The organism is Dictyobacter sp. Z7_2 (assembly GCF_057551105.1).
In genome coordinates, this window is sequence record NZ_BAAJPE010000002.1 from 634,385 (window position 1) to 1,557,130 (window position 922,746).

Annotated in this window: 755 protein-coding genes, 17 tRNA genes, 6 rRNA genes, 1 other RNA gene, 3 pseudogenes, 1 riboswitch and 1 other annotated feature (2 of these 784 only partly in view); of the genes and pseudogenes, 354 read left to right on the forward strand and 428 right to left on the reverse strand. The window is 48.3% G+C overall.

Annotated features, from left to right (window positions below):
• Positions 1 to 355, reverse strand: partial view of a pyridoxamine 5'-phosphate oxidase family protein gene (locus AC27N8_RS16055; RefSeq protein WP_487068399.1) — the 5' portion only. It extends 161 nt beyond the left edge of the window; 355 of the gene's 516 nt are visible here — the first part of the coding sequence; its start codon is at positions 353 to 355; its stop codon lies off the left edge, out of view.
• A gap of 544 nt (positions 356 to 899) precedes the next feature.
• Between AC27N8_RS16055 and AC27N8_RS16060 the strand changes: the two genes are divergently transcribed.
• Together AC27N8_RS16060 and AC27N8_RS16065 are read left to right on the forward strand one after the other, a co-directional pair.
• The gene (locus AC27N8_RS16060; RefSeq protein WP_487068400.1) at positions 900 to 1,712 is read left to right on the forward strand and encodes an alpha/beta fold hydrolase; all 813 of its coding nucleotides are present in this window, start codon (positions 900 to 902) and stop codon (positions 1,710 to 1,712) included.
• Between the two features lie 310 nt (positions 1,713 to 2,022).
• On the forward strand, positions 2,023 to 3,576 hold the full coding sequence (locus AC27N8_RS16065) for an MFS transporter (RefSeq protein ID WP_487068401.1): 1,554 nt from the start codon (positions 2,023 to 2,025) through the stop codon (positions 3,574 to 3,576).
• A gap of 126 nt (positions 3,577 to 3,702) precedes the next feature.
• On the opposite strand, the gene AC27N8_RS16070 is transcribed toward AC27N8_RS16065, so the two are convergent.
• Positions 3,703 to 5,193: an amidohydrolase family protein gene (locus AC27N8_RS16070; protein ID WP_487068402.1), complete on the reverse strand. Its 1,491-nt coding sequence runs from the start codon at positions 5,191 to 5,193 to the stop codon at positions 3,703 to 3,705.
• A gap of 417 nt (positions 5,194 to 5,610) precedes the next feature.
• Between AC27N8_RS16070 and AC27N8_RS16075 the strand changes: the two genes are divergently transcribed.
• The 7 genes from AC27N8_RS16075 (at position 5,611) to AC27N8_RS16105 (ending at position 11,757) form a co-directional block, all read left to right on the forward strand.
• Positions 5,611 to 6,432: an IclR family transcriptional regulator domain-containing protein gene (locus AC27N8_RS16075; RefSeq protein WP_487068403.1), complete on the forward strand. Its 822-nt coding sequence runs from the start codon at positions 5,611 to 5,613 to the stop codon at positions 6,430 to 6,432.
• Between the two features lie 186 nt (positions 6,433 to 6,618).
• Positions 6,619 to 7,839, forward strand: a complete 1,221-nt coding sequence (locus AC27N8_RS16080) for a CaiB/BaiF CoA transferase family protein (protein ID WP_487068404.1) — start codon at positions 6,619 to 6,621, stop codon at positions 7,837 to 7,839.
• A gap of 71 nt (positions 7,840 to 7,910) precedes the next feature.
• On the forward strand, positions 7,911 to 8,714 hold the full coding sequence (locus AC27N8_RS16085; protein WP_487068405.1) for a citryl-CoA lyase: 804 nt from the start codon (positions 7,911 to 7,913) through the stop codon (positions 8,712 to 8,714).
• A gap of 55 nt (positions 8,715 to 8,769) precedes the next feature.
• On the forward strand, positions 8,770 to 9,630 hold the full coding sequence (locus AC27N8_RS16090; RefSeq protein WP_487068406.1) for a DODA-type extradiol aromatic ring-opening family dioxygenase: 861 nt from the start codon (positions 8,770 to 8,772) through the stop codon (positions 9,628 to 9,630).
• Positions 9,627 to 9,989: a hypothetical protein gene (locus AC27N8_RS16095; RefSeq protein WP_487068407.1), complete on the forward strand. Its 363-nt coding sequence runs from the start codon at positions 9,627 to 9,629 to the stop codon at positions 9,987 to 9,989. Before AC27N8_RS16090 ends, AC27N8_RS16095 begins: the two co-directional genes overlap by 4 nt.
• Before the next feature lie 70 nt (positions 9,990 to 10,059).
• Positions 10,060 to 11,085 (forward strand): 5-methyltetrahydropteroyltriglutamate--homocysteine methyltransferase, encoded by a 1,026-nt coding sequence (locus tag AC27N8_RS16100; protein ID WP_487068408.1) that lies wholly within the window; start codon positions 10,060 to 10,062, stop codon positions 11,083 to 11,085.
• 159 nt (positions 11,086 to 11,244) lie between these two features.
• A complete protein-coding gene (locus AC27N8_RS16105; RefSeq protein WP_487068409.1) occupies positions 11,245 to 11,757 on the forward strand; it encodes a DoxX family protein in 513 nt (170 codons plus the stop codon).
• A gap of 113 nt (positions 11,758 to 11,870) precedes the next feature.
• On the opposite strand, the gene AC27N8_RS16110 is transcribed toward AC27N8_RS16105, so the two are convergent.
• The 6 genes from AC27N8_RS16110 to AC27N8_RS16135 all read right to left on the reverse strand — a co-directional run bounded on the left by AC27N8_RS16110 (position 11,871) and on the right by AC27N8_RS16135 (position 20,998).
• Positions 11,871 to 12,062 (reverse strand): hypothetical protein, encoded by a 192-nt coding sequence (locus AC27N8_RS16110; RefSeq protein WP_487068410.1) that lies wholly within the window; start codon positions 12,060 to 12,062, stop codon positions 11,871 to 11,873.
• Positions 12,063 to 12,286: 224 nt separating this feature from the next.
• Positions 12,287 to 13,837, reverse strand: a complete 1,551-nt coding sequence (locus AC27N8_RS16115; RefSeq protein WP_487068411.1) for a helix-turn-helix transcriptional regulator — start codon at positions 13,835 to 13,837, stop codon at positions 12,287 to 12,289.
• A gap of 234 nt (positions 13,838 to 14,071) precedes the next feature.
• Positions 14,072 to 17,740, reverse strand: a complete 3,669-nt coding sequence (locus AC27N8_RS16120) for a WD40 domain-containing protein (protein WP_487068412.1) — start codon at positions 17,738 to 17,740, stop codon at positions 14,072 to 14,074.
• Between the two features lie 395 nt (positions 17,741 to 18,135).
• On the reverse strand, positions 18,136 to 19,137 hold the full coding sequence (locus AC27N8_RS16125; protein ID WP_487068413.1) for an alpha/beta fold hydrolase: 1,002 nt from the start codon (positions 19,135 to 19,137) through the stop codon (positions 18,136 to 18,138).
• A gap of 140 nt (positions 19,138 to 19,277) precedes the next feature.
• Positions 19,278 to 20,036 carry an SDR family oxidoreductase gene (locus tag AC27N8_RS16130; RefSeq protein WP_487068414.1) on the reverse strand — a complete coding sequence of 253 codons (759 nt, stop codon included), beginning with the start codon at positions 20,034 to 20,036 and terminating at the stop codon, positions 19,278 to 19,280.
• A 26-nt stretch (positions 20,037 to 20,062) separates the two neighbouring features.
• Entirely contained in the window at positions 20,063 to 20,998 is a 936-nt protein-coding gene (locus AC27N8_RS16135) for an NADP-dependent oxidoreductase (protein WP_487068415.1), read from the reverse strand.
• A 550-nt stretch (positions 20,999 to 21,548) separates the two neighbouring features.
• Between AC27N8_RS16135 and AC27N8_RS16140 the strand changes: the two genes are divergently transcribed.
• Positions 21,549 to 22,391 carry an alpha/beta hydrolase gene (locus tag AC27N8_RS16140; RefSeq protein ID WP_487068416.1) on the forward strand — a complete coding sequence of 281 codons (843 nt, stop codon included), beginning with the start codon at positions 21,549 to 21,551 and terminating at the stop codon, positions 22,389 to 22,391.
• Positions 22,392 to 22,463: 72 nt separating this feature from the next.
• Here the strand turns inward: AC27N8_RS16140 and AC27N8_RS16145 are convergent, their stop codons facing one another.
• From AC27N8_RS16145 to AC27N8_RS16160, 4 genes and pseudogenes are all read right to left on the reverse strand, one after another.
• Positions 22,464 to 23,549, reverse strand: a complete 1,086-nt coding sequence (locus AC27N8_RS16145; RefSeq protein ID WP_487068417.1) for a thioredoxin family protein — start codon at positions 23,547 to 23,549, stop codon at positions 22,464 to 22,466.
• Positions 23,550 to 23,703: 154 nt separating this feature from the next.
• A pseudogene (locus AC27N8_RS16150) lies at positions 23,704 to 24,873 on the reverse strand (epoxide hydrolase family protein); the annotation flags it as partial.
• Positions 24,874 to 25,010: 137 nt separating this feature from the next.
• The gene (locus tag AC27N8_RS16155) at positions 25,011 to 26,066 is read right to left on the reverse strand and encodes an alpha/beta fold hydrolase (RefSeq protein ID WP_487068418.1); all 1,056 of its coding nucleotides are present in this window, start codon (positions 26,064 to 26,066) and stop codon (positions 25,011 to 25,013) included.
• 386 nt (positions 26,067 to 26,452) lie between these two features.
• Complete coding sequence (locus AC27N8_RS16160; protein ID WP_487068419.1) at positions 26,453 to 27,316, reverse strand: alpha/beta fold hydrolase; 864 nt, start codon at positions 27,314 to 27,316, stop codon at positions 26,453 to 26,455.
• Between the two features lie 286 nt (positions 27,317 to 27,602).
• On the opposite strand from AC27N8_RS16160, the gene AC27N8_RS16165 reads away from it, so the two are divergent.
• Positions 27,603 to 31,286 (forward strand): WD40 domain-containing protein, encoded by a 3,684-nt coding sequence (locus tag AC27N8_RS16165; RefSeq protein ID WP_487068420.1) that lies wholly within the window; start codon positions 27,603 to 27,605, stop codon positions 31,284 to 31,286.
• A gap of 199 nt (positions 31,287 to 31,485) precedes the next feature.
• On the forward strand, positions 31,486 to 32,757 hold the full coding sequence (locus AC27N8_RS16170) for an acyl-CoA dehydrogenase family protein (protein ID WP_487068421.1): 1,272 nt from the start codon (positions 31,486 to 31,488) through the stop codon (positions 32,755 to 32,757).
• Positions 32,758 to 33,271: 514 nt separating this feature from the next.
• Here the strand turns inward: AC27N8_RS16170 and AC27N8_RS16175 are convergent.
• The 3 genes from AC27N8_RS16175 to AC27N8_RS16185 form a co-directional block, all read right to left on the reverse strand.
• Entirely contained in the window at positions 33,272 to 33,859 is a 588-nt protein-coding gene (locus AC27N8_RS16175) for a dihydrofolate reductase family protein (protein ID WP_487068422.1), read from the reverse strand.
• 130 nt (positions 33,860 to 33,989) lie between these two features.
• Entirely contained in the window at positions 33,990 to 34,676 is a 687-nt protein-coding gene (locus AC27N8_RS16180; RefSeq protein ID WP_487068423.1) for a helix-turn-helix domain-containing protein, read from the reverse strand.
• 126 nt (positions 34,677 to 34,802) lie between these two features.
• Positions 34,803 to 37,454, reverse strand: coding sequence for a tetratricopeptide repeat protein (locus AC27N8_RS16185; protein WP_487068424.1), 2,652 nt, complete (start codon positions 37,452 to 37,454; stop codon positions 34,803 to 34,805).
• Positions 37,455 to 37,709: 255 nt separating this feature from the next.
• Here AC27N8_RS16185 and AC27N8_RS16190 point away from each other — a divergent pair, with 255 nt between their 5' ends.
• Positions 37,710 to 38,129: a beta/gamma crystallin domain-containing protein gene (locus AC27N8_RS16190; protein ID WP_487068425.1), complete on the forward strand. Its 420-nt coding sequence runs from the start codon at positions 37,710 to 37,712 to the stop codon at positions 38,127 to 38,129.
• Positions 38,130 to 38,375: 246 nt separating this feature from the next.
• Here AC27N8_RS16190 and AC27N8_RS16195 read toward each other — a convergent pair whose 3' ends face one another.
• A complete protein-coding gene (locus AC27N8_RS16195) occupies positions 38,376 to 39,071 on the reverse strand; it encodes an alpha/beta hydrolase (protein WP_487074701.1) in 696 nt (231 codons plus the stop codon).
• Positions 39,072 to 39,517: 446 nt separating this feature from the next.
• A complete protein-coding gene (locus AC27N8_RS16200; RefSeq protein WP_487068426.1) occupies positions 39,518 to 40,687 on the reverse strand; it encodes a pentapeptide repeat-containing protein in 1,170 nt (389 codons plus the stop codon).
• 345 nt (positions 40,688 to 41,032) lie between these two features.
• On the opposite strand from AC27N8_RS16200, the gene AC27N8_RS16205 reads away from it, so the two are divergent.
• Positions 41,033 to 42,370, forward strand: a complete 1,338-nt coding sequence (locus AC27N8_RS16205) for a S53 family peptidase (protein WP_487068427.1) — start codon at positions 41,033 to 41,035, stop codon at positions 42,368 to 42,370.
• A gap of 331 nt (positions 42,371 to 42,701) precedes the next feature.
• Here the strand turns inward: AC27N8_RS16205 and AC27N8_RS16210 are convergent, their stop codons facing one another.
• Positions 42,702 to 43,175 (reverse strand): hypothetical protein, encoded by a 474-nt coding sequence (locus AC27N8_RS16210; protein ID WP_487068428.1) that lies wholly within the window; start codon positions 43,173 to 43,175, stop codon positions 42,702 to 42,704.
• A 6-nt stretch (positions 43,176 to 43,181) separates the two neighbouring features.
• Positions 43,182 to 43,652, reverse strand: coding sequence for a hypothetical protein (locus AC27N8_RS16215; protein ID WP_487068429.1), 471 nt, complete (start codon positions 43,650 to 43,652; stop codon positions 43,182 to 43,184).
• Positions 43,653 to 43,786: 134 nt separating this feature from the next.
• On the opposite strand from AC27N8_RS16215, the gene AC27N8_RS16220 reads away from it, so the two are divergent.
• On the forward strand, positions 43,787 to 43,966 hold the full coding sequence (locus AC27N8_RS16220) for a hypothetical protein (protein ID WP_487068430.1): 180 nt from the start codon (positions 43,787 to 43,789) through the stop codon (positions 43,964 to 43,966).
• Between the two features lie 168 nt (positions 43,967 to 44,134).
• Positions 44,135 to 44,269 carry a hypothetical protein gene (locus tag AC27N8_RS16225; protein ID WP_487068431.1) on the forward strand — a complete coding sequence of 45 codons (135 nt, stop codon included), beginning with the start codon at positions 44,135 to 44,137 and terminating at the stop codon, positions 44,267 to 44,269.
• Between the two features lie 289 nt (positions 44,270 to 44,558).
• Here AC27N8_RS16225 and AC27N8_RS16230 read toward each other — a convergent pair whose 3' ends face one another.
• Together AC27N8_RS16230 and AC27N8_RS16235 are read right to left on the reverse strand one after the other, a co-directional pair.
• The gene (locus tag AC27N8_RS16230; RefSeq protein ID WP_487068432.1) at positions 44,559 to 45,293 is read right to left on the reverse strand and encodes an alpha/beta fold hydrolase; all 735 of its coding nucleotides are present in this window, start codon (positions 45,291 to 45,293) and stop codon (positions 44,559 to 44,561) included.
• 178 nt (positions 45,294 to 45,471) lie between these two features.
• Complete coding sequence (locus AC27N8_RS16235) at positions 45,472 to 46,347, reverse strand: alpha/beta fold hydrolase (RefSeq protein WP_487068433.1); 876 nt, start codon at positions 46,345 to 46,347, stop codon at positions 45,472 to 45,474.
• A 320-nt stretch (positions 46,348 to 46,667) separates the two neighbouring features.
• Here AC27N8_RS16235 and AC27N8_RS16240 point away from each other — a divergent pair, with 320 nt between their 5' ends.
• The 11 genes from AC27N8_RS16240 to AC27N8_RS16290 all read left to right on the forward strand — a co-directional run bounded on the left by AC27N8_RS16240 (position 46,668) and on the right by AC27N8_RS16290 (position 57,831).
• Entirely contained in the window at positions 46,668 to 47,642 is a 975-nt protein-coding gene (locus AC27N8_RS16240) for an MmyB family transcriptional regulator (protein ID WP_487068434.1), read from the forward strand.
• A 96-nt stretch (positions 47,643 to 47,738) separates the two neighbouring features.
• Positions 47,739 to 50,558 (forward strand): FxSxx-COOH system tetratricopeptide repeat protein, encoded by a 2,820-nt coding sequence (gene fxsT, locus AC27N8_RS16245; RefSeq protein ID WP_487068435.1) that lies wholly within the window; start codon positions 47,739 to 47,741, stop codon positions 50,556 to 50,558.
• 690 nt (positions 50,559 to 51,248) lie between these two features.
• The gene (locus AC27N8_RS16250; RefSeq protein ID WP_487068436.1) at positions 51,249 to 52,364 is read left to right on the forward strand and encodes a tyrosine-type recombinase/integrase; all 1,116 of its coding nucleotides are present in this window, start codon (positions 51,249 to 51,251) and stop codon (positions 52,362 to 52,364) included.
• Between the two features lie 111 nt (positions 52,365 to 52,475).
• Positions 52,476 to 52,655: a hypothetical protein gene (locus AC27N8_RS16255; protein ID WP_487068437.1), complete on the forward strand. Its 180-nt coding sequence runs from the start codon at positions 52,476 to 52,478 to the stop codon at positions 52,653 to 52,655.
• Between the two features lie 174 nt (positions 52,656 to 52,829).
• Complete coding sequence (locus AC27N8_RS16260) at positions 52,830 to 53,126, forward strand: hypothetical protein (protein WP_487068438.1); 297 nt, start codon at positions 52,830 to 52,832, stop codon at positions 53,124 to 53,126.
• Complete coding sequence (locus AC27N8_RS16265) at positions 53,119 to 54,729, forward strand: hypothetical protein (protein ID WP_487068439.1); 1,611 nt, start codon at positions 53,119 to 53,121, stop codon at positions 54,727 to 54,729. The genes AC27N8_RS16260 and AC27N8_RS16265 overlap by 8 nt, the downstream gene beginning before the upstream one ends.
• Before the next feature lie 209 nt (positions 54,730 to 54,938).
• Positions 54,939 to 56,030 (forward strand): ParM/StbA family protein, encoded by a 1,092-nt coding sequence (locus tag AC27N8_RS16270; protein WP_487068440.1) that lies wholly within the window; start codon positions 54,939 to 54,941, stop codon positions 56,028 to 56,030.
• A complete protein-coding gene (locus AC27N8_RS16275; RefSeq protein ID WP_487068441.1) occupies positions 56,030 to 56,308 on the forward strand; it encodes a hypothetical protein in 279 nt (92 codons plus the stop codon). The genes AC27N8_RS16270 and AC27N8_RS16275 overlap by 1 nt, the downstream gene beginning before the upstream one ends.
• 750 nt (positions 56,309 to 57,058) lie before the next feature.
• Positions 57,059 to 57,289, forward strand: coding sequence for a hypothetical protein (locus AC27N8_RS16280; protein ID WP_487068442.1), 231 nt, complete (start codon positions 57,059 to 57,061; stop codon positions 57,287 to 57,289).
• 105 nt (positions 57,290 to 57,394) lie between these two features.
• A complete protein-coding gene (locus AC27N8_RS16285; RefSeq protein WP_487068443.1) occupies positions 57,395 to 57,658 on the forward strand; it encodes a hypothetical protein in 264 nt (87 codons plus the stop codon).
• 2 nt (positions 57,659 to 57,660) lie between these two features.
• On the forward strand, positions 57,661 to 57,831 hold the full coding sequence (locus tag AC27N8_RS16290; protein WP_487068444.1) for a hypothetical protein: 171 nt from the start codon (positions 57,661 to 57,663) through the stop codon (positions 57,829 to 57,831).
• Between the two features lie 109 nt (positions 57,832 to 57,940).
• Here AC27N8_RS16290 and AC27N8_RS16295 read toward each other — a convergent pair whose 3' ends face one another.
• A complete protein-coding gene (locus AC27N8_RS16295) occupies positions 57,941 to 58,132 on the reverse strand; it encodes a hypothetical protein (RefSeq protein ID WP_487068445.1) in 192 nt (63 codons plus the stop codon).
• A gap of 18 nt (positions 58,133 to 58,150) precedes the next feature.
• A complete protein-coding gene (locus tag AC27N8_RS16300; protein ID WP_487068446.1) occupies positions 58,151 to 58,582 on the reverse strand; it encodes a hypothetical protein in 432 nt (143 codons plus the stop codon).
• Positions 58,583 to 58,751: 169 nt separating this feature from the next.
• On the opposite strand from AC27N8_RS16300, the gene AC27N8_RS16305 reads away from it, so the two are divergent.
• Complete coding sequence (locus AC27N8_RS16305) at positions 58,752 to 59,054, forward strand: hypothetical protein (protein WP_487068447.1); 303 nt, start codon at positions 58,752 to 58,754, stop codon at positions 59,052 to 59,054.
• Positions 59,055 to 59,098: 44 nt separating this feature from the next.
• Here the strand turns inward: AC27N8_RS16305 and AC27N8_RS16310 are convergent, their stop codons facing one another.
• Positions 59,099 to 59,329: a hypothetical protein gene (locus AC27N8_RS16310; protein ID WP_487068448.1), complete on the reverse strand. Its 231-nt coding sequence runs from the start codon at positions 59,327 to 59,329 to the stop codon at positions 59,099 to 59,101.
• Positions 59,330 to 59,488: 159 nt separating this feature from the next.
• On the opposite strand from AC27N8_RS16310, the gene terL reads away from it, so the two are divergent.
• The 18 genes from terL (at position 59,489) to AC27N8_RS16400 (ending at position 82,761) form a co-directional block, all read left to right on the forward strand.
• Complete coding sequence (gene terL, locus AC27N8_RS16315; protein ID WP_487068449.1) at positions 59,489 to 61,000, forward strand: phage terminase large subunit; 1,512 nt, start codon at positions 59,489 to 59,491, stop codon at positions 60,998 to 61,000.
• A complete protein-coding gene (locus tag AC27N8_RS16320; protein ID WP_487068450.1) occupies positions 60,997 to 61,272 on the forward strand; it encodes a hypothetical protein in 276 nt (91 codons plus the stop codon). Before terL ends, AC27N8_RS16320 begins: the two co-directional genes overlap by 4 nt.
• A complete protein-coding gene (locus tag AC27N8_RS16325; protein ID WP_487068451.1) occupies positions 61,269 to 63,710 on the forward strand; it encodes a phage portal protein in 2,442 nt (813 codons plus the stop codon). Before AC27N8_RS16320 ends, AC27N8_RS16325 begins: the two co-directional genes overlap by 4 nt.
• Before the next feature lie 140 nt (positions 63,711 to 63,850).
• The gene (locus tag AC27N8_RS16330; protein ID WP_487068452.1) at positions 63,851 to 64,306 is read left to right on the forward strand and encodes a hypothetical protein; all 456 of its coding nucleotides are present in this window, start codon (positions 63,851 to 63,853) and stop codon (positions 64,304 to 64,306) included.
• A gap of 935 nt (positions 64,307 to 65,241) precedes the next feature.
• Entirely contained in the window at positions 65,242 to 66,774 is a 1,533-nt protein-coding gene (locus AC27N8_RS16335) for a hypothetical protein (protein ID WP_487068453.1), read from the forward strand.
• A 6-nt stretch (positions 66,775 to 66,780) separates the two neighbouring features.
• A complete protein-coding gene (locus tag AC27N8_RS16340) occupies positions 66,781 to 68,508 on the forward strand; it encodes a hypothetical protein (RefSeq protein ID WP_487068454.1) in 1,728 nt (575 codons plus the stop codon).
• 18 nt (positions 68,509 to 68,526) lie between these two features.
• Positions 68,527 to 69,426: a hypothetical protein gene (locus tag AC27N8_RS16345; protein WP_487068455.1), complete on the forward strand. Its 900-nt coding sequence runs from the start codon at positions 68,527 to 68,529 to the stop codon at positions 69,424 to 69,426.
• Positions 69,426 to 69,716, forward strand: coding sequence for a hypothetical protein (locus AC27N8_RS16350; protein WP_487068456.1), 291 nt, complete (start codon positions 69,426 to 69,428; stop codon positions 69,714 to 69,716). Before AC27N8_RS16345 ends, AC27N8_RS16350 begins: the two co-directional genes overlap by 1 nt.
• The gene (locus AC27N8_RS16355; protein ID WP_487068457.1) at positions 69,713 to 70,111 is read left to right on the forward strand and encodes a hypothetical protein; all 399 of its coding nucleotides are present in this window, start codon (positions 69,713 to 69,715) and stop codon (positions 70,109 to 70,111) included. Before AC27N8_RS16350 ends, AC27N8_RS16355 begins: the two co-directional genes overlap by 4 nt.
• Positions 70,112 to 70,591, forward strand: a complete 480-nt coding sequence (locus AC27N8_RS16360) for a hypothetical protein (RefSeq protein ID WP_487068458.1) — start codon at positions 70,112 to 70,114, stop codon at positions 70,589 to 70,591.
• A gap of 23 nt (positions 70,592 to 70,614) precedes the next feature.
• Positions 70,615 to 71,007, forward strand: a complete 393-nt coding sequence (locus tag AC27N8_RS16365; RefSeq protein WP_487068459.1) for a hypothetical protein — start codon at positions 70,615 to 70,617, stop codon at positions 71,005 to 71,007.
• 10 nt (positions 71,008 to 71,017) lie between these two features.
• A complete protein-coding gene (locus tag AC27N8_RS16370; RefSeq protein ID WP_487068460.1) occupies positions 71,018 to 71,638 on the forward strand; it encodes a hypothetical protein in 621 nt (206 codons plus the stop codon).
• A 44-nt stretch (positions 71,639 to 71,682) separates the two neighbouring features.
• Complete coding sequence (locus AC27N8_RS16375; RefSeq protein WP_487068461.1) at positions 71,683 to 72,123, forward strand: hypothetical protein; 441 nt, start codon at positions 71,683 to 71,685, stop codon at positions 72,121 to 72,123.
• Between the two features lie 99 nt (positions 72,124 to 72,222).
• Complete coding sequence (locus tag AC27N8_RS16380) at positions 72,223 to 75,069, forward strand: phage tail tape measure protein (RefSeq protein ID WP_487068462.1); 2,847 nt, start codon at positions 72,223 to 72,225, stop codon at positions 75,067 to 75,069.
• The gene (locus tag AC27N8_RS16385; RefSeq protein WP_487068463.1) at positions 75,066 to 80,669 is read left to right on the forward strand and encodes a beta strand repeat-containing protein; all 5,604 of its coding nucleotides are present in this window, start codon (positions 75,066 to 75,068) and stop codon (positions 80,667 to 80,669) included. Before AC27N8_RS16380 ends, AC27N8_RS16385 begins: the two co-directional genes overlap by 4 nt.
• A gap of 29 nt (positions 80,670 to 80,698) precedes the next feature.
• Positions 80,699 to 81,073 (forward strand): hypothetical protein, encoded by a 375-nt coding sequence (locus AC27N8_RS16390; RefSeq protein ID WP_487068464.1) that lies wholly within the window; start codon positions 80,699 to 80,701, stop codon positions 81,071 to 81,073.
• Positions 81,070 to 82,164: an N-acetylmuramoyl-L-alanine amidase gene (locus AC27N8_RS16395; protein ID WP_487068465.1), complete on the forward strand. Its 1,095-nt coding sequence runs from the start codon at positions 81,070 to 81,072 to the stop codon at positions 82,162 to 82,164. Before AC27N8_RS16390 ends, AC27N8_RS16395 begins: the two co-directional genes overlap by 4 nt.
• A 12-nt stretch (positions 82,165 to 82,176) precedes the next feature.
• Positions 82,177 to 82,761, forward strand: coding sequence for a hypothetical protein (locus AC27N8_RS16400; protein WP_487068466.1), 585 nt, complete (start codon positions 82,177 to 82,179; stop codon positions 82,759 to 82,761).
• Between the two features lie 131 nt (positions 82,762 to 82,892).
• On the opposite strand, the gene AC27N8_RS16405 is transcribed toward AC27N8_RS16400, so the two are convergent.
• From AC27N8_RS16405 to AC27N8_RS16440, 8 genes are all read right to left on the reverse strand, one after another.
• Positions 82,893 to 83,810, reverse strand: a complete 918-nt coding sequence (locus AC27N8_RS16405) for a hypothetical protein (RefSeq protein ID WP_487068467.1) — start codon at positions 83,808 to 83,810, stop codon at positions 82,893 to 82,895.
• Positions 83,811 to 84,083: 273 nt separating this feature from the next.
• Complete coding sequence (locus tag AC27N8_RS16410) at positions 84,084 to 84,380, reverse strand: hypothetical protein (RefSeq protein WP_487068468.1); 297 nt, start codon at positions 84,378 to 84,380, stop codon at positions 84,084 to 84,086.
• A 6-nt stretch (positions 84,381 to 84,386) separates the two neighbouring features.
• Positions 84,387 to 84,875, reverse strand: a complete 489-nt coding sequence (locus tag AC27N8_RS16415; RefSeq protein WP_487068469.1) for a hypothetical protein — start codon at positions 84,873 to 84,875, stop codon at positions 84,387 to 84,389.
• A 1-nt stretch (position 84,876) separates the two neighbouring features.
• Complete coding sequence (locus AC27N8_RS16420) at positions 84,877 to 85,407, reverse strand: hypothetical protein (protein ID WP_487068470.1); 531 nt, start codon at positions 85,405 to 85,407, stop codon at positions 84,877 to 84,879.
• Between the two features lie 27 nt (positions 85,408 to 85,434).
• A complete protein-coding gene (locus AC27N8_RS16425; RefSeq protein ID WP_487068471.1) occupies positions 85,435 to 85,596 on the reverse strand; it encodes a hypothetical protein in 162 nt (53 codons plus the stop codon).
• A 33-nt stretch (positions 85,597 to 85,629) separates the two neighbouring features.
• Positions 85,630 to 86,202, reverse strand: a complete 573-nt coding sequence (locus AC27N8_RS16430) for a hypothetical protein (RefSeq protein WP_487068472.1) — start codon at positions 86,200 to 86,202, stop codon at positions 85,630 to 85,632.
• An 83-nt stretch (positions 86,203 to 86,285) separates the two neighbouring features.
• Complete coding sequence (locus AC27N8_RS16435; protein ID WP_487068473.1) at positions 86,286 to 87,059, reverse strand: hypothetical protein; 774 nt, start codon at positions 87,057 to 87,059, stop codon at positions 86,286 to 86,288.
• Positions 87,040 to 87,783, reverse strand: a complete 744-nt coding sequence (locus AC27N8_RS16440; protein WP_487068474.1) for a hypothetical protein — start codon at positions 87,781 to 87,783, stop codon at positions 87,040 to 87,042. The genes AC27N8_RS16435 and AC27N8_RS16440 overlap by 20 nt, the downstream gene beginning before the upstream one ends.
• A gap of 226 nt (positions 87,784 to 88,009) precedes the next feature.
• Between AC27N8_RS16440 and AC27N8_RS16445 the strand changes: the two genes are divergently transcribed.
• The 3 genes from AC27N8_RS16445 to AC27N8_RS16455 all read left to right on the forward strand — a co-directional run bounded on the left by AC27N8_RS16445 (position 88,010) and on the right by AC27N8_RS16455 (position 90,363).
• Positions 88,010 to 88,207, forward strand: a complete 198-nt coding sequence (locus AC27N8_RS16445) for a helix-turn-helix domain-containing protein (protein WP_487068475.1) — start codon at positions 88,010 to 88,012, stop codon at positions 88,205 to 88,207.
• Between the two features lie 12 nt (positions 88,208 to 88,219).
• On the forward strand, positions 88,220 to 89,854 hold the full coding sequence (locus tag AC27N8_RS16450; RefSeq protein WP_487068476.1) for a DEAD/DEAH box helicase: 1,635 nt from the start codon (positions 88,220 to 88,222) through the stop codon (positions 89,852 to 89,854).
• Between the two features lie 254 nt (positions 89,855 to 90,108).
• Positions 90,109 to 90,363, forward strand: a complete 255-nt coding sequence (locus AC27N8_RS16455; protein WP_487068477.1) for a hypothetical protein — start codon at positions 90,109 to 90,111, stop codon at positions 90,361 to 90,363.
• 86 nt (positions 90,364 to 90,449) lie between these two features.
• On the opposite strand, the gene AC27N8_RS16460 is transcribed toward AC27N8_RS16455, so the two are convergent.
• From AC27N8_RS16460 to AC27N8_RS16485, 6 genes are all read right to left on the reverse strand, one after another.
• A complete protein-coding gene (locus AC27N8_RS16460) occupies positions 90,450 to 90,683 on the reverse strand; it encodes a hypothetical protein (RefSeq protein ID WP_487068478.1) in 234 nt (77 codons plus the stop codon).
• A 249-nt stretch (positions 90,684 to 90,932) separates the two neighbouring features.
• The gene (locus AC27N8_RS16465; RefSeq protein ID WP_487068479.1) at positions 90,933 to 92,624 is read right to left on the reverse strand and encodes a toprim domain-containing protein; all 1,692 of its coding nucleotides are present in this window, start codon (positions 92,622 to 92,624) and stop codon (positions 90,933 to 90,935) included.
• Between the two features lie 27 nt (positions 92,625 to 92,651).
• Positions 92,652 to 92,879, reverse strand: a complete 228-nt coding sequence (locus AC27N8_RS16470) for a hypothetical protein (protein ID WP_487068480.1) — start codon at positions 92,877 to 92,879, stop codon at positions 92,652 to 92,654.
• A 232-nt stretch (positions 92,880 to 93,111) separates the two neighbouring features.
• Positions 93,112 to 94,788 carry a DUF3987 domain-containing protein gene (locus tag AC27N8_RS16475; protein WP_487068481.1) on the reverse strand — a complete coding sequence of 559 codons (1,677 nt, stop codon included), beginning with the start codon at positions 94,786 to 94,788 and terminating at the stop codon, positions 93,112 to 93,114.
• A gap of 15 nt (positions 94,789 to 94,803) precedes the next feature.
• The gene (locus AC27N8_RS16480; RefSeq protein WP_487068482.1) at positions 94,804 to 95,295 is read right to left on the reverse strand and encodes a RusA family crossover junction endodeoxyribonuclease; all 492 of its coding nucleotides are present in this window, start codon (positions 95,293 to 95,295) and stop codon (positions 94,804 to 94,806) included.
• Between the two features lie 107 nt (positions 95,296 to 95,402).
• Positions 95,403 to 95,699 (reverse strand): hypothetical protein, encoded by a 297-nt coding sequence (locus AC27N8_RS16485; RefSeq protein ID WP_487068483.1) that lies wholly within the window; start codon positions 95,697 to 95,699, stop codon positions 95,403 to 95,405.
• Positions 95,700 to 95,882: 183 nt separating this feature from the next.
• Here AC27N8_RS16485 and AC27N8_RS16490 point away from each other — a divergent pair, with 183 nt between their 5' ends.
• From AC27N8_RS16490 to AC27N8_RS16585, 20 genes are all read left to right on the forward strand, one after another.
• Entirely contained in the window at positions 95,883 to 96,824 is a 942-nt protein-coding gene (locus AC27N8_RS16490; RefSeq protein WP_487068484.1) for a hypothetical protein, read from the forward strand.
• A gap of 71 nt (positions 96,825 to 96,895) precedes the next feature.
• Positions 96,896 to 97,099, forward strand: a complete 204-nt coding sequence (locus AC27N8_RS16495; RefSeq protein ID WP_487068485.1) for a hypothetical protein — start codon at positions 96,896 to 96,898, stop codon at positions 97,097 to 97,099.
• A 103-nt stretch (positions 97,100 to 97,202) separates the two neighbouring features.
• A complete protein-coding gene (locus tag AC27N8_RS16500; protein WP_487068486.1) occupies positions 97,203 to 97,379 on the forward strand; it encodes a hypothetical protein in 177 nt (58 codons plus the stop codon).
• Positions 97,376 to 97,771, forward strand: a complete 396-nt coding sequence (locus tag AC27N8_RS16505) for a DUF7694 domain-containing protein (RefSeq protein ID WP_487068487.1) — start codon at positions 97,376 to 97,378, stop codon at positions 97,769 to 97,771. The genes AC27N8_RS16500 and AC27N8_RS16505 overlap by 4 nt, the downstream gene beginning before the upstream one ends.
• Before the next feature lie 12 nt (positions 97,772 to 97,783).
• Positions 97,784 to 98,443, forward strand: a complete 660-nt coding sequence (locus AC27N8_RS16510) for a hypothetical protein (RefSeq protein WP_487068488.1) — start codon at positions 97,784 to 97,786, stop codon at positions 98,441 to 98,443.
• On the forward strand, positions 98,436 to 98,807 hold the full coding sequence (locus AC27N8_RS16515; RefSeq protein WP_487068489.1) for a hypothetical protein: 372 nt from the start codon (positions 98,436 to 98,438) through the stop codon (positions 98,805 to 98,807). The genes AC27N8_RS16510 and AC27N8_RS16515 overlap by 8 nt, the downstream gene beginning before the upstream one ends.
• Entirely contained in the window at positions 98,804 to 99,034 is a 231-nt protein-coding gene (locus AC27N8_RS16520; protein WP_487068490.1) for a hypothetical protein, read from the forward strand. Before AC27N8_RS16515 ends, AC27N8_RS16520 begins: the two co-directional genes overlap by 4 nt.
• Positions 99,027 to 99,512, forward strand: coding sequence for a hypothetical protein (locus AC27N8_RS16525; RefSeq protein ID WP_487068491.1), 486 nt, complete (start codon positions 99,027 to 99,029; stop codon positions 99,510 to 99,512). The genes AC27N8_RS16520 and AC27N8_RS16525 overlap by 8 nt, the downstream gene beginning before the upstream one ends.
• Before the next feature lie 2 nt (positions 99,513 to 99,514).
• The gene (locus AC27N8_RS16530; protein ID WP_487068492.1) at positions 99,515 to 99,721 is read left to right on the forward strand and encodes a hypothetical protein; all 207 of its coding nucleotides are present in this window, start codon (positions 99,515 to 99,517) and stop codon (positions 99,719 to 99,721) included.
• 57 nt (positions 99,722 to 99,778) lie between these two features.
• Positions 99,779 to 100,087, forward strand: a complete 309-nt coding sequence (locus AC27N8_RS16535; protein WP_487068493.1) for a hypothetical protein — start codon at positions 99,779 to 99,781, stop codon at positions 100,085 to 100,087.
• Positions 100,088 to 100,110: 23 nt separating this feature from the next.
• Complete coding sequence (locus AC27N8_RS16540; RefSeq protein WP_487068494.1) at positions 100,111 to 100,344, forward strand: hypothetical protein; 234 nt, start codon at positions 100,111 to 100,113, stop codon at positions 100,342 to 100,344.
• A gap of 14 nt (positions 100,345 to 100,358) precedes the next feature.
• Positions 100,359 to 100,637, forward strand: coding sequence for a hypothetical protein (locus AC27N8_RS16545; RefSeq protein ID WP_487068495.1), 279 nt, complete (start codon positions 100,359 to 100,361; stop codon positions 100,635 to 100,637).
• On the forward strand, positions 100,634 to 101,203 hold the full coding sequence (locus AC27N8_RS16550) for a hypothetical protein (RefSeq protein ID WP_487068496.1): 570 nt from the start codon (positions 100,634 to 100,636) through the stop codon (positions 101,201 to 101,203). Before AC27N8_RS16545 ends, AC27N8_RS16550 begins: the two co-directional genes overlap by 4 nt.
• 107 nt (positions 101,204 to 101,310) lie before the next feature.
• On the forward strand, positions 101,311 to 102,564 hold the full coding sequence (locus tag AC27N8_RS16555; RefSeq protein WP_487068497.1) for a glycosyltransferase 87 family protein: 1,254 nt from the start codon (positions 101,311 to 101,313) through the stop codon (positions 102,562 to 102,564).
• Between the two features lie 71 nt (positions 102,565 to 102,635).
• A complete protein-coding gene (locus AC27N8_RS16560) occupies positions 102,636 to 103,169 on the forward strand; it encodes a hypothetical protein (RefSeq protein ID WP_487068498.1) in 534 nt (177 codons plus the stop codon).
• 351 nt (positions 103,170 to 103,520) lie between these two features.
• Positions 103,521 to 104,024 (forward strand): hypothetical protein, encoded by a 504-nt coding sequence (locus tag AC27N8_RS16565; RefSeq protein WP_487068499.1) that lies wholly within the window; start codon positions 103,521 to 103,523, stop codon positions 104,022 to 104,024.
• Complete coding sequence (locus AC27N8_RS16570) at positions 104,017 to 104,280, forward strand: hypothetical protein (protein WP_487068500.1); 264 nt, start codon at positions 104,017 to 104,019, stop codon at positions 104,278 to 104,280. The genes AC27N8_RS16565 and AC27N8_RS16570 overlap by 8 nt, the downstream gene beginning before the upstream one ends.
• A 391-nt stretch (positions 104,281 to 104,671) precedes the next feature.
• On the forward strand, positions 104,672 to 104,899 hold the full coding sequence (locus tag AC27N8_RS16575) for a hypothetical protein (RefSeq protein ID WP_487068501.1): 228 nt from the start codon (positions 104,672 to 104,674) through the stop codon (positions 104,897 to 104,899).
• Complete coding sequence (locus tag AC27N8_RS16580) at positions 104,892 to 105,779, forward strand: tyrosine-type recombinase/integrase (protein WP_487068502.1); 888 nt, start codon at positions 104,892 to 104,894, stop codon at positions 105,777 to 105,779. The genes AC27N8_RS16575 and AC27N8_RS16580 overlap by 8 nt, the downstream gene beginning before the upstream one ends.
• Positions 105,780 to 105,793: 14 nt before the next feature.
• Positions 105,794 to 106,495 carry a helix-turn-helix domain-containing protein gene (locus AC27N8_RS16585; RefSeq protein WP_487068503.1) on the forward strand — a complete coding sequence of 234 codons (702 nt, stop codon included), beginning with the start codon at positions 105,794 to 105,796 and terminating at the stop codon, positions 106,493 to 106,495.
• Positions 106,496 to 106,540: 45 nt separating this feature from the next.
• Here AC27N8_RS16585 and AC27N8_RS16590 read toward each other — a convergent pair whose 3' ends face one another.
• Positions 106,541 to 106,759, reverse strand: coding sequence for a helix-turn-helix domain-containing protein (locus AC27N8_RS16590; RefSeq protein ID WP_487068504.1), 219 nt, complete (start codon positions 106,757 to 106,759; stop codon positions 106,541 to 106,543).
• 209 nt (positions 106,760 to 106,968) lie between these two features.
• Here AC27N8_RS16590 and AC27N8_RS16595 point away from each other — a divergent pair, with 209 nt between their 5' ends.
• Together AC27N8_RS16595 and AC27N8_RS16600 are read left to right on the forward strand one after the other, a co-directional pair.
• The gene (locus AC27N8_RS16595) at positions 106,969 to 107,151 is read left to right on the forward strand and encodes a hypothetical protein (RefSeq protein ID WP_487068505.1); all 183 of its coding nucleotides are present in this window, start codon (positions 106,969 to 106,971) and stop codon (positions 107,149 to 107,151) included.
• A complete protein-coding gene (locus AC27N8_RS16600) occupies positions 107,136 to 107,489 on the forward strand; it encodes a hypothetical protein (protein WP_487068506.1) in 354 nt (117 codons plus the stop codon). Before AC27N8_RS16595 ends, AC27N8_RS16600 begins: the two co-directional genes overlap by 16 nt.
• 256 nt (positions 107,490 to 107,745) lie before the next feature.
• Here the strand turns inward: AC27N8_RS16600 and AC27N8_RS16605 are convergent, their stop codons facing one another.
• The 5 genes from AC27N8_RS16605 to AC27N8_RS16625 all read right to left on the reverse strand — a co-directional run bounded on the left by AC27N8_RS16605 (position 107,746) and on the right by AC27N8_RS16625 (position 110,274).
• Positions 107,746 to 107,952, reverse strand: coding sequence for a helix-turn-helix domain-containing protein (locus AC27N8_RS16605; protein WP_487068507.1), 207 nt, complete (start codon positions 107,950 to 107,952; stop codon positions 107,746 to 107,748).
• Positions 107,953 to 109,079: 1,127 nt separating this feature from the next.
• Positions 109,080 to 109,151, reverse strand: a tRNA-Gly gene (locus tag AC27N8_RS16610).
• A gap of 4 nt (positions 109,152 to 109,155) precedes the next feature.
• Positions 109,156 to 109,228: transfer RNA gene (locus AC27N8_RS16615), tRNA-Pro, on the reverse strand.
• A 101-nt stretch (positions 109,229 to 109,329) separates the two neighbouring features.
• Positions 109,330 to 109,776 (reverse strand): hypothetical protein, encoded by a 447-nt coding sequence (locus AC27N8_RS16620; protein WP_487068508.1) that lies wholly within the window; start codon positions 109,774 to 109,776, stop codon positions 109,330 to 109,332.
• A gap of 120 nt (positions 109,777 to 109,896) precedes the next feature.
• Complete coding sequence (locus AC27N8_RS16625) at positions 109,897 to 110,274, reverse strand: response regulator transcription factor (protein ID WP_487068509.1); 378 nt, start codon at positions 110,272 to 110,274, stop codon at positions 109,897 to 109,899.
• A gap of 219 nt (positions 110,275 to 110,493) precedes the next feature.
• Between AC27N8_RS16625 and AC27N8_RS16630 the strand changes: the two genes are divergently transcribed.
• Complete coding sequence (locus tag AC27N8_RS16630) at positions 110,494 to 111,495, forward strand: GAF domain-containing protein (RefSeq protein WP_487068510.1); 1,002 nt, start codon at positions 110,494 to 110,496, stop codon at positions 111,493 to 111,495.
• A gap of 27 nt (positions 111,496 to 111,522) precedes the next feature.
• Here AC27N8_RS16630 and AC27N8_RS16635 read toward each other — a convergent pair whose 3' ends face one another.
• A complete protein-coding gene (locus tag AC27N8_RS16635) occupies positions 111,523 to 112,920 on the reverse strand; it encodes a sigma-54-dependent transcriptional regulator (protein ID WP_487068511.1) in 1,398 nt (465 codons plus the stop codon).
• Between the two features lie 35 nt (positions 112,921 to 112,955).
• Positions 112,956 to 115,397: an ATP-binding protein gene (locus AC27N8_RS16640; protein WP_487068512.1), complete on the reverse strand. Its 2,442-nt coding sequence runs from the start codon at positions 115,395 to 115,397 to the stop codon at positions 112,956 to 112,958.
• A 320-nt stretch (positions 115,398 to 115,717) separates the two neighbouring features.
• On the opposite strand from AC27N8_RS16640, the gene AC27N8_RS16645 reads away from it, so the two are divergent.
• Positions 115,718 to 116,419 carry a hypothetical protein gene (locus AC27N8_RS16645; RefSeq protein ID WP_487068513.1) on the forward strand — a complete coding sequence of 234 codons (702 nt, stop codon included), beginning with the start codon at positions 115,718 to 115,720 and terminating at the stop codon, positions 116,417 to 116,419.
• 17 nt (positions 116,420 to 116,436) lie between these two features.
• On the opposite strand, the gene AC27N8_RS16650 is transcribed toward AC27N8_RS16645, so the two are convergent.
• Together AC27N8_RS16650 and AC27N8_RS16655 are read right to left on the reverse strand one after the other, a co-directional pair.
• Positions 116,437 to 117,744, reverse strand: coding sequence for a cytosine deaminase (locus tag AC27N8_RS16650; protein WP_487068514.1), 1,308 nt, complete (start codon positions 117,742 to 117,744; stop codon positions 116,437 to 116,439).
• 122 nt (positions 117,745 to 117,866) lie between these two features.
• Positions 117,867 to 119,252 carry a cytosine permease gene (locus tag AC27N8_RS16655; RefSeq protein WP_487068515.1) on the reverse strand — a complete coding sequence of 462 codons (1,386 nt, stop codon included), beginning with the start codon at positions 119,250 to 119,252 and terminating at the stop codon, positions 117,867 to 117,869.
• Positions 119,253 to 119,880: 628 nt separating this feature from the next.
• On the opposite strand from AC27N8_RS16655, the gene AC27N8_RS16660 reads away from it, so the two are divergent.
• The gene (locus tag AC27N8_RS16660) at positions 119,881 to 121,992 is read left to right on the forward strand and encodes a GAF domain-containing protein (protein WP_487068516.1); all 2,112 of its coding nucleotides are present in this window, start codon (positions 119,881 to 119,883) and stop codon (positions 121,990 to 121,992) included.
• Between the two features lie 70 nt (positions 121,993 to 122,062).
• Here the strand turns inward: AC27N8_RS16660 and AC27N8_RS16665 are convergent, their stop codons facing one another.
• The 3 genes from AC27N8_RS16665 to AC27N8_RS16675 are packed head-to-tail and all read right to left on the reverse strand — an operon-like array spanning position 122,063 to position 124,165.
• Positions 122,063 to 122,695: a TetR/AcrR family transcriptional regulator gene (locus tag AC27N8_RS16665; protein ID WP_487068517.1), complete on the reverse strand. Its 633-nt coding sequence runs from the start codon at positions 122,693 to 122,695 to the stop codon at positions 122,063 to 122,065.
• A 31-nt stretch (positions 122,696 to 122,726) separates the two neighbouring features.
• A complete protein-coding gene (locus AC27N8_RS16670) occupies positions 122,727 to 123,740 on the reverse strand; it encodes a cation diffusion facilitator family transporter (RefSeq protein WP_487068518.1) in 1,014 nt (337 codons plus the stop codon).
• Between the two features lie 2 nt (positions 123,741 to 123,742).
• Complete coding sequence (locus AC27N8_RS16675) at positions 123,743 to 124,165, reverse strand: ArsR/SmtB family transcription factor (RefSeq protein WP_487068519.1); 423 nt, start codon at positions 124,163 to 124,165, stop codon at positions 123,743 to 123,745.
• 190 nt (positions 124,166 to 124,355) lie between these two features.
• Here AC27N8_RS16675 and AC27N8_RS16680 point away from each other — a divergent pair, with 190 nt between their 5' ends.
• The gene (locus AC27N8_RS16680) at positions 124,356 to 126,257 is read left to right on the forward strand and encodes a sensor histidine kinase (protein WP_487068520.1); all 1,902 of its coding nucleotides are present in this window, start codon (positions 124,356 to 124,358) and stop codon (positions 126,255 to 126,257) included.
• A gap of 13 nt (positions 126,258 to 126,270) precedes the next feature.
• On the opposite strand, the gene AC27N8_RS16685 is transcribed toward AC27N8_RS16680, so the two are convergent.
• Positions 126,271 to 127,047, reverse strand: a complete 777-nt coding sequence (locus tag AC27N8_RS16685; RefSeq protein ID WP_487068521.1) for a transcriptional regulator — start codon at positions 127,045 to 127,047, stop codon at positions 126,271 to 126,273.
• Positions 127,048 to 127,198: 151 nt separating this feature from the next.
• On the opposite strand from AC27N8_RS16685, the gene AC27N8_RS16690 reads away from it, so the two are divergent.
• Together AC27N8_RS16690 and AC27N8_RS16695 are read left to right on the forward strand one after the other, a co-directional pair.
• Positions 127,199 to 127,720, forward strand: a complete 522-nt coding sequence (locus tag AC27N8_RS16690) for a hypothetical protein (protein WP_487068522.1) — start codon at positions 127,199 to 127,201, stop codon at positions 127,718 to 127,720.
• Positions 127,721 to 127,730: 10 nt separating this feature from the next.
• Positions 127,731 to 128,135 (forward strand): response regulator, encoded by a 405-nt coding sequence (locus tag AC27N8_RS16695; protein WP_487068523.1) that lies wholly within the window; start codon positions 127,731 to 127,733, stop codon positions 128,133 to 128,135.
• Positions 128,136 to 128,253: 118 nt separating this feature from the next.
• Here AC27N8_RS16695 and erpA read toward each other — a convergent pair whose 3' ends face one another.
• Together erpA and AC27N8_RS16705 are read right to left on the reverse strand one after the other, a co-directional pair.
• Positions 128,254 to 128,661, reverse strand: coding sequence for an iron-sulfur cluster insertion protein ErpA (erpA, locus tag AC27N8_RS16700; RefSeq protein ID WP_487068524.1), 408 nt, complete (start codon positions 128,659 to 128,661; stop codon positions 128,254 to 128,256).
• Positions 128,662 to 128,880: 219 nt separating this feature from the next.
• Entirely contained in the window at positions 128,881 to 130,515 is a 1,635-nt protein-coding gene (locus AC27N8_RS16705) for a S8 family serine peptidase (protein ID WP_487068525.1), read from the reverse strand.
• A 219-nt stretch (positions 130,516 to 130,734) separates the two neighbouring features.
• Between AC27N8_RS16705 and AC27N8_RS16710 the strand changes: the two genes are divergently transcribed.
• Both AC27N8_RS16710 and trxB read left to right on the forward strand, forming a co-directional pair.
• Entirely contained in the window at positions 130,735 to 131,841 is a 1,107-nt protein-coding gene (locus AC27N8_RS16710) for a M20/M25/M40 family metallo-hydrolase (RefSeq protein WP_487068526.1), read from the forward strand.
• 110 nt (positions 131,842 to 131,951) lie between these two features.
• Positions 131,952 to 132,902 carry a thioredoxin-disulfide reductase gene (gene trxB, locus AC27N8_RS16715; RefSeq protein ID WP_487068527.1) on the forward strand — a complete coding sequence of 317 codons (951 nt, stop codon included), beginning with the start codon at positions 131,952 to 131,954 and terminating at the stop codon, positions 132,900 to 132,902.
• A 70-nt stretch (positions 132,903 to 132,972) separates the two neighbouring features.
• Here trxB and AC27N8_RS16720 read toward each other — a convergent pair whose 3' ends face one another.
• Positions 132,973 to 133,485 carry a hypothetical protein gene (locus tag AC27N8_RS16720; RefSeq protein WP_487068528.1) on the reverse strand — a complete coding sequence of 171 codons (513 nt, stop codon included), beginning with the start codon at positions 133,483 to 133,485 and terminating at the stop codon, positions 132,973 to 132,975.
• 395 nt (positions 133,486 to 133,880) lie between these two features.
• Positions 133,881 to 134,804: a class I fructose-bisphosphate aldolase gene (locus tag AC27N8_RS16725; RefSeq protein ID WP_487068529.1), complete on the reverse strand. Its 924-nt coding sequence runs from the start codon at positions 134,802 to 134,804 to the stop codon at positions 133,881 to 133,883.
• Between the two features lie 449 nt (positions 134,805 to 135,253).
• Between AC27N8_RS16725 and AC27N8_RS16730 the strand changes: the two genes are divergently transcribed.
• From AC27N8_RS16730 to AC27N8_RS16775, 10 genes are all read left to right on the forward strand, one after another.
• Complete coding sequence (locus AC27N8_RS16730; RefSeq protein WP_487068530.1) at positions 135,254 to 135,796, forward strand: hypothetical protein; 543 nt, start codon at positions 135,254 to 135,256, stop codon at positions 135,794 to 135,796.
• Positions 135,797 to 136,088: 292 nt separating this feature from the next.
• Entirely contained in the window at positions 136,089 to 137,336 is a 1,248-nt protein-coding gene (locus AC27N8_RS16735) for a TolB family protein (protein WP_487068531.1), read from the forward strand.
• A 77-nt stretch (positions 137,337 to 137,413) separates the two neighbouring features.
• Positions 137,414 to 139,402, forward strand: a complete 1,989-nt coding sequence (uvrB, locus tag AC27N8_RS16740; protein ID WP_487068532.1) for an excinuclease ABC subunit UvrB — start codon at positions 137,414 to 137,416, stop codon at positions 139,400 to 139,402.
• Positions 139,403 to 139,670: 268 nt separating this feature from the next.
• Complete coding sequence (locus AC27N8_RS16745; protein WP_487068533.1) at positions 139,671 to 140,750, forward strand: homospermidine biosynthesis protein; 1,080 nt, start codon at positions 139,671 to 139,673, stop codon at positions 140,748 to 140,750.
• 266 nt (positions 140,751 to 141,016) lie between these two features.
• Complete coding sequence (locus tag AC27N8_RS16750) at positions 141,017 to 141,451, forward strand: S-adenosylmethionine decarboxylase family protein (RefSeq protein ID WP_487068534.1); 435 nt, start codon at positions 141,017 to 141,019, stop codon at positions 141,449 to 141,451.
• A 284-nt stretch (positions 141,452 to 141,735) separates the two neighbouring features.
• Positions 141,736 to 142,608, forward strand: a complete 873-nt coding sequence (speB, locus tag AC27N8_RS16755) for an agmatinase (protein ID WP_487068535.1) — start codon at positions 141,736 to 141,738, stop codon at positions 142,606 to 142,608.
• Positions 142,609 to 143,015: 407 nt separating this feature from the next.
• Positions 143,016 to 144,515: a hypothetical protein gene (locus AC27N8_RS16760; RefSeq protein WP_487068536.1), complete on the forward strand. Its 1,500-nt coding sequence runs from the start codon at positions 143,016 to 143,018 to the stop codon at positions 144,513 to 144,515.
• Positions 144,516 to 144,634: 119 nt separating this feature from the next.
• Complete coding sequence (locus tag AC27N8_RS16765) at positions 144,635 to 145,579, forward strand: radical SAM protein (RefSeq protein WP_487068537.1); 945 nt, start codon at positions 144,635 to 144,637, stop codon at positions 145,577 to 145,579.
• 221 nt (positions 145,580 to 145,800) lie between these two features.
• Positions 145,801 to 146,793 carry a polyprenyl synthetase family protein gene (locus AC27N8_RS16770; RefSeq protein WP_487068538.1) on the forward strand — a complete coding sequence of 331 codons (993 nt, stop codon included), beginning with the start codon at positions 145,801 to 145,803 and terminating at the stop codon, positions 146,791 to 146,793.
• 11 nt (positions 146,794 to 146,804) lie between these two features.
• Positions 146,805 to 147,551: a ubiquinone/menaquinone biosynthesis methyltransferase gene (locus tag AC27N8_RS16775; protein ID WP_487068539.1), complete on the forward strand. Its 747-nt coding sequence runs from the start codon at positions 146,805 to 146,807 to the stop codon at positions 147,549 to 147,551.
• A gap of 102 nt (positions 147,552 to 147,653) precedes the next feature.
• On the opposite strand, the gene AC27N8_RS16780 is transcribed toward AC27N8_RS16775, so the two are convergent.
• The 3 genes from AC27N8_RS16780 to AC27N8_RS16790 form a co-directional block, all read right to left on the reverse strand.
• On the reverse strand, positions 147,654 to 148,061 hold the full coding sequence (locus AC27N8_RS16780) for a hypothetical protein (protein ID WP_487068540.1): 408 nt from the start codon (positions 148,059 to 148,061) through the stop codon (positions 147,654 to 147,656).
• 115 nt (positions 148,062 to 148,176) lie between these two features.
• On the reverse strand, positions 148,177 to 148,641 hold the full coding sequence (locus AC27N8_RS16785; protein WP_487068541.1) for an NUDIX domain-containing protein: 465 nt from the start codon (positions 148,639 to 148,641) through the stop codon (positions 148,177 to 148,179).
• Positions 148,625 to 149,512, reverse strand: a complete 888-nt coding sequence (locus AC27N8_RS16790; protein WP_487068542.1) for a P-loop NTPase — start codon at positions 149,510 to 149,512, stop codon at positions 148,625 to 148,627. The genes AC27N8_RS16785 and AC27N8_RS16790 overlap by 17 nt, the downstream gene beginning before the upstream one ends.
• A 314-nt stretch (positions 149,513 to 149,826) precedes the next feature.
• Here AC27N8_RS16790 and AC27N8_RS16795 point away from each other — a divergent pair, with 314 nt between their 5' ends.
• Both AC27N8_RS16795 and AC27N8_RS16800 read left to right on the forward strand, forming a co-directional pair.
• Complete coding sequence (locus tag AC27N8_RS16795; protein WP_487068543.1) at positions 149,827 to 150,327, forward strand: peroxiredoxin family protein; 501 nt, start codon at positions 149,827 to 149,829, stop codon at positions 150,325 to 150,327.
• Positions 150,328 to 150,451: 124 nt separating this feature from the next.
• Positions 150,452 to 151,687 carry a trans-sulfuration enzyme family protein gene (locus tag AC27N8_RS16800; RefSeq protein ID WP_487068544.1) on the forward strand — a complete coding sequence of 412 codons (1,236 nt, stop codon included), beginning with the start codon at positions 150,452 to 150,454 and terminating at the stop codon, positions 151,685 to 151,687.
• A 165-nt stretch (positions 151,688 to 151,852) separates the two neighbouring features.
• Here AC27N8_RS16800 and AC27N8_RS16805 read toward each other — a convergent pair whose 3' ends face one another.
• The 6 genes from AC27N8_RS16805 to AC27N8_RS16830 form a co-directional block, all read right to left on the reverse strand.
• Positions 151,853 to 152,851: a BON domain-containing protein gene (locus AC27N8_RS16805; protein WP_487068545.1), complete on the reverse strand. Its 999-nt coding sequence runs from the start codon at positions 152,849 to 152,851 to the stop codon at positions 151,853 to 151,855.
• A gap of 237 nt (positions 152,852 to 153,088) precedes the next feature.
• Complete coding sequence (locus AC27N8_RS16810; protein WP_487068546.1) at positions 153,089 to 153,715, reverse strand: DUF4126 domain-containing protein; 627 nt, start codon at positions 153,713 to 153,715, stop codon at positions 153,089 to 153,091.
• A gap of 216 nt (positions 153,716 to 153,931) precedes the next feature.
• Positions 153,932 to 156,340, reverse strand: a complete 2,409-nt coding sequence (locus AC27N8_RS16815; RefSeq protein WP_487068547.1) for an FAD-dependent oxidoreductase — start codon at positions 156,338 to 156,340, stop codon at positions 153,932 to 153,934.
• Between the two features lie 32 nt (positions 156,341 to 156,372).
• Positions 156,373 to 157,701, reverse strand: coding sequence for a complex I 51 kDa subunit family protein (locus AC27N8_RS16820; protein WP_487068548.1), 1,329 nt, complete (start codon positions 157,699 to 157,701; stop codon positions 156,373 to 156,375).
• The gene (locus AC27N8_RS16825; RefSeq protein WP_487068549.1) at positions 157,694 to 158,434 is read right to left on the reverse strand and encodes a hypothetical protein; all 741 of its coding nucleotides are present in this window, start codon (positions 158,432 to 158,434) and stop codon (positions 157,694 to 157,696) included. Before AC27N8_RS16825 ends, AC27N8_RS16820 begins: the two co-directional genes overlap by 8 nt.
• A 3-nt stretch (positions 158,435 to 158,437) precedes the next feature.
• Positions 158,438 to 159,031, reverse strand: coding sequence for an NADH-quinone oxidoreductase subunit B (locus AC27N8_RS16830; protein ID WP_487068550.1), 594 nt, complete (start codon positions 159,029 to 159,031; stop codon positions 158,438 to 158,440).
• A gap of 484 nt (positions 159,032 to 159,515) precedes the next feature.
• Here AC27N8_RS16830 and leuB point away from each other — a divergent pair, with 484 nt between their 5' ends.
• Entirely contained in the window at positions 159,516 to 160,643 is a 1,128-nt protein-coding gene (leuB, locus tag AC27N8_RS16835) for a 3-isopropylmalate dehydrogenase (RefSeq protein ID WP_487068551.1), read from the forward strand.
• A 3-nt stretch (positions 160,644 to 160,646) separates the two neighbouring features.
• On the opposite strand, the gene AC27N8_RS16840 is transcribed toward leuB, so the two are convergent.
• From AC27N8_RS16840 to AC27N8_RS16870, 7 genes are all read right to left on the reverse strand, one after another.
• A complete protein-coding gene (locus AC27N8_RS16840) occupies positions 160,647 to 160,883 on the reverse strand; it encodes a hypothetical protein (RefSeq protein WP_487068552.1) in 237 nt (78 codons plus the stop codon).
• A gap of 24 nt (positions 160,884 to 160,907) precedes the next feature.
• A complete protein-coding gene (locus tag AC27N8_RS16845) occupies positions 160,908 to 165,413 on the reverse strand; it encodes an Hpt domain-containing protein (protein ID WP_487068553.1) in 4,506 nt (1,501 codons plus the stop codon).
• Positions 165,414 to 165,575: 162 nt separating this feature from the next.
• On the reverse strand, positions 165,576 to 167,747 hold the full coding sequence (locus AC27N8_RS16850) for a methyl-accepting chemotaxis protein (protein ID WP_487068554.1): 2,172 nt from the start codon (positions 167,745 to 167,747) through the stop codon (positions 165,576 to 165,578).
• A gap of 76 nt (positions 167,748 to 167,823) precedes the next feature.
• Positions 167,824 to 168,426: a chemotaxis protein CheW gene (locus AC27N8_RS16855; protein ID WP_487068555.1), complete on the reverse strand. Its 603-nt coding sequence runs from the start codon at positions 168,424 to 168,426 to the stop codon at positions 167,824 to 167,826.
• An 89-nt stretch (positions 168,427 to 168,515) separates the two neighbouring features.
• Positions 168,516 to 168,881: a response regulator transcription factor gene (locus AC27N8_RS16860; RefSeq protein WP_487068556.1), complete on the reverse strand. Its 366-nt coding sequence runs from the start codon at positions 168,879 to 168,881 to the stop codon at positions 168,516 to 168,518.
• Between the two features lie 111 nt (positions 168,882 to 168,992).
• Positions 168,993 to 169,424, reverse strand: coding sequence for a response regulator (locus AC27N8_RS16865; RefSeq protein WP_487068557.1), 432 nt, complete (start codon positions 169,422 to 169,424; stop codon positions 168,993 to 168,995).
• Positions 169,424 to 170,827, reverse strand: coding sequence for a DUF4388 domain-containing protein (locus AC27N8_RS16870; protein ID WP_487068558.1), 1,404 nt, complete (start codon positions 170,825 to 170,827; stop codon positions 169,424 to 169,426). Before AC27N8_RS16870 ends, AC27N8_RS16865 begins: the two co-directional genes overlap by 1 nt.
• Positions 170,828 to 170,956: 129 nt before the next feature.
• Here AC27N8_RS16870 and AC27N8_RS16875 point away from each other — a divergent pair, with 129 nt between their 5' ends.
• A complete protein-coding gene (locus tag AC27N8_RS16875) occupies positions 170,957 to 171,112 on the forward strand; it encodes a hypothetical protein (protein WP_487068559.1) in 156 nt (51 codons plus the stop codon).
• 496 nt (positions 171,113 to 171,608) lie between these two features.
• On the opposite strand, the gene AC27N8_RS16880 is transcribed toward AC27N8_RS16875, so the two are convergent.
• From AC27N8_RS16880 to AC27N8_RS16895, 4 genes are all read right to left on the reverse strand, one after another.
• Positions 171,609 to 172,328, reverse strand: a complete 720-nt coding sequence (locus AC27N8_RS16880; protein ID WP_487068560.1) for a response regulator — start codon at positions 172,326 to 172,328, stop codon at positions 171,609 to 171,611.
• Between the two features lie 80 nt (positions 172,329 to 172,408).
• Positions 172,409 to 175,138 (reverse strand): sensor histidine kinase, encoded by a 2,730-nt coding sequence (locus tag AC27N8_RS16885; protein ID WP_487068561.1) that lies wholly within the window; start codon positions 175,136 to 175,138, stop codon positions 172,409 to 172,411.
• A 458-nt stretch (positions 175,139 to 175,596) separates the two neighbouring features.
• Positions 175,597 to 176,712, reverse strand: coding sequence for a lipocalin family protein (locus AC27N8_RS16890; RefSeq protein ID WP_487068562.1), 1,116 nt, complete (start codon positions 176,710 to 176,712; stop codon positions 175,597 to 175,599).
• On the reverse strand, positions 176,709 to 179,051 hold the full coding sequence (locus AC27N8_RS16895; protein WP_487068563.1) for an MMPL family transporter: 2,343 nt from the start codon (positions 179,049 to 179,051) through the stop codon (positions 176,709 to 176,711). The genes AC27N8_RS16890 and AC27N8_RS16895 overlap by 4 nt, the downstream gene beginning before the upstream one ends.
• 323 nt (positions 179,052 to 179,374) lie before the next feature.
• Between AC27N8_RS16895 and smpB the strand changes: the two genes are divergently transcribed.
• Positions 179,375 to 179,872 carry an SsrA-binding protein SmpB gene (smpB, locus tag AC27N8_RS16900; RefSeq protein ID WP_487068564.1) on the forward strand — a complete coding sequence of 166 codons (498 nt, stop codon included), beginning with the start codon at positions 179,375 to 179,377 and terminating at the stop codon, positions 179,870 to 179,872.
• 10 nt (positions 179,873 to 179,882) lie between these two features.
• Positions 179,883 to 180,248, forward strand: coding sequence for a VOC family protein (locus tag AC27N8_RS16905; protein WP_487074703.1), 366 nt, complete (start codon positions 179,883 to 179,885; stop codon positions 180,246 to 180,248).
• A 330-nt stretch (positions 180,249 to 180,578) separates the two neighbouring features.
• Here AC27N8_RS16905 and AC27N8_RS16910 read toward each other — a convergent pair whose 3' ends face one another.
• The 9 genes from AC27N8_RS16910 to AC27N8_RS16950 all read right to left on the reverse strand — a co-directional run bounded on the left by AC27N8_RS16910 (position 180,579) and on the right by AC27N8_RS16950 (position 189,953).
• Entirely contained in the window at positions 180,579 to 181,115 is a 537-nt protein-coding gene (locus tag AC27N8_RS16910; protein ID WP_487068565.1) for a hypothetical protein, read from the reverse strand.
• 286 nt (positions 181,116 to 181,401) lie between these two features.
• Positions 181,402 to 182,394: a GNAT family N-acetyltransferase gene (locus tag AC27N8_RS16915; RefSeq protein WP_487068566.1), complete on the reverse strand. Its 993-nt coding sequence runs from the start codon at positions 182,392 to 182,394 to the stop codon at positions 181,402 to 181,404.
• Between the two features lie 88 nt (positions 182,395 to 182,482).
• Positions 182,483 to 183,313 (reverse strand): ABC transporter permease, encoded by an 831-nt coding sequence (locus AC27N8_RS16920; protein WP_487068567.1) that lies wholly within the window; start codon positions 183,311 to 183,313, stop codon positions 182,483 to 182,485.
• Between the two features lie 17 nt (positions 183,314 to 183,330).
• Positions 183,331 to 184,284 (reverse strand): ABC transporter ATP-binding protein, encoded by a 954-nt coding sequence (locus AC27N8_RS16925; RefSeq protein ID WP_487074705.1) that lies wholly within the window; start codon positions 184,282 to 184,284, stop codon positions 183,331 to 183,333.
• A 113-nt stretch (positions 184,285 to 184,397) separates the two neighbouring features.
• Positions 184,398 to 184,607 (reverse strand): hypothetical protein, encoded by a 210-nt coding sequence (locus AC27N8_RS16930; protein ID WP_487068568.1) that lies wholly within the window; start codon positions 184,605 to 184,607, stop codon positions 184,398 to 184,400.
• Between the two features lie 185 nt (positions 184,608 to 184,792).
• The gene (locus tag AC27N8_RS16935) at positions 184,793 to 185,176 is read right to left on the reverse strand and encodes a hypothetical protein (RefSeq protein ID WP_487068569.1); all 384 of its coding nucleotides are present in this window, start codon (positions 185,174 to 185,176) and stop codon (positions 184,793 to 184,795) included.
• Between the two features lie 135 nt (positions 185,177 to 185,311).
• A complete protein-coding gene (locus tag AC27N8_RS16940) occupies positions 185,312 to 187,762 on the reverse strand; it encodes a transglutaminase domain-containing protein (RefSeq protein ID WP_487068570.1) in 2,451 nt (816 codons plus the stop codon).
• 5 nt (positions 187,763 to 187,767) lie between these two features.
• Positions 187,768 to 188,979 carry a DUF58 domain-containing protein gene (locus tag AC27N8_RS16945; RefSeq protein ID WP_487068571.1) on the reverse strand — a complete coding sequence of 404 codons (1,212 nt, stop codon included), beginning with the start codon at positions 188,977 to 188,979 and terminating at the stop codon, positions 187,768 to 187,770.
• A 2-nt stretch (positions 188,980 to 188,981) separates the two neighbouring features.
• Positions 188,982 to 189,953 (reverse strand): AAA family ATPase, encoded by a 972-nt coding sequence (locus tag AC27N8_RS16950; RefSeq protein ID WP_487068572.1) that lies wholly within the window; start codon positions 189,951 to 189,953, stop codon positions 188,982 to 188,984.
• A gap of 456 nt (positions 189,954 to 190,409) precedes the next feature.
• Between AC27N8_RS16950 and AC27N8_RS16955 the strand changes: the two genes are divergently transcribed.
• The 4 genes from AC27N8_RS16955 to AC27N8_RS16970 all read left to right on the forward strand — a co-directional run bounded on the left by AC27N8_RS16955 (position 190,410) and on the right by AC27N8_RS16970 (position 193,611).
• The gene (locus tag AC27N8_RS16955; RefSeq protein WP_487068573.1) at positions 190,410 to 190,706 is read left to right on the forward strand and encodes an acylphosphatase; all 297 of its coding nucleotides are present in this window, start codon (positions 190,410 to 190,412) and stop codon (positions 190,704 to 190,706) included.
• Positions 190,707 to 190,734: 28 nt separating this feature from the next.
• Positions 190,735 to 191,025, forward strand: coding sequence for an Asp-tRNA(Asn)/Glu-tRNA(Gln) amidotransferase subunit GatC (gatC, locus tag AC27N8_RS16960; protein WP_487068574.1), 291 nt, complete (start codon positions 190,735 to 190,737; stop codon positions 191,023 to 191,025).
• 5 nt (positions 191,026 to 191,030) lie between these two features.
• Positions 191,031 to 192,488, forward strand: coding sequence for an Asp-tRNA(Asn)/Glu-tRNA(Gln) amidotransferase subunit GatA (gatA, locus tag AC27N8_RS16965; RefSeq protein WP_487068575.1), 1,458 nt, complete (start codon positions 191,031 to 191,033; stop codon positions 192,486 to 192,488).
• Positions 192,489 to 192,642: 154 nt separating this feature from the next.
• Complete coding sequence (locus AC27N8_RS16970) at positions 192,643 to 193,611, forward strand: D-alanyl-D-alanine carboxypeptidase family protein (RefSeq protein WP_487068576.1); 969 nt, start codon at positions 192,643 to 192,645, stop codon at positions 193,609 to 193,611.
• A gap of 99 nt (positions 193,612 to 193,710) precedes the next feature.
• Here the strand turns inward: AC27N8_RS16970 and AC27N8_RS16975 are convergent, their stop codons facing one another.
• Positions 193,711 to 194,709: a sugar phosphate isomerase/epimerase family protein gene (locus tag AC27N8_RS16975; RefSeq protein WP_487068577.1), complete on the reverse strand. Its 999-nt coding sequence runs from the start codon at positions 194,707 to 194,709 to the stop codon at positions 193,711 to 193,713.
• Positions 194,710 to 194,906: 197 nt separating this feature from the next.
• On the opposite strand from AC27N8_RS16975, the gene AC27N8_RS16980 reads away from it, so the two are divergent.
• The 3 genes from AC27N8_RS16980 (at position 194,907) to mfd (ending at position 200,817) form a co-directional block, all read left to right on the forward strand.
• On the forward strand, positions 194,907 to 196,178 hold the full coding sequence (locus AC27N8_RS16980; protein WP_487068578.1) for a metallophosphoesterase family protein: 1,272 nt from the start codon (positions 194,907 to 194,909) through the stop codon (positions 196,176 to 196,178).
• 16 nt (positions 196,179 to 196,194) lie between these two features.
• Positions 196,195 to 196,872, forward strand: a complete 678-nt coding sequence (pth, locus tag AC27N8_RS16985; RefSeq protein WP_487068579.1) for an aminoacyl-tRNA hydrolase — start codon at positions 196,195 to 196,197, stop codon at positions 196,870 to 196,872.
• 363 nt (positions 196,873 to 197,235) lie between these two features.
• Positions 197,236 to 200,817, forward strand: a complete 3,582-nt coding sequence (mfd, locus tag AC27N8_RS16990; RefSeq protein WP_487068580.1) for a transcription-repair coupling factor — start codon at positions 197,236 to 197,238, stop codon at positions 200,815 to 200,817.
• 166 nt (positions 200,818 to 200,983) lie between these two features.
• Here mfd and AC27N8_RS16995 read toward each other — a convergent pair whose 3' ends face one another.
• From AC27N8_RS16995 to AC27N8_RS17010, 4 genes are all read right to left on the reverse strand, one after another.
• Positions 200,984 to 202,438, reverse strand: a complete 1,455-nt coding sequence (locus tag AC27N8_RS16995) for a DUF5585 domain-containing protein (protein ID WP_487068581.1) — start codon at positions 202,436 to 202,438, stop codon at positions 200,984 to 200,986.
• Between the two features lie 65 nt (positions 202,439 to 202,503).
• A complete protein-coding gene (locus AC27N8_RS17000; RefSeq protein ID WP_487068582.1) occupies positions 202,504 to 204,792 on the reverse strand; it encodes a DUF2079 domain-containing protein in 2,289 nt (762 codons plus the stop codon).
• An 81-nt stretch (positions 204,793 to 204,873) separates the two neighbouring features.
• Positions 204,874 to 205,950 carry a glycosyltransferase family 2 protein gene (locus tag AC27N8_RS17005; protein WP_487068583.1) on the reverse strand — a complete coding sequence of 359 codons (1,077 nt, stop codon included), beginning with the start codon at positions 205,948 to 205,950 and terminating at the stop codon, positions 204,874 to 204,876.
• Positions 205,951 to 206,145: 195 nt separating this feature from the next.
• Positions 206,146 to 206,919 carry a glycerophosphodiester phosphodiesterase gene (locus AC27N8_RS17010; RefSeq protein ID WP_487068584.1) on the reverse strand — a complete coding sequence of 258 codons (774 nt, stop codon included), beginning with the start codon at positions 206,917 to 206,919 and terminating at the stop codon, positions 206,146 to 206,148.
• Between the two features lie 291 nt (positions 206,920 to 207,210).
• Between AC27N8_RS17010 and ssrA the strand changes: the two genes are divergently transcribed.
• Positions 207,211 to 207,581, forward strand: a transfer-messenger RNA (tmRNA) gene (ssrA, locus tag AC27N8_RS17015).
• A gap of 124 nt (positions 207,582 to 207,705) precedes the next feature.
• On the opposite strand, the gene AC27N8_RS17020 is transcribed toward ssrA, so the two are convergent.
• The 23 genes from AC27N8_RS17020 to AC27N8_RS17130 all read right to left on the reverse strand — a co-directional run bounded on the left by AC27N8_RS17020 (position 207,706) and on the right by AC27N8_RS17130 (position 222,689).
• Positions 207,706 to 208,947 (reverse strand): tyrosine-type recombinase/integrase, encoded by a 1,242-nt coding sequence (locus AC27N8_RS17020; RefSeq protein WP_487068585.1) that lies wholly within the window; start codon positions 208,945 to 208,947, stop codon positions 207,706 to 207,708.
• Entirely contained in the window at positions 208,944 to 209,144 is a 201-nt protein-coding gene (locus AC27N8_RS17025) for a helix-turn-helix domain-containing protein (protein WP_487068586.1), read from the reverse strand. Before AC27N8_RS17025 ends, AC27N8_RS17020 begins: the two co-directional genes overlap by 4 nt.
• A 26-nt stretch (positions 209,145 to 209,170) precedes the next feature.
• Positions 209,171 to 210,370, reverse strand: a complete 1,200-nt coding sequence (locus tag AC27N8_RS17030; RefSeq protein WP_487068587.1) for a hypothetical protein — start codon at positions 210,368 to 210,370, stop codon at positions 209,171 to 209,173.
• 490 nt (positions 210,371 to 210,860) lie between these two features.
• The gene (locus tag AC27N8_RS17035) at positions 210,861 to 211,718 is read right to left on the reverse strand and encodes an adenine nucleotide alpha hydrolase family protein (protein ID WP_487068588.1); all 858 of its coding nucleotides are present in this window, start codon (positions 211,716 to 211,718) and stop codon (positions 210,861 to 210,863) included.
• Positions 211,719 to 211,821: 103 nt separating this feature from the next.
• On the reverse strand, positions 211,822 to 212,406 hold the full coding sequence (locus tag AC27N8_RS17040; RefSeq protein WP_487068589.1) for a DNA N-6-adenine-methyltransferase: 585 nt from the start codon (positions 212,404 to 212,406) through the stop codon (positions 211,822 to 211,824).
• 108 nt (positions 212,407 to 212,514) lie between these two features.
• Positions 212,515 to 212,985: a hypothetical protein gene (locus AC27N8_RS17045; RefSeq protein WP_487068590.1), complete on the reverse strand. Its 471-nt coding sequence runs from the start codon at positions 212,983 to 212,985 to the stop codon at positions 212,515 to 212,517.
• 54 nt (positions 212,986 to 213,039) lie between these two features.
• Positions 213,040 to 213,213: a hypothetical protein gene (locus tag AC27N8_RS17050; RefSeq protein WP_487068591.1), complete on the reverse strand. Its 174-nt coding sequence runs from the start codon at positions 213,211 to 213,213 to the stop codon at positions 213,040 to 213,042.
• 183 nt (positions 213,214 to 213,396) lie between these two features.
• On the reverse strand, positions 213,397 to 213,594 hold the full coding sequence (locus AC27N8_RS17055) for a hypothetical protein (protein ID WP_487068592.1): 198 nt from the start codon (positions 213,592 to 213,594) through the stop codon (positions 213,397 to 213,399).
• Positions 213,595 to 213,661: 67 nt separating this feature from the next.
• Positions 213,662 to 213,880 (reverse strand): hypothetical protein, encoded by a 219-nt coding sequence (locus tag AC27N8_RS17060; protein WP_487068593.1) that lies wholly within the window; start codon positions 213,878 to 213,880, stop codon positions 213,662 to 213,664.
• 107 nt (positions 213,881 to 213,987) lie between these two features.
• Positions 213,988 to 214,503: a hypothetical protein gene (locus tag AC27N8_RS17065; RefSeq protein ID WP_487068594.1), complete on the reverse strand. Its 516-nt coding sequence runs from the start codon at positions 214,501 to 214,503 to the stop codon at positions 213,988 to 213,990.
• A 12-nt stretch (positions 214,504 to 214,515) separates the two neighbouring features.
• A complete protein-coding gene (locus AC27N8_RS17070) occupies positions 214,516 to 215,490 on the reverse strand; it encodes a TOTE conflict system archaeo-eukaryotic primase domain-containing protein (RefSeq protein ID WP_487068595.1) in 975 nt (324 codons plus the stop codon).
• Between the two features lie 40 nt (positions 215,491 to 215,530).
• Positions 215,531 to 215,851, reverse strand: a complete 321-nt coding sequence (locus AC27N8_RS17075; protein ID WP_487068596.1) for a hypothetical protein — start codon at positions 215,849 to 215,851, stop codon at positions 215,531 to 215,533.
• Between the two features lie 93 nt (positions 215,852 to 215,944).
• Positions 215,945 to 216,382 (reverse strand): hypothetical protein, encoded by a 438-nt coding sequence (locus AC27N8_RS17080; protein WP_487068597.1) that lies wholly within the window; start codon positions 216,380 to 216,382, stop codon positions 215,945 to 215,947.
• Between the two features lie 23 nt (positions 216,383 to 216,405).
• On the reverse strand, positions 216,406 to 216,783 hold the full coding sequence (locus AC27N8_RS17085; protein WP_487068598.1) for a single-stranded DNA-binding protein: 378 nt from the start codon (positions 216,781 to 216,783) through the stop codon (positions 216,406 to 216,408).
• Complete coding sequence (locus AC27N8_RS17090; protein ID WP_487068599.1) at positions 216,773 to 217,309, reverse strand: DUF488 family protein; 537 nt, start codon at positions 217,307 to 217,309, stop codon at positions 216,773 to 216,775. Before AC27N8_RS17090 ends, AC27N8_RS17085 begins: the two co-directional genes overlap by 11 nt.
• 84 nt (positions 217,310 to 217,393) lie before the next feature.
• Positions 217,394 to 217,882: a hypothetical protein gene (locus AC27N8_RS17095; RefSeq protein WP_487068600.1), complete on the reverse strand. Its 489-nt coding sequence runs from the start codon at positions 217,880 to 217,882 to the stop codon at positions 217,394 to 217,396.
• A gap of 869 nt (positions 217,883 to 218,751) precedes the next feature.
• Complete coding sequence (locus tag AC27N8_RS17100; RefSeq protein WP_487068601.1) at positions 218,752 to 219,390, reverse strand: hypothetical protein; 639 nt, start codon at positions 219,388 to 219,390, stop codon at positions 218,752 to 218,754.
• Positions 219,391 to 219,564: 174 nt separating this feature from the next.
• The gene (locus tag AC27N8_RS17105) at positions 219,565 to 219,771 is read right to left on the reverse strand and encodes a hypothetical protein (protein WP_487068602.1); all 207 of its coding nucleotides are present in this window, start codon (positions 219,769 to 219,771) and stop codon (positions 219,565 to 219,567) included.
• Positions 219,772 to 219,796: 25 nt separating this feature from the next.
• Complete coding sequence (locus tag AC27N8_RS17110) at positions 219,797 to 220,018, reverse strand: hypothetical protein (protein ID WP_487068603.1); 222 nt, start codon at positions 220,016 to 220,018, stop codon at positions 219,797 to 219,799.
• Positions 220,019 to 220,031: 13 nt separating this feature from the next.
• Complete coding sequence (locus tag AC27N8_RS17115; protein WP_487068604.1) at positions 220,032 to 220,154, reverse strand: hypothetical protein; 123 nt, start codon at positions 220,152 to 220,154, stop codon at positions 220,032 to 220,034.
• 26 nt (positions 220,155 to 220,180) lie between these two features.
• Positions 220,181 to 220,906 (reverse strand): hypothetical protein, encoded by a 726-nt coding sequence (locus AC27N8_RS17120; protein ID WP_487068605.1) that lies wholly within the window; start codon positions 220,904 to 220,906, stop codon positions 220,181 to 220,183.
• A 1-nt stretch (position 220,907) separates the two neighbouring features.
• Complete coding sequence (locus tag AC27N8_RS17125; protein WP_487068606.1) at positions 220,908 to 222,185, reverse strand: hypothetical protein; 1,278 nt, start codon at positions 222,183 to 222,185, stop codon at positions 220,908 to 220,910.
• Positions 222,186 to 222,362: 177 nt separating this feature from the next.
• A complete protein-coding gene (locus AC27N8_RS17130; protein ID WP_487068607.1) occupies positions 222,363 to 222,689 on the reverse strand; it encodes a hypothetical protein in 327 nt (108 codons plus the stop codon).
• Between the two features lie 494 nt (positions 222,690 to 223,183).
• Here AC27N8_RS17130 and AC27N8_RS17135 point away from each other — a divergent pair, with 494 nt between their 5' ends.
• Positions 223,184 to 224,005 carry a GntR family transcriptional regulator gene (locus AC27N8_RS17135; RefSeq protein WP_487068608.1) on the forward strand — a complete coding sequence of 274 codons (822 nt, stop codon included), beginning with the start codon at positions 223,184 to 223,186 and terminating at the stop codon, positions 224,003 to 224,005.
• Positions 223,983 to 225,062 (forward strand): 2-C-methyl-D-erythritol 2,4-cyclodiphosphate synthase, encoded by a 1,080-nt coding sequence (gene ispF / locus AC27N8_RS17140; protein WP_487068609.1) that lies wholly within the window; start codon positions 223,983 to 223,985, stop codon positions 225,060 to 225,062. Before AC27N8_RS17135 ends, ispF begins: the two co-directional genes overlap by 23 nt.
• A gap of 446 nt (positions 225,063 to 225,508) precedes the next feature.
• Here ispF and AC27N8_RS17145 read toward each other — a convergent pair whose 3' ends face one another.
• On the reverse strand, positions 225,509 to 225,994 hold the full coding sequence (locus tag AC27N8_RS17145; RefSeq protein WP_487068610.1) for a hypothetical protein: 486 nt from the start codon (positions 225,992 to 225,994) through the stop codon (positions 225,509 to 225,511).
• Positions 225,995 to 226,120: 126 nt separating this feature from the next.
• Between AC27N8_RS17145 and AC27N8_RS17150 the strand changes: the two genes are divergently transcribed.
• Entirely contained in the window at positions 226,121 to 226,723 is a 603-nt protein-coding gene (locus AC27N8_RS17150; RefSeq protein ID WP_487068611.1) for a hypothetical protein, read from the forward strand.
• Positions 226,724 to 227,058: 335 nt separating this feature from the next.
• Positions 227,059 to 227,799, forward strand: coding sequence for a hypothetical protein (locus AC27N8_RS17155; protein ID WP_487068612.1), 741 nt, complete (start codon positions 227,059 to 227,061; stop codon positions 227,797 to 227,799).
• Between the two features lie 334 nt (positions 227,800 to 228,133).
• Here the strand turns inward: AC27N8_RS17155 and AC27N8_RS17160 are convergent, their stop codons facing one another.
• On the reverse strand, positions 228,134 to 229,786 hold the full coding sequence (locus tag AC27N8_RS17160; protein WP_487068613.1) for a site-specific DNA-methyltransferase: 1,653 nt from the start codon (positions 229,784 to 229,786) through the stop codon (positions 228,134 to 228,136).
• Between the two features lie 436 nt (positions 229,787 to 230,222).
• On the opposite strand from AC27N8_RS17160, the gene AC27N8_RS17165 reads away from it, so the two are divergent.
• On the forward strand, positions 230,223 to 230,897 hold the full coding sequence (locus AC27N8_RS17165) for a DUF4279 domain-containing protein (RefSeq protein WP_487068614.1): 675 nt from the start codon (positions 230,223 to 230,225) through the stop codon (positions 230,895 to 230,897).
• Positions 230,898 to 231,323: 426 nt separating this feature from the next.
• Here the strand turns inward: AC27N8_RS17165 and AC27N8_RS17170 are convergent, their stop codons facing one another.
• Positions 231,324 to 232,043, reverse strand: coding sequence for a Nif3-like dinuclear metal center hexameric protein (locus AC27N8_RS17170; protein WP_487068615.1), 720 nt, complete (start codon positions 232,041 to 232,043; stop codon positions 231,324 to 231,326).
• Positions 232,044 to 232,330: 287 nt separating this feature from the next.
• Here AC27N8_RS17170 and AC27N8_RS17175 point away from each other — a divergent pair, with 287 nt between their 5' ends.
• The 3 genes from AC27N8_RS17175 to AC27N8_RS17185 all read left to right on the forward strand — a co-directional run bounded on the left by AC27N8_RS17175 (position 232,331) and on the right by AC27N8_RS17185 (position 236,089).
• Positions 232,331 to 233,890 (forward strand): MFS transporter, encoded by a 1,560-nt coding sequence (locus tag AC27N8_RS17175; protein WP_487068616.1) that lies wholly within the window; start codon positions 232,331 to 232,333, stop codon positions 233,888 to 233,890.
• A gap of 516 nt (positions 233,891 to 234,406) precedes the next feature.
• Positions 234,407 to 234,643 (forward strand): hypothetical protein, encoded by a 237-nt coding sequence (locus AC27N8_RS17180; RefSeq protein WP_487068617.1) that lies wholly within the window; start codon positions 234,407 to 234,409, stop codon positions 234,641 to 234,643.
• Between the two features lie 258 nt (positions 234,644 to 234,901).
• Positions 234,902 to 236,089: an AI-2E family transporter gene (locus AC27N8_RS17185; RefSeq protein ID WP_487068618.1), complete on the forward strand. Its 1,188-nt coding sequence runs from the start codon at positions 234,902 to 234,904 to the stop codon at positions 236,087 to 236,089.
• 73 nt (positions 236,090 to 236,162) lie between these two features.
• On the opposite strand, the gene AC27N8_RS17190 is transcribed toward AC27N8_RS17185, so the two are convergent.
• The 3 genes from AC27N8_RS17190 to lexA form a co-directional block, all read right to left on the reverse strand.
• Entirely contained in the window at positions 236,163 to 237,074 is a 912-nt protein-coding gene (locus tag AC27N8_RS17190) for a DedA family protein (RefSeq protein ID WP_487068619.1), read from the reverse strand.
• 97 nt (positions 237,075 to 237,171) lie between these two features.
• Positions 237,172 to 238,257: a hypothetical protein gene (locus tag AC27N8_RS17195; RefSeq protein ID WP_487068620.1), complete on the reverse strand. Its 1,086-nt coding sequence runs from the start codon at positions 238,255 to 238,257 to the stop codon at positions 237,172 to 237,174.
• Positions 238,258 to 238,721: 464 nt separating this feature from the next.
• The gene (lexA, locus tag AC27N8_RS17200) at positions 238,722 to 239,366 is read right to left on the reverse strand and encodes a transcriptional repressor LexA (protein WP_487068621.1); all 645 of its coding nucleotides are present in this window, start codon (positions 239,364 to 239,366) and stop codon (positions 238,722 to 238,724) included.
• A 389-nt stretch (positions 239,367 to 239,755) separates the two neighbouring features.
• On the opposite strand from lexA, the gene AC27N8_RS17205 reads away from it, so the two are divergent.
• Positions 239,756 to 240,292: a bifunctional nuclease family protein gene (locus AC27N8_RS17205; RefSeq protein ID WP_487068622.1), complete on the forward strand. Its 537-nt coding sequence runs from the start codon at positions 239,756 to 239,758 to the stop codon at positions 240,290 to 240,292.
• A gap of 50 nt (positions 240,293 to 240,342) precedes the next feature.
• Here AC27N8_RS17205 and AC27N8_RS17210 read toward each other — a convergent pair whose 3' ends face one another.
• Complete coding sequence (locus tag AC27N8_RS17210) at positions 240,343 to 240,945, reverse strand: hypothetical protein (RefSeq protein ID WP_487068623.1); 603 nt, start codon at positions 240,943 to 240,945, stop codon at positions 240,343 to 240,345.
• 328 nt (positions 240,946 to 241,273) lie between these two features.
• Here AC27N8_RS17210 and gltX point away from each other — a divergent pair, with 328 nt between their 5' ends.
• From gltX to AC27N8_RS17230, 4 genes are all read left to right on the forward strand, one after another.
• On the forward strand, positions 241,274 to 242,797 hold the full coding sequence (gene gltX / locus AC27N8_RS17215) for a glutamate--tRNA ligase (protein WP_487068624.1): 1,524 nt from the start codon (positions 241,274 to 241,276) through the stop codon (positions 242,795 to 242,797).
• Between the two features lie 90 nt (positions 242,798 to 242,887).
• Entirely contained in the window at positions 242,888 to 243,544 is a 657-nt protein-coding gene (locus AC27N8_RS17220; RefSeq protein ID WP_487068625.1) for a DUF6483 family protein, read from the forward strand.
• A gap of 171 nt (positions 243,545 to 243,715) precedes the next feature.
• The gene (locus tag AC27N8_RS17225; RefSeq protein ID WP_487068626.1) at positions 243,716 to 244,345 is read left to right on the forward strand and encodes a CPBP family intramembrane glutamic endopeptidase; all 630 of its coding nucleotides are present in this window, start codon (positions 243,716 to 243,718) and stop codon (positions 244,343 to 244,345) included.
• A 191-nt stretch (positions 244,346 to 244,536) separates the two neighbouring features.
• A complete protein-coding gene (locus AC27N8_RS17230; protein ID WP_487068627.1) occupies positions 244,537 to 245,487 on the forward strand; it encodes a UDP-glucuronic acid decarboxylase family protein in 951 nt (316 codons plus the stop codon).
• A gap of 394 nt (positions 245,488 to 245,881) precedes the next feature.
• On the opposite strand, the gene AC27N8_RS17235 is transcribed toward AC27N8_RS17230, so the two are convergent.
• Positions 245,882 to 250,108 (reverse strand): beta strand repeat-containing protein, encoded by a 4,227-nt coding sequence (locus tag AC27N8_RS17235; protein ID WP_487068628.1) that lies wholly within the window; start codon positions 250,106 to 250,108, stop codon positions 245,882 to 245,884.
• 138 nt (positions 250,109 to 250,246) lie between these two features.
• Here AC27N8_RS17235 and AC27N8_RS17240 point away from each other — a divergent pair, with 138 nt between their 5' ends.
• The 4 genes from AC27N8_RS17240 to AC27N8_RS17255 all read left to right on the forward strand — a co-directional run bounded on the left by AC27N8_RS17240 (position 250,247) and on the right by AC27N8_RS17255 (position 252,101).
• Positions 250,247 to 250,414 carry a hypothetical protein gene (locus AC27N8_RS17240; RefSeq protein WP_487068629.1) on the forward strand — a complete coding sequence of 56 codons (168 nt, stop codon included), beginning with the start codon at positions 250,247 to 250,249 and terminating at the stop codon, positions 250,412 to 250,414.
• Between the two features lie 297 nt (positions 250,415 to 250,711).
• On the forward strand, positions 250,712 to 250,894 hold the full coding sequence (rpsU, locus tag AC27N8_RS17245; RefSeq protein WP_487068630.1) for a 30S ribosomal protein S21: 183 nt from the start codon (positions 250,712 to 250,714) through the stop codon (positions 250,892 to 250,894).
• Between the two features lie 194 nt (positions 250,895 to 251,088).
• On the forward strand, positions 251,089 to 251,676 hold the full coding sequence (gene ybeY, locus AC27N8_RS17250; protein ID WP_487068631.1) for an rRNA maturation RNase YbeY: 588 nt from the start codon (positions 251,089 to 251,091) through the stop codon (positions 251,674 to 251,676).
• Entirely contained in the window at positions 251,673 to 252,101 is a 429-nt protein-coding gene (locus AC27N8_RS17255; RefSeq protein WP_487068632.1) for a diacylglycerol kinase family protein, read from the forward strand. The genes ybeY and AC27N8_RS17255 overlap by 4 nt, the downstream gene beginning before the upstream one ends.
• A gap of 75 nt (positions 252,102 to 252,176) precedes the next feature.
• Here AC27N8_RS17255 and AC27N8_RS17260 read toward each other — a convergent pair whose 3' ends face one another.
• Positions 252,177 to 253,229, reverse strand: coding sequence for a THUMP domain-containing class I SAM-dependent methyltransferase (locus tag AC27N8_RS17260; protein ID WP_487068633.1), 1,053 nt, complete (start codon positions 253,227 to 253,229; stop codon positions 252,177 to 252,179).
• A 160-nt stretch (positions 253,230 to 253,389) separates the two neighbouring features.
• Positions 253,390 to 254,187, reverse strand: a complete 798-nt coding sequence (locus AC27N8_RS17265) for a hypothetical protein (RefSeq protein ID WP_487068634.1) — start codon at positions 254,185 to 254,187, stop codon at positions 253,390 to 253,392.
• Positions 254,188 to 254,524: 337 nt separating this feature from the next.
• Here AC27N8_RS17265 and AC27N8_RS17270 point away from each other — a divergent pair, with 337 nt between their 5' ends.
• The 4 genes from AC27N8_RS17270 (at position 254,525) to AC27N8_RS17285 (ending at position 258,071) form a co-directional block, all read left to right on the forward strand.
• Positions 254,525 to 255,010: a MerR family transcriptional regulator gene (locus AC27N8_RS17270; RefSeq protein WP_487068635.1), complete on the forward strand. Its 486-nt coding sequence runs from the start codon at positions 254,525 to 254,527 to the stop codon at positions 255,008 to 255,010.
• A gap of 93 nt (positions 255,011 to 255,103) precedes the next feature.
• Positions 255,104 to 256,408 carry an MFS transporter gene (locus tag AC27N8_RS17275; protein ID WP_487068636.1) on the forward strand — a complete coding sequence of 435 codons (1,305 nt, stop codon included), beginning with the start codon at positions 255,104 to 255,106 and terminating at the stop codon, positions 256,406 to 256,408.
• A 7-nt stretch (positions 256,409 to 256,415) separates the two neighbouring features.
• Positions 256,416 to 257,204, forward strand: a complete 789-nt coding sequence (locus AC27N8_RS17280) for a lipoyl protein ligase domain-containing protein (RefSeq protein ID WP_487068637.1) — start codon at positions 256,416 to 256,418, stop codon at positions 257,202 to 257,204.
• Between the two features lie 33 nt (positions 257,205 to 257,237).
• Positions 257,238 to 258,071: a PIG-L deacetylase family protein gene (locus AC27N8_RS17285; RefSeq protein ID WP_487068638.1), complete on the forward strand. Its 834-nt coding sequence runs from the start codon at positions 257,238 to 257,240 to the stop codon at positions 258,069 to 258,071.
• Between the two features lie 108 nt (positions 258,072 to 258,179).
• Here the strand turns inward: AC27N8_RS17285 and AC27N8_RS17290 are convergent, their stop codons facing one another.
• A complete protein-coding gene (locus AC27N8_RS17290; RefSeq protein WP_487068639.1) occupies positions 258,180 to 259,250 on the reverse strand; it encodes a C39 family peptidase in 1,071 nt (356 codons plus the stop codon).
• Positions 259,251 to 259,766: 516 nt separating this feature from the next.
• On the opposite strand from AC27N8_RS17290, the gene AC27N8_RS17295 reads away from it, so the two are divergent.
• Together AC27N8_RS17295 and AC27N8_RS17300 are read left to right on the forward strand one after the other, a co-directional pair.
• Positions 259,767 to 260,039, forward strand: coding sequence for a hypothetical protein (locus AC27N8_RS17295; RefSeq protein WP_487068640.1), 273 nt, complete (start codon positions 259,767 to 259,769; stop codon positions 260,037 to 260,039).
• A gap of 66 nt (positions 260,040 to 260,105) precedes the next feature.
• A complete protein-coding gene (locus tag AC27N8_RS17300) occupies positions 260,106 to 261,713 on the forward strand; it encodes an asparagine synthase-related protein (protein WP_487068641.1) in 1,608 nt (535 codons plus the stop codon).
• A gap of 22 nt (positions 261,714 to 261,735) precedes the next feature.
• Here the strand turns inward: AC27N8_RS17300 and AC27N8_RS17305 are convergent, their stop codons facing one another.
• Both AC27N8_RS17305 and folP read right to left on the reverse strand, forming a co-directional pair.
• On the reverse strand, positions 261,736 to 263,154 hold the full coding sequence (locus AC27N8_RS17305; RefSeq protein ID WP_487068642.1) for a bifunctional folylpolyglutamate synthase/dihydrofolate synthase: 1,419 nt from the start codon (positions 263,152 to 263,154) through the stop codon (positions 261,736 to 261,738).
• Positions 263,155 to 263,189: 35 nt separating this feature from the next.
• Positions 263,190 to 264,062: a dihydropteroate synthase gene (gene folP / locus AC27N8_RS17310; protein ID WP_487068643.1), complete on the reverse strand. Its 873-nt coding sequence runs from the start codon at positions 264,060 to 264,062 to the stop codon at positions 263,190 to 263,192.
• A gap of 284 nt (positions 264,063 to 264,346) precedes the next feature.
• Between folP and AC27N8_RS17315 the strand changes: the two genes are divergently transcribed.
• Together AC27N8_RS17315 and AC27N8_RS17320 are read left to right on the forward strand one after the other, a co-directional pair.
• Entirely contained in the window at positions 264,347 to 264,838 is a 492-nt protein-coding gene (locus tag AC27N8_RS17315; RefSeq protein WP_487068644.1) for a B-box zinc finger protein, read from the forward strand.
• Between the two features lie 78 nt (positions 264,839 to 264,916).
• On the forward strand, positions 264,917 to 266,044 hold the full coding sequence (locus AC27N8_RS17320) for a polyprenyl synthetase family protein (RefSeq protein ID WP_487068645.1): 1,128 nt from the start codon (positions 264,917 to 264,919) through the stop codon (positions 266,042 to 266,044).
• Between the two features lie 201 nt (positions 266,045 to 266,245).
• Here AC27N8_RS17320 and AC27N8_RS17325 read toward each other — a convergent pair whose 3' ends face one another.
• A complete protein-coding gene (locus tag AC27N8_RS17325) occupies positions 266,246 to 267,811 on the reverse strand; it encodes a WD40 domain-containing protein (RefSeq protein WP_487068646.1) in 1,566 nt (521 codons plus the stop codon).
• Positions 267,812 to 268,213: 402 nt separating this feature from the next.
• On the opposite strand from AC27N8_RS17325, the gene AC27N8_RS17330 reads away from it, so the two are divergent.
• The 5 genes from AC27N8_RS17330 to ligA all read left to right on the forward strand — a co-directional run bounded on the left by AC27N8_RS17330 (position 268,214) and on the right by ligA (position 276,372).
• A complete protein-coding gene (locus AC27N8_RS17330; protein WP_487068647.1) occupies positions 268,214 to 269,866 on the forward strand; it encodes a putative manganese-dependent inorganic diphosphatase in 1,653 nt (550 codons plus the stop codon).
• Between the two features lie 252 nt (positions 269,867 to 270,118).
• A complete protein-coding gene (locus tag AC27N8_RS17335; RefSeq protein WP_487068648.1) occupies positions 270,119 to 272,377 on the forward strand; it encodes a sodium-translocating pyrophosphatase in 2,259 nt (752 codons plus the stop codon).
• Between the two features lie 196 nt (positions 272,378 to 272,573).
• A complete protein-coding gene (locus AC27N8_RS17340) occupies positions 272,574 to 273,656 on the forward strand; it encodes a phospholipase D-like domain-containing protein (protein ID WP_487068649.1) in 1,083 nt (360 codons plus the stop codon).
• 287 nt (positions 273,657 to 273,943) lie between these two features.
• Positions 273,944 to 274,231, forward strand: a complete 288-nt coding sequence (locus tag AC27N8_RS17345; RefSeq protein ID WP_487068650.1) for a putative quinol monooxygenase — start codon at positions 273,944 to 273,946, stop codon at positions 274,229 to 274,231.
• Between the two features lie 53 nt (positions 274,232 to 274,284).
• Positions 274,285 to 276,372, forward strand: a complete 2,088-nt coding sequence (gene ligA / locus AC27N8_RS17350; RefSeq protein WP_487068651.1) for an NAD-dependent DNA ligase LigA — start codon at positions 274,285 to 274,287, stop codon at positions 276,370 to 276,372.
• A 217-nt stretch (positions 276,373 to 276,589) separates the two neighbouring features.
• Here the strand turns inward: ligA and AC27N8_RS17355 are convergent, their stop codons facing one another.
• The 3 genes from AC27N8_RS17355 to AC27N8_RS17365 all read right to left on the reverse strand — a co-directional run bounded on the left by AC27N8_RS17355 (position 276,590) and on the right by AC27N8_RS17365 (position 281,918).
• Positions 276,590 to 278,260, reverse strand: a complete 1,671-nt coding sequence (locus AC27N8_RS17355) for a serine/threonine protein kinase (protein WP_487068652.1) — start codon at positions 278,258 to 278,260, stop codon at positions 276,590 to 276,592.
• 251 nt (positions 278,261 to 278,511) lie between these two features.
• Entirely contained in the window at positions 278,512 to 280,275 is a 1,764-nt protein-coding gene (locus tag AC27N8_RS17360; protein ID WP_487068653.1) for a serine/threonine protein kinase, read from the reverse strand.
• A 347-nt stretch (positions 280,276 to 280,622) separates the two neighbouring features.
• Positions 280,623 to 281,918 (reverse strand): serine hydroxymethyltransferase, encoded by a 1,296-nt coding sequence (locus AC27N8_RS17365; RefSeq protein ID WP_487068654.1) that lies wholly within the window; start codon positions 281,916 to 281,918, stop codon positions 280,623 to 280,625.
• Positions 281,919 to 282,310: 392 nt separating this feature from the next.
• Between AC27N8_RS17365 and fusA the strand changes: the two genes are divergently transcribed.
• Positions 282,311 to 284,371: an elongation factor G gene (fusA, locus tag AC27N8_RS17370; protein ID WP_487068655.1), complete on the forward strand. Its 2,061-nt coding sequence runs from the start codon at positions 282,311 to 282,313 to the stop codon at positions 284,369 to 284,371.
• A 59-nt stretch (positions 284,372 to 284,430) separates the two neighbouring features.
• Here the strand turns inward: fusA and AC27N8_RS17375 are convergent, their stop codons facing one another.
• The 7 genes from AC27N8_RS17375 to AC27N8_RS17405 form a co-directional block, all read right to left on the reverse strand.
• Positions 284,431 to 285,669, reverse strand: coding sequence for an MFS transporter (locus tag AC27N8_RS17375; protein WP_487068656.1), 1,239 nt, complete (start codon positions 285,667 to 285,669; stop codon positions 284,431 to 284,433).
• Positions 285,670 to 285,915: 246 nt separating this feature from the next.
• Entirely contained in the window at positions 285,916 to 287,916 is a 2,001-nt protein-coding gene (locus tag AC27N8_RS17380) for an aldo/keto reductase (protein WP_487068657.1), read from the reverse strand.
• A gap of 239 nt (positions 287,917 to 288,155) precedes the next feature.
• The gene (locus tag AC27N8_RS17385) at positions 288,156 to 288,509 is read right to left on the reverse strand and encodes a hypothetical protein (RefSeq protein WP_487068658.1); all 354 of its coding nucleotides are present in this window, start codon (positions 288,507 to 288,509) and stop codon (positions 288,156 to 288,158) included.
• A gap of 54 nt (positions 288,510 to 288,563) precedes the next feature.
• Positions 288,564 to 289,214: an LON peptidase substrate-binding domain-containing protein gene (locus AC27N8_RS17390; protein ID WP_487068659.1), complete on the reverse strand. Its 651-nt coding sequence runs from the start codon at positions 289,212 to 289,214 to the stop codon at positions 288,564 to 288,566.
• A gap of 322 nt (positions 289,215 to 289,536) precedes the next feature.
• A complete protein-coding gene (locus AC27N8_RS17395; RefSeq protein WP_487068660.1) occupies positions 289,537 to 290,016 on the reverse strand; it encodes a GatB/YqeY domain-containing protein in 480 nt (159 codons plus the stop codon).
• A 164-nt stretch (positions 290,017 to 290,180) separates the two neighbouring features.
• Positions 290,181 to 290,438 (reverse strand): hypothetical protein, encoded by a 258-nt coding sequence (locus AC27N8_RS17400; protein ID WP_487068661.1) that lies wholly within the window; start codon positions 290,436 to 290,438, stop codon positions 290,181 to 290,183.
• A 21-nt stretch (positions 290,439 to 290,459) separates the two neighbouring features.
• Positions 290,460 to 292,100, reverse strand: coding sequence for a sodium:solute symporter family protein (locus AC27N8_RS17405; protein WP_487068662.1), 1,641 nt, complete (start codon positions 292,098 to 292,100; stop codon positions 290,460 to 290,462).
• A 358-nt stretch (positions 292,101 to 292,458) separates the two neighbouring features.
• On the opposite strand from AC27N8_RS17405, the gene AC27N8_RS17410 reads away from it, so the two are divergent.
• The 3 genes from AC27N8_RS17410 (at position 292,459) to AC27N8_RS17420 (ending at position 296,585) form a co-directional block, all read left to right on the forward strand.
• A complete protein-coding gene (locus AC27N8_RS17410; RefSeq protein ID WP_487068663.1) occupies positions 292,459 to 293,946 on the forward strand; it encodes a thioredoxin-like domain-containing protein in 1,488 nt (495 codons plus the stop codon).
• 109 nt (positions 293,947 to 294,055) lie between these two features.
• On the forward strand, positions 294,056 to 295,633 hold the full coding sequence (pruA, locus tag AC27N8_RS17415; protein WP_487068664.1) for an L-glutamate gamma-semialdehyde dehydrogenase: 1,578 nt from the start codon (positions 294,056 to 294,058) through the stop codon (positions 295,631 to 295,633).
• Between the two features lies 1 nt (position 295,634).
• On the forward strand, positions 295,635 to 296,585 hold the full coding sequence (locus AC27N8_RS17420; protein ID WP_487068665.1) for an MBL fold metallo-hydrolase: 951 nt from the start codon (positions 295,635 to 295,637) through the stop codon (positions 296,583 to 296,585).
• A gap of 115 nt (positions 296,586 to 296,700) precedes the next feature.
• Here AC27N8_RS17420 and AC27N8_RS17425 read toward each other — a convergent pair whose 3' ends face one another.
• From AC27N8_RS17425 to AC27N8_RS17465, 9 genes are all read right to left on the reverse strand, one after another.
• Positions 296,701 to 297,507, reverse strand: coding sequence for a hypothetical protein (locus AC27N8_RS17425; protein WP_487068666.1), 807 nt, complete (start codon positions 297,505 to 297,507; stop codon positions 296,701 to 296,703).
• A gap of 386 nt (positions 297,508 to 297,893) precedes the next feature.
• Entirely contained in the window at positions 297,894 to 298,490 is a 597-nt protein-coding gene (locus AC27N8_RS17430; protein WP_487068667.1) for an acyltransferase, read from the reverse strand.
• Positions 298,490 to 299,563: a polysaccharide deacetylase family protein gene (locus AC27N8_RS17435; RefSeq protein ID WP_487068668.1), complete on the reverse strand. Its 1,074-nt coding sequence runs from the start codon at positions 299,561 to 299,563 to the stop codon at positions 298,490 to 298,492. The genes AC27N8_RS17430 and AC27N8_RS17435 overlap by 1 nt, the downstream gene beginning before the upstream one ends.
• A 66-nt stretch (positions 299,564 to 299,629) precedes the next feature.
• On the reverse strand, positions 299,630 to 300,859 hold the full coding sequence (locus tag AC27N8_RS17440; protein WP_487068669.1) for an FAD-dependent oxidoreductase: 1,230 nt from the start codon (positions 300,857 to 300,859) through the stop codon (positions 299,630 to 299,632).
• The gene (locus tag AC27N8_RS17445; RefSeq protein ID WP_487068670.1) at positions 300,859 to 302,223 is read right to left on the reverse strand and encodes a carboxylate--amine ligase; all 1,365 of its coding nucleotides are present in this window, start codon (positions 302,221 to 302,223) and stop codon (positions 300,859 to 300,861) included. Before AC27N8_RS17445 ends, AC27N8_RS17440 begins: the two co-directional genes overlap by 1 nt.
• Positions 302,201 to 303,232 (reverse strand): polysaccharide deacetylase family protein, encoded by a 1,032-nt coding sequence (locus tag AC27N8_RS17450; RefSeq protein WP_487068671.1) that lies wholly within the window; start codon positions 303,230 to 303,232, stop codon positions 302,201 to 302,203. The genes AC27N8_RS17445 and AC27N8_RS17450 overlap by 23 nt, the downstream gene beginning before the upstream one ends.
• A gap of 60 nt (positions 303,233 to 303,292) precedes the next feature.
• Positions 303,293 to 304,525, reverse strand: coding sequence for an NAD(P)-binding domain-containing protein (locus tag AC27N8_RS17455; RefSeq protein WP_487068672.1), 1,233 nt, complete (start codon positions 304,523 to 304,525; stop codon positions 303,293 to 303,295).
• Positions 304,522 to 305,835, reverse strand: coding sequence for a carboxylate--amine ligase (locus AC27N8_RS17460; RefSeq protein ID WP_487068673.1), 1,314 nt, complete (start codon positions 305,833 to 305,835; stop codon positions 304,522 to 304,524). Before AC27N8_RS17460 ends, AC27N8_RS17455 begins: the two co-directional genes overlap by 4 nt.
• Positions 305,836 to 305,902: 67 nt before the next feature.
• Positions 305,903 to 306,940, reverse strand: coding sequence for a polysaccharide deacetylase family protein (locus tag AC27N8_RS17465; protein ID WP_487068674.1), 1,038 nt, complete (start codon positions 306,938 to 306,940; stop codon positions 305,903 to 305,905).
• Positions 306,941 to 307,448: 508 nt separating this feature from the next.
• Here AC27N8_RS17465 and AC27N8_RS17470 point away from each other — a divergent pair.
• From AC27N8_RS17470 to AC27N8_RS17515, 10 genes are all read left to right on the forward strand, one after another.
• Positions 307,449 to 308,885, forward strand: coding sequence for a tyrosine-protein kinase domain-containing protein (locus tag AC27N8_RS17470; protein ID WP_487068675.1), 1,437 nt, complete (start codon positions 307,449 to 307,451; stop codon positions 308,883 to 308,885).
• Positions 308,886 to 308,986: 101 nt separating this feature from the next.
• Positions 308,987 to 310,288, forward strand: a complete 1,302-nt coding sequence (locus AC27N8_RS17475) for a nucleotide sugar dehydrogenase (protein WP_487068676.1) — start codon at positions 308,987 to 308,989, stop codon at positions 310,286 to 310,288.
• A 37-nt stretch (positions 310,289 to 310,325) separates the two neighbouring features.
• Entirely contained in the window at positions 310,326 to 313,271 is a 2,946-nt protein-coding gene (locus tag AC27N8_RS17480; RefSeq protein ID WP_487068677.1) for a lipid II flippase MurJ, read from the forward strand.
• 58 nt (positions 313,272 to 313,329) lie between these two features.
• Positions 313,330 to 314,658 (forward strand): glycosyltransferase family 4 protein, encoded by a 1,329-nt coding sequence (locus tag AC27N8_RS17485; RefSeq protein ID WP_487068678.1) that lies wholly within the window; start codon positions 313,330 to 313,332, stop codon positions 314,656 to 314,658.
• A 1-nt stretch (position 314,659) separates the two neighbouring features.
• Positions 314,660 to 315,973: a glycosyltransferase family 4 protein gene (locus tag AC27N8_RS17490; RefSeq protein ID WP_487068679.1), complete on the forward strand. Its 1,314-nt coding sequence runs from the start codon at positions 314,660 to 314,662 to the stop codon at positions 315,971 to 315,973.
• Positions 315,974 to 316,130: 157 nt separating this feature from the next.
• Positions 316,131 to 318,092: an asparagine synthase (glutamine-hydrolyzing) gene (gene asnB / locus AC27N8_RS17495; protein ID WP_487068680.1), complete on the forward strand. Its 1,962-nt coding sequence runs from the start codon at positions 316,131 to 316,133 to the stop codon at positions 318,090 to 318,092.
• A gap of 66 nt (positions 318,093 to 318,158) precedes the next feature.
• Positions 318,159 to 320,099: an asparagine synthase (glutamine-hydrolyzing) gene (gene asnB, locus AC27N8_RS17500; protein ID WP_487068681.1), complete on the forward strand. Its 1,941-nt coding sequence runs from the start codon at positions 318,159 to 318,161 to the stop codon at positions 320,097 to 320,099.
• A 26-nt stretch (positions 320,100 to 320,125) separates the two neighbouring features.
• The gene (locus AC27N8_RS17505) at positions 320,126 to 321,211 is read left to right on the forward strand and encodes a glycosyltransferase family 4 protein (protein WP_487068682.1); all 1,086 of its coding nucleotides are present in this window, start codon (positions 320,126 to 320,128) and stop codon (positions 321,209 to 321,211) included.
• A complete protein-coding gene (locus tag AC27N8_RS17510; RefSeq protein WP_487068683.1) occupies positions 321,198 to 322,469 on the forward strand; it encodes a glycosyltransferase family 4 protein in 1,272 nt (423 codons plus the stop codon). Before AC27N8_RS17505 ends, AC27N8_RS17510 begins: the two co-directional genes overlap by 14 nt.
• An 89-nt stretch (positions 322,470 to 322,558) precedes the next feature.
• Positions 322,559 to 323,512 (forward strand): SDR family oxidoreductase, encoded by a 954-nt coding sequence (locus AC27N8_RS17515; RefSeq protein WP_487068684.1) that lies wholly within the window; start codon positions 322,559 to 322,561, stop codon positions 323,510 to 323,512.
• Between the two features lie 95 nt (positions 323,513 to 323,607).
• Here the strand turns inward: AC27N8_RS17515 and AC27N8_RS17520 are convergent, their stop codons facing one another.
• Both AC27N8_RS17520 and AC27N8_RS17525 read right to left on the reverse strand, forming a co-directional pair.
• Positions 323,608 to 324,612, reverse strand: a complete 1,005-nt coding sequence (locus AC27N8_RS17520) for a Gfo/Idh/MocA family protein (protein WP_487068685.1) — start codon at positions 324,610 to 324,612, stop codon at positions 323,608 to 323,610.
• A gap of 110 nt (positions 324,613 to 324,722) precedes the next feature.
• Complete coding sequence (locus AC27N8_RS17525; RefSeq protein ID WP_487068686.1) at positions 324,723 to 325,856, reverse strand: DegT/DnrJ/EryC1/StrS family aminotransferase; 1,134 nt, start codon at positions 325,854 to 325,856, stop codon at positions 324,723 to 324,725.
• Between the two features lie 399 nt (positions 325,857 to 326,255).
• On the opposite strand from AC27N8_RS17525, the gene AC27N8_RS17530 reads away from it, so the two are divergent.
• A complete protein-coding gene (locus tag AC27N8_RS17530; RefSeq protein WP_487068687.1) occupies positions 326,256 to 326,930 on the forward strand; it encodes a sugar transferase in 675 nt (224 codons plus the stop codon).
• 153 nt (positions 326,931 to 327,083) lie between these two features.
• On the opposite strand, the gene AC27N8_RS17535 is transcribed toward AC27N8_RS17530, so the two are convergent.
• The 10 genes from AC27N8_RS17535 to AC27N8_RS17580 form a co-directional block, all read right to left on the reverse strand.
• Positions 327,084 to 327,812, reverse strand: a complete 729-nt coding sequence (locus tag AC27N8_RS17535) for a response regulator transcription factor (RefSeq protein ID WP_487068688.1) — start codon at positions 327,810 to 327,812, stop codon at positions 327,084 to 327,086.
• 909 nt (positions 327,813 to 328,721) lie between these two features.
• Positions 328,722 to 329,168: a divergent PAP2 family protein gene (locus AC27N8_RS17540; protein ID WP_487068689.1), complete on the reverse strand. Its 447-nt coding sequence runs from the start codon at positions 329,166 to 329,168 to the stop codon at positions 328,722 to 328,724.
• A 21-nt stretch (positions 329,169 to 329,189) separates the two neighbouring features.
• Positions 329,190 to 329,414 carry an exodeoxyribonuclease VII small subunit gene (gene xseB / locus AC27N8_RS17545; RefSeq protein WP_487068690.1) on the reverse strand — a complete coding sequence of 75 codons (225 nt, stop codon included), beginning with the start codon at positions 329,412 to 329,414 and terminating at the stop codon, positions 329,190 to 329,192.
• Between the two features lie 23 nt (positions 329,415 to 329,437).
• On the reverse strand, positions 329,438 to 330,661 hold the full coding sequence (gene xseA / locus AC27N8_RS17550) for an exodeoxyribonuclease VII large subunit (RefSeq protein WP_487068691.1): 1,224 nt from the start codon (positions 330,659 to 330,661) through the stop codon (positions 329,438 to 329,440).
• Between the two features lie 5 nt (positions 330,662 to 330,666).
• Complete coding sequence (locus tag AC27N8_RS17555) at positions 330,667 to 331,197, reverse strand: acetyl-CoA carboxylase biotin carboxyl carrier protein (RefSeq protein ID WP_487068692.1); 531 nt, start codon at positions 331,195 to 331,197, stop codon at positions 330,667 to 330,669.
• Positions 331,198 to 331,309: 112 nt separating this feature from the next.
• On the reverse strand, positions 331,310 to 331,867 hold the full coding sequence (efp, locus tag AC27N8_RS17560) for an elongation factor P (RefSeq protein ID WP_487068693.1): 558 nt from the start codon (positions 331,865 to 331,867) through the stop codon (positions 331,310 to 331,312).
• Between the two features lie 14 nt (positions 331,868 to 331,881).
• Positions 331,882 to 332,982, reverse strand: coding sequence for a M24 family metallopeptidase (locus AC27N8_RS17565; protein WP_487068694.1), 1,101 nt, complete (start codon positions 332,980 to 332,982; stop codon positions 331,882 to 331,884).
• Between the two features lie 18 nt (positions 332,983 to 333,000).
• Entirely contained in the window at positions 333,001 to 333,441 is a 441-nt protein-coding gene (gene aroQ, locus AC27N8_RS17570) for a type II 3-dehydroquinate dehydratase (RefSeq protein ID WP_487068695.1), read from the reverse strand.
• A gap of 6 nt (positions 333,442 to 333,447) precedes the next feature.
• Complete coding sequence (gene aroB, locus AC27N8_RS17575) at positions 333,448 to 335,106, reverse strand: 3-dehydroquinate synthase (RefSeq protein WP_487068696.1); 1,659 nt, start codon at positions 335,104 to 335,106, stop codon at positions 333,448 to 333,450.
• Positions 335,107 to 335,133: 27 nt separating this feature from the next.
• A complete protein-coding gene (locus AC27N8_RS17580; RefSeq protein ID WP_487068697.1) occupies positions 335,134 to 337,791 on the reverse strand; it encodes a CHAP domain-containing protein in 2,658 nt (885 codons plus the stop codon).
• A gap of 391 nt (positions 337,792 to 338,182) precedes the next feature.
• On the opposite strand from AC27N8_RS17580, the gene AC27N8_RS17585 reads away from it, so the two are divergent.
• Positions 338,183 to 338,256: transfer RNA gene (locus AC27N8_RS17585), tRNA-Val, on the forward strand.
• A 37-nt stretch (positions 338,257 to 338,293) separates the two neighbouring features.
• Positions 338,294 to 338,367 (forward strand) — tRNA-Val (locus tag AC27N8_RS17590).
• A gap of 120 nt (positions 338,368 to 338,487) precedes the next feature.
• On the opposite strand, the gene hisS is transcribed toward AC27N8_RS17590, so the two are convergent.
• From hisS to rpsB, 10 genes and pseudogenes are all read right to left on the reverse strand, one after another.
• On the reverse strand, positions 338,488 to 339,777 hold the full coding sequence (gene hisS, locus AC27N8_RS17595; protein ID WP_487068698.1) for a histidine--tRNA ligase: 1,290 nt from the start codon (positions 339,775 to 339,777) through the stop codon (positions 338,488 to 338,490).
• A 101-nt stretch (positions 339,778 to 339,878) separates the two neighbouring features.
• A complete protein-coding gene (gene ispG / locus AC27N8_RS17600) occupies positions 339,879 to 341,150 on the reverse strand; it encodes a flavodoxin-dependent (E)-4-hydroxy-3-methylbut-2-enyl-diphosphate synthase (protein ID WP_487074707.1) in 1,272 nt (423 codons plus the stop codon).
• On the reverse strand, positions 341,137 to 342,345 hold the full coding sequence (locus tag AC27N8_RS17605; protein WP_487068699.1) for a M50 family metallopeptidase: 1,209 nt from the start codon (positions 342,343 to 342,345) through the stop codon (positions 341,137 to 341,139). The genes ispG and AC27N8_RS17605 overlap by 14 nt, the downstream gene beginning before the upstream one ends.
• 114 nt (positions 342,346 to 342,459) lie before the next feature.
• The gene (locus AC27N8_RS17610) at positions 342,460 to 343,635 is read right to left on the reverse strand and encodes a 1-deoxy-D-xylulose-5-phosphate reductoisomerase (protein ID WP_487068700.1); all 1,176 of its coding nucleotides are present in this window, start codon (positions 343,633 to 343,635) and stop codon (positions 342,460 to 342,462) included.
• 165 nt (positions 343,636 to 343,800) lie between these two features.
• On the reverse strand, positions 343,801 to 344,706 hold the full coding sequence (locus AC27N8_RS17615) for a phosphatidate cytidylyltransferase (protein ID WP_487068701.1): 906 nt from the start codon (positions 344,704 to 344,706) through the stop codon (positions 343,801 to 343,803).
• Positions 344,707 to 344,925: 219 nt separating this feature from the next.
• The gene (gene uppS, locus AC27N8_RS17620; protein WP_487074709.1) at positions 344,926 to 345,705 is read right to left on the reverse strand and encodes a polyprenyl diphosphate synthase; all 780 of its coding nucleotides are present in this window, start codon (positions 345,703 to 345,705) and stop codon (positions 344,926 to 344,928) included.
• An 11-nt stretch (positions 345,706 to 345,716) separates the two neighbouring features.
• On the reverse strand, positions 345,717 to 346,274 hold the full coding sequence (gene frr / locus AC27N8_RS17625) for a ribosome recycling factor (protein ID WP_487068702.1): 558 nt from the start codon (positions 346,272 to 346,274) through the stop codon (positions 345,717 to 345,719).
• Between the two features lie 81 nt (positions 346,275 to 346,355).
• Complete coding sequence (gene pyrH / locus AC27N8_RS17630) at positions 346,356 to 347,090, reverse strand: UMP kinase (protein WP_487068703.1); 735 nt, start codon at positions 347,088 to 347,090, stop codon at positions 346,356 to 346,358.
• A gap of 120 nt (positions 347,091 to 347,210) precedes the next feature.
• On the reverse strand, positions 347,211 to 347,807 hold the full coding sequence (tsf, locus tag AC27N8_RS17635) for an elongation factor Ts (protein WP_487068704.1): 597 nt from the start codon (positions 347,805 to 347,807) through the stop codon (positions 347,211 to 347,213).
• Between the two features lie 430 nt (positions 347,808 to 348,237).
• Positions 348,238 to 348,960, reverse strand: a pseudogene (gene rpsB, locus AC27N8_RS17640) (30S ribosomal protein S2); the annotation flags it as partial.
• A gap of 459 nt (positions 348,961 to 349,419) precedes the next feature.
• On the opposite strand from rpsB, the gene AC27N8_RS17645 reads away from it, so the two are divergent.
• From AC27N8_RS17645 to AC27N8_RS17655, 3 genes are all read left to right on the forward strand, one after another.
• Positions 349,420 to 350,151, forward strand: coding sequence for a response regulator (locus AC27N8_RS17645; RefSeq protein ID WP_487068705.1), 732 nt, complete (start codon positions 349,420 to 349,422; stop codon positions 350,149 to 350,151).
• Positions 350,152 to 350,265: 114 nt separating this feature from the next.
• Entirely contained in the window at positions 350,266 to 351,033 is a 768-nt protein-coding gene (locus tag AC27N8_RS17650; protein ID WP_487068706.1) for a Crp/Fnr family transcriptional regulator, read from the forward strand.
• A gap of 3 nt (positions 351,034 to 351,036) precedes the next feature.
• Positions 351,037 to 351,708, forward strand: coding sequence for an ABC transporter ATP-binding protein (locus AC27N8_RS17655; RefSeq protein WP_487068707.1), 672 nt, complete (start codon positions 351,037 to 351,039; stop codon positions 351,706 to 351,708).
• Positions 351,709 to 351,747: 39 nt separating this feature from the next.
• Here AC27N8_RS17655 and dxs read toward each other — a convergent pair whose 3' ends face one another.
• On the reverse strand, positions 351,748 to 353,679 hold the full coding sequence (dxs, locus tag AC27N8_RS17660; protein WP_487068708.1) for a 1-deoxy-D-xylulose-5-phosphate synthase: 1,932 nt from the start codon (positions 353,677 to 353,679) through the stop codon (positions 351,748 to 351,750).
• 548 nt (positions 353,680 to 354,227) lie between these two features.
• Here dxs and AC27N8_RS17665 point away from each other — a divergent pair.
• Positions 354,228 to 354,779: a hypothetical protein gene (locus tag AC27N8_RS17665; protein ID WP_487068709.1), complete on the forward strand. Its 552-nt coding sequence runs from the start codon at positions 354,228 to 354,230 to the stop codon at positions 354,777 to 354,779.
• Positions 354,780 to 354,863: 84 nt separating this feature from the next.
• Here the strand turns inward: AC27N8_RS17665 and gatB are convergent, their stop codons facing one another.
• Entirely contained in the window at positions 354,864 to 356,348 is a 1,485-nt protein-coding gene (gene gatB / locus AC27N8_RS17670) for an Asp-tRNA(Asn)/Glu-tRNA(Gln) amidotransferase subunit GatB (protein ID WP_487068710.1), read from the reverse strand.
• A 633-nt stretch (positions 356,349 to 356,981) separates the two neighbouring features.
• Between gatB and AC27N8_RS17675 the strand changes: the two genes are divergently transcribed.
• Positions 356,982 to 357,566, forward strand: coding sequence for a GTP-binding protein (locus tag AC27N8_RS17675; RefSeq protein WP_487068711.1), 585 nt, complete (start codon positions 356,982 to 356,984; stop codon positions 357,564 to 357,566).
• 370 nt (positions 357,567 to 357,936) lie between these two features.
• Positions 357,937 to 358,626 carry a LuxR C-terminal-related transcriptional regulator gene (locus AC27N8_RS17680; protein ID WP_487068712.1) on the forward strand — a complete coding sequence of 230 codons (690 nt, stop codon included), beginning with the start codon at positions 357,937 to 357,939 and terminating at the stop codon, positions 358,624 to 358,626.
• Positions 358,627 to 358,889: 263 nt separating this feature from the next.
• Here the strand turns inward: AC27N8_RS17680 and AC27N8_RS17685 are convergent, their stop codons facing one another.
• Positions 358,890 to 359,405, reverse strand: coding sequence for a hypothetical protein (locus AC27N8_RS17685; protein WP_487068713.1), 516 nt, complete (start codon positions 359,403 to 359,405; stop codon positions 358,890 to 358,892).
• Between the two features lie 309 nt (positions 359,406 to 359,714).
• Here AC27N8_RS17685 and glgP point away from each other — a divergent pair, with 309 nt between their 5' ends.
• Positions 359,715 to 362,270, forward strand: a complete 2,556-nt coding sequence (gene glgP, locus AC27N8_RS17690) for an alpha-glucan family phosphorylase (RefSeq protein ID WP_487068714.1) — start codon at positions 359,715 to 359,717, stop codon at positions 362,268 to 362,270.
• Between the two features lie 96 nt (positions 362,271 to 362,366).
• Here glgP and AC27N8_RS17695 read toward each other — a convergent pair whose 3' ends face one another.
• Positions 362,367 to 362,822, reverse strand: a complete 456-nt coding sequence (locus AC27N8_RS17695) for a VOC family protein (RefSeq protein WP_487068715.1) — start codon at positions 362,820 to 362,822, stop codon at positions 362,367 to 362,369.
• 300 nt (positions 362,823 to 363,122) lie between these two features.
• Between AC27N8_RS17695 and AC27N8_RS17700 the strand changes: the two genes are divergently transcribed.
• The 4 genes from AC27N8_RS17700 to AC27N8_RS17715 all read left to right on the forward strand — a co-directional run bounded on the left by AC27N8_RS17700 (position 363,123) and on the right by AC27N8_RS17715 (position 367,020).
• A complete protein-coding gene (locus tag AC27N8_RS17700; protein WP_487068716.1) occupies positions 363,123 to 363,782 on the forward strand; it encodes an HAD family hydrolase in 660 nt (219 codons plus the stop codon).
• Positions 363,783 to 364,022: 240 nt separating this feature from the next.
• The gene (locus tag AC27N8_RS17705) at positions 364,023 to 364,970 is read left to right on the forward strand and encodes a quinone oxidoreductase family protein (protein WP_487068717.1); all 948 of its coding nucleotides are present in this window, start codon (positions 364,023 to 364,025) and stop codon (positions 364,968 to 364,970) included.
• Between the two features lie 109 nt (positions 364,971 to 365,079).
• Positions 365,080 to 366,198, forward strand: a complete 1,119-nt coding sequence (locus AC27N8_RS17710; RefSeq protein ID WP_487068718.1) for an aminotransferase-like domain-containing protein — start codon at positions 365,080 to 365,082, stop codon at positions 366,196 to 366,198.
• A gap of 255 nt (positions 366,199 to 366,453) precedes the next feature.
• On the forward strand, positions 366,454 to 367,020 hold the full coding sequence (locus AC27N8_RS17715) for a flavin reductase family protein (RefSeq protein ID WP_487068719.1): 567 nt from the start codon (positions 366,454 to 366,456) through the stop codon (positions 367,018 to 367,020).
• 15 nt (positions 367,021 to 367,035) lie between these two features.
• Here the strand turns inward: AC27N8_RS17715 and AC27N8_RS17720 are convergent, their stop codons facing one another.
• The 11 genes from AC27N8_RS17720 to AC27N8_RS17770 all read right to left on the reverse strand — a co-directional run bounded on the left by AC27N8_RS17720 (position 367,036) and on the right by AC27N8_RS17770 (position 386,756).
• A complete protein-coding gene (locus tag AC27N8_RS17720) occupies positions 367,036 to 369,810 on the reverse strand; it encodes a flippase activity-associated protein Agl23 (RefSeq protein WP_487068720.1) in 2,775 nt (924 codons plus the stop codon).
• 13 nt (positions 369,811 to 369,823) lie between these two features.
• Entirely contained in the window at positions 369,824 to 372,118 is a 2,295-nt protein-coding gene (locus AC27N8_RS17725) for a flippase activity-associated protein Agl23 (protein ID WP_487068721.1), read from the reverse strand.
• Positions 372,119 to 372,214: 96 nt separating this feature from the next.
• Complete coding sequence (locus AC27N8_RS17730; RefSeq protein WP_487068722.1) at positions 372,215 to 374,800, reverse strand: DUF2298 domain-containing protein; 2,586 nt, start codon at positions 374,798 to 374,800, stop codon at positions 372,215 to 372,217.
• Between the two features lie 232 nt (positions 374,801 to 375,032).
• Positions 375,033 to 376,826: a glycosyltransferase family 39 protein gene (locus tag AC27N8_RS17735; RefSeq protein ID WP_487068723.1), complete on the reverse strand. Its 1,794-nt coding sequence runs from the start codon at positions 376,824 to 376,826 to the stop codon at positions 375,033 to 375,035.
• Between the two features lie 157 nt (positions 376,827 to 376,983).
• A complete protein-coding gene (locus tag AC27N8_RS17740; protein WP_487068724.1) occupies positions 376,984 to 377,949 on the reverse strand; it encodes a GAF domain-containing protein in 966 nt (321 codons plus the stop codon).
• A gap of 280 nt (positions 377,950 to 378,229) precedes the next feature.
• Entirely contained in the window at positions 378,230 to 380,734 is a 2,505-nt protein-coding gene (locus AC27N8_RS17745) for an ATP-dependent Clp protease ATP-binding subunit (protein ID WP_487068725.1), read from the reverse strand.
• A gap of 205 nt (positions 380,735 to 380,939) precedes the next feature.
• Positions 380,940 to 381,012: transfer RNA gene (locus AC27N8_RS17750), tRNA-Arg, on the reverse strand.
• A 136-nt stretch (positions 381,013 to 381,148) separates the two neighbouring features.
• Positions 381,149 to 381,224: transfer RNA gene (locus AC27N8_RS17755), tRNA-Arg, on the reverse strand.
• A gap of 311 nt (positions 381,225 to 381,535) precedes the next feature.
• The gene (locus AC27N8_RS17760; RefSeq protein ID WP_487068726.1) at positions 381,536 to 381,952 is read right to left on the reverse strand and encodes an ArsR/SmtB family transcription factor; all 417 of its coding nucleotides are present in this window, start codon (positions 381,950 to 381,952) and stop codon (positions 381,536 to 381,538) included.
• A gap of 308 nt (positions 381,953 to 382,260) precedes the next feature.
• Entirely contained in the window at positions 382,261 to 384,072 is a 1,812-nt protein-coding gene (gene aspS / locus AC27N8_RS17765) for an aspartate--tRNA ligase (RefSeq protein ID WP_487068727.1), read from the reverse strand.
• A 197-nt stretch (positions 384,073 to 384,269) separates the two neighbouring features.
• Positions 384,270 to 386,756: a Stp1/IreP family PP2C-type Ser/Thr phosphatase gene (locus AC27N8_RS17770; protein ID WP_487068728.1), complete on the reverse strand. Its 2,487-nt coding sequence runs from the start codon at positions 386,754 to 386,756 to the stop codon at positions 384,270 to 384,272.
• Positions 386,757 to 387,009: 253 nt separating this feature from the next.
• On the opposite strand from AC27N8_RS17770, the gene AC27N8_RS17775 reads away from it, so the two are divergent.
• From AC27N8_RS17775 to AC27N8_RS17795, 5 genes are all read left to right on the forward strand, one after another.
• Entirely contained in the window at positions 387,010 to 388,314 is a 1,305-nt protein-coding gene (locus AC27N8_RS17775) for a peptidase dimerization domain-containing protein (protein ID WP_487068729.1), read from the forward strand.
• 386 nt (positions 388,315 to 388,700) lie between these two features.
• Positions 388,701 to 389,876, forward strand: coding sequence for a glycosyltransferase family 4 protein (locus tag AC27N8_RS17780; protein WP_487068730.1), 1,176 nt, complete (start codon positions 388,701 to 388,703; stop codon positions 389,874 to 389,876).
• Between the two features lie 24 nt (positions 389,877 to 389,900).
• Entirely contained in the window at positions 389,901 to 391,505 is a 1,605-nt protein-coding gene (locus AC27N8_RS17785) for a sugar transferase (protein WP_487068731.1), read from the forward strand.
• A gap of 4 nt (positions 391,506 to 391,509) precedes the next feature.
• Positions 391,510 to 392,643 (forward strand): glycosyltransferase, encoded by a 1,134-nt coding sequence (locus tag AC27N8_RS17790; RefSeq protein WP_487068732.1) that lies wholly within the window; start codon positions 391,510 to 391,512, stop codon positions 392,641 to 392,643.
• A 393-nt stretch (positions 392,644 to 393,036) separates the two neighbouring features.
• The gene (locus AC27N8_RS17795) at positions 393,037 to 393,777 is read left to right on the forward strand and encodes a hypothetical protein (RefSeq protein ID WP_487068733.1); all 741 of its coding nucleotides are present in this window, start codon (positions 393,037 to 393,039) and stop codon (positions 393,775 to 393,777) included.
• A gap of 83 nt (positions 393,778 to 393,860) precedes the next feature.
• On the opposite strand, the gene AC27N8_RS17800 is transcribed toward AC27N8_RS17795, so the two are convergent.
• Positions 393,861 to 395,060 (reverse strand): acyl-CoA dehydrogenase family protein, encoded by a 1,200-nt coding sequence (locus AC27N8_RS17800; protein ID WP_487068734.1) that lies wholly within the window; start codon positions 395,058 to 395,060, stop codon positions 393,861 to 393,863.
• A gap of 160 nt (positions 395,061 to 395,220) precedes the next feature.
• On the opposite strand from AC27N8_RS17800, the gene AC27N8_RS17805 reads away from it, so the two are divergent.
• Positions 395,221 to 395,961 carry a glucosaminidase domain-containing protein gene (locus AC27N8_RS17805; protein ID WP_487068735.1) on the forward strand — a complete coding sequence of 247 codons (741 nt, stop codon included), beginning with the start codon at positions 395,221 to 395,223 and terminating at the stop codon, positions 395,959 to 395,961.
• On the opposite strand, the gene AC27N8_RS17810 is transcribed toward AC27N8_RS17805, so the two are convergent.
• On the reverse strand, positions 395,945 to 396,820 hold the full coding sequence (locus AC27N8_RS17810; protein WP_487068736.1) for a CHRD domain-containing protein: 876 nt from the start codon (positions 396,818 to 396,820) through the stop codon (positions 395,945 to 395,947). The two genes, AC27N8_RS17805 and AC27N8_RS17810, sit on opposite strands and share 17 nt — an antisense overlap.
• A gap of 323 nt (positions 396,821 to 397,143) precedes the next feature.
• Between AC27N8_RS17810 and AC27N8_RS17815 the strand changes: the two genes are divergently transcribed.
• Positions 397,144 to 398,328 (forward strand): tRNA dihydrouridine synthase, encoded by a 1,185-nt coding sequence (locus AC27N8_RS17815; RefSeq protein WP_487068737.1) that lies wholly within the window; start codon positions 397,144 to 397,146, stop codon positions 398,326 to 398,328.
• 216 nt (positions 398,329 to 398,544) lie between these two features.
• Here the strand turns inward: AC27N8_RS17815 and AC27N8_RS17820 are convergent, their stop codons facing one another.
• The gene (locus AC27N8_RS17820) at positions 398,545 to 398,745 is read right to left on the reverse strand and encodes a hypothetical protein (RefSeq protein ID WP_487068738.1); all 201 of its coding nucleotides are present in this window, start codon (positions 398,743 to 398,745) and stop codon (positions 398,545 to 398,547) included.
• 835 nt (positions 398,746 to 399,580) lie between these two features.
• On the opposite strand from AC27N8_RS17820, the gene AC27N8_RS17825 reads away from it, so the two are divergent.
• Together AC27N8_RS17825 and AC27N8_RS17830 are read left to right on the forward strand one after the other, a co-directional pair.
• Complete coding sequence (locus AC27N8_RS17825) at positions 399,581 to 400,282, forward strand: SRPBCC family protein (protein ID WP_487068739.1); 702 nt, start codon at positions 399,581 to 399,583, stop codon at positions 400,280 to 400,282.
• Positions 400,283 to 400,525: 243 nt separating this feature from the next.
• Positions 400,526 to 401,122 carry a DUF1003 domain-containing protein gene (locus tag AC27N8_RS17830; RefSeq protein ID WP_487068740.1) on the forward strand — a complete coding sequence of 199 codons (597 nt, stop codon included), beginning with the start codon at positions 400,526 to 400,528 and terminating at the stop codon, positions 401,120 to 401,122.
• A 618-nt stretch (positions 401,123 to 401,740) separates the two neighbouring features.
• Here AC27N8_RS17830 and lepA read toward each other — a convergent pair.
• Positions 401,741 to 403,549, reverse strand: a complete 1,809-nt coding sequence (lepA, locus tag AC27N8_RS17835; protein ID WP_487068741.1) for a translation elongation factor 4 — start codon at positions 403,547 to 403,549, stop codon at positions 401,741 to 401,743.
• Positions 403,546 to 404,730 (reverse strand): tRNA 2-thiouridine(34) synthase MnmA, encoded by a 1,185-nt coding sequence (gene mnmA, locus AC27N8_RS17840; RefSeq protein WP_487068742.1) that lies wholly within the window; start codon positions 404,728 to 404,730, stop codon positions 403,546 to 403,548. The genes lepA and mnmA overlap by 4 nt, the downstream gene beginning before the upstream one ends.
• Positions 404,731 to 404,986: 256 nt before the next feature.
• Between mnmA and AC27N8_RS17845 the strand changes: the two genes are divergently transcribed.
• Both AC27N8_RS17845 and AC27N8_RS17850 read left to right on the forward strand, forming a co-directional pair.
• The gene (locus tag AC27N8_RS17845) at positions 404,987 to 405,121 is read left to right on the forward strand and encodes a hypothetical protein (RefSeq protein WP_487068743.1); all 135 of its coding nucleotides are present in this window, start codon (positions 404,987 to 404,989) and stop codon (positions 405,119 to 405,121) included.
• 167 nt (positions 405,122 to 405,288) lie between these two features.
• Positions 405,289 to 405,792 (forward strand): hypothetical protein, encoded by a 504-nt coding sequence (locus AC27N8_RS17850; protein ID WP_487068744.1) that lies wholly within the window; start codon positions 405,289 to 405,291, stop codon positions 405,790 to 405,792.
• A gap of 141 nt (positions 405,793 to 405,933) precedes the next feature.
• Here AC27N8_RS17850 and AC27N8_RS17855 read toward each other — a convergent pair whose 3' ends face one another.
• The 5 genes from AC27N8_RS17855 to AC27N8_RS17875 all read right to left on the reverse strand — a co-directional run bounded on the left by AC27N8_RS17855 (position 405,934) and on the right by AC27N8_RS17875 (position 411,447).
• Complete coding sequence (locus AC27N8_RS17855; RefSeq protein ID WP_487068745.1) at positions 405,934 to 406,215, reverse strand: hypothetical protein; 282 nt, start codon at positions 406,213 to 406,215, stop codon at positions 405,934 to 405,936.
• A 663-nt stretch (positions 406,216 to 406,878) separates the two neighbouring features.
• Entirely contained in the window at positions 406,879 to 408,105 is a 1,227-nt protein-coding gene (locus tag AC27N8_RS17860; protein ID WP_487068746.1) for a glycosyltransferase, read from the reverse strand.
• 199 nt (positions 408,106 to 408,304) lie between these two features.
• Entirely contained in the window at positions 408,305 to 409,138 is an 834-nt protein-coding gene (locus AC27N8_RS17865) for a hypothetical protein (RefSeq protein WP_487068747.1), read from the reverse strand.
• Between the two features lie 107 nt (positions 409,139 to 409,245).
• On the reverse strand, positions 409,246 to 410,049 hold the full coding sequence (locus tag AC27N8_RS17870; protein WP_487068748.1) for a histidine phosphatase family protein: 804 nt from the start codon (positions 410,047 to 410,049) through the stop codon (positions 409,246 to 409,248).
• A 366-nt stretch (positions 410,050 to 410,415) separates the two neighbouring features.
• Positions 410,416 to 411,447, reverse strand: a complete 1,032-nt coding sequence (locus AC27N8_RS17875; RefSeq protein ID WP_487068749.1) for a DUF929 family protein — start codon at positions 411,445 to 411,447, stop codon at positions 410,416 to 410,418.
• A gap of 425 nt (positions 411,448 to 411,872) precedes the next feature.
• On the opposite strand from AC27N8_RS17875, the gene AC27N8_RS17880 reads away from it, so the two are divergent.
• From AC27N8_RS17880 to AC27N8_RS17890, 3 genes are all read left to right on the forward strand, one after another.
• Positions 411,873 to 412,289, forward strand: coding sequence for a VOC family protein (locus tag AC27N8_RS17880; protein WP_487068750.1), 417 nt, complete (start codon positions 411,873 to 411,875; stop codon positions 412,287 to 412,289).
• A 135-nt stretch (positions 412,290 to 412,424) separates the two neighbouring features.
• Positions 412,425 to 412,498, forward strand: a tRNA-Glu gene (locus AC27N8_RS17885).
• Between the two features lie 82 nt (positions 412,499 to 412,580).
• Positions 412,581 to 413,813 carry a molybdopterin molybdotransferase MoeA gene (locus AC27N8_RS17890; RefSeq protein ID WP_487068751.1) on the forward strand — a complete coding sequence of 411 codons (1,233 nt, stop codon included), beginning with the start codon at positions 412,581 to 412,583 and terminating at the stop codon, positions 413,811 to 413,813.
• Between the two features lie 42 nt (positions 413,814 to 413,855).
• Here the strand turns inward: AC27N8_RS17890 and AC27N8_RS17895 are convergent, their stop codons facing one another.
• The 4 genes from AC27N8_RS17895 to serS form a co-directional block, all read right to left on the reverse strand.
• Positions 413,856 to 414,932 (reverse strand): sigma-54 interaction domain-containing protein, encoded by a 1,077-nt coding sequence (locus AC27N8_RS17895; protein WP_487068752.1) that lies wholly within the window; start codon positions 414,930 to 414,932, stop codon positions 413,856 to 413,858.
• 59 nt (positions 414,933 to 414,991) lie between these two features.
• Positions 414,992 to 416,539 (reverse strand): DUF4388 domain-containing protein, encoded by a 1,548-nt coding sequence (locus tag AC27N8_RS17900; protein ID WP_487068753.1) that lies wholly within the window; start codon positions 416,537 to 416,539, stop codon positions 414,992 to 414,994.
• A 276-nt stretch (positions 416,540 to 416,815) separates the two neighbouring features.
• Positions 416,816 to 416,898 (reverse strand) — tRNA-Ser (locus AC27N8_RS17905).
• 115 nt (positions 416,899 to 417,013) lie between these two features.
• Positions 417,014 to 418,294, reverse strand: coding sequence for a serine--tRNA ligase (serS, locus tag AC27N8_RS17910; RefSeq protein WP_487068754.1), 1,281 nt, complete (start codon positions 418,292 to 418,294; stop codon positions 417,014 to 417,016).
• A gap of 185 nt (positions 418,295 to 418,479) precedes the next feature.
• On the opposite strand from serS, the gene AC27N8_RS17915 reads away from it, so the two are divergent.
• The 6 genes from AC27N8_RS17915 (at position 418,480) to AC27N8_RS17940 (ending at position 423,718) form a co-directional block, all read left to right on the forward strand.
• Complete coding sequence (locus AC27N8_RS17915) at positions 418,480 to 419,304, forward strand: sugar phosphate isomerase/epimerase family protein (RefSeq protein ID WP_487068755.1); 825 nt, start codon at positions 418,480 to 418,482, stop codon at positions 419,302 to 419,304.
• Between the two features lie 430 nt (positions 419,305 to 419,734).
• A complete protein-coding gene (locus tag AC27N8_RS17920) occupies positions 419,735 to 421,369 on the forward strand; it encodes an ABC-F family ATP-binding cassette domain-containing protein (protein ID WP_487068756.1) in 1,635 nt (544 codons plus the stop codon).
• A 163-nt stretch (positions 421,370 to 421,532) separates the two neighbouring features.
• Positions 421,533 to 422,006: a ribonuclease FAU-1 family protein gene (locus AC27N8_RS17925; protein WP_487068757.1), complete on the forward strand. Its 474-nt coding sequence runs from the start codon at positions 421,533 to 421,535 to the stop codon at positions 422,004 to 422,006.
• Positions 422,007 to 422,044: 38 nt separating this feature from the next.
• Positions 422,045 to 422,479, forward strand: a complete 435-nt coding sequence (locus AC27N8_RS17930; RefSeq protein ID WP_487068758.1) for a HEAT repeat domain-containing protein — start codon at positions 422,045 to 422,047, stop codon at positions 422,477 to 422,479.
• A gap of 92 nt (positions 422,480 to 422,571) precedes the next feature.
• Positions 422,572 to 422,916, forward strand: a complete 345-nt coding sequence (locus tag AC27N8_RS17935; protein WP_487068759.1) for a GlsB/YeaQ/YmgE family stress response membrane protein — start codon at positions 422,572 to 422,574, stop codon at positions 422,914 to 422,916.
• Positions 422,917 to 423,253: 337 nt separating this feature from the next.
• Positions 423,254 to 423,718, forward strand: coding sequence for an HAD family hydrolase (locus AC27N8_RS17940; protein WP_487068760.1), 465 nt, complete (start codon positions 423,254 to 423,256; stop codon positions 423,716 to 423,718).
• 275 nt (positions 423,719 to 423,993) lie between these two features.
• Here AC27N8_RS17940 and AC27N8_RS17945 read toward each other — a convergent pair whose 3' ends face one another.
• From AC27N8_RS17945 to AC27N8_RS17955, 3 genes are all read right to left on the reverse strand, one after another.
• A complete protein-coding gene (locus AC27N8_RS17945) occupies positions 423,994 to 424,569 on the reverse strand; it encodes a GTP-binding protein (RefSeq protein ID WP_487068761.1) in 576 nt (191 codons plus the stop codon).
• Between the two features lie 15 nt (positions 424,570 to 424,584).
• Positions 424,585 to 425,079 carry a roadblock/LC7 domain-containing protein gene (locus AC27N8_RS17950; protein ID WP_487068762.1) on the reverse strand — a complete coding sequence of 165 codons (495 nt, stop codon included), beginning with the start codon at positions 425,077 to 425,079 and terminating at the stop codon, positions 424,585 to 424,587.
• Positions 425,080 to 425,145: 66 nt separating this feature from the next.
• Positions 425,146 to 425,511 (reverse strand): roadblock/LC7 domain-containing protein, encoded by a 366-nt coding sequence (locus tag AC27N8_RS17955; protein ID WP_487068763.1) that lies wholly within the window; start codon positions 425,509 to 425,511, stop codon positions 425,146 to 425,148.
• Between the two features lie 331 nt (positions 425,512 to 425,842).
• Here AC27N8_RS17955 and AC27N8_RS17960 point away from each other — a divergent pair, with 331 nt between their 5' ends.
• A complete protein-coding gene (locus AC27N8_RS17960) occupies positions 425,843 to 426,361 on the forward strand; it encodes an N-acetylmuramoyl-L-alanine amidase (protein WP_487068764.1) in 519 nt (172 codons plus the stop codon).
• Positions 426,362 to 426,411: 50 nt separating this feature from the next.
• Here the strand turns inward: AC27N8_RS17960 and guaB are convergent, their stop codons facing one another.
• Entirely contained in the window at positions 426,412 to 427,914 is a 1,503-nt protein-coding gene (gene guaB / locus AC27N8_RS17965; RefSeq protein ID WP_487068765.1) for an IMP dehydrogenase, read from the reverse strand.
• A gap of 353 nt (positions 427,915 to 428,267) precedes the next feature.
• Positions 428,268 to 428,435 carry a lmo0937 family membrane protein gene (locus AC27N8_RS17970; RefSeq protein ID WP_487068766.1) on the reverse strand — a complete coding sequence of 56 codons (168 nt, stop codon included), beginning with the start codon at positions 428,433 to 428,435 and terminating at the stop codon, positions 428,268 to 428,270.
• A gap of 396 nt (positions 428,436 to 428,831) precedes the next feature.
• On the opposite strand from AC27N8_RS17970, the gene AC27N8_RS17975 reads away from it, so the two are divergent.
• The 4 genes from AC27N8_RS17975 to AC27N8_RS17990 all read left to right on the forward strand — a co-directional run bounded on the left by AC27N8_RS17975 (position 428,832) and on the right by AC27N8_RS17990 (position 432,702).
• The gene (locus AC27N8_RS17975) at positions 428,832 to 429,800 is read left to right on the forward strand and encodes an ABC transporter ATP-binding protein (RefSeq protein WP_487068767.1); all 969 of its coding nucleotides are present in this window, start codon (positions 428,832 to 428,834) and stop codon (positions 429,798 to 429,800) included.
• Between the two features lie 240 nt (positions 429,801 to 430,040).
• Positions 430,041 to 431,327 carry an RNA-guided endonuclease IscB gene (iscB, locus tag AC27N8_RS17980; protein ID WP_487068768.1) on the forward strand — a complete coding sequence of 429 codons (1,287 nt, stop codon included), beginning with the start codon at positions 430,041 to 430,043 and terminating at the stop codon, positions 431,325 to 431,327.
• A gap of 108 nt (positions 431,328 to 431,435) precedes the next feature.
• Positions 431,436 to 432,152: an ABC transporter permease gene (locus tag AC27N8_RS17985; protein WP_487068769.1), complete on the forward strand. Its 717-nt coding sequence runs from the start codon at positions 431,436 to 431,438 to the stop codon at positions 432,150 to 432,152.
• A gap of 4 nt (positions 432,153 to 432,156) precedes the next feature.
• Entirely contained in the window at positions 432,157 to 432,702 is a 546-nt protein-coding gene (locus tag AC27N8_RS17990; protein WP_487068770.1) for an MOSC domain-containing protein, read from the forward strand.
• A gap of 5 nt (positions 432,703 to 432,707) precedes the next feature.
• Here the strand turns inward: AC27N8_RS17990 and AC27N8_RS17995 are convergent, their stop codons facing one another.
• Together AC27N8_RS17995 and AC27N8_RS18000 are read right to left on the reverse strand one after the other, a co-directional pair.
• On the reverse strand, positions 432,708 to 433,226 hold the full coding sequence (locus AC27N8_RS17995) for a vitamin K epoxide reductase family protein (protein WP_487068771.1): 519 nt from the start codon (positions 433,224 to 433,226) through the stop codon (positions 432,708 to 432,710).
• Positions 433,227 to 433,351: 125 nt separating this feature from the next.
• Positions 433,352 to 434,551 carry a hybrid sensor histidine kinase/response regulator gene (locus AC27N8_RS18000; protein ID WP_487068772.1) on the reverse strand — a complete coding sequence of 400 codons (1,200 nt, stop codon included), beginning with the start codon at positions 434,549 to 434,551 and terminating at the stop codon, positions 433,352 to 433,354.
• A 523-nt stretch (positions 434,552 to 435,074) separates the two neighbouring features.
• Here AC27N8_RS18000 and AC27N8_RS18005 point away from each other — a divergent pair.
• Positions 435,075 to 436,211 carry an ABC transporter ATP-binding protein gene (locus tag AC27N8_RS18005; protein ID WP_487068773.1) on the forward strand — a complete coding sequence of 379 codons (1,137 nt, stop codon included), beginning with the start codon at positions 435,075 to 435,077 and terminating at the stop codon, positions 436,209 to 436,211.
• A 5-nt stretch (positions 436,212 to 436,216) separates the two neighbouring features.
• Here AC27N8_RS18005 and AC27N8_RS18010 read toward each other — a convergent pair whose 3' ends face one another.
• Entirely contained in the window at positions 436,217 to 436,639 is a 423-nt protein-coding gene (locus tag AC27N8_RS18010; protein ID WP_487068774.1) for a hypothetical protein, read from the reverse strand.
• A 311-nt stretch (positions 436,640 to 436,950) separates the two neighbouring features.
• Here AC27N8_RS18010 and AC27N8_RS18015 point away from each other — a divergent pair, with 311 nt between their 5' ends.
• Positions 436,951 to 437,226: a hypothetical protein gene (locus tag AC27N8_RS18015; RefSeq protein ID WP_487068775.1), complete on the forward strand. Its 276-nt coding sequence runs from the start codon at positions 436,951 to 436,953 to the stop codon at positions 437,224 to 437,226.
• Between the two features lie 43 nt (positions 437,227 to 437,269).
• On the opposite strand, the gene AC27N8_RS18020 is transcribed toward AC27N8_RS18015, so the two are convergent.
• The 5 genes from AC27N8_RS18020 to AC27N8_RS18040 form a co-directional block, all read right to left on the reverse strand.
• The gene (locus AC27N8_RS18020; protein WP_487068776.1) at positions 437,270 to 437,668 is read right to left on the reverse strand and encodes an ACT domain-containing protein; all 399 of its coding nucleotides are present in this window, start codon (positions 437,666 to 437,668) and stop codon (positions 437,270 to 437,272) included.
• Between the two features lie 86 nt (positions 437,669 to 437,754).
• Complete coding sequence (locus AC27N8_RS18025) at positions 437,755 to 439,323, reverse strand: APC family permease (protein WP_487068777.1); 1,569 nt, start codon at positions 439,321 to 439,323, stop codon at positions 437,755 to 437,757.
• 289 nt (positions 439,324 to 439,612) lie between these two features.
• Entirely contained in the window at positions 439,613 to 440,413 is an 801-nt protein-coding gene (locus AC27N8_RS18030; RefSeq protein ID WP_487068778.1) for a metallophosphoesterase family protein, read from the reverse strand.
• Positions 440,414 to 440,465: 52 nt separating this feature from the next.
• Positions 440,466 to 441,482: a serine/threonine protein kinase gene (locus AC27N8_RS18035; protein WP_487068779.1), complete on the reverse strand. Its 1,017-nt coding sequence runs from the start codon at positions 441,480 to 441,482 to the stop codon at positions 440,466 to 440,468.
• 265 nt (positions 441,483 to 441,747) lie between these two features.
• Positions 441,748 to 441,819: transfer RNA gene (locus AC27N8_RS18040), tRNA-Arg, on the reverse strand.
• Positions 441,820 to 442,167: 348 nt separating this feature from the next.
• Between AC27N8_RS18040 and AC27N8_RS18045 the strand changes: the two genes are divergently transcribed.
• The 5 genes from AC27N8_RS18045 to AC27N8_RS18065 all read left to right on the forward strand — a co-directional run bounded on the left by AC27N8_RS18045 (position 442,168) and on the right by AC27N8_RS18065 (position 447,593).
• Complete coding sequence (locus AC27N8_RS18045; RefSeq protein ID WP_487068780.1) at positions 442,168 to 442,581, forward strand: hypothetical protein; 414 nt, start codon at positions 442,168 to 442,170, stop codon at positions 442,579 to 442,581.
• Between the two features lie 218 nt (positions 442,582 to 442,799).
• Positions 442,800 to 443,669 (forward strand): ComEA family DNA-binding protein, encoded by an 870-nt coding sequence (locus AC27N8_RS18050; protein ID WP_487068781.1) that lies wholly within the window; start codon positions 442,800 to 442,802, stop codon positions 443,667 to 443,669.
• The gene (locus AC27N8_RS18055) at positions 443,666 to 443,941 is read left to right on the forward strand and encodes a hypothetical protein (RefSeq protein WP_487068782.1); all 276 of its coding nucleotides are present in this window, start codon (positions 443,666 to 443,668) and stop codon (positions 443,939 to 443,941) included. The genes AC27N8_RS18050 and AC27N8_RS18055 overlap by 4 nt, the downstream gene beginning before the upstream one ends.
• Positions 443,942 to 443,991: 50 nt before the next feature.
• The gene (locus AC27N8_RS18060) at positions 443,992 to 446,502 is read left to right on the forward strand and encodes a ComEC/Rec2 family competence protein (RefSeq protein WP_487068783.1); all 2,511 of its coding nucleotides are present in this window, start codon (positions 443,992 to 443,994) and stop codon (positions 446,500 to 446,502) included.
• 464 nt (positions 446,503 to 446,966) lie between these two features.
• Entirely contained in the window at positions 446,967 to 447,593 is a 627-nt protein-coding gene (locus AC27N8_RS18065) for a hypothetical protein (protein WP_487068784.1), read from the forward strand.
• Between the two features lie 67 nt (positions 447,594 to 447,660).
• On the opposite strand, the gene AC27N8_RS18070 is transcribed toward AC27N8_RS18065, so the two are convergent.
• Entirely contained in the window at positions 447,661 to 448,671 is a 1,011-nt protein-coding gene (locus AC27N8_RS18070; RefSeq protein WP_487068785.1) for a tyrosine-type recombinase/integrase, read from the reverse strand.
• A gap of 274 nt (positions 448,672 to 448,945) precedes the next feature.
• The gene (locus tag AC27N8_RS18075) at positions 448,946 to 449,413 is read right to left on the reverse strand and encodes a hypothetical protein (RefSeq protein WP_487068786.1); all 468 of its coding nucleotides are present in this window, start codon (positions 449,411 to 449,413) and stop codon (positions 448,946 to 448,948) included.
• Between the two features lie 286 nt (positions 449,414 to 449,699).
• Here AC27N8_RS18075 and AC27N8_RS18080 point away from each other — a divergent pair, with 286 nt between their 5' ends.
• Positions 449,700 to 451,667 carry a GAF domain-containing sensor histidine kinase gene (locus tag AC27N8_RS18080; RefSeq protein ID WP_487068787.1) on the forward strand — a complete coding sequence of 656 codons (1,968 nt, stop codon included), beginning with the start codon at positions 449,700 to 449,702 and terminating at the stop codon, positions 451,665 to 451,667.
• A gap of 18 nt (positions 451,668 to 451,685) precedes the next feature.
• On the forward strand, positions 451,686 to 452,348 hold the full coding sequence (locus tag AC27N8_RS18085; protein WP_487068788.1) for a response regulator: 663 nt from the start codon (positions 451,686 to 451,688) through the stop codon (positions 452,346 to 452,348).
• 26 nt (positions 452,349 to 452,374) lie between these two features.
• Here the strand turns inward: AC27N8_RS18085 and AC27N8_RS18090 are convergent, their stop codons facing one another.
• The 5 genes from AC27N8_RS18090 to ade form a co-directional block, all read right to left on the reverse strand.
• Positions 452,375 to 454,384: a serine/threonine-protein kinase gene (locus tag AC27N8_RS18090; RefSeq protein ID WP_487068789.1), complete on the reverse strand. Its 2,010-nt coding sequence runs from the start codon at positions 454,382 to 454,384 to the stop codon at positions 452,375 to 452,377.
• Positions 454,385 to 454,715: 331 nt separating this feature from the next.
• Positions 454,716 to 455,741: a hypothetical protein gene (locus AC27N8_RS18095; protein WP_487068790.1), complete on the reverse strand. Its 1,026-nt coding sequence runs from the start codon at positions 455,739 to 455,741 to the stop codon at positions 454,716 to 454,718.
• A gap of 284 nt (positions 455,742 to 456,025) precedes the next feature.
• Positions 456,026 to 459,025, reverse strand: coding sequence for a molybdopterin-dependent oxidoreductase (locus AC27N8_RS18100; protein WP_487068791.1), 3,000 nt, complete (start codon positions 459,023 to 459,025; stop codon positions 456,026 to 456,028).
• A complete protein-coding gene (locus AC27N8_RS18105; protein WP_487068792.1) occupies positions 459,026 to 459,994 on the reverse strand; it encodes an FAD binding domain-containing protein in 969 nt (322 codons plus the stop codon).
• Between the two features lie 5 nt (positions 459,995 to 459,999).
• Entirely contained in the window at positions 460,000 to 461,751 is a 1,752-nt protein-coding gene (gene ade, locus AC27N8_RS18110) for an adenine deaminase (RefSeq protein ID WP_487068793.1), read from the reverse strand.
• Positions 461,752 to 462,131: 380 nt separating this feature from the next.
• On the opposite strand from ade, the gene AC27N8_RS18115 reads away from it, so the two are divergent.
• Entirely contained in the window at positions 462,132 to 462,422 is a 291-nt protein-coding gene (locus AC27N8_RS18115) for a hypothetical protein (RefSeq protein WP_487068794.1), read from the forward strand.
• 58 nt (positions 462,423 to 462,480) lie between these two features.
• Here AC27N8_RS18115 and AC27N8_RS18120 read toward each other — a convergent pair whose 3' ends face one another.
• The 6 genes from AC27N8_RS18120 to proS all read right to left on the reverse strand — a co-directional run bounded on the left by AC27N8_RS18120 (position 462,481) and on the right by proS (position 470,252).
• Positions 462,481 to 463,875 (reverse strand): putrescine aminotransferase, encoded by a 1,395-nt coding sequence (locus AC27N8_RS18120; protein ID WP_487068795.1) that lies wholly within the window; start codon positions 463,873 to 463,875, stop codon positions 462,481 to 462,483.
• Between the two features lie 621 nt (positions 463,876 to 464,496).
• A complete protein-coding gene (gene argJ / locus AC27N8_RS18125) occupies positions 464,497 to 465,660 on the reverse strand; it encodes a bifunctional glutamate N-acetyltransferase/amino-acid acetyltransferase ArgJ (protein WP_487068796.1) in 1,164 nt (387 codons plus the stop codon).
• Between the two features lie 87 nt (positions 465,661 to 465,747).
• Entirely contained in the window at positions 465,748 to 466,245 is a 498-nt protein-coding gene (locus AC27N8_RS18130) for a GNAT family N-acetyltransferase (RefSeq protein WP_487068797.1), read from the reverse strand.
• A gap of 86 nt (positions 466,246 to 466,331) precedes the next feature.
• Entirely contained in the window at positions 466,332 to 468,080 is a 1,749-nt protein-coding gene (locus AC27N8_RS18135) for a proline--tRNA ligase (RefSeq protein WP_487068798.1), read from the reverse strand.
• The gene (locus tag AC27N8_RS18140) at positions 468,077 to 468,760 is read right to left on the reverse strand and encodes a B3/B4 domain-containing protein (RefSeq protein WP_487068799.1); all 684 of its coding nucleotides are present in this window, start codon (positions 468,758 to 468,760) and stop codon (positions 468,077 to 468,079) included. Before AC27N8_RS18140 ends, AC27N8_RS18135 begins: the two co-directional genes overlap by 4 nt.
• Positions 468,761 to 468,800: 40 nt before the next feature.
• Positions 468,801 to 470,252: a proline--tRNA ligase gene (gene proS, locus AC27N8_RS18145; RefSeq protein WP_487068800.1), complete on the reverse strand. Its 1,452-nt coding sequence runs from the start codon at positions 470,250 to 470,252 to the stop codon at positions 468,801 to 468,803.
• Positions 470,253 to 470,767: 515 nt separating this feature from the next.
• On the opposite strand from proS, the gene AC27N8_RS18150 reads away from it, so the two are divergent.
• On the forward strand, positions 470,768 to 471,223 hold the full coding sequence (locus AC27N8_RS18150) for a cupin domain-containing protein (RefSeq protein WP_487068801.1): 456 nt from the start codon (positions 470,768 to 470,770) through the stop codon (positions 471,221 to 471,223).
• Between the two features lie 242 nt (positions 471,224 to 471,465).
• Positions 471,466 to 471,855 carry a cupredoxin domain-containing protein gene (locus AC27N8_RS18155; RefSeq protein WP_487068802.1) on the forward strand — a complete coding sequence of 130 codons (390 nt, stop codon included), beginning with the start codon at positions 471,466 to 471,468 and terminating at the stop codon, positions 471,853 to 471,855.
• Between the two features lie 188 nt (positions 471,856 to 472,043).
• Here AC27N8_RS18155 and AC27N8_RS18160 read toward each other — a convergent pair whose 3' ends face one another.
• The 3 genes from AC27N8_RS18160 to AC27N8_RS18170 all read right to left on the reverse strand — a co-directional run bounded on the left by AC27N8_RS18160 (position 472,044) and on the right by AC27N8_RS18170 (position 475,584).
• Positions 472,044 to 473,762, reverse strand: a complete 1,719-nt coding sequence (locus AC27N8_RS18160; RefSeq protein ID WP_487068803.1) for a S53 family peptidase — start codon at positions 473,760 to 473,762, stop codon at positions 472,044 to 472,046.
• 656 nt (positions 473,763 to 474,418) lie between these two features.
• The gene (locus AC27N8_RS18165) at positions 474,419 to 475,237 is read right to left on the reverse strand and encodes a hypothetical protein (protein ID WP_487068804.1); all 819 of its coding nucleotides are present in this window, start codon (positions 475,235 to 475,237) and stop codon (positions 474,419 to 474,421) included.
• Between the two features lie 17 nt (positions 475,238 to 475,254).
• Positions 475,255 to 475,584 carry a hypothetical protein gene (locus tag AC27N8_RS18170; protein ID WP_487068805.1) on the reverse strand — a complete coding sequence of 110 codons (330 nt, stop codon included), beginning with the start codon at positions 475,582 to 475,584 and terminating at the stop codon, positions 475,255 to 475,257.
• A 511-nt stretch (positions 475,585 to 476,095) separates the two neighbouring features.
• Here AC27N8_RS18170 and AC27N8_RS18175 point away from each other — a divergent pair.
• The 8 genes from AC27N8_RS18175 to AC27N8_RS18210 all read left to right on the forward strand — a co-directional run bounded on the left by AC27N8_RS18175 (position 476,096) and on the right by AC27N8_RS18210 (position 483,298).
• Positions 476,096 to 477,106, forward strand: a complete 1,011-nt coding sequence (locus AC27N8_RS18175) for an ABC transporter ATP-binding protein (RefSeq protein ID WP_487068806.1) — start codon at positions 476,096 to 476,098, stop codon at positions 477,104 to 477,106.
• A gap of 36 nt (positions 477,107 to 477,142) precedes the next feature.
• Complete coding sequence (locus tag AC27N8_RS18180) at positions 477,143 to 477,805, forward strand: ABC transporter permease (RefSeq protein ID WP_487068807.1); 663 nt, start codon at positions 477,143 to 477,145, stop codon at positions 477,803 to 477,805.
• A gap of 10 nt (positions 477,806 to 477,815) precedes the next feature.
• Positions 477,816 to 478,502: an ABC transporter permease gene (locus AC27N8_RS18185; protein WP_487068808.1), complete on the forward strand. Its 687-nt coding sequence runs from the start codon at positions 477,816 to 477,818 to the stop codon at positions 478,500 to 478,502.
• A gap of 81 nt (positions 478,503 to 478,583) precedes the next feature.
• On the forward strand, positions 478,584 to 479,549 hold the full coding sequence (locus tag AC27N8_RS18190; RefSeq protein ID WP_487068809.1) for a glycine betaine ABC transporter substrate-binding protein: 966 nt from the start codon (positions 478,584 to 478,586) through the stop codon (positions 479,547 to 479,549).
• 231 nt (positions 479,550 to 479,780) lie between these two features.
• Entirely contained in the window at positions 479,781 to 480,689 is a 909-nt protein-coding gene (locus tag AC27N8_RS18195) for an LLM class F420-dependent oxidoreductase (protein ID WP_487068810.1), read from the forward strand.
• A gap of 28 nt (positions 480,690 to 480,717) precedes the next feature.
• Positions 480,718 to 481,182 carry a TIGR03668 family PPOX class F420-dependent oxidoreductase gene (locus AC27N8_RS18200; protein WP_487068811.1) on the forward strand — a complete coding sequence of 155 codons (465 nt, stop codon included), beginning with the start codon at positions 480,718 to 480,720 and terminating at the stop codon, positions 481,180 to 481,182.
• A 100-nt stretch (positions 481,183 to 481,282) separates the two neighbouring features.
• Entirely contained in the window at positions 481,283 to 482,068 is a 786-nt protein-coding gene (locus AC27N8_RS18205) for an RNA ligase family protein (RefSeq protein ID WP_487068812.1), read from the forward strand.
• A gap of 60 nt (positions 482,069 to 482,128) precedes the next feature.
• Entirely contained in the window at positions 482,129 to 483,298 is a 1,170-nt protein-coding gene (locus AC27N8_RS18210) for an AAA family ATPase (RefSeq protein WP_487068813.1), read from the forward strand.
• 41 nt (positions 483,299 to 483,339) lie between these two features.
• Here the strand turns inward: AC27N8_RS18210 and AC27N8_RS18215 are convergent, their stop codons facing one another.
• Positions 483,340 to 484,257, reverse strand: a complete 918-nt coding sequence (locus AC27N8_RS18215) for a protein DA1 (RefSeq protein ID WP_487068814.1) — start codon at positions 484,255 to 484,257, stop codon at positions 483,340 to 483,342.
• 238 nt (positions 484,258 to 484,495) lie between these two features.
• On the opposite strand from AC27N8_RS18215, the gene AC27N8_RS18220 reads away from it, so the two are divergent.
• A complete protein-coding gene (locus AC27N8_RS18220; protein ID WP_487068815.1) occupies positions 484,496 to 485,776 on the forward strand; it encodes an alkaline phosphatase family protein in 1,281 nt (426 codons plus the stop codon).
• Positions 485,777 to 485,843: 67 nt separating this feature from the next.
• On the opposite strand, the gene AC27N8_RS18225 is transcribed toward AC27N8_RS18220, so the two are convergent.
• Positions 485,844 to 488,594, reverse strand: coding sequence for an ABC transporter permease (locus AC27N8_RS18225; RefSeq protein ID WP_487068816.1), 2,751 nt, complete (start codon positions 488,592 to 488,594; stop codon positions 485,844 to 485,846).
• Complete coding sequence (locus AC27N8_RS18230) at positions 488,591 to 489,349, reverse strand: ABC transporter ATP-binding protein (RefSeq protein ID WP_487068817.1); 759 nt, start codon at positions 489,347 to 489,349, stop codon at positions 488,591 to 488,593. The genes AC27N8_RS18225 and AC27N8_RS18230 overlap by 4 nt, the downstream gene beginning before the upstream one ends.
• Before the next feature lie 470 nt (positions 489,350 to 489,819).
• On the opposite strand from AC27N8_RS18230, the gene secD reads away from it, so the two are divergent.
• Entirely contained in the window at positions 489,820 to 491,196 is a 1,377-nt protein-coding gene (gene secD, locus AC27N8_RS18235; protein ID WP_487068818.1) for a protein translocase subunit SecD, read from the forward strand.
• 12 nt (positions 491,197 to 491,208) lie between these two features.
• Positions 491,209 to 492,501, forward strand: coding sequence for a protein translocase subunit SecF (gene secF, locus AC27N8_RS18240; protein ID WP_487068819.1), 1,293 nt, complete (start codon positions 491,209 to 491,211; stop codon positions 492,499 to 492,501).
• A 211-nt stretch (positions 492,502 to 492,712) separates the two neighbouring features.
• Here the strand turns inward: secF and AC27N8_RS18245 are convergent, their stop codons facing one another.
• From AC27N8_RS18245 to AC27N8_RS18255, 3 genes are all read right to left on the reverse strand, one after another.
• Positions 492,713 to 493,354 (reverse strand): HD domain-containing protein, encoded by a 642-nt coding sequence (locus tag AC27N8_RS18245; RefSeq protein WP_487068820.1) that lies wholly within the window; start codon positions 493,352 to 493,354, stop codon positions 492,713 to 492,715.
• A gap of 160 nt (positions 493,355 to 493,514) precedes the next feature.
• On the reverse strand, positions 493,515 to 494,102 hold the full coding sequence (locus tag AC27N8_RS18250; protein ID WP_487068821.1) for a CHAD domain-containing protein: 588 nt from the start codon (positions 494,100 to 494,102) through the stop codon (positions 493,515 to 493,517).
• Positions 494,089 to 495,552: a Ppx/GppA phosphatase family protein gene (locus AC27N8_RS18255; RefSeq protein WP_487068822.1), complete on the reverse strand. Its 1,464-nt coding sequence runs from the start codon at positions 495,550 to 495,552 to the stop codon at positions 494,089 to 494,091. The genes AC27N8_RS18250 and AC27N8_RS18255 overlap by 14 nt, the downstream gene beginning before the upstream one ends.
• 288 nt (positions 495,553 to 495,840) lie before the next feature.
• Here AC27N8_RS18255 and AC27N8_RS18260 point away from each other — a divergent pair.
• Positions 495,841 to 495,927: transfer RNA gene (locus tag AC27N8_RS18260), tRNA-Leu, on the forward strand.
• Positions 495,928 to 496,173: 246 nt separating this feature from the next.
• Here AC27N8_RS18260 and AC27N8_RS18265 read toward each other — a convergent pair.
• The gene (locus tag AC27N8_RS18265; protein WP_487068823.1) at positions 496,174 to 496,845 is read right to left on the reverse strand and encodes a ferritin-like domain-containing protein; all 672 of its coding nucleotides are present in this window, start codon (positions 496,843 to 496,845) and stop codon (positions 496,174 to 496,176) included.
• A gap of 520 nt (positions 496,846 to 497,365) precedes the next feature.
• On the opposite strand from AC27N8_RS18265, the gene AC27N8_RS18270 reads away from it, so the two are divergent.
• Positions 497,366 to 497,773 (forward strand): hypothetical protein, encoded by a 408-nt coding sequence (locus tag AC27N8_RS18270; RefSeq protein WP_487068824.1) that lies wholly within the window; start codon positions 497,366 to 497,368, stop codon positions 497,771 to 497,773.
• 383 nt (positions 497,774 to 498,156) lie between these two features.
• On the opposite strand, the gene AC27N8_RS18275 is transcribed toward AC27N8_RS18270, so the two are convergent.
• Both AC27N8_RS18275 and AC27N8_RS18280 read right to left on the reverse strand, forming a co-directional pair.
• Positions 498,157 to 501,136: ribosomal RNA gene (locus AC27N8_RS18275) — 23S ribosomal RNA — on the reverse strand.
• Between the two features lie 307 nt (positions 501,137 to 501,443).
• Positions 501,444 to 502,924: ribosomal RNA gene (locus tag AC27N8_RS18280) — 16S ribosomal RNA — on the reverse strand.
• Positions 502,925 to 503,668: 744 nt separating this feature from the next.
• Between AC27N8_RS18280 and rrf (AC27N8_RS18285) the strand changes: the two genes are divergently transcribed.
• Both rrf (AC27N8_RS18285) and AC27N8_RS18290 read left to right on the forward strand, forming a co-directional pair.
• Positions 503,669 to 503,785 (forward strand): 5S ribosomal RNA (gene rrf, locus AC27N8_RS18285).
• Between the two features lie 265 nt (positions 503,786 to 504,050).
• Positions 504,051 to 506,996 carry an ATP-dependent helicase gene (locus AC27N8_RS18290; protein ID WP_487068825.1) on the forward strand — a complete coding sequence of 982 codons (2,946 nt, stop codon included), beginning with the start codon at positions 504,051 to 504,053 and terminating at the stop codon, positions 506,994 to 506,996.
• 78 nt (positions 506,997 to 507,074) lie between these two features.
• Here AC27N8_RS18290 and AC27N8_RS18295 read toward each other — a convergent pair whose 3' ends face one another.
• Entirely contained in the window at positions 507,075 to 507,527 is a 453-nt protein-coding gene (locus AC27N8_RS18295; protein WP_487068826.1) for a lipocalin-like domain-containing protein, read from the reverse strand.
• A gap of 291 nt (positions 507,528 to 507,818) precedes the next feature.
• Between AC27N8_RS18295 and AC27N8_RS18300 the strand changes: the two genes are divergently transcribed.
• Positions 507,819 to 508,337 carry a DUF4126 family protein gene (locus tag AC27N8_RS18300; protein ID WP_487068827.1) on the forward strand — a complete coding sequence of 173 codons (519 nt, stop codon included), beginning with the start codon at positions 507,819 to 507,821 and terminating at the stop codon, positions 508,335 to 508,337.
• Positions 508,338 to 508,406: 69 nt separating this feature from the next.
• On the opposite strand, the gene AC27N8_RS18305 is transcribed toward AC27N8_RS18300, so the two are convergent.
• Positions 508,407 to 509,738, reverse strand: coding sequence for an MFS transporter (locus tag AC27N8_RS18305; protein WP_487068828.1), 1,332 nt, complete (start codon positions 509,736 to 509,738; stop codon positions 508,407 to 508,409).
• Between the two features lie 495 nt (positions 509,739 to 510,233).
• On the opposite strand from AC27N8_RS18305, the gene AC27N8_RS18310 reads away from it, so the two are divergent.
• Positions 510,234 to 511,001 (forward strand): hypothetical protein, encoded by a 768-nt coding sequence (locus AC27N8_RS18310; RefSeq protein WP_487068829.1) that lies wholly within the window; start codon positions 510,234 to 510,236, stop codon positions 510,999 to 511,001.
• 131 nt (positions 511,002 to 511,132) lie between these two features.
• Here AC27N8_RS18310 and AC27N8_RS18315 read toward each other — a convergent pair whose 3' ends face one another.
• Genes AC27N8_RS18315 through AC27N8_RS18325 form a run of 3 tightly spaced genes read right to left on the reverse strand, consistent with a single transcriptional unit; the run spans position 511,133 to position 512,954 of the window.
• Positions 511,133 to 511,669 (reverse strand): hypothetical protein, encoded by a 537-nt coding sequence (locus tag AC27N8_RS18315; protein ID WP_487068830.1) that lies wholly within the window; start codon positions 511,667 to 511,669, stop codon positions 511,133 to 511,135.
• Complete coding sequence (locus AC27N8_RS18320; RefSeq protein WP_487068831.1) at positions 511,647 to 511,955, reverse strand: hypothetical protein; 309 nt, start codon at positions 511,953 to 511,955, stop codon at positions 511,647 to 511,649. Before AC27N8_RS18320 ends, AC27N8_RS18315 begins: the two co-directional genes overlap by 23 nt.
• A 6-nt stretch (positions 511,956 to 511,961) precedes the next feature.
• On the reverse strand, positions 511,962 to 512,954 hold the full coding sequence (locus AC27N8_RS18325; protein ID WP_487068832.1) for a hypothetical protein: 993 nt from the start codon (positions 512,952 to 512,954) through the stop codon (positions 511,962 to 511,964).
• Positions 512,955 to 513,105: 151 nt separating this feature from the next.
• On the opposite strand from AC27N8_RS18325, the gene AC27N8_RS18330 reads away from it, so the two are divergent.
• Positions 513,106 to 515,697, forward strand: coding sequence for a tetratricopeptide repeat protein (locus tag AC27N8_RS18330; RefSeq protein ID WP_487068833.1), 2,592 nt, complete (start codon positions 513,106 to 513,108; stop codon positions 515,695 to 515,697).
• Positions 515,698 to 515,755: 58 nt separating this feature from the next.
• Here the strand turns inward: AC27N8_RS18330 and AC27N8_RS18335 are convergent, their stop codons facing one another.
• The 23 genes from AC27N8_RS18335 to AC27N8_RS18445 form a co-directional block, all read right to left on the reverse strand.
• Positions 515,756 to 515,947 (reverse strand): hypothetical protein, encoded by a 192-nt coding sequence (locus AC27N8_RS18335; RefSeq protein WP_487068834.1) that lies wholly within the window; start codon positions 515,945 to 515,947, stop codon positions 515,756 to 515,758.
• Positions 515,948 to 516,816: 869 nt separating this feature from the next.
• Positions 516,817 to 519,378: a tetratricopeptide repeat protein gene (locus AC27N8_RS18340; protein ID WP_487068835.1), complete on the reverse strand. Its 2,562-nt coding sequence runs from the start codon at positions 519,376 to 519,378 to the stop codon at positions 516,817 to 516,819.
• Positions 519,379 to 519,787: 409 nt separating this feature from the next.
• Entirely contained in the window at positions 519,788 to 520,954 is a 1,167-nt protein-coding gene (locus AC27N8_RS18345; protein ID WP_487068836.1) for a sensor histidine kinase, read from the reverse strand.
• Positions 520,955 to 521,141: 187 nt separating this feature from the next.
• Positions 521,142 to 521,216: transfer RNA gene (locus AC27N8_RS18350), tRNA-Trp, on the reverse strand.
• 23 nt (positions 521,217 to 521,239) lie between these two features.
• Positions 521,240 to 521,329, reverse strand: a tRNA-Ser gene (locus tag AC27N8_RS18355).
• 172 nt (positions 521,330 to 521,501) lie between these two features.
• Positions 521,502 to 522,860, reverse strand: a complete 1,359-nt coding sequence (locus tag AC27N8_RS18360; RefSeq protein WP_487068837.1) for an ABC transporter substrate-binding protein — start codon at positions 522,858 to 522,860, stop codon at positions 521,502 to 521,504.
• A gap of 41 nt (positions 522,861 to 522,901) precedes the next feature.
• On the reverse strand, positions 522,902 to 523,813 hold the full coding sequence (locus AC27N8_RS18365; RefSeq protein ID WP_487068838.1) for a carbohydrate ABC transporter permease: 912 nt from the start codon (positions 523,811 to 523,813) through the stop codon (positions 522,902 to 522,904).
• Between the two features lie 166 nt (positions 523,814 to 523,979).
• On the reverse strand, positions 523,980 to 524,885 hold the full coding sequence (locus AC27N8_RS18370; protein WP_487068839.1) for a carbohydrate ABC transporter permease: 906 nt from the start codon (positions 524,883 to 524,885) through the stop codon (positions 523,980 to 523,982).
• Between the two features lie 298 nt (positions 524,886 to 525,183).
• A complete protein-coding gene (locus AC27N8_RS18375) occupies positions 525,184 to 526,710 on the reverse strand; it encodes an o-succinylbenzoate--CoA ligase (protein ID WP_487068840.1) in 1,527 nt (508 codons plus the stop codon).
• Positions 526,711 to 526,728: 18 nt separating this feature from the next.
• Complete coding sequence (locus tag AC27N8_RS18380) at positions 526,729 to 527,565, reverse strand: hypothetical protein (RefSeq protein WP_487068841.1); 837 nt, start codon at positions 527,563 to 527,565, stop codon at positions 526,729 to 526,731.
• Positions 527,566 to 527,899: 334 nt separating this feature from the next.
• Positions 527,900 to 529,018, reverse strand: coding sequence for an o-succinylbenzoate synthase (gene menC / locus AC27N8_RS18385; protein ID WP_487068842.1), 1,119 nt, complete (start codon positions 529,016 to 529,018; stop codon positions 527,900 to 527,902).
• 68 nt (positions 529,019 to 529,086) lie between these two features.
• Positions 529,087 to 529,209: a hypothetical protein gene (locus tag AC27N8_RS18390; RefSeq protein WP_487068843.1), complete on the reverse strand. Its 123-nt coding sequence runs from the start codon at positions 529,207 to 529,209 to the stop codon at positions 529,087 to 529,089.
• Positions 529,210 to 529,352: 143 nt separating this feature from the next.
• Positions 529,353 to 530,171, reverse strand: a complete 819-nt coding sequence (menB, locus tag AC27N8_RS18395) for a 1,4-dihydroxy-2-naphthoyl-CoA synthase (RefSeq protein ID WP_487068844.1) — start codon at positions 530,169 to 530,171, stop codon at positions 529,353 to 529,355.
• Positions 530,172 to 530,276: 105 nt separating this feature from the next.
• Entirely contained in the window at positions 530,277 to 531,152 is an 876-nt protein-coding gene (gene menH, locus AC27N8_RS18400) for a 2-succinyl-6-hydroxy-2,4-cyclohexadiene-1-carboxylate synthase (RefSeq protein ID WP_487068845.1), read from the reverse strand.
• 2 nt (positions 531,153 to 531,154) lie between these two features.
• Positions 531,155 to 533,005 (reverse strand): 2-succinyl-5-enolpyruvyl-6-hydroxy-3-cyclohexene-1-carboxylic-acid synthase, encoded by a 1,851-nt coding sequence (gene menD, locus AC27N8_RS18405; RefSeq protein ID WP_487068846.1) that lies wholly within the window; start codon positions 533,003 to 533,005, stop codon positions 531,155 to 531,157.
• A gap of 6 nt (positions 533,006 to 533,011) precedes the next feature.
• Entirely contained in the window at positions 533,012 to 534,490 is a 1,479-nt protein-coding gene (locus tag AC27N8_RS18410; RefSeq protein WP_487068847.1) for an isochorismate synthase, read from the reverse strand.
• A gap of 501 nt (positions 534,491 to 534,991) precedes the next feature.
• Positions 534,992 to 535,429 carry a TIGR03667 family PPOX class F420-dependent oxidoreductase gene (locus AC27N8_RS18415; protein ID WP_487068848.1) on the reverse strand — a complete coding sequence of 146 codons (438 nt, stop codon included), beginning with the start codon at positions 535,427 to 535,429 and terminating at the stop codon, positions 534,992 to 534,994.
• Between the two features lie 95 nt (positions 535,430 to 535,524).
• Entirely contained in the window at positions 535,525 to 537,987 is a 2,463-nt protein-coding gene (locus tag AC27N8_RS18420; RefSeq protein ID WP_487068849.1) for a DNA polymerase domain-containing protein, read from the reverse strand.
• 116 nt (positions 537,988 to 538,103) lie between these two features.
• On the reverse strand, positions 538,104 to 539,189 hold the full coding sequence (locus AC27N8_RS18425; RefSeq protein WP_487068850.1) for an SGNH/GDSL hydrolase family protein: 1,086 nt from the start codon (positions 539,187 to 539,189) through the stop codon (positions 538,104 to 538,106).
• Positions 539,190 to 539,244: 55 nt separating this feature from the next.
• Complete coding sequence (locus AC27N8_RS18430) at positions 539,245 to 540,456, reverse strand: sensor histidine kinase (RefSeq protein ID WP_487068851.1); 1,212 nt, start codon at positions 540,454 to 540,456, stop codon at positions 539,245 to 539,247.
• Between the two features lie 120 nt (positions 540,457 to 540,576).
• Positions 540,577 to 541,560 carry an MBL fold metallo-hydrolase gene (locus tag AC27N8_RS18435; RefSeq protein ID WP_487068852.1) on the reverse strand — a complete coding sequence of 328 codons (984 nt, stop codon included), beginning with the start codon at positions 541,558 to 541,560 and terminating at the stop codon, positions 540,577 to 540,579.
• 36 nt (positions 541,561 to 541,596) lie between these two features.
• A complete protein-coding gene (locus AC27N8_RS18440; protein WP_487068853.1) occupies positions 541,597 to 542,871 on the reverse strand; it encodes a PAS domain-containing sensor histidine kinase in 1,275 nt (424 codons plus the stop codon).
• Between the two features lie 355 nt (positions 542,872 to 543,226).
• Positions 543,227 to 545,473, reverse strand: coding sequence for an ATP-dependent Clp protease ATP-binding subunit (locus AC27N8_RS18445; protein WP_487068854.1), 2,247 nt, complete (start codon positions 545,471 to 545,473; stop codon positions 543,227 to 543,229).
• 783 nt (positions 545,474 to 546,256) lie between these two features.
• Between AC27N8_RS18445 and prfA the strand changes: the two genes are divergently transcribed.
• The 3 genes from prfA (at position 546,257) to AC27N8_RS18460 (ending at position 549,161) form a co-directional block, all read left to right on the forward strand.
• Complete coding sequence (gene prfA, locus AC27N8_RS18450; protein ID WP_487068855.1) at positions 546,257 to 547,336, forward strand: peptide chain release factor 1; 1,080 nt, start codon at positions 546,257 to 546,259, stop codon at positions 547,334 to 547,336.
• A gap of 360 nt (positions 547,337 to 547,696) precedes the next feature.
• Positions 547,697 to 548,461 carry an HAD-IA family hydrolase gene (locus AC27N8_RS18455; RefSeq protein WP_487068856.1) on the forward strand — a complete coding sequence of 255 codons (765 nt, stop codon included), beginning with the start codon at positions 547,697 to 547,699 and terminating at the stop codon, positions 548,459 to 548,461.
• Entirely contained in the window at positions 548,436 to 549,161 is a 726-nt protein-coding gene (locus AC27N8_RS18460) for a hypothetical protein (RefSeq protein WP_487068857.1), read from the forward strand. Before AC27N8_RS18455 ends, AC27N8_RS18460 begins: the two co-directional genes overlap by 26 nt.
• On the opposite strand, the gene AC27N8_RS18465 is transcribed toward AC27N8_RS18460, so the two are convergent.
• The gene (locus tag AC27N8_RS18465; RefSeq protein ID WP_487068858.1) at positions 549,098 to 549,847 is read right to left on the reverse strand and encodes a cysteine hydrolase family protein; all 750 of its coding nucleotides are present in this window, start codon (positions 549,845 to 549,847) and stop codon (positions 549,098 to 549,100) included. The genes AC27N8_RS18460 and AC27N8_RS18465 overlap by 64 nt on opposite strands.
• A gap of 66 nt (positions 549,848 to 549,913) precedes the next feature.
• Positions 549,914 to 550,702 (reverse strand): NUDIX hydrolase, encoded by a 789-nt coding sequence (locus AC27N8_RS18470; RefSeq protein ID WP_487068859.1) that lies wholly within the window; start codon positions 550,700 to 550,702, stop codon positions 549,914 to 549,916.
• Positions 550,703 to 551,032: 330 nt separating this feature from the next.
• On the opposite strand from AC27N8_RS18470, the gene AC27N8_RS18475 reads away from it, so the two are divergent.
• The gene (locus tag AC27N8_RS18475; RefSeq protein ID WP_487068860.1) at positions 551,033 to 554,200 is read left to right on the forward strand and encodes a helicase C-terminal domain-containing protein; all 3,168 of its coding nucleotides are present in this window, start codon (positions 551,033 to 551,035) and stop codon (positions 554,198 to 554,200) included.
• A 136-nt stretch (positions 554,201 to 554,336) separates the two neighbouring features.
• Here the strand turns inward: AC27N8_RS18475 and AC27N8_RS18480 are convergent, their stop codons facing one another.
• Positions 554,337 to 554,633 carry a GlsB/YeaQ/YmgE family stress response membrane protein gene (locus AC27N8_RS18480; RefSeq protein WP_487068861.1) on the reverse strand — a complete coding sequence of 99 codons (297 nt, stop codon included), beginning with the start codon at positions 554,631 to 554,633 and terminating at the stop codon, positions 554,337 to 554,339.
• Positions 554,634 to 555,009: 376 nt separating this feature from the next.
• Here AC27N8_RS18480 and AC27N8_RS18485 point away from each other — a divergent pair, with 376 nt between their 5' ends.
• The 10 genes from AC27N8_RS18485 to AC27N8_RS18530 all read left to right on the forward strand — a co-directional run bounded on the left by AC27N8_RS18485 (position 555,010) and on the right by AC27N8_RS18530 (position 566,931).
• Positions 555,010 to 555,312, forward strand: a complete 303-nt coding sequence (locus AC27N8_RS18485) for a hypothetical protein (protein ID WP_487068862.1) — start codon at positions 555,010 to 555,012, stop codon at positions 555,310 to 555,312.
• A 222-nt stretch (positions 555,313 to 555,534) separates the two neighbouring features.
• A complete protein-coding gene (locus AC27N8_RS18490; protein WP_487068863.1) occupies positions 555,535 to 556,686 on the forward strand; it encodes a hypothetical protein in 1,152 nt (383 codons plus the stop codon).
• 94 nt (positions 556,687 to 556,780) lie between these two features.
• Positions 556,781 to 557,125, forward strand: a complete 345-nt coding sequence (locus AC27N8_RS18495) for a histidine triad nucleotide-binding protein (protein ID WP_487068864.1) — start codon at positions 556,781 to 556,783, stop codon at positions 557,123 to 557,125.
• Positions 557,126 to 557,153: 28 nt separating this feature from the next.
• A complete protein-coding gene (locus AC27N8_RS18500) occupies positions 557,154 to 558,323 on the forward strand; it encodes a glycosyltransferase family 4 protein (RefSeq protein ID WP_487068865.1) in 1,170 nt (389 codons plus the stop codon).
• Entirely contained in the window at positions 558,320 to 559,474 is a 1,155-nt protein-coding gene (locus tag AC27N8_RS18505) for a glycosyltransferase family 4 protein (protein ID WP_487068866.1), read from the forward strand. The genes AC27N8_RS18500 and AC27N8_RS18505 overlap by 4 nt, the downstream gene beginning before the upstream one ends.
• An 11-nt stretch (positions 559,475 to 559,485) precedes the next feature.
• The gene (locus tag AC27N8_RS18510) at positions 559,486 to 560,640 is read left to right on the forward strand and encodes a glycosyltransferase family 4 protein (protein ID WP_487068867.1); all 1,155 of its coding nucleotides are present in this window, start codon (positions 559,486 to 559,488) and stop codon (positions 560,638 to 560,640) included.
• Positions 560,641 to 560,708: 68 nt separating this feature from the next.
• Positions 560,709 to 562,553, forward strand: a complete 1,845-nt coding sequence (locus tag AC27N8_RS18515) for a S9 family peptidase (protein ID WP_487068868.1) — start codon at positions 560,709 to 560,711, stop codon at positions 562,551 to 562,553.
• Positions 562,554 to 562,877: 324 nt separating this feature from the next.
• The gene (locus AC27N8_RS18520; protein WP_487068869.1) at positions 562,878 to 564,086 is read left to right on the forward strand and encodes a protein kinase domain-containing protein; all 1,209 of its coding nucleotides are present in this window, start codon (positions 562,878 to 562,880) and stop codon (positions 564,084 to 564,086) included.
• A gap of 210 nt (positions 564,087 to 564,296) precedes the next feature.
• Positions 564,297 to 565,604 (forward strand): FHA domain-containing protein, encoded by a 1,308-nt coding sequence (locus AC27N8_RS18525; protein ID WP_487068870.1) that lies wholly within the window; start codon positions 564,297 to 564,299, stop codon positions 565,602 to 565,604.
• A gap of 160 nt (positions 565,605 to 565,764) precedes the next feature.
• Positions 565,765 to 566,931, forward strand: coding sequence for a protein kinase domain-containing protein (locus AC27N8_RS18530; protein ID WP_487068871.1), 1,167 nt, complete (start codon positions 565,765 to 565,767; stop codon positions 566,929 to 566,931).
• Between the two features lie 29 nt (positions 566,932 to 566,960).
• Here AC27N8_RS18530 and AC27N8_RS18535 read toward each other — a convergent pair whose 3' ends face one another.
• Both AC27N8_RS18535 and AC27N8_RS18540 read right to left on the reverse strand, forming a co-directional pair.
• Positions 566,961 to 567,443, reverse strand: coding sequence for a response regulator transcription factor (locus AC27N8_RS18535; protein WP_487068872.1), 483 nt, complete (start codon positions 567,441 to 567,443; stop codon positions 566,961 to 566,963).
• A gap of 73 nt (positions 567,444 to 567,516) precedes the next feature.
• Positions 567,517 to 569,658 carry a sensor histidine kinase gene (locus AC27N8_RS18540; RefSeq protein ID WP_487068873.1) on the reverse strand — a complete coding sequence of 714 codons (2,142 nt, stop codon included), beginning with the start codon at positions 569,656 to 569,658 and terminating at the stop codon, positions 567,517 to 567,519.
• Between the two features lie 271 nt (positions 569,659 to 569,929).
• Here AC27N8_RS18540 and AC27N8_RS18545 point away from each other — a divergent pair, with 271 nt between their 5' ends.
• The gene (locus tag AC27N8_RS18545) at positions 569,930 to 570,937 is read left to right on the forward strand and encodes a hypothetical protein (protein ID WP_487068874.1); all 1,008 of its coding nucleotides are present in this window, start codon (positions 569,930 to 569,932) and stop codon (positions 570,935 to 570,937) included.
• A 2-nt stretch (positions 570,938 to 570,939) separates the two neighbouring features.
• Here AC27N8_RS18545 and AC27N8_RS18550 read toward each other — a convergent pair whose 3' ends face one another.
• Positions 570,940 to 571,869: a dihydrodipicolinate synthase family protein gene (locus tag AC27N8_RS18550; protein ID WP_487068875.1), complete on the reverse strand. Its 930-nt coding sequence runs from the start codon at positions 571,867 to 571,869 to the stop codon at positions 570,940 to 570,942.
• A gap of 31 nt (positions 571,870 to 571,900) precedes the next feature.
• Entirely contained in the window at positions 571,901 to 572,818 is a 918-nt protein-coding gene (locus tag AC27N8_RS18555) for a J domain-containing protein (protein ID WP_487068876.1), read from the reverse strand.
• Between the two features lie 103 nt (positions 572,819 to 572,921).
• Here AC27N8_RS18555 and AC27N8_RS18560 point away from each other — a divergent pair, with 103 nt between their 5' ends.
• On the forward strand, positions 572,922 to 573,608 hold the full coding sequence (locus tag AC27N8_RS18560; protein WP_487068877.1) for a DUF6062 family protein: 687 nt from the start codon (positions 572,922 to 572,924) through the stop codon (positions 573,606 to 573,608).
• A gap of 398 nt (positions 573,609 to 574,006) precedes the next feature.
• Here AC27N8_RS18560 and gltB read toward each other — a convergent pair whose 3' ends face one another.
• A complete protein-coding gene (gene gltB, locus AC27N8_RS18565) occupies positions 574,007 to 578,539 on the reverse strand; it encodes a glutamate synthase large subunit (protein WP_487068878.1) in 4,533 nt (1,510 codons plus the stop codon).
• Positions 578,540 to 579,235: 696 nt separating this feature from the next.
• On the opposite strand from gltB, the gene ppc reads away from it, so the two are divergent.
• The gene (gene ppc / locus AC27N8_RS18570; protein WP_487068879.1) at positions 579,236 to 582,163 is read left to right on the forward strand and encodes a phosphoenolpyruvate carboxylase; all 2,928 of its coding nucleotides are present in this window, start codon (positions 579,236 to 579,238) and stop codon (positions 582,161 to 582,163) included.
• Between the two features lie 387 nt (positions 582,164 to 582,550).
• On the opposite strand, the gene AC27N8_RS18575 is transcribed toward ppc, so the two are convergent.
• Entirely contained in the window at positions 582,551 to 584,461 is a 1,911-nt protein-coding gene (locus tag AC27N8_RS18575) for an MARVEL domain-containing protein (protein WP_487068880.1), read from the reverse strand.
• 796 nt (positions 584,462 to 585,257) lie between these two features.
• On the opposite strand from AC27N8_RS18575, the gene carA reads away from it, so the two are divergent.
• Positions 585,258 to 586,343 carry a glutamine-hydrolyzing carbamoyl-phosphate synthase small subunit gene (gene carA, locus AC27N8_RS18580; RefSeq protein WP_487068881.1) on the forward strand — a complete coding sequence of 362 codons (1,086 nt, stop codon included), beginning with the start codon at positions 585,258 to 585,260 and terminating at the stop codon, positions 586,341 to 586,343.
• Positions 586,343 to 589,579, forward strand: coding sequence for a carbamoyl-phosphate synthase (glutamine-hydrolyzing) large subunit (gene carB, locus AC27N8_RS18585; RefSeq protein WP_487068882.1), 3,237 nt, complete (start codon positions 586,343 to 586,345; stop codon positions 589,577 to 589,579). The genes carA and carB overlap by 1 nt, the downstream gene beginning before the upstream one ends.
• 77 nt (positions 589,580 to 589,656) lie before the next feature.
• On the opposite strand, the gene hisG is transcribed toward carB, so the two are convergent.
• Entirely contained in the window at positions 589,657 to 590,535 is an 879-nt protein-coding gene (gene hisG, locus AC27N8_RS18590) for an ATP phosphoribosyltransferase (protein WP_487068883.1), read from the reverse strand.
• A 519-nt stretch (positions 590,536 to 591,054) separates the two neighbouring features.
• Positions 591,055 to 591,909 carry a mechanosensitive ion channel family protein gene (locus tag AC27N8_RS18595; RefSeq protein WP_487068884.1) on the reverse strand — a complete coding sequence of 285 codons (855 nt, stop codon included), beginning with the start codon at positions 591,907 to 591,909 and terminating at the stop codon, positions 591,055 to 591,057.
• Between the two features lie 644 nt (positions 591,910 to 592,553).
• On the opposite strand from AC27N8_RS18595, the gene argH reads away from it, so the two are divergent.
• Positions 592,554 to 593,960 (forward strand): argininosuccinate lyase, encoded by a 1,407-nt coding sequence (gene argH, locus AC27N8_RS18600; protein ID WP_487068885.1) that lies wholly within the window; start codon positions 592,554 to 592,556, stop codon positions 593,958 to 593,960.
• A 5-nt stretch (positions 593,961 to 593,965) separates the two neighbouring features.
• Positions 593,966 to 595,243: an argininosuccinate synthase gene (locus tag AC27N8_RS18605; protein WP_487068886.1), complete on the forward strand. Its 1,278-nt coding sequence runs from the start codon at positions 593,966 to 593,968 to the stop codon at positions 595,241 to 595,243.
• 100 nt (positions 595,244 to 595,343) lie between these two features.
• Here the strand turns inward: AC27N8_RS18605 and AC27N8_RS18610 are convergent, their stop codons facing one another.
• On the reverse strand, positions 595,344 to 596,477 hold the full coding sequence (locus AC27N8_RS18610; RefSeq protein WP_487068887.1) for a lipid II:glycine glycyltransferase FemX: 1,134 nt from the start codon (positions 596,475 to 596,477) through the stop codon (positions 595,344 to 595,346).
• 14 nt (positions 596,478 to 596,491) lie between these two features.
• Positions 596,492 to 597,535, reverse strand: coding sequence for a WD40 repeat domain-containing protein (locus AC27N8_RS18615; RefSeq protein ID WP_487068888.1), 1,044 nt, complete (start codon positions 597,533 to 597,535; stop codon positions 596,492 to 596,494).
• A gap of 311 nt (positions 597,536 to 597,846) precedes the next feature.
• On the opposite strand from AC27N8_RS18615, the gene AC27N8_RS18620 reads away from it, so the two are divergent.
• Positions 597,847 to 598,407, forward strand: coding sequence for a nitroreductase family protein (locus AC27N8_RS18620; RefSeq protein ID WP_487068889.1), 561 nt, complete (start codon positions 597,847 to 597,849; stop codon positions 598,405 to 598,407).
• 83 nt (positions 598,408 to 598,490) lie between these two features.
• Here the strand turns inward: AC27N8_RS18620 and AC27N8_RS18625 are convergent, their stop codons facing one another.
• A complete protein-coding gene (locus tag AC27N8_RS18625) occupies positions 598,491 to 599,024 on the reverse strand; it encodes an adenine phosphoribosyltransferase (RefSeq protein ID WP_487068890.1) in 534 nt (177 codons plus the stop codon).
• A 242-nt stretch (positions 599,025 to 599,266) separates the two neighbouring features.
• Positions 599,267 to 599,794: a large conductance mechanosensitive channel protein MscL gene (gene mscL / locus AC27N8_RS18630; protein WP_487068891.1), complete on the reverse strand. Its 528-nt coding sequence runs from the start codon at positions 599,792 to 599,794 to the stop codon at positions 599,267 to 599,269.
• 464 nt (positions 599,795 to 600,258) lie between these two features.
• Here mscL and AC27N8_RS18635 point away from each other — a divergent pair, with 464 nt between their 5' ends.
• The 7 genes from AC27N8_RS18635 (at position 600,259) to AC27N8_RS18665 (ending at position 609,913) form a co-directional block, all read left to right on the forward strand.
• Entirely contained in the window at positions 600,259 to 601,479 is a 1,221-nt protein-coding gene (locus AC27N8_RS18635; RefSeq protein ID WP_487068892.1) for a mannosyltransferase family protein, read from the forward strand.
• A 490-nt stretch (positions 601,480 to 601,969) separates the two neighbouring features.
• Positions 601,970 to 603,724: an ABC transporter ATP-binding protein gene (locus AC27N8_RS18640; RefSeq protein ID WP_487068893.1), complete on the forward strand. Its 1,755-nt coding sequence runs from the start codon at positions 601,970 to 601,972 to the stop codon at positions 603,722 to 603,724.
• Entirely contained in the window at positions 603,721 to 605,490 is a 1,770-nt protein-coding gene (locus AC27N8_RS18645; RefSeq protein ID WP_487068894.1) for an ABC transporter ATP-binding protein, read from the forward strand. The genes AC27N8_RS18640 and AC27N8_RS18645 overlap by 4 nt, the downstream gene beginning before the upstream one ends.
• 187 nt (positions 605,491 to 605,677) lie before the next feature.
• On the forward strand, positions 605,678 to 606,316 hold the full coding sequence (locus AC27N8_RS18650) for a hypothetical protein (RefSeq protein WP_487068895.1): 639 nt from the start codon (positions 605,678 to 605,680) through the stop codon (positions 606,314 to 606,316).
• A gap of 186 nt (positions 606,317 to 606,502) precedes the next feature.
• A complete protein-coding gene (rlmB, locus tag AC27N8_RS18655; RefSeq protein ID WP_487068896.1) occupies positions 606,503 to 607,252 on the forward strand; it encodes a 23S rRNA (guanosine(2251)-2'-O)-methyltransferase RlmB in 750 nt (249 codons plus the stop codon).
• Positions 607,253 to 607,386: 134 nt separating this feature from the next.
• Complete coding sequence (locus tag AC27N8_RS18660) at positions 607,387 to 608,361, forward strand: hypothetical protein (RefSeq protein ID WP_487068897.1); 975 nt, start codon at positions 607,387 to 607,389, stop codon at positions 608,359 to 608,361.
• Positions 608,362 to 609,121: 760 nt separating this feature from the next.
• Positions 609,122 to 609,913 (forward strand): hypothetical protein, encoded by a 792-nt coding sequence (locus AC27N8_RS18665; protein WP_487068898.1) that lies wholly within the window; start codon positions 609,122 to 609,124, stop codon positions 609,911 to 609,913.
• Positions 609,914 to 610,056: 143 nt separating this feature from the next.
• Here the strand turns inward: AC27N8_RS18665 and AC27N8_RS18670 are convergent, their stop codons facing one another.
• The 7 genes from AC27N8_RS18670 to AC27N8_RS18700 form a co-directional block, all read right to left on the reverse strand.
• Positions 610,057 to 610,791 (reverse strand): SDR family oxidoreductase, encoded by a 735-nt coding sequence (locus AC27N8_RS18670; protein WP_487068899.1) that lies wholly within the window; start codon positions 610,789 to 610,791, stop codon positions 610,057 to 610,059.
• 205 nt (positions 610,792 to 610,996) lie between these two features.
• Positions 610,997 to 612,352 (reverse strand): FAD-binding oxidoreductase, encoded by a 1,356-nt coding sequence (locus tag AC27N8_RS18675; protein ID WP_487068900.1) that lies wholly within the window; start codon positions 612,350 to 612,352, stop codon positions 610,997 to 610,999.
• Positions 612,353 to 612,546: 194 nt separating this feature from the next.
• Positions 612,547 to 614,040 carry an NADH-quinone oxidoreductase subunit N gene (locus AC27N8_RS18680; protein WP_487068901.1) on the reverse strand — a complete coding sequence of 498 codons (1,494 nt, stop codon included), beginning with the start codon at positions 614,038 to 614,040 and terminating at the stop codon, positions 612,547 to 612,549.
• Between the two features lie 71 nt (positions 614,041 to 614,111).
• Positions 614,112 to 615,731, reverse strand: a complete 1,620-nt coding sequence (locus AC27N8_RS18685; RefSeq protein ID WP_487068902.1) for a complex I subunit 4 family protein — start codon at positions 615,729 to 615,731, stop codon at positions 614,112 to 614,114.
• Between the two features lie 11 nt (positions 615,732 to 615,742).
• On the reverse strand, positions 615,743 to 617,887 hold the full coding sequence (gene nuoL, locus AC27N8_RS18690; protein WP_487068903.1) for an NADH-quinone oxidoreductase subunit L: 2,145 nt from the start codon (positions 617,885 to 617,887) through the stop codon (positions 615,743 to 615,745).
• A gap of 4 nt (positions 617,888 to 617,891) precedes the next feature.
• The gene (gene nuoK / locus AC27N8_RS18695) at positions 617,892 to 618,215 is read right to left on the reverse strand and encodes an NADH-quinone oxidoreductase subunit NuoK (protein WP_487068904.1); all 324 of its coding nucleotides are present in this window, start codon (positions 618,213 to 618,215) and stop codon (positions 617,892 to 617,894) included.
• A 5-nt stretch (positions 618,216 to 618,220) separates the two neighbouring features.
• Entirely contained in the window at positions 618,221 to 618,748 is a 528-nt protein-coding gene (locus AC27N8_RS18700) for an NADH-quinone oxidoreductase subunit J family protein (protein ID WP_487068905.1), read from the reverse strand.
• Between the two features lie 462 nt (positions 618,749 to 619,210).
• Between AC27N8_RS18700 and AC27N8_RS18705 the strand changes: the two genes are divergently transcribed.
• Entirely contained in the window at positions 619,211 to 621,556 is a 2,346-nt protein-coding gene (locus AC27N8_RS18705) for an inactive serine/threonine-protein kinase VRK3 (protein ID WP_487068906.1), read from the forward strand.
• Between the two features lie 83 nt (positions 621,557 to 621,639).
• On the opposite strand, the gene AC27N8_RS18710 is transcribed toward AC27N8_RS18705, so the two are convergent.
• The gene (locus tag AC27N8_RS18710; protein ID WP_487068907.1) at positions 621,640 to 623,643 is read right to left on the reverse strand and encodes a glycoside hydrolase family 15 protein; all 2,004 of its coding nucleotides are present in this window, start codon (positions 623,641 to 623,643) and stop codon (positions 621,640 to 621,642) included.
• Positions 623,644 to 623,946: 303 nt separating this feature from the next.
• On the opposite strand from AC27N8_RS18710, the gene AC27N8_RS18715 reads away from it, so the two are divergent.
• The gene (locus tag AC27N8_RS18715; RefSeq protein WP_487068908.1) at positions 623,947 to 624,831 is read left to right on the forward strand and encodes a hypothetical protein; all 885 of its coding nucleotides are present in this window, start codon (positions 623,947 to 623,949) and stop codon (positions 624,829 to 624,831) included.
• Positions 624,832 to 624,904: 73 nt separating this feature from the next.
• On the opposite strand, the gene AC27N8_RS18720 is transcribed toward AC27N8_RS18715, so the two are convergent.
• Positions 624,905 to 625,867 carry an aldo/keto reductase gene (locus tag AC27N8_RS18720; RefSeq protein WP_487068909.1) on the reverse strand — a complete coding sequence of 321 codons (963 nt, stop codon included), beginning with the start codon at positions 625,865 to 625,867 and terminating at the stop codon, positions 624,905 to 624,907.
• A gap of 236 nt (positions 625,868 to 626,103) precedes the next feature.
• Between AC27N8_RS18720 and AC27N8_RS18725 the strand changes: the two genes are divergently transcribed.
• A complete protein-coding gene (locus AC27N8_RS18725) occupies positions 626,104 to 627,069 on the forward strand; it encodes an aromatic ring-hydroxylating dioxygenase subunit alpha (protein ID WP_487068910.1) in 966 nt (321 codons plus the stop codon).
• Between the two features lie 16 nt (positions 627,070 to 627,085).
• On the opposite strand, the gene AC27N8_RS18730 is transcribed toward AC27N8_RS18725, so the two are convergent.
• Positions 627,086 to 628,219: a tetratricopeptide repeat protein gene (locus tag AC27N8_RS18730; protein ID WP_487068911.1), complete on the reverse strand. Its 1,134-nt coding sequence runs from the start codon at positions 628,217 to 628,219 to the stop codon at positions 627,086 to 627,088.
• Positions 628,220 to 628,931: 712 nt separating this feature from the next.
• On the opposite strand from AC27N8_RS18730, the gene AC27N8_RS18735 reads away from it, so the two are divergent.
• A complete protein-coding gene (locus AC27N8_RS18735) occupies positions 628,932 to 629,966 on the forward strand; it encodes a gluconeogenesis factor YvcK family protein (protein WP_487068912.1) in 1,035 nt (344 codons plus the stop codon).
• Between the two features lie 93 nt (positions 629,967 to 630,059).
• Here the strand turns inward: AC27N8_RS18735 and AC27N8_RS18740 are convergent, their stop codons facing one another.
• Positions 630,060 to 631,712 carry a hypothetical protein gene (locus AC27N8_RS18740; protein WP_487068913.1) on the reverse strand — a complete coding sequence of 551 codons (1,653 nt, stop codon included), beginning with the start codon at positions 631,710 to 631,712 and terminating at the stop codon, positions 630,060 to 630,062.
• A gap of 224 nt (positions 631,713 to 631,936) precedes the next feature.
• Positions 631,937 to 633,523 carry a MocR-like pyridoxine biosynthesis transcription factor PdxR gene (gene pdxR / locus AC27N8_RS18745; protein WP_487068914.1) on the reverse strand — a complete coding sequence of 529 codons (1,587 nt, stop codon included), beginning with the start codon at positions 633,521 to 633,523 and terminating at the stop codon, positions 631,937 to 631,939.
• Between the two features lie 322 nt (positions 633,524 to 633,845).
• On the opposite strand from pdxR, the gene AC27N8_RS18750 reads away from it, so the two are divergent.
• Both AC27N8_RS18750 and AC27N8_RS18755 read left to right on the forward strand, forming a co-directional pair.
• The gene (locus tag AC27N8_RS18750) at positions 633,846 to 634,769 is read left to right on the forward strand and encodes an eIF2B alpha/beta/delta subunit family protein (protein WP_487068915.1); all 924 of its coding nucleotides are present in this window, start codon (positions 633,846 to 633,848) and stop codon (positions 634,767 to 634,769) included.
• Positions 634,770 to 635,041: 272 nt separating this feature from the next.
• Positions 635,042 to 635,371: a DUF5522 domain-containing protein gene (locus tag AC27N8_RS18755; protein WP_487068916.1), complete on the forward strand. Its 330-nt coding sequence runs from the start codon at positions 635,042 to 635,044 to the stop codon at positions 635,369 to 635,371.
• Between the two features lie 237 nt (positions 635,372 to 635,608).
• Here AC27N8_RS18755 and AC27N8_RS18760 read toward each other — a convergent pair whose 3' ends face one another.
• The 3 genes from AC27N8_RS18760 to AC27N8_RS18770 all read right to left on the reverse strand — a co-directional run bounded on the left by AC27N8_RS18760 (position 635,609) and on the right by AC27N8_RS18770 (position 639,216).
• On the reverse strand, positions 635,609 to 636,598 hold the full coding sequence (locus AC27N8_RS18760) for a CHAP domain-containing protein (RefSeq protein WP_487068917.1): 990 nt from the start codon (positions 636,596 to 636,598) through the stop codon (positions 635,609 to 635,611).
• A 246-nt stretch (positions 636,599 to 636,844) separates the two neighbouring features.
• Complete coding sequence (locus AC27N8_RS18765) at positions 636,845 to 637,792, reverse strand: CHAP domain-containing protein (RefSeq protein WP_487068918.1); 948 nt, start codon at positions 637,790 to 637,792, stop codon at positions 636,845 to 636,847.
• Between the two features lie 230 nt (positions 637,793 to 638,022).
• Positions 638,023 to 639,216: a CHAP domain-containing protein gene (locus tag AC27N8_RS18770; protein ID WP_487068919.1), complete on the reverse strand. Its 1,194-nt coding sequence runs from the start codon at positions 639,214 to 639,216 to the stop codon at positions 638,023 to 638,025.
• 486 nt (positions 639,217 to 639,702) lie between these two features.
• Here AC27N8_RS18770 and AC27N8_RS18775 point away from each other — a divergent pair, with 486 nt between their 5' ends.
• A complete protein-coding gene (locus AC27N8_RS18775) occupies positions 639,703 to 641,001 on the forward strand; it encodes a S53 family peptidase (protein ID WP_487068920.1) in 1,299 nt (432 codons plus the stop codon).
• 345 nt (positions 641,002 to 641,346) lie between these two features.
• The gene (locus tag AC27N8_RS18780; RefSeq protein WP_487068921.1) at positions 641,347 to 643,128 is read left to right on the forward strand and encodes a DUF2207 family protein; all 1,782 of its coding nucleotides are present in this window, start codon (positions 641,347 to 641,349) and stop codon (positions 643,126 to 643,128) included.
• Between the two features lie 80 nt (positions 643,129 to 643,208).
• Here AC27N8_RS18780 and asd read toward each other — a convergent pair whose 3' ends face one another.
• The 4 genes from asd to metX form a co-directional block, all read right to left on the reverse strand.
• Positions 643,209 to 644,273: an aspartate-semialdehyde dehydrogenase gene (asd, locus tag AC27N8_RS18785; protein WP_487068922.1), complete on the reverse strand. Its 1,065-nt coding sequence runs from the start codon at positions 644,271 to 644,273 to the stop codon at positions 643,209 to 643,211.
• A 90-nt stretch (positions 644,274 to 644,363) separates the two neighbouring features.
• On the reverse strand, positions 644,364 to 645,851 hold the full coding sequence (locus tag AC27N8_RS18790) for an aspartate kinase (protein ID WP_487068923.1): 1,488 nt from the start codon (positions 645,849 to 645,851) through the stop codon (positions 644,364 to 644,366).
• 117 nt (positions 645,852 to 645,968) lie between these two features.
• On the reverse strand, positions 645,969 to 647,297 hold the full coding sequence (locus AC27N8_RS18795) for a homocysteine synthase (RefSeq protein ID WP_487068924.1): 1,329 nt from the start codon (positions 647,295 to 647,297) through the stop codon (positions 645,969 to 645,971).
• 48 nt (positions 647,298 to 647,345) lie between these two features.
• Positions 647,346 to 648,497, reverse strand: a complete 1,152-nt coding sequence (gene metX / locus AC27N8_RS18800) for a homoserine O-acetyltransferase MetX (RefSeq protein WP_487068925.1) — start codon at positions 648,495 to 648,497, stop codon at positions 647,346 to 647,348.
• A gap of 45 nt (positions 648,498 to 648,542) precedes the next feature.
• Positions 648,543 to 648,836, reverse strand: a binding site (T-box leader).
• Between the two features lie 83 nt (positions 648,837 to 648,919).
• Positions 648,920 to 649,037: riboswitch (SAM riboswitch) on the reverse strand.
• 271 nt (positions 649,038 to 649,308) lie between these two features.
• On the opposite strand from metX, the gene AC27N8_RS18805 reads away from it, so the two are divergent.
• The gene (locus AC27N8_RS18805) at positions 649,309 to 650,859 is read left to right on the forward strand and encodes a WD40 repeat domain-containing protein (RefSeq protein WP_487068926.1); all 1,551 of its coding nucleotides are present in this window, start codon (positions 649,309 to 649,311) and stop codon (positions 650,857 to 650,859) included.
• 82 nt (positions 650,860 to 650,941) lie between these two features.
• On the opposite strand, the gene AC27N8_RS18810 is transcribed toward AC27N8_RS18805, so the two are convergent.
• The 7 genes from AC27N8_RS18810 to AC27N8_RS18840 all read right to left on the reverse strand — a co-directional run bounded on the left by AC27N8_RS18810 (position 650,942) and on the right by AC27N8_RS18840 (position 659,098).
• Positions 650,942 to 652,126: a thiolase family protein gene (locus AC27N8_RS18810; protein WP_487068927.1), complete on the reverse strand. Its 1,185-nt coding sequence runs from the start codon at positions 652,124 to 652,126 to the stop codon at positions 650,942 to 650,944.
• A 93-nt stretch (positions 652,127 to 652,219) separates the two neighbouring features.
• Positions 652,220 to 653,590 carry an acyltransferase family protein gene (locus AC27N8_RS18815; protein ID WP_487068928.1) on the reverse strand — a complete coding sequence of 457 codons (1,371 nt, stop codon included), beginning with the start codon at positions 653,588 to 653,590 and terminating at the stop codon, positions 652,220 to 652,222.
• Positions 653,591 to 653,960: 370 nt separating this feature from the next.
• Positions 653,961 to 654,245: a PLD nuclease N-terminal domain-containing protein gene (locus AC27N8_RS18820; protein WP_487068929.1), complete on the reverse strand. Its 285-nt coding sequence runs from the start codon at positions 654,243 to 654,245 to the stop codon at positions 653,961 to 653,963.
• Positions 654,246 to 654,507: 262 nt separating this feature from the next.
• Complete coding sequence (locus tag AC27N8_RS18825; RefSeq protein ID WP_487068930.1) at positions 654,508 to 655,539, reverse strand: peptidoglycan DD-metalloendopeptidase family protein; 1,032 nt, start codon at positions 655,537 to 655,539, stop codon at positions 654,508 to 654,510.
• A gap of 300 nt (positions 655,540 to 655,839) precedes the next feature.
• Positions 655,840 to 657,063 (reverse strand): TolB family protein, encoded by a 1,224-nt coding sequence (locus AC27N8_RS18830; protein WP_487068931.1) that lies wholly within the window; start codon positions 657,061 to 657,063, stop codon positions 655,840 to 655,842.
• Positions 657,064 to 657,363: 300 nt separating this feature from the next.
• Entirely contained in the window at positions 657,364 to 657,921 is a 558-nt protein-coding gene (locus AC27N8_RS18835) for a hypothetical protein (RefSeq protein ID WP_487068932.1), read from the reverse strand.
• A gap of 112 nt (positions 657,922 to 658,033) precedes the next feature.
• A complete protein-coding gene (locus tag AC27N8_RS18840; RefSeq protein WP_487068933.1) occupies positions 658,034 to 659,098 on the reverse strand; it encodes a lipid II:glycine glycyltransferase FemX in 1,065 nt (354 codons plus the stop codon).
• 194 nt (positions 659,099 to 659,292) lie between these two features.
• Between AC27N8_RS18840 and AC27N8_RS18845 the strand changes: the two genes are divergently transcribed.
• Together AC27N8_RS18845 and AC27N8_RS18850 are read left to right on the forward strand one after the other, a co-directional pair.
• Positions 659,293 to 659,721: a potassium channel family protein gene (locus tag AC27N8_RS18845; RefSeq protein ID WP_487068934.1), complete on the forward strand. Its 429-nt coding sequence runs from the start codon at positions 659,293 to 659,295 to the stop codon at positions 659,719 to 659,721.
• A 99-nt stretch (positions 659,722 to 659,820) separates the two neighbouring features.
• Complete coding sequence (locus AC27N8_RS18850) at positions 659,821 to 660,480, forward strand: potassium channel family protein (protein WP_487068935.1); 660 nt, start codon at positions 659,821 to 659,823, stop codon at positions 660,478 to 660,480.
• A 91-nt stretch (positions 660,481 to 660,571) separates the two neighbouring features.
• Here the strand turns inward: AC27N8_RS18850 and AC27N8_RS18855 are convergent, their stop codons facing one another.
• Positions 660,572 to 661,843, reverse strand: coding sequence for an AI-2E family transporter (locus AC27N8_RS18855; protein WP_487068936.1), 1,272 nt, complete (start codon positions 661,841 to 661,843; stop codon positions 660,572 to 660,574).
• A gap of 651 nt (positions 661,844 to 662,494) precedes the next feature.
• On the opposite strand from AC27N8_RS18855, the gene AC27N8_RS18860 reads away from it, so the two are divergent.
• Positions 662,495 to 662,773: a hypothetical protein gene (locus AC27N8_RS18860; RefSeq protein ID WP_487068937.1), complete on the forward strand. Its 279-nt coding sequence runs from the start codon at positions 662,495 to 662,497 to the stop codon at positions 662,771 to 662,773.
• Between the two features lie 199 nt (positions 662,774 to 662,972).
• Here the strand turns inward: AC27N8_RS18860 and AC27N8_RS18865 are convergent, their stop codons facing one another.
• Positions 662,973 to 663,707: a hypothetical protein gene (locus AC27N8_RS18865; RefSeq protein ID WP_487068938.1), complete on the reverse strand. Its 735-nt coding sequence runs from the start codon at positions 663,705 to 663,707 to the stop codon at positions 662,973 to 662,975.
• A gap of 222 nt (positions 663,708 to 663,929) precedes the next feature.
• Complete coding sequence (locus AC27N8_RS18870; protein WP_487068939.1) at positions 663,930 to 665,927, reverse strand: DUF790 family protein; 1,998 nt, start codon at positions 665,925 to 665,927, stop codon at positions 663,930 to 663,932.
• A gap of 496 nt (positions 665,928 to 666,423) precedes the next feature.
• On the opposite strand from AC27N8_RS18870, the gene AC27N8_RS18875 reads away from it, so the two are divergent.
• A complete protein-coding gene (locus AC27N8_RS18875) occupies positions 666,424 to 669,204 on the forward strand; it encodes a protein kinase domain-containing protein (protein WP_487068940.1) in 2,781 nt (926 codons plus the stop codon).
• Positions 669,205 to 669,388: 184 nt separating this feature from the next.
• Here AC27N8_RS18875 and AC27N8_RS18880 read toward each other — a convergent pair whose 3' ends face one another.
• Positions 669,389 to 670,396 carry an endonuclease/exonuclease/phosphatase family protein gene (locus tag AC27N8_RS18880; RefSeq protein WP_487068941.1) on the reverse strand — a complete coding sequence of 336 codons (1,008 nt, stop codon included), beginning with the start codon at positions 670,394 to 670,396 and terminating at the stop codon, positions 669,389 to 669,391.
• 341 nt (positions 670,397 to 670,737) lie between these two features.
• Positions 670,738 to 672,111 carry a glycine--tRNA ligase gene (locus AC27N8_RS18885; RefSeq protein ID WP_487068942.1) on the reverse strand — a complete coding sequence of 458 codons (1,374 nt, stop codon included), beginning with the start codon at positions 672,109 to 672,111 and terminating at the stop codon, positions 670,738 to 670,740.
• 473 nt (positions 672,112 to 672,584) lie between these two features.
• Between AC27N8_RS18885 and AC27N8_RS18890 the strand changes: the two genes are divergently transcribed.
• From AC27N8_RS18890 to AC27N8_RS18920, 7 genes are all read left to right on the forward strand, one after another.
• Entirely contained in the window at positions 672,585 to 675,284 is a 2,700-nt protein-coding gene (locus tag AC27N8_RS18890; protein WP_487068943.1) for a DEAD/DEAH box helicase, read from the forward strand.
• Positions 675,285 to 675,736: 452 nt separating this feature from the next.
• The gene (locus AC27N8_RS18895) at positions 675,737 to 678,049 is read left to right on the forward strand and encodes a serine/threonine protein kinase (protein ID WP_487068944.1); all 2,313 of its coding nucleotides are present in this window, start codon (positions 675,737 to 675,739) and stop codon (positions 678,047 to 678,049) included.
• Positions 678,050 to 678,330: 281 nt separating this feature from the next.
• On the forward strand, positions 678,331 to 680,475 hold the full coding sequence (locus tag AC27N8_RS18900) for a serine/threonine-protein kinase (protein WP_487068945.1): 2,145 nt from the start codon (positions 678,331 to 678,333) through the stop codon (positions 680,473 to 680,475).
• Between the two features lie 3 nt (positions 680,476 to 680,478).
• The gene (locus AC27N8_RS18905; protein WP_487068946.1) at positions 680,479 to 682,104 is read left to right on the forward strand and encodes a hypothetical protein; all 1,626 of its coding nucleotides are present in this window, start codon (positions 680,479 to 680,481) and stop codon (positions 682,102 to 682,104) included.
• A gap of 104 nt (positions 682,105 to 682,208) precedes the next feature.
• Positions 682,209 to 682,673 carry a hypothetical protein gene (locus AC27N8_RS18910; protein WP_487068947.1) on the forward strand — a complete coding sequence of 155 codons (465 nt, stop codon included), beginning with the start codon at positions 682,209 to 682,211 and terminating at the stop codon, positions 682,671 to 682,673.
• Positions 682,674 to 683,040: 367 nt separating this feature from the next.
• Positions 683,041 to 683,898, forward strand: coding sequence for an ABC transporter ATP-binding protein (locus AC27N8_RS18915; protein ID WP_487068948.1), 858 nt, complete (start codon positions 683,041 to 683,043; stop codon positions 683,896 to 683,898).
• Between the two features lie 17 nt (positions 683,899 to 683,915).
• The gene (locus AC27N8_RS18920) at positions 683,916 to 685,622 is read left to right on the forward strand and encodes an ABC transporter permease (protein WP_487068949.1); all 1,707 of its coding nucleotides are present in this window, start codon (positions 683,916 to 683,918) and stop codon (positions 685,620 to 685,622) included.
• A gap of 75 nt (positions 685,623 to 685,697) precedes the next feature.
• Here AC27N8_RS18920 and AC27N8_RS18925 read toward each other — a convergent pair whose 3' ends face one another.
• From AC27N8_RS18925 to AC27N8_RS18935, 3 genes are all read right to left on the reverse strand, one after another.
• On the reverse strand, positions 685,698 to 686,981 hold the full coding sequence (locus tag AC27N8_RS18925; protein WP_487068950.1) for a hypothetical protein: 1,284 nt from the start codon (positions 686,979 to 686,981) through the stop codon (positions 685,698 to 685,700).
• 24 nt (positions 686,982 to 687,005) lie between these two features.
• Positions 687,006 to 688,040 carry a WD40/YVTN/BNR-like repeat-containing protein gene (locus AC27N8_RS18930; RefSeq protein WP_487068951.1) on the reverse strand — a complete coding sequence of 345 codons (1,035 nt, stop codon included), beginning with the start codon at positions 688,038 to 688,040 and terminating at the stop codon, positions 687,006 to 687,008.
• A 105-nt stretch (positions 688,041 to 688,145) separates the two neighbouring features.
• Positions 688,146 to 690,128: a copper resistance protein CopC gene (locus AC27N8_RS18935; RefSeq protein WP_487068952.1), complete on the reverse strand. Its 1,983-nt coding sequence runs from the start codon at positions 690,126 to 690,128 to the stop codon at positions 688,146 to 688,148.
• A gap of 175 nt (positions 690,129 to 690,303) precedes the next feature.
• Between AC27N8_RS18935 and rnc the strand changes: the two genes are divergently transcribed.
• Genes rnc through meaB form a run of 4 tightly spaced genes read left to right on the forward strand, consistent with a single transcriptional unit; the run spans position 690,304 to position 694,141 of the window.
• Complete coding sequence (gene rnc / locus AC27N8_RS18940) at positions 690,304 to 691,044, forward strand: ribonuclease III (RefSeq protein WP_487068953.1); 741 nt, start codon at positions 690,304 to 690,306, stop codon at positions 691,042 to 691,044.
• A complete protein-coding gene (locus AC27N8_RS18945; protein ID WP_487068954.1) occupies positions 691,028 to 692,734 on the forward strand; it encodes an N-6 DNA methylase family protein in 1,707 nt (568 codons plus the stop codon). Before rnc ends, AC27N8_RS18945 begins: the two co-directional genes overlap by 17 nt.
• Positions 692,727 to 693,155, forward strand: a complete 429-nt coding sequence (locus tag AC27N8_RS18950) for a cobalamin B12-binding domain-containing protein (protein ID WP_487068955.1) — start codon at positions 692,727 to 692,729, stop codon at positions 693,153 to 693,155. Before AC27N8_RS18945 ends, AC27N8_RS18950 begins: the two co-directional genes overlap by 8 nt.
• A gap of 8 nt (positions 693,156 to 693,163) precedes the next feature.
• Positions 693,164 to 694,141 (forward strand): methylmalonyl Co-A mutase-associated GTPase MeaB, encoded by a 978-nt coding sequence (meaB, locus tag AC27N8_RS18955; RefSeq protein WP_487068956.1) that lies wholly within the window; start codon positions 693,164 to 693,166, stop codon positions 694,139 to 694,141.
• Positions 694,142 to 694,180: 39 nt separating this feature from the next.
• On the opposite strand, the gene AC27N8_RS18960 is transcribed toward meaB, so the two are convergent.
• The gene (locus AC27N8_RS18960) at positions 694,181 to 694,735 is read right to left on the reverse strand and encodes a Clp protease N-terminal domain-containing protein (RefSeq protein WP_487068957.1); all 555 of its coding nucleotides are present in this window, start codon (positions 694,733 to 694,735) and stop codon (positions 694,181 to 694,183) included.
• 216 nt (positions 694,736 to 694,951) lie between these two features.
• Here AC27N8_RS18960 and AC27N8_RS18965 point away from each other — a divergent pair, with 216 nt between their 5' ends.
• Positions 694,952 to 696,364: a DEAD/DEAH box helicase gene (locus AC27N8_RS18965; protein WP_487068958.1), complete on the forward strand. Its 1,413-nt coding sequence runs from the start codon at positions 694,952 to 694,954 to the stop codon at positions 696,362 to 696,364.
• A gap of 124 nt (positions 696,365 to 696,488) precedes the next feature.
• Here the strand turns inward: AC27N8_RS18965 and dnaJ are convergent, their stop codons facing one another.
• From dnaJ to hrcA, 3 genes are all read right to left on the reverse strand, one after another.
• A complete protein-coding gene (gene dnaJ / locus AC27N8_RS18970) occupies positions 696,489 to 697,634 on the reverse strand; it encodes a molecular chaperone DnaJ (protein WP_487068959.1) in 1,146 nt (381 codons plus the stop codon).
• 442 nt (positions 697,635 to 698,076) lie between these two features.
• Complete coding sequence (gene dnaK / locus AC27N8_RS18975) at positions 698,077 to 699,987, reverse strand: molecular chaperone DnaK (protein ID WP_487068960.1); 1,911 nt, start codon at positions 699,985 to 699,987, stop codon at positions 698,077 to 698,079.
• A gap of 37 nt (positions 699,988 to 700,024) precedes the next feature.
• On the reverse strand, positions 700,025 to 701,134 hold the full coding sequence (hrcA, locus tag AC27N8_RS18980) for a heat-inducible transcriptional repressor HrcA (protein WP_487068961.1): 1,110 nt from the start codon (positions 701,132 to 701,134) through the stop codon (positions 700,025 to 700,027).
• 1,125 nt (positions 701,135 to 702,259) lie between these two features.
• On the opposite strand from hrcA, the gene AC27N8_RS18985 reads away from it, so the two are divergent.
• Positions 702,260 to 702,706, forward strand: a complete 447-nt coding sequence (locus AC27N8_RS18985; protein WP_487068962.1) for a hypothetical protein — start codon at positions 702,260 to 702,262, stop codon at positions 702,704 to 702,706.
• Positions 702,707 to 703,174: 468 nt separating this feature from the next.
• Here the strand turns inward: AC27N8_RS18985 and AC27N8_RS18990 are convergent, their stop codons facing one another.
• From AC27N8_RS18990 to AC27N8_RS19000, 3 genes are all read right to left on the reverse strand, one after another.
• Complete coding sequence (locus AC27N8_RS18990; protein ID WP_487068963.1) at positions 703,175 to 706,222, reverse strand: transglycosylase domain-containing protein; 3,048 nt, start codon at positions 706,220 to 706,222, stop codon at positions 703,175 to 703,177.
• A 439-nt stretch (positions 706,223 to 706,661) separates the two neighbouring features.
• Positions 706,662 to 709,775: a transglycosylase domain-containing protein gene (locus AC27N8_RS18995; protein ID WP_487068964.1), complete on the reverse strand. Its 3,114-nt coding sequence runs from the start codon at positions 709,773 to 709,775 to the stop codon at positions 706,662 to 706,664.
• Positions 709,776 to 710,120: 345 nt separating this feature from the next.
• The gene (locus tag AC27N8_RS19000; RefSeq protein WP_487068965.1) at positions 710,121 to 712,952 is read right to left on the reverse strand and encodes a transglycosylase domain-containing protein; all 2,832 of its coding nucleotides are present in this window, start codon (positions 712,950 to 712,952) and stop codon (positions 710,121 to 710,123) included.
• Between the two features lie 315 nt (positions 712,953 to 713,267).
• On the opposite strand from AC27N8_RS19000, the gene dprA reads away from it, so the two are divergent.
• The 4 genes from dprA (at position 713,268) to AC27N8_RS19020 (ending at position 720,348) form a co-directional block, all read left to right on the forward strand.
• The gene (gene dprA, locus AC27N8_RS19005; protein WP_487068966.1) at positions 713,268 to 714,443 is read left to right on the forward strand and encodes a DNA-processing protein DprA; all 1,176 of its coding nucleotides are present in this window, start codon (positions 713,268 to 713,270) and stop codon (positions 714,441 to 714,443) included.
• 136 nt (positions 714,444 to 714,579) lie between these two features.
• Positions 714,580 to 717,234 carry an alanine racemase gene (gene alr / locus AC27N8_RS19010; protein ID WP_487068967.1) on the forward strand — a complete coding sequence of 885 codons (2,655 nt, stop codon included), beginning with the start codon at positions 714,580 to 714,582 and terminating at the stop codon, positions 717,232 to 717,234.
• A gap of 231 nt (positions 717,235 to 717,465) precedes the next feature.
• Complete coding sequence (locus tag AC27N8_RS19015; protein ID WP_487068968.1) at positions 717,466 to 718,443, forward strand: diacylglycerol/lipid kinase family protein; 978 nt, start codon at positions 717,466 to 717,468, stop codon at positions 718,441 to 718,443.
• Between the two features lie 153 nt (positions 718,444 to 718,596).
• Positions 718,597 to 720,348 carry a dynamin family protein gene (locus AC27N8_RS19020; RefSeq protein WP_487068969.1) on the forward strand — a complete coding sequence of 584 codons (1,752 nt, stop codon included), beginning with the start codon at positions 718,597 to 718,599 and terminating at the stop codon, positions 720,346 to 720,348.
• A gap of 57 nt (positions 720,349 to 720,405) precedes the next feature.
• Here the strand turns inward: AC27N8_RS19020 and AC27N8_RS19025 are convergent, their stop codons facing one another.
• The 6 genes from AC27N8_RS19025 to AC27N8_RS19050 form a co-directional block, all read right to left on the reverse strand.
• Positions 720,406 to 721,182, reverse strand: a complete 777-nt coding sequence (locus AC27N8_RS19025; RefSeq protein ID WP_487068970.1) for an SDR family oxidoreductase — start codon at positions 721,180 to 721,182, stop codon at positions 720,406 to 720,408.
• Between the two features lie 145 nt (positions 721,183 to 721,327).
• Positions 721,328 to 722,197, reverse strand: coding sequence for a class I SAM-dependent methyltransferase (locus tag AC27N8_RS19030; protein WP_487068972.1), 870 nt, complete (start codon positions 722,195 to 722,197; stop codon positions 721,328 to 721,330).
• A 345-nt stretch (positions 722,198 to 722,542) separates the two neighbouring features.
• A complete protein-coding gene (locus AC27N8_RS19035) occupies positions 722,543 to 722,767 on the reverse strand; it encodes a helix-turn-helix domain-containing protein (protein ID WP_487068973.1) in 225 nt (74 codons plus the stop codon).
• A gap of 472 nt (positions 722,768 to 723,239) precedes the next feature.
• On the reverse strand, positions 723,240 to 724,448 hold the full coding sequence (locus AC27N8_RS19040) for a hypothetical protein (protein ID WP_487068974.1): 1,209 nt from the start codon (positions 724,446 to 724,448) through the stop codon (positions 723,240 to 723,242).
• The gene (locus AC27N8_RS19045) at positions 724,429 to 725,094 is read right to left on the reverse strand and encodes a sigma-70 family RNA polymerase sigma factor (RefSeq protein WP_487068975.1); all 666 of its coding nucleotides are present in this window, start codon (positions 725,092 to 725,094) and stop codon (positions 724,429 to 724,431) included. Before AC27N8_RS19045 ends, AC27N8_RS19040 begins: the two co-directional genes overlap by 20 nt.
• 734 nt (positions 725,095 to 725,828) lie before the next feature.
• Positions 725,829 to 727,637, reverse strand: coding sequence for an FAD-dependent oxidoreductase (locus tag AC27N8_RS19050; RefSeq protein ID WP_487068976.1), 1,809 nt, complete (start codon positions 727,635 to 727,637; stop codon positions 725,829 to 725,831).
• A gap of 452 nt (positions 727,638 to 728,089) precedes the next feature.
• Between AC27N8_RS19050 and AC27N8_RS19055 the strand changes: the two genes are divergently transcribed.
• From AC27N8_RS19055 to queG, 3 genes are read left to right on the forward strand one after another with little or no spacing between them, the layout of a single operon-like run.
• The gene (locus AC27N8_RS19055; RefSeq protein WP_487068977.1) at positions 728,090 to 729,151 is read left to right on the forward strand and encodes an ABC transporter ATP-binding protein; all 1,062 of its coding nucleotides are present in this window, start codon (positions 728,090 to 728,092) and stop codon (positions 729,149 to 729,151) included.
• Positions 729,148 to 730,062, forward strand: a complete 915-nt coding sequence (locus AC27N8_RS19060) for an ABC transporter permease (RefSeq protein WP_487068978.1) — start codon at positions 729,148 to 729,150, stop codon at positions 730,060 to 730,062. Before AC27N8_RS19055 ends, AC27N8_RS19060 begins: the two co-directional genes overlap by 4 nt.
• A 47-nt stretch (positions 730,063 to 730,109) precedes the next feature.
• The gene (gene queG, locus AC27N8_RS19065; RefSeq protein WP_487068979.1) at positions 730,110 to 731,351 is read left to right on the forward strand and encodes a tRNA epoxyqueuosine(34) reductase QueG; all 1,242 of its coding nucleotides are present in this window, start codon (positions 730,110 to 730,112) and stop codon (positions 731,349 to 731,351) included.
• 307 nt (positions 731,352 to 731,658) lie between these two features.
• On the opposite strand, the gene AC27N8_RS19070 is transcribed toward queG, so the two are convergent.
• A 23S ribosomal RNA gene (locus AC27N8_RS19070) occupies positions 731,659 to 734,635 on the reverse strand.
• A gap of 492 nt (positions 734,636 to 735,127) precedes the next feature.
• Between AC27N8_RS19070 and AC27N8_RS19075 the strand changes: the two genes are divergently transcribed.
• The 4 genes from AC27N8_RS19075 (at position 735,128) to AC27N8_RS19090 (ending at position 739,841) form a co-directional block, all read left to right on the forward strand.
• Positions 735,128 to 736,105, forward strand: coding sequence for a hypothetical protein (locus AC27N8_RS19075; RefSeq protein ID WP_487068980.1), 978 nt, complete (start codon positions 735,128 to 735,130; stop codon positions 736,103 to 736,105).
• A 162-nt stretch (positions 736,106 to 736,267) separates the two neighbouring features.
• Entirely contained in the window at positions 736,268 to 736,558 is a 291-nt protein-coding gene (locus AC27N8_RS19080; RefSeq protein WP_487068981.1) for a hypothetical protein, read from the forward strand.
• Between the two features lie 672 nt (positions 736,559 to 737,230).
• Positions 737,231 to 738,586 (forward strand): NYN domain-containing protein, encoded by a 1,356-nt coding sequence (locus tag AC27N8_RS19085; protein WP_487068982.1) that lies wholly within the window; start codon positions 737,231 to 737,233, stop codon positions 738,584 to 738,586.
• 190 nt (positions 738,587 to 738,776) lie between these two features.
• Positions 738,777 to 739,841, forward strand: coding sequence for a M42 family metallopeptidase (locus tag AC27N8_RS19090; RefSeq protein ID WP_487068983.1), 1,065 nt, complete (start codon positions 738,777 to 738,779; stop codon positions 739,839 to 739,841).
• A gap of 90 nt (positions 739,842 to 739,931) precedes the next feature.
• Here AC27N8_RS19090 and AC27N8_RS19095 read toward each other — a convergent pair whose 3' ends face one another.
• From AC27N8_RS19095 to AC27N8_RS19110, 4 genes are all read right to left on the reverse strand, one after another.
• Entirely contained in the window at positions 739,932 to 740,582 is a 651-nt protein-coding gene (locus AC27N8_RS19095) for a ribosomal protein L7/L12 (protein WP_487068984.1), read from the reverse strand.
• A 101-nt stretch (positions 740,583 to 740,683) separates the two neighbouring features.
• Complete coding sequence (locus AC27N8_RS19100) at positions 740,684 to 741,169, reverse strand: hypothetical protein (protein WP_487068985.1); 486 nt, start codon at positions 741,167 to 741,169, stop codon at positions 740,684 to 740,686.
• Positions 741,170 to 741,447: 278 nt separating this feature from the next.
• Positions 741,448 to 741,521 (reverse strand) — tRNA-Gln (locus AC27N8_RS19105).
• 543 nt (positions 741,522 to 742,064) lie between these two features.
• A complete protein-coding gene (locus AC27N8_RS19110; RefSeq protein ID WP_487068986.1) occupies positions 742,065 to 742,919 on the reverse strand; it encodes an LLM class flavin-dependent oxidoreductase in 855 nt (284 codons plus the stop codon).
• 370 nt (positions 742,920 to 743,289) lie between these two features.
• Here AC27N8_RS19110 and AC27N8_RS19115 point away from each other — a divergent pair, with 370 nt between their 5' ends.
• On the forward strand, positions 743,290 to 744,456 hold the full coding sequence (locus AC27N8_RS19115; protein ID WP_487068987.1) for a glycosyltransferase: 1,167 nt from the start codon (positions 743,290 to 743,292) through the stop codon (positions 744,454 to 744,456).
• A gap of 115 nt (positions 744,457 to 744,571) precedes the next feature.
• Here the strand turns inward: AC27N8_RS19115 and AC27N8_RS19120 are convergent, their stop codons facing one another.
• The 4 genes from AC27N8_RS19120 to AC27N8_RS19135 all read right to left on the reverse strand — a co-directional run bounded on the left by AC27N8_RS19120 (position 744,572) and on the right by AC27N8_RS19135 (position 749,876).
• Positions 744,572 to 747,829 (reverse strand): ABC transporter permease, encoded by a 3,258-nt coding sequence (locus AC27N8_RS19120; protein WP_487068988.1) that lies wholly within the window; start codon positions 747,827 to 747,829, stop codon positions 744,572 to 744,574.
• Entirely contained in the window at positions 747,826 to 748,440 is a 615-nt protein-coding gene (locus tag AC27N8_RS19125) for an SGNH/GDSL hydrolase family protein (RefSeq protein WP_487068989.1), read from the reverse strand. Before AC27N8_RS19125 ends, AC27N8_RS19120 begins: the two co-directional genes overlap by 4 nt.
• Before the next feature lie 302 nt (positions 748,441 to 748,742).
• A complete protein-coding gene (gene secG, locus AC27N8_RS19130) occupies positions 748,743 to 748,991 on the reverse strand; it encodes a preprotein translocase subunit SecG (RefSeq protein WP_487068990.1) in 249 nt (82 codons plus the stop codon).
• A 129-nt stretch (positions 748,992 to 749,120) separates the two neighbouring features.
• Positions 749,121 to 749,876: a glycosyltransferase family 2 protein gene (locus tag AC27N8_RS19135; RefSeq protein ID WP_487068991.1), complete on the reverse strand. Its 756-nt coding sequence runs from the start codon at positions 749,874 to 749,876 to the stop codon at positions 749,121 to 749,123.
• Between the two features lie 392 nt (positions 749,877 to 750,268).
• On the opposite strand from AC27N8_RS19135, the gene AC27N8_RS19140 reads away from it, so the two are divergent.
• The 3 genes from AC27N8_RS19140 to AC27N8_RS19150 all read left to right on the forward strand — a co-directional run bounded on the left by AC27N8_RS19140 (position 750,269) and on the right by AC27N8_RS19150 (position 753,978).
• On the forward strand, positions 750,269 to 750,919 hold the full coding sequence (locus tag AC27N8_RS19140; protein ID WP_487068992.1) for an MBL fold metallo-hydrolase: 651 nt from the start codon (positions 750,269 to 750,271) through the stop codon (positions 750,917 to 750,919).
• A 71-nt stretch (positions 750,920 to 750,990) separates the two neighbouring features.
• A complete protein-coding gene (gene pyrG / locus AC27N8_RS19145) occupies positions 750,991 to 752,667 on the forward strand; it encodes a CTP synthase (protein WP_487068993.1) in 1,677 nt (558 codons plus the stop codon).
• A 3-nt stretch (positions 752,668 to 752,670) separates the two neighbouring features.
• On the forward strand, positions 752,671 to 753,978 hold the full coding sequence (locus AC27N8_RS19150; protein WP_487068995.1) for a magnesium transporter: 1,308 nt from the start codon (positions 752,671 to 752,673) through the stop codon (positions 753,976 to 753,978).
• 25 nt (positions 753,979 to 754,003) lie between these two features.
• On the opposite strand, the gene AC27N8_RS19155 is transcribed toward AC27N8_RS19150, so the two are convergent.
• The 4 genes from AC27N8_RS19155 to AC27N8_RS19170 form a co-directional block, all read right to left on the reverse strand.
• Complete coding sequence (locus AC27N8_RS19155; RefSeq protein WP_487068996.1) at positions 754,004 to 754,858, reverse strand: GNAT family N-acetyltransferase; 855 nt, start codon at positions 754,856 to 754,858, stop codon at positions 754,004 to 754,006.
• Between the two features lie 32 nt (positions 754,859 to 754,890).
• Entirely contained in the window at positions 754,891 to 755,616 is a 726-nt protein-coding gene (locus AC27N8_RS19160) for a hypothetical protein (protein ID WP_487068997.1), read from the reverse strand.
• 182 nt (positions 755,617 to 755,798) lie between these two features.
• Complete coding sequence (gene greA / locus AC27N8_RS19165; protein ID WP_487068998.1) at positions 755,799 to 756,311, reverse strand: transcription elongation factor GreA; 513 nt, start codon at positions 756,309 to 756,311, stop codon at positions 755,799 to 755,801.
• 694 nt (positions 756,312 to 757,005) lie between these two features.
• Entirely contained in the window at positions 757,006 to 757,536 is a 531-nt protein-coding gene (locus AC27N8_RS19170; protein WP_487068999.1) for a DUF5679 domain-containing protein, read from the reverse strand.
• Positions 757,537 to 757,834: 298 nt separating this feature from the next.
• Between AC27N8_RS19170 and plsY the strand changes: the two genes are divergently transcribed.
• Positions 757,835 to 758,515, forward strand: a complete 681-nt coding sequence (gene plsY, locus AC27N8_RS19175; protein WP_487069000.1) for a glycerol-3-phosphate 1-O-acyltransferase PlsY — start codon at positions 757,835 to 757,837, stop codon at positions 758,513 to 758,515.
• A gap of 56 nt (positions 758,516 to 758,571) precedes the next feature.
• Here the strand turns inward: plsY and pgsA are convergent, their stop codons facing one another.
• Positions 758,572 to 759,192, reverse strand: coding sequence for a CDP-diacylglycerol--glycerol-3-phosphate 3-phosphatidyltransferase (pgsA, locus tag AC27N8_RS19180; protein ID WP_487069001.1), 621 nt, complete (start codon positions 759,190 to 759,192; stop codon positions 758,572 to 758,574).
• Positions 759,193 to 759,320: 128 nt separating this feature from the next.
• Positions 759,321 to 760,334: a TRM11 family SAM-dependent methyltransferase gene (locus tag AC27N8_RS19185; RefSeq protein WP_487069002.1), complete on the reverse strand. Its 1,014-nt coding sequence runs from the start codon at positions 760,332 to 760,334 to the stop codon at positions 759,321 to 759,323.
• 170 nt (positions 760,335 to 760,504) lie between these two features.
• On the opposite strand from AC27N8_RS19185, the gene AC27N8_RS19190 reads away from it, so the two are divergent.
• Positions 760,505 to 762,061 carry an NAD(P)H-hydrate dehydratase gene (locus AC27N8_RS19190; protein WP_487069003.1) on the forward strand — a complete coding sequence of 519 codons (1,557 nt, stop codon included), beginning with the start codon at positions 760,505 to 760,507 and terminating at the stop codon, positions 762,059 to 762,061.
• A 99-nt stretch (positions 762,062 to 762,160) separates the two neighbouring features.
• On the opposite strand, the gene rplI is transcribed toward AC27N8_RS19190, so the two are convergent.
• Entirely contained in the window at positions 762,161 to 762,628 is a 468-nt protein-coding gene (gene rplI, locus AC27N8_RS19195) for a 50S ribosomal protein L9 (RefSeq protein WP_487069004.1), read from the reverse strand.
• A 397-nt stretch (positions 762,629 to 763,025) separates the two neighbouring features.
• On the opposite strand from rplI, the gene AC27N8_RS19200 reads away from it, so the two are divergent.
• Entirely contained in the window at positions 763,026 to 763,736 is a 711-nt protein-coding gene (locus tag AC27N8_RS19200; RefSeq protein WP_487069005.1) for an SRPBCC family protein, read from the forward strand.
• 15 nt (positions 763,737 to 763,751) lie between these two features.
• Here AC27N8_RS19200 and AC27N8_RS19205 read toward each other — a convergent pair whose 3' ends face one another.
• On the reverse strand, positions 763,752 to 764,945 hold the full coding sequence (locus tag AC27N8_RS19205; protein ID WP_487069006.1) for a hypothetical protein: 1,194 nt from the start codon (positions 764,943 to 764,945) through the stop codon (positions 763,752 to 763,754).
• A gap of 337 nt (positions 764,946 to 765,282) precedes the next feature.
• Here AC27N8_RS19205 and AC27N8_RS19210 point away from each other — a divergent pair, with 337 nt between their 5' ends.
• The 7 genes from AC27N8_RS19210 (at position 765,283) to AC27N8_RS19240 (ending at position 773,572) form a co-directional block, all read left to right on the forward strand.
• Positions 765,283 to 766,068, forward strand: coding sequence for a DeoR/GlpR family DNA-binding transcription regulator (locus tag AC27N8_RS19210; protein WP_487069007.1), 786 nt, complete (start codon positions 765,283 to 765,285; stop codon positions 766,066 to 766,068).
• 288 nt (positions 766,069 to 766,356) lie between these two features.
• Positions 766,357 to 767,343: a UDP-glucose 4-epimerase GalE gene (gene galE / locus AC27N8_RS19215; RefSeq protein WP_487069008.1), complete on the forward strand. Its 987-nt coding sequence runs from the start codon at positions 766,357 to 766,359 to the stop codon at positions 767,341 to 767,343.
• 8 nt (positions 767,344 to 767,351) lie between these two features.
• Entirely contained in the window at positions 767,352 to 768,404 is a 1,053-nt protein-coding gene (galT, locus tag AC27N8_RS19220) for a galactose-1-phosphate uridylyltransferase (protein WP_487069009.1), read from the forward strand.
• A 3-nt stretch (positions 768,405 to 768,407) separates the two neighbouring features.
• A complete protein-coding gene (locus AC27N8_RS19225; protein ID WP_487069010.1) occupies positions 768,408 to 769,424 on the forward strand; it encodes an inositol monophosphatase in 1,017 nt (338 codons plus the stop codon).
• Positions 769,425 to 769,465: 41 nt separating this feature from the next.
• Complete coding sequence (locus tag AC27N8_RS19230) at positions 769,466 to 770,920, forward strand: galactokinase (protein ID WP_487069011.1); 1,455 nt, start codon at positions 769,466 to 769,468, stop codon at positions 770,918 to 770,920.
• Between the two features lie 265 nt (positions 770,921 to 771,185).
• Entirely contained in the window at positions 771,186 to 771,764 is a 579-nt protein-coding gene (locus AC27N8_RS19235; protein ID WP_487069012.1) for a beta-class carbonic anhydrase, read from the forward strand.
• 362 nt (positions 771,765 to 772,126) lie between these two features.
• Complete coding sequence (locus AC27N8_RS19240) at positions 772,127 to 773,572, forward strand: NADP-dependent isocitrate dehydrogenase (RefSeq protein ID WP_487069013.1); 1,446 nt, start codon at positions 772,127 to 772,129, stop codon at positions 773,570 to 773,572.
• Between the two features lie 42 nt (positions 773,573 to 773,614).
• On the opposite strand, the gene phoU is transcribed toward AC27N8_RS19240, so the two are convergent.
• The 4 genes from phoU to AC27N8_RS19260 all read right to left on the reverse strand — a co-directional run bounded on the left by phoU (position 773,615) and on the right by AC27N8_RS19260 (position 778,723).
• Positions 773,615 to 774,370, reverse strand: a complete 756-nt coding sequence (gene phoU / locus AC27N8_RS19245; RefSeq protein WP_487069014.1) for a phosphate signaling complex protein PhoU — start codon at positions 774,368 to 774,370, stop codon at positions 773,615 to 773,617.
• A gap of 467 nt (positions 774,371 to 774,837) precedes the next feature.
• The gene (locus AC27N8_RS19250) at positions 774,838 to 777,567 is read right to left on the reverse strand and encodes a peptidase domain-containing ABC transporter (RefSeq protein WP_487069015.1); all 2,730 of its coding nucleotides are present in this window, start codon (positions 777,565 to 777,567) and stop codon (positions 774,838 to 774,840) included.
• A gap of 23 nt (positions 777,568 to 777,590) precedes the next feature.
• Positions 777,591 to 778,250 carry a hypothetical protein gene (locus AC27N8_RS19255; protein WP_487069016.1) on the reverse strand — a complete coding sequence of 220 codons (660 nt, stop codon included), beginning with the start codon at positions 778,248 to 778,250 and terminating at the stop codon, positions 777,591 to 777,593.
• A gap of 257 nt (positions 778,251 to 778,507) precedes the next feature.
• The gene (locus AC27N8_RS19260; protein ID WP_487069017.1) at positions 778,508 to 778,723 is read right to left on the reverse strand and encodes a bacteriocin; all 216 of its coding nucleotides are present in this window, start codon (positions 778,721 to 778,723) and stop codon (positions 778,508 to 778,510) included.
• Between the two features lie 337 nt (positions 778,724 to 779,060).
• On the opposite strand from AC27N8_RS19260, the gene AC27N8_RS19265 reads away from it, so the two are divergent.
• A complete protein-coding gene (locus AC27N8_RS19265; RefSeq protein ID WP_487069018.1) occupies positions 779,061 to 779,900 on the forward strand; it encodes a PIG-L deacetylase family protein in 840 nt (279 codons plus the stop codon).
• A gap of 58 nt (positions 779,901 to 779,958) precedes the next feature.
• Here AC27N8_RS19265 and AC27N8_RS19270 read toward each other — a convergent pair whose 3' ends face one another.
• Genes AC27N8_RS19270 through AC27N8_RS19285 form a run of 4 tightly spaced genes read right to left on the reverse strand, consistent with a single transcriptional unit; the run spans position 779,959 to position 782,580 of the window.
• Positions 779,959 to 780,480: an adenylyltransferase/cytidyltransferase family protein gene (locus AC27N8_RS19270; RefSeq protein ID WP_487069019.1), complete on the reverse strand. Its 522-nt coding sequence runs from the start codon at positions 780,478 to 780,480 to the stop codon at positions 779,959 to 779,961.
• Positions 780,473 to 781,501, reverse strand: a complete 1,029-nt coding sequence (locus AC27N8_RS19275) for a bifunctional heptose 7-phosphate kinase/heptose 1-phosphate adenyltransferase (RefSeq protein WP_487069020.1) — start codon at positions 781,499 to 781,501, stop codon at positions 780,473 to 780,475. Before AC27N8_RS19275 ends, AC27N8_RS19270 begins: the two co-directional genes overlap by 8 nt.
• Positions 781,491 to 782,267, reverse strand: a complete 777-nt coding sequence (locus tag AC27N8_RS19280) for a WecB/TagA/CpsF family glycosyltransferase (protein ID WP_487069021.1) — start codon at positions 782,265 to 782,267, stop codon at positions 781,491 to 781,493. Before AC27N8_RS19280 ends, AC27N8_RS19275 begins: the two co-directional genes overlap by 11 nt.
• Before the next feature lie 22 nt (positions 782,268 to 782,289).
• Complete coding sequence (locus AC27N8_RS19285; protein ID WP_487069022.1) at positions 782,290 to 782,580, reverse strand: DUF503 domain-containing protein; 291 nt, start codon at positions 782,578 to 782,580, stop codon at positions 782,290 to 782,292.
• Positions 782,581 to 782,801: 221 nt separating this feature from the next.
• On the opposite strand from AC27N8_RS19285, the gene upp reads away from it, so the two are divergent.
• From upp to AC27N8_RS19305, 4 genes are all read left to right on the forward strand, one after another.
• Complete coding sequence (gene upp, locus AC27N8_RS19290; protein ID WP_487074711.1) at positions 782,802 to 783,470, forward strand: uracil phosphoribosyltransferase; 669 nt, start codon at positions 782,802 to 782,804, stop codon at positions 783,468 to 783,470.
• Positions 783,471 to 783,518: 48 nt separating this feature from the next.
• On the forward strand, positions 783,519 to 784,031 hold the full coding sequence (locus AC27N8_RS19295; protein WP_487069023.1) for a hypothetical protein: 513 nt from the start codon (positions 783,519 to 783,521) through the stop codon (positions 784,029 to 784,031).
• Between the two features lie 151 nt (positions 784,032 to 784,182).
• Positions 784,183 to 784,572: a response regulator gene (locus AC27N8_RS19300; protein WP_487069024.1), complete on the forward strand. Its 390-nt coding sequence runs from the start codon at positions 784,183 to 784,185 to the stop codon at positions 784,570 to 784,572.
• Between the two features lie 555 nt (positions 784,573 to 785,127).
• Positions 785,128 to 785,433 carry a hypothetical protein gene (locus AC27N8_RS19305; RefSeq protein ID WP_487069025.1) on the forward strand — a complete coding sequence of 102 codons (306 nt, stop codon included), beginning with the start codon at positions 785,128 to 785,130 and terminating at the stop codon, positions 785,431 to 785,433.
• A gap of 26 nt (positions 785,434 to 785,459) precedes the next feature.
• On the opposite strand, the gene AC27N8_RS19310 is transcribed toward AC27N8_RS19305, so the two are convergent.
• The 5 genes from AC27N8_RS19310 to AC27N8_RS19330 all read right to left on the reverse strand — a co-directional run bounded on the left by AC27N8_RS19310 (position 785,460) and on the right by AC27N8_RS19330 (position 792,357).
• A complete protein-coding gene (locus AC27N8_RS19310; RefSeq protein WP_487069026.1) occupies positions 785,460 to 787,235 on the reverse strand; it encodes a methyl-accepting chemotaxis protein in 1,776 nt (591 codons plus the stop codon).
• A gap of 151 nt (positions 787,236 to 787,386) precedes the next feature.
• Positions 787,387 to 788,712: a GTPase HflX gene (gene hflX / locus AC27N8_RS19315; protein ID WP_487069027.1), complete on the reverse strand. Its 1,326-nt coding sequence runs from the start codon at positions 788,710 to 788,712 to the stop codon at positions 787,387 to 787,389.
• 87 nt (positions 788,713 to 788,799) lie between these two features.
• Positions 788,800 to 789,339 (reverse strand): CvpA family protein, encoded by a 540-nt coding sequence (locus tag AC27N8_RS19320; RefSeq protein WP_487069028.1) that lies wholly within the window; start codon positions 789,337 to 789,339, stop codon positions 788,800 to 788,802.
• Positions 789,340 to 789,541: 202 nt separating this feature from the next.
• Positions 789,542 to 790,882 carry a TldD/PmbA family protein gene (locus tag AC27N8_RS19325; protein ID WP_487069029.1) on the reverse strand — a complete coding sequence of 447 codons (1,341 nt, stop codon included), beginning with the start codon at positions 790,880 to 790,882 and terminating at the stop codon, positions 789,542 to 789,544.
• 17 nt (positions 790,883 to 790,899) lie between these two features.
• Positions 790,900 to 792,357 (reverse strand): TldD/PmbA family protein, encoded by a 1,458-nt coding sequence (locus AC27N8_RS19330; protein ID WP_487069030.1) that lies wholly within the window; start codon positions 792,355 to 792,357, stop codon positions 790,900 to 790,902.
• A gap of 298 nt (positions 792,358 to 792,655) precedes the next feature.
• Between AC27N8_RS19330 and AC27N8_RS19335 the strand changes: the two genes are divergently transcribed.
• Positions 792,656 to 794,449: a glycoside hydrolase family 2 protein gene (locus tag AC27N8_RS19335; protein ID WP_487069032.1), complete on the forward strand. Its 1,794-nt coding sequence runs from the start codon at positions 792,656 to 792,658 to the stop codon at positions 794,447 to 794,449.
• On the opposite strand, the gene AC27N8_RS19340 is transcribed toward AC27N8_RS19335, so the two are convergent.
• A complete protein-coding gene (locus tag AC27N8_RS19340) occupies positions 794,450 to 795,949 on the reverse strand; it encodes an MFS transporter (protein ID WP_487069033.1) in 1,500 nt (499 codons plus the stop codon).
• Positions 795,950 to 796,270: 321 nt separating this feature from the next.
• On the opposite strand from AC27N8_RS19340, the gene rlmN reads away from it, so the two are divergent.
• On the forward strand, positions 796,271 to 797,431 hold the full coding sequence (rlmN, locus tag AC27N8_RS19345) for a dual-specificity RNA methyltransferase RlmN (RefSeq protein ID WP_487069034.1): 1,161 nt from the start codon (positions 796,271 to 796,273) through the stop codon (positions 797,429 to 797,431).
• Positions 797,432 to 797,625: 194 nt separating this feature from the next.
• Here rlmN and rpmB read toward each other — a convergent pair whose 3' ends face one another.
• Positions 797,626 to 797,823, reverse strand: a complete 198-nt coding sequence (gene rpmB / locus AC27N8_RS19350; protein ID WP_487069035.1) for a 50S ribosomal protein L28 — start codon at positions 797,821 to 797,823, stop codon at positions 797,626 to 797,628.
• A gap of 222 nt (positions 797,824 to 798,045) precedes the next feature.
• Here rpmB and AC27N8_RS19355 point away from each other — a divergent pair, with 222 nt between their 5' ends.
• From AC27N8_RS19355 to AC27N8_RS19370, 4 genes are all read left to right on the forward strand, one after another.
• Entirely contained in the window at positions 798,046 to 798,441 is a 396-nt protein-coding gene (locus tag AC27N8_RS19355) for an Asp23/Gls24 family envelope stress response protein (RefSeq protein ID WP_487069036.1), read from the forward strand.
• A 24-nt stretch (positions 798,442 to 798,465) separates the two neighbouring features.
• Positions 798,466 to 800,181, forward strand: coding sequence for a DAK2 domain-containing protein (locus AC27N8_RS19360; RefSeq protein ID WP_487069037.1), 1,716 nt, complete (start codon positions 798,466 to 798,468; stop codon positions 800,179 to 800,181).
• Between the two features lie 48 nt (positions 800,182 to 800,229).
• A complete protein-coding gene (locus tag AC27N8_RS19365; RefSeq protein ID WP_487069038.1) occupies positions 800,230 to 801,084 on the forward strand; it encodes a DegV family protein in 855 nt (284 codons plus the stop codon).
• Positions 801,085 to 801,481: 397 nt separating this feature from the next.
• Positions 801,482 to 801,721, forward strand: coding sequence for a hypothetical protein (locus AC27N8_RS19370; RefSeq protein ID WP_487074713.1), 240 nt, complete (start codon positions 801,482 to 801,484; stop codon positions 801,719 to 801,721).
• A 569-nt stretch (positions 801,722 to 802,290) separates the two neighbouring features.
• On the opposite strand, the gene AC27N8_RS19375 is transcribed toward AC27N8_RS19370, so the two are convergent.
• The gene (locus tag AC27N8_RS19375) at positions 802,291 to 802,878 is read right to left on the reverse strand and encodes a DUF3090 family protein (RefSeq protein WP_487069039.1); all 588 of its coding nucleotides are present in this window, start codon (positions 802,876 to 802,878) and stop codon (positions 802,291 to 802,293) included.
• 330 nt (positions 802,879 to 803,208) lie between these two features.
• Between AC27N8_RS19375 and AC27N8_RS19380 the strand changes: the two genes are divergently transcribed.
• The 10 genes from AC27N8_RS19380 (at position 803,209) to AC27N8_RS19425 (ending at position 811,760) form a co-directional block, all read left to right on the forward strand.
• On the forward strand, positions 803,209 to 804,255 hold the full coding sequence (locus AC27N8_RS19380) for a D-2-hydroxyacid dehydrogenase (RefSeq protein ID WP_487069040.1): 1,047 nt from the start codon (positions 803,209 to 803,211) through the stop codon (positions 804,253 to 804,255).
• 150 nt (positions 804,256 to 804,405) lie between these two features.
• A complete protein-coding gene (locus tag AC27N8_RS19385) occupies positions 804,406 to 804,627 on the forward strand; it encodes an AtpZ/AtpI family protein (RefSeq protein ID WP_487069041.1) in 222 nt (73 codons plus the stop codon).
• 76 nt (positions 804,628 to 804,703) lie between these two features.
• The gene (gene atpB / locus AC27N8_RS19390) at positions 804,704 to 805,561 is read left to right on the forward strand and encodes a F0F1 ATP synthase subunit A (protein ID WP_487069042.1); all 858 of its coding nucleotides are present in this window, start codon (positions 804,704 to 804,706) and stop codon (positions 805,559 to 805,561) included.
• A 105-nt stretch (positions 805,562 to 805,666) separates the two neighbouring features.
• Positions 805,667 to 805,885, forward strand: a complete 219-nt coding sequence (gene atpE, locus AC27N8_RS19395; protein WP_487069043.1) for an ATP synthase F0 subunit C — start codon at positions 805,667 to 805,669, stop codon at positions 805,883 to 805,885.
• Positions 805,886 to 806,039: 154 nt separating this feature from the next.
• Positions 806,040 to 806,603, forward strand: a complete 564-nt coding sequence (gene atpF / locus AC27N8_RS19400) for a F0F1 ATP synthase subunit B (RefSeq protein WP_487069044.1) — start codon at positions 806,040 to 806,042, stop codon at positions 806,601 to 806,603.
• A complete protein-coding gene (atpH, locus tag AC27N8_RS19405) occupies positions 806,603 to 807,202 on the forward strand; it encodes an ATP synthase F1 subunit delta (RefSeq protein ID WP_487069045.1) in 600 nt (199 codons plus the stop codon). Before atpF ends, atpH begins: the two co-directional genes overlap by 1 nt.
• Before the next feature lie 187 nt (positions 807,203 to 807,389).
• Positions 807,390 to 808,937, forward strand: coding sequence for a F0F1 ATP synthase subunit alpha (atpA, locus tag AC27N8_RS19410; protein ID WP_487069046.1), 1,548 nt, complete (start codon positions 807,390 to 807,392; stop codon positions 808,935 to 808,937).
• Positions 808,938 to 808,948: 11 nt separating this feature from the next.
• Complete coding sequence (atpG, locus tag AC27N8_RS19415) at positions 808,949 to 809,851, forward strand: ATP synthase F1 subunit gamma (RefSeq protein WP_487069047.1); 903 nt, start codon at positions 808,949 to 808,951, stop codon at positions 809,849 to 809,851.
• A gap of 55 nt (positions 809,852 to 809,906) precedes the next feature.
• A complete protein-coding gene (gene atpD, locus AC27N8_RS19420) occupies positions 809,907 to 811,322 on the forward strand; it encodes a F0F1 ATP synthase subunit beta (RefSeq protein ID WP_487069048.1) in 1,416 nt (471 codons plus the stop codon).
• Positions 811,323 to 811,325: 3 nt separating this feature from the next.
• Entirely contained in the window at positions 811,326 to 811,760 is a 435-nt protein-coding gene (locus AC27N8_RS19425; RefSeq protein WP_487069049.1) for a F0F1 ATP synthase subunit epsilon, read from the forward strand.
• A 119-nt stretch (positions 811,761 to 811,879) separates the two neighbouring features.
• Here AC27N8_RS19425 and AC27N8_RS19430 read toward each other — a convergent pair whose 3' ends face one another.
• Complete coding sequence (locus AC27N8_RS19430) at positions 811,880 to 812,911, reverse strand: hypothetical protein (RefSeq protein ID WP_487069050.1); 1,032 nt, start codon at positions 812,909 to 812,911, stop codon at positions 811,880 to 811,882.
• A 206-nt stretch (positions 812,912 to 813,117) separates the two neighbouring features.
• Entirely contained in the window at positions 813,118 to 813,366 is a 249-nt protein-coding gene (locus AC27N8_RS19435) for a hypothetical protein (protein ID WP_487069051.1), read from the reverse strand.
• 209 nt (positions 813,367 to 813,575) lie between these two features.
• On the opposite strand from AC27N8_RS19435, the gene gpmI reads away from it, so the two are divergent.
• Positions 813,576 to 815,162, forward strand: a complete 1,587-nt coding sequence (gpmI, locus tag AC27N8_RS19440; protein ID WP_487069052.1) for a 2,3-bisphosphoglycerate-independent phosphoglycerate mutase — start codon at positions 813,576 to 813,578, stop codon at positions 815,160 to 815,162.
• Between the two features lie 141 nt (positions 815,163 to 815,303).
• On the opposite strand, the gene AC27N8_RS19445 is transcribed toward gpmI, so the two are convergent.
• From AC27N8_RS19445 to AC27N8_RS19455, 3 genes are read right to left on the reverse strand one after another with little or no spacing between them, the layout of a single operon-like run.
• Positions 815,304 to 816,281, reverse strand: a complete 978-nt coding sequence (locus tag AC27N8_RS19445; RefSeq protein ID WP_487069054.1) for a hypothetical protein — start codon at positions 816,279 to 816,281, stop codon at positions 815,304 to 815,306.
• Positions 816,282 to 816,315: 34 nt separating this feature from the next.
• The gene (locus tag AC27N8_RS19450) at positions 816,316 to 818,163 is read right to left on the reverse strand and encodes a glutamate mutase L (RefSeq protein WP_487069056.1); all 1,848 of its coding nucleotides are present in this window, start codon (positions 818,161 to 818,163) and stop codon (positions 816,316 to 816,318) included.
• Positions 818,164 to 818,188: 25 nt separating this feature from the next.
• Positions 818,189 to 820,108: a hypothetical protein gene (locus tag AC27N8_RS19455; protein WP_487069058.1), complete on the reverse strand. Its 1,920-nt coding sequence runs from the start codon at positions 820,106 to 820,108 to the stop codon at positions 818,189 to 818,191.
• Positions 820,109 to 820,262: 154 nt separating this feature from the next.
• Here AC27N8_RS19455 and AC27N8_RS19460 point away from each other — a divergent pair, with 154 nt between their 5' ends.
• The 3 genes from AC27N8_RS19460 (at position 820,263) to AC27N8_RS19470 (ending at position 822,247) form a co-directional block, all read left to right on the forward strand.
• The gene (locus AC27N8_RS19460) at positions 820,263 to 820,724 is read left to right on the forward strand and encodes a RusA family crossover junction endodeoxyribonuclease (RefSeq protein ID WP_487069060.1); all 462 of its coding nucleotides are present in this window, start codon (positions 820,263 to 820,265) and stop codon (positions 820,722 to 820,724) included.
• Positions 820,725 to 820,826: 102 nt separating this feature from the next.
• Positions 820,827 to 821,687: a DUF92 domain-containing protein gene (locus AC27N8_RS19465; protein WP_487069062.1), complete on the forward strand. Its 861-nt coding sequence runs from the start codon at positions 820,827 to 820,829 to the stop codon at positions 821,685 to 821,687.
• An 83-nt stretch (positions 821,688 to 821,770) separates the two neighbouring features.
• Complete coding sequence (locus tag AC27N8_RS19470) at positions 821,771 to 822,247, forward strand: DUF6789 family protein (RefSeq protein WP_487069064.1); 477 nt, start codon at positions 821,771 to 821,773, stop codon at positions 822,245 to 822,247.
• 145 nt (positions 822,248 to 822,392) lie between these two features.
• On the opposite strand, the gene AC27N8_RS19475 is transcribed toward AC27N8_RS19470, so the two are convergent.
• On the reverse strand, positions 822,393 to 822,755 hold the full coding sequence (locus AC27N8_RS19475; protein ID WP_487069066.1) for a DUF4870 domain-containing protein: 363 nt from the start codon (positions 822,753 to 822,755) through the stop codon (positions 822,393 to 822,395).
• 356 nt (positions 822,756 to 823,111) lie between these two features.
• Between AC27N8_RS19475 and AC27N8_RS19480 the strand changes: the two genes are divergently transcribed.
• The 6 genes from AC27N8_RS19480 (at position 823,112) to AC27N8_RS19505 (ending at position 828,718) form a co-directional block, all read left to right on the forward strand.
• Entirely contained in the window at positions 823,112 to 824,884 is a 1,773-nt protein-coding gene (locus AC27N8_RS19480) for a bifunctional lysylphosphatidylglycerol flippase/synthetase MprF (RefSeq protein ID WP_487069068.1), read from the forward strand.
• Between the two features lie 92 nt (positions 824,885 to 824,976).
• A complete protein-coding gene (locus AC27N8_RS19485; protein WP_487069069.1) occupies positions 824,977 to 825,327 on the forward strand; it encodes a PTS sucrose transporter subunit IIBC in 351 nt (116 codons plus the stop codon).
• Positions 825,328 to 825,339: 12 nt separating this feature from the next.
• Positions 825,340 to 826,362 carry a DNA polymerase III subunit delta gene (holA, locus tag AC27N8_RS19490; protein WP_487069070.1) on the forward strand — a complete coding sequence of 341 codons (1,023 nt, stop codon included), beginning with the start codon at positions 825,340 to 825,342 and terminating at the stop codon, positions 826,360 to 826,362.
• Positions 826,363 to 826,487: 125 nt separating this feature from the next.
• Positions 826,488 to 827,597, forward strand: a complete 1,110-nt coding sequence (locus tag AC27N8_RS19495) for a class I SAM-dependent methyltransferase (RefSeq protein WP_487069071.1) — start codon at positions 826,488 to 826,490, stop codon at positions 827,595 to 827,597.
• Between the two features lie 46 nt (positions 827,598 to 827,643).
• Positions 827,644 to 828,138: a DUF427 domain-containing protein gene (locus AC27N8_RS19500; protein WP_487069072.1), complete on the forward strand. Its 495-nt coding sequence runs from the start codon at positions 827,644 to 827,646 to the stop codon at positions 828,136 to 828,138.
• Between the two features lie 121 nt (positions 828,139 to 828,259).
• A complete protein-coding gene (locus AC27N8_RS19505; protein WP_487069073.1) occupies positions 828,260 to 828,718 on the forward strand; it encodes a nuclear transport factor 2 family protein in 459 nt (152 codons plus the stop codon).
• A 170-nt stretch (positions 828,719 to 828,888) separates the two neighbouring features.
• Here the strand turns inward: AC27N8_RS19505 and AC27N8_RS19510 are convergent, their stop codons facing one another.
• On the reverse strand, positions 828,889 to 830,214 hold the full coding sequence (locus AC27N8_RS19510) for a glycosyltransferase (protein ID WP_487069074.1): 1,326 nt from the start codon (positions 830,212 to 830,214) through the stop codon (positions 828,889 to 828,891).
• Positions 830,215 to 830,548: 334 nt separating this feature from the next.
• Here AC27N8_RS19510 and AC27N8_RS19515 point away from each other — a divergent pair, with 334 nt between their 5' ends.
• Positions 830,549 to 832,552, forward strand: coding sequence for a copper resistance CopC/CopD family protein (locus AC27N8_RS19515; protein WP_487069075.1), 2,004 nt, complete (start codon positions 830,549 to 830,551; stop codon positions 832,550 to 832,552).
• 31 nt (positions 832,553 to 832,583) lie between these two features.
• Here the strand turns inward: AC27N8_RS19515 and AC27N8_RS19520 are convergent, their stop codons facing one another.
• From AC27N8_RS19520 to AC27N8_RS19535, 4 genes are all read right to left on the reverse strand, one after another.
• Positions 832,584 to 833,135: a gamma carbonic anhydrase family protein gene (locus AC27N8_RS19520; protein ID WP_487069076.1), complete on the reverse strand. Its 552-nt coding sequence runs from the start codon at positions 833,133 to 833,135 to the stop codon at positions 832,584 to 832,586.
• Between the two features lie 49 nt (positions 833,136 to 833,184).
• Positions 833,185 to 834,093: a proline dehydrogenase family protein gene (locus tag AC27N8_RS19525; RefSeq protein ID WP_487069077.1), complete on the reverse strand. Its 909-nt coding sequence runs from the start codon at positions 834,091 to 834,093 to the stop codon at positions 833,185 to 833,187.
• Positions 834,094 to 834,154: 61 nt separating this feature from the next.
• Entirely contained in the window at positions 834,155 to 835,039 is an 885-nt protein-coding gene (locus AC27N8_RS19530) for an SDR family oxidoreductase (protein WP_487069078.1), read from the reverse strand.
• Positions 835,036 to 835,272, reverse strand: coding sequence for a hypothetical protein (locus AC27N8_RS19535; protein ID WP_487069079.1), 237 nt, complete (start codon positions 835,270 to 835,272; stop codon positions 835,036 to 835,038). Before AC27N8_RS19535 ends, AC27N8_RS19530 begins: the two co-directional genes overlap by 4 nt.
• A gap of 428 nt (positions 835,273 to 835,700) precedes the next feature.
• Here AC27N8_RS19535 and AC27N8_RS19540 point away from each other — a divergent pair, with 428 nt between their 5' ends.
• Positions 835,701 to 836,828 (forward strand): hypothetical protein, encoded by a 1,128-nt coding sequence (locus AC27N8_RS19540; protein WP_487069080.1) that lies wholly within the window; start codon positions 835,701 to 835,703, stop codon positions 836,826 to 836,828.
• Positions 836,829 to 836,962: 134 nt separating this feature from the next.
• On the opposite strand, the gene AC27N8_RS19545 is transcribed toward AC27N8_RS19540, so the two are convergent.
• The 5 genes from AC27N8_RS19545 to pheS form a co-directional block, all read right to left on the reverse strand.
• Entirely contained in the window at positions 836,963 to 837,268 is a 306-nt protein-coding gene (locus AC27N8_RS19545) for a 2Fe-2S iron-sulfur cluster-binding protein (protein WP_487069081.1), read from the reverse strand.
• Positions 837,269 to 837,454: 186 nt separating this feature from the next.
• Entirely contained in the window at positions 837,455 to 839,698 is a 2,244-nt protein-coding gene (locus tag AC27N8_RS19550) for a BACON domain-containing protein (protein ID WP_487069082.1), read from the reverse strand.
• A 312-nt stretch (positions 839,699 to 840,010) separates the two neighbouring features.
• A complete protein-coding gene (locus AC27N8_RS19555) occupies positions 840,011 to 843,583 on the reverse strand; it encodes a BACON domain-containing protein (protein WP_487069083.1) in 3,573 nt (1,190 codons plus the stop codon).
• Positions 843,584 to 843,989: 406 nt separating this feature from the next.
• The gene (pheT, locus tag AC27N8_RS19560) at positions 843,990 to 846,524 is read right to left on the reverse strand and encodes a phenylalanine--tRNA ligase subunit beta (RefSeq protein WP_487069084.1); all 2,535 of its coding nucleotides are present in this window, start codon (positions 846,522 to 846,524) and stop codon (positions 843,990 to 843,992) included.
• A gap of 46 nt (positions 846,525 to 846,570) precedes the next feature.
• Positions 846,571 to 847,617 carry a phenylalanine--tRNA ligase subunit alpha gene (gene pheS / locus AC27N8_RS19565; protein WP_487069085.1) on the reverse strand — a complete coding sequence of 349 codons (1,047 nt, stop codon included), beginning with the start codon at positions 847,615 to 847,617 and terminating at the stop codon, positions 846,571 to 846,573.
• Between the two features lie 522 nt (positions 847,618 to 848,139).
• Between pheS and AC27N8_RS19570 the strand changes: the two genes are divergently transcribed.
• A tRNA-Pro gene (locus AC27N8_RS19570) sits at positions 848,140 to 848,216 on the forward strand.
• Between the two features lie 120 nt (positions 848,217 to 848,336).
• Here AC27N8_RS19570 and AC27N8_RS19575 read toward each other — a convergent pair.
• From AC27N8_RS19575 to AC27N8_RS19595, 5 genes are all read right to left on the reverse strand, one after another.
• Complete coding sequence (locus tag AC27N8_RS19575; RefSeq protein WP_487069086.1) at positions 848,337 to 849,509, reverse strand: pentapeptide repeat-containing protein; 1,173 nt, start codon at positions 849,507 to 849,509, stop codon at positions 848,337 to 848,339.
• Positions 849,510 to 849,623: 114 nt separating this feature from the next.
• Complete coding sequence (locus AC27N8_RS19580; RefSeq protein WP_487069087.1) at positions 849,624 to 850,772, reverse strand: tyrosine-type recombinase/integrase; 1,149 nt, start codon at positions 850,770 to 850,772, stop codon at positions 849,624 to 849,626.
• A gap of 70 nt (positions 850,773 to 850,842) precedes the next feature.
• The gene (locus AC27N8_RS19585; protein ID WP_487069088.1) at positions 850,843 to 851,037 is read right to left on the reverse strand and encodes a helix-turn-helix domain-containing protein; all 195 of its coding nucleotides are present in this window, start codon (positions 851,035 to 851,037) and stop codon (positions 850,843 to 850,845) included.
• A 154-nt stretch (positions 851,038 to 851,191) separates the two neighbouring features.
• Positions 851,192 to 852,160 (reverse strand): TOTE conflict system archaeo-eukaryotic primase domain-containing protein, encoded by a 969-nt coding sequence (locus AC27N8_RS19590; protein WP_487069089.1) that lies wholly within the window; start codon positions 852,158 to 852,160, stop codon positions 851,192 to 851,194.
• Positions 852,161 to 852,515: 355 nt separating this feature from the next.
• Positions 852,516 to 854,114: a hypothetical protein gene (locus AC27N8_RS19595; protein WP_487069090.1), complete on the reverse strand. Its 1,599-nt coding sequence runs from the start codon at positions 854,112 to 854,114 to the stop codon at positions 852,516 to 852,518.
• Positions 854,115 to 854,131: 17 nt separating this feature from the next.
• On the opposite strand from AC27N8_RS19595, the gene AC27N8_RS19600 reads away from it, so the two are divergent.
• Positions 854,132 to 854,287, forward strand: a complete 156-nt coding sequence (locus AC27N8_RS19600) for a hypothetical protein (protein ID WP_487069091.1) — start codon at positions 854,132 to 854,134, stop codon at positions 854,285 to 854,287.
• 278 nt (positions 854,288 to 854,565) lie between these two features.
• Here the strand turns inward: AC27N8_RS19600 and AC27N8_RS19605 are convergent, their stop codons facing one another.
• The 3 genes from AC27N8_RS19605 to AC27N8_RS19615 form a co-directional block, all read right to left on the reverse strand.
• Positions 854,566 to 854,796, reverse strand: a complete 231-nt coding sequence (locus AC27N8_RS19605) for a hypothetical protein (protein WP_487069092.1) — start codon at positions 854,794 to 854,796, stop codon at positions 854,566 to 854,568.
• Positions 854,786 to 855,505 carry a hypothetical protein gene (locus AC27N8_RS19610; protein ID WP_487069093.1) on the reverse strand — a complete coding sequence of 240 codons (720 nt, stop codon included), beginning with the start codon at positions 855,503 to 855,505 and terminating at the stop codon, positions 854,786 to 854,788. Before AC27N8_RS19610 ends, AC27N8_RS19605 begins: the two co-directional genes overlap by 11 nt.
• Before the next feature lie 95 nt (positions 855,506 to 855,600).
• Positions 855,601 to 855,753: a hypothetical protein gene (locus tag AC27N8_RS19615; protein WP_487069094.1), complete on the reverse strand. Its 153-nt coding sequence runs from the start codon at positions 855,751 to 855,753 to the stop codon at positions 855,601 to 855,603.
• A 94-nt stretch (positions 855,754 to 855,847) separates the two neighbouring features.
• Here AC27N8_RS19615 and AC27N8_RS19620 point away from each other — a divergent pair, with 94 nt between their 5' ends.
• Entirely contained in the window at positions 855,848 to 856,351 is a 504-nt protein-coding gene (locus AC27N8_RS19620) for a hypothetical protein (RefSeq protein WP_487069095.1), read from the forward strand.
• Between the two features lie 157 nt (positions 856,352 to 856,508).
• Here AC27N8_RS19620 and AC27N8_RS19625 read toward each other — a convergent pair whose 3' ends face one another.
• The 6 genes from AC27N8_RS19625 to AC27N8_RS19650 form a co-directional block, all read right to left on the reverse strand.
• Positions 856,509 to 857,129: a hypothetical protein gene (locus tag AC27N8_RS19625; protein ID WP_487069096.1), complete on the reverse strand. Its 621-nt coding sequence runs from the start codon at positions 857,127 to 857,129 to the stop codon at positions 856,509 to 856,511.
• 128 nt (positions 857,130 to 857,257) lie between these two features.
• Positions 857,258 to 858,871 (reverse strand): hypothetical protein, encoded by a 1,614-nt coding sequence (locus AC27N8_RS19630; protein ID WP_487069097.1) that lies wholly within the window; start codon positions 858,869 to 858,871, stop codon positions 857,258 to 857,260.
• 138 nt (positions 858,872 to 859,009) lie between these two features.
• Positions 859,010 to 859,234 carry a hypothetical protein gene (locus AC27N8_RS19635; protein ID WP_487069098.1) on the reverse strand — a complete coding sequence of 75 codons (225 nt, stop codon included), beginning with the start codon at positions 859,232 to 859,234 and terminating at the stop codon, positions 859,010 to 859,012.
• A 94-nt stretch (positions 859,235 to 859,328) separates the two neighbouring features.
• Complete coding sequence (locus AC27N8_RS19640) at positions 859,329 to 859,820, reverse strand: hypothetical protein (RefSeq protein WP_487069099.1); 492 nt, start codon at positions 859,818 to 859,820, stop codon at positions 859,329 to 859,331.
• A gap of 20 nt (positions 859,821 to 859,840) precedes the next feature.
• Entirely contained in the window at positions 859,841 to 860,911 is a 1,071-nt protein-coding gene (locus AC27N8_RS19645) for a hypothetical protein (RefSeq protein ID WP_487069100.1), read from the reverse strand.
• Positions 860,912 to 861,150: 239 nt separating this feature from the next.
• Positions 861,151 to 861,432 (reverse strand): hypothetical protein, encoded by a 282-nt coding sequence (locus tag AC27N8_RS19650; RefSeq protein ID WP_487069101.1) that lies wholly within the window; start codon positions 861,430 to 861,432, stop codon positions 861,151 to 861,153.
• Positions 861,433 to 861,987: 555 nt separating this feature from the next.
• Here AC27N8_RS19650 and AC27N8_RS19655 point away from each other — a divergent pair.
• The 3 genes from AC27N8_RS19655 to AC27N8_RS19665 all read left to right on the forward strand — a co-directional run bounded on the left by AC27N8_RS19655 (position 861,988) and on the right by AC27N8_RS19665 (position 863,863).
• On the forward strand, positions 861,988 to 862,827 hold the full coding sequence (locus AC27N8_RS19655; RefSeq protein WP_487069102.1) for a hypothetical protein: 840 nt from the start codon (positions 861,988 to 861,990) through the stop codon (positions 862,825 to 862,827).
• Positions 862,828 to 862,890: 63 nt separating this feature from the next.
• Complete coding sequence (locus AC27N8_RS19660; protein WP_487069103.1) at positions 862,891 to 863,115, forward strand: hypothetical protein; 225 nt, start codon at positions 862,891 to 862,893, stop codon at positions 863,113 to 863,115.
• A 364-nt stretch (positions 863,116 to 863,479) separates the two neighbouring features.
• Entirely contained in the window at positions 863,480 to 863,863 is a 384-nt protein-coding gene (locus AC27N8_RS19665) for a hypothetical protein (protein WP_487069104.1), read from the forward strand.
• Between the two features lie 99 nt (positions 863,864 to 863,962).
• Here the strand turns inward: AC27N8_RS19665 and AC27N8_RS19670 are convergent, their stop codons facing one another.
• The 4 genes from AC27N8_RS19670 to AC27N8_RS19685 form a co-directional block, all read right to left on the reverse strand.
• Positions 863,963 to 865,030, reverse strand: coding sequence for a methyltransferase family protein (locus AC27N8_RS19670; protein WP_487069105.1), 1,068 nt, complete (start codon positions 865,028 to 865,030; stop codon positions 863,963 to 863,965).
• 98 nt (positions 865,031 to 865,128) lie between these two features.
• On the reverse strand, positions 865,129 to 866,010 hold the full coding sequence (locus tag AC27N8_RS19675; protein WP_487069106.1) for a UbiA family prenyltransferase: 882 nt from the start codon (positions 866,008 to 866,010) through the stop codon (positions 865,129 to 865,131).
• Positions 866,011 to 866,061: 51 nt separating this feature from the next.
• Positions 866,062 to 866,631 (reverse strand): anti-sigma factor family protein, encoded by a 570-nt coding sequence (locus AC27N8_RS19680; protein ID WP_487069107.1) that lies wholly within the window; start codon positions 866,629 to 866,631, stop codon positions 866,062 to 866,064.
• Positions 866,632 to 866,633: 2 nt separating this feature from the next.
• On the reverse strand, positions 866,634 to 867,227 hold the full coding sequence (locus AC27N8_RS19685) for an RNA polymerase sigma factor (RefSeq protein ID WP_487069108.1): 594 nt from the start codon (positions 867,225 to 867,227) through the stop codon (positions 866,634 to 866,636).
• 158 nt (positions 867,228 to 867,385) lie between these two features.
• On the opposite strand from AC27N8_RS19685, the gene AC27N8_RS19690 reads away from it, so the two are divergent.
• The 9 genes from AC27N8_RS19690 (at position 867,386) to AC27N8_RS19730 (ending at position 875,457) form a co-directional block, all read left to right on the forward strand.
• Entirely contained in the window at positions 867,386 to 867,856 is a 471-nt protein-coding gene (locus AC27N8_RS19690) for a DUF6249 domain-containing protein (RefSeq protein WP_487069109.1), read from the forward strand.
• A gap of 245 nt (positions 867,857 to 868,101) precedes the next feature.
• A 16S ribosomal RNA gene (locus AC27N8_RS19695) occupies positions 868,102 to 869,582 on the forward strand.
• Positions 869,583 to 869,778: 196 nt separating this feature from the next.
• A tRNA-Ile gene (locus tag AC27N8_RS19700) sits at positions 869,779 to 869,852 on the forward strand.
• A gap of 3 nt (positions 869,853 to 869,855) precedes the next feature.
• Positions 869,856 to 869,928, forward strand: a tRNA-Ala gene (locus AC27N8_RS19705).
• 38 nt (positions 869,929 to 869,966) lie between these two features.
• Positions 869,967 to 870,084 (forward strand): 5S ribosomal RNA (gene rrf, locus AC27N8_RS19710).
• Positions 870,085 to 870,116: 32 nt separating this feature from the next.
• Positions 870,117 to 870,190: transfer RNA gene (locus AC27N8_RS19715), tRNA-Ile, on the forward strand.
• A gap of 200 nt (positions 870,191 to 870,390) precedes the next feature.
• On the forward strand, positions 870,391 to 871,221 hold the full coding sequence (locus tag AC27N8_RS19720; RefSeq protein ID WP_487069110.1) for an FAD binding domain-containing protein: 831 nt from the start codon (positions 870,391 to 870,393) through the stop codon (positions 871,219 to 871,221).
• Positions 871,218 to 873,917 (forward strand): molybdopterin-dependent oxidoreductase, encoded by a 2,700-nt coding sequence (locus AC27N8_RS19725; protein ID WP_487069111.1) that lies wholly within the window; start codon positions 871,218 to 871,220, stop codon positions 873,915 to 873,917. Before AC27N8_RS19720 ends, AC27N8_RS19725 begins: the two co-directional genes overlap by 4 nt.
• Before the next feature lie 124 nt (positions 873,918 to 874,041).
• Positions 874,042 to 875,457, forward strand: a complete 1,416-nt coding sequence (locus AC27N8_RS19730) for an 8-oxoguanine deaminase (protein ID WP_487069112.1) — start codon at positions 874,042 to 874,044, stop codon at positions 875,455 to 875,457.
• 9 nt (positions 875,458 to 875,466) lie between these two features.
• Here the strand turns inward: AC27N8_RS19730 and AC27N8_RS19735 are convergent, their stop codons facing one another.
• From AC27N8_RS19735 to AC27N8_RS19745, 3 genes are all read right to left on the reverse strand, one after another.
• Positions 875,467 to 876,432 carry an antibiotic biosynthesis monooxygenase gene (locus tag AC27N8_RS19735; RefSeq protein WP_487069113.1) on the reverse strand — a complete coding sequence of 322 codons (966 nt, stop codon included), beginning with the start codon at positions 876,430 to 876,432 and terminating at the stop codon, positions 875,467 to 875,469.
• Between the two features lie 190 nt (positions 876,433 to 876,622).
• Positions 876,623 to 877,411 (reverse strand): type III pantothenate kinase, encoded by a 789-nt coding sequence (locus tag AC27N8_RS19740; RefSeq protein ID WP_487069114.1) that lies wholly within the window; start codon positions 877,409 to 877,411, stop codon positions 876,623 to 876,625.
• Positions 877,412 to 877,502: 91 nt separating this feature from the next.
• Positions 877,503 to 878,237, reverse strand: a complete 735-nt coding sequence (locus AC27N8_RS19745) for a hypothetical protein (RefSeq protein WP_487069115.1) — start codon at positions 878,235 to 878,237, stop codon at positions 877,503 to 877,505.
• Positions 878,238 to 878,439: 202 nt separating this feature from the next.
• Between AC27N8_RS19745 and AC27N8_RS19750 the strand changes: the two genes are divergently transcribed.
• Both AC27N8_RS19750 and AC27N8_RS19755 read left to right on the forward strand, forming a co-directional pair.
• Positions 878,440 to 882,126, forward strand: a complete 3,687-nt coding sequence (locus AC27N8_RS19750) for a UvrD-helicase domain-containing protein (protein ID WP_487069116.1) — start codon at positions 878,440 to 878,442, stop codon at positions 882,124 to 882,126.
• A gap of 101 nt (positions 882,127 to 882,227) precedes the next feature.
• Positions 882,228 to 882,470 carry a DUF2630 family protein gene (locus AC27N8_RS19755; protein ID WP_487069117.1) on the forward strand — a complete coding sequence of 81 codons (243 nt, stop codon included), beginning with the start codon at positions 882,228 to 882,230 and terminating at the stop codon, positions 882,468 to 882,470.
• Positions 882,471 to 882,541: 71 nt separating this feature from the next.
• Here the strand turns inward: AC27N8_RS19755 and AC27N8_RS19760 are convergent, their stop codons facing one another.
• The 6 genes from AC27N8_RS19760 to AC27N8_RS19785 all read right to left on the reverse strand — a co-directional run bounded on the left by AC27N8_RS19760 (position 882,542) and on the right by AC27N8_RS19785 (position 887,277).
• Complete coding sequence (locus tag AC27N8_RS19760) at positions 882,542 to 883,306, reverse strand: lysophospholipid acyltransferase family protein (RefSeq protein WP_487069118.1); 765 nt, start codon at positions 883,304 to 883,306, stop codon at positions 882,542 to 882,544.
• Entirely contained in the window at positions 883,303 to 883,989 is a 687-nt protein-coding gene (cmk, locus tag AC27N8_RS19765; protein WP_487069119.1) for a (d)CMP kinase, read from the reverse strand. Before cmk ends, AC27N8_RS19760 begins: the two co-directional genes overlap by 4 nt.
• 60 nt (positions 883,990 to 884,049) lie before the next feature.
• Positions 884,050 to 884,838 carry a pseudouridine synthase gene (locus AC27N8_RS19770; protein WP_487069120.1) on the reverse strand — a complete coding sequence of 263 codons (789 nt, stop codon included), beginning with the start codon at positions 884,836 to 884,838 and terminating at the stop codon, positions 884,050 to 884,052.
• A gap of 217 nt (positions 884,839 to 885,055) precedes the next feature.
• Positions 885,056 to 885,508 (reverse strand): DUF4231 domain-containing protein, encoded by a 453-nt coding sequence (locus tag AC27N8_RS19775; protein WP_487069121.1) that lies wholly within the window; start codon positions 885,506 to 885,508, stop codon positions 885,056 to 885,058.
• An 18-nt stretch (positions 885,509 to 885,526) separates the two neighbouring features.
• Positions 885,527 to 885,970 (reverse strand): hypothetical protein, encoded by a 444-nt coding sequence (locus tag AC27N8_RS19780; protein ID WP_487069122.1) that lies wholly within the window; start codon positions 885,968 to 885,970, stop codon positions 885,527 to 885,529.
• Between the two features lie 98 nt (positions 885,971 to 886,068).
• Positions 886,069 to 887,277, reverse strand: a complete 1,209-nt coding sequence (locus AC27N8_RS19785; protein WP_487069123.1) for a DUF2851 family protein — start codon at positions 887,275 to 887,277, stop codon at positions 886,069 to 886,071.
• Positions 887,278 to 887,800: 523 nt separating this feature from the next.
• Between AC27N8_RS19785 and AC27N8_RS19790 the strand changes: the two genes are divergently transcribed.
• A complete protein-coding gene (locus AC27N8_RS19790; protein WP_487069124.1) occupies positions 887,801 to 889,708 on the forward strand; it encodes a S1 family peptidase in 1,908 nt (635 codons plus the stop codon).
• Between the two features lie 73 nt (positions 889,709 to 889,781).
• Here AC27N8_RS19790 and AC27N8_RS19795 read toward each other — a convergent pair whose 3' ends face one another.
• From AC27N8_RS19795 to coxB, 21 genes are all read right to left on the reverse strand, one after another.
• A complete protein-coding gene (locus AC27N8_RS19795; RefSeq protein WP_487069125.1) occupies positions 889,782 to 890,891 on the reverse strand; it encodes a DUF4097 family beta strand repeat-containing protein in 1,110 nt (369 codons plus the stop codon).
• Positions 890,892 to 890,985: 94 nt separating this feature from the next.
• The gene (locus AC27N8_RS19800) at positions 890,986 to 891,480 is read right to left on the reverse strand and encodes a DUF3054 domain-containing protein (RefSeq protein ID WP_487069126.1); all 495 of its coding nucleotides are present in this window, start codon (positions 891,478 to 891,480) and stop codon (positions 890,986 to 890,988) included.
• Position 891,481: 1 nt separating this feature from the next.
• The gene (locus AC27N8_RS19805) at positions 891,482 to 891,634 is read right to left on the reverse strand and encodes a CcmD family protein (protein ID WP_487069127.1); all 153 of its coding nucleotides are present in this window, start codon (positions 891,632 to 891,634) and stop codon (positions 891,482 to 891,484) included.
• A 20-nt stretch (positions 891,635 to 891,654) separates the two neighbouring features.
• Positions 891,655 to 892,398, reverse strand: coding sequence for a cytochrome c biogenesis protein CcsA (ccsA, locus tag AC27N8_RS19810; RefSeq protein WP_487069128.1), 744 nt, complete (start codon positions 892,396 to 892,398; stop codon positions 891,655 to 891,657).
• A 51-nt stretch (positions 892,399 to 892,449) separates the two neighbouring features.
• Entirely contained in the window at positions 892,450 to 893,139 is a 690-nt protein-coding gene (locus AC27N8_RS19815; RefSeq protein ID WP_487069129.1) for a heme exporter protein CcmB, read from the reverse strand.
• Positions 893,136 to 893,906, reverse strand: coding sequence for a heme ABC exporter ATP-binding protein CcmA (ccmA, locus tag AC27N8_RS19820; protein ID WP_487069130.1), 771 nt, complete (start codon positions 893,904 to 893,906; stop codon positions 893,136 to 893,138). The genes AC27N8_RS19815 and ccmA overlap by 4 nt, the downstream gene beginning before the upstream one ends.
• Positions 893,903 to 895,153, reverse strand: a complete 1,251-nt coding sequence (locus AC27N8_RS19825; RefSeq protein WP_487069131.1) for a carboxypeptidase regulatory-like domain-containing protein — start codon at positions 895,151 to 895,153, stop codon at positions 893,903 to 893,905. The genes ccmA and AC27N8_RS19825 overlap by 4 nt, the downstream gene beginning before the upstream one ends.
• Positions 895,131 to 895,508 (reverse strand): hypothetical protein, encoded by a 378-nt coding sequence (locus AC27N8_RS19830; RefSeq protein ID WP_487069132.1) that lies wholly within the window; start codon positions 895,506 to 895,508, stop codon positions 895,131 to 895,133. The genes AC27N8_RS19825 and AC27N8_RS19830 overlap by 23 nt, the downstream gene beginning before the upstream one ends.
• On the reverse strand, positions 895,508 to 896,104 hold the full coding sequence (locus AC27N8_RS19835) for a cytochrome c-type biogenesis protein (protein ID WP_487069133.1): 597 nt from the start codon (positions 896,102 to 896,104) through the stop codon (positions 895,508 to 895,510). The genes AC27N8_RS19830 and AC27N8_RS19835 overlap by 1 nt, the downstream gene beginning before the upstream one ends.
• Positions 896,101 to 898,134: a heme lyase CcmF/NrfE family subunit gene (locus tag AC27N8_RS19840; protein ID WP_487069134.1), complete on the reverse strand. Its 2,034-nt coding sequence runs from the start codon at positions 898,132 to 898,134 to the stop codon at positions 896,101 to 896,103. The genes AC27N8_RS19835 and AC27N8_RS19840 overlap by 4 nt, the downstream gene beginning before the upstream one ends.
• A 9-nt stretch (positions 898,135 to 898,143) precedes the next feature.
• Entirely contained in the window at positions 898,144 to 898,575 is a 432-nt protein-coding gene (locus AC27N8_RS19845) for a cytochrome c maturation protein CcmE (protein ID WP_487069135.1), read from the reverse strand.
• 37 nt (positions 898,576 to 898,612) lie between these two features.
• Positions 898,613 to 899,071 carry a hypothetical protein gene (locus AC27N8_RS19850; protein WP_487069136.1) on the reverse strand — a complete coding sequence of 153 codons (459 nt, stop codon included), beginning with the start codon at positions 899,069 to 899,071 and terminating at the stop codon, positions 898,613 to 898,615.
• Positions 899,072 to 899,078: 7 nt separating this feature from the next.
• Positions 899,079 to 899,699 (reverse strand): TlpA family protein disulfide reductase, encoded by a 621-nt coding sequence (locus tag AC27N8_RS19855; protein ID WP_487069137.1) that lies wholly within the window; start codon positions 899,697 to 899,699, stop codon positions 899,079 to 899,081.
• A gap of 271 nt (positions 899,700 to 899,970) precedes the next feature.
• Positions 899,971 to 900,582, reverse strand: a complete 612-nt coding sequence (locus AC27N8_RS19860) for a type 1 glutamine amidotransferase domain-containing protein (protein ID WP_487069138.1) — start codon at positions 900,580 to 900,582, stop codon at positions 899,971 to 899,973.
• A 92-nt stretch (positions 900,583 to 900,674) separates the two neighbouring features.
• Positions 900,675 to 901,298 (reverse strand): hypothetical protein, encoded by a 624-nt coding sequence (locus AC27N8_RS19865; protein WP_487069139.1) that lies wholly within the window; start codon positions 901,296 to 901,298, stop codon positions 900,675 to 900,677.
• Between the two features lie 323 nt (positions 901,299 to 901,621).
• On the reverse strand, positions 901,622 to 903,643 hold the full coding sequence (locus AC27N8_RS19870; RefSeq protein WP_487069140.1) for an ATP-binding response regulator: 2,022 nt from the start codon (positions 903,641 to 903,643) through the stop codon (positions 901,622 to 901,624).
• Between the two features lie 184 nt (positions 903,644 to 903,827).
• Entirely contained in the window at positions 903,828 to 904,238 is a 411-nt protein-coding gene (locus AC27N8_RS19875) for a hypothetical protein (protein WP_487069141.1), read from the reverse strand.
• A 287-nt stretch (positions 904,239 to 904,525) separates the two neighbouring features.
• Positions 904,526 to 905,140 carry a cytochrome c oxidase subunit 3 gene (locus AC27N8_RS19880; protein ID WP_487069142.1) on the reverse strand — a complete coding sequence of 205 codons (615 nt, stop codon included), beginning with the start codon at positions 905,138 to 905,140 and terminating at the stop codon, positions 904,526 to 904,528.
• 57 nt (positions 905,141 to 905,197) lie between these two features.
• On the reverse strand, positions 905,198 to 905,581 hold the full coding sequence (locus tag AC27N8_RS19885; protein WP_487069143.1) for a hypothetical protein: 384 nt from the start codon (positions 905,579 to 905,581) through the stop codon (positions 905,198 to 905,200).
• 126 nt (positions 905,582 to 905,707) lie between these two features.
• The gene (gene ctaD / locus AC27N8_RS19890) at positions 905,708 to 907,396 is read right to left on the reverse strand and encodes a cytochrome c oxidase subunit I (RefSeq protein WP_487069144.1); all 1,689 of its coding nucleotides are present in this window, start codon (positions 907,394 to 907,396) and stop codon (positions 905,708 to 905,710) included.
• A gap of 53 nt (positions 907,397 to 907,449) precedes the next feature.
• Complete coding sequence (gene coxB / locus AC27N8_RS19895) at positions 907,450 to 908,601, reverse strand: cytochrome c oxidase subunit II (RefSeq protein ID WP_487069145.1); 1,152 nt, start codon at positions 908,599 to 908,601, stop codon at positions 907,450 to 907,452.
• 452 nt (positions 908,602 to 909,053) lie between these two features.
• On the opposite strand from coxB, the gene AC27N8_RS19900 reads away from it, so the two are divergent.
• The 5 genes from AC27N8_RS19900 to AC27N8_RS19920 all read left to right on the forward strand — a co-directional run bounded on the left by AC27N8_RS19900 (position 909,054) and on the right by AC27N8_RS19920 (position 914,957).
• Entirely contained in the window at positions 909,054 to 909,968 is a 915-nt protein-coding gene (locus AC27N8_RS19900) for a heme o synthase (RefSeq protein ID WP_487069146.1), read from the forward strand.
• A 19-nt stretch (positions 909,969 to 909,987) separates the two neighbouring features.
• Positions 909,988 to 910,650 (forward strand): SCO family protein, encoded by a 663-nt coding sequence (locus tag AC27N8_RS19905; RefSeq protein WP_487069147.1) that lies wholly within the window; start codon positions 909,988 to 909,990, stop codon positions 910,648 to 910,650.
• A 290-nt stretch (positions 910,651 to 910,940) separates the two neighbouring features.
• Positions 910,941 to 913,676 (forward strand): winged helix-turn-helix domain-containing protein, encoded by a 2,736-nt coding sequence (locus AC27N8_RS19910; RefSeq protein ID WP_487069148.1) that lies wholly within the window; start codon positions 910,941 to 910,943, stop codon positions 913,674 to 913,676.
• Between the two features lie 243 nt (positions 913,677 to 913,919).
• Positions 913,920 to 914,162 (forward strand): hypothetical protein, encoded by a 243-nt coding sequence (locus AC27N8_RS19915; RefSeq protein ID WP_487069149.1) that lies wholly within the window; start codon positions 913,920 to 913,922, stop codon positions 914,160 to 914,162.
• Positions 914,163 to 914,198: 36 nt separating this feature from the next.
• The gene (locus AC27N8_RS19920; RefSeq protein WP_487069150.1) at positions 914,199 to 914,957 is read left to right on the forward strand and encodes a DUF4386 domain-containing protein; all 759 of its coding nucleotides are present in this window, start codon (positions 914,199 to 914,201) and stop codon (positions 914,955 to 914,957) included.
• 5 nt (positions 914,958 to 914,962) lie between these two features.
• Here the strand turns inward: AC27N8_RS19920 and AC27N8_RS19925 are convergent, their stop codons facing one another.
• The gene (locus AC27N8_RS19925; protein WP_487069151.1) at positions 914,963 to 915,112 is read right to left on the reverse strand and encodes a hypothetical protein; all 150 of its coding nucleotides are present in this window, start codon (positions 915,110 to 915,112) and stop codon (positions 914,963 to 914,965) included.
• Positions 915,113 to 915,394: 282 nt separating this feature from the next.
• Here AC27N8_RS19925 and AC27N8_RS19930 point away from each other — a divergent pair, with 282 nt between their 5' ends.
• Entirely contained in the window at positions 915,395 to 916,387 is a 993-nt protein-coding gene (locus tag AC27N8_RS19930; protein ID WP_487069152.1) for a GAF domain-containing protein, read from the forward strand.
• Positions 916,388 to 916,587: 200 nt separating this feature from the next.
• A complete protein-coding gene (locus AC27N8_RS19935; protein WP_487069153.1) occupies positions 916,588 to 917,373 on the forward strand; it encodes a BON domain-containing protein in 786 nt (261 codons plus the stop codon).
• Positions 917,374 to 918,075: 702 nt separating this feature from the next.
• On the opposite strand, the pseudogene ftsZ reads toward AC27N8_RS19935, so the two are convergent.
• From ftsZ to murC, 5 genes and pseudogenes are all read right to left on the reverse strand, one after another.
• Positions 918,076 to 919,018, reverse strand: a pseudogene (gene ftsZ / locus AC27N8_RS19940) (cell division protein FtsZ); the annotation flags it as partial.
• Positions 919,019 to 919,163: 145 nt separating this feature from the next.
• On the reverse strand, positions 919,164 to 920,399 hold the full coding sequence (gene ftsA / locus AC27N8_RS19945) for a cell division protein FtsA (RefSeq protein ID WP_487069154.1): 1,236 nt from the start codon (positions 920,397 to 920,399) through the stop codon (positions 919,164 to 919,166).
• An 89-nt stretch (positions 920,400 to 920,488) separates the two neighbouring features.
• Positions 920,489 to 921,670, reverse strand: coding sequence for a cell division protein FtsQ/DivIB (locus AC27N8_RS19950; protein ID WP_487069155.1), 1,182 nt, complete (start codon positions 921,668 to 921,670; stop codon positions 920,489 to 920,491).
• Position 921,671: 1 nt separating this feature from the next.
• Positions 921,672 to 922,691 carry a UDP-N-acetylmuramate dehydrogenase gene (gene murB / locus AC27N8_RS19955; protein WP_487069156.1) on the reverse strand — a complete coding sequence of 340 codons (1,020 nt, stop codon included), beginning with the start codon at positions 922,689 to 922,691 and terminating at the stop codon, positions 921,672 to 921,674.
• Positions 922,692 to 922,701: 10 nt separating this feature from the next.
• Positions 922,702 to 922,746, reverse strand: partial view of a UDP-N-acetylmuramate--L-alanine ligase gene (gene murC, locus AC27N8_RS19960; RefSeq protein ID WP_487069157.1) — the 3' portion only. It continues 1,434 nt past the right edge of the window; the window shows 45 of its 1,479 coding nt (coding positions 1,435-1,479); its start codon lies off the right edge, out of view — the gene reads right to left on this strand; the stop codon is at positions 922,702 to 922,704.

Sequence of the window (922,746 nt, forward strand, 5' to 3'; positions counted from 1 at the left end):
TAGCCCATATCCTTGCGAGGTGTGCAAGGAGATCATTGTCAGTAAGCCGAACAGCATCGCCCTCAATGACGACATCGAGTCCTGCATTCCACTGGTTACAGCCAGTCGTCAAAATGACGTGTGGATTTTCACGCAGATTCATAGCTTTCTGTTCGGTCTGACCGGTACAGAAGTAGATGGCCCCATCGTGCCACACTGCAACAAGTGGAGTAACATGGGGCCGACCATCAGTCCGAACGGTTGTAATCCAGAAAATCTCAGCCGTCTCAAGTACGTGACGCGTCTCGTCCCATTCGACGGCCACAGCATCCGGGTCGCTGAACTGTGGATCGATTTTTGTAACTGGTTCGTTCATCAAAAGAGGCCTTTCCAAATGACTTTTGAGAAGCATAACACATGGGCTCAAAAAAAAACTTCTCCTATCTTATCCTTCTCCCCATGCAGAATAATCACAGAGAATTGCCAGATACGCACTCAGCAGTAGAGAAAAAATTATTAATAAAGAAAAACACTTGTAATTTTCTTTCTACTATGGTATATTGCTTGCATGAGCAAGCAATATACTCAGACCGATTGAAAGTATTGTTACTTTGGAGACAAAGATGGGCGGTTTTATCTATAAAATTGCTTGTACGAGCAAGCAGCAAAAAGGGGGTATATTGAGCATTATTGCCACATATATTTGCTACCTTAAAGAAACAGGTATGCTTCTCCAAGCAGAAGTGGCTTACAATTCGTCACAGTTAACTGCCTTGATTACTCGTTACAACACCGAGGTAATACCTTAAACATTTTTTTATCCTTAATTGCTTGCTTGAGCAATTCAACAAAAAGCCCATTGCCGCTTCTATCTGTAAAGCCAAACAATGGTGCTGGTTCTAAAAGAAAGAAGAAAAATCATGAGTAATCTTCCTCCAATGAGCACACGCAGAGAGTCGTTCGCCGATGGATTGACAATACGTGTCGATGAGCGAGGCGATGGTCGTCCCATTCTTCTCTTGCATGGTGGTGGCGGCCCGCAGACTGTGATTGGCCTCGCTGCTGGACTATCCAGGGCACACGTCCTGGTACCAACCCATCCTGGCTTTTCCGGCGAGCCACGTCCTGAGTGGTTCAACAGTATTGATGATCTCGCCTTTGCTTATCTGGATCTACTTGAGCGGCTCGACCTGAGTGACGTTCTGGTGATTGGTTCCTCGATGGGTGGCTGGGTCGCATCTGCCATGGCTTTGCACGATACCAAACACGTACTGAGGGGAATTGTTCTTATCAATGCCACTGGCATCCAAGTTGAAGGGCATCCTGTAGCAGATGCCTCCACCCTGACACCAGATGAGCTCGCTGCTCTCAGTTTCCACAATCCGGCGGCCTTCCGCGTCGATCCAGCGACTGTGACCCCTGAACAGGTCGAGGCCCGCAAGGCCAACATCCGAACGCTCTACATCTATGATCAAGGGTTGAACAGTTCTGATCCCAAGCTGAGCCACAGACTCAGTCGTGTAAGCATCCCAGTCCTCGTGGCATGGGGAGAGAGCGATCACGTGGCCGATCTTGAATATGGCCGGGCCTATGCCCAATCGTTTCCTGATGCTCGCTTCGAACCCATCCCAGAAGCTGGCCATCTTCCACAAATCGAGCAGCCTGAACGCCTACTCAGCCTCGTGCGACAGTTCGCAATCAGCACCGGAGCGACGTCATCCAATCAACGTTGATCGATTCCTCTGGGCCACTGGTGAGAACACATCATGATATCTGACTGGCAATGGGAATTTTGATATCCATCACCAAAGCCACTTTTGCATGGATCATCCCATGTCGCCTGGCAACGTGCCTACACATTTGTAAAGTCGTAGGTACGTTGCCAGCATCAGGCTATCTCACCCCAGCCTATTAATACACTTCAGACAAAAAGGACACGATAAAGTAGAACTACATGTGAAATGAGGTATGAAGCGGCATTTTCGGCTGCCCTACACACATTGAGGATCTCACTGCTTCATTGAAGGGAAACAGGTCCAGTTTATGCACCGACCAGAAAAAGTCATCAATACGTCATCGCCCAGGCAGGGGGAACCGAAAGAGGGCCAGACGTTATCTTCTACAGATCAGGCACCATCTACGAATCAGATGGAGATCGTAACAAATAGCTCCCGTAAGTGGGCGGTGATGGGAATAGTAGCAGTGGGAGTAGTCATGGCGAACCTCGACGCATCCATCGTCAACATCAGCCTACCAACCATCGCGCACCTCTTTGCTGTTCCGCTGAGTGGGGCCATCGAGTGGGTAGTGATTGCCTATCTGGTAGCGACTGCTGCGCTCCTATTAACTGCTGGTCGCCTGGCTGATATGTTCGGACGGAAGCTCATCTGGTCGGTCGGCCTGGCGCTCTTTACAGTGAGTTCGGTACTGTGTGGATTTTCACCTTCGCTTGGTTTTTTAATTGCCTCACGTACTATACAGGGCCTGGGAGGTGCACTGATCATGGCAGTAGGTCCGGCACTCTTAACTGACGCTTTTCCACCGCAGGAACGGGGTCTGGCGTTTGGCTTCAACACAGTGTTTGTGGCGCTAGGTATCAGTGTTGGCCCCACACTGGGAGGCTTGATTATGGCAATTGCATCCTGGCGCTGGATTTTCTTTGTGAATGTGCCTCTTGGCCTGATCGGATTAGGTGCCACAGTGTTGCTTCTCAAGCAGACTCCTCAGCGCTCAGAAGGACGCTTTGATCCTGCTGGTGCGGCACTGATTGCCATTGGTCTGGCCAGTCTTACAGCAGTTCTTGCCTTTGGTCCAGAGATAGGCTGGGGTTCGCCCACTATTCTTTCTCTGCTCATAGTGAGTGTAGCAGCCTTGTTGCTACTGCCTGTTGTCGAGAAACGCGTATCTCACCCTGTTCTGGTCATCGCGCTCTTGTCTCATCGCGTCTTTTCCTCGGCCCTACTGAGTCTGATATTAAGTTTCCTCGCTCTGTCTGCGGTAAGCTTTCTGATACCATTCTATCTTGAGCAATTGCGTGGCTTCCCGCCTGAACGTGTCGGTCTCTTGCTGACGCCTCTACCTGTAACAATTGCGATTGTCTCCCCTTTGAGTGGCATGCTTGCAGATCGCGTGGGAGTACGCTGGCTCGCCTCTGCTGGCATGGCCATTGCTTGTTGCGGCCTGGTATCTATCAGCTTTTTGAATATGCAAAGCTCACTCTGGGATATCGTCTGGCGTTTAGTCCTGGTTGGTTTAGGGCAGGCGCTGTTCCAGTCCCCAAATAATAGTGCTCTGCTGGGATCGGCACCTCGTCATCTCCAAGGAAGCGCCTCTGGCTTTTTAGCCACTGGACGTGTACTTGGGCAAAGCATCAGTATTGCCCTGGCAGGAGCTATTTTCTCTGGCTCTGGGAGCGCAGCGGCAGGAGCACTGTTAGTGGCGAATCAGGGAGGTACCAGAGCGGCAATCCTGCAACAGATTTTTGTGAGTGGTTTTCATGCCACGTTCCTGGTATGTGCAGCTATCGCAGCCATTGGCATCGTTGCCTCGCTAATCCGAGGCAAGGAAGTACCAACAGATAAGGAAAGAAACGGCTAACGACGAATTTAAACTTGTACGTCGTTAGCCATTCTGATGAGGAATGTATCATTGGCAGGCAAACTTTCAAGTTTTCTATCCAGGCGACAATTACTGCCGCAGTACCCGGTCTACCTGTCCAGAGAACTACTCCTGTGAAGGTGTTGAAGGCGAGCTCGCATGCTCATGCTTATGAGCAGTTCGATCGGTATACATATACGGATTATCAATCAACTCGGCGGTCGCCTTCTCGGGATGCATTGCCTCGTTCCAGGCTTGTTCACCCATTTTTGTTCGGGCATACTCCACAGTCTTTGACACGGTCTGCTTCACTGCTGAAAGATCGATACCGCGTAGGCGATGATCATACTTCACAACATTGCCATCAATCATCACCGTATGTACATCTCCGCGTCCAGCCTGAAAGACCACGTGTCCGTAGGGATTAAGCAGCGGGAACATCACCGGCGACTGATCATTCTTAATTAGAACAAGATCAGCCTTCTTGCCGGGAGTGATGCTACCAACGAAGCTATCCATCCCCAATGCTTCAGCGCCACCCAGTGTCGCCCAGTTCACGACCTGTTCAGCACGCAGATGGCTGAGTATCACAGTCTCGTTGCGTTTGTGCGCTTCCAGATGTTCACGTGATCGATCTGCACTCAAGGTCGTACGCATAGCAGAAAACAGATCCGCGCTCCACCACACGCTTGTGTCCATCGATAGAGAAACGGGGATATTATGCCGTCGGAGCATCCATGTAGGTGGATAGCCCTGACCAGCACTTTGCTCGCTCTCAGTAGATACTGAGGCATGGCCGCCTGTCGCTGCGATACGCTGATAGGAGTCATCGGACAGAGTTGTTGCATGCACGTAAATCGTGGAGGGAGTCATAAAGCCATGATCATGCATCAAACGAATACCATTATCGTTGGTAGCACCCCACACTCCGGCATGGGTCGTCACCGGCAGATTGAGCTCACGCGCAACCTCAAACGCAACTTTTTCGGGAAATGCAGGATCGCCAGTGACGTCAAAGGCCATCTGCATCCGCAGCTTATCTCCATGCCCATCAATACGACGTCGAATGAAATCAGTGAATTCAGGTGCCTTGGCCCATTCCCACGGAGCGCCTAGCAGATTCCCATACGCAAGAACAAATCGTCCAGGAACCGCTTCCAACGCATCAACAGCCGCATCCGCATGATCGATCGTCTGCAAACCATGAGACCAGTCCACCGTTGTTGTTACGCCAGCATCGATAGCTTCCATGGCAGAGAGGAGATTCCCAGCATAAATATCCTCCGGACGGAAGATCTTGCCCCAGTTTAGATAATAAAAATAGAAATAGTTTGTCAGCGTCCAATCGGCTCCAAAGCCACGCAGCGACGTCTGCCACATATGTCGGTGCGTGTCAATCATTCCAGGCATAAGAATGCCATCGGTTGCGTCGATCTCTACTGTGCCATCTGGGACAACGAGTTGACGTCCCACTTCCGCAATGCGGTTGGCGACGACCAGAACATCGCCGCGTTCGATTACTCCAAGCTTCGGATCAATGGTCAACACCGTAGCATTACGAAATACCACCGGGCGGTCTGGTGCAAAGCGATCACTGTCTGCTGAGATCTGGCTCATTGTACTCACCTCATTGTGTTCTGGCCACCAGACACATCTAAGCTTTTGCCTGTATGCTGGTAGCCTCATTACGACCTGCCTTCAAACAAAGAGTTGTCACTGGCGATAATTGCTGTCCGCCAAGCGGACAATCGTCCATTATGCACAATCATACACAATGACTGAGCTCGTGTCAAGGATGGCATTCAAGCTTATATATCAGAAATGCTTCGCTTGATAACGACTCATAGCGAGCGCCTGGACCAATAATAGGATGAGCATGCCGAGACAAGCCCCTAAGCCTGATGTTCACTGCAACCCGAACGTACGCTGGACAAGCGGGGACTGTTTCTGCTACGATGAGCGCAATGAAAAGACTGTTGTGAGCACTTGTACCATATGCACATAGAAACGTTCCTGTGCGATTAGGGAGATACGATGCGTGGCGAAACTGGACCAGACTTCATCGAAGCGTTGGCGCGTGGCCTGGATGTTATCCGGGCGTTCGGACCTAACCGCCCAATTATGACCTTGAGCGAGGTCGCTACCGTCACAGGATTGGCTCGTCCAACCGCACGTCGGATGTTGCTCACGCTTGAAGAACTGGGATATGTTCGTACAGCTCAAGGTGGTTTTGCCCTCACGCCACGCGTGCTGGAACTTGGGATGGCCTATATTGGCTCGACAAGCATCTGGGATATCGCCCGTCCGCACATGGAACACCTCGTGAGTTGCACAAATGAGTCTTCGTCCATTGCGCAACTCGACGGTTCCGACATTGTCTACGTCGTACGCGTGGCGGTACCAAAAATCATTACCATTGCAGTCACCATTGGTACGCGCTTTCCAGCTCTTCAGACCTCACTGGGTCAAGTGCTACTAGCCGAACTCCCATCCGATGAATTGGAGCAAGTGCTTGCCCAGCCAAGCCGCTCCGGAATTGCACCACTCTGGCGACCTGCAACTGAAGAGCGCGACCGCGCTTTACACGAGGTACGCACAAGAGGATGGGCACTTGCCGATGAACATCTGGCTTATGGCATTCGCTCCATTGCTGCGCCTCTGCGCGACGGGACCAATCATGTGATCGCCGCCCTCAACGTGAGTGTTCATGCGGCAGAAACGAGCCTGGAAACGCTGACTGAAAAGTATCTTCCCCTGCTCTCGCAAACCACTGAAGCGATCAATGCAGACTGGGCACGGTGGCAAAACCGTCCGCAAGTCATCGTCGGTACCAATCCATTACACTTGACTATATGAATGCCATAATGGAATACATATGGTGTCCCTTGACACCTTCACGCTCGATCGTCTATACTGATTTTAGCGGACAAAAGTCCGTTATACGGACACACACCAACACGAGATAGTAGTTGACCATCCTGAAGATGGATAGCGCTTCTGGCGCTAATCACTTGCTATTACGTTACCGGAAGGCACGAACTCATGCAGGAGCAAAACAACGACCGCCGACCAGGGCCGCTCGACGGCCTGCTGATCGCTGATTTTTCACGCGTGCTTGCAGGACCATATTGCACTATGCTCCTTGGTGATCTCGGTGCAACAATCATAAAGGTCGAGAGTCCTGGTGGAGATGATACTCGTAGCTGGATGCCTCCAGAACGCAACGGTATAGCAACCTATTATATGGCCATCAACCGGAATAAGCGCTCGATTGTGCTCGATTTCAATGATCCCGCCGACTTGCAGATGGCCCAGGAACTGGCTAACCGTGCTGATATCTTAATTGAAAATTTTAAGACTGGAGGTCTCAAACGCTTCGGTCTGGATTATGACACGATTCAGCAACAGAACGCTGGCATTATCTATGCATCAATCAGTGGTTTTGGAACAGCACAGGGCGCAGCCATCCCCGGCTACGACATCATTGTACAAGCGATGTCTGGACTCATGAGCCTTACAGGTGATCCTGATGGCCCGGCCTATCGATCCGGGATCTCGGTCTCGGATGTGATGACCGGGTTGCACGTAACCATCGGCATTCTGGCCGCCCTCAACCACCGCAATCACACCGGGAAAGGCCAGCATGTGGAAGTAAGCTTACTCGCCTCAGCACTCTCGGGGATGGTTAATCAAACTTCCGCCTACGTGGCCGGCGGTGTCATTCCAAACCGTATGGGCAACGCTCATCTCAGCCTGTTTCCTTATGAACCACTGCCCACGGCTGATCTGGACCTTGTTATCGCGGTTGGCAATAACGGACAGTTCAGCAAGCTCTGCAAAGTGCTTGATCTCCCCGAGTTACCACATGATCCCCGGTTTGCCAACAATGACGATCGCACGCACAACCGCGAGGCTCTACGCCCATTGCTTGTCGAGCGGCTACGCACGAGAACAGCCAATGAGTGGTTCCATCGATTGAGTGCAGTCGGTGTGCCATGCGGGCCGATCAACGATGTCGAAGGAGGTATCAGGCTAGCTCGCGAACTCGGACTTGATCCCGTCGTCGAGGTTGGCACCGGTGATACAGCCGTGCCCATGGTCCGTCATCCAATCTCATTCTCCCTGACACCACCACACCATGCTCTACCTCCGCCGGCTCTTGGCCAGGATACTGAGCAGATTCGCAGCTGGTTGAGCCAGTCATCACGAACGAACCTAGAGGAGTTCTTCAAAGCGGACGAAACATCTCCGGGGCATAATTGAATAACGTTTCAGGCTCGACCACCATGCCCTGCGTCGAAGCACTGAGAACTATTGCAATGTGTGAGGGAAACATGGAATATCCCACCGGCATCGGTACATCTAATGCCACCAGTATTCGCCTGCTTGGCCACGATCTTGCCAACGAGCTGATTGGGAACGTCGGATTTGGCGAACTGGCTCTCTGGCTCGCTACGCAACAGCAACCGACGCCCCAACAGGTACGCGTATTTGAGGCTGTGCTCGTCTCGCTGGCTGACCATGGCTTTACTCCGACTGCCATCGCGGCTCGCCTGACGCTCTACAGTGCCCCGGATGCTCTGCAAGGAGCAATGGCCGCTGGCCTGCTAGGTGGAGGCTCACGCTTTCTGGGGGTAACGGAAGATACGGGTCAATTTCTCAGCAACGTGCTAGCAACCGTGGCGGATCACATGCCCGAGACAGATGAACAATGGGATGCATTGGCACGCCAGGCCGTGACGGAGCAGCGTGCAGCCAGTCGTTTTGTCCCGGGATTAGGTCATCCAGTGCATAAGACGGTTGACCCTCGCGTTGCCGTGATCATTGGTATTGCTGAGCAGGCAGGGCTACGAGGACCACATATACGCTTATTTGAGGCCATTGGCCGTGTTCACGGCGAGATACTTGGCCGCAACCTGCCACTCAATGGAGCCGGGGTAGCTGGTGCCGCACTTGCTGACATCGGACTACCACCTGAGCTGCTACGTGGTGTAGCTCTGCTCGCACGTGCGGCGGGACTACTAGGGCACATCGCTGAGGAGTTGCGTAATCCTATCGCACCTGCCATCTACGCAGCTATCGACCGGAACGCTGTCTATCGGCCAATCGACAACAACGACACTACAGAACAACGTTAGCCTGACTCACCCAGACCCCTGCCATGTGCGCAGGTTATATCCGAAGGAGGCAATTATGGCAAACCTTGTCGCTGTCCTCGCTACCACGCATCATCCTTTCTTCTACCGTACCAGCACTGCGCCGCCTGAGAGCAGGCCCGATTTTGCAGACGAATGGATACGTAAGGTGGAAGCCTATCGCGAGACGCTGACCAATGCGAAACCAGACATATTAGTTATGGTTGGTTCTGACCACTTTCATCAGCTCTTCTACGATAACATGCCGCAGTTTCTGATTGGTAAAGCGCCGTTCTACGACGCGAACTACTACAACGAGGAACGTGAATTCGGACTGCCCCGTATGGTTCTCAAGGGACACGAAGAACTGTCGGCATATCTCCTTCGTGCTGGGCTGGATGCCGGTTTCGACTTTGCCTTTAGCAATGAACTGCACGTTGACCATAGTATTACATGCCCGATCATTACTACACGCCCGCAAGCGGATCTGCCCATTGTGCCCATCTATACAAATATTTTTGCCCCACCGCTTCCGCAGCCCTGGCGCTTCGTCGAATTGGGTCGTACCCTGCGTCGCCTTATAGAAGCCTGGCCCACTGATCAACGCGTCGCTGTCATTGGCACCGGACATCTATCCCTCGAACTGGGTGGACCACGCCAGTTCGGGCCGCACGGTCCCGACCCCGATTTTGACCGCAAGGCCGTAGAATGGATCGCTAATGGTGACATTGCAGGAGCGTTACAGGAGGTCACGCTCGAAAGCCTCTGGTCACCAGGCAATGCCACACACGGTTTTCTCGATTTCATGCTGATGATGGGTGTTGCCGGGGAAAGCAAGGCCGACTACGTCGATACTCTCGACCTGTTCCACACCATGGAAGCCTACATCACGTGGTATCCGAAGGGAGCGAACGCATGAGCAAATATCTCCTCAACAAATTTCTTTTTACTATCGATCGCGATCCAGATTTAGTTGAGCGCTATCGCGAGGACCCTCGTGGCACTGTTATTTGGTGGGAAGCCGAGCGAGCGAATGTCATTGTAAATCTGCCCGAAGCCGAACGTAGTACATGGCTCCAGTTTACTGAGGAGGAACGCGAAGCGCTCGCTACTCATGACTACGTTAGAATTTTCGAGCTTGGAGCGCATAATTTCCTCACGTTGACACTCTTTATCGCTCTTTTCGAGCGTGACTATGAGGAACCTCTGGGTTTTCAGCGCGAGTATGCACGAAAACTTCAGCACTGGTCGTTGCCCTATCCAGACATCACCACCTGATAAGATTAGCCAGCGAGCTGATACAAAAACTCTCTTGCCAAGCCAGACAAATAATGAAAGAAGAAAGTGTATGACCGATAGGCTTTTGACAACGGTTGTGGGAAGCTATCCACAGCCGGAGTGGTTAGTTGATCGCAAGAACTTACAGAGTCGCTTGCCACCACGCATCCGTGCACGTGAGATCTGGCGTATCCCGGAACCTCTACTGCAACAGGCCCAGGACGATGCAACGCTTCTGGCCATTCGTGATATGGAACGTGCAGGCATCGACATTATTTCTGATGGGGAGATTCGACGAGAAAGTTACTCCAACCGCTTTGCCACAGCCCTGGACGGGATGGATCTTGATCACCCTGGCGTAGCCATTGATCGTACGGGACACCCCAATCCAGTGCCACGGGTTGTTGGTCCAATTCGTCGCTTATATCCAGTTGAAGTACGCGACGTGGAGTTTCTTCGACAAAATACCGATCATCGCATCAAGATCACCGTGCCAGGTCCTTTTACCGTCACCCAACAGGCACAGGATGACTATTATCACGATGAGAAAGCTCTGGCTCTGGATATCGCTGCTGCCATCAACGAGGAGATCAAAAGTTTGCAGGCCGCAGGAGCCGACATAGTACAAATTGATGAGCCATATTTACAAGCCAGACCAGAGAAAGCCAGGGCATACGGGATAGAGGTCATTAACCGAGCTCTCGAGGGAATCGAAGGAACAACGGCGTTGCACATCTGTTTTGGATACGCTGCGGTCGTGCATGATCGACCGCACGAGTATGCGTTTCTCACAGAGCTTCGTGACTGCGTCGCCAAGCAGATTGCGATTGAAACGGCACAACCACAGCTTGATCTCTCGGTCCTACGCCAATTCACCAACCAGACGATCATTGCAGACGTTCTGAATCTGGGAGACACGGAGGTGGAAAACGCCGAGACGGTGGCAGGAAGAATACGTTATGCGTTGCAGTACATAGAGCCAGAACGGCTGATCCTGGCGCCAGACTGCGGCATGAAATACCTACCACGAGAAGTAGCCTTTGGCAAACTCTGTGCTTTAGTCGAAGGTACGAACATTGTTCGCCAGGAATTGTAAATGCGTTCAGCAAAAGTTTGTTGAAATATGATGCCGAGCAGCCACTCTCACTTGTGTGGCTGCTCAATCAAGGAGATCGCAATAGTTTCCATCCCCAACAAAACAAAGCACCTAAAGCAATAAGGCTACTTTTCCCTTGCAAAGAAGAAAGGAGCAAACATGACTAGTTCGTTTGGCTTACTCATCTTACGTGTCGTGATAGGTCTTATCGTAGCAGCGCATGGCACGCAAAAATTATTTGGTTGGTTTGGTGGAAGGGGCTTCGCGAATACAATTGGCTGGCTTCAATCGCTTGGATTTCGTCCTGCCCCGCTATGGACAGTACTTGCGGTGATAAGTGAGGTCGGCGGCGGTCTTTTTCTGGCTCTTGGCTTTCTGACGCCACTTGCTGCTGTCGGAGTCTTTGCCGCAATGTTAATGGCCACATTGAAATATAACTGGAGCAAAGGCTTCTGGAATACCAATGGGGGCTACGAATATACGCTGGTTTTGTTGAGCATGGCCCTGGTTGCCGGGATCATCGGTCCGGGCATTTACTCTATCGATTCGCTATTAAAACTGGTGTTCTCTTTCTGGCTCTTTATTATTCCACTTATAGCAGCCCTGATTGTCATTGCCATCGGACTTATTACCAGCGCTCGATCTCTGTCGCAGCAGCGGGTCGCTTCATAGTACACAGTTTTCTAAGCAGTTGTACCAGACAAATCCATGTCAGCACTGAAAGAAAGTCAAATAGCTTCAGCGTACAAAGCCATATACTCCTTCCAGTGCCAGAATGTGATGATTTATGAGCGTTTCGATTTCGGCTTGTAGATATTCACCCCAATTTTCATGTCCTCATGGTCAGGGACGCTAACGTTTCCTTCTGTCGTCGCAATAGTGATTGACTTGCCACTTGATGATACGCCAAATTCCTGAGTAAGATCCACAACAATCGTCAATGTTGAACCTTCAACATGCATGGTCACATTTTTCATCGTCTCGTTCCTTTCATAAAATGTCTTCGTTTCAATATGTATTTACAATAGTGCGCAGCAGCTTTATTTCTACCCAACTCAGATATGTTTTTATGTGCCTTATGGTGGATAACGGGCGCCACAATTATACCAAAAAAGGGTGAGAAGATCTCCATTGAGGGGTAAAATGGATGGAAGGGGTATTTTTCTTTTGTACAGAAACCTGCATGCATCTCCATAGTACCTCAGAGTATGCGCAGATCCCTTGCACGTACGACGGCCTGTGTGCGATTGGTCACGCCTAGTTTTGAGAAGATATTACTCATATGACGCTTCACAGTCCCGGAGGAGATGACAAGTTGCTGAGCAATCGCAACATTGGTTGCTCCGGTAGACAGAAGGTAGAGCGCTTGCCGTTCGCGCTCACTAAGGGGATCAAGTAGTGGTAATGAGCTAGATTGAATAACCTCAGATGAACTTGTTTGCGCATGCCATACACTCATTGGTCCTCTCTCATCGGCAACCGTGCAGCTAAATTCACAGGGCTTTGCCCGAGATGCAACCTGCAAATATTTTGCTCGTTCAACATCTCCAGTCGCCAGAGCATGGGTAATCGCCTCACTCCAATATCCCTGCTGCTCATACCAGATACTGGCTCGCACATGTAGTTCAGCAATTCGAGTGGGATAGAGTAGTGCAAGCCGCTCCTGTAGGACCTGGGCAAAGAGGTGGTGATAGCGGTACCAACGGCGCTGGTGATCAAGTGGAATGAGGAAGAGGTTTATACGCTCCAGATATTCAAGCATCTCTTGCGCCGAGCCACTGGCATCCAATGGCAGAGAGAGGTTCCGCTGATGCGGCTCGGCTCTCTCAGGGCAACCAGCGAGCACGCTTGCGCATAATGATGCACACAGGCGATCAAGGATGGCTGTGGAGAGAAGAAATGTCTGAACCTCTTGCGATTGGTGAGCTATTACCTCTTCAAGCAAGTAATCTACAATATAGCGATTACTTCCGGTAAATGAAGCCATAAATGTGTCCAGGTCCGAACAGCTCCGTAGTGCCAGCACAGCCAGTTGGAGGCCCGTAACCCATCCTTCGGTGCGCTCAGTTACAGCCTGGATATGCACCTGTGTCAACCGGAGCTCGGTGGTAACCGTAAAGAAACACTCTACCTCCTCAGGAGTAAAGCGCAGATCGTCCTCACGTATCTCCGTAAGCAGTCCACGTACACGCAAGCGAGCAAGGGAGAACGACGGCTCAAAGCGGGTAAGCAGAACTAGATGCATGTTAGCAGGCATATGATCAATCAGAAAAGAGACTGCATGATGAATCACGTTGGCGGTGATCAAATGATAGTCGTCCAGCGCCAGGACGAAAGGGATGTTTGACTCGGCCAGAAGATTCAACAGTTGGATGAGCATAGCCTGACTGCCAGGCGAACAGGCCAGCCATACACGGGACAATTGTTCTTCTAGCTCTCGGTGCACTCGTCCCAGAGCGGTGCAAACATAGAGCCAGAAGTTTGCTGGATCGTTATCGTACTCATCCAACGAGACCCAGGCAACAGGCATCTTATGATTGTGCCGCACCCAGTCCGTGAAAAACATTGTTTTACCCGCACCAGCGGGGGCACAGATAAGGGTAAGTCTTCCTTCAAGACCCTGATCAACACGTTCCAGCAGGCGCGAGCGTGAAACCAGAGGATGCATAGAGGTTGGAAGTTGAAGTTTTGTCGTGAGGAAGAGATTCTGCTTCTCAATTGGCTGATTCACATAGGAGTGTTCGGCTATCATCTTCTCACTTTCCTTTTTCCGTGTACAATAGAACCTTTCTCTACCTCTTAATCTTCTCGGACATCTCATGTATACTGCCCCTATAACCAGACACTCTCTGTCATAATCTGGTCATAGGGGCAGTATACTTTTCAGATTGAGTGAAGTCACGGGACACAAGGTAACAATGCTCGACCCACTCCTTCCCATTATGATTTATGGGACGTTGAAGAAGAGGAAATGCCAGCATAGCAATCATTCAATCGCGCCCAGCGCCCCTAGATTCTCTTTTTGCACTTTCGATACTCCTTTCATGTTCCCGATATTGAGGCGTTCGTAGGGTCGGTCACGCCGCAATGTCTGGATTAGTCTGTATTTCTGGAGGTCCCAGAGTCGAACGGCATTATCATCACCACTACTTGCTAGCGTCTTATCATCGGGATGCACTTTGAGAGAATGAATGGTTCCTTGATGGCCGTGTAGCACACGTACACACTCGCTGTACCTGATATCCCACCAGCGGAGCATGCCATCGCTACTACCGCTGAGCAACAATCCATCCATGGGACTCCAGACCAGTGCATACACGATCGCGTCCGAGACATGCCAGGACCGCAAAGGCTCGTAACTCAGTGCATCCCAGATGATGATCTCTCCCCCATCTCTTCCCTGGCCTCCACTGGCGATTTTGGTCCCATCAGGACTCCAGGCTACGCACATAACCATACTGCTATGCCCATGCAGCGAAGCTCGCAGAGTACCATCTGTAACATTCCAAAGGAAGACACTACCATCATCGCCGCAACTGGCCAGACAACCGCCATCGGGGCTCCAGGCTATGCGGCGGATACGGGTTGATTGAGCGTAACTCACCCAGCGTGGATTGTCAGTCGTTAGCTCCCATACCTGCACTCCATGCTGATAACTTGCAGCCGCAAGTCGCCGACCATCCGGGCTCCATGCTACTCCGAAGAAGAGATTATTCATATGACCGGGATCATGCAAGTGTTGTTGAACCTCGCCAGTACTCACGTTCCATAATCGAACGCTATTATCCCATCCACTACTAGCGAGAATCTTCCCATCCGGACTCCAGTCCACCCCAAATACGAGAGAGCGATGGCCATGTAACACCCAGGATGCCGATGGGCTCTCCATCTTCCAGATGGCTATCTGCGTATCCGATCCTGCACTGGCGAGTTGCGTACCATCCGGACTCCAGGCCACATCATAAAGCGAGATGGCGTAGCCCTGCATAATGTGAATACACTGTCCATGCTCCACATCCCATACTCTCAAGGTGCCATCTTCGCTGCCGCTCAGGAGATTGGCACTGTCAGGGGTAAAGGCAAGATCGTAGATACCAGCTGTATGGCCATGCAACCCGGTTCGATAACGGCCCCGCTCAACGTCCCAGAGCCAGATTGTCTGATCAAAGCCACAACTGGCAAGGAGCTGTCCATTGGGACTCCAGATAACCGCTCGCACCCGGTCGATATGCCCGGTCAACTTCTGGCGCAAGCGCAGACTTTCGACTTCCCACACGCTGACGGTACCATCCCAGCTGCCACTGGCCAGCAATGTACCATCAGGGGAAAAGGCCAGTCCCAGCACCCAGTCGGTATGGCCTATGAGTATATGTACAGGAGTTTTTGGCTGTGTCCCCGTAAGCTCCCAGAGTCGAATACGGCCATCGATACCTCCACTGGCGAGCAGGCATCCATCGAGGCTCCAAGCCAGAGCAAACAATGGGCCATCCTGATCGGAAAGCGTCAGGCGCTGTGCGCCAGTATGAGTATCCCATAGTTGGATAGCGGCATCATCACCAGCACTGGCCAGTGTACGTCCATCGGGGGCGAAAGCTAAACATTCAATGTTATCAGTAGACTGGGCCATCCAGAGCAGGGCACTGGTTTCAATATCCCACAACTTAATACTTCCATCCCAGCTGCCCGTTGCTAGCAGGCGCTCGTCAGGGCTGAAGGCGAGGGAACGCACCGTGTCGGTATGAGCTTGCCAGGCCAGATGGAGGAGTTTACCTTCTTCACGCCACACGCGCACTTCTCCTCGCCTGCTCCCCATGGCCCAATACCGTCCACGGCAACTGATAGCTACAGACCAGGGGATATCAAATGCCTCATTGAAGAGAGTATCACGCAAGGTGGCATAAGCCAGAGAGGTATCCTGCATCTCGATCCCGCGCAGGTATGCGCCTCGAATGGTGAGCTGTGACAGATCCAGGTCGCGCAGATGACCACGCTGCTCACGCAACAAAGCCAACAGGTTCGCTGGTCCATACCCCTGAGCATAGTCAGCCCTCTCGCGCAAATAATTCAGAAGCGCGAGCAGATGCTTCTCAAGGGCGGACCGCACTGGATAGAGATTGTGCAGATTCTCCAGAATGGGGATCACGATAAGACGCCTCTGGGTCTGTCGCACATAGTCCTTGCCCGTAGCCAGTTCTAGTCCATGCTCGATAAGCCGCGCGAGCTTGCCCTCTTGAATTTCGTCAGTCACTTCAGCAATGAACTGCCCTGTCATATATTCCAACACCACCGATTGCAGCGTAAAACTCCCCCGAAGCTGGCCTCGCTCAAGAAGTGAACGTCGCCACAAGCCATCGATTGCTTCCAGAGTCTCAGTGCGAGAGACTGATACACCGATCACCGCCAGCAATTCTTTAATGCTCACCGGCTCACGCAGGATGGCTAACCAACGAAGCAGCGTCTGTTCCGTATCGATAAGTCGGGCGTATTGTTCACTTAACAGTGCACGCACTCCACCAAAGACCACCTCACCCTGTGCTAAAAAGGATGTGATCTCGCCATCAAAGAGGTCTACGATAGTCTGTGCCACAATCTTCAACGCCAGGGGATTGCCAGCATACGCAGTGATCAACTGATCATAATCGGCAGCGCTGCCCGTAACGTCTTTTTCGGCCAGCAGGCGCTGGCAGGAGTCGACATCCAGTTGGGAAAGGCGCAAGGAGCGCACCGTCTCCCGGCTGCCCTCGTATGGGGCAAGGATGCTCGGTTTCTCACGTCCGGTTAGCAGCAGACAGCTCTGATGATCGGTCTCCCCGAGACGCTGTAACAGTTGAGCATAACCCTCGTAGCCCGAACGCATATGGCCCGCAGGCTGGCCTTCCTCCAGCAGCGTCTCCAGATTATCAAGCACCAACAGGACGCGCATGCTGCGCAAAGCCTCCAGTAGAAGACGTAGGCGTCGTTCCAAGCCAGCAGATACCTCAGAAGGTACATTGGGAACAAGTATCTGGAGATATTCATCCAGCAGTGCTTCACACGCAGGCGCATCACGCATGGAACGCCAGATGACAACATCGAAGTGGGAAGCAACATGATGCATAAATTTGACGGTGAGTGCTGACTTGCCAATACCACCCATACCAAGAACACAGACGAGGCGGCAACGCTCCTGAACCACCCACTCACTCAGTCGGGCTGATTCTTCTTCGCGTCCATAGAACCCTGGCACATCCAGTGCATCCCCCCAATCGACACGCGGTGCACCTCTGACAGGTAGTGGAACAATAGCATTACCCTCTTGTGTCAATTCAACATCTCCTGAGCTCGTAAGAGCTTGTTGGGAACGTGGAGATACAAATAGTTCATGGAGCCATCGTTCGTCAAGGGGTGTCTTCTGGTGAGCCGCTTGCCAGAAAGCCCTGATCTCCTCCTCTTCATGGCCACCCGTAAAAGCATGCTGATCGAGCGCAAAAGCGAGCAAAGCTTTGAGATGAGGTAGCCTGGGATACATCTCACCAGCCTCCCACCTGCCCACAGCTTTCCGCGAGATGCCCAATATCCCAGCTATTTCTATTTGCGTCAATTCAAGGCCCGTACGTAGGAGTAGCACCATCTGACCAAAGGCATAATCTCGCTCCCTGTAGGAGGGCTGCCTCATAAGTCTGCTCCTTCTAGAAAGAACCGTAACGGCGCATCAGATGGGAATTGGTAAAACGTGAAATGGGACGTATTGGGACGATGATTCTCCCACGAGTTCACGCTATACTTGAACCATGGTTGGATACGCTCCGTGCGGTCCATCTCAACTGCGGAAGGTCTGGGGCACTCTCACATAACTCCAGACACTTCCCTTTAAATAAATGTATCTTCTCTATAATATCAGATCATAGGTATGAAGGGGTCCCAAATAAGCACAAGAAGAGAGAGCATGAAGATTTGAATCTCCATGCTCTCTCTTCTTGTGCTTACTTAGCAATCTTCCAGATAAACATCACAAGAAAGAGGTGTGATATTATCTCATGCATTCAACACGATGTTAATCGCATAATCTCTCTACTTTGCAAAGAAAGCTGTCAGATACTGGACGGTTTTCTGGGGATATTCTTCAGGTATCCAGTGCCCCGAGTTAGCAAATACCACAGATTGCACATTCGTTGCATACTGCTGGACCTGCTTTCCTAGTGCATCTCCCAGGCTATGATCAGCCCCAATGGCTAGCACAGGCATGGTAAGCTTTGTCTGGCCAAGTTGCTGCACACGTGCGACATCCTGTGAGAGGGTGCCGAAGTAACCAACATAGGCACGCAAATGTGCTGTTCCACGCAAGTCTTGCGCATAGATCTTCAGGTCCTCGCTCGTAATACTGCCCGCAACCACAGGAGGGACACTGTACTTGTAAAACTCCGTGATAAACTGCATCTCACGCCCCTGGATAAGAGTCTGAGGCATACTCGGAGTATTAAATAATCCAAACCACCACAAACCCGGCCCACTGGCAGTCAACGCTGGATAGCTGTATATCTGAGCATCCGGAATCGGAGCTTCCATCAGGACCAGATGGCGGACCTCTGCGGGATACATGGCCGCATAGAAATACGCAACCATTGAACCGATATCATGGCCAACCAGGTTAATCGAGCCCAGGTGAAGCTGTTGTACGGCTCCATGTACATCGCGTGCCAACGTTGTCTTATCATAGCCAGTAGCAGGAGCATCAGAGAGGCTTGCACCTCGCATATCCAGAGCAATGACGTGATAATGTTGAGCAAGCCCTGGCATCACTTTGTACCACTCGTGCTCATTTTCGGGAAATCCATGCAGCAATACAATAGGAGTGCCCTGGCCAGCCTGCACATAATGCAAACGAACGCCATTCACATGTACATCCCCCTGAGTGAATCCCTGAGGAAGGGATGAAGATGTGGCAGATGGTGTCGCATTGACTGTCTTCATGCCAACGAACAAGACAGCCAGGACCACCAGGATTCCGCTTATGAAAAGCGCTATCCGATAAAGTGATTTTTGTTTCCTTATAACATCCTGAATACCGAACATACGTTTGTCCTTTCTCCTAAATGACTTGCGTACGAGAACAACTTTCTGCGTGCTTACATACCTCTTTATTATCGTGGCAGCAGGCAGGTCACACCTGATGACGCTTCATACGCTATCAGGTTTGTGTTCGCATTTATCGCCTATACAATGTTTAAAAGCCAGCCCCCATCAGCGGCAATTTCTGAGCCAACCACAAAAGATGAGGCATCTGAAGCAAGGAACAGTGCAACTTTTGCCACTTCTTCAGGGCTACCCAGACGCTTGATTGGTGAGCGGCTGATGCGTGCCACGTCTTGCGCATGTAGGATCTCTGGCGAAGAGCCCGAACGAGATAAGAGATTTGTCGCAGTTGGGCCAATGGCAATGGTATTTACTCGAATGCCACGATCGATGAGCTCGGCCGCCAGAGCTCGGGCGAGAGCGTGCACCGCGCCTTTATTGGCTGTATACAGTGAGCTATTTGTAATACCTGTAAGCGCATTGACCGACCCATTGAAGATTACCGAGGACGGAGATTTGAGCAAGGGAAGCGCTTTCTGGATGGTGAAATACGCCCCCTTAAAGTTGGCATTGAACATCTCGTCAAAGGCCTGTTCATCTATCTCTTCTAACGAGGCGCCTTTAAAAATACCAGCGTTGATAAAAAGGATATCCAGTTTGCCAAACGCCTCATGTATCCGTGCCATCAAGTGATCAATGTCGCCAAGTTGGGAGATATCGGCCTGCACTGCCAACACATCATCCCCCATCTGGCGAGCAGCCTCGGTAAGGGTTTCCTGGTTTCGCCCTGCGATCACGACTCGGGCTCCATTGGCATGAAATTCCCTGGCGGTTGCCAGACCAATACCACTATTGCCACCAGTCACCAAAGCAACTTTACCTGCAAGCGATCCTGCCATCTACTATTCCTTTCTACAAACATGACTTATTCCATCACGCGCAAGACGATTTTGCCACGAGTGTGCCCTCTCGCTCCATACTCGTAGGCCTGGCGAGCCTGCGAAAGAGGAAGGATCGTGTCAATAATTGGTCGCACATGTCCTTCGTCAATCACCGAGGCGATTCGAGTCAGCTGATCACGATTAGGCCTGACGATAAACCAGATCGGTCGCACATTGAAAGCCTTGGCCTCTTCGAAAGAGGGGCGTGGGCTGGTGATAGAGATCAGCACCCCTCCTGACTTGATAATCGGCCAGGATCGCTGGACAGTCTCGCCGCCAATGGGATCAAAGACTACATCTATATCCTTGACGACCTCTTCAAAGCGTGTAGTAGTATAGTCGATCACCTCACTGGCTCCCAATTCGCGCAGCAAAGCATGATTCGCCGCCGACCCGGTCGCAATCACACGCGCACCTGCCCAACGAGCAAACTGGACTGCAAATACGCCGACGCCTCCAGCTGCGCCATGGATCAGGATCGTCTGGCCTTGCTGTAAATTGGCATGCTCAAAAAGCGCCTGCCAGGCAGTTAGAGCGGTCAGCGGAACGGCAGCCGCCTGAATATGGTCGAGTGAGCGCGGCTTGAGAGCTAGTTCATCAGAACGAGCAATCGCATATTCTGCTGCGGCGCCATCGCGATCGAAGTCTATCAAAGCATAGACCTCGGCTCCTTTTGCCAGATTTGTGATATCGGTACCAGTTTCCTCTACTATTCCTGAGAAATCATGCCCTGGAATCGGGAATGCTCGCTGAATGCCTGCCACCGTTTGATAAGTCTCGTCCCAGGTCAATTCAGTGGCGATAACGCCAGTTGCATAGACACGAACCAATACTTCGCTTGGACCTGGTTCAGGCTTTGGTGCATCTTCATAGACAAGATGATCTGCTCCACCACGGCCATGAATACGGATTGCTTTCATTGTGTTATCTCACTTCTTTCAGCACGCTGGTGCACGTCATCTCGCCTGCCAGCGCAAAAGCCAGAGTACCCGCGACAACTCATCGGCAGCACACCAGAACTGCACAAGATGCGCTTTTTCACTACTTTTTCTATCAGTATAGCCCCAGACATACATCCTGTCATGGGCCAAAGGAAACATTGTTAAGTTGGACATCCCGTATTGCCTGACCCAACGAAATAATCCAAACCAAACGACGCACAACCAATCATGAGTGTCTAATTCACCATAGCTACATCAAGGAGACAGTGTAAAGCCATACCACTACATCTTTTGGGCCATAGGATAGCCATGCCAGAAATACACCATTTGGGACATGTCTTTCTCCTCCTTTTCTTCCATACTCAAAATATACCAATAGAAAAAGATCAATTCTATTTTCAATCAGATCGTGCATCACCAATTTTCTGCGCAAAGCCAAACATCATAAAGGGTTACATATGTACCAAAATGCACTAATATGCATTAATATGCAAAATGAGCCCTTCTGACAACCCAAAGGAGTACTGATATGGAAACCCTGACAACTCGTGAACAGCAAGAGATCGAGCGTGCCAATGCCTCAGGATTGCAGCCAGTCGTGTTCGTGCACGGACTCTGGCTCCTCGCATCCAGTTGGGATCCCTGGCGTGCATTCTTTGAGGAGCGAGGCTATACTACTCTTGCCCCCGGCTGGCCTGATGATCCAGAAACCGTTGTCAATGCAAAAGACGATCCAGAAACCTTTGCGAATAAACGGATTAAACAGATCGTGGATCATTTCAGTAATGTGATAAGCCACCTCAACAAGAGACCTGTAATCATTGGGCATTCCTTCGGCGGACTTTTCGCGCAGCAACTGGCCGATCGAGAATTATCCGTTGCGACAGTGGCCATTGATCCAGCTGGATTCCGTGGTGTACTGCCATTGCCGCTCTCTGAGCTCAAATCAGGCTCGCCGGTTCTGAGCAATCCAGCCAACTACCACCGGTCAGTCGCGCTGACATTCGAACAGTTCCATTATGGTTTTACCAACGAGCTAGACGAAACGGAAGCTCGTCAGCTCTATGAAACATTCGCTGTTCCTGGTCCTGGTACACCCCTTTTTCAGGCCGCCGCCGCCAACCTCAACCCCTGGACAGAGGATAAAGTAGATACAAAAAATCCTGAGCGTGGACCACTTTTGCTGATTGCTGGCGAGAAAGACCATACAGTCCCGGCAGTCGTGGTCAAAGCCGCGTACAAACTACAACAGAGCAATCCCGCTACCACCGAATTCCACGAACTCGCTGGTCGTGGGCACTCGCTGATCATTGATCATGGATGGCCTGAAGTCGCTGAAATCGCCCTCGAGTTTATCAAGCAACACCAGTAACAAACGCTGTAGCTCTGACATGTTCACCAGATACTCTCTAGAGGTTGCTCAAGTTTGCTCTGGTGTCATGAATCAGCCAAACGTAAAGACAAAGACCTCTACGCCTGCATCGAGAAACTCGATCTCAAACTGCCGATCAGTAATGGGCTTCGGTTGGCGGATCAGCTGATAGAGCCGCTGTTGACTCACCACACCGTTGCCCTGGTCATCAATGTCAATGCCATGAGCCGCGCCTGGCAGTTGTCCATCGATGCGCACGCGAAAGCGTACAGATGTTCCTCGCACTGCCGGCCCCATGACCAGATGTAGGTCGCGGGCATGAAAGCGAGACACGATCCTCCCGTTGGCTTTATTTAACACCGATGCCTGTTGCTCCACCGTCCAATCCCCCGCAATGGCCCAATGATTGAGCCTCAACTTGGCGGGAACTACATAGACGCGACGTGTGTCCAGGACCGCACCGCCGGGGGACGCAAGGTGCTCAGCACGCTCATAGCCGACATAAGTTTCCGGAGATCTCAAACTGTCCCAATCGGCAGCCGCTTCAGCACCACGAGCATCGACTGAAACCAGTTCATGATCGATGCCCCCTCTGCCAGCTTCTATCAGTAAGTTTTGAAGGACCTGCTCGGATTGTTCATATGCGCCCTCGCCGAAGTAGTGATGTCGAAGGTGTCCTTGCGCATCAACGAAGTAGAGGGCTGGCCAGTAGTGGTTCACAAAAGTACGCCAGATTGCATAGTCGTTATCAATCGCAATGGGATAATCGATACGCATATCCCTGACTGCTCGGCGAACATTCTCAATGTCACGCTCAAAGGGAAACTCAGGAGTGTGCACGCCAATCACTACTACTCCTTGCTCCTGATATTTCTCGGCCCATGCACGGACATAGGGCAGTGAGCGAAGCCAATTGATACAGGTATAGGTCCAGAAGTTAATGAGCACGACCTTTCCTCTCAGGTCGGCTGTCGAGAGTGACTGCGAATTGAGCCACGCAGTCGCACGCTCCAGAGAAGGCATCTCACCTTCAAAAGGGAGAGAAATGGTAGTGGGCGCCATCTGCTGCTCTGCGCTTTCGTCCTTGGAGAAGAGTGCCATCGAAGCTCCGCTGGCGCGAGCGTGTTTAGTAGAGAACAAGGGCCGGTTTGCTTTCATGATACATACCTTCCATAGGATTGGATAGATGGCAATGTGCATCGGCACCATTGCCGATGCCAACATCCAACGACTTGAGTTCGCCGCATGATATATTTCCCCACATCATCGTGGAGGGTGGACATACTAGCATAGAGGTCTCAGTACGCGCCCATCAGCGCAGTGATCGGAACGCCGCGTACATCTCTTGCGAAAAGAGTTGCGGCTGTTCCCACGCTGCAAAGTGGCCCCCTCTGTCGAGCTTGTTGTAATAGATAAGTTTGGGATACGCCCGCTCTGTCCAACTCTGCGGAGCCTGATAGAGCTCGTCAGGAAAGGCGCTCACCGCAACAGGGATTGCGACACCTTTTGGGGCGAAAAAGGCAAGCTTGCTTTCCCAATACAGACGAGCCGATGAGATCGCAGTGTTCGTCAACCAGTAAAGTGTCACGTTGTCAAGAACGTCGTCTCGTGTGAGACCACCCGTATGTTCGTCAAAGGAGCGCGCGATGAGAGCGTAACTGCTAGCATCGTGGTCAAGCATCCAGGCGGCCAAACCAATGGGTGAATCCGCAATCCCGTAAAGCGTCTGCGGGCGGTTCCCCATCTCCTGGGAGTAAGCAAGGCCATGTTTATAGAAAAAGTCCAGCTGATCGTACGCGTGCCGTTCATCAGCAGAGAGACCGGATGGTGGCGGATCACCAAACTGGAGTGCCCTGGCGACATCGTCTGGGACGGTGGCAGGCATGTTGGTGTGAATGCCGAGTAATTCAGGAGGCATTTGCAGAGCCATCTGTTCCGTCACAGCATTGCCCCAATCGCCACCTTGCGCTACAAATCGCGTGTATCCCAACCGCTTCATCAACACAATCCACGCACGTGCGACACGGATGGGGTCCCAGCCGGTCATGGTCGGCTTACCTGAGAACCCGTAGCCCGGCAGCGACGGAATCACCAGATCGAAAGCGTCCGACGCACTGCCGCCATGGGCCGTAGGATTAGTCAGTGGATCGATGATCTTGATCTGCTCAATAACCGAGCCGGGCCAGCCATGCGTAACTATGAGTGGCAACGCATGTTCATGTCTCGAACGAACATGAATGAAATGAATATCGAGCCCATCAATCTCGGTTATAAACTGCGGCAGGGCATTGAGTTGCATCTCGAACCGCCGGAAGTCGTAGTCGGTCCCCCAGTAACGCGCGAGTTGCTGCATTGTCGCCAGTTGCACGCCCTGTGACGCATCTGCGACGGTCTCCTTCTCGGGCCAGACTGTCGCGGTGATACGCCGACGCAATTCGGCGATCGCTTCTTCAGGAATATCGATGTGGAAGGGTCGAATAGCAAACTGCGTCTGTCTCGTTCTGTTGGTTTGGGTGTCCATAAGAGTTCTCCTTTGTTTTGATACCTTTCAGATTGATTACATAACGGGCCAATTCCCGATCTTGTGAACGTTTCCTTCCAAAGACAGCATGGAGAAATCTAATATTTATCAACATCGATGACAGCTTGAGCAAAGGCCTGCGGAGCTTCTTGAGGTAGATTGTGTCCAACACCTCCCGTGATGATCCGATGCGTATATCTGCCCGAAAATTTCTGGGCATAGGAACTGGCATCCGGATGGGGAGCACCATTGGCATCGCCTTCCAGCGTAATTGTAGGCACGGTAATATCTGGGCCTTTGGCAAGCCGCTGTTCCAATTCATCATATTGCGGTTCACCTTTAGCCAGTCCAAGCCGCCAGCGGTAGTTATGGATCACAATGTCAACGTGATCGGGATTCTCGAAAGCCACTGCACTGCGCTCGAACGTGGCATCGTCAAAGTTCCATTTTGGCGAAGCGATCTGCCAAATGAGCTTTGCGAAGTCGTGTCGGTATTCCTCGTAGCCAGCACGGCCACGTTCCGTAGCGAAGTAATACTGGTACCACCACTGGAGCTCAGCCTTCGGTGGTAACGGAACACTGCCAGCTTGCTGGCTGCCAATCAGATAACCGCTCACCGAGACAAGGGCCTTGCTGCGCTCTGGGAAGATGGCCGCAATGATATCAGCCGTACGTGCGCCCCAATCATAACCACCCAGGATGGCCTTTTCGATCTTGAGGGCATCCATCAAAGCAATGATATCGAGAGCGACTACCGACTGCTGGCCATTGCGAAAGGTTTTATTTGAAAGAAAGCGCGTGGTGCCATAACCACGCAGATACGGGACGATCACCCGGTAGCCGAGCCGTGCCAGCAAAGGCGCCACATCAACATAACTGTGAATATCGTAGGGCCAGCCATGCAGCAGGATGACGACGGGACCATTGGGAGGACCTGCTTCCGCGTATCCAATATTGAGAAGGCCGGCTTTGATCTGCTTAAGCGAAGTGAAGGATGTGTTCGTCCCCGGCTTCATTGCAGGCTGCTCAGCTGGTTGTACCGTACTTGCCTGTGCTTCTGCATAACCGGTCAGGCTAATCGGGGCAATAGCAAGCGTCATAGCCGCAGCGCCCAAAAAGTGACGACGATCAAGAGTGGTGTTGGCATTACTCATACTCCTTTTCCCTTCTGATGATGTAATCTGCATAGTCACATTCCGATGATGCACCTGCGCCCTTATGGGGGTGCCATGACTTTGATCACCTGGCACCGATCCATACCAAAGTTATCCTGGTCAGGCTCACGGTGAAATCGAGAACGAGTGAGAAATCAAGTCAACCTGCCAGAAACTCTACTGGCCTTACAGGCGTATTGGCGCTCTGACACATATAACCAGTATGTAACGCATCTAACATACTTAAGTGTACTGAGAGAAGTCAGGGAAACAGTACCCAATCAGTCCCATTTCACGTCCCATGTTGATACCTCCTGCCATCTATTGAACAGAGACGTTTGGGTTCCAGATTGTTTGGGAAAACCAGACAATTTTTCCAATTAGGTTTACCTCGAACGTGTCAGGAAGCGATCAACCAGATTGGCAATTTCATCGGCTGCCGTATCCAGCGCGAAGTGACCGCCATCGACGATATGTACTTCAGCATCAGGCACATCGCGGCGGAACGCTTCCGGTTCGGAAGCATCAAACGAGAGTTCGTACTTTCCCCAAATTACGAGGAGGCGAGGCAGATTTTTGCGCATCCATTCCTGCCATTCAGGATAGGAAGCGACGTTGGATTGGTAATCGTAAAACAGATTGCTCTGAATGTCCGCCTGGCCCGGCTGACTGAGAAACCGGAATTCATCGATCCACAGATCGGGATCGTAGCGCTCGATCTGGGGATCATTGCCCACATGCCGCGTACGTGTGGTGGCAAGGGAGAGCAGGTTCGTGCGCAACGTTTCCTCATATCTGACACGATCAGCCCAAAAAGCGCGGCGAGGATTCCAGTTTTCTCCAAGGCCCGTACTATGTGCTACGGCATCCTGAACAATCAGCGCTTGCACACGCTCCGGGTGAGCCAGCACCATGCGAAAGCCAACAGGGCCACCATAGTCTTGCATGTAGAGGCTGTAATGAGTCAGGCCAAGCGTCTCGATAAAGTGTTCCATCACCGTCGTAATGTGGTCGAAGGTGTAAGCAAATTGTGTAGGATCAGGCCAATCGCTATGACCGAAACCCGGATAATCCGGGGCGATCAGGTGATAGCGTTCGGACAAGCGCTGCAACAGGGGCTCAAACATCCGCGAAGAGGATGGTAGGCCATGAAGCAACAGAAGAACTGGGGCGTCTTTAGGCCCAGCCTCTCGATAGAAAATAGATAGGTCATCGACCTGCACGCTGCGATAAGACACCGGGTATTTCATCAGATACTCCTTTTGCTGAGAGAGTCATCTACCTCTCTGCTCCCGAAACACGCTCTGTGCTCGCTGTCTACGTGTACAATCTGCTATGATAGAGGCAGAACATTAAGGGAAGTGCCTGGAAACACATGAGAGGTCCCAGGCACACCTTGCGTCACTGTGGACTGGCATGGAGCGCATCCGACAGGACTCAGTATATTGGCAAAAGTTGGGGAAATCAGTACCCAACCTGTCTCATTTCACGTCCCATGTGCGTTCTCTCCTGCCGTCCGTTGAAAGGAGTCTGCTTATGAGTAGGTCCTGGCACGGAGAGCCAGATTATATCTTTGGCCAGAGAATCTTGACCTTGCGCACCAATATCGGAGTGACACAAGCGGGACTGGCAGCAGTGTTGAGCATCTCGCGCAAAGCCGTGGGCCGTTGGGAAGCTGGTGAGACCTATCCCAAAGCTGTTCACCTGCAAGCCTTATTGGCATTGGCCCTACAGCAAGGTGCCTTTGCCGCTGGACAGGAGGAAGAGGAGATCCGAGCATTTTGGCGTGCGGCCCACCAGAAGGTGCTACTCAATGAGCGGTGGCTACAGCAATTACTCAATCAACCTACCATGCCTCAGAGTGAAGGCATAGTAGAACAGCCTTTTGACACTGGTCGGCATAGTGCGCCTTCCGCTAAAAGTGAACCAAAGGTGGATTGGAAGGAGGCACTCGATGTATACAGTTTCTATGGACGCGTGTCTGAACTGACCTTGCTCAGCCGATGGATCGGAGAGGATCGCTGTCGAGTTATCAGTGTACTAGGCATGGGAGGTATTGGCAAGTCGGCGCTAGTCGTCACAGTAATGTATCAGGTAGCCAGGCAGTTTGAGGTCGTGATCTGGCGCTCTCTTCGAGATATGCCCAACAGTGCCACACTGGTAGAGACCTGTTTACAGATACTAGCTCCACAAGTGAAGCCAACTGTTTCGAACGTTCTGGAAGACCACCTGCCTCTACTAATGGAGCAACTGCGTACTCGGCGGGTACTTCTGGTGTTGGACAATTGGGAGATCCTACTAGAAGATGGGACTAGCACAGGCCACCTGCGTGCAGATGCACAAGGCTATGACCAACTCCTGCGCCTTCTGGGGGAAACCAGACACCAGAGTTGCCTGTTGCTCACCAGCCGAGAAAAATTAGCAAATCTCGTGCCCCTGGAAGGCAAGCGCTCTCCAGTTCGAACTTTACGACTGGCCGGATTGGACGAGCAAGCGGGTGCTCAGTTGTTGGAGGAGAAAGAAGTCGTGGGCTCCCCACTGGATATAGTGCGACTGGTTGAGGTCTACCAGGGCAATCCGTTAGCATTAAAGATTGTAGGGCAGACCATTGCTGAACTCTTTGGTGGCGAAGTCCTCCCGTTTCTGAGGCATGGCAAGGTAATCTTTGGGGGGGTACGAGAACTGTTGGATGAGCACTATATTCGCCTCTCGGTGCTTGAGCAGACCGTCTTCTGCTGGCTGGCCATCCTGCGTGAACCGGTAAGTGTGGAGGATCTGTTGTCTGCCCTCAGTGAGCCCAAAGCTAACATCAACGTGCTTGAAGCTTTGGATGGACTCCTACGCCGCAGTTTAATTGAGCGGGGGCAATTGCCAGGAAGCTTCACACTACAGTCAGTGGTACTCGAATATGCGACGAGCAGAATCATCGAGTGGGCCGCAAGCGAGATTGAGCAAAGCAAACTTGGCTGCCTCATCGAATATGGGCTATGCCAGGCTCAGGCTAAGGAATACGTACGTCAGATCCAAGAGCGGCTGATCATCGTGCCCTTGCTCACCCGATTGCAGAGTATGTACCTGGGGCAAGCTGATCTGGAGGCACACTTGTACACTTTGCTCAACACTTTGCACGACTGGGACCATCTGGCTCAGGGGTATGGGCCAGCCAACCTGGTTACGCTGTTGCGGGTGTTACGGGGAGATCTGCGTGGCCTGGATCTTTCACGGCTCGTCATTCGAGGGGCATACTTGCAAGGGGTCGAGATGCAAGACACGAATCTATCCGGAGCTGTGTTGAGTAAATGCGTCTTTTCCGAGACTTTCGATGCCATTACCTCCGTGGCCATCAGCCGCAGTGGGCAGTACTGGGCAGCAGTCAGCAGGAGAGGAGAAGTGCGCGTGTGGCGTGACGAAGGTAAACTCCTGCATCAGGCCTGGAAGGCCCATGCAGACACGACGTTAGCCCTTGCATTGAGCCCTGATGAACACATGCTTGCCACTGTAAGCGAGGATGGTAGCCTCAAGTTGTGGGACCTCGAGAGTGGCGCCTTGCTCTGGTCACGCTGGCATACGCAGGGTGCATGGTGTCTGGCTTTTTCCCCCGATGGAAAGCTGCTAGCCAGCGGGGGTGTTGATCCGACTATCCGACTCTGGGATCCGAAGCTCGGCACTCTCCTGGGAGAATTGCCGCATCCCAGTTCAGTCATCTCGCTATCCTGGAGCTCGGATGGTGGTCTGCTGGCCAGTGGTGACTTCACGGGCACGATCCGCCTTTGGGAGATCCCACTCGGAGGGAGAGCCTCCTGTGTACAGACCCTCGCCGGACACAGCATGTGGGTGCACAGTCTGGCCTTTGCTCCCGATGGCAGCGTTCTCGTCAGCGCGAGTTGGGATGGCACCGTTAAGCTCTGGCAGGTCGAAAGTGGACACTATCTCCAGACGCTCTCGGGACATACAGATAGGGTACGGTGGGTGTCCTGGAGTCCTGATGGAGGAACGCTGGCCAGCGGCAGCTTTGACCACACCATCCGTCTGTGGAACGGGAAGCTCGGCACCTTGCGAGCAGTGCTGCAAGGACATCATGGTGAGGTGTATAGTCTGGCTTTTACGCCCGAGAGTCGCTACCTGCTCAGTGGCGGCGACGATGGCACCCTGCGGCTATGGGAGGTTGAACGTGCACAGTGCATACGTGTAGTCCAGGGCTCAGTGACCTCCCTCAACGACCTTGATTGGAGCCCTGACGGCAGGCAGTTGGTTAGTGGCGGCACGGATACGCTGGTCACCATCTGGGATGGAGTCAGTGGCAGGACGCAAGGCGTGTTGCGCGGTCATCGTAAGAATGTCTACGGCGTGGCATGGAGTCCTGATGGGGGCAGGCTGGCCAGTTCCGGGTGGGCAAGTGCCATCCGGCTATGGGACCCGACTTCTGGCTCCTGTCTCCAGACTATTGGGGACTCCGACTCCGCAGACACCCTCTTCTACGGCGTAACATGGAGTCCTGACGGAAAGCTGCTGGCCTGCGGCACCTATCAGCGTGGAATACAGGTATGGGACGTAGCCGCACACACCCTGAGATGGGCAGATCGTGCACTAGCGACCTGGCTAAGGCGTGTGGCCTGGAGCCCGGATGGCACGTGGGTGGCTGGAGGGGGGGATGATAGCATCCTCTATCTGTGGGATGCGACCATTGGCACGCAGCAGCGGCAACTGAAGGGACATCAGGGAGCCGTCATGAACGTAGCCTGGAGTCCTGATGGGAACAGGCTAGCCTCCGTCGGTAGCACCCGAGGAGGTGGAGAGCTCTTCGTGTGGGATACAGGTAGTGGAAAGCAGGTGCATGCCTTTGAAGGATACCTGGGGGGAGCCGCCACACTGAGCTGGGTCCCAAGAGGGGAGATGTTGATCAGTGGAGGTGGTGACGGCAGGCTACGCTGGTGGGATCTGAAGAGTGGGAAATGCGTTCGAGTACGAGAGGCACATCAGGGCACTGTGCAAGCACTCAAGATGAGTCCAGGTGGGGACATGCTAGCCAGTTGCGGCGATGACGGGGCCATCCGACTGTGGAACATGGAGAGCGGCGAGATGTTACACACACTGCGGCGGGATCGACTCTATGAGCGGCTCAAGATCACAGACGTCCAAGGCCTCACCAATGCACAAAAGTCATCCTTGCAAGCATTGGGAGCATTAGACGTGAGGGAGCCTTCACCAACATCTTTGTAGTCTCAACATGATGAGATGACTGATAATAGAAGAGACTGTTTCAGCTTGACCAATACTGTTTAGATTCATATACTAGAAATGGCCTCCTGGTCACTCTCTCTGTTGGTTTCGTAATGCTGCTTTTCTCCAAATGGTCAGTTTCAGAGTCCTGTCTGTTGCTGCTGCTAGATAGCAGCACACGAAGAGAAAGGAAACTCACATGCCAATTGACTTCACACTGAGCTTAGAACAACGCTTACTCCAGGACAATGCCCATGCCTTTGCCGAGGAGGTATTGGCGCCTATTTCAGAGCAAATTGATGAGATTGCAGATCCAACTGAGGCGTTTTATTTCACACGCACAGCATTCCGCGAAATGGCTAAAGCCGGGTTCACGAAGTCGTTCATCCCTGTGGTCAATGGGGGCCTGGGCTTCGGACTGGTTGATTTTGCCCTTGCTGTCGAGGAATTAGCACGCGTGGATGTCAATGTCCCCACGACGCTACTGGCCAGTGGCGTCGGGCTCCAACCAGTCATTCAATTCGGAAACGCAGCCCAACGCAAACAGTTCCTTCAGCCCTTCATCGATGATACAGATGGAGAATTGCTCGCTGCATTCGCCTTTACAGAGGTAGGTGGAGGCGCAAATTTCGACTCCACTGATGCGGAAGCGGGAGTGCAGACCTTCGCCTATCGCGATGGAGATGCATGGGTTATCACCGGGCAAAAACACTACACCACCAGTGGTTCTGGCTGGCACGGCAAAGGAGCTCATCTGTACTCCGTCGTCTGCCGAACCGACCTTACCAAAGGAGCACATGAATCGCTGGCAGTAGTGATGGTACCGGGGGACGCTGCTGGCGTACAGGTCATCGATGCCTACGACAAACTAGGAAATCGCGGGGTGATGTCTTCTCGCGTCCACTTTAAGGAAGTCCGGGTTCCAGCAAACCATCTCATTGGTCGTCCATGCCAGGGGCTGGAGATCGTGTCGGGCACGTTCTCCTGGTCAGCAGCGCTCATCGCAGCGGCCTGCGTCGGCGTAATGCGCGCTGCCTTTGATTACGCCCTTGACTTTGCAAAATCAGAGCGGCGCCTGGGTTCGGGACCAATCATCGAGCATCAGAATGTTGGCTACATGCTCGCTGACATCAAGATGCGAATTGAGGCAGCTCGCTACATGACCTGGAAGGCCTGCCATTACCTTGAGCAAACGGATGGGCACGGGGAAGAGCTAGCGATTATGGCCAAGGTCTATTGTTCGGAACTCGCGGTGCAGGTCATCTACGATGCGATGCGTCTGGTCGGTGTGGAAAGCTATACGAAAAAGACGCCATTGGAGCGCTTACTACGAGATGCACTTGTTTTCCCTCTATACGATGGGGGGAACATGGGAATGCGTCGGCGTCAATTGCATGCTCTTTTTACCCAACCTGGATATGATTCGATGCTTGCAGCACAGGGACGCGTTCCTCCTTGGAGAGAACAATAGCGTCTAAGAGCTGTGCCCGGCTTTTTCTCATCATGGAAACCTGCTCACGTGCGACACCTTTCTGCAAGGCGTGCTGCTATAGGATATACCAACCCACTTCTCTACGCCGGGGTCTGGTCGCGTGTGCAGGTTGTCCAGCGAGAGCTATGATGGTTTCATTTATGCCTGGGACACCAATTGAGAATCACCTTTGCCCAGGTAGTCGGCTTCACGTCCCATCCCATATTTGACGCATCACTTTGTATGCCCATATTTTTTCACAACGATATTTTGCTATAATCTCACCCTGGGAGGCGGAGCCACTATGGACGCCGGCTCTTATCCCATCAACCTCTTACGCTGCTTGACTGGGAAGGGGCCAGATCAGGAACGGTTGATATGCCTGACAGTCTGTTGTTACACGGGAATGTGTCCACAACATGATAGTCCCCTTGCTGACACAATCACTGTCACTTCGTGTGAAGCGGCCTGTGATTGGCCTGCAAGGGGACAGATACCGCGTGTCTGCCTTCTGCTACTTTGCCGAGCGATCCGGTTCATAGCGCAGGGCCACAACTCCACTTTGAAAGGTCTTTGAGGCCAGCAGTCTGAGCGGGAATGAACGAGTAACGCCAGTAAAGAGGGCCTTGCCCTCGCCAAGGATCGTTGGATTGATATTGATGCGATATTCGTCAATCAGGTCCAGTTCCATAAACGTGCGCGCTAGCATGGGACTGCCGAGGAACCAAATATCTTTACCTGGCTGCTGTTTGATGGCATTAATTTCTTCGGCGATGTGATCCTTAATCAGTACGGTATTCTGTGCATTGTTCCACGCAACGCGCTCCAATGTGCGCGAGACCACAATCTTGGTGGCAGCGTCCAGGAAGCGCGCGTGTTCGAGTTCGGCTGGAGTGCTGGCGGGATCGCTCGGCACCGTGAGCCAGTAGCTAGCCATGCCTTCATACGTTCTGCGTCCCCAGATCACGGCATCTGTGAGCGTGTGCAAGGAATGGGAATCCTGCTCCAATTCGTGATCATACGCAATCCAATCCAGTTCGTCATTGGGACCCGAGGTAAAGCCATTCAGCGAAAGATGGATTAGAGAAATGATTTTTCTCATTGCATACTCCTTTGATCGTTCAACTCTGAAGTAACGAGTGTCGCTGCTTTCTTCACAGGAAGAGTCAGCAACACGATTATACTCGAACAGAGGGGGAGCGTCTTGAAGAAAATGGCCATCCAATAAGGTTTTAGCGGCGCGTCAGCCCATGTTGAGTCCGAGCGATGAGGGAGGGAGTGGAGCCAATGAAATGCTTCAGTGCCCGAGTCAGATGGGACTGGTCCGCATACCCGGTTTGATATGCCGCGTCGATCAGCGAAACGCCCTGCTCCAGAAGCGAGGTGGCCTGTTTGGCGCGCTCGATCTGCTCAATTGTCTTGTAGGGAAGCCCGGTCGCCAGGACAAAGCGGCGTCTGATAGTACGCAACGACATCTCTACCGGATGATGCGCCAGGACCGCCTGCACCAAGGGATCAGAGACCAGCACATGCTGGCGAACCAGGCGCTCAATAAAGGTCTCAACATTTTCATAGTCAGGGATCGGCCAACTGGAGTCAGCCAGATGAAAGGATGTGTGCGAGGCCAGGGGCAGGAACGCCTGCTCATCCAGTAAGCGTTGAATGGAGAGTGCGGGCAGAAAAGTACCGAGAGGAAACGTGACCCCGAACCACTCAGTCCCTTCGGGTTGAGCCACAGGGGTCGCTCTGGTCAACGGTCCCTGTACAAAAATATGCAGCCTGTCGTACCGCTTGAGAAAGAGTAAATGCCATTGTCCGGAAGCCGGGCAGACAGGGGTATATCCTTGCCCGGCTCCGCCACGCCAGACTGTCTCAATAGAAGGAGAGTCAGAACCTCTCCCCTCAAAATACGTCTCCAAATAGTTTCCTCCTTGCAAAGCACCATGCCTTCTTTTTGCTTTAAGATGGCATTCTCACAGAGGCCAAAAAAAACGGAAACAGTGTATGAACGCCTGGTGTGGCATATCATCTCGGCCTCTCTTTGTCTACTTACGTTCGGCATTCCTCTTTATATGGTCTAGCCAATCTCCAACCTGTTTTTCTATCATATGCTCCATCTTTGCAAACATCACCTGACTGGCGTGTCCCAGACGATACGCCTCGACAAAGTTGCCTCTGGCAGCCTCGACACGAGCCAGTCCATAGAGAGCAGACGCTTTTAAATAGTGAGATTCTAGTTGTTCTGCTTTTGCGAATACTCGTTGAAACGCTTCTTGCGCCTCTGGTATTTGTTTTCGTTTGAGATGGAGCTCTCCAATCTCATACAATGTTTCATGGTAGAGCCAATCAGATCCAACCCTACCAGCCATCTCCAAACTTTCCTGTAGATATATTTCTGCCAGTTTCCATTGCTTTCTGGTCCCAGCCAAAATGCCCATATTTTGTAAAATACCGCTCTCGCGCATATAATTCTCGTTTTTTCGAGCCAATTTAAGCGCTTCCTGATAATAGGTTTCTGCCTGAGTATAGTATTTTTGCCGAAATGCGAGCATCCCCATATTCATCAAAAGTGCGCTAATGCGTTGCTCATCATGAATTCGTTGCGCGCATTCCATACCTTCCTGATAGTATTCTCTGGCCTGAACATATGCTCCACTCCATTCTGCTTTCACTCCCAGGTTCTGTAATAATTCACTCATGGTGCGCCAGTCGTGTTCCTGACGGGCAAGTTCTAGCGCTTGAAGATAATATGTGTTTCCTTGAACTGGATTGCCATAGTAATCATCCGCAATTTCTCCCAGATTTCTCAGAATGAGAGCTGTTATGGAGTTGTTCCTCTGTTCTTGCGCCATTTCCAACCCCTCTTGAAAATAGTGATTTGCTCGGGGTAAGTCCCCACGAAGGAAAATAACCTCTCCTGTATAGGCAAGCAATTGAGTCATCAGTTCCTTGTTTAGCTTCTTGCGTGCTCCCGCGAGCCCTTCCAGATACGCGTCTTCAGCCGTCTGTAAATCGCCGCGAAGTTGGGCAATTCTGCCCAGGTAAAACCAGCTTCTGGTTAGCTCTTCATCGTCGCCTGTAGATACGGCAGCTTGCTGTGCCTGATTGAGGTATTTCACAGCCAACGTATACAGTCCCCTTGCTATCAGGAAAGGAACAAAACGGTTGACTCCTTGCTGAAGTGCAGCCATCATCTCATGACGATGAGCCAGCTTGAAGGCAGTCAGAATATTCATATGCTCCTGTTCGAGTACATCATGATGATGTTGATGATCACTCACCAGAGCCACGAAAAACAACACCATCTGTTTTTCCACCTTCGTGTCAGTACGATACTGTTGCGTATAATCAGCGATGGTCTGATGTAACATATAGCGGTTAGGGCTGTGACTTTCTAATAATCCTGCGTCCGTAAACTGATCGAGATCTTCTTCTGAGAGCTCACAGATTGCCAGGGCAGCCGCTTCCGAAAAGCTATGAGGTTTGGCTGGAAAGATAGAAAGGGCACGAAACCTTTCGCGCACCTGAGTATCCAATTGCTGCTCACTGATTTCGATGGTTGCTTGTAGGGAAAGCGACGTACTCACAGGCAGGCTGGGATGATGATCGAGAAGCGCTTGTGGGGCCGCCAGACGAAGCCGTGTATCAATGTGATGGAGTTGTTCCAATGCCTTACGAACCCGACGAGGTTGGCGATCATGGGCCTGCACTTGAAGATATTTTCCCATCAGGGTGAGAGCGAGAGGAAGACCACCCACAGAATGGATCAGTTCCTGCACTTCGTGAAACTCATCGATCACAACAGTAGGTGCGAACTGTCGCAAGAGAGTCATACTGTTTTCTTCATTTAACTCTTGAAGCGGGACAGCATTCTCGCCAGCGAAGTGCAATGCCAGTGGTGGGAAGCGCGTCGTCACGAGATGAACACACTGCCTGCCTCCTATCTGAAACTGTAAAGCGGTTGTGATTTCCCAGGCATCATCAAGAATGAGGAGCATGCGGCGTGTGCCAATGGCATCCCGAAGCATTTGCGCAAGAACCTCAAAACGTTGTGTTTTTGCCAATGCCATCTCCTGCAATGTAAGACCAAGCAGGCTTCCCAAACGGCTGAGCAGGCGAAATTGATCTGGTTCTCGACCCAGTCCAGTCCAGAGAATACCGTCAGAAAAGCGTGTTGTTATGTCACGATCCTGCGAAAGAGCGATAGTAAGTGCTGTTTTTCCAACGCCTGGCAACCCATAGAGCGCAAATGACCCGGCATGAGTGAGCACCTGTTGTTTCAAGAAATGAAATTCGCTGCTTCGACCCACAAGAGTATCCTCTTTAAAGATGGAAGCCGGAATGGCGGGATCATAGATCTGAACGGGCTTATCTGACGACACCGGGCGAGAATCTGGGGATGAGGTTGGCGGAGGAAGAACCTGTTCTTTTGCTGTTTGAGTGCTCATCTCTCCCTCATAGGAGAGAACAGTTGGCGGATTGCCCGGGATAAAGCCAAGCTCCTGCGCGCTTTTGCCAAAGAGTACACAGAGTTTCATACGAAAATACGCACTTGGCTGCTGGTTTCCTCCTTCCCATCGCTGAATTGTCAGCATACTGGTTCCCAATTGATCTGCTAAATCGCGTTGTCGCCAGTTGCGCTTAAGGCGTTCCTGACGAATTTGCTGAGACCATTGTGCCGCATCCAATCGGCTCATGGTTGAATCCTTTCTCCAAGCAACAAGAAAATGCCCGCAATTCTGGTACCATTGAATAATACGAGCAAGAAGATGCCTTGTTGCAGGAGAACGATGCTTGGACGATGCCTGGATGATAGCAAACGAGGTTCCTGTAGAGGTGGGTAATGCAGTATGATCGAGGTGTAACAGAGAATATATCAGTAAGGAGCAAAATACTTAATAGGAGATATATTCTCTATATCATGTATAAACATGACAATATTGAAAGGAGCAATGATGAAACAGCATCCATTACGATTTCTACTTATCCCAGCCCTGTTGTGCGCTCTCTTTGGAGCTGCCTTTCTGAGTACCGCTGGAACGACCCACGCAGCTTCTGTTCAAAATCACACGGCGACACCTTTGATTAAAAGTGTCACTTGTACTTTTAGTGGGCTTCAGCTTGTAATGTATACTGATTATGGCGCAGATGTTGATTGTTTTGCGAATACAGGATCAGAAAACGTTGCTATCTACAATGTAACGTCTATCGGTAGCGGTGAACATACATTATCTTTTAGTTGGATCGGTTGTGATGGATCAACTCATTCATCCAAACTAAATCCTCGTACTAACTTGGATTCTGCAGATGCTCCTAATGGCTTTGCTGGTTGTACATACATAAGTAAAATTACTTATATCAGCTGGAACTAAAGAGTTACGTGTTTTGTGTAGATACATATATCTAAATACAAGATAACCATATGTATCTACATGCTTGCTGGATCTAGCACAATTTTAGTACAAGCGTATTTTTCTTCCCATTTCGATATTGGAAAAACTTCCTGGCATAGGATAAAAAAAGACAGGATGAGCTATTCCTATGATAGAGGAAATCTTATCTGCCAATCAGGTCACTATCAGGAGAATGAATATCCGCCTGCATGTCACTGAAAAATGTCACAGACCGAGGACCAGGTCGCGTACAGCAGCAGGCTGAGAGAGAAACGGGTGGTGGCCAGCATCAATTTCTATCACGCTACCTGCCCGACGAGCGAATTTGCGTTGTTGGTCAGCCGGGGTCCCCCGGTCTTTGGCGCACACGAGGTACGTCGAGGCAATGTGCTGCCAGGCCGCTGACTGCACCGGCTGCTCGAGAACCGTTAAGCTCTGCTGAGCCGTTTTGTTCATGGCCGCTTGCTTGATGTCCTCATCGCAGTCCTGCAGAAACGTCTCCGCCAGGGCATCCAGCCGGACGGTGAACGTCCCACCTGTGGAATCGATGTCGAGGAACGGGGCCGGTTCCTCACCGCCGAACGAGGATAGGCTCTGCCCAACCTCGGGCAGATAGCTGGACACGAGCAACAAATGGCGCACGGAACCCACGCCCGCCGCTGCCTCGGCAATGATGATCCCGCCGTAGCTATGCGCAACGACGACGGTCGGCTCGTCGCTCGCGGTCAAGACCTGCCGGACGGCGGCGACATCGTCAGCTAGCCCAGGTCCTCCTGCACCAGTCAGCTCACCCCTCTCGCCGCAGCTCGGGAGGACAGGCGCCTCGCTGGCGACACCCCGCTCAGCCAGCAGAGCAGCGGTTCGGTGCCACCACCAAGCTCCGTCCTTGACGCATGCCCCGTGCACGAAAATAACTCTCATCATGATCTCCTCGTTTAGTTGCTATCACGTCGGGATATATTGCCTCAGCCAGGAATTCGACGGCTCATTTGAGTGCATGAACAATGTTGTCGACCCACTTCCCGGCGTTTATTCGCAAAAAATCGTTGGTTATCTTGGAGAACTCTCATTGCTGCTCAACCCGAGGTTCATCAACCACGTTTCGCAGTTCCACCATCCATCATAAGGAATGTCGGTTGCTATCGCTGCACTCTCCGTTCTAGTACCAAGTTAGCATGACGCCTCTAGCAGTGTCAAGCTCAGCGTGAGGTTGACCTGCTGCACCATCTGTTTATGAACCCGTTACTTCATCATCATATCTTCTAGCTGTAACCGTCGCGTGCTGGCTCTGGATGCCAATATAGTATCCATGATACTCAGCACCGTACTGAGGATCAATAATTTCGTCAAATCGTCTCAGAGTCACACTATATTCTTGAGCATTCACCATCATTTTTTCCATGAGATCCATCAATAATTCTCCCATCTGGATCAGAAGGTACTATACTCCCTTGAGCAGAAGGAACTGATGAGGCTTGCGCGTCGTTGCCTTGTGGTGGCGAGGCCAGTGTACCAGTAGACTGATACGCATTGGTTGCGGGGCCTTCTTCAATGATGGCCCCTTTCGCTTTACAGGTTGCTAATTGCTCTCTCGTTAGTCCTGTGACTCCACGTAAGTCGGCCTTTTCTAAGGAGTGGGCATCTTCAATATTTGTCTCGCCGAGATCGGCCCCGCTCAGATCAGTTTCATTTAGATTAGCCCCGCTCAGATTAGATTGAAAGAGACGTGCTCCACTGAGTGTTGCCCTGTAGAAATTGGTATTTCGCAGAGATGCATGTCTCATCCGAGCTTGTTTGAGATCCGCTCGTGCCAGGTATGCATTGTCGAGGAAAATGCCCGTTGCATCAAGCGCCTGCAAGCTTCCTTGAATCTGACTACGAGCCAGAGGAAAAGCTTCTTTGAAGATCACAATGAGAGCTTGGCTCAGTGTGGTAAGTGGCAAAGGAGCAGCTGGATCTTCTGGTAGCTTGGAGGTCCTTGGAAGGCGCAAATGGGCGACCGCAAGATCAAATGTCTGGATATAAAACTCCTCGTGGCCACGGTGCAAGAAGGTCCGTAGGAGAATAGCGGCACCGACTTTGACCTCTTCTCTCTCGTTCCCTAATCCTGAAACCGCTGCCTGGAAGCGTTCCTCCGCACGTTGTTCCCGTTCCCGCTCTCGATCTTTCAACTCTTTGCCTTGCGCGTCTCGTCGATCTCTGCGCCAGCGCCAGATACCAAAGAGTGCGCCGATGACAATGACAAAGGTCGAGAGGGCACTGGAAAGGACGGTCGCGGCGTTGTCCCAAAACCAATTATCCCACGTATGCTGCTGTGTGGCGACCTGTTGGGTAAGTTGCTCTTTGTTCAGTGCGGTCACCGTCGCATCTTCTGCCGGCGTTGTCTGCACCGTCACAGTGCTCGGTGTCGCAGTTTCCGAAGTGAGCTCTTGCGCATGAGCCAGAGACACAGGAACCCATGCGGCAAGGACGAGGAAAAGTACCATACCAGTGAGAATGATTCCGACCTGTAACAGACCACGCTTTTGCCAATGCATAGCCAGAGCCTCCCTGTTTGTTGTACCTCTGCAGATATTCTACCTGGAAAGACGCACTATATGGAAGAGTCTCCAACGAAGAAGAGTCAGGTTATCCATCAAAGCAAGAAAAGCTAGCCACCATGCTCTTGTTGCTGTACTGAATCCGAAAGAGAGACTTTCTACAATGACGACCAGTAGAGTTGAACAGATCGCAACCATTATTAAAGCACGACAACCAGCAGAGAACCCACTATCACTGATCTGTAACACAAATCTCCTAGCAACTTGCCAAATCTGGTTGTATCCAATAAAGTCAGAGCACGACAATAAAAGACGAACTCTATGAAGGAGTTATTCAGAATAATGTACCTGACATCGATATCCCGTCGTCTGCTAGCGCTCTTCTTTTTATGCGTGCTTCTCACCGCCTGTGAATACTCAGGAAACGGGGCTGCCAGTGGCATGGCTACGCCCACGGCAACCAAAGCATCGCCAACACCAGCAGCGACGTTCACACCAGCCCCATTTCCTACTGATCCCTCCCTGAACGATACCTGTCCTGCGAATCTTGCCTCTCTGATGAGCTGCCAGACACCTCAGAGTATGCGCATGGCCTATGGACTGACCCCTTTGATCGAGAAAGGGTTTACTGGCAAAGGACAAACGGTTGTCGTTATTGTTGCAGTTGGGAGTCCAACGTTGCAACAGGATATCGATGTATTTGATACGCAATTCGACCTGCCCCCGATCACCATTCAACAGATGAGCCCTTTGGGGGAAGCGACGGAACCAGGATCTGGTTGGGCAAGCGAAACAACGCTGGATGTAGAAACGATCCACGCGTTGGCCCCAGAGGCGAATATTGTGGTCCTGACCAGTCCATTAAATCACAAAAAAGGGATCATTGCATTATCTGATTTCCGCCAGTTATTCCAATATGCCCTTGACAACAAGCTGGGAACTATCGTCTCAGAAAGTTGGGGGGACTCGGATATTGCGAGTAAAGGAGCGGAAGGACAGATGGAAATACGCAAATGGGATACGCTGTATCAGCAGGCAACCATCCAGAACGGCATGACGATCTTCGCTGCGTCTGGTGACCATGGCGCGTCTGGTCTGGAGGAGGATGGTCAGCGTCTCGCGCCCACGGCTACCACCAACTTTCCGGCGGATGATCCCTGGGTTACCAGTGTAGGAGGCACGACGTTAGACCGCCATGGGACGGCGTTTGCAGAGGTTGCCTGGAATCATAGTGGTGGTGGATTCAGTATGTTGTTTCCTGAACCGGCGTATCAGAAAGCGCTGCCTACCACTATCCAGACGCTCTCACAGAACCGGCGCGGCGTCCCTGACGTTTCTGGCAATGCGGAACAGGACAGTGGGCTAGCTCTCTATGAGGATGGTACCTGGACGACGACTGGTGGGACCAGTGGTAGTGCGCCGATATGGGCTGCTCTCGGCGCAATTGCCGATCAGATGGCTGGTCATCCCCTGGGTTTTCTGAATACGGCCCTCTATCAGATAGCGATGTCAGCACGATATACCCAGGATTTCCACGATATCACTGTGGGAAATAATAGCATCCTCGATGTTTCAGGGTATTCAGCAGCCCCAGGTTGGGATGCTATCACTGGCCTGGGTAGTCCGAACGCGGTGAATCTGCTCCCCGATCTTATTCATATACTGAACAATCAGAAATGATCTCTGGGATAAGAGCAGGGGCGAACCGAGAAACCACGCGAAGCAAACATGAGTGCGGATTACCAAAGGAGATGGTCGGCAACCCAAAGCTTCTCCCAACGTGCTTCACACACTCAAAATCGTTCTGGCTTGGTTCCATGTGACACGCATTTAATCTGATATTTGTATTCTACTCCAATATTTCCCTTTATAAATATTTTTCATCATAACATATCTAGTTATTTTATATTTATATCTATACGACAAATACTGCTTTTAGCTGTAAATCGTCACATATTCATCCTTGTAACGTAAAATACCTCCATCGAATTGTTATATAAATATGGTCGTATTAGTCTTGACGCCATTTACCTTCAGTACGAATAAATTGAGACATCCAACGCTCCTCTTCTTCCAGTACGTTATCAGGAACATCGGGACAATCAGGCAAAAAGGTGTCATGCCAACGAAAAAGATCAATCCCAAGGGGAGTCTCAATAATGACAGGAGTATGACAGAAAAAACAACGCCGAGAACTATCGTACCGGAAAGTTCCACTACAGGCACATGGCAGCAAACATTCCTCCAGTGCGTGCATAAGAGCGGTGTAAGCATCCCTCTGAAGGAGTGCGTTTCTTTTCCTTACTGACTCTTGAATCTGCTGATAGACTGGATCATAATAGCTCACTTCAACATGGATAGGGCAACGATCACAGTAGAAAAAGTATTCATCATAGAATGGCGAATGATCAACACGATACAACGACTGATGACACGAAGGACATTCAATCCGCTCACCATGAAGCCAATTTTCATCCTCATCCACCTCACATCATCTCCTTCCTAAATCATGCCAATAGTTTCGGCACAATGATCTTAGAGCATCAACACACATTACCTGACCAACCTCATCAAAAAGAGTGATAGTGTCACAGGCAACAAAAAGCTCACCTGCCGGAAGACTCCCATAGCGATTATGAGAAAGCCTCTCATATCGATGGCAGTAAATAGAAACCCCATCAGGATGGCTCTCAGCATTGGCTATTTCCAACTCATCTACCAACGCATTTATCCTGTCCCTATCTTCGATAATCACTTCATCGTCCCAGAATGTCAGCGTCAGTCGTCGACAATTTTTGAGAATCCCTTTGAAACAATGATAGGTAGGATGAAGCATCTGTGCCAGGTATTCAATCTCAACCTCAAAGTGAAGATCATTGTCTACTTGATGAAAAGGGGTAAAGCTTCCATCATGAAACAGATTAAAAATATCTTTTTGCTCTTCAGTATCCATTTTACGCAAATAGTTTACATCTTTCCTTTTCCTAAGACACTGTCGACAGTACTTATAAAACGTGCCCGTGCGATGGAATGTCCTGGAGACATACTTGTTGTGCGATTCCCACTTCTTTCTAAAAATCGTAGAGGATTTCCCTGATGATCTACTTCATCATAACCATTGTACTTGATCATGTCGTGAAAATGTGGGTTTTGTATAATAATCATCATTCCGAGAGCAACCAGGACACCGAGATCTCAGTGAAACGGCTGGTTGAGGATAATAATGCATACTACTATACAGAAGAAGAGGAAGAGAAGCCACAGAAAATGTTTTGAGTAAGCATAACCACTTGTCATGACATTTTGTGCTCATTTGGGTAAACGTCTGGCTGGTTTTTCCATCCAACGGAGATATGATGCACTTCTCTAGGAGAGATAGTATGTTGTAGCATAGCACCGAAAAATAACATCGGGGTTGTACGAGAAAAGAGAAATTATAGCCCTATGGGAACAGATATTGACGGCTGGATCGAATACAAAGATGTTGATATAGATAATGAAGTACGGTATCCAGCCATGAAACTTGGTGTGATATATCTTGGAGAGATTATGAGACATGCGACTATTTCTTTGGCATAAAAAGGTGGGACCTTCGACATGAACCCAAGCAGGCAGACGATTAACCTATTGCAGCCAGAAGAGGATTACCAGATGATATTTCTCCTCAAGTGAAAAATGACGCAGCATCCAGCGGGCTATACGCACTTACGTGGATCACATGGCATGAATAAGGCAGCTAAGATAATCAGTGCAATCACACAACAAATGTGGGATACTTTGCTGATGTACTTGCTCCATTCCTTAGGACGAGCGTTTTCACCCCAAAAAATGTTGTGTAATTGTACTGAGAAGAGAGGAGCTACTTAACCTACTTGGCGATGGGCACAACCGCTTGTACCACACTCAGGATGAGATCGGTAACTGTGTTCGGATGGGAAATCATGGAGACATGGCTTGAGACAACCGAGGAGACGGTCGCTCCTGCACGTTGGGCCATGAAGCGTTGAGCATCAGGTGGAATCATCTGATCCTGTTCAGTGACCAGATACCATGCAGGCAGCGTTTTCCATACTGGCTCCCCAAATGTGTCCTCCCCGAGAAAAGCACTGGCGGCGATAGGCTTCTGCACTGCGGCCAGCACCCGCGCCTGTGTCTGGTTCACATCGGGGGCGAAGTACTGTAAGAATCCCTCTCGGTCGAGCCAGATAAGACCCTGCTCGTCAGGGCGGAGTGCTGCTCCACCTGCCGGTTGTGGTCCTCCAGTAATCAAACCTTTCAGCGTCTCCCCTTGATCAGGGGCGAACGCCGACACGTACACCAACCCGACGACATTGGGCGCATCCTTCCCAAGCGCGGTGATGACCGCGCCTCCATAAGAGTGAGCAACCAGGATGGTAGGACCGCTTTGAGCACTTAACACCTGCCGAACTTGAGCCACGTCGTCAGAAAACCCGGTCAGGGCCATCTGGACGGCAGTCACGGTGTGGCCTTCTTTCTGGAGGCGCTCAATGACACTACTCCAACTGGAGCCGTCCGCCCAGGCGCCGTGAACCAATACAATGTTTGCTCCCTGGTGAGCGTGTTTATGCGCAAATAGGCTCATGAGTGTGTTTTCCTTTCGCTCGCGAGACAAGCAGAGCTTACAACCGATGGAAGCAACTCTTTCTCCGTTGTAAAAACAGCCATCTCTACATCTGAGATATTTTCAATGATTGGAAATATGCCATCTCCGTCGCTTTGCTTGGAGATGAAATTGCCTACCCGCTTCTGCTTTCATGCGACTACGAGTGAATCGCTTGAGATGCCGCCAGAATAAGCTTGGAGACCTCGCGGGGATGAGAAACCGGCGAGGCATGGCTTGAAGCAATCTCATGAGTGGTGGCACCCATTCTCTTCGCAAAAAAGCGCTCGGCAGCTGGATTGATTACCCGGTCATTCTGGGACACGAGATACCAGGATGGCACCGATTTCCAGGTGGGCGTTCCTAATGGAGTGCCAAGACAAGGGAGCCCCCAGGGCTTCTGCGTCAGCGCGTCCGTCTTGGCTTCGATTGCATCTACATCCTGCATAAAGACAGAGGGAAAGGCCGATGGCGTGATCCAAAGGGCGTCAGGTACAAACGAAGGCACGAGTGCGTTGCTAACGGGTGTGGTGGGGAACTGACCAATGAGACCCTTAACGGTCTCCCCACTATCGGGAGCAAATGCTGCGACATAGACCAGGCTGCGCACGTTTGAACCAGTGAGCCCGGCGTTGCTAATCACGACTCCGCCATAGGAATGACCAACCAGGATCGTCGGGTTGGAGGTAGTCATCGCAAGGTAGGCCAGTGCTTCGTTCGTGACGGCGACGTCATCGGCTATCGAGGTCATGGGAAGCTGGACCGTTAGCACGTTGAAACCCTGAATTTGGAGCAAGGGAATCACTTTGTTCCAACTGGAAGCATCAACAAAGGCACCATGAACGAGCAGGACATTGATCCCCGCTCCTGCTGATGTATGTTTATTTGTCGTGTTCGATGCACTCGCCGCAGACGCAGAAGATAGGGTATGACTCAGAAAAGCCGTGACTCCGGCTCCCACAAGAACTGTCTTTCCTGCTACGATTCCTGTGCGTTTGATAAACGTGCGACGCGTGGTCGCGAAAATACTTCTCAACGAATGGTCCTCCGTCAAGTACAAACTGTTGTGAAAGAAGAGTAACTTCGTGACAGTTTGTATCCATATTGTATAACTCAATAAGAAAGGGCGTTCCCAAAGAACTATTCCCCACTCGGGATTATAGCGAAAAAGCGCTTGCTCTCAAACTGCATCAGGCTGCAGATGACCCTTCAACTTCGGGAGGAGTGACAGCATCTTGCCGGTTTTCTTAGCATATGAAGGAATGGCAAGCCACATGTGCTTTGTCCTGTTGCGTTGCAAGAGAAAATCGTATCTGGTAGAATAGAAGCATCGTCGAGAAAAATGGTTCAGGATATATGATGGAATTACAGCCCTCGCTTCCAACAACGGTTCATTCTGATTGTGTGGAGTTCGTCAGAGTCGTTGAAGAATTGCTTCTCCTCAGGCAGCATGAAGCCGGCCAGAGCCGTGAGACCCCGCCCTTTGCAGCGCGGGAAGACAATTGGGGACCACGCAAATGGCACCGCACAGAACTCGAAGATATGGTTTACAGCAGCTATAAACGCATGCGGCAGGGACATATTACCCGTCCACCCCGGCGGGCGATGGTGATGGAGATCGCGGACTACTTCCAATGTAGCTTGCTAGAACGCAATCGTTTACTTCTTGCAGCCCATACTTTCCCGGTCGAACGCTATCTCACCGGGCCAGACCTGGAGAGCGTGCTGCGCGTGGTAATTGAAACTGCTTGTGCACTGCCAATGCCCGCGATGATTATCAACCGAGACTGGCACATTCATTATTTCAATACGCCGCTCCTGCGCCTCTATGATCTCTCTCCCGAACAAATTGCGCAGCTTCCTGCTTCCTCTGTGAACTTACTCCAGTTGCTGTTCGATCCCACGCTCCCACTGTATCCCAACCTGATGATCAATCGTGAATCCTGGGAGCAAATGGCCTCCCAGACCCTCTACGGTTTTAAAGCGGCAAACATCCTGAGCATATATGAACCCTGGTATCAGGAAGTGCTTAACCGGCTCCTGCTCCTCCCTGAATTTGCCTCGCATTGGCAGCAGATTTACCTGAAAAAAAGCGTAGAAGCGGTTCCAACATCACCAGCAGGCGTCACTCTAGAAACATCTGTCCCACGCCTGGGAGATCCTTCCCGCTCGCTCTTCTTGCGCCCACTTCTCATTTCCACAGGCTATTTCCACTACACATTTCCCCAGATTATTGGCTTTCTCCCCATCTCTCTAGAGGATCAGGCAATTTTCGAGGAGATCGAACTGCCATATCTTACGCCAACTTCTAGCGGACAAATTGTCCCTTGAGCTTCCTTTACACTAGTGAAGGAGTTTTCGGGGAGTTTGCAAGAAATAATCTCATCCGGGTTATTATCTGGCTGTTGCAAATAAAGGAAAAAGGTTATGCAAAAAGAACCCTGGCATCAGCGACTGCGGCGTGAACGCATCAACCGTAACTGGCGACAAAGTGATCTGGCTGAGCAATTGAATGTGGCAATTACGACAGTTCAACACTGGGAGCGCGGGAGGCATCAACCCAGCGCCTACTTTCGTATAAAACTGAGTGCGCTCTTTGGATACAGTATGCAAGAAGTGGAGATAGAAGATGCCTCGCTCTCCTCCACTCTTGTCACAAGTGAGGAAGCGGAAGCAGATGATGTAGAGAATAAGTCACAAAAAGAACTGGTTCTTTGGACAGTACCTTATACACGCAATCCTTATTTTACCGGGCGAGAATATCTACTGGATCAGCTTGCCCAACAATTCGCTCCGCCATCCGCAAATCAGCCAACGTTGTCGCACCAGGCGATCTTAACACAAACACAGGTCATCAAGGGACTGGGAGGCATTGGCAAGACACAGATTGCCATTGAGTATGCATATCGCTGTCTCGAACAGGGGCATTATATTCATACCCTCTGGGTCGTTGCCACTAGCGAAGAAGCCATCCAGAAGAGCTTTGTCGAACTCGCAGCGCTTCTGCCTGAAACAGTGACGCAGGGCGAGACGGATCAGCGCAAGCTCGTCACTGCTGCTCTGCTCTGGCTCGAGCAGTGTGAGCAGCCGTGGTTGCTTGTTTTTGATAACGCTGATGCCCTGCCTCTCGTGCAACCCTATCTTCCTCGACGTGGCAATGGATGTATCCTCCTTACCACGAGAGCGCAGGCAGCAGGTTCGCTGGCTCCCTCTCTTGAAGTGGAAAGTATGGAACAGCAGGAGGCTATATATTTCTTGTATCGCCGGGCGCAGCGCTGTGTAGAAGGTTCTCCTCAGGAGATCGAGGCGGCTCGCACGATCGTTGAGACGCTCGCCCGATTCCCACTTGCTCTCGATCAGGCTGGCGCCTACATCGACGAGACAAAATGTAACATTCGTGACTATCTACAGATCTATCAAAAACGCCATTATGCCCTGCTCTCCCGCCGTGGCATGCAGATCACATCGTATCCAGAAGCGGTTGCAACGACCTGGTCATTGTCATTCACACAAGTGGAACAAGCCAACCCGGCTGCCGCAGATTTGTTGCGTCTCTGCGCCTGTCTCGCGCCAGATCATATTCCTGAAGAACTCTTCACAGAAGGAGCTGCCTACTGGCCTCTTGCTTTGCAGCAGGCCGTGGTAGATCGTTTCGCCTTCAACCAACTCCTGGAGACCTTACTGGCCTTTTCTCTCGTGACGCGGTTCTCGGAAGGCCATTTTCTGAGTATCCATCGTCTGGTGCAGGTTATTCAGATGGAACAGATGACGCCGCAAGAACAACGTCAATGGGCAATACGTGCATTTCTTGCTATATACACGATCTTTCCTCATGATCCAGAGCACGACGTGAGCTCCTGGCCTCAATGCCTGCGCTACCTGGAACAGGCCTATGCCTGTAGCCAGTTAATCCAACAGCATCATCTTCTGCTCCCTGAAGCCGCCAAGGTCCTTCACTGGACAGCAACCTACCTATGTGAACGCGCATTCCACCGCCTGGCCGAGCCATTGTATCGGCAAGCCATCCAGATCAGAGAGGAACAAGGAGGAGTTGAGCACCTCGATGTTGCCGCATCTTTGCACGGTCTGGCAAAATTATACCGCCGACAAGACAGGTATGCGCAAGCCGAGCCTCTCTATGAGAGGGCATTGCACATTCGTGAACAGCAAGTAGGGGCTGAACACCCTCTGGTAGCCGATTCTGTGCATGATCTGGCCGATCTCTCTAGAGGACAGGGGAAGTTTGCGGCCGCAGAACAGCTTTATGAGAGGGCGTTGCACATTCGCGAGCGTCAGTTAGGCGCGGAGCATCCTCAAGTGGCCGACTCCCTGAACAATCTGGCGATCCTCTATGAAAATCAAGGAAAGTTTGCGGCCGCAGAACGACTTAATCGGAGAGCGCTACGTATCCGTGAGCAGGGTCTGGGCACGGAGCATCCTCTGGTAGCGACGTCCTTAAACAATCTGGCTATTCTTTTCCATCGCCAGGGGAAATATACAGAAGCCGAGCATTTATATCGGCGAGTATTCCATATTTGGGAGCAGCAGATAGGATTAGAACATCCTCTGATGGCCACTTCTTTGTACAACCTGGCAATTTTCTACTTCCGACAGGGGAAATACGCTGAAGCTGAGCCACTTTATAAAAAAGCACTAGCCATTCGCGAACAACAATTGGGCGCAGAACATCCTGATCTTGCTACGTTCTTGAATGGATTAGCACATGCCTACACTCGGCAGAGGAAATACACCCAAGCCGAGCCACTCTTCCAGCGGGCAATTCGCCTCTGCACATTGGAGTTAGAATATCCTAAAGTAGCCTATCCGCTCAATGGGTTAGCAAACGTCTACGGCGTGCAAAGGAACTTTACAGACGTCAGGCCGCTTTATACGAGAACATTGAGCGTCTGGGAACAGCAGGTAGGGCCGGAATATCCCGAGGTTGCTTACCCACTGAGCGGGCTTGCCAGGCTTTACAGGGAACAAGGAAAATATACAGAAGCTGAAGCGCTCTACACAAGAGGACTAAGTGTCCGCGAACGCCTATTGGGATCAAAACATCTTGAAGTAGCTGACCTCTTGCACGAATTTGCGGGCTTTCAACATGCTTGTGGCAAGCACACGGAAGCAGTTGCGATGTACCAGCGTGTGCTTACTATCTGTGAGCAGGTGCTCGGGCCTGCACATGCGAAAACCATCGACGCCCATCAGTGTTTACACGCGGTTCTGACAGAACCGCGTGAATAAAAACAAGGCAGAAACGAAATCCTACTCATGCAATGACAGCTATTTGAGTATATCGAAATATCATTCTATCCGACAATATTTTTAGATTTTTTTCTGATCTCGTGATTTTTCACTTTCAAGGCTTTCTCTCTCCAAGAGTATTTCCCAAGAGTCAGCATGAGAGAAAAATCGTGCTTCCAGGAGAGCTCTCCATATTGTTGCCCATTCTACTACACGAAAGGTGACCCGCATCTGAAAGATCTTCATCTATGTGGTTTTCTATCGATAGAGGACATCCTATCATCGGCATCGAAAACACACAGAAGAGTGAAAAGCGGCACTCTGGGTGCAAACAAATACAAGGAGACGGCAGGCTGTTTCGGGCAGATAGACAGGATGTTGGTAGTGGTTCTGGCAGGCTGTCGCACAGCGAGAGGCAGGGAGTCTCCCCAAAATACGGCAGGCTGTTGTTGCACGGATGGATGTCCATAACATAATCGTCCCCTTGCTGACGCAGCCGCGTGTCGCTTCGTGTGAAGCGGCCTCCGACCGGCCTGCAAGGGGACGATAGAAACAAAAAAGCGGGAGACGAGATTCGAACTCGCGACAGCCTGCTTGGAAGGATGTACTGTCGGAAGGTTGGCCTAACAAGCGTATCTATAGACTATGCTCTGTCTCACAGCGCCTTACATACCCTTGCAAGGGGGTGTTATGGCATATAGCAAGATTCACAAACGGGCGGAAGATGAAAATGTAGTAAGCGTCCAGGAGGCGCTCAGTGATTTCCTGGCAGATCCTGAAGTTAGGAAGTTATCTGTAAAGACGCAATCTGAGTATCGCTATGTAATTGGCACATTCGCAAAGTGGTGTGCGACACATTCGGTGAGCCAGAATAAGAAAGACAGCACCTGGTCGGCCGTGAAAGTGCGTGATCATCATGATCCTATCTATCTTCACAAGGTCAACGACCAAGTCGTGTTTTGTTTCCTCCAGCACCTGGCCGAGACCCACAAGCCCAGCAAGTCTGGCCAGGAAGAGCTTTCCTCATCGACCTTTGCGCAATATGTCAAAGATATCAAGCGTCTCCTCAATTGGTGTCTTCTCGATGATATGTATGGTGAACACGTGAAGGCCTCAGTTGTCGCACGCATCAAAAAGCCGGAAATCATAGATGTCATCATTGAGACATTTTCAGAGAAGCAAATTGCGGACATCTTCAAGGTATGCGATAAGGAGCGCTATGAGCATCTCCAAGTGCGCGATCGCGCTATCGTCGCGCTCCTGCTAGATACTGGCATACGTGCGACGGAGCTCTGCACACTGACAATTGGCAATGTGGATCTCAGTACAGATGATCCGCATATCCGTGTGTTTGGAAAAGGGAAAAAGTGGGGCGAGATTGGTATGGGTGAGCAGACCAGGCGCTACATGCAGAAATACCTGCGCATGTTCAGAGAGCCAACCATTGAACATGAGGTTAAAAGCACTTGCCACAATCTGGGCGAGAAGCAGCTAGCCCAGCTCGTAAAAGTAGAGAGAAATAAAGCGGTCTTCTTTGTTAATCGCGCAGGCGACCCGATGACGCGTAACGGTCTTTTGCAGCTGATGGTGAGACTTGGCGAGTGGGCAGGCATCGAAGGTGTAAGATGCTCACCGCATACCTGGCGCCACACGTTCGCGAAGCTCTTCATGAAAAACGGCGGCGACATTTACAAATTGTCGAAGCTCCTGCGGCATAGCAGTGTTAAGGTCACTGAGATGTATCTGAAGTCGCTCAATCAGAGCGAAGCTCGCCGCGGTGCAAAAAGCGTCCTCGACAATCTCTAATTCATGAACAATAGTCAAACTTCATGATTATGCGTGTAAGTATTGACAAGTTCATGATCATACAGTATCATACATTGTATGGACGTTGGTATTGAGAAAGAGGAATTGCTAATGCTCAACGAAAAGGAGATAGAGACGCGTCAGCGTTGTCCAGTAAGCGTGATGCTCCCACCTGAACTTTACTCAAAGCTTCGTGCGTATGCGGCGAGGAATGAGCACACGATAAATAAGCAGGTCAATATCCTGCTGAGGGATTTTTTTCAGGAAAAAGAGATCCAGGAAACAAAATAACCCGAGGCGCCATCTCCTGGTTCCGTGCGCCAACACTTCCCCAGGAGACTATTCTCAACAGAATATAACAAGCGATCTGACCGCTTGCGTAGCGTGCTTAAAGTATAACATACACAATGTGATACCTGAAGCCGCTCCACAAGCCTAGTGACATAAGATAACATGAGGCTAGGCATGATGACTCAATTTGAACAAAAACAGCAGCGCAAAGAAATTGACGCTGCAATGCAGCAACACATCGCGACCCTGCACGACGCAGGCTATGATGCGCTGTCAGCACTTCTCACAGTTCTTCTCGGCATTCTCAGCTTTCTTCATGCCGCGGTCCGTGTTGTTTTCGCGATCGTCGGCATGGTGGTCTGGACGCTCGGCGTCTGGCTCATCGCGCTTAAAGCGCTGCGCATGATGTGCATTATGCGCTCTTCCACATCTCCCTTTCGAAGCGAGCTGGAGGTGTCACACGATGAGTAGCACTTCTCACAGCAGCTGGGGCAGTCCGTACTTCATTCTGTTCGTGCTGATCCCGTTTGCTCTGGCCTGCTTTTTGCTGTACGAAGCCTACATGTGGCTTGCACGGAATGGCTCGATGTTGGTTCCCTGGGCGATCGGCATTGCAGTTGTGTTGGGCGTCATTGGATTGACCTGGGTGATCTGGCGCATACGCAAAGTCTGGCAGGATCGCGCATATGAAAAGGACGTTAGGCGTCTGGAGCTCAAGCGCTTAGAACATCAGGCATCCATCGAGGAGCATCGTGCTCACATGTTGGAAGAGGAGGCCTCAACACGGCAGACCTCCAGGCAACTGATGGAAGAGACACTTTTGCTGATGCAGGAAGCACGGCGCAAAGGACACAACGTCAATATGGAATATGCCAGCGATGGCACGGTCAAGCGTATTCAGACGATCGCAGCTCGTGCTGCGCAGCGCATGTCTCTCGAAGAGATTGACGAGGAGTCGAGTGATGTTCCTCAATTGCCAGCGCCACTGCCAAAGATGGTCCGCTACGAGGATGTTCGTTCACAAGTCCCGGTCGGGCATGTGCTTGTGGGTATGGGGCGTGCTGGCCTGGAAACACGAGAGGCTGCAATTGGGGCATGCCTGTGGATTGTTGGCGGATCTGGCACAGGCAAAACAAGTTCGACAACAGTTCGCGTCGAGGAGCGGGCAGCAGCTGGTCATAGCTTTCTGGGAATTGATCCTCACTTTTTCAAACCTGACAGCTTGACGAATGGGCTCAAAGCGTATGAGTCACGCTTCCTTATGCCAATGGCGCACACACCGGAAGAGATGTCTGGTGTGTTGACGGCGTTCCTCAATGAGTTTCGTGGCCGTAAGTCTGGCCAGATCGCTCAACCCTGGCAGCCGATCACATTGCTCGTCGACGAAGTCAATGCGTTGATGGACCCGGCCGACGAACTTGAAGAAGAAATAGCGAAGATGCTCAAAACGATCGCTCGCATTTGTGGCCAGGAAGCACGCAATTTTCAAATGGGTGGCATCTTTATCAGCCAGCAGGCGACAGAACTGGCATGGCTGCGCAAAGTTGCGCTTATGATTATTGTCCATCAGCTGAACATGGAGAGCGAAAAAAAGATCGCACTCCAGAATGATCGCGAGGCGATGGAAGATATGAAACGCTGGCCAGTTGGCAGAACATACGTCTATGGGATTGGGTTTCAGGAAGGTCCTCGTACAGTCCAACAGCCGTACTTTTCGAAGGTGGTTGACTCATCAATTCGACCGGTTATGGAGGACTTACCACGACGTCAATCTGAGCCATTGGATGTTTCCAGGACAAGCCCCTTGCAAGGGATTGGAAACGCTCCGGAAACACCCTGGGAAACGCCTACTGAAGCGCTTTCAGATGATATGGATGATATGTTTGGAAACGCTGATGATCTGAGCACAGAAAAAGATATGCCTCCTGTTTCCGCGGAAAAATTGGAAACAATTTCACGGATGAGAAAAGCCAATTTTTCAGACCGAGATATTGCCAAATCAGTGGGCCTTTCCGGCCGAAAATATGACCTATATCGCCAGTCAGTTGCTTATCTGGAGTCGCAATCAGAGTAGTTCACAAAAGCGCGTACTTGTACACAATAAATGTGGAAAAGTGCGGACGAACGATTTCGGTACGCAATAATCGCGTACCTGTACAGCAAAAGTTCATCAAAATACAGAGAAATTATTGAAAAGTGCGGACTGATAAGGCGAGTACACAAAAAGTCTGTACCAGTACATAAAAAGAACGTACAAAATTGTACGCAACGAAAGAAGGAATTATGAACACTTTTTCATCAGTTGGAGCGACTTATTATGGCGGTTTTGATCCCGGATCGGGTCTCGCAGGACTCAAAATTTACTCGGCCACCGGCGCTCATCTGCCAAAAGACATCCTGACCATCGACTCCTGTATCGCGTCTGGCAACGCTGATAAGCTCCTGAACCGTGGCGATATCAATGCCAAGATTGCTGATGTCTTACGTCCTGGCGAGTCCTTGCTGACCTTGAACGGTTATGACTACTTCCTGGAAGATCTGGTTAAGGAGGGCAAGAACGCCACCTACGAGTTGGCCAATTCTGCCAGATACTGGGGCGATCATTCTATCGCCCTGATGTTGGTCCTGGCCGCCAAACTGATTCCAGAGCGATCGTTCACATTGCGGCTAGTGACCGCACTGCCAGTGACACTCTACAATCGCGAAAATCGACAGAAGATGAAAGATGCACTCAGCGGCTACTATCGCTATAGCTATAACGGTCGCGAACGTGAAGCGTACATCACGATTGGGTACGTGGCCATGGAAGGGCAGGGAGTGCTCATCACTGCCGGCAAGATGTTGGGAGAGCAGGGAATTATAGACATCGGTGAAAGGACTACCGATCTGGTAGCAGCTGATGGGCAGAAGCTCATCGTATCACAATGCGGCGGCAACAAAGACTTAGGTGTTGGCTTAATCACCGATGCCCTGGGCGATCTCCTCAAGCGCTACGGTCGCGTGATGTCTATTCCGCAATTGCACGACATTATGAAGGTCTGGGCGACCGGCAATGTGCGTGAAAACATCACGATGCCTGGTGGTGTGGTGCCCTGGTCACAGGTTGAGGGTGTCATCGATAAGGCACGGTATCAGCTGGCCAGAGGCATCGTGAGTTTCGCCTCCAGCACCTGGAATGTCGAGGGCGAGAGCGTTGGCCAGCGTTTCACGCAAATCACGGTCGGAGGTGGCGGCGCGTACTACGTGGACGACATCATTTCTGGCCTGCTACCACGCGTGATGATCCCGGCCAATCCGGAGCATTCGAACCTGCAAGGTTATGCCGACCTGGCTTTAACACTGGAAGATAAAATCCAGAATGTGTGGGTGGCGTAATGGCAAGAGATGATCGAAAGGCGTACTGGCTGGTGGATCTACCGAAAGAGTCCGATCCACTCAAAGCATTAGACAAGTTTGCGGAAGAGCAGGGATTAATTTCCCGCTCTGATGCGACTCGCATTATTCTTGTGGCCTGGGCAAAAGCTCAGCAGGGTGGGCAAAACGCCGCTCCAGTGCAGCAGATCCAACCACAACCCTTGCAAGGGCAAGGACAACCACAGTTTGAGCGTCGCCGCACGCTTAACGGGAATGCATCCGCAGTTGAATTAGATTAGTTTTTGAGAGGATATAGACACATGGGAGCAATTTCAGGGCTTATTATGATCGGTCTGATTGCGTCAGTGATCTTCGCGCCGGCACCGAAACCACCTGCTAGGTGTCCGACGTGTGGGCAATTGCTCCCAAAGTCACCGAAGCCGAAAACTGAAATTGGGCCCATTGTCTTTTTGATTATGTTGATTATTCTGCTGGCCTGGGCCAGTAAGTGAAAGGGATTTTATATGTGCTATCACAGCAATATCAGCAGCAGCATCAGATGCGATGATAACCAACAAGTGGAATTGAATGATACAGTTGTCGAAGGATTGACTGTCCACAATGTTCATCCAGTAACAGGATATGCTTTTTTGTTTGGTTTTATTCACGACGCCAGCCGCCACAGAATACATGTGAAGAAATCAAATGCAAGTGATATATGGAAAGTGTACTTAGGTAGTGGCTTGTAGTAGTCTTGTCTGGTTTCTGGTGGTCGCACGTTGGTCACCAGGCACAAGCCAAGAGTTGGCTTGAAGTATCGAAAGGAAAAAATACCATGAAAAACATGCCGGGAAAATCACCTGTAACATGTCTCTGGTGTCATCAGTCAGTGAGTGATTGCACATGCGACATTAAGGATTTTCTTCAAGAAAAACGTGGACAAGCAAGTCATGATGCTGCTACTGTTTGTCCTACATGCCGTGACGATTTTACAGCAAAGCAAACTTGTCAGACCTGCCATGGTTGGGGATATGTGAAAGGATAAGTACATGAGATTTTTTACTTTTAGAACACAGGGTGTAGAGGATGAAGTGTTGCCAACGCCTGAGCAAAAGGAATTGTTCCTGGCCGGGTATCGCGTTGGCTGTCCGGTGGAAGGCGATAAGGGCGCTGATGTCGATACAAATAATCCAGACTATCAGCGGGGTCTGGCCGCTGGACAAAAGGACTTCAATGCTCTGCCTGCCGATCTCAAGTCAAATGGTTGTATTCGATCATAACACGAAAGTGGCATATTTCAGCCACCTTCTCTTGTGGTAGCTGGTAGGGGTTCAATCTGGCCAGCTGCCAGTCACAGTATAGCATGTGACAGAAAGAAAATAATCATGAAAAACATTCTCATTCGTCGTACTGGGCTCAGCGCCGAATCGTTTGAAATAGTTCGCGAAGGACTTGAAGCCAGCCATATATTTTTTTCGGAAGATGATAATGGGCTGCGCCTGACGCTGAATAGTGCTGGAATTGCAGATCTTGATCGACGCATTGCACGAGCGCAGCAGGATGATGACCAATCTTACTACTGTGGTCTGTGTCGTGGCTTCCAGTCGTTGGCGGCACCATGCGTGCATCATTCAGGCGGTGGTAAATGAGCATGAGTACAGCAGAGCAGCAGGAGCTGGAGCGCTTACGTGCCCAGCTCGCAGATGTGCAGACGCGCCTGCGCCATATCATTCTTGCGGATAATCCCAGCGACGCCGCATTCAAATACCTGGAAGAGCTGAAGGCCAGCGCACAGCCAACACAGGAGGATCGGCCGTCATGAAGAGAGAGCGTGTAGTATACTAGGAGTGTGCTCCAGTTCTCTTCAATAAGATTTGAGCATTATAAAAAAAGCAGATCGACAATACGCTGATCTGCTTTTCTCTATGTTTTTATCGGTGAATGGTGATATCTTTCACGGACAGGAGCATTCTAAAAAATGTTTCGGCCTCCCATGCCTGCTCGGGATCGAAGATGAAATGAAACAGTTTGCGGCCACTGAGCGTGACACGAGCTTCGCGCTCATCTATCGTGCAAAACACTTCTTCATTCCTGGACGTGAGACCTTCAAGCTCCTTATTCATGTGTGGTTCCCTTTCAAGCTAAACATTCAATAGACAACGAAATGATTTTTGTGCATGAAGAGAACCCTTTTCACCCAGGTCAGTGATCTTGATATCAGGTTGTTGCTCCTTCTTGAAATGTGGTGCTTTTAGCAATGCCAGGAGGCCAAGCTCACCATCCTGAATCAATGTCTCGATCTGCTGGGGAGTAACCAGGCCTGCATCGGTCATAATGCCGTGTGTTGTGCGGCGATCCGCTTCAGCGTTCAATACATGTTTGATGTGATAGCATTTCATACCATTTGAACCGCCAGTGCATGTGCAGGAGGTTCGACCATTTGCGTGCACGCAGGTTGTGTATTCTTTGCCCTGGTCGTTGCGAACGATGCAGCAGACAGATTTATTGCGCTTCACAAAGTAGCGTGTGACGATAAAACAGGTCTTTTTCTGAGTGTTTTTCTTGCTTGCCATGATTGATTGCTCCTTCATTTTTGTTCTCTTCAATGATCTTATTATACACGATATAGACCCGACATTCAAGGGTAAATAGGAGCAATTCAAGCCATTTTTGACCACTTGCAAAATATTCATTTGTCGTGTATAAATAGGGTATACATAGTGTGAAAGAAGGGCAAAAAACATGGTCTTATATACAGAAAAGGACATTCAAAGAGTCCTGAAGGAGTTGCGCATTGCGCCTGTCAATGGATATGTGGATGGATATGTGGATGGCAATGAAGCAGCAAAGATCCTAATGTGGCGGGCACGTGATGAGTTTGGAGTGAATCGCTCGTACGACTCGAATGCGCTTAGGCAGCAGGTGAAATCTGGCAATTTTCCTGCCGGCACCATTGATGATACAAATGGGAGAAAGAATCTGTACAAAATTGAGGCAGTGTTTCAACTGCCTATATCTCCCAGGCGTGGGAAGAAGGAAATCTAATCAAAAGACTCTGATGGTCATTGTGTCATCAGAGTCTTTTTTATCTAACTAAACATATCCATAATCTCTTGTGTTTTGGCCTTTGCGATCGACTCCACTTTGAACTGGCCAGCGGCTGTTTGGAATACTATTGTGTTCAACAATACTCCGCGTTGTACAGAAACGCCAATGATCGCACTGCGCATCACATTCCATACCACTTTGTTAAACGGTGCTACTACCTGGACGGATCGATCAGAAATAATAAGCTTTCCTTGTTTGCACGTTGTTTCCATGCCTTTGTATCCTTTCAAATAACTCTATCTCTATAGACGCAAGGAGCTACCCTTTTTCTTACGCCCCGGTGTCACCCTTGCAAGGGGTTATAGCAACATGCTATACTTGATGCCAATAAAGTATCAATGCTGTTTTTATTGAGACTTTAGAGGTATCATTTGGTCACCAGCCCTCGCCCTTACGTCAATATGCTTGAGGCAGAGCGGGCCAGACGAGATTTTACGCTGTTTGTGAAGCTTGCCTGGTCTGAATTAGAGCCAGACACGCCCCTTGCGTGGAACTGGCATATTGACGCGCTTTGTCTTCATCTTCAGGCACTCTTCACCCGAGATATCACGCGTTTAGTGATTGGCATTGGGCCAGGGCACGCTAAATCAACAATCATCTCTCAATTATTTCCAGTCTGGTGTTGGCTTAACGATCCATACTCCAGGTGGCTCTGCGCTTCTCATGCGATGGATCTAGCTATTCGCGACAATGGTATCCGTCGCCGCCTTATCGAGTCTGAGTGGTTTCAAGCTCGATACTCTTATATCTTTTCCTTGGCCAAAGATCAGAACATGAAGAGCTTCTACCAGAACAATAAGAAGGGGCATATGGTTGCAGTTTCCGTGGGCGGCTCAGGGACTGGCAAGCGTGGAACGCACTTGCTTATTGACGATCCTAATAATGCAATGGCCGGTCAGGCTGATCTTGCAGCGACAAGAGAATGGTTTGGCAAGACCTGGATGTCGCGCCTCAACGATCGAAAAAACGGGCCAATGATCGTTGTTGGCCAGCGCCTGGGCGCAGATGATCTCATTGGACATATTTTGGAGCTTGGTGGATGGGAACATTTATGCCTGCCTGAAGAATTCGAGTCAGCGCGAAAGAGTGTTACATCTATTGGTTGGACTGATCCACGTACTTATGAAGGCGAGTTGCTATGGCCTGAGAAGTTTCCGAAAGAAGTGCTTGATGAGCTAAAACAGGGACTGGGAAGTATGAACTATGCCGCTCAATATCAACAAAGTCCAGTTCCCGCGGGTGGTGGCCAATTCCGTCAAGAGTGGCTGCGTTATTTTTCAGAAACGCCAGAAGCTTATCTTCTAGAAACCTCAACGGGCACGCGTTCCGTTTTGAAGTCAACATGCTGGGAATTTGCGACACTTGATCTGGCTATTAGTAGCAAAGAAACAGCCGACTATACCGTCTTCGCTATTTGGGCTGTTACTCCCGAGCGTGATTTGATCTTGCAGGATCTTTTGCGTATTCGTATCGGCAATCCTGAGCAGTTAAAGCAGCTCCGCCTGTTTCATCAGCAATACCCCTATGCTTACTTCAAGATTGAAAAAGTTGGGTATCAACTTGCATTGATACAGCAGGCACTTTCCGAAGGTATCCCTTGCAGGGAGTACAGCCCAGGGCGAGCTGATAAAGTAGCAAGGGCCTCAATTGCATCAGTATGGATGGAGAATGGAAAGCTATTCTTTTGTAAGAATGCCTCCTATTTAACGGCGCTTATTCCTGAGCTTCTGACATTTCCCAAGGCGTCTCATGATGATCAGGTTGATGTTATCTCTATGGCGGCAGACGAAGTGAGCAATGGACCACGTAACGCTGAATATCATCTCGATGCGATGCGCCAACGAGTCGCAAAACTACAACAATTGCAAGGAGCAAGAGTATGACAGACGAAGAAAAAAAGGCTGTATTAGCAGGTGCAGTCCGCAATAATATGACCACCGCGACTATCTTTACTCCCTGGCCAGGATTAGATCTCACGTATCGTGACGAAATGCTGTGTAGAACAACAGCCGGAGCTGGTCAGCAGAATGTCATCGCCATTGCGTCTCAGTGGGATTTGCACGACCTGGACGATGATGCTATCTGGCAGGTCGTCATAGAAGGTAAGCCAGTGCCTCAGAACACAAAGGCAGAAGGGAAACGGAAGAAGCGATGAGCAGACGAGCAAAACGCCGCCAAGCATTGCAACGGGCAGGCGGTATCACGATTCCCAACCAGATTATGCAGGCGGCTATTGCTCAACAAAGCTTGAAGCAAGTAGGCAAGACGGACGCGCTATTCTCTCCTGGTCAGCCGCTTGAAACACAGCCTGGAGCCAATCCGAAAGGATTGCCACGTCAATGGCAGTTTCCAATTGCGTATAACACGTTTGGTGTAGATCGCACGCTCAATAATGCTGATCTGCCGTCCTTTCAGCAGCTGCGCAGTTTAGCTGAGCTCTACGAGGGGATCATGCTCTGTGAAAAGGTCTGGCTAGACCTCATTCCACGCTTGCAGTTAAAAATACAGCTCAGTCCTGAGTTAGTTGCCACGGGAGCCAGCGAACAATCCTATCAAAAAGAGATTGCGGCTTACCAGCGCCTTTTCGAGAAACCGGACGGACTTAACGACTTCCATAGCTGGATGCGCATGGCAGTGACCGAGCAATTGCAGATTGATGCACTCTATATCTATAAGCAGCGCGACCGTGCTGGGCGTCTTCTTGGCTTGCAGATTGTGCAGGGTGACACGATGAAACCGCTTTTGGATGATCGTGGGGTCGTTGTTGGTTATCAACAGTTTCCCTGGGGCATTCCTGGTGAAACGTACTCGATACAGGATATGATCTATTTTCGGGAATCTCCACGCGCCAATTCCCCTTATGGTAAGAGCCGGGTTGAACGTATCCTGTTGCGCGTCAACCAGGCACTGCGCAAAGAAAAGAAAGACCTCGCACATTTCACAGAGGGAAATGTGCCATTTGCGATCATGGAAACACCTGAGGCCAGCAATTGGACGCCTGATCAGATTGATACCTTTGAGCAAATGTGGAATGCACTTATTGCCGGATCAGCACAGCAGCAGGTCCGTGTCAGGTTCACACAACCAGGTATGAAATATACGCCATTGGAGCAATACCAGCTCCTGAGCGACTTTGATCAATTCATTTTAAATATTGCCACAGCTGCATATGGTGTGAGCATGGCTGATTTGAGCTTTACTGGGGATATTCATAAGAGCAGTGATGATGGCCAGCAGAATATGCTGGGGCGTCGCACTATCTATCCGCTCACCAGTATGTATGCGATGTTGCTTACCTGGGTCATGCGTGATGACTTTGGTGATGATCGCTTTATCGTGACTATCGGTGGCTTTGAAGAGGTGGAGGATTTGGAGACACAGGCCAATGCGTATGCGTCTCTTATCCAGAATGCCATAATTTCTCCTGCTGATGCTGCACGTATTCTTAAACTCCCTGAGATCCCACAGACAGGACCGCTCTTCATCACCAAGAGCGGTCCCATTCTCCTTGCCAACTTTGCAGAAGACTCTCCCATGCGCAAGGCTCAGGAAGAGGCACAGATGGCCGGCTTTCAGATTGCTACTCAAAATCCAGGGGAAGAGGAAGCAGATAACGGGCGGACTGGAGATGAGCACACTGACAAAAAGAAAAAGTCATCTCCGACTAAGGATACTAGCAAGCAACCACTAGAACGCGCAGAAAGTGATCGCCCTGAGATCTTGCAGCATCATACAGGCATGATGCTTGCCTTTATGCTCGATACTGATACCGCTGAGCAGTTGGCTATCCCTGGTGGTGAAGATCCAATAGATATGCATTGTACGCTTGCCTTTCTGGGTGATATGAACGATCCAGCCCCGGCTGGCAAGCTTAATCCAGCAGAGACGCTTGATACGATGACCACAATATTATCTGCGTTCGCAAGTAGTGCAGAACCCCTGCAAGGGAAAGTAGGAGGACTTGCTCGTTTTACCTCGTCACCGTCGAGTGACGGACAATCACCCGTTATCGCGCTTGTAAATGCGCCAGGCCTCCAGGAATGGCGTCGGCGACTGGTGAATGTGTTGGAGTCGGCACGCTATCAGATTGCCAATGATTTTGACTACACGCCTCACATCACGCTGGCCTATATTCCAGACAGTGATCCAATGCCAATTGATGGTGTGTTGGCACTGCCATTGAGCTTTGATACCTTGTGTCTGGCGATTGGGGATGATCGCTATTTCTTCCCGATTGGGAATCAGAAAGAGGAAACGAATGGATTAATTACTCCAGATACGATCAGTAGCAGCAGGGACGATCGTACCCAAAACCGTGCTCTCTCAGCTGAGCTCAAGCGATGGCGTACTTGTGCACTGCGTGACATCAAATCAGGAAGACGTGTACGTGCCTTTGAAAGTGATCTTATCGCTTCTGAGGAACGAGCTCGTATCAGAACTGCGCTTGAAAGGTGTTCCACAGAAGACGACGTAAGAACTGTGTTCAAGGCGGTGCAAGAAGGGGATGAAAGTTTTTTCGTCGAGGCCGTCCAAAGTGGCGGCCACCAACAACCAAGCAAGTTGCTCTGGAGAACCGCTTTGCCAACCGCGTAGAAGCGTTTCTAAAGGGTGGGACACGCTCAGAGAGTCATCCCTATATCACCTTCTCACAACAGGCACGGAATGAGCTGATAGACGCAATTGCTGAGCTTTTACAGGAGGCTTACGAGATTGGCACTATCCATGGACAGGCGATGCTTCCAACGGAACGCGCTATCTCCTTGAGGAGTCCTGGAGGCTTCCTTGCAAGGGCGGGCGAGATCGTCGCGGGGATCATCGATCATGCACGTGAAATGATCAATAATGCTCTGGTCAAAGAGCAGTCTTCAGAGTCAGAACAGTCAGAAGAGAATGAGCAGTTGGGCCAGACAGACATTATTGATGTGACGATGAATGATCTGATTGAGAGCATGCCAGAGCTGGTAGCAGGAGACGAGATAACAACCGCTGTTGAGTCCGCAGTATATGACACGCTTCAAAGTGCCGGGATACCAGAAATTCAGAGTGTGAGTGAAGGTGATGGCAAGGTATGCCAGCGCTGCCGTGATAATGAGGCGGCAGGCGCTATTCCGCTGGGATCAACATTCCCATCGGGCGATGCATGCCCACCTTTTCATAATCGATGTCGATGCAATTTAACGATAGCATAGGAGGATTTACATGCTTCTTTATCTCTGTGGAATCTGTGGATACTGGCAAGATCTGTCTTTATCAGAGGCATTCAGAAATGCAGCAAACTCATTTGCGAAGGCTTTAAACCCAACTGCTGAAGTGCCAGGACCTGACGCGGTATTGTGTCCTTCAGGACATGGGCAGATGTGCCTTATCCAATCATCAGACCGCCTATCCGTGAAGAGCGAGCATAGCACACAACCCTTGCAGGGGGGTGAGCAAGAGTTTGAGACGTTGAGTAAAGATGCGATCCGAGCGACTTTGCGCAGTCTCAGAGATGAATATGCTCGAAACATAAACGAATCTACTTTGAATGCAAAAAGATATCTTGAACGTGGCGAATACGCAATGGCCGCTCTGTGTATGTCCAGAGCTGCCAGGCATGAGGAAAAGCGATTAACGGTAGGCCAGTTGTGTAATTTGCTCGGTATTCAGCTTGAGGGGTAAGAAGCATGCTCCAGAAACTACTGAAATGGCTTCTGCGCTATGCACGAGACTATCTGATCGGGTGGTATATGGAGCGCGGTGTCAGCTATAGCGAGGCTGTTTCTATCGTTGATCGTGAGTAACCCTTGCAGGGGTATATATGATTATCGCAACAAAAACATCTATCGATTGCAATGAATCCAATAAGTCGAATGGGCACCCGCTTATGCTTGCTCGTATTGACCACGACGCCTTATATCTCTGGTGTAAGCTTTGTCGTAAAGAGCACCGCTTTTCTCGAATGACTTTAAACACTGCATGGGACGAGTTAGATCGTCAATCGCTTCTGTGCTCTGATGCCACAACACCATAATATTGCGTTATGCTATAGCTATATGTTATAATCTCGACTATAGAAGAAAGAGCCATAGAGCCACATCGAAAGATGCTGGCTCTTTTTTTATGTCCATTTTCAAGGAGTGGCAGTATGCCAGAAGAAATCAAAATAGACATCTATCCAAAGCACGCTGAGGATTTAGGCATACAGCGTTCTATCAGCGTAAAAGAACGCGATGCCATTCCTGGAGATGATTTTGCCGGTCCTCACAACTCATTTCCCATCGATACACAAGAACATTTGGAAGCCGCAGCCAAGCTTATTGGTCATGCTGATGATCCTGCCTCTGTGAAACGCAAAGCTATCGAGATTGCCAAGCGAAAAGGATTGAAACTCCCTGAAGCCTGGCAAGAAGAAGAGAAGCCGAGCGAGGAGCGAACACAGATGCCAGAGCACGCCATGCTTTATGCGCCTATTACACGTATTGATACCGATAAGTGGGAAGTGGAAGGCGTTGCGACCTCTGAGGCGGTTGACAGTTATGGGACCGTTTTTTCCTACGAGGCGAGTAAACGCGCATTCCAAAAGTGGATTGATCGCACCGCCAATGTGCGAGAAATGCATGACCGCAAAGCCGTTGGTAAGGGCATCGGGGTTTTCTTCGATGACGCAGCCAAGCAAGTTGTTGTGCGAAGTCGTGTCAGCAAAGGCGCACGCGATACCTGGATGAAAATTCAGGAAGGCATTCTTTCCGGCTATAGCGTTGGTGCAAACAATCCAACATGGAGCAAGATCGAGCGTGGTGGTAAAAGCTATCCCTACCTCGTCAACTACGATTTGACGGAACTCTCCTATGTTGACAATGCCTCAAATCCTGACGGACATGGTCTCTCTATTTGCCGAGCTGATGGCATTACTGATGTGGTTGATGTGACCGAGCCGGAGCCTGAGAAAGAAGAGCAGCAGGTGCCTCTCGATACGTCATCATTGCCTCTTGATCGTGCCGGTGCTCGCCTGAGTTCTGATACGCAAAGCAGCCTCCACACTGCACGCGATGGGGCTATCCAGAGCGCTCAGCAACTGATGGCACTCTGCGACTGTGCAGATTGTCAGCAGATGGCAGCGGCTATTGATCCCGACAATGATGGCGATATTGACCTGCCAGGTGTGGGTGCCTCTGGTGCCTCTGGTGATCCTGATGGGGATGCCGAGCAACTGATGGCAGAACGCCTGGAGCGCCTGATGGCTCCTGTGTACCAACGACAACAATTATTCCTGGCTAGACTCTCCAGTCTGCCTACTTCAGATATAGATTTCTCTCCCCTTGTAGAGCGATTGACGCCGATCATGGAACGTCTCGCCAAACTGGATGCGATCGAAGCGGCTTTAGAGCGTGTTGCCTTACCATCTTCTAGCCTTGACGAAGTACGCGCCTCATTGGAGGCGGTAAGAGGTCAGGTGGAACGGATTGCAGCCATGCCTGCCCCTGGTGGTCCTATCCTCAACGGTGCGCGTCCTGTCGATAAAACGCTCATGTCTTCAACCAGCGCCAACTACTCGCAGCAAGAGCACACGCTAGCAGTGCTAGAACGACTGCAACAGACTGGCGCACTCGATACGATTGATAAACAAGTTGCCGCCGCCGCACTCGCAGTAGTGCCCACGCGTGGCAGAATAGGATAAAGACACATGTCAATTGATACATCCAAGTTGCCAACAGGGGCTCAGAAGAGCATTGGCAATACCGGTGGTGAGGTGAAAGGTGTCATCGAGGAAGGGTTTATTCCTGATGGCAATGTCCTGGCTGCACAAGCTGAGCGCTTTGCCGCCGCTCGCAGTGGTGGTCAGGCATACCAGCAGGGTGGCGCACTTTCTGATGAGATCGTCGAGCGTGTACAGGAAAACGCGTTCAGAGGTCTGGTTAATCTGAACAGCGACACAATCAATGCCATTCAGTCTGGTGAGATCAACCGCGATGGAACATTTAATGGCAACAACGCCAACTTCACTGGCTACTATCTGGAGCCCGCGGCAAAATTTGTCATACCGCAGATGACACCGCTACGGAATATGACGCCACGCGACTCCATGCCTGGTATTGATACCGTGAACTGGCGTACGGTGCTTGACTACTTTGGCGGCACTGGTCCAACAGTTGCAGGTGCGGCCGTGCAGCAGTTTGGTACTCCTTCGGCACTCTCCTACCAGTTCGGTAACATGTCCAATGTTGCCAAGATGCTGGCCTATCGTGACACCGTTTCGTTCGAAAGCGAACTGTACGGCAAAATGTTTCAGGGCGATGTGCGTGCCACCGTCGCGGCCAAACTAATCCCTGCTTTGATGCAAGAGGAAGAATTTTGGCTGATTAACTCTGGTCAAAAGCTGTGGCCTCCTGTGCCAGTCTCGAATGCAGCAACCGCAACATCTGGTGGGACAATTACTGCCGCAACCAACTGGATCAAAGTCACAGCGGTTAATGCCAATGGTGAGACACAGGCTATTCAGTCCGTTGCTCCTTCCATCGTCACAACCGGATCGACCTCGACCGTCACCTTCGACATTTACACAGTGCCAAGTGCGACCAAGTACAACGTCTACGTGGGAACCGGCGCGACACAACCAGCTGATAGTGCCATGTGGCTGCAAGGCGCGGCGGCGCAGTTTGGTGGTGCATCGGCTCTAAACCAGCCAACGAGCATTATCAAGCAGGGCTACTTCACCGTGACAGCTACCGCTGCCTGGGCGACCTCTGGGACAGCACTCTCAACGGTGACTGGTAACACCGCTATCGTCGTTAAATCAACCGACACAAATACCCTAAACCTGCCTTTGACGTTTGATGGCGCACAGGCACTCATCTATAACTCATTTGGCGCTGGTGGAGCGCTTGGTATCGCTGGCCAGACCCCGCTGATTGCACAACCTGCCGCGGCCAATGGCGCACTGGCACTCACAGATGTAGATACCTTATTGGAGAACATGGCACTCTCTGCACATGCTGATCCAGAGTACATGTTTTGTGGTATTAAAGACCACAAGAAACTCAGCAATCTGGTGGCTAATGGCACCAATTTCCGTGTGACCCAAACCAACGATTCTGGCATGGGTAACTTGATTGGTGGCCAGCGTGTCACGAAATACATCAATCAGACCACAGGCCGATTGATGGACGTGATCATGCTTCCATACCTGGGCCAGGGCACGATCATGATGGGTTCGTTCTCGATCCCCTTCCCGGTCAGTTCAATCGATAAGCCTCCGTTCCGCATCGGGGTAAACCGTGAGATGTGGGCGGTTGAGTATGCCCCAGATCAGTCACATATGACTCAGTGGGCGTATGCGGCATACCTGAATGAGACCCTGATCAACCAGTACTTAGGTGGTTGGGCACTCTTAACTGGTATCAGCACCCGTTAGCTGAGCAAGGGAATGCCGATGAATACCTATATTGATGCATATGCTTATCGAAGAGCAGTGACGGGGCTGGAAACAGCCTCGCTCATTGGGAATATTGGGAAAACGACCAGTGCCACCCTTGCAGGGGTAACAAGTCTCCCTGTTGGTCCTGCAACAACGGTGGCGCTCAATCAGTTTGACCAGATCACCATCTTCGATGGAGCTATGAGCGAAGTCGCGCAAGTGGCTTCTAATGTCGCTATAGGGGCATCGAGCATTCCCTTGCTACAACCAACGCAATACGCCCATGGGCAATACACAACTTTTTGCACTGACGGTGTCCTGGGAAGTCTCGCTGATGCAATTGTTGTAGCAAGCAGTTGGGTTGAAAACATCTGCCAGCAATCACTCTTTCAGCAGGCATACACAGGTGAGATATTGAAATTGCCGAGTATGCGCGGCTCGATCAACAATCGACAAAACCTGGTCTTCAGGCCACGGCATTTTCCAATTATCACGGACACCGGCATCATTATTGAGTCAAACAACAGCAATCCTGTCAGCTATGACGCGTCACAGATTGTGCTGGACGGCGCAAAACAGGTAGTAACTGTGCCATGGCTGGTAAGTGCTGGTAGTGGATCAGGCTCAGGTCAGTCGCTTTTCGCGATGGCTCCGTCACGATCTGCTGAACTGTTTTTGAATATTGCCTATACAGCAGGCTACACGCCTGATCAGATGCCAGGCGATGTCTCTGACTCAACAGTGATGTTGACCTCAGAAATTCTTGCCCGGCGACAAAATCCAACTGGCGCAAACATGTTAGTGCTAGGTGACAAGCGAATTCAGGTCACATCAGCGCACGACACAGTTGGCGAGTCATTACTTATCAAAGCCGTCAAGCAGAAACTCCAGTCTTACAGCGTGGAGGCATACTGATGAGTCAGGACATTATCGTCAATCAAAAGCGCGGCATCACTGTGTTGGCCAGCAATATCCCGATGCGCAAACAGCAGATGGCGTGGAAGGTGGCAGCCGATATGGGTGGAGCTGCCCCGTATGACTCTTATTGGATGCACACCCTTGCAGGGGTTGGCACGCTAAGTATTAACCGTGGCGACATCTTGCAGGACACCGTCACCAATGAACAGTATCGCGTCTTTGGACGGCCTGACGTCTCTGACCAGTCAATGATCAAAACCGCAGTAGAACAGGTGGTGGGATCATGAGCACACTCGAAGCCAGTTTTTCGCCGGCCTCGCTTAGCGAAATTGCACGTTTTGCGGGGATTCCAACGTTGCTTCAGCCTGAAGTCCAACAGGCAATGGAGCAAGGATCTGACATTATCATTGCTGCGTCTCGGGCAAATATGCACTGGAAAAATCCGTCAGGCAGGCTTGAGGGTTCGATGCGTCGCATGTCAGAGTCGCCCTATGAGATCATCGGTGGTTCTGATTTGCCGTATGCTCGTCGGCGTGAGGACGGCTTTGATGGCCCAGATAGTCTCGGGCGTATCTATCACGATCCTGGGGCATTCTTTTTGAGCAGTGCCATGGATGACAACGAGCAGCAGATCTTGATACTCATTGAGAATGCGGTTAATCGCACATTAGGAGGTGCCTAGATGTCCGATGCTACAGCACCGAACACACCCGCAATAGAGCAGGCTATACAGACGATGATGCAGGCTCTGCAACTGAACAGCACAGCTGCCTACAAAACAGTCAGTATTGGCGCGCTGAAGGATGTAACGGACGTCTTGCCACTGGCAGAGATCACCGCAGTCGATGATGAGACGGAACGTGTGAGCATGAATGCCGTTGGCGAAACGGTGCTGGTGCAGGATGATCAGGCATTCATGCTCACAAGTATCGTTGACTACACCAATGCCCAGGCAGCTGAAGAGCTCATCACACAATTGCGCGATCTGGTCACACAGCTATTTCATAGCTCACTGAACCTAAACAACACGCCGGGTGTCCAGGGCGTCTATCTCGATAAAAACGGCAAATATGGCTACGTGATGCGCAACGGCCAGTGGTACAGGATGCATCAAATCAGACTTATGGTCAGACCTTACTACGAAACAGTCCTTGCACATTAACCCTTGCAAGGGAGGAGAAAACGATGGCAATACCAGGATACGGAGCGTCCGTGTCTATCGCTCCAAGCACGGTCATCCATGACGTCAGCTCAACTGATCTGCCCTTTAAGATGGCAATGATTGATGTGACGTCGCTTAGCCCGACAACACCTGGCACTGAGCAGTACATACCAGGCTTGCTCGGCATGCAGTTCAAACTCACTGGTTTTTGGAATAAAACAGATACTGGTAAAGCCGCGCTGGAAACAGCTTTTTTTGCACGGACGAAGGTATCGTTGATTGTCAGCCCAAATGGTGGGACAAATACTTATTCCTTTTCTGGATGGATTGCTGATTATGACATCAAATCTGATCCAAAGAGTGCGGCGAGCGCTGATTTTACTATCCAGCTGGATGGTGGCGTGACCATCGTTTAGAGGTGTTTCAATGGCAATAGCTGGTTATAACAGTTCCGTTCTACTTACCAGTCCGCCTTCAGTAGCATTTACCAATGAGGCGTGTTCTGACTCTGGGACTCATATTACCTACACAATCACGAACCAGGCCAAGCGCTATCTGGATAAAGCCGTTGCGGTGGTTGTACAAACATCACCAGATGGAACGACCTGGACAACGATCACGACCGGGTTCACGCTCTATCGCGTCGGTGCGCGTGTCGTGTTTGCCGTCGCGCAAAGCCCAACACTTCAGGTGCGCCTGGCCAGCGGCAACTACTATATCTACGCTACACTGGTCCAGGCCAATTCGGTCGATTTTTCGGGCAAGATTGTCATGATTGACGTTACACCGTTCAACTCAACAGGCACAGAAAGCTACTTGCCGGGCTTGCTCAGCGGCACATTCAAGGTTGGAACATTTTGGATCAATACAGCGCTGAGCCTGCATCTGACAAATCGAGATCTGTTGATTTGCTCTTTTGTATTGCCGACAGGCAATCGCTACGAGGGCTATGTGTATGCAAGTGATGCTGGCCTCAAAGCAGATGTCAAAAGCGCAGTGACAGAAGATTTGACGTTCCAAGTTACCGATGAATTCTTTGCTGCTTAAACAAAGCAGAGACAACTTCTATAGACAAAAGGATGACAAGACATATGAACGCAGCAGAAGCACGAGCGCTCTTATTCCAGCGCAAATTGAACTATGAAGATTATGCCGGTTCTCTTCCTGGAGTGCCTGAGCTTGATGGACAGCTCGGCATTATCGAATTGCCTGCGAATGGAAGCTTGCAAACGGAAAAACTTGCAACGGATGCCAATGGTGAACAAGATCAGTCTCTGATCCTGGCAGGGCAGGTTGTGCAATCACTGGTCATGCGTGAGACCAAAGAACGGGTATTTACTGACGGTGATATTCAGGGAGTCGCAGGCTTTGGGCTCTCTATCCTGATACCGCTCAATAATCGCATCAAGGAGATCTCTGGGCTAAACCAGACGTCATTGGATATTGCCAAAAAAAACTTGACGAAAACGCCAGACTCCGCTTCTCCTTCACCCTTGCAAGGGACATCGGAGGTGCAACCCACGCAGAGCTGATGGAACGCATGAGCAGCACTGAGCTCACAAATTGGTGGGCCTGGTACGAACTGGCCGCACGCGATTTGAAAGCGGAAGCAGCGAGGAACGCACAGTAACATGGGATTGACCAATACGCTCACCTACGATATCAGAGGCAATGCAAATGACCTTTCATCCACACTGAAGGGGCTCGGCAATGCCTTTGGCAATATCAACTTTGGCCTGAAAAACCTGGGCACGTCCGGGACGATTGGTATGGATGCCTTGAAGCAGGGCACAATCGGCCTTGGCAATGCCATGTGGTCTGTGGCAGGCGTTGCAGCGCTGGCCGGGACGGCCGTTGCGGTGGGTATTGGGGTGAAAGCCGTCAAAGCTGCTGGTGATTTTCAATCCTCATTGACAACGCTGGTCACCAGTGCTGGTGAGACACAATCTAACCTCAAAATGGTGAGTGATGGCATTTTGCAAATATCGACCGATACCGCCACAAGTACGAAGCAACTCGTGGATGGCATGTATATGGTCGAGAGCAGTGGCAGCCACGGCGCGGCCGGCTTGCAAATTTTGCGCGTTGCAGCCCAGGGCGCGAAAGCTGAAAATGCCGATCTGGGCGTTGTGACGAACGCGCTCACAACTGTGCTGACCGACTACCACATGAAATCTGACCAGGCAGCAAGTGCCATGAATGGTCTTGTCGCCACCGTCGCCAGTGGAAAAACACACCTGCAAGACCTGAGCTCGGCCATGTCTGTCGTGCTTCCTCTTGCCAGTAGCATCCATGTCGGATTCAATCAGGTGGGCGGTGCAATGGCCACGATGACCAATAGTGGTGAATCCGCTCAGCATGCCGCACAGATGGTATCATTTATGCTCCGCGACATGGTTGCGCCTTCTGCCGCTGCGACCAAAGCAATGAAGGCGGTTGGACTGTCCTCTTCAGATGTCGCCAACACGCTTCAGACTCAAGGCCTCCCACAAGCCTTACAGCTAATCGAGGACCACGTCGGCAAAAAGTTTCCGGCCGGATCAGCTGAGTGGACAGCCTCGATGAAAAAGGTCATGGGTGGCGCTTTGGGCTTAAACGGAGCGCTGGAGCTGGGCGGCAAGAACATGTCCACACTGACGAACAATGTTTCCACGATCTCAAAGGCTATGCAGACAGGCGGGCAATCGGTAAACGGTTGGTCGGATATCCAGAGCAATTTTAATTTCAAAATGCAGCAGGCGCATGAGGCTGTTAATGTCCTCATGATCAAAATCGGTCAGGCATTACTTCCCGCGGTAACATCCCTGATGGGCCAGATCGTGCCGCTGATCACGCGCTTTACCGATTGGCTGGTGAAGTCAGGCGCACTGGAGAAGGGCATCGGTGGTTTGGCTACCACCATCAAGACAATGGTCTCTGTTGGCTCAAGCGTGGTCTCCTTCTTCCAACATAATCAGGTTGCCATGGCGGCACTGGAGGGGGTCGTGATTGCCCTTGCAGGGGTTATCGGTGGCGCGATGGTTGCCTCTCTGGTCTCAATGGCGATCGCCGCGTGGGCTGCGCTCGTGCCCTTACTTCCCTTCCTTTTGATCGGCGCGGCTGTCGCTCTGGTGATCGCCGGCATTGTGCTCGCGGTGCAGCACTGGGGCGAAATCGCACACTGGCTCCAGGGCGTCTGGGGGGCTGTGGTTGCCTGGATACAGGGCGCTTTTGGCAATATGGGCGCATTTTTTTCAGGAATCTGGAAGAATATCCAGCAAGCATTCGGAAATGTTGGAGCCTGGTTTCATACTCAATTTAGTAATGCGGCCAATGGAGCAAAGTCAGGGATCGATAAAGCCAAAGGGTTCTTTGGTGGCGTTGGTCAGTGGTTTCACGATCGCGGGTCTGAAGCGGGAAATGGGGCGAAAACCGGCTTCAAAAGTGTCACCGACAATATACAGACGGCTATGAAAAATGGTGTTGCTGCATTTCAATGGCTCTATAATCATAATTATTATGTAAAATACACTGTTGACGCTATAGTCAATTGGACAAAAGATGCAGTAAAGTGGTTGCAGGACGCTTACACGAATGTCACGCAATTCATCTCCAGCAAATGGCAGTGGTTGAAAGATCAGGCCACATCTATATGGGCATCCGTCACATCGGCAATTATGTCTGCGGTCAATTTTGTCGTCACCTGGGTTCAAAAAATTTGGAATGATGAAATTCGTGGAATAGAAATTGTCTGGGGGAAGTTGTCTGGCATGGCGACGACCGCCTGGAAGGCTGTCAGTACAGCTGTCATGTCCGCAATTAATTTTGTCGTGGGCTGGATTAAAACGATCTGGAATGATGAGGTTCGTGGCGTCGAAATTATCTGGGGGAAACTTTCCGGCATCGCTGCTTCCATGTGGGGAAAGGTGTCTGGCGTGTTCCGCTCCGCCTGGTCTACCTATATAGCAGGTCCGCTTAATTCGCTCTGGGGCTCTATCACAGGCTGGTTCAACAATTTATCTGGTCAGGCAAGTACGTATGGGTCCAACCTGGTCCAAGGATTTATTGATGGCATCAATAATATGGCAGGGCAGGCGGGACAGGCTGCACAAAACATTGTGTCCAATGTTGCCGCATTTCTGGGCTTCCATAGTCCAGCAAAGGAAGGCGAAGGCCGACATATTGTTGAGTGGGGCCAAAATATGGTTGCCGGCTTCAGCTCCGGCATCATATCAAGTATTCCGCTGCTGCGTGCAACCATGCAAGCGCTCAGTTCTCACCTCATGCCAAGCTCGTCGCTTGCGCTGACTGGTAACGGCTCGTCGCAACCGTTCTATCCTGCCTCTTCACCCTTGCAAGGGAGTGGTTCTTCGGCAAGTGGTGGCGAGATTCATGTACACAATCACATTTATTTAGATGGCAAAGAGATGACGAATACGCTCATGACAAAAGCGGTGAATGTCATACGTGGCCAGGGTGGAAGGATGGCAAGCATATGAGTATGATCGCAACAATTGCCGGGGTCTCAGTGAAGATATCTGCCATTTCTCGCCCAGATCGCATCGACCAAAGAACAACGTGTAGTGTGACGGTAATTGACCTGGCAGGCACCGCTTTCTACAGCAAAGGGCAGCCGATCGTGATCACAGATAGCATCCTGGGCACGATCTTTACAGGATACGTGAACCAGCCATCCGCGACAAAGCTCTATCCCAACCCTGGCAAGATGTGGACGCTCGACTGTGTGCAGCGTGCTGACTATCTGGCCGGGAAAAGGACCAGCAACAAAACATACGGCAATCAGTACAGTGGCACGATCGTTGTAGATCAGGTCCAGCGTTATGGCGCCGCGGAAGGCTTAGCCGCCAACGCCGCACTGCGCTGGGATGAGCTGCAAAGCGATTGGACTGCTGGCACGCTCTCCAACGCCACTGCGACCACGAACGCGTCAACGGGCAATCCTGGCGCCGGAGACCTTGAATTATCCCTTGCAGGGGCGAATATTTCTATACTGGGGCCTGGTTTTTTACTGGGGTATAGAAATGCGTTAATGCTCACCGGCTATGCCAGTTCTGGTTATACGACAGCCTATGTGTACAGGCAAATCTGGACTGGATCTCAGGTCATTGCTACCAACGACTATCTTACCTTTGACGTCTGGATACGATCAGACTCACCGAGCATCACTGCATCTGTCAACGTAACATGCTCAGATGGCACGACATTAAATGCAAGCGCGAACACGGACAATCAGGGCATGAGCATGGCGATCAAAACCGATCTTTCAGGGCTTGCCAATGACCAGTGGTACTCACGGCTGACATTCTTTACCGGGTCATTTGTCGGAAAAACGATTGTTTCCGTCGAAGTCGCCTTAGGTGGTGTCAATGCTGGGACGTACACAGCCTATTTCCGGCGAATCATCTACAATATTTCAGCGGGTGGGAGTGTCACATTTTTCGGGGATGCAAGTACCCTCAGCACAAATAACCAGACGCTCAACAATGGGTATTCGAACGTTTTGTTGACGCAGGTCCAAACCAGTGACAAGATTAGTGGCACAAGCCCAGTACCACTGTCCATCAGTACCGTTGGCATTGTACGCGACTCCCAGATGACCTACGACAGCTCTATTCCAGACACAGGAAGTGGCATCATCGAGACATCAATCGATGGTGGCGCGTCATGGCAACTGCACAACAAGTCTGGTGATCCAGTTGCAAACCTGCTTGCCGGCATGGTGGTGACTGGCCGATCATTGCTGTACCGATATGTTGTTATGCAGGGCTCTGATCCTACTGCCTCACTTAGCTTCGGCACTGTCAAATTAATAGTCAATAGTGCCTATAACGCCACAAAAAGCGACGTGGTGCAAGCATACACCACCGCCACGGATTTCGCCCTGGGCACACTCACGAACCTGAAAACCGTTGGTACAAGTCCCGTGAAAGGGATTACTCTCAACGGCTTTCAAGCCACCTGGGACGGGATCGCGCCATCGGCGTCATCCTTTGGCACCGGCAATAGTTCATTAATTAACAAACAGATTTATCTGAACTGTTCGAACACATTTGACTTTCGACTGCGCATGGACTTTGCAGGGACATGGGCAGATGGAGTCATAGAGGTCGATGTGACAGTGCCAAATGTCTCTGCAAGCGCTGGCATTGTCTATCGCACAACTGCATGGCAGGCGAATAACAACACGTATGCCTATGCTGTTAATCTGACGACAACCAATATCCAGTTAGGTCGTGGAACAAATAACGGCTCAGGCACTGGCACGTTTACGAATATCGCCAATCCAGCGATCGCGCTCGCGGGGAATAGTGTGCACCGCCTGAAAGTGATCGCGATCGGATCAAGTCATCAGGTGTTTCTTGATGGAGTGCGTCTGATCAACGCCACAGATAGCACGTACCTGTCTGCTGGCAATATCGGACTTCGGACATTTAATAATTCAGGCTCGACGGTTGCCGTCCCATACGACAATTTTGGCGTCTGTAGCGCCCTGTCAGGCACCTGGCAGTCTCCAAGCGTATCCCTTGCAGGGGCTGGCAGTTACGGGAATAGCATCTTCTCCTGGGACACAGATGGACTTCCTGACGGCACATGCTCTATAAGTGCGCAGACGTCTATCGATGGAGGTGCAACGTTTCAGACGGCAACCAACGGCGCGTCAATACCAGGATTAACCGCTGGCCAGTCACTCACAGGCGTCTCACTCATCGTTAAGATGACGCTCACGGCATCCAATGCCCCTGTCGTCCCAGTCATGAACGGGGTGTCGGTGTGGGTGATGGGCTCATACACGTCAACAGGCTACCGCATTAGCCCAAGTCTTACCCTTGCAGGGGTTGGCAGAGCCGCCACCGCACTGGCCAACTGGAATGCCAATACGCCAGTAGGAACTGGACTCACCGCGCAGACAAGCATCAACAATGGCACGAGCTGGCAGACTCTCACAAGCCCCGGTGATCCAATCACATACATAAACACACAACCTGATCCTGAAGAGGATACATTCAGTTTGGACAGCCATACGGATTATGTGCAGGGTAACTTTGGGGGCACGACAGGGTCATGGACCTGGGACACAGCCAATAGCAGGCTTGTGGGATCAGGGGGCGTAAACGGGACATTGACGGTGCTTGCCGATATTGGCATTGTGGACAACCAGGTCCAGGCCGTCTTTGACCAATGTGATGGATCTGGCCTGCTCGCCAATTATTCAGTCTCGAGCGCTGGCTATTATGTCCAGATCTGGGACGGCTCAGGAACGGGCACACAGAACCGTGTGAAGCTTTTCCGTCGTGCAAGCTCTACCAATACACAGGTCGGCTCAACAGCCACGATCAGCTTTGTGCGTGGTACACCGCACCTCTTTACACTCGACATACAGGCAGGTGTGATCACGGTCAGCATGGATGGCACAACGCTCATCACGTATACCGATGGCTCGCCCCTTGCGGCAGGTCATAGCGGCTTGCTCCTCAATACCCTTGCAAGGGTGTACAGCTTGAGGACTATGCAGTATGGCCAGAATGTCACCAGTCTCAGTCTCCTGACCAAACTGATTTTGACCTCAACAGATCCCACACAAACACCTCAGGTGTTGAGCTTACAGGCGTTTGTGGGTAGCCCGGATATCGGAGAAGGGATCCTTTTGCCATCCGTCGCGTATCAGCGCACATTTCTCAGCGATAATATTGCTGACCTGAACACAAAGAGCGACTACTGGCAAAATTGGAGAAACGATAACACGCTGCTGTTTCAGGCCAGAGAGGCCATTCCAGCACCATACGTGCTTAGTAGTCTCAATAGCCAGGTGATTGGCGGCCAGACAATCAACGATGTGTTGATTGACGGCGCCGAGCTTGATAATGCCGCGGATAGCTACCGCAATCGGCAAATCATGCAAAACGCCGTCGCCGTTGCGACGTTCACTGAAATCAAGGTCGGCGATGGGTCTACGACATCCTGGAGCGTGTCTAACCCACTCGTCGCACCACCCGATAGCATCGTCTTAAATGGTCAAAGTCAGACATTCGGGATCAAGGGCATTGATAGCGGAAAAGATTTCTATTATCAGGTCGGATCGACAAGCATCGATCAAGACAGTAGCCAGACCGTTCTGCAAGATGCAGACAGCTTTTCTATCATCTACATCGGCTCCTTCTTTCAGGATGTGGTCCTGGACAATGTCGGACAGTTTCCAGGCACGATCTCACAATCGATGATGCAAACCATTGAAAATTCAGCAGGTGGGAGCTCATCCGGTATTGTAGAGGCAGTGTTAGATCTGAGCTCCACGCCGACGACCGTTGAAGCGGCAACCGTGCAAGGGAACCAGTTGCTCCAGAGATTCGGCAACATCGGGCGCACATTCAAGTGCAAGACGCTGCGCAGCGGCTTCACCTCTGGCCAGCAGGTCAGTGTGTTTGTGCCAGAATTCAATTTGAGCAATGTGCAGATGCTGATTGCGGAGGTCGACGTCACTGTTGTTCAAGCACCTGGTGTGACCGGTGGGCTGCTCTACGCGTGGCAGCTCACACTCATGGAGGGGCCAAACCTGGGCTCGTGGGTTCAGTTATTCACCAATGCATTTTCACCTGCCCAGAGCTCGGGCGGGGCAGGAGGAACATCTATGCCAACAGTTTTTCGACAGAAAAATGTCTTGTATGTGGAAGATTATGGAGCCGTGGGCGACGGCATCTCAGACGATACCAGCGCACTCCAGGCTGCGCTCTCAGCAGCGACCACTGGTGAGATGGTGCAACTCGCGCCGACAACGTACCTTATAAGCGCTTCACTGCTCTATCCCGGCGGCATAAAAATTCAAGGCGCTGGGGATAGCGACTCAGGCACGGTGATCAAGGTTAAATCAGGGACGGCACTCACCACGCCTGTTCTGTGCAGCGCCGACTGGTATAACAATGCCTCCAGCGCTGGCAACCCTGTTTTGATCAGCGACATTAAAATTGACGGCAACTCAGCGACCAGCGGACTGAACGCACACGGTTTTGTCGCGATGAACTTTTGGAGTTCATTCGATCGTATGACGATCACAAACGTCGCTGGAGATGGCTTCCTGTACACGGCACATAGTCGCAATGGCACCCACATCAGCAATTCATGCGTCGAGCCCAAAATCTCGAGATTGCAGGTCCGTACCTGCGGCGGCGAAGGTATCCACATCAAAGATGATGGGACAGGTGGTGGCAACGCAACGACAGACGGCTTTCTGACAGACTGCATTGTCCAAAATGCAGGTTTAAATGCGATCAATATCGAGATGGGGCCAGGATGGCGCGTGGTGGGCAACCACATCTACGGCACTGGGACTGGCGGCATTATTGTCAACAAATGCTTTGGCTCACGTGTCCACGCGAACTACGTGGATGGTTTCGGCTCTGGTTCCGCGACGTTTATTGCTGGGATCTCAATGAGCATTTTGAATGGTCGCGGGAGTAGTTGTATTGGCAATGTGGTCGGATTTGAAAGCAGTACGGCGACAGGGCCATATCAGGGCATTGGCATTACCGGTGCTGGATCTGCTGCATCTGTCTGCGAAGTCGGCTACAACGTTGTCAATGGCAATAACCAGAGCGCAAGCAATGGCTATGTCATCCAGGCTGCGGCCTCACAACAGCCGTATAGCTGGGTGGTCTACTTTCATGACAATGATGCCATGAACGTCAATCACTACAGTTTCATGGACACATATACGACCGGGGGCGATCTCCAGGTGCTGCAACATATTGCCAGTGTGCAGTATAATCCGCCGACAGCTGCGGCTGGAAGCAATGCTGGGACCTCGCCACCAGCACCAGTGTTGACAAACTGCTCAGATTTAGATGGGCAAATCACGTTCGGCACTGGCACAAGCCCAGCGCTCGGCAATATGGTCGTGCTCACTTACAACAAACAGTACGCCACCGCGCCACGCGTTGTGTTTACACCGATTAACGATGCGACGGCGGCCTTACGGTGGAATGTGGTCTCAACTACCACAGGCTTCACCTACCGTGTTGGAGTCGCCCCAGCAGCAAGTCAGGCCAACACTATCTATGGTTTTCACTATCATGTGCTCGCTTAGCCCCCTTGCAAGGGGTAAAGGAATGTAGTATGGACTTTTTACTTAATCATTTATTCGGCATATTAGACGCGATTTTAATTTTAATCACTGCGATCACCGGCTATATTGTGATCAAAAACGTGAAGCGTGAAGCAATTATCAAAATCCAGGAACAGACTATTGGGGCATTTCAACAACAAAATGATGTACTGCAATCGCAGATTGACAGTCTCAAAGAGAATATTCTTGACCTCAAAAAAGAAAATGAGCGACAACAGCATATCGTCGAAACCATTCAGGAAGCGCTGAAGAAGCGTGGCATGATCGTCACAATTGACGGCGATCTCGTAACAATTACTGACAACAAGGGATCGTCCAGCACGATGAGACGGCTGACAAAGCCTGGACAGGAGGGCAAGGCATGACGGATCAACAGGGTGCAACGTGGCTGCCAAACGCGAACTTTTTCCTCAATAGAAATGGTGAACAAGCGCGTTACGTGATTTTGCATAGCACGGCCGGGGGGACCAGCGGTGTCGCCATCGCTGACTACTTCGACACGACGCAGAACACAAACAATCCGGTTAGCAGCCACTACGTTATCGGGACGGCAGGTGAGATCGTGCAGGCAGTCGCCGAGAAAGATGGCGCTTGGGGAAATGGTGCCCTGGCCGCCGGGCACGCACCGTTCTGGGATAGAGCATGTGGAGGGATAAACCCTGTCACAGGTCTGCCTAATATCAATCCGAACAACATTACCATTTCGATCGAACACTGCAAACCGTCGCTCGACAATTCTGACAGCTTAACGGCTGCTCAACAGGCAGCAAGCTTCAAGCTGATCAAGGATATCTGTGAGCGTCGAGGTATTCCGAAGCGGGCAGCTGACAGCACAGGTGGGATCACCGGTCACTTTTCACTTGATCCTGTCAGTCGTGCCAATTGTCCAGGGCCATATCCCTGGAATGATTTATGGACGTATCTCGGACAATCAACACCACAAGGAGGACCAACTGTGGCAATACCAACAGGATGGCACGACGACGGGAAAACGTTGACCGCGCCCAACGGCATAAAAGTAACCGACGGCTTTCGGTCATACATCTTGACGCATTCATGGGACGCCGGAAATGTTCCACTTATGCCCGCACAAGGACTCACACCGCTGGAGCTGTCCAATCCAGGCTTAGGAGGTGGCACACGTCAAACGTTTCGCTGGAGTGCATTGGAGTGGACCAGCAAAAACGGCGTGTTTGAGGCATGGATCGGGCAGGAGCTAGCGACTGTAGTGAACTTGCTCCACTCAACACAGGCAAGTCTTGCAGCCACACAGACGGCCTATAACAACGTACGCGACGAGAAAAATGGACTCGTCGGCCAAAACCAGGCGCTCACAGCTGAGCTCAATCAGCTGAAGGCTCAACCAGCATCGGATGCTGCACTGAAGCAGCAAATAGCAACGGCTTTACAACCCGTATCAACCGCGCTCCAGCAAGTTGAAGCGCTCGTGAAATAAAGGACTATTCATATGACCACACAACAAGCAATTTTCGCAGTATTATCTGCTATCCTGCCCGCGCTCGGAATTGTTTTACCCGGCATTTTAAAACAAGATAAGCTGTCGTCAGTCGCGAACGGCTGTATTGCGACTATTATCATAATTGTCGTCGCAGGTTTGCAAGCCTGGAGTGAAGGGCAACTGAATCTAGTCAATCCCTATCTTGACTTCCTGGTCGTTCTGGCCGGGATCTCATCACTCCTTGCTGGGCCATTTAAAGGAGTCGATCAGTATCTACAAAGCAATGTTGGCCCTGGATCGGGTACGCCTGCCCCGGTAACCTCCTTGCAGGGGCAAACAGAGGATTTGATCACAGGACTTATCTCTGTCTTCGCTCAGCACACACAAGCTATCCAGGGGCTCACTCAGGGGTTGCAAGGCCTTGCGGCTACGCCTGTTACTACAGTACCTACAGCAACGATGACACCCGCTGTGCATGGTCCAAGTGTTGCAAATACACCCATTGTAGATGCACCTGCTATGAGTCAGCAGACGTCAATCCCAGCATTTACATCTACAGCTGAGATCCCAGCAGTGAGCACACAAAGCGCATAAAAAAGAGAGCGTGCGCGGGAGGTGTATGGTGCCTCACACGCCCTCATATGTTACATAGTTCTCATGTCCCCAAAAACGGGAAAGAAAAAGGAGAGAAGTTTTGAGGCTTCTCTCCTTTTGTGTATGTACAGTCAGTCCAACGACAATACCATTTGACCTGGTGATATTTCTTTCTGAACAGGGACAACCTTAATAACTTTTTTGGGTTTAGGCTTAGCGATAGCATCAGTTGCTAGCAGAACATCATCCATACGCCCTTGTGCCATTGGGGCGAAACACCCGCATCCTCCCCAATCGTCTTTATCGTAGTCAGTATCACCTGCTTCTAGACGGAGTCGAAATGCCTTGAGTGTCATTGGCTTCGAAGAACCTCCACGTCTATCCTTCAAAATAGAAATATCTTTCTCGATATACTGGCGAAATTCTTCTTCCTTCTCTTCCCACATGAGATAGCGATCAGGCAAGGTAAACCACAGATGCGCCCAGTGCGCTTGCCCTGCCTTTACACAGCCACCACCACAGTTATTATGCTCAAATCCAAGCGTATAGAGTCGTGGGACAACAATCCCAATCGACTCAAGGAAATTAGAAATGGTGCATTTATCAACATACGGGTGCTCGGCAAGAGGAAACCAGGCTTTTTCAGGGGCTATGTCAGCCTCAAGTCGTGACATACGGTCAATCTCAGACCACTCATAGCCAAAGACACGCGTATACGTTCCTGGTGCGTAGCGAGCTGTGATCACCTTATCCAATGCCTCACGCTTTAGGAGCATACTACAAGGCGCTACATCAGCACCACCAGGCAAACGAAGCGTGATACACCTACGATCTTTCCATGTTTGCCAGATAGTACGCCCATCGGCTACACGCTCAATTTTAATTCCAAAGTAGCGCTCCTGGTCATCCAAGAAGCGATAGAGATCTTCATCTTCTTGCTTGGTGTCGGCAAAGTACGCAACTGTATTTTCCTTGCCGTACTTGGCCAGCGTTCGTTTTAAAGCTTCAAACGAAGTCAACCCGCCTGAAACATTTACAAGATAGATCATAATTATCCTCTCACTTCACCCTTGCAAGGGTAAAGGCATAGTCATTTCTTCAGTCGCATTCACATCACGCAATACTATTTGATTTTTAGACGATTTTGATACTTTTAAGAAGGTATAGACAATTAATAAATCCTGGCGCAGCCTTGCCTCACGCAGACACAAAGGGCAGAGTGCAGGGCCGCAGCCTGGGCAGATCATCACACCGCAATCACAATGGACGTCGGTGTAGGACTGACAATACATACAGGGTCTCGTATACATATGACACAATTTCTACTTCACACGCCGCTCAGCCAGGTCAACGGCATCCAGATATAAATTGATATATTCCGCGTCTAAGTAGACATCCTCTGGCCCATCACCCTCACGGTCTCCACGGATAATCACACATCCTGGCTCTGCACGGTGTATATGCACTGGTGCATGGAAGACCACCGGCGTGGTGCGCTCTGCATACTCTTCGTGGTTGTCATCACAGTGATACCGTCGATGCATCATGCGATCCAGCACTCTCGGTAGCATTGCAGCCAGCACGATAAAGGCAAGAACAGCCATAATCTTTAAAAACATGTCCATTTATTCTCCTCGAACCATAACGTCAAAGTGATAGCACTCAAACGGCTCTTCCTCATATCCGATCGGGATATGGGTTGTCCCGATTTTATAATGTGTCATTGCGCCCAACGACAGATATCTGAGCGGCGACAACAGGATCACTTCCTCTTCCCTGGGCTGGAAAAGATAGTATTTCTCGACAACCTCACGAATGAGATCGATCGTTTTTTTGCTCGCGTCAGTCTTCATGAGATAGGGGCGTCCTGACGCGTCCAGGGGCAACATAGGACGTGTCACTTTAGACAGGCGCTGCATCGCTCCCGTTGTCGGCATGCGCCGCGTCTCGGTCAGTGCTAGCGCCTGGAGGCGTGCTTGTTCTTGTTGCTCATAGGCGTCTCGCTCTCGCATGAGGCGATTGATGGCTTTTAGACGAATCTGGCTCGTTGTCATCGTACGCTCGGGCGCGGAATGGACGTGTTCCGCGCGGTCAAACAATTGAAATGGTCGCATGTTATGCCTCCTTCAGCACACTATCAATAATTGCCAGCGATTCCGTGATAGCCTCTTTCGGTGCAACAAGATCATTCTGGAGCTGCACTCTGACCAACTGCATGGCCATGGCCAGCGTGTAGTTGCGCTGGTACACTTCCTCATCTTCTACCGGCTCGCAGATCGCTACGATCGCTGCTTGTGCAGCGTTTTGTGGATTGGTTTGGAGAAAGCAGTGCAGGATATCATAAGCGCGACCATCACGATTGGTGATCCTGCGCCCTACAAAGTCCTTTTCGATCTGCTCAGCCTCAGCAAACTGAGCACTGTGCAGCGCGAATGAACTATATGTCTTGATCCTGAGCGCGATCCTGCCATTGCCCAGGATGAGTTTGTGGGAGCATCCAGCACATAGCGCAAATGGCATAGACCCAATGTTCTTTGGATCATTCATGTCGAGTGTGAGTGTGGGTGCTGGCGCATTCTGGGGCAAGCACTTTTCGTGAAACCAGCAATCAATTGGACGAATAAAAACGACATTGTTCTTGCGCATTGTGGTCTCCTTCTCCCCTGCAAGGGGTTAGTGATTGGTGAGAACTTCTTGCAAAAAATCCTGAGTATCACCTACGAGTTCATCGCGAATAAGATTGCTGAGCTCATACTGCTTAATATTGTCAAGCGCCTTCTCATCCTTTGTCCAATCAAGCCAGGCGTCGAAGAGCTTTTTAATCTTTGCTTCCATCTGAATTCTCCTTTCTCATCCAAACAGAGGGGGTTAATTGTCGAACCAGACAACGAGACGAACACGGCTTGTATCGACATAGGTGGCGACAGCAGGCGTGGACTCAATAATCTTGTCCTGCTGACCATAGCCATAGCGTTCGTCATCAGCCTCATAGAATGCCTGTAGTTGCTCCATGATCGAAATGAGCAATGTCCAATCAGAGGACCTTGCATCTGATTTCTTCGCAAACTCACGACGATAGGTAATCTCACCTTTGGTGACACTCTCACCAGTGGCCAGCACGCGATGATCTGCTGGCGTCAAAACAGAAGAGTCAATAAATGATGAGAAAGGTGTCTTTGATCCCGGCTTGTAGCAATTAATGTAGTCAGCAAGTGTGGTTCCATGTTCGTCCCAGTCAATAGCCTTGATCTCCTGAAGTGTGATATACGAGGTTGAATGCCCATCCTCAGCCCAGTCCTCATGCTCTTTTTGTGCTCGTTCAGAAATGTCTTTGGGCAGGCCACGGTCCGGCGCAACCGGGATAAATTTTCCGTAGTTGCGGACGCCAAACAGGATTGAAAACATCTCATAATTGCGCCCAACAACGGTTTTAATGTCCATGCAGTCATCCCATTGAGATGAAAACGGATACTTTCGCGTTTCGATGTATCCGTGAATGTCACATCCCATTGAATAATTCCTTTCTATCGATGCGAGAAGCAGAACTGACACATCTCGCATTTCTGCGCCATGCGATCATTGGGCGATTTGCACTTGCGTTCTGGAGTAGTACCAGACTCGTAGGCTGCTTTAAAGGCTTCCAGGCGCTCAATATAGGGTTGGGCCAACTTCTCGTCATACTCCACACACCAGACTTTGAGACGCTGCGTATTCTTGCATTCCACCATGATCAGGCCGTGGCGAAGCTTTAAGAGGTACTCGTACAGGTTGACCTGCTTGTGCGCATCCTTAGGCGGTGGGCCAGCCTCATCCAGCGCGTCAAAGGTCTCCTGTTTATACCCTTTAAGCTCGACTGGCATAACTTCAAAGCAGTGCTCAACAATCAGGTCAGGAGAGAAATACAGCAGGTGATCTTCATCGAAATGCGTTCGGTCCAGCTCCGGCTCGCCGTCCGTGTACACCACACGACCATAGCGTTCCGCTAAATCCTGATGTTTCTCATGAATAAGCCAGCCGTGTTTAAACCGAGCATTGGTGAGATTGTCCCAGGGCTTGCTCTCTGGCCGGATGGCCTCACCTGGGTGAGTCGCCATGAGAACAAGCTTGCGCAGGCAGTACTCACTCTCAATAGCCAATGTGTTGGATGCATGCGGGAAGCCCGTACGCAGAGGTCGCTCTGCGTTCCACTGATCAAAGTAGTCCAGCGTGTCGAGTTTGAAGAGCTGAGCGACGGCGCGAGGATTAACCCCCGTCGCCGCGCCCTGATTGGAGAATGTTTTAGAACTCAGTGTCGACATCAGTAATCTCCTCAGTTGCTGAAGAAGCTGCTGTTGAAACGACAGGAGTTGATGTAGCATTGCCCACAGTTAGAGGAGCAAGATTTTCCAGGATACGTGTGCGAATGCGCTCTTTGGTGGGAATAAGAGCGACGATACGAGGATCGGTCGGGCGAGGCGTTTTCGAGATGATATTAAAGCTTTTTGTCTGACCGCTGCTGGCCTGCGAGATGCTGAAATCACGCTCAGTCATGTTCGGCTCATCCTCATCACGCATGTAGTCGCGAAACCACTTGAGCACATCACCCATGGCCCCAAACGGACCCATCTCAATCACACGGACACCGGAGACTGCTTTTTCCGTCTCGTTGCCAGCATCATCTTTTTCTTTGTAGGTGATCTTCTGTCCGGTGCTCTGGTCAGTCACCGAATAGACATAGACAGGAAGGTAGAAACGAATATTGGCAGCGAGCTTCTTATCGTTCGCCGCATCAACACAATGCTTGCACTCCTCGTCAATCTCAGCGGCGCAAATGGCATTGACGCGTTGCTTCTGGTCCTTACTATACTTGTCATGCTTGGCCAGGATGACACACCCAGAAAGATCAGCAAGAGGGCGAACTAAGGCCTTATGATTTTCCTTAAAAAACAGAAAGATGGGCTTGCCGGTGCCAGTAGGACGAGGAGCGGATGCACGGGAAATTTCAGCATCAATGAGAGCCAGTGGATCTGCGTAGGTTGTCATGAGTGTTCTCTCTTTCAAATTTCTAAATTTCTAATAATTGGTGAGTGACGAGAGCTATAGTCGGAGAAGATGCCGCCACTCACTCGATGTCCACAGTATAGCAATGTTCATGATTGTTGTCAATAGTTCATGTATATTCGCCATAATATTGACAAGTTCATGATTGTTCACTATAATACTGTCAGATGATAACAGAAATTTGATTTACTGAAGGAGAAAAATATCCATGCCACAGTTTTTAACAGTCGAAGAGGTCGCAAAGACACTGCGCGTTCACACACGAACTATCCTACGGCTCGTAGCAGCAGGGGATCTGGATGCCGTTGATATAGGTGGTTATAAAATCACCAAGGAATCTTTTGATGAGCTCATAGTAAAAAGGACCGTTCGCCCTGAAGCTACTGAGCCTGTAGAAGCAAAATAAGGAGCGCGTGTTATGGAACTGCGCGACTATCAGCGGGAATGCGTCGATCGCGTTCTCGCTTCTTTTGTGCGCGATAAATCAGCCAAAGAAATGGTTGTCCTCCCAACAGGGGCCGGAAAGACGGTTGTGTTCAGCCACGTCATCCATACCCTTGCAGGGGGATATGGCGTTAACACATTGATTATTGCCCATCGGGACGAACTGCTCGACCAGGCCGCTGATAAATATCGGCAAATCAATCCCAATGCCATCATTGGCAAAGTAGGCTCTGGTATCCATCAATACGGCGGTGAAGTCACTGTCGCGTCCATCGCCACAATCTCACGGCCAGAGCACATCAAACGCCTGAAAGCGATCGGCTATGGCCTGATCATTATCGATGAGGCTCACCACAGCGCAGCTGCTGGCTATCAGCGCGTGCTGGAGGCTCTGCCCGACGCATTCGTCTTAATGGTCACGGCGACACCTGATCGGCTCGACAAGAAGACGATCGCGAACGATAAAACCCCACTATACCAGAAAAATATCATTGAGATGATCCACCAGAAATATCTCTGTGATATCAAAGCGATCGCGATCCGTACAGAGGTCAATCTGGATGATCTACACTCACGAGCTGGTGACTTCAAGGCGGAAGAGTTGGATCTGGCCGTCAACACACCAGCAAGAAACCGAAGAGTCGTCGAGGCCTATCAAGAGCATACGCCTGACAAAAGAGCCATCTGTTTTGCAGTGACCGTCCCTCACGCCGAGGCCCTGGCCTACGAGTTCAACGACGCGGGCATACCAGCTGCGACAGTGACCGGTGAGACGCCAACGGAAGAGCGAAAACGTATCTATACCGCATTCCATGATGGCAAAATAAAGGTATTGTGTAACGTGCAAGTGCTCACAGAGGGCTTTGACGAACCACTCATTGAGTGCGTCATTATGGCACGGCCAACACAAAGCCGCGCACTCTATGTCCAGTGTGTCGGGCGGGGCTTGCGCCTGGCAGAGAATAAGCCGTATTGCACAATCTTAGATTTAACAGATAACTGCTTGAAGCATCGCTTAACCCCTCAAAATCTGAGCAAGGCGATTGATCTTCCGGTCAAAGACAATGAAACCGTCGAAAAAGCCCTTGCAAGGGTTGAGGAAGAGAGAAAAGAAAAGGAAGCACAGATCCAGAAATTAAAAGACAAGCGTGTCCGCGACATCCGTGTCAACCTGCTAGAAGTTCTGGAGTGGCAGCTCCTGCCCAACGGCAACTTCATGGTGGAAGTTGGCAGAAGTAAGCATCGCATCGCTCTGGCGCCAACAAAGAGCGACCCTGATCTCTATGAGGTGTGGGCACGCATGGCGCCACAGTTTCATCCGCAAAAGTGGTGTGGAAAACAGCCGCTGGAAATCGCCCAGCAGTATGCTGAAAAGCGCATAAAAACACTGCATGACGATCCATCGAGCAAAAAATATCTGGATAAAAATAATACTGATTGGCGCAGGCGCCCGATCACGGATGCTCAGAAGCAGATGTTAGATTGGCGTGGTATTGCCTGGAATGACTTGATGACGTCTGGCGAGGCCAGCGACCTCCTGGATCAGGATGAAATCGTCAAAATACAGAAACGTGTTGAGAAGGCAGCGCTCACATTGAAATCTTCATGAAATTTTAATGAAAGAGGGATTCACAGGCACATGATTCTCTTCAGGCAGTCGAAACGCTTCCAATTCTTATCTGTTATCATCTGACTTAACACCTTATCATTATTTGTTATCATTTGCCTCAACATCTATTAACGCATGTTATGTCAATGTCACTGGCAGTGTTGACAGCACACGATGAAACAGATTATACTAAATATCTCAATATATGTTCTTCAATATGTATTAGCGTATATGACAAAAGAAGGTGCATTATTATGATTAACTTCCCTAGTCCAACTTCTCCAGCCCCTAAAACAATAATCAATACGGACGAGCTTACGCTAGTGCTCTATCGCGATGATCTAGAAATTGATATCGCCTTTCAGCGCGAACAAAAAATTTTAACCATTGCTGCATATAATCAAGAAACAGGAGAGCCTGAGGGCACTGAAAACAAAAAAGTAGACCTCAATCAAGAGGAGTTGAAAGCGCTGAAACTTCTCCTAAATCACCCTGATATAGACATCTAAATTCTCTTATTTCTCAATAAAAAAGAACCGCTGTTGAATTTTCATAGCGGTTCTTTCTAATTTTCTATCACGGCTGAGAGCTCTATTTATTTTACAATTCGTCGCTCAAACAACTTGTCCAGGTCTTCTTTTTTGTAATACCGTTTCCGACCACCAAAATCAGACTTCTCAATCACCTCTCCAGGATGTTCTTTTTCCCAATTCGCTATACGTATCCTCAGCCCATTATTGGATAACCCTGTATATGCTTCAGCGTCTTTAACAGAATAGAACTCTTCACCATCTTCAACCAGTGTTGGTTTTATATTTGGGTTTATCATAGTGCCTATCTCCCTCTTATTGCATCTTCATGCATGAACAATACTTAATATTCATGCACATTGTTTATTATACCGATTGCTAATACTATTGGCAAGAAAAATGACGCCAATGACGCTAAATTGACGTCAAAATGACGCCATTAATGTGTTAATAATTTATGATATTTGAGCTCAAAAAAAACATCTTGACAAAGAGGTCAAGATGTTTGGTGACGGCGACAACGGCGACGGCGGAGGATTTAGCAGCAGTTAAAAATAACGAGCCTTTAGCCTCGCAATATCTTCAGCCACTTCACTAATCCCACAGTGTTCAGCATACGCTTCCCAGCAGGCAACCCCCTCACCGATGCCACGAGCATTATACTTTCCGAGTAGTACCTCAGGATAATTCAGTTGTGCCCCAAGCTCCAAAAGATCAGCAGAGTCTTTGTGTGCTTCACACCAGCCATTTTGTAGCACTTTCCCAATGCACCCACGGCCAGGAATGCTATTGCTCATTTCATCACTCACACGTTTTAACTGGAGTGTGCCGTGTGGACATTTTTCCCGTGGGAGTGCTGGCAATGTAACAGGCGTATAAGGTCGTGCGGTCGTTGGATAGGTTTCATTCAACGACCGCCCATCATGCTTCTGGATCTGAACGGCACCTGGACCGCCAAAGATATCCACAATCATTGAAACTGTATTCGCAAATTGCTCCAGGTCTTCTTGTGAATTGCTTGCAGGTTCCTCTTCCACGAGCGCTAAAGAGTCACCCTCGAATGGATTATATTCTACCTCAACTGCCTCGTTGACTTCCCTTGCAAGGGGGTCGTCGCCTACTTCTTGCCCCATGTCATGGTGAGCAAGATCCACTCCAAGCTGGACCCAATCCCTGAGAGTAAAGCCATCTGTTTCCTGCTTTAATTGCGCCTGGAGCAATTCATTGGGATCATTCCAGAGCATTAATGGCCATCGCTCTGCACGAGGCAAGATCTTCAACCATTCATCAGCTGCGGCATCCCCAGCTGCATCAGAGTCAAACCCCTGGAGCACAAAAGAGGCAAGCCCTAATTCAGTTTGCCAACGTAGCGATGTCCCAGCTCGTCCCTTAGATGCGCTCCCGGTCGCAACGACATTGAGCAAGTCTCCCGCCTCCTGTTGAACCGATAAAGCATCTAATTCCCCTTCAACAAGCATTACGATTTCACCATACTGAAGTGTATCCACATTGTAGAGAGCATCTGAACTCCCCATCACTTGCCCATAGCTCATATCTTCACCAGGTCGTTTCACGGCCAATTTCCAGACCGTTCCACCTACAAACCATGGTATAACGATACCGTTGGGCACCCGCACCCCGCCTTTCGCCCGCTGTACATCAAGGAGCTTTTCAGGATCTAATCCCCACTCTTCAAATGTTCCCATATACCAGGATCCATCCGCTTTCAAAGGCACATACCCTAATCGCGCCTTCTTGATCGTCTCGTCCTTGAGGCCTCTCGCATGGAGATAGTCAAGCGCCTTCTTGCCGCCAGCGCTTCCCGGATGCCAGAGATACCGCTCTGCACGGCTCAGAATAAGCTCAGCAGCTTGTTTCCACTTCGGATCAGGCGCACTATCCGAACTGTTCATACGGCGCGTAGGAGGCTTCCCGTCGCCAAATGAAACACCTTCAAGCGCTAACTCTTCAACCGCTTCTTCGCGTGACATGCCTGGCCCAACTTCTGAGTCCATAAGTAAATCAATAGCGTCGCCATGAGCAGGACAGCCGCCTCTTACCATGTGGGTGTATTGGCCAGTCTCTGGACGCATAATGAATGAGTCCTGGCTCCCTGGGCACCAGGGGCAATTGCTGTGGATCTCTAGCACGCCTTTGACTATGGATTTACCAGTCGTCTGCACTCCACAGTAGTGCTCGAACAAAGAGACGATATCCCATTTTTGTGATACTGTCGGCATAATTATTTTCCTTCCTGTTCTTCACAATTATCGTGGCGTAAGCGTCGCCAGTGTCTCACCACCGTTCGCAACAAACAAATAGCCGCCATCAAGGAGCTGCTGCTTTGCAAGCAGATACGTCTTCCACGTCCTTATCCCCGCCCGCATGATAATATCGTCCATTTTTTCATGTTCCTTGACGGTAACCAACGCGAGTAACAAGCGCGATGCGCTGGGGCTGAGCGCACTCAGTGGAATGATCTGTTTTCCTGACATCTCTCTTCCCTTCCCCCATGCAAGGGTATGAAGGTGATACTACAAAGCTATAAGAAAACAATGATAGAAAGAATAGAACGTTAGAAGTGTGAAACTACCCATATATAAAGGGATTTTTATATTTATTTATTTATAAATATCTGTATAGAAGGGCACTTCTCCTTCTCACCCCTTGCAAGGGGGTAGATATATTAGGGATGTTTCTAACGTTCACACTTCTACTGTTCTACCGTTAGACAACAAAGTATTTGCCATCCGGCGCGTGGGCCGTCTTTTCTTTTTTGAGCAGCCCACCTTTGACCAGGCTGTCAAGACAATCTGTCAGTTCTTTGATGGATTGATTTTTGAGATAGGAGCCCTGGAGCCGCGCAACGGTGATGCCGTCTACACCTTTGTCTCTCAGATATCTCATCTTCGTAAGAATGGTTTCTTCAAGCCTGGCCGCTGGTGTCCGGCTCGTGGACATATTGACTTGCCGATAGAGTTCATGCAGGTTCTTACGCAAAAGCTCGGCCAGCTCCTGCGCCTTTGCCCAGTGCCTCATTTCAATCCTGTTATTGTTACCCAGCGATGCCATCAGGATCGCCATGCGCATGGCTGTATCCGGCAAGCGTGCGTAAGAGCTCGCAAAATCTTCATGAGGGAATTCGCTGATCATCTTTTTAAGGGCAGATCGATAGCGCTTCCATGCGCGTGTTGCTTCAGGTTCGATTGTGCAGGCATGTTCTGGTAGTTCTTCGCGGTCAATCTGGTAGCGGCCGGTTTTATTATTTTTCTCATCAACCACTTCATTGATATAACACTGCGGCACCCCGAGCCGGGTATGCCACTCCTTCAGTGGCCGTACCAACTCGTCTGGAATGTAGAGCTCACCTGGATCAAGTGGTGCATCGATATAGGCATCTGGAGGAGCTGCTACAAAGCTCATGCGACCGAACAACCCATCATTCCAGCTTGCACTCCCGCTTTTTGCCATATCCTGCAAGTTCGGTGGCGTGATCGCGCCAAGCAGTGCCAAGTAGGGACGCTGGATCGGCTCAGCACCACGAGCGTGGGTGTCTGGCTCATAGGACTCATCACAGTTATCCAGACTGAGGAACATGCTGGCAAACTCTGACGTGGTTGAACCTTTCTTCAACATGTCCTGAAGGAGCTTCCCCAGTTCGTCAAAGTAGAGTCCTTTCTGGCCTGACATGGCAATTTTCCGGGCGTATTGCTCCTGCTTCTCAACACTCCAGTCAGCATAATCCAGCGGTATACGCGACCCAGCCATGTTGGACAGCAGTTTCGATGGTGAGGGTTTGTCTGGCCCGAGCAGGTAGCCCAGACCACTGGCAATCAAAATCTTTTTCGCCGTTTTGGCTGTGGTAGATTTTGCGAACAAACTGGAGCGCCCAAATAGACCAATCATCAGATTGCCATAGGTCCGATCCAGGCCGAACTGAACGTATGAGCGGCGAGCATTAGCCACGCTCAACATCCACATAATGATAAGAGGATGATAATCGTCATATGCTTCCGGGCTGGCTTTGCGACTAAAAGCAACCGCTTTGTCCAGATATGGAAAAGCATTTTGCGCAAGAGCTGGATCGAGACGAACATGCTCTGGCAACGGAGGGAAGCTCAGATCGTCTGGTATTTCAATATCAGGCTGTTCCGGTCGCATCAGTTCTTCAAGATCAGCGTTGGTTTTACAGATGATATGCAACACATCCGCAATTGCTTTCGGGATATCTCCACCAGCTCGCTCAACTTTTAAAAATGCCATCTCTAAACTAGAAATAGCAGACTCCCAGTTCCCAAAATCAGGCCGAACTTCAGGGAAAACGCCCCTTGCAAGGGACTGGATGTAGTCCCTTGCAAGGGCATCTGTATTTGTAGTATCTACGGGCTTCTCTACTGTGGTCATACGACACCTGTATTCCTACGAATTTATAAAGCAACTAATTTGAACTTCCACACGTGGATTTTCTGCGTCAACAAACTTTTGGGCAATCATTGCCGTGATTCGATTATCATTGAGCTTAGTGCGATATCGCGTCGCCAAATATTCAAAGCAGGCATCTTGAGCAGCCTTGATGCCACCATCCAGATCACGAAGCCATAACGTCGTGAAATAGAATTGAAACGAGATGGAGAGCGGCTTTTTCACAGGAGAAGCATTCAGTGCATTGATGATATCTTGCCGAGCAGTTGAGCACCCAGGAAGCGTCAACACGGCTTCTTGTTTAAACATCTCCAGCGCTTCCGTTGCACCAAGGCGCAACACAGCTTCACCAGACGCACGAGCATTACGCTTTGGAACACGCACAATTTTATAAGAGGCATTGATTGATGGAGGCAGAGGAAGCGTTGCAGTAAAAAATGGCGTCGATGTACCACGCATTCCGATAACTAAAGGATTATATGTTTGCATAATTTATGTCCTTAAAAATGTATCTTTTCACCATACAAGGAGCGAGCACATCCTGCACACGCTCCATCCGCACAACAGCCACACGTTTCTTTCTTCCATGAAAATTATTAATTTGTGCAATTAGGACAGAGAGCAAGGCCACGCACTTTTCTGCACATGCGTCCACACTGCGAGCAAGAATCAGGCCATTGTGCAATGCGCCTCTGATAAGCCGTTTCCTCGCTTAATGCGATCTTGCCATGCTGGCAATCAGGCAAGTGACACGTGCAACTGAGCAGCAACAAACGACGCATCTCTACCACAAACATGCGCTCATTCACCCACAAATGATATTGAGTAACTTTGGCATAATCCAGCACGATACGCTCTATGCGCACAGAAGGTGTCAGGAGTGTTTGACTCATATATTCCTCTCTTTCTTTTTCATTTTTTGGACCAGGGATGCTTGTTCATTCAGTATAGCAATGTTCATGATTGTTGTCAATAGTTCACCTATATTCGTGATAGTATTGACAAGTTCACTATTGTTCACTATAATAAATGAAGTTGAAACACTCCTAGTCCATATCAAGAAAGAGGAAAATCACATGCAGGAAATCATGAGTAGCCAGATGAAACCAGGCACCGTAAAGTCCAGCGTCGTCAAGCTGGATCAGCTCTTTAACCTGGAAAAGGGGCATATTACAGAGGTTTTCGCTCACCTGGGCGAAAGTGGTGTGACGCTCACACGCATATCCACCGCGAGCAAAAACCGTGAGTTCGGCTTCTCAGCCGATGTCATGGACTCTCTGGCTGCCGCCTGGCTGGACTTCAAAAACACATGCCATGATGTTGAGTCCGATGAGGCACATCGCGTCAAAATGGTGTTGAAACAAGTCGACGCGATCGTCGAGCAGTATCCTGACATTGTTCTTCAAAAGGAAGATACATATTGGTCAGTCAACGTGGAGAAGCTCAACTCCTACGCCGACGTTGTCGACGAAGTCGACGAACTACTTGAAGTCATTCAGAACCGCGCAGCGCGTCTGGACAAGCGCAAGGAAGCCATTAACCAGATCAAAGAGCTCATCGCCAACTATCCCGAAATCAAAATCAGCCGAGCGCAAGACGACTACTACGGCAAAAATTTCCGCTACGTAAATGCCCGGATTGGTGACTGGGTGATGGATTCTAAGTGGGGAGATTCCTCTGAAGACGTGCTGATCGCTATTCAAGAAGCAGTAAAAGAGATCGACGAGCACAAAACTGCTGCGGCAATCAAAGAGTTGGAGGAGTACGCCACGTTGCACACATTCGACCATAAGGCCCCTATCCACTTGACTGATTGTCGCAACACTGGCGCACAATCCTGGCGTTTAGATGTTCCTCAAACAGGCGTGTACGACACGTACATCGCCGATCCTATCGAGATGCTCTCCTTGATTAAAGAGGCCGAAAATGAGCTTGCAGCTCGCACGCCCGACACTACGGATCATTCAGAACCTGAAAGCTTTGACGCGATCAACGCGCTGGACGCTGGCCTGATTTAAGTCTTTCCACACCCAACACCATCGTTAATGAGCACCACCCCTTGCAAGGGCGAGGGAGAAAGGATTTTCACATGTTACAGGTCAACGTCTTTGTCGGAAACGGACCAGAAGATATGGCGTATATCCAGGTCGAACAAGACGCAAACACATTTCTCGTTGAGCATCCTGAAGTAAAACTTGTCGCCTCGCACACAAATATGGCAGCGCTTGACAGTTGTACGGAATTTTCTTTAACGCTGATTGTAGAGCTTCCAGATGTAGAACAATCCGAATAAAAAAGGGCCTGCCCGTGCGGGAACACGGACAAGCCTGAGAGGTGATATACTTGCGCACCACCAATACACCGCAAGTATATCACCTCCAGCAATTGGAGAAAAGATGAGACACAAAATTGTCAGCGCACCTGCTGACTCCAATCAACTCCAGGTAACCATCACAAACGACGAAAAAGATCTGAAATCTGAAATAAAAACCATACAGGAAAAAGGCCAGCGCGTCTGGTGGTTCTCGGATGAGCCAGCTGAGCAAGAGCAAAAGAAAGACAAAAAAGCATGACAACGACCACTATCGATAATAGTAAAACCGTAAGCGGCCTTGACGCTCCAAAGAACTGGCATGTGATTGAGCGCCGTGATGACGGCTTGATGTGGCAGCGCCTGGCAGGAGAAGCGCTCAAAGTGATTGAGAGCGTCAACGTTGAGCAGGATGGCAAGACGTGGCTGCACGTCAGTATCTCCAAGCCTAACGGCAAAATGCCCTCGTACGAAGACATCCAGACACTACGCAAGCTTTTCATTGGCGAACACAGAGAGTGTTACCACGTCTTCCCGACCAGCGATCGGTATGTCAATTTCTACAATGTCCTCCACCTCTTTTGTTGCCTGGATGCCCCAACCGGCGTCCTACCTCACTTTGAAGGCATAGTGAACGGTGTCACTACCGTCTAGAAAGGGACTGTCATGATAAAGAAAATTTTAACCGGTGAAATGGTTCACGAAGCGTATAGAACGACATTGATTCCCTATACTTTCCAGTGGAGTGAACTTCCCAAAGAGTCTCAAGAAAATTACAACGAAATGGCGAAACACATTATGCAGTATCTGGGCATTTGCTCAGACTGTGGATCTCGCCCGGATGATGGCCTGCTGGAGGTTGCCGGCGAATACTGGTGCATCGACTGCTGCAATCCTCCTACAGACGACACAAAAGTGCAATACATGCACTTTGTCACCAACAAAAACGGTGAAATTATTGGGGCGCTCACCCCGCCTGCTGGGATGTCGTTGGAAGCGTATCAGAAGCAGCTGACGGAAGAGATGAGTCATATCTCCTTTGAGCTCGACTACAACTTTAGCATCCATGTCGCCCAGGATATTACCGAGTTGTACGCACTCTGGGACAAAGTTATTCCCGCACCTGAACCTGGCCAGGCACATGAATACTTCATCCACATCATGTACGACGGCGCAAAAGAAATCGGCAAAGGCTGGTACAAGTGCGCGTCGCATGACGCCTTTGAGATTGTCAGTGAAACGGGTGCTGCTGAAGGGCTCATGGAGGCACTACAAGAGTACGACTACAACCAGACCACAAGCCAGGAGGTGCAGGCCAATGCCTAAGCCTCTTTCGCTTCACGATCAAATAAGTGGGCGCTGCAAACATTTCACCGGTCTGTTTCAGCCCTCATGTGCGCTTGGAGTGGTCTATGACGACGTCATGGATCGCTCTTCCAGGCCTTACAAATTCCCGTGCATCCAGTCAGATAACTGTGCCGAGCGCTGCGCAAAAACTGAATACCTAACAGAACAGGAAGTACAAACACGCGTCGATGAGATCACTGCACGCGCTGCGCAATTCATGGATCGCTTCCGGTCTGGTCAGTGTCCACACTGTGGCGTAAAAATGACCGGGAAGAAGATCATCGCTGGCTGTGCATATGCCGTGCCATGTGGGTGTCGGATCGGGCAGGTGGCACCGCAATGAATTATGCACCCAACACAAAACATCACGAGATTGGCGACCTGGTCATTCATGACGCCGATGCCAAACAAGCAGAGATGCTCATGCGCGTCATCGCCTACACCCGACAAGGACTATGCAAAACACGGTATGTGCAGCCACTGCCGCAGTATAAAAAAACGTATATCAATCCTGTGCGTGTCCTGCACGATCCAAAACGCTTTGACATCGAGGTGCCGGCACATGAGTGATGTTGTTGTCACAGTCCCTTTAAGTTTTGGGCTTGATGTTTGGATTAACGAAGGTGATCCAGCTGGAGCGCCCTGGTCAGGTGAAGAGTGGCATTTTTACCTGAATGGCAAACGCCCAAATATCGAGCCGGGTGAGCGCGTGTATGTCATCTACAACGGTGCACTACGCGGCTACGCCCCACTAATCCGCATTGATGGAGAGGGCTGGAGATATGGCCTGGTGCGCCATGGCAACGCCGTTGCGGTTAGCATCCCACGGCGTACTCCAGGATTTCAAGGATTTCAATATCGCTGGTGGAAGAGAGAGGAAGAGCAACCATTTCCCAATTGGCAAGATCCCGAGTCGGCGCTTTTCAACCGACTCCCACGCGATACATCCAGCTTCACAATTGCCTGTCGTCGCCCACCAGCTCGCCCAACAAAACAAGAAAAACCGCAAAGTGTACGCACATTCTGGACTGATATGAAAGGCAAATAAGGATGAGTAAAGATCGCGTGGTCACCAAGCAGGCCGATGAGATCATGATCGGTGATCGGCTGTACAGAGAGAGCGGACACCATCCTGAGATCACCAAAGCACTATCAAATGGCTTATACGCAGGTATTGCCTGGACAGAAGACGGCGAAAAGAAAACGCGCACCATGCTGGCATCAGATGAAGTTGAAATAGTGCTGCCGAACCATTAGTTTTTAGAGCGCTCAGCCCCCCTTGCAAGGGGTTTGGGCGCTTTTCTGGAGGCCGATATGACCAACATCAACCCCAATAACGCCGATGTGGACCAGGCACATGCCATTGCACGCGACTACATCCGGCCATATGTCGAGCGTGGCTGGAGCGCAGAACAAATCACCGATGGGAACATGTGGAGCCATTCTAAAGGCTTTACTGTGCAGTGCGGAGGTGCATCGCGGGTCTTTGAAAAATTGCACTACTTCAACCGCTACAAAGTGGTTGTCACACAAATAGAAGATAAAGAATGCATCCTTCAGTTCGATGTCTTTGAGTTGATCGTAGAGATCAAACAACCTGTGAAGCAAGGTCGATTGTTTTAATTCAATTGCTCTGGAGGACAAAGATGACTGAAATTCATACACACATCTGGACTGAGCGATTAACGAAGAGAATATTTCGGTGGTGCGATGTCGATGGTTGCGCCTATACCGAGCGTCGACGAGGAGACACCTGGATAGACGCACAAAAAGATTGGAACGATAGAATCGCGGAACTACAAGCACCTGGCATTGTCATTGTTGAAAAGCCTTTCCCACCACAAAAAGATCAAGATACCCAACAACTTACCTTGTTTTAGATAAGGAGGCCACAGTGAGACCAAAAGATTTTTACGCATTCTGTCGCGAAAATAGAGCGACGGAGACCGATGAACATAAAGAAAAAGCGCTCAGAGCTACCTACAACTTTATGTTTGAGTGCTCAAACAGCAAGCAAAGTGTGAAGACGTTTATCCTCAAACGGATAGCGAAACACAAAGACGATGTGGACATGGTCGAGGCCTACAATTGGTTGCTGGGAGTACTGGAGGGCACAGTGCCCAGCGACAATACATTGCAGCTCTTTCCCGTGCAAGGGGGCGAGGCACAGTGAGCGGGACATTTAAATATATCATGACAGATGAGGCCAGAGAAGCACTCATCAATGAGTATGACAGTACGCCCAGGACAATCACAGCGCTGTCAAAGCGCTTTGGCGTACCACGTGCGATTATCCGAGAGTGGGCGCACCGCTTGCAGATTTCTACCTATCGTTGGACGGAGCTGGATGTAGCCTACCTCAAAAAATACGTAGCCACCAAGACCGTGGACGAGATCGCGTTCGAGCTCCACAGAACAGTCTCAGCGGTCAGAAAGAGAGCTGAGATCCTTGGGTTGTCCCTTAAACCAAACAGCACAGGATGGACGCTGACTGATCTGATGGTCGGGCTTGAGGTAAATCATCAAGTCATTTATCGGTGGATGAGAAATGGATGGCTTGACGGCGACAGACAAGGGCCAGCATCACACTGGTGGAACTTTACCGACGCAGCGCTAAAAAAGTTCTTACGGGAGCATCCTGAGGAATTATCACCTGAGGTTATGAACAGTCTCTGGGTGTGCGATCTGTTGTATGAGTCATACGAATACGGCATGGGGCCGCTCGCAAAAGTGAAATAACAACCCGCCCGGCCAGAACAGAGGTCGGGCATTTTTGTGCATAAAAAAAGCACGCCTCTCTCCGTTGTACTCAATATATACTCTTTCTACTCAAAGGATTGTTAGATATGAAATTTCTATATAGACACCTATTTCTCTTGCTCTGCCTCAGCCTGCATATTTGCTTCTTTCTCTCAGCTGCGTACTTTGGATGGTTCAATATTTTTTTCAGTGCAGCTGCCCTGCACTTGCCCAATCCACTTGTCCAGGGCATTGATTTTTATCAGGTGCCGCGGGGCGCCTGGGCATTCTGGCATGGCGGATCTCTCACTGGTATGCCTGTTAGCAAGGCAGTGTATGCACCAGGGGAAGGCGTGAACTTGAATGTGTACCATCCATTCTTCACGCTGACCATAGGCTCACTGCTGATGCAACTCAGTCCACAGACTGCCTACACCGTGTGGTTCTGGTGTAAATTGCCACTTTCCCTTGCGGGGGTGGGCTACTTCTATTTGAGCTTTCGCGATCGCCCGTATGTCCAGTTTGCGGGCTGCATTCTGCTGGTCAATGCATCCATCTATGCGGAGCTGGCAGCTGGCCAATATCAAATCTTGCTCAATATCCTTGTATTAGTGCTTCTAACCACGCTGGTCAAACACACGTCGAGCAGGGTCAGCGCTATTATTTTTACGCTTACGCTCCTCGTGAAGCCAGTCGGCTTGCTCTTTGTGCCGATATTGCTCATCAAAGGCCGCTGGAGAATCGCGTGCGCAGCGCTCTTTGTCTTTGTCGGGCTCACGGCGATATTCTGGGCAGATCCGTATTATGTCAATAATCTCTACGCCAACATCATCCATCCAAAAACTAGCGTAGACATTCAGATCATCACGCTGAGCGCGTTGCTACGATCCTGGCACTGGCCAGACGATGTGTACAGCTTGCTACAAAATCTCTTCCTGGTGCTCATCCTGACGCTGGCCAGCTTTCGGCGCATCTCACTGAGTAAAGCGATCTTTCTGATGATTCTGTACTTTCTCTACTTCTACAACCTCGTGTATGAATATGACTGGTCAATCCTGCCATACATCATCGCGCCCTGTGTGATCGCCAACACGTCATTTCAGACGCGACTGTCCAGGATTGCCATCGCGCTCATCTGCCTGCCCAGCTGCTTTGTGCTCTTGAGCCTCCTGCACATCAACATAGACCAGAACAATCCGGGTGTCCTCGCCTGGCAACTCATGGTATCAAGTAAAGTAGTACCGTTATTCCTCTTGGCCGGGAGTGCGTTCTGGCAGGATGCAATAGTCACATGGAAGCAGGGGAAGGTCTTCTTTGAGGCTGTGAAGAAGATGAATGACCATTTGAAAGTCTTTGGATAATGCATCGACTGCACATATCTGGTATACTTTTGTTACAAAACCAAACGAAATAGATCGAAAGCGTAACATCTATGGATCACAATGTAACAAAAAATAGTGCACGTGATATCAAACAGGCACGACTTGTCGCACTGATCATGATGGGCATGTCTATCACAGAAGCCGCTCAAATTATTGGCGTCAGTCGCATGACAGCCAGTCGCTGGATGCAAACCCCAGGTATCCAGGCAGCACTCAATGAAAAGAAAGAAGTCGTTGAGAAAAATGCCCATGATATTATCATAGAGAAGTACTCACAAGCGCTTGAGGATAGCTGCAATGTTGTCATCGAGATAATGAAAGAAGGCAATCCATTAGTTGCCACAGCTGCGGCAAGGCTTAAAGCCGTGCAAATGATCCAGGACCGTCTCGCACCAATGCTTGCACCTGCCCAGACTCAACCCTTGCAAGGGAATGAGAGCGCAAGCATGTTGGTGCCCCCTCAACTTATCGCCTATATGGCACCTGAGGAGATTGACACGATCGAGCGGATCGTTGGCCTGGCAGAGCAGCGCATGGCGCAGGCTGATAGTGATCGTGAAACGTTGGAAAGGAAGAGGATGTGAGTATGCCAGGTGCACCAGGTGTACCAACTGTGATCTATGAGATGGCAGAAATCACAGGGCTGCCCTGGACAAAGGTGCTTCTCATATGTCGGATGCTCGTTCAAAAAAGCTCAAAATCATCCATTGAGACGATGCAGGATATCAGATTGGATGTGCTATCAGGGAAATCACTCCAGGAAGTTTGTGATGAATATGGCGTGATATATATATGAGCAAAAATAAATACCTCTACCAGGACATCAACGATCTGAAATCAGCCTTCCACGCACTCATTGATATCATCCTGGAGGCATTAAAAGCTGACCTAAAAATGATATATCGTCTGGCCCTAGCACTGGAGAGGAAAAGAGGATGAACGACCTTCAGAAACTTGCACACAATATTCTTGAAAACTTGAAGCCGCTTACGGACGAGCTTAATCAGATCATGAGTGTTGAGCAAAAGCCACTCATCGAAACACCTGGTCTCATTAATAATGCCGACATCAAAGGCATAGCGACCGAGGCGACTCTGGCAAGCCCTACAGGAAAGTTTTACCTGCCAGATGAAAGCATCGATATTGACGACCAATTCAACGAGATCCATCAAGATCCAGCATATTGGACGCACGTGCGTGAGCAAGGTGCGACGATCGCACGTGAACGTGAACAAAGAGAAACAACGCTTGCCCAGCTGCGCCCAGGCGCCGTATTCGTTACAGCAGACAAGAACACCTATGCCGTCAAATCTGAATATCGCCATGAAACACAATGTGAATGTGTGCTACTGGAGTCGGGCGAATACGCCTGGTTTAAAGATGGCGATCAAACGATCGTAAGAGAAGTCGGTGTGGAAGGATTTACGCCAGATGAGTAACGCAGAACGCGACACACACTTTGCTGGTTTTGCGAAAAAAGTTCTGGAGGATCTGGGCGAGGCTTCCGAGACCTTTGAAAACTATCCAGGCGAAGTCACCAATAAGATGGCGTACGATAAGTTCATTCTGGTCATCGCCCAGAACGCTTATGATCTTGTAGCTCACACGATCGATAATGCAGCAGAAGACGAGGGTATTTATTATCTTCGTCACGTGGGCGCAATACCAGACATGCCAGATGATAGCCATGAGTAAGACACACTGGCCAGGACACACCAGACGGAGCAATCCGTCTTTTTTATTGCGCTCTGGATCTGATCGTGCAGCTGGCGACATCCTGCTTATGATATAAAATACGTCCTCCAATCTCGACACAGCGAATAGCCTGCTTTTTGCGCCTAGTCATTTTACTGATGTAGTCTGGCCGCCTGGCCAGCACTGCAATAGTCATTAATATCTTCTTTTTTCTTCATGGTCATATCCTTGCCTATTTTTAGCGTCAATATAGCATGTTGTCCTGACATGAACAAGCTGTCAGTTGGCATAGCTTTTTGAAGCTAAAAAAGATAGCTTTGTCGAGCTATTTCTGGTAAAATGAGTGCAAGATAATTAGTGTTATTCTGTAGTCACTGAAAGGACAAAACAGATGCAAAATATTGACATGCTTTACAAAATAGCTCTCGTACTCAACCTGCCTTATGATGATGTGCAAAAGCGCTGTCAGGAGATCTGCGCAAAACAACCTGCTGAAGCGTCACAAACACTTCAGCAAATTTATATCAAAGCTCTGGCAGGCATGACGATAGACGAAATTTCAATTGATCTTACAAAAGATGAAACCGCAATAAAAATTGAGGATGTGATGTATGACTGATCTCATCCCTATATCCAATCTGCCCGAGGCCGCCCAGACATCACCCATGGACACAGACATGCTTTTCTTACAAACCTGGCTCCATGGCAAAAGCGAAAAGACACAAAAAGCCTATTTGTCAGATATTCACAAATTCTATGCTTTTGTATCTAAACCCTTGCAAGGGGTGACACTGACAGATGTGCAAGCTTTTATGGACAGTCTGGCCGACCTGAAGCCATCATCACAGGCCAGAGCGATCGCCTGCGTGAAGAGTGCATTATCATTCGCCCAGAAAATTGGCTATCTTCAGTTTAATGTTGGCGCCGTCGTCAAACTACCAAAGATCGAAGACGCCCTGGCCGAGCGCATTCTCTCCGAGCAGCAAGTCGCAAAGATGTTCGCGCTGGAGAACAATACACGCAATCACGCTATCCTGGTTTTGTTGTATCGTGCAGGCCTGCGTGAGGCAGAGCTCTGCGATCTGCAATGGCGACACCTGCAAGAGCGTGGTGAGTCTGGCCAGGTCAGCGTGTTTGGAAAAGGGAAGAAGACACGACACGTATTGCTTGATCCAGAAACATGGCAGGAAGTGATCGCCTTGAAGAAGTCGAATGTGGCCAGTGATTATGTGTTTCAGTCCAGACAGATAACAAACGGATCTCGTCGCCTGGACGAGTCTCAGATCCATCGTATCATCCACACAGCAGCTCGTCGCGCTGGGATTAGCGGCAACGTCTCGCCCCACTGGATGCGGCACGCGCACGCAACGCATAGCATTGAGAATGGCGCTGCGCTGACACTTGTGAAAGAGACACTGGGACATAAAAGTATTCAAACAACCGCCAAGTATGTGCATGTGCGCCCTGGTACATCGAGCACGCAATTTTTGAAGATATAAAAGGAAAAACAACAATGCGTACACTCAACGAAAAAGGACTAACCGTTAAACAGGTTGAAATGATACAGCATCTTACGGACGGAAAGACTCAAAGAGAAACAGCTGCACTTCTAGGCGTTTCAGCCAGAACGGTTGTGCAATGGGTCAAAATACCTCATGTTGCCGAAAAGATCCAAAGGATAGAGCAAAAAAAATTACAAGGCATTTTAGGTCAAATTGAAGAGCCTACTAACAAGGATGGCGATACGTTGCCAAAGGGAACAAAGCTCCAGCAGCTAGAACAACATATGAACGAGATACAAAGCCTCTACTTTGACTTGTCTATGGATCTCAAACTTGAAGAAGCGATCTTCGAGAATGTACAAGAATTAGAAGAGCTGCGCAAAGAAAATGAGCAACTACGCAAAGAGAATGAAGAGTTAAAGAAGAGCCACGCACACTCAAAAGTAAAAACAGAAACACAAAAGAATTTAGATGACGCAACCACAATCATTCATAAATTTAGTGTCTGGTTTAGTCGCATACGTATCATTGATGAATCTGAAAACATCCTCTTTCGAAAATACGGCACAGAACTCATGAGTGATGCCCATGATTTCCTTTGGAGATTCAATCTTGACGAGATAGTCCCTCAACATGATACGGAAGCAGGCAAGTGGCGCATGGAAATGATCAAAGAAACAATTAACGAGAAACTGACTAAAAATTTGAAATAACACATTCATTGTGCCTACCAGGGGGGTGTACAGTACACCCCCTTTTCATTCTTCCTCGTCCACACTCTCCAGCAGATCCCGCACGTCGACCTCCAGCGCGTTGGCCAGACGATTCAAAATGACTAGCGTGATATTCGCTTTTGTTGGCGTTCGGTAAATGGGACGTAGCGTATTATCATCGATATCTGCTTTCCTGGCCAGCTTCCCCATGCTCATGCCTTTTTCTTGTGCGACTTCTCGCACGCGCAGCCGTATCACGCTCATTGACTCACCTTTTTTTACATTGCACTGTAGTAGTTATCAATCGGCTACGGAAGGTGGATGATAAGTCACGATATGGTATCGGATGATTTTATAGAGTAGAATATGAAGAGGTGATTATAATCACCCCGATTACAATCCTCGTAGTGAAAGTGAGTATTGAAGTGAATACCATTCTCCCCGTGCAAGGGGTTGAGATGAAGGAGTGCTCTTTGCGATCAGTACTTATTGCCGCTGGGCTCTGGAATATTGCGCGCCTGGCCGAGATCAGTGGAGTCGATCCACAAGACGTTGCATCAGTATTGTTTAACCAGCCAGTATCACACAATGTGACGTACCGTTTGATGTGCGTTGTAAACAATATAGCAGGAGGTGGCCAGTGGCAGATGAATTAAGCATGCACAGCTATCCAACTCATCCAATAGACACACCACCATTTTATGACGATGCTATTCCCGAGATTAGTGCGCTGCTTGAACAGCACGGAGGAAAACTTGAGGTGCATCGCACAAATAAAATGGTGACCAGCTGCACAATCTTCTTCCCGCCCGGGACTCAGAAACAGGAAATATATCCACGCATCCACAATTCTCGCTTCGAAATCATCTTCCCTGACGGCAACCTGAGACTGACAGAGCAAGTGCAAATCAATGGCAAATATTCCACCATCTCATTTCCTCCCGAACACTTCAGTCCAGAACTTCAGAAAAAATATGCCCTCAAAAAAACATAGCCTCTAAGCGCACACAAAAAAGGACGCCCTGGGTGCAAGTTCAGAGCGTCCTATACAGATGCGATGCAAACATAAGAGGGTATGTTATTCGACACCTGACCGTGATTATGCGTTGAATCAACATGCCTACCATTTGATAGACGTGACACACAATCATGCCACAATACAATTATACCATTCTATATCCATACACCATAATTTAGTAGTAGAAATTGCTTCACTCTATAACTCTAGAACGTTAGAAACGTTAGAAAATTTATTCCTCTGGCTCACTCTCAATGAGAGACTCAGCTGGCACGCCCAGAACTTTTGCAAATCGATCGAGTGTCTCCAGTGTGATATTCGCATGCGGATCATTAAAACATTTATTAATAATCCGTTTGTCCATGCCGCTGCGTATGCTGAGCTGTCTTTTACTCAGTCCCTTTTCTTGTGCGACCTCGACGATCTTTAGCCTGATCACAATCAATCTGCTTTCTACTCTCAACACTTGCAATAGAAGCAGATTGTAAATAATCAGTGTGATCACGAACAGCATGCACATTATCACCGTGATAAGAGTCACGGTGATTTAAATCACCCTCAACGAGTAAAAGCAATTTAATAGATTCTATTTCATTTTTTATGTTATACTTCACTGCGACGAGGCCAACAGAGATATACATTCTCTCTTTTCTATGGACTAGGGAAGTAGGCCTCTTTTTTTTTGCAGCAATTTCTAACGTTCGAACGTTAGAGCGTCACGCACTCAAAAAACTAAATCTTATAAGTCCGCCTCTTAAGCCAATCTGCCACAACTAACAGTAGAACGTTAGAACGTTAGAACGTTAGAAACCTCCTTAATATACTTACACTTATTCCCTTGCAAGGGTAGAGAGAACGATAGAAGTGTGAAACTGCCCTTTATAAAGACAATTTTTATATTTATTTATTTATGAATATCTGTGTATAGGAGACGTTTCTCTTCTACCCTTGCATGGAAGATTCCAATCATGAATATGCAGGAATATAGTTTCATATTCCTTCCACAATGCCAATATTCATTCACAGGAAGCCCAACAGCCCCCCTTGCAAGGTTCATTGCTGTAAATATCTCTGGGGTCAGATTTTTTGATCTCAGCGCGTTATAGAGGGGTTGTTTATCTGGAAAAGGGGATATACATGATTGTATACGTATGTTCTTTATAGTATACTAAAGTGCATGAGAGTACACGTGTGTACGTGTATGTGTGTGTGGGGACTATATATATGCGTTTTTCTATAGTTCTAACGTTCACACTTTCTAGAGTTCTAGGGTTAGTAAGCATAAATTGGCTTCTCAAGCCTTTTTATAACTCTAGAAAAATGAAAAAGAGATCATATCAACTCTAGAAATGTCTAACGTTGACATTTTAGATGAGTCCGCGCACCCCGATATTGCGGGAGTAACTCAGTGGTAGAGTTCCTGCATTTTAAGCAGGGTGATCCACTCTACACATCCTGTTTTTTTGTCTGGAAACATCCTGTTTTGCATTCAAGAGTGCCTGCTTTAAGAATTAGGAAAGGAAAAATGAGCAAAAAAAAGAGCTCTTTCGAGCTCAAGAAGAAAAAAGCGGGAGACGAGATTCGAACTCGCGACAGCCTGCTTGGAAGGCAGGAACTCTACCACTGAGTTACTCCCGCAATATCGGGGTGCGCGGACTCGAACCGCGGACCTCCTGGTCCCAAACCAGGCACGCTACCAACTGCGCCACACCCCGTTGACTCACGTACTATATCATTCCGCTAGAGGTTTGTCAAGTACTTTTTTGTCAGTTTTACTAGATAGAAATATTTGGTTGAAGCCTCTTCCCTCCAGTGCTCAGTCATCCTTACGACGATACTTCAGTTTCAGCACAAGCAGGTTCCACTGCGTTCTAAGCATGTGGAATGGACCACGCCGTAATGGCGTGATGGTGACATTGCCATAGCGCGTTGACCGCGCTCGACGTGGCGGCGAGATAAAGTGTGAGCAAGCCACCAGTACCAGGCAAATAAAGCTTACAACAGCCAGGACCAGAGTAATAATATTTGGTCCGGCTAGATATGCATATGCTCCCGCTAGCAGTGCAAAGATCACTGCTCCTAAAAGGAGCCGTTCTACAGATGAAAGATTCCACATGCCTATCGACCGCGTTTGCTGTGTACGCAAAGGGGGTCCGGGGCGGCGGAATCTTTCCCCAAACTTTTGGGATTTCGCAGCCTGAGGGTCTGTATGCTCCAGGTTGCGTAGGATTTCTTCGATCTCACGTTCGTATCTATTTGGCATAGCCGCTCTGCTTCCTTGAACTCGTCAGAAGACGCTCTTGCTTGTAATGATACCAACTTTTCAGCGTAGAGACAAGTACTTTATGACATAATTTTCAGAAGTGAGAAGATGAATTGATTGTCAGTACGTTTCTCGCTCTAAAATAGCCCGCACTTTTTCAGCTAGCATGACTGGATGAAAGGGTTTTGTCATGTGTTGTACTGCTCCTAGATCGATACTTATACGTTCGTATATATCTTCCACATGCGCAGTAATCATCATTACCGGGATATCGTGGGTCATGGGATTTGCTTGCAGGCTCTTACAGATCTGATAGCCATCCTCTCCTGGCATCATGACATCTAAAATGATCAAATCGGGTACCTGGAAAGCGAGGAAACGATGCAATTGTTGTCCACTAGAGAGGGCATCCACCTGGAAGCCATAACGCACAAGAACAAACGTTATGATTTCGCGTATTTCTTTATCATCATCCACCACAACTATTCTCTTAGACATATATTATCCTGACACTCTCACCTTTCCGCCTTCTCTCTCTTATTATGATACAGATTTCCCGTGAGAAGTACAACTCGTCAGTCCAAATGTACGACAACAACGCCTTTTCTTCTCTCTTGTTACCATTGAAGTGTTGACTGCCTACCTTTCCTCTGTTATCATGTGCCCTATAACCTGATACCAATCTATATAGTAGTAATAACAGAGAGGTGGAAAGATATGATCACCCCTCCTCCCCCATGGTCAAGCATCTTACAGGGCATCATTAAATCGTCGGCAGAACGTCAACGCCTTTCCTCTGCACTCGGCGTCACCAGTATGACCCTATCGCGCTGGGCCAGCGGAGAATCGAAACCTCAACGACAACACTTAATTCATTTACTTCAGGCTGTAAGCCCAAATCAACGGCCCGAATTATTAGCTGCCCTTGAACAGCAGTATCCAGACATCCAATCCTGGTTAACCGAGGATACATTCGAACATATTCCATCGGAGTTTTTTGCCCAGGTACTCAATATTCGTACCACAACGACGGAAAGTTTACGCTTTTGGCGTATCAGTGAGATTATTCTAAAACAGGTCTTGATTCAACTTGATCCCAATCGTTTAGGCATGGCCGTCAAGCTTGTTCAATGTATGAAACCTGGCGCCGACGGAAAAATTCGTAGCTTACGCGAGCGTGCTGGCAAAGGCACGTCACCCTGGGCGGCCGATCTCGAACATGATGTACTCTTTCTAGGACTTGAGTCGCTTTGTGGTTACGCCGTTGAGGTCCGTCACATTGTCAATGATGATGATCTTAAACAAAGTAAGACTTTCCCCGCTGTTCAAGATGACTTTGAGGTAAGTGCAGCTGCCCATCCCATTCGTTTTGAAGGCCGCATCGCTGGATGCTTGCTAGCGTCAAGTACACAAACAAACTATTTTTCACAGCAGCGCCTCAACCTCCTCACAACCTTTAGCGATCTGATCTCACTCGCCTTCGATAAAGATGATTTTTACGATCCGACTATGATTGAACTACGTGTGATGCCAAAGCCAGACTCCCAACGTCCCATTCTCTCACAGTTCCGCCAGCGTGTCACTGAGAAATTCCAGCAAGCAATGTTTAATCAACAGCGTTTCAGCAATGCTGAGATAGAACTCGATGCCTGGAAAGAACTTGAAGCAGAACTCTTATCATTTCAAGTTGATCAACGTAATACCTACAACAAAAAGTAAACAGCTCAACAACTGTTAGCAGCAGATTTACTCAATGCCGTGTTTTTTCATCAGATAGCGCAACTGATCAACTTTTGCTAATCCCAGTAGCTCAGTAGCTTGCGTGCGATTGTGTTTCGCGGTCTCTAATGCCCAACGGACCAGATGTCTCTCGATGCGAGCAATGATATCATCCAAACAAACAGGGCTTACAGGTCGTGTATTTAACCATTGCTCCCATGGGTCATTATAGGCAATGCCCCCATACACCCCCTGTCCTACCACCTCCTGCGGTAAGTGAGCAGGGAGTATTTCATCGCTACTGCCTAAAATCATTGCTCGTTCGATGACATTTTTTAGCTCACGAATATTTCCTGGCCACGCATATGAGAGCAGCAATTGCTGAGCTTCAGACGAGATACGCGACACGTTACGACCCATCGTGCGATTAAAATCATCCACAAAACGTGAGGCAAATAACAGGATATCTCCCGGACGCTCACGTAATGGTGGTAACATAATCGTCAAAACCGCAAAACGATAATAGAGATCGGTACGAAATGAACCATCGATCCGTGCCTGATCCAGATCACGATTTGTAGCGGCTAACACACGCACATCTAACTTGACCTCTTTACTTCCTCCTAAGCGGAAAAAAGTGCGGGTCTCCAGGACCCGTAAGAGCTTCACCTGCATATCAAGGGGCATCTCGCCAACTTCATCGAGGAACAGTGTCCCTCTCTCAGCCAATTCGAGCAAACCGCGCTTTTGTTTTTTCGCATCAGTAAAGGCATACGGTTCGTAGCCAAATAGCTCGCTTTCCAACAAATGACTGGCGATAGCAGCACAATTCATTGCATGAAAGGGGCCAGCGGCTCGATTACTTTGCTCGTGAATAGCTCGGGCCACTACCTCTTTGCCAGTCCCACTCTCCCCCATAATTAAGACAGAAGCCTCACTACAGGCCACTCGCGACACCAGATCAAAAACTTCGCGCATGCGCTCGCTATGTCCCACAACATAATTAAAGTGATAATTATCGCTCCGCTCCTTGCGCAACTCGCGCAACTCGCGAGACATCGCACTGGTTTCAAGGGCACGCTGAACTACCAGTAACAGCTCATCCAAATCAAAACCCTTGAGCAGATAATCAGAAGCTCCTAACTTCATCGCCGCTACTGCTGTTTGGACATCACCATAGGCAGTTAACATAATCACAGGCACATCCAGATCAAACGTACGCATTTGAGCCAGGACATCCAGGCCATTTAATTTTGGCAAACGTAGATCAAGCAGAACGAGATCGATACTACGATGATGCAGCTCAGCCAGGCCAGCCTCGCCATCATTAACCGTAAGAACATCATAACCATAACGTTTCAGAAACCGTGCAAACTGATGTGGCAAATAAGGTTCATCATCAATAATTAGAATAGTCAAACCCACAACATACACCTCTCAAACAGCAATTTGTACATTTATTACACTTCAGATGATATTTGATGATCCCCCACATCCTCTTTCACCAGAATTTCTGCAAAAAATGGTATACGTACTGCGACAGTCGTCCCGTAGCCAAACTCGCTTTCAATACGCAGATAGCCTCCATGATCTTCAACCAGCCGCCGGCTAATTGCCAATCCCAGCCCGATACCATGAGCCTTAGTGGTATAGAACGGCTGAAAGATATGCGGCAATTGGTCAGTCGCAATTCCAGCTCCAGTGTCCCTGACAATAATTTCAAGCCATCTATCAACGCGGAACTCTTTTTGTGTCACAAGCCGATCAATCAGCCATGAATAGGCACTGACCGCCGTTCCTGAGGAGCCCGAGGGTTTCTGCGTAGGGGGACAATCAGAGCCAGCGGTATCATAGAGCGCCTGTTCAGTCGAGAGATAATGACATGCAAGAGTGAGCACGCCACCTTCAGACATCGCCTGAATGGCGTTGAGGTAAAGGTTTAATAGGACCTGCTCAATTTGATCAGTATCAATCCAGATTGAGGGGAACTCATCAAAGACACGATGAACTTCGACATGGGCATCAGTACACTGCTGTTGCACGAGGGCAAGTACCTGCTCACACAACGCGACAATATCGCAGCGCCTCCGATGAAGTTTTTTCGGTTTAGCAAAAAGCAGCAGATCCCGAACAATAGTATCCAGGCGTTTAACCTCCTTCAACACCACGGAGACCGACGATTGAATCCACTCCTGCTGACTTTCTTTCTGCACCAGCGTCGGTATAGTGAGAGCATCCGTATTCAGATCATCGTGCAGCATCTGCATGGATGTTTTGATCGAAGCCAGAGGATTTCTAATTTCATGAGCGACACTGGCCGCCATCTCTCCCAAAGAGGCTAGCCTGTTCAGGCGCTGCTTCTCCTCTTCCAGTCGATGCATGACAGTTACGTCTGTAAACGTCGTCAGCAGCCCCATCTGAGTGCTGGCAGAATCATAGAGAGCGCGTACATCAACCTCCAGGACTAATGCACGCCCATAACGATCTGCGGTCGTAATCGTCTCGCTCTGTGCCTCGCCAATATGCATACCAGTCAAAAATGCCTCTTGCTGCCAGAGAGCCGTTGGGCGAATAGTCGTAGTCATGGCATCAGATGCCATCATCGCCCGAATATCTAAAATTTTCTGCATTGGTTGCCCGAGTACTTCATAGGGATGATATCCCAGGATGATTGCAGCCGCACGATTGAAGGTATGAATACAGCCATTTTGATCGGTCGCAATCAAGCCACTCGGCACACTTTCAAGAATCAGGGCGTGCAAATGCTGATCCTCTAGAACCTGATGCAAAAGACGTCGGGCCTCATTGCGTGCCTGCACCGCTTCCTCAACCAGATGCATATTTTCTAATACCGCACTCGCCTGACTGGCAATGACCTGCAATAAAGCGATCTCTGACTGACGCATTTTCCAGGGACGATCATATCCACCGACAATACAGCCAAAGAGCGGAAGCTCGTATGCAGAAGATGGATCGCCAGGATGGTATGACACTGGTAATACGGTACCAGTTGGCGTGAGGGACTGGCTACCTAGCAAAGGAAAAGCAAAAAAAGTATTTATATGGTCTGGAAGTTCTTCAACATAACCATTTATGTATACCTGTTTACCATCACCGGGCCGCTCGATAATGATTGGTAATGAAGAGCGCTGCTCACGAAAGCGTTGAAAGAGGAGCGTACGCAATTGAGGAGTAATCCAGGAACCATCCTCAAGATTTGAGGATACCTCAAGCACTTCACAAAGATCTGCCTTTGAGATTTCACGGGTACGTTGTGCTACAACACAACGTAAACGCTCAATCTCAAACACCGAGCGATTCATCTGGCTACTGATGCTATTGAGTAAAGAAAGCTCGTAAATACGTTCACGATCATGTTCTAGTAAACGAGTATCTTCTAGCAACATAGCCACTACACAGGCGACCGATGTTACATCGGCCTCGGAGGCCGTGGCCCAATATGGCGGATACTCCAGTTGATTATCATGCTTCCCATGTCCACGTAATAATACCAGCACGCCAATCCCACGCTGCCGATAGACAAGGGGAACTGCAAGATAGGTAACTGGTCCTGGGATAGGTCGCTGAACCACACGTTGTTCGCGCCACGCATAAGCCTCAGGCTCATCGCTATGGATACCAATTGGATTCACATGCGCGACCGCAAGTAAAGCATCCGACCAACCAGGCACATCGTCAAAGGACCCTGAAGCCAACTGTAGCGTATTCTCCAGGCGAAGATAGAGGAGTACACAACGGCACCTGAATAATGTCGCTAAACGCCGTGGGAGACTATCACGTAAAGTACGATAATCAGTAATTGTGCTAAAATCATTAAGCAATGTATGTAGGACAGCAGCTACATTAATTTGCTCATCCCATTGTTCCACTTTCGTTGTCACATATGCCTCCTCTGCCTCCATTGCTACCTCTCTACTTCCTCCATGATCATAACTAATAAGTGATGATTATATCCCACTATATCAGAATACATACAAGATTACACGGATTCTATATAATTATGAATAAACTGTCATATACTCTCTCTATTATACAAGTCAGGTGTCAAATATACAAACGGCATATCTTATGAACAGCGAATAGCATGATAAACTATTAAAAAAACTAATTTTCTCATAAACCAAATTTGTCTCGCAGAGACTTGTGTATTACAATACAAGGAAATTCCTATCGCACAGGGAAAAGAAAGTCATAGAAAAATATGAGTCAATTAAACAGTCAGCAGCCAGAACCTCCAGAAAAGCCAGAGGAGGTCAGCCAGACCAAACACAAAAATACCACCATAGCCCCACTCTGGGTAGCGACGGTGGCAGCATTACTATTTGGAGTCGTTTACAGCATTTTGCCAACACGGGTTACGTTAGGTCCGAGCTGGCTCCCTTTAGTCATCGAAATCATTATTATTCTTCCTGGTAGAATAGCCCATTTCATGCAACATCCTTTCTCGCAGCGCGTCAATCGCATTAGCTCTTTCCTCATTTTAATCATTATAACCATCGCTCTGGCAATTGGCGTAATACTTTTAGTAATCAGTCTGCCCGACCGCCAGCAAGGAATTCAGGCAGTCAATTTACTACGCATCGGTGTCTTATTGTATATCTCCAACATCCTTGTCTTTGCTCTCTGGTACTGGGAGATCGATGGGCATGGGCCACATAAACGCTTTCAAACTGGACATAAAGCAAGTGATCTGCTCTTTCCCCAACAAGCCGACGGGAATAGTACAGGCTGGGCGCCACACTTCCTGGATTACTTTTTCCTGGCCTTTACAGGAGCGACAGCGCTCAGTCCCACAGACACGTATCCATTGACGCATCGGGCAAAGATATTGATGATGATACAAGCCTCCATCGCCATTACCATTCTCTCAATCATCATTGGCCGAGCCATCAATATTGTCTAAGCCACACAACATCATACTCATTCCTGCTGTGCTTGAGGATGAAAGGTAACAATATTCTCGTCGCTATGCGTATCTTCTCCGCGGCGAAGGACACTACGTGCTGGAGTCGTGGTAGCCACCTCGCGTCCATGCTTAAAGACATGCAAGCGTGCTGGAAGCAAGCGGAGGGATTCAAAGGCCGTCGGAGCATCTAACAAGAGAAAGTCGGCTGGTTTCCCTTCAACGATACCATAGCGATCCTGGATTTGTAACACCTGCGCGGCATTTGTAGTGATCAGATCGAAGACTGCATCAATCTCTTCATAGCCACTCATGTGACATAAATAGAGAGCTAATTGAGCGGCAGCCAACATATCACCTCGCCCCAGTGGAAACCAGGGGTCCATAATAGAATCATGACCAAGCGCGACATTTACGCCACCGGCCAGTAGTTCCTTAACACGCGTAATACCCCGCCGTTTGGGATACGTATCAAAGCGCCCCTGCAAGACCACGTTATCAAAAGGATTAGCGACCACATGTACCTGAGCACGAGCAAGCAAGCCAATCAGCTTAAAAGCATACGCGTTATCATACGAATGCATCGCCGTACAATGACTGGCGGTAACGCGACCTTGCCAGCCTTGCTGTATCGTATCAGCGGCCATCACCTCAGTAAAACGAGAGAGAGGATCATCAGTTTCATCGCAATGACAATCAATCGCGCGATCAAACTCTTTTGCCAGAGAGAAAGCATAATGAACGTCCTCGACCCCCATGTCTCGTGTCCATTCATAATGAGGAATACCACCCACAACATCACAGCCCAACTCCATCGCCTGTCGCATCAGTTCGCGTCCCTGAGGGAAAGACAAAATACCATCTTGAGGAAAAGCCACCAGTTGCAGATCACAGATATCGCGTACCTCCTCGCGTACCTCCAAAAGAGCTCGTAAGGCGGTCAGATTGGGATCACAGACATCCACATGACTACGAATATGCAAGGTCCCTTGAGCCACTTCCCATTGGATCTCCTCCAACACGCGCCGCTTCACATCTTCGCGCGACAGGCTTGGCTTACGCTCGCTCCAGATTTGAATTCCTTCCAACAACGTCCCCGACGTGTTATAGCGTGGTTGACCCACAGTTAACACGGCGTCAAGATGAACATGCGCATCAATAAATGGAGGAGAGAGTAAGCGCCCCTCAGCATCAATCTCACGGGCTGCCGTAGCAGACGAGAGATCAGGCGCAATTTTCGCAAACTGCCCATCCTGGATAGCGATATCGACCAGTTCAGTCTGACGATGCAGGCGAGCATGCCGGATGAGAGTCGCATAATGCATAGTTGATCCTTTCCAATTACAGCTAGCAAGTAGATTTTCTATATACCATAGCAATTATACCAACACAGAAAGGGTATCCTTCGCGAGTGAAGGATACCCTTTCTACCTGCTCGTGAGCAATTTTAGCGACCAGTCTGCTTCAATTCAAGAGGGCGCAAAATGAGATAGACGATGGCAGCGATAACCAATCCCAACTCAAAGCCGACGTCCATTCCACCCAAAGCAGTCGCGACAGGGCCAGCAAACAGCGACTGCGACGCGCCCAGGTAAACGCCAACTAATCCCAGAGCCATCGCAACAATCGCAGCCCAGCCAACGGGCAACTTGCTACGCGTATTCCAATCATCGACGTTGTACTTTCCGTGGCGGAAAACAAAATGCTCGATGATTAAGATAATCCCCCAGGGTCCCAGCCAATACGCAACTAACAGCAAGAAGTTTTCCAGCGTACCGCTAAAGTTAGCTGAGGCAGGGAGGGCAATCAGGATATACACAACGGCACCAATCAAGGTCCAGACTGCACGGTTCACCCTCTGAAAAGGACGTCCCAGCACCTGTATAGTCAAACCCAGACTGTAGTCGTTCGGAATATTATTTGCGATAACACTTAAGGCTAAAAAGATCAGGATAATCGTTCCCAGACCACCGAGAGGTTTAAGGACTAATCCCAGCGTCTCACCAGTGGTAGCTGCACCGTAGGCAGCCACGGTTGAGACAGCAACTCCTAATACCTCCAGGATAATCAGAGGAATCGTCACCCCTAAAAAAGTTAACCAGAACACACGACTGGAGGATGTCGTCTCAGGCTGGTTGACATTATAATCAGCCGCATAGGAACTCCAGCCAGTGGCGAAGCCATAAATAGCACCACCAAAGGAGATCATCGCCGCAGCCGAACTCAGATTAAAGACGGGGGCAGGAACGATCACCGTATGTGGACCAGCCAGAATAATGAACAGAAGAAAAATGATGGCCATCGGAATCCAGGCAAAGCGCTCATAGGCATGAACGTATTTATATCCATAAATACTAACAACCGTGGTAAGCACTGCAATGATAATAATTCCAACCCAACCTGGAACAGCACCATTACTCAGAGCTTGTACTAATTGTCCACCCACAATCACATTTACCGCAGACCAACCAATACAGGCGGCGATGTTAAAAAGAGCCAGAATAACGGCGCCCCACCAGCCAAAAGAGAAGCGAGTAATCGTCATTTGACGCAGGCCAAGCTTGGGTCCTAGCGTTGAAAAGAATGCAACAGGTAAAACACCTAACACATTAAAAATAATAATAATTGCGACGCTTTGCCAGAATCCGAGCTTAAAAACAGGAACCGCCAATGTGCCAAGAGCAACAGTTGAAAGGACAAGATTAGCCGAGAGCCACATCGTAAAATTGTCGAAAATACGCACATGCGTTCTTGCATCGGGAGAAACACGTTCAATACCATGTGTCTCAATACCACTCTCGGCCAAAGTAGTCTCAATAGTATCTGTAGCCAAAGCCATATCTCCTTTACGGAAACAAAAAGGTATCATACAACACAAAAAAGGCCATACACTTATGTACAGCGTTGTACAAAAAACATGGAGGTCTACTCCTTTCATTATAACAGGAAAAGTTTATCTATTGTCAACTAGAAAATCTTATCATCTATGGTTATAGAAAAACAATCCATCTCATCTCTGTGGATAAGCCGAAAACTACTACTTTTTAGCGACAAAATTAAATTGGAGAGCTGCAATTTTCTGCTTAAAAGTATAGTTTGAGCACATGCATAACGATACATAGCGCAAAAGTTCATAACGAAATAACAATTATGGATGGCTTGGCTGTTGATTTTCCACCAAATTTATGTAATGGGAGTGTAAACTCTAGACGTAGCGAAATAAAATGGGTACAATGACTCATATATAGTTATGGACGGAGTATCCATATGAAGCTTACCTGTAAAGGGCGACCAATGATGTAGCGCTCCAAAAGCACGCATTATCTGGTCGCTCAGCCGTACACTTAAGGTACTATCTTTTACACAGGGTTCGAGGCTTCTACAACAACCACGGTTCCAATGATTGCAGCAGTGGTGACAGACGCACACCTGTGCTATCATTTGTCAAATCAGGAGGTTGTATGTCTTTCAAGGCAAGTACAAATCATCAGCTTCCCACGTATCCGACCGCTGACTCTGAACAAACACTCGAACAGGTACTGACAGAGAATAGCGATCTACGCAAAGAGATCGAATTACGGACCCAGGAGAACGATCTACTGAATGAAGTCATTTCAACAGTTGGCTCAACGTTGAGGCTTGATGAAGTGTTACGACACCTTGTGGACACAGTTGTCCGCGCGACTTCCTGTCACATTGCTTTTATTTATCTCTATGACAAAGATAAAGAACGACTGGTGCTGGCCAGCACCAATGAGAAGCATCGTCATCTGGTAGGTAAAATCACAATGGGGGTGGGAGAAGGAATCGCGGGCTGGGTCGCGCTACATCGTCAACCAGTCTTTTTGACAGATGAGGCATTGGAAGATCCTCGCTTTTGCTATTTCCCGGAATTAGAAGAAGAAAAATTCCAATCGATTATGACTGTACCGATTATTACCAAAACACGTCACTTAATTGGTGTAATTACGGCACAGGCGATTGCACCTCACGAGTTCACCGAACAACATCGCGTATTTATCAGTAACACCGCATCACTAGTTGCCAGTGCGATCGAAAACGCACAATTGTACGAAAATACCCAGCGCAAACTGAGCACCTTAACGACCTTATCGGTACTCAGCCAGACGATTAGCTCAGGCCTTTATCTCGATGACATGCTCCGCTCACTGGCGACGCTCACGGTTCAACTTATGGAAGTTGATCTCTGCGTCATTATGTTAATGGATCAAGCTCGCGAGAGGGATCTGGAATCCTCACGGCAAGCCAGACGCCTCACCGTACGAGCCACGTCTCCCAATCTCAACGATCGCGGCCAATTCCACTCAATTGACATCGATCGCACAACATTGGAACGCCTCCGCGAACTCAACGAGGCCAATCAGACCAAAGATAGCACACATAAACCTTTTGACCTGGACCATGAAAATGAGCATGCACTCGAACGCCTCAATCCGCTTAAAGACAACCAATATCGCGCCTTGATCTCCGCTCCTCTTATCGCTGGCACCGAGCAGCTAGGCTTGATCAATTGCTATTCAAATAAAACACGGCGCTACTCTCCAGAGGATCAGACCCTCTTGACAACCATTGCCAACCAGGCAGCGATCGCCATCAAAAATAGCTATCTGGTCAATCAATTGGCTCAAAAGAACCTGGTAAAAGGATTCTTCGATGATCTCATGCAAGGTACCAGCGACTCAGAGGATTCGTTACGCCAGCGTGCTCATTTTCTGGGATGCGACCTCACAAGACCCCACGCCGCTGTTATGGTTGAGATTACCCATGTAGATGCTCGCTGGGATGAAACGCCATCAACTCAGAAATCCGGTAAAACCACGGAGCGCTTACGCAATCCACAATTCACAGTTCCTGCCGACACGAATACAAACTATGCACAGGGAGTCTCTTTGCAGGCCGCCTATAAGCGTATGAGTGGCATCATTCGGCGCCGCATTCAAGATAACTATTCAGGTTCAGTCTTCTACGAGCACGAAAACCTGATCACCTGCATTGTACCCTTGAGCAAAGATCCCGGTGGGACGCGTCTGAAAAATTGGTTGAAAGATCTCTCACTTCAGATGCGCAACGAATATGACGTTTTTCTGTCCATTGGCATTGGTAACACCTGTCAGTACATCAATGACTATCGCCGGGGCTTTGCTGAAGCCAATGAAGCGCTGCAAATGGGACAAAATTTACAAGATCCCAAGGGTAGCGATGGTAAACATCCGCCGATCGTCACCCATTTTAACGACCTTGGGGTCTACCGCTACCTCTATAAGATCGCTCATATGGATGATCTACGGGACGTCTATCAGGATCAGATTGCTCATATCGACAGTTATGACCAGCGGAAAAATACCGATCTGCTCGATACGTTAGAAACGTATCTGGAATGCGCAGGCAACCTGACAAAGACATCGGAGAAGTTGTTTGTGCATCGCAACACACTCATTCAACGCCTGGAACGTCTCCAATCATTGTGTGACATCGACTTGCAAGAGCGGGGAAATTGGCTCACGTTACAGGTAGCCATCAAAGTGTATAAGTTGCGCAGTAGTGGCGAATAGCCATAACAGCGTAAAAAATAAAGGGGAGTCACAGGTGTGTGAAATGCCTGTGACTCCCCCTTACACGTATCTATTTTCCATCCGCCGCAATGCCCCTGAAAAAGATTTTTTCAGCACAAGTGATCACCTCTTCAAGCGGAAGGTTCGTTTCTGTAGTCAAGCGCTCGTAGCTTTTGGGCGAAAGCAGGCTGATAAAGGCGCTGGTCATAACATTGGTTGGCAGATCAGGATTAAACTCCCCGCTGGCCTTCCCCTCATCAATCAGTTGCCCGACATGCTTCGTCACAAGATCCCACGAATCACGCATGCAATTCCCTTTCTCCATGAACAGATGCCGCATATCGACGCTATAATATAAAGTGGAGAAAAGGTGGATACGCTTATTAAAAAAACCTGCGTACATTAAATGATACAGGGCCTTCAGTTTTTCTTTGGGAGTGGCTGACGTATCCATGATTTCATCGATATGAAGGAGAAACTCTTCCATATCATGCGCAAAAATCGCGACGATCAGATCATCTTTACTGGGGAAATGCAGATAGACGGTTCCTTTGGCGATACCCACGCGACTGGCAATTTCATCCATTGAGGTTTCGTGATATCCACGTTCAAGCAAAACCTCCTCTGCCGCTTGTAGAATTAAAGCTTCACGTTCCTGACGCTGCTTCTCTTTTAAGGAGCGTGGAGATGGGGATGTTTGCATTAATGCACCTTCTTTAGTTTACATCATTACTTCAATGTTGATGATGTCCGGTCTCAGATAATGCGGAGACTGTTTGATGATCCTCATCATGATCGGCATGCGCATGCTCACGCGTTCCCAGGCTACAATAGAGACTCTCATTTTGACAACACGTCTGTCCATGATCCTTACACTCACATTGAATTGTAGCATGATTGATATGATATTTTGTCTGAAGCATCGTGCTGATCTCGCTCAAAATGCGTGCATTCTCTTCTGGAGCCAGATCACAGATAGAGACATGGCAGGACAATGTGGACATCCCACTCGTGATGCGCCAGACATGTAAGTCATGCACATCATTCACACCTCCCACGGCTTTAATATCCTCTACCAGACTGGTCAAAGAGATATCACGTGGTACTGCTTCAAGCAAGATATCAGTGGTTTCACGCACTATCCCCCAGGCACCAAAGGCAATAAACACGGCAATGCCAATAGACAATAAAGGATCAACAAAAAGCCAGCCCGTAAAGAGGATGATCAAACCTGCCACGATAACTCCAACCGAGGCACCAACATCCCCAAAGACATGAAGCGCGGCCGCACGCACATTCAGATCTTGCTCTTCCTTACGCAAGCCAAATCCAATAAACAGGTTAATTGCAATACTGATACCAGCCGCAATAAACATAATCCCTGGCTCAATCGGAGCCGGATGCTGAAAACGTTGAATAGCTTCCCAGGTGATCACAATGGCGATAAGAATCAACATCACTGCATTAAGCAATGCAACGAGAATACCTACGCGATGATATCCATATGTCTTCCGTTCATTAGAAGGACGCTCCGACTGACCGGCCGCAAACCAGGCCAATCCGAGAGCAAACAGATCTGTCAACGTATGACCAGCATCTGAGAGCAGTGCCAACGAGTGGGATAGGATACCTCCCACCACACTTGCGAGTAATATGACCATGCTCAGGAAAAAAGCCGCACGCAAACTCTGGCGTGCCATGCCATGTGCATGATTATGTGCATGTGCATGGGTATGCGTTGAACTCATGATTACTCCTCCCACGCTTGCTGTTCACGCACATGATCAATACTCATGCGCAACAACTGACGAATATGCTCATCCACTAGCCGATAATAGACCACCCGGCCTGCTTTGCGCATAGAAACAATCTTTTGCTGGCGCAAAACACGCAACTGATGTGAAATCGTACTATCATCACGCCCAAGGCCGCTGGCTAAATCACAGACACACAGTTCGCCAGTTGGAGCGCATAGAAGTGCATGCATTACTTGCACACGCGTCGGATCACTCAGTACGGAGAAAAGAGTAGCAATACTTACAGCATCAGCTCCCTGGAGCAAATGGCGTTGGATCTCAGCGACGTGTTCGACATGAATAACGCGTACAGAACACCCTTCATCGGGCGGCGTTGCTCCTATAGACGGTTGAGAGGCAATCACTTTTGTAGCCATAAAATTGGATCCTTTCCACGCATACATGCACAGTCATGCAGATATCGATGCTGTTATTATAGCATAGAAAGAGGATTTTCTCAAGGAAATCTGCTTGCTACTTGCATATCCAAAGACGGAAATGCTAGACTATAGCGTGCATACCATATTCCTTACAGAACAGCATATAAGCCATGCTTGGTGGCAGCGCATGCGCCCCAAACTCACCATGTTGTATCTACTTGTCGCCTTGATCCTGCTCCTGATCAGTGGAGCGGGACAGTTTCGTTTGTTCAGCGAGATCGGCAAAGTATTTGGTGGTTTTATCTGGACTGTTGACCTCGCAAATTCCAACGGACAAATCACAATTATTTCTGTGCCCGCAGATCTCCCTCCCTTTGCGGTTCCGGCTGGTTCACTTACCAGTGATGTGCATATTACATCCGTCAACCATATTAACGGAATTGCAGGCATGCAAAAAGCCTATCAGCATGCACATGCGCAAGATCAGATTACCTATACAGCACAAGGCAATGGAATGGCTCCCTTCACATTGACACGTCCAGCCACTATCTTCACGTTTGATATGTGGTGGCAGACATACGGACTCACCTTTATCGCAGGTATCAGTTGGCTCATTGTCGGCCTGATACTGCTAGCGCGCTCTGCTGAATGGACAGGAGCAGTTGAGGGGCTCACCATGTTACCTCCTGCCATGCTCCTGTTATTATCCAGCCATTGGGGAAATATCACCACCGCCGCCGCGCCCGATTTTGTCGCACAAATGATCTGGATACCTTCTTTTGCATTACTGGGAGCTGCGTTCATCCATCTTAGCCTGACGTATCGACCCATAGCAATGAGTAAAGGACGTAATCCAAGCTGGCTCGTGGATGGATTACCATATGCTCCACTGCTGCTTCTAATAGCTTACGAATGGATCTGCTTACTACGATTTGGGTATGTTCCATTACGCCTGAACATTGAGTTGAGCCTTGGATATGCAGTCATCGGGGGAATTATTAGTTTTAGCATTGGTATTATCTCAATTGCACACATTCTTGGTATCTGGCCCAACAATGGCAATCCAGCCTCAGCAATTGCCCCTCATGTTCGCCACTATCTGGGAGACCTCCTGACCCTATGGATCGGGGGAATTGGTTTAGGTTTTTGTTTCGGCGTACTACCTATCTTGCTGCTTGGCAAAACGCTCTTACCGCTCTCGCTCTTTTATATTTTAGTCGCGATCTATCCACTCTTCTTATTATATGCAATCCGTTCCTTGCGCCTGATTGGACGCCTGAACGTGACACTAAATCAGCGCGAAGATGCTCTTCAAGAACAACAAAAAACCGCGAACATTCTCCTCCAAACCAATGAAGAGCTGACACATGCAACGTCACTTTTACTCCATGCAGACGCTCATCTACGCTCAATTCTTTCGCAACGTATCCATGATCAGCCGAAACAGCAGGCCCTACGCATCCGCTCGCTGCTAGGCTATTGGCAACATAAGCTCCAAATCGAAGCGGAGCGCAGTCCGGACGGAAAAGTTTCTGCGCTTCAAACAGTTGAAGCTTTAGGAAAAGTGCGTAAAATCAGCGAGGAGTTAGAAAGAGATTTACGCGGATTGCAATTATTAGTGGAAGATGCCTATCAACGTCGTAGCCTTGGTCTGAAGCTCCATTTAGAGAAATTGATCAAAGAAGACGTCCCACTTCTGCATCCCGAATCGTTGCTTGAGGTCAAGCCAGACCTGTGGGCAATCGATGGGCTTAGTCCAGATCTAGAACAAACCGAGGAGGGGCAAAAAATTGCGGAGGCTATCTCCTATACCGTGACGCAGGCACTCCTCAACATCTACAACCATGCTGGCGCCAGCTTCGCAACAATCCGCACATTCTGGAATGATGGTGTCCTCAAAGTGGAGATTGCCGACGATGGACGCGGTTTTGATACACAAAATATTCCACCAGAGAAAACCAGTCTCTTTAAAGCGAAACTAAAAGTGCACGCGGCTCATGGCACAATACATATCAGTTCTATTCCTCGTCCACAGCCGCATCATGGAACCGTCATTACGCTGGAAATTCCACTTCAGCAAGAAACATAGCCATACAATTTTTTTAAGGAAAAGATGGCCCATCACGCAGGCCCGCATATGCTTCATAGGCATGTGCTAAGAGTACACGACGGCCAGGATCACTGGGAGCTCCTTCAATCGAAAAAAATGCATAGAGCTCACTGACCAGATTTTCAACCGGTCCAATATTTGGAGCACCTCTGGCATTGAGAAACCCCATCCGCAGCGCAATATCATCATTGCTCAAGCCAGATGCAATCAGCGACGCACATTCTTCCTGCCGTGGTGTCAAACGCTGACCACGCAAACGCTTGACTAAATAATTGAGCACCTCGGCATCAATAAAGGTCTCATTGCGCGACACAACTGTCGAAGCGATATGTTCTAGATAAGCTGGCTCCATATTATTGAAGAGGGCATATCCATGCAACCCAGATGATTTACCAGCACGACGTCGGGTATTGCGCAATGTGCCACGGCGTGTATATTCATGGCGAAAGACCTCTGCCGCCAGGGTCCAGCTTGGGTCTTGCGTATAGATAACTACGCGCAGACCGGGAGCAATATCCAGGAGGATGCGTCCTAACTCCACACCATTACTCGCTCCCAGGCGCAGATCAGAGAACACTAACCAGCCAGCCAGCGTGGGATTTTCGACCTGCTTCTGACATAATCCTTCAATGAGGGCAATGGCGCTTGTAGCATCGCCTGACTGCCCACAAAGTTGCAAAAGCTCCGTCTCCTCCACAAACTCACATACCCCTCGGCGTTTGACGGGTGTGTCGTCGATGACAACGACAGAAATCTGTGTATTTTCCATAATCATAGTATATGCTGCAAAAGCGAGCAACGTCCAGAAGGTCAGGCAACATTTTGGAAAACTTGTACGGATTTGCCTGGCGTTGTAAGCTATGAAAAGATCTAATGATGCAATGTTGTAGCGATTGCAAGAGTAAGCAAGGAGTTCGATAGTGCCTGGAAAATACAGATCTGAACAACCATCTCAATCCGGCAAAGCACCAATCCTGGGGCAAGGTCATGGCTTGAGCGATGAAGAGGGCGATATGATCAAGCAGATGATTCGCACAGAACAACATTCTGCGCGTGAACTGTTCATTCCGCAGCAAGATCTAGCCTCGGAGGCGACCACCAGTATGTCACCTCCCACCGCACAGGTTATTCATGCCAGTCATATTCAGCAAATTCTAGAGTTGTTTAATCGCGACTTTCTCTATGGGCAGGGACGGTTCGATGCTTACAAGGATGGTCTGATCTTCAAGTGGGGCGATGGCTATTCACGCCGCCATATCTGGGCCAGTGTCCAGGACGGCAATCTCGTCCTTGAAACCAGCCATACTAAAAAATGCGATAAGCCCTATTGCAACGGTACCCATCACATTCTCCCCCCTGATCTTTACATGAATCCAGCCATTGTCAATCAGGAACTCGGGGATCTTTTCCGCCGTCCCGTCTATGAAAGCCCAGAAGACTAGGAAAGTTATCGTGACCACAACTATTATTGCACTGGAAAAAGACTTGTTCTTCGCAGTGAAAATCCGTGACACGCTGCGCCATCATGATATGGATATCACAATCACGCGTACGCTGACTGGCTTTGAGCAAGAGATTGGTGCACGCGATAGGAGCACGCCAGGATTGGCCATTATTAATATCGCGACCAAGGGAGTGGATTGGGAGACAGCCATCCAGGCTGCGCATGCTCACCATCTGCCAGTATTGGCGTTTGGCTCGCATATGGATCTCGATGCGCGGGCTAAAGCCCTACAGGCAGGAGCACAAAAAGTTGTGGCTAACTCTAAGTTTGCGCGTGATATGCCCGGTCTGGTTCAGCGCATGCTTGATACATCTGAGAACGATCGTAACGCTAGCGATGATGACGAAGAGTAATATACGCTTATCAGCAGAGGTGTACCTCTATATAAAAAGTGTTCCCTTACATCTGGTAGGGGAACACTTTCATCAAAGACTGAGTATTAGCAAGCTGCCACCCAATCAAATGTATGATTTAGTGACCGCAACCACAGCTACGAGCTTCGCTCTCGCCACCGCCATCAGCAGTTTTGAACGAATGCCCACAACCACAGCTGGAAACAGCATTAGGATTATTAACGGTAAAGCCAGCGCCCATTAAGCTATCGACATAATCGACTTCGCTTCCCGTGATATAACCCAGGCTCATGTCATCGACGAAGACGCGGATATCGCCCAGAGAGACGATTGTATCACCATCTTGCTCTTCATCGAGAGTCATTCCATACTGGAGACCTGAGCAACCGCCACCAGCGACAAACACGCGCAGACCCAGGGCAGGATCATTTTCCTGCTTGATCAGCTCGCGAACTTTTTCGGTTGCGGCTGAAGTCATCGTGAGAACGCTTGTCTCAATCGCTGACTGCTGTCCCTGATCAATCATATAAATTCACCTCTCTGAAAGGGGTATCAATATGCCCCTTATGTTCCAGACAAAACGACTACTGGGTTAACAATTACATTTAGCTGTATTGTAACCCACACAAAATGAAGCGTCAAGAACTGATGCTTCATTTACGACAACATTCCGTACAAAACATTTATTTCCATATCATCCATAAACATCAGGAATAAGTCAGCTACAGAAATTTTTCCCATCTCTTTATAATCCAAAACGCTGTTGTACATAGATAATATTGGCCAGTAAGCTTGGAACATCAGGAGGGGTACCAAACAAAATATCGCTACGTTGCTCCTGACCAGCCGAAAGACGCGCAATAATATTGGCCGCAGACCATCCTTGCGCCATTAAGTGTGCTCCTAACGCACTCATCATAGGAGTTGAAAACGAAGTCCCTCGCCAATCAGCCCAACCACTACTATTCAGCTCACCAGTGGGAAAGGTGGGCGAAATAAAAACGCCACGAACCGCATCTGGCAAACCATGCTTATCAAGCACACCAGGTCCATCCCCTCCCATCGTAGCGACGCCCGCCTCATATGAAGGTAAATTAGCCGCATTGGCAAAATTTGAAGGTGAAAAATTGCTATTTATAGATGTAACTCCCAGCGTTGACTCATACCGTGCGGGAGCGCGTGGCGGACGTGGAGGCAGATTGTTTTTACTCGCCAGAAACGAATCATTTCCAGCAGCGGCCACAATCAGAGCGCCATTCGCGGATAAACTCTCAAACAAGAGACGCAAACCTTCTTCGATCTGTGTCAGAGCACGCTCTGCTCCTATCAATTGAGAGGTGGGCCATTGACGATCTTGAAACCACAGATATGGCAGGCGTCGCACATCAGGCATGATCGTCAAGCTGAGATTGATAACCAGACGACGAATGGTTCCCGAGGCGAGTTCCCGCTCAAGATCAGTGAGAATCGCAAACAGGCTATAAAGATCGCTCCCTCCAAAGTCGTTCAGAACGCGTACCAGGCGAATATGTGCCTGCGGTGCGAGATCTCGGACAATCCCTGAGACAAAGAGGCCGTGATCAGGCATAAGATAATACCGTGACTGATGACTAACATCGTGGCCGGTACGCACATCGTTTGTCAATGCATACCGATCATACTCGACGACGAAAGAGCCATCTTCCTCATGCATATCTTCAGTGAGCCGTTGAAGTAACCAATTGCGACGTAATTCCGGACGCGTAGCCGCGCTACGAATACGATCAGGATGATGAGCAGTATCCAGCACAACCACTACCACATCCTCTGCGTTTCTGCTATCCAGCGCAAGATTCTGAGGCAAAAATCTAAGATGCCAGCCGGGCGATGAATTCGCTGGAGCCTGGATGTCCATCACCGGAGATGGAGCAGGAGGCACGGCGGGACCACCGTCGCTATAGAGGAGCGGAGCAGCGGTTACCAGCCAGTTAGGCATTGCTGATATAATATGCAGACCCATCTGAGCAAAATATTCTAAATGGGCATGGATATAGGAAAGCGTCATCGGCAGTGGATCACCTTGTGACTCCTCTAGATGGCGCGTATGAAAAAAGATCGCCACCAAAGGTTGCTGGCGATGGCGGCCAAAGACAAAGGCTCGACGACGAACCGGCGGCATCGTCGGACTATCATACCAGCGTCCGGCAGTGCCATAGAGATCTAGCGAAAGATGATAACGAGCAAGAAAGGTATTCAATTGGATACGTATCTGCTCAACCACCATGTCCAGAGCGTCGTCCAGTGGAGCACGCGTTAAGCGCACAACCACAATCATTTCACCAGGAATCCAGTGGAACAGGCCCGCAGGCGTTCCCATGAATTCCGTTGAGCTACGAGACATGCACGGATATCCCCCCTCCACACAGTGTGGTACAAGAAAGTATTAGGTGGTGTGGCTTTGACTTGCCTTTGAGAGCGCAGTACAAGCTGAAGCGAAGAATGGTTCAATTATAGCTTAATAGAAGTTGAGAGACAACTTTACATCCCCCAATTGGATGCTGCCACCAGAAAGACAACAGCTTCGTTCTAACATTATGATGAAATAGAGGAGATAAACACAATGTTCATATACGCAGATCAACTTTATCAGACATTAGTGGAACTCGTCGGCCTACCCAGCACTTCAGGACATGAAGACGATGTACGAGCTTATCTTGAACGCTATCTCGCTCACCTGGGAATAACGACACATGTCGATAGCACAGGTAATCTTATTGCGACCGTAGCAGGCGAGGGAAAACCAATCCTACTTAACGCTCATATGGATCGCGTGCCCCCGGGGTTGGGGCATACACCAACGCTCCGTGAAGGTGTTCTCTATAGCGATGGCCATACCAACCTGGGCGCCGACGATGCAGCGGGTATCACAATCATTCTTGAAATACTACGCCGCGTGACTGAACAACAGCTATCGATACCACCTCTGGTCATCTTATTCACTGTCCAGGAGGAGACTGGTCTCTGTGGAGCTCACGGCTTTGATGGCACCGCATTCAATGTCACCGATGGTATCGTGTTCGATAACGCCTTTGACGCTGGCATAGTTGTTTCTCAAGGCGCAGCGTATGAAGCATTCACCATCACCATTCATGGAAAATCAGGGCATCCTGGAAAAGATCTTGCGGGAACAGTCAATGCAATCGACATATTCAGACAGGCCCACTACCTATCTGGTTCACAGGCATCCGACCAGACCCGCATTAACATTGGGAAGATCAGTGCTGGCAGTGCACGTAACGCCATTCCAGGCTCAATGATAATTGAAGGCGAGATCCGTAGCTTTGAGTCTACCGACAAGCGGCAACAGTACAAAGCTGCGCTCCAGGAGGCTTTTGAGGAGTCAGCGCAGCGCCTGGGAGGACGCATAGAGATCACTTTTGATACACACAATGATGGGTATAGCATTAGCTCAGACGAACCCTTACTTCAAATCTACCAGGCCGTCTTGGCTGAGCGCGGTGAGAGTCTGACAACGAAACCTACGTTTATTGGGAGCGATACAGGAAGCTTTCGCCCTACTATCAAAGCATTCACGCTTTCGACAGGGGCCGTGAATGAGCACACCAGTGACGAATATGTTCCGCTTGCACCGCTTGAGCAGATCGTTGTAGATACATTGTACCTACTCCATCAGTGGCGTGCCCGGACAGTCAATGATCTAAAGTAGTGTTGCCACTATCTTTCCTCTCATGCATAAAAGCAAGAGGCATAAAATGATGCAGCTCTTTGTTATCATAGGTACAAGTTTATTGCATAAGTGAGGGAAGTATAGAGAACATGTCAAAAACATATGGTGTGATTATCATCGGTTCCGGTCCATCAGGCTATACCGCAGCTATTTACGCTGCGCGTTCTAACCTATCTGTGCTCATGCTACAAGGGTATCAGGCGGGTGGACAGCTGATGCTCACCAGCGATGTGGAGAATTTCCCCGGGTTCGAGACTGGTATCCTGGGGCCTGAGATGATGGAAAAGTTTGAGAGTCAGGCCAGACGCTTTGGAACAGAAATGATTCCTGAAGATGTAGTCGCTATTGACTTTAGCCAACGCCCATTCACCGTTAAAACAGATAGTGGTGAATACAAAGCACGCTCCATCATCATCTCCACAGGAGCAAGCGCAAAATGGCTGGGACTGCCAAGCGAGAAGCGCCTCCAGGGTCGTGGAGTTACGGCCTGTGCGACATGTGACGGCTTCTTCTTTAAGCAAAAAGATGTGATTGTCATTGGTGGCGGCGATACAGCGATGGAAGAGGCAATCTTCCTGACACGCTATGCTGATCATGTCACGATTGTCCATCGCCGAGACAGCCTACGTGCCAGCAAGATTATGCAGGATCGTGCTATCAAGCATCCCAAAATTAGCTTGCTCCTCAATAGTGAAGTACTTGAGATTCTTGGTGAGGAGGCGGTCACTGGCATCCGTGTCCGTAATGTCAAAACGGGAGAAGAGGATATTGTAGCAGCTCAGGGCTTCTTTCTTGCCATTGGACACAAACCAAATACTGACTTGTTCAAGGGCGTCATTGATATGGATGAAGCTGGTTATATCGTCCCTTCTGAGTTCACAATGACCAACATCCCCGGCGTTTTTGCCGCCGGAGACGTAACAGATCATCGTTATCGACAAGCGATCACTGCCGCTGGCGATGGCTGTCGAGCTGCCCTTGATGTCGAACATTGGTTAGCCGAGCAGGGCGAGAATGTGGATATCGAAAGCTGGGATTAAGCTCCAACAACTCACCAGAAACCATACAAAAGCCCCTTATGACCCATACATAAGGGGCTTTTTGCGAGACTTATGACCCGTATATTTCATTAGCTAAGCCCTGGAAGGAACTTGTAACGAGTTGTTGCCGGTCTAAGCTCGTTAGACGCTCCCATATATGCAAAAGCTTTTTTTCGTCATATATTTCTACATGCTGTGAATCTTTTACCTCTACAGGTAATATCTTGCCCACCTCCTCGATACATTCCTCTTCCTGAAAGAGGACATGTCGGATCAGCCTTCCGTGAACAAAATACCAGAATCCATAGGTATGAGAGAGACTCTCCGCTACAAAAGCGAAAATTCGCCTCTCACGAGAAAAAGCCGCCAGCATAGGTTCTCGCCAGGTAATAATACACAGAGGATCACAGAAGACGGTCCACGTCCCTACCTGGCCGATAGCAAAAGGAACCGGTAAAGAAGCTGAAAAAGCATCTCGCGCCGGGAAGGTATGTCCTGTAAGCACAAATGAGCCCGGGAAATCAGTTATGAACTCAGGAGAAGTCATATGTTCAACGAAAAAAGCCGCAGTATTCCATCGCATGTTTCACGCCTCCCTGTCTGCTACTTCATTCTTATGAAGTAGAGACAAAAATCAGCTCCCTAAACTCAAGAAGCCTCCTACTCTGATCCTCACAACGGCGTCAGAAATTCTGCACTTATCACGCTTAAAATACACCTACAATTACACGCTTATCTCAAAGCACTTACTACCACCGACCACTATTATGTAAGACGCTAAAATGCTGAAAAAAATACATAGTATTGCTACAAATAACCACATCTCCAAGCAAGGGTTTTAGAATGAACGCCACGTAGGAGATGCTTTTCCCCGTCCCTTCCTATCTTACCTTATTTATTCCACAACAAAAACGCCCCCCTGCTGCGGATACCGGGGAACGTTTTTGTTTGCTTAGACGCAAGAAACTATAGATGGAACTACTTCACAGATCCTTCATACAGACCCATAATGGTTCCCAGGAATTTAACGGCATCATCATGACTGCGCTGGAAGGAATTACGGCCCATGATTGAACCAAAACCACCACCATCACGAATAGCACGCACCTCATCGAACACCTGATCGTCACCAGCGGTAGCACCGCCAGAAAAGATGACAATCCGGCGTCCATTAAAGGAGCTCTGAATCACATGTTGCACGCGCTCCGTCAGAGTCGATGTTGGGATCTCGTACTTCTGATAAACCTTCTGAGCTTCAGCCAACTCTACTTTCGCGGATGGCAACTTCACCTTAATAATATCCGCCCCTAATTGGGCTGCGATCTGAGCAGCATAGGTGACTACATCGACTGCCGTCTCACCCTCTTTGCTCAATGAGCTTCCACGAGGATAAGACCAGACGACAGTAGCAAGACCGGCGGCTTTTGCCTCGCGTGTCAAATCGCGTAGCTGCTCGTATATATGCGTACGCTCCGTTGACCCTGGATAAATAGTGAAGCCAACAGCAACACAACCAAGACGCAACGCATCCTCAACACCCGACGTCAAAGCGGAGATAGGGTCACGCTCATCGTTTAAGACATCATGATTGTTACATTTCAGAATCAAAGGAATATCGCCAGCGAACTCAGCCGCGCCAGCTTCCAAAAATCCCAGAGGGGCAGCATATGCATTACAGCCAGCATCAATAGCCAGTTGAAAGTGATAACGTGGATCGTAGCCAGCAGGATTGGGCGCAAAACTGCGAGCAGGTCCATGTTCGAATCCCTGATCCACAGGGAGAATAACCATTTTACCAGTTCCGCCCAGGCGACCATGATTGAGCATGCGAGCAAGATTGGTGCGCACACCAGGATTCTCACTCTCGTACCAACTTAAAATTTCTCGTATACGGTCTTTCATTTTTCTGTTCCTTAAACGTACTTTCCGTACTTTCCTTTCAGGAAACTATCACAAACCTTAGTGATAGGGGGCACTCGTATTGTATCACGATGTGCCAGAGACATGCATACACATTTACATGTCCAGATATTGCATGCCTATGTAAACATACTATGTAGCACATTTCGTTCTATATCGTTAAATACGCACCATATCTTTACGCAGCGGCGTAACATAGACCTGGCTTGATCAACAAGCAAAAATGACGCTTCTCAGGGCCATTAAAGCTCAAAGATTGCTCCATTTCACCGAAGAAATCGTTTTCTTTTGCTATCCCCTAACCAATAAAGTCCTCCATCAGTGTTACTGACTCTGATTTGATACGTTTCTATATCCAGAAACCAGCGTATCGCAAATTCGCTTATAACGAGTTAAGAACAAGCATACATTTTTTTAAGGAGATAGATAGCATGGGCGGTAGTAGCTTCGATCTAATTGTCCGAGAGTTACAGGCACAGCAACATATTATGGAGGAGATGAAGGCGGAAAATCGTGAGCTGCGTCAGCAACTTGCTGCCCTACGTACTGGTCAGGGTATATTTCTCGAAATCAATGGCAAGCAAATGACACTGGAGGCGCAAATAGCTCCAGCCTCATCAACAGACCTCCAACAAGGATTCGCATCTCCCACAACGCAGCAGCCTCCCCAAGAGGAGAGCATCTCTGCCGAAGAACAGATACCAATGGCTAAGCAGAGCAATAACAATGAAGAGCTCAAAAGCAAGAGCCCGGAAATACCATCAGAGGCACCAATAGCTTCTCAGCAGGAGCAAGAAACTGAACTCAAGCGGCCAAACACATTTCTCGAAGAGATTATGCTTGATGAGTTCGCATCTGCCCTGACAGCTCCTACAGCTATCCAGCGAGCTCAAGAGCCAGAGCCAAAAGCCTCCAAAGAGGAGCAACAAGCAGCCTTGCGACGCGAATTGATTGGAAGCTTCCTCCTGGAATAATTTAAACCCGAAGGACAAACAAGCCAATACATACCCTCTTTAAAGCAAACTTGCGTCTTACTAATCAAGAGAACCATATCAGGGATAACAAAAGGAAAGCACAATTCCTCTTCAGCTTCTCTCTCACAACAATCCATTCTATCACCTTCAACGGGCAACCGAAGAAGAGGGGTTTTGAGCCGTTCCGTCACAAAACGGCTCTCCCACAAGGGATGTTCCCATCAGACGCAGAAAGAGGAGGCGCACTCCTCCCCATGTCTGAAGACAGGGGTATTCGTGCGATTGAAAAAAGATGAATGAATATGGCAAGGACGACCATGAGCAGCCATATAAAAAGCAACAGGCAAACATTGCCCCTGATATGAGCTCATTAGAAAGACGCATCTCCCGCTTCTTTGATGCTCAAGCTGACCAGATACATACCAACCCCGAGCTGCGTAGCCAGATACTTAGCCAATTACCCGGATTACGTCGCCAGCAACAAAAACGTATCGCATGGACGATTCTGGCTGTTGCTGCGGTATTCGTGATTGCTTTTGCGATACTGTTCAATTACATATCCGTGCCAGCAGTGACAACCATCCGCTACACAACAACACAGGAGATGAATGTTGCCGCGATACTCGCTAACGGGGGCCAACTTGTCTCACTGGATCCCACAGAACAACACATTGTCTATCAGCCAGCCAACCAGGTTGGTGTCTTATACATGGCCAACGTCTCCGATCCCATCCAAAGCAATACACTGGTGATGCGCAATGAACGCAATATGGCCTGGGCACCTGATGGATCAGCACTGGTAGCAACCATTTCATCGACCCCAAAGACATATCCGCTCCTGGCGCTTGTCCCTCAAGGCCAATATATGCATCTTCTGGGACAGGAAGCGCAGGCAGCAAATTGGTCGCCAACGAATAAGCACGAGATTATGTATGTACAACAAAATAGACAAAAAATGCAGATATGGTCTATCGAGGAATCGGGTGCATCCAAAGCTTTGCAAATACAAATGCAAACATCTTTACATGCGCAACAGATGATCTGGTCTTCAGACGGCTATCATCTCGCCTTAATTGTCACAGATCCATCCACACAGACAAATGAAGCATTTAATCAACCCGATCGAGCTATCTATATGGTGGATACACGCAACGATACATTCACACAATTGGTCGCACCAGGTAATTTCACTATTGGCACAGTGGCCTGGTCACCCAATGGACAAAATCTAGCTTATGAGCAAATTGGCTCGGACAAAAATACGCATCTCAAAACGATGGCGATTACAGGTCAGGCACAAACAGCCAATATCATTCCTCAACAGCAATTACTTGGCTGGAGTTGGGCACCTGATAGTAAAGCGCTTGTATATAGCGATGGCGGAGTACTCAAGAGCTATACTTTTACTACAGTCACGCGTACTTTTCCGGCGACATCCGGGAAACTAGAAGCTCCTTTCTGGCTGAAAAACGGACAGATTCTCTGCATGCATATTACTGATGGGAGAGGGAAATTAGCAATTTTGGCCCCGCAAACTTGATTGCCCAAAGTGATATAATGTGGAAGGATTGGAAAAAATATTCTATAAGTTATTAAAGGATATCAGGAAAGCGACGCATGCCAGCATTTAAAGTTGAAGCTCCTTTTGAGCCAACCGGCGACCAACCGGATGCCATCGCACAATTAACCGAAGGCATTTATAACAAACACAAATATCAAACATTACTTGGCGTGACTGGTAGTGGAAAAACATACACCGTAGCCAAAATTGTCGAACAAATACAACGCCCAACCCTGGTTCTCGCTCCCAATAAGACGCTCGCAGCGCAGCTTTATAGCGAATACAAAGAGTTCTTTCCCAATAATGCAGTTGAGTACTTTGTTTCATATTACGATTACTATCAGCCTGAAGCATACATTGCACGTACTGATACTTTCGTAGAAAAAGAAAGTATGCTCAATGAGGAAATTGAAAAATTGCGCCTCTCGGCCACACGTAGCCTCTTTGAGCGTAGCGATGTGCTGATAGTTGCCTCAGTCTCTTGTATTTATGGTTTAGGAAGTCCTGAAGAATACGGCGAGGTTGTCCTGACACTAAAAGTTGGAGAAGAGCGTCGGATTAATAAAATCCTGCGCCATCTAACCGAAATCCAGTACGAGCGCAACGATGCTAATTTTGTGCGCGGACGTTTTCGCCTCCGCGGCGATGTGCTGGAGATCTTTCCAGCTTATGAAGATGTCGCCGTGCGGATTGAGTTCTTCGGCGATGAGATCGAACGGATGACGGATATTGATCCGCTTACAGGTGAGATATTGAATAAGCGCCAGCGGCTGGATATCTACCCTGCGAAACACTGGGTCACCACTCGTGAACGTCTCTTCAAGTCCATTGAACTCATCGAGCAGGAACTAGAAGAACGTCTGGCTGTATTGGAAAGCGAAGGAAAGCTCTTAGAGGCTGCACGCCTCAAGCAGCGCACAAACTTTGACATGGAGATGTTACGCGAAACAGGCTTTTGTTCAGGTGTCGAAAACTACTCACGTCACCTGGCTGGACGTGGGCCTGGCGAACAACCATGGACACTCCTCGATTATATGCCTGATAACTTCCTGATGGTCGTTGATGAATCTCACGTAGCACTTCCTCAAGTACGGGGTATGTTTGCAGGTGATCGGTCACGTAAACAAGTGCTGGTCGACTATGGCTTCCGCCTGCCCTCAGCGATGGATAATCGGCCATTGACCTTTCCCGAATTTGAGGGGAAATTAAATCAAGCACTCTTCGTCTCTGCCACGCCGGGTCCATTGGAATATGAACAAAGCCAGGCTATTGTAGAACAGTTAATCCGACCAACCGGACTGATCGATCCCGAAATCACCATCCATCCCACGAAGGGACAGATCGATGATCTGTTGGATCTGATTCGTCAGCGCGTCGCAAAGAAGCAACGTGTGCTGGTTACTACACTGACCAAGAAAATGTCTGAAGATCTTGCTGACTATATGCAAGAACTTAATATCAAGGTCCATTATCTCCACTCTGAGATAGACACCATCGAGCGCATTGAGATTCTGCGTGACCTGCGCCTGGGGGTCTATGATGTCGTTGTGGGTATCAATCTGCTACGCGAAGGTCTTGACTTGCCTGAAGTCTCCCTGGTCGCGATTCTGGATGCCGATAAAGAAGGCTTCTTGCGCTCCGAGAGGTCATTGATTCAGATGATCGGTCGCGCGGCACGCCATATTGATGGTAGCGTGATGATGTATGCCGATCGCATTACGGGGTCCATGCAACGCGCAATTGACGAAACCAATCGTCGTCGTAAACTCCAAATGGACTATAATGAGAAGCACAACATCACACCTCGTGGTATCCATAAAGAAATTAAAGCGCTGACCGAGCGAATCAAGGCAATGAGCGGTACAAGCGACGTTGACGAAAAAAATCCAGCCGCCGTGCTTGCTGGCATCCCTAAAGATGAAGCATTACGCTTGATCAAGGACCTTGAGTCACAGATGCGCTCAGCAGCCAAGCAACTCGAATTTGAAAAAGCCGGTCAGCTACGCGACCAAATTATTGAGCTACGCCGCTTAATGATCGAGTAGCCCCATATAACACTGGCAAAAAGAGAGGAATTGTGTACAACGTAACGTTGTACACAATTCCTCTCTTTTTGGGGATCACAAGTACACAAATAATATAATATCATTTGATCTTGCGATAACGAACATGGTTACTATATTTAAATATAGTAACATAAAAACATTTGCATGCAGCGATTATTAAAAGAATCCAATTGTACTAAGCGGGACAAATTCGGGTATAGTATAAGGTGTTTTATGCGTCTACACAGAGAAAGGATTACAACTCATTATGACTAATCATGGATTATTAAGTGGACCCCAAATACTACCCCACCGTGTTCGTCCCGATATGACAGTAGCAGAGTTGGTCGATGAACAGTTTCAGGCATACAATGGAGCACGCCTGAATGAAGCTGCACGCCTCTACGCCGAGCGTATGCTCGATCCAGAGCTGGATGTGACCATCGGCCTGACAATAGCGGGTGCGTTAACTCCTGCGGGTCTGGGAGGCTGCATTCTGACATTGATGGAATATGGCTTTATCGATTTCATTATCAGCACGGGTGCTAATCTGTATCATGACATGCATCATGCTTTGGCAATGTCTTTGCATCGGGGAGATTTCCAACTGGATGATATCAGGCTACAAGCAGAAGGGGTTATTCGCATCTACGATATTCTCTTCGACGATAAAGTGCTGCTGGATACCGATGCCTTTGTGCGCGAAAGCCTGTACAGTTTACCAAATCGCCCTATTTCGACCTCGGAGTTACACAATCATCTTGGCAAACAACTTTTAAAAGCCGGTGTCAGGCCAGAATACTCCGTGCTCGCTCAGGCAGCCGCCTGGAACGTCCCAATCTATACCTCTTCCCCTGGCGATTCTTCGATTGGGATGAACGTTGCTCGCCACGCACTAGATGGCAACGCTCTGACTCTGGATACTCTGGCTGACGTCAATGAGACAACAGCGATTGTGCATAATGCTACCCGTAACGGCGTGATTATTCTAGGGGGTGGTAGTCCAAAAAACTTCTACTTACAGACACAGCCACAGTTGTGGGAAGTACTGGGCATTCAAAAAGGTGGACATGACTTCTTTATTCAGGTTACGACCGATGCGCCTCACTGGGGAGGTCTTTCCGGTGCCACACCATCTGAAGCAGTCTCGTGGGGCAAAATCAAACCGGCTCAGCTCAAGGATGCTGTCGTCGTTTATGGCGATTCTACTATCGCTCTACCCTTGCTTACTGCTTATACGGTAAGCAAAGCGCAGCCTCGTCCCCGCCGAGAGCTATTCATCAGGCGAGAAGATCTACTCAAAGAGCTGAAAAGCGCCTACGAGAGTGGCACACAAGCTCGTCATTAGAGCAGCCTTCTACCTAATAATGATATCTATGATGTTTAGATTGAGCATAATATGGTCATTAGGTTGATTGCTTATTGGCATTAGGTAGAATTTATTTTTTTCATCAGGTGGATTTTTCGCATTTTCCTTTGTATTAACTTGACAATTAATATATAATAGCCAACAGTGTGCAGAAAATTTGCGCAGCGGGAATCTGCTCTAAGCAACCCGCATCTTGAATGTGATACTAACCTGCACTGTCGAATATATAGTAGGAGGAAAATGCGATGCTAGTTCACTTGATGCTAGAACTTTATAACATCGATCGTGACATTTTATCTGATGGAGATCTCTTGCGTCGAACGCTGAACGAGCTACCAGAACAGGTAGCTATGGAAAAAGTAAGTCCCGTGCATCTGTACGATATTGATACGTCGAATCCTTTGGACGCTGGTATGTCTGGTTTTGTGGTCATTGCCCAGAGTCACATTAGCCTCCATGCCTGGCCTGAGTATGGCGAAGTAGATATCGATATCTGCTCCTGCAAAGAGTTCAGTCAGGAAGATGCGATTGCTTTCGCCAAAGAGATATTCAAAACCGATGATGTCGAAGCTCATTTTGTAGTACGAGCCACACGTTCACTTCGCCCAGAAGAGCCAGATCCCATACGCTACGAGCAGGCAATGGAAGCACGCCGCCTGGCTAAATTGGGGGTGCGATAAGGGCAACAAGAGAAAAGCGAAGTGTATCTTCGCAGTTATTCTCACTCCTGATACAGGGGTGTGAGGTACCTACCTGATTATAGAGGAAAGGACCTCACTTTTTATTACATCACACGCATTGTATCTATATCCTATCCCTGACATCGCTCCCTCCTCCAACGCTGCTTTTAATATAGGCAAAGCCACAGACCTGATATACAATACACCTTTCAACTGCCACTTACATCAATACAAGCACAGCGTTTGACAGCACACTGAAGATAAGATATGAGGAACTGTTCTCCATGGAAGATGAGTTGATTCACCAATTTGCAGCACCTGATGCTCCTTACTGTGATCCCCAAAATGCTCGCATCGCGATTATTCCCGCCCCTTTAGAATACAGCGTTTGCTATATGAAAGGGACGCATATGGGTCCACAAGCTATTTTGAATGCCTCCAGTCAGATGGAGCTCTACGATGAAGAGCTCGATTGCTATCCTATCGAGGCTGGTGTTTATACCTATCCCGTACTTGATTACAACGGCATGGATCATGCAACCGCTCTCCAAGCCACAGGCGATGCTGTTCGTCAGGCATTGAGTAACAACTTGATCCCCCTGACTCTGGGCGGCGAGCATTCTCTATCGGCTCCTGTGATCGCGGCGGTTCATGAACAATACCCTGATCTCACCGTGGTACATATCGATGCTCATGGCGATTTGCGTGATGAATATGAGGGAACCCCTCTTTCGCACGCATCGATCGAACGCCGTGTGGTAGATATGGGCATTCCGCTCCTGGAGATAGGCATCCGCAGCTTTAGTCAAGAAGAGGTCGAATTTTTAAAAACAAAACCCGATGTAGCAATTGTCTGGGCCTATCAAATGGCCAGAGGAAACGCACGTATTCCCTGGGAGCGCCTGGGCAAGCATACGTACGTCACAATTGATCTGGATGCATTTGATCCTGGTGAAATGCCCGCAGTTGGCACACCTGAACCAGGTGGTCTCCATTGGTATCAAGTGCTTGATCTCTTCCAGGAGATCTGCCGACGCACAACGATCGTCGGGATGGATGTAGTTGAGCTTTGTCCTATGGAAGGACAGGCACGCGCAGATTTTCTGGCCGCCAGACTTATCTATAAAATGATTGGCTATCGCTTTTTCTTAAAATAGGCGGCAACGCTTGACAGCACTGCGCCAGGCGCCTTATATGACATGTAATTACAGATATCACATGTAATTACATGTCACAATCATCATAACAAAGGAGAAAAGTGAAGAGACGGATTGAATGTATTTCACTTTTCCTCCTTTCAATCTCCTTTCAGCGCATTTTCTTTACTCTTACACGCTCTATTATCAGAGAACACGCACTCACACATGGAGAGTAGTAGCACAAAACGGATTTGTGGTATACTAGTAGGAACGCGCCCCGGTACATCAGGCATTGCGGAGCGCGATGCGCCAGGCATTCAGAGTAGATGCAGAATGACCAACGGGAGGCATTCTTTAAAGATCTTGCTGATCTGACCACTACTTTAATCAGTACATCCCCATAGCGCTTGACATTGAAAGGAAACATGACCAGAGAATTCAATAAGCAAAGACGAGATGGCTCACGTCCACCATCCCGCAACACATCCCCGAACCCACAGGGACAAGGAGACGAGCGGTCTTCACGTCCAGCTCGGCCTCGCCTCAATCGAGAAATGGTAGATCGCGCCTGGGAAAATGGAGCCAATCGAACACATGCGGATTATCATCCACGCAGTTCAAATGGACAATCCCAATCCACTTCCAATAATTGGCGCAGTAATCAGCGTAATGGCTATTCCTCCCAACAGACATCAGGCGGTCGCAAACCTTACGGTCAAGGTCAGGGCAATTACGACAGAAACAATTCTCAGCATTCTGATCGTCCTTATGGCAATCAAGCAGGGCCAAACTCCCACTCCTCAAACCCCAATCGATACAATGGCAATGGTGCGGATAGGCCTGGCATTGACAATCGTCGTCCTTTTACAGGCAATGGATCTAACCCAAGAGGGCAGCAAGACAGTCGACCTCCCTATCAGCGTGGTCCCGCTTCCTATGGCGCAGGTGGACGATCTTCCTACCAGAATGGCCCCGCCTCACGTGGGCAGGATGATCGACCTCCCTATCAACGTGGACCTGCTTCTCATGGGCCTAATGATCGACCTTCCTATCAGCGTGGTCCCGCTTCCCGTGGACAGGATAATCGACCTTCCTTCCAGCGCGGACCCGCTTCTCACGGTACAGGTGGACGACCTTCTTTCCAGAATGGATCTGCTTCCCGTGGACAGGATAATCGACCTTCTTTCCAACGCGGGCCAGTTTCCCGTGGCCCTGGTGGGAGATCTTCTTATCAACGTGGACCTGAAGGAAATACTCCTGGTACACGCGGAGCCGCCCGTTATGAGCGCCCGGAGAGAGATCCTCAACGCGGTCGCAATGACTCGCACCGCGGAAATCAAACCAGGCCACCACAGGACACCACACCACGGGAACCTAATCCACGTTGGCTTAGTCGTCCCGAAGTGCGACAGGCCCGTGATGTTCAACGTCGCCAGGAATACAATGAACAGTTTGAAGGCGATTACGAACAATTCGATAGCCAGGAAACTCCCAACCGCAATGAGCAGCCGATTGAAAGAAACTCTCATTTTCGCCCGCGCACCGAAGAAAAGCCTGAACGACATGTGACGAAATTAGATGATGGACGTGTACTGAAAGGTCCTCGCCCAGCACAGCGAAAAAATGCTCAGTTCTGGACTGCAATCAATGAAGATACAAGTCAACTTGTTGAGCAGGTCAATGTCCCGGAAGAAGAGACGCGTCTGCCAGTTGACCAGATCAAGCAATCCGTTGGAGAAGCTACCACCGAAGTAGATCCAACAGCTCATACAGGGGAAACTGACACATCTGCCGCGCCAAAGAAACAGGCACGGCGACCGGTAGCACGGAAAACAAAAAAAGTTGCAGAGAACGGTGAGGAAAAAAAGCCACGCGTTCGTGGTCCAAGGCCCTCACAAAAGGGCTATACCTGGCCCACATCTTAATGAGCTGACGTGCTCCATGTTTTTTTGTATGTGTCCAGTCTATCAACTGGACACATTTTGTGAACAGTCAATAACAATGCAACGATGGGTGCCATCAGGATGGCACCGGAGTAGCTAGTATGTCATATCCCAGTTATCTTAACCTTTATGAAACCGGCGAATTAGCAGAGCGTGCCGCTACCGCCTGGGAAGTCTTGCGGAGCTGCACTATTTGCCCGCAAAACTGCCGCTGCGATCGTACCGCAGGCAAAACTGGCGTCTGCCATTCTGGTACAGAGGCAATTGTTGCCTCCTGGAATGTGCATCGTCGCGAGGAGCCTCCCATCAGCGGAACACGTGGCGCAGGGACAATCTTCTTTGGATACTGTCAGGCACGCTGTACTTACTGCCAGAACTTCTCACTCAGCCAGGGTGGGTTAGGGCATCGTGTTGGTCCTGAGCGCCTGGCTGATATGATGCTCTATCTACAGAAAAAACGTTGCCATAATCTCGATCTCGTCACGCCAACACATTTTGTACCACAAATTCTGGCAGCGCTTGTGGTAGCATGTGAAAAGGGGCTACGTTTGCCGCTTGTCTACAACTGCGCGGGTTATGAAAACCTGGAAACGCTCAAGCTGTTGGATGGCGTAGTAGATATCTATCTACCCGATTCGAAGTATTCGGATAATAAAAACGCGTTACGTACCTCAAAAATGCCTAAATATGTCGATTATAATCAAACAGCATTGCGAGAGATGTATCGCCAGGTTGGTCCTCTCCAATTAGATGAAGAGGGCATTGCACGGCGCGGATTACTCATACGGCACCTTGTAATGCCCGAAGATGTTTCAGGAACCCGCGAGGTTCTGCACTGGATCGCAGATGAGCTTGGACCTGATACACCAATTAGTCTGATGGATCAATATTTCCCCGCGTGGAAAGCTGTCAATGATCCTGTACTCAATCGTCGCTTATCCTGGACAGAATACAGCTCAGCCCTTGAGGCTCTTGATGAGTTTAATTTTACAGCTGGATATGTTCAGGAAGACCTGATTGAAGTAGATACGACGTCTGACACATAGTAATCATAGCAAGCAGGTCTCCGCTCACTCTGGATAGGAAAATGCGGAGTTTACCCTACCCTACAATGGGCCAGGCACGTTATAATCAGAAAGGGAAGGCTACTCATTGCGACGGAAGAACAGCAGTGTATGTAGTAATCATTTGAGACGTTCTGTCTGGACAGAATTTATCAGAGATCACCTGGAGACGTGCCAGAACATATGCAAAATGGAGAATCCTTATGAACACCACGGCCACGTTGAGCCGGTTATTCGCAGGCATCCAATCTGATATGGATCAAGTGGATACGCTCTTTCAACAAAGAGCCACATCCGGTCTGGAGATCCTCAATTCAGCTTCGATGCATGCACTTGCATCACCTGGCAAGCGCTTGCGTACGGCTTTAACCTTACTGGCAGGAAAGCTGAATAATTATCGCTTCGATCGCTTATTACAATTAAGTGTCGCCTTTGAAATGGTCCATCTCGCCACACTTATCCACGACGACATCATTGACGAGGCTTCCACACGACGTGGCAATCCAACCGTCAATGCCTTATGGGGCGATAAGATTGCTATTCTCCTGGGAGACTATTATCTCGCTAAAACCTCCGGTTTGATCGCTGACATCGAAGACACACGGATTGAACATCTCTTCGCCGATACCGTCGCCACTGTGAGTGAAGGCACCATTCTCGAAATGATGACTTCAGGACGTATCGACCTCTCAGTTGACACGTATTTCGAAAAGATTAAAAATAAAACGGCATGCCTCATCGCAGCTTGTTCAAAGGGTGGTGCGATTCTCAGCGATGCCACGAATGAGCAAGTTGACCTGCTTTATGCTTATGGCTTAAATTTAGGTATCGCATTCCAGATCATCGATGATATCCTTGACTATACAGAAGACCAGACCACGATTGGCAAACCAGCTGGCAACGACTTACGTCAGGGGATGGTAACATTGCCTTTGATCTATGCGCTGCAGGCGTCTCCATTAACGGGAGATTATCAGCAACAGGTACAGGCGTTGCTAAACGGTGCCAATCACGACGAAAAAGAGATTCTTGATGTGGTCTCCTGGGTCAGTAACAGCGATGGTATTGAGCTATCTCAGAAAGATGCCTATACCTACGCAGAAAAAGCTCGCGAGGCACTCTATCATTTTCCAGCATCGCCTGATCGCGATGTGCTGGATGAGCTGATCGATTTTGTGATCAGACGCAGACGTTAGTGGAAACAAGTATGAAAACAAATTTTGTCTTAGAAGAAAAGTTTAGAGAAGTTGGGGGCAAGCGCCCCTACGTACAAAAGCTCTTTGGGCGTATCGCCGGTATCTACGATCTCATGAATAAGTTGATGAGCCTGGGATTGGATGGCCATTGGCGCAAACGTGCCGCACATTATCTGGCACTCGCCAGTGGTGAAAAAGGGCTCGATCTGGGAGCCGGCACGGGTGACCTGGCAATTGAAGTAGTACGTAGTTCCGGCCCGGGCACTTCAATGATTGGCATGGATATTACTCCAGAGATGCTGGCAGAAGGTCGCAAAAAGCTACAACGCATAGGATTGCAGGATCGCATTGAGCTTCGCGTCGGCGATGCCGAGCATATCGACTTACCCGATAACAGCGTCGATGGCTGTTGCTCTGCTTTTATGGTCCGCAATCTGACAGATATTGAGCAGGGGTTTCGCGAAATGCTACGGGTTGTACGTCCAGGTGGACGAACCGTCTGTTTAGAGATTAGCCATCCTCCAGGAAAAGTGTTCGGAACACTGTTTTATCTTTACTTTTATAAATTGGCTCCGCTCTTTGGTACGATTCTAGGCAAGGCATTTGAAGAATACAACTACCTCCCCAATTCGCTGACCACATTTCCCAAGGCACCTCTCTTAAAAGAAATCATGGAAAAGGCTGGCTGGAGCGATGTTCGTTATTACTATCTCAATGGTGGCATTGTCGCTATTCATGTTGGTACAAAAAGCGAGTAACTGCAAGAGAGCTGCGTACGCTCTGTGTGTTGGAGAGTGATAGCTACTAACCATATAAACATGTATGCTAGCATGCGATCATCTCCAACATCCCCTCATCATCTAACCTCTTTTTCGTCCCAGGGATGAGAGATTCTCCAGGAAATCTTCAAGAGCTTGTGCTAAATCCTGTAGCTGAGCCGCTTCGGACATAGTGACCTCGTGTCCACCACGTCCAACCCGATAAAGGAGCTGTATCTCTGGATGTTTGCTGGTAGCAGACCGGGCACCTGTCGAAGAACCAAGCAATGATGCTCGCATGGCATCAACATTCGCGTTCACCTGATCCAGATCAGCAATATCGATAAAACTGGCCGGGCGAGGTATCGCTCCCTGTTGATATGAACCAGAAGCATTACTGGCCTCCCACTGTCGTCTAGATTGCTTACCAGCAGCGCAATAGCAAAAGCGCGGCGGTGTAGAATCAGAGCTAAGCACTCCCGTATCATCACAAATCGGGCAGATAGGCATAAAATGAGCTCCTTATCAATGAGTACGTGCCAGCCCGAGAAATGCTTCACGTCTTCTCGGTGACTGACAGAGCATGCGTGATTAAATTATCTCCTTGACTATACCATAGATGCGCTCAGGAAAGACATTGATGCCCCCTAAAATAATCTTTGAGCATAGATTCACAATCGAACGCCATATGGCCTAAAGCAGCCTCAGGTTCGCACCAGCATGTCCGACCTTCATTAGAACCATGCTCAACGCCACCCTGGATAAAGCCTTTATAGGCAATTGAAGCGGCGCGAAAGCGCGGATCACGATCGATAGACGAATAGACACCCACAATGTTCGTTATCTGGATATCATACCCTGTCTCTTCTTGCGCCTCGCGTCTGACACACTCCTCAACCGTCTCTTTGTAGCGCACAATGCCGCCAGGGATAGTATAACCAAGGCCATCGCTACGTTCAACCAGAAGAATTTTGCCATCCTGCTCAATGATCACGCAAGCACTCAAAACAGGTGAAATCTGGCCCAGTGTCAGGACTGCAATCAGACGAAAAATAATACCAGCAAGCAATCCTTTAAGCTTCTCCTTCATTCGTTCCCTCCTCAATATCCTCTGCTTGAACATCCTCAGACGCCTGAGCGGCGCGTGCCAATTGCAACACGACCTGCTCTGCAACCTGAGAAAATGCCTCCGCAACGGGAGAACCTGCCAGGCTCACTACAATTGGATATCCCTTGTCTCCATGCAGCACAGTTACAGGGTCGAAAGGAATACGTCCCAGGCAGGGCAAGTCATCCAATTGTGAACGACTTTCACCACTCCCAGGGAAAATAGCAATCTCTTCCCCGCAATGTGGACAGCGCAAGCTATCCATATTCTGGACAACCCCTAAAATAGGCACAGCTGCATGCCGAAACATCGTCAACGCCTTTGCGGTATCGATACGTGCAATATCCTGAGGCGTTGTCACCAGAATCGCTCCCGCCAGACGAAGTTCACGACACAATGTGGCCTGTGGCTCACTCGTTCCTGGGGGCAGATCGATAATCAGATAATCCAGCACCCCCCAATTGACAGAATAAAGCATCTGACGAATGAGCATACCAAGCGCATCAGGCAGGGGCGCCACAGCCTGTTCTTCTCCAATAAAAAAGCCAATCGACATAATTTTAATGCCGTAACGGAGTAAGGGGGGAATCTTGCGCTCAGTAGGAAGATCCTTCTGTTCAGCCAGAGGGAGAATAGCCTCATATTTGCCAGCACTACGTTTACGTACACCGAGCATCATAGGCAGACTCGGACCATAGGCATCGCCATCCAACAGGCCAACGCGAGCCCCCAACCGAGCAAGCGATACAGCCAGATTCACACTGACTGTTGATTTCCCCACCCCTCCTTTGCCACTTCCCACGACGATAACAGCTCCGACATGCTCTAATTGTTCACGTTGCGCTTGTTGCATCACCATTCCCCTCCAACAAAGGTAGAAACATTTTATCTGTATCGGCTAGTATAAAAGCAAATCAGGTATTTGACAAGGTTTCAAGATAGTGCAATGATCCTGGCAAAAAATTGCACTTTTTATCCTTTGTACAGCCCTGGCCTTTACAAAAATAGCAGAACGACGCACCTTTCTAATCATGAATTGTCCCCCAAAACATATGAATGGTAGATCAACTAGCTATATGAAAAGGGCAAAAGATACGCTATAATGGTGGATGAAAAAGCAAAGGCCAGACAGATCAATCAATAAGTAAGCAAATTTTGAGGAAAACCATGTCACATACAGATCAACCTCATTGTCCAATCCTGGAAAAAGGGCAGATCATCCCAACGTTCACGCTTCCCGGCACCGATGGTATGCCCCACAGTCCCTGGGATTATAAACAAAGAGAGCATCTCCTCTTACTCTTCATCAACAGCACAACAACCAGCGAAGCCCACGATCTACTCCGCAGCTACGCGCAACAGTATGCAGAGTTTCGCGAAGAGCAATGCTCTCTTCTCGTTATCAGCGTAGATACAGTACTCATCAACCTGCAAACGCAGGAAGAAATGCGTCTACCCTTTGCACTTGTTTCTGATGCTCAGGGCAATACCATCAAGCGGTATACCCAGTGGGAATCAGCAACTCGGACACTTTTACCCGCAATCGTACTGGCAGATCGATACAACGCACTCTATGAGCAAAAGATAGTTGACACTCTGGCAGGATTGCCAACCATCCAGGAGACATTAGAGAGCTTACGTTATCTCAATCGTATCTGCACCCCCTAGCTGATACCATGCCTTATTGCGATTATTTATCATATGACAAGCTGGTTGATTTGTCTCTTTCCAGAACATGGGAAGAATATATATGAGACACCGGAAGCCATCTCCTCAAAGCGAAAGGATACGTATGACACAGCAAAACACGCCACAATTGCCTGATTGGAATATTGAGACATTACTCGTCCATGGTGGTCGTCAGGCAGCACTGGGAGCCAGCGGGAGTGGAAATCCGACAGTGCGCCCTATCTATGCCAGCACAACCTATACACATGAAAATATTGAAGCGCTTGATCAGGCCTTCAGTGGTAAGACAGCCACTGGAGATCCAAGCTATGTCTATGCGCGGCAAGGCAACCCCAACGCCAATGCCTTTGAGGAGGCGCTAACGCGGGTCGAGGGTGGAGTGGGTGCAGTTGCCTTTGGATCTGGGATGGCAGCCATCCATGCCTCTCTACTCGCCGCAGGACTTACCACAGGCACGAAGATCGTCGTCTCTAAAGACTTATATGGACCAACCATCACATTATTGCGCAAAGTATTTACCACTAATGGTACACAACTTATTCTCAGCGATTTTTCTCAGCCTAAGATCTATGACATCATCAGAGAAGAAGAGCCTGATGTGATTTATGTCGAAACTATTTCTAATCCGCTGACAAAAGTTGTTGACCTCGATGCGATCAGCGCGGTAGCACGTGAAGTGGGAGCTGTCTCGATCGTGGACAGTACCTTCAGCCCACCCTGCTTGATTCGACCGCTAGAGCACGGCTTTGATCTGGTGCTACATAGTGCCACTAAGTATATTAGTGGACACGGAGATAGCACTGGAGGGATCGTTATTAGCTCCAAAAATGTGCTACTCAACCAGTTGCGCGACTATAGCCATTTATTAGGAGCAATGCTCAGTCCATTCGAGTCACATCTCATGCTGCGCGGCCTGCGCACGCTAGGATTACGCGTCGAACGTCAATGCCGTAATGCAATGCAAGTGGCTCAATTTTTGCAACAACATCCAGCCGTAGCACATGTCCACTATCCTGGTCTCACCGATCACCCATCCCACGACATTGCCAGCCGGCTCATGGACAACGAGCTATACGGAGGATTACTCTCTTTTGAGCTCAAAAATCAGTCGCAGAAGGCTGTTTATAACCTCATCAATAAACTTCAGCTCTGTACATCGGCCACATCGTTGGGAGATGTCTTTACACTGGTGAGCTATCCCCCCATCTCATCGCATCGCACGCTCAGGGCTGACGAGTTGGAGAATATGGGTATCAGCGCTGGATGTATCAGATTATCGGTCGGCATTGAATATGTTAACGATATCATCAACGATCTGGCACAAGCGTTAGCGGAATAATCTTAATAGATAATGGCCGATCGTCATCATTCATGATAAGTGGTGACAATCGGCCATTATGCATCCTCTTTATAAAATTAAGTTGGCCAGCATATGCGACAAAGATGCCCGATTATTTCTGAAAAGAGCATCTAGAATGTCTCAGAACAACCTGCTACGACATAATTACTTGGTATGGCGAATATATTTTCCGGGAATAATATCCTCTGTATCTTCTGTCCCGGAAGAAGACATCACATTTAGCAACTCGGCTTGAGGTTTGATCACTAACTCATTGACAACTGAACGTACACCAGGAAAGTCATTGGCAATCTGCTCAGCGGCGATCCTTTGCTGCTTGTTATGGACAAATCCGCTCAAGCGGACAATGCCCAGGCGTGGATATACTCCAATCGGAAGATCACGTGTCTGCGGATCACGTCCTAGAGCCATCGCCAGATCCGCAGCCAGCAGATCATCGCCAACCATACGATTCTTTACTTCCAGTAATCCAGGCACGCCAGAAACCTGATCATTTACAATATCGCCACGCAGTGAACTGGAAATGTTGCCATCAAGATAGAGGACACCATCGAGGACACGAACATGCATACCAGGAAAATCAACATGCAGGGGAGCGAAATCAAATAGGACAGCCTCAACTTCACGCTGTAAATCCTCATCCGAGCGATGAGCCGGGAGCGTCTGCAAGATCGCATCAGGAATATTTACGCTGATTGAACCATTCTCTACCTTGGAGATGTATTCCTGCCGCACCAGTGTATCCTGATTTGCCCGCAGGGAATGGACAACCACATACGCAATTTCACCACTTTGGGGCTGCACTGCGACTATCTGCAATGGTCCGCGCGCGCCTGAGACGGTCTCACGAACAGTGCTATGTCCATCGAGACGTGCATCCTCAGTTTGTGTCTGGCTAGCGGCTAACTCTGCACGCGTAATGGAGAGGATTACTCCCTGACTCGAAGCCTCTAACACGGTTGAAAGCGGTATGGAGACTGCTTTACCGAAGAACCGTCCAAGCTTTACGCCCAGCGTGACAATACGCGGACCACTGATATCAACACCGACATGAGAGAGGTGTCCCTCTTCACCATCAGAGCAAATAACTTTGCTTCCAAAACGGAACTTCTGCAACTCAGATATTAATGCTGTTTTGTCCATCTATCTGTCTTACCTCATCTTTTTCACTTGCGCAGATATCCTTGCAATCATGCATGGAAGGAAGCACGCTTCCCCTCTTTTGCTTGTGTGTTTCCCATTAGTGAGAGTGTAGCACTTTATGCTTGTGAATGACAAGATACCTATGCAGATTGCAAGTATCCTCTCCTACAAGGCACCACTAGCACCATTTGCAGGAGAGGATACTTTAGCTATCCCGTTATATATTACACTGAGTCCCTAAAAACGACCCGATGAATTATGCTGAACTGGTACGGTTACATCAGAATATGGATCGTTCACAACACGCCTTCGCCTCAACCGCCGTACAATACGTGGTACCAGAATCAAAAACGCAACAATAAACAGCAATACGCCAATCAATATCACGTGTGGGGCGATAAAGGCCAGTACAACGCTAAAAAGCATCACAATATCTTCAGCCACACTTAAAGCTATATTTGCACAGCCTCCAGTCGTAGCGGTTGATGTCACCCGTGTCGCAGCCTTCGTGGTATGCGTCACACCTGCCACACCAGCACCGAGTATCAACGTGAGAGGCAACCATGTACTATCCATTGTCTGATTACCAGCGGCTGCCGCCACCAGAGCCCCCGCAGCAGGACGTATTACCGTATGAACAACGTCCCAGATATGATCCAAGACAGGTATCTTATCGGCAAAAAGGTCAGCCAGAGTTAAGATTCCCATAATAATCATAAACCAGGGTTGCGTAATAAAGCCAAACTGTGCATTTACATGAAACTGAGCCGGCCAGAGGCGCGATGCAAGGCCTAAAGCAAGCAAAGGAAGATACGCATTAATACCCGATGAAAATGCCAGGCCAGCAGAGGTTCCAATATCCATCAATGAGTTCTCCAAACATAACAGAATAAATTGTTTGTATGTTACTTTCTACACACGTATCAACAGCCCATCTAGTTTTATAAACGAATAAAATACATTGACATCCAAATAACAACCTCTATACACAATCAGGCGCAATGATTGAAGGAGAAAAAAGGCAAGCAAAAACCGGACCTTATTAAAAGGCCCGGTTTCTAATAACAACTTGCTTGCTACTTAATCACGAATAGAGCGAGCAGGCAATGGACGCACCAGAGGACTCATCACCGGCAGATCCTTCTTGCCTCTTGGCAATCGTTGACGCACCAGATAGTTGGGAGCGTTCGCCAGATCGTTCTTCTCCAGCGTCACATCCTCACCAAAGCGGTTGAAGAAGGACAATTCGAAGTTGGGAGTCTCTCCCAGAGCACCGTGAGGGCACACCTCGACACAGTCCCCACAGAAGATACAGCGATCCAACGCGAAGGAATAGCGCGTCAGTTCGCGCTCGGCCATCATCAACGATCCTGTTGGGCAGACCTGCACACAGGCTCCGCACGAGACACAATCGGTATCATGCAAGCTGACATTGAACGGCGTCGAGACAATCGTATCAAAGCCTTTGCCAAACATGCCATAACAGTCGGGACCAATCACATCGTGACAGACACGCACACACTGGGTGCAGTTGATGCACTTGTTGGGATCGCGCAGGATAAAGCTATGGGATAAGTCGGTCTCGTAGTCATGATAGTCGCTTGGCTCACCATCATGGAAACGATTATCGGCCAGACCATGCTCGATACTGTACTTCTGAAGATCGCACTGTCCCGCCGCCGGGCAGGCACATTGCAGACAGCGTGCGGCTTCCCGCTCCGCCTGCTCTTTGAGATACCCCATCTCGATGAGTCCAAAGTTCTTCGTGCGCTGCTCGTAGGGGAGCATCGGCATCTTGACCTTAGGCTCAACGGGCTTGTAGGGAACGATGTCAAAGAGATCAGGACGACGCTCTTCCAGTTCCAGACGACGAGCTACCTCGTTCATATCCTCGCCCATCAAATAGGAGTGGATCGAACGGGCATTCAGCTTGCCCTGGGCAACACCTTCAATGATCGTCTTAGCACCCATCTGACAGTCGCCGCCAGCGAAGACGCCTTTGCGATCGGTCATAAAGTTATGGGGATTGGTCTGGACCGTTTTCCACTTGGTCCATTTCACTCCTGAGGCTTCATCGATCACCTTGGTATCAACTGCCTGACCGATGGCAGGAATGACGGTATCACAATTGAGAACGAACTCAGAACCGGGAACTGGTACTGGACGGCGACGACCGCTGGCATCTGGCTCTCCCAACTTATTACGCTGGAATTCTACGCCAGTGACGACACCATCCTTCGAAATGACTTGCGTCTGACTGACATAAAGCTGGAGATGTGTACCTTCGGCTTCACCATCTTCAACCTCTTCAGTTGTCGCACCCATCTCAGTACGGCCACGACGATACATTGTATGGACTTTGGCTCCCAGGCGTAACGATGTACGTGTGCAGTCGAAAGCTGTAAAACCACCGCCGATGACGATGACTTCGTCGCTATCTTTTACCGGGACTGGCTTACCTTCAACTTTATCACCCAGGTAACGAATCGCATTGACCACGCCTTCTGCATCTTCACCAGGAACACGCAGATCATTACTGGTCCAGCAGCCAATCGCCAGATAGACTGCATCAAAGCCCTGAGCAAACAGATCATCAATGGTAAAATCGCGTCCCAGTTTCACATTGGCCTGGAAATCAATACCCATATCCCAAAGTTGAGCGAACTCGCGATCCATCATATCCTTCGGTAAGCGATACTCAGGGATGCCATAGCGCAACATGCCACCGGCCTGCGGCTGCATATCAAAGACTTTGACATAATGGCCACGCATAGCCAGATAATAGGCACCAGTCAGGCCGGAAGGACCGCCACCGACAACTGCTACTTTTTTACCTGTTGGAGGGTCTTGAACGTAAGGCAGAGGCGGATCTAACAAGCAGGACTCAGCGGCATGCCCATGCATCCGACAAATAGCAATCTCCTCATCCACCAGCGTGCGTCGGCAGGCTTTCTGACAGGGAGCAGGACAGGTCAGTCCCAGAATAAATGGAAAGGGCAGCACTTCTTTGACCAGACGAGCCGCTTCCTTCATCTCTCCTTGCGCAATCAACTCCAGATAGCCTGGAATATCGATATGCGTCGGGCAATCCACCTGACAGGGAGGCTGACAGTAGGCGTTGTGGTCGGAGAGCATCATCTCCAGGTTGGTGCGCCGAATATGAAAGAGCTCATCTGAATTGGTCGTGACGACGATGCCTGGGGTTGCTGGCGTGTTACACGAGGGAAGTGGACGCTCCGCTCCCTCGATATGAACCAGACACATGCGACAGGCAGATGTTGGTTCCAACTTCTCATCATTACATAAATTGGGGATATCCGTAATCCCGTTATCTATAGCCACGCTCAAAATGGTCTGGCCCTCGTAAGCCTGCATTGTCTTACCGTCAATGGTGAGAGTAAAGCTGGGCTGACCCACATCATTACGCACCATCGGAGGCTGCGAGCCTTGAGTCGTGAGCGAGAAATTATCACGGATTGATATAGCCATGTACTTCCTCTTCCGGAGTTCCTAAGATATGACTACGGCAGCACATGCTTCGTTACAAAACGATGAGCACGTACCGGCACGCATACACCAGTTGGACAGCGCAAATCCTGAATATGTGTCGTAAAGTGTTCAGCCCAATAGCGTTTAGCTGTTTTTAACGGATTTGTGGCTTGCACGCCAAAACCGCAGAGCGAACCATTTGGCACATATTCGGCAAACTCATCAAGCACATCCAGATCGCCATTGACACCCAGATCGCTAATAATTCCTTCAAGAATACCAGTGATACGCTTCACTCCCAGGCGGCAGGGAACACATTTGCCGCAGGATTCTTTGGCAAGATATGCGCTACGCTCTCGCGACCACGCCACCATGCACGTATCAAGGGGAAGCAATTCAATGATACCCGACCCAACGATTGTGCCAGCTTCTTCCAGCGCATCAAAATCGAAGGGAGTATCCAGTAGAGAGAGAGGCAATGCTCCACCTTCGGCCCCACCAACCACGATCGCCTGTGCATCGTTTGCAGATGGATTCAAGTCAGCGTGCGAGAGGATATCTCGAAGCGTGGCACCAAAGGGTATCTCGACAACTTTCGGCTCGCTATCTGGCGAGGCATAAATGGTCAAGATTTTGGTACCGCCAGTTGTCTCCGAACCGAGACTGGCAAACGCAGACGCACCATCACGCACGATCACAGGTACATTCACCAACGTCTCAATCGAGTTGATAGCTGTTGGCTTATCCCATAATCCATATTGTGCGGGGAATGGAGGTCTCTGCTCCGGCATACCACGACGGCCTTTGATCAGAGCCATCTGGACCGTCTCTTCTCCGCCCATAAAACCCATATCCACGCCGAGCACATTGATGATACAAGAAAAATCAGTGCTGAGGATATCACGCCCGACGAGATTGGCTTCCAGAGCTTCCTCTAGAGCACGTTGGATGGCATCAGTGCTACCCGGGGTTGTGCTACGAGTGAAGAGATAGGCTTCCGTCGCACCGACAGCGTAAGCTGCAAGCAGGATGCCTTCTATGATCTGGTGGGGATTGGTCTCAAGCAATGTGCGGGCAGCCAATGAACGGCTGTCAGCATCATATGCATTGCAAATAACGTACTTCTGATCATCTTCGGCCTGACGAACAAGGCGCCACTTCTCACCAGTCAGGCGACCAGCGCCACCACGTCCACGCAATTTTGCATCGATGACTAGCTGGCTGACCTGCTCAGGAGTTAGTTCTCGCAGGGCTTTTTCCAATGCAGTGTATCCACCGCCGCTGCGATACTCGCCTAAAGCACGTATATCAGTATCGGTACTCCGTAGCAGTACCTGAGATGATTGTTCAAATTTAGGCATCTGGCTGCCTCACATGATTAATATTTCCCCAGACGCCGCGCTTACTTGGAGCCAATCCGCGTGCTGGTTGATCATCACGCTTCACGCCCTGTGGAGCTGGCGCTGGTTTAAACTTCGGACTCATCGTAGCGATTCCAAAAAGATCGCTCAAATCAACACCACGAGCCTGGACAATCCGCTTGGCCGCTTGCAACGGCAGATACCCATAGAGATCCATCACTGCATCTAGCAAGCCGGGGAGAGCGCTCGCTTCCCGAGACCATGTCACAAGCAAGGTATCAACGGGACTCAGATCGATGGCGGGCTCAAGATGATCCTTGACAGGCATCGCCACACAGGGGGTCACAGGCTTGTTGAAGTACTCTACCGCATACTCAGAGATGCGCGACTTGTAAAAACCCGCATGCGAGGAACCTGTGGCCGGAGCCAGTTTACGCGGAGTAAACTTCTCTGCGCCATCACGAATGTAGGATTTGAACCAGGGACGATCTTTCCATTCGTTGATTGGCTCGTACTCGATTGTAATCGCACGAGGAGGGCAGGCTTTCTCACAGAGCAAGCAAGATTCACACTTCAAGTTGAATTCTGTATTCAGACCATCCTGAGCGATTAATTGGATCAAACCTCGGCTACGCGCTGGTAGCTTCGGTTTCTCATATGGATAGAGTCGTGTTACCTTTGGTCGGAACATGTGACCAAAGGTGAGACCCATTCCCTCCAGGATTCCACGCATACACTATACCTCGATTTCGTTCTCACCGCGCACTTTGAGACCTTGTTTCGCGATCTTCTCACGTAGCTTCAAAATCCCCTCGATCAGCGCCTCTGGACGAGGTGGACAACCAGGCACGTAGATATCTACTGGAACTATCGTGTCCACACCCTGAACTGTATAGTAGCTATCATAAAACTCACCACCAGAGTTCGCACATTGCCCCATACTTAGAACCCACTTTGGTTCGGGCATCTGCTCCCACAGAAGACGTAAACGTGGACCCATCTTCACTGAAACAGTTCCGGCTACAATCATCAGATCGGCCTGCCGAGGGCTGGAACGAAACACTTCTGAACCAAACCGGGACAGGTCATAATGAGCTTGTGCCGAAGCCATCATTTCAATGGCGCAACATGCCAGCCCATAGCCCAGAGGCCAGACTGATTTTGATCGCGCCCAGTTCTGAGCCCATTGCAGCATGTCGGCTACACTTGTGAGCTGAACTGGAAGTTCTTGATCTCCTGGAACATACTCATGGGGGCCTGCCGCCATTGAGATAGGAATCGGCTTGCGACGACCATCGGCTTTCCCATTTTCATTGAATTCGCTGCTCATAAAATTTAACTCCTAGACAAAGGTTCTAGCAGCACCTATTGTTTGATTAGGATTGTTGTAGGATTTTAATTAAGACGGGGGCGACGTATTCTATACACTCCATCTGGCACGTATTATAACACGTTTCACCCACCCATGCCATGAGACCGAAGCCCTCAAAAGCCTGTTGGGAGCTCGTAATCTCAGTGGTAGCCCCCTCCTCAACAGAAGCAATTTCCAAAAACGTAGCCAGCACAAACGAATATAAGAAAAATCTATGCTCTGCCATCGGCTCCTTGCTCTTGTCAGACAGCTAAACGCTTTGGTAAACTGTGGAATATCAATACTATCTTGAAGCTACCACAGCCTCTCTTTTAACAGATCGGCAGAGAAACACCTACTTCTTAGACGGATCTCCGGTACTATTTGTATACCTTCAAGTTAGCAAAATGCAGATGTCTCACAGGAAAAGGTGAGGATACACATCAAAGAAAGATGGATTATTATGGGAAACTATACAATTGCGGTTCTACCAGGAGATGGAATTGGTCCTGAAGTTACCGAACAGGCCATCCATGTATTGGATGCAATCGCTCAACGTTATGGGCATACATTCACTTATCAGAGGAGGCTCGTTGGAGTGGCTGCCATTGAAGCTGAGGGCCAGGCTCTCTCTGATGAGTCATTTGAGATCTGCCAGCGCAGCGACGCTATTCTCTTTGGAGCTGTTGGTGGTCTTCCCAGCTACACAGGTCGCAGCAAAGTGAAACCGGAAGAAGCCCTCTTCAAATTGCGCAAGGGTCTACAATTCTTTGCCAACCTACGCCCGGTCAAGCCATTAGATAGTTTGCTCAACGCCTCACCCATCAAGACGGATTTAGTCCGAGGCACCGATCTTCTGGTCGTGCGGGAGTTAACTGGCGGCCTCTACTATGGCCATCTGGAGCCACCAGTTCCGGGGAAGCCGAGCGAGATCCGCCAGACAGAACATGGGACGGAGGCAATCGATACGCTACTCTATACCGAAGCAGAAATCGAGCGTATCTTACGCATTGCCTTCGAGGCGGCACAGGATCGCAAGAAAAAAGTCACCTCTGTGGACAAAGCCAACGTTTTAAGCTCCTCGGTTCTGTGGCGACAGGTAGCTGAACGTGTCGCCAAGGATTATCCAGATGTTACGTTTGAGCATTTGCTGGTAGATGCCTGCGCCATGCATTTAATTCGCCGCCCAACGCACTTCGACGTCATTGTCACAGAAAATCTATTCGGCGATATCCTCACGGACGAAGCTTCGGTACTCGCAGGTTCAATGGGCATGCTTCCTTCCGCAAGTTTAGGTACTACCCAAACAGCGCATGGACGTCTGGGACTCTACGAGCCTATTCACGGCTCTGCTCCAGATATAGCAGGACAGGGGAAAGCTAATCCCATAGCAGCCATTCTATCAGCAGCTATGTTGCTCCAGTACTCATTGGGTTTAAAGGATGAGGCAACTGCAATCGAGTCAGCCGTGGCACAGATTATTCAGGAAGGATATCGTACCGAAGATCTGCTTGCAGAAGAGGGAACAAAGTTTATCAATACGCAGGAGATGGGGCAAAAAATCGCAGCAGCACTGGTGCATCAAGCCTGACAATCAACCCATCATCGGTTTAGGGCATGGGCCAAGAGTTTTCAGCTTTTCTCGACTCAACTCCAATTGTTGCAGGAGTTCAGCCAGGCTTACTACTGGCTTATCCTCAGAAGAGACTGGCTCAGCTTCAACATCGTCATGATGTTGAAGCTGAGCCACTTTAGTCTCCAGTGCAGTGATTTCATATAAGACTGTTTGCCGTTGGATATACCAACGTGTTACGGAACGCTCAACACCCATTAGATCCACCTGCACTATCAATTATTAACGAACCACAGCTCCATAAACAAGAGAATTAATTGTACTGATCAATTCCTCATCCTGGTATGGCTTCACTACATAGGCACTTGCTCCAAGAGACATCGCACGTTGCTGATGCTTCGCAGCCGCGCGAGAAGTCAGGACCACGAGCGGGAGAGTCCGATATTGTTCTTGCGCACGAACCGTCGATATCAACTCATAACCATCCATACGTGGCATCTCGATATCCAGCAGAACCGCCGCCGGGGTTTCGAGAGAGATCATCTCAAGCGCCTCGACGCCATCGCGAGCCATTTGTACAGTCCATCCATGCTGCTTCAGCATGTTACTGACCACACGTCGCACACTTGGGCTGTCGTCGACAACCAGGATATGCTTACCACGTTCAGGAGTGGGAGCCGCAGCTGCCGTCGGCAATGCAGGAAGTCCTGATTGCTTACTTGAAACATCAATATGCTGCTTCACCTGACCAGTCGAAGGCATGCCTTCACGTCTTGGCAGCACCATATTAAGCTTGGACGCCAGCAGGGAGTTCAGCTCTAACACCAGTACAACATGTCCATTACCAAGGACGGTACCGCCGGCGATACCGTGAACTTCACGCAAGTGAGGTCCCAAATTTTTCATCACGATATCAAACTTGCCCCGAATCTCATCAACGGCCAAAGCTACACGACGACCACCAACGTGGACGAGTAGCATCTGTGCCTTATCGTCGATATTCAGATTCGTCGGTAAGGAGAGATACTGCGAGAGCATATGTAACGGATAGAGATCGTTACGAACGACCACCGCAGGCTGTCCGCCCGAATTTGTACGCTTAAAGTTATCCAAGCGCCCAATCGACTCAACATGGACTGTAGGAATTGCAAACTGTTGACCACCGACACGTACCATCATCGCGCTCTGGATGGCCAGGCTGGTGGGGAAGGTCATAGTAAAGGCGGTTCCGAGCCCGGGTGCAGTCTCAACCACAAGTGTCCCTCTCAAACGTGAGACGCTATCGCGTACCACATCCAGACCGACACCACGTCCACTCTCTTCACTCAATACCTCAGCGGTAGAGAAACCAGGCTGGAAGATCAGAGACACAACATCATCTTCACCGATCTGTTGATCAGCTCGGATGAGTCCACGCGCGATAGCCGTATTGCGAACCTGTTCGCGATCAATACCACTACCATCGTCGCGCACTGTAATCATAATCTGATTACCTTCATACGCAGCTGAGAGCTTGATCTGTCCAGCCGGCGGCTTGCCACGCTGAACACGAATATCTGGTCGCTCAATGGCATGGTTCACTGCGTTACGTACCAGATGGAGCAACGGACCCGCTACTTCTTCAAACACGGTACGATCAACTTCGGTCGTCTCACCCTCAAGCACAAAATCGATCTCTTTGCCTTGCTTGAGACCTACAGCGCGGGCAGCGCGATAAAGACGAGGGGCCATCGTTGAGAGGGGCACCAGACGAACTTTCATCAAGCGATCCTGGAAGGTCGTATTGAGGCGATTCTCTCGCGCAAACACACCTTCACATTCACGAATAATCGTATCCATCTCAGTACTCAGCGTTGCCATGTCCGAGATACCCTCGCTCAAACCACGAGCTAATTGGTGGAACTCGGTATAGCGGTCCAACTCCAATTCATCAAAATCTGAAAAATGCGAAGGAATTGGAGCAGCCTGATTTGGTGAACTCTCCGCTCCCTTTGGAGACGGTAGACCTAATGTCACGTTTGATCCCAGGATACCAGTTCCGCCACGAGCCGTACTCTGATCACCTTCACCAGGCATAACCTGCACCGAGCGACCACTCGGAAGCGTTGCCGCTTCAAAACGGCTATCCAGTTTCTGACCCACGTCAGCAAGACGATTACTACTCACGGCCACATCTGAAACCAGACGCACGAGCCGTTGGATACGCTCTTCAAGCACGCTACGATTGACCAGCATCTCACCGAAGAGATTGACCAGTTCGTCAAGTTTGAGCAGGCGTACACGCACACTCAAATCCCCACGTGTACGCGGTGTCGGCCCATCAGAAGCGGGAGCACCTTCGACCACACTGGACTGAGTCATGTCCGCCGGATGATCATCGTCATCCAGATCTTCTTCAATCATCTGATTAGAAGAGCTACGTTCGCCGAGCAAGGCCACATAGCGTTTATGCAATGCGCGAACCTTTGTATCGGCAATAGCTGTATCGTTACCAGTGATCAGAAGCTCTAATGCCTCCGCAGTATCAAGGATCAAGCTCACGACAGTCGGGGAAATGGACATCGTTCCTTCCATGATTAGATCAAGGAGGTCTTCAGAAACGTGACTCAAATCCGCAATTGTCTTAAAACCCATCATGCCGGCAGCGCCCTTGAGCGTATGGGTCGCGCGGCGAATACCCTGAATCAATTCCCGGTTGGTGGGATTTTTCTCAAGCGCCGCGACGTACATTCCAATGGACTGAAGATGTTCTTCAGCTTCTAAGCGGAAAATCTCGGCCGCCTCTTCACCGAAATCATTGCTACTGAACGAAGATGCTGTCGTCGATTTTCCCGTGGCCTCGGTCACAGGCATAGATATAGGAGGCGTCGGCGCGTAAGAATTAGCCGCCTCAGGCCGCGTCGGCGTAACATTTGATGACGGAACAGTCGTAGATAATCCAGATGTGCCAAAGACATAGCCATTTCCATCATGCGTTATGCCATTTGGAGACGGCGGCAACATCGGCGATGCCGGATCATCACTTGTATTGGAAAGCTGATTGAGAAATTCTTGCCGTACCTGGATCTCAATATCACTACGCAACCGAGACTCAAGAGCTTTCATGCCATCCGAATCCAAACGATCAGAGCTATACGCACGCTCTTGCATCAGTTGTCGCTCAGCAAATTCTTGACGCACCTCATCGCGAATCTGCCGTTCTAACTCAGCTCTTTCACGAGCTGCGTTATCCAACTGAGCTTCATATTCCCGCCGTACCTGTGCCTCAATTTCGGCGCGCAGTGCGCCTGGATCACCCTGACGTTCGAACGTCACACGTTCACGTAACGCATTTGCATCCTGATCAACGTGAACATTCCAGGGACTCCAGCCATTCTCCTGACGTGATCCCTGTGTGTTGCTCTGCTGATACTGTTCAAAGGCTGCACCATAAGACTGAAGAGATGCTTGAAGCTGTTCAAGGGTCACGCTAAGCTGCTCATCGGTCAGATCGACGCCATTCGTGATCTTTTGGAGAAGATCAAAGACCTTCTTCAGCTTTGTATTCGAGACCCACATCACGGACAGCGGTAGATAGCGGCGCACTTGCTCAGGGCTATTACGCAAGTTTAAGCCCATAGCTTTGCCAGCCCACTCCTCCATACGATCAAGAGCATCTTTTGAACCATTTAAGAAGCCCTTGAATTCGCTCCTCTGCGCCTCGATCACCGTCAAAGCATCGCGCAATTGCACAGTTACATTCTTTAACGATGAGGATTGTGTCTCCAGGGCTTGCACTTCCCGCTGTATATCTTCGTGTGCCTGCGGGAGCACAACCTCTTGTTTCTCAGATGGGACCAGTGCTGGCATCTGAGCAGAATATTGCTGCTCATCGCCTGCATTCCAATTATATGACGGAGAATACGTTGTCGGTGCTGGCATAGGTGGTTGCTCAACACTTTCGTATTCATAATTGGAATAATTCAAAGGCGCAGGATTTACCTCAGGCTGCGTTGGCAACTGCTCAGATGGTCGCCGTGTCGAAGCCATCAACGCCTCGAAAGCACTGGTGGGTGTATCCTGGATAGGAAGTGTCGGCCAGGCAGGCTCGGGTTCAGGTATCTCCATGGGAGACGGCATTGCCGGTATAGCAGACATCGAGGACGTATTGTCAAAACGGGTGCCCAGTGCAGGTTCCTCAGGCCAACCGATATCTTCACCAGGTGCGGTTGGTTGCGTGCGGAAAGATGCAAGCACTTCGTCAAAGGACGGCATCGAGGACGCCATAGGAGCACTCGTTGTCGGCATATCAAATGATGACGCAGACTGAAAAGGTGAGGACACAGCTTGTGCCTGGTTTGAATTGGTGGCATGAACATCTGCGACACTTGGCGCAGCAGGAGCTGAAGCATTCTCGATAAGAGCACGATAGCCAGCATAGTCGGCATCATCCTCCGCAATCACTGCTTCCTCATCAATACCACCGCGAATACCCTCCAGGAGTTGACGCAAACGACCCAACGAGCGCTGTAACAGACCCCGTGTTGGATCATCCAGCGTCATCAAACCGTCCAAGGCATCACCCAGGATGTCTTCCATACCATGAGCTACATGAGCCAGGCCTGGAAAGTCCATCATGGAAGCGGAACCGCCAATGGTGTGAGTGCGGCGGTAAGTCTCTTCGAGGGCATCCATGTCGCCAGGTGACTGCGCCAGTCGCTCGAGGTTCGTCTCGATTTCTGGCAAATAGCTATTCACCTCTTCGATAAACGAGTCAAGGACGGATAGTTTATCAAATGTGTTCGACATGTTGCGCGTACTCACTTAACTATTCTGATGTTACTATTCTCTTCTCTTCCCTGGCAAGCCAGAAAGAGCAACAGAAGAGAACAGTAACATCGTACTTTTATAGACAAAATATGCTCAAAAGTACGTGAGTACTTAAAAGCAATATTTTGCCTATATGAACAATTATTGATTTTGTTCACCACTCTGCCAACGTGGACGCGGATTCCCATTCTGAGCCGGTTTCTGCTGTTGATATGGGGTAGGAAGCAATCCCGAATTTGGTATTTGCTGGCCCTGTCCAGAATTTGATGGCTGATAGAAAGGCGGTACAGAACCGTTGTTGTAATTAGCATTGGGATTAAATTGTGGTGCGCCAAGACCAGAATTAAAGTCCTGCCCCTGGTTGAAACCCTGGCCAGGATTGAAGCTCGGCCCCGGATTAAAACCTTGTCCCGGATTGAAATCCTGTCCCTGCCCAAAGCTCTGACCTGGATTAAAATCCTGCCCTTGCCCGAAACCCTGACCCGGATTAAAGCCTTGCCCTGGATTGAAATCCTGTCCCTGTCCAAAGCCCTGGCCTGGATTGAAACTCGGCTGCTGGCTATCAAAATTCCCTAAATCACCAAAGTCCATTTGATTGCCGAAAAATCCTTGATTATTACCGTTGTCGCCGAAGCCTCCCTGGCCACCAAATGGCGATTGTCCACCGGCAGGCAATAATGGAGGATTGCTAAAATCTTGCTGATTGCCAAGTGAGAATTGATTCGAGCGTGAGCCCAGGGAGACCAGCGAACCAGTATTTCCAGGCTCAGGCAGCGGAGGAAAGTTCCCCGAGAAACTTTGTCCCCAATTGCCAGTATCAGAGCTAGAACCCAACTGTCCTCCAAAGCCCGCATCACCTTTGTCCGATATATCATTCATAGAAGCCATATTAGAGAACGAACCAAGCATATCATTTGTACGATCTGGCAAGCGGAAAGTTGATACAGAAGCACGCAATTGCTCCGAAAGTTCGGCGAGATAGCTTACACTTACGGCTGCTTCCTGAGTACCAGCGTCTGTCTGTCGGGTGATTTCAGAGATGCGACCCATCGCCACTGTGACTGCCTCAGATACGGTTGTCTGCTCGTTAGCAGCACGGGCAATGTTTTCAATCATTTGAGCCTGACGTTCTACTGCGCTATAAATGGAGTTCAGTGAACGACCAGCGTCATCGGCCAGTTGTGATCCTTTGACCACTTCCTGGGTGCTATCTTCCATAGCCACAACAGCTTCGTATGTATCACCCTGAATACTCTTGACCAGCGTTGCAATACGTTTCGTCGATTCAGTAGATCGCTCTGCCAAAAGCCGGATTTCGTCAGCAACTACTGCAAATCCTCGACCATGCTCACCAGCCATCGCAGACTGAATAGCAGCGTTCAAAGCCAGCAAGTTTGTTTGATCAGCAATATCCTCAATAATACGTACGATTTCACCAATTTCATTGGAGCGCTCACCGAGGCGTTTGATTTTCTTAGAGGTCTCTTGTACGTTCTCACGAATGAGCATCATACCCTCAATCGTTTGACGCACAGCTTGTTGACCATTGTTTGCACTACGAAGAGCTTCTTGAGCCACATCCACAGCCAACTGAGCGTTACGAGCCACGTTTTGAATGAAAATAGCCAGTGCCTCTACAGCCTCAGTGGTCTGCGCAATCTGTTTCACCTGTGTCTCAGTTGCCTGAGCCAGTTCAGCAGAACGGTCGAGAATACGACGCGTCGCGTTTGTGACCTGCACAGCCGTTGATTGTACACGACCAACGACCTTTGCCAACTCTTCAATCATATAGTTGAACGAGTCAGCCAGAACTCCCAGCGTATCAGGTGTAACTTCAGCCTGCACGCGGAGATCGCCATCACCAACCGCGCTAACTTCTTGCAAGAGTTTCTCGATCTGCGCTTGCAGGGCTGCTGCATCGTTACCAGCTGCGCCCATAGCAACACTCGGAGAAGAGCTCTGATTGTCCAAAATAGAATTTAAGGCGCTCGACAGTTGGAACAACTCTCGATCGTCAGAGACAACTGCACGCACCGAACGATCTCCATTCGCGAAATCGCGGCACACCTCAGCCAATCCCAGTAGACAATTTTTTACTTTCCGCTGCACATATAAGTTTGCAGCAATGATGGCAATAGCAGAAATAGCAGAAAAAAGAAAAGCAAGAACAGGTATTGAAACACCAGCACTACCACTAATAACTATAAAAGCAAGAACTATAAAAAGAACTACAGGAACAACTAAGCTGAGAATCAGCCCAAGAGTAAATGGGCCATTCAGCGCCGAGCCACTTTTATTTTGATCAGGATTCATCCGCCAGACCTCCATTGATAAAAATATATCTATCTCAATTTAGGTGACCATACAATAGGCCGCCGCACTATTATCATTAGGCCTCATAGCGCTGCATTTTTTCGGAGAAGAGAAGACGGGCCACATCCAGGATTATAATCGCACGGTTAGATATTGTTGCGCTTCCGGTAGCATATGGGGCCGCCCATGATGGAATAGTAGCCTGACGCACATTTCCATTGATCGCCGTAGCGGAAATCGACAACATCTCGCTCACACCATCCACAGCCAGACAGATGACCATGTCGTTACTCTGCAAAGACAACAAACGTGTACGTTGAGTATAAGGCATCTGATCCAGGTCTAAGAACATACGTGCATCTACGACTGAAACAATCGAGCCGCGCAAATTCATGACGCCCTGTACCCATGAAGCAACATTGGGAACCGCCGTTAACTCAACCAGACGCTCGACGCCCTGTACCAACTCAGCTTTGACCGCGAGTTCACGATCAGCTAAGGAGAACACGAGGTACTGTTCTCCATTCGCGATAGGTAGAGGTGTTTCTCCATTAGAAGACCCAACTCCAAACTGCCCCTGAGCAAGTTGCAACTGCAACGCTGCAACCGATGGGGAATGAGAAATTAATTGCTGAATGGCAGCAAGAGCATCACGTTTTTTCTGATCTTCACTGGACACAAAAACTTACTCCCTATAGGGCACAAGAAGCGAGGAGCATCACTCAAGGACACCTCAACAGGATAAAGACGATCCTGCCGGTACGACCCTTAAACCAGGCGTCGCACGCTCGCTACTAACTCATCACTATTAAAAGGCTTCGTAATATAGAGATCAGCCCCTTGTCGCATCCCCCAGGTTTTGTCTAATGGGGTATTTTTCGACGTTAACAAAATGATCGGAATATGTCGACTCATTTCTGAGTTTTTCAGTTTACGACATACCTGAAAACCATTTTGCTTTGGCAACACAACATCAAGAACGATACACTGTGGATGTTCTTTGAAAACTTTTTCGACAGCTTCGTCACCGTCGACGGCTGTCACTACATCGAAACCGCTATTGCGCAACGGTGTGACAATCATCGTCAATTCAGTCCAGCTGTCATCCACAACAAGTATTTTTTGCCCAGGCATCCAATTATAACCTTTCCTAACAAGCCAACCAAGTAACGGGACTTTTGGCTTACCCTTCAAACCACCCTACCCAGGATGTTGAGCATCATAGGTATGTATTGTTGCCAGAGATTAGCCACGATAGCGTAAGCGAGGACGAGTCCCTTCCTGTTGGATGGGGGCGCGTTCCTGCCAGTTGGCGAGATGTTTCTTGACTGTTTGAACAAGTTCTACGGAGTCAAATGGTTTTGTCAAATACTCGGTAGATCCTGCTAAACGGCCTCTCATCTTGTCAAACAAGCCATCCTTCCCACTCAGCATAATAATGGGAATTTGCCGAAACTGCAAGTGTTTGCGTATTATCTGGCAAATTTGGTACCCATCCATACGTGGAAGTTGGATATCAAGTAAAATAAGAGCGGGCATTTCATCAGCCACAGAGGTCAAGGCGCTCAGCCCATCACCCACAGTGACGACTTTAATATGTTCTCTTTGTAATGTCATTTGCACAATTTTGCGCACAGTAGGACTATCATCTACGACCAGCACAACTGGTTCAGCCATCAGATTGACCTCCTTCGTGTATCAGGCGACCACATATCCCCATTATTTTCTGAGGGATTTTGCCAATTTTGTACTATTCCAAGCGATGAGGGTTGAATGTTTTCTCGACCTCGAGACATCTGAGTCGTTCTGTGAGCTCGATAAATCTGGTATTGTTGGACCTCATGATCAATTTCAGAGAGGAAAATTCTCCATGCCACATTTAACTGCCGCCCGATATGTGAGTTGCCCACTTCATCCCGTAATAATTCAGTGAAGACCATACGCAAAAACGCGACCAGGCCCTGTACAGCATCCCAATAAAACTCTTCCAGTTGCTCGCCTTTGACAACTTTATTTAGCGTGAGTATATCATTACAATCAAGTTGGCCGTAGTGAAATGATGTTGTCTCTAAAATGGGAAATTGATGTTGCGCTAACGCTTGTAGCTGGGGAATAAAGCGGCGCTCAAGATAACGAGCGATCTCCATAGAAGGGATTTTTCCGCGCCCACGCAGGCTGCGTGCATACGAACCATGGTGAACCAACAAACCGTTGATACATTCCGACAAAGTATTAATCAAGCCCAGCAGGTGTTGCTCCGGATTTGAAGGCTGACGATGTTGCGCCAGCAAATATTGACACTTGATAATGATATTGGAGAGATCGCTTTGCAATTCGGTCTCTAAAGCGGTATCGACAACCTCGATGAGATTTAATTCTAGCAAACGAACCATGATGCGTGCTACACGGGCCTCCGGCATCATTAAGGCCAAAGCCACCGCTTGCAGCGTCAATTCTCCATTCGCCAGGCAAAGAACCTCGATACCTTCCTGGTTCAACCCCAAATTGCGTACATCATTGCTGACCTCTGGTTGCCACCTTGCAACCATCGTACGCGTCAGATGATTCGCCCCCTCAGCCATGATCTCTTCCCATTCATCGGCCTGTCGCAATGCTTCGAGCAAAACCGAATCGACATCCAATGGCTGCATCTTCGTTTCAAGGGGGATAACCTGGCGGTGAAAAGCAAAATGCCCATTGACCCAGCGCAACGCGTGGCTGATAGATTGCGTCACTTGAAATTCAAGACGACGTTGCATCTCAGTTACATTCATCCAACCGCGCTCAACGAGCAAAGCCAATGACACCTGCATATCACCTCGGGCCAACTCACGAATATGCTGCGCACGAGGAGGGTCGAGTTTGTTCAATAAGCATAACATCCCCAATACATCAGGTTGTGAAATACCTTGCTCATGTAACCCAACGATTTGCCCTTTACGCATGCTAATTGACAGCGTCTCTGGTCCCGAATTGACAAGTAATTTTCCAGTTTTTCCACTCAGGGCAAGCATTTTTAAAATAGATTGAAGACCTAGCGTTTGTAAGTCTCCATCCATGATGCGGTCTTGCTGCTCCATTCTTCTCCCCGTTCCTTTACCAGACTAGCTTGCAGCATTAATTAATTCATAGTATGCAAGCGGTCTCTCACAGGTATATGCAAAAATTCATCCCTGATGTTCCATCACCTGTTTGCAAGCAAGAAACACATGTCTGACGAACTCTGTCCAGAACATCTGTCCTTAGCTATCATGGCACCTATGAATGGCATAGAAGATATCCAGGCCCATCCAAGCTCCTCCACGCGCTACTCTGAGCGACGATGGATCTTGCACACGACGAATCAGCAGGCAGAAAGCACATGATAAAATATCCGTTCTTCTACAAATAGGAAGATTCGTCATTGCACAATATGGATGCCATTCTTCTCATTGCACCCAACCTCCACCTCAGTGAAAAACACCTCAACCTCATCATCTACCTAGCCACACCAGATCATCAGCGACATGATGAACCACAGTGATTTTCATCACCCACAACCACATAGTAGCCATTGGTTTCTGTAGGATAAAAAGTAAACCACCCATCAACATAATCATCTCAACATCATACAACGAATCGTCTCATAATACCAGAACTTATATTGAGATGTCGTAGCACAAAAAGTGTGATGCCCACAATTTTGTGCCCGCCTATTCACGACTATTTTTAGATATGTCTACAAGCATTGATAAAATGTATTGACGTGATATATAAAAACGTCTCTGCTATAAAATGCCCTTGGTAAGAGTGTACGCCGAAAAGCTTAAGCCCGCTACAAAAAAACCATAAGATAGCATTAAAATCTCATTAAATTTTTTGCTACTCGCCCTGTGAACGGAAGACATAGCCTATTCCAGGCTCCGTCACAATATATTTCGGTCGCGAAGGCTCCGCCTCCACTTTGAGTCTCAATTGTCTGACATAGACTCGTAAGTAATCGGCTTCTTCGCCATATTCAGGCCCCCAAACGGCACGCAGCAGCGTACGATGGGTCATCACCTTACCGGCAAATAGCATCAATTGTCGCAAGAGTTCAAACTCGGTCGGAGTCAAGCGTACCTCAGACGAACCAGCGCGTACCTGCCGGCGGATCACATCCATATACAGATAGCCATCCTCACTCGTCAGTACCTCAGGCTCACGCGCACTGGCAGCATCTTGCGTACTCGCTCGACGCAAACAGGCACGCACACGTGCTTGCAATTCATCATTACTAAATGGCTTCGTTAAATAGTCATCAGCGCCAAAATCCAGCGCCTTGATTTTCAACTTCTCCTCGGAGACTGCCGAGAGCACAATGATCGGCGTCTGGGTAAATTGACGCACCTGCACACACACTTCTACTCCATCGATGCCACCAGGTAAACATATATCCAACAGCACAAGGTCTGGTTGGTGCAACTTCACCATTTCAACCGCCTGGTCACCAGTCTCTGCGACCAGAACCTCATAACCCCCAACCGTGAGATTGCGTTTCAAAATACGTTGAATAGGCGGTTCATCATCAACAACCAGCACGCGTTTCCCTTTCACTCTCATAGCGATCCCTCCTATGCAGGTATTCTGATCCTGCGACAATGACTCCTGACCATCATCCACCTCCACTGATTACTTCCAGATTACATCGAACCGGACACATCATTTCCTGTAAGTTCAGCCGGTCGTCTATCGGGCAGAGAGACAACACTCTGTGGATGAATTGGTAATGTAAAGGTAAAGCGTGAGCCTGCACCTTCAACCGCCTCAGCCCAGATATGACCCTGGTGTGCCTCGATGATACCTTTACAAGTTGCCAACGCCAACCCATTACCATAAGATTGTTCTTTCTGAAAAGATGTAAAGATGTGTTCACATTCGTGCGCCAGAACCTTGATACCGTGATCAATGACTTGAACACGCAACAACTCACTCTCATCAGAAATAAGATCAATCATCAGATCGATTTGCGTACCATCAGGACTATGACGCGAAGCATTTTCAACCAGATTAAAGATTACTTGAGCCACACGTGCATGATCCACATAAACCAGAGGCATTGGTGATTGTATCTTTGGCAACAGTTGCCGATGTGCCAGCGCCCGTTTCAATTTTGGCAGCGCACCATAAAAGATCTCGGAAATGTCACACCACTCCCTTTTCACCTCCATGGCCCCCATCTCGATACGAGACAACTCAATCAGCGCATTGACCAGCACATTCAAGTGGTCAGCTTCGCTATCGATATCTTCGAGCATATCCCGCCGATCATCATCCGACCAAAGGAACTCTGGTTCCAGCAATCCCGTCACAGCCGCTTTAATCGTCGTGAGAGGAGTCCGTAAATCATGCGAAAATGCAGATAAAAGAGCAGAGCGATTTTTTTCATCGCGCACCTGCTCTGTCACATCTTGCACCTGCAAAGCTATGGCTTGGAGTTGTCCCGCCTGCGTATACAGCAGATAGCGCGTGAATTGATGATGGTGATCGCTGCTAAGACCATCACTGCTGACAGCCACTTCATCGCTGCCTGATTGATAGTGATAATACTTTGCCACTTGTTCGTCCACAAGCACACAGCGAAGTTCCTGTCGATACATACTATCCTGCGTAAAATCCTGCAAATAGCGACGTACATCATCCGCATTGCGCATACGCGGAAGAAGTTTGGCAAAGACTTCGACAATCGATGGTCCAACGGCCTGCCCTTGAGCCAGGGATGAAACAAGCAGATGATGATAGTAATCTGCCGATAGTTCTTCCAGACTCAGTTCGCATAGCTGGCGTGCAGCAGGATTCATATACAAACAATAACCATTCAAATCCACGACAAACCAGGCATCTTTCACCCAGTTGGTCGACAACTTTAAGTGTGTAATTAAACGATCAAGCTCTCCCAGCATGGCAGCCGTTGTCAATGCAGAGGCCGCCGTTTGAGCCAACACATCTTGAGTAGCTCCAAACGATGTCTCTCCATCAGAGTGCAGATCAGTCTGAACGCCGATATCCAGGATCTTGTCCCTTAATAATAAAGGAGAAGCCGTCAAATGCTCAACCTCAATAGGAAACCTGAGTGAATTTTCCGTCTGAATAGCATTGCGAATAGACTCGAGTTCACGCTCACTCTGCGTGAGCAGATGCTCGTTGATCCAATTCATCAGGCTACTAAAACTCAGGCCAAAAGTACGTTGCGTCTCCTCGCGCACCTGTTTGAACAGTTCAAATTCCAGGTGCTCCTGGTCAGGTGACAGCTGATCAGTAACAACCTGCTGTGCCCGATCAAGTCGTTCAATCGATGCCTGGAACTTTCTGCGCTGATTGACCGATGTCACTAGCATATCATTATGAATCGCGACAGCTGCCTGATTGGCAAAGAGCGCCAGAATATCCGCTTTGAGTGGCGTAAAGCCCCCTGTCTCCGTCGAACATAAAACCAATGCGCCATAGGCGGTCGTCCCTGTCATTAAAGGATAACAATAAAGAGAACGTAGTCCGAGTTCACTACTCAAATTATGGCTATCGGGATAATGTTCATCGGCGGCGATGTCCTGAGAGAAAAGCGGCTGACGACGTTTTAATGTCTGCCAGAAAATACTTTTTTCGCTCCGGCCACTATCGCGTTGCAAAATATGCTCAAGCAGATCTTTTTCCAGACCAAATTGAGTCTCCAGGCGTAAACGATAGTCATAGCGATCCAGCAACACGATAAAAGAGGAGACATTCAAGGCTTTAGAAACACCGGATACGATCTGTTCTAAAACGGTGGCAAGATCTACTTTGGAAGTCAGAGCATTCGTAACATCTTTGAGCGCCTGCCTTTGACGATCCTGGATGGCCGCATTGCCTCCCAGCTGAACGCTTTCTATCGCTGCGGACAAAACACGCACGACAGCATCCACCAGACGTTGCAGATTGCGATCGGTATAAGTGTGTAAAGCAGTACTGCCGAGCTCTAATGTACCAAGCACACGGTTTTCGACCATCAGAGGAGCAATCAAGGTTGAGCGCAATTGATGATACGAACTAAGCGCATAGCCACTTATAGCAGGAGAACCATCCAAGCCATCAGCATAATCGCGCACGAGCAAAGATCGTCGTTGCAACACGTGCTCCAACATAGAGTCGTTGAGTGGATGCTGGTGCAGATGCGCCACCCAGATATCTTTTTCGCGCTCACAGACAGTGACACGTACTGCCTGTCGATCATGACGAAGTAGCACAATGCCAAAGATATCAAAAGGGACAGCCGGTTCTAACTCCGCTGCTAAACGCGTATAATCAGGTTTAGTACCACGTACACTGGAGACAATCCGTGCAATACGCTCTATAATTGTAGACTCTTCAAGAGCAGAGGTGTGTGTTCTTGCGTCCATTACTTCCGCCAGATCTCACGACATATTCATCCACTAATCGGTGCAGATGAGATTGTTTCGGTTATGAAGATGGGATAGAGATCAGATGTGCCCTGGTACATTTTTTCCATTTTGGAACTTCAAGCACGCAGTGATTACTATCAGCAAGTACAAAAACGTCGTTACAGTTCTATACACGACAAACAATTACAATCCAATTATGGCATCAAATCTCTATTTACCTGCTAAATACCTGTTTGTCATTGCCACCAAGTATACCACACCTCTACCGGTAGCGGTCAATGCCTCAACTCTCCACTCTCTACTCAATCCCCTTAAATCCGTATCAAACAAGAGCACTCAACCCCCTCCACAGGCTCCGCGACGCTCTGCTGTCAGGAGATTGAGCACTACATTGCTTGCACGTTTATTTTAATGCAGATTTTATATATGATTACAGAAGCTACAGTTGCCAGGCACTACTTCTGCGCATATCCAGTCAGTTCCACATATCCCTGGCCAGTTAGCGGCCGACCATTGCCATTTCCATCGATACTGACAGCACCTTCCCAATAGATGTTTCCTGTAGAATTCCTGGTATCCAATTCTTGATTTTTAAGCACAGGCTGGATAGTCAGTGTCGTCTTAAGATGAGGATCATCAATTTGCAAGCGCCAGCCGGATGGATAGGTAATGCCCGTAGTGGGGCTTGTCCATTGCGACAGTACAGTCGTATGGAGAGCATTGGCAGGAAAAACTATGCTCTTTCCATCAGCTTCAATATAATCTGCATATGTTGAGATGACCTTTCCGGAAGCATCACGAATAGAGTAGAGCATGATCTCAGTATTATTGTTCAGTTGCAGACTGTACCAGTTCCAACCACTCCCCCCAAGCGTGAGAAAATTCCCCCATTGATGATCCATCCAGACAGTGCCAGTTACCTTTAAGCTCTGATTGTGATCTACCAATGTTCCATCCAGCGCCATCCGCGTCCGTGAATAGTAATACGAATAGCCTCCCAATCCATAGGTAATCAGCCCATTTCCGTTGTGCAAAGAAGGCGCCTTTAAGCTATTCAGGTTGACATTGAGCGCGTAGCTGTTCATGGAAGCGATCAGATGGTCTTTACCATTTAATCCCTGGATAGACCAATCTCCAACATGCTCATCAATGCCCTGGGTGGATTGCCCATCAGGGGCTTTGCCACTATATTGCGTTACAATACGTTGATCATAATGAAACTCACCACGTGTAACGTCTGTAATGGCAAAATGTGCAGGATAGACCAGCGGCAGATCACTCCGCGAAACTTGAAAAACGACGAACTCAAAACCATAGGTATGCTGCTTACCTGTCGCATCTACCGCCTGCATATGACCAGTGTAATACCACCACTCGGTCAGATTGGGATGCGCTCCTTCATCTTGCGGAAAACGAACGGCCGGCAAAGCTGGCTGCTCGTCTGTATGACGCACTTGTGGCAACGTCGCCGCTGTAGTAGCTAGCCCTGGAAAAGCACATGATGAAAGGACAACTGCCAAAAAGAGGGAGGCGCTTACTAACAAGGATCTCTTGCGTAACCATACACTCATTTTTTATCACCTCTCTGCGTACCGGCTTCACCAGCAGACAATACCATCGATGGATCATTCACCGCTACCTCTTCGCTATATTCAGCCAGAGCAGGTGGACGACGTTGTATCCCATAAAATGGGAGCCACCAATTCCACGGCCCCAGGAGACGCATCGTGGCTGGGACCAGCAGTCCGCGCACCAGGGTAGCATCGATCAGAACAGCCAGAGCCATACCAACGCCGACAGCCTTTACCAGGATCATATCCGCGGTTGCAAAACAAATGCTCACGACGATAACGATCACAGCCGCGCTGGTAATAATACCGCCACTGCGCTGTAAACCAAGCGCGACAGCGCGTCGATTATCCCCCGTCTGCCAGAAAGCCTCCTGGATACGGGAGAGCAGAAAGACCTCATAGTCCATAGAGAGGCCAAAGATAGTACAGAACAGCAAAATAGGACTCGAAGCTTCAACATATCCAAGCGGCTCAAAGTTCAGCAGTTGATGCAAAAAGCCCTCCTGAAAAATCAGAACGAGCGCACCATAGCAGGCGAGAATAGAGAGGGTGTTCATGATAATCGCCTTCAATGGCAATAATACTGAGCGGAAGAGCAGGAAGAGCAGGACATAGGTAGTGAGCGAGATGACTAAAATAGCCAGAGGAAAATCAGTATAGAGAGAACTGACGTAGTCTATATCTGCTGCCGTTCCACCATCGACCAATACCGAGATACCATTGCCGGGATGCGTGTTCCGAATGGTCTCGACCAACGCTTCTGAACGCGGATCGTTCATGGTATATTTGCTGATCACCTGCACAAAGAGGGTGTTTCCTACCACTGTCGATTTCGCGAGAGGTCCAAGATAAGGATCAGAGATGTTTTGCGGTTGAGCATAGAAATATTGATATTGCGCCAGAGTAAAACGAGGATCGGCACTGACAATACTATCAACACGCCCAACACGAGGGTCGGCCTCAATTCGCTTGACATAGTAATAGAGGTTCTCAATGTTGGTGGGAGTAAGCACGTTCCCCTGCGTCTGTACAGCCATGAGAATTGGAGTAGTCTCCTGCTGGTTAAAGCGTTGCACTAATAGATTATATGCGGCTCGCGATGGTACGGAAGAGGGTAAGATCGAGGCATCGGGTGCGGAGAAACGCACACTGAGAAAAGGCAAGCCAAAGCTAATCAATAAGAGCAGGACAGGGAAAAATACGCGCAATGGATAACGCATCACAAACTGCGAGAGTCGGTACCAGAAGCCTTGATGCGGATCAATATTACCTGCGGCTTCAGGAGAGGTGACAAGAGGAGCAGAGCGTCTTCCCAGACGTGGGAAGCGAACCGGGAAAGCATTCACGCGCAATCCAAGTAGAGAGAGCATGGCAGGAAGCAAGGTAAGCGCTGCCGTCACAGCTAAGATCACAACGATAATTCCGCCCAGGCCCACTGAATGCAGCATATTAATGTGAAAAAAGGTCAGACCAAACAGACCAATAGCGACGGTTAAGCCCGAGCAAGCCACGGCACGTCCGGCCGTGGCAACTGTCACCGCGATAGCCTCCTCAACATTGCGTCCATGATGAATCTCCTCACGGAAACGACTCACCATAAAGAGAGAATAATCTACTCCCAGGCCAAGACCAAACAGGGTCGTGATATTAAGGACAAAAATAGAAAGAGGGGTCAGATGTCCCAGGCCAAAGATCAACGCCAGTGACACTACGACAGCGAAACCACCTACTAAAGCGGGCAATATAGCGGCCACGACTGAACGAAAAACAAGCAACAAGGCAATGATTGCAAAGGGGAAGGCAAGCAGTTCGGCGCGTCTCAAATCATTTTCGCTCACCGTCTGAATATCTTCATAGAAAACTGGTCCCCCACCTACCTGACTCTTCAGATCAGGAACTTTCTGCAAGCGTCTTTCCAGCTCAGGGAGCAGGCTTGCGGCATCATTGGGATCAGTCTTCATCTGTATATCAACATACGCAGCATGATAATCTTGTGATACCTGGCGGGGATTATCTATGAATGTGGTCACTTGCGCCACCTGAGACCAGCTGCGCACGTTAGCCAGAGCTTGCTGCGATTGTTGGATAAATTGAGGATCATTCACGGAGTAGCGATCACTTGTAAAGATCACCTGCACAATAGTTTCACTCACATGGAGTTTCTGTGTCAGCAGATCGATGGCTTTCTGTGATTCTGCATCGGGGCTGGCAAATCCACCTGATTGTAATACTTGACTCGCTCGCGGCGCAAATGGGAGAGCAATCACCATGGCAAGTATCCATATGCCCACGATCAACCAGCGATGGCGGGTGGCAAATTTGCCTAGACGGTAGAACATAAGTAACCTCTCTAGAATAGCGTAACAGGAAACAAACTCTGCCCGCTCCAAACTATGACGAACTTGCTCGTCAGGAGGGGTAATTGATTTATTATTTTCTTTCTATTATTATCAACTCGTGCTCCTGGCTGTGGTATAATAAGAACATTATTCCATACTTAGAGCTATCCACATCTGTCTTCACACGAACAATTCATCTACTGGATACTATTCAAAGATACAACGAAACCTGGAAACCTGCCAAGCAGTGTTCCTGCTGCGCTAAGATCCATCAAACAGCTAGCAGCAGATAAACGTCCTTTCGTTAGAGGGAGTTATTCATTATGGCTAAACCAGCCGCAACAAAAAAACCAGCCACGACCACTACCCAGGCTCCAATTAAAGTAATCTCAGTTAACCGCCAGGCGTACCACGACTACACGGTGGAGCGTACAGTAGAAGCGGGCATCTCCCTATTAGGAACTGAGATCAAATCTATTCGTGAGGGCCATGTCCAGTTACGAGGTGCGTACGCCATGGCACGCAAAGGTGAGATCTGGCTTGAAAACGCAAATATCGCCATGTATGATCATGGGAACCGCTACAACCATGATCCAATGCGCTCACGCAAACTACTCCTACATAGACGCGAGATCGATCAGTTACTGACAAAAGTCGCAACAAAAGGTCTGACCCTGATACCTCTCAAGCTTTACTTAAAGGGAGGACACGCCAAACTCGAAATCGGACTTTGTCGTGGTAAAAAACTCTATGACAAACGCGAAACCATCGCGAAACGAGATGTGCAACGTGACATGGAGCGCATTGTACGAGGAAAGTAGCATCAGCATGATAATTAAAGGACTAGATCATGCCCAAATCACGATTCCAGTGGGAGCGGAAGAGCAGGCACGACAATATTATTGTCACCTGCTTGCCCTACCAGAAATAGAGAAACCAGCAACATTAAAAGGGCGTGGTGGTTTCTGGCTACAAGCAGGTGATCAGCAGATTCATATCGGGGTTGAAGATAACGTTGAGCGCACAAAGACGAAAGCGCATCTTGCCTACGAGGTTACCAATATTGCTGGCTGGAGGGAAAAATTACAGGCACATGGATTTCAAATTATGGCTGGTGTGCCAATTCCTGGCTATGATCGCTTCGAAACACGTGATCCCTTTGGCAATCGTCTCGAATTCATTCAAGCCCTGGTGTAAGGCAAAAGAGCGCATATTATTTTTATGCATCGCTCTTTTGCCCGAGAACAAAGGCCTTTATCTGGCAGACTTTGACTTCCGAGAACTATTCAACGTCCACAGAGCAATCACCGCTCCAGCAACAATTAAAAGTATTGCAAACACTAACAGCACAAAAAGAAGAAGACGCATACTATCTGTATCCATGAAATTCTTCATAATGCTCAATTCCAACACATTTACCATAAATACTTTTCACTCCCCCTTCCCTATAATAAGTTTCTAGCAGGCAGGCAGATTAATGCCTGATACGTACCACCTGCTCACTAGAAAATTTCCCCTGATTTATTTCTAGACCATGGTATCCTGCAAAACAGGCACATTTTCTCTGATCTTTTGATCAGCTATGCCATATTTTAACATTTTTTCATACACATCATAGAGCATTGCAGTGTAAGAAGTCTCCTTTTCCTGGTCAGCTACGATGCTTTTCCCACTCACTGCCGACAAAGGCACATCGAGAGCCATTAACCCATTGACAAGACCAGACGGTTGATGGTTCACCTGCTCCAAGGCTATATGCATGCGCAAAAACTGATGTGTCTGCGAGTAGCCTTCGTGTTGAACTGCTTCACTCAGAAAATGATTGCTTCGATTTACAGAAATACTGACTTTAATCGTACTCTCTTCAGAGCTACTACGACTGATCTGATGTATCCGCTCTTCGCCTAAACGAATCAAAAGTGTTTCAATACCGCGCTTCTGATAATCAGGATGTATATATAGTGCGAGAGCAAAATTCTCGCTCGCTTGCTCACAGCTTTGTTGTACATCTGCATATCCAACAAACTGATCATCCCTTGCCACAATTACCCAGGCATCTAGCATGAGATGAAAACCAGCTTGTTGCCAGACAAGCTTTATATCACCTTCATGATGCTGTCCTAAGAAAGGTGCGTATTTATCGCACAGATGCATGAGTTCTACCACCTTATATGCGTCCTGCATAGAGGGAGGGCGTGCAGACAATGTATGTAAACGTATGATCCTCATACTTGATGCTCCATTTTCATCAATGGGCTCACTACCTGTATACTAGAGAGACCCACATTCTGGTGCGATGGAGACATGAGATTGGTAGGCAAGTACCCCGGCTACTGTGTCTACTCTAAGATTATAATGATTGGGTACTTAACTCCTTACCAGCTCGTAGCTCCTTCTCATAATGAATTCTTTCGCGTAATACGTGCATGCCAGCACGTTCATATAAGCGTGTTGCGCCGGTCAGGCTCTGCGCATCGACACCAAGGAAAACCATTGAAATGGCTCGCAGAGCAAATTCACGAAAGGCGTTCTGCAATAATGCTAAAGCCAGACCTTTACGCCGCCAATTTCGGCTCACCCCTAACGTATTGACACATCCACCTAACTCTTTTTCATCGGTACAGAGAGCCAATCCGACAATCTCATTGCCATCCAGTGCCAAAAACCAGAGTGTCGGATCAAAGTTTTCACGCTTCACAGTCCAATGCATCCAATCCTCAAAAGTTTCCGGCATATATCCCCAGTGATCCTGAAACATCAACTGGTCGGCCTCGTAAACAGCATGCAGTTGATCAGGAGTCGCCGTACGTACAACAATGCCTTCCGGCCATTGAGGCACAGGTGGAATACTAGACAAATCAATACCCATGCGCCAGAAACTTCTAGAGACCTGAAAACCATGCCCGAGTAGTAATTTGCGAGGGTCCTCATCCTGCTTCAAGGCTGAAGCCAACAGAGAAATCCGCACATCAGCAGCAGCCAATGGTATCTGTTGTTGTGCCCATTGTTCAAGAGCCTGAAGAAGATGCGTGCCAATACCACAACCTCGATGATCAGGATGAACATAAACGCTGGTAAACATACGCGCATGCTCAATCGCCTCAATCGATGCAAAACCTACAACTTGTCCAGTTCGCGAAAAGACCAGCCAGCTATCGGTGGCCAGATCAAAGCCAGGAGCAGACAAACCCAGGCGCAGATCATTTTCAGTCATCTCAGCGACACCAAGGCTAGAAACTTCACACGCAATGACCAGAGCATATATATCCTGAAAATCTTCCTCAGTAGGACGACGCATACCGTATTCGGTGCCAATCTTTTCAGATAATTCAGATAAAGACATTCTTTTTCTCCATTTTTCTGAGGAGATAGCCATCAATCACTCCATGATGAGAGATCAATAGCTATATCTCCTCACTAATCACAAAGGTCTAACCGTTGCGCTTCAGCCTGCCGGTACGTTTCGCGTAGCGCTCAGCAATGCTGAAGATATAAATGCCCAGAGGCACACTCACAACGCCAATGATAATTAGAGGCCATGTACTATTCCAAATCACGGTAGACCAGATGGAAGTACCGTCCAGAATGGCTGCACGTAGTCCCACCAGTACATAGGTAGCCGGTGATAACTGAGCTAATGGCTGCATCCAGGCAGGCATAACACTGATGTCGTAGTAGACACCGGATACAAGCAGCAAAAGCGCTCTGATAATATATGACATTTGCGAACCACGCTCAGTAAAGAGCAAAGGTAAAACAGAAGCCCCAATACCAAAGCCAATGAAAGAGACGCTACCAATCAACAGCATAAAGAGAGCCGTCAGATAATTTGCCTTACTCAAATCAAGATGAAAAAAGGAACCCACAATCAACAATTGCAACAGCGTAAACAGAAGTCCATGAACAACGGCATACCAACAGCTCCCGATGAGATGGGTAAAACGTGAGATAGGTGCCATAAAAGTATGCTCAATCGTTCCTTCCCAGCGTTCCATCGTGATCATGTCGGTAACCCCCTCAAATGTCACACTGAGGTAAGACCAGACGGATGTACCGATCAGCAGATACAAAATGAGGCTATTTGTGTTTACGCCACTGCCGCCCCATTTTTGGGCACTTGCCCCCAGAAATGTAATCGAGAGTGCGTTCGCAACGTTATAAATCAGCCAGACAATCTCCCAGGCCCAGTAGCGTTTCGTCAGATTCCAGTTGCGCTCGAAGAAGGCGTAGCTGGCACGTACTTGATGTATCATAGAAGCCATGAATAAATAATCCTCTCTTAGTCTTCTTCCTCACGTTGCGCTTCCAACGCCTCGAAAGCTTTTTCCCAGGTTCCATATAATTGCACATCCTCTTCAGTAATCAGATGTGCAGCCGTATAGTGCATAAACACTTCATTCATCGAGACCGGTTCGTCAAGGCCACGCACGTCAGCAACAGCTCTCTTCAGAGTTTCTGTCTCGCCCAAGGCGACAACACGTCCCTTATCGATAATGGCCACACGATCACAAAGAGCCTCGGCCTCATCCATGTCATGAGTAGTTATCAGGATAGTGGCATGGTACACATCACGTAATTCGTGTACAAAGTTCTGCACATCGATCTTTGAGCGCGGATCAAGCCCTGTTGTAGGCTCATCCAGCAGCAATAGAATTGGCGAGGTAAGAAAGGCTCGAGCGATCGCAACTTTCTGTTGCATACCGCGCGACATATCCTCCAGAGGCGCGTCGATACGGTTCGGCTTGATACCCAGACGCGTGAGGATCTCTCGAATACTCTTGCGTGCCTCTGCTCCGCTCATGTTATAAAGGCGAGCTGCATAGAGAAGGTTCTCCATTGGGGAGAGTTTTTTGAAAAATGATGCCTCAACACTGACGCGATTAATCAGTCGCTGGACTGTATATTCATCTTTTACTACATCATAGCCAAAGATCGTGATCGTTCCTTGATCAGGAAGCAACAAGGTTGAAAGCATACGGATCAGCGTCGATTTCCCTGAGCCATTAGCTCCAAGAATACCGACGATCTCACAGCGCTTCACCGTTAAGCTCACATCATCAACGGCACGCACCTCTCGCTTCTGAGCACTTCCTGCCTGTTCTTTACGCAATAAACGACTCAGCAAAGGACGCGGTTTTTTAAAGATTTTTGAAACGCCATCGATGACAATAGCATCTTTCGTCGGATCAATCGCAATATTTTTCAATAATGGTGTCGTTACAAGTTCAGTTATAGCCAAGAGCGTTTCTCCTTTAGATATGGATAAACAAAAAAGAGCAACAAAAAACCGTGGGACTGGAAGTTTTGCTTAGCCAGTGCCCACGGTAGAGGTATTCTCTCTTTAACTCACCTGTCTATCTTATCAGATGGTCTCCACCAGGAAATGGGCACACTGCTGCCATGGGCAATGAAACGGTCACGGAATGTCTGAGAAATGACGCTACCGGGCATAACATCCCAATTCATAGCAACAGGTTCGGTATGAGAAACGCCGCCAGCGGTATTTACAGATTGATATAAGAATGCTGCACATAACATGATGCTGTTGTTTATCATACGAACCATCTCCTTTCAGTAAATTTTGAGTAAAGAACGATATCTTCTATCACTTCACATGAAGCGAGGCATAAAGATCACACACGTAATCTCCGCTATTCTCAAGTATACGGAATACCCTTGCGATATGTCAAGAGGTGAAGCCCTCAGTTTCGTTAAATTGGCTGTGACACACACAGATGCTGCTACTTATTATCTTTCAAATACGTTTTGAGCTTCCCTTGCTGAATAACCTGAACCAACTCGATATGTCTTTGCACAGCCAGATCAGGATCCTCGGTCACAAACTCGCACACAGGCAAGCGCACCAATGTCAAATAGTGACCTTGCAATGGATAGACAGTTGTAACATAATCGCGGCCAACATTTTTATCAGTAAAGGTAGCCACTACGTAGTCTTTGCCATCGGGTGCGACAGCTGTATGGCGTGCCAGATCAAGCGTCTGTAAACGCACAGGAGCCGCTCCCGGAAGATCAATCTCCAGCTTCTCAGGAATAACCAGAGGGACAAGCGTCTGCTCTTTATTAATCACACGCGCTACTTTATTTGCTACTTCATTATCAGACATGAAATCCTCCTACCAATCAATAACTGTAGAAATTACAGCCTACAGTTTAGAAGACAGAAGGCTGCAAGGTATAGTGTACGGGAACAAACGCATTAGGTCAAGCAATCCAGATACAAATTTTTAGCGGTTAACAGATCACAATGATCGTTTTTTCCGCAAGCGTGCCAGCGCTTTACCCGGTAGCCTCAGTATACGACGCAGGAAAACAGGATGCAGCAACACATAACGAATAAGATGAAGCCGCACGCTCTTCCAGAGGACAGGCAACTCATTCATTTCTCCACTTTTCTGTGGATAATCTCCGCTCTTGGGATCAGACCAACGCTCACGAACATAGATATCTCCCAAACGTTCCAATGCCGTTGTATCGCTAGAGTGTGGCAAAGCGGAGGTCGAAAGAGCATGCAGATATTCATACGGAGTCTGTGAAGGCTGACGTCGAATCCCTGCCCAATCTGCCAGTGTACAGACACGACCATAAAGCTGTGTAGCCAGACTATAGTGACTGAAGAGGCGTCTCCACCAGAAGACAAAAGCACTTCCTCCTAACAGCATGAGAATAAAGATAGTCACCAGGAGAATATCTAATTGGGTACGAAGTTGGAACGCTGATTGCTGAGTAGTAGCTCCGCTTCCACTATCATTTGGATTATCCACCGAACGGATATGCCTTGGATCAGTCTTCGGGATAATACCCGGCGCCTGGCCACTGCCAGATGTTGACGAGCTACTGGATGGATATTGATTGGCAACCGGACGCGCAAATTGCTTAAAACTAGCTGAAGGCTCAAAATTGATCCACCCATAGCCCGCAAAATAGACCTGCGTCCAACTATGAGCGTCTACACCGTGAACGATATATTGTCCACTCTCATAGGTACCAGGAGCATAGCCAGCAACTTCACGGGCAGGGATACCAAGAGAGCGTACCAGCAAGGTCATAGCAGTCGAAAAGTAATTACAATATCCATCGCGTTGAGGATTATCAAACAAAAACCATAAGATAGGGTCAACATCCGCTGGTGGGTGAATATTCGTGTTGTAGTTATAGTGTGTACGCAGATAGGTTTCGATCGCAGAAACCTTATCATACATCGTGGTGGCACCCGCCTGGCTTACAATCTGCTTTGCCAGACCAGAGATGCGTTTGTCTGCTTTCAAATAGGCTGGTATCTGCGTAAAATCGCTCACCACGGCGGGAACATAATATTCGATAGGAGCTTGAGCATCAGAATTGGCAGTCGGCGTATATGAGGGAGCATCGGCAGGGACAGGTATATTACCTAAGGACGGAATATCTGCTGAAGAGGTTGATGATACCACAGTATACTTGGTACCTGCTTTTAAAGCTGTATCGCCCAGCCAGGCCACGATCCCGCCATCCCCATCCCAGATAGTCGATGCTAATGACATCTCAACGATATCAGAAGCGCCAATAAGATAGGGCTGATCTTCCCTGGGAGGCGTCACCACTTCAATGTTTTGCGTAATAGTGTGTGTCTCACGTGAACTCGTTGCCAACGGCGTATTGGGATCGATGTGATATTTGTCATTGTTGGCAGTATTCGTGATAGTCCAACCATGATCATACAAGTTATACGTCACAAACGCCAGATACTGAGGTTGTCCATCACTGGTCTTTACTTTAAACACAACCTCATTCGTCAAATTAGGATTGCCTCCCAGCACCAAGCTATCGCTAAAGCTACCCGGACTGGGAGCATTCGTGCCATTTCCCTGACTCAACGCATTGGATACCTGTCCCAGGAAGCCTCCAGTCCAGATTTGTGCCAGTTGCGGTTCTTGATACTCTCCCGGCAAGAGCCAGGCGAAGATCAAAATGCCAAGAGTGATCCAGATACCCGCCTTCATAATATCCCAGCTCACACCATCGGCATAGCGCAATCCCTGTCGTTCCCAGAGCTGCATTGACTCATAGAGGTTAAAACGCAGCAGTAACAACAGGGCCGAAATGAGAAAGAGCACCAGGAAAATAATCGACGATGGTTGCATGCCATTCAAATTAAAAAGCAGTACCGTTGCATTGACGATAACTAAAAGCCATGGCCAACGCCAACGATATAATAGAAGAGCACTGATATAGGCTAAGAGATAACCTGTAAGTAAAAAGAAGACAAAGAACAGCGAAGGATCTTGATTCGCATGGCCACTGAAGAGCAAAGCAGGCCAATGCATCACACCTTGCAGGCTTTTCATCACGCTACCAGCATAGAATATATCAATCATTTGCCAGCACGATAAGGCGATACCAATCAGTACGGCAACGCTATACACAAAAGGAGTGGCCAGAAGACGCTGTCTCGACGACCACACCCCAAGCACGAGCCCGATCAGTGCAATCAAAGTCAGAATGCCTAAATTATCTACCCAGCCAGCCGACTGAATACACCAGATCACGCTATAGATCATCAAAGTAAACAAAAAAAGCGATAGCCAACCTTCAGCTACATGCAACGACAGCCCGGCATCAGCTAAAGTCAACGATCGCTTACCAGAACCCTTGTCAGAAGGCTCAGGAGCTTCAACGATAATTTTGGAGAGACGCTCCATTGCGGCATTACGCATGATGCTTACCTCTGTTTGGCAGAACGCACATCAGAACCAGTTTCTAAGACTTGAGCAATAGAATCATTACACTTTATACGCATGACAGGAATATTAGATCCTTCCAATAATGCAAAAGTATCTTCTTCAGGAGGCCAGTTTTCAAACGATGCAGCATCAATGCCAATCACCGCAGCCTGGACACCTCGCAATTGCAGATGGCGTAAGCTTTCATGCCAATCCCGCGAATTCGACGGAGTAATCACAATGGCCAGCGCATTCCTCCCGAAATGGAATGCATCCATAGCCAGAGCTTCGCGCAGCTCATAGCCAGAGCCTGCATTAACTACGGCCAGGAGATCAAGCACGCGCTCAATCTGCCGCTCACCACGATCCAACGAGAGCATTTCCCTGCTCTCTCCATTGACAATCATCCCCAGCGAAAAATCCTGTTGCAACAGATAGACAGCCAGTGAAGCCGCAATAGTGACTCCATACTCCTCTGTTGAATGTTCACCCTCACCAGCCTGCACAGCATCATTGAGGTCAAGAAAGATCCAGGCATCTATCGCCGGGTCCTGATCAAATTCTTTTACCATCAACTTATTATAATGTGCACTGGAGCGCCAATGAATACGGCTCAGCGCATCGCCACGCACGTATTCCCGAATCGTCGTTGGAGTAGTAGTCGTTTGTAAAGAGCGGCGCGAGCTCCTACCTCGCCCCGGCAAACCACCAGTAAAGAGCGCAAAATTGGAGAGCGGATAGACACGTGGTAGAACCAGGACCTCCTGCGTGGGTGCCAGATTAATCTGACGACGAAAGAGCCCAAATGGATCTCCACTGGTAGCCGTGACCGGTCCGAGTTGAAAACGTCCACGCTGCTTACATCTACTATGTGCACGCCAGGTCGCCCTCTTCCAACCTCCAATACTGGCAACGTAGCCGGCCCAATGATCTGGCAGGGTTGAGTTATCAACGATCTGTACCCAGAGCTTGGGAAACGAGCTAAGGTTATCAAGGATCAAGCGCTCATCAAACATCTCGCCAACCTGCACACGAGCACTGGTCGCAGTCCGGCGAAAGGCTAACTTGCGCAAGCTGAACCGTGTCCAGAGCCAGGCCAGAATAAAAAGCACAAGCAACACATACGTCAGCACGTAGAGCACTTTCCAAGCGCTACTCACTGCGAAAAAGCCAATGATAATAATCAGTAAGACTATTTGCCAGGGACGCATAACTAGCGCCCCTTTCCACCGCCAACCCAGGCATTCGGCACCGGCACCGTTTGTAGAATCTCTTCCAGCAAACTGGCTGAAGAGATTGAACGCACACGTGCGGAAGGCGTCACAATAATGCGATGAGCCAGGGTCGGTTTAACAAGCAACTTGATATCATCAGGAATGACATAGCTGCGACCGCGCATGGCCGCCAGCGCCTGAGCAGCACGAAACAGCGCAAGAGAGCCACGTGGGCTTACACCAAGGTAAATATTTTGATGATTACGCGTCGCATTGGCAATGGCCACAATATACTCAAGGATAGAAGCATCTACATGAATATTTTTCACTTGCTGCTGAATATACACCAACTCTTCCGCGGTCATAATCTGTGTCAGGTCCTCTAAAGGATGATGATGCTGATGACTATTCAAGATGTTTACTTCATCTTCAGCCTTTGGATATCCTAAACTGATATTCATCATGAAGCGATCTAGCTGGGCCTCAGGTAGAGGGAAAGTACCTTCATATTCAATGGGATTCTGAGTCGCCATCACCATAAAGGGCTGGGGCAGATGATATGTCACACCATCAACCGTCATTTGTCCTTCTTCCATTGCTTCAAGAAGCGCGGACTGCGTTTTGGGGGTCGCACGATTCACTTCGTCGGCAAGCACGATTTGAGACATAATCGGACCAGGACGAAACTCAAAATCGCCGACCTTCTGATTATAGATTGAAACGCCAGTAACGTCACTGGGCAATAGGTCAGGAGTGAATTGAATTCGTTTAAAAGAACATCCAATCGAGCGAGCAATAGCTTTGGTAAGAACTGTTTTCCCGACACCGGGCACATCTTCAATTAAAATATGTCCATTACAAATAACCGCGATCAGGCTAAATGCAACGGGTTCAGCCTTACCAACAATGACCCGTTCAACATTGCCAACAATACGCTGCACCGCGGTAGCCAGGTCCTGTACAGACTGCATTCGTTACTCCCCAACGAAATTGTATCGAGGCTGACGCATCGACATAGATTCGATTATTTACATGCCTCATAATAGAACGTTTACGTGTGAAAACACCTGCACACCGGAGGTATAGTGTACACGATCACCCCCAATGATACACTATGGTATCAATGGTAGAGGTACACTGGACAGAAATTCCTTGAGATCTCTAGAAGAGCAGGCGATCTCTGGAATGTTCCTACTTATCCCAGGCAGATGGAGTTAGAACGATATATATCATTTCTTCGATCCTACACTAGGATACTACAATAGGATGCTGTATTAAGCAATACACTATACTCCATATTCTTGTTGCATACAAGATTCTAGCTCAACACCTTCCTTCTTAAGAGCATATCAGATAACGGAAAAATAATAATCCCACTCGTCCAAAGGGACTATCCTCAAAGTCAAGTCTATGCTATGATGAAAGACATGAGCCAGAGTAATTCAAACCCAAAAGAAGAACTCTATGCAGTGGTAGTCGGACAGGTACAAGGTGTTGGCTTTCGCTATTTTGTCGTCCAGAAAGCTCACGCTCTGGGTATACACGGGTTTGTCCGTAACGATCAGACTGGCGACGTTGAAGTGGTCGCTCAAGGCACACGAGCGGCTCTCGAACAACTCCTGGTGTTACTACGACAGGGACCATCGGCCGCCCACGTGCAAGACGTACACACGACATGGAGAGATACAACGGAACACGTAAGCGGCTTCCACATCCGCTGGTAGCAGGTCACAAATAGAAGAGGACACAGTTATGATTAATCGCGAGACGGTACAAAATGTAGCCAAACTCGCCAGATTGGGGCTGAGTGAAGAAGAGGTTGGAACATTTGGGAACCAACTATCCGCCATTCTCGACCATATTCACATCTTACAAGAGGCTGATGTCAGCGGTGTTTCTCCCACAGCACATGCATCGCGCCTTACTAACGTCATGCGTGCAGATGTAACAGAACCATCCTATCCACCAGAAGTATTGCTTGCCAATGCACCCGACCAGGATGAGAATTGCTTAAAGGTCAATGCGGTACTGGAGGAGGGATAAATTACATGACAGAGCTCTATAAGTTAAGTATTCATGAAGCTGGCGCATTGTTACGCGAGCGTAAGATTTCTTCGGTCGAATTGACCCAGGCCCATCTTGACCGTATCCGCGAGGTTGAGCCCAAAGTAAAAGCCTTTACCCTGATTACAGACGATCTGGCACTCCAGCAGGCCAAAGAAGCTGATCAGCGTCTGGCCAGGCAAGAAAATCTGCATCCGCTGACTGGCATCCCGCTTGCGATTAAAGATTTAATCTGCACCAAAGATATCACAACGACCTGCGGCTCTCGCATGCTGGAAAATTTCAAACCACCTTACAACGCTACGGTTATGGATCGCTTGAACGAAGCAGGTTTCGTCATGGTGGGCAAAACTAATATGGACGAGTTCGCGATGGGATCATCGACCGAGCATTCAGCGTTTTTCCCCACGCATAATCCCTGGGACCTCGAACGCGCTCCTGGCGGGAGCAGCGGTGGCTCAGCAGCAGCCGTGGCAGCCGGTATGGCAATGGGTTCCTATGGGAGCGATACAGGTGGCTCGATTCGTCAGCCAGGTGCTCTCTGCAATATCGTCGGCCTGAAACCTACCTACGGACGCGTCTCGCGCTTTGGCTTGATCGCCTTCGCCTCATCGCTTGATCAGATCGGTCCATTCGCCCGTAATGCTCGCGACGCGGCGATTCTTCTCCAGGCAATCGCGGGAAATGACAGGCATGATAGCACCAGTTCAACCGAACCTGTTCAGGACTATAGTGCAGCCCTTTCGGGTAATATCAAAGGTTTACGTATTGGAGTCCCCGAAGAATATTGGGTTGAAGGGACACAGCCCGGTGTTGTAAACGCGGTCAAAGAAAATATTGAGCGCTTGCGGGATTTAGGTGCTGAGATCAGTCCTGTTTCGCTGCCACACACAAAATATGGCGTTGCAGCTTACTATATCATTGCGCCAGCCGAAGCCAGTTCCAATCTTTCTCGCTACGATGGCGTTAAATATGGCTACTCCTATCGCGATACTACCGATATGTGGGAAGCGATGGAGAAAACCAGAGAATTTGGCTTTGGTCCTGAAGTGAAGCGTCGTATCATGCTGGGCACGTATGCACTCTCAGCTGGCTACTACGATGCCTACTACAAACGTGCCGAAAAGGTACGTGCACTCATCAAACAGGACTTCGATCAAGCCTTTGAGAAGTTTGATGCGTTGGTCAGCCCGGCCTCTCCAACCGTGGCATTTAAAATTGGCGAAATCTCCGATCCCTATCAGATGTACTTGCAGGATGTCTTTACGATTCCAGCCAATCTGGCCGGTATCAGTGGAGTTTCCATCCCGGGAGGCTTCAGCGATGGCTTGCCCGTTGGACTCCAGTTGCTGGGTAACACCTTCAAAGAAGACACACTGCTCCGTGTCGCCGATGCCTTCGAACAAGTCACTGATTATCATAAACGTTGGCCAGACCTCTAGCGCCCCTTAGCATAGGGCACGATCAAGCTTCAAGCGCACGATGATTTGAACGTTTGAAGCTTGATCACATCATCAAGGCATAAACCATCTGGCGCACAATGGCTATAAGCAAAACGGCAATTTGATATTGATACATCTATTGGGTAAAGTTAGTATGAAACGTCGGATTACCATAGTTATTCTCATCATGATGGTGCTGTGCCTTATAAGTGCAGCTTCACTTCTCGTATTTACCCCCATTGGTACAACTATCTTTCTAGCCCCCGGAGTTGAACAACTCCCCACACCCACGCCCAGACACTTCCCCTCACCCACACCAATTCCTACTCCTATACCCATCCTGACGGCGACACAACCAACACCTCATTTTACTGCCACAGCTGTCTATCTCCTCGATGCAGATACAGGACACGCACTCTATGATAAGAACGGCGAAAAACCAATGCTTATGGCCAGCACGACCAAGATCATGACAGCATTGATTGCGATACAAACGGCAAAGCCTGATCTCCTGATTACCGTTCATCAAGATGCAATCGACAGAGTTATTATCGATGACGGCAGCAGTTCTGGCCTGGTAGCAGGCGATGTACTGTCATTGAAAGATTTACTGTATGCGTTACTACTGCCATCAGGAAACGATGCAGCGTACGCCATCGCTGACGGCCTGGGGATGAGCGTTCCTAACTTTGTCGCCAGGATGAATATATTTGCGTATCGTCTCCACCTCTTCCAGACCCACTACGACAGTCCCGATGGCCTGACCTCTGATAGGGCTGCGCACTACACCAGTGCACATGACCTGGCTATACTCAGTCAATATGCCATGCACATCCCACTCTTTGCCAGCATCGTCAAAACACAAACCTACACAGTTACGATCGATAATCAGACATTTGTCTGGAATAATACCAATACATTGCTCGGCACCTATGCAGGCATCACAGGCATCAAAACAGGGCACACCGATGCCGCAGGCTACTGCCTCTCCTTCTCTGCAACACGTTCGGGACACCATCTCATTGGGGTCATACTGGACAGCCCTGACCAGCAACAGCGCGATCATGATGCTGCGGCCTTACTCAACTGGGGTTTCCATCTCCCTTTACGCTCACCACAATAACAAGCGCAAGGATCATTACGCGCAAACCAAATTGTCGCAGCACAAATAGCAAGCATGAGCATACCCCATAGAAATATGCTCATGCTTGCTATGACAATCTTACTTTTTACTAAATGCGGCGTCGAAGGCGACATCCGATGGAGCAAAATCAGAGCGACGGACAAATGCAATGGCATCTTGTGCGCCATATTCGCGATTCATCCCGCTATCTTCCCACTCAATCGAGAGAGGTCCTTGATAATCGATGCGATTAAGCGTACGAATGATGGATTCAAAATCAACATCACCGTGTCCAGGAGAGACAAAATCCCAGCCACGCGCAGCCGAACCAAAGTTCAAATGCGAGCCCAGAATGCTGCTACGGCCATCCAGATGACGCTTTGAGTCTTTCACATGCACATGATAGATGCGGTCGGCAAAATCGCTCAGGAAAGCCGCAGAGTCGAGGAACTGGGGGACAAGGTGGCTCGGATCAAAGTTGATCCCAAAGCCTGGCCGATTCCCAATGGCATCCAGCGTCTTCCGCGTAGTCACAAAATCATACGCGATCTCCGTCGGATGGACCTCAAGGGCAAATTTCACGCCCTCCTGATCGAAGACATCAATAATCGGATTCCAGCGCTGTGCGAAGTCTTCATAGCCACGCTCAATTTCAGCAAAATCATTTGGTGGGAAAGAATAGAGCATATGCCAGATACTAGAGCCAGTAAAGCCCGTTACACGTTGCACACCGATTTTTGCGGCGGCGCGTGCGATATCTTGCATACGTGCAGCTGCACGTTTACGCACACCTTCTGCTTCTCCATCGCCCCAGACTTCTTTGGGCAGAATTCCCTGATGGCGTGGCCCGATCAGATCGCATGTTGCCTGGCCGATCAGATGAGCACCTACGGCGTAGACGTTCAAATGATATTTGTCCAGCGTGGCGCGCAGCGACTCAGCATATCCAGGTTCATTAAGAACACGGGTCTCATCGAAATGTTGTCCAGACGTCGCCAATTCAAGGCCGTCAAAGCCCCATTTACTCACTTTAGCAGCAAGTTCTTCCAAAGGCAGGTCGCCCCATTGCCCGGTAAAAAGTGTTACAGGTCGTGTCATTACGTCCCCTTTCAAAAACTTTTTTATGCTCCTGAGTATATCACACAGGATGGTACAACATAGCATCATCTCTATATTACCATCAAAAACGACAGGGTTCAGAACTCTTTGCATTCAACACCTACTAGTAAGGTTGCCTCAAACATGGTAGAATAACCACACTTACGAGTATCATTATTTTGAATAGAGTATGCTGTATGCGTTACGCAATCTTTACCGATATACACGCGAACCTGGAAGCCCTGGAAGCGGTGCTCGCGAAAATCGATGAATTATCTCAACAAGATCCAATTGATGGCCTCTGGTTTCTTGGTGATCTGGTTGGTTATGGTCCCAATCCCAATGAATGTATTCAAACGCTGCGGGAACGTACTGACGTCATTATTGCCGGGAATCACGACTGGGCGGCGGTGGGTAAGCTCGATTTAGAAGATTTCAGTGAGGCTGCTCGCATCTCAGCAGAATGGACAGCGACCCAACTCACAGAAGAGAATCGAAACTTTCTCGCCAATTTACCACAACGCCTCGAGAAAGATGACTGTATTCTCGTTCATGGAAGCCCCTACGGACCACTCTGGGAGTATCTCACCTCAGAAGTGTTAGCTGAGCGTAGCTTTCAACATTTCAATAGCCGTTATTGCTTTGTAGGTCATACACACGTCCCGGTCATTTTCCAGCAGCCCGACACGGTTGCGAATTCTCCGACAATCCCCCTAGAGATGGGAGAGCTTATCCAGGGTGATACGCAGGAAACGGCCGCCATTGCGGCGCAGAATGGAGAGCCAGCAGGGCAATCCAATGGCGCCCAGGATGACAGTGCCACACCGATAGCAGCGGCGAACTCGCTTGCCGAAAACAATCAAAATATCCAGCAAGCAAGTAAGGATTTTACGGAAGCAGAACAGATCCAGAATCTGGTAGCGAATGCGGCCGATGCAGTTGCCGACCTGCAACATCAGATCGCAGATGACGCACCTGAAGTACAGATCACATCTCCTGCCGAGTTAAAAGAGATCGTCGCATCCCAGGAAGCCAACAAGCTCCTGGAACAACAAGACGAAACGAGCTCATCTGAAGCAGAGGCCGATGAGGAAAACGAAAATCCCGAGCCTGTCGATGAGACAACGTCTGAAGAGGCGATCCAAAATGCGGAAGAACGTCTTAACCAGGAAATCGAGGAACTTCTCTCGCTGCTGGGCCTGAGCCAGAGTATGATTGATGTCACTAACGAGATGCTTATCCCCCCTGAAGGAGAGTGGCAAGCCCCCGAAGATTATCGGGCCATCGTTAATCCGGGAGGCGTCGGACAGCCAAGAGATGGCGATCCACGAGCTGCATTTATGATTTATGATACTGAGAACGGTTTCCATTTCTATCGCATACCTTATTCATTTGAAAAAACGCAAGAGAAGATCATAAAGGTGAAGTTGCCTCAATATCTGGCAACGCGCCTGGCATATGGTCGTTAATCGGGTAACGCATTTTATGAAATTAATCATCGGCCTGGGCAATCCAGGCACCCAGTACGAGAAAACACGCCACAACGTGGGCTTCCACGTTGTGGATGCACTCGCCAATACCTATATGCTACGCTGGGAACGGCATGGACGCGCCATGATCGCTCAAGGCATGATTGGCCATGAAAAAGTTGTGCTGGTAAAACCCCTGACCTTTATGAACAATAGCGGAGAGGCCATTATTGAACTCATACGCTGGTACAAAATCGAAGCGGCCGATATTATTGTGATCTATGATGACCTCGATCTGGCAATCGGACAGGTACGACTACGTGCTCAGGGCAGCTCTGGTGGACATAACGGTATTAACAGCATGATCAGTCATCTGCATACGAACCAGTTTGCACGTCTGCGTGTCGGTATTGGCAGGCCAGCGAATCAACGCATGGATACTGTTAAGTATGTACTCGGCGTCCCTACAGGGGACGAGTATATCCAACTGGAAATCGCAGAGAAGCAAGCCGCCGAGGCAATCGTTCTTTATCTGGAAAAGGGGCTGGATGCTACGATGAATATTGTCAACGTGGACCCTGAAGCTCAAAAAAAGGCTGCTGAGAAGCAACGCCTGAAACAGGAGCGTCGCGAACAGGAAAAACTGCGCAAAGCTGAACAACTTGCCAGAGATACGCAAGCGGCTCTGGATTAGTCAATAGTACTTGCCCGCTCAAAGATGTACTCTAACCAGAGCTATCTTCCTCCGGTACACCTCAAGACACGGCCGCATAATCCATTGCATGCATCACACGAGCCGATAGCAAAGAACAAAAACCATTGAAGATCATAGAAAAAAAGCACCAGATAGATCCATATAAAATCAAAAAGATATGCCATGTAGTATAATGCATAGAATAAAAACTGGAAGATGTGCGATAGCAGGCATAGCTAAAGTATTGCTTTAGCTACAAATATCAATACATGAGTCAAAACGTCCCGGAGTACATTACAAATAGTCCTCCGAAGCTGATATCGCCGCATAGTGATACAATAACAAGAGTATGGATTAAGGGCGATGCCAATAACACCCCCACTGCACGTGCGCGGAGGGTGCTGTTTGTTCTGTCCATTGCTGGAGGATGAAGTGACATTACAGGGTTTGCTTACACTTTTAACAAAAAGACCAGAGCATCGCCGTCTGCGCGAAAAGCTCCAAAATATAGAAGGTATACCAGCCTTAACCGGTATTACCGAGGCTGCACGTCCTTATGTTGTCGCCAGTCTGGAAGTTTCATTCAAACAACCGATCCTGCTGATTATCAATGATGAAGCAGAAGCCAGTCAGCTTGTCGAGACACTCAAATTATTTGTGCCCAATCCAAGCGACATCTTCCACCTGCCAGACCGCAACGCCCTTCCGTACGAGCGACTGATTGGAGATATCGATACAACCCAACGCCGCATGCAAGCATTGATAGCTATGGTTGAACGCGAACGAACTCCATTAGTCGTGTGCTCTGCGCGTGCCCTGACACAACTGGTCATTCCTCCTAAAGAACTGTCAGCCTCCCTCTTTATCCTCCAAAGGGGTCAGGAAACCAACCTCCCAATGCTCATCGAGCACCTCTACAACCTCGGCTACGAACCCGTCGCTGAGGTAGAGGAGCCCGGACAATTCAGTCATCGCGGCGGCATTATCGATCTCTTTCCTCCCACGTTACCACGTCCCGTGCGCGTTGAATTTTTCGGGGACGAAATCGAATCGATACGGACATTCGATCAAGAGACGCAACGTTCACTGAACACAATCGAGACCTGCATTATTGGACCAGCCCGTGAAGCATTGCCAGGCAATGGTTTAGAAGCGGTCAAGGATCTTATGCTGCTCAATACGAAGGATCTAAATAAGGATGCCGAGGAGCGTTGGGAGCATGATCTGGATTTGCTGAGAAAGAAACGATCATTTGAAGACATCACTTTTTATCTGCCCTACTTACATAGTCCAGCGACGGTTCTCGACTACCTTCCACGTAACGGATTGCTTATTTTAGACAACCCAGCAGGCATCCAAAACCGCATCATTGAGCTTGATCATCAAGCGCAAGAGACCCGCGAGATACACGAGCGCGAACGTGAAAATCCAACGCATCTACGTGATGCCGCAGTGGAATGGGCACAATTAGAGCCTCAGATACATCAGCGCCGTCAATTGCGCTTCGCAGACATACTCTCAACCGCCGAAAGCGATTTCGAGAGCCGTCAACAAGGTGGCACAGAGGATCTCATTCCTACCATGACCAGTGCAAACTCTTATGGAGGTCGTCTGCGTGCCTTTGTACAGGACTGCCGCAAAGCGCTCAATAACCGGGATCGAGTGGTTATTGTCACCATGCAAGCTCGACGGATGGCCGAAGTTTTAGGCGATGAAGCAATCTTACAAGATGCAACAATTGAGGTCAGTCCCGGCACAAATATTAATCAACTGCCTGACGCTGGCACACTTACACTTATCCAGGGGCAATTAAATGAAGGCTGGCAATCGCGCTCGCTGGCGCTCCACATCTATACCGATACCGAAATTTTTGGCTGGTCCAAAAGGCGTAATATCCAACGCCGTAAACCCGTCACACCGGCCTCGTTTCTGGCAGAGGTCAATCCAGGCGACTATATTGTCCACCAGGAACATGGCATCGGACGCTTTGAGGGACTTACAAAGCTGAATCTCACAGGCGTCGAGCGTGAGTATCTCTTGATTCACTACGCCGGAACCGACAAGCTTTATATTCCAACCGATCAGCTTGATCGCATCACACGCTTTATCGGTATGGGCGACGCTGTCCCCGCTCTGAGCAAGCTAGGCACAACCGAGTGGACACGCGCTAAATCGAAGGTGAAAGAAAACGTTCAGGAGATCGCCCGCGAACTTTTGCGGCTCTACAGCATGCGCGAAGCGGCTCCAGGCCATGCCTTTCCACCTGATAGCGATCTACCATGGCTACAGGAACTGGAAGATGGTTTTGCATACCAGGAAACACCAGATCAACAGCGTGCGATTGATGAGGTCAAGGCCGATATGGAACGTCCTCGTCCCATGGATCGTCTGGTCTGCGGCGACGTCGGCTATGGAAAAACAGAAGTCGCATTGCGAGCGGCCTTTAAATGTGTGCTAGATCAACGCCAGGTCGCTATTCTGGTCCCTACAACGGTACTGGCGCTCCAACACTTCAACAATTTTAAAGAGCGCCTCAAAGCCTATCCTGTGCGCGTAGAACTGCTTAGCCGATTCCGTACCGAGAAAGAGCAGAAGCAAGTGCTCGAAGACCTGGCTCTGGGGAAGGTCGATATTATTATTGGGACACATCGCCTGTTGCAAAAGGATGTAGTCTTCTTGAATCTTGGCCTGCTGGTTGTTGACGAAGAACAGCGCTTTGGCGTTATCCATAAAGAACGCTTGAAACAGATGCGCGCCGAAATCGATGTACTGACCATGACCGCCACGCCTATTCCACGTACGCTGCATATGTCACTGGTAAATCTGCGCGATATGAGTATCATCGAGACGCCTCCACAGGAGCGCCTACCGATCCGTACCACAATTCGCGAATATGATGACGTCTTGATTCGAGAAGCTATTCTGCGCGAGATAGATCGTGGTGGTCAGGTCTTTTTTGTACATAATCGCGTACAAGGCATTCAGATTCTGGCCCAAAAGCTCCAGAAACTGATTCCGGAAGCCCGCATTATGGTTGGACACGGCCAGATGCCTGAGGATCAATTGGAACGCGTCATGGTTGGTTTCTCAAACGGTGATTATGACGTGCTCATCTCAACTACGATCATCGAAAATGGCCTGGATATTCCCAACGCCAACACGATTATTGTCAACAATGCCGCATTTTTTGGCCTGTCACAGCTCTATCAGCTACGCGGACGCGTAGGGCGAGCTACACAGCAAGCATATGCTTACTTCTTCTATGGTAAAAATGCCAAGCTCACTCCTATCCAGGAGAAACGCTTACGCGCTATCTTTGAGGCCACCGAACTGGGAGCTGGTTTCCGCATCGCAATGAAGGATCTTGAGATCCGCGGCGCAGGCAGCCTGCTGGGAGCTGAGCAATCTGGATTTATGAACTCGGTAGGCTTTGACCTCTACTGTAAGCTGCTCTCGGATGCGGTCCAGGAACTGCAAGGGAAGCAGGCCGAAAGTAGTCATCAAAGCACATCGGTCGACCTGCCTATCGATGCCTATCTGCCAGATGAATATATCGGAGATCGCACATTAAAAGTGAATTTCTATCAACGGCTCGCCAGCTTGAAAGATGCCGCGCAAGTCGAAGCCATGACCTCTGAATTATCAGATCGTTTTGGGCCTATCCCTGATCAAGTACACAATCTCCTGGAAATTGTCAATCTGAAAGTTGAGGCTGGACAATTAGGATACGAGGCAATTGCAATTAAAGATAATGAGTTGGTCTTGACGGTCAAGCGCAATGTAGTACCGAACAGAATTATTCTCTATCGGCGTTTTCGCAATGAAGCTCGTGTACAACAAGGAGTGATTCATATCCCCCGACGCCTGCTGGGATCAGCCTGGCTACAGCAGCTAAAAGAGCTCCTCCCGATGCTCACAGCGTCGGCCTCATCAACAGCACCGTAGCAGACACAAACGATCTTGTGGAAAATGACAATCAAGCGAGATAGACTTTTATGATGATAGAAAGCGCCCCTGACAAGAGAATTTTCCGTCAGGGGCGCTTTCTATCATCGTTCGTTCACGCAGTTCTGAGCAGCTATCTCAAAGAAGCCGATAGTGGTAGAAACATTTACTGGCGTCGCGTATGCATAAGATGGAACATCAATGCCTGCTTGTAATCCAACACACTCACCAGTCCAGTTTTGATGACCTGATTGGCAAGATTCAACAAGGTTGACACAACTTGCAGACGCGTCTCATCATAATGTGCATCCTGGCGCAACAGTTCCAGCAACTGCTGCGGTCCTTGATTTGTAATCTCCAGTCCAGCCGTTACCGCCTCAATACGCAACCAGATAACCAATTGATGTCGCATCTGCTCAAAAATAGCAACATCATCTTCGCCAACAGCCATCATCTCACGAGGACCATTTGTTGTCCCGGCGGAGAGCGAACTTGTTGACGAGAGCGAGGACGCTTGACGCTGACCAGCAGGTGGCGGAGACACCACCATAGCGGGAGATGAGTCATTTAACGAAGCTGTAGATGAACGTGATCCATTATGATTAAAGCTAGAACCATTGCCTGTTCTGCTCGCTGGCGATGGAGGCGTTACCGCTGGTTCTGACACTGGCGCCATTACACTGGCTGCTGATGATGAAGATCCTCCAGCAGATTCACCAGAACGCGCACTACGATTTGATGGAGCTGCACTCCTGCCATCATGGGGCTGTGCGAGCGGGTCAGGCTTACGAGATGCAGTCGTTGATGGCTTAGGGGTTGTATCCACTCTAGACGCTGTGGCCGTAGCTGTAGAGCTCTTCACTTCAGCCGCTGGCGCCATCTTCTGGGCAGTACGCGGTGCCGAGGCCGCCGGCGCAACCGGATTACGAGCCGCTGGCTCAAATTCTCCCTGACCCGTTTGAACGCCTGAACGTGCCGTCGAAGGCGTCGATGCGCTACTACGGCGCCCCGACCCATGAGCCACCCCTGAGCCTACTCCCGCATTCGCAGAGGTATTCACCTGCACCGAGATCGGAGCCCCTGTCTTTGCTTCACCCCTGATCTCCTGGATCTGTTGCTGGAGTAGCATGGTAGAAGCTGTAATCTGCTCCCAGGAAGGCTCGGCGCGATCGCTGATACTTGGAGTGGCCCAGGAGATAACAGGGCGGGGACTCCCAAAGGGTGCGTTATTCGATTTTTGGCCTGTCAGATGATTGCGTAAGCCCTGAACAACAGCGGCCGAGCAGGAGTTCACTAACAATCGGATATCAGCCATTCTGCGACGACCTTGATTGCCAAAGAAATTTCGATTCCGCTGCACAAATTGAATGAAGAGGCGTTCGATCTGATGCTGAATATCTGGTGACATCAGATCTATACGGTTCCAGGCTGTAAAATCAACAGAGCTCAGGTAGAGCCATACTTCCTGGCGCTTCGTACGGTCAACTGGACGCATTTGCAACGACTCAGTTCGATGATCAAAAAAACGTGGATAGCAGAAATTAGCGATCAGCGTTTCCGCTAATTCAGCCTTTAAACGCGCAATTTCTGCGGGCGGAAGTTGACCTAAATAAATGCCCATCCGACATCCTCTTTCATTTTACTGCGGCCATGCCATAGAGAACTAGTGATGCCGCTCAATATATATTAGTTAACAATGGTCAGTGGCATCAGCTGCAATGCATTGGTATTCTTGCTGGCAGTAACTGTATCCGGTGCATGCAAAATCTGCAACATCAATCGAGCTTGCATATTCATCATTGTACTCGATGACTGCTCCTGTGGCAAAACAGCAATGGACATCTGTGCTAGCCCATTTGGAATGCTACTTTGCTTAAGATTAAACGTGCGACTCGTCAAGCGTAGGATAGCACTTGGTTGCCATGTCTGTGCAGGACACCATGAGAGATCTGGCATTTCCGCATTTATCTGATATTCGCGCCCATCACTCCCCTGCATAAAGGCAAGCAATTGGATAGGCGTCTTTATAGCACTATCAACACGCCAATACGTCGTCAGCGTGCCATAGCCATTGGTACGACTAAATGGACTACTAGCTCCCACAGCAAATCCTAACAGATGAAGCTTATTGCCATCCGCCTGCTTAAAATCAACCTGAAGCGGATTCGTCACCTGCCCCTGAGAGACATATATATTTGAACAAAAATTAGTTGGTAGATCGAATAAAAGTGACGCAGGATCAAACGTTTGACCTGTATGGATCGTGGTGTCCGGCGTAGATAACATATACGGCGCTGGTAAGCCACGTTTCAACAGTAAATATCCATCCTGAGCAGCGACAACACCATATTGACCGCTGGCTAACACTTGCTTCGCTTCACGGGTATACGGCTGCAACTCAGTATAGGGATAAATATCACCTGTAACATCTAAAAACACATAATCAGCTTGCATATCATCATAAGGAAACATATAGATACTTTTACGATGACTCAGATGTGGAACCAGTTTCGTCTGCGCCGAGACCGAAGCATCTGAGGGAATCATATCAATAAAATGCTGTGCAAGAGCAGTATGAGCTGAGCTTTGCGGCCACTGGAAACCAATTGAAAATGGCAGTTGTCCATGAAAATAATAATCCGTACGCAGAGCACTCCCTATGACGCCAACCAATAATAAACTTATCAATACTGTAGGAAGCATACGCCGCCATCCCGAGGGACTACCATCCATCGGGGCCGCCGAAGTTGAATGTGCACTCAACTCAACCTTTGCTGTTTGCCGTCGAGCCAGAGCTGCTGCTCCGACTCTCAACAACCATCGTACGACCACAAACGCTTCAATGGTTGAGAAGATGATTACGGGCACAATATTTGCATTGTATTGAAAAAGCCCTGTGTATTGTTGAGCATTTGAGCTTAACAAATTGACAGCCATCGTGGGCACCGCCATAATCAATATCCACGGTGCCAGCAAAGGCAGATAAAAAATTCCGCCTCCATGAGGCTTCGGAATATATCCAGCCGGCGCGAGCAAAGAATGGATATAGGCCAGATGAGCAGATTCAAAAACGTAAGTGCGTAAAAATGTGATGGGATGCACCAATAAATTTTTAGCAATCCCTCCCACACCACCAGTGCCACTATAGCGAGAGCTCAGCAAGGCATGACCGGTAGGGCTAAAATGAGGCATGATCACTTTCGTCGCCACAATAAACCATACACCTGCCAGCAGAACCAACGCTGCTCCACTCTTCCAACGCCTTTGAAAAACAATTGACCATAAACCAATCGCCGCCACATCCAGCGGAATGCTCTCCTTACAGGCCATCGATAGAATAGCAAAGACAAAGAACCAGAGCGTTTGACGCGTATACATAAAGTAGAACGTAAAGAGCAGTAAAGCAGCTGTCAATGTGACCGCATGAAAGTCATAGGTCGTTGCTTGCAATTGCGCCGGATAAATCAGATAGAGCAAAGCAAATGCACCCGCCCACCACTCATTGCGCAAACGCAGACGTGCTAACCAGAAGGCTGGATAAGCTCCAAGAGCCACGACAATTGTCTGTATCACAAGCAAGATACGCGGATCGGACCAGATAAAATAAAACAGTGATATCGGAAACAAGATTGGCTCAAAATGGATCGCAAAGCGCATGTAGCCGGCAGGACCAGCAGTAGGTACACAATTTGTATCACTAACGATATTACAGATTGTCTCATGGAGGATGTTGCCATGGATCGTATTCCAGACAGCCTGATCCATAATCCCAAAATCTTCAGCATTCGTCTGGAAAGCAGTCTGTCTGGCACACATATAAGAAATATAAAAAGCGCAAAAACAAAGCACAGCGGCCGAAACAAGTCCCATGACGATCCAGAATTGCCGGGTACGCCGTAGAGGTTCAGGAGCTGGATAAAAACATAAACGATCCCGAGCATACAAAAAGCGTTTGTGCCAGATTTCTTTAGTCACGCACTACACCTTTTTTGTTTCCGAAGGATATCTTGATCAAAACAATCGCCTGATCGACCCTTCTTTGATGCATGTACTGCATCAAAGAAGTTCCTGCTTGATATTAAACTCTTCACCATGTTGGAAAGCATAGTGACGAATCATCTCACTTTGGAGACCTGCCACGAAAAATTGTACACCAAAGATCATCAACAGAATACCAACAAAGAGCATCGGCTGCTGGTGAATTGGCTCATGAATCCAGAAATAGCTACGTAGTACGGTAAATAGATCAACCAGGAAACCAATTACAAAGGACCAGAAGCCCAAAGTGGCAAAGAGGCGTAAAGGCTGACGCAGATACGTGGTTAAAAACAAGATATTCAATAAATCGATGAAACCTTGTGCCAGACGTTTCGCTCCAAATTTGGAAACACCAAACTGACGAGGATGATGAGTCACTTTGATCTCGGCGATACGAAAGCCACGAGCCTGTGCAATCACAGGAATAAAGCGATGGAAGTCACCATAGAGCTTCAGTTGTGGATCTTCAATCACCTCGCGACGATAGGCTTTAAAACCGCAGTTAATATCGTGCAGATGGACGCCAGTCACTTTACTGACCGTGGCATTGAACAGGCGCGATGGAGCCGTCTTGGAGAGAGGATCAAGGCGGGGAAACTTCCAGCCAGTGACCAGATCATAGCCCTCATCTAATTTCTCAAGATAACGAGGGATTTCCTGCGGATCATCTTGCAAATCGCCATCCATCGTAAAGACAATATCGCCACTCGCACGATCGAAGCCAGCCACCAGAGCCGGAGTCTTGCCAAAATTTCGGCGGAAACGCACCACACGAACCACGCCAGGATTTTCGTCGTATAAACGTTGTAAAACCTCAAAGGTCTTATCAGTGCTACCATCGTCTACAAAAACGATTTCATATGTCTTACTAAGCTGTTCAAGTTGAGCTTTCACTCTTTCGAAAAGAATGCCGATGCTCTCCTGCTCATTCATCAAAGGAATGACGATCGTTATGTCAACGTGTTTAGGTAACGACTCAGGAGTAGTTACCTCAGATGAGTGATCTTTTATTGCAATGTCAGATTGTTGCATAATCTCAGACTCTCCGCTCACAATCATATATCCAGCGCCTTCTGGCTGGTATTCGGGGGTCATTATAGCATACCCTCAAGTACGAACTACAGGATATGGTACCAATGCTTTCTACTGATAGAAACGCGTACTATTCAAGTGATGCCATATTCAGCCAGGTATCACTTTCTTAACAGAAGAAAATCGTTCTCCTCAGGAAGAACACCTCAGAGAAAAGCATCTGCCTGGCAAGCAGTATACAGCGCTGCCAGCAACACATTACAGTTGAGCAAAAAGATCAGGGCGATCAGTAGTCAGAGCATCTACTCCAAGATTATGAAAAAGACGCAGCTCCTCAAGATCATCGACCGTCCAGAGTCCTAACTTAAAACCGTTGCGATGAATGATCGCAAGCCGTTCAGGAGTAAAAAGTTCACGATCCATATCGATCCAATTACAACCCATACGCGTCACCTGCTTACACAGCTTTTCCAGCTGCGGATCCTCTTCGGGAGACCAGAGCTCGCGCGAAACCAGAGCACCCGTTATCAACGAAGGCTCCAAGCGTCGTATCTTCGTCAGCGCCACCCAGTCAAAAGAAATCACCAGCACCCGATCAAGCATCCTGGTCGCTCGCAGATCGCGTATCACCGACTCGACCATATTGGGATACCGTCCATATGCACCATCGCGCTCGCTCAATTTAAGTTCAATACACACACGTACCCGATTGCGAGCCAGTGTCAAAACCTCTTGCAGCGTAGGAATCTGCTCAGGTTGAGGCCATCCTCCGGGAAAATGCTTCGCAGCATCCAACGAACGCAGATAGGCAAAGTCAAGATCGAGCACATTCCCCTCGCCATTCGTTACACGCTCGACAAGAGCATCATGAAAAACAATCGCGTGGCCATCGCGACTCATCTGCACATCCAGCTCAAGCATATCCACCGGCATCGTTAACGCATTACGAAATGCGGCCAGCGTGTTCTCAGGAGCAAGATGCGATCCTCCCCGATGCGCGATACGCAGCAGAGAACTCTGCGACGAAACCATAAATCATTCCACCTTAAATTATCTACTGACCAGGGCATCAAAGTAATTGCTCACGACGACCATTATACAAAGACTCTTCGCCCGTGGCAACTTACGCCATCCAAAAGGCTCTGATACGATGTATAGAGCGTAAGGCGTCCAGTTATTACCTCCATAAGGATCATTTAGTATGTATTCCAGCGCAAATAACGTTGCTATTTGTCAACCATTGTGGTACAATTACTCCGTATCATCAGTTTAGAACGCGATGCTCAAAGGTATCCAATTCCACTCTGGTGAGGATCTTCATCTGGGGATGTCGGGTTTCGACAGGCGGTCAGATCGGAGAATTGCAGGTCGAGGTGTCGGTATGCAATCTCGTTAATCAACCGACAAAAAATTAGTTGCCAAAACAACTGAACCACAACTCGCTCTCGCTGCCTAAGAAGTAGTGACGCGATGTCTGTCCGACCTTTCTTCGTGGGGTCGGGTACAGGCACAATAAACACGCGGTGCGGTGACGAGGACCGTCTTCTAATCGTCATCAAAGACCAGAGGGCCAACACTCAGGAATCTTGTCGGTGGGAGTCCAGAGTGCCTAAGAAAATCATCGAATAAACCTGTAGTACATTCCTCGGTAGGGACGTTTGGACGGGGAGTTCAACTCTCCCCCATCTCCACCACTCAAGCCGCTTGTGAAACCGCTTCACAAGCGGCTTTGTTTTGTAGTCGTTGCTACATTCTACCCTGATTGACAGTTTATTTACAGTTTATCGCCATTTTGACAGTTTTAAGACAGTTCAAAAATCAGCTAGACTTTGTACCATCGTCCTGGTCATGAGGACTTAATTTCTCATCCCATTTACCCATGGCCTCTTTATGCATAGCTGGCAGAACATGCCCATAAACGCCTAGCGTCATACTAATATCACTATGCCCTAGTATCTCTTGCACCATTTTAGCAGATACCCCCATACTCAAAAGAAGGGTTGCGGCGCTGTGCCTTAAGTTATGAAACTTCATATGCGGTAGACCAGCTTCCACGAGCACTTTATCAAAGAGCTTTGGCATGTACCGAGGATTAAAGTAACCGCCCTTTAAGCCAGTAAAAAGAAGATCCTTATCTTGCCAGTCACTGCCAACTTTTAAACGCATCTCTAATTGCTGAAGACGATGCTGTCTTAAAAGATCGACGACGAATGAAGGTAACAGTATCATACGCTGGCCGGCCTTTGTTTTTGGCTCTCCCTCCACATACCCATAATGAGGAATATAGTCTACAGTTCTTTTCACCTGGAGCGACCCATTCTCTAAATCAACATCTGACCAGCGTAAAGCAAGTAGTTCACCACGACGCATAGCAGTAGTTAATGCGACTGTTAGTAAGGCTTCTAGTCGATGTCCCCGAACAACTTTCAAGAGATTTTGCGCTTGTTCCATCGTCAAGGGATTAATCTCCTTTTTAGCTACGCGTGGTCCCGAAACTTTATCACAAACATTATAAGAAACGAGATTCCAAAGAACTGCATTCTTCAGAGCTACGTGCAATACACCATGAATAGAATTGATTGTCTTAGGTTTCAATCCATCTTTTTCTTTCTGGCGATAGAGTGACAAAACATGTTGAGGTGTGAGTTTTTGTAGTTTTATCCCTCCTAAAGCAGGAATGATATAAGAATTGATAATTTTACGATACTTCACATAGCTGCTTAAGCGGATCAGTGGCTTGTGAACCTCTTCTATCCAATACTCTAAATACTCTTTTAATGTCTGTTGAGGTCCAGTTGCAAAATTTCCTTGCTCTATCTCACGTTGAGCTTTCCTTAATTTCTCAAGGCCTTCTTTTTGCGATTTCACATATGTCTGTTTATATTTATCCCCTAACCACACCTGCATAACCCATCTGCCATCCTTACGTTGAAAAACTGACCCATCACCTTTAGCTCGTCTTCCCTTTGATCTTGGCATATTGCTGTAACTCCTTAATAAAAAAGCCTTGCCATTTTTGGAAATAACGGCAAGGCTTAGTTCAGTTGTAGATGGTTTCATATTTCTTCATGCTGCTTAATCCAAGCATGTAACGATTCTGGATATACACGCCTCATCCCTGCAATCTTCACAGAAGGTAGCCCTTCACGGTACATAAGATTGTACACAGTGGCTACACATACACCTAAAGCAATTGCTACATCAGGAACTGTAAGCAGTAGCGGTTGAGCCGTCGAAGGAACTTTCTTTCTTCCCATAAATCACCGTCCTTTACTATAGAAGATTATAAAATGTGATAATCAAACTGTTTTTTTATCCGCATCGAATGAAAATCCTCACCTTTATCCTCCCAGATCCGCAACATTTTCTCATAGAGACGTTGCAGCACGATAGAGGCATCATCATCAGACTGGACTTCATCCTGTAACCATGCGCCGTATGTCGTGGTATACCCAGCAATGGCTTTCTCTGCTCGATCAAGGTTGATCTGGCGCTTTCGCTCTCTCTGGATATCAGCGAGATCATCAATGCGCTCCAGCATCTTCTCAAACGCTTTTTGGACGACTTCCCACGAGCTCGCTGTTTTCCATCGACGCCGGTTCGAGTCGCGTGTATTCACTTGCACCATACGAACCCATCCGTCTCTTTGACCAGCATGACCAACACAAAACGACCACAGGGCTGGGACTTTGTCTAGTGCATCGTAGGTATCTTCAATATCCATCTCATGCAGTGCCGGCCGCTTTATTCTGCATTCAATACGCCAAACAGGAGCTTCTCCATCCCATCCTTGCCGCTTCCACAGATCATAAAACCAGCGCTTTTCCTGCGATTTCTGTTCTATCTCAGCCAGCTTATTATAGATAGCGGCACTGATCGGATTGCCATGACCACTAAATTGCAACGTTTCTAAACGATGATAGCGATAAACCGGACGATCCAACGCCGATGTTTTAATCGGGCGATAGGTAGAAGCACGTGACACAAACAATTGCTCATAATTGCGAGGGATCACAAAATCTGCTACGTCTGCACACACATGGATTTCTGAACACTGGAGAAGAAAATCACCTTGAAACAGCTCCCAAAGAAACTGATGTGTCTTCACCAGTGCAGCAGCTGCTCCATACTTCCACAGATATTCACTCGAAAACTTGACCCGCGCCAGGCCGCTATTTTGCAGAAAAGGACCAATCATCAGATCGATAAGGCCATTCTTTAGCAAATAGCGATGGGTTTGTGTCCCTCTGGGATGCATCATCAATGTCGCATCCTCATGTTTCCATGCCGTTTTATACGGCTTCTCTTGGTTCTTTGCCGCCTCCATCCAAGCATTCAACAATGCATCTAGCTCCTCTGTTAAACACACTTCAGAGACATCCTCTTGAGTGTTTTCATCTGGCTTTGGAGGACGATGAGACACCTTGACATTCACAATTAACGTATCTACTCCAAAGAGCAATACAGACACATTAGAAGCCATACTACAAGTATCCTTCCTACATTTCATGATCCTGTAACGATTTTTCTATCGCGTCGAAAAGATGACAGATCAGATCAAGCACATGGTAGACTAGTTCAACGCTATCCGTTTGTTTGCGAAGACGAGCAAGAATAACAATACGTCCCATCGTCGCAACCAAGCGTGATACTACGGCAAAAAGATCAGGCTCGACAAGACACCTCCTTCAAAAACACACGACAAGGCACTTTCAAAAATGTGCGAGTAAACACCCATGAGAAGCCACTCTAGAGATACTCTCTCTGTACGTAGAGGGGCGCGTGTTACTAGTCCGCGCCCCTGAACTTTTAGCCATGAAAATGAAAAACAACGTCAAGCACAAGCCAGCAACACATAACACCTAACCCAAACCACAGAAGAGCAAACAGAAGTAACTCACGAACCGAATAATTCATACATTCTTCCTTCAAACAAAAAGCCCTCTAGCAAATGCTAGAAGGGCTACTTCAATTTACACCATGCAATAACCAGACTGGCATCCCCCATTTTCATCACCAAAAAGTGTTGGCTGATCTGGTTCAGTCAAATCAACTTCATCCAGAGGCTTTCGACTAAAATGCAGATAAACCGAATGAAGTGGATCTTGCTCTCGTATCTCTTTATCTCTCTGGACAGCCTTTGCAAAATCTTGAGGATACTGTTTCTTAAGGCGCAACCATTGAGGATTGAGCCGATGTGGACAATCCCAACAACATGATTTTGGTGGATCAGGCCATCCATAGTTCAGAATCAATTGACGGCACTCAGTACGCGTCATAGGGATATCAAAAGCCAGAGGCCAGGCGTATTGTTGCCATTGAACATCACTTGGTTTTATCCTCTCGACTTCATCGGCAGACATTCCTAACCAGGTGACACATTCTTTAATTCCTTTCGACCGAAGATAGCGACGAAAAACAAGCTTTTTCCATTCGCTCGAACAATACGTGGGCATTTTTCCCGTTTGTGTAAAGACTGGTAACAATAAATCTCCATTATGTCCATAGAGACCAACGGTTGAAAGAGAGTGAGGAGCAATTTCTAGCGTCAGACCAAGAGAGGCTAGCAGAGGCTCAACGTACAGCTTGGTATATTCCCATGTTTCGGTTGCTTCATCTCCCGTATCTGCCATCACGATCAGATCAGGCTTTGGAAGCAGCCCTTTTGCAATCAGAATAGCTATTGCTATCGTTTGTGTTCCTCCACCATACGACCATGTGATGATCTGATGGGTCGTATGAATAGATGCCACACATTTTCTTTTCGCTGCGACGGATACGATCTTTTCTTCTCCCGTAAAAAGATCAGATTGAATAACTTGTGTTGCCACGAATTTTCTCCATAAAAAAAGCCCTTACAGCAGAACGCTCTAAGGGCCTTAGTTCTACATGTAAAGACTCTCCAATGAGAGTAAAATTATTCAGTTGTACCTATCACGCTTCACATTGCTGGAGCGCATCATCCCACAAAGTAGGCTCAGATGTAGAGACACAATGAACAACAGCACCAAAGCGACTGAAAAGAGATGCAAACCTCTCAGTATAAGGACCCAAGTAGACCAGAGCACTCCCATGTGTTGGCCCACCTTGTTGATCATTGACGCTCCAGAAGTTGATGCGGTGGTTCGTAAAGCAGATGGGATACTTCCACAAGCGCTGAAACCATCCGGTATCTGTTGAGGCATTTACCAGTAACACCGCTTGCGTTGTGATCCCTGCTTCATACTGTGCAATGAGGCGACACGTCCATATCTCCTGATTGCTCACGTGAGCTGTCCGACAATATGGAGGATTTAACCAGACACGACCGCTCCAGGGTTTGTCTAATCCATTAGTCTCTTCATCATAATAAGTTACTGCCTGGATCACAGTATTGGCAAGAGCACTTGAAGCTGGATCTACATCAATCGCTCCCATAAGTGCACGTGCAGCGTTCACATATCTAGCTGGGGTATACCATTCAAAGCTTTTACTCTGTAAGTGAGCAAAGGGGGAATCACCTACATACTTTACATTCAAGGTCTCGTATCATCTCCTTTCACTCAATTCTGCCAACTCCCAATAAATTGGCATAACTGAAGGAAAGAAAGGCCCTCATAGCAGCTGCTGCAAGGGCTGATTATAACGTTATTGCGCCGGCGCACGTGTATAGGTCTGCTGAAACACGCTTCGTTTCACCAGGCGCATACATAAGTCACTGCCTCGCTTACAATTCCAAGTCACTACCGCGCCGTCGGGCTGGCTGTGCCATGTAGTGGAGAGGTGCAGCACAAACGGAAAAGGGATGTCAAAACAGGACACAGGAAGCGGATCGCGTTGCCTATAGAGTATCCAGTCCCATCCATCTTCATGGAGAGTGCCAACGGCGATTCGATCACGCTTGACACTCGTTTGCGAACTACTCCATTGCTCACCTTCTGGCCCCCGACAGATGCACTCATCAGGAGAATAGACATGGAGCCGTCCTTCAATATCGCGAAAAGGGGCGTCAGTTGGAAGGAAAGGGCGAATCTTGGTCAGGCCGGTTTTGATCACGAGAATTGAAGAGAAGTTGGTAAGGATATCTTCAGGGGAAAGATGGCGATAAGGTTCATCCATAGAGAGCCTTTCATAAAAAAGCCCTCATAGCAACTGCTACAAGGGCTGATGATATTAATGTTGATGAGGAAGGTAAAAGCCACCGCAGATGTCGCACCATACAGACTCTCCAGTCGTGAGTGCCCGACTATGTGCGACGCCAGGAGCCCCATCTAATACAATTGGGACCAGATGTTCACCCTGAATATCTTTCTGTGCTCTTTTCACGCGCTCGCTTGGACGCTTCATCTTGTCCATTCCTCTTCTCCCATGGAGCGATGATGCATCTATGAAATCTTCAGTTCGTTTCTCTTGTTTATCAAACCATCCCATAACGGTACCTCCAAAAGAAAGCCCTCTCTGAAACGAGAAGGGCTGATAAAAAACTCATAGCCAGAACAACAAAGGTTCATGCAATTTTCACGATGATCATCAGCGCCTTCTGCTATAATGATCATCATCCAGATAGCGCGTTCGCGCTCGCTCATACACCACCGGTTGTGGTTGCGGCCGTGACACTTTCTCGTGTCGATGAAGCAATGAAGTGCCAACATATGTCCCAATAATCAAACCGACAATCACACCGATAAGCAATGTAATAATCAGCCAGGGCAGCATCTGAGAAAACACGATTTGAACTCCTTTTCACCTACAATGAGAACATCAATACCATACCAGCAGGTCATCACACATTTTCCTACCACGGTAAGTAGGGAACCACAACCACAAGCACGGCTACCTCAATAGGGAGAAGGAGACAAACGAAAAGGACACTTCCTGGCGATGCAGCGTTATTCACCCATCCATGTTGCTGGTTCATACGTTGACGTGAGATCGCTTCATTTCGTTTGGCAGATGGCATCAACATTGCCATATCAATCAAACAGAAGCCAATGATCAACAGAATTCCGATCATGATCGTTTTATCCTTTCACTCAATTCTGCCAACTCACCCGAATTGGCATAACTGAAGGAAAGAAACATGCCCTCATAGCATCGCTACAAGGGCATTTCGACCATCCATCAGATGGCAACTGGCAGAAGCGCTTTGTCATGAACATCCGTCCAGAGATATTCATAAAGCGCTACCAGTGCATCGTCAATATTTTCTCGTTCAATGGCATAAGAGGTACCATCTGTCAGTGACACAGAAACCATCACATCATAGCGGGAATTCCACACCCATAGTTTTGTGTTTGTAAGAGCTTCAATCTCAGCGATGTACCACGCATTGCGCTCAGGATACACTTCACATGCGGTCGCTAGACGACGACACATCACATGAATATCACTCTCTTCGTAGTCACGGTGACAAAAATCAATAGCACCTTGATACGTCGAAAAAGAAACGATCCCCGTTCTGTGGCGAGGCCCGATCGCCGGAGGACATGCATAAGTATCTGCATGTTCCCACCAACACCCAGAAAGATACGTGTACGCTCCATGGCTATCACGCATCAGATGCAGAGGATAAAAACGACGATCGATCGTGACGATCACCATATTGTAGTGATCAGGAAGTTGTTCACGTTTCGACATTGATGTTCTCCTTTAGATTTCATGTTGTTGAATGCGTCGCCACATCTCTCGTGGCTCCACGCGATACCAGAAGCAAAGGAAATTAAACACATTGCCACCGCGTCCCCAGGTGTAGCAGTACCAACAACAGCCACCAGCACGACGCGGCGTATAGACTTTGAAGGAGGGATGATGATCATAGCCCCCTGTATGATGATCACCAAAGGGACAACATCCATGTCCTTGCTGATCCAGTGAGACATAGGAACCAATGAGTGCTACGGGGTCTTGTTGGGCACACCAGGCGTCAATAGTCGTGTGATCAGAAAGGTTTGTTCGATGGGAGATGGTTAACGATTGGTCTTGTGGGCGGCTTTCTCTTTGGGGCGTACATGGCTGCTTGCGCTCAGGTGGGACAGGAATACGCTGCACCCCGTCCAACCATGCCAGGTGCTCACGCACAGTAGACGCCACAGGCCAACAGAGCCGCCCATCTGTTTCCTGAAACGCATAGCGCCGGCCGGTGATCTGATGAACGCCACAGGGTAAGCGGATCAACGATCCATAGCCACCGCCCTCACTCTGTTTCGGATAAAATTCAAAACCCTTTGGACAGTAGGGCAAGAACCAGGCGCGGACCTGAGACGCTGGGAGTGGCTGCGCAAAAAACAGCCACAAATGACCGCCTCGTCTGGACGCTTCCAAGTAGGAGGGATATCCATCAGAGTCAAGACATATTTGCAGGCTGATCAATGCTTCAAGGCCGTCGAGACAATCAGCATCATACACAGCAAACCAGCACAGCCCCTGTTCATTGATCACATAAGAACCGATCGTGTGCTCTCCTCGCACATGACGAACAATATCTTGCTCTGTCAGAGCACGACCCACCCGAGCATAGCGACCCGTGGGATATTGCAAGGCAAAATCTGTCAGGCGACCACGAAAGAGGCGGCGATATTGAAGCAGCTGGAGCGAGTGAGAAGGGTGAGAAGAAATGATACGCATTGGAAACTCTCATAAAAACGTGCGACATTCACCGTGGACATCAAAACCCAGGGTCATACACGGATTGTGTATCGCTTTCTAGCGGTAACATATCAACATGATCATCTTTCACATGAGGATGGTAGAAGACGAGGTCAATACCCTGGGCTTCTCGCCCTGACCTCACCGTTTCCGTGAAAGCATCGCTGAATGCGCTTTGAGCTGATTGATCACCACTATAACTATCCGCACCCCAGAATGAGACCTCGCAATACTCTGAATCATGTAGGTTAAAGTATTTTTCTCCCCCGGTCATGTGCATGAAGGCTTGTCCCACCGCAACGCCTGATTGATGTGCATCGTTTTTGTTCTGTCTTGCCATCACCATGTGTCCTTTCTCTTTTGTATGCGCTACATAGGGTTGGCTTGTACCTGCTCACCACAGAAACAATAAGCAGAGGCCAACCCTATTTATTTATGATCTTTGCGTAAATCCATGGCGATCCAACACCAGCATGTAGCCGGTTTCTTGGATCGAGCGGACATCAAGGCCGAACGGATGCAATTTGACCCGTGCACGCGACAAGAGATTGCGCACGGGTCGAATAACAGCATCAATGTATCCTTCGTTCAGCCCTCGTTGCACTTCCTCATAGCACTGATTGAGCGGCCGCGATGACTGTGAAGCAAGCAGATCCGCTAAAGGGCAATAGTCAGGATACAGATCAAAAATGAGCTTGAGAATGCAAAATTCTTGATCTGTGAAACGCTGCTGCTCTTGAATGCCCTGCTCTTGCACGAGAAGCGTCACCGTTTGAAGTTCCCGATCAAAGACAAAGGTTCCTTCAATCAGGTTCAATGCGTAGGAAGTAAAGCGAGAGGGTGAAGGGGAAATGCGACGAGGAGCAACCATATAAATGGCATCCTTTCAACAGGCTAGAAGGGATGATCATCAAGGTCTCCAAGTTCATCAAGACCAGAACCGTCAGATGTTGAAGCCGCCGCTTGTGGCCGCTGGGTGAGTTGGGCGGAAGTCGCAATCACATCAATGGCTTGCCGTTTCTGTCCATTGCGATCTTCATACTCACGCACGGCTAATCGACCCTGGATATAGACCTCATGGCCTTTCTGAAATTTTTCATTCATGCGCTCTGCCAGGCGATCCCAGCCCACAATATTGAGCCACATCGTTGGCTTCTCTTTTCCTTGATCAACGGCAATACTAAACTTTGTACAGGCGATACCATTGGAGGTATAGCTCATATCAGGATCACGACCAAGCCGGCCACACACAGTCAGTTGATTAATAAGCATAGGACATCTCCTTTTCGGGTAGCAACTCACGTTGCAGAACATCATAGGGTTTCAATTGAGAAGGATCATAGTACCGCTGCGGTTTGATCAGGTCTAAAAGCACCGCGTAGCGATTGCGTGCCTGATGAATGTACAGCGGAATATGAGGATTAATGACGCCAGGGCCATCAGGTGTCATCACCCGTTGACCCAACGAGAAGCGAGGAAAACAATCACCAAGTAAGGTGATCACGTTGGTATAAATCACGCTGCGATGACAGGTACGAGGATCGGCACAGCCACACAGCAAAATGAGGGTAAAGCCCTTTTCAACCCCACGCACAAGCCAGGGTATCCCCTCCTGCTCATTCGCCAGCAGGATCGGTTTTGACCGCATGGTGTGATTGACATTGCCCAGCCAGTCACCACGCCAGATATAGCGCGTTGACCAGCAAGCCGATAAGGTTGGACGTTGCCACACCTTTGACCAGCCACACCACGGCGTCAAGCGGGTATCAATAATCAAAGCAGCTGGATTGACTAGCATCACCCCGCGTAACTCTTCTTCCGCATCTTTTGAGGCATAGCCAAAGGTAGCTAAGGAACCAGGTGTGAACGTACCAGCTCCTTTCTACCATTCCGGTCCATGGACAGAAAGGGTGTGATCATCATTTTCAGACACGATATACACCATATCGTCGCGGAGTTGATCTTTTGTACGTTCACTTGACCATGATACTTTTACGATGATGTTTCCATCTTCACGCCTCTCAGCAATGATCACACGATCAATCGTCACGGTCTCATCGCCAGTACTCCAATAGTGTTGGGCAGCTTTTGTCACCTCATTGATCACATTGGTATCATTGGTTGGTTTGACCGTCTCAAAAGCTGCTTGTGATTGTTCCGTATCAGTAAAGGTATAGATCATATCGCCTATTTCTGAATGATGATACGAGTTATCAGTCCGAAGAATACGAACATCAACCAACGTATCAAGCGCACTCGATAATTCTTCGGTAGATAGGCCGGTAGATCGTATAAAATCTTGAAGCGTCATGGCATTTTCAGATCGGGCAAGCGTGACGAGAATAGTCTGTATCGTTTCTCTCATCCCCATAGCGGGACCCTCCTTATTGGTAGAAAACTGATGGCAAACAGTCCATAGCGCCATCTATCAAGCTTATATGTATTGGATGTACCAGGATACCAACGCATGAACCCACTTCCTGGGTACAATAGAGTAAGCCATGTATGTATACATGGCTAATGACAATCCGTACACACTAAATTCACTCTACCAGTCGTTATCACAGACGTGGAATGACGACTGCACACGTCCCGATGGCAGATCGCGCACATTCCTCCACCACTAAAACCTATCGGTGTCGTACAGATGGCACAGGGAATTTCAGCCGGAAATGGGGGTGGTGTCGTCGGACGTCCTGGACGTGTGGGAGAGGATGCATGATGTTCCTTTTTGGTTCCAAACAAAGACATGTCTTTTTTCCTTTCGCTCAATCCTACCAACTCCCGATGAGTTGGCACGAATGAAGGGAAGAAAAGCCCTTGTAGCGAGACTATGAGGGCTTTCAATCTGGTTGACGTTCTCTCATTTAAACCGGGAGAAATCGCTGATCATGTCTGCGCGCAGATTGAACACGCATCATGTGCTCATGATGCACACAAATGGTTGAAGACCAATGAGACGGATACCAGCGCATCACATGCCATGATTGCCAACACCAGGGACAATAGATCATGCGTTGGAGCGCGGACCAGCAGGACCAGCACAGGAAGAAGTAACACACACGTCTCATCGTTTCCAGCTCCTTCCTATCTGATGGGTACGGATCAAAAAACAGTACATGCAAAGCATAAAGATCAGATAATGAAAGAGGCATAACCTCACCTGATCATGCTCACCAGGCGTTCGACAGAGAAAGCAGGAAGATGCATCTCCCTGTTTCGTAAGAAGAAGCTGCTTCATCAAATCACCACCTTTCCAGAACGCCAGGCATGCACGGAATACAGTAGAGCACCAATATACGCTTGTTCATCGTTCGAATCAGCCGCTGGAGCGTAGCGAGGGATAATTTGTTGGATCGTCGTCAGGCCTGCACCTTTATAGAGAGGGCCTGTGATAAGATCGAACCAGTGTTGATATCCGTCAGTCCACGAGTTGAACTGTGCATAGCCCCCTCGTGACTGATCAACACACGGCCGATCGTTAATACATCGCTCATTTCCAAGAGCGAGCGTGACCGTTGCTTCGCCCTGCGTGCCTAAAGTCGATTCGTGCATAAAAAAGGCTAAAGGGACAATAGGATCAATACCATATTGCAACGCAGAAGTATAGAGATATGATCCCGTCCCGGCTGCTGGGGAATGATACGCCGTCAGAATCTTGTTGATCTGGCTTGCCGAAATCGTTGGTGTCCCATAGATGGACAGTATCTCCGTCGATTGAGCATGTGGAGTAGCTTGAATTGAAGATGTCTGCACCGTGTGAAGTGGGGCCTTTGTCGCATTCAACGTGCCATACCCTACAACACATACAATAATCAAAAGAACCATCCACACGAGGCCAGAGCTTGAAGAGGTCGAGGCTTTCTCTTTCATTTCCACGATATGAACTCCTTTCCATAGGAGTCCAGGCGTAACTTTTTTATGGTATAATGAGCACAGCTACACCCGATACTCCATATCCTGTGTAGTTATTGGTCATCGATGCCCGGCCAGGTCTCCAAACATGAACGAGGCACCGATGATTGAGGATTTGGTGGCTCTCATAAGGGGCCATCATTTTTTATCAGTTTGAACCGATGTGGCCGCCAATATCTTTTCTGGTACGATCAATTTACAATCGTGTTCCGGCCACTCCTCTGCATGCGGTGTACAGAAGTACAGATGTGCCGGCTTATCAAAGGAGCGATGATGCCCGCCTGTATGTGTTGCCAGTTTGCGACATTTACAGCATAAGGGCTTCCCGGTTCGTGACTGTTTCATCTTGCGTGCTCCTCGCTCGATACCTCTAAAAAACGATCACCACGAATGTCGTTAGAAAGACCAGGCCAAGCAGGTATCCGACAAAGCGACTTGGATGCTTATTGAATGTCGAAAGCAGGATCAGAAGGAACGCCCACACGAAGAGAACCAGTGGAAGGTATGACATAAAACCAAAGGGACGATAATGCTGATAGGTGGTGTGGATCATCGTGATAAAGCTGATGATGAGGTAGTTGATGTTTTCCATAGGTGGATCTCCTTTATTTTAGAGCGATCGTCATGGAGACAATCCCAACGGCAACAAGCAAAACAACTATTATGATAAGCAAACAGAAGAGGGCAAATTGCCCCTTCAGATCGCGACCAGTTCGATATGACCTCACAATGAAACTCCTTCCTGATACAATTGTTACGATAATCGACGATTGGCGTAATAGCGCTTTAATCCTTGGCTAATCTTTGCTCCTGCTTCTTTCCGCTCAATTTCGGTCATGAATGCCAGATGACGACCTCTATATTGGGTTGCTTGCATAGCATCAACTTCAGCACGAATACGCCAGTATGTACGCTCTTGGCGCTTTTTGAGATCCTCTAGAAACGCCTTTGCGATCTTATCACCGTTATGAAGTGCTCCAAGCAAGATAGAATGTCCTACCTGTGTCTTACGCGCATGTTCAAAAACAGGTGAGGCAATATCTATACTTGTCTCCCTGGCAGCATAACGTTTGTTGCTTCTCAATTCCCACGTAGGTAACTGGAGATAACTATCATGAAGGCCACATATCACTAATCCAAAGACACCCATATCCTCTTTATCATCCAGATGGTAATAGTAGTAATCCGAGGAACGCGCCAGTACGACAGCGTGTTTTGAGCGCTTAAGCAGGTCCGCAACTTCTGGATCGTTGAACTCATCTTCCTCAACTTGATTGTAAAAAGCATCGCATTGATCCGCATGCTCATACAGTTTCTGCGTTATTTCCTGTACTTTTTCAGCTGGCTCACGGCGGATCACTGCAATGCTATTGTTTGTCCTACTATGTGGAATAAGCACATAGCCAGCGTTTATATGCTGGCTATACAATGCTGCCCATGCCTTCCCACGGGTATATCGACTATATGGGCGCTCTGGCATACTACACATCCTCTTGCGTTACGGTTCTCTCCTTTGATTTTTCGGGTGGTAACTGCGCTTGAGCCATGGCGTTCATGGCTTGAATGGCGGATTGACGTTTTTCAGCCCCCATCGTCGGGTCAATCAGTGCTCTCTGCATTGAGGTCATCATCAGAATGGTCATATTTGCCATTTCTTGTTGCGCTTTGAGCGCATCGATTTGAGCCTGGTTTTGCATCTTTTCAATCGTCAGGCGCGTCTGCATTTTGTCATCTTTCATCTCTGCTTCTGTATGGGCTTCACGAACCGAGAGAATGCCATCGTTGATCGATGTGATCTCTACTCTTTTCTGAGAGAGTAAGGCTGTTGCCTGCTTTGTCCGTTGCTGTTGTTCCTCCAACGCCTGATCAGCCGTCGTTGGCTTTTCTTCATGCGCAAAGGCCGTGTACCCATCTGCCACCAACGTAAAAATGGCACGCACAATGGCAAAAATCCAGACACCCGCCTCACCGATTCCATCAGCTTTTGTCTGTGCAGCCACAAAGATAATCTGAGTCACACAGACACCAGCTGCCAGGGCAAACCAGAAGAAGCGTTGACGCTGTAGCTTTTTCCTATCAAGCTCAGTAGGGCCATCCGGTCGCCGCTCTGCTCGTCCCCGGATCGTTGCTGCTTTATACGATATCGCAAGGAAGGTTCCTTCTAAGACCATAGCAACCGCAACGATCGACAAGCCTGCAATGGTATCCTGCACCTTTTGACGTAACCAGAGCACTAAGAATACTTCGCCAATAGTCCCAATCAACAAGATAGCCGGTCCAACTAAGGCCCATAGCTCGCCAAAGTTCTCCATGACCTTTGTGTTGAATGACCAGCCAAATTGCACACGATTGAGCTCACGATCGACATGTTGTACTAACTGATCTGCTGAATAATTGACCAGGTTCAGTTCGCTGTTCTTATCAATACGCTCAAGACCAGACGGTCCATTGTGTGTTCCACCCGGTGGGGCAGCGTTGTTACTCTTGGGCTTGTCTGGGTGAAGCAGTTTCTCTTTCTCATACGCCAGTCGTCCCGTTGCCACTGCTGCCTGATAATTATTGGTATCGGGACAATTTAACACCCTCATAAGTTCAGCATCACTCAAGTTCGGATTGTTCTTGAGCATCGCATGAACGTCCTTCACGATATTATTTGCTTCTTTCTTTGAAAGCGTCTCTCCTTTCGTCTTGACACCAGTGGATGCAGCACCTCCCTGACGTCCCTTAAACGGGTTCAATTTACTCTCGAAAATGCCCATAATTTTGCTCCTACTTTTGCAAAAATTCCCGTGGTTAAATCAGGTAATGGGAGTGTAATGGGAGTGTAAAAATGCGAGCGTAAAAACCAGTGATCATGACATCGATATGCTGGAAGACTGTCACGATTCTCCTTTGATTTTTGCTCGCATTTTGTCACGCTATTTGGAGCGTAAAAATTAAGCCGATTTCTCTGATTTACCAGCGTTAGAAGCGGACGCGTTTTTGGGCGGCTGCGCCTTGATTTTTTCTTGGAGTTTTTGCAAGCGTGCCTGTTGGCGCTCAATGCGCTCTTGTTCCTGAATCGCACGCAACTCTTTTTTCGACTTGTTCAAGGCACGCTTTCCGTCCTCAATGGCGATAAAGTCTGAATGGGCTTTAATGATGGTGCGGAAATGCGAAGCGGCGCGGGGAGTGGCGTCTTTGTCGTTCGCATATTCTTTCAGCTTCGTAATGATGTCGTTGATGTTCTTGTATTCAGCATCGGTTAAAAGGGTAATTGCCATATAGTTCTCCTTACTAAAAATGATTGACCTTAGCTCAATTGCGAAGGTTCATTGCTGCTAACTCCGCATGCATACGAGTCTACAAACGCAATTAGCAGTATCAAACTTCACACATCAATCTTAAATAGAAAAGCTTTCCCAAGCCTTTCCAGGTCTAAGGCACGCCGTCCGCCTTGCTCCTTCATCAGCACTCCTTTCTCGCAAGGTTCAGCGAATCCAAGGACTTAGACCCTATGGGATTTTCACCCTCATCTCACCTTTAGGCGTCCGCATGGTGAACGGCTTACCCGTCTCTGCCATCCTGGCCTGCTCAGTGAGCCTCTTATTTTGTTATTAATGCGCTATTTAAAGACCAAATTTTGTGGTAAACTACTGAATATCAGTGGTCTCTTTCGGTCTAGACCATTTATTAGGTCTAGACCAATATATACCATTAAATTTTGAGAAAGTCAACCTTTGGCCTAGACCAATTTAGACCAAAAGGAGAAAATACAATGGAATTAGGAAAATCAGAAGCAATTGCAGATAATTTGCGATCAAAAATCTTGAACGGAGAACTTGCTGCGGGCACAAAAATAGGTTCAGAGAGGGAACTTGCAGAGATGCTTAAAGCTAGCCGTGAGACGGTGAGACAAGCACTTAAGATCTTAGAAAGCGAAGGGGTTATTTCTCGCTCTTCTGGTAAAGGTACCTTTATAGCAGGTACACGAGAACGAGTAACTGTTGATAAAGGCAGAGAAATACGACTTAACAATGAGAGCTTATCGATATCAGCTAGTGAACTACAAAAGTCAGGCTCTTTTCTTAGAGACATGGAAAGAATGGGACGCCGGCCGCAGGTACAATTTTTAGAACAGCCATCTCTTGTGGCAGTAAATGCAGAAATAGCAAAACAGCTTCAAGTTCAGAATGACACACTTGTATTCAAGCGTTACCGTCTACAATCAGCAGATAATCTTCCTTACCGAATTATCGAAAGTTACTATCCATCAGATTTATTTGGTGAATTGTTAACAACAAATATCGGGGACAAACCGCTATTCGAATGGCTCCAAGAGAAGCACAATCTCAAAGCGACACATGTTCATGAAAAGTTACTGGCGCGTCTGGCGACACAAAGTGAGCGTCAACTTTTACATATTTCTCAAACAGCACCAATAGTAGCCATTAATAGAACAGTACTAGCAAACACCGGAAGACCTATAGAATGGGCACATATCATTGCAGTTGCAGCCCTTTACGAATTTACATATGAGTATGACATTCTTGACTGGAATAAGGAGGCAAAAGGTAATGTCAGAAAACAGCCAAATTAACCGAATACTTAGTGAGCAACTACGAATTGGGACAGGAATTGACTTTCACAGCCTCTACGAAGGTTTTCCATTAACGATGGCTGGGATAGTAATTCCATTTGATAAAGGTTTTCATGTTAAACGTAGCGATGGTGATCCTATCTCTCATGCAATAGTTGATGCGATATTAGCAGCATTAGGAGAAGGGGATATTGCAGATTGGTTTAATGATGAAGACGGGATCACAAATGCGCAATCTATCAACTATCTTGGAGAATTAAAAGAAAAGCTATTAATTCCACACAATATCACTATTGTAAATCTCCAGGTGCTCATTCTCGCAGAGAGACCAAAACTTAAACCTTTCTTTCAGCAAATGAAGGAAAGAATAGCAAGACAATTAGAGATTAGTGTACAGCGCATTAGTATTCAAGGAAAAACCTTTGAAGGAAAAGGTATTATTGGAGAACAGCAAGGCATAGAAGTACATACAACTATCTCAGTTCTAAAAAATACTCAACTGAATAGCAACTACATTGATTGGGCCAAAGAACAAGCGACATCTTTACTTTCCTCACTAGGCAACCGTTGGCTCCATGTTCAAAGTGTTGTTGATCAGGCACGGTGGGTAAGCCAAATATTCAATGAAGCTGACCAGGCATGTCTTGTAGCAGCTGCTTATCTCCATGATATTGGCTATGCTCCATCATTAAAACAAACTGGTTTTCATCCTATAGATGGTGCTCACTACGTACGATCGAATAACCAAGAACGGCTAGCGTGCCTTGTTGCCTATCATTCTGGAGCGGAACATGAAGCAACATTCAGAGGACTAGATACAGAATTAAGCCAATTTACACGAGAACAATCACTACTAGCCGATGCGCTCAACTATTGCGATATGACAACTGGACCTACGGGTAAAAGGATCACAATTGAAGAACGACTAGCGGATATCTTCTCTCGTTACCAAAAGACATCTATTATCAATCAAGCAATGCATCAAGCCGCTCCATCTTTGAGGATCAGTGTAGAACGTGTAGAGAATGTTCTCCGCCAACATAACTTAATTCCATAAAAAAGGAGCACCTAAACAGTATTGCTTAGGTGCTCCTTGAGTATCATTTTTCACTGATCTATAAGAGGCGTTCTAATTTAAAAAACTTAACAGTAAAAGACTAAGCAACTACATTTAAATTATTTATGTCTATCTGTCTGGTACAGATGAAGTTTATCAACAGCTTGTATCCAATGTTGCTTTTCCTCTATGGAAAGATTGTATATCATCTCTGGTTGTAAGCCTTGCTTGTTCAGCATAGCATTAATTGACATCTTGCAAGACATACAAATAAATAGCCCAATGGGATGCCGTATAAGCTTTTCTCTTTTATAACAAGTCTGACAATGCTTTTTAGAAGGTAGTTTATAGGTTGGCATATTCTTTAGATTTTTTGAAACATTTGTGATATACATATGATGTCCCGTTCCAGTACCTTTTCGTGGTGTAATCACAAGTCACCTTCTTTATGTTTCTTGATCTAATTTAGTTGTAAGAAGCAATAAGATCTGGTCTAGCTTTCTTTCTTGTATCTCAAACTTTTTATCCTGTGCATCAAAACGCTTATCTTGGGCTTCAAAACGTTTATCAATGGATTCAAAATGGCTATAGATTCCTTGATCGAGATCTGCAAAATGACGGCTCATATTTTGCCCTAAAAGAGTAGACTGTTCTTTTACCTCTTTGATACTCTGCCCTTGCTTGCCCATAACACCAAGAAGGATCGCCATATTTTCATTGATCTCTTTCAAGCTGTGCCCTTGCTCAGCAGGAGTATTATCTTGGGCAAGGCTCTCATCATACAGGCGTCGTAGTTCTAGAGCAGCTACTTTTCGTTCTAGTGAAGCTAATCGATCATCATAGGTAGACACCAGCAAAGCTCCTTTCTCTTTCACAAATATAACATATTTTTGATTCCACATTAACCCTTCAAAAGAGATATTGACCAACACGTCTATCTCACTATATTTACTACCTCACTATATCACGCAAACACATTTTAGGCTTATATTATCTCATATTATTATGTATACTACTATCGGATAGTAGTTTTTCCAAGCATAAGAAGGGATTCTCTTGTGGAACAAATATCTTACTTCATCCAACATCTCTCCCTGCAAGACATTGGTACTCTCAGCAGTATAATTTTTGGGCTCATTGGCATAACATTCCAAAACAAGGCAACCAACAACCACTATCCCATATATGTTCAGCACACAACTTCGAGTTCTCAAGATACGGAGAAAAAATCAAAAAACACAGATCTTATAATCTGGAGTTTATTCGCCTTAATTCTTATTTTTTCTGCCACTACCCTGATACCATCGATTATTAACGCTCAATCTGCCACCAATCCTAGTGACCAAGCTAAGGCAACAATAAGTATATTTTTTGACCACATTAACAAAAAGGAATATCAAGCAGCATATAAATTAGCCTATAATGGCTTAGGAGAAAGCTATAGCACATTTGTTTATGGCTATAAAGATACAAAGCAAAATAGATTATCATTTACAAGCACAAAACAAATTTCAGATGACATCATAGAAGTCAATTTCACTATTAAAGCAATAGAAACTACTACACCAGGGGGAGAAAAAATCACCACATACATAGATAAAGATATGGTTATCAAAGATAATAATGCCTACCTTATATTGGCAGCATGGCAAACAGGATAGAAGTGAGTGATATTGATTGGTAGGAAATATAGTAAAAGTTTGTTGCTACAGTGTAGCAACAAATGTAGCGACCCAGACGGACAATAGCGGAAAAAGACAATCAGCAAGGGAAGTAAGACATTGATCACCAGCACAAAAAAGACAATAGGAAGCAGTCTCAGCTATCTATTGTCTAATCCGACCTTCGACACTCAAAAAACTCTCTTAAACCCGACAATTTAGCAAACATAAAACTCCATCAATCAGATTAAATTAAAGCTTATCTATGATATAATAACTTGTCATAAAGCCTCTCTTGACCATCAATGAAACTTCATTAAGGGAATCCAATAGAAATGAAGATGACCAAGCATTATAACAAAAAATTTATGCTTACTGAGCAAGAACTCAGAAGAATATGCGATATAATCAATCAACAAATGAGTAAAAAAACGAAAAGTTTTACATCTTCATTTGAAGTAAAGTTTAAAAATGGAGCTGAGGATAAATACCCATCTATTGACAAGGTTCTTTCGTTGGAAAACAGCAAAAATTGGTTCATAAAAGATTTAGATATTGCATTTCAAGAAGAATATGACGTACAAAGTCACACTCGTAAACACAATATTTTTATTGAATTCGAAAAAACTTCAATCAATCCAATAACGCTTCGGATAGAAGGAGAAGATAGAGACTGGGTTTATATTACCTGTTCAATGATAGAAGAAAGACTTCAATCAATCTATAGATTTTCACCCAGGATAGGTTCCATTCCATGGATTAACGCGCTTAGTGTTTTCTTTTTCTGTTTAGCATTAGGTAACTTAATAGGCTTCGCAACCAACACATATCATTCACCAACAGGTTATACCTTTGCTACTATTTCAACAATTATAGCTGTTTTATCATTTATTATATACCTAATCATGTCTGATTTTTTTATTATCTCCTCTCAAATTTTTTATTGGGGAGATTACACAAAAAGTATTGATCAACGCTTTAAAGTAAGAAATTTTATAATCGGTAGCGTACTAATAGCTCTTATAATTGGTATTATTGGAAGCATCGTAGCAACATATATCACATCCAGTCGTTAAAAAGGTTAATGGCTCAAATTCTCTGATCTTCTCAGATCTACTTGAGACATTTAAGATTTGAGGCTAAAACTTATACGACAATTTGTACGACAACATAAAAAAATGTTGCGAACAACAGGCATACCAACGAACATCATAAACGCCCTTTTAGAGCGTGAGGAAACCCACAAGAAATAGTCAGAAACAACTGATGTACAATCTCTCCTTCGGACCGTTTCTAAAGCCATAATAAAAACACATATAAGATATTCACTAACCTTATATGTGTTCATTCTTTCTACTTGGCTACTTTGATTTTGATCCTTACTTTAAGTAAAGTGTGCTACAGCCATCCCTAACCAAATCCCAGTTCAGGTTGCTCAGCTATACGCACCTGTACTCTTGATGCTTGTTTAAATGTTCCAAATTGGGGTGGCATCTTTAGTTGAACTCGCCCATGCAACAAATCATCAATAGTAAGTATTTGAATGCTTGGATAATCCTGACCCCAACCATCTGAATGATAAAAACCAGCGCTTATACTTTCAGTAATCATATCACGAGAGGGATTTTCTAAGGTAAGAAATACACCTATAGCAGCCTGTTCCCTCTGTACAGTTCCTCGTAGATCACGGATGTCACCCGATTTTACATGTCCGGACTTCACCTGAACAAGTACACGTTTAGCTTTGCCAGTAATATCGTCAATGAAAGCAATCACGCCATCAATACCTTTATCAGTACCCTTTTTCCCTTCTCTACTTCCAGCCTGGCCGCCAAGTGGTTTAGCTCGAACTAAAGATAACGCCCACCATTGGAATTGATAACGGTCCTCCTGAGCCAATTGACGAGCTGCGCCAAGTTCAGTCGGCTCACCTCGTACCTTAAATTTGATACCAGGAAACATCGCCTCTAGACGGTATTTCTGAAGAGCGATGCTTAAATGTGTAATATCTATACCTATCCATTTACGATCTAACTTTTGAGCAGCTGCAACAGCAGTTCCACACCCACAAAAAGGATCAAGCACTATATCACCAGGATTGCTACTAGCGTTAATGATACGTTCTAATAATGCCAGCGGTTTTTGTGTTGGATATCCAAGACGTTCTGCGGCCTGAGAGCTAATTGGGGGAATATCATCCCATAAATTCTGAATGCGATGACCTGGAGATTCATCAAGATAACGTTTCAAGCGTATACGTCCATCCTTGGAAGTCGGAAACCAAAGCTTGCCTTGCCGATCATATTCTTCCATTTTCACCTGACTAATTGCCCATCCATTAGGATGTGGTTTGTAGCCTTTATAATCATAAACCAGATTAGGTCGATAACTAGGATTACGCAAGTCACTGGTAGTATAATAACGGCCATCAGGATCAACTTGATTAAATGAGTTTTCTATATGTTTCTGTGTATATGGTACGTACACCTGATTCCATGTTGGTTTATCGCCTCGTGCATAATAGAGAATAGTATCAGTTACATCCCCATAAGTAGTACTCACATTTCCATGAGAGCTTGTACGTTTCCAAATAATCTCATTACGAAAATGACGCACACCAAAAATAGCGTCAAGCATGATCTTTAAGTAATGACTAGCCGTCGGATCACAATGTAGGTACAAACTACCCGTAGGCTTAAGCACACGATGTAGTTCAGTTAATCTAACTGCCATCATTACTAGATATGCCATCATCTGATTACGGCCGATAAAACTACATAAAGCTTCTATCATTTTAGATATGTGGTCAGGGGCTTGAGTTCTCAGCTCATTATAAGTTTGTTCTGCTATATGGTTCCAATGCCATGTATCTTCAAAAGCTGTGATTTGAGCTTCACTATCTTTTCCACCTTCATCCTTAAATAATACATTGTAGCTGCGACTTGAATTAAAAGGTGGATCAAGATAAACCAAGTCAACACTATTATCAGCAATATATTGACACAAAATATCTAGATTATCCCCATAAAATAGGGTATTCTCAGTGATAGGCGGTACTGTCATATTTCGGCCTCCCTCCGTATACTCCAGCATCATATACCCGACTATCAGCAATGTCAATAAAAGCCCGGTCGCTAAAGACTTACATTTAAATCTTCTTTCAAGCTCTCAGTTACATTTCCCTGAGCCAAATGGTTTAAAAAAAATGACAGTTTAAAGACAGTTTAAAACTTAGAAATATACTTATTAACATAGAAATATTTAGAAATATACTTATTAAGGTCGTGCTCAACGATGCAAATAAGCAAGGTTGCAAGTATACCTAAAAAAATGCATGAAACAGTTCAACTCTCCCCCATCTCCACCACTCAAGCCGCTTGTGAAACCGCTTCACAGGCGGCTTTGTTTTGTAGCCTAAGATGTCATTGTAGTCACTGAGAGCCAAACTATAAATAAGAACAAATTGGAAAAGAAATTTAGATAGGAGAGAAAATTTTCTGTGAAGGAACAAGAAATACAAAATGTTGCTATCGCGGAAATACTCAATCCTACACTTGCAGTCACCAAGCAGTTCCTGGCGGTAAATAAAGTCGTATGTAAAAAAAATATTCCAGTTGTTGAAGACATCATTCTCAGAGAAGAAGAGAAACCTGATGAAGTTTATGCTGAAGCCTACTTTCCCATTGAGGGAGAACGCTACTATATTGTCGTTTATCTCGATTTAGAGCCTCAAATATCTGTAAGAATGGTAGGCACATCTGCAAGGAATCGCGTTTATTTTATAGCCACATCTGAAGAACATAGCCTGGCAGACATTCTCAATCTAGTTATTGGTATAGAACCTACCAAGACCTGGGAGAAAGGGGAAAAAAGGGGAAAAGGGACCCAATTAGCAATACCCAGGCATAATGGCTTTGATATTCAACCTTACCCAAAGGAGACTGGTGAAGTAGAAGACAAGTTACTCACTCTCATCAAATTATTATTGCCCTATAAAGCTAGCTTAAACGCCTTATCTACCATAGCTGGTATGGGAATAAACATAGCTTATTGGGGATACAAGGATCAGATGGGGGGGATGCATTTCAATCCAGAAACGATACAGGGACTAGCAACTTTAAATCTATCTGTAGACGTTGACTTATACGCAGGAGGTCCTGATTTAGAAGAGTGATAATCATACACAGCATCATTATCACTTGGCAAGGCAAGGAGTAGGACTTTAATCCACTTCTTGCCGGTGAACTTATTCCACAACCAACTTTTGCAGCATAGCACTCTTTGCATCTCCATAGCAGAACATTGAGAGTAAAAATATTTCAGTTAACAAAACATGTATTTAAGACGTATGTAAAAGAACGGCATAGTACTTTTGATGGTAGCATTCCTGATACTTTGACTGCCGCTGAAGCTTGATACAATGGGGCTCGATACATAGCGGGCAGGTTCGTTTTAGTGTATCGAAGCTTGTATCTCAGGAGCGGACAATTTATAGTTTCCATATGGTCCGGCAACAAGATGCATCCCTTCCTTTCTGTTGTCTCGCAATGGTCTTGCATACGTACTCCTCACCGCCGGACTTCCTTTTCTTCTTTTTGGCTTACTTACCAGATACGCGATCCTGCTCGGCAATCACAACCTCAAGTTGTGCCCAGTGCTCATGGAGCACACCTGCAAGCGCTTGAAGGCCCCAATATTCTCCGATGGAGTGTCCGATAATAGCGACTGTCATACGAGTCTCTTGCACTGCGACTCTGGCGGACTGCCGAAATTGTCCCGTGATGTACAATTGGACATTTCGTGTGGCGGCATCGCGAATGAAGGCATCAGTCATGGCACCAACGATGGCAATGCGTTGGACGGTCTCGACGTATTTTGTGTCGATGTCTGGAGGGACACCAAAGACATCTCCCAGATATAAGAGGAAGATATCTAGCATAACTGGAGAGATGTCTCCCAGCATGCCAAGCGGAATAGAGTCTTTGATGGCGAAAGGAGTCAGATTTGTCATCTGTAGGACATCAGCAAGGCGTAGATTTACTCCAAATGTCAGGGTGAGATCGAAGGCAAGATGGTATGACAGTACTCCGAGATCAGCTGGCAGCAGCCGCAGATCAAGACGATAAGGGCGATGCAGAAAAACCGCGTCCAGTTGCTCCTGACGTATCCATGAACCGATCTCTGGCCATGGTTCCAACGCTAATCCAATGCGTTTGATTGATCGACGAGATGGGAGATATACGCCATTTTGATCGTGCAAGAAGCGTGCACTTCCCAGATAACTATCCAGATATGTTGCTATGTCTGTCAGAAAAAGCATTATCATTTGACCTCTGGAATTTCTATGCTTGCGGCTCAACATACAGACCTTTGAGCTTATTCTTATGCCCAACTTTATAGACTGTCGATTAGATCCAAAAAGGGTCATTTAATTTATGTATGACACGTTCTCTCAAGCCGCTTCATACGCTTTGGCACTTCGAAAAAACTAACAATCCCAATCATCAAATTTGAGCAAATTGCGAGAAAGGGATGATATTCATCGATGAAGTTGTTATTAAGAGTGTGGTAGAAAACGTTATCTTATTAAGTGGAGGAGAGAGAAGAATGTATGAGGCCCAAAATAAGGCCCTGATCGAAAATGTCCAGGCAAATTGCTCTGGCGAAGCACACCATCTTTCAGACGTAGCGCGACCTATAGACAAGACAATTGATGCGCGGCAAAATTTGCCAGTCAACAAGTGGGCGATCCTGGTACTGGCGGCGTTGAGTGGCTTTATTACGACGCTCGATGGTTCGATTGTCAATATTGGTTTGCCAGCCATTTCACAAACATTCCACGTAGGCATCAGCGGTCAGATTGAGTGGATTATTATTGGTTATCTGGTTATTATTGCAGCATCTTTGCTGACCTTTGGTCGTCTTGCCGATATGCTTGGACGCAAGCCTATTTTTTTGACTGGTTTGATTGTTTTCATCATCGGATCGGCATTGTCGGGCATGGCACCAACGCTATTATTGCTCATCATAGCCCGACTCTTTCAAGGCCTGGGTGGAGCACTCATCTTTTCAGTCAACATCGCTATGATTACCAGTACGTTCCCTGTGAATGAGCGAGGTCTGGCACTTGGCCTCAACGCAGTAGTGGTATCATTGGGCGTTAGCGCGGGGCCAACTATTGGAGGAATCATCACCCAATATTTGACCTGGCGTTGGATTTTTTATGTGAACGTTCCAATAGGCATGATAGTTTTATTAGCGGCATTCTACTTTTATCGTGAGAAGCGTCCAGAGACAAAGCTACAACGCTTCGATCCGCTGGGAGCAGTATTGCTAGCGATTAGTCTTGCTTCGCTTACCCTCGGACTCTCCTTCGGCGAGGAATGGGGATGGTTTTCACCCAGTCTTTTAAGCTCACTTGGGCTAGGGGTGCTGGTATTAGTGATTACGATCTATATAGAAAATCATATCAAGAATCCCATTCTTGATCTTCACTTGATCAGGAATCATACATTTGCTTTTGCAAATATTAGTTTCATGCTCTGTATGATGGCTCTCTTTGCTCCTGGCTTTCTCATGCCATTCTACTTCGAGCAGCTTCGCGGCTTTTCAACAATCCAGACAGGACTGATGCTCACTCCGTTGCCACTCACAATGGCGATTATAGCCCCGCTCAGTGGTGCGCTTGCGGATCGCATCGGCTCACGGTGGCTGTCACCGCTCGGACTGGCTATCGTTTGTCTGGGACTGTTCTTGCTGGGACAGATTAACGTACAAAGCAGCATGTTTGACATTGTCTGGCGACTTATCCTGATAGGGATTGGGCAAGGAGTCTTTCAGTCACCCAATACGCGTACGATCATGGGATCGGCTGCTCAGGAGGAACAGGGCGAAGCCTCAGGGCTACTGGCAACTGGACGTGTGATTGGGCAGAGTCTGAGTGTAGCGCTTGCAGGAACGGTCTTTGCAGCTTTCGGAGGAGCATTGGCGGGAAACCTCCTGGCCACGCAATCCCATCATATCAGCTCAGGGAGACTCAGCCTGCTCCAGGCAACGTTCGATAGTGGCTTCCATGCAGCATTACTAGCCTGTGCAGCATTCGCCGCCATTGGCATCTTCACAGCTATTGCACGTGGCAAAGGCGCTACGTTTAGCCGGGCCAGTTAGTTCACCTGGATCCCAGAAAGAGCCTGAGAGCACATACTATGGCATGCGTTCTCAGGCTCTTTTTATCCAAAGCATCTTTCTTTTTTTAATCTTGGTAGCTAGCTTTTTTTTAAATTATATTGTATACTTAAATTATATTAACTTTGCTCTCATGAGCCAGGTTCCTCGTACCAGACACGCTTACAGCAATACCTATCACAGAAACGTGCGATTCACCTATATTTGTGTACACATCTCTCTGCATGGAAGCGTAATTGTTAGAAACCATATCATCTGTGTTTTAAACACAGCGGGAATCCAGCAGTGCCATCCACCAGTCACAGCGATCATTGCATCGCCATAAGTGAAGATTGCATAAAAAAGTTACGCACAAACGCGAAACCCTGGATCAGGATAGGCATCCGAGGAACCACTATAACTTTATATCCGACGAAAAGAAATTACTTACGTTTTTGCCACCCACAGCATCGCTGTGATGGGTATCACAATCAAGCAAGGAGGCGCGCTTTTTCCCCTATGCATAAGTGCAAGGGCATCGGCGCGATCTTATCGATGAGAAATCGCTACTACGTCCAACCCCTAACAGAACAAGTCTTTATCATCCGTGAACGCATGTCTCCCAATGGGGGACCAGGCCCAAATGATCGCATTGTCCGCTCATTTAGCATACGTCATGATGCATATATGTATGCAGGCAAAATGAACACGGAAGATGCTGAGCAGCGTCCACTCGCTGAGAAAAGCCGATCATAAAGATCATTGCAGATGCATAAATCAACGCACTATAAAATCTAGAGGACAGCATCTGCTTCATCCCTGGTTCATGGCGCGTTGATTTATGATAGTTTGTAAGCATGCGTACTCCGAAATCCGCCGACATATTACATCCTTTGGTTGATGCAGTGATCTTTTAATGGTGTACCTTCCGGATAGCATTACAGACATCATGTATCGGATAATAAATGTATGATGTTTGTGGGTAAGTCATAATAATCTGGAGAAGTAAATACTATGTCTTCACTGCTTGACCAGCCAGGTAAGCCAAAAAGCGAAGAGACTCCTACCGCAGTCTGGACACGACGATTTTTAATCGCTTTGACGATTGTGGCCTGGATGATCATTTTTGCCGTCATCTTAATGGTGCTGGGCAAGATTTTTAACGCATTGGCGATTCTCGGCATTTCAGCACTTATTGCCTACGTTATTTATCCATTAGTCAAAATCATTGAACGTATCATGCCAAGGCCAATCGCCATCCTGATCGTCTATCTGGGAGTTCTGGCAGGAACGATTCTCTTGATTTATTTTGTGGTCTTGACCGCCATCGGGCAGCTAGCCACACTGATTGTGACAATAGAGAAAAATGTCCCCGCACTGATAGACCGCCTACAACCTCTGATCAACCAGCTACCGCAAATGAACATCTCGCCCAACGACCTCATCAACTCGAGCCAGCAAGTCTTACAATATACACTTTCCATCTTAGGAAACGTCGTCCCTTTGATCAACGGGATCTCGATCATTCTCATCGATACCATCATCGTCACCTCCTTGAGCGTCTACTTTCTGCTCACTGGTGGAAAGACCATGCACTGGTTCCGTGAAAAAACTCCTTTGCGTGTACGACCAAATATTAATTTTTTTCTGGACACGCTCAACCATACGATGGGAGGTTTCATACGAGGACAGATAATCCTGGCGACCCTTATCAGCGTCATCATGTGGATTGGCTATAGCATCATTGGAGTCCCCTATGTGACATTAATCGCAATCATCATCTTCATCTTAGAATTTGTGCCACAAATCGGCTCCTATATTTCCATCGGCATCGCAGTCATCCTGACTCTTTTGACGAAAGGCTGGCAAACTGCCTTGATCACGGTTATCTTTTCCGGTATCGTGCAAGGCGGCCTGGATGGACAGATATTGGCTCCTCGTATTTTAGGTATGGCTGTTGGTATCCACCCGATCATCTCTATCGGAGCGTTACTCATCGGCGCTGACCTGTTTGGTCTCCCGGGTGCCCTGTTTGCAGCTCCGATTGCTGGCATCATACAAACGATGGTGGTAGCTTATTGGACCTCATGGAAAGAACGCCATCCAGAAGAGTTTCCCGAACAATTTGCGCCCGCTCCCAAACCAGATCGTGAAATTGACACCCCCACTTCAGAGAGTGGCATACCAAAGATCAATACCTGACACCCACTGACAAAAAAGATCGGGACACTTCTTTTGAGAAGTGTCCCGATCTTTTTCTATAGATCTACTTTATTTATCGACGAGGAGACTGTGGCTGTGATGGTCCTTGTTGTTGCTGCCAATCTTGTGGCGTTGGGTTTGGGTTCCGCTGTGGCTGCGACGGCCCCTGTGATTGCTGCCAGTTCTGGGGAGACTGATTCCATTGTGGCTGCTGTGGAAAGGTATTGCCATTGATTGGTGGCTGCTGCTGATATGAAGGCATACCATTGTTGACTGGTTGCTGTGGGAAACCATTAACTGGAGGTTGTGTTGCGGCTAACGCTGCGGCTGCGGCATGCTCAGCACGGGCACGGCGATCATTGCGCACATGTCGCCAGACATACAGCACAACTAAGATCACGATGGCCACGATGACAACATATTCAAAGCTTTTATAATACGGCTCAATGACGGCCATATTTCCTCCCAGAACAACGCCGGCATAAGCAAGCAGCAAGCACCAGGGGAAAGAACCAACAAAGGAGTAAATACAAAACTTCGTAAAGGACATCTTGGTCATACCAGCGGGTAGTGAAATATAGGTACGTACCACCGGCAATAAGCGGGAGAAAAATGCTGTGGCACTACCCCAGCGTTGAAAAAAACGATCAGCAATATCTGCATCATGCTGTGAGATCAGTACATAACGTCCATACTTCAACATAAGCGGACGTCCACCTTTATAACCAATACCATAAGCTGCAATTGAACCAATGAGACAGCCAACGGCACCAGCTAAAGCAATCAAAACAATGCCAGCTGGCGTGCTCACCCCCGGCAGCAATTTATGCTGAGATAATAGTAGACCAGCAACCGGGATAACAACTTCGCTAGGCAACGGAATACAACAACTCTCAATAGCCATAGCCAGAACAATGCCAGCCAGGCCAGTATAAATGTACAGGTTAGTGATGATATTAGTCAGTAATTCTGTAATTTGAGCCACTTATGCCTCCTTCGTAAAGCTTGCAATTTTGACTCATACTAGCATATTTTTATGAAAGAGGCTAGAACCATCAAGGCAAAATAGAGGCACAAAATACTTATTCTTCGTCACGCCTGATAGGAAGATAACGTGTTGAACGACGAGTAACTGGCGGATCAACTTGCTGAGCAAGCTCATTTTTCAAAGCATCAGTGTCGTACATATAGGGTGCACGCCGCAAAAGCGGCTTTTTCAGGTCCCCCGACATGGATGCCTGATTAGAAACTCCTGGATCTGAATCCTCTTCGCGATCGATTTGACGAGCCTGATCTGCGGCCGAATTTGAAGGTGTGCGATAAGGACTATTGGGGGATGGGTTCGCATCTACGACACGCCGTGCACGCTGCGGATACCTTTGCTGTGCACGAGAATAATCATCCTCCTCATCCAACAGGTCTTCTGGTTGTGGTTGATACCCATGAGTATGAACTGGCTTCTCCTTCCAGTTAGAGTCGAGCTTCCTGGTAGGTAGTGGCGAGCCAGGACGTCGTGAGCGAGGCGGGGGGAAATCATCAATCTCATCTTCTCTCTCTGAACGACGATAGGCTTCCTCACGTGCCATACGTAACGCCTGCGACTGAAATTGCCCACGGGTCTTCTCAGTCTGATAGCCAGGAAACCCTGGATTGTTCGTACGCCGAGACGGCATACGAGTATCTGACTCTAAGTCACGTTGGGGGAGTTGTCTTGTCTCACGAGCACCGCGCTGCGTAGAAGAGGGTCGATGCACTGACTGCTGATCAGAAGCAATAGCACGAGGAGCAGGAAGTTGTTGTCTGGATGGAGCAGGCAAATACTGGGGATCATCTTCTTCATACTCTTCGCCCCATACTCCACGTCGATAGGCCGGATACTCATCTTCCACTTCAAGAGAGATTCTTTTCATCACGCGTTCGGGTACTTCATCATAATCATACCCGGGAAAGCCGGACTCATCATAACCATCATCGGTCATAGTGGGACGCCTGTCATAACGGTGAGAAAGATAGGAAAAAAGAAGCAGAGAGATAGGAATACTGAGGAGTAGAGCGGCTAAACCACCAATCAAACCACCAAGCACCCATGAATTGAGAGTATTAGCATACCAGAGCACCACGGCGGCTCCTGCAATTAGCACGAGTGCCGCAGCAACAGCCTTTAACAAAAGCATGTATCCTTTCCGAGCTACCATAACACATGAAAGTTTGCGTCACCCACATCCACGACATCCAGACAGTGCTATCAAATAAATAAACGCACGTTACCACTCTTTTGGAGAAGCCCTCACAACGTAACACCCCACATAGCAGGCAAACTTTCTTTGTGTTAGCCAGTCACTATTCTTACTGAATACTACTAGCCTGTTCGTAGCAAGTATACCAAACTAGAGGGAAGAGTACAAGAGTACCAGTCATTTAGCTATTTAAGAAGCGTTACGGAGATGAAAATAGAGATAAAAATACAAGGTAACGCAAGATTAAGTTTATTACGTATGCACTTCAAATCCTGACAGACAAACATCACAATCCATCTGTGCCAGGCAACATACGAAACTTGAATCTTTTCAGCTACCTTGTAAAAGCGAATAGTCGTTATAGTATCGTCAAGAGAGAAACACGATAATTCTACTTATGCAGCACTAAAACATTGTCGGAAAATCGCGACCACTTTCCCCTGAATCTGCCATTCACGGTCCCAGACGATCTTGGGGATGAGAATAGGATCTAGTTCGGAATTTGCGGGTTGCAGACGGACGCGATCATGATCCTTTTCCTGAAAGAAACGCTTCAGCGTCGCGCTCCCACTCACACCTTCTTGCATATGTACAGCCACAACAATATCACCATTTTGACATGTCGATTGAGGTTTAATCACGACATAGTCGCCATCGCAGATATGATCTTCGATCATCGAGCGACCTCGTACGACCAGTGCATAAGAATTATCAGTCTCGGCTAAACTGCTGCTTACGTCAACCGACTCAGTAGTATCAGAGTAGATATCCAGAGGTTCACCGGCCGCAATTGTGCCTATGACAGGGATACCCTCATGTGTCTGTTTCGTCAACTTAATGCCGCGACTCTTTTTCGCTTGACGAGAGATTAAGCCTTTTTTTTCCAGCATTGTGAGATGATAGTCAACATGGCCGGTACTGGCAATATTCAATTCGCGTCCAATCTCACGATTGGTGGGGGGCATCCCCTCAGATCTCATGTAATTTACAATGAAATCGTACATGCGACGCTGTATCTCGCTGGCTTGCTCCAACGACATAGTATGGTCTCCTGCCTTTCTGAACACCTTCAGCTAACATCCCCACACAGCAAAAAACTAGAACGACTATTCCAGAAGATAATACCACAACCACATACTCAATACAAGCTTTTTTTGAACGTATTTTTCAAATATCCATTCTAGAAGCGACGTAGCGAGCTTACCTGACACGGTACGAGGCAGAAAGAGGTATAGCACTGATACAGCCCAAATGATTAAGGACTTGGCAGCCGAGAGAGGTTTTGTTATACTCACTTAAAGAGGGACATTGAGATATGCCAAGCTAGCTTATAGGGCGTGATGATTTGCACCCACTCTATCGCTAGGTGTACAATAAGGGCACGAGATATTCGACGGAGCTATGCACGAAAGAGAGAGTCATAAAAACTATGGTAGAGATGACAGTTGAGAGCGTGCGCATAAACCTGGCTACGCAGCAGCGAGTGGTCATCTTAAAAGCGACGAAGCAAGAGCGCTATCTCTTCATCTGGATAGCGTATGCGGAGGCATATGCTATTGCCGTCGAGCTTCAAGGAACAACTTCAGTCCGACCACTCACCCATGATCTCTTAAAAAACATTCTTGAAGAACTCAATGCAAAAATTGTTAGCATCGTAATCTCCGATTTAATCGATGAAATCTACTACGCACGGATTGTTCTCGATGCCGCTGGACGTCATGTGGAGATCGATTCTCGACCAAGCGATGCTATCGCATTGGCGGTACGCACCAAAACACCCATCTTTGTAGAAGATAGTGTCCTGGAGCGTGCAGGAATTGTCCCCGAACAAAATGAAGACCCACAGCCTTCAACACTACATTCTGAAGGCAAAGCTACTGAGGCTGCGGCTGAAGATGAAAATCTAGATGCCTACCGCGATTTCATTAATAGTTTGGATGTGTTAGATGAGTTTGGCAAGGATTAATTTCTTGCACATATTCATCGCAGATCATACATTTGATCTGGCCGCTATATCTAGGTCAAGCGAAAGCGCATCCGTACCAATAGTTTTAAGAGACGCACAATCACACGTGAGCAGAGTCCATAGAGCACAATCGCCAGCAAGGTATAGGGCTCTATGCGCATAAAAAACGCCTGTGTCAGTGGTGGCAGAAACGAATACAGCGGTAAAAGTGCCACATCGCTCAGCGTATAAACAGTTCTCACCCACGGTAGAGCAGTGGGAAGGTCACACACTTTTGCCACAAAACGCGCCAGCAACAGGATCTGCATACACACAAAACACATACCAACTCCCAAAGGAAGCAACCAAAAAGGAATAATCCGCCCCAGTTGCCAGACCATTGGGGATGCTGATCCACTTTCTTCTTCAGATAAGTTCTGATCTGGATAGGCCGCCGAAGCAGGTGCTTTTGGCCCTATCGGGTAGCCCGGAGCTTGAGCTGGCACCGTCGGGGCATAAGATGATGTTACCGGTATCGTAGTATAATCAAATGGATCGACTTGCCCGGGCAAAGTTTCATTGATCAATGTAGGCACAAGAAGTGGTATAGGCTCGGTCGGCAAATCATGATGATCAAGCGCATCCTTGCTCTTTTGACGAGACCCTATGTTCATATGCACGCTCCTCGATATTCAAGTTCTGAACCAAACGCATCATGCGCCGATCTAACGGCTAGCTCTCATGTTATACCAATAACGGATAGCAATGCAACGATATATTACATATGTTATGCCGTTTCATTTTACGTCTTCTTTTTTCATCAATGAATAGTACGGCCAGACAAAGATGTAGTTGTAATTATGCACCATGCGTAGAAGAGTATTCAAAAGAGGTCATTTAGATCCATGCAAAAGGCCGTAGCAGATGCTATCCGGCATAATTATACTATGCTACAATAGATCGGTAATGTAGTAAAGAAGCTGAAGGAGAACATTTCTTCATATGACACAGATCGACAACCGCACCGTGGGGCAAATACAATCAGACGCGACGACCAGGCCTCGTTTGCGTTTCGCACCAAGCCCTACTGGATTTCTTCACATTGGTGCTTTTCGGACGGCTCTATTCAACTGGCTTTATGCCCGTCATAGTGGCGGACAGTTCATTCTACGTATTGAGGATACGGATCTGGCACGCACGGTTGAAGGGGCGGTTGAAGATTTCACAAATGGTCTGCAATGGTTGGGTATGGATATCGATGAAGGACCCGATGTGGGTGGACCGTACGGTCCCTATTATCAGGTGCAGCGCAAAGCCCTTTATCAGCAATACGCCAGCCAGCTCGTTGAGTCAGGTCATGCCTATCATTGCTACTGCACGCCTGAGCGTCTTGACGAGATGCGCAAAGAGCAGATAGCCAATAAACTACCTCCACGTTACGATCGACGTTGCCGCTATCTGACTCCAGCCGAGCGGGCTGCCAAAGAGAACGCAGGTGAGTCCTGGACAGTACGCTTTGCCATGCCAGTCGATGGCGAAACTGTCGTGCAAGATAAGTTACATGGCGACATGGTTTTCAAAAACAAAGATCTGGATGATACCGTGATCCTAAAAACAAATGGTTTAGCACCGTATCATTTAGCCAATCTGGTAGACGATCATCTCATGGGCATTACCCATGTGTTGCGCGGCGAGGAGTGGATATCCAGCGCGCCTCGACACGTCCAGATTTATCAGGCCCTGGGCTGGAAGCCACCTTTGTTCTATCACCTCCCCAACGTTATGGGCAAGGACAAAAAGAAGCTCAGCAAACGGCGCAACGCCCCATCCTGGTCAGACTATAAGAAGCAGGGCTTTTTGCCAGAGGCTGTTTTCAACTTTCTCGCCTTGCTTGGCTGGGCCTACGATGATAAAACAGAGATCTTTACCAGAGAGGAACTCATCAATGCCTTCACGCTCGAAAAGATTGGAGTCTCTTCGGGCATCTATGATGCAGATAAACTTTTGTGGATGAATGGTATCTATATTCGCAAACTCTCTTTGAATGAGTTGGTCGAGCGTACGTTGCCATATATGGAAAGCCCAGAAGCCGAGGGAGGACTACCAGATAGCGTGGCACGTCCATTGGATCGCGATTATACTACCCGTGTGCTGGCACTGGAACAGGAGCGTCTCAAGACGCTGGGAGAGGCGGCCCATGTTGTCTCCTTCTTTTATGAGAAAGAGATCGATTATGGTCTGGACATTCTGATTCAGAAAAAAATGGATGCCGAGAGTACACGAGAGGCGTTAGTGCAAACGCTCAATCTGCTTAATGGCCTGGATACCTGGGAGCATGCCGTGCTGGAGGAACAACTACGCGCACTCCTGGGCACCTTGAACTTGAAGGCCGGTCAACTCTTTAGTACGATCCGTACCGCTGTCAGTGGGCGTACGGCTACTCCGCCCCTCTTCGAAATGATGGAAGTATTAGGACGCGATGTCTGTGTGCGGCGGATTGAGCAGGCAATCGCAAAGCTGGTATAAGGTCAACGCATCGAACAAAAGTGGAAAGGCATCCCTTCGACTGAGTGCCTTTCCACTTGTATCGACAAAGATGAGAATCCGAGGGCATTGATGATTAATAAGGATTATATTCTGCGCCTGGCAGAACAAATCGGTTATGAGATCTCTATCCTGGTTGGTTTACGCAAGCGCAATCGCCACGAAGATGAACTGCTTACTATCGATAATCTTCTGCTCAAATTTACTGGCATGACCTCGCGCTTTATCAACTCTCTATCAGACGAGATGTTTCTGCAAAGCCTTTCTCCGATGGGCAAAATAAATGTTGAGGTTAGTTTGTGGATCAGTGCTCTCCTCAAAGAAGAGGGAGAAGCCTATGATGCCTTGAATAATAGTCACGAAAGCTATTATCGCTATGTTAAATCGCTCTATCTATTGCTAGAATTACTCTATCAAGAACACGTTGCCTTCGATTCTCCTCTTTATGAGGATGCTAAAGATTTAATGAGCAAACTCGCAAACTACGAATTACCTCCCTATCTGCAAAGGAAAATCTTTCGTTACTATGAGCAGATAGGTATGTATGCCCAGGCAGAAAATCTCTTGTTTGATTATCTAGAAAAAGATCCTTCAACGGTCATGCTTGAACAAGGAAGAGACTTCTATCAGCGATTATTGACAAAAAATACACTTGATCTACAAAATGGAAATTTCTCTCTTGAGGAAGCACACGAGGGGCTTGAACAACTACAAGATTTTCAAGCATAACTGCGATATCTCAATATCTCCTCTAGACAAATGGGATGTTGTTGACTACACTAATTACACTTACTTAACATTATTTAACTGGTTCTTAAAAAACCAGTGCAGGAAAGTTTTTTGTAATTTATGGCAACAACTCAAACCACCCCCGTTTTTCTACCAAGAAGAGGTAATCGTGTGTCGTCAGTAAAGTCATCCAAACTTGTCTACTCAACGGTAGCCAGCTCATGGCGCTGGATGTGGCCTGATACACTTATGCGCATCATTCCCATGGGTCTCGTGCCGCTTGTTTATATTTTCATCTTCCATTTACCACTATCTTTTTTAGGGCTGACTCTCACCGACATTCCACTTCATATCATAGTTGGCTTGGCCGTCGGGATAGGTATGGCTGCTTTTGCCATCTGCTATCGTATGTACATAGTTGGAACAGGATTTCGTAAACCTACAGCAAGTGATCAGGGACTACAAACGTTTTTCTATCTTTTTATCAATGGACCTGTAGAAGAGCTGTTTTTTCGTGGTTTCTTGCTCGCAATTGTGACACAATGGACACATATACTTTTCCTGGGCTGGCTTGTGAGTACGGCTGTGTATACACTTTATCATCGCCTGGGAAAATGGAACTGGCGTAGCGTTGGTGGAGTTGGTCTGGCCGGGATAGTATTTAGTCTCGTCTATCTGTTTTTGCCGGGACCACACTCACTACTTGCGGTAATCATTGTTCACGGCTTTACCACCAGCGGTTTTCTCAGTTGGGGAGATGAGGTACTCTACAGGAGATGGAAACGGCATCAGGCACAATAATCTAAAATTTGCCAGAAATGGAAACAGTTTGCGGCGAATGTGAGCGCCATAACGTATTGAGCCATAGGAGTAAATGGACAACGTCATCCATCCTCTTTGTGCTATTTCCGTTACCAACCTCCATGTAAATCGTCTCCCATTAAGTACAAATATCTCATAAAGGCAGATATTATCTATATCGGAGGTTCTCATTGAAAATTTTAGTTACTGGTGGAGCAGGTTTTATCGGCTCCAATCTCTGTACACGTTTACTTAAAGAGGGGCATATTGTTTATTGTGCCGATAATCTGATCACCGGTTCTCTATCGAATATTCAAGCACTCATCGATAATCCTCATTTCACATTTATACAGCAAGATGTCACCGAACCTTTCGACAACGATGCAGAGGTTATTTTCCATCTCGCTAGCCCTGCCAGCCCGGTTGGGTATCTTGAACATCCGATTGAAACCATTCTGGTCAACAGCGTAGGCACCCATCGTATGCTCGAGTTAGCACGAAAAAACAATGCACGTTTTCTCATTTCTTCCACATCGGAGATCTATGGCGACCCCCTTGTGCATCCACAGCGAGAAGATTACTGGGGCAACGTCAACCCCATCGGGCCACGCGCCTGCTATGACGAAAGCAAGCGCCTGGGTGAAACCCTGGTGATGGAATACTTTCGACAATATCAGACTGATGTACGGATTGTGCGTATTTTTAATACGTATGGGCCAAACAGTGCTCTTGAAGATGGTCGCATGATCCCAAACTTCGTCACACAGGCACTGAAGAATGAGCCCATCACCATCTACGGAGATGGCACCAAAACGCGGAGCATCACCTACGTCAGCGATCTGGTCGATGGCTTGATGAAGGCGATGTTTACCCCAAATACAACCGGTGAAGTATTCAATCTGGGTAGCTCAGAAGAGCATACTATTCTTGAATATGCTCAAATGATTATTCAACTATGCAATTCATCGTCAGAGATTCGTTTTGAGAGCAGCCGTATCGATGATCCTGAACGACGTCGGGCAAATACCAATAAAGCTAAACAGATCCTTAACTGGCAACGTCAGGTAAGTATGGAAGATGGACTACGCGAAACAATCGAATGGTTCGGCAAACGTATTAATCAATACTCAACTGTTTCATAATCGCCAGGAAATCAGATACAGGCAAATTATTCATGACGAGCCGCCAGAGATCAGGTAATCAAGCGACTTATTTTATCTCTCACTATTCAACCCTTCTGCACATTGCATGTTGAGATTGTTGGTACGTCGCTTATACGTTTATACGTACCAACAGTTTTCCCCTTACCTCCAGTTGAAAGCTTCTACTAGCTTTTACAAACTCAATTTGTGATCTTTGACATGCACATTATGCCTTTTTAGATCAGTTGAGCTAAGACTTAAGCGTCACAAGAGTATCTCTGATGATTTCTCTTGTGACGCTTCATTCAGATGCCATCTATCATTAAGCTGGAGGCATTACATTATTGTACAGCACAGACAGATGACATAAAGCTCACGGGTACCTCTCCTCTTCTTACATGGTAGCGACGGCAAAAATATGAATCTGCCCACCAGTAGGCAAAGTCACACTTTGAATCGTCTTTCCAGGCTGAAGTGTGACATCAGTATAGAACACATCGGGCTTATCGGTGATCTGTGGACCTGTGGGAGTGTTACGATAAGCTGCTGTGGCCACGATCTGGTTACCAAAGGCAAGTGAACCACCACCTCCACCCAACGTCCAATCGCTTAGCCCGAGTGTGAAACCCTGGATGGTTCCATCGGTATAAGTAATTACTGCAGTACCACTATTATTACCATTGATTGATGCGCCTAAAAAGGCCAGCGTCATCGCCCCATTCACTGGGGTTACAGGAATCACCTGCCCACTAGCTGCGTAACAATCATTCGTCCCGGCCATTGGTGTAGGCCAGATAAAGGTGGCACCATTAAAGGTGACTGGGGCTCCTGGGGTAATATTCACCTGCGCCAACGCTTGTGCTGAATAGCTATTGGACCCATCAAAGTTGCCGGCTGATGTCAGACTATCATCGCTAACAGCCACATTATTATAAGCTACCTGCGTGGGTGTCGCTGTCAACGTTGACGTTGGTGTCACTGCTGGTGTTGACGTTGGTGTCGCTGTCGACGTTATGCTCCCATTTGTAGCGACGGCAAAGATATGTATCTTTCCGCCAGTCATTGTCGTAGGCAGAGTCACACTTTGTACCATTTTGTCAGGCGAAGCTAATGTGATGTCAGTATAGAATACATTGGGTTTACTGGTAAGTTGTAGACCAGTAGGGGTATTACGATAGGCTGTTGTGGCCACGATCTGATTTCCAAAGACTGGCGAACTGGTTCCTCCACCCAACGTCCAGTCACTTAGCCCAATCGTGAAGCTCTGGGTGGTGCCATCAGTATAAGTAATAATTGCTGTACCACTACTCTTGCCACCACTTGCTGAACCAAGAAAAGCTAGCCTTGTGGATCCACTGGTAGCAGCGACAGGAAGTACCTGTCCTTTGGCTGAATAGTTATCATTTTTTCCAGCCGCCGGAGTAGGCCAGGTAAAGGTGATACCATTAAACGTGATCACCGCACCTGGAGTGATATTTATCTGTGCCAGGGCTTGTGCTGAATAGCTATTAACACCATCAAAATTTCCAGTTTTTGTATTGCTATCGTCACTAACAGCCACATTATTATAAGGTACTGGAACCGGTGTTGGTATTGGTGTCGGTGTCGATGTTGGCATTGGTGTCGATGTTGGCGTTGGTGTCGATGTTGGTGTCGGTGTCGGTGTCGGTGTCGGTGTCGGTGTCGGTGTTGGCGTTGGTGTCGATGTTGGCGTTGGTGTCGGTGTCGGCGTTGTGCTACCTTTTGTAGTTACAGCAAAGATATGTATCTGCCCACCAGCAGTAGTTACAGGTAAATTAACATATTGCACAGTCTTATCAGGATAGGTAAGAGCAACTTCAGAATAAAGAATTACGGGATTACTCGTTGCTTGTTGGCCTGTAGATGTATTACGATAAGCAGTCCTGGCCACAACCTGATTTCCAAACGCGGGCGAGTTTGTTCCACCTCCAAGAGTCCAGTCGCTCATACCAAGGATAAAGGTCTGCGTTGTACCATCGGTATATACAACGACGCCCGTACCGCTAGAGTTTCCACTGGTTGATGCACCTAAAAATGCGAGCGATGTTGCTCCGGCTACCGGACTAATGGAAAGCTGTTGTCCTTGAGCCGTATAGTTGTTCTTCTGGCCAGAGGGGACATTTGGCCAGGTAAAACTTGCACCATTAAAGGTGACTGTGCCCCCTGGGATAATATTTACCTGTGCCAGGGCCTGCGCCGAATAGCTATTTGCGCCGTCAAAGTGACCAGATCCAGGTGCCATATCATCGCTGGTGGCAATGTTATTGTAAACTGCCGGCTGTGGCGCGTACGCAGTCGAAATGGCAAACACATGGAGTGTTCCCGGAGTGACAGTAGAAGGTAGAGTAACGCTCTGGATGGCCTTGGTGGAGGTTATCGTAAAATTGGAGAAAAAGACATTTGTAGCCCCAACTTGTTGGCCAGCCTCATTATTATAATAAGGAGAGCTTGCTTGTATGATATTCCCAAAAGAGAGATTGCTACTCTGATGCCAATCGCTAAACCCAAGGGTAATAGTCTGAGAGCCGCCACCTACATAATTAATAGTCGCCACGCCAGAACTGGCTCCCCCAGTGGAAGCGCCTAGAAAACCAATACGGTTCGCATTGGTAACAGACGAAACAGAAATCGTTTGCCCACCTGCCACATAATTATTGGGCTGACCGGCCACCACATTTGGCCAGGTAAAAACCATATCCCCTTGAAATGCATTGTCACCAGGATTCAAGCCGGCAACGACTAACGATTGATAGGAATAACTATTACCTTGACCATCAAAATTTCCACCGCTTGGTGATGCATCATCACTAACGCCCACATTATTATACACAGCCGCCGGGGTTCCAGTTGCCGTTGCCGTTGGAATAGTGGTTGTAGGATGCAGACTATAAATGTTCAGTGTCGTGGATGTGCCAACAAACACCTCGCCATTGGCAACCGTTGGAACAGTAAATTTAACATACGAGTCGAGGGCATCACGGGCCGCATTTTGACCAGAATTATATAGCTCATTGCTAATATTGCTGGCATCATATGCATGTAATTTGGAATCCGACGTCACCAGCCAGAGAATACCAGTACCACTGGTGCTCCCATTACTTGAAATGATAGGATTGCCGCCGGTGAAGCCAAAACTTTGGGGCGTCTGGGATACAACAGGGGTCACAAGCAGGCCATTGCCGCTCAATTGAAACTGCTTAGTGGCACTTCCACTCCCAGAAATATAGACATATTGGGCATTAGGACCATTCCAGTAGGCAGGAGTGCTATAAATACCACCAACAGTGCTTGGAGGTAGTTCCTGGAGTACCTTATCAATTGTCGTATTATTTTGTTCGGTCGTACCTTGTGTGCAATCCAGATTTGGATCAACAGTATACTGTCCCATATTATTACTGTCGAGCACATAAGGACGGCCTTCTTTTCCTCCCGATATAATCTCATTAAGGGAATTCAGAATCAATGGGCCACCTGATCCAAGATCGGTATCGCGTGAATTCAGGCAGTCTTGATTGAAAGGGGCAAAGTAGTCCTCCAGATGGAGTTGTGCATTAAGTTTGGTAAATGCATCGCCAGTCGAAGTCCCTCCCGTGTTAAGATCGAATGTGCCATTGCCAGTCAAGGTAATAATATTGCCATTGGCATCGGCGGCGATCCCACCGCCACTCCCCCATATGCCCGCACCAGAACCATTGGCTGTATTGTTATAGGTTTCAGCAGTCTGAAAGGTAGAGCCATCAAAGGTGTAGCCAAAGATCCAGCCATGATATGGACCAATATCACAAAAAGAGCCAAAGGTCACGTAGATTTGTCCATTAGCTTCTAGCAGAGCTGCACGCTGACGCTCATGAATAGGCTGAAAGCTCACCACATTATGGATAGCACCTGCTCCAGTTCCTGCGACAGACCCCTGAATCAGAAGAGGAGTACCCACATCGTTGCCAGTAGTTAAATCAACTGCATGTAAACGATAAGTGAGCGCCCCATTCTCGCTCGTAAAGACCACAACATACATAGTATTCGTGGTAGAGTCAATCACAGGAGTGCCGGAGATACCCACCTCGGGCACCATATCATTACAGTTAAGCAGATCGCTTGTTGGTACAGACGTGATTCCCGCACCAAGAAAACTGTGTTTCCATAGTGGAGCAGTTGTACTGATCGCATCCGCATCAAAAGCATAGATACTATCGTGCTCGGTCTCAACAAATACAACATTACGCGTGGCTCCATTAATGGTCAGATTAGGCACGTACAAAGGTTGAGCATAGATCTGACCATCAACAGAATAGGCGACTTGCCTACCGAATTGTGACGAATTCACGTTATTGGTATTCAAGATTGTTTCGTTGGAATTCCAGCCTGTGTGTGCATTATCATTCTTATACGTTAACACAGCAGTATTGGCAGGAGCAGCGGCATGTGTAACTGCAATAGAAGAAAATAACGGTATCAATACTGCACTAAAAGAAACAATAAATAAGAGGATCGACATAGATAGAGAGATAAGAGAAATTTTGCTTTTGCGGATATTTCTCACAAAGGTGTTTAGTTTTCCACGCGTACAACCCTGAACAGACCAGGGAGTGGGAACCTGCATTTTACTTCTCCTCAAGTTTAAAACATCAATTAATTTATAAACACGATTCTTCCTCGCGAGAGAATTTATATAATGGGGAGGAAGACATGATGATTAAAGCCCCACCTAACCTGATCAATGGGTTAATCAGGAAAAGCAGTGCAAAACATTACTATCCGGCAGTGGGTAATGCGCCTCATCGATGTAAGCAAAGAAGTCGCAGCTTCTTTTCAGGTGAAAGGCACAGTCTCAATCCTGACAAATAGTAACTTCGCGACAGGGAGAAGCACCGCAGGTGTTGAAACATCAAATCAGATAAAAGGATAACTGAAGTGTGACAAAACATCCTCTACCATCCAGGTAAAAAAGCATCCTTTGACTTATATAATAAACGAGCAATCAGAGATAAATTAACACATCGTTTGTACACAATAGGAGTAACTATCCAGGCCTATTCCTCTTGTGCCGTGTCCAAAAAAAGTTACACATCCTTTACGCAATTACTTGACACTCTCGGATACCTACACTATAATTTTTGCGCAGGTCCGGAAGTAGGTGCACATATAAAATATGTATAAGCCATACGCTGCCTACCCAAAAACAGGCCGTGAGAGGGGGGATTGAATGACAGTAGTACAAATCAGCGAACGAGAAACGTTTGAAACAGCTCTCAAACGATTTAATCGTAAAATTCAGCAGGCTGGCATCCTTGCCGAAGCACGCCGACGTGAGCATTACGAAAAACCGAGTATCAAACGCAAACGAAAAGAAGCGACACGTAAGCGTAGAATAGCTCGTAAAGGTTAAGCGCCGGATAGAGATCTCTCATGCGGAGTCAATTCGCAAGTTTCGAGCGTAAGGGATAGGCGGTGAGTGAAAAGTATCTGCTCATCGTCTATCGGAGACACAAAAAAGATCGTGATTCATTCGGGATTTTTTGCGAATCATACAAATTCGTCCATCCTCATGGTTGTCGCTATTTAAATCAGAGGAACCGTTTTATGCAAGAACAATCACCCATAGAACTGTACGTTACGCTGAGTAATGAGCAGCAAAATGCACAGGTAGAGCAAATTCTCTCTACAATCAATCTTGATAATGTCGTCTCTCATACTCTGCAAGCTGCTCATATTACACAGACAGTCATGCTGACATTGTTAATCACCGACGACGCAGGTATTCGTGACATGAACAAGCAATATCGTGAACAAGATAAAGCAACCGATGTGCTTTCATTTCCGTTATTAGAACGTCCTATCGTCGATGCCCCCGAAGATCAGCTATGGCCGCCTCCCGTAGATGAAGATGGTAACATCATCGTAGCACCAGCATCGGATTCAAATACAACCTTTATCACGCCACCAGGGATGATTACAAATCTGGGTGATATAGTGATCTCCTGGCCAACTATTCTCAGGCAAGCGCAAGCAGCAGGTCACGACTATAGGATAGAGCTATTATACCTCTTCTCACACGGCATTTTACATTTGATTGGTTACGACGATCAAACAGAAGCAGGCTATCAAGCAATGGTAGGAATTCAACAAGGAGTCTTACAGAAGTTAGGACAAGAGGCATATCGGGAATGAACCAACCATCACAGCATCCACAGGCTTCCTGGAACGAGCACTTGCAAAAAAATGAGATCACCAGGTTAATAGGAAGTTTTCATTATGCTTTTCAGGGGCTTGGATATGCGATACGTACGCAACGCAATATTCGCATTCATCTTACCATTGCAGTTATCATCATACTATCGGGCTTATTTTTCCACATCTCAGCGATCGAATTTGCCATACTGTTTATCGCAATTACAGGAGTCTTCATTGCGGAAATGTTCAATACTGTCATAGAACTTTGTGTTGATCTGGCCTCACCCACATATCATCCACTGGCCAAAATAGCCAAAGACGTTGCGGCTGGAGCAGTATTAGCCAACGCAATATTATCAATACTGATTGGTCTATGTATTCTCGGTCCACACCTGTGGATATTTATATCCTCCCTACATTAAAAAATTTTGTAGATGATCCACTCCATTATGGCAATCATCTACAAAATAGTTACGTACATCAGGCCAATTCACCGCTTAGGAGCGCTCAGCGACAAATATGCTAGCAGGTTGACCAAGCACAACAAAGACCACTTTCTTGGTGACACGCCAGCCATGTTCAAGTAGAATACGATCCCATAAACGGTCTTCGCTCGTCAGCGTGACCACAAGACCATCGGGAGCAAGCACGCGATTAAATTCCTGGCACAACTTTGTATATAACTGCTCATTCTCTTCTTTAGACCCTATCTGTTTTCCAAAGGGTAAATTAGTGATGATGCGCGTGACACTGGAAGCATCCAGAGGGAGTGCACATGCATCCCAAACCTTCAAATCAATATCGACATTGGCCGCCTTCGCGTTACGCCGCGCCAGTGCCACAGCTTCACGTTGTAGATCCCCTCCCAGCTCACGCTCAACAGGTGCTAATAACGCACGCTCAATGAGAAGTGTCCCTGTCCCACACAGGGGATCAAGCACAATATCTGCGGGAGTCGGCCGCGCTAGCCATCCCATAGCTGCGGCGGCCGAAGGCCTCAACGAGGCTGGAAGATGTTCACGTTTGTAGGTACGATGCCGCATCGTGGCATCGCTCAAGCGCAATCCTATGAGCACATCACCGCCCCCAAGCCAGAGCCAGACTTCAAGATCTGCATCATCTTCAACCAGGCGCATCCCTTTAGGCATCGTTCGCCGCAAGGCATCGGTTACAGCCTTACCTGCATCCATACGACGAAAATCGTAGGTACCAGACATCTGGCTCACCACCCGCCACGTGCGTGGACGGGAGCCATGATGAACACGCCGCCAGTTTGTCAGAGCACCTTCAAGATCTGCATTCAATGACGCGCTGTGTAGCACACGTAATGCCTCCGGTCCATGACGTAGACCTTTGATATGAGACAAGAGCACAAAGACATCCTCAGTTGTATGTAGCTCAAGCAGGTTATCAGGCATGGTAGCAGTGCGAAAAAGGGCAATGCCACGCATAAACTTGACCAATTCAGCATCCTGTATTGTCGCCCGGATCTCGCTAAACGCTAGCGTCTCTAATCCTGGCATTGCCATCGCATAAAAAAGATATGACATCTATCTCAATTTCTTTATCTTATTATTTCTTCTGTTATCTATCAGCGTGACATGATACCATAGAAGATCTGATCTCGCAATCCTTGCCTGTTCAGGAGATTAAGCCGCTTTTCGTTCTTCTATTTTTGATTATCCTGCGTCCACAAGATTCATACGAATCCTAGGCGAGCATTTCCACGACACGAGCAATATCTTGCGAGAATTTCGCCAGGCGCTTTTTCTTTAAATTTTCACGCAAAATCCAGGTGATATCCGTATCGCTTAACAAAGCGCATTCACGCATAAAGGCAAACCCCTGCTCAGGCAGTGCAGCCACCACTACGCTCAGCGTATAACCAAGAGCGCGCCGTAAAATAAGAAAGTCTCCCGATTTTCGCTCAGAAGGTGGGAGATGTGATACATGCTCTAATACTATACGTTGTAGTTGCAGGGCGGCGGCGGCCGTTTCAGCATTATAGAGAAAACGTGGCTCCGCCACGGCGGCGACAGAAGCACGCTGCTGCAAAAAATCGCCCTCCAGAGCCAGCGTCGAAAGATAGGCCAGCGTCATCTGTGGATCCGCAGTCAGAAGATGCTGAAAAGCGGTCGCAACCGCCTCACGGACACGCCAGGAAGGATTACAGGCATAATGATTAAGCATCTCAAGGATATTCTCACGCCATTCTTTACGCACAGCGGCACAGGCCCCCGCTGACACCACACCACACAGCATCACAAACTCGGCCGGGGTATTCACAACAACCGATTTTCGATCGCCGTTTGAAAAATTTTGGACAATGGCAAGAACCTTATCTGGATATTTCTCACTGGCAGATGCCAGTAAATAGGCCACATCATTGGCCAATTCCAGATTAGCTCGTGGCCCTGGAAGACGGCTATGTTCCAATAAATAAAATTCAAGGGGCCGATTCTGTCCTGCGATAGCCCTCTCAACCAGAGAAGATAATGTGTCGTGCATGTCACTTATCCTTACTGCATTAAAATAACTAAAACGACTCTGGTTCTTTTTCCACTACCTGTGCCTGCCACTTTTTGATCCTCTCTGTACGCTAGAGAAGACCAAAAAGGAGAAAAAACGTATTATTCTAATCCCCATTATTTTACCATACCCAACGTCCTCACATACGACACTATCTTTTACTATTATTGCACTGACCTGAAATAATCATGCCAGTCTAACATTGACGTTAACGTTAACGTTGTGACATAATAATATTATCCTTATGGATAGTTTCGCTCCTTCAATTATGCGGATTACTTTGTTAACACTATCAAGGTACAAAGAGAGCAGAATTATGACCATCCCGGCAAAGATTGATGACACACAAACGCCAGCAGATCAAGCGTACTATACGATTGAACAGGTAGCAAGTCGGACTCAATTGACCAGACGAACACTACGCTACTATGAAGAAATGGGACTCTTGTATCTGGCTGAACGTACCGAAGGCAATTATCGACGTTATACGGAAGAGGATATTCAACGCATTGAACATATCAAAGCGCTGCGTAATCTGTTGGGATTTTCGCTCAATGATATCCGCGATTTCCTGCTGGTAGAGGAGGAACGCAAGCAAGTGCGAGCAGAATATCGTGCAGATAACGATGCGCATTCCAAAATTGCTACGCTCGATCACGCAGATGAGTTGATCCAGGGTCAAATTCAGCTGATTGAACAAAAAATTGCGAGTCTGGAACAGATGCGCGAGGATTTGTTGAGCAGGCAAAAAAGGCATGCCTTGATGCGCCAGGAACTCCATGAGCAAATAAAGGTGCAGTAATTTATAGAAAAATACAACGTACATCGACTTTATAGAGAGACACAACGTACATCAACTTCGTAGCAACGAGCTTCATTCAGATGGGACCCACACATGGTAACGACCAACCTCGATCATACACAGGACCTTGCAAGCAAACCACAGCAACAGCCGAAAAAGAGATTCCCTCGTGCTTTAATAGCGCTCAATTCTCGCAATTTTCGTCTCTTCTGGTTCGGCCAACTCCTTTCATTGATTGGCACATGGATGCAGACAACAGGACAAGACTGGCTTGTCTTACAGTTAACTCATAGTGCCTGGCTATTAGGTGTTGTTGGAGCACTTCAATTCCTGCCAGTTCTCCTTCTTTCGCTTTTTAGTGGCGTGATAGCCGACCGTTTTCCCAAAAGACGGCTACTCGTCTTTACACAGATTACCTCTATGACATTAGCAACTGTGCTCTGTATCCTTGTATTTACAGGTACCGTTCAGATCTGGCACATTTTTATCCTTGCCAGCTTACTTGGAATTACAAATTCATTGGACATGCCGGTTCGTCAATCCTTTGTAGTTGAAATGGTCGGCAAAGAAACGTTACCAAATGCCATCGCACTCAATTCGTCATCATTTAATCTGGCTCGTATTATAGGGCCTAGTATTGCAGGTATCCTGATCAGTTGGTTTGGTGAAGCTCCACTCTTTCTCATCAACGCCATAAGTTTCATCCCGGTTATTTATAGCCTGTCGCTCATGCGTAGCTCAGAACTCTATAATCAACCTTCAAAACAGAAGCAGCAGCAAAATCAAGGAACATTTAAAAGCCTGGGGGAGGGACTCTCTTACATTGCTCGTGTCCCGATCGTTTTCATGATTATTGCGTTGGTTGGAGTCGTTTCTCTCTTCGGCATCAACTTTAATGTGGTACTACCACTTTTTGCCGCTACCGTCTTGAATGCCGGGTCACAGGGATATGGCTTTATCTCATCGGCCTTTGGCTTTGGCGCCTTAGTATCAGCTATCTGGCTAGCATGGAGCAATAAACCAGCCAGTGTTAAGCAAATGTTGATCAGCGCTCTCATCTTTGGCATTATAGAGGGACTCTTTGCGCTCTCTCACCTCTATATTCTTTCACTTCTATTAATCGCGGTGGTCGGATTTAGTCTCATCGCCTTTACCGCCAGAGCAAATTCGATGTTACAGACGGTGACACCCAACCATCTACGTGGTAGAATCATGAGCGTTTATACAATTGTCTTTGCAGGCACCACACCAATCGGAAATCTATTCATTGGCGCTCTGGCGAGCGTGTTTGGTGCTGCCATCGCTCTGCTCGCTGGAGCAGTTCCATGTATGATCGCTGCGATTGTTGCATGGTGCATGCGCAAGCCAGTCGAAAAGAGCATTCAAGAAACAAGCTAGAAATATTATGAGGAACTGGCTCATTCATCCGCTCACGATCGCCAATCAGCAGCAGCATATTGAGCGGAGTGAAGATCTGTTACGCACTGTTCAAGCCGGTGACCCTGCAACGCTTTATTGGTCTATGGCTCAGCCCTCTGGTCTGGTACTTGGATTTTCACAAAAGGACACGATCATCAATCCAGTCGCACTTGCGGCTGGATCGTTTCCTATTTACCATCGGCGTGCTGGTGGCACTGCGGTGCTGGTTGGTCCTACGCTTCTCTGTCTGGATGTTATATTACCCGCAGATCATCCTTCACACCTGGCGGATCTCGTAGAGTCCTATCGCTGGTTTGGAGAGGCATGGGTACAAACCTTTTTACGGCTGGGCATTCAAACACGGGTAGTGACGCCAGAGGAGGCTCACGCTCAGCGCGATCTCCGTAAGCAACCAGACACCAGGGAGTATGAGTTATTGATGAATCGTGCATGCTATGGTACTCTTTCTCCTTACGAAGTCGTCTCTGGACAACGAAAGGTAGTCGGACTCGATATGATTCGGCGCAGAGCAGGCACGTTGCTTCAAGCAGGTGTTGTACTCCATTGGGAAACGGAGACGCTGGCCTATTTGCTCGGACATACCAGAGAAGAACAAGAACTTCTACAAAAAGGACTTATGGAACGTGCCGTGGGATTAGATCTCCTACTTGGAAGTGTTATAGATAACAATGAGGTGATGGCTACATTCGAACAGGTTGTTATCTCTGATGAACAGCAGCGTTTAACATCAAGTACATCTGTACCATCTATTTAAATTCAACTATCAACGGAAGGTTTTTTTTATACTATGGGAGATAGAACTGCTGAGGGTGCGGTCGAGATGCTGACCACACCTGACTACGAAGCAATGGTAATTGGAGCACATCCTGATGACAATGATTTTTCCTCTGCTGCCACATCCGCGCTATGGGCGAGCCAGGGCAAGAAAATTGTCTGGGTTGTGATGACTGATGGCACTGAAGGAAGTGAAATCCCCAGCCAGAGCGATGAAGAATTAATGCTGCTACGTGAGCACGAGCAGCGTCTGGCTGCCGAAGTATATGGCGTCCACACGGTTGAATTTCTACGCAATCGAGATGGACATCTGACAAACACTGAAGAGACGCGTCGTGGTGTTGTCCGCTTAATTCGTAAGTATCGTCCTCGTGTCATTTTCACCCATGACCCGACCGCACACATTATGGCGCCAGATCCAGATGAGAATCCCGACGCAACGGGCTATCTCAATCATCCTGATCATCGCGCCGTTGGCAACATCGTGCTCGATTCCATCTTCCCTTTTGCTGGCAACCCACGCTCCTTCCGCGAACTCCTTGCCGAAGGATTACAGCCATTTCGTGTGCATGAAGTCTATCTTTTCCATCCCCAGCAAGCCAACACGTATGTGGATGTAACCACAACTATTGAGCTCAAAGGGCAAGGGTTAATGAAACATGCATCCCAATTTAATCCTGAAGATAAAGATATGCTGGCTAAACACATGCGCGAACGCGCCGCAATGGTTGCCAAAGAGGCCAAAGAGAAAAAAGGTCTGGATATGCAATATGCCGAGTCGTTCCGTCGTGTCAAAATCCATGTTCCCCCGGCTCCCAAGACACCTGTCCCCGGTAGCGAAGAATAGTAGCTTCAAGTCTTACATAGACGAAAAAGAGACTTGCAGGAAACCATTACACTGTAGTGTTAATGGTTTCCTGCAAGTCTCTTTTTACGCAATTTCGTGATCAAGTATTTATTTGGTCTTGGGTGTCACCACAACGGCAAAACCTTCCCAGAGTGACAAAAATGCGGAACGAGTCATCAGAGTCTGGTTCAATAGCGATGAGTCAGCCAGATAAACTTGACTCCCAGTCCCACCTCTGACTATGAGAATATGGCCTCCGGCAACACGGTCAGGTGGAAAGCTAATAATAACCGGGCGTCCCTGGTTAGCGATCTGTATCACCTGATCTAAGGTAGCATTACTTAAATGCGTCGCCTGAAAGCCGAATTTAGCCACCGTCACATCAATGCCGTTTGAAGATAATAGGCCAAGCTGCGGAGTGATCTGATTTAGTCCAGCTTCAACTTTGAGGACATCTGTGACACGATAGTTATGTCCATAGGCGTTCATCACTTCGGTCATTGTAGCAGTCGAGCAAGCAGCTTCTGCCCACGTATTATACTCTTCCGTCGAGCTATATTGATCGGTGGCCATTTGACTGATGCGGACCAGAGCTTTTGATGCCCCTGAGGTTCCTGTAAAAACAGCCTGAGTAGAAGTAGATTGCGTCGTGGCTTTTGCCTGGGGAGTTACAACAGGGGTAGCCACCCCTGGACTCATCAACCAGAGCGCCTGATTTGAGTGAGAGAGCAATATCGATTGCACTGAGAATAGACCAATACCGAAGAGTGCCACCAGGATCAAGCACACCCCCAACCAGGGCGTTGGTTCTCCATCGCGCGGATTGATTAATTGCTTGACATTGATCAAAGCGAAAATACGCGACACATTTCCCGCTTCAGCAGCAGGCTCATTGCGCGCATATGACCGCTGTTGCACATATGATTTTTGCGGATACATTCTCTGAGTTCTGGATGGCTTGTAGGTTGGATAGTCCAAATCCATCGTGACCGAACGCTGTAAGCGAACGCTCTTGCCAGGCTGATAATTCTGATTATCACTGCGATACATCCTGGTACCATTGCGCGTGCGAAAAGATGTATCTGGCTGCTTTGGCTCTTGAGATTTGGGGGAAAGGAATAATCCTGCCAGGACCAGCGTAAGAGCAATTGCCAAAAGAGTAAGCAGGACAACTGTCATTAAAAACTCCTATGTATTCTCGTTTAATCCATCCATGACGAGTGGCGATCCACAGTCGGCAATGAAGCGTACATTTGTTCTAACAACTCATGCACTCACTGTACCATGATCTACTCCACATTTCAACATGCACCGCTTTTTGGGGGATAATCAGCCATCATCGACCGGCAGAAGTCCCTTTATGGCTACTTATGACAAAGGAAGCATACATAGTATAGCATACAAATATCAACGTTACGCATTAAGATTTCTCCAAAAACGACGATGGAGAGACGGCTTTCAAGCTGAATAACATCGCAGATATCAGGCTTACACCCAGCATTTTTCCTTTTAGAAATGCGACCAAAGAGGTCCCTGAGAGAAACTTAACAGAGAGAGCAAGTTATGGTATGATCCAGTTGCTTTGATTTCTTTCTTATTTCTTTCTTTAGGAATGGAAAAACAGCCGGGGAGATCAGTAATGCAGGATACATCCCCGCTATATACTGATTTTATTTAAGAGGAGAATGTGTCAAGATGTATGTTTATTATGTTTTGCGTGGGACCAAAAACGATCAGGTGATCGAGCTTGATGGGGACGTTACAGCAGAGGAGTTCCCTGGCGTAGATCTCACTGAAGGTCCAGATGTAATTAAGGCGGTTATCCAGCGGCTACAAGATGAGGGTAACGCCGAGCCATGGACGGAATGCGATCTGACCAATGAATATTATGATCGCGACGATACATATGCGTTTTTTAACAAACAGTGGATACGCCGCTCGGATGTTCCATTATCAGATAATCGGTAGCCGCCCCTTGCAGGCAAGGTAGAGATACATCAAGCTGAATAGATTGCAAGAAAGGCAATGAGATATATGCCCACACTCGCAGGATGGTTAACAGGCGAACAAGTCCCTCGGGAGATCATCGAACAGACGCTCACAACGATGGGAAATATCCTGGCTCAGCACGGTGGAGAAGCGGCTCACAATATACAAGCAGGAGCCGGGCTCATTGCTTTCTCCGATCCGGCGTACGCTACTCCCGACTATAAAGAGCCTCCCGTACTGGATTGGGTTCCTGATCGCCGTACACTCGTCTATCGCCGTCCATTAACGGGTATGCATCCACTTTTTTACGTCGAAAATTGGCCTGCACAGGGAAATTTACTCTTTGCCAGCGAGATAAAGGCATTATTCGCTGTTGGTGTCCCCAGACGTTTACACCTGGCTGCCCTGAACGCTCTCTCACGCTATGGCTTCATTCCGGCTCCCTGGACAGCATTTGCCAACGTCAATGTTGTGCCAGCGGGCTCGATTCTGCGCTGGCAACATGCAAAGCTGATCGTCAATACCGCAAGCGATTTTTCGCTAGAGAGCACACAGACATCCACATTTCCACTTGAACAGATAGATACACTTCTTCAGCAAGCATGGACATCGCTACAGCCCAACCACGATCAGTTTGTTGCTCTGAGCAGTGGAAGTCAAGCCTCGACGCTTGCCACGATCCTTGCCAGCAAGCATGCACAGAAACCATTTAGCATAGCCACATTGGGAATGTCCAAAACGCTCAGCGCCAAAAGTTGGCGAGACGCTCAGCGCGTGGCAGATATCTACGATCTTCCCTGGCTGGCTGTGACTGGGCTGGACAATCCCAATTTCTGGGAATCGACTCTCCTGGGGCTGGAAGCACCCTGCATCGATACGCGCCCACTGGCTATCCATCAGCTCCTTCACACGGTCTCAGCCGAGACTGGTGCCCGTGTGGCCGCAAGTGGAGTGGCCGCCGAGACATTGCTTAACCTGAGCATCAAACCATCTACGCGTCTCACCAAACAAAGCCAATCAACGGATATGCTCACCAACTATCGCCAGCACATAGCTCCACCACCAACCACGCAGACAACATCCCTCTGGTCACCAGACGCTCTCACGCTCTTGCATAAAGAGGAATCCTGGGAAGATACAGTATATGCACGTAAATTGGAACACAAAGCCTCCCACTTGAAGACCAGGAGCCAGGGATATCAGTATCTGGATCTGCATCTACGCCTGGCAGACAGGCTCATCCAGCCATTTCAGCAACTTGCAGCACAAGAACAAATGGTCATACGCTCACCATTTTTACATACAAGCGTCGTAGAAACATTCATCCAGATAGCCATAACTCTGACCGACGACGAACAACGCTCACACATTCTTCCCTCATTGATCTCCAGCCATCAGCTCCCCGCGCCTGAAAAGCCTGATGGACTTCCTTTTGCGATTCCATCAGCATCGCTGCTTCATCTTACAGATCCGGAACTGTTATCCCAAACCCTGGCATCAGAGGCGATTCAAAAAAGGGGTATTTTCGACGATCAAGCCATACAAACTTTACGCCAAAACGCCACCCAATCTAAGAAGGCTCCCGCAGAACTCATCTTTGTCTTTACCACGCAATTACTGGCCACCTTATTTGATATCGAAGGCTGGTCATAAACTCTTCAGGCCACGTACGCATTTAATGATCAATACCTTTAATCCCGGCCGCCGCCGATACATCCCCATGATCAGCGGCCCAGCGCAAAGCCTCGCCGGCCAGATACAGCGAGCCGGTCGCAACAATGAGATCGTGTTGATCAGCGAGATCTGTAGCGAGATCTAAGGCCTGATCGCACGTTTCAGCCCGATAGGTGGATACGTGAGGAGCATATTCAGCAAACAGTGCTTGTAGCTCTTCTGAAGGCATCGCACGCGGATTATTGGCATGTGTCAGCACCACAACATCAACATCAATCAATTCCTGGATCATATGTGAAATATCTTTATCTTTGTTCACGCCCAGCACACAGATAATGCGATGTTTTTCAAAGACGGTCTGCAACGTCGAGAGCATTTTTTGCATAGAATCGGCATTGTGAGCTCCATCAACCACGATAGTTGGCTCATGGCCAACGATTTGGAGACGTGCAGGCCAACTCACAGCAGCCATCCCCACGCGCAAGGCACGCTCATCCCAATCGATTCCCTGCTCGCGCAATGTCTCCAGAGTAGCCAGGGCCACTGTCGCATTTTCAAGCTGATGGAGGCCAACGAGTGGTGTTTCCAGGTCACGATACACTCCAGTTGGCGTCTGAATAGAAAAGACCTGACCTTGCTCATGCTGCTTAAGCATCTGATAACGATAGCTCAACGGAGGTAAAACTCCAGCAGCAACCTCATGCTCAGCAGGATCAAACTCAAGTGCTCCAACGCGGATCAAGCGAGCATTACGCTGTCTGGCGATCTCAGCAATAGCCAGTAACGCCTCTGGAGCTTGTGCCGAAGTGATCACAATACCATCAGTTTTAATGATACCAGCCTTCTCAGTGGCAATCTTTGCCAGAGTATTCCCCAGGATACTCATATGATCGTAGCTAATGGAGGTAATCACTGAGACAAGAGGATGTGTCACATTGGTCGCATCCAGTCGTCCGCCCAGGCCAACCTCGACCACCGCATGTTGGATATGCTGACGCGCAAAATAAAGAAACGCGAGTGCCGTCCCAACCTCATAGGTAATAAAAGGTCCCAGATCTCCCCTGGCCTGAATTTGCTCTACCGCAGTACGAATCTCAGGTACAAGTTCGCTTACTTCCTGCTCGCTAATAAGATTTCCATTCACCTGTGAGCGTTCGCGAAATGTATGCAAATCAGGCTGTGTATACAAGCCAGTACGCACACCTGCTTCACGTAGGATACGCTCTATATATGCAGAAGTTGATCCTTTTCCCTTTGTGCCAGCAATCAATGTATTGCTATATTGCAGATGAGGATTGCCAAGTAATTTTAAGAGCTCAACCTCCCGCAGCATATTCTCATTGCGATCCCTGGTATATTTACCATTTCTTTCATAGTCAGTAAAGCTATAAATATAGTCCAAAGCCTCTTTATAGTTCACAGTCACACCTCACATTCATTCCGTAACCATTCTATTTATGGAATCGCAAAAGTTCCACGCACAACGGCATCGCTTAATTTGGCCACGCGTACCATCTCGTGTACGTCATGGACGCGGACAATATCGGCTCCTTGAGCAACTCCCAGAGCAACGGTAGCGGCAGTACCTTCAAGCAAGTCAGTTGGAGGAAGCCCACCCAGAACGCGACTTAGTGTCGATTTACGCGACGTCCCCAACAGAATCGGGCGTCCCAACGTATGTAGTTCGCCCAGGCGACGTAGCACGGTCAGATTCTCCTCTGGAGTCATCCCAAAGCCAATGCCTGGATCAATAATGATGTGTTCCCAGGCGATATCTGCCGCCAGAGCACGATCAATCGCAGCTGAGAGAAAACGTGTCACATCACTCACAATTTCACGTCGCTGATAGCCACGCATATTCGCCATCAGCACCACAGGCACGCGATGCTGGGACACGACAGCCGCCATTTCAGGATCATCTTGCAGCGCCCAGATATCATTCACGAGATCAGCCCCAACCGCTAAAGCACGTTTAGCTACCTCAGCCTTATACGTGTCGATAGAGATAATCACATGTTCCGGAAGCACTGCACGCAACGCTCGAACGACAGGCACTACACGCTCAATCTCCTGCTCAGCCGTCACAAAAGCAGCCTGAGGGCGTGTAGACTCGCCACCCACATCTATCATTGCCGCACCTTCAGCCACAAAGCGCGATGCCTGTGTCACAGCACGTTGCACCCAATCTTCATCAGATTGTACGCCATCACCCGAAAATGAGTCGGGAGTTGCGTTCACAATCCCCATCACATAGGTATGCCGCCCCCATTCCAGGTCATGATTCCCCCAGCGTGTAGGAGAACAGACAGTAAGCCAAGACGAAGTCATCTATAACCCATCTCCTTTTTATCAATAAAAACCACTCATTATCATACCTTGCCTGAGAAGGGGGAGCAATATCTGTGATGAGACAAAATATAGATAACCAGAGAGGTTAAAATAGGTTTTTATAGGTCTTTTAGCCCCCTGAACATCTAATTGAGGGGCTTATTCGTTATATCACACAGATCTACAGTGCTATACTACCTGTAAGCACAATTTTTATTATCTCTCTATTGATAGTTATGATCAACAAATTAAACATGATCACCTTACCATGACAAGGAAAAAATATGGAAAACGCTGAGACACAAGCCTATCAGCGGAGTATCACTGCCGCTCGCCGTTGCCATGAATGCACTGAAGAGGCTCTAGGACGCTGTCCTGATTGCCATATGTGTTTTTGTCAGGAACATTTTCCCAAACAGCAACATTCTCCCTGCGCAGAAAAGCAGATGAGATTGGCTCAGACGCAGGTCTGCTACGTTTGTGGAACGCAGGTCTATCCAGATCAGTGGTCTCTCTCCAAGACAACTCATTACGTCGACCAATCGACTTGCCACGGTTGTGGACGCTATATCTGCGATGACTTGCATACCCAAAGTAAAGATGAAGACGTTGTCATCTCACGTGAAGGTCTACGTGGACATCGATACCAATATATCAATCGTTATTGTGACATGTGTTCACCACTGCATCGCGTTGGTGGAGTGCGAGGACTGGCTCGGGGGCTGGTTGTAGTTGGCACATTGGCCGCAGGAGTTTTCTTTTATCTGCATCCATAAATCGATCATCAGCTAAAGAGGAAAGGGGGACGAGGCGAATAGCGGACATACGCTATACAATCTCGTATCGTCATATTCATGGTCTTATCGACAACGCTACAATCAGCACTACTCAGGCATCAGCACTCAATCGACACAGCATTGCGAGCGACGCTCACAAAGCTTGCCAATGAGTCGCATATTCCTGCATTGGAGAGCTACTATGGTCAGATGTATTATCATCTAGGTTGGGTCGACGCAAACCTGAAACCAACCAGAAGCAATCCAGGGAAACTGCTACGTCCGACCTTGTTGCTCCTCGCATACGAAGCTGCTGGTGCCTGGGGGTTAACTGATGATACAGCCGCAGAGGCAACAAGCTATTTACAACGAGCTTTGCCAGCGGCAGTCGCAGTTGAACTCATCCACAATTTCTCATTGATTCACGACGACATTGAAGATGGAGATACAGAACGCCGGCATCGTCCCACTCTCTGGAATATCTGGGGAATACCGCAAGCCATAAACACAGGAGATGGCATGTTTGGACTGGCTCGTCTTGCCTTATGGGGGGTATTGGACAATGGTGTCGATGGCAATATTGCTGCCCATCTGGGTGCAATCCTGGACCGTGCAGTGCTAGAAATTGCTGAAGGTCAATACCTTGACATTAGCTTTGAACAACGTCAGGATATCTCCGTCTCGATGTACATCGATATGATTAGCCGCAAAACTGCCGCTTTGATGAGATGTGCCGCCGAACTGGGCGCCATGATTGGGACAAGTGATCAAAAAACGATACATTGCTTTGCCAATTTTGGTCAGGCGATCGGAATAGCTTTTCAGGTACGCGATGATGCTCTGGGAATTTGGGCCACGTCGTCTGAGTCTGGTAAAACACAAGCGGGTGATATTTATCGGCGTAAAAAAAGCTTACCTATTCTCCATGCCCTTGAGCATGCCAATCCCCAGGATTCCCAGATCCTTCACAAGATCTATACAGATGCGACACAGATTACACAGGAGCAGGTAGAGACTGTGCTGGCGATCTTCGAACGTACAGAGACGCAGGCTTACTGCCGCACATATTTACAACAGCAGTGCCAGACCGCCTATGAGGCTTTAGCAGCGATACCTCATGCTGCCAATATGGTATCCAACCATGCCATCGATGATATGAAAACCATGGTGCAATTTATTGAAACTGCCGCCAATGCAAGCATCTAGTGCGGTATCCTGACGATGGATAGAACAAGGGAGAGTCCAGGCATAACCCTTGTTCTATCCATCATACGCTTAATACCTGTACTCCAGAAAGAGATATATTGCATCTACCCGGTTAAAGCATACGCCAGCGAGAATGAAAAGGCTCCTTACGATGTCTTGTAAGGAGCCTTCTCATTCTCGCCAGAGAGATACATACATTCCTCATGCGACATCCCATAGCATTACCTGCTTACCCACCGCTGTTGCCACCTGTTTATTATCAGGTGACCAGGCAATGCTATGGACAATATTGCCTAGATTTTTTGAAAAGACCTGCTTCATATTTTGTGCCGTTTGCAAGAGTTGAAATAATCCATTACTCATTCCGACCGCCAGAAATTTACCATCAGGTGACCAGGACAAAGCTCTCACTGGAGATTTGGCGATAGTGATACGCTGTGGAGTATCCATGCATTGCTGGCCATCCTTGGTACAGACCAGACCATTCCATAAGCGTATAATGCCATCGTCTCCCCCCACAGCCAAATTTGTACCCACTGGCTCAAATGCGATAGCACGCATCGGGGTGGCCGCATCCTGATAAAATCCATGCAGATCCTGACCATTAGCGGCACGCCAGACATGGATAACCCCGCCCTGTGATGCACTTGCCACAGTTTTTCCATCTGGACTCCATGTCACAGCCATCAGCGCCACCATATGTTTTTGATAGGTCAAGAGAGGTTTGTAGTTATGTGGGTCCCAGATGACAGCAAGTTTATCCTCTGCGACCGAAACAATCTGCTGCGCATTCTGAGTAGTCCATGCCAGACCAGTAACCTGTTGCGTATGTTGATGGGTAGAAAGAGAGATACGCTTCCCCGTCAACGTGCTCCAAAAAGCCACCTGATTATTTGAACCAGTCGCAACTACTGTCTGGTCAGGAGATAAAGCCAGAGCATGTACAGCGGCTGGATGCTGAAGATCCTGTTGCACTTTCCCTTGATTATCCCAGATAAAGACATGGGAATCATCCCCACCACTTGCCAGGATATTCCCCAGCGGTGACCAGACAAGCGTCCGCACCGTATTTTGATGTTTGCCGAAAGTCATAGCGGCTTTTACTGTAGTCTGAGCTGGAGTAGTTACTTTGTTTGCCTGAGTTGCTTTCGTAGGTTGAGGCTTTGGTTTTTCGACCACTTGATGTGGCAAGAGCGTCTGTAAAAGATTTGGCTTCAGAATACCCCGTGACGCAGCATAGGCAACACCGGCACTGCTCACTCCCAGAACAACACCACAGGAAACTAAAAAGGCTCGTCGCGATCGACGAGACCGTGCCTTGGAGGAACGTGACCCACTACTCCGCACCTGTGGTTCGAGTTCTGGCGCCGCTTGACCAGAGGCATATGTTGAAAATAAGGCCCCATCGGAAAGAGTTTCAGATACATAAAGATCATAATTCATCGGCGGTTGAGGAGAAACAGGTGCATTCACTGGTCGCGACATCGCAGGTATTGTTACTCTGTCAGGCTGTAAAGAATCTAGCTTTAAACGCATACCAGGAAGAATGCCAGCAGCTTCAAGTGTCTGATCAACTGGTAGCTTACGGCCACTACTTGCATGATAAAGCGCATACATAAGAGCATTGCCAAAAAGATCAGTTTGAGGTAAATTTAATGCCTCTACAATATCGGGTATAAGCATCGATATAGGTACGTCCATAGGTACTTTTACGGGGCGTATAGCGCCATAAGCATTCTCTTCTATTAGTATTTCATATTCCTGCATCTCAGTACTCCTTTCATTAACTACAGTCTGCCATGCGATCTCCTTAGTCTCCACGTTTTTAGCTGCTCATATTTACCAAATATGCTTTATGAACAGCTGCCTTGAGAGAGAAGCCCTTTCATTGCTACGTAGTATAGATAAGGCCATAATAATAAATTCATTCTGTGGTATGATAGAAATAAATAATTTCGATGATGTCTGAGTTGCTTTAGGAAGGTTATTGATACCTTCCTTAATAAGGTCAAGAGCAATACGCTGGTTTATTGCAGAAATTTTCAAAGTTTTTTAAGAGGGAAGCTTGACGAAGCTATTCAAATAGACGTAGGCTAACTGTAAGGTCATCTATAATATCCCAACCATCATGACGAAGTGCAACTCGACCGTGAGCCGGAGATCTACCGTATGACAAGACCAATTTATGTACTGGGACACAAAAATTCGGATATGGATTCTGTTGCTTCTGCCTATGCGTATGCATATCTATTACGGGCACAGGGTGAAGACCAGGCTGTTCCAGCACGACACGGGGATTTGAAACCTGAAATACGTTTCGTTCTCGATCGTTATCACGTTGAGCCTCCTGAAGCTCTGGAGGATGTCTATCTACAAGTACGCGATGTGATGCGCCGTGGCGTTTTGTCTGCGTATGTTGACCAGCCTGTGTTTGAGGCGGGTCAATTGCTTCAAGAACATAATCGTGGTTCTATGCCTGTCATCGATAAAGACAACTATGTAAAAGGGATGATCGCCCATGATGATCTTGCCAAGTTGTACTTTCATGATTTAGACCCTCTTTCGTTAAACCGTATCCCTCTCCAACGAGATAACCTCGCTCGGGTACTCAAAGGAAGAGTCCTGGTTGAAGGTCGTCGTCCACTTGGCAATCGCGTTCTGGTTGCCGCAATGGAAGCAGAGACCATGGTCGATTACATTGAACCTGGTTGCCTGGTAATTATTGGAGATCGCGAAGATGCTCAGATGCTCGCCATTGAGAATGGAGCTGCTGTGCTTGTGATTACAGGAGATCTGCTCGTCTCCGAACGCACACAAGCATTTGCGCGACAGCATGGTGTGATGGTACTCAGTACGGCTCATCATACTTTTACAGCCATCCGCTTAATCAATCTCAGCATTAATACACAAGAAATCATGAACCGCGAATTTTCTTTTTGCCATCCAGATGACCATATGAGCGATGTGCAACCAACATTGGCCCGCCTGCGCTCTATGCCTGTCGTTGATCACAATGGCAAGTTGATGGGATACATCTCACGTACCGATCTGATCAAAGCTCATCCCAAACGTGTCTATCTTGTTGACCATAATGAACAATCGCAAGCGGTCGATGGCATCGATGAGGCTGAATTGTTAGGCATCATCGACCATCATCGTATCGCTGATGTGCATACAAGCAAGCCAATTCTGTTCCGCGCCGAACCTGTTGGTTGTACAGGGACCATCATTACTGGCCTCTATCATGAAGCCAACATTCCCATTCCCAAAGATGTAGCGGGCTTGCTACTAGCGGGCTTGCTCTATGACACATTAATTTTACGCTCACCGACATGTACTGCTCGCGATGAGCGCGTGGCGGCTGAGTTGGCGGCCATTACTGGTGAAGAAATCGACCTCTATGGGCAGGAAATTTTCGCAGCGGCCGCACAAGACCTGGCAGACAAACCAGATGAGGCCTTGATCACCTCTGATTTCAAGGAATTCTCAGTGCATGAGCACAGGTTTGCGGTAGGTACCGTGGAGACCGCCAGTCCATCGACCATCGAAGCTCGAATGGATGATCTCCATGAGATGATGCAGCACATGGCACAGGAGCGCAACTATCTCTCCTTCTTGTTTATGATCGTTGACATCATTAACTTGCGTTGTCATCTCTTAATCGCCGGCGGCGAGCAAGCGGTATCAGAAGCCTTTAATCGTCCCTTAGAAGAGGATGGTCATTCGATCATTGTCGAGGGGCTTGTATCCAGAAAGAAGCAAGTAGTACCACAGCTGACACGCATTGAATCCATACTCGCAGAAACGACGAATGTACGGTAATTCGTTTATGATTCACATACCCTTGTCATGTAACATTCACTATGTTACACTAAGATACGACTTGGATGCTCCTCGTTAGGTAGAAGTAGTTAATTGTAAAAATCTCGCCAAGACCCCGTATTTTTCAATATGCTCAGGTTTTGTAGGTATAATACAATAGATTACCTCTACCCCGGTTCGATCACGATGTCCATACGCTATCACTGTTGATATGCTGCACACTTCTTACCAAATAGAGAGGACGTTTTTATCGTGAGCAACTATATCTGGGTTCCAATCGTAATAGGAGCTCTCGCCGTATTGTTCGCTGGCTATCTGGCTAGCTATGTATTACGAAAAGACACTGGTACTCCGGCCATGCAAAAGGTGGCAGACGCTATTTTTAAAGGAGCCATGGCCTTCTTAAATCGGCAGTACCGAACAATTTCGCTGCTTTCTCTGGTGGCTGCACTAGTAGTTGCAACAGTCCTCTACTTCCTTAGCAGTGGAGATAGCGCCACCAAATTTGATCTAGCCTGGCATACCGCCATCGCCTTCCTGATTGGAGCGCTCTGCTCAGGGGTTTCTGGCTACATCGGTATGTATGTAGCAGTCAGATCTAACGTCCGCACTGCCAGTGCTGCGACACGCAGCCTGGGCGAAGCACTGATGGTTTCACTACGTGGAGGTGCCGTCTCAGGTTTTCTCGTCGTCGCACTCTCACTCCTCGGGGTCTCGCTTATTTTCCTCACCTACAACATCGGCAATAGCATAGACAAAGTACCATCGCTCATCGTTGGTTTTGGTTTTGGTGCCAGCTTTGTGGCACTCTTTGCTCAGCTTGGTGGTGGTATCTTTACCAAAGCAGCCGACGTAGGTGCCGATCTCGTTGGAAAAATCGAAGCTGGTATTCCAGAAGATGATCCGCGTAATCCAGCCGTCATCGCAGACCTGGTCGGCGACAACGTTGGTGACTGCGCAGGCCGTGGTGCCGATCTCTTTGAGTCGACAGCCGCCGAGAATATTGGCGCGATGATTCTAGGAGTCTCACTCTATCTGGCTACAAAAAATCAAGGTTGGATACTCTTCCCGCTGATCGGCCTCGCTTTTGGTCTGATCGCCTCAGCCATCGGCCTCCTCTACATTCGCCCTTCGGTCGTTGTAGAGCCCGACAAGGCGAACGGACGCGATCCTGGCGCACTGGCAATGCAGCAACTGACATATGGTTACTACATTACCTGTGCTCTCTCGGTCATCGGGATCTTTATCGCCTGTGCTTTATTGATTGGCTCTAGCTACCCAAGCTCATATGGCATACCAGCCTGGGTCTGGTTTGGTCTGGCCGGTACCATTGGGATATTGTTGAGTATCGCATTTGTCCACATCACGCAATACTACACAGCCGGCACCTGGCGTCCCGTACGCGAGATTGCCAACGCATCCCTGACTGGTCCAGCCACTACGATCATTACGGGTATGTCTGTGGCCTTTGAGTGTACAGCGCTACCAGTCTTAGCCATTGCCCTGGCACTTGGCCTCTCGTTTTTCTTCGGCAGCCAGGTCCATATTCCCATCAGCACGGCGATTAACCCGGGAGTAATCAACGTCGGAGGTATCTTTGGTACAGCCGTGGCTACGACCGGGATGCTGATGAGCTGTGCTTATGTTCTGGCAATGGATACATTCGGCCCGATCACCGATAATGCCGGCGGTATTATCGAAATGGGAGGTGGAGCAGAGTCTGTGCGCGATATTACTGACGCGCTTGACGGCGTGGGCAATACCACCAAGGCTCTTACTAAAGGTTATGGCATCGGCTCAGCCGCCCTGGCAGCCTTTTTGCTCTTTAGCGCGTATCTGGACGTTCTCTACTCGTACAAGAAAAATGCAGATGTCTATCGAGTTGATCTTGCCAACATCCTCGTCTTTATCGCCGCACTCATTGGACTAGCATTGATCTTTTTCTTCAGCTCTCTTGCTATCCGTGCAGTCGGCGATGCCGCGAAACGGATGATTGAGGAGGTACGTCGGCAGTTCCGCGAAAATCCGAAGATTATGGCTGAAAACATTGAGGATCGCGTGGACCCGGATTATGCTCGTTGTGTTGATATCAGTACTCGGGGTGCTCTACGAGCCATGATCCTTCCAGGCATCGTCGCCATCTTCACACCAGTGTTAGTTGGATGCATCCTGGGACCACAAGCAGATGCAGGTTTTCTCATGGTAGGCACAATGGGAGGTATTGTCCTGGCCCTCGTACTCAATAACGGCGGTGGCGCATGGGATAATGCCAAGAAATACATTGAAGCGGGCAATTTACGCATCAATGCCCAGGGAGATGTTGTTGATCGTAACGATCCAAACGGCATCGTGCAGGGAAAAAATAGTGAAGCACACAAAGCCAGTGTGGTTGGCGATACTCTAGGCGATCCGTTTAAGGATACGGCTGGACCATCGCTACATGTACTGATTAAGCTTCTCAGCACCATTACGCTGGTACTGGCGCCGCTATTTATTGCATTACATCCCTAGCACCCTGTAGCAGCATCCAGGTCATCGAACGCATCATAGTCTTCTTGATCTTTTTCAAAGTCAGGAAGGCTATTTTTTTGATCTTTTCCCGTTTTATACAATGCTAGATCTATATAAATAGCAGAGATATCTTTAACAGTCTCAGGATACGTATTATTAGAAGGATAGAGGCTCATCAAATTCACAAGGAGGACAGATGAATTTTGTAATCATACATGCTAAAACTACACAGCGCTTCTGGATAAGTTTGGTCATTGGAATGCTCTGCCTACTTTTATCAGGCTGCCAAACAATCACTGTCAGTACTGGCACAGGCAACGGCACTGATTCCAGTATAGATACCACCAACTCTGATACCAGTGCAGGAGCAAGTACAAGTGCTCAAAACGTCAAGTTATACATCGAACCTCAGGCGGGTGAGAGCGTAATTGTAAACGCGATAAGCGGCGCCAAAAAATCGGTCTGGTTGGAGATGTATCTACTGACAGATAAAAAAGTGATTACTGCCCTGGAAGATACTGCTGGCCGTCATATTGACGTTCGTGTCATGCTAGAGGATCATCCCTACGGTGGAGGATCAGTCTCTCCCACAGAAACCATGGATCAACTCAAAGCTTCAGGCGTACAGACAAAGACAACAAATCCCGCCTTTGCTTTGACGCATGAGAAGGGCATGGTCATCGACGGTACAACAGCCTATATTATGACTAACAATTTTACGCTGGCTGCACTCGGAGCAAGTAAATCCACCAAAAACCGTGAATACGGCATTATTGATACCAACACACAAGACGTCAACAATGTCAAAGATATTTTTACTGCGGACTGGAATCGTACTCAGGCAAAAGTAACAAGCTCAAATCTTGTTGTCAGCCCCCTCAATTCTCGCAGCACATTCATTAGCCTGATAAAAGCAGCCAAAAGCTCGCTTCTGATCGAAGCAGAAGAAATGAATGATCCAGAAGTTGAACAAGCACTCGTCGCCCAGGAAAAGGCAGGGATTACTATTCAGGTTATCCTCCCCAAGGGAGATACAAACGACAAGGGCATTGCAGTCATAAAAAAGGGGAAGGTTCAGGTTAAGGAAGACAGCCATCTCTATATGCACGCCAAAATCATTGTGGTTGATCAAAAAAAGGCTTTTATTGGCTCAGAAAATATATCCACATACTCCCTGGACAAAAATCGTGAGTTAGGAATTGTCGTTTCTGATACAGCCGTTCTCAGTTCCTTACAGCAAACCTTTCAGGAAGATTGGGGCGATTCAAAAGCTGCATAATTGTAAAATGTACGCGTAAGGTACCATGTATCGAGTACTCTACCTCTCGATGATGAGAGAGAAGGCAGGACGCCTCTCAAGAACTACACTGAAGTGCGTGAAGCTGTTGCAATCTTCCAGAGAAGATAGACATCCCTTCGCCTGTCATGGTAGGATATTTGAGACGTGCAAGTGTCCAACCAGGCATACTTTGACTACTCGGAATATTCAGAGGCAACACAGTTTGGGCTACCCTTGCTGAAGTGAGATGCCCTCAACAGTGACAACTATCATAAGGAGTTCTCATCATGGTTACTGAGATCGCAATTTTTACAGCTCGTGCAGGAAAAGAAGATGATTTAGGGCAGGGCATCATTCATGGGATTGAATTTATCCGTCAACATCCTGAATGTATCTCTGCCAATGCCACACACTGCATAGAGAAACCCGAGCGTTACATGCTTTCAGTGGTCTGGACCTCGCTCGAAGCCCATGTCGATGGTTTTCGCAATAGCGAGTTATTCGGACAGTGGCGCAACGAGATCAATGGACTATTCGAAGAAAATCCTGAAGTTTACCATTATCAGGTTTATTAAAAAGAATAGTACAGAGATAAGTACACAAAATTCTTTTGACAGGAGCAGAAAGTATGTCAGATGTCCCTCATGGGCAAACCGAGCTCGACAATGCAGGAGACTCTTCACATAACGTGGTAGGGCAGGATGAGGCAAATTTAGAAGCGCATGTAGAAGATCTACGCCATCAAATTGAAGAAGCAAATTACCAGTATCATGTCAACGATAGCCCCGTACTGACAGATGCTGAGTATGACCAGTTGATGATAGAACTCCAGAAAATTGAGCTTGAACATCCTGAACTCCAAACGCCAGAGTCCCCCACGCAACGCGTCGGTGCCAGACCCGCACAGGATGTTCCCCAACATCGACATCCCGTACCTATGTTGAGTCTTGCTAATGCGCGTAGCGAACAGGAGCTGCTGGATTGGCATCGACGTGCCCAGAATATTCTGCCAAATGCGACATTTTCCTACGTCTGTGAGCTCAAGATCGATGGGCTGGCGATGGCTCTCACCTATGAACAAGGTCGACTCGTGACCGGTGCTTCGCGAGGCGATGGCCTGATTGGTGAGGATTGGACGTTGAATGTCCGCACAATTCATACAATTGCCAAAAAGCTTAGAGGAGAGCATATTCCGTCGAAAGTTGAAGTTCGTGGCGAGATTTATATGCCCATCCAGAGCTTTGAAAAGCTCAACGAGGAGATGAGTGCCTCGCGTCTCTTCGCAAATCCGCGCAACGCGGCAGCAGGCTCGCTGCGCCAGAAAGATCCACGCGCCACGGCTAAGCGTAATCTTAGCTTCTTTGGCTATCAAATCGGTTACATGGAAGGGATGCGCGTCAACAGTCACTGGGAAACGCTCAACCTGATCCGCGAATGGGGCTTCCCAGTCAATCCTCATGTCCAACTGGCCCAGACACTCGAAGAAGTCATGGCCTACTGTAATAAGTGGGAGAAAGAACGCTTTAATCTCCCCTACGAGATCGATGGTGTCGTGATCAAAATTAATGACCTCGCTCATCAAGAGGAGCTGGGTACGGTCGCACACGATCCACGCTGGGCCATCGCCTTTAAATATCCTCCCATCCAGGTAGCAACACAACTTGAGGACATTCGCGTTAACGTCGGTCGCACCGGTTCACTCAATCCCTGGGCCGTACTGACACCGATCAACATCCGTGGAGTCACCGTAGCACGCGCAGCTCTGCACAATGAAGGGGATATCCAGCGTAAAGACCTGCGTATTGGCGACTGGGTATTAGTACAACGTGCCGGCGAAGTCATCCCACAAGTCGTGAAGCCCGTGATCGAAAGACGTACAGGCAAAGAAGAAGTCTATCACCTACCCGAGCATTGTCCATTTTGCGATACCCCCATCATTCGTGTTCCAGATCAGGCAATGGCCTACTGCCCAAATAAAGAGTGTCCAGAACGCATTCTCCAGAGCGTGATCCACTTTGTCTCTAAAGGCGCAATGGATATGGACACTATTGGCGAAAAGATGTCAGAACAGCTTGTCAATGCTGGCTACATCAAAAGCCTCTCCGATTTCTATCAATTGACAGAAGAACAACTGCTCGCATTGGATGGTGTCAAAAAAAAGAGCGCAGACAATATGCTCAAAGCGATTGAAAGCAGCAAGCAGAGGCCATTATGGCGTGTCCTGTTCGGGCTTAATATTCGTTATATTGGAGAGAAATCTGCTCAGTTGCTCGCAGGCGCGTTCGGCGATATCGATGCTTTAAAACAAGCCAGCGCAGAAGAGATCATTAAGGTCCCCGGTGTTGGTCCTGAGATCGGTCAGAGCGTGTATAGCTGGCTACAAGATGAAGATAATTTAGCGCTCATCGAGCGTCTGCGAGCCGCTGGATTAACTTTAGTTGAGGAAAAGATTGAGCAGACAGGACCGCTTGTAGGTCAGTCATTTTTGCTCACTGGTCGCTTGCAAACGATGACACGCACAGACGCAGAAGAATCAATCACACGCCTGGGCGGAAAGATTGCTACCGGAGTCAGCAAAACGCTGAGCCATCTTATCGTTGGCGAAGATCCAGGTTCAAAGCTCACCAAAGCGCAGAAAGCCGGGGTCGCAATTCACGACGAAGCATGGCTAGTTGACTTGTTCAAAGAGTATGCAGTTGATTCTATCCCTTCCTAACGTGAGAAGAACAGAGCAACGAGCATGCGCATAATCGTTGCTCTGTTTGTTACAAAAAGAAGGTTTCGAGGATGACCATCATCCACTATCCCTTTCGAGTGCATACTATCCATCGCCTGGGGAATTTGGTAAATTAGCCTGTTTAAAAGCGAGACATGGTACCATATTTCTTTCAGAAAGTAGCCATTGGCTGGTAAGTAAGCTTCGACCAGAGTCATCATTTATCGACATGCATTGACGTGGCGGGAAGAATCTTCAAGTCTTCATGATCTGGACCAATGATGTAGTAACCAGCATAGTGGGTCGTTGTTACGTTTCCCTGATCATCCTGCTCAATCGTTGTTATCTTCACATTACATTGATAGTTACCATTGCTAAGCGGTTCTGTCCCCTCAAAAGTAACATCGTCGCGCTTGGTATGTACATATCCCGCCTTAAACGTGGCGTAAGATTGTTGCTTTTGAGAGGCCTCTGAAAGTTGATCATACGCCCCTTGAAAGTCGGCTGCATTAATGGCAGCATAAAAACGTTGAACCACGGCATTCACATTTTGAGCGGCGGTAGTTGTTGCACGCGGTGTACCTGTTGCTACTACAACAGGAGTTGAAGGCGTTTTCGAGGACAGAATTTGCGTTATCGAGGGTGCTAGCAATACGCCACTTATCCCCAAAATAATCACACCACATAAAGCGAACAGCCAACTCGAGATGGCACGTGATTTTGAGCGACGTTTGGATACGCTACGCCCATGAGCGATATCAATCGTTGGGGAGCCTTGCATAGCGGTCAATTGAGGCCCATTTACTTGTGTGATACCTGGTGACAGAGGCAATATATTCCCACCCGATGTATTCGGTGATGAAGGATATGTCATACCTCCTTGAGAGGTAGGGGATGAATTAAGAGACGCTGGAGCATGCAACAAGGTTTGAAAAGCTGACGTACTACCAGGGCCTGAGTCCAATAACGGAGGATATTGACTATCAGAAGATTTGCCAAAGTTCTGTGTCATCGCTACCGATGCACTCATCGCAGTACGTACAGCTTCGATAAAGTCGCGTGCTGAGCCATAACGATCCTCAGGCTGTTTAGATAGAACCTTCTGCACAACAAGATCTAACTCTTGCGGAAGAGACGAGTCTAGCGATAAAAGTGAGCGAGGAGTTTCATTAACGTGCTTGGCCGCAATTGAGAGCACCGTCGACCCCTGGAAAGGGACACGTCCAACCAGCATTTGATAGAACACAATACCGAGCTCATAAAGATCTGCTCGATAATCAACTTTATGTCCATGAACCATTTCGGGAGCCATATATTCAGCGGAGCCCAGAAACTGTCCCACCGCCGTAAGGGTTGAGTCTGGTAGTCCACTTATAGGACTCTCTTGCGTAATACGAGCGATACCAAAATCAACCAGGACCAGACGTCCATCCGCATGAAAGAGCATATTGCCGGGCTTGATATCGCGATGCACAATCTGATGCTCGTGCGCATATTGTAAGGCAGCTCCTGCCTGCTCAAGATACTTGAACGCTTCCTGAAGCGAAAGTTTTCCACGTTTTTCAAGCAAGCTTCGCAAGCTGCCGCCGCTAAGATAGGGCATCACAAGATAGGCCAATCCATCTTGCTCATCATAGCCATAAATAGGAAGAATATTGATGTGATCAAGCCGAGCAACGACATTCGCCTCACGGCGAAAACGGGCCAAGAATTGCTGATGTGCATCGGTATATAATCCAACCCCCGAGTGGAGCACCTTGACAGCCACATCACGAATCGGACGCGTTTGATGCGCGAGGTAAACCTTTCCCATACCACCAGCGCCAACCACACTATCCAACACACATGTGCCCAGTTGTTTTCCAATAAGAGGATCGTTACTTTCCATGTACAACTATCCACTTCTATAACATATCTTATCCCCATCTACTCATGGGTTAGAATTATTCAAGCATAAATATAAATTACCAGGCAATTTTTGCATGATATCTTTCTTCTCAAGCTCCATTTCAACTCATTATGCATGGAACTAAAAAAGCTCTCTCTCTTATGAACGAAAAAAGAGAGACAATTGTTTCCAAATACCTACACAAAATATAACATAAAGAGAGATTTACTTGCTCCATAAAGAGTACAGAATTACGCTTTCTGGAGTAAGGTATTAGGTAAAATTTTTAATGCTCCGTTATCCAAACCAACCACATAATAACCAGTATAGGTATTATTCACTGGTACACCATTATCGTCAACGTCAGTCGCATTGAGAGTTATATTAATCTGATAGGAATCGTTACCAAGTGACACAATGCTCTCATATGTAACATCATCATGCTTGGTATGAGCATATCCCGCGACAAAATCCGCATACGGCTGATGCACTTGAGAAGCCGCTGAAAGTTGACTATAAGCAGCCGCAAAATCTGCGTTGTTAATGTCGCTGTAATAGAGTTGCACTACAGCTTTCGCCTTTTCAGACGGAGTAAGCGTTACCGTTGGTGGTACAGATGTTGCCGTTGATGTCATTGGTGTTGCCGTCGGTGGTATCGTGGCAACAACTTGAGGCGTGGGTGTAGGATCAACTGAAGGGATGAAGCCCTTGACAACCGTTGGACCAAGCAAGACACCCATAAAACATAAAACAATGACAATACATATGGCTATTACCCATCCTAATCTCGGACGCACCTGAGGAGAGCGGCCATAAGGCACTTCGGATGCTTGAGAGAATTGAATTGGATTAAAAGATGACGTTGATATATTATCTGAAGAGGTTTTCATCGCAGCTGGATACGGTGTATGTCCTTGATTTATCGGTGTATCCCGTTGACTTACATAGGTGGGCTCAGTAGTGTAGGGAATTCTTTCATTTGCTACGTTCGCCTGGTTTCTATCAAGGGTAAAAGATGGATAAGCATTGCCAGGAGGATAAGATCTGTCCTGCGGAACTTGAAAGCCTGGATTACTTCGGTTATCCGGCGATGATAATAGATATTGACCACCGGGATACATATTCACATTCTGCACAAAGGTTGCCGATGAACTAATAGCCATCCGCACAGCTTCAACAAAGTCACGTGCCGAAGCATAACGATCCTCAGGATTTTTGGACAAAACTTTCTGCACCACCGCATCCAGTGCCGGGGGAATCGATGGATCTAGCTGAGAAAGAGATTGAGGCACTCTATTGATATGCATGGCTGCAATCGAGAGCACTGTCGATCCTTGAAAAGGGACACGTCCAACTAACATCTGATATAACACAATGCCAAGCTCATAGAGATCAACTCTGTGATCAACCTTACGCCCTTGTGCCATCTCGGGAGCCATATATTCAGCAGAGCCCAAAAATTGTCCTACCGCCGTAAGAGATGGATCTGATAACTCACCCACACTACTATCTCGTGCGATACGAGCGATACCAAAATCAACCAGAACCAGGCGTCCATCCGCATGAAAAAGCATATTACTCGGCTTGATGTCACGATGCACAACCTGATGCTCATGTGCATATTGCAAAGCTGCTCCCGCCTGCTCGAGATACTTGAACGCTTCCAGTGGTGGAAGTTTTCCACGTTTCTCAAGCAATTCTCGCAAACTTCCGCCGGTCAAATGGGGCATCAAGAGATAAGCTAATCCATCTTGCTCATCATAGCCATAGATATGAAGAATATTGATGTGATCAAGCCGAGCAATCACATTTGCCTCGCGGCGAAAACGCTCCAGGAACTCCTGGTGTGCATCGGTATATAATCCAGCCCCCGAGTGGAGCACCTTGACCGCCACATCACGAATCGGGCGCGTTTGGTGCGCGAGGTAGACCTTCCCCATGCCACCAGCGCCAATTACGCGGTCCAGTACACATGTACCTAGCTGTCTCCCAATAAGAGGATCATTACTTTCCATGAAGAATCGTCCACTTCCATAATCTTTCCGATCCAGGATAAGGGCACCAATGGGTTAGCCATATTCAAGCATAGATACATAAATTCCCATCAACCCTTTAGTATCATATCTCTCTTCTTAAACGTCATTTCCGCTCATTATTTGTGGAGCTAAAAAACATAGTCTCTTTTATGAACGAAAGAAGACTATAAATGTATCCAAAAGTGCCAATAAAACAGTTAAAATAAATCATATGTTGAAAAACAACGACGCACTGCGAAAAAACATCAAGAGCATGTGCCAAAATAGACGGATCGGGGACCGTTTAGAGAACAGTGCCCCGACTTGCTGCGTGGGTTAAGACTCACCTAGACATATTTCATTTCAGTATAGCGAGCACGGAACGCATGAACTTGCTCTTTGACATTTTTGCCACGCACACTATCGTGAATAAATTGAGCCAATTCGCCCATGCCCTGCTCATCCATACCAAAGCGAGTCATCTCCGACACGCCAATACGTAATCCTGAAGGGTTACGAGGATCAGCATCTCCAGGGAGCATATTATAATTCAAAATAATATCGCTCTCCTCCAGACGCTTTGCAACCTCCACACCACCTCCCCACTCAGCCACATTTACGGCAATCATATGGCTTTGAGTATAGCCGAAATCACGCGCCTCCACCGGAGTGCCAAGGCTATCCAGACTACGCCCGAGCGCTTGAGCATTCCGCACAATCTGAGCCGCATATGCATGTCCGTAGCGCTTCATCTCACGAATAGCGACGACCAGGGCGGGTAGCGTATTCAAATGATGGTTACTGGATGAGCCAGGAAAGACCCCACGATCGGCGGGCTGCCAATATTTTTTTATCGCAGCTGCATCTGTCAGATTACCGAGGATAATACCGCGCTGAGGACCTGGAAATGTTTTATGCGTACTTCCAGTCATCCAGGTGGCCCCTTCTTTTAAAGGAGACTGGAATTGGCCGCCAGCAATCAAACCAAGCACATGAGCCGCATCATACAAAACGGGGATCTCTTTTGTCTTACAGAAGGCGGCAATCTCAGTGACTGGCTCAGGAAACAGGAAAAGACTCTTCCCCAGAATCACAAGTTGCGGATGAAGTTGATCAACAAGTTCAATCGTCTTCTGCGCATCCACATGATAGCGATCCTCTGTCAGAGGTAGATAGTGGAGATGAATGCCATGCTCTCCTCCAAGCTTGAGAGACTGGCCACGATTTTGAATGCGCCTCCCAAAGACACCGACCGCTCCATGGCTGATATGTCCACCAGCATCCGTCGAGTTGGCAATGACCGTATCACCACCACGCAGGACACTCAATGCCAGCGCAGTATTGGCCGCGTTTCCGCTAATAGGACGCACATCAGCCTGTTTCACATCAAATAGATCCAGCAGTTCATGTTCAGCCATGCGCTCAATCTGATCAATGTAGTACGTTCCTTGATAGTAACGATTGACATGCTCACCTTCATTGGGATGTCCTTCGGCATAGCGTCCCATAAAATCCGAATTCTGCACCCGGCGCACAGCATCGCTGGGAGTATTCTCACTGGCAATGAGGTTGATTGTCTGTGTCTGCCGCCATGTATCTTGTTGGCGAATGATGTCTTCAATATCATGTATATCAATGGTCATAAAAAACTCCTTTTATACGCACCCGACCGAGCAAATTCGTTTTCAGTATAGCATACCTGCGTAAAAAAACGACTTCTTGATGTTGTCTCTTATCGCACATCCGGGGCGTGTATAACACAGCATAATATGCATAGAAAAGTGTATCACGGCCATTCATAAGAGCTCTTATCACAATCCTGACACAGAGTGGTATTCAGTTGAACATGTTAGATAACTTTGCTATACTAGATTTATTCCTTCTTATTTTAGAAGGAAGGATGTGTATAACTTTTTTTCTGTATTGATACAGCCATGCGCATGGTCGCGTTGCATTGGTGGTCTAAGGCAGACCTCCCAACCGAATTTGTCTGATCCCAGACCACTGCTGTGTAGAAGCTCAGGAGGATTGGGTTATGAAGGTTTATCGGGCGGAACACATTCGTAACGTTGTACTCATTTCTCATGTTGGAACTGGTAAAACATCCCTTATTGATGCTGCCCTCTTTGATAGCGGTGCAGTTACACGTCTCGGCAGAGTCGATGATGGAACCTCAGTAGTTGATTATGATCCCGAAGAACTCAAACGGCGCATGTCACTCCAGGTAAAAGTGCTCCCCGTCGAATGGAGCGATCATAAGATCAACTTTATCGATACTCCCGGCTATCCCGATTTTATCGGTGAGGTAAAAGCGGGTGTACGCGTCGCTGATGCCGCGCTCGTCGTTGTTACAGCCGAAAAAGGCGTGGAAGTTGGCACAGAACTGACCTGCCAGTGTGCGGACGAACGCAGTCTTCCTCGCATGATCCTCATCAATAAACTTGATCGTGAAAACACTTCATTCGAGCAGGCATTAGAATCCCTGCAGAAACAATTTGGTCCAAAAGTCGTCCCATTACAGATTCCCATGGGAGAGCAAGCCAATTTCAAGGGAGTGATCGATCTCGTCACGCGCAAAGCCTATACCTTTGAGCATGGTAATACGGTTCAGGAGATCTCTATCCCCACTGAACTTCAGGAGCAGGTCACAGCTTATCGCGATCAGCTTATTGAGGCGGCGGTGGAAAGCGATGATACCTCGATGGAAAAATTCCTGGATGGCTTACCGTTAAGTGACGAAGAGATCTTTGCGATTGTAAAGCAAGCCACCTCTACAGGCATCATTATCCCGGCACTTTGTGGATCGGCAGCCAAAAATATTGGTGTACAAACACTCCTCGACGCAATCATTAACTACCTACCAGATCCATGCCAGGCAGTCGCAGAAGATGTGAGAGCCTTCGGAAATGATGTCTCTGCATTTATCTTTAAGACCTCCTCGGCCCAGGTAGGAACCACATCCGCATTTCGTGTCTTCAGCGGGACACTCAAGCCAGATATGCATCTTACTAATATGCAAACAGGTACCGATGAGCGCATGAGTCCTCTTGTGATCCAGCACGGGAAGACACAAGAGCCCGCCAGTGAGATTCCCGCCGGTGACTTTGGAGCAGTCGCAAAACTTTCGCAGACCCATACAGGCAACACACTCACTAATAGCAAAGAGAACAAGATACCCCTTCATCCCATCTCATTCCCTTCTCCATGTTACGTGGTAGCCATTGTGCCACATAGCCAGGCCGATCTGGACAAAATGGGTAGCGCACTCACACGGAGCAGTGAAGAAGATCGCACCATCCACGTCTCGCGAGATCCAGAGACAGCGGAAGTCCTACTTTCAGGGATGGGAGAAACACATGTACAAATTCTGGTAGAAAATATCAAACGCAAATATTCAGTTGATCTCGTCACCCACGATCAACGCATCTCATACCGAGAGACTATTCGCAAGAAGGCCAAAGCAAATGGACGACACAAGCGCCAGAGCGGCGGACATGGTCAATTTGGCGATGTCTGGCTGGAGATCGAGCCGCTACCACGCGACAGTGAGAAAACATTTGTGTTCGAGGATAAAATAGTCGGTGGCGTTGTCCCTGGACAATTCATTCCTGGAGTTGAAAAAGGCATCCGCGAATCGCTCAAGCGCGGGTTCATCTCAGGTCATCCAATGGTCTACGTAAAAGTAGCCCTCGTCGATGGCAAATATCATCCAGTGGATTCCTCGGCCCAATCGTTTGAAGTAGCAGCCTCTTTGGGAATGCAGGAAGCCGTACCGCAAGCCAATCCAGTGCTCCTCGAGCCCATTATGAACGTGACAATTGAGATACCCGAGTATAATATGGGCGATGTGATGAGCGATATTAATACGAAACGCGGACATGTGATGGGCATGGAGTCACTTGAAAACAGCTATCAACGCATCACAGCAGCCGTCCCGCAGGCAGAGATGTTGCATTACGCGACTGATCTGCGCTCCATCACGCAAGGTCGCGGCACATTTGCCATGGAGTTTGCCCAATACTCCGAAGTTCCTCCCAACGTACAACAAGAGATTATGTCCGAAAGGCAGAAACACGAGGAAGCTGCTCACAAATAGCTCGTGCCCTTTTTGAGTGTTTGTTCCGTGCGAGACAAACACTCAAAAAGGGCGACTTCCTAAGCACGCATACGCATCTTGCGCGTATTCAGCCCAAAGACAGCCAGGGCGATCACCAGAAAGATACAGGCGACCAGGCTCACACCATTCCACCCGGCGATACTCCAACCGATTGTACCAAGTAATGATCCTAACGAACCACCAACAAAGTAGCAAAACATATAAATGGTATTGAGACGATTACGTGCTCCAGCATTCAGGCTATAAAAGCGCGCCTGGCTGGTGACCTGATTTCCCTGCGTACCAAGATCCAGTAAAACGGTACCGATAATCAATCCCCAGAGCCATTGGCCTGCGATCCACATCAATATAAATGAGGCCAGCGTAATAAGCAGAGCAATACCATTGGCAAAGCGTGGATCACGACGATCAGCGATCTTACCCACAAATGTCGCCGCCAGAGCTCCAGCCACGCCAACCAGACCAAACAGGCCAGCCACTTCACTACCGTAATGATACGGAGGAGTCTCCAGGAAAAATGAGAGCGTCACCCAGAAGGCACTAAATGCGCCGAAAGCCATCGCACCAAAGATGATAACTTCACGCAAGACTGGTTCGTCACGGAGCAGATCCCACAATGAGCGCAGTAGTTGTGGATAACTCATCGATCCCTTTCGAGAACGATCATCAGGCAATAAGAAACGCAGGATCACGACCAGCAGAACCATGACGACCGCAGCAATCCAATACATGGCCCGCCAGCCAAGATTGGCAGCCACAAAACCACTTAACGTTCGAGCTAATAGAATGCCGATCAACAAGCCGCTCATCACCGTTCCAACCACTCGACCACGTGCATGCTCAGGAGCCAGATTGGCCGCGTAAGGAATAATTAGCTGAGGCACGACAGTTGTTAATCCCACCAGAAAGCTGGCAATCGTCACAAGCGCCACTGATGGAGCAAGCGCCATAAGAATTAATGCCACCGTTACTGCTACCAGCATACCAACAATAAGTTTACGTTGATTATATTTATCGCCCAATGGAATGATCAATAGTAAGCCAGTAGCATATCCAATTTGTCCCATAGTAGCAACAAAGCCAACCTGGCTTACCGATACAGAAAATCCATGTGCCATATCAGCCAGCATCGGCTGGATATAGTACAGATTCGCAACCGCCAATGCACAGGCAACAGACATAATCAAAACGAGAGGTCTATTTACTGTGGCTGCTTCATGTGTGGCTGCTTCAGCAATAGAGGAAGCTTCTACAGTATCAATAAGCTCTTTATCCAACACATTATCCCTTCCGACTGCAAGATTCCTTGACCCACTTGCTTTCATCTGTACACACTTCGGGCTACACAGCATTGGGTTGAGTAGTACAGTCGCAGGATCGTTATTCAAAATAGAGCGGCATATAATATCGTTATCACATGCATCATCGATGATTACAACAAAGTTTCAGGCCAATTTTATTGCATCGCGCCGTATCTAAAGATACGGCGCGACTGTAGCTGGTTACATTTTTCGCGAACGAGTCTATACCTCCAGGTTCAACCAACGAACCTCCTCAGGCGTTAGATCAACCGTAAGAGCTGGTAAAGAGGTGCGCGTTTCAGACAGTAATCGGGGGCCAATTAATGGGAAAGTTGGAAACGGCTGATTGAGCACATAGGCAAGCGCGATATTAATGGGCAAAACTCCCCGCTGTTGCGCCAGTTGATTAACTCTTTCCAAACGTTGGAAATTATCTGCGCTGTACCAGCAACGCACCAATTCCTCATCAGAATGATCATCGGGATGCGCTCGACCAGCGAAAAAACCACGAGCTTGACTTGACCAGGGCATGATAGGCATCTGTGTTTCGGTCAGCCAGGCCCGAGATTTGGCATCTGAGGCGGAGATACAGCCAGCCCACACAGGATCTATCATACGAGCAAGACTAAAATTGTTGCTGATGGCGGAGAAACCAGACATCCCATGCTCAGCCGCCCAGGCATTTGCTTCCTGGATACGCTCGATGGACCAGTTTGAGACGCCAAAGGCGTGCATACGTCCAGCATTTTTATGTTCATTGAGCACAGTAACGAACTCGCCTACCGGGATGGCTGGATTATCTCGATGCATCATATACACATCCACATAATCTGTCTGCAAGCGTTCCAGGCTTTCCAGAAACTGAGAGCTGAGCGCTTGCGGATTACAATTGGGAGTATGCGCTCCTTTATCTAAGATCACAACCTGTTCACGAATACCACGATTCTTGATCCACTGTCCAAGCATCCGTTCGCAACGTCCCTGCCCATAGATATACGCTGAATCGAAGCAATTACCACCTTGCTCGAAGAAATCATCAAACATGACAGAGGCGTGCGGCCAGGTGGTCTGATTATCTACGCCCATGACCAGACGAGAGACAGGCTTCCCCACACCGACGAGTCGTCCGTACTTCATATTGTGCTGAGCTCGTACCTTCAAGGGATGCTTATGTACAGGAAGTTGCTGGCCCGGATCTTGTGGACTTTCGATGTCATATTCCAATCCGATCGCAGCACGCCATTGATCCAGGGTACGCATATTACCCAACGTATCTTCCCAACTCATTTCGGGAGCCTGACGATCCTGGAGATGTTTGGTGATGGTATCAACTTCCAGGCCATACAAGTCACCGCCACTCTCGATGGTGATCTGATGCTCCTCTGCTTCGTCCTGGCGTTTCACAATGATAGTGGTAGACTCATCCGCTTTTGGGGTCCAGGGAGTGGGCAGGACAATAGAGCCTTCGGAGCCATAGATACGCACAGAGTTTTCAGCATCAAGTTGCACTCCAGTCAGCAACTGAGCCACAATATCATTCGGGAAGGTAAGCAGTGCGCTGGTATATTCATCGACCTTGCTCACTGGACCTATACGGCCAGCTGCGGTTACCTGGAGAGGATCGGCGAAAGCCTTACCACTGGCAGCCCCTGCAATCAGACGAGCCATAGAGGCACAATAACCACCAACATCCAGGATGCCTCCGCCGCCAAGAGCATTATTCAGCAGGCGACTCTCTGGATTAAATGTGGTATGGAACGAAAACGTGGCCTGGATCACTTCAACTTTGCCAATTGTACCTTCCTGGATAAGCTCAACCAGTTTGGTAATCTGTGGATGACAACGATACATGAAGGCTTCCATCAAGAATACATTATGACGCTGTGCAGCCTCAATAATCGCCATCGCATCCGCATGATTGAGGGCAATAGGCTTCTCGCATAAAATATGTTTGCCCGCTTCCGCAGCTTTAATCGCCCACTCGGCATGCAAGGGATGTGGAGTCGATATGTAAATCGCCTGCACTTCACTGTCAGCAAGCAGATCCTCATAACGCGAATAGCGCCGTGGCACGTTCCAGGCATCCCCAAAGCGATCGGCCGATGCTTGTGTGCGACTACCTACTGCCACGAGCTTTCCCGTTTTCGACTGCTCAAGGCCGTGTGCAAACACACCAGCAATTCTCCCCGTACCAAGAATGCCCCAGGATAACGTTTGACTCATGATGCTCCTCCAAACCTCTGTGAAACCCACTGATCAACCAATTAACTTCATCATACCCACATAGGCAAATAAAGCTCTCTGACCAGTACATAGATACAAAATAGTAGAGACCTCGTAGTACAATACATTTCAACGTAGCTATTTTCAGACAAGTGAAATCATGAACCTTCGACCCACTTTTGGAGGTTATATCACGATAGTGCACCATACGTCAAATATCTGGAGCAAAAAAGAAGACGTTATCTATGGGTATCAGGGCGTCTAGACTTATTCTGTGAAGATTTTCTGGCCTCATTACTCGCTCGGGCACCGCGAGATCCTGGAGAGCCTTTACGAGGTGCAGCTGGTCCAGATCCAAAGACAGCCTGTGCCTCGCTACTATGTCCATGGCTCATCAACCACGCACGCGCCTGAGGATGCAGATCCTTTAACGTCTGTGAACCTGCAATCATCATATACATAGCAAAATTCGCATCCGAAGGCACATCCTCTTCCCATTGTCCCTCGGCCACTAAAAACTCACGCACCTGATGAACATCAAGCGTGCGTAGAACAGCATCGAGCCGTTCTCTAAAATTGCGATAATTACTCATACTACGCTTCTTCACTCCTCCAGCGATGGGCTGATCAGGATCGATATTTTGCTCTTAGTTTAGCATAGTGAGATCATCATTGGGCCGCTTCAATAACAATTGGCGCATAAATGGCACTTCGCGCCGCAAGACTGCAATTTCTTCAATCAGACGCTGTTGCGTAGAGGTCAGTTCCAGATAGTGTTGCTTCTTCTCATCTTCAATCTCCAGAAAATAGGCGATAAAATGGGAGAGGTCCTCCGCAAGATCGGGAAGTTGGGAGTGAATCTCCTGCCCAATTGGAGCTTCCAACAAAAGGCTCAGATAAGTTTCAAAAAGACTGCGTCCTTGTTGCACCAGACCTTCTACGCGCTCTTCAAGCTTTTGCTCATCTTCATATGGCTCGACCAGTGCCGATAGATAAGGCATGTCATGATGCTGATCTACAATACGAAAGCGTCGAATGCCCACAGCCATCAGATCATAGCAACCATCATCAAGGAGTTTCAGATTATGAATCTCCGCCAGAGTACCAACCTCACAAACCTCCTCATGCATAAACTCACTGCCGCTCCTGGCCAAAACTACACCAAACGGCTTATCTTCCAGCTGGCAATCGACTATCATCTGACGATAGCGAGGCTCGAAAATATGTAAGGGTAAGACAGTACCAGGAAAGAGAACGACGTCCAAAGGAAATAAGGGCAATTCAATTGCTGTAGTCATGTAATCAATCCTCCAATATAAAAATCACCACCGCTTATTTATTATCCAATTGAGACGCTGAGGGCAGAGGTGATGGGGCAAGTAGCGGCAAAATCACCAGGCCCCAACGTCTCGTTTTATCAGACTCTTTGGACTCCTTGAAAGTATGATATTCATGAGTTTATCGTACTTTATAAGTACTATACCATATCACTATCGCTGGCCATAGATAATATCAGTCGAAGGTTATTAAAAAATCCCTTGAGAAAACATTTTAATCCGTTTTTCTCAAGGGACTTCTCTTATCAGTGCTCTCGCAGGCTGGCGATAAAATGCTGTCTACTTATTGGGTCAGTTCTCTGACCAGGCGCTGAACACGAGCGCCATCTGCCTGACCTTTGGTCTCTTTGGCTGCAAGAGGCATCACTTTACGAAACTCTTTCCCATTGGCATCAATAATCCGGCTCACGATTGCACGGAGTTCATCATCGCTCAACTGTGAAGATTGCAGATACACTTGCAAGATGTCCAGCTCACTCTGCTCTTTCTCTGCCAGATCAGTACGTCCACCTTGCTTGTAGAGCGGTATTGCCTGATTACGTTTTTTCACCTCTTGTTCAAGCACGCGCATGCTATCGGCTTCGGTTAAAGGCTGGCCATGCTCTGGATGCTTACGATCAGTCCGAGCAACCTCTAAATTATGAATCGCGCCTAAAGCCATACGCAAAGTATCCAGGCGTGCTTGATCTCTGCTCCGCTGAGCAGCCTGGATATCCTTCTTTAACTGCGTCTCGAGTGGAAGTTCCTGCCGTGCGTCCGCCATCTGTCGTACTCCTACCTTATCAATAGTATTCAATGCGCCTTTTAGTATACTACGAAGTAGCTAAAAAAGCATCCACAAAAGAGCCAGCCCGCAGAGAAAACTCCAACGACGAGAAAGACGAAGCAGAGTTTAGCATGCGGGCTGGCTCGCAAACAAGAGCGCTCTTAGTGAGTAATATGCCTTCGATTAAAAAGATAACTACCAAGGCCCATCACTGCGCCGAAAACGAACATCAATAAGCCCCACCAAAGATTAATATTGATGCCTGCACTGCGCGTATAATCGGCGCCCCCAAACAATCCATAGAGCAGGAGCACAAGGCCAATCAGACTAATCGTCGCTCCAATCGTGAGAGCAATCGACATGCGATGTGTCGGATTGGCTTCTGATGACTCTATACCTTGAACATCATCCTGGCTCATAGCTACCACCTTTTTGTATGTTTAAAAGAAGATAATATTAAAAATGAAGAAGATCGCCAGAGCCACGCCCGCTAATACCCACGGACGCTTATACCAGACCGTCTCGACCACCTGAGCCTTGGGCGTCAGGCTGTAGACCAACCCTTCCAGCTCAGAATCCGGCTGACGTCTGGTCACAAAGGAAACCGCAATAGTCACAACAAAACAGACTCCCCAGGCGATCAATGCGCGCCACATGCTAGAGCCTTCGGAACTACCAAAGGAGAAAAGATGAAAGAATTGTTCTCCCACCCAGAGCACAATGGAGCACGCAGTCCCTATCAGCAACCCCCAGAAACCTCCCCAGGGCGTTGTACGCTTCCAGAACATGCCAAGCAAGAACGTCGCCAGCAGAGGAGCATTGAAGATCGAAAACAGTGCCTGTACGTAGTCCATAATGCTGGTAAAACTTGATGCAATGTAGGCTGTGCCGACGCTCAGAATAATACCGACTACCGTTACAACGCGTCCCATCCACAGATAATGAGCGTCGGGTGCATCACGCCTGATATAAGAGCGATAGAGATCATAGGTCCACACGGTATTGAAAGCGGTAACGTTACCGGCCATGCCAGACATAAAGGCCGCCAACAAAGCCGTCAGACCCAGACCCAGCACTCCATTGGGGAGATAACGCGCCATCGCATAAGGAATTGCCATATTGTATGAATTCTCGAAGCCGGTTCCATGTCCCAATCCAGGCATGACAGAGAGGATAATCAAGCCAGGAACAATCGCCAGGAAAGGAAAAAACAACTTCGGAAAGGTGGCAATCAAAGGTGTACGTTCGGCAGCCGCTTTATCCTCTGCAGCCAGAGCACGCTGCACCACAAGAAAATCGGTACACCAATAGCCAAAGCTGAGCACAAAACCCAAGCCCAATATGATACCGATAAAGTTAACTCCAAATGGATTGTTGTTGCTGGCTGTGTTAGCCCACAGGTGAAAAAAGGCGGGATTATTTATTCTGTCTTTGAGACCGTCCCATCCACCGACGCTGATCAAACCAATGATCGTAAGCGGCAAGAGTCCAGCTACAATTAAGAAAAATTGGAGGGTCTCATTGTAAATAGACGATGTCAATCCCCCCAATAAGATGTAGACCATAATGAATAAGGCCGCTAACCAGATACACGCATTGAGTGACCAACCAAGCAGCAGATTAAAGACCAATGCAGCAGCAAACATGTTGATGCCAGAAGTTAATAATGTCAGCACCGCAAAAGAGATGGCATTGAAGGCACGGGTTGCCTCATTGTAACGCATTTTAAGAAAGCCAGGCACTGAGTGCGCCTTACTTCCATAATAGAAAGGCATCATAAAGATAGCCACAAAAATCATTGCCGGAATCGCGCCAATCCAATAAAAATGTGCCTGCATCAGCCCATATTGAGCAGCGTTGGCCCCCATACCAAGGATCTCAAGCGCTCCCAGATTGGCACCCACAAAAGCTAATCCGGTCACCCAACTGGGAAGCGAACGACCAGAGAGAAAAAAATCTTCAGAAGATTTCATGCGCTTTCTCAACGCCAAACCGATTCCCAGAGTCACAACAAAATAAATGACAATCACAAGATAATCTACCCAGTTCGCATTGGCTGTAACTGCAGATAAAGTGAACATAACAGTCTCCCTCGACGTTTACTGTAGACAAATAACAACGATGTTCTTTCTAAAAGGAAGGCTATTCTAGTGATAAAGAATCTCCCTTACGCTTTTTGTAAAGAAAAGTCGCTACCTATACAGGATAATAAAACCCAAAAGAGATGAAGGTAGGCCAATTATCTAACCGGTCTAAAAAACTTCTCTATAATCACGAATGAACATCGGTGTTAGCTTCACTAAAAACTCTCTCAGATAGAGTAAGCTCTACATTTACGCGTTTTGCCACTACCTGCAGTAACTCGATATCTATTCTATGTACAGTTGTAGTAAGATAAGAGAGATAACGTGTGTCTCCGAGAAGAAAGGATGTGGGTTCATGGCAAAGCCTCAATTTCGTGGAGAGGTCAGGGCACCTGATTTCCCTGCTGGATTAGATTGGTTAAATAGTGATCATCCATTGCGGCTAAGTGAACTCCGCGGACGTCTGGTAATACTGCATTTCTGGACTTTTTGCTGCATCAACTGTATACATGCACTCGACCAACTACATACAATTGCGAGAGCATTCCCTGATACGGTAACAATCATAAGTATTCATTCCCCTAAATTTCCGCGCGAGCAATTTACGAATAGTGTGCGCGACGCCGTATTGCGCTATGGTATCGACCATCCAGTCGTCAATGATCGTAGTATGTATCTCTGGAAACAATATGCAATCCGTGCATGGCCCACCCTGGTCTTTCTTGATCCGGAGAGCCGCGTCATCAGCAGGCATGAGGGCGAGATTATCCCAGAGCAGGCCATCGCGATGCTTCAGCCCATGCTCGCAGAATACGAAGAGCGAGGACTGTTGACACATCAACCACTTCACTTTACACACGAGACAGCAACTCATTCGATGCTAGCGTTTCCTGGTAAAGTGAGTCTGGATGCGTCCGCCGATCGTCTCATCATCAGTGACTCAGGCCATCATCGATTGATTGAAACCAGCCTTTCTGGTCAGATACGTCAGATTATCGGTACAGGGGCAGCCGGTCTTGCTGATGGTTCAGGTAGCGAGGCACAGTTTCATCGTCCTCAAGGTACTGTTATTGTCGGCGATACGCTCTACGTGGCGGACACCGAAAACCATCTAATTAGAAGGGTTGATCTGCATACCCAACAAGTATCCACGATTGCGGGAACCGGTGAGCAATATGGCATGGTCCACACACCGACCAGAGGTCCAGCTCGTACGGTAGCCTTGAGCTCTCCCTGGGATCTGCAATATAAGGATGATGATCTCTATATCGCGATGGCAGGAACACATCAGATCGTAGTGCTCCATCTGGCCAACATGGAGATCGAGGCGCTCGCAGGCAAGGGTCCCGAGGGGCTTGGAGATGGTTCCTATGATGACGCGTTCTTCGCTCAACCTAATGGTCTGGCATTAGATAATCAGACGTTATATGTTGCCGATAGCGAAACCAGCGCAATTCGTGCCATCGATTTAGCCAGTCCGTATCAAGTGCATACACTGGTTGGTGAGGGATTATTCATCTTTGGAGATCAGGACGGCAGTGGGGATGAGGTGCGTTTACAGCATGTACAAGCGATCTGTACATACACAGGTCAGATCTATCTGACCGATACCTACAATAATCGCATCAAAGTACTCGATCCGCAGACACGGACGGTGCAGTCTCTGGCAGGCACTGGCGAGGCAGGATTTCGAGATGGACCGTTCCAGGATACTCAATTTAATGAGCCGGCAGGGATTGCAGCCGCAAATAATCTGCTCTATATAGCAGATACAAATAATCACGCGCTTCGTATCGTGCATTTAGAAACAGCAACCGTAGACACAATGCATATCTACCAATGACTCTCGCACTCATGAAATGCTTTCATCCCCTCTCGCTATGAGATACAATGAAAGATATGATCTCCACAAGAGAAATGCGATTCCGCGCCATGATTTTAAGGAGTATTCTATGACTACTGTATTTGAAAGTGCTTTATCGCACGCTCAAACGCCATTTATAAATGAATCATTCACGGATTTTTCACAAGAAGAGAATAAACGTGCTCAAGCAGCGGCACTAACACAGGTTAAAAGTGAGCTTGGTCAAACATATCCATTGATCATCGGCGGACAAAAAGTGACAGGGGAAAAGACCTTTGCTTCAATTAATCCGTCCCAGCCTGATCAGGTCATCGGAAACTTTGTTGCGGCTAGCAGTGAGCAGACCGAGCAAGCAATCCAGGCCGCAACCAGTGCTTTCGAGACCTGGAAACGCGTCCCGGCTGCCGAGCGAGCTGGATATCTTTTCGCAGCGGCCGATCTTATGCGTCAGCGTCGTTTTATCATCAACGCCTGGATGATCTACGAAGTTGGCAAGAGTTGGGTTGAGGCCGATGTAGATACAGCTGAGGCCATCGATTTCTTAGAATTTTATGGTCGCGAGATGCTCCGCCTGGCCGAAGAACAGCCTCTCATTCATATTGAAGGTGAAGAAAATGAGCTGGTTTATCTGCCCTTAGGTGTTGCAGCAGTCATTCCTCCCTGGAATTTCCCGTGCGCGATCCTCGTAGGCATGACCAGTGCTGCCTTCGTATCAGGCAATACAGTTGTACTCAAGCCAGCCAGTACCTCACCGGCGATCGCGTATCAGTTTATACGTATCCTGGAAGATATTGGATTGCCCGCTGGCGTCGTCAATTTCCTGACAGGTTCTGGAGCAACCATCGGCGATACACTGGTAGATAGTCCAGCGGTGCGCTTCATCTCATTCACAGGCTCGCGTGAAGTCGGACTGCATATCTTCGAACATGCAGCCAGAACACAACCAGGACAGCGCTGGCTCAAGCGTACGATTCTTGAAATGGGTGGCAAAGACGCGATCGTCGTTGACGAAACAGCTAATCTAGAGGCAGCAGCCACCAACATTGTCTCATCTGCATTTGGCTTCCAGGGGCAAAAATGTTCCGCAGGATCACGAGCCATCATTGTTGAGCAGGTCTATGATGAAGTCGTCAAAAAAGTCATCGAAAAAACACGCCGCCTGACCATAGGTGACGTTACTCAGCCAGAGACGTATATCGGTCCAGTTGTTGATAAGAATGCCTACAAAAAGATTCTGGATTATATCGAGATTGGCAAGAGCGAAGGTACATTGGTAAACGGAGGACAGGTCCACGAGCCAGGCTACTTTATTGAGCCAACCATTTTTATTGATGTTGATGCTCAGGCTCGCATCGCACAAGAAGAGATCTTTGGACCAGTGTTAAGCGTAATCAAGGCGAAAGATTTCGATGATGCCTTGCAGATTGCCAACAATACCGAATTTGGTCTGACCGGCTCGCTCTATTCGACAGATGAACAACATATTGCACGTACAAAAGAAGAGTATCATGTCGGCAACCTGTACTTCAATCGGAAGTGTACAGGTGCATTAGTAGGCGTCCATCCATTTGGTGGCTTCAATATGTCGGGAACTGACTCAAAAGCTGGCGGGCGAGATTATCTGCTACTTTTCACACAGGCCAAAGCCATCTCAAGGAAAAAATAATATGAAGGAGCAGCTCTTGGCAACCATTACCAAACAGAGTCCGGGTCTCTTACACATCTCGTTACCATTTCAAGGCGAACATAATGTGATTGGAGCCTACGTTATCTCAGGAAAAGATGAGGTCGCCCTCGTTGATCCAGGCCCTTCGACCACCGTGGAGTCCTTACTGGCTTCTCTAGAAGAGGCTGAAATCGTTCCGCAGACGGTGACGCACATCTTGCTCACGCACATTCATCTAGACCATGCGGGTGGTGTGGGAACATTATTGCATCACATGCCCAACGCCAAAGTCTATGTCCATAGCAAAGGCGCGTCTCACCTGCAAGATCCAGCCAAGCTGATCACCAGCGCAGCCAAGATCTATAAAGGTCGCATGGAAGAACTGTGGGGGAAAGTAGAGGCTGTCCCAGAGGAGAACATCAAACCTATTGATGGAGGAGATATCCTCAATATCGCGGGACGCCGTTTGGAAGTGCACTATACACCAGGCCACGCGAATCATCACGTGATCTTCTTTGACGTTCATTCAGGCGAGCTCTTTGCTGGAGATGTAGCTGGTGTCTATCTGCCACCAGTCGATTATGTACGCCCTCCAACCCCACCACCAGATCTGAACATCGAGTCATGGTCGACCAGCATTGATCTGCTAAAAAAGCTACGCCCCGATGTACTCTATCTAGCCCACTTTGGTCCCGTGCGTAACACTGTTCCCTATCTGGAGAGGCTACGTGCCCAGATCATTTCCTGGGGTGATGTGGTTTTAAAAGCCTTATTGGAAGGCAAAGATGAGCAAGAGATTGTCCAGATCTTGATCGCGACAGTTGAGCCGCAGCTGCAACGCAAAGGCGCCGATGCTCAGGCATTGAAACGCTTTGAACTGGCAACCAACTATGAAATGTCGGTACAAGGATATATCCGCTACTGGAAAAAGCATCACACGGAAAAATTCTAAAGGCACTGTTATCATGTAGCATCTATCCACAGCCCATGCCATAGATCAACACCGGGGGACGTTTGTCCTCCGGTTTTCTACTCATCCAATGCTGCTCTGCCGTGATATAAAAAATCTACTCATCAAACAATAGCTGATTGTTAGCGCGAAAAACTCCCAGGCCAACCAGCGTCGGAGCAAGTTCTTGCAATGCCTGTACCATCAATTTGTAGGACTCTTTCTCCCCAATGATAGGCACACAAAAATGCTGGCAGATCGCAATAAGAGCAGCGAAGCCTTCGATGAGTTCCTGACGCGACATACGATCAAGATAAGATCTATCAGTTACGTACAAATATCCAGATGATGAAATTTTAAGACTGGCAAAGGCCGGAAAAGAAGCAGAGCAATCATCGAGAATGTCTTGCAAAACTGTGAATGCTTCGTGTGGACCAACCAGATGCGCTACGGCAAGTGAGACGCGCCGTATGCCTTCGACAAGTACCCGCCACTCAAGGTGATCGATGAGTTGTCCAGCTTCAGAGGAGGCAATCAGCTCACCATCGATGACACGCGGATGAGCAGGCTCAATCTGCGGCAATGTAAACAATCCGCGCTTCTGCAAGTATTGAAGAACCTCCATTAACAACTGCTCATTCGTGTCGTCCACAGCGATTACGGCGGCCGCAGCCCCACGATCAAAGCGGATAACAGCACGTTGCCAGCTACGCACTCCAGTCAAAACCGTGTGTGCATCGCCATGATGTCCAACGACTTGAATTAATCTTCCAGCCCGAAAGTAAAGATGAACTACGCTGAGTTGGTCCAGGTTACGCAAAGACAGACGACCAAAGGCATGAGAACGCTGAATATGGATCACAACACGTCCCAGATCGTTGAGTGAACCTTGCCAGGTAGAGCCAGAAAGACCCGTTTGGGACACGATATCTTAACCGCTTTCTACTGAATCCTCATTGAGAGGAGGTACTTAAGCCAGAAAATCTCCATATCACTTTGTCACCAATCATACATATCAACCTGTACCAATGTCAAGCGCTCAAAACAGTATGGATGCGCTTCTTTTTTTTGCAGCAAGACAATCCTGCCCCGTTTTCCCCTGGGAGGCCGGCAGAAAGCTGTCAAGCGCAGCGAAGACAGTGTAGCGTCGCACGCTCGCGTGCGATGTCCCTGTGACTCGTACGAGACCGTTGGATCTCGGCGCGCCACGCAGGCCTATCTGATCATACGTCGAGTGGGACATCGCACGCGAGCGTGCGACGCTACGATGTCCTCGCTGCGCTTGACACTGGCCAAAAGAGGTTATTTAAGCTATTTCTCAAAGGTGCGCCGTAAGCCACAGGCTGCGCACCAGCCGGAGAGCAAACTATCGCCTTGTATCTCTACCTCCGTCAGACGATGCGCACAGTGACAGACATAGCCATGAAAATGTGCAGGATTCCCAATGACAAGCGTATGAGGAGCAACATCCTTGACCACAACCGCACCTGCCCCGATCAAGGCAAACTCGCCAATCGTTACGCCACAAACGATCACAGCGCCCGCTCCGATAGAGGCACCATATTTGACATGTGTTGGAGTAATGACCCAATCATCTCTACTTTTTAATTCCCCATCAGGAGTGATCGCTCTGGGATACATATCATTGGTAAAGCAGACATGTGGCCCAATAAAAACACCATCCTCAATAGTCACGCCCTCAAAAATCGAGCTGTGATTCTGGATCTTAACACGCGATCCAATCACGACATAGGATTCGATGTATACTCCTTTGCCAATATTGCATTGCTCGCCGACGCAGGCCCAGGCTCGAATGTGCGCCTGACGCCAGATACGCGTCCCCGCTCCGATCTGTGCTCCAGGCTCCACTTCCGCCAATGGATGAATATATGACGTTCGTTCTTGCATCACAATCCTTTTTTACTCGTAGCATTCGTGAAATTTTTGCGAATAAATGGTAACCAGCGCAAGCGTGAAAAAAAGCCCCAGAGCCCGGCAGCCTCGACGGCTACAATCAACCAATGCTGAGTCACATCTGCTTCAATGCGTTTTAGCCGATAGGGATCACTGGCGGATGTATTCAGACCATAACTCGTCGTCAATGCCCAAGCATAGCCAGCGTCTTTCACTGCTTGCACCACACTTTCGTCAATATGCTGAGCCTGCCCCACAGGATAGGCAAAAGTACGTATTGGATGTCCCAATCTATGCTCAAGTACCTGACGACACTCACTTACTTCGCGTCTGACCTCCGCTGGATCGGTCAAGTAGGCCAGGATAGGATGGTGCATCGTGTGAGCACCAAAGGAGATCCAGCCGCTTTTCTCCATTTCTAGCACCTGATCCCAATTGACTGGCAAACGTTCCCCATCATGATCACGCTCATCGGATTGCTGCGATAGCTCAAGCTTTTCTCCAACCGCAGCAAGAAACGTTTCGCGCTCGATCACCGAAGTAGCGTAACGGGCACGATCATCAATATATTGAGCCAGAGCTCCACGTGAGTTATCATCCTGTAGCTGGAAAGTCTGTTGCTCCAAAGTCACTTCAGACACACGCGCTCGCCGCGCCATACTCTGTCCCTCAAACCACCAGAAACGCTTGCCACTCACAGTATAGCCCGGAATCAAGTAGATTGAAAGTGGAATATGATAGGTACGAGCAATTTCTGTCGCATGGGTAAAATTATCCCGATACCCATCATCAAACGTCACGACCAGCGATGTGCGCCGATCACCCCTGTCACCGATAGTATGACTGGCAGAAGGAGCAAACAATTCCTCCAGCGCAGCTTCTATATGCTGAATACGATAATGACGACGCAGATAAAGCAGATGCGCTAAGAGCTGCCCATCAGAGGCCGTATGATAATTAAGAATCACAACATGCTGCCCTGAACGCCTTGTCCACCAACGCACGAGAGCCACCAGGCCACTATAATAAAAGCATCCAGCGATAATAATTAATACACGTTTACGCATGTCGTCTCTCTTTCATCCTGCTCACAGCTTAGCCACTCATCCGCACCGCCCTTTATTCCCCGTATTCTAACGAGAGCGTACCAGTTGCCTGGCGATAGCACTGGCAGTGCGACGGGCAGCCGCTTCCGATCCTACAACGAAGCGATAAAAAGGTCCAAAGCTACGCGCAGCAGAAAAGCCAATAAAGTAGAGACCGGGAATATTTGTCTCAAACCAGTTATTCAATAAGGGTGAGCCACGATATGTTTGTAAGGAGTCTTTCAGATGTTGATCCAGCATCGGCAACTCCTTCACATCCGCCCGATAGCCAGTGCCGAGGATAACATGATCAAACAAGATCTCTTCACCCGTTGTCAGTGTGATTTGAGCTTTTTCGTCCACAGCATCAATACGCGCCACATGTGTGTTCTCACGGATATCAACCTTACCCAGGAGACGTGGCTTTAACCATGCCGATCCAGCTGGTCCGTGGAGAGATTTGAGGATAGCATTACGGCGCGTGCGCGGTGCCCAATAAAGTAGGTATGGGTATTTTTCGAGCAAAACGTTCAACCATCCATTGCCCATACCCGCCTGTGGAGCTCGAAGTCTCTGTAGCCAGACAGGCTCCTTTGAGTCACCGGCACTGAGCCATTGGATAACTCCACGATAAATTACGTGAACATCACAACCTTGTTCATGCAGTAAAGCCGCTGTTTCTAAAGATCCCTGGCCTCCACCAATAATGGCGACCTTCTTCTGCGCAAACATATCAAGATGGCTATATGCAGATGAATGAGACACTAAATTTTGCGGCATATGGGCATATTCTTCTGGCGTATAGAGATAATAGTGAAGCCCAGGAGCCATTACGACAGCGCTACTGGTAAGCACGCGCCCGTCTTCCAACGCGATGCGATAACTACCATTATCATGCGCAATAGTACGAATATAGGTCTCATCAACATCAGGCACAGCATGCTGCTGAAACCAGTGACCATAATCGATAAAAACTTCACGAGGCAGTGGTTCACCCGGGATAAGATCTTTTTCTTCAAAGTATTTTTTGAATGTATACCTGCGTTGTGGATCAGAGAGATTCGTTGCCCACCAATAAGAACGGAGTAACATACCATCAGGCATATAATTTTGCCAGAAGTGAAGTGGTTTACCAAACGTTGCCACTTTCAATCCATGACCCAATAAATGGGCGGAGACAGAGAGTCCATAAGGGCCAGCACCAAGTACAACAACATCATATTGTTTAGCAGAAGTAGCTTCATGCGTTTTTGTAGCATTGATAGAGACGCTCACCATTAACTCCTTCGGAAAAATCGTTTCCCTCTCTGAGAAAGGGATGTTTGATTGTGGTCAGTAGATGGCTTCATTTGTCGTTGCGCACGATGGAGGAAATCCAGAGTGGCAGTCCGCACCGGAACAAGATCATGCCAATCAAAGTAGTCATAGCCAGTAGAGATAAAGAAGCTTGTAAAAAACTCAAGAAAAGCCTGTGCTGGCGGCGCAACTCCAGGTCGACCCCGTTCCTCCAGAGCTTCCACCAGCGCGACAATATCGCCACTGAGATAGCGCATCCAACGTCCGACCTGATATCCATTCACGCGTGGAATAGGCTTCCCTAACGCCCATTGATAGAGCAGGTAAGGGAAATCGACTCCAGAACGTACCGCAACTTCGACAGATGCAGATAAGCGAGGATTGATCTCCATGAGGTAGGGCTTCCCATCCCTATCGCGTCGAAACTCGACTTCTGCATAGCCTTCCAGATCAATTTCGCGGATGAGACGCTCCGATTGTGCTCCAATATCCTCGGGGACTGCAATACTCTGCCGTAAAACCGAGGTCCCTCCCAGTGGAGGCTGGGTTCTCTGAGCTACCTGCCCAAAGCAAGCATGTACTTCTCCCTGCGCATACAGAAGACTGATGGCTTCACGACGGCCCGTTAAAAACTGCTGGAAGAGCACCGCTCCACCCCAATGAGTGATCTTCTCAACAGCCTCTCGAGCTTCTTCAGGGGTCGTTACCAGTTCACAGAGTAAACGCGCTCCCTGTTGATCGCCCCAGCGCCATGTCTCGATTGGCTTCACGACCGCCGGCAAACCGATGTCTCGAATAGCCTCAGCGACTTCGCCGGTCGACGTCACAATTACCCCGTTTGGCACGCCAATGCCAAGGCGCTGAGCTATCTCCAGCGTCTGATCTTTATTGGTAGCGGCCTCCAGAGCAGATTCTCTGGCCAGAGCCAGGCGCGTATAACGCTCGATCTCGGCCCGATGTTTACGTAGCACTGCCAGCGTTCCATCAGAAGAGGCAAACAGCACGCGGGCTCCAGTATGCTCCAATAACTGCTGGATATAGGTGATATATGGTTCGGTATGCTGACTATAATCCGGAGCAAGATATGAGCGCTCACACCAACGTGATGAAAAGGTCGGTACATAAAGCGGTTTTCGGGCATGCTGCGTCATCTCTAAGGCCGCAATGTGCATACCTCGGCGGCCAAGTGAACGTACAGTAACCAACGATTGGCGCAGATTTGCATCCAGGATCAACGCATCATACGTCTTTTTCTGCGTAGCCCGACCCATCGACGCTTGTGGAAGCACAGATGAGACATCATATCTTTCGGCCTCGAACGCATCACTTTTTAAAGAGTTTTGCATATTCTTTCCTCATACGAGAGAGCACTCCCAACAATCCAACCAGTTCCGCTGCCATCACCATCCAGTGCAGATCGATATCGCCGGGCATGCGAGCTAGCAATAAAGGATCAGTAGTGCAGGTATTCTCATCCTCAAAGGTGGTCACAGCCCATCTATAGCCGGCATCCCGCACAGCCTCGATACCTTGCTCCCCAATATGCTGGAACTTTCCCACTGGATACGCAAAAGATTGGATAGCATGGCCTAATTTTTCTTCGAGGATGATACGTGCATCCTCCACTTCATGCCTGACCTCATCAGGATCAGTAAGGTAAGCCAGTATGGGATGATTAACGGTATGCGCTCCAATGGAGATCCAACCAGAAGCTTCCATTTCACGCATCTGTTCCCAGGTCAGAGGTACATTTGGATCTTGATCATTCAAGCAGCGCGTGGGAAGAGTCACCCCAAATGCCTGTTGCACATGCGAGAGAAAAGTCTCCCGCTCAACCACTGAATGAGCATGGCGAGCCTGATGATCAATATAATAGGTCAGATCGCGACGCTCTTCTGCATTGGTCAAATGATATAATCGTCCATCGAGCATCACCTGCTCCATCCCAAGTTGCCTGACGATATATGCTGCAGACAGCCACCAGAAGTAGTGTCCGCTTTCCACGTAGCCCGGAATGATAAAGATGGTTATTGGTATACGATAATGCCGTGCCAGGTGGAAAGCATCAATATAGTTATCCAGATAGCCATCATCGAATGTCAGGACAAGTGGCAAGCGTCTATCATGGAGCCGGTCAACGCTGGGAGCATACAATTCCGCAAGCGCCGCTTCCAGATGCATGATGCGATAATGCCGTCTGAGATAGCGTAGCTGCGCGGATAAGTTTCCTCCCGCATTATGATAATTGAGAATCAGGAGTCGTCTGGCAAATCTCCCTTTAAGCCATAAGGCCAGATGGATAATGCCAGCATAGTAAAAAACGGCGGCGACCAGGACACGCAGACGCTCACGCATACACATCCTCCCCATGTACGCATAACTGTATCAAATGCTTCCCTCTCACACAGCCACGCCTTATTTGTGATGCGAGACATGACGTGCAGCCGCGCTGGCAACGCGCTTACCAGACGCCTTAGCCCCAACCACGAAGCGATACAATGGCCCAAACGAGCGTACGGCACTTAAACCCAGGAAGTACAAACCGGGAACGCTACTCTCAAAGTAGGAGTTTAAGATGGGAATATCTTGATCGGACTGAATTTGTGCGGCAAGCGAGGAATGAAGCATGGGCAGATTGGTCAGGTGCACTTCATAGCCTGTGCCAAGCAAGACATGATCAACTTGGAGCTTTTGACCATCGGAGAGTTCAACATCGATGCAATTATCATGTACCTGCATCTCTTTAATTGAGGTGCTCTCGTGGAGCTTCACTTTCCCCAAAACACGCGTACGCAGCCAGTCAGCGGCAGCCGCCTGATAGTTTGAGCGTATGTAACGATCCTTCTTTGGCTGCGGGAAGCGATGAAAGAGGTAAGGCAGATACTCTAAAGCCCAGTTTCTCCAGCCGATGGCAATACCAGCATTCGGGGCCTTAATCTGCTCTAGCAGAGAACGCTCATCCGAACGATCTCGCTCTAGCCAGTGAATCGCGTGACGAGCGACCAGATGGACATCTGCGACCTCTCCATCCTCAAGCAGCAAAGCGGCATACTCCACCGCGCTTTGCCCCCCGCCGATAACCAGTAGGCGCTTCCCTTTGAATTGCTGATAATCACTGTGATCGAAGGCATGCGAGACAAGCTCTTTGGGAAAACTACTATATTCCTCTGGACGTTTGGTATAGTAATAAACCCCAATCGCCATGACAACTGCCGTCGCTTGTATGACACGACCATCCTCCAGCGTCACCACAAAGCCTCCAGATTGCCGCTCGATCGATGAAACGTATGTCTCGTCCACATCTGGCACGGCGTTTTTTTGAAACCAGAGTGCATAATCCAAAAAGAGGCTCATTGGAACTGGATATGGTTTGGCGAGCTTTTTCAGTTGAAAATAGCGCTCGAAGCTATATTTCTTATGAGGATCGGAGAGATTGGTCGCCCACCAATGAGAACGGAGATACATCCCCTGTGGCATATGATCACGCCACAGTTCCATGGGTTTTCCAAACACAGCTACATGCAGGCCCTTCCCAATCAGATGAGCAGCAGCAGTTAATCCATAAGGACCAGCACCGACAACGATCACATCATATTGTGCCACCTTAGTCGATTGCTGAGACGTTTTTAAATCCGATACAATACTCACGAAAAACTCCTTTGCACACGAGATAATCGTTTCAATATAGCTCCTCCGACCCAGTCACGCGTAAATTCCGTAGTCGCTTGTATGGCTGGAGCAAGATCATTCCAATCAACACCATCATAATGCATGGGCTGCAAACAGGAGAAAACAAAGCCCAGTACAGCTTGAGCAGGTGGAGTTACTCCGGGTCGCCCGCGCTGCTGAACCGCTTCGATGGTCGTCATGATATCTCCCTTCAAATAGCGCATCCATCCACCGACACGATAAGATTTAATCGTATCAATGTCTGCACCAGAGGCCCATTGATAGAGGAGATAGGGAAAGTCAACACCTGAGCGAACTGCTATCTCGACCGAGGCCGATAAGCGAGGATTAATTTCCATCAAGAAAGGGACGCCTGCACTGTCACGGCGAAACTCCACCTCGGAATATCCCTCCAGATTGATCGCACGGACGAGTAGCTCAGCCTGTGCACCTGTATCTGTGGGAAGGGCAATACTCTGGCGCAAGACAGATGTCCCACCCAGGGGTGGTTCGGTACGCTTCGCCCATTGCGCAAAACTTGCATGTACCTCATTCCTGGCGTAGAGTAGACTAATTGCTTCGCGGCGGCCAGTTAAAAACTGTTGAAAAAGAGTTGTTCCCCCCAAACGGGTTAAATCTTCCACAGCGATCCGAGCCTCATCGACAGAAGTAACTAATTGTGAAGCGAAACGAGCTCCCCCATCCTGAGTGTCATTCCATAGCCAGGACTCAATCGGCTTGATCACTGCGGGCAAGCCAATCTCTTTGAGAGCCATTGGGACATCATGTACCGAACTCACCACCACTCCACGAGGAATCTTCAATCCTAACTGCCTGGCGATCTCCAACGTTCGCTCTTTATTAATCGCAATCGCTAGCGCTGGATCTTGCGCCAGCGCAATGGCAGCGTGCTTTTCCAAACGCTCACGATGCTGACGAAGCAGTGCAATCGTACTATCAGACGAAGCAATTAAGACATGCGCTCCAGTACGCTCCAGGAACTGTTCTACAAAGTCGAGATAGGCCTGTGTGCCACTTTCCACCGGAGCAACAATCCCCTGCTGACACCACCGTGACGAAAAAGCGGGGACGCGTTGCTCTGTCTCCAGAGCTGCCACTGCCAGACCGCGTCGACCAAGCGAGCGAATAGAGACTAGCGACTGACGTAATGCAGCATCTAGCACAAACGCATCATAGTTTCTCGTTGAGATATCTACGCCATCGAGCTGGATAGCAGCCGCAGACTGAGAGCTCTTTGTCGCCTCGATATCAGATGATTGACGTACCACACAATACCTCACTGCACTAACTTCGATACGTTAGATAAAAGCTTGTCCATTTTTATCATAATAAGGCTTATATATCTTCTTTTTGATGTGTAAAAGGTTTCCAAAGCGGAGCAAACAGATGCCATATCCCAGCCGTTTCAGCCGCTATCAAGAGCCAATGACGCTGTACGTCTACCAGGACACGCTCAATGCGATATGGATCACTGTTGGGAGTCGCAACGCCACTGGTCGTTGTCACCGCCCATTTATATTCTGCTTCACGCACAGCCTTAAGAGCTTCAGTACCGATGTGCTCTGCACGACCAATGGGATAGGCAAAGGTATATATTTTCTGGCCCAGATGCTTTTCCAATACGTTTCGACATTCCAGGACTTCGTAATGCACTTCAGATGGATCAGTTAAGCTAGCCAAAACTGGATGATGCATGGTATGTGCACCAAATGAAACGCAGCCACTATTCTGCATTTCGTATACATCCATCCATGAAAGCGGCATATCATCATATTCTCCATCAGAAGCGCAGGGATCAAATTCGGACACAGCTAGCAGCTGGCGCATCCTCGTGAGAAATTGTTCACGAGCAGCAACAGAGTTCGCTGTGCGCAGACGTGTATCGATCAAACGAGAGAGCTTGTTTTGATCCTCTATAGATTGCAAATGATAGGTAAGTCCACCAAAAGCAACCTCTTTGATTGGTGTCTGTTCTACAAGGTATCTACCTTCTCCCCACCAAAAACGATCTCCACTATCGAGATAGCCCGGGATCAGAAAGATGGTAATGGGAACTTGCAACTCAACAGCAGCTTTAAATGCATATTGAAAATTATCCCGATATCCATCATCAAACGTCAGAACAACTGGCGTACGACGATGCTTTTTTTGTGCAGTCCCTGTATATAGCTCTTGTAAAGCATCCTCCAGTGAGAGCACACGATAATAACGCTTGAGGTAACGCATATGTTGCCGTATATCACCCAACCTTGAACGATGATAATTCAGGATAATCACATGTGCGCCCTGCTGCCGCATCCACCAACGCCCAAGAGCAACCAGACCGCTATAGTAGAACATTGTTGCGACAATTAAGCGTGCGATCCTACGCATACATTCCTTTCTCCAGAAGCCGTGCACTGTAGCAATCATAAGATGCATGTGTAAAGCAGTCGTTGCTGATGTTAGCCAGGAGAGAGAAGACTAGAGCATAAAACACCTGGATGCTCTGTTACCTTTATCAAATTACCATAGATGCTGTGTAAAAGAGATGTTTATATTGGTGTAAAATTAGTGATCTCAAGAGGAAAGGTGTATAGAAATCCGTGTATCGTCAAAACACTCATTGCCCGGGTGTGAGCAAGTCTAGAAATGATAATGCACAGGGGGGTTACTATCTCCACAAAGGAGTACTATTCTAAACGTCTTCTCAACACTGGCAACAACCAGATTACCAATCTAGAGGCAGTATCTTCTAGAAGGAGTAGATATCAAAATCCCGGTAAGCTTTTCCCGGGCATATTCAATAAATCCTAGCACCTCATATAAATATACGCACGAAGAAGTTCATGGTGTCATTTTCCACATATTAAATTTGGTCATCGACAAGGATGGTATTTAAATGCAGAGTATACTTAGTCGCTATATACTACTGGCAAAACGTTGGCTATGGATAATTCTACTGGGGATAATCCTTTGTGGTGGTACAACATATCTTGTCACCAAGTTTACAATGCAACCGGTCTATGAAGCACAAACACGGTTACTGATCACTGTACCTGGAAGTTCACAAAATGATAGTACAGTAGCAGCGATTGCTCAGCAGCCAGCCTACAATGCACTGATTACAAATCCGAATATTCTTGGTCCAGTCGCAGCACAAAATGGTCTGAGTATCGATCAACTGAGTAGCATGGTAAAAACTCAATCTGATACAAACACACCCTTTATCGATGTCCTGGTTGATAGCAGTGATCCTCAAACAGCAACGACCCTCTCAAGCGAGATCGCCAAAAGCTTTACGAGCTATGCCAATACGCGACTTGGTAGCCAGGCTACATTCCACATTATTGATCCAGTCGTCCCAACAAGTCCCATCAAGCCAAAACCGACGCAGGACGCCATCATTGGAGCATTGGTCGGGCTCGGCCTTGCGCTCACCATCATCGTTATCTTCGAATGGATTGATGATCGCTTAACGTCGCCGGAAGATGTGAATAAATTACTCGGTCTTGATGTACTCACGATCATTCCAGCATTATCGCGTAAGCAACGCTCCCAGAAAGCTGAGGATACTCCTGAGCTGGCGGAGGGTTGTCGCATTCTCTGTGCAAATCTCGGTATGGCTCAAATGATTCGTCCATTTAAATTAGTCATGGTAACGAGCGCGCTGGCTGGTGAAGGAAAAAGCACCGTCGCCGCCAATATGGCAGCATTTCTCGCCATGTCAGGCAAACACGTGCTTTTGGTAGATGCTGATCTCCGCCATCCAGTCATGGAAAAGCACTTCCAGTTACAAAATCAGAAGGGGTTGGCTGACGCGTTCTTAGATAAGTGGACACAGATAGAACCTGAACTGGATGGTCAAGCCACCGATATTCCATCTTTACGCGTCTTGACGGCAGGCACACTCCCATCGAATCCATCCGAGCTCCTTCAGTCGCAGCTAGCCAGCCAGATCTTTAACCATTTTCGCAACACATCGCAGTTCGACTATGTCATCTTCGACTCCCCACCAATCTTGCCCATCGCTGATACCCAGAGTATGGCAGCATATATGCAGGTAACCCTGCTCATCATTGACGCGTCAAAAACACCACGCAAGGCCTTGCAGCGAGCCAAACGAGCACTCAATCGAACAGGGACGCGTATGCTTGGGGTGGCACTGAACAAAAGTAGTTGGCCCGAGTATGGCGAGGTGCATGACTACTGGAGCAACGTTCAATCACGTCCACGGGCAGATCTGACGATGGCTATACCTCCCAACACGCCACCCATTCATCATGCCATCGACGCAGCCAATACTGCGGTTCTGCCATCTTCAAATAACAAGCGCTAAACACAGCTTGCAAATACCGTACAGCGTAGAGAATATCCTGCATCTATTTGCGCAATCACTGACAAAAGATATCGCCAGAAGGTAAAGGAAATAATAAAATAATGAATCATCAGCTAATAGAAAAGATATCCTCTCACTCATTGCAGGTAGCAATCATTGGACTCGGCTATGTTGGACTACCACTGGCAACGACCTTTGCAGAGGCAGGTTTTCATGTCACCGGTATCGATGTCGATCAGAGTAAAGTTGATCTCGCCAATCAAGGACAAAGTTATATCTCGGATGTCGAAAGTAATGACCTGCAAAGGTTGATTACAGCAGATAAGCTAACCTTTACCACCGATTTCAATACACTCGATACGGTCGATGCCATTAGTATCTGTGTCCCAACGCCATTGCGTAAAACGCGTGAGCCAGATATCTCATACATAATTGCAGCGACACAACAGGTACGTATACATCTACATGCGGGTCAGCTCATCATTCTCGAAAGCACTACCTATCCCGGTACCACCGATGAGGTGTTACTGCCCGAGTTAGAAACTACTGGTCTCAAGGTGGGAAAGGATTTTTTCCTGGCCTTCTCACCCGAACGTATCGATCCAGGCAATCCACATTTCGGCACCAAAAATACACCAAAAGTAGTCGGAGGTATCACCCCTCTCTGCACAGAGCTCGCACAGGCGTATTATGGAGCAGCCATCAACCAGATCGTACCTGTCTCCTCCGCACGCGTCGCCGAGATGACCAAGCTACTCGAAAACACGTTTCGAGCGGTGAACATCGGCCTGGTCAACGAGATAGCCATCATCTGTGAAAAGCTCAACATCAGTGGATGGGAAGTCATTGATGCAGCCGCCACCAAACCATTTGGCTTTATGCGCTTCCAACCAGGACCAGGACTGGGTGGTCATTGCATTCCAGTCGATCCGCATTATTTATCCTGGAAACTCAGGACACTTGATTACAAAGCGCGTTTCATCGAATTAGCGGCTGAGATCAATAGTAGTATGCCTCACTACGTCGTGAATAAAATCACTGATGCGCTCAATGAGCAACGCCGCAGCCTCAATGGAGCCACCATCCTGATACTTGGCATCACCTATAAGCGTGATATCAACGACATCCGCGAATCACCTGCACTCGATATCATTCAAGATCTGCTGAGCCGTAAGGCAGTCGTCATCTACAACGACGACTACGTCTCTTCTTTCAAACTCAAGGAGAGAACATTACATTCACAACCACTCAGTACCGGGCTGCTACAGGCTGCTGACTGTGTCGTCCTGGTTACTGATCATAGCTACTATGACATCTCAACTATCGTCCAGGAAGCACGCTCCGTCGTTGACACACGCAATATGACACGCGGCATCAATGATGCCAAAGTATTTTTGCTCTAAATGTGTAGGTACATGCGAGAACGGTAAGTAAAAAAATATGTCTCAATCTTTGGATAGCGATAGAAACGATAGTCAGCAGCTGTACACCAGCAGCGCCAGACTCATAGCGGTCAAAATACGATCCGCCAACAAACACATCTTTCGGGCCTTGCTCAGTCTAGCTTCAGCCAACCTGCTGATTCGCGTCATCGGATTACTCAACCAGATCGTCGTCAGCGCCAAATTTGGACAAGATCAGCATATGGATGCGTATTATGTGGCCGCACTCATCCCGACCACACTTGCTCCGATGCTGGCAAGCGCGTTAGAGGCATCGGTTATCCCCGTGTACGCCCGCTTGCGTACACGAGGTTCCAGAGAACAAATATCAAAGCTTTTCAGCACGCTTTTAAACTTATTGATCATTGGCAGCACCCTTTTTACGCTTGTGCTGCTGATTTTTAAAACACCATTGCTAGGACTGATTGATCCCGGTTCACAGCAGACAGAGCCTCACGCCTTTGTCATGGCACAAGATCTGGCACCATTCATTTTTCCAGTACTCAGCTTAATGACAATCAATAGCTTTATGGAATGCCTGCTCAACGCAGAAGGAAAATTCGGCTGGCCCGCCTACGCGGGTTTATTAGTCCCTCTCACCACTGCAACATGCGTCCTGATTGGGGGAAACTCGCTCGGCGTGCTCATGCTCTGCATTGGTTCAATCATCGGACAGCTATTCCAGCTAGCGGTCATCATCTATCGCGCCCACAAGACAAACATCATTTACAAACCGGTTCTGGACCTGAGTATCCCTGAATTAAAACCAATCATGAGCGCAGCATGGCCTGCGCTCTTTGCCGGTGTTATCAGCATGGCAAGTCCGATAGTGGACACTTTCTTTGGTTCCTACCAGCAGGAAGGAACGATTACCGCTTTAAACAATGCACTCAAGCTTAATAGCGTACCCACTGGAGTACTCTTTGCAGCGGTCGGCAGGGCAGCACTACCGTATCTGGCCAGTCAGGCAGCCATCAAGGATATGAAAGCCTTTAAAGGCACACTTCGTCTCTACCTCTGGATTGTTGGCCTGGCAACATTGCTCCTGACAGTCTTGATGACTTTTGGTGCCTGGCCGATTGTCTTTATTATTTTCAAGCATGGAAACTTTAATCTCCAGGATGTGAATCAAACCTCCTGGATACTGACCGGGTTCTCGATTGGTATGTTTCCGATGGCGATCGGCTTTACCGTCTCACGAGCCTTTAGCGCCTTAGGACGCACACGTATTTTGATGGGCGTCAGTATTTTCAGCATCTTTGCGAATGCAGCCTTCGATGCGTTCTTCGGTAGTTTATGGGGAGGCTTTGGTATCGCATTCGCGACCTCCTTCTATTATTTCTGTACCATGATCATCTTAATTGTGATGCTACGTATTCTCATCGGTAAATTAAATTTACTCACGCCGCCAAAAGAGTTGCGAGATATAGTAAAGAAGATAGGCATGGGCGACTACTACCTCCAATGGCTCAACTGGAAAGATACTGTCTTGAAAGCGCTGGGATTTACTTATGCTTTGCGCAAGCAGTTGAGACGGATGATTTTTGTATTGATAGTTTTTATCGGTGGCGCAATTGGCACTATCGAAAATGCGACACTGACCTTGCGTGTCGCAGGCGGATCGGTCATCATCCTTCTGCTCTTACGCTATCAATATGCATTATTGCTGGCATGGGCTTGCATTAATGTGTTTATTGGCTCATCATTACCATTTTTTAATGGAAACAATCTGCTCTCGGGACTCACCGTACCAACATTATTATTGCTCTTCATCCTACCAACCAGGGAGGCATTAGGACGCATGCCAGCGCTATCATTCTGGCTGGCGTACTTTCTGTGGGTGCTATTAAGTATAGGGATATCACCAATCCCCTTCCAGACGTTTCTTGTCAATTGGACGTCGCAATTAGATTTCTTTGCAGTCAGTGTTTTAGTCGTTATTCTGATCGACTCGCGTCGCAAGCTGCTCGGCTTTATAGATGCGATGATCGCACCCGCGATCTTCATCGCCCTGTATGGACTGTGGGGATTTACCGTACAGCAACACGGCGTCATAGATTCAAGCACTGGATTTTTCCGCATTAGCTCGATCTTTATGGATACACCACCGACACTCGGGCTCTATCTCTCTATCCTGATCCCCATCACTATCTACCGACTCTTCACGCTACGAGGCTTTTTCAAGCTCTGCGCAGGGATCTCAGTCCTACTTTTATTACTCTTAGCTCTGGGACTCACATTTAATCGTGGCACATTGCTCGCTGTAGCGGTAGGGCTGATTATTACAGTGCTCTTCTTGCCCTCTAACAAAATCAAAGGCATTGCCATAGGAGCCGGCACAACGCTGATTGGGCTCATCTTTCTGGGCACCACCCTGGCGAATATTCCTTTACTAAGCCGCTTCGCAAACAGCGATATCACATCCCTTAACGGGCGCACCTATCTCTGGCAAGCCGTGATCGAACACTTTGATCCAACACAAATCCTGGGCAAAGGGATGAATTCTTCTGACCTTCTGCTGGAGAACCTGAGAGTCGGCTTCGGCGGAAATGTGATCGCTACTGCCGCACATAATATCTATCTAGAAGCCATATATGAACATGGGATTATTGGTCTGACACTATTACTGTTGGCACTGGGAGCCATTGGGTATGTACTACTGCGTACATATCGGATCGGCGGTTACGAACAAAAATTATTGCTGGCTATAGCAATCGGCACATTTATAAGTATCGTCATCCAGGGATACGAATCGAACGACATCTGGAACCAGGGAGTTGGTATCTACTTCTTCATCTTTATGGCATTACCTTTTGCTCGCTATTGGGATAAAACGCTCTGGCAAAATCTGCTGCCGCTAGGACATCAAGATTTTGAAGAGGTAAAAATGCAGCAGGCTATCGATCACTCAAGAGGAGAAACTGAAGAAATCACTGCCAGGTAGAAATATACGTATGTATTGCTCCACTCGATGTAGAGAAGTGCAGCTAAGGAGAATATTAGTGAATAAAAAATTACATATATGCATGATCGCTTTTCAATACGCACCCAATATCGGAGGAGCTCAGACGCGTGCAGCTAATCAGGCTCATCAACTTCAGGAATTCGGTCATGAGGTGCAGATCATCACACTGCGCCACGATAAGCAATGGAAAAAAACTGAGACGATACATGGTATACCGGTCATACGCATTGGTGGATCGTTTAATCGGCATGGAATATTGCGTGTGGGACGGCTAGGGCATCTCCCAATTGATCTACTTTTGTTTATATATCTCTGGCGTACGCGCCATCAATACGACATCTTACACTCAATCCAGCTCTCCCCGCTATCTGGCGTGGCAACATTGATCGGCCAGTTGACAGGCAAGCCAGTTATTATCAGTATCCCCAGCACAGGACCAGGAAAGATCCCCAGGCCTGAAGACGCAGTCATGATGGCTGATACGTTGGCGGGGAAGATTGAAGACAGTGACTTTCTCAAGGTGCCCTATGAGGATACTGTGGTTGGAGATATCACTCATATGCGCAAAACCGCCTATGGAGCGAACTTGATTCTGAACTATCTTAAAAAATCAAACGCCTTTTATCAAATTCTTAGTAGCCGTAGCCTGAACTATATGACATCACACGGTTTTCGAGCCGAGAAAATTGTCCATATCCCCAACGGTATCGAGATGGCAAAGTTTGCTCCAGTGCCGGAACTCAGACCAGATCCAACGCGACCAGAACGCGATATATTGTGTGTTGCACGCCTGCAATATCCCAAGGGCATTGATGTACTTCTCCATGCCTGGAAGAGGATGCTGACCGCTCCCGCAGAATGGCGCGCCGACATCACCCCCCGTTTACTACTAGCAGGTACAGGCCAAGCAGAGGAACAGCTCAAACGTCTGGCCCAGGAACTCGCATTGGGAGAAGGTGTCATTTTCCTGGGGTCACATGATGATGTTATCCCTTTGCTACATACAGCCTGGGGATTTGTCCTGCCATCACGCTGGGAAGGCATGCCCAATGCACTCCTTGAAGCCATGAGTTGCGAGGTGCCTTGCATTGCGACACGTGTCAGTGGCAGTGAAGATATCATCATCAATGGTATCAACGGTTTACTCGTAGAGCCGGAGCAGCCAGCAGAGCTAGCACAAGCGCTCCAAAAACTTATCGCCGATCCTGCCATAGCAAGACGATTGGCGCAGGCTGGACACGAGACGGTTTTAAGAAATTATCAACTGACCCATATCACCAGACAATTTATCCAGTTGTATCGTCAATTACTCACGCACGAAGCCCTCGTCCCTCCACGGGTACTTGAGGCCGTGGGAGAAAAATAATATGGGAACAAAACCACGGATATGCATTGCAATCAGCACATTTTATCCACTGGTAGGCGGTGCTGAGACTCAGACACTTGCTCAATGCCAACGACTCGTTGAAACTGGTTATCCGACCCGGGTGATTACATTTCATCATAAGCATCTCTGGTCACGATACGACACCATTAAAGGTGTACCGGTTCAGCGTGTCGCCGGCCTATTCCTTGGGAAACGCGAAAAGCTGCCACGCATCGCACAACGCGGCCTTTACGTTCTGGCGATGCTGACCATGGCACTTACAATCTGGCGCGAACGTCACAACTTTGACGTCTTACAAGTCTGTCAATTCAGCCTGCTTGTCTTACCTCTAGCGTTCATCTGTTATCTTGCCAAAAAGCCCATGACCATCGTTGTCATCAGCGCAGGAGCCGAAAAGCCCTCAAAAACGACTGAGCCTGCTCGCTTACTCGCTGGTCCGCTTGATCCAGATACGCCATGGTTGAGAGTTGATGGCAAAACATGGATCGATGGAGACTTATATGGCCTGCAATCGGCAGGAAAAATCGCCGTCGATACAACATTATGGCTACTAAAGCAGGTGAAAGCCGTGATCATCGTGCTCAGTACACGCACCGAGCACTATCTTCAAAAAAATGGATTTGATCTCCCTGGTATACAGATCATACCCAATGGAGTCGATACAACACGATTTCATCTGGCCGCGCCAGAAGAGACAAGCGGACAGCAAGCAAAAACAGTAATTTGTGTGTCAAAGGCACGCTACGAAAAAGGGATCGACGTGCTCCTACAAGCCTGGAATATTGTCCACAGCCACATTCCAGAGGCCCGCCTGATCATTGTAGGTAGCGGTCCACTCCAACCACAACTGGAGCTGATGGCAAATGCACTCAACATCACGCAGAGCGTAGAGTTTGCTGGCCTGCAAAGCGACATTCCAGCACAGCTTCATCGTGGCCTGATTGGCGTCCTGCCGTCGCGCTGGGAAGGCATGCCCAATGCGCTCCTTGAAGCCATGGCAAGCGGACTTGCCTGTATTGCCACCCGTGTCAGTGGCAGTGAGGATGTCATCCAACCGGGAATCAATGGCCAGCTGGTCGAATCAGAGGACTATCAAAGTATGGCACAGGCACTGATAACATTATTGCAGACGCCAGAATTAGCACAGCGATATGGAGAAGCGGCACATACACTCATCGAACAGACATATACGCTTGAACATATATTAGATATGTATACACATATCTATCATCAACTTATCTCAAGTAATTTGAAGAGTCCAAACGATATGATCCTGTCAGCAGAGGTCCGGTAACTTCCTATTACAGTACCCTACTTGCAGCATCCTAATTGCAGTATCCTACGATCGAAAAAGAGACAGTCCTGACATCGCTCACCTTCTATTCATTGTACTCGTGACACCTAACACGCATTGTGGTCATACAACAGGTTTTTGAAAGGATACTCTTTCTATGTGTGGAATAGTGGGATTTGTTCATATGCCCTGTAGTTATACAAATGCAGAACAACTGATAGATGCTATGTGCGCAGTTATTCGCCATCGCGGTCCTGATGATCAGGGGACCTGGGTAAGCCAGGAGGGCAACCAGCAAACAACGACAGCGCTCGGCATGCGTCGTCTCTCCATTATTGATCTTGCAGGCAGCCACCAACCAATTTTTAACGAAGATAACAGCAAATTGATTGTCTTTAATGGCGAGATCTACAACTATCAAGCCTTAAAGCAAGAGCTACAAGCAAGGGGTCATCACTTCCGTACCGACGGTGACAGCGAGACGATCCTTCACGCCTATGAAGAATATGGAGATGACTGCGTCAAGCATCTGAGTGGCATGTTCACATTTGCCATCTGGGATCTGAGAGAGCAACGGCTTTTCGCCGCACGCGACCGCTTCGGCAAAAAGCCACTTAACTACTATTGGGATGGTCAATTCCTGATTTTTGGCTCCGAGATTAAATCGATCCTCGAAGCGAATATTCCACGCGAGGTGAATCCGCTTGCCCTCGACGAATTTCTCGTCTACCGCTATGTGCCATCGCCATTGACGCTCTTCAAAAACATCATGAAGGTGCCGGCCGCCCACATCCTGATCTATGAACACGGACAGGTAAGGACAAAACGCTATTGGGATATCTCTTTTGAGCATAGCTGCTTCGATGATGAAGTTACAGCCATACAACGGACGAAAACGCTGCTCGAAGAAGCCATTCGCTGCCGTTTGATGAGCGAGGTCCCCCTGGGGGCTTTCTTGAGTGGTGGCCTGGATTCCAGCGTGGTCGTCGGGATGATGAGCAAGCTGATGACGCAGCCCGTTAAGACATTTTCGATCGGCTTCGAAGAGGATGCGTACAATGAACTGCCATATGCACGCCAGATTGCCAGGCATTTCAACACGGATCATCATGAATTTTTCGTCAAATACGATCTGGTCTCAATCCTCCCCAAACTCGTCTGGGCCTACGATGAGCCATTCGCAGACTCGTCAATGCTACCAACATACTACGTGTCCAAACTGGCCAGCGAACACGTCACTGTTGCACTTACCGGAGATGGTGGAGATGAGATCTTCGGAGGCTATGAACAATATCGGCGAGAATATCAAATTTATCACATCCCCTCAATAGTACGCAACTCACTGGCACACGCCTCCTACCTGCTACCAGACGGTATCCGAGGCAAGAAGCGCCTGAAGACCTGGCTGCGTGACTACGGTACACGCAGTATTGAGGCAGCGATGCTCTTTCCCGATTACACACGGGCAGAGCTCTATTGCGATGACTTCTTCCAACAAGTACACGACCACGTGCCTTTCGAACGCCACTTAAGCATCTATCGTGCAGCGCAGCACCTGGACCCGACCGCCCGCGTCCAATATGCTGACACGCTTACGTACCTGACCGATGATATTCTCGTGAAGGTCGATAAGGCCAGCATGCTCAACTCACTGGAGACACGAGCCCCTTTATTGGATTATCATCTGGCGGAATATGTGGCCTCGCTGAATCCAGCGCTACGCGTCAACAATGGACGCATCCACGAGGGGCATGGCAAATATCTACTGAAAAAAGTCGCTCAGGACTTACTACCAGCGGATATCCTTGAGCGACCCAAACGAGGCTTCGCTGTTCCCATCGGGAACTGGTTCCGTAAAGATATGCATAGCTATGCACATGAAATACTTGGATCAGCCCAGGCACGAGGCCGTGGTATCTTTAGCGACAAACTCATACATGATCTCTTGCGAACCGATGGTGCAAGCACGCTCACCAATCACAGCCAGGCCCTATGGACACTGCTCTGCCTTGAATTATGGTTCCAGACCTACATAGATACACCAACAAGAGCACAATCAGCTCATTCGGCTCCATACACACAACCAGTATCATCAGAAGCACCATTAAAACAGAACTGATACGCATAATTTGTATAGAAATTTTTCTAGTTACAGATGCAATTGATCTTATGAAGGGAAGTGTTTATGTGCGGCATTTGTGGAATATATAATATACACAATGACGAGTCAATCTCACCCCAGATGGTTGACTATATGATACGCCTGATCGCTCATCGAGGACCGGATGATAGCGGCATGTATATTGATGGTCCCATTGGCCTGGGCTTTGCTCGCTTGAGTATTATTGATCTCAGCGGCGGTCATCAGCCAATGTGTAATGAAACTGGCGAGATCTGGATTGTCTTTAACGGCGAAATTTGGAATTATAAAGAGTTACGCCAGGATTTACAGGCCAAAGGACATCTCTTCCGCACCAATAGCGATACAGAAACGATCATCCATGCCTACGAAGAGTATGGCACAGACTGTGTTGCCCGCTTGCATGGAATGTTTGGCTTTGCAATCTGGGATGCTCCTCGTCGACGACTCCTCCTGGCACGCGATAAGGCCGGAAAAAAACCGCTCTATTATACGCACCTCAATGGAGCAGTGATCTTTGGATCAGAAATCAAGGCCATCTTAGGTCACCCGCACATCAAACGTGAAGTTGATATCCAGGCCATGGCCGACTTCCTGAGCGTCCGCTATGTACCTGCTCCAGCCACGCTCTTTAAGCATATTGTGAAGGTCAAGCCGGGTCACTGGATACTCTTTGAAGATGAGCATGTCCATGAGGAGTGCTATTGGGACTTCACATTCGGGAAGGTGGAAAAACAAACAATCCCTGACTATCTGGCTGGCATCAGACAACACGTCCAACGAGCCGTCGAGGAGCGGATGATGGCCGACGTTCCCGTTGGCGCAATGCTCAGTGGTGGCGTCGACTCCAGCATCATCACAGGCATCATGAGTCAGCTCACCAACCATAAAGTCAATACATTTTCGGTAGGCTTTGATCATCCAGACTATAGCGAACTACCCTATGCTCGTATGGTCGCCAATCACTTTAACACGGATCATCATGAACTTGTTGTCAGTTCCTCGGATCTGACTCAATACTGGCCCCTGCTGACCTGGCACCGCGATGAGCCAGTCAGTGAGCCATCTGATCTGGGAGTTTACCTGGTCTCCAAACTGGCACGGCAACATGTCAAAGTTGTGCTATCTGGTGAAGGGGCCGACGAGCTCTTTGCAGGCTATCCAAAGTATGTCGTTGATTGGCTGGCAAAATACTACCATATCCTGCCAAAAGCGGTACGCGATCAAGCCATACAACCGTTGTTAGAACGCCTGCCATACAGTATGCGTAAAGTAAAAACGGCCGCCCGTAATATTTCCCAGCCAGCGCCACAACGCTGGATGAACTGGTTCGGTATCTTCAATGGATCGCTCAAAGAGCAACTCTTAACGCCTGCAACGAAGCAGGCGATTAATCTGGACTCAAGTCGAGAATTCAGCCGCTGGCTGACAAACAATCCACAACGTGATGACCTCTCAGCCATGCTCTATCTCGACACCAAAATATGGCTCCCGGATAATCTCTTAATGAAGGGCGATAAGATGACGATGGCTGCCTCACTGGAATCACGCATCCCTATGCTCGACCATCAACTGATCGAATACGCTGCCAGCATTCCTTCAGCCGCCAAGATTAAATCATTCAAGACAAAATACCTGCTCAAACAGGCATTCGCCGATTTCTTACCTGAGCCAATCCTCACCCGCAAAAAGATGGGGTTCAATGTCCCCACAGGCATCTGGTTCCGTTCTGGACAACGGCAGCTGATCAATACTCTGCTCCTCTCAGAACGTGCACGCAGTCGGGGCTACTTTCAATATGAGTATATCGAGCAAATGCTGCGCGATCACTTAGATGGCAAGACAAATTATCAAGCGCAGATCTTCACGCTTGCCAGCCTGGAACTCTGGTTTCGCGTCTTTATTGATCCTCCCAACCTGGAGAAACCTCTAGGATCAGTTGAAGACTTACTCTCTGAGGAGTATGCCATCGCCTCGGCACACTAATCAACCAGAAAGGATGCACCTATTCTATGGCAGAGACAATGATGACATCACCGGCAAAGCCCTTTCGCGTCCTGATGGTAACGGGTATCTATCCAACGCCTCAACGCCCCCATGCTGGCACCTTTGTCAAAACGCAAGTCGATTCGCTCATCAAGGCGGGATTAGAGGTAGAAGTACTCCATCCTGAGATCGGACAGCCGGCGCTGCTACGTTATGCCACAACGATTATACAGATCTGGCGCAAAGCGCTCAGTGGACGCTACAACGTTATCAATGGACAATATGGACTCTGGTGCCTGATCTGTCGTCTACAATGGACAACCCCTGTCGTAGCGGCCTACCTGGGCGACGATATACTGGGTACGATCAAGTCAGATGGCAGCTACAGCTTTAAGGGAAATCTAGTAGCATGTATCAGTCGACAACTTTGCTACTGGGTTGAGGCCGTGATAGTAAAGTCGGACCAGATGAAACTGGCCGCACGAGGGCCTCAAAAAAAGATTTTTGTAATTCCTGATGGAGTTAACTTCGAACAGTTTCGTCCTATCGGACGTGCAGAAGCACGGGCAGAGCTCGGTTGGAAGCAAGATACATATTATGTACTCTTTGGAAATAATCCACGCATCCCCGTCAAGAACTTCGCACTCGCCCAGGCGGCTGTAGAACAGGTACGTGCGAGGGGGATAGATATCGAGCTTATTGTGGCGAGTGGCGTTTCACATGAAACCGTTGTGCAGTATATGAATGCCAGCAACGCACTCATCTTATCATCGCACGCCGAAGGCTCTCCCAACGTAGTCAGAGAAGCGATGGCCTGTAACGTTCCTGTCGTGGCAACCGATGTCGGCGATGTACGTGCGGTGATTGCACAGACAGCAGGCTGTACCGTTTGTACTCCAAACAGCGTGGAGGAGATGGTCGCCGGAATTGAGATCGCGCTCGCACACCCAGAAAGAACGACTGGACGTCAGGACACACAGCACCTCTCCAGCGACGTCATTGCACAACAAATCATCGACGTTTATGAGCAAGCAACAGGTATCAAGATCCAGCGGCAGCCAGCAGAAAGCATCGGGCCATTAACGAAGGAGAGAGCCTATGCCCAGGAATAAGAGAGTATTGCTTATCGTTGAAAATCTCTCAGTTCCAGCCGATCCGAGAGTCTGGCGCGAGGCACAGACCTTACATCAGCATGGCTATCAAGTCAGCATCATCAGTCCATGCGGAGAAGATAGAGATACGGAACTCTACATATGTATCGGAGGCATTCATATTTATCGCTATCGACTCTCAGCCAACATCGAAAAGGCTACAGGCTATATCAAAGAGTACGCCCAGGCCATGCTTCATACGCTAAGACTCAGTATTAAGATCTGGCAGCGTCACGGCTTCGACGTCATTCATACGGCCAATCCTCCGGATACCTTTTTCGCGCTAGGATTAGGTTATCGTATCTTTGGCAAGAAATTCATCTTCGATCAGCATGATCTCGCCCCAGAAATGTTCGCAATCAAGTTCAAAGGGCGTATGAAATGGCTATATAAGCTACTTCGACTCTTTGAGAGACTCTCTTATCGGACAGCCAACCTCATCATTACAACCAACGAATCGCAGAGGCGTCATGCGATTGAACACGGACACTGTCAACCAGGAAAAGTTATCGTTGTACGTAATGGTCCAGACGATACGCACTTTACAGCACTCACACCTGAGCCAGAACTGAAAATGGGTTATAGTTACCTGTTAGCCTATATCGGTGTCATGGGGATACAGGATGGGGTTGAATACGTACTCTATACGCTCAATGAACTGATACATAAACGTCAGCGACAGGATATTGGACTGGTCTTGATGGGCGATGGCGATCAACTTCCCGCGCTTAAAAATCTCACCAACGACCTACAGTTGAATGATCACGTCCACTTCACTGGCTGGATAGGCCAAACTGAGCTACTTCGCTATCTGAGCGTTGCCACTATTGGCCTCTCTCCCGATCCCAGCAATCAGCTCAACGACCGCAGCACCATGCTTAAAACGATGGAGTACATGGCAATGGGATTGCCTGTCGTTGCCTTTGATCTACCTGAGACACGCTACTCAGCAGGAGATGCAGCCCTCTATGCTATCCCCAATCGCATAGAGGATTTTGCCAACAAAGTTGAGATACTTTTAGCGGATGCTACTTTAAGACAGTCCATGGGCACATACGGTCGTAAGCGTATTGAGGAAGAGCTAAGTTGGAGTATAACAAAAAAGCAACTCTTAAAGGCATATCACCAAGTATTCGCACACGAAAATGATGTACATACCACTACTCATAAGCAACGCATAACTGCGCAATCTTTTAGAGATGTAAGTAAAGTTCGATAGATTATCTACGATTGTCATCAAAATAAAATAGAAAGGATGATAGAGATATTTCTACTTATCCAGGAGGGTATCTCTATCAAATAAAAGAGATGAGCTCAGCACGCTATCTAGTCACAGGTGGAGCAGGTTTTATTGGATCACACATTACAGCAGCTCTGCTTAAGCAAGGGGAATCTGTACGCGTATTGGATAACTATGCCACCGGCCGTTCAAGCAATCAAGAGGCTTTCTTGGGATTGCCAGGACAAGTTGAAATCCTTCAGGGAGATATCCGCGACAGTGAGATTGTGAAGCAGGCAGTACAAGGAGTCGAGGTTGTATTTCATCAGGGAGCACTTGCCTCGGTACCGCGCTCCATTAGTGATCCTGTCAGTTCGCTTGAGGTGAATGTAAACGGGACACACAATGTCCTGGTTGCAGCCCGCGATGCCTCAGTACGTCGCGTCGTTTTTGCCAGTTCCTCATCTGTCTATGGAGATACTCCGACGCTTCCCAAACAAGAAGACATGCCAACGACTCCCCTATCGCCCTACGCCGTCCATAAACTGACTGGCGAACTTCTATGCAACGTCTTCACGCGCATCTATGGGCTGGAAACAGTGGCATTGCGCTACTTCAACGTCTTTGGGCCGCGCCAAGATCCCAAATCAGAGTACGCAGCCGTTATTCCACGCTTTTTGACCGCTCTCCTGACCAGAGGACAGCCAGTCGTCTTCGGAGATGGAGAACAAACACGAGACTTTACTTTCGTTGAGAATGTTGTGCAAGCCAATCTCAAAGCGGCTATAGCACCTGATGCAAGTGGACAGGCCATGAATATCGGCTGCGGTACACGGATATCGCTCAACGAGGTACTGAAGATTGCCGGAGAGCTACTGGAAACAAAAGTCAAAGCAGATTACCGTCCAGAGCGACCAGGAGACGTCAGAGATAGTCTGGCAGACATTCATAAGGCACAACATTTAATCGGTTACAAGCCTACGATCGACTTCTCCGCAGGGCTGTCTCGTACTCTTGACGCTCTACGAGTGACACAGAAATAACGTATCGATAAGAGCATATGTTGAGAGCAGCCTCTTACGCACTGCGAGAGTTCATAGATACATCCTCTCTCCGTGTGTAAGGGCTGCAAGGAAGACTACTGGACGACTTCGACGATAGGATGACGGACCATCTCTAGCGACTTTTGAGCAGCTTCCAAAACACGTACGACAGCCAGGCCAACCTCGCCATTGGCACGGGGCTGCTCTCCTGTACGAATAGAATTGGCGAAATCTTCACATTCCAGGCGCAGGGGCTCTATCCAATCTATATGTGGAATAGTAATTGCACCATAGCGATAGGATACAACCGGGTCTGCATGGATATCAGCACCTTTATTATAAATTTTTATCATCTCGGACGGATTTGTATCGTCATAAACAACCATTCTGGCATCGCCAATCACAGTCACGCGCCGAATTTTGCAGGGATGTAACCAGCTGACATGGATATGAGCAGACATCGAGTCATCAAACTCTAGATCTAGATGAGCGACATCGCAGATTTGCGATTGAAGATGAGCATGAGCCTGGACCTTGACTTGCATCGGTATCTTACCAAACAGATACAGCAAGATCGATACATCATGCGGTGCCAGATCCCAGATCACATTTGTATCGCTACGGAATAATCCAAGATTGACACGTTCCGCCTCCACGCAATAGATTCTGCCAAGATCACCGCTTTGCACAAGCTTACGCAGCTCATTGACAGCTGGACTATATTCAAAGGTATGTCCCACCATCAAAATCAGACCTCGCTGATGTGCGAGCGCCACCAGTTCCTCTGCTTCGGCGACGCTTGCGGTCAGAGGTTTCTCGACCAAAACATGCTTATTATGCAGTAACGCCTCTTTAGCCAGGCGATAATGCGTACGAACTGGGGCAGAAATAACCACTCCATCGACGTCGGACTGTAACACGTCATAAAAATTTGTCGTTGTCTTAATCCAGGGCTGGCTTACAACAATTGAGTCGAGACGATATTGATCCAGATCAGCTACCATTGTCACAGACACTTGAGAGAGACTTTCAAGATTGCGAGCGATCTTGGGTCCCCAATAGCCCCAACCAATAATCCCTAAACGTAGATCTTTTCTCATTGAAACAATCCTTTAAAGCCGGTAGAACAACTACTTTTTGAGCGAGAATGGCACGTGAAGAGAAGATACGATAGGCTTACCAACAGACATTCTCTGTCAGCAGATCACTATTATGGATGCCCAGGAGCCATAGAGTTGGTGGCAAAACGCTTTACGGCTTGAATGACACGCTGAATCTGCTGTTCCGTGAGTTCTGGATACATGGGTAAGGATACAATACGTGCAGCAACGGCTTCAGTTACAGGCAAGGAGCCAGGCTTGTAGCCATAGTCAGAGCAGGCCGGTTGCAAGTGAATGGGGGTTGGGTAATGAATATTGGTGCCAATACCATCCTCTTCAAGCGATGCGCGAAAACGTTCACGTTCAGAAACCTGCACCACATAATAACAATACACGTGGGTTGCCCAGGATTTGACAACCGGAACAACATCAACGTACTCACTCAAGTGTGCGGTATAGGTTTGAGCATGAGCCTGTCTGGTACTATTCCAGCGCTCCAGATAGGGCATCTTTACAAGCAAGACGGCCGCCTGCAATTCATCCAGGCGGGCATTAGAGCCCATAATTTCATGGAGGTAACGCACACGAGATCCATGATCCCGCAACATCCACATCTTCTCAGCCAGAGCAAGATCACTGGTCGTACAGATACCAGCCTCGCCGAAAGCGCCAAGATTCTTACTGAAATAAAGACTAAAACAGGCTATATCTCCAAAGGAGCCCACCCGTTGTCCTGCATAGGTAGCGCCATGAGCTTGAGAAGCATCCTCAATCACCCGCAACTCATGCGCGTGAGCAAAATCCATAATAGGCTTCATTTCCGCAGCGTGTCCATAGAGATGGACGGGAAGAATAGCACGCGTGCGGGGAGTCACAACCTGCTCAAACTGCCGCCAATCCATCAGATACGTCTCTGGATCAATGTCGACAAAAACAGGCCGTGCGCCAACTGCCGCAATAGCTTCGACGGTCGCAATGAAAGTATTCGCGACCGTGATAACCTCGTCCCCAGGGCCAATATCACAGGCTCGCAATGCAAGCTCAAGCGCAGTCGTACCCGAAGAGGTTCCAATTCCATAGTGGCAACCACAATAGGTAGCAAACTCCTGCTCAAAAGCCCTCTGACGTGGACCCAGAAAGAGTTGCATGCCCTCAAGAACCTCTTCAAAAGCCAGCATGATCTCCGGCTTTAAGGCCCGATACTGAGCGCGTATATCAACGAGAGGTATATATTCAGATGACACGATAAATTCCACTCCTTTAACATGTACGACATCTATTTCCATAAATTTTTGACGTACCCTATAACATCCTAAATGGACAGACCCACCGACTATACCCATCCATTACTATAGATTTATGCTCACATAATAGCAAATGTAGGTGCCAGTAAGATGACTATATGGGTGTTAGATAGGTGAATGTAGCCATAAACAGTAAAGAATAGACAACCATACATGCATTTTCACATACAGCACGTCTGAACTTTTCGACACTTATTTACAAGCTCTTCACCACATCTCTATAAAAATACTCACCAGTTATGCACCTTCATCGTCTACTATTGAAATCAGAGAGAACAGAAAGGAAAAATACACTGCAAGCTTTTTTTCTGATGCACGCATTTCTTAGGGGAGGGCACAATGATTGTTCAATCGACGTCCGTCCACACGATCAGCTTCAAGACGGGCTACTTGAGAGCAAAACGTGTACTCGATATCACTTTTACGCTTCTCATTGCACCTTTAGTTATTCTCGTTGGTATTGTTGTCGCACTATGTATTAAATTGACATCGGAAGGTCCTATCTTTTTTCGCCAGCAACGTATCGGGCAGGACGGGACAGTATTCGAAATGCTCAAGTTCCGCTCGATGTATGTTCATAGCGACCAAATGGTTCATCGCGAAAAAATTCTTCTGTATATGAATGGACAAAAGCTTAATCAAGATAGCACTGGCGATATGGCTTATAAAGATGTCCACGACCCACGCATTACTCCGATTGGTCGCTTTATTCGTAAAACAAGCCTGGATGAAATTCCGCAATTCTGGAATGTTTTAAAAGGCCAAATGACATTAGTTGGACCACGACCTCCTCTCCCGTATGAGGTTGAACTCTATACAGCACATGAATGGCTAAGAATGGTAGGCAAGCCTGGGCTGACAGGAACATGGCAGGTCTATGGGCGCTCACGCGTCACTTTTCAGAGCATGGTTGAGATGGATATTGAATATCTCAAGCATCAATCGATCATCACTGATCTCAAACTTATCCTTCTGACCGTGCCTGTGATGCTCATCGCCCGCGGTGGTGGATGAATACATAGCCTTGCGCTGGAAAGAAACACATAAAAATAGAACAAGGCGATGCCATTTTTTCGGAGCTACCGCCTTGTCCTATAAGAAATGAGGATAACCAATGGATACATATATTTTTTACGGATCGCTTGAGAAACGCCGGAGCTGAGAATATTATACTGACATCACGCGCAGGGGGCGAATATTTTCATCATTATTTGAACGACGAATCAATGTATAGCCTACACCAGGTATAGTAAGAATATAATAAGGGTTACCTGGATTTGGCTCGATCTTCTGGCGCAGATGGCGAATGTGCGCTTTAATTAAGCCCGCGTCTCCATCACCTTCATAACCCCAGACATGAGTCACAATCTGACCAGCAGTGCAGACATCGTTTGCATTTACAGCCAAAAGATGCAACATCTTACTTTCAGTAGGTGTCAAACGGGCAACTTTGCCATCAATAGTGACCGCATTATGCAACGCATCAACACAGATTGGTCCCACATGGATAAGAGAAGATGGTCGGCTCTCTAAAGTGTTACGAGATCGGCGACTAACCGCACGAATACGAGCTAATAATTGAGATGGAAAGAAAGGTTTGCGCAAATAATCATCCGCTCCCGACTCCAGGCATCGCACCTCATCATGGACGTCTTTCCCATCAGTCACCACGACAGTGAGAGCATCGTGTTTCATGCGTAGATCGCGACATAGACTCAGCATATCAACATCTTTGAGTGCCGTATCCATAATGACAAGATCTGGCTGCTGCTCTAACCAAACAGATTTAGCCCGATCAGCTGTATATGCTCGATGTACCTCATAGCCAAGTGTCTTCAGCCAACTTGTAAGCATCTCAACCAGATCCCGATCGCTATCAATAACCAATAACTTCATTGTTTTCCTCACAGACTTTGTATTGCCTATGCACCACCTAAGACTTACTTCGGAAGAGGTCGGTAAAAATGTTACACACAATTACAATACGATACAATGATACACCTCCTAGTCCACATAGCCAAACAAATCAGCTGTGACAATCAAATAAAGAATCAAATAGATCTTTATCCGATAGATGCATATAGAATGATAGCGATTAGGCAGCCAGTGTTAACTTGCTATCACTCTGTTTCACCAACACACTTATTTCATAGGATAAACGCTATCAGAGGAGATATTTATGCCTTTGCATATATTAGTCAATCTATACATTGCCAACAAGAGATTTTTGGAGATTTTCAGCCAATTGGATACTTTTCTGGCGAAGCATTAGTGGAGATTTTCACAATACAATATATCATCCATTGTTCCATCTCATAACTTTTATAGCTTGTTGAATGGCCCGTGCATCAAGCAATGAGAAAAACACATATATCAATGTTTACTTTTACATGTTGGTAACCATTTTACAGCAAAATCAAAATCATGCTTATTTATAAGATTTTGCTTATCGTCTGATAAGACTATACCCCATACGCCTTTAGATTTCAACGTGTCATATGGTAATTTCTCACAATATGAGCAGTAATGAAACCAGCAAATTTGAGAGAAAGTAGTTTTTTCGACTAGAAATTTAACATTTACAGCCTATAAAGAATATGGCTCACATGCATTTCAAAGCAATCATGGAGGCTCAACCGTCTGGAGGGAGAAGTAATACGGGCATTGACTACCTTTATACAGATAAATTAAAAATTGCCCGTACCAGATGGAGGTAAAACGCATAATATCGGGTCTTGGAGAAAGTTGGGATAACTATTTTATATGATGTGCAAAATAACCACCAATTTTTACTATATGTTATTCTTACATAGTAATTAACAATCCTACGCAGATCCCCAAAATGCCACCGACAAAAACTTGTATAGGTGTATGGCCGATCAACTCACGTAATCGTTTCTCCGCAACAGGGCTCCCCTGAAATGCTTCTTCAATCATTTGGTTTAAAATGCGCGCTTGTATGCTCACGGCGCGACGCACACCAGCGGCATCATACATCACGATGCTTGCCAGCACGACAGCAATAGCAAAATCAGGGGACGTAACGCCCAGAGTGCGTCCAGCAGCAGTCGCTAAACCCGTCACCAGGGCAGAGTGGGAACTGGGCATTCCTCCAGAAGAGACCAGACGACTAAGCGATAATTTGCGCTGCTTAAATAATTCCAGGATAGTCTTGCTTACTTGAGCAATGGCCCAGGACAGAAATGCCGCCAATAGGACGCGATTGTCAAAAATTGTTGTATTATTTATCATACGTTTGCAGTAAAACTCCCTTTACAGGTCAAGCGGTGAAACAGAGGGAATATCAGAACCCTCATTCACATTAAGTTGCTGCACTGAAAGCTCTGCCTTCTGCAAAAGTTCATTGCAGTACTGTGCCAACTGCATCCCATTCTGATATTGCTGTAATGCTTGCTCTAAAGGGACTTTCCCTTCTTGCAGCGCAGTGATTGAGGCTTCGAGCTGTTCAAATGCTTCTTCAAAGGACAACGATTCCATTTTCTCCCCCAGAAAAGTGTGTGTTAAGATGGGCGCACCTCTACCGGTATCTGTCCATCCTGAACTTGTACCGTCAATATGTCTCCTGGTTGAACCTGTTGAACGCTGGTAACAATCTCCTGATGTTGCTGTTGACGCACTACGGCATAGCCACGAGCAATGGTCAAGAGAGGACTTAATGAGTGCAATTGTAAGCTTGCACCACGTAATTGCTCAGCGCGCATCGATAAGATATGCTGGAAAGAAATTTGCAGTCGATCTGTATATTCATCAAGTTGCTGGCGGCGCTGCGCGATCAAATGCCGTGGACTAAGGCGCTGAAGATCATGGAGTTTATACGCCAATTGTTCACCAAGATCCTCGATATGCTCTGTCATCAAAGCAGTCAGGAGCTGTTGCTTCTCCAGAAGATCTGTATACCAATCAGCGATATCAGGCGTTGCCGCGGCCGCGGCCGCCGTTGGCGTAGACGCACGATAATCAGCCACAAAATCCGCGATGGTGAAATCAGTCTCGTGACCCACTCCACTAATGACGGGAATACGCGATCGCGCAATCGCTCGCGCTACGACCTCTTCGTTAAAAGCCCAGAGTTCTTCAATCGATCCACCGCCTCGACCAACAATCACCACATCCGCCTCATCGTGCTCATTGAGTAGATCCAGAGCCGCCGCAATGGAAGCAGGAGCGCCCGCGCCCTGTACCAGCGCAGGTGACAGAATGACACGAGCCAGCGGATAACGGTTGCGCAACGTACGTACAATATCGCGCAAAGCGGCAGCCTGAGGGGAGGTAACAATGCCAATTACGGCAGGTCGCTCGGGTAGGGAGCGTTTACGTTCTGGCGCGAAGAGCCCTTCAGCTTCTAATTGCGTTTTTAATTGCTCGAAGCGACGAAAGAGAGCCCCTTCTCCAAGAAGCATGACCTCATCGACATAAAACTGTAACTTCCCGTCACGTTCATAAAACGAGATACGGCCATTCACAGCCAGCGCCACACCATCCCGCAATGTAGGGGCAGAGGTACGCAGGCGCGCCGATTTAAAGAAAACACAGGATATCTGAGCATCTCCCTCTTTCAATGTAAAATAGCAATGACCAGAGGGATACGTCTTGCAATTCGAGACCTCTCCATGAACCCAAACATTTTGCAAGACATCATTGGTCTCCAGCAATTCTTTAAGATAGAGAGCCAGAATAGAAACACTGATGGCAGATGGAGCCCCAAGAGCATCCAGAGGAGGCATAGGCCTTATGCCTCCTCTGAACTATCAATACTCACCAACGGCTGTCCATATTCGACGGGCTGCCCATCCTGAACTAAAATCTCAGCCACGCGCCCTGCAATCGTGCTTTCAACCTCATTGATCACGTTCAGTGATTGAATAGTACCAACCAATTGGCCTACTTTGACATGATCACCAACAGCAATCACAGGGCCACCCTTAGGTTTGCCCCAGGAGTGGAAAATGCCCACCAGCGGAGCAACAATCGTATGTTTTACATCCGTCACAGCGATATCAGCCGCTGAGCCAGCCGTTTGAGATCCAGATGCCATCAGCACAGAATATTCTCCGTTTTCGTCTCCCACCTGCGCTTTAGCCTTACGTAATACCAGATGCATACTCTCTTGAGGCAACTTCACCTCAATTTCAGAAACATCGCTCTCATCAAGCAATCGCACCAGGCGTCGCAGCTGCCCAACGCTTACCTGTTGAGCAGAGGAGGTATCCTCATCGAAGCCAGTTTCAACCTTATAGGGATACTGTTTATTTTGATCCATAGAAGACTCCATATATGCACTATGCGCATTATGATCAGTATGCTTCCCAAACATAAGCGTCCAGGATTGCTCGAAAAGAGATACGAAAAGAGATATAAAAACAACGATACCTTTAAGCACGCTCGACATAAGCTCCTGTGGTGGTGTTCACGCGAATCAGATCGCCAGTGCTCACGAACAAGGGCACATGCACAACCAGGCCAGTCTCAGTGGTAGCTGACTTTGTGCCGCCAGTAGCTGTATCACCTTTGAAGCCAGGCTCTGCATAGGTCACACGAAGCACAAGTTTCTCGGGCAATTCCACCGACAATGGCTCGCCATCATAACTGACGATATCCAGTTCCAGGTTATCGATCAGATAGTCTTTTGCGTCGCCCAGCTGAGCTTCAGACAAAACAACATCATCGTAGGTACGCGTATCCATAAAATGATACTGCTCTCCCTCTTGATATTGATACGTCACGGTAGCGCGATCCAGATAAATACGCTTGAACTTATCACCGGCATCACAGGTACGATCAACGATAGAGCCCGAACGAAGATTGCGTAACTTCATCCGCACAATCGCCCCACCACGTCCAATTTTTACATGCTGCCACTCAATCAAAGAACAAATCTGTCCCTCAAACTCAATCGTCACACCTTTTTTCAAATCACCAGTAGAAATCATAAAAGGACACTCCTTTAGCGTGGAATCACCAATTCAGTCGGTGATTGCGTTAATACTTCAACACTATCTTCATTTACCAGAACACAATCCTCTACACGTGTACCAGTCCATCCAGGAATATACACACCTGGCTCAACCGTCACGACACAGCCCACCGGCAATTTAAAATCTTCAGGGGCACGTTGTCCAAGGGAAGGATTCTCATGAATCTCAAGGCCAACTCCATGGCCAGTACTATGAATATAATATTCAGCCAAACCTGCCTCAGCCAGCACATCACGAGCCAGAGCATCAGCCTCACGACCTGTAAGGCCGGCATGTAACTGCTGCTCACATGCTTTCATGGCACGCAAGACCGTTGCATAGACCTCTTTCATACGAGCTTCAGCTGGCTCGCCGAGACAAATGGTACGCGTCATATCGGCGCAGTAGCCTTTGTAGCGTGCTCCCATATCAATGGTGATCAACTCCCCGAGTTGAATGCGACGCTCACCCGGAACCGCATGCGGCATTGAGCCATTGGGACCGGAAGCAACAATTGAGTCAAACGAAGTGCCATCAGCGCCTAGCTCAACCATCTTACGCGATATTTCCAGAGCAACAGACTTTTCAGTCATGTCAGGTTGAATCCATTGACAGAGATGAGCAAACGTTTCATCTGTAATCGCAATTGCCCGCCGCAAAGCGTCCAATTCATAGGGCTGCTTGATATAGCGCAAGCGCTCAACTATGTTCTTTTCAAAAGGCTGTAAAGTAAAGATACCTTCACCTGCGCTACGAAGTTGCTCATAGGCTGTATAGCGAATCACTGGAGCTTCAAAGCCAATCTTCTTCCAACCATACTCTTGAGCCAACCTGGCGATAGACGGCGCAGAATTACGCCCCTCAGGGAGGACGATATCCCAGCCAGAAGCCTCACGCGCAGCCACTTCAGCATAAAGCGCATTCGTCAGAAGAATTTGCCGTTGTGCACTCACTAAAAGGATATTGGCGCCCTCTTCATCATTAAGCCAACCGCTCAAATATGAGGCACTTTGTGGGTGCATCACACAAAATGCATCGATACCTTGCTCAGCAATCCAGGTTCGAAATTGTTGTATGCTCTCTTGACTCATGGCACTATCTCCTTCTATTTACTCGCCTACCAGAGCAGTCAATGCTTCTAGAGCCAGCACATAGCCACGCCAACCAAGGCCAGCTATCTGCCCGCGACAAACCGGAGCAATCACCGAATGATGCCGAAACTCCTCACGTGCGTAGACATTGCTTAAATGCACCTCAATCGTTGGAAGTCGAGCATCGGCCACTGCGTCGCGGACAGCAATCGAATAGTGGGTAAAAGCGCCAGGATTCAACACAATCCCAGCCGAATTCTCGCGATGCTGCTGAATATAATCAATCAAAGCACCTTCATAATTCGACTGAAAACACTCCGCATTCACACCCAGGGTCGCAGCACGCAAACGTACCGCATCATGGATTTGCTCCAGAGTCATCGTACCATAAATAGCAGCCTCACGCGTCGCCCCCAACATATTGAGGTTAGGCCCACTCATAATGAGGAAATTTAGCATGCAATTCTACTTCTCTTCTATAAATGACGTGACAACACGTTCAACCAATTCGTCCGGCAATGGCATAGCAACCACCTCGCCAATACTTTTCGGCATAATCCAACGGACACGCTTCCCCACAACCTTCTTATCGAGTTGCATCGCATCCAGGATAGCGCGAGCATCAGCAGTGCCAGTATAAGTTGTCGGTAGTCCCAGAGCAACGAGAAGTCGGTTTTGACGAGTTACATCACTTGCTGCAAACATACCAGCCTCTTGAGCCAGCGTTGCCGCCACAACCATACCAACAGAGACAGCCTCGCCGTGTAGCCACTCACCGTAACCAGAGACATTCTCCAGCGCATGCGCAAAAGTATGCCCATAATTCAGGATTGCACGCAGCCCCTGCTCACGCTCATCGCTCTCGATCACAGTAACTTTCAAATCAATACAACGTGCAATGATCTGACAGAGTAGAGCAACCGGAGCGTCAGAAAATTCCCGTAGAACATCCGCTTGAGCCTCTAATAAGGCGAACAACTCAGCGTCAAGTATGATACCATACTTTACAATTTCTGCCCATCCCTCTGTACGAGAACGTTCTGGCAAAGAAAGAAGCACGGAAGGATCAACCAGGACCAGTTGAGGATGATAAAAAGCTCCGATCAAGTTTTTCCCACGCGGATGATTGATGCCTGTTTTGCCACCGATAGCTGCATCGACCTGCGACAGGAGCGAGGTGGGAATCTGGATCAATGGCACACCACGTAGATATGTGGAGGCCACAAAACCTACCAGATCCCCAACCACGCCACCTCCCAGAGCAATAATTGTTTCTCGTCGTTCGGCATGAAGTTCCAGTAACCAGTCATAGAGCTCAAAAAGCTGCTGTTGAGACTTACTGCCTTCACCGGCCGGGATCGCATAGACATGGGGGTCAAATCCCGTTACCCGCAGGCTTTCTACCATCGAAGGAATATATTTATCATGAATGTTGCTATCCGTCACAATAAAGACACGTGGCGATACCTGCAATGATTGAAGATACGCTGGCAGGCGCTGAAGTCCTTCCCAATCAACAACAACATCGTATCCTGCACCAATCTGGACACGACGCACAATCGGGGCCATCTCAGCAGGCTGTTTCGAATCAGTAAGCATTGTAATAATCTCCATAGCTATCTGCTCAACACTTTTATCTTGGGTGGAACAGATAATTTCTGCTTCTCTATACCAGGGCTCGCGCGTAGCCAACATCGCTTGAAGGTTCGTCAGAGGATCAGGACCAGATAAGAGAGGTCGTATCTCAGGAGTATCTCCCTGCCGCTGCTGGCTGGCATGTTGAGCTTGCAGGCGTGCCAACGAGATATGTGGGGCGACTTGCATAAAAACGCGTACCCCAGATTGAGCCATCAAAGCACGATTCTCAGATTGCACCACGATACCACCACCAGTGACGATGATGGCATCGCGATAATCTTGAACCGCTTGGGCTAAAATTTGACTCTCTAGAGAACGGAAATAGGCTTCTCCATGCCGAGAAAAGATGGTAGGAATACGCTCTCCATATTCCTGCTCGATGAGTTCATCGATATCAAGTAAAGGACGTCCCAGGCTTTGAGCTATCCGACGTCCGACAGTGCTCTTTCCACTCCCAGACAGCCCTATCAAAAATACATGCTGCATAGCCGCTATTGTACCACGATTTTGGCCTCAATAAAGCTCTTCATTTTTGATCGGAGTGCTCAAAGAATCAACCAGACTAAAAAGCGTTGTATCAACAGATTGTACATGCTCTTGCACTGGAACACCGTCACGTAAATAGCCCTGAATGCGATTATCATAGACGGTAAATTCTCGGCCAAAAGAGAAAACGTATTGTTCAAGTTGACCAGTTTGCCGATTAAGCACAAGAATAGTATCACTTTTAGCACAATCCGCATTCTGAGCGCAATCCTTCGGGTCAACGAAATTGCCTACGAGGATCTGCCAATTCTGATCCCACGTCTTAATCAGATACTGATGCGTAACATTCAAATTTTGATCAAAGGCAAGAAAAGTGCTCTGGGCATTCTGCACATCGTAGAGCATCACGCTAAGCGTAGGAAGACCAAAATGACCGATGTACAATACCTGATGCGTTCCAATATTCGATACCGTCTGCTGTTTCGTCAATGACAGTTTCGCGTTGAACTGCAATACGTTGATAGCACCGCTACCTGGATCATACAGTAAGAGTTGGGAACGTCCAGCATTCGTAAAATCACCACTGTAGACAACCCAGTTGCTGCCAAGGCTATGTAGTTCATGATAATCATTGACCAGTAAATGCTGATCAAAATCCATGATACGGCCTTCACCCTCAGTGCGATCATACAGGAAAATGCCATCTTGTTGCGCATTGACAAAATGACCAACGTACACCTCCCAATTAGCGTGCCAGAGCGTATACGTTTGACTATCACGAATACTAAAATCCGCATTAAAGTCTAGCAACATAACATTGGCAGAGCGCCCATTTTTCTCCCAATCGGATAAAGGCGTGCCGCTAAGATCTCCTTGTTGATCGGGTGTGATGTCTTCACTCAAAGCAGAAGTTGATGAGAAAGCATAACTCATATTCTGCGTCTTCGAAACATCTGCTGAAGGTGTTGCAGACGACTTAGGCTTCACGGTAGGCGTCGCTGTCGGTGCAACGGTTGGTGTCGGCGCTAGAGTAGGTGTCGCGGTCGCTGTAGGTGTTGGCGTTGGTGTCGGTACCGGTGTTGGAGTCACAACAGGTGTCGGCACCGGAGTCGCCGTTACAACGGGAGTAGGCGTTACCGTTGGCGTCACAACAGGTGTCGCCGTGGGTTTGGGTGTTGGCGTCACAACAGGCGTCGCCGTGGGTTTGGGTGTTGGCGTCACAACAGGCGTCGCCGTGGGTTTAGGAGTCGCAGTCGCAGTTGGAGACGGCCGTGTTGTCGGACTCGCTTTGACAGTTGGTGTCACTGAAGGTGTTGCAACTTCTCCTGGTACAGTGGGATTCGTTGGCTCAGTCGGCGCATTAGCATCCGGTAACGAAGGAGCGTCAGAGCTACTACTTGTAGCCAGAGCATAGCGCTTATACAGGAATACACCACTACTCTTCCCATTAAAGCGTCCCACAGAGAGATCCCAATCGGTCCCGATATCTGAAATCGTCACGTGCTTCTTGATGCTAAAATCTGTGTTGAAACTGATAAGTTGGATTGTCCCGGCGGCACGATCATACAACAAAAGCTCGGATGCTTTGCCACCAGAAAAATTGCCAACATAAATATTGAGAGATGATCCCCACATGCCGGCAGGTGTAGTAGCATCTCCAAGAGTCACAAGTGGCGAATCAGCCTCAGGAACCTGAAATAGAGTATCGCCACTTGATCCATCGGCAGAAGGGCGCGGACGTACCTTCTGCGCCACTACGGGTTGCTGATTCAATTTATAAATCTGCAAACTGCCTTGCTGCCGATTATAAAGAAGCAAGCTATTTGTTCCCGTACCGGTGAAGTCCGCATTGAACTCCTGATCCGATGAGGATGGTGAAAGACCTAACGCGATCCGATCGCTTGTATACGTTGCAGGTTGCTGAATTATGCTGGTATTTGACGCAGATGCATTTGACGTCGCATCAGGCGACGCACTTGATGTGTTATTGGCCTGGGTCACCGCATTCGATGGGTCACTTAGCCCATTAATACCTGGGAGTTGAGCAAATAACTTTTCGTCGATCGACTGGGGAAAGTAAATGAAGCGCAACTGCCCATTCTGATACTGTGCACTATTGATCAGAGAGACGCTATAATCCTTCCCAGTATACATGTACTGAGGATCACCATAACTCTCGAAGGTTACATTAAAAGTTGAGTTGTCGTCGCTTACCGCGGTCACGAAAGCCACGTGTCCAGCTGAACTAGTTGCCCAGTAGCCATCATTGACAGGAAAGACCGCAATCGAACCGAGGCGTGGAGTGGTCCCTACCGATAAGCCTGCTCCCTGGGCATCAATCGCCCATTCAGCGGCATTCCCCCAGTTTGAAGGAAGATTGTAATTAAGCAGATGCCATTGTTCCCAGGCCCACCAGACGCAGTTTCCACCAGTTGGATAGGGACCAGGACACAGTGTATATGGGTTTCCATCAGAAGAAAAATATGCCTGACTACAGTTGTCAGAAGCTTTCTGCACATGAGACTGTTGGGCACTGACAGATGATCCAAGCAACGGTGAAAACTCTATTGCCACCATACAACAAATAAAAAATAAACCAACAGCCCTTACCCATATACGATGATTAGAGCGACTGCTCATAATACGTTGACTCTTCAGCATCCGTCCTTGAGCTGAAAAAAGCATACAGAACACACCTTCCTACGACAAACTGAGATGGTACATTCTTTTCAATCGAGCCCATAAAATCAGGCATGTATATATGCCAATTGAGGTGTCTAGAGAATTTAGCGCTGTAGCTTGTGGCACACTCGTAACGACATGTCTAGACTTAGGGGCATTAAGCACATTATTCAAGATATGCAGGTTTATAGCCCTGACACACGACAAAGTATACCATTGTATTTATCTAGAATCAAGCCACGGTCGTTCTTTTCTAGTACTTACGGCGACCGATAAAGCTTCCCACGGCTCGCAGAAGAAGGTTCTAAGATTGGAAAAAACTTGTTATCTACGCGATTTTTCCTCCGAAAACAATTGACAATAGATACCATGCATGTTATTATGTCAGCGTTAAGGGCGATTAGCTCAGTTGGTTAGAGCGCTACGTTGACATCGTAGAGGTCACAGATTCGAGTTCTGTATCGCCCATTTGAGTAATTGGTTTTCTGCTGTTTGCTCACATCGAGGGCGATTAGCTCAGTTGGTTAGAGCGCTACGTTGACATCGTAGAGGTCACAGATTCGAGTTCTGTACCGCCCACCCTTCTGGTCATCTATTTATGGATGACCTTCTTTTTTTCTTCTTCGCTATCACTATGTAGCCACCCCCATCAACAACTTGCAGAGAAAGAGGTAAAACAACCGTATAATATTTCGCTGCTTATTCAGGTCGCCAGCTAGCAGGATCAATCGCCTCCTGCTTACCAGTCAACATATTTTTTACTTCGTGGCCTTTTTCTCCATAAGGCAAAAACCAGGCATAAGGAATATTCTTGCGTGAGGCATAACGTAGTTGTTGTGCTTGTTTAATTGGTGTAGGATACAGCTCAACATTGAAGCCACGTTCACGTAGCATTTTAGCAGTTTGAAGTCCCTCACTGAGACGCTCGGCATCGGGGAAAAGAACGAGGATTTGCGTTGGGCATTTCGGTCCGGATTGAATTTTCTGCTCGGCAATGAGTTTCGCAAAGAGACGTGTCAGCCCAATGGAGATACCTACGCCAGGTAAGGCGCGACTAATCATCGAACTGGCCAAATTCTCATAACGTCCACCGGAACAAACGCTCCCAAATGCGGGAAAATCAGTCAGCTTGCCTTCGTAAACAGTACCAGTGTAATAGTCGAAGCCACGCGCAATAGCCAGATCCGCCAGCATGTCCCCGCCCGGGACCTCACTTAGCGCTTCCATCACAAACTGCAATTCATCTAATCCCTGTTCAAGCAGCTCAGATTGTACTCCCAGCTCGTTCACACGGGCTCTAAATGATAGATCGGGTGTACAAATGCTACCAATCGCCAGACAACGCTCCGCCAAATCCCTGTGCATGGCGAGAGTTTCTTGCAGTTGAGATAGAACACCATCTCGACCAATTTTATCGAGCTTGTCCACAACCCGAATAACAGGAATGGTATCCTCGATACCCAGTCCTTTAAAATATCCTTCGAGAACTTTACGATTACTGATATGCATTTGAAAATTCTCGATACCCAGTTGATTGAAGATTTCATACACGATGACGGCCATCTCCGCATCGAAGTGCAATGGCACGCTATTATTGTTTATCACATCGATATCACATTGATAGAACTCGCGATATCTTCCCTCCTGTGGTCGTTCACCGCGCCATACACGCTGTATCTGATAGCGTTTGAACGGAAAGACAAGGTCGTTATAGTGTTCCGAGACATAGCGTGCCAGAGGAACGGTAAGATCATAGTGTAGCCCTAAACGTGCATCGTTCTTATCTCCCGCTCCTTGCAGACGCTTAATAGTATAAATCTCTTTATCAGTTTCACCTTTAGCCAGAAGAACCTCGATCGCTTCCACCGAGGGTGTCTCAATCGAGCAAAATCCATAGCTTTCAAAGATGCGTCGAATTTCATCCATCCACTGAAGTTCAACTATACGTTGTTCCGGCAGCCATTCAACAAAACCGCTTACTTTTGTCATGCCAATTACTCCTTGCGATAAATTCAAATAGAATTTTGCCTATTTGAACAAAAAAACGTCGCTGCTTCACAATTGGAGCAGCGACGCCTTGAAAAGCAGATTTATGCCCGTGGTAAAATCGGAATATTCATGCCCTCGTCGCGTGTGCGATGGGTACCTGCAACTTCGCTAATACCGCCCTCGGGATAAACAAGTTTAGCTTCCGCAGCAGGTAACAGACTGGCCACCTCTTTAAGCACGGCATCCAGGAATTGATCTTCGGGAACTGTCTTCACAACCTGTCCTTTACGGAAGATCACGCCTTTACCTTTACCACCAGCAAGGCCCACATCAGCGTCTCTTGACTCCCCGGGGCCATTCACGACGCATCCCATCACAGCCACCTGGATCGGCGTCTGCACTTTAGATAAACGCTTTTCAACTTCATTGGCGACACTGATCACATCAATCTCAACGCGTCCACACGATGGGCAGGAGACAAAAGTGACGCCGCGATTGCGTAATTCGAGCGAGCGTAGAATTTCAAAAGCAACCGGAATCTCTTCCTCAGGTTCCGCGCTCAGGCTAACCCGAACAGTATCCCCAATCCCTTCCGCCAGCAGGAGGCCCAATCCAATAGAGGATTTGACAGAGCCAGATACAAGCGTGCCGGCCTCAGTCACACCGAGGTGCAATGGATAATCGGAACGTTGCGAGAAGCGGCGATATGCTTCGACAGCGGTTAAAACGGTTGAGGATTTCAAGGAGACATCGATCTCATGATAATCCAAGGCCTCACACCAGCTAATATATTCCAGCGCTTTCGCAACCATACGCTCAGCTAAACGCTCGCGCTCCATGCGCCGCGCCTCAGCTGGATCGGAACGCTCTAGAGTCCCATCATCACGCAGACGCACCTGAACGCGCTGCATCTGAGCTCCTTTATCCATGGCATCAATTGAACCTGAGTTGACACCGATACGCATAGCAACCCCACGTTCTTTGGCCGCCAGCACAATCTTCTCCAACGATTCGCGGCCTCTCAGGAGGTTCCCTGGATTAATACGGACTTTATCAATACCCTGACGGATCGCTTCTAAAGCCAGCTCGGGATTATAATGGACATCTGCCACCAGAGGTATATTTATACGCCGCTTAATTTCGCTTAATACGACCGCATCTTCCATCTCGGGGACCGCGACACGCACGATCTCACAACCAACATCTTGTAAGCGATAAATTTGCGCAATAGTAGATTCTACATCACGCGTATAAGTAGTGGTCATTGATTGTACAGAGATTGGCGCACCTCCGCCAATCGCAACATTTCCTACATGAATTTGACGTGTGTTTTTTCGCATAACTAACTTTGAGCTCCGTTTAGCTGCCCCAATGCATAATGTCACTCACCGTGACGACGACCATCAGGACTAATAGTAAGGCAAAACCGACAAGATTGATAAGACCTTCACGCTCTGGCTTCAAACGCTTTCCGCCACGTAGTAATTCTACTAATATAAGAAAGACGCGTCCGCCATCAAGAGCGGGGAATGGTAAGATGTTAAATATAGCCAGATTCAGACTCAGTGCAGCCGTAAGGCTCAAAATGGGCCACCAACCAACTGTAGGAGTCTCAGAGGCAACAGATTGAGTTACCTGGGCAATCCCTACTGGCCCCGAGATTTGTGGCTGAATAGCGCCAATAATCATCTTGCCAATAATTGCCAGATAATCATGCACAAACTGGAATGTGTGCACAATACCCCTAAATGGCGCTTGCCATAACGGATAATGCATCGTGACGATTTTACTCGTCACACCCATAGCACCTTCACCCGCTGCTGGATGCGTCCGGGCAGCGACGGTAATCTCTACAGGCGTTTTTTCATTACTATGTAAGACAGTTAAGTGAAGTGTGAAATGGGATTCATTCTTATTCGCAGATGCGAGTACCTGACTTACCACTGTTGACATGGTATTAAAATCTGGAGTTTTCTTCCCATTCACGGTCAAAATAGTATCATCTACCCGCAGGCCTGCTAGAGCGGCTGGCGAATTTGGCTCAACGGATCCAATCATCGCATTGGTGCTGGCTACTGGCTCTCCCAGACCATAAGCCACCGTAAAAAGCGCGATACCCAGCAAAAAATTCATAAAAACGCCTGCACAGAGTACCACAATCCGTTTTCCTGCCGATTTGGCAGCAAACGAACCGGCATCATAGTGATCATTTTCATCATAGGCATCGCCGCTTTCACCAGGCATGCGCACGAAACCGCCAATCGGTAAAAGATTGAGTGAGTAAATCGTATGATGTGGGCGTTCAGGCTCAACAGATCCCTTGCCACCACTGACACCACTAAAGGGGTTCTGAATATTACTTGTATCGACCGAACTTCCTCGCCCCAACCACATAACCTCCCAGCCGCCACGGTCGCGCTTGCGCACACTGACAATATTCGGAGGAATACCAATACCAAACTCTTCAACGCGAATACCAGCCCACTTGGCAGTAATAAAGTGCCCAAGCTCGTGTACAAATACAAGCAGTGCAAAGACTGGAATAACAGCAAGTATATACCAGTTCATCCCCTTTATCCTTTACTCCCACAAATGCTTATTAAGAATTTGTGTCTACTATGTCTTACTTCCTCAACACACAGATGTGAGACAACACCGCAACAGATGCGTACAGAGAGATAGCTAAGCATGTTTCTTCCACAGCTCTCGTACAGTACGTCGTCCCCAGGCACAAGCCTCCAGAGTCGTGGCGACATCAGGTTGTTCAACCGACTGATGCCGTTCTAAAACACCTTCAATCAGTCGAGCGATCTCCACATATCCAATCTTGCCCGCCAGGAATAATTCCACAGCCTCTTCATCAGCGCCAACCAGGGCACAGGGATAGGTTCCACCACGTCTCCCTGCTTCAACAGCCAGGCGGAAACATGGGAAACGTGCGAGATCCAGGTCCTCAAAACGCAGAGACCCGATCTCAGACCAGCGCAGTTCGCGAATAAAATCCGTCGCCGAGGCATCCAAACGGTGAGGATATCCCAACGCATTCATAATAGGAAGATGCATACTTGGTAAACTGGCCTGCATCTTGATCGAGCCATCAATGAACTCAACCATGGAGTGAATAATGCTTTCAGGCTGCACCACCACCTCCATCCGCTCATAAGGAACGTCGAAGAGCCAGTGGGACTCGATCACTTCCAGGCCCTTATTCATCAGGGTAGAGCTATCGATCGTGATCTTTGGCCCCATCTGCCATGTCGGATGAGCCAGAGCCTGCTTCACGGTAACCTGCTTCAGATCTTCTACCGGAGTCATCCGAAAAGGACCACCAGAAGCCGTCAGCAACAGGCGTTTAATCTCTTTCTTCTCTTCGCCTCGTAGACACTGCCAGATGGCGCTATGCTCGCTATCAATGGGGAATATCGGCACCCCGGCTCGTTGGGCAGCCTGTGTCACAAGATGACCGGCCATCACTAACGTCTCTTTGTTGGCAATAGCGATAGCCTTACCGGCCCCAATCGCAGCCAGTGTAGGCACCAGGCCAACCAGACCCGATGTGGCTGCCACCAATACATCAGCGTCGGAATGAGTTGCCACCGCTAACAGGCCTTGCTCGCCGAGCAGAGCCTGGGGTAACAAGCGACGTGCTTTCGCTTCAACTTCTGGCGAATCAGCATAGCAGGTCACCAATTCCGGATGAAACTCCTGTACTTGCTGAGCCAGCAGATCAACATTGCTTCGTGCCGCCATGGCAACAATGCGGAAATGTTCAGGAAAACGTCTCACCACATCGAGGGTTTGTCGCCCAATCGATCCTGTACTTCCCAGCAAAGCAATACGTTTAGGGAATATCGTCATACCAATTCAACCTATGAAAAATATATACACGTGCTCACACAACGCAAGCAACGATTCAGTTTTATCTCTCAACCTGATTATAGCATGTACGAATGAAGCCCGAGGATAGTCAGCTACTTTGGCCTATTGACTCTCCCCCGGAGGCACGATGAGTACCACACTAGCTTAGTGAAAGAACAAGGCAAAAATGTAGACGACAATCGCGGCGAAGATCAGGCTATCAATACGATCCAGCATACCACCATGGCCGGGCATAATCTGTCCACTATCTTTCACATGCATCTGGCGTTTAATCACCGACTCGGCAAGATCTCCCAAGGTAGATGCAACCCCTATCAGCAAACCTAATAGGATAGCGAAATACCAGGGCACACCCAGGGGAATAGAGGTAAGGAGCAAGCCAGCCAGCACTGAAATGACCATACCACCAGCCACCCCTTCCCAGGTTTTCCCGGGACTAATATTGGGAGCCAGTTTATGGCGTCCTAGATAACGTCCGGTAAAAAAGGCTGCGCCATCAAATCCCCATACGCCAAGCAGGAGCACGAGCACCCACCAGACTCCTGCTGGCAATGTCACCCAGCTTCCGACCATCCAATGAAAAGAGACTATTTCATAGCCACGTAACAGCAAAAAGTAGCTCATTGACCAGCCCAGATAGACCGGCACAGCCAGAGTCAATGCCCAATCGACCATCGATCCCTCAAAGGTTGAGCGGAAAAACAGCCAGCAGAAAGAGAGAATCACAGAGGCTCCCAGGCCGATCTGTAAGATAACTAATCTTTGATCCGGGAACATGGCAGAGATTAAAAAGAGGAAACAGAGGCTAAAACTCATCCAGATGATTGGATGATAGCCAGCTTTCGTTAACATCGTATGCAGTTCTATCGCCCCTAACACAACAACCAACGCACAGCCTGCGAAGGACATCCACCCACCAAATCCGACAAAAAGGAGCACGACCGGAATTGCAATACCTGCGGTCAACAAACGTTGGCCGACAGACGATTTCTCTTTTTTTGCGGGTTCATTTAGACCCGTTGTTCTATTTTGCTTACTTGTGCCTTGCAAACAATTCACGTCCTCAATAAAGTTCTCTTTTGTTCCAACAATGATAATGCTATCCTATCAGAACAAAACACGCAACTTTAGAGCTTTTCAGTACTCATCTTAACGCCACAATCCTTGTTCAGCGCTCATCCCTCGATCAGCACCAGTGCAAGAAAGGTCCATACAAAAAAGAATACGTAGAGCAGCAAAAGGTTACCCTACGTATTCTATCATTAATCGCTACTTCGAGGGCGCATCAAGCAGACCAAAACGTCGCTTACGCTGATAAAAACTTTCGAGAGCGGCCATCAAATCTTCGGGTCCAAAGTCTGGCCAGAGCGTAGACGTGGCGTAATATTCACTGTAGGCAGATTGCCAGAGGAGAAAATTGCTGACACGCATTTCGCCAGCGGTACGAATCACCATATCGGGATCAGGAAGATCGCGCGTGTAGAGATAGGAAGCAATCAAATCCTCATCAATCGTCTCTGGATCACGCCCATCAAGCATCATCTGGCGAATCGCATCGACCAACTCGGCCCGTCCTCCGTAATTAAAACAGAGGTTCAGCCCAATCCCTGTATTATTCTTTGTCAATTCAACCGACTCATGGATGGCACTCTGGATATCGGGAGAGAGATCATACAATCGACCAAGATGACGCAAACGAACTCCATCGCGGTGTAACTTTCCCACATCTGAGCGAATGGTCTCCCAAAAGAGACGCATCAAACCTTCAACTTCAGGTTTTGGTCGTCCCCAATTCTCGGTTGAAAAGGCATAGACGCTGATTAAATCAACCTTCTTTTCATCGGAAGCGAATTTTACCACACGTCGCAGCGCCGAGACACCTGCCTGATGTCCAGCGAGACGCGGTAGGTGCCTCTTTGAAGCCCAGCGCCCATTGCCATCCATAATAATGGCAATGTGGCGCAGTGGCGACTGATTCTCAGATGCGACCTTGGGTGTTTGCTCTAAAGTCTTCTCTTTTCCTTTCATGGATGAAAAGAGTTGTTGCATCTTGGCCAAAGTTAGACCTCCAGGATCTCCAGTTCCTTTGCTTTTCCGATCTTCTCCATCTCATCGATAAAGCGATCGGTGAGCTTTTGCAGCCGGTCGGTACTGCGTTTGAGCTCATCTTCAGAAACTTCTTTTTTCTTTTCACGATCGCGCAGTTTATCCTGAGTGTCGCGACGGATATTGCGGATCGCAACCTTATGTTCATCAGCTTTTTTATGCAGACTCTTCACCAGATCCCGCCGTCGCTCTTCACTCATCGGTGGAATAATCAGGCGAATAACTTGCCCATCATTATTCGGGTTAATACCCAGATCAGACTTTTGAATTGCCTTTTCAATATCAACCAGCATTTTCCTATCCCAGGGCGAAATCACCAGGACGCGAGCCTCTGGAATAGTGACTGAAGCCACTTGATTGATTGGTGTTGCGGCACCATAATACTCGACGGTAATGCGATCTATTAGAGCAGAACTCGCCCGGCCAGCACGAATAGAATTGAGATCTTGCTTTAAAGCATCAATCGCTTTCTGCATCCGCCGTTCTGCATCTCCAAGTAAATCTGCTGTCATGGCATACTTCCTTTTCTCTAGGCACCAGATGCACCTCAAAAACGGGACGTGACGAAAGAAGTAGCGCAACATGTTGCACGACTAATCAGGCTCTTTCACGTCATTAGTGACCAGTGTACCACACTTTTCACCCCGCATAATGGCCTCTAGAGCACCTACCTGGTGCAAATTAAAAACCAGAATCGGCATGTTATTATCTTTACACAAAGAAAGCGCAGTACTATCCATGACCTTCAGACCCATATTCAAAGCCTGCATATAGCTCAACTCATCGAAACGGTGAGCGCGAGGGTTCTGCATGGGATCCTCATCATAGATGCCATCCACTTTGGTCGCTTTGAGCAACACCTGTGCATTGAGTTCAACGGAGCGCAATGCAGCAGCAGTATCTGTAGTAAAGAATGGATTTCCGCTACCGGCAGCCAGAATTACCACACGCCTCTTCTCAAGGTGGCGAATGGCTCGACGACGAATAAAAGGCTCTGCGACAGGTGGCATCTCGATAGCGGTCTGGACCCGTGTACTAATGCCCAACTTTTCCATCGCATCCTGCATAACCAACGAGTTCATCACTGTTGCCAGCATACCAACATAGTCAGCAGTTCCGCGATCGATACCAGTCGCAGCTGCGTCAGCACCACGCCACATATTTCCACCGCCGATCACCAACGCAACCTCTACCCCTAAGTTATGCACACTCTTGATCTCACCGGCGATCCGCCGTACAGTATCGGCATCGATGCCGGTTCCATGTGCTCCAAGAGCCTCACCACTTAACTTGAGTAAGATACGCCGATATTTTGGCTCGCCTGACATATTCCCATTCTCCCTTGTACGCGACCATGAGGAACGCCTCTTTGTCTTGCTGTCTTCTACAATCACCAGGATATCCCCTTAAGGGGATATCCTGCCCGAACACGGTCTAAAAACTGTCGGCTATTCTCCCACAGCAAAGCGGCTAAAGCGGCGTACAACGATATTTTCGCCTGTCTCGGCAATCACTCGACGTACAAGCTCACCAACGGTGATCGCTTCGTCCTTTACAAATGGCTGCAACATGAGAACCTGCTCACTGAACTCTTTATTGAGCTTTCCTTTGAGAACTTCTTCTTTGCGTCCCTCAGGTACACGAGCCATCGAAGGGTCTTCTGCATGTTTCTGACGAGAGGCCTCCAGGACTTCGGCCGGAATATCCTCATAATTCACGTATTTAGGAGCAACACCAACAATCTGTAGGGCCAGATTGTTAGCGAGATTGCGGAAACTTTCGCTACGAGCAACAAAGTCCGTGCTACAATTAATCTCAATTAAAACACCAATGCGATTGTTGTGATGAATATAAGAAAAAACACCACCCTCTTTTGTCTCTCGACCGGCGGTAACCATCTTTTCAGCCTTCTTATCGCGGCGGCTTTCCAGATATTTGACCGCCTCACCCCACGAGGCAGATTCGGTTAGGGCCTTCTTACAATCAACGAACGTAGCACCTGTTTCGTCGCGCAACTTTTTTACGTCTGCGGCTATGTACTCCATGCTATAGTTTCTCCTCAATCTGCTTTCTATGATACTCAGATTCGCCAGGGCATACAACAACTGCTGTCCATCTTTTTTGGTCTCTGAGTGCTTGACAAATGTGAAATGAGCAGATTACGCGCTCAAATCATGCGTAATCGGGCAATATATCTACACAAAAAGGCGGGAGTCAGGGAGCACATATGCCCCTTTTCTCCCACCAAAACGATTTCTTAATTGTTAACTAATGAGCCTCTTTGGAAACCAGTTCTGGCTCCGGAGTGGGTGCCGTCTCCGTGGCTGGCTCCGCAGTTGCGGAAGCTGGCTCAGAAGTCTCTGCCACTGGCGCTGGTGCCTCTTCAGAGGTCTCTGCAACCGGTGCGGTCGTAGCAACCTCAGGAGTTGCAACTGGCGCAGCAACTTCAGCAGGTGCCGCCGGTGTTGTGGTCATCTCTTCTACTGGAGCTTCGCTCTCACCTGGATCTGCATCCTTCTGCTGAGCCTCAAGTTCGCGACGACCTTCAACAGCAGCATCTGCGATTTTAGCACACAGTAAGCGAACTGCACGAATAGCATCATCATTAGCAGGAATGGGATAATCCATCTCGTCAGGATCACTATTGGTATCTGCTAAAGCAATAATCGGAATCTCTAGACGACGAGCTTCCAGCACAGCGGTGCGCTCTTTGCGCGTATCGATAATAAAGATAGCCGTAGGTAAGCGGCGCATATCTTTAATACCACCCAGGATGCGCTCAAGGCGAGCGATTTCATCCTGCATGTGCTGAACCTCTTTTTTAGGAAGGCGCTCAAATTCACCACGGTCTCGGCGGGTCTCCAACTCACGCAAGTAGGTGATACGTGATTGAATGGTTTTAAAGTTGGTCAACATACCGCCAAGCCAACGCTGGTTCACGAAGTACATGCCACAACGCCTCGCCTCTTCGGCAACAGCCTCTTGTGCCTGCTTCTTTGTGCCTACAAAGAGCAATGTACCACCGCCAGCGACCAATTGCTCTACAAACTTGTAGGCATCGTTGAGGCGTGTGACTGTCTGCTGGAGATCAATGATATGGATACCATTACGGTCCATGAAGATGAACTGCTGCATCTTCGGATTCCAGCGACGTGTCTGGTGACCAAAATGGACACCAGCTTCTAACAATTGTTTCATCGAAATGATGTTAGCCAAAAAATGGACCTCCCTTGATCCTCCGCTCTCACCTAATGGCGTCAGGGTCCCCTAAGGCAAACGAGTCTGGCTCCAAACATCTATAGAAGTTATGGACCCCAGGGTCAGCGCTTTTCCAGAGAGCGTGTGTACTTTTTATCTGTCTATCTTATATCAACTAGCGAGCGGCTCTTGCCTGCTTCGAGAGTGAAGTATAACACAGAGCTACAGTGGACGCAAGAAATAAGGAGGATCGATAATTGGAAATTTTTATCCTTCTTATCATATATATATATGATATGACGTCCATATAAATTTATGCTCTAAAAAGATGGTCGGTACTGTATGCTTATTGAATTCATGCGTATAGTAGAGAGTGAGTGTACACATTTCTGGCTAAGCAAGTTATGTAACGCCCATACCATTTTCAGGGGTCGTAGATGGAGAAAGGGATTGATAAAAATGGTAAATATTTTAATTGTTGACGACCACTCGCTCATGCGTCGTGCGGTACGTGAGGTGGTCGAGAAAGAGCCTGATCTTAAAGTTGTAGCAGAAGCTTGCAATGGACAAGAGGCGGAGAGCCAGGCAGCACAAACGCTACCAGACGTCGTTCTAATGGATGTTGATATGCCTGATTGTAGCGGCTTCGATGCCACTGAACGCGTTTTAGCATGTTCTCCTCACTCACGCGTCATCATTTTTACCTCCTCTCACCAGGATCAACTGCTCTTCCAGGCTATTCAGAAAGGGGCCATCGGCTATATCACCAAGGATATCGAACCTGACGCGTTAATTCATGCCATACACTGTGCAGCACGTAATGAACTTTGTATTCCAGGAGCTTTTGCAACTCAAGTTCTCACCCATCTACGTTCATACTGGAAGATCAGTACGCCTTACAATAGTTTGATATCCGCTGCTGTTTCTTACCGTACATCCCGACGTACCATTCGCCTGGCAACTGGAGAAGATGCACACTTATTAGATACTGCTACTTCGTTGCCAAGACCTTTAACCGATCGTGAGAGACAAATCCTCGATCTGATGCGTAAAGGACGAAAAAATCGAGAAATTGCCCTGGAACTTGCAATTGCAGAGTCAACCGTTCATAAACATGTCCAAAATATTTTTGAAAAATTGCACGCGCGTAATCGTACCGAAGCCATCTATCTCACCAGCGCAGAGGCCTGAGCCGCCTCATCTCGCCAACGTATCAGCCTCATATTTCAGAAATTGGTCAGAATCCGTATGATACAATATTAGGTGTTGCAGAGAGACGCTACACAATCACACAGGATAAGATACGTGCAAGAACAACGAATGAGTCAATTCGGAACACCTCATCCGAAAGGAGATCAGGCCGAAGAGAAAGCCTCCTTTCTGGCTCAGACTGACATTTTTCAGCGACTGGATGCACATGATATCAACGAACTAAATCGGATTACAACGGCACTGACTTGCCCTCCTGGACGCGTTCTTTACCGTCCAGGAGAGACAAGTAATGTCCTCTTTTTTGTCAAAACTGGTAACATACAGCTCTATCATCTCTCAACTGATGGCAGAAAACTGATTACTGCAACGCTGGAGGATGGAGCATGTTTTGGTGAGCAGCTCCTGTGTGGTCAACACACGTATACCAGTTTCGCAGAAGCCACAACTTCATCCTACCTCTACCAGATCAACAAAATAGACATTGATGATCTCCTCACCCGTCATCCAGCGATTGCGTGTGCGCTTTTGCAAATGATAGGAAAGCGTTTGATACAGATGGAAGCACGCCTGGTGAGTACCACATTCAAAAGTGTCACAGCACGTCTGGCAGGACTCTTACTACAACTTGCACAATCCCAAATTGAGCAAAAGTGTCAGGAAATTGTCGTCAATGGCTTTAGCCATGAAGAGCTAGCCGATCGTTTAGGTGTCTATCGTGAAACAGTCAGCGCTGCCTTACGTGAATTGAGAGAGATAGATGCAATCAAGCTTGGGCGCAAACATATTACCATCAACTATCCTGAATTACTGCGCGATGTAGAACAAACAGGCAGCAAAGCAGGACTACATAGACGAGAATAACTGATGATTATCAAAGCACAACACGTCAAAAAAATCTATCGCACAGGGCAACTGCGCGTTGAAGCCCTCAGCGATATTTCTTTGGAGATCGCCGAGGCAGAAATTGTCGCCATTATGGGTCCTAGCGGCTGCGGAAAAACCACGCTGCTTAATTGCCTCTCAGGACTCGACACTATCGATAAAGGTGATATCTATATTCGTAATGATAACTTACGCGACCTGAGCGAACGCGAGCGGACAGCCTATAGAGCACAGCATATGGGGTTCATCTTTCAAGATTTCAACTTGCTACCAGTGCTCTCCGCCGTTGAGAATGTAGAACTCCCATTGCTTGTTACCAGAGTAGGTGCCGCGAAAGCACGTCGCCGGGCACTAGAAATGCTTGATATCGTAGGTCTGGCCAACAGGGCCAATCATCGTCCAGCAGAATTATCCGGAGGGCAGCGGCAGCGTGTCACCATCGCGCGAGCACTGACAAATAATCCTGCGCTTGTCTGGGCCGATGAGCCAACGGGGAATCTGGATAGTGAGACAGCACGAGAAATCATAGAATTGCTGCTGCGCTTGAACCAGGAACATCAGCAGACCTTTATACTCGTGACGCATGCCCAGGAGATTGGCAACGTCGCTAATCGCATCATTCATATGCGCGATGGCAAAATCATGCCCTCCTGAAAATCAGGAGGGCTATTTTTCGCAGCCAATGCGATTATCCTATTTAGCCAGCGTATGAGCATTTAATTGCGCACGCACGACATCTTTAATATGAGCTGATGAGAGACCATATAATTCTTTGAGGATAGCGACAGCACCATGCTCCACAAAATTATCAGGCAAACCAATGACACGAACTTTCACATCGGTAATTCCATGCTGCTCTAAGAGTTCTAGCACAGCACTTCCAAAGCCACCCGCGACCACATGATCTTCAACGGTCACAAGATGTCCGGTTCCTCGCGCCAGCCGTAAAATCAGATCAGCATCGAGAGGCTTGGCCCAGCGTGCATTGACAACTGCGACATGAATACCTTCATCGGCCAATTCTTTCGCAGCTACTTCAGCCTCCGAAACCATGGAGCCATAAGCAAGAATCACAGCATCCTGCATCTCAGCGGCTTCCAGCGTATCGGGACTCAGCAACTCAGCCTTCCCAACTTCCAGATCGTGCAGCTCGCTCGTCAGAGGAACACCAAGGCCCTTACCACGGGGATAACGCAAGGCGACAGGGCCATCCAGATTGACCGCCGTATAGAGCATATGACGCAGCTCTTCTTCATCCTTGGGAGCCATCACCTTCATGCCAGGAATCATACGTGAGAAGGTGATATCAAAAACGCCATGCTGCGTCTGACCATCCTCTCCCACGATACCGGCCCGGTCCATCGCAAACACCACATGGAGATTCTGCACGCAAATATCGTGGATAATCTGATCAATTGCACGTTGCATAAATGTCGAATAGACAGCGACCACAGGAGAGGTTCCTCCCACAGCCAGGCCACCGGCGAAGGTCACGGCATGTTGTTCTGCAATACCAACATCAAAGTAGCGCTCGGGGAAACGTTGATGCAATTTCTTCAGGCCGGTTCCCTCTTCCATCGCTGCAGTGATACCCACTACTTTAGGATTTTTTTCTGCGATGGCGACCAGGGTATTGGCAAACACTTCCGTATAAGAAAGTGGATCACTGGCATTCTTCTTAATGACACCAGTTGTAAAATCGTACGCGCCAGGTCCATGCCATTTGGTAGAGTCGCCCTCAGCAATTTCCCAGCCCTTCCCTTTTTTGGTCACGACCTGGACAATCACTGGTCCTTCAATCTGCTTGACATTGTCAAAGACATCAAGCAACAATGGAATATCATGTCCATCGAAAGGACCAAAGAACTTAAGACCCAATTCCTCGAAGATCACACCAGTCTTACTATGCATCATAAATTGCTTAAAGCTCGTCTCCGCCCGTCCAGCGGCCTCACGAGCTTTGTCGCCCAGCACTGGTAGTCGCTCTATCGATTCTTTTGCCATATCGCGTACTTTGCGAAAACCTGGCATCGTCTCCATGCGACGAACTTTTCCCAGGTGCTGTGACAGAGCTCCAACGTTATCAGAAATTGATTTATCATTATCATTGAGGACAATAATAAGATTCTTCTTCAGGCTCCCGGCATTATTAATCGCTTCCAGAGCCATCCCACCAGTGAGTGACCCATCGCCAATAATCGCCACTACTTTATGCTGCTCACCCTGCAAATCACGCGCAGCAGCCATTCCTAAAGCAGCCGAGATCGATGTACTTGCATGACTAGCACCAAAGGTATCAAAGGGGCTCTCATCGCGGCGTAAATAGCCTGAGAGGCCACCAAATTGACGAATGGTATGAAAACGATCACGTCGTCCAGTCAAAAGTTTGTGTACATACGCCTGATGACCAATATCCCAGACAAGTAGGTCTTTGGGTGTATCAAACACATAATGAAGTGCCATTGTTAATTCAACAACACCCAGATTAGGAGCTAAATGTCCACCCCGTACCGACACTTTTTCAATGATCTCGCGCCGGATCTCTTTTGCTAAATGCTCCATCTGCGGAACGTTTAAGCTACGCAATTGCTCAGGTCCATTAATGGTATCAAGAATGCTAGTCAATGGTTTCCTCCAAATTACCAGGCACCGGCTTCCCTCTATCTGTATCAGCAGCAAGCGACCAGTAAGTTATTCATAAAAGCGGCTTGCACCACTTATAAAGATGCATAAAATTCGTATAAAGGGTGCAGTAACCAGATACCTTTGACACTATTATAGAAAGGTTCTTTGATACTGGCAAACCCCACAGCCCTAAAAATTCATGCACGTGAGGGCTTGACAAGGGTTAAACGAGCCTCTCAAGCCACGCGAAGTACTCTGAAAGGTCCCTTGACAGGCTTCCTTTTTCTTCTTATGATGGTCTTTATATGGTACCATTCGCAGGTATTACGCAAAAATTGCCTCCTGAGATGCGTACTAGTGGATATTTTTAGCGCAAAAGTATCCCGTCGAAAAACAACCTGTCGCTAAAAACTTGCATTGTTTCTCACTAGCAAGTACTATAGTTTAGCACAGGGCGGAAAGAACCAAGTAAAGTGTGCAATAAAAGCAATATAAAAGGAAGGTAGGAGCGGTGACTCACTCCAGCGATGAGGAGAGCCGCGTATCTTATGACAAGAAAAGATAGCGAAAAAGACTCTGAGAGGCCACATTACTATTCTCAGTTCTGGCTCGATGTGGCTGCGGGTCGCCGCGTGATTGGAGCCCCCAGACCAGAGGAAGACGGAGAAGCAGTCGATTCAGACTCGGACTCCGATATCCCTGAGCCGGCTGTACTTCGTAGAAATCGTCTGAGTGACGATGGCGATGGATTGAGTGATCAGATCGTTCACCCGGTCGCAGAGCCAGTTCGCACACCACAGGATTTTATTGATCCTGATAGAGAAGATGACCTCTCAATCCCCGGCATCCGGGAAGAGTCAGACTATCAGGATGATGTAATCGAAGACACGGATGTTCCGGATATGGACCTGGAGGTTGACGCGGCGGATGATGAGGATGACGAGGACGATGTGACTGAGGAGGTGGACAGCGAGGACGAGGACGAGGATGAGGATGATGATATGAACTGGGGTCGTGGTCGTAAAAAGGCCAAACCAACACGTGCAGTTAAACCTGTCGTAAAAAAACCAGGGAAACGCGATACCCGTCGTCCTTATTAAGTCTCTTTAAACAGAATACAAACAAAAACAAGCGGCCGTGAAAACGACCGCTTGTTCATTCCAGCAACCTTAAAAGCTCAAAGTTTAAATCAGCTCGTCTAACTTCTTGCGTAAAAGTGGTTGCACAATATTCGCTTTCGCCTGGCTACGTGTCTGCTTCATAACCTGTCCCATCAGGCTCTGAATAACATTCGTCTTGCCGTTACGATAATCGTTGACGGCTTTCTCGTTGTTCGCAAGCACTTCATCAATGATGCCTTCCAGCGTTCCGAGATCACTGATCGGGGGCTTAATATCTTTTTGCTCAACGATAGCTTCAGGCAACTGACCACTGCTGAATGCTTCGTCCAGTATCTCTTTCGCCTGCTTGCCAGTAATGCGCTCTTTATCCAGTAAATCCAGCAGATTCGCGACAGCACCAGGTGATAAGGGAGATTCCTGCACCGAGATCCCACTGGCCTTCAGCAACCGTACAACCTCACTCAACACCCAATTGCTGGCTGACCTGGCACGCACCTTCACATCTTTGACCGGCGAGGATGAAACAACCTGCTCAAAGTAATCGCCCAACTGCTTATCTTCGGTGAGCACATTCGCATCCTGCTCCGAGATGCCATATGTTTCTTGATAACGAGCACGACGCGCATCTGGGAGTTCAGTCAGACCAGCACGAATCTCTTCGACAAACTCACGGCTGATAATCAATGGAGGAAGATCCGGTTCTGGGAAGTAGCGATAATCATCGGCATGCTCTTTCACACGCTGAGTCACCGTGATACCCTTATTTTCAATCCAGCCACGTGTCTCCTGCCGAATCTTTCCCCCGTTACGGAGAACTTCAATCTGGCGGCGTGCTTCATATTCCAGCGCTCGCTCAACCGAACGGAAACTATTCATGTTCTTAATTTCGGTCTTGACGCCCAACTCCTGCTGTCCACGAGGACGCACGGAGACGTTCGCGTCACAACGCAGGCTGCCCTCTTCCATACGACCAGATGAGACCCCGATGTAGATGAGAATTTCACGCAGTTTCTGCATATAGAGACGCGCTTCTTCAGGTGAACGCATATCAGGCTCACTGACAATCTCCATCAGGGCAGTGCCAGCACGATTCACATCAATCAGTGTATACCCTTGACGATGCAGAGAACGGGCAGTATCTTCTTCAAGATGGACACGCGTCACGCCGATACGGCGCTCCTGTCCAGCATATTCGATCGTCAAGTAGCCATCACTACTTAAAGGGATATCATATTGAGAGATCTGGTATCCCTTCATCAGATCAGGATAGTGATAGCTTTTCCTGTCGAATTTTGAATACTCAGGGATAGAACAATGTAAAGCCAGCGCGGTCATGATGGTATACTTGACCGCTTCCTGGTTAATCACCGGCAGCACCCCAGGCATTCCCATACATATCGGGCAGACGTGTGTATTCGGCGCGGCATTCGCGTAGTTGGTGCTACAAGAACAGAACATCTTGCTCTTCGTTAGCAATTGCGAATGCACCTCAAGTCCGATAACGACCTCAAAGTCCGTATCAATCGGAGTAGATGCAGTTGTCGTCATATGCGTGTTCTCACTCTATTTCTATCACGTTGCTCCACCGAAGAGAGAGCAACTGTCTATCGTTACCAGTCTAGCCCTTTCGCTATCATCCGTCAATGGGAAAGCCCAACAACTCTCGCCTGCACACCAGACACGAAAAGTGAAAGTACCGCAGTTTATTGTAGCACAGAACAGAAAAACTGACGCAGAGTAAGTTTTTTTCATACGTCATCCGACAAGAACACTTCTTTGAACCGTTCATTCATGTGGTCATTAAATGTTTCTCATAGATATGTGTAGTAAATATGGGCTACAATTTAAAAGCTGAATTTTTTAAGTAATTCAATTCTAAAGTGTGATGCGTATAAAGTGTACACAGCTTGAAACCAGATATTCAGGAATTTCAATTAAATGAGCTACTGACTGAATAAAAATTGGAAGAGATATGGTTAAAAATAGATAAGTAGCTTTCAACTCATGAACAGCTAGAGAGGAATCTGATCCGTGCCTTCACATCGGCACAGGAGAATCTAAAAAAATGCGGTTGCAGGCATCTATGGAATAATGTATACTGTCCCAGAAAGAAGTAGCTTAGTTTACATCTTACAAGCATGCAGATAACATGCTAAGAGAGTCGGCAGGAGAGCGTTACGTATGTCTCTAATTAATATGGCGAAACGCGAGATTAATTGTAAAATTGTCTATTATGGAATTGGTCTTTGTGGTAAAACGACAAATTTACATTATATACACCAGGCAGTAAATCCACATGACGTAGGAGAGATGGTCTCGATTGATACAGAAACAGAGCGTACATTATACTTCGACCTGCTACCACTAGAGCTAGGAAGAGTCAACGGTTTTAATATTCGCTTTCAGCTCTATACTGTCCCCGGTCAGATTCTTTATCAACAAACAAGAATTTCAGTACTCAAGGGTGCCGACTGCGTCATTTTTGTCGCCGATTCTCAGGCCAGCAAGTTGCAGGAGAATATTGAATGCTGGAATGAATTGCAAGACCAACTGCGTCGTATGAATAAGGACTCGTCCAGTTTTCCTCTGGTAATGCAATGGAACAAGCGTGACCTTCAGGATACATTACCCATTTCCGTCCTTGAAAAATACCTCAATCCCTATCGCGTGCCAAGCTTCGAAGCCGTGGCAGTCAAAGGGAGAGGCGTTATCGATAGTTTAAAAGTTGGCATCAACTCGACATTACGTAAACTTGAACGCATTTAGCAGTCCAGTCCCCTTGAGCGCATCTTGATGCGTACCGCAACTAACACGTCAATCCCCTCTGCGGGTGAAGCTACCCCTTCAGCCGCTCTCTTCATCCAACCGAACAGAGCGGCGACTACCTCCTCCCAAAAGTACTAGTTACAATTCGATACAATGGGGTAGAAACTCCTAGAGAAGCCCCTGAAATGGCCTGCCATCTTATAGACGCTTACAGCATTAATGTGTATAATGGGCACAGCCATACCGGTCATCAAGTCCCTTAATGAACCAGGGGACGGTCATTTTCTTGGGAGTTCAATTTAGATAGAAAAGAGTGTGGACAGTGCTACAATGCGCCTTGGTACTGTTCGCTCTTCTATGAAGGGATTACATGGATACGATACGTGTCATCATTATTGATGAGCAGCCACTCTTCCGAGAGGGTATTCGCGCCACTTTACTACGAATGGGCGACTGCGAAATTGTTGGAGAGTCGACGGATGCTACTGATGTACTCGAAATTGCCCGTACGTGCAACCCCGATGTAGCCCTCATCGATGCAGGACTCACTTCTTCTGATCCACTCGAAATCGCACGACAGATGCGTCATTCTTCTCCACGCCTGGCCATTATTATTCTCACACCGTCGGAGGACGAAGAGCGCCTCTTTCAATCTATTAAAGTGGGGGCCGCCGCTTACACGACACGCAATATTAGCGCCGAAGAGTTAATGGATACGGTACGCAAAGTCAGTCATGGTGAATATCTCATTCGCGATGATGTGCTTGCTAAACCACAGCTGGCCAGTCGAGTGCTGAAATCTTTCCGCGAGTTGACTGTGGAAGAAGAAGAGAGCGAGCATAAGGATCAATATTCTCCCCTTTCAACACGCGAGGTCGAGATCCTGGATTACATTGCACGTGGCAATAGTAATAAAGAGATTGCGAAATCACTAAAAATTAGCGATCAAACAGTCAAAAATCATATTACTTCTATTCTTAAAAAACTGTCTGTGAACGATCGAACAGCCGCAGTAGTACATGCATTACGACATGGTTGGATCAAGATGCATGAGGAATAAGCTTTTTGCGTTTTTTTTGTCAGAGGCGTTCCAGCCTATTTTTTCTATCTGGCAAGCATGACCACACAAGCGGACCTGCTTGCTTCATTATAACGAGTCGAAAACGCTTTCTTACAACAAAAGACACAACTGAAACGGTATATCCGCTTTGCAACCTGCCTCCGCGCAGTACTCTTTCACAAAAAATTTAGCTCAGAGATGCTCTGTAAGGCGGATGTGCTTCCTGGCAAGCAATCAGAGATGTATATTTAAACAGAGATATGTTATCCCCACATAGCCAACTCCATCCGCCCGCTATCGGCATTGATAAACACATAGAGATTCTGAGGCGATCCACCATCAGGAGCAACGGTCGTTTTGGGCGGAGCGATTTGCTGAAACCAGATAATCCAGACAGGCACATTCTGTAGATGCAGTCCATTTGGCATGTGAGTGTCATACGTCAGCAAAGCAGAGCGCACCACGATAGCCTTTGCACCGAGGGCAGCATCTGGATTTAACTGCGTGGCTATCTGTAATGCCTCTTCCTGGCTGAGATTAGTTGATTGAGTAGAAGGGGACAGGATAATCCCCGCCTTCGTAAGCACTTCTGACTCTGCTTCTGAAGCAAATACAGGACTGGAACTGACAGTAATCGAAGTCCATTGCGAAGTAATAGGTGACGTCCCGCGATGAAAAAAGAGCAGCCAGACCAAACAGAACAGCCCACAGCCAAGTAAGATTCCGCCCCAGAAATTTTTACGCTCATAGAGATGCACAAAAGCTGGCTTCCTTACCATGTACTATTCGCTCCCCTATCAATAACCTATGCACGCGATATATCAAAAAGATCCATTACGTACAAGTGCGTATCTTCATCTCAGTATAAGTCAAATTTCTAGAGAAAACAATCAGGCCACTCTAGAACAATATCGGCATGAAGAAAAGGTAAAATACATTATGCAAGGAAAAGGATCAAGCAAGTTGCCCGGTTTTCTGAAAAAAGATATACTTATATCAGGAATAAAAATAGAACATCGATTGAGGTTATTTCGCTTCTCAGTACACAAGCATACAGAGGTGGAAGATAAGAAAGGGAGCCTAACCGAGTGAAAGTCTACGGCCGTATCACAGTCTTTCCGATCATGCCTGCACGCATCAACAGATTGTACGAACTCGCCTACAATGTCTGGTGGAGCTGGCATCCAGAAGCACGTTTTCTCTATAGTTCCCTTGACTCAGAGCTGTGGGAACAGGTTGGGCATAATCCAGTACAATTTCTTAGCAGAATCCAACCCAAGAAACTCGAAGAGGCGGCAGAGCAGGCAGAATATCTTTCAGCATATGATAGTGTGATTCGTGATTACGATCATTATATTCATCCACGCCCCGAGGATACCTGGTTCTCAACCACTTACCCCGAATTACAAGCAGAAACAATTGCTTATTTTTCTGCCGAGTTTGGATTACATGAATCTTTACCTATTTACTCTGGTGGATTAGGTATTCTCTCTGGAGACCATTGCAAAGAAGCGAGTGATCTCGGATTACCCTTTGTCGGGGTAGGCTTTTTGTATCCTCAGGGTTATTTTCATCAACGCGTGAATCTGGAGGGCATTCAAGAGGCATCATACGATAAGTTGCACTTCTCTGATGTGCCCGCAGTACCAGCCGTCGGGCCTGATGGGAGCGAAGTGGTCATCAGTGTGGACTTACCTGGTCGCCGCATCTATGCAAAAATCTGGAAGCTTGTCGTTGGTCGTGTCCCTCTCTATTTGATGGATACAGATATTCCACTCAATGCGCCTACCGATCGTGAGCTATCGGCACGTCTCTACGGCGGCGATAACGAGATCCGCATCTCACAAGAAATTGTACTGGGCATTGGTGGCGTACGAGCCCTACGCGCCCTGGGCATTACCCCATCAGCCTGGCATCTTAACGAAGGACATGCAGCATTTCTTAGCCTGGAACGTTGCCGCGAACTGGTGGAAGCCGGACTGAGCTTTAATGAGGCACGTGAGGTAGTTAAAACGAATTCGCTTTTTACGACCCATACGCCTGTGCCAGCCGGGAACGATTCATTTAGCTACGAGTTAATGGATAAATACTTTGGTTCTTATTGGGGTCAGCTTGGTTTGACACGGGCTCAATTTCTCAATGTGGCACGCGAAGATCATAGCTGGGGTCCCAACTATGGCATGACAATTCTGGCACTCAAGTTAACAGGACATCATAACGGTGTAAGCAAGCTCCATGGAGATGTTTCACGTACGATGTGGCAGTTTCTCTGGCCAGGGCTCGATAAAAGCGAGGTGCCAATCAGCTCAATCACCAACGGCGTACATACATTCTCTTGGATCGCTCCCGAACTTAATGAATTATATGGTCGCTATCTTGATGCCGATTGGGGCAAGTATGTCGATGATCAGCAATTTTGGGATAACACAATCCAACGTATCCCGGATATTGAATTATGGAATGCTCATTTCAAACGGAAAGAAGCGCTAGCAGACTACGTAACCCGCAATTTGAAAAAACAGCACTTGCGCCTGGGAGCAGGCGATCGCCAGCTCACCGAGTTTGAAGGGATACTTAATCCCAAGGCGTTGATTTTTGGATTTGCACGCCGCTTTGCAACTTATAAACGTGCCACGCTGATCTTCCGCAACCTCGACAAGTTACGCCAGATTTTGAACAATCCCGAACGCCCTGTGCAAATCGTCTTCGCGGGCAAAGCGCATCCTGCGGATGATCCAGGCAAAGCGCTCATCGAATACATCTACAAGATATCGCGTCAGGATGAGTTTAAAGGAAAAATCATTTTCCTGGAAAATTACGATATTGATATGGCTCGCTATCTGGTTTCGGGTACCGATGTCTGGCTAAATAATCCTATTCGTCCCTATGAAGCCAGCGGCACCAGTGGGCAGAAAGCCGCTCTTAACGGTCAGCCTAATTGTAGTATCCTAGATGGCTGGTGGGCCGAGGGCTACAATGGCAAGAACGGCTGGGCGATTGGAGAGGAGCGAGAGTATCATGATCAGGAGATCCAGGCCGAAGACGATAGCAACTCACTCTACGATATCCTTGAGCATGAGATCATCCCGACCTTTTTTGACCAGGATACCAACGGCGTGCCGCATCGCTGGATGAGTTATATGAAAGAGGCTATTCGTACATGTGCCCCTCAATTTAGCATGCGACGTATGGTTAAAGACTATACGAATAACTTTTATGTACCAGAAATTCGCCAGGGGAATCTGGTTGATGCCAACCATTTTGAGCGCGAACGACAATTGGCAGCCTGGAAAGCACACGTCGAGCAGGTCTGGGACAACCTTGAACTCTATGTTGATGGTCGTCGTGAAGGTCAGCTCAGCCTGGGAGAGGGCATCGATGTCCATGCATGGGTACGTGCCAATGGCCTCAATCCTGAAGATCTGCGCGTTGAGCTGGTATATGGAGAAGCTGGCGATGAAGTTGCTCTCCCACAATACACTCTCCCCATGGAATTTGTTAAACGTGAAAACGATAATTCATATCGCTACGACGTTCAGCTAAAACCAGATGAAAGCGGGAGCCTCGCTTACAATATTCGCGTTATCCCCTCACACCCCGCCTTGCGAGAAAAATACGAAGTTGGTCTGATTCGTTGGGCTTGATGTCCAAGGGTGGCATAATATAGTCAATCAGAGGATCGTGGGGAGCTGTTTGCTAGCCAAGCACGGGTCTCTCCGGTCCTCTGATCAGCTTCTACGCTAGGCCGCGGTTCCCACAAAGATATTTTTAAGCAGTACACGTGCACTGACGGTCGTTTCAAGCAAGGAGAAGACATTTCCATCAGGATCACGAAAAACAGCTTCAACTCCATAGATCTGTGGTCTCGGAGCATGCACAAAAATAACTCCACGCTCCATAAGGGAAGCATAGGTTTTCTGGCAATCACTCGTTACAAAGATAGATGCCAACCTCTGTTCAAAATGTTCTACTAATTGATGCACATATGCCTCTCCATAGAGAGAAACGTCGGGAGTAGCCAGAACGAGCACTGGTTTCTGTTGTCCCGCTGGAGCAACTGTCAATAAACGTAATCCTGGTCCAAAAGTGATATCTTTACGCGTCTCAAGTCCCAGTGTCTCAGTGTAAAACTTGAGAGCTTCATCTTGATCTTTAACCAGAACAGAAATGTATGTGTGTGGAGAAATAAGTCTCATGGCTCCCCTGCAATCTATCACTGATAATTGAGAAAACTACAAACCCTCGCTACAAAATTATTCTTTCTGTTCTCCCATTATTATATAAAACATTTGTTCTAATTGCAAGCGAAACGAGAGATTAAATAAGGTCTGCCACGCTTAAAAATCGCTTTCATTTCGCAGACCACTCTCAGGCTATGTTAAAATTAAAATGAGTGGCGTGAGGCCCTTAGCACACAAATACTATGCAGAAAATTCTAGTATAAAGGTCCATATGATATGATAGAAAAATAATCATCTTTTACTTTTGGAGAAATAATGATACTCAAAGGATTTCTATTCGATCTGGATGGTACTCTGGCAAACACTCTGCCACTTTGTATCAAGGTGTATCAACAAACATTCAAACACTTTACAGGTCGCGATTATACCGAAGACGAGGTTACCAGCCACTTTGGCCTTACCGAGGCAGGCATCTGCCAACAAGTTATTCCCGAGCACTGGCAAGAAGGGCTGGCATTTTATCACCAGGCCTACGAGCAACAGCATGATGAGTGCCGTGATCCATTTCCGGGTATCGAAGATAACCTGAAATTGCTCAAAGCAAGAGGAGTCAGATTGGCGGTAGTAACGGGAAAAGGTGAGCATACAGCTCGTCTGACACTCAAATATCTGGGGCTGACAGACTACTTTGAATATGTAGAAGCAGGCAAGGAAGATGCCGTTGTCAAAGCGACCGCCATGCATACGATTTTAAAAGCCTGGCAGATGGATGCTCACGATGCCGCATACATAGGTGATTCAGCCTCAGATGTGGAACAATCCGCGCAAGCAGGCGTGCTTCCTTTAGCCGCCGAATGGGCAGAAACAGCCACGATTTATCTCCTGGAATCTGCTCAACCTTACGCAAGCTTCAAAACTGTCGCAGCCTTCAACGCATGGCTCCACCAAAATGTCGATCAGTTACCTGCCGCCTGAGTACTAAATAGCCCTGGATGCAATGAGCTTGTTTTCCTCAAAGCCGCCTCTGCTGGCCCTTTTGCTTCTACATTACTCCATCGATCAGTCAGACAGGCTAGAATGTACACACATATATGCTCATCAGAATTTGCGCTACGCCGTTCAAGTTTGGCAATACATGGATGATAGGCATACAATAAAGCCAGGGTAGGTAACATCGATGCGGATATTAGATACCAAGAAGGAGGATTCCATATTATGAAGGCAGTTCAATTTTCTCGCTATGGCGAACCCGACGTCTTAAACGTCCAGGAAGTTGCTGATCCCACTCCCAGTGCGAATGAGGTGTTGATAGCAGTGAAAGCGACATCAATAAATCGTCTGGACCTTTATCAGCGGAGCGGAAGTCGTCCAATCAACCAGCTACCGTTCACGCCTGGACTGGAAGCTGCGGGAGTCGTTTTGCAGGATAGCAATGGTTTTCACGAAGGCGACCATGTATTAACTACACATGCAGCTCAAGCCAGAGGTGGCGGTGGCTACGCTAGTAAAATTGCAGTATCAGCCGAGAACCTGGCGCATATACCGGAAGGTGTCCGCTTTGAAGATGCCGTGGCCACCGGTCTGGCAGCCTCAACGGCATGGGGAGGCTTATTTGACCTTGGACACATAAAGGCAGGCGAACGTGTCCTCATCTGGGCAGGGTCCAGTGGGGTAGGATCTATTGGCATTCAGCTAGCCAAGCAGGCCGGAGCATGGGTGGCAACGACAGCCAGTACAGATGAGCGCGTCGAAAATCTCAAAAAATTGGGTGCCGATCTGGTCATTAATCACCGCAAGCAGGATGTTGGCAAACTCCTACAAGAGCAGGGGGGAGCCCATCTGGTGCTTGAGCTTATCAGTTCTAGCTTACAGACAAGTCTGGATGCAGCCACAACCGATGGCAGAATCATCCTCATTGGCAATCTAGGAGGAAAAGAGGCCACCGTCGATACGCAAGCATGGCGCCTGAAACGCGTTCAAGTGATCGGTGGTGGAATGCTCCACACAAGCGTCGCCAATGAAGAAAAGTTTCTGAAGTTAGTAGCAGAGAAAAAAGTGACTCCTCTCATAGCGCAGACACTGCCTATTGAGCAAGCAGCTGAGGGACATCGCATCCTGGAATCGGGAGATCCACAGGGGAAGATCGTACTCATCCACGCATAAATCAAAACAGGAGTGCAGGTGATACTTTCTACAATCTATCTATCTTATCGCCTGCACCCATAAAAGAAATCATCTATGCTAACGCGATTAGCACAAGGAGAGAAACATTATGCCAAGCCAGGTTAGTAGTGAGCAGATCCTTTTTACACGCGGTGTACCCGCCGTAGAGGCTCTGCCAAACCAATTACTCAGTGAATGTATGCAGGCAGTTTTAGAGGGTCCTGATGCAAAGGCAATTCTGCAATATGGGCATAATGGTGGATATTTACCATTACGTCAGTTGATCAGTCAACAATATGAGGTTTCAACCGATCAGGTTCTCATCGGGAATGGCTCGCTCCACTTACAGGATATTTTTGCGGGCTTGCTGGTGAAGCCCGGCGATGTCGTCTTCGTCGAACAACCCAGCTATGATCGTGCCATCAAGACCTTCAGACGCCGGGGTGCAAAAGTTATTGGCATACCGCTAAGCTCAGATGGCATCGATCTGGCTGCCCTGGAAAAAGCGCTGGTCACCTATAAACCTGTATTTATGTACGTAATTCCTGATTTTCAAAATCCGGCGGGCGTTACTACTTCAACGGAAAAACGACAGGCACTCGTTGATCTGGCCGAGCAATATAACTTCTGGCTGGTTGAAGATGTCCCATATCGGACACTGCGTTATTCTGGAGAGTCACTGCCGTTGCTCAGAGATTTAAAATCTGAGCGCGTGATTACAGTCAGTTCATACAGTAAATTGATCAGTCCGGCGCTACGTGTAGGTTATCTGGTCGGTCCGCTCGATCTGGTGAAACAACTGACAAAACTTGCCGAGGAGACTATTTTAGCCCCCGTGCTACCAACGCAGGCTGCTATTGTTGAGTTCCATAAGCGCGGCTTCTTCGACTCAAACCTGAATAGCTTGAAGCAATTATATAGCCCTCGCCTGCAAGCAATTGTACAGGCCATCAAAACCTATCTCCCAGATGTTCCCTTTGCCGAACCAGAGGGTGGTTTTTTTGTCAGCATCACCCTTCCAACACGCTACAACGCGACAAGCTTGCTTGAGCGTGGAAAACAGGCAGGACTCATTTTGACTAATGGGCAAGATTTCTTTGCCGATTCAATCACCGGAAATGCAGAGACCGAACAAGGTCAGCGTTTTGTTCGTTTACCCTTCTGTGCATTAACAGCCGAACAAATCACAGAGGGCGTAAAACGTCTCGCTCAGGTAATTAAAGAATAACCTCTCTGCTAGAATCCGTTCAGGAGCGTCCTCCTTTTTCTATACACTACAGAAGAAGGAGGACGCTCCTGTTTATTTGCACCAACATGTGGACAATACAATGGTATCTCAATACATAAATTTATTTCATACAAATTATAACTTGAAAGAATTAAGGAACTGTGGTAATGTGCATATATGACAATCTTGATCAACATTATAATTTTGGAGTGGTGCTGGCTGCTCCTCAGATAAAGAGACGCGGGGAATTTTCACATGACTACCTTTGAATATCCAACTTCTATAGAGGTCCATCAGCCGATTATGCCCAATTTCATGATGCACGAGATTGACGCTTCACATTATCACAACATTATGGGATATTTTGCCGCTGGAGTGGTCGTCATTACCGCCAATTATCATGGACAGCCAATAGGCTTCACCACACATTCATTTTGTTCTGTCTCAGCCGAGCCAGCACTGATCAGCTTCTGTGCTGGAGATACTGCCACTATCTGGCCTTTGATTGAAGCCGCCAGCACATTTTGCGTCAATATCCTCTCAGAAAAACAAAAAAACATCAGTACAATCTTCTCACGAAAGGGCGGAGTGCGTTTCCAGACAACCGAGTATAGTCAGGGGACGTCGGGGGTTCCTATTTTGCCTGGAGGTCTGGCCTGGATAGAATGTAGTAGCGTAGCTCTCTATCCTGCGGGTAACCAGTTGATCGTACTTGGACGCGTACATCATATGGGACGGCAAGCCGATGGTAAGCCTCTTGTGACGTACAATGGATCGTTTGGGTCCTTTGAAACGCAACCAGAGGCTCACCAGGGACATTAAGAACAGGATAAAGCCTTACGGCTTTACCCCTGTTTTTGTGATGACATCACTTTTAATAAACAAGCCCATATCATAAGTTCCGTCAGTACTTCCGAAAGCTTTACGATACCATAACCACTGCCAGATGTTACTCGCCGCTTTGCCAAGATTGAAAGTTGCTCCTGGTGGTGGATTATCGCCATAGCTAAGCCAGAGCCAGGGTCCAACTCCTACATATTGTTGTGCAGGGAGACAGCTATTGGTCGCGGAACGCTGGCACGGAGGCGGCATATATCCCTGATCCCACTGTGTACGCAAATGGTACTGGTGGAACAGGTAGGTTTCACTATACTGATATTGTAAAGAAGACATCGCCTCTCCACTTGCGATCACGACGGAAATATTATTTTTCATCGTAATCGAGCACCCATCAGGATAGTTGAAGCAGACATTGGTATAGTCGCGCACGTACCAGGCAAATGGCCAGGTCGCATCATCAGAGATGCCAATAGGCAACTGATGACTCCCGCCATATAACTTCTGGTCTAATAAATCAATCTTACTCATTACAGTGTCCACATCAGTCGTTGTCTGCACATAGATCATCATCTCATGTGGAGCATCAGCTGCGTGCACAAACGAGAGCTGAAACATATTCTGTAAGGTTGGGATAAGCAAGATGACGGCCAGCACAACCGTCGCGATTGAGCCACCAAGCGCATATCTACGACGGCGTGGAGGCGCGACCAGCACAGGCGAGGACGCGTTATGCTGTGGGTAGGCAATGTCATCCTCAACGTCAATCTCCTCCTCGTCAGGCAACGCTGAGGATGCTATCTCATCCTCAGAGGTTGAATTTGTGGCGGCTTCGCTTTCAGATGAGGATGCTACCACAGCCTCATTCTCAGAAGTAGGAGTTGTTGCCGCTTCGCTCTCAGGCAAAGATACGGTGTCATCCTCGACCAAAGAAGAAATGGCTGGTGAAGCATTTGCTACGTATCCATCAGAGGCCGAAGCAGCAACAGCAAGCGAGCCTTCAGGAGCGGCAATAGCAACATCCGCTTGCCCCCAACGTGATTTAATTGCATGGAAAACAGTCGTCACCGCAGGTTCAAGAGCAATAGCAGCCAAAATCATCATGGGCATGGTCATGTGAATCGTCAACCAGGGCATTTTCTCGCCCGCCCAGGTATAAATAAACACATTTCCCACAAACCAGAAGACCAGGAAGAGGCGTAGACGCGTTGGACGCAATAGACAGCGTACGACTCCAGCAAGGCCGAAGACCAGACCGATCTGTTCATAGAGAGGAATCAAAATGAAGTAATAGTACCAGGGTTGTCCACCACGAGCGAACTGCTGTTGCTGCGTCCAATAGTATATACCCTGCCAGATGCCATCACCAAGACCAGCGGGAACATTCGTAAAGAGGACGGTAAAAAGCACCATAAACACGAACCAACTACAAACGATAGCAAAAAACCAGTGCGTCCAGGGCATCGTCACGATCGTATCGATGAGGCTCTGCTTCTTGGGATCAACAAAGCGAGCAAGCCCTCGTCGTCCCTGCGTATCAGACACTCTTTGTTCACGCAATAATAGTATAAAGACAACAGCCGCTAACACGATACCTAGCCAGGGCAAAATAGATTCCGTCACGGTTTTCAAGTGCGCCACATACTGATCAGAGATAGCTCTATTGGCAGCACTTTTCCCCATAAAAACCGAAAGCATACTGACTTCACCTAAAACAAGCTTGGCAATGATACCAATAATAATGAAATAGACCAATACGGCCCAGGGGGCAGCTGTCTTTGGCGCATATCTTTTCCATAACGAGGAGGCCTTTTCAGGGAACAGAAGCTGTTTGCGTACACCCAGTTCCCAAACAATGATGGCGCCCAGGAAGCTTCCATACACACCAATCGTCAAAAAGGTAGCTTCTTTCGTCGCATAGGAAAGGGTCAGGGATAAGGCTGCCATCAGGAGCCACCAGGGGTTGCGGCTACGTAGATAGCGAGCGGTAGCTACTACCAGCATCAGCGTAAAGCAAGCCATGTAGATATCTTCACGTGCAAAGCGCGAATAATAAACGAGGCTTGGTGAAACCGCAAGCAAGAAACATGCCAGCCAGGCACCTATTTTTCCAATATGATAGCGTAGCAAAAAGGGCAGGCCGACAATGACTGTGCCCAGGGTCGCGGCAGCGATACGCACAGTTGTTGGATTAATGCCATGATCGGGTGCACCCAGCCAGGCGCTAATCTGATAGACCAATGCAATCGCATGAAACTGAAACGGCCCATGGGTCAATGGGTCATAACGATAACAGGATGCAGCAGCGGTCTTCGCGCAATACAACCAGTTATCGACATTATCATGGAGTAGAACCATCGAAAAATATGCATGTAGGCTTTCATCATGGTGCAAAGGCTTATCGCCCAGGCCCCAAAAGCGTAAGATCGCCCCCAGCAAAATAACAGCCCCAAACGCGATGCCTGTCCAAAGCTGATCGCGCGTTGGTGGCCAGAACTGGCGACGTTGATAGCCCTCATCCGCCTCATCCTCCTCCGAAGAAGTATCAACCTCATCCTCACGTGCCTCAGCCTCCGCTACAGACTCCTGATCATCCACTGAGGTCTCGTTTACTGTACTGATGCCATCGCCGCCTGCCACCGTCTCAGCAGGCTCCGAAACATGATCAATGGTGGTAATAGCATCACTATTACCACCATCGGTATCATGTCCCTCAGAAACCAGACCATCAGGAGCGATCATCTCGTCTTTTGGTTTGTCTTCATAGCTCTTCAAAGCGTCTCTCTCCCTATGGGTTTACCCCCAAATCACTGCGAATAAACAGCCCCATACCAGTGGCACCCGCTGTGCTACCAAAGGGTCTTCGTAACCACCACCAATCCCAAACATTTCTGACGGCCAAGCCAGGATCAAATTGAGCATCGATGGCAGGGGCATCCCCGTAACTCAACCAGCGTAGCGGACCAACGCCTCCCCAGGTCGGTTGACCTTGACAGGATGTTGTGGTGCTGACAATACATGGGGCTGGCTTATAACCCTCATCCCACCAGCTACGCAGGGCATATTGATGATATCGATAGTCGGATGCGTCCCTCGTACTCGTACTTGTAACAGCCTGATCCTGTGATTTATCCCCTCCTGTAACAATTACTTCAGGGTTCGCATTGGCACAGCCTGTAGGGAAACCATAACAGACATTGGTGTAATCGCGCAAGTACCAGTAGAAAGGCCAGGATGCATCTGCCACTACTCCAATCTTGAGCAAATGTTTTCCATGATAGATTTTTTGATCAAGCAGGTCAATTTTATCCATCACAGTCGCCACATCCATCGTGGACTGTACATAGATCATCATCTCATGCGGCCCATCAGCATAATGTACGTACGTGAGTTGAAACATATTTTGCAAAGTTAGGATTAATAGGAACAACGCAACAATGGCTCCAAAGATTGCACCAAGTTTCGGTTTCTGACTTTCTACTGATTGTATCCTATTCTCACCATTTTTCACATCTCTTTGGATCTTTTTCACCAATGTGATCATAACTTCAGTCACAGGTTCTAATCCCATCGCAGCCAGTAGCAACATCGGCATAGCGATATGAATCACCAGCCAGGGCATCTTCTCGCCCGCCCACGAATAGATCGCCAGCGTTCCTACAAACCAATAGACGAGAAAGAGACGAAAACGCGTTGGGTGCAGCACCGATTTTACGATACCTACGATACTAAAGATCAGACCGATCTGCTCATAAAGCGGTAAAAGCAGTAGGTAGTAATACCACGGTTGTCCACCACGAGCGACCTGCTGTTGCTGCAACCAGTAATAAAGTCCCTGCCAGATGCCATCACTAATTCCCATGCTCAAGTTTGTAAAGAGGACAGAAAATAAGAGCACAAAAATACATGCTCCAATCACGAAAGCACTAAACCAATGTATCCAGGGCATAGTCACGATCGTCGTCAAAATCGGTTGTCTGATCGGATCGATACGAGACGCCAAACGAGATTGTTTTAAGGGAGAAGACTTTCTCAAGTGTTCACGCCTCCAACAAAGCAGCGCACACAGTCCTACAAGCATACCAAGCCATGGTAAGAGCGTCAAAGTCTGGAGCTTCAGATTTTTGACCACCGCATCCGAGGATGAGGTATTGATAGTAATATAAGCGGCCGTCTCTTTCATCCAGCCAAAGAACCACATTCCCAGCGGCGCACAGATCAAAATGAGCACGACTATTCCCAATGGAGCAGCCGTTTTCGGAGCGATGCGCTTCAGCAATGATTTGGAGCGGAAGCGCTCTCGCAATGGCAATCTGACTCCCATTTCCCAGGCAATGATTGCTCCAAGAAAACTTCCGAATACTGCCATGCTTAAAAAGGTTGCTTCTTTTGTCGCATAGGAAAGCACAAAAGCGACAACCGCCACGATACACCAGCGAGCACTACGACTACGTACATAGCGTCCAACTGCCGCTACAAGTAGCATCGTAAAGAAAGCCATATAGATATCTTCGCGTGCAAAGCGTGAATAATAGAGCAAACTCGGTGAGATCGCAAGCAAGAGACAGGCGACCAGGGCATTACGCCTGCCACCTAAATAATCCTGCAAAAAGTATGGCAAGCCCACCATAGCAGATCCAAGCGTCGCCGCCGCGATTCGCAATGAAGTTGTATTTACTCCGTGATCTGGTGCCCCCAACAACTGGCTGATTTTGTAGACAAGTGCGATAGCATGAAATTGAAACGGACCATGCATGAGAGGATCATAATGATAACATGCTGTTCTCTGCTCAAAACAACTCTGCCAATTCTCCATTTGATGCATCAATTGCAAAGAAAAATAAGCATGCAAACTCTCATCATGATGCAATGGTTTGTCACCCAACCCCCAAAAGCGCAAGATGGCCCCGAAAACTATGATAGCGATAAAAGGAAGCCAGCGCTGAATTTGCTCTCGTGTAGGCACAAATCTTTTTTTTGAGGGTATCCACTCACTTTCATTGGCGATTTCGGTATGATTTATCTCAGCAACTTCAGTACGACTTATATCAGCAACGTGCCTAATATTTTGTTTTTGCTTCATTTATCTCCATTCCCTCCAAACACTTCACTCTCATCGAGAGTGCTATCCACCGGATGTATAAGAGCACACAATCAATCTCTTTGCCCGCCACAACCTCTAATCATTCATCCTATAAATCACTACTCCATGCTGATTGTAGATAATTTGCATGAAAGCGCGAAAACGCGTCAAATCCACATTGGGATATTTAATCCGTTCGAGTGCGCCAACATAGACATACTGAGCATGATAACGAGCCAGAGTACTCAATACAGTAGCAGGCTGGGTACTTGTATAAATGGTGTTAATATCCGGGCCGCGATTATTAAAATCTTGCTGATTAGCCGGATTATTCTGATTATTGATCCAATTAACCCGCCATTGTAACTCATGCCCGGGCCAATTGATAATCGTAGGCAATCCAGTAAAGACAGAAACACGTCCATTGTAGTGATAATCGTCGCCATTGGCCTCAACAATCACAGGATCACCTGAGATATGCTCATTCAACCAACGAATAGCAGTATAATCTCCTGATGTGTCATAATCACAATCGGGCACATTACATGATGCCAGATATGCCATACCATCCAACGTATGCGTATTTAGAAGGTAGGGATGAGGATGGGCACTATCAATACGTTCGTAACGCGTTGCAGGAGATAAGAGCGGAAAGACCATACTGGCCAGGACAAGTATTAGCAAGACACCTCCCCAGCCACCAATCAACCCACGTGCAAGCCAACGCTTAAGCCCGGAAAGCATGTGTAGAGAACGGAATCCCTCAAAAATGAAAAACAAACCAGCACTTGCACAGATTGAGAGTAACGCCCAGGACTGGAAATAAAATTTAAAGATGGTATTCATACGCTGAGAACCACCACCCGAAAAAACATCCTTTAAAAAGAAGATTTCACAGCCCGCAATGATTGTGAATGCTGCCACTCCCAGCAATAATGTGAAAGCATGTGCTCGATTCTCAATATGGTAAAACAGCAGTACAATGCCAACGAGAGCCAGAGAGAATCCAGCCAGACAAGTTGTATAAGCGGGTAGAAAGGTCAGCACAGTCAGGCATCCTATTAAGAAGATGCCAACACCAGAAGCAACGAGAAGTAACAACAGTAACTGCCTTCGACGCAGTTTGATAACCGCTGGCGCCGCTACTTTCTCCACAACGCATACCTGGACGGCCGCGGCAACTACGCTCTTGTTCTCATACTCATACCCAACATTTTCATTTTGCACTCCTCTCTCAAGTAGAGGCTCCAGAAAGGATTTTTCGTCAGGCACGTCATCCGCAACATCCTCATATGACAGGGCCGATTGAAATCTCGGAAGACCGAAACGATGATAGAATGGCGATTGTTTCAGGACGCTGCTGATCAGCAAGGAGAGAAAAACGAAAATAAAAAGTCCATAAATCAACAGTTCGCTTTCCAAAGAGGAATGATTGGGGAGCGACGCAAGACCAATTCCTTCAGAGGGAGAGATGAAATATAAATAAAACGGTAGATAGAAAATAAGCGACAAAGGAAGCAGGCATCCCACGATCTTCAGGCAATCAATGAGCAGAGCTAAGCGAAAAACAGGTTGATGAGACAGTCCCTGTTGCAACAAAATACAGATGACAACAAGTCCCATATAGGTAGGATAATCCCATCCATTCATGACAAACAGGCCACCAATGATGATTGCAGTCACACAGAGATTGAGGTATTTCTGCCAGCCAGTCCCAAAAAGCTCTAGCCCTTTACCAGATGGCTCCAAAAACCAGTTAAAGGCAACACCAATGCATAAGATCGTAAACGCCAACGTCAAAACATGGGCATGGAAACAGGAAAGCATAAAGCTAAAGGCCGGAAATTCATTGATAGTGTTATCAATAACTCGCGAAGGAATAAACCAGTTAAAGCGATAACCAATTTCTCCATGTTCAGCCCACCATTGTTGGGTCGCAGCCAAATTTCCCAGCACAAGAGCCATCAGCACGCATATAAATCCGTAAGGGACAGCAGCCAACAACGACGGCAATGAATGATGATCTGTCTCGCCACCAAGCAATTTTTGTTGATGATGACGTGCCCAGGCAACAATATTACACGCGACGCCGAACAGATTGAGTGCAGTCAAACCATAAAAAAAACTAATGCCGGTATTAAAAGCAACCGCTGAAGTCTGCCCCAGTACTTTCGCCAGTGTGGCAATCGTATAGTGAGCATAGTAGTAATAGTTAATACTATAACCTGCATACCACATATCCTTTGGAGGAAAATGAGTGCTGCGCATAATACTGGAGACAAAACCCTCATCCATAAACATCTCAAAATTATGGATATCCGGCCTGAACGAACGCAAGCCACCAAGGAGCAGCATCATCCCCAAAAAGACAACCTCAGTCATAGCAATATAAGCAAGGTGACGACGAGCCAGACTTATAATCTCGCTATGCATCTTGAGAAAAGCTAAGCTACTGCCCACAGCCAGAACAAAGACAATACCAAGGACAAAAGGCCGACTATAGGATAAAAAGTGCAGGCTCATTAAGAGTATCCACACAGGAAAGACCAGAACAATCACCCCGAGAGCTTTACTAAAAGCCCATCCACGATCGGGAAGATTGCGAAAAATCGTAAAGGTCAGAGGGAGACAGAGCACACCTAATCCTTCAGCCAACGCCCACATTTGCAACAGTTCAATCATAAAAACTCGCTTACATCGCAACAATTAGCAGACAGTCCACAAAGATCAGGAATCTCGTTTAGTCCCATCCACTACACTACTGATTCACTAACACCTTATTCAAATATATAATACACCTACGAACAAACATAATGTTTTTATCCACTAAGATAATCCATCAGCACTAAAAATGACATATTCCCTGATGAAGCAGGGAATATGTCACGTAAAAGGGGTCAACGTAACAATGGTATCAGGGCAAGTGAACACCAGAAAGAAGTTTCGCCTGGAGTTGCTGAGAAGTGTAAGGATAAGGGGAATCGCGTACAAAAATCCGTGCAGTGGGGTGATCAAAAACGGAATAGCTTTCATCTGCATCACTATCATCGAGTGTAATGCCAAACAGATGAGGATGATTGGCAAACGTTGCAGCAAGATGAAAACCCAGTTGACCACTAAATAACAATTGATAATAGCGCGTTGTCAAGGGATAACGTTCAGGATTTTTAGGGATAGACTTATCCAGACGATCAGTGGGCATTGTAATAGCATTTACCCGGGGCAAGATGGAGGACAGGAGTTGTGCTTTGGCTTGCGTATCATCGCCATAGAGATCTAGACCAGTAACAGTCTGCCCCCCCTCAATATAAGACTCCTGAACATACATACCAGGAGAGCGACCCGCGATAACCACAGGCAAAGCGTCATCCCATTGCTCATACGTCAGGACATTCCCAGCTGGTAAATGTTGATAGATCCACTCAGACGCCTGAATACGTGTGTTCGGTTCGCTATAGACGTTCAACAGTGCCAGACCTTGAAAAATTGTGCCACCTAACACTACAATAATCAAAGCAGCTTGCAGGAATGGTTTAATCCAATGAAGACGTTCTAGATAATGCTCATCCAGCCAGCCAATTTTCTGCACCATGACGATTAAAAATGCCGCCGCCATCAGCGCTAGAAAAGGATAGAGGGGCAGCATATAGCGCATATATTTCACAAAGAGAGTACAGATAATTGCACCATACACCGCTACCCAGGAAAATACAACCAACCAGGGACTAAAAATATCATTCCATAGCAACCAGCAGAGCCAGAAAATCCCAAGGATAGAGGCCACTCCCAGCGTCACCCCTAATCCCCACAGCACAATATTCTTACCTTGATACAGTACGGGAAGCGTGCCGAAAAACTGACGTATATAAGGGAGATCTAATGAACCACGTACCAAACTACTCTGATCTGTCACTTGCTGGATAAAATTAGACATATCGAGCAAGGCGTATGGCTGCGTCACAAAGAAGATTATGATGACAAGGACAGCCGCCCACAGCAATGAAACTGCCGCAGATAAAAGATCTCGTCGTTGATACCAGCGCAGCCCCGTTGCCACCACTAAGACGATAGCTAAAGGTGCCGCACTAAACTTTGTGGCCATCGCCAATCCATATGCTATGCCAGCCAGAGCAGACCAACCAGCAAGGCGTTCTGTATCAATCATAACAACACATGCCAGGACAGTAAGTAGCACAAAAAAGTTGAGAAGCGTATCTACCGTATAAAAATGCGACAGTTGCAGATCAAGAGGAGAAAAGGTCATAAACGCTGCTGCTAACAGCGCCATATTCCACGCATAGGCCTGTAATTGGCTCGTTTTGCGGGCCAGGATAAGCGCCAGATATCCAGTCAGTATCACCGTACCGCTGTCGAACAAGGCTGATATTACCCGGCCGACTAATGTCAGAGGCACAAAATTAGTAGCATCAGTAAGATTGTAACCGAGAAGGTGACCAACCAGGGCCAATAGATAAATAGGAAATGATCCATAGGCAAAAAACTTCGGGTTCAATGGAGAAGTGACTGGATTGAGGAACTGTGTAAAACTGGTTGGCCAGGCAATGGCCGTGACATGAAAGAGAATCTGTCGTTCATCTGGATGAAAGCTATTTCCACTGTCCCAATTCAAGCCGTAGAGACGCAAACCAAAGCTTAAACAGGTAATGCCTAGCAATACCCAAAACTGCCAGCGTATGATGCGCTTCACGTTTTTCCTTTCTCTAAACTCGCGCGAGAAGGACAATGCAGAGGGACTAAACAAACCGCTAAAAACTCATTGGTAGTATAATGCTTCCCTGGTACGTGGTCAAGAGGTGTCAGAGCCGTTATAACGCCAACGTGATAGGTTTTCTCAAGCAGGCAATCTATCGAAACGCTTGCAACAACTCTTGCTCTAGCTGCTGCAAAAGCAAACGTTCGACGTCCGTTCCATACCCGGGAAGTTGCGCCGTGGTAGTCAGCATTCTCTCTCGGTACGACGCGAGATATTCACGCTGAAAGGACAGATCAGGCAGACAACCAAGCTTTATCTGTTCTCGCGGATAAAAAATTTTATGTGCAAAGGCAATGGTAATTAATTCGGTATAATGTTGTACCAGCCGTTGCCGTGCCTCCAATTGAAAGTAATCGGGGAGGGTCGCCACAATCATCAAGCAACCAGCTACCGCATCAGCAAGATGGATCGGATAAGCGATCATGCTCTCGTAATGGCGATCCTGCCAGTAGGGAAATAATTTATTCCGCTGCGCATAGTTACGAATCACAAAAGAATGTCCCGAGGAAACCACGTGCCCCGCCAACGACCCATGGCCAAAAAAAAGCATCGGGAGCGCTACTTCATTCCATGAAGGATACGTCCCTCGCCTCATATCTAAATAAAGGCTACGTACAGGATTACCTGGCGCAGGTGGCGTACATTGGGCAATCATCGCATTCATCCCGGTCTGATTGGGATCTAATTGCTGCATAATTTGCCTGAGCACAAGATCACAGATTTTGTTAAAATGCTGAACTTTTGGTGCTGAAGTATGTGATTGAATCACTTGTGCGTAGAAAGAAGGAGGAATCTCGTCAGAAACAGGATCATCAGTCACGACAGCCACAAAATTTGTCCCAAACTCATCAGACCACAGTTTCAGAAACGATTGTCGATATTCAGGGAACATATGCAACAATAAACGTAATTTTTGGGGTCGAGGTTTAGATTCACCAGTAATCCAGCGTGTCAAAGTAATGGGGCTCACGCCCAATCCATTGGCTATACGTTGTTTTTCCTGAGTATCCTTAACAATATGACCTAACATTTCCCGCCACATCTGAGAGGCTGGCACGTTTCTACTCCATTAATTCAATTAAAAACGATACACCCTATATGTATAGTAACAGCAATGTCATTAAGCGTCAACTCACAGGCGCTCTAAAATAGAGTCGATTCAAAGTTATATCAAAGTCGATACTTTCACAACTATGCCAACTCAATCTCAATTCATGAACAGAAATAACTACTGTAATCTGACATCTGTTCACATTGTGAGAAACTCTTCATTGGTAATATCACATATGCGGATACACCTTTGCCGTAAAGATGAATATATCTTTTATAGATATCTATTATGCCGCAGCATGATTATTGTCATGAATATCAGGTATGATAACAGTATTTCTGCATTTCTGTTGCACCACAATAGAGATTTCACCGTCAATCACATCAGCCACGATGATAGACTCAGAAGGTATTTGTCCCCTTAGGAGCGCTTCAGCCAATGTATCATCTAACAAACACTGGACGATCCGTCGTAAAGGACGCGCTCCATACTCCACATCATAGCCACGTTCAACCAGCAACAACCTCAAGGCTTCAGTAACCTGTAGATGCATCTTTCTTGCAGCCATCCTCTGCTGCGTTTGAATAATCATAAGATTAACTATCTCACGTAAATCTGCACACTCCAAAGGATGGAAAACAATGACCTCATCAATACGATTGAGCAATTCTGGACGAAATACATCTTTTAATCCTTGAGAAATAATCTCTAGCCGCTGCTTAGAATTCTCTTGAATTTGATCCTGCTCGCTGCGCCGGGTAGTAAAACGCATCACACCATGTGTAGAATGAGTCGTCCCAATATTTGAGGTGAGAATAATAATAGCATGCTTAAAATCTACGGTTCGGCCATGAGCATCTGTCAGGCAGCCATCTTCAAAAATTTGTAGCAGCAAATCAAAAATCTTGGGGTGAGCTTTCTCGATCTCATCAAACAGAATCACGCAATAAGGACGACGGCGAACAGCCTCAGTAAGTTGCCCGGCCTGATCATAACCAACATATCCAGGAGGGGCACTGACAAGACGTGAGGCATTGTGACTCTCCATAAACTCTGACATATCCAACTTGAGCATAGCATCCTCATTGCCAAAGAGAGTTGCGGCCAGAGCGCGAGCCAACTCAGTCTTCCCGACTCCGGTAGGTCCCACAAAAACAAAAGAGCCAATCGGACGACGTCTGTCACATACATCCACTCTGGAACGACGTATAGCCCGAGCAACGGCCTGGACAGCCTCATGTTGTCCGATGACACGTTTATGCAGGTCCGCCTCTAGATTGAGTAACTGTAATCGCTCCTGACCTTCTATCTGCATCACTGGAATACCAGTCCACATCGTCACAACCGTCGCAATATCCTCAGAAGTAACCACTGCTGCATGTTCACGATAATGAATAAACCAATCTTGTTCAGCCTGCCAGAGCGTGTGTCTTACCTGACGTTCCTGACTCAAAAGTTGGGATGCGCGTAAGAAGTTCCGCCCTGCCACGGCATAATCCTTGTCTCGTTGTATTGTCATCAGTGTGTGACGTATCTGTACTACCTCATCGGGAAAGAAAGAACGACGCACACAGACACGCGCAGCGGCTTCATCGATCAGATCGAGCGCTTTGTCAGGCTGGAAACGGCTCTGGATATAACGAGAGGACATAGTTACAGCAGCCAGGAGGGCCTCATCGCTGATAGTAAGATGATGATACTTTTCAAAACGAGGACGCAGTCCCTGAAGGATAGATAATGTCACCGCCGGAGATGGCTCAGAGATAATCACAGGCTGAAAACGGCGCTCTAATGCTGGATCATTCTCAATCGTCTTACGATATTCGTCAAGGGTCGTAGCACCGATACATTGAAACTCTCCACGCGCCAACATCGGTTTAAACAAATTAGCAATATCGAGAGATCCATCGGCTACGCCTGCCTGGGCCAATGTATGAAGTTCGTCAATGACAACGATAATTCCTGGCGTCGTAACCAGTTCATGAAAAATATGTTTCAAGCGCTCCTCTAAATCGCCTCGGAACTTCGTCCCTATCGCAAGCAAGCCTACATCCATTGCCACAACGCGATAATGCAACAGGTTTTCAGGCACACGACCTTGTACGATACGTAAAGCTAATCCCTCAGCAATGGCGGTCTTCCCCACTCCCGCCGGACCAAGCAGAACAGGATTATTCTTTGAACGTCGCAATAAGATCTGCATTGTACGCTCAACTTCATCATCGCGTCCTATCAGAGGATCAAAAAGATCGTCCAGAGCGGCCAGTGTCAGATCGCGGCTCACCTCATTGAGCATAGGAGTCGCCTCATAACATGTACGATAATGAGTAGTCTGGAGTAAACGCTCATAACCACCATTCATCAAGGCCTCAAATTGTGCGCGAGCGATATCCAGATGGATACCAAAACTCTCCAGGACCCCTAACGCAACGCTACTCTGTTCCCCCAAAATAGCCAGAAACATATGCTCAATACTCACCACCCCTACCTCATCCATACTGGCAATCTCTTCGGCGCGTATCAGGGTAGCGCGAGTAGCCACATTTAATGAGGGCTCACTCAAAATAGCACGGCTCCCCCGTCCCATGACAAAATCTAAGGCTTGAGTGATACTCGACGTACTTACGTGCATAGACGCAAATAATCCTTCAATCAACGTATTCTGGATGCGTAGAATGCCAAGTAGCAGATGTTCAGATCCAATTAAACGATGCCGTAAACGTTGCGCCTCTTCGCGAGCATAAGCAATAACTTGCCGCACATCGGGACTGTATTTATCATATTTCCCCATCAACTCTCTCCTTGTCGCATCATGGTGATCGCAATAGCTTATGAGATAGATATCGGGAGCAACGATGTTTTCTAACAGAGTGGTGTACAGAGTAAGAGGAAAGTAGAGGAGAAAGTCCCAGGCAAGCATGCTCAATTGCAGGATGCGATCATTTTATATGTCAGGGCACAAAAAAAGAACTGGCACAAAACCAGTCCTTTAGCGGCGTACCCGATAGGATTTGAACCTACGACCTACAGATCCGCAATCTGTCGCTCTATCCACTGAGCTACGGATACTCAATGTCACTTCGCATACCTGCCAAACAGTTCATCTAGAAGCGGATAGAAATGTCAAAATCCTACTGACATCACTCTTTACACATAAAGAAACTTCGCGTTATGTATCAGGCTACATAAGGCAAAGTTCTATGTGTGGTGTACCCGAGAGGATTTGAACCTCCGGCCTACAGATCCGCAATCTGTCGCTCTATCCACTGAGCTACGGGTACTCGTATCAGTTGGAGATTCAGAAGCATACGAGCTTTGCTTGCTCCGTCCTGCATATCTCTCTGACTGCCTAATAATAGCAGAACATTCTACCCTTGTCAATAGATTTTACGCCGAAAATCAGCTTAAAAAAAGGCTCCAGGATAAGTGGAGCCCCAACAAAGTATGTCTTGAATCATAAGATCATGCTACCATAACATCAATTGGTAAAAATATACCAGAAAAGCCTGTTTGTCCATTGGATGCTTATTGAAGTAGAGAGGCAATGCATGATAAGAGGAATCATGAGCTCGTTTCGTAGCCTTACACTCTCCTATGCGAGTCCATCAATCACGTCGCGAGCACGATTTAAAGCATCGCGGCGTACATAATAGTAAGCCCAGAGGCCTTTTTTGCGGCAATCGACCAATCCAGCATCGCGTAGGATACGCAGATGATGCGAGATAGTTGGCTGCTCTAGCGTAAAACTCTCCACGATCTCAAAGACGCACACCTCTCCTTCATGACGGCTCAACAAGCTGAGGATACGCAAACGAGTCGGATCAGCCAGTGCTTTCAACAAACGTGCCTGTACAACAGCATCTTCTTCGGTCAATGTGGGTACAAACTTTGGCGTAATGACACTTGGATTGCTCAAGGGGGCAGTGTGTCTATTAAGCATACTGACTGCATTAGCGCCCCCCTGCGGAACTGATGCTCGATTTGTGTTTCCCTGATTCATCGATGTCATATTCTTCTCCTTCCATCCTCCCAACCGGATGTAAAACCAATAATAGATCTGTGGCTTATGGTATGTGTATACCTACAATTATTATAGAACTCTATCCAAATTGTTACTTCTGAATCTGTGCTTTTTATCTTTTATGCTGGAAAAATACTTTTATCAGCTTGTCATAATAATAAAGTAAAAAAATAAATATTCATAAATGCTGATACAATAATGAAGAAAACGTCTGCAAACAGAGAGGGCAACCTCAATCTTTGTAATGATCAAGGTTGCCCTCTCTGTTTGTGACAATTATGTAATCTATATGAAGATTACTCTATCTCTGTTACCCTGGAGCGTTTTTCTTCGGGACGCACCAGCAGATGCAAATCCTGAAGCTGTTTATCATCGACCAGAGCGGGAGCTCCCATCAAGAGATCTTGAGCGCTTTGCGTCTTGGGAAAGGCAATCACATCGCGAATACTATCCGTATCAGCCAGCAGCATAATTAAGCGGTCGATACCAAGAGCGATACCTCCATGGGGAGGTGCTCCGTATTCAAATGCCTCCAACATATGACCAAATTGTTCGGTAATTTGCTCATCGGTCATATTCATCAACGCAAAAACTTTATGCTGAAGCTCAGCCACATTGATACGGACACTCCCTCCACCAACTTCGAAACCATTGCAAATGATGTCGTACTGCTTGGCTCGAATATGCAGTGGATCAGTATCGAGGCGGCTAATATGGTCATCGTCCATACCAGAGAAAGGATTATGTTCAGCATCATAGCGCTTCAAATCATCATCATAATGGAAGAGCGGGAAATCGACTACCCAGCCCAGTGCCAACTCATCGGGATTGATCAGTTGCAAGCGCTCGGCTAACTTCACGCGCAAACGGAAAAGGACATCATTGCTAACTTTGACACTATCAGCCACAAAGAGTAGCAGGTCGCCGGGCTTCCCTTCTAAACGATCAATGATCGCCTGAACCTCTTCAGTGGTCATGAATTTTGTCAAAGGAGATTTGATATCACCATTGGCGGCAATAGCCAGAGAGACCAGTCCCTTCGCACCAAGCGTACGTGCAAACTCGGTCAGAGCATCAACCTCTTTGCGACTATAGCTGCCAGCTCCCGGCACGCGGATTCCTTTCACCAGACCTTGAGCTGCCAGGGCGCTGCGGAAGACACTAAACGTGCCGGCAGACGCCAGATCAGAGATTTCCACCAGTGGCAGATCAAAACGCAGATCAGGATGATCAGTGCCATAACGACTCATTGATTCCTGATAGCTGATGCGTGGGAACGGGCGTTGCTTAATCTGTTTCTGCGTTGTTGTCTCAATCACGTGGATCAGTAAGTCCTCGATCAGAGACATGACATCCTGTTCAGAAACGAACGACATCTCTAAATCCAGTTGAGTGAATTCCGGCTGGCGATCAGAGCGCTGATCCTCATCACGGAAACAACGCGCAATCTGGAAATAGCGATCCAGGCCGCCAACCATCAACAACTGCTTCAATTGTTGCGGCGACTGCGGCAAAGCGTAAAACTCTCCTGTATACAGACGGCTCGGGACCAGATAGTCACGCGCCCCTTCAGGAGTACTTTTCATCAAGATGGGAGTCTCAACCTCAACAAAACTACGCTCATCCAGATAATCGCGCATCGCCTTTACAACGCGATGGCGCAGAATCACGATATCACGCATCCTGCTACGACGCAGGTCAAGATAGCGATATTTCAGTCGTAACGACTCATCAACTTGTCCGCCATCACTGATCGGGAATGGAGTTGTACGAGATGGATTCAAGATCTTGATGCTTTCAGCAGCAATCTCTATCTCACCCGTGCTTAATTGTGGATTCACCGTCCCTGGTAAGCGACGTACCACTTTGCCCGTTACCTGCACAACATATTCAGAACGCAGTTCACTGGCAATACGATGAGCCTCTGGAGAATGCTCAGGATGACAAACAACCTGCGTCAGGCCATAGCGATCACGAATATCTAAAAAAATCAGCCCGCCATGATCGCGGCGACGATTCACCCAACCAGCCAGCGTCACAGATGTATCAACCGAAGCTGCGTTTAATTCACCACACGTATGTGTGCGGTATTGCACCTCAAATCCCACGTGAGTATTACTCCTTATTAATAGGTCACCAAAGGTGGGGATGCCAAAAGACGTCATAGATATGGCACGGCCCCATCGGATGCTGTTTCCTGCTTTGGTAGTTTCATAAGCTCTGACTGAAAATCACTGCTGTCTCCTTACGGATGCAGCAGTGACATCAACAGCTCACTCTTATTGTGGCACGCGCCGTCAATCCTCTAGGGATTTGGCGCACAAGCGGTAGCAGAAGAGACAGGGATACGCACCTGGTTCGAAGCAGAAGAACTTTGCATACCCGTCAGTAGATTAATCTGGCCAGTTCTGTTGTCAAAGGATAGCCCTTTAACGTCAGAGACAACGCTCCCGGATACGTATTGTTTCTGTAGAGTTGCACTTGCTTCAGTGCTTCCAGAAGCCGATCCAATCACCCCGCCACCAGCACGGCTAGGAGTCGGGGTAGCATCATTTGTGGTCGCGGCCGCCGTTGGGGTGGCTGTAGTCGTTTGCGCCGCACTGGCAGGCTTCATAATAAAGTCCAGTACACGATGGTTGGTATTATCAGCAACGTACAAGTGCTCTACATTGTTAATATCGCTAGCCGAGAGCAACGCCTGAGCCGTCTGGGCCACCGGGGCAGGTATAGTCAATACGTTGGCAATAGGAGCCGTCGGAGTTGAGACCGGCGTGGCAATATTAAAGGTTTGCGCATCCTGTGACCATGGAGTGGCGACACTTCCTTGCAGCAAAACATTTAATTCTAACGGATTGGTTGTCGCAAAACTCAAACTCTTGATCTGCCCATCACTATGCAGCAGGAACAACTGCTTAGAAGGCAGAGCCGTTGCGCTGACCACACCAGTAGAAATTGAGATCTTTGACGCCGTAGGATCAGTCGTAAGCTTATTTACATTATAATTAAGCACAGTCGCCTGATTCTGATTGGATTGGCTCGATGTGGCAATGATATAGATATCGCCTCCCCAGACTGTCATCAATTGCGGAATCTGACCACTCTGAAGAGATGTGGGTTTAATAACAGTTCCACCATTGACCTTTTCGGTCAACTTCCCGGTCTGGGTCTGAGGCTTAAAGGCGTGCAGGCGATACGTAAATCCCGCATCCGCTTTTGCCTCTGTCAGAGTATATAAATATGTATCATCGCTAGCAATCAGCAAAATTTTGTCTGCTCCCACCACATCCGCTACTTTTTGTAAAGTATTCTGCGCATCCACTTGATAAAGGTTATAATCTAAACCAAGAATATAGCTAGCAGTATGAGTCTTGTCAATCGGGACAGTGGCAATAGCCGATGTTGCTTTCGTCGGGTTGAGCGTGACGGGAGTAAATGTAGCACATGGCAAGAGTGCAACCGCCGATTGCGTATTATAAGCGTTTAAGGCAGATTTAAATTCGGTGGTAAAATCATTTTGTAATGTGTTCAGTTGATTACTTTGTTGCGGATTGAGCGTGGTATTCTTGGCGGTACGTAGATATGCCTGAGCCTTTGTTAAACTTATCAATGCATTACCAGGGTTTGCATTTATATTACTTTTCGCCTGTTGTATCAAGCTATTAGCCTGGTTGAGACCAGCCTGCGCATCTGAAGGTCGCAGGAAAAGATAGGCCGCCGCCGTACCGACTACCGCCAATAGGAGCGCCGTAACTAATACAATCGTCGGCAGCAACAAACGACTACGTCGCTTCTTACCCTTAGAGGGCGCCGCTGTTGCCAATGGGGAGGTCGCGCTGCTTGGAGAGTCAAAGAGCACCGTGGTAGGTCCTCGTAAAGGCCTGCTCGTGGAGCGATCTTCATCAACACGCATAGTAGAAGAAGGCATACCTAACGATGAAGTAGGCACGCGGCCCAAAATAGCAGTACTCTCATCAGCCACATGCCCTCCGCTCCCAACGCGTACCGGGTGTTGCAGTGCAGTGGGGATATCATCTCCCGCTTCGAGGATACGTATCACGATAGCGGTAATATTGTCGGGGCCACCATTTTCATTGGCCCGCTCTACCAGATGATAGACGCTCTCTTGAGGTAGATATTGATTGATTATTGCCCGCAGGTCATCCTCACCCACTGGTCCTGAAAGACCATCAGAACAGAGGACAAACGTATCGCCATCTTCCAGGATTTCGGTAAAGACGTCGACATCAACCTCGGCCTGGGTACCTAGCGCCCGGGTAATTACATTTCTCTGTGCATGGGAGCGAGCCTGATCTTTGGTCAAGAGACCCGCACGCACTTGCTCTTCTACCCAGGAATGATCCTGGGATACTTGTTTTGATTGACCATGACGCACCAGGTACGCACGGCTATCACCTACATTTGCAATATAGGCGACTCCACCGCGTACAACGGCAGCGACGCAAGTGGTCCCCATACCACTACGCATCATATTTTCGGCCGCTCGTTGATGAATTAAGGCATTGGCTCTTTTAATCGCATTCATCAATGAGAGGGGAATTTCATCATTTTCGTCCTGATAGTAGGCTGTACTTACTGTGTCTACAGCAATTTCGCTCGCCACTTCCCCTGCTGCGTGTCCCCCCATGCCATCAGCTACAATAAAGAGGGCACCTTTTTTGGCCATAACCTGACTGTCTTTGGGAATGACATAGGCCATATTATCTTCGTTATGGGGACGTTTACGGCCAACATCTGTTAGCTGTGCGACATCGAGCCGGAGTTGTTTGGACAACGCGCTTCTCTCCCGTACTTCAGTAGCTCTCGATTTGTGCGCACTGCCCACTAGGCAGTTGCTGGAACTTTAGGCTATAATACACCGATACAGAGAAAAACGCAACGTAATACACATTCTTGTTGCTGCGATCTTCTCGCTCACCTACTACTTAATACCACTCACTGCACTTGAGTATACTCTTTCAAACCTTGGCATGCAAGATTTTTAGACTGCGGTACTAGCAGCTTTGGTTCAGGAAGGCAGAATTTCTATGGTATCATCCTCAGTTCAACAAACACTTTTTCAAGCTATCGATGACTGTCTGCTATCCTACTTGAGTGATTGGCGAGCTTTCTCTACTTCCATTTATACTTCACAGGAGCAAAAGATACAAGAGGCTTTTCTCATTTTACTGCATCAATATGGATGGAATACCCATATATTGGACCACGATCAACACATTATTTACAGTGAATCTGCAAACAATGCGCCCTATACCCTCTTGTGCTTATTGCCCTATCCTCCTGCGACTTCTCAAAGAAGAGGATGGCAGCGGTTACTTCCTTTTTTCTCACATCTCGTTGCATTACAGATCTATCAAACACTCTTCGGCCCATTGCCCATGAATATCAAATGGCTCCTGGTCATGGAAGAAACAACCTCCCTGCCAACGCTGGAACGCATGATATCCGAACAGAGTTCGTTACTCAAAGCCGATAGCTGTATCTTGTATACCACAAAACATGAAATTAGCAAAGGAATTGGGCTTCCAGAACTAACTTTAGGAATAAAGGGGCATCTCTCTGCGGATATCTCTATCGAAACGGCGTCGGCTGTCATACCAATTCAGTATGGATCTATTGCCCCCAATGCAGCCTGGCAATTAGTTTGGGCATTGCATTCGTTAAAAGATGCTCGTGAAGATATCTTAATGGAGAGCTTCTACGACAATATTCTACCAGTCGAGGATGAAGCAGTCGAGGCGCTCAAACATTTACCGGATACATCGACGATGTTGGCCCAGACATGGGGGACTGAACATCTATTGTTGGATCTACAAGATGTACAACAATACTATGCACATTTTCTAACGCCCACCTGCTCGATCACTCAGATAAGCAGCGGCAACGACTCAGAATTTATCCCCGGTACTGCCCATGCCCAATTGGATTTTCGTCTCGTCCCTGATCAGAATCCTTATGAAATCTTTACACAACTCCAGCAGCATTTGCTAAAGCAAAGTCCATATCCCTTACAACTACAATTACGCTCTGCCAGCTATCCAGCCTATACATCGGCCAAAGATCCTCTAGTACAACAGCTTCAGCACAGCATGCAAGCTATTTACAACCAGGCACCGGCCATCATCCCGCTCAGCAGTGAGCTCAATGTGTATGAAGTATTTTTGCGTACCCGCTTAACGCTCCCCACTATCCGCATTGCTATGCCTGAGCTGCCGGAGATTAATACCACGTGGGAACAAAAATACCTCACTCAAAGTATCAAATTACAGGCACTCTTATTAGCCAATGCTCAAAGTTACCATCCATACGCAAGCAAACCGTCAAGCCATTAGTGCCATTTACTAGGACAAAACTCGGGAGCAGAGTATACTGGGAAATGTGCATACTGCATATGAGCGGTACTCTGCTCATATATCATCAGGAAAGTAACATCCAAATCTATCCGGTAGTAGTATGCTGAATCGAGTTACGTCAACGCAGGGAGCGCGGGAGTGTGAACCGATTTCATGTCAGAGACAGATTTAAACGCAGTCGAACGTCTCATGCAACGGCGCAAGATGGGTATGGTACCAGAATAGTTTTTGTGACCACACAAAAACCAGGGACGTTATAAAGGCATTGTAGAACGCTCACGGACAAAGGAAGCACTGATAATTGTGTCAGGTCAATTCCAAAGACTACTTGCGCTGGGAATCTGCTAGAGGAGAACACAACGAGCATGCATATAGGCATCAACGCACAGCTGTTATCCTACGACCAGAGCTATCGCAATGGTGGAGTTAGTCGGTATATCCGTTACCTGCTCACTCAGATCGCTAAAGAGCCTGGAGAACACACATACACCGTGTTCGTCAATGGCCAAGCAGCAATCGATCAGCTGACGCCACATCCACAAATCACCTATTTATCCGCTCCATGGCCAGAAACCAGGCCAGCAAGCAGGATCGCCTGGGAACAGTTTTCGCTCCCAACGATCATCAAGCAAAGGCAGATTGAGGTTCTCCATTCCCCGGTTAATGTACGACCCGAATGGTTACCCGAACAATGTGCCAGTATTATCACGTTACATGATCTGGCTTTTCTGCGGTTCCCACATGTATTTACACCAGCCAAACGCCTCTATCATCGCACGTTCACAGTTCGTAGCTTAAAACATGCAAGCATGATTATTACTGTTTCCGAAAGTACGAAAAACGATGTTCATGAGTTGGTTGGTATTCCCTACGAACGTATTCAAACTATTTATCCTTGTATCGACACACGCTTCTCGAACGTCTATAAAGAAGAACAGATACAGGCATTTCGAGAAAAACATAAGCTCCATGATGGTTTTATCTTGTACCTTGGTACATTAGAACCACGCAAAAATATTTTGACCTTGATTGATGCATACGTTCAGTTGAGACAAACATATCAACTGCGCGAAAAACTCGTCCTGGCTGGTGGCAAAGGCTGGCTTTATGATACAATTTTTGAAAAAGTACGCCAACTTGGTCTAGAGGAAGATATTTTATTTCCAGGATTTGTCTCGGATAGCGAACAAGCCCTTTGGTATCAAAGTGCCGCTGTCTTTGCCTATCCATCACTCTATGAGGGCTTTGGTATTCCAGTTGCAGAGGCATTAAGCTGCGGAACACCTGTCGTTACTTCGAATGTATCTAGCTTGCCTGAGGCCGGTGCTGGCCTGGCTCTCTGTGTTGATCCACACGATATCAATGCATTGAGTGATGCACTCTATCGCTCTATCACTGATCAGCAATTACGCGAAAAGTGCTTCCGGCTCGCGCCAACGGTCACACAGCAATTTTCAGCCCATGCGATGGCCCAACAAACGCTTGCAGCGTATGAGCAAGCCGCCAAAATGCATCATTTGAAACGTCTAACGTATGTTTAATAGCATTGAGATAGTATAAAACATATGGCTCGAATTGTAGATAACAACAAAACGGCACAGGCCTTCAGACCACAGACAGAAATGACGGAAGCAATGATGGCCGGAGCAACGGGACCAATCACCAGAGTCATCTCAGAACGCCGGTCGCATCGACGACATTGGCGGATAGCTGAATATGCCTTCATGGTCATTTTGGACGTGGTACTTATCCTTCTCGCCTGTTACTTAGCGTATGTCCTCCGCTTTTATGTACTCGCCCACAACGAAATGTTGATGTGGATGAGAGTACAAATTGTCGGTCACGATGGCCATGGGATTGTGGATAATCAACCCCGATTCCGTGATTTCTGGCAGATATGGGCAGGGGTTGTGGTGGGTTTAATCACACTTTTTGTGACACGCCGCATTTATCGTATCCGCCTGACAGGAAACTGGTTTCGGCAAGTCTGGGCAATTATCAGTGCCACTACCATTGGTACAGCCTTTTTGATTACCTGTTTTTTCTTTTTTGCCAACATCTTCTTAATTATACCAAATTCACGCTTACTCATACCATTCATCTGGGCGTCCTCTATCGCAGTGCTCTGTCTGGGTAGATTGCTTGTCTCCGGTGTGATGGGTATGCTCTATCGCCTGGGACTGGGCGAAACTCGTGTGCTGGTAGTAGGATCAGGGCGCGTAGGCAAGATGGTCATGCAATGCCTGGCTGCCAGCCCCGATCTGGGTTATTCCGTGGTTGGCTTCCTTCATGATCTCACAGAGCCTCCTGGAGATTTTGGACGCTTTAAAATGCTTGGGACCATCAATGATATCAGTGTAGCTATTCGTTCTATGCAGGTAGACGAGGTCATTATTGCCTTGCCTTCAGAGATGAATAAATATGCCATGCAGAGCGTAAAGCTCTGTGAACATCTGGGAGCGTCATTTAAACTGATCCCCGATATGTATGAGCTAAATCTGTCACGCATCGATATGGAAAACATTGAAGGCATCCCATTATTAGGTATCAAACAAGCTTCACTCAATACGCCTCAGCGCATCGTGACACGGTTTATTGATATCACAATCTCGCTCCTGGGATTAATTATCGGCTCTCCGCTCTATCTCTTGATTGCGCTGGCCGTTAAATTTAGTTCGCCCGGACCTGTTATTTATAAGCAAGAGCGTGTCGGATTGGACGGTAAACATTTCTTCATGTTTAAATTCCGGTCTATGTATAGCGATGCGGAACAACGACTGGCACAACTTATGAGCCTCAATGAGGCTCAGGGACCTATCTTCAAAATGAAATCTGATCCTCGCAGAACACCAGTAGGAAGTATTTTGCGCCGCACAAGCCTCGACGAGCTGCCTCAGCTCTTCAATATCTTAAAGGGTGAGATGAGCCTGGTTGGGCCTCGACCTCCCCTCCCCAGCGAGGTCGCTCAATATGAAGAATGGCAAAAAGTACGGCTCGCGATTAAACCCGGCCTGACAGGACTCTGGCAGGTACGTGGTCGTAGCAATATCAGTTTCGAAGAAGGCGTCCTGATGGATATCTATTACATAGAAAATTGGTCGTTGCGCTTATACATACAAACCCTCTTACGTACTATCCCAGCTGTCCTATTTAGTCGAGGAGCATATTAAGCCAATGAAAGTTGCATTAGTACACGATTATCTCAATCAAATGGGCGGGGCCGAACGCGTTGTGATGGCGTTCCATGAGATCTTTCCTGATGCTCCTATCTACACATCTATCTATGATCCTAAACGTGTCGATCCAGCCTTTCAAAAAATGGATATACGAACATCATTTATGCAGAAATTGCCGTTGGTCACCAAGCACCATCAACCATATCTGCCGCTATATCCTTTTGCGATGGAGAAACTCGATCTACGAGGCTACGATCTCGTGCTGAGTAGTTCTAGCGCCTTTGCCAAAGGCGTTATCACACGGCCAGAAACGATGCATATCTGCTATTGCCATACGCCAATGCGCTGGTGCTGGAATTATGATGAATATGTTGAGCGTGAGCAACTGGGCAGCCTCGCAAGAGGTATCTTGCCCTTTATGATCACAGGACTGCGCGTTTGGGACCAGGTAAGCGCAGCGCGCGTGGATCATTTTATTGCTAATTCACCTGTGATTGCAGAGCGTATTCGCAAGTATTATCGACGTGAAGCGGCATACATTCCCCCACCTGTCGAAGCCAGCCGTTTTCCATTTGATCCCGATATCATCCCTGAAAATTATTTTCTCATCCTGAGTAGGCTTGTTCCTTATAAGCGTATCGATCTGGCAATTGAAGCTTGTAACCGTCTCCAACTGCCCCTGGTGATCATCGGTGGTGGTCGTGATGAAGCACGCCTCAAGCAGATGGCTGGTCCAACCATCCGTTTTATGGGCAGACTCCCAGACGCAGAAGTAGTTCATTACTTTACACACTGCCGAGCGTTTCTCTTTCCAGGCGAAGAAGACTTCGGGATTACACCGTTGGAAGCGCAAGCTTGTGGCAGACCCATTATCGCTTATGGAGCCGGTGGTGCACTGGCATCAATTATTGATGGAGTAACGGGTAGCTTCTTCCATGAACAAACTGTCGATAGCTTAACGGCTGTCCTGGCCTCATTTGAAGAACAGGCATTTGATCCTCGCGTCATTCATAATCATGCGCTTGAATTCGATACATCGCGCTTCAGCCGCCGTATATTACAATTCATCGAAGCAAAAATGAGCGAAGGCAAGTCGGTTAGCTCAACACCGAAAAACGATATTATGCTTTAAGCTAAGGCACTGAGATGCAATAGGCAATGTTCTGCAAGATCTGGCATTATTGATGAATAATCATGGCACATGACGCTCAAAACGACTGTGCCTGCCAGTTTATCGAGAAATCCATGAGCCTCACATCAGCATGGATAGTATGGCGCATGACTCCTAGCAACTAAGTCCATATTATTGACAGCAGAAATTGCAGCCATTATAGTAAAACAGGCTTGTTGGAAGGTGGAGTAGGCTAAAGAGAGAGACACTTACAACTTTTAGCTCCATAAATGATACAAGTACCGTTATTTATTATCATAGAAGTAGGCCATGTGGTGTTTCTAATTTATTTGCATCTCACGAGACACATAGATAGCCTTACCGGTAATGCCAAGACGTATGAGGAGGACCAGTATGCAAGGACAAGGAGAGCAAGAGAATGGGCCATTTGAAAGACCGCCCACAAAAGATAACCCTTATCTCAATGGAACAGGCCAACACCGTGCTATAATGCGTAATCCGAATGAGGGAACGAGCAAGCATCAGGCCATCCAGCAGGTAATCTCACAAAAGACAACGGAGCAACGCGCACTTCCCAAGCGTCCTCCTAACATGGCACGTGTCGATGCACCGCCTGAGATGCCTCGCGCACCACGCCCAAGCCGCGAGCAAACCCCGCCGCAAAAGATGCGCAAACGTATCTTGATCTTTGGAGGAATTGCTCTGGTGCTAGCTATTATAGCCTGTACCATTGGCTCCTTTCTCGCCACGGGCATAAATACCAGCGCAGGACCAAGCACGACCGCAGTAGACTTTTTGTCATCTCTGAATACTAAAAATTATGCACAGGCATATAAAGACCTCGGGCCTGCAATCACCATTCGCATCTCACAAGACCAATTTACGCGACAAGCGCAAATTCTTGATACATGCTATGGAACAATAAATAATTATGTTGAAGTGCCCAATAGTGCTACAAATCAGGATAACTCTCAGGGCTATACATATACTGTGACACGTGCAAAGAGTGCAAAAAAACTTCCATATAAACTTCAAGTGACCTTACAAAAAGATCCTGATGATGGAACATGGAAGATAACAGACTATAGTAATAATCTTGGTCCGGCACAACCAGTACCCGCCTGCACCAAATAGCTAGTCAACAGTATCAGTGCGCAACGCATCTCACACCGCGCACTGATACTATGATTTCTCAGCATTGTCGCCACACTTCAGCTTCAAGAAAAAGCATTTTCCCCGGTAATCGCCTGTCCAATAATCAGCGTATGAATATCATCTGTGCCCTCATAAGTGAAAACGGACTCCAGATTATTCATATGACGGCTGATAGGATATTCAAGGGTAATACCATTAGCCCCAAGAATTGTACGGGCCTCACGCGCTGTATGTAGCGCTTCACGCACATTATTACGCTTGGCAATCGAGATCTGAACGGGATGCAACAAACCTTCATCTTTTAAGCGCCCCAATTGCAAAGCAAGCAGTTGCGCTTTCACCAGTTCAGTAGCCATATCGGCCAATTTTTGCTGTACCAGTTGGAAGCGGGCCAATGGACGCTGAAACTGCTGGCGTGTTTTGGCATAATCCAATGCGACTTCATAACAGGTGCGAGCCGCGCCAATTGTTCCCCAGGCAATCCCAAAGCGTGCTTCATTCAGACAAGATAATGGTCCACGCATCCCACGAACATCGGGCAACATCTGACTGTCAGGAATCCGACAATCCTCAAAGTGCAGTTCCGAGGTCACAGAAGCTCTGAGAGAGAGCTTGTGATGGATATCACTGGTTGAGAAGCCTGGTGTGCCACGCTCTACAATAAAACCCCGTACGCCATCCTCAGCGCGTGCCCAGATAATCGCAATATCTGCGATGCCTCCATTGGTAATCCACATTTTCGTGCCATTCAATATATACGTTGAGCCATCCCGACGCGCAGTCGTGCTCATGCTAGCGGCATCACTACCACTATCAGGTTCAGTCAAGCCAAAACAACCAATCACTTCACCCTTCGCCATCCGTGGAAGCCATTGCTCTTTCTGCTCTTCCGATCCAAAGGCAAAGATAGGAAACATTGCCAGCGAACCCTGTACCGAGACAAATGAGCGGATACCACTATCGCCAGCTTCTAACTCCTGACAAGCCAATCCATAAGACACGGCATTCAAACCAGCACATCCATAACCGTGCAGATGCATCCCTAGCAATCCCAATTCAGCCAGCTCAGCAACGAGTACGCGTGGAAAGGTGCCAGCTTCAAAATGATCTCCGATTATCGGCAGGACGCGTTCACGCACAAATTGTCGCACGGTATCGCGTACCATACGCTCTTCTTCGGAAAGGATAGTATCAATTGTGTAGAGATCTGTCGGTGAAGGCAGCGGTGCCTGACGAGCAGTATGAGTACTTTCAACCATCATTATCGATCCTCTCTGCAATATCTACCACGAATGCCCATAGTTAAAATGGCTATTGCGTTCACAAAGAATCTCTTTAGCCTTATAGTATAGTGTATCATTATTCATCTATGACGTATCTGCTCATAACGCACCTAACTGATATTCTCAGGGAAAAATAATCATGCCAAAAGTCAGGAAAAGATCTTATCGGTCGTATCGGCCAACATATAGAAGATATCGTGGTAGAAAGAGCCGCAAAAATTCGAGGCCTTCTACATCTCAGATGTTGCTGGGGCTGGCAACTGTCTGTATAATTGGAATTGGACTCGTCAGCTTTCTGCACTCACACTCACAATCTGACAACGATCAATCTGCTTCTTCATATACACTTGAGGGAGAGCCAACAATTAGTGCCAATTTCATTAATAGTGTGCTGGATTACTATGATTCTCCGGCAGCAGGCAAAGGTCAAGCGCTCTATGACGGTGGAGTCAAATACGGCATTGATCCAGCCTATGCGTTGGCTTTTTTTATGCAAGAAAGCACCCTTGGAACGAAAGGTGTTGCCACTGTTACTCATTCACTGGGAAATATCCGCGCCACCCAGGGCCATCCTCAATACGAGGGGTACCGCCAATATGCAACCTGGGAAGAGGGTTTTGAGAGTTGGTATGAGCTCATTGCACAACAATATATCAACACGTGGGGACTCAAGACAGTTGATCAGATTATCCCGGTCTATGCACCAAGCAGCGATAATAACAATGAGCAGCAGTATATCGATACAGTTAAATCGCTGGTACGCAATTGGCGTGCGGGAAAAGTCACTATTTCTACAATAAAACCAGAACCAGGATTGTATGTAAGCAATCCTGGTTCTTATCACCGGCGTATGAATGAAGACTTTAATGTAACGTCGTAATGTCACCACAGGCAAAGGGATCGTTACTTGTTTGCGACTTCAAATCAGAGGCTCCCAAATGGATATTTACATACCAACCATTGCGTGGCACAGATTTGATATCAGGAATGACAGTGGTTGTTTTAGCATCTCCTGATGCATCCGCAACAATGGGCTTGAGATCATATTTAATCGGCCCCTGACTGGCGCAACTACCACTGTGCAAATGAGCCAGATGTTTCGAATTTGGCGCTAAACCCTTCAATGCAACCACTACGGTCAACTGATTATTAGCGGTATTGAGATCAGCAGTACCACTGACCGATTGGTTGGGCGCAAATGCTTCATCGAGCGTTGCCTGAACATTTTGGGACGATTGGGTTGAAGACGTCGGATTGAAAATATTGGCACAAGTAATATCCATCGACTGATCATTTGTGACCGTACCAGGGCCATTGCTGACATCTATATGCCAACCAGTCTCAGGAATGCCTCCAGGGACATCTTTCACCTTTGTAACCACATCGGCAAAGCCAATATTTGTCGCTTTGATTGCCGATAGATCGTAAACGACATCGCCAGCACTTTTACAGCTCCCCGAACTAATATGCGCCGGATGAGCGCTTTGAGGAGTAAGACCTGTCAATGCCATATGCACGGTCATCACATGAGATGTATGATCCCACATCAGTTCAACCGTCCCCGAAGGACTATGTCTTATAAGTGCACTCGCCGCGTTCACGACCGAACTCGTAGGCTGCGAATCTGCTCCCGATAGTGAATTGTTACCCGAATCGCATCCAGCAAGAAGCAAGGTTGTCGCTCCAAGCAACAAGATCAGATAGATGTTTTTTTGCTTGACAAAACATTTTGTAAGCATATTGACTCCTTTTCCATATATATGTCGTATACCTTTATTATAATGCTATATATTTCCACTGACAAATTTAATGTTTCAAATCTTCCTATACATATAATTATTATCAAACAAACAAATAAATATAGTATAAAAAATACAGCTATTACAAGCACTTCAGCGAGAACAAGAGCGCAGAACACGCTATCTCTGGCGACAAAAAGAGATTGACCTTTACACCCAAAAACATGTATCATAGAGAGATACATTAATCATCAAATATTCAAAGAGAAAATATCAGCGCAATACCAGGCTATTACCAATGCACCGAAAGAGTTAACAAACAGATGAAGCAGACATTCTGGAATGATTTACAACAACCGATAATTGGACTGTCACCAATGGATGGTGTCACAGATGCTCCATGCCGTACGATACATGGCCTTCACGGACGTCCCGATATTATTATGACCGAGTTCACAAACGTTGAAGGACTCTGGCGCGGAAGCGAACGTATCTTTCGCGATTTTCTCTACACACCGGCTGAACGTCCAGTAGTCGCACAAATCTTTGGTTGCCGCCCAGAATACTTTTATAAAGCTGCACACATTGTCTGTGAACTAGGGTTCGATGGGGTCGATATCAATATGGGCTGTCCTGCAAGTAGCATCGCCAGCAAGGGTGGAGGAGCCGCTTTAATTCGTCTCCCAGAGACTGCTAAAGAGATTATCAGGGCGACACAACAGGGAGTGCGTGATTGGGCCAATGGACAAACCCTGGAAGATCTGGGAATAGAGCCTCAACGCATTCAACGCATCAGGCAAATGAACATAGATCGCACATTCATCTGGGGTGATCCGGTTCAATACGAGCGCCGCCTCTTACCTGTCTCTGTGAAGACACGTCTGGGCTACGACTCCATTATTATCAAAGATTGGATACAAGAATTGCTCGAATTGGAGCCAGCGGTTATCTCTTTGCATGGGAGGACGTTGGTCCAGCACTATAAGGGCGAGGCCAACTGGGAAGCCATCGCCAGCGCCGCAGAGATCGTCCGTGGCACGGATACTTTGATTCTAGGCAATGGAGATATTCATTCACTCTATCAGGCCTCAGAGAGGATCAGGATGTCTGGGGTCAATGGTGTATTGATTGGACGAGCTACATTTGGCAATCCCTGGCTCTTCAAAAATAAGGCACTCTTAAAACAGCTCCTGGCAGACGATGTTGTTCCCACTCCGGAGAACCTCCCCGATGTCATGCCGACAAGGGAAGAGCGCTTTTCAATGGCGCTGGAACACGCTCGTGTTCATGCTAAATTGAAAGGACAGGAGCACTATATTGAGATGCGCAAGCAACTCGGTTGGTATCTGGGACATTTTTCAGGAGCCAAGCAGATACGCAATGAATTGGTACGCATCAATAGCTTGATAGAGGTTGAAGAAATCATCAAGCGTGCCCTTGAGCAATCTGAAAGTATGTTAGATACGCACGCTGAGGAAGCAAAAAAAAGCGTAGAATATTCTGTATAATCGAATATTCTACGCCTGGCTATGACCTCATATCAATCATGAGGTATTGACGAGCACATCAGAAAGACCCTCTCAGGGTAACGAGGACGAAATACACAGAGCGCATAAGCGAAATTCATATCAGACATATCCCACGGGATTCGCCGCCTTTGGAGAAGGGATATGTATACAGTGCTCGTATACCTGATTGACTGCTCATCGGATCTATGACGACTCTTAGACCAGGACGCCTTCGAGTTCGCCAACTAACTTTTGGATCTCACGTAAGTGCTGTTCTGCAATCTCAACGTTCTCCAATGCCTGTGCTAAAATACGTGCTTCAAGTGATGGATATGACTCAACGATCTCAGGGTCGATAGAGCCACCTAGTAATTCCATCGCACGACTCAAGTTGTCTTCTAAGGTTCCAAGTACCATTGTTTGTTACCTCTCCAAAGCATAGAATTCAAATGCTACCAATGGGACGATTTATATAAACCGTGTCTCATCAGGATCAGACTCGCTCTCTGTATTACCTTCTACTACGTAAGCATATGCTCAATAGTTACATTCATAGAGCCCAATTTCTGTTTGTTCTCTGTACTTACGTTCATATTACACCAGACGCAAGCAGAAGTCTAAACGGGTCTTGTTTTCTGACGAAACATACTAGAGAATTGTAGAATTACTGCACATTCCATCGATTCACAATCTGAAATGTGATTTCAGTATCTACATAATGGCATACTTTGTTTTTTCATTTTCGTCCAGTGAATTCTGTTCTACGAGAGCATAATAACAGGCTTTTTCCAACAATACAACAAAAAAGGACCTCTGTGCTTCCCTACTTGCTCAACTTACTCATGAGATTATCTTCTTTTCATATCAGCGTACAACATAGCTCGACATATTCACAATATTTACGCTTAAAAACCCGGCAAGATCTTTAAGTCTTACATACAACATCATTGTTAAGCGCAGCAAACTGAGTCATTTGTAGTTAGAGACAAAATATTCTCCTATGCCACCAGCCCGGGGTTGCCAATGATTACAAAGAGACGCTCAACACGCATGGAGGGATATTTATTTATTGAGCATGCTCGCTAAAAATACACATTGCCACGATATGGAACACAATGAAGCGAACAAGAATACGTATGCGTGTACCAAAAGAGACATCCACTGACTAGTCAAAAACCAATCAGATAAACGATATTACTTTCTCCTATTGCAATAATCAGCCATAGGAGGTACACAAAGAAAGGGTAGAGCTATGCAAAAGAACTATACAAATCATCATGCCGAGATTCTGGTCACGGCTCCAGTTCATCAAGTATATTCCCTGTTCACGCACTTTAATGATTTCCCCAAATTCATGAGTTTCGTGAAGGAGGTTACCTATCATGATGATCAATCAAGTCATTGGGTTGCCAATATGGTAGGTAGTCACGAATGGGATGCGGTTAATGAAGATTGGATTACCGACAAACAAGTTGGATGGCGTTCGACCGATGGTCTTAGTAACTTTGGAAAGGTTACTTTTACGCAGACATCTCCAGAACAGACCAAAGTCGATGTGTCAATTAGCTATGATCCACCAGCTGGTATCATCGGTGATGCGGGAGAAAAACTTGGAGTGGGAAATCATTTTCAAAATGCGCTCGAGCAGGATCTCACACACTTCGCGCAAATGGTTGATCAGGCTCCCGCTGGAGCACTTGATCCAAATTCATCGAACTACCTGTTCCATGCCGACAGTGCTGCCACTAAAGGACAGACAACCAGCCGACAAAATGAGAGCATGCAAAATGATTCAGTGACCAATAAAGCAGCGAGCGGTGCACCTCTGCTAGATAAAGATATCACCGGCACAACAAATAGCCGTCTGGCAACCAATGACGGCACAAATCCCCTGGAAACGGGTACAACTCCCTCAAGCAAGAACGCAGTCAATGAGGGAGAGCGCCTTCAATAAGAGCGGATTCTTACCCAAGTTCATTATTAACACGCCTACAGCCTCTAGCGAGGGGGAGGGCAGACACAAAATAATCACAGTGTCTGCCCTCCCTTTCAGTACTCTTCTCCATCCGGGACGGCGCAACCAATCTACACTAACGATGGAAGCAACCCATAGAGAAGATAGACATGCGTTGCCAATGATCACTGTTCGGTTCACAAATATTGCCGTTTCGCATCTGGAGGTAGAATCTACACCATTATGGATAAGATAGAAAAAGACCAATCACAAAAGACACCTCAGAAGAAGGAAAATTTAACCGCGTTGATGGATATTATGGAAAACGATATCGGCAATCTGGCTTCTCTACGTCGCGATGTGGAGCGTGAAGCCAGCAAACATCAACAATTCATTGAAAAAATCACGCTTAACATCCTGGGTAGGCCATTTACGCTCTACACGATCTTTTTTGTTACCCTTCTATGGGTACTCTTTAACACAGGAAGCCAGCTCTTTGGTTTAACCATGTATGATATGCCCCCATACTTCTGGTTACAAGGGGCTGTTGGTTTTATTGCTCTGCTTACCACAACTGCCGTGCTCATTACACAAAATCGGCAGAATAAATTGACTGAACAACGCACTTTTCTGGAACTGGAACTCTCTTTACTCACAGAGCGAAAAGTTAGTAAACTTATTGAATTGGTGGAAGATTTACGTAAAGATATGCCACAAGTATCTAACCGTCAAGATAATCAAGCTAACATTATGAAGGAGAGCGCAGATCCAGCCCAGGTTCTTGACTTATTTCAAGGAACTTACCAGGAGGCGATAAAAGACACGAAAACTACATCCTAAGCACGAAAAAAGACACGATATATGTATATAATCACGTATTGCAACTCCCATAACAGCAATTTTTTTCTTTAGCCCTTGACAATTCGACAATCAGGTGTTATCATACAAATATTCCAAAGTCATTAAGGAATATACCAGGGAACTAAAAAGACCTTGGCACAAGGCAAGTGCCTTGCATAAGTAACCCGGAAGGAGATCTTATGATAACCACTGATCTTATAAGAACCATGAAGAAACCAATACGCCTGTTGGGGGTAGTATTTCAGATTGACAAGGAGTGCCCGTAGATGCGGGCCAGCCGAGCCTCTGAGCGTCTTGTCACCCCGTTTCTGAACAGCATTCTCCTTAGATGAGGAGAGTCCTAAACAGTCATGACGCGCTTTACACGTCCGGGAGAGGCAGAGGTAAGCAGAGGATGGTCGCTGCTATTTACAGCGATGTACTCAATACTTTGTGTACTCGGTTGACTTAATTACGGGAGAGGTAAAGAAGAAAAAAAATATAGATGAGCTGGATAACCGTGATTATCCAGCTCTCTTTTTGTCCAAAATCATTCATGGTGCGCAGCTATCATTCTCTCTGCAACAGGCAACCTATCAGATAAAAAGATAGCATCTACTAGTCCTTACCAATAGAGAGGACAGCCATAAATGCCTCCTGTGGAATCTCAACATTACCGACCATCTTCATCCGCTTCTTGCCTTCTTTTTGCTTCTCCAGCAGCTTGCGCTTACGTGAGATGTCACCACCATAACATTTCGCCAGCACATCTTTACGCATGGCTTTGACCGACTCACGAGCAATCACACGTGAACCAATTGCGGCCTGAATCGGCACTTCAAACAGCTGGCGAGGAATCAGGCCACGCAATTTCTCAACAAAGGCCCGACCTTGATGATAGGCATGTTCTCGATGTAGGATCAAAGACAAAGCATCAACTGGTACTGTATTCACCAGGATATCCATTTTAACCAGGTCAGAAGCTCGATAAGAACCAAAGTTATAATCTAAGGATGCATATCCTTGCGTACGAGATTTCAGCTGGTCATAGAAGTCGATAATCAATTCAGCCAACGGGATCTCATAGGTCATCAAAACCCGCTCAGACTCCAGATACTTGAGGTCTTTATACGTGCCACGCTTCGTTGTCACCAGATCCATAATGGTGCCAATATACCGTGAAGGAGTAAAGATAGAGATATCCATATAAGGCTCCGCGATCTCCTCAATCTCTCCAAAGTTTGGCATCTCAGAAGGATTATCAACCTGGATAACCTCTCCCCCAACCCTGGTGACATGATATTCAACGCTGGGAGCTGTGGCCAGGATATCCAGGTTATATTCACGCTCCAGACGCTCTTGAATGATCTCCATATGCAGTAAGCCCAGAAAGCCACAACGGAAACCAAAGCCAAGCGCATTGGAGGTTTCAGGCTCATAATTCAGAGCAGCATCATTCAACTGTAAGCGATCAAGCGCCTCGCGTAATTCTGGATAATCATTGCTATCCACTGGATAGAGCCCAGCAAAGACCATTGGTTTGGCTGGCTGATAACCTTCCAGGGGAGTAATCGTTCCAAGAGCACTGGGAACCGTCACTGTATCCCCTACCTGACAGTCCTTAACATTCTTGAAACCTGTCGCGATATACCCCACTTCTCCCGTCGTTAACGTTCCGCTGGAGACTAGACTGGGATGAAAATAGCCAACTTCTAGTATCTCAGCGGAACTTCCGGCCGCCATCATTGAGAGACGCTCCCCAACGTGGAGACGACCATCCATGACACGGATATAGGCAATCACACCTTTATAAGCATCATAGTGTGAGTCAAAGACCAGAGCACGTAAAGGACTATCCTCATTGCCAGAAGGAGGTGCTACCTGCTTTACAATGGCTTCCAGAATGTTCTGTGTGCCAATGCCTTCTTTGGCTGAGGCAAGAATACATTCCTCTCTCGGCAAACCGATAACATCGACGACCTCTTGAATAACTCTCTCTGGCTCCGCACTTGGCAAGTCAATTTTGTTAATGACGGGGATAATCGAGAGATCGGCCTCCAGAGCCAGGTAAAGATTAGCCAGTGTTTGTGCCTCAACTCCTTGAGTCGAATCGACCACAAGCAAAGCGCCTTCACAGGCAGCAAGGCTACGTGAAACCTCGTACGTAAAATCCACATGCCCGGGAGTATCAATCAGATTTAACTCATAGACCTCGCCATCCAGGGCCGTATAGACCATACGTACCGCTTGCGATTTAATCGTGATGCCTTTCTCACGCTCCAGATCCATTTGATCAAGCGACTGCGCTTGCATGTCACGCTTTGAGATGGTACCAGTAAATTCAAGCAAACGATCGGCCAGCGTAGACTTGCCATGATCAATATGTGCAATGATACAAAAGTTTCTTATATGTGCCAGATCCGTCATTCTACAATAATTCCTCCGCACAGCACCTCAGCGTCATCCTCACCGCCATAGAACACGGCTGCCTGCCCCGGTGTGATGGACCGTTGTGGATGTAACAGGGTGACATGTACACGCTCACCCTCAATAGGGGTCACAAGTGCAGGCTGCTCAACACCTTTGTAGCGGACACGCACCAGCGCCTCAAATGGTTCTGTTGGCGTTTTACCGTTCAGATAATGCATCTTGCCAACCAGAAATTCCGACTGCTCTAAGGCCGTGGCAGGTCCCACAACAAGTGCGTTGCGTGATGCATCAATTTTGAGAACATGCAATGGATCACGGGAGGTAATACCCAATCCCTTGCGCTGTCCAATCGTATAGTAAGCCAGACCACGATGACGCCCCAGAGCATTGCCCTGCTGATCATAGATAGGTCCAGGCTTCGGAATCGTAATCAGAGAAGAACCAGCACTCCGTTGCGGAGCCACTCCCGCTCCAACAGCCACCGGTGCTTCCTCTAACAGGCGCGCAGATGCATAGCGATCGATAAAACCACGATAATCGTTTTGTGCCACAAAACAAATCTCCTGGCTTTCAGCCTTTGTCGCCACCGTCATTCCACGCTCAGCAGCCATCGCCCGCACCTCTGTCTTGGTATATCCTCCCAGAGGGAAGCAAGCATGCGAGAGTTGATGCTGATTGAGGACGTGAAGCACGTAGGACTGATCTTTATCCGGATCTACAGCACGACGTAGGCGACGCATACCGGTCACGGGATGATCATCAACACGCACATAGTGCCCCGTCGCCAGATAATCTGCATTCAGAGCCAGTGCGCGGTTGAGCAGCACGGTAAAACGAATATGGCGATTACAATTTAAACAAGGATTCGGCGTACGGCCTTCAACGTAATCCTCATAAAACGCATCGACGATCTTCTCTTTGAATTCCTCTTCAACGTTGACCAGATAAAATGGTATATCGAGCTTGCGCGCAACGCGTCTGGCATCATCAACAGATTCCAGAGAGCAACATTTGTTTTGCGCCACACGCTCAATGCCATCATCTTCATCTTCAATCACACCAGGTTCAGACCAGAGGCGGAGCATGATACCGATCACCTCATGGCCTTGCTCCTTGAGGAGCGCTGCGGCGACCGAGCTATCTACGCCGCCGCTCATTGCGACGACTATTCGTGCCATGATAAAAATCCCTGCTTGTTTGTTACTAGAGTGTATGGTAATAATGGGCCTATGTAGAAAAAAGGACTAGCCTTATGGGGAGCTAGCCTTCTGAACTCTTATCCTATAATCTGGGTGATAAGTACTGTGTTACCTCTTGGTAGCCAACTGTAAGGGTAACACAGCCTGGAAACCTTGTCAAATAACGAAAATCAGACTCCACAAGACATCTTTTCCCTCTGTTTTACACGCAATCAGCGATACGCTGGAGCCATAGATGGTATTAAATTACAGGCATATGGATCGGCATCAATGCCATCCCCTCCAGGGCATCGGGCGGCAACGCACGCAGAATTGGAAAGCTCTGGCGATTGGAGCAACCACTCGACTGTACCGGCGCTTTCGTGTATAATAGTCACAATGTGCTAGTCAACGCGAGGTGTTGCAGGTGCTAGAACGATTGAAACGGTACGAGAGCGCATCTGAACGATGAGGCAAGCGTTACCCATATCAATAACTACAACAGCTCGATAAGCCATCCTTCAAAAAGGTTATCGGGCAAGGGAGTAAGAAGCTACTATGCCAAAGAAATCAGCAGCTGCGCGAAGCGGAGCGCAGCCCCAAAGAGCACGCGGACAAAAAAGTTTCGAACTGGTTCTTCCAGAGGCTGCGACAGATGAGAGCGTAACTACACGTGATGAACAGGTCGAAGCTTCTTCTGAAGAAGAGTTTGATGATGCCCCCGTCAGCACAACAGTTCCCAAAGCAGCAAAAAACTCGTCAGATAAGGTGAAAACCTCTTCTGCCGTGGCTACTGCGACACGTGAAGCAGAGGTAGAGAATACCCAGGCAACTACCGCAACATCCACAAGCTCTGCCACGAAAGCAAATGGAGCACCTAAAAGTGCTTCTGCCCGTATCGCGGCACGACGACAAGCGACGCTGAAAGCACAACAGCGTGCGGGAGCAGCCCTCATCACCCCCGAGCACTTCAGCTATGTTCGTCGCGACTTAATCACAATTGCGATCCTTGCTTGTATCATGTTTATCGCAATCATTGTTCTCTACTATGTCCTCCTCTAAAAAAAGCGTGATCCGGCAACCACGCATTGAAGAGAAAAAAGACCAATAAAGAAGAGGCTCAAATTGGGAGCCTCTTCTTTATTGGTCTTTTTCAGTTATCTCAAACAGAAGAGAGAAGTAACGCTCTCATACAAGTTAGCATTAATGGGCAAGAGGGCCAGTACCTAAGCCAGAAGGGACTCCATGACGATACACCTCTGGAATAGTTACACCCAGGACACGCTGCATAGCCATTGTGTGGCAACAATCTCCCCAGTCATGGAAGAAGCGGCATGTGCACTGCCACTCGCCGTCAGCATATCTGGTTGTGTGAACGTCATTTTCACCCTGGAACTTGGCTTCGAAACTTGTGAACTGAATGCGCTCGGGCTCTTCTGCGTAACGTTTCGCTTTTGCAATTTTGTTAATCATACTTGAGTTCATGATCGCACTCTCCTTCAATTCTAGCAACCACTCCGTAGCCACATGTATGTGCCTTAACTCCGGGGGGGAGCATAAATTATGTTTTACCGCACCAACTAATCGAAAGAAACGCCATTGTCCTCCTTCCATAGTTTTAAAATAAGCATTTCTTGTCACACTAAGCGTAACAAAGGTTGAATCGCATATCTTGACAGTAAAAATGATCAATGAGCTTACCGAACCAAGTATATCAGAAGCAAAGGTCTCTGTAATGAAAAAAGCACCAGGGATTCATTCTTCCCTAGTGCGAATTTAAGGCTTTGCCACCAAAATGCTATCTGTATCAGCCTCAGCTAAAACTGTGAACAGGCAATCTCTACGGGTCATCAATTGTATTGAGACTATACGCATAAGCATGCCACCCTTGCTTGAATACATACTATATCCAGCCACAACTACCCATACGCCCGCCATTGCTATACACAACTCGTAGCCTATAGGCTCAACGTCCAAATTGTGAATGTCTCTTGCTCATGGACATGATTATACCATACAGAGAGGTGAAAGTCTAGCCTTCTCCTCTCCATCAGGAATAGCCCTCACATTGCATATCAGCAGATAAGATGAGATCATCTTACCTGACATACACCGATAAGCAAGAGCACAGAGAAGGGGATAATTCAGTTAGAGCGCCATCGGACACTGTTCTAAACTGACCAACTCATCATAGATAGCAAAGACCTGCTGAGCCACATTCTGCCATGAAAATTCCATCACGGACGCCCGAGCAGCGTCTCCCATTTTTATACGCAAAGCTGGATCTCGTAACAACACATCCAGGCGTTCAGCAAAAAAGCCCGGACAACGAGGGACCAGAAAACCAGTCTCGCCATCCTGCACCACCGTCATTAAGCCACCTGCACGCGTAGCCACCACTGGTGTTCCACAGGCGAGCGACTCGACGGCCGCGATGCCAAACGTCTCATGATAAGAGGGCATAACTGTCACATCGGCTGCATTATAAAACAGAGGCATACTCTCGCGCGACTGAGATCCTACAAAGTGGACCCGCTTTTCTATCTGTAAGGTAGACGCCAGTTTTTGAAGAGCTTGGAGATCCGTATCCGTATTAGAGAGATCACCGCCAACAATGACCACCTGCGCATCCTCTTGCATCATAGCCGCAGCATGCAATAATTGATCTGGCCCCTTAAAGGGATCTAAACGACCGACAAAGAGGAGCAGAGGGCTATCTACAGGCAAGCCTAACCGTTGGCGAGCCATACTCTGAGTACAAGGCTCAAACAGCGTGAGATCAACTCCGCAGGGGACGATATCGACCTGACGTGACGTTGCGCCGCAATAACGCACGATGTGAGAGCGCTCATCAGCAGTTGAAGCAATAATCCGATCTGCCTGGTGGATTAAGCGTTGCTCCATCTCAAGACGTAAAGGAGGTTCAGATGCGTTGGGATTAGCCAGTTGTTTCAAACGTCCCAGAGTATGAAACATTGTAACGTGAGCCACTCCCCAGAAGCAGGCCAGCCTCATAGCGGCAACACCAGAGAGCCAGTAATGGCTATGCACGATATCATATCTGATACCCTCGCTGCGCCGAAATTCCTCAATGTGACGTGCAAAGGTTGGAGTGTATTGATAAAGGTCATCCTTATGGATAGGAGCAAGAGGACCTGCTGTGATGTGGATCACTCTTACGTTTGGATGTATGTGCACGATCTGAGGGAGGTTTTCTTGAGTACGGCGTGTAAAAATATCGATTTTTACGTTTTGAGTGGCAAGCTCCCGCGTTAACTCGCGAATATAAACATTCATGCCGCCAGCATCTTTCGTCTTTCCCGGATTATCCAGGGGAGACGTATGAATGCTAAGCATGGCAATAACATACGACATGTCAGATAGACTCCTCTTTCATCGATTGTATAGTAGCAACTATCGGTTGCAGATACGCGGCCAACGCCCTTCGCTAGCATGTTGCAGACGTGTGAACATGAGCATTCCTCCTTTCTGTCTTCCTTACCTAAAACAGCAGGCAATATGATTTCTATTCCAAAGCGCTCTTAACAACTACAGATACAGACTATCCCATCCACTACGCTTCTTTTCGATGCAATTCCCCGATAGCATCAAATACACCTTGCATATCTGCTCCCCCCTGCGCGAGTTCGCTGATACAAGCGATCCGCTTGGCCAGAGCTACCTGGAATTCCTGGATCGGCATCCCAATCCAACCAGCTAAATCAGTAAGAATTGTTTGATCAGCATGTTCAAAGGTATCATCAAATGAGTTCCAGAGTGAGAGCGGAATCGGAATGATTGCATCAGGTCGATCGAGGTCAGCGTATGGCTGTAAAAAATGAGTAGAAAACCAGCGCCGACGAGCTGGATATGTTTGTCCCATCAGACCAATATTAATCACAAGCCCCAGGCGGCGTGTATCTTCTGGCTTTAAGCGCAAATCATGTTGGAACATATACAAAACATCGTCAATAGTGTCAGCATGTGCACTGGTAGCAATGTGATACCCCTGACCGGGCAACATCAAATATCGGCGTGCAATTCGTCCCCACATATAAATCGGCAAATGGTCGCTCACCTCATTACATAGAGCACAGGTATTCTTCGGATCAATATCTGGCACGCGTGTAAACGAAAAATCTTCATACATACCAGACATATAAGCCAGAGCTGTCCCCTCAGGAAGGAACTGCAAGAGGGCGTTCAATGTAGTCGTTTTCCCGACTCCCGGTTGTGGATCAGTGGGACCGGCTACGATCAAAGAGGAGCCGCGCTCAAGCAACAACCAGATCAGGCCAGCGGTTTCTGCATCAACACTCCGCAAAGCAACGATCTGAGCCACGGAGAGTTGACGACGTGACTCGTAATGCCAGTAATAACGCTCATAAGGGTCACGGGGATCAAACATGCTGAGTATTCCTTCCAAAGGCGATCACATAACGCAATGGCAACGCGTTATATTTAATACGATATACCATGTATTAGCCAATGACACGACATCCTTTTATGCTGCAACTAGGACTTCTGGTCGGCAATCTCTTGAACAGGATTGGGAGACGTCGGCTTCTCGGGAGTAGGCAGAGGAACTTTTAGCCAACCTGGTTTTGGACTCCAGCCAATCGAAAGCACATGAGGCGGTTGATCTTTCTCAATCTCGACCAGACTAACAGAAGCATTCTCAATAAAGAAGACGCCGGCTTTTTCAGAATTCAATTGAGCAAAATGAGCAAGTAGAAGCTTTACCACATCGGCATGAGCCACAAAGACGGGATAGGCTCCGAGATCCTCTTTAGCCAGCCAGCGTTCGATGGCAGCAACGACACGTTTCTGAACTTGAGGAAATGTCTCAATGCCTTCGGGCGCAACCGTAGGATCTTTTACATACGCCTTCCAATTTGGATCGTTCTTGACCAGATCTTCGATAATCTGACCAGCCCATGGACCAACATCGGTATCCATCAGGTCTGGGTCTTGAGCGATCGTGATATTCCGATCCTGTACCAGATATTCAGCCGTATGATACGCTCGCTCTAAAGGACTACTGATAATGGCACTGATGGGTAATTCTCGTAACGCTTCCGCCAGACGTGCTGCCTGCTGGCGTCCCGTCTCATTTAAAGCAACCCCAGGAAGTTGTCCTGGTAGACGATGTTCCACATTCCATACTGTCTGCCCATGTCTCACAATGAGCAAGGTTTGTTTCATACGCTCCCGTGTACTTTCTTTATCGGATAGACGCAACCAGAGCCGCATACGCCAGCAGGAAAATCTCCATACCACGCCCAGGAGGAAGGAGACCACACGTAAGGTGTCACGCATCAATCTTGCCACTCTTGCAGGATATTATCACAGCTCACACACACACATTTTGCTTGCTCCGACTGGTGGATTATCCATCAAATAATCCACAAAACTCTCCAGCGCGTCACTTATTGTCTCTCATTGTATCAGCGATACTATTCAAGGTGCAACTGACGTTCCTTGCGATACAGGACCATTCGATTATCGTCAGTAACCGCGATCAATATGGAGCATAGTTTGCCCGGAAGAGCTTTGTCACAAAATTTTTTGTCATATCCATACATAAAAAGTGAGCCATGATCCTCTCGACCCTGGCTCACTTTTTATGTATGGATATGCTCTTCTGCTATCTATCACACGGCGCCTCGCTTGCGCCGGGAGGATTTACGCGCCTCGCTTGCGCACAGCAGCCGTCTGAGGAACATCTATATTCGCCAGGCCCGCGCCGGCTTGGGAGATTGATGCCGTTGGCTGAGGTAGTTTCCCTCGAATGGTGGGAATCGGATCAGCGCTACATACATTGGCAGGCTGATTATTCGTCAGGGCACAAATCTCGGCCGTCAAATAGTTAGCGGAACCAAGCACCGCACGCGAGATATCAGTCGTTGGATCATTGATAGCATCGACAATATCACTATGTGCTTTCCCTATAATCACAGTCGGAGGGTAGTAAGAGCCCGCTGAAACATATTGATTCCCCACACTGAGAAATGGAAAACTTCCAGCACTATCCGAAGTTGTATAGGGAGGAGCATCATATGTGCTCACAATCTTTGTTTGATCAGCGGTTAAAGTTTGTAGCGTTTTTGGCGTCGGTTGACTATTATCCTCGACTTCTGCTGGTACAAAATCAATATATTGACTTTGATACGTAGACTTATAAAATGAAAAAGTCGAGATACTATCTTCGCCCGATATCAGAGCGGTGGGCGCTGTAGGAAAAGATCCAAACCGATTTAACGCAATGATGAGTGACCAGCGTTGGGCTGCACAAAATGGGCAATATTCCCCCCCCATGTAAAAGACTTCTGGTTTGCCAGTTGGCCCTTTTAAAATAGGAGCGTTTTTTACTGCTTTAAGTACTGTGCCCAAGTTGGAACCGCTACCATCGAGTCCCCCTGTACCAACCTGAGAAAGCAGTTCAGGCTTGACACTTGTCAGTGATTTATAGACACTGGGTGAGACCGCCAGCGGCGTCGTCTGCTCACGATTGCCAAACCAGATAAATGCCCCGATAACGGCGATCACCACGACCACAATACCGCCAACAAATAGCCAGGAGGTCAAAGAACTCCTTTGCTTCGATCGTCTTCCCTTGGCTTGATTGCGTGCACTTTGACCATTTTTTCCTGACTGCCCACGCCGTTCTCGCTCACGCTGTCTTACGGCCGCAGCAGATTGTTTATTTTCTGACATTATTATCCACCTTTTTTATGATTTGTTATGAGATACAAATCTTCAGATATTGTAGCATAGCAAAGAAACACGATGCATTGTGATACATTATGGCTAATGGCTACTACTACCTATAGACGGACAGTACATACTCATTGTTGCCGACAAACATCTAATAACCATCCCTTCTTTCTCTGTACAAGATCCTACCATTGATGAAGACGTGTTCAACTCATCCCATGTGGTACACTAAGAAAATCAGAGCTAGCAGAACATCACATCTGCTCAGACTTGCCGACGAGCAGACAACACCTGAATATTTTTGCTTCGATGCGTGCATGATGCATGCCCTCATAAAGATTTATGGCTCTGACAGTACAATGTTGTCACATATTCACAGACACCATCATCAATGCTTGGTACTGCGATGATCTCAGGAGAAAGATATGCAATCCAAATACGCAAAAGAAGGGCGCAAGCTTCCTCGTCTACAACACGTCTCCCTCTCTATTCCTGATGGCTCACAAGAGCAAATCCGCGCTTTTTATGGCGGTCTGCTTGGCTTCCAGGAGAAGCAAGTACCCGCCATTTTAGCGCCTCGTGGTCTCGTCTGGTTTGCAGCCGGAGAGGGTGAAATGGAGCTCCACTTTGTCCCTGATACCTATCTACAGCGCCCTGAAGAGGCCCGCCATTTCTGCCTTGAGGTCGATGATGTGGATGCTTATCGCAGCAAATTGCAGCAAGCAGGTTATGAGTTGATTGAGGCAGATGAAATACCACATCGTCCACGCTTCTTCTTAGTAGATCCAGCAGGCAATCATCTCGAATTGACAACCATCCTGGCTGACTATAGTGAGCAATAAAAAGATACACGCTATGTAGCGTTTAGCACTGCATAATCGGCTCGGGGAGAGCGAAAAAGCAAAAATGGATGCTTGACAAAGGCTTCGTCGTACGATACAATACTCTAGGTTGAAGCGAAAGCAACAACAGTATGTGCCTCGTTCGTCTAGCGGCCTAGGACGCCGCCCTTTCAAGGCGGAGATCACGGGTTCGAATCCCGTACGAGGTAGTTTTATTTAAGAGAAGCCTGGCATCACATGAATATTTTAAGTGAGCCAGGCTTCTCTGTTTTATGTCAGGGGAGGTTATCTATGATCAGCGTTGAAGAAGCCCTCGAACAGATCCTATCCCAAATTACAGCACTACCGGCAATCAAAGTTCCCCTCTCAGAGGCTCAAGGATTAATCCTGGCCGAAGAGATCAGCGCCCAGGAAGATATACCACCATTCGACAATTCAGCAATGGATGGCTTTGCCCTGTTAAGCCAGGACAGCGTCTCTGGTACCAATCAACCACCGCGCCTACGCGTGACCGGAGGCGTGGCCGCTGGCTATGTGGCAGATCACCGCGTTGAAGCCGGAACGGCGATGCGCATAATGACAGGTGCTCCAGTGCCTCCGGGAGCCGACGCCATCATTCAGGTAGAATTGACACGCAATGATGGGCCAGAAAGCTCCTGGGTAGAAATCCTCCAGGGGGTTCAACCCGGCAATAATATTCGTCCAGCCGGAGAAGATATGCGGCGAGGACAGAAGATTTTAGAGTCAGGCATAGAGCTTGGTCCGTGGGAGATTGGCGTCCTGGCAACCCTTGGCTGGTCCGAGGTCACAGTGATACCTCGGGCTCGCGTCGCTATTCTGGGAACCGGCGACGAAATTGTCGATATTGATCAACCGCTCCAGCCCGGCAAGATACGCAACAGTAACAGTTATCTCTTAGAAGCTGCGGTCCGACGCGCTGGTGCTGAACCATATCGCCTGGGCGTTGCTCGCGATACGGTCGAAAGCTTGCGCGAAAAATTTGCGGAGGCGATGACCTTTGATCTCATTATTACCTCTGGAGGCGTCTCAGTAGGCGATTTCGATCTGGTCAAGAACATCATGGCGGAACAGGGAGAGATCAATTTCTGGCGTATCAACATGAAACCAGGAAAACCAGTGGCTTTTGGTCACATTGGAGATATCCCTTTGATTGGACTGCCTGGCAATCCAGTCTCCAGCGCCGTGACCTTTGAGATCTTTACACGCCCGCTGATTCGAAAACTACAGGGGCATCAGCTGCTATTTAAACCTCAAATCGAGATCACTCTCCAAGAGGATATACACGATAAAGCGATGAGGCGTCACTATATGCGTGCATATGTCGAATGGCAAGATGGAGGCTTTGTGGCTCACGTCACAGGAAAACAGGATTCGCATATCATGACCTCTCTTTTACATACAAACGCATTTGTGATTATCCCTGAAGGGGGCAGCAGCCCACATGCAGGTGATACGCTGAAAGCCATGATGCTTGAGTGGCCCGAGGTAGCGACAACCAACTGAGCAAGGAGGTCCTCTGTAGCGCCGGCACGAGAAGAGACCGTATCAATCATGCGTTTCTGACTGTGCCTGCGCCGATTGACGACGATTTTTCTCTGCCAGGCGATAACGTAACTTGTCACGTGAAATGCCTAACAGCGCAGCAGCATGCACCTGATTATACCCACAACGTTTCAAAGCTTCTTGAATAAAAGCGTATTCAATGCCGCTCAAAAATGCCGGCAAATCGATCCCTGTGGCGGGTAGTGAAAGTTTCTGAAGGAGATCAGGAACCTGAGCCCCCGTATGCATCTGAGGAGGAGAGACAACACTCAACAAATCTTCGGCCTGAATGACATGATCGTGACAGAGAATCCCCCCCAACTCTATCGCATGTTGCAATTCTCGAATATTGCCAGGCCAGGCATAATGCAACAAAAGATCTGATGCGGCAGCACTAATACTCAAAGGGACCCCGTGTTGCTTGCTTTCACGCTGCAAAAAATGCTCAATCAGCAGAGGAATGTCTTCGGGATGCTCATGTAAAGGAGGCATAAAAAATGTCACAACCTTGAGGCGATAAAACAAATCGTCGCGAAATTTCTTTTGTATAACTGCCGTCTGCAAGTCTACGTTGGTAGCTGCAATGACACGCAGCTGCACATGAACCTCTTTCACCCCGCCCACGCGCCGAAAACTCCACGTCTCGAGAAAGCGCAATAATTTAGTTTGTAAGGCAAGAGGCATTGAACCAATTTCATCCAGGAAGAGCGTACCACGATGGGCACGGGCCAGCAGGCCATCACGAGCAACCTTGGCATCAGTATAAGCGCCCGCTTCCACACCAAATAGTTCGGTCTCCATCAGCGCTTCCGGAATTGCTGCGCAATTGATGGGAATAAATAGACCAGGCGACGAGGAATGACGGCCCGCTTCATGAATCGCACGTGCCACGACATCTTTCCCGGTGCCGCTATCCCCCTGGATCAAGATGCGGGCCTTCGGATATGACGCCACCTGACGAACTGAAGTAATAATCTTCTGGATGACCGGACTCTTCCCAACAATCATACCTGAAATCGCATCATCAGACTCAGCCAGTTCTACAGATCGAGCAGGTATGCTCTTTTCTGGTTGTAACACCACAACCTCCTCCACATATCCTACGCAATCAGAGCACTACATCGTCAGATTGGCACAAACTAGTAATCATTGCCCAGTGGAATATTGTATATGCCGCTCGGAGAGGCTAGTGGTCCGCTGGATTGCAATGGTTGCATCGGCTGCGGGCTAGCAATCCAACCGCGTCCGGGCACAAATTTTGCCCCATTCCCACCATTCCCCCATTGAGACTCCGTCACCACGCCATTGACCTCTACTTGTCCAACGAACGCAGATGGATTCATCTCGGGCTGCTGCATAGCAGGCAATGAGGCGGACCAGGGTGAGACTGAAGCAGAAGCATATCCTGGTGCGACGTAGCCATTGCTTAAACCGGTAGCCACCAGTTCACCCGAAACAGGTGCCAGATCAGGTTGCATATTATCAGTGGGCATCGTAATAGAGATCAATTCTTCAGCGATCAGCTCACCAACCACCGGACAAACAATATCGGGAGTAGTCCCCAGGTCCTGGCAAATAGAGAGCAAGGAGGTTCTACCGTCAACATGCGTTAAGACGCACCATTGATCAGGCGTAATCTGCACTTGTGGATTTTGAGCACGGTAGGCGGATAGATCTTTTGGCAACAATACCATATCAGGCGACATAAAGGATGTGTCAATACGACGCGGAGGCACAGGATTAGTTACCGGGACGGGTTGAAAAACACCGTTGTTTGTATCAGATTCTCCAAACAAAGAGGCAAAACCAGAATCGGTCTGCCTGGGACCATCATCAGAGAACATTGCTCCAACATCAGCAAATGAAGGGGTGTCCATCTGCGAGTCAAAAGCAGACTCTTCAGAGATCGCAGGAGTGGCAGCAGGCGAAAATGACTCTGGCGCTGGAAAAGATGTGGCAAACGAGGATGCAGCAAACGCGGAATCATCGAGAAATTGCGAAGCACTCATCAGTGTAGGAACACGTGCGACATCAGGTGAGGGAGTGCTTGGCGTCCGCGGCGTGGACTGCGGCGGAGGCGTCTGAGCCAACGATATCGGTACTGCTGGCGTCGCTGGCGTCATCGGTGAGTAGATAGATGGCGCTGGCGGATTGATTGGCGAGTAAGACGATGGCAGGGGAACGGTTTTAGGCTTGGCTACTTCTGGGGTGGGAGCAATAACAGGTTTGGCATCTTCAATTAACGACGAAATAGACATCGAGACCAATAAGCGATCATTTGGCGGCAGAGTCCCCTCGTCAAAATAAATATCGCCTGAATCCCAAAGCAAGAGAACCTTCAGCGCCTTCGTGGTATTCCTGATAGTCCAGGCCCGTAACGCCTCGCGACTCGCATAACGCGATTCTATCAACTTGCGAGCTGTCTGAGATTCATTTGCCTGAGGACCTAATACAAGTAACGTTTCTTGCAGAGCGCCTTGTGGGATAACTCCATCCTGAACTAAACGCTCACCGAGTGTTGCCTGAGTACGCAAGGGTCCAATACAAAGCAGGTGGCCGTCACTGATATAGAATTCAACCCATTGGGAACTCTTTTGAATTATAAGGAGACCAGTCTTTGCATGACGCTCAAGACGCTGCAACACTTCTGCTAATTTAAACTGCTCTAATGTACCTATCAGTGACACAGTACTTCACCGTCCGTCCAGAAAATGGCTTCCATGTAGCATATGTTCCTTTCACCGTTGCACTAGTAGAATCCATACACTTATTTTCACGAAAGTCAACGACTACTTTTTCATCATTCATATACTATCTTGTGTATGCATAGAGTCGGAAGCAAATTGGCACAACTTCCAACACTAACTATCGCTGCCAGTTAAAATGATTATAGTTCCTCGGCACAGGTGAGGCAGAAGCAGATAAGACAAATCTAGAGCAGACGTACATTATCTGCTCTAGTACGGAAGGAGAGGGATTCGAACCCCCGGAGCTCTCACTCAGCTGTTTTCAAGACAGCCGCAATAGACCACTCTGCCATCCTTCCGCAGATAATATACCATACTTGTGCCAACTTGTGAAGGGTTTTATACCAATTTCACAAATATTCGTAAATCTGGTTTTCGTCCCTTCGTGCTAGTCTTTTTTTCCCTTTATTTCTACTACGCAGACGCTAAAAGAATGGATGTGCCTACGTAAGGGCGCAATACTTTTGGTACTATAACCGACCCATCCGCCTGCTGATAATTTTCCAGAATAGCCGCCATCGTCCGACCTACAGCTAATCCAGAAGCATTCAGCGTATGAACGTGTCTCGCTCGTTTTGTACGACCGCTGCGATAGCGAATATTTGCCCGGCGCGCCTGGAATCCTTCGCAATTACTTACCGAGGAGATCTCTATATAATCCTTCATCGCCGGCATCCAGACCTCAATATCGAGAGTTTTAGCAGACGCAAAGGGCAAATGGGCGCTATTTAAAGTCACAACACGATAAGCTAACTCGAGCAGTTGCAGGATCTCCTCTGCATGTTGCAACATATGAGCTAATTCAATATAGGAATTCTGAGGCTCGGTATATTGAAAAAGTTCAACTTTGTTAAATTGATGCAAACGCAATAATCCTCGCGTCTGATGTGAGGCTGAACCAGCTTCGCGACGAAACGCAGTTGTCCAGGCGACATAGCGCAGAGGTAAAATATCACGCGACAAGATCGCATCACTATGCATGCCAATGAGTGGAACCTCCGCCGTAGGATTCAGATAAAGTTCATCTTCGCCACAACCATAGACTTGATCAGCGAATTTGGGCAACTGACCGGCACCTATCATCACTGAGCGCTTCACTAATTGTGGGGGTAAGATCTCTGTATAGCCATGCTCGCCAGTATGCACATCCAGCATAAAAGAGATCAAAGCGCGCTCCAGACGCGCTCCCATTCCCTTGAGCAAGACAAAACGACTACCAGCAATCCGAACACCCATCTCGGCATCCAGAATACCAAGATGCGTACCTAGATCCCAATGGGCCTGCGGCTCGAAAGGTAAGTGAGCGGACTCTCCCCAATGGAGAACTATCTCATCTGGAGAGGCTGTCGTATCCACCACTGGAACACTCGTATGTGGGATGTTCGGCAAAAGAAGCAACAAAAACTGAAGACGTGTCTCGAGATCTGTTATCTGCAACTCCAGCTCGCGAATTTCGTCGTGCTGAGCTTTAATTTGCTCATTTGCAACACGACGCTGAGTTAGCGGGACGGAACGTATTGCCTCTTTCTGGCTTTTTAACGCGGCATATACGTTATCTCGCCGGGCTAAAACTTCGCGACGCTGTTCAGATAATAGTAGTATCTCATCGATCTCGCTATCACGCGCTTCACAACGCTTTTGTAGCGCATCACGAACAATATCATGATGCTGGCAAATAAAATCTAAACCCAACATATCCTTCTCAGTATAGCATAGGAATAGATAGTTAACCGGTTTCTGGTACTCAATGGTAGCTACTTACTCGTCAGTTACATAAGCCCTTGTTTGCTTTCCTCAACTCCTGGCGCATACAATAGTAGGATTATAAATAGTAGAGTTATCAGCAACCAAAAAGATTGCGTGAGGAGATAGCATTCGGCATGAGCCAACCAATACAATTACTTTGCTCAACAGGTGTCTTCAGTCGCCACCCCGATCTCACAGGGCACCAAGCCATCATTAAATACGGACCACTTTTAGAGGTTGATGGCCTGGAGATTATGTTTTATCCTACCTGGTACGGACAAATCGAGCAGATCGCCGCTGAACTACTGCGCACCGAGCTACGCTTCCCGGCGATGCATACGGAAAAAAACATTGGGACAGCACTTGGTCAGCCCGATCCTGCAGCGCGGCAACAAGGAGTCGACCTTCTGGAAGAGAATTGCAAGATGGCAAAGCTATTAGGAAGCAAACTACTTGTTCTGCATTTCTGGAATTGGCCCGAATTAGACGATAATCTAGATAATAATCTTTCAATGCAGCAAGCCTGTTACGATCTGGCACAACACTATGGAGTAGAACTAGCACTTGAGAGTATTCCTGGTCGACATTTTGATCCCTTAACCAACCTCCAACGCACCTTGAAGCATGAACCACGCACTCATTTCGCTCTAGATACAGAATTCCTGGCCAACTATAACCAGCTGGATAGCGTCTTTCAGACCCCCTGGCTCTGGGATCAACAGAGGACCCATCATATACATATAAAAGATTCTATTGGTCAACCTTTTGTGGATGGGCAACGCCGCTATCTTCATCCAGGCGAAGGGAATGTCGACTTCGAGCGTTTTTTTGCACAATTAAAACAGATGGGTTTCACCGGTAACGTCAGCCTCGAATCGCCAGCCATTACCCTGAATGAGGGGATAGATGTAGAACAACTCCATACCAGTCTCAACTTCATTCGTCAACACATAAAATAAGCTTAATAAAATATCCTCATAAACAATTTTACCCTTGACTTTTATGCGCCGAGTCAGTAATATTAAGTTTATGCAGAATGAAACTATATGCCACGATCGGCAAGACAAATTTGCCCAGTTCCTGGCTTACCACTATCCTTATAAAGTCATCTCACATGTGTGCGCCGCATAAGCCTGATACATTTGCTTATGCGGCGGAAAGCAGTGCTGATGTTGTGGATTAACGTACGTGCTTCAGCTTCCATGCAAGACGTAGGTTAGTTTTTATCTGTGCTCCTTCTCCAGCCATATTCATACCTTATTCCCATCATCCCATTTCTTCCCAATGCAGCAGATGTGCAGGCCCTCTCCCCTCGACCGCTGTCCATGATTATCTCTCTATGTCTAGCTCTGCGGCCAGACATGCTGCACATTCCAAAAGGAAGAAACAATGTTATTAGTTCAATTCTCAAAAGTCAGCAAAGATTATGCAGGCAATGCAGTCTTTGAACAAATCGATCTAGAAATCCTCACCGGCGAGCGCATCGGCCTGGTAGGCGAAAACGGCTGTGGGAAGTCAACCCTTCTGAAGCTGATGGCCGATCTGGATACACCAACCGACGGCACCATTTCACGCAAGCGCCATATGACTATAGGACATCTAACTCAGGAGATCGATCCGCAGCAACATACAAAAACGGTCTTCGAAGTTGTCGAGGAGGTATCAGAGGAGTTTGCCACCCAACTGCGTGTGCTTCATCATTTGGAAGAGCAGATGGGAGACCCACGCATCACAAGCAATTCAGATGCTTTGGATGCCGTGCTGGATGCCTATGGTAAGGCTCAGGAGCGCTTTGATACTCTGGGTGGCTATATGGTTGAGCACAAAGCCAAAGCTGTCCTGACCGGATTAGGCTTCCCTCCCACGGCATATGACCAAAAGGTCGGATCGCTGAGTGGTGGCGAGAAAAAACTCGTGAATCTGGCGCGCATACTCGTCCAAACCCCAGATCTTCTCCTGCTGGACGAGCCAGATAATCATCTCGATATGGAAGCGAAAATCTGGCTTGAGCAATATATTCAGGATTATCCTGGCACAGTCGTGCTCATCTCGCATGATCGTCATCTGCTTGATCAAACCGTGAAGAAAATATATCAACTAGAGGATGGTGCTATCGATATCTACTTTGGTAACTATAGTGCTTATGTCAAAGAGCGCCAGTTGCGACTTCAACAGCGTTATGAGCATTATCTGCTCCAGCAGGATGAGATCAAACGCCTCGAAGCAAGTCTGGTGCAGTTGCGCGAATGGGCCAAGTTTAATGATAAATTCGCTGGGCGGATGCACAATATGGAGAAACGTATCGCACGGATTAAAGAAGATCTCGCACAGAAGCCTGTCCTGGCGCGAAACAAAATGAAGGTTCAGCTGGACCCAGAACGCAGTGGTAAAAAAGTGCTTGAGGCCAAAAGCATCAGTATCACCATCGATGGACGCGTCCTCTGCCAACCTTTTGACCTGACGGTGATGCATGGAGAGCGCATCGGTATCGTAGGAGACAATGGAAGTGGCAAAACCACGCTCCTCAAGACCTTATTAGGTCTACGTCCAAACGATAGTGGGCAGATCAAAATCGGGCCAAGTGTAATCACTGGTTATTATTCACAGGAACAGGAAACGTTACCTGCTCGCAATTCACCTTTGGAATTTGTTACGCGGCTGAAAAATATGAGTGAAGCACAAGCGATCGCTTTACTTCATCGTTTATTGTTTTCTTATCGCGATATGCATACAACCATTCAGAATTTAAGTGGTGGCGAGAAAAGTCGGCTTCAGATCGCACGCTTGATGCTTACCGACGCCAACTTCCTCTTACTCGACGAGCCAACCAATAATCTGGATATTCCATCGGTTGAAGTCCTGGAAGCTGCACTCCAACAATTTGAAGGGACAATTATGATGGTCTCACACGATCGATACTTTCTAGATCAGGTGGCAACTAAGATTATCTCCATCGAAGCGGATAAAGCCATACATGTTTTCCCTGGCAATTTCTCTTATTACCGAGAGAAACAGCCTGTGTAAAGTGCCAAATCAACATGGATATGGTTGATGCCTATCGCCATATCCATAATCAGAAGCTTTAATTAACTCTACCATTTACCCATTGAAGATTGGGGGGATTTACGTTACACTATATACTGTTTGCATAAACAGTCGGATATCACTTCATTCATTGCAAGGAACCATGATTACTATTATCAAACTTGATCCTCTAGGAGCTGAAAAAACTCGCTATACTGGTGAGGTTCTTTCTCGCTCTCAGCATGAGGTCGTCGTCCAGGCCATCTGGACGATGAAAGAGCGCAATCTCGGCTATACGCGTTTCGTGCCGGGAGATCGCTTCATCGAGTTTTACTATACAAATCGCTGGTTTAATATCTTTGATGTGGCTCAGAAAGATGGTTCACGTAAAGGCTGGTACTGCAATATCACGGAACCTGCGCGTGTCATGGATACCAGAATCGAACAGATCGACCTCTTTCTGGATGTCTGGGTCGATCCAAAGGGAAAAACTCTCATTCTGGATGAAGATGAGTTTGCTGCCACGACTACACTCAGTGCCCTGCAACGTTTGCAAGCGCAGCAGGGATTACAGAACTTGCTTGACATAATAGACAAGCGACAGGAAGTTTTTTCTAGTTTAGCTGAATATTCGTAACATAATGAGCTTTCTACTGCTCAGGAAGGATTCTCTTGATGGAAAAATGGGACGCCAGGCCGCTCCAATCAGTACATCCACCAGAAGAAGATGGTTGGAACGTTTTCAAGCTTGAGTCTCGTAAAAATCTTCATAGTAAGATCCACGAGTTCATCGACCTCACCACAAATAGTTCTCTTTCCACAAGCGAAATACACTATCGCTTACAACAGTGCCAGCAACAATATGGTCCATCATTCGCCATCTTGCTGGTTCATTACCTCAAGTGCACTGATCTAGCCGAGCGCGAAGCAATTGTCTGGCTTCTGACTCAACTACAAGATCAGAGCACCATCCCCTTACTACAAAAGTTGTCACAACAAAAACATCTACCACGCTCAGTACGTCTCTCAGCGGCACTGGCACTCGCAGGAATAGGTCACACTCCAGAGATGCTCAAAACGGCTCGACCATTGCTTTATGCCATAAGTTAAGACAAGTACTTCGTTATGAAGCGAAGCAGCTTGATCATACGTACTAAGAAAAGACTGAGCTATTAAACATCTACCGACAGGGAGGTTATTATATGCAATTTTCTCTTCAAGGCTTTATCGTCTGGCTTATTATTGCTTTAATTGGCGCTTTTATTGGCGAATTAATCGCTCGTCGGAGAGCACGTGATGGTATTATTGGTGCCACAGTCATTGGCTTTATTGGCATGGTTATTATTGTAGGTCTGCTCGGCATCCATTTCGCTAACGACCAATATCTTTACGGGGCACCGATATTCACATCGCTACTGGTAGCCGCAATTTGTGTCGCACTTTGGAGCGGATTAGCGTATCGTCGGGTCTATCGTCCTGGCTATGAACGTTACCGTCGCCGTGGAAGCTATGTACGTCGCCCTCGCCGCCGCCGCCGCTACTACTAAGATACTTTAGCTATAATCATCGATTTTTATCATTGGTAGCGATGATACTTTTGCAGCAACCACTCTCTTAAGAAGCGTGATGGAGTTCTCCTGGCGCTTCTTTTGCATGTCTTGAGCAGCACGATGCTTCAACATAAATAATGACAACGAAACTTGAGTGCCAGAGCCTTGCAGAAGGTTCATCGGTGCGTTATGCTTTCAATAAGCATCATGATTATGACACTGGTGCGACCTGTTATCTGCGCTGTAAAGATTGTAAGGTTACTGAAGCCTATCTGTACAGTACAGAGAGAAGACTCAATGCGTGTGATCACGTATTGAAAGGCAGATAAAGCAAGTGGCTATCAAGATTGACATTCCTCAAAGAGGGGTTATTGAGCTGCGCCATGCAGTCTTCGACGTAAATGGTACCCTCGCTGTCGATGGTACTGCAATCGCAGGTACCGCCGAGCGACTCAAAACTTTATCCGAACATCTCTCTATCCACCTCATCAGTTCTAGCACCCATGGAAACCTGGCAACGCTCGAACAAGCCTTCAACTTTCCCATTCACGAAATCCAACGTGGTGATGAAAAAATGCGCTACGTACAAAATCTGGGACCAGCAAACGTCATCGCCTTTGGTAATGGCGTCAATGATGCCAGTATGTTACGCCTATCAGCCATCGGAGTAGTGGTGATTACCTCTGAAGGAACAGCCGTCAAAACTATGCAAGGAGCCGATATTATAGCTTACAGTCCCATCAATGCCATTGATCTCCTGCTCAAACCCAATCGTCTGATTGCCACATTGCGTGGTTAGAAACGCCAGAGCACAACTGGCGAACAGGCATGCATAAAACGATACTAAGGATGCAGAGAAAAACAAATCACTGGAAGAGAAAGCAATAGCGACACAGCGCGAAGCGGAGGATGCCAGGAGACAACAAACATAAGCCATCAAGCTTATGTGTTCGGGGGGCGCGGGTCAGGTCTATACAACATAGGAACGGCACATAACACAAACAGAAAAATAGTTTAGAACAACCACGCCCCCTTCCCCACCTACATAACACAAATACAGATAGAAAATAAAAGTTACAACTGCGTCATCACATTTTTGCTAATCGAACGGAGAGTCGCAAAGACCCCTCGACCATCAGCGGCTACCGCCTCAAAGCTTGCAGCTCTTCGACGATTCAGATAACGCTCCAAAACAGGAACTGGTAATGCATTCGGCATATCACGCTTATTCCACTGCATAACCAGAGGAAAAGTCATCAAATTCTTCCCGATATGGCGCATGTGCATCTCCAATTCGGCAATACTTTGAACATTTTCCTCAAATTTATCAGCCTGGGAATCCACCACGAAGACAATACCATCCGCACCGTTTAAGACGGCCAGGCGAGTACGTTCGTAAAGAATTTGTCCAGGCACAGTATAAAGATGAAAGCGAGTACGAAAACCGTGCACAGTCCCAAGATCTAAAGGCAAAAAGTCGAAGAACAGAGTACGCTCTGTCTCCGTGGCAATAGAGAGCATATCACCCCGAGCATTGGGGTGAATACTCTTATGCACATGCTGCAAATTCGTCGTCTTCCCACAGTATCCTATGCCATAATAGACAATTTTACAGTGGATCTCATGGGTAGCAATGTTGATGAGAGCCATAAAAGACAGGTTCCTCTAATCGCGAAAAAGCAGATCGATGGTATCTTCAACCGATGAACGAAATTGAAGATTAAGTACCGAAGATTTTGTACGCGTTGTATCAGAACGCACACGTTCCAGGGTTCGCCCAAGTTCATCAGAAGATTTTTTTGATAAAACTTTGACTAATCCTATATGTGTTAATTTATCGAAAATAATCACTAACAGCCATTGTTCTTCAACCATTGTTGTGTAGATATTCTCTTGCACCCCCTGTTGAAAAATATTGCGAAAATCTTTTTCGTTGAGTAATTTTGCGACTTCCCGTGATGATGAAAAGACACCAGCAAGCAAAGCGCCAAGGGTTGTTGCATTGCGACGTGTACCTGTTCCCTGCACAGCAACGACTTGACCACTTTTATCGAGAAGCATAGCAGAAGTGGCATTAGTATCATTCATCAATTTCAGCAAGACAGCTGAAATTGATGTCAGCTCGCGATCAGAAATGATAAGATTTGTTAATTGTTCCATGGACGCGCCGCCCTCCGTGTACACGTCTGGCATAAGGTAGAATAGACCATTTTCTATTGCGCTAAACTAAGCTATATCCAGAGCCTCAAGAATTTCGTTACGACTCGCTTTAACCAAATGGCGTACGCGACCAATATTTGAGGCATTATCTGAAAGAGTTACCATCAAAGCGAAATCCCCCAGGGGATCAACACTCACCAGGCCATGTTCATACTCCAAGAGCAAACCCACTGCGCTTCCACGTGCTATTGCTTGCCCCAATGCCTCGGCGGTGCTAAAGCTTGTTGTGGTAATTGCTCCCACTGCCTCTAAATCATCCTTTCCATCGCGCGTCATGCCCTCAATGATCAGACCATCGCGGCCTACGAGGACGGCCTGACGAATACCTGGAATTGCGATGAAGCGGCTCAGCATCTGTTTAAGATCAACCATATTTTCCTCCGCATTGGTAGGTTGCCATCTTGTTCTGTGAATGAGTCTGAGACCCTTGTTATTCTAACTGATACCGCCCATGATCGCAATCATATGGGACATCTTGGCTAATAGGTATCAATCGTACAGCCTTGATAACTACCTCCATCCCCTACTACTCTTCACGCCAAAAAATACCAATCCCGACTCGCTACATCTCCCGCGCGCTCGTCTTTACACAGCATATACTATGACAGGGGACATTTCAATCCAATGGAAAGATAAAATCCCTATCATTGAATGTGTTTCCCTCACCAAGTAAATTTCTGACGAGACAAGGAGCCTTTCTCTAATGGATGAACCCCATGTGCTATGGATGCCATCGGCCAATTATTTCCCCGGCCGAGCCGGACATACACCACGCTGGATCATTATACATGGAACAGCGGGCTTTACGAGTGCACAGGATGTTGGTTATTATTTTCAACGCGTTGACGTAAGCACTCATTATACCATCGGTCGTGACGGCGTGATCGTGCAATCAGTACGTGAACATGACGGAGCCTGGGGTAACGGAGGTGTTACCGAAGGTCACGATCCATGGTGGTCACACGATCTCAATCCCAATCATGTTACAATCTCGATCGAGCACGTCAAACCGCACCATGATAACTCCGACGAGCTGACAGAGCAACAAAAAGATGCAAGTTTCCACCTGATTGAGCATATTTGTGATCGTCATCGCATTCCCAGGCAGGCAGCAAACGCCAGCGGTGGTATCACTGGACATTGCTCGATGGATCCCGTCCATCGCAGTTTTTGTCCGGGTCCTTATCCCATGGCTGAGCTTTTAGCCTTCCTGACCCGTTAAGCCGCAAAAAAAAGGAAGGGGTATCTCTAAAGACACCTCTTCCAATCTTTTTAGCGCATTTTTGTGCCATAATTAGGAGCTTCTTTTGTGATCATCACATCGTGGGGATGACTTTCTCTTAGACCTGCATTCGTAATGCGCGTGAAGCGTGCATACTCCTGCATATCCTGAATGGTCGCCGCGCCTGCATAGCCCATTGCCTGACGTAAGCCGCCAACCAATTGAAAGACTAAGGGACCCAATTGACCTTTATAAGGAACACGGGCTTCAATGCCTTCAGCGATCAAATCTGACTCATCCACTTCCCCCTGGAAGTAACGATGCTTGCTATACGTCCGCTGTTTCATAGCTCCAATCGAACCCATACCACGATAATCTTTGAAGCGCTCACCGTGGGAGATAATCAATTCACCTGGACTCTCATCAACGCCAGCCAACAGACTCCCCAGCATCACCGTATCAGATCCCGCCACAATCGCTTTCGCAATATCACCAGAATATTGGATACCACCATCACCGATAATCGGCACATCGTATTTGCGTGCAACGGCCGCACAGTCATAAATAGCTGTGACCTGAGCCATGCCGACACCCGAGATAATACGAGTTGTACAGATAGAGCCAGCACCAATACCAACTTTGACGGCATCTACACCAGCCTGGATGAGCGCCTCAGTCGCCTCAGCAGTGACCACATTGCCAGCTACGATCTGGACCTTTTTCCCAAACTGATCATGGATTTGAGCTACGCGCTCAATCACCATACGTGAATGCCCATGTGATGTGTCAACGACCAGAGCGTCAACACCCTCTTCAACCAGAGCAGCACAACGATCAAGCGAGTCGGGTCCCACTCCAACGGCGGCAGCAACGCGTAGGCGGCCAAACTCATCCTTAGCCGCATTAGGATACAGAATTTTCTTCTCAATATCCTTCGTGGTAATCAAGCCCTTCAGCATACCATGCTCATCGACGACTGGCAGCTTCTCAACTTTACTACGATGAAGAATCTCACGTGCTTGCTCTAAGGTTGTTCCGACCGGAACAGTCACAAGGTTTTCACGCGTCATGAGTTCTACAATAGGACGTTCTACATTCGTCTCAAATCGCAAGTCACGATTCGTCAAGATACCGACTAGCCGACCGTGCTCAGTAATAGGAATACCAGAGATATGGAAACGCTTCATCACCAGAAGAGCCTCTTTCAAAGCAGCATCCGGCTCAAGCGTAATAGGATCGGTAATCATACCAGACTCAGAGCGTTTGACCTTATCAACCTCTTCAGCCTGGAAATCAATGGAAGCATTACTATGTACTACACCAATACCACCCTCACGCGCCAATGCAATTGCCAAACGAGCTTCAGATACAGTATCCATAGCAGCACTCACAATCGGAATGTTGAGGGAGATCGTACGAGTGAAGCGTGTTTGTGTGGAGACATCTCGGGGCAAGACAGAAGAGGCAGCAGGTATGATCAGCACATCATCAAAGGTGAGCCCTTCTTTTGAAAACTTCTGGGCAAAGGAGTCCGGGTTCTGTGCCAGAGACATGGTTTAAGACTTCCTCCTTAAAAAAACACCAGCACACTTTTAAGGTGTACTGGTCCCTTGCGGGTCAAACAGGCCAATGCCTGTACATCTTATAGCAACAAATCTACTTCATAATTTTTGATAGTGTAACATCTAGAGTTAGGAAGCGTCAAATAGAATACAGCATAACCATATTTTACGCTGCAAGTTTTAAGACAGAGATTGCATTTTTCAGGTTATAGAATATAGCAGTACTGTTTTATCGCATCTCATTCTTCACTATAAATGTATTAAAAAAAGATTGAAGTCTTCTTTCACAAAATTTTGAAAGAAGACTTCAATCTCCTGGTATCACTATCGTTCCCGCACAAGTTTTAAAGGGAGCGACGACCACGGGCACCTGCGATAAGGTTGTAGATGAGCACGACCACTGCGATGATAAGCAGAATATGGATCAGTCCACTCGTAACATGCAATACAACGAAACCCAGAAGCCACAAAACGAACAGGACAACAGCAGCGGCCCAAAGTAAACCAACCATAACATTCCTCCTCAAATGAACAACACAATCCGACAAAACAAAAAACAATAATCTCGATTTTCTCTTCCATAAATAACGAGGAAGAGGCTTTATATAACTACTATCTACACGCATGACCAATCAAATTAGATGTAAATCACGCAATGTTTCACTATTTTTGCACGTTTTCCCGAAATAATCAGGCCAATGACAATCAATCAATCCTTGAGTGCCTCCCCATAAATAGAATTTTCATGCGGCAAAAAATGTGTACCTGGGAGGTGCAGGCTTGTCATCTATCAAAAAGTGCTGTACTTTATACAAAGGATTTCTTGATTGCTTGCACTCATTGCCCCAAGAAATGTTATCTCACAATTGAGTATAAGCGGAGTAGTTGCATATTAAGGAGTGGCTCTTATGTCTGCTCATACGCAGACAACGGCTCAAATGGCTCAAACGTTATCCAACGAAACAGCCGCCATTGTCGTTGAGAATTTCAGCAAAAGTTATGGCGCACATCGCGTCGTTGATCATTTACAGTTTTCCGTGCAAGCGGGCGAAGTTTTTGCTCTTCTGGGTCCAAATGGAGCGGGTAAAACAACCACAGTTGAAACGATGGAAGGTTATCGCGCCGCCGATGAAGGATCGATACGCGTCCTTGGCCTGGACCCGCTACGCCAGGGCAAAGATTTAAAGCCGCGTATCGGTGTGATGCTGCAACAAGATGGCCTTTATCCAGCCCTGACAGCTCGCGAGGCTTTGGCACTCTTTGCAAGTTATTATGAGCAGCCTCAGGCGGTCGACGAGTTACTCGAACGGGTGGGGTTGATATCCGCCGGAAAAACACGTTGCCGTCGACTATCGGGCGGACAAAAGCGTCGCCTGGCGCTGGCAATTGCCCTGGTTGGAAATCCAGAGTTGGTCTTTTTAGACGAGCCAACCGCTGGCATGGACCCACAAGCTCGTCAGACAACCTGGGAAATTATACGCGAGTTGAAGCGCAACGGTGTCACGATTCTCCTCACCACGCACTTGCTAGATGAGGCCGAGCGGCTGGCCGATCGCGTAGCCATCATTGACCACGGCCAACTGATCGCTTTAGATACCCCTGGCAACCTGACTGGTGGACAAAATGCCAATATCGTGCGCTTTGTCGCCCCTGAAGGTCTGGATTGCGCAAAGTTGAGTGCTCTATCTACAGTCAAGACCGCCGAAGAGGTGCGAGCCGGTAGTTACGTCATTGAAACAGATACTATTCCTGCGGCGTTAGTTGAGCTTACCACCTGGTTACGGGATGAGAAGATTCCTCTCTCCGAGCTGCGTGTCGGCCAGGGTTCATTGGAAGATCTCTTCTTACGCTTAACTGGATCAGAGGTACGAGATTAATTGTCAGGAACCCCATAGCTAAAAGCTAGGAGCTTGCTTCGGTAAGCTCACCTGACCAGCTTGAGAATCTGAAAGAGATTCTACGTTACGGGTGAAATAGGTACGGCGAGGTGCATGCCAGCCTTGCCCGCTACGGTCAACGATTAAACAGGGCTACAAGGGTTAACTCAGTGTCGTTGGCGTTAAACCACTCAGTAACTTTAGCGAGGCAACCATTACCTACGAAAGTAGAGGCTCATCATGAGCAACGTGTTTGTGTTAGATACCTATCAGAAACCATTAAACCCGGTCCATCCTGGGCGGGCAAGAATCTTACTCTCTGAAGGAAAGGCGGCAGTATACAAAAGATTTCCGTTTACGATTATCCTCAAACATGAGATTGAGAAGCCAAACAGAGAACCATTGCGGATCAAGCTTGACCCAGGGAGCAAGACCACAGGTATCGCCATTGTCAACGATGCAACAGGAAAAGTCGTCTTTGCGGCAGAACTAACCCATCGAGGACAGAAGATCAAAGCGGCCCTCGATGATCGTCGAGCCATCCGTCGATCTCGCCGAAACCGCAAAACGCGTTATCGCAAGGCGAGATGGTCCAACCGTAGGCGTCGACAGGGCTGGCTCCCACCATCCTTAGAGAGTCGCATCTCGAATGTGCTCACATGGGTCCATCGTCTTTCACGGTCTTGTCCCATCGCAGCAATCAGCATGGAACTCGTGAGCTTTGATATGCAGTTGATGGAGAACGCCGAGGTGTCCGGCATGCAGTATCAACAGGGCACCTTAGCCGGATACGAGATCAGGCAGTACTTACTTGAAAAGTGGGACCGGGCTTGCTCGTACTGCGGAGCCAGGGAGACACCTTTGCAGGTGGAGCACATCCAGCCACGCGCCAAAGGAGGAACCAATCGCATCGCGAATCTTTGCCTTGCCTGTAAACCGTGCAACATCGCCAAGGGCACACAAGATATTGCCGTGTTTCTGAAGAAGAAACCGAACGTGTTGAAACAGATCCAGTCCCAAGCGAAAGCGCCACTGAAGGATGCAGCAGCAGTGAATGCAACAAGATGGCTGCTCTTTGAACGATTGAAGACAACAAACGTGCCTATTGAATGCGGAAGTGGCAGCTTGACAAAGTTCAATCGAACGACAAGAGGACTCCCCAAAATACACTGGGTAGATGCAGCCAACGTAGGAAGGAGTACTCCGGGGGTGCTCATCATCAAGGGAATTGTTCCATTGCTCATGACTGCTACAGGACACGGCAGGCGCAAAATGTGCGTCACTGATGCTTATGGCTTTCCCAAACAGCACAAGGAGCGTAAGGGATCGTATCTGGGCTATCGCACAGGCGACATCGTGAAAGCGATCACCCCGAAGGGGACATTCCAGGGGCGCATTGCTATCCGCCAACGCCCCTCATTTCGACTGGACAAGGTGAATATTCACCCGAAATATATACGCCGTGTGCATCACGCGGATGGCTACAGTTACACGAAAGGAGTCGCGACGCTTCCTCCCCATGCATGAATGCAGAGGTACCCGCGCCGCGAATTGAAAAAGATGGCCATACATCCATCACAATCACAGAATCCTACTCAGCTGAGCAATAAACCAGCTTCGGCAGGTCGTCAAATTTTGAAACAAACCCGGATAGAACTCTTACTGACCAGCAGGCGCGGTGAAAATGTCCTGGTCACATTGATTATTCCTGTGATGTTACTCATTTTTTTCGCATCGCTCAATATTGTTCCAGTTCAAAATGGTGAAAATGCGGCAACCTTTCTACTGCCAGGTATCCTGGCCATTGCCATCTCGGCTGCTGGCATGGTTAACCTTGGCATCGCAACAGCGTATGAACGCAACTATGGAGTGCTTAAGCGCCTGGGAAGTTCGCCTCTCTCGCGTAGCGGGCTGATTATCGCCAAGATTATTTCAATCCTGGCCCTTGAGATTGTCCAATTGGTATTACTAATCGGAGTTGCAATCGCTTTCTATGGCTGGCGTCCAACAGGATCGCTACCACTGGCATTATTAGCTGTTGTGTTAGGCACAATTACATTTTCAGCGCTTGGACTGGCGATGGCTGGCGGTCTCCGTGCTGAGATGACCCTGGCTGGCGCTAATGCCCTCTTCCTCGTCTTTATTTTGCTTGGAGGTGGGATTCTTCCACTCGATCATTTACCCGCTCCAATTGCCGCCATAGCGCAAATCTTGCCTGCTGCCGCTTTGACACAGGCCCTACAACAAACTATGACAGCAGGACATCCTTTCCCAACATATCCAATCCTGTTATTGGTCATCTGGGCTATCGTAATCCTGTTTGTGGCAATCCGAACCTTCAAATGGGAGTAAATGTATGACTATGACGAGCAGTGACACGATAAAAGCAGGGAGGGTTATAGCGGTCTGCCGCAATCCTCGACCAGGCCTGCCTAAACCTGTGGTAGAAGAGATCCAGTTGAGAGAGGATTGGGGAGTGGAAGGAGATTATCATGCAGGCAAAACCGTACGCCATCGTTATCTGGCCCGCAAAGATCCTCACCTGCCCAACCTGCGACAAGTTCTGCTCGTCGATGCACGTATCTTTGAGGAGCTTGTGAAGGAAGATATCCACATAGGGCCGGGAATGATGGGCGAAAACATTACTGTCCAAAACCTGGCTATCATGCAATTGCCACCGGGAACACTGCTCACAGTAGGTGCTGCACTGCTAGAAATCACAGAGATACGTATTCCCTGCAAGCAACTCAATGGTATAAATAGTCAGCTGTTGCAAGCCACAACAGCAACAAATTCCGGTAATAAATCATTTCAAGCAGGAATGATGACACGTATCCTCAAAGGAGGCAATGTCAAAGCAGGAGATGCAATCGCAGTCTATATACATGACCAGCCTGTCTAAAAATTTTAGGTACGCGGTACAGTCATCCTGGAAGGCACGATTTCATCTACCTCATCATCTTCACTGTCATCATATTCCTGATCAGATTGCACTAGCTGAAAAACTGAGACAAGAAGCATGACCAACATAATAATATGCAGAGCTGTACACCAGGCACAGATGGTGTGTAAAAAAGTGATCTCCACATAGACAAGATAAAGGGCCGTAAGCACACCTAATCCAAAAAAAGCCGCCTGGGCTATTCTCAAGGCACGTTGTTCAGGCCATACTCTCCAGGCCAGAAATGCTACGACTGCGCTGACAAGAAACCAGCCTAACCCTGGGAGTGAAATAGGAATATTTGTGTATGGCACAAAAGAATAGACACTGGAAAGGACACGCTGACAATCAATAATGCCAGTATTGGAACAGACGACCGGTGCCTTTTCATAGTGAGCAACGGTCAGATAAATGGAGATTGCAACACCAATGATTGAGAGTGTGAGAAAAGTTATTTGTGCTCCAAAACGTCTAAAATAAGTCATTTGCCCCTCATTTCACTGCGCATATAAAATTTGGTGATATAGCGTCATATGCTACCGCGTATACTAATAGCATATGCCTTACCAGCAATGATGTCAACAACAAATTTTTTAACCTCTTGGATTGCTTAGTTCGCCTGATCCTCGCGTGGGATAATTTTCCAGGTAGCATATGTGCGTGGCACAGCGGACAGATTAATCACTGGTTCCTTTGTATAATCCTGGACAAGCGGCAACGTAACAAATAATGATTTGCGATTCTCTGGAAAATGCTGAACTTCCATATGACCCTGATGCTGTTCGATAATTTTACGCGAGATATAAAATTCTGCCCCCAACTCCTCCTCGCCCTGATCGCGGATCGTGATAATCGCTTCTTTCCCCACCTGCTGCACCATGATCGTAATTGGATGTCCTTTTTCAAACGACAAATTTGTGATCAATCGCTGCAAGACTTGATAGATCTGCTCTTCGTCGATATCAACCTCAACGGAATCAGGAAAAGCTTGATAATCAAACTCAATGGAAGCGTCCTCCGTGGCTTGTGCCAGGATATTTTGACAAAACTGCACCAGATCACAGCGCTGGCGATGCAAAATAAAGCGCTGCGTCTCAATATCTGAAGCACTTAACAGATCTTGTAGCAAGGCTTCTGTACGTGCAATCGAGACTTCTATATCGGTAAAACTACGCGTTACAATTTCTGAAAGTTCTGTATTGCCAAGTTTTTGGCGGAGAATCTGGGTAATACTTTTGAGGCGGGCAATCGGCTCTTTGAGCTCATGCGACACCAGACTGATAACTTTATCTTTTGTTTTGTGTGCTTCCGATAATTCATCAGTACGCTGTTGCACGAGGCACTCAAGAGAATGTGCATACTCGGCAAGAGTCTCCTGCTGCTCTTTTACCTGACGACGCAGTGCACATGTCTGTATGCTTCGTAGCAAGGATGCAATGAAATTATCACGCTCGATCGGTTTTTGAATGTAATCATAGGCTCCCCCACGCAACGCTTGGATAGCAATTGCGTGCTCACCATGGCCTGTAATCAAAATTGTCGGAGTCTCGGCCTGAATCTCTTGAATCCTTGAGAGGAGAGTTAAACCATCAATCCCAGGCATTTTAATATCACTGACAATAGTATCATAGCTCTTCTCTATCAAGAGTTCCAGAGCGACCTGGGGAGAATTGGCTACCTCAACAATCACATGTGGAAGCCTCAATAAGATGGTCTGTGATAAGGCCTTCAAAAGTTCGGGGTCATCATCAATGATCAACACACAAGGAGATTGAGCATTCACTTCCTGGATATTTTTCTCATTCATCATCTTTGTCACCTACTTTTGCAGTATGAATAAGGAGAAAGGTTCAGATTTTGTCTCTTATCACCCCTCAACACAACAAGATGTGTGCCATAAACACATTCATCTCAGCCCCACAACAATTTATAATCAAACTGCCATTAAAGAGGCGCTGTAGAATACAATATCATTGCATTATCAGCAACTGCAATGTCGATAGTAAAATCAGTCTATAGAGTCCTAGAACTTCGGTACCATAAAATCATCACAAGAGCACATTCTCAAAGGGAACCACCAGCGACCTTCCTCATCACAACAAATTGCCACGCTCTACATCTGCTAGCTTTCGTGCAAGCGATCTAAAAATCGTAAGAACAAGGTCAACAATATATTAATACGTAATTTACAAGGTCAAAACAAACAGAATTCGCGGGTATCATGACATTACTTTCCATTATCATGTACTATATTGTTACATCATAATCTTATTTTATTTTTAGGGAGAATGAGCTTGATCTGATAAGCTATCGCAACTGGCAATGGAGATTCCATGGAAAATAAAATGTTAGATGTGCAAAGGATTACCAGGCGCTTCGATGAGATACTTGCAGTTGATGAGGTCAGTTTTACGGTGAAGCAAAATGACCTTTTAGTTCTGGTAGGTCCTTCTAACAGTGGCAAGACAACGTTGTTACGCATCATAAGCGGATTAGAAATCCCAGATGCAGGTGCTATTTTTCTCAATGGAGTAGACATCACATCAGCAGACTCGGCGCATCGTCACATGACAATGGTGACACAACAATATGGGATGGTTTCTCATCTCTCCGTCTATGACACACTGGCACGTGCGATGCGCTTTCGCCGCGTCAGTAAAAAAGAGATGAACATCCAGGTACAGAGCGCATTAGAGATGCTTGAATTGCAAAAGATCCAGACCAGATCTTTGACCAGCCTATCTGGTGGAGAGCTTCAACGCGTCGCTATCGCACGGGCAATGGTTAAAAATGTAGACCTTTATCTGTTTGATGAGCCAATCACACAACTTGATCCTCATACGCTCTATCGCGTCCATCAGACCATGTTGCTTGTCCCTCGACTGAAACAAGCGCTCGGCATCTACGCAACGCAAGCACCCACCGAAGCATTGGCTATCGCTAGCCAGATCGCAATTATTAATCGGGGCAAGATTCAACAAATCGGAACACCTGATAGAGTACTACAACAGCCAGCGAACCTTTTCGTAGCCCAATTTCTTAGCCAACCATTACTTAATCAATTAGAAGGCACAATTATTCCTTGCGAGACTGGCTATCTGGTACAGGCAGACGGTTTGAGCATTCCACTAGCAGCACCATGGACACCGGTTCTGACAGAACGAGGATTATCATCACAAGTCATTTTAGGCATCCGACCAAACATTATCGTACTTGAATGGGCTCTCAAGCCAATAGATACCACCAACTTCATCATACTATCAGCCCGCATTCTGCATATTGCACTCCTGCTAGGAAAATGGACCATTCAATTACACATAGGTCGTCATACCCAGTTAATCGCAGAAATCAAAGATATCAACAATCCCAACATACAATTGGGTAAAATCATTGATATTGGCATCGATCCAGCACATATTTATCTTTTCAATTCACAAACTGAAGAGCTACTTTATCCAGGAGCGACATGAAGACACTATTTATGTTTTTCTTTCAGACGATCAATCATATTCCAGCCAAGGTCAAGCACGTACAGAGTAATCACGATATCGCCGAGTACCATGGCAGACCAGCCGGCTGGTAACATTTGATCAATACCCCAGAGAACAAATGCGGTACAAACAATCAAAGCCTTACAGAGGTCCACCACATTCGGCTTTGTCAATCCCTGAAAACCAAGATAAGTTGCTCCAATCAAGATCAGGGGAGCCGACGAAAGAGGTGCATGAGGCAATGAGGTAGGAAGCATATCTGTTGCTAATAAGATTACAGCACTCAAAATAGATAAAACAACAAAAATACTCACAAATCCGTAGAATAATGGATAAAGAACCGTAGATGATGGAGGCTGAGCCAGTCTTTCGGTGCTATATGTGTCTTTTTTTGAAATTTTATTCATGGAGCATTTTGCATCACGCCTTGCTTCCCTCCATCATCGCAAGAAAGAAACGCAATATATCCTTTCATACCCATTTTCAAGCAGTAAAATGATACAATTCACTTGCCCAGGCAGCGTATTCTCATATCATCAGGCGTGAAGAACAGATCAACTGCCGCTTGACGATCATAAGAAGTGTACTCTACAATGATGAAAACGCTACCACCAGGCAGAGAGATACAGATAAAATAGCAGAAATTGACATCCGTCACAAGCAATTAGAGAAGAAAATATTCCTCTGACAAAAAAGATAACAGGAAAATAAAAAAAACATGGCGATTCATTATACATTACGCGGAAAGCAAAACGACCAGCCGATAGAGCATAAGGGCACGTTGACAGATGATCAATTGGCCGGGGTCGAAAACGATCAAGACTCAGCCAAAATCAATATTGCCATCAGAGAGTTACTCAAGCAAGGCATAAGCGCTGAATGGGGAGAATGCATCTTGATGGATGCATCTACAGAACAAGAAGAGACATACATTCGCTATAAGAAGCGCTGGACTCATAGTTCAAAAATACATTCGCGTCAGTTCAAGGGGTAATAATGACAGCCTTAAGATAGTTCAATGGGTCCATGTATGCCCTTTACAAAGCATCCTGGCGGTCAACATGGTGACCAGCCTGTCTCATAACCTCTATAGCCCTTTCCACATTTTGCTCTTTGACTAACAGATATTCTGTCGCATAGGTGGCAATCGCCAGGACACTGATATCAGCTTCAGCGAGAGGCAAAGCCAACGAAGCATTGACTCCAGCTGTCGCAAAGTCAAAGGCTCCATGTACCTGGATACATTTCCATCCCCTCTCCGCAAGTACCTCGCCGGGCACATTATCCTGTCTACAAACGATAGAAAGCTCTTCCGGCGTTCGAGTGAGTGAGACAAAATCGCCTAAAAGTGCCCAGTAAGGAATATGCTTGTCGGGATGAAGTCGACAAACGGCATATTCATATGGCAGCAGAGATAAGTTCAATTTTTTTAGCATGGGTCCTGACCGATCTTCACTATGGATGATTTGGTGCTGCCTGCTGTAGTCGGCCTCTTAGATATCTAAGAAGCCAACTATGACAATCAGTCACTACTTGTAAGAGCACTATCGCTTGTCGCACTGACGATAATATTCTCTTTCGTTTTGTGCTCAACCGGTAGCAAAATGGGAACTCCAGTGGATAATTTACGGATGTAGAGGAAGGCAAAGCCTATCACCAGCCACAGTACAGCAAAGATGCATGCAATGATTGTATCAACCTGAGCACTACCACCACCGGCGATCGCAAAATAGAGCACGCCGATGAGCATTAATACGTTGAGTACAGCACCCAGCCCGGGTAAAAAGATCGTTGTCAAGAAATTGCGTCCAGCCACACTTACGAAGGCCACAATACAGATGATACAGGTCATACCATAGAGCAAAAAGGTGCCAACATTAGAGATAAGCGTCACCTGTGTTAGATTGTCTATATTCAATACACCATAACTACCAATAATGGCAGAGATAATACTCAGTACGATCACTCCGACATGAGGCGTACGATATTTTCCATGCAGGAAGCCAAAGACCAGAGGAAGTTCAGTATCTTTTCCCATGGCATAAGTCACACGGACACCAGTATTGAGGCAGGAAAGCGCAGTACCAATCAAAGCAATCACCACTGTCGCGGCCAGAATCACAGCGAATGCCAGGCCATTACCTCCCAACATCTGATCTCCAATGATTTTTGCCATATCTCCGATAGGAGCCCCGGATGCAAAAGCGGCCGCGAAGCCACTATTTCCCCCACTCGCATAGCTCGTATTGATAAAGAAATTTGCCGCAAAGTATTCAATAAAGTAAAAAACAACGGCTTGAATGACCAGCGAAAGCAGAACACCACGTGGGATATCGCGTCCTGGATTCTTTGCCTCCGCAGCCAGGGAAGTAGCTGATTCAAAACCAACCACAAGCAGAATAGCAATGGTGGATTGCTGGATGAGACCGCTGAGATTATGAGGCAAGATGACGCTTAACGCACTGGGATGCAGGTAGTGGATAGCTGGATGCTGTATCCGGTAGATAATGGCAAGCACAGAGAAGGTGAGTAACGCCAGAATCTGGATAACATTAATCACGATGTTTGCCAGCGTTGAACCTGTAACTCCGATATACGCAATAGCTCCAACGACGCCAGCAAAGATGATACAAACCAATACCTCTTGCCAGGGCGCGCCAAAACTCGGGACAAATGTTTGGATAATATAGGTGATCAGCAAACCCATAAAGGCAACCATGACACCAGGATAGATCCAATAATACAGGTGAGAGGCCCAGCCAACCAGAAATTTACTCAAACGTGCAAACTTAAAATGACGATGTTCCTCTTTGTGGAGTACAGAAGCTTCTGCAAAATAATAAGAACTACCAGAACCAGCTTCCGGATAACGCTTAGCAAGAGACGAATAAGCAACTGCGGTGAGCAAAGCGATTGCTGTGGCGATAAATACTGAGGCCCACATATTCATGGCGGTTGAAGGATTGGATTGCAACTGATACGTTGTCCAGAGGAATGCACCAGGCGCGATAAGCGCCATTGCATTGATTGTCACACCAGTGAGTCCAAGAGTAGGAATCATTTTGACTTCACTTGGATCTTGAGCTGCCATATTGTACCTCCTTCTCGCTTAGTGTTGTTTAAAACACACTGTCTACTACGAAGGTGCCCTTTACTCTATGTATTAGAAAAGGGGATATATTTGTACAAATCATACGACAATCACTTCTTAAACAGAGTATATAAATTTTCAAAGTATGATACTATGTTAAAACTTGATAAGTTTAAATAGCCATTTTGTGTATATTGCACAAAATGGCTATTTTGTTAAGAATTTCTTTAGAAATTGAGGCAGTTTTCTAAAAATTTATTGAGGTCCAAGGTATTATGCAAGCAACAATTTAGTCTGAGATGGGTAGTTGATATGCAAATCCACGGCCACCAAGAAACATACCACCATCAACGTTGATACACTGGTCATGCGCATATATCCATGGGCCATCAACTTTTTGAGGGGAGCAACTGCGCACAATATGAATCGGCGTATGTCCATGAATTAATGTTTCTCCGCCAAAAATTCTCAAAACACGTTGCGCGAAATCTGTGCCATAGGCTGGATGTAAAAACGCCCCACGCCGAGCAAAATCCTCCAACGTCTCTTCCCAGACCAGTGCATCACTCTTACTCAACAATTTGTTGAAAAAGCCATTTACTTCATCGACTGTTTGGCCACATTGAATGTAGAGGGGAGCATCAGCATGGAGCAAAAGATACTTGTCGATCAGGACCATAGCAGGAAGCTTCGCCATCCAATCAAGATGCTGTAACGTTAAACGTGCGATATCTTTGCGCTTACCACCATTATTTTTCCAGCGGGTGAGAAAGGTACTGCCCAATCCCGTCGAGCGACGACCAAAGCGGTAAGCGGCCAGAAGCAGCATCTCATGATTGCCAAGCAATGATGTTACATTCCCACCAATGGCTGTTGCTTCTTTTTGCAGCCGCATCACCAGATCCAGCACGGCAATACTGTCAGGACCGCGATCCACCAGATCACCGATAAACCAGAGTGAAGCCGTTCCTCCAGTCCAGGTATGAGCGGCGTCAATGAGCTGGATCTGTTGTAGTAGCTGGATGAGTTTTTCTATCTGACCATGAATATCGCCGATCACATAGACGGGTCTGGATAACCCCATTGGCATCTATACCTACACTTTCTCTTAGAGCACGCATGAGAAAGAAAAATAAGTAGTGTTAGCCAGCATTATGTATGGATTGCGCCAGGAAGCCAAAGGCAATTATAAGTAGGAAGATGATGATAATAATGAGCGTCGCAATCAGCAGTGTACGACGCGAATGGTTGAGACTGGGTGCCTCTGGTTCGTAGGGTACTGATTTCACCTCTTCCAGATTGTGCAGGTCATGGAGAAAATCATTCACTGACTTGTAACGCTTTTCAGGATCACGGCGAATAGCTCGCATCACAACAGTAGCAAGTTCTGGCAGGAGTTGTGGATTTGCTTGCAGAATAGAGGGTGGGTCCTGTGAGACATGCTGATTGATAATGGCAAATACGTTTTCGCCTTCAAAGGGAGTATGACCACACAACATTTCATAAAGCATAACACCAACCGCATAGATATCAGCACCTGCGGCGCCTCGTTCTCCCCTCAGTTGCTCGGGCGACATATAATCGGGAGTTCCGACCGTACCAGAGAGACCACGCCAGGTTACACGCCGTGCACCTTCAAGTAGAGCAATCCCGAAATCAATAATCTTGACGTTACCATCTTCCTCTATCATGATATTCTCAGGTTTAATATCACGATGAAAGATACCATGTTCATGACAATACGCCAGCGCCTCACAAATCTGGAGCGTAATACCGATGGCCTCATCGACCGGCAATGGATCAGGAGTATGCTCTTCAAGAACAGCGCGCAAGGTCTTTCCACGAATGTATTCTACGACAATGTACTCTTCTGAACGCTTTTCATCCGTATGCAGGAGATGCTGAATATGTGGATGGTCAAGGCGATTACCAATCTCAGCCTCACGTTTGTAACGCTCAAATACAGCGATATTTCCAATGAGATCTTCGTTGGGGAACTTGAGCACCACCTCTTGCTGATCAGATACATCACGCGCCAGATATACCCGATTCATTCCACCATGTCCCAGCATGCGCGTAATCTCATAATGATCGATTAACGTGCCCGGTGTGTAGGTCATGGTCATCGAGACAACAAGCCTTTCTTCAATAACAGACAACAAAAACAGCATCTTGCGCCATTAGTATAGCATACTACGATTATTTACTAATGGTAATGGGATATCATGCTATTTTCTCAAGCGGTTTTATGGTAAAAAACTGTTCCCGACTGGAATCGAACAGCATCTCTATTTACAGAGGTTGGAAGTACGCGATGGAGAGGAATAGGCAAGCAGGTTTTTGTGTCTGAGGACACTTGGTTAAGGGGATGGACACAATAGTTTTTTTAGATTTTGGAGCAGGAAGAGCGCTCAAGTATACAAATGTTCCCGACTGGAATCGAACCAGCGCCACCGGTTCCGGAGACCGGTGCTCTATCCACTGAGCTACGGGAACGTCTCCAGTAACTATACCATATCAGTCAAACTTCTTCAAGGCGCTTCATAAGCCAAACTAGACCACCAACCACAATGACCCTTTACAAGCCAATTTACAGCTATTTTAGCATGTCCAGGGTTCTAAATGACCCAGAAATAATAAAATAGCAGCCAGCATAAAACAAACGCACACCTTTACTCAAACTCAGTTAAGCCAAAAAAATGTAACCAAATATCCTGTACTCTAAAAACAAGGAGGCAGACATTTTTGAACCAGCATGGTGAGTGAATAGATAGTAGTTAAAATAAGAATGACATGATAGAATAGCTTAAATTTTGTCTCTACAGTAAAAAAGGAGTTTGTTGTATGGCATCGGTTTTGATCCTTGCATCGTGTTCTTATCCTACCTCTTTCGAGACCCTCTGGCAAGTGGCCGCTTTTTGTGGCGTCGTGCTCATCATCACAGCAAGCTTGATCTTCTGGCAAAAACGTTCATTGAAACATTTTGGTGATGCACTTTTAATAGGAAGTACGATTGTAGGAGGTATCTGGTCTTTCGTATTGGCAATCGTGACCAGTCGGAACTATTTGATTTGTGCAGGAGTTCCCGGGGCAGGAGCAGACTTGGTACGTCGTGCAAATGAAAGCTATCACACCTTGCTCGTCTTTGAAGCCGTTGTAGGAGCAACCTGTATTATGACACTAATCCTTGTTCTCATCAGTGTTTTCAACCTCTATTTCACCCATCAGAGGAGAACACCAATTCTTATGACTGACTAACAAATAATGGCTTATTAAGGTTATAGCAAAGATTTAAAGCAAAAAAGACCAGGTTTTGTGCTCTATCCACTGAGTGACGGGAACGCCTCCTCTATCTACATCATCTCGGTCAAACTTTCTCTATATAGGACCTTAGTTTTTAAGCATTGATATGTATTAAGGGCTATGGTATATCTTAATTAAGTGATGATCGGTGTGTAGATAGAAGGGGGAAATAGATGAACCAACCATTGCGACCTCAAGTGACGACTCCCCGTACATTGTTTCAGTATGATATCGCCCAACAAACAACGTTGGCACATCCTCTTGTCGACGACGAGAACGTTCATGATACCGTACAAGACGTCATGTCTCTGACAACATCTCCCGCAATTAAAGAACATGCAGTAGGACCAAACTCTAAAATTTTGTCTCTTTTTAAGAATACCTCCTTGTCACGCGTCATAGCAGTATGTCTGGCTGGCGGCCTCATCATCGGTCTCTATCTACTCTGGAGGCCTTCAACTCCAGCCAGTGATAGCATTCAAGCAACAGATACAGTCACGATCACATCTACCACCAGCGCCACAATGGAGGTAAGTACGCCTACCTCCATTGCAACAGAGATAAATACAACAGGTCTAACGATCCAGGTATATATTGTGGGAGCCGTTCAACATCCAGGCGTCTATATAATAGACAGCCAGGCTCGCGTCTATCAACTGCTACAAAAAGCTGGTGGTCCGATCGCTACAGCCAACCTGGCTTCGCTTAATCTGGCCGCTCGACTAACCGATGGGCAAGAGATCTATGTACTCCGCATCGGTGAAACACCTGTCGCAAGTACCAGTTCCAGCAGTTCCAGTAGTGCATCCAGCGCAGATAGCACTACCAATATAGCAGCTACACCCAATACAGAAGTTCCAGTGAATATAAATACTGCCAGTGCCGATGAATTAGAACAACAGCTATCTATTAGCAGTAAGACAGCACAGACCATTATCACCTATCGACTACAACATGGGCCATTTACATCCGTAGATACGTTAGCACAAATTGTAAGTCAAAGCATTTACAAAAAGATAAAGGACAAGGTAACTGTGCAATGACCATCACGCACGGATTCTTCATTCTTCTCGAGGGTATCGCCTGGGTAATTTGTCTTTTGTTAGGTCTGGGACTGGGAGCGCTCTTTGGAAGATGGGCTGGCACGCTATTGGGGTGGATGATTGCAACATCCCTAGATGGCAATATAGGAAGCGGCGGTCGCTTTGGCAAAAAATTAGGGGCATTGATCGGTATCGTGATTGGAATTAGTATCGCAGTTTATTATGCAACGCAGCTATCAACGATGATAACACATATAGTAACCGTAAGCTAAGCAGCATCTTGCCAACATAAGATTGATGTGTGGTGAATGTGGAGGGGATAATGTGGCAGATACTATTACCATCAGTTGATACGAAACTCAATTTACGTGGCCTGACACTGGTTGCCTTAGCGGCAGCCTGGCTGATCGGTATTCTTGTTGTATCATTCTTTTCAGTCCCACCACTATACCTGCTGATTATGGCTGGAATTGCACTTCTCAGCGCCATTTTCTTACACCGTACGTTTACCTGGTACATAATTATATTACTCATCTTTAGCGGCACACTCGGAGCATGGCGCTACTGTATAGCACTTCCAGCCAACGACCCCCAAACGATCGCATCTTATGTCGGCTCACATAGCATCCGTTTACAGGGCACGGTCTCAGATGAACCTCAACTTTCTGGTCGCACGAGATTATTAAAGGTGGTCATCAGCGGAATAGCCGTCCATAACGATTTCAATTGGGAGCCTGCCCATGGAACGATCGATGTGCAAACATCTGGCACAACAATAGACGATGCATATAGCCCAAATTATGGAGATATCGTTACGCTGCAAGGGAAACTTACGTCTCCTCAGCCACACAGCCCACCAGACATTCTCGCGCAGATGTCGTTCCCGCGTCTCACAATCAATCAGAACGTCGGAAATCCAATTATTGCCTTTTTATATTACTGGCGCGTGCAGTTTGCTCTCATTATAGCCCGGACACTTCCGCAACCACTGGCGGCCCTACTCATCGCAATCGTACTCGGACTACGTACTCCTGAGCTAGCCCCATTAAAGCAAGCATTCAATGTCACTGGGACTGCTCATTTAATTGTGCCATCTGGATTCAAAGTGACTATTACTGCTGGCTTGATTACAAGTAGTACGCGTTGGCTTTATGAGGGCCGCATCGCCGAGATATTATCGCGTTATTCACGTTATTATTGGCAACGCAAGCTCAGTACCCTTCTCGTCCTGCTCGGCATCGGTTGCTACACGATTCTGAGCGGTGCAGGAGCAGCCGCTATACGTTCTGGCGTCATGGGTAGCTTACTCATTATCGCTCCCCGTATCGGTCGTACCTATAATATTTATACCGCACTGGCCTTTACAGCTCTAGGTATAAGCATACTTGATCCCTTTGTCTTATGGGATACTGGCTTTCAGCTATCATTTTTAGGCACGCTAGGAATTGTCCTCTTCACTCCCTATGTGCAGCGCCTCCTTCGACCATTGCATATTATCCCCGGTGGACATCTTCTGGCCGAGACCTGCGCAGTTACGATCGCGGCCCAAATGGCAACTTTGCCTATCTTCGCCATCACGTTCCAACAAATTTCATTTATTGCACCGCTTGCCAATATATTAACCGTCCCATTATTAGGGATCGTCATCACACTTGGTCTGCTTATCTGTATACTGGGACTTTTCTCATTGCCCCTGGCAATACTTGGAGGCTGGACCGCGTGGCCGTTTCTGTGGTACATGAGTCACTGCATTGTGTGGTGCGCCTCCCTACCCGGTGCATATATCCAGGTGACAACGTTGGATGAGCACCTCCCATGGCTTTACTACCTTCCACTTATCCTTCTCTTGATCTTCCTGCTGAAGCGTTGGCCTGATCCAAAACCTGTAGATCAGCCAAAGATGCATAGTATGATGATCTCAAAAAATCTTCGCAGACTAATATATGTGGGAGTGGCCCTTGTCATTATTGCAGCGACAGGACTAACGTCGCTATACTCCCAGGGCAGCGGACAACTAGAGGTTACCTTTCTCAATGTCGGACCAGCGGGAAAAACAGCCCAGGGAGAAGCAATCCTGGTACGCACAGCCGATAATCAAACGCTCTTGATCGATGGAGGTCTCGATCCGACATCGCTCAGTCAGAAATTAGATAGCCACATGCCTGCCTGGCAACACGCATTGGACATGGTAATCCTCACATCGCCTCGTTCAGATCATCTGGCGGGGCTTCAGGATATTGTGGATCGCTATAGCGTTGGAGAAATTGTTGATGCCGGGATGCTTCATCCCTCGGCAGCCTACGCAAGTTGGAGACGCCGCATTGATGACAAACATCTTCTCTATCATGTAGCTACGCAAAAACAACTCATTCCATTAGGGAAAGAGACACAGATACAGATACTATGGCCGCCACCTATCCATCATACAGGCACAAATAACATCCGCGATAATAGTTTGATTTTTCGCCTGACGACACCAGGACTCCGTCTTTTATTTCTGGGTGTCACGGCACAAAGTAGCTACGCACTGGCGGGACTACAAACACAGGTCACAGATGATAAACGACAGGCTGAAGTTGTACAAATTGTCTCCACAGCAGGACAGCCCATTACGAATGACTTGAAAACTATCATCAAAGACGCTCATCCATCCGTACTAGTCATTACACCGCCAGGCGTGCGCAATAGCAAAAAAGCAGTCACGGGTCCAAGCAAGACTGTTCAAGATGAGTTTTCTGCTGTCTTTCCCAAACTGCGCATCGTTTCAACCGCACAAATGGGAGACCTGGATATTATCAATGATGAACATGGCTGGCATCTCAATACCTCATAGGCACACATCTCAATGCATATTTACCTTTCTCAAAGGTGGATTGCACCAACGAATAAAATTGATAGGATGAAGTTTTTCATACAGTGGACGCTCTTCCAAAGCATGTCGCTACAACCCATATCAATTGGATACGTACTAATAAGTAAATACAATCTTTACTCCGCATAAACTATCTTGATGTACGCGTTTCTTGTTCAACAGGCCGGTCGATCAGGCACACATTATTACGTACAATCAATCATTCAAAATCAGAGAAGATAAAGTTATTGCGACATCAAAAGTATCAGAAATTGGGTTCTGCATATGCATATATGATGAGGATGAGATAAGAAGAGAGATGCAGCTCTTTTTTTGAGGAGGATAGAGGAACAGCTCTTTTTAAAACATCGCAAACGATGGGGCAATTTCTAGCACGATTGATATCGGATGCTGTTGCTGAAAAAATCAGAGGGACTTGGCAAATCATGTTTTGTAAACGTTGTGGAACTGAAATAGCGCAGACAACCAAAATGTGTCCTACTTGTGGAACGATCATTGAACAGACGACAATAAATGGCCAGCCACAAACACCTTATGGTGCATATGCCCAGGTAAACCATGAACAGACATACCAACAGGCAAGAGACTATACAACGCCTCCCTACGGCAATAGCAACAATGCGCCACCTCCTTTTCATGGCTATTCCACAGCGCCGCCATACAAAAACGCGCACGCATATGAGCAAGATCAGTACAAAGCGTATACCCCGGGAAGCAACGCCTTTCTGGTAACCAATAAAAATGATAGTGCCCTTGTGACAGAAATTCTGCTCTCACTCATTGGTATCTTTGGTATTGGTTGGATTATGGCAGGAGAAACAACTATTGGCATCCTTATGCTGATAGGCAGCTTCTTGATATATTGGCCTATCATGATAATTGGAACAATTATCACCCTGGGTATTGGTTTAATCTGCCTTGGACCGATGGCCATCATAGCCATCATCCTCAATTTCGTCCTGCTTAACAGTCTGCTCAATCGGAAAATGACGCGCTTCATTATTACACATCAACCACCCCAGAGAACAGCAGCCCCGCCTCAGTATCCCTGAATGGTGATAAAACAACTGGAGAAAGAAATTCTGGCACGGAAGAGATGTGCCAGAATTGACAAGCTACTTAGTTGGGAAAAGCCAGACGACGATATTTCTCTTTAGACTCTAACCAGGCTTCATCGGAAAGTCCCAGCTTCTCGCGTAAGCCATCCAATGAAACCCCATCACGCAATTGCTGAACAGCAAAGGTATCACGCAAAAGTTGCAACGTGACACGCTTTTGAATCCCCGCCGTTTTCACGGCGCGAGCCAAAATGTAGTTCAAATTACGATCAGTGCAGGGAAAAACCACATCTGTAACGTGATAGCTCTGTTGATAGCGGCGAAATAACTCGGTAAACTCAGCAGATAAGGCAATACGTCGTTCTCGATGCTGCTTATTCGTTGAGGCGGCAAAACGAATTGAGACAAGTGGCACTTGAGGATCAAGTAGATCGATGTGATGCACTTTTAGTCCCATCACCTCTTCTTTCTTCAACCCAGCCCGCAAAATCAGATACACCAGACAATAGCAACGTGCATCCTCCTTGGAGGCAGCCAGTAAAGCTTGTACCTCTTCATCTGACAGCAGTTCGGGCAGCGGCGGCTGAGGACGCTCCAGAGTTAAACTCGCAGCCGGATTTTCTTGAATGATATGTTCACGTTCCAGCCAGGTGAAGAAATTTTTAAGAAAAGTTACTCTCCTGGCCATTGTCTTTGGTGCCGGAGTGAGCACCGGATTGCCAAATTTCAGTTTCATCAACCAGCCGGTCACGTCTTCTTTCGTGATACGACCAACAGGAAGATCAGCGCCAAGAAAATCTATCAACATCTTTAAGTCTGAGAGAAAACATGTGACGGTATAATTCGACTTACCGCGCAGCATCAACTCTCTCCTATATGGATCAACACAGGACCCTAAACTACTTAAATCGTTCAAAGTTGTCATGTGTTCAGGAAGAGTCTGTGCCGTAGCAGACGCATCGAATTGATCATCAAGTACAATTGGAGTTCCAAAGAGATTATCCTGTTCAACCGGATTCTCTTCGGTCAGCATTCCGATGGACTTTTTCTCCTGTTCAGAATCCTTCTGCATATACTAGCTCCTTGCTACATTATGTTATTCCACTTCAACTTGATCCCAATGGATACGTAGCACTTGCCTATCCCTACCTCTATATTTGACAAGCGTATGCATTTCATTATAGCAGAATATGAGGATATGGCAAATTGCCTCAATTTGTCCAAATATTCTTTTTCTGACATAAAAAACAGGCATTCAATCGCTACCAAACAGCAAAAAGCCTTCCCGTCTTGCAACGAGAAGGCTCACACAACGGTTATTCTTTTGTATATAAAAAGATTAGAGATTACTCTGCTCTCGCATCCAGATCTTCAGCTTCCACTTCGTCTGCGGCCTCATCCTCATCCTCGTCCTCTTCATCGTATAGATCAGTTGAATCATTAAGGTCCATATACGAATAATCGGTCAAATACGACTCTCTGCGAATCTGAATCGTCGGCTGGATCACAGGAAAGGGCTTCAACCCACTCAAGGCATTAGGACCTTCCATTTGAGTTTCGTACATAGGAGAACCTTCACGTACCAATACATGTTCTTCCATAGCTACCGACTCATAACCCAAGCGCCGCAGGTCCATTACCATACCCGGCCAGATGTCTTCGGGGTCTACAGACCACCACTCACGAGCTAGATATCTTACCGGCTTGACACGCAAAGGCCGGTTGAGATCGCCCAGGCTAGCCAACAGTGAAGACTGTTTACGTTCGGCTTTTTTCACGATGATAAACCGTCCCTTCTTTACTCTCACGCTCATTGCAACTATTCCACCTTGAGATGACTGCGGCGAAAGGCTTCTATACCTCTCTTCTTTTTCAGACGCTGAAAGCGGAATGTTCCTAATACAGCAGCTTATAGCTCATACAATATCACATAAACAAGACGATATGCCAATGCTTAGTGAGTACAATTTAAAAGACGAAAGTTCTGGCGATCAAGATAAAGAAAACCCTTCATTGACTCTCTCCACAAAACAATGCATAATTGAGAAATTGCATAAGATCCTGTTTTTCATGGGTACCCGATGGAGGCGAGCGGATGCTATGAGATATTCAAAACCTTTTTCCCGTGCCAGTACTGTCCCGCAGGCCACGCTGAGACGGCTCCGAGCTACTCCTAGCTACTTCTTTCTTATCTGGCGCTGGAGTATGTGGATATACGCACTTATCGTCATTATCTTTTCACATCCAAGCTACATAACGAGTAATGACGTTCCCTATGCATCGGTAGCTGCCTTCTTACTGACAATCACCTTCATTGAAACATTAATTGTAACGCTATACGCGCCTGTCATTCAAATCCTTTTTCCGCGTTTACTCAATACGTCGTGGAGCAACCGCAAACAAGAGCGCCAGGAACGTCTGCGACTTCAAAATGATGATGATGGAGAAACAGAACTTCTACCTCCATTTGCCCAGGCACGTAGCCATTATTGGAATATTGCCATCTGTAGTATCGATGTAATCATCTGCGGCCTGGTCATGTATTATAGCGGACCCTTTTCCAATCCACCCTTTGGCGTAGGCTCACCCTTTTACCGTTACGGGATGTCGACGGTATTCGCAGCCGCCTCGGCATTCCATTATGAAGGGGGATTGATAGCAGCGCTGGGATATGATCTTTTTTCCCTGTTAGGTATGTTCATTCATGCGCCAGGCTCAACTGCATATACTCCCAACGCGGTTGATATTGTTGGTTCACTCGTCGACACTCCAATTGTGGCCATTCTGGTCGCATATCTTTTAACGCTATTAGAAAGTCTCGCACGCAGTAAAAGGCAAGAGCGAGATAATGCACGCACGCAGGCTGCACTGGTAAGTATCGGAGATTCCCTTTTAAAAAGTACAGGTGATCGTCAGGAGTTGCTTCAAAGAAGTATCAAGCAGATCCAGCGTAATCGTTTTGATCGTCTGACCATCCTGCTTCAGGATCTCACAGATAAAGAAGAGAGTATGACAGACATTGCTGTCATCCAGGAACTTCAGCCAGATCAAGGACATGTAACTACCTACGTCGCCACAAAATTGGCTGATACAGATTTTCCCGCCAACAGTCAAACACTGATCCAGAAAGTGCTTCAGACGAAGCAGAAACTTATCTCCTTTGAGCCACTTGAGGGAGAAAGGAGAGGGATCGCTCGCTTATGTATCCCCTTACACAAAGACGATCACGTACAGATTGTCCTGGCAGCTGAAAGTAAACGCCTGACCGCTTTTACCAGCCAGCACGAGAAATTCCTGACGATCGCCGGGACACAGTTACTCGTGGCTCTGGATAATATTCGTCTGGCTGAACAAACAGTACAGATGGCCGCTGATGCCGAACGCGGGCGCATCGCCCGCGAAATCCACGATGGAATTGCTCAGCTGACCTACATGCTAAGCCTTCAGGCAGAGACCTGCGAGGCTCAGGCGTTGCGTCTTGTTGAGGCATCCGAAGAGGATGCAGAATTGATAATGCCTTTGGCCGAACGTCTAGGTAAGTTAGTCACTGTTTCAAAACAAGCATTGTGGGAAACACGCAATTACATGTTTTCGCTTAAGCCTTTGATGAGTGGTACAACAACGTTAACTCAAATGCTCAATAACCAATTACGCGAATTCGAAGCTATCAGTGATCTACCAACACACTTACATGTTGAAGGCTCAGATGAATTATATGGAGAACAACGCCTTCACTCACGACGCTATGCTCAAGTCGGCACTACCTTCTTTCGCATCGTGCAGGAGGCGCTGACAAATGCCTACAAGCATGCTGAAGCAAGTCATTTAGAGGTCAATCTCCGTTATCAGGCCAATTGTATCGAAGTTGATATCTGTGACGATGGACGCGGACTTCCTCAAGCATTTATCAACGATGACAATACAACATTAAAAACATCCATCAATATATTGTCCGGGCATGGACTGCTCGGAATGCAAGCACGCACACACGAACTGGGTGGCCGATTTGCGATCGCAAAACAATCATCAGGCAGCGGTACAATAGTGCAGGCAAGCATACCACTTTAGTGAACCAAGGAGTGTCCCATGCCGAAAATTCATCTCATGATAGTTGATGACCATGAAGTGGTACGCTTAGGGATGCGTGCCGCATTTGAGCTTGAATCGGATATCACAGTGGTAGGTGAAGCCAGTAATGGCTCCGAAGCTCTGGCAAAAATCCGGGTACTGATGCCTGAAGTAATACTCATGGACGTGCGCATGGAAAAAATGGGAGGGATCGAAGCCTGTCGTGAAATCAGGAGTCAATATCCAAACATTCAAGTTATCATGATTACCTCGTATCCTGACAATGAGGCAGTTACCGCCTCTATCCTGGCAGGAGCCTGTGGCTATCTGCTCAAAAATGTGAGCCGGAGCGAGTTGCTAAAAGCAGTACGCCTGGCGGCTAGTGGAGAGTCACTACTCAAACCAGAGGCAACAAAAAAGGCAATTTCTCAAATGACATCTTTAGCAAATAGCACTACTTCCAAAGCTAGCGACGACCTGACCGAACGAGAGAGAGAAGTACTTGGTCTGGTCGCTCGCGGCTATACGAATAAACAGATCGCAGAATCGCTCTATCTCAGCGAGAAAACGGCCCGTAACCATGTCAGCCACATTCTAGAGAAGTTAGGCCTCTCTCGTCGTAGCGAAGCCGCTGCCTATGCAGTCGAGCATAAATTGCTACAGCGGCATCAACAATCATAAAGAGAAGCCAACGCTTGCTCAATGATCTATCCAGAAACCGGGTAGATGCTCAAATTGCTGTAGACTACTTTTGTGCTGTCCCCATTTTCCGAGGTAGCAAGAAAACCTATATTACCAGAGCTCAACTTGCCATCTTGAATAGCATCGGGCTGGTAAATACCGTTGATGTAGAATAATAATGTGCTACCTTTGGCAATTACCTGCAACTGATTCTGAGCAGCGCCCTGCTTTAAAGCTGAAGAAGCGGTCCAATCCCGCAAAGGCGTCAGTGTAGAAAGACTGGCATTATTTGCCAGGGATATTTTATAGTGCCCCTGACTATCGACCTCGAAAAGATACCCCTGTAAAGGCGTCCCAGTCATGCGAAAGAACAGTCCTCCCGAATGACCACTTTGTATCGATATATCAACTTGAGCAGCAAAGTTTGTATAGGTATTTGCAGTTTCATGACACGCTTCAAAATCATGGAAACTACTGGCCACCACTTGATATCCAGCATCGGTAAAAGTACAAACCGTACTCTGATCCCATTCAGCGGCCTGGGTTGTTGAGCTGTTAGGATCGGTCAAGGGATCTGTATAGGTGGGATTAGCAGAAGTTGCGGTCTGAAGCACGCCAGGAGTCGCAGTCGCATTCGCGCTGGCAGTTCCTGTGGCTTGCGCCTGAGCCGTCGCAGTCGCATGAGTCTGAGCACCGGCTGTCCCGGTCGCCTGCGCGTGAGCCTGCGCCTGCGCCGTTCCGGTTGCCTGTACCTGGGCAGTCCCTGTGGCTTGCGCTTGCTGGACAGCAGTGGCTGAAGCAGCTTGCGCTACGGCTTGTGAAGTGGCTTGCAGATTCGGGGTCGCCGTTGAGACAGGAGTAGATGTAGTGTCAGAGGTAGTGGGGTGATTAACCATATTCATCACAATATACGTCATGGGTACAGCCACCACAATTAAGACCACAATCACAAGAATTGTCAACAGCCAGGTCTGCGTACGTGACGAATTATCTTTGTGAGGAAATTGCTGCGGATTGACGATTCCTTGCGCAGGATAGACGCCCGAGGGAACATTATAATGTCCTGTCGAAGAGTTCATAGGCGCTGGCATAAGTTGCGGCGCTGGCTGATAAGCCGTCAATGGGATAGATTGCCGACCTGTATTAATCAACGCCCCGCTGCTCTGCTGCCATTGAGGATTTGAGGTCTGGTTAAATGCTCCTGCCCGCGCAGTTATTGAGCGACAGAAGGCATCAGCTAGCGCGGAGGCACTGGGATAGCGCAGTTCAGGCTTCTTTTCTAGAGCCTTCATCAATACCTGCTCTACGGCCGGAGAAAGCGATGGGACATAGGTACGCGGAGAGGGTGGTACCTTATTCACGTGCATCGCGACGACAGCAATCTGGTTTTCAGCCACAAAAGGTAAATGTCCAGTTACCATCTCGTACAATAGCACACCCAGTGAGTAATAATCACTACGTGGATCTGCCCGATAATCCGATTCGAAGAGTTCGGGAGCGATGTAGTCAACTGTTCCAAGGACATTCCCTGTCGTCGTTAATTGAGTCGCATCAGCATCGGAGCGCGCAATGCCGAAATCTGCCAGATAACAGCGCCCATCCGCATCCAGCATGACATTTGAGGATTTAATATCTCGATGGATAATTCCTTGCTGATGCATATAATCAAGCGCATCAGCAATATCACGTAGGTATGAGCAGGCTTGCTTGAGTGACACTGGTGAATTACGAATCCGTGCACGTAAAGTTCCACCATCCATATAAGGCATGACAATATAATAGACATTCACGCCATCGATGCGACATGATCCAGTGTCATAGACAGGCATCAGATGAGCATTATGAAGAGAGGCCATCAACTGAGCTTCCCGTATAAAACGCCTCAGAAGGTCTTCGTCTTCACGTTTAAAGACCTTTACAGCAACATCCCGTTCGAAGTGGGGATCATATGCCAGATACACATCGGCCATGCCACCTCGTCCTGTAAGCTGCTGTAATTCATACCGATCGAGGATTCTCCCCTCCAGGTCTGCCATACATTACTCCAATAAAGCCGAAGAACAAACAGATCATCACTGCTCTTGTTCTTTCTATAGACACCTCTTATAACACCAATGGAAAGATTTGTATTACTCTTTTTCTTTACCCTCTACAAAAAGATTAAACGTATTTTGACTATAAAAATAAAGAGGGTACGAAAATTACAAGCAGTGTCACGACGATTGATCAGTAAATACGTGATATTTCTCCACGAAAGTACAAAAAAAGTGAGGCATCTCTTGCCCTTGTGCAAGTCTATGCCTCACTATATCACGAATGACATATTTCCTCAATGTGAACGCTTTTATCTTTATTTATCACCCTTCGCTAGAGTTTTACATACAAATGCGAAGTTTCATCGTAGCGATATGCAGGCGATCCTTTGTGATAGGTCAACGTGCCATTGTTATTGTTATCATCAAGCCAGATCATGACCTGTGTCCCGGCAGGCGCATGAATATTGTAATGCCAATGATCTAACGCACTTGCTCCAATCACCCCTAGCAACCATGCCCCTCCATCAACATCTATCGTATTGGGATCGATCTGATCACAAGAAACAGAGTTGCTATCATGAGTATCATTTACCTGGAAGTCGCAAGCTTTGAGTATCATGCCATTAAAACTGGCATTGGGGTTGGCGTAAGGATAGTTGGCAAAACCTGCAATCGCTTTGCGAGGCAACATAGCTTCCGTCCAGATCCAAGCTCCAGTGTGCAAAGCCAGCGACGTCTGGACCTCCAAACGAATATTCACAGAGGGAGTCAAACGTACCGTGAGCAAACATCCATTTGAGCAATCAGGTGCATATTCAGTGGTCGATTGCACTCTAATCAAAGGTGTTGGCAATACCTGAAGCGCTGATGCACCTTCGATTTTTAATACTACTCCACCCAGAGCAACCAGTGGATATTGGGGCGAAAGTTTCAACGTCATTCCTGGTTGCAGTTTATGACAATCACGTCCAATATCTTTGCTGAGTTGAGTGACAGTGTTAGGATTTGCATCACTAAAAACCTGACTGGCACTATACATATGCATTACATCGGCTAAAGCGGCATCACAATTATCTCCATCAGCAATCTGGTACTGAATAGAACCAACCTGAGGCAAAATGGTTGGAAAGGCAGGTAATGGCGTGGGGGAAGGCGCAGTAGAAACGTTTGATAATGTATAAAACATATTTGTTAGTGAAGGTAGGATATTTCCTCCCACATGTGTACCATAGATAAAAGTGGGGATGGCAAGAATAAGAATAATGGGTAAGAGGAACAATAACTTCCAGGGTATGGAAGCTAAAAAAATGTTTAAGTTTTCTTTTGGTGTGCTGCTCTGACGAAAACGACGAGCCATAAACGACTCCATTCTATGCTAAAATCTTATCTCACAGGCATTATAACAGGGAACGGCAGGAAGAACTATCAATGAAAACCTGAATAGTACTTGATACCCTTTTTTCGCTCCTCACTTTTAAGGGGTAGAAAACATAGGTCAATACAAAGTTTTTACCCTTCTCTTTATTATATTCGCCCAATGTTATATTTTTATGTAGAAATACGCCAGGGCAAAACAATAAAAAAGGCCATAGCTTGATGGGCTACGGCCTGGAATTATTTATTGGTCTACGTAAGTACAATTTAAGCGGAATATTTAGCCATATAAGCATGCACGGCACGCAAAATTCGTTCGGGAGTAAAAGGGAGATGGCGAATACGAATATCTGCTGCATCAACAAGTGCATTGGCAATAGCTGGAGCAATCCCATATAATGCGATGCCATTAATAGCTTTAGTTCCAAAAAGCTCAGATGGATCTTTAGAATCAACAAGATATGTGTGTAATTCGGGCATCTCTAAAGCGGAGAGCATATGAGAGTCTGACCAACTTGTCGTTAATAAGGCACCATGTTGATCATAGAACAATTCTTCGCTCAGACTCATCCCCAGGGCTTGAGCAACATCGCCCTCGATTTGTCCCTCAAATAGAGCTGGATTCATTGGTGTGCCAGTGTCGACCGCAGTCACTACTTTGAGTACACGAATAGAGCCCGTCTCAATATCAACTTCTATCTCGACTCCTTGCGCCACAAATGTCATTGGCATATGCAGACCCTTCCAAAAAGCGGTGGTCATCAGTTGCCGATTTTCGACATACATCGAATGAAACGAGACTTGCGCGACCGTTAATTGCTGTCCATGAGGGCCTCTGAGTATCCCATTACTGATCTTCAAGGTCTCCGGTACCACATTTAACATACGTCCTGCGACCGAAAGAATCTGACGCTGAATCTGTTCTGCCGCCTTTTTGACCGCATTGCCATGCATATAAAATGCGACTACATCATTGGCACTATTCTCAGCAGGAGAAGAGCTGGTATCAGGAGCATGCAAAAGAATATCAATAATCGGAACCCCTAATACTTCGGCCGCAATCTGGGTCAGAAACGTTGTAAGTTGAGAGCCGTTTTCACTTCGTCCAGCAAAAATATCAAAGGAACCATCCTCGTTCAGCTTGACCGTCGCCCCACTTGTACCAGCCATGACACCAGGATCACCATAAAAAGCGAGTGCCATACCTACGCCATGGCGATAACGATCACTGCTCTTTATGCCGCGTTTTTTGCTCCATTCTAGTTTCTCTTCTACCAGACGTGCACAGGTAGCAAGGCCACTACTGGCGAGCGGAGCGGCTCCACCTTTTGACTTCTCCAGAGCAGCCAGAAAAGGATAACGATCACCAACTTTTAACCAATTACGGCGTCGGAAGGCAAAAGCATCCATGCGCAGCTGCCTGGCAACATCGTCCATATGGCTCTCCAGAGCAAAAAACTCATGTTGGAGATTATACCCTTGTGTCGGTGCCGCTGGCGCGTGATTCGTGTAGAGCACTTCGGCAAGAAAACGCATGTTAGGACTGGGATAAAGCGCCAAAGCATGAACCGATTGAGTTGATATAGTTAACGCATGCGTTGCATAAGCTCCTGTGTCGGCCAGAACCACCATTTGAGTGGCCACAATTTCTCCGTCGCGCCGTACGCCTGTCTTCATGCGCAAAATATACTGCTGGCGTGAGTGATTGCTACGAAATTCGTCGGCACGGGAATATTCAAGCTTGACAGGACGCTTCGTAGCCAGCGTCAGTAAAGCGCACAGGTCTTCACCCTCGATGTGTTGGCGTAATCCCAGATCCCCACCGAGCTCAGGCTGCTCCACCCGAATGCGACGCATGGGAAGACCAGTCAGTGAAGCTAGCGTCCTGCGCGTATAATTGGGCACATGATTATTTGTGCGTACAACCAGATAATCTTCGTTATCAAAATAAGTGACGACGGTATGCGTCTCAATGGGAGCTTGCTGTATTGGAGGAACTATATATTCAGTCTCAATCACATGATCGGCCTGCGTAAATCCTTGTTCGACATCACCAACATCTAAACGCGTACGAGCCGCGATATTACGAGCTGCATCGGCAATACCTTGTGAGTCTGCTTCTGCATGAACACGCGTTGCTCCCGGAGCTAAAGCCTGACGCTGATCCAGCACGGCTGGCAGCACTTCATACTCCACATTGATGAGCTGCAAGGCTTGTTCTGCTACAGCAGGAGTCTCAGCGACCACAACTGCAACTCGATCACCCACATAACGCACAATATTATCCAGACAATACTGGTCTAATAATTGTGCCTCATTCCCACCTATACGCTCAACACGGGAATACACAATACGAGATACATCTTTGTATGTCAGCACAGCCAGCACATCAGGTAATGTTCTCGCTTTGGATACATCGATTGAGCTAATCACGGCATGAGCATGGGGGCTGGTCAGAATACGTGCGTAGGCCATTTGAGGCATCGGACGATCGTCGACAAAAGAGGTCTTGCCAGTAACTACCTGCATCACGTTGCGAGCCGACGTTGAAGTACCAACAACCTGCAGGTTACCCTTAGCCGTCGCTGTAGGTACGTTGTGTTGGGCGGTAATCGGAACAGCCGCCGAGGCCAACATTTGAGGGGTAAGAACTGGAATTTTCGTTGTCACCGCGCCAATCTTATTCGTAGCGCCACTTGTTTGCAGGACACGTTGCTTGTTAGTATCTGTGCTATCAGATTGCTCAGTAGCTTCTTCAGCCGGATCATCAGCAATTACAGTAGTATGTATCAATGGCTCTACACGCTCTCCTCGCAGTAAAGCAGAGGCTCTCAGGATGGCCTGTACAGGTTTGGCATATCCGGTACAACGGCACAAGTTTCCAGACAGAGCCTCACGCACTTCTACTTCGGTAGGTGCTGGATTCTTCTGGAGCAAAGCATGTGCTGACAGGAGCATCCCAGAGGTGCAAAAACCACAGCCAGTCGCTCCAACCTCAAGAAAAGCTGACTGCAATGGATGTAATTTGTCAGCCGATCCCAAACTCTCTACCGTGGACAACGTACATCCACCTACTTGAGCAGCCAGCATCACACAACTGGGTCGCGGCACACCATCAACCAGAACGGTACAGGCACCACATTCGCCAGTCTCACAACCTTTTTTTACACTACTATGGCCCTTACGCCGCAATAACGAGAGCAAAGATTCATTAGGAGCCACATCCAGGCCCTCAATGACGCCATTGATACGTAATTCGAGTTCCATCTAGCTTCCTCTCTCAGATGACACCATGCCACGCCAGGAGGCTATGTTCATCGCTTCTTCAAGCGCACGATATGCCAGACCCATACCGCTGACGCGTCGGTAACTGCTACTGGCACGCATATCTGCTGGTGGACGAAATGTAGCCATCCCCTCTTGCAAGATGGCCAGGAGCCTCTGACTGTTGGGTGGGTTCATCACGGGATGCTGTTGCAGCATTTGTTCTACCGCATGCAGCCGTATTGGTTCCATATTGGCCCCACCTAAAGCAAGATGCACTTTACTATATCTATTAGCTTCGATCTCGATCAAAGCCACCGCGTTCAGTAAGGCGACATCGGTCTGCGTACGACTGACACGCATTAACGAGGTTCCACTGCTGAGACTTGGACGTGGGATGACTATTTCAACAATCAGTTCACCAGGACGTCGATCTTGCTGTACGTCGATACACGCAATACGCCGCTCCTGCTTCCCTTTATAGACAACACCAGAAAGTGCCAGACCAGGATGCAAGGTCGTTCCACCACGAAGATCTACTTGAGTCTTCGAGCCAGAACGCACAACAGCCTCCGCATCTAATACAGCCAGAGCTGTCAGTAGATCAGCCTGGGAGGCACTACCAGTGGCAACAGTCCCTCCGATAGTGGCACTGTTGCGTATTAAATGTGACGAGGAGGAAACCTGAGCAGCGCGAGCCAAAAGGCCTGCCATAAAGTCTTTGAGTAAGGGTGCCTCGACCATCTGTTGCAGCGTTGTCATCGCACCTATATGGATACCGCGAGCATCTTCAGAAATATAAGATAGCTCCAGATCGCGCAGATCCACCACAGACTCAATACTACTATCTTGCATACCTAATAAATATGTTCCACCCGCCAACGGCACCGTCTTAACATCAAGACGGCCTAGCAGGAGAAGGACATCATCGATATTCTCTGCCCAGTGATATTCAATCAGATCGAGTAGCATACGTATTACCTTTGTAGAGGGATACGAGTAAATGTTTCGACATCAATTAAGCCTTGATCCGTCAACTTCAGGGACGGAATCACAGAAAGTGAGAGAAAACTGAGCGTCATGCACGGATGCTCCAAAGTGCATCCAAGCTCTGCGGCGACCTTATCCAGTGCTTGTAACTGCTGAACGATCTCAGCAGCCGGGAGCGGCGAGACCAATCCCCCGATTGGCAACGGCACACTCGCTTTTACATGACCATCCACAACACAGACAAAGCCTCCACCCATCTGTTCTAACGCATACGCTGCCTGTATGATATCACGATCGTTGACGCCCGCAACCACAATATTGTGAGCATCATGAGCCACACTTGAAGCAATCGCTCCTGCACGCAGGCCAAAGCCCTTTACCAGACCCAGACCAATGTGTCCACTGGCATGATGGCGCTCAATCACTACAAGTTTGAGCAAATCTCGCGTAGGATCAGCTACAAGTTCACCGTCATGAACGGGTGCCTCCTCCTGCAAGTGCGCGGTCGTGATCTGGCCCGGTCGGATACCAATAACTTCGACCAGTCCAGACTTGCCTGGGATACGTAGATCCGCTTCTGAAATATTTCCAATATGGATAGTTTTCGTTATGCCAGCCATCTGGGGAGGTTCTTGCGTAATTTCAGCCTCTAAGTGACCATGTTGAGCCACCAGGAGGCCATCTTTATACACCTCTGCAACCTGGAAGGTGCGTAGATCATCGAGCACAACGAGATCTGCGATATAACCTGGAGCGATCGCTCCACGATGAGATAAACCAAAATAATTTGCCGTATTAAAGGAAGCAAGCCGAATAGCCTCAACAGGGTCCAGGCCAAGTTCAATGGCCCGACGCACCATCGAATCGATATGCCCACGCGTCATAATATCTGCGGGATCACGATCATCGGTCACAAAAAAGACTCTGGGTGGATGAAGTTCCTGCACCACAGGCAAGAGCGCTTCCAGGTTCTGAGCCGCTGATCCTTCACGAATCATCAGCCACAATCCCAGACGTAAACGTTGTCGCGCCTCCTCCGCCGTTGTACACTCATGATCTGACATGATACCCGCCGCTGCATAAGCATTCAGATCACAGCCACTGACCCCTGGAGCATGTCCATCGACAACCAGCCCACGTGCTCGCGTCGCCCTGATCTTCTCTAACACCTGTTCATCAGTGCTCAGAACACCAGGGACATTCATCATCTCAGCCAGACCCAGCACCTGCTGATCGTCAAGTAGCTGTAACAGATCTTCCGCCAGCAATGTACGATATGGGCTCTCAAAACTTGATGCCGGTACACAAGATGATAACATAACGTAGGAAGAGAGAGGTAGACCTCGTCCTGATTCCAGGACATAGCGAATACCATCAAGACCAAGTACATTGGCAAACTCATGTGGATCCAGCATCACCGATGTCACGCCACGCGGAACCACCAGGCGAGCAAATTCAGAGAGAGTCAGCATCGTACTTTCGATATGCATATGTCCATCAATTAAAGCAGGGGCCAACCAGCGTCCTTGCAGGTCGCGCACTTCATGAGCCTGATAGCTCTCAGTAGTAGCATGCTGCTGAGCAAGAATTCCCACGACCACACCATCCGCGATCGCCACATCGGCGAGATAACATTCACCACTACAAACATTGACCAGCTGAGCATTACGTAGCAACAAATCGGCAGGTTGTTCGCCACGTGCTATCTGGATACGCCTCCGCAATTCATCCATTGACATCCCCGATCCTAAACAAAACCATCCGCACGAATTAACTCACAGTCATTAGATAACGCTAGTACCTTTTCTACAATCACTCGTCCACCTCTAGCGACAATATGCTCATTATATCGAACTTAGTAGCAGATTTTAACACATAGATGTACTTTTCATATAATTCTACGGAGCTAATCACCATTATGGGTCTTTTTTGGTACTGGAATCAACACAGCAGTGATAGATAGCGCTTACTTATAGGAGCACCGCCGCAGATAAAAAACCGTCTCTTTCAAGAGATTAGCTTTATCCGCTTGAACACCATCCTGCAAGCAATCTCTAACGTATATATTTTATAATAGATAGTTCATAGCATCATGAAGAAGCGATGAAAGGATAATGTCATGGCAAATGAGAACGACAATACGCTTGGACTGACCATCTTCAAGGTCATAGCTCTGGCAGGAGGCGCTCTGACTGGCGCAATTATCGCCAACTGGCTGGATAAACGCCTGAACGATATGGCGAATGAGCGATCCGATTATGATAAGTCACGCTATGCTCAGGGGCTCGCACCACGTGAACCGGCAATACTTAATCCTCCAGCAGCCAAAAGCGAGCAGCCACGTATCATCAGGGTTGAGCAACCCGATTATCAGAATTGGACGGTAGATGAGACGGATGAAGAGCACTGACCAGCAAAGCTTTTCAAGGACAAAAAAGTCCTTGCTGGTCAGTGTTCTCTCCTATAATCTATAGAGCGGAAGCATTGGAGAGGTCCAGACCAGGACCAGATTGAGATGAGTGCATTGATTGAATAGTATCTTCTAATCTATTCAAGATTGTATCTATCTCCTCTCTGGTAATCACCAATGGAGGCTCCACACGAATAACACGAGAATTATTCAAGGTGCCTGAGATTAAGACGCCGCGCTTAAAGAGGCCAGCAGCAATCTCATAACCAATATCATCGTTCACAAAATGCTGCCCGATTAGCAGACCTTTACCAGTAATATCAGTGTAGATATCGCTATGTCGGCTCGCTATGCCTTTCAATTGGCTAATAAAGTATTCACCCTTCTCTGCTGCTTGCTCAACCAGATTTTCTTCGAGCGTGGCATTGATCGCAGCAATGGCGGCGGCACAGGCCAGAGGATTTCCTCCGGTTGTCGAGGTGTGAATGAATGGGTTGCTATTGAAGACACTCCAAATTTTAGGACTGGCCATAAAAGCTCCGATTGGCATCACACCACCACCCAGAGCCTTCGCTGAAGTGATAATGTCCGGAGCCACATCCCAATGATCAACTCCCCAGAGCTTGCCAGTACGTCCCATCCCTGTTTGAACCTCATCAGCGATCAGCAGCACCTCATATTCATCGCACATCTGCCGCAAACGAGGCCAGAAATCATCTGGGGGCACAATCGCTCCTGCTTCACCCTGGATCGGTTCCATCACAACAGCCGCAATATCGTTGCCAACTTCACGGGCGATACTCAGCTGCTGTTCAACCGCATCAGCATCCCCAAAGGGCACGTGATAGATATTGTCGTGGAGGGGCATAGCAGGCCGACGGAAGATGGATTTGCCTGTCAGGGAGAGGGAGCCAGTGGTTTTTCCATGGAATCCACGCACAGAGGCGATAAAGCCACTCTTACGTGTATAGAGCTTCGCAATCTTCATGGCACCTTCGATAGCCTCCGTACCGCTGCTCACGAAGAAACTATACTGAATATCACCGGGAGTAATCTGAGCAAGTAGGTGAGCAAGCATGCCACGCAAAGGATCAAGCAGTTCTTGCGTCGGTAATGGGCTCTTTTGCAACTGCGCCTGGACAGCACCAATTACTTTAGGATGCGCCCAGCCAAGATTAAACAGACCAAAGCCACCCACACAGTCTATATACTCTTTCCCCAGGACATCCTTGAAGGTTGCTCCTCGTCCCGTCCATTCCACCGAAGCAAAATCCCCGGCCTCGGTCACAGCTTTTCGGTACTCAATAAAACCGCTGTTGAAGTACTTCGCAAAATTTTCGACGGTGGTCTCGATTAGCCATTCCGCCTCTCGCTTTCCTAGTTGAGGCTTATGAACAATGTCCAGATAGCGCTGAGAATCGTTAAAAGCCTTTAGTAGACTATCGGCACTCATATATATCCTTTCCGGTAATGCGGTAAAAGCACATCCACGCCACCGTCGACCCGCATACGTCAAATAGCATAGTATCGCTAGCAAATTAGCAAGCGACCAATGCTTGTGGACATGGAAGACCTATCTCTCAAGACAAGTATGAAAAAAACGATACACACACCTTTGTAGCCGGATATTGACTATCAGAAAGAAGGTGCCACTAAACTACGGCATGCACAAAATTGACATACAGAAGTTATGAAAAAGGTGACAGTAGTAGTATGTGATTCTCAAGACAGTGTTTAGGGGATAAGGCACAAGGAGGGAATCAGGGGTAACAAGTAGACAAATGAAAACCTCTGAACACATAGAATTTCGGAATGTAGCGGCCTTTTTGGGTTCCGTATTTTAGTCCGACTTTCATAAGTCACCATTCTTTAGAGAGCGAGTTGAATGTAATAAGATCTCTCTTTGATCAAGTATAGTCGACGCGACGTAATAAAGCAAGCTCCAATAGAAGATTTTTGTAGCATTTGTTGAAAAGTATTTAGTGATTTATGCACTCTGGCTGGGAAGCAACCCAAAGACCGCAATCCCAACCAGATCATAGAATATATGGGCATTGATCAGGAGTCAGGCAAACTAGGTTGTATATTCGCCATTGATTTTAACGTATCCATAGGTAAGGTCACAGCCCCAAACGGTAGCCCTGGCTTCTCCAATACCTAAAGAGACATGAATCGTGACCTCTGAGTTATGCAGATAGTCAGTAAGCCGACTCAGATCGACATCATCAAGCGCCTGTCCCTGATACATAAGCAAGTCACCAAAGCTAATGGAGACCTTTTCGGGCAAGATGTCGGTATATTCAGAACATTTCCCGATCGCCATTGCGACACGTCCCCAGTTAGGATCAGTGCCAAAGATAGCTGTTTTGACCAGTGGGGAGTTTACAATCGACTTGGCCACTCTTTTGGCTTGTTCAAATGATGAGGCATGCTCTACTGTTACCTCTAACAATTTTGTTGCACCCTCACCATCGCTGGCGAGATCCTTCGCCAGTTCAAGCGACATCTCTAATAGCGCCTGCTGAAAATCAGCCAGAGGAACATCTCCCGCCAATCCATTCGCCATAATCGCCACAGTATCGCTGGTGCTGGTATCGGTATCGACGCTAACCATATTAAACGTCAGGTTGACGACATCATGCAAGCATTGTTTAAGTTGATCAGGAGCTATCTGTGCATCGGTCACAAAATAGGCCAGCATGGTCGCCATATTTGGCTCTATCATGCCAACGCCTTTGGCCATACCAACCAGAACAGCATCCCCGATCTTGCGGGCATGCATCTTTGGACGCGTATCCGTTGTCATGATCGCATGGGCGGAGACATGCAGCTGTCCCTCCTGCATCTCAGAACGGATACCTTTAATGCCTGTACGCAGCTTATCCATGGGCAACTGCCACCCGATGACTCCAGTTGAGGACGGGAGTACATCCTGTGGAGCGATCTGAAGTTCATCAGCCACCAATTGCACAATCTCGCGTGAATTGGCCAGACCTTGCTCACCCGTAGCGACATTAGCATTCTTACTATTAATCACGAATGCCTGTAGTTGTCCATCAGCAATATGTTCGCGCCCAACTGTAATCGTAGCACCACAAAAACGGCTCTGAGTAAACATAGCCGCCGCCGCCGCTGGTACATCAGAGGCTATGACAGTAAAGTCTAGCGTTGTGTCTCTGATGCCAATGTTTCTCGCACACGAGCGGAAACCTTGTGGATAGAAAGGTAACGTTTGCATAAACACCTTTCCTCTCAATTCCTCTAAGCACACTATCATTTTATGACATATAGAAGAGAACGCATAGTTGGCTCTCTCATCATCCAGCTATAGGGAGGGCGTAGCGGATAAAGCCCGAGAGAAAAAAGCAGCGTCGCCCATCTCCTCCCACCCATGCTTCTCATAAAATTTACGTGCATATGACTCACGAATACGTCGATTCATTAACAACAAACGTGAACATCCACGTTTGAGAGCATATATCTCGATTGCAGATAATAAACGCCCACCAACACCATGCCCAGTCATGTCAGGATGAACAAATAGTTCAGACACATAGCCATCGCTACCACGCATTAAATGCGCGTACCAATGGACAGAGACATATCCCACAACCTGACGAGCATGAGTGTCTGGCGACTGTTTTTCTGCGACTAAAATTGTATGGGTGTGCTCATTCAAAGAGCTCTTAAGACGCTCCACAATCTCCGCCTGGGTGGTAGAGAAGGCTTCTTGCGTCATATGATCAGACCAACCTAAGGCACGGAGAATAGATGTAATAGCAAAGCTATCCTCCATACTGGCTTCGCGAATAGTAATGTCCACTGGTGATCGTTCCCTTATAAAAGAATGACATATTATCGCAAATGATGCATTACAAGGATAATAAGAACCTCTCCACTGAGAATTTTTTATTCCTGCGAACCAAGCCCTTTTCGTATCTCATCCAGGATTACCGGCACCACCTCGGCAAGAGGCACAATACGGCTCTCCTTCTGAGCACGTAGCTTGAGTTCGACACCACCATTCTTCAATGAACGTTTACTCATAACCGCACGCAAGGGTAATCCAATTAAATCAGCATCATTAAATTTGACGCCCGCGCTCTCTATGCGATCATCAAAAAGCACTTCAACCCCTGCCGCCGACAGATCTTGATAGAGTTGCTCGGCAATGCTCCCATTCTCTCCTTTATCGAGATCCAACCCCACCAGAGCCAACTGATAAGGAGCAATTCCAAACGGCCAAACAATCCCTTTTTCATCATGATATTGTTCCACCGCAATCGCCATCACGCGACCAATTCCGATGCCATAACACCCCATCAAGAGAGGCTGATCAATTCCCTGAGCATCCAGAAAGTTCGCACCAAAGAGATCACTGTAGCGCGTACCCAGTTTAAAGATGTGTCCCAACTCGCTTCCTTGCACCATATGTAACGTGCCCCCACAACGGACACAGTGGGCACCGTCATACGCTGAAGCAATATCGTCCCAGGCATCGACACGAAAATCACGTGGGTAATTCACGTTCTTGACATGATAGTCAACCCGGTTCGCCCCTGCGATAAAATTGTTCCCTGACTTCAACGAAGTATCGGCAAGAATAAAGATCTCTGGTCCCTTATCAATAGGCGATGTAAAGCCAGCGACGATACCTGCCTGCACCAACTCTTCAGCGGTTGCAAGATGAAGATCGCTGGTAGCAAGACCCGCATGTCGGAGAGCATTGATCAGTTTTACTTCGTTGACTTCAAGGTTACCGCGTATCGCAGCCAGCAGCATCTTGCCACCACTGACATAGCAAACAACCTTGAGCGTCTTAGAGGCGTCAACGTGCAAGAAAGCGGTCAGATCGCTGATAGCCATACTATCAGGGGTATAGACCTCTTCAAGCGCGGCTTCAGGTTCTGAGGGCATCTCATCGCGTACAAATTCAGCCTTCTCGACATTGGCTGCGTAGTCACAGTTCTCACATTGAACAGCTTCATCCTCACCAGCATCGGTGATAGCAATAAATTCTTGCGAGTCCTTCCCGCCGATCGCTCCGCTGTCTGCCTGAATGACAATAAAGCGCAAACCGCAGCGTTTGAAGATAGCTGTATACGCATCAAGCATGGCAGTATAGCTTTTATGCAATCCCTCTGTATCCGCATCGAAGCTATAGAGGTCCTTCATCAAGAATTCACGTGTGCGTAGCAGGCCACCACGAGGACGCGGTTCGTCTCGCAGTTTCACTTGAATCTGATAGATACGTTGTGGCAGGTCACGATAGCTACGCACAAACTCCTTAGCCAGTAAGGTAACAACCTCCTCATGCGTTGGCCCGAGGACCATAGCACGCCCTCTACGATCGGTAAGATTGAAGAGAACATCCATGCTTTCAGCACGCGAGGGACCACCGTCAGCGGGCTTGGTCTCCCAGATATCCTTGGGCTGGATAACCGGCATCGTGACTTCCTGACCACCGGCTCGATTCATCTCCTCACGTACGATCGTAGAGATTTTTTGAATCACGCGATGACCTAACGGTAAAAAGCTGTAGACTCCTGAAGTTAACTGACGCATATATCCGGCGCGTACTAATAGCTCCTGATTGGCTCCTTCAGACTCGCGTGGCACTTCACGCAAGGTTGACGTGAATAATTGAGAAATTCTCATAAACTCTCCTGGACACTGCTAGCATCTATATCGCACACCTGTCCGCCATTAAACTCCATCATCCGCTGCGCGGCGATTAATGCGTAGCGCTGAATCGTTGCACGATCGCTCCCCGCCGGAGCATAGATGACAATAAGAATCTGTGTCGTCTCTATCGTCACGCGGGTACGTTCCGAATCAGAGACAGTTGTCCCCATAACACCCTCATCATCAGCAATGATCACCTTATTTCCAACTTGAAACATCTGGCGTCCAATGCCCGGATAAGTAGTGTCTGGCGACGCGATTCTCACGGTCACCGATCCTCTGACATGCTGAAGATCGTACACACACATCGGCAAACCAAACTCTAATGAACAAAGATTATTCACATCGACTGCTGTATTTACTTGATGCAGCCCTTGTCCCTTGAGTATCCTACGCAGAAGCGCCTCCGATGAGGGACGATAACGCGTAGGATCAAAGCCAAAGGATTTCTGCATGCTCCGTACAGATGTGATCCGCGGCTGCTCCGAAAGTTTCTCTAAGACAAACTGCCGACTCAACTCCTGACCCTGAGCTTCAACTTGCTGCCACAAACGTTCGTCTCTGGCGCTGACACGGACATCACTAACCGTCGCTGTGCCAAAGGTAACACCAGGGATACGAGCTGGCAAGTCAGATGAAAACTGTATGAGCATCGCTTATCCTCTTCTCTCTACTTGTAATAGATATGCCAGCTTAATAGGCACGAGCAAAAATGGCTTCACAAGTTGCTGGCTTGCCAGTATAGATACATTTGCCCTGTACCCCACCTTCAGGCTGATCAAATGGGATCACACGCAAGGTCGCTTTCGTCTCCTCTTTGATCGCCAGCTCGGCGGCACTATCTTCGGCCCATTTCACGCGCACAAAACCGCGCTTCTCGGCGATAATTTGCTTGAACTCATCATAGCTCTCCGTGGTATAGGTATTCTGCTCGCGGAAAGCCAGCGCCCGCTGAAACAACGCCTTCTGCAACTCATCCAGGAGCTCCGGCAAACGCGCCTCCAGAGCCTCAACCGGGACAGCCTCTTTCGCACGATTATCGCGACGGACCAGCATCACATTGTTGTTCTGGACATCACGTGGACCAATCTCCATGCGGACAGGCACCCCGCGTAGCTCCCATTCGTTATACTTCCAGCCCGGAGTATTATCGCTACGATCCACTTTCACGCGAACCTTTCCCTTGAGCATCTTCTCAACGCGATTGACCAGATCATCGACCGCTTCTCGCTCTTTCTCTTTACGCCAGATCGGGACGATAACAACCTGATAAGGAGCCAGACGCGGTGGGAGAATTAAGCCAGATTTATCGCCATGGACCATGATCAGTCCACCAATCATACGCGTACTCATCCCCCAGCTGGTCGTCGAGCAATACTTGCGCTGTCCATCCGCATCGAGAAATTGGATGTCAAAGCTACGCGCAAAGTTGTCGCCCAGATTGTGACTGGTACCCGATTGTAACGCTTTCCCATCACCCATCATAGCTTCGATCGAATAGGTACGGAGAGCGCCAGCAAACTTCTCATTTTCGCTCTTACGGCCTGTCAGTACTGGAATAGCAGCATCCTCTTCGGCGACCGCACGATAGACTTCGAGCATGAGTCTGGTACGAGCTTCGGCTTCTTCAAGCGTCCGATGTGCAGTATGTCCCTCTTGCCAGAGAAACTCGGAGGTGCGCAAAAATAAAGCAGTTCGCTTCTCCCAACGCATCACATTGGCCCACTGATTGATAATTAGAGGGAGGTCTCGATAGCTTTGAATCCATTTGGAAAAACTATGGCCGATAATCGTCTCGCTGGTTGGACGGATCGCCAGCGGCTCCTCCAACTCTTCACCACCTCCACGCGTCACCCAGGCCACCTCTGGAGCGAAACCTTCAATATGTTCAGCTTCTTTTTGCAGGAAGCTCTGAGGAATCAAGAGTGGGAAATACGCGTTCTCGACATCATTCTCTTTAAAACGCGTATCGACGTGACGCTGGAGGTTTTCCCATAGAGCGTATCCATAGGGACGAATGATCATACAGCCACGTACCGGCGCATAATCAGCCAATTCTGCCTTACGTACGACCTGGTTATACCACATCGAAAAATTATCGTCTTGATCGACAATATCCTCAACATACTTTTCTTCGTTGACCATATAAGTTCCTTTTCTCTCCTATCTGCAAACGAGCATAAAAAAAACCCGCCCCGACAAAGGACGAGCATAAACCCGTGGTACCACCTCTTTTGAACCATGTCTTCACAGCATAGTTCCACTCATGCGGTCAACATCAAACCGCGCCTTCTCAATAACGGCGAAGGGGTCCGGTCAGGTTTCACTGACGCTCTCAGGTGGGTTCGATACAAGCTCTCACTACCGACTTTCACTCTCTCGGCTCGCTATCTGTAAAATACTTATCTACTAATCCTGATCAAAGCGTTACTTTTCTTCTTTTTCTATTAAAATACAGCATACATGATCACTTTACGTCTGTCAAGCGACGATTTTCCCATTTCTACGATCACAAAATGGTTAAATCATTTATAATGAGGACAGAGTTTCTCAACTACGGCCCCTACGCCCTTGACGCAAGGTCTCGATAATGCGACGATATTCTGCAGGCAATGTTTCGTGAAGCCCCCTTAGATAAGATGTTGTAAAGGAGTATCCAGATGAATATTCATGACAGCACGTCGGAACTGCCTGCTGATGGAGTCAGAGTCATCAAGCCACATCAGTTCGACAGCAATACACCACAAACGCCCGGTATGCAACGCGTTGCAGCGGTCTCACAGCAACTAGCTGGCTCAAAGGGGATTTGGGCCGGCGTGACGACTGTCAGCCCCCATATTTCCAGTGCCAAACACCATCACGGCCATCTGGAAACCGTAATTTATGTCGTTTCAGGTCATGCCAGAATCCGTTGGGGCAATAATCTGGAATTATCTGAGGATGTAGAGCCCGGAGATTTTATCTATGTCCCTCCATTTGTACCTCATCAGGAGCTCAACCCATCAAACGAACCATCACAGTGGGTAATCGTGCGCAATTCACAAGATCCAATCGTCGTCAATTTAGAGCCAACCAGTTCTGAACAACAACAAGCCAACGATGAGACGCATCGCTAGTTAGAGGAGTAGGCAGACAACTCAAAGCAAAAAGTAATAGTAAAGAAATCTCAGTATCAGGTCAGGTAGCTTTTTTTGTACCAGCGAAACTATAATAGGTCAATCAATGTCATCACTCTCTTGTAGAAAATTTGGGATCGGTATCTCACGCGTATCTGTAAAAAAAGCTGCCCGGGATTGCAGGCCGCGTACGAAGATATACGATTTTTACCTATGATAGTTCCAGGAGTACAAAGTACGCGATGAAAAAGTTGTTTGGAGTATTTATTATTGTAAGTCTGCTAGCCATAATCGTTTCTGCCTGTTCTCTCCCTGGCCTGGGTGGAAACACGGCCACCGGCCCTAATCCAGTCCATATGGGAGAGACAGATTTCAAGGTATCATCGATAACCATCAAGAAGGGCACGAAAATTACACTTATTAATGACGACGCACCGATACATATTATCGCCAATGGTACATGGGATGGTGCAACATCCAGGCCAAAGATTGAGTCCGGCGCACCAACAATCGATAATTTACAGGTTGATGGTTATGGCAGCAACGCAATTGGACCATTTAACACTGCCGGCACCTTTCAAATCTATTGCACCGTTCATCAAAATATGAAAATGACCGTGATTGTGAAGTAATATCTCTCATCCCTCACAAGCTCAATACACTCACACTTCTTTATACAACCAGATAATCTAGAGGCACGCTTATCGATCAATACGATAAGCGTGCCTCTAGATTATCTGGCAGAATACTTCAAGCCGGGACACAATATTTCAGTATAGCTAACATACTACGGGCATGTGTGCAGTACGATAAGACAGTATCAGGAAGCTACCTCGTCACGCGCGATATTGTAAACATCGGGTGAGCCCAATCCACTGGCTTGATCATAGCCAGGAGTGGCCGGATAAAAAAGATTGGTTCCCGTGGTCACATCATGAAATGGTTGAAAGGGCTGCTGTGTATTCGCCAGTGAATACAAGATAGGATTAACCCATCCACCACGATCCAGACCATTTTGTTGCCGGAACTCGTTGATGAGTGCCGTACTGGCAGCCCATAGTGGTGCCGCAGCACTGGTTCCTCCAACGACGACGTTTCCACTCGCAGGACAGCCTGATGCAGCAGCAGTACAAAATACCGCATATCCAGTCCGAGGATCAGCATTGGCAGAGACGTCAGGAACTTCACGCTCGCCATTACTGAATTGATTCGTTACTCCTGGACCCACCTGCCACGTTGGCTGCTCGAAGAAACTACTGATGCCACCACCTCCTCCGGCTCCCAGGGCACTTCTCTGCACAGATGCAGGATTGCTCCAGACCGACTCGCTCCCATAGGTATTGTCACCTGCCAGTTGAAGATTGGTTCCCCCAACACCTGTGACAAAAGGATCGCTGGCTGGCGAATCGACGGCACGCTTTTGCGTATTACAATCAAAGGCTCCAGAGTCTCCCGAAGCGGCGAAGATAGATATTCCCTGAGCGGCCGCCTGCTGGAAAATCGTATGCAATGTCTGTAGCTCAGTAGCTCCCGACTGAGCCTCACACTGTCCCCAGCTAACCGATACGACATGAGCCTGAGCGTCAGTCACAATACGATTGTATGTGTCATTAACGCCCTGAGTAGAATTTGGACCCTCATACACAATTTGATGCGCCTGGGGAGCTATTTCGTTAATAACTTCTATATCTAATTCGGCCTCAATGGCTCCCGGTCCAGCCGAGCCATTAAACCCATCTACAAGCACGTTCGTCAAGGCCGGTGGAGTAAGGCCCTGTTCGGCTGCAAACTGATTAATATCGGCTGTTTGATAGCCATCTAACTCAAAGACAGCAATGTTCTGATTAGCACCTTGAGTGCCAGCCCGATAAAGCGGATTGATATCATAGGCACCTGCCAGTTGAGGTTGTGCATAGGCTGTGGTCGCCTGCGGCAGACGATAGGACAGGGGCCGATATTGAACGCTGTTGTCCAGTCCACCGATCGATGTGATGATAGAAGATAATGATTTTGGCATGGTGGGCTCATCAGCATTGGCATAGAAGTTGTGCGTGCCAACACGATAGTTATGCATATGTACTTCAAATGCAGACTCAACCTGACTGGCAGCTCCGTGTACGTCAATGAGCAGACCGTTGGAAGAGACACTATCGATTTTTAGGCCTTGACTGCTTAAATAATCAATCACTTGTTGCTGTTGCTGCGCTGTTGGACCAAATTGAGCCTTGAATTGCGCCGGCGTGAGGAACTGATGATATTGTGCAGATCCTGGCTGGTAGAGCGACTGCAATAATTGGGCTAAGGCCGTTTTATGGCGCAATTGGAGTCCAATTGAAAGTTGCATCTGTTGCTGTGATTGAACATCGCCAACCATCTGTGCTTGCTGCATCAGAGGCGCTGTTTGCCCCACCATAGATACGCGTGGATCTGATTGAGCATGAGCCATCATAGCCACCCCCGCAATCCCTGCGATCCCTGCCCCAACCAGCACAACTACCAGGCCCCATAGCCATAATATTTGTTTCAATCGATGTTTCATACACTTCTCCCAAATAGAGAACAATTTACGAACATTTCACCCTGCAAGCGCAAGAAATAAGCGCAGTGAGAGGAAAAAGCAGTACATCAGCTAGCTGTAGCATATGCATAAAATATGTGAGCGTCTAGTTTCTTTACACAGACCATACCAAAGGACTAGTAAATAGCATTTTTATGTGCTCATTTCTTAACCTGCACTTCTCGCCACGCGCTTTTGCGCACAAAAAATCATCCCATCACGAAAACCGTTAGAAGCCACAGGGCATCTGATATTCTTCGCTGGGATGACTAATGGCGAAACAACCAGCAGCATGCAAAGCTGACAGTGATTCAGTTATCGACCCACAACAATCGTGACAGATACAATAGTATCAATCAGGCAAATGGCAAGAGCCAAATATGTATTAAAATGAAAAATGCTTTGGAGATAGGCGGTAAAAAAAACTACTCCAAAAAGAAGGATAGCAGCAAAAATAAGCCTTGTTCGAACACTCAATTGGTCCATTCATACCTCCTGACTACACACAGCGACAATGTTATGGATCATACTAGCTATTAACAAAATCAGCCAGAAAACATCCATTTAGATCTACAGAGAATCTGAGAGGGCATGCACACACACAGTACCCTCAAAAAGAAATAAAAAATCGCTTATCTTTATGGCCAGGGCAAAAGATACGTAAAGCCGTATTTCTCCAGTGCAGGAATGATCAAAGAGAGAGCGTATTCTATATGCCAGAGTGTTAAACCAACAGTGACCACTGCCAAAATAATATGGAAAATGCGCCAGTAACGAATTACACTGCGATAAAAAACCTCTCGCTTGATAGCTTGTTGGATCTCATCTAACTCATTCATAGCATTGCTCGCGCCAGCATAGAGCATTGAGGAGTCAAAACCATATTGGCTCATCAATGAGCGTAAGGAGAGCAGATCTTGTTGACTATTCTGCCCAATCGCCTGCAAGCGACTCCAGATTAACTCAATGCGATCTTCTCCCCTATCCGTGAGCACTTTACTTACTTCTCGTGCGATCAAGCGAGGAAGCATACGATCCAGAACACGACCAATCACGCCACTAATAACCAGAGCAATCATGGCATAGAGCGCGTAGGTGCCAGTACGTGGATTATAATTGCCAAACGCATGCAAGAAGACCATGACCAACGAAATAGTGCCGAAGCAGACATGCCAGTTCAAGACAGCGTTGAGCCCTCCCACCGATCGTTTGTTACTGCGACGTCGTAGCGTGAACGAGACCGCTGCCAGAAACATAAAGGTTGTACTCAGAATGGCAAAGAAAAGACCAGCAAAGCTATCTCCCCCCATATCATCACTCACGTGCGTACACCACACGAAAAAACCTACACTGGCAGCAAGAATAGCCAGAGAAACGGTCACGCAAACCTTCCACTGATGGCTAGGATGAAAAAATAACCACGGATAACCCTTTTCCATTTCCTCAGAATAGTGCATACATTACGTTCCTCTCGTTAATCTACATTTATCACAATTAACTTGTGATCAGCCCCCTGAATATAGTAGACATCGGTATGGGCCTTCTCCTTGACATGGCGTTGTAGATGTCTTAACGATGCCACACAACCAGTATTGCACACAAAATCCATTTCCTGGTTCGCATCGGTTTTAAATACAAAATCCCTACCAGGACCCACCTCAATAACACTTCCTCCGACATGCATCACATTCGTTCCATGGGTACTCATCGGTCCTAACCAGGCAGTTAAAGCTACCCCAGCCGACGCCAGACAACCAATAAGCAGTATAACAAAGACAATGGCACTTATACGTGCAGAAATCATTCGATCAATCTCCAGTGTTGATGGTAGTTTTTCCCCTATGGAATAGAGTGCTTTCTATAATACAGGATTGAAGTTAACTAAAAAAGCATCAGGTAGTTTTTCCTTATCTTATCCATAGTTGATCGGCATCAACTCCTACCTTAGTTCACGAAATTACCCATACTACTTTGTCAGATCAGCGTCACAATACCATCACAGTACTACTGTAAAAAATCACAACCAGTGTGAATATTCACATTGTTAGCTTTTAAAAGTGGGTAAAAAAGGCCCATGTGAGATAGACGCTTTTGATGAAATCATAGACTAGGCAAATTTCGATATTTACAGTATGATACATAAGTAACAGTCGTTACACAAAAATGTTACATAAAACTAGATACAATAATGAGCACGAGTGTAATCACACGAACAAAAATTTTGCGAGACAAAGGGTCCCATTAGAACGTACTATTAGAAGTGTTTGGAATTTGTCACATAGTATCCCGTGATGTATGAGAGGAAATTTTACTGCATGGCAACAATCGTATTTAACGAAATTACCAAAAGGTATTCGAATACTCAGACGCCAGCCGTTGATGCAGTCAGTTTTGAGGTCCCTGAGGGCAGTACATGCATGCTCGTTGGCACCTCAGGATCTGGTAAAACAACGCTATTGCGCATGGTCAATCGCTTGATTGAACCCACCTCTGGTGAAATCTTGATTGAAGGAAAAAATGTCCTTCAAGAAAATGCGATCCAGTTACGCCGTCGCATTGGCTATGTCATCCAGCAAGTTGGGCTCTTCCCTCATATGAACATCGCAGAGAATGTTCGCGTGACCACCGATATCGCTGGTGGATGGAGCAAGCAGAAGATCAATCAACGCGTTGATGAACTCTTAGAGCTCGTCGGACTACCTCCAGACGAATATCGTAAGCGCTTTCCTCGTCAACTTTCAGGTGGACAACAACAGCGTGTTGGATTAGCACGCGCTCTGGCAACCGATCCCACGATCCTATTGATGGATGAGCCATTCGGTGCCCTGGATGCAATTACGCGTGCACGTATGCAGGATGAACTCTTACGCATCCAGAAAGATGTCCATAAAACAATTCTCTTTGTCTCACACGATATGGAAGAAGCCTTCAAACTGGGCAATCAGATTGCTGTCCTTTCTCAGGGAAAACTTGTACAATTAGGGACGCCAGTCGAGCTGTTAGCCAAGCCAGCTAACGACTTTGTACGCCAACTCGTTGGTGCAGACAATATATTACGTCAATTAGAATATTTACCCATCACGAACGCAATGGATACCAGGCCAGATACGGTCTCATCGGCACACTGGGGCGACGTACCAGAAATATCAACTGAAGCTACTCTTCTTGATGCTCTTCTGCAACTCCTCGCCACTAATGCCCCCGCCCTTGCCACTCATGATAACCAAAATCAACAAAACACCGGTTATGTCACCCTTGCCAGTATCAATCGAGAAATCGCACAGCTACGCGCAGGTTCAACATCGACAATGCCCTCGACGTTATAACCAGAGAAGCTTTGAGCAGTACATAAAGGAGTATCGATGAAGTACTTGTTAAGTGGCTATAATTATGATCTCACTGATCCCGGCAGTATCCCTAATTTACTTGTGCAGCACATCTATCTGGTTGGATTAGCAATGATTATCTCTCTAATCATTGCCCTGCCAGTTGGGATTCTAGTAGCACGCAATCGTTGGCTCTATACACCAATAATTACCTTTACAGGTATTTTATATAGTATTCCAGGCATTGCCCTGGTGGCCTTATTAATCACGATTCCAGCCATCGGATTGAGTCTGGCAACCATTATGATCCCACTCGTCGCCTACACTCAATTGGTACTGATACGTAACACGGCGGCAGCGATTAATGGTATCGATCCGTTGCTGCTAGAAGTGGGTAAAGCGATGGGGATGAATAGATGGCAAGTCTTAACAAAGGTAACGCTACCACTGGCTCTCCCGGTCATCATTGCCGGTGTCCGTATCGCGACCGTGACAACAGTTGGCACAGCCTCGCTTGCCTCCCTGGTCGATGAGGGAGGATTAGGAGACCTGATCTTCAAAAATCTGACCAGCGGATATCAAGACGCTATCATAGCTGGAGCCATTCTGATGAGCGTGTTTGCAGTCGTTGCAGATATCCTTTTGCTCGGCATCCAGATACTCCTGAGTAGAGGACGTAGCGCGACGGCTGTCGCATAGGAGAGAGATAGTGAATGAGCTATGGCAGTTTATTACAAACCCAACCAACGAATTTGCAAGCCATACAATCGCCTATTTACAAATTTGTGCCTTCTCAATCTTCTTTGCCATCGTGATCGGGGTTGTCTTAGGAGCACTGGTCTCACGTAACGCCATCGCTGCGTTTACTGCGGTAAACCTGAGCGGTTTGATGCGTGCGGTCCCGGTCATCGCCTTCCTGATTGCGGCCCTTCCTTATCTAGGAGTCGGCTTTAAGCCAACCGTGGTCGCTCTGATTGTTCTGGGCATTCCACCGATTCTGTTAAATACCTATACCGGCATTCGGGGGATCGATCCGGCAATAACAGATGCAGCACGCGGCATCGGTATGAATGGATGGCAGATTATTAGCCGCATCCAGACACCACTTGTGCTCCCGATTATTGCTGCTGGAATTCGTACATCGGCGGTTCAGATTGTAGCCACCGCAACGCTGGCAGCTATAATCGGCGCTGGTGGTTATGGCGAATATATTATTGATGGTTTGAATAGATTAGATAACGTTGCTATCCTGGCAGGCGCAATACCAGTCGCGCTACTCGCCATCATTGTAGAGCTGTTTATGAGTTGGCTACAATATACATTAACGCCAAAGGGCCTGCGCACTATTTCAGAAACAGTAAATACGAGTGGACAAAGAAGTCCACGTCATCCATAGAAGTATGGGCTGCATCTGTGATCCCATTGGCAGTTTACTTATTCTATCCATTGTTGATTGTTTGATCATTCAGGAGGAAAAATGCCTTCATTATTACGCTCACTACGAGCTAAATCATTGTTCCTACTCGTATGTGTTCCCTTGCTGATCTTATCAGCTTGTGGCAATGCAACTACGACGACCACCACAAGCCAAAATAATCCGAATGCTAATGTCACGCTGACGGTTGGTGGTAAGCTTGATACAGAGTCAAAAATCCTCACGAAACTCTACACACTTACCCTCAGGGACGCAGGGTTTAAAGTAAACGAGAAAGCAGCATTCGGCAACAATACCATTGTCTTTGCTGGCATCAAAAGTGGGGCCATTGATCTCTATCCAGAATTCACAGCCACGGGCCTGGATGCACTCAAGAAAACATCATCATTGGATGATCAGAAAGACTACGATACGGTCAAAGCTGGCTTCAAAAGTCAGTTCAGTATTGATTGGTTGGATTACTCACCTCTCAATGATACCTATGCAGTCTGTGTCAGCAATAGTAGTAGCATCAAAACGATCTCTGATCTGGCGTCGCAGGCCAAAAGTATCACCTTCGATCTGCCAAGCGATAGCACCTATGTGATTGACTATCTGAAAGCCAAATATGGTCTGACATTGGCTAGCTTTAAAGCTGTCCACAAGGTTGACTATAGTATTGGCTTCAAAGAAGTTCAAGCTGGACAGTCACAGGCAAACTTTTGTTACTCGACAGACAGCACCATTACTACAGATAATCTTGCTGTCCTACAAGATGACAAAAAAGCCTTCCCGGCGTACCATCCAGCTCCGATTGTACGTGATAGCGTACTCACAAAATCACCCGATATCGCGACCGCTTTGAATGCTCTGGCACCAGACATCACAACGGATGAGAGTCTCGCTCTACAAAAAGATGTTGCCAAGAATATGAATTCAGGCATGTCTCAGGATAGAGCAATCTATCAAACAGCCAAAGATTTCCTCACAAGCAAAGGCTTCTGTAAGAAGTTTGGCTGTACCAATTAATCTGAGTGAGATAAACTTTCGACCAGATCATAGCGGGGAGCATACGGCATACGTTGTACGCTCCCCGCTATGATTTTTCCATATGAACAAGCTTTCAACTACCCACCGAACCGGCCTCTCTCGTCACCATCTCACAAGCAATTCTTTCACACGTGTTGTATATTGTCTAAGATCTACTGTCGATTTTAGTACTCTATCCCAATCGAATGACTATTGAAAAGGAAGGGTTTTATGCGTTTAGGATTACAAGTTCCCAGCTTCACCTGGTCTAATGGTCAAAGTCAACTCGGCGATACATTTGCAACCGTCGCAGAACGTGCCGAGCGTGCAGGTCTGTACAGCCTGTGGGTCATGGATCATTTCTTTCAGATTAGTATGGTAGGTCCAGCCGAAAACGAGATGCTTGAAGGCTGGAGTGCTCTGGCTTTTGCAGCTGGTCGGACAAACCAGATTAAGCTTGGCACGATGGTCACAGGTATCACCTATCGTCATCCCGGCGTCTTGATTAAGACAGCAACCACCCTGGATGTCCTCTCTCATGGACGCGCTTATCTGGGGATTGGGGCTGCCTGGAATGAGGAAGAGCATAAGGGGTTGGGGGTGCCTTTTCCACCACTGGCCGAGCGCTTTGAGCGCCTCGAAGATACGTTACAACTAGCTCATCAGATGTGGTCTGGCGATGACAAAGCCTTCCATGGCAAACATTATACGCTTGAGCGCCCCTTGAATTCGCCAACATCGGTCCAGAAACCGCATCCGCCTATTCTGATCGGAGGAACCGGCGAAAAGAAAACGTTACGCATGGTGGCTCAATATGGAGACGCCTGTAACCTTTTCGCTCGCATGGGAGATGATATGCTGCAACACAAGCTTTCGGTACTCCAGGAGCATTGTGAGAAGCTCAATCGCCCTTATACCGATATCGAGAAGACTACTCTGGATAGTTTCCGACTCACCAAAGATGGTCGCGATAATTCACTCTCTCCAAATGCAGCTATCGACATGTTTGGTAAGCTTGCAGAGCAAGGCATCGATCAGGCAATTTTCAGCTTGCATAATGTCGATGATATCGAAGCATTTGATTTGCTTGCTACACAAATCGTACCTGTCGTCGAAAAGATCAAGGTGGCTGGACGCTAAGTCTAGATCACAAATATAAAGGGATATCATGGCACTACGCACGCAACTGACAGTTGAAGAAAGCACATTTATCCATCAGCAACGCGTCGCACGCCTGGCAACCGCAGATGAGAACGGGAGCCCCACTCTCGTTCCTGTCTGCTATGCTTTCGATGGCAAGTATTTTTTTACTCCTCTGGATGAAAAGCCTAAACGGGTTGAGGTGATGCAATTACGACGTGTTCACAATATCGAGGCCCGTCACGAAGCCAGCCTGCTCATTGATCAATATAGCGACGACTGGTCACAATTAGGATACGTACAAATTTATGGTCAAGCGGTGCTTATCTATCTACAGCATCCCTTACACGCACAAGCACTGACTCTCTTGCGACAACGCTATAGACAATACCAAACAATGGCATTAGAGGCTTTGCCTTGCATTATGATTACTCCTCAACGCATACGATCTTGGGGACCAGCTTTACAGAAGCAAACCATACAACCTCAATAATTGCTCTGTGAAGCAATTTTAGATAGCTTGCTATTTTTTCACATACATTGAGCGTCTATACTAGATAGACAACGTTTTATAATCTCACGGGAAAGCAAAAATGGCAGGTATCTATAAGTATCCACGTACACCTCATATAGAAGGTTCTGGCATTCAATATGGTGATGAAGATCTAGCAGTGCTTCCTATACGTATGCTGCAAGGGAAATATCTGATCATCGAAGAAAAAGTGGATGGAGCCAATAGCGCAATCAGCTTTGATACGACAGGACAATTACTCCTACAAAGCCGCGGTCACTATCTGAGTGGAGGTCCCAGAGAAGCACAATTTCAACTCCTAAAAAGTTGGGCACATACACATACAGCAGATTTCTGGGAGGCGCTACAAGACCGTTATATCCTCTACGGCGAATGGCTCTATGCCAAACATACCGTCTTTTATACCGATCTTCCACATTATTTTCTCGAATTCGATATTTATGATAAGCAAGAAAAAACATTTTTGAGTACAAAGAAACGCAGTGTGTTCCTCAAAAAGCTTCCATTTGTATGCTCGGCCAGAGTTGTCCATGAAGGCATTCTCAAGAAAAATCAGTCTTTAGTTGATTTTATTCAACCTTCACCTTATATTAATAGCAATCATTTACAACAGCTCCATGCGCTATGTGTAGAAAAACATTTAGATAGTGAACGAGCCCTGAGGGAGACTGATCCAAGCGTTCTGATGGAGGGTCTTTACATTAAGATGGAAAATGAGGATATAGTTCAGGAGCGCTGGAAATATGTACGCGCAAGTTTTCAGCAAGCGATGACAGATTCAGAGAGCCATTGGATGCACCGTGCCATTATTCCTAATCTCCTGCGCCCAGGAACCACACTTTTTTAAAGGCTGATTTCCGATCACAAGCCCAAAAGCAACAAGCGAAAGTAATAAAGAAAACAGATTATGACACATATATCAAGTCAATCGATAAAGACCTCAGGCGATTTCTTCCCTTATTGTCCTCAGGAATCACAGCAATGGAGCCTGGATTGGGAAGCGATCGAACGACGATTTTCGTGGATACAGGCAATGGATGGCGTACCACAATTTCCGGCCTACCATGCAGAAGGAGATGTGCTTATCCATACCCGTATGGTTGTCGATGAGCTCATTCGCCATCCCCACTGGCGGGAGCTGCCCGCTGAGGAAAGAACCATCCTATTTGCAGCGGCGCTACTCCACGATGTGGGCAAACCGGCCTGCACCAAAATTGAGTCGGATGGCATGATTAGCTCACGAGGACATGCTCGCCGTGGAGAGCTCATTGCTCGCCGCATTCTCTGGACAGGTGACGAGCTCCCCAATCCTGTACCACTGGCACAAAGAGAATATATTGCACGACTCGTTCGCTGGCATGGACTCCCGTTACAATTTCTCAACCGAGCCAATCCAGAAAAAGCGGTTATCGAAGCCAGCCAGAGTATTCGCATGGATCATCTGGCATTACTGTCAGAAGCGGATGTACGTGGTCGCATCTGTGCCGATCAGGCAGAATTATTGGAGCGCGTAGAACTTTTCCGCCTTCTCTGCCAGGAACAAAATTGTTATACAGCGGCATATCCTTTTGAGACCGCCTATAGCCGCTTTGTCTACCTGCACAGTCAGCAAGGCGATCCCAACTATGTCGCGTATGATAATACAAGCTTCGAAGTCGTTTTGCTCTCCGGTCTACCGGGATCAGGGAAAGACACCTGGCAAAAAGCTCATTATCCCAACTGGCCTGTCATTTCGCTTGATGGCATTCGCAAGGAATTGCATGTGACCCCCACTGATGATCAGGGACATGTGGTGCAGTTAGCCCGCGAGCGAGCACGCGAATATATGCGCAAACACCTATCGTTCGTCTGGAATGCCACCAATACAACCCACCTGCTCAGACAACAGCTCATTGACCTGTTTACCTCATATGGTGCGCGTGTCCATCTCATTTATCTCTCGGCTGACTATGATAGTCTTATCAAGAGAAATCGCAGTAGAGATGCAATGGTTCCAGAAGCTGTGATAAACAAGCTCCTCTCCAAACTGGAGGTGCCCGATATTACCGAAGCACATCAAGTCGACTGGGTCCAATGAGAGCATCCGACAAACATCATGTACACTCACAGTGTATCCCGTTAACGTATTGGTAAACGCTTGGTTGTTTGAAGCGTCTCAATGAACCGCGGGAAACCAACTTTATCAATCAGAGCACGTATCCGGCGAAAACCTTCACCATAGACAGGATCGGTATTTTGCTCCTCACCCTTGCTGTGATAAAGGCTCTCTGGCGTATTTGCCTCAAGATAATAACGATGTGAGAGCCATTCACAAAAGCCCTCTTCCGCCCAATCGGGCAAATTATTGACCCCGTGGACGATTAACCAGACGTGTCCAAGCTCATGGACGGTCACTCCCTGGAAAAGGATCGAGGGCAGTCCTTGAAGGACTGCAATACCACTGACTTCAGTACGGACAACGCGTCCATTTTGGGTATAAGTAGCACTCGTTGTAGCACCAAGAGAATGATTGGCATGGTTCTCTTGCAATAATTGAGCCAGGTGCGCCCGGCCACATAAATCGAGGCTCAATCTCAAATTGAGATACTTCAATCCCTGACTGCTCATCCAATGAATCACCTGTGAAAACAAAGGCTTCGCTTCCATCGACGTCTCGACAGCGGTAGAACGGCAGATAGCACAGCGCACGACATCAGCACCTACTTCACGTTGTTCCGGTGGTACAAGCCGACTGCAATAGGCACATGGTGCAAACTGTGTCTGATGCACCGCGCAAAACTGCTGTCCCCAGGCATCGACCAGATAGCGACCGCTCAATGCTTTGCCACAATAGACACAGTGTGGAGCAATCTGACGCATATAACATTCTATATGGTAAGGAGCACCCTTATGCTCCTGGAAACTCGCTTCCTGAATCGGATGGCCACATCCCGCACAAACAAAATGCTCCGGATGCCAGACAGCCCCAAAAGCTTCTAAATACGTTCCCCAGATAGGTTGCCCACAACCCTTACAAATCTTTTTTGTCATATTCATACATTCAAAACCTGATGTAATTCCATAGCAAGCTCATTTCAGGCAGAGCCAAAGAGATCGTCGTGCTACCTTCTTTACGCGTTGCATTTCAGAAGGTTGTAAAAAAGTAGCTATTTTACGAATAGACGAGCCTACAATATGACTGTGTCCTGAATATTCCGTGATATACTTGTGGAATGAACTTACAATGCCAGACCAGAGATATAAAACCTCACCTATTTAGGAAGCAGGAACAAGAATGCTTAATACAGCATCAGTAAAGGCTGTCAATAGCTCTCGATTCTCACAGCGATTTATTCGCCCACGCTACGATTCATATTGCTTCTCAAACTTTCCCTCAACAATCCAGTTTTTACTTACAGGCGATGGGAAAAGTACACTTCCTCTCGATGTCTTTGGTGATCTTCCAACACGCTACGATAACGTTGTTTTCTTCTTCATCGATGCATTTGGCTGGCGCTTTTTTGAAAAATATGCAGAAAAGTATGAGGTGCTTCAAGCATTTATGCAACAGGGGGTTGTCTCAAAGTTGACATCTCAATTCCCTTCGACCACCGCTGCTCATGTCACCTGCATCCATACTGGCCTCAACGTTGGACAAAGCGGCGTTTATGAATGGAACTATTACGAGCCACTTGTGCATGATATCATTTCACCACTCACATTTTCTTACTCTGCCGACAAATATACACGCGACACCGTCAAGCAGAGCGGCATTGCCCCATCCGCGTTTTTCCCTCAGAAGACATTCTATCAAACGCTTCAAGAGCAGGGCATCGATTCGCATATCATACAATATCAGGCATACACTCCCTCGACCTACTCTGATATCGTCTTTCGAGGTGCGACAGTTCATCCGTATCGCGTCCTGGCTGATGCGTTACATTCTCTGACAGAACTCTTAACCACGCCACATCAACGACCAAACTATTACTTTCTTTACTTTGATCGCATCGATGCAACCTGTCATAACTATGGGCCATCATCCAAACAAATGGACGAAGCCGTCGATAACTGTTTTACGACAATAAATGAGCTCTTCTTGAAAGAGACACGCCACAAGACCGGCAAGACGCTCTTTATGCTGACAGCAGATCATGGACAGGTCGAGGTCAATCCCTACAATGTCTATTACTTGAATCAACAAATGCCGATCATCAACCGCTATCTGAAAACGAATAGTCGTGGACTGGTACTGGCGCCAGCAGGCTCGGCACGCGATATGTTTCTCCATATAAAAGAGGAATATGTCACAACAGCGATGACAGAGCTGAAGCAACGACTTCAGAATAGAGCCGAAGTCTATCTCACCGAAGATTTAATTGCGCAGCATTTCTTTGGCCTGGAGAAACCATCACGCACCTTTCTGGATCGCGTTGGTAATATCGTCATCCTCCCCTACAAACGTGAGACGGTCTGGTGGTACGAAGAGAATAAGTTTAGCATGCATTTCCAGGGGCATCATGGAGGCCTGACGCCGGAGGAAATGGAGATCCCGCTGCTTCTTTTACCTCTATAATGCTCTAGATGTTATATTGATACATGTTATATACAACGGTGCTCATAGTATGGACCAATATAACATCTCACTCATAGCGCAGTACTTCCAGTGGACGTACACGCACAGCACCCCAGGCCACCACAAGTGAAGTAATCATCGCCAGGATGATAGAGCCTATAACAAGGCTTATCACAATGGTCGTACTCACAGTAAATGCGGTCTTGAACGCGTATATCCCTAGCAACCAGGTAACAATTGATGCCATCACCATCGCGACAATCGCTCCTAGCCCTCCGACAAGGCCGTTTTCGAGCAGTACCTCGCTCAGAATAGTCCTGCTCGTGTAGCCGACTGATTTCAGGATACCCAGCTCACGTCTCCGCTCCAGCATAGCCAGAGCAACTGCATTGGCAATAATAATGACTCCTGCCAGCAAGGTAAGTGAGGCAATCGTCGTCAGGGTGAGCAAGATATCGTTGAGAAGCTGATCGATAAAGTTGACCAGACTGGCCAGACTTAGCAAGAAAGCATTGGGAACTGTTTTTCCAATCGCATCAACTGCGCTGTTCAACTTGTTGGGATCGATCTTCATGTAGAAGGCCGACGACGCCTGACCTGATGGTGCCAGCGCCTTCGTGGTATCATTTGTTCCCAATACCGGGTCCAGATTAGCACCAAAGCCGGTGGTTTGATAGAAACCAATTACCGTCACCGTTTTCATATTTAGCTTACTGACACCAACGAGAGTAATCTTAGCACCCAGTTTCAAATGGAGTGAATTACTTTGCGAGAGGATCTGTGAAACCACCACATTATTTGTTCCGGCATCCCCTGCGCGCAAATTTCGGCCTGACACAATTTTTAACGTGTCGGTGACAGGTAATTGATTATTGGCAACATCGTAGCCTTCCACGCCACTCAGATAATAGCGCAGCGCCTGCTGCCTCAGAGAGCTTCCATTTCCCGCTGGAGAACTACTGAGATACTCCTGAATTGGCTTCCCATCAATACTCAATGGGGCAGTCGTAGCCAATGTATGTACTTGATGAGCAGAGAGTCCAGGAATGGTAGACAATTTAGCCTCAAGTTTTTTGGTATCCGTAGGAGTAGTAATCGCAAACACGTTATAATTCAGTGCAGTGGTGATCACATCATTTACTTCGGTACGCAAATCCTGTCCTAGAGCCAGAATCAAACCGATAGTGAAAATACCTACGAACAAGGCCAGCATCGTTGTCGTTGTTCGTCCGCGCTGGCGAGCAAGGTTACGTAATGCCATTTTCGTACTGGCCTTCAGCGTACGCGGCACAATCAGGACAATCAAACCCAGTAGCGCGAAGAAAACAAACAACAGACTATATGGTCGAGCAAACTGATAGAGTACGGCCGCAATAACCAGCATGCCCACGACAAGCGCACTATGCCACCCACTAAAACGCTCAGGTACGGGAAGTTTACTGACAAGTACAATCAACAATCCCAGCACCAGACTCAGCAATCCCAAAAAGATGAAGATGCCATAGACTGAAATTGCGCCGAGTTGTACATCGCCTCCCAGGATAATAATTGAGAGGATACAGAATAGGACGGAAAGGATCAGTAGTAGTCCTCCAATGAGCACGATACTCCCTGCCCCACGCCCCTCCGGCAGTTCGCGGATGACATTTAATGGACGAATATTCGCGGCCTGGACAATCGGCAATAAGCCAAAGATCAAGGATGTCGATAGGCCAATCACGACACCACCACCGATCGTCAACCAATCGAGAACAAAGGGGATATTTAAACCGAAGGCATCCTGCACCAAAGTGCGCACCAGATAGCTAATCCCAATAGCAGCCAATGCTCCCAGCAAGCCACCGATCAATCCAAGCAGACCAGCTTCCAATCCAAACAAAAGATAGAGATCAGAGCGACGATAGCCAGTAGTCTTGAGCATAGCAATCTCTGTTTTGCGACGTGAAAGCAGAACCTGCATGGTATTGACAATACCAACACCACCAATCAACAAGGCCAGCAGACCAGCGATCTCCAGGAACTTACGAATGTTCCCAATCACCTGCTCTTCCTGCTTTAGCGCGTCGGTAGCCGTCTGAGTCGTTGCTATAGGAAAATGTGCCTGGATTTTTTTGACGGCAGCATCAATTTTTGCAGCGGACACAGTGACATCGACGGTATCATATGTCAGTTCCTTCTGCGGAGATGCAGCATGATAGTCGCTCGCGGAGAGCAGTACAACGCTGCCGGCCTGGGCCAGGACACCAGTCTCAGAGACGATACCAACAATTTTAGTGGGGATACTATGATTGCTCCCTTGCGTCTGCGAGCTGATTGTAATAGCAAGACTATCACCGATCTTCTTGTGATACTGATCCATAAAAGCCTGAGTCGCAACCACACCTCCATTTTTCACCAGCGTTGCCAGAGTTCCATTAGCAGGCTGGACAAAATCTGGAGGCGTGACAGTTGCAGATGGATAATGTTGAGGATCAATGATGCGAAGACTGAAAAATGATTGCCGTTGTGAAGCACTGGCTCCCGTAGTGGCTTGAGACGTAATCATAGGTATATAGTCAGCAATTGAGCCATCTTTTTTCAAGCTATCAAAATACTTCAGATCGCTGGCAGTAAAAGGTTGCTGTGAACGAATAGCAATATCACCACCGTTCGCATCACGTACATTGCCCGTGAAGGCATTATTAATCATCACGCCCACCAGTTGCAATGCGACAATCGCCATCACGCCAACTGCGACACAGAAGATCGCTAACAGCGTACGTTGACCATCCCGAAAGAGTGAACGCGAGGAATAGTTGAGATACATTGAGGCTTTCACTGTGCGATTCTCCCACCTATCTCATCAATACTGCTTACCAGACCATCCACAATATGGATCGCACGGTTCGCATGGGAGGCGACATTCTGATCATGAGTGGCAATGATAAAGGTCTTGCCAGTTTGAGCACGCAGATCCGCAATCAAACTCAGGACATTTTCACCATTACGCGCATCTAGATTTCCAGTCGGCTCATCAGCGATCACGATAGCAGGATCAGCTGACAATGCTCGTGCAATTGCGACACGTTGCTGCTCGCCACCCGAAAGCTGATTGGGACGATGATTGAGCCGATGAGAGAGTCCCACCAGCGCTAAGAGTTCTTTGGCACGCGTCGAAGGAGATCCCTTATGCTTACCTACATAGAGCGGGATCTCAACATTTTCCTGTGCTGTGAGCGTAGGAATCAAATTAAAGGCTTGAAAGACCATCCCGATCTTTTGATTGCGGATAGTCGCCAGTTTTCCTTCACTTAGAGGAGCAATATCAATGCCATCAATCAAAACCTGACCCGTGGTTGGATTATCCAGGCCAGCAATAATGCCCAGTAAAGTACTCTTCCCGGAACCAGAAGGTCCTACAATTGAAACAAATTCGCTATTATAAATCTGAAAACTAATGCCCTTAAGAATGTCGATGCGCTCCCGCCCTAAGGGCAGACTCTTAGTAATATCGCGCACGTCCATGACAATTTTATCTTTATCAATCACAGTGGCAGTAGAAACTACGGCATGCTGAGTCCCGTTCTCATCCATAGATATCCGACTCCTTGGTACAAAAAAAGACACACTGGAATAGGAAGGGTTATCATATCTGTATCAATGATATCGTATCACCTCAAAGCGGGTAGTTGGGAGACCATTCGTAAAGCTCTATCAAATAAAATCGTCCGGAGCGTGCACTCACACATAAACTTTATCGTAATCACGTTTCTGTATAATACAGATAGAAAGATCATATACGTAGTAGTGAGATCTCAAGAGCATAAAAGATTTGCAATCTCCTTAAACACATGTGTATAGCTTGTATGTATAGCTATAAAGAGTTGAACAGGATATGCAACAGAGTTCAATTATGTTATACTGCACTGCAATAAGGTGGGCGTTCCCATGTTTCTTTTGTACACTAAAATCTTCTACCTATGCGTCCGATGGGCAGAAACTGGGGGCATTCTTGGTACGCTCCTTGGAAAAAATTCAACCAATCCAGTGAGAGGAAAATATTTATGCGGCGAGGAACACTTGTACTCCTCTTCTTTATTATTTTGCTGGCCGTGGGCGCATCATTTGTCGTCTTCTGGCCCAACACAGTCTATCATCGCTTGACAAACCCCTTTACAACGACCCTCGGCCTCGACCTACAGGGTGGTGTAAGTGTCCAACTTGAACCAAAGGATGGACAAAATGCAACCATAGATCAATTACAAACCACTGCGGATGCATTAGAAAATCGTGTGAATGGCTCTGGTGTCAAGCAGTCAATAATACGTGTGCAACAAGGAACTGGAGTCAAAAGCAGTATTATTGTTGAGTTACCCGGCTATAGCGGCAATCAACAATCAGCATTCAGCACCCTCCTACAAACAGGTACGCTAGAATTTTGGAATACTGGCTCAACTGGCTTACAAGACGGGGCAACATTCGATCCAACACAATATACGTCCACGAATCCAAACGGCAAGCCACAGTTTACTGGTAATGATCTCGACCCATCTGCACTCAGTGTTGGTCAAGATCCTAACACAAGCGCCTACCTTATTCAATTCCAGATGAAAACAAGTAATGGCGCGGCCACCAAATTTGGAAGATTCACTGCTGATAATATTGGTAGTTACCTCACAGTAACGCTCGATAAAAAAGTTGTTACTTCAGCTGCTATCAACAGCGCGATCACTGGCCCCGGCCAAATCACAGGAAATTTCACTTCAGCACAGGCACAACAAACAGTCAACGTCCTCAAATATGGCGCACTTCCTGTAGCACTTACCCAGACAAGTTATCAGGTGATTGGTGGCACACTAGGTGCGGAAACAATCCAGCACAGCATCATGGCTGGTGCCATTGGCTTAGCGATAGTAGCGCTATTCATGTTGTTCTACTATCGTCTACCTGGTTTCCTCGCAGACATTGCACTGGTACTTTACTCATTAGTGACATTTGCAATCTTTAAAATGATCGGTGTCACGATGTCAATGGAAGGCATTGCAGGTTTTATTCTATCCATTGGTATGGCGGTAGACGCCAACGTCTTGATCTTTGAACGCGTGAAGGAAGAACTGCGAGCAGGCAGACTACTCGCATCCGCCATTGACATAGGTTGGAAACGTGCCTGGCCGTCAATCCGCGACTCAAATACGTCTACAATGATTACTTGCGCTGTACTCTATGGCTTTGGTAGCAACTTTGGTGCCACCAGTATTGTCGGTTTTGCCACCACCCTCTTCCTGGGTGTTGCCATCAGTATGTTCACAGCCATCGTTGTCACACGGACCTTGTTGAATCTGCTGGTCCCCACTGGCGTCATCAACCATCCTGCACTGTTCGGAATTCCCGCCAATGCCATTCCAAGTGTAAAAGTGGCACGACGAAATAGCGCGGCATAGAGGAGGCTTGCAGTGTTACACTTAGTCAAATACCGCAAACTATTCATTCTGTTCTCACTGATCATTATTGTGCCAGGCATAATTTCGCTGATTCTCTTTCAGCTTAACCTTGGAACAGATTTCGTTGGTGGAACGAATATCGTTTTGCGTCCGCAAACCAAAGTCGCTGATTCAGATACGTTAGTCAATCTCCTCAAACCATTCAATTTGAAGAGTGAGCAGGTGATCCTTGGTACTGATCAAGGCACCAAAACCAATATCGTCTGGATTCGCCTGGATAAGATAGAGACGCCAGCCATTACCGATAAAGTAACGGCGGCGCTCAACAAAAAGTATGGTACGCCAAATCCATTGAAAGTTGATATTTCAAATATCACTACAGATGGTAGCACACCATATACGTTGCTAACGTACACAAAATTCACCAGCCTACCAAAAGCAGCTGATATTAAAACTGTACTGAATACGATCAATACGGGGACAGACGCAAAAAATCCAACCAGATTGGGCGTCAAAGATGTACAGGTAGGTGATAATTCCCAGACAATCAATATTCTCTCTCGCACAACCTCTGACCCTTCGAAGAAAAGTAGCAGCAATTCAGTCAACCTGGCCGATGTACAGGGTGCCTTTCTAAAAAATGGCGGCCCATACTTCTATGTGGAAAGTACCAGTTCAGTAGGGGCTGACGTTGCTGGTAGAACAGTCGAGATGGCGTTCCTGGCAGTCGCAGCTGCTTCGATCCTCATTTTGTGCTACGTCTGGTTCTCATTCCGTAAAGTGCCCAAGGCGCTACGCTACGGCGTCTGTGCTATCGTCGCTCTACTCCATGACGTGCTGGTCGTGCTCGGCATCTTCTCCATTCTGGGGCATTTCCTCAATGTCCAGGTCGATGCACTGTTCATTACGGCGCTATTAACAGTGATCGGTTTCTCAGTCCATGACACGATCGTGGTGTTTGACCGTATCCGCGAAAACATGCAGCGCAGTACGAATGAGTCATTTGAAAATGTGGTTAATGCAAGCTTGATTCAGACAATGGCTCGCTCGTTAAACACATCACTAACTGTAATCTTTACAATGTTAACGCTGACACTCTTTACCGCTGAAAGTGTCTCGGTTCACATTTTCACACTGGCTTTGCTGATCGGTATCACCAGTGGAACTTACTCTTCAATCTTCAATGCTAGTATGCTACTAGTCATCTGGGAGAAAGGTGAGTGGGGATTTAATCGCTTACAGGGCAAACGCGAGACAGCAACCGTTAAAGCAACCGAAGCCCGCGAGTTTGCATCCACACACTAGTACACAGGTCTATAAATAACCTGACTGGTATGTTACAGCAAAGACCCGATTGGTATTCCTAATCCCTTCAGTAGATACAGGTTAGGAATACCAATCGGGTCTTCTGTCGTAGTCTGGGAATAAGGTCAATGGAGCGATCCGATCGCTAGCTGCGACACGAACCACGAAGCTGTACAGCGCTTATCAAAAAGGCATAGCCAGCACGTCGTGATTAATCAGCGAGGACAAAATGCAGTTTCCGATGAAACACCTTCTCAAATAAATCAGCCTTTTCCTGAGCATGCTCTAATTCCTGATCCAAATCGGAAAGTGGACGCACCCACAGTTGAATAGTCCATTCTTTGTCATTACAATTTGTCGGGTCAACAGCAACACGTAATACACGCCCATCATGATTATAGTCAAGTGCATCAGCAATTCTCAGCAATGCAGAGAGACGCGATACGCGTTTGCGAGCTGACGATGACAAGGCAGCATATTCCTCATGATCAGTACTGGGGAGCGCTCGACGATGATAACGTGCGATGCAAGCGATCTCATGACGTTGCTTTTCGGTAACACCGGGCAGAGGAGTGTCTCTAATCAGACGATACGAATGCTTATGATGGCGACGAGATTCAATCATCATTCCCGTATTGTGCAAGAGAGCGGCGCGTTCCAGTAAGCGCAAGGCACGCTTGCCAGCGTGATGCATCGGACGTGTAGCTTCAAATAGCTGTACAGAAAGTTGCACTACATGACGAGCATGAGGCCAATCTTCTACAAGTAAGCCCCCGCTTAAAGTGAGTTCTTCTTCAGTCGGCTGATCATACCTCATGCAACTTACTTCTTCTACAAAATCTTGTAACATCATGCACAATTTCCTCCTGAGTACAAAACAATTTCACGTATGCAGGCAGACAATTCGATCCATAGGTATTCCCATAACTACCGATACTACTATCTCCCTATTATTACGCTCACAGAACCAAAAAATGTCACCAGGAGTTATCTTCAAAGCACTATGCAAGAACCTATTCATCAACGAGTAAAGCAGAGACTTTACTCCGGAAATCCAGTCCTTTGAGTTGATACCAATGTTTATGAAAAGCCTGATACTGATCTTCTCTCTGCTGCTGAAGATAGATAAGATGCATTTCCAGACCTTTCCGTTGCAGAGCAGAGAGTATCGTAGGCGACCCCAGAACATGCGCGACCAGTTCAGGATTGACAAGGGCAGATCCTTTAGATGGATGCTGGGCCACTGCTATCAGCGCATGCTCATAATCAGATCCACTATCCAGCCCACCCAGGTAGAGGCGTAGCAAAGCAATCATCACATCGCTATCATGCAACGCCCCCAATTCTTCCTGCATCTGCTCGACTTCCTTGAGAATCTCGCTACATGCTTCTTGAGGAAATGTCGCCCCAAAGATCTCCAGAGTATAACGCAGGCGCTTGGCGGCAATCCGTAAACTATGCAATTCATGAATTGCATATGAATCATCAACAAAGTTCTCCCAGCTATACAATTCTTCCAGGCGTGTCCTGGCAATGATCCGTGCATTTTGACCTGTTGGAGCTTCGGCATCAAGATGAGCAATGATTTTAGCTTTTGACATTATGCGACTCCCCTTCAGGTAAACATGCCTCTACTTGAGAAAGAAATGCCTGATGATCCCACGCCAGCAAATATTTCTCTAGTTGTTTTTGATGCTGCTGACGATACTGGATCAAGCTATCAATAAGCCAGTTACCCCCCGCCTTTTGCGCATCGGATACGTTCTTCGACTGTTGTTGTAAATTGGCAATCATCACATCGGTATCACGAGCCATACCCAGAATGTCAGCGGTCTCTTTCACTTGCCGATAGACCTTCTTAAATACCTTGGGTTGGCAGATAGATTGATAAGCATCCATCACAGCACGCAAGCGACGAGAGGCAACACGCATCTTATGTACAGCCTCAACATCCTCATGCTTCAGAACAACATCGGTCCAACCAATCATTGTTTCCGCCCGCTCGCGAAACATCCGGCGACCCGAGTCAGCAAAGACTTCGTAATAGGTCACTTGTGAAGACCCCATCACAACATCCTGAGAGGCGAATTGTGCCTGTTGGCGAGCCTGTTCAAGCCAATCATCGCCATAACGTGCGTATGCCAGCGCCAGGCCCTCACGAATCCCATATGAGCTAATCTGTAACTCATCCAAATGGAATAGATCAAAGATCGCCAGCAAAATCAAAAGCCCAGCAGAAACAATACGAGCGCGTTTAGTATCAAGTTGATAGCGTTGAGCGATCTCCTCTGCCGGCAGAGCCCAGAGGAGTCCCTCACAGCGAAACAGATCCTCCTGGGTCAGAGAGGTACGATTAGAATCCAGGCCAAAGGCACGCTTCGACAATTCAAGCACCGTGTTAGCGCTTCCACCAGTCACAAACAACACTGGTGGAAAAGTTGACACCCTCAAACCATTAAGATAGGTACACAAAAAGGCTCGTGCAGTCTCTTGATCGTCTTTCGTCGGTGGATCCGCCCGCAGATAACGATCATGTAACCAACCAGAACCAATCGACAGCGAGGTATGCCAGTAGATGTCCATATTGCGAGCAAAGACCAGCTCAGTACTACCACCACCGATATCCATCACAGCAACTTGCTCAGGGACATGAGGAGTTTTACTCAACGCATAAGTCGCACCATAAAAGGTTAAGATCGCCTCAACATCTCCCCCAATACATTGGACCTCAATACCAGTTGCCTGCTTAACATCCTGTAAAAATTGATCTTTATTTTTCGCCTTACGGATCGCTTCGGTCGCAATCGCCAGTATAGGCTGCGCCGAATGTTTCTCTGCTAAGGATTTAAAGCGACTCAGTACAGCAATCGCAAGCTCGGTCTTTTCAGCAGAGATAGATCCTGTAGCGTTGACGCTCTCTCCAATCCGCACCAGGGCCTCGTCGGCCTCAAGAATATCCAGGCCGTGAGGAGAAGCATCAGCCACCACAAGACGCAGAGTATTACTCCCAATATCTATAGCACAACAGACATGTGCAGTTCGTTCTTGCATAAAAAACTCCCAGTCTTGTATCCCGTAGATTCATGCCTATACATGAATACTCAATCCACCAAACTTTTCATATTGTATCGCTATATAAGCTCGTTATCTTAAGGATACGACTACTATTATAACATGAATCTAGTCTTACTATGAGGCAGCGCTCTAAAAAAGAAGGGCATATCAATGCATAATACAACTACTCTCAACTGCCTACTCAGCAACTCAAAAAAAGTTCGTTAAACCTATTGACAGCTGAGAGTAGATCCTGTATTATATGTCCATCCCGGAAGGGAACAAGCCGAAATGGTGAAATTGGTAGACACGCAACGTTCAGGGCGTTGTGCTCGTAAGGGCATGGGGGTTCGAGTCCCCCTTTCGGCACCAGCAACCACCTGAAGCCCACTTAAATGTGGCTTCAGGTGGTTTTTTTCTGCACTGATGTAGCAATTATATCCACAACGATTATCGAAGCTGAACCTCTGATCATAAAGTTCGTACTGGATGCATCTATCGAAGTCAAAACCGCCAGGATATCTCTGGCATAACTTATCCACGTTCATCTGCATCACTACAGACAATATCCCTTACCGAGCAGCCAAAGATGTCTATTCGGTAAGGGATACCTCAGCATTAGTAAAACCTGGGTACGTTGATATCATAGAACGAGGCTTCGAGGTATTCTAAGAGCAGAGCAAAGTTGAGAATGTCAGTGTCATTAGCCAATGTCTTCGAAGGATCAGGTCCACCATTAAGACTACCAATAAATGGCAAAACGTCTGCAACCACTTTTGCTTGAGCAATAGGCTTATCAAATGAGCCATTCATACTCAACGATTTACCAAGTAGAGCGTTGAGATATCCAGCATGACGTGCTTCGATGGTCGTAATCGAGGCTGCTGCTGCGAGATAGTCTTTGTTGCTGATCGCTGGAGCCGCCAGCAGATACGCGCCGACTCCGACGTTTTCAAAAACTTGAGCGAGTTGAATGAATTTATCGACGCTACTTTGTTTGAGATCTTTAAAAGTTGGCTTGGCTCGGGCAGAATTACCAAGAGCTTGTATTAAAAAAGAGACGTGCGCGTCTTCATCAGCTTTTATCTCTCGAAATGCGCTATGAGCGCTTAGATTTTGAGCATCTTGCGTGGCTGCATGGACAGTCTGAGCAACAAGAGCACTGGTCGGGATGATAATTGTTGCGCTAGCAACAGTTGTAATAACCGAGTTACGAAGAAAATCTCTCCGCGAGTTATGCTTGAGGCTCAATGAGTTATTCTCATCGGACTGTTCAAATTGCTGTGACATACTTCTCCTCATTCTCTTTCACTAAATCTCTCTGATGAAGTCATAATTTCATGATTTCTTTTTCAAAAACGTTTCCTATTCCAAAAAAGATCCAATATATATTTTCTATCACAATCTCTTCTAAACTGATGTATAACTTTTGATGCTCAGTTTAGAAAAGAGATTCGCTTGGGGATAGGATGCAGCATGTTTGAGATACATCGGATAATAAGACACAGGTCAACTTTTAGCTGACAAATTTATTGCTATCAGCCATCAAAAATACTACTTTTTCGCGTTTAAAATGATGATAGCTATATAATAGTAGCGAAGTCTTGGGAACAGAATTTTTATGTATGAAAAAGCAATAGTTGTCGGGCAGACTTAGATATAAGTGCCAAAATGTCAAGGAAGAAGCCAATCGCGTAATTTAGCGAGTATATTGACAGGTGTAACAATTGCCAATTACATAAAATATTGTATATTAGTCTATGAAAGAGTTATTCATGTTGGACGGCATTTTGATGTCACTGGAGGTACCATGAATTTTGGATCACTGGCGGTAAAAGCGCTCCTAGTTATCGTCTTGTTATTTCTACTTTCTCTCGCAGGAGCTATTATATTTCCCGATATTGCTTCTATCACAAATAGTACAGGCTCAGGGATCACAGGTTTTCTTTTACTTGTTGCCGCCATACTTGTACTTGCAGTCATCGGAAGTCTACTTGGAAGAGGAATACGTAGCATAAAAAAACCGATTGAAGTACTCCTTTTGTCATTCGTCGGAGCCTTTTTTATGGGAGCTGCCCTGGCACTTTTTGCAGTATTAAACATACCTTTTGCTATTCGTGTCAATTTGAGTTGGTTAGGAACCAGTTGGTATAGTCCATTGCTAGCATTGCTCTTTATCGGAACACCTCTTATGCTCATATTTTTAGTGGCCGAATAAGCAATTATGTAGAAATATCCAAGCAGTACAATCTGAACGACTGAACCGACGACTGGGCCAGCGAGCAATCAAATGGATACAGACAGGTAGAGCGGATGCTTTATAGTACTCAAAATATTACTATGAATGCATCCCTTAGCTACTATTTAATCGCTCGCGTCTTAGTCGTTTTTATCTCTTCTTTGCAGAAATATATCTCTATGGAAATTTCATATTATGAGCACAACAAAAAAAAGACCTTACTCATGTGAGTAAAGCCTCTCTTCTCGAAAGAGTACATACTGCATAGGATCTGTCCTCAATTTTGCCGAGCCCCTCGTGCGATCAGCCGATACGCTGAAGCAGAGAACCCGCATTCAAAGTCCATGATGAAGATACATTGTTGAAACAAGCCGCTCGATCATTAGGGCGACTTCGCTGCGTCCGTTACCGGATGTCCACGTGTCGTCTATCTACCAAGTCGTCTGCTTGGGATCTTAAACACTCGAAAGTGTTGGGAGAACTCATCTTGGGTGCGGCTTCGCGCTTAGATGCCTTCAGCGCTTATCCCTTCTTGACATAGCTATCCAGCTGTGGCCTGGGCAGGCCAACTGGCACACCAGCGGTCAAGCCATCTCGGTCCTCTCGTACTGGAGATGACGCCCCTCAATTCTCCTACGCCCACGACGGATAGAGACCGAACTGTCTCGCGACGTTCTGAACCCAGCTCGCGTGCCGCTTTCATGGGCGAACAGCCCAACCCTTGGGACCTACTCCAGCCCCAGGATGCGACGAGCCGACATCGAGGTGCCAAACCTTGCCGTCGATGTGAACTCTTGGGCAAGATAAGCCTGTTATCCCCGGGGTAGCTTTTATCCGTTGAGCCACACTCCTTCCACTCGGGAATGTGGGATCACTAAGCCCGACTTTCGTCCCTGCTCGACCTGTCCGTCTTGCAGTCAAGCTCCCTTCTGCCTTTACACTCTTATGGGTGATGTCCATCCACCCTGAGGGAACCTTTGGGCGCCTCCGTTACTCTTTGGGAGGCGACCGCCCCAGTCAAACTACCCGCCTGACCTTGTCTGCGTCCCGGATCACGGTGACGCATGAGACACAAACTGTATCGAGAGTGGTATTTCACTGTTGTCTCCCCTACCCCCACAAGGATAGGTTCTCCGACTCCCACCTATGCTACGCACGATCCACCTCGTATCCAGATCAAGGTGTAGTAAAGCTCCACGGGGTCTTTTTGTCCTGTCGTGGGTAACCCGTATCTTCACGGGTACTTCAATTTCGCCGAGTCCTCTGTCGAGACAGTGCTCAACTCGTTACTCCTTTCGTGCGGGTCGGAACTTACCCGACAAGGAATTTCGCTACCTTAGGACCGTTATAGTTACGGCCGCCGTTCACCGGGGCTTAGATTCGCAGCTACGATCACCGCTCCTCGTAACCTTCCGGCACTGGGCAGGAGTCAGCCCCTATACTTCCGCTTTCGCGTTCGCAGAGACCTGTGTTTTTGGTAAACAGTCGGTTGAGCCAATTTCTTGCAACCCCCTCACGCCATCTCCGAAAAGACATCGCTACTAGGGCACCCCTTCTTCCGAAGGTACGGGGTCAATTTGCCGAGTTCCTTAACAGAGGGTCGCTCGATCACCTGGGGAGATTTCCCCCTGCCTACCAGTGTCGGTTTGCGGTACGGGCGGAGTAGGCTTCTGGCGAGAGGCTTTTCTTGGCGGCGTAGGGCTCAATGACTTCCGCAGTCTTGCGACCGCTCGCTGCACTGGTCACGCACAGGACTCCGGGATTTTCCTCGGCGTCGCGCTTCCATATACAGACCCATCCTGTCCATTCGATGGGCTCACCTTCCTTACCGCGTCCCCCCATTGCTCGTAACGAAGTACTCCGGTGCAGGAATGTCCAACCTGCTTTCCATCGCCTACGACTATGACGTCCTCGGCTTAGGACCCGACTCACCCTGGGACGATTGACGGTGCCCAGGAACCCTCAGGCATTCGGTGTGTCTGGTTTTCACAGACATGACGCTACTCATTCCGGCATTCTCACTTCTGGACGCTCCACCAGTTCTTTCGATCTGGCTTCTCTGCCTCCAGAACGCTCCCCTACCAACCCTACAGACTCCAAGGAGACTGTAAAATTCCATAGCTTCGGTAACGCGCTTGAGCCTCGATACGTTGTCGGTGCCACTCCACTCGACCAGTGAGCTATTACGCACTCTTTCAATGATGGCTGCTTCTAAGCCAACATCCTGGCTGTTTGGGCGAAATGACTCCCTTTGACACTAAGCGCATATTTAGAGACCTTAGCTGATGGTCTGGGCTGTTTCCCTTTCGACAATGAAGCTTAGCCCCCACTGTCTCACTTGCATGCAATCTGTCCTGGCATTCGGAGTTTGGTTGGGTTTGGTAACCCGCAAAAGGCCCCTAGCCCATTCAGTGCTCTACCTCCAGGATAGTTCTCAATCATGCAGCTGTACCTCAATACATTTCGGGGAGAACCAGCTATCTCCGTGTTCGATTGGAATTTCTCCCCTATCCACAAGTCATCCCCCAGTTTTGCAACACTGGTGGGTTCGAGCCTCGACGGACTGTCACATCCGCTTCACTCTGCTCATGGATAGCTCACACGGTTTCGGGTCGCATCGCCGCAACGGTCGCCTTGTTCAGACTCGATTGCTCTGTGGCTCCCCAACTATACCGTTGGTTAACCTGGCTACGACGATGCACTCGCCGGATCATTCTACAAAAGGCACGCCATTAGCCCTTGGTCTCGCAAGAGACAGTGGCCTCTGACTGCTGGTGAGTACGTGGTTTCAGGGTCTCTTTCATCCCCCTCTCGGGGTGCTTTTCACCTTTCCCTCACGGTACTTGTTCGCTATCGGTCGCTGAAGATGTTTAGCCTTGGAGGGTGGTCCCCCCAGCTTCCCACAAGGTTTCACGTGCCTCGTGGTACTCAGGATACCGATCCACGTTGACAAACCGTCCTCTACGGGACTCTCACCCGCTCTGGTGGCGCTTTCCAACGCCTTCGAGTAGTTCATCATTGCTTGATATCGGTCCTACAACCCCGGTTGTTCCGAAGAACCTCCGGTTTGGGCTGCTCCCGGTTCGCTCGCCACTACTACGGGAATCTCGGTTGATTTCTTTTCGTCGGGTTACTGAGATGTTTCAGTTCACCCACTGCCCCCCGTCACTGCCTATGTGTTCAGCAGGCGGTTTCCAGACATCACTCTGGAAGAGTTGCCTCATTCGGAATCTTGGGGCTCATCGCTTGCATGCAGCTCCCCCCAAACGTTTCGCCGGTCTCCGCGTCCTTCTTCGGTCTTCAGCGCCAAGGCATCCACCTCGTACTCTGTGTAGCTTGTTCTCTACATCTTTGTCATGTCTTGAATGCTTGACATTTTATCTTTTGGTGATAAAAACTTTCGATCCTCTGCTTCAGTTTCGGCTGACCACACATTGTGCTCAGCAAAATTGAAGAGATATCCTATGCAGTTGTAAACGTGCAAGATTGGCGCACACCACAAGCCGTAGCCCGTGGGGCGGAACCCCAACCTCTGGAGAGTGGAAACCAGCGCAGATTGCTGGACAGATGTACCATGTCCTGTGTCGACCTGGAAGTGCGTCACCTTAGATGCGTCCTTCGTTGAAGGACAGTGACGGTAGCTCCCTAGAAAGGAGGTGATCCAGCCGCACCTTCCGGTACGGCTACCTTGTTACGACTTCACCCCAATCACTGACCCCACCCTCGACGCTTGCCTCTCCGAAGAGTTAGCCCAGCGGCTTCAAGTGTTGCCAACTTTCGTGGTGTGACGGGCGGTGTGTACAAGACCCGGGAACGTATTCACCGTAGTGTGCTGACCTACGGTTACTAGCAACTCCACCTTCACGGAGGCGAGTTTCAGCCTCCGATCTGAACTGAGGCCAGGTTTGACGAGATTAGCTCCCCCTCGCGGGTTGGCAACTCTTTGTCCTGACCATTGTAGCGTGTGTGTCGCCCAAGGCGTAAGGGCCGTGCTGACTTGACGTCATCCCCGCCTTCCTCCATTTTGAAATGGCAGTTTCGTTAGATCACTTCAACTAACGACAGGGGTTGCGCTCGTTGCGGGACTTAACCCAACATCTCACGACACGAGCTGACGACAGCCATGCAGCACCTGTGGATCCGCTCCGAAGAGACAGCGCATTACCGCTGGTGCAAATCCATGTCAAGCCTTGGTAAGGTTCTTCGCGTTGCATCGAATTAAACCACACGCTCCGCTGCTTGTGCGGGTCCCCGTCAATTCCTTTGAGTTTTAATCTTGCGACCGTACTCCCCAGGCGGACCACTTATCGTGTTAACTGCGACACTGAAGGGGTCGATACCCCCAACGTCTAGTGGTCATCGTTTACGGCTAGGACTACCAGGGTATCTAATCCTGTTCGCTCCCCTAGCTTTCGCACCTGAGCGTCAGGTACTTCCCAGGACACTGCCTTCGCCATTGGTGTTCCTCCGGATATCTACGCATTTCACCACTCCACCCGGAATTCCGTGTCCCTCTGAAGCCCTCAAGTCAGACAGTTTCCAGAACACTTCGTCGGTTAAGCCGACGACTGTCACTCCAGACTGATCTGACCGCCTGCGTGCGCTTTACGCCCAGTAACTCCGGACAACGCTCGCCTCCTACGTATTACCGCGGCTGCTGGCACGTAGTTAGCCGAGGCTGATTCCTCTGGTACCGTCCGTTCTCGTCCCAGAGAAAAGCAGTTTACGATCCGAAAACCTTCTTCCTGCACGCGGCGTTGCTCGTTCAGGGTTGCCCCCATTGACGAAAATTCCTCACTGCTGCCCCCCGTAGGAGTCTGGGCCGTTCTCAATCCCAGTGTGGCTGATCGTCCTCTCAGACCAGCTATCGATCGACGTCTTGGTGAGCCATTACCCCACCAACAAACTAATCGAGCGCAGGCTCATCCCAGGGCGTCTTTGCAGACTTTGCTCTTTGCGGAGCGTATGCGGTATTGTCGGCGATTTCTCGCCGGTATTCCTCACCTCGGGGTAGATTGCCCACGTGTTACTCACCCGTCCGCCACTCTCTGATTACTCAGAGCGTTCGACTTGCATGTGTTAGGCACGCCGCCAGCGTTTATCCTGAGCCAGGATCAAACTCGCCATCAAATGTTTTTATAAAACACCCCATCACAGCGGACGAGATGCGAAAAAGCATATGCGTTAAGTTGCGATCATGACCAAGTTACATTAACATTGGCTATAAATTCGCAGAGATTAATGGTCACCGCACATGACATGCGGGACCGAATTGACAGGAACGTGAAACACCTGTGTGTTCCAGTTACTGTTCTGCTTTCCACTCTTCAGTTGTCAAGGTACAATCTACGAAAACGTCTGTTTTCGTGTGGATCGAGCGTTTCGTTATTTTGTGTCTCGCTCGTTCCGTAGCTGTAGTATCGCATATCCCTTGTGCTTTGTCAAGCGTTTTCCGAGCAATTTTTGCGCGGTTCCGAAAACTCGTGATTCGTGTCGTCCGGCCTGTCAAGACAGGTCAGAGGACCGAAAAAAGAGCCGACGCATCCTACAGGAAAGTCTCAACCAATGTTGGGAAGGTCCAGCGAGATGAATCTCGGAGAGCCACCTTAACGTGGCACAACTGATACGTAAGGACAGGAGCACGTTCTCTTGCAGAAGATTCGGTGATTGTCGCTTTTTGACAGCTTTGTGATTATGCCACAGGCATCGTACACCTGTCAAGCCTTATGACTATCAGTTTCAGAGCCCACAAATTACTGCCATCAAAAACACTAAAGGACAAAAGACGAAAAAGCACGTTTTTATTGGGGGTTGACAAGTGGCTATAACTGTAGTAGTATTCTTTTTGTAAGAAACACCTGTATGTGCAGGTGAGCTGGTGACGTTAGCGAAGAGGGCACACCCGTTCCCATCCCGAACACGGTAGTTAAGCTCTTCCTCCCCGATGATACTATGTGGGCAACTGCATGGGAAAATAGGAAGTCGCCGTCTCACCCGCCCACATGGGTGTTTTTTCGTGAGCATTTTACCACTATCCTCATATATACTGACCTTTTTCTACCCCCATCACGATGCTAACCAACCTTCCAGGTAAGAACGACACCTCCACGAGTGAATATTTGACTATGCAACTTACTTTTTCCTATTCAGCTGATGCCTGTGCGTATATATCTATATGCAGCCATTGGTGATAGGAAAGTAAAACGGCTTTTTCCATCTCTAAAAGTCGTTCAAGTTGTGTAGAAAGAATAGCATAGTGATCATTGAATCAAACAATCTTATTGCGCCAGCATTAGCACAGCACTATCGCATGAATGAAGCTCAAATCAAGATCATTTCCCATAAACGGGGACCCTTACGCGTTGTAGCCGGACCTGGATCGGGGAAAACTTATAGCCTGACACTGCTCGCTATGAACTTACTACTCTGCGAGAACACACCTGCAGAAGGAATCATCTTATGCACATATACTGAGAGAGCGTCCTACGAAATACAGGATCGATTATTGGATATCGCACACAATATCAATTATCGAGGGGACTTATCGAATATCAAAATTGGCACTATTCATAGTATCTGCAAGCAGCTCATCAATCGGCATTTAGACCACACGCCGCTTGGCAATAGCTACGAGACATTGGATCAATTCTCGCAACGATTATTGATTTACCGCTCGTTACCTTCACTATGTGGGACGCGTATGCTGGCTTTCTTGAGAACAGAATGGGGATCAGAGTGGCAGATCGCCAGAAAGCTCCAATTTCTACTTGACAAGATTGCGGAAGAACTTATCTTCGAAAAGCTGCTGGAGAGGTTCCCTCAACCCATCATCGATGATGCCAGCGACCAAAAGACGATTGCGAGCTTTATGCCTCTCATCTATCAGAGATACAGGAAGATACTGGCAGACAGCAATTATGTCGATTTTGCGCACCTACAGAAATACGCCTACGACCTGCTCCAAGAACCAGATGTATTTAAGATGATTGCCAGTGATATCCGCTATGTGCTCGTTGATGAATATCAGGACACCAACTATATCCAGGAAAAAATCTTGAGCGCCCTGGCCGCGTCCACTGAAGACAACAACCTTTGCGTTGTCGGAGATGAGGACCAGGCTCTCTACCGCTTTCGAGGAGCAACGGTACGCAACATCCTTGAATTTCCCCAGACCTTTGAACAGTGCCATGACATTCAACTCACAACCAATTATCGCTCTAACGCCACCATTATAGAGGCATGTAATCAGTGGATGGCCTCACTGGCTGCTTCCCTAACCCAAACAGATACCTCATCCACAACGACCATCTTTCGGACCGAAAAAACGATCCGGGCGGCACCACCTGATAGAAATCTTGAGTCTTCAGGCGAAGCAAGTATCGAACATCTAGCGGTTGTCACGCTGATCGGTCGCGATATCTATGATGAAGCTGAAAAGATCGCACAGTTGGTTGCCGACTTGAAAAAGCAGGGGAAGATCCAGGATTATAGTCAAGTAGCATTGCTGCTCCATAGCGTACGCGCAACATATAGTAGCCCATATATAGAAGCATTCAACAAGCAGAATATTGCAGTCTACTGCCCACGAGCGCGAGAATACTTTCAACGACCAGAAATTCAACTCCTGATAGGTTGTTTCACGCAGATTTTGCACTTTCATGATGCTGATTTCGCAGATGAACAAGAACAATTTATCGAATATATCAGGTTATGCAAACAAATTTTCATTCAACACAGCCTGAAGTACAGCGACCTCAAAACCGAATTACACACGATTGATCAGGAACTGCTATCCGAGCAAAATCAGACAGCTGCATCCGATAAACAACTCGCAGACTGCTTCTATCGCCTGCTCGCCACCGACGCCTTTGAGCCATTTCGTACTGAAAAACTCGCCTTATCCAATCTCGTTCTCTTCTCCGAATACCTCAAAATTTTTCTCACCAGCTTTCAATATCTATCGCTTAGCAATAAAAATCTGCACGCGATCCAATATGACTTCTTCCATAGCTTTCTCTACCTGCTCCACATGGATGGTGTAAATCAGCTCGAAAATCCAGAGGACCTTGTGCCTGAGGGGCACGTACAAATCATGACTATCCATCAGGCAAAAGGGCTGGAATTCTCGGTGGTGATTGTTGGACGTCTGGATAGGAATCCGTCTCTGAGCAACACAACAGATCGGCCCATCCAGGACTACTACCATCGGCCCCAGCATGAGCCTGAAAAGCATATCCCGGCCTTCGACCTCAGACGACTCTTCTACGTGGCTTTCTCTCGAGCCAAACAGCTTCTCGTATTAAGTGCCTCGAAGGAGCCGCACGCACAATTCAGAGCTCTTTGTCAGAGTGTGCCATCATTAGAATACAACTACAATGCCCTCTTAGACATGTCCGCCGCTGAAACCCATCAACATCATAAGCCGCTCAAGCGTCGCTTTAGCCTGACAGGTCATATCACTAACTATGAGACCTGTCCCAGACAATTTGAATTCCTGCGTGAATATGGCTTCCAGCCTGCTCACGCCGCCAACACCTTTTATGGACAACTCATCCATCAGACCCTGGAAGCCGTTCATCGTATCGCGCTCGAACGCTCGTTGAAAGCTCTTGATGACAAGAAGCTTGATTACTTATTCGATCGGACCTTCTATTTCCTGACGTGTACTGGTCTCACACCACTCGACAAAACATCGCGACAGAAAGCCCGCACGCAAATCTTCCGCTACGTGGATCAGAACCAGGACGAACTAACAAATATCCATGACGCTGAGTACAGTTTTCAAATTGAACAGGACGAGTATATTCTGACTGGCAAGATGGATTTATTGTTACAGAGCAAAAATGGCTTCGAAATCATCGATTTTAAAACTGGCCCACGTCCCGCTCCAGACGCCGCAGTCCTGGCATCATACAAACGACAACTCTACCTCTACGCATACGCACTCGAACGGCGTCTGGGACAGCTTCCTGAGCGACTCTCTTTATATTGGACCGATGAAAAGGACAAGGAGGATGCTCGTATGACAATCCCTTATCATGAGGATGATATTCAGCAAGTGAGCAATTATTTTGATACGATTAGCCAGCATATTCTTCAGAAGCACTTTGAGGTTGTCACACCGCCAGAGCCAGGCGTCTGCCGAAGCTGTGATATTCGCCATCTATGTGCAAAAGATGGCATCATTCCCCAATTTGAATAGAATATGCTAATTTTTGCAAAAGAGACACCGATCTACTGATTTAACATCAGCAGATCGGTACAGCCTGAAGACAGGGTATCAGTGCGCGCTATGCTGACGATGCCAGATAAGATAACTTGTTCCCTGTTTGCCTGCCAGTAGTAAGGGCATAGCACGCAGCACAAGCGTATCATCGTCAAGTGACTCGATATACCGAAGTTGCTCCTGACCCATCCAGTTGGGAAACAGGCTGATGTCTACATGATGGATAACCTCATCTCCGTGTATGCTATATGGACCACAATATGACAGATAGGTTCGAGCAGCTTTAGCTTGCTCCTCCACGGTTCCGCCAAAAATATCATTGCCGGTAAAAGGCGATCTTTCCCGCTCACTAATCACGGCAGACATAAAACCATCATCAGTGTACATCAGATAGCCCTGTGGATATTTGCCATAGGGATATTTGATATCTCCGTCACTATAGCGAACCTCGACCGAGCTGAGCATCCAGGTGCCCACAAGTGCCGTCGATGAAAGCGTTTGAGTCATATCTCCTCCCTTCTCGCGTACATACTTGTCTGTTGTCACTCGCCAATACATTGATAAATGCGCATATTCATTAGACTCAAAATATAGCCGGGCTTAAAAATATCGCGAGCCCACAAAAGCAACGCACGCTCCCCCGCTTGCATAGTTCGTGTACACTGAATAAAATTACATGTGAGAAATCAATAGCAAATCCAGAAAGCCCAATCCGCATCTAATAATTTCTTTGAAACGTGTAGGATAAAAGCAATGCAGGTCTATAGTCTAGAAAGGTAAGGCATCAGGATGAGTGCCATGAATACAGATAGCGATAAACCGTACATTGTGGGAGATTTTACGCCACGCGCTCTGACTTATGAGGAAACCTCCGCAACCGCAATCACCTTAAAGCATGCTTCATGGCTTGGGATTGTGGCAGGGTTACGTTCAATGACGCCATTAGCCGCTCTCACCTGGACCGATGCTGAAGCGGCTCCCTGGCTAAGAACGCTGACAGCTACACTTGCGGTTGGCGAATTTATTGGAGACAAGCTTCCTTTTACACCAAGTCGTTTAAAGGGTGGAGCATTGATCGGCCGTTTGGCTCTGGGCGCAACGGCAGGAGCCTTACTTTGTAAGCGTCATAAGCAGCCGCTACTCGACGGAGCGATACACGGAGCACTTGGTGCTGCCCTGGGTTCTGTGGCAGGCTATAGCTATCGTACAATCCTGTCCAGCGCGACAGGCATTCCCGATGTATTCTGGGCCATCGGCGAAGATGCAGCTGCACTTGGCTTAAGCGTACGTGCAACCGCATCTGATCTTAACAAGTGAACATGAGACACAACATATATTCTTTTACTATGCGCCGTCAGGAATCGTCAAACGTGGGACAATCACTCCTCAGCTGGATTGATCTTCAGTCTCTCTTAAGGTTCCTAGACGGCGCATTTCGGGCCACAGCAGAGCCACGCCAATCACCACAATAATCGTCCCAATGCCTCCACCCACGACTGCGAGTAACGGACCAAAAAACTGTGCTGCCAGACCTGACTCAAAACCACCTAACTCATTTGAAGCACCAATGAAGAGCGCATTCACCGCCGAGACACGACCACGCATCTGATTCGGAGTTCTCGTTAACAACAACGCACTTCGAATCACCACGCTAATATTATCCAGGCCACCGAGCAGAAAGAGCATCGCCAGAGACAGCCAGAAAGAATGCGAGAGACCAAAAACAATCGTAGCGGCACCAAATCCGATCACAGCCACAAGCAATGTCGGGCCAGCATGCTTAAAGGGTGGACGACGTGTCAGCACAAAGGCCATACACAAAGCACCGATTGAAGGGGCCGCACGTAGCCAACCCAGACCTGTAGCACCGATGTGGAGGATACTAACAGCAAAGATTGGAAGCAGAGTCGTTGCGCCTCCCAATAAGACTGCAAACAGATCCAGAGTAATTGCAGCCAGCAAGACTGGCGTACTTTTCAAGAAGCTTACACCTTCAAAGACCGCCTTCCAACTTGACGCTTCTTTCTCAGCGGGTCGCACGACAGGCTGATAGCGAGCACGTACAAAGAGGAGGAAAATGGCAAAAAGGAGAGCCGCCAGAGCATTCAGGATATAAATCAGGGTTGTTTGATGAAAAATACCAATCAGCATACCACCAAGACCTGGGCCGATTACCGAAGCCAGTTGCCAGGCACTACTATTCCAGGTAGCCGAATTTTCAAATGCCTCCTCAGGAACCGTCTGAGCGGTCAAGGCAGCACTTGCAGGATTCAGGAAAGCAGTTGCGATACCCATCAATAATAGACAGGCGTAAATAAGGATAATCGAGCCATCATTAAATGATAATACCGCCAATCCTAGCGATGATACAATCAAAGCAATCTGACCAGCCAGTAAAATACGCTTCCGATCGAAGCGATCCACGATGTGACCAGCCGGCAAGGATAATAAAAGCACGGGAATAACCAGCACCAATCCAACTCCACCCAGAACCAATGCTGAATGCGTTCGCTCATATAATTGCCAGCCTAAGGCAACTTCAACCATCCGATCACCCATCGAGACAATAAATGTACCAATGACTAGCAACCGGAAATCAAGAAAACGCATGGCCTGATAGGGATCGTGGGCTTTGGCTGGCTGGATGATGACTTCCTGTTGAATACCCTCTGAAGCAGTTGAATTCATGCGCTGATCGTCGTTATCGACAAGACTCACGTAAAGTACCTCTTAACTATTCCACCTGGTGGATGCAATGACCCGATTGAAGAGCAACAAGATAAAGATAACTCTATCAATCTATTGGGAATGACGCCATACTTGAAGATTGGAGATAAAGGATAATACTCTCTACTAGAAACTATATCATAAAAATAGTTTAGTCTTCATCGTACGCTAGCGAAAAGGCGAGCTTATTTCACCGATATATCTTTCTGTATCAATTTATTTCTTGCCGCATCAAATAGATGTAATCCAAGCATTTAGCAAGGCATACAACCTAATCATTAACACTAGTACTTGATTGAATTATGTCACTTCTGAGGCTTATTTATGATATAATATGGATGAGAATTTATCGTACTTACATAGGTCGGTTATTTCTCCTATCTGTTTTGATTGACCGATTTCAAGCCTGCATGCAGCATATATGCATCAATTGTCGTTTTCAAGGAAGATATGCGACAGTGCAGTTTTTGGTTATGAGGGGTTGAGGTGTATAGCATAGATATAGATCTGCCCGCGCTCTTGCAGGTACTACAAAAATCCCGTCATGATGGACGCATTCGTGCTCAAATTCCCTATGGCTTTGCGGGTCTCTCCGGTGGATACACCTTTATCGATATGGCCCACGGTCGAGCCGCTGCTTGCTATCTTGTCAACACACAAAAACAGATCATACTCTCAGGCTCTGAAGCGATGGATGTTGTCTCAAGCATGGGTACCTTACACTGGATTGTGGGACAAGATCAGCAGCAACAGACGAACATGAGTTTGCCATCCATACGTCCACAGCAGACATCAGGTCCACTGTACACCAATACTAACACCAATCTACCATCCATCCAATCATATTCACCAAACACGCAACAGACCAATCCCCGTATTTCAGCCATCCAATCGTATTCGCCAAACACCCGGCGTACGAATCCTCAGCTACCAGCCGTCCGACCATACACAACAAGTATGCAAAACACCAATCCTCACCTGCCAACCATCCGGCCAGCGACGCAGAACAATACAGCGGGGCCTCGCCACTATGTCTTCTCCAACTTCGTGGCTGAGCGGCTGATATATATTGATTCTGGTCTATTGGGAGGTTTGAATCGCCGCCTGCGCAGGGTACTTGTCCTGGTTGATGGTCAGCGCTCGGTCAGCAAGATCGCCGCCGTGCTCCATCCTAACGAGGATGGACAACAAGATGTCTTCAGCTGCCTGCAACAACTCGCCAAGATGAAACTCATCTCCATCCGCGAATACTAACATCCGCCCAGATGAAAAGCGAGAGATACAAAAAAGAACGGAGCCAGGCTATCGCATCAATAGTCTGACCCCGTTCCACAACCAGAAAGCACAGGGGAGGACATGGAGAGAGTATGTATGTTAGGCTAAAGCTACCGTCGTCCTGCAACCTTTCGCGCATCGTCGTAGGCATCTTCTTCCTCTGGATCGCCGGAGATCAGGAGTATATATCCGGTAGAGAGAATTGATGAGATGTCGACGTTGAAGGTACGCATTTTGAGCCGCGTGCGTGATAGAGCGCAGCGTACTGGACGCATCTCTTGATCCCAGCAGCCCGCAGCCATGGCCTCATCAAGATGGTCACGTGCGCTGGCGATGCTCTCTTCGCTGGCTTTGCCGCCACCATAAAAACTGGCATACAGCACTTCATAAGGACAATAATAAGGAAACAGTTCTAAAAGTGGCATTAAGACACTTAGTTCAGTATTTGTAAACTGTTCCTGCTTCAACAGACGTGGCATACCGACCTCGTCACAGCTGAGATACGAGAGTGTCCCGAAGGCTGTGTTCAAGACCAGAGTATGACGCGCTGGTAGCGAGTCCTGAAGTGAGAAATGCAATATTTTAGTCGGTTGCTGGCTTATCTGTTCTGCTGGTGCTTTGGGCTTACGCAGGTAGACTTTCTGCATGGTGATACTCCTTCATAGTAGGCTCTTCTGGGCCTACCAATCTCAACCGCATCGCCACTGTTCCGCGTACACCAGCCGTGGCCGCCTCTCGGCTATCGGAGCGATATCTCTGCGCTCTTGTGACTGTGGATACTTCAGGGCTGCCAGTTCTGTGTGGCGCTTCGCTAGATGTATCCGGTTCAGTTGAGACGCTAGAGACCGCAGCCGTGACAACAAAGCGCACAGCGATGATTAACCGGGTCTTCTTAGGACGATTTAGATGAATACGTTGTATGTAGCTTGCCATAGATCTCTACTCTATCCCCCAGAACATGCTATTTATCAATGAAACCGGTGCCTGTGTACTGTGCGTACGCAACATCTCGAGTAGATAGCTAAAACCAACTCCTCCGACAACACACACGACGACGAGTATGATCAGAAAGAGTAAGAGTTTATCCTGTCTCACCTGCTCGACCATGGTCAGCAATGGAGACGGCCTGGATACTCCCCGAAAAGTTGGCACTCCTTCAGCGACTGGCACTAGTTTATCCAGTGTTTCTTGCTCTGCTAAAGAGAACTCTAAATTGGTAGAAAATGGAGCATCATATTTTTCAATCAGAGCCAAAGAGGTCCGCCTGTCAAGGGCACGGAGCCCATCGCCAGACACTCGCTGCAAAGATGTTTCATTTAACGGTTCAGTGACCCGATAAAAAGAGATATCCAGCGCAGCCTGTGGTCGCTCGAAAACGGCGGTGGAGGTTTTCCCCATTGGCTCTAATTGTTGCATGACTCCGGAAGTTGTGCGTAAGCTGTCAACAGCCATACCAGTTAAATCGGAGCGATACGTTTCCCCCGGCGTATTCTCCCTGGTATAGCGATAGGTATCCCATGAACCAGCAACGCTGCCCACGGGTGACTGCTCTCTTGGCATCCATGCATCGGACCTCGTCTGCCATCCAGACTGCATAGCATACAGTGGCTGGAATTCCCCCGGCTGAGCAAGCGCCTTCTGACAGGTCTCTATTGTCGAATAGACCGTAAAACCATGTCGGCGTGCCCATAAACGAAGCCGCTCATTCCCTTCAATGACCAGAATTAACTGGGCATTCTGTGAGGCAGTTACCTGTTGCAACTCACGCAAGTCTCCCGGACGCCGAAAAACGGCATCTGGTGGCAACACAATGATTAGCGGCTGCTGATCGTACTGACCAACATTATAGAAAAGCCAGTCCAAAACAATTGAACGCTCATCGGTTGCTTCCACTTCAAGGGTGAAGATATCATTTAGATCCTGGTGTTTCATATGCCGTCCGTACCATTGCTCGCATTTTCTCACTACAAACTTTATCTGTGCTAATTATGCGGCAAAATGAGGTATACTTTTAATGACAGATTTATCATTCACATTTATCATATTTATCATTTTCTATAAAACAAGGAAGAATGGTGAAAGAATGCCTACCTCTGAGACGCCTCCTCAAGCGAGGGTACGCTTAACAGAATCGCGTGTCAGCTATAATCTTTCACAGCAAGAGCTCGCCGACAAGATAGGGACAACGTACGTTAATGTCAGCCGTTGGGAACGCGGCATCACACGACCGAATCCGTATTTCCGGCGCAAGCTGTGCAGCTTTTATCAAAAGTCAGAGGAAGAGCTCGATCTGGCGGTGGTAAAATCCGCACGCAGCGGGACTGGAGGAAAAGCCTCAGCTGCCCCAGCTGCCCCCATTGTCAGCCAGATCATCGTCCCCCAGACAATTTATGATCCGGCCATCCCGCTTCAGCCCGCCAAGCCTCTTGTCGGACGCGAACAAGATCTGGCACGCATCAAAGAACAACTGCGTGTGAATAGCAGTAGTTCTCTGACAGCCCTTAATGGCCTGCCTGGAGTCGGCAAGACCGCGCTCTCGGTCGCCATCGCGCATGACGAAGAGATACGCAGCTACTTTAAGGATGGCGTGCTCTGGGCCAGCGTAGGGCCTCAACCGAACATACCAGGCGTCTTCAGTCGCTGGGGTAATCTATTGGGGATCTCCTTCACGCAAATGACGAACCTGGGCAGTAACGAAGCCAAGGCCAAAGCCATCCGCAACGCCATTGGTGGTCGAACGATGTTGATCATTATCGATGACGCCTGGAAACTTGAAGAGGCGCTGGCCTTCCGTGTCGGAGGAGCCAACTGTGCTCATATTGTCACCACACGCTTCCCTTTAATCGCCTCACACATGGCACTAGGAAACGCCGTCCTGATCAGAGAACTGGACGAAAAAGATAGTATTAATCTTTTGAACCAGCTCGCCCCACAGGTCATCTATCGCGAGCAACAGAAAGTCCACGACCTCGTCAAGGCCGTCGGAGGGCTCCCACTGGCCCTGACATTGATGGGTAATTATCTACGCAAGCAAGCCTATAATGGGCCTGCCAGACGCATCTCAACCGCGCTGGAACGCCTCAGCAAGGTAGAAGGCAGATTAAAACTTAAAGAGCCACATATTCCGGCCGAGAGCCATCCCAGTATCCCGATCGAGCAATCGCTCTCGATCCAATCGATCATCGCCGTCACCGACCAGCAACTTGATAAAGAGACCCAGAACGCTCTTTATGCACTCTCGGTCTTTCCGCCCAAACCCAATACATTCTCGGAAGAGGCAGCCATCGCCGTCGCCTCCTGCGCATATGATCAACTGGATGCCCTCTCCGACTCCGGATTGCTGGAAAATAATGGCGAGCGCTATCAACTACATCAAGTCATATCCGACTACGCCCTCTTGCAGATCGAAGAAGACAAGCTCGACGAAGCTCAGGGGCGCCTGATTACTTACTTTACACACTATGTACAAGAGCACAAAAAAGATTATGAGCAGCTAGAAATTGAAAATGACACTATCATAGCCGCATTAGAAAGTGCCGAGTCCCAGGAGAAACTCGAGAAGTTCGTTCAAATAGCCTGTGGCTTCGCCCCCTTCCTGATCTTGCGCGGCTTTTATCAACAAGCCTCTCAACACCTGGAGAAAGCCCACGAGGTTGCACTACAACTACACGATAATTATGGTGTAACGGGAACACTTTTGTATCTGGGACAAATCAGTCAGAAACAGGGAAATTTTGCTCAAGCAGAAAAATGTTTCCAAGTAGGTCTCCATATAGCTCGCGTAGATAGAGAAAGCGAACGAATCTGTGAATTTCTAACGGGATTAGGATCAATAAAGTGGAGAATGGGAGAAACGGAGCAAGCGCAACAATATTTACAAGAAGGACTTAATCTCGCACGATATACAAAAGATAATCAGCAAATTGTTGGTTTGCTAAGAATTTTAGGCTCAGTCGTTGGTAGCAAAGGAGATGCATCTCAAGCAACTACTTATTTTCAAGAGGCGTTAAAGCTTGCTCAAGAGCTAGGAGATCGAGAACAAATATGTGTTCTACTAAGCAATCTTGGAAAAGCAGCCAATGAAATGGGAAATCCCATCCAATCAGAACAATATTATAAACAAGGATTGGAACTTGCACGACAAATTGGAGATCGTGAACAAACATGTGTTCTGCTTATTAATCTTGGAGATCTAATAGGCGAATTGGGAGATTATAAACAAGCCGCACAGTATTTTCAAGAAGGACTAATACTTGCTCGTCAAATCAATCACAGAGAATGGATTAGTGCACTGCTCATCAACCTTGGCTCAGCAATAGTCAAAGAGAAAAAATATCAAGAAGCTGAAGGATATTTTCAAGAAGGGCTCACTATAGCTAAACAAATTGGAATACCTCGTATTATTGCAATCTGCTTATATGAATACGGAAATTTGTATCTAGACTGTGATCAAATTGATCAAGCACAAAGAATTTTTAATGAAATGTTGCAAATCATTCTTCCAGAACATCAAGATCTCTCGGCTCTAGCCAATTATAGTATGGCACGTATCGCTGCTCATCAAGGTAACATAACTCAAGCAAAAACATTGGGAGCAGAAAGTGTAAAGAATTTAGAAAACATACAGCATATTAAAGCTGGAGAAGCCAAAGAGTGGTTATCTACTCTAAAATGATTGCGAAGATCCAAATGCTTAATTAATCTAAGCATTTGGATCTTCGCAAATTGCAATCTTAGTTGTAATATGACCAATTGGGCTTTATTGTAGAGGTTGGAGTTGGAACACTGGTAGATGTTGCTGTAGGAGTAGTTGTTTTAGTAGTTCCAGCAGCATGGCTAAATATTGCCGGGCCAAGAATCAAAACAGTTGTCATAATTAAGAGAACCACAACAGGTAAAATCCAGCGAATATACTGTTTACGCATGATGTTTCCTTTCCTGTGGCCTGAGATCGCAGAGCCGCTTCCAACGGTCGCTCTTACCGTCTTGCCTGCACCTCTAGACCGATAATACATGTACACAATTTCATCGTTTTTGCCATCGGTGGTGGTTTATGACAACTGCTCCAACCTCTAAAAGTCGTGCTCTTCCACAGGCTGGGTCATTATCAGCAGACCGGATGGCCGGATGATCACATCCCTGATCATGGTGAGTTGTTTACCTTGTCTTTTCCGGTAGAAGACATTTACCTAATTCCATTTAAAGGGAACGCACACGTCGTATACATGTCTTATACCGACTATCAACATCACTAGGGTCTAAGGTATAAGATTTTTTTCAGATCATCATTATTGTCATCAACAAGTACTAAAAAAGTACTAGACCAAAATATAAAGTTGACGATATTCGCATTAGCGCCCATCTAGAGCGCGTTTACAGGATTTTCAAACCACAAATCTGGATACAAAAGCGTCAATAAATTAATACATATGGATGTTAAGATTGTATAAAGATTATTTCGTGGAATAAATTCTCAGAGGTTCTGTCAGAAGAGAGGCGTAAAATTGAAGATACAAACGCGTCTTTTTGCGTAGCAAATTTTGAATGGGGCAGCCTGACAAGCACTTTTAGCTAAACACAATGCTTCATTAAGGTTGCCCTGGTCCTTATGTTTCTTGATCAAGCCTAATAAAATACCCTGGTCTTTATACTGGCAACAAATAGTCCTTTTTGGTTAAATCACCATAACTGTCATTAAAATCAAACTACTAGATAGTAGTAAACTAACTTGTTTATAATACAAATCGCACTTAGTTATCTCCTTAAGAATTACGTATGTTCGGCCAAAAGGTACTTATAAGTTGAGGGTTTCTAACCAGTTTTTTATTTCCTGAGAATGAACATAACCTACGTCCCCAAGAATTTGCAAACTAGATTCTCCAAGGGTGCGACCCAGTTCAGGATTACCTCGCAGCACAGCCACACGCGCCAACCCATAACGTGCAATAGCATACCAAGCTCGCTCATCACCAGGAATAATATTCAGCATTTCCTGGAAACTCTTTTCAGCTGCATCTACCTGATCGCGTATAAGACAAAAGTTCCCATATTCGTTCAGTGTATTACACATAATTTCGGGTCTCCCAATCTGTCGTGCCAGAAGTAGACTTTCGTTTAACAAACTTTCAGCTTCACGATAATTTCCTTGGTGCCACAAACACGATCCAAGGTCACTTAAAAGAGCACTTATCCATTCACGATGCCCTATCTGCCGTGCAACATCTAACCCATCACGGAAAAATACCTCTGCGCCCGAGTAATCTGATTGATACCTTTTCACATTGCCCAGGTTCAGTAAGAGAACACACATCTGCTCACGATGTCTGATCTGACGAGCAAGGATTAAACCCTCCTGAAAACATGCCTCAGCGTTTTCCTGCTGCCCTTGCAATGATAAAACTACGCCTAGATTTCCCACTAGTAAACACATACTCTCACGATCATCAGTTAATCTTGCAAGCTCCAAACCCTTCTGAAAGGACTCTACAGCACGCATAGAATCCCCTTGACCACTAAAAACAGCTCCCAAATTTTTCAAAATCATGTAAATACGTTCGTTGTGTCCTATCTTGCGAGCCAATACTAACCCCTCTTGTAGATATGCTTCGGCTTGCACATATATGCTCCGTCTCCAGAAGATAGATCCAAGATCGGTAAGCAAGTCACAGATATGCTCATCATCGCCCAATGCACGAGCGAGATTCAGTCCTTCCTGAAAGTAAATTTCGGCTTGATCAAAGTTCCCCTGCTTCTGTGCAACCTCTCCCAGATAGCGCATGATGCCGCTGGCGAGTGCGCCTTTGTCGTTCGTAGCGTTGGCAATCTCGTAGGCTCGCTGGAGATGCTGTTCAGCGAGAGCATAAAAGCCTCTCAGAATGAGATAAGGGGCAAATGTACAGACTCCCTGGATCAATTCCGCCTGTCCCTGCAATTCGTAGGATAAGTTGAGGGCCGCAAGGATGCAGTTCGTTTCGATCTCCAGCAACTCATAGGCCTTTTTGTGGGTTTCAAGATAGTCCAGTACGTAACTGATCAGTCTCTTGCTTGCCTGGATACGTTCCTGCTCACCTTGATGCATGTGTGCATAATCAGCGATCACCTGATGGAGCATGTAGCGATTAGTGCTACTGCATTCGAGCAAGCCGCTATCCGAGAGCAGATCAAGATCGTCGGTGGTACACGCGGCGACGGCCAGAGCGATCTCTTCGGAGAAGCTGTTAGGCTTGGCCGGCAAAATTGATAATGCGTATAAGACGGCACGTGTCTGTGGACTTAAAAATTGATCGGTGACGGCGATGACAGATTGCAATGAGAGGGGCGTTCCGTGGCTCAGGTTGGGATGACTATCTGGTGCTAAATCGGAGGCACTCAAGCGCAAGCGCACTTCGACATCCTCAAGCCGTTGCAGAAGCGCATTAATACGTCGAGACTTCCCACTATAGTCATGTGTCCGCAGATAGTTACCCATCAATAATAGTGCCAGAGGCAATCCGCCAGCCGCTCGGACTAGATCTAGCCCTTTTTGCGACTCGGTAATTATCGATTGTGACGTCAGACTTTGTAACAATGTTAGACTTTCATCATCATCCAGCTCTCGCAGAGGTATCACACCGTCCACGCTCAAATGCGAGGCAATGGCGGGAAAACGTGTCGTCATCAGATGCTGGCAATGAGTGCCTCCTATGCGGCAAGCCAGAGCATCTTCAACGCTCCAGACGTCATCGATCACTATAAGAAATCTTCGCCCACCTATCGCGGTGCGTAGCGCCTGACACCATGGTTCAATCCCGGTCAGAGTCTTCGTTTCTGCTGCCGTGAGACCAAGCAGTGCTCCCCAGCGACTCAATAACCCGAGCAGATTTGGCTGCGGACCAAGTCCCGCCCATAGAATGCCATCGACAAAATGCTCCCGGACGTCTGTGTTGTGCGCCAGTTCTGTCACCAGAGCAGTCTTGCCAACTCCAGGCAGACCATGGATGACGATGATCGAGGATTGAGCACCATCCTCTAGCCGCTCCTTCAATTGAGACAACGTCTTTGCGCGTCCCACCAGTCCGCTTGCGGAGCTCAATGGGATCGCTGGGTCGTAGAGGCTACGAGAGACGCTATCATCGATTACCTCATCGCGATCCAGCCGATTACTCTCTGTCAGCGCAGTAAAACCTAATTCTTCAGAAGGTATCTGAAAGAAGGCGCTCAACTTCTCGAGCAAGTTGAGCGATGGCAAAGCTTCTCCGCGCTCCCAACGACCAATTGTGTAGAAGCTAATTCCAATCTGCTCCGCCAGCTGCTGGCGCGAGACTTTACGGCTGATACGCAACGATCTTAATCGATCATTGGGTAAGACGTTTTCCATGTAGGCCACTCCTGAAAAACGAAATTCCTGATACACATTTAGCACAATCAAAAAACATCTAACACGGCTAATTTTTGCCACATCACTCAATTATAATGGATGAAGATCCGATTTTTGGTCTCTGTCGTCCTCAATAATGGATATCTCTGGCAATTCTCATAAATCCATAGAAATTCATAGCCGTTGCAGAGGTTGAAACATGGAGGGAAGCGATCGCATCACAGAGAAATGCGAGCTCGCATGATGTGACTACTGAGGATTGGCTATCACACACGGCGACTTTGCTCACAAGGATAGTCGGAGCAAGGATTGCAAAAGAGAGATTATATCTTGAAATTGACCTGTCCTGGCAAGGTGTCAGGTCACACTTATTGTATATGGACCAGGTACTACAGCAACGACAGAAGAGTTATGCACTGATAGCAGAGACGCTAGGCAGAGTGAAACAAAAACAACTCCCTTCTCCCTGACGTCCTGAACTTTCCACCCAGATCCTGCCTCCCATCGCCTCGACAAGTTGCTTACTGATATACAGTCCAAGCCCGCTCCCCGGTGTGGACATAGCCAGATCCCTTTTCAAACGTACAAAAGGTGAAAAAAGATTCCCTATCTCCTCCTGAGGAATGCCTGGTCCACTATCCCGGACCCGAATACACCACCACAACACATCTTTTGCAAGCTTCGATCTCTCTTCAATGGGATTGGCGCTCAGATGAATGATCGGATGTGGGGCACAGTAGATGCAGATGTTCAAAAAGATATTCCAGAGAATCTGTTTCAAGAAAAGCTGATCTGCCCAGACCATCACCTGTGCCGAACTATCGAGGCAGAGCTGACTCTGATACGAGATACGAGGATCTCCATGCTCAAACAAGTCCTCCGCAATTTGCACCAGAGACGAAGCCTGCGGCTCCGGCGAGGGAAATGAGTGACCACTTATGGTCGCTTCAAGCACTTGAGAAACGAGATGCATGAGATCTTCACAACCTTCCATCGCCTGCTCCAGGCACATTTTTTGGAAAGATGCAAAATCCTCCTGCTCATTATTCTGATTATTGGTAAGAATTTGTAAGCTGCCATAGATCACAGTGAGCGGACTACGCAATTCATGATGAATATGATTCAAAAAAGTTTCCTTCTGCTGGAACAGCTCTTTCTGTTGCTGAAAAGCCTGAGCCATCTGCTGTTCAGCTACCTGCTCCTTTCGACGTGTCATTTCTACCAGATCCACCGTTGAGCGCAAATAGGCGATAACCAGGCCAATAACGATTAAACTGATTACGCCGCTCACTGCAAACAGCATCGATGGAATGGACCAGAAAGGTATCTGTAGAAGGAACTTGTTCGCAGCTTTAATAGAGACAAGGGTTATCAGTATGCACAGCAACATTCCGCGATAATGAAACCACCAGGCAGCCAATACGACAGGAATCACGATAATACCAGCAATATGAGTTGAAGGATAAATGAGAATATACACTATCTGACATACAAAAAATGCTATTGCAATAATAGTGAGGCGAAGATAATTCGGAAAGCTCAACAGCAAAGAGGGAAGTCTAAGCAAACCACGCATCGCATCACATCCTTTCTTTCAAATATGCTATAATACCGTTTCTATCATAAACACTATCGCAACAAAATGCTATTAAGAATGTATAAAACTAGCCCGAATAACTTATAGCAGCCAGGAAGACATGATTGGGAGAAGTATCAGCATACAAAAAAGCCTCTGAAGATGATTTATTCTTCAGAGGCTTGAGTGGCAGGCGAGACAGGACTTGAACCTGCAACAACACGTTTTGGAGACGTGGACTCTACCATTGAGCTACTCGCCTAAGTGTATCAATTGTTTGCTGACTGGCGGAGAGGGAGAGATTCGAACTCTCGGAAGGGTTACCCCTTCAGCGGTTTAGCAAACCGCCGCACTAGGCCACTATGCGACCTCTCCAAAAGTGCGTGTAAGACAGCTCGAATACCGATTGAGAGAATTTATCATAAATCACTAGCTCTCAAAAGGCGTACCGCCGTGTTACAAGTAGTAGATTACCATACCGCAACTGTCCTGTCAACACTTTTTCTCTACAATCGGAAGAACATTCTCAACCTCTGAAGAGCCTTTTTCAACGAGGCGTAGCAGGGCAATACTGCTGCATAAGTGGCTGCACGCGTCCCTGAGCGTCTTCAAGAGCCTGTTGCGGAGTCTTATCGCCCAGTAGTACCTCTTCCTGAGCGGTCATCATCGTATCCCAGAGCTGTGCACCGATCGGCAAGGGCACGCGACTCCGTGCATTCAGCATGATATGCTGAAAGAGCGTCGGTTGGTTAGCGAAGAGTTGCTTGTCATGATAGAGCGACGTCCAGGTAGGTAGATCACCGCTGTCCTGAACAAAGATACGCTGACCTTCTTCACCTGTCATAAAACGCATAAAGCGGTAGCCAGGACCAGCGTTTGGCGCGCCAGTGGGCATGACAAGCGCAAAGCCTCCGGCCCAGGTAGTGGATTGATCTCCTTTCCGGACAACAGGTAGATATGTGACACCGTAGTTCAACTTTGGAGCGTACAAGCGAATACCATTGGTACTCCAATTGCCATCGATTGACAGGCCCAGATGACCGGTTAAGAAAGGTGCCTGCCCCGGCGGGGCGTTCGGAGGCTGATAGGTTGCCAGGAACGTATCAACTTTGGCATAATTCAGTTCTTTTGCCCAGCGAGCATAATCCCGATAGGTTTGCATGATTGCAGGCTCGGTCAGAGTAAGCTGGCAGGTATGTGGATTAAAGTATTGAGCTCCCATATTCAGTGACCAGGTAGCAAATTGTCCCTGACCGGCCCATGGAATAAAACCCATCTGCGTGTAGTTGCCGCGTGTATCGAACTTATTGATCCGCTGAGCCAGAGCGATCAGAGCATCTATCGTGATCGGCCCGTGAGCAGGATTCAATAGATCGGGATCAATTCCCGCTTGCCGCAAAAGATCTTTGTTATAGTACAGAACACGAGCATCGGTCTCGATCGGAAGCCCATAAGGGCTCCCTTGATAGCTAACCTCATTCCAGGCAAACGGGAGATAGCTCTGCGCCAGATTTTTCTCTCTGGCAACATAGGGAGCAAGATTAGTCAGCAGGCCAATAGAAGCTTGCTGGTCAACGGTAAAGCGATCCAGCAGGTAGACATCGGGAGGCGCACTACTACGTACAGAGGTAATCAAGGCAGTCGCATCGCCAGTTGAGGAGGCGGGCATCCCAACCATGCGCACATGCAAGCCGGGATTTTCTTGCTCAAAGACTCTGATAATCTTCCGTTGAATGCCCATCATGACAGGATCAGTCATCGTCGTCCAGTAGAGCACTTCATGGGCATCGCGCACGCCTGTCAAAGAGCAGGAGGAAAAGAGCATCAGCATTAGCAGACAGAGAGACAACGATCTCGCTCCAATACGGACAAGATACAACTGGCCTTTACACATATCGATACGCATATAGACTCCTCTCGGCAGATCACGCTCTTGCATGTCCGCTGCTACTGCTTCTTGATGCCTACTGATGCAATGCCTTCGATAAAGAAGCGCTGACACAAAAAGAAGAGGACGATGATGGGCAGGATCACCATAATCGAGGCCGCCATTAAGAGATTAAATTGCACATCATGAGTTGAGCGAAAGACCTGTAGACCGATCGACAACGTGTGGAGAGTATCATCTTGGAGATAAATCAATGGTCCCATAAAGTCATTCCAGGCCCCGATCCCCGACAGAATCGCCACCACAGCCAGAGCGGGTCTCGCCATCGGCATCACCACTTGCCAGAGAATACGCCATTCGCTTGCACCATCGATGCGAGCTGCATCAAGCAATTCTCTGGGCAACTGGAGCAGAAACTGCCGCAACAAAAAGATATAAAAGGCACTCCCCAGAAAGGCTGGAACCACAAGCGGCAACAGAGTATTAATCCAATGCAGCCAGGCGAATAGATCAAACAGCGGGATAATCGCAATTGGGAAAGGTATGAAGATGGTGATCAAGACCAGATAGAAGACCAGATCGCGCCCCGGCCATTCGATACAGGAGAAACCATACGCGACAATCAGATTAGAACACACCGCTCCGATGACCGCCAGCGTGGTGTAGATAACCGTATTCAGAAAGTAGTGCAAAAAAGGGATCGTCGTCAGAGCCGTGGCAAAGTTACCCCATTCCCAACTGCCAGGCAGTAGCGTCGGAGGGACCATCGCCAGTTCGGGGTTCGATTTCAGTGCCGTATTGAGCATCCAATAAAAGGGGACAAGGTACAGCAAGGAGATACTTATCAAAAAGATACGCACACCAATATGCTTACGCGTCTGCTTGAATGCCATCGCAGTGCGCTGTCGTTGCACCGATGGATGCTCATCAGGCTCAACAAGTGTCTCTGGCCTATTAATTGTCTTCATCATCCAACCTCCATACCATCCATATCGGCCCACAACGTCTATTTGTACTGCGCCATACACGACAGAGAAGTTGTACTCCCATAAGTATCCAGCGCTCTCTCGTCACCGACGCTCTGATCGTACGCAACGGTACGAATACGCTTGCGGCGACAGATAAGTTACCCGGAAGCTAGGCAGCATCATAGGTAACGAAGCGCTGACTCACCAGATAGAGCACAAGCGCCAGCATCAAACCAAAGAGGAACAGCATCACAGCCAGAGCACAAGCATAACCGAGTTGAGCATAGCTAAAAGCATTCCTGTACAGGTAGTACATATAAAAGAGCGTGCCATTAGCCGGACCGCCACTTGTCATGATGTACGCTTGCTGGAAAACTTGTAAGCCACCACTCACCCCGGTGACCAGATTAAAGAGAATTGTTGGAGAAAGTAGAGGAAGTGTGATCCGCACGAAGCAGACCAGGCGACCGGCACCATCAATATGGGCCGCTTCATACAACGTCCTGGAGATACCATTGAGGCCCGCCAGAAAGATTAGAGCAGCATTACCTGCTCCCAACTGAGCCATCGCCACAATCACCAGCTTGGCACTGGTGGGATCACCCAGATAGTTCGTCGCTGGCACCCCAAAGAGCCCCAGGAAACCATTGACCAGCCCGTATTGAGGATTGACCAGCACAATAAAAATGAATGACAAAGCAAAGATCGGAATAATCGAGGGCAGGTATAGCGCAGTTCGATAGATGGCGACTTCTTTAACCGAGCGTTTCATCGCCAGAGCCAGAATGATCGCGATCAACATCCCCAGGGGAACTGCCAGCACGGTATAAAACAACGTATTCTGGATTGCCACGCCGACCAGAGGATCATTGAGCATGCGGTGATAATTCTGAGTCCCCAACCAGACAGGTGCGTGTAAACCTGTGTAGCGTGAAAAGCTGATCACAAACGAATAGACTGTCGGATAAAGTACAAAAACAAGAAACCCTAGCATCCAGGGACCAATGAACAGCAGCCCGATACGCAGATGAGCACGATCCCGTTTACTCAACGCAGACCTTTTGCTAGCAATCAAGCGCGGCCTCCTCACATGACATCCGGTAGAATTCGTCAGAGGATCACACAACAATTTATCCTGTACAACCAGTATACTCAGCCACCAAAGAGCCTTGAGATATGATCCACCTCTCAGGATTGCTTGATCCAGTCGACACCACATTCATGATTTTTACATTTCAATATTTCAGCACATATTGAAATAATAAGCAAAAAAGACTCCCTGTCAAGGGAGCATCTATATCAGAATGCACTTCCGGATGGAGCGTTTCTATGACCAGCGTCGAGCGAAGCAAGGAACTCTGTCTATACGCTTCTCAGGGCAAAAGTTTGTTCAGATCACGACGGAGGAGCTTGCCCGCTGAGTTTCGAGGCAACTGATCGACGAGATAGACAATGCGAGGCAATTTATAGCGAGCGAGACGTGAGGAGACATATTCCAGAATCGCATCTGAAGAAAGCTCACTACCAGCGAGGAGATGCACGAACGCCACCGGAACCTGCCCCCACACGGGATCAGACTGACCGCAGACGCCCGCCTCTTCAATCTCTGGATGAGCAAGCAGGGCAGCTTCTATCTCGGCTGGATAGACATTCTCGCCGCCTGAAACGATCAGATCACTACGCCGATCGAGCACATAAAGATAGCCTTCGGCATCCAGGTAACCAAGGTCGCCAGTAGACAGCCATCCATCATGGATCGTAGTAGCGGTTGCATCAGGTCGATGATCATAGCCAGAGGTAATACTTGGACCCTTCAGACAGATGACGCCAGCCTGAAGTGGTTGAGCGATTGAATCCTCATCGACCATCACACGCAATTGTACAGGCAATAGTGGGCGTCCAGCCGAGCCAAGCTTACGCAACGCGTCCGCCGGAGAGAGCGTCACCGCTTGCGAACACGACTCAGTCAAGCCATAGGTCTGGACCACAGGAATGCCACGTCGAGCGCAATCCTCCAGGAGTGGCTGAGGAGCCGGACCACCTCCCAGCAGGACACAGCGCAAGGCTGCAGGATAAGATCCCGCTTCCTCCTCAGCATCAAGAGTGGCAAGCATACGTTGTAGCATCACAGCCACGACCGAAATAATCGTCACACGCTGCTCTCTAATCGCCTGATTGATCACGGCGGCGTCAAATTTCTCGTAAAGAGCTATCCGAATACCATAAATCACATTCTTGATCAGGATCGAGAGTCCGCCTATATGAAAGAGCGGCATACACAGCAGCCAGCAATCGTCCGGCCGATGGCCCAGATTCAGCGCAGAGCCAATCGCATTCCACCACTGCATTCCATACGTCACTAGCACGCCCTTGGGAGTGCCGGTAGTTCCTGATGTGTACATAATCGCCTGAAGAGCCGTCAGATCGATCTCATCGCGTAACAGAGCCATTAGTGCTGGAACTATCCCGGGCAACAAGACACTCTGTGTGGCATGATCAAAAGTCACAAGCGTGGAAGCAATCCCGGCTAGCGACGAGACAAGTTCCTGAGCGCGGACAGCATACTGCTGATCGTGGACAAGAAGCTCTGCACCAACGTCATCGAGCAACCAGACATGCTCACTCAAGGTTAAGCGCACATTCAGAGGTACCAGGATCGCTCCCAGACGCATCAACGCGTGAACACAGGTCACAAACGGCAAGCCCGTACCAGCCAGGACAGCTACACGACTTCCCTCCTGCACGCCTAAAGCCGCTAATTGCTGCGCCAACTGTGTCGACTGTTGATACAGATCAGCAAACGTCCAGGTTAGATCAGGAGTGCTGATCGCGCTCTGCTGTGGAGTGTTTTCAGCACAGCGTTTCAACCAATTCGGAAGAGTTGTCTCTGCTACATTCATAATTCACCTCAAAACTATCTAGCAGGCGAAACGATCCACCAGGGAAAGAGCACTCAATGGAACCCCATGAGGAGCATGTTCGTATGATTCACAGACCACACTATGTCGGTGGGCATATCCCCCATCAGGATGTATATCTCCAATGCCACATGGGCACGATGACCTTTGGCAGTATAGTAACGACGTCGGTGGGCTCAGACCATTGGGATACACATCTCCAATGTTACATCTGTACGATGACCTCTGACAGAGTAGCAGCGTCGCACACTCGCGTCGAGGGTTTTTTAGGATGCCCGCAACTTGCTGTATGCTATCCTTCTCCGTAATCTTTTGTTGTGAAACAACTGAGACGCCGTCGATGGCGGAGAGAAACGTTATTCCGGCAGGAATAATGTTTTCCTCTTCACCTTCGTCTTCTTCTTCTATTTCTATTTCTTCTTCTTCTTCTAGAATCGTTTCCCGAACTTCCCCCAAATTCCCCAAAAATCCCCCAGATTCCCCAGGATTTTCTGGGGGGTTTTCTAGCAATGATTTCTGAGGAGGAATCGGATACTTTGAGTGAGTGGGTTTGCTCAATGTCTCCCACTCCAACCAGCGCGTTAACGCATAATACCGTTGCCGTTCATCACGATAGCATTGAAGGAGCGTACACTGTTGTAGGAGCGTCAAGCACGCTTCTATCAGATCGACCGGCTTATTGAGCTTGCGGGACAGTAAGCCAGCATGAGCTAAACCACGTCCATGATCATCTGCATTGAGCACCAATCCAAGCAGGACAACCTGAGCATCACTACTGAGATCAAAAAAATCAGGATCATCAAAAAGATTTGTGGGTAAACTACGACTTCGTGCCATCGGATATCGACCTCCATCTCATCATGACTAAAAATGCGTGGGCACTTTTCTGGTTGAGGGAAAACATGAGAAGTAACTGAACTTGCCGCGATTCTGTGGAGTCTCCAGTGGTTGGAGCTAAGGAGAACGTACTGCGGTTTCAACAAAACATAATTACGTTTCTATTCTATCTCATAACGTTTATTACGTCAAATATTTTATAACGCGCACTTCTCTCCTCGCTTTTCGTATTAAAGTGGAATCACGTATCCTGGTGTAGAATGATGACCTTTGAGTGATTACTATACAGGAACCGTTCTTAATGAAAGTCCTACACTGAAAATTGTCCACTCATTTAGACATTCAGATGCCGATAACGTTGCCAGGCCACGCGGTCTGGAAACACACCCAGACCGTTGCCTGTCGGGACGGCCATATAACCTCGTATGACAGGAATATCATCGACAATCAGATCATCAGCCAGCATCGGCAAAGTAGCCAGACCGCATTCCAGACTGATCTCAGCCGAAGCGGCGGCCAATTGTAACGCAGCACAGACACCGATGCCAGCTTCAATCGTACTCGTCACCACACACCTCACGCACCGTGCGGTAGCCTCCTGGATCATCAGACGCCCCTGGCGTAAGCCACCTGCCAACTGAGGCTTAATAATCAAGACATCAGCCGCTTGAGCATCCAGCACTTGTTGAGCGCTTGCCAGATCGGACAGCATCTCATCGGCGGCCAACGGGATAGAGGTCAGGCGGCGCAACTCTGACATTCCACTCAAATCATGCCTGGACAATGGTTGCTCAACATACTGGATATCGAAACGCTCGCAAGCCTGCAAGATCGAGCGAGCCTGAGCGAAATCCCAGGACTCATTCGCATCCAGTCGCAGATGGACAGCCGTCCCAAGCGCTGTACGCACAGCCTCGACCAGCTCAATCGACGCAACAACCTCAGCCACAAGCTTTAACTTGACACACGCAAAGCCTGCCTCTACAGCCTCCACAGCTTGAGCCACGGCCAGTTCCAGAGATCGAGTACCAATTACCGCATTCACCGCCACAGATTCCCGTATAGAAGTCTCAGGAGCCAGCAGCGTAGCAATAGAGCAACCATTCACTTGCCCTAAAGCATCAAGCAGAGCCGTCTCCAGTCCGCAGGCCACCACGGTTGGGAGAGAGCCACGGGACGGATGAAGCATTTCCAGAGCAGCCAGCAGAGTCTCACCATGTACAAGACGCGCTACAGCCGGCAAAGCGATCAAAGCATCCTCGAGCGTGCCTCCACCAAACTCTGGCAACGGAGCGCACTCACCAACACCAACTATCCCGGCAGAGGTTTCAAGCTCAATCATAATCCCTTCACGCGTAGCCAACACCTCGTGAGCGCTCGTAAAGCGGCCTGGCAACGGCACACGATACGCATGCCATCGCACATCACTTATCCCCAAATCAGCCATCGCCATTAACCTATCTCATATATTCCTCCCCAACGAAGGGACCAGGAGATCCAAACATAGTACACCGTCAAAGGTCATCGCACCAAAGTAGCATTAGACACATGCATCCCAATGGGTTGAAAGGCCAGCAGACGTAGCGGCGCGGCTCCGCCGTGCTGTCTGTGACTCGCACGAATACGCTCCTCGTAGGGTTCCATTGAGACATCTTCCCCTGTGGATCATCTCGTTTGCGTTGCTTCCAGATGCACGAGAAACGTTTTCGTGCGTCCAGTCACAGCACGGCGGAGCCGCGCCGCTACGTCTGCTGGCCTGGATGCCTGGTACCAGGGATAGAAGTCAATTATGGCAAGCGGGGGAATTTCGAAAAATCCGGTTTACGCTTCTCAAGGAAAGCATTCTTTCCTTCTTTACCTTCATCGGTCATATAATAAAGCATGGTGGCGTTGCCTGCCAATTCCTGGATACCAGCGAGTCCATCGGTATCAGCATTGAAAGCCGATTTCAGGAAGCGAAGCGCGATAGGACTCTTTTCCAGAATCTCCTTACACCATTGGATGGTCTCTTCTTCCAATCGAGCCAGAGGAACGACCGTATTGACCAGCCCCATATCGAGAGCCTCCTGAGCGTCATATTGGCGGCAGAGATACCAGATCTCACGGGCTTTCTTGTGGCCAACGATACGAGCCATATATGTGGCTCCCCAACCGGCATCAAAGCTGCCGACGCGTGGGCCTGTCTGCCCAAAACGAGCGTTATCGGCAGCGATCGTGAGATCGCAAAGCATATGCAGCACGTGTCCGCCGCCGATAGCGTAACCAGCGACCATCGCAATCACGGGCTTGGGCAGATATTTGATCACCTTTTGCAGCTCAAGCGCGTTCAGACGAGGAACTCCGTCCTCACCAACGTAGCCGCCCTCGCCACGAACGCGCTGGTCACCACCGGAACAAAAGGCCAACTCGCCCTTTCCAGTAAAGATAACCACACCTATCTCTGCATCTTCGCGACAGATATTAAAGGCATCGATCAGTTCTGCCAATGTTTGTGGACGGAAAGCGTTACGGACCTCTGGGCGATTGATCGTGATCTTGCCCATGCCATCAGCCTTCTCAAAAATGATATCGTGATACTCACGTACAGTTTGCCATTCAACCGACATAATATATCTCCTCTTCTCAATTAAGTATAATTGTTGCGCATTTTTTACGCGCATGCCTATACTTCGCTCTCGGTAGCGACAGCGATAGACATCGGTACATCATTATTATTGCACAGAGTCACAGAACTTCCGAACCACGGCATCAAATGCAGCCGGCTGCTCCAGATGAGCTGTATGACCTGCCCCTGCGATAATCTCATGCCGTGCTGCTGGCATCTTCTTTACCATCTCGCGAGCGATATCGCAAAATTTCTTGTCGTCGGCACCAGTGATCAGGAGTGTCGGAAGTGTGATTTCTCCCAAACGATCATACAGGGAGGGCTGGACTCCGGTACCGACGCCCCGCAAGCTGTTCGCAAGGCCAGTGGCATTGTTCTGTAAACGTTGAGCGTGTAAAGCTGCTCTTGTGCCAGGTGGAAGGTCAGTATGGCTGGCAAAAATCGGTAAGCGTTCCCAGTAATCCACGAACGCCTGCATACCATATTGCTCGATACAGGTAGCAATCGCCTCATCGCTGCGCCGACGCTGCTCGCGCTCGTCAGCAGAGGCCAGCCCAGGAGATCCACTCTCCAGCACCAGAGCACGGAAATAGGCAGTCAAGGCACAATAGAGAGCAATCCGAGCCCCCATCGAATAGCCAACCAGGATAGCTCTCCCTGGCTCAATGTGGAGCTGCTGGAGTACTGCAATTACATCCTGCTGACAATGCTCCATCGCATAGCGCAGTGGATCTTCTGGAGCATCCGATAAACCATGTCCCAACATATCTAGAGCGATCACATGTGAGCCACGTTCAGAAAAAGCATCCAGCGACGCCTCCCAACTGCGACAGGCTCCTGTAAAGCCATGGATAAACACGATGACTGGTTGTTCGGGGGATGTATCAAGCGCATTGCCACGCTCAAGCACACCCATAGAGATACCATTGACTTCAATACGTCTGCCTGTATCATGAGATTGCTCAACCGCTTGCAACTCCATTATTATTTCTCCTCAGCCGCGCCGAGAGCATCCTCTACCACCCGCCAGAGTTGACGATGCATAGAGACATTGCTTGAGCGCTCGGTACGTAGCTCAATCACATGCAGCCCTCCATCCTGGACACTCTGTCGGAACGCCTGTCGAAAAGCTGACCAATCAGCTACCAGAGAGTATATTCCACCATACATCTGCACCACCGGACGGAAATCAAGGCCGGTGGGAGTACCAAAGAGTTGCTCGAAATGTTCGTGATAGGCTGCCTGCGATAAAAATGAAAAAATGCCACCACCATCATTATTAATCAGGATAATCGTCAGATCTAATTGATGGAGGCGAGCAGCTAATAAACCATTGAGATCGTGAAAGAAAGACAAATCCCCTATCACCAGGACAGTCGGAGCTTTTTCATCCTGACACACCCGCGAACCGGCACTCACACCCAGCGCGCTTGAAACAACGCCATCAATCCCATTGGCTCCTCGATTGCCCACAATGCGGATCGAGCGCGGATTATATCCAAAGAAAGTATCCAGATCGCGCACAGGCATGCTATTGCCCGTAAACAGGGTCGCCCCCTCCGGCAACAACTCTGCCAACTCGGTAAAGACACGTCCCTCAAACAGCACGGAGAAATCCTCGATTGCCGCCGTCAGAGCCTGACGTGTACTCTGCTCTGTCTTCAGCCACGCTCGCAGCCAGAACTCATCATGAGCAAACTCCCGTCCCTGGAGGAGCGCCTCGTCCAGATCCTGACAAAAAACGGACGGAGAGGCATGTACCATCTGTGTCGCCAGTTGAGTCGGCTCATTCCAGCCGCCATCGGCATCCACAACAATTTGAGGGCAATCCGCAAAACGATTGAGATATAACAATAACGGTTTTGCCGTAGGCATCGCCCCAAAGCGCAGCACCAGATCAGGAGTATACCTTGCGCTAAAAGCATCCAGGCGCAAGAAGGCATCATAGCTGGTCACAACAGAGCCCTGATCATGAAGGCCACTACGCAGCTGTGAGAGCGGATCAGCCAGAATTGGATATTTTAGTGTCTGTGCTAAGTGCAGCAATGAAGCGGTCAGGGCAGGATCACTCATAGGACCAGCGATAATCAGTCCATGCCGCGCCTGCCTGAGTTGATCTGCGATGCGCTCAACGGCAGCAGTCGATAGACGTCCTAATGGAGCATCAGCAACATCGACATAGGGAACATTGTGTGGACGCCCTTCCCAGGCGATCGGATCACGCTGCGCAAGCGGCAGGAGTTCTTGATCGGGCAGCGGTCCAGGTGTCAGAGGCTCACGAAAGGGGAAATTGATATGGACAGGTCCAGCAGGGACCGCACAGGCCAGAGCGGCCACACGATCAGCCAGCGTGCGGATGTAGCGTAGCGACGCGTTAGAAGCTTCTGGCAGAGCAGTCTCGACAAACCATTTCACATGTGTCCCATAGAGGCGATTCTGATCAATGGCCTGCGGAGCACCATTCTCATGCAGTTCATGCGGACGATCGGCAGTCAGCACGAGGAGAGGTACATGAGTAAGCTTTGCTTCTGCTATCGCGGGAAAGAAATTCGCCGCCGCCGTCCCCGATGTACAGACGAGGGCAACTGGACGCTCCAGGCGCTTGGCCATCCCCAGAGCAAAAAAGGCGGCAGATCGTTCATCCACATGCATCCAGGCCTTGAGTGCGGGATGCTCTGCGATAGCCAGCGCGAGCGGCGTCGAGCGCGAACCCGGGCAGATCACAATATTATGGACATCCGACCGTTGCAGTTCGTCAATAAAGGCGTTTACGTATGCATACGTCGGATTCTGAGCTTGTAGCGTATAAGTACCATCAATTGCTTGTGACATCATAACTTCTCACTTCTCACCACCCAGACCACGTAACATCACCTGGAGCTTCAAACAGGACTCCTGATATTCGCTTTCGGGATCTGAATCGGCCACAATACCGCAACCCGCGAAGAGAGTGGCCTGATTACCCTCGACCAATCCTGAACGCAGAGCCACAGCGAACTCACCATTGCCGCCAGTGCCGATCCAACCAATCGGGCCAGCATACCATCCGCGATCCAATTGTTCATCTTCGCGCAGAGCCGCCAGGGCCGGAATGCGCGGATAGCCTCCAACCGCCGGCGTAGGATGTAAATCCTCGATCGTTTCCAGGATACTGTGTCCGGGCAAGAGGTTGCCCATAATCGGAGTCTCCAGATGCTGGATGTTTTTTAGTTTGAGCAGTCGTGGAGCATCCGCCACCCAGACACGCGAGCACAATGAGGAGAGCGCATCCCGGATCGTTGTGACAACAAAATTATGTTCTCCCTGGTTCTTGGGACTATTCAGCAACTCGGCGCCAAAACGTTGATCCTCTTCTTCAGTTGCTCCACGAGGAGCCGAGCCGGCCAGAGCCATCGTCTGAATCTGCCCATCCTCGCTACAGACCAGGCGTTCAGGAGTGGCCCCGACAAAGTAGCGCTCACTCCGCTGGATAGCAAAGACATAGGCGCTCGGATACGCCTGACACAGACGTTGCAACGTCGCATCGATATCAAAAGAGTCTACTTGCTTCACGCGCACACTACGTGCCAGCACCACTTTCTCGAACGCCCCTGCACGAATACGCCCTACCGAGCGCTCCACCTGATGTTTCCACTGCTCAACGGGCAACAGATCATGCACTGACAACTCATCGCCAGCAGGCGTTGCCACCTGAGTACGTAGTGCCACCTCATTCAAAGCATCCCAGACACGGCCCAGATCAGCAATGAGAGCATCAGCACGTTGCTCGCAAGCATCGGAAGCATCAATCATTGCATTAATCGTCAGAGCGGCCCGATCCTCGTCAGAATGAAAAAGCAGATAGGGTAAAATCAACAGGCCATCAGGAAAGCCATCCCACAAGGCCGTACGAGGTGTCAGCGTATCGAAGGTAAAGCCCCCCAGCAATACTGGTCCCGATGTATAAAGAGGGAGGTTATCTCCAGCTTTCTCAATGATGGCATCTTGTCGCAACGCTCGCCAGGCCGTCGCTGCGATTGCGACACGTCCAGGGCCAGCCGTCTCAATCGTCGTAGCATGACCAACACCGACCAGAGCACGAGCATCCACATCACGCGTCCAAAAGAAGCGCTCGCCTAGATGGAGATGATGAAATGCAGTAAACACAAGCAGTGGGTCACATGACGTCATGGGAAACGTCATACTAACAAGGATTGAGTGTCCCAATTGGGCGGAGCGTCGGGCGGCCTGTTGGAAAGTCGTCAAGAAGTGTTCGCGATCGCAGAGTGAGGACCACAATTTAGCTGTATCATACACAGTATCAATAAAAGCAATATCCATTTACATCTCACCCAAATTATGACTTGATCATTAAAACCGACAGGCGACTATAATGGGCTATACTCAACAATGAGCCAGATGTGTGGACCAGCAGCAGAGAGAATCCCACCAGACAACATATTTGCAACCATCTATTCTATGTCTCATGCATCCACACACTGTTGACAACGCTCTATATAACCACCGAGCCTCCCCGCTGCAAAATCATGTCCAGACAAGTCGTTATTGATCACAGCAAAATTTATTAGGAGGACAACACTATCGTCAGCGGGGCTACATGCTGCGGTGGTGAAAAAGCCAGAAGCCAAAGCAGTGCCTGTAGTATTATAGCACGTTGTAGAGACATGCACCAAAGATCATCAGGCCCCCACAAGTAGCGTTATGCCCTCGGGCACAATGTTCCCACTCGACGTATGATCAAGCAGGCCAGCGTGGCTCGCTACGATCCTGCTGTCTCGTACAAGCCACTGGGACATCGTGCCCGAGGGCACGACGACGCTACTAATGGCCTCGAATGGAGGTGGGATAAATACGTAACGCGACCGCATAACGGGCGGCATAGACAGCCGGTTCGCCAAAGCCGGATCTAGAGATCGCGGCATCATACTTTGCAACAAAAGCCGGCACCTGGTCGGCTGGGGGCTCATCCGAACGTATCTGCGCCTGACCAGTGATCACGACGATATCGCCTCCAGACCCATTTCCATCAAAGTTGAGAGCCACTCTGGGATTCTGCTGGATATGGGCGTGGCGTTTGGCCGCATTCAGACTATAAACAAGGAACGTCGATGTATCCTGATCCCATAGAAACCAAATGGGAGCAGGCTGTGGCGTCCCTTTCGCATCAACTGTTGTGAGCCAGATGATTAGGTCGTCGCGCAAATGGTGTGCCACTCTTTCACCAAATGGCGTCGCTGGATCGGGTAACTGAAAAGCCATCGTATAACCTCTTTTCATTCTAAAAAAGCTCAATGAGCATATTTTTATACAAACTGCTCCATTATATGCCAGACAATTTCAAGAAGCAATACATTTCAGGATGGTATATTACAACGTATCCAGTGAGGCTGGAGACTTTCTACGGGAGGATCAATATCGAACAGGCTGGGCTGCTCCTCTAAGCGAAAGAGCTGTTCAAAGGCATCTTTTGGAAAGGCTTTTGTCAGGCGTGCTGCATACGAGTTGCGCAAAATTTGTACGTAATGTTCGACATCATAATCGCGTCGTTGTGCAACATCATGATGAGTGACAATTACCGTCTTCTTTTGAGATACCGCTTTACCATCGGCCTGTGAGCGCCAATCAGTTACCACGGTCATCTCCTCATTCTCTTCGGGCAACCAGATATAGCCCTTGCGCGTGCGATAAAAGCGTACGCGTTCTCCGATATGCCAATCGGTTCTACCAGCATGCAAAAGCGCTTCATAAGCCGGCTCAGCATGTGCAAATCTATTCGCCATATAGCTCTCTGGTGCTTTGGATAGTTTTACCCTCGTGGCGAGATCAGAAGCGGGCAAGCGGCGATTGCGCAGATCTGCGATCATCTTGAGATAGATATCACGAATACCAACCACGTTACCAACCATCACATAGCGCAACGCTTGTTGCAAAAAACGCTGGCCGAAAGGTTCAGAGCGACTCGAATGGAGAGCTGCTCCATGCACAAGCAGACGATCATCATAGGTCAGTAAGGCATAATTTTTCATCTCATGACTCAGCATTGCCCGATAGCGTCCTTCGTACTCCAGATGAATACCGGCAGGCAACTCAGAGCCAATCGCATCCACAAGCGCCTGCTCTTGAGCCTGTGTCCAATCGGCAGGGACCGCAAAATAGACACCATCGGTATCGGCCTCAATCAGCGCCATGCCGCGCTGCCGCAGTGAGTCCAGGATGTGTGTGAGGATAGCTCGTCCACGCCTTGTCACCTCGCCAGCGGCCTTCCCATCAGCAAAGATGGCCATCGAACCGGCCCCCATATAACCATAAGCAGCATTTACCAGAATCTTCATGGCCGCCTGCGTGGCTGTATGATGATTGGCTTCAATCGAGCCACGTTTGGCCTGACGAGCAAGTTCTTTATGTTCCAGTCGCAGATCAGTAAGCCGTCCCAGGATATTCAAAAAGATCCCCAGCCGATCACAGGACGGTCCAATGCGAAAAGTGCGCATCAATGATGGATATAGCGAGGCCACATCAGCTTTTACGACATGCTCAGCTATGCCCGATTCAAAGAGATGAACCGCTCCGCCTTCATGAAGACCATCTTCAGCGCTGCGGCTGGCTGCTTGATAAGGTAAAGCCGCCCCCATGCGTAGATAGCTGCGCACCAGGATCGGCTCCAGAACTCCCATCGCTGGACCTGCTGAAGCCAGACGCTCATAGCGCCGGGGAGCCATCGAGGATAATGCAAAAGGAGCTCCCAACAAACGTCGAGACAGACCATCGACTTCAACCACGTCATCCAGTGCATAGCGGCGCACCAGTTCAGGATCCTTCTGATAGGTCGCAAAGATATCAGATCCCTCGATATAGACACGTTTAGTAGAAGCGATCCCAAAATACTTTGCCACCTCTTTCAGGCCATAGCTAGGAATATCGCGCACCACAAAATCATGTCTTCGGACAGCGTCCAGAGTATCTATCAGCTCGCGCCCCACCACACTAAAGCGCTTCCGCTTGCGCGCCTCTGGACCAACCGCCAGAGTCTCCTGATGGCTTTCCAGAATCATCGGGCCGCCTGCGCGTCCCATCTCCAGCGGCACGTGTTGTACCAGAGCTCGATGCTCTAGAAAGGGCAAATCAAATCCGAAGAGGTTATGATTCTCAATCACATCGGGATCATGTTCGCGGATCAACGCACATAACTCATAGATTAAGTGAGCCTCATCCTCAGGGGTTGGAGCCTCCAGGACAGTTTCGAACCCATGATTATCGCGGATCGAAACCAGAAATATACGGCCACGATGAGGATCGAGTGAGGTGGTTTCTAGATCAAATTGGAGCCGATGTAAATCATCGTAGACCATCCCGCGAAAGTAAACCTGACCGGTACTCATCAGATACTGCTCTACTGGACCAACACGATAGTAAGCATCGTCCAGATCATTGAGCGTAGCAAAAGGGCGTCCCAGGCGATGTCCCGCTCCCTCGAGGATAGCTCGTTCCAGCGTTCGTGCGTCACGTGCAAATAGTAGATAGCGATAAGATGCTTCCGGCCCTTCCAGCTCACGATAGCGAATCATGACTTTGTCAGTAACCTGGACATCGAACGGCTGCAATGCCGCACCCAGATAAGAGATATCCTCCAATGAAGTCGCCAGTACCCAGGGGCGATAACGCTCAATCGAGCGCACAACGCGATTATCCACGCGCCGCCACACGATCGCCCGTCCATCGCGATGGGCCCAAACAGAAACTATACCGGGAGTCGCATTCCACCCAAACAAATATTCATCGTCAGCCTCGATGAGCGTAGTATCAGTGTGTACTTGCATATCTGAATAAGCGCTCCTGATCTTCAGCACCGAAATAAAACTTTTGTTCTAAGTATAACACGCGCCAGAAATTCATGACAAGTGTGTGCAGGAGCAATCGCCACGAACAATCATTATTAAATAGCCCGGACAAATGAATGCAGCACCGTAACCAATCTTAGAGCGGCTTTCCGTTGCCCATCGTCGCTAGGATGAAATTGGTCATTGAAATCTGAAGAATTCGGGATCAGCCAACCAGCCGTATCAATATAGGATACACGTGAGTAACCAGCGGCATTCAGCAGAGAAACCGCATCTCTAGTAGGTATCTCCATCGCCCCGGAGAACGTTCGCATCACATAGATAGAAGCGTGGGGATAGCGTTGCCCGATCTCGCGAATAAAATTAATGTAGGCAACCTCAAAAGCTGCGTTTGACTGTCCATGCATCTGATCATTTGTCCCCAGATTGATCACAATCACATCAGGTAGCTGCTCGCTATCATCCACCCAGGGAGTAGAGCTCTCGCTGGCAGGCTGCATCCTAAAAAACTGCGTCTGCATACCGTTGCAAGATGGAGTGGTCATCACAAGCAAGCAAATCCCGCTTGAAGCGATCTGTACATGCTCCATCCCCAGCGCCTCAGCCGACAGCCAGGCATAGCTGGAAAGATCACCCAGCGTATCAGTAAAGCCAGCGGTTATCGAGTCTCCGATAAACTCTACTGTCATGGGAGAAACTTGAGGAGTAAAAGAATCGGCATCATGATCCAAAAGTAGCCCTTGAAAAGCAATCGTCGTCGCCTCTGATCCAGCCGTCACCCGTAACGTATGCTCACCAGCAGGCAGAGGTGCCAGAATGAGACTGGACAATCCTTGTCCAGCATCAATCGAAATCTCCTTTCCACCATCGACACTTACATAGAGACTGGCAGGCTCAGCAAGTTGGATCTGAATATGGCGACCAGTAAACGCAGTTTTGAAATAAGCCCCACCCCAATAACTTACATAGGTCAAATGATCATGCATATCCCAACGCCCAAAATATTTGATCGTATTGCTAGAGGGTAATGCTTTTTTACCAATCACCTTGGCAGGAGGAGGGGGCTGACCAATTAGAGGCCAGGTAAGCACATGCATAGAGTAAAGAGTCGCCAGCATCAACCCAAATAGCAGGGGAATCAGGATCAAGATTACATAGCGCCACCTAAACCGCCTCAACATACCCCCTCCTTCATCACCAATTATTTATCTCCAGTATATTCCTCTCTCTCGAAGCCTAAACATGCAGTTTGACAAAGAAGGAGCTGCCTTTTCCTGGCTCTGACTCACACCAGATAGTACCTTCATGGCGCTCAACGATATCTTTGGTGATAGCTAATCCCAGGCCCAGACCTCGTTTCGATGATGATTGTGCATCGGGAGTGCGATAGAACGTTTCAAAGATATGTTCTTGCTGCTCTTTTTTGATCCCTTTTCCATAATCCTTCACTTCCAGCAAGACCCACGACCCTTCCAGCTTGAGGCATACCTCCACTATCGCTTTGTCGGGTGAATATTTAAGCGCGTTGCTAATTAAGTTGGAGATGACCTGGGTGATACGATTGGCATCAACTTCAATAATTACTGGATTTTCAGGCGTATGAAACGTAATTTCACGTTCTGTCAGGAGTTGCTGATCTTCAATCACCTCCCGGCAGAGCGCACCTATATCACAGGGTTGCTTATTCAGCACCATTTTCCCGGTACGCATGCTGCTCACATCCAACAATTCATCTATGAGCATCGTCAGATGACTGGTCTGGTCATTGATACGTCCAAGGGTGGTAGTAACCCCATCCATCTCGCCCAGTGTTTTCTTCTGTTTTGAGAGACGTCTCAGCATCAATTGAGCCTGACCTCGAATCGTTGTAATTGGAGTTTTCAGCTCATGGGAAGCAATCGAGAGGAAACGATCCTTCATCTGATTCGCGTCTTCCAGACGTTGATTTGTCTCCTCAAGCTCCTGCGCATAGTGTTGCAACTCCTCCTCGCTCGCCATCGCCTGAAAGCGCGCCCGCTCGCGTTGTGCAGTGATCAGAGCGATCACCAGTCCCGATACGACAAACGGCAAGAGCTCCAAGGGCTCACGCCAACTCCCAATGTTAAAGGAGTTATGTGGCAACACAAAATAGAAATAGAGAGCAGCAGAATTTAAAGCAATGGCAAACACAGCCGGTCCGACACCCCAGAAGAGAGCAACGAAAAGGATAGATAGCACACTAAATGTACTTGAAAATAAGAATTGCCCAAATATTTTGGAGATATAGACCTCGCACAGAATTACGACAACCGTGACGGGAATCGACACCAGGTAACCAATTAAAGGATAGCGCCAGCGTGGCACGTTCGACATATAATCTTTACGCAAACGTACCCGTTGCTCAAAGGACATCCGTCGATAACGCCGCCCACGCTTATCTATATACGTCTCACCTCGTGCGAATCTCATATCAGTACCGCCTCTGGCAACCTGCTAACTAAACTATCGTGACGTGCTTTAGTCTCTCCACATTTCATCACACACACATTCCTTATAAGATAAGTTAAATGACAGCTCAATCGGCTCGCGTTAAACAATTCGCATCTTCTGTCGTTCTTTTTCGACAATCATGGCAGCATCCTGCATATGTCCATCATGCATAGCAACCATGGATATTTCGGGATGCTTAGCAGAAAAATAATGCAAGTCTATCAGGGTTTGTTTGGCAATGGCACTATTACCAGTAACAAGCGACCAGATAAAAGGATGCATCGTCGCAGGAGCTATATAATTATCCGCTACCCAGGCTGCATCTGCAAGTAGGAACAGGCGTGCCCCATGTGCTCTATTAATAAACAGACCAGTTTGTCCCGGTGTATGACCGGGGAGTGGAACCAATACAATCGAGCCATCACCAAAGACATCATAGCTTGAACGAAAGCCTTCATAGGCAGGTCCGGCAATGTCGAGGAGTTCCACAGGATTGTTACAGAGTAAACGACGTACCAATCCTTGATTCTTCTCAAATAGCCCCTGACTCGCCGCATCATACTCAACACGATTCAGGCGTAGTTGTACACCCGGCAGATCGGGAATGCCTGATACATGATCCCAATGCAGATGTGATAACAAAATAAAATCAAGATCCCTGGCAGTCATATGCCGATCTTCCAGATGAGAATAAATCGATTTTTCCAGTTCAAACTGCCCAACGGTATGTGTAAAAAAGAACGATTGATCCAGCATAAATAGTGGTATATCCTGGCAGAGACCAGTATCATAGAGGAAGGTGCCTTGAGGATGCTTGATCAATACCGCACTATACGTGAGCGTCCTGGGTGCCAGAGAGAAAGAGCCACGCACAGTTAACCACTCTGGTATCGTCACCGATCCACAGCGTAAAAAAGAAACTTCAATCTCAGGCCATGCCGTAGAGGGAGAAGTGGCTCCGGCTTGTTGCTCATAAGACGGCTCTGTTAAAAAGGAGCGTGGCAGAAAGCTATTAACAATAGCGGCTGCACCGATGGAGCCAAGCGTTAATCCCCCCAGGGTCAACCAGTTACGTAACTTCATAGTATACCCTCATTTATATCTACTACTATAGCACAATCAGCTTGCATCATTGCCTACATCCAATTTATGCAGGGGCAAAGTAAACCAAAATGTCGAGCCGGTACCTTGTTGACTGACAACACCTACAGAGCCTCCATGTCGCTCGATCAAGATCTGACTCAGATACAAGCCAATGCCTAGCCCGACCCCTGAGCCACTAAGTACCTTCACTTTTGGGGCCTGATAAAAACACTCCCAGATACGTTGCTGCTCTTCCAGCGCCAGCCCCTGTCCTTTATCCTGTACATTCACGCGTACTGTTGGAGTATCTGTTGCTTGCTGCTCAAATTGTAGCTCGATAGCAACCGGTTGGTTAGCCTCTGAATATTTTAACGCATTCAACAGATAATGTGAAATAACCTGGCCGATACGTTCAGCATCTGCACATATCTCAATTCGATCGCCCCCAGGAAAATGTACGCTAATACTACGTTCTGGAGTAGCTTTCTGTTGCTCTTGCACCACCGCATCAACGATGCTGAGCAGGTCACAGACACCTTGCGACAGATATGTTTGCAGCCTGCCTGATTGAATACGCGAAACGTCAAGGATATCACCAACCAAACGATTGAGGACCACAATTTGACGCTCGACACGCTCTAACATTCCCAGGGCGGCCTCGACCTTCTTATCACTGCCATCCGACAGAGGTATAGGCTGCTGTAGAACATTTTTCAGACGACGCATAGCCAACTGAGTGTTAGCTTTGATCGTGGTCAACGGCGTTCGTAGCTCATGCGTGGCAAGGCTCAGAAAATCCTCCAGTTGTTGCTTTTCTTTGCGCAACGTAAGAACACGTGATTGCGCCTCCTGATACTCCCTCTGAGCGTGTAGAGCTAATTGTTTCTGTGCAGTAATCTCCTCAACGAAACCTATCAGATAAGGCTCCTGCTCGGCCTGACCGCCCATTGTACTGAACGTAATCTTCACCCAGACAAGACCGGAGTCTTTCCGCACACAGCGCAATTCGACTGGCTCTTTATTTATTGGAGTTAGTGTATCATGATGAAATATATCTGCGTTATAGACGAGATCTTCAGAATAGATGATATCCTGGCATGCACGGAGTTGAAGCTCTTCAGAGGTATATCCAACGATCTCACAAAATTTCTGATTGACATGGAGCCAGCGACCAAACGTATCAATATAAACAATCCCCAGTGCCATCTGCTCAAAAAGAGCTGCATAGGCCACCGCATCTAATGATAGTTGAGGGGTAATAGAGCTATTATCCAATACGTTACCAGGATGGGGTTTTTTCTTTTCCTTCATTATGCTCACACCTCCATCTCCCTGTCTTCCTCATCCACAAGCACACAGCAAACATTATCCCATTAACCGGAAGCTCTAGAGGAGAGTATAGATAAATACTGCACCAATTATTCCAACACAAAAATAGTTCTTCCTCATTTCATGCAGAAGAACTGCTGGTGCAGCAAGAATTATTATTGATTAAATACGCAGAAGAGTGCTCGTATTCTGAGCCAAACTCTAGTATTAGTACGAGGCCCTCAGAAAAAAAGATGCAGGGATCACCCAAATGGGCGGAAGAGATAAAGTCGTCTAGCCTCTCGCTATTTCAAACTAGCGTGCGGGCCAGACGACCATTGAAGAGTCATCTATCAGCTTAGATGTTCTGTATCTGCATATGCTCTTGTGGCAACACAGCAACTTTTCCATCTTCCATCATCAGCAGAACAGATTGTCCACTGTGGATATCATTGTTCAAAATGGCATCCGCCAATGCATCATCGACATACGTCTGAATGGCACGACGCAATGGACGAGCTCCGTATTCCTCATCAAAGCCTTCTTTCAGGAGGAAATCGCGCACCTCATCGCTCACCGTCAACTCGATCTGCTGTTCAGCCAAACGACCACGAACCTGCGCCAGAAGAAGATCAACAATACGATACAGTTCAGCCTTGCCCAACGAGTGGAACACGACCACTTGATCGATACGATTAATGAACTCTGGACGGAAGATCTTTTTCAAGCCATCCATCGCCTTTGAGCGCATAATCTCATGCTGCTCATCGCCAGAATCCTCATCGCGTGTACGAGCAAAGCCCATCGTGAGAGCCCGCTTGAGATCAGCGCTACCGGCGTTACTCGTCATGATCACGACCGTATTCTTAAAATCGACGGTACGCCCATGACCATCTGTCAGACGGCCATCCTCCATAATCTGCAACAATGAATTGAACACCTCTGGATGGGCCTTCTCAACCTCATCTAACAGAATCACGCTATAAGGACGGCGGCGCACCTGCTCTGTCAGTTGTCCGCCATCATCGTGTCCGACATAGCCAGGAGGGCTCCCGAACAGACGTGAAACCGTGTGTGGCTCCATATATTCAGACATGTCCAGGCGAATCAGATGATCTTCGCCACCAAAGAGCTCAGCGGTCAGAGCTTTTGCCAGCTCCGTCTTACCCACGCCGGTGGGACCCAGGAAGAGGAACGATCCAATTGGACGCTTGGGATCTTTCAGGCCAGCCCGTGAGCGTCGGATCGCTCGTGCCACGGCTCGGATCGCTTCATCTTGACCGACCACATGCTTACGTAGATCCCCTTCAAGCGAACGCAGATTCTGCCGCTCGCTCTCCAGCATCTGGCTCACTGGAACGCCGGTCCACATCTCAACCACCTGAGCAATGTGCTCAGGAGTTACAACCAGAGAGGCCACATTATTCTTCTCAGAGCGAGCCTTCTCTAAATTGCGTAGAATCAGCAACTCCTGCTGACGCAGCAGCGCAGCGTGCTCATAATCCTCAGCATTGGCTGCCGCCTCTTTCTGGGACTGGATATCAGATAGCTCCTTCTCCAGATCGGAGATCGTGGTAGGACTAATAATCCCCTTCTCCATCGCCTCCAGACGCAAAGCCGAGCCAGCCTCATCCATGACATCAATCGCCTTATCGGGCAAGAAGCGATCATTAATATAGCGATCGGACAACTTTACGGCGGCCTCAATAGACTCATCTGTAATACTCACTCCATGATGGAGCTCATAGTTAGGGCGTACGATCTGAAGCATCGCCACGGCCTCTTCAGGAGAAGGCTCATCAACCATAATCGGTTGGAAACGTCGCTCCAGAGCAGAGTCCTTCTCAATATCTTTTCGATACTCATCTATCGTGGTTGCACCAATACAGCGGATCTCTCCACGAGCCAGGGCAGGTTTTATCATATCGGCCGCACCAACGGCTCCTTCAGCTGCTCCAGCACCCACGATAGTATGCAATTCATCGATAAAGACAATTACCTCAGTTGCCTGGCGTAGCTCTTCAAGGATAGATTTAATGCGTTGCTCAAACTGCCCTCGAAACATGGCGCCAGCCACCATACCACCAATATTCAACGAGACGATGCGCCGACCACGTAGTGTCGCAGGCACATCTCCTGTTTGAATCTTGCGGGCCAGTCCCTCCACGATCGCCGTCTTACCCACCCCGGGCTCTCCGATCAGTACCGGGTTATTCTTCTGACGTCGTCCCAAAACCGTAATCAGACGCCGAAGTTCACGCGCACGTCCTGCGGCAGGATCAAGTTTCCCCTCAGCGGCCTCCTCGGTCAGATCGCGTCCATATTGATCCAGCGTTGGGGTCTTGCTGTGTTTCTTGGGCCGCTCAGTAGTCGCCGCATTTGCATTTGTCGCACCCGAGGATGCTTTATTACTGCTCGGGTTATTGGTCGAAAAACCAAAGGGAGCACTTGTGATACCCTGGCCGTCTAGGTCACCAAGTTGCCCCATCGTATTCATCATCTCGTCAACACACGACTGACAGAGAAATTGGGATTCTCGATGATTCTCGATCATCTGATCCACACGTACGCGGGCTGGGTTCTTCTGACAACGCTCGCATTTCATCTCTTGTATGCTCCTCACTGTTTTAAGCGTGTATATATGTTTATTTCTATGCTCTTACACGATTTGTGCAATGAATAATCTAGCAAATGCACGGGCGGACTGCTAATATCGATTATATCACATGAGCTTTTTTATTGCCTGACATCGCCAGACCTGACCTGCTAACACATCAAGTATAGGAGGGCAAAAAGCTTCTTCTCAATAGAGAACGTACGTCGATAGAAATATGTACATCTCTTTTTATCTATTATACGCGCAAGTTACCCAAGTAGGCTCGCTTTTCTATTACGGTACTATAACAAGTACACTTCCCTGCGTTATTCCTTGTTCCGACCACCCGGTTGATACTGACAGGGAGCTCTCCAACAAAAAGAAAACCAAACTTTCACGCCCTATTCAGTTTTGAGCAAAAATGGTATAATAGATGTGTGAAACGACAACTCTTCATTACACGAATCAAGCATTCACTATTAACAGTGGATCAATCGCCTGGCTTGCGTTATACACGCCGAGCAACCACCGAACGTTACCTTCTTGCTGCCGGGTAGCGGTACTTCAACCTGCCTCCAATTATCTCTAGCGCGTGGACACTCCATGCCATTTTGAGAAGACAGGCCTTCAGGCCATAGGCATTATGCATCACAATTTTGTACTACCGCACACATCTGTCCGCCTTACCTGCGATTGCACAACGCCTCACTACCATTTTTAAACGTGACGGAAGGTGTATCCAGGGCGGATCACAATAGATACTCAGACATCGAGAGAGTGGGAGAAATTACTATGGACTTAATGGGTAAATTGGCTAGTTTAGCCGAACGTTATGAAGAACTTAATACATTGATGGCTCAGCCAGAGGTACTCTCAGACATCGCACTGCTCCAGCGCTACGGCCGCGAGCATGCTGAGCTTGAAGTTGTAGTCGATAAGTACAACCAATTGCAGGAGACCGAGCGCCAGATCGCCGAGACACAGGAACTCTATGACAGCGAAGAGGGCGAGATGCGCGATATGGCCTACGAAGAGCTTGAAACGCTCAAAAAGCATCAGGAACAGCTGATCGAGGATGTCAAAGTCGCGCTGCTGCCCAAGGACATCATGGATGATAAAAATGCTATCGTGACTATCCAGGGCGGAGCCGGTGGTGATGAAGCCGCGCTCTTCGCAGGTGAGCTCTACCGTATGTACAGCCGTTATGCGGATAACCATCGCTGGAAGACTGAGGTCCTTGACATCAACGATACCGAACAAGGTGGCATCAAAGACGTTACCTTTGTCATCAAAGGCAAAGGCGCGTATAGCCGCATGAAATATGAAGGCGGAACGCATCGCGTCCAACGTGTCCCTGTCACAGAGGCCAACGGTCGTATCCACACCTCGACCGCCAAAGTCATCGTGCTGCCAGAAGCGGACGATGAGATCAACATTGATATCAAGGATACCGATATTCGTGTCGATGTCTATCGTTCAACCGGTCATGGTGGACAGAGTGTAAACACCACTGACTCTGCGGTCCGCATCACGCACATCCCATCAGGTCTGGTTGTTACCTGTCAGGACGAAAAGTCGCAGCTCAAAAACAAGACTAAAGCGCTTGGAGTACTGAAAGTGCGCCTCTGGGATCTGGAAGAGGCCAAGCGTCAGGAAGAGCTCAGCAAGAACCGCCGCTCGCAGGTCCAGACCGGCGACCGCAGTGAGAAGATCCGTACTTATAACTTCCCGCAGGATCGTGTCACCGATCATCGCATCGGCCTGACTCGACATAATCTGCCTGGAGTCATGAACGGAGACATTGACGAGTTCTTAAACAATCTGATTGCCGTCGATCAAGCAGACAAATTACAAAACACATTCCAATCCTAATATCCGCGGCAAGCTCAGACAATCTGTACACACAGGGAAAGCACCAGCATGGAATGGGAACGCCCTATCCAGTAGCGTCGCACGCTCGCGTGCGATGTCCCACTCGACGTACGATCAGGCAGGCCAGCGTGGCACGCCGAGATCCAACTGTCTCATACGAGTCACGGGGACATCGCACGCGAGCGTGCGACGCTACACTGTCTTCGCTTCGCTTGACAGCTTTTTGCCGGCCTCCCAGAGGAAAACCCGTTCTAACACGTATTTGACAATCAGACAACTCACATGCTAGACTCTTTAGCAAGAGCCAAAAAGATAGTAATCTTTTTGACCGGACCGTATTTTCCAGATAGGTAGCTCTTCATGAAACTAGAACAGCCACAATCGATCCGCACAGTATTCTTTGACGCCGGATTTACGCTTCTTCAGCCACATCCCTCCGTTTCCGAAATCTATCAGCAGGTCGGCCAGAGCTTTTCCTTACAGATCAGCGCGGAGAAGTTAAAGCCACAAATTGAAGCCGCAGAAGATTTCTTTTTCAGTCATATGCGTGCGCACCCTGATACCTGGGCAGATGATCAAGCCATTACAGCGTTTTGGATCGAATATTATGCGCATCTCTTGCGGCCATTTCTCGCCGAGCCCGACGAAAAGCGGCTTTACCAGTTTGCAGCCATCGTGCACGAGGAGTTTTCAAAACATACAAGTTGGCAGGTTTATCCAGATGTCTATGAGACGCTTGAGGCATTGCAGAAGCATGGATATACCTTAGGAGTGATCTCTGATTGGGGCATCTCCCTTGGCCCTATATTGAGCAACCTCAAACTTACCACATATTTTGATTGTGTCCTTATCTCGGCCTCTACGCGTCAAGCTAAACCTTCGCCGACTCTTTATGAACTCGCCTTACAGCGAGCCAACGCCATTGCCGACTACGCGCTCCACATCGGGGACTCCTACATCAACGATGTTATTGGAGCACGCTCGGTTGGCATCACGCCAGTACTCCTGGATCGTGCACATAGAATGCAAGAAAAGACACTCGATTGTTTATTAGTTCATTCTCTCACCGAGCTACTCGATATATTGGAGGTTGACCATCTTGAACTTGAGCACAAAAAAGCGTAGTGTATTTATGCTCTCCAGCGCGACCCTTGGAGCACTAGCTGCTGCCACCTACACGCTCATTCGTTACATACAACGTGAGATTGACCATCGTGATTACCCAACCTGGGACGAATGTCACTGCGACTTCAAAACGCAGCCCACTATCTTCCAGGTCTGGCACAGCCGTCACGAGCAACGTGGAGAGACTATCATCGCGCAGGAATGGGGAACCTATCTGGTAGGTCCACCCGCCTGGCTCCGGCACCTACTCCATACCAGTACTCAGATCCTGGCCGTCCTCAACCCGCTAGGTTACTATCTTGAGCGCATCACGCTCAGCCCGCAACAATCCTATCAATTTGCTGCCATCCTGCATGCCAGCACCACCAACGAGGATCTGCCCGAGCCTTTATTCCAAGAGGAATCATGCGTCGTCTGGAGACGAGAAATACTTCATTATCCAAGCTATCTCTTTGATGCCTGCCTACGCAGACTCTATCCAGTCAACCTCACCCTCGACCGCGTTGAAAACATCGAAGGACTACCTGTGCTCTGGGATACGAACAACAACCTGCCGCTCCCCAACGACGGTCCCCTTTTGGAGACCCCCGTCGGTACACGTATCGATTGTATTGGATGGGCACCCGCACAAATCTCCTATTGCACTGTCCGACGCGCTTCAAGTGCACGCACGACCTCGATACCATTAAGTGCCATCTGATAGAGAGACATAAGATGTACCGAGTCTCCATCGTGTGGAAAGATACCAAGCTCTTTGGCAACGGCAACAGGAGTGTCATAGGTCTGCACAGCATTTTCAGGCACAATCACGCGCAATTTGGAGTTATTGTGAGCCAGGGCGTGCAGTTTGATGTACATAGCTGTCTGATACACACAGAGATCGGTACAATCGCCAACAACGATGGCAATGCGAAGATGCGATTGCGCCTCCAACCACTCGCCCAGCGAGGTGCCCACAAAGGCGTTCAAAGAATTCTTGGGAACGATTTTGTAGCGGTCGGCAAAGGGCAACTGGGCGAGTTCGGGGATTGTCTCGGCCTCGCTCGTGCCAGCCAGACAATGTGGAGGAAAGTAGGCAAACTCGGCAGCATCGGCGCTATGAGCATCCTGAGCCAGAATAAAATCACGCACGCCAAGCGTATATGCATTTTGGAAGACGTCAACGACCGCCGGAATAATCCCTTTCACACGCGGACTGGATAAAGCTCCCTCATGGCAAAAGCCATTGATCATATCAATCCCAAAGATAGCAGCCTGTCCTGCTTGAGCCTCCGGCAGCAGATCTTGCCAGTACAGAGGAGACAGATTTCGTTCCCATGTCACAAGAGCATCCAGGAAAAGGGTTGACTGCGTTAAAAAGTTTTCGGGAAGAGTTGATGTTGCCATCTCATTCACGCTCCTTGTAAGATCATTGAGACAAGATCGCTCACTTAGCAATATCTTCTACGCATATTAGAGTTTGTGTTCAGCCGCAGGATTAAAGCGATACAGACGAGCGGGACGATGCGTCCCTTCCATCTTTTTCTCGCCTGTATCTTCCAAAATATTCGTCGATAAAATCTTTTTGCGAAAATTACGCTTGTCCATCCGCTTATGCAGGATAATCTCATAGACTTGTTGCAACTCACGCAATGTGAATTGTTCTGGTAACAAATTAAAAGCGATCGTCGTATACTCCAGCTTATTGCGCAAGCGATTGAGAGCATAATCCACGATCTCCTGATGATCAAAAGCCAGTTGAGGCAACTCATAGACCGAAAACCAACTGACATCAACCGCATCGGTTGAGGCCCGCACCTGCAAGCGTTCAGAGTCCAATAAAGCAAAATAAACCACCGTCACCACGCGCGTACGAGGGTCGCGTCCTGGATTGCCAAAAGTATACAACTGCTCCAGATACACATCCTGGACACCTGTCTCTTCCTGCAATTCGCGTTTCGCTGCTGCTTCAAGCGACTCATTCATCCTGATAAAGCCGCCAGGAATCGCCCACATCCCCTCATATGGCCAGGCACGTCGTTTGATCAATAACGTTTGCAGATCACGTTGACGTAAACTCATCATCAAAACGTCGACCGTGACCGATGGACGTTCATACTTGCTTACATCATAATGATGATCATCGGCTTCAGCGAGAGGCTCCGGCATATGCTCACTCTGGATATACTGTTCAACTTGCACCTCTTGACCACCGCGCCCACCATCTCCACTATCCCCCATCATTTTTCTTTGCTCTTCCATTTCGTGCCTTCTCTACTCAGTCGGACAATTAACTGCAGTACCTATAGAAACGTCATGTTCTCTGATTCTGCGTGCTAAAAATTTGACAAACGTCAGCTACGGATATATTATAGATGTAAGAGATACAGTCTACTCGATTGATTTACTTTATCCATACACACTTAGTGTACAACATACACTATATATACCTCACCAGAGTCATAATTGTCAAGTTTTCCCCCGCAAACCGCCTTCAGACTAAGACAGGACTGTTTGTTCTAAGCGCCCCGCTGTGCTATACTGACACGGACAAAGGCGGCAGATGTTTATTATTTACCTGAGAGGCATAATATGGCAGAGGTAGAGCTGCAGCAGCTTGGTTCTTATACTATCAGCGGACTGCTGTACGAGAGTTCTACAAGTAATGTGTATGCGGGGAAGCAACGCAAAAAGAATGTGATCATCCAGAAACTCACCATCCCGCTTCCCGAAGCCGAAGACAAAATAGCCTTTTTAGCGCGTGCCAAGCAACTCAAAAAATTAAAGGATCGTGCGATTGTCGCGATGCTTGAGGCAAATTTCGATGGCGACTATGGATATATTGTGCTTGAGCAACCAAAGAGCCAGCCACTCACAGATCATCTCACAGCCGGAGAAAAACTCGCACCCGATACTGTCCGCTTATATATCTCACCAATTGCTAACGCTCTGCACTACGCCCATACCACGCGCACCATCCATGGAAATCTCCATCCCGGCAACGTGCTCATCGGCGAACGTCACGAAATCCTGCTGACAGGTTTCGCACTGACACCTCCCGGTTTCAACACACCTTGTCTCGATGATGATACGGCAGCTATCCCTTATATGGCTCCAGAACAACTTCAGGGACATCCGACAGCAGCCAGCGATCAGTACGCGCTGGCCGTTATGACCTACGAATGGCTCTGTAGCCAGCGTCCTTACCAAGCCAACGAACGAGCACTACTACTCCAGCAGCAGCAAGAGCCTCTCCCCAGGCCACGCAGCCTTAATAGCAATATTTCAGAAGCATTAGAAGCCGTCCTACTCAAAGCACTGGCACGCGATCCAGAACAACGCTTTCAGCATACACAAGCCTTTGCCAATGCTTATTTACAGGCATTATTAGGACTTCCCATACGTAATACAGAGGCACATCCTCGAGCACCAATTGTTCCGGTCACACCGATCCTACCTCCACATCCACAGCTTGAACAAAAACTGCCTGCTATTCATGAGGCAGCCGATATCGATACAATGCGGGAAGGAGAGGATCATCCACAACCAATCCAATTAGATGCCAAAAGATCCACAACACGTAAGACCAAACCAGCCCTGGCAGAAGCAAAAGAACAAGCACCAAAAGACACGCAAGAGGACAAAAAACGGAAAATCATCGCCCTCGCCACAAAATCTCTGCGAACGGCTCCAGAAGCCCCTCCTGAACCATTTGAGGAGGAGGAAATCGATGATCTTGACGATCTGGATGAACCAACCAAAAACCTGCGGCTCATCCAAAGAGTCTCTGAAGATCTGCGGCAGGGAGGTATCCTCTCGCAGAGCCTGACAGGTTATGAGGAACGGCCAGCGCAGGTCGAAATGGCGACGCTCGTCTCACAGGCCATCAGCAAAAACGTCCCCGCAATCATCGAAGCCGCCACAGGAACAGGTAAATCGCTAGCTTACCTTGTTCCAGTCGTGCGTTCTGGTCAGGTAGCTATCATCAGCACCGCCAACAAAGCACTCCAGGAGCAGCTCTTTTACAAAGACATTCCATTTGTCCAAAAGCACATCAAGCATTTTGAAGCCGCACTGGTCAAAGGAGTGAGCAACTATATCTGCCTGGATCGCGTCGAAACTGAACGTGTGGGGATGCAATTTTACAGCAAAAGTAGCGACTTCCAACATCTCTACGAGCTGATTAACGACCCGGATACCGCTTATAAGCTTGATGGGGATTTTGAAAACCTTGGTTTCCGCTTACCCGCCGACATCCGTAGCCGCATCGCGACGGATAGCGACCAATGTGCCTGGAGCAAATGTAGTTTTTTTGATGAATGCTATGTACGTCAGATGCGTGAGCGTGCCGAGCGTGCCCAGGTCATCGTCGTTAACCATACCCTGCTTTTACTCGACGCTGCCATTGGAGGCTTTCTCCTCCCCGAACGCGATGTGATTATTCTGGACGAAGCTCATCACCTTGAAGAAGAAGCAACACGCTCATTTACGATCACGATCAGCCCCTCCCAGATCCAGACGCTGCTGGCACAACGCATGCTCAAAGATCATAGCCAGAATAGCTTGCAGGATACTGCCATGCAAGCTGCTCAGGATCTGTGGATGCGACTGGAGCAGACAACCAATCTCGGCTTCAAAGGACGAGCCAATTTAGAGAGACCAGTTGAAGAAGGTTTGCGCCTTGCCACTACCATCGCTGATCTCATGGACTCCATGCGCAAACAGCGTCCGAAGGATCTCCCCGAGAAAGAGGGACAACTTTACGATAAATTGCTAAAGCGAACACAGAATCTGGCAGAAAACATACGCACGGTTTTTTCGGTCGCCGATCAAAGCAAATTTGTTTATTATATCGAGCGCATCGCCGGATCGGCCACGCGAGGATTAGTACTCCAGGCCTCTGCCGCCCCATTAGATGTCACATCCTGGTTAACAGAGAAGCTCTTCAACAAATGCAACGTGATCAGCACGTCAGCGACCCTTGCCACCATTGGTCCGAACGCCGCCAAGCCGGAAGAAAAAGGGCCAAATTTCTCCTATTTCCGCAGCAGAATCGGACTGGACCCCATTGAACGGGATGATGTGCTTGAACGTATCTTGCCTCTGACATTCGACTATGAGAACAACTCATTGCTCTACGTCCCACGTCACCTGCCAGCGCCTACATTCGGCGAAGGTGAGGAAGACTATGTCCATGATCTGGCACTTGAAATGTATCGTCTCGTCAAATTCTCGCGTGGTCGAGCCTTTCTACTCTTCTCCAGCAAGCGTGTCCTTGAAAAAGCCTATGACTGGATGGCTCCACATCTACCATATCCGCTCTTAAAACAGGGAGAGACGACACGGCTTGAACTCACACGACGCTTCCGTGAGGAAGAGAACGCCGTCCTTTTTGGTCTTAAAAGTTTTTGGGAAGGGGTAGATATCGCCGGAGAAGCGCTCTCGCTGGTGGTCATCGACAAATTGCCCTTCGATCCCCCCGACGATCCAGTACACGAAGCGCGTGTCGCCTTGATGAAAGCTGCTGGCGAAAACTGGTTCGGCATCTACGTCCTCCCCCAGGCAGTCCTGCGGCTCAAACAAGGCATTGGGCGTCTCCTGCGTAGTCACGAAGATCGTGGAGTGATGGCGATTCTGGACACGCGTCTGCATACCAAAGGCTATGGCCGCACGGTACTAAACGCGCTACCACCCGCTCACCGTACGACAAGCATCCGCGACGTTGAACGTTTCTTCGCCGCAGAAGATCCTCACGCATAAAGCAGGAGAGCATCTATCTGGCCAGAACAAAACACAAGACAAACATGAAGAAAGATCGACCATTCAAGTGAGAACGATCGATCTTTCTTCATGTTTACTTAGAAAACAAAAGATTATTACAGTTACGCTTGCAGTATTACACGCGTCTACGACCGGCAATTGCATGCAAGATGGCAACCAGGATACAAGCGCCTATCAGAGCAACGACCAGACTTCCCCAGAAACCAAAGCTCGCATCTGGGACCAGCAAGCCCACAATAAGACCGCCAAGAAAAGCGCCTACTAAACCTACAACAATATCACCAATCACTCCATATCCACCGCCAGGCATAATCACGCCAGCCAGCCAACCGGCCACCAAACCAATTACAATCCACGCAATAATGCCACCAGGATTAAGACTTGCTGCACCAATCACAAATGCATCGATCATAGCTCATCACCTCTTCACAAGATATTCATAAAAACGACACTTAATAAAACCTGTGTTCACTCATCTGAGTATAATACGACTGACATAAATTATCAGATGAACTCCCTGGTCGGCACCTATGACACAAAAAAACTGCTCGTTGCCCTCTACAGGCTCATCGACACCTGGTTGAGCATCATAAAGAGCTTACCTGTCGCCTAAAAACTTTAAGCATATTTTAAGGAAACACTTCATCTGTCAAGGACAACGTTTTGCATTTACTTAAAAGATTCTTCTGTGTATACTATCAAGTAGCAAGAGCCTTCCTCAAGCTCAGTCAAAGAAAAACATCAATCAAAGGAATATGCTTATGCTAAGCCGTGAAGAAATCTAACAAATGATTGATCAAAAAATAGAGCCGTTAACTGAAGAAATCGCAGCACTCAAAGCACAGCTCAGCAAAGTTGATCTACTTGCCATTGATAATCGCAACATACGACAATCATCAGGGCGTATCGAGGCTGCCCAGGAGAGCTTAAAACTCAACCTCGAACGTCAGGAGAAACGAAACATTCGTTTTGAAAAGCAAACAAACGACCAACTTACAGAGATTAAATCAGACACAACCACAATCAAAGAACAACTTGCCTTGACTGTTGCTATGTTACGCCAGATTCTCCCCCCAGAAGAACAACGATAACCCATAGTCCTGAGCGAGCCTCCTGGGTAGTACCACAAAAGTGTTAGATGTCACGAGTACAATGAATAGAAAGTGGCCAATGTTCTGGACTGTTTCTTTTCCAATCCGTTGGTAGGATACTGTACGCGTAAGGTGACATGCGCAAGACAACCTGATATACTAAGAAATGCATTCCGACACATAATTTCGTATCAAAATTTAATGGTACAGGGGAGTTCGCGCATGAGCAAAACTAAGATGCGCTGCATCACCTGCGGCAAGTGGTTTCAGTCGGCCAATGCTAGAGAAGTAACTTGCCCTGATTGCACGCAAAAAGCCAGAAAAGAAAAGCAAGCGGCAAAAAATATGCCGCCACCAGGAACAAAGCCAGCAGTTGCCAGTGCACAAAGTGCATCGACGCCGCCCAAACCGCCTGCGCTACCCAAGCCAAAGGCCGCGCATGGTGGAACGAACCAATGGCTAGACAACCTATCAGACGTGAAGATAGGAGAGCCCGATCCGCCTCCTCAACGTCCCAAGCCGTCATCGCCTCCTGTACAACGAGACCGCAATGCGGGGACAGGAGGAAATCGCCCTGCGTATCCAGGATCAGGTCCCAACACGCGCGACAACCGGAGCTATAATCCTGGACGAGGTCCTGCGGCCTATCATGTCAGCAATGGTGCCAGCCTGACCCCATCACCTGGACAACGTCCGCCCTATCGACCAACAAACGATGGTTTTGCCAGCCGTAGTGGAAGCAAACCCTGGGCGAAAAATCCGGCGCAAGGTGGTCCAAAGCCATTTAATAAAAAACCAAAGCCGGCTCGGCCCGCACCAGAGCCCAAAGTCAAGCGCGAGAAAACGCCACCACCAGAGCCATTTACACCCACTGCGGAACAGATTACTCAGGTTGAAGAGCGTTATACGATACTCTCCCAGCCCAACGAATTTGATGGCATTCGTACACAAATCGCGAAAGAGTTTGATATCCCTAAAAAAACTGTCAAAAAAATCATCAAAGACCTGCGCGATCGTCAACACATTCCCAGCTGGTGGGAGATCCAGACCTACAAAGGCAGCATGGAAGAGCTCGAGCGTATCAAATTGGCTTATCAGCCCTATCTACCAGTGCCACCGGTAGGTGTGCATAAAGAGATCTCGGAAAAGCTCAATTTGAAAGCCGGTACCGTCTATCAGGCCATCAAAGCCATACGCGTAGAGATGAACCTGCCGCAATACAACGACCCGAAGTTCCATGAGGAAGAGCTTGCTGCACACATTAAGAAGGCGCAGGAAAAGAAAAATGCGGAGGCCACTATTGCGGCCACGACAGAGACCGCCACAACGGAGCAGCCAGTAACTTCTGATAGTAGTCCGGCACTGAGTGAGTAATATAAGACATTAATTACCTACGTGTCATACATTGCTAGTTACGCCAGATGCATTAAGTAAAGTGATAATGCATCTGGCTACTGAGGTTTTTTGAATGGATTATGATTGCCCGTTCTGTAAAATTGTAGCTGGTCAAATTCCTAGCACCATTGTCTATCAAGATGATGATGTCGTAGCTTTTCGGGATCTCCATCCCGAGGCTCCAGTTCACATACTATTCATTCCAACGCGTCACATTGCCTCAATGGCCGATTTGACGCCAGATGATGGCCCCTTGCTGGCAGCGCTCTTTACAGCTGCTCGTACGGTTGCCCATAAGCAAGGGCTGGAGCAGGGATATCGTTTCGTCACCAATAACGGCTCTCAGGCAGGACAAAGCGTATTTCATTTGCACTTTCACCTGCTGGGTGGTCGTACCATGACTTGGCCTCCAGGATAAGAGGCATCACCAATGCAAAGGTAATTCGATGCGTATTGCGATTGACTATACGGCGGCGATACGACAAGGCGCAGGAATCGGTGTTTACGTACGCAATCTTGTCGCCGCCATGCTAACCCAGGATACAGAAAACCAATTCACGCTGCTCACAAGTGGGCACACCGACAGAGAGCATCCCTTCCCCACTGCTGCCAATGTCCAAGGACACAACCTTCTGTTGCCTGATCGTTACATCAACATTCTCTGGTATCGGATGCGTGTGCCCGTACCGGCGACACTCTTTACCGGCCCAACAGATATCTATCATGGACCAGACTTCGTACTTCCCCCACTTGGGAAAAAAGTACGCAAAGTAGTCACCATCCATGATCTCGCATTTCTGGAACATCCTGAATACGCAGTCTCTTCTCTGGCTGAGTATCTGCGCAAAGTAGTACCTGAAGCAGCTGATGCCGCCGATGTGATTGTCACAGTATCCAGTGAAGTGAGCCGCACACTAATTGAACACTTTCATACTCCGTCAGAGAAAATAGTAGTGATTCCTCTTGGAGTCCAACCATATTTCCGGCGCATTACTGATCCAGTCTTATTAGCAGCCACCAGATATAAATTCAAGCTCAAATATCCCCTGGTGCTAGCGGTTGGAACGCAGGAACCGCGCAAAAATCATCGAGGGCTCATCAAGGCATTCCATCAGGCAAGCAAGCAAAAGAATGGTCCAGCCATGCTGGCAATCGCAGGAGGTTCAGGCTGGCTTTATGAGGAGACACAGCAGCTGGTACGTGACCTCAAACTTGAGCAAAAGGTCCGCTTTTTAGGACGCGTCACAGATCACGAGCTTGTAACGCTCTACAGTATGGCCGACATTTTTGCCTTCCCATCTTTCTTTGAAGGCTTCGGCATGCCACCAATCGAGGCAATGGCCTGTGGTGCGCCAGTGATCACCTCAAATACGTCGTCACTGCCTGAAGTAGTGGGCGATGCCGCCCTCCAGGTTGACCCTCACAACGTGGATGAACTTGCCCACGCGATCACGCGCCTGTTACAAAACGAACAACTGCGCGAGGATCTCCGCCAGAAAGGCTACCAACGGGCACAGCTCTATACTTGGGAGAGATCAGCCCAGAAGATGCTGCACCTTTATGAGCAGCTCTATACTGGACAACAAAACTTTGCAGATAAGGCAGAACAATCATGAAGATCGGTATCAACGCTCTTTTTTTTCAATTTCAAGCCACGGGAAGTGGACAATATCTATCTCATCTACTCAACGCGCTCGCCGAGATTGATCATCACAACGAATATGTCCTACTCGGACCGCAACCGATTCAATCCCTCCCAGTCAAAGCCTATCCCTATCGCTCATACCCTGTCCCGACGCTGGCCCGCAAAAGTGACAATCTAGAGAAAGTCACCTGGGAACAATTCACGGGACCGCTGGCCGCCAGACACGAACAAGTCGATCTCTTACATATACCCTATTTCGCGCCACCATTATTTCCTCCTATGCCGACAGTAGTCACCATTCATGACGTCATCGCGCTGCGGCTACCTGCATATCAACCCAATAACAAAGTAAAAGCATACACAAACTTAATCGCCCGTACGGCTCATCGCTCGAGCTACATTATCGCTCCCAGCCAGCATGCCAAACAGGATATCATTGAGCTACTCAAGATTCCAGCAGAGCGTATTCGTGTTATCTATGAAGCAGCGGGTCCAGAATATCGACCAATCACCGATCCAGAGACACGTGAGAAAGCGCGAGCCCGTTATGGCCTGGGAAAGCGCTACGTCTTTTATCTGGGAGGTTTGGATCAACGCAAAAACATCCCCCAACTCATCCGGGCATTTGCTCGTTTATATGCGCAGATCGGAGATCCTGACCTCCAGCTACTGATTGCGGGCAATCCAGACAAGCAGAAGGGAGCGCTCTTCCCTGATCCTCGACCAATCGCCAGGGAGCTGAATATCAGCGAGCAGATCATCTATAGCTACATTGAAGAGGAGGATAAACCCACGCTCTACAGCGACGCCAGCCTCTTTGTCTTTCCATCTTTATATGAAGGCTTCGGTCTTGATCCTCTGGAGGCGATGGGATGTGGAGCGCCAGTCGTCTGTTCCAATCGTACATCGCTGCCCGAGGTAGTGGGAGAAGCCGCTCTCAGCATTGATCCCGACAACCTCGAGGCTCTTGTTGAGGCAATGTATCGTGTACTGACAGACCCCGCCTTGCAAACCGATCTGCGTGCGCGTTCGCTGCAACAGGCCAAACGCTTCAGCTGGCATAAAACCGCAGAACAAACACTGGCGGTCTACGAAGAAGTTCTAGCAAGTAAGAAAAAGTAAGAAGAAGAACTATGCGTGTATTGATGATTTCTAAAGCCCTGGTTGCAGGGACCTCTCAGCGCAAACTCGAAGAGATTGCCAAATGTCCCAATCTGGAATTGACCGTTGTAGTGCCCCCCTACTGGCAAAGCGACGATGGCAGTCAACAGATGCTTGAGCGTCTCTATACTGATGGCTATCGCATGATCGTCACACCGATTACTTTCAATGGGAAATTTCACTGGCACTACTATCCTCAGCTGTCTCAGATCATGCAAGAAGTACAACCAGAAATTGTACACATTGACGAGGAACCATACAATCTAGCCACCTTGCAAGCCATGCGCCTGGCAATCAAACAGAACGCCAAAGCCCTCTTTTTCACCTGGCAGAACCTCCACCGCAACTATCCACCTCCGTTCCGCCAGATCGAGCTCTACAACTATCGCCACGCCAGCATGGCAATCGCAGGCAATCGGGACGCCTCAGAAGTGCTGCGACAGAAGGGATATGAGGGACCGATACGCGTCATTCCACAATTTGGTTTTGACACAGATATCTACAAGCGCAGCCAACCACGCACACCGCGAGCCAAAGATGCTCCCTTCACGCTTGGCTTCATCGGTCGCCTCAAAGAAGAAAAGGGCTTACCACTCATGATCGAGGCCTTGACCTATCTACCCGCCTATTGCCAGGTAGTCTTTATCGGTCACGGACCCATGAAGAGCGCGCTCGAAGAGCAGGCTAGCCGCCTTGGAGTCAGTCAGAGAGTACAATTCAGACCGGGCATACCCACCGATCAGGTACCTGCCGCCATGGAAAATCTGGATGTCTTTGTCCTACCATCCATCTCGCGCCCCAACTGGACCGAACAATTTGGACGCGTTTTAGCCGAAGCCATGTCCTGTGAGACGCCGGTCATAGGCTCATCCTGTGGGGAGATCCCCCATGTCATCGGAGATGCCGGGCTCGTCTTCCAAGAAGGGGACGCCCGCGAATTAAGCGCTCGCGTCCAAAAACTCCTCGACGACCCTCAGCTCTATGCCTCTCTGGCGCGTCAAGGCCGCCAACGTGTCCTCGAAAACTACACCCAGGGGCAGATCGCCCGCCAGACCTACGAAGCCTACAGGGAAATGCTACTTTCTCACGAAAAAAATGGGGAGCGTGGACTCAACTTTCATGCCTGAGCATACGTAGAAGTATAGAGAGTATTCGCTTCTGGTAGTAACTGGCACATGTAGAAAGAAGAAAACTAATGACGATACCAACACATACAGAGCTAATTCCACGACATATCCTATTTGGAAATCCAACCAAGGCCAGCCCTCGCATCTCGCCAGATGGCATGCATCTTGCCTACCTGGCCCCAGTCAATAACGTACTCAACGTCTGGGTCGGTTCCGTCAGCGGAAATGAATATTATCCGCTCACCAACGATACCGAGCGTGGGATACGCTCATATTTCTGGGCACCGAACAATAAACATATTCTCTATGTCCAGGATACAGGAGGCAATGAGAACTGGCGTCTCTACGCAACCGATGTGCAGACGCATGAGACGCGTGACCTGACGCCTTTTGAGAATGTTCAGGTGCAGATCATCGATCACGATAAGCATTTCCCGGATGAGCTTTTGATCGCCATGAATAAAGAAAATCCTCAGGTTCATGACGTTTATAATCTCAACATCGCCTCTGGTGCATTGACATTGGTCGCGAAGAATCCGGGCAACATTGCTGGATGGGTTGTTGATACGCATTTCAAGGTGCGTGGCGCGATGGCTGCCCGTGCCGATGGTGGCATGGATCTTCTGGTTCGTGATTCCGAGCAGGCCGAGTGGCGCACACTTTTCGGCTGGGACTCCGATGATGCACTCACAAGCGGAGCACTCTCATTTACACGCGATGGACAATCCTTGTACATCCAGGACTCGCGCCACGTCAACGCCGGACGCTTGATCAAGCTCAACCTCTCCACGAACGAAGAGACAGTTATCGCCGAGGATGCTCAATATGATGTTGGCACGGTCATGGTTCATCCTGACACCTACGAGATTCAGGCGGTCGCCTTCGATAAGGATCGCGTCGAGTGGTTGGTGCTGGACGCCTCCATTCAGATCGACTTTGACCGCATCAGCGACATTCATCAGGGAGATTTCTCGGTCGTCAGTCGCGACGATGCCGATGAGACCTGGCTGATCGCCTTCAATGTCGATAATGGACCAGTACCGTATTATACCTATCATCGCAAGCATCAGAGCGCTGAATTTCTTTTTGACAACATGCCCAATCTCAGCGATTATACGTTGGCACACACAGAACCAGTGACATTTTCCGCACGTGATGGCCTCACCATTCATGGCTATCTCACACGTCCCGTTGGGAAACAGACCAACCTGCCAATGGTCCTCAACGTCCACGGTGGCCCCTGGGCCAGAGACACCTGGGGCTTCAATCCTGAGGCGCAATGGTTTGCTAATCGCGGCTACGCCTGCTTCGAGATCAATTATCGCGGCTCGACTGGTTATGGCAAAGAATTCCTCAATGCTGGTAACAAAGAGTGGGGCCGTAAGATGCACTACGATCTGGTAGATGGAATGCAGTGGGCGATCCAACAGGGCATTGCCGATCCGCACAAAGTGGCTATCTACGGCGGCTCCTATGGCGGCTATGCAGCGCTGGTTGGTGCGACCATGACCCCCGATCTATTCCGTTGCGCCGTGGACATCGTCGGACCCAGCAATCTTATTACCTTAATCCAAACCATTCCGCCGTACTGGTCCACCGCGATGGCCGCCTTCAAGAAGCGCGTAGGAGACCCTGAGACCGAGGAGGACTTCCTGAAGTCTCGCTCACCGCTCTTCCATGTGGATAATATCAAGATTCCGATGCTGATCGCCCAGGGTGCAAATGATCCTCGCGTGAAACAGGCCGAGTCCGAGCAGATTGTGGAGGCTATGAAGAGCAAAGGGATTAATTACGAATACATGCTCTTCCCCGATGAAGGCCATGGCTTCGCCAAACCCGAGAATCGTATCAAGTTTTATGCCGCCGCGGAAAAGTTCCTGGCCCATAATCTTGGCGGCTCTTACGAAGAGTAAAAGGCTAACCTGTTTGTACAGACGTACTTCTCAGTCACCTAATTGAAAACTTATCCGTTAGAGATATAGACACGTATCTCTAACGGAGAGGCAGTATCAAGTGACACGCAAGTAAATCGATCGGTATTATTATAAGTTTTCAATCTATGTAGTATGTATATATATTCCACACATCGGTCTACTTATAAAATCATCAAGACAAACGCCGTCTGTACTCCGTAGCTTGGAATCGCGCTTGCTGGATATCAGCATCATGACACAAGCCAATGGATGGTGTATAATGTAGCCGCTAACAGTAACCCACTATTAGAGGAGTTCACGCCAATGAACGGTGACATGGTAGGTCGTGTCATCCAGGGTCGCTATAAACTTATCGATGAACGTGGACGAGGTAGCTTTGCTACAGTCTACATCGCACGCGACCTCGGAGATAATCAGATCTGTGCGTTGAAAATCATGCACCTGGAGCTTTCAGACGATGGCGAACTGCTAGCTCGTTTCCAGCGAGAGGCTCATATCCTTTTGAACTTGAATGATCCACATATTGTACGTATCTTCGATTACGGAAACGATAATAATATGTACTATATCGTTATGGATTATATCGACGGGCAAAGTTTGAAGTACTTTATGATTAATGACGGACCACTTGATCCTTTACGTGCGCTTAACTATACACGACAAATCGTTGAAGGACTGGAGACAGCTTATACGCAAGGGGTTGTTCATAGAGATATAAAACCACAAAATATACTCATTAATAGTAAGGATATGGTAAAAATTACCGACTTCGGCCTCGCCCGAGGTCGGGACACTGTTACACTGACGCAATCGAATGTATTTATGGGCACCGCCTACTATATTTCGCCCGAACAGGCTGAAAGTGGGCGTTCCGCCGATACACGTTCAGATCTTTATTCGGTGGCGACGGTTTTGTTTGAAATGCTGACCGGACGCCCACCCTATGAAGGCGAGACCGCTGTTGATATCGTTATCAAACATATGAATGAAAAAGTCCCGTCCATCTGCCGCCTGCGGCCTGAGTTGCCTCCTGAGGTGGATTCTTTTATGCAAAAGGCGCTGGCCAAATCACCTGCTGATCGCTACGCCACGCCACAGGAATTCATTGCAGTCTTAGAGCAACTCTCTCTGATTGTGCCACAGACCGCTCAGCTGGATGATGGGCATCGGATAGCTGATAAACCGACGGTCCCAGCCCCTGTAAGCAAGGAAGCACGCATCGTTGTTATCTCCAATGGGCTTGCCATTCCCTTAAATGGGGATAAAATGGTAGTTGGCAGACAAGATCCGACGCTAGGCATCTATCCCGAAATCAGCCTGGCGGATAAAACGGTGGGACGACGACACGCATACTTGCGGAATCAGCAAGGGACCTATACTGTCGAAGACCTTAATGCACTGAATAAGACTCGCTTAAATGGAGTAACCTTGACACCACACGAGGAACGTACTCTCAAAGACGGGGACATTCTACGCTTTGGCAGCGTCGAGGTACGTTTCGAATTGCGTTAATTTAAGGCAATCTTTTGGCTACTTTTAATCATACGCAACATTGCGCTCACTGTGGTGTGCATAGCACGGAGTCGCAGTTGTAGGGGTATCCTTGATGGATACCCGATCCATATCGGGTGGCAACACCTCGTGTAGAACCTGAATATTATCGGGGGCTACAATACAAAACGAGAATTTTTGCCGCCCCTACGCTTAGAGGGGTGAACTGTTATGAGAGAACCAAATCTCACAATCTTTGCAGCAATCGACAGCAGTCTTATCTCAGGGCCAATCCTTGTTGTAGCTATTGTGGTTCTTGCCATCCTCCTTTTCATTGGTGCCCTATTCATTTGGCGCAGTGGCAAGAACAAACCGGTCAAATCGCCGTTATCGATGAGCGGAACCAGTGATTGGCAACGCCAGGGTCAACCTGGAGCGGCTGGTGGGTGGAACCCACAACAACAAGGCCCGGCTACGGGTTGGAATCAGCAAGCTCAAGCCCAGCCTGGACAGATGCAACCACAGCAAGGTTGGAATGCGCCCAATGGCGCTTCCCAGAATAGTTGGGGGGGCGTTGGCGCTCCTCAACAACAACAGCAAGCCGCCAACCCATGGGGTGGTGGAACACCATCACAGCCATCATGGGGTGGAGCTGGCGCCCAGCAGCCACAACAAGCCGCCAATCCCTGGGGCAATACACCGGCTCAACCAGAACAGCCACAATGGGGCAATAATCCTAATCCGGCTCAGCCAGAACAGCCACAATGGGGCAACAATCCGGCTCAACCCGCTGCGAGTAATCCATGGGGATCTGCCAGCCCACAGCAGCAACAGCAGCCTCAATGGGGAAATCCAGCAGCTGGTGGTCAAGCATCGCCATGGGACGCTCCACAAGCGGGAGCGGGAGCACCAGTCACATCAGATCCCTGGAATCAAGGAAATCCAGCCCAGCAGCAAGCCCAGCCCATTAGCGGACAACAATGGGGAGCACCTCAGCAAGCGCCCCAACAGGCACAGGCTCCAACAGGTTGGGGACAACCACAAGCTGCACCAGCTGATCCCTGGGGAGCTGCACCTCAGCCACCATCGGGAGGATTTGCCAATCCAGCCGCTGCCGCACCACAGGGGTGGCAACCAAACCAGGGCGGCTATGGACAAGATCCGACGGCGATGTTCTCTGGCAATCCTGACGGTGACAAAACCATGCTCCGATCTTCTGGTCAGCCGCAAGTGGGTAGCATCGGCTACGTGCGGGTAGAAGAAGGCAAAGAGCCAGGCCGCATCTATGAAATCAAAAAAGAGTCCTTAAGTATGGGCCGTAGCCGCGAAAGTGACATCTTCCTGGAAGATCTAGCCGTCTCACGGCTGCACGCCTCGCTTGTCAACATGGGGAATGGCAGCTACGCACTTAAGGACGAGGGAAGCGCCAACGGGACCAAAGTCAACGGACAACTGGTAAACAAGTTTCAAACGTATCCATTACAAGAGGGGGATCGCATTCAGCTTGGTCAAACCGTTCTCGTGTTTGCCAAAAAGTAGCGGAACCAACTCTCATACAAGCGCAATGTCTCTACCAAGCACACATCACAACGCCATTTAGAGAGGGAAAGGGGCCACGGAGCAGTACTGCCAGGACAACAACTGTGACCAATCCTGGGACAGAGAATATAGACAGCTACTGCTTACGTGGCCCTCTGATATGATGCAGCAAGACGATCTGATTGGAACAACGCTCGGCAATTATCGCATCCTGGAAACACTCGGCCAAGGGGGAATGGCACGCGTGTACAAAGCGCACCAGGAAAATCTCGGGCGCGACGTCGCCGTCAAGGTTCTCCCACCCTGGTATGCTGCCGACCGAAGTTTCGTTGAGCGATTCAACCTGGAAGCTCGATTGGTCGCATCGCTGGCGCACCCCAATATAGTGACTGTCCATGATGCCAACGAACAGAATGGACATCTCTATATTGTCATGCAGCTCGTCGACGGCGGAACATTAAAGCAACGCCTTGACAGATATCTCTATGAAAAGCGCTTTATTGATCCTGTAAAGCTCATCAATATTTTTACGCAACTTGCCGACGCCCTGGCATATGCTCATGCTCAGGGAGTCATCCATCGTGACATTAAACCGGTCAATGTCCTGATGGATCGCTCCGACCGCCCTATCTTATCTGATTTCGGTATCGCCAAAGTGCTAGCCAGTACCCAGGCTAACCTGACACGTCCTGGAGCCGGAGTAGGAACGCCAGAGTATATGTCACCCGAACAATGTCAGGGAGGCCCTGTCGATGGCCGAGCGGATATCTACGCGCTGGGTATCGTGCTGTACGAGGCGCAGACGGGACGCACTCCATTTATTGGCGACAACTATCCTGCACTGGCACACAGCCATATCTACGAGCAACCACCGCTACCGCGCGCATTAAATCCAGCCATTCATCCTGCCATCGAGCAAGTAATCATGACCGCATTGGCTAAAAATCCGCAGCAACGCTATCAGACGGCTCATGAGATGGAAGAAGCCTTAAATCAAGCCCTACTTATTATCAACAATCCAGCGCAACCTGCACTTGGTAGCTACTATGGGCAGCCATCCGGTGGACAATTTCTGCCAGCCAATCTCATGCCGGCCAATAACCCACCGCCTCCTGTTGCTCAACCACCGACACCGCGCACACCAACACTTGTCGACAATCGGCAGAGCATGCTGTACACCTGTTTCAATTGCCAGCATCTAAATAAGCCACAGATGCGCTACTGCACACGCTGTGGCTATCTACTCAATCAATGTACCGTTTGTGGAGAAAGAAATCCTGTAGGCAATCGTTTCTGCACGCGATGTGGACAGCCATTGGCTATTTAAAGCTGAGAACACCCACATACAGATAACGCTTAATAGACAAATTCATCCGGTTGTTCAACCGCCAGACGTGCTAAAGTTTTGCGCTGCTCATCCATATGCTTATGTTGAAGCAGCGTGCGTTGTTCTACATCTAATGAGAGCAGCGCTCGCACACGCTCCACAATCACGCTCGGCTGCGTTGGCTTTGTGATATATTCGATCGCGCCTTCTTCAAACCCTTGCATCTGCTCTGTAAGATGCACAAGCGCACTGACCACAAGTACGGGAATACCTGGAGTGAGGAGATTTGCTCGCAGCCAATGCAGTACTTCCCATCCGGTGACCGGATGCATTATCAGATCAAGAATGATAAGATGCGGCTGAAATTCAGGAATCACCCGCATTGCGTCTTCACCATTTGAGACGGCCAGGACTTCGAAGTCCTGGTTCCTGAGAAAGAAACACAGGATCTGTTGAATAGACTTTTCGTCTTCAACCACCAGTATTTTTCTTTTTTGCGACGTATCATCCATGTGCTATAACCTCTCCTACCGCCAAAAATCGCCATTACATCCATTGAGATTTCTGCTCTAGATATCGTCATGTTTACTGTCGTTTCAATGGAAAACGCACCTCTGAAATTGTGCGCTCAACTGGAACGGCATCTCTCTGAGGATTGCTACTGTTCAAAGTCACCATCCCGCGCCGCAAGGAGAACTTTCCATTCAGATCACTTATGAGTTGCTTGATGAGCGACAATCCCAATCCTTCAGAATTTCCTTCGGCATATTCGTCGAATGCGACTTCAAAAGCCGGCCCGATACCATTATCCAACACCTGCACTATCACCATGCCATCCTCCTCCAGGCCCCGAATCACAATTGCACCCTCCTTCTGCTTCGCCATACCATGTTTAATCGCATTCGAGATCATCTCATTGATCACCAATGCCAGCACCGTCACAGCTCGTGAAGGGATCACAATCGGACTGGACTCCACCTGAAACGTGATGCGCTTCTCGGGAGGACAGAGATTAGAATGGGCAACGCCGACAATCTTACGCGCTATTTCATCGACACGTGCTTCACTGACATCCTCATGAGCCAGTAAATCGTGGGTAGAAGCCAGACCCTGGACACGATTCACGCTCTCTGCCAGAGTGGCACGAATCTCTGGTGATTTGGTCCGTCGTCGTTGCAGAGAAAGTATCCCGGCCACTGTAGCCAGATTATTTTTGACGCGATGATGAAGTTCACGTAGCAATACCGATTTCAGTTCAAGCCCTCTACGTGTCTCCTCGTAGAGGCGAGCATTCTCGATCGCGATGGCAGCCTCATTGGCGAACGTGATGACTAACTGCATCTGCTCTGGACTCAGCAGGTGGCGATGATTGCTATAAATACAGATACAACCAAGAATTTTTTGCTTAACCTTCAAAGGAACACATAATACTGAATGGATCTCCGAAGAAACAAAAGGATCATTATGCAGGAAACATGTTTCATCCGTTTCAAAGCAATCCACCGCCATACTTGGCCGCCCTGTTTGCACCGAGCGTCCAGCACAACAATGTCCCACGCTTATCTGCATACTCTCAACCAGATTGCTATTCAAACCATAGTGCGCCAGGACGTGTAATTTTTGCCGCTCTTGATCCAACTCAAAGATACATGAGCGCTCGGCTCCGGAGAGATGTACCGCTTGTGTGGTAATAATTTGCAGCACTTCATCAAGATTGAGCGTGGATGCAATGATCGATGAGACGCGGTGAATCGTTGCCAGTTCGTGCACTTTACGCCGTAATTGCTCATCTGTTTGTTCGTAGAGGCGTCCATTTTCGATATTGATCGCCACAATACCCGCCACCACCTCGACAAAGCTCACCTCATCCCGCGTAAAATCGCGTGGCTCGACAGACTGCACGCTGATAACCCCGATGAGCCGTTCGGCACTCCCGAAGAAAATAATCGGGAGAGCCATTAAGCCATGCAGATCAGTTGAATAAGCATGAGCCTCAGAAGCATAATTAGTATCAGCTAAAGCATCATTGACGATTAAAGGACGTCCTTTATCGGCGACCCAGCCACTATACCCCTCGCCCAGACGCAGAGTAAAGTGCATGCCGCCCAACGGACGTGGACCATTTGTCGCACGCAGCGTGAGTACGCGCTGTAACTCATCATAGAAAAAGATCGAGCATAGCTCAACATGGAGTTCTTCTGAGACTACCTGAGCTGTGATTTCTAGCGTCTGATCCAGATCCATCACTGAATTACTGACACCATTGATACGCTGCAGCGCCATCAGACGATGCTCTAATTGTTGAGTTGTATGTGTGCTCTCAATCTTGTATTGATCCGTCACACTCTGATAGCCGCGCGCCAGAGCCAGGGAGCTCGTAGATTGTATCTGTGATAGCCGTGTCGTCGCTTCAGCCAGCACAATTGGGTGTTCACGCCATAAGTCTTTAAATTCGCTCAAAAGAGCATCTACATACTGTTGTAAGCCATACAAGCGGCTATCTAATTTGCCGCCTTGTTCTGCCAACCAGCGTCCAGATTGTTCAAAACGATCCTCCAGAGACTGACCTGACACTTCTTCATTGCCAATGAGAGCATTGAGGAGGAGCCACGCATCGCTTCCTTCCTCTGGTCCTTGACTATCGCCAGAGACATGTTGCAGACACGCTTGCAAGCGAGCTATGTGGGTATGCAATACTTGCTCTACGTTGTCGCTGTCATCTAACATCACTTTTTCCTAACCTGCTTCTTACCATACTAAAATAGTCATGCATCTACCATCTATCGCACTTCAACCATCTGAACGTATTTTAGTTGGGCTATGTAGTAGTGTCAAGAGAAGAAGATACACTACCGATTACTAATAGTAAGCTCAAAGCCCAACCACTATGACTAATCTCCTACTTGAGGCATCATTTTTAACGAGTTTCCATCTTCCTTCGTCATATAAGATGTCCTATCCAAGCAAAAGAATGTGAAAAGAAGAGGGTTTGTTAGTCATGAAATGCGCACAATGCGGCTTGCCGCTCTCGCCATCGCGCACCAATTGTCCACGGTGTGGGGCACCAGCTGGAAAAGCAGGGAAGGTTAAACTGGCACGCGATGCAGCCCCTGTACCCCCTCATGTCAAAATATCTGCGAATATTGATACGCTTAACAGTGCGCCGCCAGTCTGGCCAACCACAGCTCCATATACGATCCCATCCGCAGAGCCAACTACAGCACAAGAACCATTTCCTGCTCCCGCAGGCTTTTTCCCTTCTGCCGCAGCATTCATGCCTCCTCAGCAAGGTAATATTTCTTACGAGCAGAATCAGCCTTACGTGCCCAACACGCCGTCAGTTCCGCTGTCTCCCGAGCCCTATCAAACACCTGCCCCATGGAGCAAACCAACCTATTTTCCCACCCATGTACCAGCGCCACAACCAAAGACTAAATTGGGCTTTACTGTGGCTGCCATGTGCTTCACTGCTGGCATTATCATCCTGATTTTTGTCTTCATCATGGCGCAGAGCCTCACTCCTAACAACCTGACCACCAGTACCTCGGCCTCCTCAAAGCCACAAACAACCAACGTGCAGACTCAACCAACCATCGCATCAACCCCAACCAATATCCAGGCGACTCCGACTACAACGCCGACCCCGCTTGCTAACCAATATATTAATAACGTCAATCTCGCCAGCTCTGTTGATCAGACTACAGGAACAGCCTTGCAAACAGCGACAGAATTTCATTCTGATCAATCAATATATGTCACTATGACAATCCAACAGGCTGCATACAGCGGTGCCGTCTGTCTCGACTGGTCAGTGAATAATCAAGCCTATCCCTACGCCAACTCAGCCATGCCCAGCGGAGCTACCTACCTGACGCAGACCAACGCCTATTTTTATTACAAACCAGGAGTCATCGGAAACGGCACCGTCAAAGTATCCTGGGCCAGCTCAATCGCTTGTACCGATAAGGTTCTGATCCAATCCCTGAACTTTACCGTGATAGCTTGACGTTATATGGACTCGTGCGTCTTCTCCACCAGTACGGAGATAATTTGTATCAGAGTATCCTGCTCTTGAGACGTTAAAGGCTGCAACGGGAGGCGTGGGAAGCCTCCATAGCCAGCGGTGTGAACAAGTGCAGCTTTCAAGCCAGCAACTCCGTAGCGCGATGTGACGGCCGTATTGGCGATGATCAGACTACTCTGTAACTGACGAGCCTCCTCAAAATGCTGTTGCTCAAACAGCGTCTGAACGCGACATACTATCTGGGGAAAGATATTGGCCAGGGCAGCCACTGCGCCAACCGCGCCACCAAGCAAAGCGGGCAAGAGCACATCGGCACTCCCAGCAAAAACGCGGAAGGCAGGATCAACCTGAGAGACAATCTGCATCAATTTTGAAACTTCGCCAGAGCTATCTTTCACGCCTACAATATTGGGATGATCGGCCAGCGCACAGATAAAGTCGGCCTTAAGGTTGATTCCCGCGGAACTGGCAGGCATATTATAGATAATCACAGGCAAAGGGCTGCTATCAGCCACAGCGCGATAATGAGCCTTCAAAGCACGTTCATCCATACGTCCGGGATAATAAGACGGTGGCAATACCAGAGCAAAATCGGCTCCTCGACTAGCTGCCTGATGACAGTATTCAAGCGTCTGCCTTGTCGACTGCGCACCGCAACCAGCAATGACAGGAAGATCCATTCCAATCTCGCGCAATACATCCTTTGTCGTAGAGATGACCGCCTCACGCTCATCAGAGCTCAAATGCACCGCCTCACCATTGGAGCCCATCACCACATAGCCTGCGATGCCGCTCCCGGCCAGGCGCCGGATATGTCTCTGAAGCGTCACCGTATCGAGAGCTTCATCTGCTCCAAAAAAAGTAGGAACCGGAGGATAAATTCCCCCGGGAATAATTTTTCGTTCCGCTGACATAGCACACCTCTCTCCACACAGTTATAACGTACTAATGGCCTCCGAAAAGCAGCAAACCGATCACAATCATCCCAACCACCACCACGCTTATCCAGATCAGACGCCTCACCAGCGCCTGCTGATCAGCTTTTTGTCGTAAATCGCTTACCCGTGCATTTTCGGCTTGCGACCAGCGAGCGGTACCACAATAGGGACACAGCGGAAAGAGCTCATAAGGAGGACATAAACCAGTTTTATTCGGTACATTTCCTTGCCCATAGGAATAGGAACCGATCTCATAACGTATCTGCTCGCTTTCGAACACAGCGCAGCAATGCATGCAGCGCAGCAGCAAATATTCGGGCCAATCAGCCGCATGACATTTAGGACAGAAACGCGGAAGCTTGTTTGATGCTGTGTCTTCCGACTCATCATGCCAGTGATGATGACAGCGATGACAGAAATACTCCTGCCCTTTCACCTTAGTAGCCACACCTCGTAACAAGCCATCGCGCACTAACTGTTGCGCCTGAGACGTTGAAAGTGCATAATCAATATCAACCAGATTCACTCGCACCGTTTTATCGGGAGCAAACGAGGGAAAATCGTAGTGCCGCTGGCGGTCTCGACGCGCTCCCGGCGAAACTGTTTTGCCTGATGGTTGCGCAGCTCTTTGTGATGGCCTGGACGGTCTCGTGGAGGCATAAGACGCTGCAGTGGAGGTCTGGCCAGAGGCAAACGCATTCAGCGTGTGCTCTGAGCGTTGCAGATCATAATTCTTGCGTGCAACTGGATCATTGAGCGTCTGATAAGCATGCAAAAGCTGGCTCATCCGCTCATTGGCATCCGCGCCTTTATAGACATCAGGGTGATATTGTAAGGCTAGTTTCTTGAAGGCTGCCTTGATTTTTTCGGGTGCCGCATCCGACGTGACACCGAGCAGTGCATAGTAATCGGTAAAAGTGTTCATTCAGCAATCAGTGTAAGTTTATGTTACCCACAAACTGGTATTTTTTTAACAAACGAGGTATCTTCTAGTACATAGACGAATAACATATCAAAAGGTTGTACAAATGGTAAAAACAAGAGAGTATCAAACGCTATTGGATGCATGTTCTCACGATGGTTGTCTCCTGTGCAATCTGACCAATGAAAGTATCCGTCGCTATTTAGATACCTGGAAATATGAATTATTCACCAATGTAGACATCCGCCAGAACCTACGTCACACACAGGGATTCTGCCATACACACACCTGGCAACTGGTTCGCATGGGAGCCACCTTACCCATTGCGCAAGCTTATCGTGATATTCTCTCAGACACAATCACCCAACTGCAGCAAGACTCACCTGCAACTTCCTACTCGGGAGGCTTATTCAGTCGTATCTTCGACAGTAAACAAGCGAGAGGGACGAAGAGAGATTGTCCGGCCTGTCAGCAGCAAATCAAAGCCGAGGAACGCTACATTCATAGTTTACGCCAGGCTCTACTTGACGATGAATTCGTGGAACGTTTTTCAGCAGCTACCGGTCTATGTCTGGATCACTTTCGACTGGCCAATGAGTTAAAAACTACCCATGTTTCGGGAGACTGGCCGCAGCGCCTACGTCAGGCACAACTCAGCTGTCTCAAGCGCCTTGAAGAAGAGCTCAGCGAATTAATCCGCAAGCATGACTACCGCTTCAAAGATGAAGCCCGAGGATCTGAAATGCATTCCTGGATACGTGCCGCCGGACTGGTAGCCAGCGAAGATGCTTGAAAAGCAAACAAACATCGTCACAACTTATATACAAGTTGTGACGATATAAAATCATCAATCATACACATACTACACTGTCAGAGGCCATCGCGCTTCTATTACAGAGGAGATATATCTCCAAAATAGATTCATGAAGCTGTAGGATGACAGGACAGCCGACGTAGCGGCGCGGCTCCGCCGTGCTGTCTGTGACTCGTATGATTCGGCTTGGGAGCGTCTCGCAATGGAACCCCATGGACAACGTGGTCGTACGTCTAGTGACAGCACGGCGGAGCCGCGCCGCTACGTCGGTGAGCGTTGACGCCTCGTGCAAGGGGTCATTCCAGTCATTTAGACAACGTTGCCATGGCCTTTGACAGAGCATACGTGATTGATATCGAGCACGTATGCCGTGAGATTTAATGTGACATGCTCAGCAAGCCATCCTGCTCATTGGCATCCACAAAATCGCGCACCGTAGTCACACTATCTTGTGGCGAGATACGCCAGAACTGACCACTCACTTGATCCCAATGGTTAAGCAAGTCTTCCGCATAAGCGCTCCGCGTTTTGCGTACATGCAGTTCAACCATATAGCGTAAAGCATCTAACTCGGCAGGATCTTCAATGCGACCTGGCTCAACGAGATCTGTGTTACAACGACCCGCAAACTTACCTTCTCGATCCAGTACATACGCCACACCGGCGGACATACCAGCCCCGAAGTTTTGTCCCGTTTCGCCCAACACTATCACCATCCCACCGGTCATATATTCGCAACCGTGATCCCCTACCCCTTCGACAACTGCAACGCCACCACTATTGCGCACCGCAAAGCGCTCGCCGGCACGACCAGCAGCAAAGAGATAGCCACCTGTGGCACCATAGAGAGCCGTATTGCCCAGAATGATATTGTCCTGACTGGCAAAAGTCGCATCGGAAGGCAGAGTAATCACAATCTGTCCACCGGCCATACTCTTACCAACATAATCGTTGGCCTCGCCACTCAAGATCAATCGCATGCCAGCAACATTAAACGCTCCAAAGCTTTGACCGGCCGAACCGCTAAAGTTACATGTGATACTGACACCAGACAGGCCACCGTTACCATGACGACGAGCGATCTCGCCCGCCAGACTGGCTCCCACGGTACGATCGTAGTTATGAATCTCATGCTGAGTAATAATGCTACGCTCACCCTGTAGAGCTGGCTCTGCTTCCAGTAGCAGCTCCTCAGCCACATGTGACTGAGGGATATCCTTCCGAGCCGAGGGATCAGAAATGACTGGTAGCGATGTGAACAAAGGTGCCACATCTATATCACATTCTTGATTACATTGCAGCAGATCGGCACGCCCCATGAGATCTTCAAGGCGCGAGAAACCAAGCTGAGCCAGGAATTCACGGACCTCTTCAGCAACCAATGTCAGGTAGTTGATCAAGAACTGCGGGCGACCAGTAAACTTGGCTTTCAGATCATCGCGCTGCGTGGCGATACCAGCCGGGCAGGTATTCAAATGACACTGCCGTGCCATATCGCATCCCAGAGAGACCAGAGCAGAAGTACCAAAGCCAAACTCTTCCGCGCCCAGCAACGCACCAACAATCACATCACGCCCAGTCTTAAAGCCGCCATCCACACGTAGCTTGACGCGTTTCCGTAAGCCATTTTTAACCAGTACCTGCTGAGCCTCTGCAAGACCGCGCTCCCAGGGCATCCCGACATGCTTGATCGACTGGATCGGAGAAGCACCGGTGCCGCCATCATGTCCACTGATAAGAACATAATTGGCATGACCTTTGGCGACGCCTGCCGCAATCGTCCCAACTCCGGCGGCCGACACCAGCTTGACGCCGACACTGGCCGTAGGATTGATCTGATGCAGATCATAGATCAGCTGCGCGATATCCTCGATGCTATAGATGTCATGATGCGGCGGAGGTGAGATCAGTTGTACACCTGGAGCCGTATGCCGTAGCTTTGCAATAAACGGTGTGACTTTAAATGGTGGTAATTGACCACCTTCACCTGGTTTTGAACCCTGAGCCATCTTAATCTCTAGCTCTTCGGCTCGCACCAGATATTCAGGAGTCACACCAAAGCGCGCCGAAGCAACCTGCTTGATCTTACTGCTGACAGGATATCCATCTAATGTCTTGGTATACCATTCCGGATCTTCGCCACCTTCACCTGTATTATTGCGTCCCCCGATGCTATTCATCGCGGCCGCAATCGTCTGATGGGTTTCGGGATTCAGCGCTCCAACCGACATAGCAGAAACAACGAAGCGAGCACGAATCGATTCCATCGACTCCACCTGATCCAAAGGAATCGGCGTTGTCTCAGCAAAGGTAAAGATGTCACGCAAAACGGTTGGCGGACGGTGATAGACCATCGATGTGAACTGTTGATAGTCTTCCTTCAAGCCTGACTGTGATGCCTTCTGCATCGCACGAACAATCAGGGGATTAAAGGCATGATATTCAGCATCGCGACGGAAACGGAAGCGACCAAGATCAGAGAGTTTACGCTTGCGATTGGCAGGCTCAGCGATTGCCTGATCTGGTTGCAAAGCGACAGCTTGTTTGATCAACTGCTCAGCGACCAGTTCAAATGTGATCTTACCCGGATGCGCCGCCGATCCAGCAAAACAACGCTCGCTGAACTCAGGAGCAAGGCCAAGGATCTCAAATTGTCCCGCACCGATAATATTACGCAAGGTGGAGATACCCATACGCGCCATGATTTTACAGAGGCCATCTTCCATCACATGGATATACCGCGTCACAGCCATCTCTTTAGTGATCTCTTCCAGACGACGCTCACCAGCTAATGCCTGCACGCTTCTCAAGGCCAGCGTGGGCACAATCGCCTCGGCACCGTATCCGAGCACCAATGAGACCTGATGGACGTCACAGACCGTGCCAGTCTCACAGATCAGTGAGACGCTGGAACGCAGCCCATGTTCGATCAGAGAGCGATGAACTGCTCCAATCGCGATCACCATCGGGATTGGAATCCTGCTGCTTGACGCATCGTTATCACTCAAGATGATCAATGTAATCCCACTTTGTACCGCAGCGATAGCATCCTGCTCCAGGCGAGCAAGAGTTGCCTCCAAAGCGTGAGAGCCATCCGAGATATCGAAAGTTGTCTTCAATGTACATGAGCGGAAATGATCATCATCAAAGGAACGAAGCGCTGCCAGTTGCTCTTCTGTCAACACAGGTGTCGTCAGATGGATCAAACGTGCATGCTCAGGAGTCTCTGTTAGCAAGCTCTCACGACGTCCAATGTAGCTATCCAGAGACATCACTATCCGCTCGCGCAAGGGATCAATCGGAGGATTGGTCACCTGAGCAAAACGCTGCCGGAAGTAATCCGAAAACGAGCGCTGCTGTTTTGAGAGGGCTGCCAGAGGTGCATCATCGCCCATACTCCATGTCGGCTCTTTATTTTCCGACAGAATGGGGCGCAATACCATCTCGACATCCTCATGTGTATACCCGAATATCTGTTGACGTGAGAACAAGTCGCCGGATTCCGAGGGGGATGCATCAGGCTCAGCCGCGACCGCTGGCAGATCCGCCAGAGTCAAGCGATAGCTATCCAACCACTCTTGATAGGGTTGCTGTTGGGCAAGCGCATCTTTAATATCCTGATTGCGCAAAAAGAGATGATTTTCGAGATCAACAGCCAGCATCTCACCAGGACCCAGACGCCCTTTTTCCAGCACATCCTGAGGATCTATCGAAACCACTCCAGCTTCGGAAGCGACGATGAGTAAGCCTTGCTTCGTCAGAATATAACGTGACGGGCGCAGGCCATTGCGATCAAGAGCGGCTCCGACCATATGACCATCGCTGAAGACCAGAGCAGCTGGACCATCCCAGGGCTCGATCAAGCCAGCATGATAATCGCACCAGGCTCTTTGTGCTGCATCAATCTCATTATCATGTTCCCAGGCAGGGGGCATCAACATCTGCATCGTATGCAAGAGGTCACGACCGGAAGCGTTCAAGAACTCCAAAGCATTATCTAGCTGACCAGAGTCGCTAATACCGGGCTGCACCACGGGCAGAAGATCCTGCATACGCTCGTCCCAGAGAGGAGAGGACATCAATCCCTCACGCGCCTGCATCCAGTTTCTATTCCCTTGAATGGTATTAATCTCACCATTGTGTGCTAGAAGGCGCATCGGCTGAGCCAGCGGCCAGGCAGGAAGGGTATTCGTACTGTAGCGCTGATGGAACACGGCTAAGGCACTCGTATAGCGAGGATCAGCCAGGTCAAGATAAAAATTCGCAATATCAAGAGGGGCCAGGAGCCCCTTGTGGACGAGCACCGTACTTGAAAATGAGGCGATATAACAATCAGTGATCTGAGCCTCTACAAGTCTGTGCTCAATTAATCGTCGAGCGTAATATAAAGTCTTCCCATATTCTTCAGGTGTAACATGGGGAGCGCATGAGATCAGCACTTGCGCGATTTCGGGCGCGGCTGCCCTGGCTTGCACGCCAAGAACATTATAGTTAATTGGAGGAGTGCGCCAACTCAGCAGAAGCAGTCCGACCTCAGTCAAAACCTGTTCTATAATCTGGCGACACTGGACGGTATGAGCACTCTCGCGTGGAGGGAGAAACACCATGCCAACCGCTAGATGAGCAGGATTGGCAACTGTGATGTGTTGTTTCTCGAGTTCCTCAAGAAGCAATGCTCTAGGAATTTGTGTTAAGATGCCCGCGCCATCGTATGCTTCTGCCTCCGTATCCTGTGCACCGCGGTGCGTCAGACGCGCTAAAGCTTCGAGGGACTGCTGAACCAGGTCATGGCTTGGCTCTCCCGAAACATGCGCTAGAAAGCCTGTACCGCAAGCATCATGTTCCCAGCGGCTGTCATAAAGCGGATACATTTGACACGCAGACTCAATGGCTTCATGCTTGTGCGTCATGCATTGCTCTCCCAATATTTAGACTATCTTGCTCAATGCTAAGAGGCACCTGCACTGGGGCCGGAGTGCTCGACGAACCTTCATTGGTTGCCGAAATCATTATTTATAGGTTCGGGTACTCCATGGGAGGGACGGTATTTAGTATGGATCAATGGGTATGGAGAACATCGGTTACGGCACTGGGATGAGAAAAGCTTCATAGCTTTCTGGAAAAAGGTAGTACTATCACTTGTTTTGAGAGTATAGCATACAGATAAGCAACACAACAAGCTTTGGGTATGTAGAAATTGCCTATACTGTTCCTTGAGGGATAGTATATTTTCGACTCTCTTTTCTGCTACACAGCAGAAAGCAACGAAGATCTGCCCAATGGAAAGTGGTTCATATCTTACAAAGTACATGACAGTTTATAGCATATTTTGAGCGTATTTATATTTACAAAAAACAACTAAAGCTATATAAACTTGTATTTCTCCAAATTAAGCCCACATTTCTCTCGCTCAAGCATATAGTATCTATCTCCAAACGGAACTGTATATTTTCCACATAGCTTTGCACTTTCCTCTATACCTACAAACGTGATAAGCTGTGCTAGCGTCCTCGTTGGACCTCCGGGAATGTGTTAGAATGAGGAAAAGTATACACGATCAAGAGTGATCTGCCGCCCATCTGATGTGCTTAGAGTAAGGACCAGATATGTCAGAACATGTTTCTCGCCGTGAAAAAGATAACCCGCTCAGACAGGATATTCGTATCCTGGGCAATGCGCTGGGACATGCTATTCAGCGGCATGAAGGCCACAAAGTCTTTGATACAGTAGAAAAGCTCCGTGGAGACTGTATTCGTCTTCGCGACTATAATGAGCGCGTCGTCAATGCGCATGGAGAGGAAAGGGCTCAGCTTGAACGCGAGATTCTCTTCTTACAGGAAGACATCTTGCAGATTGTTAGTGAGAGTGATCTGGATACCGCCATCGATGTCATCCGAGCCTTCACTGTCTATTTTCACCTGGTCAACACAGCAGAACAATATCATCGCATACGTCGTCGTCGGGAGCATGAGATTGATCCCAGCAATCAGCCACAGCGTGGCTCTCTGGATGCACTGGTCGAATTCTTTAATCAGAATCGGCTGGATACAGCGACCTTACAATACCTCTTTAATCATCTAACCATAGATTTAGTCTTCACAGCGCATCCCACCGAAGCGACCAGGCGCAGCTTAATTACCAAATCCCGCAACATCACAAACCTCCTCGTTCAGAACGATCACGCCAACCAGATGACACAACGCGAACGTATCCATTGGCAACGTGATCTGGATACAGTGATCGATCTCCTCTGGCGCACAGACGCTGTACGTCAGGTACGTCCACAACCGCTCGACGAGATCAAGATGGGCATCTACTATCTGGACGAAATCATTTATGACGCCTTGCCCGACCTCTACGCGGAGTTCGAAGAGCTCCTGCATAAGGATTATCCTGATCTTGTGATCCCGCCATTCCTGCGCATCGGATCATGGATTGGTGGCGATCAAGATGGCAATCCGTTCGTTGATGCAGATACCTTGCTGACAGCATTAAGCCAGCAACGCAACTATATCCTGCTCCATTATCGCAAAGACATCTTCGACCTGGCCCGTGAATGCTCTCAATCGATCGACCATGCAAGTATCACTCCAGAGCTCCAGGCTTCATTAGAGTATGACGCTGCCTGTATGCCTGAATACTCCCAGGAGTTAGGCCCGCAGACAGCACTTGAACCATATCGTACTAAACTCTCATTCATCTGGTATCGGTTAGGAGAAACCCGCACTGCTTCTCCCCCTCCCCCTACACATCCATGGACATTCAATTCTCCCAACCAGATCCGCGAGATTGAGCGCGAAAGAGAAAATTCTGTTGCTTATAAGAACTCAGAAGATTTATTGACGGACCTGCGCCTCCTACAAAGTAGCTTACTCGCAGATGGTGAGGCAGCATTTACCAAAGGTCGCTTGAATACTCTGATCCGACAGGTCGAGACATTTGGCTTTTACTTTGCGGCTCTTGACGTCCGCCAACACAGCGAGCGCCACGCTGCGGCGCTCGCCGAACTTCTACAAGTAACCGGACTACGAGAGGATGACTATAAGACGCTCGAGGAGTCGAAACGCGTTGAGATCCTTGAGCACCTGATCCGTGATCCACGCATCTTAACACGTCCGGGGCTAGAGCTTTCTCCAGAGACGAATCATATCCTGAAGACATTCAAAGCTATCAGCCATATACGCGAGACGTTCGGGGAAAAAGCCATCACCTGCTACATCATCAGCATGTCACACGCATTAAGCGACCTGCTTGAGGTGCAATTTTTCTGCAAGGAAGTAGGTATCTCCGACCTCCCCATTGTGCCGCTGTTTGAAACGATTGACGATCTGCGCAAGTGCACGACTATTCTAGAGACCGCATTCACACATCCCCTCTATCAGAAATACCTCGAACATTGTCACAATGAGCAACAGGTCATGCTTGGATACTCCGATAGCAGTAAGGATGGGGGTATTCTGACGTCCAGCTGGGAGCTATACCAGACACAGAGCAGGTTGGCCGAGCTCAGTCGCCGTTCAGAGATCGGCATCAGTATTTTCCACGGCCGTGGAGGTGCAATTGGTCGTGGAGGTGGTCCCATCTACGAAGCAATCCTGGCCCAGCCGCCGGGATCGGTCAACGGACGCATCCGCCTGACGGAGCAAGGTGAGATGCTCTCCTTCAAATATGGCATGCATGACATCGCGATCCGCAACATGGAGCTCATCGTTGCAGGAACTATCCAGGCAAGCATCCCGGACGAAAATATCGTCGAAGCCCAGGTACATCCCAGACCCAAACAGGATTGGATTGAGGCGATGAATCGCCTTTCACATAGCGCACATACACGCTATCGCAAGCTGATATATGAAGATCCCACATTCCTGACCTTCTTTGAGCAAGCAACTCCCTTGAAAGAAATTGGATGGCTCAACATCGGTTCTCGTCCCGCACGGCGTACCGTCGGACGAGCAATCGAAGAGCTACGCGCCATCCCCTGGGTCTTTTCCTGGATGCAGAGCCGCTACGTGCTACCAAGCTGGTATGGAGTCGGAGGAGCGCTCGAAGAATACATCAATGAAGATCCTAATCACCTGCTTCAGCTTCAGCAGATGTATCAACAGTGGCCATTTTTACAGGCATTTCTGGCTAACTTGCAGATGACTCTCTCGAAAGCAGATATGGCGATCGCTAACGATTACGCTATGACCCTGGTCGAGGATGCAGCATTGCGCGAACGGATCTCAACCACTATCCAGGACGAATACGCACGCACCAAGCGTCTGATCATCGCAATCGTGGGAGGCAAAGAACTGCTTGACAGCACGCCGGTCCTCAAGGAATCTATCAAGCGTCGCAATCCCTATGTAGATCCATTAAGCTACTTTCAGATCGTCCTGCTCAAACGCCTACGGAAACTTGGTGGGCCGTTAACTATGACAAAAGAAGAACTCAAAGATGCTTCGGCCGAAGAGGCAGAGCGGGTACAGCTTACGTATGGGGTGCTCCTCACCATTAACGGCATCGCCGCCGGCGTGAGGAATACCGGCTAGTTTGGACCTTTTTGCTCTCACACAGCCAACAAAAAGTGGGATAGTTTCATATACTATCCCATTTTTTGTGAACTTGATCTACTGTCTGAGATCGTGTATCAATTTCGGCAATAGAATTGCATGGGAAGCGAAAGCAATACCCCAGAACGCAATTGTAATAATATTGCCATGCTCATGCATAAAAGATGTAATTTTTGTCTTCATAAGATGCTTTATGTCTCCTCAAGCCTGTCGCTGCAAACTATTTGTGTTATTGTTACACTATCTCTATAGCTATTGTAACAACGAACAGGTTACATAAGCAAGCTGAACAAGTAAGGAGAGCGATCATCTCATCGCGAGGATGATCGCTCTCCTTGATCCAGTTCTGCACACTCAAGACCGACTTTATTTCTTAGGTGTGGCTACTGCGGTTGGAGTAGCGGTTGGAGTAGCCGTCACCGTCGGAGTAGCACTACTCCCAAGTTGAATATTTGTATCGTCGAAGGTTTGCAGATTGACAACATTACCGCTTGCTCCTGTATAAGTCAATGTCACGGTATCACCAATCTGTACCAGAGGCAGCTTCGGCGAGAGCGACAGGTTAGCAGTAAAGATGTAGGGCTGTCCAGCAATTTGCAGATAGTAGACAGTGGTGGTAGAAGTTGTAGATCCCTGAATAACAGACGAGATACGCAGTACTTTGCCAGACACAGTCTTTGTCTGACTCACCGTTGTACCGCCTCCGTTACCATTACTCTGCTGAGAGGTCAGCCACTGTTGATAATCTTGCAAGCCAGAATTCAGATCGGGATCAAATTGCACGTTATTACCATTCAGCTCACGAGCGTCGACGAGACCAACTGCCTGGAAGATATCCCCGCTACTCGTGCTCTGTGCATAGATGGCAACCCATGTCGGCGTATTGAAGATCTGATACAATTGGACCGATGCCACGCTATAACCACGGATATTAGCACGCGTTGATTGAAAGGTTTTCGTAACGTTGTCACCGATGCCAAGCCCAGCCGCTTTCTCATAGAGCGTCGCTGAATTTTTATGCGTGTCAAACAAGAATAAGCCGGTACTTGAATTGTCATTAGCAGATGAGGAAGTCATCGGAATCAACCAGACTGGTTGGTCAGCGTTGTTATACAACAATTCAGGAGTACTCGCTGGCGCCTGCTGTCCCAGACCCGATGGATTAAACCACGGAGCTGAATGATACAATCCCCACCAACTCAGATACTGAGTCACAGTCTCAGCTGGCATCACACGATCCACCCAGGACGGAACATCCTGTGGATCATAGACCTTAATATCACCTGTATGGGCATCTACCAGCAACACTTTTTTTAAAACATCTCCCGTATAACCACGCGATGGCTGCATCAATGAGATTGTCCAATAGGGATGCAAGCTATCATCTAGCTCCAGCGTTGGATCAACCAGACGGCCATATGTGTATCCTTCGAGATAGACATGATGCAATAGATCCTGATTAAACAAGGCTCCAGGTAGATATTTAATGGTGGATTGCGCTTCAGTATGCAGTTGGGGAGCTGCCTGAGGGTTTTCGGCATCAACCATGACAAAACCAGGCGTCATCGGATTCGAGAGGTTTACAAAAGCATTATTATAGCTCAATACGGCAACGTAATAGAGATGGTGATTAATTGATTGAAGCGTATAACTCTCAGGATCAAGGTTATAGGCCGAACCAAGATTCTGGCCCGTCGATCCAAGAATCTGCTGTCCCTTGTAAGATGCGATACTTGGACTTACCAGGACAATGTTCTTGGCATCAGTGGGTGGAAGGTTAGGAGATGCGGCAACTGTGATCTGTGGAATAGCCGCCAGGACCTTGGCATTGGTATCAAACCAGGTCGTAAAAACATTGATTAGAATTGTGGCTACGATACCGAAAATCACAAAGGCAATCAAACCAAAAACGCCGGCCGCAATTGATCTGCGCGAACCCCTTGCTCCTGTTGTTGGAGTCGCTTGTCCCTGACTCATGCTCAAACCGATAGCCAGGGCTCCCCCAACCCCACCAGCGAAACTAAACAGATTCAAAACACTACTAATCAATAAGGGCCAGAGTACCCATTGCCATCCCAGGAAAGGACCTGTTAATGCTGGTAGGGACGCATACAAAATCACAAAACAAAACACATAATTGAAAACGAAAAAGCCGATAAACCATCTGGTAAATGCACGCCTATCAAAGGCCTCGCTACGCCCAAAGAACAACCGTCCGGCAGTCAAGAATACCATCACGATTATTGCCCCAATCAGAGCCAGCAAGAAAATCACCATCAGTATCACCTCTAATTGAAAACAGAGCACAAAAAAATAACATTTTGTTATTTACTATATAGCATAATGCAATGTTACTGTCAAGCTTTACCAGAGAAAACGCGCTTCATCAAAGAGACGACTTTCTATAGGCAAGGCTAGAAAATAACAGGAGTCATCAAGCACGTTTCCAAACCATGCCAATCTCTGGCTCAAAAACCTCCTAAATGACGCTACGCAGAAGGTTTACATACAAAGCTTTCAGATAGTGTGCACAATACACATCTATTTTTAGCCTGTCTGCGTTGACTTTTAAGAAAGACGATGGTAAGCTTGCTAGAACACAAGAAAATATCGCAACCCGCGTTGATCGAAATTAGTATGAGCGAAGCAACCAACAGCGATCCGAAGTAGAGTGGAAGTTCGGAACGGTATTGCATCGTCAGAACGCATTCGTGAGCGGCTGACCGAAGAAAGCCTTCTATTCCATCTTTTGATGTGTATAGTATGCAAGTAGGACAGGTGAATGGTTCCCACGTATCACAGAACCAGGAAAGTGGTCACTGTCGGTTTTAGCATGACATCATGGTAAACGCGCTTCGGAGCAGATAGTGGCAATTAGGGTGGCACCACGGGCATACGTCGACCAGACATTCTGGCTGGCTGTTCTCGTCCCTTCAAAACATTTGGAGGGGGCGAGGATTTTTTTTACCCTTTGCACCTCCATCATATTCCAACTTTTTAGTTGCTCTTATCCTTTTCAATCAGCCAGAGAGAAGGACATTGTAGGCAAATCAGTCCGGAAGAAGAGGTGCATATGCAAACGCCATTATTATACAAATCTGCAACAGAGAAATCCCCAGTACGCTTCGGAACCTTGATACTCGAAGATGGGACTCAATTTGAGGGACGATCTTTTGGCTACGAAGGCGGCCAAGCCGGTGAACTTGTCTTTAGCACGGGCATGGTCGGATATCCAGAAGCTCTCACAGACGCCTCATTTACCGGCCAGCTACTTGTGATGACTTATCCACTCAGCGGAAGTTACGGAGTACCAACTTCGAAGAATTGGGAAGACGACCATATCCACGTAGCAGGACTGATTGTCTCTAACTATATTGATACTCCTTCCCACTTTCAGAGCACCATGACGCTCAGTGACTGGCTCATCCAGGAAAAGATTCCGGCCCTCGAGATCAAAGACACACGCCTGCTCACACAACATATCCGCACCTACGGAACGATGCTCGGAAAAATCGTTTTCGACCAGGATATTCCCTTCTACGATCCCAATCAGGATAACTTGATTGCTCGCGTGTCAACACAGCAAGTAACAAAAATCGGCCAGGGACCCAAAACGATTGCCTTAATTGACTGCGGAGCCAAGAAAAACATCGTGCGCTGCCTGCTCAAACGCAACGTCGAAGTAGTCACTGTCCCCTGGGATTGGGATCTCTTTGCCAGCTCCAACGACTTCCACTTCGATGGTATTGTGATCTCCAATGGACCAGGCAATCCCGAGGTCGCCCAGCCCACAGTAGAGATTATCCGCACCGCTCTGGAGAACAAGATCCCCACACTCGGTATCTGCATGGGCAATCATCTCCTGACTCTGGCTGCTGGTGGCGAGACCCAGAAAATGAAGTTTGGACATCGCAGTCAGAACCAGCCTTGCGTGATGCGCAGCAGCCAACGCTGTTATATCACGACACAGAATCATGGATTCGTGGTCAGCGACGTGCCCTCAGGCTTCGAGACATGGTTTACAAATGCCAATGATGGCACAAACGAAGGCATCATTCATTCATCGCTTCCTTTCATGTCGGTACAATTTCATCCCGAAGCCGCCCCCGGACCAGTCGATACGGAGTGGGTCTTTGACTACTTCCTGGAGAAAATGTAATGGAACAGTTACGAAAAGTCTTACTATTGGGATCTGGCGCACTCAAGATTGGTCAGGCAGGCGAGTTTGATTATTCTGGCTCGCAGGCACTCAAAGCCCTCAAAGAAGAGGGCATTCAAACCGTCCTGATCAATCCAAACATAGCAACCATACAAACATCAAAACTGCTGGCGGACCGCGTCTACTTTCTGCCAGTCACGCCATACTTCGTTGAAAAGATTATCGAACGCGAACAACCGGATGGCATCCTTCTATCGTTTGGAGGCCAGACCGCGCTCAACTGTGGAATAGAACTACATGAGCAAGGCATCCTGACCAAACATCATGTAAAGATACTTGGAACGCCCATCTCAGCGATTATCCTCACCGAGGATCGTCAAAAATTCGCAGAGCATCTTCACGCCATCAAGATTTCAACCCCACAAAGTCAGAGCGCCACTACGCTGCCTGATGCTCTGGCCCTTGGAGAGCAGATTGGCTTCCCTGTTATGGTGCGAGCTGGTTTTGCGCTTGGCGGACAGGGATCAGGGATCGCGCACTCGGAAGAGGAGCTCAAGCAGATTGTTGAGCATGCACTCTCATTCACACCTCAGGTACTGGTTGAACAATATCTCCACCACTACAAAGAAATAGAATACGAGGTGGTCAGAGATCGCTACGACAACTGCATCACCATCTGCAACATGGAGAACATGGACCCTCTTGGCATTCATACAGGAGAATCAATCGTCGTAGCTCCCAGCCAGACACTGACCAACGAAGAGTACCACATGCTACGCTCAGCCTCGATTGAGATCGTTCGCAGCCTGGGCATCGTCGGCGAATGCAACGTACAATTTGCCCTGGACACACAGAGCCAGCAATACTATGTGATCGAGGTTAACGCTCGCCTCTCGCGTAGCTCCGCCCTGGCCAGCAAGGTCACCGGCTATCCGCTGGCCTATATCGCCGCCAAACTGGCCCTTGGCTATGGTCTGACGCAAATCACAAATAAGATTACTGGAGTTACGAAAGCTTGCTTCGAGCCAAGCCTGGATTATCTGGTCGTCAAGATACCACGCTGGGACATCGATAAGTTCACTGGCGTCGAGGAAATCATTGGCACCGGGATGAAATCGGTTGGAGAAGTGATGGGCATCGGACGCACCTTTGAAGAGGCCTATCAAAAAGCCATCCGCATGCTGGAACAAAACTTTGAGGGTGCTATACCTGCCGATGATTTCTTTGCAACAGAAGAGGAACTGCAAAAGTATCTCACGCATCCCACGCCCAAGCGTCCCTTTGCCATCGCGAAAGCGCTGCAAAGTGGCACCACCCCCGAAGAGATTTTTGCACTGACAGGCATCAATCCCTGGTTCACCTACCGAATACAAAATATCATCGAAAAAGAGAGCCAGATCACATCCGAGAGCACACTCACAGCCAGACAATTATTAGAGCTCAAACAGATTGGGATCTCGGATAAGCGCATCGCCGACCTGAACGCCAGCGGTGAGCTTGAGATACGCGCCTTGCGCAAACAATATGGCATCACGCCATCCATCTTGCAGATCGATACGCTGGGAGCAGAATTCCCGTCAGAGACAAACTATCTCTACCTGACGTACAACGCACAACATCATGACATTATCCCCAGTGCCAACAATGGAGTGATCGTGTTAGGATCGGGACCTTATCGCATTGGCTCCTCCGTGGAGTTCGACTGGACCAGCGTCAGTACCGTTGAGGCGCTCAAAAAATACAGCAAGCAAGCAATTATCATCAACAGCAACCCGGAGACCGTCTCGACCGACTATGACGTCTCTGATCGGCTCTACTTCGAGGAGCTGACCTTTGAGCGCATCGCCGATATCTACGACTTTGAGACACCCGATGGCCTGATCGTCTCCGTAGGTGGTCAGACACCCAATAATCGAGCGCAAGCCCTGGCAGCTTATGGATGCCGCATCCTGGGCACGCAAGCCAAAGATATCAACCGAGCAGAGGATCGTAGCATCTTTTCACATCTGCTGGATACTCTTGGCATCCAGCAACCCGAGTGGAACAAGTTCAACACCATCGCCGAGCTTGCCACCTTTGCCGAGCGTGTCAGTTATCCAGTGCTCGTACGGCCATCCTACGTGCTCTCGGGTAGTGCCATGAAGGTCTGTGATACTGCCGAAGAACTTGAACGTTACGCTCAGGAAGCCGCTGCCCTCTCATCAGAGCATCCAGTAACGGTCTCCAAGTTTTTTGAATTCGCTCGCGAAGTAGAATTCGATGCGGTCGCGCAGCATGGAAACATCAAAGCATTTGTCATCTCCGAACACATCGAGAACGCCGGCGTTCATTCAGGTGATGCCACCATCGTGCTGCCACCACAAACGCTTCCCGATGCTATCCAGCAAGAAATCACAGCCATTGGACGCAAGATCGTACAGTCGCTACAAGTCACGGGTCCAGTAAACATCCAATTTTTGAGCAAAGATGGACAACTCTACGTCATCGAAGCGAACGTCAGAGCATCGCGCACCTTCCCATTTATCTCCAAAGTCACCGACATCAACTTCATGGATCTTGTCATCGACGCCATCTTCAGCACTCAGGAGATGCCAGAGATAACCATTCCTAAACCAAATTTTGTCGCGCTTAAAGCTCCACAGTTCTCATTCTCGCGTCTCACGGGAGCCGATCCAGCACTCAGCGTAGAAATGTCATCAACGGGAGAAGTCGCCTGCTTTGGAGACGATCTTGCCGAGACCTATCTCAAAGCCATGCTGGCCATTGGAGGTACCATTCCACAGAAAGGCATCTTTATTAGCCTGAATGGTGAAGAGAAACAGGCTGCCCTACTTGAGAGCCTGCCACAGCTCAAAGCGGCTGGACTTCCACTCTATGCGCCGCTGGAGACCTGGCAATTCTTGCAAAGCGTCGGGGTTGAGGCCACATTGCTGCAAGAGACTGATGACCGGGCCGGACTCACAATCGAGCAAGCATTCCGCATGCATAAAGTCGATCTCGCCATCGTCATCGTCGCTGGACGCCTGCAAAGAGACTTCGATCAAAATTATGTCATGAGACGTCTTGCTATCGATTGTAACATCCACCTGATCACCAAGATCAAGCAGATGCGCATCTTCCTGAACGCTATCGTCAACCAGAAACTGGAGACTCTACCAATCAAGGCCTGGAACGAATATCAAGAACTGGGGCAGTTAGCGGAGGAGAAGTTGAACGATCCATTGCCCACGCATTAAGGACGCTTCAACCTGAATATCAAGCCTCTGCTTCATGGATGTCATCTGGTCGCGACCAGATGGCATCCATATTTCATCTAGACAAACATCTTCTCGATCGACGACACGAGAATGCCCTGAGCACCTAAAGCTTTCAGTTCTTCAATCACATCCCAGAAGACATCCTCGCGCACCGCCGTATGAATGGCCATCCAAGCCGGATCAGCCGTTGGGAGCACTGTAGGAGACTTCAAACCCGGCATGATAGTAGAGATATATTCTAGCTCATTAGCTGGTACATTCATCATGACATACTTATATTCTGACGCGGCGATAACCCCACGGAAGCGCGTCAAGAGCCGTTCGATGATAACAGACTTATCTTTATTCGTCATTGAATATGGATTGGCAATCACAACGGATTGAGAGTCGATAACGTTGTGAATAGCAACCAGATCATTCAGACGTAAACTACTTCCTGTACCCACAATATCTACAATTGCCGAGGAGACACCTATGGCAGGAGTAATCTCCACGCTCCCACTAATCGTGATCACATCGACATCAATTTTATGCTGAGCAAAGAAGCGACTTGTCGTCACAGGATAAGATGTGGCAACTTTACAACCGCTCAACTGCTCAATGCCAGTAATTCCGCTCTCCGCCGGGACCGCTACCTTCAAGCTACAATGACCATAATTAAGAGGCATTATTTCTTCGACTGGCTTTTCGGCTTCAACAACCAGATTCTGTCCCACAATCCCGAGATCGACCACCCCTTCAGCGACATACTCGGCGATATCGTCATCACGTACATACAGAATATCCAAAGGAAAGTTGCGACAAATACTAAAAAGTCGCTGTTTGTAGGACTCAAAATGAAGTCCGACAGTTCGTAACAAATTGCGTGTATCCTCACTCAAGCGCCCATCTTTTTGGACAGCCAACTTAATGTGATCATTACTTAACCTTGCCATAACCAGCCATCTCCTCTAAATCAGATAATTTTGTGCATAAAAAAACCCTCATTCCTCGCAAATCGAGGAACGAAGGTAAATCCGTGGTCCCATCCTCATTTCTGCCCTGTTGCTGGACAGACACTCAGCTCGACAGTCAGAGTCCCTAAAAGTCTCCGACAATCAAATGCTCATGTTAACGAATGAGTCCATCCGGTGTACTTCTGCGTGTCACGCATTCTCGCACATGGCTCTCACGATGTGTTCAGTCAGTGGATAGCTCTGGATTCTCACCATTCTCCAGATCGCTGTTTATATCCCGGCTGCTTACTCTTTCGCGATTTTTACGCCTTTGCTGCAATAAATTTTTTTATGAGTTCTTTGCTTTACACAACTAAGTGATAGTATATAAACCAGGCACAACATTGTCAAGCCAAAATACCAGCGCGCAAAAAACTTTAAACATCTCTTAATATTACCCGACAGGCATCCCTGCTCGCTCGTAAGAGAATCCTTTCGTACAAATCATGGGACATGTCATCAAGACGTTCGATCATTGTAGACTTGTCCTGCCCGCGCCTGCTCCGATGGTTGCACTGGCGAAGTAAGATTGTTTGTTTCTTTGCCGCTCATTGACGGCGACTGATTAAAACGCTGCCTCATATCTACTTGAGTCGTGGGAGTAGCATCCTGAGACATCTGCGATGGAGACATGGTACTCATTGACCCGACACCTCGCTCTAGAAGTTGCTTGGCCGTATCACGACCTCCCAGTCCGAAGGCCAGAGCACATGCCAGAGCAGCTCCTCCTACGACCGCAGTAAACAGAGTCGTGATCAAAGCCGGAGCAATCTGCAATTGCTCTAAAGCGACCAGAATTGCAAAACCAATAATCACATAACGAGCCACGTTCGCCAGTATATTTGGGTTTGAAGTTCTCGAAGTTGATAGCGCTCTATACACCACATCAGCCACGAACGTAGCGAGTAACATACCCAGGAAGAGTACCACAATCGCGACAAAAACATTGGGGATATAGCCAACAATGAGTGTAATCAGTTGACTGACAGAGTCTAATTGGAGCGCGTTACAGGCCGGTACCAGGAAAATTAAGAACACAAACCAGAAGACAACTTTTCCCAGTACGGATGCAGCATCCATACGGATATTCAGCCGTTGTTCGATGCGTGTCAGGCCAATACGCTCGCTAATACGGTCAAATCCGACCCGACGTAAGAGCATTGTAACGCCTTTTTCGAGCAAAGCCGCCACAATCCAACCCACAATCAGAATAACCAGGAATCCAACCAACTTGGGGATAAAACTAAAGACAAGTGCCAGAGCCGCAGCAAATGATGAGATAATTGCTGTACCCCAATTTGTCACTGTATTCATTCTCATGCTCCTTTCGCATGCAGACAGTATCTATTTGCATTCACTATCGCTAAACACGACACCCCAGAGCATTTAGATACTCAATAGTTCATCAAAAAGAGAACTGGCGGCACTATAAATTCATCCAGGCAGGCAAATATCAGTCAAGGATGAATAGTCACCGCTGTGTTCCACAGGGGATGCAAAGTGTGAGAGTTAACCTGTTGAGAGCATCTTTTTATGTGCAGATAAAAATTTGACATTTCATGAGATGACTGTTATCCTAAGAAGCATAGTAATGAAGAACCTGCGTTGATCGAAATTAGTATGAGCAGAACAACCGACAGCGATCCGAAGAAGAGTGGGAGTTCGGAATGGTTTTATTCTCTCAGAACGCATTCGTGAGCGGCTGACCGAAGAAAGCTTTCGCCTGAGATTATCAGGAAGCAAGTAGGACAGGTGGGTGGTTCCCATGTAGAACTTAACCAGGAAAGTGGTCTTTCATGGCATTAGTGTTGCTTGAAAGACAATTAGGGTGGCACCACGGGTGTGATAGGGCAAATAAACTCCCTGCACTCTCGTCCCTTCAAAATTGACGGAAGGGACGGGGGTTTTTTATTGCCTCGCAGCTTCTTTCAAAATACAAGCGAAGGAGATCACACACGGTGACTAAAATCTGGCAAAAAGGGTATAGCGTCAACGAACAAGTTGAACGCTACACCGCAGCTCAAAACAGTCTACTCGACAATCGTCTGATCCGCCACGACGTATGGGGCTCGCTTGCCCATGCGACGATGCTGCGACAAATTGGCATCCTCAATGAAGAAGAACTCCACGAACTCAAGCAGGGACTCCGAGAAATCCTTGAGCTAGAAAAAACCAATCAATTCGTCGTGAAGCGCTCGGAAGAAGACGTCCACACCAGCATTGAAAATTTCTTGATCGAAAAAGTCGGGCCAGCCGGAAAAAACATCCACACGGCGCGTTCACGCAATGACCAGGTACTCGTCGACGTACGCCTGTACAGCAAAGAGGAGCTCATCAAGACCAGTCATAAGCTCTTCGCATTATGTGAAACCCTGCTCAAATTTGCTGAAGCCAACAAAGATATTCCGATGCCCGGCTACACACATATGCAACGAGCGATGCTCTCGTCGTTAGGACTCTGGGCGTCAAGCTTCGCCGAGTCGCTCCTCGATGATGAGCGCTTGCTCTCAACCGCCTACGAGATCAACGATCAGTCGCCCCTTGGCTCGGCTGCGGGCTATGGAGTACCTCTACCGATTGATCGCCAGCTAGTCTCAGATCTGCTGGGCTTTGCGCGTGTACAAAACAATGTTATCTACGTCCAGAACTCTCGTGGCAAGATCGAAGCGGTGATCGTGCAGGCACTCTCTCAGATCATGCTCGATCTGAGCAAATTAGCGCAAGACCTGCTCCTCTTCACCACAGCCGAATATGGCTTCTTCCAGGTATCCCAGGAGGTCTGTACAGGTAGTAGCATCATGCCCCAGAAGCGCAATCTGGACATCATGGAGCTCGTCCGTGCTCGCTCACACACCATGATCGCCTATCAGCAACAAATCATGGGCATCGTAAGCGGCCTGCCCTCCGGCTTTAATCTGGACTATCAGGAAACGAAGCAACCACTGATTGAGGCGTTAGATCTGGCGCAAGAGAGCATCGCGATCTGCACACTTGTCATGGAAAACGTCACCGTCAACACAGAGCGTGTCATGGCCGCCTGCTCGTTCGAGTTATTTGCGACCGACCGCGCCTACGAGATGGTCACAAAAGAGAATATCCCATTCCGCGACGCCTATCGGATTGTTGGCAAAGAAGTCACTGCTCAACTTGATCAACACATACCATTCCCAACCGAGAGCCAGGAACAACTCATCACGCGCCTCAAAGCGCGTAGTCATCTGGGAGGCACAGGAAACCTGGAGCTTGAGCATTCCCAACAAAGACTCATACAGGCACAGGAGAGCTGGCAACAGCGCTCTACTTTCTTTAAAACTGCGATTCAGCAGCTTGTTGGCACATCACTGATACATATTCTGGAGGACTAATCATTATGGCAACCGTTGTACTCGCATATTCTGGTGGACTCGATACTTCCGTGGCAATTCGTTGGATCAAAGAGAAATATGATCTCGACGTGATCGCCGTCACGATAGATGTCGGTAACGAACGCAACATGCAAGAGATTGCTGATCGTGCGATGAAAATTGGTGCGGTCAAAGCGATGATCGTCGATGGGCGAGAAGACTTTGTACGCTACTTTGTCTGGCCAGCATTACAGGCCGGAGCTATCTACGAGGGACAATATCCTCTCGCCACAGCCCTGGCGCGTCCCTTAATCGCCCGCCTGCTCGTCGAAGTGGCGCGTCAGGAGGGTGCCGTAGCGGTGGCGCATGGTTGCACAGGCAAAGGCAATGATCAGGTACGCTTCGACGTCTCGATTAACACGCTTGCTCCTGATCTCAAGATCATCGCTCCGGTACGCGAGTGGAGCATGACGCGTGACAATGAGATCGCTTATGCCGCCGAGCATAATATGCCCATCACAGCCACCAATGCCAGCCCATATTCTGTGGATCAGAATCTCTGGGGACGCAGCATCGAATGCGGCATCCTGGAAGATCCCTGGGCCGAACCGCCTGCCGAGGTTTATGCCTGGACCAATGATCCTGATTCTATCGAGCATCTGGAACCCAAATATTATGAGATCTCCTTCAAGAATGGTATCCCCTTTGCCCTCGACGGCGAAGAGATCCCCGGCTATGTGCTCGTCGAAACCTTGAATAGCGAAGCAGGCAAATACGGCATCGGACGCATCGATCACATCGAGAATCGCCTGGTTGGCATCAAATCACGCGAAATCTACGAGGCACCGGGAGCAGTCGTCCTGCACGCCGCACACAACGCCCTGGAGACTCTGACACTCGGTCGGGATCAAGTTCGCTTCAAAGAAACTGTTGCCGCCGAGTATGCTCGCGTCATCTATAACGGACAATGGTACAGCGCCCTCCATCAGGATCTCGCAGCCTATGTCCAGAGCACGCAACGCTTCGTCAGCGGCACCGTAAGAGTCAAGCTTTCACGCGGACGCTGCCAGATTGTAGGTCGCAAATCGGAAAACTCGCTCTACAGCCTGGGTCTGGCCACATATGACACTGGTGACCAGTTTGATCATAATGCCGCGCTTGGCTTCATCAAACTGTGGGCACTTCCATTGAGCACGCAGGCACAAGCTCAACTTCTGCCCTCCATCGGCTTCGAAGGAAACCTACTCAACAGCGGCGAAGGCAAAGTACAGATCGCTACGCAAGAGGAAGCTACCAAAGCCTAACTCCCGAGAAAAAATAGAGGAGGAAGACCCGCATATTGTTATGCGTGGGTCTTCCTCCTCTTGCTATGGCAATAACAGCAGAGTCACTTAAACACAGAGATCAAGACTTACTGACAGGAACAGCACTCTCCACCAACTTCGGTTCTTTCTGTTTCTCAGCCACTTTCGCTTCTGGTTCTGACTCTTTCTCACGCTTACGAGCAGCGAGCCAGTTCTTCCCCATCAGCATGTACACATATGCTTGATAGTATAGTGGATTATAGGGAAGATCATAGCCAGGTAGCGAGAGACGAGAAAAGCCGTTAAATCCCCGCTTGAACGTATACACTCCCCAGAGAGGATCTTTCTGGGCCTCGGGCTCTTCCAGAGAGTTAGGAATACCCAGGAAGTTATAATAGTCACAGCCATGTGCTTTCGCCCATTGCATGCCAGTCCACTGCAAGAGATGGTTAGGCATCAGGTTACGGCTCTTCGAGGAGGAGGCTCCATAGCGATACCAGCACCATTTGCCAATACGCATCAGGACAATAGCGGCGACAGCCTTTCCTTCATGTTCAGCCAGCAACAGAGCGATACGATCATCCTGCTCGTACAGCTTCATCAAGAGCTCAAAATGGTCAACATCATGGATATAGAATTGATCACGCTCAGCGGTCTCTTGCAGGATACGATGAAAGGTTTCAAGATCCTCTCGTCCATGGCCCTCGCGCACAGTGACCCCTTTACGCGTTGCCAGACGAATATTATAGCGCCACTTCTCCTTCATATTCGCCAAAATCTCTTTTTCGGGGGGACGAATATCAAGGATCCACTCGTTGCGGATGTGCAGAAACTGTGTGGACGGTCGAAAACCGCGACGCTCCAATGCCGCGATCCAATTTGTATCGCCCGCATCGATCCCCAGCTCAAGCTTGAGCATAAAAGCGCCCCGTTTGCGCGCCTCACTTTTTACAAAATTGAGTAACACGCTAAAGGCAGGGGAATTGGGATCATCGACAATAGGACCACGCGGCACGTAGAAAAAGGAACGATGCAATGCCGGAACATTGACATCAAGAACCAACATGACTGCACACAAGTTGTTCTGATCATCAACGGCACCGATGCGCAAAAAATGTGAACCCACATGTTTTGACAATTCGCCCCATTCAAACGTCTGAGTAATATTTCCATAGGGGGACTTCGCTACGAAGTCGTTCCACTTCTGCTTATCAGTAATGAAACGTGCTTCCATTTTTCTCTTCTCCTCTATAACAACCCGATCAGGCTAACAGTCTTATCATAGCTAGCAAATGCCAGACACCCCTGATAGGGAACAGCCAGCGCGGTATCCGGTAACCAGGCGAGCGCATTGGCGATAAGACCACGACAGGGAATTTCTCTGCCTGGATGCACCTGTGTCTGAATAGTAAAACCGGTCCAAACATCCCAAATATGTAATACAGAATCTGTGCTCGTCGAAGCGATCAAACGACCATCTGGCGACCAGCTAATATGATCAATCCAATGTTGAGTATATTCATGCTTCTTGTAAATCTGCTTGCACAAGCCTGTTTTGACGCTCCAGACGTGAATATCATCGCCGCCGGAAGCGATCCAGCAACCATCTGGCGACCAGGCCACCGCCAGAATCCAGTGCTCTTGATGCCCTGCATACGCTATCAAAGGCTGTCCTGTCAGGACATTCCAGACCTGCACAGTATTATCATCGCCAGCCGACGCCACAAAGTGTCCATCTGGTGACCAGGCCACCGCATCAACACCATAGTATCCCAGCGCATGACCATTGTATACCATTGTGACTCGTTGCTCCAATACATGCACGATCCGCACCACATTATCATCACTGCCAATAGCGAGACAACAACCATCTGGAGACCAATCCAACGCTCGCACGCCACCATGCGATCCACGATAGACCATCACAGCATCGCCAGTATGTGAATCCCAGATCTGTACTGTATGGTCTTCGCTCGCGGTAGCCAGCCACTTTGTGTCATGAGACCATACCAGAGCAGTAATCTCATCAGAATGACCATAATAGATCAAAGTGCAGGAATAGATGGGAATACTACAACTACAACAATTCCAAATCTGCACAGTATGTGCAGGACCCACACAAGCAATAGAGAGAACTTTCTCTGAATGATCAAGCTGCGTCTTCCAGTTTCGCCAGCTGATAGCAAGCGTTGTGGCAAGATCACAAGACATCTGTGAAGCATCTGCAACGAACATTCTGGAACTGGTCTGACGCGCCACCCGCGCACGAAACATGATAGAAGGTTGTTCCACATCCACACCTCATCTTCGACCAATAGACAGCAATTTCAGATACAATCGACGCGCAACAGCAGAGCAGCAACCGTAGAGTGTGCATTCAAACATGCTATTTTCATCCAGTGTACCATGCAAGCATGTTCTTCGCTACCAAATAAAACTTATGTCGTAGTGCCAATGATATTCAGCTTCGACCTTCTCAAAAAGGGGCATAGAAATAAACGATGAGAAGCTCTTCACGGAATCAAATTTGAAAGATATAATATAACGTAAAGCAACCATCCCTATAGCAAATCAGCGCGTCTCGTCGCCTATGATAGGACAACATGACAGTATTCGAAACAATCAAGCGTCGCCGTAGCATTAGCAAAACGACTGAGCAAGTTCCAACGCGTGAGCAGATTGAGCAGATTTTAGAAGCTGCCACTCATGCTCCCAATCATCGTAGGGCCGAACCATGGAAATTTTTCGTCCTGGCAGGCAAAGCGCGCAAAGAGTTAGGCGAGATCATGGCTCAATCGCTCGCAGAGCGACAACCAGATGTACCACAGCAAGTTGTGGACAAAGAGCGGAACAAACCGCTCCGTGCGCCCATAGTGATCGCTGTGGCCGCAGAATATCCTACCCAGCCCAGGGTTATGGCCATTGAAAATATAGAGGCCGTAGCAGCTGCAGTACAAAACATGCTCTTGACCGCCGAAGAGCTTGGACTTACAGGCGTCTGGCGTACAGGAGACGCCGCCTACGATCCCAGCATCAAACACTGGTTCGGACTAAAAACAGAGGATCATATCGTAGCATTCATCTACCTGGGTCATCCAGCCATCCAGCTCATGGAGCGTCAGCCACAACCGGCGGATAGTAAGACCGTCTGGCTGGGATACTAAAAAGAGAAGGGACGCTGATGTTGTCGCTGCATCAGCGTCCCTTCTCTTTTTAACTGGAGAAGTTTCAGTACAGGTGCATAAGCCTAATATTGGATCAATGCGAAGACGTCGTGACCTTGTAAGCGTTCGCGTCCCTTGAGGAAACCTAGCTCGACAAGGAAGGCGATCCCTGCGACATGACCGCCCATCTTCTCAACCAGTTCAATCGACGCCGAGACCGTTCCTCCAGTGGCCAGGAGATCATCGACAATCAAGACGCGTTGACCCGGTTTAATCGCATCGATATGTAACTCAACCACATTCGTACCATATTCGAGCGCATATTCAACGCTCACCGTTTCGGATGGCAGCTTGCCAAACTTACGCACCGGCACAAAACCACAATTGAGTAGATAGGCTAATGGCGCACCGAAAATAAATCCCCGCGACTCAACACCAACGACAGCTTCAATACCAGCCCCCGCATAATGCGCGGCTAAACGATCCATAGCCATATGGAACGCCTTAGGATCTTGCAGCAAAGGGGTGATGTCCTTAAAAAGGACACCTTTCTGAGGAAAATCGGGAATATCACGAACCCAATCTTCCAATCGTACAGGCTCGGATGTTGACGTCATGAGTTATATTCTCCTCTGATATGAACTTGGCTCTAACATCGGAGGTCAATCAAGATCATAGCAAGTATCTACTCGATCGCCTCTGACTCCACGGAACGCATCGATTGTGTACATGAGATTATGAACAGCAACCAATAAATTCCCCGTTAGCAGTATACGCTAGCCATTTCTCACATGCAAGAATGTAGGTATGGTCATCAATCTACCAACTGATACATAGCAGTCTAAAAATGTCGTGCCTACTACGCTTGCGGTGGCTGATAGGTAGCCGGAGCAGGATTAACCGGAGGCAACTGAGCTGTACAATAGGCGCAGCGCGTCGCCTTAATATTGACCTCACTCAAGCAGAACGGACATTCGCGCGTTTTCGGAGCCTCCGCAGGCTTCGGACGCAGGCGATTATAGCCATTCTCCAGGGCATTAATCGGTTTCACGACAAAGAAATAAACGACCGCTGCCGTGATGACAAAGCTGAGTGCTACAGTAAGAAAACTGCCCACAAGAAATGCGTGACCAGGGCCTGCCGGGATTTTCCAATCATTAAAATTCTGCGAAAATCCAAGCAGACCAAGTAGTGGTGAAATTATATCGGTCACAAAAGCTTGCACAACGCCATTGAATGCTGCACCGATGATAACACCAACAGCCAGATCAACTACGTTACCACGTAATAAAAATTGCTTGAAATCACCCATCGTACTCAAGCCACCCTGAAGACCACGTTTGCCATAATCGACAAGATTATCTCGATTAAATATTTCGCGCGCCATGGACACTCCTTCTGCATCAAAAATATAAGACCACGATAAATTTTTGGTTTCTACCGCACGCTTATAATACGCACACTGTAAAAAATCCGCTACAGTACAGAAGCATTTCTTGCCAGGGTTTTATTATCGTGTGTCGTTCAAAAATACAACCGCCTGTACGCTCAATCCATAGATTAACATAAACCATTGCCCTAATTCTAGTAGCTTGAGCAGTCAAGACAATCAGATACTCATTTCCTCGCCAAACTTTTTACCATGATACCTTGCTTGTTTTCTCGCTCTCCTTGTTCTACAATATGAGCGCTTCTCATGTGAGTTATGTCGCTGGACCTATTCTTGCTCTTTCCATTGAGGAACGGACACTTTCGTTATGAGTTATTCTATTTGAATCACCGTTTATCTATTTACGCAGGCCCATTTCTCTCGCTAAATAGATAACTACGATGAAAGGATTCTTACTACTTATGTCTGTATGGACAGCTATCAGGAATGAACCGAAACGAGCTTTCATCATCAGCCGCATTTTGATCATCGTAATTACTCTCCCAGTCATCGCCATTGCAGCAGGAAAACATGGCTTTCCCTTTGACCCTCAGCAGGTTTCCCACACAGTACTTGAACATAATAATCCTTTTGACAGCCTGGCTTACATTTTGGCCTGGTGGCGTTGGGATAATTTGTTTTACGTACGTATCGCCGCCCATGGCTATTATCAATCTGGAGTGACTGTCTTTTTCCCACTCTGGCCCCTCACCATATGGTTACTCGGTCGTCTGCTCTCATTACTACTTCCAGGAGAAATTCCCTATTACCTCTCCAGTGTCCTGCTGGCGAATCTTTTCTTTTTTATCTCGCTCCAATTGCTGTATCGGTTGACGCAAAAACTTTTTGATGATGCCATTGCCAAAACGTCTGTCTGGCTGTGCGCCTTCTTCCCCTATACACTTTTCTTTTCTTTTGGCTATACAGAAGCGTTGTTTCTTTGCCTCTGTCTGGCAATGTTTGTCTTTTTAGAGCGTCAGGGCAAGTGGGATTGGTGGCTGGCAAGCTTATGTGCTGGATTGGCTGCTACTACACGCGAAACAGGTTCAATGCTGATCATTGTTATTTTCATATTTTTTGTCCAACGATTTTGGCCGTTCAGGCAGCATTTGCAGACCAATACATTCATGTTTTTCAATTCACTCTGCTCAATGCTCCTCATTCCGTTGGGAGTAATCCTTTACATGCTCTATCTCTACCTGAGTTGGGGCAATCCACTCCTCTTTTTGCACGCCGCGATTGCCTGGGGTCGCACGCCATCCCTTCCATTCACAGCAATCTTCTCTGCATTATGGTATCTGGTCACCTTGTCAGTACCACTAGACTCTCTCTATAATAACCTCCTGGACCTTTGTTTTACGATATTACCCATCTTCTTATTGATTAAGTATTGGCATCACCTCCCCATCACTTATCGGATTTTCACAGTAACGCTGCTCCTCTACTCACTCAGCACAACCGTCGGATTCCCCAACCCTCTGATGTCCATTCCACGTTATCTTATGGTCATCTTTCCGACTCTCATGCTCCTGGCCCTTGAGTGGAAATACAATCCAGCCTGCCGTCGCTATATCTACATCTTTTTCCCGCTGACATTGACAGCCAACGTGGTTCTGTTTGCGATTGGACGCTGGGTAGCTTAGCAATCGTAGGGGAGGTGAAAGATCGATACGTTTAACTTCTCTTCAGCATTAAAGAACCTGATACGTTGCTACATTGCTTGAATTCTAAAATTTTCTATGGCATACTATGAGTATATCGACTAAACATAAAGGAGATTACTCAATATGGCATCGCAGCACTTATCGCCTCGCCTCAGCAAGATAACACATCTTTCTGGTAATAGCACCTTATAGGTATACCCTGGAACCGCCCTCACAATTAAATGGCATGCATGTTTTTACCTGCAATGCCCATTAGTTAAACACACGTTCCCGACTCGTTTTCCGCTTTTCCACGGGTGTATCTCCGCCTGTGGCTGCTTTTGCTTATTTTCCCAGACATGTCTTAAGACCATAGGCTTTTGCTCGCCTTGTGGTCTTTTTTTGCTGTATAAAGCGTGCACAAACATCTTCCCAACACGATCAAACTGCGTAAAAACATGTCCTGTTCAAAGCCTGAAAGGAATCTGTGATGAGCCGTACACTCCAGCCATCATTTACCTACCGAGATCTTTTAGTGACCTATCTACGTCCACAATGGCAACGCGCACTTTTGATGGTTGTGTTGCTTTTTATCAGCATCGGTTTGCAACTGGTTAATCCTCAAATTTTGCGCCAATTTATCGACAATGCACTCAATGATGCCGCCACATCTGCGTTGATAGATGCAGGTGTAATCTTTATAGCCCTATCATTCAGCAACCAATTACTAGCTGTCTGGAACACATATGTAAGCGAGAATCTGGCCTGGACAGCCACCAATCAGTTACGTACCGATCTCGTCCTCCACTGCCTGCATCTCGATCTTGCTTTCCACAAAGCTCGCACCTCCGGCGAATTGATCGAGCGCATCGACGGAGACGTGAATACGCTCTCTACCTTCTTTTCGCAAGCTGTGGTGCAATTATTTGGTAGTTGTCTCCTGATTTGCGGCGTCCTGCTTCTGCTTTTCAGGGAAGAATGGCGCATCGGTATCGCCACCAGCCTCTTCACGCTGATAGGACTCTTCTTCTTAATTCGTATCCGCCACATAGCAGTACCTCACTGGGTAAAAGCGCGTGCGAAAGATGCCGAATTTTTTGGCTTCCTCGGCGAGCAATTGGCTGGTACGGAGGATCTACGCGCCAACGGCGCTACTGGCTATGTGATGAGACGTTTTTATCAACTCTTGCGCGGTTGGTTGCCGCTTCAACTTCAGGCTAATTTTTTCGGCTACGCCACCTGGAGCAGTACATTATTATTGTTTGGCCTAGGAAACGCGCTGGCCCTGGGCATTTCTGCATACTTCTGGAATAACAAATCCATCACCCTGGGCACCGTCTATCTCATTTTTTACTATACCAACCTGTTAAGTGCCCCACTCCAACAAATACGCACACAATTGCAACAATTGCAGGAGGCCAGCGCAGGCATTGAGCGTATCAAACAACTCTTACAGGCCACGCCTACCATTGTAGATGGAAATGGTCCCCAGCTACCAGACGGTCCATTAGCGATTGAAATCAAAGACCTATCATTTGGCTACAACCAGGACGAACCAATTCTACACAACTTAAATTTTCAGCTTAAAGCTGGTCGCGTGCTCGGCATTCTAGGACGTACAGGTAGCGGTAAAACGACGCTTACCAGATTGCTCTTGCGACTATATGACATTCAAGCAGGCGACATACTCATCGGGGAAATACCAATCAGACAAACACAGATACGTGACCTGCGTCAGCACATCGGCATGGTGACACAAGATGTGCAATTGTTTCACGCCACAGTACGCGACAATCTCACCTACTTTAATCCTGCCATCGAAGATGAACAGATACTCAATGTATTACAAGAAATTGGCCTTTCCCGCTGGTATCAAAGCCTGACAGCTGGCCTGGATACTATTTTGGGATCAGATGGGGAGGGGCTATCTGCGGGTGAGGCACAATTGCTGGCATTTACACGTGTCTTCTTACTCAAACCAGGCATCGTCATCATGGATGAAGCCTCATCAAGGCTCGATCCTACCACCGAACAGTTGACCGAACACGCCATCAGCAAATTACTCGTCGAGCGAACAGGCATCGTGATTGCTCATCGCCTGACGACAGTCCAACGCGCCGACGATATTCTGGTGCTGGAGGACGGACGCATCTTAGAATATGGTCCTCGCGAACAGCTTGCCAGTGATCCTACAGCGCACTTTTATCGACTCTTACAGACTGGATTAGAAGAGGTACTTGCATGAAGACCTATCAATATTTATGGCAGATGTTCCGTTATCGTCCAGGCATGTATCTGTTTAACGCTCTGCTCTGGGCAATCATCCACAGCATACCACTGATTCCAGGTTTGCTGGCGCAACAGTTTTTCAACAGGTTGCAAAACGCAACCCATCTTCCGTATGACATCTGGATCATCATTATGCTGATGGTAACCACCGAGCTAGCACGTGGCATAATCATCTTGCTTGGTGGGAGAGTAGATGTAATTTTCCGTTTCAATATGAATAATCTGCTCCGCATCAATATGCTTGCACGTATCCTTGAGAGACCTGGGGCGCACGCCGTTCCTGGCTCTCCCGGAGAGGCGATCAGTCGCTTTCGTGACGATACACTCCAGGCAGAAGATGCGATAGATTGGACGCTAGATGTAATTGGACAGGTAATTTTTTCGCTCTTTGCCATGATTATCCTGTTCAGGATCAGCATCAGCATCACATTATTCGTCTTTGTACCACTGATCTGCGTGGTTTCCATCTCCCAAATAATGCGTAAACGCCTGGAGCGTTATCGACGAGCCAGCCGTACCGCTACAAGCGAGGTCACCAGTGCCATTGGTGAGATCTTTGGTAACGTTCAAGGCATCAAAGTTGCGACTGCTGAGCCACACATCATTCAACATTTTCGCAGCTTGAATGAAAAGCGTCGCCTCTCAATTCTCAAAGATCAAATGTTAGAGCAGGTGCTCAATTCAATCTTTGGTAACACCGTAGGACTTGGCACAGGTCTAATTCTCATTCTGGGAGCGCAAGCCATTCACACGCATCAATTAGGCATAGGTGATCTCGCCTTATTTATTTATTATCTTGCCTTCGTCACGGACTTTACACAATTCTTTGGCATTTTTCTGGCCCATTATGCTCAGACAGGCATCTCTTTTCAACGTATGGATGCCCTACTACAAGGCGCGCCCCCGAGACGCCTGGTGGACCATCAGCCCCTCTATCTGCGTGGATCACTACCCAACTTGTCCACTACCATCTCCAGTCCCAACCTGCCGCTGCAAAGTTTGCACGTTTCGGGACTCAGCTACCACTATCCAGACACAGGAAGAGGCATTGAGAAGATCAGCTTTGTTATTCAGCGTGGCTCGCTGACAGTGATCACGGGACGTATCGCAGCAGGCAAAACCACCTTGCTGCAAGTCCTGCTCGGCTTACTGGCCAAGGATGCAGGAGAAATTAGCTGGAACGGCGAGCCCATCGCTGATCCAGCTAATTTCTTCGTGCCCCCACACAGCGCCTACACATCGCAGATCCCACGGCTCTTCAGCGCCACCTTACGGGAAAACATCGAGCTCGATCGGCCAGACAATGAGCCACAACTCCAGCACGCCATTCACACTGCGGTCATGGAGCACGACATTGACTCTTTAGAAAAAGGACTGGACACTATGATTGGCACGCGTGGTGTCAAGCTTTCTGGCGGCCAGATTCAACGCACGGCCGCCGCTCGTATGTTTATTCGCAATGCGGAATTGCTCGTCTTCGATGATCTATCCAGCGCACTTGACGTCACCACCGAACAGATCCTCTGGCAACGTCTCTTTAGCCAACAAGAGCATACCTGCCTCGTCGTCTCGCATCGCAAAGCGGTCCTCCAGAGAGCCGATCAGATCATTGTATTGAAAGAAGGTCGGATTGAAGCGGTCGGAAAGCTTGATGAGCTCCTTGAGACCTGCACAGAAATGCGCCAATTGTGGCATGGAGAAATTGAGGAAGAAACTTCCTGAAGAGTTTTTTTTAATCTGAACGACTTTTGACATTTACACAGGATTAGTGCTACTATTGTAGATGGAGTCGCAATTGGCTCAACCGAAACAACTTGCGATCCGTATATTTCTTGAGTTAAGAAAACACAGTCGTTTCATTTGACCATCGCGTAACACGAACGATTGTCTTGTAAAGGAGTATGCTCCCATGTGGCCCTTTGATAACAATAGACAACAAGTCTATCAACAATATGCCCAGGCCTACGATGCTGGAAACTTTAATGGCTTTGATCCAATGCAAGCACTTGGTCATCTCGGTCAATTCATCCAGGGTGCGCCGCCCCAACTACAACAAAACGTTTATCAGCAACATTTTGAGCAGATGCCCTACGAAAATCGAGCGATCTTCGCCCAGCAGATGCCACCCCAATATGGTGTCAATCCCAACGATCCCTCCTCGATGGCGCAGGGATTGTTTCGTCTAGGTCAAGAGCAGCCCAATCTCTTGCAGCGTGTTTTTAGCCATCCCGTTTTGATGGGCAGCGCCGTTGTATTAACAGGTCTGGTCGCCAAACACATGATCGCACATCATCAACGTGAAGAATACGGCAATGGTGGCTATCAACAATATAACAATGGCTTTCAGCAAGGTGGTTTTCCACAGAATGGTTATCAGGGAAGCTTCCCACAGGGCGGTTTTCAGCAAGACGGCTACCAACAAGAGATTAATCATGAGCGCCGTGAAGAGCAAGAATTGCGTCGCGAGCTTCGTCAAGAGGAGCGTGAAATCGAGCGTTTAGAAGAGAGAGAAGGCCGACACCATCATCGTCGCGAAGACAACTACTAATTTCTCCTCCTTTCTCCTCGCCAACGGACCTCTTGTGGAAAGTGTTTCCCACAAGAGGTTTTTTGTCTGAAAAAAGGCTATTTTCACTCAAGTGGCACAGGATAGTAGAGTCCCTCGCAGAGGTATGCTATACTCGAAAAGAAATTTTCGGACCATTTGGACCATCACCACACATAAAGAGGTACCATGCCTGAATATATATGGGGCCGTAACCCTGTCACAGAGACACTACAAGCCGGACGACACATTCAACGTCTGCTACTGGCTGAAGGTGTAAAAGAAGCCCCTGCCATCGCTACAATCGTCGCAGAGGCCAAACAACGCTTGATCCCGATCGACATTGTCCCACGCCATCGTCTGGACCAGATCAGTAACGGGGCGGTCCATCAGGGATGTATTGCCCAGGTTGATGAGCGTCGCTACGCCAGCATCGACGATATCCTTGCGCTGGCAGAGAAAAAGCAAGAAGCACCATTTCTTCTCATCCTTGATGCCATCCAGGACGTAAATAATCTGGGCTCTCTCTTACGCACAGCAGAGGCCGCAGGCGTACATGGCGTGATTCTCCCAGAGCATCGAGCAGCTGAAGTTAACGGAACGGTCGTTAAAACATCGGCTGGAGCCACCGAGCACATCCTCATCGCCCAGGAGACCAATCTCACGCGTGCCATTGACATGTTGAAGAAACAAAATATCTGGGTGGTGGGATTGGCCGGAGAAGCCAAGACCTTCTATACACAAGCCAACCTGACAGGTTCTCTAGCTCTTGTCGTAGGTAACGAGGGGAAAGGTATCAGTCGCCTGGTGCGTGAGCACTGTGACCTCCTGATCAAATTGCCAATGTTTGGACATGTCAACTCGTTAAACGCAGCCGTTGCTGGCAGCATTTCTCTTTATGAGGCTTTACGTCAACGAGAGGTTGATGCGAAAAAATAGAAAGGGAACCGAAATCTAACGGGACCATTGGAGGAAAATAGACGTATAAATTAAAAGGACTTAAAATCGTTACAAGCATTCATTCAGCAACGTCTATTTTTTATAACAATGCTGTGTTCTCAGGAGTAATTCGAGTGTTCAAAACTTTTATTAAGTATTCCAGTGTCTTATTCTCTGGCATCGTCGGATTCGCTTTACTTACCCTTATCTATACACAACCGACGGCGCTTGCCAGTTCACACATCATCTTAGATGACACACCAACAGCCACGTATACCAATGCCAGTCTCACCCTGGCGCTGCCCACTGGAGGTACGCCAAAAGGTCATGCCGGAACACAAATCCAGCTGACAGGCGCCAGTTTTCCTCCCAACAGCCCGGTCATGCTCTATGCAGCGACCGATCCCGGACAGTGTATAGCGGGCCAGAGTGGAGCGGGACCCATCCAGCCGGCATCCGGCGGCATAACCGATAACAACGGCGGTTTTCAAGTCACCGCCACATGGCCTGCGGGTGCCAGCCAGCCCAGCACAGCCTACTATGTCTGTGCACGTGTCAGTAATACCAACAAAGCCTCTAACACAACCTTCACTGTCCTCCCTCCCTCAACAGCCTCGGCATCGCCAACAACAGCCAACCCCGGTGATGCAATCACGGTCAGTGGTCAAAACTGGAATCCGCAAGAAGCGTTAACAGTCTCCATCACTGCGGGAGAAGGCAGTCAAGCGCTTATCAGCCAGCCCGTCACAGCTGATGCCGATGGAAACTTTAGCGTTAGCCTGACCATTCCAACCAATGCACAAGGAGGCTCTTATGGTATCGGGATCACCGATGCTAACAACAGCAATCAGAATCAATTTTTTGCCAACACAATTACAGTCAATCAGCAAGCAACGCCCACCCCGGCAGCGACCGCTACTCCAACGCCAACACCTACCCCGGAGGTGACTGCCACTCCCACACCCACTCCTAATGGAAACAACAATGGCGGACCTGGATCAAACAACAACGGATCAATGCTCTGGCTCATCTTTGGACTGGGTGGTCTGGGTATTGTACTGGTCATCATCGGCCTGACCATGTTCCTCACCAACTCCCACAATAGCTAACAATGTCATTAAAAGAGCGCGCTTGGTAAATTCCTAAGCGCGCTTTTCTATTTCTTACCATTTTTACATGCACAGATAGATATTGGTGTAGAGCGAAGAAAATTAACCAATCAACGATCAAATGGTCCTGGATTTGTCCCTATTTCTCCCTGATTGTGGTCTCATAAATCAGGTAAACTTACAAAAAGACTCTCAAGAAAGTAAAAATGTTCTTTGGATTTTGTATTATGTGGTTTCTAGTTAATCCGCATACAAGAATTACTTTGTTCCTGGTAAGGAGGAGCTTACCCTACTCTAGTAGAATAGAGACCTAATATTGTCTTGCATACGATTATTAAAAGGAGCCATTGCAATGGATGGGACAAGGAGATATTCGAGTAATTCTGGAGGTCGTGAGAGAGGTCGTGAGGGCGGCAGTTATAATCTAGAGCGGGATCGCGCCTTTCGAAATCAGAGTGCACGCCCTCCGGAACGGGAGCGGAGTACACGCCCTCCGGAACGGGAGCGGAGTACACGCCCTCCAGAGCGTGAACTCCCTCCCGAGCGGGGTCGAGATCGGGAGCGCCCTCCCGTAAGTGGTGGGCGTCCTCAGAGGCGAAGTGAGAGTACATATGCTCAGGAGCGGAGTGAAAGTACACGCCCTCAGAAGCGGAGTGAGAGTACACGCCCTCAGAAGCAGAGTGAGAGTGTATGGAAAAAAGTTGGAAATTTTCTTGAGACAGCGGATACAGTAGCTAGTGCCCTTAAAGGACCCCTACTAATGGGAGAAACTTATTTAAACAATGAATTGAACAACAAGCCACATGATAGCAAACAAATAATTTTAGAGGGAGGAGTAGCATTAGCAAATATTCAAGCTGCAAAAATGGATCTAGATGCATACGCAAGAGATCAACCAAAGATAAAAGTAGATAGAAGTGATGCTTATAATTTCAGAAAAGATGCAATAAAGGGACTTAGTGGAGCAAGAAAGTATGTAAAGAATAGAGAAGGTAGCACTCGGCAAGAGAAATTGGATGCAAGCAGGGGAAAAGATGCTGCAGGTGAGGCAGTTCTTGAAGCATTTCAGAGGAGTCTAGATAAAAAGCCTACAAGGCGTGATACATCTCAAGATGATCGTCCCAGAAGAAGTCTCCCAGAACCTAGACACAGAGAATCTAAACGAATAGAACAGAGCCCCCCTTCTTCCTCTGATAATTCAGGTGATTCAGCTTGGAGAAGTAATGGTTCATATAAGCCACGCAGGGGTGCGGGAATACCTATTGTAAGGGATGAAGACTTTAGTTATGGAAATGAACCACTACCACCAGAAAATACAAGGAGAGATACACCGCCAAGGAGAGATACACTGCCAAGGAGAGATACACTGCCAAGGAGAGATACAAGGGAACCCGCCAGCCTTCGCCGGAGAGATACAAGAAGGGAAAGGGAAGACCAACCCGACCTTCGGCAGAGATTTACACAAGAGCAAGGCAACAACTCTTCACGAGGGTTTGCATCACAGCAGGACCAATATTACGGCCCACCATGGGGCGGCGGCCAACGTAATTGAGCAAAAGTGCTAGACGCAATCAACCCTTCATGAAAATTTCTGGAAGACAAAAATGGCACAACCCCTATATGGCTGGCGATACATTGCACCATATAGGGGCTGCTTTTATCCGCTACAGTTTTCGGCAGATCTGGATAGAGATATTAGAGAGGCAAACGTTTAAAAATGCTCTCAGGAATCGACTTGATCACAAACATAATGATCTTCCAGTATCCTGGCAGATAGACCACATCTTTGCGCTTCTTTATCGCGTCATAAATGCCCGCACCAACCGTTTCTGGCTGAGCGAAGAGTAATCCTTGCTTCATATGGGCCGTCATCGGAGTAGCGACGGTTCCCGGCTTGATAGTCACAACCGCCACTCCAGATTTCGCCAGACGTCCACGCAAGCCCTGTAAGAAGGTACTGACTGCTGCCTTGGCGGTCCCATACACGTAATTAGAGGCACGACCACGATCACCAGCAACAGAGGAGATCACGGCGATGCAGCCGCGTTTCTGCTGCTCAAAATAATTAGCGCTGATGGTCAGCAAGGAGATCACACTAATAGCATTGGTATTTAACTCTTGCAACGTCTCTGCGATACTTAATTGACTCTGTTTCTGATCTCCCAACGTGCCATGAGCGATCAACAGTGCATCGATCCCACCGAACGAGCTGATCACCTGCTGTAACAGCTCTTCATGGCGATCCATCTCATTGAGATCCAAAACAAAGGTTTCCACCATTTTTGCGCCGCGCACTTTTAGATCAGCGGCGATTATAGACAATTTATCAGCCGAGCGCCCGACTAGAAAAAGATCAGCACCATCACGAGCAAACAGCTTCGCCGCCTCGTGAGCCAGGGCAGAACTAGCGCCTACAATTACTACTCTCATCTTATTTTGACTTTCAACTTATCTTTACTTATATAAATATCGGCATGCCATGCAATCGTGTATGTAAAGCTCATGCGCTCGATCGCGTCACAGTTCCTGCATGACATTCACGATTGTTTTTTATAACAGGCAGTAGGAGAATTTCCTACCGCTTGATGCAAACGTTTATTTATTCTATTATATTCGGGCTTCACAGACTATCTTATTAAATATAGAGAGGAGCCTTAACCTCTCCCTCTTGCGTGACACGGCGCCAGAAGCTAGAGGAGAATTTCGGGTCGATATATTGCTCAAATTCTTGCCAACGTGGATAATATTTCTGGAAACCTTCAGGGCTCATGCGTGCGTCTTTCGCTGGATACAGAACACCACCGTTATCTTCAACGATCAGATCTAATTCACGCAAGAAAGCCTGCGTTTTTTCGCCCCGATTTGTAAAGTCCAACGCCAGCGTATAGCCTGGACGAGGGAAAGACAGCATGCCGGGAGATTTAATATCACCAAATTGCTTTAAGACGGTCAGGAAGGATCCTTCGCCAGCTTGCTGGATGTTGAAGATAATTTTACGTAGAGCCTCACGCCCCTTATCAAAGGGGACCACAAACTGGTATTGGAAAAAGCCTCGTTTTCCATAGATACGGTTCCAGTTGTGGATAGAGTCCAGTGGATAGAAGAAAGGTTCATAACTTTCAGTCTTCTTCACGGTTTTTCCACGCTGGAAATTATATACCTCGTTAAAGGCTTTGACGGTATATTTATTCAACGTAAAGCCGGGGAAATCAATCGGAACCGCTAGAGGAAGTTTTTTCTTCCTGGAAAGCTCTTTCGCTAATGTGGGGTCCTGACTGGCATTACCGCCCAAAAATTTACCACGGCACAGAGCTGTCCCGCCGACCAGCAGATCAACCCAGGAGACCGTATAATCGAACCTCTTATCAGAAGCCGCTGAAATCTCAAAGAACTCGTCTAGCGAATCAAAGTGAATCGATTCCATATCGATGTAAGGATTCACAATTTTGCGCAGGCGGAACTCAGCCCAGATAATCATTCCTGTCAAACCCAGCCCCCCGATGGTCGCACAGAACAGTTCGCTATTCTGCTCAGGAGAACATATCAAACGATCGCCATTTGAGCGTAGCAGCTCAAAACGTGTCACATGGCATCCAAAGGTCCCCGCAACATGGTGGTTTTTCCCATGCACATCGTTGGCAATAGCGCCACCGATTGAGACAAATTTGGTTCCCGGTGTGACAGGCAAAAACCATCCACGCGGCACTGCGACGCTCAGCACGTCAGCCAGCGACACACCAGCTTCACACTTAATCAGTCCATTCTCTTCATCAAAAGCGATAAAATTGCGCATATGGCTCACATCGACAGTGACACCACCTTCGTTCAAGCAACTATCACCATAACTACGCCCATATCCAAAAGGGAGTATTGACTGATTGGTGGCGGCCAGATCGGGTAATTCAGTACGCCAATAAACAGGGACAACCCCGCTCGATTTTACCGCGGGATAACGTCCCCAGGATTGCGGTTGTTTATCAGGAGATACCATAGCTTTATCGATTCCTTATTTATTAATATTCTGTGTTTAACTGTATTTCAAGATGTTCTTATGACTATAATAACGCATCCTGACAAACAAGTGCTATGAAATTACCCAAAGGTATTAGAGCAAGCTAAGACATATGGCACAAAAATAGGACACGAAATTTCGTGTCCTATTTTTGTTACTACCTGACCGGATATTTATTTGCCAAGCAGTGAAGCGAAGAGCCCCAGAGCAGCTGGATTGGCTGCGTTGAGCACAACTTGCACGATCACAGTCAGAACCAACAGAGCAGCGGTCGCCAGAGTAATCGTGGTACTCAGGCTCGCCGTGGGCACCAGATGATCTTCCTTGGCAGGAGCATCAAAGAACATCACCTTGATGATACGTCCATAGTAGACAACCGAGACGATACTATTCAATAAAGCTACCACTACCAACCATGGCTGACCAAGTTGCCAGGCAGCGCTGAAGATAAAAACTTTACTAAAGAAACCGGCAACTGGTGGGATACCAGCCAACGAGAGCAGGCAGAGAGCTGTCCCTACACTCAAGAGAGGAGCACGCCTCCATAGCCCACGGAAATCCTCAATTTTCTCGCCACCAGTCAGGTTTGCCAACGAAATCACTCCCGAAAAGGCTCCCAGGTTGGTCACGACGTATACGAGGATGAAGAACAGTACGGCAGCAATACCACTGGATGCGGTGGTGTGATTCTTCTGGGACATCGTTAGAGTCGCAACTATGCCCACCAGAATGTATCCAGCCTGCGCAATACTAGAGTAGGCCATCATGCGCTTGATATTGGTCTGGATAGCCGCAGCGAAGTTTCCAAGTGTCATCGTCAAGACGGCGACCACCACCAGGACAACCACCAATGGTGTCAGATCCGCTTGCCAGAGACCCCCATAAACCAGGATGCGGATTAAAGCCGCGAAACCAGCAGCCTTTGAGCCGACCGAGAAGAAAGCAGTCGCAGGTGTTGGCGAGCCTTCATAGATATCCGGAGCCCACATATGAAATGGCACTGCGGAAATCTTAAAGCCAAAGCCAGCAATAATCAGCACATCGGCCACAATCACCATCAGATTGCCATTGCCAAAGCTTTTAAAGGACTGCGCAATCCCCTGAAGATCTGTTGTCCCGGTCAGGCCATAGAGCAAGGCAAAGCCGTACAGCAAGATGGCAGAGGACATCGCTCCCAGGAGCACATACTTCAATGCAGCTTCAGATGACTTTGTACTTGTACGCAGCAAACCGGCCATCGCATACAAAGGAAAGCTTGTGAGCTCTAACGAGATATAGATCGAGATTAGCTCGCCAGTACTCGCCATCAGCATCATACCAACGACCGAGAAGAGCATCAACGTATAAAACTCTCCATCGGCCTTGATATACTTTCCTAGATAGTTATAGGCGGCCAGAACCATCACAGCAGCGATAATCAAAAAGACAATATCAAAAAAGAGCGAGTATTGATCCATCACAAACATACTAAAAAGTGCTGTTTGAGGTGTTGTAAATGTCGCAGCCTGCACGATTGTAAACACCACAGGCACGATCAATCCTACCAATGCAACTGTAGCGGTCACGATGCGTCTCTTCGTAAAAAGATCCACAACCATCACCACCAACGCTAATAACATCACGCTGATTTCAGGTGCAAGCAGGTAGAGATCAGATGGCTTAAACATAGTAACTCCTTAACCCCTCAGCAGAGCGACTCTTCATCATCTGTCGCATCGCTCTGCTCATAGAGATCTCCCTACTTTATCATGGTCGTCACAGCCGTATGAATAATCGGTGTGATGCTACTCGTAATCACATTAATCAGGGGTGCTGGATAGATACCAACCAGCACAATCAGGCCAGCCAGAGCATAGAGCGGCACCAACTCGCGTGCGGATGCATCGGTCAACCAGTTCCACTTTTGATTAAATGGACCAAAGAAGACACGTTTAATCATCCACAGCAGATAGGCTGCAGTCAGGATCATGGTAAAGACCGCAATCAGCGTTGGGATGGTCCAGATGCGGAAGCTGCTGGTGAAGACCATGTACTCAGCCACAAAGCCAGCCAATCCAGGCAGACCCAACGAAGCCATACCAGCGAACGTAAAGAGCGTCCCCAGCATCGGCATCCGCTTCGCGATACCTCCGAAGATATTAATCTCACGCGTATGTGCCAGATCATAGACCACACCCACGCAGAAGAAGAGCATGCCGGTGATAATACCATGACTGAACATCTGCACCGTCGCGCCTGTTAGCGCAACCTGACGGAACGCCTCATCGCCACCAGCCAGAGTCCCCTGAAAGATACCATTGCCTGCTCCTGCCGCCGCTGCGACTCCTAGCAGGATGATACCCATATGGCTGACACTGGAATACGCGATCAGCTTCTTCATATCCGTTTGCACGAGGCAGATCGCCGCTCCATAGAGGATATTGATCACTGCGATCACGGCCAGCCAGCCAGCGAACTGTGCCATCCCACCTGGAAAGAGCGTAAAGCAGAAGCGGATCAAGCCATAGGCACCCATCTTCAACAGGATACCAGCCAGGAGCACACTGACCTCAGTTGGAGCATCCGTATGTGCGTCTGGTAGCCATGTATGGAATGGGAAAACAGGGATCTTTACTGCGAAGGCCATAAAGACCAGCAAGAGCGCCAGCAACTGGAAACTGATGGATATTCCCATCACCGTCGTACTTCCACCGATCAGATGAGTCGCAAGATAAGGCATATCCGAGCGACCTATCTTGAAGTACAACAGGATAAAACCAGCCAGCATGAAGACACTACCAAAGAACGTGTATAGCAAGAATTTCCAGGCCGAATAGATACGTCCAGGAACGCCATGCTTGATAGTTTCACTGCCCCAGATACCAATCAGGATAAACATCGGTGCCAGTTCAACTTCCCACATCAGGAAGAAGAGGAAGATATCCAGCGCCATAAAGACGCCCATCACACCGGCTTCCAGTAACATGATCAGGGCCATATAATCGCGAGCGTTCTTCTTCTCCCAACCACCAACAATCGATAACATAGTCAGGAACGCATTCAAGATCACCATCGGCAAGCTCAAGCCATCTACACCAAGAAAGTAGTCAACTTTGAAATGGACCGCGCCAGCCGTAAAGTTAATCCAGGGCAATTGAATCGAATATGGCAAATTATTGAGACTACCAAAACCATTAATGCCATGCTGATTTAAAATGTAGAAGAAGATGCCCATCGACAGCACAAACGTAGCTGCCGTAAAGACAAGTGCAATCCAGCGCGACCAGCGCCAGTGACGTTTCGGGACGACATACATTCCCAGCGCACCAAGGACTGGCAGCAGGAGAATCCATGTGAGTGCATTTTCGAAAATCGACATGTTTTCTTACCTCACTTCCAGACCGTTGTTATGAGAACGACCACTACCACTGCCAGCACAGCCACACCGCCAAAGAAACCGATCATGTACGACTGCACACGTCCCGTCTCCAGGCGACTTAAACCGGTACCCGCATCAGTTGCGCCGCGCGCCACACCGTTCACAATGCCATCAACGACATAGCGATCGAAGGCCTGCGCCAACTGAGCAAGACCCAGAATAATGTATTTCACGAACAGATTGTACAGGTCGTCAATGTAGTAGCGATTGTACAGAATACGATGGATCGTACGCAACACAGCATTCGACTGCACAAACTGATTAATTCTCGCCAGCTCAATGCGACCGTAGACAACCCAGGCCACTGCCAGACCGGCGAAAGAGACAACCACACCAATCCAGGTAAGTGGATCGACAAACAACTCTAGAATATTTAAGTTTTCAACCTCTTTACCACTGATGTTGACATACTGATAGAAACCAGTCCAGTAGCCCGCAAGAACAGCAAAGACAGCCAGTACAATCAGAGGAATGGTCATTGAACGAGGAGATTCATGTACCTCTCCATAACCACGATAGGGACCGCCCCACAGGCCCATGAAGCGACCACCCTTACCACCGAAGGCCAGGATGAAGGCGCGTAACATGTAGAAGGCCGTCAGGCCAGCGGTAAGCAGCGTTGCAGCGTAGATGATCGGATGACCATGCTGGAAAGCCAGGCCAATAATTTCTTCTTTACTGTAGAAACCAGAAAAGAAGGGAAAGCCAGAAATAGCCAGCGTAGCAATCAGCCATGTAAAAGCTGTGATCGGCATTTTGGTGGCCAGACCACCCATCAGACGTACATCCTGTACCTCTTTGTGCATGGCATGATGCAAAGCATGTAAGACGCTACCGGCACCCAGGAAGAGGAGTGCTTTGAAGAAGGCATGCGTGAAAAGATGGAACATACCAGGACCGACGCCTTCGGAACCACCGACACCCAGGCCGACAAACATATACCCCAGCTGACTGATCGTCGAGAAGGCCAGCACACGTTTGAAATCCGACTGGACCAGTGCGATCGTGGCAGCAAAAAGAGCGGTAAAAGCGCCGATCGAGGCGACAAATTCGAAGGCAAAAGCGGGAGCCGCCGCAAACAATGGTGAGGTACGAGCAATCATATACACGCCAGCAGCAACCATGGTCGCGGCGTGGATCAGAGCACTCACAGGAGTCGGGCCTTCCATAGCGGATGGCAACCACGTTTGCAGAGGAAATTGAGCGGATTTACCAATTGCCCCACAGAACACCAGAATCATAGCCACGCCAACCAGTGTGGGATCCATGTGCGATGAAGTAATCAGACCTGGAATTTTATCAAATTCGAAGGTGCCAGTATTAACGAACAGAATCATGATACCGATGATAAACCCAACGTCACCAATACGGTTCATCACGAAAGATTGCAGGCTCGCACTGGCCGGAGAGGGACGCTGCTCATCAGGCTTCGCACGCTTATTGATCCAGAAACCAATCAGCAGATAAGAGCTTAAGCCAACCAATTCCCAGCCGCAGAAGATCACCAGAAAGTTTTGCGCAAAGATGATCACAAACATTGAGAAGACAAACAAAGACAGGTAGGCGTAGAAACGTGCGTAACCTGCCGAGTCTGACATGTATCCGCGTGAATAAAACTGCACAAGCAATGCGATCGTTGTCACGACCACCAGCATTGCAATCGCCAAGCGATCCAGATGGAATGCAATAGTATAATGCAGGTTACCCACAGTCAGCCACTCATAGTTGAGGACAGGGATACCTGCCTCAGGCAGTGCATTAGAATTGATGGTACTAAAGAGCAGCACCCACGAATAAATGCAGGCAATCGCCATAATCAGCAGTGCAACATAAGCACTGGCCTTTGCACCAGCTGTCAGATAAGCCACATGAGGCTCGTCATCGTCATCGGCTTCGCTGTGCTCTGCGGCGTGGGCATCCGAGGAACCGTGCGCTTGCGCAACAGGATGTTCCTCATGGGCATCATGATCCCCATGTCCAGCAGGAAGTTCAACCCTGGGGCGACTGTTCATATCCCAGACACGCGTCCCAAAGAGAATCACAGCAAAGGCGAGAAGCGGTGCTAATAAAATTAGCGCAGAATATTGATACAACATCTAATCACCACTTCATCATATCGATCTCGCCAACATCCACCGTAGAGCGCTTGCGGTAAATGGCGATGATCATCGCCAGGGCAACCGCAGCCTCAGCTGCTGCAACAGTGATAATGAAAATAGCAAAGATCTGTCCAGTCAAGTGCTTAGAGTATGGCTGAACGGTATTAAAAAACGAAAAACCAACCAGTGTGATATTGACGGCATTGAGCATAATTTCAATTCCCATCAATACGGCAATAGCATTGTGCTTGGTGATGGCACCAAACAGACCAATACAAAAAAGTATTGCCCCTAGAATTAAAAAATGATCGAGTGTGAGTTGCATCCCAATTAGTCCTCTCTGCCGATGACAATTGCGCCAATGATCGCGACCAGCAGTACTAGCGATGCAATTTCAAAGGGGAGTACATAGCTATAATTGCTGGGACTATACAAGAGCTGGCCGATGACTACAACATTATTTGGGAGTTGTTGCGCAACCTGAGATGCAGCTACGACGCTTTGAATATTATGTTTGCTCTCTACGAAGGCGTAGATAATGACTGCACCAATGGCAACGCAGATAACACCAGCTATCGGCCATAGTTTATTCGATGGGTTAGTGGTCCTGGTAACCCCACCGATACGTGTGAGCATAAGCGCAAACAGAATCAGAATCGTTACCGCACCCACATAGATGAGGATCTGCACGATCGCGATAAATTCAGCGCTCAATAGTACATAAATACCAGCCGCCATGGCAAATACCACGATCAGAGCCAGCGCACTATGCACAATATCGCGTTGCCCCACCACCAGTAATGACGCAATCACTATGACCACGGCAAAAACCCAGAACAAGACGGAGCTTAAATCCATACAAAAACGTACCTCCGGATTATATCGGATATTATTGGATCGTAATTTCAGGCTCAAACCAGAGGGAGAAGATTACACATCCTTACATTAATTATTCAGTTGTAGTGTATACCTACCATTCCATGGCACCAGGACATGACAGACTAAGCCTTCTTTATGTACGGAGGAATAGAATGAGCGCATAGTCCTAATTGGGATTCTAACAAAACCTGACACAGGTGACAAGAGGATAAATGTCACATGGTTTCACCCAATTTAAACATATCAACTTTTGCTCCAACCACTCCGGTCCAGCCACTCTGGCAGTCTTCCTTTACAAAGCACGCATAAGTGACCAAAATGGATACGCTGGCTCATACCATCCTGTCTACTGCCGATTAAAATACAGCACGCGAACAAAACTAGTGTGCTATAATCAGTCTTAAGCATACATAGTTTCATTAAAAAGGGCGTAATTGTGGCATGAGCTTTATACACACATCTCTCGAACAAACTCGACCAGAAACATTACGATGCAAACGTTGTAATGCTGATTTGCCTCCGTCGGCAACCTTCTGTGGGCAGTGCGGTGAGCGCGTTGAGAAACAAAACGGCGATAAGTCTTCTCCTAAACACGCCGATATTGCTAGTCGTTATCGTATCACTTCGTTGCTACGAAGACAACTACCCACGCAGGTTTTATTAGCACGTGATAACCAACAACAACGCCCGGTTGTAATCCACGATATCGATATAAGCAACCTGGACGATAGCTCACGCATCGACGCTATTGCAGCCGTACAAAAAGAATATGATCTTCTGCGTAAACAACGTATTCCTGGCATGATGCCACTCATAGATCTCTATTACTTTAATACACATCTCTCTATTATTGCTGGCTGGCCTTTCTCTCTTTCTACAGAGAAAGCCAAAACATCTAATGCTTCTTATCATGAATTATCAACACTGCAAGATCTCCTACAAAGTGGATTAGGCCTCCCTGAAGAACATATCTCTATTGCCTGGATCTATCGTCTCAGCGCCGCACTCGAACAACTCCATCGTCTCAATATTGTGCTCGGAGACCTGGACCCACACACTATTCTCATGAGCCAGCACAATTATCAAAGCGAACCACTACTGGTTGGTTCCTGGCTCCCCGACATCGTACGCAAACTCTTTCCGCCAGCCAGAGAGCAGGCCAATCCATCATCATTTTACGCGCCAGAAGCTCTCTCAGGTAATCCGGACCCACGCTCGGACATCTACAGCCTGGGAGCAATTCTCTATCTCTTATTAACAGGCATCACCCCCGATAATGCAAAAAAACGCCTCTATCACCCATTGCCATCTTTGCATGAGCTCAATATTCATACGCACGAAGTATTGGATACGGTTCTCATGCGAGCTCTAGCCCTAGAGCCTGCACAACGCTACCAAAGTGTGGGCGCGTTCATGAGCATCTTGCAACAATTTTTGCCTGGAGCAAGAGAAGTAGCACCGATGTCATCTATGATCACACCCCATACAGATTCACATGAAGCTATACAGATCGCTTCCAAAGCGGTCGATACTTCAAAGAGTAATGATATCGGTAAATCCATCCCAACGACAACTACAGAAGAAAAAACCGGGTCAGTTGTGCCCCTTCAGGCGCGAATGGCTCGGCGTTACTTATCCCGTATCAAAACTGGCAAACCGGACCTGCCAGAACAATCATCTGGGGAGGCAATAGTGGACACCAAGTCAACCCAACCAGAGCTACAAGCTGAGTCAAATGTAGCAGAACTTATTGAAGTAACACCTGTCAATCCTGATTTTGAGCCACTACCCGTGTTGGATACAACTATTCCAGAGAGTCCCAGTGCTGCTACAGTCACAGAGACTCCTCAGGACCTCAAAAACACAGAGGAGACAATAGTCATCCAGGCACCAGGAGGAGTGGAAAAAGTACCAGAGAGTAGTGCTGAGGGACAATCCAACCAGGCGCAACAAATAGTAGATGCGCATATGGAAACATCCATAGACAAGCAAGCAGTAGCACCCATTGAGGATATTGCACAGATCTCTACCGTAGTGATCACCAATCATGAGCTTGAAGCCGCACTGGCTGCACATGCACGCGAAGAAGAACAATTAGTCAGTGAACAGAAAATCCCAGCACTAGAGCCAGCAACAAGTGATCCATCTCATACACATAAAGGCGAACAGGCAGACAGTGCACTTAACCATTTCAAAGAGATTTTCACCGGATCACTACCAATTATTCCACGCATGAAGCGTCCCAAAGATCAGTCCGCCACTGAGCCAGCCGAGACAAATGCTCATAAGCATTCGGAGCGAGCAAACGATCTGCTAAGACGTATTCAACGTTTTCTGCTGGGAGAGCCGCAACAAACGACATCGGCCGCCGCCCTGATCGAGACCCCCATGCGTATCCAACCCAACCAGGGATATACCATTCGCATCAACGTGATCGGTCGCAATAGCCTGAATAAAAACAGTGACGAGACCACCGGTGGACTCAGCTCTTTGGTCGAAGGAAATGAGGTTCATATTGAAGTTCGTTCAGCCCTTTACCAAAATTATGCTTATATCGTACAGCAAGCCGATGTGGCAATTCCCGCCTCTGGCTTTGTCGCAGAAGTCACGATGCCGATGAAACCCTTAAGTAGTGGTCCAAGTGGACGTCGGGAGCGCCTGCATATCTTCTTTATGGATAACAATCACAATCCTCTCTATGAAAAGCCCTTTGTCATCGAAGTCTTCATCTCTCATCTTGTCCAGAACGGACGAGAGGGGCACAACGTTCTTTCAATTCCGCTCTAGTAATTTCGCTCTACATAACAAGGAGAGACAAATTAACAGCTAATTTATCTCTCCTTACGGCACAAACCCGGAAATCAGCACATCTACGCATGCTCTCCTGGCCCCAACTTCAACCGCCGCAAATGACCCATATACCAACGAACCGTTGCCACATACTCAGCATGACTCCAGGTCAACGGAGAGACACTCAGCGGCGCACTGGTAAAAGGATCAACCTGCTCAGCCATCACCCCGCTACTCAGAGAGTGATCATGTACCCAATGCAGCAACGGCAATGCCTGATTGAGTTCATCAATGGTAGTCGAATGAGCAATGCGATACTGAGCCAACCAGAGAGTACAGATAAACCAGGGATTGCCTTGCGCTTGAGCTAGATCCTGAGTCACCTGATAGTAATAATCGTTTTCATAACGGGCCATTCCCCCAACAGAAGTATGCGCCCATAAAGTTTGTTCCAACTTTTGCAGCGTCATTTCGATATGAGGATCGTGCGCAGCAAACATGCCAAATTGAAAGAGGCCACAGAGGCTACTATCCAGTGTCATATCCTTCTGAATAGAACCATCCGGAGCTACATTGAGCATACGGATAAAATGCCCTGCGTCTTCATCCCACAGGTAGCGTAACGTTGCCTCTTTAATCTCAACAGCGGCCAGACTATATTTAGCCGCCAGATCCTCTTCGCCAAACAGACGTGAAAAATTTGCCGCAGCCTCCAGGCCAGCATAGACAGTAGCCACGGTGTACGATAGGATACCATGGCGCTCCTCCCAGAGATCATAAGAGGCGGCTGGTAGATGTGTGGTAGGCTCTCGATATGAGACCAGAAAATCACCACCGGCTACAACAATGTCACGATAATGAGGCGAGACAAATTCGATATCATGAAAGAGCGTATAATGTTGCCAGAGGCTATAGATCACGAGTGCCGTCTCATCCTCCTGAATTGGCAGTTGAGAAGCACCATGTTGATCAACCCAGGGATGCCAGCTACTCCCCCACGAACGGTCTGGATTATACTTGTGAAGCAGATAGCCGCCATCAGTCATCACAGAACGACAAAACTCATAAAAATTGCGCGTGATCTCAGAATATCCAGCATGGCTGAGAGCAGAAGAGACCAAAGAACCATCCCGAGGCCACATATAAGAATAGCTATCACGCGAGAAATTCTCCACATCGGCATCATTGCCCGCAATAATAGCGCCTTCATCATCAATTTGTGTACGTAAGATCAACAAGCTCTGCTTATACAGGTTAATCAGCTCAGGTGCCAGAGCGCCAAAATCCTGATGATCCTTATTCAGCCAGGCGCGCCAATAATCGCGTGTGCGCTGCAAAAATGACGCCGGACCACGTTCGTAAACCCTGGCATTCAAGGATGTTACCTCGGGCATATGACTCCCAATAGCCAACCAATGATAGGCTTCATCGTTGGCGTGTGGAGCGATCGGTGGGAGGTATAAGGCAATCGTTCCGTCAACTGAGCCCTGCGAGATAGGATTGCGACTCAGTTCACCATCCTCAGCATCGCGCCATGTCCCTTGAGCGCCATGGAACTCCTTTACGCCGGTAGCCCAACTGTCGATACCCTGCTTGCGATGATCACCGCCACCAGTCTGTCCGCCCATCAGAAAGTAGGCTCGCTCTTTATAGGCCACCAGAGCTTTGGCATCAGGATAATAGAGTACGGTATTCCCATCGATATCGTTCCATATATGCCAATCATAATGAAAAAAGAGGCGTACTTCGCGTGCAGTGTCAGCTTGATTTGTCACCTGAACACGACGCAAAAAAAGCGTGCGATTAAAATCAACGGTATCGCTGAAGAGAAGTTGCACCTGTAACGTAGGATGTATCAATGTTACCTGAGTCACCAACGTCTCTTCTGCATAGACCATAGAACGCTGCCATTCAGGCGCATCCAACCAGGCAAATTGTCCGTCCACCCAGATACCAGTATGAGAGATATTACCAGCCGTATGGAGTTGCTGACCCACATGAGGCCAATAAATATCGCGCACATTATAATTCTTATCAAAATTAATCAGTAGCTTACCATTGCCCAAAGGAAGATCTCGTGGCATTGATCGATACTCCTTCCACTTTTACCTATCACAACACACTAGAATGCAAAAAATTAGTGATTGTCTTTATCATAAACGATTTACGACACGAGAAACCAGCATCTAATCATATAGCTTTTATCCGATTTCTCCACATTGGCTGATCGGGTCTTGCAAGAAGTGGTTAACTTTTGCCATACTTTCAATAGGACATCTCTTTATCAACCAACAAGCATAATAAGTATCTATGTAAGCTATTGCGCTGCTCAAATGCAACGTCACCACGCAGCCAAAAGATAGTTGAATAGAACAAAGGTTTTGAGCATGAAACGTGGTTTATTAGCCAGACTTCGTACAAATGGAAGCTACTATATTATCAGCGGACTCCTCTTATTGTTAGGTGTGCCGCTCTATCAGATACTGATCCTGGGGCCGACCGGATTTAGCAACGCCCTGGATATCACTGGGACAGGGCGCTATACAGCCTATATACTCTGGATCAGCACGCACACCCTCCCTTTTCTGATTTATCGTGCTTTATTTATCTGCGCCTTCGGCCTCTTAATTTCATTTCCCTTTTCGCTGCATCGCATTATCGTTGCGCAAGAACTTATGGCTCAGCAAGAGCAAGCGGCAGAGCTTCAGCAGGATAAACAGCTTGCGGATCAAGATGAGGCGTCGATGCCAGATGAGAATGATGATGATGAGGACGATGATACCAATGGTGATGAGGAGGTTAACGACGATGGTATGCCTGAACATCCCTGGCGCGGCAAAGGCTTTGTGGTACTGGCCGCGTGGGCCGCACTCATAGGACTGGTCATTTATATTCTTGGAGCGACCGTAAGTACAGCGTACTTTCTGCTGGTTGGGGAAAGCACAGGAGCCGCCATTGATAATAGTGTTGTGACTCTGGCACCACTTTTTACGATTATTACCAATGCGATCGGTACAGGATTATTAGGCTTAGGCTGCCTTTTCTTTGGTGGCATGATCGCCCGTACTGGCAAGAATCTCTGGCCCAACTCCTGGGTCGCCTTCGGCTACGCATCGCTCTTTGTAGGAGCGCTCCTCTGCATCAGTGCAGTAGCCGTGATCAGCGCAGCTGGGATTGGTCAGAGTACGCTCACAACAGTAGCAACCTTCCTTTTTGCTATCTGGCTACTCTGGCTAGGAATTATGCTTGTACGCTTAAAACCTGAGCCGTAAAGACAATCTGTATTAATCAAGCTATTATCAGGCAGCTCACTCAATGGTGGCTGCCTGATAATTATAATTTCTCTCAAGCATGAAGCCATGGTTGTGCAGCTTGAGCGATCGTCGCATATTCTACATCGGTCAACCGCCACCCCAAAGCACCAGCATTCTCTTGCGCCTGACGCACCGTCTTCGCGCCAGGGATAGGAATGATATGCACATCAGTCTCCAACAGCCAGTTCAGAGAGACCTGCGCTAACGTTTTATTATGTGCCTGAGCCGCCTGCTCCAGCGCGAGAAACAATGGCTCCATCTTCTCCCGTTTACCGCTGCCAAATTGAGACGCGAAGCGCCGCGCCAATGATGGCAAAGGCGTCTTTCCATCACGATATTTTCCAGTTAAGAGTCCTTGCTCTAGAGGACTATATGCAATCAACGCTATATCCAACTCGCGACAGGCATCTAAGACTCCGTTGGCCTCCGGCTTGCGATACAAGAGATTATAATGAACCTGATTGGATGCCAGTGGAATATCGTAACGAGCCAGACGTGCATGAGCTTGCCTCATCTGTTTCGCGCTATAATTACTTACGCCGACAGCTCGCACTCTCTGGCTACGAACCGCCTCTGAGAGAACATCCATCAGGCTCTTGATACTAAGAATCGAATAAGGAAAATGAATCTGGTAGAGATCGATTTGTTTTACATCTAAACGCTCCAGGCTCTGATCCAGAGCATCTAAGAGAGTTTTGGGAGAAAATCGATTTGGAAAGGGAGCAAACTTAGTGGCAATAATAATGGGACGCCCATCTTCGCGCCTGGCCTCACCCAGAAGGCGTTCAGATTCACCCTTCCCATACATCTCGGCCGTATCAAAAAAGTACAAGCCATTATCCACACAAAACCGATAAGATTGCATAACGTCATCATGGGTATGGGTCTTACCATAGCCCCAGAATCCGGTATCACCCCAGCTCCAGGTACCGATTCCGAGAGCCGGCACTGTAATTCCGGTTGCTCCTAAGTGGCGCTGATCAACTTCTATCATAGAAACCATCATCTTTCATTTACATATAGAGGTGCTAGTATAGAAGTAATAGTATCACCCCCTCTTCCTATTTACAAAAAAGAATTTTATACTACCATTAGTAGATATTGAATCGCGCTAGAAAGAGGCACTCAGAGCAAAAGCAGAGGCCTTTAATATAGCTCACACGCGCTACATACGCTCCAATGACAGATTTTCACGGCGCTGCTCATTTTATTTAAAATAAAGAGGTGGATATGCTCAATGACCCTGTACTTATCAATGATTGGCACGTTGTAGCTCTCGCAAGCGATCTTCAACCAGCCAGGCCTCTAGCAGTTCGCTTGCTTGAAACCGAGCTCGTTTTGTGGCGTGTAGGAGAGGCTATCTGTGCCTGGCAAGATCTCTGTATGCATCGTGGCACAAAGCTTTCGCTTGGCAAGATCGAAAACGATACGCTCACTTGTGCTTATCATGGCTGGATTTATAATCAAGAGGGAAAATGTATTCGCTATCCAGCACATCCCAGCGTGCAACCTGCTGAGAAAGCGCATGCAAATATTTATCAAGCACGTGAAAAATACGGCTGGATCTGGGTCTGCCTGGGAAAGCCAGAAAAAGAGATCCCCACTTTTCTAGAATGGGACGACTCCTCATACAGAAAAGTACATTGTGGCCCCTATCTCTATCGCGCCGGTGCACCACGTGCGATTGAAAATTTTCTGGACATTACCCACTTCCCATTTGTTCATCAATCTTATCTAGGCGATCCCTCGCATGCTGAAGTCAATGATTACAACGTCGAAACAACGGATGACGGTATTATAGCCAGTGATATTACCGTCTGGCAGCCCGATCCCGATGGGACAGGGCAAGGCGGCAATGTGACATACACATACCAGGTCTACCGCCCACTCACAGCAGGTTTTGTCAAATCATCTTCAGGACCACATTTTGCCATGTTTTATACTATTACACCGATTGCGCCCGATCGTTCTATGGCCTGGGCCTACGTCGCAATGGATTACAGCAATTTAACCGACGAGGAGATACGCGCATATCAAGATATGATTACGCTGCAAGATATTCCCATCGTTGAATCACAGCGTCCAGAATTGCTCCCGCTTGATCTACAAGCTGAGCTGCATCTGCGTTCCGATCGCACAGCCATTGCCTATCGTAAATGGTTACGTCAACTTGGCTTAAGTTTTGGAACGGCCTGACCTGCTTAGCACTGTTTTACACGACAGTCATCGGTTGATGGAGGACGACATAGCCAGCACGCCAGCACTCAATCGCTTCCGGCACGCGTCCCAATTCTTCTAATGTTAGCGCCCAGCCACCATACACATCTGCCACATCAAGATAGGCCTGTGTGGTAGTGAGGAGCTCTTTTGCCTTTTCATACCACGAAACTGTCTCTTCCAACTTCCTCTTCCGCTCGACACCAGCGCAATGTTGGGCATCTGCGTACGCTACTTTGGCAATCACATGATATACGCGCCCTTGCATATGTGCATCTTCCGTATGATTCATCGATTGCAGTGCTAGCTGACAATAGTGCCTGGCCTCTTCTATACGATCCTCTGCCAGACGCAACTCAGCCAGAGAGGCACAGTTCAACATGGCCATCGTTGGTCCACTATAACTTGTGGCGATCGCAAGCGATGCAGTATAGTGATCAGATGCCTCAGGATAATTTTGTTGTAAGAAGCTGACCTGACCTAACATATTGTGCATTCGTGCCACCATCTGCTGATCGTGACGTTGCTGATACAAGCGAAGAGCCTCTTTGCCAGCAACATATGATCGTGAGAGATCATCGGTTGCGCGATAGACATCGCAAAGACCATAATAGATATCTGGTAACGCTATCTCTTCATGATAACGATGGCAAAGCTGAATCGCCTCTTCGTAATACTCCAGAGCAGGAACATATAAGCCACGCATCAGGCAGGTCATTGCCAGATAATAACGCGCATGAATACGAACTACAGGCAAGTGCACACGACGATCATGTAAAACTTTCAAACAACGCGTAAAATGAAAAGAAGCATCTTCATAATTAGAAAGATTAACAGCGGCTACGCCCAGGCGCAACAGTGCCATAGCGTGACTCTCACGCTCTTGTAGAGTCTCCACATCGAAACGATCATCCATACCGGCCAACAAAGGTGACAGTGTCCTCAGCGCATCCTCCCACTGCTTACACTGCACATAACACCAACCGCGAAGATATATTACATCCTGACGTTGTTTTTCCCCTTCAGGTTGCACAGTAGCGAGCAACTCGAAAGCGGTTTCATAGCGGCCTTCTTCTACGAATAGCCTGGCTCGATAGAGTAACATTTTAACATCCCTATTTTGTATCACGAGTGTGTCCTCCCTCATAGAAAATATTCAGCAATTATAGCACATCAACCGCAAGAGGAATAGCCTGCATAAGGATAGACAGTAAGCAATATATTGTCATAAATGATTCGCCATAGATAAAAAATAGAACGGGAGCCTTGCGCCCTCGCCACCGCGCCCACAAAGCGACGAAGAGATTCCCGTTCTTTCCAGTATAGCGTAATTATGCTTCTTACACAAGAAGATAGGACTTACAAATGTAAATATCCTTAAGTATAGAGAAAAAGAAAAGTTGCGGGTCAACTATATTTGCGGATTAACAAGATAAGCCATGCTCTATGCTATAGATTATGGATTAGCATTATTCTCCTCGGAAGTAGTAGCATCAACATGTCATGTAAAAGAATAATAGTAGAGCTAAGTAGAGAGTATTTCTTGCACGAGATATACGGTCGTGGTAGACTGTCAAAAGAGATTTAACCAATCTGACCGCTTATCAAACATGCATCGAAAAAACAGGATAAAGCATCGGGCGCCCCTACATACTATCCCGATGTCTACTGCGAGTTTTGTTTGACGAGAAAAAAGTCCTAATCAAGTGTACCTGATGTGTACGTTAATTACAAAAGAGCAGTGTTAAAAATAGTATCGCCATACGTATATGTAAAATGCGTAGCTATGTGAGGAATATATTGTGGATAACGAACCTGAAATCAGCCGAAGGAGAAACCGAGTGCAAAGGAATTATCGCACGGGAGATCAGTTTGCAGGACGCCGTATTGTTACTATCGGCGGAGGATCAGGAACTTTTTCACTCCTTTCCCATCTCAAAAAATACCCCTTCAACATAACAGCTGTTGTCAGCATGTCAGATAGTGGCGGTAGTTCAAGGCGTCTGATGGATGAATTTAGACGTCAGCTCCCCCTGGGAGATCTGCGTATGTCTCTCGTGGCTCTGGCGCGTAATGGTGCCCTGTGGCGCGAGATCTTTATGCATCGCTTCGAATCCCCAGAGGATATCAATGATGAGCAGGCGGAAAGCGGAGTGGGCGGACATAGCCTGGGCAACCTCATCCTCAAAGGTCTCCAGGATATTAATGATGACAATCTACTCCTGGCAATCGAGGATGCCCAGGAACTACTCGATACGGCCGGAAATGTTGTACCAGTAACATTAGCGCAGACCACTATTTGTGCCGATCTTGAAGATGGAAATATCATTTGTAGCGAAACCGAGATAGATACACGCGGGAAAAAACGTCCTGGACCACTCTCTCCTATTCGGAACTTACGCCTGATACCAGAAAATGCCCCTGCCTGTCAACAGGCAGTACGAGCCATTCGTCGCGCTGATACAATCATCATCGGACCTGGTGACCTCTATACAAGCCTGCTCCCCAATCTGCTTGTACCCGAAATTGCGCGAGCAGTGCGCGAATCGGACGCCGAAAAGGTCTATATCTGTAACTTGATGACCAAACATGGTGAAACGGACAATTATAAAGCATCTGATTTCGTAAACGCAATCCATCACCACCTTGGAACGCGTGTCGACCTTGTTCTGCTCAACGACGGCATCTTTCTGCCAGAGGTACTTGCGACCTATAGCGATCAAGGAAGCAAACCAGTAGAGGTCGATCGCCCACGCTTAGAACGCATGGTTCCCAGGCTGGTGATTGAGCGTCTCAACCTGGAAGGCGACTCACTCGCTCGCCATGATCCCGACCGCGTCGTACACGCTATCTTCCCATTAGATAACAACAAGTAGGATTGCTCACAGAGAGCAATCCTTTGTTCACAGTGGTGAGATGACTATGCCTGCACAGCGATGGGTAGAGGAAGCTATCTTACCACTATCATTTTAAGGCTCAGATAGGGGATAAATTGGTGTTGCGGCACGCCTGAAAAAGATCCAGCCCTCACACAGTCCCGCCAACGCCCCGGCCAGCAAGAAGAATGCCGGATTGCTACTGATACTCTCACTCCAAATAAAAACACCACTCGTCAATAATACATAGCTCAGAATTGCAAGGATCGCGCCGATAAATGGACGCGTAAACCAGGTAATAATAATAAAAGTCGGCGGCGTATCCAGACGCAAGCGACCCAAAGTAACAATACTACTGATACAACCACCCAGGAGCCCATACATCATCACCATCCATGGCACGCCCAACGGAACAAAGCTATTATTTAAGACACCATTTCCAAAGCCTAATCCCTGCACGATTGCGAAAATGAGGGCAATAAACAGCAAGGCCACCAGATAAATAGCAAAAGCCACGAGCCACCGATGCGTCTGTTGCATTGGTTGGGAAACAAGCGATTTCGGCTCCTGGCTGACAGATGGTAAGCGTCGATTGGCAAAAACTGGCAGAGGTTCCGTATTATGCTCATCATGCATAGCGGGCTCAATTCCAACGGGAGTAGCAGCCATCATAGCCTGTCCCATCTGCGCCGAACGAACTTCGGCAATGTGCGCGGAATGAAGCCCGGCAACCTGCGACGATCTAGAGCCATACTGATCAGAGGCAGAAGGATGATAGATCGCGTTTTCTTCAGAGACGCTATTCATAGAGGTTGTTCCTGCTGAGCGATGATCAACAAACTGTTCGGCTGAGAGGGGATCGTTCTTCGCCTGATCTCCTTGTCCTAACAGCTCATTGATATAATTCTCTGGCAGCTTTTGCTTCCTGGCAATAGTTGCCAGACGCTGCATAAAAGAATCATCAGCTCTTCCTGGTTCAACATTCGCAAAACGTAATTGCTGATATGCAATATCGGTGGCAACATAGGTAACACTGGTAATTTCGCGTTCCCGATAGGTATCATATACCACTACTGGCACTCCCTTAAAGAATTTTTGTGGCAGGATCGCTGCGTGGATAGTGTCTAACAGCGACGGATCATTACCATTCACTTCGGAGAGACGTTGTGGAATGCGGTATAATACACCCCACACTTCTGCATCCGGCTCTGAACTTGGACGAATCGCGACAATTGTAGGTCCTGTACTTCCATGAATACGTTGTGCACCCAGAGTTAATTTGTATCCTTTAAGTACAGCTGGACCATACAGAAGAGCCGATCCATCCAGACGTTCGGGACTGTTGAGGATGGCAGCATCCATCTCCAAACCATATTCAAACAACCAGATAAACTCTTGAACCTCTTCTGACGCACGATGATGTTCGATGTGGGGAAATGATGATGACGTTGCTACGTTCTCCTCCAATTCGCGCTCGCCCAATTCTTCTGGCAGAGGAGGGGCTGATGGAGCTTTGCTAGGAAAAGAGGTCGCTGAGACTGCTTCATGTGGCTGAGTCCCCTGATAGTGACCGCCGGAAGAGATCATCATTTCATAGGAAAGAGGACGTGGTGTATTGCTACGCACGATAGGGACGCCGGGTGCGACCTCTTCTTCCTCTGGCTTTTTCTTCTCAGTCACCGGGGATGATAGCACATTTTTTAATCTTTTTTCATTATCTAATGGATTTTGCTGCTGATGCTCCATCTTGATTGTACACTCCTTCTATTCGCACGCCCACCGATCAATCAAAATAACAGCTACTATCATGCTAAGATACTAATCTTGCGCGTGTTCACCAAATCAATAGGACTAATGGGGGTAGATTACTGAATAAAAAATACGGTCATGATAGACATCATAACACACTATTCTCCAATAATCACTATACACGCACTTTACCTGTTTAAATAAGAAGAAGAGACATCATATCAGACTATCGGCAGCCTTTCAATCGGCTGATCTCTTTCTAGAGAATTGGCCCGCTGCGCGATTAAACGCTTGATCGCCAATCCTATACGTCTGATGCCTTCTGTAATATTTTTATCTTCTGGCGACGCAAAGCTCAAGCGAATCGAATAATGGCCACCGCCATCAACATGAAACAGCTCACCACACACAAACGTGACTTGCTCTTGGGCGGCCTCGCGCAACAGACTGCGCGCACGTATATTTCCGGGCAGGCGGCACCAGAGGTGCATGCCGCCTCCAGGAGGAGATACATGGACATCAGCCGGCCAATACTTCTCAATGGCCTCAAGCATCAGACGAAGTTTCTGAGCATAATAGGGACGAACCTGTGTCAGATGTTCATCCAACATACCGCAGCGGATCATCTCAGAAATAGTCCACTGACCCAAAGCGTTCGTGTTCAAATCAAAGGTCTGCTTATACAATCCCAGACGCTCAATCACAGGTTCCGGAGCAGCTAACCAGGCCACACGCAGGCCAGGAGCCAGAATTTTTGAACAGGTACCCAGATAGAGCACATTGCCGTTTGTATCCTGAGCCTTCAGCGGTAACGGAGCCTGAGCACCAAAATACAGTTCACCATATGGATCATCTTCAATCACAGGGATCTGATAACGCTTTGCAAGTGAGAGTAAGCGGCGACGGCGATCAGGAGTCATCAAAGAGCCAGACGGATTTTGAAAGGTGGGCATGGTATAAATAAAGCGTGGCTGGCGACGTGCCAGAATAGCTTCCAACATATCGACACGCATCCCTTCGTTATCGCTCGGAATGCCAATAATACGCGCACCCAGAGCTCGAAATGTCTGGATAGCTCCCAGGTACGTCGGCACCTCTACCACAACCTCATCACCTGGAGATAATAAAAAGCGTCCGATCAGACCAAGCCCCTGCGTCGAACCAGAGAGAATTAAGATATTTTGCGTATCAACACTTACTCCACGTTGACGCATACGTAAAGCCAGACTTCTCCGCAAGCTCTGCAGGCCCTCTACCGGACAATAGCCGAGGGCACTCTCCCGATCCTTACTCAAGCCATGTTCAATCGTGAGGCGAATCAGCTCGGTTGGCAGCATATCCGCAGGAGGAGTTCCTTGTGCCAACGAGATCATTGCTTGCTTTGGTTCTTCCATCGACGAGAGCTCGTTCAGCGCCTGGATATCTGGGCCAAGCAGAGCATCGCCATTCGTTGAAAGTCCCAGCAACCACGAAGGAGTAGCCTGATCACCATAATCATCTTCAGATCTGAAATAGCCATGTTTCACGACAGTACCACGTCCAACATGACCCTCAGTCAAGCCGGCGCCAGACAAATCGTTATAAGCGTGCATAATCGTTGTCCGATTGACACCAAGTTCCTGAGCTAACGTGCGTTCAGGCGGCAAACGTGTCCCTTCAGATAGCTCACCAGAGAGAATCGCTTCTCGCAATTGCTGGCTGATCTGTCGATACAATGGAGTTCCATTGGCACGTTCAAGATGCACCAATGCTCCAATGGCTGGTGTATCATATGCTAATGGCTGTCGTTTTGGCTCACCTTGTCTCATAAATTTCTCCCATCTGGCTCCTATTAAGATAGTGTAACCAATCCAATACGAGAGAGACAAGAGCCAATGTATGGATATACGATAAGCCAAATATGCTGATACCATCCTGGCGAACAAACTGCCATCCAATAGCAGAAAAAGGATCAATCTATGAGGAAAAGGGGCAGAGTTGTGACAAAAGTGATGCGACTCAGCTATAGAGTATCCAGGGGGCTATTGGATATGCTACACTAAATCGCATCTTCTCACCTACAGGTAGAGACGATTCAAATGATTATTGTTGAAATTCTTCCTTATCATCTTTTCAGGTATGCTACTATCTATGCAAACTATAGAACAACGTATACAACAAGTATGCGCAGATCGTGAGCATGGATCACGCTGGCTCGTCAACGCAGCCATCACCATTCTCCGTGATCTCGCACAAGATACAAACCTCTCTCAGGCAGAGCGCTTATCTCAGCTCTATACACAAGCATATCAGGTCGCGCAGGCCCGACCAGCCATGGGAGCACTCTCAAGTGCGGTTGGACGCATCATCAGCGTCCACGAAGGAGGGCCAGAAGCGATAGCGCAGGAGGCCCAGCAACTTCTAGCGGATCTTGAGACAGCTTCACAAAGTATCACTCAACATGCGCAAGCCTTGCTCGCTGGACATTTAATGACCTGTAGTATTTCAGGAACCGTACTCGCAACCCTGCTGGCCCTAAAAGAGCAGATCGAACGCGTGACCGTTCTGGAGGGGCGTCCTCGCTACGAAGGACGAGCAATGGCACAAGCATTACAAGAGCAAGACATTCCTGTGACCTTGATCACAGATGCTCAGGCCGACATCTTCTTGCCACAATGCCAGAGTGTCGTCGTAGGAGCTGATAGTATCCTGGTGAACGGAGACATACTCAATAAAGCAGGAACTGCACTCTTGGCCTGGGCCGCACATGGACATGGCGTCAATCTGCATGTACTCAGTGAAACCATCAAAATCTCGCCGCACCGCTGGTACGAACATAATCCGGCTCGCATCAATGATAACCTATCCCTGCTCGAAGAAAAGGAAGGTTCCGAGGTATTTGATGAGGCCCCGGAGGGGATCAAAGTACGCAATTTTTACTTTGATCATACACCTTACCGGCTCATCACCAACATCATCACCGAACAGGGTTTGCTTGACCGCAGGAGCATTCGAGAAATCGCAGTCACGACACGCGCTAATACACGCCTGGTTAAGAAATTACAAAAAGGCTGATTTTACTGGTACTATGGGCATAGTGCCTTTTTGATGGATATGTACCAAAAGGCACTATACCCATAGTCTACCATTCAGCCTCTCAAGCCGATTCGTGTGATTTCCTCCCAGGCTGAGCAACGAAATATGCCAATCAAGTAAGCTAGCGACACCTTACCTCTGTCAGCTACAATGCTTCTATAGCAATATTTATTTGTACCTTCTGATGTACAAATAGCCAGTGTATCAGAAAAGTTCATCGTAGATTATTTGACAGAGCGAAAGGATGTGACATGAGTGTTAGCAAAACCACTGAGGATTGGGAAATCACCGAAAATGGATTATATGTTGCAACGCGTGACTATCTGACACGCCGTGGTTTTTGTTGTGCAAATAAATGTCGCAACTGTCCCTATATTAACTGGCGCAACCAATCACAATGGGAACCTCTACCAGCAGAATACCTTAAACGAGCACGTGTTGCTCCTAAATCGGTGGCTGGTGCACAGGTCATGCTTCAGTACCACGAACAACAACTGGAGCAATGTACAGAGCACGAAGTATCCAGACACGAAGAGGCCATTGAACACTACAAGCGACTTCTCGCGTGCTGGACAAAATAGATAATCATTGATTTAGCGTCCAGGCCCTCAACCAAAGAGAGGCCTGTATCTTTGCCGATACATTGAAGTTACGAGGTCTTCAAAAAGTGAAAGAAGACTGCCATATCAAGCAGATGAGCCAATCAGAGCTCTCATTTTGATCGTTCCCTTTGTGCGCTGAACGTCATGGAAGAGCTCTGATTGGCCCTGTTTTATTTAAGCTTCAATTAGACAGGGATCTCTTTGTAAAGTTGAATCTTATGAGTGCCAGATATACTGGACTCCAGGGCCACTAGAATAGTCAACCCAGGAAAACACTCCCCACCCAACAACATTCCAATTGCTCGTATGAACAGTCCCATTTGCATTAATACTTTCGACCACGGCCACATGCCCGGCTCCCCCTGCTCCCTGGTATCCTGGTTGCAGGACGATAATCGAAGGTACATGTGGAGAGGTGGAAACATTCCAACCGGCCGCACCTGCCCCAATCGCCCAGTAGGAGGCATTACCACTCCAGGTAACAGCATATCCTGTCAGATGGTGATATTCATAATCAGCCCAATACGTACACTGCCCGGCAGTAAAATAATTATTAAAGCTACTGTCAGCAATTGTACCGGTACTCGATGAAATACCACCAGATGAGCCGTTAATTGCAGGAGCGCCGCTTGTGGTAGCGGGTGGTGGCGGCGCAGTTGTTGTGCCCGTCGTTGTCCCATCGGGCAAGGTAAAATTGCTCTGGACTCCATTATAGGTATTTCCATTGCTAGCGTCATAACCATCGACAGTCACAGCTGTCGCTGTTGCGGCCTGAGCCGCGATCAAAGCGGTATTATTTTGCTTTGAGGTGATCATATTTGCGACAGGATTAAATAATTGTCCTAACGCACTGGCCTGACCAGAACCTGTAGGTATCACCGCCGCCAGCAGCCCAATTACCACCACTACCATCAGAATGGCCACACCAGTATGTACGACGGCATTTCTTCCTTTAGGAGGTCGTATAGTACCAGAACTCTTTTTCCCGGTCGATGGGATAAAAACAGGAGCCCGTTCTGTCCGCTCGACAGCCTTACTTACCTGCGGATAAGCTCCGGCACCATCGTTTGTCTCTTTCACCACCATTGACATTTGCTCAACAGAGGATGAGGATGATGCGGCAGCATCACCCATATACTGGGGAGCAGCACCAAAATCCAGTTGTTCCACATCGGTTAATGTATCATTATATTCTTTTGAAATCATGTAATACTACCTTCAATCCGATTGACATATCCCTAATGAGCTAGCAATCAATTGCTCTTTACCAAACACCTGTCAATAATGTATCCAGTTGCACCTATATGAGTCAATTCATCAACACTTATTAGGACTATGTACCTATTACTTTATATTCAAGCTGATAGAAAAGTTACATAAATACGCATATATATAAAAAATCGAAGGAAGTAGATTTAGCCCTACCACCTTCGATTGAATGGTCTCTATCTATTAAAACCAAACGAACGTCACTCCTGAGCCAGGATAAAATGTTACCCAGTCTTCCGCAGCCCAGTGTCCATTCCAGTTCCAGTTACTTGTAGGAACCCCGTTCGCATAATTAGTTACGCCGGTTTCTACTACCGCTACGTGGCCATAGGAGCCAGCCCCTTGGGTGTATGGTGCCAGCACAATAATAGATGGTCCATTAGGATTAGGAACACCTGAGGTTACCCAGCCATAAGCTGAAGCCTGATACGCCCAGTCACCTGCATTACCTAACCAGGGAACCCAGTGACCAGTTAATTCATGATAACGCATATTTGCCCAATAGGTGCATTGGCCATAGAAGAAGCGATCTAAGCTTCCAGCATCGGAAGGTGACATAGTAGAGGTTGTTGTTGTATTGGATGTTGTCACACCTGCATAGGTTTGATTACCCGCATCGTAACCATCCTGAGTCACCGCAGTCGCTGTTGCAGCCTGAGCAGCAATTAAGGCTGTACTATTTTGCTTTGAAGTAATCATGCTCAGGCTAGGATTAAATATTTTCGCCAAACCGCTTGCCTCTCCATTTCCTGTAGGGAGGACGGCTATCAGGACGCCAAGTACGACCGCGACTAAAACCACAGCCATGCCAATATTTACAACAACCCGTCTCCCCTGGGGAGGCCGCATTGTTTTGGTGCTCTTTTTGCCAGTCGCAGCGATTAATACAGGAGTACGCAGAGGCTGGGTCATCGGCAGCTGCGCCGCCGTGCCAGGCATCATATCAGGATTTAATGGTGCCGGGACCAGAGAATTTTGTGCTTCTCCTGGAAAAAATGCGGTCATATTTGTACCTGTCACAGGTTCCAAATCCAGCGGCGTCCCCGGAACAACACCGCCCGTTTGAGATGGAGGGGTAATACTATATGGCTGCTGCTCAGTAGCAGTACGAGAACGATCACGAAATAACATACACATTACCTTCATTCTTACGCAGACGCATCTCAGATGACGCCTCAAATAGATTTTTTTCAATACTCAATCATGACTTTAACCAAAAGCTAGTATTTCAGTCAATTAATACAACATTTTATAGGACTATATAACCAAAATAGATGCGTATTTGTGATTCTTCGAGTCTCTTCTCCTCTTATGGTGTCTCGCTCTGTTGTAATGAGTCATGGATTACTTCTATAAGTAGCCTAATTGGGATACCAGATGAAGCTCACACCAGGTCCGGGATAAAAAGTACGATATGTAAGAGTCGCCCAGGCTCCGCCCCAGTTCCAGTTACTGGTTATCACACTCCCATCGTTATTTACTCCTTCCACGACTGCTACATGTCCATAAGCCCCCGCACCTTCCGCATAAGGACTAAACACCATAATTGAGGCTCCATGAGGATTAGGAGTCGTAGAAAGGGTCCATCCATACTCAGGAGCCTGATAGGACCACTGGTAGGCATTCCCTAACCAGGGTATCCAATGGCCAGTCGCCTGATGATAACGCATATTTGCCCAATAGGTGCATTGACCATAAAAAAAATGGCTGAGGCTTCCATAATCCGCCGCCGGAATATGTGCCGTTTCAGGAATAGTCAATACATCTGCGTAGCTGCGTCCTCCGCCTGGATCATACCCATCAACCGTCACAGCGGTTGCCGTTGCAGCCTGTCCCTCAATCAATGCAGTATCATTCTTGTGAACAGAGATAGTATGGAAAGCAAACGGTACATCTACATCGAGATCCTTATGATATCCCAATGGCACCATTGCCATAAAAGTCCCGGCAGCGATAAAGACAAACAAGATACTCAGAGCTCCATGCACTACAAAGCGGCGATTTAATAATGTATATACCTTCCGCATGTTCGCGCATGCTAAAGGCAGCAGAGAGCTCTTCATTTGCTGAAGCGGGGCTTCTTGCATAGTTACAAGCTGAACCGGGGGCTTTTGCACATCGATAGGATAGAGCAAGGCCTCTTGTAACTCTATATGCCGGGGCGTAACTTCTTGAGGATCTATATGACGGAGGGAAACTTCTTGCAGATCTATATGGCAACCAATATCTTTCACGGGTACCTCGTCAATCTGCATGTGTGGTGGCAAGACCCACCTGTCATGAGGAGCAATCCCTGTCTCGTAAGCTGGATCACTGACCGATAAAGGATAGTGGAGCCCACCTGGAACATACAAATGTTTAGGGCGACACATACCTGCCTGATATATCAATGGAGGAGTACGAACATAATTGTCGGTGGGGAAATATCTACTTTGAGGAAATGGAACCTGCTCTTCCGATATGTTGGCTGGAATAGAATCATCGATCATTGATTTCACTAAATCCTGCAACCAATGTATCTTTTTACTCTTACGCTGACGATTCGGAATCATCATCCACCACACCTTCACAATTCACTCAAATTGAACGCTCATAACATTATCCAACAAATACTATTGGATCGTAGTCAATACTATAAACATATTTACCCGTATAGTCAAAAATTGCTCTCAGGCATAGGAAGATAATACTGTACCACAATACAAACTTTTTATCCAAATACAGTATTTTAAACTTACTGATAAAACAATAGAATATATTTCAATTCGATGCATTCTAAAAAATCGAACAATTGTCTGGTTGTCATGGTGATAGGACTTTTCTCGTCCTTCCTGGCCCCTACATCAAAATGTCCAACTTTTTACAACATGCTGTAAAATTTTATTAACTCATGATAGGATATAATAATATGCGTATCCGGTTCTACACAGTTGATGGCAACCAATCCCTACACAACTGCATGGGCAGCCAGGATTGATCAATAAAAAAATGAGATTTATCATGAATTGCGATGTACGCATATGGATCTATGAGGAGCCAAGATGAAACGCAACATGCGTCTTTTTACTATTTTAGTCTTCTCTCTCCTATTATTAACATCTTGTGGTTTAACGCCAACAATAGGAACAGGGACACAATCAACGACAACAGCGACAACTGGAAGGGCACCAATCACGGACTTGTGCCCCTCATATCCGGGATTAGACACATCGACCTGCCTCACTCCGCAAGCCATGAGGCAGGCTTATGGTCTCAATCCACTCTATGAAAAAGGCTATACAGGCAAAGGACAGACAGTCATTGACATTGTTTCTTTCGGTAGCCCAACCATACAAAAAGATATGCAGGTCTTTGACAGCACATTTCATCTGCCAGCAGTAGACTTACAAATAATCTCGCCACTCAAAGTAGCAGAATCGGGAGCAAGTGACAAAGAAGGTTGGGCCGGAGAAACAACGCTCGATGTACAGATCATCCATGCGCTCGCGCCCGACGCAAAAATTGTCCTACTGATCAGCCCGGTAGCTGAAACCGAAGGAACCATTGGGCTCCCAGAATTTCGTCAACTCGAACAATATGCTATTGACCATAAACTTGGAAACATCGTTTCGCACAGTTGGGGAGCCTCTGAAGTGACATTAATGGACAGCGCTGCGAACAAGGAGCTTAAGTTATGGAATGACCTCCTACAAAAGGGAACCACACAGGATGGCATGACCTATTTCTCGTCTTCCGGTGACAGTGGAGCAACCGACTATTCAGATATGAAGGCCACAAAACTCTCCAACGTCGCCACTACCAGCTTTGCCGCAGACTCACCCTGGGTGACCAGTGTGGGAGGCACCACAATGAAGAATATCAATAACTCTCTCTCCGAGATTGGCTGGCCTGATAGTGGAGGCGGTTTTAGCAAGATATATACTATGCCATCCTATCAGAAACAGCTGGCAGCCTCTGCACAGACGCAATTTCAAAATCGTCGTGGCGTACCAGACGTCTCAGCAGTCGCCGATCCCTATACAGGCATGGCTTTTTATGAAGATGGTATGTGGAGTCAGGCTGGAGGCACCAGTGCCAGCTCGCCCGTCTGGAGTGCGATTATGGCAGTGGCAGACCAGATGGCAGGTCATCCACTGGGATTCATCAATCCAGCCCTCTACAAAATCGCCGCCTCGGACACCTACCATAAGGCTTTCCATGACATTACCGCTGGAAATAATTCCAACCAGCAAGCCGGAGTTACAGGCTACGATGCCGTCACTGGCTGGGATGCGATAACCGGCCTGGGAACTCCTGACGCCGAAAATCTACTCCCAGCATTAATCAAAGCAATGGCATAGGATCTTGTCTGTCGCTCTGTTGTAAAGTTGCAATCGTGTAGCCTATATACTTTCCTGTTGGATTTGTTTATAGGCTATGCGTGTTTTTATTGTCTTTGGATGTTGTACTTCAAGTGATTCTTGCAAATAATATGTAGCTACTTAAAAGATAATAAGAGGTAGAGCATAAGTATTTCTCAAAGTCTTAGCAATCACTTCGCACTTTGCTGATTGGATTAAACACAACCAAAAACGTCTCTCTGAATGAAGCTATGATCATCAGGGTATCGTAATATAAAGCAGATCAATAAAACTTGCGTTCATGGAAGATCATTATGCATGGAGAAAAAGCAAGGAGTATTTCTAATGGTCCGGAAATTATGTCTGCTACTCATGCCATTATTGCTACTTATATTTCTCATACCTGCACTACCCGCTCAAGCAAAGCCTGCCAAAGACTACAACGCAGAACAATTTAATGCAGCCATTGCGGTACAAAATGACGGAACATTGTTAGTCACGGAGACAGTGACCTTTCATTTTGAAGGCGGTCCATTCACCTATGTCTATCGAGACATACCCAAGGACAAAACAGATGGCATCTCCATCACGAGCGCCAGCATGGATAGCAAAACCATGCTGCCAGGTAGCAACGCAGGACAATATGAAGTAACAGACGGCGATCCGATCAGAGCCACCTGGCACTTTGCTCCGACCAGTGACGCCACACATGTTTTTGCCATAACCTATCATGCCAAAGGAGTGGTTCAAAAGGCGGCAAATGCTGATTTTCTGGATTGGGAAGCGCTACCGACGTCTTATAGCTACACTATTCGTGCGGTAAAGATCGACGTTACATATCCTACAAGCGCCAAGATCACTGGAAACCCAGAAATTATAAGTGGACACGCATCTCTTATCAATTCACCAACGAAGCACCTCATCACCTATGAAGCCAAAAATCTGGTCGCTAACGACACAATCGAAGTTGGTATTCACTTTCGTCCTGGAAGTGTCATTCAGAGTGCTCCAAATTGGCAACGCATGCAGCAAGGGACGGACAGATATCTCCTTCCCTGTTTATTTGGCGGGATAATGCTTGGTCTTCTCCTTGCATTGGGCGTCTTCTTCTATAAGCGTAAATATCAGCCCAAAGAGATGGTCGACAAAGTATCGCACATCACAACGCCACCTGACGATTTATCTCCCGCAGTGAGTGGTGTATTAGTCACATCACCAACGAAAGGAGTTGTAGAGCTGGAACAGGCATTGGGGACGCTCTTTGATCTGGCCAATCGAGGTATTATCACCATTATAGAACGTATCCAGGAAGCTGGAGGCCTTTATACTCCACGCTCAATTTTCGTGATCGAGCTAAGCACAGCGCCGCCTGAAGATCTACGTTCATATGAGACAGGTCTGCTGCATATCCTATTCAATGGTATAAATCAACCAGCATCGGTACCGTTTTCAGACGTTTTAGAGCACTACGCCAGCCATCCCCTCCATTTTGATGCGCCAGTGCAGCAGGAACTCCTGGAACGTGGCTTTTTAAATGAGCAGTATGAACCGCTACGTGACCGTCTCAGCAAGATCATTCTGGGTCTGATCGTGGTGGGTGTCTTTGGATCAGTGATCGGCTTCTTTATAGGAAGGATGCTCTACATCTGGCCCATTGGTTTCCTACCACTCGGCTTGCTACTAGCTGCCATCATCGCAATGTTCCAACGTGCATCTTGCAGCCTCCTGTCATTAAAAGGAAAACAAGCAGCAGAAAATTGGCAAGCCTTTAATAGATATTTGCGCACTATTACATGGGGAGGTCACAATGAAGCAAACACGCAGGCTGTCTTCATGAACGGCCTACCTTATGCTACCAGTTTTGGTTACGGAGATAGTTGGGTTCAACATTTCCAGAATCAAGGCATTACCACCTTACCATCCTGGTTCTTAAGCGTTGCTCATACCGATTATCGCCAACAAGCGCCGAATCCAGCGAATATGACAGCAATGATGACGATGCTGGCCATCACACATCCTCAAAACAATGTCACCAGTGGAAACAGCACGTTCACAGCAGGTGGTGGCTTCAGCGGAGGTGGATTCGGCGGCGGGGCCGCTGGCGGTGGTGGTAGCGGAGCAGGTTAAGCCATCAATCATTATCACCCTTCTATCCTTTGCTGAAAAGATAGGAGGGTGATAATGATTGAACCTATGACAAAGAAGAACTACAGGAGTCCTTTACTCACGCACCACTCAGCGTTCAGTACGGAGCCACCCGCCGCACCACGAATAGTATTATGACCCAGCATCACAAACTTATAGCTAAAGAGTGGACAAGGACGCAAGCGTCCGAGAGTAACGGTCATACCATGTCCAGCCTCGCGATCCCGCAACGTCTGTGGGCGATCGATCTCTTGACGATAGACCAGTGGATGTTCTGGCGCACTCGGCAGTTGTGCCAGTTGTGACTCGGGAGCATAATTCTCCCAGGCCGCAATGATCTCGTCCGGGCTCGCGGAGCGGTCCAACTGCACACTGGCACATTCTAGATGCGCTTCCCGTGTCGCCACACGATTGCAGTGAGCGCTTACAACCATAGGAGCATCGATAAAACCACGTCCCTCCTGCCAATCGCCCAGCATCTTCAGAGTCTCGGTCTCAACCTTCTCCTCTTCGCCACCGATATAAGGAATAGCATTGTCCAGAATATCATAGGATGGCAGGCCGGGATAGCCCGCACCTGAGATCGATTGCATGGTTGTCACAAGAACCTTGCTGACGCCAAAGGACTTCTGGAGAGGCTTCAGAGCCATCACCAGGGGAGTGGCTGCACAGTTGGCATTGGTCACGATAAAGCCAGACCAGCCACGCTGCTTGCGCTGCTGTGCAATAGCAGCGATATGGTTCGCATTCACCTCAGGAATCAAGAGCGGAACATCTGCTTCCATACGATAATTTTTTGCATTACTAAAGACGGCCACGCCCGCCTGCGCAAAAGCCTGTTCGATCTCGCCCGCAATATCGCCTGGGAGGGCAGAAAAAACAATCTTTACATCTGGCAACGCGTCTGGTCGACAGGCCACCACTGGTAGTTGTGCCGCAACAGCAGGCATATCGCTTCCTGTCAGACGCCAACTCGTCGCTTCCGCATAGGGACGTCCATTATGCTTGTCAGAGGCACCAAGCCCCACCAATTCAAACCAGGGATGTCCCTGCAATAATTCTATAAAACGCTGACCAACCATGCCTGTTGCGCCCAGGACTGCAACCGGGATTCTTCGCTGTTCCATATGCTCTTTCGCTCTCATACTAAAGGGGACAGGCATGCATACATATATGTGCCCGTCCCTACAAGTTCCATGCTGTGTCTGTTGGATCAATTATATTAAAGCCTTGTGGCGTGCCTCTTTCACACTCACGGGATGCCGTACAAGCGGGATAACGGGAGCAATCAGATCTCGGTGCAAGCAACGGAGCGCTCGCTCACTGGACCGGTCCTCCACAATCAGTGTAATCCCCTGCTCAGAAGCTCCCTGAGAGATAACTGGAATACGCTCACTGGCCAGTGCTGTAATTGCGCGTGCCGCGCTCATGGGATCACTGGTGAAGCCCGATCCGATGCAGGCACAGGCTGCCAGACCTCGTCTCTGACCGACGGTCCACAGAGTGGTATCCATATCATGCTGCAACAATGCTACGACAGAGTCGACAGCCTTCTCGTCAACGACAAAAGATAGGTGATGACCAGACGAAGAACAAATAGCAACTGGCGCTGCACCTGCCTTCGCAGCCAATGCAAAGACCTGTCCGGCATTTTCTGGAGCGCCGAAGAGATCTGTGCTTTCCACCGTTATCAGAGCGAGATTACGACGCGTGGTGATAGCCCCCGCCCCACTTGGCATATGCCCCACCGGCCCAATAATTGTGCCACGAATGTGGGGACGGAATGAGTTTCGCACGCGCACGGGGATGTTACGTGGTGCGATCGGGATCAGCGTCCGCGGATGCAATACTTTTGCGCCAAACCAGGAGAGGCGTGCAGCTTCCGCATATGACAAACGAGTTAATAAGCGTGTATTGGCAACATGACGTGGATCAGCAGACAAAACGCCATCGACGTCCGTATAAATAGATACTTCAACGCAATCGAGAGCAGCTCCGATCACCGTCGCCGAATAGTCTGACCCATTCCGCCCAAGCGTCGTAACAAAACCAGTAATTGTACGCCCCATAAAACCTGCCGCGATCGGCACAATTCCTTGCTGAACAAGAGGATAAATCAATGCATGCGCATTACTTCTTGTCTCCTCCATCAACGGTTCCGCGCCCTCAACCACTCCAAACGGCTGAGCGGGATCGTGGGAGGGATGACTGGTGATAATCACTTCTTTGCGTACTGGCTGCGCCTGCACGCCACGTTCACGCGTAGCCGCAGCGACCAATAAGATCGAGAGACGCTCACCCCAAGACGCGACAGTTGCAGTGTGCAAATGAACCATATCGCCCAGGACAGCCGCTTCACGCAACGTTTGCACGTCCCGCGCGACATGCTCCAGCGCGTCTTCGATCATCTGACGTAATAGGACACGCTCCTCACCATCATGGATAACCTTCTCAATCGCATCCAGATGTTTCTGGCGCAATGAAGCTAACTCCTGCTCACAAGCATCGGTATCCCCAGAGCAAGCAGCGCGAGCGATGCGCAGTAGTTGATCAGTGACACCGGACATCGCTGAAACTACGACAACAGGAAAAGGTAAGGTTGTATCGTTGAGAGTATCAGCAATAATCGACGCTACACGACGTATACGCTCTCCGCTTCCAACCGACGTTCCACCAAATTTCAGGACACAAACAGATCGTTCCATAATAAACTTCCAACATTCCTAACACGACCCAGGGGCATGTGTTCCATCTCATTTCAGAGACGCTGGCCAGCCAGAAAGGGATACATGCCCCGCAACAACTCTTCTTATCTATGCATTTTATGCATTCGAAGCGACACCAACATCAGCAATTGCCGCCTTCAAAGCCTGATCGAGATCATCGATCAAATCCTCGACCGTCTCCAGGCCAATTGAAAGACGAATGAAATCCGGTGTCACACCGGTCTCAACCTGTTCCTCTGGAGTCAATTGAGCATGCGTTGTGCTGGCAGGATGAATAATCAAAGACTTCGCATCTCCAATATTGGCCAGATGGGAGAAAAGCTCGATGTGACGAATCAATTGCTTCCCAGCTTCTAAGCCCCCTTTGATACCAAAGCCCAGAATAGCACCAAAACCACCATGTGAAAAGTACTTGATTGCCAGATCGTGCTGCGGATGGCTCTTCAAACCAGGATAGGTTACCCAACTTACCGCTGGATGTTGCTCCAAGAACTCGGCGATACGCAGTGCGTTCTGACTATGACGCTCAAGACGCAGTGGCAACGTTTCCAAACCTTGTAGGAACAGCCAGGAGTTAAATGGTGTCGTAGCAGCTCCCAGATCACGTAGTAATTGCACGCGAGCCTTGATAATATAGGCCAGAGGACCTACCGCCTCGACATAGCGTACTCCATGGTACGATGGATCTGGCTCAACCAATCCTGGGAAACGACCACTGGCAGCCCAATCAAATTTACCGCTATCCACAATCACACCACCAATTGAGGTTCCATGTCCACCAATGAATTTTGTCGCCGAATGGACAACAATATCTGCTCCATGCTTAAACGGCTGAATCAGGTAAGGTGTGGGAATAGTATTATCCACAATCAGAGGCAGGCCATTTTCATGAGCCACATCGGCAACGGCTCGAATATCGAGCGTATCCAGGCGCGGATTGCCAACAGTTTCAGCATAGATAGCTTTGGTGCGCTCATTGATAGCAGCGCGAAAATTCTCAGGATCACGTCCGTCAACAAAACGGACCTTGATGCCCAATTTCTCAAAGGTATAATGGAAGAGATTATAAGTTCCACCGTACAGGCTCGATGAGGATACGATTTCATCACCAGCACCGGCAATGTTTAAGATTGCCAGGGTTTCCGCAGATTGGCCAGAAGCGGTGGCTAAAGCACCCACCCCACCTTCAAGAGCCGCAATGCGACGCTCAAAAGCATCCTGTGTAGGATTCATGATGCGGGTATAAATGTTGCCAAATTGCTTCAGAGCAAAGAGGTCAGCGGCATGTTCCGGACTATCAAACACATAAGAACTTGTCTGATAGATAGGAACGGCACGCGCACCGGTGGCACTATCAGCGGTCTCTTGTCCAGCATGCAAAGACAACGTCTCAAATCCATAACTACGATTACCATTCAACGCCATGAGAGTTTCTCCTTCTAGGACTAGAACAGATGAAAACGTAAAAAAGTATTAGAACGAAAATTGCTGAAAAGCTTCGGTCAATTGTGACCATTCTTTCAAGAAAGCATCATGACCATGCGGTGAGTCTAGCTCGATATAGCGTGCATCACCACCAAGCGACTGGACTTTCTCAGCCAACCAGCGCACATGTGCAGCAGGAAACAGAAAGTCTGAGCGAATCCCCACAAACAACACCTGACTGCTAATACGCTGTAAAGCACTCTCTAATGAACTATAACCGTCACTGACATCATAAAGATCCATGGCTCGACTGATGTAGAGATAGCTATTGGCATCAAAGCGTTGAGACAATTGGTTCCCCTGGTAGTACAGGTAGTTTTCAACATCAAAACGCTCACCAAGTATCGGCGAGAACGTCGGAGCAACAGCAGGCTCACGCACCACTCGCTGACGTCCGAAACGCATCTCCATGGACTCCTCGCTCTGATACGTAATCATGGCCAGCATGCGTGCAATCGATAGGCCAGTACTGGGTCCCTGGCCGGGCAGATAATCGCCACACAGCCAGGCAGTATCAGCCATAATCGACTGGCGAGCCACTTCATCAAAAGCAATCGCCTGTGCAGAAACAGCGGCAGAAGCAGCGACCACAACCACTTTCTCAACGAGATCAGGATAGGTAACAGACCATTCCAGAGCCTGCTGCCCTCCGATAGAGCCGCCCGCAACCATCGCCAGATGCCGGACCCCGAGATGCTCGATCAGCCTGCGCTGAGCATTCACCATATCCCGAATGGTGATCACCGGGAAGCGCATGCCATAGGGCCGTCCCGTTGCTGGATTGGTCGAGGAAGGTCCTGTACTACCCGCACACCCACCAATGACATTTGAACAGATCACAAAGTAGCGTGAAGTATCAAAATATTTCCCCGGTCCAATCAACGGATTCCACCAGGCTGCCTTTGAATTTTCAGGATCTTCCACGTCATGAGCATGAGAGTTTCCTGTCAGGGCATGCGTGATCAAGATCGCATTGTCGCCAGTGGCATTCAGCTTACCCCATGTCTCATACGCCACAGTCACGGGACCGAGATATCCACCGCGCTGCAATAAAAGCTGATCAAAAGAGAAAGTTAAAACGCTATTTTCTGGTTGTACCTGCACTTTTACTCGATTACCGTACTCCAACTGCGCCACCATCGTTAGACTCCTTCCTGGAAAAAGGGAACAAAAAAACCCTCACCCTACAGGGGCGAGGGGTAAACGTCTTCGCGGTACCACCCTGGTTTGTCGATGCCTCACAGCACCAACCTTTACGAGTGTTATCATCTTCACTTGATCCATCCATGGATGCTCCAAACGTTGATAACACTACAGCTGTAACGAAGCTCACGGCACGGTCTACTCACTCATATTGCTATCAGCGTTCAACCTGCAACTCAGAGGCCATATTCAATGCCGGTACGGTGCTGACATCTCATCGCTGTCAACTCTCTGTAACCGCCCATCACATTTACTCTTCCTCTTCAACGCATTTGTTTGATCTAGCTTGTAAGGTACACGAGATTCCAGGAAACAGGTAACAAAAAAGCCCCTCGCGGGGGGCTGCTACATCGCTGTTCCCCTCATCTTGCAGAACACAATCATATGTTCTACCGGAATTGGCACCCTGCTTGCAACATTGCAAAGCGGGTTGCCGGGCTTCACAGGGCCGTATCCCTCCACCTCTCTTGATGAGAGCAGTTATTACTGCAATATGTTCTTATGCTGTTGTGAAATTTTCATCTTTACGTTAGTGAGTAGTATACCCAAGGAGATGAAAGACTGTCAAGGGCACAATCCTTATAATCGAGTGTACAAAGTACACATATCGATATTCCCAATCGAAAATGACCCTTATTTTATGCAGATAGCAAGCTCAGGATATGCATCTGTACAAATTATTCTTTTTATACTACATTATACGTCATAGAGTATGCAGGCAAATGTATAGATAGTAAAGAGGAAGCGCATGGAAAGCGATCATAAACGAGACATTAAACAACAACTAGTTTTATTTAAAGGGGAACGCACAGATGAAGATGAATATTCAATGATTGAGATCACTTCAATACGTCCCGCCCCCAATCCATATCAGCAAGCGCAACGACGCAGGTATTTACGCCTGATACTAACAATCATCGCGGTCGGTGTTATCCTGGCGGCCAGTACAATGGGGCTTATCAGCTACCTGCAAAGCATATCCACACCGACTACTGCGGGAAAGCCCCTTTGGACATTCACAGCTACAGGTCAGTTTACCGACACACTTAACTGGAAACCTGATAGCACGCAAATCTCATTCACAGGAAACACTATTGAAGATATCCGCCGCTATAACCTTAATACACACAAAATTACACATTATACCGCGATCAACGATACACTCAATCAACAAACAGATGAGATGCAAATACTAGAGTTATCACCTGATAACAACTATCTGCTTAGCACAGGTTACAACATGCATACTTATTTAAAGGCCAATCTTTTTATCTGGGATATCCTGACAGGAAAATTACTCTTTCGCTATACCTATCATGGGCAACAAGCGCATCAGGAACAAAAAGCAATAGAGAGAGCATTTTTTATGCCATCGAAAAGTTGGTGGTCCACAGACAATACACAGATGGCAACGCTCGATAATGATGGCAGCCTGGTTATCTGGCAAGCCGATAGTAATCAACCACCTTTCAGATTAAATGATACGTATATACCCTTCACTTATGCTACCTGGTCTGTGAATGGAAAAGAACTTGCTGTAAGTACAGCGAGCGGTCATGCAGAGATATGGGATCTTACTAAAAAGGCACGTATCAGCGTTGGGCTTGTCAGTCCAACCATATCCAACCTGACATTTTCTCCCAACACACAACATATAGCAGCGTTGGACAACGATTCTCTCTATGTGCTGGGCAACGATAACGGCACAATCACAGTAGATAACGCCCTTGCATTGCCAATTATCGACGGCGCACCTGTAAGATGGTCAGCCGATAGCCATTATATGGTTGTGACAGGACAGAATAGTGATGCTTTACCACCCCATAGCACCTATAGTACTGCAATCTGGGATGTATCTGCCTCCAGACAAATCATGACTACACCGGTATTCCAATCTCTTAATACACCAGAGGTTAGCTTCTCACCAGACGGACACTATATGGCCACACAGGAAGAAAATGGAGGTACTATCGATGTGTGGGAGATCAGTACTGGCCGTAAAGTAGCAAAGCATGAGAGCGACAGGAGCGCATCAAAACATCTTATTATCTGGTCACCAGATGGAAAATATCTGGCCAGTACATTTAAAAATAATGAGGTGCATATTTGGAATGCGCTGACAGGCACAGATGTAATGATCTTCAATCAGTCATCGGGCATAACAAATAGCTCATCGACCAGTATACAAGCAATCAAATGGTCACCAGATAACTCCCATATAGCTATCTCAAATACATACAACGATAAGGCCTCACAGCTACATTACACAATAGCAATCTGGAACACACCTCTACATTAGCAAAAAACGACGGAACGCTGTTGTTCCGTCGCGGCACATCCTCTTCATTGTGAACAAGCAGAAATGACTATAAGCAAATCAACTATCCATTCAGGCGCTCAATAATCATAGCATTCGCCATCCCTCCACCTTCACACATTGTTTGTAAGCCATAGCGGCCTCCCGAACGCTCAAGTTCATGCAGCAAAACGGTTGCCAGCCGTGTGCCTGAGGCTCCTAGCGGATGACCCAGAGCGATCGCTCCACCATTGACGTTAACTTTCTGTAGATCAGCCTGCGTATCATGCTGCCAGGCTAACACCACACTGGCAAAAGCCTCATTGATCTCAATTAGATCGATATCGTCCAGGTTTAATCCAGCCCGTGCTAACACTTTATTCGTCGCAGGAATAGGTGCCGTCAACATCATAACAGGATCAGCGCCCGCCAGAGCAAATGAGACAAACCGTGCACGAGGTCTCAGTCCCAGACGTTCAGCAGTAGCTCGTTCCATAATCAAAGTGGCAGCCGCTCCATCACTAATCTGCGATGAATTGCCAGCGGTGATCACACCATCAGTTTTAAAGACCGTCTTCAAAGAAGATAACTTCTCCAGAGTTGAATCCACCCGAATACCTTCATCCTGATTAAATAGATAGGTTGTACCATCTGCTTGGACGACAGGTATTGGAACAATTTGAGAGGTAAAACGACCTTCAGTGGTGGCATAGGCAGCACGACGATGACTCTCCAGGCTGAAAGTATCCAGTTCGCGACGGGATAACTCCCACTTTTGAGCAATCATCTCTGCCCCTAATCCCTGATGAATCTGGTGTCCTTGATAACGCTGCTCCATCCGTGAACCAAAGGGAGATGCTACCCCCTGAACGTTTGATCCCATTGGAACACGTGTCATCGACTCCACACCACCAGCAATTACGATATCATAAGCTCCACTGATCACTCCCTGCGCAGCGAAATGCATCGCTTGCTGGCTGGAGCCGCATTGACGATCTACCGTTGTACCTGGCACCGTCTCTGGAAAACCAGCAGCCAGCACAGCATTGCGAGCAATATTCTGGCTCTGCTCACCAACCTGACTGACACAGCCCACGATGACATCGTCGATTAGGACAGGATCTAAACCAGTACGCTCTACTAACGCTGAGAATACATAGGCAAGTAAATCAACTGGATGCCAGTTCTGCAACTGACCACCACGACGACCAACAGGTGTACGTAGAGCGGCAACAATGACCGCTTCTCGCTGTGTATTTCCTTGTGTCATCACCAGTCCTCCTCAGAGCTTTTTGCAACTACTGTCCATCATTTAAAGTACAAAATTGATCGACAATATCTATGCATTTATTATATATCCATCCTAACTTGTCTGTCCCTGAAGTTTCTGGGAACGTGATTGCAGATAAGTATTGCCCAATTGTAACCACTGTTTTTCAATGAGTAGATAGGAAGCCAGCGCAACCGACCCCGCAACCACCGCCAGCCAGACCCAATCTAGCAAGTAAGTAGCATGCGGACCAAAATGAATACCGTGGGCAGATAAGTAAGGCAATATCGTTTCCGTAAAGTAAGTAAGTAATGGAAGATGCCACATATAGAGCCCATAAGAAACCAGACCAATACTACACAATGGCTTCCACGCAAAGACGTTCTGCAATAGTCGTGGGCCAAAGAGAATAGCGGTCATACACGACCCATATCCCAAAGCAATAACCATTTCATTTAACACGTTAAATGATGGCGTCAAAATATTCATAAAATTGAATATATGGAGTTTCGAGACGGTCACGTTGAAGTGCCAGATCGCAGTAAATAGCAATAATAAAATTCCCGCTGCACCCAGCCAGAGGCTCATCTGCTCCATCTTGCGACGCAAAGCCATTCCATGCAGCGGATGAAAAGCATACGTATAACAGAGACAAATGATCATACCAATGGCGAAATTTTCAATATATTTACCCTGAACGCCATACAAAAAGATCAGAGCAATACTGAGTATCTGAGAAGGCGACTGATGGGAAGAAAAATAATCACCGACAAAGCGTAACATCAATCCCCAAATAATCAGCACCACACAACAACCAATCATTGTATATAATCGTCTCAAAGGATCGTCAGGAAGCCGCTTCGCTACCCATAAAAAGCCTAATGTAATCAAAGGTAAAAGCATATAGAACTGCCACTCAATCGCTAAAGTCCAAAATGGCCCATTTAACTGACGAAAAGTAGAGTGCGATGAGTCCATAAAAAATACCAGAAACAGAAAGAGCTGTTTCCAACGCTCCGGCTGTAAATATTGATTCTCAAAAAGAAGCACAATCACAAAGAGCGCGACATAATAGCCAGGGATAATACGCAAAACACGTTTCAAATAAAATTGACGCATAGACGGCCATGTTGCTTGAAATAATAATGCCTTAGCAAAAGGCAAGAAAAGCAAAAAACCAGAAAGAATAAAGAAAAGCGTGACACCTGAACCACCAAAAGTCTCAACTGCGCTCAAAAATGGATGTTTAGAAGTCTTCCACAAATAATCAGTGGTCTTCTGGCTAATATGAAACGACATTACAGCCAGGATAGCGCATGCACGTATGCCATCCAGGACAGCAATATTTTTCCCAGCAGTCTTTATTTTCTTTTTTACTTCTCCATCTGCCTGCTTTTTCGGTATAGTTTCATTTGCCACTTGAACTGTGGCTCTATCTGGAAGGATTTGTTCCGTCTGACTCAAAAGACAACCTCGCTTTATTGCTATTACCTTGCGAATAACTTAGTTGGTACAACTTAGACACAGCATATTTTATTGCATAATGTAGCCCCTATTATCTCTATATACTTATCCTCTAAATTTAAATCTCTTACTCAAGGGAATTTATCATAAAGCTTTCCCACTATACAATTAAAAATCTTACTTCTATCATAGGGTAGCCACATTATATACAAATATCATCTTCAATAGAAAGCAAAGTAAGATGAAAGTAACAGCACAAGAATACAAATGGTCTAAATAGAACGATCTTATAGGTTCCTCAATAGCTGACTGCATACAAAAAAGCATCCTCCTCAATAACGGAGAATGCTTTTCTGCTTTCCTATTGATCCTAACCCTGGAATGGAGTGTTCTGATAGGGATTTGTAGGGGTGTAGTTACTGGCCTGTCCAAACATAACACGGCCTCGACGAGTAGGTCGCTGCCCAAACACCAGGTATAGGAATGGTCCCAGGAATGGAATAGCCCAGATCACAATGAGCCAGAGCACTTTGCCTGCAAAGGAATGGTCATCTTCAAGGATAAAAATGGTTTCGATAATATGACCAACAACAGGCAAAAACACAATGATCAAAAACAGAATAGAGTTTGTGGCACATCCTCGGCTACTAGACATATATTGTATGCTCCTTCCATTTCAAGCGTATAATACTTTAGCGAAGCCGCCTGAAATGATCAATTTCATCTTCTTTTTAAAGCTGTTGGAGTCAGCAATAGTAAAGCTTTGTCAGTTATAGTACGGTCAACATAGCCAGGATGTTACAGAAATACGTACCCAGCCCTCGTTTGAACAGACATTGAGCAACTTCCGGGGCCGGAAGTTGCTCAATGGACGATACAGATGCCCCACTTCCTCGCTTCTTCAAGCTTTCCGAGGTTTAGCCAGCTCTGACACGTACAAATTCCATGCCATCAGCCGCTACCTGACAGCCACTTTCCCCCGTCGCATTACTCAATACCACCCGACCAGCTCCACCACGTTGAAAGTAATAGGTTCCCAGGCTCACCCACTGTGTCCCCGTACGTACAGTGCCAAAGGGTCCATTAAAGATGCCGATATGTGATTCATCGAGGCGTACCGTATGTGCAACCGGCACATGTGGATTGCCCGGGCTGGCACTATGCACAGTATAAGGAACCCAGCCACCGGTGGCATGCGTGTCATCGACATAGACACCAACCTCATAGTATCCACTCACTGGAATAGTTGGATGCCAGGTAGCGCTTGCAGTCGGAGCACCATACGTCGTATTCGTCCAATGTAAGCTCCTGCGATTATCCGTCCAGAACGCATCGCGCCTCCACGAGCCTTTTGCGCTCCAACCAGGACCACCATCATCAACAAACACAGCACCGGGATAGACGCGCGGCCCTCCCAGATATGGCACAAAAGTATGTGTTGAGGGAGCATTCACCCAGAGGTAACGATCCGGCACTATATTAGGATCACGATAACGGCCACGCCAACCAAAGGGGTCCGTTACCTGCCAGTTTGGCAGATAGAAGGATGACATGTGCAGATGTGGCCCTGAAGAGTCTCCTGTCGTGCCGCTCGTGCCAATTTGCCATTGTGTCCCTACATGATCACCAACCGAAACCAACACAGAACAGAGATGACCATACGATGTCACAATGCCATTTCCATGATTTACAACTACCCATAATCCAAAGGACGAGTTGTGGTTCAATGGATTATACCAACCAGCTCGAATCACACGACCAGGAGCCACACTCAACACCGGCTCAAACGCCATATCTATATCGTACCCATTATGTCCATCGTAACAACTGACACGAGCAAAGCAATCATACACAGAAGCATGAGAGACGATGCCGTCGAAGCGCACGAATTTTCCATCATTGGAATACCAGGGCTGATCGTGATCGAAAAAAGAGATCGTTCTCTGCATAATCGATCTATACCCATAATAGGGACGATGCATAAAAGGATAGATGTATGGTCTATACTGCTGTTGGGAAACAGCGGCATGGGCCGACGTAGATCGAAACATGGTGTCCCAGGAACTAACTGTGCCAAACGGAAAAATTATCAGGGCACACATGATAATGCACAGGAAACAAAAGTTTTGCAAGCATTTTAATTTCATAGCCATCAAATCTTTTTACAATAGGGAAGCGCGTTGATACCTATTCCCACTGCACTACAAGATTAAGAGAAAGGAGATGTTCTTCTCGCTACCAGGCAGGATTTATCCCCATGCCACAACGTGGGAGAGTGTTGATGAAACTGGTACAACCTGTACTGTACCAACTTGATCACTCACTTGAGCAGACCAATTTTGTGTGGTACCACCTATCAGGCGATTCATCGGATTGAGGGCAGTGAACATAATATGATCACTTTTAGCGCTCCAGGTAGGATCAATATTCCATTGATGAGCCGTTTGCTCCGGAGTGACGATAAGTCGAGCTTGACGCGTGTGTAGATTAAACTCTCCAATTCCACACTGTAACGCCTGAGAGAGCGTGTCTGCCTGATGATCACTGGTATTTGTGCGTACAACATAGGCAAGTTTCTGTCCATCTGGCGACCAACTGGGCATATACCCATGTCCCCCATCGACATCGGCCAGCAGTTGTTGCTGCCCACCAGTATTATTCATCACCCAGAGACCTGCCGAGAGGAAAGGCGCGGGACTATCAGCCAGTCGCTCATACGCGATATGAGCACCATCCGGGGACCAGGTAAACAGGCCAGCCACAGCGTTCAGGCCAGTTGAGCTAAAAAGATGTTTGCGGCTATTGCCATCGCTATGCATTACATACGTCTCGCTACCAAGGCCCAAACCTGCACTTGTGGAATACACAATCTGTGACCCATCTGGGGACGGCACCGCATCGACAATGTTCGCTGAAGCGGTACCAATATTTATATTCAGATGAGAACCCGTCTCTGCATCAACAGACCAGAGTCCTGGGTTCCAGGCACCATGCTCCATAGGTGCAGTTGGTCCCAGGGGCAGCATCGGTCTATAAAGAAATGTATGCCTATTTCCAGCCGGTATCCAGCGCAAGAAATTCCCTACAACTGCATTGGGAGTCAGCGACACTTTTGACTGCTGAACGTCATATATCCAGACTTGTTCACCATGATCCCGATTGCCATCGATCGCCAGATAGAGGCCATCTGGAGACAACTGCAAAGAAATCACAGCATCTGATGCCAGCAAGCCAAAGTTATCCCCAAGCGGGATCAGACGTTGCGGACTTTGTAAAGGTTGGCCATCCGCCCCCTTTGGAGCGCGAGCAAGCACAAATCCCTCTGCATCCTTGAGCGTGTAATAGATATAAGCCTTTGAGGAAACTCTAAAGAGAGCTGACAGACGTGGATACAGCGTCCAACATGAGATGCCGCCAGCAATCACCGTCATAAGACAAACGACAAGTAGAGGTATCAAAAGTTTTCGTTTCATTACCATTCCTAATTCCGCATAGACGCAGATGATAATGTGAACTACCAACTGTCTAAACGCCCAGCCGAGACTATCTCACTCGATGCGTACAGCACGCAATGACAAGTTGAAAGGCACGTAAGCCTGAAAAACATCAAGTAATAGCTAACAAAAAAGCTATAAGCGACAAGAAGATGAGAGTATTTGATACTAACAGTAATTCAAATCGACTATCGTAAAAAGCAGAACAGGGAAAGTCCCGCCAGAGAGGTAAAGCGGGACTTATGGACGGAGGAAATAGACTTATGATGCCAAACACGGCTATATTGAAAGAATGATACCTTTACGCTGCAAAAGGTCACGCACCCAATTCATTGGCTCTGGATTTTTTGACTCGGTCGTGCTATCGGCAAAGAAAAAACGAATATAGAGAGGAAAAGATGAACCCAATTTATCGATGAGCTGATCCACATGCTCCTCGGCGAATTGCCAGCGCCCTTTATAATGTCCCAGACGCCAGCAATGATAGACTTCATCGTGGCGCTCAATAATATCTAAGAGCTTTGGATCGCTGATATATTTCTCAGAGAATTTGCGTGCGATAAAAGCATGATGGTTTCTCCCAACCTTTGGCTTGTGTTCATCCACCTGATACTTAAATGTATCGTGAACCAGCGCGATCAGACGCAAATCTCGGCGTTCATTATCAGTTAGCCGCTGCCGATCAATATTAGCCAATACATCGGCGATATGATACATCACAGCCCCTTCAAGGTGGCCACTACGCGGTTCGCCCCATTTAACGCCTATCTGCCATTCCCGATTTTCTGCAATCGAACGCTCTAAAACAGTCTCTAAAGTAAACGGGAGATTTATCATATTGCCCCTAGTGCAAAAATACTTGATCTTTTTGACTTTCCCACGAACAATCCCTCAAGATATGAGCGGCCTGGCTGAGACAGCACGACGATTAGTCAGGAAACTGAAGCATTTAAAGAAAACGGCGAGCCAGCACCATGGCCATCGGTCGATATACATGTTCGTAACCACCAAGATAGCCAACGGTACGCCCACCCCAGCCACGCTTAAACCGATAGACTCCAGACATCGCTTCATCTTCAGCATCGGTGGCGGGAATACCCCAGAAATCGTAGAGGAACGCGCCACGTTGTTTTGCCCAACGTATCGCCTCCCACTGCAAAACATAATTCGGCATTAATTGCCTCTGCTCATTGCTCGAGGCACCATACAGATAGATAGCCTGATCTCCCAGCACTGTAATATAAATGCCGGCTAACAATACATCATCGTGTTCAGCCAGTAACAGACGCAATTCATCGCGTGGTGCAAAGATCTCCCAGACGCGCTGATAGTATTCTTCATTATGAATGCCAAACCGATCACGTTCTCCAGTGGTTTTCAAAAGCGTATACCAGGACCGCACATCAGCAGCAGATGAAGCCACGCGTACACTGACTCCTTTACGCGTACCCAGGCGAATATTATAGCGCCATTTCTCTTTCATCTGTGCCAGCAAGCTCTCTTCCGATGGCAATAGATCCAGCACGATCGTGCGCACTGGCATGACCGGTACCACAGCATGTGCACCTCGCACCATCAGATATTCCTGGAGTGCCTGCCCCTCCGCAGTAGTATCTGACACATCTGGATCCCAGCGTAAAACTACCGCCCCCTGCCGATACAGATACGTATCCAGAAGAGCAAAAAACTCCTCATATAATGCCGGTTGTTGCCAATCGAGCACAGGTCCCCTGGGAATATAGGCCAGATGGCCCAAAGAGAGAGGAAGAGATGACACTGTTTTACGCAAAACCTGGGCCGCAGCTACTATCGTCTCGCCATCCCACAAAGCCAGGCGCAAAGGATGCCATCCTACTAGCTCCTTCAACTCGCCCCAGCCCCAACTCTGTAAGAAATGACCATTCTTATGAGATGACACAAAGGTATCCCACTGATCACGTAATGAGGGGGGAACTATGCGCAACGTATAATGTGAGGAACCAGTTCTCCGTTGCGATCTAAAATTTGTTAGCATGCAAGCGACTCTTTCCATTAACAGATAATATATATCATACTACATTCTTGCTATATCCTATGAGTAGCTATCAGCTAGAGCGAAACGAATTCCAACCACATGGATAGAGGCACCTGAACGCAAGGCATGCTATAATATCCGAGACGACACAAACCATCCCAGAAAGCGGTCATTCGACCGACAGGAGGCTATACGTGAAAATCGTGATTCTAGGTTGTGGCCGTGTTGGTGCAACACTCGCCACACAACTAGAGGATGCAGGACATATAGTATCAGTAATCGACAAAAGTGGTGACTCATTTTTTCGTCTCAGTCCCAAATTCAAGGGCGATAAAGTGATTGGCAATGGCGTGGATGAAGAGGTTCTTCGTCGCGCTGGTATAGAAGACGCCGATGCTTTCGCTGCTGTCACCAATGGCGATAATCGGAATATTATGGCTAGCCAGATTGCCAAAGAAATCTTTCATACCCCAAAGGTTATTTGTCGCATTTATGACTCTTTACGCGAGCAGACCTTCAAGGAGCTGGGACTAGAAACTATTTGTCCCACCGAGATCATCACTGACATGGTCTCTGACGCATTGATTGGCAAGAAACCACCGGCACTCAGTAATAAAAATTGAGCAGAGGCACGTTACATACAAACACATTCCGTACCGTCAGCTTAAAGGATGATATGGTCTATAGTGTACACGACCAATTAGTAGGAGAAAAATACCCACATGTATATTATTGTCGGGGGAGGTGGCGACGTTGGCTACTACCTCACACGATATTTGCTTCAACAAGGTCATGAAATCTTGTTGCTTGAAAAAGATAGCGGTCGAGTTCAGATCTTGGCCGAGGAGCTTGGTCAGTCGGTACTGAGAGGCGATGCTTGCGAGGCCCGCACGATGGAAGAGGCTGGCGCACGCCGTGCTGACGCCGTGATCGCAGTGACTGGTGAAGACGAAGATAATTTAATCATCTGTCAGCTCGCAAAAAAACGCTTCAACGTCACGCGCACGATCGCTCGCTTAAATAATCCCAAACATGAAGAACTTTTCCAGAAATTAGGGATCGATGTCACCGTCAGCCCGACTAAAGCCATCCTCTCGTTGATCGAGTCCGAACTACCCGGGCAACGCTTTGTCCTCTTGATGAACTTGAAACGTGCCGGCCTAGAAATTATTCAAATTGTCGTACCATCTTTATCAACTGTGGTAGGTAAGCCTCTCAATCAGATCAATCTGCCGCGCCGTAGCAACGTAGCTTTGATCATCCGCGACGACGAACCAGTGATTCCTACAGGTGAAGTCATCATTCAAGCGAATGACGAAATTTACGCACTGGTCAATCGTGAAGGTGAGGAAGAACTTCGCCGTACCTTTGGCAATGCATAACGCATAAAAACGCTATTGATAGGCGCTGTGAACGTTGCTAGTCTTGTGACGGACAACGTTCACCACGCACTCAACCTATCATTACGTTAACTTAGCGATACGACTTATATTTCTCATTAAATGGCACATGCTTCGCTAAGAGATCCTCCAAAGAATCATCTTCCTCAAGAGATGTATCCAGAAATGTCTGTGCACGGAAATGGTCTTGCACTGGCTCTCGCTTCCCCATTGCCAGAGACCGATCTGCACGCTGAATATTCCAGAGCTCCGGTTTCAACTCACGTATCGGCTCGGTATCTCCTCCATATGCGGAACGATACATGCTTGCCACGACAACCCACGCCGCCGCAACGATTGGCGTTGCCAGGAGTGCTCCAAATACACCAAACAGCTTCGCGCCGATCAGTAAGGAGAGGATCGAAGCAACCGGATGCAACCCAACAGCTTTCCCAACAATACGCGGGCCAAGGACATTGCTCTCAAGCGCTTGCATCACAATGAATAAAACAATAATAATTGCTGTACGTTGGATCACTTGAGGACCACCAATTAACACAGAAAGAAGCAATGGCAACAGCGAGGCTAGCCCCGGACCTACCATCGGAATAGTCTCAAAAAGAAATGCCAGTACACCACAGATCAATGCATAATCCCCCAGTCCTGAGACCAGGCAGATCAGGCTCGTTCCCACTCCAACCAATAAGGCCAGAGTGAGCTGGCCGCGAATGTAATTGCCAACAACACGAATCAAGGAATCTTCAAAGAGCAGCACATGCGACAGCCAGGACTGCGGAGACAACTTTACCAGTTTATCTCGGATACGCTTCCCATCTAATGTCAGGTAAAAACTGAGCACAGCAACCAGAAAGACATCAAGAAAGACATTAACGCCATTGGTAACAATTTCAACGAGGTTAGCAGCAATAGAGGTCGCAAAATCATATGTTTGAAGTTGTACCTGTGCCAACGCCGTGTGAATCTGATCATGTGGAATGCCAGCACGCTCCAGAGAGGCAATAAAAGATTGCAGAGTCATTGGTAATGAAAACGCAAACTGTGAAATAGTCGCTGAGAAGGAATGGATTTGAACAACGAGTGAGAATACTAATTCGTATGCCAAACCAACAATAGATCCCAATACAATAATATATGTAATAATAGCTGCTGGCAAGCGAGATACGCCATGTTTTTCAAGAAAATTGACAATCGGAGTGAGAAGAAACGCAACCGCCATTGCCAGCAATAATACAACGATGGCGACGACAAATTGACCTAACACAATCCAGATTGCCCAAATAATCAGACCCAGGCAAACTACACTGAGTAGAACATCACGTGTCCTCCGCCAGTTGATAGAATCCATACTTTTCGCCCTCGTAACTTACAAAACTGATATTCATAATATCGGTGCTATTGTGACAGGTTTGGGATAAAAGAACAAGCCTCCCATGCTTGCTCATTGACATTTTGGTAGGTTGATACATTTTTCATTTCAGCTAAAAATTTGCAAAAAACCTTTCCTATTACCGTTTATCTAACAGCCAGCTAAATAAGGCGAAGTTCTTAACAAAAATCCAGCGGCAGATTTGGAAGCGACTATCTAGTGGTTTATATGGGAAGCACTTTTAAACTTGATAGATATATAAATATATCGCGAGATAATCTTTTCATACTAAAAATCGCACACAATATTTGATGCCTCTGGACAAATGCCTAAAAGGGCTACAAATAGGCCATTAAACAGCCAGAAAGTCAGGTCCTGTTGCCAACAGAGTACCATTCGAGGAACAATACACAGAAGAGATGCTCGATGCACACATATATATATGTTGAAACTTTCTTTATTTATGTATCGTCATTTCTTTAGTATAGTATTTTCCAAAGCTGTTCAGATGTATATAGCTGGACAAAAAGATACGACCGAGAAAATAAAGTTACACTACTTTCGTCGTACTGTGACAATACGTTAATCTTATCTTGCTTCAATAAAAGCAATCTGAAAGAGGATGTGCCCGTGGGTATACGCGTAGCAATTACACCTACTGGAGTTTTGTTAGCTATTTTAATCATTTTTCTAGTGGCCTGGATGGTCACGTTTACCTATCTTGCGCTGAAACGCACACCAGATGCTATCGTTGACGAACGTGAAGCAGCTTTTGCACAGCCCAAGGTCGTTACAACACCATTAGCGCAAGAGAATTTCGCGAAAATCAGTTCAATCGCCATCAAAGCGCCACAAACGCGCAAGAAAGCGGTAAACAAAGAAGTCATTTTAGAACAATCGGTACGCTAATTAACAACACGACACAATAATCGGCATCGCCCAATGATTGTTATTTGGGCGATGCCGATTATTGTATAAAGAGGAACGAAATATATGCGATAGTACGATAGAGTCTTCACAGAAACAGTATTCGAAGAAAGAAAAGAGCTCACTCAGCAACAACGTGAGCAAACAGACAGGTTAAAAAGTAAAGATAATGGATGAGTTACTAAGGTTGCAGTTGTTCTCCAGATGACGGGGTATGAAATTGCCCATCAGCATTGAGAAAAATAAAGTGACTGTCCTGTACATTAACCAACATATCAAGTTTGCCATCATGATTTACATCTTTAAATGTCAGTGTAACCGGAGTTAGATCTTGACCCGGACCAACTAAAATAGGCCCGAGATAGACTTTCGCCTTTGTCGCGTCACCACCAGGAAATTCGATGACTTCAACATGACGATTCAGATTTAACGCCAGAAAATGGCTTGGATCTGTCACCGAATCGTTATGTCCCACCACTTGATCCATCTGAAACGTGCGCGGACGCCCATAACGCACATCATCCTGCGTCACCTGCCACCAATGAGCCACATTAGTAAACAATGTCCATCCCAACAGCATCAAGAGCAACCCCACGCCCACCAGGACTGTCCAATGAACGCGCGTTGGCGCACGGGTCACTGTGTGATGAGCAGAGACGATGTCATCGTCTGTATCGACCTGTCTTCGGCCTGCCGATTGCACAGCAGCTCTACGTGGGGGCACAGCACTTCTTGTTCTAGGATATGCTGCGGTTGTAGACCACTGCTCATCAGTCTGGGCTCGACCAGTCTCCATCTGTACATCACTTTGATAGCGCCGTATGCTACTCGATTTTTGAGATGGCCAGATATCATCATACTCTTCATCAAAGATATCAGGCTGTGTGACCTTTGGCTGACTTGAACGTCGTCTCATAGTCCTACCTACAGCCTGCCCTGTCGTATGGATAAACGGACTTTGCTCCACATTGCTACCGTCCTCTCCTTATAAATTTACCGCATTCCGAACCTTTGTTCTAACTATTTTCATAGTACACGAAACGACCAAAACTGTCAACTAATATATAGAACAAAGGTACCAGTATTTAGAAAATTCATGCACGGAAAGGAGGAAAAAACAAGTGTGATAAACCTCCAATTATCCCCATAGATCCCCTTGAATAATTTCAGGAGGAGCTGTGACTCTTTTTTTGGAGGACGCACGTCGTTCACGCCCAGGTTTTTTGATCTCCGTTTCTGACTCAGACAGGACAGGGGCGCTCTCAGCAGCCAGCAGGCTCTCAACCGAGCTCCTTGAGGTCAATTCCACAGTTACATCGAAGATAGAATTCCTCTGGACGCGTATTTCTGACCACAATCCCACCAATGTCTCCACGGTTGCATCCTCGCAATCACACAAAATTGGAAATTGTTCGCGCAGCGCAAGTAGTCCATCATGCCAGGAGACAGCGACCACGCCAAAAGAGCTTATCCAATTCAGGAAGAATGTTTTCACCTCCATAAACCAACTCAGATGGTACAGGCCCAAACCGGCAGTAAACAAAATCTCTCCAGCGGCCTCAGAGCAGATAAGCTCGGCTGCCTGTTGCAGTTCAGAACGGCGATAACAGGATAACAAGGCGTAACAATCGCGCTCCGCAATAAACCGCTGTTGACGCACCAATTGTCGCACATGCTCACGATCGATTAAAGCCAGACGGTCATTAAAATCGTCATAATGCTGTCGTAACATCCGCAAAACATCAGTAACAGAAAGTTGTCCATGATAATAGACAATCGGAAAATCGGCCGCGATACTGGTAAAAGCCTCACGAGCCTCAACAGGAATCGCCAGGACAAGATCATTGCGCCCCTTCAAATAGTGAAGTTTTTGTACTTTACGTTCTCGATATGCTGGTGTCCAGAAACCCAGAATCTCAACATAGATACGACGAGGAGCACGCGTCAACGCAAAATCAGGAATAAAAATCCCCTTATCAAGCAACAAAGGTTCCGGCTCACGTTCTAGCAGCCAGCCATCCACCCCTTGATTGCGAGACAATGAGACAAATGCCTCAGAAAAGCTCTGCTCAATACCGCTATCGAACAACTGAGAAGCATCACCTGACACCTCCCCGCCTTCAGGAAGGTACTCATTGCTGGCGGGAAGGTGTTGAAGCAATTTAGCATCCATAGCAAAAGTATACTCACGTTGTAAAAAATGCACCTGGGCATCAGCCTCGACAATTCCCCTGGGCAGATGTGGCTTCTTATCAGTCCTGGCAGATCCATATCCAAGCAAGAGACGACAGAGACGTGCCAGACGTAACCCATACTGTTGTGGAGTCCCAGTCACCTCTTGTGGTCCATATAAAGTCAGGGTCAGTAGCGTCGGCGTAAGCAGCGTCTGTGAGCCTGGAGATGGTTCTTTTTCATACGCCAGATCATAATAAACCCCCAAACGACGGGCCAGATAACAGAGTCGCTTAATGACAGCACCAACTCCTGCCAAAGGCACCTGATGCTGCTCATAATCGCTTGCAGCGCCACTAAAGGCCAGACAATCAATCACAAAACGCACACTGGAGGCATTAAATAAAGCTGCCTCAAACACCCATTGATTATAGAGTGTTATCACCTCATGTACCTGCGGAGGCTCAGCAGTCAGACGTACCAGATAGGCTTCATCTTCGCTATCCAAAGCCAGGAGATATTCGACGGCGGCAACAGATATCCCATACCGCTCAGCAAATATCAGAAGGACCTCTTCTCGCACTTGAGCAGCTAAAAAACCATGATGATGCTCATTCACATATGTATACAGAGCCAGGCGCAGTTGTACGGCCGACGCGAAAGCAGATAGCTCTTGATTACCATTCATACTTATAACCGCATCATGCCATTCACGCTGTCTCCAACTATACCAGCGACTCAGGGTAGCTATCAAACAATGAGCCAGACGATACTCACCAATACACGCTCTGGCCTCATCAATCGAAAAGACGCGTTGTGGTTGATCAAGTAAGTGCTCATAATAAGCAACGAGGCGAGTAATCTCATCCTCTAACTCGGATGGGCGTAGGAAATAAAGCGAAACGTTTAAATTTCCGCCGCGTCGTTGCACCGATTTTCGAACATCTTGTAAACTAAAGCGCACCAGGAACTCCTCACTAAAAACGCTAGCCCCACCAAATCACAAATTCTATTATATAGCAGTAAATGTTATTTTGTATCTGCGTCACGCATCGGGGTAGACATTTGCTCACGACACAACAAAGATAAAGGCCATGCACCAGCATAAAAATTATGCCTTCGACAATACCACAGAGAGACTAGCGCATCAGCACAATTTTATATATAATTCTTGCAGAAACATTGGAACTCTCTACGAAGCTATTCCTTCAAACGATGGCTCAAACCGTTGGGGTAGGATAGATATCCTAAACATTTGAGTGTCAGCTTTATCTCTGTTATGGTAGCAGTTGGAGAATACAAACTATGCCATTTCGTTAGACGAGCGCACCGGCTTTGCAAATATGAACCTACTCCTTCTCCTTGCGAAGCAGATGCGCTACCCGTGTGAGAGCTACATTTTTAGCTGTCTCTCAATGGCATCTGATAGTAAATGAGGAGTCGGTGAACAGGAGCAGTCCATGAGCACATCTCCGCGCCGCATTGGACAATATGAGCTGATGCAACAAATAGGTAGTGGACATGTAGGAGAAGTGTGGAAAGCGCGCGACTTAGCCCAAAAGCGAGACATAGCTGTCAAATTATTGCACAGCGATCTACAAGCAGATCCAAACTTCTTAAATCGCTTAAAGAATGGCGGAAGAGCCCTCACAACTTTGCGCCATACCAATCTAGTAAGCGTCTATGACGTTGTCATTTCACGGCCTGAAGGGTCACGTGAAACACAAACAATTATTGTCGAGGACTATATCGATGGACACACTCTCACTGAATATTTAAAAGCGACTGCCCATAGAGGCATCTTTCCTTCAGTTCAAGATCTTGTCTATCTCTTCTCTAGCCTTGGAGACGCACTCGACTACATTCATCAACAAGGTATTGTGCATGGGAACATCAAACCAAACAATATTTTGCTCAACAAACAACTCAGAGCCCGCATTACCGCAGGTGAGCCACAGCTTACCGATGTGGGAATCACACAGATTGCAGGCAACGATAGTCACTTAAATACACCACAATATTTAGCCCCCGAGCAGGCTCAAGGACAACCAGCGAAATCAGCCAGTGACATTTATGCACTGGGTATCTTACTTTATGAGCTCTGTACAGGAGCAGTGCCTTTTCGTGGTGAAAGTCCATTTGCCATTATTACGCAGCACATTAATACTCTCCCCACGCCACCTATGCTAATCAATGTAAACATTCCAACATCATTATCCGAAGTGATACTCCGAGCACTGGCAAAAAATCCCAATGATCGCTACACCACTGCCACTCAGTTTGCCAATGCCATCGCAGAATCTTGCTCATTACCACCATCAAACCCCAGTACCAAACACCTTGCCGTCGGAAATGAGCAGTCATCACAGAAAAAGCCAAACAATCCACAATCTATTCTCGGGATCTCTCAACCTATTTCCGACGACCAACCACTCTTTATGCGCTCAAATCGTACGCAGAACACTTCTCCACATGCTCCTATCAAGCTCATATCGCTTAATGGGAACGCCAGCGTCTCTGCAGCATTAGTCTTTCCAAACTCGGCTCCTATGCCTGCAATAAAAAAATCTGAAACATCATCACAACCCAATTCGGGACCACTTTTCTCACAGCAGCCGCCAACACAGATCAATCCAAACTCAGGACCACTTTTCTCACAGCAAACGCCGGCACAGACCAATCCAAACTCGGGACCATTTTTCTCGCAGCAAACACCGGCACAGGCCAATCCAAACTCAGGACCACTTTTCGCACAACAAACACCGACACAAACAAACGGTCCCAGTAGCAAGCCCGGCCCTTTAAGCTTGCCACCACAACAGTTTCTCACCAAGCAGCCATTAACTTCTGTCGACAACTTAATCACGTCATCGCAACCGAGCCTCTTTCAGACCACGCCTCCTCCTATTCAAGGATCATATTCTGCGACACCTCATGACACTAAATCACTAAATCAAGAATCGGCATCTTCTTATCTGCAACAATCAACCATGCCATATCTAGCAGCCCAGCCAGCGTCAGGCCCGAACAATTCAGGAGCCCTACCGTATCAGTCAGCATCCCCATCTGGTGCTCCGTCCCCTCAGGGAGGAATGCCATTTACGCACGAGCCTACAGCTGCGCAGGCGCAAACCGGCCTACTCAAAAATAAATATATAGTTCCATTCATTTTCGCCCTGGTAGTTATCATCATCCTGGCGGCAATTGGTATTCCTGCGCTCCTCAACCATAACAGCAGCAATACAGCGTCTACGCCTCCAAAGGGTACCAATACGACTACGGCTATCACCGCGCCGACAAACGCCGTCTTTTTTCAAGATGATGCCCTGGGACACAATGATCAATTACATATTACACTCACAAATATATCTGCTCCTCCTGAGGGAAAGGTCTATCACGCCTGGTTACAAACAACAAAACAAACTTATATTTCTTTGGCCGATCTTCAGATCAATACTAACCAAGTAGATTATATGTATGGAGGAGATCAAAACCATAGCAATCTACTCTCGTACATACAAGGCATCATAATTACAGCCGAAGTACCGGATAGCTCGCCGCAGGCGCCCAGTACCGACATCATTTATCAGTCAACCTTTCCTGAAGCAATTTTGCCAAAACTCAAAGACATTCTCTACGCAACTCCGGGGCTTGGCACTCAGGAGGCGGTACCAGTCAGTCTTTTCGAATCTATTAAATCTATGAATGACAAGGCAGCCAGCGTTGTCGATTCATTATCGAGTGATGCTGGACTCGTACAAAGACAAGGTACGCGTATTATTGAGATGATAGACGGAACAAATTATGCCCGCTCTAGTGGCGATCTCCCTGCAAAACTAAGCAGTCAGATCAACGCGCCCATTGGTTTACTCTCATCGGCAAACCAAACAGGCTATATAGATATTCTTAATAATCAGCTTGATGATCTCTCTCAAGTCGCGGGCAATGACCAGGACATGATCCAGCGTATCCAGTATACCAAAAATGGTTTGACCGATCTCAAGAATTGGATTCAGAAAATACGCACGTATGACATCCAATTGCTAAAGGCCACCAATTTGAAAGATCCGACAATCACTGATGTAGCACTGCGCATGAGACAGACAGCAGCGGATTCTTATACAGGGCACACTGTCCCACCGGCCACCGCTCCAGGGACATCATTGGGCTCGGCAGGCATGCAGCAGGTCTATGTTGAAACGCAATATCTGGCAACACTAACGCTCACATCTACCAAGTAAATAATAGGACAATCACATAGTGGCGCTGAGAAGTACTCTGTTCGCGCTCCACTCATTATAACTGTAGCTCCCGCCGCACCTGTAATAATGATACAGGTGCAGCGGGAGCTACATACTATACATTGGGAATTAGAAATTTCTGACTAATCATCCTCACACATCTGAGATACTATTTTCGCGCATCTCAATGCGCAACCGCATCATCAAATTCTGAAGCAGGAACCTTAGCGGAGATCCCCTCGCCAAATTCTGCCGCAATCGCAAGATGATCGCTGGCTTGATCGCCTGCAAGGTCATCTTCTCCCACCGTAATCACGCGACATAGAGCCAGACGAGCGGCCAGAGCCTTATTCGCAAAAATGTAATCAATACGACCAGCGGGAGCCGCTGAGGGACAGGTAAAGCCATGTTCCCTGGGATGCAGATACCTGAAACAATCCTCATAATCATCTTGTAAAAGACGAATACATCCACGTGGTGCATAAAAAGCGGCCGCGATATCAAAGAGGGAACAGAGGAATTTGTTACGCGCAATCAAATGTAAAACAGGATGCAGTATGCGTAACTTTTCAGGCACAACCGAGTCAAGATAGGGATTCCCATCATTGAGAGCATGATTTCTCCGCTTCATATCCATCCCTACCACATATTTTAAGAGTGCACTGGCTGTAAAGGCATCCTTGGGAGAAAGAGAATTAAAATCACCCATTAATAAATGTGGCTTCCCGGCAGCCCGTACAGGTGCCATAATGTTTAAAATCTCCTGTACCTCGCGTGTCCGGATGCCTCCTCCGGCCCATCCTTTATTAAACGCAGCCGAAAGGTGAACCACAAAGATGATAAGATGTTGACCATTGGACTCCTCGACACATACTTCTAAAAGAGGTCGAGCCAATATGCCAGGGCGCTCATGACTTTTATGATAGACAACTGGTAGGCTTGTCAATAAGGCAGTCTGATAATCACGAAGCTTGTCTGGCTTCCCACCTTTGATAAGTTGCATATTCAATGCATCAGCTAAATCCTCAACCACCATCCGCCCCTCCACCTGTTGGTTGATTGCTTCGGGTAGGCCGACCACATCTGGGTGAGCCGAACGAATTATTTTTAGCAGCTGCTCAGTTCTTTTAGCACCTTTTTCTCGCAGACTATAGCCACCAGCCAGAATATTATATGAAACGATACGCGTCATATCATCGATTCCTTTTAACAAAAATGAGCTTGCCGAATAATCTGCTCAAACGACACACAGTAACCACAGATTATCTTCATTAGAGCTCAACAAGATATTTTTTTTGCTTAGTTTAAGCATATTCTTCCATTTTCACTATACCAGAGATATGGAAACCTTTAGAAAGGAGGAGCTTTTTCTTATACAGAAGTACTAAACAGCAAGTAAAAGCAGCAAGATAGCAAGCACAAAAATCTAATAGAGATAAGGCTCGCCACATGCACTTTTTCCCGTATATGAATATAGGAAAAAATGGAGGAGCGAGCCTTCTTCAAGAACAAATAAACTTTATATACCGAGAACTACTTCCAGGTAACACGATCGAGCAGATACATAGTCAGCTCGCTGATTGGCAAGCGAATCTGTGTCATGCCATCGCGCTCACGCACAGTGACTGTTTGATCATCTAGCGTCTGAAAATCAATGGTCACACAGAATGGAGTACCAATCTCATCTTGACGGCGATAGCGACGGCCAATATTCGCCACATCATCATACTGAGACACCATATAACGCTGTAAGTTTTTGTGAATCGAGCGAGCGGTCGTTACCAGCTCCTCTTTATTCTTCTGCAAAGGCAAGATGGCCACCTTGACTGGTGCCACCCAGGGATGCAAGTGCAGAACGGTGCGCGGCTCTTTCCCATTTGGATCGGGCTCCTCCTCATAGGCATCTAGCAGCAAATTCAAGAAGGTGCGATCGACTCCGCCCGACGTTTCAACAATCCAGGGCAGGTAGCGCTCTTTCGTCAATGGATCAGTATAACGAAGATCATGGCCGCTATACTCAGAATGCCGTGAGAGATCCCAGTCCTGACGCCAGTGAATGCCTTCCCACTCCTGCCAGCCGAGCACCGTACGATATTCAATATCAAAAGCCTTCTTAGCATAATGGGCCAGTTCATCACTCGCATGTTCGCGGAAGCGCAAGCGATCTTTGTGGTTCACAATCCCTTTGTACCACTCAAAACGATATTCTTTCCAATATTCAAACCACTTATCCATCTCATCAGGATGCACAAAAAATTGCAGGTCCCACTGCTCAAATTCGCGCTGTCGGAATAAGAAGTTCCCTGGTGTGACTTCGTTGCGATACGCCTTACCAATCTGGCAGATACCAAACGGAATCTGCACACGCGATGATTTCAGCACGTTGTCATAGTCCAGATAGATGTTCTGACAGGCTTCACCACGCAGATAGGTCTTCATGCGATCGCCTTCAACCACACCCAGATAGGTCTCCATTAACAGGTTAAAAACACGTGGTTCCTTGGTAAGCTCGCCACCACAGACGGGGCATTTATGCTGCTCCAGATTAGCAGGATCTAAATGGTCAATACGGAAACGGCGTTTACACTTTGTACAATCTACCAGGCGATCAACGAAGTTCTCGACGTGACCACTGGCCTCCCAGACCCGAGGATGAGTGATAGTGGCACCTTCAATACCCACAACGTTGTCATGGTTCTGCACCATGGACCACCACCAGTAGCGCTTAATATTGTTACGCATTTCAACGCCCAGAGGCCCGAAATCATAGATGCCTGCGACGCCACCGTAAATTTCTGAGTTCGGGTACACGAAGCCGCGACGTTTTGACAAGGAGACGACTTTTTCAATGGGGACCAAAGGAGTATCTTTGACTTGTTCCTCTGGATTCTGTTCAATCTGTGTCATGAGTGGTTTCCTCCGCAAAAAAATGCCCCAGGCCACTATAGCCCAGGGACGAATGCGCCGACGTAGGCCTGGAGCTACTACGTTTTACAGCGACATGCGCGGTCCCACCCTGCTTCTTCACCACTCAATGATGAAGCCACTCATTCTCAATGTATCCCAACTCAGAAGCGCCATTCACCCGTTCTCGACTACTGACCTTACACCATTTATCAGCTCGCTACAATCGTCGACAGGTTACTCCTCTTCATCAACATTGGCATGCATTTGATATTTTATTGTAAGTGCTATTATAGCGAAAAACCGCCTATTTAGCAAGTGGAATCAGGACCTTCGATCTCAAATTGCAGCGTGCACAAGGCTCCACTCGATCTTGTGAATACCACAGAGAGATGCTACAATAATGCGGAATTAATCAATAAGAGAGTAAAACTACAGTTAAAAAAAGCCACTGAAGTAGTGGATTTAAAGAAAAGATGGAAGAATACGTGGTGACCATGCACGACTCAGAGGCTGAGTTAAAAGCCTTTGCTGCGCGTTACACATTCCCAATTGATACTTTTCAGTTGGAAGCGATGGAAGAACTTGCACACGGACACTCCGTGCTGGTCGCAGCGCCTACTGGTACGGGAAAAACTCTGGTCGCAGAATACGCGATCTGGCAAGCGCAACAAAATCATCAGCGCGTTATCTACACGACCCCCTTGAAAGCGCTCTCTAATCAAAAATATCGGGACCTGCGCACTTTATATGGCGATGACGCGGTTGGATTGGTCACAGGTGACATTGTGGAACGTAGCAGGGCCTCGATTGTGATCATGACGACTGAGGTCTATCGCAATATGCTCCTCGAAGATGGTGGTGAGCACTTAGGCACTGATAGCGGTCCGGCCACACTCGCCAATGTTGCGTACGTGGTCTTCGATGAGCTACACTACCTCAGCGATGTTGGACGTGGACCAGTCTGGGAAGAAGCAATTATCTGCTCTCCGCCCCATGTACAGCTCATCGGTCTCTCAGCAACTGTTAGTAATGCAACGGATCTTGCCAATTGGATCAGTCGTGTACATCGCCCAATTTCGTTGATCACTCACGATCAACGTGCAGTCCCCCTGGAGCACTACTACTTTCTCGATGGTAAGCTCCATCTTGTCCAGGATGCAGATGGTAAGCGCATTGAAAAATTCCCCAATGTTGGTGGTGAAGCAAAAATCGCCCAGATGCTTGGTCGCAATCGCTCCTTCAGGTTTGAAGAGGAGGAGGAGGAGAGCGAGAACGAAGATGCCAGTCCAGAAATAGCCTCAGAGAAAAAAATCGTAGAAGAGCGCCGTCCCCCCAATCGTGCGCTGCGCCCACAGGATCACCGCGTCTCGCGCAAAGAGCGTGAACGTGAGCGCGAACGCAATAATCGCGCACGTTCACGTGGCAATACAAACACGCCGGCAGTAGATACCACAACACCAGCAAGTAGCACGAGCAGCGAAGCCAGAGCCGCTAACAACTCAGCACGCCAGGAGCCAGCCAGACAGCGCAGATTGCAACAAAGGAAAACTTCTGATCCAGGAGAAATACTCACCATGTTACGCGAAGCGCAAATGCTTCCTTGCCTCTACTTTCTCCCAGGACGACGTGTCGTTGAAGAGGCTGCCATGAGTGCCGCCATGCATAAGTTCACGACGCCAGAAGAAGAAGAGCTGATCAAAGAAGAAGCAAGCTTCTGGCTAGAGCAACTCCCTAAAGAGGATCGGAATTTACAACAGGTGCGTTCATTGATCAGTCTCCTGCCACGCGGCCTGGCCTTCCACCATGCGGGATTGTTGCCGGGACTCAAGATCCTTGTGGAAACGCTCTTCGCTCGCGGACATTTGCGGGCCGTCTTCTCCACAGATACGCTGGCTTTAGGAATTAACATGCCCGCTCGCTCCGTCGTTGTTGGCAGCCTCAGCAAGTTCGATGGGCAAGAGATGCGCTTACTTACCCCAAATGAATACAGCCAGTTAACGGGACGCGCCGGACGCCGTGGGATGGACGTTCATGGTTCTGCCATCATTCCCTACTCACCCTGGGAGCCATTCGAAAGCTCGTTTCAAAAGATTACTGGCGAACTACTCCCTGTGACCAGCTCTTTTGTGATCCGTTACAATTCAGTACTCAATCTCTGGAGACCGAATGACGTTCAGCACTTGCGCCGGGTCTGTGCTTCCAGTCTACGCGAGTTTCAGCGTTATCTCCTGTGGGAGATCAACGAACTTAACCGCCTGGAGAAGCGTTATCAAAAAGCGCATAAATCAGGTAAAAAGAAGAAAGGCGCAGCCTCGGTAGAGGCCGAGCATGCATTGGAAAAACGCCGTGAGAGGATAGGAGCCTTTCCTCTCAGTCGAGCAGGAGCCGCCGAACTCGATGGGACCATTTTCGCGCTACGTGCGATGGGACACATCGGTCAGGATGAACAACTCACCATCAAAGGTCGCCTGCTGCGCAACATCTTTCATCCAGCAGGCATCATCATGGTAGAACTCATCACCAGTGGCTACCTGAACGAGCTCTCAGCGGGCGAACTTGCAGAGGTCTGTAGCTGGTTCACCTACGATAATGATCGACGTTTGAATAACCGACACGTGCTACCGGGACGCCTCACTCAGGTCAGAAGAGAGCTGTGGCATGTTATCCAACATGTGCGTGGCATTGAGGAGCGTGCTGGCGTCAGTTTCACACCAGGTATTATCTCTGAGTTCCACGGTATCGCACTCTCCTGGTCACGCAATATGTCTCTCGGTGGTATCATGCGGCGCGTCGATCTGGTTGAAGGCGATATCATGATGATCTTGAACCAGACAATCGACCTGATCCAGCAGCTTCAGTCTGCGATGGGGCAGGTGCTCGATAATAAAAACATGTGGGAACAGATACCACCGACTATGATCGAGGGTGTCTACACAGAAAATCATGCTCAGAAGCGTAATGAACTGTTGCAGCAGCAACGCGAGTATATGGAACGGTTACGTCCGATGTTTGCTCAAGCCTCAGCCTCGCTGCTCCATGGAATTATTGCGCAAAGCCGTACAGTACCCTCGATGGCTGTCCCTATCGGTCCCGAGGAGGTTCCTCTGGATGCGGAGGAAGATCGCGACTCCCACGGGCTGCTGGACCCAAAAGCCTTTAGCGGCGACGTATAGCAGCAACCATCACACGATCTATGGGAAGCTCGCCATAGATAACGATCAAGCATCCTCTTTCGAAAAAGCAGAGCCAGGCTGGGAGCAACAAACGTATAAGCGTTGTCCCCAGCCAGGTCATGACAGTGCTCTTCTGAACATCTTTTCATGCTAAGCCACACTGCCAGAGTGACATACCAGTCTTACATTACCTGCAAATTGAATGGATACACACTTTGTTCAATACAGATAAGTAGCAAGAAAGCACAAATTGACGCAGTAATAGACATTACTTTGGTCATGCTTGCCCTACCATTTCATTGTCATACGCATGGAAGTTGACTAATATGTAGAAGGATATCAAAGATAAGTATGTCACAGACGGCAGGGCGAGGCGAGGGGGAAAAGATTCGTAACTGGCTGACGCTTAAAAGTGTAAGTAGCAGCTTTATATATAGAGGGGTTGAGTCTTGATGAAAGCAGAAGCATTGATTGGAAGGGCATTGGGCACATGCACGCTCCAAAAATTAGTCGGCCAGGGAGGCATGGGAGCAGTGTTTCTAGCCCAACAGTCACGTCCTCGACGGCAAGTTGCGGTGAAAGTGCTTCTACCTATCACACAGTTAAATGCAAACCAGCTCGCCGCATTTTTGGAACGTTTTAGACGCGAAACTGATGCTGCTGCATCGCTGGAGCATCCCAATATTATGCCTGTCCACGAATACGGCGAGCAGGATGGTGTTGCTTATCTGGTGATGCCTTACGTCTCTGGAGGAACCCTGCGCGACGAAATGGAACGCGAAGGTCCATTATCTCTCCAAAAAACAGTGGACTATTTAGAACAACTTTCATCCGCCCTCGATTTTGCACACGAACATGGGGTTATTCACCGTGACATCAAGCCAGCCAATATTATGGTCACCAACGAAGGTCGCCTGATCTTATCTGACTTTGGGTTGGTCAAAATAATCGCCGAGGGTCAGATGCCTCAGGTCCGTCTAACCGGTGCAGGAGCACCCGTTGGGACACCAGACTATATGGCACCAGAACAGGTTATTGGTGAAGAGATCGATACACGGGCAGATCTCTATTCTCTGGGTGTCATCTTATTCCAGATGCTAACGGGTACCACCCCTTTTCAGGGTGAGACTCCAATGCAAATCGCGGCTCAACATTTACAAATACCACCGCCCTCTCCCCAAATGTTACGCCCAGACCTTCCTATTGCTGCTGAACAAGTGGTATTACAAGCGATGGCTAAGCGCCCTGGCGATCGTTATATGCGCGCCCAGGAGATGGCTCGGGCTTTTCGTTTTTCACTCATGCATTCTGGCATACGATTAGATCCAGAACATAATTGGGCCGGCTTGCTGAGCGGGTCAACCGCTTCTCGCCTGGCCGTACACAAAGGGCAATTCGACCCAATCCGTCAGACTATTTCGGTGCCTAAAGTGACAAAGGCAGATATATCGGCAGCGGCACAACAAAAAGCCAACAATCAACGGCAACCAGCAGCAAACAATCCTTACCCGGCGCCAGCAGCCGCCCCTATGGCACAAGCGAGCAGCAATCGACCCGGTGGCGGTGGCTTGCTAAGTCGTTCTGGGATGATGCCATCGATGAAGGCACCAGCAGGAGCGCCAGGCCCAATACCCATGGGGCAACCAAGACAACAAACCGGATTACTCCCTAAAACGGGCGGTGGGCTCCTCTCAAAAACCGGGCAATTTCCGATGGTAAGTCCGGCAGCTCCGGGAAATGGACTACATCCAGGCTGGGGACAGGAAGCGCCACAAACGCAGCTCGCAGCCAATACAGCATTGCAAAGAAATCCAACCAATGCACTTATGACACAGGAGCAAGGTAGTCCTTCGACAACCCTCAAGCTCAACGATCCTGTCAAAGTTGTCAAGATTCCGGTTGCAGGCCAGCCTGGCCGCTACATTACAGGGATCTTACCTTTCGAGAGGCAGGAGGATGAGGAAGAACCGGCACCAATCAAAAAAGCAATGAAGCCCTGGATGAGAACACTGTTGGCAATAGTGATCGTCGCCGTCGTTCTGGCCTCCCTTGGAGTCTTGACAACGCTGGCCAGCCGTAATCAATCCAATACACAACAGACAACAACCCAGACAACGAGTCAAACGTCAGCCAACTCGCCAGCGGCCAGGGCCACAGCAACGGCGAGCGCAAACATACTTGTTTCAGATCCACTGGACAGAAACATTAATAACTGGCTCACCCAGCCTACCGATCTCTATGCATTTAAAGATGGTGCCTATCATGTTTCTGATAATGCTGGCAGTAAAGGCAATGGCAATGGAGTAGTATTACCCGGAAAGTCTTTTAATGTGCCACTCACCTATACACTGACCATGCAAGAAATTAAAGGCGACGATACAACAACAAATAACGCTTTTGGCATGATCATGCGCTTCAATCAGCAAAATAAAAATGGCAAAATAACGACCACCTTCTACACATTTGAAGTTGAGAATGTAAAAGGAAAAGACTATCAATTCTGGCGCTATGACGATAGTAAAACCAATCCCTGGACGCGCATAAGCGGTGGCGATATTCCAATAGGAAAAGAATTCCATCAGGGAAAAGGATCAAACACGATAGCGATCACAATGAACGGTAGCACATTTACCACGGTGGTCAATGGTACGAAGTTATCAAAGGTTGTGCATGATACAACTTTCACCAGTGGCAGCATCGGTATGATTGTGAATAATCCTGGTACCGAAGTAGCTTTCAAAAATCTCTTAATCACAAAGCAATAGTACCATCCGGTTACCTTACTCGTCAGTTTGCCCTGATACTTGCAGTGGCTCGTTGAATGATAGTGTAGTCGCTTGTCCGGTTAGAATAGCGATTGAGTACCAAAGATAAACTCATCCACGATAAAGAGTCAAGAAGCAGAAAACATGAAAAGTGCTTCTCAAAAATAAAGTTTTCTTTCTACAAGGTAGAAAAACAAGAAGCAGGGGAATGTGATCTGGGATGGAGAAATGAGACATTACATATACAATGACAAGCTTGACGGCAAAAGGGGTAAAGTTTCATGAACGCAGATGACTTGTGTGGGACAGTGCTTGGCACCTGCACACTACAAAAAGTGATTGGACGGGGTGGTATGGGAGCAGTATATCTGGCTCAGCAATCTCGTCCGCGCCGACAGGTCGCGGTCAAGGTGCTTCTCCCCATCACAACCTTACAACCACATCAACAGAAAGCCTTTTTAGAACGCTTCAGACGCGAAACAGATGCCGCCGCATCATTAGAGCATCCGAACATCACGCCAGTGCATGAATACGGCGAGCGTGAGGGACTGGCTTATCTCGTGATGGCTTACGTGAGCGGCGGTACATTGCGCGATGAGTTAGAGGCTGAGGGAAAACTACCTCTGACCCGCATCGTCAACTACCTGGAGCAGATGGCAGCTGCGCTCGACTTTGCGCATGAGCGTAAAGTTGTCCATCGTGACATCAAGCCAGCCAATATCTTGATGACACCCGAAAAGCGCCTCCTCTTGACAGACTTCGGCCTGGTCAAAATCATGATTGATGGACAAAATCAGAATCCACTCTCTGAAGTAGGCATGCCAATGGGGACACCAGATTATATGGCCCCAGAACAAGTGATTGGCGCTGAGGTCGATGCTCGCGCCGATATTTACTCACTCGGCGTGCTGCTCTATCACATGGTAACTGGAGCACCACCGTTTCAAGGCGCAACGCCGATGAAGGTGGCTTTACAGCACGTCCATATGCCGCCACCGCTGCCGCGCCTCTCGCGACCAGATTTGCCTCCAGCAGCCGAGCAAGTCATCCTGCGAGCCCTGACAAAACGCCCCGCTGATCGCTATACAAGCGCACGCGACCTGGCAACCACATTCAGGCTAGCATTGGAAGCAGCAGGGGTCCAGGTAGATATTTCCAGCATGGGCAATGAAGAACGTGGTTCTGGCAATCGCCGACGAGGGCTCTTTGATCCTGTCTGGCGCAGTTCCATACCCGCCGCGCCACAAGCACCAACAGGCACAACATACCCAGAGCAGAAAAATGCTCAGAACCTATATCAGCATCCGGAAGTCAACCAATCATCGCCATCGCAGAACCCCAGGGGAGAGATGCCTCGTCGCGACATCATTGCGCAAACAAGTATGACGATTCCATCCTTCTCCGGCATCATGACGGAAGAGAATATCTCCAATAGAAACCAGATCAATGGTTTACTCTATGACTCAGATATGATGCCGCAAGCGCAACAAGACCACGCCATGATTGGTCTGGCACCTGATATCCAGCAGAATTCGCCAGCACCTATGGCGACCAATCAGGTTCATACACCGCTCCCACCAGTATATGAAGCCTCGCCCGATGGACCAGCCTTATCTTCCCAGGCTAACCCTCAGAGCGAACAAGGCATCATAGCCAAACCAGCTCATAAACTGCTCTTCTCGCCAGCGAATTTACGACCCGGGCACAGAACAAATCTGCAAAATTTCTACAATCAACAGCCCGAACAGCAGGACGGTAGACAAACAGACAAGGGGCCAACTTTCTCCGCACAATCATTGCGTATCGGGAAAACAGCACAACCATCCGTCCAGGCACCAGGCACCATACGAAACAAATCTGGCGACATGGCTGGTAAACAAAACGATCTGGCAGTTGGTAGATTTGCTCAGCTCAGCGCCAGGGGCACATTATTACATCCAACCGGACGACATGGAGAAGCCCCTAAATCGGAGAATGTACAGCCTCCTACAGCAATCGATCACGGAGATAGCCTTAAAGGAGTCAAGGCAAGTAGGGCAGCACAGAAGATGACATCTGCCATACCCACCAAGTCACAAATACAATCATGGCTAACCCGATTGCGGCAGGAATCCTGGCAAGATCAAATCAAAAAGAATAAACGAGTCGTGTTGCTAATCGGACTCGTATTTCTCGTCATCTGCATCATAGCAATCTTTCTCATCAGCCACGCAGTTAGTACATCCTCGCCAACAGGATTACACCACAACGGTAATCAGTCTGGCTTGAGTGCTCATACAACGTCCACCAGAGTCACCCATACGGCATCAATGGCACTGACAGCCCCACGCATAGACCGCACTCAGTGTCAGTCAGATATAGCAGGTACGATGCTGAATGTTAACATATTCAGCATCGAGACCAATGGACAATTGGGAGGTTCATAAGCGGTGGCAGATACAAATAAGCAACAACCATCAAATGCATCCGTTCCTCCAACTGATCAGGCAAAAGGAAAAGGTAGCTCAACGCCATCAGGAAACGAGACAAAAACACCATTTTCATCAACACGTTTACGTCCTAAAACAAAATTGCGTGGGCTACCGCAAGAAAACACATTTGCGATAAATCAGCGACCGCTGGGGCAACCTACAGCTCCATCGCGCCCAATAACATGGCAGACAACCGCAGAGCAGTATAAGCAGTCATCTCAAGCTTCACCCACCTTACCCACCGCAGACCTGAACAATCCCACCCAATTGTCGAATAATCCATTCAATTCAACAAACACACCATTTAATACAAACATTCAGAAGAGCACAACAGAACCTCCACAAGGGAACACACAGCAGTTAGGTCCTAATAACCGATCTAGCAATACTGGACAATTCAATCCTGTCAACCGTTCTGGCAATACCGGACAACTTAATCCTATCAACCGACCTGGCAATACTGGGCAATTTAATCCTATCAACCGCTCTGGTAATACCGGGCAATTCAACCCGATCAACACGGGAAATCCATCGGGGGCAGTTACGAGGCACCTTGATAACTCCACAGGTATGTTACCCAATCCCAATCATACGGGCACGCTTATGCATCCAGCAGGAGAATATAGTGGCGACACAGGCATGCTCAAATTAAATCAAGCAGTCAAAGTCGTCCGTATTCCGATAGAAGGTAAGCCAGGAGAGTTTAAAACAGGTATTCTGCCTGTTTTGGATCAGAGTAATACCGGAGCACTACCACCTTCCCCACCAAACAACAATGCGAACACTACGTGGCAAAAAAAAATCAAGCAGAACAGCAAACTTATCATACTTGGTAGCTTGATACTACTTATCCTGTTTGCATCTGGCATCTATCTCTTGAGCCTTACAGGAAGCAAGCCACAGGCCATAAAAAATGCTCGCCTTGCATCTCCAAGTCAGGTCAACCTCGGCGCGACATCAACAGCCAGTGTAAAGGCAACAGCCACTTTTACCGCATCGTTGCTCGTCAGCGATAGTTTAGCGTATAATGCTCGTGGCTGGACAACTGTATCAGCAAACGGCATGCATCGTACCTTTACGGGCAACGCTTATCATATACGTTCCGATACCAGTGCCTACTTTGCGCCATCTGTATTGCTGAACGAGACATTGCCAACGAAATACAGCTACAGCGTTGATATGCAAGAAGTAACAGGAAACAATACTTCGCAATTTAATTACTACGGACTATTACTCGACTATAATCAGGATAAAGCTAACAATCCAACGTTTTACTTATTCTGCATAGTCAATCAGAAGAGCGGTAGTCAATATCAATTCGTCAGTTTCGACAACAAAACCAAGACCAAATGGTCAGACAGCATCTGGAAAAAGAATGCGGGCAAAGAATTTCATAGTGGAAAGGCTAAAAACACTTTAATGATCCAGGTTGATGGCTCCCACTTTACCTTCTGGGCCAACGGAGTTAAGCTGGGTACTACCCAGAATAAGATTTTCAACTCAGGTTCAATTGGCATGGGAGTAAATGGAGTACCAGGAGGTGCTGAAGTTGCTTTCACAAATCTCATTCTAGCTCAAAATTAATACTCCGGGTAACGATTCAGCGCGACTCATGATACAGGGAGAGGAGGGCCGAGCAGTTACTACTTTGTATAAATGTTCTGATAATTTTTTGGGTGGAGGTCTAGTTGATAACACACTTTAGGGGGTTTACATTGCCACCATTGATCCAGGCGAGTATACAGGCAAACATATTTACATTCCCATCAACAGCCTTGATTCCACTTTTCATGTGGATAACTGGTTTTCTGTGCATACTTAATATTGCACTTGCAATTTTCTTTCGTCGTAATAAACGGCTTGAATTAAGCACTTATTACGCATCATTTATCATAGAATTGGCGCTTTTCGTCACCGCATTACTGGTAATCTTAGGAGTTATCTCACGCTCACTCTTCATCCTACCACCAGGATTACCCATCAATCAGGGTGAAATCGGTGCCACGCTTGCGGTTGCAATTGGTCTCTTTCCGGCCGCTTACTGGCATCGCATCAACGTTTCGGAGTTACCAAAGCGTATCACAGAAGACGGCAAGACTATGAAAAGCAATGTCCAGGTGCGCAATAGCCTACCTGGAGAATGGATGAATTAAACACTTTTACACAGGCCTGTCATGATTCAGTAAGAAAACATCTACTCCCTGCTTAAATGTCAGAGAATAGATGTTTTTTTTTCTCATTTCCACTGACATAATTTATTAACCCAACAGAGCGCAGCTTTTGGTAATATCGTATAATCATTAAGCAGGACGGTCTCAGCAACGTTTTGCTTGTTCGATACTTTTGCATTCCCAATCGGCACAAGCCACAAAGATGATTTAGGTTTTGATTTATAGATACTGAGGGCGTCTATATACATATCGCATACCACGCCACTGAAATGTTACTTTGCGATGACATCTATAGCAAATAGCTATAGTATCAGAGATAAAAATGTTAGTGTAAAGGATAATGAGGATAATGACATCACCTGAACCAACCTCAGCCGCAAATTCTACTCCAGAGGCGAGCTATCATAATCCACTGCCAGCAGAAAAACCTCCGACATACGCAGTCGTGACACGTAATCTTGTTCAGCAATTTGATCAAAAATTGGCCGTCAACAATCTCAATTTAGCCGTCCAGGCGGGGGAATTTTTTGGCTTCTTAGGACCCAATGGTGCAGGTAAATCGACAACCATCAAAATGATGGTTGGACTCTTACGACCAAGCGCGGGAAATGTCTGGGTCGGAGGCATCGATGTCTGGCAAGATCCTTTGAAAGCACGCGCATTAATGGGAGTCCTGCCTGAATATCTCAATCTCTACGAACGCCTATCTGGACGAGAATTTATCACCTTCTCTGGTCATATGTATGGAGTAGCCGACCGAGACATACGTAAGCGCACGGAAGAACTTTTGCAAGTCCTGGATCTTATCAATGATGCAGATAAATTAATTGTAGATTATTCGGTTGGTATGCGCAAAAAAGTTGCGCTGGCGGCAGCGATTATTCACAGACCACAGGTACTCTTTCTGGATGAGCCATTCGAGGGTATTGATCCAGTCAGTTCACGGGTCATCCGCGATATTCTCCAGGACTTAACGCGCAGTGGTACAACAATCTTCTTCTCATCACATATTATGGAAGTGGTAGAACGCCTCTGCACGCGTGTTGGCATCATCAATCAAGGAGTACTTGTTGCAGAAGGAAGCCTCCAAGAGCTACGCGAGCGAGCCAGCGGCAACGGTGGAGATAAAGATGCAACCCTGGAAGACATCTTTCTCAACGTCATCGGTGTGCGCACCGAGAATCACAATTTGAGTTGGCTTGAATAGTAGCATCGGAGAGAAGTATGACTATCAATCGAGATAAAATCCGCTGGCTCTTCTGGTTGCGCTGGAAGATGTTTATACGAGGATTTAGCAATCACGGTACTGCACAAACAACACGTATTATTGGCGCAAGCTTCCTGTTCGTCGTAGTAATTGGCGTGGCCTGCGTACTGGGAGTAGCAGCTTATTTAGCTGGTCGTTTTGCACCAGAGCCTCTCAATATAGTGGTATTATTCCTCATTCTTACTGGCATTTTTGTGCTCTGGATTGTGCTACCCTTGATGGAATTTTCCACGAATGAGGGGTTAGATGTCTCAAAGCTAGCACTCTTCCCTTTGTCACGTGCAGAGTTGATGCTAAGCCTGGTCATCTCAACACTATTGGATATCCCCACTCTGGGCTTGATCATCGTGTTAGGAGCTATCGTTGCAGCCTGGGCAAAATCGATTCCGCTGGGCTTGCTAACATTCCTCGCCGTCATTATATTCTATGTACAACTCATCGCCGTGAGTCAACTTATCCTAGCCCTCTTACAAAGGGTGTTGCAAAGTCGACGCTTCCGCGACGTCAGTGTGATACTTGTGGTCCTTTTATCATCCAGTGGCTATATATGCCAGCTTGTCGCACGGGCAGTAATCACTCAGAACACCATCAGCGGCCTGATGAACGCCGCCGTTGTTTCTTACCTACAGTGGCTACCACCAGGAATGGCAGCGCGCTCCATCCAGCAGGCAGCCAATGGCAATTGGCTGCAAAGTTTCGTCTGGTTACTGGCACTCGCTTTGCTCGACCTGTGCTTTTTGTTTCTCTGGCAATTGATCGTTGAGCGTGGTCTGACACAAGCCGAGAGTGGTCGCCCGGTCAAAGCCAAAAACGAGCGCAAGGCCGCTGTTGAGCACGCAGAAACTGAGCACACAGCATCCAATACATTTATAAAGCGCCTGCTACCAGGTCCAGTCAGAGCGATAGTCATCAAGGAACTCAGATACTTCTGGCGTGATCCACAAATCAAAGCAGTCTTTATCCAATCAACGCTATCCATACTGTTTCTCATCATCTACTTTAGCTTTACAACCTTCAGCGCAACTGGGATTAGTAGTGGTCAGGGATTATCATCCTTTAGTCCCTGGATTGTCCCTATCTCTCCGATATTCATCCTCTTCACGCTCTACTCGCTGGCCTATAACTCACTTGGCTTTGAAAGGCAAAGCATCACGACTCTCTTCCTGTTTCCAATTGATCCCAGATACATCCTCTGGGGCAAAAATATCGCTGTAATGCTATTTGGTATCGTAGAGATAGTCATTTTTGTGCTCGTAGCATCGTTCATTACACATCAATGGCAATATACTGGGCCTACACTGGCTATTGGCCTGGCCGGTCTGGGAATTATATTGGGGATTGGAAACTTTACAACCGTCTTTATGCCACAAAAAATGCGTCTGGCGCGTCGCGGCTTCCAGACAAGGGCCAGCACATCAACAGAAAGCGGCTGCCTGCGTTGGGCACTATCCATGGCAGCCACATTGACTATGCTCGTCTTTCTCCTTCCAGTCGTAGCAGCGATCTTTGTACCAATCGTGTTGCATCTGCAATGGATATGGATACTGAGTCTTCCGCTCTCTATCCTCTATGGAGCCATCTTCTATGCGATTGTCACTAATCTTGTCGCGCCCCGCATAGTAGCAAAGGCACCAGAAATTGCCGGCATCATCTCAAAAGAATAAGCACGCAAGAAAATACATCAAAGGGTGTGCCCATAGATAGATGCACACCCTTTTCGCTTCATCATAAACAGCTAATCATTCATCCAGCGGCTTTTGATCCAATCGGGGAACAAGCTTTTGTGAATGAACCTTGTGTTCTATCATCTCATCAGAGAATCCATCCCTATCACTCTCTACACCAGCAGCTTGCGGGTCATCTACAGCCTCAACAGCAAGCTTACGAGCCCTGGCATGCCGGCGAAAAAGTACAAAGGGGATAATGAGAAGTATCACTACGATCAGATATCCAGCGACGTTGGCAAACGTTCCCCAGAAGTTTGCTTGAGCAGGCGTGGTCCCAAATGTAGGAGGATACACTCCCGTAATGATAAATTGTGGCGTCCCCCCTGTATGGATGGTTGTTGAGATCTGCTGGCCCGGGATATCATACATAACCACATTACCATCACTTAACGCAAAAAATCCCAACTGGCCATCACTGGTAATGGCCACCGAACGCGGGGCCGTACTCAATTTAATGACACGTGCGGGCTCTTTCGGCACCTTGTAGCCCGCGTTGACGGGATTCAGTACCAATATCTGTTTATTGGCACTGTCAGGTACATAGACGACACCTGTGGTTTCATCAAAATCCATCGGACCATAAGAGCCGCCTGTAATCAGCGGTGTGATTTTATGAGAGGTAATATCGATGGATATAATTGACCCTTGATCCGTTGTGGCATAGACATTGCCACCGGCCGGAATTGTAAGATAACGTGGTCCCTGCGGAACGGCAACAGTACCCAGATGCTTACCATTCACATCATCATAGATCGAGATAGATTTTTCATTAGAAACCCAGAGCTGTTCGCCTGTCTTTCCCGCCACCGTAAAGCCAACAATGGCATAAGCCAGCCCATAGACTGGTCCTGTACTGACAATTTTCTGCTTGATAGTACAATTTGTGGCATCAACCACGGTAATTGTTGAACTTTGGGCTCCAGCTACATAAAGTAGATTGACATTCGGATCAAATAGGAGCCGATCAGGCTCTCCTGGCATGGCAGCCGTACACACGACATCGCCTGTCTTTGCCGCCAGAATCGACATACTATGGAGTTGCGGCTGCGTTACATAGAGAAAGCGACCATCTTGACTTAACGCAACGGTATGCGGATCGCCTGAAACCTTAATTGTCCCTGTCACTTTTTGCTGCTGCACATCAACAACGGACACACCTCCTGGAGCCCCAGCCACATAGGCCAAATTAGGAGCTCCTCCATCGGCTTGAGCCTGCTGAGGAAGTACGAGCAATGTGCACATTGGCAGCAATAGTACAGCTATAAGAAAAACACCTTTACTTGTATGCTGACGCATGAAAAAACTAGCCTCTATTTCTCTCTAAGCTTTTGGTGTTAACGAAGACCATGACTCGTTCTGTGAATCATATATTTCCACTCCCGATGGATACGACAATGACAAGAAAAGGAGTGACGGTGTTTGTGGATCAGGAACCAGATTCTCTAGATTTCCCTGGAGAGAGGGTAGCGCCTTCCAGGTAGTTCCACCATTCACGCTCTTATAAATTAAACGCCCCGTCTTACCATAGACAGTCTCTGTCTGACCAGGAACAGCAGTTAAAGCGCTATAGTGATCGTTAGCATCGACCAGAGTGAAACTCTGACCTGCATTGTGCGAAACGAAAATCCCCTGGTCGCCAGACGCATACACAGTGTTACTAGAACCGCTAACACTCATGTTATAGACCGCAGCACTAAAACTATTGATAACCTGCCAATGGACGCCTCCATCGCTGCTACGAGCCACTCCATCATTGCTATAGACCAACATCTGACCAGGTTTACCAGGCAAGGGCAGAATGCCAAGGATACGTCCAAACGGCAACGTTCCTGGCGAGGTGAAATGTACTCCCCCATCCTGACTCACAAGCAAACCCTGCCCTGCTTTCGTTGGAACGTAAGCATAGACTTCATTTTCAGAACGGTTACCCGCAACGACAGTATACATCTTACCTGTCTTAGTCGCTGGCGAGGTGAATTTCCAGGTTACTCCGCCATCTACGCTGGTATAGAGTCCGATACCACCTGTCTGTGTGGAGAGAGAATGCTCAGCCAGCACATAGATATGTTGCGGATTCAGCACGCTACTAGAGAGTGAAGAGACCATCATATTGCCCATAGTGGTATTAGGCCCTACCCAACTTTTGCCGTTATTGGTTGAGTGATAGAGACCATAATGGGTTGCCAGGAGGAGATTCTGCTTTGGCAAGGCCAGCATTGCGTGCACATGATTGGCCGCAGTGCCAAACCCATTCACATTTTGCGCCACTGGTGTTTGAGACTGACTGGAACTCGTGGGCGAGCTACAAGCACTCAAACACAAAAGAGCACAACCTAATAACGACCAAATCGGCATACGTAACCTATGCCTGGCATTACATAGTGCGTATATTCTCCTCAAGCTTGTACGCATTAGCGCTACTTTATAAATATCATGCATTGATTTTCTACACCCTCACTATTAAAATGGTGTATCTACTACAGCGGTTCCCTCATGGAGAGTCCCCTGCAATGTACGCACCTCAACACGGAATTGCCAATGTCCACCCATATTCAAATCGACTTCTAAACGAAAATGTCCCTTACCATCTGGCTGTAAATTCCAGGCATCGGTCCCCATATCCATATCCAGCATCGTGGTATACACCGAAACACCCACCTGAGTATCAGGCTTGCCTTTACTATCAAGGACGCTCACGGTACAAATATTCGATCCAAAGCGATTGGGAGAGATAGTCAAATCCAGCGTAAACTGCTTATCTTTTGTTTGCAGAGTTGTATGATACGGTTTTACAGTGGCACTCGGCTGTGTCGTTGTCTGATTAGCCGACGCAGGTAGTAATGTACCGGCAAAGACATTCATCAGCCCGGTACATAGTAATACGGCTAAACCCAGCACCGGTTCCCAACGCAGAATGGTAGTCAACAGATGCGTTTGTCGCTCTACTTTTTCTTCCAGCCTTTTCACCTCAGGGGCCGATGATAAAAGAGGCTTAGGCTGGCCTGGTTGCGGAGTGTCATCACTATACTGAATTATCATCTCTTCTTCGTCATCATCGGTGCCATGTAAGGCGGCCCGATACTGACCTGAGACGATTTTTAAACGAGGTCGAAGCCAGAACACATGTATAACGCTGGTTACAAGCAAAGCGATGACGAGAATGACTTTTAGTAATAATGATCGGCCATATGCAGTAGTTATCAACTGCATAAATGAGTCCATATGCATAACCGCATTCACTGGACCTGTTACAGACATGATAATGACACCGGCAATCGCAAGTGGAGAAAAGCGTGCCAGTGCAGCAAGCAAGATCCGGGGCCGTTCTTCAAGCTGGCAATTGCGCAGGATAGGTAGATAGACTGCCGAGATATAAAACATACCGCCAACCCAGAGCGAAGCAGCCAACAGATGCAACCAATCCGCTAAGACGGCCCAGACCTGTACATTATTGCTTACGGCAGAAGCGTGACCAGATAATACCACCGCAATCAACAGGGCTAGCGAAAGAATCAAATTGCACCAGGATAAAATGCCATCGGCCATACGGCTACGCTGGCGCTTCATGAACGCGTAGATAGCTAAAACAAGTGCAATTAAGACTACTACGATACGCATCATCCAGTACGTGCCAAATTGGCTCCCAGAAATGAGCCCTTGCAAGGTTGATGGAGCGAGCGCCTGCGTCCATTCTCCATTTGAGAGCACTAACCCTTGTCCAATCAATACGCCAACGTTCGCCACCAGTAATACTAGCAGCACCGGGAGGGCAAAAATACGTTCGAAGCGCCGTAAAGCCCATTGGTCAGCCTGATTTTGTTCCGGCTTACCCTTATCATCCAATTGCAAGACAAATGAATACCAGAGCTGCGCACCTACCCAAAATACAACACCGAGATCAACCAGGGTAATCATGATAAGGCTGAATAATGTTGGGCCATCCAATTGACCACTCGCAGCCCCTGTGGAGGTTGACCCTCCAAGCACACCCGTGCCAGGAGCCGTGCCACCGCTCAGTTGAGGGACCGTGCCATTGGCATCTGCGACACTGAAACGTAGAGAACCACGCAGCACATGGCCATCGTCCGCCGATTGAGACCGCCAGATCACAACATACACACCAGGTGGCAGATTCGGCTGCAAAGAAACAACCATTTCTGTAGTATTGCCAGCGATTACATGTGCATTATTTGCATCTACTCGTTTATTCGCTGCATTTACCACGTCAGCCGAACTAAAGGTCGGGTTCAAGTTCTCGGTGAACCACATACTTACTTGCGTAGGGGCACTCGTAAGCACAGCATCCTTGGCCGGATCAGATTTAAGCAAGATCGCATGCGCTTCTGCTGGTAGAGCTACTATCAAAATAAGGCAGAGAGCCAGGGGAAGAGCCGCCAGATACAACACGCGCTGAGAAACCAAAAAGCTGCGTACATATCGCATAGAACATAACCTATCTTTATGAACTTTATGTAAATTTACTATTTCAGAGACCTTCAATAAGCACATAAAGCTCGTGACCAGTATCTGATTTGACAAGATAACATCCTCTACCACTATTATAACGCAATTTTTCCAGCCATAATCTCTCTCCAAAACTATGCTATAATAAGGATATATGAACGACTCAGAGAGAGCAGCCAACCTGAATGATTTGGAAACAGTGCTTCAGGTTACATTTCATGACCGTACACTTTTACGACGGGCAATCACACACCACTCTTGTTGCCCGGATACGGCTGTGCACGACTCCTATGACACGCTTGAATTCCTGGGTGATGCTATCATCAGTGCTCATGTGGTTGAATACATCTACCGAACCCATCCTGATGCATCGGAGGGCGAAATGACTGCGTTAAAATCTGAGGTCGTAAGCCGTCGCGTCCTCGCTCAGGTCGGACAAAATCTCGGACTCTTCCCCTTTATCTGTGTCGACATCGCCAATCTACGCACCTTCAATGATCGCTCACGCGATTCTCTGTGCGCTGATGTACTTGAAGCAATCGTGGGAGCCATTCATATCGATCAAGGCACCGAGGCTGCGCAGGTCTTTGTCACGCGGACAGTGTTTCCGATGGTTGAAATGGTCAGCACTCACACCCTCGACACTAATCCCAAGGGACGTTTACAAAAAATCATCTTGCAGCGTACAGGCACTTTACCGCGTTATCGCGTACTTGAGCAGAGTGGTCGTCATAACGACCGTGTCTTTCTTGTTGGTGTCTTCGAAAATGAGCAGATCTTAGGAACAGGAAGGGCATCAAGCATTAAAGAGGCTGGTCGCTTAGCCGCGCGGGAGGCACTACAGTTGCTACAAAAAAAAGATAGACGCGCTCCAGCTAATGACACAACAACATGATCTTCTGCAGTGGTATGAGAGCAATCTACCAACACGAGAGCGTAAGTTGCGTGGACATTTTTCAACCCCACCCTTTCTCGTCGATCAAATTCTAGATGCCTGCGGCTACACGTCGGAACGGAACATCTCGCATCTTCGTGTGCTCGATCCTGCCTGTGGCAGCGGCAATTTCCTGGCCGGAGCAACACGTCGTCTGCTCGCCTATGGAGAGCAGAACACTCTTTCGAGTCAAAAAGTGGCCAGATCTATCCAACGCAACATCTGGGGCTTCGATCCTGACCCAATCGCCTGCATGTTAGCAGAACTTCAGCTCCACTCAACCTTCGCCACAACCCATCCACATGGGAAATCGCTCCAACGGCTCCATATCCATCAAGCTGATGGGCTGGCCTTTCCCTGGGAGCCAGGCGGAAACATCGATCTCTTTCTGGCGAATCCGCCCTATCTGGCTTCAAAAAATAACGATCTAAGTGGTTACCGCTCCACCCATCAACGCGGACAATCTGACAGCTACCTGCTCTTTTTAAACCTGGCGCTCCAGATCGTCCGTCCGCGAGGCTGGATTGGACTGGTCTTGCCCGATTCCATGCTTGCCCGCGCCAATGCTACACGCGAAAGAGAACGACTGCTGACTGAGACAACGATTCATCATATCTGGCACCTGGCTGATGTCTTTACAGCTTATGTAGGTGCCGTTGTAATTATCGCTCAGAAAAAGCCTCCGCATAAACGGCACGTCATTTCCTGGCACAGATCACGTTGGACAGAAAATCAAGAACTCAAAAAAGCCATCCATAGCAGTCCAAACATGGATAACCACATCGCACAAACTCTACTGATGAAGCAGCCCGGCGCTGAATTACGCTATTTACTCAGTACAGTTAAAGAGACACTCATCGAATATGTACATAACCAGTTAAACAGCACTCAGATACATAATCCAGCAGCTCGCACACTCGCATCTTTGGGAGAATGTATCATCATCAGGCGTGGCGAAGAATTAAGCAAAAGTAGTCACCTCCTCATCGAGGAGATCGTACCTGGCCTGTCCACGCAAAAACAGCCCTATTGGTATCCGATCCTTCGCGGCGGCATAGACATTCATCCATATGAAATACCCAGAGGGAGCGGCTGGATTGCCCGGGATAATATTATGAAGCCTCTTGAACGCTATCTCAAGCCTAAAATCCTCCTGATTAAAAGTGCGGGCCAGCTCCGCGCAACTCTGGATCTACAGGGACACATTGTGCTTCAGACACTCTATATTCTGCAATTAAATGAACGTTCCATCTGGAAACTCAATAGCCCGGGTCCAAAATTTACGCTCGAAGATGAACTCTATTTTTTCCTGGCACTGCTCAACTCGAGGGTACTGCAAGAATATATCTACGTACTCCATACAGCATACAAATGGGTACAGCCACAAATAGAACAATACGTCTTATCCCAGCTGCCCATACCAATCAACACAGCGTATACTGCAAAGGAGAGAATTATCAGCCGGGCACGACTGCTGATGCACGCTTGCAGTCCATCAGCGCCTGATGTAGAATTGAAAGCACGCCAGAACGAGCTGTACGAAGAACAGGAGCAGGCAATTTACGCGCTTTATGAAGCAGCGCTCCAGCACAGACATCGTAACAAGAGTTCTCACGATGACGTGAGTCAAGGAGTGAGTTTGTATGGTTGAAATCCAGAGTACGCGTCCAATCCGTGTCTTAGTCGCGAAGCCGGGACTCGACGGACACGATCGTGGGGCCAAAGTGATTGCCCGAGCATTGCGCGATGCCGGCATGGAAGTAATCTATACAGGCATTCGTCAGACACCAGAGATGATCGTTGAAGCTGCCATCCAGGAAGACGTCGACGCCATCTTAATCAGTATCCTTTCTGGAGCGCATATGACGCTCTTCCCCAAGATCGTCGCGCTCCTCAAGCAAAACGACGTCGATGATGTCCTGATCGCAGCCGGAGGCATCCTCCCGGATGAGGACATTCCAGCCATCGAGAAGATGGGCATCAAAGGCTGCTTTGGTCCAGGCACATCGATGGAAGAGATCATCACATTTGTACGAACAAATATCCAGGCCGAACGCCTGACCGAGATATAGGTAGCACCGTGGATAACATCGTTGAACGGCTCCTCAATGGCGATCGTCGTGCACTGGCACGTATGGTAACTCTGATTGAAAATGAACTTCCCCAGGCTCATCGTTACCTGGCAGAACTCTATCAGCATGATGGTCAGGCCCACATCATCGGCATCACCGGCTCGCCCGGAGCCGGCAAAAGTACGTTAGTGACACGTATGGTTCGCGAGCTGCGCAAACGCGATGCAAAAGTAGGAGTAATCGCCATTGATCCCTCCAGTCCATTCACCGGCGGAGCCATCCTTGGGGACCGTATTCGCATGATGGAGCTCGCAGGCGATCCCAATGTCTTCATACGCAGCATGGCCAGTCGCGGACATCTAGGAGGCCTCTCAACGTCAACCAGAGACGTCGTACGCGCCATGGATGCCGCTGGCTATGATCCAATCATCATCGAAACGGTCGGCACCGGACAAGCTGAAGTCGACGTCATGCGTACCGCTCAGACAGTCCTGGTCACCGTCGCACCGGGCATGGGTGACGACATCCAGGCCATCAAAGCGGGCATCCTGGAGATCGCAGACATCTTTGTCGTCAGCAAAGCCGACAAGCCCGGCGCTGATCAGACCGCTGCTGAGCTTACCGCCCTGCTGAGCTTTGATTCCAGACTGCGAAAAGCTCAGCAACCAGACTGGACCATTCCCGTACGTAAAACATCATCATTCAAAGAACAGGGCATCCCAGAACTCATTGACACCATCCATGCACATTACCTCTTTCTGCAAGAGAGCGGAACCCTGATCCAACGAGCACAACAGCAATTCAAAAGCGAGATCCAGCAACTCGTAATGCAAACAGTCTCCCGAGCATTGCAACACGAGTTGGATACGACTGAATGGACCACTCGCATCGAAGAGGTGGCAAAGCATGAACGTGATCCGTATAGCGTGGCTCGTGACCTGCAAGCGCAGATAGGTCTGCGCCCAGGCCCGCCAACCACAGAGTAAACAGGATCATTGTATCCACAGCAAAACCACTTTACAAAACTACCTTCCAACAGATCGCTGTCTGGATAACACATAAGCAAGCACCGCAAGTACCAGCACCCCTGCACCTACCAGAGAAATTTGCACACGGCGTCTCTGATCTCGTTGAGGAGTAATATCAATCAAATTTAACACCGACTGATAGAGATCATCTAAATCAAGACCCTGCTTCATTAAAACTCCAGCTCCTACGCCGTCACCTTCCCGCAATAATCCCAGGAGGAGATGTTCGGTGCCTATATAACCATGTCCTATCTCCTGAGCGGTCTTGCCAGCGAGGGAAAAAGCTTTTTTTAGATGTTCTGTAGGTATACCAGATCCCTCTCCCTCTAGCTCCGGACGGCGACTAATCATACGCTTGACATAAAGACGTGTCAGAGGAAGAGTCAAACCTTGTTCTGTGAGCAGTTTGGCAGCCAATCCCCCATCTTCTCTGAGCAGTCCGAGCAATAAATGTTCGGTTCCCAAATAAGGCGCGTCAAGGCGTTGGGACTCTTTTGCAGCCAGGATAATAGCGTGCTTGGCACGTTGAGTCCATTTTCTTCTCTTTTCCATGTGATTACTCCTGCTGGATGATGCATAAAATTTTCGTGTACTTTATTCATACAATCAAGGTCTATTCATACATGTATACAGCATTCTCACATCAAAAGGTTCCCGAAGATCTAATAATTGACAACCGGAAACAGAATCTGTACAATGCTCACTGGATACATCGATACAAATTTCCACGTGCCAGTGTCTGTGCTGATGGGAGTTAGGAGTTGCGGTTTGACGACGACAATTATTGATCACCGAGGTCGCGATCTCGCTATTATTCCACCTGATACTCTGGATAAAGCATCGCGCATTGAACTTCTCAGGACCCTTTTCGGCACTCATCTCTCCTCCGACATCACAGATAAGATGAAATTGGATGCTCGTGCGCATTTTTTGCGGACACTCCCCATTCACTTTAGCGAGGTCAAACTGGCTTTGCAGCAGGAGCATACTCCCTTTGAGGTCGCATTCGAGGAGCGACCAGCTTTGCCATTCAAGACGGAACTAGCACTGGAAGCGCGTCCCTATCAGCAGGAAGCCTTAGCGGCGTGGCAAACGGCTCACAATAGCGGAGTTGTGGTCTTACCCACAGGAGCCGGGAAAACGTTCGTGGCGGCCACAGCCATCCACGCCACGCAGGTCTGGACACTGGCGGTTGTCCCCACAATCGATCTCTTACAGCAATGGCGTGTGGCGCTGGCAGCTGCGCTCTCTGTGCCCTCTGAGGAGATTGGGATGTTCGGAGGCGGCGAGAAAGAACTCAAACCGATCACGATTATTACCTACGACTCGGCAGCGCTTTATCCTCGTGAATTGCAAAAGTTTGGCTTGCTCATCTTCGACGAATGTCATCATTTGCCTGCGCCAACCTATCGACTCATCGCAGAAAGTGCCTTTACACCCTATCGTCTGGGACTCAGCGCCACACCCGAGCGCAGCGATATGGCACATATTGAGTTAGAGGAGCTGATTGGACCGGAGGTCTATCGCCGTTCACCGTCGGAACTCACCGAAGGACGTTTCTTAGCACAGTATCGTGAGCAGCAGATCAACATCGCTCTGGGTCCAGAAGAGCAGGAACGCTACACGGAACAAAGACGCCTCTATCGCTCATTCCTCCAGCGTCGACGCATTATCATCCGCAGTCCAGAGGATTTTCAGCAGAAGATTATCTATATGAGCGCACGCGATCCCGAAGCACGCGAGGCGATGCTGGCCTGGCGCGAAGCACGCAATATCGCCATGAACGCGCCCGCCAAATATACCGAGATCGAGCGCCTCCTATTGGAGCATCACAACGATCAGACCATCATCTTCTCAGAATATAACTACGTCGTCGACGAAATCAGTCGCCGCTTCTGCATACCCAGCATCACCTATAAAACGCCCACAGAAGAGCGCCGTACCATCCTGGAACGTTTTCGTAGCGGCGACTATACGAAGCTCGCCACGGGACGTGTGCTCAATGAAGGAGTTGATGTGCCCGATTGTCGCGTAGCAATTATTGTCAGTGGGAACAGCACGAAACGCGAATACATCCAACGCCTGGGACGCATCTTGCGACCAAAGGAAGGGCACGCCTTACTCTATGAGCTGATCAGTACCGATACTACAGAGGAAGGCATCTCCAAACGTCGACGCTAGCACGAGGCAATCATGCGTCAAATCTGGCCCAATGCCTCTCCTCCACGCACAAAACAAAGGGAGGGTGAGTAGCCTGATAAGCAATCACCAGGCTACTCACCCTCCCTTATTGGCTGACTACAGCCTACTGGAAAACATCCTTCGTTTTTTCGAAGAGGTCACGAAAAATGTTTTTACCATTTTGTTCATTTTGTTCTTGTTCGATACGCGCAAATTCTTCGAGCAGGTGACGCTGCTCAGCCGTTATATTGGTAGGTGTCACCACCTTCACAATCACATGCTGATCGCCACGAGCGCTACTGTGCACAACAGGCACGCCCATGCCTTTGAGACGGAATGAGCGGCTACTCTGTGTCCCGGCAGGGATCTTCAGGGTAGTTGTCTTCCCATCCACGATAGGCACCTCTACCTCATCTCCTAGAGTCGCCTGCGTGAAGCTGATCGGTAGCTCGTAGATGATGTCATTGCCCTGACGTTTGAAGAACTCATGGGACTTCACTGTCAATACGACATAGAGGTTTCCCGGAGTGCCACCACGAGCGCTTACTTCGCCTTCACCCGTGACACGAACGTTGATACCGTCATCAACTCCAGCTGGAATATTTACTACAACGCGGCGATTGTTGCGGACGCGGCCCTGACCACGACACTTTTCACAAGGAGTCGTAATGATCCGGCCCTCACCGCGACAGCGCTCACACATTGTGACATTGACAAATTGACCAAAGATCGATTGTTGGACACGCCGAATCTCGCCCGAACCCTGACAAGCTGGACAACGCTGGGTCGATGTTCCTGGCTGAGCACCGTTACCACGGCACGTCGAGCAGGTCTCCCAGCGAGGAAGTTCGATCTCTTTTTGGCAACCGAACACCGCTTCTTCGAAGGTAATCGTCAATTCATAGCGTAAGTCAGCCCCACGTTGAGGGCCTGAACGGCGTTGTGTGCCACCAGAAGAGCCGGAGAAGAACGTCTCAAAAATGTCATTGAGGTTGTTAAACCCACCGAAATCGAAGCCCTGAGCGCCTGCACCTGCACCCGCGCCTACTCCTGCATGACCATAACGATCATAGGCAGAACGCTTCTGCTGATCACTTAAGATTTCATAAGCTTCATTGATTTCGATAAAGCGGGTCTCCGCTCCCTGCTCTTTATTTGCGTCAGGGTGATATTGCTTAGCCAGTCGACGGAAAGCTTTTTTAATCTCATCGTCGGTCGCATTGCGCGATACCCCCAGCACCTCATAATAATCTCTTTTGTTTGCGGCCATCTGCTGGTCCTTTACCCTCAGAAACAGGGCGCGAACGTATCCGCGCTACTGGATGAAAAACACATATCTACTCTATAAGACGTATACTGTATTGCATTCATTGAGTGCAGAGCACCATTCTTCATTGAAATAGATCGAATATAATTTGCCAGCAGGAGCAGATCAACCAAAGGTCGAAAATCAACCACGCCAGTCCCTTTTCTCGCTGCTATTGCACACAATCAGCCGTTCTCTAAGAATACATCATGACACAAAATAGAAGCAATAAGAATAGCCCAAGTAGCAATATTTTCTACTATTGATTCCTTGAGTACCTCTGTCTATCTGTGCTCCAAAAACAAAGGAAGGAGAGGGTAACAAAAATGCTACCCTCTCAGACTGAGGAGGCTGTATGGATTGGTGAAAACGTCGCTCACATCCCAATGAAATCCTCCCTCGTCAACTACATCTCTTTGTATTCGCCCTCGATGGTGTCATCGCCCGTTGGAGGTGTCTGTCCTGCATCAGGTCCAGGCTGACCATCGGCGAACTCTGGTCCACCAGGCTGTCCGGCCTGACCATACATAGCCTGACTGATTTTGAAGAAGGCTTGCTCAAGCTCCTCACGAGAAGACTTGATGCGCTCAACATCATCAGTAGAAAGGGCTGTACGTACGTCTGCGATCTTACCTTCGAGCTCGCTCTTCTGCTCTGGCGAGATCTTATCACCGATCTCGGAGAGGCTCTTCTCAGAGCGATAGGCAGCGCTATCAGCCAGATTGCGCTCTTCAACCTCTTCTTTACGACGTTTGTCCTCGGCAGAATGGGACTCAGCATCGTTGACCATTTTGTCGATCTGGTCTTTGGAGAGACCGCTGGAGGCCATAATCGTGATCTTCTGCTCGCGATTGGTGCCCTTATCCTTAGCGGATACATTTACAATACCATTGGCGTCAATATCGAAGATAACTTCGATCTGAGGAACGCCACGTGGGGCAGGTGGAATACCATCCAGCACAAAGCTACCTAACGAGCGATTATCTTTGGCAAATTCGCGCTCGCCCTGAAGCACGTTGATCTCCACGCTTGGCTGACTATCGCTGGCAGTAGAGAAGACCTGGCTCTTCTGCGTTGGGATTGTGGTATTGCGCTCGATCAAGCGCGTGAAGACACCACCCAATGTCTCAATACCCAGGGACAATGGTGTAACGTCGAGCAAGAGAACGTCTTTGACGTCACCAGTCAAGACACCAGCCTGGATAGCAGCACCAATAGCCACCACTTCGTCCGGATTCACACCACGATTGGGCTCGCGATCGAAGACGCGGCGTACCAGTGTCTGTACAGCGGGCATACGCGTCTGACCACCAACCAGTACGACCTCATCGATGTCGCCAGAGCGAGCACCAGCATCGGAAAGAGCCTTGGTAACAGGAACGCGGGATTTCTCAACCAGATCCTCAACCAATTGCTCCAATTTCGAGCGTGAGAGCGTTACAGCCAGGTGCTTTGGACCACTGGCGTCGGCAGTGATAAAGGGCAGATTAACTTCGGTCTGCATCGAGCTTGATAATTCTTTTTTCGCTTTTTCAGCGGCTTCTTTTAAGCGCTGGAGGGCCATGCGATCCTGACGCAGGTCGATGCCCTGTTCCTTACGGAACTCATCGGCCAACCATGTGATCACGCGCTGGTCGAAGTCATCACCACCAAGGTGTGTGTCACCGTTGGTACTCTTTACCTCAAACACGCCATCGCCGAGCTCAAGGATCGAGATATCGAATGTACCACCACCAAGGTCATATACAGCGATGCGCTCATCTTTTTTCTTGTCCAGACCATAAGCCAGTGAGGCCGCAGTCGGCTCATTGATGATACGCAGTACTTCCAGGCCAGCAATCTTACCACAGTCGCGTGTGGCCTGACGCTGAGCATCGTTAAAGTATGCTGGTACCGTGATGACAGCCTGTGTCACACGCTCGCCCAGATACGCTTCTGCATCGTTTTTCAATTTCTGCAAAATCATTGCGGAGATTTCGGGGGGACTATATTGTTTCCCTTGAACCTCAACCCAGGCATCGCCGTTGCTGGCGCGAACGACACGATAAGGCATCAAGCGTTTGTCGCGATCAACTTCGGGATCATCGAACTTACGGCCCATAAAACGTTTAATTGAATAAACAGTATTTTCTGGATTTGTAATTGCCTGACGCTTTGCAACTTCACCAACCAGGCGCTCACCACTTTTGTTGATAGCCACAATAGACGGCGTTGTGCGTGCACCCTCTGCGTTGGGAATTACTACCGGCTCTCCACCCTCCATTACAGCCACACATGAGTTTGTTGTTCCTAGATCGATTCCAATAACCTTTGGCACAGTTGCCTCCTAAAAAAATCTATATATACTACCTGAGTTAGGACTCATCATATCCATAAACTTCAGCCAATAATTCATCCATCACCTGAGCCATATACCGTACAACGGCAATTGCACGACCATATTGCATCCGCGTCGGACCGATTATCCCTAGCATGCCACCAACTTTACCGTGCTGCCCGTAGCGTGCCAGGACTAAACTAACATCCTTCATTTCATCCCAACGATTTTCCCCTCCAATGATCACCTGTATCCCCTCGGAAGAGGGCAGGTGGGAGGCGAGCACTGGCAGGATGCGCTTCTGATCAATATCGTCCATTACCTTTTGCAGGCGTTTATGTTCAAGCTCTTCAATCATTTTCCGAATACGCTCAGCACGCTCTTCTTCGGGTGCCATCCGTATATCGGAGGGAGTTACAATTGTATGGTCGAGGATATTCACAATATCTTCGCCAAAGAAGACGTTCCCCTGCATATCACCATTTTGCTCCAGGATACGAACAATTCCGTTCGAAATGATCCGCTCCACCGGAGCTGGCTCATATGTCACCAGAAACTCATTGATTTCATCGGCGCTTTTGTTCTGGAATAATGGGTTGAGGCGAGCTGCAATAGCACTCAATTCTTCCTGATGCGCAGGTGTCTCTAAGAGAAGCCGTTGCTGCTGAATCGACCCATCCATTAAAACCAGTACCAGATGAACCGACAAGTCGGTGACCGAGAGTACTTCAAAGTGCTTGAAACGCCCTTCGCTGGAACGAGGTGGTGTCATGACGGCTGCGCTATGCAATAAGCGTGCCATAACTGAGGCTGTGAGTCGCACCCATTGATCCAATTGATCCTGCACCTGATAGAACATGTGACGAATCAATCGTTGCTCATCAAGCTGCAACGCCGATTCTTGCATTAAATGCTCTACGAAGTAGCGATAGCCAAGATCAGTAGGTACACGACCAGCAGAGGTATGTGGCTGGTGAATGAGATCCGCCTCCTCCAATCCAGCCAGTTCGTGTCGCACGGTTGCAGAACTGAATGGAAGAGTATACTTGCGTACCAGGGTCTCCGACGCCACCGGCGTCGCATTATAAATGTATTCTTCGACCAGCGCACGCAAGATCTGCTGTTTGCGTGGGCTCAGAGGTGTCATGTACTTGCTTTCCTCGATTGTCTTGCTGTATCCTCCTGGCATACTGTTTATGGGTATGCACGGATGATACAACATCTGTCAACTACGATTGCTAGCAGTCTCTCGCGGAGACTGCAAATACAGAATAGCACTCTCCGAGGTCGATTGTCAAGACCTTTGGCACAACATCTGGGATATTAAATTTTGATGGAAGAGAGAGAAAGAAAGGATATCATATATTTTCAATGGTTTTATTCGTGAAACAGAAAATGGCCCTCATAACATCTGACATACGTTAGTTCAAAAATAATATTATAGGCGCATTATATAATTAAATATATATTATATTATATTATATTATATAAATACGCAAAAATTACAAAGAGCATACCAAAAAACAAGGTAAATAGCTCTGATGAACTTCTACTTTCAGGGAAAGCCATAGAAGAAACAACGTTATAAAGCGTGACTCCAACAATAGTTCAAAGAGTAACAAAAACCCACAGCGGTCGACCAAACCTGCAGTGTAGCCGTTGATCGCCAAGAAAAAGCCTTGTATTTCAACCAAAATCATGGCACTTGTATCTCCAGATTTTTCCCGATATTGAACCCACGCTTGATACTTCACCCGGACTGGTTTTGATCGATTGGCTACCAGTGATTGCGACACTGGGTTCTTCATCTCGGTTGAGAATCATTCGAGCTTGTTTGCACAAGCTGTTCATGGCGTGCTAGCAGACACCGTTGTGTTTCCAGACACAGAAATAATGATATACCGTTTTGCGCGCGAGTAAGACGCCGAGAATACCATTGAAAAGTTCGCATCGCGAAATCGTCGGAATGGCCGCAAGAGGAGAAAGATTGTCCCAGTCTCTAGCAGGTTACCAAGAAGAGAGAATATAAACGGGTTCGACCGCTCTCCGAGTTCTAAATCAGCTAAGCAATCAAGAGATTGACCTCGCAAAATGATGTTGAGCTCGTTTACCAGTTAATAGAACACTACCTATAATTTTAAGTAAATGCAAATATTGACTTAAATAAATAAATATATTATGCTTATAAGCGTGGCCAGAGTATATGTTATACTCCTGCAACATCTTAGCCAATAACCTCTATTTATTGTAAGATTAGAAGGGACTCTCTCGAATGAAACGTGCATTTTTATTTACTCTCGCGCTTATACTCATTTTGAGCATTAGCGTCCTGTCAACAAAAACAGTATCCGCTGCTTCAGCACAACATTTACATACTACACAAAATTGTAACTGGACAACCGCTTACCATCAAAATATTTATGACCAGGGAACCCATACCTACATAGGTAATGTTTATCTGTATTTAGATGGATGCGGAAATGCTTATGGGGAATGTACGGCTTTATCTATGTATGTCGGTGTCGTCAATCATTGCCAGTTAGGAGCATCTTTGGCAGGCGGAGGAGGCACAATTACTAACGATATTGGCGGCTCTTCAGTCGAATATACTAGTACACTTCCTGTAAGTGGGATGTATGTGTACATGTTTGGTGTAGTACAAGCCATACAATGGAGCTATTGGGGAAGGGTAGATACAGCATCTATATACGTTTCTTGACTCACTAACTTCAAGATTAATAAGTCATTATAAATAAAAATCACCAGCAATGAATAATAAAACTGATACCTCAATTGTAAAACACATAACCAGGTATTAATTTCACTATTCATTGCTGGTGATTTTAACGAAAGAATCTCCACCTTTTACCATCAAGAATTTGTTTACATACTCATTACTGACATACTTAGACCAATAAGCATTAATCGATCACAAATTATGAAACGACAATTAAATCTAATATAAATTTGGCTTGGCAAACTCAAAAAGCTTCTCTTGCGCATAAGAAAACAAGATCATACGCTCTTCCTATCGCACAAAGTGCTCTGGCTGGCTATCCCGTTTCTCCTGCATTCTAGGATTCTCCTGAGTAGTTGCTATGAATATTGCTATGTACAGCTAAACAAATTATTTACGATATTTTGAATAGCTGTACATCTTAACAAAGGAATGTCAATTTTTCTTACTTCAAGGATTAAAAGGATTGGTTGGGCTTTTTGGATTGGTTGGGCTTTTTGGATTGGTTGGATTGGTAGTTGTCGTAGTGGTTACGGGAACCGCGCCGGCTTGTTGAGGAGCCTGACCATCGATAACGTAATCATACACGCCAGTGCCCATCAATCCTGTGAGAATGGAAGTCGTTTGTTTGCTAACGCCGCCTGGATTGGTAAATGTCCTGGTAGGATTGCTTGAAAAACGAAATTTATAATCTGGTCCACAAGGAATATTATCACTGGCGACATTACACCACCCCAGAGTACGCTCCATCACACTATGCCAGATCGGTGCTGCACCTGTAATACCCACTACACCCGTCATAGATTCATTGTTCACATTACCAACCCACACTGCAACAACTACATCGGGCGTATAGCCAATCGTCAAGTTATCTTTATAGCCATCAGTTGTACCAGTTTTTGCCGCTACTTGCAAAGGACATTCAGCAACACTGCCACAGGTACCATCTTTATCCCAAAATGACAGATCATGGTCCCCGCTAAACTCAAAGGAGCGAGCTGGCTCATCCTCCAATACGGAGGTCATCATATATGAGATCTGAGGGGAAAACACACGCGATGCGGGTGGCTTATTCTCGTCATAGTGATATAGATTATCCCCCTGATTATCATAAATGTTTAAGATGCCCTGTGTAGGTACCCGCGATCCATTATTCGCAAAGGTTTGATACGCGTCTGCCATCTGGATCAAAGGCACGCTTTGCGCGCCCAGGCCCCAGGCCATGCCATTATTCGTGATGGTCGTAAGGCCCAGGCGCTTGGCAGTATCATAGACATTACTTGTTCCAGCATATTGCATCGCTCTCATCGCAGCCACATTCAGAGAGTTAGCAGTACCAAGGCGAATGGTCCATCCGATGGACGATCCATGAAAGGAATTACCATAATCGGGGGGAACGTATAAATTTGATTTGTCATCGACTTTATCAATCGAGGTAGGAACTGGCGTTCCAGCAGCCATACCATTAGGAAAGGCTGTAAGTTGGTCGGGGACAATCATGCCCGGATACCAACCAGCTTCAAAAGCCGTAGCGTACTCAATCGGTTTAAATGTCGATCCGGGAGCACGTCCAGTATCTTTACCGGGCGGGGCAGCTACATTATACTCACCGCCAACTTTGATATCACTATCATTATAGTCAGCACTTCCAACCATCGCCAAAATTTCGCCATTCTTGGCATCCAGCACAATCGCCGCACCATCATTGACATTATTATCCGTACTCAACGTTCCATAATGGGCAGGAGGAGGAAATAGCTGCAATTCTGGTTGATCCAGATGGCGTTTGATAGCCGCATCAGTATATTCATCAAGGTTGACGTCAATAGTCGTTTGAATATTATATCCCCCTGTCATAAAAGTATAGGCACCCGCACTACCACCGCCCAGAGCATCCTCAACCTGACGAACCACCCAGTCGACAAAGTGAGGAGCACGCTTGTTGCGTATATAGGGAGAAAACTTTTGCTTTGCCATCAGATTTTCGGCTTCCTGAGCCATCGCCGGGGTAATCGGCACGCCGCCCACGGTCATGTTCTGTTGGATCATGGCATTCAGCACAAGCTTCTGACGTGCCAATGCTCTTGTGACATTGGCGGCTCCCAGTGTGGGATCTGTAATCGTCGGCCCGTTCGGTTGAGCAGCAAGAAAAGACGCTCGCGCCAAGCCCAGGATAGGATCATTTTTCTTGGTCGCTGTATTATATGAAAGCTTTGAGATCGCCGGAATACATTTTTCATTGGCTACATGGCAGTCCATTTTGATGCCAAAGTAATCTTCAGCTGCTACCTCGATACCATACGTTTGTGCACCAAAGGGAGCTATGTTGAAATACATTTCTAGAATCTTAGTTTTAGGATATTCCTGCGTCAACGAGATTGCCATGGCCGCTTCGTCCAACTTACGTGTCACAGTATGATCGGTATCATGCGTCATGTTCTTGATGATCTGCTGTGTCAACGTACTTCCACCACCATAGCTACTAGCGCCCGCACGAATGATTGCCAATGGATCAACACCTGCATTCGTCCAAAAGTCTTTATCCTCAATAGCGATCATGGCATCCTGCATGACCTTAGGAATCTCGTCATACGTGACAGTTACCCGGCGGCCATCGTAGACCGAGGTGGCATTATCGTAAACATCATAGAGCAACACGCCATTGCGATCATAAATACGTGTATCCTGAGGGATCTGTTGATTGGCATACTGCGAAACTTTTGGCGCTTGCTGCACATAAAAGGTATAGCCATAGGCTGTCGTTCCGAAGGAAGCAAAAATAACGAGAACTGCCAGAGTTGCTACACTGATCAAAATCGCCCGCGAGGGTCCCGCACGCATCTTCTGGCGACGCTTCTGAATATGCTGATACATACGCAGAGGCTTGGAGCGTTTCCAGCGCTTGGGTTGCTGCTTTATTACAGGAGCATTCACACCCATACCCATGGGCATCGGTGCTTGTTGCGGACGATAACGATCCAGATAAGGAGCTGGTGGCTGTACCGAATATCCTGCTACAGAAGCCATTCTACCGGACCATTGATGAATGCGGCTCGCCGCATTAGATAACAAACCACCACGACGTGGTTGTCCAGCCCCTGGACCTCCTGCCGGCTGTTGTGACAACATTGGAGCACCAACTTGAGAGACTGGCGCGGGCGGTATCTGCTGCCTGGCTCCAGCATATGGTGCTTGTGATGGTGCCGCTGGCACCTGGGGGGAAGGAGAGGGCGGATTATATGCACCTCCGAGTAATCCTGTCCTCTTCTTGACCGGCTCTACTGAAGACTGCTGGTGATATGCACCTCCCAATAGCCCTGTCCTCTTTTTGCCTGGCTCCATTGATGATGGGGGAGGATTTACCCCTGGAGACTTCGGTGGGCTCGCATCCCCTTGCTGAGATTTATAACTACTTAACAATCCTCCTGTCTTTGGAGGAGTATTCTTATCTACTTGTTGCTTATTACGATCAGCATCCTGCATCCAATTATCACTCATACAGTATCCTCAATTAGCATCTGCACGTGAAGGTGATCGCCGCTTGCATGCCGCAATCCACACACTACACAATATAATAACCATCCTCACTCTTTACCCTATTTATCTATAGAGAAAGCGGATAAATCGGCATTCTTCTATCAAAGAACGACGTGTCCGGGCACAATTCGGAGGACGTTAGTCTGTATATTACGAAGCCACTTCCCTTCACACATTTACCCCATCGTCTGGTCGCTCCCTACACCATGGTGTAAAAAGACCTTCCAAGCGATATATACCTTGACGAACCTGATGATACACACTAACACAATCACCTATTTTGGGGATAGATGACACACCTCTATTGCTACCACTGGACTCGCTTGTAAACTTACAATTCTCAAAATGAGAGCCATCCAGCATTTTCAAGCGAGGATGGCTCTCATTTTCACTTTAAGCATTACCCATTATTAATATCATCGATTACCCAATCCATCGCCCCACTGCCTGGCAAGCCATTCAATGAAGACAGGGAAGACTGGCTCACGCCTGAGGGTATCGGAAATGTCCATTGTGGATGTTTTGAAAAACGGAAATTATAATCCGGTCCACAGGTAACTCCATCATTGTAGACCCACTCATTGCCCTGACGATTATTGTTGCAATATCCCAGCGTGCGCTCAATCACACTATGCCAGATGGGTGCAGCACCAGTAATACCGATTACATTCGTCATCTGAGAATTATCTGCATTGCCTACCCAGACGCCCACCGTAATATCGGGAGTATATCCAATCGCCCAGTTATCTCTAAAACCATCGGTCGTACCAGTTTTTGCCGCTACCTGATGGCTACACACGATCGTAGTCGCGCAAGTATCATCGATATCAGCAAAAGAGAGATCATGATCGTTAGAGAACTCGAAGGCGCGATCAGGCTCATCAACAAGGATAGAAGTCATCAAGTACGAGACTTGCTGAGAAAAGACACGTCCACCGATAGGCTTCTCTATATTGTAGTGATACATGGAATTGCCATAATTGTCCCAGATATCGAGGACAGTCTGTTGCTGGAGGTGCAGACCGCCATCTGCAAAGGTCTGATAGGCACCGACCATCTGCAAAGGCGAGACCGATGCGGACCCAATCGCCCAGGCCAGGCCAGTATTTGACTGTGTTGTGATCCCCAGACGCTGTACCGTTCCCAATACAGCATCGCCACCAGTAAACTGCATCGCTTTAATCGCCGGGATATTCAGTGAGCCAGCAGTCGCCACACGAATAGTATAGGGACTATTATGATATGTCGCCCCATAATCAGATGGAACGTAAAGGCCATTGGCTGTCAGAGTATCAGTATCGCCCAGTGTACTGGTACCTGCCGCAGCACTATTAGGAAAGAAGGTCTGATTGTCATACAGTACAATGGCGGGATTCCATCCCATCTCGAAAGCCGTTGCATAGTCAAATGGCTTAAAGGTAGAGCCGGGAGGCCGCGCTCCCACAGCGGCATTAAACTGTCCCTGGACCTCAGGATCGGTCGAATCGAAATTTGCACTCCCATTCATCGCCAGGATTTCACCTGTTTTAGAGTCCTCAACCACGACAGCTGCATTATGAACGTTATTATCCTGGCTAAGCGTTGCATAGATACCTGTAACTTTTTGCACTTCAGGTTGATAGATATGACGGTTGATCGAGTTCTGAATATAATCAACCAGATTGATATCGATCGTGGTACGAATATTCAAGCCGGCTGTCTCGAAAGCCAGATAGTTGCCACCCATGGACGCGACAACCTGTTGAATCACATAGTCAACAAAGTTGGGAGCACGTTGGATACGTACATACGACTTGAAGGTTTGCTTCGCCATCAAATTCTCAGCTTGTTTCGCCATCGCAGCGGTAATAGGCTTCCCATTCAGAGTCATATTTTGCGTGATCATAGCTTCCAGTACCAACTTCTGACGAGCCAACGCTCTGGCTTTATTATTCGGGTTAAAAGCTGGATCGGTCAGGCTCGGTGAGTTAGGCTGAGCAGCCAGAAACGTCGCACGAGCCAATCCCAGAATGGGATCGTGCTGCTTCGTAGTCGTGTTGTAATCAAGCAAAGAGATCGCTGGAATACATTTTTTATCGGGAACACTGCAATCTGCTTTCAGGCCAAAGTAATCCTCAGCTGCCACCTCGACGCCGTAGGTTTGCGCACCAAAGGGGGCGAGATTGAAATACATTTCCAGAATCTTCGACTTGGGATATTTTTGCGTCAATCCAAGAGCCATGGCTGCTTCGGCTAACTTACGGGCATAGGTATGATCCGTATCGTGCGTCAAGTTTTTGATCACCTGCTGCGTCAACGTACTTCCACCACCATAATCGTTCGTTCCCGCACGGATAATTGCCAGGGGATCAACACCCGTATTCGTCCAGAAAGATTTATCTTCAATAGAGATCATGGCATCCTGCATGATCTTAGGAATTTCGTCATAACTTATTGCGACCCGACGTCCACTATAAGGTGATGACTGATTATCATAGGCATCATAGAGCAACACACCATTGCGATCATAAATGCGTGTATCCTGATTTATTTTTTTATTCGCATAGGCATCGACAGTGGGTTGCTGCTGCGCATAATATCCATAGCCATACGCGGTAGTCCCAAAGGAGGTCAGTACAAAGATTGCCAGGACCACTGAAAGAGCAATCATTAGCCCACGGCCAGGACCACTTTTGCTGCGTACACGGCGATGACGAATACGCATGTGTACCAACTTCGCTCCTGAGAGTTTCCGTTTACGCTCCTCGCGGGCCGCACTATCCGAGGCCGACGCCGATGTTTGAGGTTGAGGTTGACGCTCCATAGGGGGCGCGACGGGTAGCACCGTATGGCCGGTCACAGCGGCCATATGGCCGGTTACAACTGCCATGTGGCTGGACCAGCGACGCACCATATTCACCGCGTTAGAGACAAGGTTATTCTGACTCTCTGCCTGATTACCTGATCCCCAGGAAAGATAAGCGGATAGCTTGGTCGGTGGCTTTCCTGCTGGATTAACCGAAGCGGTCGGCAATTTTGCTTCAAAGGCTGCTGGTTGAGCCTCTCGCTTTATTGGAGGAGTTTCGACAGTTTGCGTCGGCGCTTCAAAAGCTGCCTGTTGAGCCTCTCGCTTTATTGGAGGAGTTTCGACAGTTTGTGTCGGCGCCTCAAAAGCTGCCTGTTGAGCCTCTCTCGCGGCTGGAGGCGCTTCAAAGGCTGCCTGAGATCTATTTTTCGACACAGGAGGCATATCAAAAGCTTGTTGTTCCCCTTCAAAGCTGATCTGCTGCCGCTCTCTGGCCGAAGAGGGAGATGAAGATGCTGGCTGGCTCTTATCCGTGGGTAAGGGCTCTTGCAGACTCCGCGCATTTGGTGAAGCGATGCCAAGATCTGCTCCAGGGGACATCCGCGCATTATCTTCTCGTAATCGTTGCGATTTATATTTTTTCAACGGCCTCCCAATCTTGGAAGACGGAATATTCACAACATTTGGATCGTTCCGATCGTCAAATTTTGGATTTATATCGTCGCTCATACATTATCCTCATAATACATAATAGGTAGCCTCTGCCAGCATCCCTAATCCCACAAGCCTGATAGCCATAAAGCTTCATATATTGAGCATCGCAAATATGATTTGAATAGAAAAAGTGATTTGAATAAATCGCCCAAATCGCCCAAATCGCCCAACACACAATAACACGATTTCACAACACGAGGCAAGAAATACCGTTTATTCCTAACTATTACTACCCGAATGGCATGAAAAAACATCTGGCTTTACCTGGATACTTAATAGTCTGCTTGCTCTGGGACAGCATAACCTATCCAAAAAGATGTACTGAGGAAAGAGTCCAAGCGAAAAAATATCACTTCACTTTTATGGCCCCGTACGCGGCGTCCCGACCCAATCCGTAGCGCGATATTTTTGATCCAACTCAACACGTGGAGGATCTGTATCTATCTGCTGAGATCCATCAGGCATGCGAAACATCCATGTAGGGTGTTGAGAAAAGCGAAAATGATAATCTGGTCCACATGGAATCTGATCCGCAACGACAAAGGCGTTGGTCTGCATAGGATTCTCATTACAACGTCCAACGACGCGCTCCATCACGCTATGCCAGATAGGTCCAGCGCCAGTAATACCGATAACTTTATTCATCTTCTCATTATCGGCATTGCCAACCCAGACCCCCACCACAGCATCCGGTGTATAGCCAATCGTCCAGTTGTCTCTAAAATCGTCCGTCGTGCCTGTCTTTGCCGCTACCTGATGACTGCAAAGCAAACGCGAATAAGCACATGAAGGGTCCATATCAGCAAAGGAGAGATCATGATCGCTCCCAAATTCGGGAGCGCGTGAGGGCTCATCAGAGAGCACAGAGGTCATCATAGATGCTATCTGAGGAGAAAACACACGCCCGGAGAGCATACTCATTTCATCATAATGATAAAGATTATGCCCATAATTATCCCAAATATCTAAAATACTCTGTGGCGCAACACGCTCGCCTTCGTTCGCAAACGTCTGATAGGCATTGACCATCTGTAAAAGAGGAACATCCTTTGAGCCAAGAGCCCAGGCCAGACCAGTATTCGTTTGAGTAGTAATCCCCAAACGATGGGCGGTATGTAACACTTCATTGGCACCAGCAAATTGCATTGCTTTAATCGCTGGAATATTATAAGAATTAGCAATGGCAGTCCGCAAAGTCATCAGCCTCTGGGTGTAGGTATGACCATAATCATAAGGGGCATAGACAATTGTATGACGAGCGGCGATTTGATCATCATTGGTAGGAAGAGCGGTTCCTGGAGGTGCGTGATTGGGGAAATAGGTTCGATTATCGAGGAGCATCAAATCCGGCGACCATCCCATCTGAAACGCGGTAGCATACTCGATAGGTTTAAATGTCGAACCAGGAGGTCGAGCATTGACCGCCGCATTAAATTGCCCACCCACACGAGGATCGTCAGAATTATAATCGGCACTGCCATCCATCGCCAAAATCTCGCCATTTTTTGCATCCATGACAATGACAGCCGCAGTATGTAAGTTCTTATCTATACGTAAAGTGGCATAATATCCACTCACCTTCTGGTACTCAGGTTGATTGATATGACGATCAACCGTGCGCTCTACATACTCCTCCAGGTTTACATCAATCGTCGTACGAATATTCAGGCCAGCTTTTTGGAAGAGATCATAGCCCACCATAGAGTCGCCAGCCCCCAATGTCGCAGATACTTGATTGACAATCCAATCGACAAAATGAGGAGCTCGCTTATAACGTGTATATGCGTGAAAAGGAGTCTGCTCCATCAAATATTGTGCCTGCTTGATGATGATAGGAGTAATCTTTCCCACACCATCAACTACGATCTCTTGCTCCATCATCTGATGAAGGACCAGTCCCTGACGCATAATAGCACGCTGTTTCGCATCGCTCCCCAGTGTAGGATCATCAAAGCCTGGTTGATTCGGCAGGCCCGCCAGGAGAGAAGCCCGCGCTAATCCCAGTAGAGGATCGTTTCGTCTGGTATGCTGATTGTAATTGAGCCTGGCAATTCCTGGTACACAGCGTTGATTCGTCTGACAATCGGGCCGCAGATCAAAGTAATCTTCCACTGCCACTTCAACCCCGTACGTCTGCGCACTAAAAGGTGCCACATTAAAATACATCTCTAGAATTTTGCTCTTAGAATACTGTTGCGTCAGGCCAATCGCCATTGCTGCCTCGGTCAACTTACGATTCAAGGCATACTCATGATTATTCGAAAGATTTTTTATCACCTGCTGCGTCAATGTGCTGCCACCCCCATATTGTCTGGCAGCCGCACGTAATATTGCTACCGGCTCAATGCCAGCATTCATCCAAAAAGTTTTATCCTCAATCGCAATCATGGCATCTTGCATCACCTTAGGAATATCCGCATACCGCACGACCACACGACGGCCTCCGCGTTTTGAATTCTGATCATAGGCTTCAAAAAGTAAAACGTTATTGCGATCATAAATACGGGTGTTTTGAGCAATATGTGCATTCGCCAGCTCAGTCATCCGTGGCATCTGCCGCTCATAGTAGCCATAGCAATAGGCAAAACTAGCGGAGAGAGCAAGTGCACATAGCACAATGACACTCATAATGATACTCCCCCAAACCTGTTGAGGCTGCCCTTGCCAGCGCTCACGACGTTGTTTCATGCACATACTTGTCCGCAAGATGCGCGATCGTCGCCAGGGAACGCTTTTCGGCTCCTGAGGAGATTCTGATTCAGTCGCTAACCTGCGAGGATGCACTGGAGGATGCTCCATAAAAGGAGCGGGGGGGTGCACCTGATAGCCAGCTACGATAGCGACTTTCCCTGACCATCGGCGCATCATATCCATAGTATGAGTTAACAGCTTATGAGGTCGCAAAAATTGGGCCTGCTGGCGCGTATCATATCCGGAAGAAGATATTGCTAAGCTATCCTCTATGAGAGCTGGAGCTACATCGGAGGTTGGATATAATGGCAAAGGAGCTTCAATCGATGGCAACGTCAACACAGCAGTCTCTTTTGTATCAGAAGTGTGCAAAGCGCGTGCCGCCTGGAGTTGTTGATCTCTATAATTCTTTAAAAGCCCACCCGTCTGATGTGGCAAGCGACTTTTCAGATGCGCTCGACTGTTTTTTAGTTGTGGTTCCCATTCCCAATAGTCACTCATAATAAACGACTTCCTCCCATCCACATCACAAACCAGTTTGCATCCGTCACAAGGGCACAAGAGAAGACAAAAAGCTTTACTCACACCTTTGCCAGTCCATTCCCATAGGTAAACCAGAGTATACAGGAATACAGAAGAAAGGTCAAATAAATATCCTGAATGCTTATTCACTAAAAGTTACACAATATTGTACACCCATATGTACTATATACTCCTGTAAGATTATATAAGAATATGCTGATTCTATATAATTTAAGCAGAGAAATATGCAAATTACTGAAAGCTTTATCGGACATTCAGCAGAGGAGTAGAAGCATGATGGGCAAGCAGCAGCGACAAGTGGAAGAGAGTGAAACATTCGCCCGTTATTATCCATCCGAGGTCCTATCTCTGGAAGAGCTCGCCTACTGGATCGCCTTCAGCCGCGTGATGGGCATTGGACCAGTGCGCTTTCAATTGTTGTTGGATTTCTTTCAAGAAGATGTTGCCAGTGCGTGGCAGGCCAGCGCCAAAGATCTAATTGCCGCCGGGTTGGATCAAAGAACAATCAATAGCTTTTTCCAGCAACGGGCCGCCATCGATCCTCCTCATGAGCTAAAACGGCTGGAAAAACTCCGCATAGAGGTCATCACCTGGAAAGATGCCAACTATCCGCCCCTCCTCCGCAAAATTGAATATGCCCCACCGGTCTTGTACATCTGTGGCAAACTTGCCCAGGATGATCTACGCTATACTATCGGCATCGTTGGCACACGCAAAATGAGCGCTTATGGTCGTCAGGTCACAGAACATCTCACCAAAGAACTCGTCAAAGGAAAGATCACAATCGTCAGTGGCCTGGCCTTAGGCATCGATACAGTAGCACATACAACTGCAATTGATAATGGCGGCCGCACAATTGCGGTGATAGCCTGCGGGCTAGATACCATCTATCCACCAGCCAACTATCATCTGGCCAGGCGCATCGTTGACTCCGGACAAGGCGTACTGATCACAGCATTTCCATTGGGCATCAGGCCAGAACCTGGGAATTTCCCGGCTCGCAATCATATCATTTCTGGTTTATCGCTAGGCATCCTTGTCACCGAGGCTCCAAAAAAGAGCGGCTCAATCATTACCGCCAATTCAGCTCTGACGCAGGGACGCGAAGTATATGCCGTGCCAAACAACATCTTCTCAAACAGCGGAGCAGGCGTTAACAAGCTCCTTCAGGACGGAGCACATCCAGTCACAAATGTCAGTGACATCCTTGAGCATCTCAACATCCATGTCGTACCACAAGAGGAAGAAGTCCCTCCACGTGAGCCACAAACGGAAGCGGAGAGCATACTTCTCACGCTGCTCACTCGTGAGCCTCAGCACATAGATGCATTAACGCGTGAGTCGCAGCTAGCAGCCAATACAGTCACTTCGACATTGACAATCCTGGAGCTAGACGGTATCGTGAAGCAAGTGGGCAATATGCAATATGTGCGCACCACGCAACGTTAAAGATAGACGATATCATTTATACGACCAATATTCATACTCTTCTTGCTACAAACAGCAACAGAGTTGGCTATACGTAGCCCCAAAAAGCTGATATTGTGCCTCACGCTGCGTAGCTGGATACACAAAGAGGAGTTCCATGATTTATCTCGACCACTTATTAACAGCGACACAAGGAATCTTGCACCATCAGAGCAAACATACCCATTTCAGTGCATTTAGCCATGACTCGCGCCAGATCGTTCCCCATGAGATGTTTGTTGCGGTAAGCGGCGAGCGAGGTAACGGTCACGACTTCTTACTGGATGCCATACGTAAAGGAGCTACAGGCCTGCTGATTGAGGAAAAAACACTGGCTCACCTCTCAGCACAGGCATTGGCACAGATCTCCAGTGACGATGTCACAATAGTGGTCGTTGAGAATACGCGTTTAGCTTTACAACACTATGCCAGTAAAATCTTAGAGATCTGGCACCCAACAGTGATTGCAGTCACCGGCAGCGTTGGTAAGACCAGTACCAAAGAAGCGATTGCCTCTGTCCTTGCCCATCAATTTAACACATTTCGTAGCTGGCAAAACTACAACAATATATTAGGTCTCGCGCTCTCGCTGGGACGATTGGAAGAGCACCATCAATATGCGGTACTTGAGCTCGGTTGTGATCATCCAGGTGAAATTACAGCCCTGTGTCGCATGCTACGTCCACAGATAGGAGTGCTCACCAACATCAGCCCGGTCCAGTTGCATTACTTCAATTCGATGGAGCATCTGTCCTCAGAGCTAGGCACACTCTTAACGAGCCTGCCGGAGGGAGGACACTTCTTCTATCAACAAAATGATCCAATTATTCGCGCGCAGCTAGAACAATATCATGCAAAGCAAAGCTCCCCGGTTAATTGCCATCCATTTCTCACAGGCTCCCTTACAGACGCAGTAGAAATATCTCAACAGCTCAATTGGGACGGTATACACACCACCATCCATCAACCGACAGCTCCAGATACAATCCAGTTGCACTCCCATCTACTTGGAGCACATCATACAGATACCATGCTGGCAGCCTATCAGATTGGACGCACCCTTGGTATCGCCAGTCCGCTACTGGAACAGGCAATGACCACGTTACAACCATTGCCAGGACGGCTCAATCCGTTACCAGGCATCCAACAAGCCATGATCTTAGATGACACACATAATGCCACTCCTGCATCCGTCTTAGCAGGCTTACAAACGCTTAACAGCTTGACCCCTCCCCATGGTCGTCGGATCGCAATCCTGGGCGACATGCTTTATCTGGGAGCCTTTGAAAAAGAAGCACATAGGCAAATGGGCCAACAAGTTGCCCGGTATGCCGATTACCTTATCACACGTGGTGAATGGGCCGCCCTACTAGCAGATGAGGCACAGCTGGCTGGCATGAACTCCACCCATATTGTCAAAACATCGACACACGAGGACGCAGCACAGGCAGCCAGGCGCATTCTGGAGCTAGATTCCTCAAGAGCAGCACAGACAGCTGAGAGCAAGCCACAGATACGTGATGTCATTCTGATTAAAGGGTCCGAAGAGACGCGTATGGAGCGCGTTACGGAAATGCTCATGGCAGCACCTTGGGAGGCACCAGAAAAACTAGTTCGCCAAACGCCCGGCTGGAAAAAAACGTTCTTTATGCATGCTGAGCGTCCAACCTGGGTTGAAATAGATCTCAACGCCATCGGAAATAATACGCGTCACATCAAATCGCTCGTTGGCCCCCAGACACAGGTCCTGGTCGCACTCAAAGCCGATGCCTATGGCCATGGAGCAGTGAAAGTAGCGCGTACGGTGCTCCAAAATGGAGCATCTATGCTTGGAGTGGCTACGGTGAGCGAAGCTCTACCACTACGAGAAGCGCATATCGAAGCGCCGATACTGGTCTTCGGCTATGTACCACGCTGGCAAATGCGGGAAGCCATCCGACTAGGGGTAAGCATCACCATCTATTCAAAAGAGGAAGCGCAAGCACTACGACATACCGCACTTGCGCTCAACAAAATAGTCAAAGTCCACGTCAAAGTAGATACAGGTATGGGACGACTTGGTATCCGACACGAAGAAATCGATAAGATCCTTGAACTGATCCTTGAAATCAAGGCCATGCCTGAACTCATTTTTGAGGGTATCTACACCCACTTTGCAAAAGCCGACGCAGAAGATCGTAGTCATGTGCTGCTACAACTTGAACGCTTCCAGAGAGTGCTCCAGAGATTAGATCAAGAAGGCTTACGACCACGCATTGTCCATGCCTCTAATAGCGCCGCTACGCTCACTTTACCTGAAGCTCGTTTCGACATGGTACGTCCTGGGATAGTGATCTATGGACTCGAGCCGTCTCCATATGTACGCATACCTGAAGGTTTCCGAGCTGCTCTTTCATTCAAAACACAGATCTCGCAGGTCAAATGGATCCCAAGCGGCGAAGGTATCAGCTATGGAAGCACTTATATCACAGAACGCCCCACGCGTATCGCCGTCCTGCCTGTAGGGTATGCAGATGGATTTAGACGCAGCCCACAAAATTGGGGGAGTGTCCTGATACACGGACAAGAAGCGCCTCTTCTGGGACGCGTCTGTATGGATCAATGTATGGTCGATGTCACACACATACCTCAGGCACGTATGGGCGATGAAGTCGTCCTGATCGGCCGGCAAGGAGCAGCGACCCTCACAGCTGAACATATTGCCGAACGACTGGGTACCATCAATTACGAAGTCGTTTCAGAACTTTTGGCACGTGTACCACGCGTTGATTAAAATAGCGACCATGGCTACGCATACATAGCTACAACTAGATTCACAGGTAAAACGTAAAAGGATTAGCAACCCATACAACACGTGTATCGCATTTAGGTGAAGAACAATACCTGACCTTCTTTACCTGTTTGACAGAGAAGGATTGTACTGTCTCTTGATTAAAGTAACAAACGCGAATACATTGGGCAAGAGTATTGCGTAAATAATAAAAAAGGTTCAAAGAGGCTCAAGATGCAAGAAATAGAACAAGAACCTGATATCTCTAGCCAAAAGCACAGCACAAAAGCTATTTTGATTTCCAATCCTACCTCTGGCAGCTATATCTTTCATGCCCGCCAGATTGATCACATCTGCTCTACTTTACAAGAGCATGGTTGGCAAGTCGAATTAAAGCTCACGCACGCCAGTGGCGACGCTCGTCGTCTGGCACACGAAGCAGTCGAGCAACACATAGATGTTGTGGTGGCCATCGGAGGAGATGGTACGATCCATGAAATAATTCAGGAGCTTGCAGGAAGCGAAACAGCTCTTGGAGTCTTGCCAAGCGGGACCGTCAACGTTTGGGCACGGGAAGTAGGCATTCCCCTGGATCTCAACGGTGCCAGTAACGTCCTTCTCCATGGTCAAACACGCCATGTTGACTTAGGAAAAATTAACGAGCGCTTCTTCCTACTGATGGTCGGGATTGGGATCGATGGAGAAGTCACATATGCAGTCGAGAAGCGACCAGTCAAACGTCTGGGTGTCTTCGGTTACCTGCTGCTAGCCGCCTGGTGGGGAGCACGCTATCCTGCTTTTCGCACCATACTGGATCTAGGAAAGCAAACGATGAAGGTCAATGCAATCCAGATCATTGTCGGCAATACACAATTATACGGCGGAGCGCTTAAATACACCTGGCAAGCCAAGTGCGATGATGGGCTCCTGGATATCTGTATTATTCGCAAACAGAGCATGTTAAAGCGGGGAGCAGTACTCATAGATTTCTTGCTACGACGTCATCAGCGGAAGCAGTGGGTGCGTTATGAGACCAGTGACACGATAAAACTCTATACGCGTCAACCAGTTGCAATCCAGGTTGATGGTGAACCAATGGGACATACCTATGGCGGTGAACGACCTACCTTCCTGCGGGTTATTCCCAGGGGACTAAAAGTGATTGTACCTCAAACTCTCCCTGAAGATCTGTTCTCTCAATCAGCTGACTAACGTATAATAAGTAGAACAGACGTATCTCATCATAGGCAGCAGTTTCAGTTGTAAAAACGCTGCCATTGTGCCGGCTGACTTCCCTTGCAAGGAGATGTCATTATACGGCTTCCCATAATTCGAAAGAACGACCTTGCAGAGGAGCAATTTTCTATGGTAAAAGCAATCTTACAAGAACGACAGCGTGTACTGCTACAACAGGAAAAAGTGATTGCAGTTGAGTTGGCAAACTGCCTGGAAAATTTCGAAGGTGGCGAACCATATGAAAAGACCCTACGCCAGGTCACGGCAACGCTGGATGATTTGTTTCTCCTGGTAATCGTTGGAGAGTTCAATGCAGGAAAGTCTGCCTGTATCAACGCGCTCTTGCACAGTGAAGTCCTGGAAGAGGGAGTCATTCCCACCACCCATCAAGTCACTATTGTGCGCTATGGGGACAAAGAATCCCAGCAGATGAAAGAGCAAGACATCGTAGAATTAGATTATCCAGCCGAATTCCTACGCGATATCAGTATTGTCGATACTCCCGGCGTCAACGCAGTGCTACTCGAACATCAACGCCTCACCGAAGAATTTGTGCCGCGCAGCGACCTGATCCTGTTTGTGACATCGGTAGATCGTCCCTTCACGCAAAGCGAGAAAAGCTTCTTAGAGCGCATCCGTGCCTGGGGCAAAAAAGTCGTGATTATCCTGAACAAGATAGATCTACTACGTACGCCGGAAGAGCTTGATAAGATCACGCGTTTCATTCGCGATAATTGTCAGCAGCTACTAGGATTTCAGCCAGATCTTTTCCCCGTATCAGCACAACAGGCGCAGCAGGCACGTATAGCGGTAGGGCATCAAGCCGTTGGGCAATGGGAACAGAGCCGCTTTGGAAAATTAGAAGAATATCTTTTTGAGACACTCGATGCGGAAGAGCGTATCCGCCTGAAACTGCTTAGCCCCTTGGGAGTGATGCAACGTCTCTTGAGCCAGACCAGCGATTCCGTCGAAGCTCGCGCCAAGCTGCTGGCCGAGGATGCTCGCACCGTAGCAACGATCGATGAGCAATTCAAGTTCTACGGGGAAGATATGCAACGGAACTTCAAGCATCGCCTCACCGCCATTGTCAATATTGTCCTTGAGATGCGAAAGCGTGGCGACGACTTCTTTGAAGACACGATTCGTCTACGCCATATCTTAGATCTGGTACAGAAAGAGCATATTCGCCAGGAATTTGAGCATGAAGTGCTTGGCAACAGTGCCGCGCAAATTGAGCAGTCCGTTCAAGAGATGATCGATTGGATGGTCGAACAAGAGCATCACTTCTGGCAAAATGTCATGGAATACATCGACCGCCGTCGCGAGGTCAGCTTACGACGCGATGAAAAAATGCTTGGAACGGTCAGTAAGCAATTTGACTATAATCGCCGTGTACTGCTTCAATCGGTCTCTCACACCGTCACAGGAGTCGTCAACACCTACGATCACGAAGCGGAGGCCACACAACTTTCGCTGGATATGCGCAACACAGTCGCATCCGCAGTGATCACTGGAGCCGGTGGCGTCGGATTAGGCGCACTGATTGTCGCATTTATGGGCACGCTAGCCGCCGATGTCACAGGCATCATTGCAGGGATTGGCTTCCTGCTGATTGGTTACGGCATTATTCCCTTACAGCGCAAGCGAGCAAGAAAAGCGTTTAATGAGAAGATGGAAGAGCTTCAGGGACGCCTGACAGCCACGATGAATGATCAATTTCAGAAAGAATTGTATAACTCGACCAGCCGTATAGAGGACGCCATTGCCCCCTATACACGCTTTGTCCGTGCAGAACAACAAAAAACCGCAGCGATTCAGGTTCATCTTAGCGAGATCAATACAACCATCAACCGCTTAAAGCATGAAATAGAGGCTCATTAGGTCGCGGATCAATTGCACACGCATACATGTGCTTCATCCAACTGTCCATACAGATGGTCATCCGACTTGCGTATGCAATAAGGACTCTAACGAACCTCCAATGACAACGATGCTGCCCGTGGATAAAGCAGGATCAGTGGCAGCAACTGCGATCGTTTCACCCATCTCAGTTGCTGTCGGCAAAGAGCCAACCAGAGTCGAGCGATTAGCCGATAAGCCTGGAGAGGAACGCTCCAGAAGTTTTGGAGTAATCGTCCCATCGATCAGATCGCCAGTCACGATAATCAACTTCACATTCTGTTGCGAAAATTCAGATTGACGAAGGCGTAATGCTTGCTCGCCAGCATATTTTGATGCGGCAACTGGTTCGTATGCAGGAATTTGGGCGATGTTTTGTGCATAGAGATGCGCCCAATGGCTGGTAACAAATACGATTACACCACCGGCAGACATCATTGGCAATGCCAGGTCCACCAGGGCTATCTGAGCATCATGATTGATGTGCATCGGATATTCAGGATCAATAGCCAACACATCCTTCTCCAGGCCACCTGAGGCATTCAAGACCAGGATGTCCAATTGAGCATTCCACTGCTGGAGCTGTGCAAAAAGCTGCTTCCGTTCCTCAGCATGTGCAATATCACAGCCGAGGATGAGCGCATCCGTTCCCAGCAGTGTTACTTGGGATGCGATTTCCTGCGCTCGCGATGCCTTATTGCGATAGGTAAAGGCCACATCATATCCACGACGAGCCAGGGCCAGAACTGTCTCCGCACCGATTCCTCGTGATCCACCTGTAACCAGAGCAGTCTTTGTCTGTACTGCATCTGCCATCTAGATCTCCTTTCATGATAAAACAGAAGATATATATTACACGCATATAAATACGCTGTGTAGCATAGCATAGATGGTAGAGATTTCAAAGACAAAGATATGAGCTGATATTCTGTACATCCTCTGGCACAGAGTACCGATGACATTACACCTTTTTTGTCCCGTAGACGGCATAGTGATACTGAATACCACAAAATTCTTCGCCCATGATTTCAAGATGGGCCAGTTGAAACAGATCCTTAATATCACCATCCGACAGACCTTGTTGCAACAATGGTGACGTACAATTACTCCTGATGATATCAAAACGCTGGTAGAGAGAATTCCAATAATAGGTTCCAGCTGAAAAATTGAGCACGTACGGCACCAGGCGAATCTCAGAAAACCCAGCCTTACGCATCAGTTGCTCTATCACTGTAGCAATTCCCATACTATAGCCGTCAGGAGAAAAGCCAAAGCCCATCTGATGCAATGCCATACAGACATACTTATTAATCGTCTGAAATGCCAGACTGTTGGTAGCAACCAGATCGGCACTCACTAACCGAAATACTCCATTGGGACGCAAGATACGCAGCATCTCTTGCAGCATCCCATGCCACTGATCTCTCCGCACAAATTCTTTAAAAGACCTTCCATAAATAATATCGAAGGTATTATCGGAGAAATCCAATTGACTAAGCAGATCCATAGTTCCAAAAGAAAGGTTCTTTAATTCCTGATTGTGAGCTCGGGCGAGAGCATAATCAATAACTTGTTTGGATTCATCAATACCGGCTACCTCGATGTGTGGATAGCGATACGCAACATCAATCGCCCAATCTCCAGGGCCGCAAGGCAGATTAAGCGCCACATGGATCGACTCAACAGCGGGGAAACCAGCCAGTGGATCATCTCCCATCATCCTGGTAAAGTTCCGGATCTCTTCACTACTACGGATAAGTTCTAACGGTTGACCAGCCCCAAAGATATTATGGGCAATAGATGGATCATCAGAAGATTGATAAGCTGACACGAGAGCACTTCCTTTCCTTTAACACCTTTCGACCATACTCCACGACATGCGCAATCGTCTGCCTCTGCTCTTCCTACGAATAATTCATGGTCTTTCGCCAACATTATACAAATATATACATATATGCGCAAGATACTTTTAATATCAGGATAATATTCGTTCTTTAGAAGGAATATATTCCAGCCCTCTGCGGTAATACACTGACAAAATGAGCAAAAAATTGCCCATTTCAGATGGCTCTATCTCATCGTAGCCATCCAAAACGGGCAAATCATGTTCTATATAAAAAGAATGACGCGTTAGGACATCTAATAGATGCCCTAACGTCAATCCGATCCAACTTGATTACGAGACCAGCTCCAGAGTTGGGACGCCTAACACGCGTGCTAAAATACGTACGTGATAGGGTTGTGCCTCTTCGCGTCCTGTCTCAAGATGAGTGATAGTATCGCGACGAAGGCCAGATAGATCAGCCAGTTGACCCAAACTCAAACCCTTCTTCTGACGAAGAGCCCGTAGTTTAGGAATCCCGTGAGATCGAGTCATTCTCACTTTTGTTACTACTTTCATATTCCTCCTCTTCGAGGTCCTATTACAAGCTCCCCCAGCATCGTCGCAAGAGAAGACGGCTAATGCAAGTCCTGTATACGCTTTCTCTATCTACTTTAGATAGCATACCAGATGATACAGGTCGTTGTCTAGTGACATAACTATGGTCATCTTTCATCCAGACGCCTCCCGTATAAAACCTCAAGGACGACATCCACTCTCTATAATAAACGCTGCAACAGGGAAAAAGCTCGCACACAATTTCTCTATCTATATTTCCTTATGGTTATATGACAAGCAAATTTCAACCGTATACTATACGAACCAAAACCCGCATTTGATTCAGTGGAGACGTACTATGGTGAGATAAATAGGAAGAAAGTTTGTATGCTGATCAAGATGAAATATACTTTCTTCCTTGATCAGCATACAAACTTTTATCAGAGGCTATCAGTACAACCGACAGGCTAGAAACTTGACTCCTCACTCAACTCTAATGTGCGAAAGGAGTCCGATTATTGACTGCGTTATGCGGACGCGGTTGATCAGAAGTCGCACCGACCACTTTAAAAGCCGGACCATCAGGATTCTCGGGATTATCCAGATAAATGACATCGTCAGCAAACAAGTCGGGAGTGTTTTCTTCGCTCTGCATCACCTGGGCAATATGCCCACCGATATGATCAAAATCACGCCAATCAAGCTCATGCAGCGAGTTCGCCACAGACGTCAGTTCCGCATTGTTGATACCATCGCTAGGATCACCAACGATCCAGAAAACCACACCATTATTTTCATCAATGAGTTCGCTACGATCGTTATAGACCCAGGTAGGACTCGATGTGCCTGTATCTGTCCAATGACCTTCCACATAGATCGCAGTATCATTATTGCCATTGTTTACAGCAATGCGTTTGGCCGCCCCATTCTTAACCACAAGGTAGACAGTTTCAAGTGGCTTAAATTCACAGATCGTAATATGCTTAGGAGCAACGCCGGGCAAAGCATAGGTATACTCGACGACCATAATTGGACCATCTGCCCAGGTATTATTCCCTTCATAGAGATAAAAATTACTCTGATTATAGCGGGCCGGTACATATGCAGGTACAGAGACTGAAAAATGGAGGCGTTGCTGTGCAGTCACAAAACTGATCTTTTGTGTGTCTTCTCTTGTACCTTCCTGTTCGGAAGCCTGCGCAGAGGTCTTAACGGGGGATTGATCAACCAGCACCACACCGCTATGCGCTCCAGACAAAAGGTAATTTAAACCCGATGCGAAGGCCGGAGCCGTGGCTGCAATTGTCATTAACACAAAAAACAGACAGGATGCACAAAAAGCCAGCAACGGGCGTGAAGCCGCAACTGTTCTTGTCTGGAGGATTTCTCGGATGCTGGGGCGCACAGAGAGATCTAAACGCCGTTCAAGCTGAAGACGACGAAACACCCTGGCACGTGTCTTCAACTCAAATCCACTCTCGACAGATTGATAACGGGGATCATCACCTTCAACCAGCGTTTGTACAAACAAGGGTGGCAAATTTTCTTGTTCCAGGGAAAATAAGGCATCTAGTTCACATGCAAACTCGACCTCTTCCACAGTGAAGTCAGCAGGGAACAGGCCTTCCATATTGGGAAGACAGAAGATCTCTTCATGTGTGTTGGATGCAGGTGGGCCTTCCTCAAATTCGCTCGTACTCATGGGCATGCTCCTTGAGCGCCTCGCGTAAGCTTTTGCGCGCTCGCCAGAGTCGCGTATCAACGGCATGGCGACTGAGCCTCGTTTTTGCCGCAAGTTCCTCAGTGCTAGCAAACTTAAAATAGCGATGATAGATGAGAAAACGGTCAAGTTCGGGCAACGTCGCCAGCGCAAGACGTAATTCTTCACGCCTTTCGCTCTGCTCTAGCAAATTTTCCATACTAGTTTCTGGATGCGGTGGTAACACGACACGAGCATCTGATTCATACCCCCAGCCAGAAAGTTTACGATTTCCATTGTTTTCTGATGATCCCCATTGTCTGATTTCATCAGCAGATTGGATGTTATGCACCTGACGACGACATAACTGCCGTCGGCGATCTAACGCAATGTATTTTGCACGCATAGTAAGCCAGGTACGTAAAGTGCCACGCATAGCATCAAACGAGTCAATCTCTTGCCAGACAGCAACAAATAAATCATTCACACACTCTTCTGCATCCTGCGCAACGCCAACGTTGTCAAGAACCAAACGAATAAAATAAAAAACTTCACGAGAATATCTGGAAATTAGAGTTTCTAGAGCATCCGGATTTCTCTCATGCAGCTTTTGTGCCAGGTCCTCATCGGACCACTCGTGTCGCACCATTATCGCTCCTTGCAGACCTACATATATCATTCAACAGAGTGAGTATGGCACCTGCTTGCCTTCGCCAGCATAGTACTCACATGAGGGAAGAAGAATATATAGAGACCATTGGTACACTTGCCACATCCATAGTTAATATACGTCCAAGATCAACGCTTATCTCTCAGGAAGATGGCTTTTTCTCAATTTTGCGTAATATGGCCCCACTTGTCAAGACCCTATTTGCTCGGTAGCTATAGAGCGAGTAGATAAACAATATACTACGCTGTATGGATCAATGGGCAAATAGAATATGCCCACATGAACTCAATAATACTATAGTATGAGATTTACAGTATCTTGTACCATGACTGCTTTCTCTATGGATAATCAGAGCAGAAATACTTCTGTTAACCTTCTGTTCTCTGCCATTTAACAATTGAAAAATGTAGAGATTTTATCCATACATTTTTATGCTTCTTTCGCACAAATTTACTCTCTCTACCATTTGTTCAAGAACAAATCTTCGAGTTTTGTGCGTACCAGATGAGAATTTTAAGATCAACTGGCATCTCCTCAAAGTCCAATTAAGGCATTAATGAGAGATGATAACCTACACAATACCCTCTTATCATGCAGATTATTTATATATATGACGTATAGATCACGGCAAATATAAAAACCAGTCAGGTAATCACTCTTCCAATAAAAAATGCAGGATGCGAAGAGTGCATCCTGCATTTTCTCATCTTGTATTAGTTAACGTTGATCATCGGTATTTTTGACACAGTCCAACGTGCATTGGGGCTGGCCACTTCAAACTGTACCATCGAGATCGCATCCGTAGGACAACGTACGATGCACAATCCGCAACGAATACACTTCTCCTCGTCAATAATCATATCGGCCCCGCCGGTCCAGCTAGCAGCATCCTCGTGGAGAGGATCTTGCTTCACGACACGTGAGAGACCTTCCATACTGATACAGTCATAAGGACAAATGTCGACACAACCCGAGCAAAGAATACAGATTGAGGGGTCAATCATAATATTCAGCTGGCACTGGAGACAACGACGAGCCTGAATAACAGCCTGCTCTGGCGTATAACCGGTCTCTGTCTCACGCGTGTGGCTATAGCGATTCTTCAAAGGAAGCGCGGGCAACATCTGATGAGGGATAGACTCATAGTTATCAACCATACCACGACGATAGTCTGGTAATTCAACTTCTTCAGCGGGCTCAGCGGGCTCATCGACACCACCCAGATAGCGATTGATCGCTGACGCCGAGTCACGGCCATCGCCGATCGCCGAAATCAGATTACGTGCCCCCTGAGTAAAATCGCCACCAGCAAAGAGACCAGGATGGTTCGTCATCCAGGTATCAATATCCAGCAGAGGAACACCCCAACGATTTACTTCGAGGCCTAATTCCTCAGTCTGCAACCACGACACATCACTATACTGACCAAAGGCTGGAATAACAGTATCTACATCGATCTCAAACTCGGTCCCTGGAATGGCTATTGGACGACGACGACCACTGGAGTCAGGATCACCTAACTTGTTGCGGACAAAGCGCATGCCACTTACATGGATGCCATCCTCACTCGTCACTTCCAGCTGAGAAACCAGATAGTTGAATTCGACATTTTCGAATACTGCTTCATCAACTTCATATTCGTCCGAACCGGCTTCTTCTTTAGAACGACGGTACATGATATAGACTTTTTCAGCGCCAAAACGAATAGCAGTACGGCAGCAGTCCATCGCAGTAAAGCCGGAGCCAAGGACAGCTACCTTTTTCCCGATATAGGCAGGCTCACCATAATTCGTCTTTTGCAGGAGGCGAATACCATCCATGATGCCTTCGTAATCAGCACCTTTGATCACTTTATTATCGGGACCAGTCAATGCGTTTGGAATATAGCACCCGGCCGCCAGATAGACCGCGTCATAATCTCTTAGGAGATCTGTCACCTGCACGTCGCGACCAACACGGGTGTTATATTTGATCTCAACGCCGATGTCTTCCATATACTCGTCGCATTCTTCCGTAGTAACATAGCGAGGAAGACGCCAGACAGGAATACCATTCACCATCACGCCGCCGGCAGTCGGATACTGCTCGTAGATAGTTACTGGATAGCCCAGTTCGCGCAAGTCACGAGCACAGGCCAGGCCAGCAGAGCCAGCACCAACGATTGCTACCTTTTTATCTTTCGTCACTGGTGGTCGCTCTGCATGATGGCGATATTCGCGATGATCAGAGGCGGCACGCTTTAACCAGCAAATAGAAATTGGTTTTCCATCAACTTTATTACGGCGGCAAACAGGTTCGCACGGGCGTGCACAGGTACGACCCAGCACTCCTGGGACAACGTTTGCCTTACGATTAAGCAAATATGCTTCATCAAAACGAGCTTGCGAAATGAGACCAATGTAGGTGGATACGTCCGTATGGGCTGGACAACCTACCTGACAAGGAATATTTGTTTGATACCAGTCCGGCGTTACCGTTACCGAACGATATCGAGCTTCCAATTCGCTATCGGGATCAATCATCTTACAAAGTCCTTTCCTGGACACCGGGCACTCAACTACCAGGTTGAGAGGTAATGCTAGCACCCGGACAGGGGAGACAGCGCTGGTAGCTTATGCCACCATCAACAGTACAATCTATTTAGGTCTTTTTTGAAAAAAGTCGATCAATACTTGTGGAAACATAATTGCATTTTGCTGCGCGGCTAGCACGCTCGGCATTGCTATGTGCATATCGTGATGACACGCTTTTACTTGTCAGATTATAGCATAAGGCCAGTCGCCGGAACAAGAAGAGGGCATGTCAGAACAAAAACCTTACGTCCAGGTAAAATCACAGACCTATGCCAGCTAGAACACATTACGACATACGGCAACATAGCCATGGAGCGTCAAAAAACCGTATACTATTCGCAAAGGAAGAATATAATTATATTTGTTATACAGCATCAGCAGACAGAGAGAGGAAGTCGTCAGTGAGCGATATCACTCCCGCATACGACAATCCAATAGTTATCAGCACGCAACGACTCACCAAAGCGTTTGGAAATCTAGTAGCCGTCAATGATCTCAATTTACAGGTGATGCGTGGTGATGTCTTTGGCTTTCTGGGGCCTAATGGTTCAGGAAAAACGACGACGATTCGTATGTTACTAGGACTTATTCATCCTACAGCTGGTCGAGCAGTGCTTTTTGGCATGGATAACGCTTATCAGCTTCCCACCATTTTGCAACGCATCGGCGCTATCGTTGAAACGCCCACCTTTTATCCTTATCTTTCAGGCATCGATAACTTGCGCGTGATTGCGGCCAACTCCGGCATGATGCTGGGAGCGGCTAACAATCGACGTTATACGGAGGTGCTTGATATCGTCGAGTTAGGACAGTACCAAAAGCTCATCTATAGCAAATACTCGCTAGGAATGAAGCAGCGCCTGGGGATTGCAGCAGCCTTGTTGTCAGATCCAGAGCTTGTCATGCTCGATGAACCAACCAATGGACTCGATCCAGCGGGAGTAATTGAAATCCGTCGGCTCATTCAACGTCTTGCGGGTCTAGGAAAAACCATCTTTCTCTCCAGCCATATCTTATTTGAAGTGCAACAGGTCTGCAATCGTGTCGCAATTCTGCGCAAAGGAAATCTGGTCAGGCAGGGAGATGTCAAAGAATTGTTGAGGGAAAAAGAACAGATCGAGATACGCATGAACCAGGCAGAGGAAGTGCAAGCGGCATATACACTCCTGCAGCAACATAAAGAGCAAGGGGCCGATTGGATGACACAGATTACAATTGAACACAACACGTTACGACAACCAATCTTATTGATCGATGCTCCCAACACAAGATCATCAGAGATCAACAAACTGTTAGCCCACAATGACTTATTTGCAGCCGAGATACATCCACTGGAAGGAAGTTTAGAGGCGGTCTATCTGCAGGCAACAGCACTTCCCAACAAAGGCAACGTCCCCATCCCAGCAGACAATCCGGAAACCATCATTACAGCAGACGCCAGTGCAAAAGGAGCGCAACGATGAGCGATGTGTCGCCTTCGATCACAGAACAGCCAATACCAGCCCCAGCTCGTAACAAACATGTCATCATGGGCCGCCAGGACTTTATCAGCGTCCTCAGCCGCGCCATTGCCGGAGAACTCTACAAAATTCGCCGCCGTAAAATGTCTCGGGTACTGGCTATGATTGCCATCATAACCATTATTTTAGCGGTGATCTTCAGCGACAACTTCACTGCAGCTCAACCATCATTACAAAATGCGTTCTTCATCACAATTACGGCCACGAACTTCATAGGTACACTACTTTTCATTGTGTTGGCCAGCACAATCGTAGGAGGAGAGTATTCGCAAGGATGCATCCGTCTCTTGCTGAGCCGTGGGCCAACACGTCTCCAATTTTTGCTTGCCAAGATAATAGCCATGCTTATCTGCGTCTGTATCGGGCTTATCTCCTTGCTAGTAATCGGCACTATAACCTGGACGCTACTTAGCCTCATCAAAGGCCATATGATCGCTCTAAGCCCTCTGACAGGCGCTCAGATCTTGCACACAGTACTCTATGTATTCACAACAGCACTCAGCCTCTTTACCTACTGCGTCCTCGCTATCAGCCTCTCCAGTTGGGGTAAAACCACTGCCGCTGGAGTCGCCGGAGTATTGATCTGGTGGTTTCTGGAAGGGGGCATATCCACCGTCTTCTCGATAGTAGCAAGCCAGTTTGATAATGCCTTTGGCGCTTTTTTACTCGCGATCCCTGACTACTTCATTGGCAACAACCTGATCGCATTTAACTCTCATCAAGAGAGTTACCTGACAGGACAAAGTCATGCTTCGCTTTCAGATCTCCATGCCGGATTGGTTATCCTGGCCTACCTGCTCATTTTCACGGCTATCACCTGGTGGAATTTGCACACGCAAGATATCACGAACTGAAACTGGATATATCTTACATTTGCAGGATAATGATAGTATAGGATATTATGCTAGATACTCAAAAAATTAAAGAATATGCTTATACATTAGGTTTCGCAACAGCCAGAATTACCAGTGCCGAGGCGTTTCCAGAAGCTCAACTGGCGATTCAGGAACGTATTGAACGTGGCATGTTTGATGGATTGCCATGGTTCACAGCGGAAAGAGCACAAGTCTCCTGCCATCCAGATGCACTCCTACCCGAAGCCAGATCAATTATCACCCTGGCAATGAGTTATCTCACTGAGATCCCAGCAGAGATCGAGGAGACGGTGCCTCACGGGCGCATCTCCCGCTACGCCTGGGGAGATGATTATCATGATATTATCAAGCCCAGGCTCAAACAATTTGCCCTCTGGCTCAACGAGTACGCACGCGAAGAGTACTCCACAGCTATCGAGGCACGCCTGTTTGTCGATACCGGGCGTATGGTCGATCGAGCCGCCGCACAACGTGCCGGCCTGGGATGGTATGGCAAGAATACAAATATTTTAACGAAAGGTTGGGGATCATGGGTATTTCTCGCAGAGATTGTCACCAACCTTCCCCTGGAGACTGACGCCCCCTTAAAGGCGAGTTGCGGAAGTTGCGAGATCTGCCTGCATGCCTGTCCTACAGCAGCCTTCCCCAATCCCTATGAACTCGATAGCACACGCTGCATATCCTATCTCACCATAGAGCTGCGCGGTAGCATCCCCCTGGAGTTTCGTCCGCTGATGGGCAATCTCATCTTTGGCTGTGATATCTGCCAGGAGGTGTGTCCTGTAAATAAGCTGGCGGAGAAACGTCTAGGGCTACGCAATACAGATGGTAGGCCACTGATCACTTTGACAGCGATCAAAAAACGCGATATGACAATCGCAACGCAAGAGCCCACCGGACAGCGTTTTCAGGGCCACAGCGAGTTCCTGGCTCGTCCGGCAGTGAGAGATAGTCCCGAACTGATACCACTGCTCTCTCTGACCGAGGAGGAGTTCCGTGAGCGCTTTCGACGTAGCCCAATTAAACGTGCGAAGCGACATGGATTGTTACGCAATGTCTGTGTAGCGCTGGGAAACAGCAAAGATCCACAAGCAATACCAGCTTTAAGCGTTGCACTGCATGACGTTGAGCCATTGATTCGTGGACATGCTGCCTGGGCACTAGGAAGTATCGGCGGCTCACAAGCGCTGGCTTCGCTACAACAGGCTCTGGAGACGGAGGCAGATATAGAGGTACAAAAAGAAATACGTTACGCGCTGACAATGTAAAGGGTGCTTTTTCAAGAGCGCGATAATCAGCTTCATCCAGATGCCACTGATCAGGAGATGAGACAATTTTTTCGTAGCTGACCCAACGCGTAGTGGTATTCTCCTATCTCAAGAAAAGGAAGATATACAAGCTCGATGCATAGAACAAAGGCCAGCAATGTAAAACAATATGTTTACTCATTACTGGCCTTTATCTTAAAATACACTAAAAGATATACCATTTGCTCAATTTTGCCGAGCACCGTGCTGTCAGCCAATTGCTGAAGCAGAGAACCCGCATTCAAAGTCCATGATGAAGATACAATTGTGAAACAAGCCGCTCGATCATTAGGGCGACTTCGCTCCGTCCGTTACCGGATGTCCACGTGTCGTCTATCTACCAAGTCGTCTGCTTGGGATCTTAAACACTCGAAAGTGTTGGGAGAACTCATCTTGGGTGCGGCTTCGCGCTTAGATGCCTTCAGCGCTTATCCCTTCTTGACATAGCTATCCAGCTGTGGCCTGGGCAGGCCAACTGGCACACCAGCGGTCAAGCCATCTCGGTCCTCTCGTACTGGAGATGACGCCCCTCAATTCTCCTACGCCCACGACGGATAGAGACCGAACTGTCTCGCGACGTTCTGAACCCAGCTCGCGTGCCGCTTTCATGGGCGAACAGCCCAACCCTTGGGACCTACTCCAGCCCCAGGATGCGACGAGCCGACATCGAGGTGCCAAACCTTGCCGTCGATGTGAACTCTTGGGCAAGATAAGCCTGTTATCCCCGGGGTAGCTTTTATCCGTTGAGCCACACTCCTTCCACTCGGGAATGTGGGATCACTAAGCCCGACTTTCGTCCCTGCTCGACCTGTCCGTCTTGCAGTCAAGCTCCCTTCTGCCTTTACACTCTTGTGGGTGATGTCCATCCACCCTGAGGGAACCTTTGGGCGCCTCCGTTACGCTTTGGGAGGCGACCGCCCCAGTCAAACTACCCGCCTGACCTTGTCTGCGTCCCGGATCACGGTGACGCATGAGACACAAACTGTATCGAGAGTGGTATTTCACTGCTGTCTCCCCTACCCCCACAAGGATAGGTTCTCCGACTCCCACCTATGCTACGCACGATCCACCTCGTATCCAGATCAAGGTGTAGTAAAGCTCCACGGGGTCTTTTTGTCCTGTCGTGGGTAACCCGTATCTTCACGGGTACTTCAATTTCGCCGAGTCCTCTGTCGAGACAGTGCTCAACTCGTTACTCCTTTCGTGCGGGTCGGAACTTACCCGACAAGGAATTTCGCTACCTTAGGACCGTTATAGTTACGGCCGCCGTTCACCGGGGCTTAGATTCGCAGCTACGATCACCGCTCCTCGTAACCTTCCGGCACTGGGCAGGAGTCAGCCCCTATACTTCCGCTTTCGCGTTCGCAGAGACCTGTGTTTTTGGTAAACAGTCGGTTGAGCCAATTTCTTGCAACCCCCTCACGCCAACCCGAAGGTCATCGCTACTAGGGCACCCCTTCTTCCGAAGGTACGGGGTCAATTTGCCGAGTTCCTTAACAGAGGGTCGCTCGATCACCTGGGGAGATTTCCCCCTGCCTACCAGTGTCGGTTTGCGGTACGGGCGGAGTAGGCTTCTGGCGAGAGGCTTTTCTTGGCGGCGTAGGGCTCAATGACTTCCGCAGTCTTGCGACCGCTCGCTGCACTGGTCACACACAGGACTCCGGGATTTTCCTCGGCGTCGCGCTTCCATGTACAGACCCATCCTGTCCATTCGATGGGCTCACCTTCCTTACCGCGTCCCCCCATTGCTCATAACGAAGTACTCCGGTGCAGGAATGTCCAACCTGCTTTCCATCGCCTACGACTATGACGTCCTCGGCTTAGGACCCGACTCACCCTGGGACGATTGACGGTGCCCAGGAACCCTCAGGCATTCGGTGTGTCTGGTTTTCACAGACATGACGCTACTCATTCCGGCATTCTCACTTCTGGACGCTCCACCAGTTCTTTCGATCTGGCTTCTCTGCCTCCAGAACGCTCCCCTACCAACCCTCTCTCATTCGAAAACAAGAGAAAATTCCATAGCTTCGGTAACGCGCTTGAGCCTCGATACGTTGTCGGTGCCACTCCACTCGACCAGTGAGCTATTACGCACTCTTTCAATGATGGCTGCTTCTAAGCCAACATCCTGGCTGTTTGGGCGAAATGACTCCCTTTGACACTAAGCGCATATTTAGAGACCTTAGCTGATGGTCTGGGCTGTTTCCCTTTCGACAATGAAGCTTAGCCCCCACTGTCTCACTTGCATGCAATCTGTCCTGGCATTCGGAGTTTGGTTGGGTTTGGTAACCCGCAAAAGGCCCCTAGCCCATTCAGTGCTCTACCTCCAGGATAGTTCTCAATCATGCAGCTGTACCTCAATACATTTCGGGGAGAACCAGCTATCTCCGTGTTCGATTGGAATTTCTCCCCTATCCACAAGTCATCCCCCAGTTTTGCAACACTGGTGGGTTCGAGCCTCGACGGACTGTCACATCCGCTTCACTCTGCTCATGGATAGCTCACACGGTTTCGGGTCGCATCGCCGCAACGTTCGCCTTATTCAGACTCGATTGCTCTGTGGCTCCCCAACTATACCGTTGGTTAACCTGCTACGACGATGCACTCGCCGGATCATTCTACAAAAGGCACGCCATTAGCCCTTGGTCTCGCAAGAGACAGTGGCCTCTGACTGCTGGTGAGTACGTGGTTTCAGGGTCTCTTTCATCCCCCTCTCGGGGTGCTTTTCACCTTTCCCTCACGGTACTTGTTCGCTATCGGTCGCTGAAGATGTTTAGCCTTGGAGGGTGGTCCCCCCAGCTTCCCACAAGGTTTCACGTGCCTCGTGGTACTCAGGATACCGATCCACGTTAATAAACCGTCCTCTACGGGACTCTCACCCGCTCTGGTGGCGCTTTCCAACGCCTTCGAGTAGTTCATCATTGCTTGATATCGGTCCTACAACCCCGGATGTTCCGAAGAACCTCCGGTTTGGGCTGCTCCCGGTTCGCTCGCCACTACTACGGGAATCTCGGTTGATTTCTTTTCGTCGGGTTACTGAGATGTTTCAGTTCACCCACTGCCCCCCGTCACTGCCTATGTGTTCAGCAGGCGGTTTCCAGACATCACTCTGGAAGAGTTGCCTCATTCGGAATCTTGGGGCTCATCGCTTGCATGCAGCTCCCCCCAAACGTTTCGCCGGTCTCCGCGTCCTTCTTCGGTCTTCAGCGCCAAGGCATCCACCTCGTACTCTGTGTAGCTTGTTCTCTACATCTTTGTCATGTCTTGAATGCTTGACATTTTATCTTTTGGTGATAAAAACTTTCGATCCTCTGCTTCAGTTTCGGCTGACCACACATTGTGCTCAGCAAAATTGAAGAAATGATATATCTTTAGTTGTTAGTGTACTCTTGCGGCCCGCATCGCTCTCGTGCGGCGCTCACACAATATGCCACACAACCACAAATTTGTCAACACCTTTATTGACCAATTAGGCCAATTGTCTGGAAAAAGCTTTTTCTGATCCCAGATTTACCGCATCGACATTTCTTTGGACCCGATTGATCGCCCCCTTCAGAGCTGATCGCACGCACATATTGGATCTTATCGGTATCCTGCCATCAAGAGGTTGGGGCAATTGATTCATTTCTAGCCAGATTGTACTAAATAGGATTGACGGCTTTCTAACTGCTGAGTACGATTCATGTATACATATAATTATACTGCTATAAGCAGATCTAAAAAGGATATTGTTTTATATGAAATACTTTTTTTGGACCGCGTTCGCAGTCTTCCTAGCAGCGTCGATCCCTCATGTAGCTTATTTCTTTGCATCCTTTGAGCCATCGTCGGGTCCCGAGGGGATCTGGTGGTGGGGAGTTAGCTATGCTATCGCTATTAGTATTGATGTCACTATTTATCTTCTTTCATACACAGCCTTCCAACGCTATCGTCGTTATCGCTCAGTCAAAGCAGTCTGGCAATACTGGCTGCTGATTGTAATCTGCACCGTCTTCTCATGGATCATCAACTGGGCTTACGCCAAACAGTTTCATAGCGTTTCGATGCTCAGTGCAGCCGAGACCACTGCTCCCTGGCTGATACAACTCTTCCCCTTTATGGCCAGCTCCTTCCCACTGCTCGGAATTGTCTATACAATGATGGCTGAGAATATTTCGGAGGCAGTGATTGAAAACAAGGCAGAACTCAGCCAGCAGTTACTCGCCTCAGGCGGAAGCGAGAAACAGAGCCAATTTCCACTGGCAGCAGTTCATAGAGCCTTAACCACCAGAACGCTCAACCTTTCCCATCTCAATCCCGCCAGCAAAGAGGTAGCCACTCCCTCGCGCGATACCGAAGAGCTCGCCCCACAGATACATACCAAGCAAGAAAATCAAAACGCGATTACTGGCCAGTTTGTCGCTGTCGATGAAGAGGCAAGTGACAACGCAGCAAAAGAGACAAAAACGTCCACCCTCACATCAGCACTCAATGAGACAAATCCCGATAAACTCCATATGACGATCGAAGCCCTTAAACTTAATATGAATATGACCGATGAAGAATTAGCACAGCATCTCTCATTAAAGCGACCCGCAAGTGCCCGCTTCTGGCGTCTCAAGGCGGTTGAAATACTCAACACCAACGAGTCAAATTCAGAAGCAGCAAATACACCTATTCGCAATACATGGGCTACAACAGGCGCCTTAGCCAGTGAGATGGGCGCGAAACGGTAACTTGACGTTTAAAGATTGTTATGCTAAAATTGTCGGAGTGTAGTATGGAGCCTGACAATCCACCGAGCAAAATTGTGGAGGATTGCAGTGTGACAAGGTAGTCGTGAAGAGGAACTATTCAGTAATAGAAAATTTTTCTTCCAATTATTTAGGGAGGGAGAAATGCCGGGCACGTTCAGTTATGCGAACATCTTACATGCAGTTGGTCAGGTTCTCGATCAGATTGATGTAAAGAGTATCGCAATACATGAAGAAGAGGACGGTCTCTTTGTAGAAGGATTCGGTAGTGATGGCCAACTACAAGCACAGATACGCTATGACATCGCTAGTTTGTATGAATTAGTGGATAGATCAGAAGGTCGGGTTGAAGATGTTACCAGCACACAAAATACTGGTATCTTGAGCCGTTTTCTTTCTGAGCATCACCGCGAATTAGTTGGAGCATCACTTTAATTCATCTGGGATGTTATGAAGAGAAAGAACCGGGGGTCTCCCTCGGTTCTTCTAGCTTCACAATATGTGGATAGGGAAGTTGACTACTTATCGGTTTAAGCAATGCGATCTACTTACTTAACTATTAACCACTGTTTTCCGTAGTCCCGCATCCTATCGATCACGAACATTTATGTCACACCCTTTCGCGGCGAGTGTATATTCAACACGAGGAGGTATTTCTATCAATGTTTGGCTGGACGACGATCATTCTATTTCTATACAATGAACGTATAGTCTCTTCCAAATGATCACTTGTGGGGCTGGTTTTCTGAGGCTGACGTTCTCACTGCTGGAAGCGTTCTATGCCAGAAGCCAGATCTTGGATAATTAGTATGTAGTATGGTCTATTTCCCGTCAAGAATACTTGCCATGCAAGCCACGGGTCAAAACCTTTCTTCTATCTGATTAACTTGTATAAGCTCCATCTATCCAAAATCTTTTGTTTCTTGAGATTCTTTCTTAGCTACAGAATATACCATAGTATGTATACAAAGTAAAGCGCAGACTCTCGACTTTAACCATAAAGTATGATATGCTCATAGCTAGAGGATAACACTGCTAGGTAATCCGAGCACCTGAACAATCATAAATCTTGGCCTGCGCGGTTTCTCCCCATGAGAGGAGAAGGTTGTGCCCGAAGATATTGCTTTATTCATCGATTTTGAGAACATACGTTACAGTATGTTAAATATACAGCGACGCGAACCCGACCCACAAGAGCTGATCGCCGTCGCTCGTCGCTATGGAACTGTTATGGTCGCCCGCGCTTATGCGGATTGGTCTCGGCAACCAGAACCATTTAAGGGAAGTCTTACAGCAGCGATGATCGACCGCGTCGATTGCCCTGCCAAGCAGAGGGATCGTATCCGTATGGGGACGATTCATTACTCTTCTAATTCTACCCCCACTGGCTCTCTTGGGTCCTCAGGCTATATTGCTGAGCAAGGGACTGGCGCGCTTCCCCGACAGTGGCCCTCCAATGTCACAAGTAATTCTGGTTCTCTCCCTGCGATTCAACCGGGAATGCTCAATAATGGGTGGTCTACTGAAGCCGAAACGTCACTCCCCTTGCATGATGATCTCGATGAGAATATTCTGCACGACGAGGATCAATCCTCCGATGATCAGTATTCCATTGCCGACGATCAACAGCGCGAACCCTATCGTCAATTACCCTATGGAAATTCCTATGGTCAAGCCAACCCGACTGGCCCGCTCGGTCAGAGCAACACTGGTCCCTTAGGATATTCAAATAATGCTCAGCATACTGGAAATACTGGACACATGCCTGCCGTCAACCCTGGCAATAATACTATTGTCCAAAGCACGGTTGTGCAGAGCACTGTCGATCTAAATATGTTGATGGATATTATTGAAACTGTTTTTGATCGCCCTACCATTTCTACTTTTGTTTTGATGACTGGCGATAAAGATTTTACTCGTATCAGTGCCCGTTTAAAGCTACGCTTAAACAAAACTGTTATTGTTGTTGGTATCCCAGGAACCGTCAGCCGAGATCTCATCAGTAGTGCCAATCAATTTGTACCGCTAGTCCCAGGTGGGGTGAGCAGTATTACTGGACAATTGCCTATTATCCAGATGTCGCCAAGCAGCAATCCGCTCACGGCGAGTACCGCTGGCTCTATGCCCGCCATCAACTTTAGCAATAGCGGAACCTATCAGTCTCCCTATGGCAATCCCCCTATGGATGTACTTGATCCGCAATTTCTACAGTTTCTTGATTATATCGACCGCAACTGGTCCTGGCGTACAATTATCGGGGTATCGAATTTCATTGGTGATCCTGTCAACCCGAAGAATCGTTTTCGTGGGCGCCTGACACGCGAGTCTGCACGCGAGCTCCTGAATAACTGTGTTCAACAGAATATTCTGCTCGTCCAGACCGATGCCACAGGTGCAGAAGATCTCCGGTTAAATCGATCTCATCCTGGTGTTGATGAAGTATTAAAACAATTTGTGCGTTGATACGTGTGTATAACTTACTATGTCTATTCTGTCATAATTGAATAAAGAGAAACGTGAGGTCCCGGTGAGAACCGCCCAGCAGGCATGGTTTTCATCGGGCTCTTTCTTGTTATACTAGCAGATGAGGATGTCAGTTATAACGGACAGGCTATGATTTTTTTATTAGTGGTTTATGATGGGAGGATAAGTGATGGACGAGTCACGTGTCGCGTTTCTAGAACGGCTGATTGCCAGCCCCAGCCCTTCCGGCTTTGAGCAACCAGCTCAGCAGGTCGTTCGTGATGAGATACAACAGTACGTCGATGATGTACGTACCGACGTTCATGGTAATGTCATCGCCGCCCTAAATCCTGAAGGCAGTCCTCGTGTGATGCTCACGGCTCACACCGACGAACTTGGTTTTCTCATCCGCTATATCGATGACCAGGGCTTCCTCTATTTTGCTCCCATTGGAGGCTTCGATCCTTCGACATTGCCAGGCAATCGCGTGCATGTTCATACTCCCACTGGACCTATCCTGGGAGTGATTGGACGTCCACCTATTCATACGTTAAGCCGCGAGGAGCGTGGAAAAGGTCCTAACCTCGATGATCTCTGGATCGATATCGGAGCAGCCGATCAAGCTGAGGCTAAAAAGCTTGTCCCTCTGGGAAGTGTTGCGACACGCGCAGCTCAATTAGAGCATATGCAGAAGGATATTATCGTCTCACGCGCCCTGGATGATAAATCCAGTGTGTTTGCTCTCGTTGAAACGATGCGTCGTCTCCATGAGAAGCGTGCAGCGTTAAAAGCCAGTGTATTCTTTGTCTCGGCCGTTCAAGAAGAGGTGGGATCACGTGGAGCACGGACAGCTGCGTTCAGTGTTGATCCATTAATAGCGGTCGCAGTTGACGTCACTTTTACATCTGATCATCCAGGCACCTCTAAAAAAGAGATAGGTGATGTCAAATTAAACGGTGGGCCAGTACTCTCGATCGGTGGTAATATCAATCCACGTGTCTATCAGCTTCTCATTAAAGCCGCAGATGAGGCAGGTATCGCCTGGCAGATTGATCCACAAGCGGCCAGTACATCAACAGACATAGACGCGATCCAGGTCGTGCGTGGAGGAGTAGCCACAGCCCTTGTCAGCATCCCTTGTCGTTATCTACACACTGGCTCTGAGATCGTCTCCCTCAAAGATATTAATGAGGTGGCCGAACTCCTGGCCACATTTGTTCTGGCATTGGATCAGGAAACAAATGTGATTCCTTAAACCATTGTGAGCTCAATCATTTGGCACTTGCAGTGAACTTGTTCTACAATCACCGAGCGAGTTCACTGAGCATGTAGATATAAAATGTATCTACATAAGACCTCGTTGAGCCATATCTTCTTCCAGCCATTCAACAGCCTCTTTTGCCTCTTTTAGTCCTATCCCGGTTGTTTCCCTATAGTAACGAATAGCTTCAATCTTCTTTTTCTGCTGGATCAAAGACTGAAGTTTTTCAGCTTCAATCCTCTGGCTCACATCTATCGGGCTGGACTCTAATGGCATCGAAGTAGTATGCCAACCCAAACGATCCACGACTTGCTTTGCTTCTTTTAATCCCACATGCATGCCATCTCGATAATATTTGATAGCTTCTATTTTGCTACCACCAGATTTGAGAAGCGCTAATGTTTCTGCCGTGATATCGTCTTGTGACCCTATCTGAGCGGGCGTTAATCTATTAAGATCATAGACTTGCTCATCAATCATATACTCGACTGCTTCTTTCGCTTCGCGCAAGCTTGCACCAGTCTCTGCGCGGAAAAGCTTAATAGCCTGTATCTTGTTCTGAGGAAGTTGTTGACGAATGCTTGCTTCATTTGTCAGATGCAGACACAATGCTTGAAAACGTTGCGGGGTAAGTTGTGGGGTAGGAGGGATCGAGCGCTGTGAAAGGCCAAGGAAGGCAAAAATGCTAACTCCGACCGCTATACCAAGGCAAATGGCAATGATGATACCTATCATGACCTATTTCTTCTTTCTCCGGAAAAGCAGAAACATGTTACGCATATGGACAATCAAGCGTGTCATTGGAATGTATCAAAAAGAGCAGATGCTCTCCTGCTTTACATAGGAGGCATCTGTTGAGGATATTCTGCCTTTGGCTGCTCATATTCTTCCTGTAGAGGCTCAGCAGGTATGTGATAAGGCCCCTCAGGAGTGGCATCTGCCTCTGCTGATGGTTGATACTGATAGCCTTGCTGATAAGGCTCGTAGTACGGCGTTTGTGAGGCCTCTGATCCAGGCGTTGGCTGATAATACGGTGTTTGTGAAGCAGTCTGCTCCTGCGATGGTTGAGACGGCTGATAATATGGTTGTTGATAAGGCTGCTGGTTATATCTTTGCTGATTTCCCATCCACGATGGCGAATTATTCGAACGCGCAACCATATAGATAATAAGCGCAACAAAACCACCCACCATAAAGAGCCACCACAGGTGATTAGGTGCTGCCCAAAAGAAGACAAAGAATAACCACCAAGGGAAACCGAGAAAACCTCTTCCTCTACGTGGATTTCCAGGTTGGTTTGGCTGACCATTAAACCGATACATTTGCTCAGCCTCCTCGCGTACATGCGATAAGTATATTTCTATGTATACTTACACCGATTATTACTAATCGTTATAAAATACTTCCAGCTAAGATTAACACTTAACAAAACCAGTGTCAAGTTAAACAAGGCTGCAAGACATTGATGAGTTTAAAAGTACCAGCATCAATCTTACTCCTCATAATAAATCCAGACGTAAAAAGTTCTTCTCTATCAAATGGAAAAAGGCATAAAAAAACCACCTGATAAGGTGGATTTCTTGAGGCCCGATTTTCTGTTTGGCTGGAGTGCAGGGATTCGAACCCCGATTACCTGATCCAAAGTCAGAGGTCCTACCGTTGGACGACACTCCAATAAACTTTCCGTCCTTATAATAGCTCTTTCTTTGCTAGTTGTCAATACACTTTCTCAGCAATTTAGCATCAGAGCGGTACGACATCTGGCTGACATAAAAAAGGGAGAGAATGAGAGCGCGGACTCCCTTCTCCCCATCACCTCTTGTAAAAGGAGATGATACCATTGAGCGAGCTAAGCCTCATGGCAGACACATCGGTATAGTGCCGATGGAATTTTCCTTGCCTTCATTTATATCACAAGTCACTTCACAAGAATATACTTTTACGAACAATCGCATAATTCTTTATTTTTTTTTAATATAGTAGATTATTCAACAAAAATAGATCCATGCAATTGAATAAAAGCGAGCAAAAAGAGGAAGAACGTATTTAATATCCCTCGGATCATACCATTACGTATATACCAACAAAAGTAGCGTCGGACGCTTGCGTACGATGTTCCACTCGACGTACGAAACACCCGATCGTGGCGCGCAGCCCTGGGAGCGATATCATACGAGTTACTGAAACATCGTACGCAAGCGTCCGATGCTACTTTGATTAGGCTCTCCCAAGTGGTCCCCGACGGATATATGGGCGCAATTCCTGAAGTGTCCAGCGTTCCCAACTAATATTTTCAATCCACCAGTTCACAGAAGCCTCCTCATAGGAAGCCACAAGAGCCGCATCATAGCCACTATCTTTCCCCTCAAGTATTCCCCACTGTACCCGTGCATAAGGATGACTCAGCTGCTCCTCAGTTTGTTGTGAACGCACATACTGAAAACACTCATAAGCCTGTTCTGGTGTCATCTGCTGAGTCATACTTAGTCCTTTTCCAATCGGACAGACCCCATCCCATTGAGCGGCACGTTGCATCGGCTTTTTATTCGGCCACACGCCTCCGATCCAGATTGGAATACGAGGCTGCTGTAGAGGTTGTGGCAGATGGCGAACATGTTCAATCTGATAATATTGACCCTCATACGAAATACGTTCGCCACTCCAGAGCAATGAAAGAACCTCCAGTGCCTCATCCGTCATGGCTCCATATGTCTTAGGATCAGCCGCCTCATGATAGTTGATATATTCAATGCCACCACCGCTCCCAATCCCCAAAATCATACGCCCATTTGAGAGATGATCTAACGTAACAACTTCGCGCGCCAGTTTCCAGGGACGTCGACGTGTAATCGGGGTTACCATAGTCCCTAATTTCACGCGCTGTGTTCTCATAGCGATGGCGGCTAAGATTATCCAGGGATCGCTTACTTCATCGCCCCATTTATCTCCAATATGATCCCAGACAAAAATGCCATCCCATCCAGCCTCTTCGGCCTCATGAGCCACTTCAGCAGCCAGACGGACATCAGCAAAATCGCCATGACAATTAGGTAGAGCAAGGCCAAACTTCATACTTTATCTCCTTGATACAACTTGACCTCTATTATACGACGTGCGCACAAAATTAGAGAAAGGTCACGCTGAAGAGCCATTCGTCTCAACTTTTATGTAACTATATTTTACCCAATAACTTTATTAATAGTATTGAAATTTCTTAGTCTATGTATATGCATCCGCTAATACAAGAGATCACTTAAGCCAATGTACATCATGCCACAAGTACAAAGTTCAAGAAATGTATCGCAGTCAATTAAACTTCCATAGATATTTATGGATCACCAGAACTGCGTTATCACGATGTGGCAGCGCTATTTCATCCCAAAACCACGCAGGAAATAAAAAGTGTTCGAGTCAGCCCCCCGACGATGAAATGAGGAAAAGCATGAAGATTGCGCAAATAGCACCACCCTGGATTACTATCCCATCACAGAACTATGGAGATACAGAACATATTATTTATTCCCTGGTCGAGGAGCTCGTCGATCAGGGACACGATGTCACATTATTTGCGCCCGCAGATGCACGTACATCCGCCAAACAGATCTCATTTATCCCCAGGTCGCTCATCAAGGAAGGAGTGCCCTGGCAAGCTGGCCTCAAAGCATACTATCATTTACACAAATCCTTTGAGTACGTCAACGAGCATAATTTCGATATTGTCCATACCCATCTCTCGTCCAGCAACGACATGTATATTTTTCCACTGGCCGCCACGCTGACAACACCACATCTCACAACGCTCCACAGCCACTTTCCTTTTGATCGTACAAGCGATAACTGGATTGGAGATGCTGATCATTATTTTATGGAATGGGCTCAGCACATGTCACTGGTAACCATCAGTGAAAGTGCACATAGACAAACATCGTACAAATCAAACATCGTAGGGACCATCTACAATGGACTGCGGCTACAAGACTACCTACCAACCAGTTGTACAACTGGCGACTACTGCGTTTGGATGGGACACTTTACACATGAAAAAGGTGCTCACTTAGCCATCGAAGCAGCTAGAAAGGCGCAGGTACCTCTCATTCTCATAGGGACCAAAGAACAATACAATCAAGAAGCAATGAATTACTTTCGTCACCTCATTGAGCCTCATATTGATGGGCAGCACATTCGTTATGTGAGCCCTCATGCTCCACAGATGAAAATCAATCTCTTGCATCAAGCGAAAGCACTGCTTTACACGGCAGAGGCGGAAGAATCCTTTGGGATCGCGATGATCGAAGCAATGGCCACAGGATGTCCGGTAATTTCGCTGGCTCATGGATCGGCTCCCGAAATTATTCATCATGGCCATACCGGTTTTCTTGCCAAAAACGTAGCTGAAATACCTACCTACATGGCACGTCTATCCGAAATCGATCGTCAAATTGTGCGTGACCATGTTGAACGCTTCTTCTCTGCCAGAGTTATGTCAGAAAATTATCTTGAGCTCTATACGGATGTCATTACGAATGCCGTTTATGGACCACAAACGGCCAGTCACATCCATACACGGCCATTGGGAGAGATAAGTGCTCATGGAATGATTTCAGCATAGTGAGTAGTCATCTCTAGTCACAAAGCATCACAGCGCAGAGTTATCATCTGCGCTGCTTTAACTATGTCGGTCATTCCCATACAATACAACCTATATTTTTGAGCACGAGAGGATCTCATGTATAGCGCAATGCTTCCGCTGGAGCAACACGCCCTGCTTGCCATGCCGGTAAAAGGGCTCCTAAAAATGATGCCAGTAGCGACACAATGATGATGATCGTTAGTTGCTGATAAGGAATACTAAAAGCCAATCCAGTCTGATACTGCTCAAAAAAATTGGCTGCAAAAATATTGCGAGCCAGTATCAATCCCAGGACGATACCCAGCACACTTCCTGCAGATCCAATCAGAAACGATTCCAGTAAAAATGCGCCCTGAATCAAGGCTCGAGGACTCCCCATCGCTCGCATCATACCTATCTGCTGTCTCCGCTCGATGACAGCGCGTGTACCGGTTAAAGCCAGAGCAGCAACTCCCAACAGAAGGGTCAGACCCACAACTCCCAGCAATACATCGCTGAGCAGGATACGGGGACCGCCTACCTGCAAGATAATGTCAGACAGAACGGTTGTTTCAAGCCCATCATCGAGATAAGCTGATCCCAGTTGCAGGGATAAAGTACGTGCATCTTGTCCGGGCGCCACTTTGAAGTAATAGCTCTTGTTCTGAGGATTTTGTGAGCTACCAGGTATCAGTCCAGCAGTCTTCTCATCATAAGCAGCATTTGAAACATACAGACCGTAATGGGAGGCATCACTATTATCAACGATACCAATCACAGTTACCTTCGTCGCAGTTCTCCCCTGCAAGCCAATCACCCAGAGAGGCACCGCTGAAAAAGTTTGCGCACTTTGCGTAAAACCACTCATTTTAAAAGCATTCTCTGCATCGATACCTGGAGGATGACTGGAGGCATCGGAGCGATGAGCAGTAGGATCATACACGCCTAAAGTATCAGTATCTTTTGCTAAAGCATTGCTATCAATGAGCACATAGTCGGGATTCTTGCGTATCGCCTGCCAGACAGAGGCATCACTGCTAAAACCCTGCGCACGAGCGGTCAGATGCGTGCCATAGCCATTCAAAAAGCCTCCGCTGACGATCTGGGCCGGATAGATCGACCAGCGCGGCGAGGGTGCAGATGGCTGGATGATACCCACTGCGGTTGTCTCACTTGTCCCTATCTGAGAGAAGTTGCTCGGATTAACACCGTGCTTGACCAGTGAGCTCTGTAAATCTGGTATGGCTTTGAAGTAAGCGGTTGCTTTCAAATCATATCCACCGGTCTGCGACGCAACATTGACATACGAACTTTGCGTGGCATTTGTAATAATCGCCATCACAGTCATTGCAAAGACGACCAGACTAAACATCACAACGCTCAGACCAGTACGAAAACGTCTCTGCAATGGATACGCCAATGCCAGCCGCGTCAGTACATAAACTCCGGGTAGTCGAGAGGTGAAGGCCAGCAAGGGAGCCATGAGTAAACGAGCATTCGTGATACATGCCCAGACAGTCCCCAGGACCATCATCAAGCCAGCGACAAAAAATACTTCAATGCCACCTTGAAAACGAGGTAATCCCAATGAAGCCAGAACGTCAAACGGTAAAGCCCAATACGCCGCAAGAGCTATCCCAACGACGGCAGCAATAATACCATCGATTGCCCCTGACCAGCCATGAAAGTCGGCCACCCATTGCCGTCCATAGCGGATCTGCATCAGCAGCTTCACGCACTGCAAAGCTATCGTTTTTAGCAACAGCACCGCCCCGAAAACGAACAGAGAAAGTCCTGTTGAGAAGGGGATGATCTCCAGCGCGCTGAGACCCACATGTACAAGCAGCAAACCCGCACACAGCGGCACAACGCCAGACGAGATTGCAGTGACGAGAAAATGGATCAAGGCTTCTGGAAGATGCTCAAAAAGAATGCGACGTGCACGCCGCCAATTATGCACATCTGGCCTCAAACACACCAACAGTTGCCCAATTAATTGCACAAACCGCATCCACTGCTCAGACAACGAAAGGCGTGTTGTCGTAGGCTCAGGCAGATCGCGAATAGCCTCAATCACGGTCATACGGCTCACCAGCCAGGCAGAAACCGCGATGGAGCCAAAAGTAAAGATTACTCCCAGACAATAGGCCACAATTAAGCTATGAGGTTGAAAAGTAAACTTGAGAGGGAATTTAAATTGTGCCAGCACAGGTTGCAGCAGATAAATCAGGACAAATCCCAGACCAAAACCAGCCAACAAGCCAACCATCGATGCCAGCAAATCATACACAACACCTTCAAAGAGATACATCATGATCAGATGCCCACGTTGTACCCCGACAGCACGTGCAATGCCCATCTCAGCACGTCGCTCCGCAGCCAGCAACACAAAGATCAGAAAGATCAGCAAGAGCCCAATTGCCAGAGCAAACAAAGCAAATAGAGAAAAAATACGTGAGAAAATCTCCTGAGCCAGTTGAGATGCCTGAATACCCTGCTCTTTTACCTGGATTACATGTACTTCTGGTGGCAGCCAGTGCGATAATTGATCCGCGACCTGTGTTGATAAACCAACCCCACTTACACCCCCACCTCCGCGATTAGCGACTAAGATTTGATTGATCAAACCCTTACTATTTTCAATCGTTTGGAAAGTGCTTAAGTTACTGACGATTGTAGGTTGATCACCAATAATATTTGTATTACTCACAAGCGCCACAACTTGCATTGTATAGCGTCGTCCCGGCCAGCGCGATGAATAAATATATAAGCGATCGCCAGGATGAGCATTCAATAATGTCGCACTTGTTTGATTGAGATATACTTGATTATCTTTCAAGGACGACACCAGACGATGCTGTTTGGTGGTCACATCAGATAGTCCACCAAATCCCTGCTCACTGCCCGGCAGAACAGCCAGAGCCCCTACATTGGAGCGCACCTGACGCGATGTCTGATCCGCAACCAGTAGATTCGTTTCGTTCAGAGCAGCCGCCACAGCCGCAATATTCGAAGCGTTCCTCGCCCGTCGCTGCACACGATTATAAATACCCTGAGGATAGGTTCCCAGCGGACCATGACCCCCCTGGATCAATTCATCAATATTGCCCAGATTATAAACCGCCACGCTCTGTACAGCCGAGGTCAAAACATCGCCCGTTGCCAATACGCTGGAAAGGAGGGTGGTAGAAAGCATCAAAGCAAAGACAATCAAAGCCATCTGAGTGCGTCGCCTGGAAGCATTACGCACCCCGATTTTAAAGAAGATCACATTAAAGAGAGCCAATAACAAAACGCTCCCCATCACGACGCCTGTCACAATGAGAAGAATCGGCATTAATGTATCGATTGAAAGGCCAAAAAATTGTGTCATGACTTCTGCTTCTGATAGGTTTGATAGAAAATCGCGGCCACCTGCTCATATCCCAGGGCATTGGGATGAAAGCCATCATCACTTATGTATTCTGGATGATCAGCCAGAGTCTGCTCCTGCTGATACAGATCTACAAGCACCGCATGATTCTCTTCCACGGCTGTAGAAATAGCGGCATTATAACTAACAATCGTAGCTTTTAGCTCCTCAACATTGCTCTGTTGAAAACGCGGTAGCACGGTTAAATCTGGTATATTTGCGACCAGAATTTTCGCATGAGGGTTCGCAGCAGAGAGGCGTTGCAACAAATTTGCCAGATCACGCTCATAAGTAGTCAGAGGAACCTTATCAATCAGATCATTCGTAGCCAGCCAGACAGTTATCAGATCAGGATGAGCATCAAGAGCAACAGGTAGTTCCAGATTTAAGGCATCGGGAACATCAATACCAGGGATGCCAAGATTAATCAACCGCGCCCCAGGACCCAATTTATTTACAAGATCGGCAGGCCAGCATTGCGTCTTTGGATCATCTGCGCCAGTCCCAAAAGTGTCGGAGGCCCCAATTGCCACATAGGTCAGGCTGGCAGAGGGTGCAGCTTGCAGTTGCAAACTGGTATTTGTAGAGCCCGTGGAGAAAGGAGACGAACAAGACTCCAAAGGGGCAATCAGGAGAAAGATGCATAAAAAGCTCGTGTATACTTTTGTGCGTATCTGCGTTGATATCCACAATGTATACAGCAGCGATATCACACTTCGTGGTTTCGTCAAGTGTACGGGCTGGATTAGAAGGTCTCCTTCTGCTTTTCTCGCTTCTCGTGAAAAAACTACATGCAACATGTGTCAGGCATACCAGGAACAGAGTGTTTCATAGCTCCCTCAGCCAGACACACGCCGTGCATGCATTTTTTTATCTACCAACCGCGAGCAGTTACCATCGCACTTACAACAGAGATCAATGCGAAAAGTACCACAAAGACAATCGTCGCATTGAAGATCAAACGCTCAACGCCACGACGTGTCTTAAACACCGAGCCCGCGCTACTACCGCCAAAGGCGCTGCCAAGACCAGCTCCACGAGCTTGTAACAAAATAAACACGACCACTGCTATGCTCAGAATAATCTGTACGATACGCATAGCGGGAATCCATTGTTGTAGCAAGAGTCTTCCTCTCTTTCGAGCTAACCCATAGTCACCATAAACGAAACATTTTATGGCAGATTATACCATACTCCTCAGTAAACGTCGAGGTGACTGAACGAACACGATACAGAAAATATTGTCTCCTGCTTACTCAGCATGAACCTGCTCAGGAGGAGCAGTGGGCACCATCGACACTGTTTCATCTACTTGAAACGATTTGTTAAAGCGCTGGCGAAGTAACATGGCGAGAGCAGGCCAACCATCTTTCCAGGGAGAGAGTTTTTTCTCTTCACGAGGATAATAGCTGATGGGTACCTCAAAGATAGCATACCCGGCTTTCAAAATGCACGTCGTGATCTCAGGCTCAATCTCAAAACGTTTTCCAGTCATCGGCAGAGCATGAGCGACCGCACCAGGCATCAACTTATAGCAGGTCTCCATGTCATGGATATGACTACCAAAGAGGACATTCGTTATCGTCGTCAAAAAGCGATTGCCCCAACGCGTCGTCCTTTTCTGCCCTTTCAGGTTGCGCACGCCATAGATAGCTACTTTTTTATATCCAGCATTGATCGACTCTTCCCATTTTTTAACAAGAGGGGGGATATCCATAGGATCATATTCCATATCGGCATCCTGGACCGTCACCAGATCGCCGGTAGCCAGACGAAAACCAGTCCTGAGGCCAGCTCCTTTTCCCTGGTTCTGTTCGTGACGAACATAACGATATGTATCAAAAGGGGCTTGCTGACGAGTCTGCTGCAAAATCTCCCAGGTACGATCGGTTGAAGCATCATCCACGACAATCACTTCCAGATCAAGCGGAACCTGAGAAAGCATTTCTAAAATACGAGCCACCGTATTTTCCTCGTTATAGACAGGAACTATCACAGAAACAAGCATAATATATAATCTCTCCTCATAAGCAACGGACGCTTATTATAAATAATAACAATTCAAATGATTCTCATCATTAAAAACTATTCTACTTCGAGTAAACGAATGAATATAAATGATAGCAACTAGAGTAGTCACACATAGTATCAATAGACTATCATAAATAGCTAGCACCACGTTAGCGTACCTGTCTTTTCATAAATTGGAGAAATTCACTGCACCTTCTATTATATCTGTGCCGAACTTTTCAAGCCTCATCAACAGATCCCTAAGGCAAACATTCTAGCAAAAACGCCTTTCAGGTCTCTTGTAGAACGTGTGCCCATATGATACAATACAATTCGGGCGAGGACATTTTGGGTCCCCGCCCGAACTTATGTGAGAGAGCATGAACAGTTATGGAAATTACCTGGCTTGGCCACTCCTGTTTTCAGTTACGTGGCAAAAACGTCATTTTGATTACCGATCCCGTCACGCCTCAGCAAGAAGCTTCAGAAGAAGTCTCACGGCTGAGCAAGACCAACGCCACCATTGTTACTATCAGTCATGATCATCCAGGCCATAACTACGTACAAGGTGTGGGTGGGAAGCCACGAGTAGTACGTGGACCGGGTGAATATGAAATTAGCGATGTGCTAATCACTGGTGTGAGCTCCTTTCATGACGATGAGCATGGGCAAAAACAAGGACGCAACACCATTTATATTATACATATGGATGACCTGGTCATCTGTCATTTAGGTGATCTTGGCCATGTGTTACAAGAGCAACAATTAGAAGAAGTCGCCGATGCCGACGTCTTATTACTTCCTATCGGCGGTGGCAATTCGATCAGCGCAACACAAGCAGCAGAAATTATCAGTCAAGTCGAGCCCCGTGTGGTGATTCCGATGCATTATCATCCCGAGCAAGCCGAGGGACGATCCGCACAGTTGGATAAATTTTGCCGCGAAATGGGTGTTGAAGCAGTTGAACCACAACCTAAATTTATCATCACCAAAAATTCATTGCCAGCCACGATGCAGGTTGTGTTACTCACACCACGGTGAAAGTCGTGAAAAAAGTATCACTTTTTCAATTGCTCAAGGCAAGGCTCCGGGTATAAGGAGAAAGCGAAGCTATGTCAAAATTTATCTTTGTCACAGGTGGTGTGGCATCATCGGTTGGAAAAGGTATTAGTGTAGCCTCCCTGGGGCGTCTCCTCAAAAATCGCGGAGTCTCCGTTTCGCTTATGAAGTTGGATCCCTACATCAACGTGGATCCTGGTACTATGTCTCCTTATCAGCACGGTGAAGTTTTTGTCACAGACGACGGTGCGGAAACGGACCTCGATCTTGGTCATTACGAACGCTTTACTGACGAACCATCCTATCAGGCCAATAATGTGACCACAGGACAGGTTTATGCTTCGGTGATTGGGAAAGAGCGACGCGGAGAATATCTCGGCGGGACGATTCAGGTGATCCCCCACATTACAAATGAAATTAAAAGCCGTATCCATGCGGTGGCCCGCCATACGGACGCCGATGTGGTAATTGTTGAGGTTGGTGGGACGGTCGGAGATATCGAGGGTGAGCCTTTTCTAGAGGCGATCCGTCAAATGAGAAAAGATGTCGGACGACGCGATGTCCTCTACATTCACGTCACACTTCTCCCCTACCTCGGTGCCGCCAAAGAACTAAAAACCAAACCCACCCAGCACAGTGTCAAAGAGCTCCTCCGCGTTGGTATTCAACCCGATGTGATTTTATGTCGCTCGGACCATTTTGTGCCTGACGAGTTACGCGAAAAAATTGCCCTCTTCTGCAATATCGAGGAAAAGGCCGTCATTGGCATGCAAAATGCTGATACGATCTATGAAGTTCCTCTTCTCTTAGAGGAGACTGGCCTGGGCGAATACCTGGTACAGGAACTCAATTTGCCTCATCATGAGCCACAGATGCAAGAGTGGAAAGAGCTTGTCGCACGCATTAAGCATCCGCGCCCTGAACTCACCATTGGGCTGGTCGGCAAATATGTGGAATTACACGACGCCTATCTCTCTGTTGCTGAGTCTCTCGACCACGCGGGTTGGTATCACGACGTTGACATCCATATCAAATGGATTAACTCCGAGGCTCTCGAACAGATGGGCGATAATTATGAGGAAGCCCTCGAAGGTGTGGCAGGAATTGTCGTGCCTGGTGGCTTTGGACATCGTGGTATCGAAGGCAAGATCAAAGCCGCCAACTTTGCGCGTCGCAACAACATCCCTTATCTTGGCCTCTGCCTGGGCATGCAAGTCGCGGTCATCGAGTTCGCACGCAACGTGCTTGGACTCACCGATGCCAATAGCTCGGAATTTGATCCACAAAATGCTAATCCTGTCATTGACCTCATGCACACGCAACGGACCATCTCAGATAAAGGTGGCACCATGCGTTTAGGAAACTGGGTCTGCTGCCTGACAGCGGGCACCAAAGCCTATCAAGCCTATGGAGAGCCGATTGTCTTTGAACGTCATCGCCATCGCTACGAGTTCAACAATGACTATCGGAAGAGAATGGAGAAACATGGCATGATCGTCAGTGGTCGTTCGGCGGATAATAGTCTGGTTGAGGTGGTTGAAATTAAAGATCATCCCTGGTTTGTCGCCTCACAGTTTCATCCAGAATTCAAAAGCCGCCCCACGCATCCACATCCACTCTTCCGCGATTTTGTAGGTGCAAGCGTCCAATTAAAGGCGCAGCAAGATCAAGATAGCGCGTTTGCTTTAGAGCCTCGCCAAGTTTTGCCCGCTTCGCGGGTCGAGATGTAACACATGCTATATTTGAGTCAAATTCTCGGCGCATCCATCATAGATCAGCAGGACATGCGCGTCGGCAGAATCATCGATGTGCTTGCGCTCACAACGCAGGTAGGTCAGCCAGATCCAGCCTACCCCAGCGCGTTGCTGGTGGAAGTTGAAGATGATCAGTTGACACGTATCCCGACCGCTGCTCTTGAGCATCAAGATAACAGTTGGAGTTTACGTTCTCCTATCGAGCAATTTGCCACTCAACCCGAACCCGTCAACGAAGACGAGGTTCGACTGGCTCAAGAAGTACTTGATAAACAGATCATTGATCTGGTGCACAAAAAAGCGGTACGAGTCAATGATCTCTGTTTTACTAACGACTGGCAGATCCTCGGTATCGACAAAAGCTCACTGGGACTGGTCAGACGCCTGGCCCCATTCTGGTTAGCCAATGCCATCAACCAGCCCACAGCCACCAATCATACCCTGATTCCCTGGAAAGATGTCGAGTTAATTCACTCGTCGCCGCACAGAGAAGAGCATACCCAACCCACGGTGAGCAATCAGGAGCCCAAACAGCCACGCACGCTAAGCGGGCATCTTGGAGATCTTCATCCAGCGGACATCGCCTCCATCGTACATCAAGTCACCGTCGACCAGGGCACCAGGATTATCGAACGCCTTGATAACGAAACTGCCGCCGATACGATGGAAGAGATCGACACCGAACGGCAAGCACAGATTTTGGAGAATCTCTCGCCTGAGCGGGCAGCCTCCATTTTGCACGAGATGGGACCCGACGAGATAGCCGATCTGTTAGCCCAACTCCCCGAAGATCGCAAACAAGAGTTGCTGCGCCAGTTGAATCCCGACGATTCTGAAGATGTCCAGGACCTGCTCGAATATGAGGACGATACAGCCGGTGGCTTGATGACGACAGATTACATTGTGCTTAATCAGACGCGAACGGTTCAGGAAGCCTTAGAGGCTGTACGTTTGGAGATCAGCAATAACGACGTGCGCATTGCTTATATCTACTGCGTCGAAGACGAAACGCAAGAAGACCATCGCCCCCTGGGAGTCGTTTCCATCTGGGATATACTGATCGCACAACCGACTCAGATCATCCAGGAGATTATGGAAAGCGATATCATCAAGGTGCAACCCGATACCGATCCACGAGCCGTCGCAGAGACGCTGGCAAAATATAACCTGCTTGCCGTTCCTGTTATCAATGAGGATGGCATCATGGAAGGTGTTGTAACTGTCGATGATGCGTTGGATGTCTTACTGCCAACCGATCGTAGTCGCAAGACCAGGCGCATGTACTAGTCACCGCTACATGCGCTTCAGGTCCTTACCCCAACGCAAAACTTGTCTGCCCATATATCTTTGAGCGCTCTCGCAAATGGATGGGAGTACCACGTCGCATGTGGCGCAACGTGCGTTGCAGACAAAAGCCATATCGCTTCAGCAACCCGGCCGCCAGTAGATTCGCGTATGGAGCAAATACAATTGGAGTTGTAAGCCTTGAAGACGCCAGAGCCGTGGTTAATAGAGCTTCCGCATCTTCAGCTCGCGTTGCTACCCAGGGACCGATTATCTGCCCTCGGACAAAAAGATATCCTGTGATCTTGCCAGTTTTATCGCACGTGACCGATACCGCGTCAGGATACTCCTGCAAGAGTACCGAGAAAACAGATGAACGATCTGCTCCAAAATAGCAAGCATCAAAAGCGACTAAATCCGCCATCTGATCACGCGCTAAAGGCCGCACATCACCAGCATGAGGCAATATACAGTGCTGCGCAACATAGGCACCCTGAACCCAATGCCCCACCAGATCCTCTTCAACAAATGCAAAATGCTGATAGAGAGCCGCACCAGACTCGCTCGCATCGAGCAGAATGGCGGGACATTGCTCCTGCTCTAAATGCAGGAGCAAATGAGTCAATAAAGCTCGACCGATACCTTGACGCTGCGCGGTTGGCAATACCGACATTGAACCGATATAGGCAAACGGCCCATAATTTGTAGCGCCAACCAGTCCTACAGGCTCATCATCTAACACCGCGAGTACCCAGCCACGTGCCTGAATCAACAAACATTGGCGCAGGGACTCAACACGACTACTGGTAGTTTGATAAGCGGCACGCATAATCTTATCGGCAACGTCCAAATCGTCCATAGTCAGATTACGAATGATAAGCATACATTTGTATTCGATCCCCGCTGCCTGTCATATTATGAAACGTCAGGCGAGTTAGAGAAAACTGTTGCTTCAAAGGCAGCCAGAACTTGCGTAATATCCTGGCAGACCTCCGTCATAATAGCGGGAAGCCACTCCTCGGGATGAGGATCATCCGACAACACTATCTGTTCGGTATCACCATCATCGGACCGTATCAACAAGCTTTTCTCTGGGGCAGGTTCATCTTCATGCAATCCCCTCATACCTAAAGGATGCCAGATAGGAATCTCAACACGCTGCTGCAACGTCAACGTCTCTGGGTAGAGGCGATTATCACGCAACACCATATTGACTCCAGGACGCGTCTCACTCGTTCTGCGACTATATTCACTTGCTTGCAATTTCAACATTTGTGACAGTGACAATAGCAGTTCATTGGAAGGAGATGTTCCATTCAGAGAAAGAGAATACGTAAGATCTAAGAGTAGTGGTGGAACCGAACTGGTATGCAAGTGAGCACAATCCTGCTCGACATCATGAAAAAACTCGCAGGTGCCAGCAGGTCCATCGAGCGAGAGGGCCGTATCAAGCACTCCCCAGGAGAAGGAAAGCTGACAAGAGCTCAATCCATCCTCATCATCGCAGGAACCAGTATGACATGTACAGGTAAACTCGCGCTCCAGCGAACGCGTATTCAGCCAGAACTCAGGATGGGTAACCAGACCAAGCTCACGAGCTGCTTTAATGAATAATCCAGCCATGTCTTCAAATATTACCAATGACCAACTCCTTATTGCCTTAATGACAGGTTCCGTCGAGACCAACCCAGATCCAAAGACAATCTTACATCTATCTTACTAGTGGAAATGGTTGGTGTCAATGAAAGGCATCCTTACCCTCATTGTGCCAAAAAAACAGGGCATCCATGCTGTGGGATGCCCTGCAACGTCTGGTTCTGAGGTTACAGCATTGGGCTTATAGAGAGGATGTGATAAGTGGTCACACCGCCAGGAGTTGAAACGCTGACTTCGTCGCCCTCATGATGTCCCATCAGCGCTTTGCCAACAGGCGCCTGGTCAGAAATCAAGCCTGATTTTGGATCGGCTTCGAAAGTCTCTACAATCTTAAATAGACGCTTGGTGCCTCGATCGGTCTCGACTTCTACCTGCATACCAATACGCACCTCACCATCTGCATGAGCATGCATATCAGGGGTCATGACTTCCGACACCGCTAGCCTATGTTCGAGCTCTATAATCTCGCCCTCCAACATGGCCTGGTCATTTTTGGCTTCTTCATAGGCGCTGCTCTCGCTAATATCGCCCGCTTCCTTGGCTTCGTGAATATAATCGGCGACTTCTCTACGTTTCACGTTGCGCAGATAATCTAACCGATCCTTCATTTTCGCAAAGCCTTCTGGCGTTAAGCGATAAATTTTGCGATCAGATGCATCACTCTGTCCACCAATACTCATAGTAAATTTCCTCCTGGTAGTGAGGCTCTCGACCCCTACGGGTCCATTCCCGATCTCTGCCTCTGATTAGCATACTATTACAAACAAGACTCATCTCTCTTTGTCTATCGACCTGCCTGTGCTTTTCTCACCACACCTACCTTTTCCTCGTCACGTTTCTGACAGAGAAAAACCGCTTCCAGATTTCGTTTGTCATTAACAAGTTTTTTTACAAAAAGAGGATGATATATTCGACAGCAAATAGAACGTTTACATGCTTAGCTATTCGTTGCTGTCGCTTTACTGTTAATCGAGGCGACATAATTCCACGCCTCGATCCAACCCGAAACGCGGATGCTTCACACACATGAGGGAGATTATACGTTGAGAACTACAGAACGTCAAGTGATTTGCTCCGCTTTTTCGTTATTATCTCACAAACTTGTATCCGCATAGCTTCCAGATACTCTATCAACCCACATTCACCCACCCTGATTTTTCTACTACCCACTACACGCATTATCTCATAGTAGAGACTCAGTCTCACCTCGACAAACCTACAAATCGCATCTTATCAACATCATCAACAACGCTCTATGTCCACCGACATTCATCTATAAACACCGCCATTATCAGATTGACACTATTTACATATCGATCATGAGTATACGTATACGCTCAAATCGTTACGTCAAAGCAGCTGGCGCACCGCATATCACCGGCTGACAAAGCGGAAAAGGCGCGTACCACACACGGGACAGATTCCTTCGAGCGCATTGCGTCCATTCTTTGTCACAATCTTGCTGACATTCTGCATATCGCGCTTCTGCTTACACTTCATACAGTAAGCTTCGCCTGTCAACTGATCTACCGCCACTTCTGAGGTATTCTCTGCTGTTACGGCAACTTCCTGGTTGGATGCTTCCATGGATGTCTCTGACGCTTCAGAAAGTTCCTGCTCAGACACTTCTACTGGTCCGCTAACGTCCATCTGTGTCAACGCTTCTACGGATGTCTCAGCCGCTTCAGAAGCTTTCTGTGCTGCCACGATAATGCCTATATCTTCGTCTATCACACCTGATGAGGGGGTGGAGGGCACAGCCATCACCTCTTGCTTAAGAGATAACGCCTGTCTGTATGAGCGCAGAGTTTTGAGAATATATCCCAACAGCATAAATAAAATCACGAGCGCTCCAAAAGTTATCAGCTTGGATATAAACCAATAACCTTCTCTCTTTCTATCCATCTGTGACCTCCTGACATATGACTAATCGTGTACGACAGAAGCACCTGCAAAACGAAGGCACTTAGTGAAAAGTATAGACAACCAGGTAGTGAGAGATAATCTTTTTGGTAAATCTGTAGCACGATATAACTATCAGCAATAAAACATCGATGATGTCCAATACTTCCTCTAAGGATATAACCCCGAAAAGGAGCAAATTATTCATTCTCATGTCAGCGTCTTCATGCACTAGCCAATTGATCTGAAGCAGTTTATAATGTGGCAAGCATGGCAAGTACATCACATAAAGGAGACATCGATGTCTAGTATCATCGGATCACTTTTTATCACGGCGCTTGTCGCCTACCTGTGGGGCTCTATACCATCTGGCTATTGGATAGGCCAGTTGCTACGCGGTAAGGATTACGATATTCGTGATCATGGCAGTCAAAAAATTGGTGCGACAAATGTACAACGTACGTTGGGAATTGGTCCTGCGCTAATTGTCCTGGTTATCGATCTCTCGAAAGGTATCGGCCCCGCACTCCTGGCAATCAATGTACCCTTATTTCAAGCTGCTGGCTGGGGAATTCTTGTGGCAGGTCTTGCAGCATTATTGGGGCATTGCTTTCCGATATTTATTGGCTTCAAGGGTGGACGAGGCGTACTTACTGGTGCCGGAGTGATACTTATCTGCTCCCCATTTACATTTTTGATTGCGGCAATTACTACATTTGGAACTATTAGCATTTGGAGATACGTCTCGCTTGGCTCGATCGTCGGGGCTACTACGTCGATTGTGTGTGGCATTCTTTTCTATACGCTTGGGCAAATACAGCCAGGCTTCTTTGCAGCTATCAGCCTGCCAGAAATGCTCTATCTTATCATTGGCCCCGGGCTTGTGATCCTTTTTCATCGTGATAACATCGGGCGCCTCTTAGCCGGAACAGAGCGTAAGTTAGGTCAGAAAGTAGAAGAGCCCGCCACCAGTCCCACATAAAAGCGAGAAGAGCAGTACTCTTCTCGCCCGTATCTGCTTGCTAGACTGCATCATCCTTACTTTGTGCTGCTATCGTCGCTAGCACGTAAGAGAGGCCAGCCACCAATGAGATATTCAACGCCAGAGAAGATAGTCCAGATGGTGGCAAGGATAATCAACCCATCGGCTACCAGCAACAGGATCTCTGCTCCATTAACGGTCTGACTATTAAAGGAAAGCATGGGCGGGAAGAGTGAGAGTTGATGCGCCCCCAGGCCTTTGGCTAAAAGGAGAGCACCTAAGGCAACCAGCGTGATAAAAGTTTTCTGCTTCCCCCACATCCCGGCAGGTATAACTTTGCCCTTCGCCGCAGCGATAGAACGCAAGCCAGACACCATAAACTCACGTGTGACCACGATAAAAACGACCCAGGCAGGTATCAGATTGAGTGGCAGCAGTGCAATCATCACAGCAGACACAAACACCTTATCGGCCGTTAAATCCAGAAACACCCCCAGCGACGAGACGACCTTAAAACGTCGAGCCAGATATCCATCCAGATAATCGGTAACCGACGCGAGAAAAAAGAGCACTGTCGCCACCGCGAATGCCCACTGTTGATTGAGTAAAATTAAAGCAAAAACCGCGACGGTGGCGATCAGACGGCTGATACTCAATATATTTGGGAGATTACGCATACATATCCTTTATTCAGAAAGCGAACGTTATCAGCATGGCAGCTTACACATCTCGCTAGTACTCAGATCATAAACCTCTACTATTATATGCGAAGCCACCCGGCATTACATAAATTATAAGAGAGCAGCTACGCTTTTACAGCTACAATGATATCGCGTCGCTTGATAACACGATCGACCGGGTGAGCATATTGCGTATAGGGAGCCTCATTCCGTACTTGAAGATGTGTGTGTTCTTCAAATAAAGCCACCATCGCCTCTCGTTCAATACGTGTCGCATTCCAGGCCAGCGCTAGAGCTCCACCCGGTACAAGCAACCGTTCCCATACAGGTAATACGTTACTCAGCAATGCAGAGACTTCACCAATATGTTGAATACCATAAGGCAGATCACCAACCACAGCATGCATCCGTGGTCCACCGGCAACCTCGCGCAGATGCAAGGCCGCCTCACGCGTATCCCCATGTACCAGGACAAAATGATGCGCACTGCCCTTACGCCCGACTTCAAATTGATAGCGTCGTCCACTCCGGCGCCCGCGCTCATCGGTCTCTTTAAAGTGAATATGTTCACTCTCTAAATATTGACGTAAAAAAACGGCGGTAGTATCCACATCTTGTCGCGTCAATTCAATGCCAAACGCGTCATAGCCCAAAGCCAGAGCCAGAAAAAGAGTCGTGCCGCCGCCAGCCAACGGATCAAGTATGCGTAATCGCTCATTGAAAGATTGCGCATATTCGCTGGCAAACAGGGCTGTATTCAGCAGGACACGCGTAAACGTTTCGTTTGTTTTTCCCTTGTAGCGCCGAGCTTCGGCCATTTCAAGCGGCACAAAAGGGGTAAAGAGAGGTTCAATGGGACGCAGCAACGGCCCCGCGATATCTCCCAATGCATCAAAATATTCGTACGCCTCACTCACTGCTCCCAGGCGTGGAATCAGTTCACGTAACATGGCAAGGCCCTGATCACCAGTATCCTCAAGCGTCGTCAACAAAAATTCCTGTCCGGCCAGAGTGATCGGCTGTATATCCTGTACCATAGAGCCAAGCGGGCTCGACAAAACTTCTGGCGTTGCCAGCATCGCTGTCATATGTGCGTACTGTGTACTACGTTGTGGTGTAATCTTGAGCGCTATTTTCATATCTTGCAGTATAGCATAGCCCTGAGGCAGTTCCTAGTGTATTGCCACACAACGTGTTAGGTATACGAGTAGAATAATTACTCATTTTTCCTCTTCACTATTCCATGACTAAATTAGTACAATACAGAGAGAAAGATACAAACCGATAAAGTATCCTGGAGGATTGTTCTATGCATATCGTCACCGTTTCTGAAATGAGAGAACTTGAGACACAAGCTGAGCAACGCTATGGCTTAACCTCACCCAAACTCATGCACAATGCTGGTAAAAGTGCGGCTGATCTTTTTACTGACCATCTCCTTCACGCCCGCAGCCTTAAAGGACTAAAAATCCTCTACCTGATTGGTCCTGGCAATAATGGTGGCGATGGTCTGATCATGGCTGATCACCTACAGAAGGCCGGTGCATTGATCAGTCTTTATACGTGGAAAGAGCGCAAACTGACCATCAATGGCGAGACTAGCGCCGAGCAGGATACAGCCACAACGCTTGAGGCACAGATACAAGAGGCCGACTACATTATTGATGCGCTCTTAGGAACTGGACGCTCACGGCCACTGCCAGATGATATGCGCTCCCTGTTAGCACGTGTCAAACAAGAACGCACGCAGCGCCAGGATCTGAGCATCGTGGCCATTGATCTGCCCAGCGGCCTCAATGCTGATACGGGCGAAGTTGATCCTGGGGGTATTGCAGCCGACGCGACCATCACGCTGGCTTGTCCCAAGCAAGGCTTCTTTTTCTTCCCGGGCCGTGACTATATTGGCGAACTCTATATTGGAGATATTGGCCTCCCACCCGAGCTAGAAAGCTCTCTTACAACAGAAATGCTCAGTGGCAAACAAATTTATCCCTTCTTACCGAAACGTCCCTTAAATAGCAACAAAGGCACATTCGGCAAAGTCATGCTATTATGTGGATCGCTTCCCTATCCAGGCTCGGCCTATCTGGCCGGGATCGCTGCTGCACGTGTGGGGGGTGGATTGATTACACTGGCGGTCACCGAAAAAATGCTACCATTTTATGCCAGTTCGTTTCACGAAGCGACGTTTGTTGTTCTGCCCGAGGATGACACGGAGAGTTTTAAACGTTCGCAGGCTCTGACCGATAAGCTGGATGGCTATAAGACAATCCTGATTGGTCCCGGCCTGGGACAATCAGCCAACACGCGTGAGGTCATCCTTCAGGTGTTAGAGTACCTGCGCTCCATGCCCGAGGAGAAACGTCCTCATCTGGTGATCGATGCTGATGGATTAAATAATCTCTCAGCCCTGGAACGCTGGTGGACGCTATTGCCGAAAAATACAGTGATTACACCGCATCCAGGTGAGATGGGTCGTTTAGTGGGAGGGATTAAAGTATCAGGTGGCAACATCGAACGTTTAGAGCTGGCACGCTCAAGTGCACAAAAATGGCGTGTCAATCTGGTCCTCAAAGGCTCATGTACGATTATCACAAACCCGCAAGGGCGTACACGCATCAACTGGTGGGGAAACCCTGCTCTGGCGACCGCAGGAACGGGCGATGTGTTGGCTGGGATGATTTCAGGCTTTCTGGCTCAAGGTTTAAAACCATTTGACGCGGCCAGCGCGGGAGTCTATCTGCATACAGCAGCGGCCGATCTGGTTACAAAAGAGATGCATCTGGGACGGGCAGGCCTGCTGGCTTCAGATCTCTTACCCCACATTCCTCACACCATAGTCGATACTGAATTCGCGACCATTTAAAAGATGAGAAAACGATAGAGGTTACAAACCGCTTGCCGCAAAACACTCGGTGAGTAACCTCTATCTTTCACTACGCTGGCCAGTTACACTTAGATCATCTTACTTGGCAGCAGCTTTACCTGACTCATCGACCACATTGACCGTGATCTTTGGCTCAAGCTGAGAAGCAATCTTCACTGGGATAGTAAATGTGCCCAGAGCGCGGATGGGATCGGGAAGGTCAATCACACGACGATCAACGGTAACCTGCTCAGCATCACGTAAAGCGGTCGCAATATCCTGGCTGGTGATTGAGCCATAGAGACGTCCCTGCGTGCCTACTTTTGCTTTGAAGGTCAGTGTGACTTGACCCAGGCGCTCAGCCAACTGCTTGTTAGCTTCAGCCTGCTTCTCCACCCTACGATTTTCAGTAGCGATACGCTGTGTGCGATTGGCGATCAAGCCTGGGGTTGCTCCAGCAGCCTTATGGCTCGGCAAGAGGTAGTTACGGGCATAACCATTCGCGACCTCTTTCAGGTCGCCAGCTTTTCCCAAACCTTCAACATCTTGTAACAGAATAATTTTCATTTTTAACTCAGCTCCTCATAGAGGGGGGCGAAAACCCGACTTCCTCTTCACGCAAATATACGCGTGACAGTATACACCCAGGGTGATACAAAAACAAGCCTCAGATGCTTGCTCTCCCCTGACATTTTTTATTGCCTGAGACGTTGTCGAAGAAGATGTCTTACCTCGCCTCGTGGGAAAAGGATACACTACAATGCCACAGGGGTCAAGCACTTAGATACTCATACCGTAGTCTCTCCCGCATACAGTATCCTCACAGATCAGCAGATAAAATACTAGGAGAAATACCGCAAATTCTGCTATGTGTTGCACCCTCCAAACTTCTCACCTATAATGACAGCTATCAGCACTAATATCATGTAACTGCGAGAACTCATCTATCGTAAAGGACTTTTTTATGAACATTGAAGGTACATACACATTGCAGGCGACTCCTGCTAACGTCTGGCATTACCTGACGGATCAGGAAACCTTAAAGGGGACACTGCCAGGAGTGAAGCGCATTTCATCTATCGGCAAAGATATGTACGATATCACCGTATCTATGGATAATGCTCCTTTTACCGGCTCACATCATGGACAGATCACTATTTCGGAACAGCAGTATCCCTATCATTTTCGTTTGACGGCTACGAGCGATGGGAAAACCAACTTACATGGAGTCGGAAGCATCCACCTGCATGAACATGAAGGAAAAACAATCATCGCTTATAAAGGCACGTTTACATTTAATAAAACGGGTACACACTTAGCGCCAGCGCTTATCAAGGGTGCGATTAAACTGTACATGCAACAATATTTTCAAAGCCTCGCCGAGCACCTGCACGATCACAAGCCAGCGCCATCCACCTCCGAGGTGAATGGAGCAAATGGCACTGTTATCAAGCAGTCTGCGGGAGATATCATTGTCATACCGCGTCCGGCCCCTGCCGAAAAGCGGCCACCCACAGACAGCATTATCAGCAAAGCGACACGCTTGCTGCATCCGACCGCTGGAGACGCTCAGTTACAGGCACGTTGGATGCGACGGATACGCCGCACAGGTGCGATTACGGGCTTACTCTTACTTGTGTGGATTGGCACAAGGATTCCCCGTCGGCAGCCATAACGTACATATACGTTCTTATGCATCGATGATTGAACGCAAACGTGACTTCCAACCATTATCATCATCATCTGTTGATGACTGCGCATTCTCAACCACCCAACTACGTGTACCATCTGCGGCACGTGCAGAAGCAGGGCGAGACTGACGCAGTTCTTTATTTGTCAAATTATGGATCGCGGTCTGTGCCGCTTTCCGCACATCCAGCACAGGATCGTTGAGGAGTGCAGTAATCGGTTCCACTGCTGTCTTCACGCCAAGACGCCCCAGGGCTCTCGCGCTCGCCGCACGCTCATCCGAGGTCACTGCCTGAAGCAAAGGCACCAGATCGCCGACCAATTGCGTCAGTGAGAGATCCGCAATCAAACGTATCAAGCGGTTTCGGCGCATCGGATGCTTTACATTGACTAATGCATCCCGACAATCAGCAGCTACTTGCCCCCGATTCTGAAGTTGGCCCTGCGCTTTCGCTTCGGCTACCGCCATCTCCGGCGACATAGTTGAATTTCCACGCAAAAAAGGCTCAATCCAGGCAGCTACCTGATCAGTCACTCCATTCGATTCATGCAGTTGGAGGATGTCATGATAATGGCTATCTAACCAATGATACAGTGCCAGCGTTACTTCGGCATCTCGTGCCGCGTACGCCACCATGGCAGGAGGTAGAGGACGACGCGTCCAATCCGTACGTTGCAGGCTCTTATCCAGATGATAGTTAAACGCTCGTCGCAGCATCGCAGCCAGGGAAGATTCATGCTGTCCAAAAATTGAACGGCTGGTCGCTTCAAGATCGTAATAATGAACAACCTGCAATCCACGCTCTGCCATCACGCGCATATCTGCTCCGGCGCCATGTAACAGCACAGCAATATCGGGATTGCCCATAACTTCCATTAAAGGAGAAAGATCTTGTAATCGTAAAGCATCTACAATAAAACAATGATTTTCAATTGCAATTTGTAAGAGGGCGAGACGAGGAATATTTGAAACTGCGTCATTTTGCGCACGCACACGCACCTGAGTAAATTCGGCATCCACCGCAACCACACCAGACACTTTAAGCATGTTTACAGCATTGACTAGCTGTGCTGGTCGATCAACCCACAACCTCTCTCCACGTGGTGGAAGTTTGCCTGGCGCAGGGGTAGAGCCCAGGTAGCCTTGTGCATTTTCCAGGTTCTCTAAATCTGTTAATGGTGCATTATTGCTCAATGAATTGCCATTCTGACTTCTAAAACCATTATAGACATGGTGTGTACGCTACACTATACCACACATCCCCTCATTAGTCCAGTTACAACGCGATAATAGGCCTGAAGTAACATGAAACAAATTAAAAAGACTCAACTAATTTTTTTATGCTCTGATATGACCCACAATACCACAACCTAAAAAATACAGAAACCCTTTGCGCACGTTCTCCTACCGCTTTAACGCCTGCCGCGCTTAGGAATGATAAAAAAAGACTTTTAAAGCTTTGCATGAATTCGCTTGACATCTATAATGAGAGCAGATATAATTGCGACACATCTCCATAGTTGGGAAAAACATGTCAGAAGCAACAAAACGAACCGATTTTATTTTACAAGAACTGATGGCCAATGGGCGTGTTCTTGCAGAAGATTTAAGCCAAAGACTCCGCGTAAATTCCTCCACCATCCGACGTGATCTCGAAAAATTGGAGCGACAGAATTTATTGCGACGTGTCCATGGCGGAGCCGTGCCTCTGGATAGCTTGTCGTACAGCACGTATGCCGATGAGCTCACCTTTCAGAAGAACATGGGCAAGTTAATCGATGAAAAGAACCGTATCGCGCTAGCAGCGTTGAACCTGATCCAGCCAGGAGATACCATTGCGCTCTCTCCCGGCACCACGACAACGCATCTGGCACGTAACATCCGCCGAGCTCAGATACCAAACCTGACAGTAGTCACCAATGCTGTCAATATCGCCATGGAACTTGCCAATGTGCCTGGCCTCACCCTTAATCTTACTGGTGGATTTTTGCTGCCCGACTTTTTTGCTCTGGTTGGTCCTATGGCCGAGCAAAGTCTGGGACAAATGTATGTCTCCAAAGCTTTTGTGGGAGTAACGGGCCTCAGTGCCGAATACGGCCTGACCGGTCCTAACCAGCTTGAAGCACTTACCCATCGCATGACGATCCAGCGAGCACAGCAGACGATAGTCTTAACCGATCATACAAAATTAGGGCAAGTTGCATTGCATACTATTGCTCCAATTACAGCTATCAGTTGCTTGATTACAGACTCCGAGGCGTCAGAAGCCATCCTGGCGGAATTACGTGATAAAGACGTGACAATCACCGTCGCCTGATCCTTTCCCCCCTCCTCATCTAAAGCAAGTATCCTACCATAAAACTCTTCCACACAAACCTTACTATTTCTTTACAGCAAACATACACACCCAATTTAGGTTCTATGATATCATCCAGATGATACATATCTTACGCTTTTGCATCTGTATCATCTTTTTAAATCAGCATACCGTTGCTGGCTATATCTGATTTCCACCATCAAATTTGCACGAACGCGCATTGACTCTACACGTTTTGTGCAGTATACTTTGGTTGAGATGAGAAAAGAAGGTTGGAGGAACAATAAAGTGAAAGTGCTCGTGGCCGGTGGTGCCGGTTATATAGGTTCACATACAGTACGCGAACTGCTTGCTCGCGACCATGAAGTTGTAGTACTCGACTCATTAGAAAAGGGCAATCAAGCTTCTTTGCTTGGAACTCGCCTTATCGTTGCCGACATTAATGATGCCGCTGCTCTTGATACCATCTTTGGGCAAGAGAAACCGGAAGCAGTCATTCATTTCGCCGCCTACAAAGCTCCTGGCGAGTCAATGAGTGAGCCCGCCAAATACTTCCATAACAACGTCAGTGGCACGCTAACATTGTTGGAAGCGATGTTGCATCATGATTGTCGTTACATCATTTTCTCTTCCAGCTGTTCTGTCTTTGGCACTCCAAAGTCGCTCCCCGTCCTGGAAGATGCTCCATTCGGACCAGAAAGCGTCTACGGAGAGACCAAGCTAATGGTTGAGACAATATTACGCTGGTTCGATAAAACCACCAACTTACGCTCGACCAGTTTGCGCTATTTCAATGCTTCTGGGGCTTCACTCGACAATAAGATTGGCGAGGACTGGAGCGTAACCCTGAACCTGATTCCACTCGTCATGAAAGCCGCCGTTGGTAAATCTCCTTCGGTCAAGATCTTTGGCACGGACTATCCAACTCCTGATGGTACCGCCATTCGCGACTATATTCATGTGCTTGACCTCGCTACAGCGCATGTCAAAGCGCTAGAATCGCTTGTCAAAACAAACAAAAGCACAGCCTACAACCTGGGCACAGGCGTAGGCAGCAGTGTCAAAGAGGTTGTTGACACATCCAAGCGCATCAGCGGAGTAGATTTCCAGGTAGATGTTGAACCGAGGCGTCCCGGTGATCCAGTCGCTATCTACGCCGATAGCAGCAAGGCTCAGAACGAGTTGGATTGGAAACCACAATACAATTTAGAGGATATTGTGCGCACTGCCTGGAAATGGCACAGCACACATCCCAATGGTTACACTGAGGAGTAAGAGTTATAATGAGCGAGTCAACTTTTCCCAAGCAGGCTAACTGGGAAGAGCGCTGGCACCCACTCCGCGAGGAGTGGGTTGTCATAGCAGCGCATCGACAAAATCGTCCCTGGACTGGCGAGACAGTCTCCATCACGGAGAGTACTGTTCCCAGCTATCAGGCAGACTGCTACCTCTGCCCGGGCAACGATCGCGTTTCTGGATCACATAATCCCGATTATAAAAGCATCTACGTCTTTGATAATGATCATCCCTGTGTCGGACCTGATGCACCAGAGCATCCTCCCATGCCAGAATCTCCCTATCGCACGCGCCCTGCCCAGGGAATTGCTCGTGTCATTTGCTATAGCCCTTATCATAACCTCACCGTAGCCGAGATGTCCGCACAAAGCATCGCAGAGATTATTGGTGTCTGGCAGGCACAAACCGTTGATCTTGGACAGCAACCAGGAATCAAACATCTGCTTTTCTTCGAAAACAAAGGAGATGTGGTCGGCGTCTCTAATCCACATCCACATGGACAGATCTATGCCACCAACTTCGTTTTCAAAACCATTGAGACTGAGCTGTTAGCCAGTCAGCGCTACCTGAGCGAGACCGGAAAACCACTCTTCAGTTCCATCATCGCCGCCGAGCAACACGATGGACGGCGTATCCTCTATGAAGATGACTATAGTATTGCTTTCGTCCCCTACTTTGCCCGCTACGCATATGAAGTCTATGTCGCCCCCAAGCGCCGCGTCGCCCACGTCTCAGATCTGACCGAGCCTGAAATCGCATCGCTGGCGCAGGCCCTCAAGAGCATCACCGTCCGCTTTGACAATCTATGGCATATCTCTTTTCCTTATGTGATGGTGCTCCATCAAGCCCCTGTAGATGGCTCCTATGACGCATTCCATTTTTTTATTGCCTTTCACCCTCCCCTGCGACAGCCTAGCAGGCTGAAATATTTAGCCGGTCCAGAAATTGGTGGTGGTAATTTCATAAGTGATACATTACCAGAAGAAAAAGCTGCTGAATTACTCAAACAATCAACTGTCCACTATCGGGAACAGAGGTAAAAAATGATTCGTGACGTCAATGAACTCCTGCTCGCGATTCGTCACATCCATGAAGCCATCCGCGACGAAGTCGTTGCCACCTGTGAACGCAGCTCGTTAGATGCTCTCAGCACCATTGTCGCCGAGCAAGGTGGAGACACCATCTTTGCCATTGATCGCGTCTCCGAGGAGGTATTACTACACCACTTCACACAGCTCAGCGAGCGCTGGTCCTTTCTCCTGGTCGCGGAGGGATTAGGTGAGGATGGCTTACAGGTATTTCCGCCAACTATCGATGCTATGCAGGCAGAACTTGTCATCATCATTGATCCCATCGACGGCACACGTGGTATTATGTATCAAAAGCGGGCCGCCTGGATTCTTACGGGAGTAGCCGCCAATCACGGAGCTGCCACCACGCTGGCCAATATCGAACTCGCCGTTCAGACAGAGATTCCTTTGATCAAACAGCATCTCAGTGATAGTCTCTGGGCTATCGCCGATCAAGAAGCACAGGGCGAACGTTACAACAGAATTACTGGCGAGCATACGCCACTGCTACCAAAGCCATCGCAATCAAAAACGATTGCTCAGGGCTATGGAAATATCTCCCGCTTTTTCCCGGGCATACGCACAGAGCTTGCCGCAATCGACGACGAATTAGTACAGCATGTCCTTGGACCCAACAAGCAGGGCGAGGTTCAGGCATTTGAAGACCAATATATCTGTAGCGGCGGACAACTTTATGAACTGATCATGGGTCATGACCGCTGGATTGCTGATCTACGTCCACTCATGGAACCGATCCTTGCGGCACGAGGACAGGCGTCAGGCCTCTTCTGCCATCCTTATGATCTCTGTACCGAACTCATAGCACGCAAGCTAGGTATCATCGTCACAGACGCATCTGGTCAACCGCTGGCGGCACCATTAGATGTCACAACTGGTGTATCCTGGATTGGCTATGCGAATAGTGCCATACAGGAGCAGATTGCAACGACATTGACATCCCTACTAAAGCAGCATGGATTATTACGCTAACATACTCTATATATCCAAGTATGGAAAGGAGCCATCTCCCGATGTGGCATGACAACGACGCATCCTCAGGGATAGCCAGACCAGAGATAGAACGCTTCCTCACACACCTCAACACGCAGGCAGCCGACTTCTTTGCCACCGATCGACCTCTACTCATCGCCCGTGCTCCTGGACGCCTCGACCTCATGGGAGGTATCGCTGATTATTCAGGTTCACTTGTCCTGGAGATGCCCTTGGCGGTCGCCACCATCGCCGCAGTTCAGCAAACCAGTGATCCCACAATCACCGTCTACAGCACAGCGGGGTCCGATATCCTGGAGCATCCGACCGTCACAGTGCCCCTTGAGAGCCTGAGAGAACAGGGCAAGCCGATAGACTATCAAGCGGCCAGAACATTGCTTACAGCCGATCCAGAGACCGCCTGGGCCGCTTATGTCATCGGAGTCGTCGCCATGTTGCAACGCGAGTATCATCTCCACCTGACACAAGGGTTACGAATTATTGTCCACTGCGAAGTCCCCATCGGCAAAGGAGTGAGCTCGTCGGCCGCACTTGAAGTTGCCACCATGCAAGCGCTCAACGAACTCTATCATCTCGATATTAGTGGGCGCACACTTGCCATCCTCTGCCAGAAAGTCGAGAATCTGATCGTTGGAGCTCCCTGTGGCGTCATGGATCAAATGACTTCAGCCTGCGGTGAGGATAATAGCCTGCTAGCACTTCTCTGTCAGCCTGCAGAGCTACAGGGATCAGTGCCTCTCCCAGATGGTGTTGAGATCTGGGGCATCGACTCGGGCGTACGACATACTGTTGCGGGCGCAGACTATGGTTCGGTCCGTGTCGGCGCATTCATGGGCTATCGCATCATCGCTGATCTGCAAAACTTCGCGGTCACCTCATCAACTGATCATTCCACGCTGGAGATCACCGATCCACAATGGCAAGGCTACCTCGCCAACATCACTCCCTCAGAGTGGGAAACTCTTTATCGGGACCAACTTCCCCTCAAGCTCGATGGCGCCTCATTCCTGGAGCGCTATGGCGGCACAACTGATACGATCACAAAGATCGATCCGCAGAGAACATATGCCATTCGACAACCAACCGCTCATCCTATCTATGAGCATCACCGCGTCCGACTGTTCCGCAACCTGCTAGAAACATCGCCAGCGACCGACGAGCAGCTCGCACTCCTTGGAGAGCTCATGTATCAAGCGCACGTCAGCTACAGCGCCTGTGGCCTGGGATCGGCTGGGACAGATCGTCTGGTAGAGCTAGCACGTCAGGCCGGGCCAGCAGCCCAGATCTATGGGGCCAAGATCACTGGTGGAGGCAGTGGCGGGACAGTGGCAATATTAGCGCGACAGAATGCGGATGAAGTCATTCAGAGGATTGCACAACAATATGAACAAGAGACAGGACTAACAACGACGCTCTTGCGAGGGTCATCTTCCGGTGCCTGTGCCTGGGGAACCATGCAACTCATTACGAACTAAATATCGTTAGCTTTTCTGAATATTGAGACACCCAAAAGGTGGACACCGTAGCGTCGCACGCTCGCGTGCGATGTCCCACTCGACGTACGATCAGGCTCGCCTGCGTGGTACACCGCAATCCTGCCGTCTCATACGAATCACAGGGACATCGCACGCGAGCGTGCGACGCTACGAGCTTGTACATTTTAATCCAGCGTGCTACACTAGCGTGGCTTACCCGGATTACACTATTATCATTTCCAAGACGCAAAAGGAAGGTAACCTGATGCTTAATGAGATATTAGCGCACAACGAACGTTTCCTCCAGAATACGACGCTTCCCCATGTTGGGCACGCTCCCCGTAAACAGACAGCCATAGTTACTTGTATGGATTGCCGCCTGGTCAATATGTTTGAGCCAGCTCTGGGCCTGGAGCGTGGAGAAGTCCTTGAGCTGCGCACCGCAGGAGCCACTATCTCCTCACCCGATCGCCAAGAGGCATCCAACGATCTGATTCGCTCGCTGGCAGGAGGCATCTACCTGCTTGGAGTACGACGCGTCTTTGTCGTTGGGCATACAGAATGCGGACTCTCAAAAGTCAATCCGGTCGCGCTGACATCCTCGATGCAGGCTCTGGGAGTAGATCCGCAACAATTGATCACAGAGCGTGGGTTGAATGACATCGATGGATTGGTCAACTGGATTGGTGCCTTTAGCGATGTCCATCTCAACGTCCAGGAAGTAGTCAATGTCATCCGTAGTAGTCCCTTCCTGCCAAAAATACCCGTCTACGGACTGGTCATCGACATCAATACGGGCCAGCTTACAGTCGTCGACGATGGAGAAGCCAAAGCCAACGTATAGAAGCATCGCACTGTAGCTGAAAGGTGTCTCCTGCACGCATAGCAGGGCTGCCGTTGCATATCGATAGCCTACAGTGATACAGGCATACCATGTGATACAATGCGGGTAGTTTTGACACCTTATGTTAAAGCTACCCAACCTTATTTTCAGAGCCACATAAAACTGCATACAAGCAGTAATTTTCCATGGTAGCACGCACAAGCAGCGTTCGCCCCTCATCAGATGGAACGCAACGCTAAAGATATGCATTTGCGGTCACCCATGTCACATCAACCAAGCATGTGGCCTTTACATTGTCTGAAAGACACGATTCGCTCCATCGGTAGGAGCAAAATAACCCGAGAAAGGACTCCTCATCGAATATGACAAATAAAACACCCATTACAGTAGCCCATGGTGATGGCATTGGACCAGAAATCATGGAAGCCACGCTTCATATCATCGAGGCCGCTGGTGCCCAGATTGAGCCCGAGACCATAGAAGTCGGAGAAAAAGTATACCTCAAAGGCATCACAGCCGGCATCGAGCCAGGTGCCTGGGAATCGCTCCGCCGCACCAAAGTCTTCCTCAAAGCCCCCATCACCACGCCTCAAGGAGGCGGCTACAAGAGCCTGAACGTCACGACAAGAACAACCTTTGGACTCTATGCAAACGTACGCCCCTGCGTCTCCTACTATCCATTTGTAGACACCAAACATCCAGTCATGGATGTTGTCATCGTGCGTGAAAACGAAGAGGATACCTATACAGGCATCGAATATCGCCAGACAAACGACATGACCGAGACTCTCAAGCTCATCAGCCGTCCTGGATCTGAAAGAATCGTGCGCTACGCCTTCGAATATGCGCGAGCGAACAACCGCAAAAAAGTGACCTGCTTCATGAAGGACAACATCATGAAGATCACCGATGGTCTCTTCCACAAAATCTTCGACGAGGTTGGAGTAGAGTATCCCGACATCGAAAAAGAGACCTGGATCGTTGACATCGGTGCGGCGAAGATGGCAGATACGCCAGAAGCATTTGATGTCATCGTGATGCCCAATCTCTATGGAGATATCCTTTCAGACGTGGCCGCCCAGATCGCAGGCTCAGTTGGTCTGGCGGGATCAGCCAACATCGGTGATCAATGTGCCATGTTTGAAGCCATTCACGGCTCCGCGCCTCGTCGTGCTGGACAAGATCTAGCCAATCCATCGGGACTGCTGCTGGCCGCAGTGATGCTTCTGGTGCACATCGACCAGCCCGACGTAGCCACGCGCGTCCACAACGCCTGGCTGCGCACGCTTGAGGATGGTATCCACACATACGATATCTATGCGGAGGGAGTCAGCAAGCAAAAAGTCGGCACTAAAGAATTCGCCGAAGCCGTGATTGCTCGCCTGGGACAAGAGCCACAGACGCTCAAAGCGGTCCACTACATTTCTGCCCCCAAGTTGGCAGACAAAGAAACGATCAAACGCCAGCGCATTGAAGTCAAAAAAGAGTTGGTCGGGGTCGATGTGTTCCTTGATTGGGCACAAGACAATGTGAATGCTCTGGGCGAAGCCATCCAGCGTCTCAACGGAGACGGATTAACCTTGAGCTTGATTTCGAACCGTGGAGCGCGAGTGTGGCCAAATGGTCTATCCGAGACGCTCACGACAGATCATTGGCGCTGCCGCTTCCTTGGAGAAGGAACAATCTCGCACACTCAAATTACATCGTTACTCCAGCGTGTCAGTGATAGCGGCTTCGATTTTATTAAGATCGAAAATCTCTACAACTTTGATGGGCAAGCAGGTTACTCATCAGTATCTGGAGCATAGTAAGATCAGACCAAACTGAGTCGTAGAAAAGAGCATTCTCTTCTACGACTTATTTTTATCTGCAGAGACATTGAATTCTTCATTGTCGCCCTCAATCGTGAACACCAGACGCTCACAGACATTGGTACAATGATCGGCAACGCGCTCCAACTTATGAGCGATCCAGAGCAGATATGTGGCACGTTGCAGAGCCGTTGCATCGTTCTGGAGGGTTGGAATGGCATGAGCACCAGCCATCATCGCCATCAAATCGTGACGGACAAGATGATAGCGAACATCGACAACATCATCTTCTTCCCAGATGTAATGGGCCGCTTTCACATCGCGCTGCGCAAACGCCTTCATCGTCCCTTGTAAAACACGCCGAGCCTCAGTTCCAAGATCGAGGATACCACGCAATACAGATGCCTCAGACACTTGTGTATTCCCAACCGCAGCAGCCAGATCATTGGTATTACTACGTAACGGCATCATACGCAACAGAAGTTGTGCAATACCAGCAGCCCCATCGCCTGCACGTTCTAGATCGCCGGCAATAGCCAACGCTGAAGTCAAATAGCGCAGATCACGACCACCCAATGGCTGCTGTAATGTCAACAAGCGAATCGCGTGCTCCTCAACCGTCTTGCGCAAAGCATCGATTGTCGAGTCAGCCTCAATGATCATACCGGCCTGAGCCAGATCCCCTGTGGCCAGAGCATTTAATGCTTTCTCCAGAGCCTCATCAACCAGGCTACCTAAGCGTTGAATCTGATCATCCAACTCGCGTAATTCTCTATCTAATGTGGATCGTGCCATGCAACACCCCTCAAAATCTTTGTACAATCTATAACCACCAATCATCAACCCGACCCCACTAGTGTATCAGGGTTTCAAGATTTATAAAACCCACAGATATGAAAATGCCAGAGAAGCAGCGCTTAAAGAATGCATTCACCGTCATTCACACCAAACATAGTGTAGCATATTTTCCACAGTAAAGATAGAGTCATAGTCTAATTGCGCGTTCTATTCTTTAAGGATAAGAGCACAACTAGAAGGGATAAACTTATATAACATAAAATCCTTTCTGGCAGCATATGAACCTCTTGATAATTCTCTCTCAATCGGCACACAATACATCAAGCAGGCATATCTTATAAACATATAATATTCAACAAATGATCATTACTGAGCAGAAACAAATATAAGCAATCGCTGCTATTGAGACTTCTCCAGTGGTCTCAATAGCAGCGATTGCCCATGCAGGATCACCTGATTACTCGTCAGCGACTTGCGATCTCGCCATTTTGCATTTGAGTTTGAATCAAGTTGGCGTAGAAGCCGCTCCTCTGTAATAATTGCTGATGATTTCCCGTCTCCACAATATGTCCGCGATCCAAAACCATAATCACGTCTGCGTTACGAATGGTACTCAAGCGATGCGCGATAATCACCTGTGTGCATGGAAGACGGCTAAGGTTCTGCTCGACAGCATGCTCTGTCATCACATCGAGCGCGCTAGTTGCTTCGTCCAGGAGCAGCAATGCCGGATGATGTGCCAACGCTCGTGCCAACGCCAGACGTTGGCGCTGTCCGCCCGAGAAAGCGCTTCCGCCTTCGGAGACCAGCGTATCATAGCCCATCGGCATCTTAGCAATATCCTCATCGATCACCGCCAGCCGGGCAGCCTCGATAATACGCTCCAGATCCATATCAGGATTATTCAAAGCAATATTTTCTCTAACCGAGCCACTAAAAATGAAAGACTCCTGTAAAACGACACCAAACTGATTGCGCACCTCCTGATAATTCAAGCTCTCCAGAGGAATGCCATCATACTGAATCGATCCACTAGTGGGATGGATCAGACCTACCAGGAGCTTTCCCAGCGTGCTCTTGCCCGAGCCTGTTTTACCAACCAGGGCCACCTTCTGACCTGGATAGATCCTGGCATTGATATCTCTGAGAATATGAGGAGCGTTCTCGTTATAACGAAAGGCCACATGCTTCAACTCGATATATCCCTGCAAGTGATGAGGAGTCTTGACATCGACAGGATCTTGCTCAGGATCAGTTCCAATGACATCGGCGATGCGTGAAAAATGAGCGCGTATAACCTGCAATTCCTGGACGCTACCTGCCAGTGAGCCCAGTGGCACGAGAAATGAGATTGCCAACGTATTAAACGCCAGCATAGCACCTATGGTCATTGTCCCATCGATGACCTGCATCGCGCCAACCCAGAGCAATAGCAATGGGGAGAGGAGATTTAAAATGCCAATCATAGCACTGATCACAGAGGAGAGATAACGAAGTCTCAATGAAATATTCATTTCATCAAAAAAGAGATTCTCCCAACGATCAAAGGCCCGGTGCTCAGCCCCAGCAGCTTTTAATGTTGCAATACCAGACAAAATTTCATTCATGTATCCCTGGGTTTTGCCCTGCGCTTCCAAATCCCGCTGCGTGAGCCGACGAATCGACGGGGATGTCACCAGCAAGAGCAGTACCTGGAACATTCCGATTGCTAATGCAATCAAGGCAATGGATTTTGAAAAAAACAGCAGGATAACGAAGTAGACAATCACGGTACTGCCATCAAGCAACGTAGAAATAAGCTGATTGGTGAGCAGGTCACGAATCGCCAGATTGCTATTCATTCGAGCCAGCAGATCTCCATTCAAACGCAGCTGAAAGAAACGATAGGGGAGACTAAGCATATGCTCAAAGAAATTGAGCATCATATTCGTATCGATTCTGGTCTGTAAATAGATCAATAACGAGGAGCGCAAGAATATAGCGACTCCCTGCATAAGCACCAGAATCAGCATCCCCAGACCCAATATTGTCAACAGGTTGGGATCTTTTTGCGGTAGGATGCGATCAAGGACGATCTCAGTTAAAACAGGAACGCCGAGTCCTAATAATTGTAAGAGCAGTGAGGCCCCAATAATCTGGACAATGATAGTACGCATAGTCAATAGTGAGCTCATATAAGCCCAGGGGGTAAGAACTTTCTGCGGCGCTCGCTCCTTAAATTGGGCTCTTGGCTCTAGCATAATCGCAACGCCGGTGAAACCTTCGTCAAACTCTTCGAGACTCAATCGGCGACGTCCCACAGCTGGATCAACGACATCTATACCCTTGGAAGACCTGCGCTCGACCACCATAAAGTGGTTAAACTCCCAGTGCACAATCGCCGGAAGCGTGACATAACGGAAATCATCTAGTGTGACTGAGACAGTGCGAACACGCAAACCATACAATCTTGCCGACTTCACAATCTCAAGGGCTGTTAGACCATCTCGTCCGACCCCACAATGCTCTTGTACCTCTGAAGTACTCGTGGCATACCCATAATAATTTAAGATCATCGCCAGACAAGTTGAGCCACACTCAACCGCCGTCATCTGTCGCATCTCAGGCACCCACCGCCGCTTCCTCCGCCGTCTCCTGGCTGGCTTATCATCGTCGTCTTCGACGGGCTGGCTCCCCAGGGCTTGCATCTCACGCGTCTCTGACTCCATGATTGAGATCAACTCAGCAGGATATCTGGAAGTCTGATTCTCCCATTTATACATCCCGCTCGCTTGCACTGGAGCACTTCTCATCGCTTGCACCGGAGCACTTCGAGGCATATTAATAGTGGAGGGTGGAGGTGGCAATATTAAAGGGGCTTGCCTTTCCGGTTGCCTTCTTTCTATGCGTGGCGGCACAGGCGTGTTCCGCACATGAGATGGCTGAAATGAGCGCTCGTTCTGCTTAGCATCTACATTAGCTTGTGGTAGTGGCGTCTGAACAGGTGAAGTTGGAGCTGGTGTAGGAACCATCTGCCACTGAAAATCTTCGGCAGACAGTATCGGTAGACCCGCAATAGGCATCTTCATGGAAGTGTCTTTACCATTGTTAAGCAAATGACTCTTCTCTATGACTGGTGGTGCCTCTGTATCTTTTTGCTGATTCATTGGATCTAAACGATACGCTTTAATTTTATCGCTGTGCCTAGGCCCCATAAAAACACATTCCTCTTACAATATTAAATATGACTGCTAATGAAGTTTTTGATATTCTGGAAGGTGTCAGGAAGATTATGGATATACCCTGGCACACTATGAAAAAATCTCGCTACCGTACTGGCGCCCGGGATAAAAGAGAAAGCACTTTGTGTTCCAATCTGTACCTGTGCATCGCATTGGCTCCCTAAATATGTCTGAGCCAGGGACATTGGCTCAACAGGCGCGCTGGCAACAATCGATGGTCCCGCAATGGTTTGTGCCAGAGATGCTGGCAATTGTAAATTGACTTGCATACTGATGGCGGCTGGACTCATAACACCCTGTTCGACCATTCCTATGCTACTATGAAATTTGATGTTCGCTGATGCGATACTGATAGTCACGGGTTGTCCCATTTTCAAGTTGGCCTGCTGATCAGTTGGCAATAACAGCAAGACAACAACCTGCGCTTTTTTTCCGTTGCTGGCTTTCTCTTGCACAACAACACCTTTTCCTTGAATGACAATTGGCTCCTTGATGGACCAGAGAACTGCACCCGCACAAATAGCAAGAAAAATAAATGCCCACATGAAACCAAACATCCGAGGGGAGACCAATCGCAAGATGACATGCGTCTCTTGCTTGTGCATATATTTTTCCAGGGCACGTTTCCGAAAAATCGAACGATCCTGAGTTGCCATGAGCGCACCTCACTTCTTAAATAGGGATTCATTTTAGTCTGGAGCATTTGCACGACAATACATCATTCTGGATGCAAAAAAACAGCGACACCGCTGCCGTATTTGATCGATCGTTGAACAAGCTATTCACGATCGATCAAATAGACAGCAACGGTAACATAGCAAAAGGCGATTGTTAGCGGGCAGGCATATCAGCATAAATGCCGGGGCAGCATCTACTTTCGCACTAACAACAGCATGCCATCACAGAGACAATTCTACCAATGTGAGTTCGTGGGTACGACGCCTATCTTCGTTGTGGTCGTCGCAGTCGTCGTGGTCGTTGGCTTCTTATTGGTCCATGTATTGTGGTGATGGTGATGGTGATGGTGATGATGGTGATGATGACCACCAGCAACCTGGGAGAGCTCTTCCTCATTTAATTCTTGTAAAACGACTTCTTCTGCCTGTGCCTTTTTAAAAATAGAAAACATGTTTTCACCTTCCCTAAACTAAGGATCTTAATATCCAACATACATCGATAACCGTTGCTGTTATGCAGCGAACAAATTGGCATCTGTTCTTTGCATATATATCTACACGGCCTTTTTTAGGAATTTTTACAAGTTAGTATTTTTGGGACCTTTAGATAAGACATGCCAGGTTTATACTTTATTCCTTCGCATCATTCACACCATTACGAACCATCGAAACGCAGTTACAAAAGAGCTAAAGTGAAAGCACACAGAATTGACAGCTATTCTTACCACATGCTACATTAGCATAGAGGTTCCGTGCACAAAGGCAGGCAGAAGAAAAGGAACAAGCATCATGTCAACGAAAAGACTACTAGGCATTTTTGCGCACCCCGATGATGAGGGACTTATTGGCGGCGCATTGTTGAAATATCAGGCGCAAGGCATCGAAACTGGCCTTGTCTACGCAACACGTGGAGAGGTAGGAGAGAATACTGATTCTGTTCTGGCTGCACCGAACAACCTTGGAGAAATACGTGAAGCAGAGATGCGAGCCGCAGCTGAAGTACTCAAAGTGTCGCACCTCTGGTTCCTGGGATACCGTGACTCAGGGATGCCAGATACTCCGGCCAACAATCATGAACAGGCATTTGTCAAAGCCAATTCCGCCGAAGTGATTGGGAAATTAGTAGAAATCATTCGCGATTTCTGTCCACAAGTCATTATCACCTTCGACGAGTTTGGAGGATATGGCCATCCTGACCATATCGCCATCTACAAGTACACTGTTGGAGCCTTTCACGCGGCAGCCGACAGAGCTTTATATCCTGAAAAGGGGCCAGCGCACGCAGCAGCGAAGCTTTACTATATGTCCTACTCACGCCGCCAGGTACTTATGATGTCTGAATGGATTCAAGATCAAGCCTTCGACAATGTGTTTAAAAACCTGGATCTGGAACATACTGGCTTTGACGATAATCAAATCAGCGTCCTCTTAGATGTTGAGCCCTGGCAAGACGAGAAAAAGAGGTCCTGGGACAAGCATCGCAGCAACGTCGACTCCGTGCTGCCAATTATCCGCCTTCCGCGTGAGCTCCAGCGGAAATGGCGCAGCAGCGAGTATTTTCAACTGGCGACCTCACGCGTGGGCAATGATGTTCCAGGCGAAAACAACTTATTTGCTCACATCCCCTAATGTATTACCACAAAACATGTCAGGTGGCACGGGTCTAATGAATAGAAGAAAGATACTTTTATGGTAAATGCTTAATTTTCTCAATCATTTCTGTAGTGGAATGATGTGGCAAGTAAGCAATGAAACGTATCTCTCCCCCATATGCCTGGACAGACGATGCCTCCGGTAGACGCGCCAGATCTGGCTGATGGCCATCGGCACCGACATAGTCGGCCCCCTTCACATAGATAGCAGGTTGAAGAAGATCAATCAGCGCGTTAGCGGTACGTTCAGGAAAGATAGTCACATAATCAATGCACTGAAGCGCGGCCAGAATCTCGGCGCGTTCATTCTCGGGCACCAGGGGACGAGATGGTCCTTTAAGTTGCCGCGTACTCTCATCGCTATTCAGTCCCAACACCAGAAAGTCTCCCAGAGCTCTCGCCTCCTGAAGGTAGCGAACATGACCCAGATGTAAGAGATCGAAGCATCCATTAGTAAAGACACAGCGCTCGCCCGCGTGCTGGCGACGCTGGACATCAGTCGCCAGTTGGGCTCGCGTGACTATTTTTTGTTGTGCAAGTTGATAGAGGTTATTCATGTAGGATTCCCATTAATTCTTCAGGTGTATTACTGGCACATCCCATGCGACGTACCACCAGAGCAGCAGCAGCATTCGCAAGATAAGCAGCCTCAGGCATACTTGCGCCAGCCGTCAAAGCCAGAGTGAAGGTAGCAGCGACCGTATCACCGGCCCCATTGGTATCAACGATTTCGCTCGCGAACGGCCAGGGATGGAGGGGCATATGCAGTGGAGGCTTATCCACTTCAAATAGGCTCATGCCTTCGCTACCCCGGGTGATTAACACTCCTCGAGCATTGCTACCTTCCAACAAACGCCATCCAGCCTCATTTAAATCTGCCTGATTAGTAATTGTGCGCCCCAAAGTTAACTCAGCTTCAGGTTGATTCGGAGTAAGGGCCGTCACTCCCTGGAAACGGAAAAGCGAGCCATGAGCATCCACCACTACAACTTTGTTAAGAGCCCGAGCGGTTGGGATACAGGACTCGATAATCTCGGGACTAATCATGCCATTCTCATAATCGGAAAGCACAACTGCATCGATAAGTGGCAAATTCTGCTGAATATACTCAATAATCTGACTCTTGCCCGGCTCGCCAATATCTGAAGTATCGACACGATCCAACCGCACAATATGCTGCTGTACAAGCTGCGAATTGCCTGCTAGGATACGCGTCTTAGTCGATGTGGGTCGTGTCTTATCTGAAATCAAGCCATCCTGATTCATCTGCCAGGAATTAATCGCCTGGCGAAATTTATGACCTGGAAGATCATCGCCAACCACCCCGGCAAGAAATACTTGTGATCCCAGGGAACAGGCATTCACAGCAACATTGCTTGCTCCCCCGGGAACAGTTCTCTCTTCAGCCAGTTCAAGTATCAGAACTGGCGCTTCACGAGAAATACGCGTTGGATTCCCAATTAAATATTCATCGGCCACCATATCGCCGATCACCAGTACACGCTTCCCCGCAAAAGCCTGGATCAGCGTGCGCAGGCGAGAAGCGGCAGGAAAAGAGAGAGAAGTCTCAAGCGTCATACGAGTTACGCCCTTTCAATACAACCTGTAAAGCAAACTGTGGCAAAGCCAGCATCCGTCGCCAGCGCCACGGCTCTCGATAGAGACGATACAGCCATTCCAATCCCAACTTACGCATCCAGCGGGGAGCACGACGCTGCCGTCCGGTTAAAAAGTCGAAGGAGCCACCAACGCCCATCGCCATTGCCACAGGCAAGCGCTCAAGATTGCGCTGAATCCATAGATCCTGTGCCGGGGCTCCATAGGCGACACAGAGAACATCGGCTGCGGAGGCTCTGATGCGTTCGATAATCTCTTGCTCTTCTGACACGGCAGGCGATCCAGCATAGCTACCAACGATAGAGACTCCTGGCGCTAATTCTTGTAAGCGAACGCCAGCGCTTTCAGCCACTCCTGGAGCGGCTCCCAGCAGATACATGCGATAGCCATGACTGGCGCAGAGCTTCGCCAATTCGACAATCGTATCGACACCCGTCACGCGCTCGGGTGTCGGACGGCGCAGATAGCGGGCTGCCCACACGATGCCGATACCATCGGGCATCACAAGAGCAGCCTGGTTAATACATTGACGAAAAAGATGATTATGCTGAGCGGCCATCACAAATTCAGGATTGACCGTGATAATTTGTTGACATAGATGTGGTTCTGCACTGCTACGCGCCTGTGCGATGATCTGTTCAAATGTAGCCAGAGTCTGGCGCTGTGTGAGGCGATCCACTCGTACTCCCAGTACATAGACTGGCGGTGGTACATCAAAGGGTAACATATTACGTATTTGCACTCTACATTTACCAATGAATTACTTCTGTTTCGTACGCAGAGATCACAAGATCTGGACGCGTCTCTTCAATATAGCGTTGAATATGGGCAAGCACTTCACCTGCATGCTGACCGCTATTGCTTACATAGCTCAGCCCGATTTGTGCGACCTGCCACACATCATTCTGACCCACCTCGGCGATTGAAACCTCGAAGCGATTACGTACACGTTCAATCACCGATTTTATGATTTGCCGCTTATCCTTCAATGAATGAGAATCCGGCAAATGCAAAGTAATTTCAGCTACTGCTATCACCATGCGTGTAGTATAGCATATAGAGGGTCTGCACCACCCTTTCTTTTTGCCTATGCTTGACCTATGGATTATAGCTGTCTCACACAGACATTCTAAGGTTCCGCGTGCAGACCTCGACGCATCTTACCAACTCTGATACAATTCTCTTTAAAGTCATTGAGATAGATAGCGAGGTTATCAACATGTCAGCAACCCAGTCACAGAGTAGTCAGCCCAAATTGCCGATGCAAGGCATCCCACAACCAACGCGGGAAGAGGTGCTCCATCTACCGCGTGTACACATCTCGACTCATCCAGTCATGGCCCATAAGATGACCTTACTCCGCAACAAGAACACTCCAACCCCACAATTCTATCAACTGGTCCGTGAAATTGGTGCGTTGCTGGCATACGAAGCGACAGCGTCACTCGCTCTTGAGAATAGCGCGATTGAAACGCCACTGGAGCCAATGATTGGAAAACGCCTGGCCGGCGGGATAGGTGTGACACCCATTTTACGTGCTGGACTTGGCCTGGCTGATGGCCTGCGTCAGGTTATCCCTGATGTTCAAACCTGGCATTTAGGCTTACGCCGCGATGAAGAAACGTTAAAAGCCCAGGAATATTACAATCGTCTCCCCCATCGGATAGATCTACAGGTGGTGTACGCGGTGGACCCGATGCTGGCAACAGGAGGCTCAGCGATTGATGCGATTGATATACTCAAACTTCGTGGCATCCCACGTATCTCCTATATAGGCATCATCGCAGCCCCTTACGGACTCCTGAAACTTTCCCAGACTCACCCGGACATCGATATTTATGTGGCCGCACTCGATACCTCGCTCAACGATATGGGCTACATTGTGCCTGGGCTTGGAGACGCTGGCGATCGTCAATTTGGCACCTTTTAAAAGCACTCACCATCGCACCATTATTACAGAGATAAAGGATCAACTTCTGTGTCTACGCCATCAGATTCATTTTCGTCAGAGGAGCACCCAGAGGACATCAAGCCGCCAGAGGAAAATGCTGTCATCTCACCTGAGTCCTCAGAGTCCTCAGAGTCACCAGAGTCACCAGAGTCACCAGAGCAATCTGAGCCCTCTCAGCCTATCTTAGAAACTCCCCCTGGAATAACAGAGCCAACCACCGCCGAAACCTTACCACCAGAGGCTCAGGGAGAAACAAATGGAGGGCCATTAGGCTGTTGCCTGGGGATTATGGTGGGTCTGGTGTTAAGTTTAAGCATTGCTGTCTTCAGTCGCTTCTATGCAGACCCTCTAGCCAGCGTACTTCATAGCAATTTGAGCACGATTATACGGATTGCTATGGTTCTCGTGGCAATTGTCGCAGTGATTATCTGTGGCTACTTCGGCTGGAAAATTGGAAAAGTCCTCTATCGCGAATATGATGATCCACGGCTGAAACAGCAGAAACGTCAACGAAAACGCTCATCACCAACCCACTCCTAAACATAGCTCTTTTTAGCCAAATTTCTTTATTTCAAGCTAAAAAGAGCCATCTATTTACTTGTGGATATCTTGATTTGAAGCGTATCCGCACACGTTCACGTATCTATTATATCTTTATTTCTTTATGGGAGACCAAGAAGGAAATTTCTCTATGTCAACGCATACACATGGAAAAACAAGCTTACCCCGAACGATTCTGGTGGTTGAAGACGATATGGATATAGGTGAATTCATTGTACACGCCATTCAGCAAGAAACACCGTATCATGCAACTCTGGTTGATAACGCCTTCAAAGCCCTTGATAAGATCAGAGAGAGCAGGCCAAACATGTTTCTGCTCGATTATCAAATCCCTGGCATGAACGGGCTTGAACTCTATAATTTGCTTCATACGACACCGGAGCTTGACAAGACACCTGTACTCTTCATGAGTGCTAATTTCTCTGCCAGGGAACTTGATACACTGCGCCTACCATACATAGAAAAACCCTTTGAATTAGATGAACTCCTACGACTTATCTCAGAGATACTTGAAGCATAACACTATTAACCACCATATTTATCCCGCCTGGTAGAAAAAATCATCGAAATCCCCCTCCATCGATGGTCTTTTTCTACTGCAAATGCATACTAAAACATCCCCTTTTATCATAATCTCTCCATTTTCTCTCATCCTCTCCTTCTCAAAAAGTTCTTTTTATCTTCGCATTCAGGACGAAAGTACTTCATTTCTATGCTAAACATAGGCTCATTATCCTCGCCACTAGTATAAAAGAACTATAAATACTGCTGCATCTTTATCAGATTGATTTGAGGGAGTATGATACAAAATAATACGCAGAGAGAGCTAGAGCAAGGACGATTCAGCTTCGAGTATACAACCTCCAGATAGCGTTTCTGGAATAGCCAGATCATCTGCACACGATCAGGAAGAATAAAAACAGCAGTTATTTCGCAAGGATGGTATCCGCCCTTTATAGCATACAAGATGGCTTTTTTACATAGGTACGAACACATATTGCGAAAGAGGTTTTACATAAAAAAGATAGTTAACAGAACATAGGGTAGCAAAAGAATGATCTTATTTAGGACATGTATGTCGATCAAGGACGACTATATTATAGAAGATAAAGAAAGGGCGGCAATGAATAGTCCGGCTCTCTCACAGCACATCGATGAACATTCTTCATCATTTTTCGCATACATTCATGCCAATACAATTGATCTGATTGACTTGGATTCCACTGAGACTGCATTAAGAGCTTATGAGCAAGCGATAGCTCTTGCTCCACGTCAGGGAGTTTTATATTATCATAAAGGTCAGGTTCTTGAGCAAATGGGGCGCATCACAGAAGCCCAAACTACTTACGAGATCGCTCGTAGCCTGGGATATCAATGTTAAATACACATAATTGATATGAATAAATATTATTCTTCGCGCATTTGAATCAACGCAAGGCGCGAACGTAATGCGTTGGAAAGTTCAACCAGACGATTTGTGGACCTTTGCATCTCGCGCATATGGCGGGTGACATCGCCCGTCATACGCAGTATTTCTGTGATGGCCGAAACCACCAGCTGTGACACCTGCGACTGACTGCCTGCCGTCACGCAAATACCTTCAATTAGATGTGTCAACTGATCCGTCACCGCACTAATGGCGTCAACCGCCACGCCAGTCTGCATCACCAACTCGGTCTGCTTCACCACCTCCTGCGTACTCTGCTCGACGCTCTGCGACGCTTTCGTGGTCTCCTGTTGAATCGTATGAATATATTCACTGACACGACGTGCGGCATCCGTACTGCTTAAAGCCAGAGAACGGATCTCTTGAGCGATCGCACTCAGTCCCGGCTTATGTTCTCCGGCGCGTGTCGCCTCAATAGCAGCATTCAAGGCAAGCAGATGCATACGCATAGTGAGATCATTGATCACTGATACCGTCTCATTAATCTCTTGGCCACTTTCACTCAGATTTTTCATCGTGCGGGCAGACTGTAATGTCGCTTCACGCACGATTCCCATCCCCTCAACGGTCCGATCGATAGACGCCTGGGCCTCGTTACTCACGTCAACCCCATCAACAGCTGTTCTTGATAGCACAGCCGCTCGCTCGGAAATAACATTCATCATCTGAGCAAACTCATTAATAGTGCGAGAAATTTGGTCCACCTGTATCTCTTGTTGGCGCGTATCGTTGGCCAGCAACTCAGTACTCTGTTGCATGCTACGCATATGATCATCGACAGCCTGTGTCATCGTCTGCATATCATATAAAATAGCACCCATCTTATCAACAGTAGTATTGATCACATCTACGATTGGCTGCAAGCGAGGATGCTGGGAAGTAATACGCGGACGCAAATCCCCTCTTGCCAGCAAGGAGATGTCTGTACTTAGAGCAGCGATCCCTGCCTCCAACGCGACGCGTTCAGCATGTTGCTCCTGAAAAATACGCGCGTTATCGATAGCCATCGCTGCTTTATTGGCAAACAGTTCGCTTACCTCGACGACCTCTTCCGTTGGAACTAGACCATCCTCTGGATCATCGAGCGAGAGAAAACCCACTAATCCTGGCCTACGTGGATTATATAAAGGCACCAGTAACATATCTCGGGGATGCCATTTTCCTGGCTCATATACCCCATCTTGTATCTCTTTCACATTCACAACTGGCCAGATTGTTACTTTATCTTCATAACCATGAGGAATAAAATAGCTTTGACTGATACAGAATTCTGGCAACATCACATTCGTGAGCATCTCATAAGGCATCGGAGCCTCACGCAATATTTGTTCATCTTCCGCCGATAAACCAAATGAAGCGGCCGAAAGGAACCATTTGCCACTCTGATCCAACAGGATAATACTCAGGGCGCGAAAGCCTGTACAGGCAGATGTTGAAGTTGCAATTTGTTGCAAAACTTCATCCAGGCTTAAATCGGCGCGTAACAGGCCACATAGCCGGAGCAGCTCTTTAATCTGCTGAGAATACTTTTCTTTTCCTGATACGTGCGATAAATTCAATGCTGGCGCGTTCGCGCTATGACCGCTGTTACTTGGCATTGGCACCTCTGACGAAGCAGGGATTTTACGAATGCTATCCGTTTCACGCTCAACTGTAGCATGCTCTCTGGCAGTATTGGTCCGCGTCATACGAACACGTAGAGGGATAGATCGTGATTGCGTTTTCCGTTCTGACATAATTTTGCGCCTTTTTCTTATTGAAGACCAGAGTGATTCCTGTTTAGGAGAATAGCATACACGCTCACAGTCGACAAGTCGAATAGCACTTCTTAGGCATGAAAAAAGTAATTTATGCACTATTCATAGAAATACATGCTTCAAAACCACTTTATTCAGCGGAGTACGATAAAAAGTAACCTCTCAAAGCCCGCGGAATGCGTCCAACGATATGCACCCCATCCGCCTGATGTTCCTCTTGATCAAGGTTCCCACGCCGATGAAACAGTTCAACCAGATCACCTTTACGATAGGGAATGAGTACATCGACGCGCTCCATACTATCCGCCCACACCTCAGCGACCTTTACCATCAAGGCATCCATACCCTGATTTTTTAAAGCCGATACAGGCACGGCATTTGGATAGAGACTGCTATCGATATCTTCTGGCTCGGCGAGCAGATCCATTTTGTTAAGCGCCGTGATACGAGGTTTATCCAGAGCACGCAAGCTGCCTAAGATCTCATTGACTGTCTCGCTCTGCTCAATCGCGTTCTCGTGACTGACATCCACCACTTCAAGCAGCATGTCTGCTTCACTTACCTCTTCGAGCGTCGCATGAAAGGCCGCCACCAATTTAGTCGGGAGCTTCTGGATAAAACCAACCGTATCTGTCATCAAAATTTCTTGATGGTTGGGCAAGTCAATATGACGCGTTACCGGATCGAGTGTCGCAAACAACTTATCTTCTGCCAGCACACCAGCCTCGGTCAGCGTATTAAACAGCGTTGATTTGCCTGCATTAGTATAGCCAACGACAGCAACGACAGGCATAGCTTGAGCCGCTCTTTGTCGGCGATGGATCGCACGTTGCTTACGTACATCCTCAATATCCTCTTTTAATTCCGAGATACGGCCACGAATACGGCGTCGATCAATTTCCAGTTTCGTCTCGCCCGGACCACGAACGCCAATCGCTCCACCGACGCCTCCCGTTGCTCCGCGAGAGCCTCCGCCCTGACGTGTTAGATCTGCATCTTGCCCACTCAGGCGCGGCAGACGATACTCAAGCTGAGCCAATTCAACCTGAAGACTACCTTCATGGGTACGAGCATGTTGGGCAAATATATCGAGGATCAATGCGGTACGGTCTATTACACGGATCTCAAGGAGTTTTTCCAGATGGCGCAGTTGTGTTGGTGAAAGCTCATCATCAAAGATTGCCAGCTCGCAGTTATATTGTTTGACGGCATAGCTCAGCTCTTGAGCACGCCCTTTCCCCAGGTAGGTGGCTGGATCTGGATGAGAGAGGCGTTGCTGCATCGTACCGATTACTTCAGCGCCAGCTGTCTTAGCCAATGCCGCCAATTCGCTCAGAGAATCTTCAACACTCCAGACGCTATCCGCGCTGGTAGCATCAACAGCGACAAGGTAAGCTCGCTCTGGACCACGCCGAGCGCCGGTATCAATCAGATGTTCAAATTTTGTCGTATGCAACCTCCGGTCTTTAACAAGTACACATATCTCTTATGCTTTATTGTATAAATTAGCCCACGAGAAAGCAAGCTTCAGTCAAAAAACACATCAATTGGGTAGATCGGGCAACGATTTTAAGAACAGACCATTGACCTTCGCAAACAGACTATTGCTAACCGCCTGATTATAAAAATCGTGCCATCCTTGCAGTTGATCGGGCTGGATATTCGAACTGGCAAGCAGCGCCGATCCCTGTGTCTGTAGGCCACCCAGGAACGAGCCCAGAATCATCAACAGCAAGAGCCAGATGAGCCATGCTTCAACAAAACCGATGGCTCCTCCAAGCAGGGTATCACCCTGGCTGATAATAGGGATACTTTTCACAATTCCACGTAGCATATTGGCAATAATGTGCACCAGCAAGACCGTCCCAAAGAAGAGCACTGCATATGCAATCAGCGGAGTGGCGGGGATACCATTCGATGCTAAAAGGCTGGTAAATCGCGGACCATATGTATAGGCGACCCATAAGCCAAGGGGGAGTCCAAGAAAGGATATCAGGCTAAAAACTGCACCATTACGCAACCCATTAAACACCAGCAAAACAACCGTAATCAGAAAGAGAACATCAATCCAACTGAGACTCATCGGTTTTGTTCCTCCTCAAAATCAAAGAAACGTGCATTAAAGCAGCCAGACCGATCACCTTATATAGTTATACGCGAAAAACGCTATCAAGCAGTAGAGTATACATGAAAGTACAAGCAGAAAGAAACCGGCAAATGCACGTGCGACCTGCCGGATCTCTTTTCGATACCATCCATACTAGCATAAGCGAACGGCTATAATCTTATACGCCAGTGATACCAGTAAAGTTAAATCTAGCTGCATGCAAAGCTGGCGCGACCACGGTCAGATAGTCGCTGTATTGGACGCGTTTACGACCCAGGGCAGGAACATCGCGTAATACATCAAGGATACTTTGCGTAAAGCGCAAATTTTTGACTGGTCGCGTTAATTCGCCATGCTCAATCAAAAACGTCCCATCGCGCGTCATGCCAGTAAACAACGTCTTGACCGGATGCAGCACATTGGTATAATGAAAGCGTGTCACATAGATCCCATGATCAACTCCACCGATCAATTCCTCCAGCGTCGCATCTCCTGCCTCCAGGATCGTATGCATCGGCATCGGACCTTCACCATTGGGAGCCGGCAAAGCGTGTCCTGTATTAGGTTTCCCCTCACGAGCAGCCGTAAAAGAATCGTACACGACAGCATTGGCAATCCCATGATCGAACATATTCACGCGCTGCTTCGGAAACCCTTCAGCATCGAAGGCTTTCGGCAAGCCTATTGGATCATGGCCGTCGTCATACAGCGTGATCTTCGGATCGACCAGTTGCATCCCAAAATGACCATTCATAAAGCTACGCTCTTCCTGCACAGCCGTCGCCGAAAGACCCATAAAAATCAGCGTCTGGAGCATATCGGCAACCGCATAAGTATCCAGTACGACCGGATACTCGCCAAGCTCAATATCGATGGGATGACGACTTTTTAAAGCCTTATCTACCGCCTCATAGGCCATCGCCTCAAAATCCAGAGTCTCCACATCGGTTGCCATACTTTGTGTATACCCTGAACCACTGGCATCGGCCATCACGACAGCATGGCACTCAGCATCTGTACGCTGTTCATAGCCAAAAATCCCATATGAATTTGCCACCGCCTCATGATGGAGCGCGGTTGAGAAAGCTCCAGCGGACTCCAGACCTTGCTCTTTGGCAAGCTTAACAATGATACCCACACGACGCGCCCGCTCTTCAGGAGAAAACTGCGCCGTGCGTGCGTTATACCCGGGTGCGGCAATGATTGGTTGGGGAGATGGTAGGGCGTGAAATTCAGGATTCTCGGGCTGCAAACGAGCGATTTCCAGCGCATGAGCAACAACATTGCGCAATGCCTCGTCATCTAAACGATTCGTCACGGCAACACCACTACGTTTGCCCACCACGGCACGCACGCGTAGCTCATAATTGCTCTCAGCCACGTTCTGGTGGATATGATTGGTCGCAAAACGCGTCAGTGCGCCATCGGTGGCATTAAAAGCTACCTCTGTCTGCTCGGCCTGAGAATATTGCAACACTTTTTCCAGCAACGCACGAACGCTTGTCTCATCAGAATACATACTGTTTCTTCCTCTCACTAAGACCAGCGTCCAACGCCAACTTGCACATTGCGAAAACGAGTAGGAGCAGCCCCATGACCGGTACGCATTACCTGCATTGGCTCTCCTTTACCACAATTCGGCGTACCCCAGACGGTCCATTCGGAAGGACCTCCTACGGCGTCACATGAGCCCCAGAACTGCGGAGTAATTCCCGTATAAGTCGCATTTTTGTAAAGCTGTCCTAGCTTCCCATTTTTGATTTCGTAGGCCATCTCAACACCAAACTGAAAGTTGAGCCGACGATCATCGATGCTCCAGCTCTTATTGATGCTCATATAGATGCCATCATCGGTATCAGCGATCATATCCGCCAACGTCCAGGTACCCGGCTCAAGACTCACATTCGTCATGCGGATCATCGGCAGATAATTCCATCCATCGGCGCGAACGCTCCCATTACTGGACTGGCCAATCAATGGAGCTGTATCCCGTGACGTCAGATAGCCAGTAAAGATGCCATTCGTCACAATCGGGGTACGCTGCGCCGGGACACCTTCATCATCCCAACCAAATGTTCCCAATGCTCCTGGGATTGTTGCATCCGCCGAAATATTGATCACATCCGAGCCATAGCGGTAATTACTATTTAGCTTATCGGTAGTCAAAAAGCTTTTCCCCACAAAGCCAGCTTCATATCCCAGAACGCGATCCAGCTCGATCGGATGTCCACAGGACTCATGTATCTGGAGCGCCGTCTGAGGACCATCCAGGATCACAGTCATGATGCCGCTGGGACATTGTGGAGCTGTCAGCAAGCGCACGGCTTCCTCACCGATGCGCGCCCCATGACTCACCAGATCCATCGCCTCAATAAACTCATAGCCAACGCTTCCGGCCTGACAACCAAGCGAGTTGGGATAAGAACGTGTCTGGATCTCGCTTGAGTCTGGATCTACCGCACTGGCCGAGATAGCAGCTCCCGTATCAAAGAGCTCTTGCTCAATCTCGCTACCCTCAGAGCTGGCAAAGAATTTGCGCTCACGCGAATATTCCATCTGGCCATTGGTGAGCGTGACGCCTTTGACGCTATTCATAGCCGCATCGGCATCCAGCAGGAGCTGCACCTTCTGGTTCAGCGGGACACTGAATGGATCGATACGTAATGGCGTGCGATACGTTCCCTTTTGGGCTGACAACGCAGAAAGTTGCACCGGCTCACCAGCCACCAGGGCACTGGCATGAGCGATCTGAACCGCCTGTTGCGCAACGCGTTCTGCCTCGACAAAATCCAGACGAGCGCTACTGGCGAAACCCCAGGCTCCATTCACAATCACCCGGACATTAAAGCCACTACTCTCCGCACTTGAAACGCCTTCAACGCGTCCATTTTTTACCTCAATGCCTTCAGTTGTACGTTCCATAACGCGCACGTCGACGTAGCTGGCTCCCGCTTGCTGAGCGGCATTGATGGCTCTCAGTGCTAAATCACGCATGTATTACTCTTCCTATCCTTTCAAATACACAGAGGAACCCCAGGCAAAGAAATTCTCAGCATGAAGTCCCCATGTTATACACTTTGATTGGTAAAGTTGGCACCCATACCTCTTACGTGTTATTGTTACCTGCTTGTGAAACTCATTGTACATTTTTTTATTTCGCCCTGTCCATTTTCATGTGTGTCCTTGCTTCGCTCGACCTTTTTTGGCATCATATCTGGATATCCACTTCTTTTTGAGATATCATAGCAGAACATGTTGAATGTCCAACACACTATCTTGGAGGAGCAAGCACATGAGCATACCACGTCCCGAATACCCTCGACCACAATTTGAGCGTTCAGATTGGCTCTGCCTCAACGGCGCATGGCAATTCGAGATCGATAATGGCGATAGCGGCCTGGAGCGTGGACTCATCCATCGCGAGCTCAAAGAACATATCATCGTGCCATTCTGTCCCGAGTCTGAACTCTCTGGCATTGGAAATAAAGATTTCATGCAGGCAGTCTGGTATCGCCGCAGCGTCACGATTCCTGATGCATGGGCCGGACAGCGCATTCTATTACACTTCCAGGCCTGCGATTACGATACTACCGTCTGGGTTGATGAAATTGAAGTTGCTCGTCATCGCGGAGGCTTTACTCCTTTCACGTGTGATCTCGGTCCAGCAACCGGCACAAAAACCATCGTTGTACGCGCCCGTGACGACCATCGGCCAGCGCAACCACGAGGCAAACAATCGCAGCGTTACGCCGACTGGGGATGCTTTTACACACGCACAACAGGTATCTGGCAGACCGTCTGGTTGGAGCCTGTGCCACAATTTGCCTTACGCCGTCCGCGCATCACCCCTGATCTTGCCAACAACGCCCTGCGCATCGTTCAACCATTGACACGTAGCACCTCCGGCCTGCGCCTGCGAGCGGAACTCACTGATCAGGCAGGCATAGTAACGCACGCTGAATGCAGCGCCTCACAGGATCTATCACCGCAGCTTGATCTCTTCATTCCAGTAGACCGTCGTCGTCTCTGGTCGCCGCAAGATCCACATTTATACGATCTCACTATCACACTCATGGACGCAGACGGTCAGACCATTGATCAGGCGCACAGCTACGCCGGACTCCGCAGCGTGACCATCGACGGGCTGGCAATCAAGATCAATGGAGAAGCTATCTTCCAGCGTCTCGTGCTTGATCAGGGCTATTATCCAGATGGAGTGTTGACCGCACCCACCGATGAAGCACTGAAGCATGATATCGAATTGAGCCTGGCCGCCGGCTTCAACGGTGCTCGATTACACCAAAAAGTATTTGAAGAGCGCTTTTTGTATCACGCCGACAAAATGGGCTATCTGGTATGGGGGGAATTTCCCGACTGGGGATTTGAAGGCCGTGTTCCGGATCAGGAAGATCAGAGCTTTTCGCCAGCCTTTGTCGCCCAATGGTTAGAAGAACTTGAACGCGACTACTCTCATCCCGCGCTGATCGGCTGGTGCGGACTCAACGAGACACGCTACGAGCGCCAGGAAGGCATCACCAATCTGGATGATATTACACGTGCCATGTTTCTGGCGGCGAAAGCGATGGATACCTCGCGTCCCGTTCTGGATGCCTCTGGTTACGCACACCGCGTCCCTGAGACAGATGTCTACGACTCACACGACTATCTGACCGGAACCGATTTCTGGGCCGATCTGGAGCTCTACAAAGAGCGTCACGCCCATACAGCGGAAGGGAAACCTTTTGTCAATCAACATGAAGACCATGAGATGTCGCAGCCATACAACAATCAACCATATTTTGTCAGCGAATTTGGAGGCATCTGGTGGCGCGAAAACGAGCAAAAAGGCGATGCAAGATCAAGCTGGGGCTACGGCACAGCTCCAGCCACGATTGAGGAATTTTATAGGCGCTTCCAGGCGCTCTGCGATGTCCTGCTCGACAATCAAGCCATGTTCGGCTACTGTTATACGCAACTCACCGACGTCTCAGTTGAGCAAAACGGCATCTACACCTTTGATCGCCAAACCAAATTTGATCTTGCTCGCTTACGCCAGATCCAACAACGTCAAGCCGCTATTGAATAATCAACCGACATCATCGTGCATCGACGCGTCTAGAGCAGGAGAAGAAGTATCAATCTCCTGCTTCTGAACCATATTCACATTACCCATCTGAGAACCGACATTTCTGGTATACCAGACTCCCCAACCGCAAAAGGCCAGCAGGCTGACAGAAACCAGAATAATCAACGGAGTGAATCCGATGAAGGTTGTAAATGCTCCCGCAAAGAGCAGGACTGGGATGGTTCCAGCACTATAAATCATTGTCTGCAACGATATCACGCGTGCTCGTCCGCTTTCAGGCGAGCGCTCCTGCATGATGGTCTGAGTTGGAATGTTCACACAGGCCATGGCCACGCCTAAAGCCAGGAGGATCAAGACCACGCCGACAACAATCAGTGAGCCTCCAATCGAATTGTTAGGACTAATCAAAGTTCCCAACCACTTCAGCAGGGGCAGCAGAATAAAACCAATTGCCAGCGAGACAAAACCAATCACCGTCAAGCGAATACGTCCAACGCGCTCCACAATCCGCGTCATCAACACAGAGGCACCAACCAGTCCAATAGCGGCTGGAACCAGGACCAGAGACATATTTTCTGGTGGCTGATTTAAAATCTGCTGTACAAACGTACCGGCCAGCTGGCCAATCATTTGCATTAAAACGCCGACCAGGGAAAGTTGGATGACTGAGAAGTAAAGCAGACGATCAGAACGGACAATCCTCCATCCACTTACCATATCGCGCCAGAGGATCACTAACGCCTGGCTCGCCGTCGCATAGACACCATCTTTTGTATGCTTATGCCTTTGCGTGCGCGAGTACGATTGATTAAAAGCCGCCTTGGGAATACGAATGATCAGAATGACACAGACTGCATAGAAAACTGCCGCTATCACGAAGAGCATATCATTTGGCTGAACGTTTACCAGATGGCTTCCTAACAGGAACGAGAATGGTGGGAAGAGTTTCGTAACCACGCTACCCAGGATCAGAAAACCGATCGCTTGAGAGAGCGTCATTGAAATATTGAACAGGGACAAAGCGGGCATCAAATCGCGCTCGCCGACAAGCAAAGGAATAGAGGATCCCTCGGCAGGAATAAAGAATTGCCCAATCAGAGAAGTCAAAAACATCAGACCAAATAATGGCCACACATTGGTACGGTCAATCAGAATGAACACAAACATGAGCAGCATCGTCACGATGCGTAACAGATTACTCACCCATAAGACTAATCGTTTATCCAGACGATCCACAATTGCACCAGCAATAGCGCTAAATGGGATCGCAGGCAAAGTAAAAGCAATAATCGCGAGACCTGCCATAAAAACTGGGTTTGGCAGCTTATTCACCAGCACAATTAAACCAAAGTTAGCCGCATTCAAGATAGTCAACGAAATAAGCTGAGCCATCCATAATAATAAGAAATTACGGTTTTTCAACACCTGGCGAAAACTCGCCGCAGCAGGTGATTGATCGGTGTTAGCAGATCTCTCTTCTTGTTCAGTCTGAATCGACATAAAGTATCTGACCCTCTTCCATGATAATTTCACACCCCTTGCCCTATTACATTAACCCTTACATCGGTATACGTACGACCACCTGCAAAAGTCAAATATAATGTGCTACAACTCAAAACAAAGTACGATTCTGCCTCCTAAAAGACTATCCTTTTACTCTCTACAACGAGACATTGTATCCTTAAAGGATACCAGCCCCCAAATCTACGTCAATAGTCAGAGTTATGCAGGAGACAAAAGCAGCTACCCCTCATCTGATTGCATAGCGCATGTGATAACCAATGCATACTCATTCATGCTCATTCATGCTATAATGTCGCCATGACTACGACACCGATATCAGCAACAAACAAGAAGACGGACCTGCTCTCACTCACGCTGCCACAATTACAAGCCTGGCTCAAAGAGCGTGGCGAAGCAGCATTCCGCGCCAAACAAATTTATCATTGGCTTTATCGTCAGCTTGCAAACGACTTTGAAGCCATGTCTAATCTGCCCCAGACGCTCCGTCAGCGCCTGGCCGAAGAGGCATATATTGGACCGACTATTATTCGAAGCGAATTGCATTCGAAAGACGATCGCACGCGCAAAATTCTGCTAGAACTGTCCGACGGCAAACTGGTTGAATCGGTGTTGATGCTCTATCCGCCTCTGGGTGACAGCAGTGCCCGCGCCACTGTCTGCGTCTCCAGCCAGGCAGGTTGTGCTTATGGCTGCACCTTCTGCGCTACCGGACAGATGGGATTTGATCGCCATCTCAGCTCCGGCGAGATTGTTGCCCAGGTCCTTTTCTTCGCCCGCGAGCTACGCGCCGCCCCCTGGACTGCGCCTGGCTTACCCGGCACACATCCGATTGACCATATTACCAACATCGTCTTGATGGGTATGGGCGAACCGCTGCATAACTATACGAACGTCTTACAGGCACTACGTATCCTGAACAGCAGCGACGGCTTCAATCTGGGGGCACGACATATGACCGTCTCAACGGTCGGACTTGTACCAGCAATTCGCAAACTCAGTCAAGAAAACTTACAGGTCAATCTGGCCATCTCGCTGCACGCTCCCACAGATGAGTTACGCAGCAAAACCATGCCGATCAATCGTAAGTATCCCCTGGATGAGTTGCTTTCCGCCTGCAAAGACTACATCGCCACCACGAAACGTCAGGTGACGTTTGAGTACGTCCTATTATCGGGCGTCAACGATACCCCCACCCACGCCAAACAACTGGCCGACCTGCTCGCACCCTTGAAACAATTCGCGCATGTGAACTGTATCCCCGTCAACGTCACCACCGCCAGTTACCAGACTCCCGGCCCGGAGGCGATTCGGACATTCAGAAATCTACTGTATGAGCGCGGTATCAGTAATAGCGTACGCGCCGAACGCGGGGACGATATCGCAGCCGCCTGCGGACAGCTTCGCACCAGATTTGAACAAAGAAATCAAACGGTTGCGCTTCCCATGGCAGCGCAATAATCCATACCATCATCGTAGCAAGAGAGAGTGGCAGGCCCGATCGTTCGTCAGGACAAACGATCGGGCCTGCCACTCTCTTCTATAACTACAACGGAACCTCCTGACATAGCTATCTTGAATAGCAGCGGCAATGCCGACAACTAGATGCTACGATAGGAGGTATCCTTTGTTGCTGTATTCATGCATGTGCAAATTTAGCGCTCTTTTGGCAGTTTGCTCATTGTACGCAAGCAGCGGGTGCAGATATTAACCAGGTGTGGCGCACCATTGATCTCGATCCGGCGGCGATGTACGTTGAGTACAAAACGACGGCGAGTTCGATGCTGCGAAAAGGGAACGTGGTTACCATACATCGGCTTGCGCTCACAGATATCACAACGTCCTGCTGACATTTCTCTTCTTCCTCTCGAAAAAATTGGCAACGGACACAAAAGAAATCCTTCCTCAAGCGGAAGGCGCTCTTCTTGCCCCGTATTTCCTTTACTTGATTATCCCTAAGCTCTCTGGTATACTGCATCAAGAAAACTCGCATGCGTACCACCAGGATAATCTAAACACGTTATGCGAGTATAACCGATATTGGCTATTTTGGCAAGAGAGAAGACACGATGCGTATGCCAAAAACATCTATTACTCAGCCATTGCAAGGATCGCACCCTCTTGGAAAAATCGAAGTACTACCCAACGCCATTCATTCCATCGCAGTGGAAGCCACTCTTACCTGTTATGGCGTGCTAGGTATTGCCTCGCCCCACCTGCGTAATGGACAGGCGGTCATTCTGTCACCAGAACAAAGCAACCAGGGAGTGCGTACACTGATCCTCGATAAACAACTGATTATTGACGTGTATGTCGCCTTAGAATACGGGCTCCGTATCTCTGAGATCGCGCATAATATTATGAGTGCTGTCAAATTCTCTACGGAGAAAATGCTCGGCATCCCTGTTACTCAAGTGAATGTAAACGTTCAGGGCCTTATTCACGGACCAGGTTTCTCTGAAAATAAATAAAGGACAAAAGGTAGCACAGCCGCTATGGAGGACACAACCCCCCGTTCCCAGCAACGTCCCAGACCCAGACGTATTAACCGACGTATCAGTGTCTATGATGGTCAGGATTTAAAAAAAGCTTTTCTCGCAGGTGCTGCCTGGTTAGAGGCGAATCGTGAGACCATCAATGCGTTGAATGTCTTTCCTGTTCCCGATGGGGATACAGGATCAAATATGTCAGCAACGATGAAATCCGCCGTGCGCAATATCGCTACCAGCGATGAGACATCCGCGGGCACTATCGCCAAAAAAGTCGCCCATGACGCGTTGTTGGGAGCGCGGGGGAACTCTGGCGTTATCTTATCTCAGACGTTACGTGGCATTGCCATTGGACTCGATAATAAGGCCACGTTCAATGCTCAAGATCTCGCACAAGCCTTTCAGGAAGCATCGCAACTGGCATATCGCGCTGTCATCAAGCCCGTCGAAGGAACCATCCTGACCGTGGTGCGCGAGTCCGCCACCGCTGCGTTGCAGAGCGCGGAGCGTCAGAGCGATCTCGTCACCGAGATGCAGGATATTGTGAGTGCGGCTCGCCAATCCGTAGCCCATACACCCGAGTTACTCCCTACCTTGAAACAAGCCGGTGTCGTTGACGCCGGTGGTCAGGGCTTCTTCACGATTCTTGAAGGTATCTTGCGCTATATGCGTGGGGAGTCTACCGAAAGCCTGCCCGCCAGCGATAACCCTTCCGCCAATGGATCAAATGCTTCAGCGGAGGCGCATATCAAAAAAGGGCGTGTCACGATCGAGGAAGAATTTGGTTATGAAGTCGTCTTTTTACTCCACGGTACCAAACTAGATGTCGAGAGTATTCGCCAGACCATCATCGATATGGGAGGTGTCTCGACCGTTGTAGCTGGCGATGAGAAGATGCTCAAAGTTCATACTCATACAGCCACCCCTGGCAAAATCCTGGATTATGGTGTCAGCCTGGGTAGCTTGCTTGATATCAATATCGAAAACCTGCAAGAACAAAGCCTGACCTATGCCGCAGAGAGCGAAGCCGAGCACGCCAATGACGAGTACGTCGAGATAGATACCTCCAGGTTCGCAACCGTCGCAGTCGTATCAGGGGCCGGTTTTGAAAAAGTCTTTCGTGGTTTAGGAGCCAGTTCGATCGTCTCCGGCGGCCAGACCATGAATCCCAGCATTGAAGAACTGCTCGCGGCCGTTGAAAAAATCCCTTCTCAGCAAATCATCATCCTGCCAAATAACAGCAACGTTATTTTAAGTGCGCAGCAAGTCGTCGGCCTCACCAACAAAGAAGTCTACGTGGTTCCCTGCAAAACCTTGCCCCAGGGTATCGCAGCATTGATAAGTGTTAATCACGAGGCAGATTTCGCCACCAACTGTCAGGCAATGACCGAGGCTGCAAGCATCATTCAAACAGCAGAGATCACCACAGCTGTCCGCTCCGTCCAACTTGGAGCGCTTCAGGTGCGCGAAGGTGACTATATTGGTGTGATTAATGGCAATCTCTCCATCACGAATTCACGTATCGAAGACACGATACTCGATACGTTAAAACGTATGGATATTAATTCATATGAAATTGCCACCATCTACTATGGTGCCGGCGTGAGTGAAGAGGAAGCTCAAGAAACTGCCAGGCGTATCAAGTCCACCTATTCGCAACTTGAAATCGAAGTTGTCGATGGAGGTCAACCTTATTATGCCTATATTATTTCTGCCGAATAGGGATATAAACCTGACCGTTCTGTTATTTTTCTTCCCAGGAGAGCTGCCATGAGCATTCGCATTGTTACAGATAGCACAGCAGATATCGCCCCCGATGTCGCTGAGTCTTTAGGAATTACCATCGTTCCTCTCTCTGTCTTTTTTGAAGACGAGGTTTATCGGGATAATATCGATCTGGATAACGCCACATTCTACCAAAAACTCCAGGCCAGCAAAACCCTTCCCCGCACATCTCAGCCTGCGCCAGCCTTATTCCAGGAAACCTACATCCGCCTCATCGAAGAAGGGGCAGACGCGATTTTATCGGTCCATATCTCCACAAAACTCAGCGGTACGTATCAATCAGCCTGCACCGCCTGGGATAGCCTCCCCGATGACCAGAGAACCATTCCTTTTGTCGCCATTGACTCGAAAAGTGTCAGCGCGGGCATGTTTGTCACATTAAAAAAACTGTCCGAAAAGGTAGCTCAAGGGAGCAGCCTGGAAGAGCTTAAAGAATATGCCGAGGATCGCTTCTCTCGCACGCGTATCCTGGCACTACTGGATACATTGGAATACGTCAGACGCGGCGGCCGCATCGGTAGTGCCAGAGCACTGCTTGGAAACATGTTAAGCGTGAAACCAATCATCGCCTTGAATAAGGAAGGCGAAGTAATTCCAATGGAGCAGCCCCGCACGCGCAGTAAAGCCTTCGCCCGCGCCGCCCAATTGACGGCAGATTACGGGCCACTTGAAGAGCTCGCGCTTGCGGAATCAGATGCTGAAATAGGTACACAATTGGCGGAAGTCCTCAAAACCATTTATCCAGGAGAGATAGCACACTACAAGCTCGGCGCAGCGCTCGGAACGCACACTGGTCCCGGAACCGTCGGCATCATAGCAGTCCTGGCCAAAAGTGAGTAATCCTGACACTCTTTCTTTCCGCCACAGTTATAAAATTTTTGCTCAAGAATAGCCAAAGGTCGTTGGAATAACCTCATAACCATTGACTATACACAGGTCCTCACGTACAATAGTAGTACCAACATGTGTCTTTTTGTATACACAGTTGAAGCATCCAGCGTGTTGTATGCGCAGGCATATTTCAGTCTGGCTGGAAAAGTGCCCGTGGTTGGACAGCGCATAAGCCTGAGATGTGTGCCTGAAAAATCTTTTCTGTATCGTGTAGTTCGTTAGACAGGGCAACAAGCGCTACAATTTAATCTATGTAGCTTGCATGCCTAAACAAACAACAGTTTTTCGTTGGCATCAGCCATGCAGCAAACATGGCGTAAACTGTGAAGGAGGAACGACTGTGGGAATGTTACGGGTGATGTCACGGCGCGGCGACGACCGTCTTACGTGGGATGAACAGAAAATTCGGACAGGCGATCCCGAAGCTGTCGCTGCTATTCGCGAAGCGGAGCGTATCTTTGAGCAAGAGCGAGCAAAAGGTTCTACCGCCTTCCTCGTCTCTGATGGTAAACCAATACAGCGTATCGATAAATTCGATGCCACCGCAGAACAGATCGTTTTGGTACCGCGAGTCGTCGGAGGATGAACTTCGGGTCCCTGGTCGTCTCTGTCCTGTGTTGGATGGTGATAGCCCTTGCGATCGCGCCGCTACTATGGTTGTTCTTACTTCCATATGCAAAAGGGTGGTCTCGTGCTGAACGGAAAGCCGCCACTCTTTTACGCGATATGTTAACGCCTGAACAGCTCCGCCAATTACTTTGGAGAGGGTATTTGGAGATACCAAGCCCGACTGAACCCAGGCGCACATATCGCGTTCCCAAAAGCAAAGGCTACGTCCAGGTAATTGAGGACGGTCATGCAACCATGCGTCTATGCCTACAACCTGCCGAGTATCTTCCTGATGCTGATGTTGTAGTACTCCATAAGCTCATGATTGAAGCAAATGAAGAGACATACTTACAAAAAGCTAATAAGTATATCTGTCATGACTGAGCAATCTGCGATGGCATATAACGAAAGCCCATTTATTGTTTAAACCGCGCCATCTATGTACTGGACCAAACATCCTCAGAGAGCTTAAACAATGGCCTTCCCCTGAGGATGTTTCCTGCTTGCCTCTTACATACACCGAGTTAAACAGAGTCAGCATATCATCTACTGATCCTCTTCATCGATCTCCTCAATACGAATGATCTCTCGATGACCATTTTGCTTGACGCAAGCATGAGGTCCTCCATCCAGCGGTGCATGACAGAGCGGACAGACAGGACGTCCCGATGCTACCACGGTTTGAATTGTGACTGAAAGATCTTGCGCTTGCTGTTGCGTAAACTGAAAAGCGAGACTATCGGTATCAAATGCAGCCTCATCAACCTCTGCGCCGCGCTCTAAAAGCACATCCAGAGGGATAATGCGCAGAGAGAAAAGCGTCTCCTCTTCGCCAAAGCTGAGACGCATCTGCCCTACCTGCACATCGTGCGTAGGATAACGCGGGAAGTCCGCGGGCATCCCTTCCGCAGGGATCAGACCGCCGGCTCGTGCCTCAGTGCGCAGAATCTGCCCCTCAGTAATCAGAGCCAGAGTACGATCTAATGCCTCGGACAATCCAGCCAGCTGCTGTTTTTCCAGCCATATGATAGCTGATCCATGCGCCGCACGCAAAAAAAGACGGAAACGTCGTTGCCCTGGTTGCCCTACGGCATCAGTGCCAAGTACAGATACAAGACCTAGATCTACACTCATTTCTCACCTCATCAGTATCCACGCACCGGATCGCAACGATTTATAGAGTAATTTTTCGATCCGCTCACGCCGTAAATTATAAATCCTTAAAAAAATATCAGATATCTCATCTGAATGTTCTTGTCTTTCTAGTGTATACTAATTTACATCATAAGGCCAAATATAACGATCGAGTAGACCCCATCAGATCAACCATCCACACACATTTTTCTCAACCCTCCATGAATACTAGCAGAGAAGGCCCTCGACGTGGTATCAATAAGAATCATAAATCAGTAAACTGTAATCTAAACAATTGGTGCGCCTTTATGTGCATAGATAGGATACCTGATGAGTCCAACATCTTTACCAACCATTCTTATCACGATTGGAATGGAAGACCAGACATCACGTACACAGCGCAAAGAGCAGTTGCAACAGCAATTTCCTCAATTCAATTTTGAAATCAGAGGTTCTTCAGCCTTTAAAGATATCTCAGATGAGATCTGGCAGCAAACAGAGATTCTTATCACCGTCGGATCACACCTGCCATCCAGAGAGCAAGCGCCCAAGCTACGCTGGGTCCATCTCTACTCGGCCGGAGCGGATAATGCCATCAACAATCCTTTATTTGAAGATCCAGAGATTGCTCTGACCACCAGCAGTGGTGTGCATTCGATTAACATCGCCGAATACGTGTTGGCGGCCATCCTATCGTGGCACCATCGCTTTCCACAACTCCAGAGACGGCAGCAGGAAAAAAAGTGGAAAACGCGTGACGACGACCAATCGCAGTACACTCCAGATGAGTTGCGTGGAAAGACGCTAGGTATCGTCGGCTATGGTAGTATTGGTCGAGAAATAGCACGGCAAGCACAAGCCTTTGGCATACACATTATTGCCTCGCAACAGAGCAGCGATCATCGCGATCATGGTTTCCTTTTCCCAGCGATTGGAGATCCCGAAGGGACCATCCCAGAGCAGTATTATACGACCGCACAATTGCAGCAACTTCTGGAAAGAAGCGATATCGTCGTAGCAGCCGTTCCACTCACCAGTAGCACCAGAAATCTCTTTGATGCCACAGCCTTCGCAGCGATGAAAAAAGATGCCTTCTTCGTCAATATTGCCCGTGGAGAGATCTGCGACGAGCAAGCCTTAATCAGTGCCCTGCAAGAGCAACGTATCGCAGGTGCCGCGCTGGATGTCTTTCAACACGAGCCATTAGAAAGCGAGAGCCCACTCTGGACTCTTCCCAACGTCTTTGTCACCCCCCATATCAGTGGCGCAACTCCACATTATGAAGATCGGGTTTACACAATTTTTGTAGCCAATCTGCAACGCTACCAGGAAGGAAAATCTCTTTATAATAGAGTTGATAAGAAACGCGAATATTAGTGTTTACACAACATGTAATACAAATTTGAAGCTCATAATGGGGTATTAAAAAAAGTGTAATGACAGTTGCAGCGATCACTCTCCCTGTGCTATAATCCGACTGGTAGAATAGAGAAGAAAAAAAGATGGGACTTTAAGGGACTATAAAGGATGAAACAGAAGCCGCCTACCCCTACCATCTCGAATACACTGGGGGCGTTGAGCGGAATGGGCGTTACAATCGCCATCCCCATCGTTCTTGGGGCCTACGCAGGTAATTACCTGGACGGCCTTCTTCATACTGGACCATTGTTTATACTTCTTGGGCTGCTGCTCGGCTTGATTTCGGGATTTTATGGTGCATACCGTTTATATAAAAGTGTCTTTCGCTAAACCAAACGGGTCCCCTACGCACATCGACATCGAATTTCATCCTTGTAGAGCTCAATATGTCTAGGAGGACAGCTGAGTGAATCTGTGGGAACTTCCTAAAATAGCCATTGCCCCAGATACCATTTTTCCTGGGGTTCCGTGGATTACGAACACTCTGCTTTGTACATGGATTTCGATTATTTGCTTGCTTATCGTTATGTTCTTCGGAACACGACGAAGAGACTTAATTCCAAGTGGATTACAAAATGCCTTGGAATGGTTTATCGAGATACTTCAGAATCTGGTTGAAAGTGTTGCTGGTAAAGAGAAAGGGAAACGATTCTTTCCCCTCTTCGCTACATTCTTTCTCTTCATTTTATTCTGCAATACACTCGACGTGATCCCTGGAGTCGATACTATCGGCACCATCGATAAAGCAGGTGTAAGCGGTCCATTGCTATGGGGTGGGGCTAACTCTAATGCAATTATTCCATGGATACGCCCTGCCACTACTGACCTGAACCTGACCCTGGCCATGGCTCTTGTCTCGGTAGTTGCAACGCAAATTCTCGGATTCTCAATGCTTGGATTTAAAGAGCAGATCAGCAAGTATCTGAACTTCAGAGCCATCAAAGAGAAGGGTGGAATGGGTGTCGTCGATTTTTTTGTCGGGATTCTAGAAATTGTCAGTGAGCTCGGACGTTTGATTTCTTTCTCCTTCCGTCTCTTTGGTAATGTCTTCGCAGGTAGTGTCTTGCTGGCAGTCTTTGCCTACCTCTTACCTGTGCTCGCAAATGTCATCTTCGTGCCATTCGAATTATTCGTCGGTGCCATTCAGGCATTTGTCTTCGCATTCCTGACCTTACTCTTCATGCATGTGGGTACCACAAGTCATTCACATGGCGATGAAGCTGAAGTGCATGAGTACGAAGAGAGAATCGCTGCGACACACTAATGTGTCGTAGCTTCCCAAGTTTGCCAACGCAGACTTTTTCTGCGATTGCATAAATATTCATCCAAATTACATAACAAGCATTCGTCCTTAAGGAGGATTTTTATCATGGATTTGACAAATTTAGCAGCCGGAATCGCCATCGGTCTTGGCGCCGTCGGCCCTGGTATTGGTATTGGTCTCCTCGCTGCTAAAGCAATGGAATCGATTGGTCGCAACCCAGAAGCCGCTCCTGTTATTCAAACCAACATGATTCTGGCTATTGCGTTCACTGAAGCTATCGCTATTTACGCTCTGGTAGTCGCTCTGCTGATTAAATTCATCTAGGTAATTACTGTTTGCATCGTAATGTGGAGACGTAGTGCGTCTAGACTGTTCCTTCTTCTTCTCTCATCTGTGAACGAATAAGGAGAGAAGCAGAAGATGCCACGTCTCCATGTTGCATGCGCAGTATTTACTGGTGACGAAAGGAAGCGCTATCGTGTATCTTAATACATTCACCTTTGCTTCAATAGCTACTGCCAGCGCTGAATCAGCTGGAGGTATAGGTGCACTCGGTATTAACGCCGGTGCCTTTATATCACAGTTAATCAGCTTTTTCATCGTCTTTATCGTCCTCTGGAAATTTGTCTTGCCGATTTTTCAGCGCACGCTTGCAAAACGACAAGAAATTATCCGCGAAGGGGTCGAAAACGCTGAGAAGGCCAAGCGCGATCTAGCCGAAGCACAGAGCAACGCCGAGCGCATCATTCTGGATGCCAAGCGTCAGGCTCAGGAAGTTATCGAGCGAGCATCACAGAACGCCGAGCAGATCGCTCAACAGATTCAGGATGAGGCTCGTGACAAAGCCGAAAAATACAGTCAGCAGCAGGTCGCTCGCATTCAGCAAGAGTCCAATCGTGCTCGCCTGGAGTTAAGCCGCGAGGTGGTCAATCTTTCCATTGAAGCCGCCAGCAAAGTTATCAACCGGTCAGTTGATAGCAACGACAACCGTCGCCTGGTCGAAGAGTTTGTCACGGCTAATGACCCCGTGAGGAATAACTAATGCTTAAAGGAGCGATTGCACGTCGCTATGCGGGAGCGATCTTCGAGATTGCGCAAAAGCAGAATACGCTTGATCGCAGTCTTGACGACGTACAGGGCATTGCACAGGTCTTTGCTCATCGCACATTGTCCTATTTGCTACGTGAGCCTAAAGTTCCTGTCCAGCGCAAAGAAGCAGCATTACGTGAAAATCTAGCTGACAAAGTGCTACCAACATCGCTCAATCTTGCATTGTTGATCGTCCAACGTGGTCTGGTCGAGATTATGCCTAACCTGGCGATCGAGTTCGAGCGTCTCGTACTTGAGTATCGCAATCAGGCCATCGCAGAAGTCACGACGGCTACACCGATCGATAGTGCTCAAGGAGCGGTTATCAAGCAGGCGCTTGAGCAGCGAACCGGCAAAAGTATCAAACTAGAGACTCATATAGATCCGAGTATTTTGGGCGGTATCATAGCCAGGGTAGGAGATCAAATCATCGACAGCAGTGTCCGCAATCGCCTGCACGTGTTGCAGCAGCAATTGCTTGCGGGCATCAGCGCTACCGATGAGGATTTTGATAGTTCTGAAGATTTTAACCAGCCAGTGGCTACCGCTTAATGCTCACATCCGACTGACTATTTTCTCGATTCCAGGTTCTGTTGTGACGGATCGAGAGAAGGTACAGATAACCTCGTATCACACGTCCACCTGATCCATCTTTCTCGGTTGAGAAAGGTCAAAGTACACAACATAAAACAATCTTAAAAAGTAACTAGCCACCAGGTAAAACACTAGGAGGAACGCGATGGCATCTTGGGCTGATGAAATCAGTGCCATCATAGAGAAAAACATCGCAGGCTTTGGCACTGAGACCACCTCGACCGCGAGCGTGGGTACCGTTATTGCGGTACAAGACGGTGTCGCCCGTATCTACGGCCTGCAAGATGTACAGTATCTTGAATTGGTAGAATTTCCCCGTACAGGACTCTTTGGCATGGCCTTCAACCTCGAAGAGGAAGCGGTCAGTTGCCCGATCCTGGGTGATTATACACAAATCCGTGAAGATGATGAAGTTCGTACGACTGGACGTATCATTAGCGTCCCGGTTGGCGATGCGCTACTGGGTCGTGTTGTTGATCCTCTGGGACAACCACTCGACGACCGTGGCCCCATCAATACCGATAGTTTCCGCCCGATTGAGCGTGTCGCCCCTGGCGTTATCACACGTCAGTCGGTGAGCCAGCCAGTACAGACCGGCATCAAAGCTATCGACAGCATGATTCCGATCGGTCGTGGTCAGCGCGAGTTGATCATTGGAGACCGCCAGACTGGTAAGACGGCAATCGCTATCGATACCATTATCAATCAAAAAGGCAAAGACCTGATCTGTATCTATGTCGCCATTGGTCAGAAAAATTCTTCTATCGCTCGCACACACGCGATTCTGGAAGAGCATGGCGCGATGGAGTACACGATTATTGTTGCATCCGGTGCCTCTGATCCTGCACCTTTGAAGTACATTGCTCCCTATGCAGGATGTGCTATCGGTGAAGAGTTTATGGAGTCCGGTCGCGAAGCTCTGATCGTTTATGATGATCTGACCAAGCACGCTGAGGCGTATCGTAACATTTCACTGATCATTCGCCGCCCTCCTGGACGCGAAGCATATCCTGGTGACGTGTTCTATCTGCACTCTCGCTTGCTGGAACGTGCAGCCCGCTTGAACAAAGACTACGGCGGTGGTTCATTGACCGCATTGCCTGTGATTGAGACCCGCGCAAACGACGTCTCGGCCTACATTCCAACCAATCTGATCTCCATCACCGATGGTCAGATCTTCCTGGAAACCGACCTCTTCAACTCTGGTCAGCGCCCTGCATTGAATACCGGTATCTCGGTATCCCGCGTAGGTAGTAGCGCTCAGACCAAAGGTATGAGTCAGGTCGTAGGTACCATGCGTCTGGACCTCGCGCAGTTCGCCGAGTTGGAAGCCTTCTCGCAGTTCGCTTCAGATCTGGATAAAGCTACCAAATCCCGTATCGAGCGCGGCCGTCACACCTTAGAGATTCTCAAGCAGCCACAGTATCAGCCAGTTTCGGTAGAGCGCCAGATCATGATCATCTACGCGGTGACCAATGGCTACCTCGACGAAGTACCACTGAACCTGGTCAGTGCCTGGGAGACTGGCTTCTATCGCTTTATGGATGCGAACTACCAGGATCTCGTCAATGAGATTATTGGCACTTCCGTCACCGGCGGCAAGAAGATGGGTCCAGATCTGTTGCAGAAACTTGGTGCTGCTATCGACGATTATCAGAAAACTTCCGCACCAAGCGGAGAAGAAAAGCGCTAGGAGGCAGATAGATGCCATCGATCCGAGAGATTCGGCAGCGCATACGATCAGTAAAAAATACGGCGAAGATCACCAAAGCTATGCAAATGGTGGCGAGTAGCAAGATGCGTCGGTCTCAAGAGCGAGTAGAACAAGCTCGCCCTTTCGCCGAGCAGATTCGCGACCTCGTCTCCCGCCTGGCGACAGCAGCAGCTAACAATGATGATCTGGGTGAGGATCTGGCATTACTAAAGCAACGTCCAGTGAAAAACATCGGCATCGTGCTGATTTCTCCTGATCGTGGACTTTGTGGTGCCCTACCCTCAAACATCAATCGTCAAGCCAGTCACACTGCCCTGGACGAAAGCGCTCGACTGGCCGATCGTGGTCAAAAACCTGGAGTTGATTTCGTTGCCGTCGGTAAAAAAGGACGCGATTTTATTCTGCGCACAGAGCAGCATATGATCGCTGAATTCACCGATTATGGAGATCATCCAGGCATGGGCGACGCTTCTGCGATCGCACAGGTTGCGATGGATGCTTTCCTGAATGGGGAAGTTGACGTTGTATTCTTGATCTATGCCAAATTCGTTAATACGGGCACTCAAACACCGGTCACGCTGCAACTGCTTCCCGTACGTCCACCCGAGGCCGAGGAAAAAGAGACGGCAGGCGCAGAGGCTGAATACATCTATGAGCCAAATGAGCAAGAGCTCTTCAAAGCGTTGCTTCCACGCTATGTGGACGTGCAGATCTACCAGGCTCTGCTTGAAGCGATCGCCAGCCAGTACTCCGCTCAAATGGTCTCGATGAAAAACGCGACCGACAACGCCAATGATCTGGTACAAGACCTCACGTTGACGTATAACAAAGTCCGTCAGGCGGCTATCACAACGCAGATCCTTGAAGTGGTAGCAGGTGCCGAAGCACTTTAGACAGCAATAAACATGCATGGGGTCAGGCAGAATCACCCCTGCAATGGAGAAGTACATGACACAAACACTCACGAAGGGAAAAGTCGTGCAGGTACTGGGGGCGGTCGTAGACGTCGAGTTTCCCCCAGACCAACTACCTGAGATTTATAATCAGGTACTGACACGCCCCCACGGTCTTGATCAAGACCTCTCTCTTGAGGTCGAGCAACACCTTGGCAATAACTGGGTCCGCTGCGTCGCTATGGGTCCTACAGATGGCTTACAGCGCGGAACGGATGCCTTCGATACAGGTGCCGCAATTAGCGTTCCAGTCGGCCCCAAGACTCTCGGTCGTATCTTTAACGTGCTTGGTCGCGCTATTGATAACAAACCTGAAGTCGAGGATTCTCCTCGCTATCCTATTCATCGCCACGCTCCAAGCCTGGAAGATCAGTCTGCTAATGTTGAGGTCTTCGAGACCGGCATTAAAGTAATTGATCTGATCTGCCCTTTCATGAAGGGTGGTAAGATTGGTACGTTCGGAGGAGCAGGAGTCGGTAAGACAGTTATTATTCAGGAACTGATCAATAACATTGCAAAGGGCCATGGTGGCTATAGCGTCTTTGCTGGCGTGGGTGAGCGCACCCGCGAAGGCAATGACCTGTACCATGAAATGCAGGGCGCCAATGTTATCGACCGTCTCGCAATGGTCTTTGGTCAGATGAACGAACCTCCTGGTTCTCGCCTGCGTGTTGCACTGAGCGGTCTGGCCATCGCTGAGTACTTCCGCGACGAAGAGCACAAAGACGTTCTGCTTTTCATCGATAACATCTTCCGTTTCACACAGGCTGGGGCAGAAGTATCAGCACTACTCGGACGTATGCCATCCGCCGTAGGTTATCAGCCAAACCTGGCCGAGGAAATGGGCGAACTGCAAGAGCGCATTACCTCTACCAAAGATGGTTCGATCACTTCGATGCAGGCCGTCTATGTGCCCGCTGACGACTACACCGATCCAGCGCCAGCTACAACCTTTGCTCACCTGGACTCAACGATCTTGTTGGAGCGTTCCATTACGCAGAAAGGTATCTACCCGGCGGTAGATCCCCTGACTTCCACCAGTCGTATCCTTGATCCACAGGTTGTCGGCGACGAGCATTACAACACCGCCCGCGGTGTGCAGAGTGTGCTTCAGCGCTACAAAGAGTTGCAGGACATTATCAACATCCTTGGTGTTGATGAGTTGTCCGACGACGACAAGCTGGTTGTATCTCGTGCTCGTAAGTTGGAACGCTTCTGTGGACAGCCTTTCACTGTTGCCGAGGTCTTCACCGGCCTGCCAGGTAAATATGTGAAATTGCAAGATACGATTCGCAGCTTCAAAGCTATCCTCAATGGTGAAGTCGACTACATTCCTGAGTCACACTTCCTGTCAAAGGGTGCAATCGAAGACGTCATTGCCGCTTACGAAGCCGAACAGAAGAAGGGTTAAGCAATGGCGACACGCAATACACTGCATGTCGAGGTTGTAACCGCTGAACGTGATCTGTTCAATGGTGAGGCCGATATCGTGGACGTCCCAGGGTCAGACGGGCAACTCGGCATCCTGCCGGAGCATGCCCCTCTGCTGGCCCTCCTGGGCGCGGGACCACTCCAAATCAAGCTGAACGGAGAAGTTGATATCCTCTTCATCTCTGGAGGTTTCCTTGAAGTGTCACACGATCGCGTCATCATTCTAGCGGATACAGCAGAAAACGCTGAAGAGATTGATGAGGCACGCGCTGAGGAGGCACGTCGTAAAGCACAGACTGGACTACAAGAAGCCCAGACACGTGCCCAACGTGCTGAATTAGAAGCCTCTCTGGGACGAGCCCTCTTCCGCCTGAAGGCAGTTGAGTTGGCCCGCCGACACGGCAGGCGCCGTCATTAATCTTCGGCTTCGACGCAAGAAGCTACGAATATGTACGATATCCTGAATAAGATACGGCGCGGGTGACAATCAGTTACCCGCGCCGTATCTTATTTCATTCTGCTTTAGAGTATCAACGGCTAGAAATTGCCGCCGGCTCCGCCACCAAATCCGCCACCTCCACCACCAGCATCTCCGCCACCGCCAAATCCACCTCCACCGGAGTCTCCACCAAATCCGCCACCTCCACCACCAAAGTCTCCGCCGGCTCCGCCGCCAAATCCACCATCGCCGCCACCGCCTCCATTATTATCGCCATTGCCAAAGTTTCCACTGGCTCCACCGCCGAAGCCACCGTCGCCACCACCGAAGCCACCCCCTCCATTACCATAATCGCCGCCTCGATTATCGCGATCACTTTCCCGGCCTAATCCATAGCCAAACAAACCACCCAGAGCAGCACCAATACCTCCTGCTGCCCACGGATTCATACCTCTGCGACCGCCTTGCATATTAGGATCCTGGTAATATTGATTTTGATAATTGGGCGGATAATTACCAGGCCCATATGACTGATTGAAACCCTGGTTCATCCCCATACTACGCCTGCGCCGTATGCGCGTAAAGGCAAAGACAGCAATGATCAACAGCACAAGCAGACCAATGCAGCAGAACGCGTTGCTAAAGATGCTACTGCCGCCGCCACCCACGCCTGGCAGGAGACCACCACCGGAGAGAGACCCCTTTAATGAGTTTAAAGCTGCGATAGTAGCGCCCGTATAATCCTTATTGCCATTGCTCATTTGATTGGTAAATGCATTGACTGCATCCTGATATTGGCTGTTCGACAAGCCTACGCTGGACCCACCAACGACCGAAACATGGCTCGAACTGAAGGCAATCACAATCAGGTTAGAAGACTTAATACTCTGCTTGGCCATCTGATCAAAGGCAGAATTCGAAAGGCTCGACGTTACAGAGTAGATGTCAACAGGCTTGGATAACGCTGAAGCCGCCTGTTGCACACTTGATCTGTTTAAAACATTCCCATTATCATAAATATTAACGGTATTCGCAAAAGCCGCAGTGGTTGCAAAAACAACCATGCAGAGGGCCGCTAATAAAGCCACACATCCACGCAGTGAAAAACGCCTGATAGATGTCTTTCCCATAAAGAATTTCTCCCCTTATCAACAAACTTGATACCTGGAGATGAGCCAGATATCAAAGAGCACTCAACATCGTCGTACAAATTATCCCCATATAACCTATACGTGAAAACTGTCCTGAGGATGTAAGTATTTCCTTTATATATAACGCAGAGAGCCCTGCAAAAACCAATTGTTGTTAGCTCGCTGCGTTAAAAGATCTGATATACTCACGGCTCGGAGCGATTTACTGTTGATTTCATTTCTTCATCTGGATCAGGCCGTGCAATCCCCTCCGAGCTACCCTGATCAGCTCTTGTGTGCTCATTACGCTGGGAAATATCAGGAATGGGAGGAGTAACCTTAGAAACACTCCCTCCGGATTTATTTGATCGGCTAATCGCCACCCCGATCACAACCATAACGATAATAAAGAGTACAACTAAAATAACGATGTACACGCTCAGTAAATTTGTCATCTTCTTCGTGCCTCACATATCTACATCTATCCCAGACGGGATATAAATTCATTTTATCGACTATACTCAGGGACACGAGACAAACGAACGAATAGATACTCAGCAGCAGCGAAATCCCTTTGGCTATGCTTCCCTGCGTGCACATGCTACAATGATCATGAAAACCACCGGTTTGAACGTACATCATTGTGGAGTAAATAGGAATTAGCATGAGCACAACATCCTCCGGGCGGAAACACCCTTTTGTCCTGATCATTATGGATGGCTGGGGAGTAAATCCTCGCAAAGATGGCAATGCAATCGCCCTGGCACATACGCCAAATATTGATAAAATCACACACGAATGGCCTCATACAGCGGTTAAAACCTCTGGAGCAGCCGTCGGATTGCCTGATGGGCAGATGGGAAATTCAGAGGTTGGTCACCAGAATATCGGCGCAGGCAAACGTATTTTACAGGATTATACTCGCGTGAGTGAATCTATTCAGGATGGCAGCTTTTTTCAGAACCCGGCCTTCCTGAAAGCAATTGAGCACGTTAAAAAAAATCAATCTCAGCTACACATCTGCGGCTTACTTGGCAATGGTGGCGTCCATGCTCACGAAACGCACCTGGAGGCCCTGCTACGCCTGGCACAGATGCATGATGTCGAGCGTGTTTACATCCATGCCTTTACCGATGGCCGAGACACATCTCCTACGGGAGGCATCGAATTCTTGCAACGTCTGGAACAACGTGCCAACGAGATCAATAGCGAGCATCCGGCGAAGGTAGCTACTATCACTGGACGCTACTATGCAATGGACCGCGATAACCGTTGGGAGCGCACCGGAGCAACCTATTTCGCCATGACGCGTGGCGAAGGCCAGAAACAAGCCACGTCAGCGCTCGCTGCTATCCAGCAAGCCTACGATGAAAAGGTTACCGACGAATTTATCTTACCAACCGTCATTATGGAAGAAGGCCACCCGGTTGCGACAGTGCAGGCGGGAGATGCCATGATTCACTATAACTTCCGTCCTGATCGTGCACGTCAACTTACCAAAGCCTTCGTGATGGAAGAGCTTCCTCCTCAAGCGGAGGAGAAATTTCCACGTGGACCACGTCTGCAAGATCTGACGTATGTCATGATGACGCAGTACGAAGAAGGTCTGGATGCTGAGGTAGCTTATCGCGCCGATGAGGTCGAAAGGCCGCTGGCTCGTGTAATCTCTGAGTATGGCATGACACAATTTCACACCGCTGAGACAGAGAAATATGCCCATGTCACCTTCTTCATTAATGGACGACGTGAAGTTCCATTCAAAGGCGAAGATCGTATCCTGATTCCATCGCAAAAAGTTCCCACCTATGATTTAATGCCCGAGATGAGCGCTGCGGGTATCACGGATGCGGCAGTCGAGCAGATACTTAGTGGTAAATACGACCTGGTAATCATGAATTATGCCAATGCAGATATGGTTGGACATACGGGTGTCATTGAAGCAGCTATCAAGGCTGTCGAAACCGTCGATAAAAGCGTCGGACGCATCGTGGAAGCCACATTAGCCGCACACGGCAGCCTGATTATCACAGCCGACCATGGCAATGCCGAGCAGCTCATCGATTACAGTACAGGTAAACCGTTTACGGCACATACAACTTTCCCCGTACCACTCTACTTTATCTCCCCACAATTTGCTCAGGCCAAACTGCGTAGCGACGGCATTCTGGCCGATGTCTCACCAACCATCCTGCAAGTCATGCATATTCCACAACCAAAGGATATGTTGGGACATTCGCTCATTTTACCGTAGCTTAACATAATTTAACCTATCATTAAATTATATAGAGAGTTATCCACACATTGAATGATAAAGTGTGGATAACTCTCTATATATGTGGATAAACTCATGCAGCAACACTCTTTATAGAGCTATTTCATGCTTTCTCTGTGGCTATTTGATTCTCTCTATCATCGTGGCCGGCACAACTAAGTAGGACCCATCATCTAACAGTAAGCGCACAGCACGTGTATGCAAGCCTGAAGCGAAAGCTTGCTCATAAGAAAAAAAATAGTCAATTCTTCCTAGAGTGCCGTTAAAATTGCCTCCACTGACGCGTACCTGAGCTCCCTGGAACAGGGTAGTATCAGGTTGAACTGCTTGCCAATCCTTCTCTACTTCGGCCAGTGGCACAGAGATAATCAACTCGGGATAGAGCTTCCGTGTCAGAGACCGTATGCCGGACAGCAGCGCAATTGATCCTTGATACTGATTAAGGAGACTCAGCACATGAGCTGGCATGGTTGCCGCGCCAACGCCCTCTGTGAGTAACAAGGTCAGAGGAGGTAGCTGACTTTGAGCAGGTTCAAGCTCATTAAGACGTAATAATTGGAGATAATCAGTCTGAAGAAAACCTTCCAGATCGCGTAGAGCAATGCTACTGGCAACTACACCAACCACACCTGAATTGAGTGCTTGATGCAACAAGGCAAAGGTAAGTGGTCCTGGTACAACCAGGATAGCACCTGGAGGAATAGGTTGTGAGTTATAAACGTCGGGAGCACTCCACATCGTCAGAACCCCAGCTACTTGATTACCGGAGCCCAATACTCCTTGCACAAGCGCTGCATGGCTCTCAATGATCACTCCGCCGCGTGCTGTCAGATCAACCACACGCCCATGCAAGCCAGCCGGGATATTTTGAGTTTGAGCAGGAAGCGCATAGACGGCAGCAGCAGAAAGTGCGGCAAAAGCATCACGTTTCTGCTGCTCAGTAGGGTACTGGGGTTCGATACGAAGCACCGGCTGATCAGGAACAACCTCCTGACCACGATATACGAGCGGAGCACCTCTCACCTGGTATCCACCAGGCCAACGTTCTTTTCTCACAATAAGTCGGGGTATAACGGCCCACCCTGCTGGATAGGTCATGGCAGGAACCTCCCAATGGTATTTATCTGCCCAATTACGCCCCCAATGCCTGTGACCATTGCAGTAGTCGCGCTTTACGCTCAGTATCATCAGTAGGCAATACTAACGGGCGACCACGAGCATCAATGATCAATCCGACGAGACCACCATCGATCTCTTCAGCAGCACGTGCACGTTCACCGGGTCCAAGCCCAACATCGACCGTTGGAGCTGGGAATAATGTCAGCAGAGCCTGTTCATTGACTTGCAATGGAATCACCTCAATCGTGCCACCCATTACATCAATGCTCAATTGTCTGCCATTACTATATTCTACACCCACCCGCACAGCCAACTGGCCTTGCTGGACATTCCCGAACGGGATCACACACGTTCCAATACGATGAGAGACGGCATCATTCTCATTTACCTGGACAGCCATGACAGGAGCAACGGTCGCGACCGCCCCCAATTGTGAGATCAACATCGTGTTGTCCACCACCAGAGAAGTCACACCACGTGGCTGCAAAGCATCTAATAACATCATTGCTACCTGCCCATACTTTGGAGCATGAGCAAGGACCCCCCCTGTCCCAAGGATAAGATCCGTATCTGGCAACTCTAAATGGCTGTTTTTTCTGGCTGCTTCGAGCGTGATCATAATCGCCTCGCGCGCAAAGGCCTGCATGAGAGCTAATGTATGTGTTTCCGTAGGCAACGTCTGAGGATGAAGCATATGGTGCAGTGTAAACTGCCGCACTTCGTCTTCAGAGATATCAAAAGGCAACCAGCGTCGTATGCGTTCCAGGCCAACAATCTGCAACACGTCGCCAATATTCGCCCCAACCCCGATGCCTGTACTCACCATCGGGATAAATTCGCCTTGCTCTCCAGCCAGCATCACCGTTGTTGTCCCACCACCGACATCGATAGCCGTGACATTCATCGCATAGTGCTGAGCCAGAAAACGGACCAGGCTACTCAATGAGGTAGCAGATGCCACTGGCTCTGAACGCGACCATTGGCTAATCCGCTCGTATCCAGGAGCCGCTTGCAGACATTCGCGCTCATGCAAAGATCCAATCGCGGCACTAATCACCCCCAACTGATGCGCATCCGTCAAATTATCGACGCGTGTCACCTCAGCTACATTTTGTAGCATACGGCGTACGGCCTCAACATATTGAGGTGCTCCGGCATAGATCACAGCATAGCCACGCTTCTGCTCATCGGCGGAGATATTCCCATTTTTGGACTTTTCCTGACTTGCATTGACAAGCAGTTGACACGCCTCTTGCAATGGGGAAGGTCCAGCCGGGCCATTGGCAGCGCCGACAATCACTGCTGCCTGAGGCTGTAGCTCACGTAAAACCTCCAGTTGACGATCCCACTCTGCCGCCACACGATCCTGTGTCCAACCACCTGGCGCCCCGGCGGGGGCCGTCGCCGCCACATACGAAGGGGAAGGGATAGTCTGCATCTGAGCATACAGGCCAGACATGGCTTGCGAGGATAAATCCCCTAACTCCTGGCTGACTGCGCCCATGACAGCTACCCGCAATGGATCACCAACGCTCATTGTCGCCACAAAAATATCGACGCCATCCCCATCTGATCGTTCAGGTGAAATAATTTGCTTATCCGCCACAAAACTGCGTCCTGTGACAAACTCGATAATATTAATCGCGGCAATAATGCCATCGGTAAGGTCCTCATGAGGAGCCTGTAACGTCGATGGTGCTTCCCCACGCGCCATCAAACGATACTGGCCCTCAACCATACCAAACAGGGAAACCTTGGTAAAAACGGCCCCGCAATCCGCAACGAGAAGAGAGGCGGGGGTCGCCGGACTCTGCTTTGGCGCTGGTCCCTGTCCACTCTCTGGATAGGATTGTGTATACATGTACGGCATCCTTCTTCTTTAGAAACTAACGAGAAAGCCATTCGCGAATCGCTTCGAATACACTGCGCTTCTTATTCTTCAACTCACTGGCTCCATCAGAGGCCGATGATTGCGCGGACGAATTTGACGATGACTGAGCACTATTGCCATAATATGAGCTACTACTCATCGACGAGCTTCCATTCAAAGACTGATTATTGCCCAGTGAAGCATTCATCTGCCCCTGAGCGCTACCCGCATAATTAGTATTATTATAACTGCCAGACATACTGTTTCCAGCACCGTAGTTCTGTGGAAACGCATTGCTGCCCCCCAGGCCTGCGGGCGTATTGGAAATCCCTCCCGGATTAAGCGCACCGCTCATACCCGACGGAGATTGAGGCGTCGCCGACTGGCTCCATTGAGGATAAGAACTGGCTTGCCCCTGCCCTGGCTGGTCTTGTCCATAACTATATGAACTTTGCCCGGATTGCCCAGACTGCCCATAGGTATTCATATTCATAGGAGCACCTTGTCCGGCCGGTCCATATGAATTACTTTGCGCAGCTTGATTGCTTGGTCCATAGACACCACTCTGTCTGGATTGATCGGGCTGCTGGTTAGAGGCGGGATAATTTGGAGCCGTCGATGCAACACCAAGCATAGAAGCAAACACGTTTGCCGCCATTTCGCTCGTCTCAGTCGGATTTACCTCACCACGTGGACGACTCGGCACCCGCATATTTTCTACGCGTGGAGGCATCGTATAAGAAGATCCCGGTCGTGGCGCAGGCGATGGTGCAGGCTGAGCAGGAGGCATATTCGCGGACTGACCGGAACGTAACCAGCTCGGCAACGAGTTGTTATCAATGAATGAGGAAGCCGATAACGCCCCTCCCTCTGCCGGGGGTGCAGCATTCATCTGAGGAGCCTGAGCCGCAGGATTCACTGGCCCTGCTCCCGGCCAGGCCGCGCTTGATGGCTGAACAGCTGGCCAAGCTCCCTGTGCCGCATTTTGACCCGCTGGGGAAACAGCTCCATGTGCATTGGTATTTAAGCGTGGATATTGACTGGAATTCTGACTCCCCTCACGTAACCAGGAAGGCAGAGAATCCACATCCAACAAGGATGACGCCGAAAAAGAGGGCTGTGCCCCGGTAGATCCACTCTGACTCTGCTGATTCTGCTTTTGATTCTGATTAAACGCAAACGAGCCACTATTATCGTTAGCACGCTCACCTTGAGGCTTCATCCATGAGGGCAATGACTGCTGATCTATCAGATCACGAGCAGCAAAACCAGAGGTCACCGATGAAGGAGGAGATGTTGGTTGTCCTACCGTAGGAAAAGCAGAGGAACTTTGACCTATCGACTTGCCCTGACCGGTATTCCCGCGCTCGTTGCCTCGTTGTGGAGCTGGCTGTTGTTGAAGTGTCTTCATCCAATCCGGTAAATTCTCTTGCTGGACCAAACTTGAGGCCGCAAGACCTTCTGCATGCGCTGGCGAGGAGCCTATCTGACTGTTTGTCTGGTTGCCGGCCTGCATCCATGATGGCAACGATTTCTCATCGATTAACGATTGTGCCTGAAAACCAGTTGAAGATCCCTTTTCAGCATCTGGTGACTGACCAGGAAATGGAGTCGCATAGCTTGGAAAAGACGGATTGGCTCCAGTATTACTACTTGTATCACCCCGCTTTGAACTCATCCAACTTGGGAGAGACCCTTCATCAATGAGCTCTGATGGAGAGAAACCCGTGTTCACAGGATTATTTACGGGGGCAGCGGGTCGCTCCCCGGCACGTAACGACTCTAGCCAGGCTGGTACTTCTGGCGCATCTTGATAGACCATCTTTGGAGATGATTGAGATGACTCATTTTCTACCATTCCGGCGAGTGGCGTGCCACATGACTGGCAAAATGCGCCAGCCGGGGTCATTTTTCCACAGCGGTTACACTTGATCACTTTTGCTCCTCACTTTCGCCAGGCTCGTTCTTGGCAGTGTATCACTCTTTCTCCAGCTTGACAATGATAATGATTGAATAGATAAGACACGTTGATATGATACAATACGCACGGTATAATTATTCCAAAAGTACTATAGAAGTAGGAGGCCGCTATGCATGAGCAGACTACGAGTCAGGGTGGAAAAGTGTTTTCGTCGCCACCTCGATTGTGCCTTACCCTGCCGCTTCCACCAAGCATCAATGAACAATATGCCACAGTAAATGGTCACCGGGTGAGCACCCAGGTTGCCCGCAGATTTAAACGCAACGTCCATACACTTTTACGTCAGCTCGAACAACAGGGACTACTTCATGAGGCATTACGATCTCAATTTCAACAAGGTCATCTGGCGTTTCTGATGGATTTCTATTTCTCAACACCCCTCCGGCGAGATCTCGATGGAGGTTTAAAAATTACGCAAGATGCGATTTGCGAAGGGTTACAACTAAATGACAATCGTGTAGTGGATATTCATTTAATGAAACATATAGACCCACTACATCCGCACCTCTATGTTGAGTTGGAGACGATATCCGACTGGCATTTCGATACAGAGTACGTTCTTCTTCCATGAAGAAGAATACTTGTCTTTCAACTACGCCTTCTTTAAGATAGAACTATTCACAACTGAATTCTGTAACAAAATCCATCAAAAAATTTTATGAGGTACTAGTCTATGTTTAATTTATCCCCTCCCCGTCCCACCATTCGCTCACGGCTGCTGATCGGCTTTCTGTGTAGCACTGGTATCGGGCTACTGGCATATCGCCGCCGCTCTCTCAGTCGCAACGGAGTCGCCGGCGCAGTCATCACTGGCACTACCACCTTCGGTCTGGGTGGAACAGCCTGGGGACTCTCATTGATTTTTTTCTTCGTCACCTCAAGCTTACTCTCACATTTTCGTGCCGCCGCTAAGTCAAAGGTAGCTGCCGATAAATTTAGTAAAGGATCGCAGCGAGATATTGCGCAGGTAGCGGCCAACGGTGGTGTCGCCACTGCAATGGCGTTAGGGTATGGACTAACTCAATCGCCCGCCTGGCGCTCAATCTACGAGGCCGGCTTTGTAGGCGCCTTAGCCACAGCCAACGCTGATACCTGGGCCACAGAGATAGGCGTACTCAGTCAACAGACGCCACGCTTGATTACCTCCGGACAACCCACCACTCCCGGTACTTCCGGCGGAATTACCCTCCTTGGCACAGGAGCCGCCGCTGGCGGAGCATTGGCCCAGGGGATAGCCTTTAACCTGTTCAAGCGCAGACCTTCAGCCCTCTTACCTATGAACGCGCTCCTGAGCGGGTTTGGAGGAAGTCTGCTTGATAGCCTCCTTGGAGCCACGGTTCAGGCCATGTATTCCTGTCCAAACTGTCAGAAGGAAACAGAGAAACATATCCACAATTGTGGCACAGCTACTACGTATCTGCGTGGCATACGCTGGATGGATAATGATGCAGTCAACTTTTTAACCACTCTCAGTGGAAGTATCATTGCTATCTGTCTACAATTACCCTTCACCCGGTGGAAGATGCATCCCTAATATACTATAAAGTAGAACTCCCGTCACAAAAATCACCTATCATGTAGGTTACACATAAAACTAAAGGGAATGGTTTCATTTATATGAACACTTTTTTACGAAAAATCATTACGCCGGGATGGCAACCGGGTAAAGCGGCCCTCATAGGAGCGGTAGCAACGCTGGCATACAGTATTGCCATGGAAGGCGACAAGTTCTTGATTGGCAATCGCTTCAGCGATGTACGCTTCATTCAAGGACTCATAGAAGGCGAAAAGCGCACACAAAAGGTTACTATTCTTTCCTGGGTTCTTCACTTTCTCAATGGAGTAGCTTTAGCTGAGATCTATGCCGCTATCCTGAAACGTTTCTTGCCCGGTCCTGATTGGCTCCGGGGAGCCATTTTCGGCGAGATGTTTATTATCAGTGCCTGGTGGCTTACTCCGTTGGCGGATAAGCATCATCCTTTGATCAAGAACAAAGAGCTGCCCGAACTGGCTAACTGGACCTCATTCTGGCAAAACATCGTTCGTCATCTTGTCTTTGGACTCACATTGGGCTTCTTATACAAAGACAGGTAATAGAGCCAGGCCTTTGCTGTCATAAAAAATGCAGGCCTCGTTGCACTGGCAACCAGACCTGCTTATCCACTCACCGTCCTGGCCACTAACCCATCCATGAAGATACGCCCTGCGACATAGTTCACTCTATCTGCGCCATCAACCTTTACGGTTTTTGTATCCAACCATTTAACAGTGGCAAACGATAGTTCGGACGCGACCAGGCCATCACAAGGAGCCAGATCCACACGATAAACCATGTCCACCACAGGATACGTAAGAGCAACTGCAACCCGAAGGAAGTCAAGATACCTAACAGAGGAATCCACGATAACATTCCGTTCAGCATCGTAACCCCAACGATGAGCAACGAGAGCGTGCCAAATGTAATCAACGATTGCAACGCATGCCGACGTACATTCTGGTTTTTCTCCACCAACAAGAGCACGAGCCCCGACACCCAGAACAACGAATAAGCAAGAACACGCTCAAGGCGCTCATCGAGTCCAAGCGTCGTCATTCTATGCATCAATTCAATGCCTCACTGTTCTGCAAATTAAGGACCTGTTACAAGTCCTTTCTATTTCTCCGATCTGTATCGCTACAAGCATATACGTAAAAAGAGTGAAGACGTTGCAACCGCCCCAACCATCTTGACGGCACAAACACTTCTTCTACATCTCTAGTTTTAATTAATCTCGCATACAATTTTTTTGCGTAGGATATTATAGACAAATAAGAAATTGTTTATATGGCATCATTTTCCTTATTATCTGTAGGAGAAAAGTACGAAGCGTGACAAATGATCCTGATTGAACGTCATCCGCTATAGAGTACAATAACGCGCACCTCTTTTCCTCGACGTTCAGTAAAGAGATGTGATTAATGAAGGGCTTTATGCAAGCAGTAAGTAAACAAGCAACAATCAAATCCGATCGTATACGACACCTGATCCGCTATCTTGCCGGGCTGATTACAGGGCTGGTCGGCATTTCAGATATGTTATCATCCATCGTACCGCGTTTTGCCTGGAGCTTTTTCCTGGGAGCGTGGCCTATTATCAACCATCGCGTGCCGGCACAAACATTTACTGTGGTGATAGGATTCTTTCTTATTCTCCTTTCTTACGGCCTCGCGCGAGGGAAAAAACACGCCAGAAATATCACACTCATACTGCTCTTCATATCAGCAGTACTCCACATTCAGCGCAGTGGCTCAGTGTTAGCAACCGTGATTGCGCTTGTGTTTGCATTAACGCTATTACTGCTGTCACGTTTCTTCAAAGCGAGAAGCGATCCTCCATCGGTACGCCGAGGGTACATTGCTCTCTGCCTGGGACTGGGTATCGTCGTCTTTTACGCGATCGGAGGCTTTATCGCACTCTACGATGAATTCGAGCCCTGGGTTGATCGTGTGGGAGTTCATGGAGTCATTGTCCAGATCATCGAGCATGGTGGACCAAGGATTCCCCATGCGACTCAGGCATTTGTCTTCCAACATGCCATTCCTTTCCTCTGCATCAGTGCCGTCCTCTACGGCATGGCCCAAATTTTCCGTCCGGTCGCTGCCGTCCTGCTCCCTGATACCACGACACGCGATAAAGTCGATGAGATCGTCCGCAGATACGGTACCAACTCCATCAGCTATTTTGCACTAAGTCACGAGAAATCCTACTTCTTCTCGACATCGGATAAGTCCGTCATCAGCTATGTCTTGCAAGGCAGCACAGCGGTCGTCGCAGGTGATCCGATCGGCCCCGAAGATGAGCAGGCTTCGATCATAGGACAATTTGTCGCTTTCTGCCATGAGCAGGATTGGTCTATTGTGTTCTGGCAAATTCGTGACAAGACAGCTGAGCTCTATTGTAAGGCCGGTTTCCATCTTCTAAAAATCGGTGAGGACGCGATCATCGACGCGCAGGCCTTTACACTCAAGGGAGGTGCCATGGCAAATGTGCGCTCAAGCGCCAAACGCGCTGAGAAAGATGGTTTGCGTGTCCTTTTCTATCGTGGACAGGTAACCGATGTTTCGCAATTACAGCAGATGGACCAGATCTCTCAGCACTGGATGGCCTCGAAAGGCGGCTCCGAGATGGGTTTTAGTATGGGCCACTTCGATATTCAGGGAGATCCACAACAGATTTATGCTCTAGCCGTGGACGAGCAGCAGAAAGTTCATGCATTTGTTTCATTTATCCCCATCTACGGTCGCAAAGGCTGGGGACTTGATTTGATGCGCCGCGCTGAGCAATGTGCCCCCGGTTCTATGGAGCTCTTGCTTGCGCGTACCATAGAATATATGAAAAACCTGAACTACCAGACAGTCAGTCTGGGCCTGGCGCCACTCAGCAACGCGAATGAAGAGGATGAGACATTTCTTGGTACCAGTATCGATTTCTTGAGCGATCGTTTTGGCAATCCGAGTCGTAATCAATCGCTCTTTAACTTCAAAAAAAAGTTCCAGCCGACCTGGGAAAGCCGTTACCTGGTCTATTCCGATGCTTTGAATTTGCCGAAAATTGGCTGGGCGCTCTATAACGCTCATCAGACCGATGCCTCTCTCTTGAGCATGCTGCGTCACACATTACTTGAATGGCAACATCCATCAACCTCCGAAGAGAATACGACCATGAACACGCTCAAAACGGTGAAAGCATAAAATATGTTGTCACAAGTAATTAAACTGCCGTATAATGAACATGGCAGATACACATGCTCTCAAATATTTTATCCTCAGGAGGCATATTTTTCATGATTCTCAGCGCTTTATCCCTCGATGGAACAAATATCGGAGCCTTTTTTGGCTTCTTAATCGCACTACCTATTGCTCTCTTCCTCGTCTACTGGCTAAGTGCAGTCAAAAATCATCTGGCTGTAATCATCGGTGGCTTTGTAGCCGCACTCATCGCATTTATCGCTGTGCTCGGCTGGGCTGGCACACTTTTCCGCTCCACACCTATGGATGGCGTCAACGGAGCTTCGACCTTCTTTGGTGGATTACTCCTCTGTGCCGCAGCAGGATTAATCGGCGGCATAGCAGTTGATATGATTGTGGCCAGTCGCAATAGCCGCGACTACCGCAGGCAACTCACACAAGAATAATGGTTTGTGGTCATGTTCTATCTTTTGCACGGTGAAGATGAGTTCTCCAGTCGTGAACACCTCAAAAAGTTGCGCACACAGGGGGACTTCGGATTTAATGAGGATGTCTTTGCGGGAACGGATGTCGACATCAAAAATGTCGTGATGAGTAGCAATACGCTTCCATTTCTGAGCGAGCAACGCCTGATTATTGTGGATGGCTTGCCCAAAAAGAAACGTGGTGAGACCACGTCCTCAGCAGGAGATACAACCAAAGGCGGCAAGCCCAAAAAAGGTAAAAAGGGTGGTAAATCTGCCGTTGGTCGAGCAGGCTTTGAAAAAGAGCTTGCAGAACATGTAGCAATCATGCCTGATACAACGATATTAATTGTGTGCGTTGATGAGGCGCTGGATAGCAGTAATGTGCTTGTCAAAGCTGCTGAACAGCATGGCAAGATATTCCAAAGTATGCTCCCCAAAGGGGCGGCACTGGATAAATGGATCACTAACCGTGCTAAAAATACAGGAGTAAAGATCGCTCCCGAGGCGATCAGCCTCCTGGCAAATTTCATCGGGAATAATTTACGCCTCCTTTCCAACGAGATCGATAAGCTAGCCATGTACGTTGGACCCGGCGCAACGATCAAAGTCGAAGATGTCCGCCAATTGTCGGCACACGTACAAGAGGCACGCATCTTCGATCTCACCGATGCCTTAGCTCAGCGCAATCGCAAACAGGCTCTCAACATTCTGCATGATCTTTTAGCCGATGGCGAGCCTCCCCTCAAAATGATCAGCACCATTACCTCACAAGTACGCTCACTGCTCCTTGTCCAGGAATTAGCGAAGAAGGGCTTACGCGGTGGACAGATCGCCTCGACACTGGGCATTGCTCCATTTATCGCCGACAAAGCGTTGCGGCAGGTAGGTAATTTTAACGTCACGCAGCTAGAGAACGCATATCGCCAGCTCCTCGCCACCGATGCCGCGCTCAAACGCAGTCGCCTGACACCAGAACTGGCACTCGACCTGCTGATCGTCAACTTCGGCCTGTAAACTCTCTGGCTCACTGATCAAATCATATACTTGACAGATGCACATCCTCTTACACACAATGTCAGCAGAAAACAGCCATACCAGTCCCGCATAAAGTGGAACAGAGAGAGAGAAAGTCTGGCATTATGCAAATATCTTCACTCCAACACGCGATCATCGAGCGCATGCAACAAGAAGGCCCCATCACGTTTGCCGAATATATGCGGATGGCTCTGTACGAGCCAAACTTTGGCTATTATGTCACTGGCGCAGCCAAAATGGGCTGGGAAGGTGATTACTATACGAGCACCGATGTCTCTAATCTGTTTGCGCATTGCATGGCCCGCCAGCTAAAACAGATATGGGAACAATTGGGATCTCCCATCCACTTTCGTGTACTTGAACAAGGGGCCGGACGTGGCGATCTGGCAGCAGAAATTAAAAACTGGGCCAATCAGGAAAATCAGGCCTTTGCCACAGCCCTCGACTATCGGCAGAGCGACATCAAACTTGGTCAGGACGCTCTACATATACAAGTAGAGGATTTTGCTCCGGCCGTTATTTTATCGAATGAATTAGTCGATGCCTTTCCGGTCCATGTAGTGGAGAAAAAAGACAAGCGACTCCGTGAGTTATACGTAACCATTGATCAGGGGCACTTTGCCGAAACATTTGATGAGTCAGCAGATCCGACCCTGAGCGCATACCTCGAACACTTTAAAATCCCCTGGTACACATTTCCTGATGGCTGGCGAGCTGAGATCAATCTGGATGCTTATACCTGGATGCAGCAAGCCTGTCAATTACTCCTTGGTAACTCACCCAAACGCAAAAGACGGGGATTTTTGCTCGCCATCGACTACGGCGATAGCGCCAAACAGCTTTACACGCCCGATCGCTATCATGGCACGCTGGCCAGTTACTACCAGCATCAATTTACTGATCGACCTCTGGCACGACCGGGAGCACAGGATATCACGGCCCACGTCAATTTCACGGCGCTGATCGAGGCTGGACGCCAACAAGGACTCCATCTGCAGACATTCACCACGCAGCGCAAGTGGCTGATGGATACAGGCATTTACGAAGAACTCGATCGTATCCACAAACAACATTTTGAGATCGTAGATCAGGACCGCGCCAGCGATCAAGGACAGACAGCCATGCTCCAGTGGTATAATTTGCGTCAACGTGTCTCTGCACTCACCGATCCAAGAGGAATGGGAAACTTTAAAGTCCTCATCCTCAAGCGCTAACCGGCAGAGATTAAAAGCTATAGAGCTAGCGATAAGGAGGAAACATATGTTGCGGAAAAGAATTGAACCAGGACCGGGACAAGAATCGGTCTGGGATTATCCACGTCCTCCCAGACTTGAGGATAGCCATAAACGCATTCAGATTGTTTTTAATGGTATCGTCATTGCTGAGACGCAACGTGCCAAAAGGATACTGGAAACCAGTCATCCTCCGGTCTACTATATTCCTCCGGCAGATATACAAATGCAGTACTTTTTACCATCCAGCAATCACACCTACTGCGAGTGGAAGGGGACTGCATCTTACTACACCATCAAAGTTGCCGATAAAACTATTCACGATGGAGCCTGGTATTATCCACGTCCGAGCAAAGGATATGAAGCGCTTGCCGATCACATAGCGGTCTACCCATCTCAGATGGACGCCTGCTATGTCGATGGCGAAAAGGTACAATCACAGCCAGGCGACTTTTATGGAGGCTGGATCACTCACGATATTGTCGGCCCCTTTAAAGGGGGATCAGGAACATTTGGATGGTAAAATAAGTATGATATGTTCCTCATCGCAGAGAGCTAAGCCTTTCGTATGTCGCTACCACAAAAGATAGCAACATGAGTCCATCATAGTGCGAAACCAAAACTATCAGAAAGGGAGTGCATGTATGACTATAGCTGATGCGCCTTCCGACAACGTCAAAAATTTTATGACAGCTTTAGATGATAATAATCTTGAGAGCGCCATCGAATATCTCGCTGATGACTTTGTCTTCAGTGGATGGACACCAAAGCCATTGAACAAAAACGGCTTCTTCGATTTAATCGGCGGCATTAAAGAGGGCATCCCAGGATTGGCCTTCAATTTACATAATGTACTTGAAGAAGGCGAAACGATCACGGGCAATATCCACGTCACCGGTTATCAGACAGATAGCTTTATCATCCCGGTGCTTGGCACGCCACCCATCCCACAAACGGCCAACAGTGTGTCACTGCCCTCAGAAGAGGTCACATATAGAGTAGAGCATAACCTCATTGTCATGTTTGATGTCAAAAGGGTTGAGGGAGGTGGCATCGTCGGGCTTATCAAACAGCTCGGAATAAACCTCACCCTTGCACAATAAGATTTTTTGTGTGGACGGTATCACCTTTTCGTCCTGCTCACACATAAAAATTGAGGATCTACATAGAATAAAGTAAAACTTACAGTATACCTCTTGTCAGGTCTTTGCCACAGAGACTCGCGTGTGAGCATCACGCACTGCAAGAGGTATCCGTGTTTTGATCCAACTATTTATCCCAGACTTTTTGTATCCAGATCCATTGTACTCTTTTGGGCGTTCTCGTTATGATAGATCCGGCCACTCCAATCGACTCCACGTTTAGTAATCACGCGCCACATGGATTGTCCAAGGATACCTTCAAAGATGGCACCTGCGATAGGATGCGTAAAGGCATAATACCAGGGCACATCCAGCTGCTTATTCAGCCAGACACGATAAGAGAGTAAAGGGACCATCTCCAGCCCTGTAGCAAGTGTAGTCTCCCCGCTAGATACAGATGCATGTTTACCAAAGCGTAATAATTTGAACAGTAGCGGCAAGAGAAAGGGGATAACAGTAATCATTGGCAGCCCAAAGAGTTCGAGCAAGACAAACAGCAGACCACCCCGATTCCCTAGATAGGAATTCTTACGCCATCCTCTCCAGAAAGCGGGCAGATCCCGATACATATGCACATGAACAAGCCCACAACCATCAACAAAGCGCAAGTGATAGCCATTTGTTTTGACTAAAGCGGCTAAATCCCGATCATCCAATAAAGTATCGCGCATATCTGGACGATCGTAGCCACCCAGACGCTCATACACCTCGCGTCGCATCAAAATGTACTGTCCATTGGCGATCGCCAGCGAGCTATCTGGATCATTCACCAGGCGCGGTGGATACAGCATACTGATACCAAGATACGCCATCGGCATAAGGATACGATCCCAGACAGTTGGTAGCTCTTGCTCGGTGCCTAAAGTAAACAGATCGGCATGCTCATCCACAGCCTGCGCGAGAGCAGAGCGCAGCGCGTTCGGTGCGTGCCACGTATCAGCATCGGTGAACAGAAACCAATTACCATTGGCCTCCTGGACACCTCGATGAAGCGCATGTGGCTTACCAGCCCAACCGGCAGGCAATTCATCGCGCAGCCGGAGTACCCAGAGACGATCACCATGTGGATGAGTTCGAGCCAACTCATCGAGGAGTACAGGCGTGCGATCGGTTGACCCATCATCAACGACAACTACTTCGAAGTGCTCATAATCTTGCGCTAATAGTGAGTTCACACAACGTTCTATATTCAGCTCCTCGTTACGAGCAGGTACAATAATTGAAACAAATGGTACCGCATTCTCTCTTACTTGGCCATCTTGTCCGGAGGCAGATTTGGGCGCCTCTACGAGAGGAGGAAGTATCTTTAAACGATCTTCTTTACGAGGAAAAGTCCGCCACCACAAGATACAATAAAATCCTATTACGCCCACAACGTGCGACCATAGCATAAGGCGAGGCCACGATCGCCACCAACTGTTTTTTTTCATATAAAGACTCTTTTTTTGAGGGAACATCTATTCCAATCAATTATATACTTATCAGACATGATAAAGACAACACTTCGCCTCAATTATATCCTATCTGGCTAGTTGAATCCCATTTTACAGGATAAATAGCCAAAAATCATAGCCTGCACGTAAGGTGGTCTCGGCGAAAATGGAAAATGGAGGAAAAGTGATATTGCCGACCATCCTCAGGCTGGTGTACAATCATACATACTCAATGATGCATCACGGCACTTATTGATGTGCCTTATTAAGACGCGCGGTATCCCGATTGTAAACAGAGCATGTCACATTCAAGGTGACAATTTATTTCTACGGGAACGCGCACAAAAAAAGAGAACGTATGCGACAAAGACGATTGCTTGTGATACCCATAGCACTGCTCCTTAGCTTCCTGGCTTATTTTTGTATGACCTTCATCGTCATACCGCCAGCGGCCCAGGCTCATGCGTACGTCATTGGCTCAGATCCCGTCGATGGATCGACCATCGACAAAGTTCCGAGCGAGGTACGTATCTTTTTTAATGCACCAATCAGTACGTTGAGCAGCGCACATATTTATTCTATCCAAAACGGGAACCTTGTGGATATCAATGCCGCCCCGGGTACTATCTCCTCGACCAACGCCGAAGAATTGACGATTCCACTTAAGACGCCAGCATCGCAGCCAAAGGGTAGTTATGAAGTTCTCTGGACAGCCGTGGCAAGCAATGATGGAACGACAACCTATGGCATCATAGGTTTCGACGTCGGTTATTCGGGGACAGGAATAGCTGGTACAGCTACGCTTGGCCCAACAAGTAGCAATGCGTTAGCGAGCATCCAACAGCTAGATATCACCGCCTTACTCTCGATCGGTTGGGAATGGCTAACATTCATTGCGCTCACTTTTTGGATTGGTTTACTCGTTATCGAGCAGATCATTCTCGCCGAGGGACGTGGAACGGGGCTCTTTCCCCGGGTAAGAAAACAGACATATCAGATCGAGTGGCTTTGTCTCCTGATTCTGCTCTTTGGTGAATGTATCACATTAATACTGCGCATAGTCCAATTCGCCACCGTCATACATAACCAGGTAGCACAGGCACTCGATATCAAAATGCTTGTACACATTATTCCAGATACTCTTTATGGCTGGGTCTGGATGCTACGGTTACTACTCATCATCATCGCGATCATCTTTCTGCGCCAGACCCAACGAGGAAAAAATAGTCAGCAGGAACAGGATCAAGAGCCGATTACCAATTTTGAGCGGCTCTCTACACAAGATATGAAACCCAATAGCCCTCGCCGCACCATCCAGTTGATCGAAACGCCCTCGCCAGAACCGCCAGCCGCAGATCCTGCGCGCAATAAATGGATCTGGTTACTCCTGGCTGGATTGATAGCGCTTACCTTTACCTTTACCAGCTCAATAGTACCCATCCTTCATCCCATCGTCAGTGCCTATGTATTTGGCTGGCTATATCTTATCGCACAAGGGATCTGGTTAGGAGGCTTCACCTATCTGGCCTTTGTCTTGCTACCGTTACTTACAGGAGTAGAGCTTGAGTACAATACCGAGACTCTTACCGTTGTATTGCGTCGTCTCACCCCCCTGCTCCTGGCAGGAATGAGCATCCAGATCGTCAGCGGACTCTTTCTTGGAGAGGCCAGTATCAGTAATGTGGGACAATTTCTGCACGATCCCTTTGGGCGCACGCTAACAATACAAATTGTGCTAACGATCTTTACAGTATTCCTGAGTCTCTACGCCTTATATGTCATACGTCCAAAATTTACTCACCAGGCACTCCTTTTACCAGTCGTCAAGGCTGATCTACCCACAAGGCGGATACGCCAATCCAAACTAAGCAATACAGGGCGCCTGTTAAAATTCACCACCAAGGCGTTGACTATTTGTGGAGCGCTGATTATCCTCTGTTCAGCGATTCAATCCTTCTTCGCACCACCGATTGTCTATCCAGACAGCGCCTATGCAAATGCACAAGATACGCCGACTCGAACAAGCGCCATCAACACAGAAACCCAGCAAATGGGGGATCTTACAGTGACGGTACAACTATTCCCTGCGCGTACTAACTCCACACACACCTTGCTTATGATTATTACCGATACTAATGGGCAACCAGTCACTGATGCCCGGGTAAAGATCAGTATGGCCATGCAGATTATGGATATGGGGACAAGCGAAACCACAATCGAGAAGGGCGACCCCTTCTACGTGGCAACGTTTGATAAAAATGCCACGCTTGATATGGCTGGAGTCTGGCAGCTTCAAATTGAGGTTCAACGTCCTGGACAAGAGATACTGAAGAAGACCTTTACGGTTACACTGGCGGCGTAGGATCACATCCTGACGCCGCTTCAAACATAGCTCATGAGGATACCTGCGTAGAGGATTGATCTGAGACCTGAGCAACTTCACTGCGAGAGTCTTGCGCTAATTCGGCATAATGGAGCGCACTCAGGAGCAGCGAAGAATGCTCAGTCTCAGAAAGGGGGCGTACTGTACGTACAGGCACTCCCAGGGCTAACATGCCGCCAGGAATGTCCTTATACTCACTCACCAAAGCGCAGGCTCCAATCACCGTCTCATCCCCAATAGTGGCATGTGAGAGGACAACTGCATTCATGCCAATCAGAACCCGATTCCCTAAAACAGCTCCATGAACGACGGCATTATGTCCAATCGTACATTCTTCACCAATCGTAAGAGGAGCATCAGCGTCGACATGCAGGGTACAATTATCTTGAATATTGCTCCGGCTTCCCACCACGATGGGAGCGCTGTCAGCGCGTAGGACGGCGTTGTACCAGACGCTTACACCGGTATGAAGTGTCACGTTACCAATTACCATTGCGCCAGGTGCAATAAAAACATCCTCAGCGACAGTCGGCCAGACTCCCTTATAAGGCAAAATAGGCATCGATTTAGAGCACTCCTTCGCTTGCATCATATCATTGTGGCACGGTGACTTAGCGTAAGCCATTCGTCACTACAAACAAGAGGTTAGCAGGACGTTCAGCCATACGACGCATCAGGTAAGGATACCAATGTGAGCCGTAAGGAACGTAGATACGTACATTATATCCTTGCTTCACCAACTTCTCCTGCAAATCTCGTCGTATCCCATACAGCATCTGAAACTCAAAAGAGGATGGACTGATACCGTGATCACGCACAAAGTGACAAGCAGCATTGATCATCGTCTCATCATGCGTCGCAATAGCGGGAAAATTGCCGCGAGCCAAAAGGATCTCCATCAGCTGCGCATAATTCTTATCGACGTCAGACTTCTCCTGCAGAGCCACATTCTCAGGCTCTTTATAAGCCCCCTTGACCAGACGAACACGCACACCTTGCTCAACAAGCCGCTCGATATCGACACGGCTACGATACAGGCAACTCTGGATAACAGTTCCAACCAGCTCAAATTGCTGACGAACCTCCTTCACCATGGCTACGGTCTGCTCGGTATAAGTCGAAGCTTCCATATCGACGCAAACAAATATTTCATGTTCGCGACCGCTTTCAAGAATCTTGTTCAGATTGGCCTGGCAGATCTCATGGCCCAGATCCAGGCCGAGAGCAGTCAATTTAACAGAGATATTAGCCTTAATATGCGTTTTGGAAATCAATTCAATCGCGGCAATATAAGCACGTGTCGCCTCAGCAGCCTCCTCCTCGGTAGCGACATTCTCGCCCAAAAGATCCATCGCCACCTGGATACCACGATCATTGAGAACACGTGATGCTTGTACAGCATCATCCAGCAACTCACCAGCCACAAAACGGCGAGAAATATTCCGTGCAACTCTGTTTTGAATCGCAAAATCTCTCATACGGGGGTTTTGAGCGAGGGAAAGTAACGTATCTTTCAGCATAATTACAATCCTTTCGACGAGGGTCAGTTAGAAAAAACAGGGAAGACATTGACATATAAGCTTACCAATGCATAATTTGACGCGTCATGCTATCCCACCAACTATCAGGCATAAAACGGCGCAAGAGCATCACAGCGTTGGCTGATCCGGGAACTCCATAACGAGCACGCGGACGCGGACTATTCAGAATACGTACCACTGTATCAGAAAACTTTTGGATCGGAAAGCCTTTTTTACTTGATTGTAAACCACTTTTTTCCGCTACATCAAGCAACCGTTTATATGGACTACTCTCTTTCGCCTCGCCCAGGCTCTCCAGAGAACGTTGGAGACTGGTCTGCCAGATTGCAGTAGGACTGGAAGCAGGTTCAATCAACACAATATGCACACCAAAGGGAGCTAACTCTACGCGGAGCGCATCACATAAGGCCTCCAGAGCATATTTACTCGCCGAGTAGAGACCAGTTACAGGCATCGATATCTTTCCAGAGATACTACTCACATAGATAGATGTTCCGTGAGCCTTTTTAAGAAATGGCAACAAAACCCTGGTAACATCAATGTGGGCAATGACATTGATTTCAAATTGCGACCGCATATCATCCAATGGCACTAATTCAATCGGGCCAGCATACGCAGTTCCTGCATTGTTCAATAGAGCATCCAGACGCGGGATCTGTTCCTGATCGAGTAACTGTTCAGCTCGCAACTGATACTCAACCTGCTGCGCCAGTTGTACCACTTGTTCATGCTGTGTAATGTCGCACAATAGAGGCACAAGATTGTGGCGACAGTGCCGGGCTTCAGCTTCCTGTAGGAGGCTTTCGCTATCGGACTCTTTGCGGACGGTAGCAAACACCAACCATCCCTGTTGAGCCAACTCAAAGGCCGTACTATGACCAAAGCCGCTTGAGCAGCCGGTAATCACAATTGTTTTTCTCATCATTTACCTGTATTCCCAACATCCCCAATGCGACTCCACAATCCCAGACGGACCAGCTCGCAGCGTGCCTCGAATCCAAATAGGTCAGGATTCATATTCCGGCCATGACGGATCACTAACCCACGTAGCATCTCAATCAACTCTGACTTACAAGCCAGATCATGCTCAAAAGGAATATGCTGTGCCAACTGCTCGATGGCTTGCCTGTTATACCATTGTTCCTGAGTCTCAGCCATAGAATGAAAGAAATATCCCTCTAACTATCAATACTATTCAAGCAAACAATCAGGCATAGGAGTCAAACGAGCCAGATCAAAAATAGCTGCGCGAAAAACGACTTTTCTGACTGTATTGCAAATAGCATCTAGATACAACAAGAAAGGATGCTAGCTATGGATGCATGGTAGCACCTGGAAAATAGAGATGCAAGTTAAATCATAGCTGCGTTGCTATTCTTTGACACAAAATAGTTTACAATGAAGGGAAGCGAACTATGTATAGCCATTTTGCCCTAAAGCAAGCAGCAAAACTTGATCAAAGAAGGAGTAAAGTGTTAATGTGGTGTTGTAGTAAAGTGCGTTGAAACTATTAGATATAAGTGTCGGTACACATTTATACAAGGTAGGCGAGGAAAATGTTCTGTAGCTATTGTAAAGCAGCACGTATGGCGAATGAGGCCCCCTGTTCCAATTGTGGAGCCCCATCTCCACTCTTAAATGCTCAACCCACCGGTTGGGGAGCAGGAGCATCTGAACCATTGCCCTGGGGTGGCCCGGGAGCTCCTCAGGCATTTGGAGGACAATGGGATCAGCAAGCTCCTCAAATGCCTGCACAAAACAGTGCGCCAGCATCCTGGCAACAATCAGCAGGACAATTCGATCAGAGTTCGGCAAACGCCTGGCAACAACCTTCTGGACAACTCAATTCCACATCCTCCTGGCGTAATCCCTCGGGGCAACTCAATCCCATGCCTGCCTGGCAACAGCCTTCTGGTCAGCTTGATCCTATGCCATCCTGGCAGCAGCCGTCCGGACAACTTGATGCTCCAGGAGGTTCGCAAGCAGACTGGCAGCAACAAGCCATGGTTCCTTATCAAGGAGGAATGGAGCTCCAACCAGCGGGGCGACAATCGACCATCTCATTACAATTGATCCCGCAGCAATCGGTCCAACATTTACTACCGGCAGAGCCGTTGAATCCGGACATTGTTCACGTACCGCCAACCTTCACCAAACCACGTCCCATCGTTCCCACTTACCGCGTGGTTAGTGGCTTTCTTAGCGTTGTAATTGTGGCGCTGCTCCTCTGTTCAGGCACAGGATATTATGTCAAAGCCAGCGGCACATGGGATAAGATCGTGTCAGTTTATACAGGCAAGTCGTTGCAGAACGTTCCGACCACTAGCGAAACTATTCCTGACCCACCAGCCCTGACGGCAAACGATCATGGACCGGCTCAAAATATTATCCCATCGGTCTCGACAACAACGCGTATAGATACCAAGAACAATCAGCCCATTATTCAACAGAATATTTTTCAACCCGGACAAGTATTTTGGCTAACATTTAGTGTGCAACCACTCAAAGGCACACACGGTCAGGTTGTCGCCAAGTGGTATACCAACGGCAAGTTTTACATGGATACACCGTATAATAAAGATATTCAGTATAATGCTTCCAATATCGAGAACTTCTCGATACCGATGAAATTTCCCAACGCAGCCTCGGGCAAAGTCGAAATATATTGGAATAACACCTTTGCTCAGAGATATTATTTTGCTGTGAGAAATTAAAGGGTCGGATACGTTCTTAGATCAAACAGTATCAAAAGCGGACTTCATCTCTTGAGATGAAGTCCGCTTTTGATAAGAGGGCAAAAAAATAGTGCACAAAGCGGTAACGACAATGTGCACATATGCAGGCGCTTTTATTTACACTGCGTGTCGACTTCAATGTTCCCAAATATCTTCACCTGACATGCCAGACGCATGTTCGGATTCTTCTTGAGATCTCCACGCAGCCAGAATTTCTCCATAAATGAAAGATCGCTGATATTGGCAGCCGGCGAGACGGCAACGCGATCAGTACCGCAAAATCCATTCCCATGGCAGTTAGCAAATTTGTAGATACCGCAATAGATCGGCACATCATTTTCTAACGCAGGGTAACGAACAGTATCCCCCTCGGGCACATCTACCCGTACATTTTCACGTACATATGTAATCGTTGGCACGACTCTATCCTCCGACATAACTGATAGCTTGATTTATACAGAGCTTGCTTATGCTTTGTCAGAATATAGCACAGAAGGGAAAGAGCGTCAACAAAACCGCGAGCAGGCGAGACTGAAGCCATCAGGATTGAAAGCATACTGCTAGCTTTACCTGAGAGCTATGATGCGCATAAAAAGCATCACACCTCACGGAGTAGCATCAGCCCCCTTAGATGTCGTTGTGGAGGGGGCCGCGCTATTGCTAGTAATAGTAACCGGGATACTTTGATTAGCCGCAGCTGATCCGCCGCTGCCTGCATTCAAAGCAATCGTCGGGGACAGGGTACCCGAACTTGACGCCGGTAGGTGCACGGAAACGGTCAGGGTAACACTTTGATGAGCGGCCAGAGTTCCTGTGCTCGGCGTAATAGTCAATGTGTTACTGCCTGTACCTTGCGCGCTGGCAGTCCATGGCAAAACCGTATCTCCTGTATTTGTCACAACGACCGTCTGCGCTGCTGGATCTGAGCCCGACGTCGTGACAAATGTCAGTGTGGACGGCTGCGTAGAGACGACAGAAGCTGTCGTAGCCGACACAATCAAAGAGACGGCTACTTGCTGACTGATCCCGCTCGACGAGATAAAGGTAACCTTCCCCTGATAGGAACCTACGCTCAAATCCTGACCGCTAATATGGATCGCAACAGATGTTTGCTCACCACCATCCAAAGATCCCTCAGCAGGAGTTACCTGCAACCAGTTGCCTTGATCAACGGTCATGACCTGGCTTTGCCACGTCAGAGAGGCTCCGCCACTATTCTGTAATGTGACTTGCTTATCAGTGGGAGATTGTCCCGCAAGTGCCGTAAAGTCAAGCGCAAGCGGCGAGACCACCAGATTGCCAGCGGTAACGATGCTCATAGATGTACTGACCTGGGCGCTGATATCTCCAGCAAAGCTAATCGCTCCCTGATACGTACCAACTGGCAGATTCTCAGACAAAGCACTCACAGTAATCGTCTGATCCTCGCCAGGAGCCAGAGTTCCATGATTGGGCGTCAGAACAATCCAGGATGCATCAGATGCGGTTGAGAAAGTCGTAGACCAACTTCCATCCTGATCCCCGCTATTATGCAGAGTAATAAACTGATCGCCCGGATTCTGGCTCGTACTGGCAGCATAGGTCAATGCCGTCGTAGAGATAGTCAGGTCAGCCGGAGTCGGAGCTACCTCCATCGACACCGGAATAGTTAATGGAGATGTATCGGCTCCTTTTTGCGTAAAAACCAAATGTCCTGTATACGCACGCGGCACAAGCTCACCACGATTGACCGTTACCTGCACACTCTGGCTCCCAGAAAAGCTAGAACTTGCTGGCACCGTGCCCAGCCACGGTTGATCGCTTGTCACAGTCCAGGATATTTGACCCCCACCCGTATTCGTCAATGTAAGCGCCTGACTGGAGACAATACCAGGAGCCGCTCCAGAAAATTGCAGCTTCAGTGGAGAAATCTGCAAGACCGGCACACTTACCGAAGGGGCAAGAATGGTGATGTGAGCTAATATGCTGATGGCATGCAAGCTATCCACGGTACTAATCACGTGGCTGCCAACGCTCCAATTTCCAGGTACTTGCACTTGCATGGAAAAGTGTCCATTGCCGTCAGTAGAGATACTTAGAGGCTTCCCCTGCGCACTAAGTAGGGGTTGCTGATTATCATGATAAAAAGTCATTGGATCATGCAGAGAAAAGCCTCTGCCCGACAGCGTAAATGTATCGTTCACCCGTAACGTATCTGGTGCAACCTGGACCACAGCAGAAGCAATCGTGGCACGCTTGCCAATCAGCACAAAAGCAATGATACTTGCCGCCAGCAAAAAGATGATGCAGGATAATGTCAGTAGCCACGAGATCGCTCGTGCCGAGAACAAAGGCTTCGGTAGAGCAGGCATGAAGCCTCGTGCCTTCTCGTTAGTAATCGGTTTAAGCACGAGCGGCGGCGCCTTGAGTGGTTCCGCTTTTTGGGTCAACTTGAGCGTAGGTCGTGGCGTCTTTGCCTTCTCCTCTTTTTTCGCTGCTGGACTGCCAGAACGACCTGACTGGCGCGAACGCCGTGAGCGAACTAAAGCCACGCGACGCGCCTTCAAAATAGATGCTTCTGTCGTATCAGGAAACACAATGTAATCAGGATCTGGCTTCACACGCGCAGGCAATTCATCTGCCTGAGAGGGAGAATGTTGTGCTATCATCATACTTGACTGATATGGCTGGTCCTCTGGATGTAATCCAAAAGTATGCCCGGCCCGATGGGAAGATGCTGGCGGTATGGATTTTTGGCGCAATGATTTTGGCAGTTGAGGAGAGAGTTCTCGTCCACAATAACTGCATACCTGCGTTCGTGTATCCACCTGTTGTAAAGTTTGACAATAAGTACAACGCTTGCTATACATAAGGCTCCATCTAGCATGAGGGTTCTTACAAAATCTATCAACCTCACCGCCCCCTCATAGTAATAAACGTCAAACAGATACATTCCCCAAATATATGACTACTCACCATCAAGCTTAATAATAAATACACGTTTGTACAACACAATATTCCCGATGTTTTCAATCACAATGCACAGATGGAGCCTCTCTGATTAACAAGATGGCACAGGAGCAGACACATTCAGCTTGCTTGCCAGAATGTGCCTGCTCCTGTGCCAAAGATACAAAAAAACAGCAGGTAAAGCCTTGAGCGCTCAATACGACCTTAAAAGTTTACGGTGTTGGAGAATCGGCTGGCGTCGGCGTATCGGTTGGTGCCGGCGTCGGCGTCGGCGTATCAGTCGGTCCAACGGGCAAGGTGACAGTCGAAGAAATAGAGGTCACATTAATAGTGATACTCATTGGACCTCCTGTCACCACGATCGTGCTACTTCCAGTATACATATCTCCAGCAGCATCTTCTCCGCTGGCCAGAACAGTATAGTTTCCAATTGGTATATTGGGCAGAGAAACATACCCATTAGCATCGGCAGTACCGAAAGCCACAATATTTCCGGAAGTATCAGCTAAGTAGACCGTTGCTTCCGGCATCGGACCAGGTGAGATACAGGCATCATCCTGACACTGCTTGACAGTCACATTGATACGTGATCCAGTCACAGTCAACGTCACCGAAACCTGAGGATTTCCTATCACGCTGGCTCCACCACTTCCCACAGCCGAAAGCGAGACCACTCCACTATATGTACCAATATTCAAACCGCTTGCATTCACATTGACCCCAACGCTACTCCCTCCACCGTTATCGCTCCCCGAATTAGAAGAGAGTTGCAGCCAGGAACTATCCACATGAGCGGTCCACACCAGTGGCAATGAACAATTTCCGGTTGAGCTGATTGGAATACTCTGCACGCTGGAGGACTGCCCTTGCGTCACACTGAATGAAAGGCCAGCCGAGCTCACCTGAAGCGTACAAGGTGGCTGCACAACAAAATCAACTGATAAGGTTTGAGGGCTCCCCTGGATAGCAGCTCCAGTGCTATCGGTAGCCGAAAGTTTGACAATAGCGTGATAACTGCCTGCTAGCAGGCCAGCGTTACTCGGCGCCACCGCTAAGGTTGCAGATTGACCGCTGGTTGTAAAGGTTCCACTACTCGAGGGAAGGTTCAGCCAATTGGCAGATGAGTCATAGCTTGTCTGCCAGGTCACCGGCCAGTTACAGTTACCAGAAGCTGTAATCATAATGGATTGAGGAGAGGGATCGGCCTGACCCTCAGTTGTACTAAACGCGAGCCCGCTTGTAGACGGAAGTGCCAGGGTACAGGGAGCTAACACAGTAAAGGTTACATTCACAGTTTGAGGGCTACCACTAGCAGTATTGCCTGTTGGATCAACACCACTCAATATAATCTGTCCTACATTTAACCCGGCAGTTAAACCGTTCGCGCTCACACTTATCACCAGGTTACCTGTATGCCCTGGTGCAATTGTCCCATGGCTTTGCGTCACATTCAGCCAGGAGGATGAAGGATTCGCCATCGTACTCCAAATCAACGAACTCTGTCCCGTATTTGTCACGGTAACACTTTGAGGCGCCGGATCTGCCTGTCCTTTGGTCACACTAAAGTTGAGATTAAGCGGCGAGACTCCAAGAATAGGCGCCGACGCCGTAGGTGGATTTTGGACAGTTAATTGTACATTCACAGTTTGTGTACTTTGCGCAAGCGCAATAGTAATTGTGCCTGTATAGCTACCTGGCGACAAATTAACTGGATTAACCGCAACAGTAGTAATTGATTGTTCGGCTCCTTTTATCTGACCATTCGTAGGAGTCATAGTCAGCCATGGAACAGAAGAAGTGGTATGCCAACTCACAACGCCAGCGCAACTCGCGCTGCCAGTCAGGCTCAGCACTTGATTACTTGAACTGGCTTGACCGGCAATAGCTGTGAAATTTAACGAGCCAGTACTTAATAAGACGCCACATCCAGGTTGGACTGTTAATGTGACATTCACCAACTGCGGAGTATTCAGGGCTGTATACCCCCGAGCAGCGACAAACTTCAACGAGCTGGTATATGTTCCGGGCAAGAGATGCTGACTATTAACTTTCACCACCACGTTTACCGTCGCTCCAGGTGCAACAATTCCTGAAGTCGTGCCAGCGCTGAGCCAACTCGTAGTCATCCCCAGAGCGCTCAAATACGAGCTCGTATTGGCATCCGCTCGCGGATTGGCATCACTGATCGACCAATGAAGTGCCTTTGTCCCAGGATTTGTGATCGTCAACAACTGAGTCCCGGGATTTCCCTGCCCATCGCCTGCAATATAGGTCATAATCGCCGGAGTGACACTCATCACAGCGCCAGCGTTCTTGGGGAGCGCCAACACAATCATCTGGACCGCAATATCCTGTGGTTGGCTTACATTCGAGATAATCGTAATTTTTCCATGATACGTGCCTGGAGTGAGATTCGTACGATCAGCTGCGATTTGAATGTCCTGATGATCGCTAAAGACTCCATTTTTGGGTGAGAACATCAGCCAGGAACTGGTACTACTGGCAGACCAATTGATAATACCGCCGCCAGAATTATGTAAGGTGAGCACTTGAAACGAATTGGCGCCCACATATTGTGAACCTAGATCGATATTCGCAGTAGAGATCTCCAAATGTGAGGGAGGCATCGGCCCCTCACCCACTTGCAACATAGCACTCGCCGTGTAGCGTGTCTGAACATCCTCCGCCACCACAGTATGCTGCCCCACCTCCCAACTACTATCAATCAGCATAACGACACTTTTTGATCCCTGAGCGTTTAACTGAACGACACCGGATTGATTCTTCAGCGTGACGTTTTCCTGGATATCATGCGATAGCACTACCGAAGTTGATGACGGGAAATTATTCAGATGAATGGTCACCTGGCCACCAGGCTTGACAGCATGCAATGAAAGCGTCATGGTTGGAAGCTGATTTGCCTGCACGGATGGAGTACGTTGCTCCAAAATCGCCACCATGACAGTATCGATCATCAGCGCCAGTGCTGCCAGAATCGAGAGGCTAATAAATAATATCCGTAGGCACTTCTGCGGCTCACGCTTCACATTATCCTTTACCCCCTCCCACACCACAGAAATTTTTTCGCCGACGACGCGACGGATATCCTCCTGCTCAATTTTCATCGACTCTGCGCTGGAAGGAAAGCGGCGAGCCTGCAAAGGATCAACTTGATCGATCCACTCATCTTTGCTCTCGTCAATTTCGCTCGTGTGCAACCAGGGCCAGAGATCAGGCAGATGCTCATCAAGACCCTTGCGCGCCACAGCCTTACGTGGAACCGGCTGCGTCGTGAATGAAGCATTAGGTAATGGTGTACTTTCGCGTCGTATATCGGCCGAGATATCACGCAACGGTGATAAGCGGGATGCTCGTGGTCGTGGTCCGCGTCCATTTTGGGGATAGTCAAGATCAGCTTCTTCGATCAAACGCGCCGCATCATTTAGACGTTCCAAAGAGCGATCTGCGACATCTGCATAGTTCTGGTTGGAGGGAGCAAAATTACTGCTCTCATCGAGGGGGGAGAATTCAACCTGGGGAGGATAGATATCCATTGGCACCGTCTCATTAGAAAGAGACGCGATAATTCCCTCAGGATCATCTACTGAAGGCAGAAACGAGCCCGATGCATCCGATTGGGGAAGCTTTGATGGAGGAGTTTCAATAGCATATGCACCGCGTGTGATATTCTCCGATGTATAAGTGGAAGCACGTTCTGAAGTAAGGTATGGACCGGTAGCGGCACCTTCATATTTTGCTATTTGTTCACTTCTCTGACCAGGCATTTGTCGTGACGAAACACATTCATCACACAAGAGCGATGAATCACTACAAGGCCTATTACAACGCAAACATTGATTCATTTTTAGACTCTTCTCGCAAAATACAAACCATCAACCATACATGCCAACATTTCACTATAACCAAAAATCGAGGTCGCATGGATTAGTCAGATGGTCTTCCTCGACATTCCACATCCCCCACCGAACACAAAAAAATTGGGAACATAAAAAAACAGTCCTCATAAGAACACAAATATTCATAAATATGATAGCGGACATAGAAAATTTTATACCAGATGTATGCATTCTAATTGTGCCATATATAACGATACCCTGTCACTACATATAGCAAAAAAGGATCATAGAAACTGACAGATTTCTACGATCCTTTGTTAAAGGGAAAGATGCCTTAACGCAAAACCGCCCCAAAATCCTCATTTAAGAGTCGCACAATACGCTCCTGTAGAGCATTAGCCTCAGCATCTTTCAAAGTACGATCCTGAGCTTGATAAACAAGGCTATACGTCAGATTCTTTTTACCGGCCGGTAGTGGATCGCCCGTATAGACATCGAATAGTTCAACCGAGCGTAAAAGCTCTCCACCATGGCGTACGATCTGTTCTTGAATATCGCGTGCTGCAATATGTTGATCAAGCACAAGAGCAAGATCACGCGTCAAAGCCTGATGCTTAGAAATCGGTTGATAGACAAGGCGATCAGGAACCGCATCGTACAGATCAGCAAGATCCAATTCAGCGAGATAGGTACGCTGCGACAGATCATAATGCTGCTGTACCACAGGATGAACTTCTCCAAGTACGCCTACGGGATGAAACGACTCAGTTCCATCAGCAGTGTTATAGGCCAACTCCAGCAGAGCACAACGTCCAGGATGAAAGGTTGGATGCTGCGTTGGCACAAAACGATAGCGAGAAATCTTCAAACCTTCCAGAAATGTCTCAACAGCTCCCTTCAAATCATAGAAGTCAGCAGGGCGAGCCAGTTCGGGCAACCAAGTAATCTCAGCAGGACCGCTCAAAGCGATACCAATCGTACGACGCTCCTGTGGAAGCTGTTGCTTATCAGGAGCGGGAAAGTAACGACGTCCCAGTTCAAAGAAACGCAAGCCATCCTTTGTATATTTGCTATTTTCTTGAATCGTCTCCATCAAATTACTCAGTAAAGTCAGGCGCAGCGTATCCATATCCGAGTTTAGCGGATTTACCAATGTAACAGCCGGAATCGAGCGGATATCAAATGGAACAACCGCCGTCGCCACATTGCTAGCGGCTACGCGTGCCTCCTCCTGTACAGCCGATCTGCTGCGAGGCTGAAACAGAGCCGTGACAGATGAGGCATCGGTGTGTGCCAACAATTTCACCATACGAGCACGGTTCGTCAGAGTATAGGTCACAATCTCATTTAAGCCGGCACCTAGCAAAAGATCACGCACCACCTGTTCACGCTCAAACCAGCGATCAATTACCTGTTCAGGCAATGGGCCAGACGGAATCGTAGCCGGTATATGCTCATAGCCGATCAGGCGGATAACCTCTTCGACCAGATCAGCCGGTTCGTGCACATCGGAGCGATAGGTCGGCACGGTTACGCGCATATGCTTACCATCATCAGAAGCATCGACAGTGAACTCGAGTGCCGAGAGCGCCGCAATCGCTTCGTCCTGAGTTACATGCATAGATGTCAGCCACGTAATATCCTCGGTCGAGAAATTTAACGTGCGAGGCTGCGCGGGAGCAGAGTAGATATCCACCTGTCCGGGATGAACAGTACCACCAGCCAGTTCAGCCATCAATTGAACCGCACGATTAGCACCTGCCAGAGCAAGCTCAGGATCTAATCCCTTCTCAAAGTGGCTGGAAGCATCTGTGCGCAGGCCAAGCGTCGTCGAAGTGCGTCGCACATTGCCGCCCTTGAAGTTTGCCGCCTCCAACAAAACAGTCGTAGTTTTACTGCTCACCTCACTGACCGCTCCACCCATCACGCCCGCGATAGCCGTCGGACCAGTAGGATCGGTGATCAAAAGCATCTCAGGAGTCAGTTTCCGTTTCACATCATCGAGTGTCGTCATCTCCTCGCCAGGGCGGGCATGACGCACGATAATATGATGATCCGGCACCAGATCATAGTCGAAGCTGTGGAGCGGCTGACCAAACTCCAGCAAGACATAATTTGTGATGTCCACAACGTTGCTGATTGGACGCAGGCCAGCGGCCAGCAAACGTCTGGCCATCCAATCAGGGGAAGCCCCAATGGTCACATTGCTAACAACGCGTGCCACGTAGCGAGGACAAAGTTCTGTATCCTCGACCGTCACCTCGACCAACTCGGTTGTCGGAGTCCCCTGCTCCTGCACCTGTATCTGAGGAATGCGCAACGTCTGTTTCGTCAGAGCCGCCACCTCGCGAGCTACCCCGATAATCGAGGAGAGGTCGCCGCGATGAGCCTTGATCGAAAAATCCAGCACCACTTCTCCGAACAGATCCACCAGCGGTCGACCGATTTCAGTATCGGGCTCTAGTAGATAGATACCGTTATGATCGTTGCCCATACCCAGCTCACGCGGTGAGCACAGCATCCCCTGTGAGACATAACCAAATTTGCGCGTCTCACTAATTGTGATATCCCCCAGCTGAGCACCCGGCAAAGCCAGCGGAACCTTATCGCCCAGATGGATATTCGGTGCGCCACAGATCACGTTGATCTGTCCCTGACCGGTATTGATTTTCGTATAATTCAGATGGTCAGAGCCTTCAACCTTCTCCAGATAATCGATCTGTGCCGTGATAACTCTATCGCCCCAGCTCTCCCCGATATATTCTATGCTCTCAACTTCCAAACCAGCCATCGTCAACGTATGGGCCAGTTCTTCAGGGGACTGGGTAATCTCAACATACTCTTTGAGCCAGCTCAAAGGAACTCTCATTGTGTCTTCTCCTTCTCAAAATCGCCACTCGCACGACACTTCACAACTACAACTGGCGCAAAAAGCGTAGATCATTGCCGGAGAAGAGACGTATCTCTCCGATGCCATACTTCAACATAGCGATGCGTTCCACACCCATACCGAAAGCGAAGCCGCGATACTTCTCGGGATCATAGCCCACGTTACGCAATACCTGTGGATGCACCATACCAGATCCCAGCACCTCAAGCCAGCCGCTATATTTACAAGCACGGCACCCTTTACCATCGCACAGGCCACAGCTAATATCGACCTCAGCGCTCGGCTCCGTGAACGGAAAGTAGCTCCCACGGAAACGCAGGCGACGCTCTGGACCGAACATTTCATGCGCGAAGCGTTCCAGGCAGCCCTTAAGATCAGCCATCGTGCAGACCTCATCGATCAAGAGTCCCTCAATCTGATGGAACATCGCCTCGTGAGTCGCATCGACAGCCTCATTGCGATAGACCTTACCCGGCACAACGACACGCACGGGAGGCTGTTGCTGCTCCATCGTGCGGATCTGCATCGGAGACGTTTGTGTGCGCAACAAAATCTCTCCAGGAGCGATCCAGAAAGTATCCTGCATATCGCGTGCCGGATGATCGGATGGGATATTTAACGCCTGAAAATTATGATAATCGGTTTCAACTTCCAATCCCTGAAGCACGCTGAAACCCATCTTGACGAAGATCTGAGTCACCTCTTGAATCGTCCGCGAAATTGGATGCATCTTCCCAATAGGCAAAGCACGCCCCGGCAAAGTCACATCGATACTCTCATTCTCAAGAGTCAGCAACAACTCTCGCTGCTGCAACTCCTCGCGCTTCTCACGCAAGAGACGCTCAAGCTCAGTCTTGACCGCATTTATTTTCTGCCCCACAACGGGACGCTCTTCTTTAGACAATTTCGGCATCACGGAAGAGAGGCTCTTCAACTCGCCACGATTACGTCCCAGATAGCGCGTATCCCATTCATCCAAGTCAGCAGACGTATTGATCGGCTCTAGCTCCTCAATTGCCCGCAAACGCAAAGCATCGAGTTGTCCAATCAACTGCTCGAGTTGTCCAATCATAACAACCTCCAAAAAATCAAAAAACCGACATTCGTCAACAGGGACGAAGTTGTCGGTATAGCAAGCTCCGTGGTACCACCCGTATTGAACACCGCTCCAAAGACTCAACAGAAAAAGCACAGAGTCAGCATTCCACTCGGTTTGTCCGATAACGGAGACGATCCGGGGCCATCTACTTAAAAAGAGTTCAACAGCCAGCTCTAGGGTGAACTTCAACGTATATCAACGTAAAAGGGCTTTCAGTCGGCGACCCTTTCTCCCTGGACGTTCGTAAACGCCTACTCTCCCTATCATCGCTTCTCACTGCATAGTGCAGCATAAGTTTTTACTATCACATAGCTTATCAGATCACAACGCAAAAGTCTAGCTATCCACCAGACCAAAAATAAAAGCCTTTTATGAGATCTAAAAATCTTCAATCCCCAAAAGATCGTCAGGCCGATTCCCAAAATTTTTTGCCAAAATTGCTTGACTTGGCTATCCCTTTCTGCTATACTTGTGCATGTTCGACAAAAATGACAACGGGGTGTAGCGCAGCCCGGTAGCGCACTACAATGGGGTTGTAGTGGTCGGAGGTTCAAATCCTCTCACCCCGACCAATCTAAAAGGCTAGAAGTCTCTCATAAAGATGCTTCTAGCCTTGTTTTATTCATACTAACATACTCTATTTTATTGTCTCGTCATTCCTAAAATGTAGCAACTATGTAGCAACGAAGAAGTTAGAGCTTCTCAGAAGGGTTAGTAAACAACATAGTATTCATCAAATCTTCTGCTTGACCCAATTGGACTTTCTTAAAATCAGTATTATGGCGATTAGCTCCACCCAAATTAGCTCTTTTCAATTCCGCTCTGTTCAACTCTGCTCCACTTAGGTTGGCTCCATCCAAATTAGCTCTGCTTAGATCAGCTCCATCCAAATTAGCTCTGCTCAGGTTAGCCCCACTCAAATCGGCAAAGTTCAGTTTGGCAAAACTCAGGTCGGCTCCACTCAGATTAGCTCCACTCAGGTCGGCTCCACTCAGATTGGCTCCACTCAGATCAGCAAAATTCAGGTCGGCTCTGCTCAGATCAGCTTTACCAAAGTTGGCTCTATTCAAGTCGGCTCTATTCAGATCGGCTCTATTCAGATCGGCTCTATTCAGATCAGCGCCGCTCAAGCAAGCTTCACTCAGATTAGCTCTACGCAGTGAGACAAAAACTAGGTTGGTTCTGGTCAGATTGGCTCCACTCAGATTAGCTCCACTCAAATCAGCTTTGCTCAGATTAGCTCCACTCAAATCAGCTTTGCTCAAATCAGATCCCTCTAAAAGGACAATTGGATTATCTTTACTGATTAAACCAGACTCATATAAAAATTGAATAAGGCTTTTTTTGCGCGATCGATCTAATCGAGATAAAACAGTTAACGTTCTCACACGGGCTATCTTCTGTTTTTCATCTTCTCGTTCTGATTTCCGCAAATCTTGTTCGAGAAGAAGTTCTGACATCTTATCTAGATACAGTTGTAACGTGGCTTCCATTTGATTATCCGCTGCAATTTCTCTCTCAGTTATATCACGTTGTTTTGCCGCTTCGCGTTCACCTCTGTTTGTCGCAATAGTAATAATAAAGCCACCCGCTGCAAGCACAATAGGTATAAAGAGCAGTTGTAACCAATCCCATAAAGTTTTACCTTGTTGATATACATCTGTTTGAGTAATTGTGCCCTTAGATGGTCCACTGATAACGTGAGAGATTGTCACCTGATCGCCACTACTAAAACCTGTCCCATCAAAGTTATATCCTACAAAAATCAAGATAGTTAGTATGATAATTATAATTATAAAAGTAATTATTGGATGCTGCTTACACTGTTTCAGCCTCTGAAAAATTATCTTTTTTACCCTTTTCATAAAAAACACCTCTCTCAAACACATGCAATGTTATCTATATCTGTAAACGCATAGCAACATATAGAATCAAGTAGACTGATCCCTAAAATTAAAAGGATCAGTCTACTTGACAAGCTATTTTTTACCTTTCTTTTTACCCTTCTTTCCAAATTTATCATCCCACTGTTCGGTAGCGTCATCTTGTAACGATGGCATGGCATGAGAGTAGATATCCATAGTTGTTGTGATTTGACTATGGCCTAGTATCTCTTGAACAATCTTCGGATGAACTTTCATAGCTAGAAGAATGGTAGCTGCACTATGCCTCAAGTCATGAAAGCGCATGTGAGGCATATCAATACTCACAAGAAAACGCCTAAACACTTTCAGCATAGTACTTGGGCTATAATAATCCCCCCAATCATTAGTAAAAACTAAACCTTTATTAACCCAGACATCACCAACTTTATTCTGTACTTCTTGTTGCTGCTCTCTATGATGAATCAAGATAGCTATCACAAAGTCAGGAAGCATAATTGTTCTTCGACTCCTGGATGTCTTTGGCTCAGACTCAACATAGCCATATCCTTTGTGATAACTTACAGCACGCCTTACTTGCAGGCTACCATCTTTAAAGTTGATATCTAGCCAGCGCAATGCTAATAATTCGCCACGTCTCATACCTGTTGTGATTGCCAGGGTTAACAAGGCTTCTAGTTTATGCTCCCTGACTTCCCTTAACAAAGTATGTGCCTGGTCAGAATTTAAATAGTTTAACTCTTTACGTGGGATACGAGGAGGGGTAACAGCATCGCATATGTTACGTGGAACAATATTCCATTTTACTGCATTGTCTAGTGCCTTATGCAAAACCCCATGGACATTGTTTACCGTTTTAGGAGATAAGCCTTCATTAATCTTCTTTGAATAAAATGCTTGCACCTGTTGAGGAGTTAGTTTTTGTAGCTTAACTTTTCCTAGCCCTGGTATCAGATAGTTATTCAACAACTTGCGATAATTCAGGTAGGTACTCAACCGTATAGTAGGTTTATGAATGTCCTCAAGCCAGTTTTCTAAGTAATCTTGCAAGAGAACATTAGGCCCTGTAGCTAGCAATCCTCTTTGCTGCTCATATATAACCTCATTAAGTTTCGCCTTTACCTCGGTTTTATTTTTGCCATAAAACACTTTTCGGCTGCCATCATTTAACGAAACACTGCCGACCCACTTACCATCAGACTTACGTTGATAGATAGAACCTTCTCCGTTGGCACGTTTAGCCATAACACAATTCTCCTTTATAGCATAAAGCCGCTCACCAGTAGGTAAGCGGCATGATTAATCTGCACTTCTGTTATTTGCCCTGCTGTCTACGCAGTAAAAGCCAGGGCCGCAGCTCTTGAGGATCAATAAGAGTCCGACGACCAAATTTATGTATTGGTAAGCCTTCCTTTTTGATCAAGCTATACAGCTTTGATCGTCCAATTCTTAACTGCTGCATAGCCTCTTCTACAGTAATGAGCAGCGGTGGCAAAGCATTAGCATTCATTTACACGTTACTCCTTTATCAAGACAGATGATCATCAGATTATGGATCGACAAAAAACGCACTCGACGCCCCCAGTTGAATTAAAACCTGCTAACATGCAGCCCGCTCTACAGGCGGTTCTACGTTGCAGGTTTCGTTTTTGAAGAAATGGCTCCTAACCTGCAAAGTCTTCTTCCTGAATCCGTCGCCAGAGTTCTCCAGGATCGAGATTGTAGTAGTACTTGAGAAAGTCAAAGAGCGAGCCGCCCCGGTTCCACGTATAGCAGAACCAACAATAGCCGCCAGGAACGCCAGGCTCATAGACCTTGAAGGATGCTTCACGATCTTCACCTCCCGTATGATGATCGCCAAAAGGACATTTTCCGGTTCCTGTGCGAGCAGAGAGATCCACATACCGCCCAATCATCTGTACAGGGTCCTGGCTGGCGTTCCATTGCCGGATGGTGGTGATATCTCCCGTTGTGCGTTGCCCTAGTGGAGGGGAAGAAGAAAACGATGTGGGTGTGGGTGTGCTGGCCCGTGGTGCTGGAGCCTTCTTCACCTGTGGCACATCCATACGCTGGATGGAGGCAAACCAGGTGAGACGTTGCTCATCGGTGAGGGTCAAGGGGACCAGGTCCCCAGCTGCTCGCCGTTCTACAAATGGGTAGCGCTGGCCACTCTTACGATGGACACCCAGAGGTAACCGGATGAGCGAGCCATACCCTTGGCCCTCATCTTGTTTCGGGTAGAACTCCATATCCGATGGGCAAAAGGGAAGGAGCCAAGCCCGAACCTGGGATGCTGGAGCCGGTGCCGTGAAGAAGACCCAGAGGTGACCGCCACGCCTGGAGCGTTCCACGTAGGAGACAATCCCCTGTGTCGCCAGCTGCTCTTGAATCTGCCAGAGTCGATCGAGTCCATCGTCGGTATCCGCATCAATCACGGCAAAGCGACACCGTCCGGCCGGGTCCATGATATAGGTGCCATAGGTATGAGTTCCAAGGAGATGAGCAAACACGGCTCTCTCTGTCAGTGGCTCTTTCGCCCGACGATAGCGGCCGCTTTGGGTCTGGATCGCGTAGTCATCACGACGGCCGACAAACAGACTTATATAGGTCTTTACATAGGTGGTGATGGCCATAGAGGTCCTTTCTCCATTTCGTAACAGATTGTTACGAATTTCGTTACATGGTCACAATGAATTTCGTTACATGGTCGCTAAAGATATCTTGCAGGTATACATCTACGCAGGTTCTCTAAAGGTCGAAGCCAGGCGCGTATTTTTCTTCAAAATACCCTCTCATCTCGCTTGTAGAGAGCGATGAGAAGGACTCTCTTCTGACTTTTTACTTCTTTTAGGGAAAAGGAGCCTGCAATAGCTGGATACCTTTCTCTTTCTCTTTGGTTGGGGAGTGAAGAGAGCGCCGGAGGTGGATACCACACACACTCGTTTTCTCTTCAAAAACCCACGCGATAGCGTGCGCCTTCTTACGTACCTAATCCCCCGATGATGGCCCCGCCGTCTCAAGGCGTTCAGGCAACGCAACGGACCAGTAGATCGCCCCGCTTCGTTTATCTGGCTTGCCTTTGACGAGATGGAGGCCCGTTTCATCAAAGTGAGTACCAACCCGATAAGCCAGCGCTTTTCCCAATCGCCGCTTGAAGTCACCGCGCTTGATGTCAGCAAGATCATCGGGTAAAGCGTTATAAAGGTTGAGCCGTGTATCGTCCGTCGCGTCCTCGTGAAGCGCACCGGCGGCGATGATATCACGGGCCACAAGTGAGGAAAGAACCCCATTGGCTTGATAATGTGCCTGCCAGGCATGTAAAAAGGCCGCCCACTGGAGCGCATCGTCATCTTGCTGAAGCGCCTGGGTATTGCTCAGAAAGCCCTCGACGAAGGCACGTTCAAGAATGCCACCGATCATATTGACCCAGGCTTGAAAGCTTCCCATGAGGATAGGTGTCTGCATCGGTGGCTGCCCTGCATCGTACCAGGCACGCACGAGCGTTAACAGGGCGGCGATCAGTTCCCCACGGTGAGCAGGGACCCACGACTCCAGGTTGTGCTTAAACCCGCCACGTGTCCAGGGTGTGGCGGTTCTGGCATCCATACGTATCCAGTAGCAGCGACGGGGAAGATCGCCACCAACCTGGATGTTATTTCCCGTGGCCATCCAGGTTGCACGCTGTGCATAGGTCCCGTTGCGACTTTCCCCAAGAATACGCTCCTTGACGGTGTGAGACGTGAGCGCAGAGTCCAAACTTGCTGCCTGGAGCCGTGCCTTGATGTTATCAATGGTGATGATTGTGGCCCCTTCCGCCAGCGTCGATGCAATCCGCTTACGCCACTCATTATCATCATGGGGAGCCGTCATCATGGCCGCTTTGCGGCCCGTTGCAACGAGGGCGACGGTTTCCGCTAAGAGGCTTTTCCCGGTGCCTGGCCGGGTCGCATCGATGAGAGCAAGCGGAACATGTCCATCAATGGCTTGCCGTATCAGTGGCGTCAGCATCAGCGCAAGCGTGTTGGCATAACTGGCGTCATTCTCATAGGGAAACTGGCCAATCACCTCATCGAGCACAGCTCGTGCATTCATCACGTCGTCGTCGGTGGGATGTTCGGGAATGGATGGGACCTGGAGCGAGGACGTTGGTGCATAATAGAGCCGTGTCATCGCATCATAGCCAGGTGTGGTGATAATCGATCCATCCGGCCGGATCACCGGGAACTCAATGATACTATCCAGGGGTTGGAATGGCCAATCGCCAATCGTGAGAATATCCGTGACCATGGCATCCGGTGGGGGACAATGGACCGGCCCTTTGACATTGATCTTGACAAAGTTCATGGCACGTGCCAAGATGCCTTTGAGGGTCTTTTCCGTAAGGGTATCAATGCACGGGGTTTGATTCTCAGCCCGTTGAATGCGGACCAGCTGACCGTATCGTACGTAGATGGGCGTCTTTGTACGCGTCAGGTGAGCGATCGCTTCTTCAGATAATTCACGCCAGGGGCGGTTTGCAACGAGCACCCCTGGCAAATTGTCGGCTTGTAACATCTTCGTATAGATTCCTATCATGTCTTCGTTCAAAGGTGTACGCTCCTACAATGGTGCCAGTACGAAATCCTACGCTTCATTCACAGATCCTCTCTTGTACTCATCCTCGCCTATTCGTGTCGATCCATTTTGCTGTCTGTGCCAGTGGAGCGCTCTTCTCTCATCAGGCTCCTTCCGTCTGCCATCTGGCCGTTGCTTCTCTTTAGGTATAACATTTCGATGACTAGAACCACCGGAACATAACCAGAACATAACCAGAACGCGACCAGAACGCGACCAGAACGCGACCAGGAAGGTTTCCAGAACATGATGAGAACAGCGTCTGTGTCCGTGTCGAGATGAGGATGAGAGTAAGAAAAGGCATGCGCAATAATAGACAGAGGAAAATGAATGCACGGGCTTGAGAAGCTTGCTCAACACACATGCGTATTGTTGGCACTCACCAGAATAAATCACTGCAACAGACACGTGCTACTCGTCCGCGCTACCAAAGTGTTATTTGCTGTCCTGGTTGAGCCCAGAACTTTGCTGGTGTTTTCCAGTCATACGCAGTCCCGTCAATCTGCACTTGAAATGTTCCTTGTCCAAATCGCCACGAGGTTACTGAGAAGATTTTCTCGCCCTGGCCAGTGATAGTACAGAAGAAGATATAGCCCTCTTTTTTTAGCTTTGCAGCCTGGCCAGGCGAGGTGACGTGTCGAATATCAGTGCTCATGTTGTTTCCAGAGTTCCAGGCTTTCTTTGTCCTGAAACTGGCGTGCTAGTCTCAACAGATCCAGAGATGGCACAAGTGGGTCCATCTCGATACGAACCGTTTCACCACGATCCAGCGCGGCTTGTGCATCCTCAAAAGTCTTGTACATCGGAACGTCTTGACGCTTAAATGTGCGTAGGACATTGTGGATACCGTCGGCGTCTGCGACGCTAGCCATGACTGCTTTCGTTGCCTCTGGATGGTCTGTGAGCAGCTCCTGTGCAATCTTCTTATTCTCTGGACTCTGTGGGTCTTTATTGGCCGCATCGCAGGACTCACCACAGACATCGTCTTCTGTAGCGGCATACAGAAAGTAGTCCACGTACGGACCGACAGAGTCATAGTGTGCTAACTCAATCTGCGCCATGATGTGGGACTGGTTACTTCGCAAGCGCTTTTTGATCTCTCGTAGCCCACAGTTCCACTTGTCCTCGAATATGTTTGCGACCTTCTCTAGAAAGCTCTGTGCTTCCTCAGGTGTCTCTACCTGGTAGGGCAAAGCATAGCCAGACCTGATATGCATCAGATTGTACGTGTCCGGCATGATGGTATTATCCAGGTTTCGTGTTTGGACATAGGCAATTCCAGTCCCCTCACCAGTCCAGGCCGTAACCTGGCACTTCTTTGTGTAAATGTCCTTCACTGTGAGCGTCTGCTCTATAAAGTTCATAATGGTTCCTTTCACTCAATTCTGCCAACTCACTCGAATTGGCATAACTGAAGGAAAGAGCAGCCCTCATAGCCGTGCTACGAGGGCTTCTTTTCTTATTGGCAATAGGCGACGGCGATCAATCGTTGATGCTTCATCTTTTCAATCATCCAGCTTCGATAACCAATGTGAGATGATGGTTGCGCTCGACGACCTCCATTCATTGAAAGATGCCCACATTCCCAGTGTCGATCTAGCCCAGCAACCACTTTATGTATTTCCATAAAGATATATAATTACTATATGATGAATAAAATACAAATTCGGTATATTGATAAAAGGACAAACTAAAGGGGATAAATCGTGCTTATCGTGCTTCGTTTTGTTTTTGCATGCGTTATAGTAATCGTCGTGGGATGCACGAACGTGCATGCTGCATATGTAATGCCTCTACAGAGAGATGCACAACATACAGGGTATATGGTGCCACCTCCTTCTCATGTAGAAAAAACTATTATCATTTCTATCTCAGCGAGCACAAATGCTTGTGGATCAATTTTAGTTGTGAGCTCGACAGGGGATATCGTACTTTTCAATTGCCGTAACTTTGGTCAACGACATATTCTTCCAGGGCTCTCAAAGATCTTTTTTCATGATGTGAATATGCTACAATCGCTCAATAATTTGCCTGTAAATCATGGTTGTTTAAAAGGTGCCAGTTTTGCAACCACAACTGTCATTAGTTTTGAGTTACAAACAAGCCCCGATATTTCATGCTCACTTGATGAACGTGGCAAAAAACTTTTTCACGATGTACTGGCTATCCAAATAGTTGTGGGGCAGCAATCCGTGTTTCCATCTTTGTAGGTGTAAATCCGACAATTATCCTAGTGAAAAAGTGTGTATTTGGAGACTTACCCACCAGAATAATTGTCGTAAAAGGACCAGCTTAATACAAGAATTTACACTGTGAGATATCCTCCTCTTGCTTTTTGCTCAGGTGGATCTTTTTTGAATGGAACACTCAGATTACCACCTTTCCAGCACGCCAGGCGTTGATCGCGTAGATGAGCGCATTGATATAGGCGTGTTCGTCGTTGTGATCAGCGGTAGGCGCATAGACAGGAATGATGCTCTGGACGGTGGTGAGACCAGCCCCCTTGTAGATGGGACCTGTCAGGAGATCAAACCAGTGCTGATACCCATCTTCCCAACTGGTGAATTGAGCGTAGCCTCCTCGTGACTGATCAATGCACGGGCGATCGTTAATGCATCGCTCATTTCCAAGAGCGAGGGTGACCGTTGCTTCGCCCTGCCTTCCGAAACTCGATTCGTGTAGAAAGAAAGCCAGCGGCGCCACTGGATCAATCCCATAATTGACAGCCGACTGATAAAGGTAGCTGCCGGTCCCAGCTGCTGGCGAGTGATATGCCTCCAGAATAGTATCAATCTGCTGTGTTGAGATGGTGGGTGGTCCGTAGATGGACATCCCTGATGTCGCATGATTGGGCGTTCCAGTCGTATGCGTGATTGATTGGGATGGTGGTGCAGCGTCACTCTTGTGAGGATGCTGGAGCGTACTGGCGGCACAGATAATAATCACACCAATCACCAGACAACTCACCACGGTTTTGAGGCTCTTCATGGTACTCCTTTCACAGGAGACCAGGCGGCGTGTCTATGGTATACTAGAGGAGCTACGCCTGGTACTCCTATCACGTGTAGTGATGCTGGCGGTGGGGTCGTCGAAAACAGCACCGTCAGCTCAACATGCTAGGCAGAAAGCTCGTAGGCAGCGTCATCACTCCCAATAGGATGTGACACATCTTTCAAGCGTCGCTCTTTTAACCAGGAACACACAATCTTCAATGAGACATGTGCTTCCTGTGAGAGAAGACGCGCCGTGATTTTCTCCCCGGCGGCTTGTCGGCGTGTATAGGCACGTTTAAGTCGTTCCTCTGGGAGATCACGCCGTATCTCCATGTACGTGCTAACTATTTGAACAGGGACATGCGCCCGTGTTGCCAGATCGTCAAGAGTGAACGGACATCCACGCGCTTCCAACTCGTTACAGACCTGCTCTACACGTTGCTCATCAACAGAGAGCCAACAGATCGTTCTTCCATTCCGAACAGGCCGTAACCCGTCTTTCAAGCGTCGTTCTTTTAACCAGGAACAGATGGTCTCATTGACGACATGTGCTTCTTGTGCGAGAAGAGGCACGGTGATTTTCTCCCCGGCAGCTTGTCGGCGTGTATAGGCGCGTTCAAGTCGCTCCTCATCCGTCAGTTGCGGACCGCGTCGCATCTCCATATACCCACTGGCTGTTGGAAACGGGACCTTTGCCCGTGTTGCCAGGTCCTGAATGATGAAGTGCTGTCCACTCATTTCCAACTCGTTATAGGCTCGCTCTAAGCGTTGTTCAGTGGTCTCGTGTAGATGCCGTTGGTGCCAATACTTTACGGCAATATGTGTTCCAATATGTGCCTCCATCTTGAGGCGATCTTGCGTCACGTTCTCTCCACGCTTCTCAATGGCAGCGTACGCCTGGTCTAAGCGGAAGAGTTGATCAGGAGTTAATTCCCTCTGCGTGAGTTCGGCCTGTTTGATCTGGCGTGGGCGCACTCCTGTCGAACAAAATTGTGGATAGGCATGCGCCAGGAGATGGTGCAGTCGGTCGAGTGCCCTCGATTGTTCTGCCCGTGCCCCTGTTCGCTTTAAAATACGTTCATCAATTTCTTGTGGGCTTTTAGATTCAGTCTCGAAGAGGCCATAGCTGTGGACGATCACGGCGTGTTGGACGGAACCAAGCGCATCAAGAGCTTCGTAGAGCGGTGTATAGTCGATGGTTGGACCTATAGCCTCCTCATCATCGGTGCTGTCTTCTAATTCGTCTGCGAGAAGATCATAAAGGGTTCTGTCCTCATCATCGCTGTGGAGTGGAGCGTCGAGACTTGCAACGATGCGGGGAAGGATATAGGGGGTTGATGGTGTGGTGATGAGACTTTCATAACGGTGAAAGTACAGCCGAATCGCGGTATAGGCTCGAATAGTTAGATAGGCATACGGATTAGGGCGAGACCGCAAGGCATGATCGATATGCTCTAGGATCGAGAGGTTCCCAGCTTGGACGAGGTCGAGATAGTCCAGGTGAGGAGCTACCCATGCGTACGTTGCATAATACCGCCTGGCATAGAAATCAACCCGACGTAAAAGATGGGCAATCATGATCTCCCTGGCATCCGGATCACCCGCACGTGCCTGTGCGACATAATAATCCGCTTCTTCCTCGCTCAACTCTTTTTTATCAGGCAGAGAGGCCAGCTCTTGGTGGTAAAGCTGCTCACTGTGCATTGCTTCTTGAGGGCTATAAGGGCGTAGTGTCATAGCTTCATGCTCCTTGACAGGAAGATACCCACCACCTATGATGGAAGTGGGTATCCTATCGGCGAAAAAAACGTGGCAGAAGATACTTGAAGCTTCGTATGCTACGAACATGCGAAGCTCTTTTTACGATCGCGATCATTAGCGAATGAGAATAATCTGGACGCTCCAGAGCGCCAGGCCAATGGCAATCAAACATCCCAGAATGCGCGGTGCACTGTGATTGGCACGTAGGGCCATCGAGATGATGACCACTGCAACGGCAAACAGACTGAGGGGTAACGCATGGATCTGGATGGCTTTTCCAATACGACTCAGCGTCTGTAGCACTGTGATCAGAGTCGATGGAACGGTGAGATTTTTCAAGGTCGTCTCCTTTCTATGTGTGACTGGCGAGGAAAAAGAAAACACCCGCATAATACGAAATGCAGGTGTTTTACAGTGCGATATGACACAATCGTTATGATCCTGTGGCGGCGAGATGAAGCCCAACCGGTCTTCCTCGCTTACGTCGCCCCAGGGCTTTGGCTTTCCGAATATAGCGGTTCCTGGTACTTGTCGGAAGGTTCTTCACAATAGTCTGAGCCGCCCGGAGTCCAGAAAGGTACATCCCCAGGATCACTTGAGCACCCAATTTGCTATGACGTTGCTGCTCGATATCCTCTACCTCCTCTGGTAGCTCATACGCCCGTGCGAAATTGCCCGCACGCATGGAGACCACAGGGATTGGCAGCACCGTTGTATGCATGTAACAAATGACAAGTGTTGGTTTTCGTTGTGCCAGGTGATAGCGCAATTCATAATAGGCAAAGGAATGGGTGAGGACGACGGCAGTGTAGTACTCTCCATTCATCGTGACCTCGTAGAGACGCCCACGAAGGGGGTTGATACGACTCACGGCATAATTATCCACCCGTGCACGGAACATATCGAGCACATCGGTTTCTTTCATCGGCTTCCTTTCCTCCGTGACTAGTGACGCCCATAGCCACGTTCATTCTTGCCTTTGTCATCTTCTTTGAGCGACTTTTCCATCTTCTCTAAGATCGAGGACATCACCATGGAGACGGCATCACCGATTTTGTTGGACAAGTCTTCCTGGATCTTCAACGTGGACTTCATCATCTGCTCACGAAGCGCGGCATTCTTATCGGCTTCCTCGATGCCTCTTTGCGCATCCGCAAGCTCACCAATCGCCGTGGCACGCTTCCTGATACTCTCAATGTGCTTTTGCAAAGAACGTCCTTTGAAGAGAAGCACCGTAGAGCATCCCAGGTCCGCCAGGGCAATTGCACAGACACGAATGACCATACTGTATTGCTCGATACTGCCTGCGGCGACATTGCCATAGTTGGTGATTACGAGATACAGCCCAAACGCTGAACTGGCATTGAGGATCAGCCAGATAAGCGAGACTAACACAGCCTTTCCATACGACGGTTTACCGCTGACAATTTCAGCGAACGAACGGCCCATACTGACCGTACAGGCAGCGATGATACATTCAATGGTGTACGACAACCCATATGCGGCGAAGTTTCCCATGGAACCGGCAAAGAATTTACCAAGATCACTGCCAATCCAGACCACCAGTGCAAAGGGTCCCAGGTATCCAACCATCTGGACAAACGCACCTAGGATACGCTCACCGATATCTTTGTAGTCCTCATCGAAGTCAGCGACCTTATCACGCATTTTCTCAATAGAGCTCCGTTCTGGTTGCGCTACTGATGGGGAAGGATCACTCTTGGGTCGTGCCCTGGGTCGAAACAGCCCGGTGAAAAATCCTTTCACATTAGCAGCGAACTCCTCCTGCCTTTTCATGCGCTCAGTCTCAGCCTGTATTCGCTCAAGCGCGTGATGAGCCTCTTTTCGTTGAAGCTCCCGTACTTCCTCTTCACTCAGGCTGGTTTCAACTTTTCTGCCACGAAAGTTGAGGAATGTTTTTTTCTTGGGCATATCTTCAATGGGGCCGGTTTGTGCTTCAGTCACGTCGTCAGGTTCGCCATGATAGGCACCGTAAAGATCATCTTCTTGTTGCAAGCGTCTACCTCCATATGTTTTATGAACAGACGAATTTGTGTCATAGTCATGTGGAACGATTTAGTGGAACAACAGGGAAAAAGAGGGGTGATAAAAATCGGTAGAAATTGGAGAAGGTAAAATCAAGCTCACCAACTCATAAGTCGTTCATGGGTTGCTTAAAATCTGCTCATGGGAAGTCATGAGATGTTCATGCCTGCATGAGCAAGGGGTGCGATTTTACCTTCTCTCACGACGATTTAGGCTTCGTCTTTGGTAGCGCGTTGGGTATCCTTCAATGCACGCGCAGCACTGCGATGTGCCGCCAGGGACTCCCGATCAAAGCGGCGACTCAGACGCCCCACTTCCGACTTCACCATAGCCAGCAGTCTTACATATTGTGCCATCATAAAAGCACGGCCGTCGTCATGGGCTTTCTGGATCTTGTCTTCAATCTCATGCTGCAATGACTCCAGGTCCTGTAAGTCCTCTTCACGAACCATTGCCGCAGCGCCCGTTAACTTTGTTGCTTTGTTTGCCATCGTGGGATGTACTCCTTTACTTGATAAATCTAGCTACTTGATACATCTAGCCTGAAACTCCAGTGCTAGCGTCTAGCGGCCCAATCAGGGGATGACGAGGCGGCCAGCCGTCAGCATTGGCAACAACACTAAAAGGGGGAGCTTAAACGGGGAGTTTGAACGGGAGAGTTTTCGTATTGCTCGAAGTCTAAGGCACGCCGCACATCTTGCTCCTTCATCAGCACTCCTTTCTCGCAAGGTTCAGCGAATCCGAGGACTTAGACTTTATGGGATTTGCACCCTCATCTCACCTTTATGCATCCGAATGGTGAACGGCTTATCCGTTTCTGCACCCGGACCTACTCAGTGAGCCTCTTTTTTAATTGTTCAAGTACTTATCAGCACGACGTTTGTTACGCATCTTGCAAAAGTTGCGTAAGTTGCGTATATAATAATCAGACAATACACTACTTTGGCTCCAATTGTCAAGAGTAAAGTGACGTAAATTGCATAAGTTGCGTAGGAATGGTAAAATTGCTAGTAAATAGAGGTACAAAAATTTTGAAGGAGGCAACAATGGCAGTCAAAAACAGGCAATTAATCATTTTAATTGACAATGAAACCTATTATGCTGCACAAAAAGCACAAGAAGAGTTGGGAATGACTTATAGTGCATTGAGAAATCAAGTCATAGCCGGAAATATCCAAACCAGAATCCCCCCAGGAAAAAGGCAGGCATACTATAGAGCTAAGGATGTGGACGGTCTCTCTAGAGAGATGCAAGCTTTTTCCTTACAGAGAAAAAATAAGCCTACCCAGTTTGCAAGGGTAAGCACCTTAGAGGAAATGAACGCATGCTTGAATATAAGCAAAGCCCTTTTTGGCTCGGAAAGAGGGGATATAGCTAAGCACATGAAAATATTAGCTAAGAATCCTGAAACATACTATATGATAAAGGATGAAGACCAAATCATAGGTTATACAGCTATATGGCCTGTAAAACCCAAAAAGCTTAATGATCTACTTGCACAAACCATACCCGTAAAAATATCGCCAGATGACATAGAGATTTTCGAAGCGGGAAAGGTCATAGATATATACGTCAACGTGATCGGGATAAACCCCATTTTCGCTAAAGAGGAAAAACGATTATATGGAGCCAGGCTTATATCAGGCTTAATAGAAGTCATAGTTAACTTAGGAGAAAGAGGAATATCAATAGAAGCTATCGCTGCAAGAAGTAACATGCCAGACGGAATCAGGTTGATGAAGGGTATTGGCTTCACAGAAATTGAACCACTGACTCCCGAAAGAAGGACATTCATGATCAACATCAAAGAGTCTGGCACTCCCTTTATAATGCAATATAAAAAAGCATTGAGGGATAGCACAAACGTTGGCAACATAGTTGAGTAAATCTGTATAGGGTATAATAGAATTGATCTATGATCCCGCTGCTCAATGAAAGGTGAATTTTCCATGCCAACCCAAGAGGAACGCATCGTAAGGCTAGAACAAACCACAAAGGAATATCGACCAGTTTTACAGAGCGTGGCATATGAATTAACTATGGTAAAAGGGATAATCATTGACCAGACTGAAACCACTCAAGAACTCAAGCAAGATATGAGCGAGGTCAAAACACGGTTAACCCGTATCGAGGCACAACTCGATACTATCCTTGCACTTTTAAAGCCTTCTTAATAGCAACATGATTAGCCAGGTTATATGTAGCAATGGTGTAGCAACAGCTAAACACATCTTCAGTTTCTGGGAAATGACGGCGCATAAAAGAGAGAATTAGGAGCACAGAAAAAACACAAGAATACGACCAAAAACAAGAGGTCAATAGTTCAAATCCTCTCACCCCGACCAATCTAAAAGGCTAGAAGTCTCTCATAAAGAAGCTTCTAGCCTTTTTATGTACCTGAATTTTTCACCTATCTATGTGATTGGGGAAACAAGCCAAAAGGTGTAATCCCACCTATATACCTTACATTCTCAAAACCGACATGTTATTATTCTAAATGAAATGTGGAATATGGACTGAGTGCGAAGGAGAAAAACGATGGCAACAATTGAAGAAAGGTTGCAAGTCCTTGAGCAAGAACATACTAGTCTCAAGAAAACCATTGAATTACAAACTATCGCTATAGGCGCATTAGTCAACAAAGCGACATTAGAAAAACTCAATGAGAAATATGATAGAATATTCGACACCCTTATAACTCATGACAATTTTACTAATACACAACTCGCCGAACTAAGAAGTCAATACACTGAATTAGATGGTAAAGTTACAGGACTACAAACCGAGATGCGTCAACGATTCAATAGCGTTGAAACAACCATTAATAGTCTAGGAACATCCATTGGCAGCGTTGAAACAACCATCAACGACCATACCAAGCTTCTCACACAAATCCTTGAACGCCTACCCAAACACCCCTAAAAGTCAGGGAGCAAAACCCCACTGTATAATTTAAGCCCTCTCATCCCGGCCAATCTAAAAGGCTAGAAGTATCTTCAATAAAGACGCTTCTAGGCTTATTTATTTCTTCTTGAAAGCTGTAATCAGAGTAGCGCCAGGCGTAAACAACTTATGCTGGCGTACCTGCTCCATATTGCCCAGTTCAAGCCAATTTTTGATGACCGGGAACTCATAGCATGTACCTCCAACGATAGTCATAGTGATGGCCATAAATTGCACCATCAGGCTTGCCAGATTGAAATGATGCTTTTGGTCTGTGACCTGATCGACAAAAACGAGCATGCCTCCAGGCTTTAACACGCTAGCGACCTGAGCCAGGATCGCCTGATTCTGCTCAGGTTGCAGTAAATGAGCGATATGAAAATACAGAGCGACATCAAATGAGGCTTGCAGCATTTGGGAAAAATCATCCTGAACGATATCGCCGCAGACAAAGCTCATCCGATCTTCCAGATGGCTCTGCTTGGCGGTACGTCTGCCCGCGTCGATCCCTGGCTGAATATCGAGGATAGTGGCATGTAAGGCGGGATACTTATGGCACAGTAAGGCGCTATAAGCGGCATGAGAGCCGCCCACATCGAGCAGGCTGGTAGATTGTGCAGGCAGCTTGATACGACCGATCATCTCGCCGCCCATGGCCGTAGCCAGGGAGGCCAATCCAGCATAGTGACGCGCCAAAAGCTGTTGCATAATTGGATCTTGCGCATCTTCCTCATAAGGCATGCGCATGTCTTGTTGATAAGTACGTACCACCTCTGGCATATGATCCCAGATAGAGACGATATCGGGACTATGCAGAATGTACGGTGCAAGCGAGACTGGCGATGAGGAAAGGAGCCAGCGTCGTGTCAAACGCGTATTCATATACATGTCATTACGTAGCCGGATATATCCAGAGGAAATGAGGATCTGCAAGAGCAGGCGCAGTCCCTGGGGATGACATTGTACGCGTTCGGCCAGATCTGATAATGATAAAGCATCCTTCTCCAACGCATCAAAGAGATTCAGCTCGCAAGCGGTCACCAGAGCTTTGGCAATACCTGCTCCTAAAGGAGTATCAAATAAAGGTGAGGGCAAGATATTGAGACGCGCTGCCAGATACTCAAGTGGAGTTAAACGCAATGGCATAGCAGTAAACCTTTCAGAAAAATACACTCATCCAACTTTACTTATCATGCAAGCTATCAGAAGATAGATGTTTGATACAGATACTATGAGTATAATCTTCAGGCAAATATGATACTTAGCAGCCAGCCAGTACTTAGCACGAGACAGTTCAAAACCACCACTAAAAAATAGCGTTGAGCTGTCTGAGCAGGAAATCTCTTTTCGTTCCAGAAAGCAATGATGATAACCAGAAGAACGGAGAGCAGCAACGTCAATCCCAGGATTACTACATGAACCATCACGACCCCCGTCACGGCCAATCCCAGGATCAGTGCCTCGGCTAACATGATGAGTAGAGGACACACAATCTGTGTACCGCGTATTCCCAGTACGACAGCCAGAGTCCGAGCATGCTGAGCTGCATCCGCTTGAATATCGGGCAAAGAATTGGCCAGATTAAGTACAATGCCCAGGAGCGCTGCCACTGGAAATAACCAGAAGACGAAAGATGATGCATGACCAACACCGACAAATGCATAGATAGGGATCAGTGGAATTGCCAGCGCGAAGACAATGCCGCTCCAGGGAGTTGATTTCAGGCCCAGATTATAGCTCTGGCCAAAGATGAGATAGAGGAACGAGAGCAGGATCGCCAGTGGAGGCAGGGGAAGCAAGAGAAGTACCATCAGAGAAAGCCAGAAGATACCAAATAGCAGGGCTTCAGTGGGTCGCACGAGACCACTCACGAGAGGTTTACGCATTTTTTGACTCTCGCTGTCAAGTCGCCGATCAAAATAATCATTGAATACAGCGATCGACAATTGCATCGAAGTATGGGCGGCAACGACCAGCAGAACAGTCATCCAATCAATGTGCGGCCAGGATGCCAGCAGCGCAAACAGTAGCACTGCAATTATGTGCAGCAACACCGGCAGTGGATGACAGAGTAAAAAAAAGCCCAGCGCAACATCGCTGGGCCGTCGCTGCTTCAGGGTCCTCATGCCAAGCCTCCGCATCACTATCTTTCCTTAAGCATATATTCCGATCAAAAGTTACCAGACGGGCAAACGATCCAGGACCGCTTTAAACCATTCATTGCGCATGTCAGAACCTGCCACGAGCAGAGTAATCCAGATACCGAGGACAGTGCCTGAAATCCAGAGACACACCATCAAGGTGTCGCTATTAGCCATGATCATCGCGTTCCAGATTGGTGCAACCACGGAGGGAAGCGGATCATGCACGCTACTTCCAAAAACAGCAACACGAATTGCTTGCTGATCGAAGAGAAGCCCACACATAGCCACTGTTGCAAGCAAACTTGCAATCAGTATCTCAGAGACAGAAGGACGAAATGCCAGGATAGATTGCGGTTGGGCTATCTGTCTCTCGGTACGTTGAGTATTCAAAGCAATGCGTCGCATCACATTGACAGTTAGATCGGCTGGCTCTTGGATCATTTCCATCGTGTTGAGTATGTGATCAATCTCTTCCAGCAAAAAATAATCATTACTACAAACGGGACAAGTTGAGAGATGGGATTCCAGGGCACGTGTTTGTTCCACATTGAGCTGTTTATCCGTGTAGAGTTGTAACTGATGTCCAGCTTTAGAACAATGCATGACTAACCTCTCGTTTTCCATTCTTGATCAAACGCCTCAAGACGCTCTTTTAGTAAGTTGCGAGCGCGAAATAAATGCGTCTTTATTGTCCCGATAGGCATAGTCAAAATTTCAGCCATCTCCTCATAGGTCATATCCTGCAAATGTCGCAGCACAAGTACAACTCGATATTTCGCAGGCAATGTTGAGATATGCTCACGGACCAAGGCTTGTCGATCATGGATCTCTAATTCTGCACCAATACGCTCATCAGTATCAACGGCTTCCGATTGCATCGCCATCTGCAAAGCAGTATCGCGATTGCGTTGCTCTATCTGCTTTAGTGCACAATTATAAGCAATGCGATGAAGCCAGGTAGAAAAGCGGGCATCTCCACGAAATGAAGAAAGTCCTTGCCAGGCAGCGAGAAATGTCTCTTGTGTCACCTCGTTTGCCTCTTCATAATGTTGAAGCATGCGATAAACAAGATTAAAGACACGACGTTGGTGCTTTTGCACAAGCACAGCGAAAGCCTCTTGATTGCCCGCTTTGCTAGCAATGACAAGAGCAGCGTCATCCTGCTCAACAGAAGCAGAAGTTATATTTGGAAGAGACATTCCAATACTATGTGGTGGCTGCAATAAATACTCACTCATCATACTATCTTAGAGAACCAATAAAAAGAAAAAGTTTCGTGAATGTAACGAAACATCTACCCAGATCAAACGTATCTTATCATAACAGAAAGAATTCTGTATAAAGAGGTAGCCAAAAAATGTCATACAACGTTATAGTAATTCTTCTCGGCTGGATGATCGCTCTCGCGATCTTCCTGGGATTTATTATTTTATTACGGTACATCCAATATCGGGAACGCATGGCCATGATTACCCACGGCATCCCTCCGAGAGAGAGGAATCGTCAAAGGCGTCACCACGGCATACTTCGTGCTGGCCTGATTACAATGATGGTGGGACTTACACTCATGATTGGACTCTATCCTCTCGGATTTGTCTTACCATCCACATTTACAGCCACGCCGCTTCATCTTGGACCCTGGCTGCTCCCGGGGCTTATTCCTTTCGGAGTTGGCCTGGCACTGGCCGTCAGTTATTATCTGGAGCAGGGCTCACAAAACGACGTGGAAGAGACCAAAGATCCGAAGCACAAAGAGATGGAAGGGAAAAAAGTTATTACCTTCAACGATCATATCAATCATGACAACCGCGAGCATCCTGGCAGGTAATCGTGGGGAATTAAAAAAACTCGTGTAGAAACCCTTGACAGAAAAGCCGCTCAGTGTTATTATCTCACTTGCGCCCGACAGTAAGTTGGAGGCGCCTACATAGCGAAAGCGCAGTAGATGAAGAACCTGAACAACTGAAGAGTGGTAAGGAAACAGATAAACAATAAGCCAGTCAATTTGCTTTGATAAGCTTGCCCAAAATATAAAATAGTAAATCTCTTTAGTGAGATTTGCACATATAAAATTTGATGGCGAGTTTGATCCTGGCTCAGGATAAACGCTGGCGGCGTGCCTAACACATGCAAGTCGAACGCTCTGAGTAATCAGAGAGTGGCGGACGGGTGAGTAACACGTGGGCAATCTACCCCGAGGTGAGGAATACCGGCGAGAAATCGCCGACAATACCGCATACGCTCCGCAAGGAGCAAAGTCTGCAAAGACGCCCTGGGATGAGCCTGCGCTCGATTAGCTAGTTGGTGGGGTAATAGCTCACCAAGGCTTCGATCGATAGCTGGTCTGAGAGGACGATCAGCCACACTGGGATTGAGAACGGCCCAGACTCCTACGGGGGGCAGCAGTGAGGAATTTTCGTCAATGGGGGCAACCCTGAACGAGCAACGCCGCGTGCAGGAAGAAGGTTTTCGGATCGTAAACTGCTTTTCTCTGGGACGAGAACGGACGGTACCAGAGGAATCAGCCTCGGCTAACTACGTGCCAGCAGCCGCGGTAATACGTAGGAGGCGAGCGTTGTCCGGAGTTACTGGGCGTAAAGCGCACGCAGGCGGTCAGATCAGTCTGGAGTGACAGTCGTCGGCTTAACCGACGAAGTGTTCTGGAAACTGTCTGACTTGAGGGCTTCAGAGGGACACGGAATTCCGGGTGGAGTGGTGAAATGCGTAGATATCCGGAGGAACACCAATGGCGAAGGCAGTGTCCTGGGAAGTACCTGACGCTCAGGTGCGAAAGCTAGGGGAGCGAACAGGATTAGATACCCTGGTAGTCCTAGCCGTAAACGATGACCACTAGACGTTGGGGGTATCGACCCCTTCAGTGTCGCAGTTAACACGATAAGTGGTCCGCCTGGGGAGTACGGTCGCAAGATTAAAACTCAAAGGAATTGACGGGGACCCGCACAAGCAGCGGAGCGTGTGGTTTAATTCGATGCAACGCGAAGAACCTTACCAAGGCTTGACATGGATTTGCACCAGCGGTAATGCGCTGTCTCTTCGGAGCGGATCCACAGGTGCTGCATGGCTGTCGTCAGCTCGTGTCGTGAGATGTTGGGTTAAGTCCCGCAACGAGCGCAACCCCTGTCGTTAGTTGAAGTGATCTAACGAAACTGCCATTTCAAAATGGAGGAAGGCGGGGATGACGTCAAGTCAGCACGGCCCTTACGCCTTGGGCGACACACACGCTACAATGGTCAGGACAAAGAGTTGCCAACCCGCGAGGGGGAGCTAATCTCGTCAAACCTGGCCTCAGTTCAGATCGGAGGCTGAAACTCGCCTCCGTGAAGGTGGAGTTGCTAGTAACCGTAGGTCAGCACACTACGGTGAATACGTTCCCGGGTCTTGTACACACCGCCCGTCACACCACGAAAGTTGGCAACACTTGAAGCCGCTGGGCTAACTCTTCGGAGAGGCAAGCGTCGAGGGTGGGGTCAGTGATTGGGGTGAAGTCGTAACAAGGTAGCCGTACCGGAAGGTGCGGCTGGATCACCTCCTTTCTAGGGAGCTACCGCCAATGTTCTTCATCGAAGAACGTATCAAAATTGGCGCACTTCCAGGTCGGTCTTACTTCACATGAGTAAGAGATCAACATGAGCTTGTCTTAGCACTGGCGTTTAGCTGCTCCGCCTTACCACTCTTTAGTTGTTCGAGTCCGCCATCTCAGCACTCGACATGTAGTATCCGCACACATGCGGGCTTTTAGCTCAGTTGGTTAGAGCGCAGTCCTGATAAGACTGAGGTCTCTGGTTCGAGTCCAGAAAGGCCCATCTGGGGATGTAGCTTAGTTGGTAGAGCACCGCCTTTGCACGGCGGGGGTCAGGAGTTCGAGTCTCCTCATCTCCATTCAGAATTGATCATCCGCAGTTTGTACATGCGGGTGGCATGGTGACATTAGCGAAAGAGAAACACCCGTTCCCATCCCGAACACGGTAGTTAAGTCTTTCAGCCCTGACGATACTCTGTGGGCAACTGCATTGGGAAAATAAGACGTCGCCATTCCACCCGCCTGCATAAACGCAAGCAACATATGCGGGCTTTTAGCTCAGCTGGTTAGAGCGCAGTCCTGATAAGACTGAGGTCTCTGGTTCGAGTCCAGAAAGGCCCACCCCTCAAAATAAGACGGTCACCCCGTCTTATTTTTTTGCTCACAATCAGCGCGTCACATCTTTCACCACTCACATCCATGGTATAGTCTTCTCCCCTCCATCTTAAGAAAGTGTAGCTGACAACCGATTATTAGGTAATGATACGGCACACATTACAGCTAAACATCATACTCCTAAACTATCAGATGAGGCGAATTTCATGGATCTTCATACTATAAAAGAAGTGAAACTGCCTGAAGCCGCAAACGCAGTTCTCTGGCGCGAGGGCTATGCCTGGCTAGCCGGTGGCACCTGGCTTTTTTCAGAACCGCAAGTAGCCCTCGACACTCTGATCGATATTGAAACGCTTGGCTGGCCAGCACTTCATGCATCAGAGGATGGACTCGACATCGCCGCCACCTGTCGCATCGTTGAGTTAAATCAATTTCCCCCTCCCCCTGAATGGACGGCGGCACCACTATTGCGCGAGTGTTGCCGCTCGCTGCTCGCCTCATTCAAAATCTGGAACGCAGCAACCGTCGGAGGAAATATCTGTGCATCGTTGCCAGCCGGCTCAATGATTTCCCTGGCTGTCGCACTCGAAGGTGTGTATACATTGTGGCCACGCGATGCAGCCCCGAGACAAATCCCGGCTGCCAATTTTGTCATCGGAGACCACGTGAATATACTTCAACCAGGTGAGTTGCTACGCAACATCCATTTGCCCGCCAGGGCGCTCACCAAACACTTTGTATTTCGTCGTTCTTCATCGACCCATCTGGGACGCTCAGCCGTCCTACTCATCGGCACACAAACCGCACAGACAGACGATCTACTACTCACAATCACAGCGGCGACAACCCAACCAGTACAGATACGCTTTGACCATATGCCTGCTACTGACGAGCTACATCATCATATCGAGACGGCAGTCCCAAACATCCTCTACTTCGACGATCCATATGGAACGCCAACGTATCGCCGTAATCTTACCTACTACTATGCCGAGCAAATCCGCGCCGAGCTGGCGCAGAAAGGAGCCAAGGCATGAATTACACCATCAACACAAAAAGCTTCTCAGTCAAGCCTGAGCCAGGCCAATGCCTAAGAACGTTTTTACGCGAACTCGGTTTCTTCGGAGTCAAAAAGGGATGCGACTCAGGTGATTGCGGCGCATGTACCGTCTGGCTCGATGGAGTCCCTGTACATAGCTGCGTGATGCCAGCCTTTCGGGCTGCCGGCCATCAGGTCACGACGATCGAAGGATTGAAACAAGGAGACACACTGCATCCCATGCAGCAAGCGTTCCTCGACGCACAAGCCTTCCAATGTGGCTTCTGCACGGCAGGTATGATCATGACGGCAGCCGCACTCGATAAAGAGGCACAGGCCGACCTTCCAAGAGCGCTCAAGGGCAATCTATGCCGCTGCACTGGCTACACCAGCATCGACGATGCCATTCACGGTGTCGTTTCCGCTGACGAAGATATTGCAGGAGCCGCCTGTGGAAGTAGTCTGAAAAATCCCTTTGGAGAAGCCATTGTGACCGGAGAGGCTCGCTATACCCTCGACATCTCAATGGAATCCATGCTCCATCTCAAAGTATTGCGCTCTCCCCACCCACACGCAGAGATCAAATCCATCGACCGCCGCCAGGCTATGGCTGTGCCAGGAGTCATCGCTATCTTTACCTGGGAGGATGTTCCACGCCGACTCTACAGCACAGCGACTCACGAAGATCATCTGGTCGATCCCGACGATACCTACGTCCTCGACAACGTTGTTCGCTTTATCGGGCAACGCGTTGCGGCTGTTGTCGCAGAGACAGTCGGTGCAGCCGAAGAGGCATGCCGTCTGCTCTACGTCGAGTACAAAATCTTGCCGGCAGTCTTTGATCCAGAAGAGGCTATGAATCCCAGTGCACCGCTCCTCCACGACAAAGGAAGTGAAGCCAAAGGGAACATCTACGTCGACATTCATGGCGAGGTTGGTTGCGTCGCAGCGGGATTCAAGGAAGCGGATGCGATCCACGAGATGACATATTCAACATCACGCGTACAGCATGTCCACCTCGAAACGCATGGCTGTGTTACCTGGAAAAGCGACGATGGACGTATTCATGTTCGTACGAGCACACAGGCTCCCTTTATCACCAAAGGCAAACTCTGCCATATCTTCGGACTCGCACCGGGCAACGTGCACGTCTTTACCGAGCGTGTCGGAGGCGGATTCGGCGGCAAGCAGGAGATGATCTCCGAGGATCTGTGTGTCCTTGCCACCTTGAAAACTGGACGCCCGGTGATGTGGGAGTTCACCCGTGGAGAGCAATTCACCAGCGCAACCACGCGTCATCCCATGGCGACCCGTGTCAAGCTCGGTGCAAAACGCGATGGCACACTGACCGCGATAGAGTTCCGCGTCGTCTCCAATACCGGAGCGTATGGAGGACACGCCAGCGAAACACTCGCAGCGTCCCTCGGCAACCCGTTGACCGTCTATCGCTGTGCCAACAAGAAAGCCGATGGCTACGCCGTCTATACTAATATGGTGCCAGCTGGAGGCTTTCGTGGCTACGGCTCGGCCCAGACAACATTTGCCATCGAGTGCGCGATCGATGATCTCGCCCGTTTGCTTGGCATCGACGCTTACGAGATCCGCCGCAAAAATATGATCCGACCAGAAGACTGGATAGAATCGATCTGGCAGGATACTCAGGATGTAACTTTCGGCAGTTATGGTCTCGATCAATGTCTTGATCAAGTCGAGGAAGCATTAGCAAGCGCTCGTGGGGCAGCCAGGCCCGAGGGAGACGATTGGGTTGAAGGCAAAGGGATCGCTCTGGCGATGCTAGAAAGCGGTCCTCCTACCGAGCATCGATCGGGAGCGGAAATGAAGCTCCTGCCGGACGGTATCTATCATCTTGCGGTCGGCTCGACGGAGATGGGAAACGGATCAGTTACTTCGCATCGCCAGATCGCCGCAACCGTACTCGGTTCGCAGGCGAAAAGCATCACGATCATCAACGCCGACACCGATCAGACTCCTTACGATACAGGAACCTTCGCCAGCACGGGTACCGTCATTGCAGGCAAGGCAGTAGAGCTGACAGCCAAAGCATTGCGCGATAACATCATTGAGTTTGCCGCCCGCTTTATGCAAACAGAGCCAGCAGATTGTCGTCTGGAAAACGATCAGGTCATCTGTGGCAGGCGACAGATTTCACTGGCAGAACTCTATACCGCAGGTCACCTAGAAGGCCATCACTTCGCAGCCAAGCGCAAAGCGTCATTGTCACCACGCTCGGTTGCCTTCAACGTACATGGAGTGCGCGTTGCCGTGCATCGTATCACTGGCGAGATCACAATTTTACACAGCGTCCACGCAGCAGATATTGGGAAGCTGATCAATCCGATGCAATGCCGAGGCCAGATCGATGGTGCCATCGCCATGGGAGTTGGCTGGGCTCTCTATGAAAAGATGATGTATGACAACAATGGTACGATGCTCAATCCGGCGTTACGCAGCTATCGCATTCCCGCCTTTGCCGATGTTCCTCATAGCGAGGTATACTTCGCCGACACCTATGACAAAATTGGTCCACTCGGAGCCAAGGCGCAAGGCGAGTGTGCGATTAATCCAGTCGCCCCAGCGATTGCCAATGCCGTAGCAGACGCGACCGGCATTCGCTTCCCTCACTTACCACTGACGCCTGATCGCATCTTCGAGAAACTCAGCTTTCAAGCATAGGCTATTATTATCCTTATACGAGCAATTGCATGAAAGCAGCAAAGCTGACGTATAATAATACTTTCAATTAGTCTGCCCTGAATGATTCAGGAATAGACATTTAGTAGGAGTAAGGAGTTACCGGATGACAACACTGCTCGCAAAAAACGCGACAATTGTAGTCACAATGGATGGCGAGCGCCGGGAGTTGCGGGACGCCGGGCTATTCGCTCGAGATGGCATCATTGAGCAGGTAGCCTCTACTGATGAGTTACCTACCTCAGCTGATGTGGTACTCGATCTACGGGGACAAATTTTATTGCCCGGATTTGTGAACTGCCATCATCACCTGGATCAGGTTTTAACCAGAAACCTTCCGGTGGCTCAGAATATTAATCTCTTCCGCTGGCTACGCGCTCTTTATTCTATCTGGGGACAGCGTACACCGGAGGCATCTCGTACAACCACAATTATCGGCCTGGCAGAGCTTGCTCTCTCCGGCTGCACAACGGCCTTCGATCATACTTACATCTTCAAAAATGGTTGCAAGCTTGACGATCAGATCCACGCGGCTCAGGAATTAGGAGTGCGTTTTATGGCCTCGCGCGGCAGTATGTCGCTTGGAGAGTCAAAGGGGGGTCTTCCTCCCGATGATTGTGTCGAGGCGGAGGATGACATTCTTGCCGACTCGCTCAGGATCATTCAGCAATATCACGATCCAAATCCGGGATCGATGCTCCAAATTGTCCTGGCTCCTTGCTCTCCGTTCAGCGTCACCTCGGACCTGATGCGCGAGTCCGCTCGCCTGGCACGAGATCGTGGCGTGCGCTTGCATACACATCTCTGCGAGACATTAGATGAAGAGCGCTATACCTTCGATCATTTCCAGATGCGTCCTGTGGAATACATGCAATCGTTGGGATGGATCGGAGACGATGTCTGGTATGCCCATGCGATTCATGTCAACGATGATGAAATCCATCTTTTCTCACAAAAAGGCACAGGAGTGTGTCATTGTCCATCATCGAACATGCGGCTGGCCTCAGGTATTGCGCCCGTCAAGAAATATCGGGAGAAGGGAGTGAAGGTTGGCCTTGGCGTTGATGGCTCAGCCAGTAATGACTCCTCTAATCTGCTCATCGAAGTGCGCGAGGCCATGCTGCTTGCCAGACTGAAGATGGGACTGTGGCCACCCGAGGGACCAATGTCAGTGCTCTCCACTTCTCATCCACTCCGCGACAAGGAATGGATGACGGCACGCGAGGCCCTGGAGATCGCTACCATCGGAGGGGCAGAGGTACTGGGACGATCCGACATCGGCTCATTGGAACCAGGCAAGTGCGCTGACTTCTTCACACTTGATCTCAACACGATTAACTATGCAGGCGCACTGAGTGATCCCGTGGCGGCCGTTGTCTTCTGTGCGCCACAACGTGCGTACTACACGGTTGTAGGTGGACGCCTGATCGTCGACAAAGGTGAGATTGCCACGCTCGATATCGGCCCGGTCATTGAGGAGCACAATCGCCACGCAGCGAAACTTGCCACAGCCGCAGGATAGCCTCAGCCATTATGACAAGAACGAGAATATGAACAAAAGCACAGCATAAAGAAATAGAATCAGCACGACACCGGCCCAGGTGCTCCGCCAATAGGGCATGTGATTCGGTGTCGTCTGCACTAATGGATTCAGCCACCAACCAAACCACGTACTTAACGGTGGCACCAAGATCCAGCTGAGCACTGCGGTACTAAAGACATTACCAATAAACAATGCCAGCCAGAAAGGGACGCCTCGATGGATGAGGAACGGCGTCTGCACCAAAATTGAGAAGAGGAAAACCGTTGGATAGAGTGCCAGCAAGACAAGCATATTCACTTTCCAGGCGGCTGGAGAACTCTGCTGGCCGCCAGTGAATCTGAGCCAGGATTCGAAGCCCACATGTACTTTCCTCAAATGAGTATCCAGGCTAAACGCCTCTGATTCCTTCAGGATACGTTTTCTCTCCTCAGAGTTGAGCCAGGCTTCAAGGTGAGCATCGGAATCGAAACGCAGGATAGTCACCCAATCATCCTGCACTCCGGGAATAGGGGGTTCAAACTTGTAGCCCTGAAAGCCTTCAAACCTGGCCTGTATGGCCGAGATACGTCTGTACCAGCGCAGAAAGGCTTCCTGCTGACCAGGTTTGACGCGGGTGGAAATGACTGCTGATACAGAGGTCGATGCACTATTTGGTGCATCCTGAGTAAAAAGGTGAACATCATTTTGAGCGCCCTGAAATGGTTGCAGAGCATCCAGCAACTGCTGGCGCTGCTCAGATTGGAGCCACTGGCGGGCTGCATCGACACTCTGGAAGCGTTGGATGATAACCCAGTCGGTTTGCATCGGAGGCGATGGCGGGATGACCGTATGATCGAGATACCCAGGGAACATAGCAATAACATCATCTGCCTGCTGCTGCCAGAGCAGAAACTTATCCATACTCTCGGGCACGACACCGATGTGGGTAACCAGCGTGACTGACGATGTAATCATTTTTGGGAAATGCTCCTCTGAAAATTATCGATTCTCTCGTTTCACTTATCATTATAGAGATCAATTTAATCGATTGGAGCAGATCCAATGGGAGTAAGATTATAGCAAGGGCAAGCTCACAAGCTACCATTCGCATCTCTCTTCTTCGTGCGCATGACTGGTAGCACGAAGAAGAGGTGGTAAAATCAGCCTAAGCGAGGCCTTGTAAGCGTTTGTAGGATAATCGCAGACCCTCAAGAGGGAGATATTGATTGACGTATTGAATCTCGGGAATGATAGGAGCCATCTGCTGCGCCATCCCACCATGAGCAATCACCTTAATCTCGTTCACATCGGCCACATCGGGAATCTCCTGGCGCAAACGCGAGATCAGCCCCTGTACCAGACCAACATGACCATAAATAATGCCTGATTGCATATTTTCAATCGTATTCTTGCCCAGGGCGGCACGAGGTGGTGTCATATTGACACGATATAGCTGGGATGCAGCATTGCTCAAGGCTTCAGCAGAAATGATCAGTCCAGGTGCAATCGCGCCTCCAAGAAAATCGCCATCGGCAGAAACAACATCGAAGGTGGTAGCAGTGCTGAAGGCAATCACAATGGCAGGGCCTCCATACAGATGGTGAGCGGCAATGATCGTCATCAATCGATCAGAGCCCACTTCCCAGGGATTATCAACCAGCAGCCGAATACCCAGGTCCAGCGTATGATCGATGATCACGGCTTCAAGATTGCAATAACGAGTCGCTAAATCCTGAAATACCGGCGTCAGGGGTGGTACGACACTGGATATGATGATGTCATCAATATCGGTCAACGTATAGCCTGAATGACGTAGCAGATCATTGAGCACCATAGAATATTCATCTGCCGTACGTTGCCTGACGGTCGAGACAACCCAACGATGCTTCATCACATCATGCTCATAGAGACCAAATTTGATATTCGTATTGCTAATATCAAGCGCGAGTAACATAGTGGTTCCCTTCTCTGGGATGCACATTAGCATGATGAAGGTGAAGCACCTCATGCAGAAATGCAGCGATTTTACGCCACTTTTTAATCAATTATAATGTATGCGATTGATCCACTGTCTCGCCCGTCTGAACCTGCGCCTCTTCCGCTGTATTGGCGTTCGCTTGAGCAGAGACAATATATTGTTCGATGACATGAGCCAGCGTAAAAGGATCACCATAGACATCATCGTTCACCACTGTTACCTCGGTTTGGTCCCTATCATCCATAAATGCCAATGAGGTTGGTGTACGCATGCGCTTGCGTCTATGGCGCTGACCTTCCTCCGAGGTACCCCGTCCAAACACAAAACCAAACATACTCTCACCGATGCCAGGAACCGTGCGCACAGCCGTTCCATCTGGTATCGTACGATCCACCGGAGCGCGTCCACGAGGAGTCACATGGCGGATATCCAACAACGGTACATGAACGATTTTCGAACCCTCACACTTCACAAAATCAGTATTCGTCAACACGATCACATGCCTATCGGGATGAAGCAATCTTAGAGTATCTACGATCAGCATCCACAGGCTGCCAAAAGAAATAAAGAGGAGTATTCCCAACAATATTGTGGTTGAGACCATAGCAAACGTTCCGCGTTGATAATTTGAAGGAATGACAATTGGCACAATCAGAGCCAACAAGCCAAATCCCATCAAGGCACCCAGAATCCAACCGATCAAACCCCAGACCAGCTTGCCTTTACGCAAAGAAAAGACCACCCAGCCTGCGGGAAGCTCTTGATCCGAAGTTGTTTTCGCCAGAATATCTTCTGCATCCATAGTCCAATTCCTCATCAAAAAATATGGTCGTGTCATGTTTTTCGTTAGCCCTATTATATCAGAGAATAATCCGTTTGAGGCCCAGAAGCAAGAGACTTCCAAATCAGGTGCGATTATGCCCCGAAGAGATGGCTTGTGCGCTATAATAAGGGAGATAAAGTGATCCGAAGTTTTCTTCTATACACGTAGCTGGGAGCAGGATTTGGATAATACAATACGTCTGGCCGTCGAGGCTGCGGCTCGTCTCGTATTAAATGAATATCGGAAAACGCATCCTGATTGGACGGACAATGCCACGCCGATCGACGATCTGGCGCGATGGCTCAAACTGGATATTGCAACCTTTGATGCGCAAAGCTATACTCCTGGCACCTTCGGCTTTATGGATGCCGATGACGAAGAAAATCTTATCTGGATCTGCCGCGATCTCACTGAAACGCTCCGACGCTTTACGCTGGCACACGAGATAGCTCACGCTCTGTTACACTGCCAGGGTGGAGATCGACTACGACAATTCACGACATATTACAGTACATCAGACAGCGTCAACTATCCATACGCAGGCATTCCCGAGCCATCAAGCCTCTCCCCCTGTCAGGAAAACGACGTACACGAGGATATAGCGAATCTCCTGGAACAGGATACGCTCCAGGAGACGTTAGGAAGCACCCATCACTATGATCCGCGTAGCGAGCGCGAGTTGACAGCCAACGTCTTTGCGGCCGAACTACTGATTCCTGGCGAGAGACTAACCGAGCTCTATCTACACAAGCTTGTTCCCGCCTATACGCTCGCAGCAAGCTTTCACGTCTCGCAAACGGCACTGCTTACACGACTGATTAGCGTATTGAATCTCTCAGAAGCACCATCGCAGGTCACAGTAGATGAGCCAGAGATAACCGGCCCAGCCAAACAGTCGCCAACATCTCTTACAAAAAAACGCTATGATATCTATCAACAAGCCGCCATCGAGGCTCCGACACCCGCTCTGATCGTAGCCGGTCCAGGCAGCGGAAAGACAAGTACGCTGATTGGACGCGCCGAATACCTTATCAAAGAGTTGAATATCCCACCGCAGAATATTCTGGCCTTAACCTTCTCACGCAAAGCTACACGCGAGATGGAAGAACGCCTCCGGCAGCTCACGGGCGGCGCAAATGGCATGCCTGAAGTCAGCACATTCCATGCATTCTGTGCTAACCTGTTACGTCAATATGGATCACTGGTGGGATTGCGCTCGGACTTTACGCTTGTTGATGATGCAGAGGGATACAGTGTACTGCGCCAGCAAGCCAACGCAATGAGTCTACGTCATTATCGTCTCCTGCAATCTCCAGCCCACTATTTCCCTGATATGCTCAAAGCAATCGCTCGTGCCAAAGATGAATTGGTTCTCCCTGAGCACTACACTTCATTCTCGCAACAGATGCATGATCAGGTGGCTGATGGCGATGATGAAGGACATCTACAAGCGGAGAAAGCGCGTGAGATAGCACAAGTCTACGCACTCTATCAACAGGAGCTCCGGCGCCGTGGGGATACCGACTTTGGAGGTCTACTTGTCCTCACCATTCAGGTACTCAACGAACATCCCGAAGTATTGCAGGAGATCCAACAAAAGTATCAGCATATTCTCGTCGATGAATTTCAGGATGTAAATCGGGCCAGCGGCGTCTTATTGCGTGTGCTGGCGGGAGAAACGCGTCGTGTGTGGGTCGTGGGAGACGCCAATCAAGCGATCTACGGCTTCCGAGGAGCCTCGCCCGCCAATATCAGTCAATTTGAGCAAGACTTCCCAGGAGCTTGTATCCTCCCACTCAGTCAAAATTATCGCTCACAACCTGATCTGGTCGAGCTGGCTGAAGCATTTCGTTGTCGACATCTCGAAGAGGATCAGCCCGCCGGAAAAAATCGACCGACGCGCCCCAGGCAGGCAGAGAGCTATGTGACAATCGCCTCCGCCCCCAACGAAAGCAGCGAGATAGCCGGGATCATCGCTGATATCAAGCAAAGATACAAACAAGGATATACTTATAAAGACATGGTGGTTCTCTGCCGTACACGCAAGCAAGCCAATAAGATCACAAGAGCACTGTCCAAAGCTCAACTTCCTGTAGTTGAGCACGGTAGCATGCTCGAACAAGAATATATGAAAGACGTGCTGGCTGTCCTGCTATTCATCTGCAACCCCAGCGGCATGGGATTAATGCGTACCATCAACCATACAGAACATCCTTTCAGTCAAAACGATATCGAGGAGCTCTTGTTAGCAGCACGGCAACCCGAGACAAACGCCCGCACAATCCTGATGCATGGCGACACGCCTCTCAATATGAGTATTGAAGGCCATCATAGTCTGCAACGGCTCTCACACATTCTCCAGGCACTATTGAGAGCATCCAACATCTGGTCGCTGCTAGCGCAATACTTATTTATCGAGACATCCCTGGTACGCGATCTGCTCACCCAAACCGAGAAGCAAAAACAAACACAGATCAATGACTATAAGCAGATTCTCAAATTTGCCAGTCATTATGATCAGCAGATGGCAAGACAGCAACAGCTTGAGCAACAAGAAGCGATCAGGAACGCACCAGAAGGACAGCCGATCCAATCTGAGCCTGTCACTATAGAGCAACAAGCCAAAGGTTTTCTTGACTATCTCAGCCTACTGGTCCTCTTGCGGCAAGATACAAGCGGTCAGCAGGAGAATGACGAACAGATCCAGGCAAATACTGAGACCATTAGCGTCATGACGGTCCATGCCAGCAAGGGATTGGAATATCCGCTAGTTTATCTACCTGGCTTGATGCAACGACGCTTTCCAGCTCAACCACGTCCCGGAGGGATCGCCACGCCCGCCATCATGCTCTCCTCGCCCCAAAACAGCCACGAGAGTCAGGAAGCCTGCCTATTCTATGTCGGAGTCACACGTGCCCGCGATCAATTAATCCTTAGCTATAGCGATCTCTATGGCAAACAAAAATACAAGCGCTCTCCCTATCTGGATACACTGGAAACGGGTCTACCAGAGGAACGCCTGACTCTGTTGCGCTGGCCTGATCAACCAACAGACCAGGAAGAGAGCGATGATGATGAGATACTACTAGCTCCAGTAGGTCAACAACCAAGCGAGGATTTTATCAACGCCATGCGTTCACCCACTTTGAGCATCCATGCGATCGAAGACTACTTATACTGTCCACGTAGGTACGCGTATAGCTCCATCTACCACTTCGAGAATGAGCCAGATGGCTATCAACTTTTTAGAAGGGCAACACAACATACGGTCGATGTCCTGCACAAACAGCTCGATGGTCCAAAAGATCTGGCTCAGATCCCGACCACGCAAGAGATTCAGGAGCTCTACACTCAGCATTGGCAGAAGCTTGGTGGTCACAATCAACCATTTGCACCTATGTATGAGGAGCATGGACATGAAATCGTGGAAGGCATTCGCCAGCGCCTCCAGAGCCAGGAAGAGGTGCGCTGGAAGTTAAAGTCGGATTATCATGTCGAGGTGGCAGGCAAGGACGTGCATGTACCCGTAGATCGTGTTGAATCTGCCTACGACCTGCCGGAACAACCGGTACACTTCGTCCGTACCAGCTACGGTCGCCAAAAGGAGAAGATAGATCCTAAGCCCCGGGAATTATTGTACATGTTAGCCTATAAGCAAAACTATCCTGACCAAAAGGTCGAACTGCACAACCATAACATGAGCACAGGCGAACAAATTCCGATCAAAATTACGCCAAAAAAAGAACAGAATTTGTATCAGAAAGTGGAACAGGCTATCCATGGCTTGGAGCAAAATCACTATCCGGCACGACCAGCTGATCTACAACGCTGTCCCAGTTGTCCATTTTTCTTTATTTGTCCGGCATAAATTTACCAGGGACAATTGTTACAACAAATAGTATCTTCAAGATCACACAGAACGTGTATACAATCAGTGTAGCCACACATATTTCTTTGAAGGAGGAAGCCATGAACGATCAAGATATTCTGCGACATATTCAATCATTGGTAGAAGAAGAGCATCAGCTCTTAAAACTTGAAGAAGAGGGGAAAATCCAGGGAGATCAGCGCGAGCGTGCCAAGGCATTGGAAGTTGATCTGGATCAATGCTGGGATTTACTCCGCCAACGCCGTGCCAGACGTGAGTTCGGACTCAATCCAGATGAGGCCCAGGTACGTGATGCCAGTATCGTCGAGAATTATCGGCAGTAGAGCACAATATTATCGGTCCAATGAGCCTGATATTTCAACTGATCGGGCTCATTGTACTATTTCTATAACTTTTAATTTAAAGATGTTGTATCTACTGGAGGAGTAGCCAGCACGTTGCGATATTCCCCTCGATAGCGCTCGGGAAGCATCTCTGCGATACGCTTCATAACCTCTTCTGTGGCTTCAGTAATATCCTCGCGCGTGATTTTTGCCCCCTTTGGCTTTAACAAGAGAGGCTCTCCATAGGAGATTGTGACATGTGCACCAAACTTCTTCAGCGCGTTCTCACTCCCCCAGATAGCCACAGGTAGCACAGGGACACCTGCGCGTAAAGCAATCATGCCCAATCCCGCATGTGCTTTGCCCAGGGTAGCAGTATCGCTACGATGCCCTTCGGGAAAGATAATTAAAACCTTTTTCTGTGTCAACTGCTCCTGAGAAGCTCGGATCGCCTGGCGATCTCCCTCACCACGTTTCACCGGAAAGGCGCCCAGAAAACGCGTCACCCATCTATAACTACCATGAAAAGTCTCTTCCTTCGCCATATAGACAACCTTGCCAGGCACATAAGCCGGAATAAATGGAATGTCGGTCCAGGAAAGATGGTTAGCGGCAATGATATAGGGTCCTTTTTTAGGAATATTGTAGCGACCACGCAGATGGACATGAGCTAACAGGGAGATAAGTCCTCTAAACAGCCAGCGTATCAATTCATAGGCCACTCTCGGTGTAGAATACGGCTCGTAAAGATTTTTTTCAGGCTTCTTCCTCGGCTCAGTAGTGATCGGCTTCACTGGCTCATTGGATGCACCAGTAACATCCATATTCTGCTTCATACAGTCTCCTCCACGTAAGGCAAGATTGTTTCCAGTACCTGCGGTACGCTGAGATAATCCGTCTCTATGACAATAGCATCGATAGCCGGTCGCATATTATCATGATCGATATCATCCCGCCGCTCAATATCTCGCATCAGATCCTCGAGAGTAGGCACGTTCGCGCTCTCTTTTCCCAGACGATCAATGAGTTCGGCATAACGACGACGCGCACGTTCTGCCAAGCTAGCGGTCAAATAAATCTTCAGTTCCGCATCGGGGAGTACAACAGCACCGATATCACGACCGACCATCACCACGCGACCTTGTCGCGCCATCTCGCGTTGTTGCGCAATCAAAACCTGGCGCACCTCGGGATGAGAGGAGACAGCAGAGACAGCATTGGTCACATGTGTATCACGAATATCCCACGTGACATCCCGTCCATGCACCATAACCGTATATTGCCGTCCATCCGAAACATGGGGATGGTTAATCACAATCTCGGCCCTCTGCGCGAGCTCTCCTAAAGCGACCCCATCATTAATATCGATACCTTCATGAAGTGCCAACCAGGCCACAGCACGATACATGGCACCCGTATCAACGTAAAGATAGCTCAGCTGACGAGCGAGTTGTTCACCAATAGTACTTTTCCCAGAACCTGCTGGCCCGTCGATGGCTATACATTGTGGCCCAGACATAAATCCTCCGCATATCGATGATATTTATAACTGAAGGGATTATATCATATACGAGCTATTTCACCCCTCAGACTTGAGTCGTTGCACCTCGTCCGCAGTCAGATACCGCCAGGTGCCTGGAGCAACTCCCTGGAGTGTTAATGTTCCCACTCCTACACGCGTCAAATGACGCACTGGATACCCTATCGCCATCAGCATCCGACGCACTTGCCGCTTATGGCCCTCATGAAGAGTCAGGCGCAGGGTGCTCAAAGCAGCGTGGGTACGCAACAGACTCACTTGAGCGGGTGCTGTCTGAAACATCTGCCCATCATCCTCGCGAATGCTGACCCCACGTCGTAACTGCTCAAGCTCCTCCTGAGTTGGCCGCCCCTGCACCACCGCCTCGTAATGCTTAAACGTGGAGTAGCGTGGATGAGTCAATTGCAAGGCAAAATCCCCATCATTAGTCAACAAAATCAGCCCGCTGGTATCAATATCCAGCCGCCCCACAGGATACACGCGCAGGCGGCGCAGCTCGGGAGATAATAATGCCAGCACTGTTGGTCGATGCTGAGGGTCCTGAGCCGTCGAGACATAGCCAGCGGGCTTATTCAAGAGCAGATAGACTTTCTGCGTCGCCACCTGCACAATCTTGCCATCCACACTCACCTGATCACGCTCAGGATGCACACGCGTCCCTTGCGTATTGATTACCTGTCCATTGACCTGGACTCGACCTGCACTGATCACCTCTTCAGCGTGCCGACGTGATGCCACTCCTGCCTGAGCCAAAAAACGCGAGAGCCGCATCTCTTCCTGAGCCGCCGTAGACTCTTCCGATTGCTCATCTGAACGAGACTTATTCATAAAAGACACCATTTCTCACCTGGACCTGACCGACATAGCTCAAGCGACATCCCCATGATACAAATATCACAGTACTTCTCGCGGCAGGCTCAATGTTATTATTTATTTATGGTCGTCCTGATTGCCGGCACCTTATATTCAGAGGTATTCAGAGGCACGGTTATAGGACGAATATCATTATATCAAAAGAATCGCAGTCTACTTTATCGCCGCATCTTTACGTGATCGGATTGTTGATGACGATTCTCTCCGCTGGCTTACGTATCTCGAAGTATTCTTCGCCTTCTTTCCCCATAATTTCTTCATTCTTGCGCACAAATAAAGGGAAAGCTGTTTGAGCATCTGTATACGGTTCGATACCCGCATCGAAATAGACGCGTTCCCTTTTCAAGGCTTCAAGAGTTTGTCTGAAAGAACGCCAATTATCGCCGAAATGAAAGGTCGTATCTATCGCGAGAGAGCTGGATACCAGCAGGCTGATAATTACCGGCAATATCTTTGGTATTTGTGAAAAACTCAACATCACCGGCACGAAAAGCGCCCCAATCGTGCTAATAACCAGGAAAAGCTGATGCCAATACTTATATATTTTCGTTTGCTTCGAATAATAATCTCTTTGCGACTGCCAGCGTCCTTGTAGATATTGTTCCTCTTTGCTCTCCTGTGTCATGCCATCCATCTCCTGACCTTACTTATCTATCTCTATACATGTATAGCTCAATTCAAACACAGCCCGATCGACAATTCGCCCCAGATCCCCAAACCGCAGCAGATAGTCTCCTGCTTTACCTTTCAAAATGAGTCCGTTGGGGCGTTCCACAACAAAGGGCTCTGCCATCTGACAGGCATAACAGATAGCTGCTTGTGGATGATAGATAATAAATCCCTCCTCATCAGGATCATACCGATCTTCATCAAGATCAACAGCTTGGCTTGAAATAACCCACTCCTCATCCAGCACTCCCCGCGCCAGATAATCGCCGGGCTGAAACTTTTCCTCTCCTTCTAAAGACTGAATAATCCCCTGCCGCTCCTGATAGTCTTCTTGAGTTAATGCACGCAAACGCACGGGAGCAGTTTTCTGACAGGTTTGGTACGTTAAGCCATGCAATATCTCCTTCGTAATTTTCATCAACACCTCCTTTCCAGCCATCAGCGGCCCAATCTATACTGTATTCATCAATAAGAAAGCATCAGATACATATATTTTATCTGCATTCGTACTACCACTCAAATCATATGTTTTCCCATGATACAAATATCACAATGCTTCTCACGACACGTTTGACGATAAATATGCTGTAGTCCTTGCTGACGACAACTTCCCTGAGGCACGTCTGGTAAACGCAATTGAGCGCTCATCAGACGTGTCACACGATTTGACGGCAGCCCTGGATGTTCCAGATAAAGCATTTTCGCTCGCTCAGCCATCTGCTCATGCTGTTCCAATAAGGCCACTGCCGCCGCAAAAGGCAGCACGATATTGCAAATCAGAATATCTGTACGTGTCAAACTTAAGCCCAGCTCGGCAAAAAGCCCACGCAGAACCATCAATATATGCCGCTCATCGCAGGGATATGCAGCAGGCAGCAGGCACTGACGTAGTGTACGCCAGATACCAGGAATACGCCACTGCTCAAATAACGTCGCCAACACCTGCAAGCGCCTGGCATCCAACGGTGCAGGAGCTACATTCCGTCCCAAGGGTTCAGGGAGTAAGCCCGTTTTCCAGAACAGACGAGCTCCAATAGCGCGAAACAGGGCACGATCTCTTCCGTAGCCTAAACCCTCCGCCAATGCCAGAAATAAGCAGCTATCATACGGATCTACATCAGTTTGAACCTGTAGAGTAGCGTGGAGTTCCTCTAAAAATGTGTCACGTTTTTCTTCGAAGCGCTGCAATCCTGCATCGAGTAAAAATCTATCTATATCCCACGCATTCAAGCAAGAAAACAGACTCTGACAAGGCCATGGACTTCCTTCAAGTAAGGCTACAGGTAGTGACAAGTGTAGTGCATCCGATCCTATATCTGCCAGTGAGCAGACGGGCACAACGACGCCATCCTGACGTTTTGTGGGAGTGAGATCATCACATACCAGCACAGCATGCAATATGACTGTATTATAGCGAGCATCATATTGATGGCGATGCATGCGCCAATCGCTGGAACGCACATGAAATTCGATATCGCCTGACCGAGCCTCAACATCCAGCTGCTCATGCCGCATAAACAATGCATGATATTGTTGCACAGACAAAAATCGTAAGACAGCATCACGCCCATCAGGGCCGACTGAGCCACCGGCATGGCCAGCAAAAAGAATCTGGCACCACCCACCACGACTGAGTGGCAAACAAGTAGAGGGCGCTAAAGCCCGCCAACGGTGTTCTAATTCGTATTCATAGGGAACATTGCGCTCATAAAGAACTCGGACCACCACATCCACATTATTTTCCCATCTCTCAGCCACCAGGGCGATATGTTAGTGTGCAGCAAAATCCTGCTAAACGGTTTTTCTCTATCTAAAGACGAAAATCTCGTGTACCGATCAAAATTGGACAATTTCTTTGCCTTGAGATAGCAATACCACCAGAAGATGAATACTATTAGCCAACTGCGTAGACAAGATGGGGGATACAATAAACTTCTATCCGACTTAAAATAGACAATAATCACAGGATGAGGTAAGATATCATACATATAAACAAGCACAAAGCGAGAAAGCTATGCCTGACCAGGGGATTAAAAAGCAACATTGATGATTCATCAATGCCTCCCGAACCTATAGCTCTCGACGGACATGCAAAAAAACGCAAAAGTATTTTTATAAAGCTAGCCCCCATGTATTCTGTGATGATTTTTCGTCATTTATTTGCGCTCACATGTAGATACATCTCGATTTTGAAGATCATTGCAATACATATCACACCTCTCTGAATTTTGAGAAACAAGAGGTCGTAATGAGTACAAAAAATCCTATGACATTATCTTTATCTGACAAACACAAAAAGTGGCTTATTGTTCCATGCATGGTAATGCTTCTATTTATTGCCAATAAGTTTGCCTTTCCCACTCAGGCATTGGCGAGTGCTACCCCTGGGGGAAACATTCAGAACAGCGTCGTACGCGCCGTCGACATCGATAAACCAGCGATCGTTCGTATTCTCACCACATTGAACGGTACTCTGACCGTACACTTTCCCAATCAAGGAAGCGCTACTTTTCCTACTAATGGTGGGAAATATAAATTAGAGCTTTCTGGCTCTGGAGCCTTTATCAGCTCTCACGGGGATATTTTGACTGCTGATCATGTCGTTGAGCCCCCCCATGATGCATCGATGGATGAAGAGCTTCAGAGCCTGGCATCTAAAGATGTCGCCACTTATATCAATCAGAACTTTGCTCCAACGACTCCTTATACGGCAGATGAAGTATTCAGCGATCTGAGCTTCGGTATTTTTGACTCACAGTCACAATACGACGCCCCCACAAGTGAAGCCTACCTCAGCACAGACTATGCGGGAATAATTAATGCCAAAACGTTGGCCTCTATGCCCAAGTCCCTGCACGCTCCCATCGACAAGATCGAAGGAAAAAGTGACGTCAATAAAAATGACGTCGCCATTGTCCGTATCAATATGGAGGATACTCCTTCCATCACGCTGGGGGATTCATCCAATGTAGCTCAGCAGGACAATCTTACAATTATCGGCTTTCCGGGCAATGGTGACGTGGAAAATGCCGATAAGCCTGATCCAACCACATTCCTTACTTCATCCGTCAACCGGATTTACGTCAGCTCAATTAAACAGAACTCGGCTGATGGGACGCTTATTCAAGTAGGCGGAAATGTTGAGCATGGAGATAGTGGTGGTCCTGCGTTAGACAGTCAGGGGAATATTGTTGGCATCGTCAGTTTTTACAGCAAGAATGCCGACACTCCGGTTGGAACCAGCTTCTTACAAGCCAGCAGTAGCGTCAAAGATATACTTACAGCGCTCCCTTTAATCGATCTGAAACCCGGTCCCTTCCAAAAGGCGTGGCAGCAAGCCTTTACCCAATATACTTCTACCGAGTCAGGTCACTGGCAGAAGGCAGCGACAGATTTCAAGGCCATGCAGGCAAAATATACTGATTTCCAGGTTGTTGCTTCGTTCACAGACTATACAACAGAGCAGGCTAAACACGAGACACCCGCACAATCATCGCCATCGCTATCCATCTTTGTTGTACTACTCATGATCGTCGTTATCTTCCTTATTCTGTTACTGCCAGCGATTGTGTTAGCGCGACGCAGAAAAAACAAATTAGCCCTGGCGACCGCCGCACCAGCGCAACAGAACTATGTACCATATAATCCCTATGCATCCTCCACACCACAGGCATATGTCCCTGATGGTCAGGCAGCATATCCAAACAATGGCATGTACCCTCAACAACCAATAATGACAGCACCAGAGCCAGCAGCTCCCCTGTCAGACAATCCAGCAGCGACGCCAGAGCCAGCGACAGCGGCAAATGAAGTAAGCGGACAGGCTACCCAGGCAGAGCCCGATATCGATGCCTCAGTGCCTGTTATCAAAGCTGATCCACCCAAGCATTTCAATCCCTATGCGCCTCAACCAATGTCATGGCAAGCCTTCCAGGAGCTCGCATCTCCGACATCTCCCGTGACGTACAAGATCAATAATCCCAGTGAAGATCCAACGGCGTATGAACCCATATCTGAAGAACAAACTGAGCGTATTCAGCCAGCACCAACAACAGAAGATACTTCATTCTCGCCGACACAGCCATCACAGCCGACACAAAGCAGCATCCCCGAGGATGAAAGACCAGATTCAACAGACAAGCATCCCAAAGTATAAGCTAAATAACCTTCCATAAATGACCGATACCTGGTCCTCGTCGTTACTGGCGCTGAACAGGTACCGGTCATTCTTATTTTATTTTCACCTTATGTAGAGAAAATGCACCAAGTTCAGCATTTATCGTAATCATGGCTTGAGGTTGTTTCCCATAAATGAGTCGACCAAAATCATTGGTAACCGCTCCAAACCTGCTATCGATCGCAACATGAATCGCTGAGGTCTCAGGAAGCGCCAGACTAATAGGACCATTATTCGTGCTGAAGCGATATCTACCGTGTCGATCTAATGTTCCATTGAGTGTGATTGCCCCATTATCCACGACGGCAGATGATTGGCCCTCCAGTTGCACGGGACTCGCGACGATATCACCTTGATGAGTCGCTGTCACAAGCTGTCCGGAAAATTGAGAGATAGCAATTGAGCCAACACCAACATTTAAATTCATCTTCCCTCGGCAATTTTCCACTGTCAGAGAACCATTATCGGTCTTAGCCACAACGCTTCCCTGGAGACCCTTCAGGACAATAGAACCTTTACCTGTATGGACCTGGATGGCATCCGAAGCGGGCACAGCTACATCGATATTGATACCTCGATTTCCCGTAAACGCGATATCTGGCTGAGCATGTGCAGTGATAGTGGTAACTGCGCCATATTGTGTATACACCGCATCCATACCAATCAAGCCGGGTCCGAAGCCTTGCGCATAACGCTCAACACGTAAACCAAAGGGGCCATTGGGCTGGCTATGAATAAAAATTGAGCCCTGATCGTTGTTAATGATAAGTTTTTGATCCGCTCTTTCCGCAAAAAAATATGTCTCTGTCGTCTTTTGTGAGCCAAGGTAATACATAGCAGCGGTAAAAGCCAGACAGGTCATCATCGCCGTCACCAGTACAGCGATCAGTATGCGTCTCAAGACCCACTGATTTTGACGAGGGTGGCGCCAATCAGGTACCGGGGGTGCAAATGAGGGTGATCTCATCTGAGATGTATCATGCCCGAAGGTGGATTCAGCATGCAATCGATAAAGTTCCATGGGAAGGTCTCCCCTGGCAACATCGATAGGTAGCTCATTCGATGCTATCTCTATCTCAGTGTGCCGGGATTCTGGTTGCTGATCTGGGAGCTGATCAATTGGCTGATCAGCTCCCAGATATGAAGGCTCTCGCTTACTCATATTCGCCCCTTTACGATCTATCACAATAGCACCATAACATTTCCGTATTTTGACATCTATTGCTAGCTATAATCGGAGCGGCAGAGCGAAATGATTAATTTTTGGTGTTCTTACCTGGAACTTGCCTGCGACGATCGCGCTCCACATTAGCAATGGCAAATGGAACACGCCAGATAAGCAGAAAGATTGTATTAGTGATCAGAGTTACCAGCGCAAATGATAGCGTAGAAATAACCGAAATCACATGCCAATCAAAGACAAAATGTAAAGCTACTCCCAGCGGCCAGGTTATCACCCATGCCAGTATTGTCCGTATTGCAATCCCTTTCGGCTGAGTCATCAATTCGCGTCGAAACGCCCCTAAAAAAGGAGCGACGACAAACCAGCTCAGAATAAAAGGTAAGGCGGTCCAGATCACCGGGCCAATCGCGATCGTCCCTCCATGGCTATTCGTGCCAATCACTGAAAAAATAAGAAAGACCAGAACATCTCCGACCACTACCGTCCAGAGGCGCTGAGACTCTACCTTATTTCCGGGCCTGCTGGCATCGATAGCAGAAGCAGAAGTAGCATATTTTTTGACTGCCATCCTATATCTCCTTTTGTTCCTGCTGCTCGTGGAGGAGTTCTTCAACAGCGACAAGCTCGGTGCGGACGCTACGTATACGCATGGACAGAGTCACCAGATAAATACAGATACCTACCCAGGCGATGATATAAGCCGCAATCATATATGTTTGCATTATTCAATCCCTCTTGTGATTTACTCAATAGAAGCGCGTAAACGCTGCGCCAGCGTTTGCAAACGCTGTAGCTGATACGCCTGTACCATCATAAAAGCATAGAGCAAGGTAAAGGCCACCAGCGCCACCAGAATAGTCCAGATGGCCTGTGGCGGCAAAGCTCCGGCCGTCCCTATCTGCTGAATAGGATGCTGCCCACGCCACCAATTCACCGAAAAGTAAATGATCGGCAGATCAATCACGCCAATCACGCCAATCACAGCGCCGCCACGAGCACTCTCAAGAGTTCTGCCCATGTAACTACGCAACATCAAGTAACCCACGTACATAAACCACAGAATCAACGTCGCCGTCAAACGTGCATCCCAGACCCACCAGGCTCCCCAGATAGGCTTTCCCCAGATTGCTCCCAGAAAGAGCGTGATCGTAAGAAAGACAATGCCTACTTCTCCTGCCGCGCGAGCCACCAAGTCCAGACGCTCATCCGGATAAAAAAGATAGACAACGCCCGCCAACGCCAGAATGCCAAAGGAAAGCATCCCAGCCCAGGCCGTCGGCACATGGAAGTAGAAGATGCGTTGCGCGTCGCCCTGCAATGCATCGACAGGGGTATACACAAAGATCATCCAGATGGTAATGGACATCGTCACAGCGGTAAGAATTCCCAGGATCAGAGATACCAGCGGCCAACGACCATGCTGAGCATGAGTAGTCGCACTCGTAGTTCTCTCTTTCCCGGAGGATATCTGATTTGCTAAAGCCATATCTGTGCTCCTAATGAACTCCACATAGGAGAAGTAGAGTACACACTCTGATTATTCCTCAACGACATACTGGAAAAGCAGCGTCGAGACGCTCAAAAAAATAACATCAAAAGCGATCAACAGACCGAGCCAGGGTGGCTCGCCCACGGCAGGTGCCAGCAGGACTGTTGTCGCTCGTACCGCACTGATCACTACCGGGACAACCAAAGGAAAGATGAGTATCGGCAGGAGTAGTTCTTTGGCCCGTGTGACTGCTGCCATGACCGAAAATAGCGTGCCTACGGAAGCAATCCCCAGTGCTCCTAATAATTCAATGCTGATAAGTTCTAATAAAATCGGCGCTTGCCAGATCGATAAATTGAATAAGATAGCAAAGATCGGCAAAGCGATGATTTCTACTACTCCAATAAATAGCAAATTCCCAAGCAGTTTCGCAAGGTAGATCGCCTTACGATCCACAGGAGTCAGCAACAAACGATCCATCGTTCCCTGCTCCTGTTCAGCAGCCACGGTACGCCCCAGACCAAGCAGGCTCGCGAAGATAAAGGCCACCCAGAGCGCTCCAGGCGCAATAGCGACCACGGTATTAGCATTGAGATCAAAGGTAAAATTAAAGATGACCAGCACCAACAGGACAAACATCCCCATCCCCAACCATGTCTGCTTGCTACGTACCTCATAGCGCACATCTTTCCAGAGGATAGCCCACACCTGCAACCCAAACACACGCGCCATCCTCATGATAAAGTGCTCCCATAGATACCCTGATATGCTTGCCGCAATTCATCCAACCCGAGCGTTGCCGTATCATGCTGATATGCCACACGTCCGCCTGCAATAATCACAATCTGATCGCTTAGAGAGAGCGCTCTTTCCAACTGATGGGTCGTAAAAAGGATACTTCCCCCCTGAGCAGAATGATCAGCTTGCAAGGACTCAATCAACGCGAGGCCATCCTGATCAAGTCCCGTGTCTGGCTCATCGAGTAACAGCAAAGTAGGCCGATGTAACAACGCTCTTACCCAGGCCACACGCTGTACCTGTCCACGCGACAGAGCACGCACACGCTCCCTAGCCCGTCGCTCCATCCCTACCCGTTGCAGCAACAGAAGTGCCCGCTCACGTGCCTGAGAGACTGTATAGAGCTGTCCAAAAAACATCAGATTCTCCATCACAGTCAGCTCCTCGTACAGATACGGCTGATGGGCCACAAATCCGATCTGTTGACGCATCTCCGACAAAGCATAACGACTATCAAGTCCTTCAACGCAGATCGTGCCAGAGCCCGCTTTACTCAAGCCAGCCAGGATACGCAACAGCGTCGTCTTACCGGCTCCATTTGCTCCCAGTAAAGCCATACGTTGTCCACGTGGCAAAACCAGATCGATCCGTCTCAGAACCGGTTTCAGACCATAACTTTTTTTAAGTTGGCGCACATCCAGCACTAACTTAGTAGCCAAATCATCGTCAGGCAAGGATTGCGTCGGTGGAGAAACAGGCAGCGTCATGGTTTCACGCCTTCTTTTTCGCTCATCAGCAGACGTAAACGAGCCTTCGTCTTACCACGTTTCTCCTCATAAGCGGCTTTACTGATCTTACCTGCGGAATACTCAGTATCCAAAACCAACAACTCTTGCAACAACGCCTGCTTAGGATCAGTTTGAGTGGAGGGCTTTTTAGTACTTCCCTTACCTCTAGCCTCAGCGGGCAAAGACTGCGACAATCCTGAGCGCAGGCGCTTCGCCCGATAGAAGAGCCAGGTGATTACAACAATCACAGCGATCAGCGCCAGAAAACCAACGATCAACCAGATAGCCTCAGGACTCAAAGTGAAAGAACCGTTTGTATCCTGCGACAATGGTAACCCCTGCAAAGTAATCGCAACCGCCGCATTGGCTGGCAGTGTAGCAGCGGTATAGTTGTGATAGACCTGATTATCCGCATTAACGATGCCAGCCGAGGTTAGCTCCTTCGAGCTAGCATGCAGATCGGGCTCGATCAAGAAGGATAATGCCACCGTTGGATAAATAGTTTTATATGTCAGAGTATAGTTCGATGTGGTGTAAGGAACTTCGTAAGAAAAAGAAAAATCGTTCATTCCAGGCAAAAGGGCCGCATTGGTAGCGAAACCTTTATTCACCTGGAGAACTTGATAGCCCGAAAAACCAGCTCCCAATGTAATATTACGAACACCATCTGGCAAGGAAAAGAGCAACGCATTTGGCATCCCTGCGCTTGCATTCAGTGATCCTACATAGGTTTTGGGATTCAAATTGTCAAACGAGTAGACTTGCGAAACGGTAATTAATCCTTTAGCAGGATCGGTATTACGCACAAGCACATTTGCTTGCAAAATGGCAATATTTTTTGTCGAGTGCATCTCTTCGTAGACTTGCAGCTTGATACTCTGTGAAGGTTTGGTATTGAGCGTAAGCGGATCGCTCACATACTGAGCCTCTTGATAGCGGGTATATACAACATAGCTAATAGTCTGATCAGTAGAGACCTTCTTAAAGGTAAACTTCCCCTGGGCATCGGTCTTAACGGAAGTCACATCACTGGTTGAAGATTTTTGAGCCATCTGCAATGTCACGTTCAGATTCGGCACCGGAGCATTCTTGTTGCTTCCATCAACGACCTGACCAGAGATCTGCCCATCCGTGACAGCGGCACGCACGGGTGTGACGTTTCCACATAAGAGTAGTAAAGCTAGCAAGAAGATGAGCGCCATGCTACTCAGGATCAACTTTTTCATGCGCCTCCTTCAGCTTCTGCAACTGTTCCTCAATTTCATCATCGATATTTTGTTCATGCTCATAGCGGGATTTTAAAGCGGTCAAGGCTCGATGCATATAGCGCTCGCGCAGTGAGCGATAGTCCTCTTCGTCGATATTGCCAAGCTGATAATCCAGTTCCACTTCCTGGATGGCCGCACGGGCCGTTTGCTCACGCTCAACTGCTTCTTTTGCTACTCCCTCAGTCTCATAGGAGCTCTCCACTGAACGAGTTGATGCTGAGGGCATTTCGCCGCCTGTTGGTCGCCGATACAGTGGATAGAGAACAAATGCCAGAGCGAGTATTCCTAAAATGATTGCAATCGCGAGCGCCATCAATCTGCCTCCGTTATAAACCGCCTGAAGAGCGGATCATCAGCGGCCAGTTCTTGTTCGAGCTGCGCACGATAACGCTCTAAATCAGCATCCCCAGTTATAGATGTGTGAGTATCATCAGACCCAGGTCTATCCACATCAGATCCAGTTGTAGCCAGACGCATTGAGGCCGAACTTGTATGCCAATCGCGAGCCACAAAGTACAGCAAAAAGACGCCAGCCAGCATCAAAACGATTGGCACAATCCAGGCCAGCAACGTAAAGCCTTGCCAGCGAGGGACCCAATCAATATCCGAGCCATAGCGACTGGTCAAAAATTGAATGATCTCCTGATCAGATTTTCCTGCCTGTATTTGTTGACGAATATAGGCCCGCATTTGTTGCGCAATCAGTGGTGTTGCATCGGCAACCGACTCTCCCTGACAAACGGGGCAGCGTAGCTGGGAGGCAATACTACGCTCGTGTTGATCAAGCGTTTGCTGCTGCGGTACGGCAAAGTATAGCCATGACCAGACAGCAGCAATGATCGCCAGCGCCCCCAGAATCAGAAACACAGAACGTCGTGATTGCGGAAGTCGTTCTCGCCTAGTGCTCATGCCACCACTCCTCCACTAGAGATATCCGATGAAGGCGAGACGGCTTCCTTAGACTTGACAGCCTTTGGTGCACGGACTGCCACCAGCGAGCGACGACGCTCGGGCCACCAGCAAAGAATGCCCCCCAGGATCATCAGAACGCCACCACTCCATACCCATATCACTAAAGGTGTAATAAAAATGCTCAGCTTCGCTTCTGATGCTCCCTGCCAATCTGCCAGATAGACATAAACATCTGTGCCCTGATACGTCTGAATCATAATTGCGCTGGTCGGCTGCGTCGGATAGTTGGTATACGTAATGCGGCCTGGATATATATATTGCACCAGTTTTCCATCACGCCAGATCTGTACTTGCGCAGAAACGACCTCTTTATCGGCATTTTTCTCGTCGATATTGCCGAGAAAGGTAAAGCTATAACCACCGATACTCATATCCTGGCCGGGCGTCAGAGTAGCATCTTTTTCCTGTTGAAAAAAGCTCGATCCCACGATACCAGCCACCAACAGAACTAATCCAAGATGCACGACATAGCCACCATAGCGCTGACGATAACGCTTGAAAAGCATAAAGACAGCTTTGCCATACGGTTCTCCATGACTATGACGTACGCGAGCACCGCGCCAGAGCTCATAGAGGATAGCTCCTGCGGTAAAGGCGCACACGGAGAAGCCAATATTGGCCGACACGCTGGTGATGCCACACACGGGCAATAAGACTGCGCAGAGCGCAGCAGCCACAATCGGAACGCTGAGATTACGCCAGAGAGCCGAGGAAGAGGTGCGTCGCCAGCCAAGCAAGGGACCCACACCCATCGCCAACACCAGCACAACCGTCAGGGGTCCGACAACCTGATTATAAAAAGGAGCACCGACCGTCATTGTCTGATTGCGCAGCGCTTCTGAGATCAAGGGGAAGAGGGTCCCCCACAAGACAGCAAAGGTAATGCCTACCAGCAAGAGATTATTCAGCAGAAAGACACCTTCGCGTGAAATAACTGAGTCGAACTCCTGCTCGGCGCGTAAGCTTGGCAAGCGAAAGAAGAACAAAGCACTCGACGAAAGCACTACGACTATCAGAAAAACGAGGAAGTAGTTTCCTATCGCAGAATACGCAAAGGAGTGGACCGAATTGATCAAGCCACTACGAGCCTCAAACGTCCCAAAGATCGAAAGGGCAAATGACATAATCACCAGGAAGAGGTTCCACATCTTCAGCATCCCTCGACGCTCCTGCACCATCGTCGAGTGCAGAAAGGCAGTCGCCGTCAACCAGGGCATCAGAGCTGCATTCTCGACCGGGTCCCAGCTCCAATAGCCACCCCAGCCGAGCACGTGATAAGCCCACCACGCTCCCAGCAGCAGGCCAGCCGTCTGTAACGTCCAGGAGGCTAACATCCAGCGCCGAATCGAGCGTAACCAATCGGAGCTCAACTGCCCCGTAATCAGTGCAGCGACCGCAAACGCGAAAGGTACCGAGAAGCTCATATATCCCATCAGCAAGGTGGGAGGATGCACAAGCATGCCAGGGTCCATCAACAGAGGATTCAGACCAACACCATCATAAGGAGGAATGGTAGAGCGCATAAAAGGATTTGTGACTGTAGTTAAGACAATCAATAAGAAAGCCTCGATCGCCATCAAGGTCGCTATCACATAGGGAACGAGAGCCGCAGGAGCACGCTTAGAGGTCGCTATGAAGAGCGTTGAGAAAAGAGCAAGCGTGACCGCCCAATAGAGCAACGAGCCTTCCTGGCCGCCATAGAAAGCCGCTGAGACGTAATACCAGGGCATCGAGAGATCCGAGTGCTGTGCCACATAGTTGACGCCAAAATCATGAATCAAAAATGATATGATCAACGCAACTGAGGCCAGTAGCAAAAAGAAAGTAACAGTCAACAAGCCACGCTTCGCACTGATCACGAGGCGAGGAGCAGACCGTACTGCGCCCCAGATCGCCACGACGATCGTGTAAAGAGCAAATCCTAATGCGAGAAAAAGAGCGATAATACCGAGATCTGAAAAGTACACAGTCGATCCTTATTTTGCTGCGGGAGTCGCGGATTGGAATTTTGATGGACACTTCGCAAGTAACGTCTGGGCCTCAAATGGACCACTACCCGTATAGTGCCCCTCCACAACTACCTGAACGCCAGCGCGAAAGATGTCTGGCACAACACCACTATAAGTGACAGGTAACGTCTGATTACTATCAGTGATCGTGAACGTAATACTCTGAGAGTTGACGTTCTGTTTCACCGATTTATTCTCTACGATGCCCGCCACACGTACCGAACGTGTCATACAATCGGAACAATGCTTTAACTCAGGCACCGTCAAATAATAGAGAGCACTCGCTTGCGTATTCGCATAGACGAGATAAATAATCGCACCAATAATGGCAAGTCCAGCCAGCATAAAACTAAACGGGATACGCTTACGCGGCTGAGCCATTCTTTTCTGCTCGTCCATTGAAACCTTGAAAGCAGACTGCACTATACGACCTCCATCAACGTGGCGTGATCGCCACCTCAAATAATGTGTTAAGAAGTGCTCCCAGTACAAATACGAGAATACCCAGAGCCAGCATCAATTGGGGAGCCGCCTTCGAGAAGCGCGTCGAACGTTTTGCCAGACGACGAATATTGCTCTGACCAAGGTATACAGCCAGAATAAATAATCCCAGCGCCCCCAGAACTTTGAGAGCCAGTACGATAATATAGGCCAGACCGATTTGTGGCTGTGACAGACGATCAAACATCAGATATGCGCCACTCAGGATCAAGACCCCCACACAGATATTCACCATCTGCTTAAAGAGCTCAGCAATTCTGGCTGCCACGGCTGGCGCTGGTCCTCCGAAGCGGAGCGCGGGCATGACGATCACCAGATACATAAAGCTCCCCCCGACCCAGACCGCAGCAGCCAGAATATGCACCAGACGCACAAACCACAAAATTTCCCACATGCTCGCCCTATTTCAAGCTCACGCCAATCTTGGCTAATTCTGTTTTTAGAGCGTTACTATCCAGCTGACCAGTCCAGCGAGCGGCGACCTTTCCATCACGCCCAATGAAGAACGTCTCCGGCATACTGGTCACCCCGTAAGTGAGGCTTGTATCTCCACCAACACTATCAGCAACGCTTGTATAGGTCACTCCATATTTTTGCAGAAATTGTACACCCTGACTGGTCATCTCGCCACCATCAATGCCAATTAATTCCACACCTTGAGCCCGCAAGCCAGGCCATGAACCCTCCAGCAGAGGAGCTTCACGGTTACAGGGGTCACACCAGGATGCCCAGAAATTAATCACCACAGGCTTCCCTTTGAAATCAGCGAGACTCACTTTCTTGCTACTATCCTGTAAAACGGGCAGATTAAAGGCTGGAGCAGCCTTACCCAGCAGTGGACTCGAGGCATCACCCAGAGTAACCGTAAGATCATCAGCTGAATGGGTCGCTGTACTCGCTTTAGGAGTTGTCAATTGTGTCCAAAGCAAAGCAAGCACACAAACAATCAACACATTTGTGACTATAAAAATAGTGATATTGCGCTTGCGTGTTTTCCTGACTACCGTATTATTTACTTCCATAAAATGCACAATTCTCACATGTTGAATTTTTTTGCTACGACAAAAACATCAACTCGATTATGGTGCTTGAGCCTAATAGTCAACTTGCAAGCATTCACTGTCACCTTACAACGACCTGAATGTTTTTATATCATGGAGACGCGATGCTTGAAAACAAGAGGAAGGTTACTCCAGGTAAGAAACAGACAGCAAAAGAGTCCCGTCTCTGTTCATGAGCGGGACTCTTGCGGCTCAATCGGTCCTGGAATTTCTATTGAGCGAAGAGTATCTATCAAGCAGTAATGACATCTTGAGCTTTCTGTGTTGCTCCTGCTGACATTGGGCCATGGGTCTTGTACTCAGAAAAGAGAGCAATCACAGCGGAGTTAAAGGCTGGTAGATCTTGAGGACTGCGACTCGTCACGAGATTACCGTCGCGTACCACTTCCTGATCAACCCAGTTACCGCCGGCATTACGAATATCATCCTGAATCGTAAAGTAGCTCGTCAATGTCCGCCCTCTGACACAGCCAGACGAGATCAGCAACCACGGGGCATGGCAGATGACAGCCATCGGACGTCCACTCTCATTTATCCGCTGGACAAATGCGCGAGCTTTCGGCTCCATGCGTATCGTATCCGCGTTGATTGCGCCTCCTGGTAGCAAGACAGCATCAAAATCGTTGGGATTGGCTTGATCAAGGGTCATATCAACAGGAAACGTATCTGCTTTTTCATCATGATTCACGCCTTGCACCGTACCAGATTTCGGCGCAATAATTTTTGTTATCGCACCAACATGATCAAGCGCCTTTTTGGGCTCAGCCAATTCAGCCTGCTCAAAATCATCGGATACAAGGATCGCCACACGTAAACCATCTAATTTTTTATTATTTGTTTCCATAATTCTACTTCCTTCTACTACTTCACTACTTCATGCAACTATATACATATAGTAATACGGGTAGAATTACAGAATCGTGTCTCAGCAATACGTCATCCGGCCAGAGAGGGATGTTCTGAGGGTGTATGTGAACCCATGGTCCAGAGTAACAGAGCTGTGATCACAATTACCAACCCCACAATAGTCACAACAAACTGCAACAATAATCCGATCACGACCAGCAGCAAGCCAGCAGCTGTAATCACAGGCCAGATGCTGGCAGATCCATGGCGATCATAGCTAGCAAGCAAAGCAGCTTCTGCCTGAGCCAATTGCTGTGCCTTCTCAGTTGTACGCACAGTCAACAGGTGATCGATACCTTCGTGCAGGGCACGGGCATCAAAGGGCTTTGTCACACAGACGCTCTGCCGAGGTGTATTCGTCAGGACATCTGCCAGCGGAGGTTCCCATGACAAGACAACTGTAGGTAAAGATGCGAGTGCTGGATCTTGTTGAATGGCTTGCAGCATGGTCCAATTGCAAGCGACTCCTTGATCAACATCTAGAATCAGCAGATCTAAGGATGATAACTCAGAAGTTGAAACGCTGGATAAAGAAGTGGCCTCGATCACCTGCAAGCCACGATGTTGCAAGCCTAATGTGATCATACGGCGAATTGCAGTATCAGCTTCTAGTAAAAGGACTGTTGCGGTTGATGTTGTCTGCCCTTGCAACATGAATGCACCTCTATTGCTACGTAGTTTCTCTGATGGATAATACGCTTTCGCCTACTAAGCATACGAGGCACACATTACAATATCTTTGATAGCGACCTGAATCCCCTTACAAAGACCTGAATATTTTCCATGTACTCTTTTTTCGCCCACATTCACATCCATCAGTAGCGCCGCACGCTCGCGTGCGATGTCCCTGTAACTCGTATGAGACGGCTGGATCTCGGCGCAACACGCTCGCCTGCCTGATCGTACGTCGAGTGGGACATCGCGCGCGAGCGTGCGACGCTACGGTGTCCTCGCTTCGCTCGACACCAGGGATAATATTACAGCTTTACGAGCTTGTAACCTACATCTGGAACGGTCAGAATATATTCGGGACGACGCGAGTTCACTTCAATTTTGCGGCGTAACCTGCTGACATAGACCCAGATAAAGTCAATATCGCGATGATATTCAGGTCCCCAAACTTTTTCCAGCAGCAGTTCATGAGTCACAACCATCCCCACGTTTTGAGCCAGCGTACTCAAGAGCTTATATTCGGTACGACTCAATTGGACAATCTTTCCACGTACCGTGACCTGATGCTGAGCATAATCGATTGTCAGATCGCCAGTGGTGAACGTCGATTGATTTTGGGTATGCTCTGCGGGAGCCGCTTGACGACGTAATAATGCACGTACACGAGCCAACAATTCACGCATACCAAACGGTTTTAATACCAGATCATCGCTGCCCAAATCAAAGAGCTGGACGCGTTCATCCTCTTCACAGGCATCGCAAAGCATCATGACAGGAACATGTGAGAACTCACGCACACGCCTGAGCAACTCCGCTCCACTCATATCCGCCAGTTGGGTTGCCAGGATAATAATATCGGGCTCCTCTAAATCCAGCTGGCGCAAGAATTGGATGCCATGGCTGACCGTACGCACACGATATTGTTGCTCCTCAAGATTTGCACGAATATAGCGAGCTAAGCGAGCATCATTCTCGGCCATCAACACGCGAACGTGACGCCCCTGGTTGAGGGACGATGTCGTATTTCGTGTCTTTCGCTGCTGAGCAACAGACGCCTCCGGCTCATCAAGCGCCAGTGGCGCGGTCTGAGTAGCAAAGGGATGGACAGTCAGCGGCAAAGTAAAGAAGAATGTCGCCCCCTGTCCCTCGCCCAGCGAATCCGCCCAGATCTTTCCGCGATGCCCCTCGATTGTCGCTCGTGCTGCGGCAAGACCTAATCCGCTACCAGAACTTGAAGCCTCGGCCGTCCGCTCCCTCTGTCGGGAGGTGGAGGAACGACTATCACCCGTGTGCTCAATGCGATAGAAGCGATCAAAAATACGATCCAGATGTTCAGAGGCGATACCGATACCTTCATCGCTCACGCTCACACGAATCTCTTTATCGGAGTAATCAAGCGCGATCCTGACAATCTGCCCTTTGGAAGAATACATGATGGCATTGTTCAAGAGGTGATTGAGTGCCATCTCGATACGTAAAGCATCACAACTGACGGCGGGAACTCCATCGGGAATATCAAGCACGAAGCGATGATCTGGAGCCTGTTGTTGCCAGCGCTTGACCAACTGCATCAGGAGCTCAGGAAAATGTACTTCTGTCAGATGAAGCGATTGCGCACCAGCATCAAAGCGCCAGACATCAAGTAACGTATTGAGAACATCATACAGGCGATCCGATTGTGCATCGATCATCTGCAACATCTCGCGCTGCATCGACGGGTCCCAACGTGCTGATCCTCCCAGCAAGGTGGTCGCGCACCCCTTGATAATTGCCAGAGGCGTCTTGAACTCATGAGCCGCCATCACCAGAGTCTCGGTACGTGCATCGGTCAGGGAGCGCTCCAGCGTAATATCATCCAGCAGCACGCCGCGTCCTAAAAGGAGTCCTTGCTCATCGTGGACAGGAAAGCTACGCATGCGCAACCAATTGGCAGCTGCATCGGCCAGCGCCAACTCGGTCGAGGATTCTTGATCGAGATGTTGCCAGACCTGATCGAGCTCCGCACGCGACTGCTGAGGATCAGCCAACAGTGTGAGCACATGTTGATGGACATCAAATTCCTGCAAGGTGGAGCGATCACTCGTGTCGAGCTTCAGGAGGCGTAAGGCGCTTTCGTTTGAGTAGGTAACGTGTCCTCGCGGATTGAGCAGCATAAAGCCGCTACTCATACTGGAGCACATTTCGGTCAGCACCTGATACTCACGCGTAAAGCCTGCCGGGATCGTTTCTCTATTTTGCTCTGGATGGATTGCCGAGGTTGGAGCATTGGCTGCGATCCACAATCCACCAGTTGTTTTGCTGTGGTTTCCGTCAATGGAGCTGGACATCAAAAACTACCCTTTCCCGCCCGATAGTGATGTTTGACCAGTATCTGGCTACTCATATCTTAGCAAAAAGAGTCAACCACATAGGGTGTCACAAAAAAGCGGGAAAGAAGCTGACAGCACGGCTCAGCCTGCAAGAGCAGATGATTTTCCAACTTGTTGAGTAGTACCTGTTGCTGGGGATGAACTATTTTATACCTGCAATTATCACGATCAGTGCAAGGTGCACCAGCATGGCAATAATAAAAGCTGCTGCCATAAAGAGAATCCAACGGCGATCATTCACATATTCGCGTACGCGTGTCGAATATGCATGCGGCCAACGCTCTGCCGCCACTAATCCCATAGCGATACGCAAACGTAAAGGAGACTGGATTGGTGACTGTTGCATCTGTGCCTGCAACACCTGATGACAGGCTTTGCAAAGAGTCCATGAGAGCCGTGGCTCTGGAACGCCATCAGGTTCAGTTACATCAACAGCATCAAACCAGATCCGATTGGTGCAGATAGAACAGTGAAGAGGTGTAGGACTTCTTCGCCTATGCATTTCAATATATTGGACTGCCACTCCAGACTCTTCCCTGCGTGCATCTTTCATACGGCTCTGTCCTTTCTTCTTCATGTCCTGATGGAGGATGGCTTCTCTGCCAATTGTAACATATTTTAATTCTTCCCAATGCTTATCAAGAGGCCGCACGGCAGGAAAGTGGGTAAGAGGTTAGTAAATCCAATTGCATGAACAACCTCCAGACATTTGCCCTTTGACATCGCAAGCACTGAGGCAAGACCACACCGATACCTGAAAACTGAGGGAGCAATAGATATGGCCTGATACCCATAAGCGATATCAGGCCACAAGCTTGTTCACGACATCTAAACGTGATTTTAACGCAGTATCGGCACGAGGTATACGAGTGTGAATACAAACACCCAGACGACATCAACAAAGTGCCAGTACATCTCTGCCGCTTCCACAGCAAAGTGTTTCTCTTTGGAAAAATGTCCGCGAGCGGTACGAATCAAACAGACGGTCAGAAAGATCGCCCCAATCGTAACGTGTAGGCCGTGAAAGCCAGTTAATGTAAAGAAAGCTGATCCAAAAATACTGCTGGAAATTGTGAAATGCTCAGTATTGATCAGGGTAAGATACTCATTCACCTGGCCACCCAGGAAGATGATCGCCAAAACAATCGTCCCGGCCAGACCCCACATCAACCGACCTATATTTCCTTTGCGTATCGCTGAACCTGCAAAATGCATTGTTCCACTACTGAGAAGTAGGAGAAAGGTATTGATCAGCGGAGCAACAATATTATCAAAACGCCAGATTGGACCGCCACTGTTACGTATCTCTAAATAGAGATACGCAGCGATCAGATTGGCAAAGATCAGGGCCTCTGAGGAGATGAAAAAAGCCATCCCCCACCAGTTCATGCTGCGTCCGCTCTCCTGGCTGTGCTCTTCAAGCACCCTGACTTGCTCACCATGAGCAACACTCATACAAGTAACTCCATAACTCTCTAGAGATAATTCTTACGTCCAAGCCAGAACCATCCCTTATCGACGCTCTAAAATCCACCCTAGAGCTGATGCAACAAGCAGTATGGCACCAATCACAGTGACTACTGGACCAGTCATGACACTAAATAACAGAACCGCAATCGAAAATGCCAGCGCCAGAGGCCAGAGACTCGGTTTTGGCATCACCTCTTCAGCACTCACCAGACGCCCTCTGGCACGTGTTCGTGTTCGTCTTTTGGCAGTCGGATCTGTGCTCTGCGTTTCCCCTATTATCGTGGCCTCTTGTTGCGGCTCCTGAATAGCTTGATCTTGAGATGGCACAGAGTCGGGGGTAGCAGGGGTCGTCAGAGGAGCGTCAATCTTATCATGCTCCTCATGCGATACCTGTTGTTCTACACCATCTTTTTGCTCTTGAGACACCTTGTACCTCTACTAGTCTTGTTCCACCAATGTGGATATATGCTTCGCTATGTGAATACAGTTGCTGTCGCCAGCGGCTTCGCCAATAGGCACAGGCGAAGCTCAACTGACCACAGAACCACCGAATTAATGACCGATCGTTTTCCAGTCAGCGTTCTCTGGATACTTCTTATCATAGAATGGACGACGGCTACGTACAATAGGAATCTCCAGGAAGTTATATTTCTTCGGAGGAGAGGTTGTATCCCATTCCAACGTGAAAGCATCCCAGGGATCATCCCCGGCAGCCTGGCCATTTTTCATGCTCTTGATAATGTTAATCATGAACAGAAGAACGCCGATGGCGATAATCAAAACGCCGAAAGAGGCCAGCATGTTCAGCCAGTTCCAACCCAGATCCGACGGATACGTATAAACGCGGCGGGGCATACCCAGGATACCGAGCAGATGCATTGGGAAGAAGGTCAGGTTCAGGCCAACAAATGTCACCCAGAAATGCCACTTTCCCAGACGATCGCTAAGCAATCTTCCGGTAAACTTCGGGAACCAGTAGTAGATGCCACCAAACACAGCCAGGGCAGTCCCACCAAAGAGCACATAGTGAATATGCGCAACCACAAAGTAGGAGTCTGTAATCTGATAATCAAACGGAACCACAGCTAGCGCAGCACCATTCAATCCACCGATCAAGAACATCGAGATAAAACCCAGGGCAAAGAGCATCGGCGCATTAAAGCGCAACTTACCACCCCAGATGGTACCCAGCCAGTTGAAGATTTTCACGGCCGTTGGAATAGCGATGAGCGTCGTACTGGTCGCAAAGAAGGCTTGCGCTATCGATGGCAGGCCTACTGCAAACATGTGATGTGCCCAGACAGTGAAGCTCAGAAAGCCAATGGCCACACCCGACCAGGCAATAAACGTGTAACCGAAGATTGGCTTACGCGAGAAGACCGGTAAGATCTCGGAGATGATACCAAACGCTGGCAGAATCAGAATGTACACCTCTGGATGTCCAAAGGACCAGAATAAATGCTGCCAGAGCAGTGGATCACCACCATTCCCATACTGATAAAAATGTGAGCCTAAGTGACGATCAAGCAGCAACAAAACGCTGGCAACCGTCAGGCTTGGCAAAGCAAACAGCAAGAGGAACGACATCACCAGCGTCATCCAGGAGAATAATGGCATACGGTTGATGCTCATACCCGGAGCACGTAATTTAAAGATCGTCACCACGAAGTTAAGCGAACCGGCAATCGATGAGACACCCAATAGAGTTGTTCCCAACAGCCAGAAATCCGCATTCATGTGTGCCGTAGCCTGATAGGCATGGCCGGCTGCGATCTCGCTCAGAGGAGCATACATGAACCAGCCACCATTTGGTGCCTGCCCAAAGATGAAACTTGACTGCATAAAGATACCGCCGAAGAGCAGTAGCCAAAAGCCAAACGAATTCATACGCGGGAAGGCCATATCGCGTGCACCGAGCATCAGTGGCACAAGATAGTTACCAAAGCCGGATAAGACTGGAATAACAAACAGGAAAATCATGGTCGTACCATGCATAGTAAAGATCTGATTATAGGTATCAGGGTCCAGAATCTTACCATTAGGCAAAACCAGTTGGGTACGGATAAGCATCGCTTCCATACCACCAACAATAAAGAAAAAGAATCCGGTGATCAGATACATCAGACCGAGCTGCTTATGATCGGTAGTTGTAATCCACTCACCAACGTACGTTTCGCTAAAACGCTTTCGGCGAACACCCGTGGTTATGGGTGCGCGTTCACCGATCGTGCTAGTTGCCATGAATAAGTCCTCCAGTGTCTAGCCTCAAACAAAGAGCCACAGCGCCAGACAGGTTATTTTAACCCTTCCAGGTAGGCCACCAATGTCTTAATCTGATCTTTCGTAAGCTGGCCAATCACCATGTCATTACCTGGCTTGATCCCCTGCGGATCGTTGAGCCACTTTGCCAGATTACATGTTTGGAGCAAATTCGGATTGTTAGGATCGCATTGATTATCCTCAACATTATTGCGCAACACGCCACCGGCAATCAATGAGCGACTTCCGAAGTGCGTAAGATTCGGACCAATCAGACATTCTGGTGTTCCATTGGCGTGACCACCCTTCGCATCAGTACATTCCTTCGCCTCGTCATAGTACTGCTTGGCATTTACCCCAACAATACCGTGACAAGATGCACACTGATTTTTGAAGAGGGTTTCACCTTGTTGGGCCAATGTGTCACTTGGAGCCGTTGCCGCCTGCTGCTGCCCTGAAACCCATGTCTGAAAGGCGTCATTAGAGACAACTTTGACCGAGAAACGCATGTTCGCATGTTGCTGGCCACAGAACTCAGCACATTCTCCTGTATATTCTCCTTCTTTTTCCGCCACAAACCACTTGGCATTGGCATGGCCAGGAACGACATCAGTCTTTCCGGTCAGTGATGGTACCCAGAAGCTGTGAATCACGTTGTTGGAGAACAGGTCGACATGGATCGTGGTTCCAATCGGAACCTCTAACGTATCGGCTGTTGTAATATTGTACTTTTGATAATAGAATGACCAGTACCACTGGTGACCAACCGCAGTAACCGAAACTGTCTGATCCGATGGCTTTGAGGCCGGTTCAGCCTCAGGTGCAACCTCCAACAGGCCTCGAATCGTAAAAAAGAGTACGATAAAAAGCACGATGGTCGGAATGACAGTCCAGACGAGCTCTAGCGTCGTGTTTCCATGATTTTGAACGGGATTTGGCGTCCCCGGTCGCTCACGGAATCTAAAAATGGAGTAGACTAAGGCACCTTCAACCAGAATAAATATGATTAGAGATATCCAAAGAATCATCCAGAAGAGACCACTCTCGGTTGCTGCCACCGGACCAGTTGGATTCAAGATAGAGGGTGAGTCTTCACCGCATGCAGCTAATAGAATAGAGGACAAGATCAGGCCCACTAACAGGATAAGCCCGCGCTTTCCGCGCTTTGCCCTACGAAATACCGGCATCCTCACGTCTAAATCTCCCCTATAAGTTTTTTGAACGATGGACAATGATGTCTTTTTGGGCGACATTGTTCCAATGATATTGGCGTAGTTTAGCGATGGAGCCTGAAACGAAACTTGCAATCCCAAAGGGAAACCTTACAAGCACCTGAATGGGTAGGCGTGTCTCTGCCTGTATCTGCCAATATTTAGAAGTAGCACATTGCTTCCCTGATTATGACAACCAAAATTTGACGTTTGCATCAAGATGTTTCTAGTGAGAAAATCCTTTACATACTATAACAGCAGACTGACTACCCGACAAGTAAACAGTGATAGCTATTATTTGCCTCATGGATAGCTAATCAGAAACGTTCAGGTGATTGTAAGGCAAAAGAAAGTGGTTGCAAGGGTAGTATCAGGAATGACGCCGAAAATAGGAACCGTCAAACTTAATAGACTAAAGGGAGTCATGTATGAAGGTCTTAAGCCATAGTGAGGTTGAAGAACCAAAACAGGAAAGCGCCTGGCGCCAAACCCTGTCAGCCTATATCAATCTAATGAAGCCGCACGTCACTGTTTTGCTCCTGGGAATCACGGTAGCAGCGATGGCGATCGCTGGTCGAGGATTACCTAATCTGGGCTTAGTATTGGCGACAGTTATTGGCGGCGCCATGGCCGCTGGTAGCGCCAACGCGATCAATTGTTATATTGACCGCGATATCGATCAAATTATGGGACGAACGCAACGTCGCTCATTGCCATCTGGACGCGTACAGCCCGTACCGGCCCTGATCTTTGGCGTCGCACTGGGAATCGGCTCTTTTATCCTGCTGGCCTTATTTGTGAATCTGCTCAGCGCGGGACTATCATTCGCAGCCATTCTCTTCTATGTATTCGTCTATACATTGGGACTCAAGCGTACTTCGACACAGAACATTGTCATTGGTGGAGCAGCGGGCGCGGTGCCAGTATTGGTTGGTTGGGCAGCAGTCACCAACAACGTCACACTTCCTGCTATCTGGCTCTTTGCGATTGTCTTCTATTGGACGCCACCTCATTTCTGGGCGCTTTCTCTCCTGATCAAAAAGGATTATGAGAAAGCCAACGTGCCCATGTTGCCGGTCGTAGTCGGTGACGTTGAGACACGTCGACAAATTTTCCTCTATTCGCTCTTACTGGTAGCAGTGACATTCATGCTTTTCATTATGCATACGATGAGCTATCTTTATCTGGCAGGGGCAACCATTCTCGGTGGAATTCTCGTCTACATGGCAATTCGTCTGATGGTGGACCAGAAGAAAAACTGGGCACGTACGATTTTCTGGTACTCTAACTGCTATTTAGCGGCCATCTTCGCGATCATGGTCGTCGATCGCGTGCTTTTCTAACGATCAGGGTGACAACATTATGAGTCTACGTATGAGTTGGCGGCTAGCATCGCGGTTATCTGTGATAACCCTGGCTATTCTGGTCGTCATTGTGATTACTCTCATTCAGAGTCGTCAAGCCAGTCAATCGCTACCTGCGAATAATAGCAACAGCAATAGCAGCAGTAGCAGTAGCACCTCAGGTTTCCAGGGCACCAATCTGGGAGGCACGCCAGCACCAAACTTCCAACTTACTGATCAGTATGGAAAGACAATTTCGCTGGCACAATTTCGTGGACAGCCTGTGATTGTGACGTTCCTTTATACGCACTGCCCAGACGTCTGTCCACTGACAGCCGAGCACCTGCATACCAGTCTGCTTCAGCTGGGTCCCGATGCCCATAAAGTTGCCGTACTCGCCGTCAGCACCGATCCCAAAGGGGATACCACAAGCGCAGCACTCAATTTTTCTGTCGCCCATAACATGCAAACATACTGGCATTTTCTGACTGGTAAGCAGCAACAACTGGCACCGATCTGGTCAAGTTACAGTGTCTATGCGCAGGCGGTACAGAAAACAGTCAATCACAGCACGGCATTATACCTCATCGACAAGCAGGGACATGAGCGCGTCTACATGGGCGACGATTTTCAACCCACACAAATGGCGGCTAATCTAAAAATCTTGCTTAAAGAAAAATAATAGAAAAATTTGTCAGTTTGACACAAAGGATGAGATTAAATATAAATAAATCTCATCCTTTTTTGCTGTATATACCTTTGTCAGACGGACCATAAAATCACCAATTTGGACGCATAAAATCGCAAAATCTCTGTTTCACACTTTCATCAAGCGAGAAAATGCGTTAATATCTTGTTTTTGGTCCCAAAGTTGGGTATGCTCTCAGCAAAGGTGTCCAGCACGCATTACGCTCTCTGCCTTGTGAGAGCAAGTTGAGCACCAGCGCGTAGATCAAAGGAAAAGAAGCCAGCATGCCTACGCCCATTGTAGCCACGAAATTGTATCTCCCTCGGCTTCGGCCTCACGTGGTCAGCCGCTCTTGCCTGATCGAGCGGTTGAACGAGGGTCTGCACCGCAAACTGACCCTTATCTCTGCCCCTGCAGGCTTTGGGAAAACCACGTTGGTCACTGCATGGGTCGAGGGCATCAAGCGACCAACCGCCTGGCTGTCCCTGGATGAAGGGGAGAACGACCCCATCAGCTTTCTGACGTACCTCGTTTCGGCTGTGCAGACGATTGCGGCTACGCCTGGCGAAGGAGTCTTACGTGCGCTCCAGGCAAGCCAGCCGCCGTCCTTCGAAGCGCTGCTGGCGACACTGCTCAATGACCTGGCCATACTCAAAGAACCGTTCGTGCTCGTTCTGGACGACTACCATGTGATTGAGGCCCTGGCGGTCGACCAGGCCCTCGCCTATTTCGTCGAGCATCTGCCCCCGCAGATGCATCTGGTCATTGCCACCCGTGAAGATCCTCGCTTGCCCCTGGCCCGCTTACGCGCCCAGGGCCACTTGACCGAACTGCGCGCCGCCGATTTGCGGTTTACCGCATCCGAAGCCGCCGCGTTTCTCACCCAGGTGATGGGCTTGCCTCTCTCGGAGGCAGAGATCGCCCGGCTTTCAGACCGCACCGAAGGCTGGATCGCCGGTCTGCAATTAGCTGCGCTTTCCATGCAGGGAAACCCGGATATTCCCGGCTTCATCCAGGCATTCGCTGGCGACCACCGGTATATCGTGGATTACCTGGTCGAAGAGGTCTTGCAACGCCAGCCTGCACCTGTGCGCAGCTTCTTACTCCAGACCTCCATTCTCGACCGGTTGAGTGGTTCGCTCTGCGATACCGTCACCGGCCAGGAGGAAGGCAACGCGCAGTTGGAGGCCCTGGAGCGAGGCAACTTCTTTGTGATTCCGCTGGATGACAAACGCCACTGGTATCGTTATCACCACCTTTTTGCCGACGTTCTCTCTGCGCATCTGATGGCGGAGCAGCCCGACCAGGTATTTTCACTGCACCAGCGCGCGAGCGAGTGGTACGAGCAGCGTGGTTTAGCACCTGATGCGATCCGCCACGCGCTGGCCGCCGAAGATTTTGAGCGAGTAGCAGATCTAATCGAACTGGCCGTGCCCGCAATACGCAGGAGTAGACAGGATGCCATGTTGCTTGGCTGGTTCAAGACGTTACCCGACGAGGTCATCCACTTCAGACCGGTGCTCAGCGTCGGGTATGCCTATGCATTGCTGTCCAGCGGCGAATTGGATGCCGCCCGGACCCGGCTACAAGATGCCGAACAGTGGCTAGCTGTGACGGCAGACCTGAGCGAGCCTACGCTCGCCTCATCGACCCGAATGATTGTCGTGGACGAAGACGAATTTCGCCATCTGCCGGCATTGATTGCTGTGTACCGTGCTGCACTTGCCCAGGCTCTGGGCGATGTGTCCAATACGGTGAAGTACGCCCGGCGAGTGCTTGACCTTGTCCCTGAGGACGACCCTCTAGTAAGCGGTGCGGCTGCAGGATTCCTGGGACTTGCATCCTGGGCAAACGGAGACCTTGAGACTGCGCACCGGACCTTCTCCGCCGCCATGGCGAATGTGAGATTGGCCGGGAACCTCTCTGACGCCATCAGCGGCACCATCGCCCTGGCCGACATCAGGATTGCGCAAGGTCGTCTCCGCGAGGCCATGCGTATCTATGAACGCGCTTTGCAGGAGGCTCTGGCGCAGGGTGAGCCTGTCTTGCAGGGTACGGCAGACCTGTATGTAGGCATGAGCGAGCTCTCCTATGAGCAGAATGATCTGCACACCGCCACGCAGCACCTGCTAAAAAGCAAGGAGCTGGGCGAGCGCACCGGTTTACCACAAAATCGATCTCGCTGGTGTGTTGCAATGGCTCGAGTACGGGAGAGCAAAGGAGACCTGGACGGCGCACTCGAACTGCTCCACGAGGCAGATCGCCTGTATGTGAGGGACTTCTTCCCAAATGTGCGTCCTGTCGCAGCACTCGTGACACGGGTCTGGGTCGCGCATGGGAGGTTGGGCGAGGCCCTTGGCTGGGCGCGTGAGCAGGGCTTGTCCGCCCAGGACGACCTTAGCTACCTGCGCGAGTTCGAGCACATTACCCTGGCCAGGGTACTCCTGGCCAGATCGAAGAGCGAGCATGCAGACCGCTCCATACTTGAGACCATGAGGTTGCTTTCGCGCCTCCTGAAAGCAGCGCAAGCAGGTAAGAGGACGGGAAGTGTCATCGAGATTTTGATGCTCCAGGCACTCGCCCACCAGATGCAAAATGACATCTCTGCTGCTCTCATGGCACTGCAACAGGCACTCTCGCTGGCTGAGCCGGAGGGCTATGTCCGCATGTTTGTAGACGAAGGCCCATCTATGGAGATTCTGCTAAAAGAGGCCACCAGATATGGTCTCCCTGCCTGGGGGGCAGGTAACGCCCCGAACTATGTTCGTCAACTCCTGGCAGCCTTCGACAAAAGTGAGGAAAGAGCGCCCGGCAAGCAAAATTTGATAGAGCCACTCTCGGAACGCGAGCTTGAGGTACTTCGGCTGCTTAAGACCAGCCTGAACGGCCCAGAAATTGCCGGCAAACTCTTCGTATCTCTGAACACCTTGCGTACCCACACCAAAAACATTTACAGCAAGCTCGGAGTGAACAACCGTCGAGCAGCGATCCTTCGGGCCGAGGAACTCGATTTGTTCTAACAAACAAACACAGCCCCTACCAGCCCTGGCAGGTTTGTCAAACCATGTGCCAGGGCTTTTCTTTTCCTCACAGCCTCCCACTAAACCAATCACCACATCAATCACCACATGTGGTGATCACTGCTCACCACATGCTCTTGTATCTTTTTATCAAAGATAACGAACGCACACAACGACGCAGAGTTTCATTTCTCTGAAAAAAAATATGCAAAGCGGACAATGAAGGAGAAAAAGGTGAGGAACATGTACGATCCTGAACTGTACGAGATTCGCATCGAAGGACACCTTGAGAACCGCTGGGCTAACTGGTTTGAGGACCTGACTATCACGACTCTCGACAACGGTGAAACGCTGTTAACCGGTCTGGTGGCCGATCAGGCCGCGTTACATGGCTTGCTGAGAAAAGTGCGTGATCTGGGCGTGCCATTGCTCTCGGTTATGCGAGTTGAACCCGAACCGGCCGATCTGCCGGATAGTAAATCTTAACACGCATCACGCTCATTCAAAGAAGGAGACAAATACATGAATACTACCGAGCAAACCACAAAGATTCCAAAATCAAAGCGCATCGGAAGTCGCAACCAGCGCAGGGCAGAAATCGTGATTGCAACACTTTTCCTGCTGACTGCGGCTGCCAGTATCCCTGGGGCTTTCGTCCTGGATTCGATTCTCAATGCCTCCAACTATCTGGCCCAGGTTTTTCCGAACAAGGGAGCTGTCGAATGGGGGTCCCTGATGTGGTCGATCAACAACATCGGGATCGTCTTCATCGCGGTGTTTGCGTTTGGCATACTCAGAAAACTCGATGAAGCCCTTGCGGTCGGATACCTGGCTTGCCGGATCATTGAGGGCACCATCATGATGGTCGGCATCGCCGCAACCTTGCTGCTGATCCCGTTGAGCCAGGAGTTCCTCAAGGCGGGTGCCCCCCAAAGCTCATGGTTTCTGACTATTGGCGACGTCCTCAAGCAGGCGAAATTGCTTGGCCTGACCGGGCTCTCTTTGCCGATGCTCGGGGTGGGTGGATTGCTCTTTACCTGGATGTTGTTCCGGTTCCGACTCGTTCCGCGAGGCATCTCGGTAGTGGGTTTGATCGGCTACGCCGTAGTGCTGTTGGGGAGCATTGCCGGTTGGTTCGGTCTTATCGACGTGGCACCGGGGGGTAGCGGGACGATCTTTGCTCTTCCCGTCGCAACATTCGAGATCATCCTTCTCCCCTTCTGGCTGTTGTTCAGGGGCTTCAAGACACCGGAAGTGCCCGAACATCCCGTTGCCGAGTAAACGCGCTACCACACACCGACGGCAGCCAGGAGAGGGCTGCCGTCGGTGTGTGCAGTGCCGACTTTCTGACAAAGTACGCTGAAAAGGATCGGGACTAGCATTTGACGCACATCTTGGGACTCCATCAACTTTGCCATTTTATTCTTCTGACGCATATCTCCCCCTTCTAGCATACTTATGAGTCAAACGACAACCTTCATGCCGCCCAGGCAAGCTTGTATGCAAGTCCACACATATAAATAATCGTCTGGCGAGAAGTCGCAATGGTAAATTTAGCATTAAATTCTTGTCAAGGCAGATGAGCTAGTATATTGCTAATTGACTGAATCCGTTGGATAGGTTATCCTACACAATAGTCAGGTTTCATTCAAAACTATATAATAGATGTTGTTAAAAAAGGCATATACAGTTTTTATACTCATTTTTCATGAGGAGCGGTGAATGATACAATGGGAGAAGACCAGACATGGCGTACATTATTAAGGGAAATTATTGCCGATCCAGAAGAACGCCGCCGCATCGCTAATGAAGTCAGAGTAAGTCCCGTTACTCTGGGGCGCTGGGCAACCGACAAGTCAGATCCGCGGCCTGAGAGTTTACAACCCCTCCTTGATGCACTGCCTGCCTATCGCGAAGTACTCTGTGAACTTATCCATAAAGAATTTCCACACGCGATTCACACGCAGCCGCACAAGCAGGATGTTTTTTTAGATATTCCAGCCGCTTTCTATACACAAGTATTCACAACCTATACTGCCAGCTCACCCCAAGCGAGAGAAGCGGCCATCTGTGATCTGCTACTACAACAGATCTTACATCAGTTGGATCCTCATCAACGTGGCACCATGGTACTGCTCGCTCGCTGTGTTAAACCCAGACAAGGAAACTATATTCGCAGCCTCATGCATGTCACAGGACTGGGTACAGAGCCCTGGAAACAGCAGATAGAGCATCTGAGACAATTTCTTGGGGCCGAGTCGCTGGTTGGACATGCCTTGATTAACAAGCACCCAATCGTGATATCCAGTAGAGCAGAGATTGAACGCATCTTCCCCGGACATGCCTTCGATGATGAAAAAAGTTCGGTTGCCTATCCCATTCTGCTTGCCGATCAGACCGTTGGTTGCCTCTACCTTGCCAGTACACAGGCAGCGTATTTTACGCAGCCTTACCAGGATTTAATCCAAAAGTATGTTGACCTGTTCGTCATCGCCTTTGAGCCGACAGATTTCTATGACTTATCTGCTATCATGCTGGAGATCATGCCACCCCGTTCGCAACAAGTTAGCTATATGAAGCAATTTGATCAGCGCGTCGCTCAAAAAATCAGTCAGTCCATAGCTCACCAGCAACCATTGACACAAACCGAAGCAGAAACTATCGTCTGGCAAGAGATAGAAGAAGAACTACTACAGCATTTACCAACCTGAAGAGGTTACAAGGCAAAAAAGATCAAGCATTGTAGCCAGGACATGAGCCATGCCGCCGCGAGGAGTCGGAAGGATACAGACATCTTTCCTTCTGTTGCACGAACCCTATATATTTGGTATGCTTAGATAGACAGGACAACTATTCAGAAAAATAAGCGTCCTCGCTAATTGTACACACCGTAGAGGAGAGCGAGAGCATCATGGAATCATCTCTTCAAAAAGCAAATCTCAGCGTGGACGAGTTGGACTCATCCCTTGAGACATACGAAGGGGCTGAAGAAACCGAACCACACATCCATATGCCAGGACCCAGTGCATGGCCGATTCTGTTAAGTGCCTTTATTCTGGTGACTGTGATTGGACTACTATTTGTTCCCGATGCCCCCTGGGTCACGCTCATCGGCATCCCATTTATCATTCTGGGCATTATGGGATGGGCTCTTGAAGACCCTATGGCTTCGCCGGATCAGATCGTCAGCAAAAAACCGCTGGTCATCCCGCCTACCAGCGAGGTTCTGGATAATGCACGTATCGCGGCTGAACGCGTTGTCACCTTCGGAAGCACCGCCTATAGCGTCCATCCGATCAAAGTCGAGCTTGAAGATGAGACTCCTGAAGGTGTTATCATCACCTTATATGGAAAAGTCGAGTTACAAGCGCAGCGCGAAAGACTTGAGGAAGAGGTTCGCACTGTTCCGGGTGTCATTGATGTCCGTAACTTTGTGATTGCGGAAGATTCAATTCTCAGTAATGCCTACGCACGCATTGAGAATTTGAGGACGCAAGGAAAGCTCGAAGGCGCGAACAATATCACAGTGCTAGTCGAAAACTATATCCTTCAACTCTACGGAGATGTGCCGGATAATAAGATGAAATATGCACTGGAGCGCGAAGTTGTTGGCATTCCTGGCGTTCGCGTCGTAGTGAATCATATCGGCCTGAACAAAGATATTCCTGGTAACCTTGGTAAGACAAGGAACGCCTAACCAGAGCCTACGTCAAAGACTTCAGATCAAAGCAGCGGCGCGGCCCCAGCACTTAGAGCGATGGGGCCGCGCCGCTGCTACTTGTTATTACTTAACGTTTACGTAAGAAGGCCGGAATATCTATCACGTCCCCCGAAGGATTATTACGATTCCCGCGCGAAAGTTCAGAGGCCGCACCACGATCCAGACGTCGCACGTGCCGGTTCGGATGATTGCCTGCTGACCTCTGCCGCAATGGCTGAGGCTCTTGCTCAGGTGCTGGCAGTGGCAGATCACCTTCAGCGGCATCCAGGAAGTCCGTATCATCCACGAAATCGGTATCATCCACATCGGCATCCAGATCGTCTGCCACGATGGGTATAGATGGTGGAGGCGGAGTATAACCAGATCCTGGCACACGCGGACGAGGCACTCCAGGCGAATATTGTGGCAACGACGGACTCGATGGAGAAGACGATGCTGCCGGTGAATGATGCTGCCTCTGTCCTGCACTTGAAGGATCGGTCGGCTGATTCGCCAGGGATGGCGTCACAGGGGGCGCGTAATTTGGCGATGATCCCGAACGAGGTGAGAGATTATTATTGCTCGCCACACTCGCTTGCTGTGAAGGATTGGAGATAGTATACAACCGACTACGATCATATTCAGGGCGCACTGGCTGTACTGGCATGGCAAAGGCCGATGAGCGGGTCGCCGGACCCTGATCAAAGCCTGTCGCAATCACAGTAATCTTGACCTTCCCCTCAAAATTGGGGTCCTGTACTGCACCGAAGATAATGTTTGCTTCTGGATGAGCCGCCTGACTGATAATATCAGCAGCGTCATTGACCTCAAACAGTGTCATATCCATGCCACCAGTGATGTTAAAGAGCACGCCTCGAGCGCCACTGATATCGATATCCAGCAGAGGACTCGAAATGGCGATCTGGGCCGCATCAACCGCTCGATTTTCTCCGCTCGCTTCGCCGATAGCCATCAAAGCTGAACCGGCGGCCGACATGATCGTCTTTACATCGGCAAAGTCCAGATTGATCAGTCCAGGGACAGTGATCAGGTCGCTGATACCCTGAATACCCTGTCGCAGTACATCGTCGGCCAGACGAAACGCCTCGGAGAGAGGTGTACGCTTATCAGCCACCTGTAAGAGGCGATCATTCGGTACCGTGATCAAGGTATCGACATGCTGCTTCAGGTTATTGATACCCTCTTCGGCTGAGAGCAAACGCTTCTTACCTTCAAAGGTGAAAGGACGGGTCACGACACCTACTGTCAACGCACCCACCTCACGAGCGATCTGAGCGACGACAGGACTGGCTCCTGTGCCAGTACCACCACCCATGCCAGCTGTAATAAACACCATATCGGAGCCTTTGAGAGCTTCGTAGATGTCTTCAGCATTCTCTTCAGCAGCCTTCATGCCAACGCTCGGATTGCCTCCCGCTCCAAGGCCACGAGTCAGCTTATCGCCAATACGGAGACGATGCGGTGCCTCAGTGAGTAATAAAGCCTGGGCATCTGTATTAATCGCAATAAATTCGATGCCTGTCATATTGGCCTGGATCATGCGATTCACCGCATTACTGCCACCTCCGCCAACACCGATAACACGGATCTGGGCGAAGCCTTCAAGTTGATGATTTCCCATTGGTAACATTTTCTTCGTGGCCCCCTTTCGAGTTTCTCATGCATAGATGGACACACCTTATGTGTACAACGAATGAGTTACGTTTTGTTATCTCGCCGCTTTTCACCTTCGACTCGGGTATCCTCCTATACATGAGCCCCTGCGCTTAAGGAATAAATGCTTTTAGCCAGCGGCCAAACCGAGAGACAATATTTTCGTCCTCATCGTCACCCGGTTCTGGTTCGTCCACCAGGAGCGAAGTATTACTCAAGCCCCACAGCAGCAAACCGACAGCTGTCGAATAAGCCGGTCTGTTAATGGCATCCGCCAGGCCGTGTAAGCCCAGCGGAGAGCCGATACGCGCTGGTGAATCGAGGATCTGTCCAGCCAACTCTAAAATACCTGGTAGCTCGGCTGTCCCTCCTGTAATCACGATGCCAGCGGGCAATAATCCATCATAGCCAGATTTTTTGATCTCTTCGTGGACCATGCAGAAGATCTCTTCAACACGGGCCTGGATAATTTCAGATAAGAGCTTACGTGGAACAAGGTCATTACAATCCGGGATAAACTGTTCCAGGTCAATCATATCATCATCATCTATAGTTGACGGATCACAGTGCCCATAAGTAATTTTGAGCTCTTCGGCCACTCCTACTGGCAAACGTAAGCCAATAGCGATATCGCTGGTAATCAGGTTGCCGCCTACCGGCAGTACGATTGTATGCCAGATAGCCCCATCGGTATACACCGCGACATCAGTAGTACCACCACCGATATCCACCAGGGCCACCCCGAGATCAGTCTCTCCTTCCTCTAACACCGCATCGCCGGAGGCCAATGGCTCCAGCACGAGATCTTCAATATCCACATGCGCCTTTTGGACGCATTTGATCAGATTATGCATCGAGGAGACTGAACCCGTAATGATGTGTGCCTCTACTTCGAGGCGAAAACCAGACATGCCAATCGGATTCTTAATACCCTCTTGTCCATCGACCACATAGCCACGCGGAATGACATGAATTAGTTCGCGATTTGCCGGTATGGCAATCGCACGAGCCACTTCGAAGGCACGACTGATGTCATTTTGCTCGATATCCCGATTCTTCGGCGAGATGGCAACGAAGCCCTTGCTATTCTCCGATGAAATATGACTACCAGCAATGCCGACATAGGCCGAGGTAATTTTCTTACCAGATAAGCGTTCAGCACGATCTAGCGCCGCTGCAATTGAAGTGACGGTCTCTTCAATATTCACCACCACGCCACGGCGCAACCCCTGTGAAGGGCAGGTGCCAACGCCAACAATATTCAGCTTCCCGTCACGATCCAGTTCGCCGACCAGGACACAGATTTTTGTTGTTCCGACGTCGATTCCAACTATCACCCGCTCTTGCACGATCCACGCTCCTATTGGGCGGTACACTTTTGAGACACACTACAAATACAGAAGTTACAAGGTGTTTGATAGATCCATTCACAATCTTACTATTTTAATGTATAAACTGGTCGTAGACCATAACGTAAATCAATAGTGGCTATATTTTGTTGCTTCAGGTTGGCAAGCTGCAAAATGGCCTTCAATTCTTTGAGACGATTCTCTAGCGGATTGGGGTCCTGCGCTCCTCCTAAATATGCCTTCCAACCAGCAGGACTCTCAATAATATAAGATCCCCTACTATCCACGCTCCCCCCTGTTTGACTGATGGTACTAGCATACATTGTACCATCGTAATACAGACCGAAGGTACTAATGCCGACCACTTTCGGTACTTGTTGCCAAACCTGATTAGCAAAAGATGCATCTATATTATTTAGATACGTTCCAGGATGGAGCAAAGGCTCAGTCTTTGGGAGATTTTGCCCTTGCTCACTCTGCTGTGTCATATCAACGACGGTGCCTAAACTTGCCGCTTCTGGCGTGTTACTCGCGGTCGCAATCACAACGCCATGCGCATCGACGCTAAACGTCCCTTGCGCGGTCTGCCAGAGAGCGACCGGTTTACGCTCCGCAATCGTAATGATCAATTGATCGGGAAATTCCTTACTCAAGACGACCGATTCGACCAGTGGAGACGCTTTGATACGTGCTTGTACGCTTCCTGTGTTGAGAAGGAAGATGTTCTGCCCCTTGACATGCATCTGGTTGATGCTTTGCAGTAAAGCAGCGTTCTTCGTTCCTACCACATCCACCTGCTGCACGCGAAACATAGGACCCGTTAATAGAAAGTTCGTCAGAGCAATTGCGCAGATAACGACCGCAAAGAATGAAAGTAGTTTCCAGAAAAAACCACGTCGTAGACGTCTGCGCCCACTGCGCTGTGGGATCGACGATTTGTAGGGCAACGGTCGGCGAGCTGCCTGGATACGTCCACTTGAAGCTCGCACGCCTGTCTGTACAAATGTGCGAGAGACCATCTTGGCTGGTGGGCGCTGACGCGCTCGTACATGTCGCAACTGCTTCTGACGACGATCAAATGTCTGCCATGCGATCGAAGGGTCCTCATCTGGCACCATCACGGCGCGTTGCAGAGATTGCGGAGCCATCGCTCCATAATCATAGCGCTGAGCTCCCCTGACGGACGCATCCCTACGTGGATCGTAAACCTTTTTCAAATGATTATAGCTACGAGTTGCTGGCTGTTCCGGTAGTTTGTTCCTCTCTGTCATGTCATGATACCTTCCACTCCCCGCGTAGCTCGAGCTCCAATTCCAGGTCCACCCCAAAGCGCTCATACACACTCTGGTGGGCTTCTTTAATCAGAGCGGCAACATCAGCTGCGCGTGCTCCACCTACATTGACAATAAAATTGGCATGACGCTCCGAAATCTGTGCCCCCCCTATCCGTCTCCCTTTCAACCCCACAGCTTCAATCAGCCGTCCCGAGAAATCTTCTGGCGGATTTTTAAAGACAGAGCCCGCACTCTGTTGCGGCGGTTGTGTCCGTTTACGATATTGCTTGTGCTCATCGATCGTGCTGCGTAACTGCTGCGGATCATTTCGCTGGAGGCGAATGCCCAACTGCATCACGATCTCCGCTGGCTCAATCAACTTACGCGGTGCCGCAATAGGATCTCCATCTTCATCAAACTGGACACGCCGCTGAGCTCGAAAACGGCTGTGTCTATAGCTCAACTCCAACTCATCGTGCTGATAGCGTTTCACGGTTGGAGCCTGGATATATTCTTCTGATTGACGCGCATCAACAATATCCACCCATGCCAGCACCTGCCCCAGATCATGTCCATGCACACCTGCATTGCTGACCACCCCGCCTCCCAACGTCCCTGGTATCCCAGGTCCAAACTCCAACCCGCCCCAACCATCAGGAGCAATTTCATTGATAATACGCGGCCAACTGATACCGGCACCTGTCGTCAGAAAAGCAGTCCCATCGCCCTTATCCTCCAGCGTGTAGGCATTGATAGCGACACGTGCTACCACTCCTCGCACGCCAGCATCAGCGTAAAGGACATTGGTGCCATTACCAGTAATCAGTAAAGGCCAGCGTTGCTCCGAGCATATCGTGACCAGGCCTACGAGGTCGTCACATGTATCGACTGAGACCCATACATCGGCGGGTCCACCAACACCAAAGGTGCAGTGACGCGCTAATGGCTCATTCCGGCGCACCCGTGCGCCAAAGTGGGCAGAGAGTTCATTATAGGCAATCTCAGCATCAAATGTCATAATATTTCCCTTAGACCTGTTGTGCATTTTTGAGTAATGTTTCAGTAATGACGTA

What these genes read in the sequence shown, in the direction of transcription:
- AC27N8_RS16115 (WP_487068411.1), bottom strand. Translation starts at nt 13,837, where the DNA reads ATGATAGCCGAACACTCCTATGTGAATCAGCCAATTGAGAAGCAGAAT.
- AC27N8_RS16185 (WP_487068424.1), bottom strand. Translation starts at nt 37,454, where the DNA reads ATGAGCCGATTGGATGCGGCACAATGGTCTCAGCAAATTCGTCAGGAA.
- AC27N8_RS17010 (WP_487068584.1), bottom strand. Translation starts at nt 206,919, where the DNA reads ATGGTTTCGTCGCAGAGTTCTCTGCTGCGTATCGCGCATCGGGGAGGA.
- AC27N8_RS18080 (WP_487068787.1), top strand. Translation starts at nt 449,700, where the DNA reads ATGAGATATTCAAAACCTTTTTCCCGTGCCAGTACTGTCCCGCAGGCC.
- gatC (WP_487068574.1), top strand. Translation starts at nt 190,735, where the DNA reads ATGATTAATCGCGAGACGGTACAAAATGTAGCCAAACTCGCCAGATTG.
- AC27N8_RS19525 (WP_487069077.1), bottom strand. Translation starts at nt 834,093, where the DNA reads ATGCTGAAAGATACGTTACTTTCCCTCGCTCAAAACCCCCGTATGAGA.
- hrcA (WP_487068961.1), bottom strand. Translation starts at nt 701,134, where the DNA reads ATGACACCTCTGAGCCCACGCAAACAGCAGATCTTGCGTGCGCTGGTC.
- AC27N8_RS18685 (WP_487068902.1), bottom strand. Translation starts at nt 615,731, where the DNA reads ATGTCGATTTTCGAAAATGCACTCACATGGATTCTCCTGCTGCCAGTC.
- AC27N8_RS16515 (WP_487068489.1), top strand. Translation starts at nt 98,436, where the DNA reads ATGCCTAAGCCTCTTTCGCTTCACGATCAAATAAGTGGGCGCTGCAAA.
- AC27N8_RS16790 (WP_487068542.1), bottom strand. Translation starts at nt 149,512, where the DNA reads ATGCAACAAGCGCAACGTGAACAATTAGAGCATGTCGGAGCTGTTATC.
- AC27N8_RS19830 (WP_487069132.1), bottom strand. Translation starts at nt 895,508, where the DNA reads ATGGCGCTCGCGATTGCAATCATTTTAGGAATACTCGCTCTGGCATTT.
- AC27N8_RS18810 (WP_487068927.1), bottom strand. Translation starts at nt 652,126, where the DNA reads ATGACACAAGGAAATACACAGCGAGAAGCGGTCATTGTTGCCGCTCTA.
- AC27N8_RS16225 (WP_487068431.1), top strand. Translation starts at nt 44,135, where the DNA reads ATGGGAACAGATATTGACGGCTGGATCGAATACAAAGATGTTGATATA.
- AC27N8_RS18330 (WP_487068833.1), top strand. Translation starts at nt 513,106, where the DNA reads ATGCCTACCTCTGAGACGCCTCCTCAAGCGAGGGTACGCTTAACAGAA.
- AC27N8_RS16490 (WP_487068484.1), top strand. Translation starts at nt 95,883, where the DNA reads ATGCAGGAAATCATGAGTAGCCAGATGAAACCAGGCACCGTAAAGTCC.
- AC27N8_RS17355 (WP_487068652.1), bottom strand. Translation starts at nt 278,260, where the DNA reads ATGGAAAGTAACGATCCTCTTATTGGAAAACAACTGGGCACATGTGTG.
- AC27N8_RS17515 (WP_487068684.1), top strand. Translation starts at nt 322,559, where the DNA reads ATGAGCTCAGCACGCTATCTAGTCACAGGTGGAGCAGGTTTTATTGGA.
- uvrB (WP_487068532.1), top strand. Translation starts at nt 137,414, where the DNA reads ATGCCAGCATTTAAAGTTGAAGCTCCTTTTGAGCCAACCGGCGACCAA.
- AC27N8_RS17920 (WP_487068756.1), top strand. Translation starts at nt 419,735, where the DNA reads ATGTTATTAGTTCAATTCTCAAAAGTCAGCAAAGATTATGCAGGCAAT.
- AC27N8_RS19450 (WP_487069056.1), bottom strand. Translation starts at nt 818,163, where the DNA reads ATGTATACACAATCCTATCCAGAGAGTGGACAGGGACCAGCGCCAAAG.
- AC27N8_RS17175 (WP_487068616.1), top strand. Translation starts at nt 232,331, where the DNA reads ATGTATGAGGCCCAAAATAAGGCCCTGATCGAAAATGTCCAGGCAAAT.
- AC27N8_RS18010 (WP_487068774.1), bottom strand. Translation starts at nt 436,639, where the DNA reads ATGAATAAAATTTCAAAAAAAGACACATATAGCACCGAAAGACTGGCT.
- AC27N8_RS17665 (WP_487068709.1), top strand. Translation starts at nt 354,228, where the DNA reads ATGACAAGAAAAGATAGCGAAAAAGACTCTGAGAGGCCACATTACTAT.
- AC27N8_RS19860 (WP_487069138.1), bottom strand. Translation starts at nt 900,582, where the DNA reads ATGGAAACAAATAATAAAAAATTAGATGGTTTACGTGTGGCGATCCTT.
- AC27N8_RS17860 (WP_487068746.1), bottom strand. Translation starts at nt 408,105, where the DNA reads ATGTCGTATGTTATTGCCATGCTTAGCATTCATACGTCTCCCCTGGAT.
- AC27N8_RS16120 (WP_487068412.1), bottom strand. Translation starts at nt 17,740, where the DNA reads ATGAGGCAGCCCTCCTACAGGGAGCGAGATTATGCCTTTGGTCAGATG.
- AC27N8_RS18420 (WP_487068849.1), bottom strand. Translation starts at nt 537,987, where the DNA reads ATGCAAGTACACACTGATACTACGCTCATCGAGGCTGACGATGAATAT.
- AC27N8_RS18205 (WP_487068812.1), top strand. Translation starts at nt 481,283, where the DNA reads ATGGCAGGTATCTATAAGTATCCACGTACACCTCATATAGAAGGTTCT.
- AC27N8_RS18650 (WP_487068895.1), top strand. Translation starts at nt 605,678, where the DNA reads ATGTGGCCCTTTGATAACAATAGACAACAAGTCTATCAACAATATGCC.
- AC27N8_RS17280 (WP_487068637.1), top strand. Translation starts at nt 256,416, where the DNA reads ATGAGGAACTGGCTCATTCATCCGCTCACGATCGCCAATCAGCAGCAG.
- AC27N8_RS16525 (WP_487068491.1), top strand. Translation starts at nt 99,027, where the DNA reads ATGAGTGATGTTGTTGTCACAGTCCCTTTAAGTTTTGGGCTTGATGTT.
- AC27N8_RS19355 (WP_487069036.1), top strand. Translation starts at nt 798,046, where the DNA reads ATGCCAAAAACATCTATTACTCAGCCATTGCAAGGATCGCACCCTCTT.
- AC27N8_RS19530 (WP_487069078.1), bottom strand. Translation starts at nt 835,039, where the DNA reads ATGATGAGAAAAACAATTGTGATTACCGGCTGCTCAAGCGGCTTTGGT.
- AC27N8_RS19550 (WP_487069082.1), bottom strand. Translation starts at nt 839,698, where the DNA reads ATGTATAGCAAGCGTTGTACTTATTGTCAAACTTTACAACAGGTGGAT.
- AC27N8_RS18865 (WP_487068938.1), bottom strand. Translation starts at nt 663,707, where the DNA reads ATGAGACGACGTTCAAGTCAGCCAAAGGTCACACAGCCTGATATCTTT.
- AC27N8_RS16410 (WP_487068468.1), bottom strand. Translation starts at nt 84,380, where the DNA reads ATGTTTTTAAAGATTATGGCTGTTCTTGCCTTTATCGTGCTGGCTGCA.
- AC27N8_RS19210 (WP_487069007.1), top strand. Translation starts at nt 765,283, where the DNA reads ATGTCAGAAGCAACAAAACGAACCGATTTTATTTTACAAGAACTGATG.
- AC27N8_RS18115 (WP_487068794.1), top strand. Translation starts at nt 462,132, where the DNA reads ATGGCAAATGAGAACGACAATACGCTTGGACTGACCATCTTCAAGGTC.
- AC27N8_RS16760 (WP_487068536.1), top strand. Translation starts at nt 143,016, where the DNA reads ATGACCAGAGAATTCAATAAGCAAAGACGAGATGGCTCACGTCCACCA.
- AC27N8_RS19900 (WP_487069146.1), top strand. Translation starts at nt 909,054, where the DNA reads ATGAAGGTCTTAAGCCATAGTGAGGTTGAAGAACCAAAACAGGAAAGC.
- AC27N8_RS19520 (WP_487069076.1), bottom strand. Translation starts at nt 833,135, where the DNA reads ATGCCTATTTTGCCTTATAAGGGAGTCTGGCCGACTGTCGCTGAGGAT.
- AC27N8_RS19555 (WP_487069083.1), bottom strand. Translation starts at nt 843,583, where the DNA reads ATGCCTGGTCAGAGAAGTGAACAAATAGCAAAATATGAAGGTGCCGCT.
- AC27N8_RS18680 (WP_487068901.1), bottom strand. Translation starts at nt 614,040, where the DNA reads ATGTTTAAGCCATCTGATCTCTACCTGCTTGCACCTGAAATCAGCGTG.
- AC27N8_RS19425 (WP_487069049.1), top strand. Translation starts at nt 811,326, where the DNA reads ATGGCGACACGCAATACACTGCATGTCGAGGTTGTAACCGCTGAACGT.
- AC27N8_RS19325 (WP_487069029.1), bottom strand. Translation starts at nt 790,882, where the DNA reads ATGTATTCTGATGAGACAAGCGTTCGTGCGTTGCTGGAAAAAGTGTTG.
- AC27N8_RS17955 (WP_487068763.1), bottom strand. Translation starts at nt 425,511, where the DNA reads ATGGTTGATCTTAAACAGATGCTGAGCCGCTTCATCGCAATTCCAGGT.
- AC27N8_RS18700 (WP_487068905.1), bottom strand. Translation starts at nt 618,748, where the DNA reads ATGGATTTAAGCTCCGTCTTGTTCTGGGTTTTTGCCGTGGTCATAGTG.
- AC27N8_RS18245 (WP_487068820.1), bottom strand. Translation starts at nt 493,354, where the DNA reads ATGATGTTACAAGATTTTGTAGAAGAAGTAAGTTGCATGAGGTATGAT.
- AC27N8_RS18765 (WP_487068918.1), bottom strand. Translation starts at nt 637,792, where the DNA reads ATGTTATTTCGTGATCGTTCTCGTACTGCTACTGAGCAGCAGCCATAT.
- AC27N8_RS19870 (WP_487069140.1), bottom strand. Translation starts at nt 903,643, where the DNA reads ATGTCCAGCTCCATTGACGGAAACCACAGCAAAACAACTGGTGGATTG.
- AC27N8_RS16885 (WP_487068561.1), bottom strand. Translation starts at nt 175,138, where the DNA reads ATGGACGCAAGAACACACACCTCTGCTCTTGAAGAGTCTACAATTATA.
- AC27N8_RS17365 (WP_487068654.1), bottom strand. Translation starts at nt 281,918, where the DNA reads ATGACCATTGATATACATGATATTGAAGACATCATTCGCCAACAAGAT.
- iscB (WP_487068768.1), top strand. Translation starts at nt 430,041, where the DNA reads ATGAGCAACGTGTTTGTGTTAGATACCTATCAGAAACCATTAAACCCG.
- AC27N8_RS16255 (WP_487068437.1), top strand. Translation starts at nt 52,476, where the DNA reads ATGCTCAACGAAAAGGAGATAGAGACGCGTCAGCGTTGTCCAGTAAGC.
- AC27N8_RS19790 (WP_487069124.1), top strand. Translation starts at nt 887,801, where the DNA reads ATGAGTACAAAAAATCCTATGACATTATCTTTATCTGACAAACACAAA.
- gatB (WP_487068710.1), bottom strand. Translation starts at nt 356,348, where the DNA reads ATGACGACAACTGCATCTACTCCGATTGATACGGACTTTGAGGTCGTT.
- AC27N8_RS18095 (WP_487068790.1), bottom strand. Translation starts at nt 455,741, where the DNA reads ATGGCTCGTCGTTTTCGTCAGAGCAGCACACCAAAAGAAAACTTAAAC.
- AC27N8_RS16220 (WP_487068430.1), top strand. Translation starts at nt 43,787, where the DNA reads ATGATCTACTTCATCATAACCATTGTACTTGATCATGTCGTGAAAATG.
- AC27N8_RS17715 (WP_487068719.1), top strand. Translation starts at nt 366,454, where the DNA reads ATGACTACCTTTGAATATCCAACTTCTATAGAGGTCCATCAGCCGATT.
- AC27N8_RS16555 (WP_487068497.1), top strand. Translation starts at nt 101,311, where the DNA reads ATGAAATTTCTATATAGACACCTATTTCTCTTGCTCTGCCTCAGCCTG.
- ligA (WP_487068651.1), top strand. Translation starts at nt 274,285, where the DNA reads ATGTCAGATGTCCCTCATGGGCAAACCGAGCTCGACAATGCAGGAGAC.
- AC27N8_RS17530 (WP_487068687.1), top strand. Translation starts at nt 326,256, where the DNA reads ATGATTGTTCAATCGACGTCCGTCCACACGATCAGCTTCAAGACGGGC.
- AC27N8_RS16260 (WP_487068438.1), top strand. Translation starts at nt 52,830, where the DNA reads ATGATGACTCAATTTGAACAAAAACAGCAGCGCAAAGAAATTGACGCT.
- AC27N8_RS16535 (WP_487068493.1), top strand. Translation starts at nt 99,779, where the DNA reads ATGACCAACATCAACCCCAATAACGCCGATGTGGACCAGGCACATGCC.
- AC27N8_RS19835 (WP_487069133.1), bottom strand. Translation starts at nt 896,104, where the DNA reads ATGAGCACTAGGCGAGAACGACTTCCGCAATCACGACGTTCTGTGTTT.
- AC27N8_RS19375 (WP_487069039.1), bottom strand. Translation starts at nt 802,878, where the DNA reads ATGAGTGTAGATCTAGGTCTTGTATCTGTACTTGGCACTGATGCCGTA.
- AC27N8_RS16645 (WP_487068513.1), top strand. Translation starts at nt 115,718, where the DNA reads ATGAGTCAATTAAACAGTCAGCAGCCAGAACCTCCAGAAAAGCCAGAG.
- AC27N8_RS19780 (WP_487069122.1), bottom strand. Translation starts at nt 885,970, where the DNA reads ATGAAAATTACGAAGGAGATATTGCATGGCTTAACGTACCAAACCTGT.
- AC27N8_RS17255 (WP_487068632.1), top strand. Translation starts at nt 251,673, where the DNA reads ATGAACCAACCATCACAGCATCCACAGGCTTCCTGGAACGAGCACTTG.
- AC27N8_RS19480 (WP_487069068.1), top strand. Translation starts at nt 823,112, where the DNA reads ATGAAGGGCTTTATGCAAGCAGTAAGTAAACAAGCAACAATCAAATCC.
- AC27N8_RS18160 (WP_487068803.1), bottom strand. Translation starts at nt 473,762, where the DNA reads ATGAAACATCGATTGAAACAAATATTATGGCTATGGGGCCTGGTAGTT.
- AC27N8_RS16895 (WP_487068563.1), bottom strand. Translation starts at nt 179,051, where the DNA reads ATGTTCTACCGTCTAGGCAAATTTGCCACCCGCCATCGCTGGTTGATC.
- AC27N8_RS17400 (WP_487068661.1), bottom strand. Translation starts at nt 290,438, where the DNA reads ATGAGCCAGGATGATGTTCAAGGTATAGAGTCATCAGAAGCCAATCCG.
- AC27N8_RS19075 (WP_487068980.1), top strand. Translation starts at nt 735,128, where the DNA reads ATGAAATACTTTTTTTGGACCGCGTTCGCAGTCTTCCTAGCAGCGTCG.
- rplI (WP_487069004.1), bottom strand. Translation starts at nt 762,628, where the DNA reads ATGAAAATTATTCTGTTACAAGATGTTGAAGGTTTGGGAAAAGCTGGC.
- AC27N8_RS17005 (WP_487068583.1), bottom strand. Translation starts at nt 205,950, where the DNA reads ATGACCCCCGAATACCAGCCAGAAGGCGCTGGATATATGATTGTGAGC.
- AC27N8_RS16720 (WP_487068528.1), bottom strand. Translation starts at nt 133,485, where the DNA reads ATGCGATGGAATACTGCGGCTTTTTTCGTTGAACATATGACTTCTCCT.
- AC27N8_RS18195 (WP_487068810.1), top strand. Translation starts at nt 479,781, where the DNA reads ATGCGTTTAGGATTACAAGTTCCCAGCTTCACCTGGTCTAATGGTCAA.
- AC27N8_RS19630 (WP_487069097.1), bottom strand. Translation starts at nt 858,871, where the DNA reads ATGACACTACGCCCTTATAGCCCTCAAGAAGCAATGCACAGTGAGCAG.
- AC27N8_RS16250 (WP_487068436.1), top strand. Translation starts at nt 51,249, where the DNA reads ATGGCATATAGCAAGATTCACAAACGGGCGGAAGATGAAAATGTAGTA.
- AC27N8_RS17285 (WP_487068638.1), top strand. Translation starts at nt 257,238, where the DNA reads ATGGGAGATAGAACTGCTGAGGGTGCGGTCGAGATGCTGACCACACCT.
- AC27N8_RS17505 (WP_487068682.1), top strand. Translation starts at nt 320,126, where the DNA reads ATGGCAGAGACAATGATGACATCACCGGCAAAGCCCTTTCGCGTCCTG.
- AC27N8_RS18510 (WP_487068867.1), top strand. Translation starts at nt 559,486, where the DNA reads ATGCGTGTATTGATGATTTCTAAAGCCCTGGTTGCAGGGACCTCTCAG.
- AC27N8_RS18100 (WP_487068791.1), bottom strand. Translation starts at nt 459,025, where the DNA reads ATGGAACTCGAATTACGTATCAATGGCGTCATTGAGGGCCTGGATGTG.
- ctaD (WP_487069144.1), bottom strand. Translation starts at nt 907,396, where the DNA reads ATGGCAACTAGCACGATCGGTGAACGCGCACCCATAACCACGGGTGTT.
- AC27N8_RS17535 (WP_487068688.1), bottom strand. Translation starts at nt 327,812, where the DNA reads ATGAAGTTATTGGTTATTGATAGCGATCGGGATCTGGTTGAGATGCTT.
- AC27N8_RS16970 (WP_487068576.1), top strand. Translation starts at nt 192,643, where the DNA reads ATGAAACGTCGGATTACCATAGTTATTCTCATCATGATGGTGCTGTGC.
- rlmB (WP_487068896.1), top strand. Translation starts at nt 606,503, where the DNA reads ATGCCTGAATATATATGGGGCCGTAACCCTGTCACAGAGACACTACAA.
- AC27N8_RS17155 (WP_487068612.1), top strand. Translation starts at nt 227,059, where the DNA reads ATGAAGATGACCAAGCATTATAACAAAAAATTTATGCTTACTGAGCAA.
- AC27N8_RS18840 (WP_487068933.1), bottom strand. Translation starts at nt 659,098, where the DNA reads ATGCTAACAAATTTTAGATCGCAACGGAGAACTGGTTCCTCACATTAT.
- AC27N8_RS19155 (WP_487068996.1), bottom strand. Translation starts at nt 754,858, where the DNA reads ATGCTTATCATTCGTAATCTGACTATGGACGATTTGGACGTTGCCGAT.
- AC27N8_RS19240 (WP_487069013.1), top strand. Translation starts at nt 772,127, where the DNA reads ATGACAAATAAAACACCCATTACAGTAGCCCATGGTGATGGCATTGGA.
- AC27N8_RS17065 (WP_487068594.1), bottom strand. Translation starts at nt 214,503, where the DNA reads ATGTCGAAACGTGAACAACTTCCTGATCACTACAATATGGTGATCGTC.
- AC27N8_RS17870 (WP_487068748.1), bottom strand. Translation starts at nt 410,049, where the DNA reads ATGCGTGACACCTTACGTGTGGTCTCCTTCCTCCTGGGCGTGGTATGG.
- AC27N8_RS16310 (WP_487068448.1), bottom strand. Translation starts at nt 59,329, where the DNA reads ATGGAAACAACGTGCAAACAAGGAAAGCTTATTATTTCTGATCGATCC.
- AC27N8_RS19000 (WP_487068965.1), bottom strand. Translation starts at nt 712,952, where the DNA reads ATGAGTGACTATTGGGAATGGGAACCACAACTAAAAAACAGTCGAGCG.
- AC27N8_RS19875 (WP_487069141.1), bottom strand. Translation starts at nt 904,238, where the DNA reads ATGAAAGATGCACGCAGGGAAGAGTCTGGAGTGGCAGTCCAATATATT.
- AC27N8_RS19035 (WP_487068973.1), bottom strand. Translation starts at nt 722,767, where the DNA reads ATGAAAGTAGTAACAAAAGTGAGAATGACTCGATCTCACGGGATTCCT.
- AC27N8_RS19445 (WP_487069054.1), bottom strand. Translation starts at nt 816,281, where the DNA reads ATGACCTATCCAGCAGGGTGGGCCGTTATACCCCGACTTATTGTGAGA.
- AC27N8_RS16530 (WP_487068492.1), top strand. Translation starts at nt 99,515, where the DNA reads ATGAGTAAAGATCGCGTGGTCACCAAGCAGGCCGATGAGATCATGATC.
- AC27N8_RS19690 (WP_487069109.1), top strand. Translation starts at nt 867,386, where the DNA reads ATGTCATACAACGTTATAGTAATTCTTCTCGGCTGGATGATCGCTCTC.
- ybeY (WP_487068631.1), top strand. Translation starts at nt 251,089, where the DNA reads ATGCAAGAACAATCACCCATAGAACTGTACGTTACGCTGAGTAATGAG.
- AC27N8_RS19510 (WP_487069074.1), bottom strand. Translation starts at nt 830,214, where the DNA reads ATGTTCCCTCAAAAAAAGAGTCTTTATATGAAAAAAAACAGTTGGTGG.
- AC27N8_RS17780 (WP_487068730.1), top strand. Translation starts at nt 388,701, where the DNA reads ATGCATATAGGCATCAACGCACAGCTGTTATCCTACGACCAGAGCTAT.
- AC27N8_RS16765 (WP_487068537.1), top strand. Translation starts at nt 144,635, where the DNA reads ATGTCATATCCCAGTTATCTTAACCTTTATGAAACCGGCGAATTAGCA.
- ccmA (WP_487069130.1), bottom strand. Translation starts at nt 893,906, where the DNA reads ATGACGCTGCCTGTTTCTCCACCGACGCAATCCTTGCCTGACGATGAT.
- AC27N8_RS16305 (WP_487068447.1), top strand. Translation starts at nt 58,752, where the DNA reads ATGGTCTTATATACAGAAAAGGACATTCAAAGAGTCCTGAAGGAGTTG.
- AC27N8_RS16850 (WP_487068554.1), bottom strand. Translation starts at nt 167,747, where the DNA reads ATGAATCCTGATCAAAATAAAAGTGGCTCGGCGCTGAATGGCCCATTT.
- AC27N8_RS17320 (WP_487068645.1), top strand. Translation starts at nt 264,917, where the DNA reads ATGGTCTTATCGACAACGCTACAATCAGCACTACTCAGGCATCAGCAC.
- AC27N8_RS18070 (WP_487068785.1), bottom strand. Translation starts at nt 448,671, where the DNA reads ATGCAGAAGGATTCTGAACAGGAGAAAAAGTCCATCGGAATGCTGACC.
- AC27N8_RS18915 (WP_487068948.1), top strand. Translation starts at nt 683,041, where the DNA reads ATGACATCACCTGAACCAACCTCAGCCGCAAATTCTACTCCAGAGGCG.
- carB (WP_487068882.1), top strand. Translation starts at nt 586,343, where the DNA reads ATGGAACAGTTACGAAAAGTCTTACTATTGGGATCTGGCGCACTCAAG.
- AC27N8_RS17890 (WP_487068751.1), top strand. Translation starts at nt 412,581, where the DNA reads ATGATCAGCGTTGAAGAAGCCCTCGAACAGATCCTATCCCAAATTACA.
- AC27N8_RS16110 (WP_487068410.1), bottom strand. Translation starts at nt 12,062, where the DNA reads ATGAAAAATGTGACCATGCATGTTGAAGGTTCAACATTGACGATTGTT.
- AC27N8_RS16935 (WP_487068569.1), bottom strand. Translation starts at nt 185,176, where the DNA reads ATGTCTGATAATGAAGTAGCAAATAAAGTAGCGCGTGTGATTAATAAA.
- AC27N8_RS17435 (WP_487068668.1), bottom strand. Translation starts at nt 299,563, where the DNA reads ATGCGTAAACGTGTATTAATTATTATCGCTGGATGCTTTTATTATAGT.
- AC27N8_RS16750 (WP_487068534.1), top strand. Translation starts at nt 141,017, where the DNA reads ATGCTAGTTCACTTGATGCTAGAACTTTATAACATCGATCGTGACATT.
- AC27N8_RS16395 (WP_487068465.1), top strand. Translation starts at nt 81,070, where the DNA reads ATGACGGATCAACAGGGTGCAACGTGGCTGCCAAACGCGAACTTTTTC.
- AC27N8_RS16080 (WP_487068404.1), top strand. Translation starts at nt 6,619, where the DNA reads ATGCAGGAGCAAAACAACGACCGCCGACCAGGGCCGCTCGACGGCCTG.
- AC27N8_RS16660 (WP_487068516.1), top strand. Translation starts at nt 119,881, where the DNA reads ATGTCTTTCAAGGCAAGTACAAATCATCAGCTTCCCACGTATCCGACC.
- AC27N8_RS19575 (WP_487069086.1), bottom strand. Translation starts at nt 849,509, where the DNA reads ATGAAAAGGGTAAAAAAGATAATTTTTCAGAGGCTGAAACAGTGTAAG.
- smpB (WP_487068564.1), top strand. Translation starts at nt 179,375, where the DNA reads ATGGCTAAACCAGCCGCAACAAAAAAACCAGCCACGACCACTACCCAG.
- AC27N8_RS17440 (WP_487068669.1), bottom strand. Translation starts at nt 300,859, where the DNA reads ATGGTGAGCGTCTCTATCAATGCTACAAAAACGCATGAAGCTACTTCT.
- AC27N8_RS16730 (WP_487068530.1), top strand. Translation starts at nt 135,254, where the DNA reads ATGGGCGGTAGTAGCTTCGATCTAATTGTCCGAGAGTTACAGGCACAG.
- AC27N8_RS18150 (WP_487068801.1), top strand. Translation starts at nt 470,768, where the DNA reads ATGAATATTCATGACAGCACGTCGGAACTGCCTGCTGATGGAGTCAGA.
- AC27N8_RS16735 (WP_487068531.1), top strand. Translation starts at nt 136,089, where the DNA reads ATGAATGAATATGGCAAGGACGACCATGAGCAGCCATATAAAAAGCAA.
- AC27N8_RS18060 (WP_487068783.1), top strand. Translation starts at nt 443,992, where the DNA reads ATGTGGCAGATACTATTACCATCAGTTGATACGAAACTCAATTTACGT.
- AC27N8_RS17345 (WP_487068650.1), top strand. Translation starts at nt 273,944, where the DNA reads ATGGTTACTGAGATCGCAATTTTTACAGCTCGTGCAGGAAAAGAAGAT.
- pgsA (WP_487069001.1), bottom strand. Translation starts at nt 759,192, where the DNA reads ATGCGTAATCTCCCAAATATATTGAGTATCAGCCGTCTGATCGCCACC.
- AC27N8_RS18165 (WP_487068804.1), bottom strand. Translation starts at nt 475,237, where the DNA reads ATGCACTATTCTGAGGAAATGGAAAAGGGTTATCCGTGGTTATTTTTT.
- AC27N8_RS19045 (WP_487068975.1), bottom strand. Translation starts at nt 725,094, where the DNA reads ATGGTGCGACACGAGTGGTCCGATGAGGACCTGGCACAAAAGCTGCAT.
- AC27N8_RS19775 (WP_487069121.1), bottom strand. Translation starts at nt 885,508, where the DNA reads ATGACACAGGAGAGCAAAGAGGAACAATATCTACAAGGACGCTGGCAG.
- AC27N8_RS17815 (WP_487068737.1), top strand. Translation starts at nt 397,144, where the DNA reads ATGAAGCAGACATTCTGGAATGATTTACAACAACCGATAATTGGACTG.
- AC27N8_RS17235 (WP_487068628.1), bottom strand. Translation starts at nt 250,108, where the DNA reads ATGCAGGTTCCCACTCCCTGGTCTGTTCAGGGTTGTACGCGTGGAAAA.
- AC27N8_RS18645 (WP_487068894.1), top strand. Translation starts at nt 603,721, where the DNA reads ATGAAGACCTATCAATATTTATGGCAGATGTTCCGTTATCGTCCAGGC.
- AC27N8_RS16510 (WP_487068488.1), top strand. Translation starts at nt 97,784, where the DNA reads ATGATAAAGAAAATTTTAACCGGTGAAATGGTTCACGAAGCGTATAGA.
- AC27N8_RS19040 (WP_487068974.1), bottom strand. Translation starts at nt 724,448, where the DNA reads ATGAGTACGAGCGAATTTGAGGAAGGCCCACCTGCATCCAACACACAT.
- AC27N8_RS16865 (WP_487068557.1), bottom strand. Translation starts at nt 169,424, where the DNA reads ATGGCTGAACCAGTTGTGCTGGTCGTAGATGATAGTCCTACTGTGCGC.
- AC27N8_RS16955 (WP_487068573.1), top strand. Translation starts at nt 190,410, where the DNA reads ATGAGCCAGAGTAATTCAAACCCAAAAGAAGAACTCTATGCAGTGGTA.
- AC27N8_RS18390 (WP_487068843.1), bottom strand. Translation starts at nt 529,209, where the DNA reads ATGGAACCCTACGAGGAGCGTATTCGTGCGAGTCACAGACAGCACGGC.
- aroQ (WP_487068695.1), bottom strand. Translation starts at nt 333,441, where the DNA reads ATGCTAAATTTCCTCATTATGAGTGGGCCTAACCTCAATATGTTGGGG.
- AC27N8_RS17855 (WP_487068745.1), bottom strand. Translation starts at nt 406,215, where the DNA reads ATGAACTCAAGTATGATTAACAAAATTGCAAAAGCGAAACGTTACGCA.
- AC27N8_RS17555 (WP_487068692.1), bottom strand. Translation starts at nt 331,197, where the DNA reads ATGGATCAAAATAAACAGTATCCCTATAAGGTTGAAACTGGCTTCGAT.
- AC27N8_RS19655 (WP_487069102.1), top strand. Translation starts at nt 861,988, where the DNA reads ATGGCAGTCAAAAACAGGCAATTAATCATTTTAATTGACAATGAAACC.
- AC27N8_RS16385 (WP_487068463.1), top strand. Translation starts at nt 75,066, where the DNA reads ATGAGTATGATCGCAACAATTGCCGGGGTCTCAGTGAAGATATCTGCC.
- AC27N8_RS18560 (WP_487068877.1), top strand. Translation starts at nt 572,922, where the DNA reads ATGGTAAAAACAAGAGAGTATCAAACGCTATTGGATGCATGTTCTCAC.
- AC27N8_RS18005 (WP_487068773.1), top strand. Translation starts at nt 435,075, where the DNA reads ATGGAAAATAAAATGTTAGATGTGCAAAGGATTACCAGGCGCTTCGAT.
- AC27N8_RS17045 (WP_487068590.1), bottom strand. Translation starts at nt 212,985, where the DNA reads ATGGATGAACCTTATCGCCATCTTTCCCCTGAAGATATCCTTACCAAC.
- AC27N8_RS16380 (WP_487068462.1), top strand. Translation starts at nt 72,223, where the DNA reads ATGGGATTGACCAATACGCTCACCTACGATATCAGAGGCAATGCAAAT.
- AC27N8_RS16825 (WP_487068549.1), bottom strand. Translation starts at nt 158,434, where the DNA reads ATGCGTGGAATCCTGGAGGGAATGGGTCTCACCTTTGGTCACATGTTC.
- AC27N8_RS17395 (WP_487068660.1), bottom strand. Translation starts at nt 290,016, where the DNA reads ATGGCGGACGCACGGCAGGAACTTCCACTCGAGACGCAGTTAAAGAAG.
- rlmN (WP_487069034.1), top strand. Translation starts at nt 796,271, where the DNA reads ATGACTACGACACCGATATCAGCAACAAACAAGAAGACGGACCTGCTC.
- AC27N8_RS18575 (WP_487068880.1), bottom strand. Translation starts at nt 584,461, where the DNA reads ATGGTGATTTTCTTGCTGGCTCTGATTGGGGCAATAATCGTGATGGTA.
- AC27N8_RS16575 (WP_487068501.1), top strand. Translation starts at nt 104,672, where the DNA reads ATGCAAAATATTGACATGCTTTACAAAATAGCTCTCGTACTCAACCTG.
- AC27N8_RS16680 (WP_487068520.1), top strand. Translation starts at nt 124,356, where the DNA reads ATGCGCCCCAAACTCACCATGTTGTATCTACTTGTCGCCTTGATCCTG.
- AC27N8_RS16135 (WP_487068415.1), bottom strand. Translation starts at nt 20,998, where the DNA reads ATGAAAGCAATCCGTATTCATGGCCGTGGTGGAGCAGATCATCTTGTC.
- AC27N8_RS19610 (WP_487069093.1), bottom strand. Translation starts at nt 855,505, where the DNA reads ATGAACTTTATAGAGCAGACGCTCACAGTGAAGGACATTTACACAAAG.
- AC27N8_RS19795 (WP_487069125.1), bottom strand. Translation starts at nt 890,891, where the DNA reads ATGAGTAAGCGAGAGCCTTCATATCTGGGAGCTGATCAGCCAATTGAT.
- AC27N8_RS18945 (WP_487068954.1), top strand. Translation starts at nt 691,028, where the DNA reads ATGACACAACAACATGATCTTCTGCAGTGGTATGAGAGCAATCTACCA.
- AC27N8_RS18090 (WP_487068789.1), bottom strand. Translation starts at nt 454,384, where the DNA reads ATGGCAGACCTGGAGGGGAGAATCCTCGATCGGTATGAATTACAGCAG.
- pheT (WP_487069084.1), bottom strand. Translation starts at nt 846,524, where the DNA reads ATGAGAGTTCCTTTGAGCTGGCTCAAAGAGTATGTTGAGATTACCCAG.
- AC27N8_RS19100 (WP_487068985.1), bottom strand. Translation starts at nt 741,169, where the DNA reads ATGTATCGGTTTAATGGTCAGCCAAACCAACCTGGAAATCCACGTAGA.
- AC27N8_RS16350 (WP_487068456.1), top strand. Translation starts at nt 69,426, where the DNA reads ATGAGTCAGGACATTATCGTCAATCAAAAGCGCGGCATCACTGTGTTG.
- AC27N8_RS18375 (WP_487068840.1), bottom strand. Translation starts at nt 526,710, where the DNA reads ATGAATGTAGCAGAGACAACTCTTCCGAATTGGTTGAAACGCTGTGCT.
- AC27N8_RS17645 (WP_487068705.1), top strand. Translation starts at nt 349,420, where the DNA reads ATGGTAAATATTTTAATTGTTGACGACCACTCGCTCATGCGTCGTGCG.
- AC27N8_RS18250 (WP_487068821.1), bottom strand. Translation starts at nt 494,102, where the DNA reads ATGTCAAAAGCTAAAATCATTGCTCATCTTGATGCCGAAGCTCCAACA.
- greA (WP_487068998.1), bottom strand. Translation starts at nt 756,311, where the DNA reads ATGAGTATTGGTGGACAGAGTGATGCATCTGATCGCAAAATTTATCGC.
- AC27N8_RS16335 (WP_487068453.1), top strand. Translation starts at nt 65,242, where the DNA reads ATGCCAGAAGAAATCAAAATAGACATCTATCCAAAGCACGCTGAGGAT.
- galT (WP_487069009.1), top strand. Translation starts at nt 767,352, where the DNA reads ATGAGCGAGTCAACTTTTCCCAAGCAGGCTAACTGGGAAGAGCGCTGG.
- AC27N8_RS17330 (WP_487068647.1), top strand. Translation starts at nt 268,214, where the DNA reads ATGACAAGACCAATTTATGTACTGGGACACAAAAATTCGGATATGGAT.
- AC27N8_RS19925 (WP_487069151.1), bottom strand. Translation starts at nt 915,112, where the DNA reads ATGCGTCAGAAGAATAAAATGGCAAAGTTGATGGAGTCCCAAGATGTG.
- AC27N8_RS16780 (WP_487068540.1), bottom strand. Translation starts at nt 148,061, where the DNA reads ATGCCTATCTGCCCGATTTGTGATGATACGGGAGTGCTTAGCTCTGAT.
- AC27N8_RS16445 (WP_487068475.1), top strand. Translation starts at nt 88,010, where the DNA reads ATGCCACAGTTTTTAACAGTCGAAGAGGTCGCAAAGACACTGCGCGTT.
- AC27N8_RS18135 (WP_487068798.1), bottom strand. Translation starts at nt 468,080, where the DNA reads ATGAGAATTTCTCAATTATTCACGTCAACCTTGCGTGAAGTGCCACGC.
- AC27N8_RS19725 (WP_487069111.1), top strand. Translation starts at nt 871,218, where the DNA reads ATGAATTACACCATCAACACAAAAAGCTTCTCAGTCAAGCCTGAGCCA.
- AC27N8_RS16125 (WP_487068413.1), bottom strand. Translation starts at nt 19,137, where the DNA reads ATGTTCGGTATTCAGGATGTTATAAGGAAACAAAAATCACTTTATCGG.
- AC27N8_RS18265 (WP_487068823.1), bottom strand. Translation starts at nt 496,845, where the DNA reads ATGTCACAGCAATTTGAACAGTCCGATGAGAATAACTCATTGAGCCTC.
- AC27N8_RS19585 (WP_487069088.1), bottom strand. Translation starts at nt 851,037, where the DNA reads ATGAATGCTAATGCTTTGCCACCGCTGCTCATTACTGTAGAAGAGGCT.
- AC27N8_RS18620 (WP_487068889.1), top strand. Translation starts at nt 597,847, where the DNA reads ATGACAGTATTCGAAACAATCAAGCGTCGCCGTAGCATTAGCAAAACG.
- AC27N8_RS18000 (WP_487068772.1), bottom strand. Translation starts at nt 434,551, where the DNA reads ATGATGAATGAGAAAAATATCCAGGAAGTGAATGCTCAATCTCCTTGT.
- rnc (WP_487068953.1), top strand. Translation starts at nt 690,304, where the DNA reads ATGAACGACTCAGAGAGAGCAGCCAACCTGAATGATTTGGAAACAGTG.
- AC27N8_RS18055 (WP_487068782.1), top strand. Translation starts at nt 443,666, where the DNA reads ATGACCATCACGCACGGATTCTTCATTCTTCTCGAGGGTATCGCCTGG.
- AC27N8_RS17275 (WP_487068636.1), top strand. Translation starts at nt 255,104, where the DNA reads ATGGTAACGACCAACCTCGATCATACACAGGACCTTGCAAGCAAACCA.
- AC27N8_RS16420 (WP_487068470.1), bottom strand. Translation starts at nt 85,407, where the DNA reads ATGCGCAAGAACAATGTCGTTTTTATTCGTCCAATTGATTGCTGGTTT.
- AC27N8_RS19185 (WP_487069002.1), bottom strand. Translation starts at nt 760,334, where the DNA reads ATGAAAATAGCGCTCAAGATTACACCACAACGTAGTACACAGTACGCA.
- AC27N8_RS18780 (WP_487068921.1), top strand. Translation starts at nt 641,347, where the DNA reads ATGGTCCGGAAATTATGTCTGCTACTCATGCCATTATTGCTACTTATA.
- AC27N8_RS18635 (WP_487068892.1), top strand. Translation starts at nt 600,259, where the DNA reads ATGTCTGTATGGACAGCTATCAGGAATGAACCGAAACGAGCTTTCATC.
- AC27N8_RS18850 (WP_487068935.1), top strand. Translation starts at nt 659,821, where the DNA reads ATGTATATTATTGTCGGGGGAGGTGGCGACGTTGGCTACTACCTCACA.
- AC27N8_RS18950 (WP_487068955.1), top strand. Translation starts at nt 692,727, where the DNA reads ATGGTTGAAATCCAGAGTACGCGTCCAATCCGTGTCTTAGTCGCGAAG.
- AC27N8_RS18760 (WP_487068917.1), bottom strand. Translation starts at nt 636,598, where the DNA reads ATGATTTCAAAAGAATATAATGATACATTAACCGATGTGGAACAACTG.
- coxB (WP_487069145.1), bottom strand. Translation starts at nt 908,601, where the DNA reads ATGCCGGTATTTCGTAGGGCAAAGCGCGGAAAGCGCGGGCTTATCCTG.
- AC27N8_RS17325 (WP_487068646.1), bottom strand. Translation starts at nt 267,811, where the DNA reads ATGCAGGAATATGAAATACTAATAGAAGAGAATGCTTATGGCGCTATA.
- AC27N8_RS19280 (WP_487069021.1), bottom strand. Translation starts at nt 782,267, where the DNA reads ATGTTACCCTTTGATGTACCACCGCCAGTCTATGTACTGGGAGTACGA.
- AC27N8_RS19120 (WP_487068988.1), bottom strand. Translation starts at nt 747,829, where the DNA reads ATGACACAATTTTTTGGCCTTTCAATCGATACATTAATGCCGATTCTT.
- AC27N8_RS16945 (WP_487068571.1), bottom strand. Translation starts at nt 188,979, where the DNA reads ATGCGTCCCTGGCAAATAGTCTTACTGATTATTATCATTGGCTTTTTC.
- AC27N8_RS19060 (WP_487068978.1), top strand. Translation starts at nt 729,148, where the DNA reads ATGAGCGATGTGTCGCCTTCGATCACAGAACAGCCAATACCAGCCCCA.
- AC27N8_RS19310 (WP_487069026.1), bottom strand. Translation starts at nt 787,235, where the DNA reads ATGTCAGAACGGAAAACGCAATCACGATCTATCCCTCTACGTGTTCGT.
- AC27N8_RS18255 (WP_487068822.1), bottom strand. Translation starts at nt 495,552, where the DNA reads ATGCAAGAACGAACTGCACATGTCTGTTGTGCTATAGATATTGGGAGT.
- AC27N8_RS19915 (WP_487069149.1), top strand. Translation starts at nt 913,920, where the DNA reads ATGTACGATCCTGAACTGTACGAGATTCGCATCGAAGGACACCTTGAG.
- AC27N8_RS18430 (WP_487068851.1), bottom strand. Translation starts at nt 540,456, where the DNA reads ATGAGATTCGCACGAGGTGAGACGTATATAGATAAGCGTGGGCGGCGT.
- AC27N8_RS17830 (WP_487068740.1), top strand. Translation starts at nt 400,526, where the DNA reads ATGGATAAGATAGAAAAAGACCAATCACAAAAGACACCTCAGAAGAAG.
- AC27N8_RS17020 (WP_487068585.1), bottom strand. Translation starts at nt 208,947, where the DNA reads ATGAAACCATCTACAACTGAACTAAGCCTTGCCGTTATTTCCAAAAAT.
- AC27N8_RS19265 (WP_487069018.1), top strand. Translation starts at nt 779,061, where the DNA reads ATGTCAACGAAAAGACTACTAGGCATTTTTGCGCACCCCGATGATGAG.
- AC27N8_RS16870 (WP_487068558.1), bottom strand. Translation starts at nt 170,827, where the DNA reads ATGGAGCAGCAAGACCGCATCATGGATGGAGACTTACAAACGCTAGGT.
- AC27N8_RS16345 (WP_487068455.1), top strand. Translation starts at nt 68,527, where the DNA reads ATGAATACCTATATTGATGCATATGCTTATCGAAGAGCAGTGACGGGG.
- mnmA (WP_487068742.1), bottom strand. Translation starts at nt 404,730, where the DNA reads ATGGCACGAATAGTCGTCGCAATGAGCGGCGGCGTAGATAGCTCGGTC.
- AC27N8_RS18415 (WP_487068848.1), bottom strand. Translation starts at nt 535,429, where the DNA reads ATGGCTTTTCAGTTACCCGATCCAGCGACGCCATTTGGTGAAAGAGTG.
- AC27N8_RS16995 (WP_487068581.1), bottom strand. Translation starts at nt 202,438, where the DNA reads ATGGGCATTTATTTAGGTCAACTTCCGCCCGCAGAAATTGCGCGTTTA.
- AC27N8_RS17445 (WP_487068670.1), bottom strand. Translation starts at nt 302,223, where the DNA reads ATGCAAAACTCTTTAAAAAGTGATGCGTTCGAGGCCGAAAGATATGAT.
- AC27N8_RS17725 (WP_487068721.1), bottom strand. Translation starts at nt 372,118, where the DNA reads ATGAAGCAAAAACAAAATATTAGGCACGTTGCTGATATAAGTCGTACT.
- AC27N8_RS19015 (WP_487068968.1), top strand. Translation starts at nt 717,466, where the DNA reads ATGCAAGAAATAGAACAAGAACCTGATATCTCTAGCCAAAAGCACAGC.
- AC27N8_RS16450 (WP_487068476.1), top strand. Translation starts at nt 88,220, where the DNA reads ATGGAACTGCGCGACTATCAGCGGGAATGCGTCGATCGCGTTCTCGCT.
- AC27N8_RS17295 (WP_487068640.1), top strand. Translation starts at nt 259,767, where the DNA reads ATGTATGTTTATTATGTTTTGCGTGGGACCAAAAACGATCAGGTGATC.
- AC27N8_RS18820 (WP_487068929.1), bottom strand. Translation starts at nt 654,245, where the DNA reads ATGTCTAGTAGCCGAGGATGTGCCACAAACTCTATTCTGTTTTTGATC.
- AC27N8_RS16455 (WP_487068477.1), top strand. Translation starts at nt 90,109, where the DNA reads ATGATTAACTTCCCTAGTCCAACTTCTCCAGCCCCTAAAACAATAATC.
- AC27N8_RS16940 (WP_487068570.1), bottom strand. Translation starts at nt 187,762, where the DNA reads ATGCGTAATGCCGCAATGGAGCGTCTCTCCAAAATTATCGTTGAAGCT.
- AC27N8_RS16665 (WP_487068517.1), bottom strand. Translation starts at nt 122,695, where the DNA reads ATGCAAACATCCCCATCTCCACGCTCCTTAAAAGAGAAGCAGCGTCAG.
- AC27N8_RS18875 (WP_487068940.1), top strand. Translation starts at nt 666,424, where the DNA reads ATGAGCACATCTCCGCGCCGCATTGGACAATATGAGCTGATGCAACAA.
- AC27N8_RS19095 (WP_487068984.1), bottom strand. Translation starts at nt 740,582, where the DNA reads ATGATAGGTATCATCATTGCCATTTGCCTTGGTATAGCGGTCGGAGTT.
- AC27N8_RS19235 (WP_487069012.1), top strand. Translation starts at nt 771,186, where the DNA reads ATGCTTAATGAGATATTAGCGCACAACGAACGTTTCCTCCAGAATACG.
- AC27N8_RS18140 (WP_487068799.1), bottom strand. Translation starts at nt 468,760, where the DNA reads ATGCTCATACAGTTTTCATCTGACTTGCCAGCTCGTATCCCTGGTGTT.
- AC27N8_RS17090 (WP_487068599.1), bottom strand. Translation starts at nt 217,309, where the DNA reads ATGCTAGTCAATCCAGCTGCTTTGATTATTGATACCCGCTTGACGCCG.
- AC27N8_RS16370 (WP_487068460.1), top strand. Translation starts at nt 71,018, where the DNA reads ATGGCAATAGCTGGTTATAACAGTTCCGTTCTACTTACCAGTCCGCCT.
- tsf (WP_487068704.1), bottom strand. Translation starts at nt 347,807, where the DNA reads ATGGAGTACATAGCCGCAGACGTAAAAAAGTTGCGCGACGAAACAGGT.
- AC27N8_RS17130 (WP_487068607.1), bottom strand. Translation starts at nt 222,689, where the DNA reads ATGGCAATTACCCTTTTAACCGATGCTGAATACAAGAACATCAACGAC.
- AC27N8_RS18825 (WP_487068930.1), bottom strand. Translation starts at nt 655,539, where the DNA reads ATGCAGAGAACGATCTCTTTTTTCGATCACGATCAGCCCTGGTATTCC.
- AC27N8_RS16625 (WP_487068509.1), bottom strand. Translation starts at nt 110,274, where the DNA reads ATGTCTAAGAGAATAGTTGTGGTGGATGATGATAAAGAAATACGCGAA.
- AC27N8_RS17315 (WP_487068644.1), top strand. Translation starts at nt 264,347, where the DNA reads ATGGAAAACGCTGAGACACAAGCCTATCAGCGGAGTATCACTGCCGCT.
- AC27N8_RS19275 (WP_487069020.1), bottom strand. Translation starts at nt 781,501, where the DNA reads ATGACGCTTGAGACTTCTCTCTCTTTTCCTGCCGCTTCTCGCCTGCGC.
- AC27N8_RS18155 (WP_487068802.1), top strand. Translation starts at nt 471,466, where the DNA reads ATGAAAAAGTTGTTTGGAGTATTTATTATTGTAAGTCTGCTAGCCATA.
- carA (WP_487068881.1), top strand. Translation starts at nt 585,258, where the DNA reads ATGCAAACGCCATTATTATACAAATCTGCAACAGAGAAATCCCCAGTA.
- AC27N8_RS17465 (WP_487068674.1), bottom strand. Translation starts at nt 306,940, where the DNA reads ATGCGTAGGATCGCACGCTTAATTGTCGCAACAATGTTCTACTATAGC.
- AC27N8_RS18515 (WP_487068868.1), top strand. Translation starts at nt 560,709, where the DNA reads ATGACGATACCAACACATACAGAGCTAATTCCACGACATATCCTATTT.
- AC27N8_RS16430 (WP_487068472.1), bottom strand. Translation starts at nt 86,202, where the DNA reads ATGGACATTAAAACCGTTGTTGGGCGCAATTATGAGATGTTTTCAATC.
- menB (WP_487068844.1), bottom strand. Translation starts at nt 530,171, where the DNA reads ATGTCGGTTGAATGGCAAACTGTACGTGAGTATCACGATATCATTTTT.
- AC27N8_RS17380 (WP_487068657.1), bottom strand. Translation starts at nt 287,916, where the DNA reads ATGAGTCAAACGTTATCCTGGGGCATTCTTGGTACGGGGAGAATTGCT.
- AC27N8_RS16175 (WP_487068422.1), bottom strand. Translation starts at nt 33,859, where the DNA reads ATGAGAAAAATCATTTCTCTAATCCATCTTTCGCTGAATGGCTTTACC.
- AC27N8_RS18895 (WP_487068944.1), top strand. Translation starts at nt 675,737, where the DNA reads ATGAAAGCAGAAGCATTGATTGGAAGGGCATTGGGCACATGCACGCTC.
- AC27N8_RS16705 (WP_487068525.1), bottom strand. Translation starts at nt 130,515, where the DNA reads ATGTCTCGTAGCTCAACGGAATTCATGGGAACGCCTGCGGGCCTGTTC.
- menC (WP_487068842.1), bottom strand. Translation starts at nt 529,018, where the DNA reads ATGGCGATGGCTGATTTGGGGATAAGTGATGTGCGATGGCATGCGTAT.
- AC27N8_RS16670 (WP_487068518.1), bottom strand. Translation starts at nt 123,740, where the DNA reads ATGAGTTCAACGCATACCCATGCACATGCACATAATCATGCACATGGC.
- AC27N8_RS19855 (WP_487069137.1), bottom strand. Translation starts at nt 899,699, where the DNA reads ATGGAAGTAAATAATACGGTAGTCAGGAAAACACGCAAGCGCAATATC.
- AC27N8_RS19935 (WP_487069153.1), top strand. Translation starts at nt 916,588, where the DNA reads ATGGAATCATCTCTTCAAAAAGCAAATCTCAGCGTGGACGAGTTGGAC.
- AC27N8_RS18075 (WP_487068786.1), bottom strand. Translation starts at nt 449,413, where the DNA reads ATGAGCGTGAGAGTAAAGAAGGGACGGTTTATCATCGTGAAAAAAGCC.
- AC27N8_RS16590 (WP_487068504.1), bottom strand. Translation starts at nt 106,759, where the DNA reads ATGAGCGTGATACGGCTGCGCGTGCGAGAAGTCGCACAAGAAAAAGGC.
- AC27N8_RS16975 (WP_487068577.1), bottom strand. Translation starts at nt 194,709, where the DNA reads ATGACACGACCTGTAACACTTTTTACCGGGCAATGGGGCGACCTGCCT.
- AC27N8_RS18200 (WP_487068811.1), top strand. Translation starts at nt 480,718, where the DNA reads ATGGCACTACGCACGCAACTGACAGTTGAAGAAAGCACATTTATCCAT.
- AC27N8_RS18920 (WP_487068949.1), top strand. Translation starts at nt 683,916, where the DNA reads ATGACTATCAATCGAGATAAAATCCGCTGGCTCTTCTGGTTGCGCTGG.
- AC27N8_RS16130 (WP_487068414.1), bottom strand. Translation starts at nt 20,036, where the DNA reads ATGGCAGGATCGCTTGCAGGTAAAGTTGCTTTGGTGACTGGTGGCAAT.
- secD (WP_487068818.1), top strand. Translation starts at nt 489,820, where the DNA reads ATGCGGCGAGGAACACTTGTACTCCTCTTCTTTATTATTTTGCTGGCC.
- AC27N8_RS16880 (WP_487068560.1), bottom strand. Translation starts at nt 172,328, where the DNA reads ATGAGAGTGAAAGGGAAACGCGTGCTGGTTGTTGATGATGAACCGCCT.
- AC27N8_RS17185 (WP_487068618.1), top strand. Translation starts at nt 234,902, where the DNA reads ATGTCTTCACTGCTTGACCAGCCAGGTAAGCCAAAAAGCGAAGAGACT.
- AC27N8_RS16200 (WP_487068426.1), bottom strand. Translation starts at nt 40,687, where the DNA reads ATGCATTGGCAAAAGCGTGGTCTGTTACAGGTCGGAATCATTCTCACT.
- AC27N8_RS18795 (WP_487068924.1), bottom strand. Translation starts at nt 647,297, where the DNA reads ATGGCGTTGAATGGTAATCGTAGTTATGGATTTGAGACGTTGTCTTTG.
- AC27N8_RS19600 (WP_487069091.1), top strand. Translation starts at nt 854,132, where the DNA reads ATGGTGCCAGTACGAAATCCTACGCTTCATTCACAGATCCTCTCTTGT.
- fxsT (WP_487068435.1), top strand. Translation starts at nt 47,739, where the DNA reads ATGCAAAAAGAACCCTGGCATCAGCGACTGCGGCGTGAACGCATCAAC.
- AC27N8_RS19435 (WP_487069051.1), bottom strand. Translation starts at nt 813,366, where the DNA reads ATGACAAATTTACTGAGCGTGTACATCGTTATTTTAGTTGTACTCTTT.
- menD (WP_487068846.1), bottom strand. Translation starts at nt 533,005, where the DNA reads ATGATGTCACAAGCAATTGATGGTACTTATACGCTACAAGCTCAGAAT.
- AC27N8_RS17095 (WP_487068600.1), bottom strand. Translation starts at nt 217,882, where the DNA reads ATGGGGATGAGAGAAACGATACAGACTATTCTCGTCACGCTTGCCCGA.
- AC27N8_RS19330 (WP_487069030.1), bottom strand. Translation starts at nt 792,357, where the DNA reads ATGCGTGATTTAGCACTGAGAGCCATCAATGCCGCTCAGCAAGCGGGA.
- AC27N8_RS18595 (WP_487068884.1), bottom strand. Translation starts at nt 591,909, where the DNA reads ATGAATACAGTGACAAATTGGGGTACAGCAATTATCTCATCATTTGCT.
- AC27N8_RS16840 (WP_487068552.1), bottom strand. Translation starts at nt 160,883, where the DNA reads ATGGGTGTTGAGCGTTCCGTAACACGTTGGTATATCCAACGGCAAACA.
- AC27N8_RS16815 (WP_487068547.1), bottom strand. Translation starts at nt 156,340, where the DNA reads ATGGCTATATCAATCCGTGATAATTTCTCGCTCACGACTCAAGGCTCG.
- erpA (WP_487068524.1), bottom strand. Translation starts at nt 128,661, where the DNA reads ATGATTGATCAGGGACAGCAGTCAGCGATTGAGACAAGCGTTCTCACG.
- AC27N8_RS19260 (WP_487069017.1), bottom strand. Translation starts at nt 778,723, where the DNA reads ATGTTTTCTATTTTTAAAAAGGCACAGGCAGAAGAAGTCGTTTTACAA.
- AC27N8_RS19335 (WP_487069032.1), top strand. Translation starts at nt 792,656, where the DNA reads ATGAGCATACCACGTCCCGAATACCCTCGACCACAATTTGAGCGTTCA.
- AC27N8_RS17785 (WP_487068731.1), top strand. Translation starts at nt 389,901, where the DNA reads ATGGCTCGAATTGTAGATAACAACAAAACGGCACAGGCCTTCAGACCA.
- AC27N8_RS17995 (WP_487068771.1), bottom strand. Translation starts at nt 433,226, where the DNA reads ATGACTTATTTTAGACGTTTTGGAGCACAAATAACTTTTCTCACACTC.
- AC27N8_RS18985 (WP_487068962.1), top strand. Translation starts at nt 702,260, where the DNA reads ATGAAACGTGCATTTTTATTTACTCTCGCGCTTATACTCATTTTGAGC.
- atpG (WP_487069047.1), top strand. Translation starts at nt 808,949, where the DNA reads ATGCCATCGATCCGAGAGATTCGGCAGCGCATACGATCAGTAAAAAAT.
- AC27N8_RS18925 (WP_487068950.1), bottom strand. Translation starts at nt 686,981, where the DNA reads ATGCGTCAGCATACAAGTAAAGGTGTTTTTCTTATAGCTGTACTATTG.
- AC27N8_RS17430 (WP_487068667.1), bottom strand. Translation starts at nt 298,490, where the DNA reads ATGCAAGAACGAACGTCATATATTCATCCATTGGCGGAAGTGGAGCCT.
- AC27N8_RS18455 (WP_487068856.1), top strand. Translation starts at nt 547,697, where the DNA reads ATGAAACTAGAACAGCCACAATCGATCCGCACAGTATTCTTTGACGCC.
- AC27N8_RS18535 (WP_487068872.1), bottom strand. Translation starts at nt 567,443, where the DNA reads ATGGATGATACGTCGCAAAAAAGAAAAATACTGGTGGTTGAAGACGAA.
- AC27N8_RS17105 (WP_487068602.1), bottom strand. Translation starts at nt 219,771, where the DNA reads ATGAAACAGTCACGAACCGGGAAGCCCTTATGCTGTAAATGTCGCAAA.
- AC27N8_RS16205 (WP_487068427.1), top strand. Translation starts at nt 41,033, where the DNA reads ATGTACCTGACATCGATATCCCGTCGTCTGCTAGCGCTCTTCTTTTTA.
- AC27N8_RS18425 (WP_487068850.1), bottom strand. Translation starts at nt 539,189, where the DNA reads ATGTTGAGGCGGTTTAGGTGGCGCTATGTAATCTTGATCCTGATTCCC.
- dnaJ (WP_487068959.1), bottom strand. Translation starts at nt 697,634, where the DNA reads ATGGCCGCAAACAAAAGAGATTATTATGAGGTGCTGGGGGTATCGCGC.
- AC27N8_RS18440 (WP_487068853.1), bottom strand. Translation starts at nt 542,871, where the DNA reads ATGAAGGAAAAGAAAAAACCCCATCCTGGTAACGTATTGGATAATAGC.
- AC27N8_RS17875 (WP_487068749.1), bottom strand. Translation starts at nt 411,447, where the DNA reads ATGTCAGAAAATAAACAATCTGCTGCGGCCGTAAGACAGCGTGAGCGA.
- AC27N8_RS18015 (WP_487068775.1), top strand. Translation starts at nt 436,951, where the DNA reads ATGGCGATTCATTATACATTACGCGGAAAGCAAAACGACCAGCCGATA.
- AC27N8_RS17675 (WP_487068711.1), top strand. Translation starts at nt 356,982, where the DNA reads ATGTCTCTAATTAATATGGCGAAACGCGAGATTAATTGTAAAATTGTC.
- AC27N8_RS17480 (WP_487068677.1), top strand. Translation starts at nt 310,326, where the DNA reads ATGTCTCAATCTTTGGATAGCGATAGAAACGATAGTCAGCAGCTGTAC.
- AC27N8_RS16085 (WP_487068405.1), top strand. Translation starts at nt 7,911, where the DNA reads ATGGAATATCCCACCGGCATCGGTACATCTAATGCCACCAGTATTCGC.
- AC27N8_RS18525 (WP_487068870.1), top strand. Translation starts at nt 564,297, where the DNA reads ATGAGAGAACCAAATCTCACAATCTTTGCAGCAATCGACAGCAGTCTT.
- AC27N8_RS19640 (WP_487069099.1), bottom strand. Translation starts at nt 859,820, where the DNA reads ATGAAAGAAACCGATGTGCTCGATATGTTCCGTGCACGGGTGGATAAT.
- AC27N8_RS17420 (WP_487068665.1), top strand. Translation starts at nt 295,635, where the DNA reads ATGAAGGAGCAGCTCTTGGCAACCATTACCAAACAGAGTCCGGGTCTC.
- AC27N8_RS16845 (WP_487068553.1), bottom strand. Translation starts at nt 165,413, where the DNA reads ATGTCGAACACATTTGATAAACTATCCGTCCTTGACTCGTTTATCGAA.
- AC27N8_RS17210 (WP_487068623.1), bottom strand. Translation starts at nt 240,945, where the DNA reads ATGAACATAGGGTCTCGTCAAAAGAGCAAGGATGCGCTTGATCATCAT.
- asnB (WP_487068681.1), top strand. Translation starts at nt 318,159, where the DNA reads ATGTGCGGCATTTGTGGAATATATAATATACACAATGACGAGTCAATC.
- AC27N8_RS16560 (WP_487068498.1), top strand. Translation starts at nt 102,636, where the DNA reads ATGGATCACAATGTAACAAAAAATAGTGCACGTGATATCAAACAGGCA.
- AC27N8_RS16415 (WP_487068469.1), bottom strand. Translation starts at nt 84,875, where the DNA reads ATGCGACCATTTCAATTGTTTGACCGCGCGGAACACGTCCATTCCGCG.
- AC27N8_RS18880 (WP_487068941.1), bottom strand. Translation starts at nt 670,396, where the DNA reads ATGACGCGTATCGTTTCATATAATATTCTGGCTGGTGGCTATAGTCTG.
- AC27N8_RS19950 (WP_487069155.1), bottom strand. Translation starts at nt 921,670, where the DNA reads ATGACAGAGAGGAACAAACTACCGGAACAGCCAGCAACTCGTAGCTAT.
- AC27N8_RS16770 (WP_487068538.1), top strand. Translation starts at nt 145,801, where the DNA reads ATGAACACCACGGCCACGTTGAGCCGGTTATTCGCAGGCATCCAATCT.
- AC27N8_RS17880 (WP_487068750.1), top strand. Translation starts at nt 411,873, where the DNA reads ATGCAATCCAAATACGCAAAAGAAGGGCGCAAGCTTCCTCGTCTACAA.
- AC27N8_RS16950 (WP_487068572.1), bottom strand. Translation starts at nt 189,953, where the DNA reads ATGCAGTCTGTACAGGACCTGGCTACCGCGGTGCAGCGTATTGTTGGC.
- AC27N8_RS18890 (WP_487068943.1), top strand. Translation starts at nt 672,585, where the DNA reads ATGGAAGAATACGTGGTGACCATGCACGACTCAGAGGCTGAGTTAAAA.
- AC27N8_RS19020 (WP_487068969.1), top strand. Translation starts at nt 718,597, where the DNA reads ATGGTAAAAGCAATCTTACAAGAACGACAGCGTGTACTGCTACAACAG.
- AC27N8_RS17790 (WP_487068732.1), top strand. Translation starts at nt 391,510, where the DNA reads ATGAAAGTTGCATTAGTACACGATTATCTCAATCAAATGGGCGGGGCC.
- AC27N8_RS19910 (WP_487069148.1), top strand. Translation starts at nt 910,941, where the DNA reads ATGCCTACGCCCATTGTAGCCACGAAATTGTATCTCCCTCGGCTTCGG.
- AC27N8_RS16425 (WP_487068471.1), bottom strand. Translation starts at nt 85,596, where the DNA reads ATGGAAGCAAAGATTAAAAAGCTCTTCGACGCCTGGCTTGATTGGACA.
- AC27N8_RS18770 (WP_487068919.1), bottom strand. Translation starts at nt 639,216, where the DNA reads ATGATGATTCCGAATCGTCAGCGTAAGAGTAAAAAGATACATTGGTTG.
- AC27N8_RS17340 (WP_487068649.1), top strand. Translation starts at nt 272,574, where the DNA reads ATGAATTTTGTAATCATACATGCTAAAACTACACAGCGCTTCTGGATA.
- AC27N8_RS17450 (WP_487068671.1), bottom strand. Translation starts at nt 303,232, where the DNA reads ATGCGTGAGCGTCTGCGTGTCCTGGTCGCCGCCGTTTTTTACTATGCT.
- AC27N8_RS19340 (WP_487069033.1), bottom strand. Translation starts at nt 795,949, where the DNA reads ATGTCGATTCAGACTGAACAAGAAGAGAGATCTGCTAACACCGATCAA.
- AC27N8_RS16270 (WP_487068440.1), top strand. Translation starts at nt 54,939, where the DNA reads ATGAACACTTTTTCATCAGTTGGAGCGACTTATTATGGCGGTTTTGAT.
- AC27N8_RS17800 (WP_487068734.1), bottom strand. Translation starts at nt 395,060, where the DNA reads ATGATGGTTGAAAGTACTCATACTGCTCGTCAGGCACCGCTGCCTTCA.
- AC27N8_RS17915 (WP_487068755.1), top strand. Translation starts at nt 418,480, where the DNA reads ATGAGCCAACCAATACAATTACTTTGCTCAACAGGTGTCTTCAGTCGC.
- AC27N8_RS19430 (WP_487069050.1), bottom strand. Translation starts at nt 812,911, where the DNA reads ATGGGAAAGACATCTATCAGGCGTTTTTCACTGCGTGGATGTGTGGCT.
- AC27N8_RS16190 (WP_487068425.1), top strand. Translation starts at nt 37,710, where the DNA reads ATGATGAAACAGCATCCATTACGATTTCTACTTATCCCAGCCCTGTTG.
- AC27N8_RS18045 (WP_487068780.1), top strand. Translation starts at nt 442,168, where the DNA reads ATGGCATCGGTTTTGATCCTTGCATCGTGTTCTTATCCTACCTCTTTC.
- leuB (WP_487068551.1), top strand. Translation starts at nt 159,516, where the DNA reads ATGGGAAACTATACAATTGCGGTTCTACCAGGAGATGGAATTGGTCCT.
- AC27N8_RS17270 (WP_487068635.1), top strand. Translation starts at nt 254,525, where the DNA reads ATGACCATCCCGGCAAAGATTGATGACACACAAACGCCAGCAGATCAA.
- AC27N8_RS17565 (WP_487068694.1), bottom strand. Translation starts at nt 332,982, where the DNA reads ATGAGTCAAGAGAGCATACAACAATTTCGAACCTGGATTGCTGAGCAA.
- AC27N8_RS17410 (WP_487068663.1), top strand. Translation starts at nt 292,459, where the DNA reads ATGGCAAAGCCTCAATTTCGTGGAGAGGTCAGGGCACCTGATTTCCCT.
- AC27N8_RS16465 (WP_487068479.1), bottom strand. Translation starts at nt 92,624, where the DNA reads ATGCCGACAGTATCACAAAAATGGGATATCGTCTCTTTGTTCGAGCAC.
- AC27N8_RS18190 (WP_487068809.1), top strand. Translation starts at nt 478,584, where the DNA reads ATGCCTTCATTATTACGCTCACTACGAGCTAAATCATTGTTCCTACTC.
- lexA (WP_487068621.1), bottom strand. Translation starts at nt 239,366, where the DNA reads ATGTCGTTGGAGCAAGCCAGCGAGATACAGCGTCGCATGTACGATTTC.
- AC27N8_RS18495 (WP_487068864.1), top strand. Translation starts at nt 556,781, where the DNA reads ATGGATTATGATTGCCCGTTCTGTAAAATTGTAGCTGGTCAAATTCCT.
- AC27N8_RS18790 (WP_487068923.1), bottom strand. Translation starts at nt 645,851, where the DNA reads ATGGAACGATCTGTTTGTGTCCTGAAATTTGGTGGAACGTCGGTTGGA.
- gatA (WP_487068575.1), top strand. Translation starts at nt 191,031, where the DNA reads ATGACAGAGCTCTATAAGTTAAGTATTCATGAAGCTGGCGCATTGTTA.
- AC27N8_RS17685 (WP_487068713.1), bottom strand. Translation starts at nt 359,405, where the DNA reads ATGGTAAGGAAGCCAGCTTTTGTGCATCTCTATGAGCGTAAAAATTTC.
- AC27N8_RS16100 (WP_487068408.1), top strand. Translation starts at nt 10,060, where the DNA reads ATGACCGATAGGCTTTTGACAACGGTTGTGGGAAGCTATCCACAGCCG.
- AC27N8_RS17795 (WP_487068733.1), top strand. Translation starts at nt 393,037, where the DNA reads ATGCAAGGACAAGGAGAGCAAGAGAATGGGCCATTTGAAAGACCGCCC.
- AC27N8_RS17775 (WP_487068729.1), top strand. Translation starts at nt 387,010, where the DNA reads ATGGTATCATCCTCAGTTCAACAAACACTTTTTCAAGCTATCGATGAC.
- AC27N8_RS16820 (WP_487068548.1), bottom strand. Translation starts at nt 157,701, where the DNA reads ATGCCTAAATTTGAACAATCATCTCAGGTACTGCTACGGAGTACCGAT.
- trxB (WP_487068527.1), top strand. Translation starts at nt 131,952, where the DNA reads ATGTCAAAAACATATGGTGTGATTATCATCGGTTCCGGTCCATCAGGC.
- AC27N8_RS18990 (WP_487068963.1), bottom strand. Translation starts at nt 706,222, where the DNA reads ATGAGTGATAATTGGATGCAGGATGCTGATCGTAATAAGCAACAAGTA.
- pyrG (WP_487068993.1), top strand. Translation starts at nt 750,991, where the DNA reads ATGTCAAAATTTATCTTTGTCACAGGTGGTGTGGCATCATCGGTTGGA.
- AC27N8_RS16585 (WP_487068503.1), top strand. Translation starts at nt 105,794, where the DNA reads ATGCGTACACTCAACGAAAAAGGACTAACCGTTAAACAGGTTGAAATG.
- AC27N8_RS18720 (WP_487068909.1), bottom strand. Translation starts at nt 625,867, where the DNA reads ATGATAGAAGTTGATCAGCGCCACTTAGGAGCAACCGGAATTACAGTG.
- AC27N8_RS16330 (WP_487068452.1), top strand. Translation starts at nt 63,851, where the DNA reads ATGCTTCCAACGGAACGCGCTATCTCCTTGAGGAGTCCTGGAGGCTTC.
- mscL (WP_487068891.1), bottom strand. Translation starts at nt 599,794, where the DNA reads ATGGCGCGCGAAATATTTAATCGAGATAATCTTGTCGATTATGGCAAA.
- AC27N8_RS17705 (WP_487068717.1), top strand. Translation starts at nt 364,023, where the DNA reads ATGAAGGCAGTTCAATTTTCTCGCTATGGCGAACCCGACGTCTTAAAC.
- AC27N8_RS16290 (WP_487068444.1), top strand. Translation starts at nt 57,661, where the DNA reads ATGAGTACAGCAGAGCAGCAGGAGCTGGAGCGCTTACGTGCCCAGCTC.
- AC27N8_RS19320 (WP_487069028.1), bottom strand. Translation starts at nt 789,339, where the DNA reads ATGAGTCTCAGTTGGATTGATGTTCTCTTTCTGATTACGGTTGTTTTG.
- AC27N8_RS19460 (WP_487069060.1), top strand. Translation starts at nt 820,263, where the DNA reads ATGCATGAGCAGACTACGAGTCAGGGTGGAAAAGTGTTTTCGTCGCCA.
- AC27N8_RS16470 (WP_487068480.1), bottom strand. Translation starts at nt 92,879, where the DNA reads ATGTCAGGAAAACAGATCATTCCACTGAGTGCGCTCAGCCCCAGCGCA.
- AC27N8_RS19735 (WP_487069113.1), bottom strand. Translation starts at nt 876,432, where the DNA reads ATGATTACATCGTCAGTCACGCTGGTTACCCACATCGGTGTCGTGCCC.
- AC27N8_RS18335 (WP_487068834.1), bottom strand. Translation starts at nt 515,947, where the DNA reads ATGCGTAAACAGTATATTCGCTGGATTTTACCTGTTGTGGTTCTCTTA.
- AC27N8_RS18530 (WP_487068871.1), top strand. Translation starts at nt 565,765, where the DNA reads ATGATGCAGCAAGACGATCTGATTGGAACAACGCTCGGCAATTATCGC.
- AC27N8_RS16160 (WP_487068419.1), bottom strand. Translation starts at nt 27,316, where the DNA reads ATGAAATACCCGGTGTCTTATCGCAGCGTGCAGGTCGATGACCTATCT.
- AC27N8_RS19580 (WP_487069087.1), bottom strand. Translation starts at nt 850,772, where the DNA reads ATGGCTAAACGTGCCAACGGAGAAGGTTCTATCTATCAACGTAAGTCT.
- atpD (WP_487069048.1), top strand. Translation starts at nt 809,907, where the DNA reads ATGACACAAACACTCACGAAGGGAAAAGTCGTGCAGGTACTGGGGGCG.
- AC27N8_RS17950 (WP_487068762.1), bottom strand. Translation starts at nt 425,079, where the DNA reads ATGGAACAATTAACAAATCTTATCATTTCTGATCGCGAGCTGACATCA.
- AC27N8_RS16325 (WP_487068451.1), top strand. Translation starts at nt 61,269, where the DNA reads ATGAGCAGACGAGCAAAACGCCGCCAAGCATTGCAACGGGCAGGCGGT.
- AC27N8_RS19905 (WP_487069147.1), top strand. Translation starts at nt 909,988, where the DNA reads ATGAGTCTACGTATGAGTTGGCGGCTAGCATCGCGGTTATCTGTGATA.
- proS (WP_487068800.1), bottom strand. Translation starts at nt 470,252, where the DNA reads ATGGTCAACGAAGAAAAGTATGTTGAGGATATTGTCGATCAAGACGAT.
- upp (WP_487074711.1), top strand. Translation starts at nt 782,802, where the DNA reads ATGCAAGGCATCCCACAACCAACGCGGGAAGAGGTGCTCCATCTACCG.
- AC27N8_RS16155 (WP_487068418.1), bottom strand. Translation starts at nt 26,066, where the DNA reads ATGAGTAATGCCAACACCACTCTTGATCGTCGTCACTTTTTGGGCGCT.
- AC27N8_RS18050 (WP_487068781.1), top strand. Translation starts at nt 442,800, where the DNA reads ATGAACCAACCATTGCGACCTCAAGTGACGACTCCCCGTACATTGTTT.
- AC27N8_RS16485 (WP_487068483.1), bottom strand. Translation starts at nt 95,699, where the DNA reads ATGAGTCAAACACTCCTGACACCTTCTGTGCGCATAGAGCGTATCGTG.
- AC27N8_RS16675 (WP_487068519.1), bottom strand. Translation starts at nt 124,165, where the DNA reads ATGGCTACAAAAGTGATTGCCTCTCAACCGTCTATAGGAGCAACGCCG.
- AC27N8_RS16775 (WP_487068539.1), top strand. Translation starts at nt 146,805, where the DNA reads ATGAAAACAAATTTTGTCTTAGAAGAAAAGTTTAGAGAAGTTGGGGGC.
- pheS (WP_487069085.1), bottom strand. Translation starts at nt 847,617, where the DNA reads ATGATTGGACAACTCGAGCAGTTGATTGGACAACTCGATGCTTTGCGT.
- asd (WP_487068922.1), bottom strand. Translation starts at nt 644,273, where the DNA reads ATGGAACAGCGAAGAATCCCGGTTGCAGTCCTGGGCGCAACAGGCATG.
- AC27N8_RS19675 (WP_487069106.1), bottom strand. Translation starts at nt 866,010, where the DNA reads ATGAGGACCCTGAAGCAGCGACGGCCCAGCGATGTTGCGCTGGGCTTT.
- efp (WP_487068693.1), bottom strand. Translation starts at nt 331,867, where the DNA reads ATGATTTCTACTGGTGATTTGAAAAAAGGTGTGACGATTGAGTTTGAG.
- AC27N8_RS18665 (WP_487068898.1), top strand. Translation starts at nt 609,122, where the DNA reads ATGGGAGAAACTTATTTAAACAATGAATTGAACAACAAGCCACATGAT.
- AC27N8_RS18490 (WP_487068863.1), top strand. Translation starts at nt 555,535, where the DNA reads ATGAGCAAAACTAAGATGCGCTGCATCACCTGCGGCAAGTGGTTTCAG.
- AC27N8_RS19755 (WP_487069117.1), top strand. Translation starts at nt 882,228, where the DNA reads ATGAACGATCAAGATATTCTGCGACATATTCAATCATTGGTAGAAGAA.
- AC27N8_RS18360 (WP_487068837.1), bottom strand. Translation starts at nt 522,860, where the DNA reads ATGCGTATCGATATGTGTAAAGGCCAGTTGTATCTTGTCCGTATTGGA.
- AC27N8_RS18230 (WP_487068817.1), bottom strand. Translation starts at nt 489,349, where the DNA reads ATGGATGAGAACGGGACTCAGCATGCCGTAGTTTCTACTGCCACTGTG.
- AC27N8_RS19495 (WP_487069071.1), top strand. Translation starts at nt 826,488, where the DNA reads ATGCAAATATCTTCACTCCAACACGCGATCATCGAGCGCATGCAACAA.
- AC27N8_RS19825 (WP_487069131.1), bottom strand. Translation starts at nt 895,153, where the DNA reads ATGAAAAAGTTGATCCTGAGTAGCATGGCGCTCATCTTCTTGCTAGCT.
- AC27N8_RS18930 (WP_487068951.1), bottom strand. Translation starts at nt 688,040, where the DNA reads ATGCCGATTTGGTCGTTATTAGGTTGTGCTCTTTTGTGTTTGAGTGCT.
- AC27N8_RS17945 (WP_487068761.1), bottom strand. Translation starts at nt 424,569, where the DNA reads ATGGCTCTCATCAACATTGCTACCCATGAGATCCACTGTAAAATTGTC.
- AC27N8_RS17360 (WP_487068653.1), bottom strand. Translation starts at nt 280,275, where the DNA reads ATGGAAAGTAATGATCCTCTTATTGGGAGACAGCTAGGTACATGTGTA.
- AC27N8_RS18500 (WP_487068865.1), top strand. Translation starts at nt 557,154, where the DNA reads ATGCGTATTGCGATTGACTATACGGCGGCGATACGACAAGGCGCAGGA.
- AC27N8_RS18750 (WP_487068915.1), top strand. Translation starts at nt 633,846, where the DNA reads ATGCAAACTATAGAACAACGTATACAACAAGTATGCGCAGATCGTGAG.
- AC27N8_RS19200 (WP_487069005.1), top strand. Translation starts at nt 763,026, where the DNA reads ATGAACATTGAAGGTACATACACATTGCAGGCGACTCCTGCTAACGTC.
- AC27N8_RS18030 (WP_487068778.1), bottom strand. Translation starts at nt 440,413, where the DNA reads ATGCCAATGGGGTTATCCAGACCCGTCTATGTGATCGGCGATATTCAT.
- AC27N8_RS16355 (WP_487068457.1), top strand. Translation starts at nt 69,713, where the DNA reads ATGAGCACACTCGAAGCCAGTTTTTCGCCGGCCTCGCTTAGCGAAATT.
- AC27N8_RS18805 (WP_487068926.1), top strand. Translation starts at nt 649,309, where the DNA reads ATGGAAAGCGATCATAAACGAGACATTAAACAACAACTAGTTTTATTT.
- AC27N8_RS16685 (WP_487068521.1), bottom strand. Translation starts at nt 127,047, where the DNA reads ATGGAAAATACACAGATTTCTGTCGTTGTCATCGACGACACACCCGTC.
- AC27N8_RS18605 (WP_487068886.1), top strand. Translation starts at nt 593,966, where the DNA reads ATGGCAACCGTTGTACTCGCATATTCTGGTGGACTCGATACTTCCGTG.
- lepA (WP_487068741.1), bottom strand. Translation starts at nt 403,549, where the DNA reads ATGACGGATCTGGCACATATAAGAAACTTTTGTATCATTGCACATATT.
- AC27N8_RS17850 (WP_487068744.1), top strand. Translation starts at nt 405,289, where the DNA reads ATGCCAAAGAAATCAGCAGCTGCGCGAAGCGGAGCGCAGCCCCAAAGA.
- AC27N8_RS17805 (WP_487068735.1), top strand. Translation starts at nt 395,221, where the DNA reads ATGCCAAAAGTCAGGAAAAGATCTTATCGGTCGTATCGGCCAACATAT.
- AC27N8_RS19590 (WP_487069089.1), bottom strand. Translation starts at nt 852,160, where the DNA reads ATGGCCATCACCACCTATGTAAAGACCTATATAAGTCTGTTTGTCGGC.
- AC27N8_RS16745 (WP_487068533.1), top strand. Translation starts at nt 139,671, where the DNA reads ATGACTAATCATGGATTATTAAGTGGACCCCAAATACTACCCCACCGT.
- rpmB (WP_487069035.1), bottom strand. Translation starts at nt 797,823, where the DNA reads ATGTCAGCAGGACGTTGTGATATCTGTGAGCGCAAGCCGATGTATGGT.
- ccsA (WP_487069128.1), bottom strand. Translation starts at nt 892,398, where the DNA reads ATGGCTTTAGCAAATCAGATATCCTCCGGGAAAGAGAGAACTACGAGT.
- AC27N8_RS17385 (WP_487068658.1), bottom strand. Translation starts at nt 288,509, where the DNA reads ATGAGTAATTATCGCAATTTTAGAGAACGGCTCGATGCTGTTCTACGC.
- AC27N8_RS18470 (WP_487068859.1), bottom strand. Translation starts at nt 550,702, where the DNA reads ATGGAAGAGCAAAGAAAAATGATGGGGGATAGTGGAGATGGTGGGCGC.
- AC27N8_RS16300 (WP_487068446.1), bottom strand. Translation starts at nt 58,582, where the DNA reads ATGGCAAGCAAGAAAAACACTCAGAAAAAGACCTGTTTTATCGTCACA.
- pyrH (WP_487068703.1), bottom strand. Translation starts at nt 347,090, where the DNA reads ATGTCAGGCGAGCCAAAATATCGGCGTATCTTACTCAAGTTAAGTGGT.
- AC27N8_RS17470 (WP_487068675.1), top strand. Translation starts at nt 307,449, where the DNA reads ATGCAGAGTATACTTAGTCGCTATATACTACTGGCAAAACGTTGGCTA.
- AC27N8_RS19800 (WP_487069126.1), bottom strand. Translation starts at nt 891,480, where the DNA reads ATGGCAGTCAAAAAATATGCTACTTCTGCTTCTGCTATCGATGCCAGC.
- AC27N8_RS19850 (WP_487069136.1), bottom strand. Translation starts at nt 899,071, where the DNA reads ATGTGGGAAATTTTGTGGTTTGTGCGTCTGGTGCATATTCTGGCTGCT.
- AC27N8_RS16480 (WP_487068482.1), bottom strand. Translation starts at nt 95,295, where the DNA reads ATGCAAACATATAATCCTTTAGTTATCGGAATGCGTGGTACATCGACG.
- AC27N8_RS18325 (WP_487068832.1), bottom strand. Translation starts at nt 512,954, where the DNA reads ATGAAACACCAGGATCTAAATGATATCTTCACCCTTGAAGTGGAAGCA.
- AC27N8_RS17080 (WP_487068597.1), bottom strand. Translation starts at nt 216,382, where the DNA reads ATGGTTGCTCCTCGTCGCATTTCCCCTTCACCCTCTCGCTTTACTTCC.
- AC27N8_RS17205 (WP_487068622.1), top strand. Translation starts at nt 239,756, where the DNA reads ATGGTAGAGATGACAGTTGAGAGCGTGCGCATAAACCTGGCTACGCAG.
- AC27N8_RS16830 (WP_487068550.1), bottom strand. Translation starts at nt 159,031, where the DNA reads ATGAGCAGCGAATTCAATGAAAATGGGAAAGCCGATGGTCGTCGCAAG.
- guaB (WP_487068765.1), bottom strand. Translation starts at nt 427,914, where the DNA reads ATGTCTCTGGCACAGAACCCGGACTCCTTTGCCCAGAAGTTTTCAAAA.
- AC27N8_RS19465 (WP_487069062.1), top strand. Translation starts at nt 820,827, where the DNA reads ATGTTTAATTTATCCCCTCCCCGTCCCACCATTCGCTCACGGCTGCTG.
- AC27N8_RS18380 (WP_487068841.1), bottom strand. Translation starts at nt 527,565, where the DNA reads ATGGCACGAAGTCGTAGTTTACCCACAAATCTTTTTGATGATCCTGAT.
- AC27N8_RS16495 (WP_487068485.1), top strand. Translation starts at nt 96,896, where the DNA reads ATGTTACAGGTCAACGTCTTTGTCGGAAACGGACCAGAAGATATGGCG.
- AC27N8_RS16875 (WP_487068559.1), top strand. Translation starts at nt 170,957, where the DNA reads ATGTCTGACGAACTCTGTCCAGAACATCTGTCCTTAGCTATCATGGCA.
- AC27N8_RS17970 (WP_487068766.1), bottom strand. Translation starts at nt 428,435, where the DNA reads ATGGTTGGTTTACTTTGGGCCGCTGCTGTTGTCCTGTTCGTTTTGTGG.
- AC27N8_RS19475 (WP_487069066.1), bottom strand. Translation starts at nt 822,755, where the DNA reads ATGCATAGAATGACGACGCTTGGACTCGATGAGCGCCTTGAGCGTGTT.
- AC27N8_RS17865 (WP_487068747.1), bottom strand. Translation starts at nt 409,138, where the DNA reads ATGTTTGATCCCCGTGACCCTTATGAGCGTTATTACTGGCATTACGAG.
- AC27N8_RS19805 (WP_487069127.1), bottom strand. Translation starts at nt 891,634, where the DNA reads ATGCAAACATATATGATTGCGGCTTATATCATCGCCTGGGTAGGTATC.
- AC27N8_RS19515 (WP_487069075.1), top strand. Translation starts at nt 830,549, where the DNA reads ATGCGACAAAGACGATTGCTTGTGATACCCATAGCACTGCTCCTTAGC.
- AC27N8_RS19920 (WP_487069150.1), top strand. Translation starts at nt 914,199, where the DNA reads ATGAATACTACCGAGCAAACCACAAAGATTCCAAAATCAAAGCGCATC.
- AC27N8_RS18855 (WP_487068936.1), bottom strand. Translation starts at nt 661,843, where the DNA reads ATGGATTCTATCAACTGGCGGAGGACACGTGATGTTCTACTCAGTGTA.
- AC27N8_RS18705 (WP_487068906.1), top strand. Translation starts at nt 619,211, where the DNA reads ATGAGCTTTATACACACATCTCTCGAACAAACTCGACCAGAAACATTA.
- AC27N8_RS18170 (WP_487068805.1), bottom strand. Translation starts at nt 475,584, where the DNA reads ATGATTTCTGCACGTATAAGTGCCATTGTCTTTGTTATACTGCTTATT.
- AC27N8_RS17845 (WP_487068743.1), top strand. Translation starts at nt 404,987, where the DNA reads ATGGTATTAAATTACAGGCATATGGATCGGCATCAATGCCATCCCCTC.
- AC27N8_RS16265 (WP_487068439.1), top strand. Translation starts at nt 53,119, where the DNA reads ATGAGTAGCACTTCTCACAGCAGCTGGGGCAGTCCGTACTTCATTCTG.
- AC27N8_RS19880 (WP_487069142.1), bottom strand. Translation starts at nt 905,140, where the DNA reads ATGAGTGTTGCTCATGGTGAGCAAGTCAGGGTGCTTGAAGAGCACAGC.
- AC27N8_RS19770 (WP_487069120.1), bottom strand. Translation starts at nt 884,838, where the DNA reads ATGAATAAGTCTCGTTCAGATGAGCAATCGGAAGAGTCTACGGCGGCT.
- AC27N8_RS19370 (WP_487074713.1), top strand. Translation starts at nt 801,482, where the DNA reads ATGTTACGGGTGATGTCACGGCGCGGCGACGACCGTCTTACGTGGGAT.
- AC27N8_RS19500 (WP_487069072.1), top strand. Translation starts at nt 827,644, where the DNA reads ATGTTGCGGAAAAGAATTGAACCAGGACCGGGACAAGAATCGGTCTGG.
- AC27N8_RS17930 (WP_487068758.1), top strand. Translation starts at nt 422,045, where the DNA reads ATGGAAAAATGGGACGCCAGGCCGCTCCAATCAGTACATCCACCAGAA.
- ade (WP_487068793.1), bottom strand. Translation starts at nt 461,751, where the DNA reads ATGTCAATGGATGAATTGCGGAGGCGTATCCAGATAGCACGTGGCGAA.
- AC27N8_RS19665 (WP_487069104.1), top strand. Translation starts at nt 863,480, where the DNA reads ATGGCAACAATTGAAGAAAGGTTGCAAGTCCTTGAGCAAGAACATACT.
- mfd (WP_487068580.1), top strand. Translation starts at nt 197,236, where the DNA reads ATGCCAATAACACCCCCACTGCACGTGCGCGGAGGGTGCTGTTTGTTC.
- AC27N8_RS19650 (WP_487069101.1), bottom strand. Translation starts at nt 861,432, where the DNA reads ATGGCAAACAAAGCAACAAAGTTAACGGGCGCTGCGGCAATGGTTCGT.
- AC27N8_RS18315 (WP_487068830.1), bottom strand. Translation starts at nt 511,669, where the DNA reads ATGCAGAAAGTCTACCTGCGTAAGCCCAAAGCACCAGCAGAACAGATA.
- AC27N8_RS17180 (WP_487068617.1), top strand. Translation starts at nt 234,407, where the DNA reads ATGCATAAGTGCAAGGGCATCGGCGCGATCTTATCGATGAGAAATCGC.
- hisS (WP_487068698.1), bottom strand. Translation starts at nt 339,777, where the DNA reads ATGACAAAAGTAAGCGGTTTTGTTGAATGGCTGCCGGAACAACGTATA.
- AC27N8_RS19150 (WP_487068995.1), top strand. Translation starts at nt 752,671, where the DNA reads ATGCTATATTTGAGTCAAATTCTCGGCGCATCCATCATAGATCAGCAG.
- AC27N8_RS18830 (WP_487068931.1), bottom strand. Translation starts at nt 657,063, where the DNA reads ATGAAACGAAAACTTTTGATACCTCTACTTGTCGTTTGTCTTATGACG.
- AC27N8_RS19660 (WP_487069103.1), top strand. Translation starts at nt 862,891, where the DNA reads ATGCCAACCCAAGAGGAACGCATCGTAAGGCTAGAACAAACCACAAAG.
- AC27N8_RS16980 (WP_487068578.1), top strand. Translation starts at nt 194,907, where the DNA reads ATGCGTTACGCAATCTTTACCGATATACACGCGAACCTGGAAGCCCTG.
- AC27N8_RS17120 (WP_487068605.1), bottom strand. Translation starts at nt 220,906, where the DNA reads ATGCCAGAGCGCCCATATAGTCGATATACCCGTGGGAAGGCATGGGCA.
- AC27N8_RS17540 (WP_487068689.1), bottom strand. Translation starts at nt 329,168, where the DNA reads ATGATAAATAATACAACAATTTTTGACAATCGCGTCCTATTGGCGGCA.
- AC27N8_RS16795 (WP_487068543.1), top strand. Translation starts at nt 149,827, where the DNA reads ATGTCACATACAGATCAACCTCATTGTCCAATCCTGGAAAAAGGGCAG.
- AC27N8_RS18900 (WP_487068945.1), top strand. Translation starts at nt 678,331, where the DNA reads ATGAACGCAGATGACTTGTGTGGGACAGTGCTTGGCACCTGCACACTA.
- AC27N8_RS18485 (WP_487068862.1), top strand. Translation starts at nt 555,010, where the DNA reads ATGATTGATCAAAAAATAGAGCCGTTAACTGAAGAAATCGCAGCACTC.
- AC27N8_RS17745 (WP_487068725.1), bottom strand. Translation starts at nt 380,734, where the DNA reads ATGGGGAAATATGATAAATACAGTCCCGATGTGCGGCAAGTTATTGCT.
- AC27N8_RS17490 (WP_487068679.1), top strand. Translation starts at nt 314,660, where the DNA reads ATGGGAACAAAACCACGGATATGCATTGCAATCAGCACATTTTATCCA.
- AC27N8_RS16910 (WP_487068565.1), bottom strand. Translation starts at nt 181,115, where the DNA reads ATGCTAGATGCCTGGGTAATTGTGGCAAGGGATGATCAGTTTGTTGGA.
- AC27N8_RS17935 (WP_487068759.1), top strand. Translation starts at nt 422,572, where the DNA reads ATGCAATTTTCTCTTCAAGGCTTTATCGTCTGGCTTATTATTGCTTTA.
- AC27N8_RS16340 (WP_487068454.1), top strand. Translation starts at nt 66,781, where the DNA reads ATGTCAATTGATACATCCAAGTTGCCAACAGGGGCTCAGAAGAGCATT.
- AC27N8_RS18725 (WP_487068910.1), top strand. Translation starts at nt 626,104, where the DNA reads ATGCTCAATGACCCTGTACTTATCAATGATTGGCACGTTGTAGCTCTC.
- AC27N8_RS18445 (WP_487068854.1), bottom strand. Translation starts at nt 545,473, where the DNA reads ATGAAATGCGAGCGTTGTCAGAAGAACCCAGCCCGCGTACGTGTGGAT.
- AC27N8_RS19115 (WP_487068987.1), top strand. Translation starts at nt 743,290, where the DNA reads ATGAAGATTGCGCAAATAGCACCACCCTGGATTACTATCCCATCACAG.
- AC27N8_RS19865 (WP_487069139.1), bottom strand. Translation starts at nt 901,298, where the DNA reads ATGTTGCAAGGGCAGACAACATCAACCGCAACAGTCCTTTTACTAGAA.
- AC27N8_RS18180 (WP_487068807.1), top strand. Translation starts at nt 477,143, where the DNA reads ATGAAGTACTTGTTAAGTGGCTATAATTATGATCTCACTGATCCCGGC.
- AC27N8_RS18105 (WP_487068792.1), bottom strand. Translation starts at nt 459,994, where the DNA reads ATGCTACTCGATCTGATTGAATATCACTGGGCAGAGAATATCGATGAT.
- prfA (WP_487068855.1), top strand. Translation starts at nt 546,257, where the DNA reads ATGGACTTAATGGGTAAATTGGCTAGTTTAGCCGAACGTTATGAAGAA.
- ispF (WP_487068609.1), top strand. Translation starts at nt 223,983, where the DNA reads ATGTCAGAAAACAGCCAAATTAACCGAATACTTAGTGAGCAACTACGA.
- AC27N8_RS17085 (WP_487068598.1), bottom strand. Translation starts at nt 216,783, where the DNA reads ATGCTTATTAATCAACTGACTGTGTGTGGCCGGCTTGGTCGTGATCCT.
- AC27N8_RS16170 (WP_487068421.1), top strand. Translation starts at nt 31,486, where the DNA reads ATGCCAATTGACTTCACACTGAGCTTAGAACAACGCTTACTCCAGGAC.
- AC27N8_RS19385 (WP_487069041.1), top strand. Translation starts at nt 804,406, where the DNA reads ATGAAACAGAAGCCGCCTACCCCTACCATCTCGAATACACTGGGGGCG.
- AC27N8_RS16405 (WP_487068467.1), bottom strand. Translation starts at nt 83,810, where the DNA reads ATGATCTATCTTGTAAATGTTTCAGGCGGGTTGACTTCGTTTGAAGCT.
- AC27N8_RS18835 (WP_487068932.1), bottom strand. Translation starts at nt 657,921, where the DNA reads ATGATAAATCTCCCGTTTACTTTAGAGACTGTTTTAGAGCGTTCGATT.
- AC27N8_RS16320 (WP_487068450.1), top strand. Translation starts at nt 60,997, where the DNA reads ATGACAGACGAAGAAAAAAAGGCTGTATTAGCAGGTGCAGTCCGCAAT.
- AC27N8_RS17170 (WP_487068615.1), bottom strand. Translation starts at nt 232,043, where the DNA reads ATGCTTTTTCTGACAGACATAGCAACATATCTGGATAGTTATCTGGGA.
- AC27N8_RS17605 (WP_487068699.1), bottom strand. Translation starts at nt 342,345, where the DNA reads ATGAACTGGTATATACTTGCTGTTATTCCAGTCTTTGCACTGCTTGTA.
- AC27N8_RS18710 (WP_487068907.1), bottom strand. Translation starts at nt 623,643, where the DNA reads ATGCCACGAGATCTTCCTTTGGGCAATGGTAAGCTACTGATTAATTTT.
- AC27N8_RS16915 (WP_487068566.1), bottom strand. Translation starts at nt 182,394, where the DNA reads ATGTCTTTATCTGAATTATCTGAAAAGATTGGCACCGAATACGGTATG.
- AC27N8_RS17960 (WP_487068764.1), top strand. Translation starts at nt 425,843, where the DNA reads ATGGATGAACCCCATGTGCTATGGATGCCATCGGCCAATTATTTCCCC.
- AC27N8_RS19270 (WP_487069019.1), bottom strand. Translation starts at nt 780,480, where the DNA reads ATGAATAACCTCTATCAACTTGCACAACAAAAAATAGTCACGCGAGCC.
- AC27N8_RS16435 (WP_487068473.1), bottom strand. Translation starts at nt 87,059, where the DNA reads ATGTCGACACTGAGTTCTAAAACATTCTCCAATCAGGGCGCGGCGACG.
- aroB (WP_487068696.1), bottom strand. Translation starts at nt 335,106, where the DNA reads ATGCAGCATGTATTTTTGATAGGGCTGTCTGGGAGTGGAAAGAGCACT.
- AC27N8_RS18175 (WP_487068806.1), top strand. Translation starts at nt 476,096, where the DNA reads ATGGCAACAATCGTATTTAACGAAATTACCAAAAGGTATTCGAATACT.
- AC27N8_RS17070 (WP_487068595.1), bottom strand. Translation starts at nt 215,490, where the DNA reads ATGCGTATCATTTCTTCTCACCCTTCTCACTCGCTCCAGCTGCTTCAA.
- AC27N8_RS17680 (WP_487068712.1), top strand. Translation starts at nt 357,937, where the DNA reads ATGGATACGATACGTGTCATCATTATTGATGAGCAGCCACTCTTCCGA.
- AC27N8_RS18885 (WP_487068942.1), bottom strand. Translation starts at nt 672,111, where the DNA reads ATGACACAGATTGAACAGAATCCAGAGGAACAAGTCAAAGATACTCCT.
- AC27N8_RS17510 (WP_487068683.1), top strand. Translation starts at nt 321,198, where the DNA reads ATGCCCAGGAATAAGAGAGTATTGCTTATCGTTGAAAATCTCTCAGTT.
- AC27N8_RS18935 (WP_487068952.1), bottom strand. Translation starts at nt 690,128, where the DNA reads ATGCGATATGTACGCAGCTTTTTGGTTTCTCAGCGCGTGTTGTATCTG.
- metX (WP_487068925.1), bottom strand. Translation starts at nt 648,497, where the DNA reads ATGGTGGCGCAGTTGGAGTACGGTAATCGAGTAAAAGTGCAGGTACAA.
- AC27N8_RS16630 (WP_487068510.1), top strand. Translation starts at nt 110,494, where the DNA reads ATGATCACCCCTCCTCCCCCATGGTCAAGCATCTTACAGGGCATCATT.
- AC27N8_RS19760 (WP_487069118.1), bottom strand. Translation starts at nt 883,306, where the DNA reads ATGAAGCAGAATATGGATGTTACTGGTGCATCCAATGAGCCAGTGAAG.
- gltB (WP_487068878.1), bottom strand. Translation starts at nt 578,539, where the DNA reads ATGACGCACAAGCATGAAGCCATTGAGTCTGCGTGTCAAATGTATCCG.
- AC27N8_RS18465 (WP_487068858.1), bottom strand. Translation starts at nt 549,847, where the DNA reads ATGGCAACATCAACTCTTCCCGAAAACTTTTTAACGCAGTCAACCCTT.
- AC27N8_RS16240 (WP_487068434.1), top strand. Translation starts at nt 46,668, where the DNA reads ATGATGGAATTACAGCCCTCGCTTCCAACAACGGTTCATTCTGATTGT.
- AC27N8_RS19535 (WP_487069079.1), bottom strand. Translation starts at nt 835,272, where the DNA reads ATGGCTGAGACTCAGGAACAATGGTATAACAGGCAAGCCATCGAGCAG.
- AC27N8_RS16375 (WP_487068461.1), top strand. Translation starts at nt 71,683, where the DNA reads ATGAACGCAGCAGAAGCACGAGCGCTCTTATTCCAGCGCAAATTGAAC.
- AC27N8_RS16145 (WP_487068417.1), bottom strand. Translation starts at nt 23,549, where the DNA reads ATGAAAGCAAACCGGCCCTTGTTCTCTACTAAACACGCTCGCGCCAGC.
- AC27N8_RS19300 (WP_487069024.1), top strand. Translation starts at nt 784,183, where the DNA reads ATGTCAACGCATACACATGGAAAAACAAGCTTACCCCGAACGATTCTG.
- AC27N8_RS19740 (WP_487069114.1), bottom strand. Translation starts at nt 877,411, where the DNA reads ATGTTACTCGCGCTTGATATTAGCAATACGAATATCAAATTTGGTCTC.
- AC27N8_RS18365 (WP_487068838.1), bottom strand. Translation starts at nt 523,813, where the DNA reads ATGATGAAGACAATTAATAGGCCAGAGACACTTGTTGAGCCTGATGAG.
- AC27N8_RS16090 (WP_487068406.1), top strand. Translation starts at nt 8,770, where the DNA reads ATGGCAAACCTTGTCGCTGTCCTCGCTACCACGCATCATCCTTTCTTC.
- AC27N8_RS19670 (WP_487069105.1), bottom strand. Translation starts at nt 865,030, where the DNA reads ATGCCATTGCGTTTAACTCCACTTGAGTATCTGGCAGCGCGTCTCAAT.
- AC27N8_RS19540 (WP_487069080.1), top strand. Translation starts at nt 835,701, where the DNA reads ATGGCGAATGAGGCCCCCTGTTCCAATTGTGGAGCCCCATCTCCACTC.
- alr (WP_487068967.1), top strand. Translation starts at nt 714,580, where the DNA reads ATGATTTATCTCGACCACTTATTAACAGCGACACAAGGAATCTTGCAC.
- uppS (WP_487074709.1), bottom strand. Translation starts at nt 345,705, where the DNA reads ATGCAACAACTCTTTTCATCCATGAAAGGAAAAGAGAAGACTTTAGAG.
- AC27N8_RS17300 (WP_487068641.1), top strand. Translation starts at nt 260,106, where the DNA reads ATGCCCACACTCGCAGGATGGTTAACAGGCGAACAAGTCCCTCGGGAG.
- AC27N8_RS16650 (WP_487068514.1), bottom strand. Translation starts at nt 117,744, where the DNA reads ATGCATTATGCGACTCTCATCCGGCATGCTCGCCTGCATCGTCAGACT.
- AC27N8_RS17220 (WP_487068625.1), top strand. Translation starts at nt 242,888, where the DNA reads ATGATTAATAAGGATTATATTCTGCGCCTGGCAGAACAAATCGGTTAT.
- AC27N8_RS16275 (WP_487068441.1), top strand. Translation starts at nt 56,030, where the DNA reads ATGGCAAGAGATGATCGAAAGGCGTACTGGCTGGTGGATCTACCGAAA.
- AC27N8_RS19505 (WP_487069073.1), top strand. Translation starts at nt 828,260, where the DNA reads ATGACTATAGCTGATGCGCCTTCCGACAACGTCAAAAATTTTATGACA.
- AC27N8_RS16070 (WP_487068402.1), bottom strand. Translation starts at nt 5,193, where the DNA reads ATGAGCCAGATCTCAGCAGACAGTGATCGCTTTGCACCAGACCGCCCG.
- AC27N8_RS18410 (WP_487068847.1), bottom strand. Translation starts at nt 534,490, where the DNA reads ATGGATATTGCTTTTATTGATACTGTGTATGATACAGCTAAATTGTGG.
- AC27N8_RS16580 (WP_487068502.1), top strand. Translation starts at nt 104,892, where the DNA reads ATGACTGATCTCATCCCTATATCCAATCTGCCCGAGGCCGCCCAGACA.
- AC27N8_RS18545 (WP_487068874.1), top strand. Translation starts at nt 569,930, where the DNA reads ATGAAATGCGCACAATGCGGCTTGCCGCTCTCGCCATCGCGCACCAAT.
- AC27N8_RS16140 (WP_487068416.1), top strand. Translation starts at nt 21,549, where the DNA reads ATGGAAACCCTGACAACTCGTGAACAGCAAGAGATCGAGCGTGCCAAT.
- AC27N8_RS18345 (WP_487068836.1), bottom strand. Translation starts at nt 520,954, where the DNA reads ATGCGTGGTTTGCTTAGACTTCCCTCTTTGCTGTTGAGCTTTCCGAAT.
- AC27N8_RS19845 (WP_487069135.1), bottom strand. Translation starts at nt 898,575, where the DNA reads ATGGACGAGCAGAAAAGAATGGCTCAGCCGCGTAAGCGTATCCCGTTT.
- atpH (WP_487069045.1), top strand. Translation starts at nt 806,603, where the DNA reads ATGCTTAAAGGAGCGATTGCACGTCGCTATGCGGGAGCGATCTTCGAG.
- menH (WP_487068845.1), bottom strand. Translation starts at nt 531,152, where the DNA reads ATGGAGTTGCAAGCGGTTGAGCAATCTCATGATACAGGCAGACGTATT.
- AC27N8_RS17730 (WP_487068722.1), bottom strand. Translation starts at nt 374,800, where the DNA reads ATGATTGAACTGTTGCAAATGTGGGCGTTGGCTGAAGGATTAGGTGTG.
- AC27N8_RS19685 (WP_487069108.1), bottom strand. Translation starts at nt 867,227, where the DNA reads ATGTCTCTTCCAAATATAACTTCTGCTTCTGTTGAGCAGGATGACGCT.
- AC27N8_RS19190 (WP_487069003.1), top strand. Translation starts at nt 760,505, where the DNA reads ATGCATATCGTCACCGTTTCTGAAATGAGAGAACTTGAGACACAAGCT.
- AC27N8_RS17060 (WP_487068593.1), bottom strand. Translation starts at nt 213,880, where the DNA reads ATGATCGGAATTCTGTTGATCATTGGCTTCTGTTTGATTGATATGGCA.
- AC27N8_RS18295 (WP_487068826.1), bottom strand. Translation starts at nt 507,527, where the DNA reads ATGACTCAAACGCTTTCATCGACGGCACTTGTGGGCACCTGGATGCTC.
- AC27N8_RS16710 (WP_487068526.1), top strand. Translation starts at nt 130,735, where the DNA reads ATGTTCATATACGCAGATCAACTTTATCAGACATTAGTGGAACTCGTC.
- AC27N8_RS19305 (WP_487069025.1), top strand. Translation starts at nt 785,128, where the DNA reads ATGTCGATCAAGGACGACTATATTATAGAAGATAAAGAAAGGGCGGCA.
- AC27N8_RS16280 (WP_487068442.1), top strand. Translation starts at nt 57,059, where the DNA reads ATGAGATTTTTTACTTTTAGAACACAGGGTGTAGAGGATGAAGTGTTG.
- AC27N8_RS19285 (WP_487069022.1), bottom strand. Translation starts at nt 782,580, where the DNA reads ATGGTGATAGCAGTAGCTGAAATTACTTTGCATTTGCCGGATTCTCAT.
- AC27N8_RS19380 (WP_487069040.1), top strand. Translation starts at nt 803,209, where the DNA reads ATGAGTCCAACATCTTTACCAACCATTCTTATCACGATTGGAATGGAA.
- AC27N8_RS16500 (WP_487068486.1), top strand. Translation starts at nt 97,203, where the DNA reads ATGAGACACAAAATTGTCAGCGCACCTGCTGACTCCAATCAACTCCAG.
- AC27N8_RS16195 (WP_487074701.1), bottom strand. Translation starts at nt 39,071, where the DNA reads ATGAGAGTTATTTTCGTGCACGGGGCATGCGTCAAGGACGGAGCTTGG.
- AC27N8_RS16725 (WP_487068529.1), bottom strand. Translation starts at nt 134,804, where the DNA reads ATGAAAGACCGTATACGAGAAATTTTAAGTTGGTACGAGAGTGAGAAT.
- AC27N8_RS17110 (WP_487068603.1), bottom strand. Translation starts at nt 220,018, where the DNA reads ATGGAAAACATCAACTACCTCATCATCAGCTTTATCACGATGATCCAC.
- AC27N8_RS18555 (WP_487068876.1), bottom strand. Translation starts at nt 572,818, where the DNA reads ATGAACACTTTTACCGATTACTATGCACTGCTCGGTGTCACGTCGGAT.
- AC27N8_RS19360 (WP_487069037.1), top strand. Translation starts at nt 798,466, where the DNA reads ATGGAGGACACAACCCCCCGTTCCCAGCAACGTCCCAGACCCAGACGT.
- AC27N8_RS18775 (WP_487068920.1), top strand. Translation starts at nt 639,703, where the DNA reads ATGAAACGCAACATGCGTCTTTTTACTATTTTAGTCTTCTCTCTCCTA.
- AC27N8_RS19365 (WP_487069038.1), top strand. Translation starts at nt 800,230, where the DNA reads ATGAGCATTCGCATTGTTACAGATAGCACAGCAGATATCGCCCCCGAT.
- AC27N8_RS17075 (WP_487068596.1), bottom strand. Translation starts at nt 215,851, where the DNA reads ATGGCAAGACAGAACAAAAACGATGCACATCAATCAGGCGTTGCGGTG.
- AC27N8_RS17135 (WP_487068608.1), top strand. Translation starts at nt 223,184, where the DNA reads ATGGAATTAGGAAAATCAGAAGCAATTGCAGATAATTTGCGATCAAAA.
- AC27N8_RS17810 (WP_487068736.1), bottom strand. Translation starts at nt 396,820, where the DNA reads ATGCTTACAAAATGTTTTGTCAAGCAAAAAAACATCTATCTGATCTTG.
- AC27N8_RS19050 (WP_487068976.1), bottom strand. Translation starts at nt 727,637, where the DNA reads ATGATTGATCCCGATAGCGAATTGGAAGCTCGATATCGTTCGGTAACG.
- AC27N8_RS18640 (WP_487068893.1), top strand. Translation starts at nt 601,970, where the DNA reads ATGAGCCGTACACTCCAGCCATCATTTACCTACCGAGATCTTTTAGTG.
- AC27N8_RS17405 (WP_487068662.1), bottom strand. Translation starts at nt 292,100, where the DNA reads ATGTTCACTTTATCTGCAGTTACAGCCAATGCGAACTGGGTAGATTAT.
- AC27N8_RS17475 (WP_487068676.1), top strand. Translation starts at nt 308,987, where the DNA reads ATGAATCATCAGCTAATAGAAAAGATATCCTCTCACTCATTGCAGGTA.
- AC27N8_RS17925 (WP_487068757.1), top strand. Translation starts at nt 421,533, where the DNA reads ATGATTACTATTATCAAACTTGATCCTCTAGGAGCTGAAAAAACTCGC.
- atpA (WP_487069046.1), top strand. Translation starts at nt 807,390, where the DNA reads ATGGCATCTTGGGCTGATGAAATCAGTGCCATCATAGAGAAAAACATC.
- AC27N8_RS19255 (WP_487069016.1), bottom strand. Translation starts at nt 778,250, where the DNA reads ATGGCAACTCAGGATCGTTCGATTTTTCGGAAACGTGCCCTGGAAAAA.
- AC27N8_RS17975 (WP_487068767.1), top strand. Translation starts at nt 428,832, where the DNA reads ATGTCTGCTCATACGCAGACAACGGCTCAAATGGCTCAAACGTTATCC.
- AC27N8_RS19745 (WP_487069115.1), bottom strand. Translation starts at nt 878,237, where the DNA reads ATGGATGCAGAAGATATTCTGGCGAAAACAACTTCGGATCAAGAGCTT.
- AC27N8_RS19090 (WP_487068983.1), top strand. Translation starts at nt 738,777, where the DNA reads ATGGACGAGTCACGTGTCGCGTTTCTAGAACGGCTGATTGCCAGCCCC.
- AC27N8_RS19625 (WP_487069096.1), bottom strand. Translation starts at nt 857,129, where the DNA reads ATGAAGAGCCTCAAAACCGTGGTGAGTTGTCTGGTGATTGGTGTGATT.
- AC27N8_RS18220 (WP_487068815.1), top strand. Translation starts at nt 484,496, where the DNA reads ATGCTTAATACAGCATCAGTAAAGGCTGTCAATAGCTCTCGATTCTCA.
- AC27N8_RS19080 (WP_487068981.1), top strand. Translation starts at nt 736,268, where the DNA reads ATGCCGGGCACGTTCAGTTATGCGAACATCTTACATGCAGTTGGTCAG.
- dprA (WP_487068966.1), top strand. Translation starts at nt 713,268, where the DNA reads ATGATGGGCAAGCAGCAGCGACAAGTGGAAGAGAGTGAAACATTCGCC.
- AC27N8_RS18505 (WP_487068866.1), top strand. Translation starts at nt 558,320, where the DNA reads ATGAAGATCGGTATCAACGCTCTTTTTTTTCAATTTCAAGCCACGGGA.
- AC27N8_RS19135 (WP_487068991.1), bottom strand. Translation starts at nt 749,876, where the DNA reads ATGCTTGTTTCTGTGATAGTTCCTGTCTATAACGAGGAAAATACGGTG.
- gltX (WP_487068624.1), top strand. Translation starts at nt 241,274, where the DNA reads ATGACACAGATCGACAACCGCACCGTGGGGCAAATACAATCAGACGCG.
- AC27N8_RS17025 (WP_487068586.1), bottom strand. Translation starts at nt 209,144, where the DNA reads ATGGGAAGAAAGAAAGTTCCTTCGACGGCTCAACCGCTACTGCTTACA.
- rpsU (WP_487068630.1), top strand. Translation starts at nt 250,712, where the DNA reads ATGACAGTAGTACAAATCAGCGAACGAGAAACGTTTGAAACAGCTCTC.
- murB (WP_487069156.1), bottom strand. Translation starts at nt 922,691, where the DNA reads ATGACATTTGATGCTGAGATTGCCTATAATGAACTCTCTGCCCACTTT.
- AC27N8_RS19605 (WP_487069092.1), bottom strand. Translation starts at nt 854,796, where the DNA reads ATGAGCACTGATATTCGACACGTCACCTCGCCTGGCCAGGCTGCAAAG.
- pruA (WP_487068664.1), top strand. Translation starts at nt 294,056, where the DNA reads ATGACTACTGTATTTGAAAGTGCTTTATCGCACGCTCAAACGCCATTT.
- gpmI (WP_487069052.1), top strand. Translation starts at nt 813,576, where the DNA reads ATGAGCACAACATCCTCCGGGCGGAAACACCCTTTTGTCCTGATCATT.
- AC27N8_RS18320 (WP_487068831.1), bottom strand. Translation starts at nt 511,955, where the DNA reads ATGGCAAGCTACATACAACGTATTCATCTAAATCGTCCTAAGAAGACC.
- AC27N8_RS19730 (WP_487069112.1), top strand. Translation starts at nt 874,042, where the DNA reads ATGACAACACTGCTCGCAAAAAACGCGACAATTGTAGTCACAATGGAT.
- AC27N8_RS18025 (WP_487068777.1), bottom strand. Translation starts at nt 439,323, where the DNA reads ATGGCAGCTCAAGATCCAAGTGAAGTCAAAATGATTCCTACTCTTGGA.
- ppc (WP_487068879.1), top strand. Translation starts at nt 579,236, where the DNA reads ATGTCAGAACATGTTTCTCGCCGTGAAAAAGATAACCCGCTCAGACAG.
- AC27N8_RS16060 (WP_487068400.1), top strand. Translation starts at nt 900, where the DNA reads ATGAGTAATCTTCCTCCAATGAGCACACGCAGAGAGTCGTTCGCCGAT.
- AC27N8_RS16805 (WP_487068545.1), bottom strand. Translation starts at nt 152,851, where the DNA reads ATGGACAAAACAGCATTAATATCTGAGTTGCAGAAGTTCCGTTTTGGA.
- AC27N8_RS16095 (WP_487068407.1), top strand. Translation starts at nt 9,627, where the DNA reads ATGAGCAAATATCTCCTCAACAAATTTCTTTTTACTATCGATCGCGAT.
- AC27N8_RS18020 (WP_487068776.1), bottom strand. Translation starts at nt 437,668, where the DNA reads ATGCTAAAAAAATTGAACTTATCTCTGCTGCCATATGAATATGCCGTT.
- AC27N8_RS16785 (WP_487068541.1), bottom strand. Translation starts at nt 148,641, where the DNA reads ATGAAGGAGAAGCTTAAAGGATTGCTTGCTGGTATTATTTTTCGTCTG.
- AC27N8_RS19720 (WP_487069110.1), top strand. Translation starts at nt 870,391, where the DNA reads ATGGATCTTCATACTATAAAAGAAGTGAAACTGCCTGAAGCCGCAAAC.
- nuoL (WP_487068903.1), bottom strand. Translation starts at nt 617,887, where the DNA reads ATGTTGTATCAATATTCTGCGCTAATTTTATTAGCACCGCTTCTCGCC.
- AC27N8_RS16520 (WP_487068490.1), top strand. Translation starts at nt 98,804, where the DNA reads ATGAATTATGCACCCAACACAAAACATCACGAGATTGGCGACCTGGTC.
- AC27N8_RS16285 (WP_487068443.1), top strand. Translation starts at nt 57,395, where the DNA reads ATGAAAAACATTCTCATTCGTCGTACTGGGCTCAGCGCCGAATCGTTT.
- AC27N8_RS19170 (WP_487068999.1), bottom strand. Translation starts at nt 757,536, where the DNA reads ATGGATAGAAAGAGAGAAGGTTATTGGTTTATATCCAAGCTGATAACT.
- AC27N8_RS18995 (WP_487068964.1), bottom strand. Translation starts at nt 709,775, where the DNA reads ATGAGCGACGATATAAATCCAAAATTTGACGATCGGAACGATCCAAAT.
- AC27N8_RS18475 (WP_487068860.1), top strand. Translation starts at nt 551,033, where the DNA reads ATGGCAGAGGTAGAGCTGCAGCAGCTTGGTTCTTATACTATCAGCGGA.
- AC27N8_RS19250 (WP_487069015.1), bottom strand. Translation starts at nt 777,567, where the DNA reads ATGGGGCCTAGGCACAGCGATAAAATTAAAGCGTATCGTTTAGATCCA.
- atpE (WP_487069043.1), top strand. Translation starts at nt 805,667, where the DNA reads ATGGATTTGACAAATTTAGCAGCCGGAATCGCCATCGGTCTTGGCGCC.
- frr (WP_487068702.1), bottom strand. Translation starts at nt 346,274, where the DNA reads ATGACAGCAGATTTACTTGGAGATGCAGAACGGCGGATGCAGAAAGCG.
- AC27N8_RS17655 (WP_487068707.1), top strand. Translation starts at nt 351,037, where the DNA reads ATGATTATCAAAGCACAACACGTCAAAAAAATCTATCGCACAGGGCAA.
- AC27N8_RS18755 (WP_487068916.1), top strand. Translation starts at nt 635,042, where the DNA reads ATGAGTGTTAGCAAAACCACTGAGGATTGGGAAATCACCGAAAATGGA.
- AC27N8_RS19485 (WP_487069069.1), top strand. Translation starts at nt 824,977, where the DNA reads ATGATTCTCAGCGCTTTATCCCTCGATGGAACAAATATCGGAGCCTTT.
- asnB (WP_487068680.1), top strand. Translation starts at nt 316,131, where the DNA reads ATGTGTGGAATAGTGGGATTTGTTCATATGCCCTGTAGTTATACAAAT.
- AC27N8_RS17260 (WP_487068633.1), bottom strand. Translation starts at nt 253,229, where the DNA reads ATGTCATATCTTTTTTATGCGATGGCAATGCCAGGATTAGAGACGCTA.
- phoU (WP_487069014.1), bottom strand. Translation starts at nt 774,370, where the DNA reads ATGGCACGATCCACATTAGATAGAGAATTACGCGAGTTGGATGATCAG.
- AC27N8_RS16165 (WP_487068420.1), top strand. Translation starts at nt 27,603, where the DNA reads ATGAGTAGGTCCTGGCACGGAGAGCCAGATTATATCTTTGGCCAGAGA.
- AC27N8_RS18520 (WP_487068869.1), top strand. Translation starts at nt 562,878, where the DNA reads ATGAACGGTGACATGGTAGGTCGTGTCATCCAGGGTCGCTATAAACTT.
- AC27N8_RS18960 (WP_487068957.1), bottom strand. Translation starts at nt 694,735, where the DNA reads ATGGAAAAGAGAAGAAAATGGACTCAACGTGCCAAGCACGCTATTATC.
- AC27N8_RS16230 (WP_487068432.1), bottom strand. Translation starts at nt 45,293, where the DNA reads ATGAGCCTATTTGCGCATAAACACGCTCACCAGGGAGCAAACATTGTA.
- AC27N8_RS17580 (WP_487068697.1), bottom strand. Translation starts at nt 337,791, where the DNA reads ATGCTTTTTTCAGCTCAAGGACGGATGCTGAAGAGTCAACGTATTATG.
- AC27N8_RS18540 (WP_487068873.1), bottom strand. Translation starts at nt 569,658, where the DNA reads ATGTTAGATGACAGCGACAACGTAGAGCAAGTATTGCATACCCACATA.
- AC27N8_RS18210 (WP_487068813.1), top strand. Translation starts at nt 482,129, where the DNA reads ATGACACATATATCAAGTCAATCGATAAAGACCTCAGGCGATTTCTTC.
- AC27N8_RS17610 (WP_487068700.1), bottom strand. Translation starts at nt 343,635, where the DNA reads ATGACGATATTCCCTAAACGTATTGCTTTGCTGGGAAGTACAGGATCG.
- speB (WP_487068535.1), top strand. Translation starts at nt 141,736, where the DNA reads ATGGAAGATGAGTTGATTCACCAATTTGCAGCACCTGATGCTCCTTAC.
- AC27N8_RS16620 (WP_487068508.1), bottom strand. Translation starts at nt 109,776, where the DNA reads ATGCCAAATAGATACGAACGTGAGATCGAAGAAATCCTACGCAACCTG.
- pdxR (WP_487068914.1), bottom strand. Translation starts at nt 633,523, where the DNA reads ATGAGACAAGGTGAGCCAAAACGACAGCCATTAGCATATGATACACCA.
- AC27N8_RS16105 (WP_487068409.1), top strand. Translation starts at nt 11,245, where the DNA reads ATGACTAGTTCGTTTGGCTTACTCATCTTACGTGTCGTGATAGGTCTT.
- AC27N8_RS18435 (WP_487068852.1), bottom strand. Translation starts at nt 541,560, where the DNA reads ATGAAGTTACGTAACTGGTTGACCCTGGGGGGATTAACGCTTGGCTCC.
- AC27N8_RS17290 (WP_487068639.1), bottom strand. Translation starts at nt 259,250, where the DNA reads ATGACAGTTGTCCTGCTTACTCTTTTGGCAATTGCTCTTACGCTGGTC.
- AC27N8_RS16930 (WP_487068568.1), bottom strand. Translation starts at nt 184,607, where the DNA reads ATGATAAACAACAGCATCATGTTATGTGCAGCATTCTTATATCAATCT.
- AC27N8_RS17710 (WP_487068718.1), top strand. Translation starts at nt 365,080, where the DNA reads ATGCCAAGCCAGGTTAGTAGTGAGCAGATCCTTTTTACACGCGGTGTA.
- AC27N8_RS16800 (WP_487068544.1), top strand. Translation starts at nt 150,452, where the DNA reads ATGACACAGCAAAACACGCCACAATTGCCTGATTGGAATATTGAGACA.
- AC27N8_RS16810 (WP_487068546.1), bottom strand. Translation starts at nt 153,715, where the DNA reads ATGGATATTGGAACCTCTGCTGGCCTGGCATTTTCATCGGGTATTAAT.
- AC27N8_RS16890 (WP_487068562.1), bottom strand. Translation starts at nt 176,712, where the DNA reads ATGAGTGTATGGTTACGCAAGAGATCCTTGTTAGTAAGCGCCTCCCTC.
- AC27N8_RS19470 (WP_487069064.1), top strand. Translation starts at nt 821,771, where the DNA reads ATGAACACTTTTTTACGAAAAATCATTACGCCGGGATGGCAACCGGGT.
- AC27N8_RS19225 (WP_487069010.1), top strand. Translation starts at nt 768,408, where the DNA reads ATGATTCGTGACGTCAATGAACTCCTGCTCGCGATTCGTCACATCCAT.
- AC27N8_RS16570 (WP_487068500.1), top strand. Translation starts at nt 104,017, where the DNA reads ATGAGTAACGCAGAACGCGACACACACTTTGCTGGTTTTGCGAAAAAA.
- AC27N8_RS19230 (WP_487069011.1), top strand. Translation starts at nt 769,466, where the DNA reads ATGTGGCATGACAACGACGCATCCTCAGGGATAGCCAGACCAGAGATA.
- argJ (WP_487068796.1), bottom strand. Translation starts at nt 465,660, where the DNA reads ATGCAAACGTTACCTTTCTATCCACAAGGTTTCCGCTCGTGTGCGAGA.
- AC27N8_RS16390 (WP_487068464.1), top strand. Translation starts at nt 80,699, where the DNA reads ATGGACTTTTTACTTAATCATTTATTCGGCATATTAGACGCGATTTTA.
- AC27N8_RS16360 (WP_487068458.1), top strand. Translation starts at nt 70,112, where the DNA reads ATGTCCGATGCTACAGCACCGAACACACCCGCAATAGAGCAGGCTATA.
- AC27N8_RS16400 (WP_487068466.1), top strand. Translation starts at nt 82,177, where the DNA reads ATGACCACACAACAAGCAATTTTCGCAGTATTATCTGCTATCCTGCCC.
- pth (WP_487068579.1), top strand. Translation starts at nt 196,195, where the DNA reads ATGAAATTAATCATCGGCCTGGGCAATCCAGGCACCCAGTACGAGAAA.
- AC27N8_RS18270 (WP_487068824.1), top strand. Translation starts at nt 497,366, where the DNA reads ATGAATTTTGGATCACTGGCGGTAAAAGCGCTCCTAGTTATCGTCTTG.
- AC27N8_RS19025 (WP_487068970.1), bottom strand. Translation starts at nt 721,182, where the DNA reads ATGGCAGATGCAGTACAGACAAAGACTGCTCTGGTTACAGGTGGATCA.
- AC27N8_RS16075 (WP_487068403.1), top strand. Translation starts at nt 5,611, where the DNA reads ATGCGTGGCGAAACTGGACCAGACTTCATCGAAGCGTTGGCGCGTGGC.
- AC27N8_RS18610 (WP_487068887.1), bottom strand. Translation starts at nt 596,477, where the DNA reads ATGGAAGCACGTTTCATTACTGATAAGCAGAAGTGGAACGACTTCGTA.
- AC27N8_RS18215 (WP_487068814.1), bottom strand. Translation starts at nt 484,257, where the DNA reads ATGAATATGACAAAAAAGATTTGTAAGGGTTGTGGGCAACCTATCTGG.
- AC27N8_RS17760 (WP_487068726.1), bottom strand. Translation starts at nt 381,952, where the DNA reads ATGACATCGATGAATCAGGGAAACACAAATCGAGCATCAGTTCCGCAG.
- AC27N8_RS16460 (WP_487068478.1), bottom strand. Translation starts at nt 90,683, where the DNA reads ATGATAAACCCAAATATAAAACCAACACTGGTTGAAGATGGTGAAGAG.
- AC27N8_RS18675 (WP_487068900.1), bottom strand. Translation starts at nt 612,352, where the DNA reads ATGGTATCTCCTGATAAACAACCGCAATCCTGGGGACGTTATCCCGCG.
- AC27N8_RS18120 (WP_487068795.1), bottom strand. Translation starts at nt 463,875, where the DNA reads ATGAGTGCCGATAGTCTACTAAAGGCTTTTAACGATTCTCAGCGCTAT.
- AC27N8_RS16565 (WP_487068499.1), top strand. Translation starts at nt 103,521, where the DNA reads ATGAACGACCTTCAGAAACTTGCACACAATATTCTTGAAAACTTGAAG.
- AC27N8_RS18065 (WP_487068784.1), top strand. Translation starts at nt 446,967, where the DNA reads ATGTTTTGTAAACGTTGTGGAACTGAAATAGCGCAGACAACCAAAATG.
- AC27N8_RS18740 (WP_487068913.1), bottom strand. Translation starts at nt 631,712, where the DNA reads ATGGAGCATCAGCAGCAAAATCCATTAGATAATGAAAAAAGATTAAAA.
- AC27N8_RS17390 (WP_487068659.1), bottom strand. Translation starts at nt 289,214, where the DNA reads ATGACTACAGCAATTGAATTGCCCTTATTTCCTTTGGACGTCGTTCTC.
- AC27N8_RS17125 (WP_487068606.1), bottom strand. Translation starts at nt 222,185, where the DNA reads ATGGGCATTTTCGAGAGTAAATTGAACCCGTTTAAGGGACGTCAGGGA.
- AC27N8_RS16475 (WP_487068481.1), bottom strand. Translation starts at nt 94,788, where the DNA reads ATGACCACAGTAGAGAAGCCCGTAGATACTACAAATACAGATGCCCTT.
- AC27N8_RS17990 (WP_487068770.1), top strand. Translation starts at nt 432,157, where the DNA reads ATGACTATGACGAGCAGTGACACGATAAAAGCAGGGAGGGTTATAGCG.
- AC27N8_RS18300 (WP_487068827.1), top strand. Translation starts at nt 507,819, where the DNA reads ATGAATACAGATAGCGATAAACCGTACATTGTGGGAGATTTTACGCCA.
- AC27N8_RS18715 (WP_487068908.1), top strand. Translation starts at nt 623,947, where the DNA reads ATGAAACGTGGTTTATTAGCCAGACTTCGTACAAATGGAAGCTACTAT.
- AC27N8_RS19140 (WP_487068992.1), top strand. Translation starts at nt 750,269, where the DNA reads ATGGAAATTACCTGGCTTGGCCACTCCTGTTTTCAGTTACGTGGCAAA.
- cmk (WP_487069119.1), bottom strand. Translation starts at nt 883,989, where the DNA reads ATGTCTGGGCCACAATGTATAGCCATCGACGGGCCAGCAGGTTCTGGG.
- AC27N8_RS18480 (WP_487068861.1), bottom strand. Translation starts at nt 554,633, where the DNA reads ATGATCGATGCATTTGTGATTGGTGCAGCAAGTCTTAATCCTGGTGGC.
- serS (WP_487068754.1), bottom strand. Translation starts at nt 418,294, where the DNA reads ATGTTGGGTTTAGATTTTATTTGCCAGCATCATGATATTGTTCGTGAT.
- AC27N8_RS17695 (WP_487068715.1), bottom strand. Translation starts at nt 362,822, where the DNA reads ATGAGACTTATTTCTCCACACACATACATTTCTGTTCTGGTTAAAGAT.
- AC27N8_RS18550 (WP_487068875.1), bottom strand. Translation starts at nt 571,869, where the DNA reads ATGTCAGCGGAACGAAAAATTATTCCCGGGGGAATTTATCCTCCGGTT.
- AC27N8_RS18670 (WP_487068899.1), bottom strand. Translation starts at nt 610,791, where the DNA reads ATGAGAGTAGTAATTGTAGGCGCTAGTTCTGCCCTGGCTCACGAGGCG.
- xseB (WP_487068690.1), bottom strand. Translation starts at nt 329,414, where the DNA reads ATGGAATCGTTGTCCTTTGAAGAAGCATTTGAACAGCTCGAAGCCTCA.
- hisG (WP_487068883.1), bottom strand. Translation starts at nt 590,535, where the DNA reads ATGGCAAGGTTAAGTAATGATCACATTAAGTTGGCTGTCCAAAAAGAT.
- AC27N8_RS19815 (WP_487069129.1), bottom strand. Translation starts at nt 893,139, where the DNA reads ATGAGGATGGCGCGTGTGTTTGGGTTGCAGGTGTGGGCTATCCTCTGG.
- AC27N8_RS16505 (WP_487068487.1), top strand. Translation starts at nt 97,376, where the DNA reads ATGACAACGACCACTATCGATAATAGTAAAACCGTAAGCGGCCTTGAC.
- fusA (WP_487068655.1), top strand. Translation starts at nt 282,311, where the DNA reads ATGAAGGTTTATCGGGCGGAACACATTCGTAACGTTGTACTCATTTCT.
- AC27N8_RS17030 (WP_487068587.1), bottom strand. Translation starts at nt 210,370, where the DNA reads ATGGCTTCTAATGTGTCTGTATTGCTCTTTGGAGTAGATACGTTAATT.
- folP (WP_487068643.1), bottom strand. Translation starts at nt 264,062, where the DNA reads ATGACTTCGTCTTGGCTTACTGTCTGTTCTCCTACACGCTGGGGGAAT.
- AC27N8_RS17050 (WP_487068591.1), bottom strand. Translation starts at nt 213,213, where the DNA reads ATGAAGCGTCCAAGCGAGCGCGTGAAAAGAGCACAGAAAGATATTCAG.
- AC27N8_RS18340 (WP_487068835.1), bottom strand. Translation starts at nt 519,378, where the DNA reads ATGGAAAACGTCTTACCCAATGATCGATTAAGATCGTTGCGTATCAGC.
- AC27N8_RS18085 (WP_487068788.1), top strand. Translation starts at nt 451,686, where the DNA reads ATGCCGAAAATTCATCTCATGATAGTTGATGACCATGAAGTGGTACGC.
- plsY (WP_487069000.1), top strand. Translation starts at nt 757,835, where the DNA reads ATGTCTAGTATCATCGGATCACTTTTTATCACGGCGCTTGTCGCCTAC.
- AC27N8_RS19110 (WP_487068986.1), bottom strand. Translation starts at nt 742,919, where the DNA reads ATGAAGTTTGGCCTTGCTCTACCTAATTGTCATGGCGATTTTGCTGAT.
- queG (WP_487068979.1), top strand. Translation starts at nt 730,110, where the DNA reads ATGCTAGATACTCAAAAAATTAAAGAATATGCTTATACATTAGGTTTC.
- AC27N8_RS17160 (WP_487068613.1), bottom strand. Translation starts at nt 229,786, where the DNA reads ATGACAGTACCGCCTATCACTGAGAATACCCTATTTTATGGGGATAAT.
- AC27N8_RS16540 (WP_487068494.1), top strand. Translation starts at nt 100,111, where the DNA reads ATGACTGAAATTCATACACACATCTGGACTGAGCGATTAACGAAGAGA.
- AC27N8_RS17700 (WP_487068716.1), top strand. Translation starts at nt 363,123, where the DNA reads ATGATACTCAAAGGATTTCTATTCGATCTGGATGGTACTCTGGCAAAC.
- AC27N8_RS19680 (WP_487069107.1), bottom strand. Translation starts at nt 866,631, where the DNA reads ATGCATTGTTCTAAAGCTGGACATCAGTTACAACTCTACACGGATAAA.
- AC27N8_RS16860 (WP_487068556.1), bottom strand. Translation starts at nt 168,881, where the DNA reads ATGCCTGGGCAAAAAATACTTGTTGTGGATGACAGCTGGACTGAATTG.
- AC27N8_RS18625 (WP_487068890.1), bottom strand. Translation starts at nt 599,024, where the DNA reads ATGACGTCAACATCCGAGCCTGTACGATTGGAAGATTGGGTTCGTGAT.
- AC27N8_RS17820 (WP_487068738.1), bottom strand. Translation starts at nt 398,745, where the DNA reads ATGGTACTTGGAACCTTAGAAGACAACTTGAGTCGTGCGATGGAATTA.
- AC27N8_RS17265 (WP_487068634.1), bottom strand. Translation starts at nt 254,187, where the DNA reads ATGCACGACACATTATCTTCTCTGGTTGAGAGGGCTATCGCAGGACAG.
- nuoK (WP_487068904.1), bottom strand. Translation starts at nt 618,215, where the DNA reads ATGCAACTCACACTCGATCATTTTTTAATTCTAGGGGCAATACTTTTT.
- AC27N8_RS16365 (WP_487068459.1), top strand. Translation starts at nt 70,615, where the DNA reads ATGGCAATACCAGGATACGGAGCGTCCGTGTCTATCGCTCCAAGCACG.
- holA (WP_487069070.1), top strand. Translation starts at nt 825,340, where the DNA reads ATGTTCTATCTTTTGCACGGTGAAGATGAGTTCTCCAGTCGTGAACAC.
- AC27N8_RS17520 (WP_487068685.1), bottom strand. Translation starts at nt 324,612, where the DNA reads ATGAGAAAAGATCTACGTTTAGGGATTATTGGTTGGGGCTATTGGGGA.
- AC27N8_RS17825 (WP_487068739.1), top strand. Translation starts at nt 399,581, where the DNA reads ATGCAAAAGAACTATACAAATCATCATGCCGAGATTCTGGTCACGGCT.
- AC27N8_RS16440 (WP_487068474.1), bottom strand. Translation starts at nt 87,783, where the DNA reads ATGACAACCTACGCAGATCCACTGGCTCTCATTGATGCTGAAATTTCC.
- AC27N8_RS16065 (WP_487068401.1), top strand. Translation starts at nt 2,023, where the DNA reads ATGCACCGACCAGAAAAAGTCATCAATACGTCATCGCCCAGGCAGGGG.
- AC27N8_RS16920 (WP_487068567.1), bottom strand. Translation starts at nt 183,313, where the DNA reads ATGGCTTCTATGATACATCAAGTACGTGCCAGCTACGCCTTCTTCGAG.
- xseA (WP_487068691.1), bottom strand. Translation starts at nt 330,661, where the DNA reads ATGCCTCCTCTGGATGCTCTTGGGGCTCCATCTGCCATCAGTGTTTCT.
- AC27N8_RS16295 (WP_487068445.1), bottom strand. Translation starts at nt 58,132, where the DNA reads ATGAATAAGGAGCTTGAAGGTCTCACGTCCAGGAATGAAGAAGTGTTT.